A 922,746-nucleotide genomic window follows, 5' to 3' on the forward strand; every position below is an offset into this window, starting at 1 on the left:
CGGCTTATCCGGTCCGGCAATTTACCGGGGAAACTGATTCCGCCGGGTAAATTGCCGGGCCCGTTCCGCACCGCGGCCGCTGTCATGGCCACGTCCGGCCGCGCGCCGCTACAGTCATGACACCATGCCAACAATCTCGGTGGTTATCCCGTCCCGGAACGATGCGCCGATGCTCGCTGCCTGCCTGGCGGCGCTCGGGCGCCAGACCCGGCCCCCGGATGAAGTAGTGGTGGTGGACAACGGCAGCACCGACGACACCGCCGCGGTGTGTTCAGCGGCGGGGGTGCGCCGCATCTCCCTGGACGTTCCGGGAATCACCGGGGCAACCGCCGCCGGGTTCGATGCCGCCACCGGCCGGATCCTGGCCCGGCTTGATGCGGACTCGGTTCCGCCGCCGGACTGGCTTGAGCGGGTGGAACGGCTGCTGGCGGCAGCGGGCCCGCTGACGGCGGTGACCGGTCCGGGTGACTTCTACGGAGCCAACCGCCTTATTTGCTGGATCGCCCGGAACATCTATATCGGTGGCTACATCAGGGTGGTCGGACTGCTGCTGGGCCATCCGCCGCTGTTCGGGTCCAATTTCGCTATGCCTGCGGACATGTGGGCCGCCCTTCGGGGCCGTGTCCACCGGGACCGGCCCGAACTGCACGATGACCTGGAGCTGAGTTATCAGATCCGCGCCGACATGTCTGTGGTTTACGACCCGCGGCTGCGCGTAGGCGTATCGGCCCGCCCGTTCTACAGCTGGCGGGGGTTGGGCAGCCGGGTGGTGCGCGCGTATCAGACGTTCGACGTCGATTTTCGGGCTGAGCCTCCCGGACGCCGGCTCCGCGAGCGGTACCGCATGCGGGCCGGGCGCAGGCTCAGCCCGCCGCCGCATACAGCGCCAAAAGATCCCGGCTGAGCTGGTGCGGGGCATCCTCACACGGCGCGTGTCCCGTTCCGTAGACAGCGAAACGCGCGCCGATCGAATCGGCAAAGGCCTGGTGCAGGTGCAGCGGCCACACATCAGCGCGCCCCACAGCCACCAGCTTGGGCTGCGGCGCCGCTGCAAGGACGCCGCGCAGGTCAGGGGACTGCTTCATGAGGGCAACGATGTCCTGCAGCGACTGCTTCCTCGTGTACTCGAACCGGTGGCGGATGAACCGCATGCGCGACTCGGGTGTGTGGACAAAGTTGCGGCGGATGCCCCACACGATTAGCCCGGCGTGCATCTTGTCGTTGACCAGGGGACTGAACCGGCCCACCCGGCTGACAGTCCTGAAGCTCTGTCCCGGAACCGGCGGGCAGCTGAGCAGACACAGTGACCGGAACAGCTCGGGGCGTTCCGCAAAGGCAATTTGGGCGACGATTCCCGCAAAGGAGTAGCCCAGCACGTGCGCGGCACCGCCCAGGGATTCCAGGACCGCGAGCAGGTCATTGACGAACAGCTCGTATCCGTAGCGGGTCTGCGGGGGCGTCAGCTGCTCCGGGCCCGCCGCCGCTGACTCGTACTGCCCTGCCATGTCGAAGCTGAGGACGTAATAGCCCGCAGCCGCCAGGACGGGCATCATCAGCGAAAAGTCCTCCTTGGAGCCCATCACTCCCGGGACAAGAACAACCGGCGGATCCGTTTCCACGCCCATGGTGCGCAGCGCCAGCGCTCCGCTGGGTGCGGGAAACCACCCGGGGCGAGAACCTTCCGGAGGCCTCTCCCAGTCTGTTTCGCCCAAGCCCGCATCAAGGGCTTCCGCCTCATCCGCAGCCCCGGGCACGGCCGGCACGGCCGGTGACGGACCGCCGCCGTTGCGGGCCCGGGCCAGGATTCGCCATGCCATATCCCACCCTAACCGCGTGGGGTGCCAGCGGGGCCAGAGCACGGCCCAAAAGGGGCCGCCGGCGTGCATACCCGGTTCCACTGACGGCCCGGCTACCGGATAGAATCGAGTTCCGCCGGATACGAATACAGGAGATGACGTTGAAGTTTCGCCCCAACAAGTACGTCTACCGCAGCATCGTCCTGACGGGTGCGCTGTCGATCAAGCTGTTCCGGGTCCCCGTCCTTCCATCCGGCCTGGAGAATCTTCCGGGCAACGAAGAGATCTCCGGCCTGGACCGCAAAGTGGTGCCGGGCAAGGGAGCCGTCGTGGCGATCACCCACTTCGGCTATCTCGACTTCGTGTTTGCCGAGTACCTGGTCTGGCGGAAGCTCAAGGCCCACATGCGGTTCCTGGTCACCAAGAAGGCCGCCCGGAAACCGTTCGTGAAGGCCGTCTGCGAGATGTGCGAGCACATCATCGTGGACCGGTCCGACGGCGCCGCGGCCTACGCCGAATCGGTGGAGGCCCTGCGGCGCGGAGAATACCTTGCGGTTCTGCCCGAGGCCGGTGTGAGCCGCAGCTTCAGCGTCCGCAAGCTCAAGACCGGAGCCGTCCGCATGGCTGCCGAAGCCGGCGTGCCGATTATTCCGGTTTCCGTCTGGGGCGCACACCGTATGCTCACCCGCGGCGGTCACGGCCTGAGCGTGAAGTCCCTCTGGAAGACACCGGTCCGCATCCATGTCAGCCCCATGATCCGGGTTGAACCGGATGCGTCGGTGGTGGAAGAGACGGAACGGCTGCAGAAAACCCTGCAGGCGGGCATGGATCACTGCATGGACACCTACCAGGAGACCCCCGAGCCGGGCGCGTGGTGGATGCCGGTCAGCCGCGGCGGCAGCGCCATGACGGTGGAGGAACAGCTAATCCTGGACGAGAAGGACCGCGAAAAGTACAAGATCACCGGCTAGCACAAGACCTTGTGCCCGGCTGCGGCGGCCGGAGCGCAGCCGCGGGCGGGCATCCCGGCTCAGGAGCTCTGGAGGAAGTCCAGCAGTGCCGCATTAACCTCGTCCGCGTGCGTCCACAGCAGACCGTGCGGCGCGCCTTCGACCTCAAGGTACCGGGCATCCGGCAGTGCCGCGGCAAATGGCCTTCCGGTGGAGTCGATGGGCAGGATGTTGTCGGCGGTTCCGTGCAGGATCAGCACCGGAACCCCCGACTCCCGCACCTTCGCGACATCGGCGCGGAAGTCCGTGAGCCAGGACGGCACTACGGAATAGGCAGCGATCGGGGCGCTGCGGGCGGCGACGTTCCAGCTTCCGCGCACCGCCTCCTCGCTGATCCGCTTTCCCAGGTTTTCCGGAAGGTTGTAGAAATCGGAAAAGAAGCTGGTGAACCAGGCGTAGCGGTCGGCCTGCGCTGCGGCGGCAATCCCCTCAAAGACCTCTGCGGGAACCCCCGCCGGATTGTCGCCGGTCTGCAGCAGGAACGGTTCCAGCGAGGCAAGGAACGCCAACCGGCTGATGCGCTCCGTTCCGTGCCGGCCCACGTAGCGGGCAAGCTCCCCGGTGCCCATGGAGAAGCCAACCAGTACGACGTCGCGCAGGTTCAGTTCGGTAAGGATGACATTCAGGTCATCGGCAAACGTGTCATAGTCGTACCCCGAGGCAGGATGGCCTGAAGATCCAAACCCGCGCCGGTCATAAGTAATCACCCGGTAGCCGCCGCCGAGCAGGGCCCGGGTTTGCCGTTCCCAGGAATCCCCGTCCAGGGGATAGCCGTGGATCAGCAGGACCGGCTGGCCGGCCCCGTGGTCCTCATAGTGAAGCTCAACAGTTCCGGAATTTTCGGTGCCTACAGCGATGCGGGGCATGGCTTTTCCTCTCAGCAGGTACGGTTGGTGCACTTCACACCAGAAGTCTGGTGAGATTCTTGCGGCGGGGCAGGCTGAGCACAAGGGCGGCGCCCTGTGCAGGCAGGCGGGGGACGGGGACGGGGAACCTATTGGACGGCAGCGAAAGTACGGGCGGCAGCGGAGGATCGGCCGAAGGGACGGAGACCGAAACACCGGCAGAGGTGCTTTTCATCGGCGGCCCCTCCGGGGTGGGCAAAACCAGTGCGGCACTGGAGCTGCACGCTCTGCTCACGGCCCTGGACGTGCGGCACGCCGTCATCGAGGGTGACAACCTCGATTTGGCCCACCCGGCACCCTGGCAGCACCCCTCGCCATGGAAGCACGGCCTGGCGGCACAGAATCTGGCCGCCCTGTGGCAGAACTACCGCGCTTTGGGCTATCGCCGCCTGGTCTACACAAACACCGCGTCGGTCCGCGAAACGGCCGAGCTGGCGGCGGCCATGGGCGATAGCCCCCGCGTTCATGCCGTGCTGCTGCAAGGTTCGGAGCGCTCGGTCCGGTCCCGGCTCTCCCGGCGCGAATCCGGACCATCCCTGGCACAGCATGTGTCGCGGAGCCGGGCAGCTGCAGCAGCACTTGACCTGCACACCCCGGACTGGGTCCACCGGCTTCCCACTGACGGCCGCACGGCCGCGGACGTCGCCGCCCGGCTCCTGGCGCTGACCCGCTGGGCAGTTCGCCAGGACCCGAGCCTCTAGCCGCCGATCCCGACCACGGCGATCATGACCGGGACAATGGTGATGATCAGGGCGGCACCGAGGATATCGAAGAACAGGCCGGTGCGGATCATCCGAGTGATGGGCACGGCGCCGGTTCCGTAGACAATGGCGTTCTGCGGGGTGGAGACGGGAAGCATGAATCCGAAGGACGCCGCGAAGGTGGCGGCCAGTGCGGGCACGAAGGGATCGACGCCGATGGCCTGGCAGAGGGGGATCACGATCGGAACAATCACCGCAGCGGACGCCGTGTTGGAGGTGGTTTCCGAGATCAGGATGGCAAGGATGGCCGAGAAGACGGTGATGGCCACGATGTTGGTGATGTTCAGGTTCTCCGAAGCACCCTGGCCAATGGTTTCCGCAAGCCCGGTCTCCGCCAGCAGGGCACCGAAGATAATGCCGGTTCCAAAGAGCAGGATGGTGCCCCAGTCGATCTTCGCTGCGTCGGACCACGTCAGGGTGGCCTGCCGCTGCTTCCAATTGACCGGAAGGATGAACAGCAGGGACGCACCCAGCACGGCCACGATTCCCTCGTCGAGGCGGTCGTCGAGGAAGATGTAGGCCTCGGACTCCGTTCCCCCGATGAGGCTGGCCACGGCGGGGGCCAGCCACAGCGTCACCGTCACCCCGAACGCAATGAGCGTGTTGATCTCGGCCCGGGACATCCGGCCCTGTTCAGCCCGGCGTTCCCGCACGTACTCTTCCACGCCTTCGATGCGGCGGATCTCCGGCTTGTTCAGCAGCAGCATGACCAGGGCCAGGACCAGGAACATGGCGAGGCAGACGGGAGCGGCAATGGCCATCCACTGGGCAAAGGAAATGCGCACGCCGGTGGCTTCCTCGATCAGGCCGCGGCCGATCAGGTTGGGCGGTGACCCGACCGGGGTGAGGAGGCCGCCCACACTCGCCCCGTAGGCCAGCATCAGCAGCAGCGCCGCGCCGATCCTCATCCGCAGCGGGTCAAAGTCGGCTTTGACGACCCCGCGGTCCTGCATCAGCTGGGCAATGACCACCAGTACGCCCAGGGCCGTGGGCATCAGCATGGCAACGGTGGCGGTGTTGGATACAAACGCCGACAGCAGGCAGGTGATGACGCCGAAAGCTATCACCACCCGGTACGTGGATTTGCCCACGCCCGGCAGGGACAGGACCGCAAAGGCGAGCCGCTGCGCTATGCCGTGCTTCAGCATGGCCTGGGCAAGGATGAAGGCACCGATGAAGGTGAAGATGGTGGTGGACCCGAACGGCGCCAGGACTGCGCTGGCGGGGGCGACGCCGAGAATGACGATGGCGGCGACGCCGATCAGCCCGCCGATGGGGATGGGGACCGGTTCGCAGATCCACAGGATAATCACGCCCAGCAGGATGGCGGCCAGCATATGCTGCTGCGGGTCAAGGTTCAGGGGGAGAAGGGCGAAGACGACGGCGACGGCGGGGGCCAGGAACAGGCCGATCGTTTGCCGCGCCCGTTCGAATTTCTCCTCCCGGGGGGAGAGTGTCTGCTCACTCAGGCTGCGGAAGGTGGTCCCGCCCAGGAGTGCCGCGCGGACGTCGGTGCGTTGAGGTGAGCCCGAGTCTTCGGTTGGAGCCGGCTGCTGCGTGTACACAATCCTGGTCCTTCCTCGTTGAATGCGTTCACTATGCAGCAGCGCCTTGTGCCGCGTCCACAACCTGTTGTCTACTCACCCATAGGAAATACCAATACGCGGCGGCCGCGCCCCGTATGCCCGAATGCAAGGGAGCCTTCGTGGACGTCAGGCACCTGAAGTACTTCCTGGCCGTGGTGGACCATCAGGGATTCACCCGTGCTGCGGAACGGCTGCTGATTGCCCAGCCCTCGCTGTCGCAGACGATCAAGGCCCTGGAACGGGATCTTGGGGTGCCGCTTTTCCACCGGGTGGGACGCAACGTAGTCCTCAGCGAGGCCGGACGGGAGCTGGTGGGCCCGGCCCGCGTCGTCGTCCGCGACCTGGATGCCGCACGTGCAGCCATCGACGAGCTCAAGGGCCTGCGCCGGGGCCGGCTGGACGTCATTGCCATGCCCTCACCCGCCATTGAGCCGCTGACCTCCATCATCGGCTCCTACGCCCGGACCAACCCCACGGTCACGGTCAGCATTTCCGCTGCCTTCACCCGCGACGAGGTCGTGGCCGCCGTCCGCGACGGCAGTTCCGAAATCGGGCTGCTGGGCTCCGACCGGCCGTTCCGCGCTGCCGACATTGACGTGGTGCACCTTGGCCGGCAGCCGCTCATGCTGGTCCTCAACCCGGCGGCGGAGCTCCGGGGAACAGGCGAGGAAGCCGATGCGGTTATCCGGTGGGAAGAGCTGTCCGGGCACCGCGTCATTGCTTCCCAGCGGGGATCGCTGATGCGTTGGGCGGTGGACGAAGCCCTGGCCGGCGGCGTGGACATGGAAATCGCCGTGGAAGTGGCTCACCGGACCTCGATCCTGCCCCTGGTCCTGGCCGGTATCGGCCACGCCGTCCTGCCGTCGGCATGGGTTCCGCTCGCGCGGCAGGCAGGGCTGCGGACAGCGCGGCTGGAACCCGAAACCAGTCTGCATATCTCGGCCCTGAGCCGCGCGGCCGAACTGACCCCGGCCGCCCGCGCATTTCTCGCCACTGCTGCCGGACTGAGCCGGGTTCCCGCCGCTGCCCACGGATAGAGAACTCCTATGCGTTGCATGTTTTTTGCGTCTTGGACGCCACCGGCCTTCAGCCTGTGTAGTGAGCAGGGCGCACACCGCATTCACCGCACGCCGTCGGGGAGCTGCGTGCCGCCGGAAAAGGGGAACAGGCATGCCTGAGCGGAAGATCTACCGGATCGCGTCCATACCGGCCGACGGGGTGGGGAAAGAAGTCATTGCGGCAGGCCGGCAGGTGCTGGATGCGCTGGCGGAGTTATCGCCGGCGGCCGCGGGCGGAGACGGCCCCTTCGGCTTTGACTGGACGGACTTTCCGTGGGGATCGGAATACTATGCCGAACACGGAGTCATGATGGACCCGGACGGGCTGGAGCAGCTGCGCAGCTATGACGCCATCTACTTCGGAGCGGTGGGCTGGAAAAACGTCCCGGATCACGTGAGCCTGTGGGGGCTGCGGCTGAATATCACGCAGAATTTTGACCAGTGGGCCAATGTACGGCCCGTCCGTTTCCTGCCCGGCATCGAATCCCCGCTGCGCAAGGCCGACCGGACTGCCCTGGACTGGGTGGTGGTGCGGGAGAACAGCGAGGGTGAATATGCCGGGCTCGGCGGCCGCAACCTTTCAGGCCGCGGCCCGGGCAATGAAGTGGCGGTCCAGACAGCATTGTTCACTGAAAAGGGCTGCGAGCGCATCATCCGGTTTGCCTTCGATCTGGCCCGCACGCGCGCTGTCCGGAAGGTCTCCAGCGTCACCAAGTCCAACGCGCAGCAGTACGGGTCGGTGCTGTGGGACGACGTGTTCAAGCGCGTCTCCGCCGACTACCCGGATGTACAGACCGAAAGCGTGCTGGTGGACGCCATGAGCGCCAAATTCGTGCTGCACCCGGAAGACCTCTCGGTAGTGGTTGCCTCCAACCTGTTCGCCGACATCCTCTCCGATTTGGGCTCCGCGCTCGCCGGCAGCCTGGGCCTGGCCGCCAGCGCGAACCTCAACCCCGAACGCAGGTTTCCGTCCATGTTTGAACCCGTCCACGGCTCCGCGCCGGACATCGCCGGAGCAGGAATCTGCAACCCGGTCGGTGCCATTGCCAGCGCCGCCCTGATGCTGGATCACCTGGGTCTGCCGGCCGCCGCCCACCGCCTGGAAAGCGCCGTCGAATCCGTCACTGCAGCCGGCTGCCGGACCCGCGACGTCGGCGGGACAGCCGGCACCCGGGAGGTGGCTGATGCCGTGGTCGAAGCGCTGAAACTGTCCTCCGTGCCTCTTCAGGCCCCGTAGGTCAGGCCCCGCCGGAACCGATCCGGGCCAGGATCTCCCGGGTGAATTCCTCGGTGCCGGCCGTTCCGCCCAGATCCCGGGTCCGGACCGGAGAGTGGGCCAGGACACCGAACACAGCTTCGAGGATCTCGGCGCCTGCCTCCGGGTGGCCCAGGTGGTCCAGCATCATGGAGGCGGACCAGATCGCGCCCAGCGGGTTGGCGACGCCCTGGCCGAAGATGTCCGGGGCGGATCCGTGCACCGGCTCGAACATCGACGGGTACTCCCGCTCCGGGTTGAGGTTGGCCGACGGCGCGATGCCGATGCTGCCGGCAATCGCCGCCGCAAGGTCGCTGAGGATGTCACCAAAGAGGTTGGAGCCCACGATGACGTCAAAGCGGGACGGGTTCAGGACCACTTTCGCGGCCAACGCGTCAATGTGCTCCGAGTCCCACGCCACGCCCGGGTAGTCCGCGGCGCGTTCGCGCACCAGTTCGTCCCAGAACGGCATGGTGTGGATGATGCCGTTGGACTTGGTTGCCGAGGTCAGGACGCCCCGGCGCTGTCCCGCCAGATCAAAGGCATAGTCCAGGATTCGGGTAACGCCCTCCCTGGTAAACACCGATTCCTGGATGGCCATCTCGGACGGCAGCCCGCGGTTGAGGCGGCCGCCGATCTCCGAATACTCGCCCTCGTTGTTTTCGCGGACCACCACAAAATCGACCCCGGGATCGGTCAGTTCCTGCCGCAGCGGGCTGGGCACACCCTGCAGGACCTTGATGGGGCGCAAATTAACGTACTGGCGGAACTCGCGCCGGATGGGAATCAGCAATCCCCACAGGCTGATGTGGTCCGGCACCCCGGGCCAGCCTACGGCTCCCAGCAGGATGGAATCGTGCCCCCGGATGGAGTCCAGACCGTCCTCCGGCATCATCGCGCCCTTCTCGAGGTAACGGCGGCAGGACCAGTCAAATTCGTCGTAGGTCAGGCTGATCCCGTGGCGCGGTGCCACGGCATCGAGCACGGCCCGGGCGGGCGGGAGGACTTCGTGGCCGATTCCGTCACCGGGGATCAGGGCAATGCGGTAGCTCTTCGTCATGCTGCCATCCCACGGTAACGCGCCCGCAAAGTCAAAGGGCGGGCAGCGGCGGTGCGGCCGGCCCCGGCGGAAGCTCCTGCGGTAGATTCTCAGTCCATGAGCACTATGGGGGCAGCGGCTAACAGGGGAAGGCCCGGGCCGGGGGCTGTACCCGTGTCCGGCGCCGTCCTGGAAATGACGGAGCTGAGCGTCGGCTACGGCGGCAGCGCCGTCTGCGGAAACGTCACGGCATCGCTTTTCCCGGGTTCCGTTCTGGGAGTGGTCGGGTTCAACGGGGCGGGCAAGTCAACGGTTGCCCGAACGGCCGCGGGCCAGCTGCTGCCGTTGTCCGGGGAGGTCCGTGCCTTTGGGCTGCCGGTGAATGAGGACAGTCTTCCCTTCCGGCGGCGGACCGCTGCGGTTTTTGACGAAGACGTGTTCTTTCCGGCCCTGAGTGCCCGCGAGCACCTGCTGCTGGTCGCGCGCGGCCACGGTGTTTCCGCGCCGGAGGACGCCGTTGACCGTGAACTGGACTTCTTTGCCCTGCAGGAACGCGCCGACGCCGTCCCGGACGTGCTGTCTTCGGGCCAGCGGCGCCGGCTGCTGCTGGCTGCGGCCTTCATCCGGCCTTCCTCGCTGCTGCTGCTGGATGAGCCTGAACAACGCCTGGACCCGGTCATGCGGGACCGGCTCGGCTCCCGGATCCGGGAGTTCGCCGGTGCCGGCGGAGCCGTGTTCCTCGTGACGCACGATCCGGGGCTGCTGCGCCGCACGGCGGACCATTGCCTGCTGATTGCCGAGCAGGTGCAGGAGCTGACGCCTGAACGCGCGGCTTCAGATATTGCCGGGCGGTAGGAAGCTGTGACAGCAGAAAAGCACATCATGCCCGATGGGGACTATGGCCCTGCGGGGCACTTCAACCCGGTGCGCTTTACCCGGTCAGCATCCCGGTCCCACCGGCGCCGGCACGTTCGGGTGCGGGATGTCCTGGTGGATCTGTATACGGCGGCGCTGGCTGCCGCCCTTGCAGCTGTCCTCGCAGGGTCGCTGATGGTCTATTTCCGGGAGCAGCTGCTCCTTGCCGCCGCCGCCCCGGGGCGCACCCTGGCCGACCAGCGGTGGTTAGTCCTTCCCCAGGACCTGGTGCTCTACGGTGCATCGGCCGCGGCCCTTGCCGCCGTCGCCGTACTGGCGCGCCGGCTGGGGCCGGTCAGCATTGCGCGTGCGGAGGGACACTGGTGGCTGCCCCTGCCCTTGAAACGCCGGCCCATGGTGGTGCGGGGAATACTGGGCCGAACCCTACTCACGGCGGGAGGAGGAGCACTCCTGCAGCTGGCGGTATCCTTCACTGCCCGCCCCGGACCGGGAAACCCCTGGACCGCGGACAGGCTAGCCGGTGCCGCGGCGTTCGGACTGGCCGCAGCCGTGATGCTGCTCCTGGCAGCACTGCGCCAGGCAAGCAGGTCCGGCCGGTCCCGCCCTGCGGCAGCACTCATGCTGCCGGCCGCCGCAGTGCTGGCGTTGCTTCCGGAAGCGGCAGCGGCCGGTTACCGGTGGTCGCCCGCGCTCGCCGCAGCCGCTGCGGCGTCCTTGTCGCTGCTGCTCCGGAACCGGCTTGAGCATATTCCCGGCGCCGAGCTGGTGCGCGGCGGTGCCGTGTCGGGGCATGCCGGTGCCGCCGTGTACTTCATGGACGTCAACGAGCTCAGCCGGGCCCTGGCCGCCCCCGGAAAACCATCAGCAGCGGTCCGCGGCCGGAAGTTCTTCCACCGTCCCGGGGCGGGGCCTTTCGTGGCACTGCTCCGCGCAGACCTGATTGCCTTCCTGCGGCTGCCGGGCGTCTGGGTCCTGCCCGCGGCCTCGCTGCTGGTGTGCGCCGTCGTCGTCCTGCTGGAGGGTGGGCTGCCGGTATACGCACAGCTCGCCGTGATCGCCGCGGCCGGATGCGCCTCGAGTTCCGCCGTGGGTGCTGTGGCACGGCAGACCGCACTCCTTGCCGGAATGGACCGGCTGCTGCCGCTGCCGCCCGCTGCGGTCCGCGGCAGCAGGATGCTCGCGCCCGCCCTTGCCATGGCCGCCTGGCTGGCGCTGCTCGGGGCGGGGTTGTCTGCGGTGGGAGCCGCGGACCCCGCAATCGCCGGTTTGGGAGCAGCAGCGGGGGCAGGCCTCGGCGCCGCAGCAGTGCGAGGGGGCTACCGGCAGGCACCCGATTGGTCCGTCCCGCCCGTCGACACACCCTTTGGACCGGTTCCGTCTGCCCAGCTGGGGGATTTGGGTCGCGGGCTCGACACGGCGTTTCTGGCTCTGTTTCCTTTCCTGCTGGCGGTGTTCCTGGGGCCGTCTCCGGCGCTGATGGTAGTGCAGGCCGCGGCTACAGCCTGCGCCGTCCTGGTGACCCTCTTATCCCGGCGGTAGGAAGTTATCCCGGGGGTAGGGGGGAGAGAAGGGGAAGCGGGGGAAGCCTCGCTACACGGCACCTCGTGCACGGCACCAGTCGTACACGATCCGGGCAGTATGCCGCCCGTGGGCGCGCAGGCGGGGGCTGGAGGGAACCTCGGGCTGGCTGCCCCAGTGGATCATGTAGTTGAGTAAACCGGCCAGGAAAGCGTCGATATGCCAGGCAGGATGTTATCCGGACGCAGGTCACCGTGCAGGACGGCGTCACCGGCCAGTGCCTCCGGGCAGAGATCGAGCAGCGCCTGGAAGTTCCCGGCCTCTTGGGCGCTCAAGCCGGGCAGGAACCACGGGGCGGGCTTTCCCTCCGCCACCGCCGGGAAGGATGAGGGTACGGCGGCGATGTCATCCGCCAGCGGATCGCCGGCGAGCTCCCGCGGGAAGTCCTTCAGGCTGCGGACGGTTTCGGCGCAGGACTGTTCCACTGCACTCAGATCCCTGTCCGTCCAGGGGTAGCCCGGCATGGTGCCGTCCACGGCCTCGTAAACCAGCAGCTGCCAGCCGGCGCCGTCCACTGCCAGGTGCTCGGCGGCGCGCAGCGCGGGAAGAGGCATACCCGGGGGCATGAACGGCAGCACCCGGGCCTCCCGCAGGTAGGACGGATAGATGAAGGCGTCCGACTCCGGTGCTGCCTTGGCGAAAATCCGGTCTCCGCCGGCATTCTCCAGCACAGCAGCGAAACCCGGCGTAAAACCGCCGCCGGCCGGCCGTACCCCGGTGACGCGGCCTCCGAGGTGCGCAGCGGCCCGTTCCTGCAGAGGGGTCGGCAACTCGGCCCAGGTTCGGCGGACTGCCGTGCGCCGGTAGTCGGGAACATCCGGAACGGCGGCAGCACGCAGCGGAACGGCGGCAGCACGCAGCGGAACGGCGGGGACTGAAGCGGAGTTGTGCGGCATCCGCACAGCCTAAGCCCAAGAGCCGGGATCGAGGGGAAGGACAACCCCCGGCCGGTTTCCTACCGGGGGCGTTCCGGGGTTGCGCGATTTCCTGGCCTGCGTCTCAGCGTCCCGGGTGACCCCGGGAGGGTCAGGACCAGGAGCCCGGCCAGGACAAGAGCTGCACCCGCCCAGCCGGCCGGCAGCAGGCGCTCGCCGACAATCACGACTGCGAGCGCCGCCGCAACCACGGGCTCCACCAGGGAAAGCGTGGTTGCCGTGCTGGGTAGGATTCGGGCCAGTCCCCGGCCGAAGAGCACATAGCCGGCGAACATCGGAACCAGCGCCATGTACAGTCCCACCGCCGCAGCGGGCCACGAGGCCAGCAGCGGGGCGCCGGTGGCCGCGAGTACCGGCATCAGCAGGAGACCGCCTAGGCCAAAGGTCGCACCCATCGCGGCGCGTGCCGGAATTCCGTGGTTCATCAGCCGGTGGGCTGTCCAGGAGTAGAGCGCATAGGTGGTTCCGGCAGCCAGTCCCAGCAGGACACCGGCGACGACGGCGCCGGGCTGGCGTGCGCCGTCGCCGCCCGTTGCCGCGGCCGCTTCCGCCGCACACAGCAGCACCGTCCCGGCGATTGCCGTGCCCGCTCCCGCGGCCCAGCGCAGGCTGAACCGGCGGCCGTCGGCGAATTGCTCAAGAACCGCCGAGGCCAGCGGAGCCGAGCCGATGCTGACCACTGTGCCCACCGTGACGCCGGCAAGGTGCATGGAGGAATAGAAGGCCAGCGGGTACACCGCTACGGCCGCCCCGCCGAGCAGCACCGCGGACCGGTGGCGGATGAGGGTCAGGCGGGCTGTCCGCAGCAGCGGCAAAGCCGTCAGGGCCTGGAGCAGTCCGCCGATTCCCATCGCCGCTGCTCCAATGGCGAGCGGGCCGACGTTCGGTGCGAAGGTGGCGGCGGTGCCGGTGGTGCCCCACAGCACGGAGGCCACAAGAACACACAGCGCTCCGGCGGCTGCGCCCGGGACGCCGGGACGTGCACCGGGTCTGCGGGAGGGCCGTTGCCTGATGCGGCTGGTTTTCGGCGTCACGGCGCGAGGATATGCCGCAGGTAACGGCGGGGCTCGTTCAGGTAGGATCTCCAGTTCGTTACCAGGTCCAGGTCCTCCCACTCACGGCGGGCTATCCCGTGAGCGCCCGTTTCATAGATGGTGGCCCCGGGAAGAGAGGCCAGCACGGGGGAGTGGGTGGCACACAGGATCTGTGATCCGTTGGCCGCGAGGTCATTGAGCACACGGATCAGGGCCAGGGTGGAGCTGAAGGACAGGGCTGCCTCGGGCTCGTCCAGGCAGTAAAACCCCCGGGTGTTGAGGTAGGTTTCCTCGAGGGCAAGGAAGGACTCGCCGTGGCTCATGGCGTGGAAGTCCCGGCCGCCGCCGAGCTGATCCTGGAAGGTGTAGTACCCGTGCATCGTTTCCGCCCGCAGGAAGAAACCCCATTTCGGAGCCCCGGGCTGCCGGGCAAGGGTGATCCAGTTACTCAGCGGAGACTCGGTGTGATGCGTGCTGTGCGCCGAATGCACCGTGCCGCCCTCTGGTCCGAGGCCGTAGGCCGCCGCGACCGCCTCGACCAGGGTGGATTTGCCGCTGCCGTTTTCGCCGACCAGGAATGTCACGCCGGCAGGAAGTTGAAGACCGGACTCCAGAATCGAGGCCACTGCAGGAACCGTCGCGGGCCAGCGGTCCGGCGGAACGTCGGCGTCCGGCCGCCGCCGGATTTCGCGGACAAGCCGCGGATCGTCAAAACCCTGGAAACGTGGCATCTCCCCATTCTGGCAGGCGGAGGACCGCAGCTCGGAATTCGAATGGCAACAAGTGTTGACTGTGAAAGATGCGTCAACCTAGGCTGACGCCATGGATACAGAAAAGGACCTCATTGGCGACGGTATGAGCAATGACCCTGCCGTTGGCCTGCGGGCCGTGGCTGCACTGCGGCGGCTGGTGGATCAGCTGGAGTTTTTGCAGGTGCAGAACGCCCGGAGGCTCGGATGGTCCTGGGCGGAGATCGCCGCTGCGGTGGGAGTGTCCAAGCAGGCGGTGCACAAAAAGCATGCGGGGCGGGTAACAGCTTCCGCGGACAAAGGAGACAGAAATGTTTGAGCGCTTTTCCGGAACAGCCCGTGCAGTGGTCACCGAAGCGCAGGAGCAGGCCCGATTACTGGGAGACAGCGAAATAACGGCGGACCACCTTCTGCTCGCGGTCCTGCGCGGCGGCGACAACCCCGCTGTGCGGGTGCTCAACCGGCTGGGGATCGACCGCGACGCGGTAGCCCGGCAAACGCAGGCACTGGGCGGGGCGGATGCGCAGGCACTGGAGGCGATCGGCGTCGATCTGGAGGCTGTCCGGGAACGCGCTGAAGCGAGCTTCGGCCCCGGCGCGCTGGATCAGCCGCTCCGGCGCGGGAGCCTGCTCAAGGGCCGGAGCGGCGGCCACATTCCGTTTACCGCTTCGGCCAAGGGAGTGCTCACGCAGTCGCTGCGTGAAGCCCTCGCACTGGGCGACAAGACCATTGGCCCCGAGCATCTGCTGCTGGGCCTGCTGGCCGGGGACAACGGTACCGCGGGGCACACCCTCAGGGGGCTGGGAAGCGACCCCGCCCGGGTGCGGGCGGAGCTGCTCCGGGAGCTGGGGCCGGCTGCCTGAGTCCGGTTGCCTGAGCGCGGTGCGGGGGCGCTCAGCTCCGGGCCGCGCGCAGCAGCCTGCGGACAACGGCGAAGGCAACGCCCCCGGCCAGAATCCAGGGACCCGCCGCGAAGACGGGCACCAGGGCCTGCTCCTTAAGGTCGGCCCGTTTCTTGCCGAACCGCGAGGAAATGCCGTGCCGGGTGAACTCACTCATCACCCCTGTTTCGGTGACCGGATTGTCGGGGTGCAGGGTCAGGAAGGAGCGCAGGTGGCTGCCGCCGGCGTCGACCCTGTCCGCGGCGATCAGGATGAGCCAATGCGCAGCCCGGGCCTCGCCGTACCTGTAGGCGTAGCGGCGCATCGCACCCGAAACCCCCTTCAGGGGAACCGAGGTGCCGAAAACCGGCGTCACGAACTGATGCTCAATGGAATGTTCCCGCGGCTGCCGTTCCTGCTGGCGCTCCGGGAAATCCCAATGCGCCCCCGTGTTCACATCCGTCTGCATCTTCGGGACGGAGGGCCGGTTGGCGGGGTCCAGGTCCGCCCCCCATCCCGGAATGCGGGCTCTCAGCTCCTCATTGGTGAACCTGCGTTTAGGTGCTCCTGCCACATACGGCGTGCTTGGTGTTTCTGCCATGGTTTCCTCGCTTTCAGGAGGCACTGGGGATGATCAGGGGTTTGATGCAGTTATCGAGCTTGGCCGAGAACATGTGATATCCCTCGGCAATGTGTTCCAGGGGGATGCGGTGCGTGACAATGTCGCTGGGCTTGAGATAGCCGTTGCGGATGTGTTCAAAGAGCCGGGGCCACTGCCGCTTGACCGGGCACTGGTTCATCTGCAGTGTGAGGCCCTTGTTCAGGGCGTCACCGAATTTCACGGCACTGAAGATGGGGCCGTAGGCGCCCATGACGGATATGGTTCCTGCCTTGCGGACCGAGTCGATGGCCCAGTTCAATGCCACCGGAGATCCGCCCTGCAGCTTGAGCTGGGCGGCGCTGACATTCTGGATGAAGCTTCCGTCCGCTTCCGCCCCCGCGGCATCAATGGCCACGTCAGCTCCGAGGTAGTCAGTGGTTTTCTTCATTTCCACCACGATGTCCTCGTACTCGGCGAAGTTCCAGGTTTCAGCATGCGCAAAGGACCGGGCTTTCTCCAGCCGGTATTCGAGGTGGTCCACCACGATGACCCGGCCCGCTCCCATGAGCCAGGAGGATTTGGCCGCATACAGCCCCACCGGCCCTGCCCCGAACACGATAACGGTGTCGCCTTCGCGGATATCGCCCAGCTGTGCACCGAAGTAGCCGGTAGCGACGGCGTCAGTGAGGAGGACGGCATCTTCTTCATCCATCCACTCCGGAATGATGGAGGGACCCACATCGGCAAAGGGAACACGGACAAATTCCGCCTGCCCGCCGTCGTAACCTCCGCAGGTGTGGGAGTAACCGTAAATGCCCCCCACCGCCGTGGCGTTGGCGTTCACATTGTGGCAGTTCGAGTAGAGGCCGCGGCTGCAGTACCAGCAGGACCCGCAGTAAATGTTGAACGGAACCATGACCCGGTCGCCCACGGCCAGATTCTGCACCGAGGAACCCACTTCATGCACCACGCCCACAAACTCGTGCCCAAAGGTGGTTCCCACCCGGGTATCGGGCATCATTCCGTGATAAAGGTGCAGGTCGGAGCCGCAGATGGCTGCCGCCGTCACGCGAACGATGGCATCGTTCGGGTGTTCAATCCGTGGAATGTCCTTCTCTTCGACACGGACCTTGTACGGTCCGCGGTACACCATTGACCGCATCTGTCTCCCCTTTTAGAAAGCATACTGATGATCTCCAACCCTGCCTTTCCGGACAAGGGCCGTCAAGGGTGGCCCGAGCGACGTTGCCGGCGCAAGATCTGCCTGGGCTCCGCGCCGGCCCAGACCTGAGGTGGCAGATAAGCCCTGAGTGGCGTCAGGTGGGGGGGAGGGCAAAGGACCTGGGGCTGCACACTTTCCGCTTATAGAACACATGTTCGAAGGCTGCATAGTTCGACGCTTTGCCGATGGAATGCTCCGTTGGGCCCAGCATCATGATGGTGAACTTCCGGAAGGGGCCGAGCGCCGGGACTACATGCCCGAAACTGCCCCGCCTCAGCAGGGAACCTCGGGTGCACAAGACCTTTGGTGACGCTGTCGGTGGGGGAGCAGTGGGGGAACGCGGTGAGGGTATCGGTGGTCGGTGGGTGGGACCGTCGCGGGGGGGGAGTGCCACGGGGGACCTACAACGGGGAACTTACGACGGGGAACTTACGGCGGGGCTCCGCGCGAAGGGAGGCGCTTCTATGCCCCGTTAGGCCATAACGGACCAACCTGCACCGGAAGTATCAGGGGAAGGCGCCGGCCACAGGGCAGCCGCAACGGAAACCACGGAACGGAAACCACAAGATATCGGGTTCCTCGAACACCCCGGCGCTCGCCGAACACCCCGGCGCTCGCCGAACACTCCGATGCTTGCCCGGCAGCAGCCGCAGGCCGACACCGGCTCAGCGACACAACGTGGGCACCGGATTGGCCGGCGCTCGCCGGTGCCCACGCCCGCTCGGGGTTTCCTAGTTCTTGCTGACCTCAACTTCCACGACGGCCCAGGAGAGTGCGGGAAGGGTGAGCCGCAGCTCGCTGCCCACGGCCTTCACGTCCGACAGGGGAGTCAGCCCAACCTGCTCGCCGTCGGCCTGCGAGTTGATCGCAAAACGGTCCCTGCCCTCGGGAACCTGCAGGACCTCTGCGCGGATGATCCGGCCGGTGTCGAATCCGCCCAGGGAAACTTCCACATCCGCCGCTTCCTCCAGGCCGCGGTTGGCGAAGAAGAGTGCGAGCTTGCCGGTTTCTTCATCCCACGTGACGCTGACGTCCACGAGGTCGGCATCGCCGAAGCGGCTGGTGGCATATTTGTCCGACTCCACCGCCGTACGCATGATCTGCCCCTTGGCCAGGGCAGCCATGCGGGCAAAGGGATGGAAGATGGTCTGCCGCCAGGCGGGACCGTTCTCTTCGGCCATGATCGGGGCGATCACGTTTACCAGTTGGGCCTGGTTGGCAATAGTTACGCGGTCACCGTGGCGCAGCAGGGAATTCAGCAGGGTTCCGACGACGACGGCGTCGGTCACGTTGTATTTGTCCTCGATCACGCGGGGGTGCTCACGCCAGCCCGCGCGCGCCACGGCGGCCGGCTGATCCTCGGTGTTGAGTCCGCGCTGATACCAGACGTTCCATTCATCAAAGGACAGGTTGATGTGCTTTTTATGCTTCCCCCGGGCCCTGACGGCGTCGGCTGTGGCAACAACGGACTCAATGAAATAGTCCATGTCCACTGCGCTGGCCAGGAAGCTCTCGGCGTCGCCCTCTTCCTCCTGGTAGTAGGCATGCAGCGAAACGTAGTCCACCTCGTCGTAAGTATGCCCGAGCACGGTCTGCTCCCAGGCTCCGAAGGTGGGCATGGAGGAGCTGGAGCTGCCGCAGGCGACGAGTTCCAGGTCCGGATCCACATAACGCATGGCGCGGGCGGCTTCCTGGGCGAGGCGGCCATACTCGTCGGCCGTCTTGTGCCCGGTTTGCCACGGGCCGTCCAGTTCGTTGCCCAGGCACCACAGCTTGATGTCGAACGGCTCCTTGTGCCCGTTTTTGGCCCTGAGGTCCGAGAGATAGGTGCCCCCGGGGTGGTTGGCGTACTCCACCAGTTCCCGTGCAGCGTCAACGCCGCGCGTTCCCAGGTTGATTGCTTCCATGATTTCGACCCCGGCCTTGCGGGACCAGTCCACGAATTCGTGCAGGCCAAAGGCGTTGGTTTCCACGGTGTGCCAGGCGCCGTCGAGCCGGGTGGGACGCTGTTCAACCGGCCCGACGCCGTCCTCCCAGTTGTAGCCGGAGACAAAGTTTCCGCCGGGATAGCGCACAACCGTGGCGCCGAGTTCCCGGACCAGGCCCAAGACGTCCAGGCGGTAGCCCTGCTCATCGGCTTCCGGGTGGCCCGGTTCGTAGATTCCGGTGTAGACACAGCGGCCCATATGCTCCACGAAGGAGCCAAACAGGCGGCGGGGAACCTCTCCGATGGTGAAGTTGCGGTCAATGCTGATCTTGGCGCGGGACATATGTAATTGCTCCTTGACGTGGTGGTGCGGGTAAAAGGATCGTGCGGGTGCGGGTGGTGCGGCTCGAAAGGGACGGAATAATCAGGTGCCGGCCAGGCCGGTGGTGGAAATGCCCTTGATGATCTGCCGCTGGAAGAAAAGGAAAACGATGATCAGCGGCAGGGCAGCCAGCAGGGCCGAGGCCATGTTTTGCGCGTACTGGATGCCGTAGGCGCTCTTAATGGTTTGCAGCCCCACCGGAAGCGTGAGCAGCGAAGGGTCGTTGGTCGCGATGAACGGCCACAGGAAGTTGTTCCACGCACCGATGAAGACAAAGATCGCCACGGCCGACAGGATCGGGCGGGAGAGCGGAAGGACAATCTGCAGGAACACCCGCATCCTCCCGGCGCCGTCCATAATGGCGGCTTCTTCGAGTTCACGCGGAATCTGGTCGAAGAATTTCTTGAGGATAAATACCATGGCCGGAGCAATCACCTGCGGAAGGATGATCGCCCAGTACGTGTCAATCAAGTGCATGGAAAGCAGCTGGTAGAACAGCGGGATGATCAGCACGGGCGGCGGAATGATGATGGAGGCGATGATCACGGACATGAGGATCCGCTTGCCCTTGAAGTCAATCCGGGACAGGGCGTAGGCGCACAGCGCCGAGATCACCAGGGTGATGACGGTGATGGCTGCCGAGGTGATCAGCGAATTCCAGGTCCAGAGCGGAATGTTTCCTTCGCCCAGCACCTTGGTGAAGGCGTCCAGCGTGAAACCTGATTCAGGGAACCAGGTGAGCGGAGTTGCTGCCGCCTCGGTCTCGGGCTTGAATGCCGTGACCGCCGCCCAGGCATAGGGCAGCAGCCAGATAACGGCCAGGACGGAGACAACCGCGGTTCCCGCGATGCGTGCCGGGGTTGCAGCGCGCTTGCGGTTCTGCCTCGGGGCCGAAGGTACCGGTGCCGGAGGTCGGGTAAGTGCCGGTGCTGCCATGTCAGAGGCTCCTTCGCCGGTTGATGAAGAACTGCCCGCACGAGACCACGATGATCAGGGCGAAGAACACGTAGGAGATTGCGGCGGAGTATCCGAACCGGTACCCGGTGAACCCGGTTTCAAAGATGTACTGCACGATGGTCCGGGTGGTGCCCGCGGGTCCGCCTTGGGTCATCTGGTACACCTGGTCGAAGATTTTCAGGGACGCCAGCACCTGGAGGATGATAATGAGGACGGTGGTCGGTCCCAGCTGGGGGAGCGTAATCGAGAAGAACTGCCGCCAGCCGCCCGCTCCGTCCAGTGACGCCGCCTCGTAGTGCTGCTGCGGAATGTTCTGCATGGCCGCCAGATAGAGCAGGAAGTTGAAGCCCACGGTCCACCAGACGGTGGCAATGACAATGGCCCACATGGCAACCTTGGGGTCGTTGAGCCAGGCGACCGGCGGAATCCCCACCTTCGAGAGGATGTCGTTGATCAGGCCGAGCTGCGGGTTGTACATCCAGGTGAAGAACAGGGACACCACGGTGGAGGCAAGCAGATAAGGGGAGAAGAAAGCCAGCCGCCACAGCCACTGTGCCGGCAGCCCCATGTTCACCAGGGCTGCCATGGCCAGGGCAATGACCACCAGCGGAACGGTGCTGATGACGGTGAAGTACAGGGTGTTTCCGAGCGACTGCCAGAGGTCCGGGTCCTGGAACGCCTCGGTGTAGTTCGCGAAACCGATCAGTTCGTTGTTGGCACCGGTGAGGGACTTGCCGGTCAGGCTCATGTAGAAGCCGTAGACAATCGGCCAGACCAGGAACAGGGCGAAGAAGGCCAGGAACGGGGCACTGAATCCCCAGCCCTGCAGGTTGTCCCGGCGCGACTTGCGCAGGGTGTTGGGCGCGGCAGCTGATTGCCCGGCGGTGCTGCCGGCACCCCGTGAAGCGGTTGCGGTACTCATGAAGGACTCCTTTGTCACTTTCAGCAGAAGACGTTGCAGGTCCGGCCTTATACGGGGTTGGGCTTGGCCAGGAGGATATTGAGCCGTTCGACGAAGGAGTCCCAGCCGGTTTTCGGTTGGTCCCGGCCGAGAAAGACATTCTGGACGCTGTTCGCGAAGAAGGTCTGGAAGTCCGACCCCGAGCCGGAGAAATAGGCCCGGGGATCGTAGTTGATGATGTCCGCTGCAGCTGCGTAGTTGGCCTGCGGAGAAAGGGCTGCGTAGTCGGCTGACGTGATGATGGGCTGGTAGGAGGGAATGTGCCCCGCCTCAGCCCAGGCAGAGGACCCCTTCAGCACATCAGCCACAAACTTGTAGGAGTCCCGCCGCAGGCCGTCGTCGAGGTTCAGCTGGTGCGGCAGCACAAAGGCGTGGGAGTCGGCGTAGGCTGCCGGCGTGCCGAACAACGTGGGTATGGGGGAGGCCCCAAGGGGAATGTTGGCGTTCTTCATGGTGGGCAGTTCCCACACCCCGCTGAACAGCATGCCGGAATCACCGCCGGCAAATTCTGCAATGGCCGTGTTGATGTCCCCGCTGCGGGTGGTGATCGAATCATCGAGCAGCGATCGGATGAATTCCAGGCAGGAGATGGCGACGTCGCGGTCCACCACGGCGCTCTCGCCCTGGGTCAGGACCATTTCAGCGCCGTGCTGCCGGTAGAAGGTGTAGAAGAGTCTCCACATCTGCGCACCGTCGCCCAGGTAGCCGTAGGACAGCCCGTGCCTGCCCGTGACTTTCTGCATTTCCAGAGCCACATCGCGGAACTGTTCAGGGGAGCTGACGGGGATCAGCTGCTGGTCGCTGCCCAGCACCCCGGCCTCCGCGGCAATCTCCGTGTTGTACATCATGATGAAGGGGTGTGAGTCCAGGGCGATGCTGAAGACCTTGCCGTCAATTTTGCTGTTCTCCCAGATGCGCGGGGCAAAGTCTGCCTCCGTCACACCGTTTTCCGCCAGCAGGTCCAGGTCCCATTCATCCAGCAGGCCGCCGGGGGCGTAGCCCACAACGCGGCTGGCGTGCATGATGGCAAGTTCTGGCGGCCGCCCTCCGGCCGATGCCATGGAGAGTTTGGTGTAGTAGGGGGCGCCCCAGGCCAGGACGGTCGGGGTGACGGTGAAGCCCTCGTTCTGTGCATTGGCGGCGTCGATCATTCCCTGCATCTTGATGCCGTCGCCGCCGGAGAGGAGATGCCAGAAGCGCAGGTCCTGCGCGGCACCGGCTGCAGGAGCCTGGCATCCGGAGAGCGAAGCCGCCGTGAGCGCACCTCCAAACAGCGCACCGGTACCCATCAACAGTTGCCGGCGGTTAAGCGCCGGTCCGGCGCCTGACAGTGGTATTTTCACGCGTCACTCCTTTGTGCACGTCGGATGCAATTTTCCGGTCCACTCCGGAAGGAGTATTCCGCTGGCCCGAGCCTAGACCCCGCACAACACCGCGGCAAGCAAAATTGTTAGCGCTAACCATTTGTTACTTCGCTGTCACCACGTTCACATCCGCGGAGAAATTCACACCGGCGCAGGAAAGGTTTCCTCGGATTGGATATCGCCGAACCCGGACAGCGAAGTAACACTTCCGGAAGACCTGGGTCCGGCGTCCCCGAATCCCGGGACCAGGCGGGAAAGTCAGGAAGCGGAAGCCGGGGGAGCGGTGGAATCGCGCACGACGAGTGCGGTGGCGAATTCAACGTGAAGGGATTCCAGCTGTTCGCCGTTGGCCAGGCGCAGGACGCTGCGCAGCGCCGAACGCCCCATTTCCTGCAGCGGCTGGCTGACCGACGTCAGCCGTGGCACCGACTGCTCGGCAAGGTCCGTTCCGTCAAACCCCACCAGGCTCAAATCATCCGGAACGCGAAGGCCCCGGCGGCGCGCCTCGTCCAGCACACCGAGCGCCGTCAGGTCACTGGCCGCAAAAATGGCCGTGGGCGGCTCAGCCAGGGACAGCAGCGCGGACGCACCCCGGACTCCGGACGGGAGGTTGAAGTTGCCGCTGCGGATGTACTCATTGCGGATGTCGATGCCGTTGGCCCGCAGCGCGGCCAGATAGCCGTGGAGCCGGGCCATGCTGCACTCGGCGGCATCAGGGCCGCCGATAAAACCGATCCGCCGGTGGCCGAGTTCGATCAGGTGCTCCACGGCGGCCTTGCCGCCGGCCCAGTTGGTGGCGCCGATGCTGACGAACCCCGACGGCGGCGGGTTCAGCGGATCAATAACGACTACGGGGATGTTGCGCCGGGCAAACGCTTCGAGCTGATCGGTGGTCACTTCCGAGGTTACGAGAATCAGCCCCCGCCTTCCCGAGTCGGCAAGCCGGGAGGACCATTCCAGGTGGTTGGTGCTCTTGAGTTTTCCCGGGGTGACAGTACTGAGCACCACCTCGACGTTTTCAGTGGAGGCACAGTTGGTGATGCCCATGAGGATCGCCAGCGAGTACGAGGTGTTCAACCCGTCAAAGACCAGGTCAACCAGGGCCGGTGCGCTGGTGCGGAGCCTGCGCTGGACGGGGGACTCGTATCCCAGCCGGGCGAGGGCAAGCTGTACCCGCCCGCGGGTTGACTCGGCGACGTCGTCGCGCCCGTTGATGACTTTGGAAACAGTCGGAACGGAGACCCCGGCAAGCTCGGCGACGCTGGCTAGCGTGGGTTTGACCTTTTGGCCCGGATTCACTGCCACGCTCCTTTGCGAAAATATTTCGATTTCTGAAGTGTGCCGGATACCTGCGCCGCTGGTCAAGGGTGCGGCAATAGGGTAAGAAAAACACTTGACGAGTGATGCAACTCACAGTACTTTTCATTGCAGCACCGAAGTTATTTCGAAAACTTTCGAAACTTTCCCTGCCCCGGATGGGCGAGCGAATCCCTCGCCGCAGCAATGCGGCTCTTTTCAATGGAGATAAGAATGGAAAAGAAGTCTACTTCCCGTCGGTCGTTCCTCTCATTGGCGGTGCTTGCACCCGTTGCCGCCTACACCCTGACTGCCTGCGGCTCGTCGGGTCCGGGGGACACGTCGGCCGGGGGAGCCAGCATCTGGGCCCTGAGCGGCCAGCCGGACGAGGGTATCCGGCAGGACACCATAGACGCCTTCAACGAGGCCAACTCGGACATGCAGATCAAGCCGACCTTCTTCCAGAACGACGCGTACAAGACGAAGATCAAGACGGCCATCGGCGCCGGCCAGGCGCCGACCATCATCTACGGCTGGGGCGGCGGAACGCTGCGCACCTATGCCGAGGCCGGGCAGGTTGATGACCTGACCTCGTGGTTCGAGGAAAACTCTGATGTGAAGGACCGCCTGCTGGAGTCGACGTTCGGCGCGGCAACCGTTGACGGCAAGATCTACGCGATCCCCACGCAGACCGTGACGCCGATTATCTTCTACTACAACAAGGAGCTCTTCGACCAGGCCGGTGCCGAACCGCCCGCAACCTGGGACGACCTGATGGCCCTGACAAAAACCTTCAACGACATGGGCGTAGCTCCGCTGTCCCTGGGCGGACAGTCCCGCTGGACCTCCATGATGTGGCTCGAATACCTCTACGACCGGGTGGGCGGCCCCGAGGTCTTCACCGCCATCTACAACGGCGAGCCCGATTCCTGGTCGCAGCCTGCTGCACTCCAGGCCAACACCATGATCCAGGACCTCGTCAAGGCCGACGGCTTCATCAAGGGGTTCACCTCCATCACCGCCGACAGCAATGCGGACCAGGCCCTGCTGTACACCAACAAGGCTGCCATGATGCTTCACGGCGGCTGGACCTACGCTGGTATGAAGAACGACGGCGCCGGCTTTGTCGAGGACGGCAAGCTCGGCTGGATCAACTTTCCCACCGTCGACGGGGGAGCCGGCGATCCGGCCAACACCGTGGGAAACCCCGCCGGCTACCAGTCCATCTCTTCGAAGGCATCCGACTCCGAAAAGGAAGCGGCCAAGAAATTCTTCAAGGACGGCCTGCTCACCGACGAGGAAATTGACGCCTACATCAAGTCCGGATCGGTTCCGATCGTCACGGGCATCGAAGACAAGCTGGCGCAGTCCGCAGACAAGGACTTCCTGAGCTTCCAGTACGAGATGACCAAGAACGCACCGAACTTCCAGCAGTCGTGGGACCAGGCCCTGAGCCCCACCGCGGCCGAAGCGCTCCTGAGCAACATCGACCAGTTGTTCCTGCTGTCCATTACGCCTGAGCAGTTCGCGTCCAATATGAATGCGACGCTGGGCAAATGATCGCAGCCGTCCCGCCGGCCGCGCTCCCCGCCGCGGCCGGCGGTACCAAATCCCCGGGGCAGAGTTCCAGCCGCGGCAAGACCGGAAGCCTCTGGTGGCTGGTTATTCCCGCACTGTTCTTCTTTGTGGTCTTCGCCGTTGTTCCCCTGGTCGGCGTGTTTGTCCTGAGTTTTGCGAACTGGGACGGCATCGGCGCCATCTCGCTGGCCGGCGTCGGCAACTGGCTCTCGGTGCTGGGCGATCCCGTGATGCACAACGCCCTGAGGCTGACGTTCCTCATCATGATCGTCTCGTGGCTGGTTCAGACGCCGCTCAGTATCCTGCTGGGCGTCTTTACCGCCGGAAGCCAGCGGTACCGGGCCCTCCTCGCTGTCCTGTACTTCCTGCCGCTGCTGCTGTCTTCGGCCGCCATCGCCATTGCCTTCAAGGCACTGCTGGATCCGAACTTCGGACTGGCCGAGGGCCTGAACCTGCCCGCCCTTGCCCAGGACTGGCTGGGACACCCCCAGCTGGTGCTCTTTGTGGTGATCTTCGTCATCGCCTGGCAGTTCGTGCCTTTCCACACATTGATCTACCAAGGCGGCGTGCGGCAGATACCGAAGTCCCTCTACGAGGCAGCGGAGATCGACGGCGCCGGCAAGGTCAAGCAGTTTTTCCACATCACCCTTCCCCAGCTGAAGTACACGATCATCACCTCCTCCACCCTGATGGTGGTCGGATCCCTGACCTACTTCGACCTCATCTTCGTGCTGACCGCCGGCGGCCCGGGCAACTCAACCCGCATCCTGGCCCTGGACATGTACCTCACCGGCTTCCGTGCCAACCTCATGGGTCCGGCCAGCGTCCTCGCCGTGATCCTGGTCCTGATCGGACTGGCCCTGGCACTGGCCCTGCAGCGTCTGGGCGGCAAGGGCTCCAGCAGCAGCCAACTGGAAGGCATGTGACATGACTGCAACAGCAACCAAGAGGACGGATCCTCCCGCCGCATCTGCCGCAGGGACACGCTCACGCCGGGGACAGCGGTGGAAGAAGCTGAACTACGCCGGCGGACTCGCAGGGTGGATCTGGCTCGCCATTATCATCATCCCGGTCTACTACGTGGTGATCACCAGCCTGAAAACCTCGGCCGGTTACTTCTCCCAGAACCCCCTCGCCATTCCCGCTTCTCCCACCCTGGAGAACTACCGGATGGTGCTCGAGGCGGACTTCGCCAAGTACTTCATGAACAGCGCGATCATCACCCTCGGCACCGTCATTCCCGCCGTGGCGATATCTTTCATGGCTTCCTTTGCCATCGTGCGCGGCAACAGCCGTTTTTTGAGGTTCTCCAACGGGTTGTTCCTGCTGGGCCTGGCCATCCCGCTGCAGGCCACGATCATCCCGATTTACCTGATGATCATCCGCCTGAACCTCTACGACAGCCTCCTGGCACTGGTCCTTCCCTCCATTGCCTTCTCCATCCCTCTCACCGTCCTGATCCTGTCGAACTTCATCCGCGACGTGCCGAATGAATTGTTCGAGTCGATGCGCCTGGACGGCTGCAGCGAGTGGCAGACTATGTGGCGGCTGGCACTTCCGCTGACCAAACCCGCCATCGTCACGGTCGGCATCTACAACGCACTTGGCGTCTGGAACGGCTTCCTGCTGCCGCTGATCCTCACGCAGAGCCCGGACCTGCGCGTCCTGCCCTTGGCGCTGTGGACCTTCCAGGGCCAGTACAGCGTCAACATTCCGGCGGTCCTGGCCTCGGTGGTCCTGACCACCCTGCCGATCCTCGTGCTGTACATCATCGGCCGCCGGCAGCTGCTCAGCGGACTTACCGCCGGATTCAGCAAATAGCACCAGGCTTTACCAATGAAAGGAATTTCAATGCCGCAGGCAGAAACCACCCCGCTTCGGATCGGGATGGTCGGGTACGCCTTTATGGGCGCCGCCCATTCACACGCATGGCGCAGCGCCCACAGGTTTTTCGACCTTCCGCTGACCCCCGAGCTGACGGCTCTTGCCGGCCGCAACGCCGCGGCAGTGGGGGAGGCGGCCCGGAAGATGGGATGGTCCTCCACCGAGACGGACTGGCGGGCACTGATCGAACGCGACGACATAGATCTCATTGACATCTGCTCGCCCGGCAACACCCACGCCGAAATTGCCATCGCCGCGCTGCGCGCCGGAAAACACGTCCTCTGCGAAAAACCGCTGGCCAACACTGTTGCCGAAGCCGAAGAAATGGCGGAGGCAGCCCAGGAGGCGGCACGGAACGGAGTGTTTGCCATGTGCGGGTACTCCTACCGCCGCACGCCCGCGCTGGCGCTGGCCAAACGGATGGTCGACGACGGCCGGCTGGGCAAGATCCGCCAGGTGCGTGCCCAGTACCTGCAGGACTGGCTCTCGGACGAGAACGCGCCGATGACCTGGCGTCTTGACCGCAGCATCTCCGGATCCGGCGCCCTGGGAGATATTGGCGCCCACATCATTGATGCAGCTCAATTCGTCACCGGACAGCAGATCACCGGCGTTTCCGCCCTGCTCGAAACCTTCACCCGACGCCGTCCGGTCGGCGGGGATTTTGTCGGCCTCGGCGGCCATGGGGACACCGGAACGGACCAGGAAATGGGCGATGTGACCGTGGACGACGCTGCCATTTTCAGCGCCCGGTTCGACGGCGGGCCAATCGGCGTCTTCGAAGCCACCCGCGCCGCGCTGGGCCGCAAAAACGCGATGCGGCTGGAAGTGAACGGAACCCTTGGCTCCCTCGCCTTCGACTTCGAAGACATGAACTTCCTGCAGTTCTACGACGCCGCCGACCGCAGCGGCGAGCAGGGGTTCCACCGGATTATGGTCACCGAACCCGAGCACCCCTACACGGGCAATTGGTGGCCCACCGGGCACGGGCTGGGTTACGAGCATGGATTTACGCACCAGGTCGTGGATCTTGTCACGGCACTGGCGGCCGGAAGCCAGCCCACGCCGTCGTTCGCCGACGCCCTTCAGGTGCAGCGTGTCCTCGGTGCCGTCGAGGAGAGCGCAGCAGACGAGAGCCGCTGGACGCCCGTCGACACGGGCCCGGCCCCGGCAGCAAGAGCATTCACAACCGCAGCAGAGGAGATTCGATGACCCGCCCAATTACGTTGTTCACCGGCCAGTGGGCCGACCTTCCCTTCGAAGAAGTCGCCCGGCTCGCCGGAGAGTGGGGCTACGACGGCCTGGAAATCGCCTGCTGGGGCGACCACTTGGATGTGTGGCGGGCGGTGGAGGACGACGAGTATCTGCAGGACCGGCTGGACATCCTCAAGCGCAACAACCTTTCGGTCTATGCGATTTCCAACCACCTTAACGGGCAGGCCGTCTGCGACGACCCCATTGATGAACGGCACCAGGGGATAGTCTCCACCCGGGTCTGGGGCGACGGCGATCCCGAGGGCGTCCGCACCCGTGCGGCCGAGGAGCTGAAAATGACCGCCCGCGCAGCGGCCCGGCTTGGCATAAAAACCGTCACCGGTTTCACCGGCTCGGCCATCTGGAAGACGGTGGCCATGTTCCCGCCCGTTCCGGAGGGCATGATCGAACGCGGCTACCAGGATTTCGCCGACCGGTGGAACCCCATCATCGACGTCTTCGACGAAGTGGGGGTGCGTTTTGCACTTGAAGTCCACCCGTCCGAGATCGCCTACGACTACTGGACGGCGAAGCGCACCCTGGAAGCAATCGGCCACCGCGAAGGGTTCGGGCTGAACTTTGACCCCTCGCACTTCATCTGGCAGGACCTCGATCCGGCCGCTTTCCTGTACGACTTCCAGGACCGGATCTACCACGTCCATGTCAAGGAATCGGTCAAGCAGCTGGACGGCCGAAACGGCCGCCTCGGGTCGCACCTGCCGTGGGGCGATCCGCGCCGCGGCTGGGACTTTGTCACCGCCGGTCACGGCGATGTCCCGTGGGAGCGGATCTTCCGGATGCTGAACGCCATCGGCTACGACGGCCCCACCAGCGTCGAATGGGAAGACGCCGGCATGGACCGGCTGGTCGGCGGTCCCGGTGCCCTGGCACTGGTGAGATCGCTGGCACAAATTACTCCGCCGGACGCCGCCTTCGACTCAGCTTTTGCAACCAAGTAAAGGAACCCCATGAGCACCACACGCCAGGCACTCGTTGTCCGGGGCGGCTGGGACGGGCACCAGCCCGTCGAAGCCACCGATCTCTTCCTGCCTCATCTGCAGGCCAGCGGGTTTGACGTCCGGATCGAGGAATCACCCAAGGTCTACGCCGACGCAGATTACATGGCCGGCGTCGACCTGATCGTCCAGTGCAACACCATGAACACCATTGAGCGGGAGGAGTTCGAGGGCCTGCGGGCCGCCATCGAAGCCGGCACCGGAATGGCCGGCTGGCACGGCGGCATTGCGGATTCCTACCGCAACAATTCTGATTACCTGCACCTGATCGGCGGACAGTTCGCCTGCCACCCGGGCAAGCACCCCCAGGAGCGGATCGGTGATGCCTCGGATAACTTCATCGACTACACCGTAAATATGCTTCCGGCCGCTGCCGACCATCCCATTACCGCCGGAATCACCGACTTCAACCTGCGCACGGAACAGTACTGGGTGCTGGCTGACGACTACATAGACGTCCTGGCTACCACCACCCTTCCCGCGCGGGAATGGGACGCCTGGCAGCGCCCCGTCACCTGCCCTGCCGTGTGGACCCGTCAATGGGGGGAAGGGCGAATCTTCGTTGCCACGCCCGGGCACTCCGTGGACATCCTGCAGGATCCGAATGTCACCACCATCATCGAAAGGGGCATGCTGTGGGCGAGCCGCTGAAAACCGCACCTTCCGAAGTACTGCGCATCGGGATGGTGGGCTGCGGAAACATCAGCGCAGCGTACCTGGAGACGTTCCCCGGACTGGACGCGGTGACGCTTGCCGCCGTCGCGGATCTGGACATGGACCGGGCGCGTGCCGTGGCCGCCGCGTATCCCGGGGTTCGTGCCCTCACGGTGGACGAGCTCCTGGCCGACGACGGGGTTGACCTGGTCCTGAACCTCACCATCCCTGCCGCGCACGCCGAAATCGCGCTCAAGGCCCTCGCGGCCGGTAAGCATGTGTACGGCGAAAAGCCGCTGGCGGCCAGCACCGCGGAGGGGCAGACCATGCTGGCCGCGGCGGAAGCCGCGGGACTGGTTCTGGGGTCGGCACCGGATACCGTGCTGGGCACCGGCATCCAGACCGCCCGCAAAGCCATTGATGATGGGCTCATCGGCACACCCGTCTCCGCCACGGCCACCATGGTCACGCCGGGCCACGAGCGGTGGCATCCGAACCCCGACTTTTACTATGTCCCGGGCGGCGGACCGCTGCTGGACATGGGACCGTACTACGTCTCCGCCCTGGTCACGCTGCTCGGACCCGTTACGTCGGTGATCGGGGCCGCCAGCAGCACGCGCAGTACGCGGACCATCGGTTCCGGATCCCGTGCCGGCGAAGTAATCCCGGTCAGTACCCCCACCCATGTCACCGGCGTCCTGACCCACAAATCCGGCGCACTCTCGACGCTGGTGATGAGTTTTGATGCCGTTGCCACCCGCTCCGCGAACATCGAAATCCATGGTGAAACGGGCTCGCTGACGGTTCCCGACCCCAACCGGTTCGACGGCGACGTCCAGCTCCGCGCGCTCGACGGCGAGGACTGGGAGACCCTGCCGGTATCCGCCGGCTACACCGGCGCCTCACGGGGGATCGGGCTGCAGGACCTTGCCCGGACCCCGGCAGGCGAGTTGCCGCGGGCCAGCGGAGAACTGGGGTTCCACGTACTGGAGGTCATGGAAGCGGTCCTTACGTCCGCTGAAGCCGGCCGCTCGGTGCAGGTTTCGAGCACCTGTGACCGTCCGCCCGCCGTCGGCCTTTCCCATACCGCAGAAGAGGAGGCCACCAGCCTGCAGTAGCCGCCCTCCTCAGGCCTGGGGATGCTGCCCTACCGGGCTGGGGCACAGGCATGGCACTGCGTGATGGCTGCCCGGATCCCGTAGTTCCCCGGACCCGCCCGAGGGTATCTGTGCGGGCCTGGGCAGCCCGGCCGCGGGCCGGAAGGCGCACCGCCAGATTGCGTCACGGCGCCAGGTTGTGTCACGGCGTCAGATTGTGTCACGGCACTGCTCCGAGACCCGGCACCGCAGCCGCTACGGGTTGTCCGCCCGGAACCTGCCTTCGGCATCGCGCCATCCCTCTTCTTTTAGGATGTATTCGTTGTCTACAAAATCGGCGAAGTCGCCTGCGTCCGTCACTCGGCGCACCTCCAGCTTCGACCCCGGTCCCAGCGGACAGCGGACCGCCCACCCTGCAGCCTCCTCCTGCGAGGCCGCCTGGATGATCCAGAACCCGTTGAACAGCTCGTGGGTTTCTCCGTACGGGCCGTCGGTAATCAGGGGTGGCTCCTCCGCAAAATCGACCACGAAGCCGCTGTCGCGGGTTACGTCGGCCAGCCCCTCACCTGCCAGCAGCACCCCGGCGTTGATCATTGATTCGTTGTAGGCGCCCATTTGGTTGATCACCTCTTCCATGGGCACGTCCTTGAAGGCTTCCTTGGCCTCATCGGTGGAACGCATGATGAACATGTACTGCATGGCCTGCTCCTTTGGTGGGTGTGAGGACGCCCGGTGCGTCTTCTACTATCCCGTCGATCGGGGCGGCTGGATATCGACACCGGAATAAAAACTGGCGGAGCAGCCGCGGAAACAGTTCAGGGACAGGGAAGGATAGTCGGGGCAGCGGGAGGGCAGGTGGCTACAGTGGAGCCATGACCCACGCCACAGCGGAGAGTTATCAGCGGTTTGCCCGCCTTGAAGCGCAGCCCACCTCACCGATCTACGCCGACTGGGCGGCGTCTGTCGCCGAAGACCACGAGGTGCTGGAACTCATCGCTTCGCTCCCGCGGGCCAAACGCCAGCCCAACCTGATATTCGCCGCAGCCCGCTCTGCCGGTGCACCCTTGGGTTCCTCCGCTAATTTTCTCCGCTGGCTTGCGGATAACTGGGGCAGGGTCGAAGCGATCGCCAGGTCGCGGATGACCCAGACGAATGAAGCCGGCAGGTGCGCGGTCCTCCTGCCGCTCCTCAGCCGGATCGAGGGGCCGGTGGCGCTGATAGAAGCGGGAGCATCAGCGGGGCTCTGCCTGTATCCGGACCGTTACAGCTACCGGTACCGGAGCGCGGCAGGGGAGTACGTACTCCATCCAAAGGACGGTCCCGGCGCCGTCGAGCTGCCGTGCTTCCTGGAAGGCATGCCGCTGCCCTCACGGCTGCCGGAAGTTGTCTCGCGTGCCGGCATCGACCTGAATCCCCTGGACCTGCAGGACCGCGCAGATGCCCGGTGGCTCGAAACCCTCGTCTGGCCGGAACACGATGCCCGGCGGGAGCGCCTGCGCGCGGCTGCCGGCGTCGTTGCGGCAGATCCGCCCCGGCTGGTCCGCGGCGACATCGTGGACGAATTGCCGCGACTGGTTGCCGAAGCCCCTTCGAACGCCGCCGTTGTCGTCTTTCACAGCGCCGTGCTGGTCTACCTCGAGCCGGAGCGCCGGCGGCAGTTCATCGATCTGGTGCGGTCCCTGGACGTCATCTGGATCAGCAATGAGGGGGAGCAGGTGCTTCCGGAAATCAGCACACTGCTTCCCTGCAGCGCCGGCGGCAGAACAGTGCTGGCGCAGAACGGCATTCCGTACGCCTTCACGGGTCCGCACGGTCAAAGCTGCGAAGGATTTCAGGCGTCCGCCGAGTGAGATCAGCCCCATAAGATCGCCGGAAACAGGTTCACCGGGCGTGAGTTCACCTGAGTACACTGTGTACACAAGAGTTCACAGGAGGACATAGTGGCACCTGATCCGGCAAGGAATCCGTTTCGCCCCACAGCGGGAGCTGAACCGCCGCAGCTTATCGGCCGCGCGGGGCTTTTGGATGAGTTTGCCTACGGGCTGCGCATCCGCTCCGGCGCGCCCGGGCTCCTGACCATCTTCACCGGCGCCCGGGGAATCGGCAAGACGGTCATGCTGGGCGAAGCGGAGGATGCGGCGCGCGGCCAGGGCTGGGTTGTCGTCTCCGAGACGGCCACACGCGGTTTCCTCGGCCGGATCGGAGAGTCCATGCGCGCGCATGCCGAGGAACTGGGCGGCGGGCCGCCCGGGCGCAGGATCACCGGGATCAGCGCGGCAGGCTTCTCCCTGACCACCGAACTCCCGCCCGAGCAGCAGACGGGATGGCGCCAGGTGGGTGAGCATCTCCTGGACCTGCTGGAAGAGCGGGGAACCGGCCTGGCAATCACCCTGGATGAGATCCACGGCGCCGACCGGGATGAACTGGCGCAGCTGGCTGCTTCCGTGCAGCACTTCATCCGGGAAGGCTTGCCCATCGCGCTGGTCTTCGCCGGCCTGCCGGCTGCCGTCTCCGACCTGCTCAATGAAGGAGTAGCCACCTTCCTCCGTCGCGCGGACCGGATCGACCTGCATGCAGCGGCCGTCGATGAAGTGGAGGCATCCTATCGGGAGACCTTCACCGGACTCACGCATTCGCTGGAACCCGGACTGGTTCGCGCCGCCGCGGTGTCCACCGGGGGATACCCCTTCCTCATCCAGCTCATCGGCTACCACCTGTGGCAGCTGGCCGAGGTCACGGACGGCCCCCTGACCGAAGAGACCGTTGAGCTGGCTCTCGCCGCAGCCCACCGGAGGAATACCCGGGTTGTCATAGGTGCCGCACTTTCCACTGCCTCACCCAAGGACCTCGACTTTCTGCGGGCCATGGCCGAGGACGACGGCCCGTCGACAACCGCCGACATCGGACAGCGGCTCGGGAACCAGAAGAACACCATCGGCAACTATCGCGCCCGCCTCATAGATGCCGGGCTGGTCCAGCCGGCCGGCCGGGGGCTGCTGGACTTTGCCATTCCCGGCCTTCGGGAGCACCTTCGCCGGACCTAGCATTCAAAGTTGGGCTTGAGCCTTTGACTGACATTGCAGGATACTAAGCCGCTCCAGTTCCAGGCAGCGGGCAGCTCCTGCAGGGACCGGCGCAGGGGACCCCTCCTCAGCGTTACTTGACATAATGTAGATTATCGGCGTTATAAGCAGGGCTGCCGAAAGGGGTTTTCATGGTCTCGTCAGATGTTCTGACATTTGCGCCAATCCCCTGCATTTTCGGCACTTTTATTCTCCTCCGCCCAGCTCTTCGGCGGGCAGCTCTCCAGCCGCCTTCGCCGGGCCCGGGAAACGGCATGCGCGCCGGCGGCCCGGCAGGCACACACAGGTTGCATGCGCGGCAGCTCGAACCCCTTCCGTGCCATCGAGCGAAACAGTTGACATAACGTCCCCCGGGAGCCGAACAGCTCTATGTGCGGCATACTTCCCCTTGTTGACATAACCATTGATGCAGTGCCGAAGGCCTCCTGGCGTCGGCTGGACCCTCCGCCGCTGCTTGTCATAACGTACCCGGCGGCTGAAATCCGACGATTCCGCCACCCGACATAATTCGCTGTCGGACGCGCACACTCCACTGCCGCATTCACCCTGCCGCACACTCACCCTGCCGGACAGCACCCCTTACGCCTGTGCCCCCCACCCCCCTCCGGGTGCTGCAGATCCATGACCTGGAGCACAAATTGCTGAAAATATAGGACGCTGATCACTTCCCCGGGAGCCAAACAGGCCCTAAGATTTGCCATCACGGTTCCAGTTGGTGAAATTGGCCCATCTGCCTATATGATCTACGCTCAACCCCCCAAAATTCAGGAGATAAGCACTTCACATGGCTACTGATTACGATGCTCCGCGCGTCAAGGAAGAAGACCGCCCCAGCGACTCCCTTGAAGGACTGAAAGCCCAGCAGCGCGGCGGCGCAATGACGGCTGTTCGGGACGTCGCTGACGAAACGGATGCCATCGACGGTTTCGAACTTCCCGGTGCTGACCTGTCCGGTGAAGAACTGCTGATCAAGGTTGTCCCGGCTCAGGCTGACGAGTTCACCTGCATGTCCTGCTTCCTGGTTCGGCACCGCTCGCAGATCGCCAAGGAAAAGAACGGCGACAAATACTGCGTGGACTGCGAAGGCTAAGCACCCCGACGCCCTCCCGGTTTGGATGTCACGGCTGACCCGTGGCATCCAAGCCGGTATTTTTTTGCCTGCAGCTTTTTGCCTGCAGCTTTTCGGCTGCAGCTGCCGGCACCGCTGACGTTGCCGCCGTTTAGCCAGCCCGCTGTTTGTTTAGCCCGCTGTTTATTTAGTCCACTGTTTGGACTACTTCATTCCGGCGGAGAAACCACGGCTTATAGGGCGGATCGAAGAGTGCAAACCGCGGCCGGCCCCGGGGGGTGAGGCCGGCCGCGGCCACCGCCTCCCCCAGCGCCCAGGCATGATCCAGATAATTGTGGGGTGTCCAGCGGCCGGTAAAACCTGCAGCAGCACCCCGGGCCTCCGGTACCGGCACCAGTGATACGGCCGGATCGTCAGGTTCGGGCGCGGTTGCCGCCGATATCGACCCGGGCAGCACAAACGCCACGGTGTAGGCATCGGCTAAGGATTCCGGCTGCAGGAGCACCGGGGCGGTCATCGGAATGCGCCGGGCGGAAACAGCCGGGAGCCCGCCGGGCCCCGGCAAACCGTCTCCTGAGGCGTCCTCCCGCAGCGTGTTCTGTCCGCTGATGTACCCGAACAGGTAGCCGAACGCGGCGCTGCCCGCGTCCTCCAGCGTCGAGTGGACAGTGACCTGCACAATGAGATGCGCGGGGTAAAGTCGCAGCTCGAACCCCGGAAAAACTTCCAGCACCGTATACGGCTGTTGTTCTGTCATGGTGGGCTGAGCGTACCGCCCCGCCGGCCGCCTGAAAACAGCCGGAGACAACCGGGCCGCCGAAGGCAATTAGGATGGGGCGGTGCCCACAGAAACTTCCCGCATCCGTGATCTCGTCCTGCCCCTCCTGGAGACGGAACTGCCGCCGATCGTCCAGCTCGGACATCCGGCGCTCCGCCAGCCGGCACTCCCCTATGACGGGCAGCTCAGCCCCGAGGAACTCAGCGCCTTCATCGTGCTGATGCGCCGGGTGATGCACGCCGCGCCGGGGGTTGGGCTGGCAGCGCCGCAGCTCGGAATTCCCCTGCAGATCGCGGTGCTGGAAGACCGGTTCGACGCCGACCCCGAGATCAGCGATGTCCGCGAACGCCATCCCCTGCCGTTCTTCACGGCCGTCAATCCCGTTTACACTCCGATCGGCACTGAAACCGCGGAGTTCTTCGAAGGCTGCCTGTCATTTAACGGCTACCAGGGTGTTGTGCCCCGGTACCGCTTTGTATCCCTGCAGTACACCGACGCTGGCGGCGAATCGGTGGAACGGAGCTTTCAGGGCTGGCAGGCCCGGATTGTGCAGCATGAAACGGATCACCTGCACGGCACCGTATACGTGGACAAGGTCCTCACCCGGTCACTGTGCAGCAACGGTGAATACCTGCACCGCTGGGCCTCGCCGTCGGTGGACGAGGCCCGGCGCGCGCTCGGCTTCTAGGGTTTTGTTTCCGGGTTGGCCGGCGTCGGCAGCCACTGCGCCCACCAGCGCAGGATGTGCTCAAAGCGCTGCCGGCGGTGCCACGGGGATCCTGCCCGCGACAACTCGTGATTCTCGCCCGGGAACAGCAGCAGTTCAGCCGGAACACCGTTCTGCTTCAGCGAAGTGTAGTAGCGCTGCGCCTGCTCCACGGGGCACCTCAGGTCCTCTTCCGAGTGGATCACCAGAGTGGGTGTCCGCACATCGCCCACGCGGGCCATCGGGCTCTGGGCGAGGACCCTGTTCTGATCGGTTCCGGTGTATCCGGCGCTGAAGAACCAGCCGATGTCCGCGGACCCGATAAAGGACAGCGGATCCAGGAACCCGCGCTCCACGATCGCTGCAGTGAACCGGTGGTCATTCGCCGTCGTCCAGGCACTGAGGTAACCGCCGTAGGAGCCGCCCATGACGCCCAGGCGGCCGCCGTCGAGCTCGGGATGGGACTGGAGCACCCCGTCCAGGAAGGACAGGACATCGTCCAGGTCCCTGATTCCCATTGCTTCCTTGATAATCCGGCCGTGCTCCTGCCCGTAACCGGCTGAGCCGCGCGGATTGCACTGCACCACGGCGTAGCCGGCCGCGGCGTAGGCCTGTGCCTCGTCGAAGTAAGCGCAGTCGAACTGGGCGAACGGGCCGCCGTGGATGTTCAGCAGCACCGGGTGCGGGCCGGGCCCCTCGGGCAGGACCACCCAGCCGTGCACGGGATAGCCGTCCCGGGAAGGGTGCGTTTCCTCGAGCGCCGGGGCCACACGGGTTTCAGCGCGCAGCGGCGCCGAGAAATCCGTCAGCTGCCGCAGCCCGCCGGCCTCTGCCAGGGCAGCCTCGCCCATGGTGGTGCCGTCGGCATAGCTGACGACGACGGCGCCGCCGGCCGCCGCCGCTGCACCCTGAACCACGCGCGGTCCCGGGACGAGCACCTGCCGCTCGCCGGAGGGATCCACCTGCAGCAGTTCCACCGAACCCCGGGTGCGGTTGAAGACCAGCACCGACGAATCCCCCGCGGGCACAATGCCGCCTTCCGCCAGGTCGAAGAGTTCGGGATCGGTCAGCCGCCGGACGGGGCCGGCGGCATCGGCGGGAAGGACGTAGAGCGCTGCGTTGCGGGCTACAAAATCCGTTCCGGAAGCGGACAGTTCCTGCCCCAGGAAATACAGCCAGTTGCCGTCGATGCTCGGTGTCGGCAGAGATGCGCCCACAAGCGTACCCCCGCCGTCCGTATTCGTCAGGCGCTCCGGCGCCGAGCCTGCTGTGAGGTCAAGCGAATACACATCGGACACGAGGTCCTCGTCGGCGCCCGCGTGCAGGGCAGCCGTGAACAGGATCTGTTTGCCGTTGGCGGAAAAGACGGGAGCCGAGGCGTCGGCATCGGCGTGGGTCAGCTGACGGGCCTCGGGGAACTGTCCCCGGGCACCCTCTGCCATCCCGCCCGCCGGCGTGCCGTTTCCGCCGCCGGTTTCGGCAGCCTTCTCCTGCGCAGCTTTGGCCCGGCCTACGGGAGCGATCCATGGCTCTGCGTCCAGCGCCGGCAGGTCCAGCAGGAATACCTGTGAACGTTTGTCCGCGGTGTACCCGGCACCGTTCGCCCGGTATTTATAGGTGCTGATCAGTCTCGGGTCCTCGGCAGCGGCACCCACGCCGTCAACCGTTCCGTACCGCCCGTGCTGCGGCACTCGGGAGGAAAACACCAGCTGCGAGGAATCCGGGGAAAAGTTGAACCAGCTCACTCCCATTGCGGAGCCGGTCAGCTGCACCGGCTCACCGCCGGCAGCAGGCACCGCGTACAGCTGCGGCTTGCCGCCGGGCAGGGACCTCAGAAACCCCAGGACCGTTCCGTCCGGGGAGAACCGCGGCCGGGTGTCCGCAAAGCCCAGGGTCAGGCGGCGCGGAGCGGCTGTGCCGGCAAGCGGGACGGTCCAGAGCTGGCCGACATAGGCGTCGGCGGCAAAGTCGGGACGGGTCACGGACACCACGGCGTGCGTGCCGTCCGGATGGATAGTAGGAGCTGAGACGGACTGCAGGAGATTCAGATCACATGGTTTCACCCGACCGAGCCTACTACCGGGGCGATTCCCGGACGCAGATACGGCACGCCTAAGATGGATAGATGCCCCCCGCTCCCCTGACCCTGCTGCTGTGCCCTGTCTGCCGCGACCCCCTGGCCCCCTCCGAAACGGGCACCCCCTCTCTCGCCTGCGGCCGGGGCCACCGGTACGACGCCGCCCGGCAGGGATACTTCAACCTTCTGACCGGCAGCGGCACCAAGTTCCAGGCCGATACCGCGGACATGGTGCAGGCACGGGTCGACTTCCTCGCCGCCGGCCATTACCTGCCCATGGCGCAGGAGCTGGCGCGGCTGGTCGCAGCGGCGGCACCCGCTGCCCGGACCGTGCTCGACGCCGGTGCCGGCACCGGCTACTACCTGCAGGCCCTCGCCGGGGAACTGCCGGACACCGCTGCCGTGGCGCTGGACATTTCCAAGTTCGCGCTGCGGCGTGCAGCCCGGGCACTCCCCGGAGCCGCCTGCCTGGTATGGGATGTCTGGCGTCCGCTGCCGCTGGCAGACGCGTCGGTGGACGCGGTGCTGAATGTGTTTGCTCCCCGTAATGCCGCCGAGTTCCGGCGCGTACTGCACCGCGACGGCCTCCTCGCCGTCGTCACGCCGCAGCCGGAGCACCTGAAGGAGATCCGTGCCCTGACCGGGATGCTGGACATCGGCGGGGAAAAAGAATCCCGGGTCACCGATGCCCTCGCGGCACATTTCCGCCCGGAGCACACCCGGCACTGTGAATATCCCATGCAGCTCTCGGCCGCGGACATCCGCAACGCTGCACTCATGGGACCGTCTGCCCGGCACGTCAATCCGGAAACGCTCGACCGTGCCCTGGCGGCAATCACCGGCACCGTTCCGGTCACGGCCGCGTTCTCGCTGCAGCTGTTCCGCGCTGCCTGACTTCCGGGGACGGCACGGGGTATGATGCCGGACACTAAAAGCGGCGCCCAAACGTTATAGTCAGCAACGGTGTCAAAGGGACAAAACCGGCTCATTTTCAGGCAGAATGGGCAACACCGCCCGCACAACCGACCGCCGTCCTTGCGGCGGAGCCGAAGGGGACAATATGCAGGACATATACCAATGGCTGCTCGACTACGGCTGGGCCGTTTGGCTCGTGCTGTTCCTGGGACTGGCCGCCGTCGAAACGCTGACGCTGGATCTATTCTTCGCAATGCTGTCCGTGGGGGCCCTCGGGGCCATGCTCGCGGCCCTTTTTGGTGCGCCGCTGTTTTTGCAGGTGGTGGTCTTCTGCATCGTGTCACTGCTCATGATCGTGCTTGTACGCCCGCTTGCCCTGAAGCACCTGGAACGGGGTCCACGGGACCAACGCTCCAACATTGAGCGGCTGATCGGTTCACCGGCGCTGACCCTGGAAGCGGTGTCCGGCACCACGGGAACCGTGAAGATCAACGGCGACATCTGGACGGCGCGGACGCCGGACGGCTCCAGCCTCACCGCCGGCGCACCGGTTCTGGTGACGCGCATCGAGGGCGCCACCGCCGTCGTCGTTCCCGCACCTAACGGTGCGCATTCCCCGGACCAGCACCCTTCTGACGGGCTGACGGACGGGCAGGGCGGCGGCCAGCGCTGAGCACAGCCGCCGCTGGACCGGTGCGCCGCTCAACAGAACCACCGCCGGCGACGGCGAAACACCATCCGGGGGCAGACTGCCGCCGGACGAGAACACGGCGGAGTCCGGACGGACCCGCCAAAACCTGAAGGGGGAATATGAGTTCCGGAGCTACCGGCCTCATCATCATTCTGGCTGTCCTGATAATTTTTGTCCTGGTCATCCTGGTGAAATCGGTCAAGATCATTCCACAGGCACGCGCGGGCGTCGTCGAACGGCTGGGTAAGTACCAGCGCACGCTCAACCCGGGCCTGACCATCCTCATTCCATTCGTGGACCGGCTGCTGCCGTTGCTGGACCTTCGCGAACAGGTGGTCTCCTTCCCTCCGCAGCAGGTGATTACCGAAGACAGCCTCGTGGTTTCCATCGACACTGTGGTCTACTTCCAGGTCACCGACCCCCGTGCCGCCACCTACGAAATTGCGAACTACATCCACGCCGTGGAGCAGCTGACCACCACCACTCTGCGAAACGTGGTGGGCGGGTTGAACCTCGAGGAAGCACTGACTTCCCGTGACCGCATCAACGGCCAGCTGCGCGGAGTCCTGGACGAGGCCACCGGCCGCTGGGGCATCCGCGTCTCCCGCGTGGAGCTCAAGGCTATTGAGCCGCCCCTGTCGATCCAGGATTCCATGGAGAAGCAGATGCGTGCCGAGCGTGAACGCCGTGCAACCATCCTGACGGCTGAAGGAACAAAGCAGGCCCAGATCCTGAACGCCGAAGGCCGCCGCCAGGCAGCCATCCTCGCCGCAGAGGGTGACGCCAAGGCCGACATCCTCCGCGCCGACGGTGAGTCCCAGGCGATTGCCAAGGTGTTTGAGGCGATCCACAAGGGCAACCCGGACCAGAAACTGCTGGCGTACCAGTACCTCCAGACGCTTCCGAAGCTGGCCGAAGGCACGTCGAACAAGCTGTGGATCATTCCCAGCGAACTCGGTGAAGCCCTCAAGGGTGTCGGAAGTGCCCTGGGGAATTTCGCGCCCGATATGCCGTCGGCCAACGGCAGCTCTTCCGGGACACCAACCGGCAACGGATCGGTACCGGGCAAGGGTTCCGCCCCCGCAGCCGCGGCTGCACCGGCGGCCCCCACTCTGGCTGACTCCCCCGAGGCCCAGATCTAGGAAGCACTGGTCAGCGCAGGCGTCCGTGCCCGGTATAATTGGTTGTTTGCCGGAGTCTGTCCCCCGGCCCGGCCCCTGAAACCGGCCGCGGACCCTGCGTTGGAACATTTGGCGCGGAATCGGCGTTTACATCAGTGGACCGCCGGCGGGACGGAACGCACGGCCCGGATGCAGCTGATGCATCCAAGCCGGCCGGCAGCAAAACGTGACGGTGCCGGAGCGGAACGGCACCACCAGCACTACAGATGGGTCCCCCAGGGATCCTTCGGACTGAAGAGGGAGAAAAGATGAGCGATCGCAGCCTGCGGGGTATGCGCCTCGGCGCGCAGAGCATGGAGACTGAATCCGGTGTCGAACCGGCTCCCCGCCAGCGGGTGGAATACCGCTGCGAGGACGGCGAACGGGTCTTCGTGACATTCGCCGCCGAGGCCGACGTTCCTCCGGTTTGGGTATCCAAGACCGGCAAGGAAGCCCTCCTGGTTGACGGCGAAAAGCCGGACACCAGCAACGACAAGCCGGTGCGCACGCACTGGGACATGCTGCTGGAACGCCGCAGCATCGAAGAGCTCGAGACAATCCTGCAGGACCGTTTGACCATCCTGCGTGAACGACGCGGAGAGCGCACTTCGGCCTCCAAGTAATACCGGCCTCCAAGTAATACCGCTCAACGCTTCGGCGCTCCCCCGTCCGGGGAGCGCGGCACGGGCGACAAAGGAGGGCGGCTGCCGTACGGCAGCCGCCCTCCTTTGTGCTTGGCGCGGGTAGTGCTTGGCGCAGGTAGTGACCTGCAGCCGTGGTTAGCCCCGGCCCGTCAGCTTCTTCCAGCGGGCGCCCAGTCCCCACTTGGTGACGTTGGCCATCGCTTCGAACACGATGTTGCCGCTCATCTTCGAGGCACCGAATTCCCGCTCGACGAAGGTAATGGGCACTTCACGGATAGTGAGGCCGAGGCGGGCCACGCGGAAGGTCATGTCGACCTGGAATCCGTAGCCCACGGATTCAACGGCGCTGAGGTCCAGCTTCTCGAGCGTGGCGCGCTGGAATGCACGGTAACCTGCCGTGATGTCGCGGACACCGATGCCCAGCATCAGGCGGGAGTACAGGCTGCCGCCCCTGGACAGGATCTTTCGGTGCAGCGGCCAGTTGACGACGGATCCGCCGGCCACCCACCGGGACCCGATCACCAGATCCGCTCCTGCTTCGGCTGCTTCCAGGAGCAGGGGCAGCTGCTCGGGCTTGTGGGAGCCGTCCGCGTCCATCTCCACCAGGACGTCGTAGTCCCGCTCCAGACCCCAGCGGAATCCGGCAATATAGGCTGCTCCCAGCCCTTCCTTGCCTTTGCGGTGCAGCACATGAACGCGGGGATCGGCGGCGGCAATCTCGTCAGCGTACGCACCGGTGCCGTCCGGGCTGTTATCGTCCGCGATCAGTACATCCGAGTCGGGCACCGCCGCCCGCAGCCGCTGAAGCGTCTTGGGGAGGGATTCGATCTCGTTGTAGGTCGGGATGATGGTCAGGACGCGCACGCATTCGCCTTTCATTGGGGATGGCTGCTCAGGCGCAGCCCGTGGGGTGGGTACCCCGGCAAGACTTCCCAGTATATGGGAGCGGCTCTTGCACGGCGTCCAGCTTCGATGCCGTGCCCGTCACATCTTCCCCGCATACACTGCGTACACCGTGTACACCGCCGTACACAGAGGCTATGCACAGCAGTCACAGAAACCAGCACTCGTCACTCCCCCAAGAGCTGCGCACACACAAGAGCAGGCCCTTCCGCCTTCGGGCCAGAACCGGTCGAAGCCGGAACTGTTTTCTACTGACGGTCAAGCCTGCCCCTGGTGCGCACTGCTAAACCTGATACCGCGTTCGTACCTGGCGTTTGCCGCCGAGTACTCACTCGGCTCAGCGTGCGATGTGCTGATTCTTTCCGGCGCAGCGGATTCGGTGTCCCGAAGACCGCCTGCGATTCCCCTAGCCTACGTGCTGTCGGGAATGTGTCAACAAGCCTCTGACTAGGGCCTTTGCTCGTCTTTGCAGGTCAGGCGGGCAAAACGTCCAGCGCTTTTGTGCCGGCCCCGCTCAGAAACCTACTGCCCGGTACAGTTCGGTGCCGTCGTGAACGGTGAGCAGGCAGCGGGGTTCGTGACCGGTGTCCAGCGCGGGAAGCAGCGGGGTCCCCGCCCGGGGGTCGGTGCTCCACGCGGCGCCCTTGGCGTCGGGCGTCTGCACCATCAGTTCCTCGACTTCCCAGACCGCGTAGGAGGCGGGAGCGCCGGGAGCGAGCTGGCCCAGCATGAAGTTTCCGGCGCCGGCAGCGCGCCAGCCGGCACGCGTGTGGCCGATGAAAGCTGCACGGGCGGAAATCCGCTCCGCAGGATTGGAATGAGAGACAGCGGCACGGACGGCGGACCACGGCGTCATGGGGATTACCGGCGAATCGGAGCCCAGGGCCACCATCACGCCCGCTGAGAGCAGGGACGCATACCGGTTCATGGAACCGGCCCGCTCCCCCAGCCGCTGCTCGTAGAGACCGCCGCTGCCGCCCCACGCGCTGTCAAAACCCGGCTGCATGCTGGCTACGGCCCCGAAGCGCACCAGTTCGGCGACGGCGTCGTCGTCGGCCAGCTCCAAGTGTTCCATGCGGTGATGAGCGGCCCGGATGTGCTCCTCGCCCACGGCCTCGGCTGCTATCCGCAACCCGGCCAGGACCGTGTCCAGGCCGGCGTCGCCGATCACATGGAAACCGCCCTGCAGACGTGCGCGGGTGGCAAGCTCCAGGTGCCGGCCGGCCTGCTCCGCGCTCAGGTACAGGGTGCCGCAGGATTCAGGGGCATCCGTGTACGGTGCGCGCAGGGCTGCCGTACGGGCGCCCAGGGAACCGTCCATGTTCAAGTCGCCCGCCAACCCGATCAGGCGGCCCTCAAAGGGAGCCGTGGCCTCGGCAAGTTCCGCCTCGGTCTGAACCAGCTGCCCCCAGTAGGGAAGAATCTGCGGGAGCGGGGACTCACCCAGCGAACCCTCCAGAACCATCAGCTGGCGCAGGTCCTCAACCGGAGAAATGTGCGGTGCTGCCATTTCCGTTACCGCGATGATGCCCTGCCCGGCGGCGTGCTTCAGGGCAGCCTGCTGGTAGCGGGAGCGCTGGGCCAGATCCAGGGACCGGGAAGCGGTGCGGGCCAGCGTGTGGGCTGCGCGCACCACAAACCCGTTGTCCCAGCCGTCGTACTCCGCCAGTTTCAGGTTGGCGGCCAAAGTTCCGGAAACCACGGCGCAGTGCACGTCGGTGCGGGCCAGGTAGACCGGCCGGTGGCCCGAGGCGGCGTCGAGTTCCGCCGCCGTAGGTACCCGGCGTTCGGGCCATGCCGACTCGTCCCATCCATACCCCGCAATGAGCCCCTCCGTGCCTTCGGCGGCCTGGGCCACCAGGTCCAGGAGTTCGGCCAGCGAAGCGGCGCGCGTGAGGTCGAGCGAGGAAAGCGCAGCTCCGGTCTCGGTGACATGGGCGTGGGCGTCCACGAACCCGGGAGTGATAAGGGCACCCTGCAGATCCACCACGGTCATGCGTGAATCCTGGAGGGAGGTGGCAGCGTGTTCGGAACCGACCCACGCCACTGTGTCCCCCTCCACCAGCATTGCTGTGGCGAAGGGATCTGCCGCACTGTAAACGGACCCGTTGCGGTAAAGCGTCAGCTGCGGGGCGGCGGTAGGAGGCTGGGGGTTCAAGGATTCACCTGTTTTCTGTAGTGCTGTTTGGTTTCGGTGCTGCCGGTTCCGCTGTCCGGTCTGGGACACGGTTCATGGCAGACTCTCCCGCCGCCCTGCCGGGCGGCGGGAGGACGACGGGAGCGGGTTACTCGCTGACGGCGGAGTAGGCGACGACGCCGCGGCGGATCAGGCCGATGGCATCTATGCAGCGCCGGCGCAGGTCGCCGGGCAGATCCTGCACTTTGGCCAGTTGATCCAGCAGGTCGATCACCTGCTTGGCCCAGCGGACAAAATCACCGGCGGCGAGTTCGGTGCCGTTCAGCGCGAGCTGAAGGTGCTTGCCCTTGGCCCACTTGTACATGGGCCACACCAGGCCCAGCTCCGGTTCACCGGTCTGGGGCAGGCGTTCGGCTTCCTCGATGTCGGTGAGCCTGGACCACTGCTGGACGATGATATCCATAGCGACCTCAAGGGAAACGCTGGGCAGCCGCGGACGGATGCCCCGTTCCTCGCGCTTGGCCTGGTACACCAGTGCGGTGGCCAGCGCTGCGAGCTCGGCGGGATCGACGTCGCTGAAGGCGCCCTGCTGGAGGGACAGCGCGATCAGCAGGTCCTTCTCCCCGTAAATGCGCCGCAGCTTCTGTCCCGCCGGCGTCACGGCCGAGCGGCCGGTTTCGTCCGGAGCTACGTAGCCGTAGTGCTCCAGCACGTCGCAGACGCGGTCGAACGTCTTGGCGATGGTGTTGGTGCGGCCGCGGATCTGCGCCGTGAGGTTGTCCGTTTCCCGGCGCAGCTTCCACCACCGTTCAGCCCAGCGGGCATGGTCTTCCCGCTCGCTGCAGCCGTGGCACGGGTGTGCCCGCAGTTTCCGGCGGAGTTCGGTGATGGCCTTCTCGCGCCTGTCGGCGCCCTGGGGGTGCAGGGCTCCGCGCTGGGCGGCGGCACGGGGCGGCCGGTGGTCATGCAGGGCATTGCGCATGGACGAGGCAAGGTCACGGCGGTCCTTGGCGGTCCGCGAATTGAACGATTTGGGAATCCGGATGTGCGAGACGGCTTCCACCGCTCCGTCCAGTTCCGAAGCGGTGATCCGGCGGATTTGCTTGTCCTCCGTCAGCACCGTGGTCCGGGCCTCCCGGCTGGGCTGCGCATCCGCCGGCAGGACGACGGCGTACCCGGAGTTGCGTCCGCCCGGAATCAGGATGACGTCGCCCGGAGCCAGGGCATCCAGCGACGCAGCCACGGCGGACCTGCGGTCCCTGGCACGCGACTTCGAGGCCTGCGTTTCCACGTCGGAGAGCTCCCGGCGCAGCGCCGCGTATTCCGTGAAATCCCCCAGATGGCAGGTCATGGCCTTCTCGTAGCCCGCGAGGGATTCTTCCCGGGACCGGACCTGCTTCGCCAGGCCGACAACCGAGCGGTCGGCTTGGAACTGCGCGAATGAGGATTCGAGGATTTCCCGGGAACGTTCCCGGCCGAACTGGGCCATGAGGTTGATGCTCATGTTGTAGGTGGGGCGGAAACTGGAGTTGAGCGGGTAGGTCCGGCGCGACGCCAGGCCGGCGACGGCGGCGGGGTCGGTTCCCGGCTGCCACAGGACCACGGCGTGGCCTTCGACGTCGATGCCCCGCCGGCCGGCCCGGCCGGTGAGCTGGGTGTACTCCCCCGCCGTGATGTCCACGTGCGCCTCGCCGTTGAATTTGTCCAGCTTTTCCAGGACCACGGTGCGCGCGGGCATGTTGATCCCCAGCGCCAGCGTTTCGGTGGCGAACACGGCGCGGACCAGCCCGGCGGTGAACAGCCGTTCCACCACTTCCTTGAAGGTGGGCAGCATGCCGGCGTGGTGGGCGGCAAACCCGCGGACCAGGCCCTCCCGCCAGGTCCAGAAGCCCAGGACTTCCAGGTCATCGTCGGGGATGTCCTGGCAGGCCTCATCCACAATCCGCGCAATTTCCGCCCGCTCGGGCTCGCTGGTGAGCCACAAACCGGAGTCCACGCACTGCCGCACGGCGCCGTCGCACCCGTTGCGGGAAAAGATGAAGGTGATGGCGGGGAGCAGCCCGCGCTTGTCCAGCTGGGCGATGACGGCAGGCCGGGATGCCTTCGGGATCCGGCTCATGGGCGGTCCCCCCTGCCCGCGCCGCGGTGCGTCCCGGCGTCCTCCGCGGCTTGATCCGCGGGAGCCGCCCCAGTGGCCGCCGCCGCGCTGGTTGATCCGGGACTCCGCCCGGGCGAGCTCCAGCAGCTCGGGGTTCACCCGGTAGCGCTCCTGGATCCCGGCAGGCTGCGCCGGTGCGGCTGCTTCGTCGAACGATACGTCCGACTCGAAGAGGTCCATGATCTCCCGCCCCACCATGACGTGCTGCCACAGCGGCACGGGACGGTGTTCGGAAACCACGACGTCGGTGTCCCCCCGGACGGTGTCCAGCCATGCCCCGAATTCCTCGGCGTTGGACACGGTGGCGCTCAGGGAAACGAGCTGGACGTCGGAGCGGAGATGGATAATGACCTCCTCCCAGACAGCGCCCCGGAAGCGGTCCGCGAGGTAATGCACTTCGTCCATGACGACGTACCCCAGGTCGTCGAGCGTGGAGGAGTCGGAGTAGAGCATGTTCCGCAGCACTTCAGTGGTCATGACGACGACGTCGGCGTCCGGGTTGATGCTGGTGTCACCCGTCAGCAGACCGACCCGTTCAGCGCCGTACGACGCCGACAGTTCCAGGTACTTCTGGTTGCTCAGCGCCTTGATCGGCGTGGTGTAGAACGCCTTAAGCCCGCGTTCCAGTGCCAGGTAGACGGCGAACTCCCCCACCACTGTCTTCCCGGCACCGGTGGGGGCGGCAACCAGGACACCGCGGCCGGCTTCAACGGACCGGCAGGCGTCGGTTTGGAAGGGATCCAGCTCAAACCCCAGCTGCTGCTCGAAGACAGCCAGTTGGGTCTTGGAATGTTCGGCGAGTTGTTTCGCGGCCAGGTACCGCTCCGACGGGGAAGTCATGTTCTTAGCCTAGACTCTGACCGGCCCCGCCTGCGCGTTCAGCCGCACTGGTCCGCGGTGGGCTGAAACTTCAGAGGGAGGGCCGGCCGGCCGGAGGCTAGAGATTCTCCAGCGGTGTGGCTGTGTCGGCGGATTCGCCCACCGCGGCCTCACGGGCTGCATTCCTGCGCGCCCGGCGCTTGTCGTTCAGCAGGCAGATACCCACTGCGACGGCGAAGAGCAGCAGCAGCGGAGCCGCCATGTAGAACATGGTGAGGGCATCGCCGCCGGGAGCCGCCATGGCAGCGAACACGCAAATCACAAAGATGGTGATCCGCCAGTACTTGATGATGACCTTGCCGGGGAGAATGCCCGTCATGTTCAGGCCCACGAGCACCACGGGAATCAGGAAGGCAATGCCGAAGGCCAGCAGGAGCCGAAGCACAAAGGCGAGGTAGACGGTAGCCGTAATGACGTTGGCGCTGCCCTCGGGTGTAAAGCCCGTCAGGACCTCGATGGCGCTGGGCAGAAGGATCCATGCCAGCGCCACGCCGCCGAGGAACAGCGGCACCGAGGCAGCCATGAACCCCAGGGCTATGCGCCGTTCCTTGCTCTTGAGCCCGGGCGTAATGAAGGCCCACAGCTGGTAGAGCCAGATCGGACACGAGATCAGCACGCCGATGAATACCGAAACCTGGACCATCTGGTCGAAGGGTGTTACCACGCCCTCGAAGTTGATCGTGGCAAAACGCCCCTCCTGGTTGCCCACGTCGAGGACGGGGCGCGTCAGGGCGTTGAACACCGGCATGTACAGGAAGAATCCCGCCACCGTTCCCAGTGCTACGGCAATTGCAGCTTTGAAGATGCGGTTGCGGGCTTCCCGCAGGTGTTCCTTAAGGGCCATCCGCCCTTCAGGGTTGGATTTGCGCCCTTGGGTCAGCGCCACGGCCGTTACAGGCTGGTGGGCGGGTTACCAGCGGGGCGCTGATCCGTGCCGCTGGTACCCGGAGTGTGCGGTGCAGCCGGAGGCGTCTGTGCCCCGGGAGTACCGGCGGCCGGAGGGTTGTTGACGATCCGCCCCTCGACCGGGTCGCCGGCGGCGGTGTCGGACGGATTTTCGTCCTTCATCTGCCGGACCTCGGACTTGAAAATACGCAGGGACTGTCCCAGGCTTCGGGCCAGGCCGGGAAGTTTAGGCGCCCCGAACAGCAGAAGAGCCAAAACGACCAGAATAAGAATTTGCCAGCCTTGAATGTTACCCATGCCGGTGTCCTTTCGTTGAGAAAATCAGTTTACGTCAGAGTTCTGGAAAGTCGCGCAGAGCCCGCGGCTGGCCCTGCGCAAGCCGCCGGTTGACCCGCCGCTCCCGCCGAACTTCCTTGCGCGCCTCTTTGCCATCTTCGTAGCTGGCCCGCGCCAGGACGGGATCCGTAAAAATTCCGAGCTCCCGTTCCGGAGCTTCTGCCACAGCCGCGGCTGCCGGACCCGGCGCTGACACTGCCAGTGCCGATGCGGCAGCCTGGGCCTCTTTCAGCACCGACATGAGCTTACGGAAAATCCGCCACCCCACAAGGGCGTAGAAGGCTGCTGCGGCGACAACAAGCGCCGACCATATCAAAATCCAGGACCACCAAGGCATGACTCCAGCATAGTGCGGCCGGACGCAGGGGCCGGCATCGCCGCGGACCGGTTGCCCGCGCCGGCTGCCCGCGCCGTCTGCCGTGCGGGTTAGCCCGGACGGGCTAATCCGTACGGGTCCCGGCGTCCGTCGGCGGTGCCGAATCGTGCCCCGTGTAATTCGCCAGGGCGCTGCGGAGCCATTCCCCGGTCTCCCGGCGCAGGCTTTCGGGGGCAGCCACCACCACGCTGCCGCCCTGCCGCGCGACGAAGCCGGGGATCCAGCGCGTGTTGCCGGCCCTCAGTTCCACAGCGGTGCGCCCTCGGGGCAGATCCGCCCGGCGGCCGGCGTCGTACGCGCTCTCCACCCAGCTGGCCGAAGGCTCCAGCAGCAGGGTTACCAGCTCGTCCCCGGGGCCGGGCCGGAACAGGCCGGAGGGAAAACTGTCGGGGTCCGGCCCCTGCCAGGACGCCGGGCCCGAATCCGCAACGCGGTGGATGCGGTCCACCCGGAAGTTGCGCACGGCCTCGGAGCGGTGGCACCAGGCCTCGAGATACCAGCGGTCGTTGACCGAGAACAGCCGCCGCGGATCAACGGTCCGGTCGGTCACCTCATCCCTGCTGGGAACCAGGTACCGCAGCTGGAGCTGGCGGCGGCCGGTGATCGCCCGCTGGAGCTCGTCCAGGACGCCGGCGGTGACCTCCGGCTCGGCGAGCCGGGCAGCGACGGCGGTGCCGGCCCGGCCGGATTCCCCGGCGGCCTCGCTGAGCTTTTCCAGGGCGCCGGCAAGGGCCGGAGTGTCTCCGACGCCGGGCAGGGTGGACAGCGTTTCCAGGCCGACGATCAGCGCCGCGGCTTCATCCATGCCCAGGCGGACCGGTTCGGAGAGGTCCTCGGCATTGTCGATGTAGATCTGGCCGTTCTCGAAGTTCACGTCCATCAGCCCGTTGGGATAGTGTCGCGGGCCGCTGACGAAAAGCAGGTTCAGGTCACTGGCCAGCTGCGCCGGGCTGACCCCGAAGCGGCGGGCAGTTTGTTCCAGGTCCGCCCCCTGGTTGCCCAGCACGTAGGGAACCAGATCCAGCAGGCGGGCCAGATGGCTCTGCGCGGCCGTTGAGCTGGACGCCGGTGCCGGAGTCCGGCGGGACAGGGCAAAGGACGGCAGAGGCCTGAGCTGGGCGGCCAGGGCAAGCTGCAGAAGGTCGGAGGCGGTTTGGCGGAATTCGGGCGGGTCGACGGCGACGGCGTGGGTTCCCAGCCCGGCGGTGTCCGCAGCCAGGGCGTCCAGGTCGGAGACGGTCAGTGTCAGCACCTCCCAGCCGGCGCGGCCGGCAGGAACGGGAGGCGCGTCGGCGCGCAGCCTGAGCTCCGCGGCGCTCCCCTTCCGGACTTCCACCGTGGCCGTGACCGGTGCAAAAACACGGTCCAGCGATGCCAGTGACTCCTCGATGCTGAAGTCCGGCGGAACCTCATAGCCGCTGCCTGTTTCCAGCGCCACCGGTGTCGTGATCCGGGACAGCCGGAAGAACCGTTCGGCCCTGCGGTCCAGGTCCCATCCCACCACGTACCAGTGTCCAAACCTGCTGCCCATCCCCCACGGCTGAAGGTGCCGTTGGGTGCTCCGCCGGCGCGCCGGTTTGCCCGCCCCGCCGGAGGAACGGACCCGTGCCGCCGGCCGGTAGCCGAAGGAGATGGGGGTCCGGGTGGTGGTTGCCTTCCATACCGTGTCGAAATTGGGGTCATTCGTGCGGATGCGGGGCTGCAGGGGGCTGGCTGCGGAGGCGTCGGCCACCACGCCGCGGGCCTGCAGCTTCCGCAGCGCCCGCGCCGCCGCAGACCCAAGCGATGCCTGCTCCCACATGCTGGCAGCCAGTGCCAGGACAGCGGATTCTTCGGGCGTGAAGCGCACCCCGGGAAGCCGGTAGGCGTCGGCCCGGATGCGGTACCGGCGCACGGAGTTGTCCTGGTCGTACAGGGTTTCCTCGCTGTAGGACTCCACGGGGATCCCCTGCTCGCGCAGGAAGGCCTTGTCCCGGTCGAAGAGTTTTTCCCGCGCGGCCGTGGACGGCGCTTCCCCGTAAAGCTCGATTTCTTCGAAAAGCTCCTGTTTGGTGAAGCCCCGGCCGGTGGACAGCAGGACAATGACGAGGGTCAGGAGGCGTTCGGTTCTGTTGGCGGACACGGAAGCCAATCTACCGCCCCCGGCGGCCCGGAGCGCAGTGCCGTACCCAGGGCGGCTCGGGCGACGGCCTGGCCCGGCCCAGGGACAGCGAAGGGAACGGGGCAGGGAAGGGAGCGGGACAGCGAAGGGACCGGGAACACAAAAAGGCGGGTCCGCGGCTGCAGTGCAGCTGCGGACCCGCCTGTGGCTGCGGCGGAGCTAGCGGACGCCCAGCAGGTCAACCACGAAGATCAGTGACTCGCCCGGAGCAACGGCGGAACCGGCACCGCGGTCGCCGTACGCCATGGAGGCAGGGATCTCGAGCCGGCGGCGGCCGCCGACCTTCATGCCCAGCAGGCCCTGGTCCCAGCCTTCGATGACCTGGCCGACACCGACGCGGAAGTCCAGCGGGGTGCCGCGGTTCCACGATGCGTCAAACTCTTCGCCCGTGGAGAAGGCAACGCCGACGTAGTGGGTGGAAACGGTGTCCCCGGCCTTGGCCTCGGGTCCGTCGCCCACAACAATGTCTTCGATGCGAAGCTCCGTGGGGGCTTCGTGGTCCGGGAAGTCGATTTCCGGCTTCTGGCGGTCGTATTCACGCTTTCCAAATGACATGGTGCTCCTCGCTGCGGCGGTGCCGCATTAACGCTGTTTTCAGTTCTAACGCTACTTGACTTCTTCGAGCTCCACGACAAACGCGAGGGGGCCGAGGGGGCGCTGCCGCCCGCGGGGTCTCCGTAGGCCAGTTCTGCCGGCAGGACCAGCAGGAGCTTGGATCCCGCCTTCTGGCCGGCCAGGCCGTAGGTCCAGCCCGAGATGACTCCGTCGAGGCCAAATTCGAGCGCTTCGCCGCCCTCGTAGCTGGAATCGAAAGTGGTGCCGTCACGCAGCGACACGCCGAGGTAGTTCGCCTTCACGGTGCTGGTTTCGCCCGCAACGGCGCCGTCGCCCTCTTCGAGGACCTTGACGACCAGCTTGTCGGGCTCTTCAGCGTTCTCCGGGACGGTGATCGAGGGGACGCCGTCGTCGCCGAAGGCGACCTCGGGCAGTTTGCCGTCGGATTCAAGCTTGGCCACGTCCTCGGAGCTCATCAGCAGGTTTCCCTCGGCGTTGCGTGCCGCGGCTTCATCCTGCGGGAGCATCTCCACCGTGTCCTGCGCGCTCTGGACGCTCAGCACCATGATCTGGGTTGGCTGCTCCTCTTCGCCTTCAGCTGCGGCGGCCTGCGCTTCGGGGAAGGCATAGGCAATGTGCGACCCCACCTTGGCGCCGAGCAGGACCTCATACAGGACGGGGTCCTGTTCCTTCAGCTGATCGTTCACGGGCAGCGTTGCAGCGGCCTGTGAATAGGTGTCGCCCGAAACGCTTGCGTCGTCGGCGTTGAGCGCCACGAACTGGAACGTGATGCTCTGGCCCTCGGCAACCGTGTCACCGTCGCCCGTATAGACGACCTTGGCAGCGGTTTCGGTGATGTCCAGCGGAGCATCGAACTCGACCTCGGGGACTGTCTCCTGGTCCTCGACTTTGACCTTCACGGAATCAAAGACCCCGGGCTGGCCTGCGGATTTGCCCGCAGCGCCCGTGTCTCCGCCGGAGCAGGCGGAGATTAAGAGCAGGGAGGACAAGCTTACGGCTAGTACTTTTCGCACAGTACTTCTTTCAGTGGTGGACAGATGGGCCCGCAGCAGCCCCGGTCTTGCCCGGGGAACCGTCACGGACGGTCGCATCCAGCCTAGCGTTTCTGCCTGAGTGCTGCCTTAGCGCGGCGGTCAACAGGAACTCCGTCCGCGGTCCCGGACGGGTCATGTTGGAACCCGCTGCCTTTACAGTGTGGCCAGCAGCGCCTCGACGCGCTCGTCCACGGCGGCAAACGGATCCTTGCACAGCACTGTCTGCTGGGCCCGGTCGTTGAGCTTCAGATGAACCCAGTCCACCGTAAAGTCGCGGTTGGCGGCCTTGGCCCGGCGCACGAAGTCTCCGCGCAGCTTGGCGCGCGTGCTCTGCGGCGGAACGTCCACGGCCTCCTTGACCTGGCTGTCTTCGACAACGCGGGCTGTTTCTCCGCGGGACTGCAGCAGATAGAACAGGCCGCGGCGGCGTGAAATGTCGTGGTAGGTCAGATCGATCTGGGCCAGCCGGGGCGAGGTCAGTTCCAGGGAATGGCGCTCGGCGTACCGGTCCACGAGCTTCTTCTTGATCGCCCAGTCCACTTCGGTGTCGATGCCTGAGGTATCCGAAGTGTCAATGGCGTCCAGGGTCCGTTCCCAGAGGTCAAGAACCCGGGCGACGTGGCGGTTGTGTGCTCCGTTCACCGCCACGAACTCCTGGACCCGGTCGAGATAGATGCGCTGCAGTTCCAGGGCGGAGATGGTGGAGCCGTTGGCCAGTTTCAGCGGCATCTTTCCGGTCGGGTCATGGGATATTTCACGGATGCTCCGGATCGGGTTTTCCAGCCGCAGGTCCCGCATGACGGCGCCGGACTCAATGAGCCGGAGCATCAGGTCAACGGTGCCGACCTTGAGCAGCGTAGTGGTCTCCGACATATTGGAGTCTCCCGCGATGACGTGCAGCCGGCGGTAGTGCTCGGCGTCGGCATGGGGCTCGTCGCGGGTATTGATGATCGGACGCGACCGCGTGGTGGCGGAGGAAACGCCTTCCCAGATGTGGTCCGCCCGCTGGGAGAACGCGTACAGCGAACCGGACTGGGTCTTGAGGACCTTGCCCGCGCCCACCAGCAGCTGGCGCGTCACCAGGAACGGGATGAGGATGTCGGCCAGGCGGGAGAACTCCAGCCGCCGGGGAATCAGGTAGTTCTCATGGCTGCCGTAGGAGTTCCCGGCCGAATCGGTGTTGTTCTTGAACAGGTAGACGCTGCCGTTGAAGCCCTCGGCGCGCAGCCGGTCCTCCGCCTCCTCTACGAGGTCATCCAGGATCAGCTCGCCGGCCCGGTCATGCGCTACGAGCTGTGCCAGGTCATCACACTCGGCCGTCGCGTATTCCGGATGCGATCCGACGTCCAGATAGAGCCGGGATCCGTTGGTCAGGAACACGTTGGAGGACCTGCCCCAGCTGACGACCTTCCGGAACAGGTAGCGTGCCACCTCTTCCGGGGAGAGCGGCCGGGAGTCGGGGCCGGAGTAGGCAATGCCGAATTCGGTTTCGATTCCAAAGATCCTGCGGTCCATCAATCTCCCTCCGGGGCGGACAGCAAGCGGTCCAGCTCCACAGTGTTGATTCTTCGGAACGCCCGCACCGTCCCCCGGGAGGACAGCGGAGCCCGGTCCAGGACTGCCACCTCCAGCAGGCCTGCTCCGAGGCGCTCGGGTTCCGCCGGCGCACCGTCGCCGCCGCCGTAGCCCGTTCCGTTGCCGTTGGAGCCGGACTCGGTGCTGCGGGTTGCGGAGAGGGCGGAAACTGCAGTCCGCACCGCTTCCGGAAAGCCCGTGTCCTGGTTCCAGGTCCTGGCGAGGGCTTCGCGGACCACCTCGGCCTGCCCGCCCATCACCACAAAATTGCTTTCGTCTGCAATTGATCCGTCAAAGGTCAGGCGGTACAGGTGGTCGGCGTAGGGTTCGGCTCCCACCTCGGCGACGGCGAGTTCCACTTCGAAGGGCTTCCCCTCGGTGGTGAACACCGATCCAAGGCTTTGGGCATAGACGCTGGCCAGCCCGCGGGCCGAGACGTCTTCCCGGGAATAGGAGTAACCCCGCACGTCGGCGTACCGCACGCCGGCCTGGCGGAGGCTCTCGAATTCGTTGTACTTGCCGACGGCGGCAAATCCGATCCGGTCGTAAATTTCGCCGAGCTTGTGCAGGGACGGCGACGGGTTCTCGGCCACGAGGGCGATGCCGTCACGGCAGGTGAGCACCACCACCGAGCGGCCTCTGGCAATGCCTTTCCGGGCGAAATCCGCCCGGTCCTTCATCAGCTGCTCAGGCGAAACGTAGAACTGCTGCGTCATGGTCAGCTCTCCCGCCCGGCAACGGAGCGGCGGTCAACCAGTTCCCGTGCCATCATCTGCAATTCCCGTTCGGGGATTTCCCGGTTTCCGGCACTGTTGACCACGTAGACGACGGGCCACAGCTGCCGGACAAGGTCAGGGCCGCCGGTGGCGGAGTCGTCGTCGGCCGCGTCATAGAGCGACTCGACAGCTACGGCCACGGCCTGCTCTTCGTCCAGGCCCGGACGCCAGAGCTTCTTTAGCGCTCCGCGGGCAAACACGGACCCCGATCCCACGCTGTGGTGCTCATATTCCTCATAGCGGCCTCCGGTCACGTCGTAGGAGAAGAGCCTGCCCACATGGCGTTCAGTGTCGTAGCCGGCGAACAGCGGAACCACCGCCAGTCCCTGCAGCGCCAGGGGCAGGTTGGAGCGCACCATGGCCGCCAGGCGGTTGGACTTCCCGTCCAGGCTCATGGGCGTGCCCTCGATCTTGTCGTAGTGCTCCAGCTCCACCTGGAAGAGCCGGATCATGTCCAGGGCAAGCCCCGCGGTGCCCGCGATCCCCACCACCGAATAGGTGTCGGCCGGAAAGACCTTCTTGATGTGCCGGCTCGCAATCATGTTGCCCATGGTGGCCCGCCGGTCGCCGGCCATCAGCACCCCGCCGGCGTAGGTCAGGGAGACGATGGTGGTCGCCTGCGGCGCTGCCGCTGACGCTGAACCGGGTGCCGCAGTCCCCAGCCGCCGGGCTGAGGGCAGCAGATCGGGGTGGTGCCGGGCCAAATGGTCGCTGAAGGAGGGCGGCGGCGCCCCGTTTACCGCTGCTGCAGGGTCCCCGTGGGTCATCCGCTACTGTCCGCCCTTCTGGATGAATCCCCGGACAAATTCCTCGGCGTTGTTCTCCAGCACGCCGTCGATCTCGTCCAGGAGGTCATCCACGCCCTCGGTCTGGGGAGATGCTGCCGCTTCGGGGTCGGCCGCGGGAGGGGGTGTCTCCTCCAATTCCTCTTCCTCGGTGCGTGCTGCGGTGCTTTTACGGTCGTGGGTTGCCATGATCATTGCCTCTCCTGGCCGGAATCCGGCCGTTTGACTGGTCCTGACGGGTGCTGCCCAGGTCCTGACGCTGACTGCTAGTCCTATGGTGCCACGCTATGTTCGGGACCGGTCAGGAGTCTGGCGACAAAATCCTCCGCATCGGACGAAGCTGCAAACAATTCCTCCGTCAGCGCCCGGGTGCCCCGGAGCGGTTCACGCGTCGGAATGCGCTGCAGGCGCCGGTGCGAGGGCAGCTCGAAGATGATCGAATCCCAGCTTGCCCCCACCACTTCATGGGGAAAGCGGCTGACGCATTTGCCGCGGAAATACGCACGCGTGTCGTCCGGGGGTTCGGTGACCGCCCGGGCGATCTCTTCGTCGGTGAGGATCCGTTCCATCTGTCCGCGGGCCGCCAGCCGGTAGTAGAGGCCCTTCTCGGGGCGCATGTCCGAGTACTGCAGGTCCACCAGGTGCAGCCTCGGATTGGACCACGCCAGTCCGTCGCGGTCCCGGTAGGCCTGCAGCAGCCGCAGCTTGGCTACCCAGTCCACCTGGGCGGCAGCTTCCATCGGATCGTGCTTGAGGGTGCCCACAAGGGAGGTCCAGCGGGTGAGGATGTCCTCGGTTTCGGCGTCGGCCCCCCGGCTGCGGCAGTGCCGTGCGGCGGCCTCCAGATACATCTCCTGCAGGTTCAGCCCGCTGACCATCCGGCCGTCCTTGAGCTCCACGAGTTGTTCCAGGGTCGGGTCGTGGCTGATGGCCTGCAGGGACCCCACCGGATCCCGCAGCTCGACATCGGGCCCGGTGCCCGCCTCGATCATGGACAGCACAATGGATGTGGTGCCCACCTTCAAGAGCGCCGACACCTCGCTGAGGTTGGCGTCGCCGATGATCACATGCAGCCGCCGGTACTTTTCGGCCACGGCGTGGGGCTCGTCGCGGGTATTCACGATGGGCCGCCGAATGGTGGTTTCCAGCCCCACCTCGGCTTCGAAGAAATCGGCCCGCTGGCTCAGCTGATATCCCTGGCGCTGGTTGTTGGTGCCCATTCCCACCCGGCCGGACCCGACAATGACCTGCCGGCTGACGAAGAAGGGCACCAGACCCCGAACCAGCTGGGCAAACGGAACGCTCCGCGGCACCAGATAGTTCTCGTGGGATCCGTAGGAGGCACCTTTGCTGTCGGTGTTGTTCTTATACAGGTTTACGGGCGAGAAACCCGGCGCCGCGGCAATGTGCCGCATGGCGGCCAGTACGACGGCGTCGCCGGCTTTGTCCCACAGCACCGCGTCCCGGGGTGTCGTCACCTCGGGCGAGGAGTACTCCGGGTGGGCGTGGTCCACGTACAGCCGGGCGCCGTTGGAGAGCACCATGTTCATCAGAACCGGGTTGTCGGTGGACTGCTCCCCGTAAAGCGCCGCCGGTCCGCCTCCTTCCATGGCGATCTGCTCCGCATCCAGCACCGGGGGCGCATCCGTCAGCTGGGTCGGATCGGCTGCGGTCCGGGGCACGGTGAAACCCCGGGCATCGTTCAGCGGCGCCTCGTCCGTATAGTCCCAGCGCGTCCCGGAAAAGTTGCCCATGCCGCTGCGCCTGCTAGCCGCGTAGGCGTTGATGATCTGGCTGGACAGGACCGTGGCGTTGGCTGCCGGCAGGGCGGGCGCCAGCACGCCGTACTCGGTTTCCGTGCCCATGACACGGCGCACGCTCATAGATACTGTCCGGGGTTGGCAGTGGTTTCGATGGTGCGCCCGGGTTCCTGCCCGGCCTTCCCCTGGATGATGGTGCGGATGTAGGTGATGCGCTCGCCTTTCTTGCCGGAGATGCGCGCCCAGTCGTCCGGATTGGTGGTGTTGGGCATGTCCTCATGCTCGCGGAATTCGTCCACCACCGCCCGCATCAGGTGGTCAATCCGCAGGCCGCGCTGGTGCAGGGTCAGCAGGTCCTTGATGGCGTACTTCTTGGCCCGGTCCACCACGTTCTGGATGACCGCGCCGGAGTTGAAGTCCTTGAAGTACAGCATTTCCGTGTCGCCGTTGGCGTACGTGACCTCCAGGTACTCGTTGGACTTGTCCTCGGCGTACATTTTCTCCACCGTCCGCCGGATCATCTCGCGGACGGTCATTTGCGGGTCGTAGCCGTTCTCGGCTAGGTCCTCCCGGTGCAGGGGCAGGTCAGGGGTGAGGTACTTCGCGAAGATCTCCGCGGCACCTTCGGCGTCGGGCCGCAGGATCTTGATCTTCACGTCCAGGCGGCCCGGCCGCAGGATGGCCGGGTCGATCATGTCCTCACGGTTGGAGGCACCGATGACGATGACGTTTTCCAGCTTTTCCACGCCGTCGATCTCCGACAGGAGCTGCGGAACAATGGTGGTTTCGACGTCGGACGAGATTCCGGTTCCGCGGGTGCGGAACAGGGAGTCCATTTCATCGAAGAACACCACCACCGGGCTTCCGCCGGATGCCTTTTCCCGGGCACGGGCAAAGATCAGCCGGATGTGCCGCTCGGTCTCGCCCACGTACTTGTCCAGCAGCTCCGGCCCCTTGATGTTCAGGAAATAGCTCCGGGTGCCCAGCGTTCCGGTCTGTTCCATCACGCGGGCGGCCAGCGAGTGTGCCACGGCCTTTGCGATCAGGGTCTTGCCGCAGCCGGGAGGGCCGTACAGCAGGATGCCCTTGGGCGCCTTCAGGCCGTGTTCCCGGTACAGGTCCGGATGCAGGAAAGGCAGTTCCACGGCGTCGCGGATCTGCTCGATCTGCGGGCCCAGTCCCCCGATGTCGGAATAGGAGATGTCCGGGACTTCCTCCAGGACAAGGTTCTCCACTTCGCTGCGCGGTATTTTCTCCAGCGCATAGCCGATCCGGGTATCGACCGTCAGGGCGTCCCCGACGCGCACCCGTTCAGCCTCCAGGGGGCCGTTGAGCCGGACCACGCGTTCGTCGTCGGCCCGCCCGATCACCAGGCAGCGGTCGCGGCCCAGGAGCTCCTTCACCGTGAACAGCTCTCCGCTGCGTTCGAAGCCCAGTGAGGCCACGGCCACCAGGGATTCGTTCAGCAGCACTTCCTGTCCCGCCACAATCTGGTTCATGTCCAGCAGCGGACTGACCGAGACGCGGAGCTTCCTCCCGGACTGGATGATGTCCAGGCTGTCCTGCACGGCAGCGGTGGTTGTCCTGCCGCTGCTGGGCGGAACCCGGTGGTTCACCGAAATGACGGTGGCGAAGCTGAAGGGCGTGGCGCCCTCCTTTTCGAGGGCATCCTTCAGGCGGATAATCTCCGCCTTGGCCGTCTCCAGCATCGCCACCAGCCGGGCGTTGTTGTGCGTCAGCGCCGACAGTTGCCGGTCCACGTTCCGCAGCTTGTCCCGCAGTACGCTCAGCTGCTGGGCATCAGCGCCGGGAACCGGCGATCCGCGAAAGTACCCGCGGGGATCTTCGGCCCCGGAATCGACGGTGTTCTCTGCTTCAGACATGGTCTCGACCACCTTCACGTTGCGCAGGGTCTATCGCTTCGACGATAGCCCAGCAACGCAGGCAACACACGGGTTGGGACCTCTTGTCTTTCCCGTCCCCCGGTAATCAGGCAATCCGATTGCGGCTAGGGGGTTTCCGGCGTACCTTCCTGATCCGCGCTGAACTTTTCAGCCTTCTCCAGGGCACCGCGCTGGACCTTCGAGGCAGCATCCTTGGCGGCCCGGCGCAGCTTGTGGGCAGAGACTTCCCGCTCCCCCACGGCTGCCGGAGTCCAGGCGTTCAGATCCTCCTGGCTGAAGTTGGTTTTCGACGCGCGGCGCTTGGCCACGAGTCCGGTGGCGCCCTCGGCGAGCCGGCGGGCGGTCAGCAGGAAACCGGTGTGGGCCACCATGCGGTGGTCCGGCCGGACCGCGAGGCCCTCCAGATGCCAGCCCCGGACCATGGATTCCCAGCCGTCGGGCTCGGTGAACCTGCCGTCGGCACGGATGGCCTCCGCTGTGCGGGAAAGCTGGGTAACGGTGGCGACGTAGGAAATCCAGACCCCGCCCGGGGCCAGGACGGTGGCGACGGCGTCGGTGCACTCCCAGGGGGCCAGCATGTCCAGGACTACCCGGTCAACACTCCCGGGCTCTTCGGTGCGGACAACTTCCTCCTGGAAGTCCCCCAGCGTGATGTTCCAGGCCGGATGCGGTCCGCCGAAGAACGTTTCCACGTTGCCGCGGGCAATGTCGGCAAATTCTTCCCGCCGTTCAAAGGAATGCAGCGAGCCGGAGTCGCCGACGGCGCGCAGCAGGGAGATGCTCAGGGCACCTGAGCCGACCCCCGCCTCGACAACGCGCGCACCTGGGTAGATATCGGCCATGGTGACGATCTGGCCGGCATCCTTGGGATAGACGACGGCGGCACCGCGCGGCATGGACAGCACGAAGTCCGAGAGCAGCGGCCTCAGCACCTGGTACTGCTGCCCGGTGGTGTTGGTGACAATGGTGCCTTCGGGCAGGCCGATGATCAGGTCATGGGACAGGTAGCCGCGGTGGGTGTGGAAGGCGCCTCCCTCGGTCAGGGTGATGGTGCTGTGCCGGCCCTTCTCGTCGGTGAGCTGCACGCGCTCCCCCGGACGCAGCGGTCCCCTGCGGTGGTCGGCGCCGTGGGGGGCTGTGGCGGCGGCAGTCTGGCCCGGGGTCTCCGAGTTCATGGGTAACGTTCCTTTGGATCTAGGTGATGCTGGCTGGGATGAAGTTTGGGGCGGGGTGAAGTTTGGCGCGGGGTGAAGTTTTGGGGCTGGGGTGAAGTTTTGGGGCTGGGGTGAAGTTTTGGAGCTGGGGTGGAGTTGGGGCGGCGATGGAGTTTTGGAGCGGGCCGCCTGATCGGGGACACAGCCCGCGCAGCGCCCGGAGGCCGTACCTGCAGCGGCAGCCGGGGACCGGCCGGAACAATCGGGGCCTGGTTCCGGTCCGCGGGAACCCCGGGAAGGCGGGAACCCCGGGAAGGCCGGAATCCGGCTTTTAGTTCCGTGTCAGGATGTGCGCCGTTTGGCCGGTTTGGCGCTCATAGCCTCCAGGACAGCTGCTTGAGTCAGCAGTCCCACCACGCCGCCGTCGCGGTTAATGACGGCATACTCGCTGCCCTGAAGTTTAGCGAGGTACTCCACGAGTTCAGAACCCGCAGCGGCTTCCGGAACATAGGCGCCGGGAGCCAGCGGGCGGGCAGCTGCGTCAACCGGTGTGGAAGCGGCCAGGTGCGCGGGCACCTGAGCCAGCGCACCGGTGTCCGCCACGGCCCACGGCTGCCCCGTCGGCGCGGTAATGACGAGTGCGGCGCCGGGGTGGGCGGCCAGCACATCCCGGGCCGCGGACACCGGGGTGGACGCGGGGACCGACACTGCCGGCGTCATCTGGGACCCGGCGCTGATGGAGGGCAGCCGCAGCCGCAGGCGGGCGTTGCTGATGCTGGCGCCGGCCCCCATCCACAGGAAGCCCGAGACAAGCGCCGTGAGCAGAACCACCTGCAGATCCAGGTCCTCCTGCCGCAGGTACGGCGGAAGGATGACGGCTGCGGCGAGAGCGGCGGCGATGATCCGGCCGGCATACCCGGCGGCCACCGTGCCCCTGTCCTGGGATCCGGTGGCTTTCCACACGGCCGATTCAACAATTCGTCCCCCGTCCAGCGGCAGCCCGGGCAGGACATTGAAGATGGCCACCAGGAGGTTGGCCCAGATGAGGATTTCCGTCAGCAGAGCCGCCACCGGGTGGAGCGGAACGGCCACGAGGATCAGCCACCCGACGCCGGCCAGCACGAAGTTTGCGGCCGGACCGGCCAGGGCCACCAGCAGTGAGGGCCCGGGAGTGGAACGGACGTGCCCGAACTGGGTGTGCCCGCCCCACAGCGTGAGGACGATTTTCGCCGTCGGCCAGCGGTACGCCTTGGCTGTGAGGGCATGGGCCAGTTCGTGGACGAGGACGGAGACCAGGAGCAGCAGGGCGTAGCCAAGGGCGACGGCGTAGGCCCCCGCACCCAGGAACGGAAAGTTCCGTCCGACAAGCGGTCCGAAAAAGACAACGATCAGGGCAACGATGACAAACCAGGAATACGCCAGATACACGGGAACGCCGGCAATGCGCCCGAGCGGGATTCCGTCCTTCCGGACGGGGGCGGTGGCTTCGGGACCGCGGCCCGCGCTCAACGGGCAGCCTCGGGAGCTGCAGTGCGCACCAGGGAGGCCAGGTCGGCTGCCGTTTTTCCGGCCAGGGTGTCCCACTCATGCCGGCCCTCATCCGGCGGCAGCGGCAGGAAGTGCGGAACGCCCAGGGTAACGAGCCCCGCGGCGCGGGCCGAGGTGACGCCCGGGAAGGAATCTTCGATGGCGATGACACGGTCCTTGGCCAGACCCGGAACCTGCGCGGCCAGCCGGTCAAAGGCCAGCTGGTACGGCTCGGGATGGGGTTTTCCCTGCCGGACCATGTCGCCGGTGACTAGGAAGGAGAACGTTCCGGCCGGAAGCCTGCTGCAGACTTCCTCGGCCAGGACGGCCTCGGACATGGTCACCAGGACACACGGAGTGCCTGCTTCGGCGAGTTCAGCGAGCAGCTCCCGCGCGCCGGGGCGCCAGGGGACCTCGCGGCGCACCTGCTTAACAACGGCGCCGATCAGGGTGTCAATGATCTCGCGGATGCTCAGGGGGACGCCGGCGTTCTGCAGGAGGCCGGCGCTGTAGGTCAGCGCCTGGCCGATCATTGCTTCGGCATCGGAATTGGTCCAGGAACCGCCATACGAGTGCACGAGGTCCTTCTCGGCCTGAATCCAATATGGTTCCGTGTCCACGATGGTTCCGTCCATGTCCCACAACACCGCCTGGAGCGGGCCGTTTTCGGGTTCTGTTTGCAGGGGTGCCGGGACAGTGGAAGACATGCCTACCAGTCTACTGGGCGTGCCGGGCCCCGGGTTTACTTTGCTCCCCGCGAAGCCTTCCCCCGGTCCTGACAGCGCGGCGCCCTGGGCTTATGGTGAGTCTGTGAGCAATACCGACAAAACCCCGCCCCTTGGACTCCAGGATTTTTTCGGCGGTTCCCAGGAACGCACCACGGTGATGCTGGCCGCCTTCGAAGGATGGAACGACGCCGGAGAGGCCGCCAGCGACGCCGTGAAGTTCCTCAGCATGTTCTGGGAAAGCGAAAAGATCGCCAGCCTGAACGCCGATGAATATTACGACTTCCAGTTCACCCGGCCGGTCATTGAACGGCTCGCGTCCGGAGAGCGAAGGATCAAATGGCCCACCACCCGCATTTCCCGGGCGGAAGTGCCGGGCAGCAACCTGGACATCATCTTCGTTTCGGGAGTTGAACCCTCCTATAAGTGGCGTGCCTACACGGCGGAGCTGATTGCGCTTGCCAAGGAGCTGGGCGTGGACTGCATTGTCCTGGCCGGCGCACTGCTCGCGGACGTGCCGCACACCCGCCCCATTCCGGTGACGGTCACCTGCGAGGACAGCGACCTGCGGGATGACCTGAAGGTGGAGTCCTCGCACTACGAGGGGCCGATCGGAATTGTGGGGGTGCTTGCCGAAATGGCGGGGCTCGCCGACATCCCCGCCGTATCCCTGTGGGCGGCGGTCCCCCACTATGTGGGCCATTCACCCTCGCCCAAGGCCCAGCTGTCGCTGCTGCACCGCATCGAGGAGCTTCTGCAGGCTCCGCTGGACACCAGGCTGCTGACGGATGAAGCGGATGCCTGGGAACGCGGCGTCGACGAACTCGCCACTGAGGATCCCGAAATTGCTGCATATGTGCGGCAGCTCGAAGAAGCCAAAGACACCGCGGAGCTGCCCGAGGCCAGCGGGGAGTCGATCGCCCGCGAGTTTGAACGCTACCTCAAACGCCGCAGGCGCGACTAGGGCTGCTGCTAGAGGCGGATTCCGAGCAAGGCGTCGACGGTCGATCCGGCGAGATCAGCCGCGGCGCTGTCCCGGTCTGCGGCAGGAGCCTCAAGGGCTGAAGCGGCCCAGGCATCGACCGCAGCCAGAGCTGCCGGTGCGTCCAGGTCGCGGGCCAGGGCTGTCCGCACGTCGGTCAGCATCTGCTCAGCCTGCGCGTGACCGGTGACGGGAAGTGCCTGCCGCCAGAGGGACAGACGCTCCTCGGCCGCGGTCAGCTGTTCGCCTGTCCAGAACCAGTCGGTGCGGTAGTGGTGGCTCAGCAGGACAGCGCGGATCGCGGCCGGATCGGTGCCGCGGGCCCGCAGGCTGGACACCAGCACGAGGTTGCCCAGGGACTTGCTCATCTTTTCGCCGTCCAGGCCCACCATTCCGGCGTGGGCGTAGTGGCGGGCCAGCGGGGTTCCGGTGCAGGCATAGGCATGCCCCGCGCTCATCTCATGGTGCGGGAAGACCAGGTCCGAGCCGCCGGCCTGCACGGTGAAGGGTGCCGGCAGGAACCGCTGGGCGATAACGGAACACTCAATGTGCCACCCGGGACGGCCGGATCCCAGCGAGGCGCCGTCCCAGAACGGCTCCCCGGCGCGTTCGACGCGCCACAGCAGCGGATCCAGGGCGTTGCGCTTGCCGGGACGCAGCGGGTCCCCGCCGCGTTCGGCGAAGAGCGGCAGCATCTGTTCCGGGCTGAGCCCGGACACTGCACCGAGCTGCCAGGCGTCATCACCGGCAGCCAGGCCCGAAGCCGCGTCGACGGAGAAGTAGACGTCGCCGTCGGGTTCGCTGCCCTCGCCGGGCACGCGGTAGGCAATGCCGCGGCGCAGGAGGTCCTCCACTACCGGCACAATCCACTCGATGGACTCCACGGCGCCCACGTAGTGGTCCGGCGCGATGACGTTCAGGGCTTCCATGTCATCACGGAACAGCTGTGTCTGCTCCTGCGCCAGAGCCCGCCAGTCCAGGCCCCGGTCATTGGCCCGCTCCAGGAGCGGATCGTCGATGTCCGTGACGTTCTGCACATAGCGGACCTCGTTGCCCGAATCCCGCCACTGCCGGTTCAGGAGGTCAAAGGCCACATAGGTGGAGGCGTGCCCCATATGCGTGGCGTCATAGGGAGTGATGCCGCAGACATACAGGCTGGCAGCACCATCCGTTCGCACGGGAACAGTCCGGCGCAGGGCCGAATCGTAGAGGGCCAGTTCCGGGGATTTACCGGGCAGGACGGGCAGGGGGGAGCTTTTCCACGCAATCACAGGTTCAACTCTACTTTCCGTTGCTAGGCATTCAGCACGCCAAAGCCCAGAAGCAGGTAAATCACGACTCCGAGGAGGATGCGGTACCAGACAAAGAGGCCGTAACCGCGGGTCGAGACATATTTCAGGAACCATCCGATGATGATGAAGCCCACAACAAACGCAACCAGGGTGGCGCCGGCGGTTTCCCAGCCGCCGTACACCATGGGCTCATCCAGTGACTTCACCAGCTGGAAGAGCCCGCTGCCGAAGACGGCGGGGATGGCCAGGAGGAAGGCGTAGCGGGCGGCGGCCTCCCTGGTGTAGCCCATAAACAGCCCGGCGGTGATGGTTCCGCCGGAACGGCTGACACCGGGAATCAGTGCCAGCGCCTGCGCGAAGCCGTACAGGATGCCGTGCTTGTAGGTGAGCTTGTCCAGCGTGCGCTGCTGCTTGCCCACGGCGTCGGCCACCGCAAGGATGATGCCGAAGACGATCAGCATGGTTGCCACGATCCAGAGGCTGCGGAAGGTGCTTTCGATCTGGTCCTGGAACAGCAGGCCCAGCACCACGATCGGCAGCGTGCCGATAATGATCAGCCAGCCCATGCGTGCGTCGGGATCGCTGCGCGGAACACGTCCGGCCAGCGACCCGATCCAGGCCTTCACGATCCGGACGATGTCCTTCCAGAAGTAGACCGCCACCGCGGTTTCCGTGCCGAGCTGGGTGATCGCGGTGAACGCGGCACCCGGATCCTGGGCACCGGGCAGCAGCTCACCGACTATCCGCAGATGGGCGCTGGAAGAGATGGGGAGAAATTCAGTCAAGCCCTGAATAAGGCCAAGGAAGAGCGCTTCAAACCAATTCACAAGATAGAACTCTAGGCCACGACCGGCGGCCCGCCGTGCGGGGCCGCCCCGGGCAGCTTCACGATGCGTCGCAGGTCACAGCCGCAGGAGGAGTGCTGCACGGCCCTTTGGACCGGACTTTTCCCGCGTGGACCGCCGTTCCGGCGGGGTGTTCTACGTCCCGGGCTGAACGCCCGAGGACTGTTCTTCGTCGTCGGCGAACTCGCCGTCGAACTCCTCGTCGTCGTCTTCGTAGATTTCCAGCGGCGTGACCTCGCCGTACGCGTCGTAGAGGACTTCTTCGTAGACCTCAAAGGCATCCGCCACCGCCAGATAGGCTGTCTCAACCAGCGGGTCCTTGTCCCCGCGGCGCTGGGAAGCGGCCGTCAGGTGCTCTTCGAGGGCAGCCATGAGTGATTGGAGCGCGACGTGCGGATCTATGCTCATGCCCTAGACGTTAGCGGTAAAGCAGGCAAAATTGGAGGGATATGCGCGAACAAATTCTTCGGCCCGGCCTGCGCCGGCCAGACGAGAACTTCCGGGACTACGAGTATCTCGTGGTCTCCGTTAACCCCGGCGATTCAGTCTCCGAGGCCCGGCGGCTCATCAGGGAGCACGCCGAGTACGGCAAATGGGAGCTGCACCGCAGCTGCATTTACCGCGGCGGCGGCAGGCGCTTCTGGCTGCGCCGGCGCGTCATGCGGGTCCAGCGCACGGCCTGACGCAGCGCAGAAGCCTGAGGCTCGGTCTTTGTCCGGAACTCAGTCTTTGTCCGGAACCGGGCCCAGCCAGGCGTTGGCCACCGAAACGTGGACCGAGTCCTCGCTGGACGGATGGAACATGCCGGCCAGGACGTCCCGGTACAGGCGTTCCAGCTCCGCCCCGCGGAAGTAGCTTTTGCCTCCGGATACCCGGACGGCCGTTTCAACAACGGACCGGGCAGTTTCGGTGGCCCGGTACTTCAGCGAGGACAGCCGGGGGAACCAGAGGTTGCCGTGGTCGGTGCCGGCCTCCAGGTCACGTGCGATCGCCTCGAGCTGCGGGTGGATGCCGTCCATCCGGATGGCGGCATCGGCGACCTTCCACCGGGTATGGGGATCGTGGGCCGCAGGGCTGCCTCCCGCCGTCGTCCGTCCCTGCGCCGCTTCCACCGCCAGTTCGACGGCGCGGTCCCCCACCCCGGTGTAGACGGCCGAGAGCAGCGTTTCGAAAAGGCTGAAGATGCCGAAAACGAAGGCATCCCGGTGCGGACCCACCGGTGTGGTGCGCACCAGCCGGTCGGCCGCTACCACCGCGTTGTCCAGGACGGTGGTGCAGGACTGGCTCGCGCGCATGCCCATGGTGTTCCAGTCATCCTTGACCGTGATGCCTTCGGTTCCCCGCGGGGCAAAACCGAAGACCAGCCGCGGCTCCTCCGGATCGGAGTCGTCGCGGCCGAAGATGCCCAGCCTGGTCCACGCCGGAGACAGGCTGGTGAAGATTTTCGTTCCCGTGAAGGCATACGAGCCGTCGCCCTGCGGCCGGGCGTCCGTGAAGGAATCGAAGAGGACGGCCGCGTTGCCCGGCTCCGAGATCCCGAACGCATACAGCTCACCCCGGGCGGCGTCGTCCAGCACGAATGCCAGGGAGTCGTCGCCGCGAAGGGACAACAGGTGCGCAACCCCGCACCAGACCTGGTGCATGTTCACGGCCAGCGCCGTGGCGGGAGCCGCCGTCGCCAGCAGCCGCTGGGCCTGGACCACCTGGGGAATGCCGAAGCCGGCTCCTCCCGCAGCAGTGGGTGCAAAGAGGGCGAGGTAGCCGGCGGCGCGAAGGTCTTCGAGGTCCTCCGTAAAGAAGGTGTTGTCGCGGTCGTACCCGGCGGCGCGGTTGCGCAGGCGGTCCAGGAGCTCGGGCGTGAGGATGTCGGCGGGATTCACGGCGGCGTCCTCCTAGTATCCGGTCAGCAGGCGGGAGAGCACCCGGGTGCCGAACTTCAGCGAATCGACCGGGACCCGCTCGTCCACGCCGTGGAACATGCCGGTGAAGTCCAGCTCCTCGGGCAGGCGCAGCGGGGCGAACCCGTATCCGGTGATGCCCAGGCGGCTCAGGGACTTGTTGTCGGTGCCGCCCGAGAGCGTGTAGGGCAGGACGGGCGCGCCCGGGTCCTCCGCCTGCAGGGCGCCGACCATGGAATCCACCAGGTTGCCCTTGAAGGGCACCTCCAGCGAGACGTCCTTGTGCTCATAGCTGACGTCGACGCCGGGCCCGGCCAGATCCTTGATGACGGCGAGGACCTGCTCTTCCTGTCCGGGAAGGGTGCGGACGTCAATGAGGGCTTCGGCGGTGCCCGGAATGACATTGTGCTTGTAGCCGGCCTTGAGGACCGTCGGATTGGCGGTGTTCTGCAGCGTCGCCCCCACGAAACGGGCTACGGTGCCCAGCTCGGCCAGAAGCCGCTCCGGGTTATCAGGATCGAACTCGACGCCGGTCAGTTCCGTGACGCCGTCCAGGAAGGCGCGTGTCGTGTCGGTGAGTTCGATCGGCCAGGGGTATTCCCCGATGGTGGCGACGGCGCGGGCGAGGCGGCTCACCGCGTTGTCGGTGTTGATCTGTGAACCGTGGCCGGCGCGGCCGTGGGCAACGAGACGCAGCCAGGAGATGCCTTTTTCAGCGGTCTGCAGCAGGTAGGTGCGCTTACCGCCGATCGTGGCGGAAAAGCCGCCCACTTCGGAAATGGCTTCAGTGGCGCCGTCGAAAAGCTCGCGGCGGTTTTCCACCGCCCAGGTTGCTCCGTACTTGCCGCCTGCCTCCTCGTCGGCGAAGAACGCGAAGATGAGGTCCCGCTTGGGCTTGGTCCCCGTGCGCGCCATGCTGCGCATGACCGAGAGGATCATCGCGTCCATGTCCTTCATGTCGACGGCGCCGCGTCCCCAGATCAGCCCGTCCCGCTCTTCTCCGCTGAAGGGGTCCACCGACCAGTCCTGCTTTTGGGCGGGAACGACGTCGAGGTGGCCGTGCACCACGAGCGCCGGGAGGCTCGGGTCGGAGCCCTCCATGCGGGTGACGACCGATGCCCGGCCGGGCGCGGATTCGAAGAGGTCGGCGTGCAGTCCGGCTTCTTCGATCAGGCCCGCAGTGTATTCGGCGGCGGCCCGTTCACCCGGACCCGATCCGTCGCCGAAGTTGGAGGTGTCAAAGCGGATCAGTTCCCGGCAGATCCGGGCCACTTCGTTTTCTGCGGTTTGCTCGGACGCAGCAGTCTCAGACATGGTTTCTCCTTCGGATGGCTTGCTGCCAGCCTAGCCACCGGACGGCTGACCAGCACCGATTTACGGTCCGGGCCAAAACCGTGTTAGAGTTTTTCCCGTTGCTTCCGCAGCTTTTGAACGACTGAAGGCCTTGCGGAAAACACCCAGGCGCGGGTGGCGGAATGGCAGACGCGCTAGCTTGAGGTGCTAGTCCTCTAACGAGGGTGGGGGTTCAAGTCCCCCTCCGCGCACAATATCTACCCCTCGGGATCTTCGGATTCCGGGGGGTATTTTTGTGTCCCGGCGGGCTGCCGCGAGCCGCCCATGTGATGTTCCACACCTCCCCGGTACTCTCTGTCTATGGACGGCACCACACTCCTTAATTTGCTGCTCGTGGTTTTTTTCGTCCTGCTCGGGGGAATCTTCGCCGGAACCGAAATGGCGCTGGTCTCACTTCGCGAGAGTCAGATCAGGAAGATCGAGGACTCCGGAGCGGGCGGCCGGAAGATCGCGGAGCTGGCCCGGAACCCCAACCTCTTTCTCTCGTCCATCCAGATAGGCGTCACCCTCTGCGGATTCTTCTCCGCTGCCTACGGTGCGTCCGCGCTGGCGCCGGCGGTCACCCCCGCGCTGCGCGCCCTCGGTATTCCGCCGCCCGCCGCGGACGCGGCCGCCTTCATCCTGATGACCCTCGCCGTCGCCTACTTGTCCCTGGTCCTCGGCGAACTGGTGCCCAAACGGCTCGCCATGCAGAACGCCGAGGGCTTTACGCGGCTCCTGGCCCCGCCCCTGAACGTGTTCGCCGTCGTCATGCGGCCGGTGATTCGGCTGCTTTCGGTCTCCACGGATGCTGTGGTCCGGCTCCTCGGCGGTGATCCCAAGGTAAAGACGCCGCCGGTGACATCCCAGGAGCTGTGGGACATGGTGGCGGCCAGCCCGGTGCTGGCCGAGGACAGCCGCCGGATCCTCTCGGACGTGTTCGGGGCGGGGAACCGGCTGCTTCAGGAGGTGATGCGCCCGCGGCCCCAGGTGCAGTTCCTTTCCGCGGACCTCACCGTAGCCGAGGCCCGCGCTGCGGTGCACACGCTGCCGTATTCGCGGTATCCGGTCATCGGGGACTCCCCCGACGATGTCCTGGGCTTCATCCACGTCCGGGATCTCCTGCGCGGTGGCGACGACGGCGGAACCGGGCCCGAACGGCGGCTCGGTGACATTGTCCGTCCCATCCTGTTCCTTCCCGGCACTGCAGCGGTGGTGCCTTCCCTGTCCAGGATGCGCCGCGACGGCAGCCACATTGCCGTCGTGGCCGATGAGTACGGCGGAACGGACGGCATTGTGACCCTGGAGGATCTCGTGGAGGAACTGGTCGGGGAGATCTACGACGAATACGACACGTCGCGGGATCCCGAGGACCTGCACCGGCGCGTCCGGGGCGATCTGGTGGTTGACGGAGCACTGATTCTGCAGGAATTCGAACGGCTGACCGGCATAAACCTGCCGGAAGGCTTATATGAAACCGTCGGCGGATACATTATGGAGCGGTTGGGACGCATTGCCCGTCCGGGAGACATTGTCGCCGCTCCGGGGTGCGAACTGGAGGTGCTCAGCGTTCAGCGCCGCCGCATCGGCGCCGTGCGCGTCATTCGTTCCGCTGATCCCGAGCACTGATTCCTTTCGTCGTGTTCTGCCTCCGGGAGGAGGACGGGGTTCTGTGCGCAGACAGGCGTCAAGTCCCGTAACATTGCTTTGCCCCTTAATGGCGCAGAGAATACCGGGCAGCGGGCCGTGACCGATTTTCCCCGGTACACGTCCCGGGCCGCAGTGCAGATATACAGAAAGCAGGAAACCAGCCATGGGCGATACAAAAATCAGCTCCGGGGAACCCGAACTCAAGCGGGTGATGGGGACCAAGCTTTTGCTGCTCTTCATCGTCGGCGACATTCTCGGCACCGGAGTCTATGCCCTGACCGGCCAGGTAGCCGGCGAAATCGGCGGTGCCGCCTGGGCGCCCATCCTGATCGCGTTCGGCGTTGCCACCATTACCGCTTTGTCCTATCTGGAACTGGTGACCAAGTTTCCGCAGGCCGCAGGTGCCGCCCTTTACGCACACAAGGCTTTCGGCATTCACTTCGTGACGTTCCTGGTGACTTTTGCGGTGCTGAGTTCGGGAATCACCTCCGCTTCGACTGCCGCCAAGTTCCTGGCCGAGAACTTCATTGTCGGGTTCAACCTGGAGTGGGGACAGACCGGCGTCACCTGGGTGGCCGTCATCTTCATGCTGGTCCTCGCGGTGATTAACCTCCGCGGAGTTGGCGAGAGCATCAAGTTCAACGTGGTCCTGACGATTATCGAACTGACCGGCCTCCTGATTGTCATCCTCATCGGCTTCTGGGCCATGAGCCAGGGCAATGTAGATTTCTCCCGCGTCATGGTGTTCGAAACCGAAGAGAACAAGAGCGTTTTCCTGGCCCTGACAGCCGCCACCTCGCTGGCGTTCTTCTCCATGGTGGGCTTTGAGGACTCGGTTAACATGGCCGAAGAAACCCGGGATCCCGCCAAGATCTTCCCGAAGGTCATGCTGACCGGGCTGAGCATCACGCTGATTGTCTACCTGCTGGTGTCCATTGCCGCCGTGGCCATTGTGCCCGTCGGCCAGCTCTCCGCAAGTGCAACCCCCCTGCTCGAGGTTGTCCGGGCCGGAGCACCCAACCTGCCGGTTGATGTTATTTACCCGTTCCTGTCCATTTTTGCGGTGGCCAACACCGCCCTGATCAACATGCTCATGGCCAGCCGCCTGCTCTACGGCATGGCCAAGCAGGACGTCCTGCCCCGTTCGCTCTCCAAGGTTCTTCCCGGGCGCCGCACGCCGTGGGCCTCGATCATCTTCACCACCGCCATCGCGCTGGGACTGATTATCATCGTCACCAACTTCATGGGCAAGGACACCGTCGCGGCCCTGGGCGGGACCACGGCACTGCTGCTGCTGGCAGTGTTTACCGTGGTGAACGTTGCCTGCCTGGTGCTGCGCCGCACCCCGCACGAGGGCAAGCACTTCCGCTCCCCCGGGTTCCTCCCGTACGTCGGTGTCTTCACCTGCGCCTTCCTGCTGGGCCCGTGGGCGCAGGACCCGATCGAATACCGCATTGCCGGCCTGCTGCTGCTGCTGGGCCTGGTGCTGTGGGTGCTGACCTGGTTCTGGAACCGGGCAGTGCGCGCCAAGAAGACGCGCTTCACAGATGCCGAAGAACTCCGGGGCTAGGCCCTTTTCCGCCCCGCTTTTCCATCCCTAGGTCAGGAGCACCATGAGTATTGTCGTCGGATTTCTTCCCACCCCCGAGGGGATGGCGGCGCTGGACGCCGCCCGCCGGGAGGCCAGTGCCCGTTCAGCGCAGCTGGTCATCGTGAACGTGGCGTTCCCCCGCCACGGCCTGCACCACCAGGAGCAGGAAGAAGCCAACAACGCCGCGCTTGAAAAGCTTGAAGCAGAGCTGCGCTCAGCAGGGACTTCCTACAAGCTGGTTCATCCGGTGGGCGATTACGATCCCGCCGAAGAGATCCTCAAGGCTGCCGAAGGTTCCGGCGTCGAGCTGATTGTCCTGGGGCTGCGGCGCCGCACCCCGGTAGGCAAGATGCTGCTGGGCAGCACCGCGCAGCGGGTTCTGCTCCAGTCCGACTGCCCGGTCCTGGCCGTCAAGGCCAACGACTAGCCTCAGGCAGCACCTGCGCAGAACGCCAAAGTGGCCGGCACCCGATGACGGGTGCCGGCCACTTTGTCGTTTCCGAAGGGTTCCTGCTCTGCAGGTTCCCGCTTACAGCCGTCCGCTACGTAATGGAGGCGGCTCCGCGGCGCTTGTTGAACACGTCGAAGGCCACGGCTGCCAGGAGCACCAGCCCCTTGATCAGCTGCTGGTATTCGGTGCCCACGCCCATGATGGACATGCCGTTGTTCAGGATGCCGATGATCAGCCCGCCGATGATGGCTCCGGTGACCCGGCCGATGCCCCCGGTCACTGCGGCTCCGCCGATAAAGACGGCGGCAATCGCATCGAGTTCAAAGCCCTCGCCGGCCTTGGGGCTGGCCAGGTTCAGCTGCGCGGTAAAGACCAGACCGGCCAGCGCGGCCAGGACACCCATGTTGATGAAAACGGTGAACGTGGTCCGCTTGGTGTTGATGCCGGAGAGGTCCGCGGCGTGCAGGTTCCCGCCCATGGCGTAGATGTGGCGTCCCCAGACGCTGCGGTTCATGACGGCGGAGTAACCGACCGTCAGCAGCCCCAGGATGACCAGGACAATGGGAGTGCCGCGGTAGCTGGCGAGCAGGTACGTGATGAACAGGAGCAGGCCGGCAGTGAAGACGAGCTTGGCGGCGAACCAGAGGATCGGCTCGTCGACCAGCTGGTGGCGGCGGCGGATCATCCGCTGGCGGATGCCCGAGCCGACCAGGGCTGCGGCCGAAAGGACGCCGATGATGACTGTCAGCGGCTCCAGGAAACTGGTTCCTCCGCCGAGGTCAGGCAGGAATCCGCTGCCCAGGTCGCGGAACTTGTCCGGGAAGGGCGAGATCTGCTGGTTCTGCAGGACAATCTGGGTCAGTCCGCGGAAGGTCAGCATGCCCGCCAGCGTGACGATGAACGCCGGGATCCCGAAGTAGGCGATCCAGAAACCCTGCCAGGCTCCGACGGCGGCGCCGAGGACCAGGCACAGGACGGCGGCGAGCCACCAGGGCAACCCCCACTGCGTGATCATGACGCCGGCGGCTGCACCGGTGAAGGCGACGACGGAGCCGACCGAAAGGTCGATGTGTCCGGCGATGATCACCAGGACCATGCCGACGGCGAGGATCAGGATGTAGCTGTTCTGGATGATCAGGTTCGAGACGTTGATCGGTGCCAGGGTGATCCCGTTGGTGGCGATCTGAAAGAAGATGATGATGGCGATCAGGGCGATGAACAGCCCCACCTGGCGCAGCTGCCCGGTCAGGTAGTTCAGGGCGGTGCCGACAATCCCTGCCGGACGTTCCTTCGGTGCGGGGGCGCCGGTGGACGGCCCCTTATCGGTGAGAGTGCTCATTGGCGTTCCTTGTCTGTCGCGTCGGCAGGAGTCCTGGCGTCGCGGGTCATGTACTGCATGAGGTATTCGGCGCTGGCTTTTTCCCGCGGGACGTCTGCGGTGATGCGGCCTTCGGCCAGGGTGTAGATGCGGTCGCAGATTCCCAGCAGCTCCGGCAGCTCGGAGGAGATCACGATGACCGCCTTACCCTGGTCCGCCAGTTCATTGATGATGGTGTAGATCTCGTACTTGGCGCCGATGTCGATCCCGCGGGTGGGCTCGTCGAGAATCAGCACGTCGGGATTGGTGTGGATCCATTTGGACAGCACCACCTTCTGCTGGTTTCCGCCGGAGAGCTTTCCGGTCAGGGCCAGCACCGAGGGTGCCTTGATGTTCATGCTGGTCCGGTACTTTTCCGCCGTCAGGTGTTCCCGGTACGGGTCCACCCAGCCGCGGACGGAGAGCCTGTTCAGGCTGGAAACGGAGATGTTGCGGCGAATGTCCTCAATGAGGTTCAGCCCGTACCGCTTGCGGTCCTCCGTGGCATAGGCCAGTCCGTGCGCGATGGCCTGGCCGACGTTCTTCATGGTGATCTCGCGGCCGTTCTTGTACACGCGGCCGCTGATGTTGTGGCCGTAGCTGCGGCCGAAGACGCTCATGGCCAGTTCGGTGCGCCCGGCTCCCATCAGCCCGGCGATCCCTACGATTTCGCCCGCCCGCACGTTCAGGTTGGCGTTGGTGACAACCTTGCGGGAGCGGTCCAGCGGGTGATGCACCGTCCAGTCCTCGATGCGCAGCACTTCCTCGCCGATGACCGGGGTGTGCTCCGGGTAACGGCTGTCGAGGTCGCGGCCCACCATGCCGCGGATGATGCGCTCCTCGGAAATTTCGTCCGCCTGCATGCCCAGCGTCTCGATGGTGCGTCCGTCGCGGATGATGGTGACGGCGTCGGCGATCGACTTAATCTCGTTGAGTTTGTGGCTGATGATGATGCAGGTGATGCCGTCCCGGCGCAGGTCCTTGATCAGCCCGAGCAGGTGCTCGGAGTCTTCATCGTTCAGGGCGGCCGTGGGCTCGTCGAGGATCAGGAGTTTGACCCGCTTGGACAGGGCCTTGGCGATTTCCACCAGCTGCTGCTTGCCCACGCCGATGTCCTGGATTCTGGTGGCGGGATTCTCGGCCAGGCCCACCCGTTCCAGGAGCTTCCCGGCTTCGAGGTTGGTGCGGTGCCAGTCGATGAAACCGCCCCTGGCCTGTTCGTTGCCCAGATAGATGTTCTCCGCAATGGAGAGGAACGGGCTCAGTGCCAGTTCCTGGTGGATGATCACCACACCGGCGGCCTCGGAATCCTTGATGTCCTTGTACTCCTGGAGCTCGCCCTCCAGGTAGATCCCGCCCTCATAGGTGCCGGCCGGGTAGACCCCGGAGAGGACCTTCATCAGGGTGGATTTCCCGGCGCCGTTTTCTCCGCAGATGGCGTGCACGGTGCCCTGGCGGACCTCCAGGGAGACGTCCTGGAGTGCCTTGACCCCGGGGAACGACTTGGTGATTCCCCGCATGGAAAGAATATTCGCGTTCACGTTCATGTCCTTGCCGGCGGCGCCCCGCCGGCAGCCGCGTACGGCTGCCGGCGGGGAACACCGCGGTGGTAGGGAGTTACTTGAGGTCGGAGGCCTCGTAGTAACCGCTGTCGACGAGGACTTCCTCGTAGTTGTCCTTGGTGACCACCATCGGGTCCAGCAGGTAGGTCGGGACGATCTTGACGTTGTTGTCGTACGTCTCCGTGTCGTTCACCTCGGGGTCTTCGCCCTTGAGCACGGCGTCAACCATCGCCACGGTCTGCTCGCCCAGCGCCCGGGTGTCCTTGAAGATGGTGGAGTACTGCTGGTTGTCCATGATGGACTTCACCGAGGCGGCCTCGGCGTCCTGGCCCGTGATGACCGGCAGGGCATCGGCGGAGTAGCCGGATCCGGTGAGGGCGGAGATGATGCCCAGCGAGATGCCGTCGTACGGGGACAGCACGCCGTCGACCTTTTCGCCGCCCGAGTAGGTGCTGGCGATCAGGTTCTGCATGCGCTTCTGGGCGGTGGCCGGGTCCCAGCGCAGAGTCGCGATCTGCGTGAAGCCGGTCTGTCCGCTCTGGACCACGAGGGTGCCCTTGTCGATGTAAGGCTGCAGGGTGTCCATGGCGCCGTCGTAGAAGAAGTTGGCGTTGTTGTCGTCCGGGCTGCCGGCGAAGAGTTCAATGTTCTTCGGTTCGGTGGCACCGGTGTCCTTGCCCTCGGCGTCGAGGATGCCCAGGCCGGTCAGCAGCGAGGTGGCCTGCTGGACCCCCACGGTGTAGTTGTCGAAGGTCGTGTAGTAGTCCACGTTTTCGTTGCCCGTGATCAGTCGGTCGTAAGCGATGACCTTGATGCCGGCAGCTGCTGCGTTGTCCAGCTGGTCACTCAGCGCGGTGCCGTCGATGGCGGCGATAACCAGGACCTTGGCGCCCTTGGTGATCATGTTGGAGACCTGCTGGACCTGGGTGGGAATGTCGTCGTCGGCGTATTCCAGCGTGGTGTCGTACCCGAGGTCTTCGAGCTCGGCCTTGATGGAGTCGCCGTCCTTGATCCAGCGCTCGGAAGTCTTGGTGGGCATTGCGATGCCCACCAGCGCACCTGCGTTGTCGCCGGACTCGGCGGAATCGGAATCAGCGCCGCCGCGGCCCGAGCCGGAGCCGCAGCCTGCAACGGAGACGGCCAGGATACCGGCAGTCACGCTGAGAAGGAGTTTACGGATTTTCACGAAGGAGCCCTTTCGGTGGACATCTTTGTCTAGCGGAGAAACTGCCGGTCCGCGCGCGCTGTGCCGCCCCGCCGCGCACCGGCAAGATCGAGGGTGAGAAGTGCATCACATAGCCATGTGAGCGCTAACATTATGGCTCCTGCCGCATGCCGGTTGTCAATTCCGCGACCTCCCGAGACCGGGAGGCCGCGTTCCGGGCCCGAGCTAGCGCAGCAGTTCCGCGCGAATCGCGGCCACCCCGGTCAGCGTTTCTTCGAAAGAGGTGGACAGCGGTGACAGGCCCAGCCTGATTCCCGACGGGTTCCGGTAGTCGGGGATGACCCCCTGTTTCCAGAGTTCGGCGGTGACGGCCTTGAACGCCGGATGGTCAACGGTGATGTGGCTGCCGCGTCTCTGCGGCTGGCGCGGGGACGCCACGACGACGCCGTGCGGCACCAGCAGGGCGTCCACCGCGGCCAGGGCGAACTCGGTGAGCGCCTCCGACTTTGCCCGGACGGCTCCGATCCCGGCCTCGGCGATCAGGGAGACCATGTCCTGCACGGGGAGCATTCCGAGCACCGGGGGCGTGCCGGAGACCAGCCGGCGGATCCCGGGGGCCGGAGTGTAGCCCTGGGCCATGCCGAAGGGGTCCGAGCTCCCCAGCCAGCCCTGGATCGGCTGGGAGAAATCCTCCTGGTGGCGGCGGGCCACGTAAGCCCAGGCGGGCGCGCCGGGGCCGCCGTTGAGGTACTTGTAGCTGCAGCCTGCGGCGTAGTCCACGCCCCAGGCATCAAGCTCCGCCGGAACCGCGCCGGCGGAGTGGCACAGGTCCCACAGCACCAGTCCCCCGGCGTCGTGCACCGCCTTGGTAACGGCGGGAACATCGGCAAGAAAGCCCGAGCGGTAGGCCACATGGCTGAAGACGGCCAGGGCAGTCTCCGGTCCCGCGGCGGCGGCCACGGCCTCGGGGGTGATGCCGCCGTCGTAGTCGGCCGGAACCCAGCGCAGCGTCAGCCCGCACTCCTGCGCAATGCCCTCCATGACGTACCGGTCGGTGGGGAAGTTATCCGCATCCAGGAGGATTTCCGTCCGCCCGGGCCGGGCCGCAGCGGCAGCCCGGCCCAGCTTGTACAGCAGGACAGTCGTCGAGTCCGCCACGATGCACTGCCCGGCGGCGGCTCCCAGCGCCACCGCGCCCAGCTCGTCGCCGAGCCGCTGCGGCAGCTCGAGCCACTGCTCGTCCCAGCCGCGGATGAGCCTGCCGCCCCACTGCTGCCGGACAAAGTCCTGCAGGTGCTCAGCGGTGGCGCGCAGGGGACGGCCCAGCGAGTTGCCGTCCAGGTACGCACTCACCCCCTCGGCTTCCAGGAAGCGTTCCCGGAAGCCCGCCAGCGGGTCCGCTGCGTCCAGGTTCCGGGCGGTGACCAGCAAGGGGTCCAGCAACGTGTCCAGTTCAGTCATGTGGGCACCCTAACAGCCGCTGAGGGCCTACTCCGGCAGCGCCCGCACGGCGCCGGCGAAGTGGCGGCGAAGGGAACGCTGGTTCCAGCCCACAAACGTGGAGCCCGAATACCCGTCCTCCCCCTCCGTGTCCGAAATTGACAGCGACACGGCAGCCGGCAGGAACACCGGGGAGTCGAAGTCGATGGACCACTCGTAGGGCTCCTGCCGGTTCTGTACGATGTCGGCAACCACCCGCGAGGCCAGATACATGCCGTGTGCCAGTGACCGTTTCTGGCCCAGCGCCTTGGCCGATAGCCGGCTGAGGTGGATGGGGTTGAAATCGGCCCCCAGGCGCCACAGCGCGGTGGGCTGGGGAGGCACGAAGTCGGGACGGGGCGCGCGGGCATCGGGCCGGTCAAAACGCGGCAGGAAGACACCCTTGGCCAGGTAGGTGGACCGTCCGCGCCACACGACGGTGCCTCCCGCGCTGACCTCCGCGACCAGCTCCACGGAAGTGCCGGCGCGGTGCCCCGCCAGGTTCTCCGCCCAGGCGGTGACGGTGAGCGGTTCGGTGTAGTGGATCGGCCTCAGATGCTCCGTGTTGTTCCGCAGATGCACCATCCCCAGCAGCGGCAGCGGAAAGTCGTCCCTGGACATCAGGCTCATGGCCACCGGAAAGGCAAACGTGTGCACAAACCCGGAGGGCAGGTAGTCGGAGGCACTGTGCTGCACCAGCCGCTGGAAGTCCGCCAGCCGTTCCAGGTCGACCCGGGCATCGAGCACCGTGTGGCGGGCGGCAGGAAGCGTCTGCGGTGCCTGCGCGGAGGAAAGCCGCGCCTTGGCCGCCGAGCCGAGGGCGCCGACATAGAGCTTTCCCAGCGTGGGGATCTCGGTGAGCTGGGTGTCGGTCATGCCCCCACCATGTTCTGTCCGCAGACCCGGACAACCTGTCCGTTCACCCCGGCGGCCGCATCCGAAGCCAGGAAGGAAATGGTCTCGGCGACGTCGACAGACAGTCCGCCCTGCTGCAGGCTGCTCAGGCGGCGGGCCACCTGGCGGGTCAGGGCCGGAATTGCCGCGGTCATGTCGGTTTCAATAAAACCGGGCGCGACGGCGTTGATGGACCCGCCGCGCGGTGCCATCAGCGGCGCCGTTGCCCGGACCATGCCGATGACTCCGCCCTTGGATGCTGCGTAGTTGGTCTGGCCGCGGTTGCCGGCGATGCCGCTGGTGGAAGCCAGCGAAACGATCCGCCCCTCGGCGCTGAAGGTGTCCGAGGCGAGCAGGGTCCGGTTCATCTTCAGCTGGGAGGCGATATTGACGGCAATGACGGACTGCCACCGGGATTCATCCATGTTCGCCAGCAGCTTGTCGCGGGTGATGCCGGCGTTGTGGATGACGATGTCCAGGTGCCCGTAGCGTTCCTTGGCGTGGGCCAGGATGCGGTCGGCGGCGTCGTCGCGGGTGATGTCCACCTGCAGGGCGGTGCCGGAAATCTCGTTGGCGACCCGGGCGAGCTGCTCGCCCGCTGCAGGTACGTCGACCACAATCACGGTGGCGCCGTCGCGGTGCAGGATCCTGGCGATCGCGGCGCCGATCCCCCGTGCCGCACCGGTCACTACGGCCACCTTGCCCGCCAGCGGCGCGTTCCAGTCCGCCGGCAGCGAGCCGGCGTCGGAGCCGACGGTGATGAACTGTCCGCTGACGTAGGCGCTCTTGCCCGACAGCAGGAACCGCAGCGCCGCCGCCGCGCCCGGAGCCGTGGCCTGCACTCCGTTGGCCAGGACAATGCCGTTAGCCGTGGCACCGCCGCGCAGTTCGTGGGCGATGGAACGGAGCAGACCGTCCACTCCCTGCCGTGCCGCAGCAGCCTCGGGCTCCTGTGCCTCGGCTGCGGGGCGGGACACCGTGACGACGCGTCCGCCCGGGGCGAGGTCGCGCAGGGCCGCACCCGCGGCCAGGGTTGCGTCCCCCAGGTCCTCCGGGGCCGCTGCGGCATCAAGGACCAGCAGGATCGCTCCGAGCTTCTCCTTGGGGGTGGCGTGCCTGCGGACGTCCTGGTCCCAGCCCAGCAGCAGCTGGGAGAGCGCGTCCGCTGCTTCGCCCTTGCCCAGGACCAGGACGGGTCCGGGGACCAGGGGCTTGGCCGGATCGAAGCGCCGCAGGATCGACGGGCGCGGCAGTCCCAGCTTCTTGGCGATTTCCTTGGTGATGCCGGTGTTCACGAGGTTCAGGTACGCGTCATTCATGATTAGCGCGCCTCGAGGATCGCAACGAGGCCCTGGCCGCCGGCAGCGCAGATGGAGATCAGGCCGCGGCCCGACCCCTTCTCGTGCAGCATCTTCGCCAGCGAAGCGACGATGCGCCCGCCCGTGGCGGCAAAGGGGTGGCCGGCGGCAAGCGAGGAGCCGTTGACGTTGAGCTTGGAGCGGTCGACGGTTCCGAGCGGACCTTCCAGCCCCAGCCGGGTGCGGCAGAACTCGTCGTCCTCCCAGGCGGCCAGCGTGCTGAGCACGGTGCCGGCGAAGGCTTCGTGGATTTCGAAGAAATCAAAGTCATCGAGGGTGAGGCCGTTGCGGGCCAGCAGGCGCGGAACAGCGAAGGCCGGAGCCATGAGCAGCCCGTCCTTCCCGTGGACGAAGTCGACGGCGCCGGCTTCAGCGTCCACGATGTTCGCCAGCATCGGCAGGTCGTGTTCCCGGGCATAGTCTTCGGAGCCCAGCAGCACCACGGAGGCGCCGTCGGTGAGCGGCGTGGAGTTGCCTGCGGTCATGGTGGCTTCATCGCCGAGGCTGCGCCCGAACGCGGGCTTCAGCTTGCCCAGCTTCTCCATGGTGGTGTCCGGGCGCAGGTTGGCGTCGCGGGACAGGCCGCGGTAGGGGGTGACCAAATCATCGAAGAAGCCGCGGTCGTAGGCTGCGGCCATGTTGCGGTGGCTGGCCAGGGCCAGTTCGTCCTGCGCTTCACGGGTGATTTTCCACTGGGCCGTGGTGAGGGCCTGGTGTTCGCCCATGGACAGCCCGGTGCGCGGCTCCCCGGTGGACGGTGCGTTCGGGGACAGATCCTTGGGGCGGATCTTGGCGACGGCGGCCAGCTTCTGCTTGGCCGTCTTGGCCCGGGACAGGTCCAGCAGTGCCCGGCGGAGGCCTTCGCTGACGGCAATGGGGGCGTCGGAGGCGGAATCGACACCGCCGGCGACGGCCGACTCGAGCTGTCCGAGCTTGATCTTGTTCGCCAGGCTGATGACGGTCTCCAGGCCGGTGGCGCAGGCCTGCTGCACGTCGTAGGCGGGGGTCTCCGGCGACAGTGCCGATCCCAGCACTGCCTCGCGGGTGAGGTTGAAGTCCCGGGAGTGCTTCAGGACCGCGCCGCCGGCTACTTCGCCGATGCGCTCGCCCTGCAGCCCGAACCTGGCAACGAGCCCGTCAAGCGCTGCGGTCAGCATGTCCTGGTTGGAGCTGTAGGTGTACTTTCCGCCGGAGCGGGCAAAGGGGATCCGGTTTCCGCCGATAACAACGGCCTTGCGGACGGCGGGAGCAGGGGTGGTTCCGCCGGTTGCCGCGCGTTCGGCCTGGGGCTGTTCAGCCATGGTTCTGTTCTCCTTGGAAGAAATGCAAAATGTGAGGGGAGTTACTGCAACCCAGCGTACCTGATACGCTGAGTATCGTGAACACTGCTCTGCAAGACCCCTCCTCCTCAACACCGGCGTCTTCCCCGGATCGCTCCCCCGCACCCTCGGACGGCCGGTCCCTGCGCTGGGAGGCCCACCGCACGGAACGCCGCGTCGACCTGATCAAAGCCGCCCGCCGCGCCGTCCATACCCTCGGTGCGGGTGCCTCCATGGAGGAGATTGCCGCTGCGTCCGGAACCTCGAAGTCCGTGTACTACCGCTACTTCGGGGACAAAGCCGGGCTGCAGCAGGCCATGGGAGACATTGTGCTGTCACAGATGCAGGACAAGATCCTGGCCGCGGGCCGCACCGCCGAGTCACCCCGCGCCGGACTGCAGGCAATGGTCTCCGCCTATCTCCAAATGGCGCAGACGTCGCCCAACGTCTATGCCTTCGTCACCGCGGGAGAGGCAACGGGCACCACCGAACCCCGGTTCGCGGAGAGCTTGTCCTCCTTCTTCGAGGCCATCACGGGCATGATGGACCGCGCCATGCGGGCCTACCTGGACAGCGGTTCCACTGCCCCGAAGCTGGGCGTCGCCGCCGACTTCTGGCCGACGGCGGCCCTGGGCATGGTCCGCGCCGCCGGTGAGAGGTGGCTGGCCGCGGAACCGGGGCCGGACAAACCCAGCGAGGCCGAGATGACCCGACAGCTCACCGTCTGGCTTTTTGACGGCATCGGCTACGAGCCGGGCCCCGGATGAGCCCCCGGCCCGCTCCCCTGCTGCTATTCGCCGGCGCCCGCAAAGCCCGGCGAACCCGTTCCATCCGCCCCACCAGAAGCATCCACCGCTCTCACAGCCACAACGAGAAGGACACGCAATGACGCAAGTAGCCTCCAAACCGGAACGCCAGATCCCCGCCGGCACCTCCGTGCGCGACGACGACACCGCCGTCGTCAACGTGGAAGCCCTCAGCCGGGCGCTGCTGGGCAAATGGGCGGACGTCCGCCTCCAGGCCCGCGCGCTCGCCGCCGAGGAAGCCCTGCACACGCCTGCCGGCCTGCCGTACACCGAGCACCGTGAACGGGTCATGACCCAGATGAAGATCCTTGCGGACAGCAAGGCGGTGCACCGGGCCTTCCCCGCCTACGTGGGCGGGGAAGACAACCACGGCGGCAACGTTGCCGGATTCGACGAGCTGGTGGTGGCGGACCCGTCCCTGCAGATCAAGGCCGGCGTGCAGTGGGGCCTGTTCGGGGGCGCCGTGATGCACCTGGGCACGCGGGAACACCATGAAAAGTGGCTCCCCGGCATCATGAGCCTGGAGATCCCCGGCTGCTTCGCCATGACCGAAACCGGACACGGATCCGACGTCGCCAGCATTGCCACCACCGCCGAATATGACGCCGGTACCGAAGAATTCATCATCAACACCCCCTTCCGCGCCGCCTGGAAGGACTACATCGGCAACGCCGCCGTGCACGGCAGGGCCGCCGTCGTCTTCGCCCACCTGATCACCGCCGGCGTGGACCACGGCGTCCATGCCTTCTACGTTGACCTGCGCGACGACAACGGCTTCCTGCCCGGCATCGGCGGCGAGGACGACGGCGTCAAGGGCGGCCTGAACGGCATCGACAACGGCCGGCTGCACTTTTCCAACGTCCGTATTCCGCGCACCAACCTGCTCAACCGCTACGGCGATGTGGCGGCGGACGGCACCTACACCTCGCCGATCGAAAGCCCGGGCCGGCGTTTCTTCACCATGATCGGCACGCTGGTCCAGGGCCGGGTGTCCCTGGACGGCGCGGCTGTGGCGGCCAGCAAGCTCGCCCTGAAGACGGCTATCCAGTACGGCACCGAGCGCCGGCAGTTCAACGGTGCCTCGGACATCACCGAGGAAGTCCTGATGGACTACCAGCAGCACCAGCGCCGGCTGCTGCCGCGGCTGGCCACGACGTACGCTGCGTCCTTTGCGCACGAGGAACTGCTGCAGAAGTTTGACGATGTGTTCTCCGGCGCGCATGACACCGATGAGGACCGCCAGGACCTGGAAACCCTCGCCGCTGGCCTGAAGTCGCTTTCCACCTGGCATGCCCTGGACACGCTGCAGGAAGCCCGCGAGGCCACCGGCGGCGCCGGTTTCCTGGCGGAGAACAGGCTGACCGCTCTGCGCGCGGACCTGGACATCTACGTCACCTTCGAAGGCGACAACACCGTCCTGCTGCAGCTGGTGGCCAAGCGGCTGCTGGCCGACTACGCCAAGGAGTTCGCGGGGGCGGACTTTGGCGTCCTGGCCCGCTACGCCGTGGGACAGGCCACCGACCGGACCATGCACCGCACCGGTCTGCGGCAGATTGTCCAGGCCTTTGCCGACACCGGCTCGGAAAAGAAGTCCGCCATTGCGCTGCGTGATCCCAGGACCCAGCGTGACCTGCTGACGGACCGCGTGGGTACGATGGTGGCCGAAGTGGCCGGCGCCCTGCGCGAAGCGCGCAAGCTGCCCAAGGACAAGGCTGCGGCCGTCTTCAACAACAATCAGCATGACCTGATCGAGGCGGCGCGCGCCCACTCCGAACTGCTGCAGTGGGAGGCCTTCACCCGGGCCCTGGACGGCATCGAAGACGCCGGAACCCGGCAGGTCATGACATGGATGCGGGACCTTTTTGGCCTGTGCCTGATCGAGAAGAACCTGTCCTGGTACCTGATGCACGGCCGGTTGTCCTCGCAGCGGGCGCGCACCCTGGGCCCTTACATCAACCGGCTGCTGGCCAAGATCCGGCCGCACGCGCTGGATCTGGTGGATGCCTTCGGTTACGGCGCGGAGCACCTGCGGGCCTCCGTCGCCTCGGGCGCGGAAAAAACGCGGCAGGACGAAGCCGCGGAGTACCAGCGCCTGATGCGTGCCAGCGGCGCAGCTCCGGTGGATGAGAAGATCCTGATCCAGCGGAAGAAGCAGGCAGCCAAAGCCAGGCGCTAGGGACAGACACGCCTGAAACGCGGGAGGCCCCGGCCGGGTAACCGGCCGGGGCCTCCCGCGCAGTTAAGCGCAGCGGCGGAGCGTGGCTGCGGTCAGCCTGCCTGCGGAAGCACGGAGCGGTAAACCTCCAGCGTGGCGGCCGCAATCGATGCCCAGGAGAATTCCTCGGTGGCACGCACCCGGCCGGCGCGGCCCATTTCTGCGGCGCGTTCCGGATCGGTCACCACTTCGGTCAGCGCCGCGGCAAAGTCCCGGACAAACGCTTCCGGGTCCAGCGGGGTTCCGGTGCCGTCCGAGAGCTGCTCCAGCGGCACCAGCAGCCCGGTGACGCCGGAGTCCACCACCTCGGGAATGCCGCCCGTGGCTGAGGCGACGACGGCGGTGCCGCAGGCCATGGCTTCCAGGTTGACGATTCCCAGCGGCTCGTAGATGGAAGGGCAGGCGAAGACGGTTGCGGAGCTGAGCACCTTGATGAGCTCGGCGCGGGGCAGCATCCGTTCAATCACCACGACGCCGCTGCGCTTTTGGCGGAGCTCGTCGATCAGGATGCCGGTTTCGGCGGCGAGCTCCGGCGTATCCGCAGCGCCGAGGCAGAGGACAAGCTGCACCTCGGCAGGCAGCAGTGCCGCGGCCCTCAGCAGGTAGGGCACGCCCTTCTGCCGGGTGTTGCGTCCGACAAAAACGACGCTGGGGCGTTCGGGGTCGATCCCCAGCGCACGGATCCCCTCCGGGTCGTTGTCCGGATGCCACAGGTCCACATCAATGCCGTTGTGCACCACGCGGACCTTCGCCGGGTCCACTTCGGGATAGCTGCGCAGGATGTCCTGCCGCATGCCTTCGGACACAGCGATGATGGCGGCCGCGGCGTCGTACGCTGTTTTTTCCACCCAGGAGGACAGGGCGTAGCCGCCGCCGAGCTGTTCAGCCTTCCACGGACGCAGCGGCTCCAGGCTGTGCGCGCTGAGCACGTGCGGAATGCCGTACAGCAGCGAGCCGAGGTGGCCGGCCATGTTCGCGTACCAGGTGTGTGAATGCACGAGATCTGCACCCGCCAGACCCTTCAGGATTTCCAAGTCCGTGCCCAGCGTTTGGACGGCCGGGTTCGCGTCGTCCAGTTCCGCGGGCACCGCGTAGGTGCTGACCGCGGCTCCGTGGTAATCGGCCGGCCGGGGGGCACCGAAACAATGGACCCGAAGGTCCACTTCCGCAGCCAGCACCCGGCTTAGTTCGGCTACGTGGACGCCTGCTCCGCCGTAGATTTCGGGCGGGAATTCCTTGGACACAATATCTACTCGCACTAAACCAACGTAGTGCACCGGCGCTCGGGTGATCTAGTGTGAAGGACAGCAGACTTATTACTGCGCGGTTGGCGCCGCGGCAGAAATGAGCGCAAAGCAAGCAACGTTAGACAAGAAGCGGAAACAGGGGAAACACAAAATGGCGCCAAAGAAGGTCCTGGCCGTTGTCCTTGCAGGCGGAGAAGGCAAGCGCCTCATGCCTCTGACAGCGGACCGTGCAAAACCTGCCGTTCCATTTGCCGGGCGATACCGGCTTATCGACTTTGCACTATCCAATCTGGTGAATTCGGGATACCTGCAGATTGTTGTCCTGACCCAGTACAAGTCCCACAGCTTGGACCGCCATATCTCGGAGACGTGGCGGCTCTCGACCCAGCTGCAGAACTATGTCGCGTCCGTTCCCGCACAGCAGCGGGTGGGCAAGAGCTGGTTCCTGGGCAGCGCAAACGCCATCTATCAGTCGATGAACCTGATCGACGACGCCCGCCCAGACATCGTGGTGGTCATCGGTGCCGACCACGTGTACCGGATGGACTTCTCGCAGATGGTTGAGGCCCACATTGCCTCCGGCGCCTCGGTGTCGGTGGCCGCGGTCCGCCAGCCGCTGCACCTTGCGGACCAGTTCGGGGTCATCGAAACGGATCCCGAGAGCCCGGGCCGGATCGGGGCCTTCGTGGAAAAGCCCGCCACCACGCCGGGGCTGCCCGATGACCCGGACATGTTCCTGGCCTCCATGGGCAATTACGTGTTCAACACCGATGCGCTGGTGGAGGCATTGAAGGTTGATGCCGAGCGGCTGATCACCAAGCACGACATGGGCGGTGACATCATTCCCTATTTTGTGGACCGGGGAGATGCCGCCGTGTACGACTTCTCGCACAACGTCATTCCCGGGGCCACGGGCAGCGACCACCAGTACTGGCGCGACGTCGGTACCTTGGACTCCTACTATGACGCCAACATGGACCTCATTTCTCCGCTGCCGGCCTTCAATCTCTACAACCTGCAGTGGCCCATTTACACGCGCCAGAGCATCTCGCCGCCTGCGAAGTTTGTCCGCAGTGCCGCCGACCAGGCCGGGACCGCGTTCGACTCCATTGTTTCCAACGGTGTGGTGATCTCCGGCGGGACCGTCACCGGTTCGGTGCTGGCACCGGATGTCTATGTGGACAACGGTGCGGTGGTCTCCGATTCGGTGCTGATGGACGGGATCCGTGTCGGCGCCGGGGCCGTGGTCCGGAGGGCCATTATCGATAAGAACGTGCAGATCCCGCCCGGTGCCACCATTGGCGTGGACCGGGAGCTTGACCTGGCCCGGGGGTTCACCGTCACGGCCTCCGGGCTGACGGTGCTCAGCAAGGGGCAAAAGGTCTCCCTGCCGGAGCCGGAGGCAGAGGCCGCGCCGGTGTAGCGCAGCCTTCATTGTGAAACCCCGGCTGTGATCTTCCTCCGCCGCGGTGCCCGGGATACCGGGCACCGCGGCGTTTCGTTGTAAGGTCGGAAGGCATCAATCTTGCCTTCGCCGTGTTTTTCACCGGCGGGAAACACAGCAGAAACGACTTTCATGAGCACCCCCGACCTGAGCCCCGAAGACCTGCAGGCCTGCCTGCGGGTCCTGTCCTCCATCCACGTCCTGGACGAGGAACACCCGGATTACATTGCCGTCCGCCGTGCGACCGCCAAAATGTTCAAATCGGTGAAAAAGCACCGGAAGAACGAAAAGCGGGACGCCGCAGCGGATGCCGACCGCGCCGTCGTCGCCCGCACCGCCACCGGCGCCTCGGACCGCATTGACGACGAGACCCGCGGCGCCCAGCTGAAGTCCTCGGCCCACGGCCCGTCCGCCGGGACGCTGCTCAAGCCGCGCAACTGCTACATCTGCAAGCAGCCCTACACCCTGGTGGACGCGTTCTACCACCAGCTCTGCCCCGAATGTGCCGCCTTCAGCCATGCCAAGCGCGACGCCCGCACCGACCTCACCGGAAAGCGCGCCCTGCTCACCGGCGGCCGCGCCAAGATCGGCATGTACATTGCCCTGCGGCTGCTGCGCGACGGCGCGCACACTACGATCACCACCCGCTTCCCGAAGGACGCCGCCCGGCGCTTCGCCGCGATGGAGGATTCGGCGGACTGGCTGCACCGGCTGCGGATTGTCGGCATCGACCTGCGCGACCCCGCCCAGGTCATTTCCCTGGCTGACTCGGTGGCCGACGCCGGGCCCCTGGACATCCTGATCAACAACGCTGCGCAGACGGTGCGGCGGAGCTCCAATGCCTACCAGCCGCTGGTCGACGCCGAACTCGAGGCCCTGCCGGCCGGCCCGATGCCGGAACTGGTGACCTTTGGCCACACCCACAACGCGCATCCCACCGCGCTGGCCGGATCCATTGCCGAGCACCCGGTGCTGGCCGGGGACGCCGTCACCTCCCTGGCGCTGACCGCCGGTTCCTCCTCGCTCGAGAAGCTGGGCGCCGGAACGGCCATTGACGCCGGCGGTCTGGTACCGGACACGGCGCCGATCAACAGCTGGACCCAGGTGGTGGACCAGGTGGAGCCCCTCGAAATGCTTGAGGTCCAGCTCTGCAACGTCACCGCACCGTTCCTGCTGGTCAACCGGCTGCGCCCGGCCATGGCTGCCTCCGCAGCCCGCCGGAAGTACATCGTGAACGTTTCCGCCATGGAAGGGCAGTTCTCCCGCCGGTACAAGGGACCCGGGCACCCGCACACGAACATGGCCAAGGCTTCCCTGAACATGCTCACCCGCACCAGTGCCGGGGAAATGCTGGAAACCGACGGGATCCTGATGACTGCCGTGGACACCGGCTGGATCACCGACGAGCGGCCGCACCCGACCAAGGTCCGCCTGGCCGAGGAGGGCTTCCATGCTCCCCTGGACCTGGTGGACGGCGCAGCCCGCGTCTACGACCCCATCGTCACGGGCGAAGCCGGCGAGGACCAGTACGGCGTCTTCCTCAAGGACTACAAGCCCTCGCCCTGGTAAGCCGGCGCCGCCTTCCGCAGCCGGTAGCGGGAGGCCGCCTTGCGGATCTCGGAGATCCACAGCACCGTTGATCCCACGCCAAGGGCCAGGAACCACTGGCCCGAGGTCAGGCCGGTGGTGTCGAAGAGCCCCTGCAGCACGCCCAGCTGCACCACCAGTACCTGCAGGACGACGACGGCGGCCAGCGACACCCAGATGGCACGGTTGGTGAAGGTCTGCAGGGAGAAGACGCTTCCGGTTGCCGAGCGGACGTTGAGCAGGTTGAACGCCTGGTAGAACACGAAGGTGGTGAACGCCAGGGTGGTGGCGAACAGCGGATCGCCTGCGCTTTCCGGATACATCTCCGGCGCCAGGTAGAGCACGGCGCACGTGCCCGCAGCCATCACGACGCCCATCGACAGGATCCGCAGGATGCGGTTGCCGGTCAGCAGGGGTTCCCGCGCCGGACGCGGCCGCTGTTTCATCAGGTCCGGATCGGCGGGATCAACACCCAGCGCCAGGGCGGGCGGGCCGTCCATGATGATGTTCACCCACAGGATCTGCAGTGCGGTGAAGGGTGCTCCCCCGGCAAGGCCAAACGCCGCGGCGGCCAGAAAGATCAGCACGAAGCCCCAGGCCGTGGTGAGCTGGAAACTCACGAACTTCAGGATGTTCGCGTAGATCCCGCGTCCTTCCTGGACCGCGGTGACGATGGTGGCAAAGTTGTCGTCCGTCAGGATCATCTTCGCAGCGCCCTTGGACACGTCGGTGCCGGTGATGCCCATGGCGATGCCGATGTTGGCCCGTTTCAGTGCCGGGGCGTCGTTCACGCCGTCGCCGGTCATGGCCACCACGGCGCCGTCGGCCTGCAGCGCCTCGACCATCCGGATCTTGTGTTCCGGAGACACCCGGGCAAGCACGCCGTAGCCCGGGGCACGCCGGCGCAGTTCCTCGTCGCTCAGGCCGTCCAGTACGGCGCCGGAGACTGCCTCCCCTCCGATGCCGAGGTCCTTTGCGATGGCGGAAGCCGTGATCAGGTGATCCCCGGTGATCATATGGACGCTGATCCCCGCCTGCCGGGCCCGGGCAATGGCTTCGGCGGCTTCAGCGCGGGGCGGGTCCATGATGCCGACGACGGCGTACAGGATGAGCCCGGACACGCTCTGCCTCAGCTCATCCGGATCGGCCGGCAGCGTCGTCTCGACCGGCCGTCCGGCAACCGCCATGGTGCGCAGGCCCTGACTGGCCAGGGCTTCCACCTCGTCCCGGATCCGCTGCCGGTCTTCGGTGCCCAGCGGCCGGTGGCCCTCGGCGGTGGCGAGGAACTCGGAACGCTCCAGCAGCACGCCCGGGGCACCCTTGGCGTAGCAGAACACCTGTTCCCCGGCAGTCTGCCCCCGGGATTCCTCATCGTCGGCAGGCTCACGGTTGAACGTCGCCATGAACTTGTAGTCCGAATCGAACGGAACTTCGGCCACGCGTGGATGGGAGGCGCGGGCCCCGTCGGCATCGATGCCGCCCTTCTCGGCCAGGACCACCAGGGCACCCTCCGTCGGATCCCCGGTGAGCACGCCGTCACGCACCGAGGCATCGTTGCAGAGGGCAAAACCCAGAAAGGCCTGTGTCAGGGCCGGCGCCGGGCGGCCGTCAGCACTGAGCAGCGTTCCCTCGGTCGAATACCCGGAGCCCGAAACCCGGAAAACCCGGCCGGACGCCGTGTACACGCGGCGCACCGTCATTTCGTTCAGGGTGAGCGTTCCGGTCTTGTCCGTACAGATCTGCGACGTGCTGCCCAGGGTTTCCACTGCTGCCAGCTGCTTGATGATCGCGCCGCGCGCAGCGAGCCGGGAGGCCCCCATGGCCAGGGTGAACGCAACCACCGCGGTCAACCCTTCGGGGATGGTCGCCACGGCGAGGGAAACGGCAGTCAGGAACAGGTCCTCCCAGCTGTCGCCGCGCAGCAGGCCCAGGACGAAGACCACGGCAACCACCACAAGGGCCACATAGGTCAGCAGGCGGGCCAGCTGGTCGATGCTGCGCTGGAGGGTGGTTTTTTCCTCGAACGTGGAGCCCAGCAGGTGTGCAATCCGGCCGATCTGCGTCTGCATGCCGGTGCCGGTGACGAGCAGCACGGCGCGGCCGCGGCTCACGTCGGTGTCCATGTAGAGCATGTTGGTGCGGTCGGCGACCGGAAGGTCGGGGTCGGCCAGGGGTGCGGTGTTCTTGTTCACCGGCTGGGATTCTCCGGTAAGTGCCGCCTCCGCCACCTGCAGCCGGACTGCTTCGATCAGCCGGCCGTCAGCGGGAATGGTGTCTCCCGCTTCCAGGAGGACTACGTCTCCGGGCACCAGCTCGGTTCGGGGCACGTCCACCGTGCGGCCGCCGCGGCGCACTGTGGCAACGGAAACCGAGCTGCTGCGCAACGCCTCCAAGCTGTTTTCTGCCCGTTGTTCCTGGACGTAGTTCAGGACGGTGTTCAGGGTAATGACGGCCAGGATCACCACGGGGGTCTCCCACTCGCGGGAGACAACCGCACTGATCACGGCGGCAGCGATCAGCACCAGGATCAGCCGGTCCGCCAGCAGCCCCAGGATCTTCCGCCAGGCGGGCACCTTACGGCCAGCAGCCAGCTCGTTGGGCCCGTAGCGCTGCAGCCGCTCCCGCACCTGGTCGGACGAGAGGCCGGTGTCCGGGGTAACCCCCAGCTCTGCCGCAACCTGGGAAGGAGCATCATTCCATGGGTGTTCGGGCGTCCGGATCTGATCCACGTGCATGGGCTGCCTCAGGGAGATAGGGGGTGTGCCTCACTCTAACAAAGGCACCGCGCACCGAGCTCCCCCCGGTGCCCGAACGCAGGGCCGCAGCACCCAAACGGCGCAGCGGGGGGCTGCCTGTTTTGCTGTACTCCCATCGTGGTGCAGGGTGGAACCGTGAACAGCACTCCCCTGCGCCGCAAGAGCACTGCCGTGCTCCCCGGCCTGCTTACCGCCGCCGCTGCCGTCCTTCCCGCGTATCTGCTTCACTGGTTGTTTCCCTGGCTGCCGGTCCTGACGGCTGCAGTGGTTCTCGGCCTGCTCGCGGCCAACCTTCCGGGGATCTCGGCGGCCGTCACGGGACCGCTGAAGCCGGGGCTGTCCGTAGCGGCCAAAACACTTATGCGGGCGGGAATCGTACTGCTGGGGCTGAAAGTGTCACTGGTCGACATTGCCGGCCTCGGCGGGCCGGCCCTGCTCCTGATCGTGGTACTCGTGGCAGCGGCATTTGCCGGAACGTACCTGATCTGCCGGGCTTTCCGCCTCCCGGGAGAGGAACCGCTGCTGATTGCCTCCGGCTTCTCCATCTGCGGAGTTTCCGCCGTGGGTGCAATGGCCGCAGCGCGCAGGGTGCGGCACGAAGACACGGTGGTGCCCATCGCACTGGTCACGCTGTGCGGAACACTGGCCATCGGGGTGCTGCCGCTGCTGGCTTCGCTCCTGGACCTGCCGGCCGAGACCTTCGGGATCTGGGCCGGGGCCTCCGTCCACGACGTCGGCCAGGTGGTGGCCACGGCACAGACCGCAGGTACTGCGGCGCTCGCCGCCGCCGTCGTCGTCAAGCTGGCACGGGTGGTCCTGCTTGCTCCCCTGGCCGCCGGCGCCGGGCTCCTGGGGCGGAGGGCGGCCCGCGGGGAGGAAACTCCTGGGAAGCTCCCGCCGCTGGTTCCCCTGTTTGTCCTGGGGTTTCTGGTGCTGATTGTTGTCCGCACCACGGGCGTGCTCCCCGGAAGCGTCCTCGCGGTGGCCGCCGAGGTACAGGAAGTCCTTTTCGCCGCCTCCCTGTTTGCGCTCGGTGCGGGAGTGCGGTTCCGGATGCTGTTTGTCTCCGGCGCCCGCGCCCTGGCCGCCGCACTGGTTTCCTGGTTCCTTATCGGCGCCCTGGGGCTGGCACTCGCGCTGCTGCTCTCCCGGTAACGGCCGGAAGCAGTACCTGCACAGGGGGTACCAGCGAAAGGTGTTGCCCGGGGCCCGGCTTTCTCCGCCTACCCTTGCCCCGCCTTTCCGTCGCCCATAATGTTGCGAGCAGTTGTTCGACGCCCGGCCCCGGCCCTGCTTGTCGTGGCCCTCTGCCTCTGTAACTGTCTCCTGCCTTCGAAGGACGGGATGAGCCGATGCATCAACGCCAGGTTTATGGAGGGGGATCGGGGCGGGCGGAAACCGACACAGACGGATCAGCCCGCGCCTCGTCCGGTGCACGTACCTACCGTTTGCTGGTGACCGGTACGGGGCTGGTGTTCTGCGGCGCAGCACTCTGGTCCTTGCTGGGCAACGTCCTCTTTCCGCATTTTGGCCACTCCCGCTACGAAACGGTGTGGGCGCTCGCCGCATGCGCGGTCGTACTGGCACTGATGGCGGCCTTCTACCTCGGTCTGCGGAAAGCCGGGCCCTTTTTGCTCCGGCATCGCCTGCTCACCGGGCTGGGCTCCGCGGGACTGTGGGTCCTGCTGTTCACGGCCCACCTGCGCCTGGCCTATGCCGTCCGGCTGCCGGCTGACTGGGACTCACACGCGATATTCATGTCCGCAACGGGGTTGGCCCTCGGAACCCAAACCGAAATAGATTCCGCCTACTTTTCCCTGAATACGAACAACATCCTTCTGACATTGCTGCTGTCCATCTACTTCAAGTTGGCCCTCTCGCTCGGAGTGACCAACTTGGAACAGGCCGCTGCCCTTCTGAATGCCATCGTTCTATTTCTCGGGATAGCACTGACCTATGCAGCGGGCCGAATGATCGGCGGACGGACCATGGCTGCCCTCACGCTGCTGCCCTGCACCATTTTTATCCTGATCTCACCGTGGCTTGGCGTGCTGTATTCAGACACCGTCGGCCTGATGTTTCCGGTCCTGATCCTGTGCCTGCTGCTCGCAGCACAGCGCACCCAGAGGCTGGCCGTCCGAATTCCCCTGTGGGTGCTGGCCGGGGCGGCGGGAGCGGTAGGCTACGGAATCAAACCGACTGTCCTGATCTGTCTGCTAGCCGCAGCGGGGACAGCCGTCTGCTCCCCGAAGCTGCGGCGCCGGGGACAGGGTGCCGGTGTCCTGCTGCTCGGTATAGCCGTGGTGGGGGGAAGTTTCTTCGCCGGCCACCGGATGATCGGGTACTTCGAGCGGCAGACTCCGGCCGTTGGGTTCGATGTCGCCAACAACCCGGCGGCCATGCCTCCGACGCACTTCCTGAAAGTCGGGGCCCAGAGCGCGCCGGGCCCACATGGACCGGTGTATGGTCGCTACAACGAAGACGATTTGCAAAGTACAGTCAACGTCACCGATCCCGAGGAGAAGTTCCAACAGGGCCTGGATGCCTACGGCCAACGGGTGTCCGCCATGGGACCCGGCGGCTACATCTCGTTCCTGAACCACAAGCTGCTGTGGATCACAGGGGATGGGTCCTTCTACTCCTGGGGCGAGGGGCGGCGGACGGGAAGCGACTTCGTCTCGACGGATCCCGCCGACCGGTTCATCCAGGACATCTTCGGCAACAATCGCCCGGGTTTCCCCTGGCTGCTCTCGCTCTGGCAGGGAGCCTGGTTTACAGTGCTGGCGCTGGCGGCAGTGCCGCTGGTGCTGCGCACTCCCCGCCTGATGCTCCCGGAAGTCTCGGCCCTGCGCATTGCACTGCTCGGACTGCTGCTTTTTCTCCTGCTGTCCGAAGCCCGCGCGCGGTTCCTGTATCTGTACACGCCGTATTTCATCCTGCTGGCCTCCCTTTCCCTCCAGGCACTCCTGGACAGGTTCCTGCCGGCCTTGCACTTCGGGCCCGGCCGGCGGCGGAAGGTGATTGAATGAGGGAGTGTCGAACCAGAATCTGCGCCGTGTTGAAGCCGCCGCCCGCTCAGCCCTCATCTCCGTTGACGCCTACGACGTCGAGCTCGATCTGAGAACCGCCGAAGACCCGGACGCTGCGGGATTCCGGTCCCGCAGCACCATCGGGTTCAGCTGCACCGAGGCCGGAGCCGAGACCTTCCTGGACTTCATCCACGGCGGCGTGTCGTCAGTGGTCCTGAACGGCAGGGAACTGCCGCTGGACAGTGCCGTGGACGGTTCCCGCATCCACCTTCCGGACCTGGACCTCGTCAACGTCGTCACGGTGGACGGCACCGCCCTGTACAGCCGCAGCGGCGAGGGAATGCACCGTTTCACGGATCCGGCGGATTCGCGCACCTATCTGTACACGCAGTACGAGCCCGCCGACGCGCGGCGGGTCTTCGCGAACTTTGAGCAGCCGGACCTCAAAGCCGCCTTCACGTTCCACGTCACCGCGCCGTCGGGCTGGGAAGTCGCCTCCAACGCAGTGGAAACCAACCGAACGGAACTTGCGGACGGACTGAGCCGCTGGGACTTCGCCCCCACGCAGCGCATCTCCACCTACATCACCACTGTGCTGGCCGGACCCTACTACAAAGCGGCCGACGCCTGGTCCGGAACGATGGATGACGGCTCAGTCCTGGAGATCCCGCTCGGCGCCTACTGCCGTGCCTCGATGGCCCGGTACTTCGATCCGCAGAACATCTTCGACATCACCAAACGGGGGCTGGACTACTTCCACGGACTGTTTGCGTACCCGTACCCCTTCGGCAAGTACGATTCCGCCTTTGTCCCTGAGTACAACCTCGGTGCGATGGAGAATCCCGGTCTGGTCACCTTTACCGAGGCCTACGTGTTCCGGTCCAAGGCCACCGAGGCACAGTACGAAGCCCGGGCCAATACCATCCTGCACGAAATGGCGCATATGTGGTTCGGCGACCTGGTCACCATGGCATGGTGGGATGACCTGTGGCTGAAGGAATCCTTTGCCGACTACATGGGCGCCCTGGCCGTGGACAACGCCACGGACTTCACCAACTCCTGGGTCTCCTTCGCGAACCGCCGCAAGGCCTGGGCGTATGTCCAGGACCAGCTCCCCACCACGCATCCGATCGTCGCTGACATCACCGATCTGGAAGCTGCCAAGCAGAACTTCGACGGCATCACCTATGCCAAGGGCGCCTCGGTGCTCAAACAATTGGTCGCCTATGTGGGCTTCGATGCCTTTATTGAAGCGGCGCGCGGGTACTTCCGCGACCATGCCTACGGCAACACCACCCTCGCGGACCTCCTCAACGCCCTGACTTCGGCGTCGGGGCGGGACATGGGTGTGTGGTCCCGGCTGTGGCTGGAGACCGCCGGCGTCCCCACCCTGACCCCGCTGGTCGAAACGGACGACGACGGCGTCTTCACCTCGGTCACGGTTGTCCAGGACGCCCCGGACCCGGTCAGCGGAGCGCAGGTGCCGCGTCCGCACCGGCTGCGGATCGGGCTGTACAACCCCGACAGCTCCGGAGCGCTCGTGCGGACCGGAAGCGTGGAGGTCGACGTCGCCGGGCCCCGCACCCCGATCCCCGAGCTGACGGGAATGCAGCGCCCCGCACTGCTGCTCCTGAACGACGAGGACCTGACCTACGCCAAGATCCGCTTCGACAACGATTCCCTGCAGACCCTGCTCCACCACGTGGGCCGGATTCCCGACCCGCTGGCCCGGGCAGTGTGCTTCTCCGCGCTGTGGAACCTCGTCCGCGACGGCGCCCTCAGCGCGCAGGACTACATCCGGCTCATTGTGCATGCCGCCCCCTGCGAAACCGGCGCCGGCGTGCTGCAGCTTCTGCTCGACAACGCCCGCTTCGCCGTGGAACGCTTTGCCCCGGCTGAACGCCGCGGCGCCCTGCGCGAGGCCCTGTACTCGCTGGTGGTCGAGCAGCTGTACGCTGCCGAGCCCGGAAGTGACCGGCAGCTGATTTGGGCGCGCAGCGCCGCAGCCCTGGGCCGCCGCAGCACGTCCCAGACCCCGCTGCTGCGCGGCCTGCTGGACGGGACCGCGGAGGTTCCCGGGCTCGCTGTCGACTCGGACCTGCGCTGGCTGCTCTGGCAGGCACTGGCAGCTACGTCAAACGCCTCACGGGCGGAACTGGAAGCAGAGCTGGAGCTGGACCCCACCGCATCCGGGCGCGTGGGTTTCACCACCGCAGCAGCAGCCTTCCCGGATCCGGCCGTCAAGGCGGCGGCCTGGCAGGATGCCGTCCATTCGGATGAGCTGTCCAACCAGCTCCTGTCAGCAACCATCGAGGGGTTCTCGATCGGCAGCCACGAGCTGCTGTCCGTGTTCTCCGCCGACTACTTCGCGTCCCTGACCCTGGTGTGGAGGTCGCGCAGCATAGAGCTGGCCAGCCGCGTTGTTGCGGGCCTGTTCCCCGGCGCCCAGGACCTGCCCGAGCACATGGTGCCGGCGGACCATCCCGTGCTGGTTGCCAGCATGGACTGGCTGGAGGCGAACCCGGAGGCTCCGGCAGCCCTGCGCAGGATTATCCTCGAGCAGCAGGACCAGCTGCTGCGGGCACTGCGGGCCCAGGCAGCCGGCAGGTAACCGCAGCCGGAGCGGGTGTCCGTGCCGCGGTTACCCGGGAGCAGGTCCCCGGGAGCAGGGTCCGGGAGCGGGGCCGGGGCTAGGGCCAGTGGTCCCGCTTGGCCACTGTCAGCAGCACGGCGGAGTCCTCCAGGGCCTCCAGGGAGTGCCTGGCCTGGGGCACAATAAGCAGATCTCCCGCCGAGCCCTCCCAGGAGTCGCCCTCCGAGAGCAGCGCAACCCGGCCCTTCAGCACGAAGACAGTCGCCTCGCCGGGATTCTCGTGCTCGTCCAGGATGAAGCCGGCATTCAACGCGATCAGGGTCTGCCGGAGCACGTGCTCGTGGCCCCCGTAAACGGTTTGGGCACTGCGGCCGCTGGAAGCGCCGCCGGCAATTTGCATCTGGGTCCGCACCAGGGCGGTCAGGGACTTTTTTTCCATGCTGGGCAGTCTACTAGGACGACGGAAGCGGCAGCGGCAGCAACACCGCCGCCGCTGCCGCCGCCGCCGTCGTCGTACCCGCAGGTGCTACGGAACGCGGTTGAGCCATTCCGCGGTGCCGAATTTCTCCGCCACCTTGGCTCCGGCGCGGGCCAGCTCCTCGTCGCTGATCCCTGCCGGAACAGCACCGTACCGCGCACTGAAGGTGTCCATCATCGTGGAAATGATCTCTTCGCGGGTCAGGCCGGTCTGGCGGCGCAGCGGATCCACGCGCTTCTTGGCACTCGTGGTGCCCTTGTCGGACAGCTTTTCCTTGCCGATCCGCAGGACCTCCAGCATCTTGTCCGCATCAATGTTGTAGGACATGGTGACGTGGTGCAGCATGCCGCCGTTGCTGAAGCGTTTCTGGGCGGCACCGCCGATCTTCCCCTGGTCCGTGGCGATGTCGTTCAGCGGCTGGTACCAGGCCTTGATGCCCAGCTTCTCCAGCGACTCCATCACCCAGGCGTCAAGAAACGGGTAGGACTCGGCAAAACTGAGTCCGTCCACCAGGGACTGCGGGACGTAAATGGAGTACGTAATGGCGTTGCCGTGCTCCATGAACATGGCACCGCCGCCGCTGATGCGCCGTACCACCGTCACCCCGTGCTTCTGCGCCCCCTGTGCATCTACCTCGTTGCGCAGCGACTGGAAGCTGCCAATGACCACGGAGGGGGTTTCCCATTCCCAGAAACGCAGGGTGGGGTTTCTCCGGCCCGCCCCGACCTCTTCCGCGAGGACTTCGTCCATTGCCACGTGCATGGGCGTGGAGAGCGGCGTGGGACCAATGATTTCCCACTGGTGGTCGTTCCATCCCGTGGCCTTTGCCAGCGCGCGGCGCACGGCCGTGGCGATGGCCTCCGGCGAGAAGCCGAACAGTACGGCGTCGGCGGGCAGGTTCTGCCGCACTGCGGCCGCGATGTCCGCCCCTGCCGCATCTTCCGGCAGCCCTTCCAGCGCCTGGTTGATGTTCAGCAGGGCGTCGTCGGGTTCGAGGAAGAAGTCGCCGCTCAGGGAAACGTTGGCCAGCTTCCCGTCCCGGACGTCCAGGTCCACCACCACCAGCTTCCCGCCGGCCACCTTGAACTCGCCGTGGCGGCGGCCGTTGTCCTGTTCAGTGCTGCTGCTCATTCGGTTTCCTTTTCCGCAAGTAAAAAGGCCCGCCCGGATGTCCGGGCGGGCCTTCCTAGTCTAGAAGCTCTGCTGTTCTTTGCGAACGAATTACTTCTTGGCGCCGAAGCCCTTGAAGCGTGCGTTGAAGCGCTCGACACGGCCGGCGGAGTCCATGATGCGCTGCTTGCCCGTGTAGAACGGGTGCGATGCGGAGGAGATTTCCACCTCGATGAGGGGGTAGGTGTTGCCGTCTTCCCACTCGATCGTCTTGGACGACGTAGCCGTGGAGTTGGTCAGGAACGCGGTGTCGGACGCGAGATCGCGGAAGACAACCGGGCCGTATTTGGGGTGGGTATCAGACTTCAATGTATTACCTTCTTTTGGTGCCTGGATTTTGCCAGGCACTGGTGGTTGAAAGCTTGGAATGTCCCCGTGGTTCGCGGTTGAGCACTTTCCTCGGGGATCAGCAATTCAGCATACCGCATTCCGGGGTGCGGGTTAAAGCCGGGGAGCTGCCCTAGGGCCGGGGTCCCCATCCGCTGTTGACTGCGGTGATGCTGGAGGTGATCCCCCGGGCGCGTCCGGTGAGCTCAAGCCGGATAGGGCGGTAGTAGTCGTCCAGCCACAGGGTCACCCCGGTGGGCATCATGTCATCGGTATCGGCGCCGTCGGGCCTGATGCCGCTGATTTTGGTCCGGACGGCGCCGTTGAGGACGGCGGCGTAGTCGACCTCCAGGGCAGCCGACCCTCCGAGCAGCGCTGCCACCCGTTCCGGGTTCACGGTCAGCTCTGCGGCCGAGGCCAGCACAGCCGCATAGGCCTGTTCCGGGGTGCCGTCGGGAAGGGCGGTGATCCGTCCTCCCCCGGTGTCAACGCTGCCTCCGCCGGCGCCCGCGGTGATCAGTAGGTTCAGGTCCTCATTGGCCAGTGTCAGGGAGAACTCCGGCCCGGTGGTGAACTCCACCGTGTGCGTGCCCTGCGGCAGCCAGCTGGATGCTGTCTCCAGGGTCTGGGTCGCTCCGCCGCCCGCCGTCATGGCAGCCCGGACGCAAACTGCCGCGTCGTCGGCCGGAAGGGGTGCAGGATCCCGCCGCAGCAGGAACTGGCAGGCGTCCTGCACCGGCTGCGGCATGCCCGCCTGGCTGCCGCTGACGCCTACCTTCATCGGTTCCGGGGCAGGTGCGGGTTCAGTGGTTGGCACCGCCGGGACTGTGGGTGCCGGCGGAGCAGGCCGCGGCGCCGGCGCTGCCGGGGCGGAGGCGGGTCCGGGGGCGGTTTGGCGTGCGCTGACCTGCTCGGCTGTCGGACCGCATGCCGCCAGCGGCAGTATCAGTGCTGCGGCCAGCATCGCCGCCGGGACGAGCGGGAGCCGCCGGCCACCGGTTGAAGAGCCGGCGGCACGATATCTCCCGAGCGGTGAAATCCGGCAGTGGCGTGTACGCATGGCGACCCCAGAACGAAATGCGAAGGATTATCAGTGACGCCGCAAGTGTTGCACTAAAGCCGCCCGAGGGTAAGGGAAACGGAACTATTCGCTGCTGTGCGGCCGCGGCCGGCATTCCCAAAAGGCCACGGCACTTGCCGCAGCCACGTTCAGCGAGTCGACTCCGGCGCTCATGGGGATCCGGACGGAGACGTCGACGGCGGCAAGGGTGCCGGCCGCCAAGCCGTCACCTTCGGTTCCCAGCACCAGGGCCAGACGCTCGTCCCGGCGGCCGCTGAGCTCGTCCAGCGTAAGCGAGTCCTCAGCCAAAGCCAGCGCGGCGGTGACAAATCCGGCACTCCGCAGGGCTCCAAGCTGCCCCGGCCAATCAGTCAGGCGCACCCAGGGCACCTGGAAGACGGCTCCCATGCTGACCCGGATCGCCCTGCGGTACAGGGGGTCGGCGCAGCGGGGACTGACCAGGACGGCGTCGACCTGCAACGCTGCAGCGGAGCGGAAGATGGCGCCGATGTTGGTGTGGTCAACGATGTCTTCGAGCACGGCCACCCGCCGCGCCGAGGCGAGCAGCGGCGCCAGTTCCAGCGGTGCCGGCCGCTCCATCGCGGCCAGGGCTCCGCGGTGCAGGTGGAATCCGGTGATCTCTTCCAGCAGATCCGCCGTTCCCACGTAGGCGGGTACGTCGGGATACCTCTCCAGCAGGTCCTGGAGGTCGGGAAGCCACTTCTCGGCCAGGAAAAAGGACCGCGGCCGGTGTCCTGCGTCCAGGGCCCGGCGCAGGACCTTGGAGGACTCGGCGATGTACAGGCCTTCGGCAGGTTCCCGGCGGCGGCGAAGCGCTGTGTCGGTCAGGTTGGTGTAGTCGGCGACGCGCGGGTCCGCCGCGGTGCTCAGGTGGTAAACGGTCACTTAGAACACCATATTCCACAGGGCCAGCAGGCCCAGCAGCACGATCACTGCGCGAAGGACCGCCGGAGAGAGCCTGCGGCCGAGGGCGGCCCCGGCAAAACCGCCGATCAGCGAGCCCACCGCGATGAGCGCCACCACGGGCCACACAATCCGGTCGTAGGCGAAAATCAGGTAGGACACGGCGGCAACGATGTTTACGCCCAGCACCAGGATGTTCTTCATCGCATTGGCGTGCTGGATGGTGCCGTGAAGGAAGATGCCGAGGATCCCCACCAGCAGGATTCCCTGCGCCGCCACGAAGTAGCCCCCGTAGACGCCGGCCAGGTAGATCAGGATGACCAGGATCACGCTCTGGCGCCGCGGTGCTTTTACCGGAGCCGCGGGAAGACCCGGACCGCCCGCCGCCGGCGCCGGTGCTGATGCTTCGGCCCGACGGCGGACCCAGGCCTGCAGCGCGGGCTGGAAGACAACAAAGAGCAGCGCCGCCACAATCAGGTACGGGGCCACCGTGCCGAAGACGGACTCCGGCAGGTGCAGCAGCAGCGCCGCACCGGTGATGCCGCCCAGAATTGAAGCTGGCAGCAGTTTCAGCAGCGTGGACTTCAGCCCCGCCAGCTCTCTGCGGTAGCCCCAGGATCCGGCCAGGTTACCGGCGATCAGGCCCATGGCGTTGGAAATGGTGGCGGCCACCGGGGCATACCCCAGTGCCACGAGAACCGGGAAGGTTACCAGCGTGCCGGAGCCGACGACGGCGTTGATGGTTCCCGCCCACAGTCCGGCGACCAACACCAGGGCGTCATGAAAAAGGTCCACCGGGCCGCTGGGTCAGGCAGGAATCAGCGGCGCGCGGTGGCGGACCAGCGTCCGCCGTCGTGCTGCACGTCCAGCGGCAGATCGAAAGCGGCGCTGAGGTTCTCCTCGGTGAAAACACCTTCGATAGGTCCGGAAGCCACCACTCCGCCGTCGCGCAGCAGCAGGGCATGCGTGAAGCCCGGAGGAACTTCCTCCAGGTGGTGGGTCACCAGGACCATCGCGGGAGCTTCCTCGTCGCGGGCCAGGTCTGCGAGGCGGGCCACCAGGTCCTCGCGGCCGGCCAGGTCCAGGCCTGCCGCCGGCTCGTCCAGCAGCAGCAGTTCCGGATCCGTCATCAGCGCACGGGCAATCTGCACCCGCTTGCGTTCGCCCTCGCTGAGGGAGGCAAAACTGCGGTTCATGAAGGTGGACATGCCCCAGTCGTGGAGCAGGTGGAAGGCGCGGCGCTCATCGAGCTTCTCGTACTTTTCCCGCCAGCGGCCCGTCATCCCGTAGGACGCGGTGAGGACCACGTTGAGCACGGTTTCGTGCTCCGGAATCTGGTTGGCGAGGGCGGCGGAGGCCAGGCCGATCCGCGGGCGCAGTTCAAAAACATCAACGGTTCCGAGGACTTCCTCCAGGATTCCGGCCACGCCGCGCGTAGGGTGCATGCGTCCGCCGGCGATCTGCAGCAGAGTGGTCTTGCCGGCGCCGTTGGGTCCCATGATGACCCAGCGCTCCCCCTCCTTGACCTGCCAGTCAACGGCATCCAACAGGGTCTTGCCGCCGCGAACGACACTTACGGCAGCAAATTCAAGAACATCACTCATAGCACTAGACATTAGGCTAAAGAAAGGGCCGATGGCTAAACGCGGTGCCGCGGCCCTTCCGGACCCCTACCTGTCCGGACCGCCGCCGGTGCACGTACCGGCACCCCAGCAGTTCCAGCTCGTCCAGCAGTTTCAGCAGTTCCAACCCGCCTTGAGAAACGGATAGCGATGCCCGCCCAGAACACCCCGGAACCCAGTACCCCGTCAGAGCCCGCCGGCGCCGTTCCGGAATACGGCGTGGTGAGCTACGGCCGCGAGCTGCCCGACGCCTACCTTTCGACCATCCAGCAGGCGGTGGGCACGGTGGGCGGACGAATCCTGGAACTGGAGAACGCCACCGGTGACGGGTACGCAGTGACCAAACTGGCGGTGGGATACGACGGCGATATTCAGACCCTGCGGATGGCGGTCACCGCGGCCGCAGCGGCGCTGGGGGATGCAGCGGGCGGTGCGCAGACCGCCGTCGTTCCCCCGTCCCTGCTCGAGCCGGGCCGGAAGCTGCTGGTCATGGATGTGGATTCGACCCTGATCAAGCAGGAGGTCATTGAGCTGCTCGCGGCCCACGCGGGGCGGGAAGCCGAGGTGGCAGCGGTAACCGAGGCAGCAATGCGCGGCGAACTCGACTTCACCCAGAGCCTGCATCAGCGCGTCAAGGCGCTGGCGGGGCTGCCGGAAACCGTGATTGGCGAAGTCGGTGCCCGTATCGAGATGTCCGACGGAGCGGAGGCGCTGGTGAAGGAGTTTCTGAGCGCGGGCCATGCGGTGGCGGTTGTCTCCGGCGGCTTCAGCCAGGTCCTCGATCCGCTGGCCGCTCGGCTGCAGCTGACCCATGCCAGGGCCAACCTGCTGGGCATCGACGGCGGGGTGCTGACCGGCACCGTGGAAGGTCCGGTGGTGGACCGCGCGGCGAAGGCACGGGCGCTGCGCGAGTGGGCGGCGGGCCTGGGCATTGAGGAACGGCACACCCTTGCCGTGGGCGACGGCGCCAATGATCTGGACATGCTGGCGGCGGCCGCCCTGGGCGTGGCGTTCAACGCCAAACCGGCAGTGCAGGCCGCCGCTGATGCTGTGCTGAACCTGCCCGCTCTGGACGTGGTGCAGCACTTCGTCCAGCTCTAGGCCGGTTCACCGTTCGGTGCTAGCGGGCAACTCCGAGGTAGTCCGAGCCGCCCACGTATTCGGTGTGGCCGGACGGGACGTCGGCGGTGGCCATGCGGGCCACCTCGGCGCCGAACTCCTGTACGGAGTAGAGCCGCCCCGCTTCAACGCGCCGCGCCTCGATCGCGCCGGGGTTCGCCCGGTCCAGCAGAGTGGCCGTAACGGTGCCTTCGATCATGTCTCCGGAGACCACCACCAGCGTGATGCCCTTCTCCTCGAGCTGCGGCAGCATGTCCCGCAGTGCGTCCTCGCCGGCCCGCTTGCTGCGCGCCACCGGCTCGTATTCGGGCATGGTGGGCACCGTGTTGATGAAGTGTGCCTGATGGCTGGTGACAAACACCACGCGTGAACCGGCAGGCATCACCTCGAGGGCGGCGGCAAGCATGTTGACCTGCGCGTCACGGTTGAGCTTCAGTGCGTAGTCCTCCTCGACGCCGGTCTCCATACCGCCGGAGGCATTCAGCACCAGGATGTCCAGACCGCCGAAATTCTCCGTGGCAGCAGCCACCAGTGCCGCCGGCCCTTCGGCGGAGGTCAGGTCCGCGCCCACGGCAACGGCACGGCCGCCGTCGTTTTCGATGCCGGTGACCACCTTGTTGGCCCGCGGGGCCTTCTGCCGGTAGTTGACCACCACGCCGGCGCCCTCGGCGGCCAGGTATTTGGCCACCTCGGCTCCGATGCCGCGTGAGGATCCGGTGACAATGGCGGCTTTGCCGTCCAGCAGGCCCATGAGTGCTCCTTCGTGAAGTTCTTGTCGGAAGTGTCCAACGTTTGACGCAACTCATCCCATCCTGCCAGCCCCCGGGGCTCCGCACAGTGGTGGAAACCTCCAAGGATTCCCCGGGGGACGTTGGCTTCAGGGGGGTTCGGGGCTAGTGCCCCATGCCCAGTCCGCCGTCCACGGGGATGACCGCTCCGGAGATGTATGCAGCTTCGGGGCCGGCGATCCAGCGCACGACGTTGGCCACCTCCTCCGGCTCGGCGAACCGCTTGGCGGGGATGGACGCGAGATAGCTCTGCTGCGTTTCCTCCGGCAGGGAAAGGGTCATGTCCGTGTTGATGAACCCCGGCGCGACAACATTGGCGGTGATGTTCCGCGAGCCCAGTTCCCGGGTCAGGGACCGGGCAATGCCAATCAGGCCCGCCTTGGACGCTGCGTAGTTGATCTGGCCCGGAGAGCCGTACAGGCCCACCACGGACGAGATCAGGACAACGCGCCCCCGGCGCAGCTTGATCATGCCCTTGGACGCGCGCTTGATGACGCGGAAGGCACCGGTGAGGTTGGTGTCCACCACATCGGTGAAGTCGTCTTCGCTCATCCGCAGCAGCAGGGTGTCGCGGGTAATGCCGGCGTTGGCCACCAGAACCTCCACGGGTCCGTGGGCTGCCTCCACCTCGGTGAATGCGGCGTCAACCGATGCCATGTCGGTCACGTCGGCCTTGACCCCGAGGACGCCCTCGGGCACATCCCCGCTGCGGTAGGTAATTGCTACCTGGTCGCCGTTGGCAAGGAAGGCACGGGCGATGGCCAGGCCGATGCCGCGGTTGCCGCCGGTAACCAGGACACTGCGGCCGGTGGACGGAGCGGTGGTGTTGTTCTGCACAGATTTCCTTTGCTGGAAGTGGGGTGGTTGAACTTGATCCTAGCCAAGGCCGGATCAAACTTCTCCATCACGGGATCCAGTGAGAGAATGGGGAAATCTGTTTGGGAGAGTGATGAACAAGGAATCCAGCCGCGGCGCTCCAATCCCCAGGATTACCGACGCCCGCACGGCGCACACCGATGAGATGCGCGCACGCATGATCAAGTACTCGGTGTCCATGGGCATCCGCATCGTCTGCCTGGGACTCCTGTTTGTGGTCCACGGGTGGATGCTCTGGGTCGTCATTGCCGGCGCCGTCGTGCTCCCCTACTTCGCAGTGATTATTGCCAACGCCGGTTCCGATACCCGCAACATGACGGCCTCGGAATCCATGATCGACACGCTTCCGGCGCCGGTCCTGGAGGCACCCCGGCCGCAGGAACACCGCGAATCGCCGGAGACCACGCTGCTGCACGGGGAGATCATTGAGGATGAACCCGCTGCCGGTGACCGGCCGGCACCCGACTATCCCTCCGACAGCCACCACCAAGATAAGGCACCACCCACAGCATGAACCTTCTCGATCAGCTGGCCCGGACCACCGGCGCCGGCCTGCCCCTCCCCGGAACCGGGCCGTCAGGCCCGGATTCCGGAGCCCCCGCCGTGTGCTCCCGGAAGGGATGCCGGCAGCCCGCTGCCTGGCGGCTGCTGTGGAACAACCCGCGGATCCACACCCCGGAACGCCGCAAGACGTGGCTGGCATGCGGTGACCACCGCGGCTGGCTGGAAGAGTACCTGCAGACACGGGATCTCTGGAAGGAGACGCTTCCGCTGGACGGAGCGCCCGCCTCCCCGGACGCCGCAGGGAGCGCGTAATGTACCGCTTCCTTTTGTCCAGCCGCTGGCTGGGCTGGTTCGCCCTGGTCTGCGTTCTTTCGGCTGCCTGCACCGCTTTGGGGATGTGGCAGATGGACCGGCGGGATGCCATCCGCGAAGACATCGGCAATGTGGTCAACAACTACGACGCCGACCCGGTCCCGTTCGAAGACGCCGCAGATTTGTTCGAGAGCTACGACCCGGCCCGGGAATGGCTGCCGGTGGAGATGACCGGCGTTTACGACACTGAGAACCAGCGCATTGTCCGCAACCGCCCGCTGAGCGGACGGGCCGGTTATGAAGTGGTGGTGCCGCTGAAGCTCTCCGACGGAACCGCCGTCGTCATTAACCGCGGATGGCTGCCCATCGGCAACGACGAGGCCGGGCGCCCGGACAACGTTCCTGCCGCGCCCGGCGGCGAGGTCACCGTCGTCGCGCGCATCAAACCCCCGGAGCCCACCCTGCAGCGGGGCGCACCGGAGGGCCAGCTGGCCTCCATCGATCTGGCGGCGTACCAGGACGACGTCGGCTACAAACTGGAACAGGGCGCCTACGGGCTGATGGCCAGCGAAAACCCCCAGCCTGATGTGGTCCCGGAGGCCGCACCCAAACCGTCGGTGGATGAGGGCCCGCACCTTTCCTACGCCATGCAGTGGTTTGCCTTTGGCGTCATGCTGTTTATCGGACTCGGCTATGCGGCGTGGCAGGAAGCGCAGACCCGGCGCTTCGCAGCCGAAGACGGGTACGACGACGATGAGTACGAAGATGACGACGACGAAACGTACGCAGCGCATCCGGCTCCGTCGTCACGGCGGCGCCCGCGAAAGAAGCGCGGGAGTACCCAGGAGGACGAAGAAGACGCACTGCTGGACGCCCAGGGTTTCTAGCCCGGTTCTGTTGCCCGGGCGGCAAGGACGTGGCCTTCCGCCCGGCGGCAGGGAACGAACCTACTGGTAGGAGATGAACCAGGGTTTGGGGCTGACCTGGGTAAACGTCTGCTCGGGTGTCAGCATGGGGGTGTCCTCATCATGGAAGTTCTTCCATCCCGGCCAGATTTCCGGCTGCAGTCCGGCTCGCATGACGTTCCAGGTGTCCAGTTTCTCGCCCGGAGTTCCGTGGCCGTCGGCGTGCAGGCTCACGGCCAGTTCCGGATGGCTGACGTCCAGCTGGTCCCGGTTGCGGATCATGGACAGGTTGAACTGGTGGAGCATGAACACCTTCTGCGGAAGGACGTGCTCGCGGGTCAGGGCTGCCAGCCAGGCCGAGACCTCGTTCACCTCGGCCGCGTCCACTGAACCAATCTGCTCCAGGTGCCGCTGTCCGGGCTCAATGCGCCATTCCGAGTCCAGGGCCAGCCCGACATTCGGGAGCCTCAGCAGCTCCTCGTAGCGGACCGCCTGGTCCAGGAAGGTACTCAGGCCCGGCTGCAGGTCCAGCACCACGTAAACGCCGGCCTCCTGAGCAGCCTCCACCCACGGCCGCAGCTCCTCCACAGGCGTTTCGGCGGAGAAGTTGCCGTCCTCGCCTGCTTCCGAACTGGCCACGGTGGTAATGATCTCCAGGGCCGGGATCACCGGTTCTTCGCTGTAGGGCTGGTACTGCGCCGCGGTTTCCCGGGCCAGGCGGATGGACTCCTCCAGCCCCTGCTCCCCCAGCACTCCCAGGCTTCCGCCGCTCGGATGTCCGTAGAGGGCCACCATCCGCCGGCCGGGAAATACCGTTTGCCCGCCGCCGGGCAGCTCGGCGCCGTCCAGCGCTACGGCGGTTTGGGCACGGAAGTTCTCCGTCCCGCCAAAGGCGGCGCCGACGGCGTAAATTCCGTCGTCACGGTGGCCGCGCAGGAATTCAATCGTTTCCGCGTCTGCTCGGGGATCAGCGGTTTCGACCAGGTGCACTTCGGCCCCGGCCGCCCGGGAGGTGGCAACGGCTGCAGCCGACGCCGGATCCGCGGTGGTCAGGACAACCGCATCGACCGGGGTCGGGGAAGCGTCGAAGTCGGGCAGCTCGCCGGTATTTTCGGACGGAGACGCGCTGCCTGACGGAGACGCACTGCCGGACGGTGCAGGACTGCCGGACGGAGCAGCCGCGGGAGCCTCCAGGCCGGGAACGGACAGCCGCTCCCCGCGCTCCATGGCGGCTATTGCGGCCACCAGCCCGTCGACAGCGGCGGCTTCCGCGTCAAGGCCGAGAGCGGACGCGAAGCCTGAGGCGTCTGCGGGACCCGGAACCTGCGTCCGATTGCCCACCGCCTGCTGCCATCCTCCCGCCGGTGCGGCGCCGAACAGGACTACGGATTCGGAGCCCAGACGGTCAAGCTCGGCCGCCACCGGTTCTTCACTGCCGGGCTCCGCCACCAAGAGCGGTATGCCCAGTCCGGCAGCAGCCGCGGCAGCCCGCCCGGTGAGCGCCGTGACGGCAGGGTCCTGGGCAGAAGGAACACCCAGCACCACCGCAGAGGGGCTGGATTCGAAGAACGCAGCACTGGCGGCAAGGGAAGCCTGCTCCGCTCCCCCGTCAAAAACCGTTCTCGATGCGGGGGTATCCGCAGCCAGGCTCACGGCCGGAATGTCCGGTGACTCCGTTCCCCCGGTGCCCGCCGGCGGCCCTGTGCACCCGCCGAGCACCAGGCCCAGTGACAGGACGCCGACGGTCAGGCTGCGGCGAAAAGGAGTGGAAGATAAGGGAGAAATAGCGGTGCCGTCCTTGGTGCCGGAAACTGAACCTCAATCAGGCTCAAAACCTTTAGCCTACCGAGACTCCCGGAGGCGTTCAAAAGCGGGTGCGCCTGGCAGCGGGCAGGTTCAGCCTTCCGCGGACCCGGTCTCCGGGCCGCGCACCGTGCGCGGCATGCCGAAGATGGTGCGCACACCCGGTGAAAAGAGGACCGACTCGGGCGGGCCGCTGACCGGAAACCCGGCGGAAGGCAGCAGCTCGTCGTCGAAGGACGTAAGGCGTGCGGGATGCAGCGGCCAGGGGCGGTGAGAGTTGGGCACGAAGAGGGTCCGGCCGGCAATTCCGGCATGGGCGCCGAAGCGGGCGGTCAGCTCCAGGGACAGCGGGTCCGCAGCCTGGCGGCCAAAGTCCGGCTGCACCTCAAAAGTTGACTGTCCCTGACCGCGGAAGCGCTTGACGTCGTAGCCGAAGGTGTCCCCCCGGCGCCGCGGCCGGCAGCGTGAGAACACGTAGGGGATGCCGGCCGTTCGGGCCGCCATGACGGCCGGGAGGCGTGACGCGTCAAGGGAGACGAAGAGCACGCCCCGTGAACCGTCCGCTCCCCGTGTGTAGAGGCGCACGTTGACCTCGGTAAAGTCGCCTATCCACGGAACTGGAACTGCACCGCCAAGCCTGGTTCCATGCAGCCGGAATCCGATCAGCCCCACCCAGGTGGAGCCGAGGAAGACATCCGGTTCAACCAGCGGCGGCAGGTACCGCTGCGCCGTCGACACCGGGATCCGCCAGTGCAGAAACACTGCATCCGACCACGACTGCGCCACGAGGACAGGAGGTGAGACGGGCGGGCCGGCAGGCCACGGATCGGCATGGTCCCGAACCTGCGGCACGGTCACGGCCGGACGTCCGTCGAGCCGGCCGGCGTGAGGAGCAGCCCGCTGCGGGGAATCGACGGCAGCTTGGACAGGGATATCGTCAGATCCTGGGCCGGTATTTTCCAGGAGGAGCGCGCCAGCAGCAGGACGGCGGATTTAACCAGTTCGAGGGTTATCCCCTCCCCCGGGCACCGGTGTCCGTTTGCTGCTTGACCTCCCCCCTGCGGAATCAGTGTGTTGGGATCCCCGTTCCACGTCCGGAAACGTTCGGGCTGGAACGCTTCAGGGTCCGGCCAGAGTGCGGCGTCGTGATTGGTGCCGTAGATGTCCAGCAGGACCCAGTTCCCGGGGGTGAAGGTGTGGTTGTTCCAGGTGAATTCCTTTCGGACCACGCCGCCGACCGCCGGAAAAAAGGGATAGTAGCGGCGCACCTCCTGCGCGAAGGGTCCAAGGTCCGTGGAAGCGGCTGCGTCAGCGGCCGCAAAGCGGGCACGCCACTCAGGGTGTTCCACGAGTGCCGTGCCGGCGAAGGCAATAAAACGGTCCACCGCCACCACGGGGCGGATCACGTTGAGGAGTTCCACGGCGGCGACATCCTCGGGCAACAGCTCTCCGTTGGCTTCGCGGTGCCCGGCGATGACTGCGGCGGGCGCACCTGACGGCACGCCGGCTGCTCCGCTCCGGATCCGTGAAATAACCTTCCCGGCCCACCGCTCCGTCCGACGGCGCCGCAGCTGTGCCCACCAGTTGGCCGGTCCAAAAGACCCGGCCTGGTCGACCATCAGCCCAAATTCCGCAGCCCTTGCCTCGACCTCCGCTTCCTGCAGCGGAAGGCCGACCGCCCATTCGCAGGCTGCCGCCGTGAGGATGATGCGGACTTCGCGGTGCAGGACCACGGTCCGTCCCTGCCAGCCGGCTGACCGCTGACGCCAGTACTTCTCAAAAAGGCGTACGAGCTCAGCAACGGAGGCCTCGTTCATGATGTCCAGGAACATTGCCTTGCGGTGCCGGTGCCCGGCGCCGTCGAGGGTCTGCACACTTCCCCGGTCCTGCAGCAGGTGCACCACAGTGGGCGGCAGCGCACCCCTGCGGGTGAACCTGTCCCCTTCGTAGAAAACCCTGGCCGCATCCGCTCCCCGCATACACACAACGGGGCGGCCCGCGATCCGGGTGCGGAACAAATCGGCACCGAGCCTGTCGCAGCGCGAGGAGATAAACGTGTATCCCTCGCGGAGAAAGGCCGGCGCGCTGTCCGGAGCCCGCAGCCGAGGTGTCGCCTGCGGTGCCGGAGGTGAGGTCGGTTTTGGTTTCATTGACGTCCTTACTGTTGGTCGGGCACCAATCAGGGGATGGTTGTCAGTCTGCTTAGTATCGATGATACCAACCTGCCGGACGCGGCCGAATCAGCCCGCACCGGAACACCGGAACGCCGGGAACCCTCTCCCCGGCCGCTAGCCGGTCACGCGGCGCACGTACTCCGCCATGCCGGGCACAGTGAAGGCCACCTGGCCCAGGGACGGCGCGTAGATGATGCCCTTGCGGATCAGGGATCCGCGCGTCATTGTCATGGAGGTCATCTTCTTGCCGGCGCGGGCGGCCAGCGTGGCCGTGCCGGACCCGGCGGCACCGTCCATGGCCATGAGCCGCAGGAATTCCCGCTCGGCCTTGGTGGCCCGGCGCCAGCGCATGGGAAAGAAGCCCTGGTCCAGCTGTGCGCGGCCTATTTCCACGGCCACTCGCGCGTCCTCCGCAGTAATCCGTTTGCGGGGAGCGGATTCCCACGCCGCCGATGCGTATTCCTGCAGGAAGTACGGGTATCCCCCGGCCGCATTCAGCAGCAGGTCCAGAGCCTCCGGAACATAACTGACCCCCTGCTCCCGCGCCGGAGCAGTCAGGGCCGTACCCGCATCCTCGCGGTCCAGCGCTCCCACGCTCCGGTAGGTAAAAAGGCCTTCGGCATACCGCTGCGACTGGTTGAGGACCGCCGGGAGGTTCGGCAGTCCGGCCGCCACCAGATAGAAAGGCCAGTCCCGCTGTCCTGCCTGATGCTGGGCGCCCAGAAGCGCCGAAAGCAGCGCCGGGTCAAGATTCTGCATCTCGTCCACCACTATCACGAGGGCGGAATTCCGTCCGCCGAGGGCAACGGCGGTGTCCTCCACCGTTTCCTCCAGGTCGACGGCGAAGGCACCCGAATCTCCGCGTCCCGCCCGCGAACCGACCCCCACGTCGATGCCGCCGACCTGCAGTCCGTCGGCAAACGAGGAAATGGTCCCCAGCGCGGCCGTGAGCGCAGCAGTACCGCCGCGGGACGCCGCCTTGCGCCCTGCCTGCAGCAGCCCGCGGGCCAGCTTTGCCCGGACAGCCCTGGGGCCGCCATCGGCGTCCCTGCCTTCCAGCGAGACAACCAGGAAACCGGCTTCCTCCGCCCGGCGGCGGAAGTCGTTGAGCAGCACTGTTTTACCCACTCCGTGCAGGCCGTGCAGCACGATCCCCCGGTCCGTGCGGCCGGCGGAGGCACGCGAAACCAGAAGGTCGAAATCATTCGTCAAAGCTGTTCGGCCGGCCAGTGCGAAAGGTGTACGGCCGGCGCCGGGTGAGTACGGGTTGGTGGCACTATGCATGCCACCCATCCTAGCGGTCATATCCGGAAAACTTTATATCGATGGATAAAAATGGATATGAATGAGGTAAACGAGGGGAGTGTGGTCCCGGCCGAACTCAGTTAGACGACGACAGCCGCTGAGATACTGCCGCGGACCGGCCTGCAGTGTCCACCGTCCGCTTGAACACCGTCCGCTTGAGCGCGGCGACAGCCTCAGCTGCCCTTCCCCCCATATCCGGCTGCCCGCCCCGGAAACGCGCAAACACTCCCCCGCCGGGCTGCGTCATGTCCGCGCACAAGCCCCCCGGATATGCCAACGGCGGCCGGAACGTGAGTCCGGCCGCCGTTGGACCCCGGGGAGGCCCGGGGTGTTGCTGGTGCGGGCGCTAGGCCAGCGTGACCAGGTCCAGATAGGAGTCGTTCCAGTGGTCCTCGTCGCCGTCGGGCAGCAGCACCACCCGCTCGGGATTCAACGCTGCCACTGCTCCCTCGTCGTGGCTGACCATGACCACTGCCCCGGAGTAGGTGCTCAGTGCACCCAGAATCTCCGCGCGTGAAGCCGGGTCCAGGTTGTTGGTGGGCTCATCGAGAAGCAGGACGTTGGCCGAGGAGGCCACGATGGTCGCCAGGGCCAGGCGGGTCTTCTCACCGCCGGAGAGCACACCGGCCTTCTTCTCGACGTCATCGCCGCTGAACATGAACGAACCCAGCACACTGCGGACCTCGGCGTCATCCATGTCCGGAGCCGAGGAGCGCATGTTTTCCAGCACCGTCCGCTCGGTGTCCAGGGTTTCGTGCTCCTGGGCGTAGTAACCCACCTTCAGGCCGAAACCCGGGATGATTTTGCCGGTGTCCGGCGTGTCCACGCCGGCCAGCATGCGCAGCAGCGTGGTCTTGCCGGCACCGTTCAGGCCCAGGATGACCACCTTGGAACCGCGGTCGATCGCCAGGTCCACGTCCGTGAAGATTTCCAGCGAGCCGTAGCTCTTGCTCAGGCCCTCGGCCATCATCGGAGTCTTGCCGCAGGGTGCCGGATCCGGGAAACGGAGGGCCGCAACGCGGTCGGTTGCACGGACGGCGTCCAGTCCTCCCATGAGCCGGTCCACGCGCTTAAGCATGCTCTGCGCAGCGGAGGCACCCGAGGCACGGGCCTTCATCTTGTTGGCCTGCGCCAGCAGGATGCCGGCCTTCTTCTCCGTGTTGGCACGCTCGCGCTTGCGGGCGCGCTCGTCGGTCTCGCGCTGGATCTTGTAGCGCTTCCAGTCCATGTTGTAGATGTCGATCGTGGCGCGGTTGGCGTCCAGGCTGAAGACCTTGTTCACGGTGGCCTCAAGCAGAGCAGTATCGTGGCTGATCACGATCAGGCCGCCGGTGTGGTTCTTCAGGAACTCGCGCAGCCAGGCGATGGAGTCGGCATCAAGGTGGTTGGTGGGCTCATCGAGGAGCATCGTCTCGGCATCCGAGTAGAGGATCCGGGCCAGTTCCACGCGGCGGCGCTGACCGCCGGAGAGGGTGCTCAGCGGCTGGTTCAGCAGGCGGTCCGGCAGGGCCAGGTTCGCACAGATGGTGGCAGCTTCAGATTCGGCGGCATAACCGCCGGCGGCGAGGAAGTCCGCCTCGAGGCGGTCATAGCGGTTCATGGCCTTGCGCGAGATTTTTTCGTCGTCGCTGGCCATCTCGTCCTGGCACTTTTTCAGCTGCGCCGTGACCACGTCCAGGCCGCGGGCGGAAAGAATCCGGTCCTTGCCCAGCTGCTCCATGTCCGGAGTGCGCGGATCCTGCGGCAGGTAGCCGATTTCCCCGACGCGCTTCACATGGCCGTTTGCGGGCAGCGCCTCGCCGGCCAGAACCTTGGTAAGGGTGGTTTTGCCCGCTCCGTTGCGGCCCACCAATCCAATTTTGTCGCCTTTGTCAACACGGAATGAAACCGCTTCCATGAGCAAACGTGCGCCGGCACGGAGCTCGAGATTAGATACGGCAATCACTCAGTGGACCTTTCGAGGGGGTTGGGGGTAGAGGCTGAACTGCGGAAGCAGCCTCTCAAGTCTACCGTCCATAGCGGATTTGTAGAAAAGCTCCAAAGGAATAAGCGCCGGTCCCGGCTAGTGTCGGGAGCAGAGCAGCCCCGCTCCCCCGCCCTGACAGGCAGGGACCGTGGCGCCACCCGCAGGGTGAGATGCCTCACCCTTGTAGAACTTCCATGAAATGAGGCCAGATGAGTACTCCTTCCGCTCCCCCGGCGGCCGCCGCCGGCCGCGCACCTCGGCAGCACAGCCGGTGGACTGCCCGGGATTTGTCGCTCATTGCGGTCTTCGCGGCCCTGACCGCGGCATTTTCCGTCCTCCCGGGCATACCCCTGGGACCCGGGGTGCCCATCACGCTGCAGACGCTCGCTGTCATGCTGACCGGGATTATCCTGGGTCCGGCGCGCGGGGCGGCTGCAGTGGGCCTGTTCCTGCTGGCTGGCCTGGCCGGCCTGCCGGTGTTCAGCGGGTTCCGCGGGGGCCTGGGCGTCCTGGCCGGACCGTCCGCCGGATATTTGCTGGCTTTCCTGCCCGCGGCGTTTGTTGTCGGGCTGCTGGCCCGCCTGGTCCTGCGGCGTACCCGCCGGGCCCGCTTCCCGCTCCTGTTTGCCGCCGCAATGGTCACGAGCTTCCTCGTCGTCCACCCGCTGGGCATCACCGGCCTGATGGTCAACGCAAAGCTTGGATTCCCGGCGGCATTGGCTGCCGATATGGCGTTCTGGCCCGGCGACGTCCTGAAGAACCTGCTGGCCGCTGCAGTGGGCGTCAGCGTCCTGACAGCCTTTCCGCGCCTGGCGCCAAAGCCCCGCTGATGCCCTTGATCCAGTTGCGGGACGTTTCGGTGCTGCCGGACGGCTCCTTTGCGGGGGCCCCGGCCGTTCCCATCCTGCACCGCCTCACCCTTGACCTGGCCGAGGCCCGGATAGCAGTCGTGGGTGCCAACGGTTCCGGCAAATCCACCCTGCTCAGGCTGCTCAACGGCCTGCTGCTTCCCGATACCGGAACAGTCACTGTGGACGGCCTGGACACGGCGAAACACGGCAGCCGGGTCCGGCGGCGGGTTGGCTTTGTCTTTACCGATCCGCTCTCCCAGCTGGTCATGCCCACGGGACGGGACGACGTCGAGCTGTCGCTGCGCGCCAAAGTCCGGGCGCGGGAGGAACGCCGAACGGCGGCCGAATCCCGGCTCTCGGCCATGGGGCTGCTGGAACTGGCAGACCGCAGCATTTATGACCTTTCCGGCGGTGAACGCCAGCTGATGGCCCTGACCTCCGTCCTGGCCGTTGACCCGGGCATCCTCGTTGCCGATGAACCGAGCACGCTCCTTGATCTGCGCAACACCGCGCGGCTCCGGCGGATCTTCGCTGAACTCCCCCAGCAGATTATCTACACCACGCACGACCTCGACTTCGCAGCGGATGCGCAGCGTGTCCTGGTGGTTGACGGCGGCAGGATTGCCTACGACGGCGGCCCGGACCAGGCCCTCGACGCCTACCGCGCGCTGGCACTGGGCACCCGGTGAGAATGCCGTGAGGAGTTCCCCCGATCTGCTCGGCGGCTACCGGCCCGGCCGATCCCCCGTGCACCGGACGCCGCTGGCCCTCAAAGCCGGCGCCGTCGTCGCGCTCTCCGCTGCCGTGCTGGCAGCAGCCTCGCTGCCGGTGCTTGGACTGGCACTGGTGCTGCTCGCCGGACTGTACGCTGCGGCCGGCCTGCTGTCCGAATCCTGGCAGCCCCTAAAGCTCATGTGGCCTGTGCTGCTCCTCCTCGGCGCTTTCCAGGCGTTCGCCGCCGGTCCTGGAACGGCTGCACTGGTCACCGGCAATATTGTGGCCTGCGTGGCTGCCGCGCGGCTGCTCACCCTGACCACACCGGTCCAGGATCTGCTTGACGGCCTGGTGGCGCTGGCCCGTCCGTTCCGCGTCCTTGGAGCGGATCCGGAGCGCTTCGGGCTGACGCTGGCCCTCATGATGCGCAGCATCCCCTTCCTGCTGGGCTCGGCGCGCGATGTCCGGCAGTCGGCGATGGCCCGGGGCCTGGAGCGCAATCCGCGGGCGCTGACGGTTCCCGTAGTCATCAAGGCGGTGGCCTACGCGCAGCAGACCGGTGATGCCCTGGCGGCCCGCGGCATCGGGGAAGCGCCTGAACGCAGCCCGCGCTGAGGTCCGGCTCTTCACGGACGGCCGCGATGGGTCACTCGATCTTCGCGCGGCACCGCCGGAGCCGCCCGGCCCGCCGATTATGCGACCATAAGCCCGCTGACCGTCGGGGATAATTGCCGGTATGAGTTTTAACGAAAATGCACGCCTCGATTCCTCCCGGGTCCGCGACCGCCGGGGCAAAGGCAAGGGAATTGCCGTAGGCGGAGGGCTCGGCGGCGGCCTGATCCTGATCCTGTCCCTGATTTTTGGGTCCGACGTTGTGGACACCCTCGGTCTCACCGACGGGGCCGGTGCCGAAGCCGGATCCGGCAGCTCACCAAGTATTACCGAGTGTCTGGACGGAGCGGACGCCAACGAGCGTCTGGACTGCCGGATCGTGGGGACCGCCGAAAGCCTGGACAGCTACTGGGGGCCGGCGCTGGCAGCCGAAGGCCTCACCTACACCGAGCCCGGCGTTACCCTGTTCACCGGCCGGACGTCCACCGCCTGCGGGTCCGCGACCTCCGCCGTCGGGCCCTTCTACTGCCCGGCTGACGAGCAGACCTATTACGACACCGCATTTTTTGACGACCTCGTGGCGCAGTACGGCGCCTCCGGCGGGCCGCTCGCCCAGGAGTATGTGGTGGCCCATGAATTCGGCCACCACATCCAGAACCTGACAGGGGTTCTTGGCGCTTCCGCGCAGGATCCGCAGGGCGCGGAATCCGCTGCAGTCCGCACCGAGCTTCAGGCCGACTGCTACGCAGGGCAGTGGGCCGGGGCTGCCGCCTCCGTTCCGGCGCCGGGAAGCTCCGAACCCTTTCTCGCGGAACTGACACCGGCGGATGTCCGTGATGCCCTGTCGGCAGCCTCGGCGATCGGCGATGACCGGATCCAGTCGATGGCCACCGGCCAGGTGAACCCCGAAAGCTGGACGCACGGCTCCGGGGACCAGCGCCAGGCCTGGTTTATGCAGGGTTACGAGAACAACGACGCCGGCACCGGCGCCTGCGACACGTTCAGCGCCGCGGACCTGAGCAGCCCGGGAGCCTAGTCACCGCGGAAGGAGCTACTCCGGCGTCCCGACGTTTATTTCGGTGAAGTCGCGGCACAGCAGCCAGCGCCCGTCTTCGAGACGCCAGGACTCCATCAGCAACGCCCGCGCAGTGACGGCGTCCCCGGTCCGGTACGTCATTTCGTGGAACACCACGGCTTCGTCCCGGCCGCGCGGGGCAACTGTCCGGAACGCAGTGTGGACCGTACTGCCGCGCATGCCGGAAACGGCATCGCGGAAGCCCGCCCGCGCAACCCCGACGTCGAACGGTTCCGCCGCGGACGCGTCCCGGCCCAGCCACCCGTGGTAATCGGCAGACAGGAAAGCCTCAACGGGCCCGCTGTCCCCCGACGCCATGGCTTCGTTCCAGGCCGCAAGATACCCGTCATGAAAATGCCCTGTTGTCCCCATGGCGCACAGGCTAGCACCCCTGTCCGGCGGAGCAGCCGCACAAAAGCAGAAGGGCCGCTTCCCCGTGTCGGGGAAGCGGCCCTTCTGCTCATCAAAGGTGCAGCGCTGCTAGATATTGAAGCCCAGGGCGCGCATCTGGTCGCGGCCGTCGTCCGTGATCTTTTCCGGACCCCACGGCGGCATCCAGACCCAGCTCAGGCGCCAGTCGTCCACGACGCCGTCCAGCGCCTGGCCAACCTGCTCCTCGAGCACGTCGGTCAGCGGGCAGGCGGCGGTGGTCAGCGTCATGTCGATCAGCAGTGCGCCGTCCTCGGCGTACCGCAGCCCGTAGAGCAGACCAAGGTCAACGACGTTGACGCCCAGTTCGGGGTCGATAACGTCCTTCAGGGCCTCTTCGACATCCTCGAGGGATGTCTGGGCCAGATTCGGCTCACTCATCATCTGCTCCTTGGCAGTTGTAGCGGACAGGTGTACAGCCTAGGCCTTCAGCGCGTTCGCGGTGGCGGTGGCCGCCGTTGCGTTGGCGCCCGTGAAGCGGTCGTAGCCTTCTTCTTCCAGGCGGTCGGCCAGCTCGGGGCCGCCCTGCTCGGCAATGCGGCCGTCAACAAACACGTGGACGAAGTCCGGCTTGATGTAGCGCAGGATCCGCGTGTAGTGGGTAATGAGCAGCGTGCCCATTTCGCCCTTGGCGTGCTCGCGGTTGACGCCCTCGGACACAACCTTCAGTGCGTCAACGTCAAGGCCGGAGTCGGTCTCGTCGAGGATCGCGAACTTCGGGTGGAAGAGCTCGAGCTGGAGGATCTCCACGCGCTTCTTCTCGCCGCCGGAGAAGCCTTCGTTGACGTTGCGCGAGGCGAAGTCGGCGTCGATGCGCAGCTGGCTCATGGCAGCCTTGACGTCCTTCGTCCAGTGGCGCAGCGAGGGGGCTTCGCCGTCAAGCGCGGTCTTGGCCGTGCGCAGGAAGTTGGTCATGGTGACGCCGGGAACCTCAACCGGGTACTGCATGGCCAGGAACAGGCCGGCGCGGGCACGCTCGTCCACGCTCATGTCCAGGACGTCGGCGCCGTCGAGCGTGATGGAACCGCTGTCGACGACGTAGCGCGGGTGTCCGGCAATGGTGGAGGCCAGAGTGGACTTGCCGGAGCCGTTGGGGCCCATGATGGCGTGCGTCTCACCGGTGTTGATGGTCAGGCTGACGCCCTTCAGGATCTGCTTCTTGACACCCTGTTCGGTCTCAATGCTGACGTGAAGATCTTTGATCTCAAGAGTAGACATACGAGTTACGCTTTCTCCTTTGCACGCTCTGGTGCGTTTTTAAGCTTCAAAAAGTGTGGGGTCGCGGTGCCCCGGGAGCCGAGCGGCTCCCGGGAAACACTGCTAGCTCTCGACTGCTGCGAGCTCGCGCTCGACGGCCTCGGTGAGCCGCTCTTCCAGTGCCGGAACCTTGATCTGCTGGATGATCTCGTTGAGGAACCCGCGGACCACCAGGCGGCGGGCAACATCCTCGGGGATGCCGCGGGCCATCAGGTAGAACAGGTGCTCGTCGTCGAACCGGCCGGTGGCGCTGGCATGGCCGGCGCCCTCGATCAGTCCGGTTTCGATTTCCAGGTTGGGCACGGAATCAGCGCGGCCGCCGTCGGTCAGCAGCAGGTTGCGGTTGACCTCGTATGTGTCGGTGCCTTCTGCTTCCTTGCGGATCAGGACGTCGCCCACCCACACGGTGTGGGCGTCGCGGCCCTGCAGTGCACCCTTGTACATGACGCGGGACTTGCAGTTTGGAACCGCGTGGTCCACGAACAGGCGCTGCTCCAGGTGCTGGCCGGCATCCGCGTAGTACAGACCGAACATCTGCACGTCTCCGCCAACGGCGGTGAAGCGGGACGACGGCGTAATGCGCACCAGATCGCCGCCGAGGCTGATCACCACGTGCTTGAACTTCGCGTCGCGGCCCACCTTGGCGTACTGGGCGGACGCGTGAACGGCGTCGTCATCCCAGTCCTGGACCGAAACCACGGTGAGTTCCGCGCCGTCGCCGACGAGGATCTCCACGTTCTGGGACAGCGTTGCCGAGCCCTTGTGGTCCAGGACCACCACTGCCTTGGAGAACTTCTCCGCGGTGATGACGATGTGCTGGGCCGCGGGATCCTTGCCGGCGCCGGTCATGGTGAGCGTGATGCTGCCGTCCACCACGGTTTCGGCCGGGATGGTAACGGCCGTTGCCTCGGTGAAGGCTTCCCAGGCGGCGGCTGCCACCAGGTCCTCGGGGATGCCGGCGGAGCCGATGCGGGCATCGGTGCGTGCCACGTTCTCCACGGTCACGCCGTCGGGGGCTACAACTGCCACCTCGGGTGCGGTGCCGGTGAGTTCGGCCGTGTGCAGGCCGCGCAGGCGCTTCAGCGGGGTGAACCGCCAGTCTTCTTCACGTCCGGTCAGTTTGCCGAAGTCGCCGCGGTTGTAGGAGGTCAGGCGTCCGGCGCGTGAGCTGTCCGGAATGCCCGCCCCTGCACCGTGGCTGTGGGACTTGCTGCTGTCGCCGCCGAGAACCGCGGAGGATTCATTCAGCGGAGAGAGGTTCTCGCCCTCTTCGGTGAATCCGTCAATCCGGATGCGGCTGTCCCCCGAGGGGGCACCAATCCGGGCTTTGACACCCTCTACGGTTTTGCTGACCTGTTCGGTCACGGTTTCGACGACGTCGTTAAGCTTCGACATTAACCGACGGCTCCTTCCATCTGGAGTTCGATGAGGCGGTTGAGTTCAAGGGCGTATTCCATCGGCAGCTCGCGGGCGATCGGCTCGATGAAGCCGCGCACGATCATGGCCATGGCCTCGTCCTCGGGCAGGCCGCGGGACATGAGGTAGAACAGCTGCTCTTCGCTCACGCGCGACACGGTTGCCTCGTGGCCCATGGTGACGTCATCTTCACGGATGTCCACGTACGGGTACGTGTCCGAGCGCGAGATGGTGTCCACCAGCAGGGCGTCGCAGCGCACGGTGTTGGCCGAGTGCTTGGCGCCTTCGCGGACCTGGACCAGGCCGCGGTAGGCAGCACGGCCGCCGCCGCGGGCCACAGACTTGGAGATGATGGAACTCTTGGTGTTGGGGGCGATGTGGACCATCTTGGATCCGGTGTCCTGGTGCTGGCCTTCGCCGGCGAAGGCGATGGACAGGGTTTCACCCTTGGCGTGCTCGCCCACCAGGTAAACCGCCGGGTACTTCATGGTGACCTTGGAACCGATGTTGCCGTCGATCCACTCCATGGTGGCGCCCTCGTGTGCAATGGCGCGCTTGGTCACCAGGTTGTACACGTTGTTGGACCAGTTCTGGATGGTCGTGTAGCGGACGCGGGCGCCCTTCTTCACGATGATTTCCACGACGGCGGAGTGCAGCGAGTCCGAGGTGTAGATCGGGGCGGTGCAGCCTTCGATGTAGTGGACGTAGGAGTCCTCGTCGGCGATGATCAGCGTGCGCTCGAACTGACCCATGTTTTCCGTGTTGATGCGGAAGTAGGCCTGCAGCGGGATTTCCACGTGAACGCCCTTGGGGACGTAGACGAAGGAGCCGCCGGACCACACGGCAGTGTTCAGCGAGCCGAACTTGTTGTCACCGACCGGGATGACGGTGCCGAAGTATTCCTGGAACATCTCCGGGTGTTCCTTCAGCGCGGTGTCGGTGTCCAGGAAGATGACGCCCTGGCGTTCCAGATCCTCGCGGAGCTGGTGGTAGACAACCTCGGACTCGTACTGGGCTGCGACGCCGGAAACCAGGCGGCCGCGCTCGGCTTCGGGGATGCCGAGCTTCTCGTACGTGTTGCGGATGTCCTCGGGCAGGTCTTCCCAGGTGTTGGCCTGCTTCTCCGTGGAGCGCACAAAGTACTTGATGTTGTCGAAGTCGATGCCGGAGAGGTCTGCGCCCCAGGTCGGCATGGGCTTGCGGTCGAAGTACTTCAGGCCCTTCAGGCGAAGGTCCAGCATCCACTGGGGTTCACTCTTTTTCGCCGAGATGTCCCGGACGACTTCCTCGCTGAGCCCGCGGCGCGCGTTGGAGCCCGCGACGTCGGAGTCCGCCCATCCGTACTCGTAGGTTCCAATGCCCTCAAGTTCGGGGTTCTTTTCCAGGATGTCTGAAATCACAGACTCCGGCACCGATGAGGGCGCCGTTGACTTCTGCGTTACTTGATCCGTCATCACGGCCTTTCTTGCTGATGAATGGATGTGGACTTGTTGCTTGCGGCGTGCACGGGGACGTGCGCCGCTGACCCGGTTCGGCCCACGGGGATGTGGGTCGTACATACGTGACCCCCGCGGGAGAGTGTGGACAACCGACGGACGTCGACGTCCAGCAGGCGGGCAAAAACTTCGGTTTCCTTGTCGCAGAAGACCGTGTAGGCACTGGCTAGTCCCTGAATGGGACAGTGCCCCTGGCACAACTGCACGCTCAGCAGCGTGCTGGGCTGCTTGGCGGTGCCGATCATGGTGGTGGATCCGACAAATCCGTCCTTCGTCAGTTCCGCCGCCAGTGCCTGTGCCTTATCGGAAACCGCGGGTCCGGCAGCGTCAACCACCGGGCGGTAGCGCTCTTCCATGCGGGCAAAGCGGTCTGCGGCGAACTTTTCGATGGCTTCAGGTCCGGCAGCCAGACCAAGCTGGCGCAGGGCTTCGGTGGCGATGTCCAGGTAGTCGTTCCCCAGATATGCCTGCCCCTGCGCGCTCAGCACGTAGCGGCGTGCCGGGCGCCCGGCGCCCGAGGACGGGTTGCTGACCCGCTTGACCTCAATCAGGCCCTGGCCGGAAAGCGCGTCCAGGTGGCGGCGGACGGCCGCGGGCGTGAAGCCCAGCCGTTCACCGAGTTCCGCCGCGCTGACTGGGCCGTGCTCCAGCACCGCACCCAGGACACGGTCCCTGGTACGTTCCTCCGCTTCGCGGGCTGCTGCCGGCTTGGCCACTGCCTCCGGCTCAGAGTTGCTCATAGAATACACAACACAAGCATGACCTAATCTGTTCCCGCATGCCACTAAGGACAGGCTACCCACCGGCGCGATGAACTTCGCGGCCGTACTTCCGCCTTCGCAGCCGGGGTGCATCCAGCTGTACTACCTAACGTAGAATATGACGGTGCCTAACGATGAACCCTGCCTGACCATAAAGGGCCTGATTAAGGACTGCGGTCCGGTAGCCGGTCTCGACGGCAAAATGATCCGAGTGCTCGCCGGCGTGGATTTCACTGCGCACCGCGGCTCGGTCACTGCCCTGCTCGGCGCCAACGGTGCCGGCAAGACCACCACTCTGGAGTGCGCGCAGGGCCTGCAGCCGATCAACGGCGGCGAAGTGCGGCTGCTGGGCCGCGACCCCTACGGTGCCGGCGCCGATCTGCGCAGCCGGGTCGGCGTCATGCTGCAGGACGGCGGCCTGCCCCCGTCCGCGCGGCCGGTTCCCCTGCTGCACCACATCGCCTCCATGTACGCCGATCCGCGCCCCGTTGATGAACTGGTGGCCCGGCTCGGCATCGGCAGCTTCGCCAACTCCAACATCCGCAGGCTGTCCGGCGGGCAGAAACAGCGCCTGGCCATGGCGGCCGCGCTGATCGGCCGTCCGGAGGTGCTGTTCCTGGACGAGCCCAGCGCGGGGCTGGATCCGCAGTCGCGGCAGATTGTCTTTGACCTGATCGCGGAACTTCGCGGCGAAGGCCTCGGAATCATCCTCACCACTCATTTGATGGACGACGCGCAAAAGCTTGCTGACTACGTCTACATCATCGATGCGGGCAGGACCGTTGCACAGGGCACCGTCGCAGAGCTGACGGCACAGACCGGGGAGCTTGCCGACCAGCGGCTGCTCACGTTTGACGCGGTGCCGGGACTCAACCTGGCCGACGTCGGACTCCCGCACCTGACCGCCGCCGAACCAGTGCCCGGCCACTACACGCTCCGCGGTGCGCTCACGCCGGCCGACCTCGCCGCCCTGGCCGCCTGGTGGGCCCGCAGGGACCTCCTTCCGACGGCGGTCCACATGGCCTCGCGTTCATTGGAAGACGTCTTCCTTGACCTGTCCGGAAGGGAAATCCGATGAGTGCCCCCGCCTCCCTGTCGGTCCGCATCCTGAACCAGGGGCGCTATGAAGCGCTCACCATGCTCCGCAACGGCGAACAGCTGATTTTGGCGGTCTTCCTGCCGCTGATGGCACTGGTGGCCCTGTGCGTCACCCCCGTCCTGGACGGCTTCGGCACGTCCAGGGTAAACATGGCAACTCCGGGCATCCTTGCCCTCTGCGCCATGTCCACCGCCTTCACCGGTCAGGGCATCGCAACCGGCTTCGACCGCCGCTACGGGGTCCTCCGCTTCCTTTCCACCACTCCCCTGGGCAAGACCGGGCTGATCGCCGGCAAGGGAATCGCCGTCGTCGCCGTCCTGGTGATCCAGGTGGCTGTGGTGAGCATTGTTGCCGCGTTCTTCGGCTGGCAGCCGGCCTGGGCCGGGATTCCCGTGGCGGTGGCCTCGCTGCTGCTGGGGGCCGCTGCCTTTACGGCCCTGGGCCTTCTCGTGGCCGGCACCGCCAGGCCGGAGGCAACACTGGCCGTGACCAACCTGCTGTGGATACTGTTGGCAGCGGTGGGCGGCATCATCATCCCGGCGGGAAACCTGCCCCCGGTGATGCAGCCCTTCGTGGAGATCCTGCCCTCGGCTGCACTGGGAGAGGCCATGCGGTCAGCACTGATTGACGCAGCTTTCAATATCCCCGCCATGCTGATCCTGCTGGCGTGGACAGTCCTGGGCGGCCTCGCTGCCGTCCGATGGTTCAAATGGAGTTAGATTCAGTGTCCCCAACATCCGCCGGCAAGCCGGCCATTTCCTCCCCGGCAGCGGGAAAGACCGTCCGCACCTTCGCAGTGGCCTCCCTGGCTGCCAACATTGCCATTGTTGTGACCGGCGGCGCCGTGCGGCTGACCGCCTCGGGCCTCGGCTGCCCCGAGTGGCCGATGTGCACCCCGGATTCGCTGACCACCACGCCTGAAATGGGCGTGCACGGGATCATCGAGTTCGGCAACCGGCTGCTGACGTTCGTGCTGGCCGCCATCGCCTTTGCCATGGTTTTCAGTGTCTGGAAGATCCGCGCGGAGCGCCGTGACCTGTTCGGGCTTTCGGTTGCCCTGCTTGCCGGCATTCCCGCACAGGCTCTGCTGGGCGGCATCACTGTCTGGACCGGCCTGAACCCCTGGATTGTGGGCGGACACTTCATCCTGTCCATGGTCCTCATTGTGCTGGCGACCGTGCTGGTCAACCGGGCCTGGCTGACTCCCGCGCAGCTGGCATCCGTGAACGGCCCGCTGGCCACGCGCACCCTGCGTCCGCTGCTGGGTGCGCTCGGCGTCCTCTCGGGGCTGTCCGTGGTGCTCGGTGTCATAGTGACCGGCTCAGGCCCCCACGCCGGCGATCACGGCGCTGCTCGCAACGGCCTGGATCCGGACCTGATGACGCGGATCCACGTGGTGCCCGTCTACCTGCTCGTCTTCGCCCTGGCCGTGGCGCTCTACCTGGTGTTCCGGCACGCCACCGACGGGCGGCTGCGCAGCGCCCTGCTGCTGCTCACCGCCGTCGTCCTGGCACAGGGAGCCATCGGCTACGCACAGCATTTCCTGCACCTGCCGATCGTCCTGGTCGGGCTGCACATGCTCGGCGCATCCCTGCTGACCGCCGCTGCCGCCCATGCCGTGTTTACGGGCTTTGCCCGCCGGGTTCCCGGCAGCGACCCCGTTGTGGGTTCCGTTGACGCTGCCCCGGCCCGCTCCGGTGCCGCAGCCTCGGAAACGGGCGTCCGGCGGTAGGCTGCGACCTCGGCCGCCGGATGCAGACACGTTAGCGGCGCAGGCTTTAAGGCGCAGACTTTAAGGGCACGCAGCATGGGCCGGATTCCTTCGGGAGTCCGGCCCATGTTGCTTCTACCCTCCGGCTCTCTCCGACTCCCCCGGCTCTTTATCTGCCGGCCAAAGTGAACGGCCCGCTTTCCCGCCGGCCGCGTCGTTGATGAACAGGGCGCAATACAGGAGTGCTTCGGTGTGGAGCGGGGCCGAGCCGGACAGGAGGTCGATGGCATGGCGTCCTGCCGGACGCGGGGCGAGGGGCGAGGGGCTGCGGCCGCACCCGGACGGGCGGGCCCAATGGTCTGATCCGGGCCTGTGTCCAGCTCCAGGCGCAGACGGCGGAGGTCATTTTTGTCCCCGAGGCCCGCAGCGGTGACTGCATCTGTGTGCAGATCCCGGGACCAATCACCCCGGCCACGTTTCAGGTGGCTGAAGGGCATAATCAACCCTGTGGCGAGGAGCAAAAGCATAAGAACTGACTGGGCAGCAGCTATCGACGAGTCTGCTGCCAGCGCTGGTTTTCGGTTAGACAATGCGCAAGTCCTCGTTCGGGACAGGCTTCTCGGACTCAGTGGGGATCTGCTCGCGTCCCGGTGGAGACGGGCCCAGCTCCGGGGTCTCTATGTGTGGGGTGATGCCGGCTGCGGTAAATCCTGGCTGCTCGACGCCTACTTCCGTGCGCTCCCAATCCAGTCGAAACGGCGAGTCCACTTCCACGGATTCTTTGATCAACTTCATCGCCGCATCCATGAACACCAAGGAGAAACCAGCGCCGTCGAGAGTGCTGTCCGTGAGCTCACCGACGGTGTGAAACTCCTGTACTTTGACGAGTTTCATGTCCATGACTCTGGAGACGCCGCGCTTTTAACACGGCTCCTGAGACAACTCTTCGCCACGAACGTCGTCCTCGTTGCAAGCTCTAACTACGCCCCCGCGTCCTTGCTGCCCAATCCGATCTGGCATCACCTGTTCGAACCAGGCATCGAACTGATCCAGACCAACATGGACATCATCAAGCTCCAGGGAACGGAAGACTATAGAGCCAGGCCGCAATCATCGGTCACTGGATTCAGGAGTGGGCGATGGATCAGCCCGGACCCCAGCGTTCAGCAGGACTGCCACACCCCGCAGGACCCTCAAACATCCGACACTGTTGAGTTGATAGTGGGCAGCAGGCGATTCCCTGTGGTCGCACATCGTGGCACCGAACTGTGGATCACCTTCGAGCAGTTATGCGGGGCACAGACTTCGTCCGTGGAGTATCTGCGCTGGGCGCAGCAGTTCAATCACTGGGTGCTATTGGATCTGCCCTCATTTGCCGACACTGACCCGGAGGCGCAACAGAGGCTTATCAACGTCATCGACGTTCTCTGTGACGCCGATGTGCGAACAACCATTCGGTCCCCCCTTACTCTCGAGGAGTTCCGGGCCACTACGCAGAACCGACCCGACGCCTTCAGAATGATGAGCCGATTACAGCTACTACAGACACAGCACCAGTCTCAACCCTGGCCACCTGAAGAGGCTGTCTAATGGTCCTTCTTGAAATCGTACGGTAGCTAATTCGTAGGCGGAGCCGGTCCCCCAGTGACATGACGATTCACGATCAGACTGTAGAGGACGGCATTGTCCCCTGAGCGCCCGTAAGTGGGTGGCTCAACATCCAACTTACCGACCGGCTTATGGGCACTTGGATCGCCTTGTGAGTGTGGGTGGTTTCTCAAAAAATCCCAGCGGCCGAACCTAGCCGTCGCTAAGAAGAATCCCAAGATAGTCTGCGGAACGTATGTGTCCTCTGACGTCGAGGTTCCAGGCGGGCCGTATAAACCTTTCCGAACTAAGGCGCAGGTACTGAACCTCTGTTACTTCCGCAGGTTTCCACGATTCCCTGAAAATCCCATTGGGCTCGTAACCCAAAGATTTTGACACACCTAGAGATGCGGAGTTCCAGACTGCTGCCTCGGAGACAGCGGTGGTCGCCTTCAACCAATCAAATGCGTAGAGGATGACTGCTGTTCGCATCTCCTTGCCGAGGCCTTGGCCCTGAGCATCTTGGCGGAGCCAGGAGCCCGTTGACACGGTCTTGAGCGTGCCAAACCCTTCGGCGCTCAAGTCCTGACACCCGACAAAGTCGTTGCCTCTCCAGACTCCGAAGTGGAGTGCCCACTTCTGCGGTGTCGATTCTGCACGTGCCCGCCAAATTCGTCGTGCAGTGTTTGCGGGAAGATCTTCAGGGCGTGCCTCCGTCCACGGGTGGGAAAAAGGCATCTGCCCGGGGGGATGTATGCCAGCCTCCGCGGCTTCCACGGCAGCGGGCAAGTCTGCATCTTGGATCGGTCGCAGAACCAAACGTGGAGTGGAGAGAACTAATCCGAAGGGTGGCCACAAGGTGGCTGGGCTGGTCACCCCTAATCCTAACCAGACGTTGTGACGTTGATCAGGTTCGAAATCCGTCCTCCTAAGTGCACGGCCCGGTGAGGGATCGTTCACCGTGCGTTTTCTGTTCCCGGAGTGGTTTGGAGGGAAGCGGGATATGGGCCGGCCGTCGTGTTCGGTGCTGGTCGGAGCGTGCTCAGGGCGAGGGTGCCGAGGATGATAGTCGCCCCGATAAGTTGACCGGGGGTCAGTGGTTTGGCTGAGGAATGTCCATCCTGCGAGGTGGCGACGAGTGGGCTGAGAAGACCCAGGATTGCCGTGGTTGATGCTGGTAGAAGGTGTATCCCGCGGAACCAGAGGGTGCAGGCCGGGGCGGTGCCGATGACACCGAGGTAGAGGTACCCCCGTCCCAGGGGCCCCTGCGGCCTGACTCCTAAGTGGGCCTGGTCGCAGGCAGTTATCGGAGCCATAGTCTTCCTCGCAACCGTCTGTCTATATGTGGGTGAACGGTGGTCCGTGGTACGCAATGCTCATAGGGCTGGGCGTCATTGTGTCCGGAGCCTTTCAGATCTGGAGTAACAACCCTAAGCACCGGTCGCTCGCTCGTTGTCGTACAGACTGTTATCGCGCCGCCCGGCATAAAGAGGGTGCCGGTGGTTGGGACCAAGACAGGTGGGCTCCACGGCGATGCGGCTCGTTTCCGCGGGCGGCGAAGCTAGCTTGAAAGTGTCCGTACCTGTGTCGGTGTCAGTGCAGCAGTAACGGTCACAGACCGGCGACGGATAGATGCGGCGCGGAAGAAGTCCTGCGGATTGTTGATCGTAAACTCACGGCTGATGATTAGAGAGGATCTCTTGCCGTACCGCAAACCAATCGCTCGGCCCCAAGCTGCCCGGATACGGTAAAGGTGTCATGGCAAGTCGTGACGACGGGATGACACCGACCTGCCATTGATCTTCATAAACAACCCGGCCGGGATCATGCGAAACCGTGCGCTCCCATGCAACGCCTTTCAACTTAAGAATCGACAGGAGCGGCTGCAGGCGATTCGTCATCCCTTCGGTGCCCTCCCGAAACCAGGTGACTGCACCTATGGAGTTCCCATCATCGTAGAACGGAGGATTGGGAAGGTTCTCCTGAAACCAGTCATCGATGAGGGCATAGAGAACTATCTCTTCTTGGCTCAGTCTCCCGGTTCGACGAAGATGATCAACCGCGACGAACACGCCGACGGGTACACCTGTCCGCCCCACGTAGCCTGCATGAAATCGTTGAAATGGCCCCATGCCTCATGGTGCCATGCCACTTGAAAGCAAGCGAAAAAGCAGCTGCATGAACCCGCTGTCCGGTCTATTCGCGACATCTCTTTGGTTGCCCGAAACTTCAACTTTCGGCCAGCAGGGTAGGTGTCCACCGGTGCAGCACCCGATGACTGCATTGAGGATGATAGACCCGGTTATCACCGATTCGCGGGAGATGGTGGCATACCCACCTGACCTAGCCTGACGGCGGTAATGAGCACCGCCTCGATCAGCACCATCGGCAGGTGCGCCCAGCCGTCCCGCAAGTCGATCCTTTAGAGAAAGTCTTAGCCGTATGGGTCGAACGCCAACGGCACTACCTCCGCACGGGCCGGCTGCTACAGGCCAGGGAAAACCAGCTGAACTCAACGGTGCCGTATCTAATAGGTCGTTTCGGCCCAGGCTGGCCAGGATTCAGCATCTGCGTCCAAATCAATCCCCTGGAGACGGACAAGGCAGACATTGCCCGGAGACCATGTAGTGACCCAAAGGCTGTACGACCGGCCGCCGGCCGTGGAACGTGTCCATTCGAGCACCTCGTAAAGGTCCGCGCCTGAAAGCTCCCACTCTTCTTTGGCTCCGTCTTCGGTCCAGAAGTACACCCGGTAGGAGGGAGCATCGATCTGCTGGGTTTGGTCCCGTGGGTCAATCAGCTCTGCTCGCATTCATCGACAGTACCGCCAGACAAAATATCGCGCGGTAGCGTGCCTGTAAGCCTGTGAATCCTCGGACGCTCTGGCGTCCGTTCCGGGGATCGGCCTGCGGGCGCGGATGTATGCCCTGTGCCTCACCCATCAACACCCCACCGCAGCGAACACAGCGGCTGACGGAATCGCTCACGCCACCGCCATCGCGGCCATCGTCCGCATCACCGGCGGCAACTTCCGTCTCGTCGACCGACTCCTCACCCAGATCGCACGCATTCAGGGCCTCAACAACCTCGAAACCCTCACACCCGAGCTCGTCGACGCAGCCCGAGAAGCCCTCCTCATCGGCCACTAAACTCCGGGAAAACCGTGCCGCTTATCGTTGCAACTCACAACGATAGATCCAGGCAAAGCCCCTGACCCTGGAAACAGTAAAGGACCGGAGTTTCCTCCGGTCCTTCAGGGGTGCCGCTAGTCCTTCAAAAGCTGTCCGCCGCTAGAGCAGCGGGCCGCCCACGAACGGATCGATGGCCAGCGCCAGGAACAGCACCGTCAGGTAGCTGATTGAGCCGTGGAAGACCTTCATGGCGGTCTTGTCCGTGACGTTGCCGTGCTGCGCCCGGTTGTGCAGGCGGTGCGTCTCGGCAAGGAACCAGACTCCGCTCAGGACGGCGGCCAGGGTGTACACCCAGCCGGCACCGCCCACGGGAACCAGCAGCAGCGAGCAGGCAACCGTCGCGTACGCATACAGGACAACCTGGACAGAGACGAGCTTGGCTCCGGCAACGGCTCCCAGCATCGGCACGGAAGCGTTGCGGTAGTCCTCGCCGTACTTCATGGACAGCGGCCAGTAGTGCGGCGGCGTCCAGAGGAAGATGATCATGAAGAGGATGAAGGCCGGCCATTCCACCCGGTTCGTGACGGCGGCCCAGGCGATGAGCACCGGCATGCAGCCGGCGGCGCCGCCCCAGACAATGTTCTGGGTGGTGCGGCGCTTGAGGATCAGCGTGTAGAAGACGACGTACAGCAGGATGGCACCCACGCCCAGCAGGCCGGTGAGCGGGTTGGCGCCGAACCAGAGCAGGGCGATGGAGACGATGCCCAGCACCCAGGCAAACACCAGTGCTTCGCGCGGAGACACCTCGCCGGTAACCAGCGGCCGGTTCTTGGTCCGCTTCATCAGCTTGTCCATGTCGCGGTCGATGTAGCAGTTGAAGGCGCCGGCGCTGCCGGCGGCGAGGGCACCGCCCACCATGGTTGCCACCACCAGCCACAGGCCGGGCAGTCCGCGCTCCGCAAAGATCATGGTCGGCAGCGTTGTCACCAGCAGCAGTTCGATGACGCGCGGCTTGGTGAGAGCCACATAAGCCCGGAGCTTACGGCCTGCCGTCATCTTGCCGGTAAACACCGGAAGGTCGGCGGGGGCTTGCTGCGTTGTCACGGGGCGATCACATCATCCAATCTGGGCCGGAAAAGTCCACCATCATCATAGCCTCTATCGGCTGTAGAAAACGAAGCCCTCAGCTGCCGTGCCCGCCCGGTGCATCCGGATAACCGGCCGGACGCCGAAATAACCTCGGCACGGCCATCGGCACGACACCCGGAACAACCTCGGCGCGCCGCGGCGGTCCCGGTCAGGGAAACGATACGCCCATTGGCCCCGCCTACGGGATAAGGTTGGAGCGGACCTTTCCCGCGGCGGGTAAATTGCCGCTGGGCAGCACCGGGCAGGATGGAAGATGCCGCATTCCGGTATGGATTCTCCGGCTTCGGCTGTTGTGGTGGTTAAGGAACCGGATGCACCGGAAAAGAGCCGGTGTGTTCGGGAGTCTCCGGCGTTCTACGCGCCGGTCATCTGTAGTAGAGAGGGGCCCGGTAAACGTGCCACATATGGAAGAGCAAGAACTGATCTGGACAGACCTGGACCGGAAAGCCGTGGACACTGCCCGCGTGCTGGCCGCCGACGCCGTCGAAAAGGTCGGCAACGGACACCCGGGAACCGCCATGAGCCTGGCACCTGCAGCGTACCTGCTGTTCCAGAAGCTGATGCGCCATGATCCGTCGGATCCTCAGTGGACCGGCAGGGACCGTTTTATCCTCTCCCCCGGACATACCTCGCTGACGCTCTACATCCAGCTCTTCCTTTCCGGCTACGGACTGGAGATCGGTGACCTCGAGGCACTGCGCACCTGGGGCTCCAAGACCCCCGGCCACCCCGAGTACCGCCACACCGCCGGCGTCGAAATCACCACCGGACCGCTGGGCCAGGGCCTTGCCTCCTCCGTGGGCTTCGCGTTCGCCCAGCGCCGCCTCCGCGGCCTGCTCGACGCCGACGCCCCGCAGGGTGAGAGCCCGTTCGACCACACCACCTGGGTCATCGCGTCCGACGGCGACATGCAGGAGGGCGTCACGTCCGAGGCATCGTCGCTGGCCGGCCACCAGGAACTCGGCAACCTCGTCGTCATTTACGACGAGAACCACATCTCCATCGAGGACGACACCGACATCTCCTTCACCGAAGATGTCCTGAAGCGCTACGAAGCCTACGGCTGGCACACCCAGCGCGTGGACTGGACCAAGACCGGCGAATACGTCGAAGACGTTGCCGAACTGTACAACGCACTGCTCGCCGCCAAGGCAGAGACGTCCAAGCCGTCCATCATCTCGTTGCGCACCATCATCGGATACCCGGCGCCGAACAAGCAGAACACCGGCAAGATCCACGGCTCCGCCCTGGGCAAGGACGAAGTCGCCGCGCTGAAGGAAGCACTGGGCTTTGACCCGCAGAAATCCTTCGACGTCGACGCCGCTGTGCTGGAGCACGCCCGCCAGGTTGTGGCCCGCGGGTCCGAGGCCCACCGCGAATGGGACGAGCGCTTCGAGGCCTGGAAGGCTTCGAACCCCGACGGCGCCGCCCTGCTGGAACGCATCAGCACCGGTACGCTGCCCGCCGGCTGGGAAAAGAACCTGCCCGAGTTCGACTCCGGCAAGGACATGTCCACCCGCGCCGCCTCCGGCAAGGTCCTCTCCGCCATCGGCCCGGTACTTCCCGAGCTGTGGGGCGGTTCCGCCGACCTGGCCGAGTCCAACAACACCACCATCGAGGGCTCCCCCTCCTTCATCCCCGAGTCCCGGCAGACCAGCGCCTGGTCCGGCGGCCCGTACGGCCGGGTGCTGCACTTCGGTATCCGCGAGCACGCTGCCGCTGCGATCGTCAACGGCATCACCATGCACAGCGGCACCCGCGCGTTCTCCGGCACGTTCCTGATCTTCAGCGATTACCAGCGGCCCGCCATCCGCCTCGGCGCGCTGATGGGTGTTCCGTCCATCTACGTCTGGACCCATGACTCCATTGGCCTGGGTGAAGACGGACCCACTCACCAGCCGGTGGAGCAGCTGGCTTCGCTGCGCGCCATTCCGGGACTGGACGTTGTCCGCCCCGGCGATGCGAACGAAGTGGCAGCCGCGTGGAAGGCAATCCTCGAGAACACCGAGAACCCGGCCGGAATTGTCCTGACCCGCCAGAACATCCCCACGTACGAGCGCGGCGACGGCGCAGCCACGGCTGAATCCTTCGCATCGGCCGACGGCGTCTCCCGCGGCGGCTACGTGCTGGCCGAAGCCGTCCGCGACGGCTCCGTGGTGACCCCCGACGTCATCCTCATCGGCACCGGCTCGGAAGTTCAGCTTGCCGTTGCGGCCCGCGAAGCCCTGGCCGCCGAGGGAATCGCCGCCCGCGTCGTCTCGATGCCCAGCGTCGAGTGGTTCAACAAGCAGGACGCACAGTACCGCGAGGCCGTCCTGCCCAAGGACATCAAGGCCCGAGTGTCGGTTGAAGCCGGGATTGCCCAGGGCTGGCGCGAGATGGTCGGCGACGCCGGCCGCAGCGTCTCGCTCGAGCACTTCGGTGCCTCCGCCGATTACAAGACCCTGTACCGCGAATTCGGCATCACCGCCGAGGCCGTTGCCGAAGCAGCCCGGGATTCCCTGGCAGCAGCCAACGGTTCGGACACCCCGCCCGCCGGCACCACTGCCGCACCCTCGGGTGAACAGTCCACCGAAACCGGCGATCAGAAGTAATTCCAGCAACAAGGAGATAATTCATGACTTCCACCCCTACGGCGCAGCTTTCCGAAGCCGGCGTCTCCATCTGGCTGGACGACCTGTCCCGCGAACGCATCGTCTCGGGTTCCCTTAAGGACCTCATTGACAACAAGAACGTGGTTGGCGTGACCACCAACCCGAGCATTTTCGCCGCGGCCCTGGCCAACGGCGAGTCCTACGCGGCCCAGGTGCAGCAGCTCGCCCGCTCCGGCGCCGACGTCGACAAGGCCGTCTTCGAAATCACCACCGACGACGTCATCCAGGCCTGCGACGTCTTCGCTCCGGTTGCCGAAGCCACGAACGGCGTCGACGGCCGCGTTTCCATCGAGGTCGATCCCCGACTCTCCCGCGACACCGAGGGCACCATCAAGGAAGCCCGCGAGCTGTTCGACAAGGTCGGCCGCTACAACGTGCTGATCAAGATTCCCGCCACCAAGGAGGGCCTCCCGGCCATCTCCGCGACCCTGGCGGCCGGGATCAGCGTCAACGTCACGCTGATCTTCTCCCTGGAGCGCTACCGCGAGGTCATCAACGCCTACATGGTGGGCATCGAGCAGGCGAAGGAAAACGGACACGACCTGTCCAAGATCCACTCCGTGGCGTCCTTCTTCGTCTCCCGCGTGGACAGCGAAATCGACAAGCGGCTCGAGGCCGTCGGAACCGACGAAGCCAAGGCACTCAAGGGCAAGGCCGGCCTGGCCAACGCCCGCCTGGCCTACCAGGTCTTCGAAGAGCAGTTCGCCACCGAACGCTGGCAGGTGCTGGCTGCCGCCGGCGCCAACGCGCAGCGCCCGCTGTGGGCTTCCACCGGCGTGAAGGATCCGGCTCTGCCGGACACCCTGTACGTCACGGAACTTGTCGCTCCGAACGTCGTGAACACCATGCCTGAGAAGACCCTGGACGCCACGGCCGACCACGGCGTCATCACCGGAGACACCGTCAGCGGCACCTACGCCGCCTCCGGTGAACTCCTGGACAAGCTGGAGGCCCTGGGCGTTTCCTACTCCGACGTCGTCGAGCAGCTGGAAACTGAAGGCCTGGACAAGTTTGTGGTCAGCTGGGGAGAACTCCTGGAGACCGTGAAGACCGCACTGGACAACGCAAAAGAGGCATAGAAAAAATGACCACACTGTCCTTCGAAGCAGCCGGAGCCGCGCTGGCCGCCGTCGAAAAGAACGTACCTTCACTCGTTCGGAACGACGTCGCCGCCCGCCTCCTTGCCCAGGATCCCACCCTGTGGGGTCCCGACGCCGAAGCGGAAGCTTCCATCCGCCTGGGATGGTTGAATCCTTCAGCGGCCTCCCGGCCGCTCGTTGGACAGATTCGCGGGCTCCGGGAAGAACTGGCCGCCGAGGGAGTGACCCGCGTGGTCCTCGCCGGCATGGGCGGTTCTTCCCTGGCCCCGGAGGTCATTACCCGCACCGCCGGCGTTGAGCTGACGGTGCTTGACTCCACCGACCCGGATGCCGTCCGGGCAGCTCTGGAGAACCGGCTGGAGGAGACCGTTATTGTGGTCTCCTCCAAGTCCGGCTCCACGGTGGAAACCGATTCCCAGCGCCGCACCTTTGAGCAGGCGTTCACAGATGCGGGAATCGACGCCAAGTCCCGCATCGTGGTTGTCACCGACCCCGGCTCCCCGCTGGACGGTGCCGCCCGCGAAGCAGGCTACCGCGCCGTCTTCAACGCTGATCCCAACGTCGGCGGACGCTATTCCGCGCTGACTGCCTTCGGACTCGTCCCCTCCGGCCTCGCCGGGGCCGACATCGAGGCGCTCCTGGACGATGCGGAAGATGCACTCGAAATCCTCAGCGACAACGATGCCGACAACATCGGGCTGCAGCTAGGTGCCGCGCTGGGCGGCACCGACCCGCTGCGCAACAAGGTGGTCATTGTCGATGAGGGCTCCGGTCTGGTCGGTTTCCCCGACTGGGCCGAACAGCTTATTGCCGAATCCACCGGCAAGCTCGGCACCGGTCTGCTGCCGGTCGCCGTCGAGCCCGGAGCACCGGAAATCTCTTCGGGCGCCCCTGACGTCCTGACGGTGCGCCTGGTGGCCGTTGACTCCGACGCCGCACCGGAGGGCGACCAGGCAGTTGTTGCCGGCTCCCTCGGCGGCTCCATGATGCTGTGGGAGGTGGCCACCGCCGTCGCGGGCCGGCTCCTGGGCATCAACCCCTTTGACCAGCCGGACGTTGAGGCCGCCAAGAAGGCAGCACGGGGCATGCTCGACGCGCGTCCGGAACCCACTGATCCCGCCTTCACGGACGGGTCCGTGGAGGTCCGCGGCCCGTCCGCGCTGCTGGGCAGTGCCGGAACGCTGGCCGAGGCGCTCAGTGCGCTCACCGCGGAGCTTGGCGGCGACGGGTACCTGAGCATCCATGCCTACCTGGACCGGTTCGGACAGGCCGAGCTCGCCGGGATCCGTCCCGGCCTCGCCGCGGCCACCGGACGCCCGGTGACCTTCGGCTGGGGACCGCGCTTCCTGCACTCCACCGGCCAGTTCCACAAGGGCGGCCCGGCGCAGGGCGTCTATCTGCAGATCACCGGCGCGCCGCAGGAAGACCTTCCCGTCCCGGGACGGCCCTTCACCTTCGGTGAACTGATCAGTGCCCAGGCCGCCGGTGACGCACAGGTCCTCGCCGACCAGGGCCGCCCGGTCCTGCGCCTGCACCTGCTCAACCGCGAACAGGGCGTCCGCGAGATCGAAGAGGCAGTACGTTCACTCGGCGCCGAAGGCGGCAGCAACTAGATGGCGGCAGAGGACAAGCAGGGATCCGCCAACCCGCTGCGGGATCCCCGGGACCGGCGGCTCAGCCGCATCGCAGGACCGTCATCGCTGGTCATCTTCGGCGTCACCGGAGACCTGGCCCGGAAGAAGCTCATTCCGGCCGTGTACGACCTTGCCAACCGCGGCCTGCTGCCGCCAAGCTTTTCGCTGGTCGGCTTCGGCCGCCGGCCCTGGAGCAACGAGGACTTCGCTGCCCAGGTCCTGGAATCGGTGCAGGCGTTCGCCCGCACCGACTTCGACGAGAACGTCTGGAAGCAGCTCGCACAGGGCATCCGGTTTGTTGAGGGCGGCTTCGACAGCGACGAGGCCTTCGGCAAGCTCAAGGAGACGCTCGAGTCCCTGGACTCCGAACGCGGCACCCGCGGCAACCATGCCTTCTACCTGTCCGTTCCCCCGAAGTCCTTCGAGCAGGTCTGCCAGCAGCTCTCCCGGCACGGCCTCGCCCAAACGTCTGAAGGAAAATGGCGCCGGGTGGTCATCGAAAAGCCCTTCGGCCACGACCTGCAGTCCGCCCGGGAACTCAACAACGTGGTGGAGTCCGTGTTCCCGGCCGATTCAGTGTTTCGGATTGACCATTACCTCGGCAAGGAAACGGTCCAGAACATTCTGGCCCTGCGCTTTGCCAACCAGATGTTCGAACCGATCTGGAACGCGAACTTCGTGGACCACGTCCAGATCACCATGGCCGAGGACATCGGCATCGGCGGGCGCGCCGGCTACTACGACGGCGTGGGCGCGGCCCGCGACGTCATCCAGAACCATCTCCTGCAGCTGCTGGCGCTGACGGCCATGGAGGAGCCCATTTCCTTCGACGCCGACCACCTGCGCGCCGAAAAGGAAAAGGTCCTCGCCGCTGTCCGGCTGCCCCGGGACCTCTCCAAGCACTCGGCGCGCGGCCAGTACACCGGCGGCTGGCAGGGCGGGGAAAAGGTGACCGGTTTCCTGGAGGAAGAAGGCTTCAACCCCGATTCCACCACGGAAACCTTCGCCGCCGTCCGCCTGGACATCAACACGCGCCGCTGGGCCGGAGTTCCCTTCTATCTCCGGGCCGGCAAGCGGCTGGGCCGCCGGGTCACGGAAATTGCGGTGGTGTTCAAGCGGGCCCCGAACCTGCTTTTCCGGGACCACAATGACCACGACTTCGGCCAGAACGCCGTGGTTATCAGGGTCCAGCCGGACGAAGGCGCCACCATCCGCTTCGGGTCCAAGGTCCCGGGAACCCAGATGGAGGTCCGCGACGTCTCCATGGACTTCGGCTACGGCCACTCCTTCACGGAGTCCAGTCCGGAAGCGTACGAACGCCTGATCCTCGATGTGCTGCTGGGCGAGCCGCCGCTGTTCCCCCGCCACCAGGAAGTGGAGCTGTCCTGGAAGATCGTCGATCCGTTCGAAGAGTACTGGGCGTCCCTGGGCACCCAGCCGGAACCGTACGCCCCGGGCAGCTGGGGTCCGGAGTCCGCCGATGAACTGCTCGCCCAAGACGGAAGGACCTGGAGAAGGCCGTGATTGTAGAACTGCCGGACACAACAACGTCCAAGGTATCCAAGGAAATTGTCGCCATGCGGGAAAAGGGCGGTGTGGTGACCCTGGGCCGTGTGCTGACCCTGGTCGTCGATACGCAGCCCGATTTTGTGGAAGAGGCCATTGCCGCCGCCAACGAAGCCAGCAGGGAACACCCCTGCCGCATCATCGTGCTCGCCGAAGGCTCCCGGGAGGACGAAACACGGCTCGACGCCGAGATCCGCGTAGGCGGTGACGCCGGTGCCTCCGAGGTCATCGTCCTGTCCGGACACGGTGAGCTCGCCGGCGAAAGCGTCTCGCTGGTCTCGGCCCTGCTTCTGCCGGACGCACCGATTGTGGTCTGGTGGCCGCACGGTGTTCCGGAGAACCCTTCGCAGACTCCGCTGGGCTGCATTGCCCACCGCCGGATTACCGACGCCGCCACCGGCGCCGATCCCAAAAAGACGCTGCTTGCCCTGGCCGAGGACTACGCCGACGGCGACACCGACCTGAGCTGGACCCGGCTGACCAACTGGAGGATCCAGCTGGCGGCGGTGCTGGACGGCGCAGGCGCGGAACCCGTCGACTCCGTCACAGTGGCCGGAGCTTCCGACTCGGCCAGCACGTTCCTGCTGGCTGCCTGGTTGAAGCATGCCCTGCAGGTGCCCGTGAAGATCATCGAAGGGGAGCCCGGAACCGGCATCCACCAGGTGGTTTTCGAACGTGCTGCCGGTAACGTGGAACTGCTGCGTCCGGACCAGATCACCGCACACCTGACCCAGCCCGGACAGCCAGAGCAGCAGATCTCGCTGCCGCGCCGGAATCTGCGCGACTGCCTGGCCGAGGAACTCCGCCGGCTGGATCCGGACGAGGTGTACGGAGAAGTACTGACCCAGGGCCTCGCAGCCTGTCTGTCCCGGGAAGGGGCCAACGCATGAGTTATTCACCCAATGGAGTCAGCATCCACCCGAGCGTGGAGGCCCTGACGACGGCGACCGCCGCACGGCTGATCACCAAGCTGGTGGACGTTCAGAGCCGCCGGGGCGTTGCCACCGTGGTGCTGACCGGGGGAACCGTGGGAATAGCCGTGCTCGACGCCGTCGCCACGGCACCGGCACGCGTCGCGGTGGATTGGTCGAAGGTGAATTTCTGGTGGGGCGACGAGCGGTTCCTGGCCGCCGGCTCCCCCGACCGCAACGCGGTGCAGGCCCGGCAGGCCCTCTTGTCCCGGCTTCCGGTGGATCCCGCGCGGGTGCACCCCGTGCCGTCGTCGGATGATGCCGCCTCCGTGGAGGAAGCTGCTGCCGGCTACGCCCTCGCCCTGGCCACAGCCGCGGCCGAAGAGAAACTGCCGCCGGGTTTCGAGTCCCGCGACTCCCGGCTCCCCCGCTTTGATCTTCTGCTCCTGGGGGTAGGCCCGGACGCCCACATCGCCTCCCTGTTCCCGGAGATGGCGGGCATCCGCACCACGGGCACGACAGTTGTCTCCGTCCTTAACGCGCCCAAGCCTCCGCCGGAGCGGGTGTCCCTGACCCTTGAAGCGATCAATACCGCCGAGGAGGTCTGGCTGACCGTGGCCGGTGAAGACAAAGCAGGCGCCGTGGGCCTGGCCCTGGCCGGAGCCGGCCCGGTGCAGGTCCCCGCGGCCGGTGCGCACGGGCGGACCAAGACACGCTGGCTGGTTGACCAGGCGGCGGCCTCCCAGCTGCCGGAACGCCTTCTGGATCCGGAGGGAACCGGAGCCGGCGCCGAGGACTAACCCTTCCGGTGCCGGCACACCCGCCGCATCCGGCGGACACGCGAAAGCCCCGGAGATCCTTGCGGATCTCCGGGGCTTTGCCGTGAGCTGTGCGCGGTTCCTGCTGCCGCGTCCGGGTTTACTGCGCCGAAGGCCGGGCCTCTGCTGCCGTGGCTAGGCTTCGCCGGAGAAACGCTGGATCAGGCCCAGGGCAATAATCACGGCGCCCCAGGAGATTCCGAGCATCACGGTGAAGCGGTTCAGGTTCTTTTCGGCAACCCCGGAGGAACCCATGCTGCTGGTCATCCCGCCGCCGAACATGTCCGACATGCCGCCGCCGCGTCCCTTATGGAGCAGGATGAGCAGTGTCAGCAACAGGCTGGTGATGGCAAGAAGAACCAGCAGGATAATCTTCAGAATTTCCACTTACGGCCTTTCGGGGGTGACTCATGGATTGGAGACGTGCACTGCGGTGCAGGTCAGCTGCAAATCAGTCGGTCACCAGGTGTTGTTCGAACCTGACAATATTAGCAAACTCGGCCACATCCAAACTGGCACCGCCCACCAGCACGCCGTCGACGTCGCGCTGCTTCAGAATGCTCGCGGCATTCGCTGCCTTCACCGATCCTCCGTAGAGCAGCCGGGTCTTGGCAGCCACGGCGTCGTCGTACAGATCCGCAATCTCACTGCGGATCGCTGCGCACATTTCCTGGGCATCTTCGGGGCCGGCAACCTCACCGGTGCCAATGGCCCAAATCGGCTCGTAAGCGATAACGAGGGAGGAGACCTGCTCGGCGTCGAGGCCGTCGAGGTCCCGGCGGACCTGCTCCAGGGTGTGCTCCACGTGCTTGCCGGAGGAGCGGACCTCCAGGCCCTCGCCCACGCAAAGCACCGGCACCAGGCCGTTGCGGTAGGCGGCCTTGAGCTTCTCGTTCAGCAATTCATCGGTTTCGCCGTGCACAGTGCGGCGTTCGCTGTGGCCGACCAGGACATACTTGCAGCCAAGCTTGGACAGGAAGGCGCCGGAGATGTCGCCCGTGTAGGCGCCGGAGTCCTTCGGGGACAGATCCTGTGCGCCGTATTCGAGGTCAAGCTTGTCTCCGCGAACCAGGGTCTGCACGCTGCGCAGGTCCGTAAACGGCGGGAAGACGGCAGCCTCCACGCGGTTGTAGTCATGCTGGGCGTCCTTGAGGGTCCAGGCCAGCTTCTGCAGAAGGGTGATGCCCTGGACGTGGTCCATGTTCATCTTCCAGTTGCCCGCGATCAGCGGTCTCCGGTCAAACTTGCCGTTGGTCGAGGTGGTCATCATCGCTCCGGTTTCTTAGGGATTATAGGGATGGTTACGGGTGTCCGGGCGGGGAAGAGCGGACATGGAAGTGCGGGCCCGCCGCCTTCCGGCAGCAGGCCCGCACCCCGGTGCTACTGGTCCAGGACGGTCAGTCCCGGGAGTTTCTTGCCTTCGAGGTATTCCAGGGAAGCGCCGCCGCCGGTGGAGATATGACCGAAGTCACTGTCACTGAACCCGAGCTTCCGGACGGCAGCGGCGGAATCGCCGCCGCCAACCACGGAGAACCCGCTCGAGTCCTTCAGCGCCTGCGCAATGGTGCGGGTTCCGTTGGCGAAGGCATCAAACTCGAACACGCCCATGGGGCCGTTCCAGAAAATGGTCTTCCCCGCGCGGATCTTCTCGGCGAAGGCGGCAGCGGAATCCGGTCCGATGTCCAGGCCGATGCCCGAGGCGCCGAAGCGGCTGCTCTCCATGGCGTCCGCGGGAACCACGTCCACGTCGGCATCGGCGGAGAACGCGTCGGCAACCACGATGTCGGTGGGCAGCACGAACTCGCAGCCAACCTCCTTCGCCCGGCTGAGGTAGCCCTTGACGTTCTCGATCTGGTCCGCCTCCAGCAGGGAAGCGCCCACGTTATATCCCTGCGCGGCAAGGAAGGTGAACACCATGCCGCCGCCCACCAGCAGGTAGTCGGCACGGTCCATGAGGTTCTCGATGACGGCCAGCTTGTCGGAAACCTTTGAACCGCCCAGCACCACCACATACGGCTGCTCGGGGTTTTCCGTCAGCCGCTTCAGTACCTCCACCTCGGTGTGCACCAGGTCGCCCTGGTACGCCGGCAGCACCTCGGCGATGTCGTACACGCTGGCGTGCCTGCGGTGGACGGCACCGAACGCATCGTCCACGTACGCGCCGTTCTCCCCGGTCAGTCCGGCAAGTTCGCGTGCAAGGGCCAGGCGCTCGTCGTCGTTCTTGGACGTCTCCCGCGGATCAAAGCGAATGTTCTGCAGCACCAGGACAGAGCCGGAGGCCAGCGACGACGCCAGTTCGTGTGCACTTTCCCCCACCACGTCGGAGGCGAACTCGACCGCAAACGGCGCGAGCTCGTCCAGCCGGTCCGCAGCGGGCTGCAGGGAGTACTTGTCATCGGGGGTGCCCTTGGGCCGCCCCAGGTGCGCCATGACGATCACCTTGGCGCCGTGCTCCACCAGTTTTCCGATGGTGGGGATCGACGCGCGGATGCGTCCGTCGTCGGCCACCTGGCCGTTGTCCAGCGGCACATTCAGGTCCGACCGGACCAGCACATACCGACCGTCAACGCCGTCGCTGATCAGTTCCTCGAGAGTCTTGACTGTCATGTCTTACCTTTGCGTCCCTTTCGGGCATTGGGGGCTTGGTGTTTGGGGCTTGGAGCCCGGGGTGGATGGTGTGCCGGATTCCCGGCTGCTACAGGCTGGAGCCAACCAGTGTGGTCAGGTCCACCAGGCGGCAGGAGTAGCCCCATTCGTTGTCGTACCAGCCCACTACCTTCACCTCGGTGCCCATGGCCCGGGTCAGGCCCGAATCGAAGATGCACGACGCCGGATCGGTGACGATATCGGAGGAGACAAGCGGCTCATCCGTGTAGCGCAGGATTCCGTTCAGCGGTCCGTCCGATGCGGCCTTGTAGGCGTCGTTGATTTCCTCGACCGTTGCTTCCCGGCTGAGTGTGACGGTGAGGTCCGTGATCGATCCTGTGGGCACGGGCACGCGCAGGGCGAAACCGTCCAGCTTGCCGTCCAGTTCAGGAAGGACCAGGCCGATGGCTTTGGCGGCACCGGTGGAGGTGGGCACGATGTTCAGGGCTGCGGCACGGGCCCGGCGGAGGTCCCGGTGCGGGCCGTCCTGCAGGTTCTGGTCGGCGGTGTAGGCGTGGACGGTGGTCATCAGGCCGCGCTCGATGCCGAACGCCTCATGGATAACCTTGGCCAGCGGACCCAGGCAGTTGGTGGTGCAGGATGCGTTGGAGACAATGTTGTCGGTCTCCGGGTTGTACTCGCCGTCGTTGACGCCCATGACGATGGTGCGGTCGGCGCCCTTGCCCGGAGCCGAGATGAGGACTTTCTTTGCGCCGGCGTCGAGGTGTTTCTTGGCGTCTTCGGCTTTCGTGAAGAACCCGGTGGACTCAATGACGACGTCTACGCCGAGGTCCTTCCAGGGCAGGTTGGCGGGATCCCGTTCGGCGAGGACCTTGATGGTCTTCCCGCCGACAATCAGGTCGCCGCCGCGTACTTCCACGTCAGCGCCGATGCGGCCGGTCACGGAATCGTACTTCAGGAGGTGGGCAAGGGTTTCAGGGCTGGTGAGGTCGTTGACGGCCACAATGTCGAGGTCGGCGTTCTGCTCCAGTGCTGCGCGGAAGTAGTTTCGTCCGATGCGTCCAAAGCCGTTGATTCCAACACGAGTAGTCACTTTTCTGTCTCCTTGATTGCGGGTGTACCGAAAACGTGACCTTGTGTGAGATCAGGCCACTGGTCTGACAGGGTTTGGTGCGGGCCGGGACGCCTCCCGGCGGGGGCGGCCAACAACAGGGCCGGCCGCCCGCCGGGAGGCCCCGCCGTGCCGTGAGGCGCGGCGGGGACCCTCGCAATCATCTTACGCGTCGGGCCTGTCCCGGGTACCGGTAGGGGCCCGTTTTGGGGCCCGCAGGCCTGATTAGGCCGGGAGCACCAGGGTGTGGGCGCCGGTGCGGGCGGACTCGAAGCGCGTGGCCACATCGGCCCAGTTGACGATGTTCCAGAAAGCCTTGACGTAGTCGGCCTTCACGTTGACGTAGTCCAGGTAGAAGGCGTGCTCCCACATGTCCAGCATCAGCAGCGGAATGGTGCCCACGGGGACGTTGCCCTGCTGGTCGTACAGCTGCTCGATGACCAGGTTCTGGCCCAGCGGCTCGTAGGCCAGCAGCGCCCAGCCCGAACCCTGCAGCGAGGTGGCTGCAGCAGTGAACTGGCCGCGGAACGCATCGAAGGATCCGAAGAAGTCATCGATGGCTGCAGCGAGCTCGCCAACGGGCTTGTCGCCGCCTTCGGGAGACAGGTTGTTCCAGAAGATGCTGTGGTTGACGTGTCCGCCCAGGTGGAACGCCAGGTCCTTGGACAGCTTCGGGATGGTTGCGAAGTCACCCTTTTCGCGGGCTTCGGCCATCTGTGCCAGCGCGGTGTTGGCTCCGGCAACGTACGTTGCGTGGTGCTTGTCGTGGTGCAGCTCCATGATGCGGGCCGAAATGTTCGGCTCCAGTGCCGCGTAGTCGTACGGCAGTTCCGGCAGAGTGTATTCGTTCACAAAATCCTCCTGTAAGAGTCGGAAAATAGGTCGGATCGGTGATCCGGGCGGTGTTTCCATCCGGAAACACCGGTGCTGCCGAAAACGGCAGCATGCTTAGTCCATCCTATGCTTCCACGCTACTCGTCAAGCATCTCAGGAGTCACATTGGCCTCAGTGCCGGGGATGCCCAACTCGGCCGCGCGCTTGTCGGCCATGGCCAGGAGGCGGCGGATGCGGCCGGCGATGGCGTCCTTGGTCATGGGCGGTTCGGCAAGGTGGCCGAGCTCGTCAAGGCTGGCCTGCTTGTGCGCCACGCGCAGCTCGCCGGCGTAGCGCAGGTGTTCGGGCACGTCGTCACCGAGGATGTCCAGCGCCCTGTCCACCCGGGCGCCGGCTGCCACCGCGGCCTGGGCCGAGCGGCGAAGATTGGCGTCGTCAAAGTTGGCCAGCCGGTTGGCGGTGGCGCGGACTTCCTTGCGCATGCGCCGTTCCTCCCAGACCATCAGTGCGTCATGGGCGCCCATGCGCGTCAGCAGGGCGGCGATGGTGTCGCCGTCGCGGATCACCACGCGGTCGATGCCGCGGACTTCGCGGGCCTTGGCGGCAATGCCGATCCGGCGGGCCGCACCCACCAGGGCCAGGGCTGCTTCGGGCCCGGGGCAGGTCACTTCCAGCGAGGAGGACCGGCCCGGCTCGGTCAGTGAGCCGTGGGCCAGGAAGGCACCGCGCCAGACGGCCTCGGCGTCGGCGGCGGAGCCGTTGACCACCACGGAGGGCAGTCCGCGGACCGGCCGCCCGCGGGCATCCAGCAGCCCGGTCTGGCGGGCCAGGGATTCCCCGTCCTTGACGACGCGCACCACGTACCGGTTGCCTCGCCGCAGGCCTCCGCCGGACACCACAACGATGTCCGAGGCGTGGCCGTACACTTCGGCGATTGCGGCGCGCAGCCGCCTCGCCGTGGACGCCAGGTCCACTTCAGCTTCAATCACAATGCGGCCGGAAATGATGTGCAGTCCTCCGGCAAATCGCAGCAAGGCCGATACTTCCGCTTTGCGGACGGAGGACTTTTTCACATCAAGCCGTGAAAGTTCCTCTTTTACTGCTGCGGTCAACGCCACAAATACACTCCTAGTTCTCCCCAAACATATCGTGATAGGCGGTGGCCAGGCGCAGCGGATCATGGATCGGCCGCCCGGTCGCTGCCCCCACCTTACCGAAGACGGGCCGCCCGCCCATCGCGGCCACCGCGGCGCTGAAAGCGTCCCGGTCTTCGATGACGGCCGGATCCGCAAGCACGGCATCCACCCGAAGCCCGGGTGCGTACCGCCTCACCTCGGCCAGATGGTCCAGTGCCGACATTCCGGCAGTTTCCTTGGTTTCATTGCTCAGGTTCATCGTCAGGCACCGCTTGGCCTTGGTCCGGCAGAGGGCGGAACGCAGCTCCGGCAGCATCAGGTGCGGCAGCACGGACGTGTACCAGGACCCGGGGCCGAGGATGACCCAGTCGGCCCGCTCAATTGCCGCGACGGCTTCCGGGCAGGCCGGGGCATCAGCGGGCGTCAGCCGGACTTCGGCAACCTTGCCCCGCGCTCCGGCCGTCGCCAGCCGGGCCTGGCCGGTGACCAGTTCCAGGTGCTCACCGGCGGGCGTCTGCCGCAGCAGGTCGCCCTCGATGGTCAGCGGCTGGGTGGACATGGGCAGGACCTGGCCGCGGGCACCGAGCAGCGCTCCGGCCCACTGCAGCCCCGCAACGGGGTCGCCCAGCAGCTCCCAGAGGGTGACGATCAGCAGGTTGCCCAGGGCATGGTTGTCCAGCGAACCCCGGACTCCGGGACGGGACTGGAAACGGTGCTGCATGACATCGCGCCACGTCCGCCCCCAATCGGTGTCATCGCACAGGGCCGCCAGCGCCATGCGCAGGTCACCGGGCGGAAGCACATCCAGCTCGTGGCGCAGGCGTCCGGAGGAACCGCCGTCGTCGGCCACCGTGACAACCGCGGTCAGGTCCGTGGTCAGCAGCCGGAGGGCGGAGAGCGAGGCGGACAGTCCGTGCCCGCCGCCCAGTGCCACCACGGCCGGCGAGCCGTCGCTGCCCCCGGATTCGCGGGCCGTTCCGGTCTGCGGAATCATCGGGAGCGGGCCGGTCAAAAACGCCATCTATTCGCGTCCAAGGTCGCGGTGGTGCGCGCTGACCGTCACGTGCGGCAGCTGCGCCAGGCGCTTGGCCAGTTCCTCGGTGACCGCCACCGAGCGGTGCTTGCCGCCGGTGCAGCCGACGGCGATGGTGGCGTAATGCTTGTTCTCGCGCCGGTACCCGTCAATCACCGGCTCCAGTGCATCAACGTACCGGTCCAGGAAATCCCGGGTGCCGTGGGCGTCAAGGACGTATTCCCGCACGTCCTCGTCCAGGCCGGTGTGCGGGCGCAGCTGCGGGACCCAGTGCGGGTTGGGGATGAAGCGGACATCGGCGACATAGTTGGCGTCCACCGGCAGCCCGTATTTGAAGCCGAAGCTCATGACGTTCAGCCGGAGCACGATGGGCCCGGACTCGGTGAAGAGCTCGGTAATGGTGGTGGCCAGGGCATGCACGTTCAGCTTGGAGGTGTCCACGACGACGTCGGAGGACTCGCGCAGCTCCTTCAGGACATCCCGCTCGGCCGCGATGCCGTCCAGGATGCTGCCGTCTTCCTGCAGCGGGTGCGGACGCCGGCCCTGTTCGAAGCGGCGCACCAGGGTTTCGTCCTCGGCGTCCAGGAAGAGCAGGCGGTAGGAAACCCCGGCAGCCCGGAGTCCGCTGAGCGCCTCCCGGATGTCCTGGAAGAGCTCCTTGCTGCGGACGTCGATGACCACCGCCAGTTTGGGAATGGAATGCGGCATCCGGGACACCAGCTCGGTCAGGGTTCCGAGCATCAACGGCGGCAGGTTCTCCACCACGTACCAGCCGTGGTCCTCGAGGGCATTGGCGGCCGTGCTGCGTCCGGCGCCGGACATGCCGGTGACCACCAGCAGCTCAGACTCGGCGGGCTTGACCGGGGTCAGCGCGTCCTGTTCCTTCATGTCCGTCGTCCCATCCTTGAGATCTTGTCCGGCGCAGGGCACTGCGTCCCGCACTGGTTTGTTCTGCCGTGGTTCCTGCGCAGCGGTGACGGGCCGGCTCCGCACGTCAACTGCTGCAGGGAAAGAAGCCGATTACCCAGCCTAGCTAAGTTTCCACGATTTCGCCGGTGGTCATGTTTACGGCCGGAGCGGATGCCTGCCCGCCCTTTGCGGCGAGCTGGGCGTGGACCGAGGCAGCCAGGGCCGGGCCGATGCCCGGGACGCGCTGCAGTTCCTCGACCGACGCCTTCCGCAGCTTCTTGACGGATCCGAATTCCTTGAGCAGGGCGGCCCGCTTGGCGGGACCGAGGCCGGAAATTTCGTCCAGCAGGGAGGCGGTCATGGACTTCGCCCGCTTCTGGCGGTGGAAGGTGATGGCGAAGCGGTGTGCCTCGTCGCGGATTCGCTGGAGCAGGAACAGTGCTTCGGAGGCGCGCGGAAGGATCACCGGGAAATCACTGTCCGGAACCCATACTTCCTCCAGGCGCTTGGCCAGGCCGACAACGTAGATGTCGGTAATGCCCAGGTCCGCCAGGGCGCGGGAGGCCGCGGCGACCTGGGGCTGGCCGCCGTCGACCACCACCAGGTTGGGCGGATAGGCGAACTTGGTCCGCGGAGCCGCGGTCAGCGTGTCCGTCAGCGGCTGGACGTCGGTGCCGGTGCGTTCGGCCGGCAGCTGCCCCGCAGCGGGATCAGCCGGCGGGTCGGCAGCCGGGTCGGCATTCTCGGCGAGGTAGTTGCGGAAGCGCCGGGAGATCACGTCGTACATGGCCGAGGTGTCGTCGCGGGCGGCGTCGCCGGTGATGGAGAACTTGCGGTAGTCCGATTTTTTCGGCAGGCCGTCCTCCGCCACCACCATGGAGGCCACCACGTTGGTGCCGGAGACGTGCGAGATGTCGTAGCACTCGATCCGCAGCAATGCCACGGGCAGGTCCAGGGCTTCCTGCAGCTCCTGGAGGGCCGCGGAGCGGGTGGTGATGTCCCCGGCCCGGCGGCTCTTGTGCAGCCGCAGGGCGTCGGAGGCATTGCGTGCCACGGTCTCCATCAGCGCCTTCTTGTCCCCGCGCTGCGGAACCCGGATGTCCACGCGGGCGCCGCGCAGCCCGGAGAGCCACTGTCCCAGCTCATCCGCGTTGGACGGCAGCACCGGAACCAGCACCTGGCGGGGAATGCGGTCGGTCGAGGCAGCCTCGCCGTAAACCTGCTGGATGAGGTGTTCCACCAGGTCCGCGGTGTCCGTGTCTTCGACCTTTTCCACCACCCAGCCGCGCTGCCCGCGGATCCGGCCGGCGCGGACATGGAACACCTGGGCCGAGGCTTCGAGTTCGTCTTCCTCGAGCGCAAAGATGTCAGCATCGGTGTCTTCGCTGAGCACCACGTTGTTGCGTTCAAAAACCTTGCGCAGGGCCGCGATGTCGTCGCGCAGCCGGGCTGCGGTTTCGTAGTCCAGCTCGGCCACGGCAGCCTGCATTTCCTTTTCCAGGGTGCCGATGAAGCGCTTGCCTTCCCCGGACATGAAGTCGCAGAGTTCGGCGGCCAGCTTGCGGTGGTCTTCCGGGCTGATCCGGCCCACGCACGGAGCGGAGCATTTGTCGATGTAGCCCAGCAGGCAGGGCCGGCCGGTGCGTTCGGCGCGCTTGAAGACCCCGGAGCTGCAGGTGCGGACCGGGAAGACGCGCAGCAGGGTGTCCAGGGTTTCGCGGATGGCCTTGGCGGGGTAGAACGGGCCGAAGTAGCGGGTGTCCTTGCGCCGGTCGCCGCGCATCACCTGGGCCCGGGGGTACTTCTCCCCCATGGTCACCGCCAGGTAGGGGTAGGACTTGTCGTCCCGGAACATGATGTTGAACCGGGGATTGAACTCCTTGATCCAGGTGTACTCCAGCTGCAGTGCTTCCAGCTCGGTGCTGACCACTGTCCATTCCACGCTGGCGGCGGTGTGCACCATGGCGCGGGTCTTGGGCAGCAGGCCCCGGGGGTTGGCGAAGTAGGAGTTCAGGCGGGAACGGAGGTTCTTGGCCTTGCCGACGTAGATGACCCGGCCGTGCTCGTCTCGGAAACGGTAAACGCCGGGAGCGGTGGGGATCTCCCCCGTCTTCGGCCGGTATGTTGCTGGATCTGCCACTGTTCCATCCTACGGTCGCCGCCGGACGCCTCTGCGCAGGCCGGCGCCGCTTTCGCGGGACGCTGAACCGGTTGCCCCGGGCTTACCCTTCGGGCTTGCTCTGGTTGTAGCTGCCGGAGCGCTCCTGCCCGGAGAGCTCGGCGATGGCGTCCATGACCCGGTCGGTGGCCTGCCGGCGGGCCGGCAGCGCGTGGTCCGGTCCGGTTTTCTGGAAGTAGAGCGGCCGGCCCACCTTCATCGTGAAGTGCTGCGGTTTGATCCATTTCCTGCCCGCAGGCTGCAGGTTCTCGGTGCCGATGAGTCCCACCGGAACGACCGGCGCGCCGGAGGTGAGGGCCAGCCAGCCGACGCCGGTGCGGCCGCGGTACAGCAGGCCGTCGCGGGAACGGGTCCCCTCCGGGTAGATGCCGATGCCGCTTCCTTCTTCCAGCCGGTCCAGGAGGGTTTTCAGGGCTGCCACGGAGGCGGCCTGCTGGCCGCGTTCCACGGGGATGGACCCTACGCCCTCGAAAAAGGTCCGCATGGCCGCGCCCTTGAAGCCGGTGCCGGTGAAGTATTCCGCCTTGGCGAAGAACGCAACCGGCCGGGGCATCAGCGCCTGCGTAAGCACGCTGTCCAGGAAAGAGAGGTGGTTGGCGGCGACGATGAACGCTCCGTCGGCGGGCACGTTCTCCAGTCCGATGACGGTGGGCCGGCACAGGCCGGCGATCAGTCCCCGGGTTGAGGCCCGGGTCAGGTCATACACGCCCATGCGCGATGTCCCCTTCCTGCAGGCGGAAGCCCTCGAGCTCCGCCAGCAGTTCTTCGGCCGATCCGACGACGGCGGCGGGGCCTGCCGCGGCAAGCTCGCCGTCGGCGGCAAAGCCCCAGGAAACCCCGATGCATTCCAGGCCGTTGGCCGCCGCGCCGTGGACATCATGCCGGCGGTCGCCCACCATCACGGCGCGGTCGTAGCGGCCGGACTGCCGTTCCAGCGCGGCGCGGATGATGGCGGCTTTGCCGTCCAGGGCCGCGGCGGCCTGCTCGTCGGCGGGCGAGCCGTGCACGGAGTCGAACAGCCCGGAAAGTCCCTGCACCCGGAGCAGCTCATGGGCCAGCGGCTCCGGTTTCTGGGTGGCAACGGCCACTGCGGTGCCCCGGGCACGCAGCGCTTCGACAGCTTCGGCGATGCCGGGGTAGGGGCGGCTCTGCGCCATTCCGGTCTCCCGGTAACCGGCCCGGTAGCGCGCAACGACGTCGTCGACAAGCCCCTCGGGAACGCCGGCAATCTCCCGCAGCGACGTGACGAGCGCGGGCCCGACCATCCGCTGCAGTTCCGCCGCCGGGGGTACGGGCAGGCCGCACGCTTCGAGGGCGGCGCTGATGCCGCCGGTGATGCTGCCTGCCGGATCCACAAGGGTTCCGTCCAGGTCAAAGAGTACTAGGAGCCGGGATTCTTTCACCGGGACAGTTTCCCACACCTGCGGCCGGGTACGGAAAAAGGCATTCCCGGCGGGGAATACCTTTTTCCGTAATGTCCGGCAGATTTACCGGTTGATAAGGCGTGCGGGGTTTATGCCGCTCCCTTTTGCTTTTCGAACAATTCGGCCAGGAACCGGCCGGTGTGGCTGACCTCGGAGGCAGCCACCTTTTCCGGTGTTCCGGTGGCAATCACCTGTCCGCCGCCGTTTCCGCCTTCGGGACCCATGTCGATGATCCAGTCGGCGCTCTTGATGACGTCAAGGTTGTGCTCGATGGTGATCACCGTGTTGCCCTTGTCCACCAGTCCCTGCAGGACCAGCAGCAGCTTGCGGACGTCTTCGAAATGCAGTCCGGTGGTGGGTTCATCCAGCACGTACACGCTGCGCCCGTTGGACCGCTTCTGCAGCTCGGCGGCAAGCTTCACGCGCTGCGCCTCGCCGCCCGAGAGGGTGGTGGCCGGCTGCCCGAGCCGGACGTAGCCCAGGCCAACGTCAACCAGCGTGTTCAGGTGCCGGGCGATCGGCGAGAACGCGGCAAAGAACTCAGCTGCCTCCTCGATGGACATGCCCAGGACCTCGGCGATGTTTTTGCCCTTGTAGTGCACCTCGAGGGTTTCGCGGTTGAACCGCCCGCCGTGGCACACCTCGCAGGGCACATAGACGTCCGGCAGGAAGTTCATCTCGATCTTCAGCGTTCCGTCGCCGTGGCAGGCTTCGCAGCGCCCGCCCTTGACGTTGAAGGAGAACCGGCCCGGGAGGTAGCCGCGGACCTTGGACTCGTTGGTCTCCGCGAACAGCTTGCGGATGTGGTCCCAGACGCCGGTGTACGTGGCCGGGTTGGACCGCGGCGTGCGCCCGATGGGGCTCTGGTCCACATGGATGACCTTGTCGAGGTTCTCCAGGCCGTCGATGCGCAGGTGCCGGCCTGCCACGTGCTTGGCGCCGTTGAGCTTGGCGGCCAGCGTCTTGTAGAGGATGTCGTTGATCAGGGTGGATTTACCCGATCCGCTGACCCCCGTCACCGCGGTGAAAACACCCAGCGGAATGGAGACATCGATGTTGCGCAGGTTGTTCTCCCGCGCCCCGACAATCTTCAGCTGGCGTGACTTGTCCACCTTGCGGCGCTTGGCCGGAATCTCGATTTTGCGGCGCCCGGACAGGTACGCGCCGGTCAGGGACCGCTCGTTGGTGAGCAGGTCCGCCAGGGAACCCGAGTGCACCACTTCGCCGCCGCGTTCACCGGCGCCCGGTCCGATGTCCACAACCCAGTCGGCTTCGTGAATGGTGTCTTCGTCATGCTCCACGACAATCAGGGTGTTGCCGAGGTTCCGCAGCCGGGCCAGAGTTTCGATCAGCCGCCGGTTGTCCTTCTGGTGCAGGCCGATGGACGGCTCGTCGAGGACATACAGCACCCCCACGAGTCCGGAACCGATCTGGGTGGCCAGCCGGATCCGCTGCGCCTCGCCGCCGGAGAGCGTGGCGGCTGCCCGCTCCAGGCTCAGGTACTCCAGCCCGACGTCGAGCAGGAAGGTCAGGCGCGCCAGGATTTCCTTCAGCACCTGGTCGCCGATGCGGGCTTCACGGGCGGTGAGGTCCAGTCCGCCGAGGAACTCCGCCGCCTCGCGCAGCGGCAGGGCTGCCACCTGGGCGATGTTCTTCCCGTTGATCAGCACGGACAGTGACGCCGGGTTCAGCCGCGCTCCGCCGCACTCGGGGCACGGGGTTTCCCGCATGTACTCCTCGTACCGGTCGCGGGCGCTGTCGGATTCGGTTTCCAGGTGCTTGCGGTGGATGTAGGAGATGACGCCTTCAAAGCCGGTGCTGTACTTGCGCTCCCGGCCGAAGCGGTTCTTGTACTGGACCACCACCTTGTGGTCCTTGCCGTTGAGGATCGCTTCGCGGGCCTTCGCCGGCAGCTTCTTCCACGGCACGTCCATGGAGAAGTCCATCTCCTTGGCCAGGCCGGCCAGCAGCCGGTTCCAGTACTCCAGGGTTGCGTTGCCCAGGGCCCAGGGAGCCACGGCCCCGGCGGCCAGGCTCAGGTTGGGGTTGGGGATCACCAGTTCCTCGTCAACCTCCAGCCGGCTGCCGATGCCGGTGCAGACCGGGCAGGCACCAAAGGGGTTGTTGAAGGAGAAGGACCGGGGTTCGATTTCGTCGATCGCCAGCGGGTGCTCGTTCGGGCAGGCCAGGTGTTCGGAGAACGCCCGAATCCTGTCCTCGCTCTTTTCGTCGACATCCACGAAGTCGGCCAGGATGCGTCCGTCGGCCAGGCCGAGCGCGGTTTCCACCGAGTCGGTCAGCCGCTGCCGGATACCGTCCTTGGCCACGAGCCGGTCCACCACCACCTCGATGGTGTGCTTGTACTGCTTGCCCAGCTTCGGCGGGTCGGAGAGCTGGACCTGCTTGCCGTCAACTTTGGCGCGGGAGTAGCCCTTGGCAGCGAGCCCCTGGAAGAGGTCAACGAATTCGCCCTTGCGGCCGCGCACCACCGGGGCCAGGATCTGGAACCGGGTGCCTTCGGGAAGTTCGAGCAGCTGGTCGACAATCTGCTGCGGAGTCTGGCGCGAGACCGGCTCGCCGCACACCGGGCAGAACGGGGTCCCGACGCGCGCCCAGAGCAGGCGCATGTAGTCGTAGATCTCGGTAATGGTGCCAACGGTGGAGCGCGGGTTCTTGGAGGTGGACTTCTGGTCGATGGACACCGCCGGGGAGAGGCCTTCAATGAAGTCCACATCCGGCTTGTCCACCTGCCCGAGGAACATGCGTGCATAGGAGGAGAGCGACTCGACGTAACGGCGCTGCCCTTCGGCGAAGATCGTGTCGAAGGCCAGGGAGGACTTTCCGGACCCGGACAGGCCGGTGAAGACAATCATCGCGTCGCGCGGCAAATCCAGATCCACGTTGCGCAGGTTGTGTTCCCGGGCGCCCTTGACGACCAGGCGGGAAAGATCATTGCCGCGGTGCGGCTCGTTGGCACTATCGGCCATCAAAGAGGTAGCTGTAGACACAATTTCCACTGTAGTTCACCGTTTGGTTCGAAGATGTATTCGACGCCGCAGTGTTCACCGCAGGCGAAGAGCCGTCTCGACATAGGTCATGGCTTCCTGCGGATCGAGGCCGTTGGCGCGGACGGAGTCAGCAAAGACGGCCGCTGCCTCGGCCACCCGGCGCCGTCCGTTGTCCCCCGCTGCTGCAATGACGGTGCCTGCCCGCGAGCGCGTGGTGACCACTTCGGCCTGTTCCAGTTCGCGGTAGGCACGGGCGACCGTGTTGACCGCCAGGCCGAGCCGGGCGGCGAGCGCGCGCACGGGCGGAAGACGGGTTCCGACGGCGAGGCGTCCCTCATTGGCAGCATCCAGGATCTGGACCCGCAGCTGTTCGAAGGGGGGAACGGTGCTTGTGCCGTCGATGCGGACCCAGGACAGGACGTCGTCGCTCATGGGACCGCCTTCATGTTCGGGAGCTGGAGCCGCCTCGAGGATGACGGCGGCAGGTCTGGTGCAGCGGGTTCTCGCTTGCTGCAGTTCCATTTTGCCACGCCGGTGCCTGTTCCGCCGGGAGGCAGGTCACGGCGGGGAGCCTGTCCCCTCCCCCGTGCCGGCATCCGCATCACCGGCATCACCGGCATCACCGACATCCGCAGGCTCCGCGAACTGGGAGCGGTACAGCTGTGCGTAGAATCCCTCGGCGTCCAGCAGCGCCCCGTGGGTTCCCTGCTCGACAATCTCACCGTTCCTCACCACCAGGATCACGTCCGCGTCGCGGATGGTGGAGAGCCGGTGGGCGATGACGAAGCTGGTGCGGGCTTCCCGCAAGGCGTTCATGGCCAGCCGGATGGAGATCTCCGTCCGCGTGTCCACCGAGCTGGTGGCCTCGTCCAGGACCAGGATGGACGGGTTCGCCAGCCAGGCCCGGGCTATGGTGATCAGCTGCCGCTGCCCCTGGCTCAGCGAGCCGCCGTCGTTCCCCAGGACGGTGTCATACCCCTCGGGCAGCGAGCGCACAAAGTGGTCCACGTGGGTTGCCCGAGCGGCCCGGACTATCTGCTCGTCCGTGACGCCGGGGGCGCCGTAGGCAAGGTTCTCCCGGATTGTTCCTTCGAAGAGCCAGGCGTCCTGGAGGACCATGCCGATGTTCTTCCGCACATCGTCCCGCCGCATCCGGGCCGTGTCGACGCCGTCTATGGTGATCCGCCCCGCGTCGATGTCATAAAAACGCATGAGCAGGTTCACCAGGGTGGTCTTCCCCGCCCCCGTGGGACCGACAATGGCCACCGTCTGCCCGGGTTCCGCCACGAAGGACAGGTCCCGGATCAGCGGGGCGTCGGGCGAGTAGCTGAAATCCACGTGCTCAAAGGCCACGCGGCCCCGGACGGCGGGCAGAGTCAGCGGATCTGCCGGATCAGGCTCCTGCTCGCGGTCGTCCAAAAGTTCGAACACACGTTCGGCTGAGGCTACGCCTGACTGCAGCATGTTGATCAGAGAGCCAATCTGTCCCAGAGGCTGGGAGAACTGGCGGCTGTACTGGACGAAGGCCTGCACGCCGCCGATTGAGAGCCGCCCGTTGGCCACCAGGATGCCGCCCACCACGGCAACCGCCACATAGTTCAGATTCGAGATGAACTGCATGGTGGGCATGATGACGCCGGAAACGAACTGTGCCTTGAAGGAAGAGCGGTAGAGGGCCTCGTTGGCCGGGCGGAAGCCTGCCACGACCCGTTCCTGCTGTCCGAAGGCCTTCACCACGTCCTGGGCGCTGAACATTTCCTCGATGTACCCGTTCACCTCCCCCGTGGACTTCCACTGCTGCATGAACTGCACCTGCGAGCGCTTGGCAATCAGCACGGTGACGACGGCGGAGACCGGCACCGTGACCACGGCGATCAGTGCCAGCAGCGGAGACAGCCACAGCATCATGCCCAGCACCCCCACGATGGTCAGCACCGACGTAATGATCTGGGTCAGGGTCTGGGAGAGCGTCTGGGCCAGGTTGTCGATGTCGTTGGTGACCCGGCTGAGCACGTCCCCGCGGGATTCGCGCTGGAAGTGGGACATGGGCAGCCGGAACAGCTTGCCGTCCACGTCCTTCCGCAGCCGGTACATGGCGTTCTGCACCACCCGCGCCGTAACGCGTGCCTGCAGCCAGCCGAAGAAGAACGCAGCAGTATAGATGCCCAGCACCCCCAGCACCAGTACCCGCAGCCTGCCGAAGTCCACCCCTGCCCCGGGCACCACGTCCATGGCGGCGAGCATGTCCGCCAGCTGGTTCTCCCCGGCGCTGCGCAGCTCCCGGACCTGCTCGTCCTTGCTGGTTCCCGGCTCAAGCCCGGCGCCGATCACGCCGTCGAAGATGACGTTGGTGGCTTCCCCCAGGATCCGCGGAGCGGTGACCGCGAGCGCCACGGAGACGACGGCGGCAACCAGCACCAGTGCCAGCCGGAGCCGGTCCGGGGCCATCAGGGACAGAATCCGTTTCACGCTGGCCCGGAAGTTCAGCGGTTTGGCCGCCGGAGCATGCCCGCCGTGTCCTCCCCCATGTCCTCCCCCGCGTCCTCCCCCATGCCCGCGCATTACCGGGCGGGGGCCGCCGCGTGCCGGGGCGCTCACTGCACTTCCTCCGCCGTGAGCTGTGATTCGACGATTTCCCGGTAGGTGGGCGAGGAATCCATCAGCTCGGCGTGCGTCCCCTGCCCGGCAATCCGTCCTTCCTCCAGTACGACTATCCGTCCGGCGTCGGTGATCGTGTTGACCCGCTGGGCGACGATCAGCACGGTGGAGTTGCGGGTGCGCTGTTTGAGTGCGGCCCGGAGCCGGGCGTCCGTCGCGAAGTCCAGCGCGGAGAAGCTGTCGTCGAACAGGTAGACGGAGGGCCGGACCACCAGCGCCCGGGCGATGGCCAGGCGCTGCCGCTGGCCTCCGGAGAAGTTGCCGCCGCCCTGCTCCACCCGGTGTTCCAGCGCCCCCTCGGACGCACGGACAAAATCGGCCGCCTGGGCGATCTCGAGGGCTTCCCAGAGTTCGGCGTCGGTGGCGTCCGGTTTGCCGAAGCGCAGGTTGGAGCCGATGGTCCCGGAAAACAGGTAGGCCTTCTGCGGCACCAGGCCGATGCCGCTGCGCAGCGAGTGCAGCGTGACTTCCTCGATGTCCTGGCCGTCGATGCTGATTCCCCCCGACGTGGCGTCCAGCAGCCGGGGCACCAGGTTCAGCAGTGTGGACTTGCCGGCCCCCGTGGATCCGATGATCGCCGTGGTCCTGCCTGACTCCGCAGTGAAGGAGATCCCGTGCAGCACCGGCGCCTCCGCCCCCGGGTAGGTATAGCCGACGCCGTCGAACACCAGGGTTCCGCCGTCGAACACCAGCGGCACGGCCGCCGGGGCATCATGGACCGTGCTCTCGGTATCCAGGACCTCGTAAATGCGTTCGGCACAGACGGCCGCGCGCGGGAGCATCATGATCATGAACATGGACATCATCACGGCCATCAGGATCTGCATGATGTAGGCAATGAATGCCGTGAGCGCGCCGATCTGCATCTGGCCGGAGTCAATGCGGTAGGCGCCCAGCCACACCACCGCAACGGAAGCCAGGTTCGCCACGAGCATCGCGGCGGGGAAGAGCAGCGCCATGTACTGCGCCGTCCGCAGCTGGGTGCCGGTCAGGTCCGCGTTGGCGGTGTCGAAGCGGGCCTCTTCGGTGCGCTCCCGGACAAAGGCCCGGATCACCGCAATGCCCATGATCTGTTCGCGCAGCACCGAGTTCACCCGGTCGATCTGCTTCTGGGCACGGCGGAACAGCGGAATCAGGCGGCGCAGCACCAGCCCGATCACCGCAAAAAGGACCGGCAGGATCAGCAGCAGGATCCCGGACAGCGGCACATCCTGGTTCAGTGCCAGCACCACCCCGCCGATCCCCATGATCGGCGCGGAAACCATCACGGTGAATGTCATCAGCAGGGCCATCTGCACCTGCTGCACGTCGTTGGTGGTGCGGGTGATCAGGGACGGGGCACCGAAGACGCCTACTTCCCGGGAGGAAAAGGATTCCACCGTGGTGAACAGGCTGTCGCGGATGTTCCGGCCCACGCTCATGGCCACCCGGGCGGCAAAGTACGTGGCGGTGACCGCGCAGAGGACCTGCCCGGCGGTAATGGCCAGCATCCAGCCGCCCAGCCCCAGGATGACGCCCGTGTCCGCCACGACGACGCCGCGGTCAATAATGTCGGCATTCAGGGTGGGCAGGTACAGCGTTGCCGCGGTCTGCAAAAACTGCAGGATAACGACGGCGGCCACCGCGCCCTTGTAGGGAGCCAGGTTCTGCCGGATAAGCCGTACGAGCACGCTTTCCTCCCGGACCGGCCGGTTCCAGCACCGGCACCATCCGAACGTACGCCGCCGCACCCGGGCAGGCAATACCCGGCTGCCGGCGCGCTAAGGCGGATGTTCCCCGGCAGGGCTGGCAGCCGGGCGCCGACAGGCCGGGCCGGGCCGGGCCGCACCTGCGAGCGCCTGTGCCTCCGGACGCCTGTGCCTCCGGACGGGCGCGGCAGTGATTCCCGCACTGGTTCCCACTCTTTGTTACCTCACGGGACTGGTGTGACCCCAGCTGTCTCAAGAGCCACAAGCAGTGGGAACGCGTGCGGGGAAGGCGGCGGGAGGACCCCATCGTGAGTCGGGCCGGCTCGCCTGCATCGGCGAGCGCACCGGGTGCGGCGCCGGGGCATCGGCGAGCGCGGACACCCCTGCCCTGTGCGAGCCGCCCCCCGCAACTAGACTTACCGGCATGATTGATTTGGAGAAAGTCACCATCCGCAGCCGGTCCGTGGGCAGCATGGACAACAACGTCTACGTCATTACCGCCAAGGACACCGGAGCCCAGGTGCTCATTGACGCCGCCGATGATTTCGCCGCGATCCGGGAACTCCTGGCCGAAGCCGCCGGAGATGCCGCCGCACCCGCCGAAGTGCAGCTGATCATCACCACGCACAGCCACTGGGACCATGTCCGTGCCCTCGCCGAAGCCGCTGCTGCCACCGGCGCGCGAACCGCCGCCGGCAGCGAGGACATCCCGGACATCGAGGTGCCCACCGACGTGCCGCTGGAGCACGGGGACGTCAGGGCCTTCAACGGCTTCGAACTGGAAGCGATCAAGCTGCGCGGGCATACTCCCGGATCGGTGGCACTGCTGTACCGCGACCCGAGCGGACCGGCCCATCTCTTCACCGGAGATTCCCTGTTCCCCGGCGGCCTGGGCAACACGCAGAAGGATCCGGAGCGGTTTGCGTCCCTCTACGCAGATGTATTCGAACGCGTGTTCGAATACCTGCCGGACGACACCGTCGTCCACCCCGGGCACGGGGCCGGCACCACCCTCGGTGCGGAGCGCCCCCACCTGCAGGAATGGAAGCAACGCGGCTGGTAGCAGCCCGTTTGCCGGATGCTCCGTTGACCCCCGCTGTTTGACGGCCTTACGCTCCAGAGGGACCCCTTCGGACCGGATGAGAGCGTGGCCCCGTGGCAAATTCACAGTCATCGACGTCCGGGCCGGCCGGTGCCGCGACACCTCAGATCGGGCTGCTGGCCTGCGTGGCCTTCGGTGTCGGCACCACTGTGGGCGGCGGGGTCTTCACGCTTTCCGGAACGGCAGTGAACCTTGCCGGGCCGGGCGCAGTCCTGAGTTACATCATTGCGGGCGTTGTGATGGTCCTGTGTGCACTGTCCTTCATAGTGGTTTCCACCCGGGCCGCGGATGGCGAATCAGGATACGGCCCGGTCGGCACCATTCTGAGCCCCTTCTGGCGGTTCATTGTGATGTGGGCCTTCTATCTCAACGGCGCCACGATCGTTGCCTACCTGGTGGATTCCTTCGGGGACTATCTGCACGAGTACTTCCTCCCGGCGATCGGGACGCTGGCGCTCGCGCTCGCCGCCACCGCACTGGTGACGGCCCTGAACCTGGGCCCGACGGCGCTGGTTGCCAAAGCTGAAACGTGGATCGTGGGTATCAAGCTTGCCCTGCTCGTCCTGTTTGCCGTCTGGGGCCTGACCGAGCTGCGGCCGGATGCAGTGGACCGCCCGCTGCCGCAGGGCACCGGCGGGGTGTTCTCCGCCGCCGCCCTCCTGTTCACCGCCTACACCGGCTTCAACGTCATTACAAACATGGCCGGGTCGGTGAAGAACCCCCGCAAAACCGTTCCGCGCGCCATCCTGCTGACGCTGCTGGTGTCGGGCCTGATCTATCTGGGAACAGTGCTGGCCATGATGGCCAGCGGACTTACCGTCTTTACCGCCACCGGAGTGTCACAGGCTGCGGAAATCGTCATGGGGTCGTGGGGCGGGCTCCTGGTGGCTTTCGCCGCCTGCCTGTCCACGCTCTCCGGCGCCAACGCCAACGTGCTGGGCGCCTCCGAAATTATCCTGCGCATGGTGGCGCGCGGCGATGTGCCCCCTGCGCTGGGGCGGCACAGCCGCAGCGGGCACCCCTATGTCAGTGTTCTGCTGCTGGGCGCCATCACGGTCCTGCTGGTATTGCTCAACGACACCACCTTTGTGGTCTCCATCGCCAACGTCGCCGCCATCCTGGCCATGATCGTGGTGAGCGTTGCGGCCGCCGTGCTCGGATTCCGCAAGTGGCCCGGTGAGGGAGCAAGGCTCCCTCTCGGCCCGGTCATACCCGTCCTTGCGGTGCTGGCGGCGGCAAGCCAGCTGCCCTCCCTAAGCCCGGCGGCGCTGCTTACCGGGTTCCTGCTCACCGGCTTGGGCGGCGCGCTGTATCTGGCCCGGCACTGGGACCGCGGAGGTGCCGGCAGCCGGGACCACGCCAATGAGCAGATTGACGCCCTGAACACTCCGTTGATGAAAGCCGCACGCTCCCGTCCCCCGGTGGGGCGCAGCCACGGCTCCCGCCGGTACTCCTAGCCCCGCCGGCGCTGGGAGTACCGTGGTTGACCCGTTCAGCCTCTCTTGTGCCCCACCATGAAGATGCGGCGGAACGGAAAGACCGTGCCCCATGAACGTTCGGGATACGCCTTCCGCAGCAGCGCTGCATACTGCTCTTCGAAGCGGGAGAAATCCTGCGGGTCCAAAGCAGCGATGACGGGACGCAGGGCGGTTCCGCGGACCCACTCCAGCACCGGGTCCCTGCCCTGCAGGACCTGCGAGTAGCTCGTCTCCCACACATCGGCCTCAAAGCCGGCCTCCGTCAGCAGCCCGAGGTAGTCTTCCGGCTCATCCACGGCATCCGCGTGGCGAAGGACTCCGTCCAGCTTGTCCGCCCACTCGGCGCCCGCTGCCAGCTCCCGCATCAGGGCGTGGGAAGGAGCTCCAAAGTTTCCCGGCACCTGCACCGCCAGCCAGGCACCGCCGTCGAGCTGCTTGGCCCAGCGGCGGATCAAATCCTGGTGCCCCGGCACCCACTGCAGGGCGGCGTTGGAGACCACCACGTCCGTTCCGGGCTCCGGATCCCAGTCCTCGATGCCCGCCTGTACAAAGTCCAGATTGTCCGGGGCCTGCTCCAGTGCACGGGCCTGCTCCACCATGTCCTGCGAGGAGTCGACGCCCGTGACCCGTGCCCCGGGCCAGCGGGAGGCGAGCGCCGCCGTCAACGGCCCCGGACCGCAGCCCAGATCAACAACCCTGCGCGGGTTGTCGGCGGCAATGCGGGCCGTGAGGTCGAAAAACGGCCGGTCGCGGTGCGAGGAGAACTGTGTGTACTTCCGAGGATCCCATTTCATGCCGCCGAGCCTAGCAGCGCTGCCCGCACCGGGCGGGCCGGCTGTCACGGAACGCAACGACCGGCCCCCGCTTCTCTCAGGCCCAGCTGCCGGCGGTCTGCAGTGCGCTGCCGCGCCCGATAGTCTGGTATGGACATGAAACTTCTTGAACAGCTTGCCTCCGGCCCGTCCAGTACCCGCACCATCGACCCCGACGAGACGTACACGTCCTTCCTGGAATGGGTCGAGAGCCGGGGCATGTCGCTGTACCCGGCGCAGGATGAAGCGGTGATGGAGCTGGTGACGGGCAACAACGTCATCCTGGCCACCCCCACCGGCTCGGGCAAGTCCATGGTGGCCATCGCGGCACACTTCCACGCCATGGCGCACGACGAGCGCAGCTACTACACCGCGCCCATCAAGGCCCTGGTGTCGGAGAAGTTCTTCGCACTGTGCGAGATCTTCGGTGCCGAGAACGTCGGGATGGTCACCGGTGACTCCTCCGTGAACAAGGACGCCCCGATCATCTGCTGCACCGCGGAGATCCTGGCCAACATTGCCCTGCGCGAAGGTCCCGACGCGGACCTCGGCACCGTGATCATGGACGAATTCCATTTCTACTCCGACCCGCAGCGCGGCTGGGCCTGGCAGGTGCCGCTGCTGGAGCTGCCGCAGGCACAGTTCCTGCTGATGTCCGCCACCCTGGGCGACATGACCCGGATCGCGAATGAACTCAGCGAGCTCACCAACCGGGACACGGTCACGGTCTCCTCGGTGCAGCGCCCCATCCCGCTGCACTACTACTACGTGGAAACCCCGGTGCAGGAGTCCCTGGAGGAGCTGCTGGCCACCAAGCAGGTTCCGGTCTACGTGGTGCACTTCTCCCAGATCGAAGCCATTGACCGGGCCCAGGCCCTGATGAGCATCAACGTCTGCACCCGCGAGGAAAAGGACAAAATTGCCGAGCTGATTGCCGGGTTCCGGTTTGCCCCGGGATTCGGGAAGACCCTGAACCGGCTGGTCCGGCACGGCATCGGCGTGCACCACGCCGGCATGCTGCCCAAGTACCGCCGTCTGGTGGAGCAGCTGGCCCAGGCCGGGCTGCTGAAGGTCATCTGCGGCACCGACACCCTCGGCGTCGGCATCAATGTACCCATCCGCACCGTGCTGATCACCGCGCTGTCCAAGTACGACGGCACCCGGACCCGGCCGCTGAAGGTCCGCGAGTTCCACCAGATCGCGGGCCGCGCCGGGCGGGCCGGCTACGACACGGCGGGCACCGTCGTCGTGCAGGCACCGGAACACGTCATTGAAAACGTGAAGGCGATGGCCAAGGCGCACGCCAAGTTCGGCGACGACCAGAAGAAACTGCGCCAGGTGGTGAAGAAGAAGCCGCAGGCCGGCTTTGTGTCCTGGGGCAAGCCCACCTTCGAGAAGCTGGTGGACGGCACCCCGGAGCCGCTGACCTCCAGCTTCAACATCACCCACTCCATGCTGCTGAACCTGCTGGAACGTCCGGGCGATCCGTTCACGGCTGCCAAGAAGCTGCTCACCAACAACCACGAGACCCGGTCCTCGCAGCTGGCGCTGATGAAAAAGGCGCTGAGCATCTACCGCGAGCTGAAGACCGCCGGCATTGTGGAGGTGCTGCCCGAACCCGACGCCGACGGCCGCACCGTCCGCCTGAAAGTGCATCTGCAGCCGAACTTCGCCCTGAACCAGCCGCTGTCCCCGTTTGCGATGGCCTCCCTGGAGATCCTGGACCCGGACAGCCCGTCCTACGCCCTGGACGTGGTGTCCGTGATCGAAGCGATCATGGAAAAGCCCCGGCAGGTCCTCTCCGCGCAGGAGAAGAAGGCCCGCGGGGAGGCGATCGCCGCCATGAAGTCCCAGGGCATCGAGTACGACGAGCGGATGGCCCTGCTGGAGGAAGTCACCTACCCGCAGCCGCTGGCGGAGCTGCTGGAGCAGTCCTTCGAGGTATACCGCTCGGGTGCGCCCTGGCTGGGCGAGTTCGAGCTCAGTCCCAAGTCCATCGTCCGGGACATGTACGAGCGGGCCATGAGCTTCGGCGAGTACGTCCAGTTCTACTCCCTGGCCCGCTCCGAAGGGGTGCTGCTGCGCTACCTCTCGGACACCTACAAGGCGCTGCTGCACACAGTGCCGCCGGAGCGGCTCCGTGAAGATCTGGAAGACATCATCGAGTGGCTGGGCGAGCTGGTCCGGCAGACCGACTCCTCCTTGCTGGACGAATGGGAGGAGCTCACCAACGGCATTAACCCGGACGCCTCGGCTGAACCGGTCCTGCCTCCGGTGCCGGATCGCCTCACCGCCAATGTGCGGGCCTTCCGGGTCATGGTCCGCAACGAAATGTTCCAGCGCGTGAAGCTCTTCGCCGATGAGGACGACCGCGCCCTGGGCGAGCTCGACGGCGACGCCGGCTGGGACGCCGACCGCTGGGCCGACGTGCTCGATGCCTACTTCGAGGAACATGAGGACATCGACGACGGCCCCGACGGGCGCGGGCCAAACCTGTTGATCATCAAGGAGCTTCCGGGCAAATGGGAGGTGCGGCAGATCTTCAAGGATCCGGCCAACCACTTGGACTGGGGCATCAATGCCGAGGTTGACCTCGCGGCATCGGACGACGCCGGAGCTCCCGTCATCAAGGTGATCCACGCGGGCCGCCTCGATTAGGCTGAAGCCATGCAGATCCGCCCCGCACGCCCCGAAGACGTCCCTGTCATCCTTGAACTCATCCACGACCTGGCGATTTACGAAAAAGAACCGCATGCCGTCAAGAACACGGTGCAGGGTCTGGAGAAGAACCTGTTCGGGGAGCATCCGGCCATCTTTGCCCACGTTGCCGAGGAAGCCGGAGAAGTGCAGGGTTTCGCACTCTGGTTCCTGAACTACTCCACCTGGGAGGGCGTGCACGGCATCTACCTGGAGGACCTGTACGTCCGCCCGGCGGCCCGGGGCAAGGGCGCCGGGAAGGCGCTGCTGCGCACGCTGGCGGAAATCGCCGTCGAGCGCGGGTATGCCCGGGTGGAATGGTGCGTGCTGAACTGGAACGAGCCGTCCATCCGTTTTTATGACTCGCTGGGGGCCCGTCCGCAGGACGAGTGGACCACGTACCGCCTCACCGGCCCCGCCCTGGAGTCCTTCGGCGGCGCTGCGGCCGCTGCGGAAGCGGCATCGGAACAAGCCGCATCGGAACAGCCGGCATGAGCGTTCCGCACACCGCCTCGGCACCGTACACCGTCCGCGGAATGCGGGTCACCGACCACCGCTTCACCGTTCCGCTGGATCACGCCCGGCCCGGCGGCGAGACCATCACGGTATTCGCCCGGGAATACTCGGACGCGGCGATGCCGCAGCCCGAGGCGGAGGAACTGCCCTGGCTCCTGTACCTGCAGGGCGGTCCCGGCGGGAAGGGCAACCGGCTCCTGCAGTTCGGCGGCTGGACCAGGGCTGCAGCCAAGCACTTCCGCATCCTGATGCTCGACCAGCGCGGCACGGGGCTATCCACCCCGGCAAACCGGCAAACCCTGCCGCTGCGCGGAGACGCCGCAGCGCAGGCTGATTATCTGGCCCGTTTCCGGGCCGACTCGATCGTGGCTGACGCAGAACTGATCCGGGCAGCCCTGGGCTCAGGTCCGTGGACCACCTACGGTCAAAGCTACGGCGGATTCTGCACCCTGACCTATTTGTCCTTTGCTCCGCACGGACTCCGGGAATCCCTCATCACCGGCGGGCTGGCGCCGCTCACCGGACCTGCGGAACGCGTCTACCGTGCGACGTTCCGGCGGGTTGCTGCCCGCAACGCCGAGTACTTCGCCAAGTATCCGCAGGACCGCGTGCTGACCACCCGGATTGCCCGGCATCTGAGCGAGGCACCGGAGTTCCTGCCCTCCGGAGAGCGCCTGACCGTGCAGCGCTTCCAGATGGCCGGGTCCTTCCTGGGCGGCAACACCCGCATGGACGGGCTGCACTACCTGCTGCAGGAGGCGTTTGTTCCCACACCGGACGGCGAACGGCTCAGCGACACTTTCCTGGAAGCGGTCCACGGGCTGGTGAGCCGGGCGTCCAACCCGCTGTACGCGGTGATGCACGAATCCATCTACGGCCAGGGGGCTGCCACCAACTGGGCTGCCGCGCGTGTGCTGGAGGAGTTTCCGGAGTTCAAGCCCGTCGCCGGGGAGCCGCTGTACACCGGTGAGATGGTCTATCCCTGGTACTTTGACGAGGACCCGGCGCTGGCTCCGCTGAAGGAGACGGCTGAGCTGCTGGCGGTACGCCGGGACTGGCCGGCGCTGTACGACACCGAACAGCTCGCCCGGAACAGTGTTCCCGTGGCAGCGGCCGTCTACACCGACGACATTTACGTGGACCGCGACCTGTCGCTGGAAACGGCCGCAGCGGTGCGCGGTCTGCAGGTCTGGGAAAGCGCCGACTTCCACCACGACGGGATCGCCGACGACGGCGAGGGCATCTTTAACCGCCTGCTCGGGATGGTGCGGGACGAGCCGCAGCCGTAAACAGCCGGAGCCGTAACCACAAAGCGCCGCCCTCCTTCGGGAGGGCGGCGCTTGCTGTTTGTACTGCGTTTATTGTGGTGCGGTTTATTGTGGTGCGGTTTATTGTTGTGCGGTGCTGCTACTGCTCGGTCTGGTCCTTCACCGGCGCAGGGTTCTGCAGGCGCGGGTTGCTGGCCCGGAACTCCTCCTTGGCCTGGTCCGAGATTTCCGGCATTTCGACGTCGTTGCGGTCCTTGGCAACCGTGGATGCGGTGCGGTAGCTTTCGGCGACCTTGTCGTAGGCTTCCACCCGCTCCTCGTGCGGGGCGTCTTCCTCGAGGTTGCGGTACACCTTCAGCGCATTCTCCAGAGTGGCAACGGCCTGGACGGCCTTCGCCTTGGGGCTGAGCAGCGATGCCACCGTGGCAATGACGATGGTGCCGAGAATCACGGCCAGCGACACGAAGGTGGGGATTTCGGGAGCCCAGGCAACATGCTCGCCGCCGTTGATGAACGGCAGCTCGTTGACGTGCAGCGCGTGCAGGATCAGCTTCACACCGATGAACGCCAGGATGACGGACAGGCCGTGCTTGAGGTAGATGAGCCGGTCCATCAGGCCGCCCAGCAGGAAGTACAGCTGGCGCAGGCCCATCAGGGCGAAGATGTTGGCGGTGAAGACAATGAAGGCACTCTGCGTCAGGCCGAAGATGGCCGGGATGGAGTCCACGGCGAACATCAGGTCGGTGACGCCGATGGTGATGAAGACGATCAGCATCGGGGTGAAGACCTTCTTGCCGTCCACCACGGTGCGGATCTTGCCCTGATCGTACTTGTCCGTCATGGGAAGGACGCGGCGCAGCTTGCCGATCAGCTTGTTGTCGCTGCCTTCTTCTTCGTCCTCGCCGTTGTCGGTCGCCTGCTTGTAGGCGGTCCAGAGCAGGAAGGCGCCGAAGATGAAGAACACCCAGCTGAAGTTTTCGATGACGGCGGCACCGATGATGATGAAGATGCCGCGCAGGATCAGCGCGATGATGATGCCGAACATCAGCACTTCCTGCTGGTACTTACGCGGTACCGAGAAGCGGGCCATGATGATGATGAAGACAAACAGGTTGTCGATGCTCAGGCTGTATTCGGTGACCCAGCCGGCAACGAACTGGCTGCCGTATTCCGGTCCGGTGAATACAAACATGGCACCGGCAAATGCCAGCGCGAGCCCGACATAGAAGCCAACCCACAGGCCGGCCTCCTTCATCGACGGCTCATGCGGACGTTTGACGACGAGGAGCAGGTCGAAGAGCAGGACGATCCCGAGGACGACAAAGGTGCCGACCTCAAAGACCACGGGTAATTCGGGCATGTAAATGGACCTTTCGGGCGCGACAGTGGGGCCGCAGGTCTCCCTGCGCCGCCAAGAAGTCTATCTCAGCAGGCCCCCGGCGCTCCACGACATTGGCGCCCGGGCTCCCCCGTGGCCGTCTCCTTATACTTGGAACTCATGTCCATGCCTGTTTCCCCGATGGCAGTGATGAGCTCCGGTCGCTGCTCTGACCCCGGAAGCTTTTTCCACCTCGACGGCAAGAGCAATCAGGTTGACCCGTTGCTGCCAGTATCTGGAGTCTCGGTCCTTGTCTTCCTCCAGCAGCCCGCATCGATCCGACCAGTGTGCGAGCTCGAAGATCCTATGCCGGTGGAAAAGAGGTCAAAAACTCCTACAGCCATCACGGAACCTCCGGCGAGGCGTACTCGTGCATGGCGTCCAGCAGCCACCGGCCCAGGAAGTCCGCGAAGGAGGCTCGGGGAAAGAGGCGGTAGCTTTCTTCCCCGGTCTTCTCAAGGATCACGGGGATGCCGCCCACCTCGGTGCTCAGCGCTGTTCCCAAGGGGAAACTGCGGGGGTGCAGGTCCAGCGAGCAGCCTTTTTCGAGGACGGCACGGGCCCGGATGCCGGAGAGTTCAAACGTAGTGCGGTTTGCGGACAGGTCCACCACCTGGCCCGGGGCTCCGCCCACGGCGGCGGTAAGGGAACCGATAAGGTTTCCGCCGAGCGAATCGTGGGCTTCTTCCGGTGCGACCGCCAGGAACTCGGACGGCCCCAGCCAAAGGACGCTGACGCCGTCGGCGCCGCCCACCTCGCCGCAGCGGGCCGGCAGGCTGCCGGCCACCGCGGCGACCCGTGCGCCTTCCTCTGAGTGCGGGTCCACCCGGATGCCCGCCATCGTCTGAAACGGTTGCTCATCGAGGACCACCACCCCCTCGATGGAGCCGGCTTCCAGCGCGGCGGCCAGATGGGAGGCGGGGCTGCGCCGGAGGCCGCGGAGTCTGATATTGATGCCGTTCAGTGCTGCTGTGTCAGCCATCCCTGCGGGTCCCTTCGGGGTCGAAAAGCACGGTTTCGGCGACGATGACGTCAACGAACCGGTTCCCGGCGGCGGACACCAGAGTCTCCCCGATCCGGTTGCGGCCGTTCCTGATCAGTGCCAGGGCGAAGGGCCGGCCCAGGGCGGCACTGTGGTAGCTGGAGGTGACGAAACCCTGCATCGGGACGGGCCCCTGCGCGGGATCGAGCGGAATGCCTTTCTCGACGAGCTGGGTGCCCTCCGGCAGCCGCAGGGTCCGGTCCACAGGCAGCACGCTGACCAGGTGCCTGCGGTCCGTGCGTGCGGTGTCCGCGCGGGTGTAGGAACGCTTGCCGATGAAGTCCTTGACCTTGGAGACCGCCCAGTCCATGCCGGCATCCTGCGGAGTGACGGTGCCGTCGGTGTCCTGGCCGACGATGGGGTACCCCTTTTCGGCCCGGAGCACGTGCATGGTCTCCGTGCCGTACGGGGTGATGTTGAATTCGGCACCGGCCGCCGCCACATCCTGCCACGCGGCGAGCCCGTACCAGGACGGAACGTTAATCTCGTAGGCCAGTTCGCCGGAAAACGAGATCCGGCAGACCCGGGCCGGCACTCCGGAGGCAAGCGTCGTCTCCCGAAAGGCCATGAACGGGAAGGCCCCGGGCTCGAGTCCTCCGTCCGCCGCCAGAGCGGGGGCGACCTTCGTCAGCACGGCACGGGATTTCGGTCCGACGACGGCGATGGTGGTCCACTGTTCGGTGGCCGAGGTGCAGTGCACGTCGAGGTCCGGCCATTCGGTCTGCAGCCATTCCTCGAGCCAGTCGAGGATTCTCGCCGCTCCCCCGGTCGTGGTGGTCATCAAGTAACGGTCCTCGTCGAGACGCAGGGTCACGCCGTCGTCCAGGATCATCCCGTCCGCCGTGCACATCACACCGTACCGGGCAGAGCCCGGGGCGAGCTTCTTGAACGCATTGGTGTAGATACGGTTCAGGAATTCGCCGGCGTCCCTGCCCCGGATTTCGATCTTGCCCAGGGTGGTGGCGTCCATAAAGCCCACGGACTCCCGGACCGCGGTGCACTCGCGGAGAACCGCGGCGTCCATATCCTCACCGGGCTGCGGGAAGTACCAAGGGCGTTTCCACTGCCCGACATCCTCGAACAGGGCCCCGTGATTCACATGCCAGGAGTGAATGGAGGTCACCCGGGCGGGATCGAAGAGGTCACCGCGCTGGCGGCCGGCCAGGGCGGCGAACGCCACCGGGGTGAAGGGCGCGCGGTAGGTGGTCGTGCCGATGTCGCCGATGCCGCGGGTTACTTCGCCGGCAACCCGGAGGGCGGCGGCGATGACGCCGATCGCGTTGACGCCTGATGTCTTTCCCTGGTCGTTGGCGGTGCTGATGGAGGTGTAGCGCTTGATGTGCTCCACTGAGCGCATGCCCGCGCCGGTGGAACGCAGGACGTCGGCTACGGACTGGTCGCGCTGGAAGTCGACGAAGTGGTGATGCCAGTCTTCCGGTGTGCCTTCCTCACCGGGAACCAGCCACAACTGGCGGATGGGCGCGGAAGCCGTCGGTTCGCCGAGCGGTACAGGCGCGGCAGCGGCGCTGAACCCTGCGGCGATGGCGGCCGCAGCTCCGGCTGAGATCCCTTCGGCAATACAGTCGGCGGGGTCGAAGCTGCCACGGCCGGAGCCTGCGATCTGCTGGTTTGGGACATTGCTGCCCGGCACGAAAGCCGCCAGGCCATCGTCCCAGCGCAGCTTGCCCTGCCGCTGGGAATGCAAATGAACTACGGGGCTCCAGCCGCCGGAGACGGCCAGCAGGTCACAGGCGATGTGCTCAATGTTGGAGGTAAGCTCGCCGTCGTCGTCGATGCCGCGGACAGTCACACCGGTCAGGCGTCCGGCGTCGCCGGCCGTACCGGTGTCCGCGGCAGTGTTGGCCACTGCGCTTCCGGCCAGCACCCGCGTGCCGGCTTCGACGGCGGCAGCAGCCACAGCGGTGAGGTGTGGACGGGCGTCCACGACAGCTGCAATCTCGACTCCGGCGGCGCGCAGGTCCCCCGCCAGAGCGTAAGCGCTGTCGTTCGTGGTGCTGATGACGACGCGCTGTCCCGCGGCCACAGCGTAGCGGTTGAGGTAGCTGCGGACAGCGGAGGCCAGCATGATGCCGGGGCGGTCGTTGTTCTCGAAGACCAGCGGACGCTCATGTGCGCCGGGCGCCAGCACCACCTGCGCGGCACGGATATGCCAGATGCGCTGCCGGGACACCCCGGGCGCGGCCGGGGAGGGAAGGTGGTCGGTGCGGCTCTGGACGGCGATGACGTAATTCGCGTCGTAGGCACCGAACGCGGTGGTCCGGTTGAGAACGGTGGATTCGGGGGCTGAAACGAGCTCCGCTTCGACGTCGGCCACCCATTCTGGAGCTGTCATGCCTTCGATGCTCTCGGCCAGTCCGGAAGCAGTGGAACCGGACAGCAGGGATCCGCCGAGCTCGGGCTGATCGTCCAGGAGCATGACCCGGGCGCCGGTGCGGACAGCTTCCCGGGCAGCTGCCAGTCCCGCCGGTCCTCCGCCGATGACCAGGACGTCGGTGTGCACGTACTTCTTGTCATACTCTGCGCGGTCATCCTCCGGGTCCAGTCTGCCCAGGCCGTTGAGCAGCTCCGCGTCCAGGCCGTCCACGAGAGTGACCGTAGTGGCGGGCAGCATGGACTCGGCCACCTGACCGGGGAAGCGCGGCTGCACCTTGACCAGGGCGTTCGATTCCTCGACTCCGGCGGACAAGATACCCCGGGGCCGGCCCTCGTACAGCGAGTTGCCGACGGCGATGCGGCCGTTGGCGAGCAGGGCGGAGGCGAGGGTGTCCCCGGGGTGGCCGGAGAACTCTTCGCCGTCGACGGTGAAACGCCAGGAGATGGTGCGGTCGATGCGTCCGCCGGCTGCAAGGCGCGAGCTCCGGGCAGTCATTTGGGGGCTCCTTCCGAAGCTGTGTCGGCGGTTGTTGATGCGGCAGCGGTGCTGTCAGCTGCGGTGCTGGCAGCGCCGGATTCGGCGGCGGGCGGGAAGGACCGATCCGGCCGGGGCGCACCCATGGGGTAGACAGCCTTGATGTCATAGGTGACGGTGTCGCGGAGCATGTTGAACCACTGCCGGCAACCGGTACTGTGCAGCCAGCGTTCGGCGAAGGTGCCCCTGGTGTTATCCCTGTAGAACAGGAACTCAGCCCACTCGCGCTCGCTCAGCTCGTGAGGGTTCTTCGGGTAGGGCACGTGGGCCTGGCCGCCGTAGTGGAACTCGGTTTCATCGCGGGAGCCGCAGTTGGGGCAGGAGATGAGCAGCATGTGCGTCCTCTTTCGGGAATGGGGTCGACGACGGCGGCTAGTGGGCCACGGCTGCGGCGCCGTGCTCATCGATCAGGGCGCCGGTTTCGAACCGTTCCAGTGCGAACGGCTTGTTCAGTGCGTGGGGGGTTCCGGTGGCAATGGTGTGGGCGAAGGTAAGTCCGGCAGCAGGAGTGCCCTTGAATCCGCCGGTGCCCCAGCCGCAGTTAACGAACATGTTCTCCACCGGAGTGGTGCCCACGATGGGTGAAGCATCCAGGGTGGTGTCCACGATCCCGCCCCAGGTCCGCAGCACGTGTGCCCGAGCAAAAATGGGGAACAGCTCGACGGCGGCGGCCATCTGGTGTTCGATCACGTGGAAGGAACCGCGCTGGCCGTACCCGTTGTAGGAATCGACGCCGGCGCCCATGACCAGCTCGCCCTTGTGCGCCTGGGATACGTACACGTGGACGTGGTTGGACATCACCACGGTGGGGTGGACGGGTTCGTGCAGTTCCGAGACCAGGGCCTGCAGCGGGTGGGACTGGATAGGCAGGCGGAACCCCGCCATTTCGGCAAGAACCGAGCTGTGGCCCGCGGCGCACAGTCCTACTTTTTCGGTGGCGATCCTCCCCTGGCTGGTGGTGACGCCGACCACGCGGTTTCCGTCCTTCAGAAAACCCGTGACCTCGCAGTTTTGAATGATGTCCACGCCGAGCTCGTCGCATTTGCGCGCGAAGGCCCAGGCCACATGGTCGTGCTTCGCGATTCCGGCCCGGGGCTGGTACGTGGCACCCATCACCGGGTAGCGGATGTTGTCGCTGATGTTCAGGATGGGACACAGTTCCTTGACCTGCTGCGGGTCAAGCCACTCGGCGTCCACGCCGTTGAGCTTGTTCGCACCGACCCGGCGGACGCTCTCGCGGACGTCCCCCAGGGTGTGGGCCAGGTTCATCACTCCGCGCTGGCTGAACAGAAAGTCGTATTCCAGTTCCTCAGGCAGGACCTCCCACAGCTTCAGGGCCTGCTCGTAGATCGCGGCGCTTTCGTCCCACAGATAGTTCGAGCGGATGATGGTGGTGTTGCGCGCCATGTTCCCGCCGGCCAGCCACCCCTTTTCCAGGACCGCGATGTTCGTCATGCCGTGGTTCTTGGCAAGGTAATAGGCGGTGGCCAGGCCGTGTCCTCCGCCGCCGACGATCACGGCGTCGTAGGAGGACTTCGGCTCGGGATTGTGCCAGAGGAACTCCGGGTGCTCCGGAAGCAGATCGGCCATCATGCCGCCTCGATCGGGTCGGAGGAGAGGTTGGGGCAGAGGGGAGACTTCGCGGCCGGCGCCAACTTTTCGGAGGCGATCATCTCCCGGGTGTCCTGTTGGCGCAGCACTTCCTGCTGCACCGCGGCATGGACCAGGGCTCCGGTCTCCGCAAGCCTGCGGGTCAGGACATCAGCCATCATTTCTCCTCAGTCTGCCGTCTAATATTTTATTGATATATTAGATTGGTGAATCTAGTATTCAACTGAGTTCCCCGGGTGTCAACAGATTTTTTGAGGGCTTGCCCCAAGACCGGAGAGCGGCCGAAGGGCAGACGAAGGCCTAAGCAAATGGAGCACAGCCCCTGCGGGCTGCACTCCATACCCGAACCGGAGGCCCGGACTAAGCCGCGAAAAGAGCCTCGCGCACAGCGTGCTCGAAGCCGCTGACGTGAATCTTCGCCAGTTCTTCAGCCCGGGCTTCATCCCCGTCGATAACCGCACGAAGCAGGTCCACATGCTCATGCACGTGACGGGACAGGTCGGGCAGGCGGTCCAGGACCATGCACCAGATCCGCGTTGCGAGATTGTCATAGCGAATCAGGACGTCTTCGAGGTGGGGATTGCCCGCCGCCTCGTAGATGCCCTGGTGCACCCTGGCATCCAGACGCAGGGTTTCAACGACAGAGGCCGCACTCATATCGAAGGACTCGACAGCGCGCATAACACCGCGCAGTTGCTCCCTCATCGGCTCCGTCGCCGCGCGCGCGGCCCGGGACGCGGCGAGGGGCTCAAGCTGGAGGCGGATTTCGGAAATGAAGGCGAGATCGGTGACCTCCACCCCGGTTGCGAAAGTTCCCCTCCGCGGATAGGAGACAACCAGACGATCCAGCTCCAGCCGCTTCAGCGCTTCACGCACCGGAGTGCGGCCGACACCCAGGTCCCTGGCGAGGTCGCCGTCGTTGATGAGGTCGCCGGGCCTAATATCGAGCACCAGCAGCCGGTCCCTGATGCGCTCGTAAGCTACGTCAGCCAGAGACCTCTTCGCTGCATCATCACGTGCCAGAACTTCGAACGCCACGGCGCGGACCCCTCTTCACTCAAGCCAGAAGGCTATTGACCCTGATCTAGGCCCAGTATACGCTAAACACCAGTCCTGATATATCAGTTCAAACATCAGAATATATCTAAAAGGAGGCGACATGGCCCTTGTCGCGACAGACTCATCCACCCGCTCGCAGGCCCGGCCGGAGCCGCAGGTTGAACCCCGGGCGCAGAGATTCGTGCTTACACTCTCCTGCGTTGAACGTGCGGGCATCGTCCAGGCCGTCACCACCTTCCTCTTCGAGCGTGGCTTTAACATCGACGAACATCAGCAGTTCGATGACCACCTTCGCCAGACGCTGCATCTGCGCTCCGCGTTTTCGGGAACCACTGCGTACAGCCCGGAGAGGCTCCAGGAAGAATTTCGTCCGATCGCTGACCGGTTCGGCATGAAGTTCAGCTTTCACGACCAGACAAAGCAGCGCCTGCTGGTGATGGTGTCCAAGTTCGGCCACTGCCTGAACGACCTGCTCTTCCGGTGGCGGGGCGGAAGCCTCGGAGGCGACATCGCCCTTGTCGTTTCCAACCATGAGACCCACCGGGCTATGGCCGAGGCCGCCGGCATCCCCTTCATCTACCTCCCGGTGACCCCTGAAACAAAGGTGGATGCCGAACAGCGACTGCTGGAACTGATGGACGAGCACAACATCGACCTCGTAGTTCTCGCCCGCTACATGCAGGTACTGTCCGACGATCTCTGCCGCGCCTTGGAAGGCCGGGCGATCAACATCCACCACTCCTTCCTCCCGGGGTTCAAGGGTGCACGCCCCTATCACCAGGCCTATGACCGCGGCGTCAAGCTGGTAGGCGCAACGGCACACTACGTCACGGCGGAACTGGATGAAGGGCCAATCATCGAGCAGGAAGTCATCAGGGTCGATCACGGCTACGGACCGACCGCCCTGTCCACGGTTGGCAGGGACGCCGAAGCTCTGGCACTTTCACGCGCCGTTCGGTGGCACTGCGAGCACCGCGTACTGCTGGATCGGACCAGCACCGTCGTGTTCCGGTAAGCAGCAACCCCAAACCCAGCCCAGACACCACACGGATATCAGCAGGAGAAGCCACATGGCATCGACGCCAAGCATTGTCATTATCGGAGCTGGAATCGTCGGCACGAACCTCGCCGATGAACTCGTCGCCCGGGGCTGGAACAACATTACTGTCCTGGACCAGGGACCGCTGAACCTGCCCGGTGGCTCCACATCCCACGCCCCGGGTCTCGTCTTCCAGACAAATCCTTCAAAAACCATGTCCGCGTTCGCCCAGTACACCGTTGAGAAATTCCTGTCCCTGACCGAGGACGGCGTCAGCTGCTTCGACCAGGTCGGCGGCCTCGAAGTCGCCACCACGGAGACCCGCCTGGCGGACCTGAAGCGGAAGCTCGGATACGCCGCTTCCTGGGGAATCGACGGAAGGATCCTCTCCCAAGCCGAGTGCAAGGAGCTGTACCCGCTCCTGAACGAGGAAGACATCCTGGGCGGGCTCCATGTACCCAGCGACGGCCTGGCACACGCCGCCCGGGCCGTCCAGCTGCTGATCAAGCGCACGGAGGCTGCCGGCGTTGCTTACCTGGGCAACACCGCCGTTACGGGCATTGCTCGGTCCGGCGGCCGCGTCACTGGCGTCGAGACCTCCGAAGGCGTCTTCCCCGCCGACATCGTGGTCTCCTGCGCAGGCTTTTGGGGTGCCAGGATCGGCGAAATGATCGGCATGTCCGTTCCCCTTGTCCCCCTGGCCCACCAGTACGTCAAGACCACTCCGGTGCCGGCGCGGAAGGGCTGCAACGAACTCCCCAACGGGGCTTCGCTTCCGATCCTGCGCCACCAGGACCGCGACCTCTATTACCGCGAACACGGCGACCGCTACGGCATCGGTTCATACGCGCACCGTCCCATGCCCGTGGACCTTGCTGACCTGGGCTCTTACGACGCCGGCAGCATCAGCGATCACAACATGCCCTCCCGGCTCGACTTCACCCTGGAGGACTTCCTTCCGGCGTGGGAGGACACTAAACAGCTGCTTCCAGCACTGCGGGACAGCGACATCGAGGACGGCTTTAACGGCATTTTTTCCTTTACGCCCGACGGCGGGGCACTGGTGGGCGAGGCCAAGGAGCTCGACGGCTTCTTCGTGGCCGAAGCCGTCTGGGTGACCCACTCGGCCGGTATCGCCCGGGCTGTGGCCGAGCTCCTGACCACCGGCAAGTCCCAAATTGACCTTGGTGAATGCGATATCCACCGTTTCGAAGAGGTTCAGCTGACCCCCGAGTATGTCAGCGAAACGTCCCAGCAGAACTTCGTGGAAATCTATGATGTCCTGCACCCGCTCCAGCCCAAGCTTTCTCCCCGCAACCTTCGCGTCAGTCCTTTTCATGCCCGCCATAAGGCGCTGGGCGGGTTCTTCCTGGAGTCCGGCGGCTGGGAGCGCCCGTACTGGTTTGAAGCCAACGCGGAGCTGTTGAAGGAGATGCCGGCGCAGTGGCTGCCCCCGGCACGGGATGCCTGGTCCGGGATGTTCAGTTCGCCCATTGCAGCCGCCGAGGCATGGAAGACCCGGACGGCGGTGGCCATGTACGACATGACCCCGCTTAAGCGCCTGGAAATCTCGGGCCCCGGAGCGTTGAAGCTGCTGCAGGAACTCACCACAGGGGAGCTTGCGAAGAAACCCGGGGCCGTTACCTACACCCTCCTGCTGGATACGGCCGGCGGCATCCGAAGCGACATCACCGTGGCCCGGCTGAGCGAAGACACCTTCCAGCTCGGAGCCAACGGGAACATCGACACCGTCTACTTTGAGCGAGCCGCACGTCACCAGACCGAAAGCGGAACCGCCGGTGACTGGGTACAGGTGCGCGACACCACGGGCGGCACCTGCTGCATCGGCTTGTGGGGCCCCCTCGCCCGGGACCTGATGAGCACAGTCAGCAGCGATGACTTCTCCAACGACGGCCTCCGTTACTTCCGGGCCAAGCAGGCTGTCATAGGCGGCGTCACCGTGACCGCGATGCGCTTGTCCTACGTCGGCGAGCTGGGCTGGGAGCTGTACACAAGCGCAGACAACGGGCAGCGTCTCTGGGATGCCCTGTGGAAGGCCGGCCAGCCCCTGGGCGTCATCGCCGCAGGCCGGGCCGCCTTCAGCTCGCTGCGTCTGGAAAAGGGCTACCGCTCATGGGGTTCTGACATGACCACTGAGCACGACCCCCTGGAAGCCGGCCTCGGGTTTGCCGTGAAGACGGCCAAGGAGAACTTCGTCGGAAAGGCCGCTCTGGAAGGCCGCACCGAGGAGAACTCCGCCCGCCGCCTGCGCTGCCTCACGGTGGACGACGGCCGGAGCATGGTGCTGGGGAAGGAACCGGTCTTCTACAAGGACCAGGCAGTCGGCTACGTGACCAGTGCCGCCTACGGCTACACCGTCGGCAAGCCCATCGCCTACGCGTATCTTCCGGCCGTCGTCAGCGTTGGGGATTCGGTTGAGATTGAGTACTTCGGACGGCGCTTCCCGGCCACAGTCACCGCGGATCCGCTCTACGATCCCTCGATGACCAGGCTCCGCGGCTAATCTGGCGGCCATGGCGTCTCATCTCATCGCCAGCCTCAACACCAGCCGGCCCGCCTCGCGGGCAGCAGTTTCAGGCTATGCGGTGTCAGAGATGCCTTCGGGCCGGGTCGTCAGGATCCGATCGGCGCTGGCCTGCAGGATGCCCAGCGACTCCTGGATCAGGGGGGAAGAGATGCTGCCCGTACGCACCGCGGCCACAATGCGGCGCGAGGGTTTCCCTTTGCCGGCAATGCGCAGCCTGACCACGTTTTCGCCGCTATGCAGGGGCGCCAGGCGCGGCAGCAGGCCCACGCCCAGCCCTGCACTAACGAAGGCGATTTGGGTTTCCCATTCAACGGCCTCGTGGGCAATCCGCGGTGTCACCCCGACTGCCGTGAATGCCGCGGTGAACAGGGAACGGTAGGCGGAACCGGCGGCGTCGGTGATCCAAGGTTCCGACGCCAGCTCTTCCAGCGTCGCAGCTTCCCGCGATGCGAGCGGATGGTCGGAAGAAATGATCACGTCCAGGGGGTCGTCCAGGAGGACGGTCTGCTCGAAGCGTGGATCGTCCTCGACAGTGGTGTGGGACTGCAGAGCGACGATGACAGCGAGGTCGATTCGCTCGGCAATCAACAAGTCGAAGCAGCGGGCCGGGTTTGCCTCGAGTACCTGCACTTGAAGCAAGGGGTGCGTTGAGCGCAGCGTGGCGGCCAGCGGAGCGAGCAACTGGGCAGCCGCGGTGGAGAATCCTCCCAGGCCAAAACGGGACTGGACCTGGTCGCCGGCCGCCAGGGCCGCGGCGCGCAGGCTCTCCCATTCCGCAATGAGCGCGTCCGAGCCCGCCACAAGAAAACGGCCGGTGGAGGTCAGCCGCACACCCCGGCCGTCCTTCGTCAACAGCTGCATTCCCAGCACGCGCTGCAGCTCCCGCAGTTGTGCGGAAACGGCGGAGGGAGAATAGCCCGTGAGCTCCGCGGTTGCGCCAACCGTGCCGCACACGGCAAACACCCGAAGTGTTATGAGCCGTGGATCGATCATGCACCCATTGTGCACGTTTATCTCCCGAATGTTGCGCTTTTATCTGCGGAGGATTCCCCCCTAGTCTCGTGACCACAGCGATTCGACATACAACGAGCCCGGGGTCTCCACCAATCGCAACCCTGATCCAGCCCTTCCGGAGGAAACCCATGTCTGCTCCAGTGAACCTGCCCCTCCCTGCCCGCGGAAAACTCGCTTCGTCTCTGCCTCCCGAGCAGCTGGCGGAAATCACCGAACTGTTCAATTCCCGGCGGGTTGGATATTCCCTCGACTCCCCCTTCTACACCGACCCGACGATCTTCAACATCGACATGCAGGCAATTTTTGGCCGGCACTGGATTTTTGCCGCGAGCGTCGCCGAGCTCCCGGAGCCGGGCGACTACGTCACCCTCGACTACGGGCCCCACTCCCTGATCGTGCTGCACAACGATGTCGGCGGCGTGAACGTCCTGCACAACGTGTGCCGCCACCGCGGCGCCCGTGTCCTGACCGAACCCGCGGGCACAACGGGCAACCTGGTGTGCGGCTACCACTCCTGGACCTACTCCCCCAGCGGCGATTTGATCCATGCCTCGGCACCGGGGGAAACAAAGTTCGACAAAGGCTGCTTCGGCCTCAAGAGTGCCCACAGCCGCGTGATCGCGGGGCTGATCTTCGTCTGCATTGCGGACGAACCACCGACGGATTTCGATGAAACGGGAAAAATCTTCGAGCCCTACCTCGCGCCCCACGAGCTGTCGAAGACAAAAGTCGCCTACCAGCAGAACATCATCGAAGAGGGCAACTGGAAGCTCGTCATGGAGAACAACCGTGAGTGCTACCACTGCGACGGCCACCCGGAACTCGCCTGTTCCCTCTTTCCCACCTGGGGGCTGACGGAGGGCGTGATCCCCCATCATCTCGAGGAGGTGTGGGACCGCAACAAGGAAGCACAGTCCCTGCTCGAGGACCGCTGCCGACGCTATGGCCTTCCCTACGGGATCGTCGAGGAACTGGACACCCGCGTGGCGGGAATCCGCATCTCACGGGAGCCGCTCGACGGTGACGGTGAATCCTTCTCCCCCGACGGACGCCGGCTCTCCAAGAAGCTGCTCGGCGACTTGCGGGACTTCCGCCTCGGCCGCTGCTCGATGCACCTGCAGCCCAACAGCTGGTTCCATTTCCTCGGGGATCACGTCATCACGTTCGCCGTCTTCCCCGTCAACGAACACCAGACATTGGTGCGCACCACCTGGCTGGTGGCCGACGACGCCGAGGAAGGCATCGACTTCGATCTGGAGAAACTCACCCACACCTGGAAGCAGACCAATCTGCAGGACAAGGCGTTCGTGGAGCTGTGCCAAAAGGGCGCCGGCAGCCCGGCCTACGAGCCCGGCCCCTACATGAAGAGCGAATACCAGGTCGAGGCGTTCATCAACTGGTACGTCCAGCGCGTGCAGGAGCACTTGCCATGATTGAACTCGGCACCGTCACGGCGGGCCGGGACCCGCAGCGGATCCGCGGTCTCGAGATGCCGTGGAACCGGGTGATGGGCAGCACCGGGGGCCCTGCCGGCGCCGCCCGCGCGCTGGGTCCCTGGCATCCGCAGGAATTCACGGCTGAGTGTGTCGAGATCGTCGCCGAGGTGGGCGGCATGATGACCTTCGTGTTCCGCCGCTGCGACGGCGCGCCCCTGGCGTTCCGCCCGGGCCAGTACGTCAACGTCGCCTTTCCCGTGAGCGGCGGGGGCCAGGACTCCGTGGACCGCAGCTACTCACTGTCCAGTTCGCCCACCAAGCCTTGGACCTTTGACATCACGGTGAAACGTGACCCCAGGGGCCTGGTCTCACCGTGGGTGCACGAGAACGTCAGGCCCGGCACCGTCCTCGAGATGCTCGGACCGGTTGGGGCATTCCACCTGCCCGACGCCGACCGGCGGGCTCGGTACCTCCTGCTGGCCGCAGGAGCAGGCATCACCCCCATTATGTCGATGGTGCGGACCATCCACTCCCTGCCCGGACAGGCCGACGTCGTGGTGCTTTACCATGGAGCGGCGGCCGGAGGCTTTGCGTTCCACCAGGAGTTGGCGTACATCGCCTCGGTGGACTCGCGCGTCAAAGTCTTCTACTCCCTGGGTGACCGCAGCCAGCCCGAGGGGTGGGAATGGCTCACCGGAAGACTGACTGCCGCCATGCTCGATGAGGTGGCCCCCGATGCCAACGGCCGCCAGGTCTATGCCTGCGGCCCCGAAAGCTACCTGAACACTGCCGCCGAGCTCCTCGGGAAGGTCGGCGTCGACAGCACCTCCATCCATATGGAGTTTTTCTCCGGAGACCGCCAGACGACCCTCGAATACCGGGCGGAACTCGCGCTGGCCGTGGATATTGCGGAGGGAATCGCCGAGGAGATCGCCGGTTCCGCCGAGGAGTACTACGAAAGCCAGCCCACCGCGTTCGGGCTCTACGAGCCCGGTTACGACGCCGGGGGAACCCTGGGGGGCGCGGGACTGCCGCTGGAAACCGTCGATACGGGGGCGGAGGACGGGTCCTCCGATGCCTCGAGCTTCGACACTGTCGGAACGGGAAGCCTCACCGTGTCTTTCATGCGCACCGGCATCAACGTTCTCATCGACCCTGACGAACACATCCTCGAGGCGGCCCGGCGTGCGGGCGTCCGCATCGGCGCAAACTGCAAGGAAGGCATGTGCGGCTCCTGCAAGGTCGTCAAGCTTTCCGGGGAGGTGGAGATGAACCACCAGGGCGGGATCCGAACACGGGAAATCGAAGCGGGCAAGTTCCTGCCCTGCTGCTCGACCGCGCGGACTGATTTAGTGATTGACGCCTAGTCGTTTCCTGGCGCAGGCGGGTATATTCCTGTCCGCGGTGCCGGTGCCGGACCCCTTCCACGTAAGGACACCTATATGCCAGCTTCCGACGATTCCCAGACACCGCCCGGCGTTGCACTCGATTCCCCGCCAGCTCCGATTCCGTCGCCTGCAGCCGGTTTCCCGGCGCAGGGCCACTCGGGTGCCCGCTCACCAGAGTCGAGTACGGTATGCGCCATGAAGGAAACCCCTGGGGATGACACCACGAGGTTCGCGCCGCGCTCCCACCGCACCTCCGCTCGCGGCGTGGGTACGCGTAACAGCGCTGAGTCCGTCGTCACGGCGGAGAACCTGTACAAGGTCTTCGGAAAACGGCACAAGGATGCTGTCAGAAAACTGCAGAGCGGCGGGACCCGGGAGGACATTGCGCCGCTTGGCACCGCGGCCGTTATCGATGTCTCGTTCGAGGTTCAGCGCGGCGAGATTTTCGTCGTCATGGGCCTTTCCGGTTCCGGCAAGTCGACCCTGATTCGCATGCTTAACGGCCTGCTCGAGCCGTCCGGCGGTTCCGTAACGATCGCCGGAACCAATATTTCGGGCATCTCAGGCGCGAAGTTGCGGGAGGTGCGGCGGAGCCACGTGTCCATGGTCTTCCAGCACTTTGCGCTGCTGCCGCACCGTACCGTGCTCGAAAATGCCGCCTACGGTCTTAAAGTCCAGGGTGTACCGCGCGCCGAACGGCTCGATCGTGCCCGCAGGATCGTCTCCGTCGTGGGGCTCGAGGGCTGGGCTGACAGGTATCCGTCGGAACTCTCCGGCGGAATGCAGCAGCGCGTGGGCCTGGCCCGCGCCCTCGCCTCCGAGACCGATATCCTGCTCATGGATGAGGCGTTTTCCGCCCTCGACCCGCTCATCCGCCGGGAAATGCAGGAGCAGTTGCTCGAGCTGCAAGCGGAGCTCGGCAAGACCATCATTTTCATCACGCACGACCTCAATGAAGCCATGTTCCTCGGCGATCGCATCTCCGTCATGCGTGAGGGCCGCATTGTGCAGATCGGCACGCCGGAGGAAATCCTCACGAACCCGGCGGACAACTACGTGGCCCAGTTTGTTCAGGACGTCGACCGCGCGCGCGTGCTGACGGCAGCCAGTGTCATGGAGCCCGCAGTCGCGGTAGTGCCGCTAACCGCCGGGCCCCGCGGCGCGCTTCGCGTCATGCGTGACCTCCGGACCGCCGCAGTGTTCGTTCTCGGCCCTGACCTAACGCTGCTCGGCGTGGCGCATGACCGGCACGTCATAGGGCAGGTGAAAAGCAACGAGACCAACCTGTCCCTGGTCATCAATTCGGAGGTGGCCGCCGTATCCCCGGACGCCGCGCTCGTCGACCTGTTCGAACTTGCAGTCAAGAGCCCGCTGCCGATCGCCGTCACTGACGGAAAACGGCGCCTGCTCGGCATGATCCCGCGCGTCACCCTGCTCGCCGCGCTCGGCGACGTACCCGCCAACTTCTCATCCACGCCCGTCATCGAACCGGTTTCCCGCATTTCCGACAGCGAACTTGACGCGGTACTCGCGAAGCGTCCGGATGCCGGCGGCGGCCCCACCTACGACCAGGAAGGCGGCTTCCATGAATAATGACTTCCGTTTACCGCTGGGGAACTGGGTCGAGACCGGGGTCGACGCGGTCACCGAGACGTTCAGCCCAATCTTCGATGTGATTAAATTCGTCTTCGGATCTCTCTACGAGACCGTGGAATATGCGCTCATCACCCCGCCGTTCTGGGTGGTCATCCTCGTCGCGGCACTGCTCGCTCTCATCATCAAGGGCTGGAGATTCGCTCTCGGGTCCGTCGTCGGGCTAACGGCGATCGTGGCCATGAACCAGTGGGAAAACGCGATGGAAAGCCTCTCCCTCGTACTTGTGGCCAGTGCGGTCGCCGTCATCATCAGCATTCCACTGGGAATACTCGCGGCTCAATCGGACATCGCCTCAGCGGTCATCCGTCCCGTGCTGGACTTCATGCAGACCCTGCCGGCCTTCGTATACCTTGTTCCGGCACTCCTATTCTTCGGAATTGGAGTCGTGCCCGGGATGGTCGCCACGATCATCTTCGCGATGGCTCCGGGTGTTCGGCTCACCGAGCTAGGCATCCGCGGCGTTGACCGCGAAGTCGTAGAAGCCGGCCAGGCTTTCGGTTCCTCCCCCTGGCGCATCCTGTTTCAGATCCAGCTGCCACTCGCGGCAAAGACCATCATGGCCGGCGTGAACCAGGTGATTATGCTCTCGCTATCGATGGTCGTCATCGCGGGCATTGTCGGTGCCGGAGGCCTCGGCGGTGACGTTCTGCAGGCGCTCAGCCGGATCGATGTGGGACTCGGCGCCGAAGCCGGACTCTCGGTGGTCATCATCGCGATCTTCCTCGACCGGCTTACCGCCGCTCTCGGCGGCGCCGGGCGGTCCCCCTTCCGGTTCCGCCGAGCCCGGCCGGCCACTGCAACGCCGGCCGCAGGGGCGCCGTCGCCCGGTTCCCTGAGCGGCCCGGGCGACCCTCAGGATATCCGCGCCGGAACGCTCTGACAGGCCCGCCCTCCCCGACCCGCACGGCAACAACCGAAGGAAGAATAGACATGGAAAAGCGATTGAGATTTAAACTCGCCGCAGCGGGAGCCGCCGGGCTCCTCGCTTTGACCGGATGCACGAACAACACGGGAACCGACGCGGACTCCGACCAGGGGCTCGACAACGGCGACCAGCAGGACATTAGCCTCGCTGTCTTCAACGGCTGGCCGGAGGGTGAAGCCGTCAGCCACCTGTGGGCCAATGTGCTCGAGGAAGAGGGCTACAACGTCGAACTGGAATACACCGATGTCCTGCCCGGTTTCGTGGGCCTCTCCGCCGGAGACTACGACTTCAACATGGATGTCTGGCTTCCCACCACCCACGAACAGTACGTCGCCGAATACGGCGAGGACATTGTCGACATCGGGGCCTGGAACGAGGACGCGACACTGAACATCGCGGTGAATGAAGATGCCCCGATAGACTCGCTCGCCGAACTCGCGGAAAACGGCGACCTGTTCGACAACCGCATCGTCGGCATCGAACCGGGATCGGGCCTCAACAGCATCATCAAGGCCAAAGTCTTCCCCGCCTACGGACTCGACGGCTTTGAATTCCCCGAATCCTCAACAGCAGCCATGCTAAGCGAGCTGACTACGGCAACCAATGCCGGCGAGAACATAGCCGTTGCACTCTGGCACCCGCACTGGGCGTACGACGCGTTTCCCATCAAGGACCTCGCCGACCCCGACGGCGCACTGGGCAGCGCCGAAGGACTGCACACCTTCTCCCGCACCGGCTTCAGCGACGACTATCCAACACTGGCAGGCTGGCTGGAGAACTTCACGATGGAAACGGCCCCGCTCGATTCGCTGCAGAATGCCATGTTCGGCAGTGGTGCCGACGCCAGCGAATACCCGGAGATCGTGCAGACCTGGGTAGACGAAAACCGGGATCTGGTCGACAGCCTGACCCCCTAGCTTCCGGGCAGTCCTGCACGCCGGCCGGCACTGACACGCCCGGACCCTCATCCCGCTGCCGCCGTTCTCAACTACGGCGGCAGCGGCGGGAAGGGCCCCTTTTAGGCGTGCCCGGCGTTCTGCATCTGGCGCAGTTCCTTCTTCAGGTCCCCCACCTCGTCGCGCAGCCGGGCAGCCAGCTCGAACTGCAGCTCGGCGGCTGCAGCGTGCATCTGCTCCGTCATGGACGCGATCAGCCCGGCCAAATCCTCGGCCGGAGCAGCAGCGAGACCGTCCTTGCGGATGCCGCCCTTGCCCTTGCCTGCGGTCTTGCGGTTTTTCTTCTCCGCCGCCTGGGCCAGCAGCGCCTTGGTGTCTGCATCTTCCCGGGCCAGGGAATCGGTGATGTCGGCGATCTTCTTGCGCAGCGGCTGCGGATCCACGCCGTGGTCCTTGTTGTACGCCACCTGGATGGCACGCCGCCGGTTGGTTTCGTCAATGGCTTTCGCCATCGAGTCGGTGATCCGGTCCGCGTACATGTGCACCTCGCCGGAGACGTTGCGCGCGGCACGGCCGATGGTCTGGATCAGCGAGGTGGAGGAACGGAGGAACCCTTCCTTGTCGGCGTCGAGAATCGACACGAGGGACACCTCGGGAAGGTCCAGGCCTTCACGGAGCAGGTTGATGCCCACCAGCACGTCGAAGGTGCCCATCCGCAGCTCGCGCAGCAGTTCCACGCGGCGAAGGGTGTCGACGTCGGAGTGCAGGTACTCCACCTTGACCCCGTGCTCCAGCAGGTACCCCGTCAGGTCTTCGGCCATCCGCTTGGTCAGGGTGGTGACCAGCACGCGTTCATTGCGCTCGGTGCGGGTGCGGATCTCCCCCAGCAGGTCATCAATCTGGCCCTTGCTCGGCTTGACGATGACCTCCGGGTCCACCAGGCCGGTGGGCCGGATGATCTGTTCCACGTAGCCGTCCGACTTGGACAGCTCGTACTTGCCCGGCGTGGCGGACATGTAAACCGTCTGGCCGATCCGTTCCAGGAACTCATCCCATTTCAGCGGCCGGTTGTCCATGGCCGAGGGCAGCCGGAAGCCGTGGTCCACCAGGGTGCGCTTGCGGGACATGTCGCCCTCGTACATGGCCCCGATCTGGGGAATGGTGACGTGGGATTCGTCCACCACCAGCAGGAAATCGTCGGGGAAATAGTCCAGCAGGCAGTGCGGGGCGGTGCCCGGTCCGCGGCCGTCGATGTGCCGGGAGTAGTTCTCGATGCCGTTGCAGAAGCCCATCTGCTGCATCATTTCCAGGTCATAGGTGGTGCGCATCCGCAGCCGCTGCGCCTCGACCAGCTTGTTCTGGGACTCCAGCTCGGCCAGCCGGACCTGCAGCTCATCTTCAATCTGCTTGATGGCCCGCTGCATCCGGTCCTCGCCCGCCACATAGTGGGAAGCCGGGAAGACGTACATTTCCTCTTCCTCGCGGATCACGTCACCGGTCAGAGGGTGCAGGGTGTAGATGTTCTCGATCTCGTCACCGAAGAACTCGATCCGGATCGCGTTTTCCTCGTACATCGGGATGATCTCCACGGTGTCCCCGCGGACCCGGAAGGTCCCGCGGTGGAAGTCCATGTCGTTGCGGGCGTACTGCATCGCCACGAACCGGCGCAGCAGGTCATCGCGGTTCATTTGCTGTCCCCGGCGCAGAGTCACCATCTGCTCGATGTACTCTTCCGGCGTTCCCAAGCCGTAGATGCAGGACACGGTGGCCACCACGATGACATCGCGCCGGGTCAGCAGTGCGTTGGTGGCGGAGTGCCGCAGCCGTTCCACCTCCTCGTTGACGGAGGAGTCCTTCTCGATAAAGGTGTCCGTCTGCGGCACGTAGGCCTCGGGCTGGTAGTAGTCGTAGTACGAGACGAAGTACTCGACGGCGTTGTTCGGCAGCAGTTCGCGGAATTCGTTGGCCAGCTGCGCGGCGAGGGTCTTGTTCTGCACCATCACCAGCGTGGGACGCTGCACCTGCTCCACCAGCCATGCCGCCGTCGCACTCTTACCGGTACCGGTGGCGCCGAGCAGGACCACGTCCTTCTCGCCGGCCCTGATGCGTTCGGCGAGTTCCTTGATGGCGGTGGGCTGGTCGCCCGCGGGCGAGTAATCGCTGATTACTTCGAAGGGGGCGACAACTCTCTTGATGTCCTGCGCAAGACTCATGCTTAAACGCTACTCCGCACTGCGGTCAGTACACGTCCGCAGTGCCCCCGGTTAGCTGAGGGCTGAACCCCTGAAAGGGCGTCACCTCCCGGTCCGCAGCAGGTCCTCGTTCAACGGCACCAGACGGTTTTGCCACAGTTGGCGCACGGCCGCCACCAGCTGCTCCGCCGTACCGTCATTAACGAGGACGACGTCGGCCGCCGCTGCGCGTTCAGCGGTTCCGGCCTGCGCGGCGATGCGGGCCCTGGCCGCCTCTTCGCTCATGCCCCGGTCAGCCGCCATGCGACGGATCCGTTCCTCTTCCGGGGCATCAATCACCAGCACAAAGTCGAAATTCCGGTGCTGGCCGGTCTCCACGAGCAGCGGAATGTCATGGACCACAACGGTGCCCGCCGGAGCCTGCTGCTCCAGTTCCGCCGCCCGCGCCCGCACCCGCGGGTGGACGATCGAGTTCAGGGTGTTCCGCTTGTCCGCGTCACTGAAGACGACGGCGGCCAGGGCCGGACGGTCCAGCCGGCCCTCGCCGTCGAGCATGCCGGAGCCAAAGGCTTTGACGACGGCGGCCAGCCCGTCGGTTCCCGGCTCCACCACCTCCCGGGCCAGGGCATCACTGTCAATGACGAGCGCCCCCAGCTCCTGCAGCGTGCGTGCGGCCAGCGATTTTCCCGCGGCGATTCCACCGGTCAGTCCTACTCTCAGCATGCGCCAAGGCTACCGCCTGCCGCTGCGGCCTGCGCACCGGCGCCGGCCGCCGCGGCCCGGAGGAAGGAACGCCGGCGCCCAGCACCTAAACTGGACAGGTGGATGAACAGGTCGGAACCAAGGGACGGTACACCACCGTTGCCGGCGAACACCGGCACGAGTTGGAGATCAAGCGTTCACGCTTCATCACCGTCCTGCGGCGGGTTGAGACCGAGGACTCCGCCCGCGCCCTGGTGGCCGGGCTGCGCCGCGAGTTCCACGACGCCCGGCACCACTGCAGCGCTTTTGTCCTGGGCCCGGACCGGAGTGTGCGGCGCTCAAGCGACGACGGCGAGCCCTCCGGCACTGCCGGCCTGCCGATGCTCGAAGCCCTGACGAAACGCGAAACGTTCGACGGCGCAGCGGACCTGAGTGATGTCGCTGCGGTGACCGTGCGCTATTTCGGCGGCATCCTGCTCGGTGCGGGCGGGCTGGTGCGCGCCTATTCCGAATCGGTATCCTCCGCGGTGGCCGGCGCCCGGCTGGTCAGACGGCGCAGAATGCAGCTTTACGGCATTCCCGCGGGACATTCCGCCGCGGGCCGGCTGGAAAATGACCTGCGCACAGCCGGTGTCAGCGTCCTGGGCACCGATTACACCGCCGCCGGCGCACTGCTTCACGTCGCCCTGCCGGACACGCCTGACGCACTGGACTCCTTCCATGCCCGGCTGGCCGCCCTGACCGCCGGAGCCTCCGATCCGGTCCCCCTTGGAACGAAATGGATTGACCTTGACTGACTCCCGCGCGGATTCCGCCGTCCCCGCAGCTTTCGACTTCTCCCGTCTGGGCCGGTGGCCGGATGTGGAAGCCGACAACCTGCAGGCGTGGGACGCCGCCGACCTGCTCCTGCTGGACACCGCTGCCGCCGATCTGGCTGTTGCGGCGTCCGGCCCGGACGGCGGTGACGGCGCCGTCGTCGTCATCGGTGATTCCTACGGTGCGCTGACGCTGGGAGCAGCCGCCAACCGCGGCATCAGCCATATCCGGGTCCATCAGGATCCGCTGAGCGGCGAGCAGGCACTGAACCGGAATGCCTCGCTGCTGGGACTGGAGGGCGCGTACGGCCACCACGGCCTGGAACCGGCTCTGGTGGAAGGTGCCCGGGTGGTGCTGCTGCGCCTGCCCCGGTCCCTCGACGCGCTGGAGGAGATTGCCGCATTGATCGCCGCGCACGCTGCTCCCGGGGTCCGGGTTTATGCGGGCGGCCGGGTCAAGCACATGTCCACGGCCATGAACGAGGTCCTCGGGCGGTATTTCGGATCGGTGACGGCAGGACTGGCGCGGCAGAAATCACGGATCCTGACGGCCGGCTTTCCCCTGCCTCCCGAGGCGCGGCCGGAGGCTCGCTTTCCGGTGTCCGGGCGGCACGACGTCGGCCTGGCAGCGCCGCTGGAGCTGCGGGCCCACGGGGCTGCTTTCGCAGGCCCCGCCCTGGACATCGGCACCCGCTTCCTGCTGCCCCGTCTGGCGGAGGCTCGGCCCGCGGAACGGGCCGTTGACCTGGGCTGCGGCACCGGAGCCATCGCCGCGTATCTGGCCCTGACCCGCCCGCAGCTGCAGGTGATTGCTTCGGATCAGTCGGCTGCAGCAGTGTCGTCCGCGGCGCTAACCGCCGCTGCGAACGGTGTCGCCGACCGGGTCCAGGTGCGCCGCGACGATGCCCTGGCCGGGCTTCCGGACGCGTCCGAGGACCTCGTAGTGCTGAATCCTCCGTTCCACATCGGTGCGAGCGTGCATGCCGGGATTGCCCTGAAGCTCTTTGCCGATGCCGGCCGGGTACTGCGGCCCGGCGGCGAACTGTGGACCGTCTGGAACAGCCACCTCAAATACAAGCCGGCACTGAACCGGCTGGTGGGGCCCACCCGGGAAGTGGCCCGGAACCCGAAGTTCACGGTCACCGTCAGCACCCGCCGCTGAGGTTGGGGATCCCCTGATCCGGAGTGTTACGGCGGCACACGGAAGCAACTTCCGGGTGCGCAGTGGATCCTGCCGCCCGGCCGCTAGGAGTAAAAGGGCAGTTTTTGATCCGCATCGACCGGAACGACGTCGATACGTGGTTCAGCCAGTAACTGGTCGATCGGCTCCCGATCAGCTCCGATGCCGGCCCAGTGAGGATCGACGTCGGAGGTGATGCACCAGGTCCGGTTCGAGGGCCAGATGAAGGCAGGGGGCGGCATGGGGCGGCCCGTTTCCGCCAGCCATGAGTTACTGACCGCCCCGGAGACGAAGTCCTGCAGCGGGACCCCGCACAGGTAGTACTCACGGTTGGGGACCACCACACGGCGTGTCCGAAGTACGGGCTCGGGGAACGCCTCTTCGCCCCAGCCGTCCCACATCAGCAGATATCCTTCGTCGGGTGAGCCCGCGTGCCGCAGCAGCGTTCCCACCGCGATGCGGACCTGATCATCATCCGGAAGGACGCCGCCCGGGCGTACAGCATCGTTTTCGGACTGACCCTCGTAGGACGGATCACCAATAAACCGCAACCGCGCATACGCCGGAAATCCCGGCGGACCCAGCGTCACTAGGTTCCACCAGTGCTCCTCGCTGGCCGCGATCCATTGCGCGGCGGTCCAATCACTGGAAGGAAAAAACGTCATGGCGCCATCATGCCACTGAGGCATCGGGTCAGGTCAGGGACTGGGTGTACTGTCCGTGGGGTCCGGTGAGGGCGACCGGTTCTCCGTTTCTCGCTAGGACGAAGGCACAGTCCGGTGGCGGTGTCCGGCTGGCGATCCGGGCGGCGATGCCGGGCAGGACCTGCAGGCCTTCATTGCTCAACCACACGCAGTCGAGGGCACTCACCTGGTCCACGAACTGCTCCCGCTCCGGGCGGGAGAGGTACACGAGCACGGCGCTGTGGAAGATGACCAATGTGGCCTCCGACGGGGCCAGCCGGGCAATCTGGCAATCTCCTGGTCCAGGTCACCTGCCACGAGCAGGGGCGGATCAGCGGCGACCACAGCCGCGGCGGCGTGGAGGCGTTGGCGCCGGGCCTCGTGTTCAGGCCAGATGAGGGCCTCCAACCACTGCAGGTTCCCGCGGTCAGTGATGTCGATCGGGTTCAGATCGATCCCAGCACGCCAGATCACCTCGGGAATCCTGGTCGGGACGGCGGAGTCACCCCGCAGTTCGCATTCGAGCAGCACGTCTGCGGCCTGCGGAGGATCTATCCGGACCTGCCCGCCCTCCCGCTGGTAGCTGTAGCTGTACCGGTCCGGGTAGAGGCAGATCCCGGCGGAGGCTCCGACTTCCAACAGCGCAACCAGCCCTTCAATGGCGGCGTTGAGGAAGGAGGACAGCGCACCGGCCGGCCTCGTTGGTCTGGGTGGAACGCTTCGAGTTCCGCGAAACCCCGGTAAGTGTTGGCAATCGACATGGGTGGATACTAGCCCGAAAAACTCACCCCATCGGAGGGTGCGGCTTTCAGGAATGCAGGGCGATGCCCGCCGAGGGGCGGATGCTGAAGTCGGTGGCACCGACATTCAGGCCTCCGCGTTCAGGTGAACAGGCCATTACGCCAACTTGGCATGGACCGTCGATCTGCAGATAGCCGAGCCGCAGGCTCGTCCATTGCCCTGCCAAACCCGGCTGCCTGAGGTACTGCACATGGATGGCCTTAGCCTGGCGGATCAGTCTCAGGGTTATCTTGTCGCGGCCTGCTTCCAAGGGACTTAGCGACCAGTCCGAGGTCCCATTGGTAATAACCGTGCTGAGCTGAAGTGCACCGTCGCTGAACTCGACGCCTGCCTTCAACCACGTTTCCTCATCGCAGCGGATCATGAGGCCGGCCTGGTCGTACAGTGAGGTGAAGTCCCCTGACACCGTCACAGTAACGTCAAAATCTCCGTCCACTTCCCGGTGGAGAAAATGCCCGCTGTCCCGGGTGAACCCGTAGTGTGTTTCCCTCCAAAAATCTGTTGCAGGGGCCGTTTCCAGAGTCAGCCTGTCTGCGCCGATCTCGAAGCGGGGAGGTTCGTTCAGCCATTTCATGTCTTCGAACATGTCCATCCTTTCCTGAGGGAGCTGGACCTGGGAGCACTTCCACGACGCACCACCTGGTAGCTGGAGCAACCGGCGAATTACCGATCTTCATCGGAGTAGCGATACTCGTGGCGTAGCTTCTTGATCTGTTTGATCGCCGTGAAGATCAGAAGGGGCCCCAGGATCAGAGCTGCGACGGCTGCGATAGTCGCTCCGGTGGAGGGCATCCAGAGGGCGATAAACACCAACCCAACGGTGAGCACTCCTAAAGCCATGCTCTGCATCGTCCACCAGATCGTCCCGCGGCGCACTGTCGGGTGAGTCCATTTCCCAGTCGATTCGTCTCCCGCTGATCCAAGGGCCGGCAGTATGCAGCCTGTGCTTGTCGACCCTAGCCGCTGCGGACGCACTTCGCTCCCATGCCGTCAATCCGATTCTTCAGCCGGTCTGAGCCGCAGCCTGCCACAGGCCTGACTTCTCCCTGAAACATTCTGAAAACATTTCAGAGAGCGCTCTCTTGACAGTGACGCCGATCACTCCTAGTGTGATGGAGAAGTCAAGAGAGCGCTCTCTGAGCTGAAGGTTCCGCATTACCCCGGATCCCGCCCGAGCGTACGACTCTGTTCCAGCAATCCACATCCCAGCTGTTCCCCTTCCCGCTTCCGTCGATCAGGCCTCATCAGTTCCACGACGCACGGTCCACTGCCCCGGGATATCAAACTGCTCCACCCACACACAAAGGAGTGACCGTGAAGAACTTCCGATACCCCACAGCGGCAATCGCAGGTGCCGCCGCAGTGGCACTGCTCGCCGTCGGCTGCGGCGGCGGCGACCAGGAAGCCGCCAGTGCCGAGAACCCCATTGAGCTCAGCGTCACGACGTTCGGAACCTTCGGATACGAGGATCTGTATGCCGAGTACGAAGACGCCAACCCCGGCATCGAAATCAATGACAACAACATTGACCGCGGCGAAAATGCCCGGACCGACGCCTTCACCAAGCTGTCGGCGGGGTCCGGACTCAGCGACGTTGTAGCCATTGAAGAAGGCTGGCTCGGTTCCATCATGGAAGTGTCCGACCAGTTCGTTGACCTCAACGAATACGGCGCGGAGGACATCAAGGACAACTGGGTCGACTGGAAGTACGAGCAGGGCACCGATTCCGAGGGCCGGGTCATTGGCTACGGAACCGACATCGGCCCGCAGGGCCTCTGCTACAACGGCAAGCTCTTCGAAGCCGCAGGGCTGCCCAGTGACCGTGAAGCGGTGGCTGAACTCTTCGGCGGAGACGACGCCACCTGGGACAAGTACTTCGAGATCGGCCAGCAGTACCACGACAAGACCGGCCTGGCCTGGTACGACCAGTCAGGCTTTGTCTGGAACTCCATGGTGAACCAGATGGACGAGGGATACTACACCGCCGACGGTGAACTGAACATCGAGGACAATGCCGCGATGAAGGAACAGTTCATGCAGCTGGCTTCGAGCACCGAGGCAGGCCTGTCGGCCAACGAGAAGAAGTGGGACTGGGGCAAGGGCAAAGCCTTCACCGACGGATCCTTCGCAACCTTCGTCTGCCCGGGCTGGATGCTGGGCACCATCCAGACCCAGCTCGAATCCGCCGGAGCCGGCGCGGAAGCCGGCTGGGACTTCGCCGATGTATTCCCCGGCGGTGCCTCCAACTGGGGCGGCGCTTTCCTCTCCGTCCCGGAGACTTCGGAGCACAAGGAAGAAGCCGCCAAGCTGGCAGCCTGGCTGACCGCACCGGAGCAGCAGGTCAAGCAGAGTGCAGCGGCCAACAACTTCCCCAGCACTGTCGAGGCCCAGGAGCAGCTTGCTGCAGAAGCCGCCCCGAACGAGCTGTTCAACAACGCCCCCACCGGTTCCATCCTCGCTTCTCGTGCGGAAGGCGTGAAGGCGCAGTTCAAGGGTCCCCAGGACTCAATCATCCAGGACAAGGTGTTCAGCGCCGCACTGGGTCAGCTTGATGCAGGCGCTGCTGACGGTGAAGCCTCCTGGAATGAGGCCATGAAGCTCCTGAACGAGCTCGTAGTCAACAACTAGCAAATCGTCGAGCGCGGGGCCTCCGGCAGTGCCGGAGGCCCCCGGATGGACTGCGAGAATCGCCATGACCGTAACCGTGAAACGCCCCGCACCCGCTGCGGCGCCACCCAAGACCAAGTCCCCGTTCAAATACCGCCTCAGCGGCTGGGACCTCAAATACTCCCCGTACCTGTACATCTCCCCTTTCTTTCTGCTCTTCGCGCTGGTGGGCCTCTTTCCGCTGGTCTACACCTTCTTCGTCTCGCTGCACGACTGGCACCTCCTCAAGGGGCAGGGCGAGTTCGTCGGACTGTCCAACTTCACCGAGGTGCTGCAGGACCGGTTCTTCTGGAACTCACTGGGAAACACGATGAGCATCTTCCTGCTCTCCGCGATCCCGCAGCTCGTCGCCGCCCTGTTCATCGCCGCGGTCCTGGACCAGAACCTGAGGGCCAAGACGTTCTGGCGGATGAGCGTGCTCCTGCCCTACGTCGTTACCCCGGTGGCGGTCGCCATGATCTTCACCAACATGTTCGGCGAGGACCAGGGGCTGATCAACAACCTGCTGGGCAACTTCGGCATTGATCCGATCATGTGGCGGACCGACACCCTGCCGAGCCACATAGCGATCGCCACGATGGTCAACTGGCGGTGGACCGGCTACAACGCGCTGATCCTCCTCGCCGCCATGCAGGCGGTTCCCCGCGACATCTATGAGTCGGCGGCGATCGACGGAGCCGGAGCTTTCCGACGCTTCTTCAGCATCACGCTGCCGAGCATCCGGCCCACCATGATCTTTGTCATCATCACCTCCACCATCGGCGGTCTGCAGATCTTCGCCGAACCGCGCCTCTTCGATCCCACGGACGCCGGCGGCGCCCAGCGCCAGTTCCAAACCACCGTGCTCTATCTGTGGGAGATGGGCTTCCAGCGGCAGAACTTCGGCAAGGCTTCGGCCATTGCCTGGCTGCTGTTCCTGCTCATCGTGATTATCGGCATCGTCAACTTCTCCATCTCCAAACGGATTGCGTCCGCCGATGCAAAGAAACCGGGAAACCGGGCACAGCGCCGCGCCGAAGGGAAACGCAAATGAGCCTCCTGGAAAAAAACACGGCGCGGAGAACCTCCGCGCCCGCCCGCACCGGCAGGCCGCTTCGCCAGCGGATCTTCGGCAACGGACTGAAGCCCGGCTACCTGACCTACGGACTGCTCCTGGCCTTCTTCCTGGGCTCCTCCTATCCGCTGTGGTGGTCCTTTGTCGTCGGCAGCCGGACAAATGAAGCACTGGGGCTGGAGTGGCCCCCGCTGCTTCCGGGCGGAAACTTCTGGACCAACGTCGCGGAGGTTTTTGGCACCATTCCGTTCTGGACCGCCCTCTGGAACAGTATTCTCATCTCCACGATCATCACGGTTTCGGTGGTGACATTCTCCACGCTGGCAGGCTACGCCTTCGCCAAGCTCAAGTTCCGCGGAAGCGGCGCCCTGATGGTGGCGGTGGTGGCCACGATGGCCATCCCCACCCAGCTGGGCATCATTCCGCTCTTCATGGTGATGCGGACCTTCGGCTGGACGGGTGAAATCGGGGCCGTAATCATCCCGAGCCTCGTCACGGCGTTCGGCGTGTTCTTCATGCGCCAGTACCTGGTGGACGTCATCCCCGATGAGCTGATCGAATCCGCCCGCATGGACGGCGCCAACATGATCAGGACCTTCTGGCATGTGGCACTGCCGGCGGCCAAGCCGGCCATGGCCATCCTGAGCCTGTTCACGTTCATGATGGCCTGGACCGACTTCCTCTGGCCGCTGCTGGTCCTTGATGCGGGCAATCCCACGCTTCAAACCGCGCTCAGCCAGCTGTCGTCCGCCCGCTATGTGGACTACTCGGTGGTCCTGACCGGCGCAGTGCTGGCAACCATCCCCCTGCTCGTTCTCTTTGTACTGGCAGGCAAACAACTTATATCCGGAATTATGCAGGGAGCAGTGAAGGGCTAATGACAATCAACATCCCGGTGGAGAACACCTGGCCGGACGGTTTCATCTGGGGATCGGCAACCGCCGCGGCCCAGGTTGAGGGAGCGGCACGCGAAGACGGCAAGGAGGACTCCGTCTGGGACGCCTTTGCCGCCGCTCCCGGAAACATCCTCAACGGAGACACCCCCGCAGTTGCCGTGGACCATTACCACCGGATGCCCGCCGACGTGGCCCTCATGAAGGACCTGGGACTGGACTCCTACCGTTTTTCCACCAGCTGGGCCCGCGTGCGGCCCGGCGGCCGCAGCGCCAATGCCAAGGGCCTGGACTTCTACTCCCGGCTGGTGGATGAACTCCTCGGGGCCGGCATCCTGCCCTGGCTCACCCTCTACCACTGGGACCTTCCGCAGGCGCTGGAAGAAAAGGGCGGCTGGGCCAACCGGGACACGGCCTACCGGTTCGTGGACTACGCCAACGACGTCTACTCCGCCCTGGGCGACCGGGTGCAGCACTGGACCACGTTTAACGAGCCCTTCTGCTCCTCGCTGCTGGGCTACGGGTCCGGGGTCCATGCTCCGGGCCGCCAGGAGCCCCGGGCTGCCGTTGCGGCAGTCCATCACCAGCATCTGGCCCATGGCCTCGCAGTAACCGAACTGAGGAACCGCGGTGCACAGAACCTGGGCATCACCCTCAACCTGAGCAATTCGATCCCCCGCGATCCGAATGATCCCGTGGACCTGGAAGCAGCCCGGCTCTTTGATTCCCTCCAGAACCGCATTTTCCTCGACCCGATCCTGCTGGCCAGCTACCCGGAGGACACGCTGGCGGACCTGGAACGGTTTGGACTTGGCGAGGTCATCCGGCCCGGAGACCTGGACGTCATCGGAGCGCCCATCGACTTCCTCGGCGTGAACCACTACCACGACGACATGATCAGCGGCCATCCGGACACCACCGGAGCTGACGGCCATGGCGGGGGCGCCGGCAAGGAAGCCGCCTCGTGCTGGATCGGCGCCGAACACATCACCTTCCCCAGCCGCGGCCTGCCCCGCACGGCCATGGACTGGGAAGTGAACCCCGACGGCCTGCGCAAGCTCCTGGTGCGGCTCGGCGAGGAGTACCCGTCCCTCCCGCCGCTCTACGTCACCGAAAACGGTGCGGCGTACGACGACGCCGTCAGCGCGGACGGGACCGTGCCCGACCCAGAGCGCACGCAGTATATCCTCGACCACATCGATGCGGTCGGCCGGGCCATCCATGCCGGAGCCGACGTCCGCGGCTACTTCGTCTGGTCGCTGCTGGACAACTTCGAATGGTCCTGGGGTTACAGCAGGCGCTTCGGGATTGTCCGGGTTGACTACGATACCCAGCAGCGCACCGTGAAGGACAGCGGCCGGGCCTACAGCCGTATGATTGCTGCCAGCCGCGCCGCGGCGCCGGCTGTGTGAAGCCCGCCGGTACAGTGGAAAGCCAGCCCCACCCCCGGACCGACAGTGCAGGGAGAACACAGTGAGCACCGAATCCGGCTCTGCCAGGCCCGCCCCCACGCTCGAAATGGTGGCGGCCCTGGCAGGGGTATCCCGGGCAACAGTCTCGCGCGTGGTCAACGGCGCCCCGTCCGTTGACCCGCATCTGGCCCGTTCCGTGGAGCAGGCAGTCCGTACGCTGAACTACGTCCCGAACCGGGCGGCACGCACCCTGGCCAGCCGGCGGACCTATACGGTGACGCTGTTGGTCCCGGAATCCACGTCCAAGGTTTTCGCGGATCCGTTTTTCGCCACCGTCGTGGAGGGCGTCGCCCGGTATTTGAACACCACTGATTACATGCTGAACATGGTTACCTCCTCGGAAGCGAACCCGGAGAAAACCCGCCGGTACCTGCTGGGCGGCAACGTGGACGGCGTCCTCGTGGTGTCCCACCACAGCGGGGACCACTCCTGGGCGCACCTAAACGGCTCCCTTCCGCTCGTTTTCGCCGGCCGTCCCCTGATGGGGGTGGCCGACAGCTACTTCGTGGAGGTGGACAACGAAGAGGGCGCCTTTGATGCCACAACCAGGCTCATCGAGGACGGACGCCGCCATATCGCCACCATTGCCGGCCCGCAGGACATGCCGCCGGGCGTGGACCGCCTCGCCGGCTGGAGGTCGTCCCTGCGTGCGGCCGGCCTCGATGATGCCCTCGTGGAAACGGGTGACTTCACCGTGACGTCGGGCGCTGCCGCCATGCGCCGGCTGCTGGACCGCGGCAAGCCGCTGGACGGACTTTTTGCTGCGAATGACCAGATGGCTGCCGGCGCCTACTCGGTGATCAAGGAACGCGGACTGCGCATCCCGGAGGATATCGCCGTCGTCGGCTTCGACGACGACTATTACGCCACCAGCCTCAGCCCCGCGCTCACCACCATCCACCATCCGATTGCTGCACTGGGCGAGAAAATGGCGGAGCTGCTGGTGGAGCTGATCGAAGGCCGCCCGGCTGAACGGGTCCACCGGCTGCCCACGTCCCTCGTCGTCCGGGAATCCGCCTAGACTTTCACCCCCTGGTCCACATCATCCGCAGAGGAGCTACGTCCGCATGACCCGCACCATCGAGCAACGACACTTTGTCCGTCCGCCCTGCGCCGAAGAAGGCGCTCCCTCTCCCCTGGCCGCGACCGGCCGCCCGTTGAACTGGGGCGTGGTTGCCACCGGCGGTATCGCCGGGAAAGTCACCGCCGACATTGCCCTGCTCGAGGACGCCGTGCTCTATGCGGTCAGCTCCCGCAGTGCCGCCAAAGCGGCGGACTTTGCCGAGCGTTTCGGTTTCGCGGCCACGTATTCCGACACGTCCGGGCTGTCCGGGTTTGAGGCCATGTTCGCGGACCCTGCCGTGGACGTTGTTTACATCACTACTCCGCACGCCCAGCACTACGACGTCGCTAAAAGCGCCCTTGAGCACGGCAAGCACGTCCTGTGCGAGAAGCCGTTCACGGTGAATGCGGCAGAAGCAGCCGAACTCATCGAGCTGGCGCGCAGCCGGAACCTGTTCCTGATGGAAGCGCTGTGGACCCGCTTCCTGCCCAGCACCAACCGGGCCTGGGACATCCTGGCCTCCGGCGAGCTCGGCATCCCTTCCTGGGTGCAGGCCGACCTCGGTTTCGCCGCTCCTGTGGATCCGACCAGCCGAATGTGGGATCCGGCCGCCGGCGGCGGTGCCCTGCTGGATCTCTCCGTCTATACGCTGACATGGGCCTTCGGCGCCCTGGGTTTTCCGGACAGCGTCACTGCATCAGGCGTGCTCAATGAAAGCGGTGTTGACACCCAGAACGCGCTGACCCTGCGGTACGACGACGGCCGGCACGCCCAGCTCTCATTGTCGATCTCTGCGTCGGGACCGGGCAGTGCCACCATTGCCTGCAGCCGCGGCTGGCTGCGGACCGGCGGCGGCCAGATCCCCAATCCCACCGAACTGCACGTGCACGGCCCGGGCGGAGCGCGGGTCGAGACCTTCGACCCCGCCGGTGCGGGCTACACCTACCAGCTGCGGGAAGTGACCCGCTGCATCCAGCAGGGCCTCACGGAGAGCCCGACCATGCCCCTCGCGGATACTCTGCGGACCATGGAACTGCTCGACGGCGCCCGGGCCCAGCTCGGCCTGCGCTACGCCAACGACGCGCGGGCCTGACAGCGGGCCGGGGCTCAATGTTCCCGGCTGGGAAAGGTGTCAAAGTAAGGGTCGGCGCGCGGCGGCGATGACGGGTCCGTGGGTTCCCACCCGTGGAGCCGGATCAGGCCCGTCCCCTCGCCGGGCGCGTCAGCCGCCCGTGCCCGGCCGCCTAAAGAAGAACCCATACAAAAAGCAGGCCCCCACCGAAGTGGGGGCCTGCTTTTTTGGCTATTTCAACCGGTTAGTTCAACCGAAGGAAATTAGTTGCCCGTGAGCTTCTCGCGCAGAGCGGCAAGTGCTTCGTCGGAAGCCAGCGTGCCGGCACCCGTCTCAGCAACGGCCGGCTCGGAGGAGTAGCTCGTGGTGCCGGATTCGGACGTGTCCGAAGCAGCTGCGATGTCCTCGGAAGCGTGCTGTGCAACCTGCTTCTTGTGGGCTTCCCAGCGGGCCTGGGCGTCAGCGTACTGCTGCTCCCAAGCTGCACGCTGGGTCTCGTAGCCTTCGAGCCATTCGTTGGACTCGGGGTCGAAGCCCTCCGGGTACTTGTAGTTGCCGGCTTCGTCGTACTCTGCGGCCATGCCGTACAGAGCCGGGTCGAACTCGGTGCCCTCGGGGTCTACACCCTCGTTGGCCTGCTTCAGCGACAGGGAGATCCGGCGACGCTCGAGGTCGATGTCGATGACCTTGACGAACAGTTCATCTCCAACGGAGACAACCTGCTCGGCCAGCTCTACGTGGCGGACTGCCAGCTCGGAGATGTGGACCAGGCCTTCGATGCCGTCTTCGACGCGAACGAACGCACCGAACGGAACCAGCTTGGTGACCTTACCCGGCACAACCTGGCCCAGGGCGTGGGTGCGGGCGAAGGTCTGCCACGGATCTTCCTGCGTAGCCTTCAGCGACAGGGAGACACGCTCGCGGTCAAGGTCAACTTCCAGAACCTCAACGGTGACTTCCTGGCCAACTTCAACAACCTCGGAGGGGTGGTCGATGTGCTTCCAGGACAGCTCGGAAACGTGGACGAGACCGTCTACGCCGCCCAGGTCCACGAATGCACCGAAGTTGACGATGGAGGAAACAACGCCCGGACGAACCTGGCCCTTTTCCAGCTTGTTGAGGAACGTGGAGCGAACCTCGGACTGCGTCTGCTCGAGCCATGCACGGCGGGACAGAACAACGTTGTTGCGGTTCTTGTCCAGTTCGATGATCTTGGCTTCGATCTGCTGGCCGATGTACGGAGCCAGGTCGCGGACACGACGCATCTCGACGAGGGAGGCCGGCAGGAAGCCGCGCAGGCCGATGTCCAGGATGAGGCCACCCTTGACAACCTCGATGACGGTACCGGTAACGACGCCGTCTTCTTCCTTGACCTTCTCGATGTCGCCCCAGGCGCGCTCGTACTGTGCGCGCTTCTTGGAGAGAATCAGGCGGCCTTCTTTGTCTTCCTTGGTGAGAACCAAAGCTTCGACCAGATCGCCGACGGAAACTACGTCTCCGGGATCAACGTCGTGCTTGATGGAAAGCTCACGGGAAGGGATGACACCCTCGGTCTTGTAACCGATGTCGAGCAGGACCTCGTCGCGGTCAACCTTGACGACGGTACCTTCGACGAGATCGCCGTCGTTGAAGTACTTGATCGTTGCGTCAATGGCGGCGAGGAAGTCCTCGGCAGTACCGATGTCGTTGATAGCGACCTGCGGGGTACCGGACTTCTCGGTGGTGGTGATGGTCATGTAGTTGGGACTCCGATGTGGAAGTTGTTTTGTATTCCGGATGCGCTCCCACCGAACTCAGAGCAGCCGTTCGGGCCTGCCTCAAGACAGTGCTTGTTTGTCCGGAGATGGACAGAATTGGTTACGTACTGCGCAATTACGCGCCAGATCAGTCTAGCCGCAGCGCGCAACTCAGGTCAAAGCACCGGGAGTACTTTGACGCGGGTAATCAGAAATGCGTGTTGCAGTAGGGTGCAGTACCCGCGGTAAAAAGTGCATCAAGGGTGTCCAACGCCTCCCGGCTGCCGCGTATTCCCCCGGCGGCGGCCAGCGTCAGTGCGCTGACGCCGCCCAGATACAGCGATCCCAGGGCATCGGCGTCGACCTCTGCGGCGGGAACGCCCGGCGGCACGGCATTACCGGCCGGAGCCGCGCTGCCGTCAAGGCGCGTCACGGTTCCGCGGCCGCCGTCGGCACTGACATGGAAGACGCCGTCGGCAAGGCCCAGCGGGTCGGCCACGGTAAGAACGACGGCGCCGCTGCCCGTGTAGTGCCGGGCCTCAAGGGCCGTCGGGGTGTCCAGGATCCGCAGCCACAGCACGTCTTCGACTCCGGATACCTCGTGCCGGCGCCGGTCGGCGAGCATCCAGGGCAGCGGGTCGGCCAGGGGTGCCGCACCGTAGGTGAGGCGGTCCACGAGGTCGATCGAGCCGAGGAAGCGCCACAGTTCCCGGTAGGCCTCGTCGCTTGCCGCAATGAGGTCCGTGATCTTGATGGTCTCCGGCTGCGTATCCCAGCCCTTGAACTTGTAGGTGGCATAGCCGTCGGGGATGCCGGCGGCATCGTAGTGGACAACCGCACGCAGCGCCTTGTCGGGTTCGCTGGTGTGTTCGCTCCAGGTCCCCGAGGCACGCAGCGCGTACGCGTACTGCCGGCCGAGCGCGCCCGGGGTCCGCTCCAGGTGTGCGCGGAAGATCTGCGGCGCCAGCTCCTGCAGCTTGGCGTTGTCGGCAACCACAGCGGTCCCCGCGGAAGGAGACCGGAAGGCGAGTCCGCCGCGGGTGTCGACAGCCACCTCCGCCGTGGCAGTGGCCGCACCGAAGCCGAAACGGCCGTAGATGGTGGCTTCCGACGCCGTCAGTGCCGCCACTGCCAGGCCGGACTCCTTGGCCCCGGTGAGATCCGCGGTGATCATCCGGCGCAGGATGCCGCGCCGGCGGTGCGTGGGACGCACCGTCACGCAGGTCACCAGGTGGGCCGGCAGCAGCTGCCCGGCACCGACGTTCAGGGTATTGACCATGGTGGCGTAGGTGGCCACGGGAATCGCCGGGTCCCACGCGAAGTCCGGCGCCTCGTCGTCGTACACGGCGGTCAGGACGCGCCCGTCCCGCCGGTAGGCGTCCACCATGGCGGGCAGGAGGGCCGCGTCGGCACGCGGTTCGTGGAAACCGAGCCGCACCGCTTCGAACCAATTGGCGGTCCTGGCATCAGCGGCAGGGGGATCAGCGTCGTCGTCGTACCCCGGCGAGAATGACTCCAGCCGCAGTCCTGTATCCGTCTGCATGATCCCCCTGTTGTTTGAGTTACTGAGTTGCTGAGGTACTGCCCGTTGCGGGCTCCGGTGTTAGTGCCCGGCTTCGTGCCAGCTCACACCGATTCCCACGGAGACGTCCAGCGGAACGGACAGGTCCGCTGCTGCGCCCATCTGTTCACGGACCAGCTTCTCCACCGCGTCCCGCTCCCCGGGGGCGACTTCGAGCACCAGTTCATCATGGACCTGCAGCAGCATGCGGGATTTCAGGTCCTGTGCCTTCAGCTCCGCGTCCACGCCAAGCATGGCCTTCTTGATGATGTCCGCTGCGGAACCCTGGATGGGGGCGTTCAGGGCAGCGCGTTCGGCCATCTCGCGCAGCTGCCGGTTGTCGCTGGACAAATCCGGAAGGTAGCGGCGGCGGCCTTCGATGGTGGAGGTGAATCCGTCCTTGCGGGCCTGTTCGACGACGCCGCGCAGGTAGTCCCGCACGGCACCGAAACGGTCGAAGTAATCGCGCATCAGCGTCCGGGCCTCGTCCACCGGAATGGCCAGCTGCTTGGACAGGCCAAAGGAACTTAGCCCGTAAACCAGGCCGTAGGACATGGCCTTGACCTTGGAGCGCATGGCGCTGGTGACTTCCTCCGGCGGGACACCGAAGATGTGCGCGCCGACAAACCGGTGCAGGTCCTCGCCGTCGCGGAACGCCTGGATGAGGCCCTCGTCGCCGGACAGGTGGGCCATGATGCGCATTTCCACCTGCGAGTAGTCGGCCGTCAGCAGCGTCTCGTAACCCTCGCCCACGGTGAAGACTTCGCGGATGCGCCGGCCCTCTTCGGAGCGGATCGGAATGTTCTGCAGGTTCGGGTTGGTGGAGGAGAGCCGTCCGGTGGCCGCGGCTGTCTGGACATATGTGGTGTGCACGCGGCCGTCGTCGGACACTGCTTTGCGCAGCCCCTCCACCGTCTGGCGCAGCTTGGTGGCGTCACGGTAGGCCATCAGGTTCGCGAGGAACGGATGCCCTCCCGTCTTGACCATCAGGTCCGCCAGGGCATCGGCGTCGGTGGAGTAGCCGGTCTTGATCTTCTTGGTCTTGGGCAGGCCAAGTTCATCGAAGAGGACCACCTGCAGCTGCTTGGGCGAACCGAGGTTGATTTCCTTGCCGATAATGGCGAAGGCTTCGCTGCTGGCCCGGGCAATCGTGGCGCTGAAATCATCCAGCAGCCGGTCCAGCTTTTCGGTGTCGACGGCGATGCCGGCCAGTTCCATTTCAGCCAGGACCTCGGCCAGCGGCAGTTCAAGCCCGCCGAGGAGCTGGTTGGCCCCGCGCTCCACCAGCTGTCCGGCAAAGTGGTCGCTGAGCTGCAGCGCGGCGAAGGCTTCCATGACGGCCGGCGTGGCCACATCCACTTCTTCAAGCTGAAGCTGCAGCTGGTTGCTCCCCGCAGCCGCCGGAGCCAGAGACATCCGCAGATGGTGCTGGCTCAGGTCCGCGAGGTCATAGCTGCGGCGGTCCGGCTGGATCAGGTACCCCGAAACGGTGGTGTCATCCACCACTCCGGCCAGGTGCAGTCCCCGTCCGGCCAGGGCCTTGTAGGCCTCCTTGAAGTCATGCACCACCTTCGGCGCATCAAGGTCGGACAGCCAACCGGCGAGCACCTGCTCCGTTTCGGCGTCGATCTCGGTGAGCGGCACATAGGCGGCCACCGTGTTGGTGACCAAAGCCAGCCCGACGACGTCGCGCCCCGCCGCCGCACCCTCGGTGACCAGCTGAACCGCTGTCTTGGCCTGGTTGGTGGACGCAATCCAGTCCTTCAGCGCCGCCGCGCCGCCGATCAGCACATGCTCCGGAGGGGTGAGCTCCCGGCCCGCGGAGGCGGTTTCCTCTTCGCCGTAAATATCGAACAGCCGCTTGCGCAGCGCATTGAACTGCAGGGCATCGAAAAGCTCTTCAATGGCTTCACGGTCGGGGCGCCGCGCGGACATGGCCTCCAGGTCCACCGGCAGGTCCAGGTCCCGCAGGAGCCGGTTCAGGCGGCGGTTGCGCTTGACGTCCTCGATGTTGGCGCGGAGCGAATCCCCCACCTTGCCCTTGATGCTGTCCAGGTTCTCCAGGATGCCCTCAAGGCCGCCGTACTGCTTGATCCACTTGGCCGCCGTTTTGGGGCCGACGCCGGGCACGCCCGGAAGGTTGTCTGCGGACTCGCCGACCAGGGCCGCCAGGTCGGAATACTTGTCCGGCGGCACCAGGTACTTCGCCTCGACGGCGGCGGCGTCCATGCGCGGCAGGTCGGAGACGCCCTTCTTGGGATAGAAGACGGTGACGCGGTCATCCACGAGCTGGAAGGCATCCCGGTCCCCCGAGACGATCATGACGTCCCAGTTCCTGGCGGACGCCTTCTCCGCCAGCGTTGCCAGGATGTCGTCGGCCTCGTAGCCGTCCATGGACAGGGTGGGGATGCGCATGGCTTCCATCACCTTGATGATGAGGTCCACCTGGCCGTGGAATTCCTCGGGCGTCTTGTTGCGGCCGCCTTTGTACTCCGTATATTCCTCGGAGCGGAAGGTCGGGGTGTCAAGGTCAAAGGCAACCGCGAGGTGGGTTGGCTTCTCTTCCTTGATGAGGTTGATCAGCATGGAAGTGAATCCGTACACGGCGTTGGTGTGCTGGCCGGTGTCCGTGGAAAAGTTCTCGGCCGGCAGCGCGTAGAAAGCACGGAATGCCATGGAATGGCCGTCGATCACCAGCAGCCGGTTGTGCCCTCCCGCCGTAGCGGTCCCGAGTGCCTCGGGTGCGGGTTCCACGACCCCCTCAAGTACGGTCTCGGCAGGGATTTCTGCTTGAATATCGGCCAGTTTGGTAGATTCACTCACAGATGTAAGCCTAGTTGGCATGAGCGACAATTTCACGCCGGACAACGGCGCCCGGTCCGAGGCACCCAACCCCTTCACTGACCAGCTGACCGAAGCGGGCGTCCCTGAGGAGATGCACGGCTGGCTTAGCTCCAACGGCGTCGGGCGGCTCGTGGAGAAGCTGGGCATCCGTTTCATCGAGATGACGGCTGAGCGGATGGTCGCGACCATGCCCGTGGAGGGCAACGAACAGGTGGCCGGAATCCTGCACGGCGGTGCCCATCTTGTCCTGGCCGAGACGCTGGGTTCCTTTGGTGCCGCAATTCATGCCGGTCCCGGGCGGCAGGCCCTGGGCATTGAAATAGGCGCAACTCATCACCGGTCGGTTTCCTCCGGCACCGTGACCGGAACCGCCACGGCCATCCACCGCGGTAAGACGCTGGTGACGCATGAGATCGTCATGACGGACGAGCAGGGACGCCGCCTCAGCACGGCCCGGATGACCAACATGATCCGCGACGCCCGCTAAGCAGGCGCCTGACGCCCCCGGGCATCCCCGAACCCGTAGTGCAGCTGCACCAGCCCCGTGTTCTCGGAACGGGTTTCCAGCAGCGCGCCCGGTTGGGTAACACGCGCAACCGGAAGCATGGGCCGGCCGGCGCCGAGGGCTACGGGAACAACGGTGACGAACATTTCATCGATAAGTCCGCAGTCCATGAACTGGCCGGCGAGGTTTGCGCCGCCAGCCAAGAGGACATTCTTTTCACCGGCGTCGTACACAATGTCCGGATGGAATTCCTCGACGTCGCCGCGGACAAAAGTTATGTCTGCACCCGATATGCCCGGGAATTCATGGCGGGTAAAAACCCAGACCGGGATTTTGCCGTACGGCCATGATTCCGGGACTGCCAGCAGGGTCCGGTATGTCCCGGCCCCCATTGCCACGGCCCCAACCCCGCTTAGAAACTCCTGATCAGACGGATCCTCCGGCCACGGGTCTCCGGACCTTCCCGCCGGAGCCCCCGGTCTCAGCGGCTCACCCGGGCTAGACGGCTCACCCGGACTGCGAGGCCCAAAGGGGGCCGGCCCGTCGACCACGAAGCCGTCCAGCGACGCCGCCACCCAGTAGACAGTCCTGACCATGCCGCCATGCTAGCCCGGGGGCCGGGTAAAAGCACCGGCGCCGCCGCGGTGATGTATCCCACGCCTTGGAATACTGCAGGCGTATTCCCGGTTGGCCGGATTAGACAGCATTTCCACCTGCGCCGGCAGAACCGCACCGGACGGGCCCTACAGAAAGTACTTCCTCCCCTTGAATCTCTTTTCACCGCTTACCCTCGGCTCCCTTGAATTGCCCAACCGCCTGGTCATGGCACCGCTGACCCGCACCCGCAGCGGCCGCAACGGGATTCCCACCGAACTCATGGCGGAGCACTATGCGCAGCGCGCCTCGATGGGCCTGATCGTCAGCGAGGGTACCTACACGTCCTACGAAGGACAGGGCTTCACCTGGCAGCCGGGGCTGGTTACCGAGGAGCAGATCGCCGGCTGGAAAAAGGTGACCGACGCCGTCCACGCCGCCGGCGGCCGGATCGTGGCCCAGGTGATGAACGCCGGACGGGTGACCTCCCCCGCAATCAACGGCGGCCGCAGGGTCGTGGCCCCCAGCGCCCTGGCTATCGACGGCCTGACCCACACCTACGAGGGCAAGCAGCCCTACCCGGTTCCGCATGCACTCACCACCGCTGAGCTGCCCGTCATTATTGCCGAGTTTGTTGCCGCCTCACGCGCAGCAATGAAGGCAGGGTTCGACGGCGTTGAGCTGCACAGCGCCAACGGTTACCTGCTGCACGAATTCCTCTCCCCTGATTCCAACAAGCGCACCGACATGTACGGCGGCTCGCCCGAGAACCGGGCCCGCCTTGTCACCGAGGTCTACCGTGCAGTGGCCGAGGCCATCGGCGCGGACCGGACCGGCCTGCGGATCTCTCCGGAGAACAACATCCAGGGTGTCCTGGAAACCAACCCGGCCGACGTCCTGGCGACGTACACCGCGCTTGTGGCCGGCATCGCACCGCTGAAGCCGGCCTTCCTCAGCATCCTGCACCGGGACCCCTCGGACATCCTCGTGCAGGAACTGCGGAAAACCTTCGGCGGGCCGGTGCTGCTGAACTCCGGCTTCGGCATCCTCACCACGCGTGAAGAAGCCATCCAGTTCATGGAGGACGAGCTCGGTGACGGCGTCGTCGTCGGCCGGCCCGTGATCGCCAACCCCGACCTGGTCCGCCGCTGGGAGGAAGACCTCCCGCTGAACACGCCGGATCCCTCCACCTTCTACTCCTACGGTGCTGCCGGCTACACGGACTACCCGGAGTACGCCGAAGCTTCCTAGTCCAGCCAGGCCCGGCAGGCCGCTCAGCGGAAGCCGGTGTCCGCGGCACGTAAAAGCCCGGCGGCAGGAGCCAAAACAGGCTCCCGCCGCCGGGCTTTTGTGCGTCGTCCGCAGCACTTCAGCTAGCCCCGCACGTTCAGCGTGCCGAGCCGCTCAGCTGCCGAACGACCCCTGCAGGAAATGCCGGTTTGCCTCGGCCCGCTCCAGGAGTTCCTCTCCGGTGAAGTACTTCCGGTCAAACTCTTCCCACTCACCGACAAACATGGTCCATTCGCCGTCCACCTGCACGGGCCAGCAGCGGCGGACCCAGCTGAGCTTGTCGCGGACGTTGTTCCGGTCATTCGGATCCGTGCTGGAGTACTGCAGGACGGTGCAGTTGTGAATCATCTGCTCCTTGTCCGCATCCCGCTCAAGGAACTCTTCGTCGCTCCAGCGCTCCAGCACCAGACGCGTCGCCCACATGAATTCGCCGTGGGTCACCATCAGGACATTCTCCCGGGCGTTTTCGCGGTGCAGAGTGCTCAGGATGTTCCGGACCCGGTTCTCGGCGACGTTTGCAATGGATTCACCGGCCGGCGGAGCCCAGTACAGCGGATCGCTGTCGCGGTAGGCCGCATTCTGCGAGTACTTCCGCGCGAAGTCCTGCTTCGACATGGACCCGATCTCACCCCAGGAGCGTTCGCGGATGACCCGGTTCTCCTCCCAGCGCACGTCGAGTCCGAGGTGCGCTGCGGTCTCGCGCGTCCGGGTGTAAATGGAGACCATGGCGCGGTCGAAGTGGATGTTCTGCCCTGTGATCCATGCTCCCGCAACCTTGGCCTGCTCCACCCCGAGCTCGGTGAGGCGCCAGGAACGGTCAGGGACGGTCATGGTCTCTTCGGTGTACAGGCTCGGGTCACCGGCTCTGGAAGCGCGCTGCATGACGTTCGCTTCGCTTTGCCCGTGACGGACAAGGAAAAGGTTCCGGGGCATGACCATCGGTGTCTCCTTGGATATGGCTGTCAGGATTCAGAGGTACCGGTTCTAGCCGTGCAGGGCGGGCACGATCAGGTAGATCCCGAACAGTACCGCTGCAGCGCAGACCGCAAAGCAGGCATAGGCTCCGGCCTTGACCAGCAGGAGCCGGCTCCTGGCTTCCGGACCGGGGTTGCGGTCCGAAGCGACGGCGTAGAGGCGGACACCCGTGGAATACAGGCCGACGACGACGAGCGTGGCCAGCAGGGTGATTCCGGCAACTATGAGGTACGCGACCCAGTTGATGCTCATTTGGATGTTTCCTTGACCTTGGTGGTGCGGGCGGAGGCACGGCCCTGGGAGCGGGCCTTGCGCTTGTTGATCTTGACGGCTCCCCCGGCGTTGTCGATGTTGCTGACTGCGTTGTCGTGGCCGACGCGGTTGCGGCGGGACCAGAAGAAGATGAACAGGATGATTGCCAGTCCCAGGACGCCGTCAATCGTCACGCCGATCGGGCCGGTGCCTGCAACGAAGGCGGCAGCGGCACCCATGACGGCGGCGGCGGGAAGGGTCAGCAGCCAGCCTCCGGCGATCCGGCGTGCGGTTCCCCAGCGGACCTCTGCTCCCTTGCGGCCCAGGCCGGAGCCAATGACCGATCCCGAGGCAACCTGTGTGGTGGACAGTGCCATGCCGAGATGCGTAGAGGTCAGGATGGCTGCCGCGGTGCTGGTCTCGGCGGCGAATCCCTGGGCAGGCTTGACGTCGGTCAGGCCGGTGCCCATGGTGCGGATAATGCGCCAGCCGCCGGCGTAGGTGCCCGCGGCGATCGCCACTGCACAGGCTGCGACAACCCAAAAGACCGGACCGGTTCCGACCATCTGGAAACCGCCGGAGATCAGCACCAGGGTGATGACACCCATGGTCTTCTGCGCGTCGTTGGTGCCGTGCGCCAGGGCCACGAGCGAAGAGGAGAAGATCTGCGCATACCGGAAGCCGCCGCGCTTGCGGGGCAGCTTGTCTCCGGATTCCTGGTCATGCCGGCGGGTAATGGAGTACGCCAGCCGGGTGGCCAGGAAAGCCACGGAAAGGGCGATGGCAGGTGCGATGAAGGCCGGCAGGATCACCTTGGACATGAGGACGGAGTAATCCACGGAACCAAAGCCGGCGCCCACGATCGCGGCACCGATCAGGCCGCCGAACAGGGCGTGCGAGGAACTGCTGGGCAGGCCGAGCAGCCAGGTAATCAGGTTCCAGATCACGGCGCCAAGCAGGCCGGCGAAAATCATGACGGGGGTGATCTGGATCCCGCCCTCGCCCTCCCTGATGATGCCGCCGGAAATGGTCTTAGCAACTTCAGTGGACAGGAAAGCGCCCACCAGGTTCAGGACTGCAGCCAGGGCTACAGCGTTCTTCGGCTTGATTGCACCTGTGGCAATGGGAGTTGCCATTGCGTTGGCTGTGTCATGAAAGCCGTTGGTGAAGTCGAAGAATAATGCGAGCGCGATCACCAGCGCCACCATGAGGGTGAGATCCACCACGTACCCTAACTTGAAGACAAAAGGAGTTCCGTCGGCACGCGGAAGCTCCCGCGGACAGAAGCCGGCGGGGGCAGCAGGGTGCTTTCCGGTTCATCGGAAATGTTGCAAAGGGAGCGGCGGAGCCGGGGAGTGAAAACACCAGTCCAGCGGGTCCCGGAGGGACCGCGCCCCATTTACGCCAGATTGATCCTATGCGCTGAACCAATCAGGTACCAAAGGCAGAAGTGTGCGCTTTGTCTCGGCTTTCCGCCGGCCCTAGATCCGCAGGCCCGTAGTGGGCGGGTCCCCGCCGAGTTCCATGTCTATCACCGTGTTCGGCGCCGGCAGGGCAACCCGCCGGGTGTGGGTGGTGGCGCCGTCGGGTTCAACGACAGTCAGGATGTAGGTTCCCGTACGCGGCAGCGGCAGCACGTAGCGGCCGGCGCTGTCCGACCGCGCTGCGGCCCGGTTCTCCCCCGCAGGCTGAACCAGGATCACCAGGGCTCCGGCCACCGGAAGGCGGTTATGGGTAATCTGGCCGGTCAGGGTCAGCCGCTCGCGGAAGCGGATGTCATGACTGCTGGGCACCCCGGGGAAAGCGAGCACCTCGGACACCGGACGCCATTGGTGCTGAGTAGCCACCAGGACGTAGCGGCCGTCGCCGGGGAGTACGACGGCGTAGCGCCCGCCGTCGTCGGCACGGTCCCAGTCCACGGGTTCGCCGTCCTGGTCCAGCACGGTGACCACGCCGCCGGGCACCGGCGTGCTGTTGTCGGCGGCGAGCATGGTGCCGGTGACCATGATCTCGCGCTTGGCGTCCGCCGGAGGAGGCTGGCGCTGCCCGGGCCGGGCGTGGAGCGCCGGGTGGGTGGCTTCGCGCCGCGGAGCCCTGGGAATGAGGCAGGAAATCCCGGTCGCAGCCAGGGCTGCCAAACAGGCCAGGGCGAAGATCGCACGGAAGGCGTCCACCCCGGGGAAGGTCTCTCCCCCGACCCTGACAGTGATGGAAGCCAGGATGCTGGCGGCGGCCGCACTGCAGGTGGACGTGCCGACCGAGCGCAGCAGCGTGTTGACGCCGTTGGCGGCAGCCGTGTCGGTGAGGGGAACGTTGCTCATGATGAGCGTGGGCATGGCTGCCATGGCGATCGCGGTACCGACGGACACGATGACGGCGCCGATGATGATGCCGGTCACCGTGTTGACCAGCATGACCCGCGATAGGTAGCCGCCGGCCATCACTGCGCAGCCGACCACCATGGTTGCCTTCGCGCCGAAGGTGTTGGTGATGCGGGCCGACAGCGGGGCCGCGGCAACCATGGCCAGGCCGGCGGGGATCATGGTCAGGCCTGCAACCAGGACACTCAGGCCAAACCCGTACCCGGTTTCCCTGGACAGCTGCAGCTGCTGCGTGGTGACCAGCATGTTGGCATACATGGAGAACCCCACCAGGACGGTGGCGGCATTGGTCAGGAGCACCGGGCGCCGCGCCGAGGTGCGCAGGTCCACCAGCGGCTGGCCCTTGCGCAGCTCCAGCGGGAACCACACAGCGAGGAGCACGACGGCGGCGGCGAACAGGCCCAGGATCGGATCGCTGGTCCACCCCCAGACCCCTCCTTTGCTGATGGCCAGGAGAAGGGCGGTCATGGCGGCTGAAAGGACCAGGGCGCCCTCGTAGTCGAACCGGCCGGGCGTGCGTACCCGGGACTCGGGAACGAACACGATGACGGCAACGATCAGTACGGCGGCAATGACCCCGACCACCCAGAAGGTGGCCCTCCAGCCCAGCCGTTCATAGATCAGCCCCGCCATCGGCAGGCCGAGGGCACTTCCGATGCCGAAACTGGCGCTCATCAGCGAAACCGCGCCGGCGATTTTCCGCTGCGGCAGGGTATCGCGCAGAATGCTGATGCCCACCGGGATCACTGCTCCGGCAAATCCCTGCAGTGCCCTTCCCACAAGCGCCCAGAAGAAGGTGCCGCCAATGGACGCGGTGAAGGCTCCCGCCACCATCATGGTCATGGCCACCAGCAGCATCCGCCGCTTGCCGAACATATCCGCCAGACGGGAGACGATCGGCGTCGCCACTGCCGCGCTCAGCAGCGTGACCGTCACCATCCAGGACACGTCGTCGGACGTGACGCCGAAGATCCCGGGGTACTCGGGCAGCAGCGGAACCACCGCCGTTTTCTCCAGGGACACGACGACGCCGCCGCTGGCCAGAGTGGCGATGACAACCCAGTCGGGGTACCTGCGGGCCTGCCGGTCCGTGGAAGCGGAACCGCCGGTTCCGCTTTTAGGGCCGCCTCCACTTTTGGGTACGCCGGAAGCATGGCTGCTCATCGAACCTCCTTGCCGCAGCGTTTCCCGCGGCCCGGGTTGTCGCCCCCTTGGAACCGGGCTCAGCTCCTTGGAACCGGATCTAGCCCCTTGGAGCGCAATCAGCCCCTGGAATCACCCCGTGGAAAATCAGCCCCTGGAGATGGGCACCTTGGTGGAGGAGGAGCCTGCCTCGGGCACCGGAACGCGGACTTCAAGGACGCCGTCGTTGTAGGATGCGCTCACGTTGTCCTGGCTGGAACCGGCGGGCAGCGGTATGTCGCGGGTGAACGAGCCGTAGCGGAACTCGCTCCGGTAGCCGTTTTTGTCCTTGTGCTCGCTGCCCTCGCGGCGCTCACCCTTGATGTGCAGGATGCCGTCGCTCACGGAAACGTCCAGGTCTTTGTCAGGATCAATGTTGGGCAGCTCGGCCTTCACCACCATCGTGGCACCATCCCGGTACTCCTCGACCGGGAACGCCGGGACCTCCCAGTCGCCTTCAAAGAATTTACGTACGGGTTCGGGCAGTTCGAACCGATCACGCCGCGCCAGTCCCGCCATGGAATGCCTCCTCGCAGATGTTCCCTCAGTGGTTTCAGATGATCAGTGGATCCGCCTGATCAGTGGTTTCAGATGATCAGCGGCCTCACTCGATTTGCGTTTCACAGTACGCGCGGGCAGTCCCTGCCTCAACGGTCCAGGCCCCATCCGGCAGCCCGGGAAGCCGAACCGGCACCAATACCGGTGCCCCGGCGCTGCCGGGGTCGGTGACCCTAGCCACTGTTTTTGGCCCCGCGTAGAGTTTTTGATGCGCGCAGCCTCATGAGGATTCACGACCGGCGATCACACCGGTCCGGTGCAGTTCACACCCTTACTGAAAGGTCCAGATGATGCCGCAGGAACGCGATAAAGACTCACTGAGCGTAAATCCGTTGTTCGCCCGCCCGGGCGAAGACACCGTTGCCTCCAAGACCAAGCTGGCGGACGGCGAGATGCTCCCGGAAACGGCCTATCAGATCGTTCATGACGAGACCATGCTGGACGGAAACGCCCGTCTGAACCTGGCCACGTTCGTCAGCACATGGATGGACGACCACGCCAACAAGCTGTATGCCGAGACGTATGACAAGAACATGATTGACAAGGACGAGTACCCGCAGACTGCCCAGATTGAGCAGAACTGCTGGAAAATCCTTGCCGATCTGTGGCACTCCCCCGATCCCGGCGGCACCATCGGCACCTCGACGGTTGGTTCCTCCGAAGCCTGCATGCTCGGCGGTCTGGCCCTGAAACGCCTGTGGCAGCATTCCCGGAGGGCGGACGGCAAACCAACAGACAAGCCCAACCTTGTCATGAGTTCCGCGGTGCAGGTCTGCTGGGAGAAGTTCTGCAACTATTTCGACATCGAAGCCCGGCTGGTTCCCATCAGCGAGGAGCACAAGTGCCTGGACGGCTTCGAACTGGAAAAGTACGTTGACGAAAACACGATCGGCGTTGTCGCCATCATGGGCGTGACCTACACGGGAATGTACGAACCGGTCAAGCAGATCGCAGACAAGCTTGACGAAATCCAGGCCTCCACCGGACTGGACATCGCCATCCACGTGGACGGGGCCTCGGGCGCCATGATCGCCCCGTTCATCCAGCCGGACCTTGAGTGGGACTTCTCGATCCCCCGGGTGCACTCCATCAGCACCTCGGGCCACAAGTACGGTCTGGTCTATCCCGGCCTGGGGTGGGTCGTCTGGCGCGAGCGCCAGTGGCTGCCCGAGGACCTGATCTTCTATGTCAGCTACCTCGGCGGCGACATGCCGACCTTCGCGCTGAACTTTTCCCGTCCCGGCGCCCAGGTCGTCCTGCAGTTCTACTTGTTCCTCCGGCTCGGCCGCTCCGGTTATGCCAAGGTCCAGCAGGCGTGCCAGGACGTTGCACTTTACCTGTCCTCCGGCATCAGCGAGATAGGCCCCTTCGAGCTGTGGAACGACGGGTCGGACATCCCGGTGTTCGCGTGGCGCCTCAAGGAAGGCCACACCGATAAGTGGAGCCTGTACGACCTGGCCGAACGGCTGCGGTCCAAGGGCTGGCTTGTGCCCGCCTATCCCATGCCCAGCAATCTGGAAAATATGACCGTCGAACGGATTGTCGTCCGCAACGGGCTCAGCATGGACCTGGCCGACAGCCTCCTCAACGACATCCGGACCGAAACCGATTACCTCAACCGGCTTGAGTCCCCCATGCCGCAGGAGGCAGCACATCCCGGTTTCCACCACTAACTCGAGGAGGTGAGTGGGATGAGTGATTCCACTGCATCAACCGGCTCGTCCGCATCAACCGGCTCGTCGTCGTCGGGTTCGTCCGCACCGGGTTCGGACGCGGCACGGGCCAAGGCTAAGCAGACAGCCAAAATCACCATCGGCGCACTGGCCGTCATGAACATCGTGGCCGTGGTAAGTCTCCGCGGTTTGCCGGCCGAGGCCGAATACGGCCTCAGCTCCATCTTTTACTACGTGCTCGCCGCTGTTGTTTTCCTGATTCCGGTGTCGCTCGTTGCTGCGGAACTGGCCACGGGCTGGCCGGAGCAGGGCGGCGTGTTCCGCTGGGTGGGTGAAGCGTTCGGCCCGCGCTGGGCCTTCGTTGCGATGTTCATGCTGTTCATCGAAGTCAGCATCTGGTTTCCGACGGTCCTGACCTTCGGGGCGGTATCCCTGGCGTACACCGGAACCAACCAAAACCTGGATGCGCAGCTCTCGGGCAACAAGGCCTTTGTCCTGGCGGTGGTGCTGGTGGTCTACTGGCTGGCCACCTTCATTGCCTTCCGGGGCGCCGCCGCCTTCTCCAAGGTGGCCCAGTGGGGCGGCATTGTCGGCACCATCATTCCGGCCGCCGTCCTGATCGTGCTGGGGTTCTCCTACTACTTCGCCGGAAACACCCCGCAGATCCAGATGGGCTGGGGCGAACTCGTTCCGGACTTCTCCAACTTCTCCAACGTGGTGCTGGCCGCGAGTATCTTCCTGTTTTACGCCGGCATGGAAATGAACGCCATCCACGTCAAGGAAGTGAAGAACCCCACCCGTGATTATCCGATCGCGGTGCTGATCGCAGCACTGGGCACCGTGGTGATCTTTGTCCTGGGCACCCTGGCCATTGCCTTTGTGGTGCCGCAGGCGGACATCAACCTTACCCAGTCCCTGCTGACCTCCTACAACGACATGTTCGAGTGGGCGGGTATCGGCTGGGCGGGCCCGATCATCGCGGCCATGCTGCTGATCGGGGTCCTCGCCGGCGTGGTGACCTGGGTGGCCGGCCCGTCCAGCGGTCTGCTGGCCGTGGCCAAGGCAGGCTATCTGCCCCGGTTCTGGCAGCGCACCAACAAGCACGGCATGGGCACGCACATCATGCTCTTCCAGGCGCTTGTGGTCACGGCCCTGGGGCTGGTCTACGTGGTGCTGCCGTCAGTGCAGGCCGCCTACCAGATCCTGAGTCAGCTCACCGTCATCCTGTACCTGATCATGTACATGCTCATGTTCGGCGCCGCCATCTATCTGCGGTACGCCCAGCCCAACCGGCCCCGGCCGTACCGGGTGCCCGGCGGAGAAATCGGCATGTGGCTGGTGGGCGGCCTCGGATTCCTCGGTTCGCTGATGGCCTTTGTCTTCAGCTTCATTCCTCCGGACCAGATTGCCGTTGGGTCCCCGGAGCTGTACGTGGGCATCCTGGCAGGCGGAGCAGCGGTATTCTTCATCCTTCCCCTGGTGATCTACGCAGTGCGCAAACCGCACTGGCGGGATCCGTCCAGCAGCTTCGTACCCTTTACCTGGCAGCTGGAGCACAGCCATCCCGGCGTCCAAACCCAGTCCTCGGTACCCACTGCGGTCCTTACCGAGCAGGCGCTGGCCTCCGGAGCCGTTGGATCAGGTGCCGGTTCCGGAGAAGGTTCCGGGGAATCCGCACCGGGCGGCGCCCCTGCCGGTGAGTCCTCTCCGACAGGGGACACCGATAAATCGAACCTGCGGCCCCGGCCTGCAGTAGGCGGGAGTGCAGCCCTATGATGCCCGACAAATCGGCCATAACCCAAGCTGTTCAAACGGCTCACGCCGATCATGTGAATGACTCCGGCGGCGCGAATGCCAGCTACATCCCGTATCTGGCGTCCGTTGATCCCTCGCTGTTCGGTGTTTGTGTCGTGACGGCGGACGGCGACATCTACGAGGCCGGAGATGCGGGCTTCGAGTTTGCCCTGGAGTCCATTTCCAAGGTCTTCTCGATGACGCTGGCCATGCAGAGTGTGGGCCTGCCGGAATTCCACGACAAAGTGGGGGCGGATCCAACCGGGGAGCCGTTCAACTCCGTCATCGCCGTGGCCCTGCACGGGGACAAACCGGTGTCGCCCCTGGTGAACGCCGGCGCCATGTCCACGGTGTCACTGATTCCGGCTGATTCTCCGGATGAGCGCTGGAAGAAGATTCTGGACATGCAGAGCGCCTTTGCCGGACGGGAGATCAGGATCAGCGACGCCGTCAACGACTCCGAGCAGTCCACCAACTTCCATAACCGTGCCATTGCCTGGCTGTTGTACTCGGGCGGGACAATGTACTCGGACCCCATGGAAGCCTGCGAGGTGTACACCCGGCAGTGTTCAACCCTGGTCACCACCAGGGACCTGGCCACGATGGGTGCAACGGTGGCTGCGCGCGGGCGGAACCCGGTGACGGGCAAACAGGTGTTTGACGCTTCCCTGGTTCCTCCGATCCTCGCGGAAATGACCATGGAGGGCATGTACACCGCGTCCGGTGACTGGGCCTACAAGGTGGGCCTGCCCGCCAAGAGCGGCGTGGGCGGCGGGGTGCTTGCCATCATGCCGGGGACGCTGGCCATCGCGGCCTTCTCTCCTCCGCTGGATCCGGTGGGCAACAGTGTCCGGGCGCAGCACGCCGTGGCCCAGGTGGCGGCGGCACTGAACCTGAACATCTACAACTCCACGGACTTCGCGCAGTAGGGAGTGTGAGCGCAGCAGAGACAGCAAAATGCACCAGTCAAATTTGGCTCACCAGCAGGACCGGACGGATCGCGGCACCCGCCGCGGTCCGTCCGGTCCTGCGTGCTGTGGTTTTCTAGGGCCCGCTGCGTCCGCGCTCACAGCTGGACGGCCCGGGAAAGTCCGCCGTCAACCAGTATGTTTGCTCCGGTAACCCGTGAGGCGTGCGGACTGGCGATGAAGGCGACGACGTCGGCCACTTCCGCGGGCGTACCCATCCGTCCGGTGGGGTTCCTCGCCACTGCCGCCTCGAACGTGACCGGGTCGTGTTCCTCCAGCAACGCCCAGTAGCTGCCGGGGTAGTAGGTGTTGCCCGCGCTGACCGTATTGGCCCGAATGCCCCGGCCGGCAAGCCGGAAGGCGAGGCCCGCGACGTAGCCGGCCACTGCCGTCTTAGCCGTGGCGTAGGGTCCGGCCGCAAAATCCACCTCCCGCCCCGAGGTGCTGGACACCACAACAATGCTCGGTGCGGTACTCAGTTCCAGGTGTGGAAGCGCGGCTTTGACCAGCCGGACGCTTCCCATCAGGTCCACGGCGAGGGATGCCTCCCAGTTTTCGTCCGTGTCATCCAGGGCCAGGGCGCTGGCTGCGGAAACCACTATGTCGACACCGCCGAAAATCACTGCTGTTTCGCTGACCCACCGGGCCAGCGCACCCGGGTGGGCAGGGTCCACCACGGATCCCTCGACCCGCCCCACGGATCCCGCCAGCTGTTCCTCCAGAACGCCCACGTCATAGGGCTTGTCTGAACAAAAGGAGACGTTGGCGCGTTCGCGGGCGAATTCCTCCACGACGGCACGGCCGATTCCCGTGGTGCCGCCTGCCACCAGGACTGTCAGGCCGGCCAGCGACAGCTCCATCAGTAGTCCCTGATGCGCTGCCGGCGCGCGGTCCAGGCCAGATACCCGCCCAGGGCACCGGTCGAGGCAAGCCCGGCGGTCATCAGCGGGGCCTGCCAGCCCTTCCAGCGGTCGGTGTCGCCCAGCGTGAGCTCACCGACACCGCGGATGAAGGCGGCCGCGAAGATGGCTGCCACCATGCGGTTGCCCACCCTTTCCAGCCGCTCCACCAGGGGTGCGAGTTCCTCGGCCCGCAGGTGCACCTCCAGCCCCTCAAAGTCCAGCGTGTTCAGCAGCCGGCGCAACTGGTCCGGCAGCTCAGCTCCCAGCTCCAGCGTTTCGGCTCCCACCTGTCCGAGCCGCCGGGCAACCGCCACCGGATTCAACTGGTGCACCGCCATCCGCCGTGCGTAGGGAGCCAGCGTGCTGCCCATGCTGAAATCCGGATCCAGCACCTCTCCCATGCCTTCGGTCATGATCAGCATCCGCAGCAGCAGTGCCATCTCCCGCGGCAGCTGCAGATGATGGCTGCGGATGATGCCCAGCGCCCCGTTGATGATGCGGCCCACCGGCGCGTTGCCCAGGGTCCGCCCCTCATACAGCCGGATGAGCTGCTGCAGGTCAAGGCGCAGCTTGAGGCGGTCGACCCGGCGCGTCCTGGCACACATGCGGACTAGGGCAGAAGCCATCCGGTCCGGGTCCTTGCGGATGACCGCGACGAACAGCGCCGAGAGCTGGGTCCGGAACTTGTCGTCGATCTCCCCCACCATGCCGAAATCGATCAGCCCGATCAGCCCGCCGGGCTCCACGAAGATATTTCCCGGGTGCGGGTCGGCATGGAAAAAGCCGTCGTCAAAAACCATTTTCATTTCCGCGTCCGCCGCCGTCACTGCGAGCGCCTTGCGGTCGATCCCGGCCGCGTCCAGGGCAGCGGTGTCGGTGACTTTCAGCCCGTACAGCCGTTCCTGGGTCAGGACCGTTGACGTGCTGAAGTCATCGAAGACGGCGGGAATCCGGACGGCGGGGTTGTCTTCGAAATTCAGGGCAAACCGGCGGGCGTTGCGCGCCTCCTGCGTGTAGTCCAGTTCGGACCGCAGCGTCTCGGCGAACTCGTCCATCAAGCCGGGAACGTCATAGTCCCGGGCGGCCTCCCAGTGCCTGCCCGCATACCCGGCCAGCCCCTGCAGGATGTCCAGGTCCTCATTCACTTCCTCATCGATCCCGGGTCTGCGGATTTTCACCACCACGTCCCTGTTGCCCGGCAGCCTGGCCCCGTAAACCTGGCCGATGGAGGCGCTGGCCAGGGGCGTGGTGTCGAAGCTGGTGAAACGTGAGAGTACCTGCTCCCCCAGTGCTTCCCGGAGCACCCGCTGAATCTGTTCCCAGGGCACCGGCTCGGCATGGTCCTGCAGCTTGGCCAGTTCCTGCTGGTACTTCGGCGGCAGCAGGTCCTGCCGGGTCGAGAGCAGCTGGCCCAGTTTCACGAAGGTGGGTCCCAGTTCTTCCAGTGCCCGGCGCAGGTATTCCGGGCTGCTTGCCCGCTGTTCGGGGCGGTCTCCCGGCTGGGCCTTCCGCCGGAAAGGAATCCGGGCTTCCAGGCCGGAGGCGGCTACCAGGTACCCCAGTCCGTTGCGGTACAGGATTTCCGCCATCTGCTTGTAGCGGTCAAGGTGGCTCTTCACACGTGGCTCCCGTCCCGGCGGCAGGCCGTGAACAACTGCAGCCGTACCTGAACCCTACGGCCCCCGGGAACGCGGGAACAGGGGGCGGACACCCTTTCGCCGGTCCCGGCGGCGGCTTAGACTCGGAGCCCGCATACGAGGAGGCGCACGTGGAGATCCCAGCCCTGCCGGACCTAAGCCTGGACGAGAAGCTCAGCCTGTTGTCGGGGGCCGGATTCTGGGAAACAGTGTCCCTTCCCCCGCACGGAATCCGCTCCCTGGTCCTCGCCGACGGGCCGCACGGCGTCCGGCGGCCGGCCGGCGACGGCGGAGGGACGGGGCTGGGCGATTCGGTACCCGCCACCTGTTTTCCGGCGGAATGCGCGACGGCGTGTTCCTGGGACCGCAGCCTGCTCTCGGAACTGGGCACCGCCGTCGCGCAGGAGGCCCGCGCCCAGGGCGTCGACATCCTGCTGGGGCCGGGCCTGAACATCAAGCGCACCCCGCTGTGCGGACGCAATTTCGAATACTTCTCGGAAGACCCGCTGCTCGCGGGGGAACTCGGTGCGGCGTGGACGGCTGCGGTCCAGGCGGAAGGCGTCGGTGCCAGCCCCAAGCACTTCGCGGCGAACAACCAGGAAGCGGACCGGATGCGGGTGGATGCCGTGGTGGATCAGCGGACCCTGCAAGAAATTTACCTGCGCGCCTTCGAGACGGTGGTCCGCACCGCGGGTCCGTGGACGGTCATGGCTGCCTACAACAAGGTGAACGGGCTGCATGCCGCGGAGAACCCCTGGCTGCTGGGAACGGTGCTGCGCGACACCTGGGGCTACGAAGGCGTTGTGGTTTCGGACTGGGGGGCGGTGACCGACCGGGCGGCCGCGCTCACCGCCGGCCTTGATCTGGAAATGCCCTCCAGCGGAGGCCTGGGCACGCAGGAGCTGGCCGCCGGGCTGGATGCGGGCATGGTAACGGAGGACCAGGTCAACCAGTCCGTGGAACGGATCCTGGCGTTGGTTCGCCGTGCGTCGGTGCAGCCCGGCACTTCCGCAGGCGCCGGCGGCGAGGCGGCGGATTACGCCGCGCACCACGAGCTGGCCCGCCGGGCCGCGGCAGCCTCCATGGTGCTGCTGCAGAACGACGGCGGCATTCTCCCCCTGTCCCCCGCGGGCACCCTGGCGGTGATCGGCGAACTGGCCCGCACACCCCGGTACCAGGGCAGCGGATCCTCCCGGGTGAATCCCGTGCAGCTGGTCACACCCCTGGATGCACTCCAGGAGCAGGTACCCGGGCTGCTGTTCGAACCCGGTTATGCCCTCTCCCTGGACTCGCCCTGGGCCGGGGAAGACCTGGTCGAAACGGCAGCTGCAGCTGCGGCCGCAGCTGACACCGCCGTCGTCTTCCTGGGCCTGCCGGACGCTGCGGAATCGGAGGGCTTTGACCGGACCACCCTCGATCTGCCGGATTCCCAGCTGGAGCTGCTCACCGCGGTCACCGAAGCGAATCCGCGGACCGTCGTGGTGCTTTCCAACGGCGGGGTCGTGACCACGGGATGGGCGGCTGCGGTCCCGGCGGTCCTGGAGGCCTGGCTACCGGGCGAGGCCGGCGGAAGTGCTCTTGCCGACGTGCTGCTGGGCCGCGAGGAACCCGGCGGCCGGCTGGCCGAAACCGTGCCGCTGCGGTTGTCGGACACCCCCGCTTACGGCAACTATCCCGGCGAAGGCGGCACCGTGCGCTACGGGGAGCGGATCCTGGTGGGATACCGCTGGTATGACACCCGCGGCATGGAAGTGGCGTATCCGTTTGGGCACGGATACTCGTACACCACCTTCGAGTACTCGGACCTGGAAATCCGCGCTGTCGGCGCCGGAGCGGACCAGTACGTCCAGGCAGCGCTTACCTTGACCAATACGGGCGGCCGCAGCGGCAGCGAGGTGGTGCAGCTGTATTCCGGGGCACCCGGAGAGGACGACGGCGGCCCCCAGCGCCCGCTGCGCCCGCAGCGTGAACTGCGGGGCTTCGAGAAGGTGCGGCTGGAGCCGGGTGAGGCTCGGCGGGTGGAATTCCAACTGGACGTCCGTGCCCTGTCGCGGTACGAGCCCACCACCGGAAGCTGGGTGGCGGACGCCGGGGAATACCGCCTTGAGGTGGGTGCGTCGTCCCGGGATATCCGTCTGGCGGGAGTTGCTGCACTGGACGGCACGGTTCCCCCTCCGGCGCTGGGCATCGGATCGTCCCTCGAAGAGTGGCTGGCCGATCCGGAGGCCGCGGCCGCCCTGGTTGCCGCGATGACCGGTTCCGGGGCGGGAAGCGGCGGGACAGGAAGCGGCGCAGCCGCGGGCGGCGGGAACCCGGACTCCGCCGAGGTGCCGGATGCAGACGCCGGTGCGGCGCCGGACACTGCTCAGCTCGCGGCGTCTTTGGCACTGGTGGGCAGTATGCCGCTGAACCGGCTGGCGCGGTTCCCCGGCAGCCCGGTCACGCCCGCGCTGCTGAAGCAGCTTGAAGAGGATCTGAGGGCACGGCGCGGAAGGTAGCCGCGGCCCGATGCGGCGTCGGCCGCCTCAGGCCACGCCCCAGCCCTCATCGGCGGGCAGGATGGCTCCGGTGACGTTGGCGGCGTCGTCGCTGAGCAGGTAGGCCATGGGCGAGGCGATCTGCGCCGACTCAATCTCCGGAGCGGTGAAGGTTGGGGCCGGCAGCGGCCCGGCGCCGCCGAGCGACCCGTAGTTAGATTCCAGGGCCGAGCGGGTGGGCCGCGGAATGACGGCATTAACGCGGAGGCCGCGCGGACTGTAAATGAAGGCCGCGCTGCGGGTCAGGCCGATCACGGCATGCTTGGATGCGGTGTACGCGGCGCCGGCGATGGACCCGCGGAGGCCCGCCTGCGAGGAGACATTCACAATCGATCCGGTGCCGCGGGCAAGCATCAGCGGAATGATGGCGCGGGAGAGACGGAACGGCCCGTCGACGTTGATCCGGAAGACGCTCTCCCAGAGCTCGTCTTCCACCTCGTGAAGGGCAACCATGTCATCGGCAATCCCGGCGACGACGGCGAGTCCGTCCACCCGTCCCCGGGCCTGGACCGCAATCTTGTTGACGTCCTCCTGGCTGGAAATGTCGGCCACCACGCCGGTAATGTCCAGATCCGGGTTCTTCTCCAGAAGCGCTTCCATCCGCAGGGTGCTGAGATCGATGGCAAGGACGTGGCCGCCTTCCCGGGCCACGCGCAGCGCGACGGCCCGGCCGATCCCCGATGCAGCCCCCGAGACCACCACCGTCTTGCCGTGGAACCGGCCCTCAACGAGGGGCTCCTCCCAGTCGTTGGGCGCCGGGGGCGGAGCGGAGGGAAAGAGATGGGCCGTTCCCGGGCGGACCGTTGGGAGGTCGATCAGCTTGTTGGCGGCCTGCGCCATGAGGTTCAGGTATTCCGGGGTCACCACCCCGTTGCTGAGGGTCACCAGGGCGGAAAGCGGCAGCATCCTCATGGCATAGAGTGCCCGGGCATCGGGACCGCGGCGCGCCAGCACGTCGATGAGGACGGTTCGTCCGGTGGGATGGTCCAGCCACTCGCCGATCAGCGATTCGACTCCAAGATGCTGCGCGGGTTCCGGCATGCAGGCTCCGTTCCAACCCGGATCTCCGGGCGGCCCGCTCCGTTGCGCGGTGCCGGACCGCCGTCGTCACCGGGCTTCCGTCATGGGCGTTGCTGCCTTGAGTGTCCCATACCGGCCCTTCCCCTCACCTCCCTGCGGCCCGCTGCGGGCGCCCCGGCGTCGAAAAAAGAAGACCCCTGGGAGGGGAAAGCAGGCCGCGCGGGCGGTTGGACGGAAGTCAGCCCGGAGGGCCGGCTACCTGCTGCCGGCTGCCTGCTAGGCGTCGAACGTCACCGGAGGAATGTGGTGGTCGGGCAGCCGGTCACGGTCATAGGTAATTTCCGTGAAGCCGTGGGGCATCGGGTGGCCGTGGCCGTCAAGGCTGACGAAGACGATCCGGTCAATGGTCAGGATGCTGCGGCGGGTGATCATGTTGCGTACTTCGGCGCGCATGGTCAGCGAGGTCCGGCCGAACTTTGTGGCGCGCAGGCCCATTTCGATCATGTCGCCCTGCTGGGCGGAGCTGACGAAGTTGATCTCCGACATGAACTTGGTGACCACGCGGCCGTTGCCCATCTGGAGGATGGCGTAGATGGTTGCTTCTTCATCGATCCATCGCAGAAGACTGCCGCCAAACAGGGTGCCGTTGGCGTTGAGATCTTCGGGACGGACCCACTTTCGGGTATGAAAATTAATGTTTTCGAGGTCCATAATTCAAGACTATCCAGCTGCGCCGGGCGGAATGGGCCGGTTGTGACCGAACAGACGGACCGGGGTCACACCCAAGACACCTTCCATCGTTTTCTTCCGTGCAGCAACGCCTTTCGCGCGCTTATGCGTGAGGGAAAACACCCGCCGGAACCTGGCCGGCCTGCTAGTTGCGGGCGCCGTTTCCCGGCCCGATGCGCCTGCGGATCAGCAGGGAAGCGGCGATGCACAAAACCGACCCCACCGATGCGATGCCGTACAGCAGGCGTGTTCCCGGCGGCGGCTGCAGATCAGGGGTATTGGCCCAGAAAATGAAGCAGAAGCCGCAGCCCACCAGCCCCGCGACCATGAGAAATATGCCCAGCAGAGTCAGACCTTTCATGTCCTCCAGTATGCGCCCGGGCTTTCGTCGGCCGTCAGGTGCTGGCCTTCCCCGGCGTCCCTGAACCGGGAGAACACCAGCACGACGGCGGACAGCAGCAGCAGGCCGCAGGACGTCCACAGCGCCGCACCAGTGCCCGCAGCGGCAGCGATGATTCCGCCCAGCGGTGCGCCCACCACGATCATCCCCCGGTTCGCGGACCGCAGGGTGGCGCTCATCCTTGCCAGCAGCCGGTCTGGTGTTACAGCCTGCCGGTAGCCCATTTCCAGCGGACCCTCGAGGCCCATCGCCATCCCGAACAACAGCTGCCCGCCGCCCGCCAGCGCCAGGGCCCACCAGGTTCCGGCCGGCCAGTCCGGCAGGGAGGAGCCCTGCCCCGTCCCGCCGGCGGCCAGCGGCGCCAGGGCCACCAGGGCAATCGCCGCCGGCTGGATGGTCCGCGCGGCAATGATGGTCCGGCCCGTTCCCCACCGCAGGCCCAGGCCGGTGGAGACAGTTGTGCCGATCACTGCTCCAACTCCGGCGCAGCCAAGGACGAGCCCCAGCCCCGCCGGACCCATTCCGAGGTCCTTCAGGACCACAGTGGGCAGGACGGCGCCCAGAACTGCGGAGCCGATGAACCACACATGGCTGCTCAAGGCCAGGGGCGCCAGAAACGGGTGGCCGTAAACCCACCGCAGCCCCTCGGCGATCCGCGGGAAAAAGCCTTCTTGAGCGTCCGGACCGATTCCCGGGCCGGCGTCCGGCTCCTGTTCCGATCCCGGCTTATGCCTCGCCTCCGGTTTCTGCTTCGCTTCCGGCTCCAGTTCCGATCCCGGCTTATGCTTCGCCTCCAATTCCTGCTTCGCCTCCCGTTTAAGGGTCAGCAGCACCACTGCCGAGAACAGATACGACGCCGCGTCCACCAACAGCGCGAACGGTGCGCTCACCAGTGCCACCAGGCCTCCCGCGGCTGCGCTTCCGGTGGTCTGGGCGACTGTATCGCTCTGCTGGAGCCTGGCATTCGCCCGTGTGAGAAGCGGCCGGGGCACCAGGCGCGGCAGGAAGCTCTGATAGGCGGCATCGCTGGTCACGGCAAGTGTTCCAAAGGCGAACATGAGGATCATCAGCCACGGCGCGGTGAGGAATCCCGCGGCTGCGGCGGCGCAGATCCCGGCGAGGATCAGTCCTCTGCCCAGGTCCCCGGCTATCAGCACGGTTCGGCGGGAAAACCGGTCCACCCATATCCCTGCCGCAAGGCCAAAGAGCAGATACGGCGCCCAGCGCGCGGCATTGACCAGGCCCTGGTCCAGGGCCGTGCCGTCCATGGTCACCAGAATCAGGACGGATACCGCAAGGGTGGTGATGTAGGTGCCAAAATCGGACACGGTCGACGCCAGCCAGAACCGTACAAACCCGGGATTCTGCCGCAAGCGGACACTGGCAGCAGACGGCTCTCCCCCTACCGCGCCCATAGTTCCCCTCCCCCTCGGTGCAAGCAGTCTCGCATCCCGGAGGCACATCGGGTTCCGGCTGCCGCATCGGCGGCGTGCCGCACCTTTGACCCGGCTCCGGCCCGGTGCTAGCTTTGGCGGACTTTCCATCCTTTGCCCCAGGAGCCTTAGCCATGACCAGCGCGTTCTCCTCCCTTTCCTTTGATGCCGTGGACTCCCGCCGGTTGGCGGAGTTTTGGACCCGGGCCCTGAATTACCGGATCGCGGAGGAGGAGGACAGCTTCATCAGACTCGCCTCCCCTGACGGCTTCGGCCTGCCGATCTATATCCTGCCGGTGCCGGAGCCAAAGTCCGTAAAGAACCGGCTGCACCTGGATCTGCACGCGGTGGGCTGCACCCAGGAGGAGGAAGTTGAACGCCTGCTCGCGCTGGGCGCGGTACGGGCCGACGTCGGGCAGGGCACTGAGGTTCCCTGGGTTGTGCTGGCCGATCCCGAGGGTAACGAATTCTGCATTCTCGCGTCCGCACCTGATTCCGGCGCGGCCGGCTCCTAACCGCTGTCCGGGCGGGCCCCTGTCGGGGCTCACCTCTGTCCGGAGCCCTGGGCCGGCTCCTAGCCTTTGTCCGGGCCGGGACGCCCCAGGCCTGCGGCCTCATCCCTGCGGTCCGCAGGACCCTGATCGAGCCGGAACGGCGGATACTCATCACGCATGAGGGCCCCGTAGGCGAGGACCCGGTAGGTCCAGCGGTTCAGTCCCATGACCAGGTTGAACAGCTGCCGCGGATACCGTCCGGTGCAGAGCAGGATGACGGCGGCGATGAGGACCAGCAGGCCCAGCAGGGAAAGACCCTGCCTGCTCACGGTGGTGTAGACGCCGTCGGTCCACCCCTCATCCCAGCCGTCCTGCCACATGCTTCCGCCCCACCGGGTCCAGCCTCCGTCGAGCAGGTCGTCGGGACCGCCCGCGCTCCAGAACCGGTTGACCACAACCGTTGCTTCAGTGATGGCACTGACCACCAGCGCCTGCGGAATCACCAGCAGCCACCACTTCACCAGGACCAGCCAGCGGGAGAGCTCGCGCGGATAGTCGACGCTGAAGTCGGCGGGGTAGTCGGTGCGTTCCAAGGTGAACGGCGGGTACCTGTCGGTGCCCAGCACCCGGGTCGCATAGAACGTCACCCGCCAGCTCCAGCGCACCACGCCCACGTTGAAGTCGAACAGGCCGCGCGGGTAATGTCCCGTGAACAGGATGACGATCCCGGCAATCACCGTAGAGACAAAGAACGCGATCCACAGGAAAAAGAGCACAATGTAGTGCGGAATGGCGAGGAACCATTTCACGAGCCACATCCAGCGGGACACGCCGGGGTCCAGCTCCCCGTACAGCCGTGCCGGGTAGCGTGGGCCCGCCAGTCCCGGATCACGGACGCCGACGGCGGCTGCCGAAGCACTGGCTGCAGAGGCCCCGGCTGCGCCTGCCCCTGCAGCGGCGGCACCAACGCGGCCGCTCAAACCGGTGCTGTCCCCCGCCGTCGCCCGTTGTTCGCGTCCGTAGCGGTCCTGCATCTGTCCATAGGTCTGGGGTGGTCCCGTCGGCGGGCTCTGGCCCGCCTGGCCGCGCGAACCTGCCTGGCCCGATCCTGTCTGGCCCGGTCCTGTGTGGCCGGGTCCCGCCTGGCCGGAAGGCACTTGCCCCGAGCCGACCTGATCCGGTCCTCCCGGCTGGCCGGGCAAACCTGCCGACGAGTAGCTGCCGTAGGGACCGCCTGCTCCCGACGACCTCCGCCGCAGTCCTGCCGCACCGGCAACGGCCAGGCCAATGCCGGCAACAAGGAAGACGATGCTGCTGATCAGCAGTATCCAGGTCAACGGCCCCAGCAGCTCAGTGCGGGCGCCAATCTGCAGCTCAGCCGACACCGGCCTGCTGCCGTCGGCGTTCATCACCACGACGTTCCAGCTGCCGTCGCCCAGGTTCCATTCCAGGGACTGCTCACCGCTGCCGCTGGTGCTGGCCGCCCAGAAATCCTGATCTCCGGGGAGTCCGTTGGGAGCACCCCCCTGCCGCTCCTCATAAGAGGCGCGGAACGGGTCGAAGGTGACCTCCTGCAGCTCGCTGTGCTGCACGTCCAAAAGATACCGCTCGACCTCTTCTTCGGGACCGATCCCGATGAACAGCTCCTTCCCGGCATCCTCGGCCCGGCCTTCAACCTGCAGCGTTCCGAGGGCTTCCTCCGACTGGACGCCCGGGCCCACCTCTATCTCCGGAGTGATGAGCGCGTAGGTGTCCACTTCGTAGACGCCCTCCGGCAGGGACAGGAACCTGTCATCGTTCTGCCGGGCGTTCAGCACTCCCACCGTTGCCGCCCCCGCAGCCAGGCCCAGCCCCGTCAGGATCAGCAGGCTTCCAATGACGAGCATGATGATTCTGCTTGTTCTCACGGCACAGCCCTACCCCGAACCACCCCTGTTCTCAGGGTTCGCTCCTGCACCGTGAGTGTCAAGATTCACAGGCCCCAGCGCCGGGGGCGGCACCCGGACTCTCCGGTGCCGCCCCCCTTACCGAGGCCCGGGCCTCAGCATGCGGGCCTCAGAAATTGATCATGTGCCCGCTCAGGCCGTGGAACGCTTCCTGGAGTGCCTCGCTGAGCGTGGGGTGGGTGTGCACGTTGCGTGCCAGTTCGTATGCCGTAAGGTCCCATTTCTGGGCCAGTGTGAGCTCCGGAAGCAGTTCCGACACGTCCGGCCCGATCAGGTGCCCGCCCAGGAGCTCCAGGTGTTCCTTGTCTGCCACCAGCTTCACAAAACCCACGGGCTCACCCAGGCCGTGCGCCTTGCCGTTGGCGGTAAACGGGAAAGTGCTCACCACGACGTCGCGGCCTTGGTCCCGGGCCTGCTGCTCGGTGAGTCCGAAACTGGCAATCTGCGGCTGGCAGAAGGTGGCCCGGGGCATCATCCGATAGTCGCCCAGCATCATGGTTTCGGCCTTTGCGATGGTTTCGGCCGCCACCACGCCCATGGCTTCGGCCACGTGGGCGAGCTGCAGCTTGGCGGTCACATCCCCAATGGCGTAAATGTGCGGAACGTTGGTCCGCATGTAGTCGTCAATGGCGATGGCGCCGCGGTCGGTGAGCTCAACACCGGTCTTGTCCAGGCCGTAGCCCTCGGTCCGGGGCGCAAAACCGATCGAGAGCATGACCCGGTCAGCCTCAATGGAGCCTTCCTTGCCATTCTTGTCCGTGTAGGTCACGGTCACTGACGAACCGTTGTCCGTGACTGTTTCCACCTTGGTGGAGGTCAGGATCGGCACGCCCATCTTCTTGTACTGCTTGGTGATTTCCTTCGAGACGTCCGCATCTTCATTCGGCAGGGCACGGTCAAGGAACTCGATGATGGTCACGTCCACCCCGTAGCTCCGGTGCACGTACGCGAACTCCATGCCGATGGCCCCGGCTCCCACAATGACGATTTTTTTGGGCAGGTCCCGGTCCATGATCTGCGCTTCATAGGTCACCACGTTGTCGGAAAGTTCCACCCCGGGCAGAAGGCGCACATAGGTTCCGGTGGCAAGGATGGCGTTGTCGAAGGTGACCGTTTCCGTGCCGCCCTTCGAGAGGCTGACCTCCAGGGTGTGGTCGTCGGTAAACACCCCGTGGCCGTCATACTCGGTGATCTTGTTCTTCTTCATGAGGAAGTGCACGCCCTTGACGCGGCCGTCGGCCACCTGGCGGCTGCGGTCGAAGGCAGCGCCGAAGTCGAAGCTGACATCTCCGCTCATCCCGAAGGTTTTCGCCTGATTGGTGAAGATCTGTGCCAGCTCGGCATTGCGCAGCAGGGCCTTGGAGGGAATACAGCCAACGTTCAGGCAGACTCCGCCCCAGTACTTCTCCTCCACCACCGCCACACGCAGCCCCAGCTGCGCCGCCCTGATGGCCGCCACGTAGCCGCCCGGACCGGCTCCCAGGACCACGACGTCGTAATGTTCACTCATGCTGGCCAACTCTCCTTTGCGCAGTGCGGTAAGGGTTCAAGCAATACGGAAACTCACAAGCTGGGTCAACCCTCTCACGGCCCGTCTGCGGACTCCATCACAGAGTAGGAAGCATTACGGATACCCGCGGTAGCCGGCCCAGGCCCTGCGCCGCTCCGGGAACGGGTCCGACTCGATCCGGTCCTCCCGGTCGAAAATCCTGGTTCGGCGCTCCACCGGATCATACGGCGGCCAGTCCTCCCCGGGGCTGCCGGTCCGGGCCAGGTTCAGCAGGCTGCCCTGGAAACGGGCGGACAGATCCTTCAGGGCGCCGCCGCCTCCGAACAGGGACAGTGCCCGCGTGATCGGCTCCCCGGTTTCCCCGAACATTACGGGGACGTCCATGGCGTGAGTCGCGCCGAACCCCAGCAGGTTCATCAGGGGTGTGGCGAAGTCATAGCGGTAGGACCAGGTGGGTGCCACCAGCGAATGCGATTCGGCCACCATGGTGGAGGGATACCAAAACACCAGGTCGCCGCTGATTTCCACCGACCGCTCCTTGGACGGATAGCCGGGATAGGCGGCAAGCACGCGGTCCTGGGCCTCCGGGTCGGTGCCGGCAAACATCTTCTCGATCCGGTCCGGCGTGGAGGGAAGGATATCGACGATTTTCGCGAACAACGCCCCTTCCCTCGCCATGGTTCCCAGCACCAGCGGCACCGGCGCCGCCTTGCCCTGCCGGAAGATGTCGATCGGGTAATCGGGCAGGAATTCCCCGTCGATGACGGGGGAAACGCTCAGCGATCCCGGCCTGTCCGCCGGCCCGATCTTGGAGGTCAGCCGGTTGGTGGCGCGGACCAGCGTTTCCGCCGGCAGGGTGGAGAGGGCTTCCGCCGCCTCCGATACGGGAACGTTCAGGATCTGCAGCAGGTCCCGCGCCCAGGCGGCATGCAGCTCAAGCGAATAAGCGCTGGAAGGCGCCGCGCTCTGGGCGTAGGCGCGGTGGAAAAGCCCCCTCGCTGCGGGGATGCACATCAGCGAGGTGACGGAAATGCCTCCGGCGGATTCTCCGAAAATGGTCACGTTGTCCGGGTCCCCGCCAAAGGCGGCAATGTTGTCCCGCACCCATTCCAGGGCCGCCACCTGGTCGCGCAGGCCGAGGTTGGACTCGAAGGTCCGGCCCGGAGTGGAGAACGAGGTGAAGTCGGTGAATCCCAGGGCACCTATCCGGTAGTTCAGGGATACGTACACTGCCTCCCCGGTCCGCACCAGATTGGACCCGCGGTAGGTCTTGACGGTGGACGAACCGGAACTGAACGCACCGCCGTAGAAGTACACGAGCACCGGCAGCCGGTCCGACGCCGGATCCAGCGGCGCCGACACATTCAGCGTCAGGCAATCCTCCTTCATGGGCGCTCGCCGCCGGGAGCCGGTCAGGGACGGGTTCCGGGACTGCGGCGGTGCCGCCCCAAAGGAAGACCCGTCCAGGACACCGCTCCAGGGTTCCGGCTTCCGGGGCGCCCGCAGCCGCAGATCCCCCACCGGCGGAGCAGCGTAGGGGATGCCGCGCCAGGTGCGGACCCCGTCGGCCACGGTCCCCCGGACCTGGCCGCCGGCGGTGGGAATGAGCAGGGGTGTCATGTCGGTTCTCATGGGCTGCTCGATTCCTGTCAGCGGTCACGGCGGGGGCCGAACACCGCCGTCGGCCTGAAAACCACGGAGCGGCATCAAACACGGAGCGGCATCAAACACGGTCGGGCGTTAAACACGGTGCGGCGTTAAAACCATAGGCTCCGCCAGCTGCGGCGTCCTAGCCTCCCGGCGCGTTTGGCGGGCCGCCCCATCGAATCGATTACACCGGCCTGCCCGCAGCCGTTCAGCGGTCGTGTCAGGCGTGTGCCACCGGGTGCGGATAGTCCGCGGAGCGGTCCTGGAAGGCCAGGACGGCGGGGTTCAGGATGTGCCCCGCACGGATTTCGATGGCCCGGGCTACGCTGGGTTCCGCGTCCCAGGCGGCAGGACCGGACATCACCGTGCGCAGGAACGGCAGGAGGGCTTCACTGATTTCCCAGGTGGCGGAGTCCCACAGGTGCGACGGACTGTGGTCCACCGCGTAGTAGAGGATGCCGTCCCCGACGACGAATGCGGGCTCGGCAAAGGATGTCGGCTTGGCCCAGGAGAAACCCATTCCTTCGTCGCAGGACACGTCGATGATCAGGCTGCCGGGTGCGAAGGCCGCCAGATCCGCTTCCTGAAGATAGGTCAGCGGGGCATTGGGATCCTGGAGGGTGCAGTTGACCACCAGGTCAAAACCGGCGAGGTAGGGCGCCAGCGGCTGCGTGCCGTCATCAGTGATCACGTGGCTGAGGTGCGGTTGGTCGGCGTCGCGCTCAAAGCGCAGGATGCGGGCGGAGTGGATGGGTGAGCCAACGGCGGCGGTTTCCCGGTTGGTGAGCACCTCGACGTCGTGGATGCCCAGCGCTTTCAGTGCCGTGACCGCACCGCGGGCGGTGGCACCGAAACCGATGACGACGGCGCTGAGCCTGCGTCCGTAGTCGCCGGTGGAGCCGGCGAGCTCCAGGGCGTGCAGCACGGAACTGTATCCGGCGAGCTCATTGTTCTTGTGGAACACGTGAAGCCCGAAACCGCCGTCGGAGGTCCAGTGGTTCATGGCTTCAAAGGCGATCAGCGTCAGGGACTTATCGACGGCAAGCTGGGTGATGACCGCATCCTGGACACAGTGCGGCCAGCCCCAGAGGACCTTTCCGTCGGGGAGGTCGCTGAGGTCCCCGGCCTGCGGCTTGGGAAGCAGCACCACGTCCGAGGCTGCGAGCACCTCGTTCCGCGGAGCCATCCCCGCCACCAGGGGGGACAGCTGGGCGTCGGAGAAACCGAAGCGCTCGCCGTACCCCTGCTCCAGGATGATCCGCTGCCGCAGGTCCGCGTCAATCCGTTCCAAGTGCCGCGGGTGCAGCGGCAGGCGCCGCTCATCGGTTTTCCTCGAGGTTCCGATCACGCCAAGCGTCATCAAAGTGCCATCCGTAGCCGTGCCGCTCATGCGTACCCCCGTGTTATATCCCGGCGTTGCGCCGGGATACCGAGACTACTCCCCCGCCGCGGCGGGGCTTTACGCCGCGGGAACGGCCGGCTCAGGCTGCGGCGAAGACTCGGCTGCGGGCCGCTCCCGCCGCCTCGGCGGCACCGCGCGAGGTGCGCTGAGCGTGCTGAAGGTTCCGGTGCACCAGATACTCCTTCAGGCACAGACCGGCGACGGCAGCGATGTTCAGCGCGATTTTTGTCCCAGTGGACCAGTCCGTGGTGACACAGAGGACCCAGACAGTCAACAGGACCGGCGCGTCCGCGCGCAGGCCCTTCACGGTCCGGTCCTTGCAGGCAACTGTGAAGACATGATGACTACTCCCCCCGAGAGACCGAGACCCTGCGCGTGCGACTCCTGCGCCCGCGCTCCGGCTGTTCCAGCACAGACCGTCCGTAACTTCTACCACATCCGGACCTGCCTGCGGTACTTAGGCGGGCATCAGGAAACGGTGACGACGCCGCCGGTAACGTCCCAGCGCGCGTCCAGCTGAACGTTCTCCAGCATCCGCCGGTCGTGGGAGACCAGCAGCAGTGCCCCGTCGTAGCTCTCCAACGCCTCTTCCAGCTGTTCGATGGCGGGCAGGTCCAGGTGGTTGGTGGGCTCATCGAGCACCAGCAGGTTCACGCCCCGTGCCTGCAGCAGCGCCAGGGAGGCCCGGGTGCGCTCACCGGGCGAAAGCGCCCGGACTTGGCTGTTCACCTGGTCCGCCTTCAGCCCGAACTTGGCCAGCAGGGTGCGGACTTCGGCACTGTTCATTTCCGGCACCGCCGCTTCGAAGGCCTCACCCAGCGGCAGGTCAGGATCCAGCTGGCCGCGGGCCTGGTCGATTTCCCCCACCGCCACGGAGGATCCCAGGGACGCGGTTCCGTCGGCGGGTTCGAGGCGGCCCAGGAGAAGAGCCAGCAGAGTGGACTTCCCGGCGCCGTTCGGGCCGGTGATGCCGATCCGCTCGCCGGCATTGATCTGCACCGAGACCGGGCCGAGCGTGAAGGAACCGCGCCTGGCCACCGCAGAGTTTAGGGTGGCCACGACGGAGCTCGAGCGCGGAGCGGATCCGATCGTGAACTGCAGCTGCCACTCCTTGCGCGGCTCTTCCACCTCGTCCAGGCGTGCGATCCGGGATTCCATCTGGCGCACCTTCTGCGCCTGCTTCTCCGAAGATTCCATCGAGGCCCGGCGGCGGATCTTGTCATTGTCCGGAGCCTTCTTCATGGCGTTCCGGACGCCCTGCGAGCTCCATTCCCGTGTGGTCCGCGCCCGGGACACCAGGTCTGCCTTCTTGTCCGAGAACTCCTCGTATGCCTCCCGCGCGTGCCGGCGTGCGACGTCGCGCTCCTCCAGGAAGGCATCGTAACCGCCGTCGTACACTGCCACCTTGTTCTGCGCCAGATCCAGTTCCACCACAGTGGTGACGCAGCGGGCGAGGAACTCGCGGTCGTGGGAAACCAGGACGACGCCGCCGCGCAACCCCTGCACAAACTCCTCCAGCCGGGCCAGGCCGGCCAGGTCCAGGTCATTGGTGGGCTCGTCCAGCAGCACAATGTCAAAGCGGCTCAGCAGGAGGGCTGCCAGCGCTACCCGTGCTGCCTGGCCGCCGGAAAGCGACGTCATCAAGGCATCAGCACCCACATCCAGGCCCAGTTCGGCCAGCACGGCCGGAATCCGGTCCTCCAGGTCGGCGGCGCCGCACGCGAGCCAGTGATCCAGCGCGACGGCGTAGGCGTCGTCGGCGCCTTTCGCTCCGGATCCCAGTGCTTCGGCCGTGGCTTCCATTGCCACGGTTGCCTCGGCTGCGCCGGTGCGGCGGGCGATGTAGGCCGCCACAGTTTCCCCGTCAATCCGCTCGTGTTCCTGCGGCAGCCAACCGATGAACGCATCTGCCGGGGCAGTGGAGACGGAGCCGGCCAGCGGCTCGTCCACACCTGCCAGCAGGCGCAGCAGAGTCGACTTTCCGGCCCCGTTGGAGCCGACGACCCCCACCACGTCGCCGGGGGCGACAGTCAGGTTCAGATGGGAGAAAAGGGTGCGGTGGGCGTAGCCGCCGGAAAGATCCCGGGCGACGAGTGTTGCAGTCATGCCTCCATCCTATTTTGTGCGCGTGCGGCTTTCGTCCTTTGCACTGGGATGGGGCGTGGGCGCTGCGGGGGGGGCGGGTCCGTGGGGTAGGCGCGGTTGTCTGGCGCGGGAGGTTGGGTTGCCGGGGGCGCGGACGTTTCATCCCCGGGGACTTACGGGGTGGGCCGCTGTGTCTCGCCTTCCTGCCGTCCGGCTTCTCCCCCTTTCTGCCGTCCAGCCCTTTTTGCCATCCAGCCCCGGGCGCCGGGCCCGTACCCTTATCCGCGCCGGCGCCCCGGCGTAAATTGGCCTCATGAGCCAGATTCACCCCTCCGGTCCCGGCGCACTTCGCCTGTTCTTTCCGCAGTGGCAGGGGGCTGCCGGCCCGCAAACCCACCAGCTGCTGCCGGGCGTGAACGCCCACGACAGCCAGCTCTCCTATCATTTGGGTCCGGCGCTGCTGAACCTGATGTCTCCGGACCACGACGGACCCACCGCCTACGTTCCGGTCAGCACCGACACCGCAGACGAGGCACTGACCACCGTCAACGGGATCTATGCCCGTGAAGCCGTGCTCCGTCAGCTCACGGAGGCCCTGCGGATTCTGGAAGACGCGGCACCGGATTCGGTGGTCACCTTTGGAGGGGAATGTTCGGTCAGTGTGGCGCCCTTCAGCTACCTGGCCAACCGTTACGGGGACGATCTCGCTGTTCTGTGGATCGACGCCCATCCGGACACCGGAGTGCCGGGGCAGTCTTATACCGGCTTCCGTTCCATGGCCCTGGCCACGCTCGCCGGGGAAGGCGACGCAGGGATCATCGCCGAGCTCCCGGCTCTTGTGCCCCCGTTGAAAATCCTGCAGGTGGGGCTGCGCCACTGGGATGACGAGGGAATCGCGGTAAAGGAACGCCTGGGCATTCAAAGTGTGGGCATAACGAACACGGCCGAAGACAGCAGGAAGGTACTGGATTGGGTCGAAGCCTCAGGGGCAACGCGGCTGGCCGTGCACATTGACCTGGACGTCCTTGATTCCCGTGACTTCAGTAATTCCACCGGAAGGCAGTCGGACGGGATGCGGGTGTCCGATCTGGTGGCCCTCGTCGGCGACCTGTCCGCCGCGGCGGAAATCGTCGGCCTGAGCCTGACCGAGCACCTTCCGTTGGAGCTCATGCGGCTCTCCCGGATGCTGCGCGACCTGCCAGTCTGAACTCCTCTGCCAGCTCCTCCCGCCTCCGCGCCCCGATCTGTCCCCCACCGCTCTGCCCCGGCTCTGCCTTGGCTCGCCCACTCCGGTGCGCCGTCCTTAGGCCTGCCGCCCGCTGGCCCTCCCCGGCGTGCCGCCCAAAGGCCTGCCGGTTTATTCCCGCTGCAGAGACAAAAGTACGGGGGTCTGCCATCAGCGGAACAAGTAGGCACAGGAACCATCAGCGTGCTTAGGGTGGCAGGGACACTGATCCCCATCGAAAGGACTCACCATGTCACGCGTAGCCATTATCGGCGGCCACGGTAAAGTTGCCCTGCACTTAGCCAAGGACCTGACCGCAAACGGCCATCAGGTCACGTCGCTGTTCCGCAACCCGGAACACACCGCCGACGTCGAAGCCACGGGAGCGGCCGCCGTCGTCGCCGACGTCGAAAACCTGTCCACGGAAGAAATTGCCGAGAAGCTTGCCGGGCAGGATGCCGTGGTCTGGTCTGCCGGAGCCGGTGGCGGTGCGCCCGAACGCACCTATTCCGTGGACCGTGATGCAGCAATCCGTTCCATTGATGCCGCCAAGGAAGCGGGCGCACGCCGCTACGTCATGGTTTCGTACTTTGGTGCAGGTCCCGATCACGGCGTTCCTGAAGACAACGGCTTCTTCGCTTATGCCGAGGCCAAGGCTGCCGCTGACGAACACCTGCGCCGCAGCGGTCTCGACTGGACCATTCTCGGCCCCAGTGCGCTCACTCTTGATCCCGGTACCGGCAAGATCGAAACCGGTCCCGGCATTGAAGGCACCCAGGTTTCGCGCGAAGACGTGGCTCTGGTGGCTGCTGCAGTGCTGGACCGCCCGGAGACTATCGGGCAGACGATCGAATTCAACAACGGTTCAGTCCCCGTTCAGGATGCCCTTGAGGCACTGAAGGGGCAGAACGCATGAGCCTTGTCATCGTAGCCACCATGTTTCCCAAGCCCGAGTACAGGGATGAGGTCATTGCAACTCTCGAAGAGGTGATCGCGCGGGTCCACGCCGAAGATGCCGGCTGTGAGTTGTACAGCCTCAATGAAGGCCGTGACCGGCTTGTCATGATCGAGAAGTGGGCCAGTCCCGAAGACCTGCAGGCGCACTCCGTCAGCCCGGCCTTCCAAGCTCTGACTGCAGCTCTGGATGGAAAGATGTCCGCCGAAATGGATGTTCAGGTCCTGCAGCCCCATGCGGCGGGCACTGCACAGCAGGGACAGGTCTGACTGGCGGCGGCTATCTGATCCGCTGCAAGCTTGCATAGCCGGGGCTCTTGGTAAAGCGGTCTCCAGGCGGCGAGTTGCGACAATCTGTCGACAGCCCCGGCTACCCTGCCGCGGCCTGAAGGGCACGAGCCGTGAGTACGTCACGGCTCGTGCCCTTCAGTCTGCGCGGACGACGGCGGCGGCCCCGGAATACTGGTTCAAGCAGGAGTCCTGGTTCAAGCAGGAGCCTTCCGGCAGCCCCTGGACGCTTGACGAGTCGGTGTCTTAGCGGCGTTAGCTGTCCCCGCTCCCCCTTTGCACGGGTTCTCTCCTTTCACCCCGGTTGCCTCCCTTCTTCCTTCCCCCCACCGGCCTTCCTCCCCTTTCTCCGGCCTCCCTCCCCTTTCTCCGGCCTTTCTTGCCGCTCTCGACGGTCTTTGGCTCGCGGCTAGGTAGCCGGGCTTATTCGTAGGTAGTCGGGTGAAAAAGTCGGGTATTTGGAGTACCTGAAAAGGGCTCCTGAGGGGCCTTTTGGGGCTCTTTTGGGGCCGGAAATGTCAGTGCCGGGTGAAAGCCTGAAGACATGGATCAGAACGGATCTTCCCCCGGTGAGACTGCTGGCAACGGCAACGGCAACGGCAGCGTCAGCTGCAACGCTGCAGAGTGCGGCCTGTCGGTTTACGCTGCCGCTCCCGGTACGGATCCTGCTTCCACAACGGCGGCTGTCCAGAGTATTCGAGGTGCCGCTCCCGGTACCGTTCCAGCCCCGACCGCTCCTGAATGCTCCGGCCCCGTGTACCAAAACGGGCTCACCGGGTCCCTGGCCCTGCAAAACCTGCAGTCCCTGAACCAGGACGAAGCCGCCACCGTCCTCTCCCGCCTCGATCACCTCATCCGCTGGGCCCAGGCCCAGCAAGCCAAAACCCTCACCCGCATCCACACCCAGTTCCGCACCGAATACCACCACGACACCGCCACCCTGGACCCCGCGATGGCCTTCAGCCTCGCCGCCGAGGAAGCAGCTGCGATCCTGCACCTTCCCGCGAACACCGCCATGATGCTGATGAGTGAAGCCGGAACCCTGTGCACCACCCACACCCCCACCCTCCACGCCCTGGAAACCGGAAACATCAGCTACGCCCACGCGCAGACCGTCATCGATCAATGCCAGAACATCCCCGCCAAGGAACTGCCCTCCTTCCAAACACAACTGCTGGACCTGGCACCCGAACAAACCCACACCCAGTTCCGGGTCCGGGCCCGGCGGCTGCGGGAGAACACCTACCCGGAAACCATCACCGTGCGTCAGCGCAGCGCCTTCGAACAGCGGCGGGTGGCCCTGCAGCCTGACTGCGACGGAATGTCCTGGCTCTCGGCCCTGCTCCCGGCCGAGAAAGCCCAGGCGTTCTTCACCCGGCTCAGCATTGCAGCCCGCGGCGAGCAGGCCCACGGAGACCCGCGCACCGTGGACCAGCTCCGCACGGACATCCTCACCGACCTCCTCGACGGCGGAAACCACGACCATCATGCGTGCGACTGCACCGACACCGGCCTCGCCAACGATGCCGGTACGGGAACCGGCCCCGGCCGCGATTCTGGTAGTCGTCCCGATTCTGGTGCCGGCGCTAATTCCGGTGCCGGTAAGCGTGACGGCGGTAAGGGTGCCGGTGCCGGTAAACGTTCCGGGGGTAAGCGTTCCAGGGCGGGCAGAAGCGGGGGTTCGAAGACCGGCACCGGGTGCGGCGGCCACGGTTCCCGGGCCCGGACCGAGATCCTGGTCCTGATCAGCGCCGAAACCCTCCTGGGCGCCGATGACCAGCCCGCGGAACTGCACGGCTACGGACCCATCAGCCCCGAAACGGCACGGCGGATGGCCCGCGAAGCGGCGAAGTGGACACCGGTGGAACGGAACCCGGACACCGAGGAAGTCCTGCGGGTCGGAAAGCGACGGAAAGTACCGGACGGGTTGAAGCAGCTGCTGCGGGTCCGGGACGGGACGTGCCGGTTCCCGGGCTGCCGGACCAACGCGGTGATCTCCGAAATCGACCACACCAAACCCTTCGCGCAGGGCGGCGCCACAGATCACGACAACCTGGAGCATTTATGCCGGCGGCACCACATGTTCAAAACCAAAGGATTCTGGAAAGCCTGCCAGCCCAACCCCGGAATCATTGAGTGGACCTCACCGGCAGGACGAAAGTACCGCACCGAACCACGCCTCGCCCTGATCCGGGACACAGCCCCAGCCCCGACCACCCAGGCGCCCCTGGAGCCTGCAGCTGTCACGGCGGAAAACGGGACGGAGAGTGCGGCATGTACTGCGCATGTTGCGGGGTCGGGGGCGGAGCATGCCGCAGGTGCTGTGGGTTTCGGCGACCCGGACGACTACGGAGACGACCCACCACCCTTCTAGACACAGCCAACCGCTCATGGTCATCGCATAATGACCACTGTTTAGGCGGGCCCAGTTCGGGTCGTGCCCGACTTTCCTGCCAGCCCTTGGCGTGCGGAGTCTGATGTGTATCTGAACCCATCACTCCGGTCCCAGGCCCGAACCCGGGTGGCCTGCATCAATCGGAGAAATCCCCGGCATCACGACGGAACCGGGTCAGAATTTCCGTTAGCTCGGCCAAGTCATTCGGTGCAAACCCGGAGCGGGAAAAAACTTCGCTATTCAAAGCCGACGCGGCAAGGGGGACAAGCTTCCGACCTGCCGGAGTGATCTCCACCAAAACAGTACGACCATCAGAGGGATGCTTCCGGCGCTCCACCAGACCCGCCTGCTCCAGACGGTCCACAGCATTGGTCACTGACGTGGGATGCACCTGAAGCCGCGCACCGGCTTTAGCCATCGGCAAGGCACCGCTGGCCGTGAAGCTCAGCAGAGCCAGAAGCTCGAACCGGGCGAATGTCAGGCTAAAGGGCTTGAGTACATTCTCCACTCGCGTCAGCAGGATCTGATGGGTCCGCATCACCGCGGTGACAGCCGCCATGCCCGCGGCCGCTTCACCCCATCCATGTTCTTCCCAGTGTCTGCGGGCTTCCGCGATGGGATCCTGGGGTAGGGGCTGTGAGCCCTGGGACTCCGGCTTCCCGGACTCCGACTTTGAAGTCCCGGGCATCGGCACAGACGTCACCGGCGCAGCTCCGGAAATTCATCGTCCCGAAACTCCACGCGATCTCCTACCGGTCTGCTGTTCCCGCCGGCGTCCGCCTCGGTCTCCAGAGCCCGCAGCTGCACCCTGCGGATTTTGCCGGACATGGTCTTGGGCAACTCATGGAATTCCAGCCGCCGCACCCGCAGGTACGGAGCCAAATGCTCCCGTGCATAGGTCAGGATGGACAGCGCTGTCTCGCGGTTCGGTTCCCATCCCTCGGCTAGGGCAACATAGGCCTTGGGAACTGCGAGCCTCAGCTCGTCGGGAGCGGGCACGACGGCGGCCTCAGCCACCGCAGGATGTTCGATCAGGACACTCTCGAGTTCAAACGGACTGATCTTGTAGTCGGAAGCCTTGAAGACGTCGTCGGTGCGGCCGATATAGGTGATGTAACCGGCCTCGTCCCGCACCGCCATGTCGCCGGTATGGAAGTAGCCGCCGTCCATGGCTGCCTTCGTACGCTCGGGATCGCCGCGGTAGCCGGTCATCAGGTTCAGCGGCCGGCGGGACAGATCCAGGCAAATCTCGCCTTCGTCAGCGCTCAGACCGGTTGCCGGATCAATCAGAACCACCGGAACTCCGGGCAGCGGACGGCCCATCGATCCCGGATGCAGCTCAGCACCGGGGGTGTTCCCCACCAGAGCCGTAGTTTCCGTCTGCCCGAAACCGTCACGGATGGACAGCCCCCACGCGGACTCGACCTTGGAAATCACTTCCGGATTCAGCGGTTCGCCGGCACCGATGAGTTCCCGCAGCAGGGCAGGCCGTTCCCCGAGGTTGGACTGGATCATCATCCGCCACACAGTCGGGGGCGCACACAGACTGGTGACACCCGCCCGATGCAGCTGCTCCAACAAAGCCTCGGGCCGGAACCGCGCGTAGTTGTAGATGAAGACTGTCGCCTCCGCATTCCACGGAGCAAAGAAACTGCTCCAGGCGTGCTTGGCCCAGCCCGGAGAACTGATGTTCAGATGGACGTCCCCCGGCTGCAGGCCGAGAAAGTACATCGTGGAAAGGTGCCCCACCGGATAGGACACCTGGGTGTGTTCCACCAGCTTCGGCCGGCTGGTGGTGCCGGACGTGAAATAGAACAGCAGCGGATCAGCGGCATCGGTGACCGTCTGCTGCTGCACCGGATCACTCGCATACGCGTCCGCATAGTCCAGCCATCCGGCAGCCGGCTGCACGTCTGAGCCGCCCGGTGAGCCGCCCGGTTGGCCGCCGACCAGAATCCTGCCGTAGCCGCCGGGTACGTCGTCGAACTTTCCGGCATCGGCTGCATTGGCGATAACCCACCGGGCGCCTCCGCGGCTGATCCGGTCGGCAAGGTCCGCACTGCCGGCAGCGGAAGCAGTGGGCATAATGACGGCGCCGAGCTTCATGGCGGCGAGCATGCTCTCCCAGAGTTCCACTTGGTTGCCGAGCATCAGCATCACGGGATCTCCCCGGCCGACTCCACAGGCAGCAAGCCAGGCGGCGACCTGGTCGGAACGGTGCACCATGTCGTCGAAGCTGTACTTCCGCTCCGATCCGTCCTCTTCCACGATCCACAGGGCGCAGCCATCATTGCCGCGCGCCATGGCGTCGAAATAGTCCACGGCCCAGTTGAACCGGCCGTCCAGCCGGGGCCAGGTGAAGGTGTCCACCGCTTTCTCGTAGCTGCCGGCGAGGGCAAGCAGCTCATCGCGGGCGGCACGGAACATAGTAGTGGCGCTGTCCTGGTTCATTGTTCCTCTTTCGAATCATGCGCCCTGGGGGCTGTGCTCGAACCGCGCGCAGCGTCGGCCCTGCGCGGGCTGACGGGGCCGGTCCAGGTGAAGGCCGGCTCTGCCTTCGCAAGAAAGGCGCGGACACCGATAACGGGATCCGCAGCTGCAGCCATTTCCTGCTGCCAGCGGTAGCTGGCCTGTTCCAAGCTGCGCTGCTCCTCGCTGGCCTGTTCCTCGCTGTGCTGCTCCACGCTGCCCGAGGCATCGGCAGCATTACCGGAATCCACGGAGGCAATGATGTCGACGAGTTCCTTCATGGCCTGCAGCGAAAGCTGGGAGCGTCCGGCAAGGCGCCGGGCGAAGGACGCGACGTCGGTCCAGAAGTCCGCCTGCGGAATGACCCGTTCCACGAGTCCCAGGCGCAGTGCCTGCTCGGCGGGAACAAAATCCCCGCTGAACAGCAGATATTTTGCAGCCCCGGGCCCTGCAAGCCGAACCAGCCGCTTGATCCCGGACAGCGGATAAACAATGCCGATCTTGGCCGGAGTGATGCCGAAGACGGCACGGTCGGAAGCGAGGCGGAAATCGCAGGCTCCCGCGACCTGCCAGGCACCGCCGAGGCAGTACCCGTCGACGGCGGCAATCACCGGTTTGGGGAAGGCCGCTATCGCTTCCTCCCCCGCCGTGACGTCACCGCCGTCGTGCAGTCCGTTGTCCGGATTGTGCAGGATGGCCCGCAGGTCGGAAATGTCCGCACCGGCGGAAAAATCCTCCCCGTCGCCGCGGATAATCACCACCTTGACGCTGTCGTCATGCTCCAGCGGTGCGAGTACGACGGCGAACTCCCGCCACATCGCAGCGGTCAGCGTGTTGCGGCGCCCGGGATTGGCCAGCAGCACAGTTGCCACCGGACCGTCCCGGGTGACCTTGAGGGACCCTTTGCTCATTTGCGGCCTCAGCCGCGCAGCTTGACGTTAATCTGCTTTGTCTGGGTGAACCCCGCGAGCATGCCCTCCAGCGACACCTCCCGGCCGATACCGCTTTGCTTGTAGCCGCCGTAGGACTGCCCCACCACCTGGCCTCCGCCCTGGTTCACCTGCACCCAGCCGGCGTCCACGCGGTGCGCGGTGTTCAGCGCATCGTCCAGGTTATGTGACCAAACGTAGGCGGCCAGTCCGTAGTGGGACTCGTTCGCCATGCGGATGACGTCCTCGGTGTCCCGCCACGGAATGGCAACCAGGACCGGGCCGAAAATCTCCTCCTGCGCCAGCCGGAAATCGTTCCGGCCGCCGCCGAACACCGTCGGCAGGTGGAAGTAGCCCTCCGTCAGCGGACCCTCCTCCGGAACGGAGCCGCCGAGGATCGTGGCCATGGAACCGCGGCCCTCCTCAAGGTAACCGCTGATGGAGGAGAACTGGCTGTTGTTAATGACAGCACCCATGTCGGTGGCCTCATCCAGCGGGTCGCCCACGGTCAGGGCACCGAGCTTTGCCGAGAGCCGTTCGAGGACCTCGTCGTAAATGTCCTCGTGCAGGAACAGCCGGGAACCGGCAGTGCAGCTCTGGCCCTGCCGGGTGAACCGGGAGGCGAGCAGCAGTCCGTCAATCAGTTCCTCGTCGACTGCGTCCGGGAAGACAATCGAAGGATTCTTTCCGCCCAGCTCCAGGGACACGTGGGCCAGCCGCTCTCCGGCGGTGCGGGCGACACCGCGGCCAACTTCCGTGGATCCGGTGAAGGAGACCTTGTCAACGCCGGGGTGCTCGGCCAGAGCAGCACCAATGACGCTTCCCCGCCCGGTCAGGGCATTCACGGTTCCGGCCGGCAGGTGCTTTCCGCAGATTTCGGCCAGCAGCAGGATGGTCAGCGGCGCGTCGTCGGCCGCCTTCAAGATGACGGTGTTGCCCGCGGCCAGGGCTGCCGGAAGCTTGAACCCGGCAATCATGAGCGGCGAGTTCCAGGGCAGGATGCAGGCCACCACGCCAAGCGGTTCCAGCCGCGTGTACTGCAGCTGCCCCTCGCCGGCGGGCAGGGTCACGCCCTTGGCCTCACCGGCAATTCCGGCGAAGTACCGGAACAGGGAGACCAGCGTGGTGACTTCAGGCCGCGCCTGGGTGCGCAGAGCGTTCCCGGTATCCAGGGCCGTGAGCCGCGCGAAGTCTTCGGCACGGGCTTCGATCTCGTCGGCGATGAGGGATAGCGCCCGGGAGCGGACGGTGAAGTGGGCGCTGCGCCAGCCGGGAAATGCAGCCCGGGCAGCGGAAACGGCGCGGTCCACGTCTTCGGGACCGCCGGCCGGGACCCGGGCAATGACGGTTTCCCGGCGTGCCGGATTCATGACGTCCCGCCACTGCCCCGACGCAGCCTGAACCGGCTCGCCGCCGATCCACATTGGCTGGTCGACCCCGGACAGGAAGGAACTGTAATCGGAACGCTCTGCGCTGCTGCCGGCGCTGTCAGCGCTGCGCTCAGCTTCCGAGGGAATGTTGAGCTGGGTCATGATGCCTCGTTTTCTCGGTCGTCGTACTCGGATTGCTCGGGTGGTGCGGTGCTGCTGGGGTGGTGCGGTGCTGCTGGGGTGGCGCGGGATTCTTGGGTGTCCAGGCTCAGCGGTGCTTGAAATCGGGCTTGCGCTTCTCGATGAAGGCCGCCATGCCTTCCTTCTGGTCCTCCAGGCCAAAGACGGAATGGAAAACCCGGCGCTCGAACCGGATGCCGGATTCCAGCGTGGTTTCGAAGGCGGCGTTGACGAGTTCCTTGCCGAGCATTGCTACCGGGGCGGACATGGAGGCGATGGTCTCTGCGGTGGAACGGGCGTCGGCGAGCAGATCGGCAGCAGGTACAACACGTGCCACCATGCCTGCCCTTTCGGCTTCCTCGGCACCGATGGTCCGGCCGGTGAGGATCATTTCCATGGCCTTGGCCTTGCCCACTGCACGGGTCAACCGCTGTGAGCCGCCGATTCCGGGTATGACCCCGAGCTTGATTTCCGGCTGCCCGAACGTAGCCGTATCGGAGGCAATGATGAAGTCGCACAGCAACGCCAGTTCACAGCCGCCGCCCAGGGCGTGGCCGGAGACGGCTGCAATCACCGGGGTACGGACGGCAGCGAGGGTGTCCCAGCCGCGGAACCAGTTGCCGAGATACATGTCCATATACGATTTTTCGGACATTTCCTTGATATCGGCTCCGGCAGCGAAGGCCCGTTCGGAACCGGTAATGATGATGGCTCCGATTTCCGGATCACTGTCCAGCTCCGTTGCTGCCGAGACCACATCCTGCATCAGCCCGTAGTTCAGCGCATTCAGAGCTTTGGGGCGGTTCAGCGTGATGATGCCAACCCGTCCGCTGCGCTCCAGGAGGATGTTCTCGTACTCGCTCATACTGCTCCGCTCTGTTCTGCCGACAGCTGTCCTGCCGGCTGTGTCTGCCCTGCCGGCTGTTCCGCCGGGTGGTGTCCGTCCGTGGGGTGCCGGTACTGGCCGGCATCTGCTTCCGAGGCCGAGGTAGCGGCCCGGATGGAATTGATGACGGAGGAAAAGTCCTGTCCTCCGCCGCCGGACGCCGTGAGGTCCCGGTAGATTTCTCCGGCCCGCCGCCCCAGTTCCGCGCGGACTCCGGTGGAATCCAAGGCGTCCGCGGCAAGGCCCAGGTCCTTGGCCATCAGCGCCGCGGCAAAGCCGGGCTGGTAGTCCCGGTTGGCGGGACTGGCAGGAACCGGGCCGGGAACCGGACAGTTGGTGGTTAGAGCCCAGCACTGCCCTGATGCGGCGGAGGCGACGTCGAACAGCGCCTCGTGGGTCAGGCCCAGTTCTTCCCCGAGCACAAAGGCCTCGCTGACCGCAATCATGGAGACGCCGAGGATCATGTTGTTGCAGATCTTGGCTGCCTGTCCCGCCCCGGCATCGCCGCAGTGCACCACGCGTCCGCCCATGATTTCGAGCAGGGGCAGCGCTGCCGCGAAATCATCCGCGGCCCCGCCGGCCATGAAGGTCAGGGTGCCCGCTTCGGCGCCCACCACGCCCCCGGAGACGGGAGCATCCAGTCCGCGGTGCCCGGTCTCGAGCATCAGTGCATGGGCTGTGCGGGCATCGTCAACGGAGATGGTCGAGCACTCCAGGAACAGGGCATCCGGCGCAGCGGCCGCGAGCAGTCCCAAAGCGTCACCGTCACCGGACAGGGCATTGAGCACATGCTGGCCGGTGGGCAGCATGGTGATGACGACGTCGGCCTCCGCCACGGCCTGATCTGCAGTGGCCGCCATGCGGATGCCCTTGGCTGCGGCCCGCTCCGCTGCAGCGGGAACCGGGTCGAAGCCGGTCACCGGGTACCCGGCGGCCACCAGATTGGCAGCCATCGGCCCGCCCATGTTGCCCAGCCCAATGAAGCCGACCCTGGTGTCCCGGCCCGGGCCTTGCTGCTGCGGTTCCTGTGTCATATCTGCTCCTGGCTGGTAGTGAAAACGTCGCGCCGGCCCTGGACGGGTTCGAAGTATGCGTCCACGTCGGCCTGGCGCACATCCTCAAGGGCGGCCGGCTGCCAGCGCGGCTCACGGTCCTTGTCGATCACCTGTGCCCGGACGCCCTCGGCGAAGTCGGGCGCGGCAAGGGCATGCAGGGAGACGCGGTATTCCTGCACCAGGACGCTGACCAGGTCCGGAAGCTCGCGCGCCCGGCGCAGCGACTGCAGCGTCACTTTCAGCGCGGTCGGGGATTTGGCGCTGATCGCTCCGGCGGCGGAGTTGGCGTCCGCCTCCCCGGAACGGAGCAGGGCATCAATGATGGTTTCGACGTCGTCGTGGCCGTAGCACTCGTCGATCCAGTGCTGCGCAGCCGCCAGCGGGGCCTCCGGAGCCTCCTGCGCAAAGTCCTGCAGGACCTCCCCGGCCGGCCTTTCCGCGAGCGCGGCGGCCAGGTCCTCCAAGCGGCTGCTGTCCATATACAGATCCGCCAGCCCCAGGAGCAGGGCATCAGGGCCGGTCATCATTCCGGCGGTGAGGGCGGCATGCGTGCCCAGCTCTCCGGGGGCACGGGAGAGCAGGTAGGTGCCGCCGACGTCGGGAACAAAACCAATGCCGGTTTCCGGCATGCCCACCTTCGTGCGCTCGGTGACGATCCGGTGGCTGCCATGGGCGGAAACGCCGACGCCGCCGCCCAGGACAATTCCGTCCATCAGCGCCACATAGGGCTTGGGATAGCTGCTGATGCGGGCGTTGAGTTCGTATTCCTCTGCCCAGAACCGGGCGGATTCAGCGCCGCCGTTGCCCGCGTCCCGGTAGATGGCCACGATGTCACCCCCGGCGCAGAGTCCGCGCTCACCGGCGCCGGACAGCAGAACGGTCGCCACGGCGTCGTCATGCTCCCACTGGTCCAGTGCTCCGCGGATGAGGGCAACCATGCTGGCCGTGAGCGCGTTGATGGCCCGCGGGCGGTTCAGGATGATCCGGCCCAGGTGACCGCTGCGTTCAATCAGGACCTCGGGCTCGGCGTTCTCCGCCGGCGCCGGAGAGGTCGCCGCTGCCGGAGACTGCTCGGGTGCGCTGCTTTTCGTCATCTCAGGCCTCCGCCAGCGTCCGGCCCACAATGAGCTGCATGATTTCGTTGGAGCCTTCCAGTATTTGGTGGACCCTCAGGTCCCGGACAATCTTTTCCAGGCCGTACTCCGAGAGGTAGCCGTAGCCGCCGTGCAGCTGCAGCGCCTCGTTCGCCACCGCGAAACCGTTGTCGGTGGCCACCCGCTTGGCAGTGGCGCAGAGCGTGACGACGTCGGGCGCCCCCCGGTCCAGCGCATCCGCGGCCCGCCGGAGCATCGTCCGGGCTACTTGGAGCTTCATTTCCATGTCGGCGAGCCGGAAAAGGAGCGAGGACTGCTCAATGAGCGGCTTGCCGAAAGCGGTGCGCTGCTTCAGATGCGCCACGGTCTGGTCCAGGGCAGCCTGTGCACCGCCCAGCGAGCACGCTCCCATGTTCAGGCGTCCGCCGTTCAGGCCCTTCATGGCAATCCCGAAACCGGAGCCCTCGTCCCCCAGCCGGTTAGACACGGGAACCCGCAGGTCGGTGAAGATTACCTGGCCCGTGGGCTGCGCATTCCAGCCCATCTTGCGCTCGGCAGGGCCAAAGGACAGTCCCGGGGTGTCCGCCGGAACAACAATGGCGCTGATGCCCCGGGCACCGGCACCACTGGTGCGTGCCATGACGATGTAATACGCGGAGCTGCCGGCGCCGGAGATGAACTGCTTGACGCCGTTCAGCACGTAATGGTCGCCGTCCCGTTCAGCCTTGGTCGTCAGGGCCGCGGCGTCGGAGCCTGCGCCCGGCTCGGTGAGGCAATAGCTGCCCAGCGACTGCATGGAAGCGAGTTCGGGAACCCAGCGCGCACGCTGGTCCTCGGTACCGAAGGAGTCGATCATCCAAACCACCATGTTGTGGATGGAAATGTAGGCCGCGATGGACGGATCCGCCTTGGACAGTTCCTCAAAGATCACGACGGCGTCGGTGCGTGAAAGGCCGGCACCGCCGTGTTCCTCCGCCGCGTAGATTCCGCCCATGCCGAGCTCACCGGCCTGCGCCAGGACGCCCACCGGAAAGTGCTTGGTTTCATCCCATTTGGCGGCGTTGGGCGCCAGGGCCCCGGCGGCGAAGTCGCGCACCATGTCCCTGATTGCTTGTTGATCTTCCGTGAGTTCGAACATGCCCCGCCCTTCATTGGTACCGTGGACGCCAATTTACTTGGACTACCTAGTAATTGCTAGGGGCAGGCTGGGAGAGATTTTATTCCCTTTGCGTCACCGGGCTTCACTACTCTTCACGCGGCGCCACATTCTTTGCCCGGCTTCACCCCGGACCAATAGCGTTGATGTCTCCCGGCTTACCCGCCCTCCTGGATTTCCGCCCTTATCCATCGCGGATTTTCCACCCTTACTCACCCCGGAAGGGGACACTTCCATGCTTATTTCCGGCCTCTTTGTCGGCATGGCGCTTGGCTTCGTGATGCAGCGCGGACGTTTTTGCGTCACGGGTGCCTTCCGTGACATCTGGGTGACCCGCAATACGCGGTGGCTCACCGCGTTCATGGTGGTTGTTGCCGTACAGAGCATCGGAGTTTTCGCTCTCGATGCGGCCGGTGTCATTTCCCTGGAATCGGGACCGTTCCCGTGGCTTGCCACGGTAGTGGGCGGTTTAATCTTCGGGTTTGCCATTGTCCTGGCCGGAGGCTGCGCCACCGGAACGTATTACCGTGCCGGTGAAGGGCTGGTGGGCAGCTGGCTGGCCCTGATCACGTACGCCCTGTTTGCCGCCGTGATGAAAACCGGACCGCTGTCCGGGTTCACCGCATCCATGCGGTCGGTCACCGTGGAGCAAAGCACCTTCCACTCGGTCCTGAATGTCTCGCCGTGGGTGTTCGTGGCCATCCTGACGGGGGCGGTGGCCCTGGCGGTACGCCATCACCTGAGCAAGCCGAAGTTCACCATGGCAACCCCGCCGGCCTCGAAGTCCGGGCTGGCACATCTGTTGTTTGAGAAGCCCTGGAATGCCTTCGCCACGGCGGTGGTCATCGGTTTGATCGCCATCATCGCGTGGCCGCTGAGCTGGGCCACCGGCCGCGAAGCGGGCCTGGGCATCACCACGCCGTCCTCTAACGCGGTTAACTACCTGGTGACCGGGGATCCGGAACTGGTCGACTGGGGTGTCTTCCTCGTCCTTGGAATTCTCGTGGGTTCCTTCATCGCGGCGAAGGGCAGCGGTGAATTCCGGATCCGCATTCCCGACGCGCCAACCGTCCTCAAGAGCCTTGGCGGCGGCGCAATGATGGGCGTCGGTGCCGCGCTTGCCGGCGGCTGCACCATCGGAAATGCCATGGTTGAGACGGCCCAGTTCAGCTTCCAGGGCTGGACCGCCCTGGTATGCATGATCCTGGGTACGGGCCTTGCCGCGAGGATGACCATCATGAAACGCCGTCCTGCGGCTTCCGGGAGCACCGGTTCCGGCAGCACCGGTTCCGGCAGCACGGGTGCCGGGAGCAGCGGAGCAGCCGGTGCCGCCGGGGCTTCCGCTGCCGCCGGCGTCCGCAGCTAGGTTCGCAACACCGGACTTATTAAATTTCCGAGCCCCTTCCCAATTCGCAGGCACCCTACCTGCAAACCCGGCATCCCCGCCGGCATCCAGCCCAAGTCCCTCCTCAAAACCCTCCTCAAGAATCCCTTCCCGAAAGGAAGAATCCACATGGCACAGGTAACCCTTGAAACCAACGGACAGGTCTGCCCCTTCCCCCTGGTCGAAGCCAAGGACGCAATGACCACGCTGGCAGCCGGCGATGAATTGGTCATCCACTTCGACTGCACCCAGGCCACTGACGCCATTCCGCGCTGGGCTGCCGAAAGCGGCTACCCGGTCACCGACTTTTCCAAAATCGGTCCGGCGGAATGGTCCATCACGGTACAGAAAGCCTAAGGACGGCCCGGCTCAGTGGTGCTTCCCCTGAGCCTCCGGGTGGGACAGACTGTGGGCCTACAGATCCGCGCTCACCACGTGCAGCAGCGGAAAACGTCTACCCCAGGGGTTCCGCGTGTCCGCTCCACTGTCTTCCACGTCCGGCAAGTCAGCGTTTGGCAACCTAGAGTCCGGCACGTGGGCGCCCGGCACGTCAGAGTCCGGCAAGCCGGCGCCCGGCACGTTAGAGTCCGGCAAGTCAGCGTTAGGCAACCTAGAGTCCGGCAAGCCGGCGCCCGGCACGTCAGAGTCCGGCGCCACGTCTGCCGTTGCCGCACCCTCCGTCAGCACACCTTCCGGCAGCCAAGCCCGCAGCCAGACACTCGGAGACCTGCCGCGGCGCAGCGCACAGCGGTATCCGCGCCGCACGGCCATCGTTGACGGAAGCACCCGGCTGACTTTCGCGGAATTCGAGCAGTCCGTGGCCGCAGCAGCATCCGCCCTGCACAGCAGCGGCATAAAGCCCGGCGACCGCCTGGCACTGCTGTGCCGCAATACCTGGCAGTTTGCAGTCCTGGCCTTCGCAACCGCACGGGCCGGCGTGGTGCTGGTTCCCATCAACTTCATGCTCGGACCGGACGAGGTCGCCTACGTCCTGGATCACAGCGGAGCCAGCGCCTTCGTTGTTCAGGACGCCCTCTTTCCGGTAGCCCAGGCCGCCATGGCCGCTGCCGAAACGGACGCCGTCGTCGTGCGTTCCTGCGTCTGCAGCGGGACAGACGCTCCGCCGGCCGGGTGGACCGATGTGCAGGACTGGTTCGAGTTCGACAGCGCCGGTCCTGACGCTCTCCCGGGTGGCGCCCCCCGTGGGCGACGACGATCCGGTGCGCCTCATGTACACCTCAGGCACGGAGTCCCGCCCCAAAGGTGCCCTGATGTCCAGCCGGTCGCTGCTGTGGGAGTACGTCTCGGCCGTGGTGGACGGTGACATGAGTTCCGACGACGTCGACCTGCACACCCTTCCGCTGTACCACTGCGCCCAGTTGGACTGCTTCCTGGGACCGGACATTTATCTGGGGGCCACCAGCATCATCCTGCCCGCACCGGATCCCGCCGCCATCCTGGCAACCATTGAGCGGGAGAAAGTCACCAAGTTTTTTGCCCCGCCCACAGTGTGGATTTCCCTCCTGCGCTCGCCGCACTTTGACGCCGCTGATCTCTCCTCCCTGCGCAAGGGCTATTACGGAGCGTCCGCCATGCCGGTGCAGGTCCTCAAGGAACTGCAGCAGCGCCTGCCCGGCGTCCGCTTCTGGAACTTTTACGGGCAAACAGAGATGGCTCCGGTGGCCACCATCCTGGGCCCGGAGGACCAATTGATGCACGCCGGTTCAGCCGGCCGGCCCTCCCTGAACGTGGAAACCGCAGTGGTCGGCGAAGACGGCAGTCCGCTTCCGGCCGGGAGCGTGGGTGAGATCGTGCACCGCAGCCCGCATGCAACCCTGGGCTACTACCGGGACCCCGAGCGCACTGCCGACGCGTTTGCGGGCGGCTGGTTCCATTCCGGGGACCTGGGGTACTTCGACGACGACGGGTACCTCACCGTGGTGGACCGCAAGAAGGACATGATCAAAACTGGCGGGGAAAACGTTGCCAGCCGGGAGGTGGAGGAAGCGGTTTACCTGCTTGACGGCGTGGCCGAGGCGGCGGTGTTCGGCGTTCCCCATCCGCACTGGGTGGAGGCGGTGGCCGTTGTGGTGGTTCCGAAGTCCGGAGCCGCATTGACGCCGGAAGCAGGGATGGCCCACACACGGGGACTGTTGGCGGGCTATAAGACGCCCAAATATGTGGTCATCGCCGACTCCCTGCCCAAGAATCCCAGCGGAAAGATCGTCAAGCGGCAACTCCGGGAGGAGCACAGCGGGCTCGGCCAGCCGGCCACGTCCAACCAGGCGGGGGTTTAGGGAAGGGCCAGCGGGGTTAGGGAAGCGCCAGGCGGGGGTTTAGGGAAGGGCCAGCGGGGTTAGGGAAGGGCCAGCGGGGGTTTAGGGAAGAGCCAGCGGGGTTAGGGAAGGGCCAGCGGGGTTAGGGAAGGGCCAGCGGGGTTTGGGAAGGGCCAGCGGGGTTTGGGAGCGTGTGGGCTCTGGGACCTGCGGGGGCTAGAGACCAGGCCGGGTGCCGGCAGCAGCTGCCGCGAAACGGTCCGCCAGCCGGCTGAATGCTGCTGTCAGCTCGGGCGGGGACTCGACGTAGATGTCGGCGTCGAACCGCCCGAGGGACGCGGCGAGCGCCTCCCAGGACCAGGATCCGGACGTCAGCCGGCACCGGTCCGCACCCAGGGGTTCAACGCTCCCGTCCCCGGCAAACGGCAGCACCTCGTGGGCCGGAAGCAACAGAATGACGGTGCCCCGGCACGGCCAGGCGTTTTCCTCAGCTGACCCGCGAAACCTTGCCCGGACAAAATCATGCACGTTGCCGCCGGGAACCGTGCGTTCGGCAAAGCGCGGACCGGTAGGGACATGCGGAGTGACCCGGTCAGCCCGGAAAATCCGCCAGTTCCCGCGCTCGAGGTCCCAGGCGACGAGATACCAGCGTCCGCGGGAGGCCACCAGGTGGTGCGGTTCCACCCGCCGGCGGTGCAGTGGACCTGCCCGCTCCGCATAGTCGAACCGCAGCACCTCGCGTGCACGGATGGAAGCGGACAGGGCCAGCAGGACCCCCGGCGCTGCCTGCGCGGTTCCCTCCCGACGGGCGGGAAGGGTGGTGAAACGGAGCGAGTCGAGGCGGCGACGCAGGCGCGAGGGCATTACCTGGCTAATTGTCGCCAGCGCACGGCCGGCTGCTTCCTCAATGCCCGCACCCGTAGACGTTGCGCTCCGCAGCGCGACCGCCAGCGCGATCACCTGGTCATCGTCGAAAAGAAGCGGCGGGAGCTCGGCTCCGGCATCGAGCCGGTAGCCGCCGTGCGGTCCCTTCACCGCCCGGATGGCATACCCCAGTTCCCGGAGCCGGTCCACGTCACGGCGGACAGTGCGGTGGCTGATGTCCAGACGCTCGGCCAGGACCTCGCCGGGCCACTCGCGGCGCGCCTGCAGGAGGGAGAGCAGCATCAGCAGGCGCGAAGTTGTCGACGGCATGTTTTTGATACTAGGCGGAATAGAGGACGGAAATAGACCTCTACTGGGAGAAGAGTGGCTGTTGCCGGAGAAATTCCCCGGCCTGCAAGCACTCAGGAGAACAACCATGAGCGTCACCACCACTCCCCATCTCAATTTCCGCGGCGAAGCCCGGGAGGCCCTCGAGTTTTACACTTCCGTGTTCGGCGGGCAGCTCCTGGTCATCAGCAACCAGGATGCCGGCAGCACGGAACGCCCGGAGGAGGCGGACCAGGTTAAGTTCGGCCAGGTGACCGGCGTAAACGGGTTCCGGGTCATGGCCTACGATGTGCCGGCAAGCGTCCCCCTCGACCGGGGCGACAAGCCCTTCTTCGTGTCGGTGCGGGCCGATTCGGAGCAGGAGGTTTCGGAACTCTGGGACCGCCTGGCGGAAGGATCAACCATCGTGGCCGACCTCGCGCCGTCGGCGTTCTCCCCCGCCTACGGAATGCTGGCGGACCGCTTCGGCGTCGTCTGGGTACTGGACGTTGCCGTGGCCTACGACCCGGCCTAGGCAGCCTGCCACAGGTGCATCGCCGCGTAGGAGCGCCACGGCGCCCAGTCCCCCGCGCGGTCGGCAAGGACCCGGTGTGCTGCCGCTTTGCCAATGCCTTCCTCCAGCACCCCTGCCGCCTTCGCACCCGCAACAAGGGCAACGTCTCCGGTGAGCCACGCATCTGAATCGCCGAGTACGCGCATGGCTATGTAGGCCGCGGTCCAGGGGCCGATCCGCGGACGGGAAAGCAGCCGGGCACGCAGAATGTCTGGATCCGTCCCCGCCTGCACATCCAGTTCCCCGCTCGCCAGATCCCGTGCCGCAGCGATCACGGCACGGACTGCCTGTCCGGGCAGCCGGAGCGGACGGTCCGGGTCCGGCTGCCCGCCCGGGACGGGCTCCGGCACCCGGGCGAGGATGTCAGCCGGTGCGGGAAACAGGCGGTCCAGGCCGGGGAATGCGGAAGCGAAGGGAGCCCCGGCCTCCGTCGTGAGGCGGCTGAGGTGGGTCCGGGCGGCAGCCACGGAGATTTGCTGGCCCACGAGCGCGCGCACCACCAGTTCGTGCGGATCAACGGCTCCGGGGACCCGGATCCCCGGGGTGCGCTCCACCAGCGGGGCAAGCGCGGGATCGGCCGACAGTGCGGTGTCGACGGCGGAGGGATCGGCGCCGAGGTCCAGCAGGCGCCGCACCCGCTGCAGTGCGTGCTCGGCATCGGCGGGCGAGGCCAGTTCCAGCTGCACGCTCAGCTCCCAGCCTCCGCCGGCGGCAGCAGCAGCGATGCTGATTGCTCCCGGCCCGTGCGGAAGCGAAAGCGTGCGGGCGTACCGCAGTTCTTCCGGGTCGCTGAGCTCCGCGGTCTCCACCCCGCGTACCGCGCGGACCGCCAGGAACCGGAAGATCCCCGGCGCGTCAAAGGGTTGCCGGACGGGCAGGTTGATTATCACCGCTCCAGTACAGCATGGCGGAAAGATCTGCCTGACCGGCTTAGTCCTGCAGACACTGCGTAGCGAACACAGGATCCGAAACCTTTGACCGAATTGCAAAGCTGCCTTAGTTTTGCTCGTACACGTCATTCGAAGAGAGAGCGCAGCAGATGGAACACAGGTACCTCGGCAACAGCGGACTTAAAATCTCCGAAATCATTTACGGCAACTGGCTGACCCACGGCTCCCAGGTGGAGAACGACGTCGCTGCCTCCTGTGTGCGGGCGGCGCTCGACGCCGGCATCAGCACTTTCGACACCGCCGACGCTTACGCCAACACCATTGCGGAGGGAGTCCTGGGCGCGGCGCTGAAGAATGAACGCCGCGAGTCCCTGGAGATTCTCACCAAGGTGTACTGGCCCACCGGTCCGGGCGGCCACAATGACTCCGGCCTGTCCCGCAAGCACATCATGGAGTCCATCAACGGCTCCCTGCAGCGGCTGCAGACTGATTACGTCGACCTGTACCAGGCCCACCGGTACGACTACGAGACGCCGCTGGAGGAAACGATGCAGGCGTTCGCCGACGTCGTGCGCCAGGGCAAGGCCCTGTACATCGGCGTCAGCGAATGGAACGCCGAGCAGCTCCGCGCCGGCCAGGACCTTGCCCGGCAGCTCGGCTTCGCGCTGATTTCCAACCAGCCGCAGTACAACATGCTGTGGCGGGTCATCGAAGCCGACGTCGTGCCGGCCTCCGAGGAACTGGGCATCTCCCAGATCGTCTTCTCCCCGATGGCGCAGGGAGTGCTCAGCGGCAAGTACAAGCCCGGCGCCGAGCTTCCCGAAGGCAGCCGTGCCACGGACGCCAAGGGCGGGGCGAAGATGATCGGCCGCTGGATGGATGACGAGGTCCTGGCCGGGGTGCAGAAGCTTCAGCCCATTGCCGACGAGACGGGCCTGACCATGGGGCAGCTGGCTGTGGCCTGGGTTCTGCAGAACCCCAATGTGGCCGGCGCCATCATCGGTGCGTCCCGGCCGGAGCAGGTCACGTCCAACGTGCTGGCCGCCGGCGTTGAACTCAAGCCGGACGTGCTGGCCCGCATCGACGAGGCTGTGGGGGAACTTGCGGAACGGGATCCGGCGAAGACCCAGTCGCCGGAGTCCCGTCCGTCCTAGCTGCTAAATCCTGCTCACTACTCTGAGGGCCGGGTCTTTGATTCCAGACCCGGCTCTCAGACTGCGCTCAGCGGAGCCCTGTTTCCTGCCAAATCATGGGCAAGATACAGGGCTCCGTGCACGCCGGCCAGATCCGCGAGCGCCGGACTGCAGATGTAGCCGCTGTCGGGACGGGTCAGCGGATGCCCTTCCAAAGCCCCGCCCACGACTTCCGCAAGCTGCTCCCGGGAGGCCTGCAGCAGGCCGGGAAGCTTCAGGACGCCGCCTCCGAGGATGATGCGGTCGGGAGCAACGGTGTAGGTAACGGCAGCCAGCAGCTGGGCCAGATAGAAGCTCAGCAGGGGCACGGCTTCCCGCTGCAGGGCGCCGAGCTGTTCCCCGGGGCGGCCCCAGCGGGCGCGGACGGCCGGTCCGGATGCCAGTCCTTCGAGGCAGTCACCGTGGAACGGACAGGTTCCGGGGAAGTCATCGCCGGGATACCGGCGCACCGGCAGATGCCCCATTTCAGGATGGCTGCGCTGCAGGAACGGAACTCCGTCGGCAGCGAAACCGGCGCCAACCCCCGTACCGACCGTCACGTACGCCACGTTCCGCAGACCCGCTCCCGCCCCCGACCGCTGCTCCCCCACGGCGGAGCCTGTCACATCGGTAACCACCTGCAGCGGCATGGCATCCCCCAGGCCCAGGGCACGGGGAATGTCGGTGTTGCGCCATCCAGCTTTGGGAGTGGACGTGATCCACCCGTAGGACGGCGAGGAGCTGTCCACGTTGACCGGGCCAAACGCGGCCAGGCCGACGGCCTCCAGCACACCTGCCGAGGCGTAGCCGTCCAGGAAGGACCGCACCGCGCCCAGGGTCTCAGCCGGAGAGGTAGTGGGAATCCGAAGCCGGTCCACAATGGTGCCGGGTGCGCCGGTCTCGGCAACGGCGCAGATGACTTTAGTACCCCCGGTCTCGATCCCCGCGATCACAGCGGCCGTCCCAGGGATCCCGCCGGCACTGCCGCACCCGCCGGCACTGCCGCACCCGCATCCGCACCTGCACCGTGGGCGACCCCGTCCGGCTCCGGGGCGCTGTCTCCGATGCTGCGCAGCACCGGCCAGGCACCTGCCGACGGCGGCGCAGTGAGCAGCGCCCCGCCGTCGCGCCGCGAGACGGTGAAGGTTACCGATTCTCCGGGCAGGAGGGTGCGCATCATGTCATCGACCTGCAGCAGCGAAGCCGGAACATCCAGGTCAGCGGCCAGCCGGTCAGCAAAGAGGCAGAGATCGCGCAGCAGCGTTTCAGCCCGGACCGTCACCTGCAGCGCACCCCCGGAGAGCTCCACCGAGGACTCAAAGCGCGGAGTTTTCGTGTCGAAGGCCGCATCCGGCACAAAGAACCACAGAGCCCGCTGCTCCTGTCCGGCAGAACCATAGTCGGCCACCAGGAATTCTTCTCCCCCGTTCCCGGAAGACGCCAGCACGGAGTCAAGCTGCACTCGGGACGTTGAATCGGCAGCCGTCTCCAGCCGGTAGTGTCCGCTCGCCACTTCGGTGCCGTCGACACGCAGCCGCCGGACGCGTATCTCGGCCTGCCAGGGCCCGGTGCCGTCATTGACGGCCACGAGTTCCAGTCCGCCGGTTCCGGCGGGATCGTCCGTGCCTCCCGGGGTTACGGGCACAATGGTCACCAGTTCCGGAGCGAAAGAACGCCGCAGCCCGTAGAACACCGGCTTTTCGATTCCGGCGCCGTCCACAGCGGACCAGCTGAGTACGGGCCAGCAGTCGTTCAGCTGCCAGATCACCACGCCGGCGCAGCGCTCGCGGGAGCGCAGCCATTCCGCACCCGCGCTCTGCGACCGGGCCTGGACCACCTGGGTCAGGTAATGCCAGTCCTCCGCCGTGTCCGGAGTACCGAAGTAGGGCTCCAACCCGCGGGCGAGCTTTTCCATGCCGCGGTCGGCACGCATATGGTGGGCCACCTGCGGGTTGTCCGGCAGCAGCTCCCCCTCCGTCACCGAGGCCCGCAGCGTGCTCCATGCCGGAGGTGCGCACCAGCCCATTTCGGAGACAAAGGCCGGGTCGACGTCGCGGTAGTGAGCGTAGTCCTGGTCATTCCAGACGGTCCAGATGTGCACCGGACCGCTGGCCGGATCGTTGGGATGGATGTCAAGGGACCCTGACCAGGGACTGTTCGGCAGGTAGGGCCGGCCGGGGTCCACCCGGTCGATGACGCCGGGGAGGATCTCGGTGTAAAACCTTGCACCCCACGGCCGGCCCTGCAGGATCTCCCGCCATCCCCAGTCGTAGTCGCCCCAGACACACTCGTTGCCGCCGCACCACAGCACCAGGCTCGGATGTGCCGCCAGCCGGGCCACGGCCTGTTCGGCTTCCAGGGTAACGCTGGCCACCATCTCCGGTGATTCGTCATAGGCGCTGCAGGCGAAGAGGAAATCGTGCCAGACCATCAGGCCGCGTTCATCGCAGCCGTCCATGAAGGCCTCGGTGGAGAAATAGCCGCCGCCCCAGACGCGCAGCAGGTTGGCGCCGCCGTCGACCGCCTGGTCCAGCCGCCGGCCGAGCCTCTCATCCGTCACTTCGGCAATGAACGGGTCCTCCGGGATCCAGTTGTAGCCGCGGATCCGCACCCGCCGGCCGTTGACCACAATCGCCCACCCGGTGCCGCCCCCGGCTGGGCTCTCATCAATCTGAACGGTGCGCAGGCCCACCCGCCGGCTGTCCGCGGCCAGCACGCCGCCGTCGTCGTGCACCACCTTGACGCTGAGCCCGTACAGGGGCTGCGCGCCGAGTCCCGCCGGCCACCACAGGCGCGGTTCGGCGACGGTCAGCTCAAGTGACGTGTCGCCGGCCGAGTTCACCGGGACGGCGGTGCGAGCGGCTTCCTTGCCGTCGGGATCCGTCAGCACTGCGGCCAGGGTCAGCCCGGACGGTGCGGTGCCCGGAAGAATGTCCGCAAGGTCAATTCCGACAGTGACCCGCACGTGCGCCGGAGCGGCGCCACCGCTGCCGTCCGCAGATTCAGCGACGGCGAGTTCGACGGCGGGACGCACCGACTCGATCCTGGCCCGGGACCAGGTCTCAAGCCGGATGGGCTGCCAGATTCCCGCGGTGATGTAGTGCGGTCCCCAGTCCCAGCCGAAGTTGCAGGCACTCTTGCGGACGTAGGCGTAGGGCTCGTCGTAGGGCCGCGGAAGTTCGCCGACCGCGCGCTGGCATTCGTGCGCCGCATCCCAGGCGGAGCCGAAAGTAATCGCCAGGACATTCTCGCCGGCAACCAGGCGGTCACTGACATCCCAGCGCCAGCCGACATGCTGGTCCGAGGTGCGGGCGATTTCCTGTCCGTTCAGGCGGACGACGGCGAACGTGTCCAGCCCTTCCGCCACCAGGTCCGTCCGGGGCTCCGGCGATCCGGCCGTTTCCGGGGTTCCGGGCATTTCAGGGGTTCCGGGCCAGGTGAAGGTGCGGCTGTATGTCCAGGTGGAGTGCCCGATCCAGTACTGGTCCAGCTCACCGAAGCCGGTATCCGGATCCTTGAGCAGGCCCGCCGCCATCAGGTCGGTGTGGACCTGTCCGGGCACGGTGGCTGCCAGCGGCGTTCCGCGGCGGGCATAGGCGGGGGTGTCCTCGGGGCCGTCCTGCCAGATCAGGTCCCACGGACCGCTGAGGTCCAGGGATGCGTGGTGGGCGGTGCGGGAGGGTGTCATGGTCGAAGCTCCAAACGGTGTTCAGGGATGGGATGCAGAGGGCCGGCCGACTCAGACGGGCAGAGGGCCGGCCGAATCAGGCGGGCAGAGGGCTGACCGAATCAGGCGTTCAGGCGTTTTTCCGGGTTGGGTGCCGCTTCAGCCAGCAGCTGCGTGTACTCGTGACGGGGATTGAGGATGACGTCGTCCGCGGGTCCCCGCTCGACAATTTCGCCTTTGAACATCACCAGGATGTCGTCCGAGAAGTGCCGTGCGGTTGCCAGATCGTGCGTGATGTAGAAGACGCCCAGGTTCTCTTCGCGCTGCAGGTCCGCCAGCAGATTCAGGACGCCGAGCCGGATGGAGACATCCAGCATCGACACCGGTTCATCAGCCACCAGGATGCGCGGTTCAGGTGCCAGGGCCCGGGCGATCGCAATGCGCTGGCGCTGTCCGCCCGAGAGCTCATGCGGTTTGCGCTCCGCCATATCCGGCTCGAGCCGTACCCGTTCCAGCAGGCGGTGCACGCCGGCCATGACCTCCTCGCGGCCTGACGCCTTGCCGTGCAGGATCAAGGGTCGCCCCAGATGGTGGGCAATGGTGTGATACGGGTTCAGCGACGCAAAAGGGTCCTGGAAAACCATCTGGACGTCGCTGCGGTACTGCTTCAGCCCTGCACCGCGGCGGACAACGGGGGTTCCGTCCAGAACGATCTGCCCCGATGTCGGTTTTTCCAGCTGCATCAGCAGTTTTGCGAGCGTTGACTTGCCGCTCCCGCTTTGGCCGACCAGGGCCACGGTACGTCCGGTTTCGATCGAAAAGCTGACGTGGTTGACGGCGGTAAGCACCCGGGAGTGCCGCCCGTCCCGCAGCCGGTATTCCTTGACCAGGTCCCGGACTTCGAGGACGCTCATCGCTGCACTCCGCTCTCATGGTCGGTGACGGTTCCGCGGACAAAGCCGCCGCGTTCGCCGGTAAGGCTTGGAAAGGACGCCAGCAGCGTGCGCGTGTAGTCGTGCTGCGGATTGGTGTAGAGCTCCACGGCATCACCAAGTTCCACGATTTCGCCTTCACGCATCACCGCTATGCGGTCGCTGATTTCCAGCAGCAGCGGCAGGTCATGGGTGATGAAAATGACGGCGAAGCCCAGCTCTTCCCGCAGCCGGGTGATCTCGCGCAGGATTTCCCGCTGGACCACGACATCCAGGGCGGTGGTCGGCTCGTCCATGATCATCACCTGCGGATCCAGCGCCATTGCCATGGCAATCATGACGCGCTGGCGCATCCCGCCGGACAGCTCATGCGGATAGGACAGAAGCCGCGAGCGGTCCACGCCCACGCGTTCGAGCAGTTCCGCGCATTTCTCCCGGCGGTCCTTTTTGGACATGTCAGGCCGATGCGTGGTGAAGATGTCTTCCATCTGTGCCCGGATGGAGATGACCGGGTTCAGGGAGTTCATGGCCCCCTGGAAGACCATCGAGATCTTGTCCCAGCGAAAGGCCCGGAGCTCCTCGCCCGACAGTTCTGCCAGATCGATGCTGTAGCCCTCCCGCGAATGGAAGGACGCGCCGCCTCCGGTGATGACGGCCGGAGGCTTCAGGAGACGGTTGATTCCGTAGGCGAGGGTGGATTTGCCGCATCCGCTTTCGCCGGCGAGGCCCAGGATTTCGCCCCGTCCGAGGGTCAGGGTCACGTTCCGTACGGCGCGGACGGTCCGTTCACCCTGGTATTCAATGCTGAAGTCCTCGACCGTGAGGACCGGGTGGCTGCGGGCTTCCGCGGCACGGACAGTGCGGGTGGCGGGTCCTGGCCGGGTTTCCGCTATATTCACGGGCTGGTCGATGCTCACAGGGCACCCTCCTTGTCAGCCAGGCGGAGCTGGGCCTTGGAAACGTTCCACTTGCGGCGGGTGGCCCGCGTTTGGGCCCGGAGCTTGGGATTGATGATCTCGTCGATCGAGAAGTTGATCAGCGAGAGGGCTGCCCCGAACGCCGCGATCAGCAGTCCCGGCGGCACGAACCACCACCAGGCCCCGAGCCGCAGGGCCAGCCCGTTCTGGGCGTAAAACAGCATGGTGCCCCAAGTGAAGGAACCGGATGCGCCGAGGCCGAGGAAGGACAGGCCCGCTTCGCCCAGGATCGCGAAGATGACGGCGAAAACAGCTTGGGACGCCAGCAGCGGAATCAGGTTGGGCAGAATTTCGACGCCCAGGATCCGCCAGAACTTTTCACCGGAGACCCGGGCGGCAGCAACGTAGTCGCGGTTGCGGACGCTGAGGGTGAACCCGCGCAGCACACGGGCCGAACCGGCCCATCCGGTGATGGCGAGGACCACTGCCACCAGGTAAATGCTTTTGTCCGGGACGTAGCTGGAGATGATGATGACCAGGGGAAGGCCCGGGATCACCAGCATGACGTTGCTGAACAGCGAGAATGATTCATCCAGCCATCCGCCGGCGTAGGCACCGACAATTCCGAAAATTGCGGACAGCAGTACTGTGAGCACGCCTACGATCAGCCCGATGGTCAGGGATCCGCGGGTCGCATACGCCAGTTGGGCGAAAACGTCCTGCCCGGTCTGCGTGGTGCCCAGGATAAAACCGTCGCCGGGACCGGAGAGGCCGATGTTGTTGACCCTGGACGGGTCGCCCACCAGCATCGGTCCGAAGAGCCCGAATGCTGTGATGGCACCGGCGATAATCAGCCCGGCGGCAAGCTTGGGTGTCATGGGAGGGAAGGCCCGCTTGGGCCGGGTACTGCGTGCCGCGGCAGCTGCGACGTCAGGATCCTGCGTGGTGCTGGTCATGGCCGGCCTTTCAGCTTCGCGCCCGGGTGCGGGGATCAATGATGGTGTAGAGCAGGTCGACGAGCAGATTTGCTCCAAGCACCGAGAGGGTAATGACGAGGAAGACGCCCTGCATCAGGGAGTAGTCGTTGCTGCTGACGGCGTTCAGCAGCGCCGAGCCAATGCCCGGGTAGGAGAACACTGCTTCGGTGACGATGGATCCGGCAACCACGAACCCCAGGGAGATCGCGAAGCCCGCCACTGACGGCAGGACCGCGTTCCGCGCCGCGTACGCCGTCATGATCCGCCGCGGGCGCAGTCCTTTGGCTTCGGCGGTGAGGATGTAGTCATCGGAGAGGGTGGAGACCATCATGTTGCGCATTCCCAGCATCCAGCCGCCCACCGAGGAGATCACGATGGTCAGGGCCGGCAGCGTGCCGTAGTAAATCAGGCTGCCGATGAACTCCCAGGACCATCCGGGCGAGGTGGTGTAGACGTTGTAGCCGCCGTTGAGGGGGAACAGCTGCCAGGTGCTGCCCAGCAGGAACAGCAGGATCAGGGCCAGCCAGAAGTAGGGCACGGACTGGAACATGGTGGTGACGGGAATGAAATTATCCAGCCACGAACCGCGCTTCCAGCCGGCCAGCATTCCCAGGCCGACGCCGATGACAAAGGAAATGAGCGTGGCGATGCCGATCAGCCCGATCGTCCAGGGCAGCGTCTGCCCGATGACGTCGGCAACCGAGGCGGGGAAGTACGCCACCGAGACGCCCAGGTCCAGGGAGAAAATCTTGCCCAGGTACTCGAAGTACTGCACGGGCAGGGAAGCCTGGGAGTTGGTGCCGAGGAGCAGCTCGATGGCTTCCCGGGCTTCAGGGCTCACCGGGCCCCGCTGGGCGAGTTTGGTCAGCATCATGTCCACGGGATTTCCGGGCATCAGGCGGGGAAGGAAGAAGTTCAGGGTGAGGGCGGCCCAGAAAGCCACCAGGTAGAACCCGATCTTTTGAAGGATGTATCGCATTACCACTACTTTCTGCAGCAGGAAGGGAGGGTCCGTGCTGTTGCCGGTCCTGTCAGGGACCGGCAACAGCCCGAGGGTTACTTCTGCGCAGGAGTGAGGTTCTTCAGAACAATTCCGTTGTCCCAGGCCTTCCAGGAGGCGGGAAGAGCGTAGGTGTCCTCTTCACTGGGCCAGCCGGTGGCCCGGTCGGTGTTGAACTCCGACAGCATGGAGTTCACGTAGATCGGGATGTAGGGCAGGTCCGTGGCGATCTGCTCCTGGATGAGCGCGTACTGCTCTTTCTGGGCTGCCTCGTCGTTGGTGGCCCGGGCTACGGAGATGGCCTCGTTGACAACCGGGTTGTCGTAACGGGCCGCATTGCCGGCAATGGCGGATTCGCCGACAGGCGTAGTGTTCTGGACGTTGTACCACTTCTCGTACGTGAAGTACGGGTTGTTGGACGGCTGCAGTCCAATCGAGTCCAGCGAGAGCTGGAACTGTCCCAGCGTCTGGTTGCTGTTCCACTCGTTGTAGGTCACCTGGGTGGGCTTCAGTTCAATGCCAACCTCGGCCAGCTGCTGGGTCAGGGCATCATTGATGGAGATGTAGTCGCTCCAGCCGGAAACGGTTTGAATGCTCAGGCTCAGGCGCTCGCCGTCCTTGGTGCGAATTCCGTCGCTGCCCTTGGCCCATCCCGCTGCCTCGAGGACCTTCTCGGCTTCGGACGCGTTGGCGCTTTGCGGCACTTCCTTCAGTTCAGGATTGGAGATCCATTTGGCGTCGCGCTCGGGCAGCACCATGACGGGAGATGCCGGCTCAGCGAAGCCGCCCCCTGCCAGCTGGTTCAGCTGTTCCCGGTCCATGGCAAGGTGGATCGCCTGACGGACGGCTTGGTCGGTCTGCGGCCCCTCGCATCCCAGGGCCTCATTGGCGCAGGTAAAGATGGACGTCATCATTGCCGGAGTGTTCACGTAGGAGAGGTTTTCATTGTCCTTCAGGATGGTTTCCAGACCCGGCAGGAAGGAGCTCATCCAGTCAATCTGCCCGTCCAGGAGGGCACCGGTTGCGGCGTCGGCCGACTCGAGGGCGATGTACCGCACTTCCTGGATTTCGGGTTTCCCCTCTTCCCAGTACTGATCGTTCTTTTCCATCAGATAGCTCTGCGCCGTAAAGTCCTTGACCTTGTACGGCCCGGTTCCCACCGGATCCGAGTTGATCTCAGTGATCGGATCGGCCACGTCCTTCCAAATGTGTTCCGGCACGATGCCGCGGTTGCCCAGCACGCTGGGCTCCTGCATGAATGAATTCTCAGGGAACGTCAGGACAACGGTGTTCGTGTCTGTTGCCTCTGCGGTGGCCGAGAGCCCCGTCGTGTTCAGCTCGGGGGTTTCACTGACCAGGTTGAAGGTGAACGCGACGTCCTCGGCCGTGAAGTCTTCGCCGTCGGACCACTTCACTCCTTCGCGGGTGGTGATGGTCAGCTCGGTGCCCGCCTCGTTCCACTCGTAGGCTGTGCCCAGGAGCGGGGTCGGATCTTCCTCGACCGCGGCGTTGAACCAGAACAGCGGTTCAAACACGACGCCCAGGGTTGGCTGCAGGGCTGTGGTGGAGAACGGATTGAAGTTCTCCGTGATGGTGCCGGTGGAGCCGTTGAACACAGTGATGGAGGAGACCGCGTCATCAGCGGATCCTCCGCCGCCGGAGGCGCAGCCGGTCAGGACCAGAGCCGTGGAGCCCACGATGGCAGCGGCAGCCAGCCCCAGCCGTTTCCGCGCCGGACGCCTGCCTGAAAATTTGAAGGACATCGTTGTACCTTTCGAGATTCGGACGGCCGGTGCGCCGCCGGGATGTGAGGTTCACCACAAACTGAACCGCTGGGTACTTTCTTAGGCGACTTTATTAGGCGAGTCAAGGAACTCCGGGCGATTGCTCGGTTTATTTCCTTGCCGTTGATTTATTTGCCGCAGCCTTATCTACTGGCCGCCGCCCGCTGAGCCGCTGGCGACGGCCTCCAGGTGGAGCAGCACGGCCTGTTCCGGAAGAAGCGCCGGTACTTGGATTCCCGCTTCTCCGAGGACGCGTCCGCTGAGCACCGTCCCGTCTCCCTGCTGCCAGGGCGGCGCTCCGCTGCCGGGCAGCGGGCCCGGCCCGATCTGCCGGAGCCGGTACCGGAGGCCGTGATCCAGGCCCGGGAGCCGCACGGCGCCGGGCGGCCAGGTGACGGGTCGGGACAGCAGGGACAGGGCGAACACCGCCTCGGTGCGGTCCGGGCCGATTACCCCGGCGATGGACAGTTCGTCTCCCGGATGATCGCTGCGGACGGTACGTCCGCTGTGCAGCAGGGGTCGAAGCTGCTTGTGGACGCGGACCCAGGCTGCCAGTTCCGCGAGATCCGCTTCCGGCAGGTCATTGATGTTCCACTCGATGCCAAAGTGGCCGAACATTGCCGCCACGGCACGGAAGGAGAGGCCGTGGGTGCGCCCGGTTGTGTGCGAGCGCGGGCTTCCCACATGGGAGCCGGTCAGTTCCGGGGGAACCAGTTGGGCGGTCCAGCGCATAATTCCCAGCCGTTCCAGCGGGTCAATGCAATCACTGGCCCAAATCCGGTCTGTCCGTTCCAGGATTCCCAGATCCACCCGCGCTCCCCCGGAGGAGCAGGATTCGATTTCCAGTCCCGGATGCTCACGCTTCAGGGCATCGATCAGCCGGTAGACGGCTTCCGTCTGCAGGTGCACCTGCGGAGCGCCGGTGGAAGCGGAACCGGCATCCACCAGGTCCCGGTTGTGGTCCCATTTGAGGTAATCGAGCCGGTACTCCCGGACGAGGGCGCTGATGCACCCGAAGATGTAGTCGTACGCCTGAGGCACGGCGAGGTTCAACACCTGCTGGCGGCGCGCCTCCATGGGCATCCTGCCCCCGGTCTGGAGGATCCATTCCGGGTGGGCCCGGGCCAGGTCGGAGTCCGGGTTCACCATTTCCGGTTCAACCCACAGGCCGAACTGCAGGCCCAGTTCCCGCACCCGTGCAACCAGGGGATGCAGTCCCTGCGGCCATACACCGGTATCCACCGTCCAGTCCCCCAGCCCGGCGCTGTCACTGCGCCTGCCGCGGAACCACCCGTCGTCGAGCACATAGCGTTCGACGCCCACCCGGGCGGCCCGCTCAGCGAGTTCCAGCAGCGGCGGCAGCCGGTGGTCGAAGTACACGGCTTCCCACACGTTCAGGGTTACCGGGCGCGGAGCAGCCGGATGGTGGGGGCGTGAGCGCAGCCAGTCATGAAAGCGTGCCGCCTGGGCGTCCAGCCCGTCCCCGTAGGCGAAGTACAGCCACGGGGTGGCATAGCGTTCCCCTGCCGCGAGGCTGATTTCCCCGGGCAGGAGCAGTTCTCCCCCGGCCAGCACCGTCCGCCCGCTTGCCGTCCGCTCCAGGTAGGAGACGTGGTTTCCGCTGAAGCCCACGTGCAGACCCCAGGTGTCGCCGCTGCGGAAGCCGAATCCGCGGGTTCCCGCGGTCAGGACAGTTGCTGCGTCGGCTCCGGTGCGACCCCGCCGGGATTCACGCAGGTGCGTGCCGACGGTCAGTGCGCGGCGCTGCGGAACCCGCTCCTTGGCCCATCTGCCGGCGAGGTCCAGGACCTCAGCCGCCACCGGGGGCACCGGCAGGGCAAGGACCAGCTGCTCGAGCTCATACTCATCGGAGTGCAGGTTAGTGACGGCCGCCCTCGCCCTGAGCATTCCGGACGGGGTCAGCCGGAGTTCGATCTCCAGGGCAAGGCCGGCATCCGGATCAGAACCGCGGGCAGTCAGGCGTCCTCCGGCCGCGTGCTCCCTTCCACCCGGGCCGTCGCCGTGCACGTCATGTCCCGGAACCTCGCCGCGCACGGTGTTCTGTCCCGGGCCGTCGCCGTGCACCACCTCGTATTCCATCCCGCCGAAGGCCGGAGACCAGGAACGGCCGCCGCTGCGGTGTCCCCGCAGGCCGGGAGCTCCCATCCACCCGGCGGCATGTTCAGGCACGACGCTGAGCCGCACGGGCTGGTCCGTGGTGTTATCCGGCAGCGGCACCATTTCAAGCGCCAGTGCGCCAAGCTCCGCCGTCGAACACTCACCGAGGTCCGCGCCCCAGTGAATGACGGCGGGCAGGCCGTCGGCCGGACAGTCGAGGACAACGCTGACGCCGTTGGCGCGGAAGTGGACAATGCGGGAGGAAGCAGGCATGGGCGCTCATTTCGGTGCGGGATAGGCAAGGGTTAGTTTGAAGACTAAAGTAAGTGATCTGAGTTACACCACCATCCCGAGGAGAAACCCATGACAGCTGCGACACCGCTTTTTGAAGGGCGCCGCCTGGTGTTTGCGGGCGACAGCGTCACCGACTGCGGCAGGCGTGAAGGGGCCGGAGGCGGCATGGGAGACGGTTATGTCCGCAGCTTGGCCGAAAGTGCACATCTTTCCGGGACGGCCGTTGTTAACCGCGGCGTCGGCGGTGACCGCGTTGAGGACCTCGCAAGGCGCTGGGATGCCGATGTACTTGGCGAATCCCCGCACGCCGTGTCCGTCATGATCGGAATCAATGACACATGGCGGCGATACGACGCCGGCCAGGAAACGGATCAAGCCACTTTCCTGGCCAGGTACCGGGCGTTGCTGGAGCGGCTGGCACCGGACACCGAACTGGTGCTCATGGAACCGTTCCTGCTGCCCGTGAATGCCGAACAGCAGGCCTGGCGGCAGGACCTCGACCCCAAAATTGCCTGCGTCCGCCGGCTGGCCAAGGAATTCGGGGCGGCGCTTGTCCGCACCGACGAGATCCTGACTGCAATGGTTGCGGCAGGTGCGCCGCCCGAGTCCCTTGCCCGCGACGGCGTTCATCCCACGCCTCAGGGCCATGCAGCGATTGCCGGTGCCTGGCTGGAAGCGGTGTCCGCCCCTAGAGGGTAACGGCCGCTGCCGCGCCGTTTGTCCATCCGCCTGACAAAGGACCAGACCGTGAACCAAACCCGCCCCCGTGAATCATCACGCGGGAAAATCCTCGACCTTATCCGGGTTTCCGGACCGGTCAGCCGCGTGGAACTCGCCGACATGACCGGCCTGACGCAGGCCACCATCTCCACGGCAGTACGTTCCCTGCTCAATGACGGCGTGGTCCTCGAGGCCGGACGCGGCGAGTCCACCGGAGGTAAGCCGCGGATGCTCCTGGAGCTGAACCCCGTCTCCAGGCTGGGACTTGGCGTTCACATCGGGCAGGACTACATCACCTATGTGGTGGCGGACCTGAGCGGGCGCGTGGTCGGCCGCCGCCGGGTCAGCGGGCCCGGTGATGCGTCACCCATGGCTGTAGTCAGCCGCATCACCGAAGACATTGAGCGCCTGTTTGACGCGCTGTCCGTGGACCGCAGGACCGTGGTCGGAATGGGGCTTGCCGCGCCCGGGCCCCTGGACCGCACAGCCGGAGCCATGATTGGTGCGCCGTCGTTCCGGGAGTGGACCGACTTCCCGCTGCGGCGGGCCCTGTCCACGACCACCGGGCTGCACTGCGAGTTCGACAATGACGCCACCGCCGCTGCCATCGGGGAATTCTGGCTCGGAGCCACGGCCGGCTACACCAGCTACGCCTCGGTGTACATGGGCTCCGGGATCGGCGCCGGGATTGTCATGGACGGCACCATCTATCAGGGCGTCAGTTCCAATGTCGGGGAAATCGGACATGTCAGTGTTGATGCCAACGGGCTCCCCTGCCCCTGCGGAAACATCGGCTGCCTGGAACTGTACGCAAGCCCGCAGGTAGTTGTTGCCCAGGCTGCGGACGCCGTCGCCCGCGGTGAACTCGTGCTGCCGCTGACCGGAATAGTCTCCGAGGATTTCGCCGCCGTGGGTACCGCAGCGAACGACGGCGACCCGGTGGCTCTGCGGCTGATCGCCCGGTCGGCCGAGTACGTGGCAAGCGCCGTTATTTCCATGGTCAATCTGCTGGACCTGCAGCTCATCGTCCTCGCCGGCAGCGCTTTCTCCACCGCCGGATCCTTTTACGTCGACACCATTTCCTCCGCCCTGGACAAGCGTGCCATGGCCCGTGCCATCCACCCGGTGGAGGTGCGCATGTCCGTCAACGGCAACGATGCCGCCGCACTCGGCGCTGCCACGCTGGTGCTGCAGGACCGTCTCTCACCGCGGACACTGCGATCGGTGTCCATTGCCTGAACCTGCACGGGCGGACCGGCGTTCAAAAAGTGCTGCCCTGCCCGTACACACGCCTCACATCCCGGAGGAACACACATGAGCTTGCCCTTGGCCACTCCCCTTCCGCTGGCCGGCCGGACCGCCGTCATTACCGGCGTCAGCCGCAGGAAGGGCATCGGCTATGCCGTTGCCTCCCGGCTGGCACGTCTGGGTGCCAGCCTGTACCTGGCCCACTACTCGCCCCACGACGCTGAGCAGCCGTGGGGCGCAGACCCGGTTGACGACGTCGTCGCTGCACTGCGCGAACAACTGGCGGACGGAGCGCGGCTGGCCCACGGGAGCACCGATCTGATGGCGGCCGACGGCGCCGCCGGGGTCATCGACGCCGCCGTGGCTGCCCTGGGGCACCTGGACATCCTGATCTGCAATCACGCCCGCAGCGGCGGTGACGGTCCGCTGGCGGAGATGACCGCGGAAAAACTGGATGCGCACTGGCAGGTTAATACGCGTTCAACGCTGCTGCTGACCCGAAGCTTCGCCATGCAGCACGACGGACGAACCGGCGGCAGGGTCATCTGGATGACGTCCGGCCAGATCAACGGCGGGGTGATGGAGAACGAAATCGCCTATGCCGCCTCTAAAGCTGCCCTCGCCGGCATCACCCCGTCCGTGGCGGCCGACCTGATCCGCAGCGGAATTGTCCTCAATACCGTGAACCCGGGTCCCGTGAACACCGGATATCTGGACCTGGATACTGCCGACCGGCCTCCCGAGGTTCTGGCGGAGGTCCTGTCCCGCTTTCCCGGCGGACGGTTCGGCGAACCGGACGATCCGGCGCGCCTGATTGCCTGGCTCGTGAGCGATGAGGGCCGATGGATGGTCGGCCAGGTGCTGACCAGCGACGGCGGTTTCCGCTGAGCGCCTGAGCGGCTGGCGCAATGAGTGACGGGGACGAGTGGTGGGACATCGTGGACGCCGGGGGGACACCGACCGGTGCCGTCTTCCGCAGGGGTGCGCCGCAGTGGCCGGCCGGAGGTTTCCACCTGATTGCAGCGGTCTGTGTGCAGCGCGAAGACGGAACGGTTCTGCTGACCCGGCGTGCCGCCGGCAAGGAGTTTGCCTTCGGATGGGAATTTCCGGGCGGCAGTGCGCTGGCCGGCGAGTCGAGCCGTAATGCGGCGAGCAGGGAACTGCGGGAGGAGACGGGACTGGATGCGGAGCCGTCGGGGCTGGAGTTGATCGGGAGATTCACTGAGACCTCGGCTCTCCTGGATTTCTACGTCGCGCGCGCGGGACCCGCCTTGGAGGTGACACTGCAGGCCAGCGAGGTCATGACTGCCGAGTGGGTGGCACCGGAGGAGGTCGTTCGGCGTCTGGCCGCGGGTGCCATGGCCGCGCCCTGGGCGGCTCGCCTGAACTGTCTGTGGCCGTCAATCAGGCATGCGCTCACTAGGACGCCCTGAACGATAGGGAGCCCTGAACGATACGGCGCCCTGAACGATATGGCGCACTGAACGATATGGCGCACTGAACGATAGGGAGCCCTGAACGATGTGGCTCACTGAACATGCCCCGGGCAAGGGGAAGGAGCACTTCCGCTGAACCTTTCCCGCCGGTGCCGCGTGTGCCACTATGAGCCCCACAACACTTTGGCTGGTGCAAGGGGGGACGCGATGTTGAAAAACCGGGGTGCCGTGGCCGCCGTTCTTCTCACACTGCTTGTCGGAGCCTGCTCGGCAGGCACCCCGGCAGAGCCTTCCACTGACGGCCTTCCGTCATACGCCTCGCTGGAGGAAGCCCGGCAGGCCGTGTCCGGGCAGCTCGACTGCCGGGAAAATCCGCCCCCGCCCACGGCCGTCATGGGAAGCAACGGGCAAATACCCGCCGAATCAGTGAAGTGCACCCAAACCGTGGAAATCTTCCACTTTGACACCCCTGATGCGCGGGACGAGGCCTACACGCTGATGGCCGGCGCCGGGGAATCCGAAGGCTCCGTCTACTTCGCGGAGGGCAAAAACTGGTTTGTTGTCGACTACTACGAGGTGGGGGTTGGCTCAGCAGATCCCGAACCGCTGGACCTCTCAGCTTTGTCCGAACCCCTCGGCACCCGGTTCACCGAGGTGAAGTGAGGTGAAGTGAGGGCCGCACACCTGCCGTGAGTTGAACCTGCCGTCAAGTGAAGCTGCCGTTAAGCGAGCCCGCCGTCAAGCGTACTGGCCGTGCTGCACGGCTAGACAACCACCAGGTCCGTTCCGCTCGGCTCATGGTCGGCCATGGCAACGCTGCGGACCGCCGGGTCGTCGTACGTGTTCCAGTAGTAGGTCATGGTCCGGGACGAGTAGAGCCCGGTGTAGGTGGTCTTCTCAAACTCGCCCGAGCCCATGGCCGCGCTCCCCTCCACCATCGCGACCCCCTGCAGGGTGTGGAACGCACGGCTGACGTTCTCCTCTTCGGTTGTCTTGGGCGGGTAGTGCGCGTGGACGTACGCTGCCCGTACAAACCGGGACGGCGAGTAGTAGTCCCCGGGGATGCCCCGCATGAGCGACCCGGAACCGAACGGGGTCAGGTGCGCCTGGTTGAGCACTACCTCCTCCGGGAAGTCAGGCGAGGTGTTCAGGTAGTTGCGCAGGTTCTCGTGGTGCCAGCCGAAACCGGGCTGGTTGGCCAGGACGTCAACGTCGTCGTGGAAGACATGCATGCCGTCGGCCGTGTACTCCACAACGATCGAGCGCGTCGAGTCGCCGATTAACCAGTGCAGCAGCGAGCTGGGGTACTTCTCGTTGATTGGCCTGTCGACAATCACAACATCAGCGAGCGCTGCCTCGACCTCATCAACGGTGGAGAACTGGGAGGCCACCCAGAGCGGAAACTCGAACGCGGCGACGTTCGTCGCGCCCTCGACAGGTGCCGGAGCGTACTGCGCGTACCCCGGGAAGTTCAGGCCGCCCACGGCCAGGCCTGCGTCATTGCCGCAGTCGAAGTAGAGGGGGGTGTCCTCCTCCACGATGCCCATGCCGATAACGGCGTACTGAATCTTCGGCACCGCTCCGAAGGGCGACTTGGTGGCGTACCCGGTGGGTGTCAGCACCACCCGTTCCCCGAAGTCGGACGTCCAGTCGAGGTTGCGGGCGAAATAGAGGTTGCCGCTGCCGTCCGTGAACCTGATGCCTGTGCACATATTGATGCTCCCTGGTTAAGGCGGAGTGCTGGAGGACCTTCCCCTGCCCGCAGACCCCGAAGTGACACTGCCGACGGGCTGCCGGGGAGGTTACGGTACCGGCCGCCGGCCCGGTAACCTCCCCGCCCCTTTCAGGTTAGGCGCGGACCCGGGCAGGGCGGCAGTACCCTCTCACCAAATCGGGCTGCGCGGACGCATACAACTCCTAGGAGGCGTTCTAGGAGGCGACGCGCACCGGCTCCCCGGCGGCTTCCACAGGTGCTCCGTAACGCTCAACCTCGATCTCCTGCAGCGATTTGCCCTGCATGTCGGGAGCGAAGGCCACACCCACGACGGCGGCGACCAGGAGCAGCGCGATCATGGTCAGGCCCAGCGGAACGAAGCCCACGGTGGCCAGCATGGTCGGGAAGAAGAAGCTGAGGATACCGGTGGCCGTGCGGGCTGCGAAGAACAGGACGCCCTGGGCTCCGGCCCGGTAGCGGGTGGCGAACAGCTCGCTCGCCCACAGCCCGTAGAAGGCCTGCGCACCGATACCGGCCGAAACGCCCCACAGGACCACGAAGGCACCGAGCACCAGGGGAACCGGCGGTGCGAAGACGAGCAGTACCCAGGCAATGATGCCCAGCGCGGCACCGATGCCGTACAGGAGCCGGCGGCTGTAGCGGTCCGCGAGACGCATGAAGCCGAAGTACGTGGCCAGCACGGTGAAACCCCAGAGGACCACCTGCAGCATGTTGGCCTGAACGCCGTCCAGCCCGCCAACCGCTTCATAGATCCGCGGCATGAAGATGCCCATGGCTCCGGCCACGGTGTTCCAGAACGCGTAGACGCCGAACAGGAAGAGCAGCGCCTTGACATTGATCCGGTTGGTAAAGAGTTCCGAGTACTTGATCCGGGGCCGGCGTCCGGCAGCGGAAGTGCGCTTGGCCTCCGCCTTTTCCTCAGTCCACAAGACGGATTCCTTCAGGCCCTGGCGGATGTACCAGGTCACGAAGGCCACCACAAACAGGTGCAGGAAAATCAGCCGGCTGCCGAGCAGTCCCAGCGGACCCACCAGGACGGCAAGGGCGAACCCGATAACCGGGCCCATGGACCACGCCAGCTGGGCGGTGCCCACATGGGCGGCCCGCTTGTCGGCCGGTGCCTCCTCGGCAATGTAGGTCCATGACGCCGGGACGCCGGCGCCCACTGCAATGCCCGTCATGACAAACGCGGCAAGCAGCATCCAGAAGTTGCCGGCAAAGGCGGCCAGGAGGACGCCCGCCATGTAGAGCATGAGGTCATAGGTGTAGATGAATTTGCGGCCGTACCGGTCACAGAGCGGGCCGCCGATGGCCGCGCCGATAGCTGCACCGAATGCATTGGCGCTCAGTGCGGCCAGCAGTCCGGTGAGGTAGTTGTCGATACCCAGATATTCCTGCCACAGGGACAGGCTGGAGGCGATGGCAATGATTGACCCCGCCTCGATGTAGTTGGACATCGCCACCGAGATCGTGGCCTTCCAACCCTTGGTTTCCTTGCTGCCGATACGCACGCCGTTGTGTCTCCTGATCTCTGCGGTCCGCCGGTGTTTTCAGTCCGGGCGAACGCTTTTGGAACGTTTCATTAAAACGATTCAATGTTAGGCTCGACACAGACTACAACACCCCCGACGGAAGCTGAAACCGGCGTACGTCATGACTTCGGAGGCTTAAATGCAGCGGGTTTGCTTCACTCTTCAGGTCCGTCAGGACTGCCTGGACGAGTACCGGAGACGCCACTCGGAGGTATGGCCCGAGATGCAGCAGGCCCTGCGGGAAACCGGCTGGCACAACTACAGCCTCTTCCTCAAGCCGGACGGCCTGCTGATCGGCTATCTCGAAACCGAGGATTTTGCTGCTGCCCAGGCCGCCATGGAGGAGCGCGAGATCAATGCGGCATGGCAGGCCTCCATGGGAGACCTTTTTGAGCCCATGGACGGCCGGCGCCCGGATGAGGCCATGGTGGCACTGCCGGAAGTTTTCCACCTCGACTAGGAATACGGCAGCGACGCTCAGATTTGCGTCATATCCACCACGAAGCGGAACCGGACGTCATTGCCTTCGAGCCTGGCGAGGGCAGTGTTAATGTCCCGTGCCGGCAGCACTTCCACATCCGCGGTGATTCCGTGCCGGCTGCAAAAGTCGAGCATGGCCTGCGTTCCCGCAGTACCGCCACTGCCGGCAGAGGCAATACTCTTCCGGCCGATGAGCAATGCCAGTGGATCGAACTGCATGGACCCGAGCGCGCCGAGGGCGCAGAGCGTGCCGTCAAGTGCCAGCGCACGGACGTAGGGGGTGAGGTCATGGGGAGCGGAGGCGGTGTCAATGATGAGATCGAAGCGGTTTGACTGAGCCTGCATGGCGGCCGGCTCTTTCGACACGACCACCTCGTCGACCCCCAGCCGCTTTGCCCCCGCAGCTTTTTCCTCCGAGGTGGTGAACAGGACCACGCTGGCACCGAGGGCATGTGCGAACTTCACCGCGAGGTGGCCCAGGCCGCCAAGGCCAACGATTCCCACCGTTCTGCCAGGTCCTGCCTTCCAGCGGACAAGAGGTTCCCATACGGTGATTCCGGCGCACATCAGCGGAGCGACTCCGGCGGGATCGAGGTTTCCGGGAAGCGGATAAACGAACTTTTCCGTGGCGATGTATTCCCGGGCAAAGCCGCCCTGAGTCGCGGATCCGTCGACGCGGTCGGTGCCGCCGTAGGTCAGGGTGGGGAATTGCTCGCAATAGTTTTCCTGGCCGGCGGTGCACATGATGCAACTGCCGCAGGAGTCCACGATATTGCCGACGGCCACCTGGTCCCCCCTGCGGAACCGGGTGACGTCCGGTCCCACGGCACGGACAATTCCGACCAATTCGTGGCCGGCGACCAGGGGTTTGTTTCCGTGGCGGTGAATCTCGTTGAGGTCCGAATGGCAGACACCGCAGAAAGTCACATCGATGGCGGCATCCCTGCTGCGGAGGTCCCTCCGTTCGATAATCCCGGTCGTCAGGGGCTCATTGTCTGCAGCAGCGACGAGTGCTGTCGTTTTTCTCATGGGGTTTCTTTCCGCCGTGTAGGAGTGATGGGTATCAAGAAACAAACTAGTTAGTTACTCGATGGAGCGACGCTACTCCGGGCGCACAGGAAAAGCAACCAACTAGTTTGTTACGGTGGAAGAATGAAGCCAGGAGACGCAACCCGCGAACGGATCCTCACTGCCGCGGGCGAGGAGTTCGCAGCATACGGAATTGCCGGCGCCCGGGTGGACAGGATCGCGGCGAATGCCCGGGCGAACAAAGCTCAGCTCTACGCGTTCTACGGCAGCAAGGATGCCTTGTTTGAAACGGTCTTCAAGGCGTCCCTGGACGGCATAGTGAACGCCGTTCCCATAGATGGGGAGGACCTTCCCGGATATGCGGTGCGGCTCTACGACGAATACCTCGAGCACCCCGAGCTCGTTCGCCTCGCGACCTGGGCCCGGCTGGAACGGCGACCCACCGGGCACCTCACCGCCCACACGGACCGACTCGATGCGGACAAGCTTGCCGCCATCGCGAAAGCCCAGGATGCCGGATACATCGACGAGTACTTCACGCCGTTCGAGGTCCTGACCACGGTCATCGCAATCTCCATGACCTGGTCCCCTGCCAGCACCACCTTCACCGCGGCGAAGTCCGATGAGGCCGCGGACCATCAACGCCGCCGCGAGGTCCTCAGCAGAATCGTTCGCAGGACTTTCACACCGGCGTCCCGGGCGGGCACAAAAGCCGGCGGTTAACCACGCACGGACCGGCTCCCGCGAAAGCAGGAACCGGTCCGCGACGTGCGGTCTGTTGCGTATCAGTCAGGCAACCTAGCCGAGGTGGGGAACGGCGGGAACGTCCATCAGATCCTTCTTGGACAGGCGGATCATGAAGAAACTGATCGGAGCTGCCAGGGCAATGGCGGCACCGGCCCACATGAACGCCGAGGAATAACCGCTGACGAGGGCTTCAAGCTGCGTGAGCGGCAGGACTTCCCTGTTGCTGAGGTAACCCGACACTGCTGCCGTGTAAATCGCAGTGAACAGTGCGGTACCGATGGAGCCGCCGATCTGCTGGGTCGCCGAAACAGCGGCACTGGCCACACCGGCGTCGTGCTCGTCGATGCCGGCCAGCGCAACGTTCTGCAGCGGCACAAAAATCATGGCGAGCCCGAAGCCCAGCAGGACCAGTCCCGGCAGGACTTCCAGGGCGTAGTTTCCCTCCACCGTAATAAAGGAGAGCCAGAAGAGGCCGACGGCGCCCACCACCGGGCCCAGCGTCATCGGCAGGCGCACCCCTGTACGCGGCAGGAACTTGGACAGCACGCCCGCACCGACGGTGATGGCCACTGTCATGGGCAGCGACGCCAGGCCGGACTTCAGCGGCGAGTAGCCCAGCACAATCTGGAAGTAGAACACCAGGAACAGGATGCCGCCCAGCAGCGCGGCACCGGTCAGGGTGGAGACCAGGAAGGCGCCGCCGCGGACCCGGTTGGTCAGGACGCGCAGCGGAAGCAGCGGGTTGGACACCTTGGATTCCACCAGGACAAACAGGGCAAGAATAAGGGCACCGGCGGCCAGGAAGCCAAGCGTCTGGGCGCGGGCCCAGCCGTTTTCAGCCTGGGCAAAGCCGTAGACCAGCGCGGCGAGGCCGGCAACCACCAGGATGGCTCCGGGCAGGTCGTAGCGGGTGTTGCCGTGCGCCTTGCTTTCCCGGATCAGGGGCAGGCCGGCCGCAATGGCAACGACGGCGATCGGCACGTTCACCAGCAGGCACCAGTTCCAGGACGCGTACTGGGTCAGGACGCCGCCGAGCAGCAGACCGATTGCCGCACCGCCGCCGCCGATCGCGCCGTACACGGCAAACGCCTTGATGCGGTCCTTGCCCGAGGGAAAGGTGATGGTCAGGATAGCGAGCGAGGCCGGGGCCAGCAGCGCGGCGAAGGCACCCTGCAGTCCGCGGGCAGCCAGGAGGACCTCGGTGCTTTCAGCGAATCCGCCCAGCGCGGAGGCTACGGCGAAGCCGAGCATTCCCACCATGAACGTACGCTTGCGGCCCCAGTAGTCCGCAATGCGGCCGCCGAGCAGCAGCAGCGACCCGAAGGCCAGGGCGTAAATGGTGACGACCCAGGTGCGGTCGCCGTCGGACATGCCGAGCTCGCGCTGCGCATCGGGCAGGGCGATGTTGACGATGGTTCCGTCCAGGACCACCATCAGCTGGGCCAGGGCCAGGACGCCGAGGAGCATCCAGCGGTGCGGATGGGCGGAATGGTCGACGGCCGGAGGCAGTCCGGCAGTGGTCGTACGGTCCATGTAGGGGAAAACCTTCTTCAAAACGAACTAGTTGGTTGGCTTAGCTAGACTACAGGTATGAGAACCGACGGCGAAGCCACCAGAGCCAGGATCCTTGCGGCGGCCAGGACCGAGTTTGCCCGCTACGGCCTCGCCGGTTCACGCGTGGACCGGATTGCCGCGGAGGCGAAGGCCAGCAAGGAGCGTCTTTACGCGTATTTCGGTGATAAGAAGGCTTTGTTTGCCGCGGTCCTCGCCCTGAACCTGCAGGAGACCACGGATCGGATCCCGCGCGATGCCCTGGACCTGCCGGGCTTCGTGGGCGCCATGTTCGATCATGCGACGCAGAATCCCGACCACCTGCGCATGCTCGACTGGGCCCGGCTGGAAAATGAACCCGGGCTGGCTCCCCGAACGCCCTGCGGCAGGCCCGGGCCGGCAACCGAAGATGTTGTCCGGGCCCAGGAGCAGGGCATCATCGATTCCCGGTGGGACCCGGAGGACCTGATAACGCTGCTCCTGTCCCTGGCCACCGCCTGGGCGCAGTCCCCCGAAACGCTGTTCACGGGCGAACCCGAAGCGAAGGATGAGTTCAGGAGCCGGCGCCGGAACGCGGCCGTTGCCGCAGCCTGCCGGCTGCTGGAGCCCAAGGGCCCGGGCCTGGGGAAGTAATCCCGCGACTCCGGAGAGCACACTGATTGGCGGATCTGCTGTCCGGGGCAATACTGGGAGGGTCTTCGCACCAGCCCCGTCCCCGCCCGAGAGGCCGCCAGTGTCAGAGCGAACCATTGTCATTACCGGAGCCAGCGACGGCATCGGGGCCGCAGCCGCGCGGAGCCTGCGCAGCCTGGGCAACCGCATCGTCGTCGTCGGGCGATCCCCGGAAAAAACCGCTGCCGTGGCCCGGGAACTGGACAGCGACTACCTGCTGTCCGACTTTTCACGCCTCGACGACGTCCGGGCCCTGGCAGCGGATCTGCGGGAACGGTACCCGCGCATCGACGTCCTGGTGAACAATGCCGGAGGCATTATGCGCGGGCGCGAAGAAACGGTTGACGGGCACGAAAAGACACTGCAGGTCAATCATTTGGCACCGTTCCTGCTCACCAACCTGCTGCTGGACCGGCTGGCGGAGTCCCGGGCCAGCGTCATCAACACTTCCAGCGTTGCCAACAGCCTCTTTGCGCACTTTGACATCAACGACTTGGAAGCGCGCAGGAAGTACACACCGAATCTCGCCTACGGCAACACCAAACTGGCAAACATCCTGTTCACGCGCGAACTGGACGCGAGGTACCGGGCCGACGGAATTTCCGCTGCCGCCTTCCATCCCGGGGCTGTGGCCTCATCCTTCGCCGCAGGTTCCACAAGCGTGATGCGGCTGCTCTACCGCACGGCCCTGAACCGGTTCCTGATTTCGCCGGAACAAGGGGCGCAGACGCTGGTCTGGCTGGCCACTTCGGAACCGGGAACGGACTGGCAGCCGGGCAAGTACTACTACAAGTGCAAAATCTCCACGGCCAACAAGGATGCTTATGACGCCGCGCTGTCTGCCCGGCTCTGGGATGAAAGCGCACGGATGGTGGGACTGCCCGCCGGACGGTAGGTAACGGTCGGTGAACTCTGCGCCGCGAGCCTGCGCAGATCCGCCAGGGAGCCGGAGACGGCGCCGGCCGCCCGCGCCTGCACCAGCACGTTGCCCAGCGCCGTCGCCTCAACGGGCCCGGCGATCACCGGCAGCCCCGTGGCATCGGCCGTGAGCTGGCACAGCAGCGTGTTCTGCGAGCCGCCGCCCACAATGTGCACGACGTCGATGCGCTGCCCCGACAGTTCCGCCGCCAGGGCCAGCGTGCGGGCATAGGCGTCAGCCAGGGAATCCAGAATGCAGCGGGTCACCGCGGCGGGGTCCTCCGGCAGGACGAAGCCGCCCGCGGCGGCCGCAGCGCGGATACGCCCGGGCATGTTCCCCGGTGCAATGAACTCATCGGCATCCACGTCGATCAGCGGCCCGCCCGGGGGCAGCAGCGCTGCCGATGCCAGCAGGTCCGGGAGCTCCGGTTCCGGGCCCGCCGCGGACCACTCACGCATGGATTCGCTGAGCAGCCACAGCCCGCCGACGTTGCGCAGGTACCGGATGGTGCCGTCCACGCCCCGTTCATTGGTGAAGTTGGCCCTGCGGCTGGCCTCGCTGAGCACGGGCGCCGTCAGTTCGATTCCAGCCAGGGACCAGGTGCCCGAGGAGATATACGCGAAACCGGGCTCCAGAGCGGGGACAGCCGCCACCGCCGATGCGGTGTCGTGCGAGCCGACCGCCACCACCGGCGTTCCGGCGGGCAGGCCGGTCCGCTCGGCTACGGCCGGCAGCAGGACGCCCACGGTTCGGTCCGGGGCGATCAGCTCGGGAAACAAGTCCTCCGGCAGTCCCAGCGCGGCCGGGAACGCGGCGGCCCACTCCCCCGCCGCCGCGTCAAACAAGCCCGTGGTGGAGGCGTTGGTTTCCTCGGTGCACCGGGATCCGGTCAGCCGGAAGGCCAGCAGGTCCGGAATCAGCAGCGCCTGTTTGCCGGCCAGGTCCGGCTCGCAGGCCAGCTGGTACAGCGTGTTAAAGGGAAGGTGCTGCAGGCCGGTGGTTGCATACAGCCGGGCTTCATCCAGGACCGCGTGGACCCGCGGCACGGCGGCGGCAGTCCGGCCGTCGCGGTAGCTGTGCGGCAGCGCCGCCATCACGCCGTCGGCGTCGACCAGTCCGTAGTCCACCGCCCAGGTGTCGATCCCGATGCTGGCTATTGTTTCCGACTCCTCGGCGGCGCGCGCGGCGGCCCGCGTGAGTCCGTTGAGCACCTCCTCGAAGATCCCGGGCAGGTCCCAGCGCAGCGCGCCGTCGATCTCCCGGACCCCGTTGGGAAACCGGTGCACGGTTTCCAGCGCGACTCCGCCGGGCCCAATCCGGCCGAGGATAACCCGGCCGGACGAGGCCCCGATGTCGACGGCGGCAAACACGCCGGCCCCGGCCTGCGTGTCCGGCGTGTCCGCGCTCATCGCAGGAAGGCCGCCGCTACGCCGGCGTCAACCGGAATGTGCAGGCCGGTGGTGTGCGAGAGGTCCTCGCCGGTCAGGACCGCCACCGCATTGGCCACGTTCTCCGGCAGCACTTCACGCTTGAGCAGGGTGCGCTGGGCGTAGAACTTGCCCAGTTCCTCCTCGGGCACCCCGTACACGGCCGCGCGCTTGGCGCCCCAGCCGCCGGCAAAGATGCCCGAGCCGCGGACCACGCCGTCGGGGTTGATGCCGTTGACCTTCACGCCGTACTCCCCCAGTTCCGCGGCCAGCAGGCGCACCTGGTGCGCCTGGTCGGCCTTGGTGGCTGAGTAGGCGATGTTGTTGGGTCCGGCGAAGACCGAGTTCTTGGAGGAGATGTAGATGATGTCCCCGCCCATGTCCTGGTCGATCAGCACCTTGGCCGCGGCCTTGGAGACAAAGAAGGAGCCCTTGGCCATGACGTTGTGCTGCAGGTCCCAGTCCTTTTCGCTGGTTTCCAGCAGCGGCTTGGAGATCGACAGGCCGGCGTTGTTGACCACCAGGTCAAGTCCGCCGAAGGCCAGCACGGTCGCGTCGATCGCAGCCTGCACCTGCGCTTCATCCGTCACGTCCGCCTGCACCCCGACGGCGGTGTCGGGGCCGCCGAGTTCCGCCGCCACGGCCCGGGCGTTCTCCAGGTTGAGGTCGGCGATGACCACGCATGCCCCTTCTGCAGCGAGCCGGGTGGCGATGGCCTTGCCGATGCCCGAGGCCGCACCGGTCACCAGCGCGATGCGGGTGGCATGGGACTTCGGCTTGGGCATGCGTGCCAGCTTGGCTTCCTCCAGCGCCCAGTACTCAATCCGGAATTTCTCCGACTCCTCGATCGGAGCGTAGGTGGAGATGGCTTCGGCCCCGCGCATGACATTGATGGCATTGATGTAGAACTCGCCGGCTACGCGGGCGGTCTGCTTGTTTGCACCGTAGGTGAACATGCCGACGCCGGGAATGAGGACGACGGCGGGATCCGCGCCGCGCATCGCCGGGGAGTCTTCGCTGCGGTGGCGGTCGTAGTAGGCCCGGTAGTCGGCGCGGTACTGTTCGTGCAGTTCCTTCAGCCGGGCGACACTGTCCTCGACGGAGGCATCCGCGGGCAGGTCAAGGATCAGCGGCTTGACCTTGGTGCGCAGGAAGTGGTCCGGGCAGGAAGTGCCCAGTGCGCCCAGGCGGGGGTGTTCGGCGCGTGCCAGGAAGTCCAGGACGACGGCGTCGTCGGTGAAGTGCCCCACCTGCGGTTTATCGGTGGAGGCCAGTCCCCGGATCACCGGTGCCAGGGCGGCGGCCTTGGCACGGCGGTCGGCTTCGCTCAGAGGTGCGTAGCCCGGCAGCAGGGCGCCAAAGGGATCCTTCCGGCCGTTGGCTGCAATGTACGCCTCGGCGGTTTCGATGATCCAGAGCGAGTTGGCCTCGGCCTCTTCGGACGTGGCGCCCCAGGCGGTGATGCCGTGGCCGCCCAGGATGGTGCCGATGGCCTGCGGGTTCGCTTCCTTAATGGCGGCGATGTCCAGGCCCAGCTGGAAGCCCGGGCGGCGCCAGGGCACCCAGACAACCCTGGAACCGAAGATTTTCTGCGTCAGGGCTTCTCCGTCGGCAGCCGTGGCGACGGCGATGCCGGAGTCCGGGTGCAGGTGGTCCACGTGGGCTGCGTCAACCAGGCCGTGCATGGCGGTGTCGATCGACGGTGCGGCGCCGCCCCTGCCGTGGAGGCAGTAGTCGAAAGCAGCCACCATCTCATCTTCGCGGTCCACCCCGGGGTAGGTGTTCACCATGGCGCGCATGCGGTCCAGCCGCAGCACGGCCAGGCCGGATTCCTTCAGGGTGCCGAGGTCTCCGCCGGAGCCCTTGACCCAGAGCAGTTCAACGTTCTCCCCGGTGACGGGGTCCCGGTCAAAGCCCTTGGCGGAGGTGTTGCCGCCGGCGTAGTTGGTGTTGCGCTTATCCGCGCCTAGACGGTTCGAGCGGGCAATCAGCGCGCTGACGGTTTCGTTGGTCATCTGTTTATGCTCCCCATCCGGCCTGCTGGCCGCCCTGGCGTTCAGTGTTGATTTTGTCCTGGTAGCCGCTGGCCGCGTAGGCGGCCAGCGGGTCGGCAGGCAGTCCGCGGGATTCGCGCCACTGCGCAAGGCCCGGGCGGACGTCGGTGTAGAAGGCGTCCATGAAGACGGCGTTGGCGCCCAGCACATCTCCGGCAGTCTGCGCGGCGTCGAGCGCCTCGGCATCGACCAGCAGAGCCCGCGCCATCATTTCCTGGACATTGAGCACGGACCGGATCTGTCCCGGAATCTTCTCTTCGAGGTTGTGGCACTGGTCCAGCATCAGGGAGACTCCCGACTCAGGGCCGAAACCTCCGCCGCGAACAACTTCAAACAGGATCCGGAAGAGCTGGAACGGGTCGGCCGAGCCGACAATCAGGTCATCATCCGCATAGAAGCGGGAGTTGAAGTCGAAGGAGCCAAGCTTGCCCAGCCGCAGCAGCTGGGCCACGATGAACTCGATGTTGGTGCCCGGCGCGTGGTGGCCGGTGTCCAGGCAGACCAGCGCCTTCTCGCCCAGGGCGAGGGTGTGGGCGTAGGAGGTTCCCCAGTCGGGAACATCGGTGTGGTAGAATGCCGGCTCGAAGAACTTGTATTCGAGGACCATGCGCTGGTTCTCGCCGAGGCGGTCGTAGACCTTTCGCAGCGACTCCCCCAGCCAGTCCTGGCGGGAGCGCATGTTGCCCTGGCCCGGATAGTTGGTGCCGTCGGCAAGCCAGATCTTCAGGTCCTGCGACCCGGTCTGGTGCATGACATCGATGCACTCGTACATGTGGTCAACGGCCTTTTGCCGGACGGCGGGGTTGCTGTGCGTAAGGCTGCCGAACTTGTACACGTCGTCCTGGAACGTATTGCTGTTGACCGTTCCGAGGGCGATGTTGTGTTCCTTGGCATAGGCGCCCAGCTCCGCGTAGTCGTCAACTTTGTCCCACGGGATGTGCAGGGCAACGGCGGGGGCGAGCCCGGTCAATTCGTTGACCTTCGCGGCATCGACGATCTTTTCCTGGATTGTGCGCGGCGTGCCCGGGGTTGCGAAGACCTTGAAACGGGTGCCGGAATTTCCGTAGGCCCATGAGGGGACCTCGATTCCCAGGCCCTCCAGGGCGGGAAGGATGTCTGTCAGTGACGTCATTGGCTGTACTCCAAGCTGGCGGAAGGTGGAAAGCGATCCCTGCGGCCGCCGTCGTTCCCGGACCGCCACCGGACCCGCGGTGCAGCACCCGAAGGTGCTGAATGCAAAGGCGCTGGGCCCGCAGGCCCACGGTGTGTTGAATCGTTGTGCTGAACCGATCTGCTGGATAGCTGATCTGTTGAATCGTTTCATTTATACGATTCAAACCTAGGGTTTTCGCGATACGCTGTCAAGACAGGTGCCGACACAAACATTGGGGGTCACAGTGGCAGCGAGCATAAAAGAGGTGGCCGCGCGGGCCGGCGTGGCCGTGGGAACAGTCTCAAACGTCCTCAACCATCCGGACCGGGTGTCCCCGCCCACCCTGGAGCGGGTCATGAACGCCGTGGAAGCGCTGGGCTTCGTCCGCAACGACGCCGCACGGCAGCTGCGCGCGGGCCAGAGCCGGACCATCGGAATGATCGTCCTTGATTCCTCCAACCCGTTCTTCGCCGCCGTCGCCCGCGCCGCAGAGAATGAGGCCACCCGGCACGGCGCGGACATCATCCTCGGCAACAGCGGCAGCGACCCCGAGCGTGAAGCCCGCTACGTGACGCTGTTCGAGGAGCAGCGGGTGCAGGGCGTGCTGATCTCGCCCTCCGGCAACATCAGCAGCCGGCTCCGCTCACTGCGGGACCGCGGAGTGGCCGCCGTCCTCGTGGACAGCGAATCCGAGCCTGCGGTCCACAGTTCCGTCTCGGTGGATGACACTGCGGGCGGCTTCATGGCCGCGGAACATCTGCTGGAGACCGGACGGCGCCGGTTGGCGTTTGTGGGCGGCTCTCCCGGCATCCGCCAGGTCGCCGACCGGCTGGCCGGGGCCCGCAGCGCCGTCGACCGCGTTCCCGGTGCCCGCCTCGAAGTCCTCCAGGCCGCGGATATGACCGTCCTCGCGGGACGGGCCGTCGGCCAGGACCTTGTGGAACGGGGACGGAGTGAACTGCCCGAGGCCATCTTCTGCGCCAATGACCTCCTGGCAGTCGGCGTCCTGCAGTCCCTGCTGCTGATCAACGGCCTGCGGGTGCCGCAGGACGTGGCGCTGATGGGCTACGACGACATTGATTTTGCCCAGTCCACAGTGGTGCCCCTGTCTTCCATCCGCCAGCCCGCCGAGGAGATCGGCCGCACCGCCGTGCAGCTTCTGCAGGAACAACTCGGTGACACCCCGTCCCCGCCCCGGCAGGTGAGGTTCACGCCCGAACTGGTGGCGCGCCAGAGCACCGGACCTTCAGCGGCCTCGGCCTAACCCGGCCCGGCTGGCTTCCCCAGCCAGCTCTCCTCTGGCTTCCCCCTCCAACTCTCCTCCCTGGCTTCCCCCTCCAGCTCTCCCGCCTGACGCCCCGGCCAGCCGGAAGGCCTGTTCGGGCACCGGGCCGCTGGATACGCTGAAAGATCGGGGTGGCCCGCCGCAGGGAGTGAGGATCCATGTACGACTCAACCGGCATCAACGTTTCCGTTCCGCCGTCCGGTCCCGGCTGCGTGGAGTGCACAGCCGAAGGCAGCTGGTGGTTTCATTTGCGCCGCTGCGCCGAATGCGGCCACATCGGCTGCTGTGACTCGTCTCCGAACCGGCACGCCACGGCCCATGAAGCGTCAACCGGCCATCCCGTCATCCGCAGCTACGAACCGGGCGAGAACTGGTTCTGGGACTACCGGAGCGGATCGGTCTTCGCCGGCCCGGAACTGGCTCCGCCCCAATCACATCCCCTCGACCAGAGCGTCCCGGGGCCGGCCGGCCACGTTCCGCCGGACTGGGAAGCCAGGCTGGCAGGCTGACCGGCAGGCATGCAGGCTGGCAGGCTGGCAGGCTGACCGGAACGCGGCGCGCCGACACCCGTGCAGACTCCGCACCGGCACGGACACCGGGGCAGGCACCTGCACAGACACCTGCATCGGCACCGGAAAAGACGCTGACAGCCCCCGCCGGCCGGCGGGGGCTGCCCCGTGGATACCCGAACCGGACGACGCTACCGCGACCGATGTTTACAGCGTAAGCTGGAGTCATGACTCGTACATATGTTGTTACCGGATCAGGATCGGGAATCGGCGCCGCTACTGCCGAACTGCTGCGCGAACGCGGCTATAACGTGGTGGGCGTGGACCTGCGCGGCGCCGAGGTCGAAGCCGACCTCAGCACGCCGGAGGGCCGGCGCGCAGCCGCAGACAAGGCCCGCGAACTGGCCAACGGCCGGATCGATGCAGTCATCGCCTGCGCCGGCATTTCAGCACCGGCTCCGATCACCGTCGCCGTGAATTACTTCGGGGTAACGGAATTCCTGGAACTTCTGGCGCCGGACCTGGCCAAGAGCGACGCTCCCCGCGCCGCCGTCGTCAGCTCCATGGCGTCCCTCCAGCCGAACTCACCTGAACTGGTGGAAGCAATGCTCGCCGGCGACGAAGCCCGTGCACTGGAAATCGGCGCTGCGCTTGCCGAGCAGGGACCGCGCGTCGGATACCTCAACTACCCCTCCTCCAAGCGCGCCCTCAGCCGCTGGGTTCGCCGCGCCAGCATCAGCGACCAGTGGGCAGGGGCCGGCATTCCGCTGAACGCCGTCGCTCCGGGCACCGTCCTCTCCGCCATGACCAAGGACCTGCTGTCCACGCCGGAAGGCCGCCAGATGGTGGACTCCTCGGTGCCGATGCCGCTGAACGGACACTCCGAGCCCGTGGTCATTGCCCGACTGCTGGCCTGGCTGACGAGCGAGGAAAACACCCACACCACCGGCCAGACCATCTACACCGACGGCGGGGCCGACGCCACGCTGCGCGGTGATGACATCTGGGGCGGAGCCGGCCAGAGCCTTCCGGCCTAGCGAAACAGGAAGTCTGAACCAAGAACTGCAGAGCAGTTTGAACTAAGAACTGCGAAGCAACTATGAAGCACGGCGGCGGCCCCGGGACCCAGGTTCCGGGGCCGCCTTTCGTGCCGCCGTCCGCCCGGCCGCCGTCCGCCGGAGGATTCCCAGCCGCAGCGAGACATAGGCCAGGCCGCCCAGCGGTATCGGCAGCCAAAACTGCGCAATCCGCCAGGACAGGACGCCCAGAACCGCCACATGGCCGGGTGCACCGAATGCCGTGAGCATGGGCACCAGGATCCCTTCGACAAGACCAAGGCCGCCCGGCGTGAGCGGCGCCAGTGCCGCCAGGTTGGCCAGCGAGTAGGCCAGGAGCAGTTCTCCCGGATTGAGGACATGTCCATACGCGGCAACAAACAGCCAGAGACAGGCGGCGCTCAGCAGGTACCGCATGGCCGCAAGGAGCACTGCTGCACCCAGCCGGCGCGGTTCGGTGCGGAACAGGTGCACCTCCGCGGCGATCGTCCGCACAAACTGCTCCGCGGAATCCTGCTTAACCACCCGCACGGCGCGCGCTGCTGCCCGCGCCGCACGGACGGCCGCATCCAGATGCCGGTCCAGGACGATCAGCGCGATCAGCGAAAGCCCCAGCAGCACCAGCACAACAGCCCCAGCAACGCTGAGGTACCTGCCGCCGGCGCCGCCGCCGTGCCCGGCCAGCAGCCCGGCGGCAAAAAGTGCTGCCAGCACCAGGTTTGAGCCCACCACTTGGATGGTGGCGGCGCTCAGGGCGTTTTGCGACTGCACTCCGCACCGTGTCAGCAGCCGGAACCTGACCGCAGCCGCAGTCGCACCGCCGCCCGGCACCGTGTTGTTGACGGCCAGGTCGCACAGGTCGATGCGCAGCAGGGTAAAAAAGCCGGGACGACGATCGCCCAGGAGTACGGCGCGCGTCAGCAGGCTGTAGCTGGCCTGTGACGCAGCCTGAAGGGCCAGGGCAAACAACACGAGCACCGGCGGCAGCCGCAGCAGCGCGGTAAACACGTTGCCCGAGCCCACCAGCTGGGGCAGGACTATGTATTCGATAACCAGCACGACGGCGAGCAGGGCCGCCACCCACCGGAGCAGTCGGGAGCCGCGAATCCGGCCCCAGGCCGAACGCAGGTGCAAGGTCATGCTCCAAGGACAGCAGAACCGCCGGAGTTGGGCCAGAGGAACGCCGGCGGATCACCCGGCCGGCGCGAAGGCGGTTTCGACTTGCACCGAAGGGAGTCTTCCTGACACGATGTTGGCATGATGCTGACAAGGTGTTGGCATATGTATCCCACAACTCCTGGAGATTCCCCATGTTTCTAGCGCTGCGCGAACTGCGCTTCGCCCGGGCGCGGTTTGGCTTGATGGGCGGCGTCATCGCCCTGATCGCCATACTGATGGTCCTGCTGTCAGGCCTGTCGTCCGGACTGGTCAATGACGGCGTTTCCGGCTTGAAGGCCATGCCTGCCACGGCTTTCGCCTTCAACGAGGGCACCAAGACCGACAACGCGTTTTCCCGAAGCGTTGTCGATGAATCCCAGGCCGAAGCGTGGCGCGGCCAGCCCGGCGTCGAGGATGTCGCCCTCATGGGTGCCACCATGATGAACGGTGCCACCGATGACGGCACCCAGGTGGACCTCTCACTCTTCGGCGTCGAATCCGATTCCTTCCTGGCCCCGGAGATCGGTGAAGGCCGCGCTTCCTCGGCCCCCCATGAAATTGTTGTCTCCAGCACCGGAGCCGACGAAGGCCTGGAACTGGGCTCGGTCGTTACCCTGGACCGGATCGGCACGGAGCTGACCGTCGTCGGCTATACCCCCGGCCAGGCAACCTTCGGGCACGTCACCATTGCCTACCTTCCGCTTCCGACCTGGCAGTACATCGCAGCCGGCGATGCGGCACCGGGAATGCCCACTGCCGCCGACGTCGCCGCCGAGCACCGTGACACGGCCAGCACCGTGGCACTTCTGGCCGAGGACGGCGCAGACATCGACTTCGCCGCCGGCGACGAAGCCGCAGGCACCGTCACCTCCTCGCTCAAAGAATCCTTCAACGCCTCGCCCGGATACTCTGCCGAAACACTGACGCTGCAGATGATCCAGGTGTTCCTCTACGCCATCTGCGCGCTGGTTGTCGGCGCGTTCTTCACGGTGTGGACCGTCCAGCGAAAGCACGAACTGGCGGTTCTGCGCGCCATCGGCGCCTCCACGGCCTATCTGCTGCGCGACGGCCTGGCGCAGGCCGCAGTGATCCTCATCGGCTTCACTGCCCTGGGCGTACTGGCGGGCCTGGGAATGGGATCCGCCCTCTCCGGCACAGCGATGCCGTTCGCCCTGGAGGCAGCCCCGATCGGCCTTGCCACGGCCCTGACGATCCTCCTGGGCCTCATCGGCGCGGCGGCCGCCATCATACGGATCTCCCGGGTTGACCCCCTGGCTGCACTTGGAGGACAGCGATGAGCACCAGAACCGAAACCCCGACGGACACCGCCCTCGGACTCGTCATCGAAGGCGCCAGCCTGGCGCTGGGCGACGGAGACAGCACGGTACAGGCCCTGGACAATGTATCCCTCACCGTCCGCCACGGAGAACTTGTTGCCGTGGTCGGCCCCTCGGGCGCCGGCAAATCCAGCCTGCTGGCGGCAGCCGGCGCTCTCACCTCCCCGGACAGCGGAACCGTTGCGGTCAACGGCACGGACCTGGCGACCCTGAACAGCGCCGCACGCGCCCGCTTCCGCCTGCACAACATCGGATTCGTGTTTCAGTCAGGCAACCTGATTCCGGCGCTGACCGCCGCGGAGCAGCTGGAACTGGTGCACCGCCTGGCCCACGGCAAGGAGCGCTTCGATCCACGGGAGCTGCTCGCGGCGGTGGGCATGGACCATAAGCTGAAGAGCCGGCCGGACCAGCTTTCCGGCGGAGAACGCCAGCGGGTGGGCATTGCCCGCGCCCTGGTCACGAGGCCGCGCCTGCTGCTCGTCGACGAGCCAACAGCCGCACTCGACCGGCGCGGGAAACAGCCGAGCGCGGCGTTGCTACAGTTATGGTGACGCACGATCACGACGTACTGCACCACTGCCACCGGGTAGTGGAGATGGTCGACGGACGGCTCATCAACCCGTAACCGCAGCGAACAGGAGGGCTTGTGCCCCGCATTACCGCCCCAACGGTCGCAGAACACCGCGCGGCCCAGCAACGGGCGCTTCTGGATGCGGCACGGACTCTGCTGGCCCAGACGGGCGAGGCCCCCAGCATGGCCGAAGTGGCCGCACTGGCCGGCCTCGCCCGCCCGAGCGCCTATCAGTATTACAAGTCGCGCCAGGACCTGCTCCACGCCCTGGTGCTGGACGTCTTTCCGCGGTGGGCGCAGCGGGTCGAGGAGGCCATGCGTGCCGAACCCGAACCAGCCGACCGGATTCTCGCCTACGTGCTGACCAACATTGCCCTGGTTGCAGAAGGCGAGCACGCCGTCGGCAATGCCCTGGCCGCCGTTGCCCCCAGCGAGGAACTCAACACGCAGAGCGCGATGATGCATTCGCAGCTGCTGTATCCGCTGGTGGGCACCCTCCAGGAAATGGGTTCCCCGGACCCGGCCGCCACTGCCGAGCTGATCAACGGGATTGTCCACACAGCTACCAAACTGCTGGAGGGCGACAGAACGCAGGCAGACGTCGAGGCACGCGTCACCGAACTCCTGGAACCCTACGTACGGGAGCACCGCCGCGGCACTCCCGGAGAGCAGCACTCATGACCGCCCTGCACAGCACCCCTCCCCGCACCGGACGCAGCCTCTGGCTGTTCCTGGCACTCGACGTCGTCCTCATCATCCTGTTTGCCGCCCTGGGGCGCGACACCCATGAGCACGGTCTGGACCCGGCGGGGATCCTCATCACCGCTTCACCGTTCCTTGCCGCCTGCCTGGGCGGCTGGGCACTTCTTGGCCGGTGGCTCTCCCCCGCCTCGCTGTGGCCCGCCGGTGTCCTTCTGTGGGTCTTCACCGCGGGAGCCGGGCTGGGAATCCGCGCCCTGGCCGGCGGCGGTGTGGCCCCCAGCTTTGCGCTGGTGACGTTCTGCGTCCTGGCCGCCTTCCTGCTGCTCCCCCGGACCGCGGCAGCACTGGTTGGCCGGGCCCGCCGGTCCGCCGCGGTCCGCCGGGCCGTCCGATAGGCTCGACACCAGGGCGTAATGTCTCCGCCCCATGGCAGCACCACGAAAGGGCCCATCATGATCACCGCTTTTGTACTCATCCAGACCGACTCGGCACGCATCCCCGAATGCGCCGAGGAGATCTCTGAGATAGAAGGCATCAGCGAGGTCTACTCCGTGACCGGTGAGTGGGATCTCATTGCCATTGCGCGGGTGCGCCGCCACGAAGACCTGGCAGATGCCATCGCCAACCGCCTCTCCAAGGTGGAGGGCGTCATCGGAACCACCACGCAGATCGCGTTCCGTGCCTACTCGCAGCATGACCTGGACGCCGCGTTCTCCCTGGGGTTTGACAGCTGACAGCAGCCGAGCCACCCGCAACTCACCCGCAACTGCCGGACTGATCCTGCCGCCCTTATCACGGTTTTGCAACATTCGGGTTAAGAAGCTATAACTTTTCCGGTCGGGTTTTTACGGTTTTTGCGGCATTCCGGGCCCCGGGACTGTCGCTCAAACGTCCCCGGAAACAAAAAATGAGGCCGTCCCGGATCGGGAACGCGGCCTCATTTTTCTGCCCTTTTTACCCGGATTTACCCCGGACTCACCCCGGCACCGCCCCGGATTCACCCCGGTCTCACCCCGGCCTCACCCCGGCACCCTGATTTGCCTGCCTGCTTCTGCGGGCCTGGTTCTGCAGCCTGCGGGGCGGGCTTAAGCGCCCCGGTTCAGTGCGTGACCTCGATCCAGCGGTCCAGCGCTGCCTGGGCGCTGCCGCCGTCAATGGCAGCTTCCGCACGGACGATTCCTGCGGCAAGACGCTTGGTAAGGCTGCCTGCGGCATCGGTATCGAGCGCCACCAGGGCGGCAGCGGCGTTGAGGACCACCGCGTCGCGCACCGGACCGCGGTCACCGGCCAGCACGCTGCGAACCACCGCGGCGTTGGCAGCGGCGTCTCCGCCCCTCAGATCCTCCAGAGTGGCCCGGGGTATCCCGAGGTCCAACGGATCCACTGTTGACGTCTCCACGGCCCCGTCACGGACCTCCCAGACGGTGGACACGCCCGTCGTCGTCATCTCATCGAGCCCGTCCTCGCCCCGGAACACCAGGGCGCGCACGCCGCGCGCAGCCAGGACGCCGGCAATGAGCGGAGCCAGCCGGGCATCGGCGACGCCGATGGCGGAGGCGGCCGGACGGGCCGGGTTGGTCAGCGGGCCCATGAAGTTGAAGGCGGTGGGCACGCCCATCTCGCGCCGGGGGACGGCTGCGTGGCGCATGGACGGGTGGAACACCTGGGCAAAGCAGAACGTGATTCCTGCGGTAAGCGCAGCCTCGGCCACGCGGTCAACGGTCAGGTCCAGCCGTACTCCGAGAGCTTCGATGACATCAGCCGAACCGGAGGCCGACGACGACGCACGGTTGCCGTGCTTAACCACCTTCGCGCCGGCGCCGGCGCAGACAAGCGCAGCCATTGAGGAGATATTGACTGTGTTGTGGCGGTCGCCTCCGGTCCCCACGATGTCCAGCGTCTCCCCGGGGATCTCGATGGGCCTGGCATTTTCCAGCATGGCCTCCACCAGGCCGGTCAGCTCCTCCACGGTCTCCCCCTTGGCCCGCAGCGCCACCAGGAAGCCCGCCACCTGGGCATCGGAGGCCTCTCCGGCCATGATCGTGTTCATGGCCCAGCGGGTCTGGTCCGCGCGCAGGTCCTGACGCGAAATCAGGGCGTGGAGAAGCTGCGGCCAGGCGTGTTCGGAGCTCGGATTCGTAGTCACATCCCCTAGGTTATCTACGTTTCGTAGAAAATACTGATTTGTTTCTGGAGAGCCAGTTCCGCGCCGTTACTGGGATCTGCGGGGTTTCGGCACTATTTAGACTCGCCGCCCGTCTATATCTGTTGGAGAACTGGAGCGTTTTACGTCCATAATGTCTATGTGACAACAGCGACCCATGCCCCCAGTACCCCGGCTCACCCCACGCTGAACCGCCCCAACATGGTTTCCGTCGGAACCGTAGTGTGGCTGGCCAGCGAACTGATGTTTTTCGCCGCCCTTTTTGCCATGTATTTCACTCTTCGCTCCACCTCGAGCGACCTGTGGGCCATGGAGACGGAGAAGCTCAACGTTCCGTTTGCGTTCGCGAACACGGTGATCCTTGTTCTTAGTTCCGTTACCTGCCAGTTCGGCGTCTTCGCCGCAGAACGCCTCCAGCCGCGCCGCACGGGAGGACTGTTCCAAGTCTCCCGCTGGGGCATGGTCGAGTGGTTCCTCCTCACCTTCGTCATGGGCGCGGTGTTCGTATCCGTCCAGGCCTACGAATACGCGATGCTCGTTACTGAAGGAGTTTCGCTTTCCTCGAACTCCTACGGTTCGGCCTTCTACCTGACCACCGGCTTCCACGGCCTCCACGTCACCGGTGGGCTGATCGCGTTCCTGTTCATCATTGGACGGGCCTACGCAGCGAAGCGCTTCGGCCACTTTGAAGCTACCTCCGCGATCGTGACGTCGTACTACTGGCACTTCGTGGACGTAGTCTGGATTGCCCTGTTCGTCATCATCTACTTCCTCAAGTAACACCTGCTTGAGCCGGCAACCCTTAAGAAACCCAAAGTGGCACCAGCACACCAAAGACCACACAAGTTAGGAACCACCAAGTGAAGGCACTATCGCAAAGGCGACGTCATCCCCTAGCAGCAGTTGCGCTGCTGCTGCTGGGACTCCTCGTTACAGGTGGGCTCTACGCAGCAGTCAGCGGCGCCAACGAGGCCAAGGCTGCGAGCAGCACCGCCTACACGGCTGATGACGAAAACCAGGGCGAGAAGCTCTTCATCGCCAACTGCGCCACCTGCCACGGCATGGACGCTTCCGGATCCGCCAACGGCCCCTCCCTTGTAGGTGTGGGCGCAGCCTCCGTCGACTTCCAGGTCGGCACCGGCCGTATGCCGATGGCAATGCAGGGCCCGCAGGCGCAGCAGAAGCCCGTTCAGTTCACCGAGGAACAGACCAGCCAGCTTGCTGCCTACGTCGCCAGCCTCGGCGCCGGTCCCGCTGTTCCGGACGCCGAGACGGTCAATGCCGCCGCAGGCAACGCTGCCGAAGGCGGCGAGCTCTTCCGCGTCAACTGCGCCATGTGCCACAACGCCGCCGGCGCCGGCGGCGCCCTGACCGAGGGCAAGTTCGCTCCGTCCCTCGAAGGCGTCTCGGAGAAGCACATCTACGAAGCCATGGTCACCGGCCCGCAGAACATGCCGGTCTTCAACGACGCCAACATCTCCCCGGAAGACAAGCAGAGCATCATCGCCTTCCTCAAGAACATCGAAGCCAACGGCTCCCCGGGCGGTGCGGAACTCGGCTCGCTGGGCCCCGTGTCCGAAGGCCTGTTCATCTGGACGGCCGGCCTTGGCCTTGTCATCGCTTTCACCATTTGGTTGACCGCCCGGTCTTCCTAGACATCACCCGCGCTCACCTCTCGGGGTGACATCACAGTTACACATAGGTCTATAAATGCAGTTTCAAGAGAAGGATGAGGGGGATCATGGGCGACCATAGTCACGGCAGTCCGAACACCTCGGGCACCGTCGCTACGGCTGGCCAGGGCGACGAAGAGAAGTTCCGGAATCCCGGTCTTCCTCCGCACCGTCCTCGCCTGGCCGATACGAATCCCCACGCTGAGAAGCGGGCCGAACGGCAGGTGGCGGCACTGTTCGTCATCTCCATCATCGGTACGCTCGTGTTCTTTGTCGGCTACTTCGGCATCAAGCTCGAAGGCGGCCACACCATTGCCGACATCAGGGTGCAGAACCTGCTCCTGGGGCTCGGCACCGCATTTGCGATGCTCGGCATCGGCGTCGGCATTGTCCACTGGGCCAAGACGCTCATGCCGGACCACGAAGTCATTGAGGAACGGCATGAAATCCGTCCCGAAGAGGACCGTGCCGTCGCCGAGAAGATGCTCGGGGACATTGTCGAGGAAACCGGGATCAAGCGCCGGCCGCTGATCCGCAACACCCTCCTCGGCGCCATGGTCCTGGCACCGCTTCCCGCCATCGCCATCTTCCGCGACCTGGGTCCGCTGCCCGGCAACGTTCTGCGCCACACCATGTGGGACGAAGGCGTACACCTGACGCGCGATCCCAGCGGCACCCGGATCAAGGCCTCCGACGTCACCCTCGGTTCGGCGTTCCACGTCATCCCCGAGGGCCTGAACGAAGCCGAGAACATGCTGGAGGAGAAGGCCAAGGCCGTCGTCCTGCTCATGCGCCTGGACCCGGATTCCCTGAACGCCTCCCCCGGCCGCGAAGACTGGGGCGTGGACGGCATTGTCGCGTACTCCAAGATCTGCACACACGTCGGTTGCCCGGTTGCGCTGTACGAACAGCACACCCACCATCTGCTGTGCCCGTGCCACCAGTCCACCTTCGACCTGACGCAGGAATGCAAGGTCATCTTCGGACCGGCTGTCCGCCCGCTGCCGCAGCTGCCCATCGCAGTTGACAGCGACGGCTACCTCGTCGCCCAGAGCGATTTCCATGAACCCGTTGGACCGAGCTACTGGGAGCGTGGCTAACCATGAGTGTTCCCTCTGCTACCCCTTACGAGGCCAAAACCCGTTTGGGCCGCGTCACCAACTTCGTCGACTCCCGGGTCGGCGGCTCTGCCATGGTCAAGGAGTTCGGCCGCAAGGTCTTTCCCGACCACTGGTCATTCATGTTCGGCGAAGTGGCGCTGTACTGCTTCGTCATCCTGCTGCTGTCCGGAACGTTCCTGACGTTCTTCTTCGACCCGTCGATGGCGCACACCACGTACAACGGCAGCTATGTCCCGCTCAAGGGCGTGGGCATGTCCGTGGCGTACGAGTCCTCCCTGAACATCTCCTTCGATGTCCGCGGCGGCCTCTTCATGCGCCAGGTGCACCACTGGTCCGCGCTGCTGTTCGTTGCAGCCGTATCCGTGCACATGCTCCGCGTGTTCTTCACCGGCGCCTTCCGCAAGCCCCGCGAGCTGAACTGGGTGGTGGGCGGCGTCCTGCTGATCCTGTCCCTCGCAGCCGGCTTCACCGGCTACTCCCTCCCCGATGACCTGCTTTCCGGCAACGGCCTGCGGATTATCGACGGCGTGATCAAGTCTGTTCCGGTTGTCGGAACGTACATCAGCTTCTTCCTCTTCGGCGGAGAATTCCCCGGAATGGATATCGTCGGCCGCCTGTACATGCTGCACATCCTGCTGGTGCCGGCCCTGATCCTGCTGATGATTGCCATCCACCTCTTCATGGTGGTTGTTCACAAGCACACCCAGTTCCGCGGCCCCGGCCGTACGAACAACAACGTTGTGGGCTACCCGGTTGGTCCGGTCTACGCTGCCAAGGCCGGTGGATTCTTCTTCATCGTCTTCGGCATCATCGCTGTCATCGCCGGCCTGTTCACGATCAACCCGATCTGGAACTACGGACCGTACGACCCCTCCCCCGTTTCCGCCGGTACCCAGCCTGACTGGTACATCGGCTGGGTTGACGGTGCCCTGCGCCTGATGCCGGGCTGGATCGGGAACATCCCGATGGAATGGAACATTCCGTTCCCGTGGGGCACCAACACGCTCTCCCTGAACGTGCTGTTCCCCGCCCTGATTCCCGCCGGCATTGTCTTCACCCTGCTGTTCGCCTGGCCGTGGATCGAAGCCTGGCTGACCAAGGACAAGGCAGTCCACAACCTCCTGGACCGCCCGCGCAACGCCCCGTTCCGCACCGGCGTCGGCGTAGCCGGCATCATCTTCTACTGCGTCATGTGGGCTGCAGCCAGCTCCGACCTCATCGCCACGCACTTCATGGTGTCGCTGAACGACGTGACCTACTGGCTGCGCTTCCTGGTCATCTTCGGCCCGCTGATCGGCTTCGCCGTCGCCCGCCGCATTGCCCTGGCCCTGCAGCGCAAGGACCGCGAGATTGTGCTCCACGGCGTGGAAAGCGGACGCATCGTCCGTCTTCCGCACGGTGAATACATCGAGGTCCACGAGCCCGTTGACGAGTACAAGCGCTACAAGCTCGTCGACTTCGAGTCCCCCGAGGTGTCCCCGGCCCAGCCGGACGCCCGCGGCAAGATCTCCGGCAAGGAGAAACTGCGCGGACGCCTGTCGCGGTTCTTCTTCGAGGACCGGGTCGCCCCGGTGACTCCGAGAGAGCTTGAAGCAGCGCACCACCACGAGTCCCCCGCTGAAATTGAAGCGGAAGCGGAAGACCAGGCTTCGATCACGAACCGGTAGTCCTCCGCGGACAGCATGACGGATATACCAAAGGGAGCCGGTCAGCATTTGCTGACCGGCTCCCTTTGCGTTGAGGTTATGTGCTGAGGCCGCGGGCCTGGTCCGGGTCTTGGCCCAAGCCTCGGCTTGGGCCTTGGTTCAGGCCCCGATTCAGGCCCCTCGTCAGGCCACCCGCCTGCTAGTCCAGGACAAAAGGCTTCTTCGCCGGAAGCGGGTGCCGCCGCTTCCACTTGCCCGGCTCCGTGAAGGGCGAAGATCCGATGCTCAGCTTCGTGAAGTCCAGATTCGCGTCGCGCAGCACCACCAGCATGCCCTTGACTGCCTTGGGGACGTCCGGGACCAGGCAGAAGATGTTCAGCTTGCCGGGGACGAATTCACTCTCCTCGACCGATCCCAGCCCCCGCCACGAGAAGTAGGACGCCAGTGCGGTGCTGGCCTTGTACTCGAGGTAGCGGTCCCGTTCCGTGCCTTCGGCGGACTTCAGGGCGTACTGGGCCACGACCCAGTGCTGTTCCTCCGGAGCCAGCTCCGTGTAGCCCAGCTCGGCGGACTTGGCGGCAAAGGCAGCGAACTTCTTTTCAGCTGCGGCTTCATCGATATCGGCAACAACACTGCTGGTTCCCATGTACCCGACGGGTCCCTGGTTGATCATGAACTCTTTGGACTCGGCGTCGTACATCGCTTCGCGGAAGTGCAGGACCCCCTTGCCGTCCCGGTGATACATCACGGTGATGTTGTTCATAGTGCAGAAGCCTTCCTGGCTGGGTAACGCGGTTTGTGGGGTTCAACCTGGTCGAAAAGGAATAAGGACATGCGGGCTTCGCCGGCAGCAGCGGCACTGCCGCTCCGCAGGCGCCTGTACGGCGTCAGGAGCCCGTATGCCTGCCCGGGTGGTAGGAACGCGGCGTGCGCATGCCGGGCCGCTGCAGGGGCACCCAGAGCTTGTACCGGTCCGCACGGTAGTAAGACACGGAATAGTCCACCATCGAACGGGCCACGTACGCATGCCGCTGGATCTTCAGCAGCGGAGCACCGAGCTCGACATTGAGCAGGCGGGCGGTCGACGCCGACGCGGCGGTTGCCTCGATGGTGTCCTCCCCCCACTCGATCAGCATGCCGTAGCGCTCACTAAGCACGCGGTAGAGGGAGGTGGGCGGCTCTTCATCGAGCATTCCGGGAACATGCGAGGCCGGAATGAAGTTCTCGTCAACGCTCATCGGCTCGCCGTCGGCCAGGAGCTGGCGGCGGAACCGGATGACCGGCTGGCCGGGGTCGATCTGCAGCTCCCGTGCCACGAGATGGGACGCGCCAATCTGTTCAAAGCTGAGGACGCGGGCATCCGGCACCATGCCGCGCCGGTGCATTTCCTCGCTGTAGGACGTCAATTTCACCTGCAGGTCCATCTTGGGACGTGCAACGAAGGTTCCCAGTCCCACCACGCGTTCGAGCACTTCGTCGGCGACCAGTGCATCGATGGCCTGCCGCACCGTCATCCGTGCCACGCCGAAGTGATCGGCCAGCACCCGCTCCGAGGGGATGGCAGTGCCGGCCGCAGCGTGCTGATCCACGAACCGCCGAAGGATGTCCTGCAGCTGCTGGTGTTTGGACACCTCCGACAGAGGGTCGAGCAGCTCAGGGAAGTTCTTGAAGGCCTGGTGCACTAGATACGCCGATTTCCGGAGTCCGCTGCCCTGCTCATACGGTTCCTTTCCTCGGCGATGGTGCTCCCTCAAGGATACCGGCCGCGGACCCGGGCCAGTAACGGCGCTGCGTGTGCCCAGTGCAGGTTGAATCAGTGCAGGTTGAATCAGTGCAGGTTAAACCAGTACAGGTTAAACCAGTACAGGTTAAACCAGGGCCTGTTAAACAAACAGAGGACCCGCTCTCTCGAGCGGATCCTCTGTTGAATCCAGGCCATGCCCGGAAGGAAAGTGCCGGACCCTAGTGTGCGTGGGCTCCGCGGCTGTATTCGAATACCCAGCCGACCAGGGCGATCAGTGACAGGCCTGCACTGATGTACAGGACCCACCAGCCAACGGCCATGCCCAGGAATCCGCCGGCGGCGGAGAGGCCGAGCAGCAGGGGCCACCAGCTCCAGGGGCTGAAGAAGCCCTGCTCACCGGAACCCTCGTGGATTTCGGCGTCGAGCCGGTCTTCCGGACGGGGGCCGATGCGCTTGCCCGTGAAGCCGATGTAAAAGGCGATCATGGCCGACATGCCGGCTGTCAGGAACAGTGCCAGATAGCCCACCGGTTCCATCCACTCGACGAGGTAGCCGTAGACGACGCCGACAACCAGGAAGAACGGCGCCATGTAAGCGAAGAGCTTAGTCTCTACCTTCAATTGACTGTCTCCTTACGGTCACCGGGTCCGAAGACCTTGCCGGCGGCCGACGTGTCGGTCACCGTCTGCTGCAGTTCAGGGTGGTGCAGGTCCAGTGCCGGGCGCTCCGAACGGATGCGCGGCAGGGACGTGAAGTTGTGGCGCGGAGGCGGGCACGAGGTGGCCCACTCCAGCGATCCGCCGAAGCCCCACGGATCGTCAACTTCAACCTTCTTGCCGTGGCGCCAGGTGATGTATACGTTCCAGAAGAACGGAATCATGGAGGCGCCCAGAAGGAAGGAACCCACGGTGGAGAACTGGTTCATCAGTGTGAAGTTGTCCTCCGGCAGGTAGTCGGCGTAGCGGCGCGGCATGCCGAGCACGCCCAGCCAGTGCTGGATCAGGAACGTTGCGTGGAAGCCGACAAACAGCATCCAGAAGTGGATCTTGCCCAGGCGCTCGTTGAGCATCTTGCCGGTCCACTTCGGCCACCAGAAGTAGAAGCCTGCGAACATCGCGAAGACAACGGTTCCGAAGACCACGTAGTGGAAGTGGGCAACCACGAAGTACGTGTCGGAGACGTGGAAGTCGAGCGGCGGCGAGGCCAGGATGATGCCGGTGAGTCCGCCGAACAGGAAGGTGATCAGGAAGCCGATGCTCCAGAGCATGGGCGTCTCGAACGTAATCGAGCCCCGCCACATCGTGCCTATCCAGTTGAAGAACTTCACGCCGGTTGGCACCGCGATCAGCATCGTCATGAAGGAGAAGAACGGCAGCATGACTGCGCCGGTGACGTACATGTGGTGTGCCCACACGGTGACGGAAAGCGCTGCAATGGCGATCGTGGCGTACACCAGACCCTTGTAACCGAAGATCGGCTTGCGGCTGAAGACCGGGAAGATCTCGGAGACAATGCCGAAGAACGGCAGGGCGATGATGTAAACCTCGGGGTGTCCGAAGAACCAGAACAGGTGCTGCCAGAGGATTGCTCCCCCGCGTTCCGGGTCGAAGATGTGGGCTCCGAAGCGCCGGTCCGCACCCAGTGCGAACAGGGCGGCTGCCAGCGGCGGGAACGCCATCAGGATGAGGATACCGGTCACCAGGGTGTTCCAGGTGAAGATCGGCATGCGCCACATGGTCATGCCCGGGGCACGCATGCAGATGATCGTGGTGATGAAGTTGACCGCACCCAGGATGGTTCCGAAGCCCGAGAGGGCAAGGCCGAACACCCACAAGTCTCCGCCCACGCCCGGAGAGAACGTGGTGTTGGACAGCGGGGCATAGGCGAACCAGCCGAAGGAGGCGGCACCCTGCGGGGTGATGAAGCCGGCAACGGCGATGGTGCTGCCGAAGAGGAAGAACCAGAAGGCCAGGGCGTTCAGGCGGGGGAAGGCAACGTCGGGGGCGCCGATCTGAAGCGGCATCATGACGTTGGCAAAGCCGGAGAACAGCGGCGTTGCGAACATCAGCAGCATCACCGTGCCGTGCATGGTGAAGAGCTGGTTGTACTGCTCCTTGGTCTGCAGGATCTGCATACCGGGTTCAAACAGTTCCGCGCGGATGACCAGGGCCATCACGCCTGCGAGACAGAAGAAAATGAATGACGCGATCAGGTACATGAACCCGATCGTCTTGTGGTCAGTGGAGGTGATCCAACTGACGATGATGCGTCCCTTGGAGACGGGGACGACGCGCGGTGCAACTTGAGTATCTTCCGAAGTGTATTCGAGAGTAGTCACAGCTTTCCTCCTACCTCCTTACTTCGCTTGATTCTGAGTTGTACACGCGGTCGTACTCGGAGCCGACCTGGCCGTCGGGCAGGGTTGCCAGGTACTCGTCGTACTCGGCCTCCGAAACTACCTTGACGTTGAAGAGCATTTCCGAGTGGTACTCGCCGCAGAGCTCGGCGCACTTACCTTCGTAGGTGCCCTCGATGCCGGGAGTGATGTTGATGTAGTTGGTGCGGCCCGGGTAAAGGTCCATCTTCTGCAGGAAGGCGGGAACCCAGAAGGAGTGCTGCACGTCGCGGGAGTTCAGCTGGAGCTCAACCGTCTGGTTGACCGGCAGGTAGAGTGTCGGCATTTCCGACTCTGCCTTCTCCGTGCCGTCCAGGTTCACCTGGACATTGAGGTCGTACTTGTCCTCATTGACATAGTTGAAGTCCCAGGACCACTGCTTACCGCGGACGTCGACGACGACGTCGGGGTCATCTACGCGCTCACTGATGGCGCGGATGTCCTGGTCGGTGAAGTAGAACAACACCAGGACCATGAACAACGGGATCGCCGTGTAGAAGATCTCCAAGGGAAGGTTGTAGCTCATCTGCCGCGGGTAGCCGGTTTCGTTCTTCCGGCGGCGGTAGGCGACGATGCACCAAATGATCAGTGCCCAGGTGAGCACACCAACTGCCAGTGCCGCGATCCATGAATTGACCCAAAGGTCCATGATTCGGCCGGTGTGGTTGGTCATGTCGCGTTCCGTGGGCAACCAGCCTCTTTGGACTTCTGACGAACAACCCGATAAAAACAACGCGCCGGCCGACGTTACGGCTGAGATCTTTAAGATCCTGGCGCGTCGGCTGCTGGTTCGGTCCTGCGAACTCACAGACGGCCCTTCCTCTTGTTACGTGCAAGTGCGGCACAGCAGGCAGACAAAATCCCCCGACTGCGCACGATCAGTTTTACTACTACGTGTAGAGCTTACCCGCACGCGTGGCCATCCAGTGACAGACCGCACCGCGTTGGACGCAAAATACCGTGTATTACGGCACCTGCGGCCGCGGGCTCCCCGTTAGTGAAACGGGGTACCCGTGGCGAAGCTTAGTGGAACGAGTCGCCGCAGGCGCACGATCCGCCGGCGTTGGGGTTGTCGATGGTGAACCCCTGCTTGGAGATGGTGTCCTCGAAGTCGATGGACGCACCGGACAGGTACGGCACGCTCATCTTGTCCACGATGACCTCAACGCCGTCGAAGTCCCGGACGGCGTCGCCGTCGAGGACCCGCTCGTCGAAGTACAGCTGATAGATCAGGCCCGAGCAGCCGCCGGGCTGGACAGCCACGCGAAGCCGCAGGTCGGTCCGGCCTTCCTGCTCCAACAGGCTGCGCACCTTGCCGGCGGCAACATCGGAGAGGGCAACTTCATGGGTCGGCAGCTCCGTTTCCGGGGCAGCGGCGGCTGCCGCATCCACGCTGGTGCCGGTTTCGCTGGTGGAAGTACTCATTGCTTCTCTCTTTCTTCACGTGGTCCGTGCACGGAAGGGCAGTTGCGCTCCCCGGGCTCCGGGCCAGTTCATTCTCCATGGTACGTCGGTGCATGCACACAGAGGCAACGCGGCCGGGCCGGAAAAGATTTCCGCACCCGGCCGCGCCGTGCTGCCTACGCCCCTTTCGGGCCGTGCTGCCTACAAGCCTTCGCGGGCCAGCTTGGCCAGCAGCAGCGCTTCGGCCAGCACCGCGTTGCGGAAGTCACCGAGATCCAGGGACTCGTTGGCGCTGTGGGCCCGTGAATCCGGGTCCTCGACGCCGGTGATCAGGATCTGCGCAGCGGGGAACAGTTCGGTGAGGTCGGCAATGAACGGAATGGATCCGCCCATTCCGGACTCCACCGGCTCCACCCCGTCCCAGGCTTCCCGCAGCGCCCACAGGGCGGTCCGCGCGGCAGCAGCCGAGGTGTCCGTGGCGAACGCCTGCCCCTGTTCCCCCGGCGTGAACGTCACCTTCGCACCGAACGGTGCATGGGACTGCACATGACGCTCAACGGCGGCCATGGCCTCGGCCGGGCTCTGCCCCGGGGCAAGCCGCAGACTGAACTTGGCGCGCGCCTTGGGCTGGATGGTGTTCGAGGACAGTGCCACCGTCGGAACGTCGATGCCGATGATGGACAGGGCCGGCTTGGTCCACAACCGCGAGGCAATCGATCCGGTGCCCGCCAGCTGCACGCCGTCGAGCACCGAGGAATCCTCGCGGAAGTCCGCCTCGACGTATTCCACGGCTGCCGTGTCCGAGGAGGCGAGGCCCTCAATGGCGACGTCTCCGGCGTCGTCGTGGAAGGTGGCGATCAGGCGAGCCAGCAGCGTGGGCGCATCCAGCACCGGGCCGCCGAACATTCCCGAATGGACGGCGTGGTCCAGGACCTGCACCTCGACCGTGCCGTCCACCAGTCCGCGCAGGCTGGTGGTCAGCGCCGGAACGCCCACCTTCCAGTTTCCCGAATCCGCCACGACGATGACGTCGGCTTCGAGCAGGCTGCGGTAGGTTTCCAGGAACGTGCGGAAGGTGGGCGAGCCGGCCTCTTCCTCGCCCTCGATGAACAGGGTGATGCCGACGCCGGAGTCCTCCCCCAGCACCTCGTCAAGCGCGCGGAGGGCTCCGATGTGCGCCATGATCCCGGCTTTGTCATCCGCGGCACCGCGTCCGTAAAGGCGGCCGTTGCGCTCAGTGGCGGTGAAGGGCTCGGACTCCCACAGCGCCAGGTCTCCCGGCGGCTGGACATCGTGGTGCGCGTAGAGCAGCACGGTGGGCTTGCCGTCCCGTGCGGGACGGCGGGCGACGACGGCGGGCCCGCCCGGTTTGCCGTTGTTGTCAACGCGCAGGATCTGCACGTCGGACAGCCCGGCACCGCGGATCAGCGACGCCACCGCCTCGGCGCTCTCGTTGAGGCGCTCCGGGTCAAACGAATCCCAGGCAATGCCGGGAATGGACACGAGCGACTTCAGCTGCTCAACAGTGCGGGGAAAATCAGCGGCCACGGCGGAGCGGAGTGCGTCGATGTCCACTGATGAAGAAGAAGATTCTGGATTCACAGTCATAACAAAACAGTACATGCGGGCCCCCGGTCCGCCGGTGCCGCCGTCAAGGTATCCTAGAGGGGTGTTCGGACGAAAGAATGAAGCGCCCACCGCGCAGGAAACTGTGGACCAGGCTGCTGCGGCAGCCCAGACCAGCTCAGCCCGCACGGCCGCGGGGAAGGGAGCACCCACGCCCAGGCGCCGGGACCAGGTGGCTGCGCGCCAGCGCCCGCTGGTTCCCACCGACCGCAAAGCGGCGAAAAACGCGAACCGCGAGGCCCTGCGTGAAGAGCGCCTGAAGACCCGCGCGGCACTGGATACCGGAGACGAGCGCTACCTTCCCCTGCGCGACAAGGGACCGCAGCGCCGGTTCATCCGCGACGTGGTGGACTCCCGCTGGAACCTGGGCGAGTTTGTCATGATCGCAGCCCTCGTCTTCGTGGTGGTCAGCTTCATCCAGAACCTCACCGTGCAGAGCATTGTCATGCTGGCTTTCTGGGTCCTGATCCTGGCCGTCATCCTCGATTCCTTTATCCTGCGCGCCCTCCTCCGCCGCCGCCTGACCGAGAAGTTCGGCGGCCCCAACTCCGGCGACGTTTGGTACGGCGTATCCCGTGCGCTTCAGCTGCGCCGTTTCCGCCTGCCCAAGGCTTTGGTCAAGCGCGGCGAAAAGCCCGAATAACCGCATTCTTTACCAGATGATGAAGGGCCGCTCCGAAGAGCGGCCCTTCATTTTTGCGTCCGTGTCCTGAGGCCGGTTCAGCAGGCAGGGCTCATCCGGCAGGTGTGACTATCAGCAGGTGTCACTAGGAGCCAGTCGCTATTTCAGCAGCCGGGCCAGGCGGCGGTTGATGCGCGCGGCCCAGAACGGCCCCTGATACAGGAAGGCGGTGTACCCCTGCACCAGGGTTGCGCCGGCCTTGAGCCGCTCGTGCACGTCGCGGGCTGATTCGACGCCGCCAACAGAAATGATGGCCGGTCCCCCGTCGCCCAGGCCGGCACGCAGCCGCTTCAGCACTTCCAGGGAACGGCGGCGCAGGGGAGCTCCGCTCAGACCGCCCACTCCGCAGGCAATCACCTTTTCCGGGTCGGTCACCAGGCCTTCGCGGGTGATGGTCGTGTTGGTTGCAATCACGCCGTCGAGTCCGAGGTCCAGCGCCAGGCGGGCGACGTCGTCGACGTCGTCATCGCTGAGGTCGGGCGCAATCTTTACCAGCAGCGGCACATGCCGTCCGGCCGCTTCGTCGGCGGCGGCTGCGACGGCCGAGAGCAGCGGGCGCAGGGACTCAATGTTCTGGAGCCGGCGCAGCCCGGGCGTATTGGGCGAGGAAACGTTCACCACGAGGTAATCCGCCTGCGGCGCCAGTTCGCGGGTGCTGATGAGGTAATCGTTCACCGCGTCGGCCAGGTCCACGGACTTGGTTTTGCCGATGTTGATGCCGATCACCGGCCGGTGGCTCCCGTAGGCCGCGGCTAGGGCCTTGCGGGCGGCGGCCACACGGGGAGCCACGGCAGCAGCGCCGTCGTTGTTGAAGCCCATCCGGTTAATGACGGCGCGGTCCTCCACGAGACGGAAGAGCCGCGGCTTGGGGTTCCCCGGCTGCGCCCGCCCCGTCACGGTTCCCACTTCCACGTGGCCAAAGCCCATGTTGGTCAGGGCCACAATGCCGGATCCTTCCTTGTCGAATCCGGCGGCCAGGCCGAACGGAGACGGGAAGTCCAGGCCGAAGGCCCGGACCCGAAGGCCCGGTGAGGGACGCATCAGCCGGCGCATCAACGCACCGGCGGGGGTCGCTGCGGAAAGCTTGATCAGGTCAAAGCCAATTCGGTGTGCCTTTTCGGGGTCCATGCCGGCAAAGACGGCACGAAAGAAGGCGGGGTAGACGCGCATGGTTTTATGCTTGCACTGCCGCGGGCCTCCGCCAAATCCGATGGACGACTTCGCTGCTCCGCACGCTCGCTGCGCCGGTTCCCGCGCAGCCGGCCCGGGCCTGTCCGGTTCGGTGCTGTCCGGTTCGCTGCAGAAGGGCGGCTACTCTCGATGTATGGGTAGCTACACAGGCACGGGGACCGGCGGCATGCAGTGGAAACCGGACATCCTCGGCGACGGTTACCAGTGCCTGACCCTGGATCTGGGGGAAGATGACGAAGGGCCCGTGGTGGCCACGCTGGTGTCCTACACCCCCGAACCTCCGGTTCCGCCCACCTTCTCCGGCCGGGTGCGGCAGATGCTGCACGGTCTCCGGGCACCCGTGGCAGCGGAGCCGGTTCACGCCGTCCTCTATATCCACGGCTGGAGCGACTACTTCTTCCAGACGGAGCTGGCCCACTTCTGGAGCGGCCTCGGTGCCGCCTTTTATGCACTGGACCTGCGCAAGTACGGCCGGAGCCTGCTGCCGGGCCAGTCCGAAGGCTTCACTCTGGACCTGCAGGAGTACGACGCCGACATTGAGGCTGCGCTGGCAGCCCTGACGGCACACATCAGGGAACACCGCGGTCCGGACACCCCGGTGCGGATATCCCTGATGGCGCACTCCACCGGCGGCCTGGTGGCCTCACTGTGGGCGCACCGGAACCCCGGCCGCATCGAAGCCCTGATCCTGAACAGCCCGTGGCTGGAGCTGCGCGGCTCCTGGATGGTGCGCAACGCAACGGCCTCACTGCTGGAACCGCTCGCCCGGCTGCGGCCCAAGGCCCGGCTGAAGGTCCCCGAAATGGACTACTACTGGCGCAGCATCAGCCGTGAAGCGGACGGCGAATGGGATCCGGACCCGGAGCTGAAACCGCCGGGGAGCTGGCCGATCCGGGCCGGGTGGATCACCGCGGTGCTCAGCGGCCACGCCCAGGTGGCGCGCGGCCTGGATATTCGGGTGCCCATCCTGCTGATGGCCTCAACCAGCTCGGTCATGGCCGGGCTCTGGAACGAGAACATGAAAACCGCGGACAGCATTCTGGACGTGAACCTGATGGTGCAGCGCGGGCTGCTGCTGGGTCCGCAGGTCACCGTATACCGGTTCGAGAATGCTCTGCACGATGTCCTGCTGTCGGCGGGACCGGTGCGGCGCCGGGTCTATGGAAAGCTCGAGCAGTGGGCGCGGGCCTTCATGCTGAAAAGCTAGCTGCCCGGCCCTGCACCGAATGAACGCCGGTCAGTCACGCACGCCAACGGCGGCGTCGTGCAGGACGAAGGTTGCAAACCCCAGCTCGCGCCAGGCGCCGCTCAGCCAGGCGTCGCGATTCTCACGTGCAGCGGCGAATGCCTGATCACGATCCTCGGTCGTCGAGGCCTCCCGTACGGCCCAGTCGACGAGCGATCCGGTCCAGCTGAACTGGTAGTCGTCCCACTCGGCCAACGTGCTGACGTGCCCGTACGACGGCTCAAACCCGTACTCATGGAAGGCTCGCACGAGGCCGGCAAGGTTGGGATAGGCGTCGGCGGAAACCCCAAGCGCTGCCAGCGCAGAAGCCGACGGGGTGCTCTCCCAGATGCTGTCGCCGATCAGCGCCTGGCCACCGGGGCGCAGGTGCCGCCGGACAGCGCCCAGCATGTCCTCCAGCCGGCCGAAGGCGTGGCTCGCACCGACACACAGCACCACGTCGAAGACCCCGTCGTTCCAGGCGGCGGCATCCGTCTCGATCCAGCGCACCCGGTCGCTCAGCTTCCGCTCGTCGGCACGCCGGGCGGCAGAGGCCGGGACCATCTGGTCGATCCCTACGCCGGTGATTCCGGGGTGGGTGAGTAGCAGCTCCTGCAGCCACTCCCCCTCGCCGCACCCGAGGTCAACGGCGCGGGCGCCCTCGCCTGGGCTCAGCCAGCTGACCAGTTCGCGCAGCCGCCCGGGCGCCACCGGCGCCGCGATTGGATGGCGCAGGTGGGCAATGTCGAAGATCTCGGAGCGCTCCATCTCAGCGACGCTACAGGATTCAGCCGTGGCCGAGAGACACCCCGGAGTGAGGCGCGCGGTTCCCGCTCCCCCCTCCGCCCCCGGCGTCGAGCTGTTCGGCGCGGGTCTGGACAGACGCCGCGACCTCGGCCCAGCTAGGCCGGGGAGGCCTGGTCCACCGCTCCCCCGTACCGCCGGTCGCGCCGTGCGTAGATCTCCACGGCTTCCCAGAGCGTGCGACGGTCCACGTCGGGCCACAGGGTGTTCATGAAGACCATCTCCGCGTACGCGGACTGCCAGAGCATGAAGTTGGACAGCCGCTGTTCGCCGGAGGTCCGCAGGAAAAGATCCACGTCCGGCAGGTCCGGTTCGTCCAGGTATTTCTGGATGGTTTTTTCCGTTATGGATCCCGGGCGCAGCTTGCCGCGGGCGACGTCGGCGGCGATGGCGGACACTGCGTCCGTGATCTCGGCCCGGCCACCGTAATTCACGCACATGTTCAGGGTGCACACGGTGTTGTCCCGGGTGGCTTCTTCGGCGATCTCCAGTTCCTTGACCACCGACTGCCAGAGCCGCGGGCGGCGGCCGGACCAGCGAATGCGGACGCCCCACTCGCTGAGCTGGTCGCGCTGGCGGCGCAGCACGTCCCGGCTGAACCCCATCAGGAAGCGGACCTCTTCCGGGGAACGCTTCCAGTTCTCCGTGGAGAAGGCATAAACGGAGACGTGCCTGATCCCCATCTCGACCGCGCCGGCCATGACGTCCAGGAGCGCGGCTTCACCGGCACGGTGGCCTTCGGTGCGGGGCAGTCCGCGCTGGTTGGCCCAGCGTCCGTTGCCATCCATGACGATGGCAACGTGCTGCGGCACCAGGTCGGCGGGAACCGGCGGCGGCACTGCCCCGGAGGGGTGCGGCGCAGGACGGGCTGCCGGAGGGGAACCCACGGAAGGGGACTTTGAACGCAAGCTTAGACACGCTCCACATGTTGAAGTGATTTGACGACCCGTTCCAGGTGCCATTGAAGGTAGCTGGCCACCAGGCCGGCCGATTCCCGCCGCGGCTGCTGCCCGGCGTCGTCGGCGGTTTTCCAGTCGCCGGAGAGCAGGGCTGCCAGGAGGACCATGGTTTCGGGCGAGGGCGAGGCTGCACCCGGGGGACGGCATGCCGAACAAACCGCACCGCCCAGGGCCGGGGAAAACGCCGAATGCGGTCCCGGAGCCCCGCAGCGGGCGCACGCCGTGAAGCTCGGCGCCCAGCCTGCGGTGGCCAGGGCGCGCAGCAGGTACGAGTCCAGGATCAGCTCCGGAGCGTGGGCTCCGCGGTTCAGGGCCGCCAGTGCGCCGATCACCAGGTGGTAGTGGGCATTGGCCGATTCGCCGTCGACGTCGGTGAGCCGCTCCGCGGTCTCCGCAATGGCTGCGGCCGCGGTGTAGCGGGCATAATCCGACACGATTCCGTGCCCGTAGGCGCCCAGGGTCGTGGCCTGGGTAACGATGTCCAGGTTCCGCCCCGAGGAGAGCATCAGATCCGCCACCATGAACGGCTCCAGCCGGGCACCGAACTTGCTCGAAGTTCGGCGCACCCCCTTGGCCACGGCGCGCACCTGTCCATGGCTGCGTGTCAGCAGCACCAGAATGCGGTCCGCCTCACCCAGCTTGTGGGTGCGCAGGATGACGCCCTCGTCCCGATAGGTCCGGGAAGCAAATGATTTTCCTGCCACCGTCTTATTTTCCCACGTTCGGCCGGAAGTGCGGCGCACCCGGGCACCGAGGGTGTCCGGGTGCGCCCGCCGCGGCGGTATTCCGGATCAGGACCGGTCGCGGATTGCCCGGTTCACCGCGGAAATCACGGCCTTGAGCGCCGACATGGTGGTGTTGGAATCAATCCCTACGCCCCAGAGCACCCGCTCCCCCACGGCCAGTTCCACGTACGCGGCCGCAGCGGCGTTTCCGCTCGCGGAGAGGGCATGCTCGGTGTAGTCCAGCAGCCGGACGTCGATGCCGTCTTCGCCCAGGATTTCCAGCAGCGCGGCGATGGGGCCGGTGCCGGTCGCCGTGCGTTTCTGCTGGACGCCGCCGTTCATCAACGATGCGGTCAGCTTGAAGGTGCCGTCTTCGGCGGTGTCCGCGTTCACCGAGGTGAGTGCGTAGTGTCCCCACGGTTCGCCGCCGGACTCCGGCGTGTTCGGCAGGTACTCGTCCTGGAAGACCTTCCACAGCTCGGCACCGGTAACCTCGCCGCCGGCGGTGTCGGTCCTGCGCTGGACGACGCCGGAAAACTCGATCTGGGCACGCCGCGGCAGGTCCATGTTGTGCTCGTTCTTGAGCAGGTAGGCCACGCCGCCCTTGCCGGACTGGCTGTTGACCCTGATGACGGCTTCGTAGCTGCGGCCGATGTCCTTGGGGTCGATGGGCAGGTACGGAACTGCCCAGGGAATGTCGTCCACGGTGGTGCCGGCAGCAGCGGCGTCCTTCTCCATGGACTCGAAGCCCTTCTTGATGGCGTCCTGGTGCGATCCGGAGAACGCGGTGAACACCAGGTCTCCGCCGTAGGGGGAACGCTCGGGAACGGGCAGCTGGTTGCAGTATTCGACGGTGCGGCGGACGTGGTCAATGTCCGAGAAATCGATCTCCGGGTCCACGCCCTGGCTGAACATGTTCATGCCGAGGGTGACCAGGTCCACGTTCCCGGTCCGTTCCCCGTTGCCGAAGAGGCAGCCCTCAATGCGGTCGGCGCCGGCCAGGTAGCCCAGTTCGGCGGCGGCGACCCCGGTTCCCCGGTCATTGTGCGGGTGCAGGGAGAGGATGATGGAGTCCCGGTTGGCGAGGTTGCGGTGCATCCACTCGATGGAGTCGGCGTACACGTTGGGGGTGGCCATCTCCACCGTTGCCGGCAGGTTCAGGATCATCTGCCGGTCCGGGGAGGCGTCCAGCACCCCGGCGACGGCGTTGGAGATGCGCAGGGCGAAGTCCAGTTCCGTGCCGGTGTAGGACTCGGGCGAGTACTCGTAGGTTACCTCGACCCCGCGCAGCTGCTCCTCATACTTTCTGCACAGCCGGGCGCCCGAGAGCGCGATGTCCACGATGCCGTCCTGGTCGGTGTTGAAGACGACCTTGCGCTGCAGCACCGAGGTGGAGTTGTACAGGTGCACGATGGCCCGGTCCGCTCCTTCGAGCGAGTCATAGGTGCGCTCGATCAGATGCTCGCGGGACTGGGTGAGCACCTGGATGGTGACGTCGTCCGGGATCCGGTCGCCTTCGATCAGCTGGCGGACGAAGTCGAAATCGAGCTGGGAGGCGGAGGGGAACCCGACCTCGATTTCCTTGTAGCCCATCTTCACCAGCAGATCGAACATTTTGTGCTTGCGCTCAGGACTCATGGGGTCGATCAGGGCCTGGTTGCCGTCCCGCAGGTCCACCGCGCACCAGCGCGGCGCCTTGGTGATGAGCTTTTCCGGCCACGTCCGGTCCGGGAGTTCAAAACTGATCTGGTCCTGGAAGGGAACGTACTTGGAGATGGGCATTCCCGAGGGCTGCTGTGCATTTCGCATGTCTGGTGGGGCCTTTTCTAGGAGTTCAGAAGAGCGGCCGGGCAACACAAACTCCGCAGCGAGGGGCGGCCTATTTGGTGGTTATGGCCCCGCCGCGGCAGCTAAGGAGAAGAAGCTCTGCGCGCACGTGACCACCCTAACAGCAGCCTGTGGGGCTGCCCAATTGTTAATTGCCAAACGCCGTCTGGCACGTAACCTGGGCCGCGGTCTGGCCGCTCAGTCCGCCCACGTCGCCGGCGTCGGGCATGGTGGTCCCGGTGGTGAAGTCCTCTCCCACCTGCACGCTCACGCCGTTGACCAGGTTGCTGGCCATGACCTGCACGGCCGGAACGCCGAGTGCTGCGGCCACCTGTTCGGCCATTTCAAGGTAACCGGGGCCATAGAAAATCTGGGTCGCCGGGCTGGAGGCGTCGATCCGGCCGGCGGCATCCGCCAGCGCGTAGCCCTGCGAGAGCAGGTGGGCGGCCAGGACCTGGTCGCGCGATTCCGTGCCCGCGCCCGCGGTGCTGCCGGTGGCATCGAGGATCCGGACCGGAATGGTCGCGGGATCAAACAGCGGTGCTTCCTCCGCCGGGACGGACGGGGTGCCGTCAGCGGGGGTCGTAGCGTCCGGCTCCGGTTCGGGAGCGGGCTCGGTAATGTCCCGGTCCTCCACCAGAGCGGTAAAGAGCGGCTCGGAGACTGCTTCGTCCAGGACCAGCCGGTTGTTGTCGTATTCGTACGGCACCACCGGGGCGGTAACAAAGGCCACCCGGCTGAGGTCAACATCCTTCAGCCGGCCGGCGAGGGCAATCAGCGACGTCGGGTTGGTCAGTTCCTTATCGACGGTCAGGTTCCGGGTGACCGTCTCGGCGATGGAATAGAGCTTGGGCAGGTTATTGAGCGTGCCCTCGTCCTGGACCTTCCGGACCATGGAGGCCAGGAAACTCTGCTGCGCCCGGATCCGGCCCTCATCGCCGCCGTTGCCGAAACCGTGGCGGGTCCGCAGGAAGGCCAGGGCCTGGTCGCCCTGCACACTGCTGACGCCGGCGGGAAGGCTCAGTCCGGAGAGTTCGTCCTCCACCGGCTGGTTAACACAGACCTCAACGCCGCCCAGGGTGTTGGAGAGTTCCTTCACCGCGTCAAAGTCGGCCATCATGAAGTGGTCGATGCTCAGGCCCGTGAGCTCGTTGATGGCGGCCACGGTACAGCCCGGCCCGCCGTTGCCCAGGGCGCCGTTGATCTGAGCGAGGTCCATGGCCGGGTAGGTGGTTCCGGTTTCCGGATCGGTGCAGGCAGGCAGCGGGACCAGCAGGTCGCGGGGGAAACTGACCACCGTGACATGGGACCGGTCCGCTGACATGTTGGCCAGCATCATGACGTCGGAGTTGTTGCTTTCCTGGCCGTCGCGGTTATCCGTACCCAAGATCAGAATCTGCAGCGGATCCGTGTTGGAGTCCACCGGCGGCGCGGACTCCTGACCGGAGCCGAGGTTCAGCGGTTTGGTGTCCAGGTTGTTCTGCAGGCGGATAACCTGCACACCCACAAAGACCAGACCCGAAACCAGGGTCAGGGACAGAATCATGGCCGCGGCCCGCAGCACGGGGTGCGGAGCGCCGCGGCGCCCCAGATGCCGGCCGCCGGGGTTTTGCGATCCGGAGGCTCCGGACACTGAGTTTCCGGAGGGACCGGCACCCGTTACGGCACGGCGAGATGACATGAGCCGGTCCCCTTCAATGATTCGTGTTCTGATTCGTGGTCAACGACGGTGACTTGCACCTGAATGTTCAAAGTGTACGCGGCGACCCTGAAAAGAAAATTCAGGGTACCCGCATTCCGCCGGGGTTAGAAGCCCAGCTTCACCAGCTGCTTGGGATCCCGCTGCCAGTCCTTCGCGATCTTGACGTGCAGGTCAAGGTAGATGCGGGTGCCAAGGAGCGCTTCGATGGCCAGCCGTGCGTTGGTGCCGACTTCCCGCAGCCGGGCGCCGCCCTTGCCGATGATGATGGCCTTCTGGGAAGACCTTTCCACGTACAGGTTTACCCGGATGTCCAGCAGCTGGTTGTCATCGGAGCGTCCCTCGCGGGGAACAATCTCGTCCACCACAACGGCCAGGGAGTGGGGAAGCTCATCGCGGACGCCTTCCAGCGCGGCTTCACGGATCAGTTCGGCGACCATGACCGCTTCCGGCTCATCGGTCAGTTCGCCGTCCGGGTATAGCGGCGGCGAGGACGGCATGTAGCCGGAGAGGACCTCGGCGACGGTGTCCACCTGGAAACCGTCCGCTGCGGATACCGGCACGATGTCGGCCCATCCGGCCTCGCCCAGGACCTCATTGCCCAGGGCCGTCACAGCCATGAGCTGCTTGGCCAGGGCCGCCCGGTCCACGAGGTCGGTCTTGGTGACCAGCGCCACCACCGGCTTTTTCTTCAGCGCAGCAAGCTGCTTTGCGATGTACCGGTCGCCGGGGCCCACTGCTTCATTGGCCGGGAGGCAGAAACCGATGGCATCCACCTCGGAGAGGGTGTCGGCCACCAGGTCGTTCAGCCGCTTGCCCAGCAGCGTCCGGGGCCGGTGCAGTCCCGGAGTGTCCACGAGGATCAGCTGGGAGTCCTCGCGGTGCACAATCCCGCGGATGGTGTGGCGCGTGGTCTGGGGCTTGGAGGAGGTGATGGCCACCTTCTGGCCCACCAGGGCGTTGGTCAGCGTGGATTTTCCGGCGTTGGGCCGGCCCACGAGCGAGACAAAGCCGGCGCGGAATTGTGGATCAGTCATTGCGGGGTACCAATTCTGTTGAATGGACGCGGGAGGGTTCCCTGCCGTCGTCGTATTGTGCGTCTGTGTCAGCGTCGCGGTGCTGTTTCCAGGCGATGATGTGGGACACGCGGTTGCGGCGGCCTTCCAGGCGCTCGGCATGGAGCACGACGCCGTCGACCACCACCTCGCTGCCGACAATCGGCACGCGGCCCAGGGCCTTGGCCAGCAGGCCGCCCACGGTGTCCACCTCGTCGTCTTCGAGGTCGACGTCGAACAGTTCGCCGAGATCATCAATGCCGGCGCGGGAGCTGATGCGGTAGCGTCCCCCGCCGAGGTTCTCGATCTCCGGGCGCTCGGAGTCGTACTCGTCCACGATCTCGCCCACGATCTCTTCGATCAGGTCCTCCAGGGTGACCAGGCCGGCGGTTCCGCCGTATTCGTCGATCACCACCGCCACATGGGTGGATTCGCGCTGCAGCTCCTGCAGCAGTTCGCTGACTGCCTTGGATTCGGGAACGTACCGCACGCCGCGCGCAAACTCCTCCACACGGCGGACCGTGGCCTCTGAAGGATTGGAGTGCATCTGCGCGGCCACGTCCTTCAGGTAGAGGATGCCCAGAATCTGGTCGGCGCTGTCCTCGATCACGGGAACGCGGGAGTAGCCGGAGCGCAGGAACAGGGACATCGCCTGCCGCAGGTTGGACCCGGCGTCGATGCAGACCATGTCGGTGCGGGGCACCATCACGGAACGGACCTTCGTGTCTCCCAGTTCGAAGACGGAGTGGATGAGCTCGGCCTCCGTATTTTCGATCATGTCCGCTTCGGACGCACGGTCCAGCAGTTCACGGAATTCCTCCTCCGTGAAGAAGGCGGCATCGGGCCCCTGCGTGCCCGGCGCGACGGCGGTGCCCAGGCGGACGAGCCAGCCCGGCACCGGCCCCAGCACCACGCGCAGGAACCGTACCATTCCGGCGGTCAGGACGACGACGCCGGTGACGTGCTTGCGGCCGATCTGGCGGGGCGAAACGCCCACCAGTACGAAACCGATTCCGGCCATCACCACCGTGGCGAGCAGACCGGCCAGCCAGATGTTGTCCAGGAGCATCTGGAACAGCGTTGCCACGGAAACGGCCGTGGCCATTTCGAACCAGACACGCCAGAACCGCAGTGCGTGCATGTGCGCCACGGGGTGCTGCAGGATTCTGCGCAGCGGCTTGCCGGCCTTGCCGTGCAGCAGTGCCTCGGCCTCGTGCCGCGGCAGGTAGCCGTACGCGGATTCAGCGGCTGTGAGCAGCCCGGCCAGGACCATGAAGGCCACGGCCATGAAAATCAGCAGGGCAAAACTCAACTGCGCGTCTCCTTCGGGGCTTCCCGGCCCAGGTAGGAGGAGAGGAGCTCGCGCTGCAGTCCGAACATTTCCCGTTCTTCTTCGGGTTCGGCGTGGTCATAGCCGAGCAGGTGCAGCACGCCGTGCGTGGTCAGCAGCAGCAGCTCCTCCTGCATGCTGTGCCCTGCCGTCTCCGCCTGTTCGGCGGCGACCTGCGGACACAGCACGATATCGCCGAGGACTCCCGCCGGCGTCACGCGTCCGGGGACGCCGGGGCGCAGTTCATCCATCGGGAAGGAGAGGACGTCGGTGGCCCCGGGGATGTCCATCCATTCAATGTGCAGCTTCTCCATGGCTTCCTCGTCCACCAAAATAATGGAGAGTTCCGCTTCCGGGTGCACGTACAGATTTTCCAGCAGGTACCGTCCCAGCAGGGAGAGTTCCTCTTCATCCACCGCGACGGCCGACTCGTTGTTAACCTCGATGCTCATTTGGCGTTCCCCCGCCCCGAGGTGCGGCGGTTTCCGGCGGCAGCATCACTGCTGCGCCTGGACTCGTCCCATTCGCTGTAAGCGGTGACAATGCTGCTGACCAGCGAATGCCGGACCACGTCCGAGGCGTGAAGTTCAGAGAAGGACACGTCGTCGATGTCGCCGAGGATGTCGTGGACGATCCGCAGGCCGGAGGCCGTCCCGCCGGGGAGGTCCACCTGGGTGACGTCGCCCGTCACCACCATCTTGGAGCCGAACCCCAGCCGGGTCAGGAACATCTTCATCTGCTCGGGGGTGGTGTTCTGCGCTTCGTCCAGGATGATGAAGGCGTCGTTGAGGGTACGTCCGCGCATGTACGCCAGCGGAGCCACTTCGATGGTTCCGGCGGCCATCAGCCGCGGAATCGAGTCCGGGTCCATCATGTCGTGCAGCGCGTCGTAAAGCGGGCGCAGGTAAGGATCGATCTTGTCGCTGAGCGTTCCGGGCAGGAAGCCCAGGCGCTCTCCGGCCTCAACCGCGGGGCGGGTCAGGATGATCCTGCTGACTTCCTTCTGCTGCAGCGCCTGGACCGCCTTCGCCATGGCGAGGTAGGTCTTGCCGGTGCCGGCCGGCCCGATCCCGAACACGATGGTGTTCCGGTCGATCGCATCAACGTAGTTCTTCTGGTTCAGCGTCTTGGGCCGGATGGTGCGGCCGCGGGTGGACAGGATGTTCTGGGTCAGGACTTCCGCCGGACGCGACGCACTCTGGTCCCTGAGCATGGTGATGAGCTGTTCAAGGAGCTGCGGGGTGACCTTGGTCTGGCTGCGTGCCAGTGTCCGTACCTCGGTGACCAGCCGGTGGGTACGCTCCACCGCGGGTGCCGGACCGGAGATCGAAAGCTCATTGCCCCGCACGTGCAGGCTGACTTCCGGATAAGCGGCCTCGATGATTTTGAGTGCCTCGTCATTGGCACCCAGTGACTGGACCATGTGTTCAGTGGAATCAAAGACAATGGTCTGCTGATCCAGCCCGATGGTGCCAATTCCTGAGGATTCAGTCATATATTCGGCCTTCGCAGGCCTTTCATCGCCCCTTTTGGAGAGTGTGTTGTTTGCAGAATGTTGTGAACGAGCATGCGGCCTGCACGTGTTCCTGGCCAGCGTGCCCGCCGGTGTTAAGACAGACAGTCCAATATTACTTGATGCTGCCCCGCTGCGCCCGCCCTGATTTCCGCCTTCGGTGAACCGGGAGGCAGTGCGGCCGGGAACACGCTTCCCCTGCCCGGTATCAATCGGGTCTCAGTCCGGTCGCAGGAAGGTCAAGACCGCGGATCCGGCGTTTGGCATGTGCCAAGCTGGGAAGCGACCGTTTTGCGAAAGGAGGACTGAATGGGATTAAAACGCCGGTTGGCGCAGCCGGGCCGCCGTGGATACCTCGGACTGCTGGCCGTCTCTTCGCTCCTCCTCAGCGGCTGCGGAGTGGTCGCCGCTACCCCCACCACTACGATGCCCATCTCCTTCGGAGATGCTGCGGGGAGCACTGTTGCCGCTCCGCTGAGCGCCCCTCCTCCGGCCGAGGGCAAGCCCGCCCCGGGCCGCATCCCGGTGTACTGGCTGGGCCTGAACGGGTCTGACGTACACCTCTACCGGGAGTTCCAGCCTGCAGAGAAGGACGGCGACCCCATCGGGGAAGCAGTTCTGGCCATGACCTCGGGCGCGCCGTCGGACCCCGACTACTTCAATCCGTGGAAGAAGGCCGGCAGCGTTTCCGCCTCAATCTCGGGCAAGAACGTCATCACCGTGGATATCTCCGAGGATGCTTTTGGAACGTCCATGGATGCAGGAATGGCGCACCGCGCGGTCCAGCAGCTGGTCTACACCGCCACCGCAGCAGCTTCCAACGCCGGGCTCACCACCGTTGGCCACCAGTCCTCAGTAGTGCTGCTGGTGGACGGCAAGGCGGGATACACGGCCTTCGGCCATGAAGTCCTGGAGGGCCCTCAGCAGCGGGACCCGGCACTCATGGCACCCATCTGGATCATCGACCCGCAGGAGGGCGACAGCACGCAGCCCAGCCTCACGGTCCAGGGTACGGCCGTGCCCGAAGGCGGGCAGCTGTCCTGGCGGGTGGAGCCCATCGTTGACGGCCGGCCCGCGGGAGAGGCCGTGGCTCGGGGCTACGCCGAACTCGAGGCCTCCACCGGCGGACCCTCGCTCTTCCGCTTTACCGTTGAGCTGCCCGCCGGCGAGTACAGCGTGAGCGTCTTCCACGGCACGGAGCGTGCCAACGAAGATTCCAAGCGCGTGACCGTCACTTCAGCGGCCCAGTAGCACCGGGCCCCGTCCTACCAGCGGCTGCCCGGCCCTACCAGCGGCCCAGCGCGGAATTCAGGACGGCAAGGGCAGCAGGCCCCGCGGTTGAAGAACGCATCACGTGCAGGCCCAGGCGAACAGCCACGGCTCCGCCGCCGCGCAGCAGCTCCACTTCCGAAGCGCTGATTCCGCCCTCCGGCCCCACGACCACCGCAATGCTCAGCGGCCGGTCCCCTGCGCGCCGGCGCGCCTCGGTGACCGCCGGAACCAGGGCGCCGTCGGCCTCCTCATGCAGCACCAGCACCAGGTCAATCCCGGCAAGCCGGCGCGCCAGCGCCTTCGACTCCGCCAGCTCTTCCACCGAAGGCACGGCTGAACGCCGGGACTGCTTGGCGGCGGCGGTGACAATGCCCTGCCATTTCGCCTGCCCCTTGGCGGCCTTGTCCGCACGCCAGCGGACAATGCTGCGCTCGGACTGCCAGGGGATGACCCTGTCCACGCCGAGCTCCGTTGCCGCTTCGACGGCCTGCTCGTCGCGGCCGCCCTTCGCCAGGGCCTGGACCAGTATCAGGGTTTCGGCCGCTCCGTCCTCTTCGGTGACGGCTTCCACGCTAACTTCCAGCCGCGCAGGCGAGGCAGCTGACACAGTTCCAGTTAGCCGCAGCCCCGCGCCGTCCACGATGTCCACCGGCTCGCCCGGGGCGAGGCGTTTCACGGCAACAGCGTGGTGGGCCTCCGGCCCCTCGATTACCAGCACGGATCCGGGCACCGCGGCGCGCACGGCCCCCGGATCACCGAAGAAGATGGGGTTGGTCATGGCTAGAGGTTGCCCAGGCGGTCCCGCAGCCTGGCGAAGACACCGGAACCGCTGCCGGCCAGGCGTCCCTCTGCGTATTCCTCGCCGCGCAGCTGGGCCAGCTTGCGGAGGAGCTCTTCCTGCTCTGCGTCCAGCTTCTGCGGGGTTTCAACGTGCAGATGAACCAGCAGGTCTCCGCGGCCGTAGCCGCGCAGGTGAGTGACGCCCAGCCCCTTGAGGGTGGTGATCTCGCCCGACTGGGTGCCGGCCTTAACGGTGATCTCGCGGTCGCCGTCGAACGTCTCGAAGTTGATCGAGGAGCCCAGGGCGGCTGCGGTCATGGGAACCGTCAGAGTGGCATGCAGGTCATCACCTTCGCGGACGAAGGTGGGATCTGCATTGACCCGGATCTCCACGTACAAATCGCCCTGGGGCCCGCCGGCGGTTCCGGCTTCGCCCTGGCCGCTGAGCTGGATCCGCGTGCCGGTGGCAACTCCGGCGGGGATCTTGATGTTCAGGGTGCGGCGGCTGCGGACGCGGCCCTCGCCGGCGCACTCGTGGCAGGGGTCCGGAATGACCGAGCCGAAGCCCTGGCAGGAGCCGCAGGGAGCGCTGGTCATGACCTGGCCCAGGATGGACCGGACGGCGCGCTGCACCTGGCCGGTGCCGTGGCAGATGTCGCAGGTCCGCGGGGAGGTGCCGGGCTGGCAGCAGCTGCCGTCGCAGGTCGGGCAGGTGACGGCGGTGTCGACGTCGATCTTCTTGTTGGTGCCGAAAACGGCATCCTTGAGGTCGATCCGCACGTTGATCAGGGCGTCCTGGCCGCGGCGGGTGCGCGAGGCCGGTCCCCGGCCGCCGCCCGCTCCGGCTCCGCCGAAGAAGGTGTCGAAAATGTCCTGGAAGCCAAAGCCCTGGCCGCCGAACCCGGCACCGCCGCCGAAGCCGTTGTCGTTGCCGTTTTCATTGCCGGTGGTGTCGTAGATGCGGCGTTTCTGCGGGTCCGCCAGCACCTCGTAGGCGTGGGTCACAGCCTTGAATTCGTCCTGCGCTCCGGGAGCGGAGTTGACGTCCGGGTGCAGCTTTCGGGCCAGCTTCCGGTACGCCTTCTTGATTTCTTCGCCCGTGGCGTCGCGTCCAACGCCCAGGACCTGGTAGTGATCGCTCACTCGTGCACATCGCTTCCTGTAATTGCAGTTTCCGCTTCTGCGGTGTTCTCTTCGCTTCGAAGACTTCCGCCGGTGGCCGGCCGCCCTCAGGCGGGCCGGCCACCGGCGACTGCTGCTGTATTGTCTAACGTTTTTCTAGTTGTTCAGTATCCGGGAAAGGTAGCGGGCCACGGCACGGACAGTCGCCATGGTGTTGGGATAGTCCATGCGGGTTGGACCCAGCACACCCACCTTCGCCGAGGAATCCGGTCCGTAGCCGGTGGCCACCACTGATGCCTCCGACAAGGAACCGTGGGGGTTTTCGCGTCCGATCCGGACGGAAACACCCCGGGCGTCCTGCTCCATTTCGGACAACAACCGAAGCATGACCACTTGTTCCTCAAGTGCCTCGAGGATCGGGCCGATCGTCAGGGGAAAGTCTACGGTGGACCGGGCCAGGTTGGCGGTTCCCGCCATCACCATGCGGTCCTCGCGGTTAATTCCGGCCAGCTGCTCGAGGCAGCGGGCCAGTGCCCCGGCGTTGCGCCGCTTCTGCGCCGGAACCGTTGCCAGGCACTCGGCGAGCTGCCCGGTGATACGGGTCAGCGGGGTCCCGCCCAGCGCGGCGAGGAAATGCTGCCGCAGCTCCAGGAGGTCCTGTTCCGCGACCTGGTCCGGCATCGTGATGACGCGCTGCTCCACCCGGCCGGTGGTTGAGATCAGGACGACCAGCACCTGGGCAGGTGCGAGCAGGACAAACTCGATGTGCCGCACGCGTGCGTTCCCCAGATGCGGATACTGCACAACGGCCACCTGGTTGGTCAGCTGCGACAGCAGGCGGACGGTCCGTTCCATCACGTCGTCGAGGTCTTCGGCGCCCTCCAGCAGGGTCTGGATTGCCCTTCGCTCGGCCGCCGAGAGCGGCTTCACGTCCGAAATCCGGTCGACAAACAGCCGGTAGCCCTTGTCGGTGGGGATGCGGCCGGCTGAAGTGTGGGGAGCAACAATCAGCCCCTCTTCTTCAAGGGCCGCCATGTCGTTGCGGATGGTTGCGCTGGAGACGCCGAGCTGGTGCCTCTCCACGAGGGCCTTGGAGCCAACGGGTTCGCGCGAATGGACATAGTCCTCAACAATGGCCCGGAGCACCTCGAGTCTGCGTGGTTCACTCATGGTTTTCCCTCCCTCGCTGATGGCCGTATGTTCTGTGTGCCCGGAGCGTTCCCGGTTAGCACTCACCATGCCTAAGTGCTAAGTCTAATACGGATCGGGGTCGTTGCTAGCATTGAGTGGCCCGTGCCGCACTGCTGCCGGACGTGCACTTGCCGGCTGCAGCGGACCAACCAAAGCGAGGAAAACACCAGTGTCCAACTTTTCGTGGGGGCCGCAGGACATCAGTGCTCCGGCCCGGAAAACACTTCCCAAAGTCGGAGCCGAGGCGGGCCTGGTGCTCGAAGACGTGCAGAGCGGCTGGGTCGGAGCGGTGGTGCGGGTGGAGAAGTCCGGCGGACTGCATCTGATGGTGCTGGAGGACCGCCGGGGGAAAACCAAGTCCTTCGAACTGGGTTTCGGCTTCCTGCTCGACGGCGAACCGGTGGAAGTGGTGCCCGCCGTCAAGGCCGCGGCACCTGCGTCGCGGCGAACGGCGTCGGGTTCCCTTCGGGTGGACAACGTGCGGGCGCGCACGGCACGGGCGAGCCGCATCTGGGTGGAAGGCAAGCACGACGCCGAACTGGTGGAGAAGGTGTGGGGCGACGACCTCCGTGTGGAGGGCATCGTCGTCGAACCCCTGCACGGGGTGGATGACCTGTACGCTGCCGTCCGGGACTTCAATCCGGGCCCGGGGCGACGGCTGGGAATACTGGTGGACCATCTGGTGGCCGGTTCCAAGGAGTCCCGCATTGCCGCCGAGGCCATGAAGCATCCGGGTGCACGCGGAAACGTGCTCATCGTGGGGCACCCGTACGTGGACGTGTGGCAGGCCATCAAACCGCAGACCATCGGCCTCTCCGCCTGGCCGGTTGTCCCCCGGAACGAAGACTGGAAAACGGGCATCCTGAAAGGCCTGGGCTGGCCGCACCGGGACCACACGGACGTGGCCGTGGGGTGGAAGAAACTGCTGGGCGCAGTCACCTCATACGCCGATCTCGAGCCCTCCCTGCTGGGCCGGGTGGAGGAAGTGATCGACTTCCTGACCGTTCCGTAGCGACCCGCGCACGGCCCCGCGTGCCGGGACGGAGCCCGGTTGCCAGTAACCTAGATGAGATGTAGGGCAGTAAACCGAACCGACCAGGCGTCCAGAGTCACAAAGGAAACAGCAGTGTCGAACATACGTCAGAACCACCACCCCCAGTCCGACGACCGGGGTTCCGGCGCTCGTCCCGCCTATCAGGGCGCTCCGGCCACTGCCCTGCCCCTGACTGCCTCCGAGGACCGGCAGTGGGCCACGATGGCCCACTTCGGCGGCATCCTGGGGTTCATTCCGTCCCTGATCATTTACCTGGTCTTCCGTGACCGCGGCCCGTTCACCGCGCAGGAATCCAAGGAAGCGCTGAACTTCACCCTCCCTCCCACCATCATTGCCCTGGTGGCCTGGCTGCTGTCCTTCATTCCCGGAATCGGCTGGGTCTTCGCCATCCTGAACGCCCTGCTCTGGGTTGCCATTGCCGTTTCCTCGGTTGTCGCCGGCATCGAGGTCAACCGCGGGCGCCCCTACCGGTACCGGCTGAACCTGCGCCGCATCCAGTAACCCTCCGCAGACACACAAAGGACCCCGGGCCGGCACTGCTGCCGCCCGGGGTCCTTTGTTCTGCATTATCCCTGGTTGTTGCCTGGCTAAGCGGTTGCCTTCAGCTCCCGCCGGATCCGTCTAGTCCGGGAGCAGGCGGCGCACGACGGCGTCTGCGAGCAGGCGGCCCTTCGTCGTGAGCAGCACACGGCCGGTGAGTGCAGCCTTCGGGTCCACCAGTCCGTCAGCCATGAGCCCGGCGACGGCGAGCCGGCCGGAGTCCTTCAGCCGGGACAGCTCCAGCCCCTCGGCCAGCCGGGTGCGCAGCATGACATCTTCCACGTACCGGGTTTCGGCGTCGAGCGTCTCGCGTCCCACCGCCGGTGATTCCCCCGCCGCAAGCCGCTGGGCATAGGCGGTGGGGTGCTTGGCGTTCCACCAGCGCACGCCGCCGGCATGCGAATGCGCGCCGGGGCCGATGCCCCACCAGTCGTCGCTGCGCCAGTAGGCCAAGTTGTGCCGGCACTGGTCGGCGGGGGTCCGGGACCAGTTGCTCACCTCGTACCAGGACAGTCCGGCCGCCGTCATCATTTCGTCGGCCATGAGGTATTTGTCCGCGTGGTCGTCGTCGTCGATCGGCGGCACTTCGCCGCGCCGCATGCGCGCTGCCAGCTTGGTGCCGTCCTCGATGATCAGCGCGTACGCCGAGATGTGGTCCGGTTCGTAGCTCAGCGCCTCGCGGACGGAGACTTCCCAGTCCGCCAGGGACTCCCCCGGCGTGCCGTAGATGAGGTCAACGCTCACCTTCAGGCCGGCGTCGCGCGCCCATTTCACGGCTTCGGGAACGCGCGACGGCGTGTGGGTGCGGTCCAGGACCGCCAGCACGTGCGGAACGGCCGACTGCATGCCGAAGGAGACGCGGGTGAAGCCGGCGTCGGCCAGCAGCTGCAGCGAGGCCGGGGTAACCGAATCGGGGTTGGCCTCGGTGGTGACCTCGGCTCCCGGCTCCAGCCCCCACATGTCCACGGCGGTTTTCAGGATCCCGGCAAGATCCTCCGCGGGCAGCAGGGTGGGGGTGCCGCCGCCGAAAAAGACGGTGCCCATCTTCCGGTCCGGGAGCCCCGAGGCCTTCAGCGCGCGGGCAGCGAAGCGCACTTCCTGCTCCGCCGTGCCGCCGTAGGCCGCCTGGGAGGCGCCGCCGCCGAGCTCGGTGGCGGTGTAGGTGTTGAAGTCGCAGTACCCGCAGCGGACGGAGCAGAACGGAATGTGGACGTAGAGCCCGAACTTCCGGTTCTCCGCTCCTTCCGCCGCCTGGGCGGGCAGCAGTCCGTCAGCGGGGGCCGGATCCCCGAGGGGCAGTGCACTGGGTGTCACTTCTTGGATTTGTCCTTGGATTCGTCGGAGGAAAGCGCTGCCACGAAGGCTTCCTGGGGGACCTCAACGCGGCCCACCATCTTCATGCGCTTCTTGCCTTCCTTTTGCTTTTCGAGCAGCTTGCGCTTGCGGCTGATGTCGCCGCCGTAGCACTTGGCCAGCACGTCCTTGCGGATGGCGCGGATGGATTCGCGGGCAATGATGCGGGAGCCGATGGCCGCCTGGATGGGCACCTCGAACTGCTGGCGCGGAATCAGCTCGCGGAGCTTGCCGGTCATCATCACGCCGTAGGAGTACGCCTTGTCCTTGTGCGTGATGGAGCTGAACGCGTCCACCTGTTCGCCCTGGAGCAGGATGTCCACCTTGACCAGGTCGGCAACCTGTTCGCCGTCGGCCTTCCAGTCCAGCGAGGCGTAGCCGCGGGTCTTGGATTTGAGGATGTCGAAGAAGTCGAAAACAATCTCGGCCAGCGGCAGGCGGTACCGGATTTCCACCCGGTCCTCGGAGAGATAGTCCATGCCGCCCAGGACTCCGCGGCGGGCCTGGCACAGCTCCATGATGGCGCCCACAAACTCGTTCGGCGCCAGGATCGTGGCCGAGACCATCGGCTCGCGGACCTCTTTGATCTTGCCTTCGGGGTACTCGCTGGGGTTGGTCACCGTGACCACCTTCTTGTCCTCGAGCGTCACCTCGTACTCCACGTTGGGTGCGGTGGAGATCAGGTCAAGGTTGTACTCGCGCTCGAGCCGTTCGCGGGTGATTTCCAGGTGCAGCAGGCCCAGGAAACCCACCCGGAAGCCGAAGCCCAGCGCAGCGGACGTCTCGGGTTCGTACACCAGCGCGGCGTCATTGAGCATCAGCTTTTCCAGCGCGTCGCGCAGTACCGGATAGTCGGCGCCGTCGATGGGGTACAGCCCGGAGAACACCATCGGTTTCGGATCGGCGTAGCCTTCGAGGGACTTCTCTGCCGGCTTGGCCAGGTTGGTGACGGTGTCGCCAACCTTGGACAGGCGCACGTCCTTCACACCGGTGATGAGATAGCCGACTTCGCCGACTCCCAGGCCCTTGGAGGGGGTGGGCTCCGGCGAGCTGACCCCGATTTCCAGGAGTTCGTGGCTGGCCCGGGTGGACATCATCTGGATGCGTTCCCGGGGCGAGAGCTTGCCGTCCACCACGCGCACGTAGGTAACGACGCCGCGGTAGGTGTCATACACGGAGTCGAAGATCATGGCCCGGGCGGGAGCGTCGGGGTCGCCCACCGGTGCCGGAATCTCGCGGACAATCTGGTCCAGCAGGGCTTCAACGCCCACGCCGGTCTTGCCGGAGACCCTCAGGACGTCCGCCGGATCGCCGCCGATCAGCTTCGCCAGTTCCTCGGCGTACTTCTCGGGCTGCGCTGCCGGAAGGTCGATCTTGTTCAGGACGGGGATGATCGTCAGATCGTTTTCCATCGCCAGGTACAGGTTGGCCAGTGTCTGCGCCTCGATCCCCTGGGCGGCGTCCACCAGGAGCACTGCACCTTCGCAGGCGGCCAGGGAGCGGGAGACCTCGTAGGTGAAGTCAACGTGGCCCGGGGTGTCGATCATGTTCAGGGCGTAGGACTCGCCGTCGAGTTCCCACGGCATGCGAACCGCCTGGGACTTGATGGTGATGCCGCGCTCACGCTCGATATCCATCCGGTCCAGGTACTGGGCCTTCATGTTCCGATGCTCAACGACGCCGGTGGACTGGAGCATGCGGTCGGCCAGGGTGGACTTGCCGTGGTCGATGTGGGCGATGATGCAGAAGTTTCTGATGATCGCCGGATCCGTCGCGGCAGGCACCGGTGAGAAGCGGGCCATAGGTGACACTGTGGCGGTTCCTTTACTGTTCACAGGACTTCACGGCGGCTGCGGGCTCAAGGCCGCAGGCCGGAACCGGTCTGGGCGCGGTTCGTCGGTTTTTCCTGGTGGTTTAACTACTGAATTAACAGTCTCCCACGTTTGCCCGCCCGTGCTGGAACTGCGGAACGTAATAGCGTGGGGTCATGTCCTTCTCCAGCCGTTCCCTGCTTTCCCTCGCCCGCTCCGCCCTTCGCCTGCTCTCGCGTGCCGGCACCGGCGGCCCGGGCCCCTCCGCTTCAACCCGTTCCTCTCCCAAATCCTCCCCGGCTCCCAACTCCTCCCCGGCGCGCGGAGGAACACGCTCCAGGCCGAAGGGCCGGGCACCGGCACCGGCACCGGCACCGAAGAAGCCGTCGTCGTCGCCGGGGAAAAGCCAGGCGTCTGCGAAGTCTCCCTCAGCGGGGAAGGCGTCGTCCTCCTACCCCGGCGACTACCGCGGCAGCGTCACCCCGCTTTACGCTCCCTCGCCTGACGGCTCGCCGGACCCGGGCGAGGTTGTGTGGGCGTGGGTTCCCTATGAGGACGACTATTCGCAGGGCAAGGACCGGCCGGTACTGCTGATCGGCCGCAACGGGTCCCGCCTCCTGGCCCTGATGATGACAACCAGGGACCGCAACAACGGCCGGGAGTCGGACCCGGATTATGTGGACGTGGGCACCGGTCCCTGGGACCCGCAGGGCCGGCCGAGTGAAGTGAAGGTCGACCGCGTGCTGCAGCTGGATCCCGCGTCCGTCCGTCGGCAGGGAGCCGTCCTGTCTCCGGCCGCCTTCGAACGGGTCCGGAAGGCTTTTGCGGCCCGGGCCTAAGAATCCCCGGGCCGGGGCGAAAGCCCGACGCCGCCGCGCCGCGGCACCTCAACGGGCGGTTAAGCCCAAGTTCTGCTAACATTTATTGCTGTGTGTCCGCGCAGGTCGACGGGCACTTCAGTTCAGGCGCCATTACGGTATCCCCACGCCGCTCAGTCAATGTCTGGGCTGAAATTCCCTCACCGACCAAGTCCGCAATACAAAGAGAGTTTATATAAGTGGCCAATATTAAGTCCCAGAAGAAGCGCATCCTCACCAACGAGAAGGCGCGCATGCGTAACAACTCGGTGAAGTCCGAGCTGAAGACCGCAATCCGCTCCGTTGACGCTGCCCTGAAGGCCAGCGACAAGGATGCAGCAGTCGCAGCGGTGGCCAACGCCAGCCGCAAGCTGGACAAGGCCGTCAGCAAGGGTGTTATCCACAAGAACAACGCTGCAAACCGCAAGTCGGCCATCTCCAAGAAGGTCAGCGCGCTCTAAGCAGCTGTTTTTGCTTTAGTCTTATCAGTCCGGCCGGTCCCTTCGGGGGCCGGCCGGACTGCTTTAACCAGCGGAAGTTACCAGCGGATGCCCGAAGCCCGCGGGTTGGCGCCGCCCTGCAACCCCACTCCGGGTTAGCGCCTCCCGCCCTTCAAACTCCCCGCGGGTCAGCGCCCCGCGGCAGCGAGGGAAATGACGGTGACCGCGTGCTCGACGGCGTAGACCGGGTCCCGGCCGGCGCCCTTCACCTGCGCGTCAGCTTCGGCCAGCACCTGGACGGCCTTGATCAGGGACTCCTGCGACCAGTGCTGGGCATCCCGGCGGGCCTGGTCCACCTGCCACGGCGCCATCCCCAACTCCTTAGCCATCGAGGCCGACGAGCCGCGCAGGTTCGCCACCTTGGCAACCGCACGCACCTTCATGGCCAGGGCACCGACCAGCGGCACAGGGTCGACGCCGGTGTCGAGCGCGTGCCGCAGCATGGACAGTGCCTGCCCGCCGCGTCCGGCCAAAGCGGCGTCAGCCACCTTGAACGCCGTGGCTTCCACCCGGCCGCCGTAGTACTTCTCGACAAGTTCTTCGCTGATCTCCCCGGTTGAGTCATCGATCAGCTGCCGGCAGGCGGCTGCAAGGTCCGCCAGCTTCGAACCTACGGCAGCCACCAGGGCACGGGAGGCGGACGGATCGATCCGGCGACGCGCAGCCTTGAATTCCACCGCTACGAATTCCAGCTTTTCGGTGTCCTTCTTGAACGGCTGGCAGTCCACCACGGTAGCTCCCGCGCCCTTCACCGCATCCAGCAGCTTCTTGCCGCGGTTACCGCCGCCGTGGTGCATGACCAGCACGGTGTCCGGGGCGGGATCGGCCAGGTAAGCGAGCGTGTCAGTGAGGAAATCCTCATTCATGGTGGCCAGGTTGGAAGCTTCGATGAGTTTGGCCTCGCCGAACAATGACGGGCTGGACTGCAGGGTCAGCTCTCCGGACGCATACGTGGACGCGTCCATACGGACCAGTTCCGTGTCCGGCTGGTTTTGGCGCAGGGTGGTCCGGATCCGTTCCATCGCCCGGCCCGCCAGATAGTCTTCGGGACCGGTGAGCAGCACCACCGGCGCCGGTTCGACCTCGCGCCAGGACACCGTCTTCCCTGCGGACTTTCCCGCGGGCTTGGACGTGCTGCGCTTTGCAGAGGGGACGGCCGGATTCACAGCGAACAGACTCCTGGGATGGAAACAACAAACGGTAAGGCGACTCTCCAACATTACCTGCCGGGGCTCCCCGGATGCCTGCCGGTGATTCTCCCGGCACCTGCTGGCCCTGGCAGGGGATTTTCACCGGCCGGCGGGGCACTACACTCCATACAGGCCGTGTGTCTCCGGACACACGGCCATCTCTGTGTCAGTCTCAAATCGAAGGAACACACCGTAATGAACGCCATGAAGAAATCCCTGACCATGCTGGCCCTGGCAGGGTTGTTGGGCATGACCGCCTGCTCCACGGACGCGACCAAGGAAGCGTCGGCCCCAAGTTCCCCGCCCGCGGCCACGAGTGAGGCGAAGGAATCCGCCACTGCCACCAGCGACCCCAAGAAATCTGCTTCCGCCACTCCGAGCCAGTCGCCGTCGGCGTCATCGGACGCATCGGACGCATCGGACGAAGTAGCGGAGTTCGGCGAGGAGTGGACCTACGACGATGGAATCTCAGTGAACATCGCCTACACCGGCGGCAAGACGGCCAGCCAGTATGCCTCCGGGGCAGAGGCAACCGCCAACCAGGTACGGCTGTTTGATGTGAGCGTCACCAACAACAGCAAAGAGGTCTTCGACCCGGCCATGTTCAACGTTGACGTGAATTACGGCGCCGAAGGCACTGCCGCCAAGCGGGTCTTCGACAGCGGCAGCGGTCTCGACGGCCAGTTCCAGGGCAAGGTCCTCCCCGGCGGCACCCAGAAGGTGACCATGGCCTTTGCGGTCCCGATCGATGGCCCGCTGGACCTGCTTGTGACCACGAGCCCGAGCTGGGACCACGACGAAAAGCTGTACTTCGGCGAGGCTGTCCAGCCGTAGCGCTGATCCTCCGTAACACTCATCTCCGTTGCGGAAACCGGGCGGCGCGTGCCTGCAGGCACGTGCCGCCTTTGTTATCTCTCAGGACCGGAGCCATCCGGATCAGGGCCCATCCCGATCGGAGTCCATCCAGATCAGGGCCCATCCAGTTGCCGGATCCGCAGTCCCCTGCCCTCCAGGCCAAGGGTGACTGAGCCGAGCAGGTCGGTGCGAACCACTGCGGTGCCGGCATCCTCCAGTGCCTGGAGGATCACCGGGCCCGGGTGGCCGTAGTCGTTGTCCGCGCCCACGGAGATCAGCGCCAGCTCCGGCCGGAGTTCTTCGATCAGCTGAGTGCCTCCGTTCCGCGCCCCGTGATGCGGCACCTTCAGCACGTCCACTCCTTCGTTCACCAGCCGCGTGTTGCGGGACAGCATCCGGGCCGAGGCATCCTCTTCAATGTCCCCGGTGAGTAAAAGCGTGAAGACGGACCCGGCCGGACCGCTGTCCTGATCAACCGTGATCAGCACAACCGCACTGGCGTCGTTCTCGGTCGCCTGCACCGCGCCCTCCCCTGGCGGCCACAGGACCTCCCATTGGACCGTTCCACTGCGCGAAGCCATTCCTTCGCTAAGCCGCACCGTCTCAGCTCCGGTCTCGTCAAGCACCTCCCGCAGCGGCCCGGCAAGCTGCTGCTCGGCAGTGGAGTACGCGATGTGCTCCACCCGGCGTCCCCTGAGTACGCCGGCGGCTCCGCCGTAGTGGTCAAGATGCGCGTGGGACAGGATGAAAAGGTCTATCGTCTCGACCCCCAGCCGGCGCAGGCACCGGTCAATTGCATCCGGATCGGGGCCCGCATCGATAACGACGGCGCTGTGCGGCCCGGTACTCACCACCAGCCCGTCGCCCTGACCCACATCGCAGGCAGCAGCGACCCACTGGCCAGGTGCCGGCCCGCCGGACCCCAGCCGGTCCCAGGCCGCAACGGCTCCGGAGGGAAGGAGCAGGAGTGCAGCGGCTGCCGCCGCCGTCCTGCGCCACCCCGGCCTTGCCAGGTCGGAGAACAACGACGGTACAGCCGATCCCGGGGCCGTCTGCTGCTTTGGCCGGCCGCCGTTTTCCCGCCGTCCAGCCCCTGCTTCAGGCCTGTCCGGCCCGGACCGCCTTTCTATGCCGCCCCTCTCCAGCCGCCACAGCAGAGTGACTCCTGCAGCTGCGGCGGCAGCCATGAGGACGGCGCCCGGGGCTCCCCCGGGCCACGGTAGCAACGATCCGGGCAGGCCGGCGAAGGACCGCGCGACGAATGCCGTCCAGGCTGCTCCGGCACCTGCCGCCAGCAGGAGCGGACCGGCCAGCACCGGGGCAGTGGACGCCAGGACTGCTGCTGCCATTCCGGCAATTGTCACCAGGGGTATGACGGGCGCAACCGCAACGTTCGCAGCCAGTGAGAAGAGCGGGACCTGCGGCTGGAGCAGTACCAGGACCGGAGAGCAGAAGAACTGCGCGGCCAGCGGTACCGCCAGAGCCGCTGCCAGGGGCCACGGCAGGAAGCGGGAAAGCACCTTGGTCAGGCGGGGCCCGAGCAGTATCAACCCGGCCGTGGCCAGGACCGAGAGAATGAATGCGTAGCTGCCGCTGAGCCAGGGGTCCACAGCCAGCAGGACGGCGATTGACAGGCACAGCAGCGATGCCGGCAGCTTTCCCCGTCCGGACAGAATCGCCAGCGTTCCCAGGCTGCCCATGACAGCGGCCCTCAGAACGCTCGCGTCAGGCCGGACCACGAGGACAAATCCGAGCAGCGCCAGGATGCCTGCGGCGGCGGCAGCACTGCGCGGCAGCCGTGCCGCGCGGGCAAGAAGGAAAACGAAGGCCAGGAGAAACCCGCAGTTGGCACCGGACACGGCAACGATATGGGTGAGGCCGGTATTCTTCATGGCCGCTTCCAGCGTCGGGTCAAGCGTGCTGCGGTCCCCGAGTGCCATGCCCGGCAGAAGTCCGGCCGCATCCTTTCCGTAGACGCCCGAGTGGTGGTTTGCGGCAGCTGCAAAGGCAGTGCGGATACGGGCGGTCTCCCCGACCCAGCCATCAGCCGGCACAACGTGCGGCTCTCCGTTTGCATACAGGACAGCGACCGAACGCTCGCCCGGGTCGGCAGCCTGCAGCGGCCCTGACGCACTGAACGTGTCACCCAGGTGGATGCTCCCGAAGCCGCTCCCGCCAATGATCAGGACGGTTGCTGCTGAACTGAAGCGCTGCCCTGCACTGGTTGCTTCCTCAAGCACTGCCTCCACCAGATAGCGGGGGGTTCCGCTGAACCCGTCCGCAGCTGCGGCCCGTGCATCGGTCGCTGCCCGGAACTGCCCGGTGATGGTTGCCCCCGCAGCGATGGCGGTACTGACGGGCCCGGCGGTCCGTTCAGTCAGGGACGTTCCGGCACAGACGCACACCAGGGCGGCAGCTGCCGCGGGAACGGCTGTGGCGCGTGCAAGAGTCCTCAGCAGCAAAGGTGCAGCCGGCCGCCGCGGCCGTTGCCGCCCCCGCCGCCGGGCCGAGCCCGGCATAGTGACAACCAGCAGGACGGCCGCTGCTACGGCCAGGGCGACGCCGGCCGTGGTGACTGCACCCCCGTCGCCCCGCACTGCAAGGACGGCGGCACACCAGGCAGCCGCTGCCACCGGAACAAGCCGCAGCTCCAGCAGGGGGTGCAGCTGGATTTCCGGTGGAGTTTCCGTCGCGCGCTCACGTGTCCGCTGCACGATCCGGGCGGCAAACGCGGATCCGGCACGCCTGCGTTCAGCTCCATCGGCTGCGCTACCGCCCGCTCCGGGCGAATCCCGGGGGAAAGGCAGCTGGGCCGGACCGCGAAGTGCGGCCGCCGAATACCGGTGCCAGCGGCTGCGGCTGCCGCTGCCGCTGCCGTGAGCTGCCGCGTCCGGAGTCCGGGTGTTCTCCTGCTCAGGCATGGCCGGGCCCCAGTCAGACCGTGATGAGCGGCAGGAGTGCAGCCAGCATGGCTTCGCCGATGCCCGGCACCGCATCAATATCCTCGGGACGTCCAAAGCGCCCGTGTTCACTGCGCCAGGCAATGATTCGTTCGGCGATCACGGGCCCAACCCGGGGCAGTGCATCCAGGTCCTGCACCGAGGCAGTGTTGATGTTGACCAGCGCTTGTGCACCTGATCCCGGGGCGGCACCGGTACCCGACGCGGCTCCGGAGCCGCCGGCCGCTCCGGTACCCGTGTCTGCGCCCGAGACCGCGCCGGTTCCTGCGCCGCCATCGGCCGGCGCGGGTGCCTGCTCTCCCATCCTGGGCACAATAACCATTGCTCCGTCCTGCAGCGGAGCCGCGAGGTTGACGGCCGTCAGGTCTGCCTCGGGCACTGCTCCCCCGGCGGCCTCCACGGCATCGCCGGCCCGGCTTCCGGACGGAATCCGGACTACGCCGGGACTGGTGACGGCCCCGGCAACATGAACGACCAGAACGGACGGACCTGCCGGCTCGCCGGGAGCACCGGTGCCGCTGCCCTGGTCCGGGCCGGAGTCCCGGCTGTTGCCCTGACCCTGGTTGTGGTCCTGATCCTGGATGTGGTCGGAAGGATTATCGTCCCCGGGCCCGGCCCCAACCCCGGTGCCGCTCCCGGATCCGTCTCCCGCCGGGGAAGCCGAGGGAGCGGGATCCAGTTCAACGCTCGTAACCTCGGCCGGCGGCCCCCCGCCCTTGAAAACCACCAGCGCGGCCACCGTGCCCACCAGCAGACAGACCGCCAGGACAGAAGCACGAAAAGAGATCAGCCAGCGGCGCCTCTGCCGTTCGGGCGGCGCCCCGCCCCACTCGTTATCGGGCGCAGCCCCGTCACCGTATTCTCCGGCAGCCGTCCCTGGTTCTTCAACGGACGCCGGGGCCCGGGAGCGGGAAAGCCGCGGCGCGGACGGGGACGTGTCCCAACGGTGGTCTGCCATGCCAGGAATCTAGCCCGGGGAAGGAGCCCGCGGTGCTGCCGGCGATCCGCCTGAGGGGAAGGCGCCCGGCACAGTGGCATCGGCGTCACCTGTGCAGGACGCCCCTGCGCTTCTGGTCCTGCCGCCTGGGTGTTGGCCCTGCACTCCGGCGGCGGTTATCCGCCTGCCGGCCCGCTTCCCGCGGTGGAATCCGTCCCCGTCCCCGAACGGTCATTCGGGGCGCCCGGAACCTGCGGCGGTGCAGCTGCTTCACCGGCAACCGCCACCGCCAGGACACCGAGACCCGCATGGGCGGCCAGCACCGCAGGCAGCGAGCAGATCATCAGTTCCACATCGGGGGAAGCTTCGGCGATGGTCCCGGCCAGACGCTCAGCCTCGCCCTCGTTTCCGAAGTGATGCACGGCAACGCGCACCCGTCCGGACCGGGCGGCAATGTTCTGCTGCACCAGTTCGGTCAGCCTCAGGAGGGCACGCGGGGCGGAGCGCACCCGTTCCAGCGGCACTATTTTGCCCTCCCGCACCACCAGGATGGGCTTCACGGCAAACAGGGTGCCAAACCAGCCCGCAGCAGCGCTGACACGCCCGCCGCGGCGCAGCTGCTCCAGGCTGGGAACGTAAAAGAGGATGCTGACGGAGCGGGCGGCCGCCCGGGCCGCTTCCGCAACCGACTCCCCCGAACCGCCGTCGCGCGCAGCTTCCGCCGCCGCAACAACGGCAAAACCCAGGCCCATGGCCACGCTGGCGGTATCGATCACGGTAACGGGAATGGAGGCACTCCGGGCGGCGAGCCGGGCTGCATCCACCGTTCCGGAGAGCTGGCCGGACAAATGCAGCGAGACCACCGACGAGCAGCCGGCGGCGGCCAGTTCCGCGTACGCCGCCTCAAACTGCCCCGGCGACGGGCGCGAGGTCCGCACTTCGGAGCCCTGCGCCAATGCCAAGGCGAGGGCGCCGATCATGCGGTCGGTGCCCTCGCCGTAAATCTGGTCGCCGATCATGACCGGCATGGAAACCACCCGCACCAGGTCCGTGACTGCTGCGGAGGCTGCCCAGTTTTCGGGCAGCGCGGCGGCGGAGTCGGTGACCACGCCGACCCGGGGCGCGGGGGCGGCTCCGGCTTCGCGGAGCCGCCCCCGTTTCGCTCGCTGGCTCAGCTTTTCCAGCCAGTCCGCGTTCATCCGTCCCCCGTGCCGCTTACCCGTTGTTGCCTGCCTGGCCTGTTGCCGTCCGTGCGCCAGCCTACGCCGGAACGACGTTGACGAGCTTCGGGGCGCGCACGATGACGGTGCGGATGTCCCGCCCGTCCAGGGCCTTCTGCACCGGCGCGGAAGCCAGTGCCAGTTCGCGCAGGTCTTCCTCGCTGATGTCGGCGGGCACCTCGAGGCGGTCGCGGACCTTGCCCTGCACCTGGACGACGGCGGTAACCGTGTCCTGGACGAGCAGCTTTTCGTCCACGGCCGGCCAGCCGGCGTTCGCCACCGAAGCCGGGCGGCCCAGCAGGGACCACAGGTCTTCGGCGGTGTAGGGCGCGAACAGGCTCAGGATGATCGCCACTGTCTCGGCAGCTTCGCGGACCGCGGGGTCCGCTCCGCCGACGCCGGAGTCGATCGCCTTGCGGGTGGCGTTGACCAGTTCCATGGTCCGGGCCACCACCACGTTGAACTTGTTGTTCTCCAGCAGTTCGGTGGCGTCGGCAACGGTGCGGTGCGTCAGCGCGCGCAGCTTCTTGTCTCCGGTGGAAAAGTCCACGCCGGGTTCGCTGGTGACGGCCTGCCCCAGGCGCCAGGCGCGGGCCAGGAACTTCGCGGAGCCCGACGGCGAAACGTCCGCCCAGTCGACGTCGTCCTCCGGCGGGGACGCGAAGATCATGGTCAGGCGCACGGCGTCGACGCCGAACTTGTCCAGCTGCTGACCCAGGTCCACACCGTTGCCCAGGGACTTGGACATGGCCTTGCCGCCGTTGAGGACCTGGCCCTGGTTCAGCAGCGAGCTGAACGGCTCGCTGGTTTCCAGCAGGCCCATGTCGTGGACCACCTTGGTGAAGAAGCGTGCGTAGAGCAGGTGCAGGATGGCGTGCTCCACGCCGCCCACGTACTGGCCGACCGGCATCCAGTTCTTCGCCGCTTCGGGATCAAACGGTCCGTCGGTGTAGTGCGGGGAGACAAAGCGCATGAAGTACCAGGACGAGTCCACGAAGGTGTCCATGGTGTCGGTGTCGCGCTTGGCCGGGCCGTCACACTTTGGGCAGGAGACGTTGACCCAGTCATCCACCGAGGCCAGCGGCGAGGTGCCCTTCGGCGCCAGCGCCTCGCCGCGCAGCCCGGTGGGCAGCGTGACCGGCAGCTGGTCATCGGGAACCGGAACCTCGCCGCAGTTTTCGCAGTGGATGATCGGGATGGGGGTGCCCCAGAACCGCTGGCGGGAGAGCAGCCAGTCGCGCAGCCGGAAGTTCACGAACTTCTCGCCGGTGCCCTGTTCCTCGAGCATCCCGATCGCGGCCGGGATGGCTTCGGACTTCGGCAGGCCGTCCAGGGAGCCGGAATTGATCAGGGTGCCCTCGCCGGTGGTGGCGGTGCCGGACACGGCCGGGTCCTCTTCTCCGGTGTCCAGGACAGCGCGGACGGGCAGGTCGAAGGTCTTGGCGAAATCCAGGTCGCGCTGGTCGTGGGCGGGCACGGCCATGATGGCTCCGGTGCCGTAGTCGGCCAGTACGTAGTCCGCGGCCCAGACCGGCAGCTTCTCGCCGTTGAGCGGGTTAACGGCGTAGCGGCCGGTGAACACGCCCGTCTTGACCCGTTCGGTGGACTGGCGCTCGATGTCTGAGAGGGCCTTGACCTGCTCGCGGTAGTCCAGCAGGGCGTCCATGTTTTCGTCGGTGGTCAGCTCCACGGCCAGGGGCGCGTCTGCGGCGACGACGAAGAACGTTGCCCCGGCGAGGGTGTCCGGGCGGGTGGTGAAAACGGTGACCTGCTCGGCCGGCTTGTCGCCGTCGGCTTCGATCTTGAACCGGACGTGCGCGCCTTCGGAGCGGCCGATCCAGTTCTTCTGCATGGCCAGCACGCGCTCGGGCCAGTGACCCTTGAGCTGGTCCATGTCATCCAGCAGGCGGTCGGCGTAATCGGTGATCTTGAAGTACCACTGGTTCAGCGACTTCTTGGTGACCTGCGTGCCGCAGCGTTCGCAGGCGCCGTTGACAACCTGTTCGTTGGCCAGCACGGTCTGGTCCTTGGGGCACCAGTTGACCGGGGAGTTCTTGCGGTACGCCAGGCCTCGCTCGTAGAAGCGCTTGAACAGCCACTGCGTCCAGCGGTAGTACTCGGGATCCGAGGTCTGGATCCGGCGCGACCAGTCAACACTGATGGCGTAGCGCTTGAACGACGCCGCCTGGGTGTCAATGTTGCGGTAGGTCCAGTCGCTGGGGTGCGCGTTGTTCTTGATGGCGGCATTTTCGGCGGGAAGGCCGAAGGAGTCCCAGCCGATCGGGTGCAGCACGTCATAACCCAGCTGGCGCCAGTAACGCGCGACGACGTCGCCCATGGCAAACGCTTCAGCGTGGCCCATGTGCAGGTCGCCGGACGGGTACGGGAACATGTCCAGCACGTAGCGGCGTTCCTTGGAGCCGTCGTCGGCGGGCTTGAACACGCCGAGCTCATCCCAGACCGCCGGCCACTTCTGCTCGATGTCCGCAAAACTGTAGACGGCCTCTTCAGACTCATCCGTCTGTGACTGCGTACTCACTGTTGTCGCCTCTGTCCTCAAAGAAATTTTGTTGATCCGCGGTTCCCGGTCCATGCCGGTTCCGCCGCTTAAAACTCAAGTTCCGTCACGCTCTCCCCCAGACACACAAAAGCCCCTCGACAGGCAAGGGGCTTGGCCGCGCACGGACGGTGCGCGGCTACCTAAGGAGGAGGGAAGCGTTCATCTTTCCACTTTACAACAGCACCGCCCGTACACCAGCCGAACCGCGGGCCGGTGAGGCGGCGGGCGGCGGTTGACGAAGCGCCGGGCGGGCCATTGAGTACACCAGCGAATCCTCCCGCATGCCGCGGATGAGCTTGTGTGCCGGAAGCCGCCGGAGCAAAACCATGCCGGTCTTTTCGAGAACACGGGCAGACGCGGCGTTGCCGGGGCGGCAGGTCGCGGAAATCCGGTCCAGCCCCAGTACGGTGAAGCCAAAATGTACGACGGCGGCGGCGGCCTCGCTCGCGTAGCCGCGGTTCCAGTGTTCGGCGGCGACCACATAGCCGGTTTCACCGGTGCGGCCTTCCCTGCCGGGGCCTTCGTGCTCCACCCGTTCCGCGTCGGCCGTTTCCGGGTCCAGCGTCAGGCCCGCGGAACCGAACGGGGAGCCGCCGTCCTTCAGGGTGAGCGCGAAGGTATAGGCCCTCCGGGGCACGGTGGCTTCCTCGGCCAGGCAGGCGGCGAGGAAATCACGGCTGTCCTGCAGCGTGTTCGGTCCCCATTCCACGAACCCGGTCAACCGCGGATCGGAGGCGAAGCGGTGCACGGCGGCCAGGTCCCCCGGGGTGTACGGGCGCAGGGTCAAACGGGGTGTGTGCAGCTCCAGCGGCTTCGGCAGTTCCATGTGCCGATTCTGCCGCATGGAAGCGCCTTGCGTATCTTTTCGGGGCGTCCGTGCGTCTACCGGATAGGAACATGGCACAGTGTCATGCTTTCAACGAGCCGACCGTGAAGCGCACTGCGCACAGGGTCCCGGAAAAGGGGTAGAGATGACAACTGAGCTGGATACACCGGAGCTGGACGGGCGGCTTCGCGGCGAGCTGCGGCAGGCACGGCGGGACTTCCTCGTGGCCCTTGAACCGGTCCGGGCCTCGGTCTACCGTTACTGCCGCAGCCTCACCTCCAATGTGTGGGACGCCGAGGACCTGCTGCAGGAAACCCTCACAAAGGCACTGGCCGACGCGTCCCGGCGCCATGAGCCGATTGCGAACACCCAGGCCTGGCTGATCCGTATCGCTACGAACACGTGGCTGGACTCGCTTCGGCGCAGCGGCAGGATGACCCCTGCGGACTGGACCGATCCGGGCATCGACCTTCCCGACGACACCGCAGCGGACCCCCTGGTTTATGCGGCGGTGGAGGACGCGCTGCGGCAGTTGCTGTTGACGCTGCCGCCGCGGGAGCGGGCCTGTGTGGTCCTCAAGGATGTTTTCTCCTATCCGCTGGCTGAAATAGCCGGCATTCTCGACACCACCGCCGGAGCCGTGAAGAGTGCCCTGCACCGCGGGCGGGCCTCGCTGCAGGCAGCGCAGCAGGCCGGGGGCACGGCTGAAGCCGCCCGGCTGGACGCTGCACAGGCCGTCCGGCCCGCCGCCCATGCGGCAGTGCTGCGCCAGCTGGCCGATGCGTTTGCCGCCTATGACATCGACGCAATGGTGCGCCTGTTCCTGGCGACGGGAGGCACCGACGTCGTGGGCAACGTCAGCGAAACCGGGCACGAGCAGATCCGCACCGGATCGATGAACCACACCTTCGGCCCGGACGCCGCTGAACTGTACCGGCCGAGCATCCACTGGTTCGACGGCGAGGAAGTCATCCTCCTGTGGGAGCGTCCGAAGGACGCCCCGGACTCCCCCGAGGTGGTTGCCGACGTCCTGCGGGTCTACTGCGTCGAGGGTGAACCGCTGATCGCCCGGCTTCACTGGTACTTTTTCTGCCCCGAGCTCATCAGTGAGGTTGCCGGGGGCTTGGGCCTGCCGTTCAAGACCAACGGAGTCAGTTACTTCTAACCGGCAGGCATAAGCGCAGGAAGGGCCCCGGCGGAAATCCGCCGGGGCCCTTCGGTCCTGCTGCTAAACCAGCGGTCCTGCCGCTGGATCATCCGGGAACCGGTTACAGCACGTCCTCGTCGACCCAGTCGAAGGTCCGGGTGACGGCCTTGGACCACAGGCGCATCTGGCGGTCCCGCTCGCTGTCCTCCATCTGCGGAGTCCAGCGCTTGTCTTCCGCCCACTTGGTGGCCAGCTCGTCCGTGTCATTCCAGTATCCGACGGCCAGACCTGCGGCATAGGCCGCACCGAGCGCGGTGGTTTCCACGATCTTGGGCCGGACGACGTCGACGCCGAGGATGTCGGCCTGGAACTGCATGAGCGCCTCGTTGGCCACCATGCCGCCGTCAACCCGCAGTTCGGTGAGCGGCACGCCGGAGTCGGCGTTGACGGCGTCGAGCACCTCGCGCGTCTGGAAGGCCGTGGCCTCCAGCGCCGCACGGGCGATGTGGTTCTTGTTCACGAAGCGGGTCAGGCCAACAATCGCGCCGCGGGCGTCGGAACGCCAGTGCGGAGCGAAGAGTCCGGAGAAGGCCGGCACAATGTAAACGCCGCCGTTGTCGGTGACCTCGTTGGCGAGGGCTTCGACCTCCGGAGCGCTCTGGATCATGCCCAGGTTGTCGCGGAGCCACTGGACCAGCGAGCCCGTGACGGCAATGGAACCCTCAAGGGCGTAGACCGGCTTGGCGTCGCCGATCTGGTACGCCACGGTGGTGATCAGGCCGTTCTCGGAACGGACAATCTCTTCGCCGGTGTTGAAGATGAGGAAGCAGCCGGTGCCGTACGTGTTCTTGGCGGCGCCCTGCCCGAAGGCGGCCTGGCCGAAGGTGGCTGCCTGCTGGTCACCGAGGATGCCGGCAACCGGCGTTTCGCGGAGCAGCTGCGAGGTGTGCACGGTGCCGTAGACCTCGGAGGAGGACTTGATTTCCGGCATCATGGACAGCGGAACGCCGAAGTCCCTGAGGATGTCTTCGTTCCAGGTCAGGCTGTCCAGGTTCATGAACAGCGTGCGGGACGCGTTGGTGACATCGGTGATGTGCACGCCGCCGTCGGTTCCGCCGGTCAGGTTCCAGACGATCCAGGAGTCGGTGTTGCCGAAGAGCAGGTCTCCGGCTTCGGCACGTTCCCGTGCACCCTCAACGTTGTCCAGGATCCACTTGATCTTGGTGCCGGAGAAGTATGTGGCCAGCGGCAGGCCAACCTGCTCCTTGTACCGGTCCAGGCCGCCGTCCTTGGACAGCTCGTTGACGGTCGGCTGCGTGCGGGTGTCCTGCCACACGATCGCGTTGTACACCGGCTTGCCCGTGGTCTTGTCCCAGACCACGGCGGTCTCGCGCTGGTTGGTAATGCCCACCGCGGCGATGTCGTGGCGCGTCAGGTTCGCCTTCGACAGCGCGGTACCGACAACCTCGCGGACATTGGTCCAGATTTCCTCGGGATCGTGCTCCACCCAGCCGGCCCGCGGGAAAATCTGCTCGTGTTCCTTCTGGCCGGTAGAGACGATGTTGCCGTCGTGGTCAAACACAATGGCGCGGCTGCTCGTGGTCCCCTGGTCAATGGCAATGATGTAGGTCGGATCAGGCATGGTTAACTCCTTTTACTGCTGATGGTTGGGATGGCACGCGGAACAGGCCGCAGGTGCCGGAGAGCTTAGACGACCGGCATGGGGATGCCGTTGAAGACCAGGCCGGCGAGTGAACCGCCGAGGATGGGACCGACAACCGGAACCCAGGAGTAGGACCAGTCGCTCTTGCCCTTGTTGGCAATGGGCAGCAGGGCGTGCACGATGCGGGGGCCGAGGTCACGCGCCGGGTTGATGGCGTAACCGGTGGGTCCGCCGAGGGAGGCGCCGATGGCGACCACCAGCAGGCCAACGGCCAGGGGGCCGAGCTCATTCGGGGTTCCGCCGAACGAGAGAATGACGAAAACCAGAACGAAAGTTCCGATCACTTCAGTGACAACGTTCCATCCGTAGGACCGGATGGTTGGACCGGTGGAGAAAACGCCCAGGATGTTTGCCGCATCCGGCTCGTCGTCGAACTGCTTCTTGTACGCCAGCCAGGCCAGCACGGCGCCGAGCATCGCACCCAGCAGCTGACCCGCCAGGTAGACGAGGACGGACACAAAACTGGTTTCCACGCCGGGAGCCAGGTCTGAACCGTTGAAAATCAATCCGAAAGTCACAGCGGGGTTCAGGTGCGCGCCGGACTGCACCGCCACAAACACACCCGCGAACACGCCGAGACCCCAGCCGAAGTTCACCATGAGGGTTCCGCCCCCATTGCCCTTCGTTTTACTCAGCGCCACGTTCGCCACCACACCGCAACCAAGCAGTATCAGTATTGCCGTTCCCGCCAACTCACTGAGGAATACCTCACCGAGAGTCACCATTGACTTCTCCATCCTTCTGATCAGATTTACCGGCTGATGCTCAACCGGCCTGGAATAACTCTGTCATGACTCTGCCCCCACCCAGGCACGCAGGTACCACGCGCGCGGTATTTCCACTTGCGCAGTATCTCGATCTTGCACTATGCAAGCAAGGACTCCACCATAACCGGGTATACCCGTGCTCCGCGGCGCGCGCCGGGGCCGGCTGGGCCGGGTCGGAACCCCCGCCGAGCCCACGGGCAATTCCGCCGGCAGCGGCCACACTCGGTAGAGTCTTGAGCATGGAACCGGCCCCCGCACAGACCCTCAATAACGGCGTCCACCTGGACCAGGTGGGCTTCGGCACCTACAAGGTCCCGGCAGCGGACGCCCCCCGGCTCGTTTCCGAGGCGCTCGACGCCGGATACCGGCATATCGATACGGCAGCCCTGTACGGCAATGAAGAAGGCGTGGGCGAGGCCATCGGCACCTTTACAGCCGCCCGCGGCGTGTCCCGGGACGAGATATTTCTCACGTCCAAAGTGTGGAACTCGGACCAGGGCTACGACCGGACGCTGCGTGCTTTCGATGCCTCAATGGACCGGCTGGGCCTGGACATCCTTGACCTGTACCTCATCCACTGGCCCTGTCCGGAGCGCGGCCTGTTTGTGGAAACCTACCGCGCGCTGCAGGAGCTGTACCGCTCCGGCCGCGTCCGGGCCATCGGCGTCTCAAACTTCCAGCCGTCCCACCTGCGGCAGCTGCTGGACGCCGCCGACGTTGTCCCGGCCGTGAACCAGATTGAGCTGCACCCCTGGCTGCAGCAGCGCGAACTGCGTGGCCTGCACGACGAGCTGGACATCCGCACTGTCGCGTGGAGCCCGCTGGGGCGCGGCGCCGTCCTGGCCGATCCGGTCATCACCGCGGCGGCCGCCGAACTCAAGGTGTCGCCGGCACAGGTCATCCTGCGGTGGCACATGGAACAGGGGAACATCGCCATCCCCAAGGCCAGCTCCCCGGAGCGGATCGCGGAAAACCTGGATCTCTTCTCGTTCGAGCTGACCCCGGACCAGCGGACCGCCATTGCGGGCATGGACCGGAACCAGCGCTCCGGATCGCACCCGGACGAGGTGAACTAATGCGGACCGCAGCCGGAAACAGCAGCACCGACGGCATCAGGCTGCAGCGCCGCGCTGAGGTCCGCACTTTTCCGGTGCGCGGCACGCTCCAGCGCTGCTGGGATTTTCCCGCCCTGCCCGACGGCGACGGCGACGGCGCTTCAGCCGCGCTGCCCCCGATTTTCATGGTCCACGGCTTCCGCGGCGACCACCACGGCCTGCTGCGCATTGTCGAGGCGCTGCCGCGGCACCGCGTCCTGGTTCCCGACCTTCCCGGCTTCGGTTCCGCCGAGCCGCTGCCCGGGACGCACGACGTCGACGCGTATGCCGGCTTTGTGGCGGCCGCGCTGGACGGCGGAGTGCCGGGACTTGGGCCGGACACCGTCCTGCTGGGCCATTCCTTTGGTTCGATCATCGCTTCCCGGGTGGCGGCGGACCAGCCCAGGCTGATCAGTGAACTGGTGCTGGTGAATCCCATCTGCGAACCGGCACTCGAGGGACCCAAAGGCATCACGAGCAAGGCAGCCGAACTGTACTACCTGGCAGCGGCACGCCTGCCGGAGCGCCTAGGCATGGCCCTGCTGCAGCACCCGGTGATCGTGCGCGGCATGAGCATCTTCATGGCCAAGACCCGCGACCCCGGGCTGCGCCGCTGGATCCACGGCCAGCACCGGGCCTACTTCAGTGCTTTCGCCAACCGGAACGTGGTCCTGGACGCCTTCCGGGCCTCCATTTCCTCCACCGTCCGGGACACGGCAGAGCGGCTGGGGATGCCGGTCCTCCTGATTGCCGCCGAGCGCGATGACCTCGGCTCAGTGGCCGGCCAGCGCAGGCTCGCCGCGCTGATCCCGGACGCCGAGCTGCACGTGCTGCCCGGCGTCGGGCACCTGGTGCATTACGAGGCCCCTGCAGAGGCCGCGGCCCTGATCACCGATTTCCTGGCCAGGAGGCACCCGTGAGCCTGCGTATTGCCGTTGATGCCCGGTTCACGCGGACCGACCACCATGACGGAATCAGCCGCTACGGCGCCTCCCTGATCGAGGCAACCGCCCGGCATGCCGAGGTGCTCATGCTCATCTCGGACGAGCGCCAGCTGGCGCTGCTGCCGGATCTGCCCTGGGTGAAGATCAACAGCCCGCTCTCCCCTGCCGAGCTGCTGGTCGCCTTCCGCCTCAACCGGCTGGGCGCCGACGTCGTCGTCTCCCCCATGCAGACGATGGGCAGCTGGGGCCGGAAGTATCCGCTGATCCTGACCCTGCATGACCTGATCTACTACTCCAACCCGACGCCGCCCGGCTTCCTGCCGCTGCCCGTGCGCCTGCTGTGGCGCCTCTATCATCTGGCGTACTGGCCGCAGCGGCTGCTGCTGAACCGGGCCGACGTCGTCGCCACCATCAGCGACACCACGCGTTCCCTGATGGCCCGGCACCGGCTCACGAAGCGGCCGGTGCGCATCGTCGGCAATGCACCGCAGCCGGGCGCTCCGGTGCGGAATCCGGAGGACCCGCCGGAAAAGGTCCTGCTCTACATGGGCTCGTTCATGCCGTACAAAAACGTTGAAACCGCGGTGCGCGGAATGGCGCACCTGCCCGGCTACACGCTGCACCTGCTGAGCCGCATTTCCCCGGCCCGGCGCAGTGAACTCCAGGCGCTGGCCCCGGCAGGCACCGGCCTGGTTTTCCACAACGGCGTGAGCGACGAGGAATACGGGAAGCTGCTCCGCTCAGCGACCGCCCTGATCACCCTGTCACGGGCCGAGGGCTACGGACTTCCGATGATCGAGGCCATGGCCGCCGGAACACCGGTGGTCGCCAGCGACATCCCCATTTTCCGGGAAGTATCCGGCGGCGCCGCCCTGCTGACGGACCCGGACAGTCCCGAGGCGTTCGCCGCCGCTGTCCGGGAACTGTCCGATCCGGACCGCTGGGCCCGGGTTTCGGAGGCCGGCCTGCGCCGGGCCGCCGAATACTCTTGGGAGACCTCGGCCCGCCAGCTGCTGGAGGCCGCCGCAGAGGCGATGCGCCTCCGCGGCGGAACGGCCCCCTCCTAGCCCTCGAGCGTGACGATCATCTTGCCCTTGTTGGCGCCCTTCATCAGGTCGATGAAGGCCTGCGGGGCGTTCTCGAGGCCCTCCACGAAGGTCTCGTCATAGCTCACCCTGCCGTCACGCAGCCAGCCGGACATCAGTTCCGCAAACTCGTCGGCGTACTGGTTGTAGCTGCCGACAATGAAGCCGCGCAGGGTGAGTTCCTTGCCGATGGCCAGTGCCAGGTTCCGGGGCCCGGTGGGCGCATCGGTGGTGTTGTACTGCGAGATGGCGCCGCACATGGCGATCCGTCCGTACTTGTTCAGCACCGCAATCGCGGCTTCGAGGTGCTCGCCGCCCACGTTGTCGAAGTAGACGTCGATGCCGTCCTCGCCGGCGGCTTCCTTCAGCTGCGCCTTGACCGGGCCGTCGTGGTAGTTGAACGCGGCGTCAAAGCCGAGGTCAAGCAGGCGCTGGACCTTCTCTGCGGAACCGGCGCTGCCAATGACCTTCTTTGCTCCCAGAGCCTTGGCGATCTGGCCGACCAGGGACCCGACGGCGCCCGCGGCACCGGAAACGAAGACGACGTCGCCTTCCTTGAACTCTGCAACCTTCGTCAGGCCGGCATAGGCGGTCAGGCCGGTCATGCCCAGCACCCCCAGGTAGGCCGTGGCAGGAGCCAGCGCGGTGTCGATGATGCGGGCACGCCTGCCGTCGAGGACGGCGTAGTCGCGCCAGCCCAGGCCGTGCAGCACGAAGTCTCCCGCCTTGTGGTTTTCGGAGCGGGATTCAATGACCTCACCGATCGCGCCGCCGTCCAGCGGGGCATCAAGCTGGAAGGGCGGAACGTAGGACTTGACGTCATTCATGCGTCCGCGCATGTAGGGGTCCACGGACATGTAGCGGTTGCGGACCAGGACCTGCCCGTCCTCCAGTTTCTGCACGGGGACTTCGGCGAGCCGGAAGTTCTCCTCGGCGGGCCAGCCTTCGGGGCGGGACGCCAGCTGGATTTCGCGGCCGGTCTCGGGATAGTTGGTCATGGAATGCCTTCCTTTGCTGGGCACGGGGCCCGGTGGGGATATGCGGAAAAATGTCGTTCTCAGCGTGCCGCTGCGCGCAGGGCCGCCGTCACCTTCGCGAGGGTTTCCTGCAGCGCGCGCAGTTCTCCGGGCTCAAGGCCGGCGGCTTCGGCAACCCGCTGCGGCAGGTGCAGGGCTTTCTCCTGCAGGGCACGGCCGTTTTCGGTCAGGTGAACCTCGACCCGGCGCTCGTCGGCGGTGGAGCGGCGGCGGTGCAGCAGCCCTGCGGCTTCGAGCCGCTTGAGCAGGGGTGAGAGCGTGCCCGAATCCAGCTCCAGGGACCGCCCGAGATCCCGGACGGTCACGCCGTCGTTCTCCCACAGGACCGTCAGCACCAGGTACTGCGGGTAGGTCAGGCCCAGCTGCTCCAACAGCGGGCGGTACACGGCCGTGGCCGCCCGGGAGGCCGAGTGCAGCGAGAAGCAGACCTGGCGGTGGAGGGAATCGTTCATTCCCCGAACCTAACGCACAATTGAGTTGTGCACAACCGAAGCTGGGCGTTCTGGGTTTTTGAGACGGACCCGACGGCGTCCTAAACTGCTGGTATTCGAGTGCGGCGGCGCTCTCCGGCATGGATTCCGCATGGAACAAGGGAGTTGATACCGATGAATTCTCGGTTCGATCCGGCACCGGGATTGGACCTGCCCGACCCGCAGCTTTCCGGCCTTGAAGGGCCTGCGGAAGCCAGCGGCATCCCCGTGGATCTGTACCACGGGGAGGACCACTACATTTTGAACGCCGACCTCCCGGGCCTGGACCCCGGCTCCCTGCATGTCGGCGTCCGGGGCCGGGTCCTGACGGTCAGCGGGCACCGCACCCTGCGGGATCTCGCCGGATCGGACTGGCTGGTTCGCGACCGCCGCCGCGGACTCATCGAACGGCAGGTGCTTCTGGGTCCGGAGGTCGACGCCGCCAACATCAGCGCGCAGTACAGCTGCGGCGTCCTCAGCGTCTTCCTGCCGGTGGATCCGGCCCGCCGGCGGCGGAAGATCGACGTCCGGCACGACACCGGGGCAGCCGGGGCGTCCTGACACCGTTCCTCCGCGCCGGGCCCGCCGGGCCCGCCTACAGGACGTCGGTGCCGTCAACCCGCACATACACCGGATCACCGGTGCGCTTGGCGGACACTGCAGCCTTGGCGGACCGCATTGCTGCGGTCACTGCCGGAGCTGCGGCGTAGGAAAAGAACAGCAGTGTGCGGTAGCGGCCGCCGGTGCCGCCCAGCTGACCGTCGCGGTGCACCGGAACCGGGCCGGGCGGATCCTCCAGGGGCGCCGGCCCCACCACCCGGGTCTCGGCCGGCAGGTCCAGCCGGGGCAGGAAGGCCGCCAGCGCTTCCCGCGACCCGGTAAGTTCGGCGTACCGGACGGCCGGCGGCAGGCCCAGCTCGCCGCGCAGCGCCAGTTCGCGTTCAGCGGCGCCGGCCGGATCCCAGCGCAGCAGGTGCCCGACGGTTGACGTGTCGTCAGCGGTAACCACCACCAGGCCCTTGTCTCCGGCCGGGCGCACCAGGGCCGCGGCACTGAACCACCGCCGCAGGGTCTCCTCCCCCGCCCGCAGCGACTCCCGCGACATCATCGCGTTTCCGTCCAGCAGAATGGCAGCGGCATAGCCGCCTGCCGCCACCGGTTCCGCACCCGGTGTTGCCACCACCAGGGCCGGGGAGTCCGGAACCTCGGACCGTACGTGGTCCCCTGCCGAGGAAATGACCGTCACCGAGGGAAAAGCCCGGCCCAGTTCCTCGGCGGTGCGTCCGGCGCCGGCGGCGGATCCGCGCAGGTGGGTGCCGCCGCAGTTGCCGCAGCTCCACACCGGTTCCGGCCGCCCGCACCAGCGGCAGGCAGGAATGCCGTTCCGGCTGGCCAGCCCCAGCGGGCCGGAGCAGGCGCGGCAGCGTGCCGGCTCGCGGCAGTCCTGGCAGGACAGCGCCGGCGAAAACCCCGTCCGCGCCACCTGCACCAGCACGGGGCCCCGGGTTAGTCCGTCCTGCGCCGCCTTCCACGCGGCATGCGGAATCCGCGCCCGGGCGGCCAGCGGATCCCGTTCCAGGTTGAAGGAATCCACGGTGCTGACGACGCGCGGCGCCAGCGACCGCACAGTACTGCGCTCGGCGGAAATGCTGGCCGCCCATCCGCTGGCGACCAGGCGCTGCGCCTCGGTGCTGCGTGAGTGCGAGGCCAGCAGCAGCGCCGTGTCCTCGGCGGCGGCCCGCAGCAGCAGCACGTCGCGGACGTGCTGGTAGGGCGCCCGCTGTTCGGCATGCAGGTCATCGGCGTCGTCCCACAGCACCGCCAGTCCGAGGTTGCGCACCGGCGCGTAGGCCGCGGACCGGGTCCCGATAACCACCTGCACGTCGCCGTGCAGCACCTGCAGGAAGCTGCGGTAGCGGGGGGTGGGGCCGTCGTCGGCGGTGAGGCGGACAAACGACGCCGCACCGATGCGCTCCGCCAGTGCGGCCTCAACGCGGGCAAGGTCCTTTGCATCGGGCACGACGACGACGGCGCCGCGCCCGGAGAGCAGGGTTGCCTTTACTGCAGCTGCGATTTCCGCCGGCCAGGCCCCGGCGCCGTATCCGCCCAGCGACGAAAACACGGCCCGGGGGCTGTGCCCCGCGGCCAGGTGGGTCAGGAACCGCGGCCCGTGCGGATAACGCGTCCAGGGGTTGGGGCCGGAGCCTTCGGGACCGGACAGGACAGTCTCGGGTGACGGCAGCTCGCCCGCGGCTGGCTGATCATCGGAGGGGGCATCGGTGCCGGGGTTTGCAGCCGCAGCGGCGGCTTCCCGGGCCTGCGGCGTAAACTCCTTGTCCACCCGGGCGGCGCGCGGCGGCACCGCCACTCGGAGCACGTCATGGACGGTGCCGGAGTAGCGGGCCGCCACTGCCTCGGCCAGGCGCAGGATCTGCGGCGCGAGGACCGGCTGCGGCGAAACGACCTTTCCCAGCGGCATGAGGCGGGCCGAGGTGTCCGCCTCGGCGCTGCGGGCGGTAATGAAGCCCGACAGCTCCTGCCCGCCGAACCGGACCCGGACGCGCGCGCCGGGGACGGCGTCGGCGTCGAGGTTTGCCGGCACCAGGTAGTCAAACGCCCGGTCCAGGTGCGGCAGCGGCGAATCCAGCAGTACCCGTGCGATGGGCAGCTCCGGTGCCGACGGCTGGGTGCCCAGGTTGCGGGACGGGGAGACAAAGCCGTGCAGCAGGGACAGTTGCCCGGTTTCTCCGGCCGGTTCCTGCTGCCCGGCCTTCCCTGCCGGTTCCTGCTGCATGTGCCGGTTAGGCGTTGAAGTAGCGGCGGAGGTCCTCGGCCTTGTCCTTGCGCTCCCAGGTGAACTCCGCATCCTCGCGGCCGAAGTGGCCGTTGGCAGCAGTCTTCTGGTAGATCGGGCGCTTCAGGTCAAGCGAGTTGATGATGCCCAGCGGGCGGAGGTCGAAGACCTCCTGGATGGCATCGGCAATGCGGGCCGGGTCCACGGTTTCGGTGCCGAACGTCTCCACGTAGATTCCCACCGGGTGGGCCATGCCGATCGCGTAGGCGATCTGGATTTCAGCGCGCCGGGCCAGCCCGGCGGCGACGACGTTCTTGGCCACCCAGCGCATGGCGTAGGCGGCGGAGCGGTCCACCTTGGACGGATCCTTGCCGCTGAAGGCGCCGCCGCCGTGGCGGGCGAATCCGCCGTAGGTGTCAACGATGATCTTGCGCCCGGTGAGTCCGGCGTCTCCAACCGGACCGCCGATGACAAAGGGGCCGCCGGGGTTCAGGATGTGCTTGACATTGGAAATGTCGAGCTCGGTGTTGGCCAGGACCGGCTTGATGACATGGGTGACCAGGTCCGCGCGGAGCTGCTCCAGTTCGACGTCGACCGCGTGCTGCGAGGAGATAACCACGGAGTCCACGGAAACCGGCCGGTCGCCGTCGTATCCGATGGTGACCTGCGTCTTGCCGTCGGGGCGGAGGTAGTCCAGGGTTCCGTCCTTGCGGACGGCCGTCAGGCGCTCGGACAGCCGGTGTGCCAGCCAGATGGGCGTGGGCATGAGGACGGAGGTCTCATCCGAGGCATAGCCGAACATGATGCCCTGGTCCCCCGCGCCCTGCACGTCATAGGGATCGGCGTTCTTGCCGGCACGGTTCTCCACGGAGTTGAACACTCCCGAGGCGATCTCCGGAGACTGCTGGCCGATGGACACCGAGACGCCGCAGCGGGCGCCGTCGAATCCGTTGGCCGAGGAGTCGTACCCGATGCCGAGGATGGTGTCGCGGACCAGCTGCGGGATCTCCACATAGCCCTCGGTCGTGACCTCCCCGGCCACATGGACCAGGCCGGTGGTGACCAGGGTCTCCACCGCCACGCGGGACTCGGGGTCCACCTTGAGCAGGCCGTCCAGGATTGCGTCACTGATCTGGTCACAGATTTTGTCCGGGTGACCTTCAGTGACGGATTCCGAGGTGAAAAGACGCAGCCCGTCGCGGGCAGCTGAAAGTACTGGAGCATCTGGGAAAGTCACGTGTTTTACTCTACTGGGTCTTGGGCCGGGCCCCGAATGCCGGGGGCGGCCCGTGGACGTGATCCCGCGCCGGCAGGACCCGGCTCAGCGGACGGGAAGCGCCGCGGAGAGCTCCTGCGATATCCGGGCGATAATCCGTCCGGCAATCTCGGTCTTGGTTCCGGTGTAGGTGGGGGCGGGCGCCGTTTCGGAGTCGGCGGGTGAAAGCAAAGTCACTTCCGTAACGTCCTGGCCGAACACCAGGGACACGCCCACCCGGTTGAGCACCAGCAGTTCGCAGCCCTTGCGGGCCAGTTTCTGCCGCCCGTAGTCCAGCACTTCGGCGGTTCCGTCGCCGGTTTCCGCTGCGAATCCGACGATGACCGCGGGAAGGGCTCCGCCGCCGGGCGTTCCCGAAGCGTTCCGCTCCTGCACGGCCTCGGCGAGGATGTCCGGGTTGCGGACGAGGGTGATGACCGGGTCTTCGCCGTCGTCGCGCTTCTTGATTTTGGTGTCGGAGTTCCGGTCCGGCCGGAAGTCGGCCACGGCTGCCGCCATGATCAGCACATCGGATGCAGGCGCCGCGGCGTGCACGGCCTCGCGGAGCTCCAGCGCAGTTTCGACCCGGATCAGTTCCACCCCATCGGGAGCCGGAACGTCCATGTGCGCGGCGATAAGGCGGACACGCGCGCCGGCCGCGAGGGCGGCGCGGGCCAGGGCGACACCCTGTTTGCCGGAGGACCGGTTGCCGAGGAACCGCACCGGATCCAGCGGTTCGCGGGTGCCTCCGGCCGTGACGGTCACGGTCCTGCCCTCAAGTGCACCGGAAACCCCAAATGCAGCGGAAAGGTCGGAGGAAGGGAGGGCGGTGCCGTCCGCCGGGTTCCCGGCGGCGGGGGCAGGCGCGGTGCCGGCGTCCGGAACCGGGCCGGCGGCGGCCAGGGCAGCCGCAAAGATGTCTTCGGGGTCCGGCAGGCGGCCGGCGCCGGTGTCCTTCCCGGTCAGCCGCCCCACTGCCGGTTCCATCACCAGGACACCCCGGCTGCGCAGCGTCGCCACGTTGGCCCGGGTAGCCGGATGGGACCACATTTCAGTGTGCATGGCGGGAGCAAAAAGGACCGGCCCCCGTGCCATCAGCAGCGTATTGGTGAGCAGGTCATCGGCCTGCCCCGCGGCAGCACGGGCCAGAAGATCGGCGGTGGCCGGTGCCACAACAATTAAGTCCGCCTCGTGGCCGAGACGGACATGGTTGACCTTCTCCACCTCGTCGAAAACCGAACTGGAGACGGTGTTGCCGGACAGGGCCTCCCAGGTGGCCACCCCGACAAACCGGGTGGAGGCTTCGGTGGGAATGACCGACACATTGTGTCCGGCCTCCGTGAAAAGACGCAGCAGCGACGCGGACTTGTAGGCGGCGATGCCGCCGCCCACACCCAAGACAATGCGCACCGCTGCTGCTCCTGACCCCGGCCGAAGCGGCCGGCTTTTTCGAAAGGGCCGCCCGGTTCAGGACGGCGGTGCCTTTATCCGGCAGGTAGGACTATTCGGCCGATTCGACCGGACGGCTGACGAGCATGCCTTCGTTGATCTCGCGCAGGGCGATGGACAGCGGCTTCTCGTTCAGCTTGGTTTCCACCAGCGGGCCGACGTATTCAAACAGGCCCTCGTGCAGCTGGGAGTAGTAGGCGTTGATCTGGCGTGCGCGCTTTGCGCCGTAGATAACCAGGGCGTACTTCGAGTCTGCAACGTTCAGCAGGTCGTCGATCGGCGGGTTGATGATGCCTTCAGACACAGTAGACACAGATTCTCCAAAATCTTTTGTACGGGATGTTGCGGTGCGTCAGCGCGGGCGCGGACTGATTCCCATGAGTGATACAAGCTCAGCTGCTGCCCGCTGGACGTCATCATTTACCACGGTGTGATCGAACTCGGGCTCGGCAGCAAGTTCCAGTTTAGCGGTTTCCAGCCTTTGCTGCTGCTCTTCGGGCGTTTCGGTGCCGCGTCCGACCAATCGGCGCACCATTTCGTCCCACGACGGCGGGGCCAGGAACACGAAATTGGCCTCCGGCATGGATTCCTTGACCTGGCGTGCCCCCTGCAGATCGATCTCCAGGAGTACCGAGCGGCCCTCCGCCATGGCGGACTCGACGGTGCTGCGCAGCGTGCCGTAGCGGTTGCGGCCGTGAACTACGGCCCACTCGAGCATCTGGCCCTCTTCTACGAGTGAATCGAATTCCTCGGCTGAGACGAAGAAGTAATGCACACCGTTTTCTTCGCCCGGGCGGGGCGGGCGGGTGGTGGCTGAAACGGACAGCCACACCTCCGGATAATTGTCCCGAATGAACGTGGACACCGTGCCTTTGCCAACTGCGGTTGGACCTGCAAGAACTGTCAGCCGCGGTTGCGACACTGGGGACCTCATTTGCTCTCGTTGTGACTCGGCCCCGACGGTGCGGCCGCAGTGAGAGCGGCCCCTAGTCGGACTCCAAATGTTCGATCAGCGCTTTGCGCTGGTGGACGCCCAAACCGCGTACACGGCGGGTTGGTGCGATACCTACGGTAGTCATTATTCCAGCTGCGCGGCGCTCTCCGACGCCAGGCAGTGCCCGGAGCAGATCCACCACCTTCAGGCGGCCTACTGCTTCCTCGGAAGACCGGGACAGAATGACCTCTTCCACGGACAATTCCCCGGTCTTGATTTTGGCCTTGATGTCAGCCCGGACGGATCTGGCTGCGGTTGCCTTCTCCCGGGCCCTGGTGCGCTCGTCTTCGGTCAGTGGCTTGAGGTTCAACAGACCCTCCCGGGCAAGGACTGGCCCGGCACAGCCGCACAAATCACAGCGGCGGTGCTGGGGCGGTGCTGGTGTATGGGGGTACGGTCTGAACCTATCCGCAACCCCGCCGCAATTGCAACGTGCACCGCTACCCGATCCCCTTCCCGCAGAATCCGCGCCCCTGTCCGGGTGAAGCGGCAGGGATCAGGCGGGGCCCAGCTCCCCCAGCGTCCGCCGTGCGGCGTCCCTGAGCGCGGCGGGGGCCGGACCTGCCGCCAGGATGCCCCGGCTGGACGTGGCCAGGACGTTGGGCCAGGCCGGCCCGAAGGTGGACCGCAGGTCCGCACCGGTTGCTCCCTGCGCTCCGAGGCCGGGAGCAAGGATGGGCGTGGCGGCTGCAGCGGGGTCCAGGCCCAGCTCCGTCAGGGCGGAACCGACGGTTGCGCCGATCACCAGCCCGGTGGACCCCAGTGCCCCGCCCCGCGCCACGGCACCCGGAGCGCCGCCGGGCTCGCCCAGTTCACGGATGTTTTCGGCGGCGGCTGCCTCCATGATGCGGCCGGCAACGGAGGCGGCCCCGCCCGCATGCTGCACGGACGCGCCTTCCGGATTCGAGGTCAGCGCCAGGACAAACACGCCCCGGCCGGTCACGGCAGCCAGGTCCAGGGCCGGACGCAGCGACTCGAATCCCAGGTACGGGCTCAGGGTCACGGAGTCCGCCGCCAGGGCGGATCCGTCCCGCAGCCACGCGTCCGCATAGGCGGCCATGGTGGAGCCGATGTCGCCGCGTTTGGCGTCCGCAATGCTGAGCATCCCGGCGTCGGTGCAGGCGGCCAGCACCCGTTCCAGGACTGCGAGTCCCGCGGACCCGTGGCGTTCAAACAGTGCCACCTGCGGCTTGACGGCGGCTGCCTGCTCCCCCACCGCCTCCAGGACGGTGAGGGAGAAGCGCTCCAGGGCCGCGGCGTCGTCGTTCAGTCCCCACGCGGCCAGCAGTGCGGGGTGCGGGTCAATCCCGACGCAGAGCTGGCCGCGGGCGTCCATGGCTGCGCGCAGCCGGGCGCCGAAAGGGGGACGCCCCTCAGGCATCGGATGAAGCCTTGAGCTTGGCGGCGTGTTCCTGCAGGGACGTGACGTCCCACTCGTAGGAGCGCATTGCCTCGATCGCCTGGACGGCAGCACCGAACTCGGAGACCGTGGTGACCACCGGGCAGCCGATGGAGGTGGCGGCTGCACGGATTTCATAACCGTCGCCGCGGGCCTGGCCGCCGGAGGGGGTGTTCACCACCAGGTGGATCTCACCCGCGGTGATCAGGTCGGCCACGGTGCCTTCACCGTTGGGGCCGGTGCCCTCGCTGACCTTGCGCACGGTGGTGGCCTGGATGCCGTTGCGACGCAGGACCTCGGCGGTGCCGCCGGTGGAGAGGATCTCAAAGCCCAAATCCACCATCAGCTTCACCGGCATAATGATGGAGCGCTTGTCCCGGTTGGCAACCGAGACGAAGATCTTCCCCTCGGTCGGCAGTGCGGAATTGGCCGCTGCCTGGGACTTCGCAAACGCCGTGTCAAAGTACTTGTCGATTCCCATGACTTCGCCCGTGGAGCGCATTTCCGGGCCGAGCAGCGAATCCACCACGGTGCCCTCGGGAGTGCGGAAGCGGCTGAACGGCAGCACGGCTTCCTTCACGGCCACCGGGGCGTCCAGCGGCAGCACCGAGCCGTCACCCGCGGCAAACAGCTTGCCGGCGGCGCGCAGCTGCGCAATGGTCATCCCGGTGCCGATCAGGGCAGCGGCCTTGGCCAGCTGCACGCCGGTGGCCTTGGACACGAACGGCACCGTCCTGGAGGCGCGCGGGTTGGCTTCGATCACGTACAGGACGTCCGAGGCGAGGGCGAACTGGATGTTGATCAGGCCGCGCACGCCGACGCCGGACGCGATAACCCGGGTGGCCTCCCGGACGCGGTCGACGACGTCGGCGCCCAGGGTGATCGGCGGCAGGACGCACGCGGAGTCACCGGAATGGATGCCGGCTTCCTCGATGTGCTCCATGATGCCGCCCACGTACAGGTCGGTGCCGTCGAAGAGTGCATCGACGTCGATCTCAATGGCGTCCTCCAGGAACCGGTCCACCAGCACCGGATGGTCCGGGGTGATCTCCTTGGCGTTGGCGATGTAGCGCGAGAGGTTCGCCTCGTCGTAGACGATTTCCATGCCGCGGCCGCCGAGCACGTAGGACGGGCGGACCAGCACGGGGTAGCCGATTTCGTCGGCGATCTTCTTGGCGTCGTCGAAGGAGACGGCGGTGCCGTTCTTCGGGGCGATCAGCCCGCCCTCGTCCAGCACCCGCTGGAAGGCGCCGCGGTGTTCGGCGAGGTCGATGGCTTCCGGCGAGGTGCCCAGGATCGGGACCCCCGAGTCGGCCAGGGCCTGTGCCAGTTTCAGCGGGGTCTGGCCGCCGAGCTGGACAAAGACGCCGAGGACTCCCCCGGTGCGCTGCTCCGCGGCGATGACTTCGAGGACATCTTCGAGGGTCAGCGGTTCGAAGTAGAGGCGGTCGGAGATGTCGTAGTCGGTGGAGACCGTCTCCGGGTTGCAGTTGATCATCACGGTCTCGTAGCCCGCTTCGCGCAGGGCCATGGTGGCGTGCACGCAGGAGTAGTCAAACTCGATGCCCTGCCCGATCCGGTTCGGTCCGGAGCCCAGGATGATGATGGACGGCTTCTCGTGCTGCGCCACCTCGTCCTCCTCGTCGTAGGAGGAGTAGTGGTAGGGGGTGTAGGCGGCGAACTCCGCGGCGCAGGTATCCACGGTCTTGTAGACCGGGCGGATGTTCAGCGCGTGCCGGACACCGCGGATCACGGCCTCGGGCGTGTTGGTCAGCGCGCCGATCTGCTCGTCCGAGAAGCCGTGCCGCTTGGCCAGTCGCAGGATTTCCCCGTTCACGGTGCCGGCGCCGCGGATTTCTTCGGCGACTTCGTTGATCAGCACGAGCTGGTCCAGGTACCAGGGGTCAATCCCGGTGGCCTCGTAGAGGTCCTCGACTGACGCCCCGCCGAGCAGCGCCTGCTGGACCTGCTTGAGCCGGTCCGTCGTCGGCCGCTTGGCCGCTTCGACCAGGGCCGGCACGGCGTCGGCGTCCACCGGTGCGAAGGACAGCGAGGCACCCTTCTGTTCCAGGGAGCGCAGGGCCTTCTGCAGGGCCTCGGTGAAGTTGCGCCCGATGGCCATGGCTTCGCCGACGGACTTCATGGTGGTGGTCAGGGTGGGATCGGCGGCCGGGAACTTCTCGAAGGCAAACCGCGGGACCTTGACCACTACGTAGTCCAGGGTGGGCTCGAAGGACGCCGGGGTCTGCTTGGTGATGTCGTTCGGGATTTCGTCCAGCGTGTAGCCCAGTGCCAGCTTGGTGGCGATCTTGGCGATGGCGAAGCCGGTGGCCTTGGACGCCAGCGCCGAGGAGCGCGACACGCGGGGGTTCATTTCGATGACGACGACGCGGCCGGTGTCCGGTTCGATGGCGAACTGGATGTTGCAGCCGCCGGTGTCCACGCCCACTTCGCGGATCACGGCGATCGCGATGTTGCGCAGGTTCTGGTACTCGCGGTCCGTCAGCGTCATGGCCGGGGCCACGGTGATCGAGTCGCCGGTGTGCACGCCCACCGGGTCGAAGTTCTCGATCGAGCAGACGACCACCACGTTGTCGTTGCGGTCCCGCATCATTTCCAGCTCGTATTCCTTCCAGCCGAGGATGCTCTCTTCGAGCAGCACCTCGGAGGTGGGGCTGTACTGGATGCCGGCGCCGGCAATGCGGCGCAGGTCCTTCTCGTTGTAGGCCAGGCCGGAGCCGAGGCCGCCCATGGTGAAGGAGGGGCGCACCACCATCGGGTAGCCCAGTTCTTCGGCGGCGGCGAAGGCCTCGTCCATGCTGTGCACAATGATGGACTTGGCGGATTCGGCACCGCAGCGCTCGACGACGCCCTTGAACTTTTCGCGGTCCTCGCCGAGTTCGATGGCGGCAATGTTGGCGCCGATCAGCTCCACGTTGTACTTGTCCAGGACGCCGTTCTTGTCCAGGGCAATGGCGGTGTTCAGCGCCGTCTGGCCGCCCATGGTGGGCAGGATCGCGTCGGGGCGTTCCTTGGCGATGATCTTCTCCACCACCTCGGGGGTGATGGGTTCCACGTAGGTGGCGTCGGCGAACTCGGGATCGGTCATGATGGTGGCCGGGTTGGAGTTCACCAGGATGACCCGCAGGCCCTCCTCGCGCAGCACGCGCAGCGCCTGGGTGCCGGAGTAGTCGAATTCCGCGGCCTGGCCGATCACGATCGGACCGGAGCCGATGACCAGGACGGACTTGAGGTCGGTTCTGCGGGGCATTAGAGGGATTCCTTGATCTTGCTGGCGTCGGTCGAGCTGGAGTCCATGAGGTCCACGAAACGGTCGAAAAGGTACGCGGAGTCATGCGGGCCGGCGGCGGCTTCGGGGTGGTACTGGACCGAGAACGCCGGGATGTCGAGGCAGGCGAGGCCTTCCACGACGTCGTCGTTCAGGGACACGTGGCTGACTTCCACGCGCCCGTAGCGGGCCTCGGGTGCGGTAACCGGGCCGTCCAGCGGGGCGTCGACGGCGAAGCCGTGGTTCTGGCTGGTGATTTCCACCTTGCCGGTGCGGCGGTCCATCACCGGCTGGTTGATGCCGCGGTGGCCGTAGCGCAGCTTGTAGGTGCCGAAGCCCAGGGCGCGGCCGAGGATCTGGTTGCCGAAGCAGATGCCGAAGAACGGGATCCCGGTGTCCAGCACGTCCCGCAGCAGGTTTACCTGCACGTCGGCGGTGGCGGGGTCGCCCGGACCGTTGGACATGAACACGCCGTCGGGATTCAGCGCGGTGACGTCCGCGAGGGTGGCGGACGCGGGCAGGACATGCACGCGCACGCCGCGCTCGGCGAAGCGGACCGGAGTCATGGACTTGATGCCCAGGTCCAGGGCGGCCACGGTGAAGCGCGGCTCGCCCTCCCAGCCGTGGTCCTTCGGCTCAATGACGTAGGACGCCTCCACGCTGACCTCTTCGGCCAGGCGGGCGCCGGCCATGGACTCCTGTGCCAGCACGTCTGCGAGCAGTTCGGAATCGGGGCGGTCCGCCGCGGCACCGGAGAAAATGCCGGCCTTCATGGCACCGCGCTCACGCAGGTGCCGGGTCACGGCCCGGGTGTCGACGCCGGAAATGCCGACGACGCCCTGCGCCGCGAGCTCCTCGTCCAGGGTGCGCTCCGAGCGCCAGCTCGACGGACGCCGGGCGGCGTCCCGGACAATGTAGCCGGCCACCCAGATGCGGCGGGACTCGGCGTCGTCGGTGTTCACGCCCGTATTGCCGATGTGCGGCGCGGTCTGCACCACCAGCTGGCGGGCATAGGAGGGATCGGTGATCGTTTCCTGGTAGCCGGTCATGCCGGTGGCAAAGACTGCCTCGCCCAGGGCAGTGCCCTCGGCGCCGTAGCTGCGGCCGCGGAACGTGCGTCCGTCTTCAAGCATCAGGACGGCTGCGGTCGGGGTGGGTGTGGGCTGCACGGTCACAGGTGTTCCTCGCTTGTTTCCGCCGGTTCGGCCGGCAGGAGTTCGGTGATGGCTGATACCAGGGGTGTTTTGTCTTCGGCGGAGCGGGTGCGGAACCCGGTGTCCACGGCGGTGGAGCCGAGCTTCCAGGTCACGATGACCAGGCCTTCCTTTTCCACGAATTTTCCGGCCATGCCCCGTTCCAGGCGGACGGCTTCCAGGTCCGCCCCGGGGATCCAGACGTCGGGGGCGCCGCTGCGGACCAGGAGCAGGCCCTCGTCAAAGACTGCGGCCGTGGCGTTGGACTTTACGCCCAGTCCGTAGACGGCAATCCGGTCCAGCCAGTCGCCGGCGGTGGTGGTGCAGACGTACTGGCCCAGGGCCTGGAACCGGGGTTCCTCCAGGCCGTCGGGCATCGGGACGGGCCGCGGAACGCCCTGCTGGCGTTGCCGGCGTCCGCGCCAGCCCAGGGCAAACAGGCCCAGGAGCACAATAACCAGGGCAAGCGTGCCCAGGGCGAACATCAGGCGATCCATGCGGACTCCTCTGTGGAAACGGGGTGAGGTGTGTTCAGGACGCCATCCAGGACCGTGGGGTGGCCGGCGAAGAAGGTCGCCTGCACCACGCCGGGCAGTTCCAGGCCGGCAAACGGTGAGTTGCGTCCCTTTGAGGCCATCTTATTCGGGTCCACCGTGCGTCGCGCAGACGGGTTCACCAATATGACGTTGGCAGGTTCACCGGCCGCCAGCGGCCGTCCCTGGGATTCGAGCGCCCCGATGGCCGCCGGAGTGAGCGACGTCACGCGGGCAAAGCCCTCCCAGTCCATCAGTCCGGTGTCGATCATGGCGTGCTGGACCACCGACAGGGCGGTTTCCAGGCCGGTCATGCCCATCGCCGCCTGCGCCCACTCGCACTCCTTGTGCTCGGACGGATGCGGCGCGTGGTCGGTGCCGACAATGTCGATCGTGCCGTCCGCGAGGCCGTTGCGGAGGGCCTCGACGTCGGCGGCGGTGCGCAGCGGCGGGTTGACCTTGTAGACCGGGTCATAGCTGCGGACCAGGTCATCGGTGAGCAGCAGGTGGTGCGGGGTGGCTTCGGCGGTCACGTTGATGCCGCGTTCCTTGGCCCAGCGGATGATTTCCACGGACCCGGCGGTGGACACATGGCACACGTGCAGCCGGGACCGGGTGTGCTGTGCCAGCAGCACGTCGCGGGCAATGATCGATTCCTCCGCCACGGCCGGCCAGCCGGCCAGGCCCAGGACGGCGCTGACGTCGCCCTCGTTCATCTGCGCGCCTTCGGTCAGCCGCGGTTCCTGGGCGTGCTGGGCAATCACGCCGTCGAACGCCTTGACGTACTCCAGCGCCCGGCGCATCAGCACCGGGTCCGAGACGCACTTGCCGTCGTCGGAAAAGACCCGCACGCGGGCCCGGGAATCGGCCATGGCTCCGAGTTCGGCGAGCCGTTCGCCTTCCAGCCCGACGGTCACGGCGCCAACCGGGCGCACGTCCACCCAGCCGGACCGGCGGCCCAGGCTGTAGACCTGTTCCACCACTCCGGCCGTGTCCGCCACGGGGTTGGAGTTGGCCATGGCGTGCACTGCGGTGAATCCGCCCAGGGCGGCGGCGCGGGTTCCCGTCTCCACGGTCTCGGCGTCCTCACGGCCCGGCTCGCGCAGATGGGTGTGCAGGTCGACCATGCCGGGCAGGGCAACCAGGCCCGCGGCCTCGATGACGACGGCGTCCTCCGGCGCGTCGAGGCCCGGCCCGACGGCGGCGATCAGGCCGCCGCGGATCAGCAGGTCGGCGGTCTCCCGGCCGAGGAGGGAGGCGCCGCGGATCAGGTAGGTTCCGGCAGCGGTTGCAGGGATGTTCGGTGCGGCGGTTGAGTCGCTGGGGGTCACAGTGCTAACTCCTGGGTGGCGGTGCCGGCCGGGGAGTTGTCACCGGACAGCAGAAGGTACAGGGCGGCCATGCGGACGGAAACTCCGTTGCTGACCTGCTCAAGGATGGTGGCCCGCGGCGAATCGGCGGCGCGGGAGGAAATTTCGAGGCCGCGGTTCATCGGGCCCGGATGCAGCAGGATGGTGTCTTTGAGGCCGAGCGTGTCCAGGCGGTCCAGGCGGACGTCGTCGAACCCCCACCGGCGCGAGTATTCACGCACGGAGGGGAAGAACGCCGACTGCATCCGCTCCCCCTGCACGCGCAGCATCATGACCGCGTCCGGACCTGATTCCAGCGCGTCGTCGAGGTCGTAGCTGACCTCGCACGGCCAGGACTCGACGCCGAACGGCAGCAGCGTGGGCGGTGCCACCAGCGTGACGGTGGCGCCCAGCGTCCGCAGCAGCCACAGGTCGGACCGCGCCACCCGGGAATGCAGGACGTCGCCGACAATCACCACGTGCATGCCGCTGAGATCGGTTCCGGTGGAGGCCGTGCCGTGCAGGCGGGCCCAGTGGCGGCGCATGGTGAACGCATCCAGCAGCGCCTGGGTGGGATGCTCGTGCGTGCCGTCGCCGGCGTTCAGCACTGAAGCGTCAATCCAGCCGGAACCGGCCAGCCGCGCCGGGGCACCGGAGGAACCGTGCCGGATGACGACGGCGTCCGCACCGATGGCGGCCAGCGTCTGGGCGGTGTCCTTCAGCGACTCGCCCTTGGACACGGAGGATCCCTTGGCGGAAAAGTTGATGACGTCCGCGGAAAGCCGCTTGGCGGCGGCTTCGAAGGAGATCCGGGTCCGGGTGGAATCTTCGAAAAAGAGGTTGACGACGGTCCGGCCGCGCAGGGCGGGCAGTTTTTGACTTCGCGCTGGGACACGGCCGCCATTTGTTCGGCGGTGTCCAGGATGGCCAGGGCGTCGGTACGGCTGAGGTCGCGGGTGGAGAGCAGATGCTTCACAGAGTGCCCTCGATGACCACTTCATCAACCGCCGGCACGTCCGTCTCGCGCAGATGCACCCGGACTTTTTCCACGATCGCGGTGGGCAGGTTTTTGCCCACATGGTCTGCCCGGATGGGCAGTTCCCGGTGGCCACGGTCCACCAGGACGGCGAGCCGGACAACCCGCGGGCGGCCCAGGTCCACTAGCGCATCGAGTGCGGCGCGGATGGTCCGGCCGGAGTACAGGACGTCATCAACGAGGACCACCACTTTGTCGTCTATTCCGGACAGCGGAACTTCGGTGGCGTGGGGTGTGCGGGTGGGCTGGCGGGCCAGGTCGTCACGGAACATGGTGACGTCGAGCTGCCCGGTGATGGCGGCGGGATCCACGGAGGGATCGGCGGCTGCAATCTTGTCGGCAAGCCGGCGGGCGAGCGGGTAGCCCCGGCGCGGAATCCCCATAAGAACGAGGTCTGCGGAGCCTTTGTTGGCTTCCAGGATTTCGTGGGCAATCCGGGTAAGCGCGCGGTCAATGTCAGCTGAAGCCAGAACGGTGCGTGCGGGTGCGGGTGCGCCCGGCGGGTTGGACAAGTCCATATTCTGCCTCCTCCTTCCCCGCCTCACAGGACGGAATTTAAAGGGTGAATGCGGTTTCAAGCTACCACAGCCGCGGCTGCCGGCTTCCTCTGTGACGCCGGCCCTGCGGACAACTTCGGGTCTTTTCTATCCCCAGTCCGGCCTCCTTTGTCCCGCAGCCCGCTTTTGCTCATAGTGTTGCCCTATGACAGGCGCAGCTTCATGAGCGGATACCTCCCCGACAACCGTGCCGGCCGAGACGGGGCCGTCCCCTGGAGCCCGCCTCCGGGCGAACCCCGGCCCGCCCGCCTCCAGCCGCCGGGACACGGCCCCGTGCCGGTGCAGCCGCTCTGGACCGCCCAGCCGCACGGACGCACGGGTACCGCCGCAACCGTGCTGCTGATTATCGGCTCCTCCGTCGCCCTGCTGCTGGTGGCCTGGTTCCTGTGGTGGCAGCTGGGAACGGTTGCCTTCCTCCTCTGCGGGATCCTTGCGCTGGTGCCGCTGGGCATCTGCCTGCTGGGACTGCGCTGGGTGGACCGCTGGGAACCCGAACCCCGCTCGGCGCTCCTCTTTGCCTTCCTGTGGGGTGCCGGAATTTCAGTGGGCATCACGCTGCTTGCCGGACCCTATGTGGCGCAGGCGCTGTACCTGATGCTGCCGGGGCTGGCGCCGGAGTTTGTGGGCCCGGTCCTGGAAGCGCCGCTCGTTGAGGAAACCGCCAAGGGGCTCGGGGTCCTGATTCTGGTACTGGTGCGCCGGAGCCACTTTGACGGCCCGGTGGACGGGATTGTTTACGCCGGCACCGTCGCGGCGGGCTTCGCCTTTACCGAGAACATCCTGTACTTCGGCTCCGCCCTGATTTCCAGCGGGGGGCTCGGGGTGGAACTGGGCTTCGTGTTTGTGCTTCGCGGGCTGTTTTCGCCGTTCGCCCACGTGCTGTTCACCTCAGCCATAGGTCTTGGACTGGGGATTGCCGTCCGGCGCGGCGGCGCCCTGCGCATCACCGCCGGTTTCCTGCTGGGCCTGGCGGCGGCAATCCTGGGGCACATGTTCTGGAACGGCGGAACGGCGCTGGTCTCCGGCGGCTTCTTTGTCTTCTATTTCGTGCTGCAGGTGCCGTTGTTTGCCCTGGCGGTGGCCGGCGTCGTCCTGCTGCGCCGGGCGGAGCAGCGGCTGACCCGGGCCCGGCTGGGCGAATACGCCGCCGCCGGCTGGTTCACACCCCAGGAAGTCCTCATGCTGTCCACCCGGGCCGGGCGGCACCAGGCGCTGGCCTGGGCGGGGCGCTTCGGTGCCCGGAGCACCATGAAGACCTTCATCCGGGAAGCCACCAGGCTGGCACTGACCCGCCAGCAGATCGCGGCGGGCCGGAATCTGGCCGCCAACCGGGCCGCGGAGCAGACACTCCTGCAGGCCCTGACGCGCACGCGCGGCGCGATGCTGACCCGGGCCGGGGTTGCCTGACGGCCGGCTGATGCTGCCGAACGCAAAAGCCCGCCCGCTGCCGCGGATGCGCGGCAGGGGACGGGCCGGGGTGCGAACTAGGCCTGCAGGCGGTTTTTCAGGCCAGCAGGGACGGCTTGAGCTGGTGAAGCCGGCTCAGCAGTCCGTTCACGAATGACGGCGATTCGTCGGTGGACAGGGTCTTGGCGAGCTCAACGGCCTCGCTGATCGCCACCTTGTCCGGTACGTCGTCGTTGTAGAGCAGTTCCCAGGCGCCGATCCGCAGGATGATGCGGTCCACGGAGGGCATGCGTTCCAGCGGCCAGCCCTGGGAGTATGTGCCCAGGAACTCGTCGATGGTCTCCTGCATGGAAACCACACCCTCCACCAGTTCAAGCGTGTAGGGGTTGATCGTCTGATCGGTCTGTTCCCGGCGGGCCTTGATCATGTCAAAGACCGATGCTGAACGCTGCTCAGCCTCAAACAGAACTTCCAGTGCCCGGGTCCGGGCTTTAGTGCGTGCACTCACTCGTTAACGCGTCCCAAATAATCGCCGGTGCGGGTATCTACCTTGACCTTGGTGCCCTGTTCCAGGAACAGCGGAACCTGGATTTCGTAGCCGGTCTCCACTGTGGCGGGCTTGGTGCCGCCGGTGGAGCGGTCGCCCTGCAGGCCCGGCTCCGTGTAGGTGATCTCCAGGACCACTGACGGCGGCAGCTCAATGTACAGCGGCGAACCCTCGTGGATGGCAATGGTCACCATCATGGATTCGAGCATGAAATTGGACATTTCGCCCACGATGGAGCCCGGCACGGTCAGCTGGTCGTAGTCCGAGGTGTCCATGAAGACGTAGTCGTCGCCATCCTGGTACAGGTACTGGTAATCACGGCGGTCAACGCTGGCAGTTTCGATCTTGATGCCGGCGTTGAACGTCTTGTCGACAACCTTGCCCGAACGCACGTTGCGCATCTTGGTACGGACAAACGCACCACCCTTGCCCGGCTTCACGTGCTGGAACTCGATGATGCTCCAAAGGTTGCCTTCAAGCTTCAGCACGGTGCCGTTCTTGATGTCGTTGGTCGTCGCCACAGTTTCTCTTTCGTTGATTCGCCTGGTTTCGTTTTAAGTCCGTCGACCATTCTACCTGCTCCGGGCAGCTACAGGCTGAGGCGGATGCCGCCCTGCGGCTCGGAGGCAATCTCCTGGTAGGCCGCGAACAGCAGCGAGGTGTCGGGAACCTCGAGCATGGAGGGCTTGGCCAGGCCGTCCAGGACCACGAATCGCAGCAGGTCACCGCGGGATTTCTTGTCCCGGCGCATGCCGTCCAGCAGGGCGGACCAGCGATCCTTGCGGTAAGTGACGGGCAGTCCCAGCGAGGTGAGGATTTCCTTGTGCCGGTCCGCCGTGGCGTCGTCGAGGCGGCCGACCATGCGGCCCAGTTCGGCGGCGAAAACCAGGCCCACGGATACTGCCGCGCCGTGGCGCCACTGGTAGCGCTCGGCCAGTTCAATGGAGTGGCCCAGGGTGTGGCCGTAGTTGAGGAATTCCCGGCGTCCCGCTTCGCGCAGGTCCGAGGACACAATTTCGGCCTTGACCGAGATGGAGCGTTCCACCAGTTCGCGCACGACGTCGGAGCCGCCGTCGCCCACGGCCTCGGGATTGGCCTCCACCAGGTCCAGGATCGCGGGGTCGGCGATGAAACCGCACTTGATGACTTCGGCCATGCCGCTGAGCAGCTCATTTTTGGGCAGGGTGCCCAGGGCATCGAGGTCGGCCAGCACACCGGCGGGCGGATGGAAGGCGCCCACGAGGTTCTTGCCTTCGGCGGTGTTGATGCCGGTCTTGCCGCCCACTGCCGCATCCACCATGCCCAGCAGCGAGGTGGGAACGTGAACCACCTTGATGCCGCGCAGCCAGGTGGCCGCCACAAACCCGGCCAGGTCGGTGACGGCGCCGCCGCCCACTGCCACGATCGCATCGGAGCGCGTGAAGTCGTTCTGCCCCAGGACCTGCCAGCAGAAGGAAGCAACCTGGATGTGCTTGCCCTCTTCGGCATCAGGGATTTCCGCCGTGACGGCGGTGAGTCCGGTGGCGGCCAGTTCGTCGCGCACAGTGTCACCGGTGGCCCGGAGCGCACGCGGATGGATGACCAGGACCCGGCGGACCCGCTCCCCCAGCATGGCGGGCAGGCGGTCCAGCAGTCCGTTGCCGATCACGACGTCGTAATTGCTTGCGGGGCTTTCGCCGGTCACCGGGATGACGGTGGGATCGGAGGCCATGGGGTTAAGCTCCTTCGTTGAGGATTGTCGTCAGGCGGTCGATGATGGCCGTGACGCTGAGTCCCCTGGTGTCTATGGTGATGTCGGCCAGGGATTCGTAAACGGGGCGCCGGGCTTTTGCCAGTTCCTGCCAGCGGCGCACGGGGTCGCCGGCCAGCAGGGGGCGGTTGCCGGAGCGGGTGATGCGGGGCAGGACGGTTTGCAGATCGGTGTCCAAAAAGACCACGGTGGCGCCGCGCAGCAGCTGCTGCGTACCGGTGTCCAGCACGGCTCCGCCGCCCAGGGAAATGACGGTGCGGGACGGTTCGGCCAGGGCGGCAGCGACAGTGCGCGCTTCAACCTCCCGGAAGTAGCATTCCCCGCGTGCGGCAAAGAGTTCAGGGATCGGTCCGTGGCGCTCGGTGATGAGCTGGTCCGTGTCAATAAACTTCAGCTGGCGGCGGGACGCGAACTCGCGTCCCACCACCGACTTGCCGGCTGCCATGAAGCCGATCAGGACAATGTGGCGGCAGGTTTCAGTCTGTCCGGTCACTGGTGCCAGCCGATTCCAGGGCACCGGGGATGCTCTGGAGGTAGGACCGCAGGTTCCGGGCCGTCTCGGCCACGGAATCACCGCCGAACTTCTCGGTGACGGCTTCGGCCAGCACCAGGGCGACCATTGCCTCGGCCACGACGCCGGCGGCCGGCACGGCGCAGACGTCCGAGCGCTGGTGGTGGGCACGGGCGGGCTCTCCGGTGCTGATGTCCACTGTCTGCAGGGCGTGCGGCACGGTGGCAATGGGTTTCATGGCAGCGCGGACCCGCAGGACTTCGCCGATGCTCATGCCGCCTTCGATGCCGCCGGCCCGGTTTCCGGACCGGACCGCCCGTCCCTCGGAATCCTGGAGGATCTCATCGTGTGCTGCCGAGCCGCGGCGTGCGGCGGTCAGGAAGCCGTCACCGATCTCCACGCCCTTGATGGCCTGGATGCCCATCAGGGCTCCGGCTATGCGGGCGTCGAGCCGGCGGTCCCAGTGGGTGTAGCTGCCCAGTCCCGGCGGCAGTCCGTAGGCCACGACTTCCACCACGCCGCCCAGGGTTTCGCCGTCCTTGTGGGCGGCATCCACCTCGGCGACCATGGCGGCGGAAACGTCGGGGTTGAAGCAGCGCATGGGGTCCGCGTCCAGGGCGGCGACGTCGCCGGCACCGGGAATCGCCGAACCTTCGGGGCTGCCCACGCCGGCAATGCTGACGGTGTGGGAGACGAGTTCCACACCCAGGGACTTCAGGAAAGAGGAGGCCACCGCCCCGAGCGCGACGCGGGCCGCGGTTTCCCGCGCACTGGCACGCTCCAGAACGGGACGGGCTTCATCAAACCCGTACTTCTGCATGCCGGTAAAATCGGCGTGTCCGGGACGCGGGCGGGTCAGCGGAGCGTTGCGGGCGGATTCGGCGAGCAGGGCGGGATCCACCGGGTCCGGCGACATGACCTGCTGCCACTTGGGCCACTCGGTGTTGCCCACCTCAATGACTACCGGTCCGCCCTGGGTCAGTCCGTGCCGGACTCCCCCGAGGATCCGGACGGCGTCCTGTTCAAACTTCATCCGGGCGCCGCGGCCGTAACCGAGACGACGGCGCGCCAGCGCCTCCTGGATCATGGCAGTATTCACTTCGACGCCTGCAGGGACGCCCTCAACTATTCCTACCAGTGCAGGCCCATGGGACTCACCGGCGGTCAACCAACGCAACATGGTTTCAATACTGCCATGTCCCGTACCCGGCTTCAGCGCCGCGGTGCCCCGACAGCGTCACACATCACGTTTGTGACGGCGTTCTCTTCACGGAACGCCCCGCCGGTAAACAGGCGCACCTGTTCAACCGCCTGGTACAGCAGCATTTCCAGCCCGGGGACAATCCGTCCGCCACGGGCAGTCCAGACGTGGGCGATCCGGCTGGGCCAGGGATCGTAGGCAACATCAAGGAGGACCGCGCCCGGAGCAGCTGCCCCGCCGGTCGCCGCGGCCAGCTGGTCGGCGAGGGCATCGGCACCGTGCGGGGGAAGCGTGGAGATGACGACGTCGGCCTCCGCGCATGCCGCTGCCGCCTCGTCCCAGGGGCGCAGCCGCACCTCTGTTCCGGTGCGGCGTCCGACCTCGGCCACCGGCGGAAGTCCGTCCGGCCCTGCGGTGAACCGGCGGGCACAGACCGAAACGGATGCGGCGTTGAGCCGTGCCGCGGCTGCGACGGCGGCGCAGGCTGTGCCGCCGGCACCGAGGATGACCACGTTTGGGTTGGCCTGGGCACCGGCATGGAGCAGCGCCTTAACGATGCCGGTCACATCGGTGTTGTGCCCGGTGAGGACTACGCCGCCGTCCGTGTAGTCGAAGGTCACCGTGTTCAGGACCTGCAGGTCTGCGGCCGTGGACGTGAGACGGTCCATGGCGGGGAGCAGTGCGGCCTTCAGCGGCATGGTCACCGACAGGCCGGCCCACCGGGGCTGCCCGGCATCCGTCCGCCGGAGGGACGCGGCAAAGGCTGCCGCGTCCTCTTCGGGGACGTCGATCCTGTCGTACGCACACTCAAACCCGAGGTACCCGTACGCGGCACGGTGCAGCAGCGGCGATTTGGAGTGGCCGATCGGATGCCCCAGCACGGCTGCCCGCAGCGGGCTAGCCGTCAACTACCCGCACCTGCCCGGTTCCTGCTTGCCGCACCATTCCTGGTACTGGAGCACGTACTTCGCATGCTCCGCCAGCGTGGAGGAGAACTCGGTCTGGCCGGTGTCCAGGTTGACCGTCACCCAGTAGTAGTACGGCACGTCGGCGGGATTTGCGGCCGCGTCGATGGCTTCCTTGCTGGGAGAACCAATCGGGCCGACCGGCAGTCCGGGGTTGGCGTACGTGTTGTACGGATTGGACTTGTCCGCCTTTTCCTCCGGCGTCAGGTCATAGCTCTTGCGGTTCAGTCCGTACGTCACCGTGGCGTCGGACTGGATCAGGCCGCTGGTTTCCACGTTGTCCGCCCGCAGCCGGTTCTGGATGGAGCCGGCCACCGTTGCATAGTCGGCTTCGCCGGCCTCGGCCTGGATAATGCTGGCCTTGGTCAGGATGCGGTACTGCTCGGCCGGGTCGGTGATGCCGGCTTCCTCGAGCGTGGCAAAGGTGTTGTCGACCATTTCGGTCACGATGGACGTTGCGTCCTGCTCCAGCGGGAAGCGGTACTCGCCCGGGTGCAGGTAGCCCTCGAGGCTTACGGCCGCGGGCGGTAGTCCGAAGGCCGCGGGGTCCTTGGCGAGAGCCTCGAACTCGGTCCGGGGAATTCCGGTCGACTCGGTGAGGATGTCAAACACTTCGTTCTGGCGCAGGTCGCGGGCAATGGCGGCGTAGTGCACCGCGGCGCCCTGTTCGCCCAGCAGCGCATCCAGAGCCGCAGAGGAGGACATCTGCTGCTTCATTTCGTAGGATCCGGGCTGGATTTCCCGTCCGGCGGACTCCTCCGCAAACGCGTTGACGAACTCCTTGGAGGTAGCGACGATGTCCGCCGTTTCCAGCTTGGTCCCGATCACCATCGGTCCGTCGCCTTCAGCCACCGTGAAACTGACGCTTCCGGTTCCGGCTCCTTCATAGTCCTTGATCTCGTTCATCCCGAGCAGGTCGCGGAGGAACATGGTCAGTCCGAAAACCACGCCGGCAAAAAAGACCAACACGACGAGCATCACGATGGTGCGGCGGCGCCGGCGGCGCTGCTTCTCCCTCGACGGGCGCAGGCTGCGGCGCGTCCCCTGTTCCTCGTCGAAGAACTCCTCCACGGGCGGCTTGCCCTCAGGGAGGGCGGCATACTGCTCGTCGCCCCGGCCGTGGTGGGCTGTCGGCTCATAGTCCGGCTTAGCCCCCATGGGCGGGAAATCCGGATACCTGTGGCTCACAGCGCGGCCCCGTTTCCGCGCTTATTGTCCTGGGAAATGATTGACTCCTGTGTCGGGGCCGGCAGGGCGCCTGTCTGGCGCTGCTGCCGGCATGATGTGACTGGCTCCCCCACATCGCGTCCAAGTGAACGCTGCATGTCAATAGCCTGCTGCAAAATAGCTACAGCGGCTGCTTGATCCACCACTCTACGGTGATCTTTGCTGTTCAAGCCAGCCTCGTGCAGGTTACGGTGCGCACTCACCGTTGTGAGGCGCTCGTCCACAAGGCAAACGGGAATGCTGATTCCGCCGCGGTCCAGTTCCGCAAGCAGCAGGTCGGCGTAGTCCCGGGCCATCTGCGTGGAAGCGGTTTCGGTACCCCGCATGCTGCGCGGCAGGCCAACAAAGATCTGGACCGCGCTGCGGTCTGCCGCTTCACGCGCGAGGACCCGGATGTCGCTGTTCTTTTTCGCGTCGCGTTTGAGGGTCTTGACGGGCATGGCCAGCATTCCGTCCGGATCGCTCACGGCCAGGCCCACCCGGGCCAGGCCGACGTCTACCCCCAACTTAACCCCGCGGGGGTAGTCCTGCGGCTCCATGTCAGCCCCGATTGGCAACTGCGGCTTGGATTGCAGTGAGTGCCTCGCCGAGCTTCGAGGCGTCCGAGCCGCCGCCCTGGGCGACGTCGTCCTTGCCGCCGCCGCCGCCGCCGAGTACTCCGGCGGCCAGCTTCACCAGCGCACCTGCCTTGACTCCTGCGGCGCGGGCTTCCTCGTTGGTGGCAACAATCACCACGGGACGGGAATTGGAGACACCGGCAACTGCGACGACGGCGGCTCCGCTTCCCAGCCGCGACCGCAGATCCAGCGCGAGGGTGCGGAGGTCATCGGCGCCCGCTCCCGATCCGGCATCGTGGGCAAGAACACGCACGCCGTCGACGTCCACGGCCTTGCCCACCAGAGCTGCGGCCGACGCGGCCAGCTGCTCGCGGCGCAGCCGTTCGAGTTCCTTTTCGGTTGCCTTCAGCTTGGCCAGCGTGGCGGCCAGGCGGTCCGGCAGCTGCACGGAGGGAACCTTGAGCATTTCGGAGAGTTCGTTGACCAGGGCACGCTCTGCGGCCAGGTGGCGGAAGGCATCCATGCCCACGAACGCTTCGACCCGGCGGTTGCCCGAGCCGACGGACTGCTCCCCCAGCAGGGTGAGGCTGCCGATGCGGGACGTGGATTCGACGTGCGTGCCGCCGCAGAGTTCGCGGGACCAGTCGCCGTTCATTTCGACGACGCGCACCGTGTCACCGTAGGCTTCGCCGAACAGCGCGGTGGCGCCCAGGGCTTTCGCTTCCGCCAGGGACATGACCTTGGTCTCGACCCGGTAGTTGCTGCGGATGGCCAGGTTGGACACCTCTTCGATTTCCGACTTTGCGGCATCGGAGAGGCCCTCGCCCCAAGCGAAGTCAAAGCGCAGGTAGCCGGCCTTGTTGAAGGAGCCGCGCTGCAGCGCTTCCGGGCCGAGGATCTGGTGCAGTGCGGCGTGCACGATGTGCGTGCCGGAGTGCGCCTGCTCGGCCTCGTGGCGGCGCTGGGCGTCAACGGCAGCCAGCACTGCCGAACCCTCGGCGATTTCGCCTTCGCGGACGATCGCCTTGTGCACGCTCAGGCCCTTGACCGGACGCTGGACGTCCTGCACTTCCAGGACAAAGCCGTCGCCGGTGATCAGGCCGGTGTCGGCAGCCTGGCCGCCGGCTTCCGCGTAGAACGGCGTCTCGTTCAGCACCAGGGAGATTTCCGATCCCTGGCCGGCGTGCGGGACGCGCGAGCCGCCGGAGATGATGCCGCGGACGGAGGATTCACTGGTCAGCTCGTCGTACCCGGTAAAGACGGTGGAGCCGGCTGCCAGCAGCTCGTTGAAGACCGAGACGTCGTTGTGGCCGTGCTTCTTGCCGCGGGCATCGGCCTGGGCGCGCTGGCGCTGCTCGAGCATGAGCGAACGGAAACCGGCCTCATCAACTTTCAGCCCGGCTTCTTCAGCCATTTCCAGCGTGAGGTCAATGGGGAACCCGTACGTGTCGTGCAGGGTGAAGGCGTCTTCGCCGGAGAGCGGCTTGCCGGCACTCTTGGACTCCTTGACGGCTTCCTCGAGGCGCTCGGTTCCGGAGGCGATGGTGCGCAGGAACGCCTTCTCCTCGGCATAGGCGATCCGGCTGATGCGGGCGAAATCCGTCTCGACCTCGGGGTAGGTGCCCTTCATGGCGTCGCGGGAGACCGGCAGCAGTTCGGGCAGGACGGCGGTTTCCACGCCCAGCAGGCGCATGCTGCGCACCGCGCGGCGGATCAGGCGGCGCAGCACGTAGCCGCGGCCTTCATTGGAGGGGCTCACACCGTCGGCGATGAGCAGCAGGGCCGAACGGACGTGGTCGGCGACCACGCGCATGCGGACGTCGTCGGTGTGGTGCGGGTCGGAGGGGTCCTCGGCGGAGGTGTATTCCTTGCCGGAGAGTTCCGAGGCCTTGTCCAGCACCGGGCGGACCTGGTCCGTCTCATACATGTTCTCCACGCCCTGGAGAATCATGGCCAGGCGTTCCAGGCCCAGGCCGGTGTCGATGTTCTTCTGCGGCAGCTCGCCAAGGATTTCGAAGCTGTCCTTGCCGGTGCCTTCGCCGCGCTGGTACTGCATGAACACGAGGTTCCAGATCTCAACGTACCGGTCGTCATCGGCTGCCGGACCGCCGTCGACGCCGTAGGCCGGTCCGCGGTCGTAGAAGATCTCGGAGCAGGGGCCGGCGGGGCCGGGCTGGCCGGTGGACCAGTAGTTGTCCTTCTTGCCGAACTTCTGGATGCGGCCGGCGGGAACGCCGATCTTGTCGCGCCAGATGGCCAGGGCTTCGTCGTCGTCCTCGTAGACGGTGATCCACAGCTTCTCGGGCGGAAGTCCGAAACCGCCGTCGGCAACGGGCTTGGTCAGCAGCTCCCAGGCGAAGCCGATGGCTTCTTCCTTGAAGTAGTCACCGAAGGAGAAGTTTCCGGCCATCTGGAAGAACGTGCCGTGGCGGGCGGTCTTGCCGACTTCTTCGATGTCCGCGGTGCGGATGCACTTCTGCACGCTGGTGACGCGCTTGTACGGGGCCTTCTCGCGGGCCGTGAGGTAAGGAATGAAAGGCACCATGCCGGCCACGGTGAAGAGCAGCGACGGATCATTGGTGACGAGGGACGCGGAGGGAACCACCGTGTGGCCCTTGTCGCTGAAGAAATCCAGCCAGCGGCGTGCAATCTCGTGGGACTTCATGGTGCTTTTTACCCTTCCGGTAATTCAGGCGTTTCGCTCAGTTGAGGCTGCCGGCACGAGGTGCCGGATGGCCGGTTGTGGATGTCAGCGGCGTACGGCAGCCATGGTCTCGGCAACGGTGTCGCCGGTGTCCATGCCCAGGGCGGTGCGCAGCTCGCCCTCACGTTCGCTCATGCCGTCGCGGAACGCGTCGGCGAAGTTCTGCAGGGCGTCGGCGGCGGTGCCGACGGCCTGGTTGAGTCCGGCGGGACCCAGGGTGTTCCTGGCGTCCGAGAACCGGCGGACGGCGATGACGCCGATGGTGACGCCGATGGACATCCAAAAGACTCGCTTGATCATGGGTTTCGCTCCTGTGCTGGTGGCGGGGTTAGCGGCTGCGGCGGCCGCGGCTCTTACTGCGGGAGGAAAGGGCCGAACGGACTCCGTAGCTGAACGCTGAGACCTTGATCAGCGGCGACCCGACAGTGGCGGCCACCAGCGAGGACAGGGCGGAGATGTTGGCGGTTGCGTCAGAGACGTTCGAGGAAATGCCGTCCACCTTCTGCAGCTGCAGGTTGGTGGTGGACACCGTGGTGGTGACTTCCTCGATCAGCGGAGTGGTTTCGTCGCTGATGTTCCGGATGGCTCCGCGCAGCTCGTCAAAGACCTTGCCCAGCTTCCAGATCGGGACGGCCAGCAGCACTACCAGCACCGCGAACACACCGGCAGCAATCAGACCGGCAATATCTCCACCCGACATGGCACTCCTCTTGGGGTTGAAAAACTAAGACTTTCCGCTATGTACCTTACCTACTCCGCGGCCGCAGCACTTACTTGTGCCCCCCGGGCACAGGCGAAGCCGGCGGCCGGCGGAACGGCAGCGGCGGGACGGGCAGCGGCGGCCCGACCCTAGGGCAAGCGGCAGGTGCCGCTTAACCAAACAGCCCGCGGCTTGGGCCGCGGGCTGTTCGAAAAATCGAGAAAGACTCGAGATTAGCGTGCGTAGTATTCCACGACGAGCTGCTCTTCGCAGGTCACGGGAACTTCCGAGCGCTTCGGGCGGCGCACGAGGCGTGCCTGCAGCTTGTCCAGGGAAACATCCAGGTAACCCGGAACGGCGGGCAGGACGTCGCGGTGGGCGCCGGCAGCGGCAACCTGGAACGGCGTCATGGTCTCGCTGCGCTGGTGCACATGGATGAGCTGGCCTTCGGAAACGCGGAACGACGGGCGGTCCACGCGGGCGCCGTCAACCATGATGTGACGGTGCACAACAAGCTGGCGGGCCTGGGCGATCGTGCGGGCAAAGCCGGCGCGCAGCACGAGGGCGTCAAGACGCATCTCGAGCAGCTCGATCAGGTTTTCACCGGTCAGACCGGCGGTGCGGCGGGCTTCCTCGAAGACACGGGTCATCTGTGCTTCACGGATGCCGTACTGGGCGCGCAGACGCTGCTTTTCACGCAGGCGTACCGCGTAGTCGCTGTCCTGCTTGCGACGTGCGCGGCCGTGCTCACCCGGCGGGTAAGGACGACGCTCGAAGTACTTGGCTGCCTTGGGGGTCAAAGCAATGCCGAGGGCGCGCGAAGCGCGGGCCTGACGGCGTGCACGTGTGTTGTTAGCCACGTTCACCTTTCACTGTTTTGGCGGTTTGGCCACCGCAGCCCTGGTTCTCACCGGGATACCGTGATGACTGATTCGTAAGTACTGGCCTCCATTAGGGAGAGCTCGGGCCAACCGCTGCCTTCTGCTACAGACACGGCACCGGGCACAGCTCCCCGCTTACAGCGGGGAAGGGGGTCCGGCGTCGCGCTTGCCAGTCAACCATCAATCCTAGCACGGGGCCGGACGCAGTTCCTTCCGGCGGCTCCCCCGCCGACTCCCCCGGAGACTCCCCCGGCTACTTCCCGCGGATGATCCCGCGCAGCCGCTGAAGCCGCGCCGTGATGTCCCGTTCCACGCCGTTGCCGGTGGGCTCGTAGTAGTTGCGGCCCACCAGGTCATCCGGCGGGTACTGCTGCCGGGCAACGCCGTGCGGTTCGTCGTGAGAGTAGACGTAGCCCTTGCCGTGCCCGAGCTGCTTGGCTCCGGGATAGTGGGCGTCGCGCAGATGGGCGGGAATGCCCTGCCCGCGTCCGGCGCGGACATCGGCGATGGCGGCATTGATGCCGTTGTAGGCGGCGTTGGATTTGGGGGCGGTTGCAATATGCACCACGGCCTCGGCCAGGATAATCCGCCCTTCGGGCATGCCGATCAGCTGGACCGCCTGCGCTGCGGCCACCGCGGTCTGCAGGGCCGTGGGATCAGCCATGCCCACGTCTTCGGCGGCGGAAATCACCAGCCGCCGGGCAATGAACCGCGGGTCCTCCCCTGCCTCGACCATCTTGGCGAGGTAGTGCAGGGCGGCATCGACGTCCGAGCCGCGCAGGGATTTGATGAAGGCGCTGGTGACGTCATAGTGCTGGTCTCCCGCGCGGTCATAGCGCAGGGCTGCCACGTCCAGCGCCTTTTCCGCGTCGCTGAGCGTGACCACCGGGGTCTCCTCGCCGTCGGCCCGTTCGGAGTAGGCGACGCCCGCGGCCGCTTCCAGCGCAGTGAGTCCGCGCCGCGCGTCGCCCGCTGCCAGGCGCACCAGGTGTTCCAGCGCCTCTTCGGTCAGCGTTACGCGTCCGGCCAGCCCGCGCTCGTCCTCCACGGCACGCTGGAGCAGCGAGGCTATGTCCTGTTCGGTCAGCGGTTTCAGCGTCAGCAGCAGGGACCGGGACAGCAGCGGCGAAACCACCGAAAAGGACGGGTTTTCGGTGGTGGCGGCCACCAGCACCACCCAGCGGTTCTCCACGCCGGGCAGCAGCGCATCCTGCTGGGCCTTGTTGAACCGGTGGATTTCGTCCAGGAACAGCACGGTGGTGATGCGGTGCAGGTCGCGGTTGGTCAGGGCGTCGTCCATCACCCGGCGGACATCCTTCACGCCGGCGGTGATGGCGGACAGTTCCACGAATTTGCGTCCGGAACCGCGTGCAACGACATGGGCGAGCGTGGTTTTACCCGTGCCCGGAGGTCCCCAGAGCATGACCGACGACGGGCCGGCGGGGCCGCGGTCGTCGGCCGATTCGGCCAGGGAGCGCAGCGGGGATCCCGGGCCGAGCAGGTGCTGCTGTCCCACGACTTCGTCCAGCGTCCGCGGCCGCATCCGCACAGCCAGGGGGCTGCGCGGACGCTTCCGGCCGTCGTCGCCCGCGGCGGAGTCCGACCCGCCGTCGTCGTACCGGTTGTCCGTGCCGGTGCCGCTGCCGCTGTCACTGTCGGTGTAGCTGTCACTGTCGCTGCTGAACAAATCACTCACATCCCAAGGCTACTCGTGCCGTAGCGTGGAGAAGGCCCGGCAACCGCCGGCTCAGCCGCACCGGAAGAATTGTCGAATGCCCGCCACCCGAACCACGTATGTATCGCCCGAGCGGCTGCCCGGCTGGCTGGACCGGTTTGCAGCAGGCAACGGTGAGCTGGCGCTGACCCCCGAGCACGGCGGGCTGCACCTCGCGGCCGCCAACGGCGCCGAGGCGGAAATCCTGGCCCCCTGGCCGGACGACGGCAGGCCGGGGCGGGGCACCAACGACGTCGAACGCCTGGTGTCATTGGCCGGTCAGTCCCGCACCCTCGGCATTGTCTTGCTGCGCCGCGGCGGATATGCGGCGGGCGTGGCCCGCGACGGACTGCTGCTCGCGTCCAAGGCCGGCAACCGGTACGTCCAGTCCCGCACCGCAGCAGGCGGCGGCTCACAGCAGCGCTTTGCACGCCGGCGCAGCAACCAGGCTGATGCCCTCGTGCAGACCGCTGCCGAACAGGCGGCCCGGATCTTCACCGATCAGCAGCCCGAGTACCTGGTGTTTGGCGGCGACCGCGCACTGACCGAGCTGCTGGCGAACGAGCGGATTTTCCAGCCGTGGAGCGGCTTGGCCCGGCTGCGTCCCCTGGACGTGCAGGATCCCAAGCTGGCCGTGCTGGCCAGGGCCGCAAAGGACGCGGCCTCTGTTTTCATCCGGATTACGGTGCCCTAGCGGTCCGAACTGCCGTGCAGCTTCAGTCCCCCGGGCAGTTTCAGTACTCCCGGTCCCCGACCCCGGCGAGCCGGCGGACAATGATCCCGGCGGCATCGCCGCTCACCTGCCGGTAGCCGGTGCCGGCCCACAGGCTGACCCCGTCGGGGTTGCCCTCCGCTGCTGCGGCGGCCCGCAGCGGTCCGGTGATCTGGTTGATGTACGGGTACGCATCGGGCGCGTCCGGGTAAGTGCGCATGAATTCGTTGGTCAGTCCCCGGGCCGGCCGGCCGGAAAAGGCCCGGGTCAGTGACGTTTCCTGCCAGCGGGAGCCGAGCGCCGCTTCCCGCAGCGCCAGGCGGTGCACCGGATTGGTCCCCGCTTCAGGGCTGAGCAGCAGGAGCGTTCCCACCTGCACCGCTGCAGCCCCGCAGGCCAGCGCCGCGGCGGCGTCCGACGGAGCAGCTATTCCGCCGGCGGCGACCAGCGGCAGGTCGGATACTTCCGCGATTCCGCGCAGGAGTTCGTCCAGCGGCACGTCGCCGGGCGCTTTGGCGCTGTCCAGGGTGCCGCGGTGGCCTCCCGCCCCGGGTCCCTGGACGCACAGAACCCGGGCTCCGGCCCCGGCTGCTGCCCGGGCTTCATCCGGGTCCGTCACCGTGATGACGGTGCAGATGTCCCGGCCGGCGAGCTCGGCCAGCACGGCAGCATCCGGCAGCCCAAATGTGAAAGACACGACCGCCGGCTGCTCCTGCAGGACCAGATCCAGTTTGGCCGGCCAGCCGTCGTCGTCGTCCGGGTTCGGGTGTCCGGGCTCCAGCCCGGTGCCGGCCGCCAGCCGGTCCCGGAAAGCCAGCGCCGCGGCAAGCTTGCCGCCTGCCTCGGCAGCGGCGCAGGTATTGGCGGCGTAGGTATTGGCATGGTCCGGCACAAAGAGGTTCACACCGAACCCGGCACCGGTCAGGCTGCGGGTCCGGAGAATCTGCTCACGGACAGCGTCGGCGCTCTTGTAGCCGGCCGCCAGGAATCCGAGTCCCCCGGCGTTGCTGACCGCAGCCGCCAGTTCGGGAGTGGATACGCCTCCCGCCATCGGCGCGCCGAGGACGGGAAGCGGCAGGGAGTGCAGATTGAACATGCGGGTCCTCAGCAGGTTTTACAGGGTGACGGTGCCGTCGATGGATGTGACCGTGGATCCGCCCACCCAGATTTTGCCGTCGCGCGTGAAAACGCGGACCCGGCCGTCGCGCCTGACCGCCGTACCCTGCCTGACGATGTACCGCTCCGGTGCCAGCTCAGCGCCAATCAGCCACTGCGCCAGGCCGGCGTTAAGGCTTCCGGTGACGGGATCTTCGGTGATGCCGAGCCCGGGCACAAAGGCGCGGACCTCGTAGTCGGTTTCAGCGTCCGCAGGCTGCGCGCCGATGACACCCACGCGCAGGCTTCCCATGACAACCGGATCCGGCTTCAGTGCCAGCACCGCTGCGGCATCCGGGAGCAGCAGTCCCAGCCAGCCGGGTCCGTTGTCGATCCAATTGGAGGCAAGGATCTGGGTGCGGTCCAGGTTCAGGGCCTTCAGCGCCTGGTCAAGGACCTCGTCTTCAAGCGGTCCCGAGCGCAGCAGCGGCGGTGCGGCGAAAGCGGCAATGCCGGCATTGGCGTGCAGCGTCACGAGGCCGATTCCGCATTCCTGCACGACGACGTCGGGATAGCGCCGCTTGTTCCCGGCCTCCAGCCACGCGTGGCAGGTTCCCAGCGTGGGGTGCCCGGCAAAGGGAATCTCGCCGCCCGGGGTGAAGATGCGGACCCGGTAGTCAGCCCCGTCCCTAGTGGGCGGCAGCACGAACGTGGTTTCCGACAAGTTGGTCCACCGCGCAAAAGACTCCATGTCGGAGTCCGAAAGGCCTTCGGCTTCCAGAACCACGGCAAGGGGATTGCCCAGATACGGTTCACTGCCAAAGACGTCCACCTGTTTAAACCACCGCTGTTTCATAGCCAAACTCTATCCCCTGGCTGCCGGGAGTTTTATGAAGCGGAGTTTTACGAAGTAAGGCATCCGTTTGCAACCCTGCATCGGCCGCGCCTACCTTGGGAGAAGAATCAAGAGTTCCAGCCACGGGCCCTGGCCGGCTGGACGGCAACCCTCTCGCCGTAGCGGGGTGCTCCAGGTGACGATTCGGCCGCCCGGCGAGACTCTCCCGGCTGCGGCAAGTACCGCGCTGGTGGCGCCGCGGCCGTAATGGCCGCCGGCACCGCGCTTAAGGCAGAGGATCTTTCCACCATGTCCCTTGTTAGCGACCTTCAGCCGGCAGCCCTGCGCCGCGCCTTTTCACGTTTCCCGTCCGGCATTGCCGCTTTGTGCGCGGTGGTCGACGGAGAGCCGCAGGGAATTGTTGCCTCGTCCTTTACCGTGGGCGTGTCCATGGACCCGCCCCTGGTCCTGTTTGCCGTACAGAACACGTCCCGCACCTGGCCGGTGCTCCGGCCGGCAACGCGGATCGGCGTATCCATCCTGGGCTCCGAACACGAGGGAATCTGCAAACAGATCGCATCCAAAACCGGCGACCGTTTCGCCGGGCTTGACCTGCACACCGACGAGTCCGGTGCCCTGTTCCTGGACCGTGCCGCCCTGTGGCTGGAGTGCTCAGTGGAGAACGAGGTGCCCGCGGGCGACCACACAGTGGTGCTGCTGCGGGTTCACGGCCACACCTCCCACGACGACGCCCATGAGCCGCTGGTCTTCCACAGGTCGGCGTTCCGGCAGCTCAGCGTCCCTGAATTCGCCTGACCGGAAAGCGCCGCCGGGAACTGGAAATTGGAAGCCGCGTCAATTCATTTTCCGCGGCACATTCCTTGCCGGCACGGCCTCCGTTACCAAACCTTTACATCATGCCATGGACGGACTATTGTTCTTCGGATTACTTCGAAAGGAAGTAGCGGAGATGAGCACAAACAGAAATGTCCACGGCACATCACACAAAAAGGGAAAGCCCGGCAGCCGGCCGGGTTTGCCGCTTTCACGGAAGGCTTTGCTTCCGGCAGCAGTACTGGGCCTTCTACTGGCAGGGTGCACCGCGCAGGAGGAGCCGGAGACCGCTTCCAGTAAGCCGGCCTCGCCTTCAGCCTCTGCCGAGGAGCCGGCCCGGCCGTCCTCTTCAGCCGGCGAGCCCGGCACAAACGGCCTCAGTCTGGAGATCGCGCCGAATGCCACCCAGGCACCCGGCACAGAGGCCTCGCCGAATGCCGCCCAGACACCGGATGATTCAGCTGTGCAGGCTCTGTTCCGGGCGGACAATCCCGTGAGCGTGGAAACTTTCTTTCAGCAGCAGCCGCAGTGGCGTCCCGCCAACGCTAGCGTCGTGCTGGAGGAATCCGGCAGCGGAACCGGCACCTTCGAGCTGCCCGCTATGGAACCGGGGACCAGCTTCACCTCTTATCTCACCTGCAACCAGCCGGGGGCCTACGACATCGAGGTTCTGGACGATGAGTCGGACCACCTTTCCACCGTCGGCAGTGACCACTGCAATGTCCCGATGCTGATGGGTTTCGAACATGTCATCATGCCGGGTGAAAATCCGGCGTCCATCACCGTAGACGGACCGGACGGGGATTACTGGCTTGTTGTCTACCATTTGCCGTCCCCCGTTACGGCGCCCGCCGCGGGTTAAGCAAACTGTCAGCACATTTCATCGGCCGGCACATTTCATCAAAAATAAACGTACCCGCCAGAAACAAAAGTGCCCGGCCGCATCAGCGGCCGGGCACTTTCATCGTTTATGAATCTTCCGAAAAAACTAGGCGTCGTCCTTCGCGGAGTCATCCTTCTTCGGCTCGGGCTTCTTGGCCTCAGGCCTGAAGTCGACACCGGCTTCCTTGCGCTGCTGGGCGGTGATCGGAGCCGGAGCGGCCGTCAGCGGGTCATAGCCGTTGCCGGTCTTCGGGAAGGCAATGACGTCGCGGATGGACTCGGTGCCGGCCAGCAGGGCCACCACGCGGTCCCAGCCGAAGGCGATGCCGCCGTGGGGCGGAGCACCGTACTTGAAGCCTTCGAGCAGGAAGCCGAACTTCTCCTGCGCGTCCTCCTGCGAGAGGCCCATGACCTTGAAGACACGTTCCTGCACGTCGCGCTGGTGGATACGGATGGAACCGCCGCCAATTTCGTTGCCGTTGCAGACAATGTCGTACGCGTAGGCCAGAGCGGATCCCGGGTCGGTGTCGAACGTGTCCATGAATTCCGGCTTGGGCGACGTGAAGGCGTGGTGGACAGCGGTCCAGGCGCCGCCGCCCACGGCAACGTCACCGGCTGCAACGGCCTCGGAGGCCGGCTCGAACATGGGTGCGTCGACAACCCAGACGAAGGCCCAGTCGTTCGGGTCGATCAGGCCGGTGCGGTGGCCGATCTCAACACGTGCGGCGCCGAGCAGCGCACGGGCGGTGGTGGTCTCGCCGGCGGCGAAGAAGATGCAGTCGCCGGGCTTGGCGCCCACCTTTTCCGCGAGGTTCTCCCGCTCGAAGTCGGTCAGGTTCTTGGCCACGGGTCCGGTCAGCGTGCCGTCCTCCTGGACGAGCACGTAGGCCAGGCCTCGGGCGCCGCGCTGCTTGGCCCATTCCTGCCAGGCGTCCAGGGTGCGGCGGGGCTGCGAGGCGCCGCTGGGCATGACCACGGCACCCACGTAGGGGGCCTGGAAGACGCGGAACGTGGTGTCCTTGAAGAAGTCCGTCAGCTCGGTCAGCTCCAAGCCGAACCGCAGGTCCGGCTTGTCGGAACCGAAGCGCGCCATGGCGTCGGCATAGGTCATGCGCTGGATCGGCGTCGGGATCTCGACGTCGATCAGCTTCCAGAGCGAGGTCACGATCTGCTCGCCGAGGGCGATGATGTCGTCTTCCTCGACGAAGCTGGCCTCGATGTCCAGCTGGGTGAACTCCGGCTGGCGGTCCGCGCGGAAATCTTCATCGCGGTAGCAGCGGGCAATCTGGTAGTACTTCTCGAAGCCGCCCACCTGCAGGAGCTGCTTGAACAGCTGCGGGGACTGCGGCAGCGCGTACCAGGAACCCGGGGCAAGACGTGCGGGAACCACGAAGTCGCGGGCACCCTCGGGTGTGGAACGGGTCAGCGTGGGGGTTTCGATCTCAACGAAGCCTTCGTCATGCAGCAGGTTGCGCGCAATGCGGTTGGCCTCGGAGCGCAGGCGCATGTTCCGGGACGGCGCCGGGCGGCGCAGATCGAGGTAGCGGTGCTTCAGGCGGGCTTCCTCGCCCACTTCAACGTGCTCGTCAATCTGGAACGGCAGCGGGTCGGAAGTGTTCAGGACAACAACCTTGTCCGCGATCACTTCCACCTCACCGGTGGCCAGCGAGGGGTTTTCGTTGCCCTCGGGGCGCTTCTGCACGGTGCCGGTGATCTGCAGGACGTATTCATTGCGCAGGCTGTGGAAGACGTCCTCTTCGCGAACGACCACCTGGGCGAATCCGGATGCATCGCGGAGGTCCAGGAAGGCAACCCCTCCGTGGTCCCGGCGTCGGGCCACCCAGCCAGCGAGAGTGACGGTCTGTCCAATATGCTCGGCCCTCAGGGAACCAAGGGCATGAGTGCGCAGCACAGCAGTCCTTTCAAGATTGCTTGCGGAAAACACTGTTCCCGCTCATTGTGAATACAAGGTCTCTTCATGAGTTTACCGGTGTTCACATCCTTTCCCAGCCAAGGGCACCGCCGGGCAGCCGCAGGCTGCGCAGGCACCGCCCCGCCCGACCGATCGGAGGGACGCGTGTCCGGGAGCTCCTCAGGCAAACAGCCGCTCGGCGGTTTTGACGCGGTGACCGTGGGAGTTGGCTGCATGGTCGGGGGCGGCATCTTCATCGTCCTGCCGCCGGTTGCGCAGGCGGCGGGCTTCGCCCTCCCGGCCGCACTGGCCCTGGCGGCGCTGGTTGCCTACTGCTCGGCGGCGTCAACGTTCCTGCTGAGCGCCGGACTGCGCAACTCGGGGCACCGCAACGAAGGCGGCACCACCCGTTCGGCCGCACGGGTCCTCCTGGGACCTTACATGGGCTTCTTCACCGGATGGACGCTGCTGTGTGCGCTGGTGCCGGCGGCTGCGGTGCTCGCCCTGGCCTTTGGTCTCTACACAGTGCCGGAGCATGCCCGGGCGGCGGCCGTTGGCGCCGCGGCCGCGGCCACTGCCCTGAACCTCTTCGGCCTGCAGCGCGGCACCTGGGTGATCCGTTTCATCTTGGCCTTCGTCCTTGGGGTACTGGGATTCGGGGTTGTGGTCGCGTTCAACGAAGCGGGCGGGCAGCCTCCGCAGCCCGGTGTCCTCGAGGATACGACGCCGACGGCGGGACTGCTGCAGGGGGCGGGATTCGCCTACTTCGCGTTTGCCGGATACGCCCGGCTGGCCGCCATGGGCTTCCGGGTCCGGGAGCCGGACCGTCTCATTCCCCGCGTGCTTCCGGCCGCTGTCCTTCTCGCCCTGGGCCTGTACATCCTGGTGGGGCAGTCGCTGCTTGCCTGGTTCTCCGGGCCCGGGCCCGGAGCCCTGGCCCTGGCCCCCGCTCCGCTGCGCGAACCGGTGGCTGCGGTGGGGCTGGGCATCGGCACGGGAGCGGTGGCGATCGCCGCCGGGGCAGCGGCCCTGTCGGGCGCATGCGTGCTGGTTGAAGGAACTGCCCGGACAGCCGAGGCCATGGCGGGCGACGGCGACCTTCCCCGGGTCTTCGGCCGCACCGGAGGTCCCCGGCAGGTGCCCTGGCCGGCTGCCGCCGCGGCAGGCACCGCCGTCGTCGTCCTGGTACTGACCACGTCGCTGACAACTCTGCTGGGCCTGGCCTGCTTTGGCCTGCTCCTGCATGCCGCCATCACCAACCTGTGCGGCTACGCCCTGGAACAGCGCCGCTGGTACACGCCCCGGGCCGTAAACCTGGCCGGCCTGGCCGGCGCACTGGTGACGGCGCTGAGCCTGCCGCCGCCGGCCATCCTGCCCATGCTGATCATCCTGGCGTTCGGGCTCGTGGTGCGGCTGACGGTGCGCCGCAGCCGCACGGGGAGCTAGGAACGCGCCTTGTCCTGTGCGCTCCGCCAGGAGCTGATCTCATCCAGCAGTTCCGCGCGGCGGGCCGGCGGGGCGAAGGACGCCTCCACGGAATTGACCGCCAGTTCCTGAAGCTGGTCCACGGACAGGTCAAAGGTGGACTGCAGCAGCTGGAAGTTGTCGTCAACGTAGCCGCCGAAGTAGGCCGGGTCATCCGAATTCACCGATACGTTGAGCCCGCGGGCCAGCATCTGCGGCAGCGGATGATCGGCGAGGGTGTCCACCGAACGCAGCCGGACGTTGGAAAACGGGCAGATGGTCAGGGGAATACGGTCCCGCACCAGCCGGTCCACGAGCTCGGAATCATCCAGGCAGCGGACACCATGGTCTATCCGGTCCACCAGCAGCAGGTCCAGAGCCTGCTCAATGTAATGTGAGGGTCCTTCTTCCCCGGCGTGGGCCACGCACTTCAGGCCCGCTTCCCGGGCCATCCGGTACAGCTCGATGAAGCCCTCCGGCGGGTTACCCAGTTCCGCCGAATCCAGTCCGATTCCGACGATGGGTGCATTCAGCGCCAGGAGCTGCCGGAGCACATCTTCGGCTTCCTCCACCGGACGGTCCCGCAGGAACGCGGCGATCAGTTCCGAGGAAACACCGAATTCCTCCAGACTGCCCGCCAGCGCGCCGGCAACGCCGTTGATGCACGTGGAAAGGGGAACACCGCGGAGCAGGTGCGCCTGCGGGTCAACCATCATTTCCACGTGCCGCACCCCTGCCGCGGCAGCCCGGCGCAGGTAGGCGCGGGTCATGTCGGCAAAGTCGGCCTCGGTCCGCAGCACTTCCATGTTGGCGTAGTACAGGTCCAGGAAGGACTGAAGGTCCGTGAACTCGTACCTGGCCCGCAGCTCGGCGAGGTCCGCATAGGGCAGGGTGATGCCGTTGCGAGCGGCCAGCTCGAAGATGAGCTCCGGTTCCAGGGTTCCTTCAATGTGCAGGTGGAGTTCGGCGCAGGGCAGGGCGGCGGCGGGGGAAGTCGACATGTTTTTAAGCCTAGATGATCCCCGGGGACTGCTGAGGACGGAAACCCGGCGGAGGTGCGGGCTCATCCCTGAACCCTCATCCCCATCCCCCATCCCCCATCCCCCATCCCCATCCCTCCATCCCCCACCCCCCATCCCGGAGCAGGCGGCTCATCCTTTGGGAGGACGGAGGGCCGGCTGCGGTGCGGGCTCCCGGAACGGTCGCTACGCTGGGTTCATGCTGCCTCCCCCGTCGCCTGACACCGCCAAGGGTCCGGCGGCAGCTACCGGTCAGGCCGGCGGCGCAGGCCCGGCCTCCGGCGCCCTTGATTCCTGGGGCAGCGGAATCTGGCCCACCGGGGTTGCCACTGCCGCCGCCTATTTCGCGGCGGGGCTCCTGCTCAAGGCTGCCGGCGTAAACTCCGCCGACCTGTTTCCCCCGGTGGTTCAGGCACCCGGCCAGCTCTGGGTTGTCATCCTGCTGGTCGGCTGCGCCGGAACCCTGTTTCGGCGCCGCCATGTGCCCCTCATGCTGGCTGTCACCGGCAGCGCAATCGTTGCGGGCGTGCTGACCGGTTCAGGGCTGATCAACTACCTGCTGATCTTCGAGTTCTTCTATTCGGGGATCCTGTTCGGCTCTCCCCGGCTCAGCCGTGCACTGGAAAAGGCTTCCCTGGCCATGGCTGCCGTCCTGATCGCCGGGACCAGCGCAGTGTACCGGGACTGGTCCTTTGTCCTTTTCGGTGTTGTCCAGGCGGCCGCCATCTGCCTCATCCCGCTGTGGTGGGCCGGGACGCTGCGCCGGCAGGCCGACCGCGCCGAGCAGGAAAGGATCCGTGCCGATACCGAACGCCTGAACGCGGAACGCGCGGCGGAAATGGCCGAGCTGTTCCTGCAGGTGGCGTTGGCCTCCGAACGCGCTGCGATGGCCCGCGAACTCCACGACGCGATCGCCGGCCGGCTGTCCGCCGTGGCGCTGCAGTCCGCTGCCGCCCTTGCTGCCGAAGACCGGGAGCTGGACCGGCAGGTGCTGGCGCAGGTGCGCAGCGAAAGCGTGCACGCGCTCCAGGAGATGCGCGCCATGATCGACCTCCTGGAATCCCGCGGCAGCGCACCGTCGGCCGGAGGCACCGCTCCCGAGTTCGCAGCCGGGTCCGCAGAACGGATGCCGATGGCGGGCGGACTGGAGCAGCTGCAGACGCTGACCGAATCCGCGCGGCTGGCGGGCAACCCCGCGACCCTGGCGGTAGACGCCGGGCCGGAGCTTCCGGTTCTTGTGCAGAGCAGCATTTTTCGGATCGTGCAGGAGTCCCTGACCAACGCCGTCAAGCACGCGCCGGGCGAACCGGTGCACGTTGCAGTGCAGCAAAGAGCCGGGGAAATACTGCTGACCGTCAGCAACAGCCTGCCCGCCGAAGCGCCCGGCGCCGGCGCCGGCCTTTCCGGTGCGGACCCCGCCGGAACCGCGGCCAGGGCCGGCAACGGCACGGGCCTGCGGAACATGGCACTGCGGACCGCGCAGCTCTCGGGAACATTTCATGCCGGCCGGACTGCCGGTCCCGCCGGTACCGCCGCAATCTGGCAGGTGCAGGTCCGCCTGCCCTCGGAAGGACACCAGTGACCCCGTCATCCGATCCCACGGGCCCCTCAGGCCCGCCGCCGAACGCACCGCTGCGGATCCTGCTGGCTGACGATCACGCCGCCATCCGAACCGGTCTGCGTATGATCCTGGAAACGGTGGGCGGCTTCCACATTGTGGGAGAAGCCGCGGACGGCGGCACGGCCGTGTCAATGGCCCGCGCACTGCGGCCGGACGTGACACTCATGGATATCCGGATGCCGGGAACCGACGGGATCACCGCGACCGCACGGATCGTCACCGAGTCCCTTTCAGCCGTACTGGTCCTGACCACCTTCGACCTCGACGACTACGTGTTCGGTGCGCTGCGGGCCGGCGCTGCCGGTTTCCTGCTGAAATCAGCGGAGCCGGGCGAACTGGTGCGGGCGGTGCGCTCCGTGGCCGACGGCGACAGCGTCCTCTCGCCCGAAGTGACGGGAACGCTGATCGCCGCCTATGTCGACGGCGCGGGTCCCGCAGACCGGGAAGCCCGGAGTGCCGCTGCCCCGGCGGGCGCCGGGCACCCGGGGGCGTCCGGCGATTCCGCCGTCCTGCCGGCCGAGGCGCTGACGGCACGCGAAGAGGCTGTCCTGGCGTGCCTGGGCGAGGGTCTGTCCAACCAGCAGATCGCCCGCCGCCTGGCCATAGCCGAGACCACCGTCAAGACCCACGTGTCCCGGGTCCTGGCGAAACTGGGCGTGCAGTCCCGGGTCCAGGCGGCCATCGCGTTCCGCGGATATGACTCCCCACGGAGGGTTACGCCGAGGGAGCTGCCTCCACCGCGGTGACCTGAGGAAGAAGGTCTTCGGCCGGCGGCGTCCACGTCTGCGGATCGGCCGGGACCTGGTTTCCGGAGCGGATGTCCTTCACTTCGTGGCTGCCGTCTTCGCCGGTGAACCAGACAAACGGAATGCCGCGCCGGTCCGCATACTTGATCTGCTTGCCGAACTTCTCGGCCTTAGCGGCAACTTCCACGGAAATCCCGCGGCCCCGCAGTTCTCCTGCGATGTCCTGGGCCGCAGACCAGGAATCGTCATTGGCCAGGGCCACCAGGACGGCCGTGGGCACGCTGCGGCTGGCTTCGGCAAAGTTCTGGCTCAGGATGCGCATGACCAGGCGGGTCACGCCGATGGAAAGCCCGACGCCGGGGAAGGTCCGGCTGCCCTTGGACGCCAGGGAATCGTAGCGCCCGCCGGAGCAGATCGATCCGAGCGATTCGTGGCCCACCAGCACTGTTTCGTACACGGTGCCGGTGTAGTAATCCAGGCCGCGGGCGATGCTCAAGTCCGCCACAACGCGGCCCGGAGCCCGCTTCACGGCCTCGGCGATGACCTGGGACAGCTCGTCCAGGCCTTCTTCCAGCAGGTCGTTGGACACGCCCAGTGCCCTGACCTGCTCCACGAAGGACATGTCCCCGGTACGGATGGCAGCCAGCTTCAGGGCAGCGTCAGCCTGCTCGGCTGTCGCGCCCAGTTCCTCCTGCAGCAGCTCCGATACCCGGGCGGCACCGATCTTTTCCAGCTTGTCGATGCTACGCAGCACGCCGGCGGTGTCCTGCAGGCCAATGCCCCGGTAGAACCCCTCGGCCAGCTTGCGGTTGTTGACGCGGATGGTGAAGTCCGGGATGGGCAGCGCGCCGAGGGCTTCGGCAATCACCAGCGCCAGTTCGACGTCGTACCTGAACGGCAGGTCGCCGTCGCCGACGACGTCGATGTCCGCCTGGGTGAACTCGCGGGCCCGGCCTTCCTGCGGCCGTTCGCCGCGCCATACCTTCTGGATCTGGTAGCGGCGGAAGGGGAAGGCCAGGTGCCCGGCGTTCTCCACTACGTACCGGGCAAAGGGAACGGTGAGGTCGAAGTGCAGCGCCAGCTGGTTCGGGTCCTCCTTGGCGGAGCCCTCCCCTTCTTCGGCCTGCAGCCGGCTCAGTGCGTAAACTTCCTTGTCGATTTCGCCCTTGCGCAGCAGCTGTCCCACGGTTTCCACGGCACGCGTTTCAATGTTGGTAAAGCCGTGCAGTTCAAAGGTGCGCCGCAGGACGTCCAGGACGTGGAGTTCGACAAGGCGCTCCTGCGGTAGCCATTCGGGGAAACCGGACAGTGAGGCCTTGCGTGCCATGCGGGCGAGCTCCTTCTAAGGATGTGGGCAGTCTGCTGCAGGGAAATCGCCTGCCGGCGTGCCTAAACTAAGTGCGGCACTCATTTTAGGTCTTCCGCGTTCGCCTTGGCGAACCGGGCGCACCGCCGCCGCTGTGCCGCCGTGCCGGCGCCTCCGCGCCCGCCGGTGTCCGCCGGTGTCCGCCGGTGTCCGCCGGTGTCCGCCGGTGTCCGTAAGTATGATGCGCCAGTCCGTATGATCCGACAGTCCGTACGTTCCGACAGGAGAATCCGTGGCCGCGACCCGCCAAGACCGCGAAACACGCCGGCGCATCGCCAGGATCAAAGCCCGGCGTGACCTGGCGCAGGCCCAGGCCAAACGCCGGGCACGGGACAACCTCTTCGCCGGTGCCGCAGCCGCCCTGGTTCTCGCCCTTGCCCTGGCACTCCAGGTTGCGTGGTTCTCCTCCAATCCGACCCCCGAGGAGACCCGGCTCATCGAACGGCAGGCGTCCGCCGCGGAGTCTTCCGCCGACCCCGCGGACCGGCCCGCTGCCGAGTCCGGAGTAACGCCGGGTCCGGTCCCGGACAAGTCGCTCGCCGAAGGACGCGTCTTTTCCGGAACGCTGGCCACCAGCGCCGGGGACCTCGGGGTTGAGCTCGACGGCAGCGCGGCCCCGCAGGCGGCGGCAGTGTTTAAGTCACTGGCCGATTCCGGGTTCTTTGCCGGGAAAACCTGCCACCGCCTGACCACGGCGGAGACCATGGGCATCCTGCAGTGCGGTTCGCAGAAGGGCGACGGCGCCGGAGACCCCGCCTACCAGTGGGGCCCGGTTGAAAACACGCCGTCCGACGGCGTCTATCCGGCCGGGACGGTGGCGGTGGCGCGGGCGGATACCACGGACAGCCACGGCACACAGTTCTTCCTTGTTTACAAGGACTCGATTCTTCCGCAGGATGCGGGCGGCTACACGATCATGGGTAAGCTAACCTCAGGGCTGGATGTTCTGGAAGCGGTCGCCGCGCAGGGAGCTGTGAAAGACGGTGCAGAAAGCCAGGACGGCCAGCCGAAAACCCCGGTGACGATAGACTCGTTTACCCTGAAGTAAATGGCAGCGCGGGCTCGCACACTGCCAAACCTCGAGTGAAAGACTTTTAGCGGTGACAGACAGTCAGAAATCCGACGAAACAGTTTCCAGGCCCGTCCCGGAGGCTCCCGACACGCAACGGCCCGCAGCGCCCAGCCCGGCGGCTTTCGCTGCCCGGCGTCCGGCACCTGCAGCCGGCAGCCCGGCACAGGCAGCACCCAAGCCCGTAGTTGCGGCTCCGCCGGTGCATTCGACATCGCTTGAGGAAGCTGCCCGCTTTGCCCGGGTCGAGGAGGACGGCCACGTTTTCCTCGTCGTCAACGGGGAGGAATTCCCGGTTGGCCAGTATCCGGACGCCAGCCGCGACGAGGCCCTGGCCTATTTCGTGCGCAAGTACGACGACGTCGCCAGCCAGCTTGCGCTGCTGGAAGCCCGGGTACAGGCCAAGGCGCCCACCACGGACATGCTCAAGACCCTGAAGCACCTCGGCGAGCAGGTGGCCGAGCGCAAGATGGTCGGGGATGTGCTGGCCCTCGATGCGCAGATCGAAGCACTGCGGACGAGCATCAAGGAAGCCGAGGCCGCAGAGCGCGCCGAAGCTGAAGCCGTCAAGGCCCGCGAGCTTGCCGCACGTGAAGCGATTGTGGCCGAGGCCGAGGAAATCGCTGCCAAGGATCCCGCCACCATTCAGTGGAAGACCAGCAGCAACCGGATGAACGAGCTGTTCGAGGCCTGGAAGGCGGCGCAGAAGAACGGGCCGCGCCTGGGCCGCAGCAACGAAGACAGCCTGTGGAAGCGGTTCCGTTCCGCCCGCACCGTCTTTGACCGCCACCGCCGCGCCTACTTCTCCCAGCTGGACAGCGAGAATACGGCGGCCAAGCGGGCCAAGGAAGCGCTCATCGTGCGTGCCGAAGAACTGGCCACGTCCACCGACTGGGGCAACACCGCTGCCGAGTACCGTCAGCTGATGGATGAGTGGAAGGCCTCCAAGCGTGCCAGCCGCAAGGATGATGACGCCCTGTGGGCGCGTTTCCGCGCCGCCCAGGACACGTTCTTTGCCGCCCGCCAGGCCGCCAACGAGGTCATCGACGAAGAGTTCGCCGCCAACCTGACGGTCAAGGAGGAACTGCTGAAGGAAGCGCAGGGCATCCTTCCCGTCCGTGACCTTGCCGCAGCCCGCAAGGCGCTGAACTCCATCCGTGACCGCTGGGAGGAAGCCGGCAAGGTTCCCCGTGCGGACATGGGTCGCATGGAAGCCGGTATCCGCAAGGTGGAGGAAGCCGTCAAGGCGGCCGAGGACGAGCACTGGCAGAAGAGCAACCCGGAAACCAAGGCACGCACCAACAGTGCCCTGAGCCAGCTCGAAGCGACCATCGCTTCCCTCGAGGAAGATCTGGCCGCGGCCGAGAAGGCCGGCAACGCCAAGAAGATCGCGGACGCCCGCGAAGCCCTCGAAGCGCGCCAGCAGTGGCTGGCCATGCTGCAGAAATCCGCTCAGGACTTCTCCTAGCACCGGCACAGCAGAGGCCCTGCCCGCCCCGTTTTCCACAACGGGCCGGCAGGGCCTTTTGTTTTGCCCGGGGCCGGGCCACGCTTGATCCATGGCGGCAACACTGTTCCCCTATCCCGGTGTGCTGCCGACAGTCACTTCGACCGGCGGCGCAATTTTTTCGGCGGGAGGGGATTTCTCCGGCGTCGAGCTGCAGGCCATGGCCGCCGACGGGCTGCTGAAAAGGGTGTACGCCGAAACGTATGTCCGGTGGGACATTGAACCCGATCCGGTCTGCCGGGCCCTGGCGGCGGGAAACTGCCTGACGGAGCGGCTGGTGGAGCGGACCATGCTGGGGCGGCTAACCGCCGCCTGGATCTACGGCTGTGCGCCGGCGCCGCGGCAGCTGCAGCTGTGCGCCGGCGCCGCGGCAGCTGCAGCTGCTGATCGACCACGGCCGCCGGACCACCGCGCTGCCGCCCTTCAGCACCGCTGTCCTGCACGAGGTGCAGCTGGACCCGGCGGAGGGCATGGAGATCGCCGGTGTTACCGTGACCACTCCCCTGCGGACAGCAACGGACATAGCCCGGCACTGCCCGGAGGGGCCCGCAGTCCGCGCGCTGCTGGCCATCGCGGCGGATCCGGTACTGCGCTGCCCGCTCGGGTTTGTCCGCAGCAAGCCGGAGTCGGCCAGCCGGCTGCCGGGAAAATCGACGGCCCTGCAGCGGATCGATGCCGCCCTGCTGCTCGCGGCAGCCGGTGCCGGTCAGACCCGGCGCTGAGATCCGGTGGTGCGGTACACGTCAAACACGCCGTCGATCTTCCGCACGGCGCTCAGGATGTGGTCCAGGTACTTGGGATCGCCCATCTCGAACACGAACTTGGACATGGCGACCCGGTCGCTGGAGGTGTTGACGCTGGCCGAAAGGATGTTCACATGGTTCTCCGAAAGCACCCGTGTGACGTCCGAAAGCAGGCTCTTGCGGTCCAGTGCCTCCACCTGGATTTCCACCAGGAAAACCGAGGACTGTGTCGGGGCCCAGTCAACCGGGACAATGCGGTCCGGCTGGTCCCGCAGTTCCGAGACGTTGCGGCAGTCGCTGCGGTGCACTGAGACGCCGGAGCCGCGGGTGACAAAGCCGATGATGGGATCCGGCGGGACCGGGGTGCAGCAGCGGGCCAGCTTGACCCAGACATCGCCCACCCCGCGCACCGTGACGCCCGAATCGGAGAACTTGGGCCGGCGGGCGGCCGTTGAAACCGGCGTTTCCGCCAGGTCCTCTTCAGCGCCCTGGTGTCCGCCCATGAGCGACACCAGGTGCTCGATCACGTTCTGCGCCGAGGTGTGCCCGTCGCCGACCGCTGCGTAAAGCGCCGAAATGTCCTGGTGGTGCAGCTCCTGGGCCACCGCCACAAGGGCGTCGTGGGTCATCAGGCGCTGGAGCGGCAGGTTCTGCTTCCGCATGCCGCGGGTCAGGAGATCCTTGCCCTTGTCGATGGCCTCTTCGCGGCGTTCCTTGGTGAACCACTGGCGGATCTTGTTCCGGGCGCGCGGGCTCTTGACGAAGCCCTGCCAGTCCTGGCTCGGCCCGGCGCCTTCCGCCTTGGAGGTGAAGATTTCAACCCAGTCACCGTGCTCGAGCTCGCTGTTCAGCGGCACCAGCTTTCCGTTGACGCGGGCGCCGATGGTGCGGTGGCCCACTTCGGTGTGGACGGCATAGGCAAAGTCCACCGGGGTCGACCCTGCCGGAAGCGCCATGACCTCACCCTTGGGAGTGAAGACGAAGACTTCGCGGGCATTGATCTCAAAGCGCAGCGAATCCAGGAACTCGTCCGGATCCGATGTTTCCTGCTGCCAGTCAACCAGCGACCGCAGCCAGCCCATGTCATTGTTTTCCGAGCCGGCCGGTGTCTTGGAGCCGTCCTTGTACTTCCAGTGAGCAGCCACGCCGTATTCTGCCCGGCGGTGCATGTCATGCGTGCGGATCTGGATTTCCACCGGCTTGCCGCCCGGGCCGATCACCGTGGTGTGCAGCGACTGGTACATGTTGAACTTCGGCATCGCGATGTAGTCCTTGAACCGCCCCGGAAGGGGGTTCCAGCGCGCATGAAGGGCGCCGAGCGTTGCGTAGCAGTCGCGGACCGAGTCCACCAGGACGCGCACGCCCATCAGGTCGTGGATGTCGTCGAAGTCTTTGCCCCGGACAATCATCTTCTGGTAGATGGAGTAGTAGTGCTTGGGGCGGCCGGTGATGGTGGCCTTGATCTTCACCGCGTGCAGGTCATCGGCGATCTGCGTCCGGACGGTGGAGAGATACTTCTCGCGTTCGGGAGTGCGGTCGCCAACCATGCGGACGATCTCGTCGTACACCTTCGGATGCAGCGCCGCAAAGGAGAGATCCTCCAGCTCCCACTTAATGGTGTTCATGCCGAGGCGGTGGGCGAGCGGGGCGAAAATCTCCAGGGTCTCGCGCGCCTTGCGGGCCGAGGACTCCTGCGAGACAAAACGCCAGGTGCGGGCGTTGTGCAGCCTGTCGGCGAGCTTGATGACCAGGACGCGGATGTCCTTGGCCATGGCCACAACCATTTTGCGCACTGTTTCGGACTGCGCCGCGTCGCCGAACGTCACCTTGTCCAGCTTGGTAACGCCGTCCACGAGCATTGCCACTTCGGGGCCGAATTCACGCCGCAGCTCATCGAGGGTGTAGCTGGTGTCTTCCACCGTGTCGTGCAGCAGCGCGGCGGCAAGGGTGGTTCCGGTCATGCCAAGCTCGGCAAGGATGGTGGCGACGGCCACCGGGTGCGTGATGTAGGGATCGCCGCTCTTGCGCTTCTGCCCGTCGTGGCTGCGTTCGGCTACCAGATAGGCACGCTGGATAAGGTCCAGGTCCTCTTTGGGATTGTTGACGCGGACAGTGCGAAGCAGCGGCTCGAGCATGGGCGAGTAGCCGGGGCTGCTGCGGCCGGCCAGCCGCGCCAGCCGCGCCCGCGTGGAGGTGCGTCGGCCAGCGGCCGGACGGGCACTCCGATCTCCGGCAGGGACGACGACGGGGGGTGCGGCAGCGTCCGGGGCCTTCTCCACGGCCTTTCCCGGTTGGGGCTGGCGCGCCGTTTTGGCGGTCCGGCCCGGCCGGGGCGCAGCGGGAACCGGAGCTCCGGGGGCTGCCGCGGCAGGTATTCCCGGGGCCCTTCCTGCGCCGGCCTTGTCGGCCGGTGTCGCGCTCTCGCCCACTGCTGCCCTCTCTGTGACGTGTTCGACCTTGTCCACCCTAAACGCTTCCGTTCACGCACGTGAACGGGCGCCCGGCGAACCGGTCTTCCGTTCAAGTCTATGCCCGTGCCGGTCGACGGTTAAACCACCGGTTCCGCAGCCCGGCCCGCGTCAGGGCGAACCCCGTGCAGGCCGGCCTGCGGAACCGATTGTTCCGGGCCCTGATGCCGGTTGCTAATCAGCTTCCGGCGGAAACCGCCGTTGCTCCCGAGGGAGTTCCGGCGCCGGCCGCGGCACCGGCTTCCTTGGCTTCCTGTGCCCGGCGTTCCTTCACGCGCTTGGCCTGCCGGACAATCTCCGGCTCGTTGCGGCGCAGCCAGGCGTACATCGGAGCCGCAATGAAGACGGTGGCCACGGTGCCGAGAATGATGCCGACGAACAGCGCGAGGGACAGGTCCTTCAGCGTGCCTGCTCCCAGCAGGAAGGCACCGATGAACAGCACGGAGGCAACCGGCAGAACCGCGACCACCGAGGTGTTGATGGACCGGACCAGGGTCTGGTTCACGGCCAGGTTCACCTGCTCCATGAACGTGCGCTTGGTGCTCTTGTCCAGGTTCTTGGTGTTTTCCCGCACCTTGTCGAAAACCACCACCGTGTCATACAGCGAGTAGCTGAGCACCGTGAGGAACCCGATAATGGCCGACGGCGTGACTTCGAATCCGCTGAGCGAATACAGGCCGGCGGTGGTCACCATGACCACAAGCAGCGCGGTGATCGCGGCAACGGACATTTTCCAGGTCCGGAAGTACAGTGCCATAAGCACAGCGGCCAGGGCCACGAAGACCACCAGGCCGATCAGTGCCTGCCGGCTGACGTCCTCGCCCCAGCGGGGGCCGATGAACGTGGAGGTAACCTGCTCCTCTTCGACTCCGTAGGCCTCGGCCAGGTTGTTCTTGACCTCCAGCGTCTGGTCATCGCTGAGCTGCTCGGTCTGCACGCGCATGGTGCCGGGGGCAATGTTGATGATGCGCGCTTCGCTGGCGATCTCCCCCACTGCCTCCTCGCCGGTGCTGACCTCAGTGTTGGCTGCGCCGGAAACGGTGAACTCGGAACCGCCGCGGAAATCGATGCCGAGGTTGAAGCCGCCCTTGACCACGGGGATCAGGATGGAGAGGAGGACGGCGACGGCGGCGATCAGGAACCAGAGTTTGGCCTTGGGCACAAACGGGTAGGAGCGCTTGCCGGTGTAAAGCTCGTTGCCGAACGTGGCAAATCTGGGCAGCTTGCTCATTCCTAGCCCTCCTTCTCTGTGCTGCGGCCGGAGCCGGCCAGTGATTCCTGCTTTTCGGCCTGGCGGCGTTCGGCAATGGTCATGCGTCGCTCTGCTTCCCTGGTGGCAGCCTTGTTCTTGGCCCGCACCGGTGCCTCACCGGGTTCGCGGATGCGTCCGGCGCCGCGGTACAGCGGCACCGCACCCAGCCGGGTCGTATCCAGGCCGGACCACTTGTGGCCCTCGCCGAAGAACTTTGTCCTCGCCAGCAGCACCATGGTGGGATGCGTGAACATGAACACCACAATGAGGTCGGCAAGCGCGGTCAGGCCCAGCGTGAAGGCGAAGCCGCGCACGTTGCCGACGGCAACGAAGTAGAGCACGACGGCGGCCAGCACGTTGACTGCCTTGGAGGCCAGGACGGTGCGCTTGGCGCGCTTCCAGCCGTTGTCCACGGCGGCAACCAAGCCGCGGCCGTCGCGCAGCTCATCGCGTATTCGTTCGAAGTAAACGATGAAGGAGTCGGCGGTCTGGCCGATGGCGACGATCAAACCGGCAACGCCGGCCAGGGAGAGCCGGTAGTTCTGCGACCAGCCCAGCAGGCAGATGGCCAGGTAGGTCAGTACGCCTGCGACCACCAGCGAGATGATGGTGACAAATCCGAGGGCGCGGTACTGGAACAGCGAGTAGACCGCCACCAGTGCCAGGCCGATCAGGCCGGCAATGACGCCCATCCGGAGCTGGTCGGTGCCCAGCGTTGCGGACACCTGCTGTTCGCTCTGGATGTCGAAGCTGATCGGCAGTGCCCCGTACTTCAGCTGCTCTGACAGGGCCTTTGCGGATTCCTGCGTGAACTGCCCGGTGATGCGGGGCTCGCCGTCGGTGATGACGCCCTGCACGGTGGGAGCGGAGATGACCTGTCCGTCCAGCACAATGGCGAACTGGTTGTGCGGGTCCCCCTGCTGGAAGGCGAAGAGACGCTCGGTGACGTCCCGGAAGACCTCGGTGCCTTCGCTGTTGAACTTGATGTTCACGCCCCATTCGTTGATGGAGGCGCCCTGTCCGCTCTGGGACAGGCCGAAGGTGGCGGTGTCGATATTGGTTCCGGGCACTTCGACCGGCCCGAGGATGTACTTGGCGCCGGCCGAGGGCTCGCAGGCAATCATCGGCTGGTCCGCCGGTGCGGATTCCACCGAGGCCTCAAGCGTGGCCGGGTCCAGGCAGTCGGTGCTCTCGAACTCGCGGTACAGCTCCGGGGTGATCCAGTTGTCGTCGGAGGCGTTGGCAGGCTCGGCGGCGGGGGCCGGAAGCTGCTCGTCGGGGACCGGCTGCTCCGCAGGGGACGCTGCACCCACGGTCAGGACCGGACGGAACTCCATCGCGGCCGAGGCCTGGATCAGTTCGCGGGTTTCCGCCGACGGAACGCCGGGAAGCGAAACCACGACGTTGCGCCCGGACTGGGTGGTGATCTCGGCTTCGGAGACTCCGCTGCCGTCCACGCGCTGGCGGATGATTTCCACGGCCTGGTCCAGCTGTTCCTGGGTGATCTCAGCGCCGCCCTGCACCTGCGGGGCGAGGATCATTTCTGTTCCGCCCTCGAGGTCCAGGGCAAGTTTGGGGGTCCAGCTGGCGTTGCTCCACATGGAGCCGCCGCCGAGCAAAAGGGCCAGAGCAGCAAAAATGACGCCCAACCAGAGGAGCGTCTTTCTTGCGGCCGAGCCGGGGCCGGTACGAGGCATAGAGGATAGTCCTTACAGGGGTGAGACACCGGGGGCGTAGTCGACCCCGGCCAGCCTGCGGAGAGTCTCCCTCCGCAGGCCCGTGGAGAGTCTAGTTCTCTTTCTTGTTTTCGCGGTTCAGGCGATCAAGTGTTTCCTCGGGAGTCTCCTCGGCGCGGGCCACTGACTCGTCGCGGCGCAGGTCATCGCCGGCGGGTGCGGTATCGGCGGCGCGTGCGGCGTCGTCACTGCGGTCGGCGGAGGTAATCGAGGAGGCGTCGTCCGGAACAACCGGGGCCTCTTCGTCAGCGGCGGGTTCCGTGGTAACGACCTTGGTCAGCGCCTGCAGGTGAACGGTGGCGGTGTTCCCGGGCGAAAGCTCCAGGACGGCCTTGTTTTCTTCGTTGTTGATCGACAGGATCGTTCCGAACAGACCGAACTGGGTCATGACTTCGGTTCCGGGAACCATCTGGGTCCGCTGCTCCTGGACCGTCTTCTGCGTCTTCTTCTGCTTGCGGAACATCATGAAGATGAACAGCGCCAGCAGGATCGGCAGGAGGAGGCTAGAGAACGAGAAGCCGCCGGGGGCCTGTTCCGAGGTGGTTTGGGCCATGACGTTTAAGAACACAGAGTGGTTCCGTTTCTGTTGGAAATTGATGTGCAGGTGTCTCCGGAACGGCAGGCGCCTGCTTCGGCGCCGCCGTGATCCGCTGGTGCAACAGTGATCCGTTGGTGCAACGGGCGCAGAAGCCCGCCCAACGAATGACCAGTCTAAAGGTAAAACGTTCGCCGCGGCGGAAAAGTTGCAGAAGATGCTGTACTTTTCCCGTACCTTCCCTGCTAATTCTCCCTCCCGCCGGCGGCGCCCTCAAGTCCGTCCGGACTAGGCTCCGTCGTTCTAGGCTCCGTCGTTCTAGGCTCCGTCGTTCTAAGCTCAGTCGCCGGAGGAGGTGTCCGCGGAGGACGTGTTGGTGCCGGGACCGGAAAACATGTTCTCCGGAAGGCCGGCGGCAACGTTGTCGGGCATCTGCAGGCCCAGATGCTCCCACGCGGCACGCGTGGCAACGCGTCCGCGCGGGGTCCGGCCCAGCAGGCCTTCGCGGACCAGGTACGGTTCGGCAACGGTTTCCACGGTTTCAGGCTCTTCGCCGACGGCGATGGCAAGGGTGGACAGGCCAACCGGCCCGCCGTTGAACTTGGTGACCAGGGCCCGCAGCACGGAACGGTCCAGCCGGTCCAGGCCGCGGGAATCAACCTCGTACATGTCCAGGGCGGCTGAAGCGGTGCGCGCGTCAATCTGGTCCACGCCGTGCACCAGCGCCCAGTCGCGGACCCGGCGCAGCAGCCGGTTGGCGATGCGGGGAGTTCCGCGGGAGCGTCCCGCGACTTCGGCAAACCCGGCGGAATTGACCTTCATGTCCATCAGCATTGCGGAGCGCCGCAGCACAAGTTCCAGTTCTCCGGTGGAATAGAACTCCAGATGCCCGGTGAAGCCGAAGCGGTCGCGCAGCGGACCAGGCAGCAGGCCGGCCCGCGTGGTGGCTCCCACCAGGGTGAAGGGCGGCAGGTCCAGCGGGATGGCCGTGGCGCCGGCCCCCTTGCCCACGATGATGTCCACCCGGAAGTCTTCCATGGCCATGTAGAGCATTTCCTCCGCGGGCCGGGACATGCGGTGGATTTCGTCGAGGAACAGCACCTCCCCCTCGGTGAGTGAAGAAAGGATCGCGGCCAGGTCGCCGGCATGCTGGATCGCCGGCCCGGATGAAATGCGCAGCGGTGCGTTCATTTCGGCAGCGATAATCATCGACAGGGTGGTCTTGCCCAGTCCGGGAGGGCCCGAAAGCAGCACGTGGTCGGCGCTGCGGCCCCGGAGCCGCGAGGCTTCCAGCACCAGCGACAACTGCTCACGCACCCGTTTCTGACCCACAAAGTCGTCGAGGTTCTTCGGCCGCAGGGCTGCCTCGATGGCTTTGTCATCGGGGTCCCCGGTGGGGGCAACCAGTCCGTCTCCGGGCAGTGCCGGCACCTCAGCCCACCTGCTGGCGGGGAGCCCGTGCCCGTGCACCGTCGGTGCCCAGGCGGCGGAGGGTCAGCTTCAGGATTTCGCCCACGTTGCCGGCGGCCGCCACATCGGGGGCTTCGGCAACGGCGGCGTCGATGGCCGCGGTGGCGTCCTTTTCCGTCCAGCCCAGGCCGGTCATCGCAGCCAGGACCTGGTCCTGCCAGCGTGCTGCGCCGGGGGCATCCGCAGTGCCCAGCGGCACCAGTTTGTCGGCCAGCTCCAGCACGATCCTGCGGGCTCCCTTGGGGCCGATTCCCGAGACCTTGCTGAAGGCCTTGTCATCACCGGAGGAGGCCGCCACCCGGATGGCTTCGGGGGTGTGGACGGCAAGGACGGCCAGGGCAATGCGGGGACCCACCCCGCTGACGCTCAGCAGCGTCTCGAAGACTTCCCGCTGGTCGGCGTCGGTGAAGCCGTACAGGGTCATCGAGTCCTCGCGGACAATCATGGCGGTCTGGATCACCGCTTCGCGGCCCGGGTGCAGGGAACCCAGCGTCTGCGGCGTGGCCTGCACCAGCATTCCCAGGCCGTTCACATCGATCACTGCCGAATGCAGGCCAACGTGCGTTACTGTCCCGCGCAGGGATGCGATCATGACGAAACTCCAGAGGCTGTGTAGAACATATCTACGAATACCCTACTGTGTGCTGCGGCGGTTGCCCGGTTCCGGCGCGCTGCCGCGGCCCAACCGGCGGTTCCGAAGGCCGGTCCCGGGGTCAGCGCCGGGCACGGGCCTCGGCCTCGGCCCACAGCCGCTGTGCAGGGGTCAGTCCGGCCGTCGGGGGCCTGCGCACCGCGCGGGCGCCGGAGGCGGAGCCCGCCGTCGTCTGCCCGGGGCCGGCAACTGAGCGCCGCCAGGCGTGGGTGATGGCCAGTGCCAGCGCGTCTGCGGCATCGGCGGGTTTGGGAGCCTCGTCCAGGCGCAGGATCTTGGTGACCATTTTTCCCACCGCGTCCTTATTGGCTCCGCCGGACCCGGTGACCGCGGCCTTGACCTCGGTGGGAGTGTGCAGCGCCACGGGAATGCCCCGCCGCGCGGCGGCGGCGATGACAACGCCGGAGGCCTGGGCAGTGCCCATCACCGTGCTGACATTGAGCTGGCTGAAGACGCGCTCCACGGCAAGGACATCCGGTTTATGCGTGTCCAGCCACAGGTCAATGGCGTTGGAGATGACAAGCAGCCTGCCGTCCAGGGCGGTTCCCGCCTCGGTGCCGACCACGCCCACAGCCACCAGGGTGGCGCGGCGGTTGCGTTCGACGTCCACCACTCCCAGACCGCACCGGGTCAGGCCCGGGTCGACACCCAGGACGCGCAGGCTCACTTATCAGTCGTCTTCGAGCTGGGCGAAGACCTCTGCGGGGATGTCGGCATTGGAGTAGACGTTCTGGACGTCGTCCAGGTCTTCCACCGCGTCCACAAGCTTCAGGAACTTCCGGGCGCTGTCCGCGTCCAGCTCCACGTGCATGGACGGCAGGAATTCGGCTTCGTCGCTCTCGTACTCGATGTCGGCATCCTCCAGCGCGGCGACAACGGCACGCAGGTCCGCCGCTTCCGAGATGATCTCGAAATTGTCTCCGGATTCCTTGACCTCGTCGGCGCCTGCGTCTAGCACGGCCATCAGGAGGTCGTCCTCGGTGAGGTCCTTCTTGGGCAGGGTGACGACGCCCTTGCGGGTGAACATGTAGGCCACCGAGCCGGGATCGCCCATGTTGCCGCCGTTGCGGGTGACCGCAAGGCGAACTTCCGAGGCGGCACGGTTCTTGTTGTCCGTCAGGCACTCGATCAGCAGGGCGGTGCCCTGCGGGCCGTAGCCTTCGTACATGATGGTCTGGTAATCGACGGCTTCGCCCAGGAGGCCGGCACCGCGCTTGACGGCGCGGTTGATGTTGTCGATGGGGACCGAGGTCTTTTTCGCCTTGGCGACGGCGAGTTCAAGGCCGGGGTTTCCGGCCATGTCTGCGCCTCCGGCGCGGGCCGCAACTTCGATGTTCTTGATCAGCTTGGCGAACGACTTTGCACGCTTGGCGTCAATGACTGCCTTCTTGTGCTTAGTGGTTGCCCATTTAGAGTGGCCCGACATGCTCTACGCTTCTCCTCTGATCATCTGGATAAAAAGTTCGTGAACGCGGCTCTCCCCCGTTACCTCCGGATGGAACGAGGTGGCCAGCAGATTTCCCGAACGCACTGCCACAATTCTAGCGACGAAATCGTCAGCAGACGCATGACCCCGCTCCGGCGGCGGAACCCGGGCCAGCACTTCCACTGAATCACCAACCTTTTCCACCCACGGCGCACGGATAAAGACGGCGTGGACCGGCGGGGACTGCCCGGCCGGGTCTGCGGACGGCAGGGTCGCAAGGCCGCGGAACTCCAGGAGGGTTTCGAAGGACTCCCGCTGGCGGCCGAAGGCATTGCGCCGGACCTCGATGTCCAGCCCGCCCAGCGTCTGCTGGGGCGCCCCCGAAAGGTCGCGGGCCGGATCAGAAAGATGGTCCGCCAGCAGGATCATTCCGGCGCAGGAGCCGTACACCGGCAACCCGGCCCGGATCCGCTCCTGCAGCGGGGCATAAACGCCAAAGGCCCGCATGAGCTTGTCCATGGTGGTGGATTCCCCGCCGGGCAGCACCAGCCCGTCCAGGCCGGCGAGCTCCCCGGGGCGGCGCACGGGAACAGCGGCCGCTCCCGCCGCTTCCAGGCTTGCCGCGTGTTCGCGGACACCGCCCTGCAGCGCCAGGACACCGACCCGCAGGGGACGCCCGGGCGGGCGGAAAGGAGACGCGCCGGCTTCAGTCATCAGGCCAGTCTACGATGCAGCATCCCTGCGGCCGCGCACCGGCAAGGGTCGCAGGGGCTCCTTACGATATATTCATAAACCATGAGTTCTTTCTCCGTCCTGACAGGCAAGCTGGTCCGCAGTGCCTCCAAACTGCGCGGCGGCGGCTCCGCACTGCCCGGCCTGGTGGTGGAGAAAATCGATCCCGATTTCATCCGCCGCACGCTGGCCGACCTTCCGCTGGGCGTCGCCGTGGTTTCGGGCACCAACGGGAAAACAACCACCACCAAAATGGTGGTGGAACTGCTCGAATCCCAGGGCCTGAAGGTGTTCACCAACCGCACCGGCAGCAATTTCACCCGCGGCGTCGCCGCGGCCCTGCTCGGCGAGGTGGACTGGCGCGGCCGCCTCGATGCCGACGTCGCGGTCCTGGAGCTGGACGAAGCGCATGCCGTGCACTTCGTGAAGCTGATCCAGCCGCGGTATTCGCTGTTGCTGAATGTGCTCCGTGACCAGCTGGACCGCTTCGGTGAGATCGACAAGACCACCCGGCTGCTCGAGGCCATTGCCAAGGCCACCACCGGCACCGTGGTCCTAAACCGCGAGGATCCGCGCGTCGCCTCGATTGCCGCTTCCCTGGACAAGCAGGAAGTGCGCTACTTCGGGTTGGACGCGTCCCTGCGCAGCACCTTCCCGAACGACGACGAGATGCGCGGTTCCAAGGCGGAGGCGCTGGCAGCGGTGCTGCCGGCCGACGTCGTGCTCGAACGCGTGGCCGAAACCGACGCCGACTTCCGCGTCGACGACACCGTGGTGACCACGGGGGTGAAGCTGCGCGGGGTCTACAACATTTTCAACGCTGCGGCCGCACTGGCCCTGGCCCGCGTCATCGCCGGGCCTTCGGCCAACAGCGACGCCCTGTTTACGGCGCTGTCCAACGTGGAGCCGGCGTTCGGGCGCGGCGAGTCCCTGGTGGTCAACGGGCAGCCGCTGGAGCTGGTGCTGGTGAAGAATCCCAGCGGCTTCCGGCTCGGGCTGAAGTCCTTTGCCGCCCACGGCTACTCGACCATGATCGCCATCAACGACAACTATGCCGACGGGCGCGACATGTCCTGGCTGTGGGACGTCGACTTCGAGACGCTGGCCGAAAACGGCGTGAACATGGTCACCGGCGCGCGCGCCTACGACATGGCGCTGCGGCTGAAGTACGACGACGTTCCGGTGGCGGACATCAACCCGGACATCACCGATGCGCTGAAGGCCTTCATCTCCGGCTCCGGCCAGCGTCCCATGCGCATTTTCTGCACCTACACGGCCATGCTGGCCGTGCGGCGCGAACTATCCAAGATCACGACAGTAGAGGTGGTCTCATGAGCGAGGACCGAATCGCAGCCGGCAACCGGAGCATCAACATCCTGCAGCTGTACCCGCGGGAAATGAACATTTACGGCGACTGGGGCAACGTCCTGGTTCTGAAACAGCGCCTGAAATGGAACGGCTACACCGCAAACGTCCTGGAATACAACGTGGGTGATGATTTCCCCGCCGACGTCGATCTCCTGGTGGGAGGCGGCGGACAGGACAGCGGGCAGGTGGTCATCCAGGAGGACCTCCAGTCGCTGGCCCCCACGCTGCGGGCTCTGGCTGAGGATGACGTTCCGATGCTGGCGATCTGCGGGCTGTACCAGCTGTTCGGCCGGTTCTTCAAGACACACACCGGCACGGTCATTCCGGGCATCGGGCTGCTGGACCTGGAAACGCACGGCGGAACGGAGCGGCTGATCGGCAACGTGCTCTCCGTCAGCGAGGAGTTCGGCGAGATCCACGGCTACGAGAACCATTCCGGCCAGACCTTCCTGGGCCCGGGCGTGAAGCCGCTGGCCGAGGTCCGCAAGGGCGAGGGCAACAACTCCAAGGACAATTACGAGGGCGCCCGCTACCGCAACGTGGTGGCCAGCTACCTGCACGGTTCATTGCTGCCCAAGAACCCGGCCATTGCCGATTTCCTGATTCAGCATGCCGTGACGCGCAAGTTCGGCAGCTTCGAGCCCGCTCCCCCCTCCCCCGGCGACCTGGACGAGCTGGCCCGGCTCTCCGAGCTGGCCCGGCAGCACGCCGGCCAGCGCCCCCGCTAGCCGCACTTAGTTCTCGGCGCTCACCAGCCACTCGCGGGCGCCGGCTTCGGCCGCGCCCATCGACTCGACCACCTCGATGGTGCGCGCCCGGACCGCGGCCTGCTGGGCCTCGGGGGCGCAGGCGCCCTGCGGCAGGTCAGCCGCGACGGAGCACCAGCGGTAAGGGTCCCGGACGATTACCGACGGCGCCCAGGCCAGGTCCGTGACGCTCCAGGCGCCGCCGTCGTCCTGGCCGAACTGGGCGCGCAGGATCAGTCCCTCGTTGTTTACGTCGTACCAGGGCGAGAGCTCAGTGACGGAGTTGCCCAGCCCGTACGCGATCCAGGTGCCGTTGTAGTTTTCGATCGGCAGCACGGAGTGGCTGTGGTGCCCGTAGATGAAGTCGAACTCGCCGCTGTCGGCCAGGGCGTGCGCCGTTTCCATCTGCTGGGCGTTGGGCACCGAGGCATATTCGTCGCCGGCATGGACGGCGCCCACCACAACGTCGGCGCCCGCGGCCCGCGCAGCCTGTGCCCGGGCTATCATGTCCGCCGGATCCAGCAGGTCCACCTGCCAGTCAAACTCGGCGGTCATTCCGTTCAGCCCGTAGGTTGCTTCGATCACCGACACCTTCGCCGCCGGGGTCTGCAGGATCATCGGTACCGCCGCTTCAGCTTCCGAGGCGTAGGAACCGGTGTGAGCCAGTCCGAGGGCGTCCAGCTCGGCCAGCGTGCGGTTCAGTCCCTCGGTCCCGGCATCCACCGTGTGGTTGCTGGCCGTGGTGCAGGCGTCGTATCCCGCGTCCCTGGCGGCAGAGAGGATCTGGGGCGGCACATTGAAGAGCGGATATCCGGTGTACGGCCCCTCCGCGGCCGCCACCGGCGTCTCCATGTGGCAGATGCCCGCGTCGGCGCGGTCCAGGTAAGCGCGCTTGCCTTCCAGGAGCGGCCCGAAGTCCATCGACACCCGCCCCGACACCGCGGCGTCGGCTTCGGCCTGGGTCCACAGCTGCGGATGCACCAGCAGGTCACCGGCCACCATCAGGGAAAAACACCGTACGGCGGCACACCCCGGGCCCAGTCCCGGAGTCGGCTCGGGAACCGGCTGCGCAGAAGCAGCCGACGACGGCCCGGACGTATTTTCCGGGACCGGAAGCTCAGCCGCGCGCGGTGACATGGACGCCGTGGGCTCCGCATCCGGGCCGGATTCCGGGGAGCAGCCCACCGCACCGGCTGCAAGCGCCAGTGCCAGGACCGCCGTGAATCCGAACCTGCGTGCACCCATGATTGTTACCGTCCGTCCTTTCGCCGCCCGGTGCAGCTGCGCCAAGCCTACGACGGCGTTTCTGTTGTTCGCCTCACTTTGCATGTGCGAGTCTTGACGCTTATGAGCAACCCTTTCCTGAGTACCAGTCCGCTGCCTTACCAGCTGCCGCCGTTTGAACAGATCAGCCCGGATGACTACCTGCCGGCCTTCAAGGCGGGTTTCGAGGAACACCTTGCCGAAATCGACGCCATTACCAGGGATCCGCAGGCCCCGGATTTCGGCAACACGATCGCCGCGATGGAGCTTGCCGGACAGACACTGGCGCGGACGGCCTACGCCTTTTTCACCCTGACCGCAGCGGATGCCACGGACCAGGTTCAGGCCATCCAGCAGGAAGTGGGCCCGCAGCTGGCTGCCCACGAGGACAGCATCCATTTGAACAAGGCCCTCTGGGCGCGGGTTGAAGCCGTTTCGGTGGAAGGGCTCGACGCCGAGTCCGCCCGGCTGGTGGACGAGTACCGCCGCAGTTTCATCCGCGCCGGAGCCCGGCTCGACGACGACGGCCAGGCGCGCATGCGCGAACTGAATTCCCGGTTGTCCGTCCTGGGGACCGACTACGCCCAGAAGCTGCTTCGGGACACCAACGCTTCGGCGCTGCTGCTGACCGATGCGGCCGACCTGGACGGCCTGTCCGCAGATGACATTGCCTCTGCCGCCGCAGCCGCCGCAGAGGCCGGTTCCGAGGGCAGCTACCTGCTCCCGCTGATCCTGCCGACCTCGCAGCCGGCTCTGGCCTCGCTGACCAGCAGGGAAACGCGCCGGCGCCTCCTTGAGGCTTCGCTGAACCGCGGCTTCCGCGCCAATGACGACAACACGCTCGCCATCGCCGCCGAAATGGCGGCGCTCCGGGCCGAGCGCGCTGCCCTGCTGGGGTTCGCCAGCCACGCGGAGTTCGCCACCGACAACCAGACCGCTCCGTCCCTGGATGCCATCCACGCCATGCTCGGAAAGCTGGCGCCGCCGGCGGTCCGCAACGCCAACGCCGAAGCTGAACTGCTGCGGGCCGCCGCCCGCCGGGACGGCATCGAAGAGCTGGCCGCCTGGGACTGGTCCTATTACTCGGAGCAGGTACGGCGCGAAAAGTTCAGCGTGGACCGCTCCGCGCTGCGCCCGTACTTCGAACTGGAGCGCGTCCTGGCGGACGGTGTCTTCTACGCCGCCAACCGGCTCTACGGCATTAGCTTCACGGAGCGTCCGGATCTGTCCGGTTACCATCCGGACGTACGCGTCTGGGAAGTGAAAAACGAGGACGGCTCGGCCCTGGGCCTGTTCCTGGGTGACTACTACACCCGCGACACCAAGGCCGGCGGCGCCTGGATGAATTCCCTCGTGCACCAGTCCGCCCTGCTGGGAACCCAGGCGGTGGTCATCAATAACCTGAACATTCCCAAGCCGCCGGCCGGTGAACCGACCCTGCTGTCCTTCGACGAGGTGGTGACCGCGTTCCATGAATTCGGCCACGCCCTGCACGGCTTGTTCTCCGATGTCACCTACCCGCAGTTCTCGGGCACCGCTGTGCCCCGGGACTTTGTCGAGTACCCCTCGCAGGTCAACGAGATGTGGATGCTGTGGCCGGAGGTGGTGGCCAACTTCGCCAGGCACCACGTCACCGGCGAGCCGCTGCCCGGGGAAATTATTGACCGGATCGAAGCTGCGTCAACCTGGGGCGAGGGGTTCGGCACCACCGAATACCTCGGCGCCGCCCTGCTGGACCTGGCCTGGCACGAACTCTCCCCCGGGGAGGCAGTCGCCGACCCGCAGCAGTTCGAGGCCGATGCCCTGGCCCGGGCGGGTGTGGCCCTGGACCTGGTGCCGCCGCGGTACCGGACCGGCTATTTCAAGCACATTTTTGCCGGCGGCTACGCAGCCGCGTACTACGCCTACATCTGGAGCGAGGTCCTGGACGCGGACACGGTCGAGTGGTTCAAGGACAACGGCGGACTCACCCGCGAAAACGGAGAGCGGTTCCGGCGCGAGCTGCTCTCCCGGGGCAACAGCATCGATCCGCTTGAGGCCTTCCGGAACTTCCGCGGCCGCGAAGCGGCGATCGAACCGCTGCTCCACCGCCGCGGGCTGGACTGATCCTTCATGGTCACTATTGCCGCATGCCAGGAGCTTCACCAGGACTGGCTGAAGAGCCTGGCCGGCGCCACCGGGGGCCGGACCTTCTCCACGCATGAATCGGAGTGGGTCTGGCTGCCGGCACGCCGGCAGCTGGTGCTGCTGTATCCGCAGCGGATCGCTCCGGCCGGGATCCGGCCGGGCCTGGCCGAGGGCATGCGGCTGGGCGCCCAGAGCGTGTCCGTGTGGCTGAACAACGCGGTGAGCTACGCTCCGCTGGAAGCGTTCGGTTTCCGGCGGGGCCCGCAGCCGATGTGGATGAGCGCCCCCGTTTCCGCACCAATGCAGTACAGCGCAGCACCTGCTGCCGTCGACCCCGAGCCTGCAGAAGTCTCAGGCCCCGACGCCGAGGAGCTGGCAGCCGGACGGGGCCATCCCCGCACCGGCTGGCATGTGACCACCCGCAGTGAAGGAACGCTAACCGGCCGGGCGTGGGTGTTTGTCCCCTCGCAGCAGGCACAGCAGGAACAGCGCCGGCTCAGGGAAGAAGCAGAACAGCGAAGGCAGCGGGACCGTACGGCCGCAGCCGCGGATCGCCCGGCAGCGGGACGGGCAGCTCCGGAGGAACCGCCCGCCCGCAGAAAGCCGGCGTCCGGTTCGCTCGGCGGCGTTTTCGGTTTGGCCGTGGGGCCCTCCAGCCGGCGCCGGGGTTACGGAACGGCACTGCTGAGCCGGGCCGCCGCCGTCGCAGCCGCCGCCGGTGCCGACCGGCTGGCCATCAACGCCGCTCCCCTGGGCGCCGAGCTGTGTACAGCACGGGGCTTTGAGCTGATTGGCCGCGGCCAGCAGCTCACGCTCGACCTGCGCTGATTCCCTGCCGATGCGGGGAATCAGCGCGGGTCGGAGCGCAGGTTCCGCTCTTACCAGCCGCGCTCGGACAACCGGTGCGGCTGCGGGAGTTCGTCCACGTTGATGCCCACCATGGCTTCGCCCAGTCCGCGTGATGCCTTGGCAACTTCATCGGCGTCGTCAAAGAAGGTCGTAGCCTTCACGATGGCCGCGGCACGCTGGGCGGGGTTTCCGGACTTGAAGATTCCCGATCCCACAAACACACCGTCGGCGCCAAGCTGCATCATCATGGCGGCGTCCGCCGGCGTGGCAATGCCGCCGGCGGTGAAGAGCACCACCGGCAGTTTCCCGGCAGCAGCAACCTCCTTCACGAGCTCGTACGGAGCCTGCAGTTCCTTGGCCGCGACGTAGAGCTCGTCCTCGGGCAGGGAGGACAGGCGGGCCACTTCGGAGCGGATGGCACGCATGTGCATGGTTGCGTTGGAGACATCGCCCGTGCCGGCTTCGCCCTTGGAACGGATCATGGCGGCACCTTCGTTGATGCGGCGCAGCGCTTCGCCCAGATTGGTGGCACCGCAGACAAACGGGACGGTGAACTTCCACTTGTCGATGTGGTTGGTGTAGTCGGCCGGGGTCAGCACCTCGGACTCATCGATGTAGTCGACGCCGAGTGACTGGAGGACCTGGGCTTCCACGAAGTGGCCGATCCGGGCCTTGGCCATGACCGGGATGGACACGGCGTCGATAATGCTGTCGATCATGTCGGGGTCGCTCATGCGGGATACCCCGCCCTGGGCGCGGATGTCTGCGGGGACCCGCTCAAGGGCCATGACCGCCACGGCTCCGGCGTCTTCGGCAATCCGGGCCTGCTCGGCGGTCACCACATCCATGATCACCCCGCCCTTAAGCATTTCGGCAATGCCTCGCTTGACCCGGCTGCTGCCGGTCACGGGAGAGGGGGAACCGGCGGATACACCGGACACGGAGGTGGGCTGGGAATCAGGGGTATTCATGAAAAAGCTCTCATCGTCGCGGGGGTTCAGGAACTGTACCGTCCCAGCGTAGACGGCTTGCCCCCGGAAAGCCGAAGGCCCGGCACCGGTTTACTTCCGGTGTCGGGCCTTATGACCATAATTTGCAGCGGCCGGGGCGCCGCTGCGCTCAGGTGGCCTGCCGGTGAACGGTGCGCATCCGCTGCGCAATGGTCACGCAGCTGGCCGCGGACAACGCCGCCAGCACCACGAGCAGCAGCACTTCGGGGACGCCCAGTCCCACCAGACCGGTGGCAACCAGCAGGGACACCAGCCGTTCGGCGCGTTCGGCGATTCCGACGTTGGCAGTGAACCCGAGGGATTCCGCCTTGGCGCGGATGTAGGAGACCAGCATCCCCAGGACCAGGCAGATGATGGCGGCGATGCCGATCGCGTCGTTGCCGCCGCCGGTGAAGAACCAGATGCTGACGCCGGCAAACAGGGCGCCGTCGGCAAAGCGGTCCAGGGTGGAGTCCAGGAAACCGCCCCATTTTCCGGTGCGTTCCTGCTGGCGTGCCATGATGCCGTCAATAACATCGGAGAAGATAAACGCCGTGATGAACAGGGTTCCCCAGAACAGCTCGCCCAGCGGGTAGAACACCAGCCCGCCGACCATCACGCCCAGGGTGCCAAGGATGGTCACGGCGTCGGGGGTGACGCCCCGTTTCAGCAGCCAGGCGGCCAGCGGCGTGAACAGGCCCGTGAAGAAGCCCCGCGCGTATTTATTCAGCACCGCTCAGTCCTCGCTTGCTGCGGAGTCGGCGGCCTGCGGCCAGGCGTCGGCCACCTGCCGGCGGACGTCGCCCAGTGTCTGGGTGATGGCCTTGGTCTGGGCAATGATCGGCAGGAAGTTCCCGTCTCCGCCCCAGCGCGGCACAATGTGCTGGTGCAGGTGGGCGGCAATTCCCGCTCCCCCGGTGACGCCCTGGTTCATGCCGAGGTTGAAACCGCTGGGGTTGGACACCTTCCGCAGCACGCGCATGGCGGTCTGCGTCAGGGAGGCAATCTCAGCTGTTTCCTGCTCGTCAATGTCCGTGTAGTCCGGAACGTGCCGGTACGGGCAGACGAGCAGGTGCCCGGCGTTGTACGGGAACAGGTTCAGGATGACAAAGGCATGCCTGCCGCGGTGCACGATCAGGGACTCTTCGTCCGTCCGTGAAGGTGCCGCGCAGAACGGGCAGTTGTGCTCCGAGGAAACCTGTTCCTGTCCGCCCTTGATGTAGGCGAGGCGGTGCGGGGTCCACAGGCGTGCAAAGGAATCCGGCACCCCGGGAAGCTCGAAAGAATCCGTAACGCCGGCATCTCCCGGATAGGGACTGCCGCCGTCATCCTGGCTGCTGCTTTCCATCTGCACTCCTGCGCTCCCCGCCCGTCCTGTTCAGTTCCGCTTACTTGTCCCGGTTGCGCACAGCTTCGACAATCCGCTTCACTGCTTCTTCAACCGGCACGCCGTTGTCCTGGCTGCCGTCGCGGAAGCGGAAGGACACGGCGCCGGCATCGGCGTCGTCACCCCCGGCAATCAGGACAAACGGAATCTTGTCCTTGGACGCGGTGCGGATCTTCTTCGGGAAGCGGTCGGTGCCGGTGTCCACCTGGGCGCGGATGCCTTCGGCCTTGAGCTTGTCGACCACGTCGAACATGTAGTCGTTGAAAGCCTCGGCCACGGGGATGCCGACCACCTGGACCGGTGCCAGCCAGGCCGGGAACGCGCCGGCGTAGTGCTCGGTGAGCACGGCCATGAAGCGTTCCACGGAACCGAACAGGGCACGGTGGATCATGACCGGACGCTGGCGGGTGCCGTCGGCGGCCTGGTATTCCAGTTCAAAGCGCTCGGGCAGGTTGAAGTCCAGCTGGATGGTGGACATCTGCCAGGTGCGGCCGATGGCGTCGCGCGCCTGGACGGAAATCTTCGGGCCGTAGAAGGCGGCGCCGCCCGGATCCGGAACCAGGTCCAGGCCGGAAGCTTCGGCAACCTCGGCCAGGGTGGCGGTGGCTTCTTCCCAGACCTCGTCGGAACCGACGTACTTTTCGGGGTCCTTGGTGGAGAGTTCCAGGTAGAAGTCGTCCAGGCCGTAGTCCTTGAGCAGGTCCAGCACAAACTGCAGCGTGCTGGTCAGCTCGTCCTTCATCTGCTCGCGGGTGCAGTAGATGTGGGCGTCGTCCTGGGTCATGCCCCGCACGCGCGTCAGGCCGTGGATCACGCCGGACTTCTCGTAGCGGTACACGGAACCGAATTCAAACAGCCGCAGCGGCAGTTCGCGGTAGGACCGTCCGCGGGAGCGGAAGATCAGGTTGTGCATGGGGCAGTTCATCGGCTTCAGGTAGTAGTCCTGGCCGGGCTTGATGACCGCGCCGGTTTCCGGATCAGTGACCTCGTCCACGTGCATGGGAGGGAACATGCCGTCGCGGTACCAGTCCAGGTGGCCGGAAACCTCGTACAGGTGGCCCTTGGTGATGTGCGGGGTGTAGACGAACTCGTAGCCGGCCTCGGTGTGGCGCTGGCGGGAGTAGTCCTCCATGGCCTTGCGGATGATGCCGCCCTTGGGGTGGAACACCGGCAGGCCCGAACCCAGTTCGTCCGGGAAGGAGAACAGGTCCAGTTCGGTGCCCAGCTTGCGGTGGTCGCGGCGCTCGGCCTCGGCCAGGCGCTCCTGGTAGGCCTTCAGTGCATCCTTGGTGGGCCAGGCGGTGCCGTAGATGCGCTGCAGCTGCTGGTTCTTCTGGTCGCCGAGCCAGTAGGCGGCGGCGGAGCGGGTCAGCGCGAAGGCGTTGGAGATCAGCTTGGTGTTCGGCAAGTGCGGGCCGCGGCACAGGTCGCACCAGACCGTGTCGCCGGATTTGCGGTCCACGTTGTCGTAAATGGTGATCTCGCCGGCGCCGACCTCGATGTTCGCACCTTCGCCGGCTTCCTCGGCGCCGTCCTTCGTGCCCAGCAGTTCCAGCTTGTACGGCTCGTTGGCCATGGCTTCGCGGGCTTCTTCTTCGGTGACCACGCGGCGGGCGAATTTCTGGTTCGAGTTGATGATCTTCTGCATCATCTTCTCGAGGGTCTTCAGGTCCTCCGGGGTGAACGGCTCGGCGACGTCGAAGTCGAAGTAGAAGCCGTCCTTGATGTACGGGCCGATGCCGAGCTTGGCATCCGGGCGCAGCTGCTGCACGGCCTGGGCCATAACGTGCGCGGTGGAGTGGCGCAGGACGTTGAGCCCGTCTTCGGAGTCAATGGTGACGGACTCCACGGAATCACCCTCGGAGAGCTCTGTGTCGAGGTCCTTCAGGACCCCGCCAACGCGCATGACGACGACGTCGCGGCGGTCAAAGAACAGCTGAGCACCTGTGGTGCCAGTATCCACCGTGGTCTCTTCGCCGTCGACGATGAGGGTGAACTTCTCTGGCACTGACACGGTTGTCTCCTAGATTTCGTTGTACGGCGTCCTGGACCGGTCAGGACGTGACCGGCTCCTTCTGCGCCCCTTCGATGTTATCCGCTGGAGTTGGGCCCCACCAACCTGCCGCGCTGGAGGCGGGGCAGGGAGGCCGTGTCGTTAAGGTCCCATGCCTCCAGCGCCTGCATGCTGATGCCGCGCGGTCCGGTGCGGCGGGTCAGGCCGCGGACGAGCATCAGCTGGGTGCCGAAGAGCAGCGGGCCGGTCTTTTCCTGGGCTTCGGTGAAGAAGGTGCAGTCCACGCAGCCGGTGCCGTCGTCAAGGCTGATGAACACCACCCGCCGCCCGCCGCGCATCGGCGGTGTTTGGGTGGCCACCCTGATGCCGGCCACCAGCACCTCGGATCCGTTGCGCAGATCCATCAGCTCCCGGGCCTTGGTCACCCCAAGGTCCGTGAGCAGCGGGCCGTAGCTGTCGATCAGGTGGGCGCTGACGTCCACTGACAGGAGGTCCAGTTCGGTGCGCACCTTCTCGCGCAGCGTGGGTTCGGGCAGGTCCGGCTGCAGGTTCTCCAGTTCGGTGTCCCCCAGCGGCAGTGCCAGCTGGCCGGGGATGGGGTCGTACTTCCGCCCGGCAGGACGGGGCGGTGACGTATCCAGATGGTGCAGCAGATCCGCGCGGGAGGCTGCCGAGCCTGTGTCCCTGGCGAGGGAATCAAAGGCTCCCAGGGAGGCCAGGCGGATCAGGGTCCTGCGTCCAACCCGGGCGCGGGCCCGCAGGTCAGCCAGTGAATCATAGGGTTGGCCGCCGGTGATGCGCCGCAGTTCCGCTGCGGACAGCCCGTAAATTCCGGCAAGGCTCAGCCGGATTCCCAGTTTTTCCGGCCGGGCCGGATGCCCGGGCGACGCCGGGACCGCCGGCACCCGCTCCACCCGGTACTGTTCACCGCTGCGGTTGATGTCCAGCGGCAGGATGGGTATACCCATCCGCCGGGCCTCGGCCACCAGCAGCCGGCGCGGATACATGCCCGGATCGTGTTCGAAGATGCCGGCCAGGAATGCCTCGGGGTGATGGGCCTTCAGCCAGGCGGACTGGTAGGTGGGAACGGCAAAAGCGGCTCCGTGCGCCTTGCAGAAACCAAAGCTGCCAAAGGCCTTCAGCGTGTCCCAGACCTTGTCGATGACCTCCGCCGAATACCCGCGCTTACCTGCTTCGGTCCGGAAGTAGTCCTCCACGGATCCTTCGGCGTCTTCATTTCCCAGCAGCCGGCGCAGTTCATCCGCTTTGGCCAGGCCGCAGCCGGTAAACACGTCGAAGGTGCGCAGCACCTGCTCATGGAACACCGTTACCCCGTGCGTTTCCGCCAGGACCGGGCGCAGGGCTTCGTGCGGATACACCTCCGGCGAGAAGCCGTGCCGGTGCTCCAGGAACGGACGGACCATGTCGGATTTCATCGGTCCCGGGCGGAACAGGGAGATGTCGATGATCAGGTCATTAAACTCGCGCGGGGCGAGCTTGCCGATCAGTTCCCGCTGACCCGGGGACTCAATCTGGAAACAGCCCAGCGTGTGCGTGCTGCAGATCAGGTCATAGGTGGGTTTGTCGTCCAGCGGCACGGCGTCGAGGTTTATGGAGCCGTCCTCGTGCACATAGTCCGGGCCCAGTCCGTCGGGTCCGGGCGGATGGGCGCCGGCGGCAACGGTGTCCGCCTTGGACGGATGCAGCCGCCGGACCTCCTGCAGGGCGTAGGCCATGGCACTTTGCATCCGCACGCCCAGCACATCGAGCTTGAGCATGCCCATGGGGTCCATATCGTGTTTGTCGAACTGGGACATGGGCAGGCCCAGGCCGGATGGCTGCACCGGAGTGCGGTCCAGCAGGGAGGCGTCTCCCAGGATCACTCCGCACGGATGCATCGAAATGTGCCGGGGCAGCCGGTCCAGGCGTTCAGTCAGGTCCACCAGCAAATCCAGCTGCCGGTTGCCTTCCACCCGTTCGGCCACCTCCCGCAGCTCGGGCTTTTCCGCGAGCGCCTCCCGGAATTTCCGGGCCGAAAAGCGCCACAGCTGTTTGGCCACTGCCCCAATGTCCTCCTCGGCCAGACCCAGCGCCATGCCGGCGTCGCGCACCGCACCGCGGGCGCGGTAGCCGTTCTGCATGCTCATCAGCGTCACCCGTTCAGCGCCGAAGCGTTCGAAGATGCGGTGGTAGACCTTGTGCCGCTGCGCGCTTTCGACGTCAATGTCGATGTCCGGCAGTGTTGAGCGGTCCTGCGAGAGGAAACGCTCGAAGATCAGGTCATGGGCCAGCGGATTGACGTGGCTGACTCCCAGCAGATAATTCACCAGCGAGGAGGCTCCGGATCCCCGGGCCGCGGCGCGCACCCCCATGCCGGTGATCATCGAGGAAACCTCTGCGACGGTCAGGAAATAGGAGGCAAAGCCAAGCCGCTCTATGATGCCCAGCTCATGGGCCAGCCGGGTCCGCATCCGCGCTTCCGCGGAGCCGCCGAGCTCCCGGGACGGAAACCTGCGCCCGATTCCCGCTTCGCAGCGGCGCACCAGCTCGGCCATGGGGGCGCTGGTGATGCCGATGACCGAGGCTTCCGGGACCACCGGCTGCTTCCATCCCATGTCCGCCTGCGGATCCATCCGGCAGGTATCGGCGAGCGCCTCGGTGTCGCGGAGCAGACGCGCCGCCCCTGCACCCCCGTAACCGGCCTCGGCGCTGATTTCCCGGGCCAGCGCCTTCATCTGATCTGCGCTTTTCAGCCAGCCCTGCCCGTTGGGCTGCAGGTCCCCGAGCCGGGCCATGGACGTCAGCGCGCGGGCGGCGTCAAGGACATCGGCGGTGGCGGCGCCGTCGGCATCGACATAGCGAACGGCGTTGGTCAGGATGGCCGGCAGCCGCATTTCATCGGCCAGCCGGAACATGCGGACAGCATGGGCGAGGCTGAGGTTTCCTCCCGGCGCGCTGAGGTGGGTTACCACCTCCACGGCGAGCGCCGTGCGGGGCAGCACCTCCAGCCAGCGGGAGAAGAGCGTGCGGGCGACGGCGTAGCTGCGGCTGCGCATGGCGATTCCGACGTCGGAATAGGGGCCCACCAGCACGGTCAGGACCGGGCCGGGTCCCCCGCTGTCCCCCGCGCCGTCCCCCGCCGCGCGGGCGGCCAGCTGCTGCAGCGTGACACCGACCGGCTTGCTGCCCCTGCGTGCCGCTGATGCGGATGTGCCCGCGTGAGCGTCGGAAATCAGCCGGCACAACGCTCGGTACCCCGCACCGCCGCGGTGTCCGTGGGCCAGGACCACCACCCGCCCGGTCACGGCGGGGCTGCCGTCTCTGTCCGGCTCGCCGAGCACCGCCAGGTCCACGCCCACAACGGGATCGATTCCGGCGTCCATGCAGGCCCGCAGATGCTTGACGGTTCCGTACAGCCCGTCCCGGTCGGTGCAGGCCAGGGCGTCGGCGCCGTCGGCGGCGGCGGCCGCGGCGAGGTCCTGCGGCCAGGACACTCCGTAATGGGCGCTGAAGGCGCTGGCGGTGTGCAGATGGGTAAAGCTCATGGGGTGGCTTAGGCACTTTCCCGCAGGGCGTCATGGATGCGGATCAGGCGCCAGCGACCGGTGGAGATGTCATGGGAGATGTCCAGGGTCCGCAGCGGCGAGCTGGAGTTCAGCCGGGCCTGGATGCGCCAGATCTCCGAATCCACCAGCCCCGCGCCGTGTCCGCGCTCGGCCCGCGGTTCTTCGTCCCACCAGTTCCGGCGTTCATACCAGCGCACCGGATCAGCGGCCACCTTGTACGTGCGCCCCTTCCAGGACAACCGCAGCGGCTGTCCGCCCGGAGAACACACCACCTCTACTGCTTCGCTGAAGACACCCACTTCAGTTCCCTCTCCCGCCGATGCGGACTGCAGAGTTGAGCCTGCATCCATGATCAGCCCGCTGCACCGCAGCGGATTGCAGACTCCGGACACCACCTGTCCGGATCAATTACCAGATCACCATCTTCGAACACATGTTCGAATAACACCAGTGTACGGTGCGCTCCTGACAAACACCGCCGGTTCATTTCGCCGCCGTCCCCGGCTGCACCCTCGCAGTCTCGGAGAGCGGAATCTGCTTGATGAAAAGGGCCAGGACCAGGCCCGCGCCCAGGGCCGGAATGCCCAGCAGGAAAATCGGAGGCAGGGCCTCGCCGAAGGCCCGGGCAATAAACTCCCGCACCGGCTCCGGCAGCGTCTTCAGTTCCGCAGGGCTGATGGAGTTCACCCCGTTGCGGAGTACCCCGGCGGCCTGCACCGGGGCGTCCTCGGCCACCTGGTCATTGAGCCGCCTGATGAAGACCGATCCGAACACAGCGATTCCCAGCGAGCCGCCCATCTGGCGGAAATAGTTCGCGGAGGAAACACCGGTGCCCATGTCCCGGCCCGGAACACTGTTCTGCACAATCAGCACCAGGTTCTGCATCAGCGCACCGATGCCCAGCCCCAGCACAAACATGCCCGCGGCGGTGAACCAGTACGGCGTGGTGTTGGAGATCCGGGAGAGCAGCAGCAGACCAACGATCATGACGGCCGCACCCAGGACGGGATAGATCTTGTACTTTCCGGTCCGGGAAATCAGCTGCCCGGTGCCGATCGACGTAATCAGCAGGCCCGCCGTCATGGGCAGCATCATCAGCCCTGACATAGTGGCCGAAGCGCCGTTGACCATTTGCAGGAAGGTGGGCAGGTAGGAAATGCTGCCGAACATCGCCAGCCCCACGGACAGGCCCACCAGGGTGCAGACCAGGAAGTTGCGGTTGCCGAACAGCCGCAGCGGCAGGATCGGCTCGGCGGCCCGCAGCTCCACCGGGATGAACGCAGCCACCCCGACGGAGGCCAGCGCCCCCAGTCCCAGAATGGTCGGGGACGTCCAGGCATAGGTGGTTCCGCCCCAGCTGGTCAGCATGACCAGGGCCGCGCTGGTCACGGCCAAAAGGGCCGCGCCGGAATAGTCCAGTTTGGGCCGCGGTCCGGTGCGCGCGGGAAGGTGCAGCGATGTGATGATCACCGCCAGTGCCACCGCTCCCAGGGGAAGGTTGATGTAGAACACCCACCGCCACGACCAGTATTCGGTCAGGTAGCCGCCGATCAGCGGGCCGCTGACTGACGCCACTCCAAACGCGGCACCGATCAGCCCCATGTACCTCCCGCGGTCACGGGCGGATACCACGTCTCCGATGATGGCCTGGGCACCGATGATCAGCCCGCCGCCGCCCACGCCCTGCAGCGCACGGTAACCGATCAGCTCCGCCATGCTGTGGGCCTGTCCGGACAGCGCGGATCCGGCCAGGAACACGGCTATGGCAAAGACGAAGATATTCTTGCGTCCCAGCAGGTCCCCCAGCTTGCCGTAGATCGGCAGACCGATTGTGGACGTCAGCAGGTAGGCGGTGATGACCCAGGACAGGTGGTCAAGCCCCTGCAGGTCCCCCACGATCGTGGGCAAAGCCGTTGCCACGATGGTCTGGTCCAGCGACGAAATCAGGACGGCCAGGATCAGCCCGGTGAAAACCAGCGCCATTTGACGCCGGGAATGCGGTGACGGGGCTTCCTGGCTGTGCCTGGCCGGAGGATGCCCGCCGGTGCCGGAAGCCGGGGAAGGGTCCACCGGGGTTTCCGGGTGTACCGGCCCGGCCTGCGGATGGAGGACGGCCGGCGGTGCACTGAGCCGGTACGACGACGCCGGTGATCCGAGATCCGTTGCTGCACGGGCACCGGGATGGGTGGCTTCTGCGCCGTGGGCCGTGAACTTGGCGGCCATGAACGCCTCCCTGTGAAGCCGTCGCCTGCTGCGCTCCGAAGCCGGCGCAGTCCCCGCGGCTCCTTCCATCAGACGCCCGCTCCGGCAAGGGAGTCAACGGTTGTGCCCCTGCTCCGACTGCAGTCCGCCTACTAGGCGAATTCCCACCCGTCCGCCGGCCGCGGAGCGGACAGCCAGTAGCGCGAACCCTCAGGGTTGCGGGAGACGATGCCTTCATCCACCAGATAGCGGCGGATGGCGGCGGGGTCATCGGAATATTCTGCAAGCCGCTCGGTGATGGCGCGTTCGTTGAGTACGGGCAGCTCTCCGGGCGGTGCGGGGACGGACTCAAAGACGTGCCCGGCAATGAAGTGGAGAAGCTCCAGCCGGTCCGCCTGCCGCCGCGGATAGGCCGAGATTTTTCCCTTCACAAGGAACCTCCCCGCGGAAGTCTCCGGCGGCTCCTTGCCGCTCGCCAGCAGCCTGGCAAACACGCCGCCCACCGGCTGCACGTCGCAGGCCCCGGAGGAGACCAGCCCGGCCTTCTGCAGGGCCGCCAGCGATTTGCGTTCCTTGGGCTCCAAATCCTGCCCGTCCAGCGGAGTGCCGCGTTCGGCGGCGGTGATCACCCGGGCGTACAGCCGCAGCCTGCGTTCGTCGGCGAGCGCCGCCGCAACGGCCCGCCACTGTTCCTGCGGCACCGGCTGTTCCTGCTCCATTTGCATACCTTGCTCTCCCCCGCACCTGTCTGCCCCGCACTCCGGGTCCGGCAGCGGCCGCTGCTGTGCGAAGCCCGCCCCGTACCGTCTTCCCGTTCCTGTTCCCGTTGTTGTCCGCAAGGACAGCAGCCCCTTAGCGTGTGAGTACCGTACCCCACCGGTGCCTCGGTGGCACGCAGAAAGGAGCCGAATATGAGCATCGAGTCCGCCTTCCCCGTGCGCGCCTTTGCCGGGTGGGCGGTGGAGCAGGCAGGCGGAGCCGCCGCCGACCTGTCCCGCCGGCTGGGCGGAAGCACGGCGTCGGTGGTTGACCAGGACCTGTCCCTGGCCTGGTTCGCGGAGTCTTTCACCCCGCAGGGATGGACCGTCCCGCCGCCCTGGGATGCGCTGGCCGGAGACTACCCGTGCGCCGACGGCTGGATCCGCCTGCACACCAACGCGCCGCATCACCGGCGTGCGGCCCTGGCTGTTCTCGGGCTTCCGGCAGATATGGCGCCTAGCCGCGGGACCGTGCCTAACCGCGGGACTGTGCCTAGCCGCGGGACCGTGGCGGCCGCCGTCGCCCGTTGGGAGGGCCAGGCATTGGAGACGGCCGTCATCTCCGCCGGAGGATGTGCGGCGCGGATGCGGAGTCCCGAAGAATGGGCGGAGCACCCCGCGGGAGCGGCAGTGGGGAAAGAGCCCCTGATCGGCTGGACCAATCCGGTCTCGGCGCCTCCGCTGAGCCCGCGGTCCCCGCCGGAGCGCCCGCTGGCCGGAGTCCGGGTGCTGGATCTGACCCGGATTATCGCCGGACCGGTGGCCACTCGGTTTTTGGCCGGGCTGGGAGCCGCAGTCCTGCGCATTGACCCGCCCGGCTGGGCTGAACCCGCGGCGGAGGCGGAGCTGACTCCGGGCAAGCGCTGCGCCAGGCTGGACCTGAAGTCGGCGTCCGGTGCGCAGCGCATCCGGGAACTGATCGCCGGCGCCGACATCCTCGTTTCCGGCTACCGGGCCGGGGCGCTCGCCGGGCTGGGGCTTGATTCTCCCGTGCTGCAGCAGATCCGTCCGGGCCTCGTGGAGGTTTCACTCAATGCCTACGGGTGGTCCGGGCCCTGGGCGGGCAGGCGCGGGTTCGATTCCCTCGTGCAGATGAGCACCGGGATCGCCCATGCCGGCATGGCGCATTTCGGAGCTGACATTCCCCGGCCGCTGCCGGTGCAGGCCCTGGATTATGCAACCGGATACCTCACGGCTGCGGCTGCCCTGCGGGGCTGGCAGCAGCGGCTCGACGGAAGGGCGTCCTCGGCCCGGCTCTCGCTGGCACGCGTGGCCGCTGAGCTGCAGGGCGCGGCCCCGGGCGCGTGCCCGGGCACGGTCCCGGGCAGGACAGACCCGGGCAGGACAGCGCCGGGCAGGACACAATTTGCCCGGACAGTGGAAGAGACGTTCTGGGGTCCCGGGCTGCGCCTGGCACCTCCCGTGCGGTTCGAAGGCACGGGTCCGCAACCGCGCCTGTACTGGGACATTCCCGCGGGCCCGCTGGGTTCAGCCGCCGCCGAGTGGTGACCGGCGCGGCAGCTGTCCCGGTACGGAATGCTCCCGGTACGGCTAACTGCGGGCGAAGGCGTCCAGCTTGGCCTGCGTTTCGGCGTCGTGCCGTACCTTGAGCTCGTACTCGATGAAGGCGTCGATCATGGCGCGGTACGTTGCCTCCACTACCGTGGGGTCCCCGTCCTGCGCTTCGGCGGCAGTGCGGACGTGCTCCAGGACCTCTTCCACCCGCTCCGGAGCCTTGACCTGGGCATCGTTGTCCTTCAGCGGCCCGGCCAGGCGCACCAGGCGCTCACGACGCCAGATCAGCGCCACAATTTCCTCGTCAATCTCGTCTATGGCGGTGCGTACGTCATCGAGCTGACAGGTCGTGGATCGTTGGTGATCATGGGTTTCCATGCCACTAGACTAGCGTCCGCGGCGCTGTCAGCCCCGCTCGCTGCGCCCGCCGCCTCCCCCGCCGTCCCGAGCGGTGAAGCCCGCACCGGCATGAGCCGGCGCACCCGGCCGGTGCTGTCCCGGCTGCGGCCGGGACAGTTTTGAAGGCCACCAGATCCTGCGGCCAATGTCATAGGAGAGGGCCGGAACCAGCAGTGAGCGCACCACGAGGGTATCCAGCAGGACGCCGAAGGCCACGATGAACGCCAGCTGCGCCAGGAACAGCACCGGAATCACCCCCAGCGCCGCGAAGGTGGCAGCCAGGACAATTCCGGCGCTGGTAATAACACTGCCGGTGATCATCAGCCCCCGGATAACCCCCTCATGGGTGCCGTGCACCAGGCTCTCCTCACGCACGCGGGTCATGAGGAAGATGTTGTAGTCCACGCCCAGGGCCACCAGGAAGATGAATCCGTACAGCGGCACGGCCGGATCCGCCCCGGGAAAGTCGAAGACGTGGTTGAACATCAGGGCCGAGACTCCAAGGGTGGCGCCGAAGGACAGCAGCACGGTCAGGATCAGCAGCACCGGCGCCAGAACCGACCGGAGCAGGAGCATCAGCAGCAACAGGATTACCGCCAGCACCACGGGGATGATCAGGTCCCGGTCGTGGACGGCTGCGGCGTTGGTATCAATGGTGGTGGCCGTGACTCCGCCGATCAGCACGCCGTCGATGCCGGACACGTCATCGCGCATGGTCTGCACTGTCCGTTCAGCGGCGTCCGACTCCGCTGATTCATTCAGCGTGGCCTCCAGCAGGACTTTTCCCTCCACCACCTTCGGCGCGGCCGAGGAACTTCCCGGTATGGGCGGGGACTGGACGCCCCCGGCCGTGACCGGCAGGGTGCCTGCGGGGGTTCCCGTGGCGTCCACTGCCAGCGACTGAACGCCGGAGACGTTCAGGACGGCGCGCGCGACGTCGTCAAGCTCGCCTTCCGGAGCCACAATCAGCGCCGGGCTGCCTGATCCGGAGGGAAAGTGCTCCCCCAGGACCTGCTGCCCCTCCTTCGTGGACGTCTCGCCCAGGACAAAGTCGCTCTGCGGCACGCCGGAAGCGCGCAGCTGCAGCATTCCCGCCGCTGCCGCCAGCAGGATCACTGAGGGGATGACCCATACCCGCCGCGGATGGGCCTTGATGGTCCGCGCCACCCGCGGCCAGATGCCCTTGGGCGAATTGCCGTCGCGGTCCGGGTGGGGAGACCCGAACTGCGGGCGCCGGGGCCAGAACGCGGCTCGTCCGGTGAGCAGCAGGAGCGCCGGCAGCAGGGTCATCGCTGCCAGGAAGGCAAAGCCGATGCCGATGGCCGCCACCGGGCCCAGCGCCTTATTGGAGTTCAGGTCGCTGAGCAGCAGGCACAGCAAACCGGCGGTCACGGTTGCGGCCGAGGCAAGCACGGGTTCGAAGGTGCCTTTCAGAGCTGCCCGGGTGGCATCCCACCTGCCCTCGTGGTCCCGCAGCGATTCCCGGTAGCGGGAGACGTACAACAGCGAATAATCGGTGGCCGCGCCGATCCCGAGAATGAACAGGATGCCCTGCACCTGCCCGTTAAGGGTGAGGGTGCCCGCCCTGGCGAGGAAGAAAACCACCAGGATTGCAGCGGAAAGCGCCAGGATCGAGGTCAGCAGCACCAGGATCGGCAGCAGCGGGGACCGGTAGACAACCACCAGGATCACAAAAACCGCCAGCGCCGCCACCAGCAGCAGCGACGTGTCGATGCCGCCAAAGGCCTCACTGATATCCGCAAGCTGTCCGGCCGGCCCCGTGACGTATCCCGAGAGCCCGGGCGGCAGTCCCTCCACACTGACGGTACGGAGGCTGTCCACGGTGGCTGACGCGCCGTCGTCGTCCCTGACCGGAACGAAAATCTCTGCCGCTTTGCCGTCGGAGGAGGTCTGCGGGGGTGAAATCCCGCCGGCGACGCCGGCGACGTCCGAGAGCGCCGAGACGCGGCCGTCGATGAAGCTTCGGTCCTGCTGGGTAAGCCCGCCGTCGTTCACGTAGACAATCACCGCGGGAATGGCATTGCTGTCAGTAAATTTTTCCTGCAGGTTGGCCACCTGGGTGGAAGCGGAACTGGACGGCAGGTAGGACGTCTGGTCGTTGTCGGCCACTTCGCTGATTTTGCCGAAGTAGGGGCCGCCGATACCGCCGACGCCGAGCCAGAGCACAACCAGCACCACCGGAATCAGGATTCGTGCCCATCCGGTGCGCTTAGCGCTGCCCCCGCGTTCCTGCTGCCCGCCGGAAGCACCGGTCCGCCGGGGTCCCCGGTGGCTGCCGGCGGGAGGGCGGGGTGTCGAATCCGAATCGTTCATGGACAGCTGGGCCTCTCGCCTTGAAGCCTGGCCGCAGCGCAGAGCGCCGCGGTCTCTGGCATCGGGCTCTGCGGGAACCGGCCGCGTGTGCGGCAGGAATCGTGCCCGGTGATACGTCCATGACAGCCCGCCCCGTTCAGCCGCGTCAACCGTCCGGCCGCTGCCGGGAAGCACGACGTGCGGATCACTTGCGTAAAACAAGAGCTTTTAGCTCCGTCAGTGGCAGGATCAGGAGGGTGAAGCCTTCCCTTTCCGTGATGACCGTCGGCGTGCGGGATCTCGAAGTAACCTACGCGTTCTATTCCTCCCGGCTGGGCTGGAAAGCGGCACAGTACGTGCCCGAAGAAGTCATTTTTTACCAGGTGGGCCCGGGGCTCCTGCTGGCCTTCTTCCGGCGCGACCATCTGGCCGCCGAAGCCGGACCCATGGGCGAAGCACAGGCAGCTCCGGTGACCCTGGGACACAACGTGGGATCGCCCGCGGAGGTGGAGGAAGTCCTGGCCGAGGCCGCCGCGGCCGGAGGATCCATCTCGGCACCCGGCACCCAGATGAGCTGGGGCGGCTATTCCGGCTACTTCACCGATCCCGACGGCTACCGCTGGGAAGTTTGCTACAACCCCGGCCTGCGCATTGATGAACACGGCAACGTCGCCATTGAAGTGATTGAGTCCGTCGGCGACGGGCCGGAACCCGAAGCAGGCAAACCCGAAGCAGCCAGGCCCGAAGCAGAGAGCCAGTCCCGCTAAAAAGCCGGTCCGCTAGAAAAGTGCGGGTTCGGCAACTGTTTCCGGGCCCGCTGCAGCCAGCAGCTGCGGTCCGTCGTTGCGGACGCTGCCCACTGCCGGCCCCACTTCGGCCAGGGTCCAGCAAGACGCGGCACCGTAGGCTTCGTCGACAACCCGGCGCACCAGGGCTGCAGGGTCCGGCGCTGACGGATTCAGCCAGTCCGCCATTGACTCCGGGGCCAGCGGTACCGGCATCCGGTCATGCAGCTCGCCCAGCTCCGCCAGCACCGGCGGCTGGCCGGCACCGCGGGTGTCGGCGGGATCGGGGGCGGCGGCGGTCAGGATCGTCGTGGACAGCAGCCAGCTTCCGGGATCCCCCGGTGCTTTGGCCGGGTCCCGCCACCACTCGTACAGGCCCGCAAAGAAGGTCAGTGCGCCGTCGGCCCGGCTGACATAAAACGGCCGCTTGGCCCGGCCCGGCCCGGTTTTCCACTCGTAGTAGCCCTGCACCGGAACTGCGCAGCGCCGGGCGGCGACGGCGTCTCGGAATGTCGGCTTCTCCAGGACCGTCTCACTGCGCGCGTTAAAGGCACGCGCTCCGGCGGAGGCGTCCTTTGCCCAGCCGGGTACCAGCCCCCACCTCGCCGTATGCACCTGGCGCACGGTGCGCCTGCCTGCGCCGGCCCGCGCAGATCCGTCGACGAAGCGTTCGAGCACCACCGGAACGTCCGACGTCGGCGCCACGTTCCAGGACCGGCGCAGCTCGAGGTTCGCGTCGGCCTCCGCTTCGGCCTCCGCCACCAGGTCCGCCGTCGTCTTCGCCATTACGTAACGTCCGCACATGGTTCCAGTCTGCCTTGTTCCGACCGCAGACGCTTGGGAGGCACCCGGGGAATTGAACCGTGCCGGCCGTGGTTGTACCGCACAGTCCCTGCAGTCCAGAACGATAAGGAGCCTTCCATGGCCGCCACAACAGAAGCCTTTACCCCCGACGCCGGTTCCATCACCATGTTCTCCACCACGTGGTGCGGCTACTGCCGTCGCTTGAAGTCCCAGCTGGACGCCGCCGGCATCGGCTACACCGAGGTCAACATCGAAGACGTGGACGGCACTGCGGAACTGGTCGCCGAGATCAACGGCGGAAACCAGACAGTGCCCACCGTCATCTTCCCGGACGGCTCCTCCGCCACCAATCCGTCCGCCGCCGAGGTAAAGTCCCGTCTGGGCCTCTAGCCCGCAGCAGGCGTCCGGGGTACCCTCCCCGGGACACGTCAACTTCGCGCACGGCCATCCTGCTTCATAGGATGGAACGCGGGGCGCCGGGCATCGGCGTCCCGCCCGGACATTCGAGAGGCAGCACACGCACATGGTTCACAAGGTTCAGGCAGTAGTCGTCAAGGAAAAGGACGCACCCGTTTCACTCGAAACCATTCTGGTTCCGGACCCCGGTCCCGGAGAGGCCCTGGTGGACATCCTCACCTGCGGTGTCTGCCACACCGACCTGCATTACAAGCAGGGTGCAATCAACGACGATTACCCGTTCCTGCTCGGCCACGAAGCCACGGGCGTGGTCTCCGCCGTTGGCCCCGACGTCACCGAGGTGGCCCCGGGCGACCGGGTGGTCCTGAACTGGCGTGCCGTCTGCGGCGAATGCCGGGCCTGCCGCAAAGGGGAGCCGCAGTACTGCTTCAACACGCACAACGCCACGCAGAAGATGACCCTGGAAGACGGCACCGAGCTGACGGCCGCCCTGGGCATCGGCGCCTTTGCCGAGAAGACGCTGGTGGCCGCGGGCCAGTGCACCAAGGTGGACGACGACGTCGACGCCGCCGCTGTTGGCCTGCTCGGCTGCGGCGTCATGGCCGGCATCGGTGCCGCCATTAACACCGGCGAAGTCAAGCGCGGAGAGTCCGTGGCCGTTATCGGCTGCGGCGGCGTGGGCATTGCCGCCGTCGCCGGTGCCGTGCTGGCCGGAGCCACCACCATCATTGCCGTGGACATCGACTCCAAGAAGCTGGAACTGGCCAAGGCCCAGGGCGCCACCCACGTCATCAATTCCAAGGATGAGGATCCGGTGGAAGCCATCCGCGCCCTCACCGGCGGCAACGGCGCAGACGTGGTGATTGACGCCGTCGGGCGCCCCGAAACCTACAAGCAGGCTTTTTACGCACGCGACCTCGCCGGCCGCGTGGTCCTGGTGGGCGTACCCAACCCGGAAATGAAGATCGAGCTTCCGCTGGCTGACGTTTTCGGCCGCGGCGGATCACTGAAGTCCTCCTGGTACGGCGACTGCCTGCCCTCGCGTGACTTCCCCATGCTGGTGGAACAGTACAAGCTCGGACGCCTGGACCTGGATGCGTTTGTGTCCGAGCGCATTGGCCTGGGCGACATCGAAGAAGCCTTCAAGAAGATGCATGACGGCTCAGTCCTGCGTTCCGTGGTGGTGCTCTAAATGGGCGTGCACATCGACAACGTCATCACTTCCGGAACGTTCTCGCTCGACGGCGGAACCTGGGATGTGGACAACAACGTCTGGATCGTCGGCGACGACGCCCAGGTCATCATCATCGACCCGGCCCACGACATTGATGCCGTGGCCGCCGCCGTCGGAGACCGCGAAGTCCAGGGGATCCTGCTCACGCACGGACACGATGATCACATCCGCGCGGTCGGAGAGGCCCGGGACCGCTTCAGCGCCCCGGTATTCCTGCATCCGGCGGACCGGATGCTCTGGGACGCCGTGTTCCCGGAGGACGGGCCCGACGACGAGATCGAGGACGGAGACATCTTCGAGGTGGCCGGCATCACCCTGCAGGCACTGCATACTCCGGGGCACTCCCCCGGATCGGTATGCTTCCTGCTGGCGTCCGGTGCGCCCGGCGACGGCGCCCCGGTTCTCTTCAGCGGTGACACGCTGTTCGCCGGCGGCCCGGGCGCCACGGGCCGCTCCTACAGCGATTTTCCGACCATCATCAAGTCCATCCGGGAACGGCTGCTGACCCTGCCGTCGGAGACCCGGGTTTACACCGGGCACGGTGACTCCACCACCATCGGCGCCGAAGCCCCGCAGCTGGAGGAATGGATCGCCCGGGGCCACTAGACCCCGCCGGCGGGAACGCCCCTTCCGCGCTGCTTTGCCGGGTTCGCCCGGCACGACAGTTGGATCTGCTCATGCGCGCCGGCTCTCCGGCGCGCATGAGCCCTTTCCGGCAGCGGAGAGCCCTTTCCGGCGCGTATGAGCCCTTTCCGGCAGCGGAGAGCGCCGGCGCGAAAGCCTTGAATCCGGCCGGAAGCAGCCGGACACTGGTCATATGGCCCAACAGATCAGCCCTGCTTTCTGGGAATTGCTGCCCCAGCTGCGGTTTGAACCAACGCCGCGCCGGATCCGCGCCCAGCTCGGGAACAACACCGTGGTCGATTCCGACCATGCGTACCTGGTGTACGAGCCCCGGCGGGTGACACCGGTTTATGCGGTGCCGGCGCGGGACATCAGCGCCGAATTGAAGGCGCACGACGCCGGCCCGCACCCGGAGGATCCGCTGGCCCACGTGCCGCCGAATGCCCTGATGGACCCGCGTTATCCGTTTACGGCCCACACGGCGCCGGGCAGCCCCTGGACCTCCAGGCGGGGTCGCACGGGCTGCCGGGGGCCGGCTTCCGGCCCGATGATCCCGATCTGGCGGACTATGTGGTGCTGGACTTCGACGCCTTTGACCGGTGGCTGGAAGAGGACGAGGAAATCCGGGGGCACCCCCGGGATCCCTTCCACCGGGTCGACGCGCGGCAGTCCTCGCGGGCCGTGCGGGTGCATCTGGGCGGCCGGCTGCTGGCGGAGACCCGCCAGCCGCTGTTCGTTTATGAAACGATGCTCCCACCCCGCACGTATTTTCCCCGGGAGGACGTGGACTGGGATGCCCTTGGTGCTTCCCTGACCCGGTCGGAATGCCCGTACAAGGGAACGGCAAACTACTGGTCCGTGTCCGGGCATCCGGCGGGAGCGGACCTGGCCTGGTCCTACGAGTCGGTGCTGCCCGATTCGGCGCAGCTGAAGGACCGGGTTTCATTCTTCGACGAGCGCACCGAGGTTTATGTGGATGACGCCAAACAGGAGATCAATTCCCTGTTCCGGTTTTAGTTCAATCCCTCGACAACACCGAGCGTTTCATTGACCGGAAGGTTCCTGCAGCAGGGGCAGCGCGCGCCACCGGCTTTGGCTAGTCTGATGTCCCATGGAGTGGTTCAGCGCCGAGGGGTATGAATTTGGGCGGCAGGTGCTGCAGCGCGGCATTGCCGCCGTGTATCTGCTCGCCTTTATCTCCGCCGCCAACCAGTTTCCTGCCCTGCTGGGGGAAAACGGGCTACTGCCCGCACCGCGGTTCCTGGCCCGCATCCGGGGCCGGGGCATTCCCACCCTCTTCCGCTGGCATTACTCCGACCGGTTCCTGCTCGCCGTGGCCTGGACCGGTGCCGCCGTCGCGGCATTGCTGGTGGCCGGCGTGCCGCAGTCCGGCCCGCCCTGGCTGCCGATGGCCGCTTTTTTGCTGATCTGGTTCCTGTATCTGTCGATCGTCAACATCGGCCAGATGTTCTACGGTTTCGGCTGGGAATCCCTGCTGCTGGAGGCGGGCTTCCTCGCCGCCTTCCTGGGGTCCAACGACGTCGCGCCCCCGATCACGGTCCTGTTCCTTTTCCGCTGGCTGGTTTTCCGGCTGGAGTTCGGGGCGGGGCTGATCAAGATGCGCGGGGACCCGGCGTGGCGGGACCTCACCGCCCTGTACTACCACCACGAAACCCAGCCCATGCCCAACCCCGCCAGCTGGTACTTCCACCACCTGCCCAAACCGCTTCACAAGGCGGAAGTCCTGGGCAACCACGTTGCCCAGCTGGTGGTGCCGTTCTTCCTGTTTTTTCCGCAGCCCGTGGCCGGGATTGCCGCCGCGGTGGTCATCATCACCCAGGGCTGGCTGGTGCTCTCCGGCAACTTTGCCTGGTTGAATGTGCTCACCATCCTGATCGCCTTCAGCGCGGTGCCGGACTCCCTGGTGCAGGCGCTGCTGCCCGGGGCCGCCTTTGCCTCGCCGGAGCCCCCGGCCACCCCGCTGTGGTTCGCCGTCGTCGTCCTGGCCGTCACTGCACTGATGCTGTACTGGGCGTGGGCGCCGCTGCGGAACCTGTTCAGCAGAAACCAGCTGATGAATGCCAGCTTCAACCGCTGGCACCTGTCCAATGCCTACGGAGCCTTTGGCAGCATTACCCGGTCCCGGAACGAGGTGGTGATCGAGGGAACGCTCGATAATCCGGGTCCCGACGCTCAATGGCTGGAGTACGGGTTCAGGGGCAAGCCCGGTGATCCGTCGCGGATGCCGCGGCAGTTCGCGCCGTACCACCTGCGGCTGGACTGGATGATGTGGTTCCTGGCCCTGGGCGCGGGCGGCAGCACCTGGTTTGAGGTCCTGCTGCAAAAACTGCTCGCCGGCGACCGCCGGACCCTTGCCCTGCTGCGCGATGATCCCTTCAAGGGTACGCCGCCGCGCTGGGTGCGGGCCCGGGTGTACCGGTACCGGTTTTCCACTCCGGCGGAACGCCGTGCCGACGGCGTGTGGTGGATCCGGGAACCCGCCGGGTTCCTCACACATCCGGTTCGCCTGATCGGGTCATGACATCTACCGCGCCAAGAGCCTCCAATGGCAGACTGGCCAGCAGATCCGGCCGGCGCGGATACCGGGTCCTTTCCGATGCGAGGAGCACTGACCATGACCCCTGTCGGGAGCCTGCGGATTCCCTATCCCTCCACGGATTCGGATTCGGTGCGTCCCGGGGACCGGACACCCGTGGTGTTCATCCACGGACTATGGCTGCACGCCGGCAGCTGGGATGCGTGGCTGGACCTCTTCCGTGACCACGGATATGACCCGGTGGCGCCAGGCTGGCCGGGTGAGCCCGAGGCACTGCCGGCAGCCAACGCATTCCCGGGGCCGATGGCCGGGACGGGCGCGCGCGAAGCCCTGGCCCATTACGAGAGCTTTATCAGCGAACTGCAGCGGCCCCCTGTCGTTGTGGGCCACTCGTTTGGCGGGCTGCTGGCCCAGCAGCTGCTCGCCCGCGGAGCTGCTGCCGGAGCCGCAGCCCTGGCTCCGGCACGCTTTCGGGGCGTGCTGCGGCTGTCTCCGACCGAACTGAGGTCATCGCTGCCGGTGCTCTGGAATCCGCTGAACCGGCGCCGGGTTCTCCGCCAGTCTCCGCAGCGCTTCCACAGAACCTTCGCCAATGCGGTTTCCGAACGCGAGTCCAATGACCTGCATGCCACATGCGTCATGCCCGCTCCGGGACGGCCGCTGTTCCAGGTTGCCGAAGCCAACGTCAACCCGCGTTCCCCGTTGCGGGTGGACACAGCGGCGAAACGGGGCCCGCTGCTCCTGGCAGGAGCCAGCGAAGACCGGATTGTTCCGGCATCCGTGGTCCGGGCAGCGGCGCGCCGGTACCGGTCCTCGGCGTCACCGACCGAATACCTGGAGATTGCCGGCAGCGGCCACTCACTGGTGATTGACCACGGCTGGCGAATTGCAGCCGACACCGTGCTGGGGTTTTTGGCCAGGCACGGCCTGGCCCCGGAAGCAGCGGACCGCTAGCCCCGGAGTGCCGGCTCCGGACTGCCGGAACGGCGGGGCCTACCCGCTGACGTCCGGCTTCGTGATGACCAGGTGTGTCGCGTGGTCGTAAAGGAAGGTCAGCGGGCCGCCGTCGTGCACCATGTCCAGGTTCGCTCCGTCCCGGTGCCCGTCCCTGCCGTAGTTCTCCTCCCAGGAACCGTTCAGCGCCACCTTGTATTCGTAGTGGCCCGCGGGAAGATCCGCGGTGAGCTTCCACAACTCGTCGCTGCGGTCGAAGGTAAGCTGCAGGTCCTTTCCGGCCGGGTCCCAGTCTGCCCCGCCCAACACGCCCAGGTTTCCGGCCACCACAACGGAGCCCGGCTGCGGAAAGGACGGTTCGGGCAGTTCCGCGCCCTGATGCGCCCCGTGCTGTTCCTGCGGGAGTTCCGGCTCCGCGACGGCCGCCTGCAGTGCCTCTTCAACGACGGCCTCGGCGGCCGCTTCGGAAGTGTCCGCAGCAGTTCCGGGGCTGTCCGCTGCCGCCGGAACCGTACCGTCCATGGCAGCCAGCAGGTCAGCCGTCTCCGGAAAATCCTTCAGGGCCTGACGCCCGTGAACCGTAATGCTCCAGCCCGCCCGGCCTTCTTTGGTGATCCATCCGGCCTTGACCAGCTTGCTGGTGGCATTGGCGAGGGCCCGCTCCCCGCGGGCCGCACCGCTGGCCAGCAGCTCGGACTCGCGGTCTTTCAGCGGCACCCGGGTAATGGCAGCGGCGAGGACTTCGCCGCGGCTGATCCGGCGCTGCGCGGACGGATCCTCCGCAGCCAGGACCTCCAGGACTGCCTTGAGCCGCAGCGCGGTGTTTTCGACGGTGTTTTGGGTGGTGTTTTTGGCCAATGGTTTTCCTTTATCCGGCGGTGTTCTTAATACGACTAAATCCTGGTGCAGCGGAGTCTTCGTGCAGCAAGGCAGGGCCTAAAGCAAGCTTACTGATCGATGCACAGATTACTGGATCCGCGCGGCGTTTTGCACGGTGGTGCCGCCGCCCAGAGACGCTGTGAGTGCGTCGAAACTTCCCGCGGCAAGCGGCCGCCGGGCACCGTAGGCCTCAAGCAGTGCCGCTTCAACGGTGTCCATCAGGGAGCTGTCGGCGGCGGCACCTCCCCCTGCGTCCTCCGCGGCGCCGGCGGTACCGGGGTCCCATTCCAGCCCCAGGGCGGAGTAGCAGGCAGTCAGAACCCGGCGCAGCGGTGCGGCGTCCCGGACCACCACCACCGAGGAGAAAAGCCAGGCACCGGAGACCACCCGCTGAGCTGTTCCAACCAACTTGATCTTCCGGCCGGCATCCGTGGTGCCGTGAACGGTGAATTCCCCCGGGCAGTATTCACCAGGGATTTCCCCCACCGCAGCGTTGATGCCGGCCCGCCGCAGCGCCGAGGCGTACAACTCACCGAAGTCCCCGAACCGCGCCCGGGACCCCGCCACTCCGTCACCGCCGGGTTCCACATGGTCCAGGACCAGGCAGCCGCGGTGGTAGGCGGCGGCGCGTCCGCCTGCCTTGCGGATCAGCGGTTCGAAGCCCTGCTGCCTGCAGGCCTCGGCCGCGGCGTCGAACCCGGGCAGCCGGGCGTCCCGCTGGCCCAGCGCCACGGTGGGCTCGGGGCGGTAGAGGCGAAGCACGGGACCAAGGGTCCCGGTGCGGGCGGCGTCCAGCATGGACAGGGCAAAATCCAGGTCACCGGCGGCACCCAGGGTGCGGTCCTGGCGCACGACGGCGAGGGGTGCCGGGCCGGGGGCGGCGGAGGCTGGGAGTGCTTCCTGCGACACGGGCTGCAGCCTTAGGACCGGCCGCCGAGACGGCGCACGGTCAGGATCTGTTCACTGCGGCCAAAGGGCCCCTCAAGGTCATGCAGCACGGAGGATGTCAGGCCGATGCCGTCGGTTCCGAACGTCACCCGGGTGTCCAGCCCCAGCCACTCGCCCCGGGGTGAACGGTGGAGGTGGATCTGCAGGTCAACATTGGGAAACATGTAGCTGTCCCCTCCCGGGGGGACCCGTGCGGCAACACCGTTGGCGGTGTCCACCAGACCCACCAGCCGCACGAGGTCACTGGAGGGTGCGCCTTCCACCATCTCGTACGGGGTCCGCACCCAAACCTGGCCGCGGCCCGGCCGCAGGCCCTCCACCGCCCGGAAGTCCAGGGAATTAATGAAGTCGCCCGGCCACTGCGTCATATCGAAGGCGGTGCCCAGGCCCTCCGGACCCGGCATCCGTGCGTCCTCCAGGGCCGCGACTTCTCCGGTGGAGCCCACGGCCAGCCGCCAGGCGGTGGCCCGCACCGCTGCCCGGCCTTCCGCGATCAACTCGGCTTCGAGCAGTTCAATGGTGCGGCCCGGCCGGAGGATCTTCGTCCGCACATCGAAGGTGCCGCGGGGAATGACGCCGAGAATGTCATAGCTAATCCGCGCCAGCCGCATATCGGCACGCGGGCTGCAGTTCTCCAGCGCGTAGGCCAGCAGGCCCGAGACCGGCGACATGTGCTGCTCGTGGTCATTCCAGGCACCCTGGGTGTGGATAGTGGACTCAAAGCTTTCCTCGCCCAGGGCGCGGTAGTACGACTCGGGCACGAAGCCTCCTTGTGGTTCAGGTTTTGTGTGTTCAGGCTACCTCAGCCCGTGCGCCGCAGCTGAAGGGACGCCCGCCGGCGTCGGCGAGCATCCTCAGGCGCCGGGCGCCCACTAGCCGGAGCGCACCTGAGCACGCAGAATAAGTCCTGCACCGCTTGCCTCCGCCCGGCGGCACAGAAAGCGGCTTCCTACTCCAAGCGAGGGTTTTCATGCAATACACCCATTTGGGCCGCTCCGGCCTGAACGTCTCCCGCCTGTGCCTGGGCACCATGAACTTCGGACCCAAGACCGAAGAGGCCGATGCGCACGCCATTATGGATTCCGCACGCGAGGCAGGCATCAACTTCTTTGATACTGCCAACGTTTACGGCTGGGGCGAGCAGAAGGGCTGGACCGAAGAGATCGTTGGCCGCTGGTTCGCCAAGGGCGGCGGACGGCGGGAAGACACCGTGCTGGCCACCAAGCTGTACGGCTCCATGAGTGAGCGTCCCAATGACACGTTCCTTTCGGCACTGAATATCCGCCGCGCCCTGGACGCGAGCCTCAAGCGGCTGCAGACCGACTACATCGATCTTTACCAGTTCCACCATGTGGACCGGAACACGCCGTGGGACGAGATTTGGCAGGCCATGGAAGTTGCCGTGCAGCAGGGCAAAATCATCTACAACGGCAGTTCGAACTTTGCGGGCTGGCATATCGGCCAGGCCCAGGAAGCCGCACGCCGCAGGAACTTCAACGGGCTGGTCAGTGAGCAGTCCATCTACAACCTGATCAGCCGCACGGTTGAGCTCGAGGTTATTCCGGCAGCGCAGCATTACGGCCTGGGCTTGCTGCCGTGGTCACCGTTGGAGGGCGGCCTGCTGGGCGGGGTGCTGAAGAAAACGGAACAGGGCGGGCGCCGGACGGAGGGCCGCGCCAAAGCGGCCCTGGAAACCCACCGGGACGCCCTGGCGCAGTATGAGGACCTCGCCGACGAACTCGGAGTTGCGCCGGGAATCCTCGCCCTGGCCTGGCTGCTGCACCAGCCGGCGGTCACCGCGCCGATCGTGGGGCCGCGGATCCAGGCGCAGCTTGACGACGCGCTGAAGGCCCTGGACGTTGAACTCGACGCTGACACACTCAGCCGGCTCGACGGCATTTTCCCCGGCCACCGCACAGCCCCTGAGGACTACGCCTGGTAGCCGGTTCCTATTCTGCGGCGCCGTCGACCGGATGGATCAGCTGGGGGCCGTTGTTGCGGACCGAGTTCACCTCGCTGGACACTACCCGGGGAGTCAGCACCGGTTCCGGCACGGCGTCCAAAAGCTGCTGGACCTCGGCCGTTTCCGTCAGCCCCGGGTCCAGCCAGTCTCCGTACAGGTCCTGCGGAACAATCAGCGGCGTCCGGTCATGGATGTGCCCCAGGGCATCACTGGCTGCGGTGGTGATGATGGTGAAGCTCACCAGCCACTTGTGCTCGTGGTCCTCGGGCAGCGAAGGGTCGGGCCAGTATTCATAGAGACCGGCGAACGCCAAAGGATCCTCCGACGGCGAATACAGGTAGGTGGGGATCTTGGCGGAACCGGATTTTTCCCACTCGTAATAACCGTCAGCCGGAACCAGTGCCCGGCGCTTCCGGGCTGCTTTCCGGAACGCCGGCTTTTCGAGGACGGTTTCCCGGCGGGCATTAATCATCCGTGCGCCGATTTTGGAATCCTTCGCCCAGACGGGCACCAGGCCCCACTTGGCCGTAGCCAGCCGCCGCACCACGGCATCACCGCCTGCGCTCCCGCCGCCGTCGGCCGCGGAACCGTCACTTGCGGCGGAACTGTCGACGGCGGCGCTGCCGTCGCCTGCCCTGCGGCGGGCGCGCTCAGTGACAATCCGCACGTCGTCCGTTGGTGCGACGTTCCAGGAGGGAGCAATGTCCTCTCCCACAGCTTGGTCGGCGGAAAACGCCGCCACCAGGTCCGATGTTGCCTTTGCCATCACGTAACGTCCGCACATGTTCCCATTGTGCCTGCAGGAGGGGAGTACTCCCCAGCATCCGACCATTCGAATATGTGTTCTACTTTTAACCATGGATCAGGAAGCGGCGGCACGGCTCGCCGCCCGCTACGCCCGGCGCGCGGAGCCGATTGAACTCACCCCGGAAGAGCTGGATTTTGAGCATCACCCGGCAACTACCTCCGTGCCGGGCATCCCCGTCTGGGCCTGGATCCGGTTCCCGAACGCTGCGGAGCAGGTCAAGGGCGAAGCCTGCACGTGGAACGCCAGGGCGGTGCAGGTGCTGTGGACCGACGCCGGAATCCGCCGGGCCACCTGGGTCTGGGCATCGGCCGTGACCAGGCGCTCCAGCGGCGGCCGCAAGACCGGCCTTGGCGAGCGCACCGGGGAGCGCACCGGGGAGCGCACCGGAGAATAACGGGACAGAATCCGGATCGTGCTGCAGAATGGGCCTGCGGACTTTCCTCCGTGCCGCGCGTGCACCCCGACGCGGCCCTTACGACCGGTCAGGGAACGCACATGGATATTCTTCTCATTGGCGGAACGGGAGTCATCAGTTCCGCCGTCGCCGAGCACGCAAGCCGGCTTGGACACCGCGTGACACTGCTGAACCGCGGAGTTTCCGCCACCCGGCCGGTACCGCCCGGCGTGGAAGTCCTCCACGCGGACATCCGCGATGCCGCGGCCGCGTCAGAAGCTCTCGGGGGCCGCGACTTTGACGCCGTCGCCGACTTTATTTCCTTTGTTCCCGAGCAGCTGGCCGCCGGGATGGACCTGTTCCGCGGCCGCACCGGCCACTATGTGTTCATCAGTTCCGCCTCGGCATACCAGAAGCCCCCGGCCCGGCTTCCGATCCTGGAGTCCACTCCCCTGCGCAACCCGTTCTGGCAGTACTCCCGCGACAAAATCGCCTGCGAGGACCTCCTCGTCTCCGCCTATCGCGACGAGGGGTTTCCGGGCACCGTGGTCCGGCCTTCCCACACCTATGACCGCACGATGATCCCCCTCATGGGCGGATGGACGGACCTGCACCGGATGCGTGCCGGACTTCCGGTGCTGGTGCACGGCGACGGAACCTCGCTGTGGACGCTGACCCACAGCCGGGACTTCGCCCGGGCCTTTACCGGGCTGCTGGGCCGCGGCGAGGCGGTCGGCGACAGCTACACCATTACTTCCGATGAGTTCCTGCCCTGGAACGAGGTGTACCGGATCCTGGCAGCGGCCGCCGGCGTGCCGGAACCCGAGCTGGTCCATGTCGCTTCGGAGACCATTGCCGCCCGGGACCCCGGGCGGGGGCCGGGCCTGCTGGGCGACAAGTCCCACTCGGTCATTTTCGACAACTCAAAGATCAAGGCACTGGTGCCGGGGTTCGCTGCCGAAATTCCCTTCGCGGAGGGTGCCGCCGAGATTCTGAGCTGGTACGACGCCCATCCCGACGAGCAGAAGATCGACCCGGATTTCATGGCGCTCTCGGACGCCCTGGCCGCCGGCCGCTGACCGGACCGCCCCCGGGGGGGGTGGGGCGCGGTCCGGCCGCTGCTTCAGCAGCAGAGCCTGGCTTTAGGCTGTTGGCCCCCTATGCAGCCCAGCGCTTCATGAAAGCGGCCATGGCATCCCGGGCGACGGTTTGTCCGGGTTTGTACGCTTTGCCGTTGGCCACCGGCCAGCCGGTGGAGACACCGCTGGCAGCCAGCCAGGAAATCTGCTTGTAGAACTGATGCGAAACAGGCACATCAATAAAGGGGGAACTCTTGGGCGGCGTGTAATTCGGTGAACCGGCCAACCGGTAAAGGAAAGCTGCCATCGCATCCCGGTCGACGGCATCATGCGGCAGAAATACCTTGCTTCCGTTTTTCTGGACCCAGCCGGTGGAAATCTTTGTCGAGGCCAGCCACGCAATTTCCTTGTAATACGGATTGGATACGGAGACATCGGTAAAGGGCGATTTGGCCGGGGCCGCGAACTTCGGTGACCCTTTCAACCGGTACATGAAGGCGGCCATCGCCTCGCGGCTGACCGGCTGGAACGGCCGGTACGTCCTCGTGCCGTTCTTTTCCGCCCATCCGGTGGAAACCCCCTGCTTGTGCATCCAGTTCATCTCGGCGAGGAACTTCTGTCCGCCCACCAGGTCGCTGAACGGAGACACCACTGCGGGCTTGGTCGTTTTCGGATAGCCGGCCAAGTTGGAGACCACCAAGTGCCAGCCCTTGTACGGTCCGCTGGTCGGCACCACGTAGCCGACGCCCGTATGGGTTTCCCTCGGATCCAGCATGGCGGCCCGGTGTGCCGGGGAGTTCATCCACCAGTCCACCACCTGGGCGGCGGAGAAGTTGAAGGCAATGATTTCGCCGTACCAGTTCGCGCCGGCGGGAATCAGCGATCCGCCGGCGTCGGGGCGGTGGATGCCCGCCCAGTCGAAGTTTGGATCCGCGGTGGCTACCCGAAGGTGGTTTGCCCACCCTTGGGAAACATCGGCAATGTGCTGGTTCCAGATGAGGGCGGGAACGCCGGCAGCGCTGCGTTTGGCATTCATCAGGTCAAAGACCTGTCCGGCGAAGCGGTCGCTGCGGACCGATTCGGTGGAGGCATCCGGGGCAGCTACCTGCCCGCCGCCGGTCCCTTCCGGGAAGGCCTCCGGGAGGGCTTCCGGCAAGGCCTCCGGACCGTATCCCGGGCCGGCTTCCTCGGCAGCGGCCTTCACCGAGGCGTCGGCTGCCTCCGGGGAAAGGGCTGCCGGGTCCGGTCGGGGCGTATCCGGCATGACCGGCGGAACCTCACCCGTATCGGCGATATCAGAAGTATCGGCAGTATCCGCGGTATCGGCGGTGGAGATTGTCGGGAGCATTGTCCAAGGATCAGCTGCAGCAGCTGCTCCGGGAACTGCAAGGGAGGCAAAAACAAGGGCGCAGGAAACGGGGACGGCAACGGCAACGGCCCGGAATGTAGTGTTTTTCTTCATAGCTGGAAGTATCGTAACCGCCCCGGATCGAGGATCTGTTCGACACTCCAACAAAGAGCAGCAATATCGCTTATCTGCGGCAGCTGATCTGTGTCATTTCGACAATTATCTGCTGAATTCTTTAGTCCCGCGCAGCCCTGCCCTCCGGGGAGCCGCTACGCCAGGTGGCTGCGGCGGTTGCGGTGTTCAAGGAGCAGCCTCGCGCCGTTAACCACGAGAACTTCCACGGAAACCCCCTGCTCCTTGGCGAGCTCCTCCAATTCCCGTCCCAGCTTCGGCGGAATCCGCAGTTCAATGTTCATGCGTTAAATCGTATCGGCGTCTGCGGGCGCGCCCGACCGTTCCGGCGTTCATTACGTCACCCTGACCGTGTACCTCCGAGAACACCACAGGCAGCACACCGGGGGTGTGCTGCCTGTGGTGCACTGCCGGTTGCCCTGAAGGACCCCGCTAGAACTTGGCGTCGTACCGGTAAAGGAACGCCGCCATCGCATCCCGGGCAATGGGCTGGTACGGGCGGAACGTCTTGTCGCTCCAGCCGGTGGAGATGCCCTGCGCTGCCAGCCAGCTGATTTCCTTGTAGTACATGTTGCTGACCGGAACGTCCCTGAACGGGGAAACCGCCGGCGGTGTGTAGCGCGGGCTGCCGGCCAAGCGGTACAGGAAGGCCGCCATGGCATCGCGGTTAATGTCTGCGCCGGGCTGGTAGGTGGTTCCGTTCCATCCGGTGGCCACTCCGCTGGCTGCCAGCCAGTGGATCTCCTTGTAGAAGAGGTTGTTCGTTGCCACATCCCGGAAGCGCGAAACCCTGGGCGCCGTGTAAGCGGGTTTGCCCTGGACGCGGTAGAGGAAAGCTGCCATCGCGTCGCGTTTGACCGGGTCCGCCGGACGGTAGGTGCCGTCGGGGTACCCCGTGGTGATCGCCTTTGCCTTCAGCCACGAGATCTCCTTGGCGAACTGGCTGTTGCCCGGAACGTCGCTGTAGGGTCCGGGCACGGGAACGGGCGCAGGGGCCGGGGCAGGGGCTGCGCCGCGGGCAAACGCCGTCAGCCCTGCGGCTGTCCCGTTCCAAACGTTGGAGTCGCCCACGAAAGGCCCGGTGCTGCTGTACTGCCACAAGCTGTAGACGCTCCAGCTCGCGGGCAGCGTGCCGGCTCCAACTTCGTTGTAACTTGCAATGTGCAGCGGATTGTCCCGGAAAGCGGCACTGTTGCCGGTGCAGGTTTTCCACCAGTCAGTGGTCGTGTAGATCATGGGCGCACGTCCGGTGCGGGCCTTGACCGTGTTGGAGAAGTCGCGGATCCAGTTGACCATCTGCCCGGCGCTCATGTTGTAGCAGGTGTTGCCCAGGGAAGTGTAGGGGTTGTACTCAATGTCCAGGAGCGGCGGCAGGGTACGTCCGTCTGCGGACCATCCCCCTCCGTTGTTCACAAAGTAGTTGGCCTGGTCAACGGCCGAAGAGACGTTGGGCAGGGCAAAGTGGTACGCGCCGCGGACCATGCCGACGTTATAGGAACCGCCGTACTGCTGGTTGAAATTGGGGTTCTTGTAGGTCATCCCCTCAGTGGCCTTGGCATAGGCAAACCGCGCCCCCTGCGCCCATGCGTGGTTCCAGTCAACGTTGCCCTGATGGCTGGAGACGTCCATGCCCTGGATCCCGGCCGGGCGCCAGTTTCCCGCGAGCGGTTCCGCCGCTTCGGGTGCCGCCGTTCCGCCTTCGGCGTCGGCGTCGACGTCGGCGTCCGCGCTCCCGTCTCCGTCCGGAGTGGCACCAGCAGCGCCGTCGTCGGGCGCCGTCGTCCCGGCACCCTCCTCCGGCATAGCCGCGGCACCTTCATCCGGCGCAGGCAGCTGCGCGTCTCCGGTGACGTTCAGCCGGTGCAGGCCCTGCCCCATTGAGGCGCCGTTTTCGCCGATGATTTGCGTCTGTTCAGCTTCGCTGATGCCGCTGGCGGCGGTATCCGTGTCTGTCCCCAGGGCGGGGACAGCGGCCGCGGCCGGACCTGCGAGGCAGGAAACAGCCAGCAAGGCGGCCAGTGCAACTGATGTGAGACCAGTGGAAAGCGTCGTGGTTTTCATTTATGTCCTGGATGATGTCGTTGATATCCCGCGTATCCGCGGGAAATGAGGGATCCCCCACGGTCCCTTTTTGCCTTTTTTGCCGGGGTGCATAGAGAGCTGCACCTTCGCCGTTGGCGTTTCCCGCACCGAGTGAAAGAACTGCGGGACTTTTGCTTGATGTAACTTTTGGGTTTGCAGCGGCGGCAACACGATTCGGTTCCGTCGCGCTGCTTTTACCGTATGCCACGATATTTCCATGCATCAGGTCGACCTAGCGGACTCGAGTATTTTACAGGTAAATCGTTACACACCCATTCCGGCGGTAGAACACAGCATCGACACCGTCACCTGGCCCGTATACCACCCACAGAAGGCACGGCACACGATATCCTCGGTAGCTACCGGGACTTCCCTGCCCGGACCCTGCGATATTGGAGCGTCATGGCAACTGAAGTACTGGTAGTTATCGGTTTGGGCGGAATGGGCCAGGCCGTCCTGCGCCGCTCGGGGGCGGGCCGGAAGGTACTCCTGGCCGACTTCAATGAAGACCTCCTCGAGAGTGTGGTTGCCGGGGCTGTCGGTGACGGATACGACGTCGTATCCCAGCGCGTAGACGTGTCCTCCCGTGATTCGGTGGCGGCCCTGGCTGCGGCCGCGGCAGAACTTGGGGCAGTCACGCAGGTGGTCCACACAGCAGGGCTGTCCCCCGTCCAGGCCCCCGTGGATGCCATCTGGAAGGTCGACCTGATCGGCGCCGCCCTGGTGCTGGAGGAATTCGAGAAGGTCATCGCGCCGGGCGGTGCCGGCGTCGTTATTTCGAGTATGTCCGCCTACATGTCCGGCGGCAGCATTCCCGCTGATGTGCTGGCCAGCCTGGCCACGGTGCCGGTGGATGACCTGCACCTGATTCCGTTCATCGCCGGAATCGACAACCCGGGTTACGCCTACCTCATCGCCAAGCGCGCCAACCAGGTCCGCGTGCAGACGGCCAGCCTGCGCTGGGGTGCCCGCGGGGCGCGCGTGAACAGCATTAGCCCCGGCGTCATCTCCACGCCCATGGGGCAGCAGGAACTCGCCGGTGAATCCGGTGCCCATATGCGGGCCATGATTGAAAACTCGGGGACCGGGCGGGTGGGCACTCCGGGCGACATCGCCAACGCCGTCGCCTTCCTGCTGAGCTCCGATGCCGGCTTTATCACCGGCATGGACCTGCTGGTCGACGGCGGGGCTGTGGCCGGCGTCGATACGGGACAGCGCAGTAAAGTGGCGGGCTGATCCATGAGCGGACCGATGCCCGTGGAGAACACGTTCGACCATCTGCGGAAGCTGGACGGCGAACATGTCGGTTACATCCATATGACCGACGCCGGGGAGTTCGTGCCGTTTGACCTGCTCCACCGGCGCCGGGCCGAGCCCCTGGAACTGGAGACGGCAGAGAGCCTGCTCGATGATCTCGGGCTGCGGATGTTCGTTGACAAGTGGTGGCTGGACCTCGACGGCGATCAGGTTCAGGTCCTCATCCAGGAGGTGCGGCGGGACCGGGTGCTGGTCGCGCCGTCGGTCGCCGGCGCCATCGCCAAGTCTGCGGATATGACGAAGACGATTGAAATCCTGCTGCCGACCGACCGGCTGTTCCAGGGGCCGGTGCCGCCGGTGCAACGGTGACCGATCTCCAGTGCCCGGCCGGCGCCGTGCTGCTCGGCTGCGGAGCTCCCCCGCCGCCATGGCTGGCCCACCTGCGGGTGGCCGAGCGGTTCGAGGCCACCGGCTGGGCCAATGTTCTGTCCCTGGTTGATGAAACGGCCGACCTCTTTCGGGGCGAAACGTTTGTGGTGGCCGCTCCTCCGGCTGACCTGGCGGAAGCGTTGCGGCGGCGGGGCGTGGCGGGCAGGCCGCCTGTCCTCGTCGAGGTGGACTCCGGCGGGTGGAGATGGGTGCCGGAACCCTAGGTCTTCTGCTCTCCCCGGGGTAAATTCACTGCAAGACGCCCAGACCCGCGGCTGGCGGCCGCTGATGGACGGAGAGAATTGTGGAACCTACCCCGTATCTGGTCCTGCTGCGCGGCATTAATGTGGGCGGCAGGAACAAGGTCCCAATGAAGCTGCTGAAGGGACACCTGGAAGACCTAGGATACGAACACGTGATGACCTACATAGCGAGCGGAAACGTGCTGCTCGAATCCGCCGATGCTGCCGGGGAGATCGGGCCGTGTATTGAAAAAGCCCTGGCTGAGAGGTTCGAGCTCGACGACGAGCTGGTCAGGGTGCTGGTGCTCAGCCGGGGGCAGCTGCAGGACGTCGTCGCGCACAAGCCCGAAGGTTTTGGTGAGCAGCCGGGCAAGTACCATTCCGACGCGATCTTCCTCATGGGCATTGATCCGGCTGAAGCACTGTCAGCTTTCAATCCCCGGGAGGGAGTGGACGCTGTCTGGCCGGGTGAGGGCGTCATCTATTCCCAGCGCCTCAGCGCGGAACGGACCAAGAGCCGGCTGAGTGCTGTTGCGGCGTCACCGATGTACAAGTCCATGACCATCCGCAGCTGGAACACCACCCAGAAACTGTGGAACCTGTTTCAGGACTAACCGTGTTCCTTCTACGAGCTCACGTTTCCCGCAATCTGGGCCCGGAGCTGCTCATTTTCCGACGCCCACAGCGGGAGGTTCACCACGACCTTGTCGAGAAAGTCGTCCGTCTCGTCCTGTGAATAGCCGTCACGGAATTTAGTCGGAGTGAATTCGTGTTTCACGACCTGTTCAGGAGTGAGAACCGGGCCGGTGACCGAAACGAATCCGCTTCGAGGGTTGCCCCTTCCCAGCTGGAGGCGTTCGTTTTCTTCCTGCAGCCGCCGGACTTCCAGGACTGTCTTTTCCAGCAGCTCATCGACTTGCTTCTGGGCATAGCCCTCCCAAATTTGTCGGCATGAGTTTCTGGGCGACAACGCCATCAGCGGGCAGAAGGGGTTTCTAGTTCTCCCAACTTCCACTAATGGCTGTGCGTCGAAGCCTTCGTCCCGATTCGGACACTGAAACTTCCCTCACTAGGTTCAAACGTCAAAGTTAGCTCAAGAACCGGACAATTGATTTTTCCTCCGCCGGCTACATGGCTATAGCCTGATTCAGTACCCTGGTGCGGCAGGCAGGTTCGCGAATTCTTCCAGTGTGATTCCGGCTTCCACTATCCGTTGGGCGGAATCCACCCCGATGTAGCGCAGATGCCATGGCTCGTAGGAATACCCGGTGACGGCTTCTGCTCCCGCCGGATAGCGGACCACAAACCCGTAGCGGTCGGCGTTGGCGGCTGCCCAGGACCCTGCCGCTGTTCCCTCAAAGCAGGGTTGGAGGGAGCAGGTGCCGTCGGGGTTGGCAATATCCACGGCCAGTCCTGTCTGGTGTTCACTGTGTCCGGGACGGGCCGAGAGGGATTCAGCGGCAGGGCCTCCGTAGCTGTCCGTGTAGGACGAATGCAGATCTGCCTGTTCACTGGCCCGGCGGAAACCACTGACGGCTGTGATCGCAACCTCGGATGCAGCAGCATCCGCAAGCAGCTGCAGGAAGGCTTCCCCTGCCTCGGCACGCAGTGACACTCCCCCAACGTCGATGAGGTTCCGGGGAACGTATTCCGTGCTCAAGGGCCGGTCCTTGTTGACTACAACGGTGATGCTCTGTGGCGAATTAAAGTCGGGCACGGCGATCGCTGAAGTTGCAGCAGAGTCCGCCTCCGGTAGGTCGCCGGTCCAGGAGAGGTATGCGAGGAGACAAAGGCATACGGACGCGAGCATCGCGATATGAGTGTTAACGTGCTGACGCGGCATTTTTTCCTCCACCGCAACTTTCCCATAACCGCGGTATAAGCTGCACCAGCGACGCGGGAGCGTGATCGGTGCTGAATACGAAAGAACCCGCTGCCCCAAAAGGGGGCAGCGGGTTCTTGCAGTGCTCAGATGCCTCGAAGTCTGTCTGGAACTAGAAGTCCCAGTCGTCGTCCTCCGTGTTTACGGCCTTGCCGATGACGTAGGAGGAACCGGATCCGGAGAAGAAGTCGTGGTTCTCATCCGCATTCGGGGAGAGCGCGGACAGGATGGCCGGGTTCACGTCCGTCAGGGCGGACGGGAACATGGCTTCGTAGCCCAGGTTCATCAGCGCCTTGTTGGCGTTGTAGTGCAGGAACTTCTTGACGTCCTCGGCCAGGCCGACGCCGTCGTACAGGTCGTGCGTGTACTGGACTTCGTTTTCGTACAGCTCGAAGAGCAGCTCGTACGTGTAGTCCTTCAGTTCCTGCTTGCGGGCCTCGGACACACCTTCCAGGCCCTTCTGGTACTTGTAGCCGATGTAGTACCCGTGCACGGCCTCGTCACGGATGATCAGGCGGATCAGGTCAGCCGTGTTTGTCAGCTTGGCCCGCGAGGACCAGTACATCGGCAGGTAGAAGCCCGAGTAGAAGAGGAAGGACTCCAGCAGGGTGGAGGCCACCTTGCGCTTCAGGGGGTCATCGCCGCGGTAGTAATCCGTGACGATGTGGGCCTTCTTCTGCAGGTTCTCGTTCTCGGTGGACCAGCGGAAGGCCTCGTCGATCTCCTTGGTGGAGGCCAGCGTGGAGAAGATCGAGGAGTAGCTCTTGGCGTGCACCGACTCCATGAACGCAATGTTCGTGTAGACGGCTTCCTCGTGCGGGGTGATCGCATCGGGGATCAGCGAGACGGCGCCAACCGTGGCCTGCACGGTGTCCAGCAGGGTCAGGCCGGTGAACACGCGCATGGTCAGCTGCTGCTCGTCCGGGGTGAGCGTGTTCCACGACTGGACGTCGTTGGACAGCGGCACCTTCTCCGGCAGCCAGAAGTTGTTGACCAGGCGGTTCCAGACTTCTACGTCCTTGTCATCCTGGATCTTGTTCCAGTTGATCGCCTGGACGCTGTCGATCAGCTTCAGCTTCTCGGTCATGAATGGTTCCTTGTCTTGAAAAGAGTGCGAGGGGTTAGGCAGTCACAGCAGGCGGAAATGTCACAGCATGCAGCTGACGCAGCCTTCCACCTCGGTGCCCTCGAGCGCGAGCTGGCGCAGGCGGATGTAGTAGATGGTCTTGATGCCCTTGCGCCATGCGTAGATCTGCGCCCTGTTGATGTCGCGCGTGGTGGCGGTGTCCTTGAAGAACAGCGTCAGCGACAGGCCCTGGTCCACGTGCTGGGTAGCAGCGGCGTAGGTGTCGATGATCTTCTCGTAGCCGATTTCGTAGGCATCCTTGTAGTACTCAAGGTTGTCGTTCGTCAGGTACGGCGCCGGGTAGTACACACGCCCGAGCTTGCCTTCCTTGCGGATCTCAATCTTCGCAGCCACCGGGTGAATCGAGGAGGTGGAGTTGTTGATGTAGGAGATCGAGCCGGTCGGCGGCACAGCCTGCAGGTTCTGGTTGTAGATGCCGTGCTCCATGACCGAGGCCTTCAGCGCGGCCCAGTCAGCCTGGGTCGGGATGTGAATGCCTTCGAACAGCTCGCGCACGCGCTCCGTCTTCGGAACCCATTCGGAGTTGACGTACTTGTCGAAGAACTCGCCGGTGGCGTACTTGGACTTATCGAAGCCGGCGAACTTGCGGCCGGTTTCGATGGAGAGCAGGTTCGATGCCCGCACCGCGTGGTAAACCACGGAGTAGAAGTAAATGTTGGTGAAGTCGATGCCCTCTTCGGACCCGTAGTGCACGCGCTCACGTGCCAGGTAGCCGTGCAGGTTCATCTGGCCCAGGCCGATGGCGTGGGAAGCGTCGTTGCCCTTGGCGATGGACGGCACGGAGCCGATGTGGCTCATGTCCGAAACTGCGGTCAGGGCGCGGATCGAAGTTTCGATGGTCCGGCCGAAGTCCGGGGAATCCATCGTCTTGGCGATGTTCAGGGAACCCAGGTTGCAGGAAATGTCCTTGCCGGTCTCGGCGTAGGAAAGGTCATCGTTGTACGTGGTGGGCTCGGAAACCTGGAGGATTTCGGAGCACAGGTTGGACATGATGATCTTGCCCTCGATCGGGTTTTCCCGGTTCACCGTGTCCTCGAACATGATGTACGGGTAGCCGGACTCGAACTGGATCTCGGCGAGGGTCTGGAAGAACTCGCGGGCCTTGATCTTGGTCTTCTTGATCCGGGCGTCGTCCACCATCTCGTAGTACTTCTCGGTGACCGAGATGTCGGAGAACGGCACGCCGTAGACCTTTTCGACGTCGTACGGAGAGAACAGGTACATGTCCTCGTCGCGCTTGGCCAGTTCAAAGGTGATGTCGGGAACGACGACGCCGAGGGAGAGGGTCTTGATGCGGATCTTCTCGTCGGCGTTTTCGCGCTTGGTGTCCAGGAACCGGTTGATGTCCGGGTGGTGGGCGTGCAGGTACACGGCACCTGCACCCTGGCGGGCACCGAGCTGGTTCGCGTAGGAGAAGGAATCCTCAAGGAGCTTCATGACGGGGATGACGCCGGAGGACTGGTTCTCGATCTGCTTGATCGGCGCGCCGACCTCGCGGATGTTGGTCAGCGCGAAGGCCACGCCGCCGCCGCGCTTGGACAGCTGCAGTGCGGAGTTGATGGAACGGCCGATCGACTCCATGTTGTCTTCGATACGCAGCAGGAAGCAGGAGACCAGCTCGCCGCGCTGGGCCTTGCCGGCGTTCAGGAAGGTGGGGGTGGCGGGCTGGAAACGGCCGCCGATGATCTCGTCGACCATCTGCATGGCAAGCTTCTCGTCACCGCGGGCAAGGTGCAGGGCAACCATGCAGACGCGGTCTTCATAGCGCTCCAGGTACCGCTTGCCGTCAAACGTCTTCAGCGTGTACGAGGTGTAGAACTTGAACGCGCCCAGGAAGGTCTCGAAGCGGAACTTCTTCTTGTAGGCGCGCTGGTAGAGCTCGCGGATGAAGTCCATGGAGTACTGGTCGAGCGTTTCGCTCTCGTAGTATTCGTTCTTGACCAGGTATTCCAGCTTCTCTTCCAGGTCGTGGAAGAACACGGTGTTGTTGTTCACGTGCTGGAGGAAGTACTGGCGCGCAGCAGCGCGGTCGGCGTCGAACTGGATCTCGCCGTTCTTGCCGTACAGGTTCAGCATGGCGTTGAGCTCGTGGTAGCCCAGGTCCTTGTAGGCCTCCGGCAGCTCCTTGGAGTCCGTCATGCCGGCTTCTGCGACTGATGCGTCCAAAACTCTTCCAATCCTTCGTTTACTTTGACGACGTCCTCGGACGTGCCCATGAGTTCAAATCGATATAAAACGGGGACTTTGCATTTCACGGCGACGATGTCCGCCGCCAGGCAATAGGTGTCCCCAAAGTTGGTGTTGCCTGCGCCGATTACTCCCCGGATCAGGGAGCGGTTGTGCTCGTTATTCAGGAACTTGATGACCTGCTTGGGCACTGCGCCCCGCGCTGCAGCTCCCGGCTGCTCCGCTGTGCCGCCGTAGGTGGGCAGCAGCAGGACGTACGGGCGTTGCGCCAGCAGAGTGGGTTCTGAGGTGTGAAGCGGGATTTTTCCTGCGGCCGTGTCCAGTTTTCCGACAAAGCGGCCGGTGTATCCCGACGCCGATGAAAAATAAATCAGGGGTGCGTCAGTGACGGGCTGCGCGTCTGCTGCGGATTCCGGATCCGGGGTCATCCCGGAGCGGTGTGCTATCCCCAGTGCCATGGTTCCTGCGCTCCTGACGGTGCGGGTCTAACGGGTGTGGTGCCGGTGTGCGGAAGCCTGATTAGGCGACAGAGGAAACCGACGCCTGGGCGAGCGCATCGATCTTGTCCGGACGGAAACCCGACCAAGAATCCTGCTCGGTAACGACGACGGGAGCCTGCATGTACCCCAGTGCGCGGACGCGTTCCAGGGCCTCTGCATCCTGTGACATATCCACGATCTGGTACGTGATGCCCTTCTTGTCCAGCGCCCGGTAGGTAGCGTTGCACTGAACGCAGGAGGGCTTGGTGTAAACCGTAACGGTCATGGTTGGTCTCCCCTTGTGAAGCCTTGAAGTCTGTCCATTGATACTACATCCAGACACTACATCTAGTGCGCAGCTGCAACGGGAACCCCAAGATGATGTATTACAAGTATGTCATTCGCCGGTCCCGTCGTCCACAGCTAATGCACAGGGCGGGGCGGGAAATTCCGTGAGTTCTCGCTGGTCGGCCCGGGGTTCTCCACAGGCTGTGCAGAATGAACGCACACCCTGCGGGGAGTCGCCAAGGCCACAATTTCCAGCGCGTGTCGCGAAACGCTGGCGTGTCGCCGCTGCTGCCGCCGCACCGGCAGGAGCGGGGACGGCGCACCGGCAGCCAAGCTGGCACGATTGTTATAGTTGAAGTAGAATAACTACATGCTCATGAAAGTGGATTCCTCAAGCGACCAGCCGCTGTTCGCCCAGCTGGCCGCCTCCATCCGTGCAGATGCCGCCGCCGGGCGGCTCAAGCCCGGCGAGCGCCTTCCGTCGGCACGCGAGGTGGCGGAATCTCTGGGGATCAACGTGCACACCGTGCTGCACGCTTACCAGGAGCTCCGGGCCGAAGGGCTCGTCGAGCTGCGCCGCGGACGCGGTGCAATCCTCACGGAAGCTGCCGCACCGCTGGCAGCCCTGCATCCCGATGTGCTGGCCCTGATCACCAAGGCCAAAGAACTGGGTCTCTCACCGGAAACCCTGTCCGCCTATGTAAAGGAAATTGCCCGTGAGTCCTAACTCCGCCGACCTTGTCCGCCGCCGCTTCCTGCTGGTGGCCGTGGCCGTGCCCGCCGTGGTTGTGGCCGTTGCGGTGGCGCTTCAGCTCATCGCGCTGCCGTCGCTGCCGGATCCGGTGGCCGTGAACTGGGGCAGCAACGGACCGGACGGGTTCGCTCCGCCCTGGCTTCCCCTGCTGCTGACAGTGCTGCTGGGAGCCGGCATCCCGGCCCTCATGGCGGGGAGCAGCTTCTCCGGCCTGCGCGGTGGCGGCTCCGGCCACGGCTCCGGCTACCGTTTCCTGGGGGCAATAATCCCGGGCATCACCACCATGCTGTGCCTGATGCTGACCTGGGGCCAGCTGATGCAGTCCGGGCTGCCGGACGCCGCGCTGGCCCCCGGGGTAGGCCTGCCCGTGCTGTGGTCCCTGCTGGCCGGCCTGGCCGTGGGGGCCGTGTGCTGGTTGGTGCAGCCCAAGCCGGCACCGGCTCCTGCTGCCGTCCCCGGGAAACCGCTGCCCCTGGCCGAGGCAGAACGCGCTGTCTGGTTCCGCGAGACCAGCCTTGCCCTGCCCGCCCTGCTGCTCATCCTGGGCGCCGTCACAGCCGTGGCGGCCGGCGCCCTCATCGCCTGGCTCTGGGCCGACCCCGCCGTCGCCTGGACGCTCACCGCTCTCACCGCAGTACTGCTGGCGGCCGCTGCTACCACCACTGCCTACCGGGTCCGGGTGGATGAGCGCGGCCTGACCGTCACTTCCATAGCGGGCTTTCCCCGGTTCTTCATCCCCCTTGACGAAGTCCGGGACGCAGAAGCCGTGGCCGTGGTGCCGGCGGCGGAGTTCGGCGGCTGGGGCCTGCGCTGGGTGCCGGGCCGGTTCGGCGTGGTGGTCCGCACCGGCCCCGCCCTGCAGGTGAACCGCCGCAGCGGACGCCAGTTTGTGGTTACCGTGGACGACGCTGAAACCGGTGCGGCCCTGCTGCAGGCGATGGCTGCCAGGACCGCCTAGGAACCGGAGCGCCTCCACGGCCGGCCTCCGTGCCCTTCAGGCAGCCCTGGCTGCCGGACAGCCCGGGCACGGAGGCCAACCGGATACAGTGGTCGACGGCGGCAGTGAACGCAGCGTCACGGAAGGCGGCACCAGTGGTAAACCCGATCCACCTCAAGACCCTCCTGGAAGTCATCCGGGTGGGCTCCTTTGCCGCTGCGGCCCTCCGGCTGGGCTACACGGCGTCGGCGGTCTCCCAGCAGATGTCCGCCCTGGAGCGGGCTACCGGAGCGCATTTGTTTGAACGCTCCGCGCGCACGGTCGTGCCCACGGAAGCCGCCGTCGTCATGGCACGGCATGCGGCCAAGGTCCTCACCGACATGGACGCGCTGATGGCCGCCACCGCCCGGGTGGAAGCCGGCACCAGGCACGAACTGCGGCTCGGCATTTTCCCCAGCCTGGCCACCTTCGCCCTCCCCCTGCTGATCGGATCCCCGGGCTGGCAGGACCTGGGCATCAACCTGAAAATCCACGTCGCGGAGCCCGGCCAGACCATCCAGGGCCTGCGCAGCGGCGGGGAGCTGGACGTCGCGCTCATCTACCAGGTGGGCCAGGGCGGGCTGGCCTGGCCGTCCACGATCAGCCGGCAGTGGCTGGGCGACGACGATTTCCGCGTGGTCCTGCCCCGCTCCTGGGGCATCCGGGAAGGCTCCCGGATTTCCGCCGAGCAGCTCTCCGACATGCCGTGGATCATGCATCACCCCGGAACGCCGGATGCACTCGTGATTGAACGGCTCTTTGCCGGCTGCAATCTCCACCCCCATGTGGCCGCCTACTGCGATGACTTCAACGCAAGCCTGGAAATGGCGGCGGCAGGCCTCGGCGCTGCTCTGGTTCCGGAACTGGCCATGCTCAACCGGCACGACGGCGTCGTTGTCCTGGATGTGCCCGAGATCCGGCTGGCACGGAGCATCTTTGCACTGGTCATCAACGAACGCGAGAATCCCCGGGTCCGGCTCTTCCTTGACCAGCTGGCTGAAATTCTGCGCACCCAGAGCATTGCCCCGCGCACCACTGCGGACGCTTAGGCAGGAACCGCAGGGTTTGCCCGGCGTCCCGCCGAGCCGAATTGTCACTGCTGCCGCGGGTACCGGAATCGTGTCCTGCAGGGAGCACGGGTAATACTGGCTGGATGCCTACAACCGGAAATCTCTTTCGCAACACCGGCAGGCTTCTCCAGGGCACTACGCTGTCCTCAGTCTCCGACCGTTTCAAGGGCGTACTGCGCTACACGCGCGTCCAGCTCGCCGTTAAGGCCGCCCTGGCCGTGGCCATCGCCTGGACACTGGCTCCGCTGGTGCCCGGCGTTGCCGCCCAGTATCCGTATTACGCGCCGCTGGGCGCGCTGATCAGCATGTACCCAACCGTGTCCGGCTCGGCGAAGGTCGGCGTCCAGGTCCTGATCGGACTGGTCACCGGAATGGCCCTGGCCCTTATCGTCCTGCTCTTCGGCGGACCCTCGGTGTGGACCATCGCCCTGGTCGTGGGGCTGGGCGTACTGTTTGCCGGCATCTCCCGGCTTGGCGCCGGGCGCGAATACCTGCCCATGGCCGCCCTCTTCGTACTGGTCATGGGCGGAGACGACCCGGACGGCTACTCCATCGGCTACGCGGTACAGATGCTGGTGGGCGTGGGCGTAGGGCTGACCGTCAACGCCACCATCTTCCCTCCCCTGCACCTCAACGGTGCGGTGGACGGGCTCGCTTCCCTGCGGCTTTCCCTGGCCCGGCAGCTCAAGGAAATGGGCACCGCCATCTCGGAATCCTGGCCGCCCGAGCACGAGGACTGGTCCAAGCGACGGACCGAGCTCATCGCCTTCAGCCGGGAAGTCCGCGAGTCCGTCCAGCTGGCTGACACCAGCCGCCGCGGCAACCTGCGCCGGCACCGCCACCAGCACGATCTTGATGCGGACTACCGGGCGCTGCGGGCCATGGAGCGGGTAACCCTCTATGTGGAGGACATGACCGAGGTCCTGTCCACCGCCATCTGGACCAGCCCGGAGGATATGGCCGTTCCGGGCGAACTTGCCGAACAGCTTTCCGAGGCGATGACCGCCACCGGGGAAGCCGTGGAAGCCTGGGATGCCGGCGGCGAGGAATACGAGACCGCGCGCGAGGCCGTCCGGCAGCTCCAGATCGACATGAACTCGGCCGCATCCCCCGACAGCCCGGTGGACGTCACCGCCTCCCTGGCGATGAGCATGCGCCGGATCCTGCGCACGGTGCGGACCGAAGAGGACCAGCCGTAACTACCCGGCGTCGGGAAGCAGTCCCAGCTCGGCCAGCTGCAGCGCCATCCCGGCGCCGTCGGGCGCGTAAATCCACGGGATGTCCGACGGCGTCTGCCCCGCCCGTGACGCGGACCGGCCGCCGGCCAGCACTGCCTCGCCCGCCGACAGCTGCCGGATCGCGATGGCCCGCACATTTTGCGGATACTGCTGGGCGAAGGCAGCGTAAATGGCTTCGTCATGCTGCCCGTTGTCTCCGATGAGCAGCCACTTGATGTGGGGGAATTCCTTGGCCAAACGTTCCAGCTGCGTCTTCTTGTGCTCCGGCCCGCTGCGGAACCAGCGGTCGCGGGTGGGTCCCCAGTCCGTGAGCAGCAGCGGACCGGCGGGATAGAGGTTGCGGGTGATGAACCGCGTCAGCGTTGCGGCCACGTTCCAGGCACCCGTGGACAGGTACAGGACGGGACTGCCGGGGTTCTCCCGCGCGAGCCGGTCCATCATTACGGCCATGCCCGGGGTGGGCGTGCGGGCGTGCTCATCCAGTACGAAGGTGTTCCAGGCGGCCAGGAAGGGCCGCGGCAGTGCTGTCACCATGACCGTGTCATCAATGTCGGAAACGACGCCGACGGTGGCCGAGGGATCCACGATGTAAACGGGAGCCACGGCTGCCTCGGAATCCTCGGAGCGGAGCGTGACGGTGGTCCAGCCCGGTGCCAGCTGCACCGGAAGAACCACGTCGACAACTCCGCCGCGGTCCGCGGTCACCGGATAGCACTCGTCGCCGATCTCCACGGTAACTTCGGCCTTGTTGATCGGCGGGCTCATGAAGTTGCGCCAGCCGCGGATGCCGTCACGGATGACTTTGGCCCCGGCGGAGTTCTCCCCGGCGGCGGCGTATCCGGGCTTGGCAAGGATCACGCGGCCCAGTACCCGGACCCATTCCGTGGTGCCGTAGCCGGTGAAGGGCAGGACCGTTTGGACCTCCCCGCGCTTGCGGGCACGGCCCTCCCGGTAGCTGTGCAGGGAGTCTTCAAGCCGCATGCCGATATGGCTGGCCTGTTCCTTGACTTCCTTAACTGCGGGGCGGGTCTGACCGGACGGTGAATCGGAAGGTGTCGGCAACATGACTCCAGTCTGTCAGACGCACGGGCCCGGGCAGCAAAAAGCCGGCAGCACCGTCGGGGACGGTACTGCCGGCTTCAGCGGCCGGTAAGGTGCGGCTAGCGGCGGCGCTGGGCCGTCATGGGGCAGTCGAACGGGTCGCGGGCCGACAGCCCCACCTCGTTCAGGTACCGCACCACAATGCCGTAGGACTTGGTCAAAGTGGTTTCCGTGTAGGGAATCTTGTGCTCTGCGCAGTAGGCCTTGACGATCTCTGAGGCACGGGCAAGGTTCGGGCGCGGCATGTTCGGGAAGAGGTGGTGCTCAATCTGGTAGTTGAGTCCGCCCATCAGCGTGTTCATTCCGGTGCCCTTGATGTTCCGCGAAGTCAGGACCTGGCGGGAAAGGAAGTCCACCTTGGAATCCTTGGGGATGATCGGCATGCCCTTGTGGTTCGGGGCAAAGGAGGCTCCCATGTAGACACCGAAGACGGCCAGCTGGACACCGATGAAGGCGAACGCCATGCCGACCGGCAGGAAGAAGAACACGGCACCCAGGTACAGACCCAGGCGCAGGAAGACCATGGCCAGCTCGCCGATGCGTCCCTTGACCTGCTTGTTGGCAAAGAGGTGCTTGATGGAGGTGGCGTGCAGGTTGATGCCTTCAAGCATCAGCAGGGGGAAGAACAGCCAGCCCTGGCGCCGGGCGAACCAGGCCATGAAGCCCTTTTGCCGCGCGGCCTGCTCCGGCAGGAACGAGATGGTGTCCATGTCAATGTCCGGATCCTTGCCCACCGTGTTGGGGTTGGCGTGGTGCCGGCTGTGCTTGTTCATCCACCACTGGTAGCTGATGCCGACGACGGCATTGGCCACGAAGCGCCCGGCGCGGTCGTTCGCGGGACCGGATTCGAAGACCTGGCGGTGCGCGGCCTCATGGGCAATGAACGCCATCTGCGTCAGCAGCACGCCCAGCGCGGCAGCGATCAGCAGCTGGAACCAGCTTTCGCCGATCAGGAAGAACCCGGTTCCGGCGGCCAGAAGGCCGGCGCAGAGAAAAATGAAGGTCGTGATGTAGAAGGAGCGGCGGCGTTTCAGCAGCCCTTCATCGCGAACGGCCTTCAGCAGCCCTGAATAGCTGCTGACGACGGAGTTGGTGCGGGTCTTCGGTGCAGCTGGTTGTGCAGTTGTGCTCATGCGGCCCTCTGGGTCTCTTCGACTTCCCAGCCGGCGTAACGAGCAATTTCTGCTCTGTAGATACTTCAGCCTAACCCCTATCTCTGGCAAAACCATGTGACCGCCCTCGCAGGTCCCGGAATTCGTGCCGCCCCGGGACGGTTTCGCCGGGTGTTCCGCGGCCCAGGAGGCTACAATCCGGGCATGCCCCGGCGGCCAAACCTGCAGCGGGAAACGGAAGGTAACCACCATGACAGTTCCCGGCAACGTGCGGCCGGCAGGCCTCCCCCTGGATCTCGGCGGCGCCGCGGTTCGGGCACCCTGGCGTCATCCCGAGTCATTCTGGACCGGGCTCAGCGCCGCGGCGGCGCATTTAAGCGCACCCGTGGCCGTGCTGAGTCTTGATGCCCTCCGCTGGAACGCGCAGGATCTTCTTCGGAGAGCCGGCGGAACCCCGCTCCGTGTGGCCAGCAAGTCGCTCCGCGTCCGCGGTGTTATCGAAGCCCTGCTGGCACTTCCGGGCTTCCGCGGCATTTTCGCCTTCACCCTCGCCGAGGCGCTCTGGCTGGCGGAGGGGTGCGACGACGTCGTGGTCGGCTACCCGAGCGCGGACCGGGCGGCGCTGGCACGCCTCCTGGCCGACGAACGGCTGGCTGCGCGGGTAACGCTGATGATCGACGACGACGCCCAGCTTGACCTTATCGACTCTCTGGCCCCGCCCGGAAGCCGCCCCGCCGTGCGGGTCTGCCTGGACGCCGATGCCTCCTGGCAGGCACCGCTCCTCGGGTTCATCGGCACCCGCCGCTCTCCACTGCACTCTCCGGATGACGCCGTCGGCCTTGCCCGCAGAATCGCTGCCCGCCCCGGCTTCACCCTCGTGGGCCTGATGATGTACGAAGGGCAGGTGGCGGGAGTGGGCGATGCGGTCCCGGGCGCTGCAGCGATGAACGCGCTGATGCGCCGGGTCCAGTCCCGTTCCATGGCGGAGCTGAAGCAGCGCCGCGGGAACATAACCGGCCGGCTGCGGGAACTGGCGGACCTGGAATTCGTCAACGGCGGCGGCACGGGTTCCATTGAAGCAACAGCGCAGGATCCGTCAGTCACCGAGATCACTGCAGGCTCCGGCCTCTTTGCCGGGCACCTGTTCGACACCTACCGGTCCTTCTCCCCCGCGCCGGCAGCCGCCATCGCGTTCGATGTCGTACGCCGTCCCGGACCGGATTTCGCCACGGTCCTGGGCGGCGGCTGGATCGCCTCCGGGCCGCCCGGCGCGAACCGCGTACCGCGGGCCGTCTGGCCGCCCGGGCTGAAGCTGCTGCCGCGTGAAGGCGCCGGAGAAGTCCAGACACCGCTGGCGGGCCGTGCCGCCGCCGGCCTGGCAGCTGGTGACCGCGTCTGGTTCCGGCATGCCAAGAGCGGCGAGCTGGCGGAGCGGGTCAACAGCTTCGCCGTGGTCGACGGCGGCAGCGTCACGGCGGTGCTGCCCACCTATCGGGGCGAAGGGAAGGCCTTCCTGTGAGCGCGGACGGAGGCACCTGGCGGAACTGGGCACGCACGGTGACGGTGACGCCGCAGCGCGTTGAGCAGCCCGCCCGCATTGAAGAACTGCAGCAGTGTGTCAAACGGGCGGCCGCCGCCGGGCTGCAGGTCAAAGCCGTGGGTGCCGGCCACAGCTTCACGGCAGTCGCGGCAGCACCGGGGGTCCTGCTGGATCTGGGCCGCCTGCAGGGAATCCTGGAGGCGGACACCGCGCGCCGGCGGGTCCGGCTGCTCGCGGGCACCCGGCTGCACCGCATCCCGGAACTGCTGGCACCGTTTCAGCTGGCCATGCCCAATCTGGGCGATATTGACCGGCAGTCGGTAGCGGGGGCCCTGTCCACAGGTACGCACGGCACCGGGGCCGGCTTCGGAGGGCTCTGCACACAGGTGGTCGGCATGACCCTTGTCCAGCCCGACGGCGGCCTGCTGGCACTGGATGAGGAGGACCCCCTGCTGCCGGCCGCCGCGCTGGGCCTTGGCGCCCTGGGGATCATCGCCGACGTCACCCTGCAATGCGTCCCGGCGTTCGCCCTGCACGCGGTGGAAGCCTCGGAACCTCTGGCCTCCGTGCTCGCCTCCCTGGAGGAGCGGGTGGAGTCCACCGACCACTTTGAGTTTTACTGGTTTCCCCACACCGACCGCGCGGCAACGAAGGCCAACACCCGGCTGCCCGGGACGGCACCGCTGAAGCCGCTGACACCGGCTGGCCGCTGGACGGATGAAACGCTCCTGTCCAACACCGTGTTCCGTGCAACCTGCGCTGCCGGCACCGCAGTTCCGGCGGTCATCCCCGCGGTGAACCGCGCCGCAGCCCGGCTGCTGGGCGGCCGGAATTACACGGACTCCTCCGCCCGGGTTTTTACCCAGCGGCGCACCGTGCGCTTCACGGAAATGGAATACGGTCTTCCCGCCGAGCGGCTGGGATCCGCGTTCGATGCCCTCCGCCGGCTGATCGAAGACCGGGCGTGGCGCATTTCCTTTCCGGTCGAGGTCCGCTGGGCCGCCGCCGATGACCGCTGGCTCTCCACGGCCCACGGCCGGGACACGGCCTACATCGCGGTGCACCGGTACTGCCGGGAGGATCCGACGGAGTACTTCGGGGCGGTGGAGGAGATCATGCTTGCCCACGAAGGACGCCCGCACTGGGGAAAGCTGCACAATCTGGGCGCCGCCGCTCTGGCCCCCCGGTATCCGCGGTTTGCCGATTTCCTGGACCTCCGGAACCGCATGGACCCCGACCGGATGTTTGCGAACGGCTATCTGGACCACGTCCTGGGTCCGTAGCTGCTCAGGATCCTCAGGTTTCGCCGTTCAGGGTCTTGCCGTTCAGGTTTCGCCGGAAGGTCCTGCCGGAAATACACAGCGGGCATCGTACGATGAGCTCCAGCCAACCAAAGGAATGCCGTGACCACCGCGCCCGCCTGTGACCTGACCGCTGCTCTGCCCCGTTCCAGGTGGTGGGGGTTTCTTCCGTTTGCCGCGGTGTCCGCGGTGCACATCGGTGCCCGCGCCGTCGGGGCTTCCGAGATCGCAGAACCGACAAAGCTTTTGCTGATGCCGCTGCTGGCCGCCGCTGCGTTGTGGGGAGGCCGCCGCTTCCTGCGGCGCCGGCCGGCAGCCCTGCTGGTTGCGGCCCTCCTCTTTTCATGGCTGGGCGACGGGGCCGGGGCGTTTTTCCCGTTTGCGCCGGAACTTCCGGTGATGCTCGGATCCTTCGGCCTCGCCCACCTCTGCTATATCTGGCTGTTCACCCGGTACACTGCCGCCGGCCCGTTTCCCCGGTGGACACTCGTCTTTGCTGCGTGGTGGGTGCTCATGCTGGTGGTGCTGTGGCCCACTCTCGGGAGCCTGACCGCCGCCGTCGCCGTCTACGGCGTTGTGCTCGCCGGAACGGCGGCCACAGCAGCCCGGTGCAGTCCGGTGGTGGCGGCCGGAGGCGTGCTCTTTCTCGCTTCGGACACCGTCCTGGCGCTGCGCATTTTTATGCCCGATGCCATGCCGGACTGGACCAATCCACTCGTCATGCTGACCTACTGTGCCGGACAGGGGCTCATTGCGGCCGGTGTCCTCCGGACCCTGGCCGTGCGCCGTCCGGCCGAAGCCTAGCGCGCAGCCTCCTCGAGCGCGCGGATCAGGGATGGCGCATCATAGGGTCCGAAATGCCGCACGGAACCGATAAAAAAGGTAGGCGTCGAGTGCAGGTCCATGAATTCGGCGTCCAGCGCATCATCGTCAACCCTGTTCATTACCGCCCCTGAGAGCAGGTCGCTGCGGAACCTTTCGACGTCGAGTCCGAGTTCCAGCGCGTAGCGAAGGAGATCGTCGGTCTGGAGATGGTCCTGCCGCTCGAAGAGCATCCGGCCGTACTCGCGGAAGGCGCCCTGCAGGTGCGCGGCCTCGCTGGCGCGGGCCGCCCCCACCGCCTCAGGGTGCACCCGCGTCAGCGGCAGGTGGCGCCACACGTAGACCAGCCGGGGACCAAAGTGCTCCAGCACGTCATCGATGGATCCGGTGGCCCGGGAGCAAAACGGGCATTCAAAGTCCCCGTATTCAACCAGCTGGAGGGGCGCCTGCGGATTGCCGCGGTAGTGGTCGCGCTCCGGGTCAAAGTCCCGCACCAGGAACCGCCCCACGGTCGAGGCCGGCTGAAACCGGTCGACAAGACGGAACCAGGCCCAGCCCAGCAGGAAGGCCAGCACCGACGCAGCGAGGACTCCCACGCGGGCTTGCGCCTGAAGCAGTTCGTCATCCACGGCCAGGCCCACAATGAACAGGGAAATGGTGAACCCGATGCCGCACAGCGCCGCTCCCCCGCCCACCCGCGCCAGGGTCAGCCCGGGCGCCAGCCGGCCGGCGCCCGTCCGTTGCATCAGGGCGGTGGCAGCGGTGATGCCAATGGTTTTTCCGATCACCAGGGCAATGATGATTCCCCAGGTCAGCCGGGACTGCGAGGCGGCAGCGAGAGTGGGGCCGTCCAGCCGCACGCCGGCGTTGGCGAGGGCAAAAACCGGCAGGATGAGCAGCGACACGTACGGAGCGTAGGTGCCCTGCAACCTTTCATTGATGGAGATGGATTCCTTCAGGCTCCGGGCTGTTGCCGCCGCGTACTCGGGGGTTGGTGACTGTCTGAAGGCCCGCGCCAGTTCCTCGGTGTGTTCAACATGCTGCCGCCGCGGCGGGAACACCGGAATCATCAGTGCGATCGCCACTCCGGCCAGCGTCGCGTGGACTCCCGAGGCATAGGTCGCACCCCAGGTGAGCAGGCTGAGGACCGCGTAGGCCGGTCCCCGCCCGGTCGGCAGGAACCGGACGAGCGCCACGAGTGCCAGCAGCACAACGGCCGCGAGCAGGGGCAGCAGCTCCAGGTCGGAAGTGTAGAACACCGCGATGGCCGCCAGCGCCCCAATGTCATCCACCACGGCCAGGGTCAGCAGGAAGACCCGGAGCCTGCCGGGGAACTTCGGTCCGGCGACAGCCAGCGCCCCCACCAGGAACGCCGTGTCCGTGGAGATGACGGCGCCCCACACCGCCGCATTTTCTCCGGACGGGTTCAGCAGCAGGAAAATCCCGGCCGGCACCAGCAAACCGGCCACCGCCGCGGCCACCGGCACCACAGCCCGGGACCGGTCCGTCAGCTCCCCCACGGTGAACTCCCGCTTGACCTCCAGTCCCACGGTAAAGAAGAAGAACGCCATGAGCGCGTCGTTCACGATGTCGTGGAAGCTCATTTCCAGCTCCATACCCCCGACGCGGAGGTCCACGACCGTGTCCCAGAACTCCGCGTAGCTCGCCCCGAAGGGGAGGTTGGCCCAGAGCAGCGCCAGCACGGTAAAGGCCAGCAGCAGCCCCGCCGATGTCTTATCCATGTCCTTGCGCATATCAGAGCACGAAACGGCGCGGAAAGAGGCGGGCGCCGGGGCGGATGCGGAGATGAATGAAGGGGCGGGTTGGCTCGGCCATCCCTGCATTCTGGTGCAGGTTCCGCTCCGTTGGCTAGGGGCGGCCGGACGCAGCAGTACTACCAAGGGCGGACGACGCCGGGACAGGGTCCGGCATCCGGACGATGGCACCACCGGCCGGATCTGCAACCCTTGTGGCATGAAACCAGAACTGCCACCGGTATCCGCCGCCGGAAAGGAATCCTGATGAACCGCGCACAGAATACTGTCGGCGTCGGCCCCTGGTCATTCGACGCCGGCCCGTTCGCCGTCGTTGTCCTGATCGTCGTCATTGCCGTTGTGATCCGCTGCATCCGCAAAGACTAAGCCGTGCCCAAAGCGGGGACAGCAAAAAGGCCCGAATCCCCCGCCGCTGACGCGGGAAGGATTCGAGCCTCTTCTGATGGGTGGAGCTGAGGGGATTCGAACCCCTGACCCCCTGCATGCCATGCAGGTGCGCTACCAGCTGCGCCACAGCCCCAATTCAGTTTGTTATTCCATCATCAAAATCCACCGATAATTCCGCGGCTAAAGATGACCATAAACCCTGCCTGCGCAGATGCTTATTGGTGGAGCTGAGGGGATTCGAACCCCTGACCCCCTGCATGCCATGCAGGTGCGCTACCAGCTGCGCCACAGCCCCAATAAACTGTTTCCACTATGCCTCAACCCGCGGTTTTTGTATCCCCCGGGCCGAAGCAACTCCTCTACTTTAGTACAGAAATAACGGAGTGCAAAATCGAACTACACCGGTGCAATTCCCGTCCGCGGGAGGGCCGGTTCCGCGCGGCGCTAGCCCTCCAGCGGGCCTGAGGGCAGGGCATCGAGCCCCACATTGTGCTGGGCCAGATTCCACCGGACACCGCCGGCCGCTGCATCCCGCTCTTCCAGGACGGACCAGTGGGAATTCGAGACACCGCTGATTACGGTCCAGGATTCGGTGGGCAGGCCCAGCAGGGCACAGATTCCGGCGCGGATGGCACCGCCGTGGCTGACCGCCACCAGGGTTCCGCCCGGCGGCAGCGCATCGGCGGCTTCCGTCACCGCCTGTGCCACGCGGCGGCCGACGTCCACGCGGCTTTCCCCGCCGCCGGCACGGACGTCTCCGTTGCCTGCGGCCCAGCCGGCCTGCTCCCTGGGGAAACGGGCGGCGATGTCGGCGAAGTACAGCCCTTCCCACGTACCCGCAAATGTCTCGCGAAGCCGCGCATCAGCGGTAATCGGCTTCCCGCTGGCCTCCGCCAGCGCCTGGCCGGTAGCCAGCGCGCGGCTGAGGTCCGAGGACACAATGACGTCCGGATGCAGGTGGCGCAGGACGGCGGCTGCTTCCACCGCCTGGTGGACCCCGGAAGGGTCCAGTGCGATGTCCTGCTGGCCCTGGAACCTTCCCGTGCGGTTCCACTCGGTGCGCCCGTGACGCCAAAAAACGACACGCTTGCCCGTGCGGGCGGGATCCCAGGAGGCGGAGGCAGTCACAGGCGGCAGATGCTACTCGGCGTCCGGAACAGCCGGGGCTGCAGGCGCTGCATTCTCTGCGGCAGCTGCGTTTTCAATCTGCAGGTCGACGGCCGGGCAGTCCTTCCAAAGACGCTCCAGCGCGTAGAAGACGCGGTCTTCCTCGTGCTGGACATGCACGACGACGTTGGCGTAGTCGAGCAGGACCCAGCGCCCTTCGCTGCGGCCTTCGCGGCGCACCGGCTTGAGATCCTTCTTTGCCAGCTCTTCTTCGATGCCGTCGACGATGGCGTTGACCTGGCGTTCGTTCGAGGCCGACGCAATCAGGAACACGTCAGTGATAGCGAGTCGTTCGCTGACATCGATGGCAACGATATCGTTGGCCAGCTTGCCGGAGGCTGCCTGGGCGGCCACCCGTGCAATATCGATGGATGATTCGGTGGCGCTCAAAGTGTCTCCTTGTTTAACATCAGCTGCCAAAGCCGCCGACGATCATTGCTACTGAAATGATCAGGGCAAGAATGCCCAGACCACCAATTCCCAGCGATACAAAACGCAGTCGCCGGGTTCGGCCGAGTCCGGCCGTTTTTACGTCCAACGGGTCAAGCCCGAAAGCGCTTCGTGCACCGACGGGCTTGGCGCCCTCGGCAGGATCCAGGGGCGCGTTGACCAGGGCGTCGGCCCGGGCCAGGATGCGCGAATGCCGCACGTCGGTGGAAGCCGACGGCCGGCGCACTTCGAAGCGTTTGTCACCGGCGCGGGGCGTGCCCTGCGGCGGCGGAGGGACCTCGCGGCCCGTTTGCTTCGGAGTGTTTTGCTGTTTCGGAGTGTTTTGCTGCGGGGTGTTCGAGGTCACGACGGGAACGTGCGACGTCGGCGGCCGGCGCATGACGGGCCGGTCCACTCCCGGTACCCGGACAAATTCAAGCGGCGTCACCATGGCCAGATTGTGTGCCGTGGACGGATCGCTGGACGAGGGCTTGCGCTGCTCGTTTTCCTGGGACAGCCGCTGCATGCTCTGCGTGCGGCGGTTCAGGACTGCGGCCCGCTCCGCCAGCGCCTTCTGCTGTGCCAGCAGCTCCAAGTCGACGGCGTTGGGGTCCTCCGCCTGCATCGCTTCCATGGCTGCCACTTGGTTGCGGGCCTGTGCATGCAGCGCTTCACGGGCCACGAGGGCCTGTTCCACGCTCATCCCGGCAACGTCGGCATTCGGATCGGCAGCCTTGCTGCCCGATGCCGCGGCCGGGATTCCCTCAGCGGGAGTTTCCTCCGCGCGGCGGCGCCGATCCCGGCGGCCGCCTTCCCTCACCGGCGACAGGGCGGCGGGCGGTGCATCAATGACGGCGGCCCCGCCTGCGTCGGCACCCGCCTTCACATCCGGCCCAGACTTCACATCTGACGCCGCCTTCACATCTGACGCCGCCTTAGCATCGGATGCGCGCTTCACATCTGACGCAGGCTTGGCAGCGGATGCACCCTTCGCGGCGGGAACTGCCGCCTTCGCGTCCGGCAGTGCGGGGGCAGCGGCCTTGGCCTCCCCCGGGGCGCCGGCAGCGGAACGCTGCTGTTGCTGCTGCTGCTGCTGAAGCCTCAACTGCCGGCGGGTTGGCGGATTTGCGGCATCGTCGGAACGAGCCTGTTTATCTGCCAGCGCCTTGTACGCACGCAGGGCCTCGCGGTCCCTGGCCCGCTGCTGGGACTCCCTTTCGCGGGGCCCGGCAGGGGCGTCCACCGGTACGTCAGCCGCTCGGCGGCTGCGCCGCGGTGCGTCTGCGGACTCTGGACCGTTTGTCATTTCCTACCCATCCGGTTTCGTTTGGTTATGCTACGGGTTCTGTGGTGGCTGCCGATGGCTGCTCGGCATGCGCGGGTGCGGCTTCATACAGCCCGTGTTTGGCAATGTACTGGACCACTCCGTCCGGCACGAGGTACCAGACGGGTTCTCCGTCGGCCACCCGTTCACGGCAGTCCGTGGAGGAGATGGCCATGGCCGGCACCTCCAGCAGGCTGACATCGTCCCGGCCCATGTTCTCGAGCACATGGCCCGGACGCGTGACGCCCACGAAGTGAGCGAGCGACCACAGTTCCTGGATGTCCTTCCAGGACAGGATCTGCGCCATGGCGTCGGCACCGGTAATGAAGAACAACTCCGCTTCCGGACGCGCTTCCCGCAGGTCCCGGAGAGTGTCAATCGTGTATGTCGGTCCCGGACGGTCGATGTCCACGCGGCTGACCGTGAACCTGGGGTTCGACGCGGTCGCAATGACCGTCATCAGGTACCGGTGCTCGGCCGGGCTGACTTCTCTGGCGGATTTGTGCCACGGCTCCCCCGTGGGTACAAAAACAACTTCATCCAGGTCGAAGACCGACGCCACTTCGCTGGCGGCGACAAGGTGCCCGTGGTGAATGGGGTCAAAGGTGCCGCCCATGACGCCCAGCCGGACCCGCCGCTGATCCTGCTGGGGCTGGGCCGCTGCCGCCAGGAAGGTTTTTACTGATTCCACGGAGGAATCAGCCCTCGATGCCCTGGCCGTGATCGTGCTTGTTCGGGAACTGGCGCTGCGGGTCGACATGCTCCGACGTCGCTTCGTGACGGTGTCCCACGCTGGTGAAGGAGACGGTGGCGAGCATCAGGGCCAGCAGTGCGCCCATGATGATCACGGCGTACATGACGGGCGGCATCGGAATCGACACGTGTGCTTCGGCCGTCTCACTGGCAGCAAGTACAGCGCTGGAAAGCTGGATCAGCATGGATCTCCCTCAGAAAGCTTGAGTAATAACCCGCCGGCCGTAGCCGGCGGCGTAGTGGTTTCCTTCAAGTCTACGCGTAAGCGCAGACGGGCTGCACCCGCGCGCCCCGGCTCCGCCCGGCGGGGAGCCGGGCGCGTCTCAGATCCGGATGTGCCCGTCACCCTGAACGATCCATTTGGTGGTGGTCAGCTCACGCAGCCCCATCGGCCCGCGCGCATGCAGCTTCTGGGTTGAAATGCCAACCTCTGCTCCCAGTCCCAGTTCTCCGCCGTCGGTAAACCGGGTGGAAGCGTTGACGATGACGGCGGCCGAGTCCGTCTCGGCAATGAAGCGTTCGGCGTTGGCCAGGTCATTGGTGATGATCGCCTCGGTATGGCCGGTGGTCCAGCGGCGAATGTGGTCCAGCGCCTCGTCCATGTCATCGACCATCGCCACGGCCAGGTCCAGGTCCATGTATTCCCGGCCCCAGTCATCCTCCCCTGCGGGCTGCGACTCGACCCCTGCAGGCAGGGCGGCACGAACCCGTTCATCTGTGTGGAGCCGGACGCCCGCAGCGGCCAGGGCAGCCAGGACGTCGGCCGCCGCCTCCGCATCGCGGTGCACCAGGAGGGTTTCGACGGTATTGCAGACGCTGGGCCGCTGGGTCTTGGCGTTCAGCAGGATATCCACCGCCATCTCCACCGGGGCGCTGCGGTCCAGGTAAATGTGGACGTTGCCTTCGCCGGTTTCGATGACCGGCACGGCGGCGTTGGCAACAACTGTCTGGATCAGGTCCCGCCCTCCCCGCGGAATGAGGACATCCACCTTTCCCCGGGCCTTCATGAGTGCGTTGGCACCGGCGCGGCCGTACGCGTCCACGCCCTGCACCGCATCGGCAGGCAGCCCGACGGCGTCGAGCGAATCCCGGATAATGTCCACGAGCACCGCATTGGTCTGCGCCGCTGCGCTGCCGCCGCGCAGGATGACGGCGTTGCCGCTCTTCAGGGCAAGCCCGGCGATATCCACCGTGACGTTGGGCCGTGCTTCGTAAATCGCTGCCACCACGCCCAGGGGAACGTGCACCTGCCGCAGGCGAAGCCCGTTGGGCAGGGTCTGCCCGCGGGCAACGGTACCCACGGGATCCGGCAGGCCGGCCAGCTTGTCCAGTGCCTCCGCCAGGCCTTCGATTCGTTCCGGGGTCAGGGTGAGCCGGTCCAGCATCGCCGCCGAGGTTCCCTTGGCCCGGCCGGCGGCAACATCTCCGGCGTTGGCGGCCAGGATCAGGTCGCGCTTGGCGACGAGGTTCTTACCGATTTCCTGCAGGCCCAGGTCCTTCCAGGCCCGGTTGGCCCGGGCCAGGCGCCGGGAGGCAATCCGGGCCCGGTCGGCAGCTGCATGGATGCCGGCCTCGGCCTCCTGCTCCGCTGTGCCTGTTCCGGCAGCTGAGATATCGGTAAGCGATGTTTCGGTTGTCTTCACGGCGTTCATGCTCCCAGTGTATTGAGGGTCTCGGGGCGTGCAATGGAGGAGCCGGCTGCGGCAGCGGCCCCGGAGGACCCGGGATGGCCGCCGTCCTGCAGGACCACCAGGTCATTGACGTGCACCACGGCGCGCTCATAGGCACGTCCCAGTTCCTTGGAGAGTTCCCGGGTGGTCCGGCCGAGCATCTGCGGCAGTTCGTCCGAGCCGTAGTTGGTCAGCCCGTGGGCGATGACCGTGCCGTCCAGGCGGGCGACGGCCACCGGGTCCCCGGGCTCAAAATACCCGTCAACGGAGACAATGCCCGCCGGCAGCAGCGACCGGCGGCGGTCCCCGACTGCCCTGGCAGCGCCGTCGTCGACCACAAGCGTGCCCTGGAGGCGTGCCACATGGGCCAGCCACAGCAGGCGCATCGACTGGCGGCGGCCGCGGCCGGTGAACCAGGTTCCCACGTCCTCCCCCGCCAGTGCCGCGGCGGCGTTGGCGGTGCTGGTCACGAGTGCGGGGATGCCGGATTCTGCGGCGATCGTGGCGGCCTCGACCTTGGTGGCCATGCCGCCGGTCCCGACGCCGGCGCGGCCGACCTTGCCGATACGCACGTCCTCAAGGTCTTTTTGCCCGGTCACTTCGGGGATGCGCACGGCGCCTTCCGAGGGCGGACCGTCGTACAGGGCATCGACGTCGGAGAGCAGGATCAGCGCGTCGGCTTTAACCAGGTGCGCCACCAGTGCGGCGAGGCGGTCGTTGTCGCCGAAGCGGATTTCGTGGCTGGCCACGGTGTCATTTTCATTGACGATGGGTACGACGCCGTAGTTCAGGAGCCGTTCCATGGCGCGGTGGGCGTTGGCATGGTGGGTTCGGCGCATCAGGTCTTCGATGGTCAAAAGAACCTGGCTGACGGTCACGCCGTGTTTGCCGAAGGCTTCCGTGTACCGGGCCATCAGGAGGCCCTGGCCCACGGAGGCGGCTGCCTGCTGCGAGGAAAGCTGAGTGGGGCGCTTGGTCAGCCCCAGTGGTGCCAGCCCGGCGGAAATGGCCCCGGAGGACACCAGGATGATCTCGGTGCCCTGTGCGCGGCGGGCGGCAAGGACGTCCGCGAGCCCGGTGAGGGCTTCATCGGAAATGCCGCCGGCAAGGGACGTCAGAGAAGACGACCCTACTTTCACGACAATCCGGTGTGCGCGGGCAAGCCCGGAGCGTGAGCGGAGCGCCCGCCTGGGTGCAGGGACAGGGTGGGGGGATGTTGTGTTCTCAGTCATGTCCCCACCACCCTATGCGTATCCCCGCACCCGGGCGGGGTGTGTTAAGCCGTTACTCGCCGTCTTTAGGCTCTGCGGGCTTGTTGTGCTTGTAGTTCACGGATTCGGTCCAGATACCTGCGCGGCGCTCTGTTTCCAGCTCGGCGCGTGCGGCCGCACGGGCATCACGGCGCTGCTGGTGGTCTTCGCGCTTTTCCTCACGCGTCGGCCGGGAGAACTCCTCGATCCGGATGTCCGAGCCGCGCGGCGAAGCTGCCAGCAGCTCGGCCCCGCCAATCATGGTCGGCTCCCAGTCGAAGACGACGCCGTCGCCCTCGCCGATCACCACGGCGTCGCCGGGCTTGGCGCCTGCCTTGAAGAGCTTGTCTTCAACACCGAGCTTGGCCAGGCGGTCGGCAAGGTAGCCAACCGCTTCATCGTTGGTGAAGTCGGTCTGCTGCACCCAGCGCACCGGCTTGTCGCCGAGGACGCGGAACAGCGGCTCGAGGTTCCGCTCTTCCTTGCGGATGGAGAACCCGCCCTTGCCGTCCACATTGCGCACGCGCAGCGTGGGGGTCTTGACCCGCGGCGGGGCAGCCTGCACGGCGGAGCGCGCATCGCGGACGATTCCGGCCATGGCGTATCCCAGTGCCTTCAGGCCCTCGTGGCTGGAGGCCGAGACCTCGAACACGCGGTAGCCGCGCTTCTCCAGTTCCGGGCGCACAAACTCGGCCATGTCGCGGCCGTCGGGGACGTCCACCTTGTTCAGTGCGACCAGGCGCGGGCGCTGGTTCAGCGGCACGACGTCGCCGTCGGTGCCGGCGAAGCTCATGTCCACGGTGTACTTGTCCAGCTCCTGCTCAATGATGTCCAGGTCGCCGAGCGGGTCGCGGTCCGTTTCCAGTGCAGCGCAGTCCAGAACGTGCACCAGGGCGGCGCAGCGCTCCACATGGCGCAGGAAGTTGTGGCCCAGGCCCTTGCCTTCGGAGGCGCCTTCAATCAGGCCCGGAACGTCGGCAACGGTGAAGCGGACGTCGCCGGCTTCAACCACGCCGAGGTTCGGGACCAGGGTGGTGAAGGGGTAGTCAGCGATCTTCGGCCGGGCCGCGGACATGGCGGCAATCAGGGAGGACTTGCCGGCGGACGGGAAGCCCACCAGGGCAATGTCGGCGATCGACTTGAGCTCCAGGACAATGTCCCGCTCGTCCCCGGGCACGCCCAGCAGGGCGAAGCCGGGGGCCTTGCGCTTCTGCGAGGACAGCGAGGAGTTGCCGAGGCCGCCCTGGCCGCCGGCTGCGGCAATGTACTCGGTGCCTTCGCCCACGAGGTCGGCCAGCACTTCGCCGTCCTTGTTCTTGACCACGGTGCCGTCCGGAACCGGCAGGATCAGCGTTTCGCCGGTCTTGCCGTTTCGCCAGTCGCCCATGCCGTTGCCGCCGTTGGTGGCGTGGCGGTGCGGGAGGTGGTGGTAGTCGAGCAGGGTGGTGGCGCTGGAGTCAACGCGCAGGATGACGTCGCCGCCGTCGCCGCCGTTGCCGCCGTCGGGCCCGCCCAGGGGCTTGAACTTTTCACGCTTAACGGACACGCAACCATGGCCGCCTGTACCGCCAGAAATGTGCAGTACTACACGGTCTACAAAGCTGGCCATGGTTCTCCTTCAAGGAATTTTTGGATCATGCCAATTCTACTCGGCTTAAAAGATGACGGGGCGGGCCATCAGGCCCGCCCCGTCGGAAAAGCTATATGCCGGTGATTACTCGGCGGCTGCAGCAGCCACGATGTTCACGACGCGGCGGCCACGACGGCTGCCGAATTCAACTGCGCCTGCTTCGAGGGCGAACAGGGTGTCGTCGCCTCCGCGGCCAACGCCCTCGCCCGGGTGGAAGTGGGTGCCACGCTGGCGGACGATGATTTCGCCTGCCTTGACAACCTGGCCGCCGAAACGCTTTACGCCGAGGTACTGGGCGTTGGAGTCGCGACCGTTGCGAGTGGAACTCGCACCTTTCTTATGTGCCATTTTCTACTGCCTGCCTTTGCTAACTGATTATGAAACTCAGGGGCGGGATGCTTCCCGCGTTCCCGGCTCCTGACGGAGCCGGCACGAGAATCAGGAGTTGATGGACGTAACCTTGACCTTGGTCAGCGAGGAGCGGTAGCCCTGACGCTTCTTGTAGCCGGTCTTGTTCTTGAACTTCTGGATGACAATCTTCGGACCCCGAAAATTCTCAACGATCTCTGCCGTCACGGTGACCTTGGCCAGGTCCTGTGCGGAAGAGGTGACCTGGTCGCCATCAACCAATAGCAGGGCGGGCAGCTCAAAGGTGCTGCCGGCTCCACCGGGGACGCGGTCCAGGGTTACGAGGTCTCCGACGGAAACCTTTTCTTGGCGGCCGCCAGCGCGGACAATCGCGTACACCACTTGGGAACTCACTTCTCTCGACGTTTAATACTTGGATGCGCATTTAGCTGGGCTGAAAATTTGCCCGCCTTGCGCCATGCAGTCACGCCCTGTATCCGATAAACGGTTGGAAGGCGTTCGCACCGAAGTTCAAGGTTACGCTACGCAACCGACAACCCGCAAATGCGGGGGTTCCGTGCGTAACGCCTTTTCGGACGTCACTGCTCTCGCTCTACTTTATAGCATTTCCGGCGGTGCTGCCGCCTCCGGGCAGAAGAGGAGGCGGCCACCCCCGGTTTGGGGGATGGCCGCCTCCTCTGCGCGGTGTATTTGCTCAGTGCTGCCGGACGGGCTAGAGCTCCGAGGCCGGAACTCCGACGCCCAGAATTACGGGCGCACTGCCGGCGGGCTCGCGGCGCTTGCCCTGCTTCTCAGCAGCCGGTGCCGCAGCATGGCGGACAGCCACAGGAGCGGCAGGGGCCTGGGTGCCGCCGGTCCGGATGGCATCCGCTCCGGCGGCGCCCTGCGGGCTGCCGGCGGCACGACGGCGGCGCGGAGTGCGCGCCGGTGCCGCGGGGGCCTGCAGTGCCCGGTCAGGGGCTGCGGAACGCACCCGTGCAGCGGGCTCCTTCGGCTCTGCCGCAGGTGCAGGTGCCGCGGCCGGAGTTTCCCGGGTCTGCGCAGGGGCTGTCTGCACGTTCCGGGCAGCGGCACTGCTTCGGCGTGAACGCCGGGGCGCGGTCCTGCCGGCCGGCTGCCCGTGAGCAGGGTCATCGGCCTTCTGCTGCTCCTTCAGGCCTTCCGCGCTCCTGCCCTGCGGGACGCCGGCGGCGGCAACCTCGTTGAAGGCCTCGGTAAGGCTCTCCAGGGTGAAGCGTGATTCCTCCTGCGCCGGCTGGCGGCGTTCCCGGCGCGGGACAACGACGGTCTCGCCCTGGATCTGCAGGACGGCACCGGCATCAGCCGCGGCGTCGCCGGCGGAAGGCGTCTCGGCGGAAACCGTCTTCGGCTCCTCGGCCTGCCTGCCGCCGTCGGTGCGCTCCCCCGGCCCGTCGGCGTCGTGTGCCGTTGACGCGGCGGCGGCAGTTGCGGCCGCTATGGTGGCCAGCGCCGCACGGGCGGCTTCGGCCTTGGCCTTTGCCTGGCGCTCCGCCTCGGCGTTGCCGGCGTCCTCCGTCTTTACCGGCTCGTCGGCGGCCGCTGCCGCCGCCTGCTGCGGAGTGCCCTGTCCGCGGCTGCGGCTGCGCTTGCGGTCTCCGCGGGACTGCTTTTCCTGCCGGAGGTGCTGCTGGTGGTTGTCCTCGGACACGGCGTGTGCAACCGCGCCGGTCCCGCTGCTGTTGTGGCTGGTGCTGCGGCGGTGCTCAACGGGGATGTCATGGGTAATGACACCACGGCCGTCGCAGTGCTCGCAGTTTTCACCGAAGACCTCGAGCAGGCCGGTGCCCATCCGCTTGCGGGTCATCTGGACCAGGCCCAGGGACGTTACTTCGGCAACCTGGTGCTTGGTCCGGTCACGGCCCAGGCACTCGACGAGGCGGCGCAGAACCAGGTCGCGGTTGGCTTCAAGGACCATGTCGATGAAGTCGATGACGATGATGCCGCCGATGTCCCGCAGCCGCAGCTGGCGGACCACTTCCTCGGCCGCCTCCAGGTTGTTTTTGGTGACCGTCTCTTCGAGGTTTCCGCCGCTGCCGGTGAACTTGCCGGTGTTGACGTCCACCACGGTCATGGCTTCGGTGCGGTCAATGACGAGCGAACCGCCCGAGGGCAGGAAGACCTTGCGGTCCAGCGCCTTGGCGATCTGCTCGTCAATGCGGCTGGCGGCGAAGATGTCCTCGTCCTTGGTCCACTTTTCCAGGCGTCCCACCAGGTCCGGTGCCACGTAGGTGACGTAGGCCTCGATGGTGTCCCAGGCTTCCTCACCGGAGACGATCAGCTTGGAGAAGTCCTCGTTGAAGACGTCGCGGACCACCTTGATGGTCAGGTCCGGTTCGCCGTAGAGCAGTTCCGGCGCCAGGGTCTTGGTGGACTTGGCCTTGGCTTCAATCGTTTCCCACTGCGCGCGGAGCCGGTTGATGTCATTCATCAGCTCCTCTTCGGAGGCGCCCTCGGCCGCGGTGCGGACGATCACGCCTGCGTTCTCCGGCAGGTGGTCCTTGAGGATTTTCTTGAGCCGGTTGCGCTCGACGTCGGGCAGCTTGCGGGAGATGCCCGTCATGGAACCGCCCGGTACGTACACCAGGTAGCGGCCCGGCAGCGAAATCTGGCTGGTGAGGCGGGCACCCTTGTGGCCCACCGGGTCCTTGGTGACCTGCACCAGGACGGAGTCCCCGGACTTCAGGGCCAGTTCGATGCGGCGCGGCTGGCCGTCGAGCCCGGCCGCGTCCCAATTGACTTCACCGGCGTACAGCACGGCGTTGCGGCCGCGTCCGATGTCCACGAAGGCTGCTTCCATGCTCGGCAGCACGTTCTGGACCTTGCCGACATAGACATTGCCGATCAGCGAGTCCTGCTGGGTATTGGAAACAAAGTGCTCGGCCAGGACGCCGTCTTCGAGCACCCCGATCTGGATCCGCTCATCGCGCTGGCGGACGATCATCTGCCGGTCCACCGACTCGCGGCGGGCGAGGAATTCGGCCTCGGTGATGACGTGGCGGCGGCGTCCCGACTCGCGGGATTCGCGGCGGCGCTGCTTCTTGGCTTCAAGGCGCGTGGATCCCTTGACGCTGGTGACGCGGTCGGAGACGGGCGCATCGGCGTGGGCACGCGGTGCACGGACCCGGGTCACAGTGTTGGGCGGATCATCGTCGGCTCCGCCGGTGAGTTCGAGGTCGGCGTCACCGCGGCGGCGGCGGCGGCGACGGCGGGAGGTTACGCCCTCGGCGGTGTCCGGGCCGGCTGCGCCGTCTGCGGGGGAAGCCTCCTGCTCGGACTCCGTACCCTCTGCACCGGCAGTTTCGCTCCGTGCGGGGGCTTCGCTGCGCGCCCGGTTACGCCCGCGGCGGCTGCGGCGGCGGCTGCGGTTGCCGTCGGCTGAATCGTCATCCTCGTCGGTGTCGTCTGCGGCCTCGTGTGCGGAGACCGTGCGAACAGCGGTCAGATCCGGTGCGTGGAAGAGCGGCAGGGCGGGTACGGCGAAGGGGTTCAGGCTGGAAGCGGCGTCTGTTTCCGTTTCCTCCTGCGCAGTCTCGTCTGCTTCGGGAACGACCTCGGCGGCAGCGGCCGTTCCGGCGGCAGCCACGGTGTCATCTGCTGCGGCTTCGGCGGCAGCTTCGGCAGCGGAAATCTCCGTGACCGGCGTCTCCGGCGTCTCCGGTGTCTCCGGCGTCTTTTCGGCAGCCTTGGCAGGGCGGCGGCGGGTGCGCTTCGGTGCAGCCTTGGCTTCGGCCGCCTCCGGGAGCTCTTCGGCTGCAGGCTGCGGGGCTTCAGGCTCCGCGGCCGGGGCTTCCGGCCTTTCCGCTGCTGCATCCGGTGTTTGCGCAGCGGCCGGCGTTTCCACGGCGTCCGCTGCCTTCTTGGCAGGTGCACGGCGACGGCGCACAGCCTTCACCGGTGCGGGAGTCTCGGGCGCTTCGTTGCCGGAGGCTGCTGCAGCTTCCGGGGTTGCTGCTTCCGGCGTTACTGCTTCGGCTTCAGGCGTTGCTGCTCCGACTGCCTCGGGGGCTGCTTCGGCTGAGCCTGCCGGAACGGTCTTGCGGCGGGAGGCCCGCACGCGCTTCGGCTTTTCGGCGGCCGCACCTTCAGCAGGCGCTTCGGCCTCCTGCTCAGCAGGTGCAGCAGGTGCGGCGTCTTTTGCAGCCGGCGCCTTGCGGGCCGGCCGGCGGGCTGCGGTTTCAGGAGCAGCCGGGGCATCGCCGGCCTCCGGAGTTCCTGCCGGTGCAGAAGCAGCCACCGACTTGCGGCGGCTGCGGGTGGCCCGTTTTACGGGTTCTTTGGCCTGGGCAGAATCGCTCCGGGCGGAATCACTCTGGGCGGAATCCGACGCCGTGTCGCCTGCTGTTAGGTTGTCAGCGGCTGTTAGGCCGCTGTTGGCTGCTAGATCATTATTCAGTGCATCACTCATAAAAGGCTACGCTCCGGCCCCTGCGGCACTGGCCACATTCCAATGCCCAGCGGGCAATGTGTCGGCTGTACGGGGGCATCAGTTGCCTGCCGCCAGCCGGAAGTCGTCTGGATGTCATCCGAGGTCGCGCCAGCTGTAGGGCGCGGTATCACTCGAAGACCAGCGGCGCTTTTCCTGCTACCTGTCGGCACGTTCACGACGTTGCCGTTACGGGTAGGTCTGATCGGCGGATTCCCTGGTTCCCATCCGGGTTGATGGGCGAACTGCTTGGGAAGCGTCACCGACAGAACCGGAAGCCTGTCGCTGGACCGGCGACGGAATGTGGTTCCGCCGTCAGCCACAGTCATTATCTCACACGCCCGTCTTTTTGACCTCCAGCAGCGCATAGACTCGACACGTATCGCCACCTGCCGAAGGAGATCCCCCGTGCCGTCCAGCGCCGCCAATCCACAAGCCACCCGCCGGCCAGCCGAGCAGCAGGCGCCCGAACGAGGTTTTGCCTGGATTCTGCTGGTCACCGGCATCGTAGGCTGGCTGGCCTCCGGCGTCCTGGTCCTGGAGCGGCTGCGCGTCTATGCGGATGCCAACTACATCACCAGCTGCGATATCAGTCCCTGGGTTTCCTGCGGCACGGTCTTCCAAACCCCGCAGGCCGCCATCTTCGGCTTCCCGAACCCGCTGATCGGGATCGTGGCGTTCGCCGTCGTCATCACCACCGCCGTCGCCATGCTGGCCGGAGCCGCATTCAAGCGCTGGTACTGGCTGGGACTCCAGGCCGGTGTCACGCTGGGCATGGTGTTTGTCGTCTGGCTGTGGAGCCAGGCACTCTTCGACATTTACGTCCTCTGCATTTACTGCATCGTGGTGTGGGCGGCCATGATTCCGATGTTTGTATTCACCACCGTCCGCAACTTGGCGCACGGCGTGCTGCCGGCGCCGGCAGGCCTGGTGAAGTTCACCTCCGAGTGGGCCTGGGTGATCGTCGCCCTGCTGTGGGTGGCCACCGCTGCTTCCATCTTCTTCCGGTTCATCAATTCCTTCCTCGGCTGACCACCCGCCGCCTCCCCTTCTTTCGATCACCCTTTCGATCACCCGGGTTGCCGAGCGCCCGCGATCGTCAGTCCATCGGCAGGGCCCAGGCGAGAAGGACCGGGACATCCTGTCCGTTCCAGGTTGCAGTCAGGGCAGGATCCGCCGTGGCCTCTCCCCCCAGGTCCAGCACTCTCACGACGCACAGCTCCCAGTCTCCGGTCCGAAGCCGGACGACCGGCAGGTCCGACGGCCCCGCCTGGGGACCCTCCGCCAGTTCCTCGCCGTCGGGCAGGCCGCTGGCCTGGATGCCGAGCGTCGCCGGGATCTCTTCCCGGACGCCGTCGTTCTCGAAGTACTGGTCCGCCTGCCCCTGGCCGGACAGGATGGACGCGGCCAGTGCCTGTGCGTAGACCGGGTCACCGGTGGCGTCGTAAACCCACCGCCGCCCCAGCACGGAGTGTTCCATGGTGGTGATGAAGAACTTGTCCCCGCCTTCCAGGGGCGCACCGCGGTAGGTCAGCGGAATCTGGAGGACGTTCGCCCCTGCCGCCACGAGGTGGGTTTCAATGCCCACCTCGCCGTCGGGGTCATCGAAGCGGAAGGATCCCACGTGTTCAACGGCCAGCCGGCCGGTGCCCGGAAACCAGTCGGTGGAGGGGAGCCAGCCGGAGATGAGTTCCATCTTGCCGGGCTGCAGGTCTGCTTGGTAAATGTGTGCCATGCGCCCAGCCTAAGGGGCAGCGGCCGCAGCGGGCAGGAATTTCCCCGGAGGGTCCCGGGTTACCGCCTTCACCGGCCTTTATGCGTCCGACGCCGGTCCAGTCTTTCCCGCCAGGAGAACCATGCTTCGAAATCCCCCCGCACATCATCCCGCAGCGTCCGACCGCACCGCCCTCGTGGCAGGTGCCACCGGCATAGCCGGTGCCGCTCTCGTGGATCTTCTCTCCCGGCAGGGGTGGACAGTCCTTGCCCTGTCCCGAAAGGGAATGCCTTCCTCCGGTGCTCCCGGAACCGCCGCTGAATCCCAGTCCGGAATCATCCCACTCGCCGCCGACCTGACGTCGCCGGACAGCCTCGCGGCCGCACTGGAAAACGTGCACCCGACACATGTCTTCTTCACATCCTGGTCCCGGCAGGAGACCGAGGCGGAGAACATCGCGGTCAACTCGGCCATGGTCCGCAATCTGCTCACCGCCCTGACACACGCGCCGGTGGAACACGTTGCCCTGATGACCGGCCTGAAGCACTACATGGGTCCGTTCGAGGCATACGGCGAGGGTCCCATGCCGGACACTCCCTTCTCCGAAGACGAGCCCCGGCTGCCGGTGGACAACTTCTACTATGCGCAGGAAGACGAGCTGATGGCCGCCGCCGCCAGGCAGGGCTTCGCCTGGTCGGTGCACCGGGCGCACACCGTGATCGGCCATGCCGTCGGCAACGCCATGAACATGGGACAAACACTGGCTGCCCAGGCCGCTCTGTGCCGCGAACTCGGGCTGCCCTTTGTCTTCCCCGGTTCCGAGACCCAGTGGAATTCAGTCACGGACATGACGGATGCCGGCCTGCTGGCCGAACACATGCTGTGGGCCGCAACGGACGGGCAGACCGCCAACGAGGCCTTTAACGTCGTCAACGGCGATGTCTTCCGCTGGCGTTCCCTGTGGCCGCGGCTGGCAGCCTGGTTCGGCGTCGAGCCCGAGGGCTTTGACACCGTTCCCCGGCCGCTGGAGCAGCAAATGGCGGACACCTCCGAGGCCTGGGAGAAGCTGGCTGCGCGCTATGGGCTGGCCGAATCCGACCTCGGCCGGCTGGCCTCGTGGTGGCACACCGATGCGGACCTGGGGCGGAACATTGAGGTGCTGACCGACATGAGCAAGAGCCGGCTCGCCGGTTTCACCGGGTACCGCCGCACGGAAGACGCCTTCACCGAGCTCTTTGCGCGGCTGCAGGCCGAGCGCCTGATTCCTGAGATGAAGGGTGCCGGGCGGATTGAGAAGTAAAGTGTTCCCGCACACCACCGGCCCAGGCCGATCGCTTGGGTGGAGTACGATCGGAGCATAATCCGGGCCAGGTGCGCCGCTTCGGCGCGCCCGGCCGCGAAACTTTAGAGCGGCAGGAGGTGAACCGCACGCATGGACGACGGACATAGTCGATATACCGCCCCGCGTGAGCCTCGCCTTCGACCCCAGGTCCCCTAAAGTACTTTCGGACCTTCCTCGTACGGGCCTGAGCTTGTGCGGCAGCGGTATTCCGCATTCCCGCTCATTTTCCGCACACACCACGGCCGCGCCGCTGGTCTGTTGTGTGCGCCCCACCGGAGGAAACCGGATCATGATCAAGTCCCCCACCCTGACTTTCGATGCCCGCGCACAGCTGCTGGCCGACGCTCTGGACAGCAACAGCCTGGCCGGGGTTGCCCGCGCCCTGGAGCCGCTGACTGTTGCCGAAACCATGGAGCAGCTGGAACGGCTGAACACCATCGACCGGGCTCTGGCTTTCCGCACCTTGTCCAAGGACCGGGCGCTGGAGGTCCTCGAGCGGCTTGATGCCCTGCTGCAGGCGGACCTGGTGGCCGGGCTGCAGGATGCGCAGGTGGCTGAGGTCTTTGCCGGGCTGAGCCCGGATGACCGGGTGGCCCTGCTCGATGAGCTGCCGGCATCGGTGGCCAACCGCCTGCTCCTGGGCCTCGATGCCAAGGAACGTGCGCTCACCAACACCGTTCTCGGCTATCCCCAGGGCGCCGTCGGCCGCTATATGAGCCCGCAGTTCGTCACTGCGCACCCCTGGTTCACCGCTGCCGAGGCCATGGCCCGGGTACGGACCCGGCTGGACGACGCCGAGAGCGTCTACACCATTCCCGTTGTTGACGGGACCCATCACTTGATGGGCGTCGTGTCGCTGCGGGATCTGCTGCGTGCGGCGGACTCAGATCCCGTCTCGTCGCTGATGAAGGACCCGCTTTCCGCTCCGGCCACGCTCGATGCAGAGGAGGCGGCACGGTACTGCGCCGACGCGAAGGTGCTGGTGCTGCCGATCGTCGACGCCGAAAGCAGGCTGGTCGGAATCCTGACCGTTGACGATGCACTGGGAATCCTCGAGGACGCCGAAAGCGAGGACGCGGCACGGTCGGGCGGCGCTGAACCGCTGCGCCGGCCCTACCTGGCCACGCCGGTGCGCAGCATCGTGCGCGCCCGCGTGGTGTGGCTGCTGGTGCTGGCCCTGGGCGCCACGCTCACGGTCAAGGTCATGGGTGCCTTCGAGGCCACCCTCGCCGAGCAGGTGGTGCTGTCCCTCTTCATTCCCCTGCTCATAGGCACCGGCGGCAACACCGGCAACCAGGCTGCGACCACCATCACCCGTGCCCTGGCCCTGGGCGACGTGCGGCCGCGGGACGTCTTCAGGGTCTTTGCCCGGGAAGTACGGGTTGGCGCCTGGCTGGGCGTGCTGCTGGGCAGCTTGGGGTTTGCCGTTGCCTCCATCATCTTCACCGTGCCCCTGGGCGTGGTGATCGGCCTGACCCTGCTGGGGGTCTGCACCATGGCAGCCAGCGTCGGCGCCCTGATGCCGTTGCTGGGGAAGGCGCTCAAGGCGGACCCGGCAGTCTTTTCCAACCCCTTCATTTCCACGTTTGTCGATGCCGCGGGGCTGATCATCTACTTCCTGATCGCCTCGGCGGTCCTGGGGCTCTAGCCGTCCCCGGAAAACCAGTGAGGGCCCAAGCCCGGTTCACCACCGGGCTTGGGCCCTCGCGGGCTCGCTTGGTTCAGGGCGCGGTATTAGCCGAACCAGATACCGATCTCACGGGCGGCGGACTCCGGGGAATCCGAGCCGTGGACCAGGTTCTGCTGCACGGCCGTGCCCCAGTCGCGGCCAAAGTCGCCGCGGATGGTGCCCGGGGCCGCCTTGGTCGGATCCGTGGTTCCAGCCAGGGAACGGAAGCCTTCAATGACCCGTTCGCCTTCGAAGATGGCGGCAACGACGGGACCGCTGAGCATGAACTCCACCAGCGGCTCGTAGAACGGCTTGCCCTCGTGCTCGGCGTAGTGCTCCTCGAGCACCGCGCGGGTGGCATCCACCTTCTTCAGTTCGGCCAGCGTGTAGCCCTTGGCTTCCACGCGCGCCAGGATGGCGCCGGAGAGGTTGCGCTCCACTCCGTCGGGTTTGATCAGTACAAGTGTGCGCTCGGTGCTCACGGTAAATCTCCTTGCCAAGTAGCGGTTTCCCGTCCAAGCCTAGTCTGTGGCGGCTTCCCCGGCAGCGCCGGGAGCCCCTGAACCCCCGGTTTCCTCCGGATGGGCCTTTTCCCATTCCGCCTGTTCCCGGTCCCGCTGCCGGTTCTCCCGGTCCAGGCGCATGCCTGTTTTCAGCGCATACCACCAGGTGGCGGCGAAGATTGCTCCCACCAGGAACATTTCCGGCTGCAGGAACCCGGTGGCGATGATGGCCAGCTGCAGGATCCAGCCAATGATCGGGCCCGCCGGTTTGGACAGGAAGGCACAGGTTCCGATCAGCGCCGCAGAGAGCGCCAGTCCGACGCCGAAGATGAGAACCGGGGACAGCTCGTCACGCTGCAGGCCAAACACAGCGAGGGTTGCGAAGAGCACCAGGAACGCTTCCAGCGTCAGGACTACGGAGGCGAACATGACGCGGATGGAGCGCCGCTTCTTGGGCATGCCCGGACGCCACTCGCGCTGGGCTTTGGTCAGCTTTGCCATATCTCTTACTTTCCGAGGAGGGTGCGCGCTTCGGCCACCACCGTGATGGAACCAATGATCAGGACCCCGCCGGCCAGGTCGTTGTTCTCCTCGGCCTTGGCGACTGCCCATTCAATGGCGTTGTCCAGGCCCGGCTCAACCTGCAGGTCTTCGTCGGCAAACCCGGCGTCGACCGCGTCCTGGACCAGGTCCTCGGCGGAGAGCGCCCGCGGCGAGCTGGACTGCGTAAGGCAGACTCCGGTGATCTGGTCGCCGAGCGTCTCACGCAGTTCGGTGAGGATACCGACGGCGTCCTTCTCGGCCAGGATTCCCACCACCAGGACCAGCGAGGTGAAGCTGAAGGCTTCCAGCACGGCTTCGGCGGCCGCCTTGGCCCCGGCGGGGTTGTGGGCGGCATCAACCACGATGGTGGGTGCGGTGCGCACGACTTCCAGGCGTCCGGGCGAGCTCACGGTGGAGAAACCGGTGCGCAGCAGTTCCACGTCCAGTTCCTTCGTGCCGCCGCCGATGAAGGCCTCCAGCGCGGCCACGGCGACGGCGGCGTTCTCCGCCTGGTGCTTGCCGTGCAGCGGAAGCAGCAGGTCCTCGTAACGCCCGGCCAGGCCGGCGATGGTGAGCATCTGTCCGCCCACTGCCATGACCCGGGATTCGACGCCGAACTCCACGCCCTCGAAGCGGTACGGGATGCCCACTTCACGGGCCTTCTCCAGCAGCACCTGCGCCGCTTCCATCGGCTGCGCGGCGCTGATCAGGAAGCCGTGTTCCTTGATGATCCCGGCCTTCTCCGCCGCAATGTCGGCAACGTCGTCGCCGAGCAGTTCGGTGTGGTCCAGCGAGATGGGCGTGACCACGGAAACCGAGCCGTCGCCCACGTTGGTGGCGTCGGTGATGCCGCCCAGCCCCACCTCAATGACGGCAACGTCCACGGGTTCGTCGGCAAAGACGGCGAACGCCAGGATGGTCACCGCCTCGAAGTAGGTCAGCCGCGGTTCACCGGCGGCCGTGAGTTCGCCGTCGACGATATCCAGGTACGGGTGAATTTCGTCCCAGATGCGGACAAACGTCTCATCGGAGACGGGTTCGCCGTCAATGCTGATCCGCTCGGTGACCTTGCTCAGGTGCGGGCTGGTGTACCGGCCGGTGCGCAGCCCGTAGGCCCGAAGTCCGGCTTCGATCATCCGGGCGGTGGAGGTCTTGCCGTTGGTTCCGGTGATGTGGATGATCGGGAACGCCTTGTTCGGCTCCCCCAGCACCTCCATCGCCCGGAACAGCGGAGCCATGCGCGGCTCCATCTTGTTTTCGGGGGCGCGGCTCAGCAGCTCCGCGTAGACGCTTTCCACGGAGAATCCGTCGATTGCGCCTGAGGGTCCGTCGGACATGCTCATTAAATCTTCTCCAGTGTGACGGTGAATTCTTCAGCGTCGTCGGCAACGTCCACGGCGGTCAGAACCAGCTCGTCGGTCAGGGTTTCGGACTTGATCAGTTCCGCGTTCGCCTCAAGGGCGGCAACGGACGACGCCGAGGTGGCCACCTCGGTGCGGATATGGTCGCTGATGTGCAGGTCCGCGTCGCGGCGGGCCTGCTGGATGGCGCGGATACCGTCGCGGGCAGTGCCCTCGGCGGCCAGTTCGGGGGTGACTTCGGTGTTCAGCACCAGGAAGCCGCCGCCGGGCAGTACGGAAACGGCCTTGGACGATTCGCCGTCGGCGCTTTCCACCACCGTTTCCAGCGTGTATTCCTGCGGCTGCAGTTCCAGGCCGCCGGCGGTGACCGTACCGGCGTCGTCCACTGACCAGTCCCCCGATTTGGAAGCCTTGATGGCGGTCTGGACGTTCTTGCCCAGGCGCGGGCCGGCGGCACGGGCGTTCACCACGAGCTTCTGCGTGATGCCGAATTCGGCCGGATCAGCGTCCGCGGCCTCCATCAGGCGGACCGACTTCAAGTTCAGCTCATCGGCGATGATCGCCGCAAACTGGCCCTGCAGGGCCTGGGCATCGGGCGCGACGACGGTCATTTCCGACAGCGGCAGGCGCACCCGCAGGTTCGCGGCCTTGCGCAGCGAGGAGCCCACGGAAGCGATCCGGCGCGTGCGGTCCATCCGGTCCACCAGTGCCTCGTCCTCCGGGAACAGGGAGGCGTCCGGCCAGTCGGTCAGGTGCACGGAGCGCCCGCCCGTCAGGCCGCGCCAAATCTCTTCGGAGATCAGCGGCAGCAGCGGAGCGGCAACCCGGCACACCGTTTCCAGGCAGGTGTAGAGCACGTCGAAGGCCTGGGTGTCTTCGTCGAAGAACCGGTTGCGGCTGCGGCGGATGTACCAGTTGGTCAGCGTGTCCATGTACTGGCGCAGGGTTTCGCAGGCCTCGGACACGTCATAGTTGTCCAGCTGGCTGGTCATGGTCCGGACCAGGTCGCCGGTGGCAGCCAGCATGTAGTTGTCCAGCGGTTCGCCGGACTCGTAGCGCGGCTTCGCCTCGTAGCCGTTGCCGCCGTTAGCGGCGTTGGTGTAAAGCGTGAAGAAGTGCCAGACGTTCCACAGCGGCAGGATGACCTGGCGCACTGCTTCGCGGATGGCCTGCTCGGTGACCACCAGGTTTCCGCCGCGCAGGATCGGCGACGCCATCAGGAACCAGCGCATGGCGTCGGATCCGTCGCGGTCCAGGACCTCGGAAACGTCCGGGTAGTTGCGCAGGGACTTGGACATCTTCTGCCCGTCCGAGCCCAGGACAATGCCGTGGCTGATCACGTTGCGGAAGGCCGGCCGGTCAAACAGTGCGGTGGCCAGGACATGCAGCGTGTAGAACCAACCGCGGGTCTGCCCGATGTACTCGACGATGAAGTCGCCCGGGTTGTGGTTCTCGAACCACTCGGCGTTCTCATGCGGGTAGTGGACCTGGGCGTACGGCATGGAACCGGAGTCGAACCACACGTCCAGGACGTCCTCGACGCGGCGCATGGTGGACTGGCCTTCTTCGGGCGTGCGCGGATCGTCCGGGTTCGGGCGGGTCAGCTCATCGATGAAGGGACGGTGCAGGTCCGGCTCGCCGGCCTTGTTTACCGGCAGGCGGCCGAAGTCGGCCTTCATTTCTTCCAGCGAACCGTAGACGTCGGTGCGCGGGTAGTTGGGGTCGTCGGAGACCCAGACCGGGATGGGGCTGCCCCAGTAGCGGTTGCGGCTGATGGACCAGTCGCGGGCGTTTTCCAGCCATTTGCCGAACTGGCCGTCCTTGACGTTCTCCGGGATCCAGTTGATCTGCTGGTTCAGCTCGACCATGCGGTCCTTGATCTTGGTAACCTCCACGAACCACGAGGAGACCGCCTTGTAGATCAGCGGGTTCCGGCAGCGCCAGCAGTGCGGGTAGCTGTGCTCGTAGCTGGCCTGGCGCAGCAGCCGGCCGTCAGCGCGCAGCACCTTGGTGATGGGCTTGTTGGCGTCGAAGACCTGCAGCCCGGCAATTTCGGACAGTTCGCCCTCGCTGAACATGGGCAGGAACTTGCCGCCCTCATCCACGGATAGGATGACGGGGATGCCGTACTGCTCGCAGACCTTCTGGTCGTCTTCACCGTAGGCCGGAGCCTGGTGGACGATGCCGGTGCCGTCGGTGGTGGTCACGTAATCGGCAGTGACGATCTGCCAGGCGTTGGCCGTACCCCACTTTTCGGTGTCCGTGTAGTAGTTCCACAGCGGTGCGTAACGCAGTCCGGCGAGTTCCTTGCCCGTGTGCACGGAGGTGACGGCCGCGCGGGCGGCGTCGGCGTCGTCGTACCCCAGGTCCTTGGCGTACGCGCCCACCAGGTCTTCGGCCAGCAGGTAACGCGCATCGGGGTTTTCCTGGGGCGTTCCGTTGGGGCCCGAGGGCACCACGGCGTAGCGGACGGAGGGCCCGACGGCGAGGGCCATGTTGGTGGGAAGAGTCCACGGCGTGGTGGTCCAGGCGATGGCGAGGACGCCGTCGAGCTCCGCGGAGAGCACGTTGTCGCCGGCGGTGATCGGGAAGGTCACCGTAACGGTCTGGTCCTGGCGGTCCTTGTAGACGTCGTCGTCCATGCGCAGCTCATGGTTGGACAGCGGCGTCTCGTCCTTCCAGCAGTACGGCAGAACGCGGAAGCCGCTGTAGGTCAGGCCCTTCTCATGCAGCGTCTTGAACGCCCAGATGACCGATTCCATGTAGTCGACGTTGAGCGTCTTGTAGTCGTTCTCGAAGTCCACCCAGCGGGCCTGGCGGGTGACGTAGTCCCGCCACTCACCGGCATACTCCATCACGGAGGCGCGGCAGGCATCGTTGAACTTGTCGATACCCATCTTCTCGATCTGGACCTTGTCGCTCATGCCCAGCTGCTTCATGGCCTCGAGCTCGGCGGGCAGGCCGTGGGTGTCCCAGCCGAACCGGCGCTCCACGCGGCGGCCGCGCTGGGTCTGGTAGCGGGCCACCAGATCCTTGGCGTAGCCGGTCAGCAGGTGCCCGTAGTGGGGCAGGCCGTTGGCGAAGGGCGGGCCGTCGTAGAAGACAAACTCGTTGGCGCCGTTTTTACCGGCCGGGCGCGCGTCGATGGACGCCTGGAAGGTGCCGTCTTCATCCCAGTACTTCAGAACGAGTTCTTCAAGTTCCGGAAACCGAGGGGAGGACGGGGCGGCATTTTCTGCCGGTGCGGCGGCCGTGGTGGCCTTGGGATAGATAGAAGGCATATTCGTCATCCTGATAGCGGCAAGTAGTTCTGGTGAATTACAGGATGCGAGGGCGGAATCGCTGCCGGCACAAAGCCTGCGGTGATCCGCGGTACCACCTCGCTTGCCGCCGTCGTCGTCCGCGCCGTGCCCTGCAGAACCTGCAGTGCACTGTGCCGCCGAACCGGGCTGCCGCTCGTTGACTGCTGTGACGGGCTTACCCGTCCGGTTCTACTGGGCCCCGGTACTGATAGTCCAGGGCTGTTCTTCCGGAAGCTCACCGGTGATGGCCGGGTCAAAGCTGCTTCCGCCAGTTTAGGCCACGGCCCCGGCGATGTCGAAGTTCCTTCCTGCCGGGACGCAGCTAGCGCCGGATCACCTTGTGGTTGGCCGCCTGAGCCACCGGCCGCAGCACCACTTTGTCCAGGTTGACGTGGTGCGGGAGGTTCAGGGAGTACGCCATGACGTCGGCAACGTCTTCGGCGGTCAGCGGCTTCTCGACGCCTGCATAGACCTTCTCCGCTGCATTCTTGTCCCCGAGGCGGTTCAGGGAGAACTCCTCCGTCTTGACCATGCCCGGGAGGATTTCGATGACGCGTACGTTGTTCTCCGCCTCCTCCAGCCGGAGGGTTTCGGCGAGCGCCTGTTCGGCGGACTTCGCGGCGCAGTAGCCCGCTCCCCCCTCATAGGCTGCGAGCGCCGCAGTGGAAGTCAGCATGAGGATGGATCCCTGTCCGGACTCCCGCAGTGCGGGCAGGAACGCCTGGGTGACGCGCAGTGCGCCCAGGACGTTCACGTTGTACATGGCCTCCCAGTCGCTGATCCTGCCGGTACCCACCGGGTCCACGCCCCATGCGCCGCCGGCGTTGTTGATCACGGCGTCCACTCCCCCGCCGGCCAGGACTTCTGCGGCCATCCGCGCCACCGAGTCGTCGCTGGTGACGTCGGCGGCGAGTGCCACGGCTCCGGTTTCTTCAGCGAGCGCCTGCAGTTTCTCTTCCCGGCGCGCGACGGCCACGACATCCCATCCGGAGGCCCTCAGCGCCCGGACGGCTGCCGCGCCGATTCCCGAGCTGGCTCCGGTGACGACCGCGCGTCTGGGACGGCTGGCGCGGCTGGCCGGGCTGGCCGGGGTGGATGCGGACTCTGAGGGCACGGGAGAAGTCATGCAGCCACTGTAGCCATTGGGCCGTCCCGTGCCACAGCTTCGGACCCTGTATTACTCCGCGGTATCGTGCCGCCTTCTCCGGCCGCCGTGTACACCCATGGTCTGTCCCCCGGCCTGGATCCCCCGGCCTGCGTCACCAGGGCAACCCGGACTGGATCCCCCCGGCTGGATCCCCCGGCCTGCCTCACCCAGGTAGTCCTGCCCCGCCCCAAAGGGTCCCGGCCAAACCCCTGCGCACAGGTTCCCACTCTTCGTTACTGATGTGGCCTCTGTGGCACCACAAGCCACAGGAGGGATCAGACAGTGGGAACCAGTGCGCGCCAGTGGTGCAAGTTGGTACGAACCGGGCAAAGCGGGCAGGGAGCAGGAGACGTGTACGGGCCAGACCGGCAGTCATGGGGCAGCAGCCACGGCCGGGGCTTGGTTTCCCTCCGGGTTCAGGTTTAGCCGTCATGCGCTGCGGCAGCGCCGGTTCAGCGCAGAGCACTCCGAACAAGCAGGGCACTCCGAACAAGCAGCACAAATCCGTCGGGGTCGTGAAGCACCATTTCCGTGGTGATGCGCAGGGTTCTCCATCCTGCCGCCGTCGCCGCATTCCAACGACTTCTGTCCCTCCGATAGTGCTCTCTGCCGCTGTGAAACTCGTAGCCGTCGATTTCCACCAGCAGCCGCCCTTCGACAACCAGGTCCACTCTGCCGACTCCCGCTATCTGGACCTCTATCTGGACCTCGGTCTCGACCGACAGCCCCGCCGCCTGGAGGTGGAAGCGTGCACAGACCTCCAGCGGCGATGCTGTCTTGGGTCGGATGTCCCGGATGAGCTGCCTAATTCTCCAGTCCTTGGGACCGGAAAAGTGCAGCTCGAGGGTCCGCACCCCCACATAGTGTCTGCTAACGGCATACTCCGCGAGGACCAGTGCGGCCAGGGGCGGCAGACAGCGGAAAGCCGAATCGATAATCTGCAGCGGAGACGAGATCAGGCGTTTCGCCGTCCGGGGGCCTCGGTGAATTACGGCACCCGGCAGCCTCGTTGCCCGGTCTGCCGCCACGTGCACCAGCGGCGCGCCGGGAAGCACCCACCATCCCAGCAATCGTGCAGCGCTTTCGCACGTGAGTGACACCCCGTGTTCCGCCGCAAACAGCAGCTCTGCAGGAGCATCGGGCAGGGCATAGGTTCCCGGGCGGGGCCGGTGCACTGCTCCGCCCGCGACCGCCCGTTCGATTTGCGTCCGGCTAAAGCCGTTGGCCGTCAAGGTGCTGAACCGAGCGGCGCCATGGTGAACCCTCAGGAAGACTTCGATGCTCTGCATATCCCGAATATCGTTCCGCGGAAGTGCCCGCGCCACGGCCGGGCAGAAAATGTGGATACCGCTGCAAGCTGCTGGACCTGTGGGGGGGACCCAGTGATGCTGCGAGCCCCGCACTGGTTCCCACCCTTCGTGAAAGGTGTGGCTGCAGTTACATCAGAGGCCTCGGCAGGCGACAAAGAGTGGGAACCAGTGCGCTGCGGCTTCGGCCCGCCGGTGACACCAGGCGAGGCCACGACGACGCCGAAGGCCTTACGGGCCGGTCCCGGAACCGCCGTCGAGCAGGTAGTCGCGCAGCACCACGGCCTCATTCTCCGTCTCGCTGCGCGCACCGTAGAGCAGGACGGTGTCCTCACGGTCGCGGCAGGCACGGGAAAAGTCCTCCACCCCGGGATTCTCCGCCAGCTCCTGCCGGTACCGCTCCTGAAACCCCGCCCACCGGTCCTCCCGGTGCGCAAACCACTTCCGCAGCTCGGTGCTTGGCGCCAGGTCCTTCAGCCACTCATCCAGGTCGGCTTTCTCCTTGGACACCCCGCGCGGCCACATCCGGTCCACCAGGACCCGGTATCCGCCGTCGGGCTTCTCGTAAATGCGCCGGGTGCGGATCCTTTCCGGCTGTTCCCTATCTGTCGCCATATCCGGATGCTACGGCGGCCCGGTGGTGAAAGGACAGGCACGTGCCGCAGGCCATACCTCCCGCGTGGAAGAATGGAACCATGGCTGAAAACTTTCCGGGCACAGACACGCCCGACAACGCACCCAAGACCGTATCCGTCCCCGACAAGCCCGCCCTCGAGGGCCTTGAAGCAACCCTGAGCCGCCGCTGGCGCGAAGAGGGAACGTACGCGTTCAACGAAGACACGGTCCGCGAGGACGTCTACTCCATCGACACTCCCCCGCCCACGGCCTCCGGCTCACTGCACGTGGGACACATGTTCTCCTACACCCAGACCGACGTGATGGCCCGCTATCAGCGGATGACCGGCAAGAACGTGTTCTACCCGATGGGCTGGGACGACAACGGCCTGCCCACCGAGCGCCGGGTGCAGAACTACTACGGCGTCCGCTGCGATCCCACCAAGCCGTACGATCCCGACTATCGCCCGCCGGCCACCGCGCCCAAGAACCAGCGCGACTTCGACGTCATCTCCCGCCGGAACTTTATCGAGCTGTGCGAAGAGCTGGCTGTGGAGGATGAGAAGGTCTTTGAGGACCTCTTCTCCACGCTCGGCCTGTCCGTGGACTGGACCCGCACGTACCGCACCATCGATGACAACTCGCGCGCCGTCAGCCAGCGCGCCTTCCTAGAGAACCTCAAGGCAGGCGACGCCTACATGTCGGAGGCTCCCACTCTCTGGGACGTCACCTTCCGCACCGCCGTGGCCCAGGCCGAAGTCGAGGACCGCGAGCAGGCCGGCGCCTACCACCGGATCAGCTTCCACGCCCCCGACGGCGAGAAGATTTTCATCGAGACCACCCGCCCGGAACTGCTGCCTGCCTGCGTCGCCCTGGTGGCCCACCCCGACGACGAGCGCTACCAGCGCCTCTTCGGCACCACGGTGAAGTCCCCCCTGTTCGACGTCGAGGTCGAGGTCCGCGCGCATCCGCTGGCCAAGCCGGACAAGGGCTCGGGCATCGCCATGATCTGCACCTTCGGCGACCAGACCGACGTCACCTGGTGGCGGGAGCTGAACCTGCCCACCCGCGCCGTCGTCGGTCGTGACGGCCGCCTGCTCGCGGACACCCCGGAGTGGATCACCACGGAAAAGGCCAAGGAAAACTACGCCGCCGTGGCCGCGAAGACTGTGTTCAGCGCCAAGGAAGCCGTCGTCGGGATGCTGCGCGAAAGCGGAGACCTCGAAGGCGAGCCGAAGAAGATCACCCACCCGGTGAACTTCTTTGAAAAGGGTGACAAGCCGCTTGAGGTTGTCACCAGCCGCCAGTGGTACATCCGCAACGGCGGACGCGACGAGGACCGCCGCGGACGCCTGATCGCCCGCGGCAAGGAGATCGATTTCCACCCCGCGTTCATGCGTTCACGCTACGAAAACTGGATTGAAGGGCTGAACGGTGACTGGCTCGTTTCACGCCAGCGTTTCTTCGGCGTCCCCGTTCCGGTCTGGTACCCGCTGGATGCCTCCGGCAACCCGGACTACGACAACCCGGTGCTGCCGGCATCCGAGTCCCTGCCCGTAGACCCCGCTGCCGAACCGGCTCCGGGCTACGAAGAGTCCCAGCGCAACCAGCCGGGCGGCTTTGTGGGCGACGCCGACGTGCTGGACACCTGGGCCACCTCCTCCCTGACGCCGCAGATTGTGGGCGGCTGGAGCCGCGACGAGGACCTCTTCGCCAAGGTGTTCCCGTTTGACCTGCGCCCGCAGGGGCACGACATCATCCGGACCTGGCTGTTTTCCTCCGTGGTCCGCGCCGATGCGCTGAACCACGCCGCGCCGTGGAAGCACGCAGCAATCTCCGGCTGGATCCTGGACCCGGACCGCAAGAAGATGTCCAAGTCCAAGGGCAACGTGGTGGTCCCCACCGACGTGCTCAACGACTACGGCTCCGACGCGGTCCGTTACTGGGCCGCATCGGCCAAGCTCGGTGCCGACACGGCGTACGAGATTGCGCAGATGAAGATCGGCCGCCGTCTGGCCATCAAGCTGCTCAATGCCTCCAAGTTCGTGCTGAACCTGGGCGCCACAGAGGCCAATGTGGTCACCGCCGATACCTCGGTCATCACCAACGACCTGGACTCCGCGCTGCTCAAGCAGCTGGCCGAAGTGGTGAAGACCTCCACCAAGGCCTTCGAGAACTATGACTACGCCAAGGCGCTGCAGCTGACCGAGTCCTTCTTCTGGTCCTTCACCGATGACTACGTGGAACTGATCAAGGACCGCGCCTACGGTGCCTCCGGCCCCGAGGAGCAGGCCTCCGTGCTGGCCACACTGGCCACCACGCTTGATACCCTCCTGCGCCTGTTCGCTCCGTTCCTGCCCTTCGCCACCGAAGAGGTCTGGGGCTGGTGGCGCCACGGCTCGGTGCACCGCGCGCCGTGGCCCAACGTCGATGCGCTGTCCGCAGCCGTGGCGGAGGCCGACGCCGGCATCCTGGCCACGGTTGCCACCGCACTGGGCGGCATCCGCAAGGCGAAGTCCGAAGCCAAGGTCAAGCAGCGCACCGAGGTCCTCACCGCAACTGTCACAGCATCCGCCGCACAGGTGGCACAGCTGCAGGCCGGGCTCGCCGACCTGAAGGCAGCCGGCAACGTGCGTGAGCTCTCCCTGGCAACGGGCGACGGCGAACTCACTGTCTCCGGCGTTGAGCTGGCACCCGTGGAGCCGGTTCCGGCCGCTGAGTAACTAGCCGAAGGCAGCAGCTAAAGGGAGAACGCCCGGCCGGGTTCCGGCCGGGCGTTCTCCCTTTTAACAACTGTGAATATTTGAATTATCGGCGTCTGGCGGTACCGCTTAGTCGAACTGCGGGCTCTCCGTGCGACTGCGCTTGATTTCGAAGAAGGCGGGGTTCGAGGCCAGCATGAGTGCGCCGTCGAACATCCGGCCCGCTTCCTCTCCCCGCGGGATCCGCGTCAGCACCGGCCCAAAGAAGGCGGTCCCGTTGAAGGCCACCACGGGGGTTCCGACGTCGTCGCCCACCTTGGAGATGCCTTCCTGGTGCGAGGCCCGGAGCTGGACGTCGTACTCGTCCGTGTCTGCATACTTGGCGAGCTCGGCGGGCAGGCCAACCTCTTCCAGCGCCTCGCGGATGACGACGGAGAAATCCTCGTATCCGCCGATGTGAATCCGGGTGCCCATCGCGTCGTACAGCTTCTTGATGTACTCGTCGCCGTGCAGTTCGGCGGCAGCGATGATGACGCGGACCGGGCCCCAAGCAGCCTTCATCCGTTCCTGGTAGGCCTCCGGCAGGTCGCGGCCTTCATTCAGGACGGACAGGCTCATGACGTGCCAGTCAGTGCTGACATCGCGTACCGTCTCCACTTCGTCCATCCAGCGCGACGTGACCCAGGCAAACGGGCACATCGGATCGAACCAGAAATCGGCTTTCGCAGCGTCGGGTGAGGTCAAGGCAAACTCCTTCAAGTGTTATGCGGGCCGCAGCCCGCCGCGGGCTTGCCGGTGCAAGCAGCAGTTACCGGAGCCAACCGCGGTTTAGGCTGATTTGTTCCGCCGTTTTGTGGCGACGGCCTGGGAGATCAGCGTGGGCTCGGCCTTCTGCGTGACAACTTCCTCGGTGATGACCACGGTGGCTACGTCGTCACGGCTGGGCAGGTCGAACATGACCGGCAGCAGCACTTCTTCGAGGATGGCTCGCAGCCCGCGGGCGCCGGTGCCGCGGGACAGCGCGGCGTCGGCGATGGCGTCCAGGGCGGCAGGCTCAAAGGTGAGCTCAACGCCGTCGAGTTGGAACATCTTCTGGAACTGCTTGACCAGCGCGTTCTTCGGCTCGGTCAGGATCCGGATCAGCGCGGTCCGGTCCAGGCTGGAAACGGTGGTGATGACGGGAAGGCGGCCGATGAATTCCGGGATCAGGCCGAACTTCAGCAGGTCTTCGGGCATGACGTCGGCGTAGGAGTCGGCTTCCTTGGCGTTCTCGTTCAACGGGGCGCCGAAACCGATGCCCTTGCGGCCGGACCGGGAGCCGATGATTTCTTCCAGCCCCGCAAAGGCGCCGGCCACGATGAACAGCACGTTGGTGGTGTCGATCTGGATAAATTCCTGGTGCGGATGCTTGCGGCCGCCCTGCGGCGGAACGGAGGCCACCGTGCCTTCAAGGATCTTCAGCAGGGCCTGCTGCACGCCTTCACCGGAGACGTCGCGGGTGATGGACGGGTTTTCACTCTTGCGCGAGATCTTGTCGATCTCGTCGATGTAGATGATGCCCTGCTCAGCCTTCTTGACGTCGTAGTCGGCGGCCTGGATGAGCTTGAGCAGGATGTTCTCCACGTCCTCACCGACGTAGCCGGCTTCCGTGAGAGCAGTGGCATCCGCGACGGCGAAGGGTACGTTCAGCCGGCGGGCCAGGGTCTGGGCGAGGTAGGTCTTTCCGCAGCCCGTGGGTCCAATCAGCAGGATGTTGGACTTGCCGATCTCCACTTCGTCCGACATGACGGCGTCGGAGAGGTTTCCGGTATTGCGCGGGGCGTGGCCGGCCTGGATGCGCTTGTAATGGTTATAGACGGCGACGGCGAGGGAACGCTTGGCAGGTTCCTGGCCGATCACGTATTCCTGCAGGGAATCAAAGATCTCCCGCGGCTTGGGCAGCTCAAACGTGCCCAGATCCGCTACCTCGGAGAGCTCCTCTTCGATGATCTCGTTGCACAGGTCAATGCACTCGTCGCAGATGTAGACTCCGGGGCCGGCAATGAGCTTGCGGACCTGCTTCTGGCTTTTTCCACAGAAAGAGCACTTGAGCAGATCGGTGCTCTCACCAATGCGAGCCATAATTCAGTCCCCTTAAATGGTCCATCGTTCCAACAGCGCCGGCATCCGTCCCGTGCGGGACGAACTGATGCCAGTCAGCCATGCTCCACTCTAGGACAATTGGCCCGGCGATTCAGCCACCGAAAGGCCCGTGGTGCGTATTTCCGCGCCACGGGCCTTTCGAAAGCGTCACATCCGGTTGATCGCCGGTGTCTTGATCTTGCGGGAGTCAAGGACCTGGTCGATCAGTCCGTACTCCAGGGCACTGGCCGCGGTGAGAATCTTGTCGCGTTCGATGTCCCGGTTCACTTCCTCGGACGTGTGGTTCGAGTGCAGTGCCAGCGTGTCTTCCAGCCAGGTGCGCATGCGCATGACCTCGGCGGCCTGGATTTCCAGGTCCGATGCCTGTCCACGCTCGCCGCCGCCGAGGGCGGGCTGGTGGATCAGGACGCGGGCGTTCGGCAGGGCCAGGCGCTTGCCCGGCGTACCTGCAGCCAGCAGCACGGCTGCGGCACTGGCAGCCTGGCCCAGGCAGACCGTCTGGATTTCGGGACGGATGTACTGCATGGTGTCGTAAATGGCCGTCATGGCCGTGAACGAGCCGCCCGGGGAGTTGATGTACAGGGTGATGTCGCGGTCCGGGTCACTGGACTCAAGCACCAGCAGCTGGGCCATCACATCGTCTGCCGAGGCGTCGTCAACCTGGACACCCAGGAAGATGATGCGGTCCTCGAACAGCTTGGTGTAGGGGTCCTGGCGCTTGAAGCCGTAGGGCGTGCGCTCCTCGAACTGCGGCAGCACGTACCGGCTGGACGGCATCTGCGGCGCGGATCCGCCTGCGGTTCCGAAATTGGTGTTCATTGAATACTCCTGAAGTCTAAAAAGGTGCGCTGGCTTGGGAGGAAGCGTTAGTCCTCGACCGGGGCTGCGCCCTTGTCCTGGTCAGTTCCGCCGCCGCCGGTGACGCCGCCGGCGTGTGCGGAGATCTTGTCAAAGAAGCCGTACTCCAGTGCTTCCTGGGCCGTGAACCACTTGTCGCGGTCGTTGTCCTTCAGGATGGTCTCGACAGTCTGGCCGGTCTGCTCAGCCGTCAGTTCGGCCATGACCTGCTTCATGTGAAGAATCAGTTCTGCCTGGATGCGGATATCGGAAGCGGTGCCGCCGATGCCGCCGGAAGGCTGGTGCATGAGGATGCGGGCGTGGGGCGTTGCGTAGCGCTTGCCCTTGGTGCCGGAGGAGAGCAGGAACTGTCCCATGGAGGCGGCCAGGCCCGTTGCCACGGTGACGACGTCGTTCGGGATGAACTGCATCGTGTCGTAGATGGCCATGCCGGCCGTCACGGATCCGCCGGGAGAGTTGATGTACAGGAAGATATCCTTGTCGGGATCCTCTGCGGAGAGCAGCAGCAGCTGAGAGCAGATGGCGTTGGCGTTGTCGTCACGCACTTCCGAGCCCAACCAAATGATCCGCTCGCGCAGCAGACGATTGTAGATGTAGTCGTCCCGGCTCGCCGGGTCCACCGTTGCCATTGTGGGTGTGTTGGGTGCAATTGCCATACTGAGTGACCTCTCGCTCTGGCGGGGTACAGAACCGCTAACCGCGTCAGCTGGTCCCGCCGTTTATCTCTCCTAGGACACTAACCTGTCAGGGCAGCGATCTGCTCCCGATTTGCGGGCTGTTCGCTGACGGCGCACGATGCCCGTCACAGCCTGCAGAAGGGCAAATCACAGGGCCAGCGGCAGCCGGTGCCCCGCGTGCACTCCGTTCAGCACCGGTTAAACGACGGCGCCGCCCGCCCTTTCGGGCAAGCGGCGCACATCGGTGAACAGTTTTCTCCCGGAGGGGAAATTATGCCTTGTCGCCCTTGGACTCTTCGGCAACCTCAGCCTCGGGGGCTTCGGCTTCTGCAGCGGGTGCTTCTTCGCCGGCGGGGCGGACGAAGTCGCTGAGGTCGATCTCGACACCTGCGGTGTCGGTGACCTTGGCCTGCTCGAGGACCTTGGCAAGGGCCTTGCGGCGGCGGACTTCGCCAACCATCATGGGGACCTGGCCGCTCTGGTCAATCAGCTGGGCGAACTGGTTCGGATCCATGCCGTACTGGCCGGCAGCGGAGACGATGTAGTCGATCAGCTCGTTCTGGCTGACGCCTACCTCTTCCTTGTCGGCAACAGCGTCAAGGATGATTTCGTTCTTGAAGGCAGCTGCAGTGTTCTCGCGAACTTCGGCGCGGTGCTCTTCGGTGTCGTGGTCTTCACCCTGGGACTGCGCGCTCTCGGAGCTGAAGTGCTGCTCCAGCTGCTCTTCGATGACGGACTCCGGAACCGGAACCTCGATCATTTCCAGCAGCTTCTCCAGGACCTTGTCGCGGGCCTCGACGCCCTGCTCCATCAGCTTGGACTCTGCTGCGCGCTTGGTCAGGTCTTCGCGAAGTTCTTCGATGGTGTCGAATTCGCTGGCCAGCTGGGCGAAGTCGTCGTCGGCCTCGGGAAGCTCGCGCTCCTTGACAGCCTTGACGGTCACCGTGACGGTGGCGTCTTCGCCGGCGTGCTCGCCGCCGGCCAGCTTCGTCTCGAAGGTTGCCGATTCGTCAGCGGACAGGCCGGTGACTGCTTCGTCCATGCCCTCGAGCATGGTGCCTGCGCCTACCTGGTAGGAAAGGTCTGCAGCGGAATCGATTTCCTCGTCGCCAACCTTGGCAACGAGATCCATGGTGAGGAAGTCGCCGTCGGCGGCGGGACGGTCAACGCTCTTGAGCGTGCCGAAGCGGCCGCGCAGTTCGTCCAGTGCCTTGGTGACGTCGTCGTCGGAGGCTTCAGCCGGCTCGACGGTGACCTCGAGGCCGGAGTAATCCGGGAGTTCGATTTCCGGGCGGATGTCCAGCTCGACGTTGAAGACCAGCTGGCCCTCGTCGGTTGCCGGGTCCGGAACTTCGCTGATTTCAACCTCGGGGCGGCTCATCGGACGGATACCCGTTTCCGATACAGCTTCCTGGTAAAAACCGTTCAGGCCGTCATTGATGGCGGTTTCCAGAACGTAGCCGCGGCCGACGCGCTGGTCGATGAGCCTGTTGGGGACCTTGCCCTTGCGGAAGCCAGGCACCTGCACCTGGGTGGCGATGGTCTTGTAGGCCTCTTCGATGCTCGGCTTCAATTCCTCAAACGGAACTTCGACAACGAGCTTTACCCGCGTGGGTGTGAGGTTTTCTACAGCGCTCTTCACAGCGTAGTTCTCCTGAGGGTTCTGGGATTGGGTCTGCACCATGTGTACTACAGAGTCGGGGTGACAGGATTTGAACCTGCGACTTCCTGCTCCCAAAGCAGGCGCTCTTCCAAGCTGAGCTACACCCCGTCAGTGCACCTGACAGCCTACCGGCATGCAGGGCCTTGTGCACAATTGAGTGTGGCCCGGCCCTCCCTCAGGTGTGGTTCGGGATTGGATTACCGAACCGCTGATTTCCCGTGCTAAGGTAAAACCTGCCTTAGGGCGCCGGGGATGTAGCTCAATGGTAGAGCCTCAGTTTTCCAAACTGATCACGCGGGTTCGATTCCCGTCATCCCCTCTGCAAAATATATCCGGCAGCAGCCGGCTTCGAAAGGGTCCTCCGCTTCTGCGGGGGGCCTTTTTCTTTGCCCGGCCTTGTCCGCTCTTGCTTGCACCCCCTGCGCCTTCCGCTTCCCGATCCCCCGGGACCGTTAGACTTTCCCATGATCCAGCCCACCAGCTCCGCGGAGGTGAACGAGATGCCCCAGCCCGAAGCCCCAACAAGCTCCACCGGGTTGCCGCTGACCGCGGACCAGGTGAGTGCGGCACTGCGCCGGGAAGGCCTCCGCGCCACCATTCCCCGCCTGGACGTCTACCGGGCCCTCGCAGCGTCTGGCGGCCACAGGTCGGCGGACGATCTGGCGGGAATGCTGGCAGTGGATGGCGGGGGTGTTCAGCGCACAAGCGTCTACAACGCCCTGCGGGCACTGGTGGACGCCGGACTCGTCCAGGTGGTGCAGGCCGGGCCCGGAACCACCCTGTACGAGTTGAACGGCGGAGACCACCACCATTTCCTCTGCCGGGAGTGCGGGACCATTACCGACGTTCCCTCAGGCAGCGAAGTACCGCCGTTGCTGGATATCGAAATCCCCGGAGCGCGCGTGGATTCCGCACAGGTGGTGCTGCGGGGAACCTGCGCCGGCTGCCTGAAGCTGCCGGCCTAAAGCGCTCTTCGCATAACTCTTCCCTGACGCAGAACGGCTGTATCGGCTCTTATGGCCCGGTGTGTCTGGCTTATACATACGACGGCGTCCCGTAACCTCCTCCCTCTTTTGCCTCCTTGAACCGGCGCTGAGCCCTGAACCGGCACTCAGCCCTCCCCTGTCGCATTCCCCTGTCCAAAGCGGTTCTGAGGCCAGACGACCGCCAGCTTCCCGCCGCCGCTCCAAGCAGCCCGGGTCGCTCCAAGCAACCCGGACAGCCCCGATCCATACGAATCGATGCGGGAGTATTTTCTCGGACAAGTCGAGTAGGTGACCGGTAGGCTGATTCCCCGAAAACAGTGGTCTATCTCACTAAAATGGAAGATATGTACTACTCCCCAGCTGTTGAGGACGAAGTCGCCCGAAGCGAAGCGGCCACTACTGCCGGCTCTCCGGCAACAGCGGGATCGGCGAAAGCTTCGGAACCCGCCAAGTGCCCGGCAGCGTTCGAACCGGCAGGGAGCCTTGCGGTGTTGGAAGCGGCGGAGCGGGTGCGGCTGATCGATGAGATCCGGGCTCTGGAGGACCTCAAGAATGTCATCACTGCCGCGCAGGCCCGTGCCGCTGCTGCCTTTGATGCTTCCACCTGCACCGTCCAGGCCGCTGCCGGGCTGAAGGCTGATCAGCTGGGGAAGGGTGTTGCCGCGCAGATCGCCCTGGCCCGGAGGGAGTCCCCGCATAACGGGGCGAAGCTGCTGGGCCTGGCCCGGATCCTGACCACGGAAATGCCTCATACCCTGCACGCGCTGACCCTTGGGGTGATGAGTGAGTGGCGGGCCACGATCCTGGTCCGGGAGACCGCCTGCCTGTCCCTGGCCGACCGGCAGAAGGTTGACGAGCTGGTTGCCGGGAGTCCGGGCGAGGTGGAGCAGCTCGGGGACCGGCAGCTGATCGCGAGGATCAAGTCCCTGTCCTACGGTCTGGACCTGCATGCGGTGGTGAAACGTGCTGCGCATGCTGTGTCGGAGCGGTTTGTGTCCTGCCGGCCGGCGCCGGACACCATGACGTGGGTGACGGCCCTGCTGCCGGTATCCCAGGGGGTGGGCGTGTATGCGGCGTTGACGCGGGAAGCGGACCGGCTCCGGGCAAGCGGGGATCCGCGGTCTAAGGGCCAGATCATGGCCGATACGTTCGTGGAACGCACCACCGGGCAGGCTCGGGCGGAGGATGTTCGGGTTGAGGTGCAGCTGATAATGACGGATCAGGCTCTGCTGCTCGGAATCCTGCCGCCGGAAGACGGAATCTTGCCGCAGGAAGACAAGGCCCCGCGGAAACAGGAACGGCACCAGGGCCAGCCGGAATCGGACCCGGGCAGCTTCCAGGGAGAGCGGCCGCGGCGAAGCCGGGCGCCGTGGCAGAACCTTGGTCCTGAACAGGGCAGCCGCCGGAACCAAAGCCACAGCCAGAACCGGGGCCGGAACCAGAGTCAGCGTCAGTACCAAAGCGGAGAGTCATTAGAAGCCGCAGGCTCCTTTGTCCCGGCCGGGGCGGAACCGGCGATTCTGGCCGGCTACGGGATCGTTCCGGCGCAGTGGGCCAGGGACTTGATCCGCGGACCCGACCCAGCGGAAGCAGAGCCGGATCATCCGGATAGATCACCTGACAGTACCGGCAGTACCGGCAGCACCGGCGCCTGTTGGGGTACGCCTCCGGCCCGCCCGGATCCGCGCACCGAAGTCTGGCTCCGCCGCCTCTACGTCACACCGGACACCGGACAGCTCACCGCGATGGATTCCCGCGCCCAGCTGGTACCCCACGGCCTGGCCCGGCTGATCGCCGCACGGGACCAGGTTTGCCGGACCCCGTGGTGCGGAGCACCCATCCGACACTACGACCACGTTCAGCCCGTCCGCGAAGGCGGGCCCACCAGCGCGGAGAACATCCAGGGCCTGTGCCAGGCCTGCAACCAGGCCAAGGAAGCACCAGGCTGGGAAGCAGGCGTTGAAGTTGCCGCTGCCTGGACACCGCCGCCGGAACGGCACACGGTTCTCACCAGGACACCCACCGGACACACCTACCGCTCCACCGCGCCGAAGCTCCGTTCAGCAACGCCGAATCTGCCGAATCTGCCGACATCATAAGAATGCTTGGATCAGCGCGCCTGGCAGACGGGACACCAGCAGAGCTTCCGGGCACCCATCTCAGTGCCGGCAACCGTCGTTCCGCATTTCCTGCAGGGCAGGCCAGTGCGCTGGTAAACGTAATGGGCGTCCTCCCGGGGTACGGGCTCGTCGTCGCTCTGCCGATCAGCGGGAAGAGTCGTGATGATCCGGCCCTGCGCCACACCGTCGTTCATGACCTTAACTATGTCCGCCCACAGTGCTGCCGCCTCGTCTTTGCCCACGGCTTTTCCCAACCTCCATGGAGAAAGCCGCTGCCGGAAAAGCACCTCGGCGCGGTAGACGTTTCCTACTCCGGCCAGGATCTCCTGATTCATCAGCAGCAGGCCCACCGGGGAGCCGCGCCGCCGCAGCCGGGCAACGAACTCGGCTTCGTCTGCACCGTCCTGCAACGGATCCGGCCCGAGGCGCGCAACGACGGCAGACTTCTCGGCCTCGGTTATCACTTCGCACGCCGTGGGTCCACGAAGGTCCGCCCACCCGTTCGGCGAAACCATCCTTACGCGGACAGCACCTTTGGGGACGGGCGGACCGGCATACGCGACGCCGTCGTCGTCGGAGGCAATCTCCCGCTCCCCCACTTTCCGGGGCGCACCAATGCTGGAAGCACCGAGGAAGCTAGAGTCGCCGCCAAAATCGAAGGCTCCGTACAGCCCAAGGTGGATGCGCAGGAACAGATCGTTGTCGAAGGCAAGAAACAGCTGCTTGCCATGTGCCTCAGCGTTGACCAGGACGTGCCCGTCCAGCCGCGCAGCTCCGGCAGCGAAGCGCCCCTGCGGACTGGATACTTCAAGCCGCCGGCCGGAAAACACCGAGTTGAACTGCCGGGCCAGCCGGTGAATCGAATGCCCTTCCGGCATCAGTACACCTCGGGCATCACGGGACCGCGATGGTTCCGGTGGTTTCGTATTCGGCGATCTTCGCGATCCGGCGGTTGTGGCGCTCGGCGTTGCTGTAAGGCTCGGCCAGGAAAGCCTCGATAATCTCCGTGGCTTCTTCGACAGTGTGCTGGCGGCCGCCAACGGCGACTACGTTGGCGTTGTTATGCTCACGGGCCAGCTTCGCGGTCGACAGATTCCAGGCCAGTGCCGCACGGACGCCGCGAACCTTGTTGGCAGCAATCTGCTCCCCGTTGCCGGAGCCTCCCAGCACAATGCCCAATGCCTCGACACCGCTCTGCTGATCGACCACCACTGCCTCGGCAGCCGCGATGCAGAATGCGGGATAGTCATCCTCTGCGTCGTAGACCTGCGGACCGTGGTCCACCATGTCGTAGCCCTTGTTGCGGAGGTGGGCCAGAAGGTGGGCACTGAGTTCCATGCCCGCGTGGTCGGTAGCAATGTGGACGCGCATGTTCCATCCGTTTCGTGTGGTGGGGAAATCCTGCGGTTCCAGCCTAGCCGGTGTCCGGCAGGCATAAATAATGCGTCACACAGCTGCCTGGACCGGCCGGCCACAGGAGAAGGCCCTATTTTTCTCCCGCAAATCTGCCGTTCCTTTCTTTCCTAAGCACCAACCAGTGAGACAATGTTGCAATTGTTATAAGTCGTCAAGCCGATTTCCACGGGACGGCAGACACCCCTTCGCATATTGGAAAGGCAACACCTTGCCAGGTATGAATCTCACGCGCTCAGAAGCCCGTGAACGCGCAGAACTGATCAGTGTCGATTCCTATGACGTGAATCTTGACCTCACGCGCGGAGACGAGGTCTTCGGAAGCACCACCGTGGTTCGGTTCTCCGCGCGGCAGGGCGCTTCCACCTTCATCGACGCCGTCACCGCGTCCGTACACCGCATCACGCTGAACGGCGTAGATCTGAATGTCGGGGAAGTGTCCGACGGCGTACGCATCCAGCTGCCCAACCTCGCCGCTTCCAACGAACTCGTTGTCGAGGCCGAAGCCTTCTACATGAACACGGGCGAGGGCCTGCACCGCTTTGTGGACCCGGTGGACAACGAGGTGTACCTCTACTCCCAGTTCGAGGTCCCTGACTCCCGCCGCATGTTCGCCGTCTTTGAACAGCCCGATCTGAAGGCCGCCTTCCGGTTCACGGTGACGGCGCCGTCGCACTGGGACGTCATTTCCAACTCCCCCACCCCGGAACCGGTTCCGGCCGGATCCTTGGAAGAAGCCGGAAAGAACGCCACCTGGTCCTTCGACCCGACACCGCGGATCTCCTCCTACATCACGGCGCTGATCGCCGGACCGTACCAGTCCGTCCGCAGCGAACTCACCAGCTCTGACGGCCGCGTCATCCCGCTGGGCGTTTTCGCCCGCAAGTCGCTGATGCAGCACCTGGACGCGGAGAATGTATTCGAACTGACCCGGCAGGGCTTCGAGTTCTACGAAAAGCAGTTCGGCACGCCGTACCCGTTCGAGAAGTATGACCAGCTCTTCGTCCCCGAGTTCAACGCCGGAGCCATGGAAAACGCCGGAGCGGTGACGTTCCTCGAAAGCTACGTCTTCCGTTCCCGCGTTCCCGACGCCACCGTGGAACGCCGCGCCGTCACCATCCTGCACGAGCTGGCCCACATGTGGTTCGGCGACCTCGTCACCATGCGCTGGTGGAACGACCTGTGGCTGAACGAGTCCTTCGCCGAATTCATGTCCACGCTCGCCGCAGCCGACGCCACCGAATTCAAGCAGTCCTGGACCACCTTCGCCTCCATGGAAAAGGCCTGGGCCTACCGCCAGGATCAGCTGCCCACGACCCACCCCATCGTCGCCGAAATCCGCGACTTGGAAGACGTGCAGGTCAACTTCGACGGCATTACCTACGCCAAGGGCGCCTCGGTCCTCAAGCAGCTTGTCGCCTGGGTAGGCCAGGACCAGTTCATGGCCGGCGTGCGCGAGTACTTCGGTAAGCATGCCTGGGGCAACACCGAGCTCAAGGACCTGCTCTCGGAACTGGAAGCGGCCAGCGGACGCGATCTGAAGGAATGGTCCGAGCTGTGGCTGGAGACCGCCGGCGTGAACACGCTGCGCCCCGAGCTGGAAGTGGACGACGACGGCGCCATCACCTCGTTCGCCGTGCTCCAGAGCGCCGTGGCCGAGTACCCGACGCTTCGCCCGCACCGCCTCGCCATTGGCTTCTATGACAGCGGCGACGACGGCAAGCTGCACCGCACGCACCGGGTGGAGCTGGATATTGACGGCGAACGGACCGAGGTCGCCGAGCTCGTGGGCCGGCAGCGTCCGGACCTGCTGCTGCTGAACGACGATGACCTGGCCTACGCCAAGATCCGTCTGGACGACAAGTCGGAGCATACAGCCGTCCGCCGCCTGCGCGACATCTCCGAGTCCCTGCCCCGTACGCTGGTCTGGGCCTCCGCCTGGGACGCAACGCGCGACGGCGAGATCCCGGCCCGCAACTATGTGGAACTGGTGCTGCAGAACATCGGCTCGGAGTCCGACTCCTCGGTGGTCCAGGTCCTGCTGCGCCAGCTCGCAACCACTCTGGCCTTCTACGTTGCACCGGCCGACCGGGAGCCCATGACCGCCGCTGCGGCGGACAGCCTGTGGGAACTGGCCAGCGCGGCAGCACCCGGATCCGATTCGCAGCTGCAGTTTGTGAAGTCCTTCGCCGGCCACGCCGTCTCGGATGAACATCTGGACGCGCTGGCCGGGCTGCTGTCCGGAGACCAGACGCTGGAAGGCCTGAACATCGACGCGGACCTCCGGTGGGAGCTGCTGACAGGCCTAGTGGCCGGCGGTCGCATGGATGAAGCCGACATCGCTGCCGAGCTTGACAAGGATGCCACGGCCACCGGCCAGCTCGCCGCCGCCATGGCACGTGCTGCCCTTCCCTCCGCCGATGCCAAGGCAGCTGCCTGGGAAGCTATTGTGGAGCGCACGAACATGCCCAACGCCGCCCAGCGTTCGGCAATCGTGGGCTTCAGCCGGGTCCATGACACGTCACTGCTCGAGCCGTACGCCGAGAAGTACTTCGCTGCCGTACGCGATGTGTGGAGCACACGGACCCACGAGATCGCGCAGCAGATCGTCACCGGCCTCTACCCGTCCCGGCTGACGACTCAGGCCACAGTGGATGCCACGGACGCCTTCCTGGATTCCCTGGGCGACGAAGCGCCCTCGCTGCGCCGGCTCATTCTGGAAAGCCGCGACGGCGTGGTCCGCGCCCTGAAGGCCCAGGCCGCCGACAAGTAGGCCGGACCGGCAAACCACAGTCCCGTGCTCCGCGGCATGCAGCATGCACGCCGCGGAGCACAGGACCGAACGGTTGAACAGGTCCTCCAGTTAGCAGGTCCTTCAGCCGGCAGGTCCATCAGTGAGCGCCGGCATGAACGCAAACACAGGAAAGAGGGTCAGCCGCCATGAATCTCTCCGAACACAGCTACGCCGTTTCCCTGGAATGGACGGGCAACCGCGGAACCGGCACTTCCGGCTACCGAAGCTACGGCCGCGACCACATTGTGCGGGCGGACGGGCTGCCGGATCTCGCCGGAACGGCTGACCCCACGTTCCACGGCGACCGCGACCGCTGGAACCCGGAACAGCTGCTGCTCACTGCGCTCTCCCAGTGCCACATGCTCTCCTACCTGCATGTCGCAGTGAAGAACGGCATCACCGTCCTGGCCTATACAGACGACGCCGAGGGCACCCTTCGGCTGAACCGGGACGGCAGCGGCGAGTTCACCGGCGCCGTGCTTCGCCCCAAGGTGACGGTTGCAGCGGGGAACCCGGCAACTACGGCGGATGAGCTGCACGCGGAGGCCAACCGGATGTGCTTCATTGCGCGCAGCGTGAACTTCCCGGTGCTGCACAAGCCTGAAATTATCGTGGCCGGGAGCTGACTGCAGCAGGAACTACACCGTGTCCAGGGCCTGCAGGAGGACTGTTTCCCGGGCCGCCGACAGTCCTGACTTCCGCTCACGGAACAGCCCGCGTTCCTGTTCGTCCTCCAGCACGTCGCGGACCGTCTGTTCCACCGGGCGCAGGGTAAGCCCGGCCGCCAGCGCTGCCTCATTCGACCGCGTGGAAAACCCGTCGTAACCGTCTTCCGGCAGCCACAGCGGCAGGGAGTCATTCCCGGCCCAGTACGCCACCCCCTGCTCATGGAGCCACTGGGGATCGGCACTGCGGTAACTGCCGTGGAAGCCGGATGCGTCGGCAGACAGTGTCAGCAACTCACCAAAGGGCACGGACGGCCCCATGGTGTTGAAGCTGCCGGTCCGGGCCTCCTCGGCTCCGGTGACGAGCCACAACGCCAGGTCTCGCACGTCACTGGGTCATGACTTCGGCGGTGGAGGGGATCAGCACCGGGCTGCGTTCCTGGGCCAGCCGCGCCGGCCAGTACCCGAAGCGGTCACTGTCATCTTCCGGTCCTGCAATCAGGCCCGGGCGGGTCACCAGGACCTTCGCCGGGCCCAGCTCCTTCACCAGGTTTTCGCAGGCGACCTTCGCCTCGCCGTACTCGCTGTCCGCCGGATCCGGGTAAACGCCGTCGACGGCCTCCAGCGGTGCCAGCAAACCAGCGCTTTCGTCGGCACCCGGAACATCGTGGGCGGCGTAGACGGAGGCACTGGATACGAAGGACCAGTGGCTGCTCTGACCTGCCAGCGCCTGCAGCGCCTGCAGCGCCTCCCGTACCTGCTGCGGCCTGCGGGCGACGTCGATCACTGCGTCCCAGCCGCCGTCGAGCTGTTCGTAGGCACCGGGCCCGGCGTCGCGGTCGGCAGTTACGAAAGCGGCACCGGTCACGGGCGGGCCTGATTCCCCCCGCGCCAGACAGGTGACGTCGTGGCCCCGGGCAACGGCCTGCCGGGCGACCTCACGGGAGAGAAAGACGGTTCCGCCAAGAATAAGGATGCGCATGTTCGGAGCCTATCCCGGTAGCCTTGTCTGTGCCCGCAGCTTGCTTCCCAACACGGCAGCTCGCTTCCCAAAAACGAAAGGGACGGTATCCGTCCGTTGCTGACCGCCGCTGAAATTGACACGTCGTCCATTACGATCGAGGACTTTGACTGGTCGGGCCTGATCCAGGCCGGCATCATCATTGTTGTTGGCATGCTCGCCTGGACGGCCGCGAGATTCCTGATCAACCGCGTTGTTCAGCGCGCGCAGAAGGGGTACGCCCTCTTCAGCTCCTCGAAGCTGAAATGGGCCCAGCCAGTCATGCGCAACCTGGACAAGAAGCGCCGTGCCCAGCGTGCTGACACCATCGGCGCGCTCCTGCGCAGTGCCGTGAGCCTGTGCATCTGGACCGTGGTCATCATCATGGTGCTCGGAGCCGTTGGCTTGGATATTGCTCCGCTGATCGCCAGTGTGGGGATCGTCGGCATTACCCTCGGTTTCGGTGCACGCGAGCTCATCCGTGACGCCCTGGCCGGGTTCTTCATCACCATCGAGGACCAGTACGGCATCGGCGACGTGATTGAAGTGGGCGACACCATTGGAACCGTCCAGTCGGTCGGCATCCGGATCACGCGGATCGTCGATGCCCGGGGCGTCATTTGGTACATCCGCAACGGCGAGCTGGCAAAGGTTGGCAACCGGTCGCAGGGCAACTTCCACGAGTCGGCCGGAGAGCCGGAGCAGGGTCCGGCCGCCGACGCCGGTTCGGCACCTGCCGCTGCCGCGCCCGCGGCAGCGCCGGCCGCCCCGGTTTCCCAGTCCGCAGCCTCCAGTAAGGGAGAATCACGGTGACCACACCGGCAACACCTTCCGAGAACCGGCCTCCGCTGCCGGTATCATCCGTACCGCCGGCAGCGTCCCGGCTGCCGCTTTCCGGCCAGCCCGGATTTGCGCAGCCTGCCTACACCGAGAACTTTTACGAGGCAGTCGGAGGGCACGAGACGTTCGTCAAGCTCGTCAACGTCTTTTACGACGGCGTCGCCGAGGACCCCCTCATGCGTCCCATGTACCCGGAGGAAGACCTCACGGATGCCAAGGAGCGCCTGCTGCTGTTCCTGGAGCAGTACTGGGGCGGTCCGCGGACGTACTCGGAGCAGCGCGGGCATCCGAGGCTGCGGATGCGTCACATGCCTTTCACCGTCAGCCCCCAGGCCCGCGACGCCTGGCTGCATCACATGCGCGCCGCCGTCGATTCCCTGGAGCTGTCCCCGCTGCACGAAGCAACCCTCTGGGACTATCTGGAACGGGCGGCCCACTCCATGGTGAACTCCGCCTGAACCACGCCGGAATCGCCAGATTAAACCGGATCCCCTGGATCGAGTCAGAAGCCCAGCACGGACGCCGAGCGGACCAATACGTGTCCGCGCGGCATGCTCAGGCGGGTCCACCGCCCTGAACGGAAGGTGGCGGCGTTCCCGCCGAATTCGCTGTCGTCTGCCGTGGGGAGGAAGCCAAGCGTCAGTGCCGCGAATGCCGCCCCCGCCGGTATGACCGCTTCAGTGTCCGGCAGCCGCTGGCCCCAGACGGCCCCCCGCGCGGTGCTGACTACGGGTGCACCGGAACTGGTCGGAACCAGCGCCGCCACTTCCCGGATGCCCCGGTGGGCCGCCTGCTCCAGCAGTTTGAAGGGAACATCTGCTCCCCGCTCCCATCCGCTGCGGGGAGCGCCCACCCCCGTCCAGCTCTCGGTGACCGTCATGGGCGGCACCGGGAGCACGGTATCGGCCGCCTCCATGCGGGCCAGCCGGTCGGCAACGGAGGCGAGGGAGACCACGGTGTCGAGCTGCGCCGGCTCCGCCAACGGCATGGTGCGCATGCCCAGAACGGTGGGGATGTCCTCCCCCAGCGCACGCGGCCGCAGCACGCACACGTAGGCAGCGAGCACGGAGCCGACAGCCTGCAGCCGCACAGCTCCGTCATCTGCCGCCCGGGCGCGGATCACGAACGTGCGCAGGTCCGCTGTGACCTGCGGGTCGGACAGGGCGAGCCCGGCGGGAGCTGCAGGAACCCCTTCGATCCCGGCGGTCATCGGCCTGCTCCGCTCGGCTCGGCGGCAGCAGTTGCCTCGGCAGCAGTTGGCCGGGTGCGCCCGGCGGCGCCGCTCCGGAACGGAACCGCCTCGCCGCGCCAGCTTTCCAGGACCTTGACCTGCAGATCGGACAACGGCAGCGGACGGCCGCTCTGCGCGTCGGCCATCACCAGTGTGCTCTGCGCAAGGGCATAAACCCGCCCGCCGTCGTCGTCGGCGATCCGGAAGCCGTAGGTGAGGCTGGAGCTGCCGATGCCGGTGACCCAAATCTCAACCCAAACGGGTGCCTGCCGGTAAACCAGCGGCGCCAGGTACTCGATTTCCTGCCGTGCCACGACGGCCATCCCGGACTGCGCAGTGAGGGAACGGAAGTTTTGCTCTCCGTCACCGGGCGACAGCAGAGCCCCCAGCGGCATCAGGCCGAGCCGCACGCGCGCCTCCTCCAGGAACTGGACAAAGCGCACGTTGTTCACATGTCCGTTGGAATCCTCGTCGCCGAAGCGCAGCTGGACCGGAAAACGATTGATAGGCATGAGCCCATCCTCTCAAACCCGCGGGCCAACCGCGTAAACCTCCGGCTTGGGGGTTCCCTGCGGGTGCGTCTAATCTCGAAGAGGGGCCCGGCATGCAGCCGGCGTCCTTCCCCACCGCTGAGTTTGCCCGAGGAGACTAACCACTCATGGCCCTAGACGACACCGTCGACCCCACCACGTCACTGCTGAACCTGCTGAACCTCAGCCCTGCGGACGGTGCCCAGACGGACGAGGACATCTTCGTTGGCGGTTCGCAGCCGGAACCGCAGAAGCGGGTCTTCGGCGGCCAGGTCCTGGGACAGTCGCTCGTCGCTGCGGCAAACACTGTGGAGCCCGGCCGTCTGATGCACTCCATGCACGGATATTTCCTCCGTCCCGGAGACACCGAGGTTCCCATCACCTTCGGTGTCCAGCGGCTGCGGGACGGCCGCTCATTTTCTGCCCGCAGGACCCATGCCTACCAGAACGGCGTCCCCATCCTGTCGATGATCGCGTCCTTCCAGGAGCCCGGCGAGGGCTTGGACCACCAGGTCGAGATGCCCGAGGGCATTCCCGATCCCGAATCCCTGCCAACCACCGCGGAGCTGCTCCGGGGAATTGACCATCCGGTTGCCAAGGCCTGGTCGCACCGGCGGCCGATGGACATCCGGCACGTCGAAAAGCCGGTGTACTTTGAGGCCGGACCGGACAAGGTTGCCCGCAACGCCGTCTGGATGAAGTCCTTCGGTCCGCTGCCCGATGACCAGAACCTGCAGCGTGCCGCGCTGGCCTATGCCAGCGATTACACCCTGCTCGAATCGGTGCTGCGCCGCCACGGGCTGGCCTGGTCTACCCGCGGCATGTCCGTCGCCAGCCTTGACCACGCCATGTGGTGGCACCGGCCCCTGCGGGTGGACGACTGGCTGCTGTACGTCCAGGAGTCCCCCAGTGCTTCGGGAGCCCGCGGTCTGGCCAGCGGCCGGATCTTCAACCGCGCCGGCGAGCTCGTTGCCACCGTGGCCCAGGAAGGCATGGTGCGGGTTCCGGACCTGCCGTAGGCACACCCCCGGCACCCCGGCTTTCGCCGGACGCCCCCGCTCACCCCATACAAAAGAACCCGCTCCGGTGCACGGAGCGGGTTCTTTTGCCTGATGCTTTGCTTGATGCGGCAAAGAGAGCCGCAGTATTTCCTAGTCGCGCGTCAGACGGCGGTGGGTCACCCGGTGCGGCTTAGCTGCATCCGGTCCCAGGCGCTCGATCTTGTTCTGCTCGTACGCCTCGAAGTTGCCTTCAAACCAGTACCAGTTTGCCGGGTTCTCCTCGGTGCCCTCATAGGCCAGGATGTGCGTGGACACCCGGTCCAGGAACCACCGGTCGTGCGAGACCACCACGGCGCAGCCGGGGAATTCCAGCAGCGCATTCTCCAGGCTGGAGAGGGTTTCGACGTCGAGGTCGTTAGTAGGCTCATCGAGCAGGAGCAGGTTGCCACCCTGCTTCAGGGTCATGGCGAGGTTCAGGCGGTTGCGCTCACCACCGGAGAGCACACCGGCCTTCTTCTGCTGGTCAGGTCCCTTGAAGCCGAAGGCGGAAACATAGGCACGCGAGGGCATTTCGACCTGGCCGACCTGGATCCAGTCATGTCCTTCGGACACGACTTCCCACAGGCTCTTCTCCGGATCAATGCCGCCGCGGGACTGGTCCACGTAGGAGATCTTGACGGAGTCACCGATCTTCAGGTCACCGCCGTCGAGCTCTTCCAAACCGACAATGGTCTTGAACAGCGTGGACTTACCCACACCGTTCGGGCCGATCACTCCGACGATGCCGTTGCGCGGCAGCGAGAAGGACAGACCCTCGATGAGCTGGCGATCGCCGAAGCCCTTCTGCAGGTCCTTGGCTTCCAGCACGAGCGAACCCAGGCGCGGGCCCGGCGGGATCTGGATTTCTTCGAAGTCCAGCTTCCGCGTGCGGTCAGCCTCGGCAGCCATTTCCTCGTAGCGGGCCAGACGGGCCTTCGACTTGGTCTGGCGGCCCTTGGCGTTGGAACGGACCCAGTCCAGTTCCTCCGTCAGGCGCTTGGCCAGCTTCTGGTCCTTTTTGCCCTGGACCTCCAGGCGTGCCCGCTTCTTTTCCAGGTACGTGGAGTAGTTGCCTTCGTACGGGTAGAGGTGTCCGCGGTCCACTTCGGCGATCCACTGGGCCACATGGTCCAGGAAGTACCGGTCGTGGGTTACGGCCAGAACGGCACCGTGGTACGCCGACAGGTGCTGCTCGAGCCACAGCACGCTCTCAGCATCCAAGTGGTTAGTGGGCTCGTCGAGGAGCAGCAGGTCAGGCTTCTGCAGCAGCAGCTTGCACAGTGCTACGCGGCGCCGCTCACCACCTGAAAGCAGCGTGACATCCGCTTCGGGCGGCGGGCAGCGCAGTGCGTCCATGGCCTGCTCGAGCTGGGAGTCAATATCCCAGGCGTCGGCGGCGTCAATGGCCTCCTGCAGCTTGCCCATTTCGTCGAGAAGGCTGTCAAAGTCAGCGTCCGGCTCGGACATTGCTTCTGAAATTTCATTGAACCGCTGGATTTTTGCATAAATCTCGCCAACGCCCTCCTGGACGTTGCCGAGTACGGTTTTCTCCTCATTCAGCGGCGGTTCCTGGAGCAGGATGCCCACGGTGTAGCCGGCGCTGAGCCGGGCCTCACCGTTGGAAGGGGTATCCAGTCCGGCCATGATCTTGAGGATGGTGGACTTACCCGCACCGTTGGGACCCACCACGCCGATCTTGGCACCGGGGTAGAAGGACATGCTTACGTCGTCGAGGATAACTTTGTCGCCAACGGCCTTGCGGGCCTTGGTCATCGTGTAGATAAATTCCGCCATATAACTAAGGCTAGTGCGTCAACTGCGATAAGTGCCATTTGGCACGGGGCCCGCCGGGCCGCGGGGTCTACCGCTGGTCCCCCACAAAGCAGTATCCCGACTCGAGCACCGGAAGGGCGGTCACCGACACCTGACCCTCACGCACTTCCCCGAAGAGGCAGGTGTCCCCTTGTGCGGCCGCTCCCCGGATGGAGTCCACGGCCAGCCCGGTGGGTGTGCGGTCCAGCGAGACTTCCACCGAGCCGGCAGCGAAACCTGCGTCGGTGAAGGCCCGGCTGATCTCATCGCGGTTGGGGCTGGGCTTCGATGCGGCGAGCGCCGTCAGGGTGGTTGTCAGTGCGTCAGCACTCGCCTCCGCTGCCACCGGAACGGGCGGGAGGGCAGGCACCGCAAGCGCGGCAGCCTCCACCGGCGTTGACGTGCCCGAAGTTGCCGGCACCGCCGCCGGGGCAAGCAGCGCCGCTGATCCAGCCAACAGAACGGTCAGGGTCAGCAGGGGCCGGCGGCTGCGCGGTGCACGAATCATCCGCCCATTGTGCCATGCCCCCGCCCGGATGCCTCGGCGGCGGCAGCCGCAGCGGCAAATGGATCGTCGGTACTGTCGCGCGTGTCCGTGAGGGTTTCCCCGCTGCTGTCCGTGCCGACCAGCTCACCGGTCTCCAGGTCCACATCCGCCGGGAGATCATCGGCCGCAGATTCTTCCCCGCCGGAGACGCCGGCGGAAGCACGGTCCTGGACGTTGCGCCGGTAATTGGCGGTGCCCCACATCAGGTCGTGCCCTACGGTCTCCGCATCGATGTCAACGGAGGTACCGCTGCGCCCGTCGTCCAGTGCCCACTGGCGAACTTTCAGCCGTCCGGCCACGATGACCCGATCGCCCTTGTGGATGCTGAAGGCCGCGTTGGTGGCCAGTTGCCGGAACAGGCTGACCGAGTACCAGTTGGTCTGGCCGTCCACCCAGCTTCCGGCTTCCCTGTCATAGCGCCTCTCAGTGGAGCACATCCGGAAACTGGCAATGGCCAGTCCGCTGTCTGCAGTGGTGCTCCGGACTTCCGTGGCCACATACCCCCGCACGGTGATGGTGTCGCTCATAGTGCTGCCCGCCTGCCTCGTTTTTTCGTTGTGGGTGGTTTTCTCGTTGGTGTGCTGAGCCCGCCGGATATGCGGACACGAGAAAGTCTGGCTGCGCGGGGACACCGGCGGGCGGCGGCAGTGCAAACTGTGGATGGACGGCGCGGTCCCGGGAGCTGTGGAGGAGCGCGGCTGGTTCCCGGTCGCCGCTAATCTCTCCGGCGGTGAAAGTCAGCCGAGACAACCACCGTTGCCTGCTCAGCACCTATGAAGACGGCATGTTCAGCCCCGTTCCACACCAGCAGGTAGCTGCCCGCTGCCTGTGCCGTCCGGGCTTGGAACTCGGCAGCCACCAGATCCGGGGCCCCGGTGTCATCCGCCTCCCAGACAAGTCCGGCCACTACCCCGGGGACCACAACCAGCCCGTGAACGGATCCTCCCCCGCGCCATTGCGGCGGAAGTGCCGGAAGAAGCAGGATGGTGCGCTGCTGCCCGGCCGGTGTTCGGCTCTGGATCAGGCATTCCGCAACGGCGGCAACGAAGCCCAGGTTTCCGTCTATTTGGAACGGCGGATGGGCAGCGAAGAGATTCCGGTACAACCCGCCGGCCCACTGCCGGCTGTCCCCCGCGTTGTCGGCGCTCCGCAGTATCAGGGGAAGCAGCCGTCCGACGGCTTCTGCTTCCCCCAGACGGGCCCGGAGCGCCATCTTCCAGACCAGCGACCACCCGGTGGAATCGTCACCTCGGCCGTCCAGGGAGAGGGAGACGGCGGAGGCGACTGCGGGGCTCAGGGTTTCACGGCCCGGATACGCGAACCAGAGATGAGACAGGTGGCGGTGGTCCGGCTCAGGATGCCGGAAATCCTTCTCTGCCCACTCCGCAACAAGTCCGGCAGGTGTCAGCGGAACGGGCGGCAGCAGCCGGAGAGCAGCCGCCGCTTCCCGGACAACCGTGTCCTCCCCCGGCCCCAGTTCCACGGCGTCCAGGAAAAGCTGGCGGATCATGGCGATGTCGGCCGTGGAGGACCACGCCGCTGCCGCCGGCCCCTCCTCCGTTTCGAAATGGTTTTCCGGAGAGGTGGAGGGAACGGTTCCAAGTGAACCGTTCGGCATGGGCTGCAGCCAGCCCAGATAGAACCGGCACGCATCGCGGATGATTGTCCAGGTCCGCTCACGGGCAGCCTCGGGGACCGCACCGAACCTTTGCTGTTCAGCCAGCGCGGTGGACAGCCAGGCCGCGCCCATAGGCCAAAAGGACCACGCAGCATCCCCGGCGACGGGGGAAGAGAAAGCCCAGGCGTCCGTATTGTGATGTGCCACCCAACCGGGCAGTCCATAGATCCTGGCGGCGGTGGCCTGCCCGTTCCGAGCCAGTGCGGCCGCAAGATCGGCAAACGGCTCGAAGCACTCTGAGAGGTTTGCCGCCCCGGCTGCCCAGTAATTCATCTCGGTGTTGATGTTCAGCGTGTAGTTCGAGCTCCACGGCGGCTGCAGGTCTTCATTCCACAAGCCCTGCAGCGTCGCCGGCAGCGAACCCGGGCGTGAGCTGGCCAGCAGCAGGTACCGCCCGTAGTTGAACAGCAGCGCCGCGAGCTCCGGGGCCGCCTGTGGGGCAGTGATCAGGGAGGGCACGTCTTCCGGGTCTCCGGCCTCAGTTTCCGTGTCCCTCCGGTGCCCCAGAGAAAGAGCAGCGCGTCCGTACAGCCTGTGGTGTGCGGCGAAATGCTCAGCCCGGACGGTGCGGATGCCCGCGCGCCGGGCGTCCCGAACCCGTTGCGCAGCCTTCACGCAGGCATCTGCGGCAGTTCCCCGCGGCTCGGTCCCGATGGCCGTGAATGTCGTGTCAGTGGCCAGGTAGAAGCGCGCTTTCCGGACTCCCCCGGCACGCAAGCTGCCGCCCGGCGCCGCAATTTCCCTTCCGTCATGCTCCCACCCCAGAACGACGGCGCCCTCAAGCGACGGCCCCCCGTAGGTAACGCCGGCCCCGGATCCGGCATGGACGGGCGCGACGTCGGAGGGCAGCAGCAGGTGCAGGGCACACTCGGGCACCGTGGAGCTCCGCTTCAGTATCCGGAGTTGGCTCCGCAGTTCCACGGCCAGGTCTATGGGCTGTTCGGCTTCCAGCTCCACGACCAGGACGCCGTGAACGGCGGACACCAGCACCCGCTGCGTCACTCCGTTGCCCTGCCGGCGGTAGCTGTGGGTGTGTACAGCCCTCCTCAGGTCAAGGGCACGCCGGTAGCTGCCGGCGTCGTATGAACCGGACCCCTTTCCCACGGAGATCACCAGGTCGGCAAACGGCAGGTAGGCCTGCGAGTACGGCTGCGCCAGCCCGGCAAGCCAGCGCTCCGCCGCCGCATACCGGCTTTCACGGATGAGCTGCCTCGCCCGTCGGAGGTCCCGCGCGTTTTCAGCAGTCTCCTGTGGCTGCACCGCCAGTTCACTGGCCGGCGAGCCGGACCACGCAGTGCCGTCATTCAGGCGGATCACATCCACGCCCGCTCCGCCGAAACACATCGCTCCCAGCCTGCCGTTCCCCAGGGGCAGCGCGTCGGTAAAGACCTGCGCCGGTTCCGAATACCCCAGGACATGGAACAGATCCGGCACAGTCCCCGGAAGTTCAGTCATATCAGCCTGCCCTGAAGGACGAGAGGGTCACCGGTCCGCGCACCACAAGGCGAAGGCCGTCAGTGGCAAGCCCGGGGAGGGTCAGTTCCACGGCACCGCAGGCACCGGCGGGAACAGCAGCCGTGGCTCCGCCATGGGCTGCCGGAATCCACTGCCCGCCGGAGCCCTGCAGCTGCAGTTCCACTCGGCCTCCGCCGGAACGGACCACGTACACCTCCGCGGCAACGGGTCTCCGTTCCTCCGGGTTCCCTTCCTCCCGGCCCCCTTCCTCCCGGCCCCCTTCCTCCCGGCCCCCTTCGTCCCAGCCCCCTTCGTCCCAGCCCCGGTAGACGGCCCAGGCCGGCCGTGAAGGGTCCCTCGGCGCCACGGCAGTGCCGGCGTCGCGGGTTTCCGGCACCAGGTCCAGGTTGCTGCTCTCATCGAAGGCCTCGGCACGGACGATATCCCCGAACCGGCGCGGCGGGCTGCCGCTGCCGTCGACATCCACGGAAATCTGCAGCGGCAGGTGACCCGCCGAGGAGCCTGCAAGCAGAACGTAGCGGCAGGGCTCAACAAGCATCCGCCCGGCCGTGAGGCTGTAGGTTTCGAACGCCGCACTGCTGACGCTGATGCGTTCGGTCCGCTGCTGTCCCGGCTGCAGCAGCACCCGCGCGTGGCCTGCCAGCCGAAGCCGGGGAAATTCCACCGGATGCCCGGGAGCGGTGACATACAGCTGGACCAGCTCCCAGGCCGGACGGTCGCCGTCGTTCGAGACAGTGACGTCCACTCCGACGAAACTGTCACCGCCGTCACCGGTCCCCGCGGTCGCCTCGGCCACGCTGATGCCGTCATAGTGGACGCAGCCGTAGGAGAGCCCGTGCCCGAACGGATACAGGGGCTCGGCGATGCTGTACTGGTAGGTCGCGTTCGAGCTGATGATGTCGTAGTCCAGAAGGTCCGGCAGGTCCGAATCCGCCGCATACCAGGTTTGCGGCAGTCTCCCGGAGGGGTCGGCATCGCCGCTGAGAACGGCAGCGAGGGCGTGCCCCAGTTCCTGCCCGCCGTGCGATGACCAGAGAATGGCCGGCAGGTCCGCCAGTGCCCCCAGGGCGTACGGGTACGAGGAAATAACGGCCAGAACGGTACGCGGATTCGCCTCTGACACTGCTCGGACGAGCTCCTGGTCGGAGTGGGACAGCTCGAGTGTGCTGCGGTCCAGGGTTTCACGCCCGCCCAGGTGCGGGTCGTTTCCCACAGCCACAACGACGACGTCGGCTGCGGCTGCTGCTGCGGCCGCTGCCGGGATCCCCGCGGTAACCGTCCGCAGGACGAAGCGGTCGGCGTCGGCCTCCAACCCCGCTACCAGCAGGGCACTGCCCGTGTGGGCTTCCAGATGCACCCACTTCCCCGTTCCCGCATGCTGGATGGCCACCGTTGCATCAGCTGCCCGGTGCAGCCGGAAACTCTCCTGCACCACCCAGCCGCCCACCCGTTCCGCTGAGGGATACAGGTAGGCCCCTCCGGCACCGGTCAACAGCAGCCCCGTGGCAGTGCTGCGCAGCGTCACGTCTCCGTTGCCCCAGTCCTTGAGGTCAAAACGCTCCGGCTCTCCCGGCGCCGCAGCGGAACCGGTCAGTGCCTCATCGGCGGAGGATGCCCCCAAATACTTTCCGGTGCGCACGCTCCGCAGCGCTACGGTGTCATTTCCCTCCAAGACACTGACGTGCGGGTACCGCTCCGCGAGCGCCTCGCCCAGGCTCACCGTGTATTCCGGAGTGCCGCTGTACCAGTCGGTCAGCACCCGAGAGCCCAGCGTTCCGACGACGGCGATCGTGCCGGGCTTTGCCCCCAGGGGAAGGATTGCCGACGTAGCCGATGCATCCCCCCGCGGTTCATTGCGCAGCAGGACCACCGCTTTGGCTGCCGCCTCCGCTGCCAGCGCCCGGCGGTCCGGGCCGCCTGCGTCCCCTTCAGGCTTTTCTTCAAACTCCGCTTTAAGCGGGCCGCCGTCACCCGCTGCCGAGAACTCCCCCGTGCGTTCGCGCAGCCGCAGCAGCCGCAGCACGCTCCGGTCGATATCGGCCGGAGACAAGAGTCCCCTCTCCAGTGCCTGCTGCAGGTGCGTGAGGGTAGGTGTTGAGTCCGGTCCGTCATCAGTGAAGTTGTCCACGCCCGCCCGGATCGCCGCAGCGTGTGCTGTGGCGGCGTCGGGATAGTACTTCTCAGCCGTGTACAGACTGGTGGGAGCTCCGGCATCGGTGACCACCACAAGGTCCTCGCCGTTGTCCCAGCGCCTGAGGTGTTCCCGGACCAAATCACTGACGTGTGCGGGCCGCCCGTTGACCAGGTTGTAGGAGAGCATGACCGCTCCCACGTTTCCGTCCTCCACCGGAATGCGGTAGGCGGGGAGTTCGTACTCGTGAAGGACCCGCAGCCGCAGCTGCGTGGAGGAGACATTGCGGTCAGTCTCGTTGTTGTAGCCCAGGAAATGTTTCAGCGTCGGCACCGTCAGCCAGTGCTCTCCGTCGCCGCGCAGGCCCCGGCAAAAGGCCGCTGCCAGGATCCCCGTCAGCCGCGGATCCTCGGAAAAACCCTCTTCGTTGCGTCCCCACAACGGATGGCGCAGGGGGTTCACCACGGGAGCCCACACGTTCAGGCTCACCGCGGGGTCTGCCGCCTTCTTGGCCCTCACTTCCTGCCCCACAGCCCTGCCAACCCGCCGCAGCAGGTCCTCATCCCAGGTTGCGGCCAGGCCCACGGTTTGAGGGAAAACGGTGGCCGTACCGAGCCACGCCACTCCGTGGGCCGCCTCGGTGCCCGTGCGGAACTCAGCAAGGCCAAGTTCCTCCACCCCCGGGGAATGCTGATGGAGCAGTGCGGCTTTCCCGGCGCCGTTCAGGGCGGCCAAAAGGTTTTCCGGGGTGCGGACCGTCGGCAGCGTCGTCATGTCTTTCCAATCGTTCGTTTTGTCGAATCGTTTCCCTCTATCAGGAAGACCTGTCCCGTCAACCTGCTAAGGCATTCAGCAGTGTGTGTGCCGGGCCGGACCCTGCAAACATTGCCATCCTACGATGTGAGGCACGCCACAAAAAATGCTTGCATCGCCCGTGGTGCTGCCTTAGGGTCAAGAGGAATCGAATCGATTCGACGTTGTCGCCGCAGTATTGGACACCGCCGCCGCCGTTTCCGCCGCGTCACCCTGACGCCAATGACCGAACCACAAAGGAGTGGGACATGCCCCGCGACAAAGCCCTGCGCAACCGTCCGAAGACCACAGCCGCCGGCTCTGCAGCCGGCCTGCTCGGCCAACTCGCCGAGCGCCCGGTCAACCGCCGGTCCTTTCTCGGACTGATGGGCGGTGCCGCGGTTGCTGCCAGCATTCCCGCAGCCCTGACCTCCTGCGGCACCGGCGGCGCCACCTCCCAGATCACCTCTTCAACGGACTTGGGGGCAAGCATCGCGAAACTGATCCCCAACCACTACCCGATCAGTCTGGCCACCCCGGACATCCCGGGCGTCAACGGTTCAACCCCCGGGTTCACCAGCCTCCCCGCCGAGCTGACCTCTTCCGTTGCTTCCACCCCCGGCAAGGGCGGCACCTACACCGCCATGTCGCCGGCCTGGTGGACTGTTCCCCCGGCACTGCCGGATAACAGCTACTACGCGGCAGTGAACAAAGAGCTCGGGGCGACCGTCAACTTCCAGGTAAACGACGGCAATACCTACTACGACAAGATCCAGACGGTGCTGGCCTCACCGAAGGATGTGCCGGACTGGGTGGTCATTCCCTCCTGGAACCTGCCCCCTCGCTTCGGTCAGGCAGCCGAGAACCTGTTCACCGATCTGTCCGAGTACCTGGCCGGGGACAAGGTCAAGAAGTACCCGAACCTGGCAAACCTGCCCACCGATGCGTGGAAGTTCAGCGTGTTCAACGGTGGCCTCTACGGCCTGCCCTATCCCGGCACCCTGCTCAATGACGCTTTCTTCTTCCGGGCCGACCTCTTCGATGAATTGGGGCTGAAGCAGCCGACGTCGGCGGCAGAGTATTTGGAAATCGCCAAGGAGGCCACTGACGAGTCCAAGAGCCGGTGGGGCTCCGAAGACGTATGGAACCTCGCGCAGATCATGCACGGAGTGCCTCCCATGTGGCAGGAGGTGGACGGAAAGCTCCAGCACAAGCTTGAAAGCGACCAGTACCGGGCTGCGCTGGAATGGACCGCCAAGCTCTTCGCGTCGGGAGCCGTCCATCCGGACGCGGTGGCCGGGAACACCCAGATGGCCAAGTCCCGCTTCGAATCCGGCGCCGTGCTGATGACCGGCGACGGGCTGGGCAGCTGGCACGAGGCGCTCGCCCGGGTCCTGCCGACCAACCCGGAGTTCCGCATGCAGGCCATGGACTTCTTTGCACCCGACGGCGGTAAGCCGGTGCTGTTCAAAGCTTCCCCCGCCAGCATCTTCAGCTTCATCAAGAAGAACGAGGACAAGGCGAAGATCGAGGAGATCCTGGCCCTGGCGAACTACATGGCGGCCCCGTTCGGTACGGTCGAAAACCAGCTGATCACCAACGGCGTGGAGGGCGTGCATTACAACCGCGACGACCAGAATGTTCCCCAGGCAACGGACAAGGGACGCTCCGAAGTGACCAGTACGTTCGCGTTCCTGGTCAGCCCCCCGATCGTGAACTCCATGGTCCAGTACCCGGGCTATGTGAAGGAACGCAGCGACTGGGAAGCGCGGCAGGCCCCCAACGTGCAGGAGAGCCTTTTCTTCGGTATGCAGATCCAGGAAGACACCAAGTACGCGTCCCTGGGCAAGCCGTTTGACGATCTGGCCAAGGACATCGCCCGCGGCCGCAAGTCCCTGTCCGACCTCGACTCAGCCCTGGCGACCTGGAAGAAGTCCGGCGGCGACGAGCTGCGCGACTTCTACGCCGGCTTCCTCAGCGCCTGATGGGAAACGGTACTCCCGCGGCAGCAACCCGGCAGGACGGGCCTGTTACTTCAGCTGCTCCGCCCGCTTCGTCCGGCACCCCTGCCCGCCCGGGCACCGGACAGCCTCAGGTCCGGCGCAAGCTCAGCCTCCGGACGAGGTTGCGGCGGGACCGGTCCGTCCTGCTGATGACACTCCCGGCCGTCGCTTTGCTGGTGGTCTTCGCCTACGTCCCGATCCTGGGCAACGTCGTCGCGTTCAAGGACTATTCGCCGTTTATCGGCATCGCGGACAGCCCCTGGGTGGGCCTGCAGAACTTCACCCGTGTTTTCACGGATCCGAGTTTTTACCTCGCCGTTCAAAACACCCTGGTGATTACGGGATTCCAGCTCGTCTTCTTCTTCCCGGTGCCCATTGCTTTGGCACTGTTGCTGAATTCCCTGGTGCGTCCGGGAGTTCGGGCCACGATCCAGGCCATCGTGTATCTGCCCCACTTCTTCTCGTGGGTGCTGGTGGTGTCCGTCTTCCAGCAGATTTTCGGAGGCGCAGGCCTGCTCAACCAGCTGCTTGCTTCGCGGGGCTGGGGCGGCATGGACATCATGACCAACCCTGACACCTTCCTTTTCCTGATTACCTCGCAGTCCATTTGGAAGGATGCGGGTTGGGGAATCATCGTGTTCCTGGCCGCATTGAACGCCATTGATCCCGCCCAGTATGAGGCAGCAGCGGTGGACGGCGCCAACAGGCGCCAGCGGTTGTGGCACGTCACCCTCCCCGGGCTGCGCCCGGTGATTATCCTGCTGCTGATCCTGCGGCTGGGAGATGCCCTGTCCGTCGGCTTCGAGCAGCTCATCCTGCAGCGCGCCGCGGTCGGAGCCGGGGCTTCGGAAGTCCTGGACACCTTTGTCTACTACACCGGTGTGCAGAACGGCGACTGGAGCTATGCAGCAGCAGCGGGACTCATTAAAGGCCTGGTGTCCCTGGGACTCATCCTGGGCGCCAACAAGATTGCCCACCTGATGGGTGAAAACGGGGTGTATTCAAAGTCATGACAGTTCTCATGGATACCGACAAACCTGAGCGACCGTCCAGGGGCAGGCCCGCGTGGGAGGAAGAACCCACAACCGCCGGGAAGATCGGAAAGGCCGCCGTCCTGACCATCGTGGTTCTGGCCGTCCTCGGCCCGCTGTACACGATCCTGCTGACCAGTCTCTCCTCGCAGGCCACCATTACCGCTGCCGGAGGGCTGGTGCTGATTCCCGACGGGATCACTTTCGATGCTTACCGGCAAATCCTCGACGGCGGGGTGGTGACCCGTGCCGTGGCGGTCAGCGTCGGCGTGACCACCGTTGGAACACTGCTGAGCCTTGTCGTGTCGATCCTCTGTGCCTACGGACTTTCCCGTCCCGGCACCTTCGCCCACACTCCGATCCTGTTCATCCTGCTGATCACCATGTTCTTCGGTGCCGGGATGATTCCGACCTATCTGCTGGTTTCGGGTCTCGGGCTCATCAACTCCTACTGGGCGCTGATCCTCCCCGGAGCGGTGTCGGTCTTCAACATCATCATCCTGCGCGGCTTCTTCATGGGCATTGACCAGGGCATCCTGGACAGCGCACGGATCGACGGCGCGAGCGAGTGGCGGATTTTGGGCCAGATTGTCCTGCCGATGTCGAAGGCGGTGACGGCGGTGATTGCGCTGTTTTACGGCGTCGGATACTGGAACGCCTTCTTCAACGCCATCCTCTACATCAATGACAGCTCCAAGAATCCGCTCCAGGTGGTCCTGCGCTCCTACGTGCTCCAGGGCGTTTCCGTGCCGGGGCAGATAGACATCGGGCAGGGCGTGGCCGCTTCCCTGGCGCTGCAGATGGCGGTCATCGTCATTGCCATGGTGCCCATCCTCTTCGTCTACCCCTTCGTCCAGAAGCACTTCACCAAGGGCGTCATGATCGGCGCGGTCAAGGGCTGACCGTTGCGGCGGGAGGAACCCCGGCCGCAGCGGCACAACTCACCGGGCCGGAGCAGCCGCCGTCGTGGCACGCACATCCAGGGAAGGAAGGATCAACCGCATTTCCACGGGCTTGTCCAGATTCAACCGGTCCATCACCATTTCCACGGCGGCGCGGCCGATATCCCGCGCAGGAATGCTGACGGCAGTCCAGGGATGGACGGAAGCGGTGGCAACGTCCGCGGGGGCCACCGCCACCACGGAGACATCCTCCGGGACGGACAGGTTGAGCCCGGCCAGTGCTTCGCGGAGCATCGGCACCAGACCCTCGTTATGCACCACGAGCCCGGTCACCGCCGGCCCGGCCTTGCGGTTGGACTGGAAGATCCTGTGCAGGACACCGGTCAGGTCCGAAGAGGTGGCACCGCTCGCGTGCAGGCTGAAGCCGATGCCGGCGCTTCGGCAGGCCTGCTCAAACCCGGCGGCGGCGCGGTCTGCGTACGTCGCATGCCGGGCCAGGGATGCCGGCGGAGATCCAATAAAGGCAATGTTTTGATGACCCAGGTCCGCCAAATGGCGGACAGCAATCTTGGAGGCTGAGGCAAAATCGAAATCCACGCAGCTCAAGCCCTGCGCGTCGTCAGGGAGCCCGATCAGCACAGCGGGCTTACGGAGCTTGGCCAGGCGCGGAATCCTCGGATCTGCGGCCTCGATGTCCATCATGATCAGTCCGTCCACCATCGACTGGGAAGTCACCCGTTCAATGCCGCCGGCGTCGTCCTGGGTCAGCAGCAGCACGTCGTGGTCGAACTCCCGGGCAGCGGAAACAACCGCGGCAACAAACTGCATCACGACGCTCACATTGACGTCGGCGCGCAGGGGAGCCATCAGGCCCAGGACGTTGGACCGGTTGGACGCCAGGGAGCGGGCGCCGGCGTGGGGGCTGTAACCCAGGCGGGTAATCGCTTCCTGAACCTGTCTGCGGGTCTCTCCGGAGATGCTGCGTTTTCCACTCAGGACATAGGAAACGGTGCTCGTGGAGACGCCGGCTGCCCGGGCTACATCACTCATCGTGGGCATAAAGCGCCAAACCTCCTTGACCGGCTGCACGGCGCGTCACGACGGCAGCTGTTTCTCGGCTGTCGATGGTTTTCGACGCAGCTTGAGCCAAATCCTAGCCCGTTCGACGGGATACGCAACGCTCCCAACGCCACCCAATCACGCAACATCACCAGAGGAGTCGAAAGGATTCGATGACATTTCCTCCCATTATCCGCGAGCAGGACGGCCTGCTCTTCGGCGCCGACTACAACCCGGAGCAGTGGCCGGAAGAGCTGTGGCCCGAGGACATCTCCCTGATGCAGGCTGCCGGCATCAATTTAGTCACCGTGGGCGTTTTCAGCTGGGCCCAGCTCGAACCGGAGGAGGGCCGCTGGAATTTCGGCTGGCTCGACCGGATCCTGGATCTGCTGCATGCCGGCGGCATCCGGGTGGACCTCGCAACCCCGACAGCTTCTCCCCCGCCCTGGCTCGGCCACCGTTATCCCGGCACCCTGCCCGAGGACGCGGACGGCCGCACCCTCTGGTACGGCTCCCGAAACCAGTTCAATCCTTCGTCGTCCGTGTACCGCAGGGCCGCCGCTGCGGTAACCGAAGCCCTGGCTGCACGTTATGCCTCCCATCCGGCCGTGGCCATGTGGCATGTGGGCAATGAACTGGGCCAGGTGAGCTTCGATGACGAGAGCGCGTCCTCCTTCCGCCGCTGGCTGCAGGAGCGGCACGGGTCCCTCGGGGAACTCAACCGGGCATGGGGCACCGCATTCTGGAGCCAGCGCTATTCCTCCTGGGAGGAAATCCTGCCTCCGCGCCGGGCCCCCTACATCGGCAATCCGGCCCAGGCCCTGGACTTCAAGCGGTTCACGTCGGATGAGCTGCTCTCCCTGTACCGCCTGCAGCGCGACATCATCCGCAGGCATGACCCGGGCAAGCCCGTCACCACTAACCTGATGGGTTTCTTTCCCGGCGCCGACTACTTTTCCTTTGCCAAGGAAATGGATGTAGTGGCCAATGACTGGTACACCGATCCAGCCGATCCCGGGTCACGGGAACTCGGTGCACTGACCCACGACCTCTGCCGGGGACTGAACGGAGGACGTCCGTGGCTCCTGCTTGAATCGGCAACGTCAGCGGTGAACTGGCGCCGTCACAATGTGCCCAAGCCGGCAGGGTCCCTCCGCCTTGATGCGCTCTCTGCAGTAGCCCGGGGCGCCGACGGCGTGTGCTTCTTCCAGTTCCGCCAGTCCGCCGCGGGTGCGGAACGCTTCCACTCCGCCGTTGTCCCCCTTGCCGGCCCGGACACCCGGGTGTACCGCGAGGCTGCGGCGCTTGGCCGGGCGCTGCAGGCCCTGGGACCGGTCTCCGGAACGGAGGTGCCGGCAAGCGTCGCCGTGCTCTTCGACTGGGACAGCTGGTGGGCGGCCGAGGAAAGCGCGCGCCCGTCTGAGCGGCTGCGGGTCATGGACCAGCTGAGGTCCTTCTACCGGCCCTTGTTCCGGCACGGGATAGCCGTGGAAGTGGTGCATCCCGAGTCGGATCTCAGCCGGTTCTCCCTGGTGCTCGCACCAAACCTCTTCCTGCTGAGAGCCGACCATGCCGAAGCGATTGACCGGTATGTCAGAAACGGGGGTTCCCTGCTCGTGGGTCCGTTCAGCGCGGTCGCTGACGAGAACGCCCGCCTCGCCACGGGCCGGTTCCCTGCCGTCCTGCACAAGTGCCTGGGCGTCAGCGGCGAGGAATGGGTTCCCCTGGGCGAGCCGGCCGGCATCGGTTTTACGGATCCCGCCGTCCCGGACGGAACTGCGGACTTCTGGGCCGAGGACCTGCAGCTGGACGGGGCCCGCGCACTCGCGTCCTTTACCAGCGGTCCGGCGGCCGGAAAACCGGCGCTCACGCACCACAGCCGGGGCAGCGGCCAGGCCTGGTACCTGGGGGCAGACCTGGACGAGTCAGCCCTTTCGTACGTGGTGATGGAAGCAGTCCGTGCTGCGGGCATCACTCCCCCTTTTCCCGACGGCCTGCCCGACGGCGTCGAGGCGGTAACCCGCGGACAGTGGCTGTTCCTGCTCAACCACGGCGGCGGGACGCACGAGGTCCGGGTTTCATCCTCCGGCATGGACGTACTGACCGGGCTGCCCGCGGGACCTGACCTTCGGCTGGAACCGTACGGGGCTTTTGTACTGGATCTGAAGAGCCCGGCCACCCTTGAAAACAACGACACACGAGCACGCGAGGAACACACATGAAATTCACTGACGGCTACTGGCTCCCCCGCGAGGGCATGAGTGTCCTGCGGCCCCGCGATGTCTCTGCGGTGGAAGCCGACGGCGACCGGCTGGTGGTGTATGCCCCGACGCGGAAAATCAACGGGCGCGGAGATGCACTGAACTGTCCGCAAATCACCGTCACCTTCGAATCGCCCCTTGAAGATGTCATTGGAGTAACCATTGAACACTTCCAGGGCGGGCTGCACCGCGGTCCCGACTTCGAGATCCGCGCCGCACAGCCCCAGGTGCGCATTGACCGCGGGGACTCCGGCGTAACGTTCACCTCGGGACGGCTCTCCGCGGCGATCAGCACCGCCGGAGACTGGCAGGTGGACTTTTCCGCCGACGACCGCCTGCTGACATCGTCGGTGCCCCGCAGTATCGGCGTCGTCACGGACCAGGACGGCCGCACCTTTGTGCACGAGCAGCTGAGCCTGGGCGTGGGCACCAACGTCTATGGTCTCGGGGAGCGCTTCGGTGCCTTCGTCAAGAACGGTCAGTCCATCGATGTCTGGAACGAAGACGGCGGAACTTCGAGTGAGCTGGCGTACAAGAATGTGCCCTTCTATCTCACCAACGACGGCTACGGGGTGTTCGTCAACCAGCCGGAAAGGGTCTCCTTCGAGATTGGCTCCGAGGTGGTCTCCCGTACGCAGTTCAGCGTCGAGGGCCAGCGGCTGCAGTACTTCCTGATTTACGGCCCCACGCCCAAGGACATCCTGCGCCGGTACACGGAACTCACCGGGCGGCCCGCACGGCTGCCGGCGTGGTCCTACGGGTTGTGGCTGTCCACCTCTTTCACAACGGATTACGACGAGAAAACGGTCATGTCCTTCATCGACGGCATGGAGGAGCGCAATCTTCCGCTTTCAGTCTTCCACTTTGATTGCCATTGGATGCGGGCCTTCCACTGGAGCGACTTCGTGTGGGATCCGGCCACTTTCCCGGACCCCGAAGGAATGATCCGCCGCCTTCATGACCGCGGGCTGAAGGTCTGCGTCTGGATCAACCCCTACATCGCCCAGCGGTCCCGTCTCTTTGAAGAAGGCAGGGAAAAGGGCTTTCTGGTCAAGCGTGCGGACGGTTCCCTCTGGCAGTGGGACATGTGGCAGGCCGGCATGGCGCTGGTTGACTTCACCAACCCCGATGCCGTGCTCTGGTTCCAGGACCAGCTCCGGCACCTGCTGGGCCAGGGCGTGGATTCCTTCAAAACCGACTTCGGCGAGCGCATCCCCACCGATGTGGTCTGGCATGACGGCTCGGATCCGCAGCGCATGCACAACTACTACGCCCAGCTCTACAACCAGAGCGTGTTCGATCTGCTCACCAAGGAACTGGGGGAAGGAGAGGCAGTACTCTTCGCCCGCTCCGCGACGGCCGGTGGACAGAAAATGCCGGTGCACTGGGGCGGGGACTGTGAATCCACGTTTACCGCAATGTCGGAATCACTGCGCGGAGGCCTCTCGCTGTCGTCGTCCGGCTTCGGGTTCTGGAGCCATGACATCGGGGGCTTTGAAGGAACGCCGGAACCGGAGCTGTTCAAACGGTGGATTGCCTTCGGCCTGCTGTCATCGCATTCCCGGCTGCACGGCTCCAATTCCTATCGGGTCCCGTGGCTGGTGGATGACGAATCCAGCGATGTCCTGCGCCATTTCACCCGGCTGAAGATGCGGCTGATGCCCTATCTGCTGAACGCTGCGGAAACGGCCCACACCGCCGGAACCCCGGTCATGCGGCCGATGTTCCTGGAGTTCCCGGACGATCCCGGCTGCGCCCAGCTGGACCGGCAGTACATGCTGGGCCCGGACCTGCTGGTGGCGCCGGTCTTCAGCGCCGGCGGCACCGTCTCTTTCTACCTGCCCGACGGCGTCTGGACGCACCTCGAATCCGGAGAACAGATAGCGGGCGGCCGGTGGCACACGCGCACCTTCTCGGTTCTTGACGCGGCCCTGTTTGTGCGGCCGGGGACGGTGCTGCCGCTGGGAACAGTCACGGACCGGCCGGAGTACGAGTGGGCTGAGGATGTGGAGTTCCGCGCCTTCCAGGTAACGGACGGACAACACCCGGACCTCGTGCTGCCGGCAGCCAACGGCGGCACTGTCCGCTTTGCCCTCACGGTTACGGACGGGGCGGTGACCGCCGAGGCGTACTGAGGGCCGGCGCCGGCAGTCCCCCCGGCGCGACTCGAACGCGCAACCTACGGATTAGAAGGCCGTTGCTCTATCCATTGAGCTACGGGGGGCAACCAGTCGATAGTACTACGGGCCCGGTCAGGCCAGGGAACCGGCGCATGGCGCACGGGGCCTGTCCGGGCGGGACGAATGTTGTGCAAGGTGCCCGCGGACAAATATTTTCGCCGCAGCTGCATCCAAACCCGGGCCGCCGGAAGTAGAGGGGGTGTAAGCAACACCACATTTTCACCGGCCGGTGGAGATGCGACCAGCAAGGAGACATCATGCGCAAGACCGTCACCGCCCTCGCAGCAGCTGCAGGCTTGACCGCCGGAGTCGGGTTCCTCACCCCCGCGGCAGCCGCAGACACGGCCCAGCTCTCCGTCCTTCACGCCGTGCCTGACACCACGGTTGATGTGTACGTCAACGGAGCACTGACCCTGGACGATTTCACGCCCGGAACGCTCGCCGGACCGCTTGACCTGCCGGCGGGCAGCTACGAGCTGGCCATCACCGCTCCGGACGCCGCGGATGCCTCCGCACCGATCATCGGCCCGGTCACCGTGGAAATGGCTGCAGGAGGCAACTACACCGCCGTGGCGAATCTCGATGCCGCCGGTGCACCCACCGCAAACTTCTACACCAACGACCTCTCCACCGTGGCTCCGGGCAAGTCGCACCTGACGGTGCGGCACACTGCGGCGGCTCCCGCCGTCGACGTCCTGGCCGGGGGCACACCGGTGATCACCGGACTGGAGAACCCCGGCGAGGAGACTCTTGCTGTCGACGCCGGCACCGTGTCCGCCTCGGTGGCGGCAGCGGGAACCACCGAGCCGGTTATCGGCCCGGCCGATCTCACCCTGCCGGAAGGCACCCATACCTTCGTTTACGCGTGGGGCTCGCTCGAGGCCGGAAACCTCGCGCTGGCCACCCATACCATCGAAGGCATGGAATCGGCACCGAATGCCGTGCCCGGCGCCCTGGTTTCCTCACAGGAGGACAACGGGCAGGTACTGGCAGCCGGAGCCGGTCTTGCGGTAATGCTCCTGACCGGTGCTGCGGTAGCGGTGCGCCGCAACAGCGCCGCCGCCGCTTCCCGCCGGTAGGTCCGGACTAAGTCCGTACCCCGGTCCGGACTAAGTCCGTACCCCGGCCCGAATCCCGTGCCGGACTCACCGGCAGCGGGGCCGCCTTCCCGAGCACCTGCTCCGAAGGGCGGCCCCGCTGCGCCGGCGAACTGCAAAATCCAAACTGCACTACCTGAAAGGCCCACCGCATGTTCCGCCCAGCCCCTGCCCGCCGCCTGCTGGCCGCCGCTGTTGTGGCGGGCGCCCTGGTCACCGGTTCCGCTGCCTGCGGGCAGGAAAACGGGAACGGATCCGTTCCGCCCGGCGCCGTCGGTCCCGCAGCCACTTCCGCCGTCCCCGCCCCGTCTCCGGCAGCTGCCGTCCCCGGCCCCGCTCCGGATCCCGCTGCCATCCCCCTCCGTCCCGCAGTACAGGAAGCCGCCGCCGTCATTCCACAACCGGTGCGGGTCCAGGTCGAGGGAACCGGAATCGACCTTGAAGTGATTCCGGAAGGAGTCGAAGCCAACGGCGCGATGGCTCTGCCGGACAACCACTATCAGGCGGCCTGGTACCGCTACGGTCCGGCCCCGGGCGCCGGGGAAGGTTCCAGCGTGCTGGCCGCCCACGTGGATTCGCGCACCGAAAAGCTGCCGATTGCCCGGCTCAAGGATGTAACCCCGGGAACTGTCCTGACCGTTACCCGGGAGGACGGCTCCGTCCTGCGGTATGCAACGGAAGGGGTGGAGAACATCGCCAAGAGAAGTTTGGACGGGCACCGCCTGTTCGACCGCACGGGATCACCGCGGCTAAAACTCGTCACCTGCGGCGGGGAATGGCTGGAGGCGCAGGACGACTACGAAGATAACGTCGTCCTGACGGCGGCACCGCTATCATAGGGAAAACTGCCGACCCGGCGGGCGGGCCTGCCGGCCGCGCCCTCACCGGCCGGCGCCCCGAGATGAGGAGACCGCACCCGATGCCACCCGGTTCCGTGGAGCAGGACACGGTCCTTGACCGTGACTTCGCTGCGGGCAGCGAGACGGCCCTCGCGGAGGCGTACCGGCGGTTTGCTCCCCTGATCCGGTCGCTGGCTCTGCGGCGGCTGTTTGATCCGGCTGCCGCAGACGACGTCGTACAGGAAGTCTTCATCCGGGCCTGGAAATACCGGGCGAGCTATGCTCCGGAACAGTCCGGTCTGTTGTCCTGGCTGGTCGGGATCACCCGCAATGTCGCGTCCGGGATGGGTGCCTCCCGCGGCCGCGAAGTGAGTGTCTGGGAAACCGCCGCTTCCCAGCGGAGGGATGAGGCCGACGACGGCGCGGGCAATCCCGACCGGGTCGCCGACAGGGTGGTAATCGAGGCGGAACTCGACCGGCTCGGTGAACCGCAGGGGTCAATCCTCCGGCTGGCTTTCCACGATGACCTGACCCACCAACAGATTGCCGACCGGCTCGAAATGCCGCTCGGAACCGTTAAAAGCCATATACGCCGAAGCCTCGTTCACCTGAGGCAAAGATTGGAGGTAAGTGATGCAGCACCTGCATGATGACGCGCTCACTCTCCTGGCGTTGGGCGAAACAGCCACCGATGAAGAAGCCGCCCATTTGGAGCAGTGTCCCCGCTGCCGTGCGGACCTCGGATCCTTTTCCCGGGTTGTCACTGCCGCCCGGCGGGCAGGCGCCGGGGAGTACGACGACGCCGGGCCGGCGGGCACCGCCGCTCCGGAGCGGAGCAGCCCTGCTTCTCGCCTGCCGGCTCCCGCCCCGTCGGTCTGGGCGGGCATCCACCGCGAACTGAACCTGGGCGATGACGTTCGGCAGGACCCGCTGACAGCAGGCGCTCCCGCCACCCCCGCAGCTGCAACTTCATCTGCAGCCGATAAGCACGCTGCCTCCGGCGCTTCGGTGGTCTCCCTTGCGGCTGCCCGCCGCAGGAGGACCCGAACCTGGCTGGCCGCCGCGGCAGCCGCCGTCGTTGTCGCCGGAGCCGGTACATGGGGAGCGCTGCGCGCCGTGGATCCGGTTCCCGGCCCGGAGCTGGTGGCGTCGGCGGAGCTGGCTCCCCTGGCGTCATACTCGGATACCGGGAACGCCGTCATCGATCAGCTGCCGGACGGCAGCCGTGAACTCGTGGTGAGATCCAGCAGCGATGCCGCCCAAGGGTTCCGTGAGGTGTGGCTTTTGGCCCCGGATGCAGCGTCCATGGTCAGCCTCGGCACAATGGAAGGTACCGAGGCACGCTTTGAGCTGCCCGCGGACCTGGATCTGAGCCGGTATCCCGTTGTGGATATTTCCGACGAGCCGTACGACGGCGATCCCGCGCACTCAGGCGACTCGATCCTGCGCGGACAGCTGGATCTGTGACCCCGGCAGGTGCCCCGCCCCGCGGCGTCGATTGCGGCATCGATTGTCTAGACGATTTAGCGCTTTAGTGGAATTTGGTTATTTAGTGAACGTGGTTTCGTAGTGGACGCCGGCAGTGTCGGCGCCGTCATATCGCAGTGGTGGTCCAAGGTCCTCGAGGGTTTTTCGCGCGGCACTCCTGTGGAGACCTCCTGGCCTGTCTTGCTGCTGATTGCACTCGCAGCCGCCGCACTTACCGTTCCGCGGCCCGTGTGGCGGTGGTTCGGGCTCTTCGTCACCTTTGTCCATGAGCTCGGGCACGCATTTGCCGCGCTCACGACGGGGCAGGTGGTAAAAGGGATCCAGCTCAGGTTTGATCATTCCGGGCAGATGCGCAGCATGGGGCGCAGCCGGTTTGCTGCGGCGTGGACGGGTTTCTGGGGTTATCCCGTTCCGGCTGTGACCGGCGCCGTCCTGGTGTGGGCGGCCTTCTCCGGCTGGGCCGGAGCCGCACTGTCCGCCGGGGCGCTGGTTCTGCTGGCGGCACTGCTCTTCATCCGCAATCTGCAGGGACTCGTTATCGCCTGCGGCTGTGCCGCCGTTTCGGTGCTGCTGGTGTGGTTCGCGTCGCCCGTTGCCGTCTCATGGACCACGCTGGCGGTGGGAACAGCGCTGCTCGCCGGGGCGGTCCGGGACTGGCTGAAGGTCCTGGGCGTGCATACCCGGCGCCGGCGTTCCCTGCAGAGCTCCGACGCCTACATCCTGTACCAGCGGACGGGTGTTCCGTCGGGGCTGTGGCTGGCAGCCTTTGCCGCGGTCATTGCGGCGTCTGTGGCTGCTGCCCTTTGGCTGGCATTTCCCGCCGGGCGGGGCGCCTGAGCCGGCGGATCAGTCTTCCGGCAGATCAGTCTTCCGGCAGGGTCACGCGCAGTTCGAGCCGGTGCTGTCCGTCGGGTTCCTGCGTGAAAATCGCTTTGCCGGAAATCCCGGCAAGTCCGTCGGTGCCGGAGCCTGGAATGATGTGGCCGGAGCTCGCGGTAGCCATTCCTTCGGCCACGCCCCAGTGCTGGATGACCATGGTCCCCTCCCGTCCGGCGATTGAACCGGCGAACACCTCGGAGCAGACATACCCTGCACCAACGGCATTTCCAGCCATGATGAGGTCCGCGACGCTGGTGCCGACGATGTCCCCCTCGAAGATTTTTATGGCGCGGACGGTGGAAAGTTCACTGTTGGTCCCTTCCACTTGATAGGGGGTCGGTTCCCATTCCGAGACATCAAAATCTGCCGTGATTACGTGTTCTGTTCCGTCGGTCATTTCACCAGTATCCCGTGTCCGACGGCGGATTGCATGCCGCGGCACGGCCGCCGGTAGCCTTATCGCTGTGTCCGAACGGGGCACAGCACCTGCATTACCTAAGGAGAACCACCCGGAATGTCGCAGAAACTGGCCCCTTTGCAGGAGCGCTTCATGCGCCGGAAATCGTTATGGATTTGCTTCGCTCTGGTCCATCTGGTGTTCTTCGCGGCACTGTCATCGCTTATTTTCTCCGGCGGGGTCCTGAGCGACATCAACTTCTACCGGCAGTGGGCTTTTGAGGGGATTAACGACGGCGTCTGGCAGGGAATCAGCAATGACTGGGTTTACCCGATCGGGGCCCTCGTTCCCATGCTGCTGGCTGCGGTGCTGGGCTGGGGCCCGTACCAGCTCGTCTGGTTCCTTCTCTTCACAGCACTGAACGGTGCCGCCGTCGCCGTCATGAGCAAGCCGGGCACCCCGGCCCGGTACGCCGCGTCCTACTGGTGGCTGGTTGTCACCGGGCTGCTGGGGCCGGTGGCGGTGGGCCGGATCGACGGGCTCACTGCGCCCCTGGTCATCGTCGCCTTGCTCCTGCTGGCCAGCCGCCCTGTGATCGCCTCCGCCCTGCTGGCCTTCGCCACGTGGATGAAGGTCTGGCCGGCCGCCGTCATCCTGGCGGTCCTGGTCACCTGGCGCCGCCGCGCCACCCTGCTGCTGACAGGTGCAGCGGTGTCGGCGGTCATGGCCGGAATCGTCGTTGCCGGCGGAGGCCTCTCCCATCTGCTGTCATTCGTCGGCGCCCAGGGCGCGCGCGGAATGCAGATGGAAGCTCCGTTCACGACGCCGGGCCTGTGGCAGGCGATCCTGGGCGGATCCGATGCCTTTATCTTCGAGGACAAGCTCATCAATACGCGCGAAGTCCGCGGCGCCCTCGGCGAGCCGGTGGCCGCGCTGATGATGCCGCTGCTGGCGCTGGCGGCCCTCGCCGTCGTCGTCCTGCTGTTCTGGGCGATGCGCCGGGGCGCCGACGCCGGGCAGCTGCTGATTGCCGGGTCGCTGGCCCTGGTTTCGGCGTTCATCGTTTTCAACAAGGTGGGCTCGCCGCAGTTCATGCTGTGGCTCGGTGCCGTGGTTGCTGTCGGCGTGGCGTGGGAGGGCCGCAGCTGGCTGGTTCCGGCAATCCTGATGCTGGTGATTGCGCCGCTGACCACCCTGGTGTACCCGATGTTCTATGCCGCCCTGTACAACGACCTGAACGTGGTTGTTGCCCTGCTGCTGACGGTCCGCAACATCCTGCTGCTGGTGCTTTTTGCCTGGTCGCTGCAGCGGATTGTGCGCCTGACGAAGGCCGGCGGCAGCGCCCGCCTCAGCGCACCCGGAGTTCGCCCGGAGACGGCTCCGTAAGCTTCTTGCGGAACAGGACCTTCGTCTTGGGGTCAAGGAAAATCAGGTACATCGCAAAGCCCAGTGCCGTCACGGCAGCAATCTGCCGGGCGGCGCTGAGGCTGAAGTCAAAGTAGGGCCAGATATCCAGCTGGTCGCTGATCGCGTAGACCATGAAGAACGAGACGACCAGGTACAGCGTCTTGACCTGCCAGTCGTTGCGGATACCGGTGACGGCGAACAGCGGAATCAGCCACACCACGTACCAGGACTGGATCATCGGCGCGAGGAGGACGACGGCGGCAAACGCCAGCGTCAGGCGGCGCACCAGCTTGCTGTACTCGCCCACGAACATCTGCCAGAGCACGATGATGATCGAGGTGACGCGGCCCAGCGTGTGCACGATGTCCGCAAACGTCCAGCCGGGAAGGCCCAGGGCGTTGCCCAGCGTGGCGACGAGCATGCCGAGGAACCCGATGGGGGCATACCAGATCCACACGCTGCCCGGGGTGCTCAGCGCACCTACCCAGCCGAAGCCGAATCCGTTGATGATGCCCATGATCCACAGGAGGCCCAGGGCGATCCCGGCGGTCATGAACCAGTAGAGGAACTTGCGCGGCCAGGAGGCCCCCTTGCCGGCCCACATGAGGCCTACGAAGGGCAGCAGAATCAGTGTGATCGGCTTGATGCCCACGGAGAGCGTAATGAGCAGGATGCCCGGAATCGCGCGCTTGGTGGCGGCCAGGTACAAACCGGCCAGTGCCAGCCCGATCATCAGTGCGTCATTGTGGATGCTGGCAATGAAGGTGGTCAGGAACAGCGGGTTGGCTGCGGTGAGCCACAGGGCGCGGTTGGGATTAATGTTGTGCAGTTCGGCGAGTTTGGGCACGTAGTACACGCACAGTGCCACCCCGATCAGGGAAATCAGCCGGAAGAGCAGGATGGAGTATTCGGGCTGGCCGTCCGTGACCCGGATGACCAGTTCCTCCATCCACAGAAAGACCGGACCGTACGGCGTCGGGCTCTGTGCCCAGAGGTCGTCGGCGCCGATCTGCAGGTAGTTGGAAATCTGCGAATAGCCGTCCTTGTACGGGTTCAACCCGCTGACCATGACCAGCCCCTGCGCAATGTAGGCAAAGACGTCGCGGCTGAAGAGCGGCAGGGCGACGCACATGGGGGCCGCCCACGCAATGATCGCTTTCAGCACCACCGGCCGGCTTTCCGGCCCCCAGGACGTGATGCGCTGGCCCAGTCGCAGCCATGACCTAACGAGGAGCATGCCGCCCAGCGCCAGCAGGAAGACCGAGAGCACTGAGCCCTCGGGTTCAAAGCGCAGCCACATGATGACCGGATTGCGGCGCAGGTCGTAGGAGGCCAGTGACAGCCACCCGACTCCAAGCGAACCTGCGAGCATCATGAGGGAACCAACAAGCCCCTGGATAATCGCGACGTTGGGGTTCTGGGCTTTCGCTGACTCCGTACCCGGAGGCGAAGGCTCGGTCGCGGGGACCTGGGCGGCCATCTGCGTGGTTCCAATCTTTGGTTTCGTACAGTTGCCCGACGGCGTGGCGGCACGGGCCGGGTTACGGCGCAGCCGAATTCACGAGCTGCGGCACGCAGCGGCGACGACCGTCAGTTAGCCCAAATATTAGCACCGCAGGCAGCCCGCGGCCTGGACGGCGGCAGGGACCGCACGGACGCGCCGAAGCCGGAGCACGGGGATGCGGGGAGCGTCACATAGACTGAAATCGGTTTGGATCATCAAGGCAAGGCGGTATGGGCTGTGGGGCGCCACCGGGCAGACAGTGAAGACAGACAACGGCACGACGACGGGCCGCGCCTTACGGCGCCGCAACCGTCCCCGCTGACGGACAACGCGGCGGCAGACGGAGCCGGAGAAGTTTCCGGAGGAGTTTCCGGAGAAGTTTCCGGAGACAGCGTCAAAGAAGCCGTTCCGGCCGTGGCCGAGCCTGAGCTGCGGCCGCGCCGGAATTCCGGAGGACGCGCAGCGCCGGCAGGTGCAAAACTCCAGGCGCCAAAGCCGTCCCCCAGGAACACCGATCTGCTCGGCTGGGGCCTTTTCCTTGCTGTCACGGCAGCCGGGACCATGATCTGGGCCGGCATCGCCTGGCCGGTTACCGCAGCCTGCGGGTTCCTGCTCCTGCTCTCCTTCGCGGCTGTCTGGTACGTCTCGTCCTCTTCCCCTGCTTCGGCAAAAACACCGGACACGCCGACTGTCTCCCGGGAGTCCTCCCCTGAACCCGCCGGCGAGGCACCCTCGGCTGCGGTCCCCGCGGCTGCGCTCACCCCGGCTGTAATCTCCCCCGCTGCCGTCTCCCCCGCATCAGTCTCCCCCGCATCCGCCAGTACAGCAGCGCCAATGACCCGCAAGCAGATGCGTGCAGCCGACCCCACAACCGGGGTCCTGCCGGTGGTTTCCGTCTTCGCACGCAAACCCGCTGCGGCCTCCGGAGCGGCTCCGGCCCGGACAACTTCCTCGCCGCCCGAGGTCTCTGCCGTTCCGCAGGCCCCTGCAGGTCAGGTCCTGCAGGGCATCGACACCGGAACCGCCCTGCCCGAAAGCCGCCGGGCACGCCGCGCGGCAGGCGCCGGCGCGGGTTCCGGCACGGGTTCCGGTGCGGGCACCGGCACCGCAGCCGACAGCAGCATGCCCGAGGGCGCCGTGGAAAGCCGGTGGACCCGGGTCTTCGGCCCTCCCGAGACAGGCCAGTTCCCGGTTCAGCGATATGTCGCCGCCGCCTCCGCCGTCGACACCGCCGGCACCGCCGGCACATCCGGCACATCCGGCACATCCTCAGAGCGGCAGCAGCACAGCCACTCAAGCCTCTGAGCTGAACCCAAGCGGTACATTGGTTCTGTGCCAATAACTAATGAACGCATTGTATGGATCGACTGTGAAATGACCGGCCTGGACATCAAGAATGATGCCCTGATCGAGGTTGCGGTCCTGGTGACCGACTCCGAGCTGAATATCCTCGGTGACGGCGTGGACGTGGTGATCCGCCCCGATGATGCCGCGCTGGCCCAGATGGGCGACTTCGTGCGGAACATGCATACCGCTTCGAAGCTGCTGGACGAACTGCCGCACGGCATGTCCATGGCGGAGGCTGAAGCCCAGGTCATCGAATACATCACCAAGTGGGTCCCGGAGCCCAAGAAGGCCCAGCTCGCCGGAAACTCGGTGGGCACGGACAAAATGTTCCTGGCCCGCGATATGCCCGAGGTCATTGACTACCTGCACTACCGCATCATTGATGTCTCCACCATCAAGGAGCTGGCACGCCGCTGGTACCCCCGTGCGTACTTCCAGGCCCCTGCCAAGACGGGCAACCACCGTGCGCTGGGCGACATCGTGGACTCCATTAACGAGCTGCGCTACTACCGCGAGGCCGTTTTCGTTCCCGCACCGGGCCCGGATTCAGCCACGGCCAAGAAGATTGCGGAGGGCATGAAAGGTTAGCTCGGTCACATTCGGGCCCCTCGAACCGAAGTTGGTCAGGACCACCCGAAAAACCGTGTAAGCTTGATTCCGCTGCCTCAGATAAATGAGTTCGCAAAGACCACTCGCCTGGACTTTGCGAATATGTTATCCGAGGCACATGGTGGGTATAGCTCAGTTGGCAGAGCGCCTGGTTGTGGTCCAGGAGGTCGCGGGTTCAACCCCCGTTACTCACCCCAATGAGGTTGGCAGGTCCAGCTTCCCAAAGGCCGCTCCGGATAATTCGGGGCGGCCTTTGCTGTGTTTGACTTGTAACCGGTGCTGTTCAGGCCTGCGTATGTTCAGGCTTGCGTGGATACCCGCAGCGCAAACAGAGCCACTGAGACACCCCAGCCACTAAACGTTGTGTGGCCAGCAAATGAGGAGACGCCGCCGTGGAGCGCAGACTGTTCGAAGAAGACCATGAGCTTTTCCGCGACCTCGCCCGGGAGTTCAACTCCCGCGAGGTTGCTCCCGGGTATCCGCAGTGGGACGCCGAGCACATGATGCCCCGGCAGCTGTGGAAGGCCGCCGGCGAACAGGGCCTGCTGGGCCTTGCGGTTCCGGAGGAATTCGGCGGCGCGGGCATGCCCGATTACCGTTTCCGCGCCGTCCTGGACGAGGAATTCGCCAAGGCCAACCATCTCGCCGTCGGCCTGGCCTTCCACCTGCACGATGACATGGTCCTCCCCCACCTGCTGGCCTACGGCTCCGATGACCTGAAGCACCGTTTCCTGCCGGACATGGTCAGCGGCGACAAAGTCACCTCCGTGGCCTGGACCGAACCGGGCGCCGGCAGCGACCTGCGCGGCATCCGCACCAAGGCAGTGTGCGACGACGACGGCGGATGGCGCCTGAGCGGCCAGAAGACTTTTATCGGCAACGGCATCAGCGGCGACGCTTCGCTGGTCCTGGCCCGTACGGACGGAAGCTCCGGCCGCGGCGGGAGGGACTCTTTCAGCATGTTCATGGTGGAAAAGACCGAGGGGTACTCCACCGGCGGCCAGCTGGACAAGATGGGCCTGAAGGCCTCCGACACCGCCGAGCTCTTTTTCGACAACGTCCACGTCCCCGAGGGCAACCTGGTGGGCGAAGTGGGCCGGGGCCTGGAGTACGCCGCAGGCCAGCTCCCGCAGGGCCGCCTGGCCATCGCCGTCGCCTCCTCCGCCGTCGCCCGGCAGATCTACGAAGCCACAGTGCAGTACACCAAGGAACGCAACGCCTTCGGTGAACGCATTGCCGACTTCCAGAACAGCAGGTTTGTCCTGGCCGACATCCTCACCGAGGTCGAGGTGACCGAGGCCTACGTGGACTCGGCCATTCTGGCGTTCAACGAGGGCAAGCTGGACGCCGTTTCCGCTGCCAAGGCCAAGCTGTGGGCCAGCGAACGCGTCAAGTCCATCACCGACCGCTGTCTGCAGCTGCACGGCGGTTACGGCTACATCCTGGAGTACCCGGTGGCCCAGGCGTTTCTCGCCGCCCGGCTGTTGACCATTTTCGGCGGTACCTCCGAAATTATGCGCGAAGTCATCGGCCGGCAGATCACCGCCTAGCTGACTGCGCCCAACTCCATCCGTCCTAGAGAAAGACCAGCAATGACCGTCCGTCCCATAGTCATCCACGGTGAACCCGTACTGCACCGCCGGGCCCTCCCGGTGGAAAAGTTCGACGACGAACTGCGCACTCTCGTGGCCGACATGTACGAAACCATGGATGTGGCGAACGGCGTGGGGCTGGCAGCCACGCAGGTTGGCGTGGGACTGCGGCTGTTCACCTTTGCGTACCAGAACGACGACGACGCACCGGACCGCGGCGTCGTCGTCAATCCCGTCCTCATCACTTCCAAGGTGCCCGGTTCCGCCCCGGATCCGGAAGAAGACGCTGAAGGCTGCCTCTCGGTGCCCGGGGAGAACTTCCCCGTCAACCGGGCCGAGTGGGTCAAGATTTCCGGTTCTGACGAGTTCGGGAAGCCGCTGGAATTCGAGGCCACCGGCTGGTTCGCCCGCGTCCTGCAGCACGAGTACGACCACCTGGACGGCAAGCTCTACGTGGACAAGCTCAACGACCGGTGGAGCCGCAAGGCCCGCAAGGCGATCAAAGCCAACGGCTGGAACGTTCCGGGACTGACCTGGATGCCGGGCGTGGACCCCGATCCGTTCGGCCACTAGACAGCAGCTCAGGCAAGCACCGGCACCTCACAGCCGGTAAGAGGCCACAACGGCAGAAGGTGCGCTCCCCCACCGGGAAGCGCACCTTCTGTCGTAACAGCCCCCGCTTAGAGCGAGGCCGCCAGTTCCTCAACCCGCGGGAAGGCCGGCGGGTTCACATGCGCCATTTCCTCCAGCACACGGATGACCTGGCAGCTGTAGCCGAACTCGTTGTCGTACCAAACATAGAGAACGGCGTTCTTGCCGTTGGAGATCGTGGCCAGGCCGTCCACGATGCCTGCGCGCTTGGAACCAACGAAGTCGGTGGAGACAACCTCGGGCGAATCGATGTAGTCGATCTGCTTGTGCAGGTCCGAGTTCAGCGACGTTTCCCGCAGGAAGGCGTTGATTTCTTCCTTGGTGGTGGACGTCTCGAAGTTCAGGTTCAGGATCGCCATCGACACGTCGGGGGTGGGCACCCGGATGGCGTTGCCGCTGAGCTTGCCCGCCAGTTCCGGAAGCGCCTTGGCCACGGCCTTGGCGGCACCGGTTTCGGTGATGACCATGTTCAGTGCGGCGGAACGGCCGCGTCGGTCACCCTTGTGGAAGTTGTCAATGAGGTTCTGGTCATTCGTGAACGAGTGCACCGTCTCCACATGCCCGTGGATAATCCCGTACTTGTCGTTGAGGACTTTCAGCACCGGGGTGATGGCGTTGGTGGTGCAGGAAGCCGCGGTGACGATTTTGTCGTCGTCGCTGATGGCTTCGTGGTTGATCCCGTGCACGATGTTCTTCAGGTTGCCCTTGCCCGGAGCCGTGAGCAGCACGCGGGCCACACCCTTTGCGGCCAGGTGCTGGGACAGTCCTTCTTCGTCGCGCCAGCGGCCGGTGTTGTCCACGACGACGGCGTTGTTGATGCCGTAGGCCGTGTAGTCCACGCTGGCGGGATCGTTGGAGTAAATGACCTGGATCAGGGTGCCGTTGGCGAGGATGGTGTTGTTTTCCTCGTCCACGGTGATGGTTCCGTCGAACGCACCGTGCACGGAGTCGCGGCGCAGCAGCGACGCGCGCTTGACCAGGTCGTTGTCGGAGCCCCGGCGCACCACAATGGCGCGCAGGCGGAGTCCCTGTCCGCCGCCGGCGTGGTCAATGAGGATGCGGGCGAGCAGCCTTCCGATCCGGCCGAAGCCGTAGAGGACGACGTCGGTGCTGGTGCGGTCGTCGGCGCCGTGCTTCCCGGCCACCCCGGCCAGCTCCGCGCGGAGGAATTGGACGAGGTCGGTTCCGTTGCCCTCGGACTTGTACTTCAGGCTCAGGCGGGCCAGGTCAATGGACGCCGCACCGAGTTCGAGCTCCGCCAGTGCCTGTAGCAGAGGGAAGGTGTCGGAGACGGGCAGCTCCACTTCGTCAATCTGCCGCGCGAAGCGGTGCGCCTTGAGGATATCGATGACGGACCGGTTGACCAGCGGCCGGCCGTAGACCGAAGTGACCACGCTGTTTTCCCGGTACAGCCGCCCGATCAGCGGAATCATTGCCTCGGCAATGGCCTCACGGTCCATCCACGTATCAAGGCACGTATCGGAGAACTGGCTCAAAGATCTTCACATCCTTATCTCAGCCGGCACTGCTCTGTGCCGGTTGGTCAGGCCGCTGCGCCCCGGGGTGCTGCTGCTGGTCGCTGCAGGGCCGCGGCGTGCGACGTGTGTCCCGTGGCTGCGGATATCCCGCGCCACGGTCCCTCCAAGTGTATTAGGACACACGTGACCCATTCGCACGTTGCAGGAGATGTTTGTCACACTGCTAGCGGCTCTCGGCGGCGGTTTCCAGCGGGACGGGCTCCAGCTCCTCCAGGTGCCTGATGCTGCGGAGCGGACCGAAGGCGGCTACCAGCGGAGCCAGGACGGCGACTGCGAGACCGGCGGCGATGGCGCCCCGGACACCCAGCGGGCCCACGAGCGCTCCGCCGATGACGCCGGCAACGGCGAGCATTCCCCACGTCACCATCCGCGAAGCCGACCCAAGCCGGCCCAGCATCTGCGGCGGGCACACCCGCTGGCGGAAGCTCGTGGCGACCACCACGTTCATCGCGATGGCGAATCCGGCCAGGAACAGGCCGGCAAAGCCCGGAAGCAGACCCCAGCCGGGGGTCATCAGCAGCAGCGACGAATAGCCCAGCACTGCGGGGACCATGGAGAAACGCCAGACCGTTCCCGATCCCCAGCGGTGGGTGGCCCGTTTCACCGTGAGCCCGCCGAGGGTGCCGCCCAGGGCGGTGGAGGCCGTCAGGAACCCCAGCACCGCTCCGGACTCCCCCAGTGTGCGAACCACGAGGATCACCATCAGTGATACGACGATGGCGCCCCCCAGGTTCCACAGCGCACCGGCCAGAAGGATGGTCCGCAGTGGTGCCGTGCTGAAGCTGTAGCGCAGCCCGTCGCCCATGTCGCGGAAAATCCGGTTTCGGGAGTTCGGTGCGGTCGCCGGTTCGGAAACCTTCAGCGTTGCCACGGAAACCAGTGACGCCCCGGAGGCCGCAACCTGCAGCAGGAGCGAATTAGAGGCTCCCCAGGCTCCCGTCAGCCAGCCGCCCAAGCTGCGCCCGACGGCGTCGGCCGAGGCCGCGGAACCGGTCATCAGCCCGTTGCCTTCAATGAGTTCTTCCCGCGGTACGGCCCGCGGGAGCAGCGCCGACTCCGCCAGCATGGAGAAGACGGCAGCCAGTCCTGAGAGGAAGGACACCGCAAACAACTGGGTTACGGACAGGCGGTCCATCCAGAACGCCACCGGCAGGGACAGGAGAACAATGATCCTCAGCACCAGTGCGGCCATCACTACCGGTTTGCGCCGGTAGCGGTCCACCAGGGCGCCGATCGGCAGTCCAAACAGCAGCCACGGGAGGAAACCCATGCCGGAGAGGGCTGCCACGGCAAAGTCGGATGCGTCCAGCTCCACGGCCGCGATCAGGGGAAGGGCCACTGCTGCCACCGATGTGCCGAAAATTCCCGCGGTTGATGAAATCCACAAGGCACGGAAATTCGCGTTGCGGACCACCAGCGGTCTGCGTTTTGTCGGTCTGGACATGTGCACAGACTAGTCCGGGCGCCTGCTGCGATCCGTTAATTGCGACAGTCTTTCGCTAATCCTGTGGAAAAACCGGTCCCAACGGGACGGCACTGTTGCCCTGAAGGAATCTGCGGGCAATATCGGCGCTTTGCAGGTACCGCGTGTCGGTGAACAGCGTGCCTGTACACAGACTGCTCGTATATGGTGCGTTGTCTTCGTATAGCGCGTTGTCTAGGGCGCGCTTAGCGCAAGTTTAGGGACGGGCTGGCCGATAAGCCGGGTTTTGTGTCCCCGGACCGTTACCGGACCGGAGGCGGCAATCATCCATCTAGGAACGCCGTTGCCGGCGCCCTCAAGCGGCCTACCCGAACACATCGGGCGAGCAGCCCTCAAACGTGTTCTGTATGGCCTTGCTCCGGGTGGGGTTTACCTAGCCGTTCCGGTCACCCGGAACGCTGGTGGTCTCTTACACCACCTTTTCACCCTTACCGAAAGACAGTGTTCCCGCAAAAGGAACACTGCCGGCGGCGGTTTCTTTTCTGTGGCACTGGCCTGCGGGTTTCCCCGAGTGGGCGTTACCCACCACCCTGCTCTGCGGAGCCCGGACTTTCCTCGGCGGAATCTTTTCGAAAAAAGGAACCGACGCGATCGCCTGGCCAACCCGTCCAGCCTCAATGCTACCGCCTCCGCACCGGTCCCCCGGTTCCGCGGACTCCGGCCGGCGGCTGCCCCGTCCTCGCGTAGGATTAATCGGTGCTGATTCTGCTACCGCCCTCCGAAGGAAAAACGCCGGCGATCACCGGTTCCGCCTTTGATCCCGACAAGCTGCATTTCCCCGGGCTTACGGATGCCCGAAAGCAGGTGCTCGCCGCCCTGGCCGATGCCAGCAGCGCCGACGACGCCCACGGCGTCCTGGGGGTCGGCCCCTCGCTGGCGGCGGAAGTCCGGCGAAACACCGTGCTTCACGCGGAGCCGTGCGCGCCGGCCCACAGCATCTACACGGGTGTTCTGTACGACGCCCTGGGGTACGCGGACCTGACACCGGACCAGCAGCGCAGGGCCGACGCCGCCGTCGTCGTCATCTCCGGGCTGTGGGGCGCCCTCGGCTTCAGCGACCCGATTCCGGCGTACCGGCTTTCCATGGCCGTGAAACTGCCGGAGACCGGCAAACTGGCGTCTTTCTGGAAGAAGCACCTGGGTGAAGCCTTGGGCGACTATGCCGCCGGACATCTGGTGGTGGACTGCCGGTCCAGTACCTATGCGGCAGCCTGGGCGCCGGAACCGGCCAAAGCCGCGGCGGTGAACGTTTTCCAGGTCCGCAACGGCAAACGCACCGTGGTGTCACACTTCGCCAAACACACCCGCGGCGAGCTCGCACGGCATCTGCTCACCCGCAGTGGCAGCGATCCCGCCACCCCCGAAGAGCTGCTGGCTGCAGCCCGGGAAAAGTGGGAGGCGGAACTGGTGCCGGCGACGGCCCGCAAGCCGTATCAGCTGAACATCGTCCTGCCCTAGCTGTCCGGGTCCTGGTCCGCCACCAGCTCCACTTCGAAACCTTCGGCGTTTTCCAGATAGGCGGCGTAGTGGTTCTGCCCGCCCGCGTGCGGATGCTGATCGGCAAAGAGCAGCGTCCAGCCGTGGCTGGCTGCCCGGCGGACCAGCAGGTCCACCTCAGCCGGGGCCCCGGCCCGGAACGCGAGGTGATTGACGCCGGGACGCCTGCGCTCATGCGCGGCCTCCAGCACGTCAGGTCCGGCTTCCACGACGACGTAGCTGTCAGCGCCCTGCCACTTCGCTCCGCTGTCCCAGGCGTCGGTGCGCCGGTAGCCCAGCCGTTCCAGCAGCCAGCCCAGCGACGCTTCGGCTGCGGGAAAGTCCCGGACCCAGATTTCGGTGTGGTGAAGCCGGCCGGTTGGCACCGGAGCTTCCCCGGCTGCTTCTTGTGCTGTTGTCTCAGCAACTGCGGCACCGGGCTTTTCTGCTGCCGCACCGGCGGATCCGTTCGGAGCGCCGGCGAAGGCCGCCCCGCCGTCCAGCGCCAGCCCGCCCTTGTGGACCCAGGGGACTCCCGCCATGCCGGCGTCCATGGCCTCATTGGAGAGCCGGTCGGCGTCCTTGTTCAGTTCGCGCGGGATCCACTGGTACTTCACCCGGCGCGGGTTGACGATCCCGCGTGCCTTGGCAGCCAGGCGCTGCATGTCCTCATGCTTGATCTTCCAGCGCCCGCTCATCTGCTCCACAACGAGCTTGGAGTCCATCTTGGCGAGGATCCAGCAGTCGGGATCGATCTGGTGGGCCATTTCCAGCGCGGCCAGCAGGCCGGAGTACTCGGCCACGTTGTTCGAGGCCTTTCCGATGTACTCGGCCTTTTCGGCCAGGATGGCTCCGGTGTCCGGATCCCGCACCAGTGCGCCGTAGCCGGCGTGTCCCGGGTTGCCGCGGGAGCCGCCGTCGGCCTCCACAATCAGGGTTCGCCGCGGCTTTCCGGCGCCCGGGCCGGCCGAACCGGTGTCTTCAGGCGCGTCAACAGCAGCGTCGGACGGGTCAAACAGGGTCACGGATCAGCTGCCCCACTCGGCGGAACGCACCAGGATGCAGCCGGAGTCCGGGCAGAACACAATGTCGTCCTCGGCGGCGCGGCGGATGTCGGCGAGGTCTCCGGGGCTCAGCTGCATGCCTGAACCTTCGGAGGTTCCGTTGAACAGCCGGGCAGCGCCGATGCCGTTCTTGGCCAGGGTCTTCTCGTAGACCGCCAGCAGTGCGGGGTCAAAGGTGTCGGCCAGTTCAGCACGTTCGGCGACGGCGGCAACACGCTCGGCTTCGATTTCCGCCAGCTCGGCGTCGCGGGCTTCCTCCAGTACGGCAACCTCGGCGTCCAGGGCCCGGGCCGCCTGCCGGAACTGTTCCTCGGCGGCCTTCGCCGCCTCCAGGCGTTCCATGACTTCCAGCTCCACGTCTTCCAGATCGGAACGCCGGCGCTTCAGCGACTCCATTTCGCTCTGCAGCGCGGTGAGCTCCTTGGAGCTGCCCTTGCCGCTGTCCAAGTGGTTCTGGTTGCGGTCGATCCGGGCCACCACGGAGGCGACGTCGGCTTCGGCACGGGTGAGTTCACGGGTGACATCCGCTGCCTCGGTGGATGCGGCCACAAGCTTGCTCTGTGCCGCAGCCCGCTGCAGCCCGAGGTCCGCAATGGCCGAGTTGTCGCTGACGCTGCGAGCCCGATTCCGGAGTTTGCGAATATTACTGTCCAGAGCCTGCAAATCGAGCAGCCGCAGCTGCTCCGCCGACGATGCTTTTGCCACCGAAAAACCTCCACCTATGACCGGACCAACCTGGCCGGTTCTTCCCCCCTAGCCTATGCCAAGGGCGCAGGTCAGTTCAGCCCGGGGGTCAGCACAAAGTCCCAGGGATCGGTGTTGGTGCCGCTGATCCGGATCTCGGCGGCGAAGCCCTGATCGTTGAGGACATTCTCCAGGGCATTGGCTGCGGGGGTCAGCCACAGCCATTCACTGCCGAAATGGGAAACGTCAATGAGGTAGGGCCGTCCGTTCACGGCGGCTTCACGGGCCTCGGATGCCGGGTGGTGGCGAAGGTCAGCTGTGACGTAAACGTCAGCCTGGTGCCGCCGAACGGCGTCGAAAAGGCTGTCACCGGCGCCGCCGCAGACGGCGACGCGGCGGACGAGGCCGTGCGGATCGCCGGCCACGCGGACACCGCCGGCAACGGCGGGCATGATGCTGAAGACCAGTTTGGCAAAGTCCGCGAGGGTGGTGGCGTCGCTCAGGTCGCCCACGCGGCCAATGCCCTCCTCGGGCAGGCCGTCCTCGGCCGGAACCAGGGGTTCAACGTTTCCGAGGCCGAAGGCGTCCGCCAGTACGTCGGACACTCCGCCGACGGCGCTGTCACCGTTGGTGTGCACGGTCAGCAGGGCGCAGCCGCCTTCGATCAGGCGGTGGACGGCGTCGCCTTTGAAGCCCGTCCCTGCCACCGAGTGAACCGGCTTCAGGAAGAGAGGGTGATGGGTCAGCAGCAGGTCCGCACCCCACTCGAGGGCCTCATCGATCACCTCGGTGGTGGGGTCCACCGCAAACAGAATGCGCTGCACGGGGCGGGATGGCCGTCCTGCCACCAGGCCGACGGCGTCCCAGCCCTCGGCCAGGGATTCGGGCCAGAGTTCTTCGGCCGCCAGCAGGACGTCGCCCAGTGTCGGAACGGCGTGGAGCGCTGCTGCTCCGGGTTCCCCCGGAGTCTCCGACGCCGGTGCGGTGTCCGGTGCTGCCGTGGCCGTTACTGCCGGGTCCGTTCCCGGTGCCGCCGGTTCGCTGCCTTCGGCGGGCTTGTCTGTTTCCATAGTTTCAGTTGTACCCGCTCGGCTATCCCTGCTCAATTCGGCCGCGCCGTACGCCCGGCCTTCCCTTCCTCCCCGCTCCCCCGCCGCTCCCCCGCTGCTGCCCGGCTGCTGCCGGCTGCTCCGCCGCCTGCCGGACCGGCCGGTCATGCATTGACGGGCCGGGAATTCTTCCGGGCGCGCATGCATTGATAGAGGGTATGAAGACCTATGTACTTGGCGGAGGCTGCTTCTGGTGCCTCGATGCCCTCTATCAGAAAACCCGCGGTGTCACCGAAGTGGTGTCCGGCTACACCGGAGGGCACACCGCCCGCCCGGACTATTACAGTGTCTGCTCGGGAACCACGGGCCATGCCGAGGTTGTTGCCGTCACGTTTGACGAAGACATCATTCCGACTGAAGTGATCCTGGACATGTTCTTCATCTCGCATGATCCGACCACTCTGAACCGTCAGGGCTACGACGTCGGCACCCAGTACCGGTCCTCGATGTTCTACTCCGACGAAACCCAGCGGGAGGAATTCGAGAAGGCCCGGGACCGCGCCAGCGAGCACTGGGACAATCCGATCGTGACGGAAATCTCCCCGCTGCCCGAGTTCCACGTAGCGGAAGCGGAACACCAGGATTTCTATGCCAAGCACCCGGAGCAGGGGTACTGCCAGGTGATCATCAACCCTAAGCTGGCCAAGGCGCGGAAATATTACGCCGAATGGCTTGACAACTGACACTCCCCCGTGGTGGGCGATAGGCTGGAGCGGGCACCGCTGCAGGTATTTTCCACCGGCGTTCGAGCCGCAAGACTTCCAGACACTCCAACGGATTGAGGACAAACCATGGCACGGATTTACGACGACGTGACGCAGCTGGTCGGCGGCACGCCGCTGGTGCGGCTGAATCGGCTGACGAAGGGCCTTGACGCTGAAGTTGCCGTCAAGCTGGAGTTCTACAACCCCGCCAACAGCGTGAAGGACCGCATCGGCGTGGCCATTGTGGATGCCGCTGAAAAGGCCGGCGCCCTGAAGCCCGGCGGCACCATCGTTGAAGGCACCTCCGGCAACACCGGAATCGCCCTCGCCATGGTTGGCGCAGCCCGCGGCTACAAGGTCATCCTGACCATGCCGGAGACCATGTCGACCGAACGCCGCGTCATGCTCCGCGCCTACGGTGCCGAGATTGTCCTGACGCCCGGTTCTGAAGGCATGCGCGGCGCCGTGGACAAGGCCAAGGAAATTGTTGCGACCACGGAGAACGCCATCTGGGCCCAGCAGTTCGCCAACGCCGCCAACCCCGAGGTGCACCGCCAGACCACTGCAGAGGAAATCTGGGAAGACACCGACGGCAAGGTGGACATCTTTGTTGCCGGCGTCGGCACCGGCGGAACCGTCACCGGCGTCGGGCAGGTCCTGAAGAAGCGCAAGCCGGGCGTTCAGATCGTGGCTGTGGAGCCCAAGGACTCGGCCATCCTCAACGGCGGCTCCCCCGGACCGCACAAGATCCAGGGCCTGGGCGCCAACTTCGTCCCCGAGGTGCTGGACACGGACATCTACGACGAGGTCATCGATGCCTCGATCGAGGATTCCATCACCACCGCCCGCGCACTGGGTACGCAGGAAGGCATCCTTGGCGGCATTTCCTCCGGAGCCATCGTCTGGGCCGCCCTGGAGCTGGCAAAGCGGCCGGAGAACGCCGGTAAGCTGATTGTCGCCGTCGTCTGCGACTTTGGAGAGCGTTACATCTCCACCGTGCTGTACGACGACATCCGGGGCTGAGACCCGCAACCCGCCCGGGTCCTGACCGGATCCACCTGAGCAGAAAGTCCTCTGTGAGCCTGATTGCCCGCCTGCGCGAAGACCTCGACGCCGCCGCTTCCCACGACCCGGCCGCGCGCGGTTCCCTTGAGAACATCGTGGTCTACTCGGGGCTTCATGCCATCTGGATGCACCGGCTCACGCACAAGATGTGGGCGCGTCCGGGACTGCGTTTCCCGGCCCGGGTGCTCTCCCAGATGACCCGCTTTGCTACCGGCATCGAGATCCACCCCGGGGCCACCATCGGGCGGCGCTTCTTCATTGACCACGGCATGGGCGTGGTGATCGGTGAAACTGCCGAGATCGGCGACGACGTCATGCTCTACCACGGGGTAACGCTCGGCGGGCGTTCCCTGGCGCGGATAAAGCGGCACCCCACCATCTGCGACGGCGTGACCGTTGGTGCCGGGGCAAAGATCCTGGGGCCGGTGACCATCGGCAAGAACAGCGCGGTCGGTGCGAATGCCGTTGTGGTCAAGGATGCTCCGGCCGATTCCATCATCACCGGAATTCCCGCGCGCTGGCGCCACCGCCACGTCAAGGAAACGCAGCCCGCGGTGGATCCGGCTGAATACATCGATCCGGCAATCTATATCTGAGCTGGGTTTCCGCCTCCGGGCATGAAAAGGCCGCCGGCACCCGAGGGTGCCGGCGGCTTTTTAGCGCTGTGCAGGAGTAGTGCCCGATTCGTGCTTAGTGGGTGTCCACAGCGGCAATTTCGGAGCGGTCCGCACCCCAGAGCGTGTGGAACGTGCCGTCATCGTCAACGCGGTGGTACGTGTGGGCACCGAAGAGGTCGCGCAGGCCCTGAGTCAGTGCGGCGGGCAGGCGCTTGCGGCGCAGTCCGTCGTAGTAGGCCAGGGAAGAGGAGAAGACGGGCACGGGGATGCCCAGCTGGACTGCAACGGACACCACGCGGCGCCAGGCCGGCAGAGCGGCAGCTATGGACTCGGTGAAGGCCGGTGCCAGCAGCAGGTTTGCCGGAGCCGCATCGCCGGCGTAGGCCTTCATGATGTCGTCCAGCAGTTCGGCGCGGATGATGCAGCCGGCTCGCCACAGCGAGGCAATCTCGTCCAACTTCAGGTCCCAGCCGTAGGTCTTGGCGGCAGCCGTGAGCATGTCGATGCCCTGGGCGTAGCTGACGAGCTTGGACGCGTACAGCGCCTGCCGGACGTCTTCCACGAAGGTTTCCGGCAGTTCCACGGTGGACTCGCCGCCGGCAAGGATTTCCTGGGCTTCTTCGCGCTGGCCGCGCTGCGAGGACAGGGCACGGGCAAAGACCGACTCGGCGATGGCGGATACGGGCGAACCCAGATCCAGGCCCGAGACAACGGTCCAGCGTCCGGTCCCCTTCTGCCCCGCCGAATCCACGACGACGTCGACAAACGGCTTGCCGGTGCGAGCGTCGGTGTGGGCCAGGACCTCGGCGGTGATTTCGATCAGGAACGAGCTCAGCTGGCCGGTGTTCCATTCGGTGAAGATCTTGGCCTGTTCGGCCGGTTCGATGCCTGCAGCCGAGCGCAGCAGATCATAGGCTTCCCCAATGACCTGCATGTCGGCGTATTCGATGCCGTTGTGCACCATCTTGACGAAGTGGCCGGCGCCGTCGGTGCCGATCCAGGTGCAGCACGGATCGCCGTCGTACTTGGCGGCAATCTTCTCCAGCATCGGACCCAGGGAGTCGTAGGATTCCTTTGAGCCGCCGGGCATGATGGACGGGCCCAGCAGGGCACCTTCCTCGCCGCCGGACACGCCGACGCCCACAAAGTGCAGGTCCTTTTCGGCCAGCGCAGCCTCGCGGCGGCGGGTGTCCTCGTAGTGCGAGTTGCCGGCGTCGATGACGATGTCGCCTGCTTCCAGCAGCGGCACCAGCTTCTCGATAACAGAGTCAACCGGTGCCCCGGCCTTGACCATGATCAGGACGCGGCGCGGCTTTTCCAGCGAATCGACCAGTTCCTGCAGGGATTCGGTGCGGATGAAGTCGCCCTCGTCGCCATGGGCGGCCAGCAGTGCATCCGTCTTCTCGATGGACCGGTTGTGAAGGGCCACGGTGTACCCGTTCCGGGCCAGGTTCCGGGCCAGGTTTGCTCCCATTACTGCCAGACCGGTGACGCCAATTTGTGCGCTCAAGTTTTCTCCAGGATTCTTCGGGGCCCCAGCCAGGGGCGCGGCGATCGGCGCTCACCCGCCGTCTTCACCCTCCAGCCTATGCTTCCGGGCCGCCGGCCCGCCACACGGTGCTGTCCGTGTCGCCCGTGGCTGTGCCGCTGGGGTCCGTGCCTGGGTTGGTGGTTCCCATGCCTGGATTGGTGGTTCCCGTGTCGGTGGTACCCGTAGTTTCAAAAGAGTTGATGACAGCGGCCACGTCTTCAACCACTGACACTCCCTCCTCCATCGCGGCGGTCCCGGAGGTCAGCACCACAACCGCGTATTCGGAACCGCCCGCGCGCACGAAGCCGGCGCTTCCCACGTTCCAGGACCGGTCATCGTCCTGCAGCCACCCGTTCTTCACGGCAATTTCGGCGCCGCTTTCCAATAGTCCGGCGTTGATTCCCCAGTTCTGGCTCTCCTCCACGTTTTCCATCAGTTCGACGGCGTAATCGTGCAGGTCGCTGTTGATCCAGTCCACGCCGTCGAGCAGCGCCCGGGCAACCTTGAGCTGGTCCTCCACCCCGGTCTCGTTCGCACCCCAGATCTCGGTAGCGGGCGTCTGCGATATGCCAAGCAGCTCGTATGTCAGAGACAGCTCCCCGGCACCGCCGACCGACTCATAGAGAGCAGTGGTGGCGTCATTGTCGCTGTATTCGATCATCATCACGGAGAGGTATTCCTCTTCCAGCGTCAGTTCCCGCTGTTCCTCCGTTGCCTGCCTCAGCAGCGTCAACAGGATGGGGACCTTGACCAAGCTGGCTTCCAGATAGCTCGCCCCGCGGTTGTAGTACCAGGACCTGCCGGTGTCGGTCTCGTAGACTGCGGCGGAGAACTCGGCACCGGTTCCGGACGCGTACTCGTTCAGAGCATCATTGAGCTGGTCTGCTTCCTGCTCCGGCAGCTCGCTGGACGGCGCTGCCTTCGCGGGCGGCTCAGCTGCGGCATTGACCTGTTCTGTTGCCGATACCCCGGCGCAGCCAGCGGTAAGCGGAAGCAGCAGGGCAGCAGCAGCTGCCAGCGTGCGCCGGAGGACCGGACGCCGGCGGAAAAAAGTACGTGACGTTTCCGTATGCAAAAAGCCTGCACCCCCTGTTCCTGTCTGGTTTCGTGCCGTTATTCAGGAATAGCAGCGGAGCCTGTCCGCCAACTGTGTGCCCCACCGATATCCGGCTCATATCCCGGCCGGCCGCAAGCAACCGGTGGCCAACTTCACCATTTGGGGCCCGGAGAACTCTACCCGCTCCATCGGCCAACACTGATTCGGGGTCCTTCAGCCCTGCCGCTTTTGACTTGCCCGGGTAGAACTGATTCGGTAGCAGGACGGCCGGCCGGCGCCACGGGCCCCGGGCTGGCCGTACGCAACCTGTGCCGGAACCCCGCTCTTGCCGGTTCCAGCCGGAACGACTTGCCGCCCTTTTCTCCTGACGGATCTGATTCCGGGCGCTGCACTTCCGCTTCGCTGAACAGCAGTACCGACCATCGGTGCTGCTGATGTTTGCGCGTCCGCGCACCGCTGCTCCCCCTCCTCCGGACCGGGAACGCCACCGCGGCACCGGGGCCCCGAACCAAGGAGACAAATGACACAACGGGTAGGAATCATTGGAGCCGGTCCCAGCGGCATGGCGCAGCTGCGGGCCTTTGAGTCGGCACGGAAGCTCGGAGCGGACATTCCGGACATCATCTGCTTTGAGAAACAGGCAGACTGGGGCGGGCAGTGGAACTACACCTGGCGTACCGGGCTGGACGGGGCCGGGGAACCGGTGCACTCCAGCATGTACCGGCATTTGTGGTCCAACGGGCCCAAGGAATGCCTGGAGTTCGCCGACTACACCTTTGACGAGCACTTCGGCCGCCCCATTTCCTCCTACCCTCCGCGCGAGGTCCTCTTCGACTACATCAAGGGCCGGGTGGAAAAGAGTGACGTGCGCAAGTATGTCCGCTTCAATACCGTGGCCCGCTGGGTCACCTGGAACGAGGCCGCCGCCGAGTTCACAGTGCAGGTCGAAGACCTGGAAACAGGGAACACTGAGACGCATGTCTTCGACAAACTGGTGGTAGCCACCGGGCACTTCGCCAGCCCCGTTGTGCGGGAGTTTGCCGGGATCAATACGTTCCCGGGCGAGGTCCTGCACGCCCACGACTTCCGCGGGGCCGAGCGCTTCGGCGGGCGCAGCGTCCTGATGATCGGCAGCAGCTATTCCGCGGAGGACATCGGCTCGCAGGCCTACAAGATGGGCGCCAGCTCGGTCACCATCAGCTACCGCAGCCATGAACTCGGCTACGACTGGCCCGAGGGCATCGAGGAACGTCCTCTGGTGACCGGGTTCAACGGCCGCACCGTTTCTTTCCTGGACGGCACCACGCGGGACTTCGACGCCGTCGTGCTGTGCACCGGGTACCGCCACACGTACCCCTTCCTGCCCTCGGAGCTGTCCCTGGTCTCGCGCAACGTCCTCTACCCCGGGAGCCTGTACAAGGGCGTCCTGTGGCAGGAGAACCCCAACCTGATCTATCTGGGCATGCAGGACCAGTACTACACGTTCAATATGTTCGACGTGCAGGCCTGGTATGCCCGTGACGTGATGATGGGCCGGATTGAGGTACCTTCCGCCGAGGTGCGCGCCGCGGACATCGCCGCATGGCTCTCTGCCCAGGATGCCCCTGAATCGCATGATGACGAGGCCGATTTCCAAAGCGCCTACGTCCGGGATCTCATCGACCGGACCGACTACCCCAACTTCGATCTGGACGCCGTCTCCGAGCTGTTCAAGACCTGGATGCAGGAAAAGAAGCAGGACATCATGGGCTACCGCGACAGGGTCCATCAATCGATCATCACCGGCACCATGTCGCAGCCGCACCACACGCCCTGGATCCGGGCGATGGATGACAGTTTGGAGGCCTACCTCGCGCCGGATGCAGGACCGGCTTCCGTTTCGGAGCTTCCGCGGGAAATCCAGGCTATTCGCTAACCGGGTACAGACAGCAGAAAACCCCGCCTTCCGGAGCCGGAGGGCGGGGTTTTCTTTGTACCGCTTTATTGCGGTGGGTCCTACCGGGATCGAACCGATGACATCCACGGTGTAAACGTGGCGCTCTACCAGCTGAGCTAAAGACCCTTTGTGACCGTTATGCCTTTCAAGTTCTCCTTGATCAGCGCCGCATCACGAGGAATTACTTTACCGGACGTTTTGGGAAATTACCTAATCAGAGCTTCCAAGCCCTGCCTGCCTGCGGGGCTGAGCCGGCAGGTCGGGCAGCTCGGACGCCAGATATTCCAGCGCGGTGGCCACCCCCGCCTCAATTTTCAGATCGGCGAGGTCGTCTCCGCGGGTCCATCCACGATTGATGATGACCACCGGTTTGCCGGTTTTGTGGGCATGCTTCACGAAGCGCAGCCCGCTCATCACGGTCAGCGACGAACCTGCGACCAGCAGTGCGTCAGCTGCGTTCAGCATGGCGAACGCAGCCGCCACCCTGTCCCGGGGCACGTTCTCGCCGAAATACACAAAGTCCGGCTTGAGCATGCCTCCGCAGACCGGACAGTCCGCCACGACGAAGTCCTCGGTGTCCGCAACGTCAGCATCCGCATCGGGGGCGATGTCGCCGTCGAGCCGGGTGCGCTCCAGAAACCCGGGATTCAGCTCTTCGAGCAGCCGGGACACGGTTTGGCGCGAATAGCGGGTGCCGCAGTCCAGGCACAGCACCCGGTCGAAGCGCCCGTGCAGGTCAACGGCCAAGGCACTGCCGGCGTCGGCATGCAGCCGGTCCACGTTTTGGGTAATCAGGCCGGTGGTTAGTCCGCGGCGTTCCAAGCGGGCGACGGCGGCGTGTCCGGCGTTGGGTACGGCGTGCCGCAGATGGTGCCAGCCAACGTGGTTTCGGGCCCAGTAGCGGCGGCGGAGTTCGCTGTCGCCCACGAATTCCTGGTAGGTCATGGGTTTGCGCGGCGGCGCTTCAGGTCCCCGGTAATCGGGGATTCCGGAGTCCGTGCTCATTCCGGCACCGGTCAGGACAGCCATCCGGCGGCCGCTGAGCAGATCGACGGCACTGTGCAGCTGCCGCTCTTCTTCGGGCGTCGGCGCCGGAGCGGAGGGCGGTGCGGGCTGGGACCGGACAAAGCCGGTGAGCCCCAGGCCGGGCCGCGTCTGCTGTGCGGAAGGCGATCCCGAGGCCGATTGGCTGGGGGCGGGCGATCCCGGCGCGGACGATCCGGAAGTTGGGCCGGGGTAGGGCTGTGGTGCGTGGGTCATTCCGAAAGCATCTCCTTGAGCGCGTCCAGATAGGCCTGCAGCGGGCGGGGAGACCCCGGATCCGACCGGATCTCCGCACGAATCAGGCCTCTGCCATCGATGATAAACGAGGCTCGGACCGGGCGGCCAAGGTCGGCATCAAATGCTCCGTAGGCGTCCGACACTGCGCCGTGCGGCCAGAAGTCAGCCAAGAGGTCAAAGGTGTAGCCGCGCTGCTGCGCATAGGCACGCAAAGCGTACTTGGAGTCGCAGGAGACGGCCAGAATCCGGGCACCGGTAAGGGCAATCTCCTCCGCGGCCCCCTGCAATTCATCCAGCTCGCCGGTGCACACCCCGGAAAAGGCGAAGGGATAAAACACTACGACGACGGGCGTTCCCCGAAGGGACGACAGAGCAACGGGCTCGCCGAACTGATTGGGAAGCACAAAGTCCGGAGCCGGGTGCTGCCAAACAGCTCCCGGTTCCGGACTTTGAGGCAAACCGGTGCTACTTTTTGCGGCGGGCGACCAGGCGTGTTGCGGCCCAGTCACTGCTTACTGCCGCTGATGTCGTAACGTGCAGGCCTGCTGTCGGAGCGGCCTCTTCGATGTCTGCAGGCGGGACGTACCCTACCCGTCCTGATTTGGGGGTCAATACCCAAACAACGCCGCCGTCGTCGAGGGTGGTGATGGAGTCAACAAGCGCGTCCACCAGGTCCCCGTCGTCGGCCCGCCACCAGAGGATTACGCCGTCTACAACTTCGTGGTCCTCTTCCGTCAGGAGCTCGCTCCCTACCAAGTCCTCGAGGCCGTCGCGGAGGTCAAAATCGACGTCCTCGTCGTAACCGAATTCCTGAATCAGGTCTTGGTCTTTGAAACCCAATCTTTCCGCCACGTTCTTATCCGTGACGGCTTCGGCCTCGCTCACTTCACTCCTCCTGGTTGACTGCATAAATACAAGGGAATCACATATTTGGGCGAGATGTGGTGTCTAGGACACAAGCCAACACCTTTTGTCCGGAACCTACAAGGTTCTGCGGGCAAGCTATCGCATGTGCAGGTGCGTCCCGCGCATGGACGGCAATGAGCGGCCCGGCGGCTGCCAGCCGTTAGCGAACGGGCTACGCAACTGCCGGTCTGCGGGACTAGAGTGGATCAGAGAGGCTCCGGAGGCACCAGCATCCGCGCAGCCACCGTGATCGTCCGGTGACGAAACCGGATCCCCACAGACGTAATTCGTGCAGACACAATCTGTACATGAGAGAGGTTTGCCGTGGCCGCAGAAGACACAACGGACATCCTGAGCGGGTTGACCAACCAGCTCCCGGACCGTGACCCCGAGGAGACCGCGGAATGGATGCAGTCACTGGATGAACTGATCCGTTCCCAGGGCACCGAAAGGGCCCAGTACATCATGCGTTCGCTGCTCCAGCGCGCCGGTGCGCAGTCGGTAGGCGTACCCATGGTGACCACCACTGACTATGTCAATACCATCCCGGTTGACCAGGAACCGGAGTTCCCCGGCGACGAGGAAGTTGAGCGTCGCTACCGCGCCTGGCTGCGCTGGAATGCAGCCGTTATGGTGCACCGCGCCCAGCGTCCGGGAATCGGCGTCGGCGGACACATTTCCACCTACGCCGGTGCAGCCACCCTGTACGAAGTGGGCATGAACCACTTCTTCCGGGGCAAGGACCATCCGGGCGGCGGAGACCAGATTTACTTCCAGGGTCACGCCTCCCCCGGTATGTACGCCCGCGCTTTCCTGGAAGGCCGCCTGTCCGAAGAAGACATGGACGGGTTCCGGCAGGAAAAGTCCCGCGAGGGACACGCGCTGTCCTCGTACCCGCACCCGCGGTCGATGCCGGACTTCTGGGAATTCCCCACTGTGTCCATGGGCATCGGCCCGATGAACGCCATTTACCAGGCGCAGTCCAACCGCTACCTGCAGAACCGCGGCATCAAGGACACCTCTGACCAGCACGTCTGGGCCTTCCTGGGCGACGGCGAAATGGACGAGCCCGAATCGCGCGGCCTGCTCCAGCTTGCCGCGAATGACAAGCTGGACAACCTCACCTTCGTCGTGAACTGCAACCTGCAGCGCCTCGACGGCCCGGTGCGGGGCAACGGCAAGATCATGCAGGAACTGGAAGCATTCTTCCGCGGTGCCGGCTGGAACGTCATCAAGGTCGTCTGGGGCCGCGAGTGGGACTCGCTCCTCGAGAAGGACCAGGACGGTTCGCTGGTGGAGATCATGAACTCCACCCCCGACGGCGATTACCAGACCTACAAGGCCGAGAACGGCGGGTTTGTCCGCGAGCACTTCTTCGGCAAGACTCCGGAGACCAAGGAACTGGTCGCCAAGCTGACCGACGAAGAAATCTGGAACCTGAAGCGCGGCGGACACGACTACCGCAAGGTCTACGCGGCCTACAAGGCAGCCATGGAGTTCAAGGGCAAGCCGACCGTTATCTTGGCCCACACCGTCAAGGGCTACGGCCTGGGTACGCACTTCGAAGGCCGCAACGCCACGCACCAGATGAAGAAGCTGACCCTGGATGACCTGAAGGCCTTCCGCGATCACCTGCGCATCCCCATCACGGACGAGCAGCTCGAAGCTGATCCGTACAAGCCGCCGTACTTCAACCCGGGTGCTGACGCTCCGGAGATCAAGTACATGCTGGAACGCCGCCGCGAACTGGGCGGCAACGTTCCCGAGCGCCGCGTAAAGCATGACCCGGTGCACCTGCCCGGCGAGAAGGCCTACGAGGTTGCCAACCGCGGTTCCGGCAAGCAGATGGCGGCCACCACCATGGCCTTTGTCCGTCTGCTCAAGGACCTGATGCGGGACAAGGAGTTCGGCAAGCGGATTGTGCCGATTATTCCGGATGAGGCCCGCACCTTCGGTATGGACTCGTTCTTCCCGACGGCCAAGATCTACAACCCCAAGGGTCAGAACTACCTGTCCGTGGACCGGGACCTCGTCCTGGCCTACAAGGAGTCCCCGCAGGGCCAGATTGTGCATGTCGGCATCAACGAAGCCGGTTCCATTGCGGCCTTTACCGCTGCCGGCACGTCCTACGCCACCCACGGCGAGCCGCTCATTCCGGTCTACGTGTTCTACTCGATGTTCGGGTTCCAGCGCACGGGCGACTACATTTGGGCAGCCACCGACCAGATGGCGCGCGGCTTCCTGATTTCCGCTACCGCGGGACGGACCACCCTGACCGGTGAGGGCCTGCAGCACGCTGACGGCCACTCCCCGATTCTGGCCTCGACCAATCCGGCCGTGAAGACCTACGATCCGGCCTACGGGTACGAAATCGGGCACATCGTCCGCCACGGCCTGGAGCAGATGTACGGTCCGGATTCCAAGGATCCGAACGTCATCTACAACCTCATGGTCTACAACGAGCCGATCCTGCAGCCCAAGGCTCCGGAGGATCTCGACGTCGAAGGCATCGTCAAGGGCATCTACCTGCTGGCTCCGGCAAAGATCGATGGTCCCCGCGCCCAGCTTCTCGCCTCCGGCGTTGCTGTGCCGTGGGCCCTGGAAGCCCAGAAGATCCTGGCCGAAGACTGGGGCGTATCTGCCGATGTCTGGTCCGTGACGTCCTGGAATGAACTCCGCCGCGACGGCCTGGCCGCCGAGGAAGAATCATTCCTGCATCCCGATGCCGAACCCCGCGTGCCGTTTGTCACCAAGCAGCTCGCCGGAGCCACCGGACCGATTGTTGCCAGCACGGACTACATGAAGGCCGTTCCCGACCAGATCCGGCAGTTCGTTCCGAACGAATTTGCCACCCTGGGCGCCGACGACTTCGGTTTCGCGGACACCCGTGCCGCTGCACGCCGGTACTTCAAGATTGATTCGCACTCCATGGTCGTTCGGACCCTGGAAATGCTCGCCCGCCGCGGCGAGGTTGACGCCAGCGCGCCGACCGAAGCGATCAAGAAGTACGACCTGCTCAACGTGAATGCAGGAACGTCGGGCAACGCCGGCGGCGACGCCTAAGCGCTACACGGTCTCCTCATCGTAGGAGGACGAGCTCGTAGGAGCGCAGAAGAGAACCGCCGCATTTGCGGCGGTTCTCTTCTGTTTAAGCGTCCTGACTCACTCCTGTTGAGGCGTTCTGACTTTTTCTGTTGAGCCTGACTCTTTCTGTTGACCTGTCCTGACTTTTCGCCTTCCCGGTTAGAAGGGCGGCGGATCGGAACCGTAGTCGTCCTCATTAACCGCACCTGATGAATCCACGACTGATGGTTCGGCACCGGCCAGGGCTGCCGGGTCTTTGACTCCCGGAACGCCGGGCTCCCCCTGCGGGTCCGCCCCACCCCGCGGAAGGGCGAGGTCTGGTTTGGTGCGGTACTTTCGTCCTCCCGGAGAGGTCCACTCAATAATCCCGGGACTGGGCTGGCAGGCTTTCCAGAATCCTTTGGTTTTGAACATGTGGTGCCGCCGGCATAAATGCTCCAGGTTGTCGTGATCGGTGGGACCGCCCTGCGCCCAGGGTTTGGTGTGGTCGATCTCGGAGATCACCGCATTGGTCCGGCAGCCCGGGAACCGGCACGTCCCGTCACGGACCCGCAGCAACTGCTTCAACCCGTCCGGTACTTTCCGCCGCTTACCCACCCGCAGGATCTCCTCAGTCTCCGGGTCCCGCTCCGCCGGCGTCCACGTCGCCGCCTCGCGGGCCATCCGCCGGGCTCTTTCGGGGCTGATCGGCCCATACCCGACCAGTTCCGCAGACTGGTCATCGGCTCCGAAGAGAGTTTCAGCGGTGATCAGGACCAGGATCTCCGTCCGGGCCCTGGAACCATGACCTATACGGCACGACCCGGAACCGGCACCATCCTTTTCGCCGGTTCCGGAACCGGAGCCGGGCTTTCCACCGATGGTCCTGCCGGAGCTGGCCACCTCATCCCGCCTGCCGTCTTCGGCGGCGCCATTCCTGCCGCCCTTGCTGCCGTCGCGGCCACCGCAACTGCACTCATGCTCATGACCACCCAAAAGGTCCGCCACGATATCCGCCCGCAACTGATCCACGCTCCCCGTATCTCCGGCCGCCTGCTCACCCCGGGCCGCAACACTGAGCCGGTGATAAATCCCCTGCGCAGTCTCCGCCGGCAGCATCGCCGAAAACCACGACATACCGTCAGGCTCATGACGCACCCACACCGACCGCCGATCAAAAGCCGTCCGCTGCCGCTCAACAATCGTCTGCGGATACTGACTCTCCCTCAACCGCCGAGCCTTCACCCGGAACTGCGCCTTCGTCTGTCCCGCAGCCAAACCCAGCAGCTTCGCCTCAAACACGGGCACATCCGCCGGAGCAATCCCCACACACTGCTCCAAAACCGTCTCGGCATGCCCGTAACTGATCTCCCCGGCCTCCAGACTCCCCAACGTGGCAGTGTTGGCGGTGCACAGATCACCGGCCCGGCTCATCAACGCCGTTCCGGTACCGGTGGGAACCCCCAGAATCGTAGCCGCTTCCTCGGCTGCAAGACTGAAGGCCATCTCGGAATCCGGCCGGCCGGAAACGAACATGCTCTCGGACTCGTAAATGTTCTGCATCCGGGACAGGACCTTCGCCTGCTGCGCCTGAACCCACCGGCCCAGCACATTCAACCGCGACAACACGGCACCGGTTTCTTCCTCGTTCAGGCACTCCACGTTCCGAAGGGCCAGAGCCCCGGTAAACCCGTCCCGGCAACCAGGCCCGGACTGTTCAGCAGAGTCATCAGAAGCCTCCGGACCGGGCCCGGCAACAAAGACCGACAGGCTGCACGCTGCTGCCTGTCCGTTATTAGTGCCGGGACTAGTGCCGGGAATAGTGCCGGTTCCGGGGCCCGTCGAAGATCCGTTCTGATCCATGACCTCAGGATTTCACCCGCCACCGACATTTCCAGCTCTACAACAGACCAAAACAGGCCCAAACCGGCCCTATTGTTGACGGCCAAATACCCGTCTTTTCTGCGGAACTACTGATGCCGCATCAGTGCGAAACAAGCAGTCGGCAGCCTGCCGCAATGACCTGCTTTCCTGCCGCCCTTTCTGCCGCAATGACCTACATTGCGGTTTCGGAGACCAGATCGATATGGGCCTGCATGGCCTCTGCCGCGGCTTCCGGATCCGACGCGCGGATAGCGTCCGCGATGGCACGGTGCGACTCCAGCGAACGCTCCGGCCGGCCGGGCTGCCCCAGGGAAGCGAGCCGTGTTTCCCGAACGAGTTCGGAAATGAACGTCATCATCGACGCGAGAATGGATGAATGGGCCGCTGCGGCCACTGCCTGGTGAAAGAGTTCGTCGCCCTCGGTGCCCCGGCTGCCCTCGGCAATCTCAGCGGACATCACCTCTAGGGCGGCATCGACGGCAGCCAGGTCCTCCGGAGTCCTGCGCTCTGCTGCGAGCGCCGCCAGCTTCACTTCGAGGGTGCTGCGGGCTTCGACTATCTCCGGCATGCGGTCACGATGTTCACGCAATTCGCGCAATACGGACGCCACACTCGGCCGGTACACCAGGACGGCACCGGTCCCGTGCTGGACATCGATCACGCCGAGCACCTCCAGAGCCACCAGAGCCTGTGCCAGCGTGGCACGGGAGACTCCCATGCGCTCGGCAAGGTCCCTCTCGGCCGGAAGCAAATCGCCGGGCCCCAGTCCGGTCGAGGAGATAAAGCCCAGAAGCTGCTCCACCAGCCGCTCGTACAGCCGGGGCCGGGAGACCCGGACAAAACCTTTGCCGTCACCGCTGCCGGACATGGCAACCTCCCTCTAGCGTCCACCGGGCGTCCGCGCGGTCCGACATGAGTATAGCCAGCAATTGACAAAGAGACCCAGAGTCTAAGAGGCTAGTCCAGTGCCAGTGTGGCGTGCATCACTGCCACACTCCGCCGCCGGCACCGGGATGTGCCGGCACCTTCGACGACGTAGGGAACTTTAGATGTCCGCTCCAATCCTCTCCATCCTGATATTGGTGGCCATGTTCCTCCTGGCCACGGTGCTGCCCCTCAATATGGGGGCGCTTGCCTTTGTGGGGGCCTTCCTTCTGGGCTTTGTCTTTCTAGGCATGAGCACGGACGACATTCTCGCCAACTTCCCGGGCGGCCTGTTCCTGACGATTGTCGGCGTTACCTATCTCTTCGCCATAGCGCAGAACAACGGCACCATTGACCTGCTGGTCCGTGGAGCGGTCCGGATGGTCGGCAACCGGGTGGCACTGATTCCGTGGATCATGTTTGCCATCACGGCCATCATCACCGCCGTCGGCGCCCTGTCTCCCGCCGCCGTCGCAATCGTTGCCCCGATCGCCCTCGGCTTCGCTGCGAAGCACAAGATCAACCCGCTGATGATGGGCATGATGGTGATCCACGGCGCGCAGGCCGGCGGCTTCTCCCCCATTGCCGTATACGGGGTCACGGTCAACGGCATCATTGGCGAAACCGACCTGGAGTCCAGTCCTCTGGCCGTGTTCCTCGCCAGCCTGCTCTTCAACACGTTAATTGCCCTGATCCTGTTCTTTGTCCTGGGCGGCAGCAAACTGCGCAGCGGCACGGTGGGCGGCTTCGTGGAAGAGGTTGCCCAGGCCCGGATGAACCTCAGCTCCGCCGGCCGCACCGACGTCGCCTTCAAGGGATTCGGCTCCGACATCTACGGTCCGCGCGACCCCGCCGGAGACGGAATCCAGGCCACCAAGACCCGCAGCGAGCTCTTTCCGCAGATCGTCACGATCGCAGGCCTGATCGCCCTCGCCGTGATCGCCCTCGGTTTCAAGGTCGACGTCGGCTTCGTCTCCATCACCATCGCCATGATCCTGGCCCTGGTTTCGCCGCAGGCCCAGAAGGGTGCAATCAACAAGATCAGCTGGACCACGGTCCTGCTCATCTGCGGCATGCTCACCTTCGTGGGCGTGCTGCAGGAAGCGGGCACCGTGGAATATGTGTCCGACGCCGTGGTCGGCCTGGGCATGCCCCTGCTGGCCGCCCTGCTCATCTGCTACATCGGTGCCGTTGTCTCAGCCTTCGCCTCCTCCACTGCCATCCTTGCGGCGCTGATTCCGCTGGCCGTGCCCTTCCTCGCCTCGGGTGAGATCGGCGCCGTCGGACTCATCTGCGCACTGGCCGTGTCCTCCACAATCGTTGACGTGTCGCCGTTCTCGACCAACGGTGCACTGGTACTGGCGAATGCACCGGAAGGCATGGACAAGGACCGCTTCTACAAGCAGATTCTTGGCTACAGCGGAATCGTTGTTGTTGTCGGACCCCTGGTGGCCTGGTTGATCATGGTTGTCCCCGGCTGGCTCTAGGCCCCCGACCCTCCCGGCACCGCCAACACCGCACTACCGCTACAGAAAGAGACTCCCATGAGCACCACCACCACATCCACTTCCCGCGGACCGCTGGACGGATACCTCGTCGTCGACCTCAGCCGCGCCCTGGCCGGACCCCACGCCGGCATGATGCTCGCCGACCTCGGCGCACGCGTGATCAAGGTCGAGACCCCCGGCACGGGCGATGACACCCGCAGCTGGGGCCCGCCCTTTGTCGGCCCCGAGGACGACCAGCAGGCCACGTACTTCCTTTCCTGCAACCGGAACAAGGAATCCATCAGCCTGGATTTGAAGTCCGACGACGGCGTTGCGGTGCTCAGCGACCTGGTCCGGCGGGCGGATGTCCTGGTGGAGAATTTCCGGCCCGGAGTCCTGGACCGGCTCGGCTTTTCCCCGGAGCAGCTGCATGAGCTCAACCCCCGGCTTGTCATCCTGTCCATCAGCGGGTTCGGCCACGACGGCCCGGAGGCCACCCGCAGCGGCTACGACCAGATTGTCCAGGGCGAAGCCGGACTGATGTCACTGACCGGTTCCGGCCCCGAAGACCCGCAGCGCGTGGGTGTCCCCATTGCCGACCTGCTTTCCGGAATGTACGGCGCGTTCGGCCTGCTCGCGGCACTGCTCGAACGCGAACGCACCGGCAGGGGCCAGGTCGTCCGCACCTCGCTGCTCGCCGCCGTCGTCGGTGTCCATGCCTTTCAGGGAACGCGCCACACCGTTGCCGGAGAGGTTCCCGAAGCCCAGGGCAACCATCACCCCTCCATCGCCCCCTACGGGCTCTTCTCCTGCCGGGGCGGCATGGTCCAGATCAGCGTGGGCAGCGAAAAGCTGTGGGAGACCTTTGCGGCGGCGTTCGGCATTGACACGTCCCGCCCGGAATTCGCCGGAAACGCGCAGCGGGTCCGCAACCGGCAGGCCGTGATCGACGCCGTGGAGGAAGCCTTCGCCGATTTCGACGCCGAACCGCTCCTGGAGAAGCTGCGGGCCGCAGGCATCCCGGCCGGCAAGGTGCGCAGCTTGGACGAGGTGTACGAGTGGGAGCAGGTCCGCTCCCAGGGCCTGGTGATCGACGTCGAACATCCGGTCCTGGGCAAAGTCGCCCTCCCCGGCCCGCCGCTGCGGTTCTTCTCCGCAGCCGAGGGCACCGAAACGACCAACCGGGAACATCAGGCGCCGCCGCTGCTCAACCAGCACGGAGCCGACATCCGCAGCTGGCTGGACAGCACCCCGGCGCCCGCCGCAGACCGGAAAGCACAGGCATGAGTGTCGGCACCAGGCCTAAGCGGCTGAACGCCCGCGGGCTGCTGGACCTCGTGGTTGATCCGGGTTCATTCCGTTCCTGGGACTCTCCGGTGGCGTACACCGGGCACAGCGACGCGTATGAGGCGGACCTCGCGGCAGCCCGGGAGAAGACCGGCGAAGACGAATCCGTGCTGACCGGCGAAGGTCTGGTGCGGGGCCGCCGGGTGGCACTGGTTGTCTGCGAGTTTGGATTCCTGGGCGGCTCCATCGGAGTGGCCGCCGCAGACCGCCTGACCGACGCCGTCGAGCGGGCCACCCGTGAAGGCCTGCCGCTGCTGGCCGGACCCGCGTCCGGCGGAACCCGGATGCAGGAAGGAACCCTCGCCTTCCTGTCCATGGTCAAGATCACCGCGGCGGTCCGGGCCCACAAGGAAGCGGGCCTGCCGTACCTGGTCTACCTGCGCCATCCCACCACCGGAGGCGTCATGGCCTCGTGGGGGTCACTGGGGCACATCACGGTGGCCGAACCCGGAGCCCTGCTGGGCTTCCTCGGCCCGCGCGTCTACGAGGCCCTGTACGGAGAACCCTTCCCCGAGGGAGTGCAGACCGCGGAGAACCTGCAGGCCCGCGGCCTGGTGGACGCCGTCCTGCGGCCTGAAGAACTCGCCGAAACCGTGCACCGCGCCCTGTCCATGCTGCTGCCAGGCGACGGCGGCACCGTACCCGCGCCGCCTTCCCTGGGCAGTGCGCCGGAGGCGGTTCAGGCGTGGGAGTCCATCACCATTTCGCGCAATCCGGACCGGCCCGGGGTGCGCCAGCTCCTGCACTTCGGCGCCTCCGACGTCCTGCCGCTGAACGGAACCGGGCAGGGCGAGAAGGATCCGGGGCTGCTGCTGGCGCTGGCACGCTTTGGACAGACCTCCTGCGTGGTGCTGGGCCAGGACCGGCAGCGCGGTGCGGAGCAGCCAGCGCTGGGGCCGGCTTCCCTCCGGGAAGCGCGCCGGGGCATGCGGCTGGCAGAAGAACTCAACCTTCCCCTGCTGACCGTGATCGACACCGCCGGCGCAGCACTGTCGAAGGAAGCGGAGGAAGGCGGCCTGGCGGGTGAGATTGCCCGCAGCCTCAACGACCTGGTGGGACTGGACTGTCCAACAGTCTCGGTCCTGCTTGGCCAGGGCGCCGGCGGCGGAGCGCTGGCCCTCCTGCCGGCCGACCGAACGGTGGCCGCGCAGCACGCCTGGCTCTCCTCGCTGCCCCCTGAAGGTGCCAGCGCCATTGTGTATCGCGACACACTGCACGGAGCGGAAATGGCGCAGGCGCAGGGCGTGACGGTGTCCGCGCTGGCGGCCCACGGCATTGTGGACCACATAGTTCCCGAGGAGCCCGACGCCGCCGCGGAAGCCCCGGACTTCTGCCGCCGGATGGCGAAGGCAGTGGAATACGAGCTGGCTTCGCTGCGCACCGGACCCGCGGCCGAGCGGCTGGCGCGGCGGACCGAGCGGTTCCGCAAACTCGGGTCGGTGGGCTGAACCCATACCCCGAGTTGTAGCCTTCGCACAAAATGGTGCTTGATCGGCGGACCCCGTAAGCTCTGCTTATGCCAGTGACTCGCAGCACAGCCGCACCCGGACCCGGGATGCGCGCCGACCCGGCGGACCCCTCCACGGTGGAGCGGCTCAAAGCCAATATCGGAAAGCTCTCCACCGCCACGCTTAAGCAGCTGGATGTGTCCCTGCCCTGGTACCGGGGCCTGCGCCCGGACGAACGCTCCGCGCTCGGGATGGTGGCGCAAAAGGGCATCGCGTCGTTCGTGAACTGGTACGAGCGCCCGGCCTCGCCGGCCTGGGTCCTCAGCGATGTGTTCGGCACCGCCCCCACCGAACTGACCCGCTCCATCAGCCTGCAGAAAGCCCTGCAGCTGATCCGGGTAGTGGTGGAGGTCGTGGAGGACCGCGTTCCGGAACTGGCCGACGACGACGTCCAGGGACCGCTGCGCGAAGCGGTGCTGCGCTATTCCCGGGAAGTGGCCTTCGCCGCCGCGGACGTGTACGCCCGGGCTGCGGAAACCCGCGGGGCCTGGGACACCCGGCTGGAGGCCCTGGTGGTGGACGCCATTCTGCGCGGAGAAAGCTCAGATGCGCTGCGTTCCCGCATTGCGGCCGTCGGCTGGACCTCCACGGCCCGGATCACCGTCATGGTGGGCAGCTCGCCGTCGGACACCAACGCCTCCTTCGTCAATGAACTTCGCCGCGCCACCGCACGGCTCACCGAAGATGCCCTGGTGGGAATCCAGGGCGAACGGCTCATCCTGGTGCTCGGAGGCCTGGAGGACAGCCCGGGCTCCTACGCCCGGCTCGCTGAACTGTTCGGCCCCGGACCCGTCGTGTACGGCCCGCCGGCGGAGTCCCTGGTCGATGCCGGTCCGTCGGCGCAGGCCGCCTTTGCCGGCCTGACCGCGGCCCGTGCCTGGCCAGCAGCGCCGCGTCCCGTCGCAGCCGACGATCTGTGGCCCGAACGGGTGATGTCCGGCGACGACAGCGCACGCAAGGCCCTAGTGCGCAGCATCTACCGGCCGCTGCTGGGCGCGTCCAACGGCCTGGCGGAAACCCTCTCCGCCTACCTCTCCCTGGGGCATTCCCTGGAAGCCACGGCCCGTGAACTCTTTGTGCACGCCAACACCGTCCGGTACCGGCTGCGGCGTGTCTGCGACGTCACGGGATGGGATCCGATGCTGCCGCGTGAGGCCTTCGTTCTGCAGACCGCACTCGTGGTGGGACGGCTGGCGCCGCCCGGAAAAGCAGTTCCGGAACGTCCCGCCGCGCGCTCCTAAGCGAGTTGCATCCGTCACTTCCCCTTGTAGACTTCCTACAACGGCTCACGTGGAGCTTGGTCTACGCAAACACCCGGCATCTTCCCTTCTCTTTGGAAAGCTTGATACGTGCTCGCTATTGTCTGCCCCGGCCAGGGGTCCCAAACGCCAGGTTTCCTTTCTCCGTGGCTGGAACTGCCCGGAGTCCGGGAACATCTTGAATCACTCAGTGCCCTTGCCGGTCTGGACCTGATCGCCCACGGCACCGTCTCCGACGAAGAGACCATCAAGGACACCGCCGTGGCCCAGCCGCTGATTGTGGCCGCCGGGCTGATGGCCGCCCGCCTGCTGGTGCAGCCGCAGGCGCTGACCGCTTCCACCGTGGTCGCCGGACATTCGGTCGGTGAGATCACCGCCTCCGCCCTCTCCGGTGCCCTGACCGAAGCGGACGCCCTGATCTTCGTCCGGGAACGCGCCAACGCCATGGCCCGCGCCGCGGCTGAAACCCCCACCGGAATGAGTGCCGTTCTGGGCGGTGACCCGGACGAGGTTGCCGCAGCCCTGGCCGCTGCCGGACTCACGGCAGCGAACGTGAACGGCGGCGGACAGACTGTCGCCGCCGGAACCCTGGAACAGCTGGCCGCTTTTGCAGCCGCTCCTCCGGCCAAAGCCCGCGTCATCCCGCTGAAGGTGGCCGGCGCCTTCCACACCGCCCACATGGCGCCCGCGGTGAGCGTGCTCGAGGCGCTGCGCCCTCAGCTTCGCCCCGCAGCACCGCTGCCCACCCTGCTTTCCAACTACGACGGCGCCGCCGTCGTTTCCGGGGAGGGCAACCTGGACAGCCTCATTGCCCAGGTGTCCCGGCCCGTCCGCTGGGACCTGTGCATGGAGACCATGGCTGCCATGGGCGTGACCGGCATGCTGGAACTGCCGCCGGCCGGCACCCTCACCGGGCTGGCCCGCCGCGGCCTCAAGGGCCTGCCCACGCTGGCCCTGAAATCCCCCGAAGACCTCGACGCCGCGCGGGAGTTCATCACCGAACACTCCCCCTCGCCCGCCGCAGTGACAGCAGCAACCACCACCGGAGAAGGTAACGCGTGAGCACGCCCACCCTGAAACAGTCCCCCGTCCACCAGTTCAGCCGGATCCACGGCATCGGCGCCTTCCGGCCCGACGTCATCGTGAGCAACGAGGATGTCTGCCAGTGGATCGATTCCTCCGACGAGTGGATCCGCCAGCGCACGGGGATCGTCACCCGGCACCGCGCGGACAAGGGCACCTCGGTGGTCGACATGGCCGAGGCCGCCGGCCGGGATGCCCTGGCCTCAGCGGGAATCGAGGGTTCCCAGCTGGGCGCCGTCATCGTGTCCACCGTCACCCACCCCTTCGCCACGCCGTCGGCCGCCGCTGAAATTGCGCATCTGCTCGGCGCCTCGCCGGCACCGGCCTACGATGTGTCCGCCGCCTGCGCCGGCTACTGCTACGGCATCGCCCAGGCGGATGCCCTGGTTCGCTCGGGCGCAGCAGAATACGTGCTGGTCATCGGGGTGGAGAAGCTCTCCGACTTCATCGACAACACCGAGCGCACCATCTCCTTCCTGCTCGGCGACGGCGCCGGCGCCGTCGTCGTCGGTCCCTCCGATTCCGCGGGCATCGGCCCGTCGGTCTGGGGTTCGGACGGCAGCAAGTCCAGCACCATCGGGATGACCCATTCCATGCTGGACATCCGCGAACTGTCGCTGGCCGCCGAAGCCGACGGCACCGACGTCGCCGTTTCGGACGTCGCCGCCCGCGACACCAAGCTGTGGCCGACGCTGCGCCAGGACGGCCAGAGCGTCTTCCGCTGGGCTGTGTGGGAAATGGCAAAGGTCGCCCAGCGCGCCCTTGACGCCGCCGGAGTCACCGCCGAGGATCTTGGCGCCTTCGTCCCGCACCAGGCGAACATGCGCATCATCGATGAAATGGCCAAGCAGCTGAAACTGCCCGAGTCCGTCGTCATCGCCCGCGACATCGCCGACGCCGGCAACACCTCGGCGGCCTCGATCCCGCTCGCGACCCACCGGCTGCTGCAGGAAAACCCCGAGCTCAGCGGCAAGCTCTCCCTCCAGATCGGCTTCGGCGCAGGCCTGGTCTTCGGCGCGCAGGTTATCGTTCTTCCGTAACCTGTCCGTCCCCCAACACCCCGCCGTTCCACGGTTGGACAACACGCCGGCTCCTGCCGGCACCACGAGAAAAAGGAGCCAACATGGCTAGCAACGAAGAAATCCTGGCCGGCCTCGCCGAGATCGTCAACGAGGAAACCGGTCTGGCCCCCGAGTCCGTCGAGCTGGACAAGTCCTTCACCGATGACCTGGACATCGATTCCATCTCCATGATGACCATCGTCGTGAACTCGGAAGAGAAGTTCGGCGTGCGCATCCCGGACGAAGAGGTCAAGAACCTGAAGACCGTCGGCGACGCCGTGGACTTCATTTCCAAAGCCCAGGCGTAATTTTGCCGGCGGCCGCTGCCTTCGCCGGCGGCGGCCGCCGCGTCAGCGCTTTTGCACCACGCACCACCGCAGTTCCCGCACCACCAACGTCTTCGAGAGAGTGAATCATGGCCCGCAAAGTAGTCATCACCGGTCTGGGCGCCACGACGCCCATCGGCGGCGATGTTCCCACCATGTGGAAGAACGCGCTCAAGGGTGTCGCCGGCGCCAAAACCCTCGAGGACGACTGGGTGGCGCAGTACAGCCTTCCCGTCACCTTTGCCGCACGCGTCTCCACGCCGGCCAGCGAGGTCCTCTCCCGTGTGGAAGCCAAGCGCATGGACCCGTCCACGCAGTTTGCCGTGGTTGCCGCACGCGAGGCCTGGGCCGATTCGGGCATCGAGGACATCGACCATGACCGTCTGGGTGTCTCCTTTGCCACCGGTATCGGCGGAGTGTGGACCCTTCTTGACGCGTGGGACACCCTGCGCGAAAAGGGCCCCCGCCGCGTCCTTCCCATGACCGTTCCCATGCTGATGCCCAACGGCCCCGCCGCCGCCGTCAGCCTGGACCTGGGTGCCCGCGCCGGCGCCCACACCCCTGTTTCCGCCTGTGCTTCCGGCACCGAGGCCCTGCACCAGGGACTGGAACTGATCCGCTCCGGCAAGGCCGACGTCGTCGTCTGCGGCGGAGCCGAAGCCGCGATCCACCCCATGCCGCTGGCTGCCTTCGCCTCCATGCAGGCCCTGTCCAAGCGCAACGACGACCCGGAACGTGCGTCCCGCCCCTACGACAAGGACCGCGACGGCTTTGTGATGGGTGAAGGTGCCGGTGCGCTGGTCCTGGAATCCGAGGAGCATGCCCTGGCCCGCGGCGCCCGGATTTACGCCGAACTCGCCGGAACCGCAGTGACGGCCGACGCGTACCACATCACCGCACCCGATCCCGAGGGTCTGGGCGCCACCCGCGCGCTGAAGGCCGCACTCTACGACGCCCGTGCGCAGGCCGAGGACGTGGTGCACGTCAACGCGCATGCCACGTCCACGCCCGTCGGCGACAAGCCCGAGTACGCAGCCCTTAAGGCGGCACTGGGCTCGCAGGTGGACAACGTTGCGGTTTCCGCCACCAAGTCCCAGACCGGCCACCTCCTCGGTGCCTCCGGCGCAGTGGAAGCCGTCATGGCAGCCATGGCCGTGTACGACCGGCAGGCTCCGGCAACCATCAACCTGGAGAACCAGGATCCGGAAATCCCGCTCGACGTGGTGACATCGGCCCGCTCGCTGCCCGGCGGCGACATTGTGGTGCTGAGCAATTCATTTGGTTTCGGCGGACACAACGCCGTCATCGCACTGCGCAGCTGTTAGACCGGTACCCAGCTGCTTCAGCTGCTCAGTACCGGCAGCAGCTAGGTACCGGCAGCTGCCGGCTCCCCGGTCAGTAAAAAGCCGCGGCCGTTTCCCCTCGGGACAACGGCCGCGGCTTTTGCTTTGCTGTGGCTTTTTGCTTTGCTGTGGCTTTTGGCTATCGTGTGGCTTTTGCTTCGGTGAGTTGTTGCACCGTTGGTTTGCCCTGTGTGGTTCGGCCCGGCGAGTTACCCGACCTGGTGCAGCCAGCGGACGTTGGCTCCGTCGCCTGCGTGGCGGAACGGTTCCAGCTCATCGTCCCAGGCCTCGCCCAGAGCCAGGGAAAGCTCGTGGTAAACAGCTGACGGATCTCCGGCACCGTTTTCGTAGGCGTAACGGATCCGGTCCTCGGAGACCATGATGTTGCCGTGGACGTCGGTTGCGGCGTGGAAGATGCCCAGTTCGGGCGTGTGGCACCAGCGGCTCCCGTCGGCGCCGGGGCTCTGGTCTTCTGTCACTTCGTACCTCAGGTGCGCCCATCCGCGCAGCGCCGAGGCCAGCAGCGAGCCGGTGCCCTGAGGGCCGGTCCACTCCACCTCGGTGCGGAGCATGCCCGGTGCAGCAGGCTGCGGGGTCCACTTTAGATCCGTTCGCTTTTCCACGACGGATCCTATTGCCCACTCAATGTGGGGGCACAACGCAGACGGGGCGGAGTGTATGAATAACACGCCGTGGGCCATCACAACAGACATTCCATCCTCCATAGCTGTAGGTACGTCTTCCCCAACGACCTTCAACCCGGGCGGAACATTTCTGTTGTTAGCTCATTCAGGGACGGTTTGAAAACGGCGTTCCTGAAAAACACTGTGAACTGCGCTTGGTTTTCTCTGCGGTGACTTCCAATTCCTTTGAGACTTTCATCCGGTACGGACTTAGCCTTATTGTGCCGCAAGTTCCGGGAATGCGCCAATGATGATTTCAGGCTGAGCAGGGGTGTTCACCGGCCTGTGCGTCCTCCGGCTTCAGGCCCGGGGGTGGGCCTGCTGGTAGCTGGCCCGCAACCGGTCCACGGACACATGGGTGTAGAGCTGAGTGGTGGCCAGCGAGGAGTGGCCCAGAATTTCCTGCACCGCCCTGAGGTCGGCGCCGCCGTCGAGCAGATGGGTCGCCGCCGAGTGCCGAAGGGCGTGGGGGCCCGTTGCACCGGTGTCCCCGAGAGCCTCAAAGAGGCCTGACACCACTGACCGGACCTGCCGCTGGTCCACCCGGCGGCCGCGCCGGCCCAGGAATAGTGCGGGGCCGCTGTCAGCGGCGGCCAGAGCAGGCCGGCCGCGGCGGAGCCAGTCGTCAACCGCTTCGGCCGCGGGCTGCCCATAGGGAACGGTGCGTTCCTTGTTGCCCTTGCCGATAACGGTGAGCGTGCGCCGGTCCGCATTCAAATCGTCGATGTCCAGTCCGGTCAGCTCGCCCACCCGGACGCCGGTGGCGTAGAGCAGCTCGACGATGGCCCGGTTCCGGATCGCCACGGGTCCGCCGTCAACCGCTGCGTCGGCGAGCCCGGCGAACAACTCGCCGATCTGTCCCGCACGCAGCACCGCAGGCAGGGTCTTTTCCCGTTTCGGAGCCCGCAGGCGAAGTGCCGGATCAGTATCGATGAGTTCTTCCCGCAGTGCCCACCCGGTGAAGCTGCGGGCGGTGGCGGCGCGCCGGGCCAGTGTGGAACGGGCCAGGCCAGCTCCGCTGAGCTCGCCCAGCCAACCCCGCAGGATCGCCAGGTCTATCCCGTCCAGCGACCGCACTCCTCCAGCCAGCGCATAGGACAGCAACTGGGCCACATCACCTTCGTAGGCGCGCACCGTGTGCTCGGAGCGCCCCCGTTCACTGGTCAGGTAACGGCTGAACCCGCGCAGCGCCTTGCTGAACTCCGCGGGCCAGCGCTCGGGATCGGCTGGCCCTGCCGGTACGTTTGTCTCCCTGGCTGCCCCGGTTGTCCCTGCTGCCCCGGTTGCTGCCCCGGTCCCGGCGGCGCGGGTCCCACGGGTCTCACGGGCCTCATGGGTTGAGTCCGAGTCTGCGGTCGCGCCGGATGCAGCGGCAGGCCCGGAGCCTGCGGAATGCCGCTCTTGGTTGGTAGCTGGTGTCACCCCTTTACTGTCCTCGTATCAGTGCCCGACCTCAAGCAGGCACACCGGCCGCACCGGCGCATTGGATCCGCAGGGCCGCGGTTGTCTGCGAGGACTCGTGATCCAGGAGGAACCGTTTCGAGTCGATGCCTGCGGAGTAGCCGGTGAGTGCGCCGCGGGAACCGACCACGCGGTGGGTGGGAATAACGATGTTCAACGGGTTCCGGGACAGGGCCGCCCCCACCCCGCGGGCCTTTGCCGCGTCCCCGAGCCGGATGGCCAGTTCCTTGTAGCTGCAGGTTTGGCCATACGGGATTGCGGAGACCTCGGCCCAGACCCGCCGCTGGAAATCCGTTCCCCGGGTATCCAGGTCAAGGTCGAAACAGCAGCGTGTCCCGTCGAAGTACTGGCTGAGCTGGCGTTCCGCTTCCTCGAACCCCTCTTCGACGATCCGGCCCAGGCCGTGGTCGGCGGCCGGATCGGGTACGCCGGGAAAGACAGCCCGGAGGGCTCCCTCGTCAGAAGCAAGGGTGAGGATACCCAACGGGGTGACGACACTTTTATGGATGCGCATGATGGTTCCCTTCGTGGTGAATGTTGCGTTGTGCTGTGGTTATGTGGTGATGCTGCGGTGAACTGCTGTCGCGGTGTCCTGCACGCATGCGCTTGCGTTGTTTATTGCGGCTGGTTGTGATGCGGTTGATTGTGTTTCGAGGTTCCAGGTCCAGGGATAGTAAAAGTTCCGTTCATCGGCGGCTCCTTTTCCAGAGCTGCGGCCCGTCGCGGACGGCGAGGTCTTCCAGTTCCAGCCGTGCCAGCCCTGCACGGACTGCCGGCACCGACAAACCGGCGACTGAGGCGAGCTTCTCTACCGGTGAGCCGCTGCGCAGCGGCAGAGCATCCAGCAGGAGCAGGTCTTCGATCATGAGCCCGTCATGAACTGCTGCGGGTTCCTCATGCCCAGGCTCCGCAGAGTCTGCAGACGCACCGATGGGGCCGGCCAGTTCAATAATCTCGGCGGCATCGGTGACACAAACGGCGCTGCCGTCCCTCAGTAGCCGGTGGCATCCTGCGGAATTGGCTGAATAGACCGAGCCCGGCACGGCGCCGACTTCCCGCCCCAGTGCTGCGGCATGGTGTGCCGTGTTCAATGCTCCCGAGCGCCAGCGTGCTTCGACCACGACTGTCACAGCACTGAGCGCGGCAATAATCCTGTTTCGCTGCAAGAATCTCCACCGCGTAGGAGACGAGCCGGGCGGCACCTCCGACATGAGGATTCCTCTGCGGACCACCTCCCGCAGAAGATCCTCATTGCCTGCCGGATAGTAGCGGTCGGCGCCGCAGGCCATGACGGCAATGGTGGGTGCCGCCCCCGCGCCGCCGCCAGCTGCAAGCGCGGCACGGTGGGCCTGTGCATCGATGCCGTACGCACCGCCGGAGACGACGCTCCATCCCTGCACCACCAGTCCCGCAGCGAGATCACCGGCCACAGACGCGCCGTATCCGGTGCTGTCCCGTGAGCCAACGACCGCTGCCGTCCTGCCCAGCGCGGGCATCCCCTGATTAAGGTCCCCTCGTGCCCACAGACACAGCGGCATGCCCAGCCCCAGGTCACGCAGGGCTTCCGGCCAGCGCGGGTCCTCAGGGGTAAGCAGTTCGCCGCCTGCGCGGCTGATGGTTGCCAGATCCCGGTCCGGTGCCAGATCGGGCACCCTGGGTGCCCACCTGGCGAGGGCTTCAGCGAGGCTGCTTCCGCGCCCCGAAATGCCCGCTCCGGCCAGCTCCTCCGTCACTTCACGTATCAGCGCGTTCCCGGCGCGCAGGCTCCCCGTCGCTACCCGCAGTGCGTCTACGGGCCCCGCCGCTGCCACCAAAGCCAGTCCCACGTTGTCCGACGGTTCAAACAACCGGGACAACGCCGCCCGGCTCCGGAGCAGATCCGGCTGTCCGCCGCTCATGCCGCTGCCCCCTGCTGGCGGAACCCCAGGGCCTGACCGACGTCGTCGGCGTCCGGCGACGAGTGGCCCGCCAGATCGGCGATGCTCCACGCCACACGCAGCACTCGGTCGTACCCGCGCGCTGTCAGGGTTTGCCGGTCCATCGCGCGGTCGAGTGCGGAAGTGGCGCGCGGAGCGGGTTTCAGGGTGCCGCGCAGCACGTTCCCGGCCACTTCCGCATTGGTTTCGTATCCCCACCCTTTCAACCGGTCGTGCTGGATACCCCGGGCAGCAGCGACCCGGCCGGCGATCGCGCTGCTTTCTTCCGTTTGCCCGTCTCCGGCCAGCTCCCGCAGCGACACCCGCTGGACCGTCAGTTGCAGATCCACCCGGTCCAGCAGAGGGCCGGAGAGGCGGCTGAAGTATCGCCGGCGCTGCTGCGGCGTGCAGGTGCAGTCAATGCCCTTTCCGGCGGCCAATCCGCAGGGGCAGGGATTGGCAGCCAGCACCAGCTGAAAGCGCGCCGGGTAGCTGGCCGTGCCGGCAGCGCGGTGCAGTTCGAGCTTTCCGCTCTCGAGCGGCTGCCGCAGTGCGTCAAGCACTCGCCGGTCATACTCCGGAGCTTCATCCAGAAAAAGGACGCCCCGGTGTGCCCGGGACGCAGCTCCCGGCCGGGCAATGCCGGACCCTCCGCCAATGATGGCAGCGGAGGATGCTGTGTGGTGCGGGCTTTCAAAGGGCGGACGACGCAGGAGCTGGGAGCACGGGCGGCCGCCCCACACCAAGGAATGAATCGCGGTCACTTCCATGGCGTGTGCATCCGGAAGATCCGGCAACAGGCTCGGAAGACGCTCAGCGAGCATGGTCTTCCCTGCGCCAGGCGGTCCGGTCATCAGGAGGTGGTGCGCTCCCGCAGCCGCTACCTCCACCGCGAACCTGGCCTCTGATTGGCCGGCGATGTCCGACATGTCACGAAGCGGGGCCGCGGCGGAACTCCCGCCGTCGTCGGCAGCCTCCGGCGTCTCCTCAGGGACCTGGGGCGGAAAGGACAACCGGTCAGGATCGGCACCAAGAAAAGCTGCCACTTCCGCCAGGGATTCGAATCCGGTGACCTCCGCTCCGGGCACCAAAGCTGCTTCGGCTGCGTTGGCTGCCGCAACTGTGATTTCCGGATAGCCTGCCTGCACGGCCGCCATGACTGCAGGCAGGATGCCGCGCACGGGCCGCAGCCGTCCGTCCAGGCCCAGCTCGGCAATGAACACCCGGCGGCCGCTGCACCGGACGTCACCGGCAGCGGCCAGCGCGGCTGTGACTATGGCGAGGTCGAATCCCGAGCCCCGTTTGTGCACGTCCGCCGGCATCAGATTGACGGTGATTCTCCGGCGGCTGAGCGGCAGGCCAGCGTTCTTGGCTGCCGACCTGACCCGGTCCTTAGCCTCGTTCAGTGAGGCGTCGGGCAACCCCAGCAGGACAAAGGATGGAAGTGTCTGGCCAATGTCCGCCTCGATCTCCACCATCCGGCCGTCCAGGCCGACCAAGCCCACACCGTACGTTCTTCCCAGCGTCACAGCGCCACCTCACGCAGGTGCTCAATAACCGGTGTGCCCGCGCCGTCGTCGACCACTGACACCGCGTCCACCCGGAACCCGGTAAACCGTCTCTCCTGCGCTGTCCTCCACCTGCTGGCCAAGAGGTAGAGGCGGGCAAGCTTCGCCGGAGTGATGGCTTCCAGCGGATGGCCGTAGTCCAGCGAGGAGCGGGTTTTGACCTCCACGATGACGAGCGTGCCGTTCTCTATCCCGACGAGGTCTATTTCCCCGTCCGGGCAGCGCCAGTTGCGGTCAATGACCTCGATTCCGGCCGCAGCGAGGTAGCCTGCCGCGAGGTCCTCTCCGTGACGCCCAAGGGTATCTTTAGCTCTCATGGCTCCACCCTGGGCCTCATGGACGGGGAACGAGGTGCCTCTGCTGCCGGATGTGGATGATGGTGCCCGCCCCGTTCACTGCACCAGCGCTGGGGAGGAACGGAGCGTGCTTACGGAGGCGGACCAATGATGGTGGGCGTGCGGCGGTCGATCCAGCGTGCAGATAACTCCCTACCGGCCGGAACGGTCACTACGAAGCAGATCAAGGTGCAGTCTCGTACCGTGAATCCGGGGACCGTACCCACCCGGCCTGCAAGGCGCTAGTAGACCACCGGCATTGATTCGAGCCGCACACTCTCCAGATGAAACACCTCGGGGCTGGAAGCGTGTGCCGGAGCCGGCAGCGTCCCCGCGAAACCGCGGCTCAGAGTGATGTGCGGACGAAGCCGGGACGCAAACATGAAGTTGGGATCAGCCGCGGTGAAGGCTTCCACGTCCTCGATCCCGCAGCCGCGCAGGAATGTCTCCAGTGCGGCAACGGCGGCGGCGTGGGACTGCATCAGCACAGCGGAGGGGAAATACTCAAGCACCAGGGTCCGCCCGTGCCGTCCGAATCTGGACAGGACGGCGGGCTCGAGCACAACCGGCTGCCGCGGCATCGCGGCCTCGGTTGCCGCCACGTAGACGGCGAGCAGCTCTTCGTAGCGGTCCCGGGTAATACCGGTGGCCACCGAAACCAGTGAGTAGACATCGCGGACCTTGCCGAAGTGGATCAGGGTGAGGTGCATCTGGCGTTCGGGAACCCACCGCGGCTGTCCGCCGTCGTTGATTTCCGGCAGCCCGGCCAGCTCCTGCTGCAGTTCGATCAGGTGCGCCAGCGACTCGGAATCCGGTCGAAGCTGGGCATACAGGCGCCGGTTCCCGGACAGATATCCGGCCAGCGGAGAATCAGGGAGTGCCATTGGAGCAGTCTAGGAGATTCGCATCTGGCGGGCATCCCTTCCGGCTAGGGTGGATCCATGCCTTTCCCGATCCCGATTCTGTCCGACGCCACGCTCACGCTGCGTCCGCACCGTGCCTCCGACGTCGGGCCCGTGTATGCGCGCTCCATCGATCCGCTGACCCGCGAGTGGACCACCATTCCGCTGGAGTACACGGAGTCGATGGCCGCAGAGTATGTGGCAGCCATCTCCAGGGAACAGGAGGACGCCGTCTCCTGGGCGCTGGAGTGCGACGGCGCCTATGCCGGTTCGCTCGATCTGCGCTTCCAGGGGGCCAATTCGGGAAACCTGGGCTTCGTGACGGCACCGGCCTTCCGGGGCCGGGGTTTGATGTCCCGGGCAGTTGCGCTGGCTGTGGCCCACGCCTTTGATGATCTGGGCTGGGACGTGGTGACGTGGAGCGCCAACGCCGGAAACACCGGGAGCTACAAGACGGTGTGGCGCAGCGGTTTTCCGCCGCCGATAGCCGTCCCCCATTTGCTGGCCCACCGGGGCGAAATGGTCGAGGGCTGGATCTCCAGCCTCGCCGCCGGCGACCCGCGGGTGCCCGCGGGAAGGTGGGCACAATGGGCCGACGTCGCCGCCCGGCTCCCCGGGGTCAGTCAGGATCGCCCCGGGGCCAGCACGGTTCCCGGGGACTAGCCAGGATCCCGGGGTCAGCCCAGTTCGTCGGCCTTTGGAATCGTGAGGTCGTCGTTGCGGGTCAGTTCCTCCACGTTCACGTCTTTGAACGTGATCACGCGGACGCTCTTCACGAACCGGGCGGATCTGTAAACGTCCCACACCCAGGCATCCTGCAGGGTGAGGTCAAAGTAAATCTCTCCGTCCGCGGACCGCGCCTGCAGGTCCACGTGGTTCGCCAGATAGAACCGGCGCTCCGTTTCGACTACGTAGCTGAAGAGCCCCACCACGTCGCGGTATTCCCGGTAGAGCTGGAGCTCCATGTCCGTTTCATAGTTCTCAAGGTCTTCCGCACTCATAAATCCATCATCCCCCAACGACGCTCTCTTGGTCCCCGGCATACGGTTCCGGACGCGTTCCCAGCTGCCAGGACATCCGATGCAGGGGCGTGGGCCCGTGCTCGTCAATCGCTGACCGGTGGGACGCCGTAGCGTATCCCTTGTTCACTTCCCAGCCGTACTGAGGATGTGTCACAGCGTAGTCCACCATCAGCGCGTCCCGCTCCACTTTCGCAAGGACGCTGGCGGCAGCCACGCTCAGGCACTGCATGTCGGCCTTGATCTTGGTGTGCACGGGCGCCAGGCACCCGCCGTCGTCGTCGTTCGGCAGGTCAAAAAGACTGGCCTGCGGAGCGGGAGAGAGCCAGTTGTAGTTCCCGTCCAGGAGTACGACGTCGGGGGTCAGGTCCGCGCACACCTGCTCCCAGGCGCGGGTACCGGCCAGCCGCAGCGCCGCCATGATTCCGTGCAGGTCGATTTCAGCCGCACTGGCATGACCCACACCCCAGCCCAGGGACCATTTCTTGATCAGCGGGACCAGGGTCTCCCGGTCGCTGACGGAGAGCAGTTTGCTGTCGCGCACGCCTTTGAGGGAGCGGACCGTTGCCAGGTCCACGGCCACCAGGCCGACGCTGACCGGCCCGGCCAGCGCGCCGCGGCCCACCTCGTCGCACCCGGCGAGGACCTTGTGCCCGGCAGCGGCGAAGGACCGCTCAAAGCGCAGCGTCGGTGCCTTGCTGCCGGTTCCGGTCTTGGGACGCGGGCGGGCGGGTGCTGCTGTCATTTGGATTCGGTCGGCTCGGAGGACGAGGGATCGGGAACGTTTTCGAACACTTCCGGGTAGCTGCCCACAAAGCCGGCGCGGTTCAGCGGCCAGGCGGTCACTGCGGCCTTGCCTTCGATGTCCTCAACGTCGACAAAGCCGCCGCTGGGATCCTGCAGGTGTTCACGGGAGTCCGCGGAAGCGTTGCGGTGGTCGCCCATGACCCAGACCTTGCCTTCGGGTACCACGACGTCAAAGGGAATGTCCGACGGCGATGCCCCGGGATAGATGTACGGCTCATTCAGCGCTTCGCCGTTGACCGTAATCCTGCCGTCGGCGTCGCAGCAGACCACCCGGTCACCCTCGGTCCCGATGACGCGCTTGACGAGGTGCTGCTCGGAGGTATCCGGAACCAGACCCACAAAGATGAGCGCGTCGCGGATCCAGGTACCCGGGCCCTCGGTGGCCGCGGGAAGTTCCGGAAGCCATTCCTTGGTGTCCTTGAACACCACCACGTCGCCGCGGTTCAGGTCGAAGGGCTCCGGGACCAGGAGGTTCACGAAAATACGGTCGTTGATCTCCAGGGTTTCCTCCATGGAACCCGAGGGGATGTAGAACGCACGGAAAAGGAACGTTTTGATGAGGAAGGAGAGCAGCAGCGCGATCACGACGATGGTGGCCACTTCGCGCAGCCAGCCGCCGAAGCCGCGGTTTTTCTCACTGTGCTTCTTGCCGGTGCCGTTCCCCTTGCCGGGGGCAGCCGCACGCGGACGCGCTGAATGCGCTCCGTGGATACCGGATCCGGCGCTCTGGGCGGGCTCGTCCGGGACGTTCTGAGCCATGTGCTTTCCTCTTACTTCGCCGTGTTCCACTCGGCTCCTAACTCTAGCCGCTCAATATCCGAACTATGCTCCAGCGGCCATAAGATGGCCGTGGCCCTGCCAATAACGCGCTCCTTCGAAATGAGTCCGCCGCCGGGCGCGCCCAGCAGGGAGCGCGAATCGGCCGATTCGGACCGGTGGTCCCCCATCAGCCACAGCCGGCCCTCGGGGACAATGACGTCGAAGGTCTGCTCGCTCGGAGCGTCTCCCGGGTAAACGTATGACTCGTCCACCGGAGTTCCATTAACGGTTACCCTCGGCTCCTCGTCGGTGCAGCAGCTGACGCGGTCTCCGGGAATGCCGATGACCCTTTTCACATAGACGGTGTCGCTTCCCGCCAGGCCCACCCAGCGGGCAACGGACTTCAGCGCGGTCAGCGGCGCCGGATCACCGTTGTGCAGGGGCGCCAGGGAGCCCCTGCCGTCGAAGACCACGACGTCGCCGCGCTGAATGTCGCCGGAGCGGTAGTCCGTGCGCGAGACCGCCACCCGGTCCCCCGGTTCCAGCAGCGGCTGCATCGACTCGGAGGGAATGTAGTAGACGTCGACGACGAACGCGCGGACAAGGGCCGCCAGCACGACGGCGGCAGCCAGGGCGCATAACACGAAACGCCAGCCCACAAACCTGGACCGGCGTTTCGTGTGCTTCACGGGAGAGTCCGGAGACTCTCCCGAAGCGGATGATGCGTGGATCAAGAAATTTACTTGACGGGACGTGCGTCGCGCTTTTCCTTGATCTTGGCTGCCTTGCCGCGCAGATCGCGCATGTAGTACAGCTTGGCGCGGCGGACATCGCCCTTGGAGACCAGTTCGATCTTGTCGATGACCGGGGAGTGTACCGGGAAGGTACGCTCCACGCCGACACCGAAGCTGACCTTGCGGACCGTGAAGGTCTCGCGCAGGCCATCGCCCTGGCGCTTCATGACGAAGCCCTGGAAGACCTGAACACGGGTGTTCTTGCCTTCGATGATGTTTACGTGAACCTTGACCGTGTCACCGGCGCGGAACTCGGGGATGTCTGAACGCAGCGAAGCTGCATCAACAGAATCTAGGATGTGCATTGTGTATCACTCCTGGTGGACGCCACAGGTCACCCACTTTGGTAACGGCAGGCAAGGATGCAGTTCTGACACTGCACAGATGCCGCCGAAGCTAGAGACCGGCCGAGCCGAGGATTGGCTGCCGGCGTGCAGTCTGTTGGCCGCGCTCCCCCTGTGGCAGGTGCGGACCCAGATGACACAGTTATCTATTCTGCCATACCCGGACAAACGCCACCAATTACCCGCGGGGAAGGACCCGACCCTCTGTCACGTCGTAACCCAGCGCATCAAGGGCGGCCCTGTCGGCTTTGGTCAGCTGCGCGGCGTCGAGCTTTTGTAGCAGGTCCGGACGGCGTGCGGCGGTGCGCTTGAGCTGCTGGGTGCGCCGCCACTGCGCAATCTTGCCGTGGTTGCCGCTGAGCAGGATCTCCGGCACATCCCGGTCCCGCCAGGACGAGGGCTTGGTGTAGACGGGGTATTCCAGCAGACCGTCCGAGTGCGATTCCTCCACCAGGGATTCTGGATTGCCGACGACGCCGGGCACCAGGCGGCCGATGGCCTCCACCATGGCCAGGACCGCCACCTCTCCCCCGTTGAGCACGTAGTCGCCGAGGCTGACCGGGCGGACGTCGAAGCGATCCCCGGCCCACTCGAGAACACGTTCGTCGATGCCTTCGTACCGTCCGCAGGCGAATACCAGGTGCTTTTCCTCGGCGAGTTCGTAGGCCATGGCCTGGGTAAACACCGCGCCGGCCGGCGAGGGAACAATCAGCACGGGGCGCGCCGTTTCCTCCGCACCGGCAACCGAAGTCAGCGCCTGCGCCCACGGCTCGGCCTTCATGACCATGCCGGCTCCGCCCCCGTAGGGGGTGTCGTCGACGGTGCGGTGCCGGTCCGTTGTGAAGTCGCGCAGGTCGTGGACGTTGAGGTCCAGCAGGCCGTCCTGCCGGGCCTTGCCGATCAGCGACAGGTCCAGCGCGGCCAGGTACTCCGGGAAAATGCTGACTACATCGATGCGCACTTTAGCTGCCGGCCCCGTCCTGGGCATTGGCGTTGTCTGCTGCGTTCTGCGGCTTGTCGGCAGGCTTCTGCTTGGCCGGCTTGTCCTGCTTCTCGGGCTTGTCCTCGGGCAGGTTCAGTTCAAAGAGTCCCGGCGGCGGGGTGATCAGGACGTACCCGCCCTCGACGTTGACCTCGGGAACGATGGCTTCCACGAACGGAACCAGAACTTCGCGTCCCTGGGTGTCGTCCACCACGAGAAGGTCCTGGACGGTCAGGGTGCGCAGCCCGCTGACGGTGCCGACGACGTCGTCGCCCACCTTGGCCGCCAGGCCCACCAGCTCGTGCTCGTACCAGCCCTCGTCGTCGTCCTCGTCATCGAGTTCCTCGGTGTCGACGGAGAGCACGGCGCCGCGCAGTTCCTCGGCGCCGTTGCGGTCCGCAACCTCTTCGAACCCGAGCAGCAGGATGTCCTTGTTCCACCGTGCGCTGATGACCGTGAGCGGACCCTTGGACGCGGGCTCGACGGTGAGTTCCGTTCCGGAGACAAAGCGGTCTTCGGGGGCGTCGGTCATGACCTGGACGGTCACTTCGCCGCGGATGCCGTGCGGCTTGCCGATTCGTGCCACCTGTAACTGCATGGGGAGTTCTCCTTGTTGTGGTGCGGCGGGGTGCTGCAGCCGGGGGTGGGCCGGTTAGGGCCCGGAAACACATCCGGCCCCTTCACCATTATCTGGTGCAGGGGCCGGATGCCGTGAACTGCGTTCAACTGGTACTGCTGTGAAAAGTGCTGTGAACTGCCGATGCAGTCCGGCCGTGCCGCGGATGTTCAGCGGCGGCGGTCGGTATCCACTACATCAACGCGAACCGGTTCGCCGTTTGCCAGGGCCGCGATCACAGTGCGCAGTGCGCGTGCGGTCCGTCCCTGGCGCCCGATGACGCGGCCCAGATCATCCTGATGAACTCGCACCTCGAGGGTTTCCCCGCGGCGGTTGCTCTTGGCGGAAACCTTGACGTCCTCAGGACTGTCAACGATTCCGCGGACGAGATGCTCCAGCGCTTCGGCCAGCAAGTTACTCAGCCTCAGCCTCTGCGGAAGCCTCGGGAGCCTCGTCCTTCTTGGCCTTCGGGGTGATGGCTTCGGGAACGATCACGGACTTCTTTTCGGGAGCTACGAAAGCTTCCTTCGGGGCCTTGACCTGAAGGGTGCCTTCCTGGCCCTCGATGTTCTTGAACTTCTGCCAGTCACCGGTGATCTTCAGCAGAACTGCGACCTGCTCGGTGGGCTGGGCGCCGACGCCGAGCCAGTACTGGGCACGGTCCGACTTGATGTCGATGTACGACGGGTTCTCGGTCGGACGGTACAGTCCGATTTCCTCGATGGCACGGCCATCGCGCTTGGCACGGGAATCCATGACAACAACGCGGTAGTGTGCTGAGAACTTCTTGCCGAGGCGCTTAAGGCGAATCTTTACGGCCACTTTTGTGGTCACTCCTGATCTGAAAAGGGGCGAACCCGTACTTCTGCTCCCGTGGGGCGGGCCATAACGTTGGGGTTCAAAAAGGACAAGATGCATGCGCGGAGAGAGGGTCCACGCAGATCGAGTACCTGACCATTGTGCCAGATGAGTCCATGTTTGGCGACTTGGGCCGGCTCCGGCGCGGCACAGGCGGACGGGGAACGTTTTGGCCGGGTTGCCCCGGTGCCAACGGCCCAGAATACGCACCGCCGTTAGGCGACGGCGACACGCAGGCGGTTGCGCCAGGGGTCCTCGAAGCGGAGCTCGGCACCGGTGTGGTGACTGGAGATGCCGGCGACCTTCAGCCGGTCAGCCAACCCGGCGACGTCGTCGGCTGCGGGAACGGTGATCAGCACCTCGCCCAGCCCCAGTGTGTCGCGGCGGGGGCCGGCACCGCGGCTGTTCCAGACGTTCATGGCCATGTGGTGGTGGTAGCCGCCGGCGGACACAAACAGGGCCTGGCCGTGGAAGCCGGCGGTCCGTTCAAAGCCGAGCGTGTCCACATAGAAGGCAGCGGCGGTGTCCGTGTCCCCCACCTGGAGATGGACGTGCCCGACGCCGGCCCCGGCCGTGCGCACTCCGCTCAGCGCTTCCTCGGTGAGGTGTTCGCGGAAGTAGGCCTGCGGAGACAGTGCGAGCGAAGCCATCCGGACTTCCCGGCCCGTCGACGTCTCATCCCAGTTCCAGAGTTCCCGGGGCTTGTCGTAGTAGAGCTCGATTCCGTTGCCCTCGGGGTCCGTGAAGTAGAACGCCTCGCTGACCAGGTGGTCGGCTGAACCCACAAAGGCTGACGGGTCGTACTGGGCGGCAGAGGCAACGGTGGCGGCCAAATCAGCCTGGGAGTCAAAGAGGATGGCCGTGTGGAAGAGGCCCGCCTCACCCCGGGACGCCACCTGGAGTCCGGGCGCCGGGGCCAAATGAACCACGGGGACGTTTCCGCGGCCCAGGTACTGACCGCCGTCGGCCTCGGCGACGACCTCCAACCCAAGAGCCCCGCGGTAGTAGGCCGAGATATTCGTCAGGTCACCGACCTTGAGCATCACGGTCCCCATGGCGAGTTCGGAGGGCAGCAGATCGGAGGTGTTTAGTTGAAGGTTCATGTAATGAGTTTAGTTGAAGCTTCACGTAAAGCCAAGCCGTGGGCGGGCTTCTGGTTCTGGGGAGAGTCAGCCGGCCGTGTCAGTTCGACGGCGAGAGTTCGACGCGCATGGCAACCCGCTCCCCCAGCGCGTCCAAGCCGAGCTGCTTTTCGTGCTCGCGCAGTTCGCCCAGCTCACCGCGGGGACTGAGCACTTCGGTAAAACCGCAGCTCCGGTAGAACGGAGCGTTGAACGGCACCCCGGCAAAGGTGCACAGCGTCATGGAGGTATATCCCTGCGTCCGCGCCCATGCCAGAGCTGCTTCCACCAGGGCCCGGCCCACTCCGCCGCCTGCCGCGTCGGGGTGCACGGAGAGCTGCTCCAGATGTGCCTGCCCGTCCACTTCTTCGAGCCTGGCAAACCCCACCGGCGGAGTTCCCGCCACCAGAAGGTGCAGGGCGGAACCCAGTTCGGCTGCGGAGGCCGGAGGCGGCAGAGGCAGCGGATCGACTCCGGAATCGCGGCTGCCGGGATGCCCGGCACCGGAAACCCCGACGCCGGGCATCCCGGCCAGCAGGATATCGGAGGCCGCCTCCAGCGCAGGCAGCAGGAGCAGATCCTCCGCTGCAGCTTCCCGAATGACAGGGACCACGCGGCGCATCAGCGGTCCCCCGCTTCCATCCGACCTTCGCCAGCTACCGTCCGCCGCGCAGCGGCCAGGAACTCGCGGATGGCCTTCCGGCCCGCGCCGGTGTCCTGCGGGCGGTGGTTTCCGCCGACCTGCCGGTGCTCGGCCCCGGTGGACACCAGGAAATCCGCGACTTCCTCGTACAGCGGCTCCCATCCGCCGGTGAGCACAAGAGTGGGCACGCCGGGAACAATGTCGAGCGGCGCTTCCCAGGGCGGAGTCTGCAGGCGCAGCCGGGCAGCCGACCGCCTGGCGGCTTCATCGGCCGGAGCGGTATGGCCCGGCCGGGCGGCACGGCCCGCTGCGGCGGCCTCGACGGCAAAGACACGGCGGACAAACTCGCGCTCAAAATCTTCGTCGCTCATATCCGGCGCGGCGTCAAAGAGCGGCTGCAGCAGTTCCCGGTGGGCAGCGGTGGCCGGGAGGTCACGGGTCAGCGAGAACACCGCCGGCTCGCACAGGATCAGCGAATACACCCGGCCCGGATCCCGCAGCGCGGCCAGCATCGCCGGAATGGCGCCTGCGGAATGCGCCACCAGATGGCCACCCTCGCCCAGGGCCTCCCGGATTATGGCTATGTCAGCCTCCAGATCCGGCGCCTGCGGCTCCTCGACGGCGTCGAATCCGTGCCGCTTGATAAACAGGCAGTCGTAGTTCAGCGCCAGTCCGTGCTGCCGCGGCCAGGCCGCCGCGCCGAAGCTGCCGGCGCCGTGCACAAACACCACTCGTTCAGAAGGCATGCGGGACTCCTAACGTCCAAGAATTTCGGAGAAGCCGGCCACCGGCGGCATCATCCGACGGGACGACGGCGGTACAGCCGGTTCCCCGGCAGTGCTCCTGCCGTCCACCAGTTCGGTCACCGTGCCAAGGTCCAACGCCTCCAGCGCGCCGGCAATCCTGCGGGCTGACGCTACGCCCAGCACCTCGGCGCAGTCCGGCACCGATACAAAGCGGGCTTCCCGTTCACCGCCGGCGGCAGTGAACCCGGCGACCGAGGTGGCCAGCGCCCCGCCGTCGTACACAAACGCGATGGAGTCGCCCTGACTGCCGGGCCGCGCCGCGCCGGGACGTGCCCCGGTCTGCGCTCCCGCCTGGATGTAGTCCAGCACCAGAACGCGGCCGACGCCGAGCTCCAGTCCCAGCGTCGAGGCAATGATGCGCCGGGCCGCGGAGCGCGGATCCTCTCCGCCCAGGACGACGCCGCCGGGAAGCTCCCAGCTGCCGGAGCCGGAGCGCAGCAGCAGCACGCGGCCGTCGATGCTGCGGATCAGGGCGGCGGCAGTGGTGCTGCGCTTGAACACGGATCCGTAGAACCCGCTCAGTCCCTGTGCTGCCACACTGGCCTCTTCCCTGGATTGCCTCGCCGGTGGACCGGCCGGACCCGGCTGAATCCGCTTTTAAACAGACACCGCCGGACGGGCGGTCCGGCGGTGTCCAGCGTAATCCGTTACTTGCCCAGGAACTTCTCGAAGCCCTTGGGGAGGTTCAGGGACGACGGGTCGAAGTCCGTGTCCTGGGCTCCGAAGGCGCTGCCCGTGGGAAGCGCCTTGCGGGCCCCCGCGCGCCGGGCCTCGGCCTCGGCCAGCTCCTGGGCTGCCTTGGCCGGGTTTCCGGAACGGGCCTTCTTCTTGCCCTTGGACGCCTGCTGCTTCTTGCGCGAACCGCTGAACCCGCCGGGTCCGGCCATTCCCGGCATCCCCGGCATGCCGCCGCCGGCAGCCATCTTCTTCATCATCTTCTGGGCCTGCACAAAACGCTCCAGCAGGCCGTTGACCTCGGACACGTGCACGCCGGAACCGCGGGCGATGCGGGCGCGGCGGGAACCGTTGATGATCTTCGGCGCCACCCGCTCGTGCGGCGTCATGGACCGGACAATGGCCTCGACGCGGTCAATTTCACGCTCGTCAAAGTTCTCCAGCTGCTCACGCATGCCGGCGGCGCCGGGCATCATCATGAGCATCTTCTTCATGGAGCCCATCTTGCGCAGCTGCTGCATCTGCATCAGGAAGTCATCCAGGGTGAAGTCTTCCTGGTCGGCGAACTTCTTCGCCATCCGGGACGCTTCGTCCTTGTCCCAGTTCTGCTCGGCCTGCTCGATCAGCGTCAGGACGTCGCCGAGGTCCAGGATGCGGCTGGCCATGCGGTCCGGGTGGAAAACCTCGAAGTCGGTGAGGCCTTCACCGGTGGAGGCGAACATGATGGGCTTGCCGGTCACCGACGCGACGGACAGGGCGGCACCGCCGCGGGCGTCGCCGTCGAGCTTGGTCAGGACCACGCCGGTGAAGTTGACGCCTTCGTTGAACGCCTGCGCTGTGTTGACGGCGTCCTGGCCGATCATGGCGTCAATGACGAAGAGGACTTCGTCAGGGTTGATGGCGGCGCGGATGTCCGCGGCCTGCTGCATCAGTTCGGCGTCCACACCCAGGCGGCCTGCGGTGTCAACGATGACGACGTCGTGCAGCTTGGTGCGCGCTTCCTCAATGCCCTGGCGGGCGACGGCGACCGGATCGCCGGTGGCGGACTCGAACTCGGAGGAGACACCCGGGTGCGGTGCATAAACCGGCACGCCGGCGCGTTCGCCGTTGACCTGCAGCTGCTTGACGGCGTTCGGGCGCTGAAGGTCGGCCGCGACAAGCAGGGGGCTGTGGCCCTGGCTCTTGAGGTGCTTGGAGAGCTTGCCGGCGAGGGTGGTCTTACCGGCACCCTGCAGGCCCGCGAGCATGATGACCGTGGGCGGGTTCTTCGCCAGGCGCAGCCGGCGGGTCTCCCCGCCGAGGATCCCGACGAGTTCCTCGTTCACGATCTTGACGACCTGCTGACCCGGGTTCAGGGCCTGGGAAACCTCGAGACCGAGGGCGCGCTCCTTGACGGAGGCGGTGAAGGCACGGACCACGGGCACCGCGACGTCGGCGTCGAGCAGGGCGCGGCGGATCTCGCGGACTGTGGCGTCGACGTCGGCTTCGGTCAGTTTGCCCTTGCCGCGAAGGTTCTTGAAGGTTGTAGTCAACCGGTCAGACAGTGAATTGAACACGTGCCGCGCACTTCTTTCGTCAGATCTTCGCCATGTTTGGCAGGCCCAGCTGTTAAGGGTACCAAGGCAGGTTGAGTATTTGCCGCAAAACTCTTAGCGGTTCAGCGCCGCCGGTGGCAGGCTGGAGACATGACTGAAACTTCACCTCTTCGCACCCTCATGATTCTCGGCGGCACCGGAGACCTTGCGCAGCGTCTGCTGCTGCCCGGACTGGGCCAGCTGATCGGCAGCGGCCGGGCGCCCGATGACCTGCGCGTCGTCGGCTCCGGTTCCCGGGACTGGACCGATGAAACCTGGCAGGACCTGCTGAAGGAGTCCTTCGCCGCTGCGCGCAGCGAGGCCGACGACGACGGCCGGGAAGCGCTCGATGCCGCTGTCCGGAACGGCAGCTACCTGCAGGTGGATCTGAAGGATCCGGAGCGGCTGGTCCGGGACATCCAAAGCCTGGACGCGCCGCTGGCCGTGTACTTCGCGCTGCCGCCGGAGGTTACGCAGTCCACGGTGGCGGCATTGAAGCCCGGGGACCTGCCCGAGGAGACCCGGCTGGTGCTCGAAAAGCCCTTTGCCAGCGACGAGGCCTCGGCGCGGGAGTTGAACCGGGTGCTGGCGGAGCTGGTCCCCGAGAGCCACGTGTACCGGGTGGACCATTTCCTGGGCATGGCCACCGTGATGAACGTCCTCGGGCTGCGGTTCACCAACCGGATCCTGGAGCCGGTGTGGAACAACCTGCACATTGAGCGCGTGGAGATCCTCTTTGACGAGGAACTTGGACTCGAGGACCGGGCGAAGTACTACGACGGCGCCGGCGCCCTGCGGGACATGATCCAGAGCCACCTGCTGCACACCATGGCCGTCATCGCGATGGGCGCCCCCGCAACCCTGGGTGAGCGGGACGTGCGGGATTTGATCGCGGCCACACTGCGTGCCTCCTCGGTGCCGCAGGACTATCAGCACAGCACCCGCCGCGCCCGCTGGACTGCCGGGGAGATCAACGGCGAAGGGGTCCAGGCGTACGCCGACTCCCCCGGAGTGGACCCGGACCGAGAAACGGAAACGCTGGCCGAAGTCGAAATCCGGATCGAAAACGACCGCTGGGCCGGGGTGCCGTTCATCCTGCGTTCGGGCAAGGCGCTGGGCAAAAACCGGCAGGAGGCCGTCATCACCTTCAAACCGGTGAGCCACCTGCCCAACGGATTCACCGGGACGGCAGGGGACGCATCCCGGCTCCGGATCTCTTTTGCTCCGGCCAGGCTGGAACTGGAACTGAATGTGAACGGACCGGAGAACGTCTTCATCCTGGAGCGGACCGGGCTCAGCGCTCCCATGCACAAGTCCGCACTGACCCCGTACGGCGAGGTCCTGGCCGGGATCCTCTCCGGTGACCCGCTGGCCTCCGTGCGTGCTGATATTGCGGAGGAATGCTGGCGGATCGTCGATCCGGTGCTCAAAGCCTGGGCCGACGGCGAGGTTCCGCTGGAAACGTATCCCGCCGGAACCATGGGCCCTCCGGAGTGGGAGAGCAGCCGCGCGGAGCTGTAACGGAGTACGGCTTTCCGTCGCACCAAGCTGCACAGGTTCCCACCCTCTGTAGCCTTGCGCGGCGGGATGGACCACAAGAGGCTACAACCGCCCCAAACAATGGGAACGCGCGCACGGAGCAGGCCGTCGCGGCGGCATAGCCATCCCTCGCAGCACATCCGTGGGGCGACGGCAGGAAGGCAGCCCGAGGACGCGACTCCACCCCGGCGTGAACGCAGGAAGACCCCCGGAGCTGCGGCGGCGAGCCGCAGTTCCGGGGGTCTACCTGTCCTACTCGGTCTTCCTGTTTTGCTGTGCGGCACTGACCGACCAAGGGGCCAGAGACCACCGACCGGCCCGGAGGTCAGAGACCTAGAGCGCGGAGTCCCCTCGTTCCCCGGTGCGGACCCGCAGCGCTTCCTCCACGTTGACCACCCAGACCTTGCCGTCCCCGGCCCGCCCGGTGTTGGCGGTGGAAACCAGCACATCCACGATGTCGTTGAGCCATTCGTTGGCCACCAGGACCTCGATGCGGATCTTCGGCAGCAGGTCCACGGTGTATTCGGCTCCGCGGTAAACCTCGGTGTGTCCGCGCTGGCGTCCGTAGCCGTTGGCCTGGCTCACGGTCAGGCCCTGCACCCCGTAGCTTTCCAGGGATCCGCGGACGGCGTCGAGCTTTTCCGGGCGGACAATGGCGGTTACCAGCTTCATGAGTTCACCGTTTCCTTAGTAGAGGTGCGCGCGGAGTCCGGGAAGGGCCGGAAGGATCCGCCCACGCCCAGCCCGCCGAATTCGTAGGCAGTTTCGGCGTGTTCACTCAGGTCCACGCCGTTGACTTCGGAATCCTCGGACACCCGGAAGCCAATGGTCTTGTGGATGGCCAGGCCAATGATGAGTGTCAGGACTGCGGAGAAGATGATGGCGACGACGGCGGCCACCACCTGCGCGCCCAGCTGCGCAAAGCCGCCGCCGTAGAACAGGCCGCCGCCCTCGCCCTCAACCGGGAGGGCAATGAAGCCCAGGGCCAGGGTGCCGGCAATGCCGGCGACCAGGTGCACGCCCACCACGTCCAGGGAGTCGTCGTAACCCAGCTTGTATTTCAGGCCGACGGCGAGCGCTGACAGGATTCCGGCCACCAGGCCCAGGCCGACGGCGCCGAGCGGGCTGACGCTGGCGCAGGCCGGGGTGATGGCCACCAGTCCGGCGACGATGCCCGAAGCGGCACCCAGCGACGTCGGGCGTCCGTCCCGGAAACGTTCGGTCAGCAGCCAGCCGACCATTGCCGCAGCCGGGGCCGCCATGGTGTTGATCCAGATCAGTCCGGCTTCCTCGGCAGAGCCGGCGGCGCCGCCGTTGAAACCGAACCAGCCGAACCAGAGCAGCGTGGCACCGAGCATCACGAAGGGAATGTTGTGGGGGCGCTGGCTCGGATCCTTGCCGAAGCCCTTGCGCTTGCCGATGATCAGGGCCAGGACGAGCGCCGCGACGCCTGCATTGATGTGCACCACGGTGCCGCCGGCGAAGTCGATGGCCTCGCCCACCACTGAACCGATAGCTCCCTCTTCGCCCAGCAGGCCGCCGCCCCAGACCATGAAGGCCACCGGGCAGTAGACCAGGGTGACCCAGACCGGCACGAAAACGGCCCAGGCACTGAATTTGGCGCGGTCCGCAATGGCGCCGCTGATCAGTGCCACCGTGATGATGGCGAAGGTGGCACCGTAGCCGGCGCTGATGAGGTCCTCGGTGCCGATCAGGGACTCAAGGCCGAAGGAGGTAAAGGGATTGCCGAACAGACCGCCCACACCGTCGCCGCCCGTCATGGAGAAGCCCCACAAAACCCAGACGACTCCGACCAGCCCGATGGACACGAAACTCATCATCATCATGTTCAGTGCGGCCTTGGCGCGGGTCATCCCGCCGTAAAAGAATGCCACTCCGGGCGTCATGAGCAGCACCAGTGCCGCCGAAACCATCACCCAGACGTGACCTGCTGACAGATCCATCTTCACGTCCCTTCACCTGCTGCGGGCCCTTCCCGCACCATGAACTGTGCCGGGGCAAGATTTCGGGCTCCGCCCGGGATGATTGCCGGAACATTACAAACCGCCCCCTGATGTAAAAACTCCGCGTCGGCCATGTTTCCGCAGCATTTCGCCGGGCATGAGCAGGCATCTCGCCTGGTCGGATACCGGCCTTCGAGCGGTCTCCACGGGACGCGGCAGAGGCCGGCGGAGGGGCAGAAAACAGGACCGGAGGCAGCCCCGGCTCCGGACGGTCCACCGTCCGCCCGCGGCTAGGATGGTCCCTAAGTCTCACTACCGGAGGTACAACCTTTATGCCCGAGCAGTCTCCCTTCTCCGGCGGTCCAGATTCCATGGCCGCCGAAGACGGCAACAATCAGCGACCAGGCAGGAACAGGAAGAAGCCGTGGATTATCTCCGGTGCGGCACTGGCGATAGTGCTGGCGGCAGGCGCCGTCGTCGCCCCCATGGTCCTGGACGATGAGGCTGCACCCGCGGCAGCTCCCTCCCCCACCGGCACCCCCTTCACGATGACGCCGAAGCCGGAGCCCACGCTGCCGCCGGCTCCCGCCGTGAACTACTACGAGCAGGCGGGCCCTCCGGCCGGTTCACCGCTGAACCCCGTGGAGCCGCTGAGCATCAGCGTGATTCCGGAAACCACGGGCACGTCCCTGCCCGCCGGGCTGATCGGGCTCTCCCTGGAAGCCACGGACCTGGCGGACCCGTCATTGAGCGGCGACAACGCGGAAATGGTGCAGTCGATCTCCGGGCTGGGCCGGCCGATGCTGCGCTTCGGCGGAAATGCCGTGGACCGCCGGTTCTTCTGGACCTCCGCCGGCGAAGCCATTCCCGGCAATCTCTCCGGAGACAAGGCACACCCCGTGCGCGCCGTGACCCCGGCGGACCTGGAACGGGTCAACACGCTGCTGGAAGCCGTGGACGGGCAGATCGCCCTCACCGTGGATCTGGGCAATTACGACCCGGCCCGTGCCGCGGACATGACCAAGTTCGCCGCAGCAACCTTCGGCGAGCGCCTGGTCGGCATCACCGTGGGCAACGAACCCAACGGATTCGCCAAGACCGGCCTGCGGCCCTCCGGCTACGGCGTTCAGGACTACCTGACGGAACTGCAGGCCTATGCGACGGCCATGCACGCCGTCGCACCCACAGTGCCGATCGTGGGCCCGGGCACCTACGAGCAGTCCTGGTGGGGCCCGTTTGCCGAAGTGGAACTGCCGCAGAAGAAGATCCTGTCCTTCCACCACTACCCGCTCTCCTCCTGCGAAGGCACCGATCCGCTCGGAGAGCCCGTCATGGGCGCGCTGGTCACCCGGCACATTCACGACCATGCCAACAATTTCCGCGGCGCGGCACTGGAACCGGCCGTCGCGGCCGGCATCGAAACCTGGATCCCGGAAACCGGCGTCTCCGCCTGCCCCGGCTCCAACGAGACCACCAAGACCCATGCCTCGGCGCTCTGGAGCGCCGACTACGCGCTGAGCGCGGCCCAGCTCGGGGTAACCCGGGTCAGCTTCCACAGCTCGCTGCTGACCTGCAAGGGCGGCCCGCCCATGTCCGCCATCTGCGCCGGCGGCGAATACCTCCAGCCCAACGGCGTGGTGGACGAACGGGCCAATTACTACGGCCTGTCCATGGTTGGCGAATTGGAGCCCGGCGAGTTCCTGAAGCTGGACACCGCCGCCACCGGTCTGGCCTACCCGTACGCGGTGCGCCACGCAGACGGCAGCATCAGCGTGGTGGTGGTCAACAACAACAACCCCGAGACCGACGCCCAGACCCAGGTCAGCCTCGACCTGCCGGGCAAGGCCCTGACCGGCACGATGTCCCAGATGACCGGCCCGTCCTACGCGGCCCAAGACGGCACGCTGATCGACGGCGCCGCCGCCGAAGGCACCCCGGCCGCCGAGCGGCTGACCCTACCCGGGTTCGAGTACGGATCCAGCACGCAGTCCTTCCCGCTGACTGCCGGAACGGTCACGGTCCTGAACTTCACGTTCTAGCCGGGCGCTGCAACACGTTCCACGGGGTGGGACCACAACCTGCAGCACAAGCAGCCTGCAGCACACGACAAAGGGCTCCGCACTTCCGAGGGGAAGTGCGGAGCCCTTTGTCGTTCCTGCGGTGGTGCCGGGGCACGCGCCCCGCGGGTCCTAGCCCAGCAGTGCGTCCACGAAGCCCTCGGCGTCGAACACGGCCAGGTCATCGGCGCCTTCACCGAGGCCGATCAGCTTGACCGGCACACCCAGGGTGCGCTGGATGGCGACGACGATGCCGCCCTTGGCGGTTCCGTCCAGCTTGGTCAGCACGATGCCGGTGATGTTCACGACCTCGGAGAAGACCTTCGCCTGCATCAGGCCGTTCTGCCCGGTGGTGGCGTCCAAAACCAGCAGGACCTCGTCCACCTCGGCCTGCTTTTCAATGACGCGCTTGACCTTGCCCAGCTCGTCCATCAGGCCAACCTTGTTCTGCAGGCGCCCGGCGGTGTCGATCAGGACCACGTCCACTTCGCCGTCGATCCCGGCCTTGACGGCTTCAAAGGCGACGGAGGCCGGATCGGCGCCGTCGACGTCGGACTTCACGGTGGGAACGCCCACGCGCTGTCCCCAGGTGGCCAGCTGCTCGGCGGCCGCCGCGCGGAAGGTGTCAGCGGCGCCCAGCAGGACGTCCTTGTCCTCGGCGACCAGGACACGGGCGAGCTTGCCGACCGTGGTCGTCTTGCCAACGCCGTTCACGCCCACCACCATGACGACGGCGGGCTTGTCCGCGTGCCGGGTGACGGCCAGGGAACGGTCCATGGTCGGATCCACGAGCTTGATCAGCTCCTCGCGGAGCATCTGGTGCACTTCCTGCGGATCCCGGCTGCCGGAAATCTTGACCCGCTCGCGCAGGGCGTCCACCAGTTCCATGGTCGGTTCGGTGCCGAGGTCCGCCAGCAGCAGCGTTTCCTCGATCTCGTCCCAGACGTCCTCGTCAATCTTGTCGCTGGACAGCAGCGCCAGCAGCGCCTTGCCCAGCGCGTTGTTGGACTTGGCGAGCCGTGCGCGCAGACGGGCCAGCCGGCCCTGCACCGGCTCCGGGGTTTCCACCGCCGGAGCTTCGGGAGCGGGAGCCGCTTCCTCCAGGTCGCGCAGGTCATCGGGGACGACGACGTCGGTGTCAGCCGGGGGCGCGGTGCCCGCGGGCGGCGCATCCAGGACATCGGTGCCGGCCGCATGCGCGCCCGATCCGGTCACCGGATCATTGGCATCACGGGTGGTGGGATACATCCCCTTGGGGGTTCGGCGGGTCCGCACCAGCAGCGCTGCCACGGAACCGACTACCGCAAGGGCAAGGACCACATAGATCACAATCGAAAGAGTCTCATTCACGCTCTCCAGCATGTCACACCGGTGTGTTTCCGGGCACCCGGCGGGCACCTGCCGCCGGTCCGCCGCGGCCCGGACAGGGATCCCCGGAATCCGCGCCGGTCTGAGAGAATCTAGGCATCATGGTTCGTGCTCCCCGTCTCGCGATACCGCGGGAAATCAAAGTCCTCATTGCCGCCGCCTTCGTGATCGCCCTGGGCTTCGGCCTCGTGGCCCCGGTGCTGCCGCAGTTCGCCCAAAGCTTCAACGTCGGTGTTGCCGCTTCCTCCGTCATTGTCAGTGCCTTCGCCTTCACCCGGCTGGTCTTTGCGCCGGCCGGCGGCGCCCTGCTGGAAAAGTTCGGCGAGCGCCCGGTCTACATCGCCGGGCTGCTCATCGTCGCCGTGTCCACCGCGGCCTGCGCCTTTGCCGGCAGCTACTGGCAGCTGCTGATCTTCCGCGGCCTCGGCGGCATCGGATCCACCATGTTCACCATTTCGGCCATGGCCCTGATCATCCGGCTCGCCAAACCCTCCGTGCGCGGACGGGTCTCCAGCGCCTATGCCTCCTCCTTCCTGCTGGGCAACATTGCCGGCCCGCTCGCCGGCGGCCTGCTGGCCGGCTTTGGCCTGCGGGTGCCGTTCCTGGTGTACGCGGCAGCGCTGGTGCTGGCCGCCGGCGTCGTCGCCGTCCATCTCAAGGACGCGCGGCTGGCCGAGGGCGAGACCAAGCCCGCGCCCCGTCCGGTGCTGACGGTCCGCGAGGCGCTGGGCGACTCCGCGTACCGGGCCGCGCTGGCCTCGAGCTTCGCCAACGGCTGGTCCTCCTTCGGCGTGCGCAACTCGCTGCTGCCGCTGTTCGCGGCCGCCGCCCTGACCGCCGGCCCGGAAATCGCCGGCATCTCGCTGACCGCGTTTGCCGCCGGCACCGCCGTCGTCCTGACCTTCTCCGGGCGGCTGGCAGACAGCTGGGGCCGGCGCCCGCTGGTGCTGACCGGCCTTGCCGTGAACGCCCTGGCCACCGCCGCCATCGGCTTCAGCACCAATGTGCCCATGTTCCTGGTGGTTTCCGCCATCGCCGGCATGGGCACCGGCCTGCTGAACCCGGCGCAGCAGGCCGCCGTCGCCGACGTGGTGGGCAATGACCGCAGCGGCGGAAAGGTGCTGGCCACCTTCCAGATGGCCAGCGACAGCGGCGCCATTGTTGGCCCCATCCTGGCCGGACTGCTGGCGGATTACCTGGGCTTCAGCTGGGCCTTCGGTGTCACCGGAGCCATTGTCATCATGGCGTGCTTCGCCTGGATCGGCGCCCGGGAAACACTGGAACCCGAAGCCAGCGCACCGGCTCCGGGTGTTCCGCCGGAGACGGCACCCGATTCGCCCGCGGGCCCCGGGGCAGCACGGGGAGCCGCCCAGCACGCAGCGCCGGGAACCGATCCCGACCCAACGCCGGGAACCGAGCGGCCGGCCAAGCCCGCATCCGCCCCGTCACCGGACGCGCAGGCCGGGCCGTCCCGCACTACGATCGAAGAATGAAGCCTTTCCTGCTGCTGGCCTCCCGGGCCGAAGACGACGCCGCCGTCGAAGAATATGAAGCGTTCCTGCGCTTCGGCAACCTGCTGCCCGAGCAGCTGCACCGGATCCGGCTCGAGGCCGGACCGCTGCCCCGCATCGATCTGGACCGGTACAGCGGCATCTTTGTCAGCGGCAGCCCGTTCAACGCCAGCGACCCGGACAGCACCAAGTCGGAGCTGCAGCTGCGGGTGGAAAGTGAATTGGGTGAGCTGCTCGATGAGGTGGTGGAGCGGGACTTTCCGTTCCTGGGTGCCTGCTACGGCGTAGGAACGCTCGGCCGGCACCAGGGCGGAATTGTTGACCGGCAATTCGGCGAGGCCATCGGCGCGGTGGACATCAAGCTCACCGGCGAGGGCAGGCTCGATCCCCTGCTGCAGGGTGTGCCGGATTCCTTCACGGCCTTTGTGGGCCACCGCGAGGCCATCTCGGCGCTGCCGCCCAACGCCGTGAACCTGGCCGGCTCCGCCACCTGCCCGGTGCAGATGTTCCGGATCCGGGAGAATCTCTACGCCACGCAGTTCCATCCCGAACTGGACGTTCCGGGGCTGCTCACCCGGATCACCGTTTACCGGCACGCCGGGTACTTCCCGCCCGAGGAGGCCGACGCCGTCCGCGACTCCGTGCGCGGAGCGGACGTCAGCGTTCCGCCGCTGATCCTGCGCAACTTTGTGCTCCGGTACGCACGCGAGGACTCCCGCTAGGACAAGCCGGACGGTGCCGGGAAGCCCGGCTGAATAGTCCCCGGCGACTAGTCCCGGGCACCGGAAAGCCGGGCCGTCCCCTGCGGGACGGCCCGGCTTCGGTTCTGCCTGTTCCTACTTCTGGTCGTCTTTCTTGCCGTCAACGGCGTCCTTGGCCTTGTCCTTGACCTGGTCAACCTTCTCCGGGTTGTCCTTTGCCGCGTCCTTGGCCTTGTCTGCCATACCGCCCAGATCTGCCATGATCCTGCCTTCCTCTCAACGGTCCGAGGCCCGCACTCTCAAGGGCTCGGTCTGATACACCTATCCTGCACCGCCGCGGCCGTTGGTGACCCGCGTAGCGGCATCTTTTTGGTCCGGCGCCTGCAGGCCGGCCTCAGACCGCAGGCCGGGTACTAGGCGGCAGGTCCGGCGGCTTTGTCCAGCCGCTGGCTGATCACCGTGGAGACGCCGTCGCCCTGCATCGTCACGCCGTAGAGCGCATCGGCGACTTCCATGGTCCGTTTCTGGTGAGTGATGACAATCAGCTGGCTGGATTCCTTCAGCTCTTCGAAGATGGTGATGAGCCGGCCCAGGTTGGTGTCATCCAGTGCGGCTTCCACCTCGTCCATGACGTAGAACGGCGAGGGCCGGGCCTTGAAGATCGCCACCAGCAGCGCCACGGCGGTCAGCGACCGTTCCCCGCCGGAGAGCAGGGAGAGCCGCTTGATCTTCTTGCCCGCGGGCCGGGCCTGGATCTCGATCCCCGTGGTCAGCATGTTGTCCGGATCGGTAAGCACCAGCCGGCCCTCCCCGCCCGGGAACAATGTGGCAAACACGCGTTCAAACTGCTCGGCGGTGTCGCGGTAGGCGGCGGTGAACACCTGTTCGACCTGCCGGTCCACATCCTTGATGATGTCCAGCAGGTCACGGCGGGTTGCCTTGAGGTCCTCCAGCTGGGTGCTGAGGAACGTGTGCCGTTCCTCCAGCGCGGCGAACTCCTCCAGCGCCAGCGGGTTGACCCGGCCCAGGGCGGCCAGGTCCCGCTCCGCCTGCTTGAGGCGCTTCTCCTGCGCCGCCCGGTCATAGGGCACCCCGGTCATCAGCGGGTTTCCGTCCTCATCCACCGGAGCGTGCAGCGCCGCCCACTTGTCGCCGCTGCCGCCGCCCTCCGCCGGACCCGGAACCGGAACTGGAACCGGAACGGGCTGGTCAGGGCCGAACTCGGCCACCAGATGATCAGGGGTGAGACCCAGCTCCTCGACGGCGCGGGCCTCCAGTGCCTCGACGCGCAGCTGCTGCTGCGCCCGAACCAGTTCGTCGCGGTGCACCGAATCGGTGAGCCGGGCGACTTCGGCGGCAGCATTAGCAGCCGTGGTCCGGACGGTTCCCAGTTCGGCATCCCACGCGGTGCGCACGGATTCGGCATGGTCGCGCTCGGCGGCCGCCGCTTCCAGGGACACCTCGAGGAAGCGCAGCACTTCACGCGCCGCCGCCGCGACGGCCGTTGCCTTCGCTGCCTGCAGGGCACGACGACGGGCGCGGACTTCCGCTGCGGCACGCGCCCGTCGTTCGCTCTCAGCGGCGCGTTCGAGTCCGGCGGCCCGGCCGGCCACCGCCTTGTGCTGTTCCTCCGCACTGCGCAGCGCGAGGCGGGCATCGGTTTCTGCGCGGCGGGCTGCGGCGGCGGCGAGCGCGAGCGCTTCCCGGTGTTCGGTAGACGGTTCCTCGTCGGCCGGGGCCTCGCCCGCGGCGGCCAGCCGGGCCGCAGCTGCAGCCAGCGCTTCCTGTTCCGCGGCAAGATTCTCCTCGGCCGCGCTCACCAGCCGCTGCAGGCGTTCGGACTCCCCGACGGCTGAGCGCAGCGCCGAACCCAGCGTCCCGAGCCGCTCGGCGACGGCGGCGAGCCGGGCATCGGAGTCGTGCAGGGCGGCCAGCGCCGCATCGGTCCTCGCCTGCGCGGCATCCCGGCGGGCAACCGCACCGGAGAGGGCAAAGCCTGCCTGTTCGGACCGGGCGGCAGCAGCACGGATCCGTTCTTCGGTCTCTTCCACTGCCGCCTGCAGTTCAAGCAGGCCCGGAGCCGAAGCGGAGCCGCCGCGTCCGGCGTAAAGGGAGAGGACCTCTCCCCCGGCGGTGACGGCTTTCAGCTCCGGCCGGCCGGACAGTACGCGGGCGGCAGCGGCCAGCGACTCCACGATGACAACGCCGTCCAGCAGTTCCGCCAGTGTGTGCTGCAGCTCCTCCGGTGCCTGCACGGCGTCCAGCGCCCAGGTCGCGCCTTCCGCCGGGGCGGGACGGTGAGTTTTCCCGCCGGTACCGCCGCCGGCAGCCAGCACCAGGTCCACCTGGCCGCCTTCGTGCTCCCGCAGGTGGTCCAGGGCGCGCACTGCAGCACCGGTATCGGCCACCGCAACGGCTGCGGCGGCCGATCCCAGGGCCGCCGTCACGGCCCGTTCGCAGCCGGAACGGACGGTGAGCAGTGCCGCGAACGGTGCCAGCACGCCGTCGAGCCCTGAGTCCAGGAGCAGCGCCGAACCGTCCCGCCGGTCCAGGCCCACGCGCAGGGCGTCTCGGCGGGCGGTCAGGGTTTCGCGTTCGCGCTCGGCATCCTGTTTGGCGCGGCGCAGCTCCTCCAGGGCCGCCGCGGCGGCATCAAGTTCGGCGAGGGCGTCTTCATACTCGGCGTCCAGTCCCTCTTCGCCTTCCTCGGCGCCGGCCGCGGAGTTCTCCAGGGCAGTGAATTCCTGCTGCGCCCGCCGGCGCCGTTCCTCGCCTTCGGTAATGGACGCACGCAGCCGGCCCAGCTCCGCCTCCGCGGCATCCACCCGGGAGCGGGCAGCGCCCACCGCACCGGAGATCCGGGCAAGGCCTTCGCGGCGGTCCGCTGCTGCCCGCTGCACGGCAGCCAGACGCTGCTCTTCGGCAGCGGCCTCGGCTTCCGCGGCGGCCCGGATTTCCTCGGCATCCTCCAGCGCACCGCGGCGTTCTTCGATGGTTTCCTGCAGTGCCGCAGCCTCAGCCCGGACCCGGCCGGCCTGCGCCTGCAGCCGTTCGGGGTCGGAGCCGGTTTCCTCCCGGTGCTCCGAGCTGCCCAGCAGGCGCCGCCGTTCCTCGGCCAGCGCCACCAGGGACAGGTACCGCTCCCGCAGCGAGGACAGCCCGTACCAGGTGTCCCGCGCGGCGTTGACCCGGGGAGTTGCGGAGGCGGCAAGTTTTTCCAGCTCGTCCTGGCGGGCCCGGGCGGCGGCCAGGACCGCGGCGGCCTCGTCGCGCCGGGCGAGGAGCGCGGTTTCTTCGGCTGCATCCCGAGCCAGTGTCCCGGTCAGCGTCACCAGGTCATCGGCGAGCAGCCGGGCCCGGGCGTCGCGGGCGTCCTGCTGCACGGTGCGGGCGCGGCGCGCGACGGCGGCCTGCTTGCCCAGCGGTCCGAGCTGGCGGCGCAGTTCCGAGGTGAGGTCCGTCAGCCGGGCCAGGTTGGCCTGCATCGCGTCGAGCTTCCGCACTGTTTTTTCGCGGCGGCGGCGGTGCTTGAGGATCCCGGCCGCCTCTTCAATGAAGCCGCGGCGCTCGTCGGCGCCGGCGTGCAGGATCCGGTCCAGCTGGCCCTGCCCGACTATGACATGCATCTCACGGCCCAGTCCGGAATCGGAGAGCAGTTCCTGGATGTCCAGGAGCCGGGCGGGGGCACCGTTGATGGCGTACTCGGAGCCGCCGGCACGGAACAGGGTCCGGGAAATGGTGACTTCGGAGTATTCGATCGGCAGGGCGCCGTCGGCGTTGTCAATCGTCAGGGACACCTGGGCCCGCCCGAGTGCCGGGCGGCCGCTGGTGCCGGCGAAAATGACGTCCTCCATCTTCCCGCCGCGCAGTGTCTTGGCGCCCTGCTCGCCCATAACCCACGCCAGTGCGTCCACCACATTGGACTTCCCTGACCCATTGGGCCCCACCACCGCGGTCACCCCGGGTTCGAACTCGAACGTGGTGGCTGATGCGAAGGATTTAAATCCACGCATGGTCAGCGTCTTCAAATGCACGTGGGCCAATCTTTCCTGCGGTCGGGTGATTCCTTAAATCTACTTGGTGCCTGAGACTTAACTGCAGTACTCGCAGAGCGTAATCGCGGCCCGCGCGTCCCTTGGGCCCCACAGGGAACGTAGGATTCTCTAAGGAACAAGTGAATCAGAACGTGGATGCAGGCTCCCCCCAGCCCGCCAGCGCGATCACTTCAGCAGGAGACAAGGCAGGCATTTTGACCGGGAACTTCAACTTCCAGCATAAGAACACGGCCCTTCTCAGCGTCACCAGCGTTGAAGCACCGGTAGTTATGACCTCAGCTGAATTCGATGAACGGCTGGCGCCGTCCCTCAAACGGCTCAGGCTCTCCAAGCGGCTTCTGGAGCGCGTGGCGGGGGTGAGCGAGCGGCGCTGGTGGTCTCCGGGCACGGACTTCGACGACGCCGCCATCGAGGCCGGCGCGAAGGCGATTGCCGAAGCGGGTGTCGAACCCTCCGAGATTGGCCTGCTGATCAACACCTCGGTGACGCGACGCAACCTTGAGCCGTCCGTCGCCGTCAAGATCCACAACGCCCTGGGTCTGCCGTCTTCGGCCCTGAACTTCGACCTGGCCAACGCCTGCCTCGGGTTCGTCAACGGCATGACCCTGGCCGCGAACATGATCGAATCCGGGCAGATCAAGTACGCCCTGATCGTTGCCGGCGAAGATGCGCAGGGCACGCAGGAGGCCACCTTTGCGCGCCTGAACAGCCCCGATTCCACCCGCGAGGACTACCTGCGCGAGTTCGCCACGCTGACCCTGGGCTCCGGCGCCGCAGCAGCTGTCATCGGCCGCGCCGACGAGAACCCCGGTTCCCACCGCATCATGGGCGGCGTGTCCCGGGCTGGCACGGAGCACCACGAGCTGTGCGTGGGCGGCGTCGACGGCATGTACACCGACACCAAGGGACTGCTCGACGGCGGCCTGGAACTGGTCGTCAATGCCTGGGACGAGGCGCACGAAAAGGGCTGGAACTGGCGCTCCATGGACCGCTACGTCACCCACCAGGTGTCCAATTCCTACACCAATGCGATCATCAAGGCCGTGGACCTGGTCCGGGACCGCGTGCCGATCACCTTCCCGCGCTGGGGCAACGTGGGCCCGGCGTCGCTGCCGATGACCCTGGCCCAGGAATCCCGCACCCTGAACCCCGGCGACCGTGTCCTGTGCATGGGCGTGGGCTCCGGGCTGAACACCATGATGATGGAGATTGCCTGGTGACCGAGCTGTGGCCCGGCGTCCCGGAATCCTGGTCTTCCCTGGTCCAGGTGCCCTCGACGGCGGCAGTTGACCGTCCCGGAACCGTTCACAAGTGGCACCTCCTCGACAACGCCGCCGACCTTGAGGCCCGCGGCGTCGAGCCGGCCGGCACGCTGCTTTGCGTGCACGGCAACCCCACCTGGTCCTACCTCTGGCGCACGCTGCTGGCCGCGGGCTCCGCTGCCGAGCAGCCGTGGCGGGTTATCGCCGTGGACCAGCTGGACATGGGCTTCTCGGCCCGCACCGGCGCCTTCCGCCGGCTCGAGGACCGCATCACCGACCTCGGCGACCTCACGCAGGAGCTGGGCCTGACCGGCAAGGTAGTCACCGTCGGGCATGACTGGGGAGGAATCATTTCGCTGGGCTGGGCGCTGCGGCACCGCAGCCAGCTCGCCGGCGTCGTCCTCACCAACACCGCGGTGCACCCGGCCGGCTTCGATGTTCCGCCGGCGCTGCGGCTGGCCCTGCACCCGGCCGTCCACGGCTGGGGCACCCGGGCCACCGACGCCTTCATCCGCGTCACCCACTCCCTCGCGCAGCCCGCGCTGGCCGGGGATGTCCGTGCCGCGTTCTCCGCCCCCTACCGCAGCGCCGCCCGCCGCGACGGCGTCGCCAACTTTGTTGCCGACATCCCGGCCGAGTCCACCCACCCGAGCTGGCGCACCCTGACCCGGGTGGCCGAGGGCATCCGCCGGCTGGACGTTCCAGCGCTGATGCTGTGGGGACCGAAGGATCCGGTGTTCTCGGACCGCTACCTGCGGGACCTGATGGACCGCCTGCCGCACGCCGACGTGCACCGCTTTGAAGGCGCCAGCCACCTGCTGCCCGAAGACGTGGACATCACCGCGCCGGTCTTCGACTGGCTGCGCCGCGGCCCGGGCACCGAGAATGCCGAGCTGCGCGGCCGCGCTGCCGCAGGCCTCTCCGTCTTCCGGCCGATGCTGGCTGAGCTTGACGAGCGCGACGGCGACAGCTCCCTCGCCGTCGTCGACATGGCCCCGCTGGGCGCACCCGCGGGCAGCGGCCCGGCCTCCCTGTCCTGGACCGAGCTGGCGCACCGCGTCAACCGGCTTGCCGCCGGGCTGTCCGCAGCCGGGGTCCGTCCCGGGGACCGCGTGAACCTGCTCGTGCCGCCGGGCATTGAACTCACCTCGCTGATTTACGCCTGCCTGCGGCTGGGCGCCGTGATCGTCGTTGCCGACGCCGGGCTGGGCACCAAGGGCCTGAGCCGCGCCATCAAGGGCGCCGGCCCGCAGTACATCATCGGCATTGAACGGGCACTGACCGGCGCACGGATGTTCGGCTGGCCCGGGGTTCGGATCAGCGCGCAGACGCTGCCGCCGCTCAAGGCACGGCTGCTGGGCGTGAAGCACTCGGTGCCCGAGCTGATTGCCGCCGGAGAAGACGCCGACGTTCCGTGGCTGCCGGAGCAGCCCGACGCCGACGCCGCCGTGCTGTTCACCTCCGGGTCCACCGGCCCGGCCAAGGGCGTGGTCTACACGCACCGGCAGCTCACCGCCATGCGCGATGCGCTCAAAAACACCTACAACCTGCAGGCCGGGACGTCGCTGGTGGCCGGCTTCGCGCCGTTTGCGCTGCTCGGACCGGCGCTGGGCGCCACCTCCGTCACTCCGGACATGGACGTCACCTCGCCCCGCACCCTGACCGCGGCGGCACTGGCGGATGCGGCTGCCGCCGTCGGCGCCACCACCGTGTTCGCCTCTCCGGCGGCCCTGGTCAACGTCCTGGCCACCTCCGCGGAGCTGGGTCCGGACCAGCGCAAGGCCCTGGCCCGGGTGGAGCTGCTGCTGTCGGCCGGCGCGCCGATTCCGGAGCCGCTGCTGGCCCGGGTGTCAGCCCTGGCGCCGAACGCCGAGCTGCACACGCCCTACGGGATGACCGAGGCCCTGCCGATCACCGACATCAGCCTGGACGGGATCCGCGCTGCGGGAGCCGGCAACGGCGTTTGCGTCGGCACACCTGTTTCCGGAGCCCTGGTGGCGATCGCCGAGCTGGCTCCGAACGGCAGCGTCGGTGACACCGCGCTGGACGCCCCGGGCGTGACCGGGGAAATCCTGGTCTCCGCGCCGCACGTCAAGGACCGGTACGACCGGCTCTGGATCACCGAAGCCAAGAGCTGGTCGCTGCCGGGCTGGCACCGCACGGGCGATGTGGGGCATCTGGACGAAGAGGGCAGGCTCTGGGTCGAAGGCCGGCTCGGGCACATCCTCACCACTCCCGACGGCGTGGTCACCCCCGTGGCGGGCGAGCAGGCCGCGGAGTCCGTGGCCGGCGTCGGGCGCGCCGCCCTTGTGGGCGTCGGCCCGGCCGGAACCCAGGTTCCGGTGGCCGTACTGGAACTTCAGGAACCGGTTCGCCGGGCCGGCACCGCAGCGCCGGAGCTGACCGCCGCTGTTCGGACGGCCGTCGCTGCCGGAGCCGGGCTGGACCTGGCCGCCGTGCTGGTTCTGCCCGCTATGCCCACCGATATCCGGCACAATTCCAAGATTGACCGCACTGCCCTGGCTGGCTGGGCCGAGCAGGTCCTGGCCGGCGGACGGGCGCGGGTTCCCGGAACGGGCGGACGTAAATGAGCGCGGCAGACGGATCCGGGGTTACCGAAGTGCCGGAGTTGAGTTCTGTTGGAATCCCGGGGCTGAGTGCGGTTGAGGCGCCGCGCCGGGTCCTGGTGACCGGTGCCAGCGGGCTGCTCGGTGGGGCCGTTGCACAGCTGCTGGCCGATAAAGGCCACAAGGTGCGCACTCTGCAGCGCACCCCCATGCCGCCGTCGTTCTCCGACCGGCCGTCCGCCGGAAAGCCCGACGTCGGTTCGGCGTTTGAGTCCATCGCCGGCTCCGTCTCCGACCCGGCGGCCGTCGCCCGCGCGGTCGAGGGGATGGACGCCGTCGTGCACCTGGCGGCGAAGGTGTCCTTCACCGGCCAGTGGCAGGACTTCGTGGACACCAACATCACCGGAACGCGGACCCTGATTGACGCGGCGAAGGCAGCCGGTGTCCGGGACTTCGTCTTTGTGTCCTCACCGTCGGTGGCGCACTTCGGCGAGCCGATCGCCGGAGCCGACGCCGGCACCGCCGATCCGGACCGGGCCCGCGGTTTCTACGCCCGGTCCAAGGCAGCCGCAGAGCTGCTCGCCCTGGCCGAGGACTCCCCCGGCTTCCGGGTGGGCGCCATCCGCCCGCACATCGTGTGGGGACCCGGCGACACGCAGCTGGTGGAGCGTGTCATCGAGCGCGCCCGTGCCGGACGGCTGCCGCTGCTGGACGGCGGCACCGCCCTGATCGACACCACGTACATCAGCAACGCCGCCGCCGCCATTGTCCGCGGGCTGGAGCGGATGGACTCCGCCCACGGGCAGGCACTGGTGGTGACCAACGGGCAGCCCCGTCCGGTCGGTGAGCTGATCGCCGGGATCTGCGCCGCGGCCGGAGTTTCCGCTCCTGCGTGGAGTGTTCCGGGCTGGGCGGCCCGCGGGGCCGGATCGGTGATTGAGCGGGCCTGGCTGGCTGCCGGAACCCGCGGACTGGTGCACGACGAGCCGCCGATGACCCGGTTCCTGGCCGAACAGCTGTCCACCTCGCACTGGTTTGACCAGCGCCGCACCCGTGAAGTGCTGGACTGGACGCCGGCGGTTACCGTGGAGGATGGCATGCGGCGGCTCGCAGCCCATTACGGCGGCACTGCGGCCTAGACCCCGCGGGTTTGCCGGGCATCGGTGCCGGTGCGGGGCATCGGTGCCGGTCCGGGGCAGCCTCGGGGTCCACGGGCTCGTGTCCAGGCCGTGCGCCCCGCATCCGCGGTCCCCCACCACTTCGTCCCCCTTCGAATCACAGCAGAGGAACTTCATGGACAGCGTCAAGGGTATTGAAAACTGGCCGGTCGAGAATGCCTCGGCCGCCGTCGTACTGGCGGACGGCAGCGTGGCCGGCACTGCCGGGGATCTCGGGCGGCGGTATCCGCTGGCTTCGGTGACCAAGCTCCTGACCGCCTACAGCATGCTGGTGGCGCTGGATGAAGGAGCACTGGAGCTGGACCAGCCCGCCGGGCCCGAGGGTTCCACGGTGCGGCACCTGCTGGCGCACAGTGCAGGCTATGACTTCGGCGAACGCACCGTCCGCTACGAGCCGGGGACCCGGCGCCTGTACTCCAACGCCGGATTCGAGGTGCTCGGGGAAACTCTGGAGGAGGCCACCGGCATTTCCATGGCCGACTACATGCGCGACGGTGTTCTCGCTCCCCTCGGCATGAACTCCACCGCGCTGGAAGGCTCCCCCGCCGCCGGCGCCGTCTCCACGGTGGCCGACCTCAGCCGGTTTGCCGCCGAGCTGCAGCAGCCCGTACTCACCGCGCCGGGACGCCTGGCCGAGGCAACCGCCGTCGTCTTCCCCGGCCTGTCCGGTGTCCTTCCCGGTTTCGGCCGGCAGAAGGAGAACGACTGGGGCCTGGGCTTTGAGATCCGCAATTCCAAGTCTCCGCACTGGACCGGTGCCAACAGCTCGCCGCGGACCTTCGGCCACTTCGGCCAGTCCGGTACGTTCCTCTGGGTGGATCCGGAGGCCGGTGCCGCGGCTGTGGCTCTGACGGACCGCGATTTTGGGCCCTGGGCTGCCGAGGTCTGGCCTCCGTTCACCGACGGTATTCTCGCGGAGCTCGGCCGCGCCTGACGCTCGTTGGTCGGGCCGTGCACGGTTAGGCCGCTCGGTCGGGCGGTTGGACGGTTGGACGGTTGGACGAGCCAGGGTGACCCTGCCCGCGCACTGGTTCCCACGGTTTGGGACTGCTGTTGCTCCTGTGACCACAGGGATCCCGGAAGCGCTCAAAGAGTGGGAACCAGTGCCCCGGCCGAGATCGATGTGACCCGAAACCGTTCGGCGGAGAGTCCGTAGTACACATAACGGGCTTATCCGACTGGTAAAAGCCCGTTATCTGTACTACCGGTGCCCGCGAGAGGACTACCGGTGCCCGCGAAGGCCGTTCCTGCGCCCCTAGCCCGAACCTCATGGCCCGAACCAAGAGTCTGACCCCACGCCCCGAAGCCCGAACAGGAACTTCGGAGCAGGTCCTCTCTACCAGCGGCCGTTGCGCGGCTTCGGCTGGCACACCGGACAGCTGTACGAGGAGCGGTTCATGAAGGAATCCCGCCTGATCAGGGTGGAGAGCCCGACGGCGGCACACCGCGGACACGGTTCACCCTCGCGGCCGTAGGCGTTCAGCGACCGGGAAAAGTATCCGGAGGCGCCGTTGACGTTGACGTACAGGGAATCGAAGCTGGTGCCGCCGGCGGCCAGGGCTCGGGTCATGACGTCGCGGGCGGACTCCACCAAGCGAAGGGCGTCGGCCCGGCGCATTGTGTCGGTCGGCCGGGCGAAATGCAGTTTCGCGGCCCAGAGGGCTTCGTCGGCGTAGATGTTTCCCACGCCGGAGATCAGCCCCTGGTCCAGCAGTGCGCGCTTGATGCCGGTTTTGCGTTTGCGCAGCCGGACGTAGAAGTCTTCAAAGGAGAACGCCGGATCCAGCGGGTCGCGCGCAATGTGCGCGGCTTCCTCGGGAATCAGCGGCAGCCCGGTCTCGGACAGGCCGCCGGGAGCGCCGTCGGGAGTGGGCTGAAGGTCGGTGAGGAACACGCCGCCGAAAATACGCTGATCCACAAACCGCAGCTCGGCCGGCATCGGCGTTCCGTCAGCGGACACCGCGGGGCTGAGGGTGAGCCGGACCTTGAGGTGTTTTTCGTCAGGCAGGTGCGGGTCTTCCATCAGCAGCTGCCCGCTCATGCCCAAGTGGGCCATCAGCGCCAGCCGGGGGACGCCGTCGTCGGCCGACGGAAGGGACGGCGCAGCGGACTCCGTGACAGAGGAGACGGCGGAAGCGGAGGAATCAGCGGAAGCCCCCGACTGCGCAGCCGGTTCGGCCTCAACCAGCGGCATCCACAGGAATTTGCCGCGGCGGGCCACGTCGGTGACTACGGCTCCCTCGAGGTTGCCGCGCAGGTCCTCGGGGCCGGCGGCATGGCGCCGCACGGAGCGGGGATCAAGGATTTCGACGCCGGTAATGGTCCGGCCGCGGACCCATGAGGCCAGTCCGCGGCGGACCACTTCCACTTCAGGCAGTTCGGGCACGGGAGCTAGGCTCCGGAAGCCGCGGAGCTGCCCGCGGGGCACACCATCTTCCAGGTCGCGGCCGCAGCTTCCTGCTCCGCTTCCTTCTTGGAGTGTCCGGTGCCGCTTCCATAGGGCTTGTCGCCGATGTGGAGCACGGCGACAAAGCTGCGGGAATGGTCGGGGCCGGAGCCGGTGACCTTGTATTCGATGTCGCCGAGCTTTCGGCTCGCCGCGATCTCCTGGATGCTGGTTTTCCAGTCGGTGCCGGCGCCCAGGGCGTCGGCGTTGCGCAGCAGCGGACCTATCAGCCGCATCACCATGGCGCGGGCGGTTTCGATCCCGTGGCACAGGTAGACGGCGCCGATCAGGGCTTCGGTGGTGTCCGCCAGGATGGAGGACTTGTCCCGGCCCTTGGTGAGTTTCTCGCCCTGGCCTAGCAGAATGTACTGGCCCAGTTCGAGTTCCCGGGCGACTCCGGCCAGCGCGCGGGTGCTGACGACGGCGGAGCGGCGCTTGGCCAGCTCACCCTCGGACAGGTCCGGGTTGTCCCGGTACAGCGCGTCGGTTACGGAAAACCCCAGGATGGAGTCCCCCAGGAACTCCAGGCGTTCGTTCGTGGGGATGCCGCCCTGCTCGTAAGCGTAGGAGCGGTGCGTGAGGGCAAGACGAAGCGTCCCGGCGTCGATATCGACACCGAGACGCTTCAGAAGCTCTTCAGTATTCTTCACTTTTTGGTATTGACCCGAAAAGCAGTATTCATTTCCCCGTCCGACACTGCCGTGCAGGGAAGGAACACTGGTCTTAGACGTCCGCTACCTTGCGGCCCTTGTATTCAAGGAACAGCGCGGTACCAGCTGAGTCGGTCACGACCTTGGCCTGGTGAGGCAGGCTGTAGGTAACGCGGCCGTTCTCAACGGTTTTCACCAGGTTGGGGGCAGTTGCCTTCCACTGGGACCGGCGTGCACGCGTATTCGAGCGGGACATTTTCCGCTTGGGAACAGCCACGACTAACTCTCTTCTCTCTCGTCTGACTCTGTACTTGTTGCCGCAGAATTGTCTGCGGCGCTGCCAGCCAGCCCGGAGAGGGCTGCCCAGCGAGGATCCACTGTTTGGTGGTGGTGACCCGGATCCTCCTCAAGGCGCGCTCCGCATTCGGAGCAAAGGCCTTCGCAGTCCTCCCGGCACACCGGCTGGAACGGCAGGGTGGTTACCACTGCGTCCCGCAAAACCGGCTCAAGATCGATGACATCTCGCTCGATCCGGTGTTGCTCTTCTTCCTCTTCTGTTCCGAAAGACTCAGCGTCCTCGTAGTAGAAGAGTTCCTGCACATCGACTTCTTCGTCGTACGCGATGGGCTTCAGGCACCGTCCGCATTCTCCCTGAACAGGAGCGATGACGGTTCCGGATACTAAAATCCCCTCGTGCACGGCCTCGAACCTCAGGTCCAGATCAAGATCTGCACCTTCCGGCACGCCGATAAGCGCAACACCGAAGTCCTTCGGTGCCGGAACATGTTCGTGCATAGTCCGCATAACCCCCGGGCTGCGCCCGAGATCCTTGACACTAATGGCCAAGGGCGACGAACCCGGATTAATCCGCGACTGAACGCTAATGAGAACTCCTGTAGAACATAGACCGACATATCATCTTAGCCTGATACGGCCGATTCTCTCAAACTGCGCCGCACCTCGCCTCAGATCGAGGCAGGGCACGGGCTGCTCATTCCAGTTTACAGCCCATAGCGCCGCCGGTTTACATCGCAGCCCTCCCGGCTCGCAAAAGGACCCCGCTCGCATAAACTGTCGGGATGCTTCCCTCCCTCCGCGCCCTGCCGCACCGCCTGGTGGTCCGGCTTCAGCGCGGAGTACCGCGCAGTGTCGATATCGCCGTCGCCACCGTCGTCTCCGCCCTGCTGATCTGGCTGTTTGCGGCTGTCCTGCTCTTCTACTATCCGCAGGTGCATGAACCTGCCGGGGCCGACGCCGTTGTGGTCCTTGCCGGTGCGGCCTCGGAACGCCTGCCGGTGGGCCGGGACCTGTCCTACCAGGGCTACGCCGGCGATCTGGTGCTCTCCACCACGGACACCCCCGGCAACAGGATCACCGACATGTACTGCGACTACATTTCCAGCCCCGCGGTCACCTGCTTCTTGCCGGAGCCGCTGACCACCCGCGGCGAGGCCCGCGCCGTCGCCCGGCTGGCCGCGGACAACGGCTGGGACAACCTGATTGTGGTGACGTCCCGCTATCACCTGCTGCGCGCTGAAACCAACATCAGCCAGTGCTCGACGGCGACACTCACCATGGTGCCCTCCGACCCCGACCTCTCCCCCGGCCAGTGGCTGGGGCGGTTTGTCGAGGAGACCGGCGGGCTGGCGGCGTCGGTGCTGCGGCCTGCCTGCGCGAGCCGGATCTAGCGGCTCAGGCTCCTTTAGCGCGGCTTAGGCGCCCTGGTCCTGCTGCAGCCGCCGGAACGCGGCCAGCGGCACCAGCTCCTTGACATCGCCGCCGAGCGCCGAGACTTCCTTGATCAGCGTTGAGGACAGGTGGGTGTAGCGGCTCTCGGCCGGCAGGAACACGGTTTCGACGCCGGTCAGGTGACGGTTCATGACGGCCATGGGCAGTTCGTACTGGTAATCCTGGACCGAGCGCAGCCCCTTCACAATGGCGTCCACGCCGTGCTCGCGGCAGAAGTCGGCCAGCAGACCGTCGCCCATGGGAACAACCGAGACCCCGCGCAGGGCGCCCAGGGTTTCCCGTGCCATCGCGAGCCGTTCCGGGCCGGAAAACCGGTATTTCTTGGCGTAGTTGGTGGAGACCGCCACAATCACTTCATCGAACAGGCTGGCCGCGCGGGCTATCACCTCTACGTGTCCGTTGTGGATGGGGTCATAGGATCCGGGGCATACAGCGCGTCGCATAGGTCGAATCTACCCGGTCAAAGCGGGTAATACTGGAAGGCATGAGCTCTCCCCATTCCGCATCGCTGTTACGCTCCGACTCCGCCGGAGGAACCCCGCCCTGGCAGCGCACCGCCGCCGGCGCCAACCTTCTCGGCGCAGACGGAGCGCTGGGGGTGACCATCTTCGAGGAAATCACCGTCCTGTCCGGCCGGCACAACGCCATCAACCTGGGCCAGGGATTCCCCGATGAGGACGGTCCGGCTGAAGTGATGGAGGCAGCACGCGCCGCCATCCTCGATGGCAGAAACCAGTACGCGCCCGGACAGGGACTGCCGGTGCTGCGCAACGCCGTCGCCGCCCACCAGGAACGCTTCTACGGGCTGTCCCTGGATCCGGACACCCAGATCATCATCAGCACCGGCGCCACCGAGGCCATTGCCGCCACCCTGCTGGCCCTGACCGGACCGGGCGACGAAGTCCTGACCTTCGAACCGTTTTATGACTCCTACGGGGCGATCATCGGCCTCAGCGGAGCCACCCACACCACGGCGCCGCTGCTGGCACCGGACTTCCAGCCGGATCTGGCCACTCTGGAAGACTCTTTCTCGGAGCGCACCCGGGTGGTGCTGGTAAACAACCCGCACAACCCCACCGGAGCGGTGTTCCCCGCTGAAACACTGCAGCGGATTGTCGAGCTGGCCGCCAAGTACAACGCGCTCATCGTGACCGACGAAGTGTATGAACACCTCACCTTCGGGCCCCGGCATGTTCCCGTGGCCACGCTGCCCGGCGCCGCGGAGCGCACCCTGACCATTTCCTCCGCCGGCAAAACGTTCTCCTTCACGGGCTGGAAGATTGGCTGGCTGTCCGGACCGGCGGAGCTGGTGGCAGCTGTGCGCGCCGTGAAGTCTTTCCTCAGCTACAGCTCCGGCACTCCGTTCCAGGGCGCCATTGCCCTGGGTCTCGGGATGGAGGACGCATTCTTTACCGGCGCCGCCAAGACACTGCAGGCCAAGCGCGACGTGCTGAGCGAGGGACTGCGTGCGGCCGGCCTGACCGTCTTCGAGCCGCAGGGAACCTACTTCGTCAACGCCGACGTCGCACCCCTGGGCATTACCGACGCCACCGCCCTGGCCCGCCGGCTGCCCGAGCTGGTGGGTGTGGGCGCCATCCCGGTGGCGGTGTTCTGCCATGAGGAGGGTGCCAGGCGCACCCGGACGCTGCTGCGTTTTGCGTTCTGCAAAAAAACCGACGTGCTGCAGGAAGCGGCCGAGCGCATCGCCAAGCTGGGACAGGTGCTCTGATGGCGGCCAAAACGCCAAAGAACGACGGGCGCACCCCGTCACGGCTGCTGCGCGGCATCGGCGCCCACGCCACCATCACCGAAGACGGGTTCAGTCCCGGGGCCTGGGTGCTGAGCATCGGCGGCGCGGAGCAGTCGCACGTGAACCTGGCCCATCCCGAGGAGATTTTCTACGAGTACCTGCGGCGAATCGGCAACGTCCTGGACCTGGCGGCGCCGGCGGGGCAGCCGCTGCGGGCCCTGCACCTGGGCGCCGGGGCGCTGACCCTCACCCGGTACCTGCAGGCCACCCGCCCGGGCTCGGAGCAGCACGCGGTGGAGCTGGAGCGTGAACTGCTGGACTTTGTCCTGGCGCACCTGCCGCTGCCCGAGGGCACCGTGCTGGAGACGGTCATCGGAGACGCGCGGGATGCGCTCTCGCGCTATGAACCCGGCACCTTCGACGCCATCGTGCTCGATGTCTTTGCCGGAGCAGACGCCCCCGAACACCTGACCACGCCGGAGTTCTATGCCGAGGCCGCTGCCCTGCTCTCCCCCTCCGGGGTTCTGCTGGTGAATGTGGGCGACGATCCGGGGCTGGCCTTCTGCCGGCGGCAGGTCCGCGCCCTCCAGGAGGGCCTGCAGGGAATCCCGGAGGCCGGCTTCGCGGCGCTGGCCGAGAAATCGATGTTCACCGGCCGCTTTCCGGGCAACATTGTCCTGGCCGCCACGGCCTTCCCATGGCCCGAGGAGTGGACCGCGCAGCTGCTGGCCGCCGGCCCGCACCCGGCGGAGGTCCTGACCGGCGAGCGGCTGGACGTGTTCGCCTCGGCCGGCTGAACGGCTGGCCGGCTGAGCGGCGTACTCTGCTGAGCGGGTTAGGAGCCGGCAGCCGCCGCGTCGTCGTCGGTCTCGTCCTGGGTCTGCGCCGGTTCGGCGAACCAGAGCGTGGTTTCCCCGTACTTGCGTTCGCTGAAGCGTTCCATGCCCCCGGGCCAGACCGGTTCCGGTGAGCGGGTGGAGCGTTCCAGCACGACGACGGCGCCCTCGGCCAGGTGGCGGGGCAGCGCCCGGAGCACGGCGGAGAGGTCTTCCTCGTCCAGGTCGTAGGGCGGATCCAGGAACACCAGATCCCAGGTGACGTCGGCGGGGACGCGCAGCAGGTAGGTGTCGGCCTTGGCGCGGTGCACGTTGACGATGCTGCGGCCGGCGGCATCGTTGATCACCTTGGCGTTCTGCTTGCAGGCGCCGGCGGCCTTGTCGGCCAGTTCCACCAGGTCCACGGAGACGGCGCCGCGGCTGGCGCTTTCGACGCCGAGGGCGCCGGACCCGGCAAAGAGGTCCAGTACGCGGGCGCCGGAGAGGATGTCGTAGGACTCGAGCCGGGAAAACAATGCTTCCTTGACCCGGTCCGTGGTGGGGCGGGTTCCCGTTCCGGGAACGCTGGTCAGGGAGGTTCCGCCGGCGGTTCCGGCAATGATGCGGCTCATGGGTTTTACTTTATCGGGCTTTAACTGTTCGCTGTGTCCGGCTGCCCGGGCCACGGGATCGGACACAGGGTCGGCCGCAGAGCCAGCCGCCCCGCAAGGCACAAAGTCAGCCGCGGTCCAGGAAAGCTTCCTTCTCCGGGTTCAGGTAGTCCTCGATCGCCTCGTTCAGGGCCGGGTACTGCGTCAGGTCCGGGTTCTCCTCCACCAGGGCGGTGGCATCGGCGCGGGCCTTCTCGATCAGCGGTTCATCCTGGATGGCCCGCAGCAGCTTCAGCGTGGAGCGGCCGCCGGACTGCGAGGCGCCGAGGATGTCGCCTTCGCGCCGCAGCTCCAGGTCCCGGCGGGAAAGTTCGAAACCGTCGGTGGTCGAGGCCACGGCCTCCAGCCGCTCCCGGCTGGGATGTCCGGGTTCCAGCCGGGTTACCAGCAGGCAGGTGCCGGGCAGGCCGCCGCGGCCCACGCGGCCGCGCAGCTGGTGCAGCTGGGACATGCCGAAGCGGTCGGCGTCCTCGATGATCATCAGCGTTGCGTTGTGCACGTCCACCCCCACTTCGATGACGGTGGTGGAGATGAGCAGCTCAATTTCGCCGCGGTTGAAGGCGGCCATGGTTTCGGTCTTGTCCGCCGGGTCCAGCCGCCCGTGCAGGACGCCGATGCGCACGCCGGCGAGCGCGGGGACCTCGGAGAGCTGCTGGTGCATTTCGAGAACGGACGCCAGGTTCAGCTTGTCCGCTTTGCTTCCCGGGCCCGGACCGGCATCGAAGAAGGCCATGTCAAAACCCGGTTCCTCCTCCTTGTCCCCGATCTTGGGGCAGACCACGTACACCTGCCGGCCGGCATCGATCTCTTCCCGGGCCCGTTCCCAGATGCGGCGGTTCCAGGCCGGCTTTTCCGACAGCGGCGCCATGAAGGTGGAAATGGGGGCGCGGCCGGCGGGCAGCTCGGAGAGCGTGGAGACATTCAGATCCCCGAACACGGTCATCGCCACGGTCCGTGGAATGGGGGTGGCGGTCATGACCAGCAGGTGCGGGGTGCTGCGGCCCTTGGTGCGCAGGACGTCACGCTGTTCGACGCCGAAGCGGTGCTGCTCGTCGACGACGACGAGTCCCAGATCGGCAAACTGCACGTGATCGGAGAGCAGGGCGTGCGTGCCGATGACGATGCCCGCGCTGCCGCTCGCGGCGTCCAGCAGGGCGGCGCGGCGCTGGGCGGTGTTCATGGAGCCGGTCAGCAGCGTCACCTGCGTGGCGTCGTCGTCGCTGCCCAGCCGGCCGCCCTGGCCCAGCGGGCCCAGCGTCCTGGTGATGGATTCGTAGTGCTGGGCGGCGAGGACCTCGGTGGGGGCCAGCAGCGCGGCCTGCCCGCCGGCGTCGATCACCTGCAGCATGGCGCGCAGGGCCACCAGGGTTTTGCCCGAGCCCACCTCACCCTGCAGCAGCCGGTTCATCGGATGCGGGCGGACCAGGTCCTCGCTCAGTTCCCGCCCGACGTCGAACTGGCCGTTGGTCAGCGTGAACGGCAGGGAGGCATCGAAGCGGTCCAGCAAGCCCCCGGTGCGGGGCGGACGGGCGGTGGCGTCCTCCTGCGCCGCAGCGCTGCGCCGCCGGGCCAAAGCGGTCTGCAGCACCAGCGCTTCCTGGTAGCGGAACCGGTGCCGGGCTTTGTAGGCCTCCCCCACTTCAGCCGGACGGTGGATTTTCTCGTACGCCTCGGTCAGGCCCAGCAAGTTTTCGCGTTTCCGGATGGGCTCGGGAATGGGGTCGTGCAGTTCTTCGGCCTGCATGGTGTCCAGCAGCGCGTCGACGGCCTTCTTGATGTCCCAGCTGTTGAGCTTGGTGGTGGCCGGGTAGATGGGGATGGGCCGCCTGGCCTCTTCCTCGTCGTCGGCGTCCTCGGTGAGCACCACGTAGTTGGGGTTGGTCAGCGTCAGGTTGTTCCGGTAGACGCTCACCTTGCCGGAGAACATGGCGCGGGTGCCGACGGTGAGTTCCTGCTGCGCTTTCCAGCCGTTGAAGAAGGTCAGGTGCAGCAGGCCCAGGGCGCCGGAATCGTCGTCGGTGACGGTGACTTCCAGCAGCATGCCCTTGCGGGTCTGCATCCGCCGGGAGTTGGCGGTCTGCACCCGGGCAATCAGCGTGACGTCCTCGTCGTACGGGATGTCCGCGATGGGAGTCAGCTCGCCGCGCTCCATGTAACGCCGCGGGAAATGGTGCAGCAGGTCGCCCACGGTTTTCAGGCCCAGCTGCTTGTCGAGCTTCGCGGCGGACGGCTTGCCGATGCGCCGGTCGAGCGGGAAATCGAGTTCCGGGGGAACGTTAGACTTCATGGGCCTCGTGGATCTCGCTGCCCTCGGCAATTTCATTCGTTTCGTGGCCGTCCGCGGACAGCTCGGTAATCGTCAGGTTCATGGGCTCGCCCACGGTGCGGAGCAGGTCAATGGCGGAACCGGCGTCGGGCGTGTGGACGTGCACGCGCCAGCGGTAGCCGTCCCCCACCGCGTTGACGGCGCTCATGATGACCGAGTCCCCCAGCTCGTCCAGCTGCAGGCGCAGGGTGGCGGCATCCAGCGGGCTGAGGTTGATGGTGCACATGACCTCCACCCCTTCCATCCGCGGCATGTTGCTGTGGATGTGCGGTGCCTGCACGTCGTAGCCGTGCAGCCCGTCCAGGAGTTCCTCCTGCAGTTCCTCGCCCAGTGCGGCCGCGCGCAGGGCATCCAGCACGAGTAGGAAGCCCACCCCGCCGGCGTCGACCACCTTGGCCTGGGTGAGGGCGTCCAGCTGCAGTTCGGTGTGTACGACGGCGGCCAGGGCGGCGTTCATGACCGCCCGCAGGGTGGTGGCCAGGCCCGCGTTGGAATCATCGCCGGTCTGGGCGGCCTGCTCGTCCATGGCGGCGCGAGCTGCTTCCTCCAGCACCGAGAGCATGGTTCCGGGAACCGGGTCGCTGAGGACGGACCAGGAGCGCAGCTGTGCCCGGTTCAGGGCTGTGGCCAGCAGGGGTGCCGAGAGCCGGGTGCTGCCCTGCAGCGGTTCGGCCATGGCGGTCAGGAAGACCGAAAGCAGGGTGCCGGAGTTGCCCTTGGCGTCCTCCATGGCGGCCCGGCCGGCGATTCCGAGCAGTTCGCCGATGTCCGTGGTCTCGGCGTCGGCGATAGCTCGGGAGGCGGAACGGAGGGTGAGGTAGAGGTTGGTGCCGGTGTCGCCGTCGGCCACCGGGAAGATGTTGATCGCGTTGAGCCGGTCACTGTGGTTGCCCAGAGACACTTCCGCGTTGCTCAACCATCGCTTCAGCGCCTGTGCATTCGCGGTGATTTTGGTCTGCAAAGTGATCCCGTTTCCGTGCTGTCGCTGACATTCAGGCAGTAGGCGCCATCGCCTCCGTGCCCGTTTGGACAGTAGGAAGCCTACCGCAGTGACCTTGGCTGCGCCGATAACGATTTGCACAAATGTGGGAAGGTTGAGTCTATGGCGCACAAGCAGTACCCGGACATTGCCGCTGCGAGACACATGAGCACCGCACGCATGACGGACGAATCCACCTCCCCCGCGACTCCCCCAACCGGCACCCCTTCGGCCAGCCGCCCGGCTGCTCCGGCGCCGGCATCCCGGCCGGTTCGGTCCGCGCGTCACCGCAGGCAGAGGGCCGCAGCGGTCACCGTAATATCGCTCGTCATCCTTGCCGTTCCCACCCTCGCTGTCCTGCTCCTCGTTTACGGATAATCCGCGCAGCTCCCCATCACTGCAATCCGCGTCAAAGAATCCCCGCCACAGGCCGAAACTCCCAGAAACAAGTAGTCAGCTATGCTAGCGGGATTACATTGCACATTGTTCGCCTGTTGGGGGTTGCATCTTGCCGGTTATCATGCCCATATACGGGACGCGTCCCGAGGCCATAAAGATGGCGCCGATTGTGGCTGCACTGAAGGAATCCGACGTTCTGGACTGCTTCGTCACAGTCACCGGGCAGCACCGATCCATGCTGGACCAGGTGAACAATCTCTTCGGGATTGAACCGGATCATGACCTCAATATTTTTGAGCCGGGGCAGTCCCTGAACGGCATTCTTGCCCGCACCATCGACGGTCTCGAAAAGCTCTTCAATGTGAACCGGCCGGACGCAGTGATTGTCCAGGGCGACACCACCACCTCCACCGCTGCCGCGATGGCAGCTTTCTACCATGGGATCCCTGTGGTGCACCTCGAGGCCGGCCTGCGCAGCGGCGACCCGTCCTCTCCCTTCCCAGAGGAGGGCAACCGCAAGATCACATCGCAGATTGCTTCGCTGCATCTGGCCCCGACTGAAAGCAGCCGTCAGAACTTGCTGGCCGAGAACATCAAACCGGAAACCATTGTGGTGACCGGAAATACGGTCATTGACGCCTTGCTGGCAACGGTGGAAAAGAACATTCCCTTTGTGGACCCGGTTTTGGAGGACCTCGCAGCTTCCGGACGGAAAGTACTCCTCGTCACAACGCACCGCAGGGAAAACCAGGGCGAGGGAATGCAGGGAATCGGCCGGGCCCTGGCTCGCATTGCCGCCTCCGAGCCGGACCTGAACATTGTGCTGCCGATTCATGCCAATCCGCTGGTCCGGGAGGCAGTGCTCCCCTATCTGGAGGGTCTGGCGAATGTGCTGATCACCGAACCGCTGGAGTACGGCGAGTTCACCCGCCTCCTGTCCCTGGCCCACATCATCCTGACCGACTCCGGCGGAGTCCAGGAAGAGGCGCCCAGTCTTGGCGTGCCCGTCCTCGTCATGCGCGAGAATACCGAACGCCCGGAAGCCGTCGATGCCGGCGTGGTGAAACTGATCGGCACAGACGAGGACCGGATCGTGTCCGAGGTGGACCACCTGCTGCACGACCGGGAGCACTTCAACTCGATGGCCGAAGCGATGAATCCATACGGGGACGGGACGGCTGCGGTGCAGAGTGTAGCTGCGCTTGAGAATCTGTTGGCCGTTACTGGAAGAGCACCACACGCAGGAATTCCAATAGCGTCTGTTCATGGACACGACTCATGACAGTTCAGGTCGTCATCCTAGCTGCAGGACTTGGTACCAGACTGGCTCGCCCCCATCCCAAACCACTCACTCGCTTGGCAGACGGACGGTCAATTCTCGAGCAACAGGTGGAAAACCTCAAGGCAGCCTTCGGGAAAAAGCTGCGCCTAACAATTGTCGTGGGGTACAAGCATGATTTGATAATGGAACATATTCCTGATGTGTCCTTCGTGTATAACGAGACCTTTGATCAGACAAACACATCGAAGAGCCTACTAAAGGCGCTTAGAAACACGACAAAAGGTGGCGTGCTTTGGCTCAACGGAGACGTGGTGTTCGATCCTCGGTTATTAGACCTTATAAAACCGTACATGGCCAGAAATCAATCCGTCGTCTCAGTTAATGGTGCAGCCGTATCGGACGAGGAAGTGAAGTACACCGTCGATGATAATGGGTACGTCTGCCAACTCTCAAAAAAAATCCCTATCGCAGAAGCCCAAGGCGAAGCAATTGGGATCAATTACGTTTCAAAACACGAAAAACAGATGTTGATCAGACGTCTGCATCAAGTTAAGGAACAAGACTACTTTGAACGTGCAATCGAAAAGACGATAAGACGCGACAAGGCCATCTACATTCCGGTGGATACAAGCGTTTATCTTGCGATTGAGATTGATTTCCCCGAAGACTTGATCAGAGCCAACGATATGTCCCTGGCTGCTAATCCCATCTCTTCTGTTGAAAGTCAACAGCAGGAACGATTTAGTGCTTTGGCACCAGCTTTTCGGCGTCTTAAAATTGATGACGATCCACGTATACCGCGGCCAGACGCCCAGTCTCATGTAAATCATCTTCGAAACCCCGGGGAGAATAATCACATTGAGAGGTTTCCTGCAGTGCAATAAAATAAGGGTCAGGTGCACCTTAGCCGAACACACGACGATTCAAACTACCCCAAATGCTCGCGTATACTTTTGCATGAGAATGTATCAGGAGACTGTGAGCCACAAATATATCCTATCAGTACTTTAGTCCCGCCAGATGATCCACCAAAGTGACCAGACTGTAATCAGTCGTCAAGCCGTATGTAGGAGTTGAAGTGGCGTCTCGCCAATTTTCTATTGTGGTAGCGCTGTACAACGCTGCAGAGTACCTTGACGCGTTTATGCGATCAATACAAAGACAAAACTATCCCATCGCGAACCTAGATATCATCATTGTGGACGACGGGTCAACTGACAGTTCGCTGGCGATTGCACAGCGTTGGGAAAGAAAGTTTCCCCAAGTAATTCGGACCTTTTCCAAATCAAATGGCGGACCAGGTTCTGCAAGAAACGTTGGTTTGAAAGCGAGTCGAAACGACTGGATTACCATGTGTGATCCTGACGATATCCTCGACCCGAACTACTTTGCATCCGTTGCCTCCTTCCTCTCGCGCGATGTCAACTCGCGCGCCCAAATGCTCACAACGCGCCTAGTAGAATTCAGTGACGGCGACATTCGAATGACGCATACCCATCCACTGAATTGGAAATTCCGGCAAGGAGAGCGACTTATCGATCTCAATGCTAATCCTGAGTACGTGCACCTCTCTGGAGGTACTGCCTTCCTACGCCGAGAAGTTATCAATGAGTATTCCCTAGAATTTGATGAAAGAATTCGCCCCAAGTTTGAGGATGCGAATTTTATCGGCCGCTACCTGGCGCACGTCGAGACACCCATAATCGGTATTATTCCATCCGCAAAATATCTTTACCGCAAACAAAGGCGAAATGGTTCGTCCCTCGTACAGGGTGCTTGGGGAGACACTCGTTCATACTATGAAGTTCCGATGCTTGGATATTATGGTCTACTTAGGGAATCCCAGAAGCGATTGGGAAACGTTCCTCGATGGGCACAAACTATGGTGCTGTATGATCTGACATGGGCGTACATTTCAGACAAATCCATGCACGGTGGAACGGGCGCGATGACGGTCCAGCAGCGGCAGTCAATCCATGCCAGTTTGGATCGAGTTATGTCACTCATCGACGAAAAAACTATCCAAGAATTTACCGCGATTAGCATGGGGTGGGCTCTTACCAACATGCTCTTGGGGCATTACAAGGCCGCACTTCCTACGGTACCCGTGGTAATCCGTTGGAAGAACGATCCTCTGCGACAAGTCACGAAGATGAGCTACATGTACACCGGCGATTTGCCCGAAGAGGAGATTGTTATCAATGGTGAGTCATCCACACCACTGTCGTCTAAGACTGTTGAGCACAGCCTCTTCGGACGCGTGCTCGTGAAAGAACGCGTATTCACACTTCCTCTTGGCGATATCGTGGTGTACCTTGACCGGGCGAGGGCGCGCATAACAGGTAAAACAGGCCTGCCTAAAAGAAACAGAGAGGCACCTGCCACTCCACTCTGGCTCGTTCTCCAACCTTCAGATAAAATAATGTCTTCAGCATTACCTTTCACAAATAATAGCCCTAATTGGTGGCGCAAAATTGAGACGGTTAGCGACCAACTGTCCATCCAGAGCTTGATGGCCGATTTATCGCGACCTGCAGCAGCCAGGCGAATGACCATGCGGGTGGTAAGCCGCACAATGTCCAAACGCCGACACGCTCAAACTCGAAACCATGACGAAGTACTGGTAAAAACGGCCCGAAGTGCCGAGAGTTCCAAGTACTTCGGTGCATGGGTAATTATGGACCGAATTGACCGTGCTGACGACAACGGCGAACACCTATACCGCTATCTACGGGATGAGCGACCCGATATTAACGCTTGGTTCTTACTACACCCAGACAGTAAGGATTGGGGCCGGCTAGCAGACGATGGTTTCAAACTGGTCGCATATGGTTCCGATGAATCAGTGAAGCTCGTTCTTAATGCAGCATATAAAATATCGTCTCACGCCGATCGGGACGTCCAATACCCTATTGATACAACAAGATATGGAAAAGATGAGGCGAAGATTGTATTTCTTCAGCATGGCGTAACTAAGGATGACCTCTCGCGTTGGATAAATCCTAAGCAGCTGTCACTAATGATTACAGCAACCAGAGGCGAATACGATTCGATAGCAGGCACTGAAAATAGCTATAAATGGACAAGTGACGAAATTAAGCTCACTGGGTTCCCGCGACACGACCGGCTACGACACTTGGCCGATAGAAGTTCATCCGATGAACGCCGAAATATCCTGATCGCGCCTACATGGCGTCAATATCTCACCGATGCGTTAAAAGACCAGAAACCACAGGCGGCGCTCGAAGCATTCGAAGAATCAGAATACGGATCGAATTGGCTTTCAATACTTCGTTCCCCAAAGCTTGCGGAACTATCGGCACGATTTGGTCTTAGTGTACGCTTCCTTGGTCACCCAAACATTTCGTCTATTCTTCCACTTCTAGATCTTCCTGAACACATAGACGTAGTTACTTACGACGAAATTAGCGTTCAAGAGGAGCTCGTTAGTACTACGCTCATAGTCTCCGATTTTTCATCCATAACATTTGATGCCGCGTATGCTGGTGCGAATGTAATTTACTTCCATTTTGATGGGGATGAGATATTCAGGGGAGGGCATGTATATCGAAAAGGCTACTTCGACTACAAAACAGATGGCTTCGGACCCGTTGTGTCATCTCCCAACGCACTCCTAAGGGAGATCTCTGTTTTGTGCGATTCTGGGCTTGATAGGGCAAAAATATATGCTGAACGAGTGGAAGCAAGTTTTCCGCATTGGGATGGAAAGTGCTCAGCCCGCGTCGTCGCTGAAATCGAGAATCTCGGTCGCACATGGGACACGCAGATGAATATTTAGCGGCCCAAGGTTTCGAAAAAATTGAAAGCTGGCGACGACGAAGACAACAGGATATAGATATGGGTAATAGTACCGAGAAAATGCATAAATCAGCCTTCCATAAGCAGCTAACCAGTCCTGACGGCCTCAAGTATATTGACCAGCTTATGAGCACAGCGCAATTTGAAATGGCTCATGAGCAGGTAAACGAGTTTCTGACCGATAAAAGAGGTCATTTGCAGTCGGGCCCGAACGAGTCTTTGACCTTACGCCGGTTAGAAGCAAGCCTTGCCCTAGGCCTGCGAGTTGAATCATCCCTTCACTGCATCGGCGAGATAAGACCCGAACAAGCATGTTCATTGGACAAAACCGAGCAACTACGTTTGCGGCTCGCGCAAATTTTTGGCGCTGTGATTGATGAACGGTACGAGGACGTAGTGCAAGACTACGAGCAATGCGGCGTTCTTTCGACCGCACCCGAGCTACACCAGCACGCGATTGATTTCTGCTTATGGATGTTAATGGAACGAAACTCCGCGCCAGATTTTAGTCCAGCGGCCACCGACCAGGTTCCTTCTCCTATAGCTGCATATTTTGGTGCTTATCTACGTCTCGTTAGCATTAGGGTCATTCAGACGCAGTATATCCACGGGGTAACTTTAGGAAAAAGTCCGGTGGATCGATTCGAAGAACTAGAAGTTCCGCCTGGGTCGGACTTCTTGGCTGGTGAGTATTTGGATCTGGAGGGGTTGTTGAAGCCAGAAGCTCTTATCCGTATGGTCAAGTGTACAAGCTTTGAAGATGCCCCGCGTGGCTACTCCTCACTCTGCCTCCGAGCCCGTCTGGCCATTATTAACCTGACTAGAGGAAATCTTGCTATTACAGCGTCCATGCTTGCAAATGTAGGTATGGAATCTTCGTGGGCTCTACCCATTTGTTCGAGAATGTCGCTTGCAAGAATAGGAATCTCCCTTGCAAGAAACAGCATTGATGATGTGCAGGCGGGTCTACTCAAGGTCGATGGCGCCGGTCCGAGAAAGGTATCGCGTATTTCCACCGATGTCGTTGAGATTTTCAAAGCCGGACTTCTTGTGTCATCTTTCGGAAGCTACGATCAGAAGCGTCTCCATCTAATTTGCAAACTGCTTATATCCACGGATGAAATTGCCTTGGCGGCTTGCCCTGTCGTAATGGAACACGCCGTATATCTACTCGAGAATCTCGTTGATAACGGACTATTGAGGGAAGCCGGAACCCTTATTGATGCGGTGGACTACAGGTCAGGAATCGATGGGCGGATACTCTCGATTCATCTGGAAGAGCAATTGATATCTGTAGCAAGTACTTGGGCCCTGTGCTCGCGGAAATCAGTACCGTTGTCTATGAGCGCTGCCCCAGAAGGGCAGGGGGAGACCAGGAGGGATCTACTCAACAAAGCACATCGACTATACGAATCAAGTAAAATCGATAGTGCTTCCGACATACTCGGTCGCATCTTTGAGCCCTTCGACGCGGTAGCGTCTCCTCTAGACTGGCAGCGCTATGGGCTCCTTCGAACCCTCACAAGTCGGACGCAGGAGTCATTCGATTTCGACTCGCTGGTCCTTGCAATCACACCGCCGATTGCCTCAGCACTTTTGCCCTTGTTTTTTGGTTTGACCCGCTTACTTGCGGAGCAGGGTAATTACGCTAGCGCACAAAGGCTGTTAGAAGCGATTCTCAAACATCTTCCACAAAAATCTCATGAAGCCGAGCTGTGCAGGTTTTATATAGCGGACTGCTATGAAGCGACAGCGCAGCACTGGAAGGCAGCCAGCTTGTTTTCTGATCTCTCCCGCCGCCATTTTTCCACTATAACGGCCGATGGAAGTATCGAAGGATTGCCTCGCTATCGACAAGCGAAAAACCTCTATCTTGATTTTAAGCATGAGCGCGCGTCGGTACTTTTTGAGGCCCTGCTGAACGCAACTTTTGCTCTAACTGCTTCCGGTCTCGATAATAGGCTTAAGTTGCTTCGTATGGCTTCTTTAAGCTACGAAATGCTAGGCCAGTTCTCGGACGCCGAAGCGGCGTGGAAAGAAATTGCTACCCTACTGTCGGAACACCACGTTAGAAATGAAGAGCTCGCTTACGCCTGTTACCGTATAGGGGTATTAAACTTTCGCAGCGAGACATACCTCGAAGCTGAAAAGTTTTTCAGACTTGCGCATAGGGCGTATCGCGAAACTTTTGGTCCTAACAATTCGCTTACCCTTCAAGTGAGCCGGCGCATAGGATCAGTTGAAATGCGTCTCGGTCGGCAAACCACTCTAGGCGGAACATATCAACTCTCAGAGGCATCAGCAGACGTGCGCCGACAAGAAGAAGAGTACAAGTCCATAATGATCTAGGATGCCTATTGGGACGCTCGGACGTTAGTCTTCGCTGATTACGCAGCGAATTGCGGATAAGTTGTCTTTCTCGTTCTGTGGGCAAGTGCCACCACGTGGTTATGGTCATGGCTCACTCTGTCACCATGCGGATATTACCGCATCCATATACTAACGATTATAGACCGCTGATTTGTCTACCGGTACTGCTGTCGAGCGGGAAGATAAGTTAGGCGCATCTCGTACTAGAACTGGCACTTGCGGTTAGCCCTTACTTTTCCTATAGTTCAGCCGGCCTGGTTCCTTCTCCTGGAGGTTAGCAGGCCACTAATTCTTCCCATTCCTCTGCACAGACTCCAAACTCGCGCTTATAAACCGCACAATCGTATTAGAAACTTGGCAGCCTTTTACGCAGCCGAGGCTTGCTTCCTATTCGAGTCGTGCTAATGCGGTCTTTCTGCCAAAACACGGTAGGGATGTATTTGTGGCGCCAGAAAACGGGACTTACCTGCACCAAGTTTGGTTTCTTGTTATCTCGTCGAGACTAGTTGTGTATTGTGGCGGGCTAATGACAGGATATAACACAACATGAAATGTGGGCAGAGGCTCTTCTAGACGCTCTCGATTCTCTTGGTTCAAAAGCATACCTATAGCGTGCCGCCTGCCCCGCTCTAGCTCCGTGCTTGGCATTCGTCGGACTTGACTTCCGTCGGATCAACCATAGCCGGAGCATTCTCACTCTCTCTCCCCATGTCATGGTCCACGACCGAGCATTTTATTCAAGACGGAATCGTTGGTCGACTAAGAATACTTGAGGTTCTGGCGAGGAACGTGAACAAGGATCTCGGTGTAAACCAAGACATGCTTATATCTTCCCCGTATCGGTGCTGTTCCTACACGCATGAGTGTTAACCGTCACGGATCGCACCCACTGAGCGGCGTACGGTTTGCGGTGTCAGAGCACGCTTTAGAGAGGTTTTCTCGAGTGTTTCAACCCTGGTTGGGACAATCCTAGCGGCAGGCACAGGGTCAGAATAGATGCTGCTCAGCCCGGCGGCGGATAGGTCGCAGTGGATACCCTGTTCGCCGATCTCATCACGAGACAGAGTCTCTTATGACTCGGCACTATTTCTTGAGGCACCAGATGGTTTACACCCCTATGTCCTGCATCAGCATAAGCGCGTCCGCCAACCGGCACCAAGAACTTGACCACGTTTTTATGTCTCAAATTAAAACTGATTATGCGTTATAGACTCATTTGCAGCAACATACTATTCATCTGAGCCCAACGACTTAGTGCGCAATTACAGACACGCCCTCGGTTGATACCAGAACATATTGGTGCTCAATCTCCATCGTAAACACCGTCGGACCAATATAAGTTGAGATAAAAACTGTATATCGACCTAATGCCACATTGCTGAGATTTATTCCGAGATAGCCCGGTGTTGCAAAGTATGCCTTGGAATAGTCTCCAAAGCCGCCGTCGACCAACTGGCTGAGGTTAGAGCGATTTCCTTGGCCGAGAGCAAACCGGTACGTATTAGACCGGGACTGAATCACTAGACTAAATAGTCCATTATCATACCTAGAATAATCGACACCTAGAATAGCGAAACATCCCTCGACATGGAGCCTGGAGTTGACAAACGCAAATCGATCAACGAACGAGACCGACTGTGGTGAGTCTTGCGCTCCAAGATGTGGGCGCTTCGCAAGTATTGCACTTGACGAGTCCACCTGCAAAGAGTAATAATAGCCGTCACAGAAACCGCGGGCTGAGACTTGTTTTGATGCAGCTACAGGAACATGCGTCTTTACGCCATTGATCAAAATGGAGAGTGAAAGTTGGTATGACCCTGGTTTGAGATCCAATAAATCAATACCATTTCCATGCATCGTCTTGAAACCGGCCGCCCTGTAATCACAAAATCCGCCCTTGTAGAACTGATTACTCTTTGACTCGTCGATATAGCTCCCAAGTGGACTCCGGTGCTCCTCCTCGGAAGTAGAAAAAATCAGATCAATCGCTTTATCGTCGTACTTGGTCTGGGGAACCCCTTCTAGGAGCGCAGCGCCGTCTAAGAATAACCTGTTACCAGCTAGACCTATAGAGTCGCAAGTGACTATCCATTCCCCCGAGGAAGAGGAGTCAACTCTCTCTGAAGCCTTTGAAGCATAATGTTCCTTTTGACCGGTCCTTGCTTCCTCGAAGCTTAATATACTGCCCTCCCCCAAAGCATACAGTATTGATAGAATAATCGGAGTATTGTACTGCCCAACAGTCTTATGCTCGCGTACAAGTTCCGAGCTTGTCATTATCAAATTAAAGTTTTTGTATTTCTTCCACATGTGAAGATACGGGACAACTTCAGTTTGATGAAACTGATCATCCAGGGAACTGATGAGATAGATATTTTTATATAGATTTTGATCATTTTGCAATTCATCAGGTAGTAACCGGTCCAGAAGTGTTGTGGATTGGACGCTATCTGTCGGCCCTATCATATGACTGTAGCTCGAGGGAAAATTGACCTTTGTGAAGGATCCGATGTGCATCTGTGGAGCGGATGCGAGGATTTTGGAGAAGTTATACTTAAGACCGAAGTAAAGGGCAGCACTTCCACCCTTAGAATAGCCAAAAAGTGTGCATTCATCCTTCGTCAAACCAAGACGCTCTAACTCGTCATTAATTAGAGATACGACAGCTGCTTCAACACTGAAGTTCATTCCGCTACACAAATAGTAGCAATTATCTCCATCGAAAACATCATTGATCCATAGAATACCAAATCTACACCCGTCAGCAACCGTGCCGTCAAAGTTATATTTTCCAATGGGGCAAAATCCAGAGAAAACAACGACCAGGTGGCGTCGGTCTTGTCTTGGCGCTTGAGTTTTATACTCTACTTCTATGCCATTATGCACATGGATTTTTTTGGGCGATATGTGCTTCATTGTATTGTTTGACAATCCTTTCAAGGCGAGTGGTTTACTATATTAAAGCAAGCACATCGATTAAATGCTCAGTAACTCTTCCGTCATAGGGACAGAACTCCGCGCGAAATTTATTCAGTGCTGCATACTGAAAATCATCTCGATCGATTTCAATGAGTTCAACTAGCTCTTCGGTATCTTTGGCTACTGGAGATGGAACCGTGAGGGTGTAATTCAGGTACAGGCCACGAGACACCTCATATTCTTCTAAGTCCGGCACTAAAGAATAGATTGGCCGGTTTAGCATCGCGTAGTCGAACATGGCCGAGGAATAGTCAGTGACAAGGATATCCGACGCCAGATACAGGTCATTGACTTCCGGATAGTCGGTCACGTCGATCGCAGCGGAATGGCTCTCAATCCGCCGCTGGCCGGCAACGTTGTGATGGCCGCGGATCAGGAAGGTCCACCCCGGCCCCAACCGGCGGCTGGCTTCAGCCACGTCCAGATAACCGACCCAGTCAGACCGGCCAGCGCTGTCCCGGGCACTGTCGCGCCAGGTGGGAGCGTAGAGGAGCACCTTCTGGTCGGCCGGTATACCGAGCAGGCCGCGGACCCGGTGCCGGGCCGCCGGAACCTGCAGGGCATCGTTGCGGGGATAACCCGCCGTGAGCACTTCCCCGGTGTAGCCCAGGGCGGCCGGCAGGACGCTTGCCGCGAAGTCATTCTGCGCCAGAAGCAGGTCCCACCACTGCGCTTCCCGGGCCATCAGATCCCGGTAGGACAGCGAGAGCACCCGCTGCGGCACATCCAACCCGATTTTCTTCAGCGGAGTTCCATGCCAGGTCTGCAGGTAGAACTGGCCCGGTGACTTGCGGAAATACCAGGGGAAGTTGTTGTTGTTGACCAGCCGCCGGGTGGACGCGAGTTTCCGGTACCACTCCTCCGATCCCTGCAGCAGCGGCACCGCATACTCGGGCACGGACACGGAACGGTCCGCCACGGACCAGTAGAGGGGTTCATCAAAACCGGCGGCGGCAAGGTAATCCGAGATAGCCCGGGGACTGTCCGTGCAGCTTTTCCCGCCGAAACTCTCAAAAAGAATGCCGGGGGTCAGCTCCGGAGCCGCTGAGGCACCGAACACTTCGCGCCGCAGCCGGTACTGGTGAAAGGTGCCGGTCTCATCCCGCGCCAGCGGAGCGGAAATGCTCACAGCCATGGCTCCGGCGGCTGTCCGCACCCCGCGCACGCGCGCTGCCGGCAGCAGTACTGACGGGAAGTCCCGGGCAGCTTCTGCAGAAACCGGCACAGCCGGATCCTGCGGGCCGGCCGCTTGCCCTCCGGAGTTCCAGCGCAGGGTGTAGGAGCCCGACGGCGGTGCCGGCAGCTTCCTCCCCCAGCGCGTGCCGGCCAGCGGGAACCGCAGCCTCAGTCCGCCGTCGGGCAGCGGGATAACGCGGGCGGCAGGAAGCCGGAACCGAGACGTCACCAGCGCATAAGCGGCCGCGGCCGGGGCAGCGGCCAGCACCAGTTCCAGGACGTCCGCGTCAGGGTTGTTGGCGTCAGGATCAGCGGCAAAAGCGGTGACGTGCGGACCGCTGATCCGGGCCGGCTGCGCCTTGGCCTGCACGTGCAGGGGCGCGGGTACCGGGACCGTCCGCTCAACGAGATGTCCGTCCACCTCGGCGCGCAGGGTGATCTCGGCCGGCAGCGGCGTTTCCAGCCGCAGACTAAAGGCGGCATCCGCGTAGCTGCAGTTGCGGTCCCCGGAAATCAGATCGAGCCCCGGGTCCGTCCTGCGCTGCAGCTCGAGAGGGTCAAAACCGTCAGGTCCGGCAACACCTGCGGAAAGCTGCACGGCGGTGCGGCGCAGGTCGACGTTGCGCAGGTAGGCATACCCGCGCACGGTGGCACCGCCGTCGTTCCCTGCTGCCGAGCTGTTCCCTGTCACCGGCGGTTCGAGCACGGCCACCAGTTCAAGGTGTTCGGGGCGGATCTCCAAAAGCCGGCGCTCCACGGGGGCGGAAAGCACCTGCAGCAGGGGCGGCTCGGCGAAGATGCAGCCGCTGTCAAAGACAAGGGGGCTCGCGGTGCCATTGTTGATCCGGTCCACCACGGCACGCCGGATGTCCTCCCGCCGGCCCTCCGCTGCCAGCTGCAGCAGCACGCGTGCCTGCGGATCAACCTCCAAAAGATGCTGCTGCCCTGCGGCGTAAATGCTGCCGACGCCGTCGCGGAGCAGCTGCCAGAAATCCTCGGGCACATCGGGGACCTGTTCGATGTACGGAATCAGGTCGGCTCCCAGCAGCCGCCGGTACCAGTGGGCCGTAACCGAGGTCGGCGCTTCCGCCTCGAACAGCGCGGTGACATCGCGGGCCACGGACAGCCGGTCCTTTAGATCCTGGAGCAGATATTTTGCCTGCGTAATCGAGGAGCCGTCTTCCCGGATCCGCCACCAATAGACCACCTCGGACAGGACGTCGAAGGACGCCGCCCGCAGGTACGCCCGTGCGGTGGTTTCCTGGTCCTCGTAGCGGATGCCCTCGGGCATGGCGCCCACCTGCCGGTCCCAGAACTCCCGGCGGAAGACCTTGTTCCAGAGGAACACGTCGTCAATAACGGCCGGATGGTCCGCCGCGGTGATCCGCAGCCGCTCCCGGGCGTGGATGCCCTCCGCCAAACGGACCGGAGTTCTCTTGCTGCCGCGGATCCTGCCGTACGAGCCCACGCAGAAATCGGATTCCGTCCGGGCCAGTGTCGCCATCATCAGCGCGTACGCCTCGGCGGGGACGACGTCGTCGGCGTCGGCAAAGGTGAGGTACTCGCCGCGGGCGGCAGCGATCGCGGTGTTCCGCGCCCGGCCGTTGCCGCCGTGCGGCAATTGGAGGAGACGGATCCGCCGGTCATACCGGGCGTAACCGGCGGCGATCGCGGCTGACTCATCTGTGGAGCCGTCATCCACGACAAGGATTTCCAGATTGGCGTAGGTCTGGTTCACCAGGCTGGTCAAACAGCGCTCGAGATACGGTGCCACGTTGTACATGGGGACCACCACGCTCAGCAGCCCGGTGGCAGGCGGACGTCCGCGGCGCACCGTCCGGCGGACGCGCGCCTTCAGCGCCGGATGCAGGTCAGCGCCGGCTGACGAGAGCCTCTTGGCAATCCTGTTCATGCTGTGGCGCGCCAGAATCCCCTCGTGTCAATGACGGCCTTCCCGGCCAGCTGCTCGGGACGGATCTCCCGGAACGAGTCATGGTCCACGAGCAGGACGACGGCGTCGGCGGCGGCTACGGCGTCATCAATCACCATGGTCTCCACGTTGGGCAGCGGGCTCAGCTCGTCCGGCAGCGTGGTTCCCAGGAAGGAGCGCCCCACCACAATCCGGGCGTCCGGGTTTTCCACGGCCAGCCGGCGGACAATTTCCACCGCGGGAGATTCCCGGGTGTCATCAATGTTGGCCTTGAACGCCAGCCCCAGGGTGGCAATGACCGGGGCGTCGATGCCGTCCACAGCCGACTTCACCTCGGCGACAACGTGTCCGGGCTTGGCGTCGTTGACCTCGCGGGCGGTGCGGATCAGGCGGGAGTTCTCCGGGTCCGCGGACACAATGAACCAGGGGTCCACGGCAATGCAGTGCCCGCCCACGCCGGGACCGGGCTGCAGGATGTTCACCCGCGGATGGTGGTTGGCCAGCTCGATCAGGTTCCAGACGTCAATGCCGAGGTTGTCGCTGATGACCGAGAGCTCATTGGCGAACGCGATGTTCACGTCCCGGTACGCGTTCTCCACCAGTTTGGCCATCTCCGCCGTCGCCGCATCCGTGAGGTGGATGCTGCCCTGGCAGAAGGTGCTGTACAGCCCGGCGGCGGTGCTTGCCGCTTCCGGGGTCAGCCCGCCGATGATGCGGTCATTGGTGACCAGCTCGATCATGATCCGTCCGGGCAGCACCCGCTCCGGGCAGTGCGCAAACAGTACGGCTTCCTTGCCTCCGTTGGCGTCGGCAGCCAGATCGGGGCGCAGTTCCAGGATGACATCGGCCATCCGGCGCGTGGTGCCGGGAGGCGAGGTGGACTCCAGGATCACCAGGTTGCCGGGACGGATCCGGGCGGCAATGTTCCGCGCTGCCTGCTCCACGTAGATCAGGTCAGCGGTTTTGTCCTCCTGGAACGGAGTAGGCACCGCCACGATGTAGGCATCGGCCTCCGGCATCTCGCCCTGGGCTTGGAGGAAGCCCTGGCTGACTGCCCCGGCCACGTGCACGGCGAGATCCGGCTCGACAAACGGCACCCGGCCTTCGTTGACGGCTTCTACGGTGGAGGGGTTGACGTCAACGCCCACTACCTTCAGGCCCTTCCCGGCCAGGATGGCCGCGGTGGGGAGCCCGATGTAGCCGAGGCCGACGACGGCGACCGTGGAGATCTCCGTGGCTGCCTCTCCGGCGCTATATGTCTGTGTGTTCACGTGGTCCCCCATAAAATTTCACGTCGCCGGAGGCCACCAGGGTGGCGTCGTCGACCTGCCAGGTATGTCCGGTTGATTCCCGGACCTGAAAATAGTTGAAACGGTCTGCCGAGTAAATGCGTTTGCCGGCGGCGCTTGCCTGCCGCAGGAAGCCGGTGTCCTCGCCCAGCCCCAGCTCCGGGAAGGGCAGTTCCAGCACCAGGCTCCGGCGGGCCACGATGGTGGGCCCCATGACGAAGTCGGTGTACCGGTGTTCCCGGTGGCCAAAGCGCAGCACCGTGGCGTTGGAACTGCGCAGGTGCATGTAGTGCGCCTGCTTGCCCACGATGTCCGCACCGGAGTAGTGCAGGGCGTGCAGCTGGTCGCTGAGGTAGTGCGGGCCGTAGTGGTCGTCGTCGTCCATTTTTGCCACCACCTCGCCGGTGGCTGCGGCGGCGCACCTGTTTAGGCACTCCCCCAGGGAAACGTCGCTGCCGGCAGTCAGCAGCTGCACCTTGTCCAGCCCGTGCTTGGCCTGCAGCTGCTCCAGCGCCTCCGGTTCCAGCGTAAAACCGTGGGTCAGCAGGATCAGTTCGACGTCGACGCCCTGCTGCCGGGCAAGGGTGGCAAACACGTTCTCCAGCTGGTGCGGCCGGATGGTCGGCACCAGGGCGGAGACGGTGGGCCGGGAAAGAGGACGGGCGCGGTCCGGGAGAGCCGCGGCCAGGACGGTTTCAGCTCGGTGGGCATAGGTGTGTTCGTCCCAAATGCGGCGCTGGGCCAGGTGGACGGTGCGGTCGTTGTACTCCGGGTTGCCGGCCAGTCCGCGGCTCAGTGCTGCCGCTTCCTCCCGGGTGCGGGCCACCGGAACCTCGGCGGGCGCAAAGAACTCTTCCACGGCAACGCTGGGGGTGCTGATCACGGGGGTGCCCGCGGCGCTGATTTCGAAGATCCGCCGGGCACACATGCTGGGCGAGTCCACCACGGAATTGACGTTCAGGAACACTTTGTACGCCTTGTAGGCGGAGAGCATCTGCGGATAGCTCAGGGAGCCGACGACGCGCGAGTCCAGCGGTGCCGGGAACTGGTAGTTCGGGTCGCCGCCCAGCTTCCGGGAGAAGATTTCCAGCCCGGTGGGGAGTTTCGCCGAGGCGTCCATGGCCCCGCCCAGCAGCAGGTCCATCTGTTCCCGGCGCTCCGGATACTTGTGCGCAAAGTACATGCCGGCAAACGCGATGTCGCGCGAGTGGCGGCCGTGGCGCGGACGGACCGGGTTGTGGATGGCAGGCTGCGCCGCGAAGGGCAGAACGCCTACGTTGTCATGGCCGAGATCCCGGCGGTAAAACGGCACCCTGCGCACGTCGGAGGTGAAGACGTAGTCAAAGAGCGCCGCCGCCGGCAGGAAGTCCTCGTAGTGGGGCGGATCTTCCTTGTTCCAAAAAACCGTGGGGATGCCCTGCCCGCGGCTCCACTCCAGGAGCTTGACCAGCTCGGGTGCCGGACCGGCGGGGCCGCCCAGCTTTCCGCGCCAGAGCCGGCTGTTGCCGGCCCAAGCGGATTCGATGAAGACCAGCTCCACTGCCTCCTCGCTCATCTGGCGCTGCCAGGAGACGGGATCGAGGGCAACGGTGTTCCACTCGTGGGCAAAGGCCATGGCGGAGAACTCGTCCAGGATGACGCCCACCGTGAGGTCCTTCCGGCGGGGCTCCGGGGCCGGCAGGACAGCTGCCGGGATGGACAGCCGGCGGTTGGAGCCGCGGCCGATCCAGCCGGCCTCGACGCCGCGCGCGTTGGCCGGGTCGGCGAATCCGCGTTCGGCGCGGCTCCGGAGTTTCCAGTCCCGGACCTGGGCGGGGCCGCCGGCACGCAGGTGCCAAAGACCGGTGCGGACGTCTGCGAGCATTCCCATCTATTGGGCCCTCGTGCTGCGGCGTCCGGTGGAGCGCTCCAGCACCCGGGTGACCGTGAGGGAGTCCATGGCCTCGGCACGCTTTCTCGCAGCCGTAATGTTGTTGCCCTTGGAGAGCTCGCGGGTGAAGTCCTTATAGGCCTTGACCACGGTTTTCGGGTCGCCGTCCATGAGCAGGTCACCCTTGTCCATCCACACCACGCGGGTGCACATCTCAAGAATGGTGTCGAGGCTGTGGCTGACCAGGAAAACGCAGCCGGCCTTGGCGCGCAGTTCGTCCATGCGCTTCTTGCTGCGGTCGGCGAACTGGGCGTCTCCCGTGTTGAGCGCCTCGTCGATGAGGAGGATTTCGGGGTCGATGCTGGCTGCGATGGCAAACCGCAGCCTCGATGCCATGCCCGAGGAGTAGGACCTCATAGGCAGGTGAATGGCCTTTTCCAGGCCGGAGAGTTCCACGATCTCGTCAAACTTCCCGGCGATCTCCGCCCGGGTCATCCCCATGGCCAGGCAGCCCAGCACCACGTTGTGGTCACCCGGCAGTTCCGGGACCAGCGCGGCGTTGACGCCGAGCATGACGGGGGTGCTGACCGCGTAGACGGCGCCGGTGGTTGGCTTGACCTGTCCGCTGATCAGCTTCATGAGGGTGCTCTTGCCCGAACCGTTGCGGCCCACGATGCCGATGGATTCACCCCGCACCGCCACCAGCGACATGGGGTTCAGCGCGTTGACGGTCACCAGGTTGGGCTTGGCCATGACCCGGCGCAGGAGCCGCGCCGGTTTGCCGGCGGTGTCGTCGCCGGCCGGTGCCTCGCTGGAGGGCACGCGGTAGCGCATGCTGACATCGTCAATGACGATGCAGGGATCTTCCCGGAGGTATTCCAGGTCCTTAGCCGCGTCCATAGGTTTCCTCCGCCCGCCAGAAGTAGACGGCTCCGATCGCCAGGGCCCCGAGGGACCAGCAGCTCAGGATCGCCCAGGACTGCCAGTCGGGCACCGTGCTGTACAGCAGGACGTCGCGGACAATGTCCAGGACGTTGAACAGCGGATTCAACTGGATGATTTCCAGCAGCAGCGGCTGGTCGATGAACTTCTCGTAGGAGTAGAACACGGCCGAGGCATACATCCAGGCCCGGAGCGCGAAGCTCAGGAGGTGGACCACGTCATTCACCTTGGAAATAACCCGGGCCAGGATCAGGCCCACGCCCAGGTTGAAGATGCTCTGCAGCAGCAGCGCCGGAATGATCAGAAGTCCCAGCCAGGTGATTTCCTCGGTGGGTGGAATCACCAGGACAATCAGCACCATCACGATGAACACCGGGATGTTCGCGAGCAGCTCGCGCAGGTTCACGGCAATGGGCAGGGTGGCCCGCGGAAAGCTGAAGGCCTGAATCACGGCCCGGTTTTGCTGGATCGAGCGTGCGCCGTTGGTGATGGCGCGGGAGCTGTACTGGAACAGGAAAATTCCGATCACCAGGTAGCCGATGAAGTTCTCGATGCCTCCGCCGGTTCCCAGCAGCAATCCGAAGATCAGGAAGTAGGTCAGTCCGTTCAGCACCGGGTTCAGGATGAGCCAGATGCTGCCCAGCCGGTCCCGGCGGTTTCCGCTCTGGACGCGTGACTTGGCGTCATAGAACACAAACTCGCGGTAATTCCAGACCTGGATGGCGTAATCCACAAAGCCGGGCCGCGCGCCGACGCGCTGCAGTCCGCGGACGTCCACCGACACGGGCTTCACCTGGACGTCGGTTCCGGGTCCCGTCTTGGTTCCGGCCATCAGGCAGCCACCGTCAGGGAGTCGTATTTCTCCAGGCAGAGCCGGGCATTTGCCTGCCAGGTCCGGGTGTCCAGGACAAAGCGGCGTCCGTTCCGGCCCAGCCGCTCCAGCAGGTCCGGGTCCCCGAGCAGGCGGTCCAGCGACGCCGCAAGGGCGTCCGGGTCCTCTGCCGGTACCAGGGCACCGTTGCCGCCGTCGTTCACCAATTCCCGGAGCGCCGGCAGGCTGCTGGCGACCACGGGGGTGCAGCAGGCCATGGCCTCCACGGGTTTCAGCGGGGTTACCGCTCGTGTCACGTTCAGATCCTTCCGGGGCACAACGAATACATCGAGTGCCTGATGATACAAATGTGCGCTCTCGCGGGATACGCGGCCCGGAAACAAGACCCTGCGGTCTATCCCCAGCTCGGCTGCAAGGGCCTTCAGCCCGGGTGCGGACGAGCCGTCGCCGGCGATGAGGCAGGTCAGCCGTGGATACTTCGGCGCGAGCAGTGCAAAGGCCCGCAGCAGGTCATCCAAGCCCTCATAGTCAACCAGACTGCTCACGGTTCCAATAATCTGGCCCGTCTCCGCCAGCCCCAGTTCCCGCCGCGCCGCGGACGGTGCCAGGGGTTCATTGAGGTAGTACTCCCCCACCGCGTTGGGCAGGAGGACCAGCTTGGCGGGGTCCACTCCGGCCGCCTCGATTTCTTCGGCCATGACCGTGCCCAGGGTGGGAACCAGCGAGGCGCGCTTCATGACGCGTGCTTCGCAGGCCTTGAAATCGAGGTAGCGCCGGCTGCTGCGGGCGGCGTCGGACCGGGTGGAAGCCCAGGTGTCGGCGAGCTGTCCGCGGACCTCATACACCCAGGGAATGCCCAGCGCTTCGGCCACGGCGGCGGTGACCAGGCCGTTGGTGAAGTGGGTGGTGGTGTGCAGCACGGCCGGCCGGAGGGTGAGGGCCAGCGCCAGCATGTCTTCTGCCTGGCGCTGCAGCCGGCGGTCCATGCCGAACGGCATCTTGGCCGGCAGAAGCCGGTGGTAGGCAACGCCGTCGATCACGTCGGTGTCCCGGGCGGCGAGTTTCCCCACCTGCACCGGATAACCCAGGCGGGTGACGGCGTGGACGTCCCAGCCGAGCTCGAGCTGGGCCTTGAGGATGGAGTGGGTGCGCTGCGCGTATCCGCTCTGCGTGTGCGGCAGCGAGTTTGTGAGCACATGGAGCACGGTCCGCGGTTGGGGCCGGTACTCCGGCACCGGTGCCAGTGCGGGCTGCCAGCCGTCAAAGACCCGTGCTTCGGCTGCTAGCCGGCGCTGTTGCGCGGATTCCCGGGCAGATCCGCCGTCCAGGGCATCAACCGCTCCCGCCATGTCGCCGTTGTACCAGTGCAGGCGGGCTGCTGTTCCCCGCCGGCCTGCGGTTTCCGGGCGGACGCCGTCCAGCAGTTCGGCCGCCGCTTCCGGCAGCCCCGCGGCCGTGGCCAGGTCCGCCATCCGCAGCCGCCGGCCGTCAGAGGCGCTGCCCTGCGCACAGCTGCGCAGGTTGGCTTCCAGCCGGTGTTTGTTTCCGCTGAGCAGGGCCACCAGCGAGGCAGGGGTTCCCTGGCCGGGGATGCGGGCAGCTGCCTTCAGCAGCGGGCGGAGGATACGCGGGGGCAGGCGGCGGGAGATTTGCAGGGCCAGCAACACGGGGTCGTCACCGAGGTGTTCGACGGCGGTTCCGCCGGCCAGGGAGAGGTTGCGCAGGAGTGTGGGCAGACGGTTCACGGAGTGGAAACACCGTCCACCAGCGTGGTCAGCAGTTCGGCGTAGGTGTCAGCCAGGGCGTCCACGTTGGCGTTGTCATGCACCCAGTCCCGGCCGGCGGTTCCGGTCAGCAGCCGGGTGCGGTCAGCGGCCAGTTCCCGCCAGAGGTCGGCAACCTTTTCCGGGTGGGCCGGCACGACGTCGCCGGCCCCCGATTCTTCGATGATCTTGCGGGCTTCCCCCAGGACAATCCCGGTGACGTGCCGGCCCACGGCGAGGACCTCGTAGGTCTTGGAGGGAATGGTGGTCTCGAAGGACTTCCAGTCATCACGCAGCGACACCACGCAGGTGTCGGCCTTCCGGTAGTGCTCCATCACCTCGGCGCCCACGGCGGGGTCGTGGAAAACCACCGGCGCGTCAAGCGCCAGGGCGAGGGCCTTCAGTTCGCGGCGCTGGACGCCGTGCCCCACCAGGCTCAGCCGCACGCAGTCTTTGGCCAGGGCGGCGGCACGGATGACGATGTCCAGGCGCTGGCTCTCGCCGTGGTTGCCGAGGTACAGCACGTTCAGGAACTCGGACTCGGCGGGAGGGGGCATCAGCAGTTCGCGGGTGGACACGTCCACTCCGTTGCTGATGGTGGCGACGTTGCCCAGGCCCCGGTCCCGCAGCGTTTGTGCGAAGCCGTAGGTGACGGTGACCACCAGATCAGCCCGGTCCTGGATGGCGATGATGATGCGCTCGGCGAGTCCTTTGGCACTGCCCGGAACCAGCCGTGCATCCCGGGCGATGTCAGGCCACGCGTCGCGCATGTCAACCACCAGGGGTTTACGCAGCAGGCGCGCAGCCGCATATCCCGCGCCGAGGATCGGAAGGCTGGGGACGGTGACGATGACGGCGTCGGGCGTGGGCCCCAGCAGTGCCGCCGGGACGCTGCAGGCCGCTGATATCAGATGGTCGGCCAGGCGTCCCAGCCGGGTGGTGCGGTGCCAGAGGTAGGGGACGCGTCGAATGCGTTCGCCGAAGACGCCGGTGTCGCGGCGGAAGGCGCGGCCTGCTTCAGCTTTGGGAAGGGTGCGCCGGCCGTGGGGCGCGTGCGCTACGGGTGCGACGACGTCGACGTCCCAGCCCTGCTGCCGGAAGGAGCGGATGATCTGGGTCCACCGACGCTGCGGGGGGCTGTGCTCCGGCGAGTAGGAATGGGTGAGCAACAGAACTCGCAAGAACTTCCCCCCGGTATGGCGCGGCAGGCCGCGCATCTTGATAAGACCGTGACAGTCTACCGCTCTGCCCTGTTATCTGTTCAAAGCGCCTTTGGCTGATGATCCGCGGAGCTTAACGTAATAGAGGGCACCGGCTCCGATCAGTCCCAGAATGACCAGGCTGCGGACCAGCCATCCGGTTCCGGAGGTGCCGCCCGTGTCGGCGCTGGGTGCCGCGGCCAGAGCGCTGGCGGAGGGTGTTGCCGACGCCGTCGGGCCGGCGGTTGCCGAGGGTGACGGGGTGGGTGTTGCTGTGGCGGAAGCCGACGGCGAGGGAGACTCAGACGGCGACGGCGACGGCGACGGCGAGGGGCTGCTCGTTTCCTCGTCCGCGGCAATCTCGGTTACCAGCCCCGTGGCCGGGTCCCAGCGGAAATCCGTGTACAGCATGCTGGCGGCATCGATGAGGTAGCCGCTTCCGCTCTCGATCAGCCAGCCGGTGCCCGGATGGATCAGGAAACCGGTGCTGCGGTCAATGGCGTAGCCGGTGGCCGGATCGATCACGGGGGCGGGCGGTGCGGGTGCGGGCTGGGGCACAGGAGCAGGCACGGGGGCGGGCTGCGGCGCGGGGGCCGGCGGTGGTTCTACGGGCGGCGCCACGGGCGGATCGGGAACCGGGGCCGGATCCGACGGAACGGGAACGGGAGGGGCAGGGCTTTCGGTCCCCGGCGGGGGCGTCTCCACCGCAAGTGCCGGTCCCACGGCCGCGGATGAGAGGAGGACGGCCACCGCCGCGGCGGTTACCGCCCGTCGTCGCCAGTGCCCTGAATCCACGTTATATTCCCCCGTTATGTGCAGCCGCATATCCGGCCATGTCATCGTTGTCGACGGCCTCCGCAATTTCTGCGATGGCCGTTTCGTCCTTGATCACAATAGACTGTCCGTCGCTTGACGTTCCCGCGCCCAGTGTCGGGAGCGTAAACATCGTCAGGTCGTTCCCCCGCAGGCCGCGCAGGGAGAAGGCCAGCTTGCCAGCGGCAGCGGCATCCAGCTCCTCATCCACGCTGAGGTAGGGAGAGATCTCGGAGACGGCCCTGCTGACCTTGACCGGATTCAGCAGCGTTTCCCTGGAGAGCACCTGGGAGACCAGTCCGCTCAGGAAGATCTGCTGGTTGCGCACCCGCTGGTAGTCGCCGTCGGCGAAGGCGTACCGCTCGCGGACAAAGTTCAGCGCGGAGTCCCCGTCCAGGGAAACGGCACCGGCCGGGAAGTGGTCATCGGCGATGCTGGAGGAAAACGCAGCCGGGTTGTTCACCTCCACGCCGCCGAGCGCGTCGGTCAATCCGCTGAACCCTTCAAAGTCCACAATCGCCACGTGGTCAATCGGAGCGTCCAGCAGGGTCTGCACGGCACCCACGGCCAGCGGTACGCCGCCCCGGGCCATGGCCGAGTTGATCTTGCCCTCCCCGTAGCCGGGAATTTCGGTCCAGGTATCGCGCATGATGGACATGACGTAGGCGGTGCTTCGGTCACCGGGCAGGTGCACCAGCATCATGGTGTCGGAACGGGAGGCCTCTGATCCGGGATCCCGGCTGTCGGTGCCGATCAGCAGGATGTTCTGCGAGTTGCCGGCCGCCGGATCCTTGGCGGGGCTGTCCGCGGGCAGCGCGTTCTCGATGGTGGTGGTGCCGTTGTTGAAGCTCCGCGCCAGCGACCACAGATAGCCTCCGGCCACCAGCGCCGCCAAAAGGACGAGCACCAGCACCGCGGTCAGGAAGGCACGGACCGGACGCCGCCGGCGCCTGGCCGGCTGTTCGTAATCCTCGAAGTACTGCGTCAAGATCTTCTCCTGTTCTCGCTGGACAGAAGCCTAGCGGTCCGGGCCCCGGCTTCGATTCCGGCCCTGCCGGGTTGGACCGATAACCTTGGAGGCATGTTGCTATCCCGCGCTGCCCTTCCGGCAGCGGTTCTTACCCTTGCAGCCGGCCTGACCGCCTGCACTCCCGTGGCCGACGTCGAACCGGCCCCCGACGCCGCCAATCCGGACTGCGCCACCGTCATGGTGGCCCTGCCTTCCGAGCTTGCCGGCGAGCAGCAGCGTGAGACGGACAGCCAGTCTTCCTCCGCGTGGGGGGATCCGTCGAAGATTATCCTGCGCTGCGGCGTGCCGGTGCCCGGCCCCACCACGGAGCAGTGCGCCACGGTCAACGGCATCGACTGGATCCTGCAGGAGGATGAGACCACCTGGACGGCTACAACATACGGGCGGGAGCCGGCCATTGAAGTGATCTTCAACCCGGAGGAAGTCTCCTCCTCCACGCTCCTGGTGCAGCTGGAGAACTCGGTGTCCCGGATCCAGCCGACCCGCGAATGCGTCAGCAGCAACGACCTGGAGCTGCCCGCGCAGTAGCGCCGGGCAGCTCGGTGCGCCGAGCGGACCGCCTGCCGTTAGCGCAGGCCGGTTTTGCGCTCCAGCGCCAGCGAAATCAGTTCATCGATGAGCTCCGTGTACGGCAGGCCGGATTTGGCCCACATCTGCGGATACATGCTCACGGGCGTGAAGCCGGGCATGGTGTTGATCTCGTTGATGATCAGGTCCCCGCCGGGGGTGTAGAAGAAGTCCACCCGGGACAGGCCCTCGGCGCCGACGGCTTCAAAGGCTGCGGCGGCCAGCACGCGGACCCGTTCGGAGACTGCGGCGGGAAGGTCGGCGGGGCAGCTCAGTTCGGCGGCCGCGCCGTCAACGTACTTGGCGTCAAAGTCGTACCACTCGTGGTCACCGTTCTGCACGGCGATTTCCCCCGGATGGCTGGTGCGCGGATCCTCGGTGCCGCGGCCCTGCAGCACCGCCACTTCGATTTCCCGGCCGATGATGCCGGCTTCCACAACCACCTTGGGATCGTGCAGGCGGGCTGCTTCAATGGCGGCGGTGAGGGCGGAGGGTTCGGCAACCCGGGTGATGCCCATGGAGGAGCCGGCCCGTGCGGGCTTGACGAAGAGCGGGAACTGCAGTTTCGCGGCGCGCTCCAGGCACGCTCCGGCGTCCTTCTGCCACTGGCGGTCGGTGATGACTTCGTAGGGGCCCACCGTCAGGCCGGCCGCTGCAAACACGACCTTCATGTAGTGCTTGTCCATCCCCACGGCGGAGGCCAGGACACCGGCACCGACGTAACGGATATCGGCCATTTCCAGCATTCCCTGCAGGGTGCCGTCCTCGCCGAACGGTCCGTGCAGGACGGGGAACACGACGTCGATGCGGCCCAGGCTGCGCGGCAGTGTGCCCTCGGCGTGCGCCACAAGATCGGAGCCGGAGCCGTCGGCGGACAGGACGACGCTTTCGAGACCGGCAGTGACCTCCGGCAGGGACTCGGAGCGCAGCGACCAGTTTGCCGGATCGGCGGAGACCAGGGTCCACTGCCCGTCGCGGGTGATCCCCACCGGAACGACGTCGTACTTGCTGCGGTCAATGGAGTCCAGGACGCCGGCTGCGGTCACGCAGCTCACGGCGTGTTCGCTGGAGCGTCCGCCGAACAGCACTGCCACGCGCGGCCGGCTGGAGCCTGCACCGGTGCCGGCGGTTTCAGCGGCGTCGCCGGAGGCGGTTACCGAGTCGGGAGTCAGCGGTTCATTGGTCACGGGGTGTGCACACCTTCGGATTTCAGTTCGCGGGACAGCAGTCGCGGTCCCAGTTCGTCCACAGAAATAACGCCCTGCAGAACGGCAACAACATTTTCGGTGATGGGCATGTAGACGCCTAGCTGAGTGGCGCGGTCCAGCACGGCCTGGGCTGACTTGATGCCTTCGGCTGTCTGCTTCATGGAAGCGTTGACCTCCTCCAGCGTCAAGCCCTGGGCCAGCAGCCGGCCTGCGGTGTGGTTGCGCGACAGCGGCGAGGAGCAGGTGGCGATGAGGTCGCCCATACCGGCGAGGCCGGACATGGTTTCGGCGCTTCCGCCCAGTGCCAGCGCCAGGCGCGTGGTCTCGGCCAGGCCGCGGGTCATGACCGAGGCCTTGGTGTTGTCCCCCATGCCCTTGCCTTCGCAGATGCCCACGGCCAGGGCAATGACGTTCTTGACGATCCCGCCGATTTCCGTGCCCACCACGTCGGTGTTGGTATACGGCCGGAAATAGGGTGCGGTGCAGGCGCGGGCAATCCAGCCGGCGGTCTCCAGGTTCGAGCAGGCCACCACCGACGCCGTCGGCTGGCGGCCGGCAATCTCCATGGCCAGGTTAGGGCCCGAGACAACGGCAACCCGGTCCTCGGGCCAGTGCAGTTCCTCCTCGATGACCTGGCTCATGCGCGAGTCGGTGCCGACTTCCAGGCCCTTCATCAGGGAGACAACGACGGCGCCTTCCGGGATGAGCTCCCGGACGCTGCGCAGCTGGGCGCGCAGGGTCTGTGCCGGGACGGCCAGCACCACCAGTTCGGCGCCGGCCAGAACCTGGGCGGGGTCCGCCGAGGCCGTGAGGTTGGCCGGAAGGACAGTGTCCTTCAAGTACTGGCTGTTGCGGTGGCTCTCGTTGATTTCCGCTGCGACCTCGGGCCGCCGGGCCCAGACGCGGACGTCCGTCTGGCGGGAAGCGCCGGCGTCGGCCACGATCTTTGCGAAGACGGTTCCCCAGCTGCCTGCCCCCAGGACAGCAACTACCTGCGGGGGCGTGTTAAGCAAGCTCATTAGTGTCGGTCCCGTTCTTTTTCTTGTTGTGGCTGTGTTGCGTGTCAGCGCCCGGGTCAAAGTTCCGGCCGATGGCCGACTGGCCCTTCTGCGCCGGATCCCAGCGCACTGCCGGGGGGTTTTCATTCCGCAGTTCCGCGACAAGCACCGTCAGGCTGTCCATGATGCGTTCCGTGGCGGTGTCCAGCACTGATTTGGTCATGGGCTTTCCGCGGAGGTCCGAAAGGTCCACGGGAGTCCCGACCCGCAGCCGCACCGTCTTGCGCGGGAAAAGGGAAAGGCGCTTGCTGTAGCGCGGCAGTACCGCTTCGGCGCCCCAGTGGGCTATCGGAACCACGGGGGCTCCGGTTTGCAGGGCAAGCCGGGCAGCGCCCGTCCGTCCGCGCATCGGCCAGAGCTCGGGGTCGCGGGTCAGCGTTCCCTCCGGGTAAACAATCAGGGCGCCGCCGGCGTCGATAACCGTCCGGGCGCCTTTCAGCGACGCCGAAGCGCCGGCCGTGATGCGTTCCACCGGCACCTGATTGGTGGCGCGGAGGGCCGGGCCCAGCACGGGCACCTTAAAGAGGGACGCCTTCGCGAGGTAGCGGGGCATGATCTTCTGGTTGTAGAAGAAGTGCCCCACCACCACCGGGTCGATCTCAGTCACGTGGTTGGGGCAGGCAATGAACCCGGTGTCCCGGGGAAGGTTTTCCATTCCCTCCCACTGCTTGCGCAGCAGGATGTTCATTACCGGCCGCATGGTGTTCGCCAGCAGGGCGAACGCCACCCGTGACTTGACCGACTCAGGCATGCCGGCCTCTACTTCGTTCCGGCAGCGACGGCAGTGACGTCAAAGTCGGCGCCGAGGCCTTCGAGCTTCTCGAGGAAGTGCTCGTACCCGCGGTTGATGAGTTCGATGCCCGTCACCCGTGATGTTCCTTCGGCCGCCAGGGCCGCAATGAGGTGGCTGAAGCCGCCCCGCAGGTCCGGGATGTCGATTTCGGCACCCTTCAGCTGTACGGGGCCGGAGATGACGGCCGAATGGAGGAAGTTCCGCTGGCCAAACCGGCACGGCACACTGCCGAGGCATTCGCGGTGAACCTGGATGTTGGCTCCCATGCGGATGAGCGCATCGGTGAACCCAAAGCGGTTCTCGTACACGGTTTCGTGGACGATGGACACGCCCTGGGCCTGGGTCAGGGCAACCACCAGGGGCTGCTGCCAGTCGGTCATGAACCCGGGGTGCACATCGGTTTCCAGCACCAGCGGGTTCAGGGCGCCGCCCGGGTGGTAGAAACGGATGCCGCCGTCGTCGACGTCGAACGCGCCGCCGATCTTGCGGTAAGTGTTCAGGAAGGCGGTGAGGTCCTGCTGGGAGGCACCCTCAACGTAAATGTCGCCCTTGGTAACCAGCGCTGCGGAGGCCCAGGATGCGGCCTCGTTGCGGTCGGGCAGCGCACGGTGGTTGTATCCGGACAGCTCGGAGACGCCCTCAATGCGGATGACGCGGTCCGTCTGGACCGTGATGATCGCGCCCATTTTCTGCAGCACGGCAATGAGGTCCAGGATCTCCGGCTCCACGGCAGCGCCGCGCAGCTCGGTAATGCCCACGGCCTTGACCGCAGTCAGCAGCACCTGCTCGGTGGCGCCGACGCTCGGGTAGGGCAGTTCCAGCTTGGCGCCGGTAAGGCCCTTGGGGGCGGAGATGGAGATGCCGCCCGGGCGCTTTTCCACGACGGCACCGAAATTCCGCAGCATCTGCAGGTGGAAGTCGATGGGCCGGTCACCGATCTTGCAGCCGCCGAGGTCAGGAATGAAGGCCTCGCCGAGGCTGTGCATCAGCGGGCCGCACAGCAGGATGGGGATCCGGGAATCGCCCGCGTGCGCATCAATATCCTTGGACGCCGCGGTCTTGGCGTTCTGGGGATCCATGGTCAGGTCGCCGGTCACCGGGTCCTTGGTGACTTCAACGCCGTGGAGCTTCAACAGCGAGGTGACAACCTCAACGTCCTTGATTTCCGGGACGTTGCGGAGCAGTGACGGGCTATTGCCCAGCAGTGCCGCAACCATGGCTTTGGGAACGAGGTTCTTCGCTCCGCGGACGGGGACTTTTCCTGTCAGAGGAACTCCACCACGGATGGTTAGAACGCTACCCATGAACACCTAATTTCTTTTTTCTATAATGCCCCAACAGCAAAGAGAGACTGCACTCAAGCATAGGAGCTAGCGTCCGCATACTGAAATATCGGCACCCCGCCGCCGGAGTTTCCGCGCCGCTTCCGGCGCCGGAGCGGTGCCGGTGCCGTGGTGGTGCTCACCGGCCCGAGGACGCGGAGAAATGCCGATGGGCCCCCGTGTGGGGGCCCATCAATAATACTGAGTGCCGCTGTGCGACACGAAACTCACCGGAGTCCGGCGCGCCGGAGAAAAATGCGGTTTAGGCCCGCGCTGGAAGGGTTGTTGGTTTGAAGGCGGGGCGCTGTGCTTCAAACTTTGTGATATCCGACTCACGCCGCAGCGTGAGGGAAATATCATCCAATCCTTCGAGCAGCCGCCACCGGGTGTATTCGTCAATGGTGAAGGGAGCCGTGACGGCGCCGCAAATGACGGTGCGTGATTCCAGGTCCACGGTGACCTCGGTGCCCGGAGAGTTTTCGAGCACCTTCCAGATGAGTTCAATGTCATCCTGGGCCACCTGCGCTGCGACAAGTCCCTGCTTGCCGGAGTTGCCCCGGAAGATGTCGGCGAAGCGGGAGGACAGGACGGCCCGGAACCCGTAGTCCTTCAGCGCCCAGACCGCGTGTTCGCGGGAGGACCCGGTGCCGAAGTCGGGGCCGGCCACCAGTACCGAGCCGGCGGCGTACGGCTCGCGGTTCAGGATGAAGTTCTCATCCTTGCGCCAGCCGGCGAAGAGGGCGTCCTCGAATCCGGTGCGCGTGATCCGCTTGAGGTAGACGGCGGGGATGATCTGGTCGGTGTCGACGTCGCTCTGGCGCAGCGGAACGCCGATGCCGGTGTGCGTGGTGATCTTTTCCATGGCGGGCTCCTAAACGGCAGACTGGGCGGATGCGGCGTGTTCGGCGTGGTCGGCGGATGCCGCGGACGTACCGGAGCGGGGCTCGAGGTCCGAGGGTGAACTCAGGGTGCCGCGGACCGCCGTGGCAGCGGCGACCACGGGTGAGACCAGGTGCGTGCGCCCGCCCTTGCCCTGGCGCCCTTCGAAGTTCCGGTTGGACGTGGACGCGCAGCGCTCCCCCGGTGCCAGCTGGTCCGGGTTCATGCCCAGGCACATGGAGCACCCGGCAAAGCGCCATTCCGCACCGAAGTCCTTGAACACCCGGTCCAGGCCTTCGGCTTCGGCTTCGAGCCGGACCCGTGCCGAGCCGGGGACAACCATCATCCGGATGTTCGGGTCCTTCTGCCGGCCGCGGATGATGTCCGCGGCAATGCGCAGGTCCTCGATCCGGCTGTTGGTGCAGGAACCCAGGAAGACTGTGTCCACGCGGATGTCCTTCATGGGAGTTCCCGCGGCGAGATCCATGTACGTCAGCGCCCGCTCTGCGGCGGCCTTCGCATTCTCGTCGGCGAAATCTTCGGGGAACGGAACGGAGCCCGAGAGCGAGACACCCTGGCCGGGGTTGGTTCCCCAGGTGACAAAAGGCTCCAGCTCGTCGGCGTCCAGGAACACCTCGGCGTCGAACACGGCGTCGTCGTCCGTGACCAGTGACTTCCAGTGCTCGACGGCGGCATCCCAGTCCGCGCCCTGCGGCGCGTGCGGCTTGTCCTTGAGGTAGGCGAACGTGGTTTCGTCCGGCGCCACCATGCCGGCACGGGCGCCGGCCTCGATGGACATGTTGCAGATGGTCATCCGGGCTTCCATGGACAGGGAGCGGATGGCGGATCCGCGGTACTCCAGGACATAGCCCTGCCCGCCGCCGGTGCCGATCTTGGCAATCACGGCCAGGATAATGTCCTTGGACGTGACGCCGGGGCGCAGGGTTCCTTCCACGGTGATGGCCATGGTCCGGAAGGGCTTCAGCGACAGCGTCTGGGTGGCCATGACGTGCTCCACCTCAGAGGTGCCGATGCCCATGGCCAGCGCGCCGAAGGCTCCGTGGGTGGAGGTGTGCGAGTCCCCGCAGACCACGGTCAGGCCCGGCTGGGTCAGGCCCAGCTGCGGGCCGACCACGTGCACGATGCCCTGCTCGGCGTCGCCGAGCGGATGCAGCCGCACCCCGAATTCCGCACAGTTGGCGCGGAGGGTTTCGATCTGGGTCCGGCTCACCGGATCGGCGATGGGCTTGTCGATTTCCAGCGTGGGAGTGTTGTGGTCCTCGGTGGCGATGGTCAGGTCCGGGCGGCGCAGCTTCCGGCCGGCCAGGCGAAGCCCCTCGAAAGCCTGCGGGGACGTCACCTCATGGACAAGGTGCAGGTCGATGTACAGAAGGTCGGGCGCTCCGTCCTCGCCCTTGACCACTATGTGCTCGTCCCACACTTTCTCCGCAAGCGTCCTGCCTGCTGCGTGCTCACCCATGCCCGATGCTCCTTGTGAAGTGTCTCCCGCAGGCCGAAAAACGCGGCCGCGCAAAGTCGATGGGTTAAGACAACCAGCCCCGGCCGCGGACACGCCACTATTTCAATTTGCATCTCAAATAATGAGACGGCAGTATCAACACATGGACACACTGGGAAACGCCGCCAGCGGCGTGGGAGTCATTGATAAGGCGGCACTGGTGCTTGATGCACTGGAAGCCGGACCTACCACGCTGGCACAGCTGGTGGCGGCCACCGGGCTGGCCCGTCCCACGGTGCACCGCCTCGCCGTCGCGCTGGCTCACCACCGCCTGGTGGGCCGGGACATCCAGGGCCGGTTTGTCCTGGGCGGCCGGCTCGTGGAACTGGCATCGGCCGCCGGCGAGGACCGCCTGATCGCGGCAGCCGGACCGGTGCTGCTGTCCCTGCGCGACGCGACCGGAGAAAGCTCGCAGGTTTTCCGCCGGCAGGGGGAATGGCGGGTCTGCGTGGCTTCCGCCGAGCGTCCCATCGGGTTGCGGGACACCATTCCCGTCGGCACGCAGCTGTCCATGAAGGCCGGATCCGCTGCTCAGTGCCTGCTGGCTTGGGAAGACCACGACCGGCTGTTCGAAGGGCTGCACAATGCACGGTTCACCCCCACCGTCCTGGCCGGCGTGCGGCGCCGCGGCTGGGCGCAGAGCCTGGGTGAACGGGAACCGGGAGTGGCGTCGGTTTCGGCACCGGTGCGCGGTCCCTCCGGCCGGGTCATTGCCGCCGTCTCCATCTCAGGGCCGATCGAGCGGCTGACCCGCCAGCCCGGACGCATTCACGCCGAAGTAGTGACCCGGGCAGCCGCCTCGCTCACCGAGGCCCTGCGGAAGACCGCAGACTAGGCCTATTCTGGGACTCCCATCCAGGGAACGGGGCTGAGCCGAGGGGTCGCCATGAAACGGGTGCGCTTGCTGTGGAACATCATCCGTGCCACCGGCGCCGACGGGGTTTTCACCGGTTTTTTGCTGGTCCTTGCCGGCGGTTCCCTGATGCTGGCGCGGTTTGAACCCGGCATCAACAACTTGGGCGATGCCCTCTGGTTCCTGTTTGTCTCCTTTACCACCATCGGCTTCGGCGATTTTGTTCCGGTGACCATGCCGGGCCGGCTCATTACGGTTGTTGTGTCGCTGTACGGCATCCTGGTGGTGGCGCTGGGAACCGGCGTGATTGTCGGGTACTACAGCGAAATCCTGCGGGCCCGGGCGAACACCAGCCTGGATGAGCTCATCAGCGAACTGGAGCAGCTGCCGGAGCTGTCGCGGGAAGACCTTCTCGCGCTGGCCGAGCGGATCCGGCGGCGGCACATCCTGCGGTAGCAGGCCGGCCGGTCCGGCGATACTGTCCCCGTAGTACCAGCACGGTGCCGCCAGCCCCGTAGTACCGGCCCGGTGCCGCCAGCCTCGTGCCGCTAGCCCGCGAAGTGGTCCCAGCCCGAGGTCCGCGGTGCCTCTCCCCCGTAGGTGACGCCCTCGCCGTCGTGCACTGTCCCCACCGGCAGGAAACCCTCCGGCAGTACAGCGCCGGCCGGGAACGAGGCAAGCAGTCCGTGGTCCTCGCCGCCGCCGAGCACCCAGTCCAGGGCTTCCGAGCCCAGCAGCTGCGCTTCGCGCTGCAGGCGGGCGGCCCGGGGAGCGAGAAGGGCGGGGTCCAGATCGATCGCCACGCCTGAAGCCCGCGCAATCCGCCCGGCGTCGCGCACCAGTCCGTCGGAAATGTCCAGCATGGCGGTGGCTTCGGCCGCTGCTGCCCCGGGGCCCTGCAGCAGCGGCGGCCGCGGACGGCACTGAGCCGCAGCGAGGGCAAGCAGCGCCTCATCCATCTGCGCATACGCCAGGCTGCTCTCCAGCGCCGCGAGCCCGCCGGCGGCCAGCCCCAGCGCTCCGGCATGGGCGAGCTGGTCCCCGGGGCGGGCGCCGGAGCGCAGCACGGGGGCCCGGCCCTGCAGGTTCCCGGTGACGGCTGCCGTCACCACGATTTCCCGTCCCCGGCCCAGATCCCCGCCGACCACAGAGCACGGCCCTGTGCCGGCGGTGAGTGTCCGGATGGCAGCGGCGAGTCCGTCGGCGAGGTCTTCCACCCATGACACCGCAGTGCTGCCGGGCAGGGTCAGGCTTACCACCAGCGAGGTGGCAATGCCTCCCATGGCGTTGATGTCCGAGAGGTTCTGGGCGGCGCATTTCCAGCCCACGTCGTATCCGCTGGTGCGGTAGCCGGAGGGCCAAACCAGCCGAAAGTCCGCGTCCTGGACCAGGGTGTCAATCGAGATGGCGGTGCGTCCGTCGGGGGAAGCGATGACCGCCGCATCATCGCCGGGTCCGAGCAGTGCGTTGGGCTGTCCCAGGCGGGGAAAGATACGGGCGAGAAGGGCTTTTTCGTCGAGGTCCGCCACTGTGGGCGCGTGCGTGGGCACTGGTGGTGTCCTTTGGATCAAAGTCTTGGAACGTTTTCCGGCTCCGAGCGCGAATTTATCACGAACCGAAGATGAGCCACGGGTCGGGAACCGCCCGGCCCTGTGCCGGAGAACGACAAACGAGCACAAAAAACCGGTCCCGGACAGTGTCCGGAACCGGTCTATATTGGTGACCCCAGCGGGATTCGAACCCGCGTTACCGCCGTGAGAGGGCAGCGTACTAGGCCGCTATACGATGGGGCCAGGTACAAGCATTCTGCCCCTAAAGGCGTCTTGCTTCCTTTTGCTCAATCTGAAATTAAGCTCAATAAGTTTTTCACACTTACTGCTGATCTTCAAATTGATAATTTCTTATCATTTGAGAACCGCTGGGATACCAGGACTCGAACCTAGAATGTCGGTACCAGAAACCGATGTGTTGCCAATTACACCATATCCCACTGCGCTTTTCGGGCCGTTTAGGAGAAGTTTTTCCCCGCTGCAACCCCTCAGCACGAGATATAACTATACACCGGTTCCGGAGGAAGTACAAAACGGTTCCGGGCGCCCCGCTGCAGCCCTCATTCGGCCAGGAGCCGCGGAACTTCAGCCAGCGACTTCACCACGGAGATTTCCTTTCCCGGCAGGCCCCCGGCATCCTGTTGTGCCGGCTGCGGGTTTCCGGGGCGGTCCAGCCAGACGCCGCGCAGGCCTGCCGCGGTTGCGCCCTCGGCGTCCACCCTGAGATTGTCTCCAATGTAGAGGGTCCTGTCCGCGTCAGTTCCCAGCAGCCGCACACCTTCACGGAAGATAGCGGGATCGGGCTTTGCCGCTCCCACGGTGTCGATGCCCACCAGGATCCGGATCCGTTCCAGCCCCGCGGCGTCGAGCTTGGCCCGCTGGTAGTCATGGACGTTGTTGCTGACGGCGCCGTAGGCGATGCCGCTGGCATCCAGTTCGTCCAGCAGCGGCACCACGTCGTCGAACGCCCGGAAGTGCAGCGGCAGCGTTGCCTCATAGGTGGTGTTCCAGGCCCTGGCCGTGTCGTCGTCGAGCAGCGGACGGCCGGTGCTTTCGCGGGCGTGCTGCACGCGGCGGACCCGCTGGTCCGCGAAGGAGAGCTCTCCGGCCAGATACCGGTCGTAGTACCCCTGCGGGTCAGCGGTAAAGAGGGCAGTGAATGCGGTCCAGTCATCGGCCGTGAAATGTGCGAGATCGTGCCCGCCCAGGGCTTGAAGTGTGGTGCCCATGGCGGCACGCAGGTCCACGAGGGTCTCGTCGATGTCGAAAAGTACTCCGTGGACCTGCGTACGCTGCATTGTTGCTGTTCCTTAGCCTGCGTTAGCCCGCGTTGCGGAACGCGCGGAGGCGGGCCAGCGAGGAGTCCTTGCCCAGGATGACCATGGACTCGAACAGCGGCGGAGAAATCCGGCGGCCGGAAACGGCAGTGCGGACCGGGCCGAAGGCCAGCCGCGGCTTGATCCCCATCTCCTCAACCAGTGCCGTGCGAAGTGCTGCCTGGATGTTCTCCGCGGTCCAGTCCTCGATCGGTTCCAGTGCGGCCAGGGCGGCGTCGAGCACCTCGGTGAGGTTGGCGGGCAGCCCCTTCCGCGCGTCGTCGGCCACGTCAATGGCGTCGTCGGCCTTGAACAGGAAGCCCAGCATCTCCGGCGCCTCGCCAAGCAGGGTGATGCGTTCCTGGACCAGCGGGGCGGCCTCGGTGAGGATTTCCTCCTCGCGTGCGGTCAGGGTCTCCCCCACCAGTCCGGCCTGCTGCAGGTACGGCACGAGGCGGTTGCGGAAGTCTTCGGCATCCAGCATCCGGACGTGGGTGCCGTTGATGGCCTCGGCCTTCTTCAGGTCAAAGCGTGCCGGGTTGGCCAGCACATCGTGGATGTCGAACTTCTCCACGAGCTGCTCAACGGTGAAGATGTCCTCGTCTGCGGACATGGACCAGCCCAGCAGCGAGAGGTAGTTCAGCAGGCCCTCGGGGATGAAGCCGCGTTCGCGGTGCAGGAAGAGGCTCGACTCCGGATCACGCTTGGAGAGTTTCTTGTTGCCGCCGCCCATCACGTAGGGCAGATGTCCGAAGAGCGGCATGTACTGAGCCACTCCGACGTCGATCAGTGCGCGGTACAGCGCAATCTGGCGGGGGGTGGAGGACAGCAGGTCCTCGCCGCGCAGCACGTGGGTGATGCCCATGAGGGCGTCGTCCACGGGGTTAACGAGCGTGTAGAGCGGGGCGCCGTTGGCGCGGACGACGACGAAGTCAGGAACCGTCCCGGCCTTGAAGGTGATCTCGCCGCGGACCAGGTCGTTGAACGTGATGTCTTCGTCGGGCATGCGCACGCGCAGCACCGGCTGCCGGCCTTCGGCTTTGAAGGCTTCGATCTGCTCGGGTGTCAGGTTCCGGTCGTAGTTGTCGTAGCCGAGCTTGATGTCGCGGCCGGCGGCGCGGTGCCGGGCCTCGATCTCTTCGGGTGTCGAGTAGGACTCGTACAGGTGGCCGGCGTCCTTGAGCTTGGTGATGACGTCCTGGTAAATGTCGCCGCGCTGGGACTGGCGGTACGGCTCATGCGGGCCGCCCACGTTGACGCCCTCATCCCAGGTGATGCCCAGCCAGTCGAGCGCGTCGAGGAGCTGCAGGAAGCTTTCTTCGCTGTCGCGGGCGGTGTCGGTGTCTTCGATGCGGAACACCATGGTGCCGCCGGTGTGCTTGGCATAGGCCCAGTTGAACAGGGCGGTCCGGATCAGGCCCACGTGCGGGGTACCTGTGGGGGAAGGACAGAAACGCACGCGCACGGGTGTGCTGTCATCGACGGTGGGCAGTTCGGCAAGTGAAGGCAGGTTAGTCATGATGCTTTCAGTTTAGTCTCTTGATCCGCGGGGCCCGACGTTTGGCGGCCCTGCCGGTCAGACGCCGGACTGATCAGACGCTGTACTGATCAGACGCTGTACTGCAGCAACCAGACGAAGATGCCCGCGGAAACCACGCCCGCAGCCGCCGCCCCCGCCGTATTGCGGGCGGTCCGGGCTTTCCCGCTAAGCAGCGCTGCGATAAACAGTGCCGCAGCGGCAAGCGCCGCCGCTATACCCGCAGCTCCGGAAAACAGCAGGAACAGCAGAACCGGGAGCACGACGGCGGACGCCGCATAGGTGACGTCGGCCCAGTCCAGCCGGATGACCTTCGCGAACACTGAAGTGAGGGCGTAGGCGGTAATCATGGCAAAAACGACGGCGGCCAGCGCCCGCGGTCCGTCGGTCCAGCGGATAACCCGCAGGACCATGAAGCACGCTCCGGCGGCGCCGAGGATGACGGGAGGCGCACCCAGCCGATCCAGCCCGCGGCGCAGATCCCCGCGCCGGTCCAGAATAGTGACCAGCGCCCAGGGAAACAGGCTGACCAGCACTGCGGCACCGGCACCCCAGAGCAGGGCCTCGCCGCCGTCGTCGTTCAGGAAAGGGGCGGCGAAAAGAATTGCTGCCCACACCGCTCCGGGCAGCAAAAGGCGCCGGACCTGGACGCTGCTGCGCCTTGGTCCGGCGCCGGGGACGCTCATGCCTAGCTGCGGGCGGTGTTCAGGAGGCGGCCGATGCCTTCGATGTCAACCTCATAGCGCTGGCCGTCGGAGATGAGGCCCACGCCGGCCGGCGTACCGGTAAGGATGACGTCGCCGGGCAGCAGAGTGAAGGCCTGGGATACGTAGGACACGAGTTCCTTGACGCTCCAGATCATCTCCGATGTGTTGCCGTCCTGGACCAGCTGGCCGTTGAGGTAGCCGCGGATGGCCAAGTCGTCGGTATCCAGCTCAGTCTCGATCCAGGGGCCAAGCGGGCAGGAGGTGTCAAAGCCCTTGGCGCGTGCCCACTGGTTGTCGGTGCGCTGGGCATCGCGGGCGGTGAGGTCGTTGGCGCAGGTGTAACCGAAGATGACCTCGTCCACGCGGTCCAGCGGAACGTCTTTGCAGATGCGGCCGATGACGACGGCGAGTTCCGCCTCGTAGGAGACCTCGTCGGAGAAGGAGGGCAGCACCACGGGATCGTTCGGGCCGATAACCGAGGTGTTGGGCTTGAGGAACATCAGCGGTGCCGGCGGAACCTCACCGCCCATTTCCGCTGCATGGTCCGCGTAGTTTTTGCCGATGCCGACGACCTTGCTGCGCGGGATGATCGGCGCGAGGAGGCGGACATCCTCAAGCTTGTGCCGCTCCCCCGTCAACTGGACGCCGGAGAAGAACGGATCGCCCTTAATGACGGCTATTTCTTCATGTCCTTCGTCGCCGTCCACGACGCCGAAGGCTGGGTCACTGTCTTGTACAAATCGAGCAATACGCATCCCTCAAGCCTAGTAGACGAAAGCTCGCCTCCGGTGCAGATTCCGGGTAGATCCTCCCGCGAGATGGCAGCAAGTGCACGTACCAGGCCCGGGAAGCGCAGTTACTGCCATCTCGGCGGAGGACCGGGGAGCACTTAAACACGTAAGGCCCCGCCAACCAGGACGGGGCCCCACCCAAACGGGTGCGTAAACAGCTGAGGCCCGCACCACACGGTGCGGACCTCAACCTCTCTGCCAGAATTTGTCCGGCGGTGACCTACTCTCCCACATCCTCCCGGATGCAGTACCATCGGCGCTGTGGGTCTTAGCTTCCGGGTTCGGAATGGGACCGGGCGTTTCCCCCACGCTATGACCGCCGTAACCCTTCCACCCGCACCACCCCCAAACAAACCCGGGGTGAGGGGAAAACAATGGTCACAACAAGAAACACACCCCAACCACCAACCCCTAAAGGCCGAACAGTCAGGCGTGTATTCCCCATAGGTGAATACAACATTCTTTATTCTACGGCACCCGCGCCCTGTTAAGAGAGCGATGGTGCCGGTTCCAGGAGTGACAAACCACACGGGTTTGTTATCCGGGAACCACATAGTGGACGCAAGCAGCACATGATCTAACACAACCCTTTATAATTTGGAGGACCGTTTGAAGTCGTGTCCTCCCAGATTGTGGTGTGGTGTAAGTTATCGGCCTATTAGTACCGGTCAGCTTCACGGGTCTTTAGTCCCCGCTTCCACATCCGGCCTATCAACCCAGTGGTCTGGCTGGGGGCCTCTCACACACAAGGTGTATGGAAATCTCATCTCGAAGCGGGCTTCCCGCTTAGATGCTTTCAGCGGTTATCCCATCCGAACGTAGCTAATCAGCGGTGCACTTGGCAGTACAACTGACACACCAGAGGTTCGTCCGTCCCGGTCCTCTCGTACTAAGGACAGCCCTTCTCAAATTTCCTGCGCGCGCAGCGGATAGGGACCGAACTGTCTCACGACGTTCTAAACCCAGCTCGCGTACCGCTTTAATGGGCGAACAGCCCAACCCTTGGGACCTACTCCAGCCCCAGGATGCGACGAGCCGACATCGAGGTGCCAAACCATGCCGTCGATATGGACTCTTGGGCAAGATCAGCCTGTTATCCCCGAGGTACCTTTTATCCGTTGAGCGACGGCCATTCCACAATGTACCGCCGGATCACTAGTCCCGACTTTCGTCCCTGCTCGAGATGTCTCTCTCACAGTCAAGCTCCCTTGTGCACTTACACTCGCCACCTGATTGCCAACCAGGCTGAGGGAACCTTTGGGCGCCTCCGTTACTCTTTAGGAGGCAACCGCCCCAGTTAAACTACCCATCAGGCACTGTCCCTGACCCGGATTACGGGCCGAAGTTAGATATCCAGTATGACCAGAGTGGTATTTCAACGATGACTCCACCCGAACTGGCGTCCGGGTCTCACAGTCTCCCACCTATCCTACACAAGCCACACCGAATATCAATACCAAACTATAGTAAAGGTCTCGGGGTCTTTCCGTCCTGCTGCGCGTAACGAGCATCTTTACTCGTACTGCAATTTCGCCGAGTTTATGGTTGAGACAGCGGGGAAGTCGTTACTCCATTCGTGCAGGTCGGAACTTACCCGACAAGGAATTTCGCTACCTTAGGATGGTTATAGTTACCACCGCCGTTTACTGGGGCTTAAATTCCCAGCTTCGCCCGCAAGGGCTAACCGGTCCTCTTAACCTTCCAGCACCGGGCAGGAGTCAGTCCGTATACATCGTCTTGCGACTTCGCACGGACCTGTGTTTTTAGTAAACAGTCGCTTCCCCCTGGTCTCTGCGGCCCCGATCCCCTCCGGACAGCTAAGTGTCCATCAAGGTTGGGGCCCCCCTTCTCCCGAAGTTACGGGGGCATTTTGCCGAGTTCCTTAACCATAATTCTCTCGATCGCCTTAGTATTCTCTACCTGATCACCTGTGTCGGTTTGGGGTACGGGCGGCTAAAACCTCGCGCCGATGCTTTTCTAGGCAGCATAGGATCACCGGATTCCCACCAAAGTGGGTCCCGTCAGATCTCAGGATCGTCATCAAAGACACAGCAACGGATTTACCTATCGCTGACCCTACATCCTTAGACCAGGACAACCATCGCCCGGCCCGGCTACCTTCCTGCGTCACACCTGTTAATACGCTTACCTCCCGGGATCAGGTCCCGCGCTCCACCAAAAACCGGGTCGCCACAAGGGCGGCCGGTCAGGTATCGGGCGGTTAGTGTCCCCCGTTCAGTATTGGCGGTTTTTCGCCGGTACGGGAATATCAACCCGTTGTCCATCGACTACGCCTGTCGGCCTCGCCTTAGGTCCCGACTTACCCAGGGCAGATTAGCTTGACCCTGGAACCCTTGATCATTCGGCGGACGGGTTTCTCACCCGTCTTTCGCTACTCATGCCTGCATTCTCACTCGTGTAGGCTCCACCGCTGGTTTACACCGCGACTTCACTGCCCACACGACGCTCCCCTACCCATCCAAACGCTTGAACGAAAATGGATAAACCATCCGCTTGGCTAATATTTGAATGCCACAACTTCGGCGGTGTACTTGAGCCCCGCTACATTGTCGGCGCGGAATCACTTGACCAGTGAGCTATTACGCACTCTTTCAAGGATGGCTGCTTCTAAGCCAACCTCCTGGTTGTCTTCGCAACTCCACATCCTTTCCCACTTAGCACACGCTTAGGGGCCTTAGTTGGTGGTCTGGGCTGTTTCCCTCTCGACTATGAAGCTTATCCCCCACAGTCTCACTGCTGCGCTCTCACTTACCGGCATTCGGAGTTTGGCTGACGTCAGTAACCTTGTAGGGCCCATTAGCCATCCAGTAGCTCTACCTCCGGTAAGAAACACGCAACGCTGCACCTAAATGCATTTCGGGGAGAACCAGCTATCACGGAGTTTGATTGGCCTTTCACCCCTACCCACAGCTCATCCCCTCCATTTTCAACTGAAGTGGGTTCGGTCCTCCACGCGCTCTTACACGCGCTTCAACCTGGCCATGGGTAGATCACTCCGCTTCGGGTCTAGATCACGCCACTGCATCGCCCTGTTCAGACTCGCTTTCGCTACGGCTTCCCCTCACGGGTTAACCTCGCGACGTAACACTAACTCGCAGGCTCATTCTTCAAAAGGCACGCTGTCACAAGCACAACACCACAAGTGGCATCGCCCTGCTCCAACGGATTGTAGGCACACGGTTTCAGGTACTGTTTCACTCCCCTCCCGGGGTACTTTTCACCTTTCCCTCACGGTACTTGTCCGCTATCGGTCATCAGGGAGTATTTAGGCTTACCAGGTGGTCCTGGCAGATTCGCACGGGATTTCTCGGGCCCCGTGCTACTTGGGATCCTCTCCAAGCGGCAGCATACATTCCGGTTACGGGGCTAACACCCTCTACGGCCCGGCTTTCAAACCGGTTCACCTATGCACCTGCACTCACTTCACCAATCCGGCAGAACTGGTACGGAAAGTCCCGCAACCCCAGTGATGCAACGCCCGCCGGCTATCACACACCACTGGTTTAGCCTCTTCCGCGTTCGCTCGCCACTACTAACGGAATCACTGTTGTTTTCTCTTCCTGTGGGTACTGAGATGTTTCACTTCCCCACGTTCCCTCCACGCACCCTATGTGTTCAGATGCGGGTCACCCGGTCACTCGCGCGCCGGGCGGGGTTTCCCCATTCGGACGCTCGGTTATCAACTCCCCCAGGCTTATCGCAGATTCCTACGTCCTTCTTCGGCTCCTGATGCCAAGGCATCCACCGTGTGCCCTTAAAAACTTGACCACAAAGATCAATAAATATTATCGCTATCGAGAAAACCACGATCTCACCAGGCACCCCGAAGAGCACCCGGATCCACCAGGTTTATCTGAAATTGCACTTAATAATTTTAAGATGCTCGCGTCCACTATGTAGTTCTCAAACAACAACCCCGTCACACCCCGCACCCCCCACGTATTCACCGTGAAAGCCTTAGGTCTGCGCAGGAACAACCAGAAACAACACGAACCCGTGCCACTTCCAACCATAACGATTGTCAGTTCATACGGTCCTGTTGTCTCAGGACCCAACAGTGTGCCAAACGGTAAAACCCGGTACTCGAAACACCGGCAACCCTTTCCAACCGGTCCACCCCCGCAAGCGGGGAAGAAACGGCGTACTCATGCTGCCGGGCTCAACGCCGGGCACCTGCCTATTGATATTCCACCCTTGAGCACCCACCGAAGAACAAACGCCTTCGATATGGGCATCTCCTGCAAAGCACGCATCCCACACAGTGGAAGGACACGCAACCTTGAGGTGCTCCTTAGAAAGGAGGTGATCCAGCCGCACCTTCCGGTACGGCTACCTTGTTACGACTTAGTCCCAATCGCCGGTCCCACCTTCGACGGCTCCCTCCCCACAAGGGGGTTAGGCCACCGGCTTCGGGTGTTACCAACTTTCGTGACTTGACGGGCGGTGTGTACAAGGCCCGGGAACGTATTCACCGCAGCGTTGCTGATCTGCGATTACTAGCGACTCCAACTTCATGAGGTCGAGTTGCAGACCTCAATCCGAACTGAGACCGGCTTTTTGGGATTAGCTCCACCTCACAGTATCGCAACCCTTTGTACCGGCCATTGTAGCATGCGTGAAGCCCAAGACATAAGGGGCATGATGATTTGACGTCGTCCCCACCTTCCTCCGAGTTGACCCCGGCAGTCTCCTATGAGTCCCCGCCATAACGCGCTGGCAACATAGAACGAGGGTTGCGCTCGTTGCGGGACTTAACCCAACATCTCACGACACGAGCTGACGACAACCATGCACCACCTGTAAACCGGCCACAAGTGGGGGACCTGTTTCCAGGCCTTTCCGGTTCATGTCAAGCCTTGGTAAGGTTCTTCGCGTTGCATCGAATTAATCCGCATGCTCCGCCGCTTGTGCGGGCCCCCGTCAATTCCTTTGAGTTTTAGCCTTGCGGCCGTACTCCCCAGGCGGGGCACTTAATGCGTTAGCTACGGCGCGGAAAACGTGGAATGTCCCCCACACCTAGTGCCCAACGTTTACGGCATGGACTACCAGGGTATCTAATCCTGTTCGCTCCCCATGCTTTCGCTCCTCAGCGTCAGTTACAGCCCAGAGACCTGCCTTCGCCATCGGTGTTCCTCCTGATATCTGCGCATTTCACCGCTACACCAGGAATTCCAGTCTCCCCTACTGCACTCTAGTCTGCCCGTACCCACTGCAGACCCGGGGTTGAGCCCCGGGCTTTCACAGCAGACGCGACAAACCGCCTACGAGCTCTTTACGCCCAATAATTCCGGATAACGCTTGCGCCCTACGTATTACCGCGGCTGCTGGCACGTAGTTAGCCGGCGCTTCTTCTGCAGGTACCGTCACTTTCGCTTCTTCCCTGCTGAAAGAGGTTTACAACCCGAAGGCCTTCGTCCCTCACGCGGCGTCGCTGCATCAGGCTTTCGCCCATTGTGCAATATTCCCCACTGCTGCCTCCCGTAGGAGTCTGGGCCGTGTCTCAGTCCCAGTGTGGCCGGTCACCCTCTCAGGCCGGCTACCCGTCGTCGCCTTGGTGGGCCATTACCCCAACCAACTAGCTGATAGGCCGCGAGTCCATCCAAAACCGCATCAAGCTTTCCACGGACCGCCATGCGGTGGTCCGTCGTATCCGGTATTAGACCCGGTTTCCCAGGCTTATCCCGAAGTTAAGGGCAGGTTACTCACGTGTTACTCACCCGTTCGCCACTAATCATTTTGTGCAAGCACAAAAGTCATCGTTCGACTTGCATGTGTTAAGCACGCCGCCAGCGTTCATCCTGAGCCAGGATCAAACTCTCCGTAAATGTGTTACAGACACAGGGCCGGAGCCAAGGAAAATTGGCTGCACGGTCCTGCACTAAATTCGAAACCAGCTAAAAAAGTCCTCCGCGCCCACGGGGTGGGCGGAAGAACCAGTTCAACCAATTAAAATAATTGGTATCAATAAACTTGGCACACTATTGAGTTCTCAAACAACAGATGCATCCGAAATACTCGGAAAAACAATGGATTGTTTTTCTTTTCTCTTCGCTGCAGTTTTTCTTTATTCTATTTCATCCGGACTGTTTTAGCAATTCGGGATAATTCCCGTCCTGCGTTGTTTTGTCCGGCTGAACCCGTCACGAAGCGTCCGGATCTTGTCCGTTGCTGTGTGGTGGGGTTTTGCTGCCGGTTCCGGGAGTCTCACTTGCAGATACACTTCGCAGTGTCTGTCAGGCGCTCACCGGGGCAACTCACTTAACTTTACACATCCTCGGCGGTCGGTGCAAACCCCCGGAGTGTGACCTCCTGCACGCTGCACCCTACCGCCCGGATCCGTTCCGATCCTCCGGAAAAGAACACATCCAGTGTGCGGCGGATCAGCGTCTGCGCGCAAGCCCCGGAAGGGTGGAGGTGCTCACACCGCTTCCCTTAAGTACTGCAGCTGGGCTGCTACCGAGAGTTCCGCGGCGCCGCGGACGTTCGCCGGCACATCGGAGTAGACCAGGTCCGCAACCCGGGCAACGGTGGCATCCGGCCCCGCCTCTGCCAGTGCGGCACGGATCTGCGCCAGCCGCTCCTCACGGTGATCCCGGTACGTCAGGACCACGGAGCTCAGATCCGGCAGCACGGGGCCGTGTCCCGGCAGAACCGTTGCGTGTCCAAGAGCCGCCAGCCGCTCAAGGCTCAGCAGATAGTCCCCCAGCGTTCCATCCGGGAAGTCCAGAACGGTGGTGCCGCGCCCCAGAATGGTGTCTCCGGTCAGAACCGAGCCGCCGTCCCCGTCCGCGGGCAGATGAAAACACACGGAATCAGACGTGTGCCCGGGAGTTGCCACCACGTTGACTTCCACTCCCCCGGCGTGCAGCACCTCGCCGTCGTTCAGCGGCAAACCGCCCACGCAGAAGGCCGGGTCCAGAGCCCGGACGGGAGCGCCGGTCATCTCGGCGAAGCGTTGGCTCGCCTCCGTGTGGTCGATATGGCGGTGCGTCACCAGGATCAGCTCCACAGTTCCGGCCGATGCCAGGAGCTGCAGGTGCCCCTCGTCCAGCGGCCCGGGGTCCACCACCGCCACGCGGTCGGATCCGTCGGCAGCGATGATGTAGCTGTTGGTCCCCTCCAGGCTCATGGGGCCGGGATTAGGCGCCAGGGCATAGCGGGTCAGCGGGCTGCTGCGGATCAGGGCGGTGGTGGACATCGGACTCATTTCGTTGGGTGTCAGACCAGGCGGGTGAGCCAGCCGTGGGTGTCCTCGACCGTGCCGGTCTGGATACCGAGCAGCTGCTCGCGGATGGACATGGTCACGGGGCCGGCAACGGCATCTGCTGCACCGATGCTCTCGGTTTCGGTCTTCAGCTCGCCGACGGGCGTGATCACTGCGGCGGTGCCGCAGGCGAACACCTCAGTGATGTCGCCGGAGGCTACGCCGTCGCGCCATTCATCCAGGGTGATCTTGCGTTCCTGGACGTTCAGGCCGCGGTCCCGGCCGAGCTGCAGGACGGAGGAACGGGTGATGCCGTGCAGGATGGTGCCGGAGAGAGCCGGGGTCACCAGCGTGCCGTCCTTAAAGACGAAGAACACGTTCATGCCGCCGAGCTCTTCCACGGCGTTGTCATTGGACTCGTCCAGGAACAGGACCTGCTTGCAGCCGTGCGCCTCGCCTTCCATCTGGGCGATCAGCGACGCTGCATAGTTGCCGCCGCACTTGGCTTCGCCGGTGCCGCCGATGCCGGCGCGGGCGTACTTGGTGGAAAGCCAGATGGACACAGGCTTCAGCTCGCCGCCGAAGTAGTTGCCGGCCGGAGAAGCAATTACGCGGTAGGAGACCTCGCGGGCCGGGCGGACGCCCAGGAAGGCCTCGGTGGCGATCATGAACGGCCGCAGGTACAGGGCGGCGCCGTCGCCTTCCGGGATCCAGTCCTTGTCCAGCGCCACCAGGCGGCGCAGGGACTCCACAAAGAGTTCCTCGGGCAGCTCCGGCAGTGCCAGGCGGCGGGCGGAAAGGTTCATCCGGGCCGCGTTGGCCTCGGGCCGGAAGCTCCAGACAGAACCGTCCGCGTGACGGTAGGCCTTCAATCCCTCGAAGATCTCCTGGCCGTAATGCAGCACTGCAGCGGCCGGGTCCATGGCGATGGGGCCATAGGGTTCAATCCGGGCATTCTGCCAGACGCCGGAACCGGACTCATCAACCTTGTAATCGATGACCGCGGTGTGGTCCGTGAAGTAGTCGCCAAAGCCGGGGTTGGCCAGAATAGCCGCACGCTCCTCGGCCGGCTTCGGATGGGCGGAAAGCTCCTGGGTGAATTCCAGAGCACTGACAGACATTGTTTCCTCCACGGTGGACGGCGCGGCCGCCCGACGAAATGGTTACTGGTACTTCCCGAGCTTATGACACCGCTGTGGTTATCGCATTGCCGATCTCCGCCGTCGTGCGCGGCTTTCCGGTGCGGGCTGCGACGTCGGCTTCCACGGCTTCTTCCACGCGTACGGCCTCCTTCTCCAGGCCCAGATGGCGGAGCATCAGTGCGGCGGAGAGGATGGCGGCGGTGGGGTCGGCCTTCTGCTGGCCCGCGATGTCGGGCGCAGAACCGTGCACCGGCTCAAACATGGAGGGAAAAGTGCCGTCCATGTTGATGTTGCCGGAGGCGGCCAGCCCGATGCCGCCGGTAACCGCGGCGGCCAGGTCGGTGATGATGTCGCCGAACAGATTGTCCGTGACAATCACGTCAAAGCGTGACGGATCCGTCACGAGGAAGATGGTGGCGGCATCCACGTGGAGGTAGTCATGGGTCACGTCCGGGTACTCGGCGGCCACCTGCTCCACCGTGCGCTTCCAGAGCCGTCCGGCGTAGACCAGGACGTTGTGTTTGTGGACGAGGGTGAGCTTCTTCCGCGGCCTCTCGCTGGCCCGCCGGAAAGCATCCCGCACAACCCGCTCGACGCCGTAGGCGGTGTTCAGGGAGACCTCGGTGGCCACCTCCTGCGGGGTGCCTTCCCGCAGGACGCCGCCGTTGCCGGTGTACGGTCCCTCCGTGCCTTCGCGGACCACCAGGAAATCCACCGTTCCCGGATTGGCCAGCGGGCTGGAAACACCGGGATAGAGCCGGGACGGACGCAGGTTCACGAAATGGTCCAGGCTGAACCGCAGCTTCAGCAGCATTTCCCGCTCAATCAGGCCGGACGGGATGCTTTTGTCCCCCGGGGCGCCGCCTACCGCGCCGAAAAGAATGGCGTCGTGGCGTTTGAGCGCCGACAGGGTTTCCTCCGGCAGGGTTTCCCCCGTTGCGAGCCAGTGCTCTGCACCCAGCGGGTATTCCGTCAGATCAAACCGGACGGGGCTGTCGCGGGTAACCGCCAGCAGCACCTTGACGGCCTCTGCGGTCACTTCGGGGCCAATGCCGTCGCCGGGAATGACGGCCAGGGAAACGGAGGAGGACTGTTCGCTCATATCGACAGTCTAGGAAAAGCGTCCACATTCCGGGCAGTCCGTCCCACATCTTGGACAACAGCGGTTACGGCCGGCTCGGTTAGGAACAAGCACGTTAGGGACAAGCGCGGCCAGTGGCAGGTGTGCGACGGCGACGGCGGCCCGGCGGCCCGGGATCAGACCGTGGCATGAGGCGCCGGGATCCCTAGTGGCCCTAGAGTTGTTGTCCATGCTCGTGCACCGTCGAATCCAGGCCTGGATGCAGGCGAACCCCTTCAAGGTCGATCTCTTCCAGGCGCTGACCGCCACTCTGATTTTTGCCGTCCCGTTCCTCCTGACATTCCAGGGGCAACAGGTTGAATTTGTCCTCTCCGCTGCCATCTGCCTGCCCCTGGCCTGGAAAAGAACCCGCCCGGTCGCCGCGGCAGCAATCCAGGCAGCAGCCTGCCTGCTGCAGCTGGTCCTGGTCCCGGAAACCGGGCTGCCAGCTGACATTTTTGTCCTTGTCACGGTTTATTCACTCGCTGTTTATGCTCCCCGCTGGGCAAGCCTGAGCGGACTAGCCCTGGCTCTGGTCGGCGGCATGCTGTTCATCTTCCAGTACTACTTCGTTCCGCTGCGGACCGCTGGTTGGATCGATGACAGTGCCGGCTTGATCGGGCGCTACCTTGCCCTTGTGGTTGCCCTTGACGCGGTGGTCCTGCTCTGCTGGACCTTCGGCGACCTTGCCCGCACCCGCCGACTGGCGATGGACGCGCTCCGGGACCACGCCCGCAGGCTCGAGGTGGAACGCCAGCAGGAGCGCGATCTTGCCGCCGCCGACGAGCGCACGCACATCGCACGGGAAATGCATGACATCGTGGCCCATTCCCTCTCGGTCATCATCACCCAGGCCGACGGCGCCCGGTATGCGAGCGCCCAGGACCCGGAGATTGCGGCCAAGACCCTGGGAACCATCGCGGAAACCGGCCGCGGCTCGCTGCGCGAAATGCGCCGCCTGCTGGGAGTACTCCGCGGTGACGAACTCGCGTCCACCCGCCCGCTGCCGTCGCTGGCGGACGTCTCCGAACTGGTGGACGCGGTCAAACGGGCAGGACTGAGCGTGACGGTAAGCGAAACGGGAACGATGCGCCGCCCGCTTCCCGCAGGCGCCGAACTGACCGCGTACCGGGTCATCCAGGAATCCCTCACCAACGTCCTCAAGCACGCCGGCCCCTCGGTGCAGGCCGGCGTCGATTTGCAGTGGACTCCCCGGGGACTGGAGATCACAGTGCACGACGACGGCCGGGGCGCCGGCGCGGATGCGCCGCCGCCCGCTCCCCCGGCACCGGAATCAAAGACGCCGGCCGGCACCGGCCAGGGCATCAACGGCATGACCGAGCGGGTGGCCCTTTACGATGGAACACTGGTTGCCGCTCCGGCGGCCGGCGGAGGATTCCGCGTTTCCGCTTTCATTCCCTACACGGAGGCCTGAGCATGACCGGCACCCAGCCCGCCCCTTCCGACAGCAACGTCCCCGAGGCCGGCCCCATCCGCGTTGCCCTGGTTGATGACCAGCAGCTGGTGCGCGGCGGCTTCAAGATGCTGATCAACTCCCAGCCCGATCTCACGGTGGTGGCCGAAGCCGGCAACGGCGGAGACGCCCTGCAGGCGCTGTCCGCAGTCCGCGCCGACGTTGTCCTGATGGACGTGCGCATGCCCGGCATGGACGGCATCGAGGCGACCGCCCGGCTCCTGGAACGCGCCGCCGCCCAGCCCAAGGGATCCACCGACGTCGACCTGAAGGTGGTGGTGCTGACCACCTTCGACCTGGACGAGTATGCCCTCTCCGCGATCCGTGCCGGAGCCAGCGGCTTCCTGCTCAAGGACGCTCCCCCGGAGGAACTCCTCGAGGCCATCCGCACCGTATACCGCGGGGACGCCGTCATTGCACCGTCGACCACCCGGCGGCTGCTGGACCATGTGGCTCCCCTGCTCCGCGAGCCCACCGCCGAGGTCAGCCGGCACGCGGCCGACGTCGAACGCCTCACCCCCCGCGAGCGCGAAGTGTTCGGGCTGATTGCGCAGGGGCTGTCGAATCCTGAAATAGCCGCGCACCTGTTCCTCTCCGATGCCACGGTCAAGACCCACGTGGGCCACATCCTCGCCAAGCTCGGCGCCCGCGACCGGGTGCAGGCTGTTGTGATCGCGTACGAGACCGGTATCGTCGCACCGTAAACAGGGGTCGTCCTGCCGCGGGCGCACAGGAGTCAGGGAGGCTGCCGTGTCCACTGAAGTCGACGTCCGCTCCTTCTGCCTGGCGCTGCCCGGAGTTACCGAGCGGCTCAGCTGGCAGCAACCGGCCTGGTTTGCCCGCACCCTGATGGCCCGCATCTGGGAGAACGGGGTCCTGACCGTCAAGTCTCCGGAACGGGAAGCCCTTGCGGGCACCGACCCGGACACCTTCTTTTGGACGCCGCACCACGACCGTTCCCCGCTTTTGGTGCTGGTGCATCTGAACCGCGTGGAGCCCGCCGAGCTGGAGGAACTGCTCCTGGAGTCCTACCGGCTGGCCGGTCCACTTCCACCCACGGTATGAGAAGGAGCAGTGCTGATCCCCGCCCCTCCTCCGATGCTCCGGCAGCAGGCCGCCGCATAACGTAGTGGGTATGACAACCCTTACTGAGAAATCTTCCGTGCCCGGCGGCACCACGGCCGCCGCTGCCGCCCGATCCCTGAACAAGACCTACGGCGCCGGGGACACCGCCGTCCACGCGCTGTCCAACGTGGACGTGACCTTCGAGGCCGGCACCTTTACCGCCATCATGGGGCCGTCCGGATCCGGAAAGTCCACCCTCATGCACTGCCTGGCCGGGCTGGATACCGCTGACTCGGGCCGGATCTGGATCGGGGACACGGAGATCACCTCGCTGAAGGATGCTGAACTGACCCGCCTGCGCCGCGACAGCGTGGGCTTCGTCTTCCAGTCCTTCAACCTGGTGCCCACCCTCACCGCAGAACAGAACATCACGCTGCCCGTGGCGCTGGCCAACGGCAAGGTGGACTCCGCCTGGCTGAACAGCATCACGGAGACCCTGGGTCTCACCGGCCGGCTCAAGCACCGCCCCCACGAACTCTCCGGCGGCCAGCAGCAGCGCGTCGCCGTAGCCCGGGCACTGCTGACCCGCCCGCACGTGGTCTTCGGCGACGAGCCCACCGGCAACCTGGATTCGAAGTCCGGCGCCGAAGTACTCTCCCTGCTGCGCCGCTCCACCAGGGAAATGGGCCAGAGCATCATCATGGTCACCCATGATCCGGTGGCCGCCTCCTACGCCGACCGCGTGGTCCTGATGAATGACGGAGCGCTGGTGGGCGAACTGGCCAACCCGACGCCGGAGACCGTCCTCGCTGCCCTGACCAAACTGGGAGCCTGAGCATGCTGCAGGTAGCCCTGGCGCAGGTGCGCCTCAATGCCCGCCGGTTCATCGCCGTCTCGCTTGCCGTGATGATCGCCGTCGGGTTCCTGACGGCCACTCTGGTCATCAATTCCTCGTCCAAGGCCTCGCTGACCCAGAGCGTGGGTGAAGGTTTCCGCAACGCGGACCTGATCCTCAACGGAAATCTGTTCCGTTCCGACCCGGTGGTGCTGAACGAAGACACTGTCGACGTCGTCCGCGACCTTCCCGGAGTGGAGGGCAGCTACGCGGTTCAGCAGGGCTACGCCAGCTTCGGCACGGGCCGTGACACGGTGTTTGCCCAGCTGGACAGCATTCCCGAGCACACGGGCCTCTTCCCCGGGGAAGTCGTCGACGGTTCGATGCCGGCGTCCGACAGCGAGGTTGCCGTGGACAGTGCCACCGCCGAGCGAGAGGATCTGTCGATAGGCTCGAAACTGAACCTCACCGGCGGCTTCGATGAAGCTGCGGCAGAGCTGACCGTCACTGCCCTGGTAGCACCCTCCAACGATCCGCGCACTATGGGCACGCCCAAGCTGTATGCCACCGGCCCCACCGCCGCGTTGTTCGCCAACGCCGAAGACGGTTACGACACCATCCAGCTGGCGCTGGCCGACGGCGCCACTGCAGAAGATGTCCGGGCCGCCGTGGAGCAGGAGCTTTCCACCGCGGGCATGGACGAGGTTGTGGTCCGCACCGCCCCGGAGCAGACCGACGCCGTGGTGGCCATGTACACCGGCGGAGACGATGCCCTGACCATCATCCTGCTCGCCTTCGCCGCCGTGGCCGTGCTGGTCTGTGCCCTGGTGGTCTCCAACACCTTCTCCGTGCTGGTGGCCCAGCGCACCCGGGAACTTGCCCTGCTGCGCTGCATCGGTGCGGAACGTTCACAGATCCGCCGTTCGGTCATCGTCGAAGCCTTGATTGTGGGCATCGCGGCGTCGGTTGCCGGCGTCCTGGCCGCCGTTGCCCTGGTGGGCGGCATCATAGCCTACCTGCAGACCATTCCCGAAAGCGGCTTTGCCACACTCGCGGTCTCCCCCGTCTCAGTTGGAGCCGGTCTGGTGGTCGGCATCCTGATGACCGTCCTCGCCGCACTGGTGCCTGCCCGGGCCGCCACCGCGGTTGCCCCTCTGGCTGCCCTGCGGCCTGCCGAAGACGTTCGGGCCGGAACAAAACGCGGCCGGGTACGGCTGATTATCGGGCTGGTTCTGCTGGCCGGCGGTGCCGCCCTCCTGGCAGTCGGCGCGGTGTCCTCGGATCTCCTGGTGGCGCTTCCCGGCGGCATCCTCAGCTTCGTGGGCATCCTGATGTGCGCCACCCTGTTTGTCCCGTCGCTGGTGCGGACCGTCGGTTCGCTGGCAGCACCTCTGGGGGTGCCCGGAAAACTCGCCGCCGTCAACGCCATCCGGAATCCCCAGCGCACCTCGGCCACAGCGTCCGCCCTGCTGATCGGCGTCACCCTGGTCACCATGATGATGACCGGAGCCGCAACCGTACGGACGTCACTGGACAGTATGCTGGCCGGGGAGTTCCCGGTGGATGTCAGCGTTACCGGCCAGGACCGTGCGTTCACCGCAGCTGATGCGGAGACCGCACGTGCCGTCGACGGCGTGCAGGAGGCCGTGCAGGTGCCCGTGGCCGGCACCACCGATACAAAGGACTGGGGGGCGTACGACGTCTACGCGCTGGACCCCGCCGACGCGGCGAAGGTCCTGCAGGATTCCAACCTGGTCCTGGCGGATGACACCATCCTGATGCCGCAGGGCATCAAGGACGAAACCCTGACGGTTACGGGGGCAACCTCCAGCGTGGAGCTGAAGGTTCTGGTCTCGAACGACAAAATGCTGCGTCCGCTGATCACTGCCGATACGGCCGCGGACCTGGGCGGCCCCGCACCGGTATCCGCTTCCGCGGACTACGTTCCGATGCCGCAGCTCTGGCTGTCCGTGGAAGACGGTTTGACGACCAGTGCCCTGATAGACCTGCGCGCCGAGCTGGCTGAAAGGCTGGACGTGGAGGAGCACACCGTGACCGGCTCCGCTATTGAGCGGGCCGGGTTCGAACAGGTCATCAATGTCCTGCTGATGGTGGTTACCGGCCTGCTGGGCGTCGCCGTGGTGATTGCCCTGGTGGGCGTGGCCAACACGCTGTCCCTGTCCGTCCTGGAACGCACCCGTGAATCGTCACTGCTGCGGGCACTGGGCCTAACCCGCGGACAGCTGCGCGGCATGCTGGCACTGGAAGCCGTCCTCATCGCAGGGGTCGCGGCGCTGATGGGCAGTGTGCTGGGATCCGTTTACGGCTGGCTCGGAGCGCAATCGGCGCTGGGCTCCTTTGCCTCCGTGGCACCGTCACTGCCGTGGCTGCAGCTGCTCGGCGTCCTGGCCGTGGCATTGCTGGCCGGCCTGGCCGCTTCGGTCCTCCCGGCCCGCCGCGCCGCACGGCTCTCCCCTGTGGCAGGACTGGCGGCCGACTAACCGGAAGCCGCGGGTTCCCGGGCCGGCCGCCGGCCCGGGAACTCGCGGCCGGTGCAGGGATCTGACAGGATACTCAGCAGACTGATCAGCACTAGTTGAAGGAGCACACCATGTCCGACGCCGCCTGGAAACCCGAGCATGCCTCCCTGTCCGCCTATCTGGACGACCATCTGCTGGGCGCGGAAACCGGAGTGCGGCTTTTCGGTGCGGCCCGCCGGACCTGGGCCGGGTCCGCCTACGAGCAGACCTTCGCGGATCTGGAGCACGAGATTGCCGGTGAGCGCGATGAGCTGGAACAGCTGATCATTACCCTGGGTTACCGCCGCAGCAAGTTCAAGTTCCTGGTGGCAAAGGCCGGTGCGGTCACGGGGCGCCTGGGCCCGCTCAATCCGATGAGCACCGGCGGCGGCACCTCCGGGCAGTTTGAACTCGAAACACTGCAGTCCCTCGTGCGGGCCAAGGAATGCCTGTGGCGGACTCTGCTCGCGCTGGCCGCCCACGACCACCGGTTCAACGTCCCCCGGCTGAAGGACCTGATCGCAATGGCCGGCCGGCAGCAGGACGCCGTCGCCCGCGTCATGGAGGAGACGGCTCCGGCACGTTTCCTGACCGGGCAGATCCGCTCCGGCTCCTAGGGTCCTTCTCCCTCCTCCCCCCAACCAAGATCCCGCGAAATAGCAGAAAGTGCCCTTCTGAGCGTTCAGAAGGGCACTTTCTGCTATTTCGGCGGGGCTGTTTCGGCCGGTAGGGACCGGGGCCGCGATGTTACTCGGCGGGCTCCTCGTACTTCGGGAAGATCGGTGCGGGCGCCGGCAGCGGAGTACCCGGCACCAGCGGCGAGGCGATGGCGCTGAACTGCCGTGCGCCGTCGTCGTTCTGTCCCAGCACCGTCAGCAGCTTGGCGGCGCTGTCCGGCATCACCGGCTGGATCAGGATGGCCACGATGCGCAGCACCTCCAGCGTCACGTAGAGCACCGTGTTCATGCGCTCGACGTCGGTCTTGCGCAGCACCCAGGGTGCCTGCTCGGCGAAGTAGGCGTTGGTGTCGCCGAGGACCTTCCACGTGGCTTCGAGCGCGCCGTGGAAGTCCTGGACGTCGTAGGCCTTCCGGGAGATCTCCAGCAGTTCGCCGGCGGCCGCCAGAATGGCTGTGTCCTCGGCGGTGAACTCCCCCGGCTGCGGCACAGCGGCGCCGCAGTTCTTGGCGACCATGGACAGCGAGCGCTGGGCCAGGTTGCCCAGGTTGTTGGCCAGGTCGGAGTTCATCCGCCCCACCACTGCCTCATGGCTGTAGGAACCGTCGCCGCCGAAGGGAACTTCGCGCAGCAGGAAGAACCGGACCGAGTCCAGGCCGTACTGGTCGGCCCATTCCTTGGGCGCGACCACATTGCCCAGGGACTTGGACATCTTGACGCCCTTGTTGTGCAGGAAGCCGTGGATCATCACGCGCTTGGGCAGCGGCAGGTCAGCGGACATCAGGAACGCAGGCCAGAAGATGGCGTGGAACCGGGAGATGTCCTTGCCGATGACGTGCACGTCCGCCGGCCAGTACTTCTTGAAGGACTCGGACTCCATATCCGGGAAGCCGACGCCGGTGAGGTAGTTGGTCAGTGCATCCACCCACACGTACATCACGTGCTCGGCGTTGCCCGGGACGGGAACGCCCCAGTCAAAGGTGGTGCGGGAAATCGACAGGTCTTCCAGTCCGCCCTTGACGAAGCTGATGACCTCGTTGAACTTGGACTGCGGCGCGGCGAAGGCCGGCTGGGCCTCATACAGGGCCAGCAGCTTGTCCTGGTAGGCGGAGAGGCGGAAGAAGTAGCTTTCCTCCTCGGTCCACGTCAGCTCGGTCTCCGTCTCCTTGGAGTACCGGGTGCCGTCCTCGCGCACCTCGGTTTCATCTTCGGCGTAGTACGCCTCGTCCCGTACGGAGTACCAGCCGGCGTACTTGGAGAGGTAGATGTCGCCCTTCTCCTCCATCCGCTTCCAGATGGCCTGCGCCGCGGCGTAGTGGTCCTTGTCCGTGGTGCGGATGAAGCGGTCATGGGAGATGTTCAGGTCCCGGCTCATCTGCTGGAAGGCGGCCGAATTCCGGTCCGCCAGCTCCTTGGCGGTGATGCCTTCCTTGTCCGCGGACTGCTGCATCTTCAGGCCGTGCTCGTCCGTGCCGGTCATGAAGAAGACGTCATACCCGTCCAGGCGCTTGAAACGGGCCATTGCGTCGGTGGCGATGGCCTCGTAAGCATGGCCGATATGGGGCACTCCGTTGGGATAGGAGATGGCCGTGGTGATGTAGAACGGGGTCTTGGAATCGGAAGAAGTCACATAAGAAAATTACCCTGTTTTGCCCCTCGGTGTCGCTTCGGCGCAGTCCGGCCGCCATGAGAGCCATAGGGGCGCCGTCTGCCCGGCCGGCAGGGTCCCGGGCGACGTCGTCGTCAGCCATGGAGAAGGCTCTCCCCGCTGAGGACTATGGCTGTCCTGAACGGGCGGAGCTGAGCCTCTCAGCCCGCGATTGGTATTCGGCGGTATCAAACCGTTCAACATAGCCCAGGCCCAGCGCTGCTGCGGCGGGGATAACCGCGACAACCCAGGCCGGAAGGGCCAGCACAGCGCCCACATCAGGAGACCAGCCGGGTCCGTAGCCTAGGAACCCGAACCAGGCCGTGCCGCACGACGCGACGAGCACGGAAAGGGCGATCTCCACGACGGTGCGCGGCCCGTTCCGCCGGTAACGGGCCTGCAGCAGGAAAAGAAGCGGGAGCAGCGGCAGGAGCCAGCCGAATATTCCGGCGGGGAGCCCGGCAAAGGGCAGGGCCACGAGAACACGGACGGCAACATAACCCGCTCCGACGGCAGCAAGGGCGGCTGCGGCATACGTGAAGAGGTAGCGCCTGCCGGCGGGAAGGCCGCCCCGCACGCCGTACAGCGCGGTGAGGAGCGCCCAGAACGGGAGGAGGGCGATAGCCAGCCCGACGTAGATGCCTGGCTCGGTGAGCAGAAGCAGAAGAGTCACCACAACGACCGGCACCCCGTAAACCGCCCCACGGATGCCCGCCGCGGAAGGCCGTGCCGGGAGGAAGACGGCGAGTCCAACCAGTACGGCGGTTGCTGCGAGGACCACAGCAGGGCCCGCGAGGTCCCAACCGGTGATGAGGCCGTTGCCGCCGCCGTCGTCGCCACCGCTGAAAGAGAAGGCGGCAAAGGCGCCAAGCCATACCACCAGCACCGCTGCAGCGGACCAGCTGCGTTCCAGGGGAGTTTTCTCAGCCTCGGACCTGCTGGTTTCCCCGGTCCGGCTACCCGCCTGTGTTTCCTCCACTTGTTCCCCCGTCCGCGGCTGAAAGCACCGGTTTCGGCTCAGTGTACGCGTTGCAGTTTGTCCGCCCGTCCCGGATTAGGCCTCCAGGACCCCGGTCAGCACCGAGCCGGTCGCGGCCAGCCCGGCCCGTACCAGGGCCACCCCGACGACGACGGATCCCGCCAGGAATGCCACGGACACCGGCGAGACCAGCAGCGCTGCTCCGGTAAGCGGAAAGAGCAGGACCGCAGGCACAGCGGTGGACACAATGCTGACGAGCAGCAACGGCTGCATGACGGCTCCGATGCGGGCGGCGTCAATCACTTCGCGCGGCATACCCATCCGATCGAGGCTGCGGTAGAGATCCGCCCTGTCCAGTACGGTGGCTGCCTGGTTGATTCCGGCCGAGCAGGCCACCATGAGGAAACCCGCGATGACCGTGATGAGCACGCCCGTCATAATGTCCTGCAGGAGAAAGTCCTCCGGCCCCTCGGACTGTGCTCCCTGCAGGGCCGCCGCACCGGCGCCGGCAACAACAGCGGTGAAACAGACCATCGACAGGGCGCTCACCTGCCGCCATGCCGCTTTCGGCGCATCCAGGACGATCCGCGCGGCCATCAGCGCCTGCGGGGTGTGTGCCCGGCGCAGCCGCCGTTTGGCGGAACGGGCCACAAGCCATGGCCCGACCACGTTCAGGACGGACATTCCGGCGGCGAACACACCAAAGATGACCATGATGCCCAGGGCCGCTCCGGCACCGGGCACCATCAGGGCCAGGACGCCCACTCCGATGACCGCGGCTGCAATTCCTGCCCGGCTCCAGTGCACCTTCTGGGCCGTTGCCCTCGTCCTCACCCCCAGCGGCGAAACGACGACCTTCCGCAGGCCGACGGCGGAGCTGACCGCGGCCAGGAGCACCACAGCCGCCACTGCGAACAGCCCTGCGGCCGGGTGCAGCCAGTAGGCCGCTCCCAGTGCCGCTCCGCGGAAGTGGATCAGCTGGACAAACGGGGCGAGAAACAGATAGCCGGCCACGCCGGCCAGGGCGCCGGCGAGCGCCTGGGCGCTGGCTTCCAGGACGGTTACTTGGCGGACCGTCCGCGCGGAAGCCCCGAGCAGACGCAGCGTTGAGAGGTGTTCATCCCGGCGTCGGGCAGCAAGCCGTGCGGCCGAGCCGCCAAGCGTGACCAGCGGAAGCACCAGCAGGATGAGCGCGAAGCCGGCGAGCATCAGGTAGAGGTCGCCTTCCTGATCCCCCCACTGCAGGAAGGACAGGGCACCGGCCAGGACAGTCAGCAGCAGTGTGGTGACCACGGCAAATGACGCCGCGGGCAGCAGTGCGGCGGCCCGCCCTGTGGTCCCGGGACGGTTCAGGAGCCACGCGATGCGCAGCGGGACGGCCAACGGGGAGGATTCAGCCGCGCGGACAAACGCGGAAGAGGCTGCGGCGGTCATCGCCGGACACCCGCGGCGCCGGCCGTATCGGCCACGACCCGGCCGTCGGCCAGGGTGATGACCCGGCCGCACCAGCGGGCCACCTCCGGATCATGCGTGACAACGATCAGCGCCCGGCCGGTCCCCTCCACCGTGCCCAGCAGCAGCCTCATCACGTCCGCCGATGTGCGGGAGTCAAGGGCGCCGGTGGGTTCGTCGGCGAACAGCACGACGGCTCCGGTGACCTGTGCCCGGGCAATCGCCACGCGCTGCGCCTGGCCGCCCGAGAGCTCGCCGATTCTGCGGCCCTCCATGCCGGCCAGTCCGAGGGCGGCCAGTGCCCCTGCCGCAGCCTGTTCTGCGCGGACCCGGTCCGTACCGTCAAGCATGAGGGCCAGGGCAACGTTCTCCCCTGCGGTGAGCTCGGGGATCAGCAGTCCCTGCTGGAACACGAAACCGAAGTCCTTCCGGCGCAGGGCGGATCTGGCGTCGTCGTCCAGTGCCGTGACCTCAACCGGAGTGCCGGAGCCGCGGAAGAGCCGGACGGTGCCGGCATCCGGCTGGATGATGCCCGCCAAGCAGTGCAGCAGGGTGGTTTTTCCTGAACCGGAAGCGCCCATTACGGCAACGGCCTCACCCGGCCGGACGGTAAGGCTGACGCCGGCCAGGGCGGGAGCGCTGTTGTAGGTCTTTACGAGGTTGTCGGCTGCCAGCAGGGGCACACCGGGCATGGATGCAGTCATATCTCCATGGTGTCCCGGCCGGGTAGCCCGGCACCTCGGAGGAGGGCATGAACCCGCGGACGGCTGCCTCCTACCCCGGGTGGAGAGACGGGCCTGAAAGCGCGAAGGGACCGGCCCGCCGAAGCGGAACCGGTCCCCTGGTACTGCTCTGCCTGCGGAGTTAGTCCTGCAGGTCGACCTCGCGGGCCACCGAGGCTCCGATTTCGAGTTTCAGTGCTTCCAGCACGTCCTGCGGCACGGAGGAATCAACGGTCAGCAGGGACAGCGCCTGGCCGCCTTCGCTGTTGCGGGCCACCTGCATGCCGGCAATGTTGATGTCCTTCTCGCCCAGGATCCGGCCCAGGGAGCCGATGACGCCGGGGCGGTCCTGGTAAATGAGCACGATCAGGTGTTCGCTGATCGGGATTTCCAGGTCATAGCCGTTGACGCCCACCAGCTTCTGGATCTGCTTGGGGCCGGTCAGGGTTCCGGAGACCTCCAGGCGGGTGCCGTCGGAAAGGGCGCCGCGGATGGTGAGCAGGTTGCGGTAGTCGTCCACCTCGGGGGTGGTCAGCAGGCGCACCTCGATGCCGCGCTGTTCGGCCAGCACCGGAGCGTTGACGTAGGAAACCTGCTCGGACACGATGTCGGTGAAAATGCCCTTCAGCGCGGCCAGTTCCAGGGCCTTGACGTCCAGGGAGGCAATTTCGCCGGCCACTTCAATGTCCACCGCGGTGACCGAGTCGTGCGACAGGGCGGTGAAGATGCGGCCCAGCTTTTCGATCAGCGGGATGCCCGGGCGGACGTCCTCGGCGATGACGCCGCCGGCAACGTTGACGGCGTCGGGCACCAGTTCCCCGGCCAGCGCCAGGCGGACGGACTTGGCCACCGAGACACCCGCCTTTTCCTGTGCCTCTTCGGTGGAGGCGCCCAGGTGCGGGGTCACGATGACGTTGTCCAGGGACTGGAACGGCAGGTCGGTGGAAGGTTCCTTCACGAAGACGTCCACGCCGGCACCGGCAATTTTGCCCTCGGTGAGCGCGGTGTAGAGGGCGTCTTCATCAACGAGACCGCCGCGGGCCACGTTCACCACGTACGCGGTGTCCTTCATCTTCTCGAATGCCTCGGTGCCGAGCATGCCCAGGGTTTCGGGGGTCTTGGGCATGTGGATGGTGACGAAGTCTGCCTGCTCCAGCAGTTCATCCAGCGTTACCAGTTTCACGTTCAGCTGCGCGGCGCGCGCCGAGGTGACGTACGGGTCGTAGGCAAGGATCTCGGTGCCGAATCCCTGCAGCCGGGCCGCGACGAGGGCGCCGATGCGACCCAGGCCGATGATGCCGATCTTCTTTTCAAACAGTTCAATTCCGGAGTACTTGGAGCGCTTCCACTCGCCGCCTTTGAGTGCGGCGCTGGCCTGAGGAATGTGGCGGGCCAGGGACAGGATGTGGCCGACGGTCAGTTCCGCGGCCGAAATGATGTTGGAGGTGGGGGCGTTCACCACCATGACACCGGCCTGGGTGGCGGCCTTGATGTCCACGTTGTCCAGGCCGACGCCGGCGCGGGCAATGACCTTGAGCTTGGGAGCGGCCGCGATGGCCTCGGCGTCCACCTGCGTGGCGGAACGGACGAGGATGGCGTCGACGTCGGCGATTGCGGCAAGCAGCTGCGAACGGTCTGCTCCGTTGGTGGACCGGATTTCGAAGTCCGGGCCCAGGGCCTGGACGGTGGCCGGGGAAAGTTCTTCCGCAATGAGTACGACGGGCTTGGTGGCTGTCACCGATGACCTCTTTAGCTGTGGTGGATTCTGGTGGGGTTCTTGGTGAAGCGTTTTTCTGCGCAAAGAGGCCGGACCCGTTCAACCGGGCCCGGCCTCTTTACCGAAACGGCTTGCTCTTTCGAGCTTATCGTTTCGCTGATGGGCACGCTTAATCCGCGCGCTGTGTTACCGCCCTCACGGACGGGTTACCGCTTTCACGGAGGGGCGGCTAGCGGGAGACGGAGCCCTCGGTGTAGTCGTCGTCGGACTTGATCCAGGAGAAGAGCTTGCGCAGTTCGCGGCCCGTGGCCTCGATGGGGTGCTCCTCGCCCTTCTTGCGCAGTTCCTGGAACTCCGGTGCGTTGGCATCCTGGTCATCGATGAACCGCTTGGCGAAGGCACCGTTCTGGATGTCCGCCAGGACAGCCTTCATGTTGTCCTTGACCTCGGGGGTGATGACGCGCGGACCGGAGACGTAGTCGCCGTATTCGGCGGTGTCGGAAACGCTCCAACGCTGCTTGGCGATGCCGCCTTCGACCATCAGGTCAACGATCAGCTTGAGCTCGTGCAGCACCTCGAAGTACGCGACCTCCGGCTTGTAGCCGGCCTCGGTCAGGGTTTCGAAGCCGTACTGGATCAGCTGGGAAGCGCCGCCGCAGAGGACCGCCTGCTCGCCGAAGAGATCCGTTTCGGTTTCTTCGGTGAAGGTCGTTTCGATGACGCCGGCGCGGGTGCCGCCGATGGCCTTGGCATAGGACAGGGCCAGTTCCTTGGCCTTGCCGGACGGGTTCTGCTCGACGGCGATCAGGTCGGGGACACCGCGGCCGGCCTCAAATTCGCGGCGGACAATGTGGCCCGGCCCCTTGGGTGCAACCAATGCGACGTCGACGTCGGCCGGCGGCTGGATGTAGCCGTAGCGGATGTTGAAGCCGTGTCCGAAGAACAGGGCGTCGCCGGCCTGCAGGTTCGGGGCGATGTCCTCGGCGTACACGAAGCGCTGCACCTGGTCCGGGGTCAGCACCATGATCAGGTCGGCTTCGGCGACGGCGTCGGCGACGTTCAGCACGCGCAGCCCCTCGGCTTCTGCCTTGGCGCGGGACTTCGAGCCTTCCTTGAGGCCGACTCGGACGTCAACGCCGGAGTCGCGGAGGCTGAGTGCGTGGGCGTGGCCCTGGCTGCCGTAGCCGATGACCGCGACGGTGCGTCCCTGGATGATGGACAGGTCGGCGTCGTCGTCGTAATACATGTCAGTCACAGTGTGTCTCCTACTGAAGTTTCTTGGATGAAGGTTTTTGCGGAACCGGCGGAAGCCTAGGCGCTGCGCAGGGCGCGGTCGCCCATGGATTTCGCGCCGCGGCCGATGGCCAGGGTTCCGGATTGGACTATTTCGCGGATGCCAAAGGGTTCAAGCACTGCAAGGAGTGCGTTGAGCTTATCGGCGGTGCCTGTGGCTTCAACAATCAGCGAGTCGGTGGACACGTCAACCACTGAAGAACGGAACAGCTCGGCTGCCTGGGTTACCTGCAGCCGGGTTGCGGCATCCGCGCGAACCTTGACCAAGATGTGGTCGCGTTGCACGGAAGACTCGGGAACCAGCTCGACAATCTTGATGACGTTGACGAGCTTGTTCAGTTGTTTGGTGACCTGTTCAAGCAGGTCGCCCTCGGCCTCGACCACCACGGTGATGCGGGACAGACCCGGCACCTCCGAGGGGCCCACGGCCAAAGAATTGATGTTGAATGCCCGGCGGGCAAACAGTGACGCAACGCGGGTCAGGACACCGGGAACGTCTTCAACCAGTACGGAAAGGGTGTGGCGTGCCATGGCCCTAGTCCTCCTCTTCCCATTGGGGTGTCATGTTGCGGGCAATCTGGATCAGGTCGTTGGACACGCCCGAGGGGACCATCGGCCACACCATGGAATCGCGGCTGACCACGAAGTCGATGACGACGGGCCGGTCGTTGATGGCCAGCGCCTGGCGGATGGTGTCGTCAATGTCTTCGTCCCGCTCGCAGCGCAGCCCGGCGCAGCCGTACGCGTCGGCGAGCTTGACGAAGTCGGGGATGCGCACGGTGTCATGGCCCGTGTTCAGGTCCGTGTTGGAGTAGCGGGACTCGTAGAAGAGCGTCTGCCACTGCCGCACCATGCCCAGGGACGAGTTGTTGATGATGGCAACCTTGATCGGAATCTTGTTGATCAGGCAGGTGGCCAGTTCCTGGTTGGTCATCTGGAAGCAGCCGTCCCCGTCGATTGCCCAGACCACGCGGTCCGGGTTGCCGACCTTGGCGCCCATGGCCGCCGGAACGGAGTAGCCCATGGTTCCCAGTCCGCCGGAGTTCAGCCAGGCGCGGGGGCGCTCGTACTTGATGAACTGCGCGGCCCACATCTGGTGCTGGCCGACGCCGGCAACGTACACGCCTTCGGGTCCGGTGAGCGCACCGATGCGCTCAATGACCTTTTGCGGAGCAATGTGCCCGTCCTCCGGTTCGGCGAAGCCCATCGGGTAGGTCTCGCGGAGGCGGTCGATTGTGGCCCACCACGGAGCAATGTCCGGGCGCTCTTCAGCGAACTGGGTCCGGACGGCGTCGGTCAGTTCCGGAATGATCTCCTTGACCGATCCGACGATGGGTACATCCGCCGGGCGGTTCTTGGAGATCTCCGCGGGGTCGATGTCCGCGTGGATGACCTTGGCGCCGGGGGCAAAGGAGGACAGGACGCCGGTGACCCGGTCGTCAAAACGGGCGCCCAGGGTGATGAGCAGGTCCGACTGCTGCAGCGCCGTGACTGCCGAGACGGAACCGTGCATCCCGGGCATTCCTGCGTGCTGGCGGTGTGAATCGGGGAAAACGCCGCGGGCCTGGAGCGTGGTGACCACCGGGGCGCCCACCAGCTCGGCCAGTTCCAGCAGCTCGGCCGAGGCATCGGCCTTCAGCACGCCGCCGCCCACGTAGAACACGGGACGATGCGAGGCAGCAATCAGGCGGGCGGCTTCACGCACCTGCTTGGAGTGTCCGCGTACCACCGTCCGGTAGCCGGGGAGGTCAATCTTCGGCGGCCAGGAGAAGGTCGTTTTGGCCTGCTGCGCGTCCTTGGAGATGTCCACCAGCACCGGGCCCGGACGGCCCGTGGTGGCGATGTGGAATGCTTCGGCCAGGACCCGGGGGATGTCGTCAGCGTTGGTCACCAGGTAGGAGTGCTTGGTGATGGGCATGGTGATGCCCACGATGTCCGCTTCCTGGAAGGCGTCGGTGCCGATGAAGGCGCTGGAAACCTGCCCGGTGATGGCGACCATGGGAACGGAGTCCATATGGGCATCCGCGATGGCGGTCACCAGGTTGGTGGCCCCGGGGCCCGACGTCGCGATGCAGACACCGGCGCGGCCGGTAACCATGGCGTACCCCTCGGCGGCATGGCCGGCGCCCTGTTCGTGGCGGACCAGGATGTGCCTGATCTTCGTGGAGTCCATGAGCGGGTCATAGGTGGGGAGGATCGCGCCGCCGGGCAGACCGAAAATGTCGTCGACGCCGAGCTCCTCGAGTGCCCGGACAATCGCCTTGGACCCGGTCATTTCGGTGGGAGGAACCACATTGTTGGGGCCCTGGACCCGGTTGTCCACGACGTCGGAGGGGGCGGAAATGGTGGAGGCAACATCACGCGTCTTGGCCGCGGCCGCCTTGGCGGCAACACTGGCCTTATTGGCCATCAGCGACGGGCTGATTGGCGATCCCTTACTCATAAAGACTTCCTTACGGATACTTATTCATGTGATCTGTTGCGGCGGCCGTCCGGACGGTTAGCCCGGTGCGGCTTTTGTGCTTTGTCTGAAGCCAATAAAAAAACCCCTCGTGCCGGTTGGCTCCGTAGGGGTTCGCGCGTGACGTTCTTACAAGCCGGCGGTTAGGCCACGCGCTTGATAAGGACGACGGATACGATCTGCATACCGTTCATCCTTCCCATCCCCTCCGGCACTGTCAACTGGAACCGCTTCCGGTCTCACTATCTGGACCGCCGGTCCCAGCTTGTGGACGCCGGGGCCCCAAGCGTCAGGCGCTCAGCGCCCTTCCAACAAAAGGCGGCAGGGCTTAATAAGGCTGAAAACCCTTAGGGGCCCCGCTGATATCCGCGCCAGCGGATATCAGCGGGGAGGGTTTTCAGCCGCAGTAAGCACCCGTGGAAGCGGAGTTCACCAGCTTGGCGTACTTGCCCAGGACACCGGTGGTGAACTTGGCAGGCAGGGGCTTCCAGCCCTCCTTGCGTGCTTCGAGCTCTTCGGGGTCAACAAGCAGGTCAAAGGTGCGGGCTGCGATGTCCACGCGGATCCGGTCGCCGTCCTTGACGAAGGCGATGGGACCGCCGTCGACTGCTTCCGGCGCCACATGGCCGATGCACAGACCCGTGGTGCCGCCGGAGAACCGGCCGTCGGTCAGCAGCAGGACGTCCTTGCCCAGGCCCGCACCCTTGATGGCGCCGGTGATGGCCAGCATTTCGCGCATGCCCGGGCCGCCCTTGGGGCCTTCGTAGCGGATGACGACGACGTCGCCGGCGTGGATCGCTCCGGCGTCGAGCGCGTCCAGGGCGCCCTGCTCGCGCTCGAACACGCGGGCGGTGCCCTCGAAGATGTCGGCGTCGAAGCCGGCACTCTTCACCACGGCCCCCTCGGGAGCCATGGAGCCGTGCAGGATGGTGATGCCGCCGGTCTTGTGGATGGGGTTGTCCATGGCGCGGAGCACCTTGCCGTCGGGATCCGGCGGATCGATCTTGGCCAGGTTCTCGGCCACCGTTTTGCCGGTGACGGTGAGGCAGTCGCCGTGGATCAGGCCGGCGTCGAGCAGTGCCTTCATGATGACGGGGACGCCGCCGATCTTGTCGACGTCGTGCATGACATAGCGGCCGAACGGCTTCAGGTCGCCCAGGTGCGGGATCTTGTCGCCGATGCGGTTGAAGTCCTCGAGCGTCAGGTCCACGTGTGCCTCGCGGGCAATGGCCAGCAGGTGCAGGACTGCGTTGGTGGAACCGCCGAAGGCCATGGTCACCGCGATCGCGTTTTCGAACGCCTTCTTGGTCATGATGTCCCGGGCGGTGATGCCCTTGCGCAGCAGGTTGACCACGGCTTCGCCGGATTTGCGGGCGAACTCATCGCGGCGGCGGTCGGCCGAGGGCGGCGCGGCGGAGCCGGGAAGGGACATACCCAGGGCCTCGCCGATGCAGGCCATGGTGTTGGCGGTGTACATGCCGCCGCAGGCGCCTTCACCCGGGCAGATGGCGCGTTCGATGGTGTCCAGGTCCTTGAGGCTCATTTTGCCCGCGGCGCAGGCGCCGACTGCTTCGAACGCGTCAATGAGCGTGACTTCGCGCTCGGTGCCGTCCTCCATCTTGGCGAAGCCGGGCATGATCGAGCCGGCGTAGAGGAAGACGCTGGACAGGTCCAGGCGGGCCGCTGCCATCAGCATGCCGGGAAGGGACTTGTCGCAGCCGGCCAGCAGGATGGAGCCGTCCAGCCGTTCGGCCATCATCACGGTTTCCACGGAGTCGGCAATAACTTCACGGGAAACGAGGGAGAAATGCATGCCCTCGTGTCCCATGGAGATGCCGTCGGAAACGGAAATGGTGCCGAACTGCATGGGGAACCCGCCGCCGGCGTGGACGCCTTCCTTGGCGCCCTGGGCCAACCGGTTCAGGGAGAGGTTGCAGGGAGTAATTTCGTTCCAGGAACTGGCGACGCCGATCTGCGGCTTGGCGAAGTCGTCATCTCCCATCCCCACCGCCCGGAACATGCCGCGGGCCGGAGCTGCGTGGATCCCGTCGGTGACTACTCGGCTTCGGGGTTTGATGTCAGGGGTATTCTCCATGCTCATATTCCGATCTTAGGACCTGGGCGCTGCTCCTCCTGAGCATGTGACGGGCAGGCGCCCCGGTTGTTACGGCGCATGAAGAGTGGGTGACGGCTCTGTTTCCTCCTGTGTGTTGCCGGGCGCCCCTTCCATCGATCCGGGCCGGTGTTCATAGACTGGGGGAATGACTTCGGCACCAGCACTCCGCGACCAGCCCTCCAGCGATGACATCAAGGCTGTGCTCCGGCATGTGTTTGAGTCGCAGATTCCCAACTACGGGGACTACAACCTGGTCTGTGCCGTCCCGGGCGGGGACGGGGCCGAGGCCTACTACGTGGTGGGTTACCGGTGGCGTCCGGCCGAACTCGTCTTCGCCCCGTTCGACACCGCGACCCTCGCCGGGCTCGAACCTCCCACGGCAGTGAACTCGACCAACCTTTCCCATACTGAAGAAGTCTCTGCCGGAGACTATGAGGTGGGGACGAACACCGGCCGCATCTTCCGCTTCCGGGTGCAGGAGAGCGCGCAACTGCCGGACGGGGACTCCCTGCGGGTCATTGAGCAGGCGGCGGACCTGGAGGACTTCGGGTCCTTCGTGAACCACTTCCTGACGCTGGCCTGACCGGGCAGCCTCAGGCCCAGGGGCCGCGGCGCACCAGGTTCAGGGGTTCCTCGCCGCCGGCAAGCCGCCCGATCTGCTCCTTGAGCAGTTTGCGGATGCGCGGTACAAAGGCCCCGGTGTTGCCGCCCACGTGCGGGGTGATGATGGCGTTCGGTGCCTTCCACAGCGGATGGTCGGCCGGCAGCGGTTCGGGGTCGACGACGTCGAGCGCGGCGCTGAGACGGCCGGCCAGGACTTCGGCGGTGAGGGCATCGGTGTCCACGACGGGGCCGCGGGCCACGTTGACGACGAGCGCACCGTCCGGCAGCGCCGCGAGGACCTCCTTATTGATGAGATGGCGGGTCTGCTCGGTCAGCGGGGTGATTACCACCACCACCTCGGCGGTACCGGCGAGCTCCACCAGCTCATCCGCGCCGTGGACGGTTCCGTGTTCATCGGTGCGCGCCCGGCTTCCAACACGGGTCAGCTCGACTTCGAAGGGCTCCAGCCGCTGCGCAATGGCCGCTCCGATCCCCCCGACGCCCACCAGCAGGACCCTGCGGTCCGCCAGCCCCGGGTAGCGGCGGCTGTCCCAGGTTCCGCTTTCGGCATTGCGGACGGCTGCGTCGACGCCGCGGAGCGAGGCCAGCATCAGGGTTATGGCCAGCTCCGCGGTTCCGGCTACGTGGACTCCGGCGGCACTGGCGACGGCGACGTCGGGTCCCACCAGCTCGGGCAGACCGTCATAGCCCGTGGACTGGGCCTGGAGCATCTTCAGGTTGGGCACCCGGTCCAGCGCCTCCTTCCAGTCGCTGCCGGTTGCGTAGGGCAGGACGACGGCGTCAATGTCGCCGTACTCCAGCCCCTTCGGCTCGCCGGCTACGTCCCAGACACCCGCGCGTATGCCTTCGGGCAGCGGACTCATGGCTTCCAGGAGCTCTTGGGTGGGCAGGGTGATGGACCGGACAGGGCGGAATTCCTCATTCATGCCTGACAGCCTAGTCCCCGGCCCCAAGACCCCGGGGACCTCTGGACACCGGGCCGAAACCGGCCGTAACGTCGAGAAGCAGCCGGTGTTGCCCTGTTTCCGGTTCCCCCACCATTGGAAAGGCATCGAGGTGAAACGCTCTTCCCTGTTAACGTCAGCGGCCGTCCTCTCCGCTGCGGGTCTCAGCGCCGCCGCAGGTGCAGTGCTGCGCAGGATCCTGCGGCACGGTGCGGTGGAACAGGCGCTCCGGGCCAGCACGGGTGACGCCGACACCGGGCAGCTTCCCGTAGTCCCGGAAGCCGGCGGCACCCCGGCCAGCCCCCTTCCCGGATGGCGGGAGAGCCTGCCGGTCACGCCGGTTCCGCCCAACACCGTGACAGCCACGGTGCCGGAGCCCGCCGGCACCGGGAACTCCGCCGCCGCTGCCCGCTCCGCCGACGGGCGGGGCAGCGGCGGGGAGCCCGGAACCGACTCCGACTCCGAAGAACCGAAACCGGCGAGAACCTGGGTGGTGGACAACAGCTCCGACTGGGACGGAAATCCGCTGGAACTGGTGGTTACACCGGCCCGCGCCCGGCTGTTGAAAGGGCAGCCGGGCGCCGGTTTGGCGTGAAAGCCGGGGCTGGGAGCTCCGGTTTTTCTTTTTCCTGAAAGTGCTGGTAATGTTTCATGTCGTTGCGGCGAGCAAATCGAGCAGAAATGTCCGGCTTACTCGACAAAACAAAAGGCACCTCTAGCTCAATTGGCAGAGCATCTGACTCTTAATCAGAGGGTTCCGGGTTCAAGTCCCGGGGGGTGCACCAGAAAACCCCGCGCGGCCAGGATTCAATTCCTGGCCGGGCGGGGTTCTTTTTTGTCTGCCCTGATCTGCAGCGCACTCCGTCGCCCGGCTTCGCGGCCCCCACATCATCCCCCACGCCACCCCCCTTCTCCCCCGCCCTCACCCCGCACCTGCCCCGTCGTGCCCGCCCCGCACCCCCTGCAGCCTGGGTCCCCGCATTCCCGCATACTCGATGCCTTTCACCCTGCCGGGACGGCCAGCGGACATGACTTACATCTCACTCAGGCTTTTCATGCTCAAACTGTTCGCGGCGACCCGGAAACACTGGTAGTGTTGTCTGTCGTTGCGGATGACAAATCGCCGGTTCACACCGGCGCCAGACACCGCGACAGATGCACCTCTAGCTCAATTGGCAGAGCATCTGACTCTTAATCAGAGGGTTCCGGGTTCAAGTCCCGGGGGGTGCACAAATCAGGGAGCGGCTCAGCTCGGTGAAAACCGGCAGAGCCGCTCTTTTTTGTTGTTCCGCCGGCAGGAGAGCTGCGAACCCGGGCGGGGGGAGGATGCTCCCCGCCCCGCAACAGGTACGAAAGAGGCGCACCCCCCCGCAGGGGATGCGCCTCAACGAATCGTGGTGCTGCTAAGCGGTCTCGCCGGTCTTGGCGGCAGCTTCCGTCTCCGCGCCGGGCGCATCGCCCGGCAGGGTATCCGCAGCAATTTCTTCAACGGGCACCACCGGAATCGGCAGGCCCGGAACGTCCACGGCAAGCTGCCAGCGCGGGTTTCCGAGCTCCCTGATGACGTTGCGCAGCTGCCCGCGGAGTTGCTCGGACATCAGCTCGCCGCCTTCAATAAGCGTGCGCTCAATGTTCTGCGCCTCGCGCAGCGCTTCGACTCCCTGCGGAGTAATGGAGACCATGTGGCTGCGTCTGTCCAGATCATTCCGGACGCGGGCAACATGTCCGTGCGCTTCAAGGCGTGAGAGGGTCTTACCCATTGTCTGGGCCTGGACCCGGACAAGCTGGGCGAGATGCGCCTGTGTCATGGGCCCCTGGGAGTCGAGGACTCCCAGCGCGATCACTCCGGCGTGGGTCACGCCAATGCGGACCAGCCGTTCATTCCAGGCGTGCTCGACCAGACGCGCCGCCGTCGACAACAGGCGACCGGTGGGCCAGTGCTCCATATCGGGCATAAAACAGAACTCTTCCTTTCAGGGTGAGGATTCGATGGCCGATCGGATAACCTACAAATCCACCACATACTAGGATAGCCACCTATGAGGTGCGCTGTCGCGCTGTGACACAGCCGTATCGCCCATTGATACCAAGGAGAGACCTATGCCCCGCCTGTCCCCCGGCGAAAAAGCCCCGGACTTCACGCTTCCGGCCACCGATTCAGCATCTGTTTCCCTCTCCGATTTCCGGGGCCGCAGCACGATCGTGTACTTCTACCCGGCAGCGGCAACGCCGGGCTGCACCACCCAGGCCTGTGACTTCCGGGACAACCTGAACAGGCTCCAGGACGCCGGGTACGCCGTCGTCGGCATCTCCCCCGACCCCGTACCCAAGCTGGAGAAGTTCGCCGAAGCCGAACACCTCAACTTCCCCCTGCTTTCCGACCCCGACCATGCCGTGGCCGAGGCGTTCGGCGCCTGGGGCGAGAAGAAGAACTACGGCAAAGTTTATGAGGGACTGATCCGTTCGACGGTGGTCGTGGACCCCGAAGGCACCGTTTCCCTTGCCCAGTACAACGTCAAGGCCACCGGCCACGTCGCCAAGCTGGGGCGTGATCTCGGACTGGCCTGATCCTCGGGTACACTGGAGGCTGGTTTTGTGCCTTTTCGCGGAATGTGCGCGGCAGTGAAAGCCTGAGCGCGAGTGGCGGAATTGGTAGACGCGCTGGATTTAGGTTCCAGTGTCTTCGGACGTGTGGGTTCAAGTCCCTCCTCGCGCACAAAGAATGAGTCGGACATCGTTCACGGATGAGTCGCGGCACAGACAACACCCCGGTCTTCGGACCGGGGTGTTTTTTATTGCCGGCGCGTCCGTGACTTTGTTCCAGGGCGTGCACTGTGACGCGGCTCAAAACTTTTCCGGCCCGCAACCCATCCGGCCCCGGACCCGGGCCGAAGACCTTCTGAGACCTCGCACCAAGAGGTGTTCATACCAACCACGGGAGCCCGCCGAGCGGGACCCCGCCAGAAGGAGAAAAACCATGGCTTTCAAGACCCGCCGGAACATTTCCATCCTCGGAATCGCCGCCGTCTCCATGCTGGGCATGGCTGCCTGCAGCACCGACTCCTCCGACACCGCTTCCTCCGAGACCTCCGAATCGGGGATGGCTTCGGAATCCAGCATGTCGCCGTCGGCGTCGGAGACCATGAGCCCGGATGCCACCCCGGGCGAGTCCATGAGCGCCGATCCCGCAGCCAACCTCGTGGGCGGCAGCTGCGCCGACTACGCGGCTGCCGTTCCTGAAGGACCGGGCTCGGTTGAGGGAATGTCCCTTGATCCCGTTGCCACGGCTGCCTCCAACAATCCGATGCTCACCACCCTGACGGCAGCAGTCTCGGGACAGCTGAATCCGGACGTCAATTTGGTGGATACGCTGAACGGCTCCGAGTTCACGGTCTTCGCCCCCACGGATGAAGCCTTCGCCAAGCTCGACGCGGCCACCCTCGAAACGCTGAAGACCGATCCGGACCTGCTCTCCAGCATCCTGACCTACCACGTGGTCCCGGGCCAGATGACCCCGGATGAGCTCTCGGGCATGTATGCCACGGTCAACGGTGCCGAGGTTGACGTCACCGGATCAGGCGACAGCCTGATGGTTGACGAATCCGCCGTCGTCTGCGGCGGAGTCCAGACCAAGAACGCCACGGTTTACCTTCTGGACACCGTCCTGATGCCGGCGATGTAGCCCCACCGCATTCCCCGGCCGGCACCGGCCGCAGTACCGCACCGCAAAAGGCGGGCGCTCCCACCGGGAGCGCCCGCCTTTTGCGTGTCCAAATTGTGACCGCGCCGGGAGAGGAAATACCTCAAGATCCCGAGCAACCCATTAGGCTCTGTCCATACGTTTGTGTCCCACGACACACATTGGGCACATGCACCGCACGGCGCCCGCCATTTTTGCACGGGTAACACTCGCCCCAGAGGAGTTAGAACCATGTCATTTGCTGGCCGACCCATGAACGGTGCCCGCCCCAAGCGGCGCGCCGCAGCGATCACTGCAGGAATAGCGCTCAGCGCGCTGATCCTCTCCGGCTGTGCCCAGAGCGAGCGCGAGGAAGGCACCGACGACGGCGGCACCGCCTCCGAGGTGGACGGAACCTTCGTGTTCGCGGCGTCCTCCGACCCGAAGTCCCTTGATCCGGCTTTCGCCTTTGACGGAGAGTCCTTCCGCGTCAGCCGCCAGATTTTCGAAGGCCTGGTTGGTGTTAAGCCGGGAAGCGCGGACCCCGAACCGCTGCTTGCGAAGTCCTGGGAAACCTCCGAAGACGCCCTGACCTACACCTTCGAGCTCGAAGAAGGCGTCACCTTCCATGACGGCACCGAGTTCAACGCCGAGGCTGTCTGCGCAAACTTTGACCGGTGGTACAACTTCACCGGCATCCAGCAGGCCGACAGTGTCTCCTACTATTACGGCAAGCTGTTCAAGGGCTTCTCCGACTCCCCCGAAACGGCTACCTACGAGTCCTGTGAAGCGACCGGGGACTCCGAGGCCGTGGTTACCCTCGCCAAGCCGTTTGCCGGCTTCATTGCGGCGCTGTCCCTGCCCGCTTTCGCCATGCAGAGCCCGACAGCCATGGAGGAGTACGCCGCCAACGACGTCACCGGCACAGCCGAGGCCCCGAGCCTGAGCACCTATGCCAAGGAACATCCCACCGGCACCGGCCCCTTCAAATTCGGGACGTGGGAAGTGGGCAACCAGATCACCCTCTCCGCCTACGACGACTACTGGGGCGAGCAGGGCCAGGTCACCGACATCATCTTCCGCGTCATTGACGATCCCAACTCCCGCCGCCAGTCCCTGGAAGCCGGAACGATCGACGGCTATGACCTGGTGGCGCCGGCAGACACCCAGGTGCTGGCAGACGCCGGCTACAACGTTGTTGCCCGTGAACCCTTCACCATCCTCTACCTCGGCATGAACCAGAAAGTGGAGGAGCTGGCGGATCCGCTCGTGCGCCAGGCCATCGCCCATGCGATTGACAAGCAGGCACTGGTGGACCAGACCCTGCCGGAGGGCACCAAGGTGGCCAGCCAGTTCATCCCCGACGTCGTCAACGGCTACAACGAGGACGTCACCGAGTACGAATACGACCCGGAGAAGGCCAAGGAACTGCTGGCCGAGGCGGGCTACCCGGACGGCTTCACCCTGGACTTCAATTACCCCACCGGCGTCTCCCGCCCGTACATGCCCACCCCGGAGCAGGTCTACACAAACATCACAGCGCAGCTCGAAGAAGTCGGCATTACGGTCAACCCGCAGCCGAACAAGTGGTCACCCGATTACCAGGACCGGATCCAGGCCACCGAGGACCACGGCATCCACCTGCTGGGATGGACCGGAGACTACAACGACACCGACAACTTTGTGGGCGTGTTCTTCGGACAGGAAAAGCCGGAGTTCGGCTTCAACAATCCTGAAATCTTCACCGCACTGGAGGAAGCCCGCCAGGTGAGCAGCCTGGAGGAGCAGACTCCGCTGTACGAGCAGATCAATGAGGATATTGCGGCCTACGTGCCGGCCATCCCGCTGGCCCACCCCGCACCTTCGCTGGCCTTTGCCGAACGGGTGGACAGCTACCCCGCCAGCCCGGTCAACGATGAAGTGTTCAACAAGATCAAACTCAACAAATAAGCAGCACGCGGCCGGGGTCTCTGCGGAGGCCCCGGCCCTTCACTGTTTCCACTCCCTTCATCCAGCGGGTGCTCCCTGCTGAGAAAGGACTTCCGTGCTGCAAGTCATCGGCAAACGTCTTCTCATGCTGATCCCCACACTTATCGGTCTCTCCATCCTGTTGTTCATTTGGGTACGCAGCCTTCCCGGCGGACCGGCCACCGCACTCCTTGGAGACAAGGCCACGCCCGAAGCCATTGCCCGCATCAACGCCGCCTACGGCTTTGACCGGCCGCTCATCGAGCAGTACTTCACCTACGTCGGCAAGCTCCTCCAAGGCGATTTCGGCACCTCGATCGTGACCGGGCGGCCGGTCCTCGAGGAATTCGCCACCCGCTTCCCGGCAACCCTGGAACTGGCCGTGGTGGCGCTGATCTTCGCCATCGGCATCGGCATTCCGCTCGGCTACCTGGCAGCGACGCACTACGGACGCTTCTGGGACCACTCCTCGGTGGTGCTGTCACTGGTCGGCATCACCGTCCCCGTGTTCTTCCTGGCCTTCATCCTGAAATGGCTGCTGGCCATCCAGCTGCCGGTCTTTCCCCCGGACGGCAGGCAGGATCCCCGCATCGACGCCACGCACGTCACCGACTTCTATGTGCTGGACGGGCTGCTGACCCGCGAATGGGACGCCTCCTGGGACGCTGTGATGCACCTGATCCTGCCCGGCATAGCACTGGGCACCATTCCGCTTGCCATCATCGTGCGCATTACCCGTGCGTCCGTACTGGAAGTCCAGGGTGCGGATTACGTCCGCACCGCACGGGCCAAGGGCCTGATGGAAAAAACCATCCGCGGCCGCTTTGTGCTCCGCAACGCCATGCTTCCCGTAACCACGACCATCGGTTTGCAGACCGGCCTGCTGATTTCCGGCGCCGTGCTGACCGAGACGGTCTTCGCTTTCAGCGGCGTGGGGCGGTTTCTGCGGGATGCCATCTTCAACCTGGACTATCCGGTCCTGCAGGGGTTCATCATTTTCATCGCCATAGCCTATTCACTGATCAACCTGATCGTTGACGTTTCCTACGGCTTTATCGACCCGAGGGTGAGGGTTCAATGAGTACGATTCTCCCGCCGGCGCCCGGCGGCGCAGTCCGTCCCGACGAGCCCGTGCAGGTGGACACCCGCGGCAGCGGCATGTGGCGGTCCGCCTTCGCCCGGCTGCGGCGCAACCCTGCGGCCATCGCCGGAGCAGTCATTGTCGGGATCTTCATCCTGGTCGCCCTGCTGGCACCGCTGCTGGCACCGTTCGGCGGCGACGACCTGCCCGGACGGACCGAAATTACCCCCACGTCCATCCCCGGGCCCGGCGCCATTGCCGACTATCCGCTGGGACTGGACCGTTTCGGCGGTGATGTCCTCTCCAAACTGATCTGGGGCGCCCGGGCTTCGCTGATCATCGGGATTGTCTCCACGGCGCTGGGACTCGCGGGCGGCATGCTCCTCGGAGTCATCGCCGGCGGACTGGGCGGCTGGGTGGACAACGTCATCATGCGTTTCGTGGACATCCTGCTCTCCGTACCGAACCTCCTGCTGGCCGTGAGCATTGCCGCCATCCTGGGGCAGAACAGCTACGCGATCATGATCGCCATCGGGGTGTCGCAGGTGCCCATCTTCGCCCGGCTCCTGCGCTCGTCCATGATTTCCCAGCGCAGCGCCGACTACATCCTGTCCGCGCAGTCACTGGGGCTGAGCCGGCGGACCATCACTATGAGCCATCTGCTGCCCAACAGCATGGGTCCGGTCATTGTGCAGGGGACCCTGACCCTGGCCACCGCCGTGATCGACGCGGCGGCCCTGTCCTTCCTTGGACTCGGCGGCGGCAAGCCGCAGACGGCCGAGTGGGGACGCATGCTCACCTACGCGCAGAGTGAACTGGCGGTGGCGCCGCAGCTGGCGTTCCTGCCGGGCATCTGCATCGCCGTGACGGCGCTGGGCTTCACGCTGCTGGGTGAGTCCCTGCGCGAGGCACTGGATCCGAAAACACGGAAGAAGTAGCCCGGGAACGACATCTGCCGGCAAGAGTAGACGCACCAAAAAGAGGTGCCGCCCAGTTCAAGTTGAACTGGGCGGCACCTCTTTTCTTGCCGGAATGGTTGCCGGAATCCGCTCAGGAGGCCAGCTCGTCCTCGCCGATGTTCAGTTCGTTGCCCGGGATGGAGGCGAGCAGTTTGCGCGTGTAGGGGTGCCGGGGATTGGAGAAGACCTCCTCGGAGGACGCCGCCTCCACCAGTTCCCCGTCCTTCATGACGCAGACATAGTCCGAGATCAGCCGCACTACGGCCAGGTCATGGGAGATGAAGAGGTAGCTCAGCCCTAGCTCGGCCTGCAGGTCCCCCAGCAGTTTCAGGATCTGGGCCTGGACCAGCACGTCCAGCGCCGAGACCGGCTCGTCACAGACAATCAGTTCCGGCTTCAGCGCCAGGGCCCTGGCGATGGCCACGCGCTGGCGCTGCCCGCCGGAAAGCTCCGCGGGGTAGCGGCCCAGCATCGCGTGCGGCAGCGCCACCTGGTCCATCAGCTCCCGAACTCTGGCGGCCCGCTCGCTCTTGGACCCGCGCTTGTATGTTTTCAGCGGTTCGTCGAGAATCCGCTCGATCGTGAACATCGGGTCCAGCGAGGAGTACGGGTCCTGGAAAATCGGCTGGACCCGCTGCCGGAACTCGCGCAGCTTGCCCTTTTCCAGACCGCCGACATCAATTCCGTCGAAGGTCATGGTGCCGCTGGTGGGCTCAATCAGTTTCAGCAGCATCCGGGCGGTGGTCGTCTTACCGGAGCCGGACTCCCCCACGATGGCCACCGTCCGTCCGCGCGGGATGTCGAGCGTGACGTTGCGGGCCGCGTAAAAGTCCTCGGACCGTCCGCGGATCTTGAACACCTTCGTCAGGTCGCGGATCTCCACGATGTTGTCCGGGGCGGCCTTTCCTGCCACAGGGGCTTCGGCAGTCCCGCCGGGAGCAACGGCCGCACCGGCATCAGGCGCCGCGATGCCGGCCGCATTGGTGCCGGCGCCGCCGTCGTCCGCCAGCCCGGCAGTTCCGGAGTGCTCGGTGAAAACCTCTTCGGCCAGTCTCAGCCGCTGGGCCGCCGGCACAGTGAAGGCCCCGGGGCTCAGCCGCACCGCCGCCACGCTGGGAGCGGCCGCCACCAGGGCCTGCGTGTAGGGATGCTGCGGATCCTCGAGAAGCTGGCGGGCGGGGCCGGTTTCCACCACCAGGCCCCGGTGCATCACCACCAGCTCGGAGGCGCGTTCGGCGGCCAGCCCCAGGTCATGGGTAATGAGCAGCACCGAGGTCCCCAGCTCATCGGTCATCCTTCCGATCTGGTCCAGAATGGTCCGCTGGACGGTCACGTCAAGGGCCGACGTAGGCTCGTCGGCAATCAGCAGCCGCGGACGGCAGGCGAGACCAATGGCGATCAGCGCGCGCTGGCGCATGCCGCCGGAGAACTCGTGGGGATACTGCTTGGCGCGTTCGGCGGCGTCGGGCAGGCCCGCCGCGGTGAGGACCTCGATGACTTTCCGGTCCAGGTCCTTGGACGTGGCCATGCCGTGCACCAGGAGGGTCTCCGCCACCTGGGTGCCGATCTTCGTGACCGGATTCAGATTGGACATGGGATCCTGCGGCACCAGGCCAATGGACCGGCCCCGGATGGCCCGCATTTTGGCCTCCGGCATTCCCACCAATTCTGTGCCGTCGAAACGGATACTGCCGGCAGCTACCTTGCCGTTGCCCGGCAGCAAGCCAATGACAGCCATTGCCGTGGTGGACTTCCCCGAGCCGGATTCGCCGACGATGGCCAGTGTCCGGCCCTTGCCGATCGAAAACGAGGCATTCTTAACCGCCTGGACTTCGCCGTCGGTCGTGCGGAAATTCACCGCGAGATCGGTCACCTCAAGCAGGGGAATGTCAGGGCTCATTTCAGTCATTTCCCTATCCTGCCTTACTTGAAGCGACGGTGTGAGCCGTGTCTCACAGCCTTTTACCAGTTTTTTATCATTTAGACTGGCAATCCACGCAAAAAGCTCCCGCAAGTGCCGGGCCGCTTGGCGCGGAACCACCGTTTGGCGCACCATGTGGCAACGCCGCCGGCAATCACCGTTAGAGAAAAACCAGGGATGGAGCGTCCCGGAGGAGAACAGCAGCTGTGACAGATCCCGGCATCGGCCGCCGCTCCTTCCTGAGGGCCGGTGCCCTGCTCGGCGCCCTGGCCCTCGCCGGATGCACCGCCGCCCCGCCCGACGCCGAAGCCACCGCGTCAGCGTCCGCCTCCGGCACGGCGGCGGGCGCACCCGATGCCACCTTCACGTTCGCCACCGCGGCCCGCCCCGCCGGCCTGGACCCGGCCCTGGCCACGGACACCGAAAGCCACCGGATTACCCGCCAGATCATGGAAGGCCTTGTCGGGGTGGATCCCCTGACCTCGGCACCCACTCCGCTGCTGGCCGAGAGCTGGACCCAGTCCGAAGACGGCCGCATCTACACCTTCAAGCTGCGCAGGGGCGTCACCTTCCACGACGGTGAACCCTTCAATGCCGACGCCGTGTGCGCCAACTTCGACCGCTGGTACAACCTGCCGGCATCCGCCCGCGGCTCCGGCCACCTCGCCTATGAGTCCGTCTTCAACGCCTATTCGGACAGCCCGGCACTGGCGGTGTACAAATCCTGCACCGCTGTGGATGAATACACTGTCAGCATTGAACTGGCCACCCGGCTTGCCGCGTTCATTCCCGCGCTGGCCTCGCCCGAGTTTGCCATGTCTTCCCCGAAGGCCCTGCAGCAGTTCAATGCCGATGCCCTGACCAGCGACAAAGACGGCCAGAAAATTTCCGACTACGCCTCCCACCCGGTGGGCACCGGGCCCTTCTCCCTTCAGTCCTGGGACGGAGACGAAGTGCGTCTGGAAGCGTACCCGGAGTACTGGGGCGAACGCGGCCAAATCGCCACCCTTGTCTTCAAGACGATGACCAGCCCGGCCAGCCGGCTGCGCGCACTGAAAACCGGCGAGGTGGACGGCTACGACCTGGTGACTGTCTCCGACGTGGACGATCTGGCCCGCAACGGAATGCAGATCCTGCAGCGCGACCCCTACTCGGTCATGTACCTGGGGATCAACCAGGCCTTCCCGGGCCTGGAGAACATCAAAATGCGCCAGGCCATTGCGCATGCCATCGACAAGGATGCCCTGCTGGACGGGCTGTTCCTCAACGGCACCAAGCAGGCCAACCAGTTTGTGCCCGAAAAACTCGGCGTCAGCTCGGGATCCGTCACCACCTACGGCTACGATCCGGAACGGGCGGCGGAGCTGCTCAAGGAAGCCGGATACGACGGCGCCGAGCTGCCGTTCCACTACCCCCGCCACGTCACGCGCGCCTACCTGCCGACGCCGGAACGCGTGTACGCGGAACTTAGCCGCCAGCTCACCGCCGCGGGACTGAACATCAAGCCGGTTCCGGTGGAATGGTCCGATGACTATGTGCAGAGCGTGCAGCGCAGCGGAGACCGCGCCCTGCACCTGTTCGGCATCAGCGGCACCTATGACGATCCGGACAACTTCGTGGGAAGCCTCTTCGGCAGCTACACCGAGGAATTCGCCTACGACGACGCCCAGCTGCTGAGCAAGATCGACCGGGCCCGGACGCTGGACTCGGGGCCGGAGCAGACCGAGGCATACACGGCCATCAGCGACCGTATTTCCACCCGGGTTCCGGCCGTGCCGCTGGCCTTCCCCATCTCCGCGCTGGCGTGCTCCCCCCGGGTTGCCGTCTATCCCACCTCTCCCCTCCTCAACGAGGTCTTCAACCGGATCGAGCTGCGCGAGCAGTAACTCCCCGACGCCCGTACTCCGGGAAGCAAGAGGGTGATTTTAGTACGGGCCCCGGGAGCGATACGCTTCTAGGGCTAGCGCCCTCGCGACTGGAGATACGAAGTTGACTGCTAATAGCCCCGCGGACACGTCCGCAACAAAGACCGATGTACTGCTGATCGGCGGCGGCATCATGAGCGCGACCCTCGGGGCGTTCCTGAAGCAGCTGGCGCCGGACTGGGACATTTCCCTGTTTGAGCGCCTCGACCGCGCCGGCATGGAAAGCTCGGATCCCTGGAACAATGCCGGGACCGGCCACGCCGCGCTCTGCGAACTGAACTACAGCCCCGCCTCGGCCGACGGTTCCGTTGACCCGGCCAAGGCCGTAGGGATTAACGAACAGTTCCAGGTTTCCCGCCAGTTCTGGTCCCACATGGTCTCTTCCGGCCATATCTCGAACAACTTCATCAACCCGCTGCCCCACATGAGCTTTGTCTGGGGTGACGCGCACTCCGAGTACCTGCGCCGCCGCCACGAGTCGCTGAGCGCGCAGCCGCTGTTCAAGACCATGGAATTCTCCGAAGACCACGCCAAGGTGGCCGAATGGGCTCCGCTGATCATGGAAGGCCGGGATCCCTCGCAGCGGATTGCAGCCTCCCGTGTAGCCGGCGGCACCGACGTCGACTTCGGCGCCCTGACCCGTGAACTGACCGGGTACCTGGGCGACAACGGCGTGGAAATGAATTTTGGCCACGAGGTCAACAACGTTTCCCGTTCCTCCAGCGGCGGCTGGGACGTCAAGGTCAAGAACCGTGCCACCGGCCAGTCCCGCACGGTGTCCGCCCGCTTCGTCTTCATTGGCGGCGGCGGCGGCGCCCTGCACCTGCTGCAGGCCTCCGGCATCCCCGAGGGCAAGGGTTTCGGCGGTTTCCCCGTCTCCGGCCAGTTCCTGCGCTCCACGGATGAGTCGATCATTGCCCGCCACAACGCCAAGGTCTACGGCCAGGCCTCGGTGGGCGCCCCGCCCATGTCCGTTCCGCACCTGGACACCCGGTTCGTCAACGGCAAGCGTTCGCTGCTGTTCGGCCCGTACGGCGGCTTCTCCCCCAAGTTCCTCAAGGGAGGTTCGCTGCTGGATCTGCCCGGCTCCGTGCGCCCGGACAACCTGGTGCCGATGCTGGCCGTTGCCAAGGACAACATGTCGCTGGTGAAGTACCTGATCACCGAGGTGCTGAAGACCCGCGAAGGCAAGACGGCGGCCCTTCAGGAATTCATGCCCGGCGCCGTCACCGACGGCTGGGACCTGATCACCGCGGGCCAGCGCGTCCAGGTCATTAAGAAGGACCCGAAGAAGGGCGGCGTGCTGCAGTTCGGCACCGAGCTCATCACCGGAGCCGACGGCACCATCGGCGCCCTGCTGGGTGCGTCCCCGGGTGCGTCCACTGCCCCGCCGATCATGGTGAACCTGCTCAAGCGCTGCTTCCCCGCGGACTTCCCCGGCTGGGAGCCCAAGCTCAAGGACATGATCCCGGGCTACGGCGTCAAGCTCAACGAGAATGAGTCGCTGCTCGAGGACATCACCAAGGACACCAACCGCGTCCTCGGCCTGAGCTAGCCGCACCCGTTTTACCCGTGGGACCGGGCCGACCCATCCGGTTGGCCCGGTCCTTCGAACACTCTGCACCGGAACGGTTCGCCTGCCCGGAACGTTTTGCCGATCTACGTTAGTTCAGTCCTCCCTAAGGCAGGCTCATGGACCGTTTGGCCAAGCTTTCCCTCTCCAACCGGGCGCTCATTGCCCTGATCACCGTCTTCACGGTGGTCTTCGGCGTGATCTCCATGGGCTCCCTGAAACAGGAGCTCATCCCGTCCCTGGAGTTTCCGCAGATCACCGTGATCACGGCGCTGCCCGGTGCGTCCCCGGAGGTGGTGGACAAGCAGGTCAGCGAACCGCTGGAAGGCGCCCTCACCGCCGTCGAGGGCCTTGAATCCTCCTCCGCCACCTCGCGGTCCTCAATCTCCACCATCAATCTGACCTTTGCCTACGGCACCGATCTGGACCGCGCCCGCGGCCAGGTGGACCGGGCCATCTCCAACGCCCGGCAGCTGCTGCCCGAGGACACCAACCCGCAGTCCCTGGCCGGCAGCATCAGCGACTTCCCCATCGTGTACCTGGCCGTCTCCTCGGACCAGCCGCTGGCCGAGCTCAACGCAGACCTGCAGCGGCTGACCGTACCGCGGCTGCAGAAGATCGAAGGCGTCCGGACCGCCGAAGTCACCGGCGGGTCCACCCGCAGCATCGCCATCCTTCCCGACCAGGCGGCGCTGGCCGCCCTGGGCGTCTCGCCGTCGGCCATCTCGGAGGCGCTGGAAAACAGCGGGGCCCTGGTGCCGGCCGGCACCGTTGCCGAAGACACCCGGTCACTGCCCATCCAGGTCGGCAGCCCGCTGGACAGCCTGGAGAAAATCTCCGCGCTGCCGCTTGAATCCACCCGGGATTCCGGCAGCGACGACGACGGCGCCCCCGTGACCATCGGCGACGTCGCCTCCGTGGACATCACCGAAGATGAAAACACCTCGATCACGCGCACCAACGGGGAGCCGACGCTTGCCGTCTCCATCACCAAGACACCGGCCGGGGATACGGTGGGCATCTCGCACGAGGTGCTGGATCTGCTGCCGTCGCTGCAGGACGAGCTGGGCAACGGGGCAAAGTTCACTGTGGTCTTCGACCAGGCGCCCTTCATCGAGGAGTCCATTTCCAACCTCACCACCGAAGGCATCCTGGGCCTGGGGTTTGCAGTCCTGGTGATCCTGGTCTTCCTGCTGTCGGTGCGCTCCACCCTGGTCACCGCCGTCTCCATCCCGCTGTCCCTGCTGGTGACGTTCATTGGGCTGCTGGCCTTCGGGTACTCGCTGAACATCCTGACCCTGGGCGCCCTGACCATCGCGATCGGCCGGGTGGTGGATGACTCCATTGTGGTCATTGAAAACATCAAGCGGCACCTGGGATACGGCACGGACAAGCGCACCGCCATCCTGACCGCCGTCCGTGAAGTGGCCGGCGCCATCACCGCCTCCACCCTGACCACCGTGGCCGTTTTTGCGCCGATCGCCTTCGTGGGCGGCCTGTCCGGTGAACTGTTCCGCCCGTTCGCCATCACCACGTCGCTGGCGCTGCTGGCCTCCCTGCTGGTATCCCTGACCATTGTTCCGGTGCTGGCGTACTGGTTCCTGAAGTCCTCCCGGCCGGTCGCCGATCCTGCCGCCTACCGCGCCGAAGTGGAAGCCAAGGAGTCCCGGACCCTCCTGCAGCGCGGGTACCTGCCGATCCTGCGCGGCACACAGCGCCACCCCGCCTACACCCTGGCCGCCGGCCTTGTCGTGCTGGTCGGCACCGCGGCCATGACCCCGCTGCTGCAGACCAATCTGCTCGGGGACACCGGGCAGAACACGTTCAGCGTGCGGCAGGAAATGCCGCCGGGCACCTCGCTGGAAACCACCTCGGCTGCTGCCGAAGAGGTGGAGGAGGTGCTCAGCGGCACCGAGGGCGTCAGGGACGTCCAGGTCACCATGGGTACGTCGAACTCCGGCTTTGCCGCCTTCACCGCCGGCGGGTCCGCGGTGGCCTCCTTCACCGTGATCACCGAACCGGGCGTGGATCAGGTGGCACTGCGGGAAACCGTCAGCAATGAACTGGAGAACCTGGACGACGACGCCGGGAACGTCACGCTGGGAACCACCGGCGGCGGCTTCGGCACCTCCAACACGGTGGACATCAGCCTCTCCGCCGGAGACCCGAATGAGCTGCAGCCGGCCTCCGAGCAGCTGGTGGAGGCCATGTCCAAGCTGCCGTCCGCGGGCGAGGTCACGAGCAACCTTTCCTCGTCCTCCCCCGTGGTGCAGATTTCGATTGACCGGGCCAAGGCCGTTGAGGCCGGGCTGAACGAACAGCAGATTGCAGGGCTTGTGGCCTCCACGCTCAGCCCGCTCCCGGGCGGAACCGTCCGGATCGGCACCGATGACTTCCCGGTGCTTATCGGCGAGGGCACCCCGATTACGAGCGTTGAGCAGCTCAGTGCAGTGCCGGTGCCGGCCGGCTCGGGCAGCGTGCCGCTGAGCTCCCTGGCCACGGTGGAGGAAGTGGATGTGCCGACGTCGATTTCCTCCTCCGGCGGCGAGCGCACCGCGGTCGTCTCCGTGGCCCCTGCGGGCGACAACCTGGGGGCGGCGATCACCGAGGTGCAGGCCCAGCTGGAGGACATGGAGCTGCCGGCCAGCGTCACCGCCACCCTCTCCGGTGCCGCCACCCAGCAGAACGAGTCCTTCACGCAGCTGGGACTGGCCCTGCTGGCAGCGATTGCCATTGTGTACGTCATCATGGTGGCCACGTTCAAGTCGCTGATCCAGCCGCTGATCTTGCTCGTGTCCGTTCCGTTTGCCGCCACCGGAGCAATCCTGCTCCTGCTGGTCACCGGGGTGCCGCTGGGCCTGCCCTCCCTGGTGGGCATGCTGATGCTGGTCGGAATTGTGGTCACCAACGCCATCGTGCTGGTGGACCTGATCAACCAGTACCGGCGCCCGCACGAGGGCCGGCCGGGGATGAACGTGTCCGACGCCATCATGCGCGGGGCACGGCAGCGCCTGCGGCCCATCCTGATGACCGCGCTCGCGACGGTGTTTGCGCTTACTCCGATGGCACTGGGCGTTACCGGCGAAGGCGGCTTCATCTCCCGGCCGCTGGCGATTGTGGTGATCGGCGGCCTGGTCTCCTCCACCGTGCTGACCCTGATCCTGGTGCCGGTGCTCTACCGGCTGGTGGAGGGCTCGCGGGAGAAGCGCGCAAACCGGCACCGCCACTCCGCCGACCGGACACCCGCCGAGTCCGGTCCGGCCCGGGCCTGAGCCGGCGGTCGGCGCAGAACGAGGTGCCGGGAATGATTGTCCGGCCGCCGGAGTTACGGGTAGTACATGCAAATGCATATACTTAGGGCAGGCAGATTTGTCATCCGCCGGCCAACCATTGGAGGACACCATGCAGATCGGCGTATTCAGCGTCAGCGACATCACCCGCGACCCCGTCACCGGGCGGACGCCCACTGAAGGTGAACGCATCAAGTCGGCCGTTGCCATCGCCAAGAAGGTCGAAGAGATCGGCATGGATGTCTACGCCACCGGCGAGCACCACAACCCGCCGTTCTACGCCAGCTCACCCACCACACTGCTGGGCTACATTGCCGCCCAGACCGAGCGGATCATCCTCTCGACCGCCACCACGCTGATCACCACCAACGACCCGGTGAAGATCGCCGAGGACTTTGCCATGCTGCAGCACCTCTCCGACGGCAGGGTGGACCTGGTCCTGGGCCGGGGCAACACTGCTCCCGTCTACCCCTGGTTCGGCAAGAACATGCAGGACTCGGTGGAGCTGACCGTGGAAAACTACAACCTGCTCCGCCAGCTCTGGGACAAGGACACGGTGAACTGGGAGGGGAAGTTCCGCACCCCGCTGCGCAACTTCACGTCCACGCCGCGGCCGCTCGACGGCGTCGCACCCTTTGTCTGGCACGGCTCCATCCGCACGCCGCAGGTCGCGGAGATTGCCGCCTACTTCGGGGACGGCTTCTTTGCCAACAACATTTTCTGGCCGAAGGAGCACTACATTCAGCTCATCAGCCTGTACCGCGAACGCTACGAGCACTATGGCCACGGCCGCGCGGACCAGGCGGTGGTGGGCCTGGGCGGCCAGTTCTTCATGCGGAAGAACTCGCAGGACGCGGTGAACGAATTCCGCCCCTACTTCGACAACGCGCCGGTGTACGGCCACGGCCCCTCGATGGAGGATTTCACCGCGCAGACTCCGCTCACCGTGGGCAGTCCGCAGGAGGTCATCGAGAAGACCCTGTCCTTCCAGGAGTACTTCGGCGACTACCAGCGCCAGCTCTTCCTTATTGACCATGCCGGACTGCCGCTGAAAACGGTGCTTGAGCAGCTGGACCTCTTTGGGGAGTACGTCCTGCCGGAACTGCGCCGCGAATTTGACGCCCGCCGCCCGGCCGATGTCCCCGACGGCCCCACGCATGCCGCACGGGTAGCCGCCCTTAGTGCGGCGTCACGTACATCCGCTGCCTCTTCTCTTCAGTAGGCTAGAGACATGTCCCTGGATACCAGCAGCGTCCCCGTTCGACAGGCAGCCGAAACCTGGGAGTCCCTCTTCCGGACCCAGGTGGGTGTCATGCGGAGGCTCCAGAAGGATCCTGCCTTCAAGGAACTGACCATGCGCGAGTATGACGTGCTGTTCAACCTCACCCGCTGCCCGACCGGCTGGACCCGGCTGAATGAACTGAATGAGCACCTGCTGATCAGCCAGCCCAGCCTCAGCCGCATGGTGGAGCGGATGGAAGCCAAGGGGCTGCTCCAGCGCCGTCCGGCCGAGAATGACCAGCGCGGCGTCGAGCTGGCGCTGACCGACGCAGGCCGGGACCTGCAGCGCCGGCTGGGCCGCGCGCATGTCCAGGGCATTCACGAGCTGCTCTCCCCGGCGCTCAGCAGCGAGGAGCTCCTGCAGCTGAAGTCCCTCACCGACAAGGTACTGGCGAGCCTGGCCGCCAGCGCGGACTAGCATGCGGCCGTGAGAACCTACAGCGCCGGCGACGTTCCCGACCAAAGCGGCAAAACCGCCGTCGTCACCGGCTCCAACAGCGGTCTGGGGCTGCAGACCGCCCTCGTTCTTGCGGCGAAGGGCGCACGCGTGGAGCTGGCCTGCCGGGACGCCAAGCGCGGCGAAGCGGCAATGGAGCGCATCCGAGCCGAAACAGGGAACGACGACGTGCGGGTGCGGCAGCTGGACCTGGGCTCGCTGGAGTCCGTCCGCGCCTTCGCCGCGGCGCAGGAGCGGCCCGTGGACCTGCTCATCAACAACGCCGGCGTCATGGCAACCCCGCACCGCACCACCGCCGACGGCTTCGAGCTCCAGTTCGGGGTAAATCATCTGGGGCACTTCGCCCTGACCGGGCTGCTGCTGCCGACGCTGCGCGCCGCCCCTGCTCCGCGCGTCGTCACCGTCTCCAGCCTGGCCCACCGCGGCGGAAAGATCGACTTCGACGACCTGGCCGCCGAACGGAGCTACCGGCCGTGGGCACGCTACAACCAGAGCAAGCTGGCCAACCTGCTGTTCACCTTCGAGCTGAACCGCCGGCTCCAGGCCCGCGGCGAAAACCTGGTGGCCGCCGCAGCCCACCCCGGATTCGCCAGCACCAACCTCACCGCCGGCATGCACCACCCCGCCACCCTGGATCTCCTCGGCGGCTTCTTCCGCCTGCTTGGCCAAAGCGGGGCCCGCGGGGCGCTCCCCGCCCTCTATGCCGCGACTGCTCCCGGCGTGCGGGGCGGAGACTTTTACGGGCCGGACGGTCCCGGCCAGCTGCGCGGCAAACCCGCCCCGGTGACGCCGGCCCCGCAGGCCCGCGATGCCCTGGCAGCCCGGCGGCTCTGGGACGTCAGCACCAAGCTCACCGGCGTGGTCTTCGAAGGCCTGGACTAGCTCAGGGACCGGTCGTGCCGGTGCCGGCGGCCGGCAGGGGAACGTCGGCAAAGGCCAGCCGCGGCACCAGCAGCAGCAGGCCCGCGGCCAGGAAGCCTGTTGCCGAGCACACGGCCCACACCGTGAGGTAGCCCGAGAGCGGAGCCGCCGTCTGCAGCCCCGCACCGCCGGCAAGGGCATCAGTTGCCGCGCTCATCAGCGCTATCCCGAACACCGCCGAGGCAAAGGACCCACCGATGGTTTTGGTGGTGTTTGTCAGTCCGGTCGCCATCCCGGTGCGGTTGAGCGGCGCCGCAGCTGCCGCGGCGGAGGGCAGCGCGGCGACGAGGGCTCCCGATCCCAGGCCGGCAACGACCATGTTGGTCAGGGTCTGCGCCAGCGAGTCGTGGAAGGGCAGGAAAAGCAGATACCCGGTTCCCACCAGTGCCGCCGCCCCGCTGAGGGTAAGCCGCGGCGTTGTGAACCGCGAAACGACGGGGAAGAGCAGCGCTCCGATGAGCACCGACAGGACATAGGACCCGATAATCACGGAGACGCTTCCGGCGTCGAGCCCCAGCCCGTAGCCGTGCACCTGGCTGTCGGTGCGCGCAAACGTGGACATGGGGGCTTGGGCGCCCAGGACGGAAATCCCGAACAGGCCGGCGGTGAGCTGGACGGGCCACATGGTCTTCTCCCGCAGCATCCGGAAGTCCACCAGCGGGTCCGGCCGGCCCAGTTCCCAGCGCACAAACGGCACAAAGGCAGCCGCCCCCGCCAGCAGGACCGCCCAGACCCACCAGGTGCCGGGGCCGTTGATCCGCAGGAAGCTCAGTCCTGAGGTCAGCAGCAGCAGTCCGACGGCGAGCAGCAGGAATCCCCCGGTGTCCAGGACGCCGCCGGCGCGCTCCTGCGCCCGGGTCTCGGGCACGCCGAAGTGGACGGCGGCGATGCACAGTGTCACTGCCGCCGCGGGGACCATCAGGGTGAGCTCCAGCCTGTCGGCGAAGAGCTCCACCAGCACGCCGGCGGCCAGTGCGCCCGCGATCACGCCGAATTGCAGGGCTCCCACCAGCAGGCCCGCCGCCTTGCGGGTCAGCGCGGCCCGTCCCGGGAGTGCGGCGGAGCGGCTGAAGATCAGCGCAATTTCCAGCGGAAGCCAGACAACGTAGAAGCCCTGCAGCGACCAGGCCGCGAGAAACGTCCAGAAGTCCGGGGCGAAGGCCACGCCCCAGGAAGCAGCCGCGGTCAGCACGGTGGAGACCAGCAGGATTCGCTTGTGCCCGTAAATGTCGCCGAGCTTCGCCAGGACCGGGACTGCGAGCGCGCTGAGCATCAGCTGGGCGGCTTCGAACCAGTTCACGTCGCCGTCGGCGATGTCCAGGTTGCGGGCAATATCCGTGAGGATGGGAGTGTAGTACCCCTGCAGAATGCCGCTGGTGATCTCGACCAGGGCCAGGAAAAACACCACCGGCCCGAGCGAGCGGAGGCCGCGGCGGCCGACGTCGGCGGCGGCAGTCACTGCCCCGCCCCGAGGCTGCGCAGCAGCCGGGTGTAGAAGATGATGCCTTCCCCGAACGTCTTCACCCCGAGGCATTCGTTGTCGCCGTGGACGCTGGCCCGTGCCTGCCGGTCCATCCGGAACGGGGCGAACCGGTACACGGCGTTGCAGATGTCCGTGAAGCGCCGCGAGTCGGTTCCGCCCAGCATGATGTAGGGCGCCGGGACGGCATCGGGAAAGACGTCCGTAATGGTCTGCGCCAGCAGGGCGAACTGGTCATTGTCCGTTGCGGACACCGGAGAGGGTTCATTGCCTTCAACCACGCGCAGGGATACGGACGGGTCGCGGATGATCCGTCTCAGGCGCTTGATGGTTCCCTCCACCGTGTCCCCCACGGCGACCCGGATATTGGCGTTGGCCGTGGCCCGGGACGCCAGGACGTTCGCGGCACTGCTGCCCTGCAGCTGCGTCACCGCCACCGTGGTGCGGGTCAGCGCTTCCGACTCTCCGCCCATGCGGGCCAGGATCCTGGTGAGCGGAGCCCGGAAGAAACCCATATTCCCGAAGACCAGGCCCGCCGGAAAGCGGGCCGCGGGTGCCAGCCGTCCGAACATTTCGACCGTCGGACCGGGCAGGGCGGCGGGCAGCGGATTCTCGTCAAGCCGAACGATCGCCCGGGCCAGGCGGGCGGTGGCACCGCGGCGGTGCGGCGTGGACGCGTGTCCCCCGGGGTCCTCCGTGGACAGTTCCACGTCAAGGATGCCCTTTTCGGTGACACCCACCACTGCCACCGGGCAGTCCACGAAGGGAAAGGCCTGTGTTGCCACTGCTCCGCCTTCATCCAGGACCATCCACGGACGGATGCCCCGGCCTTCCAGCAGCGCGGCGGTTACCCCCGCGGTGGTGCCTGATGCTTCCTCGTTGTTCCCGAACGAGAGGTAGACGTCCCGTGCGGGCGTGAAGTCCTCCGCCAGCAACAGTTCAACGGCCTGCAGGATTGCTGCCAGGGAGCCCTTGTCATCCAGGGTTCCGCGGCCCCGGATCATGCCCTCCGATATCTCTCCGGAGAAGGGCGGATGCTGCCAGGCCTCCGGGTGGGCCACGGGGACGACGTCGTAGTGGGCCATCAGCACCAGCGGAGCGCCCGCGGCCCCGGCACCGGTTCCGGAACTGCCCGGGGCATCGCCGCGGCCGGGCTCGGCTTTCCAGTGGTAGAGCAGCCCGTAGCCGTTCACCCGTTCCAGGCCGAGGTGCCGGTGGACCAGGGGAAACAACTCGGGCAGCGCCCGGATGAAGCCGTCGAACTCACCGATCTCGATGTCCTGCGGCTCCCGGGAAGATACGGTCCGGTACGTGATGAGGCGGGAGAGTTTCGGAGCGGCAGCCGCCCCGGCTTCCGCTGCCGCGCCGGCACGCTCTGATCCGGTGGTCTTCGGTTTCATGCCCCGAGTGTAACGGGGGCCACACCGGCGGCGTGAGACCCGCCGAGGCGTCCCACTGCGGCAACGGCACCGGCCACCGCCTCTGCCGCCTGATCAATCTCGCGCTCGCCGAGGGCTGCGGTAAAGGTAAACCGCACGGCGGTCTGGGCGGTTTCCCGGTCCAGTCCCATGGCGGTCAGCACAGCGGAGGGTTCATCGGAACCGGCGGCGCAGGCGGAGCCGCTGGAGCACAGCACCCCGGCCCGTTCCAGTTCCAGCAGCACCGCTTCGCCCGAAGTCCCCGGAAAACAGAAGGATGCATGGCCGGGCAGCCGCTCAGTCCGGTGCCCGGTGAGGCGGGCACCGCGGACCCGGTGCAGCACGGCGTCGATCAGGCGGTCCCGCAGCGCTGCCGCACGGCCGGCGCCGCCCTCCCGTTCCGCTGCCGCCAGGACCAGCGCTGTTGCCATTCCCACCGCTGCCACCACGTTCTCCGTGCCGGATCGCCGGCCGCGTTCCTGGCCTCCGCCGTGCAGAAGCGGTTCAAGGGCCGTCGCTCCGCGAAGGTACAGCAGCCCGGTGCCCTTGGGCGCACCGAGCTTGTGGCCGGACAGGCTCAGCGCGTCCACGCCCAGGCCGGTGACGTCCAGGTCCAGCCATCCGCCTGCCTGGACGGCGTCGGTGTGGAACGGCACCGCGGCTGCACGGCAGTGCGCGGCGATCTCCCGGATGGGCTGGACAGTGCCCACTTCGTTGTTCGCGTACATCACGGAACACAGCACCGTGGCAGGGGTCAGGGCGGCGGCAGCCTCCGCCGGATCCACCCGTCCGGCGGCATCCACCGGCAGCAGGGTCACGGTGAAGCCGTGCCTGCGCCGCAGATACTCCAGCGATTCCAGCACCGCGGGATGTTCGACGGCGGTGGAGACGACGTGCGGCGCGCGGCCGTTTCCGGCGGCCCCGGACAGGCGGTCGAGCCCGGCCAGGGCCAGGCCCTTCACCGCCAGGTTATCCGCTTCGGTTCCCCCGGAGGTGAAGATGATCTCCGCCGGCCGGCACCCCAGCACCGACGCCGCCGCCTCCCGGGCCGACTCCAGCGCCCGTGCCGCGGCCTCCCCAACCGAGTGGCGGCTGGACGGATTGCCGAACCCGCCGGTCAGGAGGGGCCACATGGCTTCCAGCACTTCTCGCCGCGGAGGGGCGGTGGCGGCGGCGTCCAGGTAGATCACACCAGGTCCAGCCCCAGGTCCAGGGCGCGGACACTGTGGGTCAGGGCCCCGGCGGAAATAAGATCCACTCCGGTGGCGGCGATCTGCGCCACCGTTGCCAGGTTCACGTTTCCGCTGGCCTCCGTCAGGGCACGGCCGGCAACCAGTTCCACGCCCAGGCGGAGGTCTTCCGGACTGAAGTTGTCCAGCAGCACGGTGTCGGCCCCGCCTGCGAGGGCTGCTTCGATCTGGTCCAAACGGTCCACCTCCACTTCGAAGTGCACCGTGTGCGGAAGCCGCGCCTTGGCCGCCGCGAGCGCCTGCGCCAGGTCCAGTCCGCCGGCGGCAAGCAGCGCCAGATGGTTGTCTTTCGCCATGACGGCGTCCGAGAGGCTGAAGCGGTGGTTATGCCCGCCGCCGCACCTCACGGCGTGCCGTTCCAGGATTCTCAGGCCCGGAGTGGTCTTGCGGGTATCGGTAATCCGCGCGGCGGTGCCGGCGGCCCGGGCGACAAAGGCCGCCGTCAGGGTGGCGATGCCGCTCAGGCGCTGGGCCAGGTTCAGCGCGACCCGTTCCGCCGTCAGGACGGCACGGGCCGGGCCGCTGATCTCAGCCAGGACGCGTCCGGCGTCGAACGGTTCCCCGTCGCGGACCCGGAAGTGCACTGCTGTTTCCGGTGACACCAGGCGGAACGCGGCCTCGATCACCTGCGTTCCGCAGAAGACGCCGGCTTCCCGCGCGGTCAGGACGGCCGAGGCCCGCGCGTCCCGGGGAACGAGCAGCTCGGAGGTCAGGTCACCCCACGGTGCGTCTTCGGCGAGCGCAGCGGCAACGATGCGGTCCACCGCTTCCTGCGGCACGGGCACCGGCACGGGATCTGCGGCGTGCCGGGCCGGCGCAGTGCCGGGTGTGCTGTCGTCATCCAGTGTGCTCCCTTCCTGTCTGCTGTCATCCGGTGTGCTGTCATATTCGGTATCGGGTGCGGTGTTGGGACTCTTCATGGATCCGGTTCCGTTCGTGGGGCTCATTCGTGGGGCTCAGTGGGTGGGGTGCAGAGCGCGGTCCGCCGCTCGGGCAGCCGATCCGCCGGCGGCGGGGAGCCCGGACTGCGCGGCCTGCGCATCAGTCCGCGCGTCGGTCCGTTCGTCGGTCCGTCCGTCGCTCCGTTCGTCGGTCCGGTAGTGCGCGCCCACGGATTCGGTGCGCCGGGCCGCTGCCGCCAGGAGCTGCCCGGCGCAGGTGAGCAGGTTTGCGTCCTCCGCCGTTCTGCGGTCCGTTGCAGGGGCAGAGATTTCCTGCTGCCACCGGGCCACGCACGCGGCAGCCGCACTCAGTCCGCCGCCGCTGCGAAGGATTCCGGCATGCCTGGACATCAGGTCCTGCAGGGCCGCACGGCTGAACGGTACCGCGGTCTCCTCCCCCGCACCGCCGGTCGGCGCCGCCGGCGGGCAGGCAGCGGCGGCCTGCGGACCCGGCCTCCCGGGGGCCGCAGGAAACCCTTCGGTCCGGCCGTCCGCCGCGGCGGCTGATCCCGCCCGGGCGCCAAACACCAGGCCCTCCAGCAAAGAATTCGAGGCCAGGCGGTTTGCCCCGTGCACCCCGGTGCAGGCACATTCCCCGGCGGCGTACAGCCCGGGAACCGAGGTGCGGCCCCGGAGATCCGTCGACACCCCTCCCATCCAGTAATGCGCGGCCGGGACCACGGGCAGCAGGTCACGCTCCCAGTCCAAGCCGTGGCTCCGGGTCAGCGCGTCCAGGGCCGGAAACCGCCGGGCCAGATATCCCGGTCCCCGCTCAGCGGCAATGCCTGTGGCATCCAGCCAGGCGCGGGATTCGCCGCTCTCCCGGAGGTAGGCGCTCACGGCCCGGGACACGACGTCGCGCGGAGCCAGCTCGGCATCGGGGTGGACCGCTGTCAGGAACCGGCTGCCGGCGGCGCTGCGCAGTACGGCTCCCTCCCCGCGCACCGCTTCGGAGATCAGCGGGTTTCCCGGCACATCGAGGGACGTCGGATGGAACTGGAAGAACTCCAAATCCCGCACTGCGGCTCCGACCCGAACCGCCAGCGCCACGCCGTCACCGGTTGCCGAGTCCGGATTGGTGGTGTGTGCGTACAGGGCCCCGGCTCCTCCGGCAGCGAGAATCACCGCATCGGCCGCCAGGTTCCCGGCCCGTCCCCGCCGCAGCAGACGCACCCCGGTAATCCGGCCCTGCTCCTGCAGCAGCCCGGTGGCAACGGCCGGTTCCAGAATGGTGATCCGCGGTTCCGCTGCCGCAGCCCGCAGCAGGACAGCGGCGATCCCCGCGCCGGTGGCGTCTCCGTTAACGTGCAGGATGCGGCGGGCCGAGTGTGCCGCCTCCCTGCCCAGCGCCGGCGCACCGGCCGGTCCGCGGTCAAAGGGCGTACCCAGGCGCAGCAGATGCTTGATCTGCCCGCCGGCCGCCGCGCACATCACGCGCACCGCTTCGGCGTCGGCCCTGCCGGCCCCGGCAGCCAGCGTGTCCGCGACATGTGCCTGCACGGTGTCTCCGGGCGCCGCCGAACCGGGCACCACGGCAGCAATCCCGCCCTGCGCGAGCCAGGTGTTGGTTTGCTCCACCCCGTCCTTGGCAAGCACCGCCACGGTAACCCCCGGATCAGCCTGGACCGCACCCAGCGCGGCCGCAAGGCCTGCGATCCCGCTGCCGACGACGACGATCAAGGGTGCGCCGCCAGCATCCGTTCCAGCGCGGTCCGGGCCGGCACGGCGACGTCCGCGGGAACCGTGATCCGGTTCAGCACTTCTCCCCTCACCAGTCCTTCCAGGACCCAGGCCAGATAGCCGGGGTGGATCCGGTACATGGTGGAACAGGGGCAGATCACGGGGTCCAGGCAGAAGATCCTGTGCTGCGGATACTGCGCGGCCAGGCGGTTGACCATGTTGATTTCGGTACCCACCGCAAAGGTGCTGCCGGGCGGGGCCGCGGCAACGGCCTTGAGGATGTAGTCCGTGGAGCCTGCTTCATCGGCGGCGTCCACCACGGGCATGGGGCATTCAGGATGCACAATCACCCGTACATCCGGGAAATCCGCGCGCGCCTTGGCGATCTGCGCCACGGTGAAGCGTTTGTGGACGGAGCAGAAGCCGTTCCACAGCAGCACCCTGGCTTCCTGCAGTTCGGCGGCCGTGTTGCCGCCCATCGGCAGGCGCGGATTCCACAGCGGCATCGCTTCCAGGGGGACCCCCATGGCCTTGGCCGTGTTCCGGCCCAGATGCTGGTCGGGAAAGAACAGCACCCGCCGGCCGCGTTCAAAGGCCCACTCCAGAACCGCGGCGGCGTTCGAGGAGGTGCAGACAATCCCTCCGTTTTCCCCGCAGAACCCCTTCAGCGCGGCTGAGGAATTCATGTAGGTGACCGGAATGACCGGCAGCAGGCCGTCGTCGTCCGGCTCCGAGCCAAAAAGCCCAGTGAGCTGGTCCCAGCACGCCGCCACCGAATCGATGTCCGCCATGTCCGCCATCGAGCAGCCCGCAGCAAGGTTTGGCAGCACCACGGCCTGGTCCGGGCCGGAGAGCAGGTCTGCGGTTTCGGCCATGAAGTGGACGCCGCAGAAGATGATGGCTTCGGCGTCGGGCTTCGCTTTGGCCGCCTTCGCCAGCTGAAAGGAATCGCCGACAAAGTCGGCGTAGCGGATGACCTCATCACGCTGGTAGAAGTGGCCCAGGATCACCGCCCGGTCGCCGAGCCTTTCCTTGGCGGCGAGGATCCGCGCATTCAGCTCGGCATCGGAGGCCAGCCGGTATTCCTCCGGGAGGCCGCCCTGCCGCGGGGTGGACCGCGGCGCGGGATCATGCATGGACGCGCCGGGCCCGTAGTCCGGCAGCGGGACGCCGTCGAATTCCCAGGGCGGGAGCACCAGGTCCGGCGCGCAGGTCGCCGTGGACGTCTGCCCGCGTGCTGCCTCCCCGGCCGTGATCAGCGCAACCGAAGCGGCGACGCTGGGAGACGGGATTCCGGGTTCTTGCCTCATGATTCACTGCTTTCGTTGCTGCCGGCGGGATGGGACTGGGGTGTTGCTCCGGTGTACCGATAGAGGCGCGGAGGCCGGTGCCGGCCGCCCTGCACGTAGTCGTCCGTCGCCTCGATGTCGGGGGCCGAGCGCAGCTGGCGGCGGAAGTTGGCGGGTTCGAGCTCCCGCCCGAGCACCGCTTCATAGACCTCACGCAGCTGGGCCAGCGTAAAGGTCCGCCCCAGGAAGGCGTAGGCAATGGAGCCGTACTCCATCCGGTTCCGGAGGCGCCAGAGGGCGTATTCCACGATCTCGTTGTGGTCAAAGGCCAGGTCCCCGGGGCGTTCGGCCGGAAACCACGCCACGTTTTCGTCCCGGGGCCTCAGGGCGGCCTCATCGGGCTGGACAAGGGCCCAATACACAATGGAGACCACCCGGGGCGACGGCGACCGGCCGGTCCCGCCGAAGGCGTACAGCTGCTCCAGGTACTGGGGGGCCAAACCGGTGGTCTGCGCGAGGTTGCCGGCGGCGGCTTCCTGCAGGGATTCCTGTGCTCCGAAGGGCCCGCCCGGCAATGCCCATAATCCTCCGAAGGGTTCACGGACGCGCCGCACCAGAGGCAGCCACACCGCCGGCCGCCCGGTGCCGGGGTCCGGGCGGAGCGCGAAGATCACGGTGGAGATGGCGAGCGAGGGAGGCTGCCGGGCGCGTTCTGAGACGTTGCCGTTCCCGTAGACATTGTGCTGGTGAACCACGTGGGTGTTGTCCGTCTCTCTCCGGCCCGGCTGCGTCCGCGGACGCGGAGCGAGTAAAAGTCAGGATGACTCTAACTCATATCGGCGGAAATACTGCGGTCTGCGTCACATTCGGCCGCGGCGGAGTTACAAGGCGGCCCGGACCGGGGGTTCTACCCGCAGCGGATTATTCGGAGGCGGCCTGAAGCAGCGGCAGGGTCCGGCCCTCAAAATGAGTGTTGAGCACAATCACCGAGGATGACCGCACAATGGTGCGGGTGGCAACCATGTCATCTATGACGCGCTGCAGGTCGGAGTTGGACCGGGCGGCCACCCGTGCCAGCAGGTCACTTTCACCCGAGACGGTGTGGACTTCCTGGATTTCGGGGATCTCTTCCAGTGCCCGGACGACGGCGGCGTGCCCGGCATCCTGGCTGATCGTCAGGGAACAGTAGGCCACCACCCCGTACCCCAGGGCGGCAGGGTCCACCCTCGGACCCCAGCCCGAGATGACCCCCAGCCGCTGCATCCGGTCGAGCCGCGCCTGAACCGTGGCACGCGCCACCTGAAGTGTGCGCGATGCCTCCAGCACCGACATCCGGGGTTCGTCGGTGAACAGTGCAATGATGCGGGCATCCAGAGCGTCGGTAGCCATTTTTAACCTCTCCTGCACAGCACCCAGCTGTGCAAACTGTAAGCATTCTGACATTAACGCTCTACATTCCTTCTAGTCGGCACCCGCGGCATAGGATGGATAGGCCACTTCATGGCAATCCCCCAACTTCAAAGGCGCCATTTCCATGACCACCCGAACGTCCGCAGCCGGTTCTTCCGGATCAGGCACCCCGCTTCCGGCGGCACCGCCCAACGTGCGGAAGATGCGCCCCCGCCATCTGGTGTTCATGAGCCTGGGCAGCGCCATCGGCACCGGGCTTTTTGTCGGCTCCGGAGCCGGCATCCAGGCCGCCGGACCGGCAGTCCTGCTGTCCTTCCTTATTGCGGGCACCATGGTCATCCTGGTCATGAGGATGATGGGCGAGATGGCTGCCGCGGATCCCAGCAGCGGCGCCTTCTCCGTATATGCGGAGAAAGCGCTGGGCCGGCCGGCGGGCACCACCATCGGATGGCTGTGGTGGCTGCAGCTCGTCATCGTTATTGCAGCCGAGGCCACTGCTGCGGCAGCCATTGTTGCTTCCATGTGGCCCGGCTCCGAGCAGTGGGTGCTGGCTTTGGCCTTCATGACCCTGTTCACGGCCATCAATCTGGGAGGGGTGGCGAGCTTCGGCGAGTTCGAGTACTGGTTCGCCCTGCTGAAGGTGCTCGCCATCGTGGCGTTCCTGGGCATCGGCATCGCGTTCATCGCCGGCTGGCTGCCCAACGTTCCGGCCCCCGGCCTGAGCAACCTCACCGGCAACGGGGGCTTTATGCCCCACGGCTGGAGCGGGGTCGGCGCCGGGCTGCTGCTGGTGGTCTTTGCTTTCGGCGGCACCGAGATCGTCGCCGTCGCCGCCGCCGACACCGAGAACCCCGAGACCAACATCGCCAAAGCCATCAGCTCAGTGGTGTGGCGCATCCTGGTCTTGTTCATTGGTTCGGTACTGGTGATTGTCACCATCCTGCCGTGGGACAGCGAAGCCCTCAGCACCGGCCCCTTTGTTGCGGCGCTGGCCGCCGCCCGGGTTCCCGGCGCCGACACCGTCATGGCCGTAGTCATAGTTGTGGCACTGCTGTCGGCGCTGAACGCCAACCTGTACGGGGCATCCCGGATGGTCTTCTCGCTGGCCGAGCGGGGCCGGGCACCCCGGTCCCTGGGACACAAAAGCACCAACGGGGTACCCCGCGCGGCGGTGGCTGCCTCCGTCGCGTTCGGGTTCCTGGCCGTGGTGCTGAACTACTTGTACCCGGAGAAGGTCCTGATGCTTCTGCTGAACCTGGTGGGGTCCACCTGCCTGGTGGTGTGGGGCGTGTCGATCGTTTCGCAGATCATCCTGCGCCGCCGCGCCGAGGCCGCCGGCAGGGAGCTCACCTTCAAGATGTGGGCCTTCCCCTGGCTGTCCTACTTCGCCCTGGCACTGCTGGCCGGCATCGTGGTGCTCGGGTTCCTGGATTCGGCGGTGCGTATCCAGCTGGTGGCGACACTGGCCCTGACCTGCGTGCTGGGCACGGCAGCGTGGCTGCTGGACCGCCGGACGTCACGCCCCGGGCAGCTCGACTAAAACCGGGCGGCTCGGCCAGAGCCGGGCGGCCGGATCACTGTTGCTTAGCCGGTCACTGTTGCGTATCCGGGATTTTCCCTGTTTTCTGTTTCCGGATCAGGGTGCGCGTGCGCCCGGCTTCAGGACGTCTTTTTATCGGCCGCTTTTACCGATCCCGGTTTCGGGACGTTGGGCTTTCCGGGTTTTCCTGCTCCAGGCTTTTTGCCTTGCGCCCGGGTTTTATCCGGGTTTTATCCGGGTTTTCCTGCCCGCCCGCGGTCCACTCAGGAAATAAATAAACTTTTTGCATTATTAGGCACCAAAAGCGGCCCCTTTGTCCTGCGAAATTACAGCCGGTTTTCGGGGGAAGACTCCAGCGGGCCAGCCCCAATAAAATCCGCCGGGTTTTTTTCAGGCAAATACGAGGCCGGGGCCCGGACAACCCGCCAGCCCTCGGGGCTTCCACAGGTATTCCGGGCCCCGGCGCTGCAGTGGGCCCGCCGGCTCTGCTGATCCCGCCGGCGGCCTCAGCAACCCGCCGGGGCTACTGGCCCTTGCGCTTCTTGGGAATCAGCTCGTTTTCGCTGGAATTCTTGGCTCTTTTTTCTGCCCGCTTGTCCTTGATGGACTTGCCCGGCTTCTTCTCGTTTGAACCCTGTGGGGATTTACCTGACAATTTAGGCTCCTCTTAAAGAAACAACATCGATGACTCATGACCATACCCCGTAAAAAAATAAAAGCCAGTCCCGGCCCAAAAACATAAAATTTCCTCCCCGCCCGCCCCCTTGGCACCTTCAGCCCCGCTCCCTCCGGGAGCCGCGCACAAGGCGGGAAACGGAGTGCACTGCCGACACCCTGCGTGCGCCGGTTGAGCGGGTCGCCGGATTCGACGTACCGTGTCTTTCAGGTGACCCGGAAGACGGGGTTGCCCCGGACGTCGACAGCGTCGTCTTCGGGATCCAGCGAGTATTGGAGTATCGACGTGGCACAACCCGCTCTCCCCCTGCCCGAGCTCGATGAAGGCGGCACCGCCGCGCCGGACGGGGAGTAGGCCATGGAACTCAGGACCCGCACCGTCGAGGGCACCGATCCCCGGTTGTTCGCAGAGATCATTCAGCCCGAGGGCGGCCGCTCCGCCTCCCGGCCGGTGCTCCTGCTCCACGGCTTCGCCTCCTCGTCCCGCTTGAACTGGCACGATTCGGGCTGGGTCGGCGCGCTGACCGCCGCCGGCCGCACTGTACTTACCGTGGATCTGCCCGGCCACGGGAGGAGCGCCGCACCCGAGGACCTGGACGCCTACCGGCCCAGCCGGATCCGTGCTGACCTGCTGCAGCTGCTGATGGACGCCGGAGTGCTTCCGCTGGCCGCGGACAATCCCGAAAGCGGCGTGGACCTTATCGGTTATTCGCTGGGCTCCCGACTGGCGTGGGAGTTTGGAGCAACGCAGCCGGAGCTGGTGCACCGCTTGGCCCTCGGCGGCGGGCCCGGAACCGACGACCCGCTGGCCGCGTTCGATCTGGACGCAGCCCGGGCGAACCTCGCCGGGACCGGGGAGATAACCGACGGCACCACTGCCGAGCTGCTGCGCATGGCCTCGCTTGTGCCCGGCAACAACCTGCCGGTCCTGCTGTCCATGGTTGAGGCTGTCCGGCAGGAGCCGTTTGTTCCTGCCGAGGCGGTGCCGGCCGTGCCGGTGCTGCTGGTTGCCGGAGACCTGGACACCTTTGCGGCCGGCAACGCGGAACTGGCCGAGCTGTCCGGACAGGCGGAGCTGCTCCGGCTCCCGGGCAGGACGCACGTCAATGCCGTCACCTCCCGTGCCTTCAAGCAGGCCGCCGTCAGCTTCCTCGGGTAGCGCCCGTACCGGGGCCGGAGCCCACAGCACCAGGACACCCCCCGGCGCACCTCCTGGTGAGAAGGCACATATTACGTCTTGGTAAAGGCGACTCAGCCTGCAGGGAAGTGCCGGTGCCTCAGGATATGGTGGGAAGGTGAGCAGCGTAGGACCAAATTAATCAGGCTGCTGATTAATTTGGATTTACTGCGCTGCTCCTGCGTCCGGTGGTTAGCAACAGACCCGGACCCCTGCCCGTTTCCTGTTTTTCGACACACCCTCTAGGGAGGACACCCGTGGATGTACTCCTTGGGAACCGATACCGGACCACCGAGCTCATCGGCACGGGCGGCGCTGCCTCCGTTTACCGCGCAGTGGATCAGAACCTTGGCCGCGAAGTGGCGGTCAAGCTGTTCCGGCCCAACGTCAGCGACGACGACGAGAACCGCCGCCAGCAGACTGAAACCCTCCTGCTGGCTACGCTGAACCACCCCGGCCTGGTCACTCTGCTGGACGCCGGCGTGATGCAGGACGACGACGGACCTGCCTCCACCTTCCTGGTCATGGAGCTTGTTGACGGCCCCGACCTGCGCCGGACACTGAAGTCGGGACCCCTGGGACCCACTGCCACTGCTTCGCTGGGGGCAGACCTCGCCGATGCCCTGAACTATGTGCACTCCAACGGAGTGATCCACCGCGACGTCAAGCCCGCGAACATCCTCCTGTACCCGCAGGCGGAGAACGATACCCGCCTGTACCCCAAGCTCACCGACTTCGGCATCGCACGCATGACCGAGGCAACTATCGCAACGGCCCACGGCGCCACCATTGGGACCGCCAACTACCTGAGCCCGGAACAGGCGCTGGGCGGAGCCGTCGATCCAAGGACCGACATCTATTCCCTCGGTCTGGTACTCCTTGAATGCCTCACCGGAGAAAAAGCCTTCCCCGGCCCGATCGTGGAGTCCGCCGTCGCCCGCCTGGTCCGTGATCCCGAGGTGCCCGCAGACCTCGGCTCCGACTGGGTGGAGCTGCTGCGCGCCATGACCGCCCGCACCGTCGAAGCCCGTCCCGATGCTCACGAGGCCGCCGCTGCGCTGCGTTCACTCGGATTGGAGGCGGAGGCGCCGGTGCTCCCTGCCCCCGGTGCCGAGTCGGGCCCGGACGACGCCGTGACGGGCGGAGTCACGACCGGCAACATCTACATCCCGCTGCCGCCCTCACACGCTCCGAGCCTGGGCTAGGGCTCTCCGACAGAGGCCCCCACACACAAAGAAGCCCGGACCGGGTGTTTCCGGTCCGGGCTTCTTTGTGTTCTGAGCCTGCTACTTGGATCCGCCCTCGGCGGATTCCTGGTCTTCTTCGGGCTCGAAGTTCGACGGTTCATCAGTGGACGCCGCGGCCACGCCGTCCTTGGTGTCGGGAATGGTGCCCTCGGGCCCCGTGGTGTTTTCGCCGTCCTTGGAGTGGTCCTCGTTGGCGTTCTTTTCGCTGCCCATGGTGGGTCTCCTCATCCGCTGCGGCTCCGCCGAATACTCCGGCGCTTGACTCGATACTAAGCCACCTGAGCGCCGACCCGACAGCCGGGCCGGCCGCAGGGGCCGTCTGTTCAGCTCCGCCCGCGGCGGGCAGCCACTGCCCACCGGACGCAGAGGCTCAGGATGAGCAGCATGACCGCCGCTCCCACCGGCACGAGGAACGCCGCCTGGTGGCCGGAGCTGTCGGCGAGGCGGCCGGCCAGTGCCGCGCCTATGGCGGTACCGGTGACTACTCCGCTGGCGAGCATCGTCATGACCGTTCCCATCAGATGCCGGGGAGCAACAACGGCTCCCATGCCGAAGATGCTGACCATGGTCGGCCCCAGGGGAATGCCCATGATGAAGAGCGCCACCAGCATGGTGGGAATGTCGGCGGGGAAAAGCAGGAGCACGGAGAAGGCTGCCATGGCCGCGGCCGAGACCGTCCAGCGCGCAGCGGGCGTAAAGCGCTCCGGCCAGAACGCAACGGACAGAGCCGCCGCCGCGGAGCTGATGCCCATAACGGCATACAGCAGACCGGCTGCGGAGGACACGTTGAAGACCCCGCCGAACGCGGTGAGGCTCGTCTGCGTGCCGCCGAAGAAGGTTCCCATGGCCACCATGCCCAGGACAGGCAGGGCGATCAGCAGCCAGTCGGCACGGGGGCGGACGACATCCTGCTCGGCCGGCATCCCGGCCTTTGCGGCGTCTGTGTCTCGTGCTGCACGGGCAGCCCGTGCGGCCCTGGCGGGCACGACAACCCTGACGGTCGGATGCACGGCGAATGCGCTGACCATGCTCAGCGTCAGGACGGCGGCGAGGGCCAGCGGCAGCCAGGGTGCGACGGCGGCGGCCAGCAGACCGACCAGCGCCGGCCCCAGCACGAAGCTGAGTTCGTCCGCGGTGCTCTCAAAGGACATCGCGGTGTCCAGGTCGCGGGCGCCGGCAGAGTCCCCGGACTGTTTGCGCTCGGTCATCGACATCCACCGGACGCGGGCCAGTGGACCCACCTGGGGGCAGGTGGCCCCCATCAGGAAAGCTGCGGCGAGCGCCGCGTAGGGAGTGGCTGCGTCGGGCAGCTGAAAGGCCATGTACAGGGTCAGTGCGATGGCCAGCGGGTTGACGACGGCGGTGGTCAGCAGCACGGGGCGCTGGCCGATCCGGTCGGCCATGTATCCGAGCACCGGCGCCCCCAGGGCCGAACCGATTCCGACGGCTCCGGCGGCCAGGCCGCCGGTGGCATAGGAGCCGGTGACGCTGGTGACCAGCGTCAGAGCTCCCACTGTCAGCATTGCCAGGGGAAGACGGGCCAGGAAAGCAATCGGGACAAAGCCGCGGCCGGCGAGGGAGAAGATGCGGGCGTACCGTCCGCCGGTTGCTGCCGCGGAGGTGTCCTGCGGTTCGGCGGGCCGGCGGTTGGTGGCGGGCTCGTCCGGAGAAAGCTCAGTGGACGGCGATTGCGCCGGGGCGGAGCTGTCCGGAGCGGGGTTCCGGGAGGTTGAAGGGGCAGAGGGAATATTGCTCAATGCGGTTCCAGACGTGTTTCAACGCGCATCGTCCCCCCTCCCGATGCGCCCGACCCGGCTACCCCGCTACTCTATCCGATTCCGGGCCCCCGCCGCAGTGATGTTCCTTGCACTGTCCGCCGGCCGGCGCTGCCGGCCGGCGGTGGTTCCGAACCTACTCGCTGTCGCGCGTGGTCTGTTCCGCGAGGGTGTCCCAGAATGAGGTATCGGCGGAACGGATTGACCCGTCCGCAATGGCCCTTGCGGTTGCATCCAGCGTGGTGACGGTCTGTTTGATCAGATATCCGTTGCTCTTCTGGCCCAGGACGGCGGAGGGATTGGTGTTGTCCGACATGCCGCGCATCTCGAAGAGCAGCGTGGAGATTCCGTACTCGACCGCAATCCCGTTGCGGCTGATCGTTTCAGCGGACCCTCCGACGTACCGTCCGAGATGCCCCCAGCCGGTCGGGTCGACGGCACCGAACACCACTGCGCCCAACTGCTTGGAGCCCTCGACCACGGCCGGATCCGCATTGGGCGTTGTCGGATAGAGGATCGATCCGGACACCAGCCGGCCGTCGCGTTCGCTTTGGGTGCCCTGGTGGTGCAGGTCAATCATGTAGTCGACGCTGTACGCCTGCAGGACGTTCCGGTGCAGCGCCTGGGTTTCCGGCTGGAGTTTGGCCACATGGTCGCGGTTCAGGTCCGTGCCGGTCGCGTTGGCCCGGGTCAGGGTCCGGCCGCCGTCTGCGATGTAGCCGTCCAGGGGAAAGTCGACATCGCCCATCGCGCCGTCGGGATTGAGCATGGGGACAACCAAGATGTTCACTCCGTCCAACACCCCTTTGGTTTTGCCGGTGCCGAGGTGCTTGATGAATTCCAGCGCCCCCTCGGTGGTCAGCTGCTCATTGCCGTGCTGCTGGGTCAGGTAGAGGATCGTGGGATTGTCCGGGTTGGTGATGTACTTCGCGAGATACAGGTCCCGGCCCTTGACGGACTGGCCGATGACTTCCAGCTCCAGCGCCGCTTGACGGGCGTCCTGTTTTTGAAGCTCCGCAACGACTTCGTCATAGGTCCGCAGGATCGAGGTGTTGATGGTCTCGTTCCCGCCGTAGTTGGGCCCCTCTCCGACAGCATAGGCGGGGGCTGCCGCTGTCCCGGTTGCCAGCAGCACGGCAAGCGAGAGTGCTGCGATGGATTTGGGTGTCCTCATGGTCGGTCTCCTCCAGGGGTGGCGTGTAACTGGTGTGAACGAAGTGAAACCCGACTACTTGCATGTGTCAATCTTCCCGCCCGCAGTCTTTTCTTCTGAAGTCCCCTCCTGTATAAGCCGTGTAACCCGCCCGTCAGACGCCCACCGGATCGCCGGCGGAGAACCGCACCGAGGACCCGTTGCGTCCCTTGGTGATCTGCAGCTGCGCCCCGATGCGCTGTTTCATCTCGGCCACATGGCTGACGAGGCCGACGACCCGGCCGCCGTCGCGGAGCCCTTCCAATGCGTCCATGACCTGCTCCAGTGATGTCTCGTCCAGGCTTCCAAAGCCTTCATCAACAAAGAGCGTTTCGATGCTGACTCCGCCTGCCTCCTGCTGGACGACGTCGGCCAGGCCCAGTGCCAGTGCCAGCGACGCCATGAACCCCTCTCCGCCGGAGAGCGTGGAGGTGTCGCGGTGCTGGCCCGTCCAGGCATCGGTCACGTGCAGGCCAAGGCCCGCCTTCCTGTTGCCGGACGTGGAATCGCTGTGCACCAGGGCATACCGGCCCCCTGTCATGGCCGACAGCCGTTCGGTAGCCGCTGCCGCCACCTGCTCCAGGCGCGCGGCCAGTACGTAGGTGCTCAGAGTCATCTTGTAGCCGTTCTCCCCCAGCCCGCGGGCAGTCTCGGTGACCGAGCGGAGCAGCTCATGGCGCTGCTCCAGCGGGCGGATGCGTTCGGCTGCCTCGGCCAGCTCCTGTCCGTAGGACTGCAGGGCACGGGCGGAGGCTTCCAGGAGGCCCAGCTGCACGGAACACTGCGTGAGTTTCGTCTGGGCTGCCGACGCCGCATCGGAGGCAAGCACCAGGTCTTCCTCCTCGGGGACGGGAAGCGGTTCGCCCCGTCCGTCCAGGGTTGCCGCCGACTCCTCGCTCTCGCGGCGCAGCGCAAGCCGCTGCCCTTCCTGCTCATATTCCGCCACGGTGAGCTTGTATGCTGCGGCCGTCCCGGCGTCCAGCAGGGCCTCCTGCAGCGCCTGGCGGGTCTCAAATTCCGAACCGGCCAGCTGTGCCGAAAGGTCCCGGTGCGCTTCTGCCGCGTTCTCCCGCACTCCCGCCAGGTCCCCCAGTGCACGCTGCGCCGCTGCCACCAGCGTGCGGAGACCGGCGAGGCAGTCAACCCGTTCCGCCAGCGAGGCGAAGCCGTCCCGTGCTGCCTCAACCCGTCCGCTGAGATCGGCAATCCGGCGCTCCGCCGAGACGCACTGTTCGTCGGCCTGTGCGGCGGCAACCAGGGCAGCCGACTCCTCCTCGGCCAGCTGCTCGAGCCTGAGGGACAGTTCCGAACAGCGGGCCAGTGCCTCTCCGAGTTCCCGGCCGGCCTCTGTTGCCAGGTCCAGGGCCGCGGCCGCTGCGGCTTCCGCCGCGCCGGCAGTTTCTGGATCTCCGTCACCGCCCTGGATCCGCAGCTCCGCCAGCCGGCGGTTTGCTGCCTCCGACTGTTCACGGGCAGCTTCATATTCCTGCTCGGCTTCCGCGGTGAGCAGCCGGGCCCGGTCCTCGTCCTGCTTCGTGACGGCGCTCTCGCCGTCGGGCAGGACAGCGGGGGCAGGGTGTTCGGCGCTGCCGCAGACAGGGCAGCCCTGCCCGTCCTCAAGCCGCCCGGCCAGCTCGGCGGCAGCCTGTTCCAGCCGGAGCTGGAGTTTCTCCTGCCATTCCTGGCGCCGGTCCTGGTAGGTTCCGCGCCGGTCGGCAGCGGTTGCCGCAGCGGCTTCCGCGTCCCGGACCGCCACGGCGTACTCCCCGATGGCCCGGGTCAGGGCGCGTGCCCGGTCCAGCTCTTCCGCTGCCGCTTCCCGGCGCGATGCCCGCTCCCGCAGGGATTCCAGATCCCGGGCGAGTTTCGCCTCTTCGGTACGGAGCAGGGCGGCTGCGGATCCTGCGGCCGCCGCGGCGGAACGCCGGCTGCGGGCGCGCTCGGCGGCGGAGGCAAGTTCCTCCTCGAGCTCGCTGATGCGTTTTTCCTCAGCGAGTACGGCTTCGGCTGCTCCCAGCTCGGTGGTGAGGCTGGTGTCTGCGGCAGCCAGGGCTGAGGCAACAGCGCGCTCTTCTTCCTGCTGCCCCTCCGATCCGCCGTCACCTGCGGTCTCAGCAACCCCGGCAAGGCCGTAGGCCTCAGCCCGCGGATGGGCAGCCAGCTTCGCGCGGGCCTGCCCTGCGGCCTCTTCCCGGAGCCGGAGCTTGGCGTCGGCAGTGTCTGCAGCCCGGACGTACCCGGCCAGCGCCTCCGCCTGGCTGTGCCGCGCCAGGGCAGCGCGCAGGGGTGTGATCTCCGGCAGACGCTGTGCGTGGGCCTGCTCGTCGCGTTCGAGCTGCTGCCGGGCGATGCCGCGGGCGCGGCGGTGTTCAAGATCCTGCCGGGCGGCCTCCGCTTCCGCCAGGGCGGCAGCCAGCGCCGTGCGTTCTTCGCGGGCAGCGGCGGTCCGAGCCGTCAGCGTGCGGCGGAATTCCTCCACAGCTGCGGTGTCGGCGGCCGTCCCGCTGCCCTCCGCGGGCTCCCCCTCCGCAGCTTCGGCATCGTCCCCGCCGTCCGGGTCACCTTCAGCCCAGCGCTGCATCTCGTCCCGGGCCCGGCGCAGCACATGCTCCGCTTCGCCCCGGGCGTCCTGCAGCTCGCGGGACGCCACGGCGAGATCCTCCTTGAGCTGGTCCTCGATCTCTTCGAACCTGGTGGTGCCGAAGAGCTTCTGCAGCAGCTCGGCCCGGGTTTTCGCGTCAGCCCGCAGGAAGGCGGCGAAATCACCCTGGGGCAGCATGACCACGCGGGTGAACTGTTCCTTGTCCATGCCCATGAGGGCCAGGATCTCCGCGCCTGCTTCATCGTTGCGGGCGGATTTTGTTACCCATTCCCCGTTCACAAGCTCACGCAGGGTGGTGTGCGCCTGTTCGAGCACCGTTTTGCCGATGCCGCGTTTGGCCGGCCGGTCCCACGCCGGGCTGCGCACCACTTCGAGGCGGCGCTCCCCGGAACTGAATTCCAGCAGTACTTCAGGGGCCGTGTCCGGTGCCGCGTGGTCGCTGCGCAGCCGCTTCGCCGACTGCCGGGCACCCGGAACGCCGCCGTACAGGGCATAGCAGATGGCATCGAGGATGCTGGTTTTGCCGGCGCCGGTGGGCCCGTTCAGAAGGAAAAGACCATGGGCACCGAGCTCGTCAAAGTCGATGATTTGCCGGTCGGCAAAGGGACCGAAGGCCTGGATTTCGAGCCGGTGGATCCTCACTGGGCCGCCTCCGCAGACTGGACTTTGCTCAGGACATCGGCAAACAGCTGTTTCTCCTGCTCGTCGGCCTGCCGGGACCGCACGTGGTCCAGGAAGCCGCAGCAGATCTCCAGGTCGTCAGTGGCCTTGGCCAGCCGCTGGCTGTAGGTCTGGCCGGCGGCCCGCGGCCCCGAGGCCGGTTCGAAGGTCAGGACGAGGGTGTCGGGAAAACGGCTGCGCACCGCTTCCATGGCCTTGGCCGGGCGCTCGTCATCCGTCAGCGTCACCTGGCAGTAGGCGGTTTCGGCCTCCGCCAGTGCCGGGTCCGCGAGCAGTTCGGCCAGTGGGCCCCGAAGGACCGCAAGCCGGCGGGGTGCCGGCCACAGGACCGGATCCACCGACACCAGCCCTTCGCCGTCGAATTCCACCAGCAGCCCGCCCTTATCCTGGCGCGCTTCGGAGAAGGAATACGGCAGCGGAGATCCGCTGTACCGAACCGAACGGCTCAGCTCCTGCCGGCCGTGCAGATGGCCCAGCGCGGTATAGGCGAAGCCGTCAAAGAGATCCAGCGGAACCGCGCCCACTCCCCCGACGGTCAGGTCCCGCTCGCTGTCCGAGGTGATCCCGCCGCTGGCAAACACATGGGCCATGGCCACGGGCTGCACCGGGCGGCCCGCTTCGCTCCGGTGCTGCACATCCGCGGTGATCCTGCGGACTGCTTCGGCCACGACAGCGGCATGGTGCGGGACATCGACGCCGAGCTCCGGGGCGGCCAGCCGGGGTTCCAGGTACGGAATGCCGTACACGGCCACGGGCGTTCCGCCCGTTTCAAGCAGGACCGGTTCCGCGATTTCGCTGATCCGGGTCCTCAGGAACACGCCGCCGCGTTCAAAGATGCGGCTGCCGAAGCCCAGCCGGGCCGCCGAATCGTGGTTTCCGCTGGAAAGGATGACCTTGGCTCCCGCGGCCGTAATTCTCTCCAGCGCCGAATCCAGCAGACGGACGACGTCGACTCCCGGCAGTGCGCGGTCGTACACATCGCCCGCGATCAGGACGGCGTCCACTTCCCGGCGGCGGACCGTCTCCACGAGCCGGTCGATGAACTGCTGCTGGGCGCTGAGCATCCCCACGCCGTGGAAGGAGCGGCCCAAATGCCAATCGGAGGTGTGCAGTATTCGCATACTCCTAAAGCTACCTTCCGGCACGGACACTCCCCGGCCACCGCCGGCATGACAACGCCCACCCCCTTCTGCGGCGGAGGCCGCAGAAGGGGGTGGGCGCGTGTCGGTGGTGCCGGTTGTTAGACCGTGCCGGACGGCTTGCCGCCGCCGGTCTCGTCGTCCCCGTCGAAGAAGCCGCGGGCTTCGTCGTCGCGGCGAGTGTCGGCGGTGCGCGCCGGGGCTCCCGGCCGCTCGGCGGCCGGCCCGGTGGCCGAACCCGCAGCGGGAGCGGCAGCCTTGGCGGTCTCCGCGTCAGCGTTCAGGTCTTCGGCGCCCTCGGCGGCACCTGCGTCCACATCCGCTTCTGAATCTGAATCTAACTCGTCCCCGGCTGCTGCATCAGCAGCGCTGAGGTCGATGCTGCGGTAGATCAGGCCCGTTATCAGCGCACCGAGGACGGGAGCGGCCCAGAACAGCCAGAGCTGCTCCAGGGCAGTGCTCTCGGCGAAGAAGGCAACAGCACTGGAGCGTGCGGGGTTGAGCGAGCCCCCGGTGATCGGAGCCAGGAAGGTCAGCAGGATGGCATAGGTCACGCCTACGGCAAAGGCAGCGCCGGCCAAAGCCCTGCGCCCGGACGTTGCGCCGAGGAACACCGCGGTGAGCAGCACGGCACCGATGACTTCGCTCAGCAGTCCGCTGGCCAGCGGGAACTGGCCGCCGGACTGCTCGCCGTAACCGTTGGACAGGGCGGTGAAGACCATGCGGGTATCAGCGAGCTGGGGCACACCCTGGATCACGACCCACAGGATGGCGACGGCCAGGACGGCACCGATGAACTGCGCGACGATGTAGACCGGGAGGGCCTTCCACGCGGTGCGGCCGGCTGCGGCGCTGGCAATGCTGATGGCCGGGTTGAAGTGCCCGCCGGAGACGTAGCCGAAGGCCACCATGGCTGCGGCAGCGGCAAGGCCAACACCCATCGGGGAAGAGACACTGCCTGTGGCGCTGAAGAAGGCCAGGCCGACACCGACGAAGACCAGGAAGAACGCTCCCACGGCCTCTGCGGCGCTGCGTCCCACCAGCCCGTAGGTGTGCAGGCGCTTTCGGGGTGCGGTTCCTGCGGCGGGGTGCGCTGCACGCGCACCGCCTGCGGAAATGGGCTCGGCATTCATTCGCAAAAAGTGTCCTCTTTCTAGGTGTTGTGGCACGGCGGCGTTCCCTGCAGGGAACCCCGCCGCAGGCCCGAAGCGGTACGTCATGCGTCGGGCAAACTCACCCAGCTTGCCATTGGAGGCTGGGAAGATACTGAAGACTCGCCCTGCCGGGGAGGCTCGATATGCTGGAGCGGTGAGCCTTAACCCTGAAAATCCGCCTGCAGCAGACCCGTCTCCGCAGGAAAACGACCCATTCCCCCATCTTCCCCGCCAGGGACAGGCAGGAAAAGTGTTTGGTGCCCTGCTGGGCGGGGCATTGGGAGATGCCCTTGGATACGCCGTCGAATTCTCCGGCCTGGCGGACATCCGGCACAGCCACGGAGCGCGCGGGCTTTCGTCCCTGACGGACCTGCCCGCGCCTGTTCCGTTCTCCGATGACACGCAGATGACGCTGTACACGCTCGACGGACTGCTCGAGGCCCTGGAGTGGGCCAACGCCGGGGTTGGCGCGGATGAGACAGCCTGCCTCTGGCTTGCCTACCTGCGCTGGCTGAAAACACAGGGCGTCCCGCTGGATCCCGGGGCGCCGAATCCTCCGCTGCGCTGGATCGACGGGCAGAGCGTGCTGCACCACCGGCGTGCTCCCGGAAACGCCTGCCTCTCGGGATTGTCCGGACCGGACATGGGAACCAAATACCGCCCCGTCAACCCCGAGTCCAAGGGATGCGGAACTGTCATGCGCTCGGCTCCCTTTGGCCTGCTGCCGTATATGGAGCCGGAGATGGTGTACCGGCTCAGCGAAGATGCCGCCGCCCTGACGCACGGGCATCCCTCGGCCCTGCACAGCGCCGCCGTGTTCAGCGTGCTGATCCATGACCTGCTGCCGCCGGAGGCGTCACTTCAGGAGGCAGCTGACGCCGCGGTGGTCCGGGCGCAGGAGAGCGGAGTGCCGGAGCTGGCGGCCCGTCTGGCCGCCGCCGTCGACCTGGGCCGTTCCGGGCCCGTCTCCCCCGAAGCGCTGACCGCGGCCCTGGGCGAGGGATGGGTTGCCGAAGAAGCCCTGGCCATCGGCCTGTACGCTGCGCTGGCAACCTCCGGCGCGGCCACCCCGCAGGAGCATTTCAGGGCAGCCGCGGCCCTGGCCGTAAACCACGACGGCGACAGCGATTCCACCGGATCGATCACGGGAAACATAGTGGGCACGCTGCACGGCGCCGCGGCCCTCCCCGGCGACTGGCTGGACGTGCTGGAGGGCCGGGAGGTCATCGAGGAAATGGCGCGCCGCTTCCTCGCTGCCACCGGCGCCTAGCTGTCCCGGCCGGCTAGCTCTCCCGGCCGGCTCCGGCCTGCCAGGTGCCGCCGAGCATCTGCAGGAACTCCCCCTCGGAGAGAACTTCGATGCGCTGGCCTTTTCCGTGCAGGTCCAGGACCCGCCGGGCCTTGCCGGTGAGGACTCCGTTGCGCAGGTCTCCGGCTTCAAAACCGTCGCCCATCACGAGCATGGTGGTGGCGCGGGTGACGTTGGAGGCCGGACGCGCACCAAGTTCCGCCGCTGAGTTCTTGGCGGTCTGGCGGGACATGCCCAGGTTTCCGCTGAAGACCACCGTGTGGCCAAAGAGGGGGTGGCGGGAATCGGCCAGCGGGTTGGGCAGCGGGTTTTCCCCTTCCGAGGGCCAGCCGGACCAGCCGGTTGCAGCAGCCTTGGCCTCCGAGCCGGTTCCCCGCTCCAGCGCGGCACGGGTCGCCTTGGACAGCGGGTCGACACCGGGAACGTACGCCTCAAGCCGGGACGGAACCATGCCCTGGAGCGCAAAAAAACCGGCCATGTTTCCGGCACCGCTGCGCCGGACGATGTCGAGCATGATCCCGGCGCAGGCGCGGGCGTCCTCGACGGCGTCGTGGTGGTTCTGCAGCGGCACCCCGGCCGCCTCCGCCGCAAACGGCAGGGAGTGGGAGACCAGGCTGTACGTCCGGCGCGAGTGCACCACCGAGCAGGTGTAGTCGTAGGCCGGCCCGGGCAGTCCGGAGACCTCCAGAGCGGACCGGATCACTCCCATGTCGAAGGCCGCGTTGTGGGCCACCAGCAGATCCGCGCCGATAAAGGCGCCGATTTCGGGAAACAGCTCGCCAAAGCGCGGGGCTCCGGCCACCATGTCCGCTTCAATGCCGTGGATGCGGATGTTGCGGCGGTCGAAAAAATCATGTCCCGGCGGCGGACGCATCAGCCAGGAGGCTTCGTCGACGACGACGCCGTCCCGCACCTTGACCAGTCCAACCGAACAGGGCGAGCCGCGGAATCCGTTGGCCGTTTCGAAGTCGATGGCCGTGAATTCAATTCCCACGCGGTGTTCGGTTCCTTAAACGATGAAGCAGGCAGACAGGGTAAAACAGGTGGAGCGGGTTACTCGCCTTCGGCCGGCTCGGCCGGCTCAACCGGACGGTCGGCCTTCCTGCGCCGGTACGAGCGGATCTTGCTCACGAGGTACCAGACGGCGGCAACGGCCACCACGACAATGACGATCTTCTGGAAGACTCCGGCGTATTCCTCGACGATGTGCCAGCTCTCACCGAGGTAAAAGCCCGCGAACACGAAGATGGCGTTCCAGATCAGGCTTCCCGCGGTCGTCAGTCCCAGGAACTTCCAGACCGGCATGCGTTCGATGCCCGCGGGAATGGAAATGAGGCTGCGGAAGAGCGGGATCATGCGGCCGAAGAACACTGCCTTGTAGCCGTGGCGGTCGAACCACGCCTCAACCTTGTCCACGTCCTCGAGCTCGATCAGCGGCACCTTCGAGACGAGGCGGCGCATGCGGTCGCGGCCCAGCCAGGCGCCCAGTCCGTAGAGAGCCAGGGCACCGACGACGGAGCCCAGCGTGGTCCAGACGAGGGCAGAGACCAGGGAGAAGTTGCCCTGGCTGGCGGTGAACCCGGCCAGCGGCAGGATGATTTCGCTGGGCAGCGGCGGAAAGAGGTTCTCGAGGGCGATGGCCAGGCCGGCACCGGGGGCCCCGATGGCCTCCATCATGTCCACGGCCCACTGCGCGATCCCTCCCAGCGCCGATCCGTCGGTACTGGCGGTGGCAACTGAGGAAAGAATCTGTGTAGTCATATTGCCCTCAATTCTGCCCTAAGGAACACCCGGGGAGGAAACCCGACACCGCCGCCGGCCGGAAACCGGGGGGCCGGCGGCAGCTTACCGGCCGGCCGACCCTCCTGTTCACCGCGGGTTCCGGCACCTGGGGAAACGCTCAGGCCAGGGCATCCGTGATGGCCGGAAGCAGGGCGCGGAACGCCTGTCCGCGGTGGCTGATGGCGTTTTTTTCCTCCGGCGCCAGCTCGGCGCAGCTGCGGTCCAGGTCCATCGGCTGCAGCACGGGGTCATACCCGAAGCCGCCGTGCCCGCGGGGCTCTGTGAGAAGCGTCCCACGCAGCTCGGCGCGCTCCACCACTGCAGCGCCGCCGGGCAGCGCCAGGGCCGCGGCGCACACGAAGGCTGCGCCCCGGTGCTCGGCGGGGATGTCCGCCAGCTGGGCCAGCAGCAGGTCCAGGTTCGCGGCGTCGTCTCCGTGTCGGCCGGACCAGCGCGCGGAGAAGATGCCCGGAGCTCCGCCCAGGACGTCCACGGCCAGGCCGGAATCGTCGGCAATGGCGGCGAGGCCTGTCGCTGCAGCGACGGCACGGGCCTTGAGGAGGGAATTCTCTTCGAACGTCACTCCGGTTTCGGGGACGTCCGGCACACCGGCGGCCGCTGCGTCAACCACCTGGGTGTCGACGTCGAGCCCCTCAATCCGTCCGCGCAGCAGCTCGCGCAGCTCCCGCAGCTTGCCCTGGTTGCGGGTGGCCAGGACCAGCCGGGCTCCGGCAGGAATCTGCGTCACGCGCTTTCGCCCAGCGTGCGGCGCTGGATTTCCGCCAGCTCGGACGTGCCGAGCAGGGCCAGGTCCAGCAGCGCGTTGAGTTCGTCGCGGTCGAAGGGGGCGCCCTCAGCGGTGCCCTGGACCTCAACGAACTTTCCGGAGCCGGTCACTACGACGTTCATGTCCGTTTCGGCGCGGACGTCCTCCACGTACGGCAGGTCCAGCATGGGAACACCGTCAATGATGCCCACGCTGATCGCGGCCACGGTGTCCAGCAGGGGCTGAGCGTTGCGGGCAATGAGCTTGTTGTCCTTGGCCCAGGCCAGGGCGTCCGCCAGTGCCACATAGGCGCCGGTGATAGCTGCGGTGCGGGTCCCGCCGTCGGCCTGCAGGACGTCGCAGTCCAGCACGATGGTGTTTTCGCCCAGCGCCTTGGTGTCGATGATGGAGCGCAGCGAGCGGCCGATCAGCCGGGAAATCTCGTGCGTGCGTCCGCCGAGCTTGCCCTTGACCGATTCGCGGTCGTTGCGGGTGTTGGTGGCACGGGGCAGCATCGCGTATTCAGCCGTCACCCAGCCCTTGCCTTCGCCCTTGAGCCAGCGCGGAACGCCGGGGGTGAGGGAGGCGGTGCATAGCACTCGGGTGTTGCCGAACTCGATCAGCGCGGACCCTTCGGCCTGCTTGGACCAGCCGCGGGTGATGGTGATGCTGCGCAGCTGGTCGGGTGTGCGGCCGTCGGACCGCACGACGGCGGAACCGGCGGCAGGCGTGGAAGAAGAAGGGCTGTTTGCAGCGGTAGTCATGCGCCCAGTCTATCGGCCGGTTCCGGTTAGCCGGCGGGCTGGACCCCCGGTTCAACGGCCAGCGGGGCCGCGAACGGACTGCCGACGTCGTAGGAGACGCCGGCGACGGCGACCGCGAGGTCTCCGGCGTAGGTTTCCCGGGCTTCAGCCACCGAGGCGTTGGCGTCATTCCAGACCGGCAGGTGGGTCAGGAGCAGGCGGCGTGCGTTGGCTGCCGAGGCCGCGGCGCCGGCACGTTTTCCGGTCAGGTGCACGCCGTCAATGGCGTCATCGCGGCCCTCGTGGAACGCCGCTTCACAGAGGAAGACGTCGCTGTCGCGGGCGGCTTCCTCCAACCCGTCGCAGGAGTCCGTGTCCCCGGAGTAGGCCAGGGTGTGAACCAGGGAATTGCCGTCGGGGTCGGTGAACCTGGCCTCGACGCGCAGCGCGTAGGCCTCGTCCGCCGGATGCCGGACCGGGTAGGGCGTGACCGTGAACGGGCCGATGTGCACGCTGCGGTGGCTGTCCCAGTTCATGAATTCGAAGTCCTCGTGCATGCCGGGGTCGGTGGGCAGCCCGTAAGCCGTGGCCATCCGGTCCGCCGTGTCCTTCGGTCCCCAGACCTTGATCCGGTCCCGGTTCCAGCCCGCCGGGTCCCAGTGGACTGCCACGTGCAGTCCGCACAGGTCCATGCAGTGGTCCGGGTGCAGGTGGGTCAGCAGGACGGCGTCGATGTCCCGCAGGTCCATGTAGCGCTGCAGCGCGCCCAGTGAGCCGTTGCCCAGGTCCAGCAGGATGCGCCAGTCTCGGACGCCGTCGTTGGCGGTGACGAGGTAACAGGAGGCGGGTGACGCCGGACCGGGGAAAGACCCGCTGCAGCCCACGATGGTCAGTTTCATTGCGTGCCGTTCCGAAGGGCGCCTGGCGGCCTTCCGTTCTCGTCATGGATGGAGCGGGCCGGAAGGCGTGCGGAGCGGTCGGCGGCGGCCATGTCCGGGGTGATCCGGGCCAGGCTTCCGGTGGGATAGTGCGCCGCCACGTTGTCCACGTGTTCGACGCTCAGGACTTCGGGTCCGAGGAAACGCCGGGCCAGAAGTTCGAACGACGTCGAATCCCCCGTGGCGAGGAACCGGTAGTCGGGTGCGGTGGCAGCGGTGCGCTGCAGGTTGTGGGAAATCAGCGCCCGGTACACGTCCTTGGCGGTTTCCTCGGCGCTCGACACCAGCGTCACGCCGTCGCCCATCACGTAGGAGATCACGCCGGTGAGCAGCGGATAGTGGGTGCAGCCCAGGACTACGGTGTCCACATCGCCGGCTTTCAGCGGGGCCAGGTATTCTTCGGCCGTGGCCAGCAGTTCCGGCCCGGCGGTAACGCCGGCCTCGACGTAATCCACAAACGCGGGGCAGGCCACGGACTCGATTTGCAGGTGCGGTGCGGCCGCGAAGGTGTCGTTGTAGGCACGCGAGCCGACCGTGGCCTCGGTGCCGATCACCCCCACCCTTCCGGACCGGGTGGCGGCAACCGCCCGGCGCACGGCGGGCTGGATGACCTCGATGACGGGGATGCCGTAGCGGCGGGTGTACCGCTCACGGGCGTCGCGAAGCACGGCCGCGGACGCCGTATTGCAGGCAATGACCAGCAGCTTGACGCCGGAATCCACCAGTTCGTCCATGACGCCCAGCGCATTGGCGCGGACCTCCGCAATGGGGAGGGGCCCGTAGGGGCCGCGGGCGGTGTCCCCCACGTAAAGAATGGACTCATTGGGCAGCTGGTCAATGACTGCCCGCGCCACGGTCAGTCCGCCCACTCCGGAGTCGAAAATGCCGATGGGCGCATCCGCGTTGTTTTTCCGCGGCGCGCTGCTGGGCTGCGGGGCGGTGGTGCGCCCGGGCGCCTGAGTGCGCGGTGCGTCCATCAGCGGTTCCGTCATCAGCGAGGAACTTTCCGGGTCAGAGCTCATAATGTATCGAGAATAGTCCCCCGGCCCCCCGCAGCGAACTCATCGGGGCGTGCGCTTGGTCACAGCAGGGATCGGGTCATGGCCTGCATCAGGGTCTCCTGGAGCCAGGTGACAAAGTTGTAGACGAGGGCCAGGTACCCGTCCACGTCCTGCGCCTGGGACGGATCGGTAATGCCGTGCAGCCGCTCGGTGTCCTCATCGGTTTCCAGTCCGAGCCGGTCGGCCAGAACGAGGCGGACATCGTTGAGGGCGCGGGCAAAATACTGGGCCTGCTCGGCGTTGAGCAGCAGGGGCTTGGTCTCCAGCAGCAGGGCCGCAGCCCGCAGTGCACCGCTCTTGGTCTCCCGCAGCGAGCGCTCGGTGAGGCGGCGGAATTCCAGCGCTTCGTCGTCGTCCCCCTGTACCGCGTCGGGCAGCAGGCGGTGCAGCGCGGAGTCGGACGGAACACTGGCCCTGGTGTCCAAACCCACCATCGCGGCGAGCGGATCCGAGTCCGCGGGCGTGTCCGGTTCCAGCATTTCCAGCACGTCATTAAACAGGCTGCGCAGCAGCTCCCGCTCCCCCGCGTCCAGTGATGCAGAGATTCCCTTGCGGGTGGTTTTGAATCCGGTTGCCACGTAAAAGTCCTATCCGCCGGCGGGGCCGGGCTGTACTGCCGGTGTACTGCTGCTGGTGCTGCTGTTTCCGCGGTTAGCGGGTGCCGTGTTTAGCGGGTGCCGCGTTTAGCGGGTGCCGCGGAAGTCACGGCTCGTCGGTTTTCTGGAACGTGGCCCAAAGTCCAAAGGAGTGCATTGCCACGGTGTCCCGCTCCGCCGATTCACGCGAGCCGGTCGCCACCACCGACTTCCCCTGTTCATGCACTTCCATCATGAGCTTGTTGGCCTTGGCCTCCGAATATCCGAAATAACTGCGGAAAACATAGCTGACGTAGCTCATGAGGTTCACGGGATCGTTCCAGACAATCACCACCCAGGGCACGTCACTGCTGACCAGCGACTCCGTTTCAGCGCGCTCAAGGGTGTCGGTGCCGGGCGCAGTGCTCAAAGTCATGACTCCAATTGTAGGTTGGCGCCGCTTGCCGAACCGCCAGCGGAAGCCTTCTACTCAATAAGCGAACGGGGGTTAGAGTTTTGATTGTGAACAGCACCAACGCTTGGCGCCAGCCCAATGCCGCCCTGTATACAGACCATTATGAGTTGACGATGCTGCAGGCTGCCCTGCACTCCGGTACAGCTTCCCGCCGCTCCGTCTTCGAGGTGTTCGGCCGGCGGCTCCCCGACGGGCGCCGGTACGGGATCGTGGCCGGAACCGGCCGGATCCTCGAGGCCCTTGCCGCCTTCCGGTTCGACGACGATCAGCTTGCCTTCCTGGAGAGCACCTCTGTGGTGGATGCCCCCACCCTGAAGTGGCTCGCCGATTTCAGGTTCTCCGGAAACATCTTCGGCTATGCCGAAGGTGAAGCCTATTTCCCGAATTCGCCGATCCTCACCGTGGAGTCGACCTTTGCGGAGGCCTGCATCCTGGAAACCCTCCTGCTGTCGGTCCTGAACCATGACAGCGCCATCGCCTCCGCGGCCTCCCGCATGGTGACCGCCGCCGGCGGGCGGCCCTGCATTGAGATGGGGTCGCGGCGCACCCATGAGGAATCTGCCGTGGCAGCGGCCCGGGCGGCGATCATCGCCGGCTTCGACTCGACCTCAAACCTTGAAGCAGGACGCCGCTACGGTCTGAAGACGGTGGGCACGGCCGCCCATTCCTTCACCCTCCTGCATGACAGCGAGACGGACGCCTTCGAGGCCCAGATTGGTTCCCTCGGAGCCGGCACCTCACTGCTGGTGGACACGTACGACGTCGAACAGGGCGTGCGCAACGCCGTCGCCGCTGCCGGGCGGCAGCTGGGCGGGGTCCGGCTGGATTCCGGCGATCTGGTCGCCCAGGCCAAGTGGGTGCGCGAGCTGCTGGATGAGCTGGGCAATACGGACACCCGGATCATGGTGACCTCGGACCTGGACGAATATGCCATTGCGGCCCTGGCCTCCGCGCCCGTGGATGCGTACGGCGTCGGAACTTCCCTGGTCACCGGTTCCGGTGCGCCGACCGCCGGGCTGGTGTACAAGCTGGTCAGCCGCGAAGACGACAACCACGAGTTTGTCTCGGTCGCCAAGGCCGCCAAGAACAAAGCTTCCCGCGGCGGACGCAAATACGCGCTGCGCCGGCTGGATGAGCGCGGCACGGCCACTGCCGAGGTCATCGGCATCGGCCACCGCCCGCTGGACGACGGCAACGACCGCCCGCTGCTGGAGCAGTTTGTCGCCGACGGCGAGATTCTTGCCGGCTGGACCGGAGCCGCTGCCGTGGAGCGGGCTGCCAAGCGGCACACAGAGTCCCTGGCTGAACTGCCAACCTCGGTCAACCGCCTGCAGCGCGGCGAGCCGGCCATACCCACCGAATACGAGGAGTGAGAATGACGCGTGCCCTGATTGTTGTCGACGTCCAGAACGACTTCTGCGAAGGAGGATCACTGGCCGTTCCCGGCGGCACCGACACCGCCTCGGAAATCACCGACTACATTGAAACGACGCTTGGCCGCTATGACGTCGTGGCCGCCACGCAGGACTGGCACATTGAGCCCGGCCCGCACTTCTCCGAAACCCCGGACTACAAGGAATCCTGGCCGGTGCACTGCGTTGCCGGGACGACCGGCGCCAGCCTCCACCCCGACCTGGACACCGAGCACATTGATGCGTTCTTCCGCAAGGGACAGTATGAGGCGGCGTACTCCGGTTTTGAGGGCGTGCTTGCCCCCGAAGACGAGGTCCCCACGGGTGACCTTGATGCCGCAGCGGTGCCGCCGGATCCGGCTGAGACAGTGAGCCTGGACGACTGGCTGCGCGAGAACGACGTCGAGGAAGTCGTCATTGTGGGTTTGGCCGCCGATTACTGCGTCCGGGCCACGGCCCTGGACGCCATTGCCGCAGGCTACGACACCTTTGTCATCCCGGACCTCTGCCGCGGAATCGACCGCGCCGGAACCCGGGCCGCGCTGGCCGAACTCGAGGACGCCGGCGTGGAGCTGCTGGACCTGTAGGCCCCGGAACGGCAGGGATTTACGCCCCCGGACCCGGCGAGTGAACCCGGGCCCGGGGGCCCTTGCATCCGTGGATGTCGCGTCCGCGGATCAGGCGGCTATTTGCGGCCGATGAACCAGTCCTGCAGCTTCTTCAGCCGCTGGTTGAGCTGCTCCTCGTTGGCCTGCGCCACCGGCGGGCCGCCGCAGATGCGGCGCAGCTCGCTGTGCACCATCCCGTGCGGCATGCCCGAGCGCGCGGACCAGGCGGAGACGTTCTTGGCCAGCTGGCCGCGCAGCTCGGTCAGCCGCCGGTGGTCCATGACGGACGGCTCCGGCTCCGGAGCAGACGCCGCCGGGGCCTTGCGTCCGCGGCGGGACAGCTGCTCGTGCTGGCGCTGGCGCAGCAGCACGCCCATCTGGTCCGCATCCAGCAGCCCGGGAATCCCCAGGAAATCCTGTTCCTCTTCGCTGCCCAGTTCACCGCCTGTGCCGAACTCGCCGCCGTCGAACAGCACACGGTCAAAGGACGCCTGGGACTCCAGCGCCTCGAACTTTTGCTTGGTCAGCGAATCCGAGGCCTTCTCCTCACGGTTCGCTGCCTCCATGAGGCTGTCTTCCAGCCCGAAGCCCTCCTCTTCGAGGTGGTTGTCCGGCCGGTCCAGGGCGTGGTCGCGTTCCATTTCCAGCTGGTTGGCCAGGGCCATCAGGTTCGGGACCGAGGGCAGGAAGACCGACGCCGTCTCGCCGCGCTTGCGGGCACGCACAAACCGCCCCACCGCCTGGGCAAAGAACAGCGGGGTCGCGGTGGAGGTCGCGTAGACCCCCACCGCCAGGCGCGGTACGTCCACGCCTTCAGACACCATGCGGACCGCCACCATCCAGCGCTGGTCCCCCGCGGAGAATTCGTCGATCTTGTCCGAGGCCTTGGCATCATCGGAGAGGATGACGGTTGGGGACTGCCCGGTGATCTTCTTCAGCGTGCCGGCGTAGGCGCGCGCGTCGTCGTGGTCCGTGGCAATCACCAGCCCGCCGGCATCGGGGACGGCGCGCCGCACTTCGGACAGCCGCCGGTCGGCAGCGGCAAGGACCGCCGGAATCCACTCTCCGGTGGGGTTCAGCGCCGTGCGCCAGGCCTGCGCCGTGATGTCCTTGGTGACCGCGGCCTCGCCCAGGGAGGCGGCCATCTCGTCGCCGGCACTGGTGCGCCAGCGCATCTGCCCGGAGTAGGCCATGAACATCACCGGGCGGACCACGTGGTCGCGCAGGGCCTCGCCGTAGCCGTAGGTGTAATCGGCCTTGGAGCGGCGGATGCCGTCCCGGTCCGCTTCATACTCCACAAACGGAATCGCCGCCGTGTCCGAACGGAACGGCGTACCGGTCAGGGAGAGCCGCTTGACCGCCGGTTCAAAGGCTTCCCGGATGCCGTCGCCCCAGGAGAGCGCGTCGCCGCCGTGATGGATCTCGTCCAGGATCACCAGCGTGCGGGCCGCCTCCGTCTTGGCCCGGTGCAGCATGGGCTTGGAGGCCACCTGCGCGTAGGTGACGGCCACGCCGATGAAGCCGTCGCCGTGCCGCCCGTCGGCGTTCTTGAAATTGGGGTCCAGCGCCAGCCCCACCTTCGCGGCGGCATCGGCCCACTGGCGCTTGAGGTGGTCCGTGGGGGCCACGACGGTGATCCGCTTGACGATCCCGCGGTCCACCAGCTCCGTGGCGACACGCAGGGCGAACGTCGTCTTGCCGGCGCCGGGGGTGGCGACGGCGAGGAAGTCGTCAGCGTCGTTGGCGAAGAACTTCTCGAGGGCTTCGGCCTGCCACTGGCGCAGCTTGGGGGCGGTGCCCCAGGCGGCTCGTTCGGGATAGGCGGGCGGCAGGGCCGGTCCGCCGAAGAGGGTGTCTGGGCTCACGCTGTGAACGGCACCTTTCCTGTGTTCGGGGTAACTATTGCACTGCGTGCACCGGAGAGGATCCCCAGGCACGCAAAAACGGCCAGGACAAGCCACATGACGCTGAACGCGCCGGTCTGTCCGGAAGCCGCGGGATCCTGCAGCAGGGCAAAGAGAATCCCTGCCACGGTGGTTCCCGCCACGGCTCCGACCTGGTCGGAAATCTGAAGGGACGCGGAATTGCGTCCCCGGTCCACGGAGGTGGACAGTGCCAGCACCATCACTGAGGTGCTGGAAAGGGCCAGGCCCATCGCGGCTCCCGCCAGGGACCACACCGCCACGATCACCCCAAAAGGCACCGACGGTGAAGCCAGCAGCCCGATGCCTCCCATTGCTGCTGCCAGCATGGATGCGCCGGTCACCAAAAGCCGGTGGCGGCGCCCGGCGGCGCGGGCCTGAAGGAAGGAACCCACAGCCCAGCCTACCGCTCCTGCGGTGAGCGCCAGTCCTGCAGTGGCCGGGTCCACACCGTGGGTCGCCAGCACCATGAGCGGCAGGAAAGCTTCCGCAGCCACGAATCCGGCACTGAGCAGGCCGCGGGTGGCGATCACGCTCGGCAGTCCCCGGGCTAGGCGCAGGGTGCCCGCCGGCAGCAGACGCCCGAGTGCCGCCCCGGCGGTTCCGGCTGCGGCTGCTGCGGCAATCCACAGAGCCGCCGGAGCCGACGGCGCATCCGCCGCCTCATTGCCTGCCCACTGGGCGACAAACACTGCGGCGGCCAGCGTGCTGCCCCATAGAGCCCGCCTGCGGCCCAGTGCCCGGTCCAGGGCAGGGTTGTCCGGCGGACCGAGGCCGCGAACCCGCGGCCAGACCATGAGGCCGGCAACCAGCACGATGGGAATCACCGCGGCAAAGACCCACCGCCAGCTCACGTACTGGGCCAGGAGGCCGGCGGCCAGGGGCCCCACCATCGACGGCAGGATCCAGGCAGCGGCCAGCCACCCGAAGAGCACGGGCTGAAGGGACGACGGGTAGATCTCGCCGATGATGACGTACACCGCAACGATCATGGCCCCGCCGCCGAGCCCGGAGACGGCACGGCCTGCGGTGACAACCCAGAACTCGCCGGCCAGGGCCGAGACCACCAGGCCGGCGGTCATCAGGGCCATGCCGGCCGCCAGCGACGGCACCGGCCCCTGGACATCGCACCTGCTGCCGGCCACGACCGTGCCCAGCAGCGAGGCGGTGAGGAACATCGAGAACGCCAGCCCGTACCCGGCCCCCGCGGACAGCTCGGCGGCCACCACGGGCATCGCCGTCGTTACCGCCATCGCTTCAAAGGCGGAGCAGGTGATGATGGCGAGGATGCCCAGGGTGAGGGCCCGGTAGGCGGGCGACAACGGGCCGGCGGGACGCGGCTCCGCGGATGGACCGCTCATGGACGCGCGGGAACTACTTGCCGCCGTCCTTGGGCGCGCTCAGGCCTTCGTAGATTTCCTTGCAGGTGGGGCAGACGGGGAACTTTTTCGGATCCCGGCCCGGAGTCCAGACCTTGCCGCACAGGGCGATCACCGGTTCGCCGGAAAGCGCCGACTCCATGATCTTTTCCTTGCGGACGTAGTGGGCAAACCGCTCACTGTCACCGGGTTCTGTGTACTCGCGCTGCTCTTCGCGCTCGATGACGGCGGTGGAACCGCCGCCGTCGTCCAGGCGGCGGGCAGGGTCATTTTCGAAAGGATCGGGAGGCAGACTCATGGTTCCCATCTTAGTACCGCAGGAGGCCCCGCCCCGGCCGACTGACCGGAGCGTTTTATTTGTGCACCGAGAGTGCCGCCAGCATTTCCGGGGCGCGGCGGTCCAGCCAGCGTCCCCCGATCCTGATCCCGCCCACCAGCAGCCCGGTACCCAGCAGCACGCCGCCAGCCAGGGTCAGCCAGTCCCAGAGCGGGTTGTCGTTCAGCAGCGCCACGACGGCCAGTGCCAGTACCGGAAGCACAATCACGATCTGGCTCAGCATGCCCAGGCTTTGCACCAGCGCGGTCCGCCCGGCGGAACCCGGAGGAGTCTTGAAGGCGTTCTCCCCCGGCAGCGGAACGTTGTACGTGTACCGGGCCGAAACTACGGACGAGAGCCCGAGACCGCCCAGCAGGACAGCCAGGGAGACCCCGAGCAGGACCGGAATCAGGTCCGCCTCCCCCAGCAGCAGGCACGGCAGCACCGCTGCCAGGACGGTGACCGGCAGCGCAAATACGGCGCAGGCGATGACCCGGCCGGCGCGGTCGGCCGTACCCGAAACGCCGGTGCTGACGTGCAGGGCAAAGGCGGTGTTGTCGTATGAAACGTCCGCTGAAATGCCGTAGCCGAGCAGGAAGCCCAGCAGCGGTCCCGCGAACAGCACCAGGCTGGGGCCGGTGCCTTCCTGCGTGCCCAGGAACACCAGCAGGACCACCATCAGCGGAATGATGAGCAGCGAGGCGCCGTACCGCGGATCCCGGATCCAGTAGGTCAGGGCGCGGGCAGCAACGGCACCGGTGGGAGTGGGCGGGAAAAGGGCAAAAAACCCGAGCTTTCCGCCCTTGCGCCGGGCGCCGGAGCTGTGCGGCGGGGTGATAAGCGCGCGCACCAGCAGCACCTTCCAGGCCCACACCAGCAGGGCCAGGAAAACGGCGGCGATCGCCAGCTTGGCGGCAGCCGGCCCCGGCTGGTTCAGCGCAATATCGCCGGGTACGGCCCATGCTGCGCCCAGCGGTGTCCAGGACAGTGTGCGTGCCAGTGACGGAAGATAGCCCTGGGCACTGCTGATGCCTGAGCTGATACCGGCAATGATCGGCCCCAGGAGCATAAGCGGGATGATGGCCACCAGGCCGGAGATGTCCTTGAACCGCCGGGACGAGGCCAGCGAGGTGCTTGCCGCGACGGTGACGCGGGCGGCGATGATGCAGGTGAACACGGCGATCAGCGCGGACAGAACCCCGGCGGCCAGGGCAGCCGGGCTGCGCCACCAGACGGCAGCGGAGCCCAGCGCGGCAAGCAGCGTGACGGCGCCCGGGATGCCGATGAGCCCGCCGAGCCCCAGCCCGGCGAGGAGCTGGGGCAGCGGCACGGCAAAGGTCACGAACCGCGCCGGGTCCAGGGTCAGGTCCACGCCGGTGGCCAGCACGGGAATCAGCGCCCAGCCCAGGACGGCGGCGCTGCCGGCGAGGACTGTTGCGGTGCGGGCCAGTTCGGGGTCGTTGAAGCTCAGGAAGAACAGGGCCGCAAACAGCAGGCCGAGCATCCCCAGTCCGTACAGGGCGCCGAAGACGATTCCCACGATCTGCCACGGGCTGCGGCGCAGGGAGTTGCGCAGCAGGAGAAGCTTGAGCCTTAGGAGGTGCGCAACCATGGCAGTCCCTCCGAGTGGGTGCGTCCGCCCACCAGCTGCACGAAACGCTCTTCCAGGGTCTCTCCGCCGCGGACCTCGTCCACGGTTCCGGAGGCAAGGAGGTTGCCGCCGGAGACCACTGCGACGTGGTCGCACATCCGCTGGACCAGGTCCATGACGTGGCTGGACACGATCACCGTTCCGCCGGAGTCCACGTACCCGGAGAGGATGTCCCGGATGTTGGCGGCGGACACCGGGTCCACCGCTTCAAAGGGCTCGTCGAGGACCAGCAGCCGGGGCGCGTGGATCAGCGCAGAGGCAAGGGCGATCTTCTTGGTCATGCCCGCGGAGTAGTCCACCACGAGGGTGCCCGCATCATTGGTCAGGTCCATGGCCTCGAGCAGGTCCCGCACACGCCCTGCCACGGTCTCCCGGTCCATGCCGCGCAGCAGCCCCGAATAGGTAACCAGCTGCTCGCCGGTAAGCCGGTCGAACAGCCGGACGCCGTCGGGCAGCACTCCCATCAGCCGTTTGGCCTTCAGCGGCTCGGCCCAGACATCCGTGCCGTGCACCCACACCTGTCCGTGCTCGGGCCGCAGCAGGCCGGTCGCCATGGACAGCAGGGTGGTCTTGCCTGCTCCGTTGGGGCCGACCAGCCCGTAGAAGGAGCCTGCCGGGACATCAAGGCTGATCCCGTTGACGGCGATCTTCTCCCCGAAACGCTTGCCGAGGCCCCGGACAGCCAGGGCAGGGGCAGCCGGAACGGCCGGAGTTTCAGGGAACACGGGTTCGCTCATGTCAGCACCACTTTCGTCATGCCACCAAACTACCCGCCAAGCAGGCGGACGGGATCAGCCGGAAGGACCAAAATCGGCGCCCTGAAAGTGCGGCCGGGCGGAGTACACCCGTCCCGGGGACTAGGCGGGCCGGGCCCGTTCGTACTGCGGTGCCCAGGGAAGCTTGGCATCCAGTTCCCCGGCTGCCCGCATCCACCAGTGCGGATCCCGCAGGGCGGCCCGCGCAATGAGCACGGCATCCGCCCGCCCGGCACGGAGGACTTCCTCAGCCTCCGCCGCACTGCTGATCAGGCCGACGGCTGCTGTGGGGACACCGGCGGCGGCGCGGATGTGCTCGGCGAATCCGGTCTGGTATCCCGGGCCCACGGGGATATTGGCTGCGGGCACGGCTCCGCCGGTGGAGACGTCCACCAGGTCGACGCCGCGGTCGCGCGCCTGGCCGGCCAGGCGGGCCGAGGACCGCTCGTCAAGGCCGCCGTCGGTCCAGTCGGTTGCGGAGATGCGCAGGAGCAGCGGCATCGAGTCCGGGATAACCGCCCGGACGGCGTCAACGACTTCCAGCGTCAGCCGGTTGCGTCCCTCCTCCGACCCGCCCCAGCCGTCGGTGCGGGTGTTGACCAGCGGGGTCATGAACTGGTGCAGCAGGTATCCGTGGGCGGCGTGGATTTCGATGGTGTCGAACCCGGCTTCCACAGACCTTTCCGCTGCCCGGGCGAAATCCGAGATGACCCGCCGGATGCCGGCTTCATCCAGCGCCTGCGGGGCGGCATAGCGGCCGAAGGCATCCGCAGTGGGACCGACAGTGCGCCAGCCGCCGTCGGCTTCCGCAACGCTGCCGCTGCCCCGGCCGAAGGGAGAGTAGGTCGAGGCCTTGCGCCCGGCATGGGCCAGCTGAACGCCGATCCGGGCATCGGCGGCCCCGTACCGGTGGACGAAGTCCGCGATGCGGCGCCAGGCGGCGGCTTGTTCGGCGGTGTAGATGCCGGTGTCCTCCGGACTGATCCGGCCCTCGGGGCTGACCGCCGTCGCTTCGGTGATGATCAGTGCCGCTCCCCCGGCTGCGAAGGAGCCCAGGTGCATCAGGTGCCAGTCATTGGGCAGCCCGGGAGCGTTGACGCCGTCGGCCGAGTACTGGCACATGGCCGCCACCCAGCCGCGGTGGGAGAGCTCCAGTCCGCGGAGCACCAGCGGGTCGAACAGGCCGGCATTCAGGGATGCTGCGTTCTCGCTCATGCCGGGCGGGCCTAGAAGAGTGCCCGGGCGAGGGCGGAGCGGGCCTTGGTGACCCGCGGGTCCGTGGTGCCCACCACCTCGAACAGGTCCAGCAGACGCAGCCGTGCCTTTTCCCGGTCATCGCCGAAGACCCGTGCGATCAGCCGAACCACGCGGTTGAACGCGTCTTCGACGTGCCCGCCTGAGACATCCAGGTCCGCTACGGCCAGCTGTGCGTCAACGTCGTCCGGGTTGGCCGCTGCCTCGGTGCGCAGCTTCTCGGCGTCCGCGCCCTTGAGCCGGGCCATCAGTTCCACCTGGGCCAGCCCCGCCTTGGCCTCCGCGTCCGCCGGCTGTTCGGCCAGCGCTTTGCGGTAGGCGGCGGCAGCGCCGTCGTAATCCCCGGCCACGATCGCGTCGTAGGCTTCCTGGTGCAGCGGCGGCAGCGGAGCTTCCTCCGCCGGCTCCCCGGCACCGCCCTCGTTCAGGGTCCCCGCAACACCGTTGGCCGCTGCCACCTGCAGCAGCTCGGCGACCAGGGCGCGGATCTGTTCCTCCGGGACCGCCCGGTCGAACAGCGGCACCGGCTGGCCCTTGAGGACAGCGGCGACCGTGGGGACAGCCACGGCCTGGAAGGCCTGGGCAATCTGCGGGAAAGCTTCCACGTCCACCCGGCCGAGCAGCAGCTTTCCGTCGTGCTCGGTGACAATGCTCTTCAGCACGTTGCTCACCTGCACGGATTCGGGACTGCGCGCTGAGTAGAGGTCGATGATGACCGGGACCTGCTCGGACAGCTGGACCAGCTGGGGGAAGGTCTGCTCGGAGACCTCAACGATGTACGGGCTGGCGGCCGGGGCGCCGGCCCCGCCCTGCCCCGGAGCCGGTGCCCCGGCTGCGGGCGGGGCCGTGGCCCTGGATTTCAGGCCGGAGAGGTCGACGGCGCCGCGCAGGTTCATCGTGGAAGCTGCCGGTGCTGGACGGTGGTTCGGAGTGCTCATGGCTTCACCTTATTACGCGGTCTCGGGTCACCGGCAACCCGGTTTCCCCTGATGGAGGGTGGGGCTACTTCAGGGTTGCTGAGAGCAGTTCCTGGACGGCGCCGATGACCTGGATCTGGTCGGTGCTTCCGGCCGGGGGAACGTACAGCATGACGCCCTCTCCGTATTTGACGTCAATGCCTTCTTCGGTGCTGGTTTCACCCGTGAGCGTCTGGTAGACGGTGCCCTCAAGGTTGATGGAGTCGCCGGTTTCCTTGGGAACGCTCGTGTAGCTGCTGTCCATGTAGCCGAACACAATGGCTCCGCCGTCGGCGGTGCGCAGGGCGCGCGTGTCGTCCGGCACGGACGTGTGGTTGAAGGTGATGTTCGCGAACTCGTTGTCCGGGCTCGCCGTAACGTCAGACTGGAACTTGGTCACCGCGTCGGCGAAGGTGTTGGCCGAGAAGGTGTCCTTGTTGGCGCCGGCCGGGTTGGTCAGGGCATCGGCCAGTGCCTGCACGGCGATCTGCGGAGAGACGGTCAGGCCGTCGGCGGAGTCCGCCGGGGCGGGATTAACACCGGCGCCGGTGGACGGGCGCGGCGGGAAGGTGGTCCCGGGAAGCATCCGGATGGAAGAAACCAGCTTGTAGTTCTCGCGTGCCGAGGCCTGTTCCAGCAGCAGTGCCTGCGGAACCTCGTTCTCCGGGCCCTGGGTAACGGCAACCACGCTGCGCGGGAATTCCGTTCCGCCCATGATCAGGTCTGTCTTCAGCGGCTCCGCAGCTACCGGTTCCGGTGCCGGGTGGGTGGGTACTTTGGCTGCCGTGGCATACCCGGCCTCGCGGAGGGTGGCGGCCGAACCGGCGGCGCGCTCGGTAAGCAGGGCAGGGTCCTTGGCGGCATCCGCTTCCTGGACGGTGGCCGCGACGTCAACGAGGATCCGTTCCAGCTGCGACTTCAGGACCACGGGCGGGGTGGCTTCATCAGCCGGCTCGGCCGTGGGACCCGCGGTGAGCGGAAGTCCGGCCAGGGCGGGCGCGGGGGCGGCGCTGAAGGCCAGGGCAGCGGCAAGCGCGGTGCTGAGCGCGGCGGCAGGCCCCCGACGGCGCAGGACCGGCAGGATCCCGAAGGCCGTGGTGCCCGAGGCCGTGGTGCCGGAGGCTCCGGGCTTCCGTCCGGCAGCGGGCGCCGGTTCAGCCGCGGGCAGTGAGGTGGTGCTGTCGGTTACCGGATGGGCAGCGTCGGCCGTGCTGCGGGCGGGGCCCTCGGCGGACGGTTCCCCGCCGCCCGAACGGCGGCCGGTGTTGCCGCGGCCCGCAACGAAGGCCAGGGCAAGGCCGAGAACGGCAAGCAGCGCGCCGCCGACAATCAGCGGCACGGCAAACGGTGTGGACGCATCGTTGGCGTAGGTGACCGAAACGCCTGCGGGCGCCGGGGCCGTACCGTCTGAAGCAAGCAGGATCTGCCAGTCGCCGGAAGCCGGGGCGTCCCAGGTGAACGTCGTTTCACCGTCGACCTCCTGCTCGGAGACCCACAGGTCGGATCCGGCCGGATTGGGAACGGTGGGAGTTCCTTCAGTGACCTCGGAGGCCAGGCTGTCTCCGTCGGCTGCGACCCGCAGGACGGTGGCGTCCCCAACCCATGCATCGACGTCGTCGGCCCGGCCCACGGCCATCAGGAAGGGGCCCTCTCCCGAGAAGGTGAGGTCAACGCCGTCGGGGTGGGCAGTGAGGACATCAGTGCCGATGACAGTCAGCGGTGCCTGCTGATCGGCGGACGGGGCTTCGGCCGTGACGGTGCCCGGCGGAGCCCAGAAGGTGCGCTGCCCGATGCCCACAAGCATCAGCAGCACTCCGATCACGATCAGCGGAACTGCAATTTTGTTTCGCACAAGCTACCTATCTTCAGTCTCGGTACTTCGCATCACCTGTAGGTGCGGCTAAAACGGGACGTGGACCCTCTTGGCTATGGGCCGGTCAACGGGTTTATAACCCAATGGTAACGAAATCCACTGAACGGTCACATTCCGGTGCCTGCCCGCACCCCGGGCCGGCACCCGGGCGCAGCATGGCTGGTAATCTGGCGCTTCCGATCCCGGGCGTTCGCTACATACAGGAGACAAGCAAAAAAATGGGCGAGAACCAGGACCAGCCGGCCGGCGAGCCCCGCGAGGCTCCGCGGACGGCCCGGCAGCCGACCCCGCCCGACGGCGCGGCGCGGCGGGGATTCCTTGCGGCGGCTTCCGAGCGGCTCCGCCAGTCAGTTCCGCACCATGTGCCCGGAGCCCGCCCCCGGCGACGGTTCGAGTTTCCGCCCGACGTCGACGCGCCGGCCGGCGCAACCGCCGCCCGCAGCGTCCCCTCCGCCGAAACCGCTTCAGAGGGCGCACCGGCGGGCCCCGCCGAACTTCCGTCCGCCGGCATGAATGCCCATCCCATCCATTTCGGCTTCATGTTTGCCGTGGGAGTGGGCTTCGCCCTGCTGGGTTATTTCATCCTCACCAATGTGGGCGAACTGCTGGTCTGGATTGGCGCGGCACTGTTTATCGCCCTGGGCCTGGACCCGGTGGTCCGCTGGCTCGGTGCACGGCGCGTGCCGCGGCCGGCCGGAATCGCGATTACCGTGCTGGGCTTGGCGGGCATAGTGATCGGCTTTTTCGCGACACTGATTCCCACGATTGTCCGCCAGACAACGGAGATCATTAATAACGCCCCCGGCTACGTCAACACGTTCCTTGAATCCGATTTCTTCGTCAATGTCGATGAACAGTTCCATGTCCGCGAACGGATTGAAGAAGAAGCGAACAGGTTCTTTACGAATTCGGACGCCCTGGGCGGGGTCTTCGGCGGAGTGCTGTCGGTCGGCACGGTCATTGCCAACGGTCTCTTCGGTGCGCTCATCATCCTGGTCCTGACGCTCTACTTCCTCTCATCGCTGCCCTCCATGAAGATGTGGGCGTACCGGCTGGCTCCGCGGGGCCGGCGACGCCGGGTGGAGGCACTGTCGGAAGAAATCACCAGCAGCGTCGGCAACTACGTGATCGGACAGGGGCTCGTGGCAGTGCTCGACGCCACTTACGCCTTTGTTGTCATGTCAATCACGGGCGTGCCCTTTTCGGTTCTGCTGGCCTTCGTCGTCGCGCTGCTGGCCTTTATCCCGCTGGTCGGTCCGCCCATTGCGCTCATCGTGGTCTCCCTGATTGCGCTTACCGAAAGCTGGCAGACCGCCGTCGTCTTTGCCCTGTTCTACGTCGCCTACCTGCAGTTTGAGGCCTACTTCGTCTCCCCCCGCATCATGCAGCGTGCCGTGGCGGTGCCCGGCGCAGTCGCCGTCATTGCAGTCATCGCCGGAGGCAGCCTTCTGGGCGTGCTCGGCGCACTGATCGCCATTCCCACCGCCGCAGCGGTGCTGCTGCTCCTCAAGGAAGTGTTCATCAGCCGCCAGGACCAGCGCTAGCGGCGCCCCAGGCGCCCGCCGCCGGTCCTGCGGGTGCGCCAGCACCGCTCATGCCAGTGCCTGCGGTCCGCCACTGCCGTGTCCCTGCCCAGCAGGGAGTCCTCCTGCCACACCACCAGGTGCGGCACGCCCGGAGGTATCACCATGCCGCAGCCGGGGCACTTGTAGTCCTTTGCCGCGTTGCGGGCCGTGATTTGCCGCACGGACCATTCGCCGTCCGCGGCGCTCTCCCGCTGCGGTATTCCGGCACGGGTCCGCTCCAGGTCCAGCTCGGCCGCGGGAGTTGCCCACTTGCTGCGGGCGCTGCGGCCCAGATTGGCGTTGGCTGCGCCGGGCGGGCGGCGGGGACGGTTGGAACGGGGCATACAAGTCATTTTGCCGCAGCGGAGCCGGTAAAGTGCAACTGTGCGTTTAGTAATTGCCCGCTGCTCTGTTGACTACATCGGCCGCCTCCGTGCCCATCTCCCGCTAGCCGTCCGTCTGCTGATGGTGAAAGCCGACGGTTCCGTCCTGATCCACTCGGACGGCGGCTCCTACAAACCCCTGAACTGGATGAGCCCTCCGGCCACCCTGCGCATCACCGCTCCGGAAGAGGACGACGCCGCAACGGGCGTCATCGAAACCTGGAACGTCCAGAGCGCCAAGACCGATGACAAGCTCGTGATCAGCATCTACGAGCGGTTCTCCGAAACGTCCCATGACCTGGGCGTGGATCCGGGACTGATCAAGGACGGCGTGGAGGCCGATCTGCAGCGGCTGCTGGCAGAGCAGATCACCAAGCTCGGCGAAGGATTCACGCTGATCCGGCGCGAGTACATGACCGCGATCGGTCCGGTGGACATCCTGGCCCGTGATGCCTCCGGCGCCACCGTGGCCGTGGAACTCAAGCGGCGCGGTGACATTGACGGCGTGGAGCAGCTGACCCGCTACCTCGAACTGCTGAACCGCGATCCGCTGCTGGCACCGGTCCGCGGCGTCTTCGCCGCACAGCAGATCAAGCCGCAGGCCCGGGTGCTGGCCGCCGACCGCGGCATCGACTGCCTGACCCTCGACTACGACGCCATGCGCGGGGTGGACGACTCCGCCTCACGGCTGTTCTAGCTCCTTGCCGGCCCCGGTGCGGCACCCGGCCAATATGGCCAAAACCGGACCCCGGCACCTTTTTCCGATGCAGTCCGTGGGCTTCCGCATTACCTGGAAAGTTTTTCGGCAAATTCGTTGACCAGCCATTAGGCGTGTGTAATCCTATAACCAGTCTTTGTGTAGGTGTTATTCATGCTCGCAAGACCGTTGCGAGCGTGAAGCTCCTCAAGGAACTGCTGAATGGCAAGGAACTTGAGCCTTCCCGTTTCAGTAACATAAGGCCGTCGCGGGGTGTGGCGGTCGGTAGTTCCACTTATGAGGAGAAACAAAATGGCACAGGGTACCGTCAAATGGTTTAACGCTGAAAAGGGCTTCGGCTTCATTACTCCCGACGATTCAGACGGCGACGTCTTTGTTCACTACTCTGAGATTCAGACCGGTGGCTTCAAGACGCTCGACGAGAACCAGCGTGTTGAGTTTGAAATCGGCCAGGGCGCCAAGGGCCCCCAGGCAACGGGCGTCACCGCCCTCTAAGTTTCACCGCAGCTGTTTCTTTACTGCAGCTGTTTCTTGCCCGGGCCTGCCCGGACAGCACTGAAGTCCCCGGCACATGCCGGGGACTTCCTTGGTTAACGGCGGTCAGCTGCGCCGGCGGACCACGCGTGCCCCCAGGCCGCGCAGGTTCTCCATGAACCGTTCGTAGCCGCGGTCGATATGGTCCACGCCGCGCACCTCGGTGGTGCCCTCGGCGGCCAGCCCGGCGATCACCAGTGCCGCTCCGGCGCGAATGTCATTGGCCTCCACCGGAGCACCGGAGAGACGGGGAACCCCCTGGATGAGGGCGTGGTGGCCGTCCAGGCGGATCACCGCGCCCAGCCTCGCCAGTTCCGAGGTGAACCCCCAGCGTGCTTCGAAGACGTTCTCCGTCACCATGCCGGAGCCCGTCGATACGGCGTTCAGCGCCACGACGAAAGGCTGCAGATCGGTGGGGAAACCCGGATAGGGCAGGGTGGACACGTTGATCGGTTCGGGCCGGCCGGTTCCCTTGACGGTGAAGCTGTCCTCCCCCACCGTGACGGTGCAGCCGGACTGGGTGAGCTTGTCCAGGACGACGGCGAGGGCTGAGGCGTCCGCATTGCGGATCTCGATGCAGCCGCCCGTCACCGCGGCAGCGAAGGCCCAGGTGCCGGCGACGATGCGGTCGGGAACCACCCGGTGAACAACGGGGTTCAGCCGTTGCACTCCTTCGATGACCAGGGTGTTGGTTCCGATCCCGGAGATACGCGCGCCCATTTCGTTGAGCATCTCGGCAATGTCGGTGATTTCCGGCTCGCGGGCCGCGTTGTCGATGACTGTGGTGCCGGCGGCCAGCGTGGCGGCCATCATGAGGTTTTCGGTCGCACCCACGGAGGGAAAGTCCAGCAGGTGCCGGGCACCGACCAGCCCTTCGGGCACTGAGGCGATCAGATAACCGTGGTCGATGGTGATGGTGGTTCCCATCAGCTCAAGTCCGGCACGGTGCATGTCCAGGCCGCGGGAGCCGATGGCATCGCCGCCGGGCAGCGCTACTTCCGCCTGCCGGCAGCGGGCCACCAGTGGGCCGAGGACGGAGATGGAGGCACGCATGGCCCGTACGAGGTCATAGTCGGCCTGGTGACCCGGCACTTCGGGGACGTCAACGGTCACCGCGGCCGCCTCGACGTCGTAATCCACATCACAGCCCAGCCGGCGCAAAAGCTCGGCCATGATCCAGACATCCTGGATATTGGGAACGTTGGTGATGGTGGAGGGTCCCTGCGCCAGCAGCGTGGCGGCCATGAGTTTCAGGACACTGTTTTTGGCTCCGGGTACGCTCACCGCTCCGTTGAGCGTGGAGGGACCGGTAACAACTATGACGTCTTCCATCCCTCAATACTAGGGTGGATGAACGGCGGCGCTGGACCGGGGCGCGGCGGCCCGGGCCGGTTCAGCCCGGTGTCAGCGCGGATCAGCGCCAGGTGCCGATGCCGATGACGGGACCGGCTTCGAGCCAGGAGGAGAGACCGGTGTAGACGTCATAGTTCATGGCGATCAGAACTTCGCGGTCCTCGTACTTCAGCGTTACGATAATGGCTCCGGGCTGGATCCGGGCGCGCTCGGCCTCTGTGGGCTGCCGCCAGCTGCCGATCTCCAGCGAGCTGCGCAGGAAACGGTGGGGCGGACGGGGACTGAGCGAAATGAGGCGCAGCCACTCCAAGTGGGTATCCGTATAACGACAAACCCCCATCTGCCACCCGCCGGGCGGGAGGCAAATGGAGGCGTCGAAAGTACCGAGGGCGCGCCGCAGCTGGCTGCGGCGCACCCCGAACAGAACTACTGCCAGCAGCAGCAGGCACAGCAGCCCTGCCAGCGCAATGAACAAATAAGAGCTGCTCATTGGGAAGGGTCAGCGAGTCCCAGCGTTGGCTGCGTCGTTCATCTGAGCATTGTCAGCGACAATCACCACGCGGTTGCTGTCGACGGAAAAGAATCCGCCGTCGACGTTCACCGTGAAGCGGGCACCGGAGACCGGCTCGATGGCCATTTCGCCTTCAGCCAGGATGGCCAGCAGCGGAGTGTGGCCGGGAAGGATCCCGACGTCACCCTCGGACGTGCGTGCCTTGACCATCTTTGCCGCGCCGGACCACACGAAGTGGTCCGCTGCGACAATCTCAACTTCGAGTTCAGCAGTGTTCGCCATAGGGCTTACTTCCCGGTCTGCTCTTGGATCTTCGCCCAGTTGGCCATGACATCGTCCATGCTGCCGACGTTGAAGAAGGCCTGCTCGGCGATGTGGTCCACGTCGCCGTCGCAGATGGCCTTGAAGCCCTCAATGGTTTCCTTGATGGTAACCGTGGAGCCCTCGACGCCGGTGAACTGCTTGGCGGTGTAGGTGTTCTGCGACAGGAACTGCTGGATGCGGCGTGCACGTGCCACAACAATCTTGTCCTCTTCACCAAGCTCGTCGATGCCGAGGATGGCGATGATGTCCTGCAGTTCCTTGTTCTTCTGAAGGATCTGCTTGACGCGGACAGCCGTGTCGTAGTGCTCCTGGCCCACGTACTGCGGGTCGAGGATGCGCGACGTGGAGGTCAGCGGATCCACGGCCGGGTACAGGCCGCGCGAGGCGATTTCACGGGAAAGTTCCGTGGTGGCGTCCAGGTGCGCGAACGTGGTGGCCGGGGCCGGGTCGGTGTAGTCATCAGCAGGCACGTAAATGGCCTGCATTGACGTAATCGAGTGACCCTTGGTGGACGTGATGCGCTCCTGCAGGAGACCCATCTCGTCGGCCAGGTTCGGCTGGTAGCCCACAGCGGACGGCATGCGGCCCAGAAGCGTTGAAACTTCGGAACCTGCCTGCGTGAAGCGGAAGATGTTGTCGATGAAGAGCAGCACGTCCTGGTTCTGCACATCTCGGAAGTACTCCGCCATGGTCAGGCCGGACAGGGCCACGCGCAGACGCGTTCCCGGCGGCTCATCCATCTGGCCGAACACAAGGGCGGTGTCCTTCAGGACGCCTGCCTCTTCCATTTCAACCCAGAGGTCGTTGCCCTCGCGGGTACGCTCGCCGACACCGGCGAATACCGAGGTACCACCGAAGTTGCGGGCAACACGGGTGATCATTTCCTGGATCAGAACGGTCTTGCCGACACCGGCGCCGCCGAACAGGCCAATCTTTCCACCCTTGATGTACGGGGTGAGAAGGTCGATGACCTTGATGCCGGTTTCCAGCATCTCGGTGGAGCCTTCGAGGTCCGCAAAGTTCGGAGCCTTGCGGTGGATCGGCCAGCGCTCCGTGATTTCCAGCTGGTCTTCGGTGACGTCCAGGGGCTTGCCCAGGACGTTGAAGATGTGGCCCTTGACGCCGTCGCCCACGGGGACGGAGATCGGCGCGCCGGTATCCACGACGGCTGCGCCGCGGACCAGGCCGTCGGTGGCCTGCATGGAGATGGCGCGCACGAGGTTGTCGCCGAGGTGCTGGGACGTTTCGAACGTAATGGTGCGGGTCTCACCGTTGAGCGTCAGCTCGGTGGTCAGCGCGTTGTAGATGGTGGGGATTGCGTCAGCCGGGAATTCGACGTCGACAACCGGGCCGATGACACGGGCGATACGGCCGGTGGCACCCGAGGCTACGGAATCAGATCCGTGCTCGACAGTTTGGGCAGTCATCTCTCTCACTTCACTCAGTTAGATGGCGTGTGGACTAAGTTTGCTTCTGGTGGAACTACGCCTGTTGGAAGCTGGAGCTAGGACGCGCTGAGCGCGTCGGCACCGGCCACAATCTCGGACAGTTCCTGGGTGATCTCGGCCTGGCGGGCGTTATTGCGAAGTCGCGTGTACTTCTTAATAAGGTCGCTGGCGTTGTCCCCGGCGGACTTCATTGCGCGCTGGCGGGCGGCAAGCTCGGAAGCGGCTGCCTGAAGCATGGCTGCGAAGATGCGCGACTCGATGTAGCGCGGCAGCAGTGCGTCAAGAACCTTTTCGGGCTCGGGCTCGTACTCGTAGAGAGGCAGCAGCTCAGTCTCGGACTTCGCTTCTTCCTCGACTACCTCCAGCGGAAGCAGGCGGATCACCGTGGGTTCCTGGACAACCATCGACTTGAAGCGCGTGTAGACGATGTGGATTTCATCCACGCCGCCGTCTTCGTAGTCGGTGTTGAAGTCGTCGAGGAGCGCCCGGCCGATTTCGCGGGCGGTTTCAAAGTCCGGTGCATCGGTATTTCCGGTCCAGACACGCGCAGATTCGCGGTCACGGAAGTCGTAGTACGCCTGCGCCTTACGTCCCACCAGGTAGGTCTTGACCTCTTTGCCCTCTTCACGGAGCAGTTCGGCCAAGGATTCGCTTTGCTTGAGCACACTGGCGGAATACGAACCAGCAAGACCACGGTCGGAAGTCAGGACCACCATGGCTGCCCGGCGGATCTGCTCCGGCTCGGTAGTCAGCGGGTGATCGATTTCCGACTGGGACGCCACAGCAGAAACGGCACGGGTGATCGCATTGGAATACGGCAGTGACGCAGCCACACGGGTGCGCGCCTTTCCAATGCGAGAGGCAGCAATCAGCTCCATCGCCTTGAAGATCTTCTGCATCGACGTCGTCGAAGCGATCTTCTGACGGTAGACCCGAATTTGGGCTCCCATACTTTTCCTTTCAGTTCCTAGCGTTCTACTAGGGGCTAAGGCAAAGGCCAAGGGTTCCGCGTCCGGATCCCCAAGGACCCGGACACGGAACTACAAAGGCGTTAGCGCTTCTGCTTGACGATCTTTTCCTGGTCAACAGCGTCTTCGCCCAGGGCGGAGTGTTCTTCGTGGCCGGCAGCAACCATGTGGTTGTCGCCTTCGCCGAAGAACCCTTCCTTGAACGCGACAACGCGCTTCTTGAGTTCATCCACTGTGGAGTCCTCAAGCTTGCCCGTCTGTGCCAGGGTGGTCAGCACTGAAGTGCTGTGCTTCAGGTGGTCAATGAACTCGCCTTCAAAGCGGAGCACATCTTCCACGGGAACATCGTCCAGGTAGCCGTTCGTGCCGGCCCAGATGGAAACAACCTGCTCTTCAACGGGGTACGGAGCGTACTGACCCTGCTTGAGGAGTTCCATCAGGCGCGCACCGCGGGTGAGCTGCTGACGGGTGGCTGCGTCCAGGTCCGAAGCAAACATGGAGAATGCCTGCATGTCGCGGTACTGGGCCAGTTCCAGCTTCAACGTACCGGAGACCTTCTTCATGGCCTTCTGCTGTGCAGCACCACCGACGCGCGAGACGGAAATACCGACGTCGACGGCGGGGCGCTGGTTGGCGTTGAAGAGGTCCGACTGCAGGAAGATCTGGCCGTCGGTGATGGAGATGACGTTGGTCGGAATGTACGCCGAGACGTCGTTTGCCTTGGTTTCGATGATGGGAAGACCCGTCATGGAACCGGCACCGAGGTCATCGGAGAGCTTCGCGCAACGCTCCAGCAGGCGGGAGTGCAAGTAGAACACATCGCCCGGGTAGGCTTCGCGGCCCGGCGGGCGCCGGAGCAGCAGGGATACGGCGCGGTAGGCTTCGGCCTGCTTCGACAGATCATCAAAGATGATCAGGACGTGCTTGCCGCCGTACATCCAGTGCTGGCCAATGGCCGAACCGGCGTAGGGTGCCAGGTACTTGAAGCCTGCGGGGTCCGAAGCCGGGGAAGCAACAATGGTGGTGTACTCCATTGCGCCGCGGTCTTCGAGGGTCCGCTTGATTTCAGCAACCGTGGATGCCTTCTGGCCGATGGCTACGTAAATGCAGCGCACCTGCTTCTGGACATCGCCGGATTCCCAGTTGGCCTTCTGGTTAAGGATGGCGTCAACGGCAATGGCGGTCTTACCCGTCTTGCGGTCACCAATGATCAGCTGGCGCTGGCCGCGGCCGATCGGAATCATGGCGTCGATAGCCTTGAGACCGGTCTGAAGCGGTTCGTGGACCGACTTGCGCTGGGTGACGCCGGGTGCCTGGAGTTCCAGTGCACGGCGTCCTTCAGCCTCGATCGGGCCCAGGTCGTCCATCGGCTCGCCCAGCGGGTCGACAACGCGGCCCAGGAAGGCGTCGCCCACGGGTACGGACAGGACTTCACCGGTGCGGTGAACTTCCTGGCCTTCTTCGATCCCGGCGAAGTCGCCGAGTACAACGACACCGATTTCACGGGTGTCAAGGTTCTGGGCGAGGCCCAGTGTGCCGTCCTCGAACCGAAGCAGCTCGTTAGCCATGACGGAGGGCAGGCCCTCCACACGGGCAATGCCGTCGCTGGCGGTTGTTACGCGGCCAACTTCAACGCGCTCTGCGTTTCCGGGTTCGTAGGACGCCGCGAATTCGTTCAACGCATTACGGACGTCGTCGGCGTTGATGGTCAATTCGGCCATCTGCAGTCCCTGCTCTCCTGTGTTGTGATCATCGCTTGGTGCCGATGACCGTGATTAGTTCTCAAGTGTTCGTGATCTGGTCTCATACCGTCCGTGAAGACGGCTAGACCGCGAGCTTCCGACGGAGGTCGGACAGACGGGAAACTACTGATGAATCCAGTATCTCGTCTCCCACTGCGATCCGCACGCCGCCGATTAGTGACGGGTCAACGTCGGCGTTGATCTTCAACTCACGGCCGTAGAGTCCATTAAGAGAGGACTGCAGACGCGAAAGCTGCTCTTGGGTCAACGGACGGGCGGCCCGAACCTCGGCAATCCAGCGCTTCTGGCGCCCGGCGACGAGCTCCAGGAAGCGTGCCACGAGGGCGCTGGGCTTCAGGCCACGCGGATGCGTGACTGCCTGGCGGATCAGCACCAGTGCTTCGGGAGTAGCCCCGGGCACCAGCGCTTCTGCCAGACGGATCTTCGCCTCAGGCGATGCCTGCGGCTCGGACAATGCCCGCTGCAGCTCGTGGCTGGAAGCTACCGCCCGGTTGAACCGGATGAGGTCGTCTTCCAGGGCGTCGAGGCCGGCAAGGCCCGATCCCCTGTTTTCGGCCGTTGCTGAAACAACAGTGGCAGCCAGTTCCTCGAGCGCATCACCCAAGTCACGCGGAGACCGCCAACGCGAGGAGACCAGATCAGCCACAATGGCTTCAGCGTCAGCCGAAACCTTGCCGCGTACCAGCTGTGAAACCAGCGCCGCCTTGTCATCGCTTTGACGGGCGGGGTCGGTCAGCGCACGCCGGATACCGGCGCTGCTGTCGAGAACGCCCAGGATTCCAAAGAGTTCCTCTGCCAGTGACAGCGAAGCAAACGGAAGCTTGGCTTCCAGGTGCTCATATGCCATGGCCAGTGATTCGCTCGATACTCCTGCCATTACCTAGCTGCACCTGCGTTCTCGTTTTCCAGTTCCCCAAGGAAACGGTCAACCACGCGTGCAGCGCGGGCGTCATCCTCGAGCGTTTCGCCGATGATGCGTCCGGCCAGCTCGGTAGCCAGCGTGCCTACCTCAGCGCGGAGCGACGTAACGGCCGCCTGCCGCTCTGCGGCGATCTGCACCTGTGCCTGCTCGGTGATCCGTGCGGATTCCGCAGCTGCCTTGGCCTTCAGTTCCGCGAGGATCTGGGCGCCTTCGGCGCGTGCTTCTTCACGGATGGTGTTAGCTTCTGCGCGGGCATCGGAAAGCTGTGCCTTGTACTCGTCCAGCGCTGCGCTGGCCTCGGCCTGGGCCTTTTCGGCCTTCGCGATGTTGCCTTCGATGGCTTCCGTGCGCTCTGCGTACGTCTTCTCGAAGGCCGGCACCACAAACTTGACGACGATGAACATCAGTATGGCGAAACTGATTCCCGTCACCAGGATTTCCCAGACGTTGGGAATCAGGGGGTTGGCGCCTTCAGAGGCTGCCAACAGAACTACCTGATCCATAATTCACCCGTCCTATCTGCTTGGTTGGTCGGTCGGCTGGGATTAGCCAACAATGAACGCGAGAACCAGACCAAGGATAGCGAGTGCTTCGGTCAGTGCCAGACCCAGGAAGGCGATCGGCTGGAGGACGCGCTGTGCCTCCGGCTGGCGTGCAACGCCGCTGATGTAGGCGAAGAAGACAAGGCCCACACCGATGGCGCCGCCGATAGCGGAGAGGCCATAGCCGATTGCGTTGAGGCTACCCGAGATTTCCATGTTCATTTTCCTTTCAAGATGCCCTGAGGGCAGGTTGCTTGGGGTTTCCCCGAAGGGAAGTTTTGGTTTTCCCTGGAGGGAAAGCTTAGTGATCGTCTGCCAGTGCGCCCTGGATGTAAATGGCGGTCAGCAGGGTGAAAACGTAGGCCTGGAGCACCATGATCAGCGCTTCAAGCATGTACATGGCGATACCGCCGCCCAGTACCAGTACCGAAGAGGCCTGGAGCAGGATGTTGTCCTGGAGGACCAGGAGGTATTCAATGCCGGCGCCGGCGAGCATGATGATCAGGTGTCCGGACATCATGGTGGCGAACAGACGCAGGCTGTGCGTGATCGGACGGACCAGGAAGTTGGAGATGATCTCGATCGGAACCAGGACCGGAAGGATGTACCACGGCACGCCCGAGGGAACGGTGGCCTTCACGAAGTACTTCATGCCGTGCTTCTTGATGCCGATACCGATCCACGTGAAGTAGACGATCGCGGCCAGCAGGTAGGCTCCGCCCGGATGGGAGAAGCTCGGCAACTGGATAAACGGAATGGCTCCGTAAATGTTGTTGACGATGATGAAGAAGAACAGCGCGAAGAGGAAAGGAACAAACTTGAGGAAGTCCTTCTCGCCGATCACATCCTTGGCGATGCCGTTACGGACAAAGCCGTAACCGAATTCGCCCAGGAACTGCAGCCGTCCCGGTACAAGCTTGCCCTTGCGGGAAGCGAGGATAAAGAACACGGCGATGATGATGACCGAGATGAAGACCAGCAGCATCTGCTTGCCAACACCGGTTCCGTACTCGGCGCCCCACGGGAAAATCTCAGGGAGGTGCATTTCGTCAATGGCCGGCGGAACGAATCCACCTTCATTAGTGGCCGGGAGTGCAAGCGCGATCAACGCGTTTCCTCTCTGCTGTGTCCTTCATCGGGCGTGTGAATCGGGGCAAAGCTAGTTGCCCGGTCTAAAATCTGTGGCATTACTGTTCGGCTTCTTCACGGTCGTGGGCTGGATGGCCGACGCTGGCTTTCGCAGGTTTGCTTCCGGTCAGGCCGTGCACTTTGGTCAGGTAGAATCCGGCGGCAACTCCGAAGAGAATACCGACTAGCACCAACCACTGAGTTTCGAACAGATTGTCCAAAAACCACCCTACCAAACCCCAGGCGACGATCCCGCCAATGATGTAGCTGAAGACGCGCATGCCGGAGTCGTAAGTGGACTCGGTGTCGAAGCCAGGCTTTTCAGACATCCTTTTCCCCTTTTACTGATGGTGTTTCCCCGGGACCGTCGTCGTCATACAACTGGAAGCGGATTCGGGAGAAACCACGGATTTCGGCAACCTGCCACACCACGACGGTCGCCACCGCGCTGGCCAGGAACCACGTTGAGTCCAGCCAGGCGGGCCTGCCGATCATCAGCAGCACCGCGGCAAACAGGACCACCTTGACGATGTAGATCAAAGCGAACATGGCCATGGCGCCGTGCGGATTGTCGCGGCCCACCACATGGACGATCAGCAGGCTCACGCCGCTGAAGGCGATGACCAGCCCCCACCCGAACAGCACGCTGCCCAGGCCGGAGGTACCGGCAGTGACCAGGGACGCCGCGGCAAGAGCCGCGGCCAGGATTCCCGTCCACTTCATCGAAGTGCCGAAAATGCTGAGCCATGGATTGGTGGTGGGACCGGATACGGCAACGGGACGTCCAGTCAGGGCACCGTCTGCGGGGCTCATAACTTTGCGAACATCCTTCGGGCCGGAGCGGGTGGAAGCGGCGGCGCGGGAATCCGCGACCGTACAAATTCTACAACACATAGAAGTGGGCGCCGGCCCGAGGCGTCATGCAGGCTCACACGGTGGTGTGCAGCCGGCCGAAAATGCGCGGCGACAGCAGGTAAAACACGACGACGGCCAGTGCGAAAAGGGTTACGGCGACCTTCAGCACATCGCCGGCTCCGGCAACTACAAGACCGGCCGCACCGGTCAGGACGGTGCAGACGGTGACCACGGATGCCGACTGCAGGTGGCTCAGCCCCGCATCGGTCAGCCGCTGGTACACATGCTGGCGGTGCGCTGCGTACCAGCGCTCGCCCCGGCTAACACGCATCAGGAGCGTGGAGAAGGTGTCGGCCAGGTAGATGAGGACCGGAAACAGCAGGTACTCCACGTTGACCCCGGCCAGGAAGGCGGCCACGGCTATTCCGGCGATCGAGGCTCCCAGCAGGTAGCTGCCGACGTCACCCATGAACACCGAGCCGCGGCCCAGGTTCCAGGGCAGGAAGGCAGCGAAGGCGGCGGCGGTCACCGCTCCGGCCACCGTCATCCAGGCCTGGTCCCCAAGGACACCGCCGACGGCATACAGGACGCCGACGGCGATGCCGTGCAGTCCCGAAATGCCGTTGACGCCGTCCATGAAGTTGGCCACGTTAATGTAGCCGGCAATGGCCAGCGCCCCTACGGGCACCCACCAGTAGCTCTGCTCCATGGTCCACACCAGGGCGGTGGTGGCCAGGATGCCAAGGAGCAGCTGGAGGCCGGCGCGCACCCGGACGGAGAGTCCCCGGAAGTCCTCGATCCAGCCGAGCAGGGACGCCGCCGCGATCAGCACCGCAACAATGAGCACGATGGAGCGGTCCACGCTGACCAAACCGGTCAGCAGGGACAGCGCGAGTCCCAGCAGGACACCGGCGGCAATGGTCACCCCGACGCCGCGGATCACCACCTTGCTGTGGGAAGAGCGCTCATTCGGGATGTCCAGGACTCCCAGCCGGCGCAGCAGCGGAATGAAGGCGAACGGCAGCAGCAGGCTCGCCAGGAAGGCGGCGCCCGCGCACAGGGCCAGCAGCATCAGCCTGTCCGCCGTTCAGCAGCTCCGCCGTTGAACGGGTGCAGGTTGCCGCGCTCCCCCGGTGCCGCTCCCCCGATGCCGGTGACCGGCGGCAGGGCGTCGCCGATACCGGTGACCGGCGGCAGGAGATCGCCGTGGGAATCGACGCCGCACTTGTGCAGCCAGTCCTCGAACCGCAGGTCCGAGGGGTTGAGCTCGTCCACTGCCGTGTGGGAAATCTTCGGGTGCAGCGGACGGGAATCGTCTTCCCCCGTGCCCACCAGGATTTCATGCAGTTTTTCGCCCTGCCTCAGCCCGGTGAACACGATTTCGATGTCCTTGCCGGACATGTCGATCATCCGCCGGGCCACGTCCAGGATCTTCACCGGTTCACCCATGTCCAAAATCAGCACTTCGCCGCCGCGGCCGATCGCGCCGGCCTGGATGACCAGCTGGCAGGCCTCGGGAATGGTCATGAAGAAGCGGGTAACCTCCGGGTCGGTCACGGTCAGCGGACCGCCCTGGCGGATCTGTTCGGTGAACAGCGGCAGCATGGAGCCGCGGCTGCCGATGACGTTTCCGAAACGGACCGAGACATAGCGTTCTCCGGTGCTTCCGGCCATCCAGGCGGTGAGCTTCTCGGCTACGCGCTTGGAGTGGCCCAGCACGGTGGTGGGGTTCGCCGCCTTGTCGGTGGAGATGTTCACGAAGTACTTGACGTTAGCCTTCTTCGCGGCGCGCAGCACATTCGCCGTGCCCAGCACATTGGTCTTCCAGGCTTCCTGCGGATACTGCTCCAGCAGGGAGACGTGCTTGAGCGCGGCGGCATGGAACACGACGTCGGGGCGGCGCTCGGCGAAGATCTCCTCCAGGGCCGCGGAGTCCCTGATGTCGGCCAGGACGGTGTCCTTGCCGTTGAGCAGCCCGTGGCCGGTGATGGAGAGCTGGGTCAGCTGCAGGCCGGTCTCGTCACGGTCCACCATGATCAGCTCGGCGGGATCGAAGGCGGTGATCTGCCGGCAGAGTTCCGATCCGATGGAGCCGCCGGCACCGGTGACCAGCACCTTGCGGCCGGTCAGGTAGCCGGCAACTTCCTCCACGTGGATGTCCACGGGGCGCCGGCCGATCAGGTCCTCCACCGCCACCTCGCGGAAGTCGGTCAGGCCGGCTCCCGCGCCCTTGCTCAGCATGTCCTTCAGCGGAGGCAGGACCAGCACCCTCAGATTCAGTCCGTCGGCGTGGTCGGTGACTTCACGCACCTGGCGGGCTTCGACGTCGGCGATCGCGATGACCAGGACGGTGGCGCGCGTGCGCTGCACGATCTCGCGCAGGTCCTCGAGCCGGCCCAGCACCGGCACGGTGGCCAGGCGCAGGTGTTTCTTGGCCGGGTCGTCGTCGATCAGTCCCACCGGGTAGTACGGGGATTCAGGGTCTTTCATCATGCGCGTGACCAGGGAGCTGCCCAGGAAGCCGGCGCCGTACACCAGGGTCCGCTGGGCTTCGTCGCCCGGCCGGGCCTTGCCCTCGACGTACATGCGCTTGAGGTAGCGGATGGCGGCCATGAACAGGCAGGCGAACGGGAAGGCGATCATCCCGGTGCTGCGGGGAATGTCGATGGTCAGGCCGAAGAGTGCGCTGACCATGACGAGGATGGCGGCGACAACCAGCGTGACGATTGCCAGCAGGCGCATCTCGTGGAAGCTGCCGAAGCTGTATCTGCCGCGGTACAGCGCGAAGGAATAGCCGACGATCAGCTGCACCAGCACCGCGGCCCCGCAGAAGACGGCCACGCCGCCGGGGTTGATCTGATCCACTGTGAGCTCGTAGCGCAGGACCAGTGCCAGGACTATGGCCACTATCCATGCCAGCGAGTCCAAAACGTACTGGGACCACAGCCACAGCGCAGGTTTTTCGTCGCGGGAAGGACCGCGCTCGTCCGTGCTTGTCTGCCTCATAATCCTCAACGGGTAATTCCCCGGTTCTCTTCTCGGTGGTTGCAACACGGTTCGGAAGATTCCGGTGTAATAGACTGGAAACTCATCAGCATTCTAACTGCACACCCTTCTCCGTTCGGCTTGTGCCGCTCATCCGGGTTGCCTCGAAAGGATCATTTTGCCGGACTCAGTGGCCGTAGCAGCAGTAACCTTCGACCGTCCCGATGACGTTGCCGTGCTCCTGGGCTCGTTGGCTGCCCAGACCGGCAACATTACGTCAGTTTCCTTGGTGGATTCAGGGAACACTCCGGTTCAGGATATCGCCGAGTCGTCCGCTGCGCCCGTCACGTACATCCGCTCCAACACCAATCTGGGCGGTGCCGGCGGTTTCTCGCTGGCCATTCTCTCGGCCATGGCTTCCGGTGCGGACTGGATCTGGATCATGGACGACGACGCCCATCCGGAGGATCCGAAGTGCCTGGCGGCGCTGCTGGAGGCTGCGCGGGAACACGAGATGGACGTGGTCCTTCCCCTGGTGGTTGCCCCCGGGCACCCCGACACGCTGTCCTTCCACTTCCGCCTGAACGGCAAGCTCACGCATGACCGCGCGGAGGTGGAAAAGCTGGGCTTCATCCCGGACGTCGGGCACTTTTTCAACGGTGCGCTGATCCGCGCGGATGTTTTCTTCCGGGTGGGGCTGCCGGACCTCCGCCTGTTCATCCGGGGTGACGAAACAGACTTCATGATCCGCCTGCGCCGGGCCGGTGTGCGTTTCGGCACGGTCACCTCCGTTGCCCTGACGCATCCCGCGGCGTGGGGCGAAGTACAGCAGGTGGCCGGTGAACGGCTGCACGTGCTGGTTCCGGAAAACGCCTTCAAGCAGTTCTACTTCTACCGCAACCGCGGGCACCTGACCTGGAAATACAAGCGCCTGCGCTCCTTCGCCGCCGACGCCGTGGGCTACCCGGTCCACTTCGCCAGGACCCGCGACCTGCGCGGCTTTGCGTCATGGCTGCGCGCCTACGCTGCCGGCATGCGCGGACGCCGGTTCGGGCCGCCGTCGGACTTCGGGTTCTGATGATCACTTCAGCCGCCGGGCCGGGCGCCGCACTGACACTTGTCATCACCACGTTCAACCGGTCCCGGTACCTGCGGGGGCTGCTGGAGTCGGTGGCCGCACTGGACCCGGCTCCGGAGCGGATCATCGTGGTGGACAACGCCAGCACCGACGACACGCAGGAAACGATCGCCGACGCCGCCTCCCGGCTTCCCGTGCCCGTGGTCAACCTGCGCCTGCCGGTCAACGCCGGCGGGGCCGGCGGATTCGCCGCCGGCGTGGAACGCGCCCTGGCCGAGGGCGCCTCCTGGCTGTGGGTGATGGACGACGACGTCGTCATCCTCCCGGGTGCCGTGGCGGCCCTCGCCAAGTGGACCGGCACCTACGAGTGCATTCACGGGCGGCGGCTTGACGACGCCGGCCGTCCGTTCTTCTGGCAGCACCGCTTCCGGCCCTTCCTGGGCATCCACCTTCCCGTCCAGGGCAACGTGTTCCGGGACTCCCCCGTTTTCGCTACGAACGTGGGCTGTTTCGAAGGCATGCTGATCTCCGCGGACCTGGTCCGCCGGATCGGACTGCCGGATGCGCGGTACTTCATCAACGGCGACGACGAGATTTACGGCTGGCTCGCCTCGCAGCTGACGGAGGTGGTGTACGTCAATGACTTCGTGCTCCAGAAGGTCCGGCCGCAGAAGCAGATCGACCTCGGCATCCGCCACCTGAACGACTCCAGCGACCTCAGCCGCTTCTACTCCATGCGCAACCGCGGCCACACGGCCCAGTACCTGCTCGCGCACGGCAGGTATCACCGGGCGGGGTTTGCCCTGGGCACCCTGCTCACGGCTGCCAAGGAAGTCCTCCGGCTCCTCGCAGTCGAGCACCGCATTTCCGGTGCGGCAAGCCTCTGGCGCGGTTGGCGTGAAAGCCGCAGGATCATGCACGATGGATCCTGGCAGCCCATGCCTCCGCTGGAGGAACATCCCCACCACGAACGGAACCAGGTTTGACGCAGTACCTCTCGTCCCCGCAGGAATCTTCGAGTTCGGAGCCGTCCGGTGTCTGGGTGGTTCTGGGTTCCTCGGGTTTCATCGGCGGCGCCGTGTGCGCCGGCCTGCGGGCGGCCGGCATCACGGTGCGGACCGTTCCGGCGCCGCGGCTTTCGTCCTCGGCCCGCGACGCCGCCGGGATACTGGGCGAGGCCGCCGGGCTGGCGGCTGTGCGGGCGGAACTCGCTGCCGCCTTCGCCGGTGCCTCGGTGGTGGTCAACGCCGCAGGTCTGGCCACACCCGGCGGGGCGGACTCCCCCGCCCTGCGCGGCGCAAACTCGCTGCTGCCGGCAGTAATTGCCGAGGCCGCGGATGACGCCGGGCTCCGGCGTTTTGTGCACCTGAGCAGCGCCGCCGTCCAGGGCCACCGACCGTTCCTGGACGAATCAAGCTACGTCCAGCCGTTCTCCGCCTACTCGCGGTCCAAGGCGTTGGGCGAACGCGCCCTTGCCGCCCGCACCGGCCGCGGCTGCAGCGCCGTGACCATCCGGGCCACGTCCGTGCAGGGCCCGCAGCGGCCCACGACGGCGAAACTCGCCCGTCTGGCGGCCTCGCCGCTGGCCTCGGTTGCGGGACGGGGAACGGCGCCGTCGCCGGTCAGTTCCGTGGATTCGCTGGTGGAGTTCATCATCACGGTGGGGCAGTACACCGGTGAGGTTCCCGCCGTCGTCCTTCAGCCGTGGGAACGCGCCACGGTGGCGGGAGTGCTGGAAGCGGCCGGCGGCCGGAGCCCGGTGCGCCTGCCTGCCTGGCTGTGCCGCAGTGCCCTGTGGGCCGGCTACCGGCTCTCCGCACTGGCGGGTGAGCGCCTGCACGGACCGCTGCGCAGGCTGGAGATGATGTGGTTCGGCCAGCGGCAGGTCTCCGGCTGGGCCGAGGCCACCGGCAGCGTTCCCGAACCCCGGGTGCAGGATGTCCTGCGCTCCCTGCAGGTCCGGGAACCGGCGGGACGCTAGTCTTCGTCCGGTCCCTGGACTCCCGGGACCACTTCCTGCAGTTGCGCCAGGCTGACCGCGCCCAGGCGGACCACCCGCAGCACGTCGGAGGTGGCGTCAACAATGGTTGAGGGCACTCCCTCGTCTCCGTGCTCCGGCCGGGGGCCTGCTTCGAGGTAGACCTCCACCGATTCAGCCAGCTGTGCGCGCGCCTCGGCGGCGGTCCGGGCGGCGGGGTTTCCGGTGCGGTTGGCCGAGGAAACCGCCAACGGGCCCGTCAGGGCCAGCAGCTCCAGCGAGATGGGATCGTCGGGCATCCGCAGCGCCACCGTGCCCAGCGTGTCCCCCAGATCCCAGGTCAGGGACGGCTGTGCGTGGAAAATCAGCGTCAGCCCGCCGGGCCAGAACGCTTCGGCGAGGGCGCGGGCATCCGCTGAAACATCCACGGCCAGCCCTTCCATGGTCTGCATCCGGGGAATCAGCACGGGCGGCGGCATCGACCGGCCGCGGCCCTTCGCGGCGAGCAGCGTGGCAACCGCCTGCGGCGAAAAGGCATCGGCGCCGATGCCGTAGACGGTGTCGGTGGGCAGGACCACGCACTGCTTCGCGCTGATGGCCTGGTGGGCTTTCGCCAGGCCTTCGCTGAGTCCGTCCGGGTCGGTGCAGTCATAGGTGGTAGTCACGGGCTGGTTCTATCCTTCGTCGGAGATGTTGGAGGCGGTCCGCACCGCGGACGTTGCCCGCGGACGGCCGTTCAGGTCGGTATGTGTTGCGACATCCTGCCAGCAGGGCTGCGCGGCCAGCAGGGCCGCGATCCGCTCGGCCTGGACCTCGGCGTGTTCCATCACAAAGTAGCCGCCGGAGCGCAGCAGCCGTGCAGCAGTGCCGGCTGCGGCCAGCGGAAGCTCAAGTCCGTCGCGCCCGCCGCCGTAGAGGGCCATCGCCGGATCATGCTCCGCGGCCTCGGGTTCATTCGGCACCGCGTCGGCGGGAACGTAGGGCGGGTTGGAAACCACGACGTCGAAGGTTCCGTTGAGATCGGCCAGCGCGGTGCGCAGGTCATCATGCACCAGCGCCACCCCCAGCGGTTCCAGGTTCCGCCGCGCCCAGGCCAGGGCCAGCGGGCTCAGTTCGACGGCGTGGACTTCGGCTTGGGGAACCTCGGTGGCCAGGGATGCGGCAATCGCCCCGGAACCGGTTCCCAGGTCCACGGCCTTCACCGGCACCCTGCCTGCGGCGGCGAACCGGCGGGCGGCGTCGATGGCCAGCTGGGCCACCGTCTCCGTTTCCGGCCGCGGCACAAATACGCCGGGGCCCACCCGAAGTTCCAGATAGCGGAACGAGGCCGTGCCGGTCAGGTGCTGCAGCGGCACGCGGGCCGCACGCTCGGCTACCAGCTCCGCATAACCGGGCGGGACCGGTGCATCGGTAAAGGCCAGCGCTTTGACCCGTCCGCGCGAGGCTCCCAGCAGATGGGCCGCCAGCAGCTCGGCATCAACGCCCGGTGTGGGGACCCCTGCCCCGGCCAGGATGGCGGCGGCCTCGCGCAGGGCCGCCGCCAGTGTGGTGGATTCCATCGCCGAAGTTAGTTCTCGTCACCAATGGCGTCCAGGCGGGCCTGCTCATCCATTTCGATGGCGGCCTGGACCACCGCTTCCAGGTCGCCGTTCATGACGGTGTCCAGGTTGTAGGCCTTGTAGCCGGTGCGGTGGTCCACAATCCGGTTTTCCGGGTAGTTGTACGTGCGGATGCGCTCGGAGCGGTCCATGGTGCGGATCTGGGACTTGCGGATATCCGAGTTCGCGGCGTCGATCTTCTCCTGCTCGTGCGCGAGGATGCGGGAGCGCAGCACGCGCATGGCAGCTTCACGGTTCTGCAGCTGCGACTTTTCGTTCTGCATGGCCACCACAATCCCGGTGGGCAGGTGGGTGATGCGCACGGCGGAGTCCGTGGTGTTCACCGACTGGCCGCCGGGGCCGGAGGAACGGTAGACGTCGATCTTCAGGTCGTTCTGGCTGATCTCGACCTCTTCGGGCTCGTCCACTTCGGGCAGCACCAGCACGCCGGCGGCCGAGGTGTGGATGCGGCCCTGGGATTCCGTCACGGGCACCCGCTGCACACGGTGGACGCCGCCTTCGTACTTCAGGCGGGCGTAGACGCCCTCGGCCGGGTCGTTGGAGTTTCCCTTGATGGCCATGGAAACGTCCTTGTAGCCGCCCAGGTCCGACTCCGTGGCCGAGATGATTTCCGTCCGCCAGCCGCGTGCCTCCGCGTACCGGGTGTACATGCGCAGCAGGTCGCCGGCGAAGAGGGCAGCTTCGTCGCCGCCTTCACCGCCCTTGACCTCGATGATGACATCGCGGCCGTCGTTGGGGTCGCGCGGGATCAGCAGGCGGCGCAGCTTCTCCTGGGCGTCGTCGAGGGCTTCCTTCAGCACCGGAACTTCCGCGGCGAATTCGGGATCCTCGGCGGCCATTTCGGACGCTGCCGCAAGGTCATCTTCGAGGGCGTGCCACTTGTTGTAGGCGTCCACGATGCGGCTGAGTTCGGCATAGCGCCGGCCAAGCCGGCGGGCGAGCCCCTGGTCCGCGTGCACTGCCGGATCGGAAAGCCGCAGCTGCAGCTCTTCGTGCTCATCCAGCAGACCCTGTATGGACTCAAACATGTTGTACGTTCCTCTTTCGACGGTGGACCCTTGCCCGGACTCGGGAGGATCTCAAAAAACTTTACTCAGGTGCACGCGTTAACTGCCAAACCGCCCAGGCTCCGGTTTCTCCGCAGTGCGGAGGAACCGGAGCATGAGCGGCTCGGTAAGGCAGCTAGTTGTCCTTGGTGCCCAGCGTGGTCTGCTGGACCTGCATCAGGAATTCAACGTTGGACTGCGTCTCGCGGATCTTTCCGGTGAGCAGTTCCAGCGCCTGCTGGGTGTCCAGCCCGGAGAGCACGCGGCGCAGCTTCCACATGATCTTGACCTCGTCCGGGGACAGCAGGTTCTCTTCGCGGCGGGTACCGGACGCGTTGACGTCCACGGCCGGGAAGATGCGCTTGTCGGCAAGGTTGCGGGACAGGCGCAGTTCCATGTTGCCGGTGCCCTTGAACTCCTCGAAGATGACCTCGTCCATCTTGGATCCGGTTTCCACCAGGGCCGTGGCCAGGATGGTCAGCGAACCGCCGTTCTCGATGTTGCGGGCAGCACCGAAGAAACGCTTGGGCGGGTACAGCGCGGAGGAATCCACACCGCCGGAGAGGATGCGGCCCGACGCCGGAGCGGCCAGGTTGTAGGCGCGGCCCAGGCGGGTCATGGAGTCCAGGAGGACGACGACGTCGTTGCCCATTTCCACCAGGCGCTTGGCGCGCTCGATGGCGAGCTCCGCGACGGTGGTGTGGTCATCGGCGGGGCGGTCGAAGGTGGAGGCGATGACCTCGCCCTTGACCGTGCGCTGCATGTCCGTGACTTCTTCGGGACGCTCGTCCACGAGGACCATCATGAGGTGGACCTCAGGATTGTTGATCGTGATCGCGTTGGCAATTGCCTGCAGGATCAGCGTCTTTCCGGCCTTCGGCGGGGAGACGATGAGGCCGCGCTGGCCCTTGCCGATCGGAGCCACGAGGTCAATGACGCGCGGGCCGATCACCTTGGCGGAGGTCTCCAGGCGCAGGCGCTCGGAGGGGTACAGCGGGACGAGCTTGGAGAACTCCACGCGGTCCTTGTTGTCCTCGGCCGGCTTGCCGTTGACGGAGGTCAGACGCACCAGGGCGTTGAACTTCTGGCGCTGGTTTCCGCCCTGGTTTTCGCCTTCGCGGGGGGCGCGGATCGCGCCGACGACGGCGTCGCCCTTGCGCAGGTTGTACTTCTTCACCTGGGCGAGGGATACGTAGACATCGTTCGGGCCCGGCAGGTAGCCGGAGGTCCGGACAAAGGCGTAGTTCTCGAGGACGTCCAGGATGCCGGCTACGGGCAGCAGGACGTCGTCCTCGGTGACCTCAACGTCGTCGACGTCCGGGTTCTGGTTCCGGTTGCGGCGGCGCTCGTTGCGGTCGCGGAAGCGGTCGTTGCGATCGCTGCGGTCGTTCCGGTCGCTGCGGTCATTGCGCTCGCCGCGGTCATTGCGGTCGCTGCGGTTGCGGTTGCGGCGGTTGCGGCCGCGGCCGTTTTCTTCGCTGTCGTCGCGGTCGCTGCGGTTGTTTTCACGGTCGCCGCGGTTGTTGTCCCGGTTGTTCTCGCGCTCGCCGCGGTTGTTCTCGCGCCGGTTCTCGCGCTCGCCGCGGTTGTTGTTCTCACGCTCGCCGCGGGTGTTCTCGCGGCTGCGGTCCTCGGTGGAGCGCTCGGACCCGGTGTTCTCCGAGGCGTTTGCGGGCGCAGAGTCAGTATTCTGCTGCTCGGCCTTGGCGTTCTGCTCAGCCTTGGTGTTCTGCTCAGCCTTGTTCTGCTCAGCCCTGTTGTCCGCGCGGCCGTTGTCCGAAGCATCGCTGTCGGCACGGCGGCTGCGTGAACGGCGGTTGCCGCGCTCGCGCTGGTTGTCCTCGCGCTGGTTTTCCTCGCGGGGAGCCTCAGCCTGGGCTGCGGGTGCCTCTGCGGCTGCGGGTGCCTGGACCGGTGCTTCCGCGGCGGGGGCAGTGACGACTCCGTCACTGGCAGCGCGGCGGTTGCGGTTGCGGGTCCGGGCCGGACGCTCGGGCGCCGACTGCTCTGCGGCGGGCGACTCCGCGGCGGCCGGAGCGGCTGCGCGGTCGGTGCCGGCCTTCGCGCCGTCGGCCTGGGCTGCTTCAGTCTTCGCGCCGCGAACCGGACGGTCTGCTACTGCGCCGCCCCGCTGGTGGTTGGAGATCGCTGTTACGAGATCTCCCTTGCGCATGCGGGACCCGCCGGTAATGCCCAGCTGGCCGGCAAGCGCCTGCAGCTGTGCAAGCTTGAGGCCCGCAAGACCGGAGCTTTTTGAAGTCGCTGCGCCGTTTGTTCCGGCGGTAGCTGAGTCCACACCTGTTGTCAGGTCAGTGGTGTCTGTCACGAAGGATCCTTCCCCCTCGTCGGGCGGTCCGGCGCAGTGCCGGCCGCGGATGATTTGGCCCTGGTCCCCCTATGGTCAGACATGGGGGTCAGGGTTCGCCGGTTGCCGGCAGGAGCCGGGAATCGGCGAATCTACTTAAGGTGCCTTTGGAAAGAAATCCACAGGAGTTTGGTCAGCTTCGCTGCCGAACTATGCGGCATTCAAGGGGACTGACCGTTTCTTGGCAGTACCCGGAAGGCTGCACCGAGGATTGCACGTCCGCAGCTGAACAAGAGCTTCCGACACGGTGTTTGGGCACTATGCCCTGAGCAACGAGTTTTCAACAATTCTTCAGGGCGGTCCGGAAAAGGACGGCCTGGATGCGGGAGCACAAACTGGGTGCGGGGAACACAAGACGGTTAGTACCGCTGGTGCTCTTCCACTCTAGCACCATCTCGGTCGACGCTGAGCCGCAAAACACGCCAAAATTCTGCAGTTCCGGCGGCCGCGAGGTACCCGGCGATCAGTCGTTCCGCGTCCCGTGCCTGATCGGCTCCGTTGGCCAGGACCATCACGGTGGGCCCTGCCCCCGAGATGACCGCGGCCAGTCCGTGCCTGCGCAGGTGGGCCATCAGCGCGGCGCTGGGTGCCATTGCCTCGGCCCGGTACTCCTGGTGCAGGAAATCCACGGTTCCCTGCGGGAGAAGCGCCGGCTCGGCGGCGAGGGCATGGATGAGCAGTGCGGCCCGGCCTGCGTTGGCAGCTGCCGCGGGATGCGGCACCTGCGCCGGAAGCAGCCCGCGTGCGCTCTCCGTGGACAGTTCGCTGGCCGGAACGGCCGCCACCGGAATGATGTCTGAGTGCACCGGTGCGGCAACGGAGCGGAACTCCCCCTCTTCTTCCCAGGAGATGGCCAGCCCGCCGGCCAGCGCAGGTGCCACGTTGTCCGGGTGTCCCTCCAGCCGGGAGCACATATCGAGCAGCCCGGCAGCGTCAAGGCGGTGCTCCGGGGGCAGCAGGGCATTGCCCGCCAGCACTCCGGACACAATGGCGGAGGCGGAGGAGCCCAGGCCGCGGCCGTGCGGAATCACGTTGTCCGCATCGAGGCGCAGGCCCGGCAGGACAAAACCGGCGGCCTCCACTGTCTGCCGGATGGTCCGCACCACCAGGTGGCTGCCGTCGGTGGGCAGCGTCCCGGCACCTTCACCGGCAATGGTGACAGCGGTGCCGGGCTCGCCGGTAGTGCGCACCCGGACGGTGTCGTACAGGCCAACCGCCAGGCCCAGGCTGTCGAAGCCCGGGCCCAGGTTGGCGCTGGTGGCCGGGACCCGGACGGTGATGTCCTGGCCGTGCGCCACTGCAGCGCGGGAAGGTGCCGCGGAATCGCTCACATGCATGGTCCTAGCCCGCAGCCTGGGCTTCCAGTCCCAGCGCGGCGGCAACGGAGACGACGTCGAACTCCACCTTGGTGGGTTCCACGTCGGAGCCGTCGGCGGTGCGCAGCGCCCACTGCGGATCCTTCAGCCCGTGGCCGGTGACGGTGATGACGATCTTCTTGCCGGTGGGCACGTCGCCGGCGGCATGCTTCTTCAGCAGTCCCGCCACGCCGGCGGCGGAGGCCGGCTCCACAAAAACGCCCTCGCGGGAGGACAGCCAGCGGTGCGCTTCCAGGATCTCCGCGTCGGTGACAGCTTCGATCAGGCCGCCGGATTCATCGCGCGCCGCAATGGCCTGGTCCCAGGACGCGGGGTTGCCGATGCGGATGGCTGTGGCGATGGTGTCGGGCTCCGTGACGGGGTGGCCCTGAACCAGGGGTGAGGCGCCCTCGGCCTGGAAGCCCCACATGGCGGGGGTTTTGGTGGCCACCGGGGCCAGCTCGGTTCCGGCGAGGTTCGTGTACGGGGCTGAGTATTCCTTGTAGCCCTTCCAGTACGCCGTGATGTTGCCGGCGTTGCCCACCGGCAGCAGGTGCAGGTCCGGTGCGTCGCCCAGGGCGTCGACAACTTCAAAGGCGGCAGTCTTCTGGCCTTCGATGCGCGCCGGGTTCACGGAGTTCACCAGGAACACCGGGTAGGCCTCGGCGAGCTTGCGGGCAACGTCCAGGCAGTTGTCGAAGTTGCCGTTGACCTGCAGCAGCTCGGCGCCGTGGGCAATGGCCTGGCTGAGCTTGCCCATGGAGATCTTGCCGTCCGGCACCAGCACGGCGCAGGTGATGCCGGCCTGTGTTGCGTATGCGGCGGCGGAGGCGGAGGTGTTGCCGGTGGAGGCGCAGACAACAGCCTTGGCCCCGGATTCGACGGCGGCCGTCATGGCCATGGTCATGCCGCGGTCCTTGAAGGAACCGGTGGGGTTCATGCCTTCGACCTTGAGGTAAACCTCGTTGCCGGTGAGCTCGGACAGGGCCTTAGCCCGGACCAGGGGTGTGCCGCCCTCGCCCAGCGTGATGATCTCGGTGCTGTCGGTGACGGGAAGACGATCGGCGTACTCGCGGATAACGCCGCGCCATTGGTGAGCCACTGTGTTAGACCCCTTCTACCCGCAGGACGGATGTGACGGAATTGATGACGTCCAGGCCCTTGATGGCCTCGACGGTTGCTGCCAGGGCGGCCTCGGAGGCACGGTGCGTGACAAAGCGCAGCTCGGCGGCAGTTCCGGCGCCGTCGCTGTGGATGGTCTGGCGCATGGTCTCGATGGATACGCCGTTCTCGGCGAACACCCGGGCCACGGCTGCCAGCACGCCCGGCTGGTCGCTGACCTCCAGGCCAATGCTGTAGCTGGTGGTCACCTTCTCGAACGGCAGGGCCGGGACGTGGCCGGTGGGGGTTTCCGCACCGAGCGGACCGCCGAGCACCAGCCGGCGGGCCGTGCTGACGACGTCGCCCATCACTGCCGAGGCGGTGGGGGCACCGCCGGCGCCCTGTCCGTAGAACATCAGCTCGCCGGCGTTTTCCGCCTCCACGAACACGGCATTGAACGCGCCGTGGACGGCGGCCAGCGGATGGGTGCGCGGCAGCAGCGTCGGGTGCACCCGGACGCTGACGCCCGGTTCGCCGTCGTTCTCCAGCTTTTCCGCGATGGCCAGCAGCTTGATGACAAACCCGGCGTCCTTCGCCGCGGCGATGTCGTCGGCGGTGACTGCGGAAATCCCCTCGCAGGAGACATTCGCCAGGTCGAAGCTGGTGTGGAACGCGAGCGAGGCGAGGATGGCGCCCTTTGCTGCGGCGTCGTGCCCCTCAACGTCGGCGGTGGGATCGGCTTCGGCGTACCCCAGCCGCTGGGCCTCGGCCAGGGCGTCGGCGAACTGCGCCCCGGTGGTGTCCATCGCGTCAAGAATGTAGTTCGTGGTGCCGTTGACGATTCCGAGCACGCGGGTGATGCGGTCGCCGGAGAGGCTGTCCCGGATCGGGCGCAGAATGGGAATCGCACCGGCCACGGCTGCTTCGTAGGCCAGCCGGACGCCTGCGGCGTCCGCCTTCTGGAACAGTGCGGCGCCGTCGGCAGCCAGCAGGGCCTTGTTGCCGGTGACCACTGACGCGCCGTGGCCGATGGCGTGGAGCATCAGCGTGCGGGCCGGCTCCAGGCCGCCCATCAGTTCAATGACAATGTCAGCGTTCTCCGCCAGCTTCTCGGCGTCGGTGGTGAACAGATCCTTCGGCAGGTCAACGTCACGGGGAGCATCGGGGTTGCGGACGGCGATGCCGGTCAGCTCCAGCCGTGCCCCGGTGCGCGAGGCCAGGTCTTCGGCGTCCTCGAGAAGGATCCGGGCAACCTGGGAGCCAACGTTTCCGCATCCCAGCAGGGCAACTTTCAGGGTCTTCATGTGGTGCCTACTCCTCTGGCGTTTCGGGCGGGTTGGAAGCGAAAACATCCCTGGCCAGCAGGTCGTCTTCGGTTTCGCCCCGGATAATCAGCCGGGCGGCGCCGTCCCTAACGGCGACGACGGGAGGCCGGGCAATGTAGTTGTAGTTGCTGGCCAGCGCCCAACAGTACGCACCGGTGCCGGGAACAGCCAACAGATCGCCGTCGGCGGTGTCCGCCGGCAGGTAGACGTCCCGAACCACTATGTCCCCGCTTTCGCAGTGTTTGCCAACCACGCGTGACATAACCGCGTCATCTTCGGAGGCACGCGAGGCGAGCACCGCCGAATAGTCGGCGTCATAAAGCACCGGGCGGGCGTTGTCGCTCATTCCGCCGTCCACGGAAACGTACCGGCGTTCGGAGGTGCCGCCGCCGGCCGTGTCCACCCGGACGGTCTTGACGGTTCCGGTGCGGTACAGGGTAAAGGTGGTGGGCCCAACGATGGCGCGGCCCGGTTCGATGGAGATCCGCGGCACGGCCAGTCCCAGTCCCGCGCAGGCGGAGCCGACGACGGCGGCCATGGCCCGGGCGATCTCGGCCGGCGGGCGCGGGGTGTCCGCCTCGGTGTAGGCAATGCCGTAGCCGCCGCCGAGGTCCAGCTCGGGCAGCTCCACGCCGTGCGCCGTCTTAATCTCCGCCAGGAAACCGAGCAGCCGCTGCGCGGCAAGCTCGAAGCCTTCGGACTCAAAGATCTGGGAACCGATGTGGCAGTGCAGCCCGAGCAGGCGGATGCCTTCGTTCGCCAGGGCCGCAGCCACGGCGGTTTCCGCAGGCGACACTCCCCCGGCTTCCGGATCCGGTGCCATGGAGAGCCCAAACTTCTGGTCCTCATGCGCGGTGGCAATGAATTCATGGGTGGAGGCGTGCACGCCCGGCGTCAGCCGCAGCATGACGTTCGCCTGTTCGCCGCGGGAGGCCGCCAGGGCGCCCAGCCGCTGAAGCTCGGCCAGGCTGTCCACGACAATCCGGCCCAGGCCCATATCCAGTGCCCGGGTCAGTTCGGCGTCGGACTTGTTGTTGCCGTGCAGGCCCAGGGCCGCGCCGGGAATGCCGGCGCGGCGGGCCACTGCGAGTTCTCCGCCGGAGCAGGTGTCCAGGCGCAGCCCCTCCGAGGCGACCCAGCGGGCAATTTCGGTGCACAGGAAGGCCTTGCCCGCGTAGTAGACGTCCACTCCCCCGCAGAGGTCGGCAAACGCGGCGTCGAAGGAGTCCTTGAAGTCACGGGCCCGGGCGCGGAAGTCGGCCTCGGACACCACGAACAGCGGCGTACCGAAGTCCTTCGCCAGCGCGGAGACCGGAATCCCGGCAATCTCCAGTTCGCCGCTGCCGTTCCGGCTCACGTCGCGGGCCCACATCTGCGGGCGCAGGGCATTCGCGTCCGCCGGGTAGCTGAGCCAGCCGGGGGCGAGAGGGGAAACAGTCATGGATTACATCCGTTCCGGAGCGGAAACTCCCAGCAGGTCAAGGCCGTTGGCCAGGACCGTCCGGGCGGCGAGGTTCAGCCACAGGCGCGTGCGGTTGACATCGGTGATCTCTTCATCGCCCTGCGGCGCGATCCGGCAGGCGTCATACCAGCGGTGGTAGGTGCCGGCAATGACCTCCAGATGGCGGGCCACGCGGTGCGGTTCGCGGAAGGCGCTGGCCTGCGCGACGACGCCGGGGAACTGTCCCAGCGCGGCGAGCAGTTCGCCCTCGGTCGGGTGCGTAAGCAGGGAGGCGTCGAAGGCGGAGTCGTCCACGCCGGCAGCTTCGGCGTTGCGGGCCAGTGCATAGGTGCGGGCGTGGGCGTACTGCACGTAGAACACCGGGTTCTCGTTGCTGCGCCTGGTCAGCAGGTCCAGGTCCACGTCAATGTTGGAGTCCGCGGAGAAGCGGGCCAGGGTGTAGCGGGCGGCGTCCACGCCCACGGCGTCCACCAGGTCCTCCAGGGTCACCACGGTGCCGGCGCGCTTGGACATGCGCACGGGCTTGCCGTCCTTGACCAGGTTCACCATCTGGCCGATGAGGACCTCCACGCAGGCCGGGTCGTGGCCCAGTGCCGCGGCAGCAGCCTTGAGCCGGACAACATAGCCGTGGTGGTCGGCGCCCAGCATGTAGAAGTTCAGGTCAAATCCGCGGTCGCGCTTGTTCTGGATGTAGGCAATGTCACCGGCAATGTAGGCGGCCTTGCCGTCGGACTTGATGACCACGCGGTCCTTGTCGTCGCCGAACTCGGTGGAGTTCAGCCACCAGGCGCCGTCCTTCTCGTACAGGTTCTTCGAGCCCTTGAGCTGTTCCAGGAGCTTGTCCACCTGGCCGTTTTCGTGGAGGGAATCTTCATGGAAGAAGACGTCGAAGTCCACGCCGAAGTTGTGCAGCGATTCCTTGATGTCACTGAACATGAAGTCCACGCCCACTGCGCGGAAGCGTTCCTGCGCCTCGGCGCCGGGAAGCTCCATGATGTTCGGCTCGGCGGCCAGCACCCGGTTGGCGATGTCTTCGATGTACGCGCCGGCGTAGCCGTCCTCGGGAGCGGCTTCGCCCTTGGCGGAGGCCAGCAGGGACCGGGCGAAACGGTCAATCTGTGCGCCGTGGTCATTGAAGTAGTATTCGCGGGTCACCTCTGCGCCCTGCGACTGGAAGATCCGGGCCAGGGCGTCGCCGACGGCGGCCCAGCGGGTTCCGCCCAGGTGGATCGGTCCGGTGGGGTTGGCGGAGACAAACTCGAGGTTGATCCGGGTTCCCTTGAGGATCTCGGAGGTGCCGTACGCCGGACCGGCGTCAACAATCGTCTTGACCAGCTCACCGGCGGCACCGGCGTCGAGGGTGATGTTCAGGAAGCCGGGACCGGCAATGTCCACCTTGGCGACGCCGTCGATCTTCTCGAGGCGCCCCTTGAGGATCTCCGCGAACTGGCGCGGGTTCATGCCGGCCTGCTTGGAGAGCTGCAGGGCGATGTTGGTGGCCCAGTCACCGTGGTCCCGGTTTTTCGGCCGCTCCACGCGCACCTCCCGGGGCACGTCGATGCTGAAGTCACCGGCATCGATGGCGTCTTGGAGGCAGGCGGTTACGGCGGAGGAAAGTTCTTCAGGAGTCACCGGTTAAGCATAGCCTCGTCTCACCAGCGGTTCCGCGAACTGTGACGTCCCCCCACAACGTCCGCTGCGCCGTACGGCGCCTTGCTGCCCCCTTCCCCGTGTCCTCCCCCGTATCTCCCCCGGGTCTCCTCCGTATCTCCCCCGTGGCCAAACCAACAGGATGCCCGCAGGCACGGTTCCGCCCGAATGGGTTGTAATGGATACGGACACCCGGCCGGGCTTCCTCCGGCCTGCCTGCTGCCCCCATCTTCAGGAGAGTAATGAACCACACCCGCAAGACACTGCTGTTCACCGCCGCGTCCCTGACCCTGGCCTCCACCGCCTGCACGGGACCAGCCGCCGAGGAAGCACCTGCCGCGCAGGAGCCTTCCGCCGCTTCCCCCGCCGCACCTCAAAGCGCGGCACCCCAGAGCGCCGCGCCGCAGGATGCGGCTCCGGCCGGCAGCTACGCCGACGGCGAGTACTCGGCCCAGGGCAGCTACACCCCGCCGTCCAACCAGACAGAGGACGTAGACGTCACCCTGACCCTCGAGGACAGCGTGGTCACGGCACTGGAGGTCACCACCTCCGGCAACCACCCCACGTCAAAGATGCACCAGCGCGATTTCACGTCCAAGGTGCAGGAGCAGGTGGTCGGCAGGAATCTCGACGAGCTCGACGTGGACAAGGTGGGCGGTTCCTCCCTCACCAGTTCCGGATTCAACAAGGCCCTGGACGCCATCCGGTCCGAAGCCGCGAACTAGCCTGCGCGCCCATGCCGGACCTGAGATTCGATGCCATCGGCACTGCGTGGACCATCACCACGGCTGAGCCGCTTGCAGCACCGGTCCGGGCCGCAGTGGCTGATCTGGTGGAGGACTATGACCGCACCTATTCGCGGTTCCGTTCCGACTCGGTCATCACCGCGCTGACCCGCGCGGCTTCCACGGTGGAGCTTCCGCTCTCCGCAGCACCGCTGCTGTCCCTGTTCGACAGCCTGCACCGGCTCTCCGGCGGGGCCGTCAATCCACTGGTGGGCCACTCCCTGGAAAAGCTCGGGTACGACGCCGCATATTCCTTCGCCTCCTCCGGGCCGGTGCCGGCCCCGGACTGGCCCGCGGCCGCCTCCTGGCACACCGCCGGCGGGAAGGTGCAGCTGAGCACCGCGGTGCCGGTCACCCTGGACATCGGAGCCGCCGGCAAGGGCCAGCTCGTGGACCTGGTCTTTGAACTGCTGCAGTCCGCAGGGCACCGGCACCTCACGGTGGATGCCGGCTCCGACCTGCGCCACGCCGGCGAAACCGGCCTGCGGGTGGCCCTGGAGCATCCGTATGACACCACGCGGGCCATCGGCGTCGTACGCCTTCGGGACCGTGCCCTGTGCGCTTCCGCCGGCAACCGGCGGGCCTGGGGCGAGGGGCTGCACCACATTCTGGATGCTTCCACCGGCCGGCCCGTTCAGCGGGTGGCCGCCACCTGGGTGCTCGCCGCTGACGCCATGACGGCGGACGGGCTCGCCACCGCGTTATTTTTTACCGATCCTGCCCGGCTTGCCGAGGAATTCGCCTTTGACTATGTGCGGATGTTCTCGGACGGCCGGGCCACCTTCTCAGATGCCATGGCTGGAGTCCTGTTTTCATGAGCCTTTCCCTGCCCGCGCCGGTTACCCGCCGGCTGGACGCCTTCACCGGCCGCTGGACGATGTACCGGCTGACGGTGATCCTGCTGCTGGCTGTCACCGCCTGGTCGTTTGTGCTCTCCTTCGCCGGGGCGCTTGCCTACACTCCGGCCGAGCTGGCCGCGACGGCAGCCGCCGCCGTCGTTTCCGCCCTCGTGGCGAGCCGGGTCATGGGGCTGCTTTTCCGCACCCGGCCGCAGACGGATTCCTCGCTGATCACCGGGCTGCTGCTCTATTTCCTGATGTGGCCGAGCACGGAAGGCACCGCGCTGCTCACCGTGGCGCTGGCAGCCGGGGCCGCAACCGCGTCGAAGTACCTGCTGGTGTGGCGCGGGCGGCACATCTTCAACCCCGCAGCCCTCGGTGCTGCTGTCCTGGCGCTGACCGGCCTGGGCGCCGCTGTGTGGTGGGTGGCGGCGCCGCTGATGCTGGTTGCCGTGCTTCCGGCGGCTGCCGTCATCCTGTACCGGAACCGGCTGCTGCCGATGGCCGGGGTGTTCCTGCTCGCCGCCGGCGTCATCATCACCGTGCGGATGGTTTTGGCCGGGGAAGCCCTGCCGGCCGCACTGGGAATCCTGCTCGCTTCCTATCCGGTGGTGTTTTTTGCCGGCTTCATGCTGTCCGAGCCGCTGACCCTGCCCCCGCGGCGCTGGCAGCGGCTGCTGGAGGCCGCCGTCGTCGGTGTCCTGTTCGCAGTGCCGCTGCATGTGGGCCCGGTCTTTATGTCCCCCGAACTGGCCCTGCTGGCCGGCAACCTGCTGGCCTTTGCGCTGGCACCGCGCACCGGGATCCGGCTGCGGCTGCGCGAGAACCGCGCGCTGACCCCCACGGCGCGCGAGCTCGTGTTTGAACCGACCCGCCCGCTGCGCTTCCAGCCGGGCCAGTATGTGGAACTGAGCCTCCCGCACGGCACGGCCGACGCGCGGGGAACCCGGCGGATTTTCAGCCTCACCACGGCTCCGGAAGATTCCGGAACGGTTGCCGTGGGGCTGCGCGCCGTCGAACCGGCAAGTTCGTTCAAGACCGCCCTGCTGAAGCTGAAGCCCGGCGCCGTGGTGTCCGCGACGTCGGTGGCCGGTGATTTCCTGCTGCCCCGGGACCGCTCGGTCCCGCTGCTGCTGATCGCCTCAGGGGTGGGCATTACCCCGTTCATGAGCCAGCTGCGCTCGCTTGCCGCCGCCGCCGGCGACGGTACCGTGGCGCGCGACGTCGTCCTCGTCTACGCTGCCGCTTCGGTGGATGAGCTGGCCTACGCTGCGGAACTGCACCGTCTGGGCATCCGCGTCCTGGTCTGCACGCCCACCGATCCGCAGATCAGCGGGTGGACGTACCTCGGCCCCGGCTTGCCGGACGGGCAGACGCTCGCCCGGGCAGTTCCCGATGCCGCAAAGCGGGCCGCGTATGTGTCCGGATCCCCCGCCGCCGTGGCCGCTGCGCGGGCTGCCGTCCGGGGTGCCGGCGGCCGCTCGGTGCGGACGGACGCCTTCCTGGGCTACTGACTTTCCTCCGCCGGGATGCGCCCCGGACCGGCCGCTTCCGCTGCCGGCTCCGGGGACGTTTTCACACGGCGCGCCGGACCTGCTAAGCTTCTTGAGTCCCACAGGACCTGCCGGTTTACCGGTGTCCTTGCCCTCGTAGCTCAGGGGATAGAGCGGTTGCCTCCGGAGCAACAGGCCGTAGGTTCGAATCCTATCGAGGGCACTTTGAGACACAGAAGAACCCCGCACCGGTTTCCGGCTGCGGGGTTCTTCTGTTTCCGGGGTTCTCCTGTTTCCCGGGTTCTTCTGTTTGCCGCGTTCTCCGGCTCATGCGCTCAGAAGCGGATCGCGTCGATCACCTTCACCCGCACCGCCACCAGCGCCGGAATGAGTCCGGCCAGGGCGCCCACAAGGGTGGCTGCCCCCAAACCGATCAAAGCCGCCTCCAGCGGAAACGGCGGCAGCTCACTGATTCCGGAGGCCACCGCACGCTGGATCACCGGCAGCTTGACCACGGCGACGGCGGCCATGACCCCCAGCACCCCGGCCACGAACGTCGCCACCACGGATTCCAGCATGACGCCGAAGAAGATGCGCCCCGACGTCGCGCCGAAGCTGCGGCGGATACCGATTTCGCGCACCCGGTACTTCACCGTGACCATCGAAATGTTCAACAGACCCACGGCGCCGAGCAGCATCACCAGCGCGGCAATCCCGGCCACTGCCCACTGCAGCCCGCCGAAGGGATCTCCCCAGGCGGCGTAGTCGGAACGGTGCGTGTCAACCTGCATGGCGGGAAACTGCGCCTGCAGATCGGCGGTGACGGCGGCCTGCAGCGGGTCGCTGAGGTCCTCCGGTACCCACAGTTCCAGATACAGGTTTGCAGCCGCTCCCAGCCCCAGCCTGTTGTAGGAATCCGCGAGCATCATTGCCTGGGGATACTCCCCCTCGTACTGTTCCCGGGTTACGCCCACAACCACGGTGTCAACGGTGTGCTCGCCGGAGACAGGCAGCACCGGGTCGGACGCCAGGCTTGGCCGTCCCATGCGGTCGTACATGGCCTGGTTGACGACGACGGCGGGAGCGAGCCGTTGCGCGTCAACCGCGGAAAACCACGCCCCTTCAACCATCGGCACCCGTCGCATGACCTTGTAGTCCGGGTCGACAACGATGGTGTTTACGCGCGCAACGCCGTCCGGAAGCTGGAAAGGCACCTCCGTCTGCGCGGTCACGGACGAATAGGTGACGGAGTAGCGTTCGGCCACGCCCCGGTAGGCCGAGGCGGCGGCAGCGGGATCGGGCATGCTTCCGTCGTTGCTGTACATCATTACCGACAGCGTCGCCGGCCGGCCCGACTGCACTTCGCTGCCCTGGGCAATGGATTCGCGGACCATATTGCCCAGTCCCACCACCGTGGTCAGTGCGGCCACTGACAGGGCCACGCCGATCAGCGCCAGCAGCACCCTTGTCTTGTGGATGCGCAGCTCATCCCAGGCCTCCACCAGGGGGCCCGCGATTCCGGAGAGGCTCACGCCGCCACCGCCGGCCCCGGCACCAGCCGGCCCTCCTGCAGCAGGAAGTGTTCCCGGGCCAGGGCTGCAACATGGGGATCGTGGGTGATGGTCACCAGGGCAGCACCGGATTCCGCTGCCACCTCGGCCAGGAGAGCCATGACGGACTGTCCGGTTGCGATGTCCAGGGCGCCGGTCGGCTCGTCCGCCAGGATCAGCCGGGGCGAGCGGACCAGCGCACGGGCAATTGCCACGCGCTGCTGTTCCCCGCCGGAGAGTTTCCGGGGCCGGTCCTGGAGCCGGTTGCCCAGCCCCACCCGCTCCAGCATCCGGGAAGCGAGGCGCTCACGCTGCCAGAACTGCCTGCCGCGCGCGTACAGCAGCGGGGTCATGACGTTTTCCAGCGCCGTGCGCTCCGCCAGCAGGTTGAACTGCTGGAAGATGAAGCCGACGGCGCCTCCCCGGGCGACAGCGCGGCGTTTCTCGTTCATCCGCTCCACCGGAGTACCGTCAAAAGTCATCGTTCCGGACGTGGGCAGATCCAGCAGGCCCAGGATGTTCAGCAGCGTTGATTTGCCCGAACCGGACCGCCCCACAATGGAGAGGTGGTCCCCCGGATACACGGTAAGGTCCACACCGGAGAGGATCTGCAGCGTTTCACGGCCGGGAAGGCTGACGGCACGGGTGACCTGTGAGAGCACCACCAGCGGCTCCTGCGCGGGCGCCTGAACCTCCCGTGCCTGCTCGGCCTGCAGGCTCATCCGCCCATCACTCCCGGCATGCCGTTCATCTGATCCTCGGCGGCAGGGGCGCCGGGAACAAACTGCAGCACCATTTCGCCTTCAGTCAGCCCGGAGGTGATTTCCACCAGCTGTCCGTCGTTCAGCCCGAGGGACACTTCCCGTTCCACGGCCTCTGCGGCCCCCGTACCTCCGAACCCTGCACTTTCCGGCCCCGGGCCCGCTGCTGCTGCGCCTTCGGCACCCGTGCCTTCAGGTGCTGCCGCACCGCCGGGCATGACCCAGACAATGCCGGTCTGCACGGTGCCCTGCACCGCCGTCGTCGGCAGCGTAATCACGCCGTCCGCCTGCCCGGCGGTGATGTCAATGGCCGCACCGAGTCCGGCAAAGACCGGAACGTCCGCCGGAATGCTGCAGCTCACGCTGCCGGCTGCCGGAGCCTCCGGTGCCGGTTGCCCGGGCCCCGCCTGCTGTGCCTGGGTGCTGATGCCTGTCTCCGCGGCCGGTGTCCTGCCCATGGTGACGTCGCTGCACGGGAAGGGAGCCGGGCCTCCGTTGACGGTGACCAGGGCGGTGTTGGCCCGGCCCAGGATGCGGAACTGCTGATCAGAGGTGAGGGTGCCCGAAACCGAGAAGGTGCCCGGGTCCAGGGAGGCAACCTCGGCGCCAACCGATACCTGCTGCTTGGGCAGAACCGACAGCTCCGCGACGGTTCCGTCTGCGGTGGCAAGGACATCGGCGTAGGAATATACGGGCGCCGGAGGAGAGGCTGCCCGGCCCGGGGACTCTTCGTCGGTGTCATCCGTTCCGGCCGGTTCCTCCAGCACTGCGGGAACCTCAGGCTCCACGAGGGTTTTCACCTGGAACAGGGGCGCGCCCGCTATGACCCGGTCGCCGGCCTGAACATAGATGAAGTCCACGGTTCCCTCTCCGGTGCTCTTCACCGTGACCGCCGGATCGCCCACCACGGATCCCTGCACCTGGACCAGGTTGGTCACCGTTCCCAGCGCTGCGGGTACGAGCGGGGTGCTCAGCTGCGCGCCCGCCTGCTCACCTCCGACGGCGGCGTCGGACCTCATGCCGTTGATAAACGCGAGCTTGAAGAGTGCCGCAGCTATCACGGCAAAAACCACCAGCCACAGGACTGGAAAGACATAGCGGCGCGCAACCATCGGTTCCCCCGTCGAAGCATTCTCCCCCGGGCAGTATGCAGCACCGATTGCAACGGGACGCTACCAGCCCTACCCCGCTGCGGCGGCGTGACACGGCAGGGGATACCGAAGCCGCGGGAATTCTTTTGCAAAACCCTTGTGGACAACCGGCACGGTGACGGTATGGTGATCCCACATACCAACCGGTCGGTTCCGCAGTTGCTCGCATCCCGCAATTACTGGCAGTGATCCGCACGGTACGAGATCCCACAGAAACACGGAACACCTGCATGAAGACCATGAACATCAAGGAAGAACTGGCCCGCGTTTCCGTCGAGCTCTTTTCCAGCCAAGGCTACGCCAGGACCAGCGTGCAGCAGATCGTCGACGCCGCCGGGGTCACCAAGGGCGCCCTTTACCACTACTTCAATTCCAAAGACGACCTGCTGTTCGACATCTATGACCGGATCCTTACCCTGCAGCACGGCAACCTCAACGAAATCGCGGCCCGCGGGCTCCCGGTGGAGCAGACCGTCCGGCTGGTCTGCGAAGACGTCATCGTCACCTCGATCGACTGGATCCGCGAAGGCACCGTTTTCTTCCGGTCCCAGCACATGCTCAGCCCCGACCGCATGGAAGCCGTAAAGGACCGCCGCCGCCGCTACAACGAGGTTTTCGGCGCACTGATCACCCGCGGCCGCGAAGAGGGCATCTTCCGCAACGACATCCCCACGGCCGTCCTCGTCGCCAACTTTTTCGCCAACCCCCACTACCTCTCGTTCTGGTACCAGCCATCCGGGCCGCTGACCAAGCACCAGGTAGCCACCCAACTGACCGACCTTTACCTCGCCGGGCTGCGCCCTGCCCCACCGGAAGGACCATCCGCATGAAAGCCTGGAACGTTGTCACCAATGCCGAGCCGCGCGATGCCCTGCGCCTGGCCGAACAGCCCACGCCCGCTGCCGCTCCGGGCACCGTGGTGCTGGCCACCCGCGCCGTGGCCCTGAATTTTCCCGACGTTCTGCTGTGCCGGGGGCTGTACCAGGAAAAACCCCCGCTGCCCTTCACTCCGGGCATTGAGCTGTGCGGCACCGTCACGGCACTCGGCGACGGCGTTGCCGGCTTTCAGCTCGGCGACCGGGTCATTGCATCACACCTGGGCGTCATGGCCGAGGAGGTGCAGGTTCCGGCGGCGTCAGTCTTTTCCGCACCGGAATCCCTTTCCGATGCCGAGGCAGCGGCCCTGTGCATCGGCTACCAGACCGGATACTTCGGCCTTCACCGCCGGGCACGGATTGCCCCGGGCGAGACGCTGCTGGTGCATGCCGCCGCCGGCGGTGTCGGAACGGCAGCCGTGCAGCTGGGAAAGGCCGCCGGGGCCACGGTGATCGGGGTTGTGGGCAATGAAGCCAAGCGCCGCGTCGCTGAAGAGGCAGGCGCAGACCTTGTGGTCAACCGCACCACTGAAGACTTTGTTGAGGTGGTCAATGCAGCCACCGGCGGCCGCGGCGCCGACGTCATTTACGATCCGGTGGGAGGGGAGACCTTTGACCGCTCCACCCGCTGCATCGCTTTCGAAGGCCGGATAGTCGTGGTCGGTTTTGCCGGCGGAACCCTGCAAACCGCACGCATGAACCACGCCCTCGTCAAGAACTACTCCCTGTTGGGCCTGCACTGGGCGCTCTACACCAAGAAGGCGCCGGAACTGGTCCGGGAGGTGCACGAGCAGCTCACCCTCCTGGCGGACAAGGGACTGGTACGCCCGGTGGTCACCGAATCGGTTCCGTTCGCTTCCGCGCCCGACGCCGTGCAGCGCCTGGGCGACGGGCTGACCGCAGGCCGGGTGGTGCTCACCCTCTAACCGCTGCAGACTACGAACCCCGCACCAACCGCACCATTAACGAGACAACGGAGTCCTTATGGCAGTGCAACATACCGACCGGTCGGTTCTTCACCGGCTGCGCTTTCGCGATATCAGTGTGCGGTTCGGCGGCCTCACCGCGCTGGATGCTGTGTCCTTCACCGTTCCGGCAGGCGCCGTAGTCGGCATCATCGGCCCCAACGGCGCCGGAAAGACGACACTGTTCAACGTTGTCTGCGGCTTCACGTCGCCCGGTTCCGGTTCCCTGGAGCTCGACGGCGAAACGTTCCGCCCCCGGCCCCGCATGCTGGCCCGGCACGGGGTGGCCCGTACTCTCCAGGGCCTGGGCCTGTTTCCCGGACTGACCGTGCTGGAGAACGTCATGCTCGGGATGGAGGGCAGCGCCGCGCACACCGTGATCGAGGACGCACTGCTGCTGCCCCGGTCCCGGCGCGGCGAGGCACGGCTGCGCGAACGCGCCCTGCAGGCCCTGGACGAGCTCGGCATCGTCACTCACGCCGCGGCCCTGCCGGACACCCTGCCCTACGGAATCCGCAAAAAGGCGGCGTTGGCCCGGGCGCTGGCCGGCGATCCCCGGCTGCTGCTGCTGGATGAACCTGCCGGCGGACTCGCGCACGACGACATCGACGAACTGGCGGAGATTATCCGCGCTGTTCCCGCCACCGGCTGCTCGGTAGTGCTGGTGGAGCACCATGTGGACCTGGTCATGAGCGTCTGCGAGCGCATTGCGGTGCTGGACTTCGGCAAGCTGATCGCCGAAGGCACCCCGGCTGAGATCAGTGCCGACTCCGCGGTCACCGACGCCTACCTGGGAGTTGAGCCGGTATGAGCGCCCTTCTGGTCCTGGACTCGGTTAGTGCCGGCTACGGCCCGGTTCCCGTCCTGCACGGCGTCAGCCTCGAGGTCGCGGCAGGCAGCATCACCGCCGTCGTCGGCGCCAACGGTGCCGGCAAGACCACGCTGCTGCGAACCATCATCGGGCAGCTGCGCCCCACCGGCGGAAGCATCCGCTATGACGGCACCGACCTGGGCTCCACCAAGGTGGAGGACATGGTGCGCCGCGGCATCTCGCTGGTTCCCGAAGGCCGCGGCGTCATCACCGAGCTCACCGTGGACGAAAACCTGCGGCTGGGCGGATTGTGGCGCCGTGACCGGGCCGCCGCCCAGGTCCTGCTGGAGCGGATGTATGAGCTCTTCGAGCCCCTGGCCCGCCGGCGGAAGGCCTCCGGGCACCAGCTCTCCGGCGGTGAGCGGCAGATGCTCGCCCTGGGCCGGGCGCTCATGGCCGGCCCGCGGCTGCTGCTGCTGGACGAGCCGTCGCTGGGCCTGGCTCCGCGCGTCACCGCCCAGATCCTGGGCATGCTGCGCAGCCTGCGCGATGACACGGGGCTGACGGTCCTCCTGATTGAGCAGAACGTCCGCAGCGCACTCGCTGTGGCCGACGACGGCGTCGTCCTCAGCCTGGGCTCCGTCGTCGCCTCCCGTCCCGCAACCGACCTGGCTGCGGACGACGATCTCCGCCACACCTATCTGGGGTTCTGATGGACAGATTTCTCTTCCTTACCGTGGACGGGCTCGCCCGGGGCGCCGTGCTGGCCGCCTTTGCGCTCTCGCTCGTCATTATCTGGCGTGCCGCCCGCATCGTGAACTTCGCCCAGGGCGCGATGGCCGTGGCCACCACCTATGTCGCCTTCACCGTCACCGCCGCCACCGGGAGCTACTGGCTGGGACTGGCCTCCGCCATTGTGGCCGGTCTGGTGATCGGCGCCCTGGCCGAGAGGACCGTCATGCGCTTCGTGGGGAATACCTCTCCGCTGAACTCGGTCATCGCCGGACTGGGGCTGCTGCTGGTGATCCAAGCTGTCCTGGGCATGATCTTCGGCAACGGGTACCAGGCCATGGCCACACCGTTCAGCACTTCTCCGCTGGACATCGGCGGCATCAGCGCAATTTCCCCCTATGACCTGTTCATCTTCGTCTGCATTGCGGTGATCGTGGCCGGCCTGGCCCTGCTCTTCACCAGGACCGCCCTGGGGCTGCGGCTGCGGGCGGCGGCCTTCGCCCCCGATCTCGCCCGGCTGCTCGGGGTGCGGTCCTCCCGGATGCTGACGCTGGGCTGGGCGCTGTCCTCCGCCGTCGGGGCCCTGGCGGCGCTGCTGGTCATCCCCACCGAGCTCGGCCTGAATCCCCATGCCCTGGACACGGTGTTCGTCTACGCCTTCACCGTTGCCGTGGTCGGGGGGCTGGACTCCTCCGGCGGTGCCGTGGCCGGCGGCCTCGCCGTGGGCGTGATCCTCAGCTGGGTCAGCGGCTACCTCGGCGCCACCCTGGCGCCGATCGCCGTCCTGGTGCTCCTGCTGGCGGTACTGCTGCTGCGCCCGGCCGGACTGTTCTCGTTGACGAAGGAGCGAACGGTATGAACCCCCTGAGATCCCTGCTCGCGGCCGCCGCTGCCGCTGCAGTGCTGATCGGCCTGACTTTTGCCGTCACACCGTTCACCTCGTATCAGCTGGCCACTGTCTGCGCCTACCTTTGCGCCGTCGCCGGCCTGACCGTCCTGACCGGCACCGGCGGCCAGCTCTCCCTGGGACAGGCAGCGCTCATGGCCTGCGGGGCGTACTGCTACGCACTCAGCGCCAATGCCATGTCCGAGGCGGGCGTCGAGGGGCCGCTGCTGCTGCTGGGGCCCCTGGCCGTGGCCGTGCTGGGCTCCGCAGCGCTGGGACTGGTGATCGGCTGCGCGGCCGGCCGGCTGCACGGACCCTATCTGGCCGGCTTCACCCTGGCCCTGGTGGTCGCGATCCCGGCGGTCACGAGCACCTTCTCCGCCGTCCTGGGCGGTGACCAGGGACTGTGGATCACCATCGAGAAACGTCCAGCCGCGCTGCGCGGCACGGTCAGCAACGAACAGTGGCAGGCCTGGCTGGCCATTCTCTGCGCCGTGGCGGTGATGGTGGTCCTGAACAACCTGCTGCGCGGCCGCTTCGGCCGCCAGCTGCGGGCGGTGCGGGACAACGACGCCGCTGCGGCACTGTCCGGAGTCAACATCGCCGCGACAAAGATCATCTCGTTCACCGTCAGCGCCGCTGCGGCCGGCCTCGGCGGAGGCCTGCTGGCCTACGTCACCCAAAGCGCCAGTCCGGGGGCCTACTCGCTGGTGCTCTCCCTCTATCTGCTCATGGCCGCGGTCATCGGCGGCATCGGTTCCCTGGCCGGTGCGGTGTGGGGTGCGCTGATCATGGTCTTCCTGCCCTACAGCATCAATTCCCTTACCGCCGGCCTGCCGGTCTCCGCCGACGTCGCCTCCCGGCTGGACGGGAACCTGGCCATCGCGGTGTTCGGCACCGTGCTGGTGCTCGTGATCCTGCTCGCTCCCCGCGGCATCCAGGGCCTGCTCTCCTCCGTGATCCGCCGCCTCCGCGGCAGGCACTCCCCCGCCGTCGCGGCACCCTCCCCGCTTCCCCTGCAACCGCAACTAACCACCACGAAAGGTCAGCGATGACTAGTTCCAGGTACTCCGCTACCAAGTTCTCCGTCCTTGCCGCCGCAGCAACGGCGGCAACCCTTGCCCTCGCGGGCTGCGGGTCATCAGGGGGCGGTGATTCCCCGGCTGCCGCCGAAGACGTCCCCGGCATCACCGACACCACCGTCAGCATCGGCACCCACCAACCGCTCACCGGCCCCGCAGCCTCGGGCTATGCCACCATCTCGCCGGCCACCAAGGCCTACTTCGACTACGTCAATGCCAACGGCGGAGTGAACGGGCGGACCATCGAGTACACCGTGAAGGACGACGGCTACAACCCGGCCACCACGCAGAGCGTGGTCCGCGAAATGGTCCTCCAGGACGAGGTCTTCGCCATCCTCGGCGGACTGGGCACCCCGCCGCACAGCTCCGTGCTGGATTTCCTGAACGACAACGAAGTTCCCGACCTGTTCGTGGCCTCCGGCAGCCCCACCTGGAACCAGCCCGAAGACTACCCGTACACCTATGGCTTCATGCAGGACTACGACACGGAGGCCAAGGGCCTGGCCACGTATGTGCAGGAGGAATTCCCGGATGCCGCCTACTGCCTCTTCGGGCAGGACGACGACTTCGGGGCAGACTTCAAGACCGGACTCGAGTCGGCCCTGGGCAGCGGGGCGCTGGCCAGCTCTCAGGTCTACTCGACTGCCAACACCGACGTGGCCGCACAGATCAGCGCCATGCAGGCGGCAGGGTGTGAAGTGAACTTCCTCGCCTCGATCAACGGCTTCAGCGCCCAGGCCATCGGAACGGCGGCCAAGCTGGGCTACTTCCCCAAGTGGGCGGCGTCCTCCGCCGGCGGAGACTACAACACCCTCTCCAGCTACCTCGGCGAGAACACGGAGAAGCTGCTCGAGGGCTTCATCAGCGCCAACTACCTGCCGGCGGCTTCCGACACCGAGGATGAGTGGACCGCGAAGTTCGCCGAGATCAACGAGGAGTACAACCAGGGGGCGGAGTTCGACGGCAACACCATCTTCGGGATGTCCATTGCCTATCTCTTCGTTGAGGCGCTGCAGGAAGCCGGCGAGAACCCGACACGGGAGTCGCTGCTGACGGCCCTGGAATCGGGCGACGTCAAGGGCAACGGACACGTTCCCCTGGACTTCAGCACAGACAGCCATACCGGTTACTCCGGGGGCATGATCACGGTCGTCTCCGGCGGCGTGCAGTCCTACGTCGGCACGCCGTACACGGCCGAGGGCGACTCGGTCAGCCCCTACACCGAGGAACGCGCGGCAATGCCGGAGAACGGCATTCCGCAGTAGCCGGTCCGGAAGCCGCCGGGTGCCCGGAACTTGTGCAAAGGGCCCTGCCCGTCCAAGGAGGACGGGCAGGGCCCTTCAGTGTGGTTAAACCGCCCGGACCGGAGCCTGTGCGCGGCCCCGGCGGCTAAGCAGCCGGGGCCAGCACGTAGAGGGTGATCCAGTCCGCAACCGCCGCCGGCTTGTCCGCCCCTTCCAGTTCAATCGTGATGCCGGTGACAATCCTGATGCCCTGGCGCGTGGTTTCGACCTCGGCCAGCTCGGACACCGCACGCACCCGGCTGTTCACCGGAACCGGGTGGGGAAACCGCACATGGTCCAGCCCGTAATTGATGCCCATCACCGTTCCGTCCACGCTCATCCGCCCGGACGTCAGTGCCGGCAGCAGCGACAGAACGAGAAAGCCGTGGGCGATGGTGCTGCCGAAGGGACCGGCGGCAGCCCGCTCCGGGTCAAGGTGGATCCACTGATGGTCGTCGGTGGCATCCGCGAAGCTGTTGATGCGTTCCTGGTCGATGGTGATCCATTCGCTGGTTTCCCGCTGCCCGACGGCGGCTTCCAGCTCTTCCACTGAGGCGAAGTGTGCCATTCCTAGCCCCTCGGTCCGCCGGCAACGTAGAGCACCTGTCCGGAGATGAAAGATGCTTCCTCCCGGATGAAAAATGATGCCGCCGCTGCAATGTCGGCCGGCTTTCCCGTCCGCCCCACCGGAATCTCGGCGGCTGCGTGCGAAATGAACTCCTCGTAAGCCACGCCCATCCGCTCCGCCGTCGCCCGGGTCATATCGGTTTCGATCAGGCCCGGCGCAATGGCGTTGACCGTGACGTTGTACCGTCCCAGTTCAATGGCCAGGGTCTTGGTGAAACCCTGCAGCCCCGCCTTGGCGGCCGCATAGTTGGCCTGCCCCCGGTTGCCCAGGGCCGAGGTGCTGGAAAGGTTGACGATGCGCCCCCACTTCTCCCGCACCTGGTGGACCTGCACCGCACGGCTCATCAGGAATGCCCCGCGCAGGTGCACGCCCATGACGGCGTCCCAGTCCGTCTCGGTCATTTTGAACAGCAGGTTGTCGCGCAGGATGCCCGCATTGTTGACGAGGATGGCGGGGGCGCCGAGGTCCTCGGTTATGCGCGCCACTGCGGCATCGACGGCGCCGGCATCGGACACGTCGGCACCCACCCCCACCGCTTTGCCGCCCGAGTTGTTGATGGCCTCAACCGTGGCCGCGGTGTCTTCCTCGCGGAGGTCAAGGACGGCCACGCGGTGGCCGTCTGCCGCGAGCCGGGAAGCAACGGCGGCGCCGATGCCGCGCCCTGCCCCGGTGACGACGGCGGTGCGCTGTTCAAATGGTGCCGGAACCTCGGTCATGTCTCTCCTTTGGACGTCAGCTTGAATGTGAGCTGGATCATGCTGTCCGCCGAGCGTACCGACCGGGCGGTACGGACGCAACGGTGTCCGGGTCGCTCCCGCTCCAACCAAAAAGGGAATAAGGACAGCTTCTGTCCTCAGGCAGGAGTACCTTGGTGTCCATGTTGGAAACCTCAGCACGCCTGCTCCATCTGCTGTCACTGCTGCAGATGCGGCGTGAATGGACCGGGGCGGCGCTGGCCGACCGCATGACCGTCACCGAGCGCACGGTGCGCCGCGACATCAGCAAGCTGCGCAGCCTCGGCTACCCGATCTCAGCCTCACCGGGCATCGCCGGCGGTTACCAGCTCGGATCCGGCGCACAGCTTCCGCCGCTGCTGCTGGACGACGACGAAGCGCTCGCCGTCGCCCTCGGGCTGGCCGCCGTCGCCACCGGACCGGTTGCGGGCATCGGGGAGGCATCCGTGCGCGCCCTGGCCAAGCTTGAACAGGTTTTGCCCGGCCGGCTGCGGCCCAAGTTCTCCGCCCTGCGCCAATCGGTCAGCGTCCTGGCCGGGAATGCCGCCAGCGTGGACCCGCAGACCCTGACCGCCCTTTCGGGGGCCATCGCCGAGCAGCGGGTGGTCGCCTTCCGGTACACCCCCTCCGGTGCCGCCCCCGGACGGCGCCTCGTCGAGCCGTACAAACTCGTCAGCACCGGCCGCCGCTGGTACCTGGCGGCCTGGGACCTGGAGCGCCGGGACTGGCGCACCTTCCGGATGGACCGCTGCCAAAGCATCCCGTCCATCCGCGAGCGCTACTTCCCCCGCCCCCTGCCGGCAAAGGACATGGCGGCGTACGTCCAGGACTCCATCACGCGCTTCCCGTACCGGTACGACGTCGTGCTGCGGCTGGCGGCACCGCTGGCCGAACTGGCGGACCGGATCCCGCCTGAAGCGGCCACGCTCGAGGACGACGGGCCGGGATTCACCATCCTGCGCGGCGGCTGGGACTCCCTGGACCTGCCGCTGATGCACCTGGCGGGCCTGGGGCTGGAATTCGAGATCCTCGCCCCCGCGGAAATGCGGGACCGGGCCCGCTCCGCGGCCGCCCTGCTCCAGCGGGCCGCAGATGCCCGGCCCTCGGCGAAATCAGGAAACGCTCCCGGTTCCAGCCACTAGACTGGGAGCAATCATGGCACTGACTATTTCCTACCCCGCGCTTCTACCCGTTTCCGAGCGCCGCGAAGACATCATGGCTGCCATCGCGGCCAACCAGGTGACGATCATCGCGGGCGAAACCGGCTCGGGCAAGACCACGCAGATCCCCAAAATGTGCCTGGAGCTCGGGCTCGCCGAGAAGGGGCTGATCGGCCACACCCAGCCGCGCCGGCTTGCCGCCCGGACGGTGGCCGAACGCATCGCGGAGGAGCTGGACGTCGAACTCGGCGCCGAGGTGGGCTACCAGGTGCGCTTTACCGGCGAAACCAGCCGCTCGACCAAGGTCAAGCTGATGACCGACGGCATCCTGCTGGCCGAGATCCAGCATGACCGCAAGCTGAAAAAATACAGCACCATCATCATTGATGAGGCCCACGAGCGCAGCCTGAACATCGACTTCATCCTGGGCTACCTGCGCAGGCTCCTGCCGGAACGTCCGGACCTGAAGGTCATCATCACCTCCGCCACCATCGATCCGGGACGCTTTGCCGAGCACTTCGCGACGAACGGCAAACCCGCGCCGATCATCGAGGTGTCAGGGCGGACCTTCCCCGTGGAGATCCGTTACCGTCCGCTGAACCAGCCGGCCGGCGGCGGCTCCGGCGAGGAGGACTCCGACGACGAGCTGGAGGAGGACCGCGACCCGGTGGACGCGGTGTGCGACGCCGTCGAGGAGCTCTCCCGCGAAGCCCCCGGCGACATCCTCATCTTCTTCTCCGGGGAACGGGAAATCCGTGACGCCGCAGATGCACTGCGCTCCTCCGTGCAGCGGGTCCCCCGGCTGCAGGGCACCGAAGTCCTGCCCCTGTTCGCCCGGCTGTCCCTGGCGGACCAGCACAAGGTCTTCAACCCCGGCAAGCACCGCCGCATCATCCTGGCCACTAACGTTGCCGAGACCTCGCTGACCGTTCCCGGCATCAAGTACGTCATCGACACCGGAACGGCGCGCATCTCCCGCTACTCGCACCGCACCAAGGTCCAGCGGCTGCCCATTGAACGCATTTCCCAGGCTTCCGCCAACCAGCGCTCGGGCCGCTGTGGCCGCGTGTCCGACGGGATCGCCATCCGACTGTACTCCGAAGAGGACTTTCAGGCGCGGCCCGAATTCACGGATCCGGAAATCCTGCGCACCAACCTTGCCGCCGTCATCCTGCAGATGGCCGCCATGGGCGTGGCCAAGGGCCCCAAGGACGTAGCGGACTTCCCGTTCGTCCAGCCGCCGGATTCCAAGGCCATCAACGACGGCGCCACCCTGCTCAAGGAGCTCGGCGCACTGGAAGCCTCCGGCGGAATCACCCCGGTGGGCCGCAAGCTCTCGCAGCTGCCCGTGGATCCCCGGATGGGCCGGATGATCGTGGAGGCCGGAGCCCGCGGCTGCGCCAAGGAAGTCATGGTGCTCACTGCGGCCCTGACCATCCAGGACCCGAGGGAACGGCCGTCCAAGGACGACGCCGCGCGGGCCCAGAAGGCCGCCGAGATGCACAAGCGGTTCGTGGACGAGAACTCCGACTTCACCGGCTACCTGAACCTGTGGCGCTACCTGCAGGACAAGCAGAAGGAGCTCTCCTCCTCCGCGTTCCGCCGGCTGTGCAAAAACGAGTTCCTGAACTATGTCCGGATCCGGGAGTGGCAGGATCTCTTTGCCCAGCTGCGCCAGATCGCCAAGCCGCTGGGCATCACGCTCAGCCCGGGCCCGGTGGATCCGGTGGCGCACGACAAAGAAATCCACATGAGCCTGCTCTCCGGCCTGCTCAGCCACATCGGGCTGTACGACCAGCGCAAGCGGGAGTACGCCGGAGCCCGCGGCACCCGGTTTGCCGTCTTCCCCGGTTCCGCGCTGTTCAAGAAAACCCCTGACTGGGTAATGGCCGCAGAACTGGTGGAAACCTCCCGGCTGTGGGCCCGGGTTGCCGCGAAGTTCGATCCGCTCTGGGTCGAGGACGTGGCTCCGCACCTGATCAAGCGCAGCTACAGCGAACCGCACTGGTCCAAGAGCCGCGGGTCGGTGATGGCCTATGAAAAGGTCACGCTCTACGGGGTGCCGGTCATCCCGCAGCGCAGCATCAACTACGGCCGGGTCGATCCCGAGCTGTCCCGGGAAATGTTCATCCGCCATGCCCTGGTGGAGGGCGACTGGCGCACCCACCACAAGTTCTTCCACCGCAACCAGGCGCTGCTGGCCGAAGTGGAGGAACTGGAGAACCGGGTCCGCCGCCGCGGCCTGCGGGTGGACGACGAAACCCTCTTTGAGTTCTATGACGAGCGCGTCGGCAGGGAGGTCGTTTCCGAACGGCACTTCGACAAGTGGTGGAAGAGCGCCCGGCACGAGAATCCGGCGCTGCTGGACTTCGACCCTGACGCGCTGCGGACCGACGACGCCGCCGGGCTTGACGAGAACGACTTCCCCAAGGCGTTCACCTACGGCGACTTTGAGCTGCCGCTGACCTACGAGTTTTCCCCGGGCGTGGCGGGAGCGGGCGACGGCGTGAGCGTTGAGGTGCCCGTGCTGTTCCTGAACCAGCTGGATCCGGAACCGTTCAAGTGGCAGATTCCGGGCCTGCGGGCAGAGCTGATCACCGCGCTGATCAAGTCGCTGCCCAAGGCAGTCCGCAAAAACTTCATTCCGGCTCCGGATGTGGCCCGTGCCGCCGCGGCTGCCCTGGCAGCCGACTTCGACCCCGCGCAGGATGCCCTGGAACCCTCCCTGGAGCTGGCCCTGCGGCGGCTCAAGGGTCACATCATTCCGCCCGGTTCCTGGAACTGGGAGTCTGTGCCCGAACACCTGCGGATGAGTTTCTGCGTGGTGGACGGCTCCGGAAAGGTCCTGGACGAGGGAAAGGACCTGGCGGCGCTGCAGGAATCCCTGGCACCGGCCACCCGCCGCGCCATTGCCGAGTCGCTCGGCGCCACGCCGAAAACCGTGACTCCCAAGTCCGGGCGGAAGGGCAGGGGCTCCCCCGGGGGCGCCCAGCCGGAAGCCGCACCCGCGGGTTCGGGCGCACAGCCGGGGGCCGGGCCGTCGCTGGCGGAACAGACCGGGCTGACCGAGTGGAGTGTCGGCACCGTTGAGAAGCAGGTGCAGCGGCTCGTCGCCGGGCATATGGTCACCGGCTATCCCGCTCTCGTGGACGAAGGCAAAACCGCAGGGCTGCGGATGTTCCAGAACGCCGGCGAACAGGCCGTCGCCATGCGCGGCGGCGTGATCCGGCTGCTGGTGCTCCGCGTTCCCAGCCCTGCCAAGTACGTGCTGGAGCATCTCAGCAATGCCGAGAAGCTCACCTTCAGCCAGAATCCGCACGGTTCGGTGGCTGCCCTGATCGAGGACTGCACCCTGGCGGCCGTGGACAAGCTGACACCGGAGCGGCTGCCCTGGAGCCGTGCCGAATTCGACGAACTGTACGAGAAGGTGCGGGCCGAACTTATTGACACCGTCTTCACCGTGACCGCAACGGTGGAGAAAATCCTCTCCAGCACCCGCCGCATTACCAAGGCACTGAAGGGCACCCAGTCACTGGCCCTGATCAGCGCCCTGAACGACATCCGCGCACAGTTGGATTCGCTGGTTTACCCCGGGTTCGTCGCCCGCACCGGCTACGCCCAGCTGACGCATCTGCCCCGGTACCTGGCCGGCATTGAGCGGCGGCTGGAGAAACTGCCGACGAACGTCCAGCGCGACGCGCAGCAGATGGCGGTGGTCCAGGCCCTGGAGGACGACTACGACGACGCCGTTGCCGCGCTGCTGCCCGGTGCCGGAACACCGCCGGCACTGACCGAGGTCCGCTGGATGATCGAGGAACTGCGGATCAGTTTCTTCGCGCAGGAGCTCGGCACGGTGCGCTCGGTGTCGGAGAAGCGCATCCGCACGGCACTGAACGCCGCACTCGCCCCGGCCTGAGGCCGGGGCGGGGCGGGAACGGCGGTTGCTTCGGCGGCCCTGCGGTTACTGCTCGGGAACGGCGGCGCCGTGTCCGGCGGCCCGCAGCGCCTCCCGGAGCTTTTCAGCGTTGGCCTCCATGCGTTCCGGATCCGGGTTGGACTCCGCGCGGCTGAAGTCGAAATCTTCCAGGGAATTCACCGGCCAGACGTGCAGGTGAAGGTGGTCAACCTCGAACCCGGCAATGCTCAGCCCGGCGCGTTCGGAACCGAAGGCTTCCACCTGCGCCCGGCCGATGGCCTGCGCCACGGACGTCAGCTTCTGCAGCAGTTCCGGCGGAGCGTCGGTCCATTTGTCGACCTCCTGCCGCGGCACCACCAGGGTGTGGCCGTCGCTGAGCGGACCGATGCTCAGGAAGGCCGCGACGTCGTCGTCCTTCCACACAAAACGGCCCGGAATCTCGCCGTTGATGATCTTGGTGAAGAGGGTGGGCATGGTGGCTCCTTCAGAAGAACGGGCGGAAGCTGCAGCACTGCCGGATGCCTTCGCATCGTCACGGGGCACCACCAGGTGCAGCGGCGGGGGTACGGGGCGGCCTCTTATCATGAGACGACGCTATCGTCTTTGGGCGGTCCCGGGCCATTCGCCCGGCTTCTGCCCCACCGCGACCGGGGACCCCTTCGTGGCTGACCACTGCGACCAGGATCCCGGGTAGAGGGCCGCCCGGTACCCGGCGCTTTCCAGTGCCGCCACGTCGTGGGCTGCGGTCACTCCGGAGCCGCAGTAGACCGCCACCGGCGCGTCCGGGCGCACCCCGAGGGCTTCGAAGGAAGCGCGAAGTTCTTCCGGAGTGCGGAACGTTCCCTCGTCGGTCAGGTTTCCGGCCGCGGGCGCGTTGACTGCCCCGGGGATGTGCCCGGCCAGCGGGTCAACGGGCTCGCGGTCACCGCGGTACCGTTCCTTGGCCCGGGCGTCGAGCAGTGTCCCGCCGGCCACGACGGCGGGAACATCCCACATCTGGAGCACCGGCATTTTTCCCCAGGAGAACTCCGCATCACCGGGCCGGGGCACCGCGGTTCCGCCTTCCAGCGCCAGTCCGGCCCGGTGCCAGGCGACGACGCCGCCGTCGAGCAGGTACACGGAATCCAGTCCCGCGTGCCGCAGCAGCCACCAGGCCCGGGCAGCCGAGGTGCCGCCGACTGCGTCATAGGCCACCACCGTGTCACCGCGGGAGATCCCCCAGCCTCTGGCCGTGCGCGCAAATTCCTGCGGGTCCGGCAGGGGATGGCGCCCTTCGCTTCCCTTGCCTGCGGGAGCCGCCAGCTCGGTTTCCAGGTCCACATACACGGCGCCGGGTATGTGTCCGCGCTGGTACTGCCGGTTCCCGTCGGTGCTGCCCAGCTCCCACCGGACATCAAGCAGGACCACGGATGTCCCCGAGGCCAGCAGCTCCTGCAGCCCGGCAACATCGATAAGGGGCCCGCTCATACCTGGACCGTATCGCCGGCGGACAGGTGCTGGTACACGGTGCCGTACAGTTCCCCGAACCGGGTGACATGACCTTCGGAGATGTTCAGGCCGCGCTCGTTCAGCAGGGCGTCATGGATCGGGTAGGCACGTTCGGCACCGCAGGCGATAACAAAGTCGATAACCTCCCCCACTTTGGACCACGGTGCGTGGATTGGCACCAGCAGGGTTTTTACGGTGAGCCCGTTCGGCACCACGAACGAGTCTCCGGGATGGTACAGCGTCCCGTCGATCAGGTAGCCGATGTTGGCCACCAGCGGCACCAGCGGGTGGATCAGGGCGTGCTGCCCGCCAAAGGACCGGATTGTAAAGCCGGCAGCGGTAAAGGTGCTGTCCGGTTCCACCGACAGGATCCGTCCGGCGGCGTCCTTCCCCTCCGCACCGCTGCCGTCAGCAGCCGCGGCAGCGCGCAGGTCAGCGGCCAGCCGCTCCGGTGCATGCAGCACCAGGGACGTGTTGGCCCTGAGCTGGGCCAGGACCCGCTCCCGGTCCAGATGGTCGGGGTGCTCATGGGTGATCAGGACGGCCCGGGCTCCGTCCAGCGCTTCTTCTACTTCGGAAAACGAACCGGGGTCCAGTACCAGGACGTTGCCGTCGCGCTCCAGGCGCACGCAGGAATGGGTGTACTTGGTCAGTTTCATACGGTCACAGTACCCCGCGGCTCCGCCGTACGGGCGCTTACCGGTGCCCGGCGCACGGGCGGTTCGGAGCCGTTTTCTGTCGGGTGCGATAATCTGGAAGCTGCGCCGGTACCGGCCGGCCGTTCAGCCCAGGCACCGCCCCTTCCGGGGCCGGCCGGGCCAGGCATCACCGTTCCAAGGAGTGAGCATGTCAGCGCAGACGTCCCAGCCCGCCAAGCGGGGTCCGGAGCAGCGGGTCACGCGCCAGCGCCTGGCCGTTGGCCGGACCTTGGATGAACTCGATGACTTCATCAGCACGCAGGAGCTCTACCGCCTGCTGCATGAACGCGGTGACAGCGTCTCCCTGGCCACCACCTACCGCATCCTGCAGTCCATGGCGGAGGAAAACCAGGTGGACGTGCTGCGCAACGGCGAGGGCGAAGCCCTGTACCGCCGCTGCGCCGTCGAGCACCACCACCACCACCTGGTGTGCCGCAACTGCGGCAAGGCGGTGGAAGTGGAGGCTCCCGCCGTCGAGGCGTGGGCGGCCGGACTGGGATCGCAGTACGGCTTTACCGAGGTGGCCCACACCGTGGAGATCTTCGGGCTGTGTCCGGAGTGCAGCCGCTCCTGATTCCAGGACGGCCCCGCCGGAGCCGGTCCGCTACGCGGCGGACACCGTTCCGGCCCGAACCCGTCCCCTGGTCCGGCTCCGCTTGATGAGCCTGCACACCACATAGATCAGGAACGAGATGGTTGTGATGTACGGGCTGATCGAGATGCGGCCGCCGAGCGCCAGCAAAATGCCGCCCACAGCCGACGTCACCGCAAACAGCACGCTCAGCAGCACCACCAGGCGCGGGGAAGACGTCACCAGCAGCGCGGCGGCTGAGGGCGTAATCAGCAGCGACAGCACCAGCAGTGCCCCGACAACTTGGATGGACAGCGCGACCGACAGCCCCAGCAGCACCATAAAGACAATGGACAGCACCCGCACGGGCACACCGCGGGCTTCGGCGAGTTCGGGATCGGCGCTGGCGAACGTCAGCGGCCGCCAGATCAGGACGAGGCCGGCCATGACGACGACGGCCGTGCCGGCGAGCAGGTTCAGCTGAACCGTGTCGACGGCGACGATCTGCCCGGTGAGCAGCCCGAATTTGTTGGCTGAGCGGCCTTCGTACAGTCCGAGGAACAGGATGCCCAGGCCGAGCCCGAAGGGCATGATGACGCCGGTGACCGAGTTCCGGTCCCGGGCTTTCAGCCCCATCACCGCCAGCAGCACGGCTGCGGCCACGGAACCGATAAGCGAGCCGAACACCACGTTGGCGCCGATCAGCAGGGCAAAGGCGGCACCGGCAAAGGACAGCTCGGCAATCCCGTGGACGGCAAAGGCGAGGTCGCGCATCAGGACGAAGGTTCCGATGAGCCCGCCCACGAGCCCCAGGATCGCAGCGGCCCAGATCGAATTGCTGACCAGGGGCAGCAGCTGCCCGTAGTCGCTGAAGTTGAACACGGCGGAGAAGAAGTCACGCAAGTCCATGTTCTTCCTCGCTCTCTCCGTGCACGTGGGTGGTGGCATCCGGGATGCCCAAGACGACGATGCGGCCGTGGCTGCGAAGTACTTCCACCCGGCTTCCGTACATTTCGGACAGCACATCGGAGCGAAGAACCTCGGACGGCGTGCCGGTGCGGAAGGTGCCGCCGGCGAGGTAGAGCACGCGGTCCACGTAATCGATGACCGGATTGATCTCGTGGGTTACGAACACCACGGCGGAGCCTTCTTCGTGGCAGCGCCGGTCGATCAGGGCACTGATGGCCTGCTGGTGGTGCAAATCCAGGGAGAGCAGCGGTTCGTCGCAGAGCAGCAGGTCTGGATCGGTGGCCAGTGCCTGGGCCGCACGCAGGCGCTGCACCTCGCCGCCGGACAGCAGGCCAACGGGCTCATTGGCATAGCGGGTGGCGCCCACCTGGTCCAGCAGCTGGTCCACGCGCCGCCGTACGGGGGCGCGGTTCAGCCGCAGTCCCCACTTGTTTCCGTCGACTCCCAGGCCAACGAGGTCCCGGGCCCGCAGCGGGGTTCCCGGCCCGAAGGCCTTCTGCTGGGGTATGTAGCCGATGTCGCGGCTGCCGCGCCGGGCCGGATGCCCGTTGATTTCCACGGTGCCGTGAGTGAGTTCCTGCAGTCCCAGCAGGACTTTCAGGAAGCTGGTCTTGCCGGAGCCGTTGGGGCCCAGGACGGCGAGGAATTCGCCGGCCTTAATATCAAGGTCCAAACCGTCCCAGAGGGTCCGGTGCCCGAAGGACAGCCCGGCGTTCCTCAGCCGTACTACTTGACCGGTCACCGCAGCACATCGTCGATGGCGGCCACATTGGAACCCATCCAGGTCAGGTAGTCCTGGCCTTCGGGAAGGGTTTCGGAGAAGTCCAGGACCGGCACGCCGGCTTCCTCCGCAGTGGCGCGCACGGTTTCCGTCTGCGACGAGGCGGTCTGGGTGTTGAACGCCAGGAAAGCGACGGACCGCGAGCTCAGGAGCTCCTGCATCTCGTTCAGAGCTGCCGGAGGAACGTCGGAGCCTTCCTCGACGGCGGAGGTAAAGGCGGCAGGGGTGACGTTGTGCAGGCCGGCGGCTTCGAAGAGGTATTCCGGAACGGGCTCGGTGACGGCGACGTCGCGTCCGCCGGCTGCGGCCTTGTCCTCGGCCAGGTCGGCCGTGAGCTCCTCGATACCGCTGCTGAAGGACGCCGCGTTCGCCCGGAACTGATCGGCATTGTCCGGGTCCAGCACGGCAAGCCGCTCCGCTGCTGCTTCGGCCAGAAGGCCCATCGCTTCGGGGCTGTACCAGACGTGCTCGTTGAAGGAGCCGTGGGAGTGTCCGTCATGGCTGCCGTCGTCGTCGTGGGCGTCGGCGTCGCCGTGGGCTTCGCCGTGGCCGTGGGCTTCGCCGTCGCCGGTGTGCGTTTCACCGTCCTCCGTGTGGGTTTCGGCGCTCTGCTCCAGACCGGAGATTTCCACCGCGTTGAGGACGTCCGCGCCCTCGATGCCGGCTTCGTCAACCAGCTGTTCCATGAAGGTGTCGTAGCCTCCGCCGTTGAGCACCACCAGGTCCGCATCGCTGACCGCAAGCTTGTCCCGCGCCGTCGCCTCGTAGGAGTGCGGGTCCTGGCTGGGCCGGTCGATGATGGAGGTCACGGTGACGGCGTCTGCTCCGACTGTCTCCATGATGTTGCCGTACACATTGGTGGAAGCAACAATGTCCAGGACTCCCTCTTCGGAGCCCTGGTCGGAAGAGGATCCCGAATCCCCCGTGCAGCCGGTCAGGGCAAGGGCTCCGCCGGCCAGAAGTACTCCGGCAAGGCGGACGGAAAAGCGTCGCATAAGTAGTGGTGTCCCTGTTCCGGCGTTGAGAAGGTTTGATGATGTTAACTCTGATGGAGCTCCGCTGGGAGCGGAACTCCATCAGCATAACCTAAACGCGAATCGTTCGCATCTAAGCCGGGGAGTGTGACAGCGGGGCAGGCCGCCCTATTCCGAGTAGCTTTCCCCGGTGCGGCGGAATCCCTGGGCCTGTGTGGCATCCCGGATTTCTCCCACCAGCTGCTCGATGATGTCTTCCAGGAAGAGCACTCCCCGCGTCCGGTTGTCCGGCCCCAGCACACGGGCCAGGTGGGAGCCTGTCCGCTGCATGGTGGCCAGGGCATCTTCGATTTCGTCGTCCAGCCGCAGGTTGGCGAGGGTCCGCACTTTGTTCTCGGTGAGCGGCCGGTCATAGGCATCGGCCTCAATGGCCATGATGTCCTTCAGATGCATGTAGCCGGTCAGGTTGCCCTGCTCGTCCATCAGGACAAAGCGGGAGAACCCGGTGCGGCCCACAGCCTTTTCGAACTCAGCCGCAGTGGTGTCGGTCCGCAGCGTGACCAGCTCATCGAGCGGGACCATGATGGTCCCGGCACTCTGCCCGGAGAATTCCAGGGCACCGGAAATGACGCCTGAATCATCGGCGACGGTCCCGTGCTTGGTGGATTCCTCCACGATGGACTGCATCTCCTCGAGGGTGAACGCGGAGGCCACTTCATCCTTCGGCGTGATGCCCATGGCACGCAGGGCGTGGTTCGCCAGCCAGTTCAGGGTGAAGATGACCGGACGCACCACCCGGGAAATGAGAACCAGGGGCGGCGCCAGCAGCAGCGCCGCGCGGTCGGCGACGGACACCGAGATGTTCTTCGGCACCATTTCCCCGAACGTCACGTGCAGGAAGGTAACGATCAGCAGGGCCACCAGGAAACCGGCGCCGTCGGCAAATTCCGCGGGCAGGCCAACGGCCTGAAGCGGGGCTGCCAGCAGGTGGTGGATCGCCGGTTCGGCCACCGAGAGAATCAGCAGCGAACACACGGTGATGCCCAGCTGCGCGCAGGCCAGCATCAGGGACACGTTTTCCATGGCCCAGAGCGTGGTTTTCGCCCGCTTGGAACCGGCGTCGGCCAGCGGCTCGATCTGGCTGCGGCGGGCGGACATGACGGCAAACTCGCTGCCCACAAAGAAGGCGTTGCCAATCAGCAGCACCACCAGCCAGAAAATGCCCATGACATCGCTCATCGCTGCTCCCCCGTACCGGCGGCGTTCTTCTCCGCCGACCTTCTCTCTGCAGCCCGGCGAACTGCCTCATCTGCGGCCGACTCCCGTTCGGACGCCGGCGGTGCCTCGTCCTCGGCGGCCGGGTCGTCGTCATTGTCCTGCGGAATGAAGCTGACGCGGTCGATGCGGCGGCCGTCCATGCGTTCAACTTCCAGCACACCGCCGTCGACGTTCACGCAGTCACCGGGCCGGGCGATCCGGCCCAGCTCGGCCATAATGTAGCCGCCCACGGTTTCATACCCTGATTCGTCCGGTACGTTCAGCAGCGGCACCAGCCGGGAGACTTCATCGGGACGCATGATGCCGGGAAAGTACCAGGCCCCGGTGGCGCTTTGCAGCACGCCGGGCTTGATCTTGTCGTGCTCGTCAGAGACTTCTCCGACGATCTCCTCCACGAGGTCCTCAAGGGTTGCAACGCCTGCGGTGCCGCCCCACTCATCGAGGACGACGGCGAGCTGGAGGTTTGCTCCGCGCAGTTCGGAGAGCAGGCTGTCCAAGTGCACCGTCTCGGGAACACGCAGGACCTCGCTCATGATGGCTCCGGCCGGCAGGTCGGCCCGCCGGCTGCGGGGCACGGCAACGGCTTTCTTGACATGGACCACGCCGCGGATGTCGTCCGGGGAATCCCCGAGGACGGGAAAGCGTGAATATCCGGTGCGGCGGGCAGCCTCGATGACGTCAGCCACCGACTGCTCCGAGTCGATGGTCTCCAGCCGGATCCGGGGAGTCATGACGTCTGCGGCGGTCCGTTCCGCAAAGGAGAACGTCCGGGACAGGAAGTTTGCGGTGCCCTGGTCCAGGGTGCCCATCTCTGCGGACCGGCGGACCATGGAGGACAGCTCCGCGGGTGTCCGGGCGCCGGAGACCTCTTCCTTGGCTTCGAGCCCGAAGAGATGCAGCACCTTGTTCGAGAAGCCGTTCAGCAGCAGGATGGCCGGCTTGAACAGTACGGTGAAAGCCAGCTGCGGCCGGGCCAGCGCGCGTCCCATGCGGAAGGGCAGGGAGATGGACATGTTCTTGGGGATGAGCTCCCCGAGCAGCATGGACAGGAAGGTCGCGAGAACCATGGCTGCCACCACGGAGACGGAATCCACCGCCACCGGCGGCAGCCCCAGGGCTCCGAGCGGGGGCTTCAGCAGCCGGCCCACCGACGGCTCCATGACGAAACCGGTCAGGAGAGTGGTCAGGGTAATGCCGAGCTGGCAGCTGGAGAGCTGCGTCGAGAGGGAGGTCAGGCACCGCAGCAGCGGCTCTGCCGCCTTGTCGCCGTTTTCAACGGCCCGGCGCACCGTGGGCTGGTCCAGGGCCACCAGCGAGAACTCAACGGCCACAAAAAAGCCGGTGCCGAGTATCAGCACCAGGCCAAAGGCAAGGTATAGCCATTCCATTTAAGCTTCCACCTCGGCGCAGGGGCGGGAGGGACATGCGCCGGTGCCGAACGGGGCGGGCCCCGGCGGTTGGTCGCTGCAGGGCGCAGGCGGAGGGTGATCGGCCGAAGCCGGTCTGGAAGGCTCCGATACGGCAGGAGTGGATCGGGGCGTCTGGGTTCGGGCGTGGCCGGCTCTGTGCGAGCGGTCCGCAGGAGCTGCGGACCGGGTTGCAGGCCGGCGCCTAGAGAAACTGTCCATAGACTCCCCAGTTTACAGGTTCACCATTCCTCCGCCGCAAGGACTCGCCCTGATGCTGCCAGCCGCCCCCGGGAGGCGGCGAGCCGGCGCCGCGGCACCGGCCGGACCGCGCGGACGTGACGGATGTCAAACGGGAATTGGCCAGTTGTCCCGCATTGTCACTAGACTGGCATGAAGTCTCGGTCACTGCGCACCGGCCGGGCCGCACCAGAGAGCTTTGAGGCTTTAAGCCCTCAGACATGGTGCCAATCAGGGCAAAAGGCAACTCATGGAAGAGGCGTATTAACAGTGCCAGACCAATCCAACCACCGACTGCCGGAAGAATTCGGCGGCAACGAGTGGCTTGTCGACGAACTCTACGAGCAGTACCTGAAGGACAAAAACTCGGTTGACAAGAAGTGGTGGAGCATCTTCGACTCCTTCAAGGATGAGGAAGCACAGAGCTCCAGCAGCGCCGCTTCCAACGGAAACGGCTCCGCCCCGAGCGAACTGGGCGCGAACCCGGCCACCCGCCAGCTTCCCGTTGTAAAGGCCGAGGCTGCGAAGCCCAAGGCCTCAGGCGAATCGCCTGCTTCCACCCAGCAGTCCGGAAAGCCTCCGGTTGCGAAGGAAGCAGCGTTCTCCAACTCCGCGGCCAAGGATTCCAAGCCCGCCGAGGCGAAGACCGAGTCCCCGAAGAGCAAGACTCCCCCGATTCCGGCCCAGCTGCCGAAGACGCAGCCGGCCAGCGCTGCTTCCGAGGAAGATAAGGTCAACGTCCTGCGCGGCCCGGCCAAGGCCATCGCCACCAACATGGACCTCAGCCTCAGCGTTCCCACCGCCACCACGGTCCGCGCCGTGCCGGCCAAGCTGCTGATCGACAACCGCATCGTCATCAACAGCCACCTGGAGCGTGCCCGCGGCGGCAAGGTGTCTTTCACCCACCTGCTTGGTTACGCCATCATCCGCGCAGCAGCCATGTTCCCGTCCCAGAACGTGTACTACGACGTCGTCGACGGCAAGCCCGTTGCCGTCCAGCCGGCGCACGTAAACTTCGGCCTGGCCATTGACATGCCCAAGCCCGACGGCACCCGCCTGCTGGTGGTGCCGAACATCAAGAAGGCCGAAACACTGAACTTCTCGGAGTTCTGGCACGCCTACGAAGAACTCGTGAAGAAGGCCCGCAACGGCAAGCTCACGGCGGACGACTACAAGGGCACCACCATTTCGCTGACCAACCCGGGCGGCATCGGCACGGTTCACTCCGTGCCCCGCCTGTCCAAGGGCCAGGCCTGCATCATCGGTGCCGGCGCGCTTGACTACCCGGCGGAGTTCCAGGGATCCAACGAGAAGATCCTCGCCCGCAACGCCATCTCCAAGATCATCACGCTGACCTCCACCTATGACCACCGCGTCATCCAGGGTGCCGGCAGCGGCGAGTTCCTGCGCATCATCCACCAGCTACTCCTCGGCGAACAGAACTTCTACGACGACATCTTCGAGTCGCTGCGGATTCCGTACGAGCCGGTCCGCTGGAGCCCCGACATCCAGGTGAACCCGGAAGAGCAGATCAACAAGGTTGCCCGCATCCAGCAGCTGATCCACTCCTACCGCGTCCGCGGCCACTTGATGGCGGACACCAACCCGCTCGAGTACGTCCAGCGCCGCCACGCGGACCTGGACATCCTGAACCACGGCCTCACCCTGTGGGACCTGGACCGTGAATGGCCCACCGGCGGCTTCGGCGGCAAGCCGATGCTGAAGCTGCGCAAGATCCTCGGCGTGCTCCGCGATGCCTACTGCCGCACCGCGGGCATCGAATACATGCACATCCAGGACCCCGAGGAGCGCGAGTGGTTCCAGGAGCGCTTGGAAACCAAGTACAGCAAGCCCACCCGTGAAGAGCAGCTGCGGATCCTGAGCAAGCTCAACGCGGCCGAAGCTTTCGAAACCTTCCTGCAGACCAAGTTCGTCGGCCAGAAGCGTTTCTCGCTCGAGGGCGGCGAATCCCTGATTCCCCTGCTGGACGCCGTGATTTCCGGTGCAGCCGACGACGGCCTCGAAGAGGTCGGCATCGGCATGGCCCACCGCGGCCGCCTCAACGTGCTGACGAATATTGCCGGCAAGACCTACGCCCAGGTCTTCCGCGAATTCGAAGGCACCCAGGACCCGCGCAGCGTGCAGGGCTCCGGTGACGTGAAGTACCACCTCGGCACCGAAGGCACCTTCACCTCCGACAACGGCAACCAGACCAAGGTGTACCTGGCCGCCAACCCCTCGCACCTCGAAGCCGGGGACTCCGTCCTCGAAGGCATCGTGCGTGCCAAGCAGGACCGGCTGGACCAGGGCGACGAGTTCCCCGTCCTGCCGATCCTCATCCACGGTGACGCCGCCTTTGCAGGCCAGGGCGTGGTGGCGGAAACGCTGAACCTTTCCCAGCTGCGCGGCTACCGCACCGGCGGAACCATCCACGTCGTGGTCAACAACCAGGTCGGCTTCACCACCTCGCCCACGTCCTCGCGCTCCTCGGTGTACTCCACCGACGTGGCCAAGATGGTGCAGGCGCCGATCTTCCACGTGAACGGCGACGATCCGGAGCAGGTCGTGCGCATTGCGCAGCTGGCCTACGACTACCGTCAGCGCTTCCACAAGGACGTCGTCATCGACATGGTCTGCTACCGCCGCCGCGGGCACAACGAGGGCGACGACCCCTCGATGACGCAGCCGATGATGTACAGCCTGATCGAAGCCAAGCGCTCCGTCCGCAAGCTGTACACCGAGTCCCTGATCGGACGCGGCGACATCAGCCAGGAAGAGGCCGAACAGGCACTGCGCGACTACCAGGGCCGCCTGGAGCGGGTCTTCGCGGAAACGCATGCCGCCCAGACCTCCCCGCTGCCGGTCATCACGAAGGACACCGAGGCGGTCTCCGACCTGGAGCGCCCCTCGTCCCAGCAGGAGGGCACCACGATCGTGTCGCCCGCATCCACGGCGATTTCCGCCGAGGTGCTGGCCCACATCGGCAAGGCCCACGTGGCCGTGCCCGAAGGCTTCACCGTGCACCCGAAGCTCAAGGCACTGCTGGAGAAGCGCGAGCAGATGTCCCGTGAAGGCGGCATCGACTGGGGCTTTGCGGAAATTGCAGCGTTCGGATCGCTGGTCATGGAGGGCGTCCCCGTACGCCTCGCCGGCCAGGACTCGCGCCGCGGAACCTTCACCCAGCGCCACGCCGTCTTCCACGACCGCGCCACAGGTGCCGAGTGGACCCCGCTCGCGGAACTGGATCCGAACCAGGCGAAGCTTTGGATCTACGATTCGCTGCTGTCGGAATTCGCTGCCATGGGCTTCGAATACGGCTACTCCGTGGAGCGCCCGGACGCACTCGTGCTCTGGGAGGCCCAGTTCGGTGACTTCGTCAACGGCGCCCAGACGATCATTGATGAATTCATCTCCTCGGCCGAGCAGAAGTGGGGCCAGCGTTCCTCGCTGGTGCTGATGCTGCCGCACGGCTACGAGGGCCAGGGCCCGGACCACTCGTCCGCCCGGATCGAACGCTTCCTGCAGATGTGCGCCGAGGACAACATGATTGTTGCCAACCCCACCACGGGTGCCTCGCACTTCCACCTGCTGCGCCGCCAGGCCTACAGCAGGCCGCGGAAGCCGCTGATCGTCTTCACGCCGAAGCAGCTGCTGCGGCTGAAGGCGGCGGCCACCTCGGTGGAGGACTTCACGCAGGGTTCGTTCCAGCCGGTCATTCCCGAACATGCCGAACTCGATGCGAACGCCGTCGAGCGCGTGCTCCTGGTGTCCGGCCGCCTGTACTACGATCTGCTGGCCAACCGCCAGAAGACCGGAGACGAGAAGACGGCCATTGTCCGGGTCGAGCAGCTTTACCCGCTGCCCGTCACGGAGATCCAGGCCGCTGTCGCCAAGTACCCGAACGCCGACGTCGTCTGGGCACAGGATGAGCCCGCCAACCAGGGTCCGTGGCCGTTTATCGGCCTGAACCTGCCGGCACAGCTGGACCGGCCGCTGCGCCTGGTCTCGCGCCCGGCGTCGGCGTCCACCGCCACCGGTTCGGCCAAGCGCCACGCCGTTGAGCAGGACATCCTTGTCAAGAAGGCCTTCGAACGTCAGTAGGCTAAGTTGGGGTGGGGCGCCGGCGGCGCCCCACCCCGTTTTTTTGTGACCGGAGAAGGTGACTAGTGGAACAACGCAGAATCAGGCTTGCAGCCGTCGGTGATGAGCTGCTGGCCGGGCACGGAGACCCGCGGGCCCTGGGCTGGCTGGGCCGCGTGCTGGCCCGTACCACCCCCGAAAACGTGAGTGTCCAGGCGTACACCCTCGCTGCACCCCAGGAGGGGACCGAATCGCTGGCCAACCGCTGGCTGCAGGAAGCGGGACGCAGGTTTGACGACCGCTGCGAAAACCGGCTGGTGATCGGCCTGTCGGACCGCGATCTGGACCTTGGCCTGTCAACGGCCCGCAGCCGGCTCAACCTGGCGAACATCCTGGACGGGGCGGCCCAAATGAGCATCAAGGTCTTCGTCGTCGGACCCCCTCCCGGACTGGACGCCGAGCGAAACCGGCGGCTTTCGGATTTGTCTGCAGCTTTCGGGGACGTGACGACGCGGCGCAAGCACGTATACGTGGATACCCTCACGCCGCTGCTGAACCACGAACAGTGGCGCACCGACCTCGCGTCCAACGGCGGCACTCCCGGCCAGGCCGGCTACGGCCTCATGGCATGGCTGGTCCTGCACCGCGGCTGGTACCGCTGGCTGGACCTGCCCGACATGAACTAACCGGGCAACAGCTGCTCCCCTGCGGCTGTGCACCACGGAATAATCACAAAAAAGCGGGTCCCGGTGTTCCACCGGGACCCGCTTTGCGTGAGGAAACATTGCGCAACAGTCCCAGCCCGCAGGTCCCCGAGCAGCCCCGGGCCGGCGGCCCAAAAGCGCCTTCTCCCCCGTCGCGGCGCGGATCTCACCGCCTCCGGAGCTTTCGCACACCACTCCTGCACACCACGCTCCCCCGGCCCCTCAGGTAACGATCAGTTAACATCCGCTAACAGTTAGCACACTCGAAACAATTAGTGGCTAGTCTTTCGGAACATGTGGCGGCCATCACGGCCGCTTTGGGGGAGCCGCCGATGGTGGTTCCTGACGACTCATCCTCAGTTAGGACTACGAATGCGTACTAAGCGCACGGCAACTCTTGCCGCACTTTCCGTGGGAGCCCTCTTCCTTGGCGCCTGCGGCTCAGCCGGAGGCGGCGAAACCGCCGAATCCGACACCACGGAGGACGCCAACCTCGCGTCGTCCATTTCCGTAGCCATCAGCCAGGCACCGGACTTTTACAACGGCGGAACGTCCAAGTCCAACAGCGTGTACAACACCTACGTGGACAACCTGGTGCACAGCAACTTCTCGGAGTACAGCCCCGAAGGCGTCATCCGCAACGAGGAGTTCGGCACCTTCGAAAAGGTCAGTGACGATCCCCTGACCGTGAAGTACACCATCAACGAGGACGCCGTATGGTCCGACGGCACGCCGATCGACTTCGACGACGTCCTGCTGAACTGGGCGGCTTTCTCCGGCAAGGTCCTCGAGGGCGAAGCGGAAATCTTCGAGCCCTCCTCGAACAACGGCTACGAATACCTGACGATGCCCGAGGGCGAAGCCGGGGCCAAGGAGTTCGAGTACGTCTACGAGACTCCTTACGCCGACTGGGAAAACCTGATGATCGGCTCCCTCATGCCCGCCCATATTGCGGCGGAGCAGGGCGGCCTGAGCGTTGAAAACGACGGCGAGGCACTCGTCGCTGCGATCCAGGACAACAACCTTGCTTCCCTGAAGCCTGTCGCCGAGTTCTGGAACACCGGCTGGGGTTATGCCGAGGGCCTCCCCTCGCTTCCCGACGCAGCACTGATTCCTTCCTCCGGCCCGTACAAGCTCGACAACGCGGCCGGCGGGAACCTCACGCTGACCAAGAACGAGGAGTACTGGGGCGAAGAGCGCCAGGGCGCCACCGACAGCATTGTCTTCAAGACCATCGAAGACACCGAAGCCGTTCAGGCGCTGCAGAACGGCGACGTGGACGTCATTGAACCGTCCGGTCCCACCGGTGACACGAAGGACCAGATCGAAGCCATCGGTGAGTCCGTTTCCATGGTCACCGGTACGGGCATGACGTTCACCCACATTGACCTTGACCAGTCCGAAAACGGCGTGTTCAAGGACCTCAAGGTCCGCCAGGCCTTCTCCAAGTGCGTTCCGCGCCAGGACATCGTGGACAAGTTCGTCAAGCCGGTCGACCCGGAGGCCACCGTGCTGAACCTGCGCGATTTCCAGCAGTCGCAGCCGGAGTACGACGAAGTTCTTGAAGCAGCCCCGGCCGCCAGCGAATACGATGAGGTTGACCTCGAAGGCGCCAAGGCGCTGATGGAAGAGGCCGGCAAGACCGCTCCCGTTGACGTCCGCATGCTGTACTCCTCGGCAAGCCAGGTGCGCGCCGACATCACTGCCCTGATCAAGGATTCCTGCGACCAGGCCGGCTTCAACATCATCGGCACCCCCGACGCCGAGTGGACCAAGAAGCTCGACGAGCTCGGCTCCTGGGATGCAGCAATCTTCGGCTGGGCCGGTTCAGGCCTGGTAGCCAGCGCGCAGTCGATCTATGACTCCGAGGGTGTCCAGAACTACGGCAAGTTCAAGAGCGAAAAGGTTGACGAGCTGTGGGACGAAATTGCCCGCACCACTGAAGCCGACAAGGTGCTGGAACTGAAGAAGGAACTCGAAGAGGAACTGGCCAAGGACGTCTACAACGTCGTTCTCTACACCCAGGCCGACATTGTTGCCCACAACTCCGGCATGGAGAACGTGGAGTACAACCCCACCCAGAGCGGCGTGACCTGGAACGCCTTCAAGTGGACCAAGAAGGCCTAACCAAGGCATCGCGCCGTAACGGTTAGAAACCGGGATGGGCAGACCACTGGTCTGCCCATCCCGGCTTTGTGCCGCAACGGCTTTTCGTACCATCCCCATAGGAGCCTTCGGTGTTCTTCTTCATCCTTAAAAGAGCGGTGACCTCGTTCTTCATCCTGCTCGCAGCCACCGTGCTGATGTTCGTGCTGGCCGTTAACTCGGGCGACCCCCTACAAGAGTTTTTCGAACTGCAAAGCGCTGAACGCGACGCCCGCATCGCCCAGACCACTGCGGCGCTCCACCTCGACCAGCCCGTGGCCGTGCGCTACCTGCTGTGGCTGCAGGAAGTGGGCCGCTGCATCATTCCCGGCGGCGCCGAATGCACACTGGGCCTGAACCGCGCCGGGTCTCCGGTCATCGACCAGCTGCAGACAGCCATCGGCTCCACGTTCCGGCTCGTTGTCGTCGCCACCCTCGTTGCCATTGTGCTCGGTGTTGCGGTCGGCCTGATCACCGCTCTGCGCCAGTACAGCGTCTTCGATTACTCCATTACCTTCGTTGCTTTCCTGCTCTTCTCCATGCCGCTGTTCTGGCTCTCCACTCTGCTCAAGCAGTACCTGGCGATTGACCTGAACACCTGGCTCGCCAATCCCCAAATGTCGTATCTGGGCATAGCCGTCATAGGACTCATCGCCGGAATCGTCGGGTCCGTGGTCCTCGGCGGCGACCGGCGTCGGCGCCTGCGTGTCTTCGCCATTGCTGCCGTTGCCACCTCGCTCACGTTCTACCTGCTGCTCATCACGAACTGGTTCAAGACACCGGGGCTGGGGCCTGTGGGCCTCCTGATCACAGCCTTCGGCCTGGCGCTGGGCATCACCGCCATGCTGGCGGGGTTCCGCCGCCGCCGGATCCTGTACGCGGCACTTGCCACCGCAGCCGCAGGCTACATCGGGTACCTGGTTACCCAGCCGCTGATGCAGGATCCGAACTGGGCGATCATCGCCGGCCTCACCGTCCTGACGCTGCTCGTCTCACTCGCCATCGGACATTTCGTCGGCGGGCCGTACGCCAAGCAAACCCGGAACCTGACGGCCGTCATCGGGCTGAGCATCGGTTTCTTCGTCTTTATCGATGCGCTCCTCAGCGCCTATCCGTCTCTGGCCCGCAAAAACGGCGGCCGCCCGATCCCGACCACCGGATCATCGACGCCCAACCTGCAGGGCACCTTCTGGGAAATCAACCTGGACTATGCGCTCTACCTGGTACTGCCCACCATTGCCATCATGCTGATCTCGTTCGCTACGTACACCCGTTACACGCGCGCCAGCATGCTTGAAGTCATGAACCAGGACTACGTCCGGACGGCACGGGCCAAGGGCCTGAGCGAACGGTCCGTGGTCGTCAAACATGCCTTCCGCAACGCGATGATCCCCATCACCACTTTGATGGCGTTCGACTTCGCCGGCGTCCTCGGCGGCGCGGTCATTACCGAGGCCGTGTTCGGCTGGAGCGGAATGGGAAAAATGTTCACGGAAGGCCTGAACAACGTCGATCCAAACGTCATCATGGCGTTCTTCCTGGTGACCGGCGTGGCCGCGGTGACCTTCAACATGCTGGCCGACATCGCGTATGCGTTCCTCGACCCGCGCATTAGCCTGAATTGATAGGCGGAGACCATGACTGAGAAAATACCGTCCGGCAGCAAGGGCAGCAGCCCGGAACTGACGAGCATGACTCTGGAAAGCCAGAGAACGGACATCGCAGACTCGCCCGCAACCCGGGCAGTGACTGCGGATCCGGAAATCACCGCAGCGAAGAGCCAGGGCCAGCTGGTCCGGGAACGGTTCCTCCGCCACAAGGGCGCTCTCGCGGGCATGGGCGGACTAATCTTCATCGTCCTGCTGGCCTTCACCTCGATCGGGCTCTCCGTCGGCCCGGTCCGCATCCCCGGCTGGTGGCCGCACACCTTCTCCTCGGTTATGCCCCTTGAAGACGGCGGGGCGCCCACCATCTCGTGGACCGGGCTGGGGAACCACCCCTTCGGGCAGGACACCCTCGGTCGGGACTACTTCGCCATGACCATGCGCGGGGCACAGATTTCACTGACCATCGCGTTCATCGTCGGCATTGTCGGGACCGTCGTCGGCACCGTGATCGGCGCCTTGGCCGGTTACTTCCGCGGCTTCACGGAAACCGTCCTGATGCGCTTCACCGACGTCATCATCACCATCCCCCTGCTCGTCGTGGCTGCAGTGCTGGCCAGCATCGTCTCCAAGGCCGGAATTGTCGTGTTCGCGATCTTCCTGGGCCTGCTGACCTGGACCGGACTGGCCCGCATCGTCCGGGGCGAGTTCCTCTCCCTGCGCGAAAAGGAATTTGTCGAGGCGGCCAAATCCGTTGGCGCCAGCTCCCGCCGCATCATCTTCAAGCACATCCTGCCCAACACCGTCGGCGTCATCATCGTTTCCGCGACACTGGCAATCTCAGGCGCCATCCTCCTGGAGACGGCCCTGAGCTTCCTCGGACTGGGCGTCCAGCCGCCGGACACCTCTCTGGGCAAGCTCATCAACGAGAACCGGGCCGCCATGACCACGCGCCCGTGGCTCTTCTTCTGGCCCGGCATCTTCATCGTCGCCATTGCCCTCACCGTGAACTTCATCGGTGACGGCCTCCGGGATGCGTTTGATCCCCGACAGACAAGGAACAAGCAATGAGTTCGGCACCCCTGTACAGCGACGTCACGCCATCGGCAGCCGCGGCCCCGATTCTGGAGGTCTCGGGCCTCGGGGTCGAGTTCAGTGTCGACAACAAGTGGGTGATGGCTGCGGAGGACGTCTCCTTCACGGTCCACCCCGGCGAAATCCTGGCCATCGTGGGTGAGTCGGGTTCCGGAAAGAGCATGTCTTCCATGGCCCTGCTGGGTCTGCTGCCGGGCAACGGCCGCTCCAGCGGCAGCGCCAAGCTGCAGGGCAAGGAACTGATCGGGGCCCCGCAGTCCACCCTCCGGAAAATCCGCGGAAACGATATCGCCATGATTTTCCAGGAACCCATGACGGCGCTTAATCCCGTCCTCACGGTGGGCGAGCAGATCAAGGAAATTATTGAGCAGCACACTGATGCTTCGCCGGCCCAGGCAAAGGTCCGGGCCCTTGAGCTGCTGCGCATGGTGGAAATCCCCGAACCGGAGCGGCGCTACGATTCCTACCCGCACCAGTTCTCCGGCGGCCAGCGCCAGCGGGCCATGATCGCCATCGCCATCGCCAACGATCCCATCCTGCTCGTGGCAGATGAACCCACCACCGCTCTGGATGTTACGGTCCAGGCAGAAGTCCTGGAGCTGCTCCGGAACCTGAACCGGCGGCTGAACAGTGCCGTCATGCTGATCACCCATGACATGGGGGTGGTCGCCGACCTTGCCGACAAGGTAGTGGTGATGGAGAAGGGCCGCATCGTGGAGGCCGCCCCCGTGGCCGAGCTCTTCAATAATCCGCGTGAGGACTACACCCGGCAGCTGCTGGCTGCCGTCCCCCACCTGGGTTCCAAAGTCGGCGGAGTGCTGTCCGCCGTGGAGGTGGAAGACGACGGTTCGCTGCAAATCTCCGATGCCCCGCGGGCTGTGATGAGGGAGTCGGCGGACCTTGCCACCCCCGACGCGGGAGTGGTTCCTGCCCTGCAGCTGACCGGTGTTTCCATTGAATACCCCGGCCGCTTCCGCCAGCCGGGCTTCAAAGCCGTCTCGGACGTCTCCTTCGTCATCAACCCCGGCGAGGTCATGGGCCTGGTGGGTGAATCAGGATCCGGCAAGTCAACCATTGCGCGCGCCGTCACGGGACTACTTCCGGTCAGCGCCGGCAGCGTGGACATCAACGGCACCAACATCGCGGGCCTCTCCCCCAAGGAGATGCGTCCCCTGCGGCGCAAATTCGCCATCGTGTTCCAGGATCCCGCTGCTTCGCTGAACCCGCGCATGTCCATTGGCGAATCCATCGGTGAGCCGCTGTTCCTCCACGAGAAGCTCTCCCGCGCTGACCTGGACCGCCGCGTGGAAGGCCTGCTGGACGATGTCCAGCTGCCGACCAGCTTCCGCAACCGTTACCCGCACGAGCTCTCCGGCGGGCAGCGCCAGCGCGTCGGCATTGCACGTGCCCTCTCGCTGCGCCCGTCGCTGCTGGTTGCCGATGAACCCACGTCCGCGCTGGACGTCTCGGTCCAGGCACGCGTGCTGGCCCTGCTCCAGGACCTGCAGCAGCAGTACGGCTTTGCCTGCCTCTTTGTCAGCCATGACCTGGCCGTGGTGGAAATTCTGGCCAGTCACATCGCAGTGCTGAACAAGGGGATCATGGTGGAGCAGGGGTCAACGGAACAGGTGCTGAAGTACCCGCAGGACCCGTACACGCGCCGGCTGCTGGCCGCAGCGCCGGTGCCGGATCCCGCCGAGCAGGCGCTGCGCAGGGAACAGCGCAACGCCCTCATGGCCGCCGGCAGTTCCGTCGAGTAACCCCCGCGTGCCCGGGCCCCGGTTTAGGTTGTCGGGCTCACCCTGTGGGACACTGGAGGGCAGAACTTTCAGCAAAACGAAGGAGGCAGCTATGAGCAAGCGTGCACGCAAGCGTCGTGATCGTAAGCGCGGCGGCGCCAACCACGGTAAGCGTCCCAACACGTAAGTCTTGGAACGAACCGTGTGGCCCATCGCCACTAGGAAAGAACCCCCGGAGCCTCGCGGCTGCCGGGGGTTCTTTTTGTTTCCTGGTACTGCGTTGTCTTCTGGTACAGCGGCCTAGTGGTCGGCGGTCTGGATCTGGCTGATCCGGTCCAGGATGCTGGCCTTGAGAGTTTCCGGGGCGGCTTCTGTGCAGGAACGCTTGACGACGGACCGGATGACGCACTCGAGGTCGTGTTCCTCGGCGCATTCGGGGCATCCGTCCAGATGCTCCTGGATCTCAACGATGTCTTTGTGGGACAGCGCGCCGTCCAAGTATTCATAGAGCCGTTCGATGCGGGCATCCTCGCAATCGCCCAGGCTTTGGCAATCGCTCATAGCGTGTTCCCCTGTTTCTTGTTCTGTGAGGCACCTGCAGCAGCAGGAGCCGACTTGCCGCGGATACCGCGTTCATGCGCATATTCAGCAAGCAATTCGCGGAGCATTTTCCTGCCCCGGTGAAGGCGTGACATAACGGTTCCGATGGGCGTATTCATGATTTCCGAGATTTCCTTGTACGCAAATCCCTCCACATCGGAGAAATAGACGGCCAACCGGAATTCCTCCGGAATGGACTGCAGCGCATCCTTTACATCCGAATCCGGAAGGTGGTCCAGCGCCACGGCTTCTGCCGAACGCAGCCCGGTGGAGCTGTGCTCGGCGGCACGCGCCAGCTGCCAGTCCTCCACGCCGTCCGAATTGGCCTGCAGCGGCTCGCGCTGGCGCTTTCGGTACAGGTTGATGTACGTATTCGTCAGGATGCGGTACAGCCAGGCCTTCAGATTGGTGCCCGGACGATACTGGTGAAAGGCAGAGAATGCCTTGGTATAGGCCTCCTGCACCAGGTCCTCGGCGTCGGAGGGGTTGCGGGCCATGCGCATGGCCGCAGAGTAGAGCTGATCCACATACTGCATGGCATCACGCTCGAAACGTATCTTGCGGGCCTCTTCCGATTCGGAAGCGACATCCAGCTCGGAGTCTTCCACCTGGGGGCTGCCTTCCGGCGCATCAGTTCTCATCAGTTTCAAGTCTACGGTGCGCGGCGCCGTCTCCACTCTTAGCTGAACCGAAGATACCGGGGGTGAAGCAACTGCGGCTGCAGCCGGCATGACCAGGGTAACTGGCACGTTTAGTCTCCTCACTGGTTTACGGACTCCGAAGGCCCTGCCTCCGGTGTCCCGGGGACGGCATTGAAGTAGCCGGCGTAAATGCCGTCTATCCTCTGAACGCGTCGACCGGGGAGCTTATTCCGTCCGGACGTTACGGAACCCGCCGGTCACCTAAGATGTGCCCGCTCCGTAAAAGTGCCAAACTAGGAGTATTCTGCCCGGCTATTCCGAGTCCGGACAGCAACCAGGAGGTCAATATGTCCGTTGTCCGTTTGCTCGCCCGCCCGCTGCTCGCCACCGGGTTCATTGCAGCCGGGGTTGACCGCCTGCGGGATGCCGATCAGACCGCTGAACAGCTGCGTCCCACCCTGAACCGCGTTGGCGGCATGGTTCCTTCCGCAGCCTCCGTCACCGGAAACCCCCAGCTCGTGGCCAAGGCCCTCGGAGCCACGCAGGTAGCTGCCGGCGCCCTCCTGGCCCTCGGAAAACTGCCCCGCCTGTCCGGCCTGCTGCTGACGGGCACCGCTGTCCTGAACGCAGTGGTGGAGTACAAGAACGCGGAAACCGACACCTCCGACGAGCGCAAAGCACGCCGCGCAGCCCTGCTGAAGAACCTCTCCCTTATCGGTGCGGTCCTGCTGGTTGCAGTTGACACCAACGGCCGTCCGGGCCTCGCCTGGCGGGCCGGCCACCTGGCTGACGACACCCGCCGCAGCGTGTCGTCCCTGGGCCGGGACGCCGGCCGCAAGTCGCGGTCCGTGAAGAAGGATGCTGCCAAGCAGCTGAAGAAGGCCAACCGCACCGTCCGCACCACTGCAGCCGGCATTGTGGGTTCCTAGCCACATGTCCTACCCCGCCGAACCGCAGACAGTCTCTCCCTGGCCCGCGCCCCGGGTTAACGCTCCGCTGGACGCCGAGGTCCGCATCCCGGGTTCCAAATCCCTGACCAACAGGTATTTGGTCCTCGCGGCGCTGGCCGACGGGCCCAGCAGGCTCCGGGCCCCCCTGCACTCGCGTGACACCGCCCTCATGGTCGCTTCCCTGAGGGCGCTGGGCGCCGAGGTGAGGGAGGTCGACGGCGACGGTGCCTTCGGCCCGGATCTGGAGGTGCGCCCGCTGGAAACGGGGAGTGTCTCCGACGCCCGGATTGACTGCGGTTTGGCGGGAACCGTGATGCGCTTCGTTCCGCCGCTGGCCGCCCTGACAAACGGGACCACGGCCTTCGACGGCGACCCGCACGCCCGCCTTCGGCCCATGTCCGCAACCATCAGCGCCCTCCGGGGCCTTGGCGTAACGGTGCAGGACGACGGCGCCGGCTCCCTGCCCTTCACGGTGACGGGCACCGGCGACGTCGCCGGCGGCCGGCTGGAGATCGATGCGGGAGCTTCCTCCCAGTTCGTCTCCGCCCTCCTGCTGGCGGGAGCCCGCTTCCGGAACGGCCTCCACCTGGTCCACGTGGGTTCAACCGTGCCCAGCCGCGAGCACATCGCCATGACCGTAGACGTGCTCCGCGGTGCGGGCGTTCACGTGGACGATTCCGTGCCGAACGAATGGAAGGTCGCTCCGGGTCCCATCCGGGCCTTCGACGTCACCATAGAACCGGACCTGTCCAACGCCGGCCCTTTCCTCGCCGCTGCGCTGGTGGCCGGCGGCAGGGTCCGCATGGCCGGCTGGCCGGAGCGGACTGCCCAGGTCGGCGACCGGTGGCGGCAGATCCTGCCCCTTCTCGGCGGCACCGCCACCCTGTCCGGCGGCACCCTGACAGTCACCGGAACAGGCAGGATCACGGGAGCCGAGCTCGCCGACACCAGCGAGCTCGCACCCACGGTGGCCGCGCTCTGTGCCCTGGCGGATTCCCCCTCGGTCCTTAGCGGGATTGCCCACCTCCGCGGCCACGAAACCGACCGGCTGGCTGCCCTGACCACTGAAATCAACCGTCTGGGCGGCGACGCCGAAGAGACGGCGGACGGCCTGTCCATCCGCCCGGCGCCCCTGCACGGCGGCACCTTTGAGACCTATGCGGACCACCGCATGGCAACGGCGGGCGCCCTGATCGGTCTCGCCGTGCCCGGTGTCCTGGTCCGGGACATCGGCACGACCGCCAAAACGCTGCCCGAATTCCCGCAGCTCTGGCAGGAACTGGCCGCCTCGGCGTCCGGACTTCCCGCTGCCCCCTCGCAACCCGCGCAACCTGCGCAACCTGCGCAACCTGCGTCTCCGCGCGCAGACGCCGCCACGGACGGGAGTCTCCGCTGATGCCCCGCTCCACCGGCAGCTGGGACGAATCGGACGTCCGGATCCGCCCCAACAAAAAAGGCTCCCGTCCCCGCACCAAGGACCGCCCCGCCTACGACGAAGCCGTAACGGGTCGGATTATCACCGTCGACCGCGGCCGCTACACAGCCGTCGTGGACGAGAACACCCCCGCCGAACGCATCGTCACGGCGGCACGCGCCCGCGAGCTGCGCCGCAACCCCGTGGTGGCCGGCGACCTGGTGTCGCTGGTCGGAGACGTTTCCGGCGGACCGGACACCCTCGCCCGGCTGGTGCGCATCCAGGACCGCCGCACGCTGCTGCGCCGCAGCGCCGATGACACCGATCCGGTGGAACGCGCCGTCGTCGCCAACGCCGACCAGCTGGTCATCGTGGTCGCCGCAGCCAATCCGGAGCCGCGCACCGGCTTCATCGACCGCGCCCTCGTTGCCGCCTACGACGCCGGCATCTCCCCCCTGCTGTGCATCACCAAGGCCGACATCAAGGATCCGGCGGAGCTGCTGGCGAACTACGAGCACCTGGACCTGGACGTCATCATCAGCCGCACGGCAGCCGACGACGCCTCGGGCATCGACGCCCGTTCCGACGACGGCTTGTCGGCCCGGCTGCAGGGCGACGCCGTGCAGCAGCTGCACGGCCATCTGGAGGGCAAGGTCTCGGTCCTCGTGGGCCACTCCGGCGTCGGCAAGTCCACGCTGGTCAACGCCCTGACCGGATCCGACCGCGCCACCGGCGGCGTCAACGCCGTCACCGGGCGGGGGCGCCACACCTCGTCGTCGGCCCTGGCCCTGAAGGTCCTGGACGCTCCGCCCGGCAGCTGGATCATCGACACCCCGGGCATCCGGTCCTTCGGCCTGGCGCATGTGGACCCCGACCGCATCCTGCAGGCCTTCCCCGATCTGGCTCCCGGCACCGAAACCTGCGAACGCGGCTGCCGGCACGATGACCAGGCCCGGGACTGCGGACTCGATCCGTGGGTGGAGTCGGGACAGGCCGGCGCTGCGGGCCCGGCCCGGCTGGCATCGCTGCGCCGGCTGCTCAGCTCCGGCACCCGCACCGAAAACCGCGCCTCGGCCAAGGAGCTGGGCGCGCAGTGAGTTGCGCAGTACCTGCTCCGGCGTCCCGAAACCGGCCCCAAACGGCGCCGCACCGGGCCCGGAGCCGTCCAATCGCGGGCAGCGCCCGCCGAATAAGGATAAGTTGAACAGTATGCCGTTCGCTCAGAACTACAACGATGACCTGCGACTCGCCCATGTCATGGCCGATTCCGTGGATGACCAGACCATGTCGCGCTTCAAGGCCCTGGACCTCAAGGTCGAAACGAAGCCGGACCTGACCCCCGTCACCGACGCGGACAAGGCAGCGGAGGACGCCATCCGCGGGCAGCTCTCCCGTGCCCGGCCCCGCGATGCCGTCCTCGGCGAGGAGTTCGGCTCGACCGGCTCGGGACCCCGCCGCTGGGTCATCGACCCCATCGACGGCACCAAAAACTTCATCCGCGGTGTTCCCGTCTGGGCCACCCTGATCTCCCTGGTCGACGACGGCGTCCCTGTCCTCGGCGTGGTCAGCGCCCCCGCCCTGGGCAAGCGCTGGTGGGCCGCCACGGGCACCGGGGCGTACATGGGCCGGTCGCTGGCAGCTGCCACCAGGCTGAAGGTTTCCAACGTCTCCAGCCTCTCCGATGCCTCGCTGTCCTACTCCAGCCTCGGAGGCTGGAAGGATCGCGGAAACTTCGACGAATTCATCGGGCTGACGGAGTCGGTCTGGCGCACCCGTGCCTTCGGTGACTTCTGGTCCTACTGCATGGTGGCCGAAGGCGCCGTGGACATCGCGTGCGAGCCGGAACTGAACCTGTATGACATGGCGGCCCTGGTTCCGATCATCACTGAGGCCGGCGGCCGCTTCACCTCCCTTGAAGGAGAGGACGGCCCGTTCGGCGGCAATGCCCTGGCCACCAACGGCGCACTGCACAGCGAAGTGCTCAACCGCCTGAACCCGGGCCTGGACGACCTGCTCTGACCATGGCTGGAGCAACACCGGGTCCGCGGCTTGAGGCCGTGCGGCGCCGCGAGCTGGCCCGCAGCTACGAGGCCGGCGGAGAACACTATGACCGCATCCGTCCCGAATACCCGCAGGAAGCGGTCAGCTGGCTCTTCACAGGGGTTGACGGCCCCGGCGGAGCACCCGGCGCCCGCGTAGCCGACATCGGTGCCGGCACGGGCAAATACACCCGTGCCCTGGTTGCCGCGGGCTACCGGCCCACCGCCGTCGACCCCTCCGCCGATATGCTCCGCCAGCTGCAGCAGGCGCTGCCGGAAGTTCCTGTCAGAGTCGGAACGGCGGAAGACACCGGACTGCCGGCGTCGTCGGCGGACGCCGCCACCGTCGCCCAGGCCTGGCACTGGTGCGACCCGCTTGCCGCGAGCACCGAACTCGCCCGGGTACTGCGCCCCGGCGGCTTCCTGGGGCTTATCTGGAACCAGCTGGACGTGAGCGTCCCCTGGGTACACCGCTATTCCCGCATCATCCACGCCGGCGATGTCCTGCGGCCCGGTTTCCGGCCGGTCGTGGGCCCGGAGTTTGTGCCGGATGCCTCCCATGTCACGCACTGGTCGCAGCCGATGACCCCGGAGGACCTGATGGAGCTGGCCAAGTCCCGGTCCTACTACCTTTCGGCGGCCGAATCGGTGCGCAGCAAGGTCCTGGCCAACCTGACCTGGTATCTCTTCGACCATCTGGGCCACCGTCCCGGCGAACCGGTGGACCTGCCCTACCTGACCCTCTCCTGGCGGATGCTTCCCGCGGCAGGATCCTCCGGGCCCCTGCCACACCGGTGACCGGGCCCTCCGGTGCACCGCCCGGTGCACAGCCAACCAGTCCTGACCTGGGCTGGCGCGTCTGGACCGCGGTGGCCGCGGGAGCTTTTGCCGGCGCGGAAGCCCGGTACGGGCTGCTGCTCCTTTTCCCGCCGGCACCCGGCTCCGCAGACTGGACCACGCTTGGCATCAATGCCGGCGCTTCCCTGGCCCTGGGCTTTCTCACGTCCTGGTGGCTTTCCCACGCGCCGGCCCCTTTTTGGCTTCGGGCCGGGCTCGGTCCGGGGTTCCTGGGGACCTTCAGCACGTTTTCCGCACTGGCCCTCTCCCTGGAACTTCCTCTCGGCACCGGCCTGCACGGCGAGTGGGTCAGTTACCTGGCGCTGAGCCTGGTGTGCGGCCTGGCCGCCGCGGCCGCGGGACTCCGGCTGGGATCCCGGGCCGGTGCCGCTGCTGCACGACGCCGCCGTTCCCCCGGGGCTGCCCCGTGACTGCGCTCTGGGTGGGACTGGCTGCCGTGCTCGGCGCCCTGGTCCGTTTTGCCCTGGACTCCTGGTTTGCCCGGCGGCAGCGTCCCGGACGGGCCGCCTTCCCGACGGCAACACTGCTGGTCAACATCGCCGGATCTTTTTTGATCGGTGCCTGCTTCGCACTGCTGACCCGGGGTGCCCTGGACCCGGGCGGCTATCCGGTTGCGGCCGCCGGTCTGGCCGGCGGACTCACCACTTTCAGTTCCTGGACCGTCGCCACCCTGGCCCTCTGGATGGACCGTCGCTACCTGGCGGCTGCGGGGAACCTCGCCGCCAATCTGGTGCTCGGCGTCGGCGCCGCGGCGGCGGGACGGCTGCTCTTCAGCTGAACCCGGGCACTACCTGTCCCTCATGGCACCTGTCCCGCGAGGTACCTGTCCCCCAAGGCCCGGACACATGTAATCTGGGGCTCCGCCCTTAGGCGCCTCAAGGCATTCCACCCGACTCTCTGCTGCGGAACAGGGGTACTACGTGGTCACTTTCGGTATTGAAGAAGAGTTTCTGCTCACGGAGCCGGGAACAGCGGTGCCGAGCACCCGCGCGGCCGAGGTCATCAGTTCCCTGACCCCCGGTGACGGCGGAAGCTTCACAAGTACCGCGGAGTTCCTGGCCTGCCAGGTGGAAAGTACCACCCCCATCTGCAGCGAGCCGGAGGAAGCGCTGGCTTCCCTGCTGGACTTCCGCGGACGCCTGGCTGCTGCCGCCGCCGAGGCGGGACTTGCCGCCGCTCCGACCGGGGCCGCTCCCCTGACCGGGCCGGGACCGGCGCTGGTCAGCGCAACCGTTCGGTACCGGCAGATGGGCGAGATGGCCGGGGGCGTCGGAGATGAGCAGTACGTAAACGGTACTCACGTTCATGTTGCGGTTCCCACCAGGGAAAAAGGAGTGCAGGTCCTGAACGGGCTCCGCCCGTGGCTGGCTACTCTGGGAGCGGTCAGCGCAAACTCCCCGTATTGGCAGGGACGGGACAGCAGGTTCGCGAGTTGGCGGATCATCCACTACCGCCGCTGGACGGTGCAGGGCTTTCCTCCGTTCTTTCAGGATGCCGCGGACTACGATGCCAGGCTGGCCCGGCTCACGGCCACCGACGTCGTCCTGGACCCCGGACACATCGGCTGGATCGCCCGCCTGTCCCACAATTTCCCCACCGTTGAAGTCCGGGTGGCCGATGCCCAGCTGGAGGCCAGGGACACCGTTCTGCTGGCGCTGCTGATCCGCGGACTGGTGACCACGCTGCTCGCTGAAGAGGACACCGACCCTGAAGGCAGCCCCGGCACGCGGGCAGATGCGGAGATGCTGGACGTCGGCCTGTGGCAGGCAGCGCGGTTCGGACTCGCAGGTAACCTTCTGGACCACGGCCACGGGGGCGGACACCTCGGACGGACCGCAGCCGGCCAGGTGGGCGCCCTGCTGGACTACATCCGTCCCGCCCTGGAAGATTCCGGGGACTATCCGTTCGTCAAGACCGGCATGGCGCATGTGCTATCCACGGGAACCGGCGCACAGCGGCAGCGGGAGGCGGTGCGCCGCGCCGGATTCGCCGGGCTGGCGCCGCTGTTTGCACGGTCGCTGACCGCCGGGTAAGTGTCAGCGCCGCTTCGCTGAACGCCGGCCCGCCGGTCTGGCCGGCGCCGCAACGGCGGGATACCCGGATACCAGGTCCCACACCAGGTTGACGGCAGCGGCTGCGCCCAGCAGAAGCGCCGGCACCGGGAGCCCGCTCATCATCAACGTTCCGGCTCCCGCCAGGAATGCCCCGGCAGCCACGAGGGGCAGCGCAGGCCAGGGCAGCCGGTTTTTGGCCCGGGGTGCCATCAGCAGCCCCCAGAGCAGCACGCCGCAGGCCAGCGCCGCGACAGCCGCAACGGCTTCATAGCCGGGGAAGGCTCTGATGGCCCCGTATGCCACGGCGAAAAGGAGGGCCGTTTCCAGCGCGAAAGCCAAGACCTGCCGCGCGGGTGACGGGCTGGTCCGGTGCGGAGCCCCGGCAGCGGAATTGCGGGCCGGAGCGATTTCTTTGTCTGTCACAGCAGCAACTTTAGCCCCAGCCATGATGAAACCGAGGACGAAACGGCCTACCCGTTCTCATAGGTCGAGATATCCACGACGCGCACCTCCCAGGGCCGCAGCCGGTGCGGGTCGCCCGCGTCACCGTAGTTGCCCAGAATAAGGTCTCCCGCCCCCAGGTTTGAGGGAAGCTCCAGCTCCTCGCCGGACACATTGCCGGTCACGAGAAACTGCTGGTCGCCCCGGCTGCGCCGGAAGGCATAAAGCACCGGATGCTCGGCGTCGAGCAGATGAAAGTCTCCCAGCGACACCACATCCGATTCATGCCGCAGCCGGATCAGTTTCTGGTAGTAGCGGTAGATGGACCGGTCCGAGGCACGGTCCCGTTCCGCATTGATGTCCCGGTAGTTGGAGTTCACCGGTATCCAGGGGGTCCCGGACGTAAACCCGGCATGGGGTCCGTCCGTCCACTGCATGGGCGTGCGGGCGTTGTCGCGGCTCATCGCCTGCAGGGCCCGCAGTACCGTCTCCCGCTCGGCCCCCCGGCTGAGGGCATCGGCATAGAAGTTCAGCGATTCCACATCGCGGTAGTCGCCAATCTCGGTGAAACCGGCATTGGTCATGCCCAGCTCCTCGCCCTGGAAAACGTAGGGCGTTCCGCGGTGCAGGTGCAGGAGGGTGGCCCACAGGGTTGCGGATTCATACCGGTACGCGCCGTCATCACCGAACCGGGACACGTGCCGCGGCTGGTCATGGTTGCCCAGGTACAGGCTGTTCCATCCTGTTGCCGCCAACCCCCGCTGCCAGCGGTTCCAGCTGGTCTTCAGGTCGCGCAGGTCCAGTTCGTGGTACTCCCACTTGTTCCCGGGGCGCTGGTCCAGGCTTACGTGTTCAAACTGGAACACCATGTCCAGTTCACCGCGGTGCGGATCGGTGAACAGCACCGCCTGGTCCACAGTGGCCCCCGGGGTCTCCCCCACCGTCAAATAATCTCCGGTCCGGTTTTGGAAGACGGCGCGCTGCATTTCCTGCAGGAACTCATGGATGCGCGGTCCGGAGGTAAAGTGCGGAGCGCCGTCGCCCCAGACGCCTCCGGGCTCGACGACGCCGTCGGGCAGCGACGGGTCCTTGGAAATGAAGTTAATGACATCCATCCGGAATCCGTCCACGCCCCGGTCCATCCACCAGTTCATCATGGCGTGGACCTTGGCCCGGACCCGCGGGTTCTCCCAGTTCAGGTCCGGCTGCTGCGGAGTGAAGAGGTGCAGGTAATACTGTTCCGTCGCCGGATCGTAGGTCCAGGCGGAGCCGCCGAAATGGGAGCCCCAGTTGTTGGGCTCGGCGCCCGGTTCGCCCGGCTCGAATCCGGGGCGCGGATCCCGCCACCAATAGGAGTCCCGCTCCTCGCTGTCCCGCCGTGCCGCAGACTTGCGGAAACCCTCGTGCTCGCTGGAAGTGTGGTTCACCACGAGATCCATGATCAGTTTCATGCCCCGGGCATGAATACCGTCCAGAAGCGTGTCGAAATCTGCCTCCGAACCGTACATCGAATCAATGCGGCGGTAATTGCTGATGTCGTACCCGTTGTCGAACTGGGGTGACTCGTGGACGGGCGACAACCAGATCACGTCCACACCCAGCTCTGCGAGGTAATCCAGCTTGTTCGTAATTCCAGCCAGGTCTCCGTTGCCGTTGCCGGTGCTGTCGGCGAAACTTCGAGGATAAATTTGGTAGACGACGGCGTTTGTCCACCACGCAGGCCGGTCGGGATCCCTCATGGCGGCACCTCTCGCTCGGCCCCGCAGGCCGCCGGGCCCTTGCCTCGGCACGCACGCGCAGGTCCGAGCATTCTACGTCGAACCCCTGCCGGCGGACAGGGGCACCCGGTGTGAAGCAGCGAGTCCTGCCCGGGTGCCGCCGTTTCCTTGTCACCCGCTTTGCAGGGTCATTAGTGTGGGCGCTACTTCCCCAGATCGGTCCCACCGCGCGGACGTTTTCTGGATCTCGACCGTTTGGAGACAATGCCATGGCAACATTGACCGTATGGAAATTCCCGGACTCAGGTGCTGCTGAGCAAGCAACTGAAACCCTCTCCAGCCTGCAGTCGCAGGGCCTCATCAATGTGCAGGATTCAGCCATCGTTACCTGGCCGCAGGATAAGAAAAAGCCCCGCACCATTCAGGAGCATCACCTTGTGGGAGCCGGAGCCCTTGGCGGCGGGTTCTGGGGTCTTTTGTTCGGCCTGATTTTCTTCGTACCCCTGATCGGCCTGGTGGTGGGTGCTGCGGTGGGCGCCCTGTCTGCTTCCATGGTGGACGTGGGCGTCGACGACAACTTCATCAAGCAGGTGCGTTCTGAAGTTACTCCGGGAACATCCGCACTGTTTGTGCTGTCCACGGATGTTGTCGAGGACCGCGTGCTGGACGCGTTCCGCAGCAGCTTCCCGGATGCCAAGCTCATTGCGACCAATCTCTCCAAGGAGCAGGAAGCAAACCTGCGCCAGGCATTCGCAGACTAATTCAAAGCGTCGGCCCCCGGTTCCTGCCGGGACCTAGGCGCGGGCCGCCCGGAGGCCGGACCGTCACGGCGGTCCGGCCTCCGGTCTGTTCCGGCGAGTCCGTTCCGGTCTGTCCAGGGCCCGGGGCGCGGCAGGGGCAGCGCGGTCCCGTATCGTTGATGGGGATGATTACCAGACGCCAGGCTGCCCTTGCCCTAGATATCCCCGTTGAAATGGCCACCCGCCACGGAATCCCCGCCCGTATGTCCGAGCAGGAGCTTGCAGACCTGCAGGCCAATCCGCCCCAGTGGCTTCTCCAGTCCCGGGCCAACCGCACGGGAAAGCGGCCCGTCTGGGTGGAGCTTGAATGCACCGTCTGCGGCTACCGGGAGAACGCCCGTCCCAAGAAGTGGTGGCCGGCCTTCGCTTTTCTGGCCTGCGCGGACCACCCGCTTACCGACCTGCCGGCTCCGGCCGCCGGACTCATCCGCGGCGAGTACGACGGCATCGGCACCCGCTTTATCGGCTACGTCGATGTACCCGCCGCAGACCGGCCGTCCGGCACTGACGACTAGGTTCGGCGCTGCTTCCCAGTTCCGCTGCTTCCCGGTTCCGCTACTGCCTGGGTCGGCACTTCCCGGCTCCGGACAAAAGAAAATGCCAGGCACCGCGCAGCCGCGGGGTGCCTGGCATTTTATGTGCCGCTCAGTTTGCGGAAATCAGTTTCCGGGAAGGGCCAGCCCGGTCCGGGCCATCGCATCCTTATAAGCAATCCGCATGGTGGCCAGGCCCTCTTCCTGCCGCTCCGCAGTTGCGCCGAACGCCCGTCCGTCCACGGAACGTGCCTTGTAGATCTTGAAGCTGCGGCGGTAGATCATCCGGTTTTCCGTCTTCAGGAAGGCGGCGCACAGCCGCTGGGCCTCGGTACCGTGGGCAACGATCGCAGAGGCGCGCGGGACCAGCGCCAGGAAACGCAGCAGCGGCTTCAGGCCTTCCTGGATCTGTTCCTTGGTCAGCTTGCCGTTGGGCTCGCCGGGAACAAACCAGGGGTAGGTGTTCCAGGGCATGACGTATTCGGGACGCAGTCCCACCTGCCAGTGGACCCCAAGGAGGCGGGCGACGGCGTCGTCATCTCCGGCGGTGATGAAACCGGACTTGTGGGCGGTGCCAATGTTGGAGAACAGACTAACAATGCGGGTCTCTCCCACGTCATGCATCGGGTCGACGTAGGGCACCTCGGTGCCGGGCTTCAGCGCCTTCAGCGAATCACAGAGCTGATTTACTTCAGCAACGTTGTCGTCATAGCGGCGGTTCCAGAGTTCTTCGGACTGTGTTCCGTGGTCCAGGCTTTGCATAAAGTGGTGCGTCTCCTACAGGGGTCTTTTCGACCGGTTATAGCTCATGTGCCCGGACGGAGCGCGTACGGGCGGATGCTGCCGAGCCGCAGCGCCGGTGCGCGGCTGTATCCGCGGAACCGCCGACAGCGGAAGGGCCGAATGCACTGCCTTGCGATCAGTTTTCCGACTCCTGCCAGTCTAGCAATCCCTGCCGCCGGTACCTCCACACTCGGGCGGGCCGAGTGCCGAAAACGGGCGGCGTGTGACTAACAACTCGCGCCGGCAGGGGCGGGAAGGCCAAATAAAAAAGCAGGAAAAGAACCCGGAGGCACTTTTCCTGCTTTTTATGAAGGGATGTTTTGCTGTGGAGATGGGGGGAATTGAACCCCCGTCCGATGTCGTGTTGTCAGGGCTTCTCCGGGCGCAGTCTGCATCGGATTTTCTTGGCCCCAGCTGTCATGCAGACAAGCAGCTGATCCGGGCCCAGCCGTTTAAGAGTCCCGAACACGCCAACGGCGAGCATGTTCAGCAGTGGCCCTCTAAATGACGCCAGGATCCGGGACGAGAGCATTCCCGGGCTGACGGACTATGCCCGCTGCTTAGGCAGCGAGAGCGAAGTCAGTGCGCTTTGAATCGGCACTTATTGTTTTGCAAGGAGCGTTTACGAGATAACCCTGCATCCTCGGCCCGCTTCACCTGTCTCGACTAACACCGTCGAAACCTGTCATCCCCTTGTAGGTATTGCTACCTGTTTAGTTATCAACCAACCGTAGGAACTGGCTGGAACTCCAACCGGTCCGCAGACCGGTTGATTAACTATAGCCTATCCCGCGCTAGAAGCGGACGCCGAAGATGATGACCGGCATCTCCCACAGCTTCAGGACCAGCCAGGAGACTGCCGCGAAGAACACCCCCAGAATGCTCAGGGCCGCTTTTCCGGCAGCACGGTGCCGGAGCGCCCAGACGAACAGTGCGGCGTTGGCTGCAACCAGGGCCGGTGCGATCCAGACCAGCAGGGATGCCAGATACACGTAGTAGACGAAAAAGAACGGGACAACCACAAGGATCACGACGGGGATCACGGAAACCACGATCAGCAGATCGATTCCGGTGACGATCCAGGCCCACACGGGGGCACGGACCTTGTGCTCGGGTATTTCCTCCTCGGACTGCAGCGCCCAGAAGGTGCCGCTCATCAGGCGCCCCGGTTTTTCTCCCGCATGTCACGCAGGGCTTCCCTGTTGTCCTGCTTTTCCCTCAGTGTCTGGCGCTTGTCATAGTCGCGCTTACCGCGCGCGACGGCGATCTCCACTTTGGCCCGTCCGTCCAGGAAATACAGCTGGAGCGGAACGATGGTGAACCCGGACTCCCGGGTCTTCTGCATGATCTTGTCCAGCTGCTCCCGGTGCAGCAGCAGCTTCCGGCGGCGGCGGGCGGAGTGGTTGGTCCAGCTGCCGTTGAGGTACTCGGGAATGTAGGCAGCCTCGAGCCAGAGTTCATCGTTGTAGAACGTGCCGAACCCGTCCACCAGCGACGCCCGGCCCTCACGCAGCGACTTGACTTCAGTTCCCATCAAAACCATGCCGGCTTCGTAGGTGTCAAGGATTTCGTAATTGTGCCGGGCCTTGCGGTTGGTGGCCACTACCTTACGGCCACTTTCTTTGGGCACGGTGCAACTCCTTTTCGATGAACGGAAAACTCTATTGTAGGCCTACAACAGGCCCATCGGATCAACCAGTGCGCCGTTCAGCACAGTCTCAAAGTGCAGGTGGCAGCCGGTGGAATTCCCGGTGGTTCCCACATAGCCGATCAGCTGGCCGGCGTTGACCCACTGGCCCACGGAAACCACGTAGCTGGTCAGGTGGTAGTAGTTCGTGGCGAGGGCACTGTTGCCGATGACGCCGTGGTTGAGGACCACACGGTTTCCGGTCCCGATCATGCCGTCGGGCTGGCCCTGGTCCGCCCGCCAGACCTCGCCGGACGCCGGGGCGTAAACGGGGGTCCCGCAGCTGGCCCCGAAGTCGATGCCCGAGTGGAGGTATCCGCCGGTGCCGAAGAAGTCGATGCTGCCCGGAGGGGTGGCCCGCCAGCCGAAACCCGAGGAAATCGGGGCCTGGACGGGAAGGCTCAGGCCAAAGGCCGAGGGGTTGGTGGGCGTGGTGGGCGGCACCTCGGGAGGCGGTACCGGGCGGTTGTTCCGTGCGGCCTCCTCGGCCGCGCGGCGGTTCGCCTCGGCGATCCGGGCTTCCTCTTCCTTGCGTGCCTGTTCAAGGAGGACACGCTGCCGTTCGGCAATGTCCGCTGTTGCCTTGGCCTTCGCTGTTTCCAGCGACGCGAGCTGCGCCTGGATAACGGGCTTGCGGGCTTCGAGCGCCGCGTTCGCCGCGGCAGTCTGCTCGATCAGGGAATCCACCTTGGCCTTCTCCGCCGCTGCCGCATCCCGGGCTTCCTGCTCCAGCTTGAGGGCGGCCTCGGCCTGCTCCTTGAGGCTGGATATCTCCTCTTCGACGGCCGCGAGGCGTGCTTCCGAATTGACGTTGGTTGCGCTCTGCTGGGACAGCTCCTGCATGGCGGCGTTCTGTCCGCGCAGCACCTGCTCCGCCAGGCCCATGGAGTCGGTGAGGCTGTCGGCGCCCTCCGCGCCCAGGATCAGCGAGAAACTCGAGGGAACGCCGCCGCTCTTGTACGCCTGGGCAGCGATCTGTCCGATCACAGCCTGCGTGTCATCCATCGCCGCCTGGTCCTGCTCGATCTGCGCGGTGATGGTGCTGCGGGTTTCCTGCGCCAGGGCCACGCGGTCGGTCAGGGCGGATACCTTGCCCGCTGCTGTGGAAACGCGTCCCTCCGCGTCGGTCAGTGCCTGCTGCGCCCCCGGCAGCTGCTGCTGGTAGATCGCCAGTTCGGCAACCTTCCGGCTGGTTTCAGCGTCAAGGTACTCGTAGGTTTCCTGCACCTTCTGCTGCTCGCTCTCGATCGCTGCCTTGCGGTCTTCGAGTTCGTCAGCAGCGGCGGTTCCACTGAAGGCAAGGGTCAGCGTCAGCATTGCCGCGGCGACCGCGCCTACTGCGGTTTTGCGCAGGGCAGGCGTCAGCGACTGCCGTTGGTGGGCGCTAACCATTGATGGAACCGTCCATGGAGTTTGTCAGCTTTCTTTTCAGAGTTTGCAACACTCTAAACCTTTAAGTACCTGCGGAGCGTCAGCAGTGATGAAATTCCTGCCAGAAGCGCACCAACAACGAGTAAGACCGGGCTCAGCACCAGTACCTGCTGGGCGCTAATAAACGCGGTTGCGGGATAGGCCTTGGCCAGGGCTCCAATGAAGAAATGTGCCACTGCCCATAGCGTACCCGATGCCAGGACGGCGCCGATGACCGCGGCAATAACGCCTTCCAGGACGAAGGGAAGCTGGATTACTGCCTTGGAGGCGCCGACGAGGCGCATAATTCCGGTCTCGCGTCTGCGGCTGAAGGCTGAGAGCCGGATGGTGGTGGCAATCAGCAGAATGGCGCACACCAGCATCACGCCGGCAATTATCAGGGCAATCAGGGACGCCATATTCATAAAGGAGAAGACCTTCTCCAGGAGTTCGCGCTGGTCGCTGACTGTTTCCACGCCGGGCATGGAAGAAAATGCTTCGTTAATAACCTCGTACTTTTCCGGGTCCACCAGAGAGACGCGGAAGGATTCCGGCAGCTGGTCTGCCGTTACGGAGTCAACCAGCGGAGAGTTGGCAAACTGGTCCCGGAAGTGGCTCAGCGCCGTCGCCTGGTCCTCATAGTCGACGGAAGCAACGTACTGGGCGAAGGCCGGAGATTCGAGCTGATCTTCGATGGCCTCCCGCTGTTCGTCCGTCACCGGTCCGGAGGCACAGGACGGAGTGGTCGAGGAATCCACGCACAGGAAAACAGCTACCTGCACCTTGTCGTACCAGTACCCCTTCATCTGGCCGATCTGCAGCTGCAGGAGTCCGGCTGCGCCAACGAAGGTGAGTGAGACGAAGGTGACCAGGATGACGGAGACCACCATGGAGAGGTTGCGCCGGATACCCGAACCGATTTCCCCGAGGACGAATGCCAGCCTCATTTGGAGGCCCCCGCTCCGGCGGAGCCGTTTCCGCCGCCCGTTGCCCCGGCATCACCGTTCGCCGGATCCGGGTTGACCGGGATGATGCTCCCCTGCTGGGTCTGCGGTGCGCCCAGGTAGATGCCTTCGCGTTCGTCGCGGACAATCTTTCCGTGGTGCAGCTCCACCACGCGCTTGCGCATGGCGTTGACAATGTCGTCGTCGTGCGTGGCCATCACCACAGTGGTGCCGTTCTGGTTAATCCGGTCCAGGACCTTCATGATGCCAAGCGAAGTGGTGGGGTCCAGGTTTCCGGTGGGTTCATCGGCAAGGAGGATTCCCGGCTTGTTGACGATGGCCCGGGCAATGGCCACACGCTGCTGCTCACCGCCGGAAAGCTCATGGGGCAGACGGTTGTCCTTGCCTTCCAGTCCGACGGTCTTCAGGACCTCGGGCACCGAATCGCGGATGACGGCCCGGCTGCGGCCGATCACCTGCATGGCAAACGCCACGTTGGCGAATACGGTCTTGTTCGGCAGCAGCCGGAAGTCCTGGAACACGACGCCGATTCCTCGCCGCAGGCGCGGCACGCGCCAGCTCGGAATCTTGGCGACATTGGACCCGGCTACGTATACGGTCCCGCGGGACGCGTGCTCCTCTCTGAGGATCAGCCGGATGAAAGTGGACTTGCCCGATCCGGATGCGCCAACCAGGAATACGAACTCTCCGCGGTCAACTTCGAGATTCACGGAGTTCAGGGCAGGCCTGGAATTGCGGTCATAGACCTTGGTGACGTTGTCGAAAGTGATCATGTCTGCTTAGCGCCCGTCGATGCGGCCGGAAGACGGGCCTTGGTTTGGGGTAAGGGCGCCGGCTGTTCGACTATATCGACGGTTCTACCCGTTGGTGCAGATTCCAGCAGGTGTGTCGCTCCGGCCCTGCGCGTTTGCGGCCTCCCGCCGAAGGAAACGGCACCGGCCCGGGGTCTTCATCCTCATCTGGCGGACCAGCCTCCGTCCAGTGTGTAGGAAGCACCCGTCGCCATTCCGGCGTCTGAGCCCGCGAGCCAGGCGGCCAGCGAAGCAACTTCCTCCGGTTCCACCAGCCGTTTGACCGCCGGTTCCGTCAGCAGCACCGACTCCAGGACCTCCGCCTCCGTAATCCCGTGAATGCGGGCCTGGTCCGTTATCTGTGTTTCCACCAGAGGTGTGCGCACATAGGCCGGGCAGATGCAGTTCGAGGTAACCCCGTGCGGGCCGCCCTCAAGCGCTGTCACCTTGGACAGGCCTTCCAGCCCGTGTTTGGCGCTCACATAGGCACTCTTAAAGGCTGACGCTCGCAGGCCGTGGACGCTGGAGATGTTGATGATGCGCCCGAAGCCGCGGGCGTACATGCCGGGCAGCGCCGCCCGGATCAGCAGGAACGGCGCTTCAAGCATCAGGCGGTGGATCAGCCGGAAGGTATCGGGGTCGAAGTCTTCGAGGGCCGCAATGCGTTGGATTCCTGCGTTGTTCACCAAAATGTCGGTGTCCAGGACGAGGTCCTCCAAGGCACCGGTATCGCTCAGGTCCACGTGCCATGCCGTGCCGCCGATTTCGCCGGCCACCTTGTCCGCGGCGGCTTTGTTCAGGTCCGCCACCGTCACCCTGGCACCGAGTGCGGCGAAGTGCCGGGCGCAGGCTTCACCGATTCCGCCGCCGCCGCCGGTGACGACGGCGGTGCGCCCGTCCAGCCCGGCACCGTTCCTTCCGTGCGGCGCGGGGCTGCTGTGCGGAGCCCCGCCGCTGCCGCTTGCCGTAGTATCCATCCCGCTGCTCCTGCCGGTCCCGGCTGTCGTCCGCAGCCTCCGAGCAGCATCATGGCATTCACCTGCCGGCTTTGCGACCCTCTTCCGTTGAGGGTTTTCCGGCGTTGCCGGAGGGCGTTGCCGTTCCGGGGCAACGCGGGCGGGCCCGGATTCTCGCTTCCGGGGGGGGGGGCGGGTTACTTCCGGGTTACTTCCGCTACTTCCGGGTTACTTCCGCGCGGAGACGCTGCCGTTGGCCCGCCAGCGGATCCCGGCGTCGATGAAGTCGTCAATTTCGCCGTCAAACACAGCGGAGGTGTTGCCCACCTCGTGCTCGGTGCGCAGATCCTTGACCATTTGGTACGGGTTCAGCACGTAGGAACGCATCTGGTCTCCCCACGACGCCTTCACATCTCCGGCGAACGCCTTCTTCTCGGCGTCCTCCTGTTCCTTCTTCAGCAGCAGAAGGCGGGACTGCAGCACACGCATCGCGGCGGCGCGGTTCTGCAGCTGGGACTTCTCGTTCTGCATGGAGACGACAGTGCCGGTGGGAAGGTGGGTCAGGCGGACCGCGGAGTCCGTGGTGTTCACCGACTGGCCGCCCGGACCCGAGGAACGGAAAACATCAACCCTGATGTCATTGTCCGGGATGTCGATGTGGTCGGTGGGCTCGATCAGCGGAATGACTTCGACGGCGGCAAACGACGTCTGGCGGCGGCCCTGGTTATCGAACGGGCTGATGCGCACCAGCCGGTGCGTGCCGGCTTCCACCACCAGGGTTCCGTAGGCGTAGGGTGCCTTCACCTCGAAGGTGGCGGATTTGAGGCCGGCTTCCTCGGCGTAGGAGGTGTCCAGGACGGTGGTCGGATAGCCGTGGCGTTCGGCCCAGCGCAGGTACATGCGCAGCAGCATTTCCGCGAAGTCAGCGGCGTCCACTCCCCCGGCGCCGGAGCGGATCGTCACGACGGCTTCGCGCTCGTCGTACTCTCCGGAGAGCAGGGTAACCACCTCAAGCTGGGACAGAGATTTGCGGAGGGATTCGAGTTCGACGGCGGCCTCTGCCTTGGACTCGGCGTCCGCCTCATCCTGTGCCAGCTCCACGAGCACTTCAAGGTCGTCGATGCGGGACTCCAGCTTTTCCAGCCGTTCCAGCGCGGTCTGCCGGTGGGAGAGCTTGGAGGTAATCTTCTGCGCCTCCGCGGGGTCGTCCCAAAGATCGGGAACCCCCGCCATTTCGCTCAGCTCGGCGATGTCCTCTTTGATTGCTGCTACATCCGAGACCTGCTCGATGGACGCGAAAGTGGACCTGAGGGCGCGGATCTCCGCGGGAAAATCGATTTCAGCCATGGTGATTACAGCCTACGCCATGAGCACGGCGCGTCGCTGGCCGGGGAAACCCTGCCGGTGCCGTCCCGGCAGATGGCATCTTCCACACGCCGGCCTGCCGTTTCCGGGTTTGCCTGCCTTCGGACGTATCTTGGTTTTGTCAGTGAGCAGTTCCGAACCGAACCGCAGGAGGAGCCGACTGTGAGTAACCGGAAAGCCGAAGGAACACCTGCCCCGGCGCCCGTCCGCCACCCGGAATCGGGGCGAAAATACACGCTGGAGGAGCTTGAAGCACTCGCCGCCGAAGGTGATCCCTGGGCCATGACCAAGACCGATGAGTGGGACCTGCATTTTTCCAACGAGTACAGGGCTTCCATCAAGGACCGCTGCCCGGATCCGGACTGCGATCTGTTTGGAGAGCCTGCCACGCTGTGTTACGGCGACGACGGCGAGCTGCTGGACATCGACCACGACGGCTGGGGCCATCCGCCTGCTGCCGCACAGGATCACGCCAAGGCGTCCTGAGCCCGGCACGCCTACTGGCTCAGCCGTGCCCGCGCCTCGGCTACGGCCGTAATCGGGATTCCGTCCGGCACCAGGAAGTTCACCAGCGGCGGATGCACGACGCCGGTAAGCACCACCCGGGCGGTCCGCCCGTCGGCCGTCCCGGTTTCGGCGGCGACAGCCAGTCCCGGCAGCCGGTCGGCTGCACTGGTTGCCGCGAGGTACCGGTCCACTTCCATTTGGACGGCTGCAGGTGCCAGTACCGCGGCCGGTCCCCCGGCCGGGTTCCCCGACGGGGCCAGCGAGAAGGTGTCCGCCGCGGCAAGGGCGGCTCCGTCGGCCGCCGACAGCAGTTTCTTGTGTCCCAGATACAGGGCGGATGCCCCCATCACCACGGTGAGCACCAGCAGGCTCACCAGGAGATATCCGATGATAAGGACCCCGATCTGGCCCTCTTCGCCGCTGCCTGAGGAGCGTAGGCGGGAACGCAGACAGGAAGGCAGTCGGGCGCGGAGCGGTGCGTCGCCGGCACGGCCGCTCATCCGTAACGCTCCACTATCTGAGTGGACGCGGCATCAACCGTCACGGGGGCAAAGCCCTCCCCCGGAAGACCCGATCCCAGCGGCAGCGGCACGTCGAAGCTCACCAGCGCCGTCGCGGTGGAGCCCGGCGCCAGGCATTCCGCCGAACAGGAGATGTCCAGCAGCACACCCCCCGCCTCGAAACCAAAATCAGTGAACGCCAGTTCAGCGGCCAGCTTCGCCTGCTGTTCGCCGGTGACGGGGTCGCCCGCCGCGACATACGCCTTCGCCGCTGACTCGGCGGCGCCGGCGGCGGCAAAGGCAGCGCCCTGCACCTGGCTAGCCGTCACAATCAGGTAGATGACGGGCACGAGCAGCAGCAGCCCCAGGAAAATGAACTCCACTATCGCGCTGCCGGTCTCGGGATCGGCTGTTTCTTCCGCGGTGCCCGCAGCCGCGGTATCAGCCGGAGCCGGCGGTGTCGTACCCAAAGAATCCATGCCCGCTCACCTCCAATCCGCCGCCGGGTCCAAGGAACCCCAGCACGGGAAGAGGCGCCCGCACCGTGACCCGGAGCATCCGGACCCCTCCGTGCGTAGTCTCCGTGTAACTCACGTCCTCGGCCCACGAGTCATTGAGGGCAACCCGGATCAGGTCGGCTGTGCGTTCGGCCCCGTCAGCCGGTGTCCGGTCCGCAAGGGTTCCGTAGCGGGCTCCGGAAGCGGCGGCATCAATCAGGGTGTTGCGCACATGCAGCACAAGCGCCAGCTGGACAATGGACATGAAGAGCAGCGTCACCAGCGCTCCGACCATCACGAAGTCCACCACCGCCGACCCTGTGTCCCGCCCTTCCTCGGCGGGCCCCGCAGGGCGTCTCCGCGCGGTCAGGTGTTGTTTACCTTTGCCATGGCTGATTCGAACATTAGCTTGAGAGCGTCCTGTGCCAGCACCATGATGAGTGCAACAAGCGAGGCCGACATCAGGGTGATCATGACCCAGCCGGGGACGTCGCCGCGTTCCCGGTCCCCGTCCTGCACTGTTTGGGTCAGCCGAACGAGCAGCGCGGTGCCGAGCAGGAGCAGGAGTTGTTGCGGTGCGTTGAGGATTCGCATGGGAGGTTCCTTTCATTGGAGGGTCCTGGAGTTCATTGGAGGGTCCTACAGTCCAATCCCCAGCAGGGAGATGCCGGGAAAAATCGAGAAGAGCACTGTCAGCGGAAGGACGCCGAAGACGAGGGGGACCATCATGGCGATCTCCTTCTTGCCGGCGCTTTCCATCAGGTCGCGTTTGGCCAGGTCTCGGACGTCCTGGGACTGCGCCCGCATGACGTCTGCCAAGGGAGTGCCGCGGTCAATCGCCACCGTCAGCCCGTCGACAAACCGGGACAGCGGTGCCAGGCGAACCCGGTCCGAGAAGTTCTGCAGTGCGTTCGTCAGGGGTATGCCGGAGCGAGTTTCAGTGAGGATGCGCCCGAATTCTCCGGCTAGTTCGCCGTGTGCGGTCCGGGCGATGCGTTCCAGTGCGCCGTTCGCGCTTTCTCCGGCCCCCACCGCGAGCGCCATCATTTCCGCGAGGCTGGGAAATTCTGCCAGCATCCGTATTTCGCGGTTCTTGATCTGCGAGCTCAGCCGGTAGTCCCTGAGCACGAATCCGAGGACTGCGCCCAGAATGGTGCCTGCGATGACTCCGGTGACGCCCGTTTTGTCGATGCTGGCCAGCCAGACGGTGACCGCGCCGCCGGCAAGGAAGCCGCCTCCGGTCCATAGCACCTGCTCCGCCCGGTAATCCAGGACAGTCATGTTCCTCCCCGCGCGGGCCAGCCGGCGTTCCAGATCCCGGGTGACAGGGTTGAGCTGGTTCAGCCGGCGGACGGCGAGGAGGAGGGCAGGCCGCAGGATTCGTTCCAGCGGCCCGAAGGGGGTGAGGTCGCCCGCCGGCGATGAAAGCAGCCTCGAGCCGTGCCCGCCGGTGCGCAGCTGCGGTCCGATGCGTTCACTGAAGGTGACCGGGCGCAGCGGAGGCAGCCGCAGGGCAGCAAACCAGACGGAGGAACCCAGGGCAAGGCCGCAGCAGACGGCAAGGAACCACGGCGCTGTCATCTCAGGACCCGTTCCTCTTCAGGCAGGGCTCCGATGCGCAGCATCAGCCGGTAGCAGACAACCGACACTACGATTCCGGCCACCAGCACCGTTGCTCCGGCTGCAGAGTTGTAGGCGCTGATCGCTTCGGGCCGGGTGGCCAGGAGCATCAGGACAATCCACGGGGCAGCAACGGCCAGACGGGCGGCGTTGACGGTCCAGGACTGGCGGGCCAGCAGTTCGCTGCGGGTTCTGGCGTTGTCCCGGAGGAATTGGTTGAGGGTGCCCAGCAGGCGGCCCAGGTCGGATCCCCCGACTTCCCGGGTCAGGCGCAGCGCTTCAACGATCCGGTCAGCAACGGGGTCCGCCAAATTGGCTTTCAGCCTCGTCAGGGCGGAATCGAACTGGCCGCCTGCCCGGTAGTCGGCGGCAAATTCGCGGAACGGCGGCCGCAGCTCCCGGGGCCCGTTTTCGCCCAGCTGGATCAGGGCCTCGGGCAGGGAGAGTCCCGCCCGGATGGCGGAGCGCAGGTGGTCCACTGCGTCCGGCCACAGCTCGGCCCGCGAAGTGCGCTGTTTGCGGGCCTGCCAGCGAACCAGGACCAGCGGAACACCGGAGGCGAAAAGGCCAAAGCAGGCGGCCACCGGCACCGCACCGGTTCCGGCAAACACCAGAACTGCAACCAGGAGTCCCGCAGCCACGCTGGCGGCAACAACGGCATGCGGGGTCACCCGCTGGATACCGGCCTGCAGCAGTTCGTCCTCCAGCCGGCTGCTGCGCGGCCTGCGGGCGGCAACCGGAGGCACCACCCAGCAGGACCGCCAGACCAGGAACAGTCCGAGCCCCAGCAGGAGCCCCGCGGCCGCGCTCACGGCTGCACTTCCAGGAGTTCCGCGACGTTGAAGCCGGCGCGGGCAAACTTCTCGGGTGCGGGCATGGAGGCGGCAGTGACTTCGAGCCGGCCGTCGGTCCGCTGGAAAATGGACGACGATTCGATGATTCCGTTCTCGACCCGGCTGCCCAGGGCCATGATCTCCATCACCTGCCGTTTCCCCGCGGCGTTCCGCGCACAGTGAATCACCAGGTCAATGCAGGAAGCGACGGTGGGCACCACAAACGCACTGGAGATGTTGTCTCCGGCCAAAAGGGGAAGGGTGCAGATTTTCGTGACTGCGTCGTGGGCGCTGTTCGCGTGAACGCTGCACATGCCCGGCAGGCCTGAATTCAGCGCAATCAGCATGTCCAGGCTCTCCGCCTCCCTGACCTCGCCCACGATCAGCCGGTCCGGGCGCATGCGAAGCGCCTCCTTGACCAGCCGCCGCAGCGGTATTTCCCCCATGCCCTCGAGGTTCGACTGCCGGCACTGCAGCCCCACCACGTCGCGCAGCGGCAGCTGCAGTTCGAAGATCTCCTCCACGGTGACCACCCGTTCCCGCGGTCCGATCGATGCTCCCAGGCAATTCAGCATGGTGGTCTTGCCGGCCTGCGTGGCTCCGGAGACCAGGACGTTCAGCCCGCTGGCAACGGCCGCACCCAGGAACCTGGCTGCCTGCGGGGTCAGGGTTCCCAGCTCCACCAGGTGTTCCAGCCGGCTGGCACGGGCAATGAACTTACGGATGTTAACGGCCCAGTGGCGCCGGGTGATGTCGGGAATGACCACGTGCAGCCGCGACCCGTCGGGCAGCGAGGCGTCCACGAAAGGCGAGGACAGGTCCAGGCGGCGGCCTGAACTTTTCAGCATCCGCTCCACCAAATCCCGCACCTGGTCCGCGGACAGGACCAGGGAGGTCAGCTCGGACCGTCCGTCGCGGGCAGCGTAGATCTCGGTGGGCGAATTGATCCAGACTTCCTCAACCGTGGGGTCGTCGAGCAGCGGCTGCAGGGCGCCGAATCCGGCCACGGCGTCGAAGACCCGGCGGCGGGCCTGTTCCAGCACGCCCAGAGGAGGCAGCGACCCCAGGAGGGACCGCTCGTCGTAATCCGTGACTGCCTCTGCAACCAGCCGGCGGACTTCCGCGAGCTGGCTTCCGGGATCCAGGCCGCGGACCCGAATGAGTTCCCGGACCTCGTCCTCCACAATTGCAACCGCATCCACTGCTGTCCCCCCGGTTCAGCACGCAGGGACGGAGGAGACCGCCCTGACGCGAGACTGGCGCGGCCCGTCTGCGGGCCACGGCCAACAGACTAGGAGTGCATGCCGTTTTTGGCGAGGGTAGCCGCCGGGCATGTGGATAACCGGGTAGCGTTACCCGGTTCGAGTATTCGGCTGGGTCAGTAGTGCTCGGCGGACGGCAGGCCCAGATGCTCCTCGAGGGTCCCCGACGGGTGCTCGTGCATGCTCAGTGCGAGATCGGCGCCGACAAAGCGCAGATGCCAGGGCTCGTACGCGTAGCCCGTTATTGACGACGCATCCTCCGGATAGCGGACGATGAACCCAAAGCGATGGGCATTCTCTGCTGCCCAGCTCCCCGCCGCCGTGTCCTCGAAGCAGGCTTGCAGCGAGCAGGTGCCGTCCGGAGCGGCTATGTCCACCGCAAGTCCGGTCTGGTGCTCACTGTGGCCGGGACGTGCGGAAATCGTATCGGCGGTGGCCTGGCCGTACCGGGCCGAGTAGCCGGCATAAAGCTGCGCCTGGCTTTCGTAGGAACGGTAACCGCTGACAGCGGCCAGCTCCACGCCCTCGGACGCCGCGGCTTCCTTCAGCAGTGCGAAGGACGAGGCTGCAGCCTCCCGCAGGAGCTGTCCGTCCACGCCGACCAAGTCGCCGGGGATGTAGGAAACGGGAGCCAGCGGCCGCTGTTTGTTGACGACGACGAACGTACTGTCCGGGCCCTCGAGGTCCCGGTGGACGGGCAGGTCTTCCCTTTCATCCGCGGCTGGGCTCTCCCGCGGGGAAGGCTCTCCGCCGCCCCAGGCAGAACGGAGCCCCCAGACCATTGAGGAGGAACCATTGTCATCGAGGAAGCACCCCCCTGTCTGCAGTCCGCACGTTACGGGACCGAAAAGTGCCTCCATCCCGGTGAACCGGCTGCTGGCCGTGTCGCCGCTTGCATGGCTTGCTTCGGCGGCAAACCCGCTGCCGGTGACCATGGCAGCCGTCGTGAGCAGCAAGAGGGGCGCGGTTAGCTTGATAGTGTGCATGCTCCTCCTCATAGGTGTCCGTAGCTGCAGGGACGGTCCGCCCGCCAAAGCCGCAGGGGCGGCACCGGTTCCCCCTGCCGTGGTGCCTGCGGTGCGGGCAGAACGGGTATGTCGGCGCGAAGTAGGGGAAGCTTACCGCTTTCTATCCCCGGAAACACCTGAGGTGGCCAGAACGGGCCCGAAACTGCGCTCTCCCGGATGTACAGCGGGCCTCAGGTGACCGTTTCGGGCGGCCGCGGCGCCTGGGCGCCGTTTGGCGCAGCGGCGTCCTTGCCAGCAAACACCCAATACTTGTAGGCAAAGAAGTTCCAGACGGTCATGGCCGCCGTCGAAAGGACCTTCCCCAACATGTAACTGCTGCCCAACGCCTCAAAACCGGAAACGATGAGGCTTGCGGCAACGGTATTAAGAACGACCAGTGCCACATATTTGAGAAAGCTGGTGCCCTTGGCTCCAGTACCTCGAAAAGTAAAGAACCGGGAAAGCAAAAAATTCAGGGCAAAGCTGGCCAGGAATGCAACAGGTGTGGCAATCAAGAGATCAACGCCGAAGAATTCGTGCAGCAGGATCAGCAGGAGGAAATCGACTGCAAAGGAAAGCACACCCACGGTCAGGTACTTTCCCGCGTGGCCGAGGACGACCCCCCGCAGAGTTGCCGAGGCTGACGAAGGGCCAGACCCTCTGCTTTTTCCATGGGACATGGACGGACTCAGCTCCTGATGCCAATAACGGGACCTGCAAGGTCGATGGATCCGCTTCCCCCGCGCCCTAGTGCCCCCGCAGTGGGTGCAACACCCGGTGCCGCGTGCGGAAGGGTCGGCTACGATGTTAGCACCATGTGCAATTCCGGGAAGTAGCAGGTCCACGCCGTCGCCTCGAAGTCGGGTGGAACAAGTGACCAGGCGGAGGCGGTCCGCCCGGCTGAACCGTCGGTTCCCCCGAGCCGACCGCCCTTGAACACTGCAGGCCCCCCGCTTTGGCAACCAGGATTGAACTGGATAAGATGGGCTGTTGTGCGCGGTAGTTGTGACCGCCGCAGCGGTACTGTTGTCCCGTATCCTTAAACTGGGGCCATCCGGCCCCGGTACACGTGACGAGCTGCCAACAAGGATAAGGATCCAGAGACCACTCCCATGCTCCTGCCGGACCCGCCCAAGCTACTCGTAATCATGCCTGCCTGGAATGAAGGGGAGACCGTCGGCAACACCGTTCGGGAAGTCCTCGGCCTGGGTAAGGGATACGACGTCATGGTAGTCGACGACGGTTCCACCGACGATACCGCCCGGCTGGCACGGGAGGCCGGCGCGGCGGTGCTCAGGCTCCCGTTCAACCTGGGAGTCGGCGGGGCCATGCGGGCCGGGTTCAAGTACGCCAGGGCCAATGGGTACCAGAGCGTCATCCAAGTCGATTCCGACGGGCAGCACGATCCGCAGGACATCGAACGCGTGGTTCAGGGGCTGGAGTCAGCTGATATTTCGATTGGTGCCCGTTTCGCTGAAGAAGGCGATTACAAGGTCTCGGGCCCGAGGAAATGGGCGATGAACTTCCTAGCCGCCGTCATTTCCCGGCTGGCCAAGACCAAGCTGACGGACGTCACCTCGGGTTTTCGCGCCGGAAACATCAAGGCCATCAACCAATACATCGACCATTACCCGGCCGAGTACCTCGGCGACACCATCGATTCCTTGGTGGTGGCAGTTCGTTCCGGCTGCTCGGTCACCCAGGTGCCGGTCAGCATGCGCGTGCGGCAGGGCGGGGTACCGAGCCACAATCCGGCCAAGTCGGCAATCTACCTGCTTCGTTCCGTATTCGCCTTGCTGCTTGCGTTAACCCGCCGCAAGTCACGGGTCTCGTCAGATAAGGCATGAACATGGCTGTCCTCGCTGCGTTTGTATTTTCCCTCGTGATGGTCATGCTGGTGCTGATTATGCTCCGGCGCAAGAAACTCCGTGAAAAGTATGCGGTCCTGTGGCTCTTGGTCGGCGGAGGGGCATTGGTTCTCGCGGGCTGGCCTCAACTCCTGGCATTGATATCCGGCTGGCTGGGCGTGCAGGTTCCCTCCAACCTGCTCTTCGCCATGAGCATCGTCCTGCTGATGGGAGTAGCCCTGCATCTTTCTTGGGAACTCTCAGTGGTCGAGGATGAAACCCGAATCCTTGCCGAGGAGGTGGCCATCCTGGAGTCCGCACTGATCGAACTCAGGGCAGAAGTCCGGGAAATTGGCTCCCCCGGCAGCGATGCCGGCGCCGCCCATGCGGCACGGCCTCCACAGCAGATCTAGCTGCTCAACAGACAAACAGGAAGCGCCCGGCCGGAAAATCCCGGCCTGGCGCTTCTTTCAATTCCGGGAGCTGCCGGGGGGGCTATCGCCCGCTCTGCGTACCTTGCTCCAGGAGACCCAGAAGATACTGGCCGTAGCCGCTCTTCACCAGTGCCTCGGCGCGGTGGCGCAGCCCCTCGTCGGAAAGGAATCCCTGCCGCCAGGCCGTCTCTTCGGGAGCCCCGATCTTCAGACCCTGCCGGCTTTCGACTGTCCGCACGAAGTTGGAGGCGTCGTTGAGCGAGTCGAACGTCCCGGTGTCCAGCCAGGCCGTGCCGCGCGGGAGGACCTCCACGTGCAGGCGGTTCTGCTCCAGGTAGACACGGTTCACATCTGTGATTTCAAGTTCTCCGCGGGGCGAAGGCTTCAGGTCCCGGGCGATAGTCACAACGTCGTTGCCGTAGAAATACAGCCCAGGAACGGCGTAGCTGCTCCGGGGGTTCTCCGGTTTCTCCTCGAGCGAGACTGCGCGGCCGTCCGCCGCAAATTCCACAACACCGTAGGCCCGCGGGTCTGAAACCCAGTATCCGAAGATGGAACCGCCATCGATGTCCGCGAACCGCTTGAGTTGGGCGCCCATGCCCTGCCCATAGAAGATGTTGTCGCCGAGGACCAGGGCAACGCTCTCGTCACCGATGTGCTCGGCCCCGATGATGAAGGCCTGGGCCAGGCCGTCGGGTGATTCCTGCCTGGCGTAGGTGAGGTTAACGCCGAATTGGGAGCCGTCGCCGAGGAGCCGTTGGAACTGCTCGTAGTCATGCGGCGTGGTGATGATCAGGATGTCGCGGATCCCGGCAAGGATCAGCGTGGACAGCGGATAGTAAATCATCGGCTTGTCATAGACGGGCACCAGCTGCTTGCTGATGCCTAGCGTAATGGGGTGAAGCCTGGATCCGGTCCCGCCGGCAAGTATGATTCCGCGCATATGGCCATCTTCGCCGCTGCCGGAGCCGCGGAGCAAATCCGGTATTCTTGGGGACTATGAAGCGGATACTTGTCACCGGCGGCGCCGGGTTCATCGGATCAAATTTTGTCCACTATGCACTTGCAGAGACGGACGCCCATGTCACCGTTATTGACAAGCTCACTTACGCTGGAAACCTCGATTCCCTTGCCGGCCTTCCGGCTGATCGTTTTAGATTCGTCCAGGGCGACATAACCGACCAGGCCCTGGTGGAAGAGCTGACCGGAACGTGCGATGCCGTGGTCCACTACGCAGCCGAATCGCACAACGACAATTCCCTTCACGATCCGCGCCCGTTCCTCGACACCAACATAATCGGTACCTACACGCTGATTCAGGCTGCGCGAAAGTATGGCAAGCGTTTCCACCACATCTCCACCGACGAGGTCTACGGCGACCTGGAGATTGATGACCCCGCCCGCTTCACCGAGAACACCCCGTACAACCCGTCCAGCCCCTATTCCTCCACGAAGGCAGGGTCGGACCTGCTGGTGCGTGCGTGGGTGCGGTCCTTCGGGCTGCAGGCGACCATCAGCAACTGCTCCAACAACTACGGCCCCTACCAGCATGTCGAGAAGTTCATTCCCCGCCAGATCACCAATGTGATCGACGGCGTGCGCCCGAAGCTGTACGGCGCCGGTGAGAACGTGCGCGACTGGATCCATGCGGATGATCATTCCTCAGCTGTGCTGACGATCCTGGAACACGGAAGAATCGGCGAAACGTACCTCATCGGCGCCGACGGAGAAAAGACCAACAGAGAAGTAGTTGAACTCATCCTGGAGCACATGGGACGGGACCGGAACGATTACGAGCATGTGACGGACCGGCCCGGGCACGACCTGCGGTATGCCATCGACTCCACCAAACTGCGGACCGAGCTGGGCTGGATGCCGCGCTTCTCCAGCTTTGAAAAAGGTCTAAACAGCACCATCAAGTGGTACCTGGACAACGAAGCGTGGTGGCGCTCGCGCAAGGCCGAGACCGAAGCCCGCTACCTGGAGCAGGGCCAGTGAGCCGCTCCGCCGACACCGCCGATTTGTTCTCCAAGGATCTGGCGTCCCATCCCACCCCTATTCCCGGCGTCGTCCTCTTCGACATCCCCGTCCACGGCGACAACCGGGGATGGTTCAAGGAAAACTGGCAGCGGAGCAAGATGGCATCGCTGGGGCTGCCCGATTTCGGTCCGGTCCAGAACAATATTTCCTTCAACGAGACTGCCGGCACCACCCGGGGCATCCATGCCGAACCATGGGACAAGTTCATCTCGGTGGCAACCGGGCGGGTCTTCGGCGCTTGGGTGGACCTTAGGGAGGGCCCGACCTTCGGCACCACCTTCCACCATGTGCTGGATCCGTCCCAGGCCATCTTCATTCCCCGGGGCGTAGGCAATGCCTTCCAGACGTTGGAGGACGGAACGGTTTACGCCTATCTGGTTAACGACCACTGGAGTGCCGACGCGCAGCAGGAATACACCTTCCTGAACCTGGCTGATCCCACCGCGGCAATTCCCTGGCCTATTCCGCTGGATCAGGCTGAGACCTCCGCCAAGGACAAGGCCCATCCCTACCTTCCCGAGGTCACGCCCATGCCCGGAAAGCGGCTGCTGGTGCTGGGCGCCGGCGGACAGCTGGGGTCAGCGCTGAAGGCCTGCTTTGCCGATCACGGCAACGCCGTGTTCGCCACCAGGGCTGAGTTTGATCTTGCCGATCCAGCCGCCAGCGAGGCGATCAACTGGCCGGAGTACGACGTCGTCATCAATGCTGCGGCGTACACCGCCGTGGATGACGCGCAGACCCCGGAGGGCCGGACGGCTGCCTGGGAAGTCAATGCGACGGCCGTGGCCCGGCTGGCCCGGGTTGCTGCCCGGCACCGCCTGACCCTGGTCCATGTCTCTAGTGACTACGTGTTTGACGGGAGCCTCGAGCGCTATACCGAAGAAACGCCGGTGTCGCCGCTGGGGGTCTACGGGCAGAGCAAGGCCGCCGGCGATGCGGCGGCGTCCACCGTCCCGCGGCACTACAGCATCCGTACCAGCTGGGTGATCGGCGAAGGCAGCAACTTCGTGCGGACCATGGCTTCGCTGGCTGCCCGGGGTGTGGCACCGAGCGTCGTCAATGACCAGATAGGACGCCTCACCTTCGCCGAGGACATTGCCGCCGGCATCAGGCACCTGCTGGAGACCGGGGCAGCCTACGGTACCTACAACCTCACCAATGAGGGGGAACCCGTTTCGTGGGCCGACGTCGCCGCCGAGGTTTACCGGCTCACCGGTGCGGATCCTGAATCCGTCACGGGCGTCAGCACGGCCGAGTATTTCGCCTCGAAGCCGGACGCCGCCCCCCGGCCGCGGAACAGCGTTCTGGACCTGGCCAAGATCAAAGCAGCCGGTTTCACTCCGCGCCCGGCGGGACAGGCGCTGGCCGCCTATCTCAGCGGTGCTTCCGCGGGCAAGTAACCCGCCGGACCCGGGTCCGAAAACCCCGTGCTCGGGACCCCGGATTCTAAAACAAGGATGCCCGTACCTCGCCAGGTACGGGCATCCTTGTTTTTCGCGCCGGTTTCCGCGTCAGCTTAGTCCCTGACTACCTCGTACACATAGACGGGGCTGCCGGCCCATTCCATCGTCGAGTCGGCCTGCAGACACTCCCCCGTCAGCTCGGTGCTGGAGGCGATGTGGCCCAGTTCAGGCATGGCCTCCGCAAGGACGCACGGATCAATAGCGACAAAGGTCAGGTCAAAGCCGTCAGTGCTGATTTCCGTCTCTTCGCCGGGGGCGGCCCAGCCGAACGGCACGTAGCCGCCGCCGCGGTTCCAGGCTTCTTCGAACTTGTTCTCGGGATCGATGCGCTGCCACATCTCCATGTCCGGGCCGGACCGCTGCAAACCGGAGAGCGTCGGCACACCGTTTGCCAGGCTGACCGTATCGAACGGAACCACGTTGGAGGCCCACAGCGTCCCCCCTGCGCGTGCTTCGACGCCCTCCTCGTGCAGTTGCTTGGCTGTCTCGGAGGTCCGAAGGTCACCCAGCCCGAATATCACGGGATTAGCCTGATAGACCGGAAGGGCTGCCAGGAGCAAGGTCAGGACCACAGACCAGCTGCGGCCGGGCCAGCGGGTAAGAACGGCGACCACCAGAGCAACAGCGGCCCCGGCACCCGCGACGACCAGGAAGCGCATGTCCGGCAGGTACTCGGCCTGAACCTGGGAGGCCGCGTAAACAGTGACGGCCCCTGAGAGAGCAGCGGCAACGATGGCGGTTGTCCACCGCTGGGGGCCCATGATTGACAGAAACAGGCAAAGCGCAATGATGCCTAGGATGCCCACCACTTGCGCGGCGCGGACCGACGGCACGAGGTTGAGCAGGGGAATCTTCTCCCCCAGGTTGCCCAGGTCCACGAGGCACCACCCGAGCCAGACAACTCCGAACGCAAGCACGGTCCAGGCAGCGATGCCCTTCCGCAGGGACGGAACCAGCCGGGCCCCTGCCAGCACGACGGCGATCCAGATGAAGGCGACAGTGAAGGAGGTGGACAGCTCACTGGCGTTGGCCTGGATCGGTACTGCACCATTCTGCAGCGGTGACAGCGCGGGGGCGCCGAACAGCAGGCTGAACGGCTGTGCTTCAGCGGACGACCGGCGGGCACCGGGGTACACAGTGTTCAGCAGTGCGTTCAGTCCCTCGGAGTTTTCCACCAGGATGCCGATTCCGAAGACGACGGCGGTGAGTCCGGTCAACAGGACAGGCCTGATCCGGCTCCACCAGGATCCGGCGCAGGTGAGGATCCAGAGCGTGGAGGCTGCCAGCACGGGCAGTCCGAGCACCAGGGACCAGGGTGTGTAGAAGGAGGGCATCCCGGCGATCAGGATTCCGCCGACGAGCCCCGCCAGGGCGCCGGTCACCCGCCGGCCGCGGTTGAAGCGGTGGTAGGCCGAGATCATCAGACTAGCCCCGGTAAGCGTGTAGGCAATCAGCGCCACGGGCATCATCGACCACCACGCAACAGCGGGCGAGAGGGCAATCAGGCCCGCCGCCAGCCAGCCCATACGCCGGGATCCGCCTACCTGTTCCATCCATTTGGGCATCATGAGCAGCAGCAGCAGTACCGGCAGCCACCAGTGGGCCGCAAACACACTGGCATCCGGAAGGAATCCGGCCAGCTTCAGGAGCCCGGAATCGAAGAATACGAATGACTCGAAAAAGCCGCCGGAGGTGAACCGGTGGACCAGGTCCGCCCGTGCCCCCAGTGCGCTCAGAGTGGGGGCGCCGCCGGTAGCCATGACCGAAAGCGCGATCGGGGTATAAGCGTTGTATTCGTCCGACCGGATCCAGTTCGAGAGCCCCCACATTGTGCCGAGGGGGTCCTCCGGATCCTGCCGCAGGTGGGCCATTCCGATGGAGGAAGTTGTGGCGCCGAGCAGGACCATCAGTACGTAGGCGGCGATGACGGCAACCCGGAGGGCGTTATCGCCCGTCCGGAGCCGCTGCAGGACGTACTGCAGCACAGCACCTGCCCGGTTGGCGGTGCGTGTTGACTTCAACATTGGTTTTTGCGACCATTCCGCGGGCTGATGCCCGCTGTTTGACTAGGTGGTGCTGGCGACGACGTTTTCCTTGCCCATCCGGCGGCGCAGGCCAAGGTACACCAGCCGGCGTGCATAGGCGTTGGCCAGGGCCAGGGCGTTGCCGCGGCGCACATCTGCCGGAGAGACCGCTTCCGGGTGGGCGGCCAGAATGGCCTTGTGGAGCCCGGCTGCCTGCTCTGCCTGGGCTGCGGCCAGCCGCACGCTCCACTGGCTGGCGCTGATGCGGAAGCTCGCCAGTGTCTGCGGGACGGCCACGAGGTCACCGGAACGCAGCACGCGGACGTACGCCGTCTCGTCGATCATGTAGGGGAAGGAGTCGTCCCACCAGCCCTGCGCCAGGACCTCCCGCTTGAGCAGCACCGCGGCCGGTTCGCCGAAGATGTTGGTGCCGCTGCGGACGGTGGCGCGGACGGCCTCCGGGCCACTGACCAGCCCGTCAAGTCCGGCGAGGCCGCGGGACCCGATGACCGGAGCGCCGTGCGCGTCAACGATGGCGCGCTTGCTGGCGACCATTACGGCGCTGGGGTGCGCCTGCGCCGCCGCCATCTGGACCTCGAGAGCGTCGGGGGAGATGAGGTCATCACCGCAGACGAGCTTGATCCACTCCCCCGTGGCATGCTGGCTCACCCGGTTCCAGTTGGCCTTGGCTCCTCCACCGTGCGGGGTGGGGCTCAGGACACGGATCCTGGGGTCCCCGGAGAAGGAGTCGATGACGCCCGCCGTCCCATCCACGGAGCTGTGGTCGGCGATGACAATTTCGAAGTCCGAGTACGTCTGTGCCGTAACAGAATCCAGTGTCGCCGCCAGGTAGGCGGCATTGTTGTAGGCCGGTATGACAATGGAAACTTGGGGATTCATGCCTCGTCCTCTTTCTGGGAAACGGTGCCCTGCACGGGTTCGGTTTCCTGGGATGGTTTGCGCTTGAACGAAAAGTACTTGTGGCCGAAATAGTTAATGAAGACGGTGGCGCACGTGATCACTATCTGGGCCGGAATGCGTGGCGCTCCCAGCAGATCCGACGATACGTAAAGCAGCACCATGTTCACCAGCAGGGCGGTGAGGTTCACCAGCGCGAACCTGCCCAGGTCCGTCAGCACATGCCCCGAGACCCGGAAGACCAGCTTCCGGTAGACAAAGAAGACGGCCACCAGAGAGATCAGCCAAGCAGTCCCCAGGACCACGAATGAGGGAACGTTCTTGCCGAAGAGCAGGTCCAGCGCCACGAACAGCGCTGTGCTGAACACGGTGTTGATGCCGCCAACCAGCAGGAAGGCCACCTTTTCCGTCTTGATCAGCCGCAGCAGCGGACCGGGCGGGCCGGAGATGACTCCGTGGGGCCTCTCCTGGAACGGAGGTTCGTCTTCGGGGTTCAACGGGTCACCGTTCCGGTCCGGTCAGCTGCGCCGACTCGGTTCCTGTTCCGTTTCAGCGACTGCACCAGGTGCAGGACAGACCAGAGCAGGCCCAGCCCGATTGCCGTGTAGATTAGGACCACCAGCACCGGCCAGGCCGGAGGCTCAAAGGTGATGCGGATGTCCTGCCCCTCGCTGTCGGCGGGTATGTTGACGGTCAGCAGGTAACCGCGGAGCGGATCTGCGACGGTTGCTCCTTCAGCATCGTAACCGGGCCAGGCCAGGCGACTCATGACAACTTCGCCGCCGCCGTCGGACACTTCCTCAACGTGCAGGACCAGTTCCTGGCTGGTATCCGAAACCGTGGTTACGCGGGTCCCGGGAGTTGCCCAGACCGCTTCGCCGTTGTTCTCCAGAGGTTCAGCCCGGACCCAGGTCAGAGCATCGTCGGTGCGTTCAACTTCAACCCAGCCCTCGGGCAGGACCCGTGCGTCCAAGCTTTCGCCCGTCTGGTCGGATGCCTCGCGCAGGATCTGCACCGTGTCGATGGAGAGCAGATCAACCAGAAGCATCCCGGTCTCCTCGTCCAGTGTGAACAGGCTGTCCGCTGCGTTCTGGCAGCTCCCTCCGTGGCTGTTCATGCACAGATCCTCGGAGTACTTTGCAAACATGATGGGGCTGTAGAGGTTGTGAGTGGGAACATCGCTCAGGTACCAGGCGTTGGATGCCAGAGTCTCGTCCCAGATGCCCGGTCCGAGCTGGTCGGGGTACCCCACGACAAAGGCCATGCCTTCCGCTTCAGAGAGCGGGTCGGCGTATTCCTCAGGCGATTCAGGATAGTGGAAATCAGGTAGGGGCGATGCCCAAAAGTAATGCTTCTGCCCGACGGCCGTGACCAGGCACACGAGGATCATTCCGCCGGCGGCTGCGCGGACACCCCACACCCGGACCAGTTTATGCGGTGCGTACAGGACCACCAAGACAGCAATCAGGCCCACAACCGCGACGGATGCAAGGACGAAGTGGATCCGTCCGGTGGTCGGATTCTGGCTCCAGGCCAGGTACATGCCGGCCGCGTACAGCACGAACACTGCGACAATCCGGCCGGCGGTGAGTCGGCGGACGCGGAAGCGCGAAAGCAGGACAGCCAGCAGGACAAGAAGGGTCAGCGCGACGTACGGGACAAGACGGATCGGGAAGCGAAGCGGACCGAGGTCGCTGGGGGCAAGCGTCAGCATCAGCGACACGACGCCCACAGTGAGGATCGCCGAGAGTGCCGGCCAGGCTCCCCTGATGCGATGTGCGCTGATCAGGGCTGCAAGCGGCAGGAACCAGGCGATGTAAAGGACGGGCACCGGTGCGAATAAACCCCACCAGCCGCTCACCTGGGGCAGCGCGCTGGCGACGGCAGAACTCGCCAACCCGGTCAGGTCCGTGCCAAGCCACCCGGTGTTCTGAATGTCCGAGGCCCGGGCAGTCACGTCGGCGGTAAGTACGCCGGGGAGGTAAACGGTCAGGGCGACCATGCCCATGATCACGCCGGAAACGATCAGAGGAACCGCACGCGCCTTGTTACGGCACACCAGCACCTCAATCAGCAGTCCCAGGAAAACGACCACAAGCATCATGGTTCCATGCACGTAACCGGTGGTTATGAGCAGATAGGAGAAGATCAGGGCCGGAGCGGGGTTGCGTCCTTTCGTGACAATCCGGTGCAGCCCCCACCAGGCCCAGGGAAGCAGCGCGAAAACCATGAGGCCCGTGACCCAGGAGGCGCCGTCAAAGTATGTGGTGAAGCCGGTGAGGGTGACAGCCACCCCGGCCACCGATGCCCAGGGCGCCGAGGACCCGTAGCTGCGGGCCAGCAGGAAGGTTCCCAGCGCGAGCAGCAGCACCAGCACGATTTTGAGGATCGTCGAGAACAGCACGGCATCGGTGATCACCGTTGAAAGGAACCCGATGAGCATGATCAGGGGGCTCCAGAGCCCCCACTGTCCTTCTGCCGCATAGTTGCCTGCAGCCCAGGCCTCCTCGTTGAACAGCCACCATTCGCCGCGCCGCAGGCTCTCCCCGATTTCCACCCAGATCCCGTAGGCTCCGGCTTGGGTGTCGTCGTAGAAGTAGAAGCGAGGATTGCGGATCAGCGGGATGAGGGAACCGAGCAGCGCCGCTACTACCGTTATGACCCCCCACAACGCCGATTCTTTGCGCTGCTCCCGCGGCCCGTTAACCGACTCCTGCGTCTCTTCCGAGGTGAGAGGAGCAGTGCCCTCGGCCCGCTGGCTGACTGTCGTCATACGATTGCTGTCCGTTCTACGCATACGTGCCTCGTCGGAGGTTGCCCTCACTGAGGCCTTAGCAATTCTAGCCCATGGTGCGGCCGGGCCCCACGGCGGTGAGGCGGGCTATTACAGCTAACATTGGTATGGTCGCTAGGTGTTCATAGCCTACTAGGAGTCCCGTCTTGAGCCATAAAGTGCTGTCCGTTGTTGTGCCCATGTACAACGAGGAGGCCGTCCTAAATCAGCTGGTATCCCGTTTGCGTCCCGTGTTGGACGGGTTGGGCGTCCCCTACGAGGTCGTCGCCGTCGACGACGGCAGCAAGGACGCCACAGCAACCATGGTGCAGCAGATGCGCGGCGAATGGCCCGAGCTGCGGCTCATCCGTCTGATGCGCAACAGCGGCCATCAGGCGGCCATCACCGCCGGAATGAGCGGGGCGGTTGGGGACTATGTAGTCACCATCGACGCCGATCTGCAGGATCCGCCCGAAGCCATTGAGGAAATGCTGGAGAAGGCGCAGGCGGAAGAAGTCGACGTCGTTTACGGCGTCCGGAGCGACCGGTCCACTGACTCCGTCTTTAAGCGGCAGACGGCGGCGCTGTACTACTGGCTGATGCGGCGCGTAGCGGGACCTCACGTTCCGTCGAACGCCGGCGACTTCCGTCTGGTCAGCCGCCGCGTGCTGGAAGCAATAAACAAGCTTCCCGAAGAGGGACGCGTCTATCGCCTGATCATCCCCTGGTTCGGGTTCCCGAGCACCAATGTCTACTACCAGAGGGACAAGCGCGCCGCCGGGACTTCTAAGTACCCGCTGGGCAAGATGATCCTGCTGACAACGGAGAGTATTGTCACATTCTCCGGCGGACCGCTCCGGTTCGCAACGTGGCTTGGCGTTTTGAGCGCCCTGCTTTGCGTCCTGGTGGGCGTATTTGTCATTGTGGGCGTTTTCACGGGCCAAACGGTTCCCGGCTGGGCCTCGACCGTGTTGGTGGTGGGCGGCATCGGCGCCATCCAGCTGTTCTGCCTCGGCATCCTGGGCGAATACATTGGCCGCATTTTCGCAGGGACCCTTCGCCGCCCGCTGTACCTGGTGGGCTACGACAGCATGCGCGCTGATGATTCGGCCTCCGCACCGGGCCATACCGGCTTCACCGAGGCAAACGGAATCAGCGACACCACTGGCGAGGACATTTAGCAGGACACAGGCGGAAAGGGTCAGCTCCCGTTCGTTAGCTGACCCTCCCTCCCCTGGCACTAGGCGCTAGGAGCGCAGGCGTGCGACGACGTCGTTGACCGGGCCGTCCATAACAACCTGACCGTGTTCAAGCAGGATGCCGCGCTCGCAAATCTTGGCGACCAGGTCCAGGTCGTGGCTGACGACGACGAGGGTCTTGCCTTCTTCCGCCAGCTCGCGGATCTTGGCGATGCACTTTTTCTGGAACGGCTCGTCACCAACCGCCAAGATCTCGTCAACGAGGAACACCTCGGGGTCGGTGTGGACCGCGACGGAAAACGCTAGGCGCAGGTACATGCCCGAGGAGTAGAACTTCACCTCGGTGTCGATGAACTGTCCGATTTCAGAGAACTCGACGATGGAATCGAACTTCGCGTTAATCTCTTCCTCGGACATTCCCAGGATGGCACCGTTGAGGAAGACGTTGTCGCGGCCGCTGAGGTCCGGATGGAACCCTGCGCCCACCTCGATGAGGCCGGCGACCCGGCCTCGCGTACCCACGGAGCCAGAGTCCGGAAGCATGACGCCGGAAATCTGCTTGAGCAGCGTAGATTTTCCCGAGCCGTTCAGCCCCAGCAGGGCCACGGATTCGCCCTGCTTCACTTCCAGGGAAATGTCCTTCAAGGCGAAGAACTTTTCCGAGAGGTCGCCTTTGCGTCCCTTGACGAACCAAACGAAGGCTTCCTTGATGGACCGGGTGTGGCGAAGAACGAATTCCTTCGACACGTTGTGCACTTCAATTGCTGTGGACACGGCTAGAGCTCCTGAGCGAAGCGGCCTTCCAGCCGCCTGAAGGTGAATTGCCCCAAGATCAGGACGAGAACTGAGGTGAGCAGGGCCACGGGCATCCAGAGCATGAGGAGCGACGGCGGGGTCTCGGCTATCGCTGCCGCGTCATCCCAGCCGGTGGTTGGAAGCCAGAAAGCGTGGTGGAAGAGTTCCACAGCGGTTGTCAGCGGATTCATCTGGTAGATGGTCAGCGCCGTCGGGCCCAGTGAATCGCGGACCATCTGCCAGTGATAGAGCACCGGAGACGCCCATGTGGCGATCATGAGGAGCATGTCCACGAAGTTTTCGGAGTCGCGGAAGTACACGTTGACGGCGCCGAAGAACAGGCCGAGACCGGTCGCCAGCAGTGCAACGATCACAAAGCCGATGACGGCGGCTCCGATTTCCGAGAGCCCCGGATGCCAGCCGGTGATGAGCGCAGCGGCCAAGAGGATCAGCAGCTGCGGCAAGAAATGCACTGCCGACACCCACACCGACGCGACCGGAAACAGTTCGCGGGGCAGGTAAATCTTCTTGATCAGGCCGCCGTTGCCGACAATCGAGCGTGACGCGTTCCCAAGCGCCTCACTGAAGAAGTTGATCAGGATGATGCCCGAGAAGAGGTAGATGGGAAAATTGGGCGTGGTCTCGTTCAACCCGAGGAAGACTCCCAGAGCAAACCAGAAGACTAGGAACTGCACCCCCGGCTTGACGTAGGACCACAGCAGGCCCAGCACCGATCCACGGTAGCGGACCTTGAGCTCCTTGGAAACGAGAAGCTTCAGCAGGTACCGGGACCGCAGCACGTCACGCAGTCCACCCCCGGAGCCGGGGGTGACCAGTTCACCAGTAGACAAGCTTATTTTCTCTCTTCCGAGTGCTTTTCGAATGTCGCTTTCCAAGCCTCCATGGACGTGATCTCCGGCAGGGCCTTACGGTACTTCTGGCTCAGCTTCTGCCAGTCCTTCAGGATCTCCGCGTTCAGGCGGGTACCTTCAGCCAGCAGTGACCGCAGCTTCCGGGGGTCACGCTGGTACCAGGAGGCAGCCGTGCCATCGGCATTGGTGACAACGGCGCTGTCGTACTGGGACATGCGCCACCACCGGTTATCAATGTGCGCCACGCGGGCCTGCGGTCGCTCGGTGCTGGCCTTGGCCACGGGCTTGGTCAGCTGGCGCACGATTGTCTTGGCGGCCCAAGGCACCAAAGTGACGTAGGACGGAGCTTTGAACCCCTGCCCGTGGCGTGGCGGCTTGCCCATGCCGGGGCGCGGGAACGCCTCCGGATCGGCCTTGAACTGTGCTTCGGAGAACTCATCCCGCATAGCCTGGATGGCTGGGAGCCGGGACGGCAGAATTTCATGCAGCTGTTCGGGTCCTGCAATCAGGTCCTTGAGCGCCATGACGCGCCCTTGAGCTGTGAAGTACTGCATCGAGATCAGGTGCTTGATGTCAATGAAGCTGCCTTCACGCACCACCCGGCCGCCGCGGGGGTAAGGACTGTGCAGCAGCGCCGTGATAATGCGGTTCCGGCTGTGGAAGTAGGCCTGCCAGTCGACGGCGTCGTCTTTGTCGGCCCAGGTGATGTGCCAGACTGCCGAACCGGGCAGGGACACGGTGTTGTAGCCGGCGGCCTTAGCACGAAGGCCGTATTCGGCGTCGTCCCACTTTATGAACACCGGTAGGGATAGGCCGATGTTGCGGATGATTTCAGTGGGGATCATGCACATCCACCAGCCGTTGTAGTCCACATCGACCCGCCGGTGCATCCAGGAGGTGGTGCGCAGGTTGGTGCGGGCGAAGTCATGCCCCAGGACCTGTTCCTTGAAGGGGTGATCCGGCTGGAAGCGGAAGAGGTTTACGGTCTCGCCAAAGGTGTGCAGGACCGAGCGGTTGTAGAGGTCGAACATGTGGGCGCCGACAATGGTCGGGGTCTTGCAGTGATCCGCGAAGGTGAGCATGCGGGTGATGCTCTCCGGCTCCATGACGATGTCGTCATCGAGCAGGAGTGCGTAATCACTGCCGTTTTCTACGGCTTCGTACATACCGCGGGCAAAACCACCGGATCCGCCTAGGTTGCCCTGGTGGATCATACGAAGCTTGCCCCCGAGCGCCGCCTTTGCCTCGTCGAAACCTTCGGCGTCCACCAGCTTCTTGGTTCCCTGGTCAACGATTAGTACTTCAGCCACGTTTTCCAGTGCCTCGGGGTTGTCTGCCAGGATCTTCAGGTTGTTGAGGCAGAACTCATTCTTATTCAGCGTGGTGATTTCCAGCGTGATGGAACCGGGCTTCTTGGCCTCTCCCGGAGCAAGCCAGCCGGCGTTGACCAGGGCCATGGGTTCGGCCCCGGCCACTAGGTCAAACCAGTACCAGCCTCCGTCGCCGAAGGGCTTGAGCGTCAGGTCGATGTCAGTGACAGTGTCACCATTCACGCGTCGGGTCTCCACATGCTGCAGCGACCCGCGGGCGTTGGACTTGTAGACGCTGATGACACCGGCGCCCTTGGTTTCGACATGGAGCCGGACGGACTCGACGTCCGTCCAGCGGCGCCAATAGCTCGCCGGGAACGCGTTGAAGTAGGTGCCGAAGGACAACCTCTGCCCAGGACGGGCGATCGTGGAGGTGCGCGAGAGGAAGTCCTCGACGTGCACCTCGCCGCCGGCCGCAACCGCCTCGGTGTTCTTGGTGGAGGTTGACTCCATCATCGAGCCGTCCATGGTGTTGAACTGGGCGCCCATTGCTGATCCGCTGTCAACGTACAGCAGGGCTGTATCCATCTGGCTCTGATCAGGGAAAATAATCCGCTGCAGAGTGTGCCACTGGGCTGATTCCCCGGATACACCCTGTTTTTCTTCGGTCTTCAGCTGGCTCACGCGTCCACTCCTCCGCTTTCAAGCTTTGCCCCGCCGGTGAAGTGGGGCTTGATCTTATTGTCGTACATCGACAAGGCCGATCCGATCGCCATGTGCATGTCAAGGTACTTGTAGGTGCCGAGGCGGCCGCCGAACAGCACCGACTTTTCGCCCTTGGCCAGGTCGCGGTAGGCCAGCAGCTTTGCGCGGTCCTCAGCGGTGTTGACGGGGTAGTAGGGCTCATCGCCCTTCTCCGCGAACCGGGAGTATTCGCGCATGATGACCGTTGCATCCTTGGTGTAGTTCCGCTCCGGGTGGAAGTGGCGGAACTCATGGATTCTGGTGTAAGGAACGTCTGCGTCCGGGTAGTTCATGACGGAGGTGCCCTGGAAGTCTTCCACGGGCAGGACCTCTTCCTTGAGGTCGATGGTCCGCCAGGCCAGGTTGCCCTCCGCGTAGTCGAAGTAGCGGTCCACTGCCCCGGTGTAAACGACCGGCACCTGGCCCAGAGTCGAGTTGCGGGAGAATTCGTGGCCTTCGTCGAAGAAGTCCGTCTTCAGGTGCAGCTGGATGTTCGGGTGATCGGCCATTCGCTCGATCCACGCGGTGTAGCCGTCCTTGGGCAGGCCTTCATAGGTGTCGTTGAAGTACCGGTTGTCATAGGTATAGCGGACAGGCAGCCGGGATACGATCTCCGCGGGCAGATCCTTGGGGTCCGTCTGCCACTGCTTGCCGGTGTAGTGCTTAATGAAAGCCTCATAGAGGGGACGCCCAATCAGCTGGATGCCCTTGTCGTTGAGGTTGGCCGGATCGGTGCCCGCCAGTTCCCCGGCCTGCTCCTGGATGAGTGCGCGGGCTTCCGCAGGGCCCATCGAGGACCGGAAGAACTGGTTGATGGTTCCCAGGTTGATGGGCATCGGGTACACCTCGCCCTTGTGGCTCGTGTAAACCTTATGCACGTAGTTGGTGAACTCGGTGAACCGGTTGACATACTCCCACACCCGCTCGTTGGAGGTGTGGAACAGGTGCGCCCCGTAACGGTGCACTTCGATACCGGTCTGGGGTTCGTTCTCACTGTAGGCGTTGCCGCCAATATGGTGGCGGCGGTCCAGCACTGCGACCTTCAGGCCCAGTTCCTTGGCAGCCCGTTCGGCTACGGTGAGGCCGAAAAAGCCCGACCCGACGACGACGAGGTCAACGTTCACTTGATTCTCCTGATTGTTTCGGTGCGGCCTAGCGGGCACGTACCCGACGGTCTAGGTTATCTGACATTCCGCCCCGGGGCATTTTTACTCCCAGGCCTATATGCCGTTCGTCCGGCTCGCGGGGCCGATGGCCTCGTCAAACTGCTCGGCAAATACCCCGGATAAAGTGCGAAGGTAACTTGCGGTCAGATGGTTGTTGTCCATATAAACGACGATGTTTCCGATGACCGGCTCGCAGAAGCCCTGGGGACAGAGGTAATCCGTAAAATCGAGATGGGACAGTCCCTGAACCGGGGGAAGTTCCTCGGCCGGATTAACCTCGTTGAAGACTGAACCCGACTCGATGCCGCACTGCGACGGGTCCGCCGCGTTCTGTTCCAGACACTCGGGAACCAGCTCCCTCATGCGCGGGGTGTCCCGGATGGCAACCACCTTGATTCCCGCGTCGGTCAACGCAGTGACCATGTCCAGCCAGCTTTCGTCCATATACTCCTCGCCGTCCAGCACGGTACGGGAGGACGTTGTCACCACCACGTCCGGCCGCATCTGCAGGACTTCATCCATCCGGTCCCTGTTGAATTCCAGACACGCGGCGGAGGCCGTACCCGGGTCGGTGGTCAGCGGGCAGTAGCCCTTTAGGAAAGCGGTCAGTTCCCATCCCCGCTCCTGAACCATCTCCAGCAGCGGAGTAGCCCACACCTTGGCGTGGGAGCTGCCCATGAGCACGATCTCTAGGCCGTCGCTTGCTGTACTTCCGGTCTCGCAGCGGCTTTCAAGGGTTACCGGATCTTCAATGCACTTGGGCGTAAATGCGGGCCACTCATCACCGGTCTTGGGAAGCGTGCTGACATCCGGGTCGGACTTGTCTTGAAATCCGGGCATCAGCACCGCGGCGCCGGGATAGTTGCGGTCCGCTTCTGCAGCCAGCCGTTCGGACTGCAGTTTCAGTCCCTGCTGCCATCCGGCGAGCGGAGCCGCGACTACGGCTAAGCAGACCGCTATGACCACTGCAGCGCGGCGGGAGTCCCGGTTGACCCATTCCGAGGATCGCAGGGGACGCTCCACCAGTTTGGTCGTGAGGTACGCCAGGACCAGTGAAAGGGCGATGATCGCGGTACCGCCGACCGGCCCGACTTCCTCTCGCCCGCGCCAGATCAAGTAGATCACCAGCACCGGCCAATGCCACAGGTACAGGGCATACGACATATCCCCCAGCCGCATCAGGGGCTTCCAGGACAACAAGCGGTCGGCGCCAAAGCGGCTGCCGGTCTGGCCGGCAGCGATGACCAGCGATGCTGCAGCCAGGGGCCACAGGGCAACGTAACCCGGGAACTGGCCCTGCACATCCAGCAGGAAGCCAACGCTGAACATGATGGCCAGACCTGCCCAGCCGATGATGATCCGGAGGCTCCGGGGAAGTCTCAGGTATGGAAGGGCCAGGGCAAGCAGGGTGCCCAGGGCAAACTCCCAGAGCCTGGTTCGGGTATCGAAGTATGCGTGCGCCTGGTTCCCGTAGGTTTCCAGCACGGAATAGGTCAGGGAACCGGCGAACAGGGCGCCGAAAACCACCAGCACGACCCAACGGAAGGAGATCCGGGTAGCCCGGGCCAGGAACGCCGAAGCCGCGAACAACAGCGGCCAGAGAATAAAGACCTGTCCCTGGATCGAGAGGGACCAAAAGTGCTGCAGCGGGCTCGCGGTGCTGTGATCAACAGCATAGTAATCCACAGAGTCAGCGGCCAGCACCCAGTTCTGGAAATACAGGAGAGAGGACCAGCTCTGCGAGAGGATTTCGGTCCATCGGCTCTGCGGTACAAACAGCGCCGCAGCGATCAGCGTGCCGATCAGCACCACCGCCACCGGGGGAAGCAGCCGCTTAAACTGGCGCAGCCAGTAGCGCCCTAGGTCCAGCGGCAGCCCGGATTCGACCTTGCGCACAAAGGACAGCGTCAGCAGGAAAGCGGAGATGAGGAGGAAAACGTCCACTCCGCCCGACACCCGGCCAAACCAGATGTGGTAGGTCACTACCATGAGCACGGCAAGCGCCCGCAGGCCCTGCACTTCCGGCCGGTAACGGGATTGCCGTGCCGCCGCCGGAAGGCCGTTGGCGGAGGGCCCGGGGGCATCCGTTTGCAGCTGAGTCACAAAGACCTCTCATTGGAACAGGAATTTAGCCATAGACTCTACCCTCACGAGCTTGGGGCAACGGGATACCGGGGCTCGGGGCAGTGGCGGCCCGCAAGCACCGGCGCGGCCCGGTTTCAATCTTAACGGCCTGCCGCACCCCTGTTTTACGGCGGACATTGCACGCCCCGCAGCCCGGAGGTCCGGCTACCGCTGCACCGGACGCGGAGCATTGGTGTGGCAAAGCAAACACGCGAAACCAGAGCACGACGGGAAAAACGGCTAGAACGCCTTGGGGTCGCCCGAGATTTTGCTGGTGTGGTCAAGCACCGGCCGGGTAAACAGCAGCAGGAGCACTGCCGCAGCCGGCAGCAGCAGGAGCAGGCCCGTCAGGATCACTCCGCCCTGGAGGGTCGGCACGGCGATCACCACCGCGAAAAGCTGGAAGACCAGCGTGCCGGCCCGGGTCCAGCGGTATCCGCGGAAGAAGAAGTGGCCGAGGGCCAGCAGCCAAATGCCGGCAGCCGCGATCAGGACCGTCGTGAAGACGGCGCCTCCCATGGAGACCGGCGCAACGGTGAGGAGGTTGTACACGTACCAGCCGGCCACACCCAGCAGGGCAAGGGCTTCCAGGACCAGAACGGCGGAGATTATGAAAACTGCCGGCGGACGCGGGGCCGGATGACCGGCGCCCGGGTGCGGCTCTTGGGGTCTTGACACACTGGCACACTACCGGAGATAGTCGGAGGACGCCCAAGTCCCCGGTCCCCCACCCGGGGCGCTGTGATGCATCCCTCATGGTCTGGCGCAAAGTAAGAGCATATTAACCCTTGTCTGGGTTTCCTTATCGTGGAATCCTAGTAGTTGGGGAAATCAGGGGCCGGAGCTGGCCCCTTTCGTTTGCAGTTGCTCGTGAATGTTTTCACAAACACGTGGGAGTCAACTATTAGAGGAGATTGTGATTAGCATGGATTGGCGGAGCCGCGCAGCGTGTCTGGACAAAGATCCGGAGCTGTTCTTTCCTGTGGGCAACACCGGCCCGGCTCTTCTTCAGATCGAAGAAGCCAAGAGTGTGTGCCGCCGATGCCCGGTTATGGATACCTGCCTCCAGTGGGCTATCGAAACCGGCCAGGACGCAGGCGTCTGGGGCGGTATGAGCGAAGACGAGCGCCGCGCGCTGAAGCGCCGTGCCGCACGTGCACGTCGCGCGTCCTAGGGACGTACTACCTGCGGACATTTGTCCGGAAGACTTTGAAAGGGCCGCTGCTTCACGCAGCGGCCCTTGGTTTTTAACCGGTCAGCTCCTGCGGGATTCGGCGTCCAGGCCCATCTCAATGCGCACCTCGGTGCCGCCGCCGGGCCTGGAGGACCATTCGATGGTTCCGTCCAGCTCGCTTTGAACCAGGGTTCGGACGATCTGCAGCCCCAGCCCTTCCCGGCGCGGTCCCGGCGGCAGGCCCACGCCGTCGTCGGCGATCGTTACCGTCAGGATTTCCTCGGCATCCGGACCCATTTGCCGGGCCGCGCTGAGCCACACGGTTCCCTGGCGTTCGGAGAGCCCGTGCTCGACGGCGTTTGTCACCAGTTCGTTGATCACCAGTGCCAGCGGCGTCGCGAAGTCGCTCGGAAGCTCGCCGAAGGATCCTTCTTTCTCGGTGCGGACCCGCTGGGTGGGCGAGGCCACCTCGGCTGCCAGCCGGAACTGCCGGTCAATGAGCTCGTCAAAGTTCACATTCTGCGTCAACCCCTGCGAGAGCGTCTCATGGACCAGGGCGATGGTGGAGACACGGCGCATGGCCTGCGCCAGACCCTGTTTGCCTTCTTCGCTCTCCATGCGCCGGGACTGCATGCGCAGCAGGGCCGCCACTGTCTGCAGGTTGTTCTTGACCCGGTGGTGGATCTCACGGATCGTCGCGTCCTTGGACACCAGTTCCATTTCGCGGCGGCGGAGTTCGGAAACGTCCCGGCACAGCACCAGCGCCCCGAACCGCTCCTTTTCGTCCCGCAGCGGTATGGCCCGCAGGGACAGGCTGACACCGCGGGACTCGATCTCCGTGCGCCACGGCATGCGGCCGGTCACCACCAGGGGCAGCGTCTCGTCCACCATGCGGCGGTCCTTCAGCAGCGCCGTCGTGATTTCCGCGAGGGAACGTCCCTCCAGGGTCTCCATGTCCCCCAGGCGTCGGAACGCGGAGACCCCGTTGGGAGAGGCATACTGCACGACGCCGTCGGCGTCCATCCGGATTAACCCGTCGCCGACGCGCGGTGCACCCCGGCGCGAGCCGGTGGGCGTCGCGAAGTCCGGCCACAGCCCGAGGGTTCCCATCCGCAGCAGGTCGTAGGCGCACTGCCGGTAGGTCAGCTCCAGCCGCGAGGGCATGCGCGATGAAGACAGGTCCATGTGGCTGGTGACCACGGCCAGCGTGCGGCCGTTGCGGACAAACGGGATGGCCTCCACCCGCATGGCCGTTTCCGAGGTCCAGTCAGTTTCACTGGAACGCTCGATGACCTGGCTGGCCCTGGCCTTGTCCACCAGCGGCTGCAGGTCCGCACGGATCCGCTCCCCGACGAAGTCACTGTGAAAAACAGTGTGCGACGTCGAGGGGCGGGCGTGCGCGAGTGCCACGTAGCTTCCGTCTGGCAGCGGAAACCAGAGCGCCAGGTCGGCGAAGGCCAGGTCGGCGACCAGCTGCCAGTCGCCGACCAGGAGGTGCAGCCACTCCGCATCCCCCGGTCCAAAATCGGCATGTTCCTTGATGGGATCGGTAAATATGGCCACAGTCTCTTTTTCTTAGTTGTTTCTAGCGTCGAACGATGGAGCGCAGCAGCCGCAGGGCAACCGAGAGGGAAGCCATGTCGTCGTGCTCGAGCTTATTGACATCGTCGAACATCACCCGGGCACGTTCCAAATTGTCGGCATTCTCCTCGGCCCACAGGTCCACCCGCTTCAGCGGATCCTCCCCCGCCTGTCCGGCCGTTGCCTTCAGGGCAGCCACGGTCATGTCTGCCACGGTGGAGTACAGGTCGTCACGCAGCGCCGCCCGGGCCAGCGCCTGCCAGCGGTCCCCCCGGGGCAGCTTGGTGATGCGCTCCAGCAGGTCATCAACGCCGAACCGCTCGTAGAGGACAAAGTAAACGCCGGCAATGTTCGCCGCCGGTTCTTCCACCCGCTTGGCCGCCAGGAGCGCGATGTCCAGAAGCCCGAAGCTCTCGAACATTTCCGCCCAGTAGGTGCCCAGGTCCTCGGGAAGCTGCCATTCGCCGGCCCGTTTCAGGGCCGCCTGGAACCGTTCCCGGTCCGCTCCCTGCAGGTAGTCCAGCAGGTTTGCGCGCAGCGGGCCGATGACCGGCTTGAAGGCCGCGATGTCCTCGTCGATGGTGCTGCCGCGCCCCACGTGATTGATGAACCAGCGTACGGCCCGGTCCAGCAGCCGGCGCATGTCCAGGTGGATGGTGGTCCACTTCTGCGTGGAGAAGCTCGCCGGAAGTCCGTTGAGGACCTCGATGACGCCGTCGATCTCGTAGATTTCCCGGAGGGCGGTGAACGCCCTCGCCACCATGGACTCGGTGGCTGAGGTCTCTTCGATCACGCGGAACGCGAAGGTGATCCCGCCGATGTTGATGATGTCGTTGGCCACCATCGTGGAGATGATCTCGCGGCGCAGCGGATGGGTGTCGAGCTGGTCGTCAAACCGCTCCACCAGCTGCTTCGGGAAGTACCGGCGCAGTGTGCCGGCGAAGTAGGGATCGTCCGCCAGGTCGGAGTTGGTCAGGGCCTTGGTCAGTTCAATCTTGGCGTAGGCAGCCAGCACCGAAAGCTCCGGGGAGGTGAGGCCTTCGCCGGCTGCCACCCGTGCCCGCAGCTCGGCGTTGGTCGGCAGGGCTTCTAGCTCGCGGTTCAGGTCCGCGTGCTTCTCGAGCCAGTCCATCAGCCGCTCAAAGCTGGGGCTCCACTCGACGACATGCCGGCGGTCGTTGAGCAGGAGCATGTTCTGGTCCTTGTTGTCCTGCAGGACCAGGCGGCCGACTTCATCGGTCATGGAATGCAGGAACTCGGAACGCTCGGCCGGGTCGAGGCGGCCTGCGGCCACCATCCGGTCCACGAAGATCTTGATGTTGACTTCGTGGTCGGAGCAGTCCACGCCGGCGGAGTTGTCGATCGCGTCGGTGTTAAGGATGACTCCGGCGCGCGCCGCTTCAATGCGTCCGCGCTGCGTCATGCCCAGGTTTCCGCCTTCGCCGATGACCTTGACCCGCAGGTCGCGTCCATCCACGCGGATCGCGTCGTTGGCCTTGTCCCCCACCTCGGTGTTGGTCTCCGTGGATGCCTTCACGTAGGTGCCGATGCCGCCGTTGTAGAGCAGGTCGGCCGGGGCCTTGAGGATGGCCCGCAGCAGATCCGGCGGGCTCATCTTCGTCACCGATTCCTCCAGGCCCAGGACCTCGCGGACCTCCGGGCTCAGCGGAATGCTCTTGGACTGGCGCGGGAACACTCCGCCGCCGGTGCTGATCAGCGAGGCGTCGTAGTCGGCCCAGGAAGACCGGGGCAGTTCGAAGAGCCGGCGCCGCTCCGCATGCGAGGCGGCGGGGTCGGGGTTGGGGTCCAGGAAGATGTGGCGGTGGTCAAACGCCGCCACCAGCTTGATGTGCTCGGAGAGGAGCATCCCGTTGCCGAAGACGTCACCGCTCATGTCACCCACCCCGACGGCGGTGAAGGACTCGGTCTGCGTGTCCACTCCCAGCTCGCTGAAGTGGCGCTTGACCGACTCCCAGGCACCCCGGGCCGTGATGCCCATGGCCTTGTGGTCGTAGCCGACGGAGCCGCCGGAAGCGAAGGCATCGCCGAGCCAGAAGCCGTACTCCGCCGAGAGGGCGTTGGCGATATCGGAGAAGGACGCTGTGCCCTTGTCCGCGGCCACCACGAGGTAGCTGTCCTCGCCGTCGTGGCGCACGACGCGCTGCGGCGGCACCACCTGCTCGACGCCGTCGGAAATCACCAGGTTGTCGGTGATGTCCAGCAGGGCGCGGATGAAGGTGCGGTAGCTTTCCTTGCCCTCTTCCATCCAGGCGCCGCGGTCGGCAGCGGGATCCGGCAGCTGCTTGGCGTAGAAGCCGCCCTTGGCTCCGGTGGGCACGATGACGGCGTTTTTCACCGTCTGTGCCTTCACCAGGCCGAGGATTTCGGTGCGGAAGTCCTCACGCCGGTCGGACCAGCGCAGACCGCCCCGTGCCACCTCGCCGAAGCGCAGGTGGACGCCTTCCACCCGCGGGGAGTAGACCCAGACCTCGTACTTTGGCCGGGGGAAGGGCGCACCCTCGATGACGGCGGTGTTGAGCTTGAAGCTGACGTACGGCTTGTCCTGATAGAAATTAGTCCGCAGGGTGGCGTTGATCAGGTTCGCCACGGTGCGCAGGACCCGGTCGGCGTCCAGGGTGGGTACCTGCTCCAGGCCGGCATCGAGGGCGTTGCGCGCCGCTTCTTCAGCTGCAGTGCGTTCCTCCTCCGACAGGTCCGGGTCGAAACGTGCTTCGAACAGCCCCACCAGGGCCCGTGCGACGTCGGGGTTGCGCCGCAGCGTGCCGGCGACGAAGCCATAGGAATTGGTGTTGCCCAGCTGGCGCATGTACTTGGCGTAGCTGCGCAGGATCACGACCTGGCGCCAGGACAGTCCCAGCTCCATGATGAGCCGGTCGAAGTAGTCCGACTCGCTGGCGCCGGTGGTGGCGGCGCCGAAAGCTTCGGCCAGCAGTGATCCGGTTTTTTCCGGGTCCATGCCCGCGGGGTACTTCAGGCCCAGGTCATAGAGGTGGAAGGTGGTGCCGTCTCCCCTCCTGATTTCGAAGGGACGTTCGTCGAGCACCTCCAGTCCGAGGTTGTGCAGGATGGGCAGGATCTGCGACAGGGAGCGCGGCTGCAGCAGGTAGAGCTTCAGCCGTGCGTCCTCACCGCCGCTGCGCTTGGCAGGTTCCGGAACATAGACAAACAGTTCGGGAGCGGTGTCCGGTGCCGCGGCGCGGGCTTCGAGGCGGGCGATGTCCTCGAGGGCATCTTCCACTTCATAGCTCACCCGGTAGTCGGCGGGGAAAGCTTCGGCCCACAGGGTCGAGAGTCTTCCGGCGGTGTCGCGGCTGAACTTGGAGCGGAGCACCTCGCCGATGCCCTCGCTCCAGGAGCGGGCGGCCTGCACCAGGCGCTGCTCCAGAGCCGAGGCGTCTAGTTCCCCGATCTCGGCGCCGCGCGGAAGGCGGATCCGGAAGAAGATCCGGGCCAGCGCAGACTCGGTGAGCCGGGCCTCAAAGTCGATGGACTCGGCCTTGAACGTTGAGCGCAGCTCGTCCTGGATGCGCAGGCGCACCGAGGTGTTGTACCGGTCCCGCGGCAGGAAGACCAGGGCGGACATGAACCGGCCGTAAACGTCGGGCCTCAGGAACAGCCGGGTCCGGCGCCGCTCCTGCAGCCGGAGGATGCTGCGGGCGGTGTCCAGCAGGGCGTCCACGTCTATCTGGAACAGCTCGTCGCGCGGATAGGTTTCCAGGATGGAGAGCAGGTCCTTGCCCGAGTGTGAATCGGCCGGAAACCCGGCACGCTGCATGACCTCGCGGACCTTGTCCCGCACGATCGGCACGTTGCGGACCGAACCGGTGTAGGCGCCGGTGGAAAACAGGCCGATGAAGCGGCGTTCCCCGTTCACGTTGCCCTGCGCGTCGAAGCGCTTGATGCCGATGTAGTCCAGGTAGGCGGCACGGTGCACGGTAGAGCGTGAGTTTGCCTTGGTGATGACCAGGGCGCGCTTTTCGCGCGCCTTTGCCCTGCCTGCACTGGTCAGGTGCTGGACCCGCCCGGCGCCGGAGGCGCGGCGCAGCAGCCCCAGCCCCTTGTCCTCGCTGACCCGCAGGACGTCTTCCCCGTCTTCATTGATGAGGTCGTATTCGCGGTAGCCCAGGAAGGTGAAGTTGCCGTTGTCCAGCCAGGACAGCAGTTCGCGTGCCTGCTGCACGTCGGGAACCTGTCCGCAGTTCGCCGCGTCCTCGAGGGAGCGTGAAACCTCATGGACCTTGGCGCGCATTGCGGGCCAGTCGGTGACGGCCAGGCGCACGTCCTCCAGGACCTTGCCCAGTCCCCCGATGAGCTCGCGCCGCGCTTCGTCAGGCAGGCGCGCGACCTCGACCGCTATCCAGGATTCAATGCGGGTGGTCTCGTCCTGCCGTCCCAGCAGGGCCGAGAGATTGGGCAGCGCCGCAGTGTCGCCGCTGGAGACCCCTGCGGCCGCCGGGACCCGGTGCACCGCCTGCAGTTCTCCGCTTTCCCGGTCACGGCTGACCAGGAACGTCGGGTGCACAACGAGCCGGATGGCGGCATTCTGCCGAACGATTTCCGCCGTCACGGAGTCCACGAGGAACGGCATGTCGTCGGTGACGATCAGGACAATGCTGGCATCGCCCTGGTCGAAGACGGCTACCGATGCCTGGCCCTCGGCCCGCAGCGAGCCCATCTCGCGGTGGCGCTCGGCCCTTTCACGCAGGGATGAGCGCGGATATCCGTCTGCGTCTTCCCCTGCCAGATGCTCGTAGTAGTTCCCTATAAATTCATCCAGGGAATCGTCGGTACCTGGTAGATCCGGAATACGGGATCCAGACGACATGTAATACGCCTCCGTTGTAGCCTTCTTGCCCCCCGCTTCTTTGCGGGCGGCCTTACTTGAGCCTATCCCGCAAGGATGAAAAGGTCACTTTGCAACCGCTACCGCCCGCCTCAGCCTGCGCCTTGTGGGAGCCCTGACACCGGCGAGCGCAGCAATGGCCTGCCGCAGCGGCGAGGACGGCGCGGTTTCCAGCAGTGCAGAGCCGGCCAGCAGAGCTGCATCCACCGTGGCGAAGTCCGCCGGCAGGAAGGCCGTAACCGGGATTCCGGGGCCGAACCTTTCCCAGGCGTCCCGCAGCTGGCGTTCCGGGGAGCGTCCGACCGCGGCCGCACGGACCTTGTTGAGCACCACTTGGGGCGCTGCCCCGGGAACTGCGGCTACCAGCTCGGCGAGCGCGCGGACCAGGCGCGGCACCCCCACCGAGTCCGCTGCCCCCACGGCATACACGGTGTCGGCCAGTTCCAGGGCCCGCAGGGTCGTGCCGTTCCGCCGCGGGGCCATCGTGTCAAAGCTCAGCTCCTCGTCAGCTTCCAGGCTGAAGCCGCAGTCGATCACGATCAGGTCTGCCACCTTCCGCGCCTGTTCCAGGACAAGGCCCAGGGCCGTGGGCCGCAGCTCTATCCAGCGGTCCGACCGCGTGACCCCGGTCAGTACCAGAAGGCGCCGCCCCTTCAACGAAACGCTCAGAGTGCTGCGGAGCAGGGACTGCCGGTCCAGCAGCCCCTGGTCGGCCAGCCGGCAGGCCTGCGCGACGCCGGCGGATTCATCCAGCAGCCCCAGGCTTGCCGCCACGGAAGATCCGTAGGTGTCGGCGTCGATCAGGAGCACTGTCTTTCCATCCGCTGCTGCTTCCGCCGCGTAGTTCACGGCAAACGTTGTCCGTCCCGGGGCACCCGCGGGTCCCCACACCGCGGCAATCGTTCCGGCCTCCCGGTCCTCCTCTCCGGAGCCGCCCTCCTCCGCTTCCTTCCCGTGCCCGGTTCCGTCCGCGGAAGCATCGCCGCGGCTTGCCGGACGGACCGCTCCGGGCGGGGACTCCAGTGACCAGCTGCGCAGCGCCGCTGCCGGATCCGCCAGGAGTGTGGACGGCGTCCGCCCTTCCAGCTCGTCGACGGCATCCGACACCAGCCCCGAGAGCATCTCGGCGGCTGATCCGCGGGGGGCGTGGGCTATGCTCAGCGCGCTGAGCCGCTGCCGCGCGCCCTCGTCATCCGCCAGCACCAGCAGCGCCACTCCCGAGGCGGCCAGACGCTCGGCCAGGGCGGCAGTGACCTCACCGGCGTCGTCGGCCACGATGGCTGCACGGGCGATCCCGCTCTGGCAGGCCGCCACCAGCTCCGGCAGTTCCGCGCAGCGGCGGACAACGGTAACCGGGCCGTGGAGCCGTTCCAGTTCCTGGACCAGATTGCCGACGCCGTTTCCCACGGTCACCACCGGGATATTCATGAGCCCGCGCCCGGGTTCTGGACGACGGCGATCTTGGCACCGTTCGACTGAGCGCTGAGCAGGCCGGGGAGGTCCTCTTCGTCCACCAGGACCAGGATTTGCGTGGACCGGTTGGCGCCCAGCACCGACTCGTCGACGGTCAGCTCCGAGATTTCCGCCGCCGTAAGGATCTTCTGCGGTTCCTTGAAGCCGTTCCGCTCATTCGGCAGGGCTACCCATACGTCAACCCGGGACCCTGCCTCTGTTCCGGCGGGAAGGAGGTCATCAACCCGCAGCCCCACCGGTTTGCGGTCCAGTCCGTCGGCGGTGCCCAGGTGGCTGCGGGCCACCAGCTCGCCTTTCCGCAGCAGCGTCGAAGCCACCGAATCGCCGGGGACTCCATCGGCCGCCGCAAGGTAGGATCCTGAAACGTCGCCGAGCCGCACCGGCACTACGGCAAAGTCCTCCGCGCTGACAGGGGTCCCCACCGGAATGTTCCGATCCACGACGAACACCTCGGTGGTCTGGTCAGCGGATCCCACGAGTGCGACGACGCCGGCGGTGGAAGCGAGCACCAGCATGATGCCCAGCAGCAGCCGGGGATCCTTCCACGACGGTTTTTTCAGGCGCGGCGCAGACGCCGGCACAGCAGTAGTGAGACTCATCTTTCCCCCTGGTAGCACTGGAAATCCGGGGCTGCACAGCCCCGGACGTGCAATCGCTGCCATTGTTGACCACAAATCCGCGGATGGAAACGGTGTTTTGGGGGAAATTCCAAAGTGTGGATAACTTGGCTCCAGCACCCGGCTGGATGGGAGACTGGTGGCTACGGTGCGGCGGACGGTAGCGCCGAATGAAGCGGAGGCGGATACGTGGGTGAAAAGAGGTTCCTGACACTGGCCGATGTCGGCGAGGTGTTGAACATATCCTCGTCGCAGACCTATGCACTGGTGCGGTCCGGAGAGCTTCCGGCCATCCAGATCGGGGGCCGGGGCCAGTGGCGGGTTGAATCCCGCGTGCTGGAGGAATTTATCGCCGAGGCCTACCGCCGATCGGCCGCCGTACAGCGCGAGGACGCACCAGACGGCGCCGCTTCGCAGCAGTAGTAACGAAGCCCCCCGGCCGAAGGTGACCTAGCCGGCCGAGCAGACCGCGGCCACGGCATGCAGCGGCACAAGACCGGCACCGCGAACGCTGCCCGCACGCCGGGGCTCGCCCCGCGGTGTCAGGGACAGCTCAAAAAAGTCCTTCCCGACCCGGTCAACGCTGCCGTCCAGGGCGGAAGCCGGCGGCTGTCCCGCCAGATACACCTGCACCGCTGCCCGGTCCCGGGACAGGCCCCGCAGCGCCGAGGCAAGGCCCAGCCGGGCTTCGGGCGCCTCCGCCGCAGAATAGCGGTCCATGCCCGCGATCAGGACCGCGTGGTTCAGTGCAACGACGGACGACCTGCGGCCCTGAAGGACGATCCATCCGCGGCCCACATGGCTGAGAACGCCTTCAAAAACTCCGGGCAGACCCACATCCACCTTCAGGTGCCGTCCGATTTGGCTGTGCAGCCGGGCGGCGAGTTCCATGCCGGCAAAGTCCGTCCGCAGCCGTTCGGATACCTCCGAGTCCTGGACCATCTGGTGTACAGAGGCCATTTGGGCCTCCATGTCGGCAAAAAGTGCTTCCCATCGCATGTGCTCAGGCTAACGGGTACCCGTCCGCCCAACTACAGCCGTTCGTGCCAAACAATCTCAAAATCACCCTAGACAGCGGCACAACCGGCATGTAGACAAGGGCCACCAAACGTCGCCAAAGCGTTTGAACAGCACCAAACAGCACCAAACTGCATCAAACACAGGCATCGACCACAAGGGAAGGGCACGGCGTGAGAGACCACCTGCGGGACATCCTTCTCCTGGTATCAGGATTTGCAGCTGCTGCCGTCCTCCTGTGGTCGGGGCTGGCAACACGCCCGGATCCGGCAACCCTCTTTTCGGGCTCGGTGTCCTCCCTGCAGGGACTGGCAGGTTTCGCGGCCGCTGCCGCCGGCCTTGCCGTCGCCCTGTGGTGGAGTTTGGGCCTGGTGCTCGCCGTCCTGTCCGCGGTGCTCCAGAAGGCGGGACATGCCGCCGCAGCGGCAGCCGCAGGCGCCCTCGCTCCTGCATTTATGAAACGGCTCGCAGCTGCAGTGCTTGGCATCAACCTCATCACAGGTGCCGGAGCAGCACAGGCGGTGGACCCGTTACCCGGAGCGAATCCGGGACAAAGCGTCTCCATGCTGCAGCACCCGCTGCAGGCAGCCGTCCATCCGCAGTGGGAACCGACCGTGGAGCTGACCGGGCGCGGTCCGGGGCAGGCCGCTGCCGGCTCGCCTGCCGCGGACAGCCCCGTGACTCCGCAGTGGCGGCCCAGCTCGCAGGATCCTTCCACCAACGTCTTTATTCGTCCCGGACGCTCCGACCCGGCTGTACAGACGGTGGTTGTCCGTGCCGGTGATTCCTTGTGGCGCCTCGCGGCGGAACAGCTTGGCCCGCTGGCAACAGACGCCGACATAGCTGCCCACTGGCCGCGCTGGTACGAACTCAACCGCACTGTCATCGGCACTGACCCGCACCTGATTATTCCGGGCCAGGTCTTCGAAGCACCCGAACTGCCGCCCCGCCGGTGAGGCCGCCGGCTTCACCCCAGCCCCCACCAGCCGCCCGTCCAGAACGGGTTCTGCAGGAAAGGACAGCCGCCATGACCACCGTGATCACTTTCCCCGTCCAAGAAGCAGCAGATGAGCTCGCCGCAGCCTCCGGTGCGCCGCGGTCGCTCACGGTACACCGCATCCCGGTGACCGGATACTCCCCGGCGGGAGCGCCGCCGGTCAAGCTCCGCCCGCGGCGGCCGGTTCCGGCCCCGGCCCCGGCCGGCGCCGGCGCGGGTGCCGGTGCCGGTGCCGGTGCCGATGCACAGGAGGTCCCCCGCTGGCACAGCGACCCCGAGGACGACGCGCGGGTGGATGCGATAGCGCGTTCAGTAATCCAGGCGGCTCTGGAAGTTCTCGGCGGGACCCGCCCGCTTCAGCAGATGGCCCGCTGGCTTGACCCGTCAAGCTTTGAACGCCTGCAGCTGAGGGCAAATCTGGTGAGGAGCAGGGAGTCGGCCGCTGCCCGCGGCGGCTCCGGTCCCGGGGGCCGGGCAGGCGCAGGGGGAAATGCTGCAGCTCGTCCGGTGCGCCTGCACCGGCAGGTCGTCATCCGCTGCTGCCGGATTTGCCCGGTATCCGAGGGGATCTACGAGGCCACGGTTGTTGCCGCGGAACAAAGCAGAGTCCGCGCCGCAGCTCTTCGCATAGAGCTGCGGCGCGGACTCTGGAAAATTACGGCCCTGGAGATCGGCTAGCCGGCCGAAACGCGTTTGCCGGCCGGGGTCCGGCCGGCAAACGCCTCGGAGTTACTTGCGGCGCTTGGCCTTTTTCGGGGCAGTTTTCGCTGACTTCCGGCTCTGGGCGACGGAGGCAGAACCTCCGGTACCGGCAGTACCGGCCTTCGCCGGCTTGGCCGAAGCCGCCCGCTCGACCCGTGTCTCCACCCCGCCTTCACTGTTGGGCGCGGAGAACTGCAGGCTGGCGGGCCGCTGCGGCGCTTCAAGGCCCGCAGCCGTGATGGTCGGCTGGCCGACGACGCTCCGGCCGTCCTTCAGCCCGGCGAGGGCCGGAGGAACGTCCGCCGCCGGCGGGTTCACCTTTACCTCGGCGTTGAACAGGTAGCCGATGGACTCCTCGCGGATTGCCTCCGTCATGGTCTGGAACATCACGAAGCCTTCACGCTGGTATTCCACCAGGGGATCGCGCTGCGCCATTGCGCGCAGGCCAATGCCCTCCTTGAGGTAGTCCATCTCGTAGAGGTGTTCCTGCCACTTGCGCCCGATGACGGAGAGCACAACGCGGCGTTCCAGTTCACGCATCGCGGGGGCGCCCAGCGCGTCTTCGCGTGCCTGGTAGGCCAGTTTGGCGTCGGAGAGAATCTCCTCCTGCAGGAACTCGCGGGTGACCTTGGACCGGCCTCCGGCTTCTTCGAGAACCTCGTCAATGGTCAGGCCCACCGGGTACAGGGTCTTGAGGTTGGTCCAGAGCTGCTCGTAGTCCCAGTCGTCGCCGTGCCCCTCGGCCGTGGCCTCGTTAACGATCGACGTGACGACGTCCTCAAGGAAGAACCCGATCTTTTCCTGCAGGTCCCCGCCCTCGAGGATCCGGCGCCGGTCGCCGTAGATGGCTTCGCGCTGGCGGTTCAGGACGTCGTCGTACTTCAGCACGTTCTTGCGCTGCTCGGCGTTCCGCCCCTCCACCTGTCCCTGGGCATTCTGGATGGCCTTGGACACGAGCTTTGATTCCAGCGCGACGTCGTCGGGCATGGACGAGCTGTTCATGATGCGTTCGGCGGCACCGGAGTTGAATAGCCGCATCAGGTCGTCGGTCAGCGACAGGTAGAAGCGGGACTCCCCCGGGTCGCCCTGGCGGCCGGAGCGGCCGCGCAGCTGGTTGTCGATGCGGCGCGACTCGTGCCGCTCCGTGCCCAGCACGTAGAGTCCGCCCAGGTCGATGACTTCCTGCTGCTCGGCCGCGACGGCTTCGCGGGCCTTTTCCAGTGCATCGGGCCACGCGGCTTCATACTCGTCCGGGTTCTCGCTCGGGTCCAGCCCCCGCCGTTCCAGCTCGGCAATGGCATTGAATTCAGCGTTGCCGCCGAGCATGATGTCAGTGCCTCGGCCGGCCATGTTGGTGGCAACGGTGACCGCGCCCTTGCGCCCTGCCTGGGCGACGATGGCAGCTTCACGTGCGTGGTTCTTGGCGTTGAGGACCTCGTGCCGGATCCCGGCCTTGGCCAGCTGCTTGGAGAGGTACTCGCTCTTCTCCACGCTGGTGGTGCCCACCAGGATGGGCTGCCCGGCCGCATGGCGCTCCGCGATGTCCTGGACGACGGCGTCGAACTTGGCAATTTCGTTCTTGTAGATCAGGTCGGGCTGGTCGATCCGGGCCATCGGCCGGTTGGTCGGAATGGGCACCACGCCGAGCTTGTACGTGCTCATGAACTCGGCTGCTTCGGTTTCGGCCGTACCGGTCATGCCGGCCAGCTTCTCGTAGAGCCGGAAGTAATTCTGCAGTGTCACCGTGGCCAGTGTCTGGTTTTCGGCCTTGATGGTGACGCCTTCTTTGGCTTCGATGGCCTGGTGCATGCCCTCGTTGTAGCGCCGGCCGGCCAGGATGCGGCCGGTGTGTTCGTCAACGATCATGACTTCGCCGTTGAGGACCACGTAGTCCTTGTCGCGCTTGAACAGTTCCTTGGCCTTGATGGCGTTGTTCAGGAAGCCGATCAGCGGCGTGTTGGCTGCTTCGTACAGGTTGGAGATGCCGAGGTAGTCCTCGACCTTTTCAATGCCGGCCTCCAGCACACCCACAGTGCGCTTCTTCTCGTCCACCTCGTAGTCGGTGTCCAGGGTCAGGCGCTGCACCACCTTGGAGAACTCGGTGTACCAGCGGTTGACGTCGCCGCTGGCAGCACCGGAGATGATGAGCGGAGTACGTGCCTCGTCAATGAGGATGGAGTCCACCTCGTCAACGATCGCGAAGTGGTGGCCGCGCTGAACCAGTTCCGCAGCGCTCCAGGCCATGTTGTCCCGGAGATAGTCGAAACCGAACTCGTTGTTGGTTCCATACGTGATGTCGGCGGCGTACTGCTCGCGGCGGACGGCGGGGTCCTGGTTGGACAGGATGCAGCCGCTGGTCATGCCCAGGAACCGGAAGACGCGGCCCATCAGTTCCGACTGGTATTCCGCGAGGTAGTCGTTGACCGTCACGATGTGCACGCCGCGGCCGGTAAGGGCATTGAGGTAGGCGGGAGCGGTGGCAACGAGGGTCTTGCCTTCACCGGTCTTCATTTCGGCAATGTTGCCCAGATGCAGGGCAGCCCCGCCCATCATCTGGACGTCGAAGTGGCGCATGCCCAGGGTGCGGCCCGCGGCTTCGCGGACGGCGGCGAAGGCTTCAGGGAGGAGGTCGTCCAGGCTTTCGCCGTCGGCGTAGCGCTCCTTGAAGCGGTCCGTCTCGCCCCGAAGCTCGGCGTCCGTCATGCCCCTGTACTCGTCCTCGAGCACGTTGATCGCATCGGCGTAGTTGCGCAGCGTCTTCAGCGTCTTCTTATCGCCTGTACGAAGAACCCGTTCGAGTAGTGATGCCACTGATTTGCTCCCAATCTAGTGTTGCCTAATTCTGGCGTCCCCAGTCTACGTGAGAGACGTTTCGCGGTGTGCAGGGGTTCCCCCGGCAGGCCTATTCCCGGCGTACTGCCAGTTTCAGTGCCCCCGCCAGATCACCTGATGGTTTTACCATAACGTCGTCCAGCCCCAGCCAATCAGCCATCATACGCAGTTCAGCGGCAAGCTCAACGGCTGTATCGGCGGGAGCGCCCTCTTCGCGGTGTGCCGCCTGCACCAGCAGGACCTTGTTGAGCCGGTCCGCCTTGAGGTCCACCCTGGCTGCGAAGACGTCTCCCAGCAGGAAGGGCAGCACATAATATCCGTAACGGCGGGCGGCCGGCGGGGTGTAAATCTCGAGGCGGTAATGGAAGCCGAAGAGCGCCTGGAGCCGTTTCCGTTCGAAGACCAGCGAATCGAAGGGGCTCAGCAGGGCCCGGGCGGAAGCACGGCGGGGAATAACCGCCTCCGCGTGGAGGTAGGCCGGAGCCTTCCAGCCGGCAACACCCACCCGCTGCAGCTTTCCATTTCTGACCAGCGTGTCCACCGCCTCTGCCGTCTCCCCCTGGAGCAGCCGGAAATAGTCTGCCAGGCAGCGGACGGTGGCAACCCCGTGCGCCCGGGCCGCTGCTTCGGTGAGTCGCAGGACCGCCTCCCGGGGATCGGCAGATTCAAGGGCTGAAGCCCCCGCCGGATGCACATCGGCGGTTGGTGCATACAGCCGCTCAAACTGGGCAGTGCGTCCGGCGGAACTGAGCAGTCCAGCGGCAAAGAGGTCCTCGAGCACCCGCTTCGAGGCATGCCAGTTCCATCCCCAGTTCTCGGCCGGCTTAGCGCTGCTGCCGCCGATCCGCGCCTCTACTTCCCGCGCAGTCAGCGGTGCCGACACTTCCAGCAGTGCCATGATCTGCTCGCTCAGCGTTGCCTTGACTTCGGGGGGAACCGAATGCGCCGTCATCCACACGCGGCGCTGGACGGTTCGCAGGTCCGCAAAGAGTTCGGGGCGGACGTAGCTCGCTTCATGGGCCCAGTACTCCACCATCCGGCGAGGCGCCCTGGAAGCCAGACTGTCGGGAATGGCAGTGTCATACGGCCCCAGACGCGAGAACAGGGGCAGGTAGTGGCTGCGAGAGAGCACATTGACCGAGTCGATCTGCAGCAGATGCAGCTGCTCAAAGACCCGGCGCACCGAACCGGCGGTGACCTTTCCGGGGCGTCCCTTTGCCAAGCCCTGGGCGCGAAGTGCCGTGAGGCGCGCCTGGCGGGCAGTGAGGGTTGGTTCCATGAAGCCCATCCTAGGCGGACCGCCGTGCAGGTTCAGACACTCCGGGCACCCGCCGTTCGGTCCCTGGAAACGTCCGGTCCCTGAAAACGTCCGGTCCCTGAAAAGCGGGACCGCAGCAGAAGGCCCCCGGTGAATGGCCGGTTATACGGTCCATCGCCCCGGGGGCCTCCGTCACTGCCTTACAGTGACGCTGTCCTATATCGGCGCTGCCTGACATCGGCACTGCCTGACGTCACCGCCTCTTAAGCGGTGGCGGCTCCTTCCGAAGGCCGGTAGGCCCGCGTTTCTTCCCGCAGGTCCTCGGAACCCTCGGCGCAGCGGGAATCAAGGGTAATGACGCCGTAGGTCCAGCCCCTGCGGCGGTAGACGACGGAGGGGGCTCCGGTGGCGGAATCCACAAACAGATAGAAATCGTGGCCTACCAGCTCCATGTTGTCCACTGCGGCGTCAAGGCTCATGGGGGCACCCGGGAAAACCTTGCGCCGGATCAGGACAGGGCAGTCATCCGCGGGCTCAACGGCTCCGGATTCGTCTACCTCCGCTTCAACTGCAGAGCCGGCATCGGCGGCATCGGCGGCAGCAGCAGCGTTCTCCATCTGCACGTGCAGCGGTTCGCTGCTGCTGACCGTATCCAGGTCCGCGGTGGCAACCCGCACGGCGACCGGAGTGTGCCGGCCGTGGTGGACCTTTCGGCGGTCGCTGGCTCGACGGAGACGTTCAATGAGTTTGGCGTAGGCCAGGTCAAAGGCTGCGAACTTGTCGCCCGAGGTCGCTTCGGCCCGGACCACCGGGCCCCTGCCGATGACGGTCAGTTCCACGGTAAGAGAGCTGTCTGCCTCGCGGACGTTGGGCTGCTTGGTGATTCGTGCGTCGACGCGCTGGACCTTGTTGGCCAGGTTCTCGACCTTGGCGATTCGTTCCTCGGCATATTCCCGGAACCGGTCGGATACTGCAACGTTGCGTCCGCTGATCATGAATTCCATGGTGCCCTCCAATAGATTTCGGTGACACAGCAACGGCCGCTGCCAAAATCTGCGACCGCTGCCGCAGGAAAGCTCCTCTTCTTGAAGCTATCCATACCAACACGTTAGATCACCGCACAAGGTTATTCACCTCCGGACATTCCGATTATTTAAGCCGTCCGGTTTAGGCTAGGATTCCCCCGTTTGTGTTACCTGCGTCACGTGACGGAGCCGGGGTTGCCGCGATGACCACGGCCGCCTCCACCCGTGCTCCGGCCGCCCTCAGCGCGCGTGCGGCTTCCGCGATGGTGGACCCCGTGGTCAGGACATCATCGACCAGGAGACAGCGGACGCCCGCCAGCAAACCGGCCTTTCCCGCCGTCATAGTTCCGTAAACATTGGTCCGGCGCCCTTTCCGTCCGAGATGTTTCTGGCTCTTGCCGGGTCTTCCCGGGACGGCCGCGTGCACATGCCCCGCACGCAGCAGGCGCCCCGGCCCGCCCCGGGACTGCCGGACGAGCGGTTGCAGGGAGGTTTGGGCGGGGAGCAGCCCCCTGGCCCGCAGGGTGCCGAGGAGCAGCCCCAGCGGACTGTAGCCCCGGCGGCGCAGGGCGCGCCCGGTTCCCGGGACGGGCACCAGCACCAAACCGTGCCGTCCGGCGTCGTCGGCGGCCCGGTGCAGCGCCCCGGCCAGTATGGGCCGCAGCACAGGGGCAAGATCCGTTCGTCCGTGGTTCTTGTACGCCAGCAACACCCGGGCGAGGCTGCCGGAGTACCGCCCCGCAGCCAGGACTGGCAGCACCGGCGGCTCAACCCCGGCCAACAACGTGCGGCCTGATTCCGCTTCGGCCTGAGGGAGCAGCTCGGCTGCTTCGTGGGCGTAGTAGGGGCGCGTCCCGCTGCGGCGGACGGTGCGCCGGCAGCCCGGGCAGAGCGTTGAATCCGCTGCCCCGCACACCACGCACGACGTCGGCAGCAGGGCCGCTGCCAGCTCCGCACCGGCGGCACCCGCCGCGGCCGGGGCGGGATGCTGCCGCCACCGGTCCGCCGTCCTGGCCGCTCCGGAGAATGATCGAGGAAAGATACCCATGGGGACAGCATGGCCGCCTGGCCCGCCGGGAGTCAGCAGCCGGAGGGCCAACGGGGACAGCGGCCCGGACGCTCGGCCCTCGGCCCCGGGTGTGCAGGAGCAGTGGCTAGCCGGGGAACGCCGGATCGGTCAGCCCTGCGGCCACCTCGTACCAGCTGTTGCCCATCCGCTTGTAGACGGCCGACTGGGTATGGACGTAAATGTCCTGCTCCCCCTTGCCTGCGCTCAGGCCGGTGATGCCGGTCAGGGCGGCCAGCGGCTCGGGCCCGGCGCCCAGGTTCAGGATGAACGGGGTGGCCTCTCCGTCAGCCGAGGTCTGCACTGCCGCGATGGAATCTTCGGAGACCCATTTAGCCCGGTCCACCGAAACGGCCACCGGGATCCCCGAACCCGGATCCGCAGTAACAGCCAGTTCCAGCGGAGTGGTCAGCGTGCGCGGAACGCCGTCGGCGTCGCGCACGATCCCGGCCACCAGCACCTGGCTGCGCCCGCCTTGGGCGGCGACCAGCAGGGCACGCGTCCCGTCACGGGAAATGCGCAGTTCCGAGATGCTGGTTTCCGCCAGCCAGGGAACGGGCAGAGACAGGACGTTCTCGGAAGTCCCGCCGGGCGGCAGCGCCAGGATCGAGGAACCGGTGCCTGTCTGCGACGCCGTCCACGTCCACCTGCCCGGATCTATGCTGGGGGGTGTCAGTGAACTGCCGGTTGCGACCCGGCGGACGTCCTGGTTGGGACCGGTCAGGAACAGGGCCGACCGGTCTCCGTTCAGGAAAGCGATAGTGGCCAGGTCCAGGGACAGCGCCGGGTCCCGGGGCCCGTGCTCAGCCACGCTGGGAATACCGTCGATCAGCTGCGGCTGGCCGTCCTTGAAGTAGACCAGTTCATTTCCGTACGCGGCGATCTGCGTGCCGCCGACCTCCGGGTCGGCCACCGGCTCAATCAGCTCACCGCTTTCCTTACCCAGATCCACCGAACGCTGGTTCACCGTCATGGTCACCGAATTGACGTTGTTCAGGTTGCCCAGGTTCTGCCGCAGCTGCAGTGCCATCTGCTGCCGGTTCAAGTCGCTCGAATCCTGCAGGACATCGGCGGAGAGATCCACTGTTGCTGCGCCTGACACCACCGGGACGGCATCCCGCGCCAGCGAGGTGCCCGCAGGGAAGGCGCTGCTGACGGCCCCCTGCAGATAGGGGGCCGGCCCCTCCAGCATGGCCTTGACCACGTTGGCCGCGATGCCCGACTTCTGCACGAACCAGCGGGTGTCGGGCACCCAAAAGTCGTAGCTGCTCGAATAAAAGTAGAGATTGTGCGAGAGGAACAGCAGGGAGAAACTGACCTCCGAGACCATGATGCCGTTGGGGACGGAGCTGATCCTCCACTGCCCGTCTTCCTGTTCCAGCTTGGCCGAGAGGGTTTCGGTGGTGCCGGAGGCCCGATCCGTCCGGATCCCGCGGTTATCAACCGAGCCCACCACTTCCAGACGGATGGAGTAGCCGTTCCCGTCGGCGGCCGGAACGATATTGGGATCGGCACCGTAGATGAGCACGCGTTCCGTGGGATTCCACGTCTCGGCGGCGGCACCGGTGAGGAACTCGCGCGCCACGCTGTAGTCGTCGGCAGCTCCGGTTCCCGCCGTAATGAATCCCTGCAGGATTTCTTCAGGGGTTTCCCCGCCGGTTTCGCTGGGCCCGCGCGGCGCCAGGGCGAAGGTGTCCACCAGCGCATTCCCGTCGCTGTGGGCAGATGCCGTCCCCACCGGCCCCGTCGTCGGAATGGACGAGCAGCCGGAAAGCACAGCCAGTACTGCCATAGCCATAAGGAGCAGCCGGGCGAACGGCCGCACGGAGGCGGGGCTAGCTGGCATCGGTCTTCTCCTCGGCTGGTGATACCGGGCCGGCCAGGGCACGGGGCCCCCGGCCGCTGTCATACGGTGAGAGCGGTACAGGTGAATCCGAGAACGGTACACCATGGCGGCGGGGCAGGGTGAGGCGGAAGCACGCTCCGTCACCGGGCCGGCCCCAGGCCTGGAGCAGGCCGCCGTGCAGCAGCGCGTCCTCCACCGCAATGGACAGCCCGAGGCCGCTTCCCCCGGTGGTCCGCGCCCGGGCCGGATCAGCACGCCAGAAGCGGTCGAACACACGGGACGCTTCGTCGTCGGTCATGCCGATGCCGTGATCGCGCACCGCCACGGCGACGGCGTCGATGTTGGATCCGATGGCGATTTCTATCGGCTGGCCCTCACCGTGCTCGAGGGCGTTGACCACAAGGTTCCGCAGAATCCGTTCGATGCGCCGCGGATCCGCATCGACCATGCAGCTTGTCTCCTTGGAGACAATGGTGACCGGCGAGCCGATGTTCAGGGCCAGCGGTTCCGTTGCTTCGATGACCTCGCGGACCACGGTAAAGATGTCAGTGGGTTCCAGGTCAGGGGATGCGGCGCCGGCGTCGAACCTGGAGATTTCCAGCAGGTCGGCCAGCAGTGCCTGGAAGCGCTCCACCTGGTGGTACAGCAGTTCGGTGGATCGGCGGCTAATGGGATCAAAGCCTTCACGCGCGTCGTACAGGACCTCCGCGGCCATCCGCACGGTGGTCAGCGGGGTGCGCAGCTCGTGGGAGACATCGGACACGAAAACCTGCTGCATGCGTGAAAGCTGGGCCAGCTGGGTGATCTGGTCCTGCAGGGTTGCGGCCATGTGGTTGAAGGACGCGGCCAGCCGTGCAACTTCGTCCTCGCCCTTGACCACCATCCGTTCCTGGAGCTCGCCGGCCGCCAGCTTTTCGGACACGGCTGCGGCGTCGCTGACTGCTCCCACCCCTGCCTTCGCAACAATCCAGGCGATGGTGCCGATGATCGCGAGCAGGAGCCCGCCGGCGATCCACAGGATGCGGTGAATATCGTCCAGCGTCTGCTGCATCGAATCCAGGTCGTAAATCAGGTACAGGGCGTACTCGGCACTGTCGGGCGGCAGGGTCACTTTGGTGCCGAAGGCCAGGCCCGGCTCGCCGTGAGCCAGAGCCAGCGGGGACCAGTGGATGGTGTCCTGATCGGCGTTGACATCGATGCTGCGGATGGAGGCGCTCAGCGTCTCCGGGATGCTGCCGGCCGTAATCCCTTCCCCCAGGGTCTGGGAGACAAACAAATTCTGTTCCTGGTCCGGCAGGGGTGTGAGCAGGTACAGCCGGCGGGCGTCCGCACCCTGTCCCTCCAGCAGCGAGAGCGTGTTGGAGACCAGGCGCTCGGTTCCTTCACGGTCCGTTGCCGCAGTGGTCCGGAAGTTCTCCTTCGCCGAGTTCAGTCCGGCGGTTGCCTCGGACTGGAACTGGCTCAGGCGCTCCTCATAGAGGGCACCGGCAATCTGGTGGGATAAAAAAGCGCCCACTCCCGCACAGGCCAAGGTGACCAGCAGCAGGGTCGAGACCACCGTCTTGAACAGCAGGGAACGCCGCCAGCGGCGGGCGATCCGCTGGAAGGTAGCTTTACGCAGCGCGTCGCGGAGCCGGCGGAGAGTCCGCGCCGCTGCCGGCAGGACGTCGGCCCTCAGAGCCGACGTCCGCGAGCGCCTAGCTCTGGCCGGCTTTGTAACCGACACCGCGCACCGTCAGAACAATTTCGGGTGCTTCGGGATCGCGTTCAATTTTGGAACGAAGCCGCTGCACATGGACGTTGACCAGCCGGGTGTCCGCGGCATGGCGGTAGCCCCAAACCTGCTCAAGCAGCATTTCACGGGTAAACACCTGCCAGGGCTTCCGGGCCAGGGCCACCAGGAGGTCGAATTCCAGCGGCGTCAGCGATATGGTCTCCGAACCGCGCGAGACGACATGTCCCGCGACGTCGATGGAGACTTCTCCGATGCTCAGGGATTCGGGGGTCTTGGTGTCGCCGGGACGCAAGCGGGCCCGCACCCGTGCAACGAGTTCGGCAGGCTTAAACGGCTTGGGCACGTAGTCGTCGGCTCCGGATTCCAGTCCGCGGACAACGTCGGAGGTGTCGGACTTGGCGGTCAGCATGACGATGGGAACGTCCGACTCGCCGCGGATCTGCCGGCACACCTCAATGCCGTCAATTCCGGGCAGCATCAGGTCCAGCAGCACCAGATCGGGCTTTGAGCCGCGGAAGATCTCCAGCGCCTTGGAGCCGTCCGCGCAGAAGACAGGGTCGAACCCGTCGTTGCGGAGCACAATTCCGATCATCTCGGCCAGTGCTTCGTCGTCGTCCACGACCAATATGCGTGCCTTCATAACTCCCTGTCCCCGGCTGACTGCTCAAACCGGTTCTTCGTTGCGGTGCCTGCCCTGCAGGCCCCCGGGCCGGGCAGGGTTTTCCCGCCGGACCTTCTGCCCGCTGTCTCTGCCTGCTGTCCAAGGATGCCAAACATCCGCCGGGCCCTGCGAAACTGTGACAGCTGACGATATCCCTCTCATCCTAGAGGACATAGTTTCCGGCGGTTTCTCCCGGGGACGCACGCAGCAGTCTGGAACTATAGTCGGATAAGGGCAAACAACTCTTTTGGGGGCATACCTTGGGTCAGGACAATCACAACGGCGAGACCCCGCGGGAGCGGGAGCAGCCTTCCGGGCCCGGGGACGGAACCGGAGTACCGGCGGTACCACCGCCCGCGCCGCCGTGGGGCCAGCCGGCACCGCAGCAGAACCCCTGGGAGCGCCAGGGCCAGCAGTGGGGCACTCCCGGCTTTCCCCCGCCCGGCCAGCAGGGCCAGCCCGGTCAGCCCGGCCAGCCCGGCCAGCCGTGGGGCACTCCCGGCTTTCCCCCGCCCGGTCAGCCCGGCCAGCCCGGCCAGCCGTGGGGCGCCTTTCCACAGCAGGGCCAGTGGGCGCCCCCGCCCAAACCGGGAGTTATCCCGCTGCGGCCGCTGGGACTGGGTGAGCTGCTGGACGGAGCCTTCCAGGCCTGCCGCAAAAATCCGGCGGCGACCTTCGGAACAGCTCTCCTGATTCAGGCCGTCGTGGCCGTCCTGACGCTCTTTTTTGTCCGCAACGTGGTTTCCCCGGTGGTTCTGGACGAAGACTTCGGTACGGCCGGGCAGGCAGTCGGCCCGGTGCTGACCTCCGGAACGCTCCTGACCATCGTGTCCGTCATCGGCGTCCTGCTGCTGCAGGGAATGCTGGTTGTACCGGTTGCACGGTCCATCCTGAACCTCAAAACAGGGTTCGCCCAGACCTGGAAGCTCTCCGGCAGGCGGTTGCTGCCGCTCGCGGGACTGGGGGTGCTGCTGACGGTAATCCTCATCGCCGGAGTAGTCGCCTTCGCCGTTGCCCTGGTGCTGGTCGTGGACACCTTGGGACCGGCCGGCGTCGCGGTGGTCATTGTCGGCGTTCTGGCGCTCATCGCCGTCGCCGTCTGGCTGGCGGTCAAGCTTGCCCTGGCACCGGCAGCCCTGGTGCTGGAACCGGCCGGCGTCTTCGCGTCCATCCGCCGTTCCTGGCAGTTGACGCGGGGCAATTTCTGGCGGTCCTTCGGGATCCTGGCGCTTACTTTACTGCTGGTGACCATCGTTTCTTCGGTGATCAGCACTCCCGTGGGCCTGCTGCTGGGTCTTGTCGGCGCCTTTGGCAGCGGGGGCGAACCGGGTCCCGCTGCCGCAGTGGCGCTGGTGGCACTGAACGTGGCCGTCACGGCCTTCTTCAGCGCCATCGGATACGCCTTCCAGGCAGCAGTGACCTCGCTGCTCTATGTTGACCTGCGGATCCGCCGCGAGGGCTTCGATATCGCGCTGATGAAGGAGCAGGAGCTGGCCGGGACCGGCAATCCCGACCTCGTACCCGGCCGGGCCCGGGGCACCGGCCTGTGACCGTGCCGTTGGGAGCCGTGCCGTTGGGAGTCGCGCCGGGCATTGAAGTCCCGGTTGTCCCGGATGAAGCGCAGGGGCGCGAGTGGGCTGAACGCGAGCTGTCGAGGTCCGTCTATGATGAGGCCAAACCAAGCCTGCTGGACCGGTTCTGGCAGTGGGCGGGAGAGTTTCTCGGCGATCTCCTCGACAGCATCTCCGGCGTCGATCCGTCCCTTGGCGTGGTGCTGCTGGCCGTTGGCGCGGCGGCTGTGCTTGCTGTGGCCGTCTTCCTGGTGCGACCGCGCCTGAATGCCCGCAGACGCCGGGAGATTTTCGACTCCGGGGAGACCCGGGAGGCTGTGGACCACCGACTACTCTCGGCTGAGGCGGCCGCACGGGGTGACTGGGACACAGCTCTGGCGGAGCGGCTGCGCGCAGTAATCCGGTCAGCGGAAGAGCGGGTGATCCTGGAACCGAGGGCCGGCCGCACGGCAGCGGAAGCAGGTCAGGAACTGGCCCTGTCCTTCCCCTCTGCAGCACCGGAAGTCCTCTGGCTGTCCCGCCGTTTTGATGAAGTCCGGTACGGGCACCTTCAGGCAACGGCAGCCGATGCCCGCAGGGCCGCAGCCCTGGATACGCTGCTGGAATCCTCGGCTCCCGACTCCGGCGGCACAGCTTCCGCAGTATCCGCAGCTCCGGCGGTCCCCCGGTGACCGCGGCCGGAACCGTTGAGGCTACCGCCCCGGGAACCGCGGGACAGACAGGTCTCCGGGCCCGCCTGCGTGCCTGGCGGCTGTGGATCATCCTCGCCCTGGTCCTGGTCCTGGTTGTTGTCCTGGGCATCCTGGGCAGTCCCCGCACTGCGTCGCCGAGCCTCTCCCCTGCCAACCCGGCCCCGGGCGGCGCCATGGCCGCTGCCCGGGTCCTGGAGGATCAAGGGGTGGAGGTTCTTTCGCCCGGGTCGTTTGATGAGGCCCTGGACGTCTTGGCGGACAAGGGATCCGATGCGACCCTGCTGCTCGTTGACCCCAACAGTTTCCTCAGCGAGGAGCAGCTGGCCGAATTCTCCGGGACTGCCCGGCGAACGGTTCTCGTCCAGCCAACATTCACACAGCTCTCCGCCCTGGCTCCCGACATCCGCTCAGCCGGGGTGGTGCCCGAAGACAGCAGCGGCGGAGCGCTTCGGGCCGCCTGCGACGAGCCCGACGCCGAGGCAGCGGCCAGCGTGAATGCCGGCGGCCTCGCTTACCGGGCTCCCGTTGTCTGCTTTCCGATTCCCGGAAGCGACGGCTCCGCAGGCGCCTATGCCGCCGACGACGACGGCGCCGTCGTCCTGGGCAACACCGCTTTCCTGGCCAACGCCACACTGGCAGACCGCGGCAATGCCGCCCTGGCCCTGCGCACCCTGGGTTCCACCGAGACGCTGGTCTGGTATCTGCCGACCGCCGCCGATATCCCGGCCTCCGAACTGCCCGCAGATCCGCGGACGCTGATGCCCGAATGGGTGGATCCGCTGCTGCTGTGGCTGCTGGTGGTGGCCGCGCTGGCGATGTTCTGGCGCGGCCGCAGGCTGGGACCGCTGGCGGCCGAACCCCTGCCGGTGGTGGTACGGTCCGCAGAGACAGCCGAAGGCCGTGCCCGGCTTTACCAGGACGGGCGGGCCTCCGGCCGGGCCGCCGATACACTCCGCGCCGCCGCCCTGACCCGCCTTGCCGCCAAACTCCGGCTCGGCCCGCAGGCCACCGCCGACATGGTGGTGCGGGCGGCCGCACAGGCCACCGGACGTTCGGTGGCTAACGTCGACCGGTTACTGAACCGTCCACTGCCCGCCCGCGACGCCGAGCTCGTGCAATGGTCGCAGGATTTGCAAGCCCTAGAGGAAGAGGTCACCGCATCATGAGCCAGCAGTACCAGCCGCAGGCAGCACCCAACCCGGTTCCGCCGCCGGGACCTTCCGCACCGCCGCCCGCCGGAGAACCGGGGCCTGCCCCGGCGCCGGAGTACACCCCGCCCCGGACACCGGCCGGTTCCGGCCCCGGCGCCGACCCCGTACGGCAGGCGCTGCTTGATGTCCGGCAGGAAGTGGCCAAGGCTGTGGTGGGGCAGGACGCTGCAGTCACCGGACTGATCATTGCCCTGCTGGCGCGCGGGCATGTCCTCCTCGAAGGCGTCCCGGGTGTGGCCAAAACCCTGCTGGTGCGGACCCTGTCGGCTGCCTTGGACCTGGATACCAAGCGGGTCCAGTTCACCCCTGACCTGATGCCCGGCGACGTGACCGGATCGCTGATTTATGACGGCCGCACGTCGGAGTTCTCCTTCCGGGAGGGGCCGGTCTTCACCAACATCCTGCTGGCCGATGAAATAAACCGCACTCCTCCCAAGACGCAGGCCTCGCTGCTGGAGGCCATGGAGGAGCGCCAAGTCTCCGTGGACGGTGTTTCGCGCCCCCTGCCCGATCCCTTCATCGTGGCGGCCACTTCCAACCCGGTGGAGTACGAAGGAACGTATTCCCTCCCGGAGGCCCAGCTGGACCGCTTCCTGCTGAAACTGACCCTGGACCTGCCCGGCCGCGACGATGAGATCGAGATTATCCGCCGTCACAGCGGGGGGTTCGATCCGCGGAACCTCGGCGCAGCCGGTGTCCGCGCGGTTGCCACGGCCGGAGACCTGGAAAAAGCCCGCGAAGCCGTGGCCCGGGTGGCGGTTTCACCTGAGGTCCTGGGCTACATCGTGGACCTCGTCCGGGCAACCCGGGCAGCGCCGTCGTTCCAGCTGGGTGTCTCACCGCGCGGTGCCACCGCGCTGCTCAACACTTCCCGCGCCTGGGCCTGGCTCTCCGGCCGTTCCTTCGTGACCCCCGACGACGTCAAGGCACTGACGCTTCCCGCACTGCGGCACCGGGTCTCCCTGCGGCCCGAAGCCCAGATGGACGGCGTGAGCGTTGACGACGTGCTGGGCAGCATCCTGGCCACCGTGCCGGTGCCCCGCTAGGACGCCGGACAGTAATGGCGATTTCCGGCCGGCTGGTCCTGTTTGCCGCAGCAGGCGCCGCTGCGGTCCTGCTCTTCCCCGGCACCGGCGCAGTGTGGCTGTGGCTGCTGCTGATGTCGGTTGCCGCCGCGGCCGACCTGCTCTCTGCCGCATCACCACGCGCGCTGTCCGTGGAGCGCATCGTTCCTGCCGGCGTGCGGCTGACGGAGCCGGCCACCGTGGTGCTGATTATCCGCAACAACGGCCGCCGGACCCTCCGCGGAAGCTTCCGGGACGGCTGGCAGCCTTCCGCCGGGGCACGCAATCCCGTGCAGCAGCTGCGGCTTCCGGCCGGTGAAGCACGGCGCTACGAGGTCTCGCTGATGCCGGAACGCCGGGGTGAACTCCACAGCGAATTTGTCACGGTCCGCAGTTTTGGCCCGCTGGGCCTTGCAGCACGCCAGCGCACGCTGCAGAGCCCGGCGGTGCTGCGGGTGCTGCCGCCGTTTCATGCCAAGCGTCATCTGCCGTCAAAGCTGCGGCGGCTGCGGGAACTGGACGGCAATGCCTCGGTCCAGCTGCGCGGCGCCGGAACAGAGTTCGACTCGCTTCGCGACTATGTCCGGGGCGACGACGTCCGGTCCATCGACTGGCGCGCCACGGCCCGGCGGCGGGACACCGTGGTGCGGACCTGGCGGCCCGAGCGGGACCGGCGGGTGGTCCTGCTGCTGGACACTTCACGCACCTCCGCCGCGCGGATTGCCGAGGAACCCCGGCTGGACACCGGCATCGAAGCTGCCCTGCTGCTGGCGATGCTCGCCCACGGCGGGGCGGACCGGGTGGACTTTTTGGCCTTTGACCGGCGCATCCGGGCCCGGGTGCAGTCCGGTTCCAAGGGCAACCTCCTCAACCACCTCGTCACGGCCATGGCTCCGCTGGAAGCCGAACTGATCGAAGCAGATTTCACCCTTGTGCCGGGCGCCGTCCGTTCCGTTTCCACCCGCCGCTCCCTGGTGGTGCTCATTACGGCTCTGGACTCCGGCGCCGTCGAGGAGGGACTGCTGCCGGTGCTGCCGCAGCTGCTGGAAAAGCATGTGGTGGTGATTGCCTCGGTCCGGGACCCGGAGCTGGAACAGCTGCGCCTGCAGCGGCGGCGGCCGGCGGAGACCTTCCGCGCGGCCGCCGCGGAACGGGCTCTGCTGGACCGTGCGGCCATGACCGCCCAGCTTCGGGCCATGGGTGCGGAAGTTGTCGACGAGACCCCGCATGAGCTCCCGCCCAAGCTCGCCGATCTATACATCCGGCTCAAGTCCTCCGGAAGGTTGTAGGGCTGCCATGAACAGTTTTGCGCCGCCCCCTTCCGGATACCCGGACTCGATCTACCGCAGCGTGCTCGGCCCGGACTTTGCGCGGCTGCAGCCCCAGCTGCAGGACTACTTCTCCGCCGGGGAGGAATCGGGAACGTTCGGTGAAGGCACGGGGGTCTTCGAAACGGCCGGCTGTCCCCGTCCCTGGCTGCGTCCGCTGCTGCCGCTGGTTCCGGTCTCGAACGCGTTTTTTCCCGACTACGGCACCGAAATTCCGTTTAGCATCCGCAACTATCCCCACCGGGACCCGTGGGGCAGGCCCTCGCTGACGGCGGTCCGGACCTTCCACTTTCCGCGCCGGGACCGGGTCTTCGAGGACACGACCACCCTCACCGGCCCCGGCCGCCTCACCGACTATCTGGGCGCCGGGCGGAACCTCGCCACGGATCTGGTGCTCTCGGTGACCGCGGAGGGGCACCTGCGCATGAACTCGCCGCGCAGCCGGCTGTTTCTCGGCCCGCTTCGGCTTCCCCTGCCGGCCTTCGCCTCAGCGGATGCGCAGGTCGAACAGTGGTACGACGGCGGCACGGATACCTTCCGGATCCGCACCCGCGTCATCCAGCGGCAGGTCGGTACGGTCTTCGTGTACGACGGCAGCTTCGGCTATTCCCGGCTGCCCTGGGACGGTCAGCTCCCTGACGGCGCCGTTCCGGCCCGGTGGGAGCGGCGGGTCTAGGCGGGTCCCAAGGGCTGTGCAGGGGGCTGTGCAGGTGTTAGCTTTCGGCCGCCACCGAGGTCAGCGCTTCGGCCGTCTGGGTGAGCCGGGTCAGCATCCGGCGGGCGGACGACGGCGAGGCCTCCGAAAGCTCCGACGCAGGCGTCAGGCGCAGCGCGGGCAGGGCGGCGGCGCCCAGACCGATTTTGGTCCACGGCCGCATCACGTCCTCCACCAGGGCGGTGACCCGTCGCGGCTCGGCGGCATTCTCCGGAACCGGCAGGATGCCCAGCCAAATCGTCTTTCCGGCCTCCACAGCTTCGGCGATGGCTTCCCAGTCCGCTCCGGTCAGCCCGGCCGCCGGCAGGGCGGCTCCGTGCGCACCGGCTCCGAGGGCCAGGTTGAAGGGTGACTGCGCTCCGGGGCGCAGCGCCGCGGAGCGGCCGGTATCCGGCAGCCGCAGCACAGTCTGCGCGGCCCCGGCGGCTGCGAGGGCGGAAATAATCTGCTGCCAGGCGCCGGACACTTCGTTGGCCGGCACGGAGCGCAGCGTGCGGTAGCCGCTGGCGGTGGGAATGCTCCCGCCCAGCACATCGGCAATTTCCGGCTCATCCAGCTGGATGATGATTTCCGCGCCGGGCGCCGCCTCGCGGACCCGCGACACAAAGCCTGCCGCTCCGGCGGTCAGTGACTGCAGCAGCTCCCGCCGGGCGCCGGCGTCGGACAGTGCCCGCTCGCCGTTGTGCAGGTGAAGCCCCGCTGCCAGTGACAGCGGCCCGCGGAGGGAAACCTTCACCTGGTGCGAGGGGCTCTCTTCCACGCCTGCCACGTCAGCCAGCGCGTTGAGGTCCTGGTTCAGCAGGGACACGGCCCGGCGGTGGTCCTTTCCGGCGCGCGGCACCAGGCGCCAGCCGTGCGGCTGGACGTCGACCGCGAGGTCCACGAGCAGCGCGGCGGTCCGTCCAAGGGCATCGGCACCGGGTCCCCGCGCAGGCAGTTCCGGCAGGAACGGCAGGTGCGGATCACCGAGTTCGCCGCGGATGATGCGGCTGGCCTCCACCGGGTCGGTGCCGGGCCAGGCCCCCAGGGCCGTTGCCGTCACCGTGGTGGAAGCGGCCCGTTCCGGGGCCTGCCCCGCCGCGTCCGGGTGTCTAGAGTCCTGCTTCATTGCTGTTGCCGCCGTTGTGGTTGTCGGAGATCGCCTGATGGTGCCGGATGACCTCGCTGATGATGAAATTCAGGAACTTTTCGGCGAACGCCGGGTCCAGGTGCGCGTCCTCCGCGAGGCGTCGGAGCCGGGCAATCTGCGCAGCCTCGCGGCCCGGGTCTCCGGCCGGAAGGCTGTGGACGGCTTTGAGGAACCCTACCCGCTGCGTGGCCTTAAACCGCTCGGCCAGCAAGTACACCAGCGTTGCATCAATGTTGTCGATGCTGCTGCGCACCGCCAGCAGCTCCTGCATGACCTCGTCGGAGACCTTCCCGGAAAGGGAACTGGCCGTGGGGTCAAACTCGTCTGCGGGGGTATCAGTCATGGCTCCAGTCTAGGGTCCGGGCCGGGCCGGAGCGGAGCAGGTTACGCCGCGGAGCAGTTAGGGTCAGGAGACCGCAGCCGGGTCCCATTCCAGCGAACGGGCCTTGTCGATCGTGGCCTGCCCCAGTACCCGGGTGCCCTGGTAGACCACCATGGACTGGCCCGGCGCCACACCGCGCATCGGCTCGTTCAGCCGGACCACCAGCTCCTCGCGGACGCCGCCGGTCTCTTCGGAAACCACGTCTTCCATCCAGCCGCGCGCGGCCACGGGGTCGCCGTGCGCGCGGACCTGGACCATGCAGTCGAATTCGGTGCGGGCTGCGATTTCAGGAATCGGCAGGCCGGCCCAGGAGATCTTGATGCCGCGCATCTGGTCGATGTTCAGCAGCTTCTCCGGTCCCACAATGACCTTGTTTTCCTTCGGCCGGATTTCCAGCACGAAGCGCGGCTTGCCGTCGTCGGCCGGGCGGCCCAGCTTCAGGCCCTTTCGCTGGCCCACGGTAAAGGCGTTGGCACCGGGGTGGGTACCGATTTTCTCGCCGGAAGCGTCAACAATGTCCCCCTCGCTCAGGTCAATGCGTTCCTCGAGCCAGCCGCGGGTGTCGCCGTCGGGGATGAAGCAGATGTCGTGGCTGTCGGGCTTGTTGGCCACCGACAGGCCCCGGCGTTCGGCTTCGGCGCGGACCTCGGCCTTGGACGGGGTGTCTGCCAGCGGGAACATCGAGTGCTTGAGCTGTTCGTGGGTCAGCACGCCCAGTACGTAGGACTGGTCCTTGGCCCAGTCTGCGGCGCGGTGCAGTTCCGGGTTGCCGTCGGCATCGGTAAGCACCTTGGCGTAGTGGCCGGTGCAGACCGCGTCGAACCCCAGGGCGAGCGCCTTTTCCAGCAGCGCGGCGAACTTAATGCGTTCGTTGCAGCGCATGCAGGGGTTCGGGGTGCGGCCGGCGGCGTATTCGGCGATGAAATCATCCACCACGTCTTCCTTAAACCGCTCGGAGAAGTCCCACACGTAGTACGGGATACCCAGGATGTCGCACGCGCGCCAGGCATCGCGGGAATCCTCGATGGTGCAGCAGCCCCGGCTGCCGGTGCGCAGTGTTCCGGGCATGCGCGAAAGCGCCAGGTGGACGCCGACGACGTCGTGCCCGGCCTCAACTGCCCGTGCTGCGGCTACCGCGGAGTCAACTCCGCCGCTCATTGCTGCCAAAACCTTCATGAAGTAAAACCTGTTCCTGCTGTTTGGATGCTGCTGACATGGGACGCCATTCCGGCCTTTTTCGCCCGTTCATAGGCTTCGGGAAGAGCCGCCAACAAAGTGTCAACGTCTTCGGAGCCGGTTGTATGCCCGAGGCTGAAACGCTGCGCCCCCCGGGCCTGCGTTTCGCTCAGGCCCATGGCCAGCAAAACGTGGGAGGGCCGCGGAACTCCGGCCGTACACGCGGACCCCGTAGAGGACTCAACCCCGGCCAGATCCAGCAGGAAGAGCAGCGAATCGCCTTCGCAGCCGGGGAAGGTGAAGTGGGCATTTCCGGGCAGGCGGCGGGGCATGCCGTCTGCGTACGCGGCCGCTCCGCCGTCGTCCCGCGCACCGCGCAGAACGGCGTCGGGGATCGCTTCCTCGACGCCGGCAATCAGTTTGTCGCGCAGGCTCCGCAGCCTGGCGGCTTCGGCGGGAAGGTTTTCAGTGACTTCGCGCGCGGCTGCCGCGAACGCTGCTATGCCCGGGGTGTCGAGGGTGCCCGAGCGGATGTCCCGCTCCTGTCCGCCGCCGTGCATCACCGGGGTAAGTTTGACCGCCCGCCCGACGACGAGGGCGCCGATGCCCACCGGCCCGCCGATCTTGTGGCCGCTGATGGCCATCGTGTCCGCGCCCGAGGCCCGGAAGTCCACCGGCAGGGCTCCGAAGGCCTGCACGGCATCGGTGTGTACGGGTACACCGTAGGAATGGGCAAGAGCCGTGATCGCCGGAATGTCCTGGACCGTGCCCACCTCGTTGTTGGCCCACATGACCGTCAGCAGCGCCGTGGTGCCGGCGTGCGCTTCCAGTTCCGCGCGGATGGCGTCCAGGGGCACAACGCCGTCGCTGTCCACGGGCAGCCACACCACGGTGGCCCCTTCATGCTTTTCCAGCCACTGCACGGTGTCCTGGACGGCGTGGTGCTCAATGGGAGAGCAGAGGATGCGGGTGCGGGCCGGGTCACCGTCGCGCCGCGACCAGTACAGGCCCTTCACCGCAAGGTTGTCCGCTTCGGTCCCGCCGGAGGTAAAGATGATCTCCGAGGGGTGGCAGCCCGCGGCGGCAGCCAGCGCCTCGCGGGACTCTTCCACCACCATCCGGGCGCGCCGGCCGGAGCCGTGCAGCGAGGACGGGTTTCCGCTGCGGCGAAGTTCTGACGTGAGTGCGGCGAGGGCCGATGCCGAGATAGGCGTGGTCGCCGCGTGATCTAGATACACGGGCACACCCTAATTCTAACGGTGTTCGCTGCGGATGCCGATTCCCCGGGCAAATGCGGCCGCGGACGGCGCTTCCGCCGGGAAAGGAGCGGGGATGGCAGACTGCTGCTGTGACACCGCCAACCAGACCCGCCGCCGCCGGCCGTGCTCCGCTCCTGCAGGCCCTGGCCGCCCGGCTGGCCGGCATGCACCCGGACCGGCGGATCTTCGCAGCAATCGACGGCGTGGACGGCTCCGGCAAAACGACGTTTGCCGACGCCCTTGCCGCCGTCCTGACAGCGGGCCGGCACCACCGCCCGGCAGTGCGCCTATCACTGGATGACTTCCACCACCCCCGCGCCCTGCGGTACCGGCAGGGCCGCGGGTCGGCGGAAGGCTTCCGGCATGATTCCTACAACGTGGAACAGTTCCGGGCCTACGTCCTCGATCCCCTCAAACCCTCCGGAGCCGGCTGCTACCGGCCGGCGGGCCATGACCTGGCGAGCGATGCGGTGCTGGACCCGCCGCCGGTTGCCGCCCCGCCCGCCGCCGTCGTTCTGGTGGACGGACTGTTCCTGCACCGGGCCGAACTGGCGCCGCACTGGGATTTTTCGGTGTTTCTGGACGTTCCGTTTTCCGAAACCGCAGCCCGGATGGCGGTGCGGGACGGAACACCGGCTGACCCGGCACATCCGGAAATGCACCGGTATGTTGGCGGTCAGCGGCTGTACTTTGCCGATACGGATCCTGCCCGGCAGGCGTCCGTGGTGGTGGAGAACAGCGATCCGGAACGACCCTTTGTCATTGCCGCCTCCGATGCGGGGTACCGCAGGCAGCCGTCCGGGCGCGGCTAGCATTGTCCTTCCGCGGGTAGAGTTTTCCCGGACCGTTCCCCTGCGGCAGCTTTCGGAAACACAGCAGCCCCCTGCGTCGTTGTAACGTCTGCACCGCTGCTTTTGCGAACCACCTATGCACCGCCACAACGAGAGGAACTGCTGTGAGCCCGTCACCCAAGACGCTGTATGAGGTTTTGGGTATTGCCCCCACGGCCACCGCGGAACAGATCAAGGCGGCCTACCGCAAGGCCGCCCGTGCCACACATCCGGACTCCGGCGGCAGCAGCGAGACCTTCCACGTGGTTGCCGAGGCGTACGAGGTCCTGTCCAATCCGCAGCAAAAGGCCGCGTATGACCTGAGCCTGGGCAGGGGGCGGGGGGCAGCGCCGGCGCCCGGCGGCGCCGGCTCACGGACCGGCTATCCGCGGAAAGGGACCGTCCCGGCGGAGGACGCCCTGGACACTGCCCCGCGGTTTGTGCCCGACTTCTCCCCCGGTTCCCCTCCCGTGCTGCCGCTTGCGCTGGCGGGCCAGCAGATCCACGGATCGCCGCGGCGTCCCGGCCTGTTCTCCCGGCTCGGCTCCGGCGCCGGTGCCCGGTACGACGGCGAGAACCTCACCATTGGTCTCCTGCAGCGCACCCTGCTCGAGGATTATCCGGCCGGCCGGCTGGTTAACGGGCTGCACATGCCCGACCGTTCTCCGCGCGGGGGGAACCTCGACGTCGGGCACGTCCTGCTGGGCGGCTACCGGATGGCCGTGCTGGAATCCCAGATGGCTTCCCCGGGCAACTACAACTGGGACGGAAGGCACCTGCGCAACCGCGGCCGGGAGGTCAACATCGGCCGGCTGCCTGATGCCGTGCGCACCCTCCAGGACCGTTTCCCGGAGTGCAACGTCAGCGGCTGGGTGGTTCTGCACAGCCCCAACGGCAATCCCTTTGAACCTGTCATCGACTATCCGCCCTCCCTCAGCCGCAGCTCCCCCGCCATGGTTCACGTGGCCAACGCCGGGACGCTTCAGCGGGAGCTCCGCCGTTTTTTCAACGACGGACCGCAGCCCAATGTGGTGCAGCTCCCCGTCCTCGGCGGACTCATTGATGCGTCGGTGCGCTAGCTACCGGCATAGGATGGGGATGTGTTCCGCATCCTCTTCCACTCCCCCGAAATTCCCGGCAATACCGGCAACGCGATCCGCCTTGCCGCGATCACCGGAGCCGAGCTCCACCTCGTTGAGCCCCTGGGCTTCGAACTGGAGGATTCCAAGCTGCGGCGCGCAGGCCTGGACTACCACGACCTCGCCGTCCTCCACGTTCATCCGACGCTCGAAGCGGCCTGGAAAGCACTGGCCCCGGAACGCGTTTACGCCTTCACCTCCAGCGGGGAAACGTCCTACACCGACATCGCCTACCAGCCCGGCGACGTGCTGATGTTCGGCCGCGAATCCGTGGGACTGGATGAGGATGTGCTGCAGGATCCGCACGTCACCGCCCGGGTCCGGCTGCCGATGCTGCCCTCCCTGCGTTCCCTGAACCTTGCCAATTCCGCCTCCATTGCCGTCTACGAAGCCTGGCGCCAGCACGGCTTCGCAGGTGCCCAGCTCTAAGGACTCCCCATGCCCGAGACCAACATTGGAACCGCGTTTGACGACGGCGCCGCCGACTTTGACCGTTTGGCCCCTTCGCTGTGGAATCCAATGGGCAACGCCCTGGTAGCTGCGGCGGAAGTCGGCATGGGCGACAGCATCCTGGACGCGGGCTGCGGCAGCGGCGCCACCACCATCCCCGCCGCCCAGTACGCCGGACCCGAAGCACGGGTGGACGGCATCGACATCTCCGCCGACATGCTGGCCCTCGCGCAGGCCAAGGCCTCCACCCTGTCCCTGGACAACGTAGCCCTGCATCACGGCGACGTGACCGAGTGGACCGCGGAGGAACCGTATGACGTGGTGCTTTCCGCCTATTCGATGTTCTTCCTTCCGGACATGGATGCCGGCGCCGCGCACCTGGTCTCGAACCTGCGCCCCGGCGGGCGCCTGGCGCTGAGCACCTGGGCGGAAGGATCGCTGTCGCCGTTTACGGACCTGCTGCTGCAGGAGTGCCGCAAAGAAACACCGGACTTTGCCGAAGGTCTTTCCCGGACCCGGGACAACGCCGAACGCCTCAATACCCCGGAGAAGCTGGCGGACTGGCTGGAATCGCTCGGGCTTGGGGACATCAAGGTCCTCGAGACGCCTGCGCAGGTCCAGCTCAGTCCGTCCCTGGCCTGGTCCCTGGTCCTGGGCAGCGGCCTGCGCAACCTCCTGCCCGCCGACCCCGAAGCTGCCGAACGGGTCAAGACGGGTTTCCTTGCACTGCTGGGCGAAGAGCACAACCTGAACGCCGACACCCTGATTGCCACGGCGCGCCGCCCCTGAGGGCCGCCCCTGAGTTCGGCGCCGGTACGGCCCATCCCCGGCCTGTCCGGCACCGAATACTGGGTATGGAACTCATGGGACAGGTGACGCCGGCGGGTTCTCCCGCGTGCACCGGAGCCGCCCGCCCCGGCGATGCTGTTGCTGCGCCTGCAGCGGGGAGCACCTTTGTCCGCTTATGCTGGGACCCTATGGACACGTCCAATACGGGACGGCCCTCCGCCGCGCAGGCCTCCACACCGGAGGGCGCCGCCGAAGCCGCAGAGAAATCCGGTCAGCATCCCCGGCCCCAAGCCTCGCTGGAAGCGCTCCTCGCGGGCATTGCCGGCGGCAGCCAGGACGACTTTGCCGCGTTCTACGCCCTGACGTCCCGCCGCGTGTACGGGCTCGCCCGCCGGGTGCTGATCGATGCCGAGCTCAGTGAGGACACGACCCAGGAGGTTTATCTTCAGGTGTGGACCAGTGCCTCCCGCTTCGATCCCTCGGTCGGTTCTCCGCTGGCGTGGCTGCTGACGCTCGCCCACCGCCGGGCCGTGGACCGGGTCCGTTCCGAGCAGAGCTCAGCCAACCGCGAGGCCCGCTTCGGCGCCGCCATGCAGGAACCGGACTATGACAACGTGGTGGACACCGTCACCCAGCGGCTTGAGGCCGACGCAATCCTCCAGTGCCTGGAAACGCTGACCGACACCCAGCGGGAATCGGTCCGGCTGGCCTACTACGGCGGACTGACGTACCGTGAGGTCGCGGAAAAACTGAACGCAGCAGTACCTACCATCAAGTCGCGGATCCGCGACGGACTGATCCGACTCAAGAAGTGTCTGGGGGTGAATTCAGATGCCGGATAACAGCTTTGATGCCGCATCCGACGCCCTCAACAAGGACCTGTCGGAAGGCCGGCTGCTGGAGTGGGCCGAACTGTATGCCCTGAACGCCCTGCCGCAGAATGAGCGGCAGGCCCTGGACACGGCACTGGAGGAGGCGGACCCCTCCGTCCGCCGGGAGTTCCTGAAGCGGGTCTGGAGTGCGCGCGAGACGCTCGCGGGCGGCTACCGGGCCGAGGAACAGCCGCCTGAGGACCTGTTCGAAAAGATTCTCTCCCGCCTGCCCGGGCAGGAGACCGGCCGGCCCGGTCAGAACTCCGGCCGGTCCGGCGGTCAGGGCGCCGCCGGCGGGCCCCGGCCCGTTGACGAGGTAGCTGCCCGCCGCAGCCGCCGTTCCGTGCTGCGGTCAGCCCCCGGCCGCTGGATCCTGGCCGGCGCCGCAGCAGCGGCCATTGTGCTGGGCGGGGTTGCCATCGGCAGCAACCTAGGACCCGACTCGGTGCGCGAGGAAGTCCTCCAGGCATCGGACGTTCAGCAGCGGACCATCGAGCTGCCCACCGGCGGAACCGCGGAAGTTGCCACCTCCGCCGGTGAGAACGCAGCCGTCGTGACGCTCAGCGGGGTTCCGGCGCCGCCGGAGGGATCGGTCTACCAGATGTGGCGTCTTCCGGCGGACGGTTCGGACCCCGTGTCCGTGGGCACGATGACGGGCGAGGAAGTCGCCGGGACCAAGGCCACCGAGCTCACCGACATCGAGCCGTACAGCGCCGTGGCCGTCACCGTGGAGCCCGACGGCGGATCCCCCACCCCCACCATGCCCATCGTTCTGGAGATTCCCTTCAGCGCCTAAATCCGGCTTGACCTTGACGCTGCGTCAACCCGTAGCGTGGTTGGTGAGCGGCCGGATCCTCCGGCTGCCGGCCCGGGAAGGAGCATGGGGGTGGCACTGCAGGACACGGACGCCTGGCCAATTTCCGACGTCGCCCGGATGACGGGAGTTTCGTCCCGGACCCTGCGCCATTACGAGGAGCGCGGGCTGCTCGCACCGGCCTTCACCGGCCCCAACGGCTACCGGTTCTACGGCCTGCCCGAACTGCGGCGCCTGCAGCGGATCCTGCTGCTCCGGCGGCTCGGCCTCGGGTTGGAGGCCATCACCGGAGTTCTGGCAGGCCAGACGGATGAGGTGCAGGCCCTTCAGATCCATCACGGGTGGCTGCTGCAGGAAAGCCGCAGGCTGCAGGACATGGCTGCCACCGTGCACACCACGCTGGAGACACTGCAGCAAGGAGGAGCCATGGAAGCACGGAACCTGTTCACGGGTTTCGAGGAAAACCCCTACGAGGAAGAGGCACGGCAGCGCTGGGGCAGCGACCGCGTTGAGTCCAGCAAAGCGGCTCTTGCCGAGCTTGGCCCCGACGGGCGCCGGGGGCTTGTTGAGGAAGCCCTGTCGATCAACCGCGAACTCGCCGCCTGTCTGCAGGCGCGGCTGGAACCCGGCAGTTCCCGGACGCAGGAGGCCGGAGCCCGCCACTACCGGTGGGTCTGTGCCGGGTGGACTCCCGACAAATCCGCCTACCTCGCGCTCGGCGACATGTATGTCCAGGACCCGCGCTTCACGGCGTTCTATGACAGCGAGGCACCCGGCACGGCTGCTTACCTGGCACGAGCCATGCAGATCTGGGCGGACGCCAACCTCGGGGACTAGGCTCGGGGACTAGGAAGGACTGACGAACCCGGGTCCTGCCCTTCCGGATCCCGAACCCTTCCGCATTCCGGCCCCTTCCGCATTCCGGCCCCTTCGAAGGGTCAGAACCCGGCGATGGTCCGTTCGGTGTTGACTCCCACTGCATGGAAGGTTTCAGCGCTGGCGCCGTCTGCCAAACCGAAGCGCCGGGCATTGTCCTGCAGCATTCCACGCACGGCAGTCTCCATGCCGGCAAGGTCCGGATGCTGGCTGGCGTGGATCCGGATGGCCGCGAGCTTGTTCTCGACGGTGGCGCTGACGTCCACGGCATGGTTTTCCCGCTCGCGCGGGGCCCCGTAAAACCAGAGCCACGGAACCTTGTAGGCCTGCAGGCCCTGTTCGGCCAGGTGAGGGAAGGCAAATGGATTCTCCGCCGCCGGATAGACCGCCCGGGTCACGATTTCCCCGCAGGCCAGGTGGTCCGGGTGGCTGGCCTGGATCCGGTCCCAGTTCCGTTCCGGGTGCATCGAGAGCACGACGTCGGGACGGACACGGCGGATCAGCGCCACGGCTTTTTCCACCACTTCCGGTGTCACTGCAAGGTAACCGTCCTTCTCACCCAGGAAGTGCACGTCCCGCACGCCCGCCAGCTCGGCGGCGGCCCGCTGCTCGCGGCGGCGCAGCTCGGACACACTGTCCCGGTCCCCCGGCTCGAAGCCGCCGGCATCGCCGGAGGTCATCACGCAGTAGGATACTTCGACGCCGGCCGCCGTCCAGGCGGCCACGGTTCCGGCCGCACCGAAATCGATGTCATCCGGATGGGCGGCGAAGGCAAGCACCCGGCGTACGCCGCCGCCTGCCGGGGCGGGCGGAATGGGCAGGGATGAAGAGCTCGACGTCGGTTCCACGCTGCCTAGGACCTGCGCTTCCGAATTTCCTCGGTGGCCTGCGGCAGGACCGAGAACACGTCGCCCACGATGCCGAAGTCCGCAATCTCGAACACGGGAGCATCGGCGTCCTTGTTGACCGCCACGATCACCTTGGCGGTCTGCATTCCGGCCTTCTGCTGGATTGCCCCGGAAATACCGGCAGAGATGTACAGCTGCGGCGAGACCGTCTTGCCGGTCTGCCCCACCTGGGCGGAGTGTTCAATCCAGCCGGCATCGGTAGCGGCGCGTGATGCGCCCACGGCACCGCCAAGCACGTCGGCCAGCTCCTCCACCGGGCCAAAATCCCCGTCCATGCCGCGGCCGCCGGCAACAATGACGCGGGCCTCGGACAGTTCGGGGCGGCCGCTGACCCGCTTCTCGGTGCGTCCGGTGACCCGTGCCGCCGGTCCGGCGTCGGACACGGTGATCCGCCGGCTCTCCGGGGCGGAGGGCGCATCGGCGGGGGCCGGCTCCACGCTGTTCGCTTTCACGGTGATCACCGGGACCCCGTTCTGCACCCGGCAGGTGGAGGTGTAGGAACCGGCGAGGACGGATTTCGTGACCGACAGGTCCGGCGCCACGGCCACGGCGTCGGTGATGACACCGGAGGAAAGCTTCACGCCGAGGCGGGCAGCTACTTCCCGGTCCTCAAAAGAGTTGCCCAGCAGCACGGCCGCCGGTTCCTCAGCCCGGACGGCGTCGGCCAGGAACGCCGCCTTGGCGGCGACCAGGACATCGGGCAGCACGTCAGCCGGCTCATAGACGGTGCCCACTCCGTACTCGCCGAGTGCCTGCAGCACGTCGCCGTCAAGGGCGCGGGGACTCGCCACTGCGGGTTCCCCCAGGCTGCGGGCAATGGTCAGCAGCTCGCGGCTCGCCCGCGGCAGCGGCAGGCCCGGTACATCGATAAAGACCAGGACAGAGGCCATGGGTGGCTCTCCTTAGTGTTTCGGGCGCAGCGTCAGCGGCGCCGGAGGGAGGATTGTCAGATCAGTTTCCGGGCGGCCAGGTAGTCCACCAGCGCGACGCCGGCCGTGCCGTCATCGGTAATGATGGTTCCGGCGGAGCGCGGCGGACGGGGGGCGGAGGCAGCCACTGTGGTCCAGGCGCCGTCCAGCCCCACCTGCGCGGGGTCGATCCCCAGGTCCTGCAGCGTCAGCACGCTGACCGTCTTCTTCTTGGCGGCCATGATTCCCTTGAAGTTCGGGTACCTCGGCTCGTTCGCCTGGTCGGTGACGGACACCAGCGCCGGCAGCGGTGCTTCCAGCGTTTCAGAGTAGGAGTCACCGTCACGGCGGGCGCGGACGACGGCGGTACCGGTCTCGTCGTCGTCGACCTCCAGCTCCGAGGCAAAGGTAATCTGGGCCACCTGCAGGCGTTCGGCCAGCTGGGCGGGAACCAGCGAGGTTTCCCCGTCGGTGGAGGACATGCCGGTGACCACGAGATCGGGAAGACCGGCGCTGTCCGGTCCGGCTGCCTGCCGGACGGCTGCGGCCAGCACAGCGGACGTCGCTGCGGCGTCCGAGCCGGCCAGCGCGGCATCGTTGACGTGGACGCCCTGATAAGCGCCCATTTGCAGGGCCTTCTTCACGGCGTTCACGGCGGCGTCGGGGCCCATCGTCAAAGCGGTGACCATGTTCCCGGCCGCCTGTCCCCCGCGGGCTTCGGCCAGCTGCAGCGCAGCTTCCAGGGCGTACTCGTCGAGCTCGGACAGAATGGACTCGGAGCGGTCCAGGGTGTGGCCGGGGCCGGAGAGATGCCGGTCGAACTGGGTATCGGGGACGTGCTTCACCAAAACGACGATGTTCAGCGGCCTCTTCGATTCCTGCATGCGGGGCCTTTCTGGCGTTGAAGATCTTCCCGGGCGCGGGCGCACCGGCTGCGGGACCACCCTCGCAGGGCGACTCAACAAGCTAATCACATTGTGGGGGTGCCCCGTGCCTGTCCGGGCCTCCAAACAGTGCAGGGACTGCCCCTCCGGAAGGAGGCACAGTCCCTGCGCAGACTCGGTCCCGGGAACACGGACCCGGGACCGGACGCATGCGGTCCGGATTTTACCGGACTGCCTTACTGGTCGGCGGAGTCCCCCAGCGTCACTTCGACGCTGTCGGTGTCTGAACCGCGGGTGTAATCGATGGTGGCCTTGCTGCCGGCTGCCTGCATGCGGATGGCGGCGGTCAGTGACTGCGCGTCCGTGACGGGGATGCCGTTCACCGCGGTGATGACGTCGCCCTGCCTCAGGCCGGCCTCACCTGCGGGTGTTCCGGACGCCGGGTTTTCGGCGACTTCCGCGCCCACCGTGAAGGATGACGAGCTGGAGGCCGAGGCGGGGGTGACGGACACGCCCAGGAAACCGTGCGTAGCCGAGCCGTTTTCGATGATTTCATCCGCGACCCGCTCGGCGTAGCTCATCGGGACGGCAAAGCCAACGCCGATGCTGCCGCTTTCCTCGCTGGCGGAAGCAATGGCCACGTTGACGCCAATGACGTCGCCCTCGGTGTTCACCAGGGCGCCGCCGGAGTTGCCGTGGTTGATGGCGGCGTCGGTCTGGATGACGTCCAGGTAGATGGAGCTCCCTGCGGCGCTCTGCTCCTGGCTGGTTCCGTCCGGCGGAGCGAAGCGGAAGCCGAAGCCGTCGTCCTCACCCGATCCGTCCGACTCCGTTTCCTCCGGGGCGGCGGAGGACTGCACGCTGATGGTGCGGTTCAGGGTCGAAACAATGCCGTCGGTGACGGTGCCCGCCAGGCCCAGCGGTGCGCCGATGGCAATCACGGTGTCCCCCACGTTGAGGTCGTTCGAATCCCCCAGGGTGGCCGGCGTCAGGTCATCGGCATCGACCTTGATGACAGCCAGGTCCGAGACGGGATCGGTGCCGACGACGGTGGCTGAGAACACGCGCCCGTCGTTCAGCTGGACTTCCACGGACGGCGAAGCAGCCGTTCCGCCCAGCGTGACCACGTGGGTATTCGTCAGGATGTGCCCGTCGTCGTCGAGGATGATCCCCGATCCGGTTCCGGAGCTGCCGCTGGCGGTGACATCGATGGTCACAACGCTGGGGGAAGCCTTGACGGCGGCTGCGGTCACGGCATTCACGCTCTCATCGTTGTTCACCACAACGGTTTGTGCCTGGCCCGTGCTTTGCGGGGCGGCATCGTTATCCAGCCATGAATTGGCCGCAACGGCCGTTCCGCCACCCAGCAATCCCGCGAGTACCATTCCGGTGATCAATGTGCCGGCACCGAATCTGCGCTTCGGCGGTACTGCTGAGGCCTGGTGGCCGGGGCCGTAGGGGTCCTGGCCGTAGCCGGAGCCGGAGTAGCCGCCGGCGGTGGGTCCGTAGGCCGGCGGTGCTGCCACACCCGGATTCCGATCCTGGGCCCGGCCGTAAAACGGTTCGCCGGCGGACGGTTCGCCGGCGGAGGGTGAAGACTGCGCGGACGGAGACGACTGGGGTGCCGGGGGCTGGGCCGGTGCCGGGCCGCCCGGCTGATCGGGGAACTGCTGCGTCTGGCCTTCGTCCCGGCCGGCGGTTCCTTCATCGGACGACGCAGGCGGGGCTGGCGGACGGGGAGGCAGCGGACGCTGCGGGTCTCCGGCGCCTCCGTATTGCTCAGACATGTGCTGTCCTTTCCAAATCGGTATGCCCGTGATCGGTGCTCATTCAACTATGACAGGACTTTCTGTGTCCTGCTTCGGAGCTAACTGGATGGTTCCTGAGAGTTCGCCGATAACTGCGTGGCGGCCAACGTGGTGGACTGGGTATCTGGTGAACCATAGAATCGATGCAAGTGTCTGCCCGGCCCGAAAGGGACCTGACGGGACGGGACGAGCGCAGCGGATCATCCAGATGCCACGACGAACCTGAGGACAATTTATGCGGTTGAAGACCAAGCGGCTAGGTGCCGTGCTGGGTTTGAGTGTCACGGCGCTGCTGGGGTCGGCTACAGCCGCTTCCGCCGTGCCTCCGGTGACCATCCCGCCGGGACAGTTCGTGGTCGACGACGCCGGTGTCCTGGGTCCGGACAGCGCGGAGGTCCGCAGTGCAATCACCGAGACGCGGCAGGACAGCGGCTACACGCTCTTCGTGGTCTACATTGACGAGTTCACGAATCCTTCAGACCCGGTTGCTTGGGGTGACCGAGTGGTCTCCGAAAAGGGGATGAACTCGCAGGACGTGCTGCTGAGCATTGCAACGGAAAGCAGGCAGGTGAACGTATCCGTCCCTGATAACAGCCGTCTGACCCCGGACCAGGGCAACGAGATCATTTCCGCAGCCGCAGAGCCTCTTGCCGGGAAGGAAACCTTCACATCAGAGGATTGGGCGGCGGCTGCAGTCAGCGCCGCTGAGGCGCTCGAGGCCGGCCGCAGCGGCAGCGGCAGCGGAACGTCGTCGTCCGCCGGAGCCAGCCTCGCCCCGATTCTCCTCATCGGCGGAATCATCCTTCTCGGCGGGGGCGCCCTGTTCCTGTTTGTGCGCAGCCGCAACAAGGGTGCAGTCACGGCAGGGCCCGCCCGCCGGGAGGAAGCTGCCCCCACCGATCCGCTGGATGAACTGAGCGTGGCTGACCTGCGCAAGCGGGCCGGGAGCCTGCTCATCGCCGCTGATGATGCCATCAAGTCCAGTGAGCAGGAGCTGTCCTTCGCCATGGCTTCCTATGGCGACGACGCGGTGAAAACCTTCACCGAGGACCTTGCCGCGGCGAAAAACCACATGAGCGAGTCGTTCAAGATGCAGCAGCAGCTGGATGACCATATTCCGGATACCGAACAGCAGCAGCGAACCTGGCTCAAGGACATCATCCGGCGGTGCGAGGCAGTGAACTCCTCGCTGCAGGCCCACAAGGAAGACTTCGACAAACTGCGTGAGCTGGAGAAGAACGCGCCGGCCGCGCTGGCGGATGCGCGCCGGAATGCCCAGGCAGCAGCCAGCCGCCTGGACGCCGCCGAACGATCCCTGGCGGAGCTCCGGCAGCGCTACTCGGATTCAGCCCTCGCCCAGGTTGCCGACAACGTTGAGCAGGCCAGGCAGCGGCTGGAGTTCGTCGACAACGCGGCGGAAGCAGCGTCCGAAAAACTCGCCGAAGGAGACACCGCGTCGGCAGTGGTCGCGGTCCGTGCCGCCGAAGAAAGCGTGCACCAGACCAACGTGCTGCTGGACGCCATCGAAAAAACCGGCCGCGAACTTGACTCCGCCCGCAGTGAACTGCAGCGGGCGGTGGCTGATGCCCGGCAGGACCTGGCACAGGCCCGCGCCTTTGCCGCTTCCGGGGGCAACAACGGCCTTGCGGGACCGGTTGCCGGCGTCGAAGCGGCCCTGGCTGCCATCGACAACGAATCCGCCACCAGAAACGATCCGGTGGATTTGCTGCGGCGCCTCGAGAAGGCCAATGCACAGCTGGACAGCGCCCTGGAAGGTATCCGTGACCGGCAGGAGCAGGAGCGCCGGGCCAGGGATTCGCTGCAGCACGCAGTGATGTCCGCCCAGGCCCAGATTTCGGGCACGGCGGACTACATCCGCGCCCGGCGCGGGGGTGTTGGCAGCGAGGCCAGGACCCGGCTCGCCGAGGCGGAACGGAATCTTCAGCAAGCCGTAGCCCTGCAGTCGTCGGATCCCGTCAGCGCCCTCGCCTATGCACAGCAGGCCAATGCCCTGGCAGCCCAGGCAGCCGACATGGCCCAGCAGGATGTTGACGGCTTCGGCGGCGGCATGGGCGGCGGTTTTGGCGGCGGCGGCATGTACGGCGGCCGCGGCGGCGGTTCCGGACTCGGCGGCGCCATCCTCGGCGGCATCCTTATTGACTCCATCCTCCGCGGCGGCGGCGGAGGCGGCTGGGGAGGCGGCGGCTTCGGCGGGTTCGGCGGCGGCGGAGGCGGGGACTTCGGCGGCGGCTTTGACGGCGGCGGCGCGAGTTTCTAGGACACGTTTGACCCATGGCTCCAACACTTTTTTCCAAATTCGTATCCAAAAACCGAAAGGCAGACACCGTGGTAAAGCAGTCAATCTTTGGACGCATCACCCAGCTGGCCAAGGCCAACATCAACGCCATCCTGGACCAGGCCGAGGATCCGCAGAAGATGCTGGACCAGATGGTCCGGGACTACAGCAACAACATTGCCGAGGCTGAAAGCGCTGTTGCCCAGACCATCGGCAACCTGCGCATGCTTCAGGATGACTACAACGAGGACATCCAGAACGCCAACAACTGGGGCAACAAGGCGCTGGCCGCATCGCGGAAGGCCGACGAGTTCCGGGCCGCGGGCAACACCCCCGACGCACAGAAGTTCGACAACCTGGCCAAGGTCGCCATCCAGCGGCAGATGGCAGCGGAAAACGAAGCCAAGGGCGCCCAGCCCACGATCGCTTCCCAGGAAGAAATCGTGGAGCGGCTGAAGACCGGCCTGGACCAGATGAAGGGCAAGCTGAACCAGCTGCAGAGCAAGCGCGATGAGCTCATTGCCCGCGCCCGCAATGCACACGCCCAGACGCAGATGCACGAGGCCATGAAGAGCATTGACGTCATGGACTCCACATCGGAGGTGGGCCGGTTCGAAGAGAAGATCCGCCGCGAGGAAGCCCGCGTCCGCGGAGCAAACGAACTGGCGGCCTCCAGCCTGGATGCCCAGTTCGAGAGCCTCGAGGACCTGGGCGAACAGACCGAGGTTGAAGCCCGCCTGGCGGCGCTGAAGAACTCGGCTTCCGGCCAGTCGGCCATCGGTCAGAACTAGCAGCACCTGATCTTTGGGGCGGCACTCCACACGGAGTGCCGCCCCATTTGCGTTGCGGGCCCTGCACCGCTGCGGACCGGGCTTGTTTCTGCGGGCACAGGCCGGCCGCTGCGGCCCGGGCTAGCCGCCGCGGCGGTGCAGGGCCCGGCGGCGAATAAGGCGGGGCAGGAAGCCCCACAGTACCGTCAGGACCGCGGTGAGCGATGCCCCGGCAAATAATCCTGCGCCCGCGCCAAGCACCAGGTCGAAGATCAGACTCAGGGTTCCGATGAGGATCAGCCCCACCAAAACAATGGTGATCCTGAGCAGGACATCGCTGCTGCGGACCAGCTCGGACTTGATCCGGCGCTGGAAAAAGGTCCGGTGCATCACCACCGTTGACATCAGCAGCGCCGTTATCAGCACCGACATCACAACCAGGGCCAGGTACACGAGGATCTGCGCAGGAGAGAGTTCCCGGAACCGCGGCTGGAACGGGAGCGTCAGCAGGAAACCGGTCAGGATTTGGATACCCGTTTGCAGCACCCGCAGTTCCTGCAGCAGGTCATTCCAGTTCCGGTCGGTCTTCTCCAGAGCGGTTTCCCTGCGTTCCACGGAGGCACCGGCCTCAGCAGCCCGGGTCCGGTCTTTACCGCTGTGAACAGGCACCGCGCGTTTGCCCATTCTGCGAGTCTAGAATCCGCCGGCGGCTGCCACAACGCAAAAAAATCCCGGTCAGCATTTCTGCTGACCGGGATCTTTCATTTTTACTATCTGGTTGCGGGGGCAAGATTTGAACTTGCGACCTCTGGGTTATGAGCCCAGCGAGCTACCGAACTGCTCCACCCCGCGGCGTGATAGTTAACTCTACCCGCCGCGGGGCGCAGCCGCAAATCGGCTGCGGCTGTGCGCAGTCCTAGTCGCCCTGGGCGCCGTCGGTGGGTGCGGGGGTTGCACCCTCGGTGGCACCGGTGGTGCCTTCGTCGGTCCCGCCGGCTGCTTCTTCCATGGTTTCCTGAGCTGCAATGGCCCGCTGGATGGCTTCGTTGAGCTTGTCCTGCGCGGTGCCGTAGGCAGCAAAGTCGTTTGCTGCCAGTGCGGCCTGCCCCTCCTGGATGGCGGCGCCGGCATCTTCCAGCGCAGCGGCCAGATCTGCTTCGGCGGTGGTGTCGCCCGGAGCTTCTTCGGTTCCCGGAGCGGGCGTCTGCCCGACATTTTCGGCGTCCCCGGTAATGGCACCGGAGTCGCCGCCGAAGACCTGGTTAAGGGCCTCGTCTAGAGTCGGGGCGAACCCGACCTTTTCACCGAAGTTGACCAGCACGCGCTGCAGCGTCGGGTAGGACGCATCGCCTGAAGACTGCACGTAGACCGGCTGGACGTAGAGCATGCCGCCGCCAACGGGCAGGGAGAGCAGGTTGCCGTTGATAACTTCGGAGGCACCCTGGCGCAGCAGGTTCAAGGCATTCGAGACGGTCGGGTCAGAGTTGAACCGGTTCTGTGCCTGGCCCGGGCCGGGCACAACCGTGTCCGTGGGCAGCGAGAGCAGCCGGAGCTTGCCGTAGTCCTCGCTCTTGACGCCGGCCTCGCCGGTCCCGGCATCCGCTTCCGCCGAGAGGAAGCCGTACAGCACGTTGCGGGCTTCACCGTTGGGCGAAACAAACGGAATAAACGGGGTCGTGAGGGAGAAGGCAGTTTCGTCCTGGCCCGGCATCTGCAGGGACAGGTAGTACGGCGGCTGCTTGACCTCGGCGTTGGCCACCGTCGGATCGTTCGGAACGCTCCACGCGTCGTCGTTCTTGAAGAACGAATCGGCTTCGGTGACGTGGTACTTGCCCATGAGCTCGCGCTGGACCTTGAACTGGTCCTCCGGGTAACGGACGTGCGACATCAGGTCAGCGGACATCTCGCTGTAGGGCTTCAGCGTGGAGGGGAAGACGCTCTGCCATGACTTCAGCAGCGGATCCTCGTCATCCCACGCGTAGAGGGTGACGGAGCCGTCGTACGCGTCCACCGTTGCCTTCACGGCGTTGCGGATGTAGTTCACCTGGTCGGCGGGAAGTGCAGCCGCTCCGGGAGTCAGGGAGTCAGTTGTCGCAGCCTGGAGTTCCTGCTGCGTGGAGTACGGGAAGTACTTGCTTGTGGTGTAGCCGTCCACAATCCACTGCACCCTGCCGTCAACAACTGCCGGGTAGGCGTTGCCGTCCACGGTGAGGTACGGAGCAACCTTTTCCACGCGTTCACGCGGATCACGGTCGTAGAGGATCTGGGACTCTTCGTTGACGGCGTCCGAGAGCAGGAGCTCCGTGGACTGGAACTTGATGGCGTAGACCAGCTGGTTGAACAGGTTGCCCACGCTCGGGCCGCCTTCGCCGTCGAACGTTGTCTGGGATTCGGTGTCCGAATCGCCGGTCTGCGGACGGTCGATTTCCTGAGGTGCCGCGCCTTCGGGCGCACCCACCACGGAGTAGTCGGGCGAGGATTCGCCGAAGTAGATCCGGGGCTCGTAGTCGCCCAGGACGCCGCTGGACGGGATGCCCGACTCCATGAAGCTGGGCTTTCCGTCGGCCTGGACGGTGGAGCCGCGGGCGGCCACCACTCCGTAGCCGTGGGTGTAAAGAATGTGCTCGTTGACCCAGCCGTCGGGCACGCCGTCGGTGTTCAGCTCGCGCACGGCAATGACGGTGTCCTGCACCTCGCCGTCGATGTCGTACCGGTCAACGTTGAGGGTTTCCGGGAACTGGTAGTACTGCCGGAACTGCTGCAGCTGCGAGAACGCCGGCGACACGACGTTCGGGTCCAGCAGGCGGATGTTGGAGGTGGTGCCGGAGTCGGCAGCCAGGGCTCCCGCGTTGGCTTCAACCGTGGCCTTGTAGTCAATGACTTCGGTTTCTTCCAGGCCGTAGGCCTCACGCGTGAGATCGATGTTGCGCTGAATGTACGGCGCTTCCTTGCTCAGCTCGGAGGGCCGGACCTGGTACTGCTGAACGATCCAGGGGTAGACGCCGCCGGCCACGATGGCCGTGATGATGAGCATGGCGGTACCGATAATCGGCAGGCGCCACCGGCCGATAACCGCGGAGACAATGAAGAGGAGGGCCACGATAACGGAAGCCACGGTCAGGATGGTCTTGGTGGGAATGACTGCTTCAACGTCCGTGTACAGGGCGCCGGTCCAGGTTCCCGAGGTGCTCAGCAGCGTGTCATAGCGGTCCAGCCAGAAGTTGGCTGCCTGCAGGAGCAGGAAGGCAGCGGCGATGACCGCGATCTGGATGCGGGCCTGCCGCGAGGTGAAGACGCCCTTTTCCTCGAGGCGGATGCCGCCGTAAAGATAGTGGGTGAGCAGGCCGGCAATTCCGGAGATCACGACCACGCTGATCAGGAAGCCGACAATGAAGCCCAGGAACGGCAGCGTGTTGAGGTAGAAGCTGAAGTCCTGGCCGAACTCGGGATCCTGCTGGCCGAAGTCTCGGCGGTTGAAGAACAGCAGTGCCTGCTGCCACATCGACATGGCCGCGGTGCCCGCGAAGCCGCCGACGACGACGGGAATGCCGATCATCAGGAGCTTGCGGACCGGTTCCAGCTGGGCCTGGTAGCGGTTCAGGTTATCCTGGAGCGCACTGTCCGGGGCGTAGACGGGACGCGACGAGTACGCGGTCCGGATGCTCAGGAAGACGCATCCGGCCATCACGACGAACGCGCTGAGGAACATGGCGATCCGCGTCAGGTTTTCCTTGACGAAGACTTCAAGGTAGCCCAGCTGGTTGTACCAGAGGACATCCGCGTAAACCTGCGAAAAGTATACAAAGCCGATCACGAGGACTGCCACCACGATCAGCGTTGCAATCAGGGGGCTCGGTCCGCGCCGGTTGCCGGGACGGGTGCCCGTGCTCGGGCTCGGTCGGGAAAATGGGCCGTTTGGTCCGGAAGTCACTGTTACCTCATCGTTCGGTACGTCGGTCCACGGCGCCTGCAGCGGGTATTACAGGACATTTTCTTGTCCCCTTTGCAAGTTGCCGTGCTTTCTCATTCTGCCTTGTCTTCCTTGCACGGGGCCACCTGCCCCGCCTTTGCTGAAGAACCTTTTCACGATCGTGATGGGCGGCCGTCCGGTCCCGGTGCTTTTACCGGGCAAACCGCCGGTGCGAGGCGGGCCTGGAAGCTGCTACTGAGCGGTGCACTGTGCCAGCTCCGCAGGGCTGGTTCCGTCTGCCAGTGCTTCAACAGCGGTGCGTGCCTCGTCCAGGGTTGCGACGCGGACGACGGCGAGCCCGTCCGGGATATTCCCGACGACTTCCCCGCAGTTGTCGGCGGGAGCGAGGAAGAACTCGGCTCCGGCGTCGGAGGCTCCCACCATCTTCTGCGCAATGCCGCCGATCGGGCCGACGTTGCCTGCCGAATCGATGGTTCCCGTTCCGGCAAAGTGCCTGCCTCCGGTCATGCCTTCGGGGGTCAGCCGGTCAATGATGCCCAGCGCGAACATCATGCCCGCGGAGGGCCCGCCCACATCGTCAAGGGCGATGCTGATGTCAAAGGGGAACTCAAAGCTGGTGGCGAGGAAAATTCCGAGCTGGTAGCTTCCCGTGTCCCCGGCCACGGGCGTCACCGTTCCCGTTTGTTCCCTGCCGTCCCGGCGGAATTCGACCTCCACCGGAGCACCGCCGCCGGCCTGCAGCTCGCCGCGGAGCGTTTCTATGCCGTCAATGCCGGTGCCGCCCACGCTGATCAGGGTATCCCCCGACTCCAGGACGCCCTCGGCCGGTGATCCGTCCACGAGTTCGGCCACGGCCAGGTCCTCGGTGAAGGGAATGTCCAGTTCGCGCAGCGCCGCCGCCACCGCCGATTCCTGCGAGGACGTCATGGCTGCCGCATTCTGTTCATCAATGTCCTCACCGGTGGTTCCGCGGGGGTAGACAAACTCCTCCGGGACGACGGCGTCTTCCGGGTTCAGCCACGCGCCGACCGCCTCCAGGAAGCTCATCGCCGTGCCCGGACCGCCTGCCACGTAAACGGTGGTCAGGTCCAGCTCCCCGTCCGTGGGGTAGGTTGGCGCACCCTCAATTTCGATCAGCGGTGTTTCTTCCCCGCCCGACGTCACCGTGCCCACCGTGTTGAAGGTTGGACCGGGTGACTCCACTACGTAAGGGGTCGGCAGGAACACGGCAACAGCTCCCAGCACCAGGGTCAGCGCCCCGGAAACCACCAGGGCCCGGGACCGAGGGTCCGGCCGCGGCGCGGGAAACGGGCCGAATCCTGCGACCGGGTCCGGTCCCGCGGACAAGGCCGGGCCCGAGGGCGGAGGGTCCTGGGCCGGGTTCGGGCCCGGCGGCCGGGCGCCGGAAACGGAAGGGTCGTGCTGATGGTCTGAGGGGCGCAAGTGGCCAACCCTTTTCTAGGTGGGAACCCGAGGCAGCCCACTCAAGGCTGAAACGGCGAATACTGGCACCCAGCTTACGCCTGCAGTGCCTTCAGTGCCGGGTGAATACCGGCGTCCCCGCTTTGCCATGAGCGAACGAATCGGCGAATGCGGGACAGGCGTCACGGGCTGCCGGTAACGTAAGGAAACCACGGCCCGTTTTAGGAACGGCCCGTGGTCCGGAGCAACCGGGCCGCCCAGCGCGGCTGCCTGCTCCGCGTAATGCACGTCAACCTTCCACAGGACCGGTGGTATCCATGAGCTCCAACCCTTCCGACCCGGGCGAGACGCCCCAGGATCCGCTCTCCGAGATGCTCGCCCGGCTGTTCGGCGGAGCAGGCGCCGGCGGCATGGACCCGCAGGACCTGGCCAAGGCAGCCGGACTGCCCTCCGACCCCAACGCCATGGCAATGATCTTCCAGCAGGTCCAGGCCATGTTCAGTGCCCCCTCCGAGGGCCCGGTCAACTGGCAGCTTGCCAGGGACAATGCCCGCCGGGTCGCCGCAACGGAGAGTGATCCTTCAGTGCTGCCGGCCCAGAGCCGCGAGGTGGACGAGGCACTGCACGTCGCGCAGCTGTGGCTGGATCCCGTCACCGACTTTGCCTCCACCTCGGCGCTGGGCAAGGCCTGGAGCCGCGCTGAATGGGTGGAAGCCACCATGGATTCCTGGAAACGGCTGACCGAACCGGTTGCCGTCAGCATTTCCCAGGCACTCTCAGACGCCATCAGTACGCAGATGCCCGAAGAAATGAAGTCCATGATGGGCGGAGCCTCCTCCATGCTCGCCAACATGGGCGGCGCCATGTTCGGCATCCAGCTGGGTCAGGCCGTGGGCGCCCTCTCCAAGGAGGTTGTGAGCTCCACCGATATCGGGCTTCCCCTCGCCGGCGGAACCATGGCCCTGCTGCCGGCCAACGTGGCCAAGTTCGGCGAAGGCCTGGACATCCCCGAGACGGAGATCCGCCTCTACCTGGCCGTGCGGGAAGCCGCGCACGCCCGTCTGTTCACGCACGCACCCTGGCTGGCAGGCCATCTTTTCGGCACCATCGAAAGCTACGCCCGCGGCATCCATATCGATATTTCCAAGATCGAGGAAGTTGCCCGGGACCTGGACCCGTCCAACCCCGAATCCATCCAGGAAGCCCTCTCCGGCGGAGTCTTCCAGCCGGAGCGGACAGCTGCGCAGGACGCCGCCCTGGAACGCCTTGAAACCGCGCTCGCGCTGGTGGAAGGGTGGGTTGACGAAGTTACCGCCGCTGCAACGGCCAACCTTCCGTCGGCAGGTGCCCTGCGCGAAATGATCCGCCGCCGCCGTGCCAGCGGCGGCCCCGCCGAGCACACCTTCTCGTCTCTGGTGGGCCTGGAACTCCGCCCGCGCCGGCTGCGCGATGCCGCCGCCCTGTGGTCGCAGCTGCGGGAGGAGCGCGGCATCGAAGGCCGGGACGCCGTGTGGGAACATCCGGATCTCCTGCCCACGTCCAAGGACCTGGATGACCCGAAGGGGTTCAGCAAGCGGCGGGAGCTGCTGGAGGCATCGGATTCCGACGTCGATGCCGCCCTCGAGCGGCTGCTCAGCGGCGGATTCGACACGCCGGCTGCTGACGAGTCGTCCACGGGAACTGACGCCAACGGCGACACGGACCACACACAGGCGACCGGCGGCACGGGGAACGACACCGATCCCGGCAGCGACTCCAATAACGATTCCGGCCCCGACACCGATCCCGATTCCGATCCCGGCAGCGATTCCGACGCCGACGACGATTCGGGCCCCGGCGGACAGCCCCGGGCCTAATCGCAGCGTGACCGGGCAGCGGCCCCGGCAGCCATCCGGCTGCCGGGGCCGCTGCGGTTAATCCTCGGCTCCCTGGTCCTCCTGCATGGGACCCTGAAGCCCCCGCGAGCTGGCGAAGGCCGCTCCCTGCAGGTATGCCTTGGCGGTTTCGGTGTGCGGATAAGACTCAAGCAGCCGCCAGAACGCAGCCGAATGTGATGCCTCAATGAGGTGCGCCAACTCGTGGAGCAGGACATAGTCCACCACCCAGGGAGGCATGCCCTGCAACTTATCGGAGAGCCGGATCGTGCCGCGTGCGGGCGTTGCCGATCCCCAGCGCGAGTTCTGGTTGGATACCCAGCGCACGGAAACGGGCTGCGCGGCACCGTGCAGATACCGCCGGGACAGCTCGGCCGCCCGTCCGGCCAGATCATCCGCACCCTCCTGCGGATCTGTCGGGGGAACCGCAGTACGCTGCTCCAGGCGCGCGACCATGCGCCGGACCCATTCCGCTTCCTGAACCTTCGTGAAGTGGCCCGGAATCGAGATCACCGCTTTCCCGTCCCGGAAAGCGGCGTTGACCGTCCGCCGGCGCTTGGCGGAGCGGCGCACTTCGATGGGAATCCCCGTGCTGGTCACGGAGGGCACACCCGGTCCCGCGGCGGCGAGAGAAGCAGCCGCTGCGGGCTGCTGCTGGCGGTGTTGAGAACGGCGTATTTCTCCTGAGGGCATGCGTTAAGCCTAGGCGAGGCCCGGGGATGTCCCCGCCCCTGTGGATAACCACGGGAGCGGTGACTGGCGCGTGCCAAGATGATTCTGCAGGCCATCCCGCCTGCTGCCGGACCGGCTATGTACTGCAGGAGGTCCCTATGCGGATCAACCCCGGACTCCATGTCCTGGCACTCTCGGCTTCAGCCCGGCAGTACGGCCTGGGCCCTGAAGCGCTGGTGCTGCGGGGGCTGAGGGAAAGCGACCTCGCCTTCCTCGCCGCCCTTCGCGAAGGACTTCCCGACGGCATGGAAGCAGCCGAAGGCCGGCGTCATCAGGTCACCTCCCAACGGGCGCAGGCCCTGACCCAGGCCCTGGCCCCGGTCCTCCTCCCCTTCCCGGACACTGCCGGGCCGCACGAACCCGCTGTTCCGGCACTGCGCCTTGAACGCCTCAGCCGTGACAGCGACCGCCTCTCCGCCGCCTACGGATTGAACGGATCCGCCATCCTGCGGCGCCGCTCCCGCTGCATGGTGGAGGTCAACGGGCTGGGCCGCATCGGGTCGCTGCTCGCCCAGGCACTGGCCGGGGCCGGGGTGGGAACCCTGGTGCTGTCCGATTCGGGGGTGGTCCTCCCGTCCGAC

At 65.8% G+C, this 922,746-nt stretch carries 802 protein-coding genes, 15 tRNA genes, 3 rRNA genes, 2 other RNA genes, 5 pseudogenes and 1 riboswitch (1 of these 828 running past the window's edge); of the genes and pseudogenes, 317 read left to right on the top strand and 510 right to left on the bottom strand.

The window, feature by feature from the left end; genetic code table 11:
- The first annotated feature begins 124 nt into the window (after positions 1–124).
- Positions 125–904 carry a glycosyltransferase family A protein gene (locus M1D40_RS09200; protein ID WP_461168635.1) on the top strand — a complete coding sequence of 260 codons (780 nt, stop codon included), beginning with the start codon at positions 125–127 and terminating at the stop codon, positions 902–904.
- On the opposite strand, the gene M1D40_RS09205 is transcribed toward M1D40_RS09200, so the two are convergent.
- On the bottom strand, positions 864–1,817 hold the full coding sequence (locus tag M1D40_RS09205) for an alpha/beta fold hydrolase (RefSeq protein ID WP_461168636.1): 954 nt from the start codon (positions 1,815–1,817) through the stop codon (positions 864–866). The genes M1D40_RS09200 and M1D40_RS09205 overlap by 41 nt on opposite strands.
- Before the next feature lie 134 nt (positions 1,818–1,951).
- Between M1D40_RS09205 and M1D40_RS09210 the strand changes: the two genes are divergently transcribed.
- Positions 1,952–2,767 (top strand): lysophospholipid acyltransferase family protein, encoded by an 816-nt coding sequence (locus M1D40_RS09210; protein WP_461168637.1) that lies wholly within the window; start codon positions 1,952–1,954, stop codon positions 2,765–2,767.
- A gap of 59 nt (positions 2,768–2,826) precedes the next feature.
- Here M1D40_RS09210 and M1D40_RS09215 read toward each other — a convergent pair whose 3' ends face one another.
- Positions 2,827–3,672 carry an alpha/beta fold hydrolase gene (locus tag M1D40_RS09215; RefSeq protein WP_461168638.1) on the bottom strand — a complete coding sequence of 282 codons (846 nt, stop codon included), beginning with the start codon at positions 3,670–3,672 and terminating at the stop codon, positions 2,827–2,829.
- 131 nt (positions 3,673–3,803) lie between these two features.
- Between M1D40_RS09215 and M1D40_RS09220 the strand changes: the two genes are divergently transcribed.
- Positions 3,804–4,412: an ATPase gene (locus tag M1D40_RS09220; protein WP_461168639.1), complete on the top strand. Its 609-nt coding sequence runs from the start codon at positions 3,804–3,806 to the stop codon at positions 4,410–4,412.
- Here M1D40_RS09220 and M1D40_RS09225 read toward each other — a convergent pair.
- On the bottom strand, positions 4,409–6,037 hold the full coding sequence (locus M1D40_RS09225) for an SLC13 family permease (protein WP_341393092.1): 1,629 nt from the start codon (positions 6,035–6,037) through the stop codon (positions 4,409–4,411). The two genes, M1D40_RS09220 and M1D40_RS09225, sit on opposite strands and share 4 nt — an antisense overlap.
- A 140-nt stretch (positions 6,038–6,177) precedes the next feature.
- Between M1D40_RS09225 and M1D40_RS09230 the strand changes: the two genes are divergently transcribed.
- A complete protein-coding gene (locus M1D40_RS09230) occupies positions 6,178–7,095 on the top strand; it encodes a LysR family transcriptional regulator (protein WP_461168640.1) in 918 nt (305 codons plus the stop codon).
- Positions 7,096–7,228: 133 nt separating this feature from the next.
- Positions 7,229–8,353, top strand: a complete 1,125-nt coding sequence (locus M1D40_RS09235) for a tartrate dehydrogenase (protein ID WP_461168641.1) — start codon at positions 7,229–7,231, stop codon at positions 8,351–8,353.
- A gap of 1 nt (position 8,354) precedes the next feature.
- Here M1D40_RS09235 and M1D40_RS09240 read toward each other — a convergent pair whose 3' ends face one another.
- Positions 8,355–9,431, bottom strand: coding sequence for a tartrate dehydrogenase (locus M1D40_RS09240; protein WP_461168642.1), 1,077 nt, complete (start codon positions 9,429–9,431; stop codon positions 8,355–8,357).
- Between the two features lie 153 nt (positions 9,432–9,584).
- Here M1D40_RS09240 and M1D40_RS09245 point away from each other — a divergent pair, with 153 nt between their 5' ends.
- Both M1D40_RS09245 and M1D40_RS09250 read left to right on the top strand, forming a co-directional pair.
- A complete protein-coding gene (locus tag M1D40_RS09245; RefSeq protein ID WP_461168643.1) occupies positions 9,585–10,265 on the top strand; it encodes an ABC transporter ATP-binding protein in 681 nt (226 codons plus the stop codon).
- A 27-nt stretch (positions 10,266–10,292) separates the two neighbouring features.
- Positions 10,293–11,825 (top strand): DUF6297 family protein, encoded by a 1,533-nt coding sequence (locus M1D40_RS09250; RefSeq protein WP_461168644.1) that lies wholly within the window; start codon positions 10,293–10,295, stop codon positions 11,823–11,825.
- Positions 11,826–11,986: 161 nt separating this feature from the next.
- On the opposite strand, the gene M1D40_RS09255 is transcribed toward M1D40_RS09250, so the two are convergent.
- From M1D40_RS09255 to M1D40_RS09265, 3 genes are read right to left on the bottom strand one after another with little or no spacing between them, the layout of a single operon-like run.
- Positions 11,987–12,760: a phosphotransferase gene (locus M1D40_RS09255; protein ID WP_461168645.1), complete on the bottom strand. Its 774-nt coding sequence runs from the start codon at positions 12,758–12,760 to the stop codon at positions 11,987–11,989.
- 59 nt (positions 12,761–12,819) lie between these two features.
- Entirely contained in the window at positions 12,820–13,812 is a 993-nt protein-coding gene (locus tag M1D40_RS09260) for a DMT family transporter (protein WP_461171039.1), read from the bottom strand.
- Between the two features lie 17 nt (positions 13,813–13,829).
- Positions 13,830–14,564, bottom strand: a complete 735-nt coding sequence (locus M1D40_RS09265; RefSeq protein WP_461168646.1) for an AAA family ATPase — start codon at positions 14,562–14,564, stop codon at positions 13,830–13,832.
- A 91-nt stretch (positions 14,565–14,655) separates the two neighbouring features.
- On the opposite strand from M1D40_RS09265, the gene M1D40_RS09270 reads away from it, so the two are divergent.
- Positions 14,656–14,901 carry a helix-turn-helix domain-containing protein gene (locus tag M1D40_RS09270; protein ID WP_341393102.1) on the top strand — a complete coding sequence of 82 codons (246 nt, stop codon included), beginning with the start codon at positions 14,656–14,658 and terminating at the stop codon, positions 14,899–14,901.
- Complete coding sequence (locus M1D40_RS09275; protein WP_461168647.1) at positions 14,894–15,445, top strand: Clp protease N-terminal domain-containing protein; 552 nt, start codon at positions 14,894–14,896, stop codon at positions 15,443–15,445. Before M1D40_RS09270 ends, M1D40_RS09275 begins: the two co-directional genes overlap by 8 nt.
- 31 nt (positions 15,446–15,476) lie before the next feature.
- On the opposite strand, the gene M1D40_RS09280 is transcribed toward M1D40_RS09275, so the two are convergent.
- The 7 genes from M1D40_RS09280 to M1D40_RS09310 all read right to left on the bottom strand — a co-directional run bounded on the left by M1D40_RS09280 (position 15,477) and on the right by M1D40_RS09310 (position 24,176).
- On the bottom strand, positions 15,477–16,064 hold the full coding sequence (locus M1D40_RS09280) for a hypothetical protein (RefSeq protein WP_461168648.1): 588 nt from the start codon (positions 16,062–16,064) through the stop codon (positions 15,477–15,479).
- Between the two features lie 13 nt (positions 16,065–16,077).
- Entirely contained in the window at positions 16,078–17,226 is a 1,149-nt protein-coding gene (locus M1D40_RS09285; RefSeq protein ID WP_461168649.1) for a zinc-dependent alcohol dehydrogenase, read from the bottom strand.
- Positions 17,227–18,017: 791 nt separating this feature from the next.
- The gene (arfA, locus tag M1D40_RS09290) at positions 18,018–19,556 is read right to left on the bottom strand and encodes an arabinosylfuranosidase ArfA (protein WP_341393106.1); all 1,539 of its coding nucleotides are present in this window, start codon (positions 19,554–19,556) and stop codon (positions 18,018–18,020) included.
- An 81-nt stretch (positions 19,557–19,637) separates the two neighbouring features.
- Entirely contained in the window at positions 19,638–20,531 is an 894-nt protein-coding gene (locus M1D40_RS09295; protein ID WP_461168650.1) for a carbohydrate ABC transporter permease, read from the bottom strand.
- Position 20,532: 1 nt separating this feature from the next.
- Positions 20,533–21,474: a carbohydrate ABC transporter permease gene (locus M1D40_RS09300; RefSeq protein ID WP_461168651.1), complete on the bottom strand. Its 942-nt coding sequence runs from the start codon at positions 21,472–21,474 to the stop codon at positions 20,533–20,535.
- A 47-nt stretch (positions 21,475–21,521) separates the two neighbouring features.
- Complete coding sequence (locus tag M1D40_RS09305) at positions 21,522–22,802, bottom strand: extracellular solute-binding protein (protein ID WP_461171040.1); 1,281 nt, start codon at positions 22,800–22,802, stop codon at positions 21,522–21,524.
- A gap of 333 nt (positions 22,803–23,135) precedes the next feature.
- Positions 23,136–24,176, bottom strand: a complete 1,041-nt coding sequence (locus M1D40_RS09310; RefSeq protein WP_461168652.1) for a LacI family DNA-binding transcriptional regulator — start codon at positions 24,174–24,176, stop codon at positions 23,136–23,138.
- Positions 24,177–24,407: 231 nt separating this feature from the next.
- Between M1D40_RS09310 and M1D40_RS09315 the strand changes: the two genes are divergently transcribed.
- Genes M1D40_RS09315 through M1D40_RS09345 form a run of 7 tightly spaced genes read left to right on the top strand, consistent with a single transcriptional unit; the run spans position 24,408 to position 31,677 of the window.
- A complete protein-coding gene (locus tag M1D40_RS09315; RefSeq protein WP_341393110.1) occupies positions 24,408–25,733 on the top strand; it encodes an ABC transporter substrate-binding protein in 1,326 nt (441 codons plus the stop codon).
- The gene (locus tag M1D40_RS09320; protein WP_341393111.1) at positions 25,730–26,677 is read left to right on the top strand and encodes a carbohydrate ABC transporter permease; all 948 of its coding nucleotides are present in this window, start codon (positions 25,730–25,732) and stop codon (positions 26,675–26,677) included. The genes M1D40_RS09315 and M1D40_RS09320 overlap by 4 nt, the downstream gene beginning before the upstream one ends.
- 1 nt (position 26,678) lies before the next feature.
- The gene (locus M1D40_RS09325; RefSeq protein WP_341393112.1) at positions 26,679–27,572 is read left to right on the top strand and encodes a carbohydrate ABC transporter permease; all 894 of its coding nucleotides are present in this window, start codon (positions 26,679–26,681) and stop codon (positions 27,570–27,572) included.
- Positions 27,573–27,602: 30 nt separating this feature from the next.
- A complete protein-coding gene (locus M1D40_RS09330; RefSeq protein ID WP_461168653.1) occupies positions 27,603–28,847 on the top strand; it encodes a Gfo/Idh/MocA family protein in 1,245 nt (414 codons plus the stop codon).
- Positions 28,844–29,848 carry a sugar phosphate isomerase/epimerase family protein gene (locus M1D40_RS09335; RefSeq protein ID WP_461168654.1) on the top strand — a complete coding sequence of 335 codons (1,005 nt, stop codon included), beginning with the start codon at positions 28,844–28,846 and terminating at the stop codon, positions 29,846–29,848. The genes M1D40_RS09330 and M1D40_RS09335 overlap by 4 nt, the downstream gene beginning before the upstream one ends.
- A 9-nt stretch (positions 29,849–29,857) precedes the next feature.
- Positions 29,858–30,556, top strand: a complete 699-nt coding sequence (locus tag M1D40_RS09340) for a ThuA domain-containing protein (protein ID WP_461168655.1) — start codon at positions 29,858–29,860, stop codon at positions 30,554–30,556.
- A gap of 32 nt (positions 30,557–30,588) precedes the next feature.
- Positions 30,589–31,677: a Gfo/Idh/MocA family protein gene (locus tag M1D40_RS09345; RefSeq protein WP_341393211.1), complete on the top strand. Its 1,089-nt coding sequence runs from the start codon at positions 30,589–30,591 to the stop codon at positions 31,675–31,677.
- Between the two features lie 234 nt (positions 31,678–31,911).
- Here the strand turns inward: M1D40_RS09345 and M1D40_RS09350 are convergent, their stop codons facing one another.
- Complete coding sequence (locus M1D40_RS09350) at positions 31,912–32,355, bottom strand: YciI family protein (RefSeq protein ID WP_461168656.1); 444 nt, start codon at positions 32,353–32,355, stop codon at positions 31,912–31,914.
- 173 nt (positions 32,356–32,528) lie between these two features.
- Between M1D40_RS09350 and M1D40_RS09355 the strand changes: the two genes are divergently transcribed.
- From M1D40_RS09355 to M1D40_RS09365, 3 genes are all read left to right on the top strand, one after another.
- Positions 32,529–33,506: a DUF2332 domain-containing protein gene (locus tag M1D40_RS09355; RefSeq protein WP_461168657.1), complete on the top strand. Its 978-nt coding sequence runs from the start codon at positions 32,529–32,531 to the stop codon at positions 33,504–33,506.
- Positions 33,507–33,596: 90 nt separating this feature from the next.
- Positions 33,597–34,700: an AAA family ATPase gene (locus tag M1D40_RS09360; RefSeq protein WP_461168658.1), complete on the top strand. Its 1,104-nt coding sequence runs from the start codon at positions 33,597–33,599 to the stop codon at positions 34,698–34,700.
- 823 nt (positions 34,701–35,523) lie between these two features.
- Positions 35,524–35,829, top strand: coding sequence for a DUF4193 domain-containing protein (locus tag M1D40_RS09365; protein WP_104054271.1), 306 nt, complete (start codon positions 35,524–35,526; stop codon positions 35,827–35,829).
- 166 nt (positions 35,830–35,995) lie between these two features.
- Here the strand turns inward: M1D40_RS09365 and M1D40_RS09370 are convergent, their stop codons facing one another.
- Positions 35,996–36,565, bottom strand: coding sequence for an SOUL family heme-binding protein (locus M1D40_RS09370; protein ID WP_461168659.1), 570 nt, complete (start codon positions 36,563–36,565; stop codon positions 35,996–35,998).
- An 82-nt stretch (positions 36,566–36,647) separates the two neighbouring features.
- Between M1D40_RS09370 and M1D40_RS09375 the strand changes: the two genes are divergently transcribed.
- Entirely contained in the window at positions 36,648–37,274 is a 627-nt protein-coding gene (locus tag M1D40_RS09375) for a peptide deformylase (RefSeq protein WP_341393121.1), read from the top strand.
- Here the strand turns inward: M1D40_RS09375 and M1D40_RS09380 are convergent.
- Positions 37,271–39,355 carry a S9 family peptidase gene (locus M1D40_RS09380; protein WP_461168660.1) on the bottom strand — a complete coding sequence of 695 codons (2,085 nt, stop codon included), beginning with the start codon at positions 39,353–39,355 and terminating at the stop codon, positions 37,271–37,273. The genes M1D40_RS09375 and M1D40_RS09380 overlap by 4 nt on opposite strands.
- Before the next feature lie 62 nt (positions 39,356–39,417).
- Between M1D40_RS09380 and M1D40_RS09385 the strand changes: the two genes are divergently transcribed.
- From M1D40_RS09385 to M1D40_RS09400, 4 genes are all read left to right on the top strand, one after another.
- Positions 39,418–40,263, top strand: coding sequence for a methyltransferase domain-containing protein (locus tag M1D40_RS09385; protein ID WP_341393123.1), 846 nt, complete (start codon positions 39,418–39,420; stop codon positions 40,261–40,263).
- A 166-nt stretch (positions 40,264–40,429) separates the two neighbouring features.
- Positions 40,430–40,957, top strand: a complete 528-nt coding sequence (locus M1D40_RS09390; RefSeq protein WP_461168661.1) for an NfeD family protein — start codon at positions 40,430–40,432, stop codon at positions 40,955–40,957.
- A gap of 137 nt (positions 40,958–41,094) precedes the next feature.
- Positions 41,095–42,117, top strand: a complete 1,023-nt coding sequence (locus M1D40_RS09395; RefSeq protein ID WP_461168662.1) for an SPFH domain-containing protein — start codon at positions 41,095–41,097, stop codon at positions 42,115–42,117.
- A 287-nt stretch (positions 42,118–42,404) separates the two neighbouring features.
- The gene (locus M1D40_RS09400; protein ID WP_104054264.1) at positions 42,405–42,758 is read left to right on the top strand and encodes an RNA polymerase-binding protein RbpA; all 354 of its coding nucleotides are present in this window, start codon (positions 42,405–42,407) and stop codon (positions 42,756–42,758) included.
- 156 nt (positions 42,759–42,914) lie between these two features.
- Here M1D40_RS09400 and M1D40_RS09405 read toward each other — a convergent pair whose 3' ends face one another.
- The 18 genes and pseudogenes from M1D40_RS09405 to M1D40_RS09490 all read right to left on the bottom strand — a co-directional run bounded on the left by M1D40_RS09405 (position 42,915) and on the right by M1D40_RS09490 (position 64,433).
- Positions 42,915–43,643 (bottom strand): polyprenol monophosphomannose synthase, encoded by a 729-nt coding sequence (locus tag M1D40_RS09405; protein WP_461168663.1) that lies wholly within the window; start codon positions 43,641–43,643, stop codon positions 42,915–42,917.
- A gap of 553 nt (positions 43,644–44,196) precedes the next feature.
- Positions 44,197–45,840 carry an amidohydrolase gene (locus tag M1D40_RS09410; protein ID WP_461168664.1) on the bottom strand — a complete coding sequence of 548 codons (1,644 nt, stop codon included), beginning with the start codon at positions 45,838–45,840 and terminating at the stop codon, positions 44,197–44,199.
- Positions 45,841–45,967: 127 nt separating this feature from the next.
- Positions 45,968–48,817, bottom strand: coding sequence for a DEAD/DEAH box helicase (locus tag M1D40_RS09415; RefSeq protein ID WP_341393128.1), 2,850 nt, complete (start codon positions 48,815–48,817; stop codon positions 45,968–45,970).
- A gap of 97 nt (positions 48,818–48,914) precedes the next feature.
- On the bottom strand, positions 48,915–49,700 hold the full coding sequence (gene tatC / locus M1D40_RS09420) for a twin-arginine translocase subunit TatC (protein WP_341393129.1): 786 nt from the start codon (positions 49,698–49,700) through the stop codon (positions 48,915–48,917).
- A gap of 47 nt (positions 49,701–49,747) precedes the next feature.
- Positions 49,748–50,059 (bottom strand): Sec-independent protein translocase subunit TatA, encoded by a 312-nt coding sequence (tatA, locus tag M1D40_RS09425; protein WP_341393130.1) that lies wholly within the window; start codon positions 50,057–50,059, stop codon positions 49,748–49,750.
- Between the two features lie 34 nt (positions 50,060–50,093).
- On the bottom strand, positions 50,094–50,435 hold the full coding sequence (locus M1D40_RS09430; protein ID WP_461168665.1) for a hypothetical protein: 342 nt from the start codon (positions 50,433–50,435) through the stop codon (positions 50,094–50,096).
- Between the two features lie 103 nt (positions 50,436–50,538).
- Entirely contained in the window at positions 50,539–52,596 is a 2,058-nt protein-coding gene (locus M1D40_RS09435; protein WP_461168666.1) for a helix-turn-helix transcriptional regulator, read from the bottom strand.
- Positions 52,597–52,794: 198 nt separating this feature from the next.
- Positions 52,795–53,190: an FKBP-type peptidyl-prolyl cis-trans isomerase gene (locus M1D40_RS09440; protein ID WP_341393133.1), complete on the bottom strand. Its 396-nt coding sequence runs from the start codon at positions 53,188–53,190 to the stop codon at positions 52,795–52,797.
- Between the two features lie 170 nt (positions 53,191–53,360).
- Positions 53,361–54,302 (bottom strand): annotated as a pseudogene (locus M1D40_RS09445) (FKBP-type peptidyl-prolyl cis-trans isomerase); the annotation flags it as partial.
- A gap of 96 nt (positions 54,303–54,398) precedes the next feature.
- A complete protein-coding gene (gene pafA / locus M1D40_RS09450; RefSeq protein WP_341393135.1) occupies positions 54,399–55,760 on the bottom strand; it encodes a Pup--protein ligase in 1,362 nt (453 codons plus the stop codon).
- Positions 55,760–56,536 (bottom strand): proteasome subunit alpha, encoded by a 777-nt coding sequence (gene prcA, locus M1D40_RS09455; protein WP_341393136.1) that lies wholly within the window; start codon positions 56,534–56,536, stop codon positions 55,760–55,762. The genes pafA and prcA overlap by 1 nt, the downstream gene beginning before the upstream one ends.
- 2 nt (positions 56,537–56,538) lie before the next feature.
- Positions 56,539–57,363, bottom strand: a complete 825-nt coding sequence (gene prcB / locus M1D40_RS09460; protein WP_341393137.1) for a proteasome subunit beta — start codon at positions 57,361–57,363, stop codon at positions 56,539–56,541.
- Positions 57,364–57,366: 3 nt separating this feature from the next.
- Positions 57,367–57,570: a ubiquitin-like protein Pup gene (locus M1D40_RS09465; protein ID WP_341393138.1), complete on the bottom strand. Its 204-nt coding sequence runs from the start codon at positions 57,568–57,570 to the stop codon at positions 57,367–57,369.
- Between the two features lie 83 nt (positions 57,571–57,653).
- On the bottom strand, positions 57,654–59,264 hold the full coding sequence (gene dop, locus M1D40_RS09470; RefSeq protein ID WP_461168667.1) for a depupylase/deamidase Dop: 1,611 nt from the start codon (positions 59,262–59,264) through the stop codon (positions 57,654–57,656).
- A complete protein-coding gene (gene arc / locus M1D40_RS09475) occupies positions 59,261–61,024 on the bottom strand; it encodes a proteasome ATPase (protein WP_341393140.1) in 1,764 nt (587 codons plus the stop codon). The genes dop and arc overlap by 4 nt, the downstream gene beginning before the upstream one ends.
- A 125-nt stretch (positions 61,025–61,149) precedes the next feature.
- Positions 61,150–62,220: a tRNA (adenine-N1)-methyltransferase gene (locus tag M1D40_RS09480; RefSeq protein WP_341393141.1), complete on the bottom strand. Its 1,071-nt coding sequence runs from the start codon at positions 62,218–62,220 to the stop codon at positions 61,150–61,152.
- Between the two features lie 321 nt (positions 62,221–62,541).
- The gene (locus M1D40_RS09485) at positions 62,542–63,708 is read right to left on the bottom strand and encodes a site-2 protease family protein (RefSeq protein ID WP_461168668.1); all 1,167 of its coding nucleotides are present in this window, start codon (positions 63,706–63,708) and stop codon (positions 62,542–62,544) included.
- The gene (locus M1D40_RS09490) at positions 63,705–64,433 is read right to left on the bottom strand and encodes an HAD family hydrolase (protein WP_461168669.1); all 729 of its coding nucleotides are present in this window, start codon (positions 64,431–64,433) and stop codon (positions 63,705–63,707) included. Before M1D40_RS09490 ends, M1D40_RS09485 begins: the two co-directional genes overlap by 4 nt.
- A gap of 103 nt (positions 64,434–64,536) precedes the next feature.
- Between M1D40_RS09490 and M1D40_RS09495 the strand changes: the two genes are divergently transcribed.
- Entirely contained in the window at positions 64,537–65,415 is an 879-nt protein-coding gene (locus M1D40_RS09495) for a PAC2 family protein (RefSeq protein WP_341393144.1), read from the top strand.
- A gap of 8 nt (positions 65,416–65,423) precedes the next feature.
- Here M1D40_RS09495 and mshC read toward each other — a convergent pair whose 3' ends face one another.
- The 3 genes from mshC to M1D40_RS09510 all read right to left on the bottom strand — a co-directional run bounded on the left by mshC (position 65,424) and on the right by M1D40_RS09510 (position 67,978).
- Positions 65,424–66,704: a cysteine--1-D-myo-inosityl 2-amino-2-deoxy-alpha-D-glucopyranoside ligase gene (mshC, locus tag M1D40_RS09500; RefSeq protein WP_461168670.1), complete on the bottom strand. Its 1,281-nt coding sequence runs from the start codon at positions 66,702–66,704 to the stop codon at positions 65,424–65,426.
- Between the two features lie 23 nt (positions 66,705–66,727).
- Positions 66,728–67,552, bottom strand: a complete 825-nt coding sequence (locus tag M1D40_RS09505) for an undecaprenyl-diphosphate phosphatase (RefSeq protein ID WP_341393146.1) — start codon at positions 67,550–67,552, stop codon at positions 66,728–66,730.
- A gap of 153 nt (positions 67,553–67,705) precedes the next feature.
- Positions 67,706–67,978 carry a hypothetical protein gene (locus M1D40_RS09510; protein ID WP_341393147.1) on the bottom strand — a complete coding sequence of 91 codons (273 nt, stop codon included), beginning with the start codon at positions 67,976–67,978 and terminating at the stop codon, positions 67,706–67,708.
- Positions 67,979–68,019: 41 nt separating this feature from the next.
- On the opposite strand from M1D40_RS09510, the gene M1D40_RS09515 reads away from it, so the two are divergent.
- Positions 68,020–68,253, top strand: coding sequence for a DUF5703 family protein (locus tag M1D40_RS09515; RefSeq protein ID WP_341393148.1), 234 nt, complete (start codon positions 68,020–68,022; stop codon positions 68,251–68,253).
- Positions 68,254–68,292: 39 nt separating this feature from the next.
- Here the strand turns inward: M1D40_RS09515 and M1D40_RS09520 are convergent, their stop codons facing one another.
- Complete coding sequence (locus M1D40_RS09520) at positions 68,293–69,450, bottom strand: acyl-CoA dehydrogenase family protein (RefSeq protein ID WP_461168671.1); 1,158 nt, start codon at positions 69,448–69,450, stop codon at positions 68,293–68,295.
- 12 nt (positions 69,451–69,462) lie between these two features.
- Positions 69,463–70,782: a M20/M25/M40 family metallo-hydrolase gene (locus tag M1D40_RS09525; RefSeq protein WP_341393150.1), complete on the bottom strand. Its 1,320-nt coding sequence runs from the start codon at positions 70,780–70,782 to the stop codon at positions 69,463–69,465.
- Between the two features lie 147 nt (positions 70,783–70,929).
- Here M1D40_RS09525 and M1D40_RS09530 point away from each other — a divergent pair.
- The 4 genes from M1D40_RS09530 (at position 70,930) to M1D40_RS09545 (ending at position 74,468) form a co-directional block, all read left to right on the top strand.
- Positions 70,930–71,012: transfer RNA gene (locus tag M1D40_RS09530), tRNA-Leu, on the top strand.
- Between the two features lie 109 nt (positions 71,013–71,121).
- The gene (locus M1D40_RS09535) at positions 71,122–72,429 is read left to right on the top strand and encodes a hemolysin family protein (protein ID WP_341393151.1); all 1,308 of its coding nucleotides are present in this window, start codon (positions 71,122–71,124) and stop codon (positions 72,427–72,429) included.
- 184 nt (positions 72,430–72,613) lie between these two features.
- Positions 72,614–74,020 (top strand): APC family permease, encoded by a 1,407-nt coding sequence (locus tag M1D40_RS09540; protein ID WP_341393152.1) that lies wholly within the window; start codon positions 72,614–72,616, stop codon positions 74,018–74,020.
- 43 nt (positions 74,021–74,063) lie between these two features.
- Positions 74,064–74,468: a universal stress protein gene (locus M1D40_RS09545; RefSeq protein WP_341393153.1), complete on the top strand. Its 405-nt coding sequence runs from the start codon at positions 74,064–74,066 to the stop codon at positions 74,466–74,468.
- A gap of 115 nt (positions 74,469–74,583) precedes the next feature.
- On the opposite strand, the gene mmsB (M1D40_RS09550) is transcribed toward M1D40_RS09545, so the two are convergent.
- The 7 genes from mmsB (M1D40_RS09550) to M1D40_RS09580 all read right to left on the bottom strand — a co-directional run bounded on the left by mmsB (M1D40_RS09550) (position 74,584) and on the right by M1D40_RS09580 (position 83,608).
- Positions 74,584–75,831: a multiple monosaccharide ABC transporter permease gene (mmsB, locus tag M1D40_RS09550; protein ID WP_341393154.1), complete on the bottom strand. Its 1,248-nt coding sequence runs from the start codon at positions 75,829–75,831 to the stop codon at positions 74,584–74,586.
- Positions 75,828–77,369: a multiple monosaccharide ABC transporter ATP-binding protein gene (gene mmsA, locus M1D40_RS09555; protein WP_461171041.1), complete on the bottom strand. Its 1,542-nt coding sequence runs from the start codon at positions 77,367–77,369 to the stop codon at positions 75,828–75,830. Before mmsA ends, mmsB (M1D40_RS09550) begins: the two co-directional genes overlap by 4 nt.
- Positions 77,370–77,466: 97 nt before the next feature.
- Positions 77,467–78,597 (bottom strand): multiple monosaccharide ABC transporter substrate-binding protein, encoded by a 1,131-nt coding sequence (gene chvE, locus M1D40_RS09560; RefSeq protein ID WP_341393156.1) that lies wholly within the window; start codon positions 78,595–78,597, stop codon positions 77,467–77,469.
- Positions 78,598–78,801: 204 nt separating this feature from the next.
- The gene (locus tag M1D40_RS09565) at positions 78,802–80,037 is read right to left on the bottom strand and encodes a kynureninase (protein WP_461168672.1); all 1,236 of its coding nucleotides are present in this window, start codon (positions 80,035–80,037) and stop codon (positions 78,802–78,804) included.
- Positions 80,038–80,064: 27 nt separating this feature from the next.
- Positions 80,065–80,931, bottom strand: a complete 867-nt coding sequence (locus tag M1D40_RS09570; RefSeq protein WP_461168673.1) for a MaoC/PaaZ C-terminal domain-containing protein — start codon at positions 80,929–80,931, stop codon at positions 80,065–80,067.
- The gene (locus M1D40_RS09575) at positions 80,928–82,268 is read right to left on the bottom strand and encodes a 3-oxoacyl-ACP reductase (RefSeq protein WP_461168674.1); all 1,341 of its coding nucleotides are present in this window, start codon (positions 82,266–82,268) and stop codon (positions 80,928–80,930) included. The genes M1D40_RS09570 and M1D40_RS09575 overlap by 4 nt, the downstream gene beginning before the upstream one ends.
- Positions 82,269–82,270: 2 nt before the next feature.
- Positions 82,271–83,608, bottom strand: coding sequence for an acetyl-CoA C-acetyltransferase (locus M1D40_RS09580; protein WP_461168675.1), 1,338 nt, complete (start codon positions 83,606–83,608; stop codon positions 82,271–82,273).
- A gap of 77 nt (positions 83,609–83,685) precedes the next feature.
- On the opposite strand from M1D40_RS09580, the gene M1D40_RS09585 reads away from it, so the two are divergent.
- Together M1D40_RS09585 and M1D40_RS09590 are read left to right on the top strand one after the other, a co-directional pair.
- Entirely contained in the window at positions 83,686–84,393 is a 708-nt protein-coding gene (locus tag M1D40_RS09585; RefSeq protein ID WP_461168676.1) for a TetR/AcrR family transcriptional regulator, read from the top strand.
- 118 nt (positions 84,394–84,511) lie between these two features.
- Entirely contained in the window at positions 84,512–86,608 is a 2,097-nt protein-coding gene (locus M1D40_RS09590; protein ID WP_341393162.1) for an acyl-CoA dehydrogenase family protein, read from the top strand.
- A 92-nt stretch (positions 86,609–86,700) separates the two neighbouring features.
- Here the strand turns inward: M1D40_RS09590 and glgA are convergent, their stop codons facing one another.
- Entirely contained in the window at positions 86,701–87,906 is a 1,206-nt protein-coding gene (gene glgA / locus M1D40_RS09595) for a glycogen synthase (protein WP_341393163.1), read from the bottom strand.
- Positions 87,907–88,045: 139 nt separating this feature from the next.
- On the opposite strand from glgA, the pseudogene glgC reads away from it, so the two are divergent.
- Together glgC and M1D40_RS09605 are read left to right on the top strand one after the other, a co-directional pair.
- Positions 88,046–89,308: pseudogene (gene glgC, locus M1D40_RS09600) on the top strand (glucose-1-phosphate adenylyltransferase); the annotation flags it as partial.
- Between the two features lie 162 nt (positions 89,309–89,470).
- Complete coding sequence (locus tag M1D40_RS09605; RefSeq protein ID WP_461168677.1) at positions 89,471–90,907, top strand: SDR family NAD(P)-dependent oxidoreductase; 1,437 nt, start codon at positions 89,471–89,473, stop codon at positions 90,905–90,907.
- Here the strand turns inward: M1D40_RS09605 and M1D40_RS09610 are convergent.
- The gene (locus tag M1D40_RS09610; RefSeq protein WP_461168678.1) at positions 90,886–93,660 is read right to left on the bottom strand and encodes a cation-translocating P-type ATPase; all 2,775 of its coding nucleotides are present in this window, start codon (positions 93,658–93,660) and stop codon (positions 90,886–90,888) included. The two genes, M1D40_RS09605 and M1D40_RS09610, sit on opposite strands and share 22 nt — an antisense overlap.
- 156 nt (positions 93,661–93,816) lie before the next feature.
- Between M1D40_RS09610 and M1D40_RS09615 the strand changes: the two genes are divergently transcribed.
- The 3 genes from M1D40_RS09615 to pepN (M1D40_RS09625) all read left to right on the top strand — a co-directional run bounded on the left by M1D40_RS09615 (position 93,817) and on the right by pepN (M1D40_RS09625) (position 99,321).
- Positions 93,817–94,836, top strand: coding sequence for a YeiH family protein (locus M1D40_RS09615; RefSeq protein WP_461168679.1), 1,020 nt, complete (start codon positions 93,817–93,819; stop codon positions 94,834–94,836).
- 197 nt (positions 94,837–95,033) lie between these two features.
- Positions 95,034–96,710, top strand: a complete 1,677-nt coding sequence (locus M1D40_RS09620) for a hypothetical protein (protein WP_461168680.1) — start codon at positions 95,034–95,036, stop codon at positions 96,708–96,710.
- A 4-nt stretch (positions 96,711–96,714) separates the two neighbouring features.
- Positions 96,715–99,321: an aminopeptidase N gene (gene pepN, locus M1D40_RS09625; RefSeq protein WP_461168681.1), complete on the top strand. Its 2,607-nt coding sequence runs from the start codon at positions 96,715–96,717 to the stop codon at positions 99,319–99,321.
- 79 nt (positions 99,322–99,400) lie between these two features.
- On the opposite strand, the gene M1D40_RS09630 is transcribed toward pepN (M1D40_RS09625), so the two are convergent.
- The 7 genes from M1D40_RS09630 to M1D40_RS09660 form a co-directional block, all read right to left on the bottom strand.
- Positions 99,401–99,742: a cupin domain-containing protein gene (locus M1D40_RS09630; protein WP_341393168.1), complete on the bottom strand. Its 342-nt coding sequence runs from the start codon at positions 99,740–99,742 to the stop codon at positions 99,401–99,403.
- Positions 99,743–99,829: 87 nt separating this feature from the next.
- A complete protein-coding gene (locus M1D40_RS09635; protein WP_461168682.1) occupies positions 99,830–100,912 on the bottom strand; it encodes a lipoate--protein ligase family protein in 1,083 nt (360 codons plus the stop codon).
- A gap of 90 nt (positions 100,913–101,002) precedes the next feature.
- Positions 101,003–101,260, bottom strand: a complete 258-nt coding sequence (locus tag M1D40_RS09640) for a type B 50S ribosomal protein L31 (protein ID WP_341393170.1) — start codon at positions 101,258–101,260, stop codon at positions 101,003–101,005.
- Positions 101,261–101,411: 151 nt separating this feature from the next.
- Entirely contained in the window at positions 101,412–102,095 is a 684-nt protein-coding gene (locus tag M1D40_RS09645; protein ID WP_341393171.1) for a hypothetical protein, read from the bottom strand.
- A 327-nt stretch (positions 102,096–102,422) separates the two neighbouring features.
- Positions 102,423–103,244: a TrmH family RNA methyltransferase gene (locus M1D40_RS09650; protein WP_341393172.1), complete on the bottom strand. Its 822-nt coding sequence runs from the start codon at positions 103,242–103,244 to the stop codon at positions 102,423–102,425.
- On the bottom strand, positions 103,245–104,057 hold the full coding sequence (locus tag M1D40_RS09655) for a sulfite exporter TauE/SafE family protein (protein WP_341393173.1): 813 nt from the start codon (positions 104,055–104,057) through the stop codon (positions 103,245–103,247).
- A gap of 23 nt (positions 104,058–104,080) precedes the next feature.
- Complete coding sequence (locus M1D40_RS09660; RefSeq protein WP_341393174.1) at positions 104,081–104,866, bottom strand: ABC transporter ATP-binding protein; 786 nt, start codon at positions 104,864–104,866, stop codon at positions 104,081–104,083.
- 168 nt (positions 104,867–105,034) lie between these two features.
- Here M1D40_RS09660 and serB point away from each other — a divergent pair, with 168 nt between their 5' ends.
- Entirely contained in the window at positions 105,035–105,985 is a 951-nt protein-coding gene (gene serB, locus M1D40_RS09665) for a phosphoserine phosphatase SerB (protein WP_461168683.1), read from the top strand.
- Between the two features lie 19 nt (positions 105,986–106,004).
- On the opposite strand, the gene M1D40_RS09670 is transcribed toward serB, so the two are convergent.
- Together M1D40_RS09670 and fabG (M1D40_RS09675) are read right to left on the bottom strand one after the other, a co-directional pair.
- Positions 106,005–106,754, bottom strand: a complete 750-nt coding sequence (locus M1D40_RS09670; RefSeq protein ID WP_341393176.1) for an SDR family oxidoreductase — start codon at positions 106,752–106,754, stop codon at positions 106,005–106,007.
- 142 nt (positions 106,755–106,896) lie between these two features.
- Complete coding sequence (gene fabG / locus M1D40_RS09675; protein WP_461168684.1) at positions 106,897–107,628, bottom strand: 3-oxoacyl-ACP reductase FabG; 732 nt, start codon at positions 107,626–107,628, stop codon at positions 106,897–106,899.
- Between the two features lie 112 nt (positions 107,629–107,740).
- Between fabG (M1D40_RS09675) and M1D40_RS09680 the strand changes: the two genes are divergently transcribed.
- From M1D40_RS09680 to M1D40_RS09690, 3 genes are read left to right on the top strand one after another with little or no spacing between them, the layout of a single operon-like run.
- Positions 107,741–108,181, top strand: a complete 441-nt coding sequence (locus tag M1D40_RS09680; RefSeq protein WP_341393178.1) for a DUF3099 domain-containing protein — start codon at positions 107,741–107,743, stop codon at positions 108,179–108,181.
- The gene (locus M1D40_RS09685; protein WP_341393179.1) at positions 108,178–108,483 is read left to right on the top strand and encodes a hypothetical protein; all 306 of its coding nucleotides are present in this window, start codon (positions 108,178–108,180) and stop codon (positions 108,481–108,483) included. The genes M1D40_RS09680 and M1D40_RS09685 overlap by 4 nt, the downstream gene beginning before the upstream one ends.
- Positions 108,483–109,370: an SURF1 family cytochrome oxidase biogenesis protein gene (locus M1D40_RS09690; RefSeq protein WP_461168685.1), complete on the top strand. Its 888-nt coding sequence runs from the start codon at positions 108,483–108,485 to the stop codon at positions 109,368–109,370. The genes M1D40_RS09685 and M1D40_RS09690 overlap by 1 nt, the downstream gene beginning before the upstream one ends.
- A 60-nt stretch (positions 109,371–109,430) precedes the next feature.
- On the opposite strand, the gene M1D40_RS09695 is transcribed toward M1D40_RS09690, so the two are convergent.
- The 5 genes from M1D40_RS09695 to M1D40_RS09715 all read right to left on the bottom strand — a co-directional run bounded on the left by M1D40_RS09695 (position 109,431) and on the right by M1D40_RS09715 (position 116,615).
- Positions 109,431–111,041, bottom strand: coding sequence for a hypothetical protein (locus M1D40_RS09695; protein WP_461168686.1), 1,611 nt, complete (start codon positions 111,039–111,041; stop codon positions 109,431–109,433).
- 243 nt (positions 111,042–111,284) lie between these two features.
- Complete coding sequence (locus tag M1D40_RS09700) at positions 111,285–112,049, bottom strand: YqjF family protein (RefSeq protein ID WP_461168687.1); 765 nt, start codon at positions 112,047–112,049, stop codon at positions 111,285–111,287.
- Positions 112,046–113,341, bottom strand: coding sequence for a cytochrome P450 (locus tag M1D40_RS09705; protein ID WP_461168688.1), 1,296 nt, complete (start codon positions 113,339–113,341; stop codon positions 112,046–112,048). The genes M1D40_RS09700 and M1D40_RS09705 overlap by 4 nt, the downstream gene beginning before the upstream one ends.
- A gap of 138 nt (positions 113,342–113,479) precedes the next feature.
- On the bottom strand, positions 113,480–114,649 hold the full coding sequence (locus tag M1D40_RS09710) for an ATP-binding protein (RefSeq protein WP_461168689.1): 1,170 nt from the start codon (positions 114,647–114,649) through the stop codon (positions 113,480–113,482).
- A 367-nt stretch (positions 114,650–115,016) separates the two neighbouring features.
- Entirely contained in the window at positions 115,017–116,615 is a 1,599-nt protein-coding gene (locus M1D40_RS09715) for an ABC-F family ATP-binding cassette domain-containing protein (RefSeq protein ID WP_341395952.1), read from the bottom strand.
- A gap of 230 nt (positions 116,616–116,845) precedes the next feature.
- Here M1D40_RS09715 and M1D40_RS09720 point away from each other — a divergent pair, with 230 nt between their 5' ends.
- From M1D40_RS09720 to ypfJ, 4 genes are all read left to right on the top strand, one after another.
- On the top strand, positions 116,846–117,466 hold the full coding sequence (locus M1D40_RS09720; protein WP_461168690.1) for a biotin transporter BioY: 621 nt from the start codon (positions 116,846–116,848) through the stop codon (positions 117,464–117,466).
- Positions 117,466–118,176 carry an energy-coupling factor ABC transporter ATP-binding protein gene (locus M1D40_RS09725; RefSeq protein ID WP_461168691.1) on the top strand — a complete coding sequence of 237 codons (711 nt, stop codon included), beginning with the start codon at positions 117,466–117,468 and terminating at the stop codon, positions 118,174–118,176. Before M1D40_RS09720 ends, M1D40_RS09725 begins: the two co-directional genes overlap by 1 nt.
- A 7-nt stretch (positions 118,177–118,183) precedes the next feature.
- Positions 118,184–118,816: an energy-coupling factor transporter transmembrane component T gene (locus tag M1D40_RS09730; RefSeq protein WP_461168692.1), complete on the top strand. Its 633-nt coding sequence runs from the start codon at positions 118,184–118,186 to the stop codon at positions 118,814–118,816.
- A gap of 121 nt (positions 118,817–118,937) precedes the next feature.
- A complete protein-coding gene (ypfJ, locus tag M1D40_RS09735; RefSeq protein WP_461168693.1) occupies positions 118,938–119,849 on the top strand; it encodes a KPN_02809 family neutral zinc metallopeptidase in 912 nt (303 codons plus the stop codon).
- Positions 119,850–119,864: 15 nt separating this feature from the next.
- On the opposite strand, the gene M1D40_RS09740 is transcribed toward ypfJ, so the two are convergent.
- From M1D40_RS09740 to M1D40_RS09765, 6 genes are all read right to left on the bottom strand, one after another.
- On the bottom strand, positions 119,865–120,260 hold the full coding sequence (locus tag M1D40_RS09740) for a nuclear transport factor 2 family protein (protein WP_461168694.1): 396 nt from the start codon (positions 120,258–120,260) through the stop codon (positions 119,865–119,867).
- A gap of 108 nt (positions 120,261–120,368) precedes the next feature.
- On the bottom strand, positions 120,369–120,698 hold the full coding sequence (locus M1D40_RS09745) for a metal-sulfur cluster assembly factor (RefSeq protein WP_152218145.1): 330 nt from the start codon (positions 120,696–120,698) through the stop codon (positions 120,369–120,371).
- Between the two features lie 39 nt (positions 120,699–120,737).
- Entirely contained in the window at positions 120,738–121,535 is a 798-nt protein-coding gene (gene sufC, locus M1D40_RS09750) for a Fe-S cluster assembly ATPase SufC (RefSeq protein WP_341395958.1), read from the bottom strand.
- Between the two features lie 102 nt (positions 121,536–121,637).
- Complete coding sequence (gene sufD / locus M1D40_RS09755; RefSeq protein ID WP_341395959.1) at positions 121,638–122,969, bottom strand: Fe-S cluster assembly protein SufD; 1,332 nt, start codon at positions 122,967–122,969, stop codon at positions 121,638–121,640.
- Positions 122,969–124,444, bottom strand: a complete 1,476-nt coding sequence (gene sufB / locus M1D40_RS09760) for a Fe-S cluster assembly protein SufB (protein ID WP_341395960.1) — start codon at positions 124,442–124,444, stop codon at positions 122,969–122,971. The genes sufD and sufB overlap by 1 nt, the downstream gene beginning before the upstream one ends.
- Positions 124,444–125,226, bottom strand: a complete 783-nt coding sequence (locus tag M1D40_RS09765; RefSeq protein ID WP_341395961.1) for a helix-turn-helix transcriptional regulator — start codon at positions 125,224–125,226, stop codon at positions 124,444–124,446. The genes sufB and M1D40_RS09765 overlap by 1 nt, the downstream gene beginning before the upstream one ends.
- 139 nt (positions 125,227–125,365) lie before the next feature.
- Here M1D40_RS09765 and M1D40_RS09770 point away from each other — a divergent pair, with 139 nt between their 5' ends.
- The 4 genes from M1D40_RS09770 (at position 125,366) to zapE (ending at position 129,647) form a co-directional block, all read left to right on the top strand.
- Positions 125,366–126,325 (top strand): ABC transporter ATP-binding protein, encoded by a 960-nt coding sequence (locus M1D40_RS09770; RefSeq protein ID WP_341395962.1) that lies wholly within the window; start codon positions 125,366–125,368, stop codon positions 126,323–126,325.
- Positions 126,322–127,065: an ABC transporter permease gene (locus M1D40_RS09775; protein WP_461168695.1), complete on the top strand. Its 744-nt coding sequence runs from the start codon at positions 126,322–126,324 to the stop codon at positions 127,063–127,065. Before M1D40_RS09770 ends, M1D40_RS09775 begins: the two co-directional genes overlap by 4 nt.
- Positions 127,056–128,078, top strand: a complete 1,023-nt coding sequence (locus M1D40_RS09780; RefSeq protein WP_461168696.1) for a COX15/CtaA family protein — start codon at positions 127,056–127,058, stop codon at positions 128,076–128,078. The genes M1D40_RS09775 and M1D40_RS09780 overlap by 10 nt, the downstream gene beginning before the upstream one ends.
- Positions 128,079–128,564: 486 nt before the next feature.
- The gene (zapE, locus tag M1D40_RS09785; protein ID WP_461168697.1) at positions 128,565–129,647 is read left to right on the top strand and encodes a cell division protein ZapE; all 1,083 of its coding nucleotides are present in this window, start codon (positions 128,565–128,567) and stop codon (positions 129,645–129,647) included.
- Between the two features lie 210 nt (positions 129,648–129,857).
- Here zapE and M1D40_RS09790 read toward each other — a convergent pair whose 3' ends face one another.
- From M1D40_RS09790 to M1D40_RS09805, 4 genes are all read right to left on the bottom strand, one after another.
- A complete protein-coding gene (locus M1D40_RS09790; RefSeq protein ID WP_461168698.1) occupies positions 129,858–130,604 on the bottom strand; it encodes a GNAT family N-acetyltransferase in 747 nt (248 codons plus the stop codon).
- On the bottom strand, positions 130,601–130,960 hold the full coding sequence (locus M1D40_RS09795; RefSeq protein WP_461168699.1) for an EamA family transporter: 360 nt from the start codon (positions 130,958–130,960) through the stop codon (positions 130,601–130,603). Before M1D40_RS09795 ends, M1D40_RS09790 begins: the two co-directional genes overlap by 4 nt.
- A gap of 357 nt (positions 130,961–131,317) precedes the next feature.
- Positions 131,318–131,716: a hypothetical protein gene (locus M1D40_RS09800; RefSeq protein ID WP_461168700.1), complete on the bottom strand. Its 399-nt coding sequence runs from the start codon at positions 131,714–131,716 to the stop codon at positions 131,318–131,320.
- 455 nt (positions 131,717–132,171) lie between these two features.
- A complete protein-coding gene (locus M1D40_RS09805; protein ID WP_461168701.1) occupies positions 132,172–132,456 on the bottom strand; it encodes a hypothetical protein in 285 nt (94 codons plus the stop codon).
- Between the two features lie 106 nt (positions 132,457–132,562).
- On the opposite strand from M1D40_RS09805, the gene M1D40_RS09810 reads away from it, so the two are divergent.
- Positions 132,563–132,793, top strand: coding sequence for a hypothetical protein (locus tag M1D40_RS09810; RefSeq protein WP_461168702.1), 231 nt, complete (start codon positions 132,563–132,565; stop codon positions 132,791–132,793).
- A 141-nt stretch (positions 132,794–132,934) separates the two neighbouring features.
- Here M1D40_RS09810 and M1D40_RS09815 read toward each other — a convergent pair whose 3' ends face one another.
- Positions 132,935–133,831, bottom strand: coding sequence for a heme o synthase (locus M1D40_RS09815; protein ID WP_341395834.1), 897 nt, complete (start codon positions 133,829–133,831; stop codon positions 132,935–132,937).
- Between the two features lie 497 nt (positions 133,832–134,328).
- Here M1D40_RS09815 and tkt point away from each other — a divergent pair, with 497 nt between their 5' ends.
- Genes tkt through pgl form a run of 6 tightly spaced genes read left to right on the top strand, consistent with a single transcriptional unit; the run spans position 134,329 to position 142,589 of the window.
- A complete protein-coding gene (gene tkt / locus M1D40_RS09820) occupies positions 134,329–136,518 on the top strand; it encodes a transketolase (protein WP_461168703.1) in 2,190 nt (729 codons plus the stop codon).
- A gap of 23 nt (positions 136,519–136,541) precedes the next feature.
- Positions 136,542–137,657 (top strand): transaldolase, encoded by a 1,116-nt coding sequence (tal, locus tag M1D40_RS09825; RefSeq protein WP_341395822.1) that lies wholly within the window; start codon positions 136,542–136,544, stop codon positions 137,655–137,657.
- 5 nt (positions 137,658–137,662) lie between these two features.
- Positions 137,663–139,291, top strand: coding sequence for a glucose-6-phosphate isomerase (locus M1D40_RS09830; protein ID WP_341395821.1), 1,629 nt, complete (start codon positions 137,663–137,665; stop codon positions 139,289–139,291).
- The gene (zwf, locus tag M1D40_RS09835) at positions 139,292–140,836 is read left to right on the top strand and encodes a glucose-6-phosphate dehydrogenase (RefSeq protein ID WP_341395820.1); all 1,545 of its coding nucleotides are present in this window, start codon (positions 139,292–139,294) and stop codon (positions 140,834–140,836) included.
- Positions 140,833–141,768: a glucose-6-phosphate dehydrogenase assembly protein OpcA gene (locus tag M1D40_RS09840; RefSeq protein ID WP_341395819.1), complete on the top strand. Its 936-nt coding sequence runs from the start codon at positions 140,833–140,835 to the stop codon at positions 141,766–141,768. The genes zwf and M1D40_RS09840 overlap by 4 nt, the downstream gene beginning before the upstream one ends.
- Complete coding sequence (gene pgl / locus M1D40_RS09845) at positions 141,765–142,589, top strand: 6-phosphogluconolactonase (protein WP_461168704.1); 825 nt, start codon at positions 141,765–141,767, stop codon at positions 142,587–142,589. Before M1D40_RS09840 ends, pgl begins: the two co-directional genes overlap by 4 nt.
- A gap of 153 nt (positions 142,590–142,742) precedes the next feature.
- Here pgl and secG read toward each other — a convergent pair whose 3' ends face one another.
- The 15 genes from secG to M1D40_RS09920 all read right to left on the bottom strand — a co-directional run bounded on the left by secG (position 142,743) and on the right by M1D40_RS09920 (position 161,176).
- The gene (gene secG / locus M1D40_RS09850; protein ID WP_341395817.1) at positions 142,743–142,994 is read right to left on the bottom strand and encodes a preprotein translocase subunit SecG; all 252 of its coding nucleotides are present in this window, start codon (positions 142,992–142,994) and stop codon (positions 142,743–142,745) included.
- 64 nt (positions 142,995–143,058) lie between these two features.
- Complete coding sequence (gene tpiA / locus M1D40_RS09855) at positions 143,059–143,874, bottom strand: triose-phosphate isomerase (RefSeq protein ID WP_461171042.1); 816 nt, start codon at positions 143,872–143,874, stop codon at positions 143,059–143,061.
- Between the two features lie 113 nt (positions 143,875–143,987).
- The gene (locus M1D40_RS09860) at positions 143,988–145,214 is read right to left on the bottom strand and encodes a phosphoglycerate kinase (protein ID WP_341395816.1); all 1,227 of its coding nucleotides are present in this window, start codon (positions 145,212–145,214) and stop codon (positions 143,988–143,990) included.
- 88 nt (positions 145,215–145,302) lie between these two features.
- Positions 145,303–146,307 carry a type I glyceraldehyde-3-phosphate dehydrogenase gene (gene gap, locus M1D40_RS09865; RefSeq protein WP_341395815.1) on the bottom strand — a complete coding sequence of 335 codons (1,005 nt, stop codon included), beginning with the start codon at positions 146,305–146,307 and terminating at the stop codon, positions 145,303–145,305.
- A 243-nt stretch (positions 146,308–146,550) separates the two neighbouring features.
- Complete coding sequence (locus tag M1D40_RS09870; RefSeq protein WP_341395814.1) at positions 146,551–147,177, bottom strand: superoxide dismutase; 627 nt, start codon at positions 147,175–147,177, stop codon at positions 146,551–146,553.
- Between the two features lie 119 nt (positions 147,178–147,296).
- Complete coding sequence (gene whiA, locus M1D40_RS09875; RefSeq protein ID WP_341395813.1) at positions 147,297–148,277, bottom strand: DNA-binding protein WhiA; 981 nt, start codon at positions 148,275–148,277, stop codon at positions 147,297–147,299.
- Between the two features lie 10 nt (positions 148,278–148,287).
- A complete protein-coding gene (locus M1D40_RS09880) occupies positions 148,288–149,316 on the bottom strand; it encodes a gluconeogenesis factor YvcK family protein (protein ID WP_461168705.1) in 1,029 nt (342 codons plus the stop codon).
- A complete protein-coding gene (rapZ, locus tag M1D40_RS09885; protein WP_341395811.1) occupies positions 149,317–150,216 on the bottom strand; it encodes an RNase adapter RapZ in 900 nt (299 codons plus the stop codon). It lies immediately after the preceding gene.
- A 145-nt stretch (positions 150,217–150,361) separates the two neighbouring features.
- On the bottom strand, positions 150,362–152,377 hold the full coding sequence (uvrC, locus tag M1D40_RS09890; RefSeq protein ID WP_461168706.1) for an excinuclease ABC subunit UvrC: 2,016 nt from the start codon (positions 152,375–152,377) through the stop codon (positions 150,362–150,364).
- A gap of 82 nt (positions 152,378–152,459) precedes the next feature.
- On the bottom strand, positions 152,460–153,128 hold the full coding sequence (locus tag M1D40_RS09895; protein WP_461168707.1) for a lysophospholipid acyltransferase family protein: 669 nt from the start codon (positions 153,126–153,128) through the stop codon (positions 152,460–152,462).
- Positions 153,115–153,819 carry an HAD hydrolase-like protein gene (locus M1D40_RS09900; protein WP_461168708.1) on the bottom strand — a complete coding sequence of 235 codons (705 nt, stop codon included), beginning with the start codon at positions 153,817–153,819 and terminating at the stop codon, positions 153,115–153,117. The genes M1D40_RS09895 and M1D40_RS09900 overlap by 14 nt, the downstream gene beginning before the upstream one ends.
- Before the next feature lie 110 nt (positions 153,820–153,929).
- Entirely contained in the window at positions 153,930–156,827 is a 2,898-nt protein-coding gene (uvrA, locus tag M1D40_RS09905) for an excinuclease ABC subunit UvrA (RefSeq protein WP_461171043.1), read from the bottom strand.
- Positions 156,828–156,902: 75 nt separating this feature from the next.
- Complete coding sequence (locus M1D40_RS09910; protein WP_341395807.1) at positions 156,903–157,280, bottom strand: GntR family transcriptional regulator; 378 nt, start codon at positions 157,278–157,280, stop codon at positions 156,903–156,905.
- Between the two features lie 126 nt (positions 157,281–157,406).
- Positions 157,407–159,410 carry an ABC transporter ATP-binding protein gene (locus tag M1D40_RS09915; RefSeq protein WP_461171044.1) on the bottom strand — a complete coding sequence of 668 codons (2,004 nt, stop codon included), beginning with the start codon at positions 159,408–159,410 and terminating at the stop codon, positions 157,407–157,409.
- 32 nt (positions 159,411–159,442) lie between these two features.
- Positions 159,443–161,176, bottom strand: a complete 1,734-nt coding sequence (locus M1D40_RS09920) for an ABC transporter ATP-binding protein (protein WP_461168709.1) — start codon at positions 161,174–161,176, stop codon at positions 159,443–159,445.
- Between the two features lie 442 nt (positions 161,177–161,618).
- On the opposite strand from M1D40_RS09920, the gene M1D40_RS09925 reads away from it, so the two are divergent.
- Together M1D40_RS09925 and M1D40_RS09930 are read left to right on the top strand one after the other, a co-directional pair.
- A complete protein-coding gene (locus M1D40_RS09925) occupies positions 161,619–162,257 on the top strand; it encodes an MBL fold metallo-hydrolase (protein WP_461168710.1) in 639 nt (212 codons plus the stop codon).
- Positions 162,258–162,349: 92 nt separating this feature from the next.
- Complete coding sequence (locus M1D40_RS09930; protein ID WP_461168711.1) at positions 162,350–163,753, top strand: APC family permease; 1,404 nt, start codon at positions 162,350–162,352, stop codon at positions 163,751–163,753.
- 35 nt (positions 163,754–163,788) lie between these two features.
- Here M1D40_RS09930 and M1D40_RS09935 read toward each other — a convergent pair whose 3' ends face one another.
- Entirely contained in the window at positions 163,789–164,568 is a 780-nt protein-coding gene (locus tag M1D40_RS09935) for a trans-aconitate 2-methyltransferase (protein WP_341395803.1), read from the bottom strand.
- A gap of 135 nt (positions 164,569–164,703) precedes the next feature.
- Between M1D40_RS09935 and M1D40_RS09940 the strand changes: the two genes are divergently transcribed.
- The 3 genes from M1D40_RS09940 to M1D40_RS09950 are packed head-to-tail and all read left to right on the top strand — an operon-like array spanning position 164,704 to position 169,088.
- Positions 164,704–167,244 (top strand): DEAD/DEAH box helicase, encoded by a 2,541-nt coding sequence (locus M1D40_RS09940; protein ID WP_341395801.1) that lies wholly within the window; start codon positions 164,704–164,706, stop codon positions 167,242–167,244.
- Between the two features lie 9 nt (positions 167,245–167,253).
- Positions 167,254–167,778: a GNAT family N-acetyltransferase gene (locus M1D40_RS09945; RefSeq protein ID WP_461168712.1), complete on the top strand. Its 525-nt coding sequence runs from the start codon at positions 167,254–167,256 to the stop codon at positions 167,776–167,778.
- Positions 167,775–169,088, top strand: coding sequence for an alpha/beta fold hydrolase (locus M1D40_RS09950; RefSeq protein WP_461168713.1), 1,314 nt, complete (start codon positions 167,775–167,777; stop codon positions 169,086–169,088). Before M1D40_RS09945 ends, M1D40_RS09950 begins: the two co-directional genes overlap by 4 nt.
- A gap of 118 nt (positions 169,089–169,206) precedes the next feature.
- Here the strand turns inward: M1D40_RS09950 and M1D40_RS09955 are convergent, their stop codons facing one another.
- From M1D40_RS09955 to M1D40_RS09985, 7 genes are all read right to left on the bottom strand, one after another.
- Positions 169,207–170,427, bottom strand: coding sequence for a TerC family protein (locus M1D40_RS09955; RefSeq protein WP_461168714.1), 1,221 nt, complete (start codon positions 170,425–170,427; stop codon positions 169,207–169,209).
- Between the two features lie 361 nt (positions 170,428–170,788).
- Positions 170,789–171,427 carry a sarcosine oxidase subunit gamma gene (locus M1D40_RS09960; protein ID WP_461168715.1) on the bottom strand — a complete coding sequence of 213 codons (639 nt, stop codon included), beginning with the start codon at positions 171,425–171,427 and terminating at the stop codon, positions 170,789–170,791.
- The gene (locus tag M1D40_RS09965; protein ID WP_461168716.1) at positions 171,420–174,377 is read right to left on the bottom strand and encodes a 2Fe-2S iron-sulfur cluster-binding protein; all 2,958 of its coding nucleotides are present in this window, start codon (positions 174,375–174,377) and stop codon (positions 171,420–171,422) included. Before M1D40_RS09965 ends, M1D40_RS09960 begins: the two co-directional genes overlap by 8 nt.
- Positions 174,374–174,751 carry a sarcosine oxidase subunit delta gene (locus M1D40_RS09970; protein WP_461168717.1) on the bottom strand — a complete coding sequence of 126 codons (378 nt, stop codon included), beginning with the start codon at positions 174,749–174,751 and terminating at the stop codon, positions 174,374–174,376. The genes M1D40_RS09965 and M1D40_RS09970 overlap by 4 nt, the downstream gene beginning before the upstream one ends.
- A gap of 37 nt (positions 174,752–174,788) precedes the next feature.
- Entirely contained in the window at positions 174,789–176,009 is a 1,221-nt protein-coding gene (locus M1D40_RS09975; protein ID WP_461168718.1) for a sarcosine oxidase subunit beta family protein, read from the bottom strand.
- On the bottom strand, positions 176,006–176,185 hold the full coding sequence (locus M1D40_RS09980) for a hypothetical protein (RefSeq protein WP_461168719.1): 180 nt from the start codon (positions 176,183–176,185) through the stop codon (positions 176,006–176,008). Before M1D40_RS09980 ends, M1D40_RS09975 begins: the two co-directional genes overlap by 4 nt.
- 202 nt (positions 176,186–176,387) lie before the next feature.
- Positions 176,388–177,065, bottom strand: a complete 678-nt coding sequence (locus M1D40_RS09985) for a GntR family transcriptional regulator (RefSeq protein WP_461168720.1) — start codon at positions 177,063–177,065, stop codon at positions 176,388–176,390.
- 121 nt (positions 177,066–177,186) lie between these two features.
- Here M1D40_RS09985 and purU point away from each other — a divergent pair, with 121 nt between their 5' ends.
- Both purU and M1D40_RS09995 read left to right on the top strand, forming a co-directional pair.
- Positions 177,187–178,101, top strand: coding sequence for a formyltetrahydrofolate deformylase (gene purU / locus M1D40_RS09990; protein WP_461168721.1), 915 nt, complete (start codon positions 177,187–177,189; stop codon positions 178,099–178,101).
- Between the two features lie 55 nt (positions 178,102–178,156).
- Positions 178,157–180,649, top strand: coding sequence for a GcvT family protein (locus M1D40_RS09995; protein WP_461168722.1), 2,493 nt, complete (start codon positions 178,157–178,159; stop codon positions 180,647–180,649).
- A 75-nt stretch (positions 180,650–180,724) separates the two neighbouring features.
- On the opposite strand, the gene M1D40_RS10000 is transcribed toward M1D40_RS09995, so the two are convergent.
- Complete coding sequence (locus M1D40_RS10000; RefSeq protein WP_461168723.1) at positions 180,725–181,666, bottom strand: LysR family transcriptional regulator; 942 nt, start codon at positions 181,664–181,666, stop codon at positions 180,725–180,727.
- 149 nt (positions 181,667–181,815) lie between these two features.
- Between M1D40_RS10000 and M1D40_RS10005 the strand changes: the two genes are divergently transcribed.
- The 5 genes from M1D40_RS10005 to M1D40_RS10025 all read left to right on the top strand — a co-directional run bounded on the left by M1D40_RS10005 (position 181,816) and on the right by M1D40_RS10025 (position 188,009).
- The gene (locus tag M1D40_RS10005; RefSeq protein ID WP_461168724.1) at positions 181,816–183,120 is read left to right on the top strand and encodes an aromatic ring-hydroxylating oxygenase subunit alpha; all 1,305 of its coding nucleotides are present in this window, start codon (positions 181,816–181,818) and stop codon (positions 183,118–183,120) included.
- Complete coding sequence (locus M1D40_RS10010; protein ID WP_461168725.1) at positions 183,117–184,490, top strand: ferredoxin reductase; 1,374 nt, start codon at positions 183,117–183,119, stop codon at positions 184,488–184,490. Before M1D40_RS10005 ends, M1D40_RS10010 begins: the two co-directional genes overlap by 4 nt.
- A gap of 216 nt (positions 184,491–184,706) precedes the next feature.
- Complete coding sequence (locus M1D40_RS10015) at positions 184,707–186,104, top strand: quaternary amine ABC transporter ATP-binding protein (RefSeq protein ID WP_461168726.1); 1,398 nt, start codon at positions 184,707–184,709, stop codon at positions 186,102–186,104.
- On the top strand, positions 186,097–187,047 hold the full coding sequence (locus tag M1D40_RS10020) for an ABC transporter permease (protein WP_461168727.1): 951 nt from the start codon (positions 186,097–186,099) through the stop codon (positions 187,045–187,047). The genes M1D40_RS10015 and M1D40_RS10020 overlap by 8 nt, the downstream gene beginning before the upstream one ends.
- 62 nt (positions 187,048–187,109) lie before the next feature.
- Complete coding sequence (locus M1D40_RS10025) at positions 187,110–188,009, top strand: glycine betaine ABC transporter substrate-binding protein (protein ID WP_461168728.1); 900 nt, start codon at positions 187,110–187,112, stop codon at positions 188,007–188,009.
- Between the two features lie 101 nt (positions 188,010–188,110).
- Here M1D40_RS10025 and uvrB read toward each other — a convergent pair whose 3' ends face one another.
- Together uvrB and coaE are read right to left on the bottom strand one after the other, a co-directional pair.
- A complete protein-coding gene (gene uvrB / locus M1D40_RS10030; RefSeq protein WP_341395796.1) occupies positions 188,111–190,201 on the bottom strand; it encodes an excinuclease ABC subunit UvrB in 2,091 nt (696 codons plus the stop codon).
- A gap of 81 nt (positions 190,202–190,282) precedes the next feature.
- A complete protein-coding gene (gene coaE / locus M1D40_RS10035) occupies positions 190,283–190,903 on the bottom strand; it encodes a dephospho-CoA kinase (RefSeq protein ID WP_461168729.1) in 621 nt (206 codons plus the stop codon).
- A gap of 98 nt (positions 190,904–191,001) precedes the next feature.
- Here coaE and M1D40_RS10040 point away from each other — a divergent pair, with 98 nt between their 5' ends.
- Entirely contained in the window at positions 191,002–191,679 is a 678-nt protein-coding gene (locus M1D40_RS10040) for an IMPACT family protein (RefSeq protein WP_461168730.1), read from the top strand.
- Positions 191,672–192,859, top strand: a complete 1,188-nt coding sequence (locus tag M1D40_RS10045) for a class I SAM-dependent methyltransferase (protein ID WP_461168731.1) — start codon at positions 191,672–191,674, stop codon at positions 192,857–192,859. The genes M1D40_RS10040 and M1D40_RS10045 overlap by 8 nt, the downstream gene beginning before the upstream one ends.
- Before the next feature lie 83 nt (positions 192,860–192,942).
- Here M1D40_RS10045 and M1D40_RS10050 read toward each other — a convergent pair whose 3' ends face one another.
- The 5 genes from M1D40_RS10050 to M1D40_RS10070 all read right to left on the bottom strand — a co-directional run bounded on the left by M1D40_RS10050 (position 192,943) and on the right by M1D40_RS10070 (position 195,201).
- Positions 192,943–193,542, bottom strand: a complete 600-nt coding sequence (locus M1D40_RS10050) for a hypothetical protein (RefSeq protein WP_461168732.1) — start codon at positions 193,540–193,542, stop codon at positions 192,943–192,945.
- Between the two features lie 28 nt (positions 193,543–193,570).
- A complete protein-coding gene (locus tag M1D40_RS10055) occupies positions 193,571–193,816 on the bottom strand; it encodes a hypothetical protein (RefSeq protein WP_461168733.1) in 246 nt (81 codons plus the stop codon).
- A complete protein-coding gene (locus tag M1D40_RS10060; RefSeq protein WP_461168734.1) occupies positions 193,744–194,427 on the bottom strand; it encodes a DUF2332 family protein in 684 nt (227 codons plus the stop codon). The genes M1D40_RS10055 and M1D40_RS10060 overlap by 73 nt, the downstream gene beginning before the upstream one ends.
- A complete protein-coding gene (locus M1D40_RS10065) occupies positions 194,369–194,947 on the bottom strand; it encodes a DUF1349 domain-containing protein (RefSeq protein WP_461168735.1) in 579 nt (192 codons plus the stop codon). The genes M1D40_RS10060 and M1D40_RS10065 overlap by 59 nt, the downstream gene beginning before the upstream one ends.
- Before the next feature lie 77 nt (positions 194,948–195,024).
- On the bottom strand, positions 195,025–195,201 hold the full coding sequence (locus tag M1D40_RS10070; protein ID WP_461168736.1) for a hypothetical protein: 177 nt from the start codon (positions 195,199–195,201) through the stop codon (positions 195,025–195,027).
- A gap of 474 nt (positions 195,202–195,675) precedes the next feature.
- Here M1D40_RS10070 and M1D40_RS10075 point away from each other — a divergent pair, with 474 nt between their 5' ends.
- The 6 genes from M1D40_RS10075 (at position 195,676) to M1D40_RS10100 (ending at position 202,603) form a co-directional block, all read left to right on the top strand.
- Complete coding sequence (locus M1D40_RS10075) at positions 195,676–196,989, top strand: ABC transporter substrate-binding protein (protein WP_461168737.1); 1,314 nt, start codon at positions 195,676–195,678, stop codon at positions 196,987–196,989.
- Positions 196,990–197,053: 64 nt separating this feature from the next.
- Positions 197,054–198,061: a carbohydrate ABC transporter permease gene (locus tag M1D40_RS10080; RefSeq protein WP_341395788.1), complete on the top strand. Its 1,008-nt coding sequence runs from the start codon at positions 197,054–197,056 to the stop codon at positions 198,059–198,061.
- A complete protein-coding gene (locus M1D40_RS10085; protein WP_461168738.1) occupies positions 198,058–198,960 on the top strand; it encodes a carbohydrate ABC transporter permease in 903 nt (300 codons plus the stop codon). Before M1D40_RS10080 ends, M1D40_RS10085 begins: the two co-directional genes overlap by 4 nt.
- The gene (locus tag M1D40_RS10090; RefSeq protein ID WP_341395786.1) at positions 198,960–200,387 is read left to right on the top strand and encodes a GH1 family beta-glucosidase; all 1,428 of its coding nucleotides are present in this window, start codon (positions 198,960–198,962) and stop codon (positions 200,385–200,387) included. Before M1D40_RS10085 ends, M1D40_RS10090 begins: the two co-directional genes overlap by 1 nt.
- Positions 200,388–200,493: 106 nt before the next feature.
- On the top strand, positions 200,494–201,468 hold the full coding sequence (locus M1D40_RS10095) for a LacI family DNA-binding transcriptional regulator (protein WP_445818952.1): 975 nt from the start codon (positions 200,494–200,496) through the stop codon (positions 201,466–201,468).
- A gap of 46 nt (positions 201,469–201,514) precedes the next feature.
- Positions 201,515–202,603: a Gfo/Idh/MocA family protein gene (locus M1D40_RS10100; protein WP_461168739.1), complete on the top strand. Its 1,089-nt coding sequence runs from the start codon at positions 201,515–201,517 to the stop codon at positions 202,601–202,603.
- Positions 202,604–202,845: 242 nt separating this feature from the next.
- Here M1D40_RS10100 and rpsA read toward each other — a convergent pair whose 3' ends face one another.
- The 3 genes from rpsA to polA form a co-directional block, all read right to left on the bottom strand.
- Positions 202,846–204,318: a 30S ribosomal protein S1 gene (gene rpsA / locus M1D40_RS10105; protein WP_152218096.1), complete on the bottom strand. Its 1,473-nt coding sequence runs from the start codon at positions 204,316–204,318 to the stop codon at positions 202,846–202,848.
- A gap of 208 nt (positions 204,319–204,526) precedes the next feature.
- Positions 204,527–205,861 carry a GNAT family N-acetyltransferase gene (locus tag M1D40_RS10110; protein WP_461168740.1) on the bottom strand — a complete coding sequence of 445 codons (1,335 nt, stop codon included), beginning with the start codon at positions 205,859–205,861 and terminating at the stop codon, positions 204,527–204,529.
- Between the two features lie 60 nt (positions 205,862–205,921).
- Positions 205,922–208,555 carry a DNA polymerase I gene (polA, locus tag M1D40_RS10115; RefSeq protein WP_461171045.1) on the bottom strand — a complete coding sequence of 878 codons (2,634 nt, stop codon included), beginning with the start codon at positions 208,553–208,555 and terminating at the stop codon, positions 205,922–205,924.
- Between the two features lie 166 nt (positions 208,556–208,721).
- Between polA and M1D40_RS10120 the strand changes: the two genes are divergently transcribed.
- Positions 208,722–209,210 carry a PaaI family thioesterase gene (locus tag M1D40_RS10120; RefSeq protein ID WP_461168741.1) on the top strand — a complete coding sequence of 163 codons (489 nt, stop codon included), beginning with the start codon at positions 208,722–208,724 and terminating at the stop codon, positions 209,208–209,210.
- Here M1D40_RS10120 and M1D40_RS10125 read toward each other — a convergent pair.
- A complete protein-coding gene (locus M1D40_RS10125) occupies positions 209,207–209,620 on the bottom strand; it encodes a dihydrofolate reductase family protein (RefSeq protein ID WP_461168742.1) in 414 nt (137 codons plus the stop codon). The two genes, M1D40_RS10120 and M1D40_RS10125, sit on opposite strands and share 4 nt — an antisense overlap.
- Positions 209,621–210,050: 430 nt before the next feature.
- On the opposite strand from M1D40_RS10125, the gene M1D40_RS10130 reads away from it, so the two are divergent.
- Positions 210,051–211,073, top strand: a complete 1,023-nt coding sequence (locus tag M1D40_RS10130) for an alkene reductase (RefSeq protein WP_461171046.1) — start codon at positions 210,051–210,053, stop codon at positions 211,071–211,073.
- 153 nt (positions 211,074–211,226) lie between these two features.
- Here the strand turns inward: M1D40_RS10130 and M1D40_RS10135 are convergent, their stop codons facing one another.
- The 5 genes from M1D40_RS10135 to M1D40_RS10155 form a co-directional block, all read right to left on the bottom strand.
- On the bottom strand, positions 211,227–212,045 hold the full coding sequence (locus M1D40_RS10135) for a histidine phosphatase family protein (RefSeq protein WP_461168743.1): 819 nt from the start codon (positions 212,043–212,045) through the stop codon (positions 211,227–211,229).
- A gap of 51 nt (positions 212,046–212,096) precedes the next feature.
- On the bottom strand, positions 212,097–212,339 hold the full coding sequence (locus M1D40_RS10140; protein ID WP_341395777.1) for a hypothetical protein: 243 nt from the start codon (positions 212,337–212,339) through the stop codon (positions 212,097–212,099).
- A complete protein-coding gene (locus M1D40_RS10145) occupies positions 212,336–213,562 on the bottom strand; it encodes an inorganic phosphate transporter (protein ID WP_341395830.1) in 1,227 nt (408 codons plus the stop codon). The genes M1D40_RS10140 and M1D40_RS10145 overlap by 4 nt, the downstream gene beginning before the upstream one ends.
- Before the next feature lie 258 nt (positions 213,563–213,820).
- Positions 213,821–215,884: an MFS transporter gene (locus tag M1D40_RS10150; RefSeq protein WP_461168744.1), complete on the bottom strand. Its 2,064-nt coding sequence runs from the start codon at positions 215,882–215,884 to the stop codon at positions 213,821–213,823.
- Positions 215,885–216,010: 126 nt separating this feature from the next.
- Entirely contained in the window at positions 216,011–216,421 is a 411-nt protein-coding gene (locus M1D40_RS10155) for an Hsp20/alpha crystallin family protein (RefSeq protein ID WP_341395775.1), read from the bottom strand.
- Positions 216,422–216,750: 329 nt separating this feature from the next.
- Between M1D40_RS10155 and M1D40_RS10160 the strand changes: the two genes are divergently transcribed.
- From M1D40_RS10160 to glsA, 3 genes are read left to right on the top strand one after another with little or no spacing between them, the layout of a single operon-like run.
- On the top strand, positions 216,751–218,133 hold the full coding sequence (locus M1D40_RS10160) for a glutamate decarboxylase (RefSeq protein ID WP_461168745.1): 1,383 nt from the start codon (positions 216,751–216,753) through the stop codon (positions 218,131–218,133).
- An 18-nt stretch (positions 218,134–218,151) separates the two neighbouring features.
- Positions 218,152–219,909: a putative glutamine/gamma-aminobutyrate antiporter GadC gene (gene gadC, locus M1D40_RS10165; protein WP_461168746.1), complete on the top strand. Its 1,758-nt coding sequence runs from the start codon at positions 218,152–218,154 to the stop codon at positions 219,907–219,909.
- A 53-nt stretch (positions 219,910–219,962) separates the two neighbouring features.
- A complete protein-coding gene (gene glsA, locus M1D40_RS10170; protein ID WP_341395772.1) occupies positions 219,963–220,856 on the top strand; it encodes a glutaminase A in 894 nt (297 codons plus the stop codon).
- A gap of 137 nt (positions 220,857–220,993) precedes the next feature.
- Here the strand turns inward: glsA and M1D40_RS10175 are convergent, their stop codons facing one another.
- The gene (locus M1D40_RS10175; protein ID WP_341395771.1) at positions 220,994–221,755 is read right to left on the bottom strand and encodes an SDR family NAD(P)-dependent oxidoreductase; all 762 of its coding nucleotides are present in this window, start codon (positions 221,753–221,755) and stop codon (positions 220,994–220,996) included.
- Positions 221,755–223,416: an ABC1 kinase family protein gene (locus tag M1D40_RS10180; RefSeq protein ID WP_341395770.1), complete on the bottom strand. Its 1,662-nt coding sequence runs from the start codon at positions 223,414–223,416 to the stop codon at positions 221,755–221,757. Before M1D40_RS10180 ends, M1D40_RS10175 begins: the two co-directional genes overlap by 1 nt.
- Before the next feature lie 149 nt (positions 223,417–223,565).
- Between M1D40_RS10180 and M1D40_RS10185 the strand changes: the two genes are divergently transcribed.
- Positions 223,566–225,932: a glycoside hydrolase family 3 C-terminal domain-containing protein gene (locus M1D40_RS10185; protein ID WP_461168747.1), complete on the top strand. Its 2,367-nt coding sequence runs from the start codon at positions 223,566–223,568 to the stop codon at positions 225,930–225,932.
- Positions 225,933–225,959: 27 nt separating this feature from the next.
- Here the strand turns inward: M1D40_RS10185 and M1D40_RS10190 are convergent, their stop codons facing one another.
- The 4 genes from M1D40_RS10190 to M1D40_RS10205 all read right to left on the bottom strand — a co-directional run bounded on the left by M1D40_RS10190 (position 225,960) and on the right by M1D40_RS10205 (position 229,448).
- Positions 225,960–227,012 (bottom strand): SDR family NAD(P)-dependent oxidoreductase, encoded by a 1,053-nt coding sequence (locus M1D40_RS10190; RefSeq protein ID WP_461168748.1) that lies wholly within the window; start codon positions 227,010–227,012, stop codon positions 225,960–225,962.
- A gap of 255 nt (positions 227,013–227,267) precedes the next feature.
- A complete protein-coding gene (locus M1D40_RS10195) occupies positions 227,268–227,702 on the bottom strand; it encodes an acyl-CoA thioesterase (RefSeq protein ID WP_341395767.1) in 435 nt (144 codons plus the stop codon).
- A 163-nt stretch (positions 227,703–227,865) separates the two neighbouring features.
- A complete protein-coding gene (locus M1D40_RS10200; protein WP_461168749.1) occupies positions 227,866–228,081 on the bottom strand; it encodes a hypothetical protein in 216 nt (71 codons plus the stop codon).
- Positions 228,078–229,448 (bottom strand): MFS transporter, encoded by a 1,371-nt coding sequence (locus tag M1D40_RS10205; protein WP_461168750.1) that lies wholly within the window; start codon positions 229,446–229,448, stop codon positions 228,078–228,080. The genes M1D40_RS10200 and M1D40_RS10205 overlap by 4 nt, the downstream gene beginning before the upstream one ends.
- Before the next feature lie 239 nt (positions 229,449–229,687).
- Between M1D40_RS10205 and M1D40_RS10210 the strand changes: the two genes are divergently transcribed.
- Positions 229,688–230,068 (top strand): VOC family protein, encoded by a 381-nt coding sequence (locus M1D40_RS10210; protein WP_341395764.1) that lies wholly within the window; start codon positions 229,688–229,690, stop codon positions 230,066–230,068.
- A 59-nt stretch (positions 230,069–230,127) separates the two neighbouring features.
- Here the strand turns inward: M1D40_RS10210 and M1D40_RS10215 are convergent, their stop codons facing one another.
- From M1D40_RS10215 to M1D40_RS10240, 6 genes are all read right to left on the bottom strand, one after another.
- On the bottom strand, positions 230,128–231,954 hold the full coding sequence (locus tag M1D40_RS10215; protein ID WP_461168751.1) for a DUF4389 domain-containing protein: 1,827 nt from the start codon (positions 231,952–231,954) through the stop codon (positions 230,128–230,130).
- A 148-nt stretch (positions 231,955–232,102) separates the two neighbouring features.
- Positions 232,103–233,503 (bottom strand): dihydrolipoyl dehydrogenase, encoded by a 1,401-nt coding sequence (gene lpdA, locus M1D40_RS10220; RefSeq protein WP_461168752.1) that lies wholly within the window; start codon positions 233,501–233,503, stop codon positions 232,103–232,105.
- 114 nt (positions 233,504–233,617) lie between these two features.
- On the bottom strand, positions 233,618–235,135 hold the full coding sequence (locus M1D40_RS10225; RefSeq protein ID WP_461168753.1) for a carboxylesterase/lipase family protein: 1,518 nt from the start codon (positions 235,133–235,135) through the stop codon (positions 233,618–233,620).
- A 235-nt stretch (positions 235,136–235,370) separates the two neighbouring features.
- Complete coding sequence (locus tag M1D40_RS10230; RefSeq protein ID WP_461168754.1) at positions 235,371–236,540, bottom strand: N(5)-(carboxyethyl)ornithine synthase; 1,170 nt, start codon at positions 236,538–236,540, stop codon at positions 235,371–235,373.
- A 91-nt stretch (positions 236,541–236,631) separates the two neighbouring features.
- On the bottom strand, positions 236,632–236,859 hold the full coding sequence (locus M1D40_RS10235) for a hypothetical protein (protein WP_461168755.1): 228 nt from the start codon (positions 236,857–236,859) through the stop codon (positions 236,632–236,634).
- Between the two features lie 161 nt (positions 236,860–237,020).
- Complete coding sequence (locus M1D40_RS10240; protein ID WP_461168756.1) at positions 237,021–238,658, bottom strand: ABC-F family ATP-binding cassette domain-containing protein; 1,638 nt, start codon at positions 238,656–238,658, stop codon at positions 237,021–237,023.
- 292 nt (positions 238,659–238,950) lie between these two features.
- Between M1D40_RS10240 and M1D40_RS10245 the strand changes: the two genes are divergently transcribed.
- The 4 genes from M1D40_RS10245 to M1D40_RS10260 all read left to right on the top strand — a co-directional run bounded on the left by M1D40_RS10245 (position 238,951) and on the right by M1D40_RS10260 (position 243,478).
- A complete protein-coding gene (locus tag M1D40_RS10245; protein ID WP_461168757.1) occupies positions 238,951–239,844 on the top strand; it encodes an arginase family protein in 894 nt (297 codons plus the stop codon).
- A gap of 268 nt (positions 239,845–240,112) precedes the next feature.
- Positions 240,113–240,778, top strand: coding sequence for an SDR family oxidoreductase (locus tag M1D40_RS10250; protein ID WP_341395756.1), 666 nt, complete (start codon positions 240,113–240,115; stop codon positions 240,776–240,778).
- Positions 240,775–241,086, top strand: a complete 312-nt coding sequence (locus M1D40_RS10255) for a putative quinol monooxygenase (protein ID WP_461168758.1) — start codon at positions 240,775–240,777, stop codon at positions 241,084–241,086. The genes M1D40_RS10250 and M1D40_RS10255 overlap by 4 nt, the downstream gene beginning before the upstream one ends.
- Before the next feature lie 562 nt (positions 241,087–241,648).
- Positions 241,649–243,478: an HNH endonuclease signature motif containing protein gene (locus tag M1D40_RS10260; RefSeq protein ID WP_461168759.1), complete on the top strand. Its 1,830-nt coding sequence runs from the start codon at positions 241,649–241,651 to the stop codon at positions 243,476–243,478.
- Between the two features lie 157 nt (positions 243,479–243,635).
- Here M1D40_RS10260 and M1D40_RS10265 read toward each other — a convergent pair whose 3' ends face one another.
- The 8 genes from M1D40_RS10265 to M1D40_RS10300 form a co-directional block, all read right to left on the bottom strand.
- Complete coding sequence (locus tag M1D40_RS10265; protein ID WP_461168760.1) at positions 243,636–244,187, bottom strand: MarR family winged helix-turn-helix transcriptional regulator; 552 nt, start codon at positions 244,185–244,187, stop codon at positions 243,636–243,638.
- Positions 244,188–244,198: 11 nt separating this feature from the next.
- Positions 244,199–245,950: an AMP-binding protein gene (locus M1D40_RS10270; RefSeq protein WP_461168761.1), complete on the bottom strand. Its 1,752-nt coding sequence runs from the start codon at positions 245,948–245,950 to the stop codon at positions 244,199–244,201.
- A complete protein-coding gene (locus M1D40_RS10275) occupies positions 245,947–246,879 on the bottom strand; it encodes an enoyl-CoA hydratase/isomerase family protein (protein ID WP_461168762.1) in 933 nt (310 codons plus the stop codon). The genes M1D40_RS10270 and M1D40_RS10275 overlap by 4 nt, the downstream gene beginning before the upstream one ends.
- A gap of 8 nt (positions 246,880–246,887) precedes the next feature.
- A complete protein-coding gene (locus M1D40_RS10280; RefSeq protein WP_461168763.1) occupies positions 246,888–248,429 on the bottom strand; it encodes an aldehyde dehydrogenase family protein in 1,542 nt (513 codons plus the stop codon).
- 106 nt (positions 248,430–248,535) lie between these two features.
- Positions 248,536–249,312, bottom strand: a complete 777-nt coding sequence (locus M1D40_RS10285) for an enoyl-CoA hydratase (RefSeq protein WP_341395075.1) — start codon at positions 249,310–249,312, stop codon at positions 248,536–248,538.
- Entirely contained in the window at positions 249,309–250,367 is a 1,059-nt protein-coding gene (gene mmsB, locus M1D40_RS10290; protein WP_461168764.1) for a 3-hydroxyisobutyrate dehydrogenase, read from the bottom strand. Before mmsB (M1D40_RS10290) ends, M1D40_RS10285 begins: the two co-directional genes overlap by 4 nt.
- On the bottom strand, positions 250,364–251,482 hold the full coding sequence (locus M1D40_RS10295) for an enoyl-CoA hydratase/isomerase family protein (protein WP_461168765.1): 1,119 nt from the start codon (positions 251,480–251,482) through the stop codon (positions 250,364–250,366). The genes mmsB (M1D40_RS10290) and M1D40_RS10295 overlap by 4 nt, the downstream gene beginning before the upstream one ends.
- 1 nt (position 251,483) lies before the next feature.
- Positions 251,484–252,620: an acyl-CoA dehydrogenase family protein gene (locus M1D40_RS10300; protein WP_461168766.1), complete on the bottom strand. Its 1,137-nt coding sequence runs from the start codon at positions 252,618–252,620 to the stop codon at positions 251,484–251,486.
- 253 nt (positions 252,621–252,873) lie between these two features.
- Between M1D40_RS10300 and M1D40_RS10305 the strand changes: the two genes are divergently transcribed.
- From M1D40_RS10305 to M1D40_RS10320, 4 genes are all read left to right on the top strand, one after another.
- Positions 252,874–254,004: a YeeE/YedE family protein gene (locus M1D40_RS10305; RefSeq protein ID WP_461168767.1), complete on the top strand. Its 1,131-nt coding sequence runs from the start codon at positions 252,874–252,876 to the stop codon at positions 254,002–254,004.
- A gap of 147 nt (positions 254,005–254,151) precedes the next feature.
- The gene (locus M1D40_RS10310; protein ID WP_341395070.1) at positions 254,152–254,379 is read left to right on the top strand and encodes a sulfurtransferase TusA family protein; all 228 of its coding nucleotides are present in this window, start codon (positions 254,152–254,154) and stop codon (positions 254,377–254,379) included.
- Between the two features lie 115 nt (positions 254,380–254,494).
- The gene (locus tag M1D40_RS10315) at positions 254,495–255,346 is read left to right on the top strand and encodes an AMP-binding protein (RefSeq protein WP_461168768.1); all 852 of its coding nucleotides are present in this window, start codon (positions 254,495–254,497) and stop codon (positions 255,344–255,346) included.
- On the top strand, positions 255,252–256,319 hold the full coding sequence (locus M1D40_RS10320; protein WP_461171047.1) for an AMP-binding protein: 1,068 nt from the start codon (positions 255,252–255,254) through the stop codon (positions 256,317–256,319). The genes M1D40_RS10315 and M1D40_RS10320 overlap by 95 nt, the downstream gene beginning before the upstream one ends.
- A 195-nt stretch (positions 256,320–256,514) precedes the next feature.
- Here M1D40_RS10320 and M1D40_RS10325 read toward each other — a convergent pair whose 3' ends face one another.
- Entirely contained in the window at positions 256,515–257,492 is a 978-nt protein-coding gene (locus tag M1D40_RS10325; RefSeq protein WP_461168769.1) for a helix-turn-helix transcriptional regulator, read from the bottom strand.
- Between the two features lie 106 nt (positions 257,493–257,598).
- Between M1D40_RS10325 and M1D40_RS10330 the strand changes: the two genes are divergently transcribed.
- Positions 257,599–258,024, top strand: coding sequence for a VOC family protein (locus M1D40_RS10330; protein ID WP_461168770.1), 426 nt, complete (start codon positions 257,599–257,601; stop codon positions 258,022–258,024).
- On the opposite strand, the gene M1D40_RS10335 is transcribed toward M1D40_RS10330, so the two are convergent.
- Positions 258,021–258,953 carry an AlkA N-terminal domain-containing protein gene (locus M1D40_RS10335; protein ID WP_461168771.1) on the bottom strand — a complete coding sequence of 311 codons (933 nt, stop codon included), beginning with the start codon at positions 258,951–258,953 and terminating at the stop codon, positions 258,021–258,023. The genes M1D40_RS10330 and M1D40_RS10335 overlap by 4 nt on opposite strands.
- 149 nt (positions 258,954–259,102) lie before the next feature.
- Between M1D40_RS10335 and M1D40_RS10340 the strand changes: the two genes are divergently transcribed.
- Positions 259,103–260,107 (top strand): aldo/keto reductase family protein, encoded by a 1,005-nt coding sequence (locus M1D40_RS10340; protein ID WP_461168772.1) that lies wholly within the window; start codon positions 259,103–259,105, stop codon positions 260,105–260,107.
- Positions 260,108–260,163: 56 nt separating this feature from the next.
- Here M1D40_RS10340 and M1D40_RS10345 read toward each other — a convergent pair whose 3' ends face one another.
- The 8 genes from M1D40_RS10345 to M1D40_RS10380 all read right to left on the bottom strand — a co-directional run bounded on the left by M1D40_RS10345 (position 260,164) and on the right by M1D40_RS10380 (position 271,793).
- Positions 260,164–261,078, bottom strand: coding sequence for an ROK family protein (locus tag M1D40_RS10345; protein WP_461168773.1), 915 nt, complete (start codon positions 261,076–261,078; stop codon positions 260,164–260,166).
- Positions 261,075–263,813 (bottom strand): glycoside hydrolase family 2 protein, encoded by a 2,739-nt coding sequence (locus M1D40_RS10350; RefSeq protein ID WP_461168774.1) that lies wholly within the window; start codon positions 263,811–263,813, stop codon positions 261,075–261,077. The genes M1D40_RS10345 and M1D40_RS10350 overlap by 4 nt, the downstream gene beginning before the upstream one ends.
- A gap of 101 nt (positions 263,814–263,914) precedes the next feature.
- Positions 263,915–264,706: an ABC transporter ATP-binding protein gene (locus M1D40_RS10355; RefSeq protein WP_461168775.1), complete on the bottom strand. Its 792-nt coding sequence runs from the start codon at positions 264,704–264,706 to the stop codon at positions 263,915–263,917.
- The gene (locus M1D40_RS10360; protein ID WP_341395101.1) at positions 264,703–265,527 is read right to left on the bottom strand and encodes an ABC transporter ATP-binding protein; all 825 of its coding nucleotides are present in this window, start codon (positions 265,525–265,527) and stop codon (positions 264,703–264,705) included. The genes M1D40_RS10355 and M1D40_RS10360 overlap by 4 nt, the downstream gene beginning before the upstream one ends.
- Positions 265,528–265,637: 110 nt before the next feature.
- Positions 265,638–266,597, bottom strand: a complete 960-nt coding sequence (locus tag M1D40_RS10365; protein ID WP_461168776.1) for an ABC transporter permease — start codon at positions 266,595–266,597, stop codon at positions 265,638–265,640.
- Positions 266,598–266,607: 10 nt separating this feature from the next.
- Positions 266,608–267,597, bottom strand: a complete 990-nt coding sequence (locus tag M1D40_RS10370; RefSeq protein ID WP_341395060.1) for an ABC transporter permease — start codon at positions 267,595–267,597, stop codon at positions 266,608–266,610.
- A gap of 77 nt (positions 267,598–267,674) precedes the next feature.
- On the bottom strand, positions 267,675–269,381 hold the full coding sequence (locus M1D40_RS10375; RefSeq protein ID WP_341395059.1) for an ABC transporter substrate-binding protein: 1,707 nt from the start codon (positions 269,379–269,381) through the stop codon (positions 267,675–267,677).
- Between the two features lie 168 nt (positions 269,382–269,549).
- Complete coding sequence (locus M1D40_RS10380) at positions 269,550–271,793, bottom strand: alpha-galactosidase (protein WP_461168777.1); 2,244 nt, start codon at positions 271,791–271,793, stop codon at positions 269,550–269,552.
- Between the two features lie 90 nt (positions 271,794–271,883).
- Between M1D40_RS10380 and M1D40_RS10385 the strand changes: the two genes are divergently transcribed.
- The 5 genes from M1D40_RS10385 to M1D40_RS10405 all read left to right on the top strand — a co-directional run bounded on the left by M1D40_RS10385 (position 271,884) and on the right by M1D40_RS10405 (position 275,881).
- Complete coding sequence (locus M1D40_RS10385) at positions 271,884–272,513, top strand: SGNH/GDSL hydrolase family protein (RefSeq protein ID WP_461168778.1); 630 nt, start codon at positions 271,884–271,886, stop codon at positions 272,511–272,513.
- A gap of 48 nt (positions 272,514–272,561) precedes the next feature.
- On the top strand, positions 272,562–273,773 hold the full coding sequence (locus M1D40_RS10390; protein WP_341395056.1) for an ROK family transcriptional regulator: 1,212 nt from the start codon (positions 272,562–272,564) through the stop codon (positions 273,771–273,773).
- Between the two features lie 75 nt (positions 273,774–273,848).
- Positions 273,849–274,670, top strand: a complete 822-nt coding sequence (locus M1D40_RS10395) for an SDR family oxidoreductase (RefSeq protein ID WP_461168779.1) — start codon at positions 273,849–273,851, stop codon at positions 274,668–274,670.
- A gap of 20 nt (positions 274,671–274,690) precedes the next feature.
- The gene (locus M1D40_RS10400) at positions 274,691–275,215 is read left to right on the top strand and encodes an NUDIX hydrolase (protein WP_461168780.1); all 525 of its coding nucleotides are present in this window, start codon (positions 274,691–274,693) and stop codon (positions 275,213–275,215) included.
- Positions 275,216–275,425: 210 nt separating this feature from the next.
- Entirely contained in the window at positions 275,426–275,881 is a 456-nt protein-coding gene (locus M1D40_RS10405) for a hypothetical protein (protein ID WP_461168781.1), read from the top strand.
- A gap of 101 nt (positions 275,882–275,982) precedes the next feature.
- Here M1D40_RS10405 and bsh read toward each other — a convergent pair whose 3' ends face one another.
- Together bsh and M1D40_RS10415 are read right to left on the bottom strand one after the other, a co-directional pair.
- Positions 275,983–276,930: a choloylglycine hydrolase gene (gene bsh / locus M1D40_RS10410; protein WP_341395052.1), complete on the bottom strand. Its 948-nt coding sequence runs from the start codon at positions 276,928–276,930 to the stop codon at positions 275,983–275,985.
- 217 nt (positions 276,931–277,147) lie between these two features.
- Positions 277,148–278,464 carry an MFS transporter gene (locus M1D40_RS10415; protein ID WP_461168782.1) on the bottom strand — a complete coding sequence of 439 codons (1,317 nt, stop codon included), beginning with the start codon at positions 278,462–278,464 and terminating at the stop codon, positions 277,148–277,150.
- Positions 278,465–278,624: 160 nt separating this feature from the next.
- On the opposite strand from M1D40_RS10415, the gene M1D40_RS10420 reads away from it, so the two are divergent.
- Complete coding sequence (locus tag M1D40_RS10420) at positions 278,625–278,945, top strand: L-rhamnose mutarotase (protein WP_461168783.1); 321 nt, start codon at positions 278,625–278,627, stop codon at positions 278,943–278,945.
- 17 nt (positions 278,946–278,962) lie between these two features.
- Here M1D40_RS10420 and M1D40_RS10425 read toward each other — a convergent pair whose 3' ends face one another.
- Positions 278,963–279,994, bottom strand: a complete 1,032-nt coding sequence (locus M1D40_RS10425) for an NAD(P)-dependent alcohol dehydrogenase (RefSeq protein ID WP_461168784.1) — start codon at positions 279,992–279,994, stop codon at positions 278,963–278,965.
- Positions 279,995–280,117: 123 nt separating this feature from the next.
- Between M1D40_RS10425 and M1D40_RS10430 the strand changes: the two genes are divergently transcribed.
- Positions 280,118–280,717, top strand: coding sequence for a TetR/AcrR family transcriptional regulator (locus M1D40_RS10430; RefSeq protein WP_341395048.1), 600 nt, complete (start codon positions 280,118–280,120; stop codon positions 280,715–280,717).
- Positions 280,718–280,792: 75 nt separating this feature from the next.
- Here the strand turns inward: M1D40_RS10430 and M1D40_RS10435 are convergent, their stop codons facing one another.
- On the bottom strand, positions 280,793–282,274 hold the full coding sequence (locus M1D40_RS10435) for an MFS transporter (RefSeq protein ID WP_461168785.1): 1,482 nt from the start codon (positions 282,272–282,274) through the stop codon (positions 280,793–280,795).
- Between the two features lie 57 nt (positions 282,275–282,331).
- Here M1D40_RS10435 and M1D40_RS10440 point away from each other — a divergent pair, with 57 nt between their 5' ends.
- Both M1D40_RS10440 and M1D40_RS10445 read left to right on the top strand, forming a co-directional pair.
- A complete protein-coding gene (locus tag M1D40_RS10440; protein ID WP_461168786.1) occupies positions 282,332–282,925 on the top strand; it encodes a TetR family transcriptional regulator in 594 nt (197 codons plus the stop codon).
- A gap of 100 nt (positions 282,926–283,025) precedes the next feature.
- The gene (locus tag M1D40_RS10445; RefSeq protein WP_341395045.1) at positions 283,026–283,859 is read left to right on the top strand and encodes an SDR family NAD(P)-dependent oxidoreductase; all 834 of its coding nucleotides are present in this window, start codon (positions 283,026–283,028) and stop codon (positions 283,857–283,859) included.
- Here the strand turns inward: M1D40_RS10445 and M1D40_RS10450 are convergent.
- Genes M1D40_RS10450 through rhaI form a run of 3 tightly spaced genes read right to left on the bottom strand, consistent with a single transcriptional unit; the run spans position 283,787 to position 288,496 of the window.
- Positions 283,787–285,292: a rhamnulokinase gene (locus M1D40_RS10450; protein WP_461168787.1), complete on the bottom strand. Its 1,506-nt coding sequence runs from the start codon at positions 285,290–285,292 to the stop codon at positions 283,787–283,789. The genes M1D40_RS10445 and M1D40_RS10450 overlap by 73 nt on opposite strands.
- Positions 285,289–287,325 carry a bifunctional aldolase/short-chain dehydrogenase gene (locus M1D40_RS10455; protein WP_461168788.1) on the bottom strand — a complete coding sequence of 679 codons (2,037 nt, stop codon included), beginning with the start codon at positions 287,323–287,325 and terminating at the stop codon, positions 285,289–285,291. The genes M1D40_RS10450 and M1D40_RS10455 overlap by 4 nt, the downstream gene beginning before the upstream one ends.
- A 4-nt stretch (positions 287,326–287,329) precedes the next feature.
- On the bottom strand, positions 287,330–288,496 hold the full coding sequence (gene rhaI / locus M1D40_RS10460; RefSeq protein ID WP_461168789.1) for an L-rhamnose isomerase: 1,167 nt from the start codon (positions 288,494–288,496) through the stop codon (positions 287,330–287,332).
- A gap of 265 nt (positions 288,497–288,761) precedes the next feature.
- Between rhaI and M1D40_RS10465 the strand changes: the two genes are divergently transcribed.
- The 3 genes from M1D40_RS10465 to M1D40_RS10475 all read left to right on the top strand — a co-directional run bounded on the left by M1D40_RS10465 (position 288,762) and on the right by M1D40_RS10475 (position 291,348).
- Positions 288,762–289,781, top strand: a complete 1,020-nt coding sequence (locus tag M1D40_RS10465; protein WP_461168790.1) for a LacI family DNA-binding transcriptional regulator — start codon at positions 288,762–288,764, stop codon at positions 289,779–289,781.
- A 179-nt stretch (positions 289,782–289,960) separates the two neighbouring features.
- Complete coding sequence (locus M1D40_RS10470; protein ID WP_461168791.1) at positions 289,961–290,311, top strand: UBP-type zinc finger domain-containing protein; 351 nt, start codon at positions 289,961–289,963, stop codon at positions 290,309–290,311.
- A 227-nt stretch (positions 290,312–290,538) separates the two neighbouring features.
- The gene (locus M1D40_RS10475) at positions 290,539–291,348 is read left to right on the top strand and encodes an SDR family oxidoreductase (RefSeq protein WP_341395039.1); all 810 of its coding nucleotides are present in this window, start codon (positions 290,539–290,541) and stop codon (positions 291,346–291,348) included.
- A 60-nt stretch (positions 291,349–291,408) separates the two neighbouring features.
- On the opposite strand, the gene M1D40_RS10480 is transcribed toward M1D40_RS10475, so the two are convergent.
- Entirely contained in the window at positions 291,409–292,506 is a 1,098-nt protein-coding gene (locus tag M1D40_RS10480) for a lysylphosphatidylglycerol synthase transmembrane domain-containing protein (protein ID WP_341395038.1), read from the bottom strand.
- 170 nt (positions 292,507–292,676) lie between these two features.
- Between M1D40_RS10480 and M1D40_RS10485 the strand changes: the two genes are divergently transcribed.
- The 5 genes from M1D40_RS10485 (at position 292,677) to M1D40_RS10505 (ending at position 295,868) form a co-directional block, all read left to right on the top strand.
- Entirely contained in the window at positions 292,677–293,822 is a 1,146-nt protein-coding gene (locus M1D40_RS10485) for an ABC transporter permease (RefSeq protein ID WP_461168792.1), read from the top strand.
- On the top strand, positions 293,819–294,412 hold the full coding sequence (locus M1D40_RS10490; RefSeq protein WP_461168793.1) for an ABC transporter ATP-binding protein: 594 nt from the start codon (positions 293,819–293,821) through the stop codon (positions 294,410–294,412). Before M1D40_RS10485 ends, M1D40_RS10490 begins: the two co-directional genes overlap by 4 nt.
- Positions 294,413–294,507: 95 nt before the next feature.
- A complete protein-coding gene (locus M1D40_RS10495; protein ID WP_461168794.1) occupies positions 294,508–295,113 on the top strand; it encodes a TetR/AcrR family transcriptional regulator in 606 nt (201 codons plus the stop codon).
- On the top strand, positions 295,110–295,529 hold the full coding sequence (locus tag M1D40_RS10500) for a DUF3054 domain-containing protein (protein ID WP_461168795.1): 420 nt from the start codon (positions 295,110–295,112) through the stop codon (positions 295,527–295,529). The genes M1D40_RS10495 and M1D40_RS10500 overlap by 4 nt, the downstream gene beginning before the upstream one ends.
- A gap of 57 nt (positions 295,530–295,586) precedes the next feature.
- Complete coding sequence (locus M1D40_RS10505; RefSeq protein ID WP_229965623.1) at positions 295,587–295,868, top strand: Lrp/AsnC family transcriptional regulator; 282 nt, start codon at positions 295,587–295,589, stop codon at positions 295,866–295,868.
- A gap of 365 nt (positions 295,869–296,233) precedes the next feature.
- On the opposite strand, the gene trpD is transcribed toward M1D40_RS10505, so the two are convergent.
- Positions 296,234–297,280, bottom strand: coding sequence for an anthranilate phosphoribosyltransferase (trpD, locus tag M1D40_RS10510; protein WP_341395033.1), 1,047 nt, complete (start codon positions 297,278–297,280; stop codon positions 296,234–296,236).
- Between the two features lie 159 nt (positions 297,281–297,439).
- Here trpD and ctaE point away from each other — a divergent pair, with 159 nt between their 5' ends.
- The 4 genes from ctaE (at position 297,440) to qcrB (ending at position 301,759) form a co-directional block, all read left to right on the top strand.
- Positions 297,440–298,078, top strand: coding sequence for an aa3-type cytochrome oxidase subunit III (ctaE, locus tag M1D40_RS10515; protein ID WP_229965621.1), 639 nt, complete (start codon positions 297,440–297,442; stop codon positions 298,076–298,078).
- A gap of 80 nt (positions 298,079–298,158) precedes the next feature.
- A complete protein-coding gene (qcrC, locus tag M1D40_RS10520; protein ID WP_341395032.1) occupies positions 298,159–298,953 on the top strand; it encodes a cytochrome bc1 complex diheme cytochrome c subunit in 795 nt (264 codons plus the stop codon).
- 86 nt (positions 298,954–299,039) lie between these two features.
- On the top strand, positions 299,040–300,071 hold the full coding sequence (gene qcrA, locus M1D40_RS10525) for a cytochrome bc1 complex Rieske iron-sulfur subunit (protein ID WP_341395031.1): 1,032 nt from the start codon (positions 299,040–299,042) through the stop codon (positions 300,069–300,071).
- Positions 300,072–300,073: 2 nt separating this feature from the next.
- The gene (gene qcrB / locus M1D40_RS10530; RefSeq protein ID WP_461168796.1) at positions 300,074–301,759 is read left to right on the top strand and encodes a cytochrome bc1 complex cytochrome b subunit; all 1,686 of its coding nucleotides are present in this window, start codon (positions 300,074–300,076) and stop codon (positions 301,757–301,759) included.
- A gap of 178 nt (positions 301,760–301,937) precedes the next feature.
- Here qcrB and M1D40_RS10535 read toward each other — a convergent pair whose 3' ends face one another.
- The 7 genes from M1D40_RS10535 to M1D40_RS10565 form a co-directional block, all read right to left on the bottom strand.
- Positions 301,938–302,501, bottom strand: coding sequence for a hypothetical protein (locus M1D40_RS10535; protein ID WP_461168797.1), 564 nt, complete (start codon positions 302,499–302,501; stop codon positions 301,938–301,940).
- 124 nt (positions 302,502–302,625) lie between these two features.
- Positions 302,626–303,390, bottom strand: a complete 765-nt coding sequence (locus tag M1D40_RS10540) for a GntR family transcriptional regulator (protein WP_461171048.1) — start codon at positions 303,388–303,390, stop codon at positions 302,626–302,628.
- 310 nt (positions 303,391–303,700) lie between these two features.
- A complete protein-coding gene (locus M1D40_RS10545; protein WP_341395027.1) occupies positions 303,701–304,102 on the bottom strand; it encodes a cytochrome c oxidase subunit 4 in 402 nt (133 codons plus the stop codon).
- Positions 304,099–305,820: an aa3-type cytochrome oxidase subunit I gene (gene ctaD, locus M1D40_RS10550; protein ID WP_461168798.1), complete on the bottom strand. Its 1,722-nt coding sequence runs from the start codon at positions 305,818–305,820 to the stop codon at positions 304,099–304,101. The genes M1D40_RS10545 and ctaD overlap by 4 nt, the downstream gene beginning before the upstream one ends.
- A gap of 10 nt (positions 305,821–305,830) precedes the next feature.
- Positions 305,831–306,685 carry an aa3-type cytochrome oxidase subunit II gene (gene ctaC, locus M1D40_RS10555; RefSeq protein WP_341395025.1) on the bottom strand — a complete coding sequence of 285 codons (855 nt, stop codon included), beginning with the start codon at positions 306,683–306,685 and terminating at the stop codon, positions 305,831–305,833.
- Positions 306,686–306,900: 215 nt separating this feature from the next.
- Complete coding sequence (locus tag M1D40_RS10560) at positions 306,901–307,302, bottom strand: HesB/IscA family protein (RefSeq protein ID WP_341395024.1); 402 nt, start codon at positions 307,300–307,302, stop codon at positions 306,901–306,903.
- 180 nt (positions 307,303–307,482) lie between these two features.
- Entirely contained in the window at positions 307,483–308,889 is a 1,407-nt protein-coding gene (locus tag M1D40_RS10565; RefSeq protein ID WP_461168799.1) for a M20/M25/M40 family metallo-hydrolase, read from the bottom strand.
- Between the two features lie 61 nt (positions 308,890–308,950).
- Between M1D40_RS10565 and M1D40_RS10570 the strand changes: the two genes are divergently transcribed.
- A complete protein-coding gene (locus M1D40_RS10570; RefSeq protein ID WP_341395022.1) occupies positions 308,951–309,550 on the top strand; it encodes a DUF3043 domain-containing protein in 600 nt (199 codons plus the stop codon).
- A 138-nt stretch (positions 309,551–309,688) separates the two neighbouring features.
- Here M1D40_RS10570 and M1D40_RS10575 read toward each other — a convergent pair whose 3' ends face one another.
- The gene (locus M1D40_RS10575) at positions 309,689–310,759 is read right to left on the bottom strand and encodes a quinone-dependent dihydroorotate dehydrogenase (RefSeq protein ID WP_461168800.1); all 1,071 of its coding nucleotides are present in this window, start codon (positions 310,757–310,759) and stop codon (positions 309,689–309,691) included.
- 154 nt (positions 310,760–310,913) lie between these two features.
- Between M1D40_RS10575 and M1D40_RS10580 the strand changes: the two genes are divergently transcribed.
- Positions 310,914–311,987, top strand: coding sequence for an alpha/beta hydrolase (locus tag M1D40_RS10580; protein ID WP_461168801.1), 1,074 nt, complete (start codon positions 310,914–310,916; stop codon positions 311,985–311,987).
- 30 nt (positions 311,988–312,017) lie between these two features.
- Here the strand turns inward: M1D40_RS10580 and M1D40_RS10585 are convergent, their stop codons facing one another.
- The 9 genes from M1D40_RS10585 to M1D40_RS10625 all read right to left on the bottom strand — a co-directional run bounded on the left by M1D40_RS10585 (position 312,018) and on the right by M1D40_RS10625 (position 321,899).
- Positions 312,018–312,773 carry an SAM-dependent methyltransferase gene (locus M1D40_RS10585; RefSeq protein WP_461168802.1) on the bottom strand — a complete coding sequence of 252 codons (756 nt, stop codon included), beginning with the start codon at positions 312,771–312,773 and terminating at the stop codon, positions 312,018–312,020.
- Positions 312,774–312,907: 134 nt separating this feature from the next.
- A complete protein-coding gene (locus M1D40_RS10590) occupies positions 312,908–313,696 on the bottom strand; it encodes an isoprenyl transferase (RefSeq protein ID WP_461168803.1) in 789 nt (262 codons plus the stop codon).
- 23 nt (positions 313,697–313,719) lie between these two features.
- A complete protein-coding gene (gene recO / locus M1D40_RS10595; protein WP_461168804.1) occupies positions 313,720–314,472 on the bottom strand; it encodes a DNA repair protein RecO in 753 nt (250 codons plus the stop codon).
- 87 nt (positions 314,473–314,559) lie between these two features.
- Entirely contained in the window at positions 314,560–316,302 is a 1,743-nt protein-coding gene (gene leuA / locus M1D40_RS10600; RefSeq protein ID WP_461168805.1) for a 2-isopropylmalate synthase, read from the bottom strand.
- A gap of 166 nt (positions 316,303–316,468) precedes the next feature.
- Positions 316,469–318,001 (bottom strand): LCP family protein, encoded by a 1,533-nt coding sequence (locus tag M1D40_RS10605; RefSeq protein ID WP_461168806.1) that lies wholly within the window; start codon positions 317,999–318,001, stop codon positions 316,469–316,471.
- 125 nt (positions 318,002–318,126) lie between these two features.
- On the bottom strand, positions 318,127–319,056 hold the full coding sequence (gene era, locus M1D40_RS10610) for a GTPase Era (protein ID WP_461168807.1): 930 nt from the start codon (positions 319,054–319,056) through the stop codon (positions 318,127–318,129).
- Positions 319,049–320,386 (bottom strand): hemolysin family protein, encoded by a 1,338-nt coding sequence (locus M1D40_RS10615; RefSeq protein WP_341395013.1) that lies wholly within the window; start codon positions 320,384–320,386, stop codon positions 319,049–319,051. The genes era and M1D40_RS10615 overlap by 8 nt, the downstream gene beginning before the upstream one ends.
- A complete protein-coding gene (ybeY, locus tag M1D40_RS10620) occupies positions 320,383–320,856 on the bottom strand; it encodes an rRNA maturation RNase YbeY (RefSeq protein ID WP_461168808.1) in 474 nt (157 codons plus the stop codon). The genes M1D40_RS10615 and ybeY overlap by 4 nt, the downstream gene beginning before the upstream one ends.
- Positions 320,853–321,899 (bottom strand): PhoH family protein, encoded by a 1,047-nt coding sequence (locus tag M1D40_RS10625; RefSeq protein ID WP_341395011.1) that lies wholly within the window; start codon positions 321,897–321,899, stop codon positions 320,853–320,855. Before M1D40_RS10625 ends, ybeY begins: the two co-directional genes overlap by 4 nt.
- Before the next feature lie 327 nt (positions 321,900–322,226).
- On the opposite strand from M1D40_RS10625, the gene M1D40_RS10630 reads away from it, so the two are divergent.
- Entirely contained in the window at positions 322,227–323,168 is a 942-nt protein-coding gene (locus M1D40_RS10630) for a GerMN domain-containing protein (protein WP_341395010.1), read from the top strand.
- Positions 323,169–323,202: 34 nt separating this feature from the next.
- On the opposite strand, the gene M1D40_RS10635 is transcribed toward M1D40_RS10630, so the two are convergent.
- The 3 genes from M1D40_RS10635 to hrcA all read right to left on the bottom strand — a co-directional run bounded on the left by M1D40_RS10635 (position 323,203) and on the right by hrcA (position 326,261).
- Positions 323,203–323,967 (bottom strand): 16S rRNA (uracil(1498)-N(3))-methyltransferase, encoded by a 765-nt coding sequence (locus tag M1D40_RS10635; RefSeq protein WP_461168809.1) that lies wholly within the window; start codon positions 323,965–323,967, stop codon positions 323,203–323,205.
- A 2-nt stretch (positions 323,968–323,969) separates the two neighbouring features.
- On the bottom strand, positions 323,970–325,112 hold the full coding sequence (dnaJ, locus tag M1D40_RS10640; protein ID WP_341395008.1) for a molecular chaperone DnaJ: 1,143 nt from the start codon (positions 325,110–325,112) through the stop codon (positions 323,970–323,972).
- 135 nt (positions 325,113–325,247) lie between these two features.
- Positions 325,248–326,261 (bottom strand): heat-inducible transcriptional repressor HrcA, encoded by a 1,014-nt coding sequence (gene hrcA, locus M1D40_RS10645; protein ID WP_341395007.1) that lies wholly within the window; start codon positions 326,259–326,261, stop codon positions 325,248–325,250.
- Between the two features lie 190 nt (positions 326,262–326,451).
- Here hrcA and M1D40_RS10650 point away from each other — a divergent pair, with 190 nt between their 5' ends.
- Complete coding sequence (locus M1D40_RS10650; protein ID WP_341395006.1) at positions 326,452–327,294, top strand: DUF3097 domain-containing protein; 843 nt, start codon at positions 326,452–326,454, stop codon at positions 327,292–327,294.
- 123 nt (positions 327,295–327,417) lie between these two features.
- Complete coding sequence (locus tag M1D40_RS10655) at positions 327,418–327,837, top strand: DUF4870 domain-containing protein (RefSeq protein ID WP_341395100.1); 420 nt, start codon at positions 327,418–327,420, stop codon at positions 327,835–327,837.
- A gap of 120 nt (positions 327,838–327,957) precedes the next feature.
- On the opposite strand, the gene hemW is transcribed toward M1D40_RS10655, so the two are convergent.
- Together hemW and lepA are read right to left on the bottom strand one after the other, a co-directional pair.
- Positions 327,958–329,190, bottom strand: a complete 1,233-nt coding sequence (gene hemW, locus M1D40_RS10660; RefSeq protein ID WP_461168810.1) for a radical SAM family heme chaperone HemW — start codon at positions 329,188–329,190, stop codon at positions 327,958–327,960.
- On the bottom strand, positions 329,187–331,040 hold the full coding sequence (lepA, locus tag M1D40_RS10665) for a translation elongation factor 4 (RefSeq protein WP_341395004.1): 1,854 nt from the start codon (positions 331,038–331,040) through the stop codon (positions 329,187–329,189). The genes hemW and lepA overlap by 4 nt, the downstream gene beginning before the upstream one ends.
- Positions 331,041–331,216: 176 nt before the next feature.
- On the opposite strand from lepA, the gene M1D40_RS10670 reads away from it, so the two are divergent.
- Together M1D40_RS10670 and rpsT are read left to right on the top strand one after the other, a co-directional pair.
- Complete coding sequence (locus M1D40_RS10670) at positions 331,217–331,879, top strand: type II toxin-antitoxin system PemK/MazF family toxin (RefSeq protein ID WP_461168811.1); 663 nt, start codon at positions 331,217–331,219, stop codon at positions 331,877–331,879.
- Between the two features lie 218 nt (positions 331,880–332,097).
- Positions 332,098–332,358 (top strand): 30S ribosomal protein S20, encoded by a 261-nt coding sequence (rpsT, locus tag M1D40_RS10675; protein ID WP_341395002.1) that lies wholly within the window; start codon positions 332,098–332,100, stop codon positions 332,356–332,358.
- Between the two features lie 167 nt (positions 332,359–332,525).
- Here rpsT and holA read toward each other — a convergent pair whose 3' ends face one another.
- Positions 332,526–333,563: a DNA polymerase III subunit delta gene (gene holA / locus M1D40_RS10680; RefSeq protein ID WP_445818920.1), complete on the bottom strand. Its 1,038-nt coding sequence runs from the start codon at positions 333,561–333,563 to the stop codon at positions 332,526–332,528.
- Between the two features lie 219 nt (positions 333,564–333,782).
- Between holA and M1D40_RS10685 the strand changes: the two genes are divergently transcribed.
- Positions 333,783–334,421 (top strand): DUF4352 domain-containing protein, encoded by a 639-nt coding sequence (locus M1D40_RS10685; RefSeq protein ID WP_461168812.1) that lies wholly within the window; start codon positions 333,783–333,785, stop codon positions 334,419–334,421.
- A gap of 134 nt (positions 334,422–334,555) precedes the next feature.
- Here the strand turns inward: M1D40_RS10685 and M1D40_RS10690 are convergent, their stop codons facing one another.
- From M1D40_RS10690 to M1D40_RS10710, 5 genes are all read right to left on the bottom strand, one after another.
- Positions 334,556–337,363: a ComEC/Rec2 family competence protein gene (locus M1D40_RS10690; protein WP_461168813.1), complete on the bottom strand. Its 2,808-nt coding sequence runs from the start codon at positions 337,361–337,363 to the stop codon at positions 334,556–334,558.
- A gap of 13 nt (positions 337,364–337,376) precedes the next feature.
- Positions 337,377–338,360 carry a helix-hairpin-helix domain-containing protein gene (locus tag M1D40_RS10695; RefSeq protein WP_461168814.1) on the bottom strand — a complete coding sequence of 328 codons (984 nt, stop codon included), beginning with the start codon at positions 338,358–338,360 and terminating at the stop codon, positions 337,377–337,379.
- A 155-nt stretch (positions 338,361–338,515) separates the two neighbouring features.
- Complete coding sequence (locus M1D40_RS10700; RefSeq protein ID WP_461168815.1) at positions 338,516–339,538, bottom strand: DegV family protein; 1,023 nt, start codon at positions 339,536–339,538, stop codon at positions 338,516–338,518.
- 61 nt (positions 339,539–339,599) lie between these two features.
- Entirely contained in the window at positions 339,600–342,098 is a 2,499-nt protein-coding gene (gene leuS / locus M1D40_RS10705; RefSeq protein ID WP_461168816.1) for a leucine--tRNA ligase, read from the bottom strand.
- Between the two features lie 193 nt (positions 342,099–342,291).
- A complete protein-coding gene (locus M1D40_RS10710; protein WP_461168817.1) occupies positions 342,292–342,945 on the bottom strand; it encodes a GNAT family N-acetyltransferase in 654 nt (217 codons plus the stop codon).
- A gap of 145 nt (positions 342,946–343,090) precedes the next feature.
- Between M1D40_RS10710 and M1D40_RS10715 the strand changes: the two genes are divergently transcribed.
- Positions 343,091–344,110 (top strand): RNA polymerase sigma factor, encoded by a 1,020-nt coding sequence (locus M1D40_RS10715; protein WP_461168818.1) that lies wholly within the window; start codon positions 343,091–343,093, stop codon positions 344,108–344,110.
- Positions 344,111–344,213: 103 nt separating this feature from the next.
- On the opposite strand, the gene glpK is transcribed toward M1D40_RS10715, so the two are convergent.
- Positions 344,214–345,734 carry a glycerol kinase GlpK gene (gene glpK, locus M1D40_RS10720; protein WP_341394994.1) on the bottom strand — a complete coding sequence of 507 codons (1,521 nt, stop codon included), beginning with the start codon at positions 345,732–345,734 and terminating at the stop codon, positions 344,214–344,216.
- A 65-nt stretch (positions 345,735–345,799) separates the two neighbouring features.
- Positions 345,800–346,537, bottom strand: a complete 738-nt coding sequence (locus tag M1D40_RS10725; protein WP_341395098.1) for an MIP/aquaporin family protein — start codon at positions 346,535–346,537, stop codon at positions 345,800–345,802.
- A gap of 284 nt (positions 346,538–346,821) precedes the next feature.
- Between M1D40_RS10725 and M1D40_RS10730 the strand changes: the two genes are divergently transcribed.
- From M1D40_RS10730 to M1D40_RS10740, 3 genes are read left to right on the top strand one after another with little or no spacing between them, the layout of a single operon-like run.
- Positions 346,822–347,658 carry an aldo/keto reductase gene (locus tag M1D40_RS10730; protein ID WP_461168819.1) on the top strand — a complete coding sequence of 279 codons (837 nt, stop codon included), beginning with the start codon at positions 346,822–346,824 and terminating at the stop codon, positions 347,656–347,658.
- Entirely contained in the window at positions 347,658–348,596 is a 939-nt protein-coding gene (locus M1D40_RS10735) for an alpha/beta fold hydrolase (RefSeq protein ID WP_461168820.1), read from the top strand. The genes M1D40_RS10730 and M1D40_RS10735 overlap by 1 nt, the downstream gene beginning before the upstream one ends.
- Before the next feature lie 2 nt (positions 348,597–348,598).
- Positions 348,599–349,687, top strand: a complete 1,089-nt coding sequence (locus M1D40_RS10740) for a glycosyltransferase family 4 protein (protein ID WP_461171049.1) — start codon at positions 348,599–348,601, stop codon at positions 349,685–349,687.
- Here M1D40_RS10740 and M1D40_RS10745 read toward each other — a convergent pair.
- Positions 349,684–350,703 (bottom strand): NADP-dependent oxidoreductase, encoded by a 1,020-nt coding sequence (locus M1D40_RS10745; protein ID WP_461168821.1) that lies wholly within the window; start codon positions 350,701–350,703, stop codon positions 349,684–349,686. The two genes, M1D40_RS10740 and M1D40_RS10745, sit on opposite strands and share 4 nt — an antisense overlap.
- 59 nt (positions 350,704–350,762) lie before the next feature.
- Positions 350,763–351,194, bottom strand: a complete 432-nt coding sequence (locus tag M1D40_RS10750) for a MarR family winged helix-turn-helix transcriptional regulator (RefSeq protein WP_461168822.1) — start codon at positions 351,192–351,194, stop codon at positions 350,763–350,765.
- A gap of 153 nt (positions 351,195–351,347) precedes the next feature.
- Here M1D40_RS10750 and M1D40_RS10755 point away from each other — a divergent pair, with 153 nt between their 5' ends.
- Positions 351,348–351,773 carry an Hsp20/alpha crystallin family protein gene (locus M1D40_RS10755; protein ID WP_461168823.1) on the top strand — a complete coding sequence of 142 codons (426 nt, stop codon included), beginning with the start codon at positions 351,348–351,350 and terminating at the stop codon, positions 351,771–351,773.
- Between the two features lie 34 nt (positions 351,774–351,807).
- Here M1D40_RS10755 and M1D40_RS10760 read toward each other — a convergent pair whose 3' ends face one another.
- The 13 genes and pseudogenes from M1D40_RS10760 to pyrR form a co-directional block, all read right to left on the bottom strand.
- A complete protein-coding gene (locus tag M1D40_RS10760; protein WP_461168824.1) occupies positions 351,808–354,006 on the bottom strand; it encodes a primosomal protein N' in 2,199 nt (732 codons plus the stop codon).
- Positions 354,007–354,013: 7 nt separating this feature from the next.
- Entirely contained in the window at positions 354,014–355,243 is a 1,230-nt protein-coding gene (gene metK / locus M1D40_RS10765) for a methionine adenosyltransferase (protein WP_461168825.1), read from the bottom strand.
- A gap of 84 nt (positions 355,244–355,327) precedes the next feature.
- The gene (locus M1D40_RS10770; protein ID WP_461168826.1) at positions 355,328–356,671 is read right to left on the bottom strand and encodes a bifunctional phosphopantothenoylcysteine decarboxylase/phosphopantothenate synthase; all 1,344 of its coding nucleotides are present in this window, start codon (positions 356,669–356,671) and stop codon (positions 355,328–355,330) included.
- Between the two features lie 91 nt (positions 356,672–356,762).
- A complete protein-coding gene (gene rpoZ / locus M1D40_RS10775) occupies positions 356,763–357,023 on the bottom strand; it encodes a DNA-directed RNA polymerase subunit omega (RefSeq protein WP_152217989.1) in 261 nt (86 codons plus the stop codon).
- Positions 357,024–357,062: 39 nt separating this feature from the next.
- The gene (gene gmk / locus M1D40_RS10780) at positions 357,063–357,644 is read right to left on the bottom strand and encodes a guanylate kinase (RefSeq protein WP_341394985.1); all 582 of its coding nucleotides are present in this window, start codon (positions 357,642–357,644) and stop codon (positions 357,063–357,065) included.
- 52 nt (positions 357,645–357,696) lie between these two features.
- Positions 357,697–358,014 (bottom strand): integration host factor, actinobacterial type, encoded by a 318-nt coding sequence (gene mihF / locus M1D40_RS10785; protein WP_152217987.1) that lies wholly within the window; start codon positions 358,012–358,014, stop codon positions 357,697–357,699.
- Between the two features lie 186 nt (positions 358,015–358,200).
- Positions 358,201–359,085, bottom strand: coding sequence for an orotidine-5'-phosphate decarboxylase (gene pyrF, locus M1D40_RS10790; RefSeq protein WP_461168827.1), 885 nt, complete (start codon positions 359,083–359,085; stop codon positions 358,201–358,203).
- Entirely contained in the window at positions 359,078–362,374 is a 3,297-nt protein-coding gene (gene carB, locus M1D40_RS10795; RefSeq protein WP_461168828.1) for a carbamoyl-phosphate synthase large subunit, read from the bottom strand. The genes pyrF and carB overlap by 8 nt, the downstream gene beginning before the upstream one ends.
- Positions 362,374–363,525 (bottom strand): glutamine-hydrolyzing carbamoyl-phosphate synthase small subunit, encoded by a 1,152-nt coding sequence (gene carA / locus M1D40_RS10800; protein WP_341395096.1) that lies wholly within the window; start codon positions 363,523–363,525, stop codon positions 362,374–362,376. Before carA ends, carB begins: the two co-directional genes overlap by 1 nt.
- A 38-nt stretch (positions 363,526–363,563) precedes the next feature.
- Entirely contained in the window at positions 363,564–364,082 is a 519-nt protein-coding gene (locus tag M1D40_RS10805) for a PH-like domain-containing protein (RefSeq protein WP_341394982.1), read from the bottom strand.
- A complete protein-coding gene (locus M1D40_RS10810; RefSeq protein WP_461168829.1) occupies positions 364,070–365,449 on the bottom strand; it encodes a dihydroorotase in 1,380 nt (459 codons plus the stop codon). The genes M1D40_RS10805 and M1D40_RS10810 overlap by 13 nt, the downstream gene beginning before the upstream one ends.
- Positions 365,446–366,443: pseudogene (locus M1D40_RS10815) on the bottom strand (aspartate carbamoyltransferase catalytic subunit). Before M1D40_RS10815 ends, M1D40_RS10810 begins: the two are co-directional and overlap by 4 nt.
- Positions 366,440–367,021, bottom strand: coding sequence for a bifunctional pyr operon transcriptional regulator/uracil phosphoribosyltransferase PyrR (gene pyrR, locus M1D40_RS10820; protein ID WP_461168830.1), 582 nt, complete (start codon positions 367,019–367,021; stop codon positions 366,440–366,442). The pseudogene M1D40_RS10815 and the gene pyrR overlap by 4 nt, the downstream one beginning before the upstream one ends.
- A 201-nt stretch (positions 367,022–367,222) precedes the next feature.
- Here pyrR and M1D40_RS10825 point away from each other — a divergent pair, with 201 nt between their 5' ends.
- On the top strand, positions 367,223–368,467 hold the full coding sequence (locus tag M1D40_RS10825; RefSeq protein WP_461168831.1) for a PrsW family intramembrane metalloprotease: 1,245 nt from the start codon (positions 367,223–367,225) through the stop codon (positions 368,465–368,467).
- Between the two features lie 97 nt (positions 368,468–368,564).
- On the opposite strand, the gene nusB is transcribed toward M1D40_RS10825, so the two are convergent.
- From nusB to M1D40_RS10890, 13 genes are all read right to left on the bottom strand, one after another.
- Entirely contained in the window at positions 368,565–368,975 is a 411-nt protein-coding gene (gene nusB / locus M1D40_RS10830) for a transcription antitermination factor NusB (protein ID WP_461168832.1), read from the bottom strand.
- Entirely contained in the window at positions 368,972–369,535 is a 564-nt protein-coding gene (gene efp / locus M1D40_RS10835) for an elongation factor P (RefSeq protein ID WP_341394976.1), read from the bottom strand. Before efp ends, nusB begins: the two co-directional genes overlap by 4 nt.
- Positions 369,536–369,603: 68 nt before the next feature.
- On the bottom strand, positions 369,604–370,725 hold the full coding sequence (gene aroB / locus M1D40_RS10840) for a 3-dehydroquinate synthase (protein WP_341394975.1): 1,122 nt from the start codon (positions 370,723–370,725) through the stop codon (positions 369,604–369,606).
- Positions 370,726–370,729: 4 nt separating this feature from the next.
- Positions 370,730–371,257 (bottom strand): shikimate kinase, encoded by a 528-nt coding sequence (locus tag M1D40_RS10845; protein WP_341394974.1) that lies wholly within the window; start codon positions 371,255–371,257, stop codon positions 370,730–370,732.
- Entirely contained in the window at positions 371,241–372,455 is a 1,215-nt protein-coding gene (gene aroC, locus M1D40_RS10850) for a chorismate synthase (protein WP_461168833.1), read from the bottom strand. Before aroC ends, M1D40_RS10845 begins: the two co-directional genes overlap by 17 nt.
- A gap of 32 nt (positions 372,456–372,487) precedes the next feature.
- A complete protein-coding gene (locus tag M1D40_RS10855) occupies positions 372,488–373,384 on the bottom strand; it encodes a shikimate dehydrogenase family protein (RefSeq protein WP_461168834.1) in 897 nt (298 codons plus the stop codon).
- Complete coding sequence (mltG, locus tag M1D40_RS10860; protein ID WP_341394971.1) at positions 373,385–374,599, bottom strand: endolytic transglycosylase MltG; 1,215 nt, start codon at positions 374,597–374,599, stop codon at positions 373,385–373,387. It abuts the gene before it with no gap.
- A gap of 26 nt (positions 374,600–374,625) precedes the next feature.
- Positions 374,626–375,207 carry a Holliday junction resolvase RuvX gene (gene ruvX / locus M1D40_RS10865; protein ID WP_341394970.1) on the bottom strand — a complete coding sequence of 194 codons (582 nt, stop codon included), beginning with the start codon at positions 375,205–375,207 and terminating at the stop codon, positions 374,626–374,628.
- A 1-nt stretch (position 375,208) separates the two neighbouring features.
- Positions 375,209–377,890, bottom strand: coding sequence for an alanine--tRNA ligase (gene alaS, locus M1D40_RS10870; protein ID WP_461168835.1), 2,682 nt, complete (start codon positions 377,888–377,890; stop codon positions 375,209–375,211).
- Positions 377,891–377,974: 84 nt separating this feature from the next.
- Positions 377,975–378,229 carry a hypothetical protein gene (locus M1D40_RS10875; protein WP_341394968.1) on the bottom strand — a complete coding sequence of 85 codons (255 nt, stop codon included), beginning with the start codon at positions 378,227–378,229 and terminating at the stop codon, positions 377,975–377,977.
- Positions 378,230–378,257: 28 nt separating this feature from the next.
- Positions 378,258–378,629, bottom strand: a complete 372-nt coding sequence (locus M1D40_RS10880) for a DUF948 domain-containing protein (RefSeq protein ID WP_341394967.1) — start codon at positions 378,627–378,629, stop codon at positions 378,258–378,260.
- Positions 378,630–378,862: 233 nt separating this feature from the next.
- Positions 378,863–379,489, bottom strand: coding sequence for a 30S ribosomal protein S4 (rpsD, locus tag M1D40_RS10885; RefSeq protein WP_104054795.1), 627 nt, complete (start codon positions 379,487–379,489; stop codon positions 378,863–378,865).
- A gap of 274 nt (positions 379,490–379,763) precedes the next feature.
- Entirely contained in the window at positions 379,764–381,206 is a 1,443-nt protein-coding gene (locus tag M1D40_RS10890) for a replication-associated recombination protein A (RefSeq protein ID WP_461168836.1), read from the bottom strand.
- A 76-nt stretch (positions 381,207–381,282) separates the two neighbouring features.
- On the opposite strand from M1D40_RS10890, the gene M1D40_RS10895 reads away from it, so the two are divergent.
- Complete coding sequence (locus M1D40_RS10895) at positions 381,283–381,918, top strand: acVLRF1 family peptidyl-tRNA hydrolase (RefSeq protein WP_461168837.1); 636 nt, start codon at positions 381,283–381,285, stop codon at positions 381,916–381,918.
- 40 nt (positions 381,919–381,958) lie between these two features.
- Here M1D40_RS10895 and M1D40_RS10900 read toward each other — a convergent pair whose 3' ends face one another.
- Entirely contained in the window at positions 381,959–383,032 is a 1,074-nt protein-coding gene (locus M1D40_RS10900) for a nitronate monooxygenase (protein ID WP_461168838.1), read from the bottom strand.
- Between the two features lie 18 nt (positions 383,033–383,050).
- Positions 383,051–383,887 (bottom strand): PhzF family phenazine biosynthesis protein, encoded by an 837-nt coding sequence (locus M1D40_RS10905; protein ID WP_341394963.1) that lies wholly within the window; start codon positions 383,885–383,887, stop codon positions 383,051–383,053.
- Positions 383,888–383,992: 105 nt separating this feature from the next.
- Positions 383,993–384,114, top strand: a riboswitch (SAM riboswitch).
- A 61-nt stretch (positions 384,115–384,175) separates the two neighbouring features.
- On the opposite strand from M1D40_RS10905, the gene M1D40_RS10910 reads away from it, so the two are divergent.
- Both M1D40_RS10910 and M1D40_RS10915 read left to right on the top strand, forming a co-directional pair.
- Positions 384,176–384,682 carry a flavin reductase family protein gene (locus M1D40_RS10910; protein ID WP_461168839.1) on the top strand — a complete coding sequence of 169 codons (507 nt, stop codon included), beginning with the start codon at positions 384,176–384,178 and terminating at the stop codon, positions 384,680–384,682.
- A 511-nt stretch (positions 384,683–385,193) separates the two neighbouring features.
- Positions 385,194–385,562 (top strand): hypothetical protein, encoded by a 369-nt coding sequence (locus tag M1D40_RS10915; protein WP_341394961.1) that lies wholly within the window; start codon positions 385,194–385,196, stop codon positions 385,560–385,562.
- A 126-nt stretch (positions 385,563–385,688) separates the two neighbouring features.
- Here the strand turns inward: M1D40_RS10915 and aspS are convergent, their stop codons facing one another.
- Positions 385,689–387,494, bottom strand: coding sequence for an aspartate--tRNA ligase (gene aspS, locus M1D40_RS10920; RefSeq protein ID WP_461168840.1), 1,806 nt, complete (start codon positions 387,492–387,494; stop codon positions 385,689–385,691).
- A gap of 165 nt (positions 387,495–387,659) precedes the next feature.
- On the opposite strand from aspS, the gene M1D40_RS10925 reads away from it, so the two are divergent.
- Positions 387,660–388,940 (top strand): amino acid permease, encoded by a 1,281-nt coding sequence (locus M1D40_RS10925; protein WP_461168841.1) that lies wholly within the window; start codon positions 387,660–387,662, stop codon positions 388,938–388,940.
- Here the strand turns inward: M1D40_RS10925 and M1D40_RS10930 are convergent.
- Positions 388,937–389,959: an adenosine deaminase gene (locus M1D40_RS10930; RefSeq protein ID WP_461168842.1), complete on the bottom strand. Its 1,023-nt coding sequence runs from the start codon at positions 389,957–389,959 to the stop codon at positions 388,937–388,939. The two genes, M1D40_RS10925 and M1D40_RS10930, sit on opposite strands and share 4 nt — an antisense overlap.
- Before the next feature lie 217 nt (positions 389,960–390,176).
- Here M1D40_RS10930 and M1D40_RS10935 point away from each other — a divergent pair, with 217 nt between their 5' ends.
- On the top strand, positions 390,177–391,559 hold the full coding sequence (locus M1D40_RS10935) for a sensor histidine kinase (RefSeq protein WP_461168843.1): 1,383 nt from the start codon (positions 390,177–390,179) through the stop codon (positions 391,557–391,559).
- Positions 391,560–391,660: 101 nt separating this feature from the next.
- Positions 391,661–392,344: a LuxR C-terminal-related transcriptional regulator gene (locus M1D40_RS10940; protein ID WP_461171050.1), complete on the top strand. Its 684-nt coding sequence runs from the start codon at positions 391,661–391,663 to the stop codon at positions 392,342–392,344.
- Here the strand turns inward: M1D40_RS10940 and hisS are convergent.
- On the bottom strand, positions 392,313–393,671 hold the full coding sequence (gene hisS, locus M1D40_RS10945; RefSeq protein ID WP_341394955.1) for a histidine--tRNA ligase: 1,359 nt from the start codon (positions 393,669–393,671) through the stop codon (positions 392,313–392,315). The two genes, M1D40_RS10940 and hisS, sit on opposite strands and share 32 nt — an antisense overlap.
- Before the next feature lie 271 nt (positions 393,672–393,942).
- On the opposite strand from hisS, the gene M1D40_RS10950 reads away from it, so the two are divergent.
- The 3 genes from M1D40_RS10950 to M1D40_RS10960 all read left to right on the top strand — a co-directional run bounded on the left by M1D40_RS10950 (position 393,943) and on the right by M1D40_RS10960 (position 397,008).
- Complete coding sequence (locus tag M1D40_RS10950) at positions 393,943–394,758, top strand: peptidylprolyl isomerase (RefSeq protein WP_341394954.1); 816 nt, start codon at positions 393,943–393,945, stop codon at positions 394,756–394,758.
- Between the two features lie 52 nt (positions 394,759–394,810).
- Positions 394,811–396,247 carry a DUF349 domain-containing protein gene (locus M1D40_RS10955; RefSeq protein ID WP_341394953.1) on the top strand — a complete coding sequence of 479 codons (1,437 nt, stop codon included), beginning with the start codon at positions 394,811–394,813 and terminating at the stop codon, positions 396,245–396,247.
- Positions 396,248–396,612: 365 nt separating this feature from the next.
- Complete coding sequence (locus tag M1D40_RS10960; RefSeq protein ID WP_461168844.1) at positions 396,613–397,008, top strand: hypothetical protein; 396 nt, start codon at positions 396,613–396,615, stop codon at positions 397,006–397,008.
- On the opposite strand, the gene M1D40_RS10965 is transcribed toward M1D40_RS10960, so the two are convergent.
- The 9 genes from M1D40_RS10965 to pdxT all read right to left on the bottom strand — a co-directional run bounded on the left by M1D40_RS10965 (position 396,993) and on the right by pdxT (position 407,282).
- The gene (locus M1D40_RS10965) at positions 396,993–399,164 is read right to left on the bottom strand and encodes a RelA/SpoT family protein (RefSeq protein WP_341395095.1); all 2,172 of its coding nucleotides are present in this window, start codon (positions 399,162–399,164) and stop codon (positions 396,993–396,995) included. The two genes, M1D40_RS10960 and M1D40_RS10965, sit on opposite strands and share 16 nt — an antisense overlap.
- Positions 399,165–399,675: 511 nt before the next feature.
- On the bottom strand, positions 399,676–400,728 hold the full coding sequence (gene secF, locus M1D40_RS10970; RefSeq protein ID WP_461168845.1) for a protein translocase subunit SecF: 1,053 nt from the start codon (positions 400,726–400,728) through the stop codon (positions 399,676–399,678).
- Positions 400,729–400,730: 2 nt separating this feature from the next.
- A complete protein-coding gene (gene secD / locus M1D40_RS10975) occupies positions 400,731–402,446 on the bottom strand; it encodes a protein translocase subunit SecD (RefSeq protein ID WP_341394951.1) in 1,716 nt (571 codons plus the stop codon).
- A 91-nt stretch (positions 402,447–402,537) separates the two neighbouring features.
- Entirely contained in the window at positions 402,538–403,038 is a 501-nt protein-coding gene (gene yajC, locus M1D40_RS10980) for a preprotein translocase subunit YajC (protein ID WP_461171051.1), read from the bottom strand.
- Between the two features lie 321 nt (positions 403,039–403,359).
- Positions 403,360–404,442: a Holliday junction branch migration DNA helicase RuvB gene (ruvB, locus tag M1D40_RS10985; RefSeq protein WP_461171052.1), complete on the bottom strand. Its 1,083-nt coding sequence runs from the start codon at positions 404,440–404,442 to the stop codon at positions 403,360–403,362.
- A 10-nt stretch (positions 404,443–404,452) separates the two neighbouring features.
- Positions 404,453–405,082 (bottom strand): Holliday junction branch migration protein RuvA, encoded by a 630-nt coding sequence (gene ruvA, locus M1D40_RS10990; protein WP_461168846.1) that lies wholly within the window; start codon positions 405,080–405,082, stop codon positions 404,453–404,455.
- Positions 405,083–405,203: 121 nt separating this feature from the next.
- Entirely contained in the window at positions 405,204–405,809 is a 606-nt protein-coding gene (gene ruvC / locus M1D40_RS10995; protein WP_341394949.1) for a crossover junction endodeoxyribonuclease RuvC, read from the bottom strand.
- Between the two features lie 3 nt (positions 405,810–405,812).
- Positions 405,813–406,568 carry a YebC/PmpR family DNA-binding transcriptional regulator gene (locus tag M1D40_RS11000; RefSeq protein WP_461168847.1) on the bottom strand — a complete coding sequence of 252 codons (756 nt, stop codon included), beginning with the start codon at positions 406,566–406,568 and terminating at the stop codon, positions 405,813–405,815.
- A 3-nt stretch (positions 406,569–406,571) separates the two neighbouring features.
- A complete protein-coding gene (gene pdxT / locus M1D40_RS11005; protein WP_461168848.1) occupies positions 406,572–407,282 on the bottom strand; it encodes a pyridoxal 5'-phosphate synthase glutaminase subunit PdxT in 711 nt (236 codons plus the stop codon).
- Positions 407,283–407,363: 81 nt separating this feature from the next.
- On the opposite strand from pdxT, the gene M1D40_RS11010 reads away from it, so the two are divergent.
- Together M1D40_RS11010 and M1D40_RS11015 are read left to right on the top strand one after the other, a co-directional pair.
- Entirely contained in the window at positions 407,364–408,635 is a 1,272-nt protein-coding gene (locus M1D40_RS11010) for a MurT ligase domain-containing protein (protein ID WP_461168849.1), read from the top strand.
- A complete protein-coding gene (locus M1D40_RS11015; RefSeq protein WP_461168850.1) occupies positions 408,632–409,396 on the top strand; it encodes a type 1 glutamine amidotransferase in 765 nt (254 codons plus the stop codon). The genes M1D40_RS11010 and M1D40_RS11015 overlap by 4 nt, the downstream gene beginning before the upstream one ends.
- A 6-nt stretch (positions 409,397–409,402) precedes the next feature.
- Here M1D40_RS11015 and M1D40_RS11020 read toward each other — a convergent pair whose 3' ends face one another.
- The gene (locus tag M1D40_RS11020; protein WP_461171053.1) at positions 409,403–410,659 is read right to left on the bottom strand and encodes a CapA family protein; all 1,257 of its coding nucleotides are present in this window, start codon (positions 410,657–410,659) and stop codon (positions 409,403–409,405) included.
- A 102-nt stretch (positions 410,660–410,761) separates the two neighbouring features.
- On the opposite strand from M1D40_RS11020, the gene M1D40_RS11025 reads away from it, so the two are divergent.
- Both M1D40_RS11025 and M1D40_RS11030 read left to right on the top strand, forming a co-directional pair.
- The gene (locus tag M1D40_RS11025) at positions 410,762–412,783 is read left to right on the top strand and encodes a M3 family metallopeptidase (protein ID WP_461168851.1); all 2,022 of its coding nucleotides are present in this window, start codon (positions 410,762–410,764) and stop codon (positions 412,781–412,783) included.
- Positions 412,784–412,789: 6 nt separating this feature from the next.
- Entirely contained in the window at positions 412,790–413,632 is an 843-nt protein-coding gene (locus M1D40_RS11030; RefSeq protein ID WP_461168852.1) for a GNAT family N-acetyltransferase, read from the top strand.
- Between the two features lie 50 nt (positions 413,633–413,682).
- Here the strand turns inward: M1D40_RS11030 and pdxS are convergent, their stop codons facing one another.
- The 8 genes from pdxS to M1D40_RS11070 all read right to left on the bottom strand — a co-directional run bounded on the left by pdxS (position 413,683) and on the right by M1D40_RS11070 (position 424,530).
- A complete protein-coding gene (gene pdxS / locus M1D40_RS11035) occupies positions 413,683–414,522 on the bottom strand; it encodes a pyridoxal 5'-phosphate synthase lyase subunit PdxS (protein WP_342025311.1) in 840 nt (279 codons plus the stop codon).
- 250 nt (positions 414,523–414,772) lie between these two features.
- Positions 414,773–415,375 carry a phosphatidylinositol phosphate synthase gene (gene pgsA / locus M1D40_RS11040; protein WP_341394940.1) on the bottom strand — a complete coding sequence of 201 codons (603 nt, stop codon included), beginning with the start codon at positions 415,373–415,375 and terminating at the stop codon, positions 414,773–414,775.
- A gap of 3 nt (positions 415,376–415,378) precedes the next feature.
- Positions 415,379–415,990: an HIT family protein gene (locus tag M1D40_RS11045; protein ID WP_341394939.1), complete on the bottom strand. Its 612-nt coding sequence runs from the start codon at positions 415,988–415,990 to the stop codon at positions 415,379–415,381.
- A 40-nt stretch (positions 415,991–416,030) separates the two neighbouring features.
- Positions 416,031–418,043, bottom strand: a complete 2,013-nt coding sequence (thrS, locus tag M1D40_RS11050; protein ID WP_341394938.1) for a threonine--tRNA ligase — start codon at positions 418,041–418,043, stop codon at positions 416,031–416,033.
- Positions 418,044–418,120: 77 nt separating this feature from the next.
- Positions 418,121–421,588 carry a DNA polymerase III subunit alpha gene (locus M1D40_RS11055; protein WP_461168853.1) on the bottom strand — a complete coding sequence of 1,156 codons (3,468 nt, stop codon included), beginning with the start codon at positions 421,586–421,588 and terminating at the stop codon, positions 418,121–418,123.
- An 8-nt stretch (positions 421,589–421,596) separates the two neighbouring features.
- On the bottom strand, positions 421,597–421,959 hold the full coding sequence (locus M1D40_RS11060; RefSeq protein ID WP_461168854.1) for a DUF6504 family protein: 363 nt from the start codon (positions 421,957–421,959) through the stop codon (positions 421,597–421,599).
- A gap of 133 nt (positions 421,960–422,092) precedes the next feature.
- Positions 422,093–423,832: an MDR family MFS transporter gene (locus M1D40_RS11065; RefSeq protein ID WP_461168855.1), complete on the bottom strand. Its 1,740-nt coding sequence runs from the start codon at positions 423,830–423,832 to the stop codon at positions 422,093–422,095.
- 131 nt (positions 423,833–423,963) lie between these two features.
- The gene (locus M1D40_RS11070; RefSeq protein ID WP_341394934.1) at positions 423,964–424,530 is read right to left on the bottom strand and encodes a DUF2087 domain-containing protein; all 567 of its coding nucleotides are present in this window, start codon (positions 424,528–424,530) and stop codon (positions 423,964–423,966) included.
- A gap of 192 nt (positions 424,531–424,722) precedes the next feature.
- Between M1D40_RS11070 and M1D40_RS11075 the strand changes: the two genes are divergently transcribed.
- The gene (locus M1D40_RS11075; RefSeq protein ID WP_461168856.1) at positions 424,723–426,078 is read left to right on the top strand and encodes a CoA transferase; all 1,356 of its coding nucleotides are present in this window, start codon (positions 424,723–424,725) and stop codon (positions 426,076–426,078) included.
- 42 nt (positions 426,079–426,120) lie between these two features.
- On the opposite strand, the gene M1D40_RS11080 is transcribed toward M1D40_RS11075, so the two are convergent.
- Positions 426,121–426,462, bottom strand: coding sequence for a chorismate mutase (locus tag M1D40_RS11080; RefSeq protein WP_341394932.1), 342 nt, complete (start codon positions 426,460–426,462; stop codon positions 426,121–426,123).
- A 27-nt stretch (positions 426,463–426,489) separates the two neighbouring features.
- Positions 426,490–428,817 carry an MMPL family transporter gene (locus M1D40_RS11085; protein ID WP_341394931.1) on the bottom strand — a complete coding sequence of 776 codons (2,328 nt, stop codon included), beginning with the start codon at positions 428,815–428,817 and terminating at the stop codon, positions 426,490–426,492.
- A 236-nt stretch (positions 428,818–429,053) separates the two neighbouring features.
- Here M1D40_RS11085 and M1D40_RS11090 point away from each other — a divergent pair, with 236 nt between their 5' ends.
- On the top strand, positions 429,054–429,563 hold the full coding sequence (locus M1D40_RS11090) for a VOC family protein (RefSeq protein ID WP_461168857.1): 510 nt from the start codon (positions 429,054–429,056) through the stop codon (positions 429,561–429,563).
- 12 nt (positions 429,564–429,575) lie between these two features.
- Here the strand turns inward: M1D40_RS11090 and M1D40_RS11095 are convergent, their stop codons facing one another.
- Positions 429,576–430,367, bottom strand: coding sequence for an SOS response-associated peptidase (locus M1D40_RS11095; protein WP_461168858.1), 792 nt, complete (start codon positions 430,365–430,367; stop codon positions 429,576–429,578).
- 135 nt (positions 430,368–430,502) lie between these two features.
- On the opposite strand from M1D40_RS11095, the gene M1D40_RS11100 reads away from it, so the two are divergent.
- The 6 genes from M1D40_RS11100 to M1D40_RS11125 all read left to right on the top strand — a co-directional run bounded on the left by M1D40_RS11100 (position 430,503) and on the right by M1D40_RS11125 (position 436,171).
- Positions 430,503–430,775 (top strand): mycoredoxin, encoded by a 273-nt coding sequence (locus M1D40_RS11100; protein ID WP_341394928.1) that lies wholly within the window; start codon positions 430,503–430,505, stop codon positions 430,773–430,775.
- Between the two features lie 133 nt (positions 430,776–430,908).
- Positions 430,909–431,994 carry an S-(hydroxymethyl)mycothiol dehydrogenase gene (locus M1D40_RS11105; protein WP_341394927.1) on the top strand — a complete coding sequence of 362 codons (1,086 nt, stop codon included), beginning with the start codon at positions 430,909–430,911 and terminating at the stop codon, positions 431,992–431,994.
- Entirely contained in the window at positions 431,995–432,642 is a 648-nt protein-coding gene (locus M1D40_RS11110; protein ID WP_461168859.1) for an MBL fold metallo-hydrolase, read from the top strand.
- A 588-nt stretch (positions 432,643–433,230) separates the two neighbouring features.
- Positions 433,231–433,677, top strand: a complete 447-nt coding sequence (locus M1D40_RS11115) for a DUF427 domain-containing protein (protein WP_461168860.1) — start codon at positions 433,231–433,233, stop codon at positions 433,675–433,677.
- A gap of 94 nt (positions 433,678–433,771) precedes the next feature.
- The gene (locus M1D40_RS11120; protein ID WP_461168861.1) at positions 433,772–435,202 is read left to right on the top strand and encodes a lipase maturation factor family protein; all 1,431 of its coding nucleotides are present in this window, start codon (positions 433,772–433,774) and stop codon (positions 435,200–435,202) included.
- Positions 435,203–435,295: 93 nt separating this feature from the next.
- Positions 435,296–436,171 (top strand): alpha/beta hydrolase, encoded by an 876-nt coding sequence (locus M1D40_RS11125; protein WP_461168862.1) that lies wholly within the window; start codon positions 435,296–435,298, stop codon positions 436,169–436,171.
- 39 nt (positions 436,172–436,210) lie between these two features.
- On the opposite strand, the gene M1D40_RS11130 is transcribed toward M1D40_RS11125, so the two are convergent.
- The 3 genes from M1D40_RS11130 to M1D40_RS11140 form a co-directional block, all read right to left on the bottom strand.
- On the bottom strand, positions 436,211–437,029 hold the full coding sequence (locus M1D40_RS11130; RefSeq protein WP_461168863.1) for a pullulanase X25 domain-containing protein: 819 nt from the start codon (positions 437,027–437,029) through the stop codon (positions 436,211–436,213).
- A 108-nt stretch (positions 437,030–437,137) separates the two neighbouring features.
- Entirely contained in the window at positions 437,138–437,959 is an 822-nt protein-coding gene (locus M1D40_RS11135) for a lipoate--protein ligase family protein (protein WP_341394921.1), read from the bottom strand.
- Between the two features lie 11 nt (positions 437,960–437,970).
- A complete protein-coding gene (locus tag M1D40_RS11140; RefSeq protein ID WP_461168864.1) occupies positions 437,971–438,759 on the bottom strand; it encodes a thioesterase family protein in 789 nt (262 codons plus the stop codon).
- A gap of 209 nt (positions 438,760–438,968) precedes the next feature.
- Here M1D40_RS11140 and M1D40_RS11145 point away from each other — a divergent pair, with 209 nt between their 5' ends.
- Positions 438,969–439,940, top strand: coding sequence for an aldo/keto reductase (locus M1D40_RS11145; RefSeq protein WP_461168865.1), 972 nt, complete (start codon positions 438,969–438,971; stop codon positions 439,938–439,940).
- A 7-nt stretch (positions 439,941–439,947) separates the two neighbouring features.
- Here the strand turns inward: M1D40_RS11145 and M1D40_RS11150 are convergent, their stop codons facing one another.
- Positions 439,948–440,727 (bottom strand): SOS response-associated peptidase, encoded by a 780-nt coding sequence (locus tag M1D40_RS11150; protein WP_461168866.1) that lies wholly within the window; start codon positions 440,725–440,727, stop codon positions 439,948–439,950.
- Positions 440,728–440,818: 91 nt separating this feature from the next.
- Here M1D40_RS11150 and M1D40_RS11155 point away from each other — a divergent pair, with 91 nt between their 5' ends.
- Positions 440,819–441,163: a hypothetical protein gene (locus M1D40_RS11155; RefSeq protein ID WP_461168867.1), complete on the top strand. Its 345-nt coding sequence runs from the start codon at positions 440,819–440,821 to the stop codon at positions 441,161–441,163.
- A gap of 101 nt (positions 441,164–441,264) precedes the next feature.
- Positions 441,265–442,242 (top strand): NAD-dependent epimerase/dehydratase family protein, encoded by a 978-nt coding sequence (locus tag M1D40_RS11160; RefSeq protein WP_461168868.1) that lies wholly within the window; start codon positions 441,265–441,267, stop codon positions 442,240–442,242.
- Between the two features lie 79 nt (positions 442,243–442,321).
- On the opposite strand, the gene M1D40_RS11165 is transcribed toward M1D40_RS11160, so the two are convergent.
- The 3 genes from M1D40_RS11165 to M1D40_RS11175 form a co-directional block, all read right to left on the bottom strand.
- A complete protein-coding gene (locus M1D40_RS11165; RefSeq protein ID WP_461168869.1) occupies positions 442,322–443,704 on the bottom strand; it encodes a CAP and S-layer homology domain-containing protein in 1,383 nt (460 codons plus the stop codon).
- Positions 443,705–443,859: 155 nt separating this feature from the next.
- Complete coding sequence (locus M1D40_RS11170; protein ID WP_268911418.1) at positions 443,860–444,006, bottom strand: toxin-antitoxin system HicB family antitoxin; 147 nt, start codon at positions 444,004–444,006, stop codon at positions 443,860–443,862.
- A gap of 148 nt (positions 444,007–444,154) precedes the next feature.
- Entirely contained in the window at positions 444,155–445,783 is a 1,629-nt protein-coding gene (locus tag M1D40_RS11175; protein WP_461168870.1) for a GH25 family lysozyme, read from the bottom strand.
- Between the two features lie 423 nt (positions 445,784–446,206).
- On the opposite strand from M1D40_RS11175, the gene M1D40_RS11180 reads away from it, so the two are divergent.
- From M1D40_RS11180 to M1D40_RS11195, 4 genes are all read left to right on the top strand, one after another.
- Positions 446,207–447,040, top strand: a complete 834-nt coding sequence (locus M1D40_RS11180) for an SDR family oxidoreductase (RefSeq protein WP_461168871.1) — start codon at positions 446,207–446,209, stop codon at positions 447,038–447,040.
- A 3-nt stretch (positions 447,041–447,043) separates the two neighbouring features.
- Positions 447,044–447,430: a serine/threonine protein phosphatase gene (locus M1D40_RS11185; protein WP_341394912.1), complete on the top strand. Its 387-nt coding sequence runs from the start codon at positions 447,044–447,046 to the stop codon at positions 447,428–447,430.
- Entirely contained in the window at positions 447,427–447,714 is a 288-nt protein-coding gene (locus M1D40_RS11190; protein ID WP_461168872.1) for a hypothetical protein, read from the top strand. Before M1D40_RS11185 ends, M1D40_RS11190 begins: the two co-directional genes overlap by 4 nt.
- Positions 447,715–447,794: 80 nt before the next feature.
- Complete coding sequence (locus tag M1D40_RS11195; protein WP_341394910.1) at positions 447,795–448,346, top strand: DUF1697 domain-containing protein; 552 nt, start codon at positions 447,795–447,797, stop codon at positions 448,344–448,346.
- Between the two features lie 11 nt (positions 448,347–448,357).
- On the opposite strand, the gene M1D40_RS11200 is transcribed toward M1D40_RS11195, so the two are convergent.
- From M1D40_RS11200 to nrdH, 6 genes are all read right to left on the bottom strand, one after another.
- Positions 448,358–448,708, bottom strand: a complete 351-nt coding sequence (locus M1D40_RS11200) for a DivIVA domain-containing protein (protein WP_461168873.1) — start codon at positions 448,706–448,708, stop codon at positions 448,358–448,360.
- A gap of 171 nt (positions 448,709–448,879) precedes the next feature.
- The gene (locus M1D40_RS11205) at positions 448,880–449,392 is read right to left on the bottom strand and encodes a M15 family metallopeptidase (protein ID WP_461168874.1); all 513 of its coding nucleotides are present in this window, start codon (positions 449,390–449,392) and stop codon (positions 448,880–448,882) included.
- A gap of 334 nt (positions 449,393–449,726) precedes the next feature.
- Positions 449,727–450,701: a class 1b ribonucleoside-diphosphate reductase subunit beta gene (gene nrdF, locus M1D40_RS11210; protein ID WP_461168875.1), complete on the bottom strand. Its 975-nt coding sequence runs from the start codon at positions 450,699–450,701 to the stop codon at positions 449,727–449,729.
- Positions 450,702–450,761: 60 nt separating this feature from the next.
- Positions 450,762–452,900 carry a class 1b ribonucleoside-diphosphate reductase subunit alpha gene (gene nrdE / locus M1D40_RS11215; RefSeq protein ID WP_461168876.1) on the bottom strand — a complete coding sequence of 713 codons (2,139 nt, stop codon included), beginning with the start codon at positions 452,898–452,900 and terminating at the stop codon, positions 450,762–450,764.
- Complete coding sequence (nrdI, locus tag M1D40_RS11220) at positions 452,897–453,406, bottom strand: class Ib ribonucleoside-diphosphate reductase assembly flavoprotein NrdI (RefSeq protein WP_445818917.1); 510 nt, start codon at positions 453,404–453,406, stop codon at positions 452,897–452,899. The genes nrdE and nrdI overlap by 4 nt, the downstream gene beginning before the upstream one ends.
- Before the next feature lie 61 nt (positions 453,407–453,467).
- Entirely contained in the window at positions 453,468–453,713 is a 246-nt protein-coding gene (gene nrdH / locus M1D40_RS11225) for a glutaredoxin-like protein NrdH (RefSeq protein WP_229965442.1), read from the bottom strand.
- A gap of 372 nt (positions 453,714–454,085) precedes the next feature.
- Between nrdH and M1D40_RS11230 the strand changes: the two genes are divergently transcribed.
- The 4 genes from M1D40_RS11230 (at position 454,086) to M1D40_RS11245 (ending at position 457,714) form a co-directional block, all read left to right on the top strand.
- Complete coding sequence (locus M1D40_RS11230) at positions 454,086–454,442, top strand: GntR family transcriptional regulator (protein WP_341394905.1); 357 nt, start codon at positions 454,086–454,088, stop codon at positions 454,440–454,442.
- On the top strand, positions 454,432–455,427 hold the full coding sequence (locus M1D40_RS11235; RefSeq protein WP_461168877.1) for a DUF1648 domain-containing protein: 996 nt from the start codon (positions 454,432–454,434) through the stop codon (positions 455,425–455,427). Before M1D40_RS11230 ends, M1D40_RS11235 begins: the two co-directional genes overlap by 11 nt.
- 134 nt (positions 455,428–455,561) lie before the next feature.
- Positions 455,562–456,494, top strand: a complete 933-nt coding sequence (locus tag M1D40_RS11240) for a LysR family transcriptional regulator (protein WP_341394903.1) — start codon at positions 455,562–455,564, stop codon at positions 456,492–456,494.
- Between the two features lie 104 nt (positions 456,495–456,598).
- Positions 456,599–457,714, top strand: coding sequence for an FUSC family protein (locus tag M1D40_RS11245; RefSeq protein WP_461168878.1), 1,116 nt, complete (start codon positions 456,599–456,601; stop codon positions 457,712–457,714).
- Here the strand turns inward: M1D40_RS11245 and M1D40_RS11250 are convergent, their stop codons facing one another.
- Positions 457,715–458,818, bottom strand: coding sequence for an App1 family protein (locus M1D40_RS11250; RefSeq protein ID WP_461168879.1), 1,104 nt, complete (start codon positions 458,816–458,818; stop codon positions 457,715–457,717).
- A gap of 95 nt (positions 458,819–458,913) precedes the next feature.
- The gene (locus M1D40_RS11255; protein ID WP_341394901.1) at positions 458,914–459,987 is read right to left on the bottom strand and encodes a fatty acid desaturase family protein; all 1,074 of its coding nucleotides are present in this window, start codon (positions 459,985–459,987) and stop codon (positions 458,914–458,916) included.
- A 229-nt stretch (positions 459,988–460,216) separates the two neighbouring features.
- On the opposite strand from M1D40_RS11255, the gene M1D40_RS11260 reads away from it, so the two are divergent.
- The 3 genes from M1D40_RS11260 to M1D40_RS11270 all read left to right on the top strand — a co-directional run bounded on the left by M1D40_RS11260 (position 460,217) and on the right by M1D40_RS11270 (position 463,611).
- Entirely contained in the window at positions 460,217–461,485 is a 1,269-nt protein-coding gene (locus tag M1D40_RS11260; protein WP_461168880.1) for an alanine racemase, read from the top strand.
- Positions 461,482–462,789 carry a D-arabinono-1,4-lactone oxidase gene (locus M1D40_RS11265; RefSeq protein ID WP_461168881.1) on the top strand — a complete coding sequence of 436 codons (1,308 nt, stop codon included), beginning with the start codon at positions 461,482–461,484 and terminating at the stop codon, positions 462,787–462,789. Before M1D40_RS11260 ends, M1D40_RS11265 begins: the two co-directional genes overlap by 4 nt.
- A 120-nt stretch (positions 462,790–462,909) precedes the next feature.
- Positions 462,910–463,611 carry a lysoplasmalogenase gene (locus tag M1D40_RS11270; protein WP_461168882.1) on the top strand — a complete coding sequence of 234 codons (702 nt, stop codon included), beginning with the start codon at positions 462,910–462,912 and terminating at the stop codon, positions 463,609–463,611.
- On the opposite strand, the gene nhaA is transcribed toward M1D40_RS11270, so the two are convergent.
- The 14 genes from nhaA to M1D40_RS11340 all read right to left on the bottom strand — a co-directional run bounded on the left by nhaA (position 463,608) and on the right by M1D40_RS11340 (position 478,809).
- Positions 463,608–465,371: a Na+/H+ antiporter NhaA gene (gene nhaA / locus M1D40_RS11275; RefSeq protein WP_461168883.1), complete on the bottom strand. Its 1,764-nt coding sequence runs from the start codon at positions 465,369–465,371 to the stop codon at positions 463,608–463,610. The two genes, M1D40_RS11270 and nhaA, sit on opposite strands and share 4 nt — an antisense overlap.
- Before the next feature lie 480 nt (positions 465,372–465,851).
- Positions 465,852–465,924: transfer RNA gene (locus M1D40_RS11280), tRNA-Ala, on the bottom strand.
- 86 nt (positions 465,925–466,010) lie between these two features.
- Positions 466,011–466,086: transfer RNA gene (locus tag M1D40_RS11285), tRNA-Ala, on the bottom strand.
- Positions 466,087–466,235: 149 nt separating this feature from the next.
- Complete coding sequence (locus M1D40_RS11290) at positions 466,236–466,919, bottom strand: histidine phosphatase family protein (protein ID WP_461168884.1); 684 nt, start codon at positions 466,917–466,919, stop codon at positions 466,236–466,238.
- Between the two features lie 12 nt (positions 466,920–466,931).
- Positions 466,932–467,348, bottom strand: a complete 417-nt coding sequence (rsfS, locus tag M1D40_RS11295; protein ID WP_341394895.1) for a ribosome silencing factor — start codon at positions 467,346–467,348, stop codon at positions 466,932–466,934.
- A 19-nt stretch (positions 467,349–467,367) separates the two neighbouring features.
- Positions 467,368–468,693: a hypothetical protein gene (locus M1D40_RS11300; RefSeq protein WP_461168885.1), complete on the bottom strand. Its 1,326-nt coding sequence runs from the start codon at positions 468,691–468,693 to the stop codon at positions 467,368–467,370.
- Between the two features lie 25 nt (positions 468,694–468,718).
- Positions 468,719–469,327 carry a nicotinate-nucleotide adenylyltransferase gene (gene nadD / locus M1D40_RS11305; protein WP_461171054.1) on the bottom strand — a complete coding sequence of 203 codons (609 nt, stop codon included), beginning with the start codon at positions 469,325–469,327 and terminating at the stop codon, positions 468,719–468,721.
- Between the two features lie 82 nt (positions 469,328–469,409).
- Complete coding sequence (locus M1D40_RS11310; protein WP_341394893.1) at positions 469,410–469,649, bottom strand: hypothetical protein; 240 nt, start codon at positions 469,647–469,649, stop codon at positions 469,410–469,412.
- A 138-nt stretch (positions 469,650–469,787) separates the two neighbouring features.
- Positions 469,788–471,077 carry a glutamate-5-semialdehyde dehydrogenase gene (locus M1D40_RS11315; protein ID WP_461171055.1) on the bottom strand — a complete coding sequence of 430 codons (1,290 nt, stop codon included), beginning with the start codon at positions 471,075–471,077 and terminating at the stop codon, positions 469,788–469,790.
- A 35-nt stretch (positions 471,078–471,112) separates the two neighbouring features.
- Positions 471,113–472,366, bottom strand: a complete 1,254-nt coding sequence (gene proB, locus M1D40_RS11320; RefSeq protein ID WP_461168886.1) for a glutamate 5-kinase — start codon at positions 472,364–472,366, stop codon at positions 471,113–471,115.
- A 52-nt stretch (positions 472,367–472,418) separates the two neighbouring features.
- Entirely contained in the window at positions 472,419–473,993 is a 1,575-nt protein-coding gene (gene obgE, locus M1D40_RS11325; protein WP_461168887.1) for a GTPase ObgE, read from the bottom strand.
- 105 nt (positions 473,994–474,098) lie between these two features.
- Entirely contained in the window at positions 474,099–474,362 is a 264-nt protein-coding gene (gene rpmA, locus M1D40_RS11330) for a 50S ribosomal protein L27 (RefSeq protein ID WP_104053918.1), read from the bottom strand.
- Between the two features lie 90 nt (positions 474,363–474,452).
- Positions 474,453–474,764, bottom strand: a complete 312-nt coding sequence (gene rplU, locus M1D40_RS11335; RefSeq protein WP_104053917.1) for a 50S ribosomal protein L21 — start codon at positions 474,762–474,764, stop codon at positions 474,453–474,455.
- Positions 474,765–475,095: 331 nt separating this feature from the next.
- A complete protein-coding gene (locus M1D40_RS11340; RefSeq protein ID WP_461168888.1) occupies positions 475,096–478,809 on the bottom strand; it encodes an Rne/Rng family ribonuclease in 3,714 nt (1,237 codons plus the stop codon).
- Between the two features lie 426 nt (positions 478,810–479,235).
- Between M1D40_RS11340 and M1D40_RS11345 the strand changes: the two genes are divergently transcribed.
- Positions 479,236–479,859 carry a vitamin K epoxide reductase family protein gene (locus tag M1D40_RS11345; RefSeq protein WP_461168889.1) on the top strand — a complete coding sequence of 208 codons (624 nt, stop codon included), beginning with the start codon at positions 479,236–479,238 and terminating at the stop codon, positions 479,857–479,859.
- A 67-nt stretch (positions 479,860–479,926) separates the two neighbouring features.
- Here M1D40_RS11345 and M1D40_RS11350 read toward each other — a convergent pair whose 3' ends face one another.
- Positions 479,927–480,562 (bottom strand): CG0192-related protein, encoded by a 636-nt coding sequence (locus M1D40_RS11350; protein ID WP_341394887.1) that lies wholly within the window; start codon positions 480,560–480,562, stop codon positions 479,927–479,929.
- 121 nt (positions 480,563–480,683) lie between these two features.
- Between M1D40_RS11350 and M1D40_RS11355 the strand changes: the two genes are divergently transcribed.
- Positions 480,684–481,841 (top strand): SDR family oxidoreductase, encoded by a 1,158-nt coding sequence (locus tag M1D40_RS11355; protein ID WP_461168890.1) that lies wholly within the window; start codon positions 480,684–480,686, stop codon positions 481,839–481,841.
- A gap of 331 nt (positions 481,842–482,172) precedes the next feature.
- A complete protein-coding gene (gene mgtE / locus M1D40_RS11360) occupies positions 482,173–483,531 on the top strand; it encodes a magnesium transporter (RefSeq protein ID WP_461168891.1) in 1,359 nt (452 codons plus the stop codon).
- A gap of 86 nt (positions 483,532–483,617) precedes the next feature.
- Here mgtE and ndk read toward each other — a convergent pair whose 3' ends face one another.
- The 7 genes from ndk to M1D40_RS11395 form a co-directional block, all read right to left on the bottom strand.
- Positions 483,618–484,034 (bottom strand): nucleoside-diphosphate kinase, encoded by a 417-nt coding sequence (gene ndk, locus M1D40_RS11365; protein ID WP_341394884.1) that lies wholly within the window; start codon positions 484,032–484,034, stop codon positions 483,618–483,620.
- A 39-nt stretch (positions 484,035–484,073) separates the two neighbouring features.
- A complete protein-coding gene (locus tag M1D40_RS11370) occupies positions 484,074–484,556 on the bottom strand; it encodes a DUF4233 domain-containing protein (protein ID WP_341394883.1) in 483 nt (160 codons plus the stop codon).
- A gap of 5 nt (positions 484,557–484,561) precedes the next feature.
- A complete protein-coding gene (locus M1D40_RS11375) occupies positions 484,562–485,941 on the bottom strand; it encodes a bifunctional folylpolyglutamate synthase/dihydrofolate synthase (protein WP_461168892.1) in 1,380 nt (459 codons plus the stop codon).
- Positions 485,941–489,249, bottom strand: coding sequence for an isoleucine--tRNA ligase (gene ileS / locus M1D40_RS11380; RefSeq protein ID WP_461168893.1), 3,309 nt, complete (start codon positions 489,247–489,249; stop codon positions 485,941–485,943). The genes M1D40_RS11375 and ileS overlap by 1 nt, the downstream gene beginning before the upstream one ends.
- Before the next feature lie 334 nt (positions 489,250–489,583).
- Positions 489,584–490,387 carry an SDR family oxidoreductase gene (locus M1D40_RS11385; protein WP_461168894.1) on the bottom strand — a complete coding sequence of 268 codons (804 nt, stop codon included), beginning with the start codon at positions 490,385–490,387 and terminating at the stop codon, positions 489,584–489,586.
- A gap of 473 nt (positions 490,388–490,860) precedes the next feature.
- Positions 490,861–491,697 (bottom strand): endonuclease domain-containing protein, encoded by an 837-nt coding sequence (locus M1D40_RS11390; RefSeq protein WP_461168895.1) that lies wholly within the window; start codon positions 491,695–491,697, stop codon positions 490,861–490,863.
- Between the two features lie 249 nt (positions 491,698–491,946).
- Positions 491,947–492,330, bottom strand: a complete 384-nt coding sequence (locus M1D40_RS11395; protein ID WP_461168896.1) for a DUF488 domain-containing protein — start codon at positions 492,328–492,330, stop codon at positions 491,947–491,949.
- Positions 492,331–492,410: 80 nt separating this feature from the next.
- On the opposite strand from M1D40_RS11395, the gene valS reads away from it, so the two are divergent.
- Entirely contained in the window at positions 492,411–495,053 is a 2,643-nt protein-coding gene (gene valS, locus M1D40_RS11400) for a valine--tRNA ligase (protein WP_461168897.1), read from the top strand.
- A gap of 108 nt (positions 495,054–495,161) precedes the next feature.
- Here the strand turns inward: valS and M1D40_RS11405 are convergent, their stop codons facing one another.
- From M1D40_RS11405 to M1D40_RS11430, 6 genes are all read right to left on the bottom strand, one after another.
- Positions 495,162–495,731, bottom strand: a complete 570-nt coding sequence (locus M1D40_RS11405) for a mycothiol-dependent nitroreductase Rv2466c family protein (RefSeq protein WP_461171056.1) — start codon at positions 495,729–495,731, stop codon at positions 495,162–495,164.
- Positions 495,732–495,860: 129 nt separating this feature from the next.
- A complete protein-coding gene (clpX, locus tag M1D40_RS11410; RefSeq protein ID WP_341394875.1) occupies positions 495,861–497,153 on the bottom strand; it encodes an ATP-dependent Clp protease ATP-binding subunit ClpX in 1,293 nt (430 codons plus the stop codon).
- 168 nt (positions 497,154–497,321) lie between these two features.
- The gene (locus tag M1D40_RS11415) at positions 497,322–497,993 is read right to left on the bottom strand and encodes an ATP-dependent Clp protease proteolytic subunit (RefSeq protein ID WP_341394874.1); all 672 of its coding nucleotides are present in this window, start codon (positions 497,991–497,993) and stop codon (positions 497,322–497,324) included.
- A 47-nt stretch (positions 497,994–498,040) separates the two neighbouring features.
- On the bottom strand, positions 498,041–498,661 hold the full coding sequence (locus M1D40_RS11420) for an ATP-dependent Clp protease proteolytic subunit (protein ID WP_152218864.1): 621 nt from the start codon (positions 498,659–498,661) through the stop codon (positions 498,041–498,043).
- Between the two features lie 319 nt (positions 498,662–498,980).
- Entirely contained in the window at positions 498,981–500,351 is a 1,371-nt protein-coding gene (tig, locus tag M1D40_RS11425) for a trigger factor (protein ID WP_341394873.1), read from the bottom strand.
- Between the two features lie 55 nt (positions 500,352–500,406).
- Positions 500,407–500,480 (bottom strand) — tRNA-Pro (locus tag M1D40_RS11430).
- A gap of 140 nt (positions 500,481–500,620) precedes the next feature.
- Here M1D40_RS11430 and M1D40_RS11435 point away from each other — a divergent pair.
- The 3 genes from M1D40_RS11435 (at position 500,621) to M1D40_RS11445 (ending at position 503,457) form a co-directional block, all read left to right on the top strand.
- Positions 500,621–500,691, top strand: a tRNA-Gly gene (locus tag M1D40_RS11435).
- Positions 500,692–500,836: 145 nt separating this feature from the next.
- Positions 500,837–501,337: a Fur family transcriptional regulator gene (locus tag M1D40_RS11440; RefSeq protein ID WP_341394872.1), complete on the top strand. Its 501-nt coding sequence runs from the start codon at positions 500,837–500,839 to the stop codon at positions 501,335–501,337.
- Between the two features lie 365 nt (positions 501,338–501,702).
- Positions 501,703–503,457 carry an HNH endonuclease gene (locus M1D40_RS11445; RefSeq protein ID WP_461168898.1) on the top strand — a complete coding sequence of 585 codons (1,755 nt, stop codon included), beginning with the start codon at positions 501,703–501,705 and terminating at the stop codon, positions 503,455–503,457.
- Between the two features lie 11 nt (positions 503,458–503,468).
- Here the strand turns inward: M1D40_RS11445 and M1D40_RS11450 are convergent, their stop codons facing one another.
- The gene (locus M1D40_RS11450; protein ID WP_461168899.1) at positions 503,469–504,356 is read right to left on the bottom strand and encodes an Fpg/Nei family DNA glycosylase; all 888 of its coding nucleotides are present in this window, start codon (positions 504,354–504,356) and stop codon (positions 503,469–503,471) included.
- 16 nt (positions 504,357–504,372) lie between these two features.
- A complete protein-coding gene (locus tag M1D40_RS11455) occupies positions 504,373–504,849 on the bottom strand; it encodes a ribose-5-phosphate isomerase (RefSeq protein WP_341394869.1) in 477 nt (158 codons plus the stop codon).
- Between the two features lie 262 nt (positions 504,850–505,111).
- Between M1D40_RS11455 and pepN (M1D40_RS11460) the strand changes: the two genes are divergently transcribed.
- Both pepN (M1D40_RS11460) and M1D40_RS11465 read left to right on the top strand, forming a co-directional pair.
- The gene (pepN, locus tag M1D40_RS11460; RefSeq protein WP_461168900.1) at positions 505,112–507,664 is read left to right on the top strand and encodes an aminopeptidase N; all 2,553 of its coding nucleotides are present in this window, start codon (positions 505,112–505,114) and stop codon (positions 507,662–507,664) included.
- A 167-nt stretch (positions 507,665–507,831) separates the two neighbouring features.
- Positions 507,832–508,311 carry an OsmC family protein gene (locus M1D40_RS11465; protein ID WP_341394867.1) on the top strand — a complete coding sequence of 160 codons (480 nt, stop codon included), beginning with the start codon at positions 507,832–507,834 and terminating at the stop codon, positions 508,309–508,311.
- Positions 508,312–508,323: 12 nt separating this feature from the next.
- Here the strand turns inward: M1D40_RS11465 and M1D40_RS11470 are convergent, their stop codons facing one another.
- Entirely contained in the window at positions 508,324–508,737 is a 414-nt protein-coding gene (locus tag M1D40_RS11470; RefSeq protein ID WP_461168901.1) for a hypothetical protein, read from the bottom strand.
- 1 nt (position 508,738) lies between these two features.
- Positions 508,739–509,332: an NAD-dependent epimerase/dehydratase family protein gene (locus M1D40_RS11475; protein WP_461168902.1), complete on the bottom strand. Its 594-nt coding sequence runs from the start codon at positions 509,330–509,332 to the stop codon at positions 508,739–508,741.
- A gap of 96 nt (positions 509,333–509,428) precedes the next feature.
- Here M1D40_RS11475 and M1D40_RS11480 point away from each other — a divergent pair, with 96 nt between their 5' ends.
- Complete coding sequence (locus M1D40_RS11480; RefSeq protein WP_461168903.1) at positions 509,429–510,163, top strand: mechanosensitive ion channel family protein; 735 nt, start codon at positions 509,429–509,431, stop codon at positions 510,161–510,163.
- A 71-nt stretch (positions 510,164–510,234) separates the two neighbouring features.
- Positions 510,235–510,648 (top strand): globin, encoded by a 414-nt coding sequence (locus M1D40_RS11485; protein ID WP_341395087.1) that lies wholly within the window; start codon positions 510,235–510,237, stop codon positions 510,646–510,648.
- Positions 510,649–510,692: 44 nt separating this feature from the next.
- Here M1D40_RS11485 and M1D40_RS11490 read toward each other — a convergent pair whose 3' ends face one another.
- Both M1D40_RS11490 and M1D40_RS11495 read right to left on the bottom strand, forming a co-directional pair.
- The gene (locus tag M1D40_RS11490) at positions 510,693–511,400 is read right to left on the bottom strand and encodes a hypothetical protein (protein ID WP_461168904.1); all 708 of its coding nucleotides are present in this window, start codon (positions 511,398–511,400) and stop codon (positions 510,693–510,695) included.
- Complete coding sequence (locus M1D40_RS11495) at positions 511,397–511,933, bottom strand: acyl-CoA thioesterase (RefSeq protein ID WP_461168905.1); 537 nt, start codon at positions 511,931–511,933, stop codon at positions 511,397–511,399. Before M1D40_RS11495 ends, M1D40_RS11490 begins: the two co-directional genes overlap by 4 nt.
- A gap of 146 nt (positions 511,934–512,079) precedes the next feature.
- Here M1D40_RS11495 and M1D40_RS11500 point away from each other — a divergent pair, with 146 nt between their 5' ends.
- On the top strand, positions 512,080–512,970 hold the full coding sequence (locus M1D40_RS11500) for an acyl-CoA thioesterase (RefSeq protein ID WP_341394862.1): 891 nt from the start codon (positions 512,080–512,082) through the stop codon (positions 512,968–512,970).
- A gap of 132 nt (positions 512,971–513,102) precedes the next feature.
- Here the strand turns inward: M1D40_RS11500 and ettA are convergent, their stop codons facing one another.
- The 5 genes from ettA to M1D40_RS11525 form a co-directional block, all read right to left on the bottom strand.
- Complete coding sequence (gene ettA, locus M1D40_RS11505; protein ID WP_341394861.1) at positions 513,103–514,785, bottom strand: energy-dependent translational throttle protein EttA; 1,683 nt, start codon at positions 514,783–514,785, stop codon at positions 513,103–513,105.
- A gap of 67 nt (positions 514,786–514,852) precedes the next feature.
- Positions 514,853–515,311 (bottom strand): DUF6993 domain-containing protein, encoded by a 459-nt coding sequence (locus M1D40_RS11510; RefSeq protein WP_461168906.1) that lies wholly within the window; start codon positions 515,309–515,311, stop codon positions 514,853–514,855.
- A complete protein-coding gene (gene ssb, locus M1D40_RS11515) occupies positions 515,308–515,877 on the bottom strand; it encodes a single-stranded DNA-binding protein (protein ID WP_461168907.1) in 570 nt (189 codons plus the stop codon). The genes M1D40_RS11510 and ssb overlap by 4 nt, the downstream gene beginning before the upstream one ends.
- Positions 515,878–516,065: 188 nt before the next feature.
- Positions 516,066–518,483, bottom strand: a complete 2,418-nt coding sequence (locus M1D40_RS11520; RefSeq protein WP_461168908.1) for a glycoside hydrolase family 95 protein — start codon at positions 518,481–518,483, stop codon at positions 516,066–516,068.
- 1 nt (position 518,484) lies between these two features.
- Positions 518,485–521,409, bottom strand: coding sequence for a glycoside hydrolase family 3 C-terminal domain-containing protein (locus M1D40_RS11525; protein WP_461168909.1), 2,925 nt, complete (start codon positions 521,407–521,409; stop codon positions 518,485–518,487).
- 287 nt (positions 521,410–521,696) lie between these two features.
- On the opposite strand from M1D40_RS11525, the gene M1D40_RS11530 reads away from it, so the two are divergent.
- The 3 genes from M1D40_RS11530 to M1D40_RS11540 are packed head-to-tail and all read left to right on the top strand — an operon-like array spanning position 521,697 to position 525,363.
- The gene (locus M1D40_RS11530) at positions 521,697–523,412 is read left to right on the top strand and encodes an extracellular solute-binding protein (protein WP_461168910.1); all 1,716 of its coding nucleotides are present in this window, start codon (positions 521,697–521,699) and stop codon (positions 523,410–523,412) included.
- Entirely contained in the window at positions 523,412–524,443 is a 1,032-nt protein-coding gene (locus M1D40_RS11535; protein ID WP_461168911.1) for an ABC transporter permease, read from the top strand. Before M1D40_RS11530 ends, M1D40_RS11535 begins: the two co-directional genes overlap by 1 nt.
- An 8-nt stretch (positions 524,444–524,451) precedes the next feature.
- Entirely contained in the window at positions 524,452–525,363 is a 912-nt protein-coding gene (locus M1D40_RS11540) for a carbohydrate ABC transporter permease (protein ID WP_461168912.1), read from the top strand.
- Positions 525,364–525,402: 39 nt separating this feature from the next.
- On the opposite strand, the gene M1D40_RS11545 is transcribed toward M1D40_RS11540, so the two are convergent.
- Positions 525,403–526,422, bottom strand: coding sequence for a LacI family DNA-binding transcriptional regulator (locus tag M1D40_RS11545; RefSeq protein WP_461168913.1), 1,020 nt, complete (start codon positions 526,420–526,422; stop codon positions 525,403–525,405).
- A 173-nt stretch (positions 526,423–526,595) separates the two neighbouring features.
- Between M1D40_RS11545 and M1D40_RS11550 the strand changes: the two genes are divergently transcribed.
- On the top strand, positions 526,596–528,644 hold the full coding sequence (locus M1D40_RS11550) for a beta-galactosidase (protein ID WP_461168914.1): 2,049 nt from the start codon (positions 526,596–526,598) through the stop codon (positions 528,642–528,644).
- Positions 528,641–530,818, top strand: coding sequence for an alpha-xylosidase (gene yicI, locus M1D40_RS11555; RefSeq protein ID WP_461168915.1), 2,178 nt, complete (start codon positions 528,641–528,643; stop codon positions 530,816–530,818). Before M1D40_RS11550 ends, yicI begins: the two co-directional genes overlap by 4 nt.
- Before the next feature lie 16 nt (positions 530,819–530,834).
- Here yicI and M1D40_RS11560 read toward each other — a convergent pair.
- A tRNA-Arg gene (locus M1D40_RS11560) sits at positions 530,835–530,907 on the bottom strand.
- A gap of 213 nt (positions 530,908–531,120) precedes the next feature.
- On the opposite strand from M1D40_RS11560, the gene M1D40_RS11565 reads away from it, so the two are divergent.
- The 5 genes from M1D40_RS11565 (at position 531,121) to M1D40_RS11585 (ending at position 535,124) form a co-directional block, all read left to right on the top strand.
- Complete coding sequence (locus tag M1D40_RS11565) at positions 531,121–531,942, top strand: DUF4397 domain-containing protein (RefSeq protein WP_461168916.1); 822 nt, start codon at positions 531,121–531,123, stop codon at positions 531,940–531,942.
- Between the two features lie 170 nt (positions 531,943–532,112).
- The gene (locus tag M1D40_RS11570) at positions 532,113–532,799 is read left to right on the top strand and encodes a class F sortase (protein ID WP_461168917.1); all 687 of its coding nucleotides are present in this window, start codon (positions 532,113–532,115) and stop codon (positions 532,797–532,799) included.
- 80 nt (positions 532,800–532,879) lie between these two features.
- Positions 532,880–533,449 carry an RNA polymerase sigma factor gene (locus M1D40_RS11575; RefSeq protein WP_341394856.1) on the top strand — a complete coding sequence of 190 codons (570 nt, stop codon included), beginning with the start codon at positions 532,880–532,882 and terminating at the stop codon, positions 533,447–533,449.
- Positions 533,433–534,266 (top strand): anti-sigma factor, encoded by an 834-nt coding sequence (locus M1D40_RS11580; RefSeq protein WP_461171057.1) that lies wholly within the window; start codon positions 533,433–533,435, stop codon positions 534,264–534,266. The genes M1D40_RS11575 and M1D40_RS11580 overlap by 17 nt, the downstream gene beginning before the upstream one ends.
- Before the next feature lie 102 nt (positions 534,267–534,368).
- A complete protein-coding gene (locus M1D40_RS11585; protein ID WP_461168918.1) occupies positions 534,369–535,124 on the top strand; it encodes a M50 family metallopeptidase in 756 nt (251 codons plus the stop codon).
- A gap of 25 nt (positions 535,125–535,149) precedes the next feature.
- Here M1D40_RS11585 and M1D40_RS11590 read toward each other — a convergent pair whose 3' ends face one another.
- Positions 535,150–535,563: a DUF3224 domain-containing protein gene (locus tag M1D40_RS11590; protein ID WP_461168919.1), complete on the bottom strand. Its 414-nt coding sequence runs from the start codon at positions 535,561–535,563 to the stop codon at positions 535,150–535,152.
- Positions 535,564–535,680: 117 nt separating this feature from the next.
- On the opposite strand from M1D40_RS11590, the gene M1D40_RS11595 reads away from it, so the two are divergent.
- Positions 535,681–536,949, top strand: a complete 1,269-nt coding sequence (locus tag M1D40_RS11595) for a glycosyltransferase 87 family protein (protein ID WP_461168920.1) — start codon at positions 535,681–535,683, stop codon at positions 536,947–536,949.
- On the opposite strand, the gene mptB is transcribed toward M1D40_RS11595, so the two are convergent.
- On the bottom strand, positions 536,912–538,450 hold the full coding sequence (gene mptB, locus M1D40_RS11600) for a polyprenol phosphomannose-dependent alpha 1,6 mannosyltransferase MptB (protein ID WP_341394852.1): 1,539 nt from the start codon (positions 538,448–538,450) through the stop codon (positions 536,912–536,914). The genes M1D40_RS11595 and mptB overlap by 38 nt on opposite strands.
- Before the next feature lie 438 nt (positions 538,451–538,888).
- Between mptB and M1D40_RS11605 the strand changes: the two genes are divergently transcribed.
- The 5 genes from M1D40_RS11605 to M1D40_RS11625 all read left to right on the top strand — a co-directional run bounded on the left by M1D40_RS11605 (position 538,889) and on the right by M1D40_RS11625 (position 542,595).
- The gene (locus tag M1D40_RS11605) at positions 538,889–539,779 is read left to right on the top strand and encodes a hypothetical protein (protein WP_461168921.1); all 891 of its coding nucleotides are present in this window, start codon (positions 538,889–538,891) and stop codon (positions 539,777–539,779) included.
- Between the two features lie 69 nt (positions 539,780–539,848).
- Entirely contained in the window at positions 539,849–540,409 is a 561-nt protein-coding gene (gene orn, locus M1D40_RS11610) for an oligoribonuclease (protein ID WP_461168922.1), read from the top strand.
- 142 nt (positions 540,410–540,551) lie between these two features.
- Positions 540,552–540,627, top strand: a tRNA-His gene (locus M1D40_RS11615).
- A gap of 195 nt (positions 540,628–540,822) precedes the next feature.
- A complete protein-coding gene (locus tag M1D40_RS11620) occupies positions 540,823–541,980 on the top strand; it encodes an acyl-CoA dehydrogenase family protein (RefSeq protein ID WP_461168923.1) in 1,158 nt (385 codons plus the stop codon).
- A 42-nt stretch (positions 541,981–542,022) separates the two neighbouring features.
- A complete protein-coding gene (locus M1D40_RS11625) occupies positions 542,023–542,595 on the top strand; it encodes a peptide deformylase (protein WP_461168924.1) in 573 nt (190 codons plus the stop codon).
- A gap of 107 nt (positions 542,596–542,702) precedes the next feature.
- On the opposite strand, the gene M1D40_RS11630 is transcribed toward M1D40_RS11625, so the two are convergent.
- The 3 genes from M1D40_RS11630 to rnpB all read right to left on the bottom strand — a co-directional run bounded on the left by M1D40_RS11630 (position 542,703) and on the right by rnpB (position 546,301).
- Complete coding sequence (locus tag M1D40_RS11630) at positions 542,703–544,133, bottom strand: glyceraldehyde-3-phosphate dehydrogenase (RefSeq protein ID WP_461168925.1); 1,431 nt, start codon at positions 544,131–544,133, stop codon at positions 542,703–542,705.
- A gap of 241 nt (positions 544,134–544,374) precedes the next feature.
- The gene (locus tag M1D40_RS11635; protein WP_461168926.1) at positions 544,375–545,655 is read right to left on the bottom strand and encodes an MFS transporter; all 1,281 of its coding nucleotides are present in this window, start codon (positions 545,653–545,655) and stop codon (positions 544,375–544,377) included.
- Between the two features lie 238 nt (positions 545,656–545,893).
- An RNA gene (gene rnpB, locus M1D40_RS11640) (RNase P RNA component class A) lies at positions 545,894–546,301 on the bottom strand.
- Between the two features lie 89 nt (positions 546,302–546,390).
- Between rnpB and M1D40_RS11645 the strand changes: the two genes are divergently transcribed.
- Positions 546,391–547,152, top strand: a complete 762-nt coding sequence (locus M1D40_RS11645) for a YaaA family protein (protein ID WP_461168927.1) — start codon at positions 546,391–546,393, stop codon at positions 547,150–547,152.
- Here M1D40_RS11645 and M1D40_RS11650 read toward each other — a convergent pair.
- The 3 genes from M1D40_RS11650 to M1D40_RS11660 form a co-directional block, all read right to left on the bottom strand.
- The gene (locus M1D40_RS11650; protein WP_461168928.1) at positions 547,149–548,195 is read right to left on the bottom strand and encodes a reverse transcriptase-like protein; all 1,047 of its coding nucleotides are present in this window, start codon (positions 548,193–548,195) and stop codon (positions 547,149–547,151) included. The genes M1D40_RS11645 and M1D40_RS11650 overlap by 4 nt on opposite strands.
- A gap of 3 nt (positions 548,196–548,198) precedes the next feature.
- Positions 548,199–548,939, bottom strand: coding sequence for a zinc ribbon domain-containing protein (locus M1D40_RS11655; RefSeq protein ID WP_341394843.1), 741 nt, complete (start codon positions 548,937–548,939; stop codon positions 548,199–548,201).
- A gap of 71 nt (positions 548,940–549,010) precedes the next feature.
- On the bottom strand, positions 549,011–549,988 hold the full coding sequence (locus tag M1D40_RS11660; protein WP_341394842.1) for a Nif3-like dinuclear metal center hexameric protein: 978 nt from the start codon (positions 549,986–549,988) through the stop codon (positions 549,011–549,013).
- 197 nt (positions 549,989–550,185) lie between these two features.
- Between M1D40_RS11660 and msrA the strand changes: the two genes are divergently transcribed.
- From msrA to epsC, 3 genes are all read left to right on the top strand, one after another.
- A complete protein-coding gene (msrA, locus tag M1D40_RS11665) occupies positions 550,186–550,710 on the top strand; it encodes a peptide-methionine (S)-S-oxide reductase MsrA (RefSeq protein WP_461168929.1) in 525 nt (174 codons plus the stop codon).
- A gap of 108 nt (positions 550,711–550,818) precedes the next feature.
- Positions 550,819–551,754: a cysteine synthase A gene (gene cysK, locus M1D40_RS11670; protein ID WP_341394840.1), complete on the top strand. Its 936-nt coding sequence runs from the start codon at positions 550,819–550,821 to the stop codon at positions 551,752–551,754.
- A gap of 53 nt (positions 551,755–551,807) precedes the next feature.
- Positions 551,808–552,392, top strand: coding sequence for a serine O-acetyltransferase EpsC (epsC, locus tag M1D40_RS11675; protein WP_341394839.1), 585 nt, complete (start codon positions 551,808–551,810; stop codon positions 552,390–552,392).
- 94 nt (positions 552,393–552,486) lie between these two features.
- Here the strand turns inward: epsC and gndA are convergent, their stop codons facing one another.
- Complete coding sequence (gene gndA / locus M1D40_RS11680; RefSeq protein ID WP_461168930.1) at positions 552,487–553,923, bottom strand: NADP-dependent phosphogluconate dehydrogenase; 1,437 nt, start codon at positions 553,921–553,923, stop codon at positions 552,487–552,489.
- Between the two features lie 76 nt (positions 553,924–553,999).
- Complete coding sequence (locus M1D40_RS11685) at positions 554,000–555,019, bottom strand: serine hydrolase (protein ID WP_461168931.1); 1,020 nt, start codon at positions 555,017–555,019, stop codon at positions 554,000–554,002.
- A gap of 502 nt (positions 555,020–555,521) precedes the next feature.
- On the opposite strand from M1D40_RS11685, the gene M1D40_RS11690 reads away from it, so the two are divergent.
- Complete coding sequence (locus M1D40_RS11690; protein ID WP_461168932.1) at positions 555,522–556,916, top strand: NAD(P)-binding domain-containing protein; 1,395 nt, start codon at positions 555,522–555,524, stop codon at positions 556,914–556,916.
- 74 nt (positions 556,917–556,990) lie between these two features.
- Here the strand turns inward: M1D40_RS11690 and M1D40_RS11695 are convergent.
- The 4 genes from M1D40_RS11695 to M1D40_RS11710 all read right to left on the bottom strand — a co-directional run bounded on the left by M1D40_RS11695 (position 556,991) and on the right by M1D40_RS11710 (position 559,103).
- Positions 556,991–557,063 (bottom strand) — tRNA-Val (locus tag M1D40_RS11695).
- A gap of 84 nt (positions 557,064–557,147) precedes the next feature.
- On the bottom strand, positions 557,148–558,197 hold the full coding sequence (locus tag M1D40_RS11700) for an NAD-dependent protein deacetylase (protein ID WP_461168933.1): 1,050 nt from the start codon (positions 558,195–558,197) through the stop codon (positions 557,148–557,150).
- The gene (locus tag M1D40_RS11705; protein WP_461168934.1) at positions 558,194–558,622 is read right to left on the bottom strand and encodes a redoxin domain-containing protein; all 429 of its coding nucleotides are present in this window, start codon (positions 558,620–558,622) and stop codon (positions 558,194–558,196) included. Before M1D40_RS11705 ends, M1D40_RS11700 begins: the two co-directional genes overlap by 4 nt.
- A 61-nt stretch (positions 558,623–558,683) precedes the next feature.
- Positions 558,684–559,103, bottom strand: a complete 420-nt coding sequence (locus M1D40_RS11710; protein WP_341394833.1) for a DUF3052 domain-containing protein — start codon at positions 559,101–559,103, stop codon at positions 558,684–558,686.
- 429 nt (positions 559,104–559,532) lie between these two features.
- Between M1D40_RS11710 and aceE the strand changes: the two genes are divergently transcribed.
- The gene (gene aceE / locus M1D40_RS11715) at positions 559,533–562,187 is read left to right on the top strand and encodes a pyruvate dehydrogenase (acetyl-transferring), homodimeric type (protein ID WP_461171058.1); all 2,655 of its coding nucleotides are present in this window, start codon (positions 559,533–559,535) and stop codon (positions 562,185–562,187) included.
- 180 nt (positions 562,188–562,367) lie between these two features.
- Here the strand turns inward: aceE and M1D40_RS11720 are convergent, their stop codons facing one another.
- Positions 562,368–563,849, bottom strand: a complete 1,482-nt coding sequence (locus M1D40_RS11720) for an HNH endonuclease signature motif containing protein (RefSeq protein WP_461168935.1) — start codon at positions 563,847–563,849, stop codon at positions 562,368–562,370.
- Positions 563,850–564,243: 394 nt separating this feature from the next.
- Positions 564,244–564,939, bottom strand: coding sequence for a FadR/GntR family transcriptional regulator (locus M1D40_RS11725; RefSeq protein WP_461168936.1), 696 nt, complete (start codon positions 564,937–564,939; stop codon positions 564,244–564,246).
- 181 nt (positions 564,940–565,120) lie between these two features.
- On the opposite strand from M1D40_RS11725, the gene M1D40_RS11730 reads away from it, so the two are divergent.
- The 8 genes from M1D40_RS11730 to fabF all read left to right on the top strand — a co-directional run bounded on the left by M1D40_RS11730 (position 565,121) and on the right by fabF (position 574,391).
- The gene (locus M1D40_RS11730) at positions 565,121–566,482 is read left to right on the top strand and encodes an SLC13 family permease (RefSeq protein WP_461168937.1); all 1,362 of its coding nucleotides are present in this window, start codon (positions 565,121–565,123) and stop codon (positions 566,480–566,482) included.
- 57 nt (positions 566,483–566,539) lie between these two features.
- The gene (locus tag M1D40_RS11735; RefSeq protein ID WP_461168938.1) at positions 566,540–567,769 is read left to right on the top strand and encodes a CaiB/BaiF CoA transferase family protein; all 1,230 of its coding nucleotides are present in this window, start codon (positions 566,540–566,542) and stop codon (positions 567,767–567,769) included.
- Positions 567,766–569,277, top strand: a complete 1,512-nt coding sequence (locus M1D40_RS11740) for a carboxyl transferase domain-containing protein (RefSeq protein ID WP_461168939.1) — start codon at positions 567,766–567,768, stop codon at positions 569,275–569,277. Before M1D40_RS11735 ends, M1D40_RS11740 begins: the two co-directional genes overlap by 4 nt.
- Positions 569,278–569,384: 107 nt before the next feature.
- Complete coding sequence (locus M1D40_RS11745) at positions 569,385–570,578, top strand: PucR family transcriptional regulator (protein WP_341395085.1); 1,194 nt, start codon at positions 569,385–569,387, stop codon at positions 570,576–570,578.
- Positions 570,579–570,686: 108 nt separating this feature from the next.
- Complete coding sequence (locus M1D40_RS11750; RefSeq protein ID WP_461168940.1) at positions 570,687–571,658, top strand: ACP S-malonyltransferase; 972 nt, start codon at positions 570,687–570,689, stop codon at positions 571,656–571,658.
- Positions 571,655–572,719 (top strand): beta-ketoacyl-ACP synthase III, encoded by a 1,065-nt coding sequence (locus M1D40_RS11755; RefSeq protein ID WP_341394825.1) that lies wholly within the window; start codon positions 571,655–571,657, stop codon positions 572,717–572,719. The genes M1D40_RS11750 and M1D40_RS11755 overlap by 4 nt, the downstream gene beginning before the upstream one ends.
- Positions 572,720–572,802: 83 nt before the next feature.
- Positions 572,803–573,048, top strand: coding sequence for an acyl carrier protein (locus M1D40_RS11760; protein WP_152217833.1), 246 nt, complete (start codon positions 572,803–572,805; stop codon positions 573,046–573,048).
- A 107-nt stretch (positions 573,049–573,155) separates the two neighbouring features.
- Entirely contained in the window at positions 573,156–574,391 is a 1,236-nt protein-coding gene (fabF, locus tag M1D40_RS11765; RefSeq protein WP_461168941.1) for a beta-ketoacyl-ACP synthase II, read from the top strand.
- A gap of 227 nt (positions 574,392–574,618) precedes the next feature.
- On the opposite strand, the gene M1D40_RS11770 is transcribed toward fabF, so the two are convergent.
- From M1D40_RS11770 to M1D40_RS11800, 7 genes are all read right to left on the bottom strand, one after another.
- The gene (locus tag M1D40_RS11770; protein WP_268911332.1) at positions 574,619–575,122 is read right to left on the bottom strand and encodes a DUF3145 domain-containing protein; all 504 of its coding nucleotides are present in this window, start codon (positions 575,120–575,122) and stop codon (positions 574,619–574,621) included.
- 270 nt (positions 575,123–575,392) lie between these two features.
- Positions 575,393–576,280, bottom strand: a complete 888-nt coding sequence (locus tag M1D40_RS11775) for a tyrosine recombinase XerC (protein ID WP_461171059.1) — start codon at positions 576,278–576,280, stop codon at positions 575,393–575,395.
- A 265-nt stretch (positions 576,281–576,545) separates the two neighbouring features.
- A complete protein-coding gene (locus M1D40_RS11780; RefSeq protein WP_461168942.1) occupies positions 576,546–577,067 on the bottom strand; it encodes a methylated-DNA--[protein]-cysteine S-methyltransferase in 522 nt (173 codons plus the stop codon).
- A gap of 172 nt (positions 577,068–577,239) precedes the next feature.
- Positions 577,240–578,451 carry a DNA-processing protein DprA gene (gene dprA / locus M1D40_RS11785; RefSeq protein ID WP_461168943.1) on the bottom strand — a complete coding sequence of 404 codons (1,212 nt, stop codon included), beginning with the start codon at positions 578,449–578,451 and terminating at the stop codon, positions 577,240–577,242.
- Complete coding sequence (locus tag M1D40_RS11790; protein ID WP_461168944.1) at positions 578,448–579,998, bottom strand: YifB family Mg chelatase-like AAA ATPase; 1,551 nt, start codon at positions 579,996–579,998, stop codon at positions 578,448–578,450. Before M1D40_RS11790 ends, dprA begins: the two co-directional genes overlap by 4 nt.
- Positions 579,995–580,354, bottom strand: coding sequence for a YraN family protein (locus M1D40_RS11795; RefSeq protein ID WP_341394820.1), 360 nt, complete (start codon positions 580,352–580,354; stop codon positions 579,995–579,997). The genes M1D40_RS11790 and M1D40_RS11795 overlap by 4 nt, the downstream gene beginning before the upstream one ends.
- 260 nt (positions 580,355–580,614) lie before the next feature.
- Positions 580,615–581,256: a 2'-5' RNA ligase family protein gene (locus M1D40_RS11800; protein WP_461168945.1), complete on the bottom strand. Its 642-nt coding sequence runs from the start codon at positions 581,254–581,256 to the stop codon at positions 580,615–580,617.
- A 57-nt stretch (positions 581,257–581,313) separates the two neighbouring features.
- Here M1D40_RS11800 and M1D40_RS11805 point away from each other — a divergent pair, with 57 nt between their 5' ends.
- The gene (locus M1D40_RS11805) at positions 581,314–581,937 is read left to right on the top strand and encodes a GNAT family N-acetyltransferase (RefSeq protein ID WP_461168946.1); all 624 of its coding nucleotides are present in this window, start codon (positions 581,314–581,316) and stop codon (positions 581,935–581,937) included.
- 14 nt (positions 581,938–581,951) lie between these two features.
- Here the strand turns inward: M1D40_RS11805 and M1D40_RS11810 are convergent, their stop codons facing one another.
- From M1D40_RS11810 to ffh, 14 genes are all read right to left on the bottom strand, one after another.
- Positions 581,952–582,275 (bottom strand): DUF2469 domain-containing protein, encoded by a 324-nt coding sequence (locus tag M1D40_RS11810; protein ID WP_104053848.1) that lies wholly within the window; start codon positions 582,273–582,275, stop codon positions 581,952–581,954.
- Between the two features lie 7 nt (positions 582,276–582,282).
- Complete coding sequence (locus M1D40_RS11815; protein ID WP_341394815.1) at positions 582,283–583,038, bottom strand: ribonuclease HII; 756 nt, start codon at positions 583,036–583,038, stop codon at positions 582,283–582,285.
- On the bottom strand, positions 583,035–583,859 hold the full coding sequence (gene lepB / locus M1D40_RS11820; protein ID WP_461168947.1) for a signal peptidase I: 825 nt from the start codon (positions 583,857–583,859) through the stop codon (positions 583,035–583,037). The genes M1D40_RS11815 and lepB (M1D40_RS11820) overlap by 4 nt, the downstream gene beginning before the upstream one ends.
- 11 nt (positions 583,860–583,870) lie before the next feature.
- Positions 583,871–584,548 carry a signal peptidase I gene (gene lepB, locus M1D40_RS11825; RefSeq protein ID WP_461168948.1) on the bottom strand — a complete coding sequence of 226 codons (678 nt, stop codon included), beginning with the start codon at positions 584,546–584,548 and terminating at the stop codon, positions 583,871–583,873.
- 50 nt (positions 584,549–584,598) lie between these two features.
- Positions 584,599–584,958: a 50S ribosomal protein L19 gene (gene rplS, locus M1D40_RS11830; RefSeq protein WP_341394812.1), complete on the bottom strand. Its 360-nt coding sequence runs from the start codon at positions 584,956–584,958 to the stop codon at positions 584,599–584,601.
- 217 nt (positions 584,959–585,175) lie between these two features.
- On the bottom strand, positions 585,176–585,958 hold the full coding sequence (gene trmD / locus M1D40_RS11835) for a tRNA (guanosine(37)-N1)-methyltransferase TrmD (RefSeq protein ID WP_461168949.1): 783 nt from the start codon (positions 585,956–585,958) through the stop codon (positions 585,176–585,178).
- Position 585,959: 1 nt separating this feature from the next.
- Positions 585,960–586,577: a ribosome maturation factor RimM gene (gene rimM / locus M1D40_RS11840; protein WP_461168950.1), complete on the bottom strand. Its 618-nt coding sequence runs from the start codon at positions 586,575–586,577 to the stop codon at positions 585,960–585,962.
- 188 nt (positions 586,578–586,765) lie between these two features.
- Positions 586,766–587,008 (bottom strand): RNA-binding protein, encoded by a 243-nt coding sequence (locus M1D40_RS11845; RefSeq protein ID WP_104053842.1) that lies wholly within the window; start codon positions 587,006–587,008, stop codon positions 586,766–586,768.
- A gap of 1 nt (position 587,009) precedes the next feature.
- Positions 587,010–587,417, bottom strand: a complete 408-nt coding sequence (gene rpsP, locus M1D40_RS11850) for a 30S ribosomal protein S16 (protein ID WP_152217816.1) — start codon at positions 587,415–587,417, stop codon at positions 587,010–587,012.
- Positions 587,418–587,668: 251 nt separating this feature from the next.
- A complete protein-coding gene (locus M1D40_RS11855; protein WP_461168951.1) occupies positions 587,669–588,556 on the bottom strand; it encodes a VOC family protein in 888 nt (295 codons plus the stop codon).
- Positions 588,557–588,635: 79 nt separating this feature from the next.
- On the bottom strand, positions 588,636–589,187 hold the full coding sequence (locus tag M1D40_RS11860) for a GNAT family N-acetyltransferase (RefSeq protein ID WP_461168952.1): 552 nt from the start codon (positions 589,185–589,187) through the stop codon (positions 588,636–588,638).
- 8 nt (positions 589,188–589,195) lie between these two features.
- Positions 589,196–589,963 (bottom strand): alpha/beta fold hydrolase, encoded by a 768-nt coding sequence (locus tag M1D40_RS11865; protein WP_461168953.1) that lies wholly within the window; start codon positions 589,961–589,963, stop codon positions 589,196–589,198.
- A 9-nt stretch (positions 589,964–589,972) separates the two neighbouring features.
- Positions 589,973–590,560: an NUDIX domain-containing protein gene (locus M1D40_RS11870; protein ID WP_461168954.1), complete on the bottom strand. Its 588-nt coding sequence runs from the start codon at positions 590,558–590,560 to the stop codon at positions 589,973–589,975.
- A gap of 110 nt (positions 590,561–590,670) precedes the next feature.
- Positions 590,671–592,254, bottom strand: coding sequence for a signal recognition particle protein (gene ffh / locus M1D40_RS11875; protein ID WP_461168955.1), 1,584 nt, complete (start codon positions 592,252–592,254; stop codon positions 590,671–590,673).
- Between the two features lie 129 nt (positions 592,255–592,383).
- On the opposite strand from ffh, the gene M1D40_RS11880 reads away from it, so the two are divergent.
- Positions 592,384–593,793, top strand: a complete 1,410-nt coding sequence (locus tag M1D40_RS11880; protein WP_461168956.1) for a glucose-6-phosphate dehydrogenase — start codon at positions 592,384–592,386, stop codon at positions 593,791–593,793.
- A 351-nt stretch (positions 593,794–594,144) separates the two neighbouring features.
- On the opposite strand, the gene M1D40_RS11885 is transcribed toward M1D40_RS11880, so the two are convergent.
- Both M1D40_RS11885 and M1D40_RS11890 read right to left on the bottom strand, forming a co-directional pair.
- Positions 594,145–594,483 carry a P-II family nitrogen regulator gene (locus M1D40_RS11885; protein ID WP_104053827.1) on the bottom strand — a complete coding sequence of 113 codons (339 nt, stop codon included), beginning with the start codon at positions 594,481–594,483 and terminating at the stop codon, positions 594,145–594,147.
- Positions 594,480–595,775: an ammonium transporter gene (locus tag M1D40_RS11890; protein WP_341394803.1), complete on the bottom strand. Its 1,296-nt coding sequence runs from the start codon at positions 595,773–595,775 to the stop codon at positions 594,480–594,482. The genes M1D40_RS11885 and M1D40_RS11890 overlap by 4 nt, the downstream gene beginning before the upstream one ends.
- Before the next feature lie 332 nt (positions 595,776–596,107).
- On the opposite strand from M1D40_RS11890, the gene M1D40_RS11895 reads away from it, so the two are divergent.
- Positions 596,108–597,814 (top strand): hypothetical protein, encoded by a 1,707-nt coding sequence (locus M1D40_RS11895; protein WP_461168957.1) that lies wholly within the window; start codon positions 596,108–596,110, stop codon positions 597,812–597,814.
- Between the two features lie 150 nt (positions 597,815–597,964).
- Here M1D40_RS11895 and ftsY read toward each other — a convergent pair whose 3' ends face one another.
- Positions 597,965–599,182, bottom strand: a complete 1,218-nt coding sequence (ftsY, locus tag M1D40_RS11900; protein WP_341394801.1) for a signal recognition particle-docking protein FtsY — start codon at positions 599,180–599,182, stop codon at positions 597,965–597,967.
- Positions 599,183–599,301: 119 nt separating this feature from the next.
- Here ftsY and M1D40_RS11905 point away from each other — a divergent pair, with 119 nt between their 5' ends.
- Together M1D40_RS11905 and M1D40_RS11910 are read left to right on the top strand one after the other, a co-directional pair.
- Positions 599,302–600,693, top strand: a complete 1,392-nt coding sequence (locus tag M1D40_RS11905) for an MFS transporter (RefSeq protein ID WP_461168958.1) — start codon at positions 599,302–599,304, stop codon at positions 600,691–600,693.
- Positions 600,690–601,433, top strand: a complete 744-nt coding sequence (locus tag M1D40_RS11910; protein WP_341394799.1) for a glutamine amidotransferase — start codon at positions 600,690–600,692, stop codon at positions 601,431–601,433. The genes M1D40_RS11905 and M1D40_RS11910 overlap by 4 nt, the downstream gene beginning before the upstream one ends.
- Positions 601,434–601,547: 114 nt before the next feature.
- On the opposite strand, the gene M1D40_RS11915 is transcribed toward M1D40_RS11910, so the two are convergent.
- Together M1D40_RS11915 and smc are read right to left on the bottom strand one after the other, a co-directional pair.
- Positions 601,548–601,673, bottom strand: a complete 126-nt coding sequence (locus M1D40_RS11915) for a hypothetical protein (protein WP_341394798.1) — start codon at positions 601,671–601,673, stop codon at positions 601,548–601,550.
- A 152-nt stretch (positions 601,674–601,825) separates the two neighbouring features.
- On the bottom strand, positions 601,826–605,446 hold the full coding sequence (gene smc / locus M1D40_RS11920) for a chromosome segregation protein SMC (protein WP_461168959.1): 3,621 nt from the start codon (positions 605,444–605,446) through the stop codon (positions 601,826–601,828).
- Positions 605,447–605,661: 215 nt separating this feature from the next.
- Between smc and M1D40_RS11925 the strand changes: the two genes are divergently transcribed.
- The 4 genes from M1D40_RS11925 (at position 605,662) to M1D40_RS11940 (ending at position 611,408) form a co-directional block, all read left to right on the top strand.
- Positions 605,662–606,687, top strand: coding sequence for a 3-oxoacyl-ACP synthase III (locus M1D40_RS11925; protein WP_341395083.1), 1,026 nt, complete (start codon positions 605,662–605,664; stop codon positions 606,685–606,687).
- Positions 606,681–609,320, top strand: a complete 2,640-nt coding sequence (locus M1D40_RS11930) for an alpha/beta fold hydrolase (RefSeq protein ID WP_461171060.1) — start codon at positions 606,681–606,683, stop codon at positions 609,318–609,320. The genes M1D40_RS11925 and M1D40_RS11930 overlap by 7 nt, the downstream gene beginning before the upstream one ends.
- Positions 609,317–610,435 (top strand): NAD-dependent epimerase/dehydratase family protein, encoded by a 1,119-nt coding sequence (locus M1D40_RS11935; RefSeq protein WP_461168960.1) that lies wholly within the window; start codon positions 609,317–609,319, stop codon positions 610,433–610,435. The genes M1D40_RS11930 and M1D40_RS11935 overlap by 4 nt, the downstream gene beginning before the upstream one ends.
- A gap of 154 nt (positions 610,436–610,589) precedes the next feature.
- A complete protein-coding gene (locus M1D40_RS11940) occupies positions 610,590–611,408 on the top strand; it encodes a serine hydrolase domain-containing protein (RefSeq protein ID WP_461168961.1) in 819 nt (272 codons plus the stop codon).
- Positions 611,409–611,810: 402 nt separating this feature from the next.
- Here the strand turns inward: M1D40_RS11940 and mutM are convergent, their stop codons facing one another.
- The 4 genes from mutM to M1D40_RS11960 form a co-directional block, all read right to left on the bottom strand.
- The gene (mutM, locus tag M1D40_RS11945) at positions 611,811–612,860 is read right to left on the bottom strand and encodes a bifunctional DNA-formamidopyrimidine glycosylase/DNA-(apurinic or apyrimidinic site) lyase (protein ID WP_461168962.1); all 1,050 of its coding nucleotides are present in this window, start codon (positions 612,858–612,860) and stop codon (positions 611,811–611,813) included.
- Positions 612,861–612,865: 5 nt separating this feature from the next.
- Complete coding sequence (rnc, locus tag M1D40_RS11950) at positions 612,866–613,570, bottom strand: ribonuclease III (RefSeq protein ID WP_341394792.1); 705 nt, start codon at positions 613,568–613,570, stop codon at positions 612,866–612,868.
- Between the two features lie 73 nt (positions 613,571–613,643).
- On the bottom strand, positions 613,644–613,847 hold the full coding sequence (gene rpmF, locus M1D40_RS11955) for a 50S ribosomal protein L32 (protein WP_055240805.1): 204 nt from the start codon (positions 613,845–613,847) through the stop codon (positions 613,644–613,646).
- Between the two features lie 2 nt (positions 613,848–613,849).
- Complete coding sequence (locus tag M1D40_RS11960; RefSeq protein ID WP_341394791.1) at positions 613,850–614,416, bottom strand: YceD family protein; 567 nt, start codon at positions 614,414–614,416, stop codon at positions 613,850–613,852.
- Between the two features lie 233 nt (positions 614,417–614,649).
- Between M1D40_RS11960 and M1D40_RS11965 the strand changes: the two genes are divergently transcribed.
- Positions 614,650–615,258 carry a YdcF family protein gene (locus M1D40_RS11965; RefSeq protein WP_461168963.1) on the top strand — a complete coding sequence of 203 codons (609 nt, stop codon included), beginning with the start codon at positions 614,650–614,652 and terminating at the stop codon, positions 615,256–615,258.
- Between the two features lie 24 nt (positions 615,259–615,282).
- Here M1D40_RS11965 and coaD read toward each other — a convergent pair whose 3' ends face one another.
- A complete protein-coding gene (gene coaD, locus M1D40_RS11970; RefSeq protein ID WP_341394789.1) occupies positions 615,283–615,762 on the bottom strand; it encodes a pantetheine-phosphate adenylyltransferase in 480 nt (159 codons plus the stop codon).
- A gap of 41 nt (positions 615,763–615,803) precedes the next feature.
- Between coaD and M1D40_RS11975 the strand changes: the two genes are divergently transcribed.
- On the top strand, positions 615,804–617,048 hold the full coding sequence (locus M1D40_RS11975; RefSeq protein ID WP_461168964.1) for an aminotransferase class I/II-fold pyridoxal phosphate-dependent enzyme: 1,245 nt from the start codon (positions 615,804–615,806) through the stop codon (positions 617,046–617,048).
- A complete protein-coding gene (locus M1D40_RS11980; protein WP_461168965.1) occupies positions 617,048–617,866 on the top strand; it encodes a spermidine synthase in 819 nt (272 codons plus the stop codon). The genes M1D40_RS11975 and M1D40_RS11980 overlap by 1 nt, the downstream gene beginning before the upstream one ends.
- Positions 617,867–617,904: 38 nt before the next feature.
- On the opposite strand, the gene rsmD is transcribed toward M1D40_RS11980, so the two are convergent.
- The 3 genes from rsmD to M1D40_RS11995 all read right to left on the bottom strand — a co-directional run bounded on the left by rsmD (position 617,905) and on the right by M1D40_RS11995 (position 621,797).
- Complete coding sequence (gene rsmD / locus M1D40_RS11985; protein ID WP_461168966.1) at positions 617,905–618,516, bottom strand: 16S rRNA (guanine(966)-N(2))-methyltransferase RsmD; 612 nt, start codon at positions 618,514–618,516, stop codon at positions 617,905–617,907.
- Positions 618,517–618,622: 106 nt separating this feature from the next.
- Entirely contained in the window at positions 618,623–620,842 is a 2,220-nt protein-coding gene (gene recG / locus M1D40_RS11990; protein WP_461168967.1) for an ATP-dependent DNA helicase RecG, read from the bottom strand.
- Positions 620,832–621,797 (bottom strand): DAK2 domain-containing protein, encoded by a 966-nt coding sequence (locus M1D40_RS11995; RefSeq protein WP_461168968.1) that lies wholly within the window; start codon positions 621,795–621,797, stop codon positions 620,832–620,834. The genes recG and M1D40_RS11995 overlap by 11 nt, the downstream gene beginning before the upstream one ends.
- A 186-nt stretch (positions 621,798–621,983) precedes the next feature.
- On the opposite strand from M1D40_RS11995, the gene M1D40_RS12000 reads away from it, so the two are divergent.
- The 5 genes and pseudogenes from M1D40_RS12000 to M1D40_RS12020 all read left to right on the top strand — a co-directional run bounded on the left by M1D40_RS12000 (position 621,984) and on the right by M1D40_RS12020 (position 629,709).
- Positions 621,984–622,238, top strand: a complete 255-nt coding sequence (locus tag M1D40_RS12000; RefSeq protein ID WP_461168969.1) for a hypothetical protein — start codon at positions 621,984–621,986, stop codon at positions 622,236–622,238.
- A 178-nt stretch (positions 622,239–622,416) separates the two neighbouring features.
- A complete protein-coding gene (gene wecB / locus M1D40_RS12005) occupies positions 622,417–623,541 on the top strand; it encodes a non-hydrolyzing UDP-N-acetylglucosamine 2-epimerase (RefSeq protein WP_461168970.1) in 1,125 nt (374 codons plus the stop codon).
- Positions 623,538–624,224 (top strand): annotated as a pseudogene (locus tag M1D40_RS12010) (phosphocholine cytidylyltransferase family protein); the annotation flags it as partial. The gene wecB and the pseudogene M1D40_RS12010, both read left to right, overlap by 4 nt.
- 395 nt (positions 624,225–624,619) lie before the next feature.
- Positions 624,620–627,340 carry a bifunctional glycosyltransferase/CDP-glycerol:glycerophosphate glycerophosphotransferase gene (locus M1D40_RS12015; RefSeq protein ID WP_461168971.1) on the top strand — a complete coding sequence of 907 codons (2,721 nt, stop codon included), beginning with the start codon at positions 624,620–624,622 and terminating at the stop codon, positions 627,338–627,340.
- Entirely contained in the window at positions 627,316–629,709 is a 2,394-nt protein-coding gene (locus M1D40_RS12020; RefSeq protein WP_461168972.1) for a tetratricopeptide repeat protein, read from the top strand. The genes M1D40_RS12015 and M1D40_RS12020 overlap by 25 nt, the downstream gene beginning before the upstream one ends.
- 1,272 nt (positions 629,710–630,981) lie before the next feature.
- Here the strand turns inward: M1D40_RS12020 and M1D40_RS12025 are convergent.
- The 10 genes from M1D40_RS12025 to M1D40_RS12070 form a co-directional block, all read right to left on the bottom strand.
- Positions 630,982–632,646 (bottom strand): accessory Sec system protein Asp2, encoded by a 1,665-nt coding sequence (locus M1D40_RS12025; protein WP_461168973.1) that lies wholly within the window; start codon positions 632,644–632,646, stop codon positions 630,982–630,984.
- A 37-nt stretch (positions 632,647–632,683) separates the two neighbouring features.
- Entirely contained in the window at positions 632,684–635,797 is a 3,114-nt protein-coding gene (locus M1D40_RS12030; RefSeq protein ID WP_461168974.1) for a bifunctional glycosyltransferase/CDP-glycerol:glycerophosphate glycerophosphotransferase, read from the bottom strand.
- Positions 635,794–637,086, bottom strand: a complete 1,293-nt coding sequence (gene wecC / locus M1D40_RS12035) for a UDP-N-acetyl-D-mannosamine dehydrogenase (protein ID WP_461168975.1) — start codon at positions 637,084–637,086, stop codon at positions 635,794–635,796. Before wecC ends, M1D40_RS12030 begins: the two co-directional genes overlap by 4 nt.
- A complete protein-coding gene (locus M1D40_RS12040) occupies positions 637,067–638,974 on the bottom strand; it encodes a glycosyltransferase family protein (protein ID WP_461168976.1) in 1,908 nt (635 codons plus the stop codon). Before M1D40_RS12040 ends, wecC begins: the two co-directional genes overlap by 20 nt.
- Positions 638,975–639,874: an ABC transporter ATP-binding protein gene (locus tag M1D40_RS12045; protein ID WP_341394773.1), complete on the bottom strand. Its 900-nt coding sequence runs from the start codon at positions 639,872–639,874 to the stop codon at positions 638,975–638,977.
- Positions 639,861–640,748, bottom strand: a complete 888-nt coding sequence (locus M1D40_RS12050) for an ABC transporter permease (RefSeq protein WP_341394772.1) — start codon at positions 640,746–640,748, stop codon at positions 639,861–639,863. The genes M1D40_RS12045 and M1D40_RS12050 overlap by 14 nt, the downstream gene beginning before the upstream one ends.
- Positions 640,748–642,493 (bottom strand): glycosyltransferase family 4 protein, encoded by a 1,746-nt coding sequence (locus tag M1D40_RS12055; RefSeq protein WP_461168977.1) that lies wholly within the window; start codon positions 642,491–642,493, stop codon positions 640,748–640,750. Before M1D40_RS12055 ends, M1D40_RS12050 begins: the two co-directional genes overlap by 1 nt.
- Positions 642,490–643,692 (bottom strand): glycosyltransferase family 4 protein, encoded by a 1,203-nt coding sequence (locus M1D40_RS12060; RefSeq protein WP_461168978.1) that lies wholly within the window; start codon positions 643,690–643,692, stop codon positions 642,490–642,492. The genes M1D40_RS12055 and M1D40_RS12060 overlap by 4 nt, the downstream gene beginning before the upstream one ends.
- A gap of 72 nt (positions 643,693–643,764) precedes the next feature.
- Positions 643,765–644,268: a hypothetical protein gene (locus M1D40_RS12065; protein WP_461168979.1), complete on the bottom strand. Its 504-nt coding sequence runs from the start codon at positions 644,266–644,268 to the stop codon at positions 643,765–643,767.
- Between the two features lie 238 nt (positions 644,269–644,506).
- Complete coding sequence (locus M1D40_RS12070; RefSeq protein ID WP_461168980.1) at positions 644,507–645,511, bottom strand: LCP family protein; 1,005 nt, start codon at positions 645,509–645,511, stop codon at positions 644,507–644,509.
- A gap of 93 nt (positions 645,512–645,604) precedes the next feature.
- Between M1D40_RS12070 and M1D40_RS12075 the strand changes: the two genes are divergently transcribed.
- Positions 645,605–646,081 carry a DUF3515 domain-containing protein gene (locus M1D40_RS12075; RefSeq protein ID WP_341394767.1) on the top strand — a complete coding sequence of 159 codons (477 nt, stop codon included), beginning with the start codon at positions 645,605–645,607 and terminating at the stop codon, positions 646,079–646,081.
- Positions 646,082–646,119: 38 nt separating this feature from the next.
- On the opposite strand, the gene M1D40_RS12080 is transcribed toward M1D40_RS12075, so the two are convergent.
- The 6 genes from M1D40_RS12080 to leuC form a co-directional block, all read right to left on the bottom strand.
- Complete coding sequence (locus M1D40_RS12080) at positions 646,120–647,292, bottom strand: D-alanine--D-alanine ligase family protein (protein ID WP_341395080.1); 1,173 nt, start codon at positions 647,290–647,292, stop codon at positions 646,120–646,122.
- Positions 647,293–647,303: 11 nt separating this feature from the next.
- Positions 647,304–648,347, bottom strand: a complete 1,044-nt coding sequence (locus tag M1D40_RS12085) for an NAD(P)H-dependent glycerol-3-phosphate dehydrogenase (RefSeq protein ID WP_341394766.1) — start codon at positions 648,345–648,347, stop codon at positions 647,304–647,306.
- Positions 648,334–649,137 (bottom strand): lysophospholipid acyltransferase family protein, encoded by an 804-nt coding sequence (locus M1D40_RS12090; protein WP_461168981.1) that lies wholly within the window; start codon positions 649,135–649,137, stop codon positions 648,334–648,336. Before M1D40_RS12090 ends, M1D40_RS12085 begins: the two co-directional genes overlap by 14 nt.
- Positions 649,138–649,145: 8 nt before the next feature.
- On the bottom strand, positions 649,146–650,483 hold the full coding sequence (gene murA / locus M1D40_RS12095; RefSeq protein WP_341394764.1) for a UDP-N-acetylglucosamine 1-carboxyvinyltransferase: 1,338 nt from the start codon (positions 650,481–650,483) through the stop codon (positions 649,146–649,148).
- 280 nt (positions 650,484–650,763) lie between these two features.
- Complete coding sequence (gene leuD / locus M1D40_RS12100) at positions 650,764–651,363, bottom strand: 3-isopropylmalate dehydratase small subunit (RefSeq protein WP_341394763.1); 600 nt, start codon at positions 651,361–651,363, stop codon at positions 650,764–650,766.
- 9 nt (positions 651,364–651,372) lie between these two features.
- Positions 651,373–652,860 (bottom strand): 3-isopropylmalate dehydratase large subunit, encoded by a 1,488-nt coding sequence (gene leuC / locus M1D40_RS12105; protein WP_461168982.1) that lies wholly within the window; start codon positions 652,858–652,860, stop codon positions 651,373–651,375.
- 142 nt (positions 652,861–653,002) lie between these two features.
- Between leuC and M1D40_RS12110 the strand changes: the two genes are divergently transcribed.
- Together M1D40_RS12110 and M1D40_RS12115 are read left to right on the top strand one after the other, a co-directional pair.
- Positions 653,003–653,734, top strand: coding sequence for an IclR family transcriptional regulator (locus tag M1D40_RS12110; RefSeq protein ID WP_461168983.1), 732 nt, complete (start codon positions 653,003–653,005; stop codon positions 653,732–653,734).
- Positions 653,735–653,785: 51 nt separating this feature from the next.
- On the top strand, positions 653,786–654,208 hold the full coding sequence (locus M1D40_RS12115) for a potassium channel family protein (protein WP_461168984.1): 423 nt from the start codon (positions 653,786–653,788) through the stop codon (positions 654,206–654,208).
- Between the two features lie 92 nt (positions 654,209–654,300).
- Here the strand turns inward: M1D40_RS12115 and thiL are convergent, their stop codons facing one another.
- From thiL to M1D40_RS12180, 13 genes are all read right to left on the bottom strand, one after another.
- Entirely contained in the window at positions 654,301–655,302 is a 1,002-nt protein-coding gene (gene thiL / locus M1D40_RS12120) for a thiamine-phosphate kinase (RefSeq protein WP_461168985.1), read from the bottom strand.
- 167 nt (positions 655,303–655,469) lie between these two features.
- Positions 655,470–655,545, bottom strand: a tRNA-Glu gene (locus M1D40_RS12125).
- A gap of 125 nt (positions 655,546–655,670) precedes the next feature.
- Positions 655,671–655,742: transfer RNA gene (locus M1D40_RS12130), tRNA-Gln, on the bottom strand.
- Positions 655,743–655,862: 120 nt separating this feature from the next.
- Positions 655,863–656,600 (bottom strand): HAD family hydrolase, encoded by a 738-nt coding sequence (locus tag M1D40_RS12135; protein ID WP_461168986.1) that lies wholly within the window; start codon positions 656,598–656,600, stop codon positions 655,863–655,865.
- 22 nt (positions 656,601–656,622) lie between these two features.
- The gene (gltX, locus tag M1D40_RS12140; RefSeq protein WP_461168987.1) at positions 656,623–658,137 is read right to left on the bottom strand and encodes a glutamate--tRNA ligase; all 1,515 of its coding nucleotides are present in this window, start codon (positions 658,135–658,137) and stop codon (positions 656,623–656,625) included.
- Between the two features lie 89 nt (positions 658,138–658,226).
- Positions 658,227–658,841: a hypothetical protein gene (locus M1D40_RS12145; protein WP_461168988.1), complete on the bottom strand. Its 615-nt coding sequence runs from the start codon at positions 658,839–658,841 to the stop codon at positions 658,227–658,229.
- Between the two features lie 2 nt (positions 658,842–658,843).
- Complete coding sequence (locus M1D40_RS12150; protein WP_461168989.1) at positions 658,844–659,617, bottom strand: fumarylacetoacetate hydrolase family protein; 774 nt, start codon at positions 659,615–659,617, stop codon at positions 658,844–658,846.
- Positions 659,618–659,860: 243 nt separating this feature from the next.
- Positions 659,861–659,977: ribosomal RNA gene (gene rrf, locus M1D40_RS12155) — 5S ribosomal RNA — on the bottom strand.
- A gap of 313 nt (positions 659,978–660,290) precedes the next feature.
- Positions 660,291–663,442, bottom strand: a 23S ribosomal RNA gene (locus M1D40_RS12160).
- 527 nt (positions 663,443–663,969) lie between these two features.
- Positions 663,970–665,499, bottom strand: a 16S ribosomal RNA gene (locus M1D40_RS12165).
- The 16S, 23S and 5S rRNA genes sit together here, the layout of an rRNA operon.
- Before the next feature lie 593 nt (positions 665,500–666,092).
- A complete protein-coding gene (locus M1D40_RS12170) occupies positions 666,093–666,881 on the bottom strand; it encodes an MBL fold metallo-hydrolase (protein ID WP_461168990.1) in 789 nt (262 codons plus the stop codon).
- 11 nt (positions 666,882–666,892) lie between these two features.
- Positions 666,893–667,999: a branched-chain amino acid aminotransferase gene (locus M1D40_RS12175; protein WP_341393726.1), complete on the bottom strand. Its 1,107-nt coding sequence runs from the start codon at positions 667,997–667,999 to the stop codon at positions 666,893–666,895.
- A 61-nt stretch (positions 668,000–668,060) separates the two neighbouring features.
- Positions 668,061–669,122, bottom strand: coding sequence for a 3-isopropylmalate dehydrogenase (locus tag M1D40_RS12180; protein ID WP_461168991.1), 1,062 nt, complete (start codon positions 669,120–669,122; stop codon positions 668,061–668,063).
- 208 nt (positions 669,123–669,330) lie between these two features.
- Between M1D40_RS12180 and M1D40_RS12185 the strand changes: the two genes are divergently transcribed.
- From M1D40_RS12185 to M1D40_RS12210, 6 genes are all read left to right on the top strand, one after another.
- Positions 669,331–670,575, top strand: coding sequence for a sensor histidine kinase (locus M1D40_RS12185; protein ID WP_341393724.1), 1,245 nt, complete (start codon positions 669,331–669,333; stop codon positions 670,573–670,575).
- 2 nt (positions 670,576–670,577) lie between these two features.
- On the top strand, positions 670,578–671,318 hold the full coding sequence (locus tag M1D40_RS12190; RefSeq protein WP_341393723.1) for a response regulator transcription factor: 741 nt from the start codon (positions 670,578–670,580) through the stop codon (positions 671,316–671,318).
- Positions 671,319–671,364: 46 nt separating this feature from the next.
- A complete protein-coding gene (locus M1D40_RS12195; RefSeq protein WP_461168992.1) occupies positions 671,365–671,679 on the top strand; it encodes an MmcQ/YjbR family DNA-binding protein in 315 nt (104 codons plus the stop codon).
- Between the two features lie 70 nt (positions 671,680–671,749).
- Positions 671,750–672,514, top strand: coding sequence for an ABC transporter ATP-binding protein (locus M1D40_RS12200; protein WP_341393721.1), 765 nt, complete (start codon positions 671,750–671,752; stop codon positions 672,512–672,514).
- A 2-nt stretch (positions 672,515–672,516) separates the two neighbouring features.
- On the top strand, positions 672,517–675,015 hold the full coding sequence (locus M1D40_RS12205) for an FtsX-like permease family protein (protein WP_461168993.1): 2,499 nt from the start codon (positions 672,517–672,519) through the stop codon (positions 675,013–675,015).
- A 110-nt stretch (positions 675,016–675,125) separates the two neighbouring features.
- Positions 675,126–675,650 (top strand): hypothetical protein, encoded by a 525-nt coding sequence (locus M1D40_RS12210; RefSeq protein ID WP_461168994.1) that lies wholly within the window; start codon positions 675,126–675,128, stop codon positions 675,648–675,650.
- Positions 675,651–675,780: 130 nt separating this feature from the next.
- Here the strand turns inward: M1D40_RS12210 and metG are convergent, their stop codons facing one another.
- From metG to ilvD, 9 genes are all read right to left on the bottom strand, one after another.
- Positions 675,781–677,340 carry a methionine--tRNA ligase gene (gene metG, locus M1D40_RS12215; protein WP_461168995.1) on the bottom strand — a complete coding sequence of 520 codons (1,560 nt, stop codon included), beginning with the start codon at positions 677,338–677,340 and terminating at the stop codon, positions 675,781–675,783.
- Positions 677,341–677,485: 145 nt separating this feature from the next.
- On the bottom strand, positions 677,486–678,337 hold the full coding sequence (locus M1D40_RS12220) for a hypothetical protein (protein ID WP_461168996.1): 852 nt from the start codon (positions 678,335–678,337) through the stop codon (positions 677,486–677,488).
- 75 nt (positions 678,338–678,412) lie between these two features.
- Positions 678,413–679,771: an FtsX-like permease family protein gene (locus tag M1D40_RS12225; protein ID WP_461168997.1), complete on the bottom strand. Its 1,359-nt coding sequence runs from the start codon at positions 679,769–679,771 to the stop codon at positions 678,413–678,415.
- On the bottom strand, positions 679,768–680,493 hold the full coding sequence (locus M1D40_RS12230; RefSeq protein ID WP_341393715.1) for an ABC transporter ATP-binding protein: 726 nt from the start codon (positions 680,491–680,493) through the stop codon (positions 679,768–679,770). Before M1D40_RS12230 ends, M1D40_RS12225 begins: the two co-directional genes overlap by 4 nt.
- A gap of 160 nt (positions 680,494–680,653) precedes the next feature.
- Positions 680,654–682,249 carry a phosphoglycerate dehydrogenase gene (gene serA, locus M1D40_RS12235; protein ID WP_341393714.1) on the bottom strand — a complete coding sequence of 532 codons (1,596 nt, stop codon included), beginning with the start codon at positions 682,247–682,249 and terminating at the stop codon, positions 680,654–680,656.
- Positions 682,250–682,457: 208 nt separating this feature from the next.
- Positions 682,458–683,483 carry a ketol-acid reductoisomerase gene (ilvC, locus tag M1D40_RS12240; protein WP_341393713.1) on the bottom strand — a complete coding sequence of 342 codons (1,026 nt, stop codon included), beginning with the start codon at positions 683,481–683,483 and terminating at the stop codon, positions 682,458–682,460.
- A gap of 56 nt (positions 683,484–683,539) precedes the next feature.
- Positions 683,540–684,052, bottom strand: a complete 513-nt coding sequence (gene ilvN / locus M1D40_RS12245; protein ID WP_152219104.1) for an acetolactate synthase small subunit — start codon at positions 684,050–684,052, stop codon at positions 683,540–683,542.
- Positions 684,053–684,056: 4 nt separating this feature from the next.
- A complete protein-coding gene (locus M1D40_RS12250) occupies positions 684,057–685,964 on the bottom strand; it encodes an acetolactate synthase large subunit (RefSeq protein WP_341393712.1) in 1,908 nt (635 codons plus the stop codon).
- A gap of 415 nt (positions 685,965–686,379) precedes the next feature.
- Positions 686,380–688,083, bottom strand: coding sequence for a dihydroxy-acid dehydratase (ilvD, locus tag M1D40_RS12255; protein ID WP_461168998.1), 1,704 nt, complete (start codon positions 688,081–688,083; stop codon positions 686,380–686,382).
- A gap of 160 nt (positions 688,084–688,243) precedes the next feature.
- Between ilvD and M1D40_RS12260 the strand changes: the two genes are divergently transcribed.
- Complete coding sequence (locus M1D40_RS12260; RefSeq protein WP_461168999.1) at positions 688,244–688,681, top strand: hypothetical protein; 438 nt, start codon at positions 688,244–688,246, stop codon at positions 688,679–688,681.
- 10 nt (positions 688,682–688,691) lie between these two features.
- On the opposite strand, the gene M1D40_RS12265 is transcribed toward M1D40_RS12260, so the two are convergent.
- Positions 688,692–689,648 (bottom strand): 2-hydroxyacid dehydrogenase, encoded by a 957-nt coding sequence (locus M1D40_RS12265; RefSeq protein ID WP_461169000.1) that lies wholly within the window; start codon positions 689,646–689,648, stop codon positions 688,692–688,694.
- A gap of 130 nt (positions 689,649–689,778) precedes the next feature.
- On the opposite strand from M1D40_RS12265, the gene M1D40_RS12270 reads away from it, so the two are divergent.
- The 3 genes from M1D40_RS12270 to M1D40_RS12280 all read left to right on the top strand — a co-directional run bounded on the left by M1D40_RS12270 (position 689,779) and on the right by M1D40_RS12280 (position 690,896).
- A complete protein-coding gene (locus M1D40_RS12270) occupies positions 689,779–690,261 on the top strand; it encodes a hypothetical protein (RefSeq protein ID WP_461169001.1) in 483 nt (160 codons plus the stop codon).
- A gap of 114 nt (positions 690,262–690,375) precedes the next feature.
- Positions 690,376–690,451 (top strand) — tRNA-Lys (locus M1D40_RS12275).
- A gap of 372 nt (positions 690,452–690,823) precedes the next feature.
- Positions 690,824–690,896: transfer RNA gene (locus M1D40_RS12280), tRNA-Lys, on the top strand.
- Positions 690,897–691,069: 173 nt separating this feature from the next.
- Here the strand turns inward: M1D40_RS12280 and M1D40_RS12285 are convergent.
- On the bottom strand, positions 691,070–691,621 hold the full coding sequence (locus M1D40_RS12285) for a MarR family winged helix-turn-helix transcriptional regulator (RefSeq protein ID WP_341393707.1): 552 nt from the start codon (positions 691,619–691,621) through the stop codon (positions 691,070–691,072).
- A gap of 145 nt (positions 691,622–691,766) precedes the next feature.
- Between M1D40_RS12285 and bcp the strand changes: the two genes are divergently transcribed.
- From bcp to M1D40_RS12315, 6 genes are all read left to right on the top strand, one after another.
- Positions 691,767–692,234: a thioredoxin-dependent thiol peroxidase gene (gene bcp / locus M1D40_RS12290; protein ID WP_341393706.1), complete on the top strand. Its 468-nt coding sequence runs from the start codon at positions 691,767–691,769 to the stop codon at positions 692,232–692,234.
- Between the two features lie 66 nt (positions 692,235–692,300).
- Positions 692,301–692,382: transfer RNA gene (locus M1D40_RS12295), tRNA-Leu, on the top strand.
- Between the two features lie 261 nt (positions 692,383–692,643).
- Positions 692,644–693,348 carry a fasciclin domain-containing protein gene (locus M1D40_RS12300; RefSeq protein WP_461169002.1) on the top strand — a complete coding sequence of 235 codons (705 nt, stop codon included), beginning with the start codon at positions 692,644–692,646 and terminating at the stop codon, positions 693,346–693,348.
- Positions 693,349–693,597: 249 nt separating this feature from the next.
- Entirely contained in the window at positions 693,598–695,295 is a 1,698-nt protein-coding gene (locus M1D40_RS12305; protein WP_461169003.1) for an ABC transporter substrate-binding protein, read from the top strand.
- A gap of 94 nt (positions 695,296–695,389) precedes the next feature.
- Positions 695,390–696,394 carry an ABC transporter permease gene (locus tag M1D40_RS12310; protein ID WP_341393704.1) on the top strand — a complete coding sequence of 335 codons (1,005 nt, stop codon included), beginning with the start codon at positions 695,390–695,392 and terminating at the stop codon, positions 696,392–696,394.
- Positions 696,391–697,332 carry an ABC transporter permease gene (locus M1D40_RS12315; RefSeq protein WP_341393703.1) on the top strand — a complete coding sequence of 314 codons (942 nt, stop codon included), beginning with the start codon at positions 696,391–696,393 and terminating at the stop codon, positions 697,330–697,332. The genes M1D40_RS12310 and M1D40_RS12315 overlap by 4 nt, the downstream gene beginning before the upstream one ends.
- A gap of 112 nt (positions 697,333–697,444) precedes the next feature.
- Here the strand turns inward: M1D40_RS12315 and M1D40_RS12320 are convergent, their stop codons facing one another.
- Positions 697,445–699,262, bottom strand: a complete 1,818-nt coding sequence (locus M1D40_RS12320; protein WP_461169004.1) for a dipeptide ABC transporter ATP-binding protein — start codon at positions 699,260–699,262, stop codon at positions 697,445–697,447.
- Between the two features lie 218 nt (positions 699,263–699,480).
- Here M1D40_RS12320 and M1D40_RS12325 point away from each other — a divergent pair, with 218 nt between their 5' ends.
- The 6 genes from M1D40_RS12325 (at position 699,481) to M1D40_RS12350 (ending at position 708,682) form a co-directional block, all read left to right on the top strand.
- The gene (locus tag M1D40_RS12325; RefSeq protein ID WP_461169005.1) at positions 699,481–701,160 is read left to right on the top strand and encodes an ABC transporter substrate-binding protein; all 1,680 of its coding nucleotides are present in this window, start codon (positions 699,481–699,483) and stop codon (positions 701,158–701,160) included.
- A gap of 103 nt (positions 701,161–701,263) precedes the next feature.
- Positions 701,264–702,754, top strand: a complete 1,491-nt coding sequence (locus M1D40_RS12330) for a malate:quinone oxidoreductase (RefSeq protein WP_341393700.1) — start codon at positions 701,264–701,266, stop codon at positions 702,752–702,754.
- 137 nt (positions 702,755–702,891) lie between these two features.
- Positions 702,892–706,044 carry an efflux RND transporter permease subunit gene (locus tag M1D40_RS12335; RefSeq protein ID WP_461169006.1) on the top strand — a complete coding sequence of 1,051 codons (3,153 nt, stop codon included), beginning with the start codon at positions 702,892–702,894 and terminating at the stop codon, positions 706,042–706,044.
- Positions 706,045–706,174: 130 nt separating this feature from the next.
- Positions 706,175–707,284 (top strand): LLM class flavin-dependent oxidoreductase, encoded by a 1,110-nt coding sequence (locus tag M1D40_RS12340; protein ID WP_461169007.1) that lies wholly within the window; start codon positions 706,175–706,177, stop codon positions 707,282–707,284.
- A gap of 9 nt (positions 707,285–707,293) precedes the next feature.
- Positions 707,294–707,761 carry a MarR family winged helix-turn-helix transcriptional regulator gene (locus M1D40_RS12345; RefSeq protein WP_341393697.1) on the top strand — a complete coding sequence of 156 codons (468 nt, stop codon included), beginning with the start codon at positions 707,294–707,296 and terminating at the stop codon, positions 707,759–707,761.
- 9 nt (positions 707,762–707,770) lie between these two features.
- Positions 707,771–708,682 (top strand): oxidoreductase, encoded by a 912-nt coding sequence (locus tag M1D40_RS12350; protein ID WP_461169008.1) that lies wholly within the window; start codon positions 707,771–707,773, stop codon positions 708,680–708,682.
- Between the two features lies 1 nt (position 708,683).
- Here the strand turns inward: M1D40_RS12350 and M1D40_RS12355 are convergent, their stop codons facing one another.
- From M1D40_RS12355 to M1D40_RS12390, 8 genes are all read right to left on the bottom strand, one after another.
- Positions 708,684–710,180, bottom strand: coding sequence for an MFS transporter (locus tag M1D40_RS12355; RefSeq protein ID WP_461169009.1), 1,497 nt, complete (start codon positions 710,178–710,180; stop codon positions 708,684–708,686).
- Positions 710,177–711,601 (bottom strand): M20/M25/M40 family metallo-hydrolase, encoded by a 1,425-nt coding sequence (locus tag M1D40_RS12360; protein ID WP_461169010.1) that lies wholly within the window; start codon positions 711,599–711,601, stop codon positions 710,177–710,179. The genes M1D40_RS12355 and M1D40_RS12360 overlap by 4 nt, the downstream gene beginning before the upstream one ends.
- The gene (locus tag M1D40_RS12365; RefSeq protein WP_461169011.1) at positions 711,598–712,809 is read right to left on the bottom strand and encodes a cysteine desulfurase family protein; all 1,212 of its coding nucleotides are present in this window, start codon (positions 712,807–712,809) and stop codon (positions 711,598–711,600) included. The genes M1D40_RS12360 and M1D40_RS12365 overlap by 4 nt, the downstream gene beginning before the upstream one ends.
- Positions 712,806–713,789: a carboxylating nicotinate-nucleotide diphosphorylase gene (gene nadC, locus M1D40_RS12370; RefSeq protein ID WP_461169012.1), complete on the bottom strand. Its 984-nt coding sequence runs from the start codon at positions 713,787–713,789 to the stop codon at positions 712,806–712,808. Before nadC ends, M1D40_RS12365 begins: the two co-directional genes overlap by 4 nt.
- A gap of 36 nt (positions 713,790–713,825) precedes the next feature.
- Positions 713,826–715,490, bottom strand: a complete 1,665-nt coding sequence (gene nadB, locus M1D40_RS12375; protein WP_461169013.1) for an L-aspartate oxidase — start codon at positions 715,488–715,490, stop codon at positions 713,826–713,828.
- Positions 715,487–716,800, bottom strand: coding sequence for a quinolinate synthase NadA (gene nadA, locus M1D40_RS12380; RefSeq protein ID WP_461169014.1), 1,314 nt, complete (start codon positions 716,798–716,800; stop codon positions 715,487–715,489). Before nadA ends, nadB begins: the two co-directional genes overlap by 4 nt.
- Positions 716,797–717,534 (bottom strand): NUDIX hydrolase, encoded by a 738-nt coding sequence (locus M1D40_RS12385; protein ID WP_461169015.1) that lies wholly within the window; start codon positions 717,532–717,534, stop codon positions 716,797–716,799. The genes nadA and M1D40_RS12385 overlap by 4 nt, the downstream gene beginning before the upstream one ends.
- A gap of 166 nt (positions 717,535–717,700) precedes the next feature.
- Positions 717,701–718,168 carry an Lrp/AsnC family transcriptional regulator gene (locus tag M1D40_RS12390; RefSeq protein WP_341393688.1) on the bottom strand — a complete coding sequence of 156 codons (468 nt, stop codon included), beginning with the start codon at positions 718,166–718,168 and terminating at the stop codon, positions 717,701–717,703.
- A 145-nt stretch (positions 718,169–718,313) separates the two neighbouring features.
- Here M1D40_RS12390 and M1D40_RS12395 point away from each other — a divergent pair, with 145 nt between their 5' ends.
- The gene (locus M1D40_RS12395; protein ID WP_461169016.1) at positions 718,314–719,729 is read left to right on the top strand and encodes an amino acid permease; all 1,416 of its coding nucleotides are present in this window, start codon (positions 718,314–718,316) and stop codon (positions 719,727–719,729) included.
- Positions 719,730–720,252: 523 nt separating this feature from the next.
- On the opposite strand, the gene M1D40_RS12400 is transcribed toward M1D40_RS12395, so the two are convergent.
- Positions 720,253–720,384, bottom strand: coding sequence for a hypothetical protein (locus M1D40_RS12400; RefSeq protein ID WP_341393686.1), 132 nt, complete (start codon positions 720,382–720,384; stop codon positions 720,253–720,255).
- A gap of 378 nt (positions 720,385–720,762) precedes the next feature.
- On the opposite strand from M1D40_RS12400, the gene M1D40_RS12405 reads away from it, so the two are divergent.
- Positions 720,763–721,563: an alpha/beta fold hydrolase gene (locus tag M1D40_RS12405; RefSeq protein WP_461169017.1), complete on the top strand. Its 801-nt coding sequence runs from the start codon at positions 720,763–720,765 to the stop codon at positions 721,561–721,563.
- Positions 721,564–721,838: 275 nt separating this feature from the next.
- The gene (locus M1D40_RS12410) at positions 721,839–722,786 is read left to right on the top strand and encodes a serine/threonine-protein kinase (protein ID WP_461169018.1); all 948 of its coding nucleotides are present in this window, start codon (positions 721,839–721,841) and stop codon (positions 722,784–722,786) included.
- A gap of 81 nt (positions 722,787–722,867) precedes the next feature.
- Here M1D40_RS12410 and M1D40_RS12415 read toward each other — a convergent pair whose 3' ends face one another.
- From M1D40_RS12415 to M1D40_RS12440, 6 genes are all read right to left on the bottom strand, one after another.
- The gene (locus tag M1D40_RS12415; protein WP_341393683.1) at positions 722,868–723,041 is read right to left on the bottom strand and encodes a hypothetical protein; all 174 of its coding nucleotides are present in this window, start codon (positions 723,039–723,041) and stop codon (positions 722,868–722,870) included.
- A 110-nt stretch (positions 723,042–723,151) separates the two neighbouring features.
- Positions 723,152–724,585 (bottom strand): MFS transporter, encoded by a 1,434-nt coding sequence (locus M1D40_RS12420; RefSeq protein ID WP_461169019.1) that lies wholly within the window; start codon positions 724,583–724,585, stop codon positions 723,152–723,154.
- A gap of 154 nt (positions 724,586–724,739) precedes the next feature.
- Positions 724,740–725,777, bottom strand: a complete 1,038-nt coding sequence (locus M1D40_RS12425) for a M14 family zinc carboxypeptidase (RefSeq protein ID WP_341393681.1) — start codon at positions 725,775–725,777, stop codon at positions 724,740–724,742.
- Between the two features lie 133 nt (positions 725,778–725,910).
- Complete coding sequence (locus tag M1D40_RS12430; protein WP_461169020.1) at positions 725,911–729,039, bottom strand: AAA family ATPase; 3,129 nt, start codon at positions 729,037–729,039, stop codon at positions 725,911–725,913.
- A complete protein-coding gene (locus tag M1D40_RS12435) occupies positions 729,036–730,199 on the bottom strand; it encodes an exonuclease SbcCD subunit D (protein ID WP_461169021.1) in 1,164 nt (387 codons plus the stop codon). Before M1D40_RS12435 ends, M1D40_RS12430 begins: the two co-directional genes overlap by 4 nt.
- A gap of 119 nt (positions 730,200–730,318) precedes the next feature.
- Entirely contained in the window at positions 730,319–731,350 is a 1,032-nt protein-coding gene (locus tag M1D40_RS12440) for an aquaporin (protein WP_461169022.1), read from the bottom strand.
- 175 nt (positions 731,351–731,525) lie between these two features.
- Between M1D40_RS12440 and M1D40_RS12445 the strand changes: the two genes are divergently transcribed.
- Positions 731,526–732,641: an ADP-ribosylglycohydrolase family protein gene (locus M1D40_RS12445; protein WP_461169023.1), complete on the top strand. Its 1,116-nt coding sequence runs from the start codon at positions 731,526–731,528 to the stop codon at positions 732,639–732,641.
- A gap of 13 nt (positions 732,642–732,654) precedes the next feature.
- Here M1D40_RS12445 and M1D40_RS12450 read toward each other — a convergent pair whose 3' ends face one another.
- The 8 genes from M1D40_RS12450 to clpS all read right to left on the bottom strand — a co-directional run bounded on the left by M1D40_RS12450 (position 732,655) and on the right by clpS (position 738,981).
- Complete coding sequence (locus M1D40_RS12450; protein WP_461169024.1) at positions 732,655–733,674, bottom strand: 3'-5' exonuclease; 1,020 nt, start codon at positions 733,672–733,674, stop codon at positions 732,655–732,657.
- A gap of 59 nt (positions 733,675–733,733) precedes the next feature.
- Entirely contained in the window at positions 733,734–734,441 is a 708-nt protein-coding gene (locus tag M1D40_RS12455) for a DedA family protein (protein ID WP_461169025.1), read from the bottom strand.
- 139 nt (positions 734,442–734,580) lie between these two features.
- Positions 734,581–735,210 (bottom strand): RdgB/HAM1 family non-canonical purine NTP pyrophosphatase, encoded by a 630-nt coding sequence (gene rdgB, locus M1D40_RS12460; protein ID WP_461169026.1) that lies wholly within the window; start codon positions 735,208–735,210, stop codon positions 734,581–734,583.
- Entirely contained in the window at positions 735,207–735,992 is a 786-nt protein-coding gene (rph, locus tag M1D40_RS12465) for a ribonuclease PH (protein ID WP_341393674.1), read from the bottom strand. The genes rdgB and rph overlap by 4 nt, the downstream gene beginning before the upstream one ends.
- Positions 735,993–736,018: 26 nt before the next feature.
- Positions 736,019–736,870 (bottom strand): MBL fold metallo-hydrolase, encoded by an 852-nt coding sequence (locus tag M1D40_RS12470; protein WP_461169027.1) that lies wholly within the window; start codon positions 736,868–736,870, stop codon positions 736,019–736,021.
- Entirely contained in the window at positions 736,867–737,931 is a 1,065-nt protein-coding gene (gene murI, locus M1D40_RS12475) for a glutamate racemase (RefSeq protein ID WP_461169028.1), read from the bottom strand. Before murI ends, M1D40_RS12470 begins: the two co-directional genes overlap by 4 nt.
- 59 nt (positions 737,932–737,990) lie before the next feature.
- Positions 737,991–738,548, bottom strand: coding sequence for a DUF2017 domain-containing protein (locus M1D40_RS12480; RefSeq protein WP_461169029.1), 558 nt, complete (start codon positions 738,546–738,548; stop codon positions 737,991–737,993).
- Positions 738,549–738,672: 124 nt separating this feature from the next.
- Positions 738,673–738,981: an ATP-dependent Clp protease adapter ClpS gene (gene clpS / locus M1D40_RS12485; protein WP_461169030.1), complete on the bottom strand. Its 309-nt coding sequence runs from the start codon at positions 738,979–738,981 to the stop codon at positions 738,673–738,675.
- Positions 738,982–739,133: 152 nt separating this feature from the next.
- Between clpS and M1D40_RS12490 the strand changes: the two genes are divergently transcribed.
- Both M1D40_RS12490 and M1D40_RS12495 read left to right on the top strand, forming a co-directional pair.
- Entirely contained in the window at positions 739,134–740,393 is a 1,260-nt protein-coding gene (locus M1D40_RS12490) for a nicotinate phosphoribosyltransferase (protein WP_461171061.1), read from the top strand.
- 2 nt (positions 740,394–740,395) lie between these two features.
- Positions 740,396–741,019 carry a nicotinamidase gene (locus tag M1D40_RS12495; RefSeq protein WP_341393668.1) on the top strand — a complete coding sequence of 208 codons (624 nt, stop codon included), beginning with the start codon at positions 740,396–740,398 and terminating at the stop codon, positions 741,017–741,019.
- A 98-nt stretch (positions 741,020–741,117) separates the two neighbouring features.
- Here the strand turns inward: M1D40_RS12495 and M1D40_RS12500 are convergent, their stop codons facing one another.
- The 8 genes from M1D40_RS12500 to M1D40_RS12535 form a co-directional block, all read right to left on the bottom strand.
- The gene (locus M1D40_RS12500; RefSeq protein WP_461169031.1) at positions 741,118–742,905 is read right to left on the bottom strand and encodes a DEAD/DEAH box helicase; all 1,788 of its coding nucleotides are present in this window, start codon (positions 742,903–742,905) and stop codon (positions 741,118–741,120) included.
- Positions 742,902–744,323 carry an MFS transporter gene (locus M1D40_RS12505; protein ID WP_461169032.1) on the bottom strand — a complete coding sequence of 474 codons (1,422 nt, stop codon included), beginning with the start codon at positions 744,321–744,323 and terminating at the stop codon, positions 742,902–742,904. The genes M1D40_RS12500 and M1D40_RS12505 overlap by 4 nt, the downstream gene beginning before the upstream one ends.
- 13 nt (positions 744,324–744,336) lie before the next feature.
- Positions 744,337–744,639 (bottom strand): DUF3039 domain-containing protein, encoded by a 303-nt coding sequence (locus tag M1D40_RS12510; protein WP_420481396.1) that lies wholly within the window; start codon positions 744,637–744,639, stop codon positions 744,337–744,339.
- Positions 744,640–744,694: 55 nt separating this feature from the next.
- Positions 744,695–746,269: a transporter gene (locus tag M1D40_RS12515; RefSeq protein WP_461169033.1), complete on the bottom strand. Its 1,575-nt coding sequence runs from the start codon at positions 746,267–746,269 to the stop codon at positions 744,695–744,697.
- Entirely contained in the window at positions 746,251–747,045 is a 795-nt protein-coding gene (locus tag M1D40_RS12520) for an ABC transporter ATP-binding protein (protein ID WP_461169034.1), read from the bottom strand. Before M1D40_RS12520 ends, M1D40_RS12515 begins: the two co-directional genes overlap by 19 nt.
- A 120-nt stretch (positions 747,046–747,165) precedes the next feature.
- Complete coding sequence (locus tag M1D40_RS12525; RefSeq protein WP_461169035.1) at positions 747,166–748,278, bottom strand: NADH:flavin oxidoreductase/NADH oxidase; 1,113 nt, start codon at positions 748,276–748,278, stop codon at positions 747,166–747,168.
- Positions 748,279–748,289: 11 nt separating this feature from the next.
- A complete protein-coding gene (locus M1D40_RS12530) occupies positions 748,290–749,255 on the bottom strand; it encodes a co-chaperone YbbN (protein ID WP_461169036.1) in 966 nt (321 codons plus the stop codon).
- A 64-nt stretch (positions 749,256–749,319) separates the two neighbouring features.
- Positions 749,320–751,125 (bottom strand): hypothetical protein, encoded by a 1,806-nt coding sequence (locus tag M1D40_RS12535; protein WP_461169037.1) that lies wholly within the window; start codon positions 751,123–751,125, stop codon positions 749,320–749,322.
- A 239-nt stretch (positions 751,126–751,364) separates the two neighbouring features.
- Between M1D40_RS12535 and M1D40_RS12540 the strand changes: the two genes are divergently transcribed.
- A complete protein-coding gene (locus M1D40_RS12540) occupies positions 751,365–752,690 on the top strand; it encodes an AI-2E family transporter (RefSeq protein ID WP_341393660.1) in 1,326 nt (441 codons plus the stop codon).
- On the opposite strand, the gene M1D40_RS12545 is transcribed toward M1D40_RS12540, so the two are convergent.
- Positions 752,687–753,055, bottom strand: a complete 369-nt coding sequence (locus tag M1D40_RS12545) for a hypothetical protein (RefSeq protein WP_341393659.1) — start codon at positions 753,053–753,055, stop codon at positions 752,687–752,689. The genes M1D40_RS12540 and M1D40_RS12545 overlap by 4 nt on opposite strands.
- 40 nt (positions 753,056–753,095) lie before the next feature.
- Here M1D40_RS12545 and nucS point away from each other — a divergent pair, with 40 nt between their 5' ends.
- Both nucS and M1D40_RS12555 read left to right on the top strand, forming a co-directional pair.
- The gene (gene nucS, locus M1D40_RS12550) at positions 753,096–753,791 is read left to right on the top strand and encodes an endonuclease NucS (RefSeq protein WP_341393658.1); all 696 of its coding nucleotides are present in this window, start codon (positions 753,096–753,098) and stop codon (positions 753,789–753,791) included.
- A 312-nt stretch (positions 753,792–754,103) separates the two neighbouring features.
- Complete coding sequence (locus tag M1D40_RS12555; protein WP_104101230.1) at positions 754,104–754,307, top strand: cold-shock protein; 204 nt, start codon at positions 754,104–754,106, stop codon at positions 754,305–754,307.
- 105 nt (positions 754,308–754,412) lie between these two features.
- Here the strand turns inward: M1D40_RS12555 and murA (M1D40_RS12560) are convergent, their stop codons facing one another.
- From murA (M1D40_RS12560) to M1D40_RS12625, 14 genes are all read right to left on the bottom strand, one after another.
- Positions 754,413–755,678 carry a UDP-N-acetylglucosamine 1-carboxyvinyltransferase gene (gene murA / locus M1D40_RS12560; RefSeq protein ID WP_461169038.1) on the bottom strand — a complete coding sequence of 422 codons (1,266 nt, stop codon included), beginning with the start codon at positions 755,676–755,678 and terminating at the stop codon, positions 754,413–754,415.
- Between the two features lie 82 nt (positions 755,679–755,760).
- On the bottom strand, positions 755,761–756,189 hold the full coding sequence (locus M1D40_RS12565; protein WP_341393656.1) for a DUF2550 domain-containing protein: 429 nt from the start codon (positions 756,187–756,189) through the stop codon (positions 755,761–755,763).
- A 9-nt stretch (positions 756,190–756,198) separates the two neighbouring features.
- The gene (locus M1D40_RS12570; protein WP_104052449.1) at positions 756,199–756,492 is read right to left on the bottom strand and encodes a F0F1 ATP synthase subunit epsilon; all 294 of its coding nucleotides are present in this window, start codon (positions 756,490–756,492) and stop codon (positions 756,199–756,201) included.
- A gap of 5 nt (positions 756,493–756,497) precedes the next feature.
- The gene (atpD, locus tag M1D40_RS12575) at positions 756,498–757,961 is read right to left on the bottom strand and encodes a F0F1 ATP synthase subunit beta (RefSeq protein ID WP_341393655.1); all 1,464 of its coding nucleotides are present in this window, start codon (positions 757,959–757,961) and stop codon (positions 756,498–756,500) included.
- 77 nt (positions 757,962–758,038) lie between these two features.
- A complete protein-coding gene (locus M1D40_RS12580; protein ID WP_341393654.1) occupies positions 758,039–758,932 on the bottom strand; it encodes a F0F1 ATP synthase subunit gamma in 894 nt (297 codons plus the stop codon).
- Between the two features lie 101 nt (positions 758,933–759,033).
- Positions 759,034–760,671: a F0F1 ATP synthase subunit alpha gene (gene atpA / locus M1D40_RS12585; protein ID WP_341393653.1), complete on the bottom strand. Its 1,638-nt coding sequence runs from the start codon at positions 760,669–760,671 to the stop codon at positions 759,034–759,036.
- 103 nt (positions 760,672–760,774) lie between these two features.
- Complete coding sequence (locus M1D40_RS12590) at positions 760,775–761,590, bottom strand: F0F1 ATP synthase subunit delta (protein ID WP_341393652.1); 816 nt, start codon at positions 761,588–761,590, stop codon at positions 760,775–760,777.
- A complete protein-coding gene (locus M1D40_RS12595) occupies positions 761,590–762,138 on the bottom strand; it encodes a F0F1 ATP synthase subunit B (protein ID WP_341393651.1) in 549 nt (182 codons plus the stop codon). Before M1D40_RS12595 ends, M1D40_RS12590 begins: the two co-directional genes overlap by 1 nt.
- 42 nt (positions 762,139–762,180) lie before the next feature.
- A complete protein-coding gene (locus M1D40_RS12600; RefSeq protein ID WP_207377341.1) occupies positions 762,181–762,393 on the bottom strand; it encodes an ATP synthase subunit c family protein in 213 nt (70 codons plus the stop codon).
- An 85-nt stretch (positions 762,394–762,478) separates the two neighbouring features.
- Complete coding sequence (atpB, locus tag M1D40_RS12605) at positions 762,479–763,285, bottom strand: F0F1 ATP synthase subunit A (protein ID WP_341393650.1); 807 nt, start codon at positions 763,283–763,285, stop codon at positions 762,479–762,481.
- A 79-nt stretch (positions 763,286–763,364) separates the two neighbouring features.
- Positions 763,365–763,634 carry an AtpZ/AtpI family protein gene (locus tag M1D40_RS12610; RefSeq protein WP_341393649.1) on the bottom strand — a complete coding sequence of 90 codons (270 nt, stop codon included), beginning with the start codon at positions 763,632–763,634 and terminating at the stop codon, positions 763,365–763,367.
- Positions 763,627–764,118, bottom strand: a complete 492-nt coding sequence (locus tag M1D40_RS12615) for a hypothetical protein (RefSeq protein ID WP_461169039.1) — start codon at positions 764,116–764,118, stop codon at positions 763,627–763,629. The genes M1D40_RS12610 and M1D40_RS12615 overlap by 8 nt, the downstream gene beginning before the upstream one ends.
- A 115-nt stretch (positions 764,119–764,233) precedes the next feature.
- Complete coding sequence (locus tag M1D40_RS12620) at positions 764,234–765,232, bottom strand: MraY family glycosyltransferase (RefSeq protein ID WP_461169040.1); 999 nt, start codon at positions 765,230–765,232, stop codon at positions 764,234–764,236.
- Positions 765,232–767,166, bottom strand: a complete 1,935-nt coding sequence (locus tag M1D40_RS12625) for a polysaccharide biosynthesis protein (RefSeq protein ID WP_461169041.1) — start codon at positions 767,164–767,166, stop codon at positions 765,232–765,234. The genes M1D40_RS12620 and M1D40_RS12625 overlap by 1 nt, the downstream gene beginning before the upstream one ends.
- A gap of 157 nt (positions 767,167–767,323) precedes the next feature.
- On the opposite strand from M1D40_RS12625, the gene M1D40_RS12630 reads away from it, so the two are divergent.
- Genes M1D40_RS12630 through M1D40_RS12640 form a run of 3 tightly spaced genes read left to right on the top strand, consistent with a single transcriptional unit; the run spans position 767,324 to position 770,204 of the window.
- Entirely contained in the window at positions 767,324–768,223 is a 900-nt protein-coding gene (locus tag M1D40_RS12630; RefSeq protein ID WP_341393645.1) for a glycosyltransferase family 2 protein, read from the top strand.
- Positions 768,223–769,209 (top strand): glycosyltransferase, encoded by a 987-nt coding sequence (locus tag M1D40_RS12635; protein WP_461169042.1) that lies wholly within the window; start codon positions 768,223–768,225, stop codon positions 769,207–769,209. Before M1D40_RS12630 ends, M1D40_RS12635 begins: the two co-directional genes overlap by 1 nt.
- Positions 769,206–770,204 (top strand): NAD-dependent epimerase/dehydratase family protein, encoded by a 999-nt coding sequence (locus M1D40_RS12640; protein ID WP_461169043.1) that lies wholly within the window; start codon positions 769,206–769,208, stop codon positions 770,202–770,204. The genes M1D40_RS12635 and M1D40_RS12640 overlap by 4 nt, the downstream gene beginning before the upstream one ends.
- A 2-nt stretch (positions 770,205–770,206) precedes the next feature.
- Here M1D40_RS12640 and M1D40_RS12645 read toward each other — a convergent pair.
- The 9 genes and pseudogenes from M1D40_RS12645 to argS form a co-directional block, all read right to left on the bottom strand.
- Positions 770,207–770,866, bottom strand: a pseudogene (locus M1D40_RS12645) (L-threonylcarbamoyladenylate synthase); the annotation flags it as partial.
- A 9-nt stretch (positions 770,867–770,875) separates the two neighbouring features.
- Complete coding sequence (gene prmC, locus M1D40_RS12650; protein ID WP_461169044.1) at positions 770,876–771,760, bottom strand: peptide chain release factor N(5)-glutamine methyltransferase; 885 nt, start codon at positions 771,758–771,760, stop codon at positions 770,876–770,878.
- A gap of 8 nt (positions 771,761–771,768) precedes the next feature.
- Positions 771,769–772,848, bottom strand: a complete 1,080-nt coding sequence (gene prfA / locus M1D40_RS12655; protein WP_341393641.1) for a peptide chain release factor 1 — start codon at positions 772,846–772,848, stop codon at positions 771,769–771,771.
- 154 nt (positions 772,849–773,002) lie between these two features.
- Positions 773,003–775,192: a transcription termination factor Rho gene (gene rho / locus M1D40_RS12660; RefSeq protein ID WP_461169045.1), complete on the bottom strand. Its 2,190-nt coding sequence runs from the start codon at positions 775,190–775,192 to the stop codon at positions 773,003–773,005.
- Positions 775,193–775,590: 398 nt separating this feature from the next.
- Positions 775,591–776,568, bottom strand: a complete 978-nt coding sequence (thrB, locus tag M1D40_RS12665) for a homoserine kinase (RefSeq protein WP_461169046.1) — start codon at positions 776,566–776,568, stop codon at positions 775,591–775,593.
- 4 nt (positions 776,569–776,572) lie between these two features.
- The gene (gene thrC / locus M1D40_RS12670; RefSeq protein ID WP_461169047.1) at positions 776,573–777,688 is read right to left on the bottom strand and encodes a threonine synthase; all 1,116 of its coding nucleotides are present in this window, start codon (positions 777,686–777,688) and stop codon (positions 776,573–776,575) included.
- Positions 777,689–777,692: 4 nt separating this feature from the next.
- Entirely contained in the window at positions 777,693–778,991 is a 1,299-nt protein-coding gene (locus tag M1D40_RS12675) for a homoserine dehydrogenase (RefSeq protein WP_341393637.1), read from the bottom strand.
- 7 nt (positions 778,992–778,998) lie between these two features.
- Entirely contained in the window at positions 778,999–780,453 is a 1,455-nt protein-coding gene (gene lysA, locus M1D40_RS12680; protein ID WP_461169048.1) for a diaminopimelate decarboxylase, read from the bottom strand.
- Between the two features lie 3 nt (positions 780,454–780,456).
- Positions 780,457–782,106 carry an arginine--tRNA ligase gene (gene argS, locus M1D40_RS12685; RefSeq protein WP_461169049.1) on the bottom strand — a complete coding sequence of 550 codons (1,650 nt, stop codon included), beginning with the start codon at positions 782,104–782,106 and terminating at the stop codon, positions 780,457–780,459.
- Between the two features lie 260 nt (positions 782,107–782,366).
- On the opposite strand from argS, the gene M1D40_RS12690 reads away from it, so the two are divergent.
- From M1D40_RS12690 to M1D40_RS12705, 4 genes are all read left to right on the top strand, one after another.
- Positions 782,367–782,849: an FMN-binding protein gene (locus M1D40_RS12690; RefSeq protein WP_461169050.1), complete on the top strand. Its 483-nt coding sequence runs from the start codon at positions 782,367–782,369 to the stop codon at positions 782,847–782,849.
- An 11-nt stretch (positions 782,850–782,860) separates the two neighbouring features.
- Positions 782,861–783,727 carry an FAD:protein FMN transferase gene (locus M1D40_RS12695; RefSeq protein ID WP_461169051.1) on the top strand — a complete coding sequence of 289 codons (867 nt, stop codon included), beginning with the start codon at positions 782,861–782,863 and terminating at the stop codon, positions 783,725–783,727.
- Positions 783,724–785,262: an FAD-dependent oxidoreductase gene (locus M1D40_RS12700; RefSeq protein ID WP_461169052.1), complete on the top strand. Its 1,539-nt coding sequence runs from the start codon at positions 783,724–783,726 to the stop codon at positions 785,260–785,262. The genes M1D40_RS12695 and M1D40_RS12700 overlap by 4 nt, the downstream gene beginning before the upstream one ends.
- 129 nt (positions 785,263–785,391) lie before the next feature.
- A tRNA-Arg gene (locus M1D40_RS12705) sits at positions 785,392–785,464 on the top strand.
- Between the two features lie 112 nt (positions 785,465–785,576).
- On the opposite strand, the gene M1D40_RS12710 is transcribed toward M1D40_RS12705, so the two are convergent.
- The 3 genes from M1D40_RS12710 to M1D40_RS12720 are packed head-to-tail and all read right to left on the bottom strand — an operon-like array spanning position 785,577 to position 788,664.
- Entirely contained in the window at positions 785,577–786,773 is a 1,197-nt protein-coding gene (locus M1D40_RS12710) for an ABC transporter permease (RefSeq protein ID WP_461169053.1), read from the bottom strand.
- Positions 786,770–787,513, bottom strand: a complete 744-nt coding sequence (locus M1D40_RS12715) for an ABC transporter ATP-binding protein (protein WP_461169054.1) — start codon at positions 787,511–787,513, stop codon at positions 786,770–786,772. The genes M1D40_RS12710 and M1D40_RS12715 overlap by 4 nt, the downstream gene beginning before the upstream one ends.
- Positions 787,510–788,664, bottom strand: a complete 1,155-nt coding sequence (locus M1D40_RS12720; protein ID WP_461169055.1) for an efflux RND transporter periplasmic adaptor subunit — start codon at positions 788,662–788,664, stop codon at positions 787,510–787,512. The genes M1D40_RS12715 and M1D40_RS12720 overlap by 4 nt, the downstream gene beginning before the upstream one ends.
- A gap of 269 nt (positions 788,665–788,933) precedes the next feature.
- On the opposite strand from M1D40_RS12720, the gene M1D40_RS12725 reads away from it, so the two are divergent.
- From M1D40_RS12725 to M1D40_RS12755, 7 genes are read left to right on the top strand one after another with little or no spacing between them, the layout of a single operon-like run.
- Positions 788,934–789,533 carry a TetR/AcrR family transcriptional regulator gene (locus M1D40_RS12725; RefSeq protein ID WP_461169056.1) on the top strand — a complete coding sequence of 200 codons (600 nt, stop codon included), beginning with the start codon at positions 788,934–788,936 and terminating at the stop codon, positions 789,531–789,533.
- Positions 789,530–790,504 carry an NADPH:quinone oxidoreductase family protein gene (locus M1D40_RS12730; RefSeq protein ID WP_461169057.1) on the top strand — a complete coding sequence of 325 codons (975 nt, stop codon included), beginning with the start codon at positions 789,530–789,532 and terminating at the stop codon, positions 790,502–790,504. Before M1D40_RS12725 ends, M1D40_RS12730 begins: the two co-directional genes overlap by 4 nt.
- Positions 790,505–790,562: 58 nt before the next feature.
- On the top strand, positions 790,563–791,354 hold the full coding sequence (locus M1D40_RS12735; protein WP_461169058.1) for an ABC transporter ATP-binding protein: 792 nt from the start codon (positions 790,563–790,565) through the stop codon (positions 791,352–791,354).
- Positions 791,351–792,067, top strand: a complete 717-nt coding sequence (locus M1D40_RS12740; protein ID WP_461169059.1) for an ABC transporter ATP-binding protein — start codon at positions 791,351–791,353, stop codon at positions 792,065–792,067. The genes M1D40_RS12735 and M1D40_RS12740 overlap by 4 nt, the downstream gene beginning before the upstream one ends.
- Positions 792,067–792,945, top strand: coding sequence for a branched-chain amino acid ABC transporter permease (locus M1D40_RS12745; RefSeq protein ID WP_461169060.1), 879 nt, complete (start codon positions 792,067–792,069; stop codon positions 792,943–792,945). Before M1D40_RS12740 ends, M1D40_RS12745 begins: the two co-directional genes overlap by 1 nt.
- Positions 792,942–794,027: a branched-chain amino acid ABC transporter permease gene (locus M1D40_RS12750; RefSeq protein ID WP_461169061.1), complete on the top strand. Its 1,086-nt coding sequence runs from the start codon at positions 792,942–792,944 to the stop codon at positions 794,025–794,027. The genes M1D40_RS12745 and M1D40_RS12750 overlap by 4 nt, the downstream gene beginning before the upstream one ends.
- Entirely contained in the window at positions 794,024–795,319 is a 1,296-nt protein-coding gene (locus tag M1D40_RS12755) for an ABC transporter substrate-binding protein (RefSeq protein ID WP_461169062.1), read from the top strand. The genes M1D40_RS12750 and M1D40_RS12755 overlap by 4 nt, the downstream gene beginning before the upstream one ends.
- A 124-nt stretch (positions 795,320–795,443) precedes the next feature.
- Here M1D40_RS12755 and M1D40_RS12760 read toward each other — a convergent pair whose 3' ends face one another.
- A complete protein-coding gene (locus tag M1D40_RS12760; RefSeq protein ID WP_461169063.1) occupies positions 795,444–795,905 on the bottom strand; it encodes a MaoC family dehydratase in 462 nt (153 codons plus the stop codon).
- 2 nt (positions 795,906–795,907) lie between these two features.
- A complete protein-coding gene (gene fabG, locus M1D40_RS12765; protein ID WP_461169064.1) occupies positions 795,908–796,681 on the bottom strand; it encodes a 3-oxoacyl-ACP reductase FabG in 774 nt (257 codons plus the stop codon).
- A gap of 161 nt (positions 796,682–796,842) precedes the next feature.
- Here fabG (M1D40_RS12765) and M1D40_RS12770 point away from each other — a divergent pair, with 161 nt between their 5' ends.
- A complete protein-coding gene (locus M1D40_RS12770) occupies positions 796,843–797,841 on the top strand; it encodes a helix-turn-helix transcriptional regulator (protein ID WP_341393619.1) in 999 nt (332 codons plus the stop codon).
- 13 nt (positions 797,842–797,854) lie between these two features.
- Entirely contained in the window at positions 797,855–801,775 is a 3,921-nt protein-coding gene (hrpA, locus tag M1D40_RS12775; RefSeq protein ID WP_461169065.1) for an ATP-dependent RNA helicase HrpA, read from the top strand.
- Between the two features lie 45 nt (positions 801,776–801,820).
- On the opposite strand, the gene M1D40_RS12780 is transcribed toward hrpA, so the two are convergent.
- The 3 genes from M1D40_RS12780 to M1D40_RS12790 form a co-directional block, all read right to left on the bottom strand.
- A complete protein-coding gene (locus tag M1D40_RS12780; protein WP_461169066.1) occupies positions 801,821–802,249 on the bottom strand; it encodes an HIT family protein in 429 nt (142 codons plus the stop codon).
- Positions 802,250–802,369: 120 nt separating this feature from the next.
- Positions 802,370–803,242, bottom strand: coding sequence for a sulfurtransferase (locus M1D40_RS12785; RefSeq protein ID WP_461169067.1), 873 nt, complete (start codon positions 803,240–803,242; stop codon positions 802,370–802,372).
- Complete coding sequence (locus tag M1D40_RS12790) at positions 803,239–803,922, bottom strand: MBL fold metallo-hydrolase (RefSeq protein ID WP_461169068.1); 684 nt, start codon at positions 803,920–803,922, stop codon at positions 803,239–803,241. Before M1D40_RS12790 ends, M1D40_RS12785 begins: the two co-directional genes overlap by 4 nt.
- Before the next feature lie 187 nt (positions 803,923–804,109).
- On the opposite strand from M1D40_RS12790, the gene M1D40_RS12795 reads away from it, so the two are divergent.
- Entirely contained in the window at positions 804,110–804,535 is a 426-nt protein-coding gene (locus tag M1D40_RS12795) for a Fur family transcriptional regulator (protein ID WP_341393615.1), read from the top strand.
- Positions 804,536–804,565: 30 nt separating this feature from the next.
- Here M1D40_RS12795 and M1D40_RS12800 read toward each other — a convergent pair whose 3' ends face one another.
- From M1D40_RS12800 to M1D40_RS12820, 5 genes are all read right to left on the bottom strand, one after another.
- On the bottom strand, positions 804,566–805,441 hold the full coding sequence (locus tag M1D40_RS12800; RefSeq protein ID WP_341393614.1) for a metal ABC transporter permease: 876 nt from the start codon (positions 805,439–805,441) through the stop codon (positions 804,566–804,568).
- Positions 805,428–806,243: a metal ABC transporter ATP-binding protein gene (locus M1D40_RS12805; protein WP_341393613.1), complete on the bottom strand. Its 816-nt coding sequence runs from the start codon at positions 806,241–806,243 to the stop codon at positions 805,428–805,430. The genes M1D40_RS12800 and M1D40_RS12805 overlap by 14 nt, the downstream gene beginning before the upstream one ends.
- Entirely contained in the window at positions 806,240–807,277 is a 1,038-nt protein-coding gene (locus tag M1D40_RS12810) for a metal ABC transporter solute-binding protein, Zn/Mn family (RefSeq protein ID WP_461169069.1), read from the bottom strand. The genes M1D40_RS12805 and M1D40_RS12810 overlap by 4 nt, the downstream gene beginning before the upstream one ends.
- 147 nt (positions 807,278–807,424) lie before the next feature.
- On the bottom strand, positions 807,425–808,495 hold the full coding sequence (locus M1D40_RS12815) for a hemolysin family protein (protein WP_341393611.1): 1,071 nt from the start codon (positions 808,493–808,495) through the stop codon (positions 807,425–807,427).
- Positions 808,492–809,922: a hemolysin family protein gene (locus M1D40_RS12820; RefSeq protein WP_341393610.1), complete on the bottom strand. Its 1,431-nt coding sequence runs from the start codon at positions 809,920–809,922 to the stop codon at positions 808,492–808,494. Before M1D40_RS12820 ends, M1D40_RS12815 begins: the two co-directional genes overlap by 4 nt.
- A 528-nt stretch (positions 809,923–810,450) precedes the next feature.
- Between M1D40_RS12820 and M1D40_RS12825 the strand changes: the two genes are divergently transcribed.
- The 7 genes from M1D40_RS12825 (at position 810,451) to M1D40_RS12855 (ending at position 821,734) form a co-directional block, all read left to right on the top strand.
- Entirely contained in the window at positions 810,451–814,281 is a 3,831-nt protein-coding gene (locus M1D40_RS12825; protein WP_461169070.1) for a multifunctional oxoglutarate decarboxylase/oxoglutarate dehydrogenase thiamine pyrophosphate-binding subunit/dihydrolipoyllysine-residue succinyltransferase subunit, read from the top strand.
- Positions 814,282–814,346: 65 nt separating this feature from the next.
- Positions 814,347–814,946, top strand: coding sequence for a GDSL-type esterase/lipase family protein (locus M1D40_RS12830; RefSeq protein WP_341393608.1), 600 nt, complete (start codon positions 814,347–814,349; stop codon positions 814,944–814,946).
- Positions 814,947–815,336: 390 nt separating this feature from the next.
- Positions 815,337–817,091 (top strand): ABC transporter family substrate-binding protein, encoded by a 1,755-nt coding sequence (locus tag M1D40_RS12835; protein WP_341393607.1) that lies wholly within the window; start codon positions 815,337–815,339, stop codon positions 817,089–817,091.
- Between the two features lie 110 nt (positions 817,092–817,201).
- Positions 817,202–818,734, top strand: a complete 1,533-nt coding sequence (locus tag M1D40_RS12840; protein WP_461169071.1) for an ABC transporter permease — start codon at positions 817,202–817,204, stop codon at positions 818,732–818,734.
- A gap of 12 nt (positions 818,735–818,746) precedes the next feature.
- Entirely contained in the window at positions 818,747–819,784 is a 1,038-nt protein-coding gene (locus M1D40_RS12845; RefSeq protein ID WP_461169072.1) for an ABC transporter permease, read from the top strand.
- Complete coding sequence (locus M1D40_RS12850) at positions 819,781–821,568, top strand: ABC transporter ATP-binding protein (RefSeq protein ID WP_341393604.1); 1,788 nt, start codon at positions 819,781–819,783, stop codon at positions 821,566–821,568. The genes M1D40_RS12845 and M1D40_RS12850 overlap by 4 nt, the downstream gene beginning before the upstream one ends.
- A 91-nt stretch (positions 821,569–821,659) precedes the next feature.
- Entirely contained in the window at positions 821,660–821,734 is a 75-nt protein-coding gene (locus M1D40_RS12855) for a 50S ribosomal protein bL37 (RefSeq protein WP_369299106.1), read from the top strand.
- 113 nt (positions 821,735–821,847) lie between these two features.
- On the opposite strand, the gene rsrA is transcribed toward M1D40_RS12855, so the two are convergent.
- Both rsrA and M1D40_RS12865 read right to left on the bottom strand, forming a co-directional pair.
- A complete protein-coding gene (gene rsrA / locus M1D40_RS12860; RefSeq protein WP_341393603.1) occupies positions 821,848–822,108 on the bottom strand; it encodes a mycothiol system anti-sigma-R factor in 261 nt (86 codons plus the stop codon).
- On the bottom strand, positions 822,105–822,788 hold the full coding sequence (locus tag M1D40_RS12865) for a sigma-70 family RNA polymerase sigma factor (RefSeq protein WP_341393602.1): 684 nt from the start codon (positions 822,786–822,788) through the stop codon (positions 822,105–822,107). The genes rsrA and M1D40_RS12865 overlap by 4 nt, the downstream gene beginning before the upstream one ends.
- A gap of 347 nt (positions 822,789–823,135) precedes the next feature.
- Between M1D40_RS12865 and M1D40_RS12870 the strand changes: the two genes are divergently transcribed.
- From M1D40_RS12870 to M1D40_RS12905, 8 genes are all read left to right on the top strand, one after another.
- On the top strand, positions 823,136–823,717 hold the full coding sequence (locus tag M1D40_RS12870; protein ID WP_341393601.1) for a DoxX family protein: 582 nt from the start codon (positions 823,136–823,138) through the stop codon (positions 823,715–823,717).
- A 4-nt stretch (positions 823,718–823,721) separates the two neighbouring features.
- Complete coding sequence (aroA, locus tag M1D40_RS12875; protein WP_461169073.1) at positions 823,722–825,134, top strand: 3-phosphoshikimate 1-carboxyvinyltransferase; 1,413 nt, start codon at positions 823,722–823,724, stop codon at positions 825,132–825,134.
- Entirely contained in the window at positions 825,134–826,249 is a 1,116-nt protein-coding gene (gene rsgA / locus M1D40_RS12880) for a ribosome small subunit-dependent GTPase A (protein WP_461169074.1), read from the top strand. The genes aroA and rsgA overlap by 1 nt, the downstream gene beginning before the upstream one ends.
- Before the next feature lie 112 nt (positions 826,250–826,361).
- The gene (hisN, locus tag M1D40_RS12885; RefSeq protein ID WP_341393598.1) at positions 826,362–827,171 is read left to right on the top strand and encodes a histidinol-phosphatase; all 810 of its coding nucleotides are present in this window, start codon (positions 826,362–826,364) and stop codon (positions 827,169–827,171) included.
- Between the two features lie 2 nt (positions 827,172–827,173).
- The gene (locus M1D40_RS12890; protein ID WP_461169075.1) at positions 827,174–827,989 is read left to right on the top strand and encodes a class I SAM-dependent methyltransferase; all 816 of its coding nucleotides are present in this window, start codon (positions 827,174–827,176) and stop codon (positions 827,987–827,989) included.
- Complete coding sequence (locus M1D40_RS12895; protein ID WP_461169076.1) at positions 827,986–828,459, top strand: fluoride efflux transporter FluC; 474 nt, start codon at positions 827,986–827,988, stop codon at positions 828,457–828,459. Before M1D40_RS12890 ends, M1D40_RS12895 begins: the two co-directional genes overlap by 4 nt.
- Positions 828,456–828,827: a fluoride efflux transporter FluC gene (locus M1D40_RS12900; protein ID WP_461169077.1), complete on the top strand. Its 372-nt coding sequence runs from the start codon at positions 828,456–828,458 to the stop codon at positions 828,825–828,827. Before M1D40_RS12895 ends, M1D40_RS12900 begins: the two co-directional genes overlap by 4 nt.
- Before the next feature lie 142 nt (positions 828,828–828,969).
- Positions 828,970–830,082 (top strand): carboxylate-amine ligase, encoded by a 1,113-nt coding sequence (locus M1D40_RS12905; RefSeq protein ID WP_461169078.1) that lies wholly within the window; start codon positions 828,970–828,972, stop codon positions 830,080–830,082.
- Positions 830,083–830,085: 3 nt separating this feature from the next.
- On the opposite strand, the gene M1D40_RS12910 is transcribed toward M1D40_RS12905, so the two are convergent.
- Positions 830,086–830,526, bottom strand: coding sequence for a DUF2568 domain-containing protein (locus tag M1D40_RS12910; protein WP_461169079.1), 441 nt, complete (start codon positions 830,524–830,526; stop codon positions 830,086–830,088).
- 47 nt (positions 830,527–830,573) lie between these two features.
- Complete coding sequence (locus tag M1D40_RS12915; protein WP_461169080.1) at positions 830,574–832,283, bottom strand: glycoside hydrolase family 13 protein; 1,710 nt, start codon at positions 832,281–832,283, stop codon at positions 830,574–830,576.
- A gap of 248 nt (positions 832,284–832,531) precedes the next feature.
- Here M1D40_RS12915 and M1D40_RS12920 point away from each other — a divergent pair, with 248 nt between their 5' ends.
- Both M1D40_RS12920 and M1D40_RS12925 read left to right on the top strand, forming a co-directional pair.
- Positions 832,532–833,023: a DUF1269 domain-containing protein gene (locus M1D40_RS12920; protein WP_341393591.1), complete on the top strand. Its 492-nt coding sequence runs from the start codon at positions 832,532–832,534 to the stop codon at positions 833,021–833,023.
- Positions 833,024–833,187: 164 nt separating this feature from the next.
- On the top strand, positions 833,188–833,577 hold the full coding sequence (locus M1D40_RS12925) for a hypothetical protein (RefSeq protein WP_461169081.1): 390 nt from the start codon (positions 833,188–833,190) through the stop codon (positions 833,575–833,577).
- A gap of 144 nt (positions 833,578–833,721) precedes the next feature.
- Here the strand turns inward: M1D40_RS12925 and M1D40_RS12930 are convergent, their stop codons facing one another.
- From M1D40_RS12930 to prfB, 9 genes are all read right to left on the bottom strand, one after another.
- On the bottom strand, positions 833,722–834,357 hold the full coding sequence (locus M1D40_RS12930) for a uracil-DNA glycosylase family protein (protein ID WP_341393589.1): 636 nt from the start codon (positions 834,355–834,357) through the stop codon (positions 833,722–833,724).
- Positions 834,358–834,701: 344 nt separating this feature from the next.
- Positions 834,702–835,071, bottom strand: a transfer-messenger RNA (tmRNA) gene (gene ssrA / locus M1D40_RS12935).
- Between the two features lie 101 nt (positions 835,072–835,172).
- Positions 835,173–835,535, bottom strand: a complete 363-nt coding sequence (locus M1D40_RS12940) for a hypothetical protein (RefSeq protein WP_341393588.1) — start codon at positions 835,533–835,535, stop codon at positions 835,173–835,175.
- Positions 835,535–836,008 carry an SsrA-binding protein SmpB gene (smpB, locus tag M1D40_RS12945; RefSeq protein WP_104052511.1) on the bottom strand — a complete coding sequence of 158 codons (474 nt, stop codon included), beginning with the start codon at positions 836,006–836,008 and terminating at the stop codon, positions 835,535–835,537. Before smpB ends, M1D40_RS12940 begins: the two co-directional genes overlap by 1 nt.
- A gap of 42 nt (positions 836,009–836,050) precedes the next feature.
- Positions 836,051–837,457: a peptidoglycan DD-metalloendopeptidase family protein gene (locus tag M1D40_RS12950; RefSeq protein ID WP_341393587.1), complete on the bottom strand. Its 1,407-nt coding sequence runs from the start codon at positions 837,455–837,457 to the stop codon at positions 836,051–836,053.
- Positions 837,458–837,510: 53 nt separating this feature from the next.
- On the bottom strand, positions 837,511–838,422 hold the full coding sequence (gene ftsX, locus M1D40_RS12955; protein WP_461169082.1) for a permease-like cell division protein FtsX: 912 nt from the start codon (positions 838,420–838,422) through the stop codon (positions 837,511–837,513).
- The gene (ftsE, locus tag M1D40_RS12960) at positions 838,419–839,213 is read right to left on the bottom strand and encodes a cell division ATP-binding protein FtsE (RefSeq protein ID WP_461169083.1); all 795 of its coding nucleotides are present in this window, start codon (positions 839,211–839,213) and stop codon (positions 838,419–838,421) included. Before ftsE ends, ftsX begins: the two co-directional genes overlap by 4 nt.
- A 182-nt stretch (positions 839,214–839,395) precedes the next feature.
- Positions 839,396–840,208: a 3-hydroxybutyrate dehydrogenase gene (locus M1D40_RS12965; protein WP_461169084.1), complete on the bottom strand. Its 813-nt coding sequence runs from the start codon at positions 840,206–840,208 to the stop codon at positions 839,396–839,398.
- Between the two features lie 207 nt (positions 840,209–840,415).
- Positions 840,416–841,534 (bottom strand): peptide chain release factor 2, encoded by a 1,119-nt coding sequence (gene prfB / locus M1D40_RS12970; RefSeq protein ID WP_341393583.1) that lies wholly within the window; start codon positions 841,532–841,534, stop codon positions 840,416–840,418.
- A 180-nt stretch (positions 841,535–841,714) separates the two neighbouring features.
- Here prfB and M1D40_RS12975 point away from each other — a divergent pair, with 180 nt between their 5' ends.
- Entirely contained in the window at positions 841,715–842,038 is a 324-nt protein-coding gene (locus M1D40_RS12975) for a hypothetical protein (protein ID WP_341393582.1), read from the top strand.
- Between the two features lie 11 nt (positions 842,039–842,049).
- Here the strand turns inward: M1D40_RS12975 and M1D40_RS12980 are convergent, their stop codons facing one another.
- From M1D40_RS12980 to M1D40_RS13020, 9 genes are all read right to left on the bottom strand, one after another.
- On the bottom strand, positions 842,050–842,559 hold the full coding sequence (locus M1D40_RS12980; RefSeq protein WP_461169085.1) for a pilus assembly protein TadG-related protein: 510 nt from the start codon (positions 842,557–842,559) through the stop codon (positions 842,050–842,052).
- A complete protein-coding gene (locus M1D40_RS12985) occupies positions 842,556–843,038 on the bottom strand; it encodes a hypothetical protein (protein ID WP_341393580.1) in 483 nt (160 codons plus the stop codon). The genes M1D40_RS12980 and M1D40_RS12985 overlap by 4 nt, the downstream gene beginning before the upstream one ends.
- A complete protein-coding gene (locus tag M1D40_RS12990) occupies positions 843,001–843,366 on the bottom strand; it encodes a TadE family protein (protein ID WP_461169086.1) in 366 nt (121 codons plus the stop codon). Before M1D40_RS12990 ends, M1D40_RS12985 begins: the two co-directional genes overlap by 38 nt.
- A 56-nt stretch (positions 843,367–843,422) precedes the next feature.
- Complete coding sequence (locus M1D40_RS12995; RefSeq protein ID WP_461169087.1) at positions 843,423–843,650, bottom strand: hypothetical protein; 228 nt, start codon at positions 843,648–843,650, stop codon at positions 843,423–843,425.
- 45 nt (positions 843,651–843,695) lie between these two features.
- Positions 843,696–844,637, bottom strand: coding sequence for a type II secretion system F family protein (locus M1D40_RS13000; RefSeq protein ID WP_461169088.1), 942 nt, complete (start codon positions 844,635–844,637; stop codon positions 843,696–843,698).
- The gene (locus M1D40_RS13005) at positions 844,634–845,488 is read right to left on the bottom strand and encodes a type II secretion system F family protein (RefSeq protein ID WP_341393577.1); all 855 of its coding nucleotides are present in this window, start codon (positions 845,486–845,488) and stop codon (positions 844,634–844,636) included. Before M1D40_RS13005 ends, M1D40_RS13000 begins: the two co-directional genes overlap by 4 nt.
- Positions 845,485–846,711: a CpaF family protein gene (locus tag M1D40_RS13010; protein WP_341393576.1), complete on the bottom strand. Its 1,227-nt coding sequence runs from the start codon at positions 846,709–846,711 to the stop codon at positions 845,485–845,487. The genes M1D40_RS13005 and M1D40_RS13010 overlap by 4 nt, the downstream gene beginning before the upstream one ends.
- Before the next feature lie 176 nt (positions 846,712–846,887).
- Positions 846,888–847,757: a M15 family metallopeptidase gene (locus M1D40_RS13015; protein WP_461169089.1), complete on the bottom strand. Its 870-nt coding sequence runs from the start codon at positions 847,755–847,757 to the stop codon at positions 846,888–846,890.
- A 212-nt stretch (positions 847,758–847,969) separates the two neighbouring features.
- Complete coding sequence (locus tag M1D40_RS13020; protein WP_461169090.1) at positions 847,970–848,365, bottom strand: GtrA family protein; 396 nt, start codon at positions 848,363–848,365, stop codon at positions 847,970–847,972.
- A gap of 561 nt (positions 848,366–848,926) precedes the next feature.
- Between M1D40_RS13020 and M1D40_RS13025 the strand changes: the two genes are divergently transcribed.
- Positions 848,927–849,625: a glycosyltransferase family 2 protein gene (locus M1D40_RS13025; RefSeq protein ID WP_461169091.1), complete on the top strand. Its 699-nt coding sequence runs from the start codon at positions 848,927–848,929 to the stop codon at positions 849,623–849,625.
- A gap of 2 nt (positions 849,626–849,627) precedes the next feature.
- The gene (locus tag M1D40_RS13030) at positions 849,628–850,038 is read left to right on the top strand and encodes a DUF2304 domain-containing protein (protein ID WP_461169092.1); all 411 of its coding nucleotides are present in this window, start codon (positions 849,628–849,630) and stop codon (positions 850,036–850,038) included.
- An 82-nt stretch (positions 850,039–850,120) separates the two neighbouring features.
- Here the strand turns inward: M1D40_RS13030 and rfbA are convergent, their stop codons facing one another.
- Positions 850,121–851,002, bottom strand: coding sequence for a glucose-1-phosphate thymidylyltransferase RfbA (gene rfbA, locus M1D40_RS13035; protein ID WP_461169093.1), 882 nt, complete (start codon positions 851,000–851,002; stop codon positions 850,121–850,123).
- 56 nt (positions 851,003–851,058) lie between these two features.
- Between rfbA and rfbB the strand changes: the two genes are divergently transcribed.
- Both rfbB and M1D40_RS13045 read left to right on the top strand, forming a co-directional pair.
- Positions 851,059–852,057 (top strand): dTDP-glucose 4,6-dehydratase, encoded by a 999-nt coding sequence (gene rfbB / locus M1D40_RS13040; RefSeq protein ID WP_461169094.1) that lies wholly within the window; start codon positions 851,059–851,061, stop codon positions 852,055–852,057.
- Positions 852,054–853,499, top strand: coding sequence for a sugar nucleotide-binding protein (locus M1D40_RS13045; protein WP_461169095.1), 1,446 nt, complete (start codon positions 852,054–852,056; stop codon positions 853,497–853,499). Before rfbB ends, M1D40_RS13045 begins: the two co-directional genes overlap by 4 nt.
- Before the next feature lie 116 nt (positions 853,500–853,615).
- On the opposite strand, the gene M1D40_RS13050 is transcribed toward M1D40_RS13045, so the two are convergent.
- The 4 genes from M1D40_RS13050 to M1D40_RS13065 are packed head-to-tail and all read right to left on the bottom strand — an operon-like array spanning position 853,616 to position 859,277.
- The gene (locus tag M1D40_RS13050; RefSeq protein WP_461169096.1) at positions 853,616–855,586 is read right to left on the bottom strand and encodes a DUF7657 domain-containing protein; all 1,971 of its coding nucleotides are present in this window, start codon (positions 855,584–855,586) and stop codon (positions 853,616–853,618) included.
- A gap of 42 nt (positions 855,587–855,628) precedes the next feature.
- Positions 855,629–856,486: a glycosyltransferase family 2 protein gene (locus M1D40_RS13055; protein WP_461169097.1), complete on the bottom strand. Its 858-nt coding sequence runs from the start codon at positions 856,484–856,486 to the stop codon at positions 855,629–855,631.
- Entirely contained in the window at positions 856,483–857,001 is a 519-nt protein-coding gene (locus M1D40_RS13060; RefSeq protein WP_461169098.1) for a GtrA family protein, read from the bottom strand. The genes M1D40_RS13055 and M1D40_RS13060 overlap by 4 nt, the downstream gene beginning before the upstream one ends.
- Positions 856,998–859,277: a hypothetical protein gene (locus M1D40_RS13065; protein WP_461169099.1), complete on the bottom strand. Its 2,280-nt coding sequence runs from the start codon at positions 859,275–859,277 to the stop codon at positions 856,998–857,000. Before M1D40_RS13065 ends, M1D40_RS13060 begins: the two co-directional genes overlap by 4 nt.
- Positions 859,278–859,444: 167 nt before the next feature.
- Between M1D40_RS13065 and M1D40_RS13070 the strand changes: the two genes are divergently transcribed.
- Entirely contained in the window at positions 859,445–860,458 is a 1,014-nt protein-coding gene (locus M1D40_RS13070) for a glycosyltransferase family 2 protein (RefSeq protein WP_461169100.1), read from the top strand.
- A gap of 66 nt (positions 860,459–860,524) precedes the next feature.
- Here M1D40_RS13070 and M1D40_RS13075 read toward each other — a convergent pair whose 3' ends face one another.
- The 6 genes from M1D40_RS13075 to M1D40_RS13100 form a co-directional block, all read right to left on the bottom strand.
- Positions 860,525–861,250, bottom strand: coding sequence for an ABC transporter ATP-binding protein (locus M1D40_RS13075; protein WP_461169101.1), 726 nt, complete (start codon positions 861,248–861,250; stop codon positions 860,525–860,527).
- Between the two features lie 2 nt (positions 861,251–861,252).
- Positions 861,253–862,122, bottom strand: a complete 870-nt coding sequence (locus M1D40_RS13080; protein ID WP_461169102.1) for an ABC transporter permease — start codon at positions 862,120–862,122, stop codon at positions 861,253–861,255.
- A gap of 2 nt (positions 862,123–862,124) precedes the next feature.
- A complete protein-coding gene (locus tag M1D40_RS13085) occupies positions 862,125–864,041 on the bottom strand; it encodes a glycosyltransferase (protein ID WP_461171062.1) in 1,917 nt (638 codons plus the stop codon).
- 92 nt (positions 864,042–864,133) lie between these two features.
- Entirely contained in the window at positions 864,134–865,321 is a 1,188-nt protein-coding gene (gene glf, locus M1D40_RS13090; protein ID WP_461169103.1) for a UDP-galactopyranose mutase, read from the bottom strand.
- A gap of 96 nt (positions 865,322–865,417) precedes the next feature.
- On the bottom strand, positions 865,418–867,466 hold the full coding sequence (locus tag M1D40_RS13095; protein WP_461169104.1) for an acyltransferase family protein: 2,049 nt from the start codon (positions 867,464–867,466) through the stop codon (positions 865,418–865,420).
- Between the two features lie 261 nt (positions 867,467–867,727).
- Entirely contained in the window at positions 867,728–868,165 is a 438-nt protein-coding gene (locus M1D40_RS13100; protein WP_341393563.1) for a hypothetical protein, read from the bottom strand.
- Between the two features lie 247 nt (positions 868,166–868,412).
- Between M1D40_RS13100 and M1D40_RS13105 the strand changes: the two genes are divergently transcribed.
- The gene (locus M1D40_RS13105; RefSeq protein ID WP_104052537.1) at positions 868,413–868,661 is read left to right on the top strand and encodes a WhiB family transcriptional regulator; all 249 of its coding nucleotides are present in this window, start codon (positions 868,413–868,415) and stop codon (positions 868,659–868,661) included.
- Positions 868,662–868,742: 81 nt separating this feature from the next.
- Here the strand turns inward: M1D40_RS13105 and M1D40_RS13110 are convergent, their stop codons facing one another.
- The 4 genes from M1D40_RS13110 to M1D40_RS13125 all read right to left on the bottom strand — a co-directional run bounded on the left by M1D40_RS13110 (position 868,743) and on the right by M1D40_RS13125 (position 877,178).
- Positions 868,743–870,224 (bottom strand): sensor histidine kinase, encoded by a 1,482-nt coding sequence (locus tag M1D40_RS13110; RefSeq protein ID WP_341393562.1) that lies wholly within the window; start codon positions 870,222–870,224, stop codon positions 868,743–868,745.
- 22 nt (positions 870,225–870,246) lie between these two features.
- Positions 870,247–875,088 carry an NAD-glutamate dehydrogenase gene (locus tag M1D40_RS13115; protein WP_461169105.1) on the bottom strand — a complete coding sequence of 1,614 codons (4,842 nt, stop codon included), beginning with the start codon at positions 875,086–875,088 and terminating at the stop codon, positions 870,247–870,249.
- Between the two features lie 84 nt (positions 875,089–875,172).
- Positions 875,173–876,534, bottom strand: coding sequence for an AAA family ATPase (locus tag M1D40_RS13120; RefSeq protein ID WP_461169106.1), 1,362 nt, complete (start codon positions 876,532–876,534; stop codon positions 875,173–875,175).
- Complete coding sequence (locus M1D40_RS13125; RefSeq protein ID WP_341393559.1) at positions 876,531–877,178, bottom strand: SAF domain-containing protein; 648 nt, start codon at positions 877,176–877,178, stop codon at positions 876,531–876,533. The genes M1D40_RS13120 and M1D40_RS13125 overlap by 4 nt, the downstream gene beginning before the upstream one ends.
- Positions 877,179–877,385: 207 nt before the next feature.
- Here M1D40_RS13125 and M1D40_RS13130 point away from each other — a divergent pair, with 207 nt between their 5' ends.
- Positions 877,386–877,619, top strand: coding sequence for a helix-turn-helix domain-containing protein (locus M1D40_RS13130; protein ID WP_461169107.1), 234 nt, complete (start codon positions 877,386–877,388; stop codon positions 877,617–877,619).
- 27 nt (positions 877,620–877,646) lie between these two features.
- Here M1D40_RS13130 and M1D40_RS13135 read toward each other — a convergent pair whose 3' ends face one another.
- Positions 877,647–878,156, bottom strand: a complete 510-nt coding sequence (locus M1D40_RS13135; protein ID WP_461169108.1) for a hypothetical protein — start codon at positions 878,154–878,156, stop codon at positions 877,647–877,649.
- Between the two features lie 230 nt (positions 878,157–878,386).
- Between M1D40_RS13135 and M1D40_RS13140 the strand changes: the two genes are divergently transcribed.
- Both M1D40_RS13140 and M1D40_RS13145 read left to right on the top strand, forming a co-directional pair.
- Positions 878,387–879,169 (top strand): LysM peptidoglycan-binding domain-containing protein, encoded by a 783-nt coding sequence (locus tag M1D40_RS13140; RefSeq protein WP_461169109.1) that lies wholly within the window; start codon positions 878,387–878,389, stop codon positions 879,167–879,169.
- 71 nt (positions 879,170–879,240) lie between these two features.
- Positions 879,241–879,888 carry an Rv3235 family protein gene (locus M1D40_RS13145; RefSeq protein ID WP_461169110.1) on the top strand — a complete coding sequence of 216 codons (648 nt, stop codon included), beginning with the start codon at positions 879,241–879,243 and terminating at the stop codon, positions 879,886–879,888.
- 51 nt (positions 879,889–879,939) lie between these two features.
- On the opposite strand, the gene secA is transcribed toward M1D40_RS13145, so the two are convergent.
- The 7 genes from secA to mtrA all read right to left on the bottom strand — a co-directional run bounded on the left by secA (position 879,940) and on the right by mtrA (position 890,314).
- Positions 879,940–882,723, bottom strand: a complete 2,784-nt coding sequence (gene secA, locus M1D40_RS13150; protein WP_341393555.1) for a preprotein translocase subunit SecA — start codon at positions 882,721–882,723, stop codon at positions 879,940–879,942.
- 91 nt (positions 882,724–882,814) lie between these two features.
- Positions 882,815–884,023, bottom strand: a complete 1,209-nt coding sequence (locus tag M1D40_RS13155) for a winged helix-turn-helix domain-containing protein (protein ID WP_461169111.1) — start codon at positions 884,021–884,023, stop codon at positions 882,815–882,817.
- 242 nt (positions 884,024–884,265) lie between these two features.
- Positions 884,266–885,006, bottom strand: a complete 741-nt coding sequence (gene hpf / locus M1D40_RS13160; protein ID WP_461169112.1) for a ribosome hibernation-promoting factor, HPF/YfiA family — start codon at positions 885,004–885,006, stop codon at positions 884,266–884,268.
- Between the two features lie 163 nt (positions 885,007–885,169).
- The gene (locus tag M1D40_RS13165; protein ID WP_461169113.1) at positions 885,170–886,075 is read right to left on the bottom strand and encodes a ComF family protein; all 906 of its coding nucleotides are present in this window, start codon (positions 886,073–886,075) and stop codon (positions 885,170–885,172) included.
- A gap of 106 nt (positions 886,076–886,181) precedes the next feature.
- Positions 886,182–887,939 carry an LpqB family beta-propeller domain-containing protein gene (locus M1D40_RS13170; RefSeq protein WP_461169114.1) on the bottom strand — a complete coding sequence of 586 codons (1,758 nt, stop codon included), beginning with the start codon at positions 887,937–887,939 and terminating at the stop codon, positions 886,182–886,184.
- Positions 887,929–889,665 carry an MtrAB system histidine kinase MtrB gene (mtrB, locus tag M1D40_RS13175; protein ID WP_461169115.1) on the bottom strand — a complete coding sequence of 579 codons (1,737 nt, stop codon included), beginning with the start codon at positions 889,663–889,665 and terminating at the stop codon, positions 887,929–887,931. Before mtrB ends, M1D40_RS13170 begins: the two co-directional genes overlap by 11 nt.
- The gene (gene mtrA, locus M1D40_RS13180; RefSeq protein WP_341393549.1) at positions 889,637–890,314 is read right to left on the bottom strand and encodes an MtrAB system response regulator MtrA; all 678 of its coding nucleotides are present in this window, start codon (positions 890,312–890,314) and stop codon (positions 889,637–889,639) included. The genes mtrB and mtrA overlap by 29 nt, the downstream gene beginning before the upstream one ends.
- Before the next feature lie 281 nt (positions 890,315–890,595).
- Between mtrA and M1D40_RS13185 the strand changes: the two genes are divergently transcribed.
- Genes M1D40_RS13185 through M1D40_RS13210 form a run of 6 tightly spaced genes read left to right on the top strand, consistent with a single transcriptional unit; the run spans position 890,596 to position 896,877 of the window.
- Complete coding sequence (locus M1D40_RS13185) at positions 890,596–891,885, top strand: glycerophosphoryl diester phosphodiesterase membrane domain-containing protein (RefSeq protein ID WP_461169116.1); 1,290 nt, start codon at positions 890,596–890,598, stop codon at positions 891,883–891,885.
- 17 nt (positions 891,886–891,902) lie between these two features.
- Entirely contained in the window at positions 891,903–892,577 is a 675-nt protein-coding gene (locus M1D40_RS13190; RefSeq protein WP_461169117.1) for a DUF4129 domain-containing protein, read from the top strand.
- Complete coding sequence (locus M1D40_RS13195) at positions 892,574–893,764, top strand: DUF4350 domain-containing protein (protein WP_461169118.1); 1,191 nt, start codon at positions 892,574–892,576, stop codon at positions 893,762–893,764. Before M1D40_RS13190 ends, M1D40_RS13195 begins: the two co-directional genes overlap by 4 nt.
- Positions 893,761–894,855 carry an AAA family ATPase gene (locus tag M1D40_RS13200; RefSeq protein ID WP_341393545.1) on the top strand — a complete coding sequence of 365 codons (1,095 nt, stop codon included), beginning with the start codon at positions 893,761–893,763 and terminating at the stop codon, positions 894,853–894,855. The genes M1D40_RS13195 and M1D40_RS13200 overlap by 4 nt, the downstream gene beginning before the upstream one ends.
- A 14-nt stretch (positions 894,856–894,869) precedes the next feature.
- On the top strand, positions 894,870–896,162 hold the full coding sequence (locus M1D40_RS13205; protein WP_461169119.1) for a DUF58 domain-containing protein: 1,293 nt from the start codon (positions 894,870–894,872) through the stop codon (positions 896,160–896,162).
- Positions 896,163–896,169: 7 nt separating this feature from the next.
- Positions 896,170–896,877, top strand: a complete 708-nt coding sequence (locus M1D40_RS13210) for a DUF4166 domain-containing protein (RefSeq protein WP_461169120.1) — start codon at positions 896,170–896,172, stop codon at positions 896,875–896,877.
- Between the two features lie 37 nt (positions 896,878–896,914).
- Here the strand turns inward: M1D40_RS13210 and M1D40_RS13215 are convergent, their stop codons facing one another.
- The 4 genes from M1D40_RS13215 to M1D40_RS13230 all read right to left on the bottom strand — a co-directional run bounded on the left by M1D40_RS13215 (position 896,915) and on the right by M1D40_RS13230 (position 900,847).
- Positions 896,915–898,024, bottom strand: coding sequence for a uroporphyrinogen decarboxylase/cobalamine-independent methonine synthase family protein (locus M1D40_RS13215; RefSeq protein ID WP_461169121.1), 1,110 nt, complete (start codon positions 898,022–898,024; stop codon positions 896,915–896,917).
- Complete coding sequence (locus M1D40_RS13220) at positions 898,008–898,388, bottom strand: chorismate mutase (protein ID WP_341393541.1); 381 nt, start codon at positions 898,386–898,388, stop codon at positions 898,008–898,010. Before M1D40_RS13220 ends, M1D40_RS13215 begins: the two co-directional genes overlap by 17 nt.
- Positions 898,389–898,451: 63 nt before the next feature.
- On the bottom strand, positions 898,452–899,603 hold the full coding sequence (mnmA, locus tag M1D40_RS13225) for a tRNA 2-thiouridine(34) synthase MnmA (protein ID WP_341393540.1): 1,152 nt from the start codon (positions 899,601–899,603) through the stop codon (positions 898,452–898,454).
- Positions 899,600–900,847 (bottom strand): cysteine desulfurase family protein, encoded by a 1,248-nt coding sequence (locus tag M1D40_RS13230; protein ID WP_461169122.1) that lies wholly within the window; start codon positions 900,845–900,847, stop codon positions 899,600–899,602. Before M1D40_RS13230 ends, mnmA begins: the two co-directional genes overlap by 4 nt.
- 104 nt (positions 900,848–900,951) lie before the next feature.
- Here M1D40_RS13230 and M1D40_RS13235 point away from each other — a divergent pair, with 104 nt between their 5' ends.
- From M1D40_RS13235 to M1D40_RS13265, 7 genes are all read left to right on the top strand, one after another.
- Positions 900,952–901,674 carry a nucleoside/nucleotide kinase family protein gene (locus M1D40_RS13235; protein ID WP_461169123.1) on the top strand — a complete coding sequence of 241 codons (723 nt, stop codon included), beginning with the start codon at positions 900,952–900,954 and terminating at the stop codon, positions 901,672–901,674.
- Between the two features lie 143 nt (positions 901,675–901,817).
- Positions 901,818–902,771, top strand: coding sequence for a J domain-containing protein (locus M1D40_RS13240; RefSeq protein WP_461169124.1), 954 nt, complete (start codon positions 901,818–901,820; stop codon positions 902,769–902,771).
- A gap of 21 nt (positions 902,772–902,792) precedes the next feature.
- On the top strand, positions 902,793–903,260 hold the full coding sequence (locus M1D40_RS13245) for a tRNA (cytidine(34)-2'-O)-methyltransferase (protein ID WP_341393536.1): 468 nt from the start codon (positions 902,793–902,795) through the stop codon (positions 903,258–903,260).
- Positions 903,261–903,269: 9 nt separating this feature from the next.
- Positions 903,270–904,070, top strand: coding sequence for a class I SAM-dependent methyltransferase (locus M1D40_RS13250; protein WP_461169125.1), 801 nt, complete (start codon positions 903,270–903,272; stop codon positions 904,068–904,070).
- A gap of 188 nt (positions 904,071–904,258) precedes the next feature.
- Positions 904,259–904,912: an ECF RNA polymerase sigma factor SigK gene (sigK, locus tag M1D40_RS13255; RefSeq protein WP_461169126.1), complete on the top strand. Its 654-nt coding sequence runs from the start codon at positions 904,259–904,261 to the stop codon at positions 904,910–904,912.
- Positions 904,902–905,738, top strand: a complete 837-nt coding sequence (locus M1D40_RS13260) for an anti-sigma factor (RefSeq protein ID WP_461169127.1) — start codon at positions 904,902–904,904, stop codon at positions 905,736–905,738. Before sigK ends, M1D40_RS13260 begins: the two co-directional genes overlap by 11 nt.
- 90 nt (positions 905,739–905,828) lie before the next feature.
- Positions 905,829–906,593 (top strand): MerR family transcriptional regulator, encoded by a 765-nt coding sequence (locus tag M1D40_RS13265; RefSeq protein ID WP_461169128.1) that lies wholly within the window; start codon positions 905,829–905,831, stop codon positions 906,591–906,593.
- Between the two features lie 101 nt (positions 906,594–906,694).
- On the opposite strand, the gene M1D40_RS13270 is transcribed toward M1D40_RS13265, so the two are convergent.
- From M1D40_RS13270 to M1D40_RS13285, 4 genes are all read right to left on the bottom strand, one after another.
- The gene (locus tag M1D40_RS13270; RefSeq protein ID WP_461169129.1) at positions 906,695–907,480 is read right to left on the bottom strand and encodes a PIG-L deacetylase family protein; all 786 of its coding nucleotides are present in this window, start codon (positions 907,478–907,480) and stop codon (positions 906,695–906,697) included.
- 5 nt (positions 907,481–907,485) lie between these two features.
- Positions 907,486–908,430: an electron transfer flavoprotein subunit alpha/FixB family protein gene (locus M1D40_RS13275; RefSeq protein ID WP_461169130.1), complete on the bottom strand. Its 945-nt coding sequence runs from the start codon at positions 908,428–908,430 to the stop codon at positions 907,486–907,488.
- 56 nt (positions 908,431–908,486) lie between these two features.
- Positions 908,487–909,332, bottom strand: coding sequence for an electron transfer flavoprotein subunit beta/FixA family protein (locus tag M1D40_RS13280; RefSeq protein ID WP_461169131.1), 846 nt, complete (start codon positions 909,330–909,332; stop codon positions 908,487–908,489).
- A 236-nt stretch (positions 909,333–909,568) separates the two neighbouring features.
- Positions 909,569–911,119, bottom strand: a complete 1,551-nt coding sequence (locus M1D40_RS13285; protein WP_461169132.1) for a S1C family serine protease — start codon at positions 911,117–911,119, stop codon at positions 909,569–909,571.
- A 256-nt stretch (positions 911,120–911,375) separates the two neighbouring features.
- On the opposite strand from M1D40_RS13285, the gene M1D40_RS13290 reads away from it, so the two are divergent.
- Positions 911,376–913,418 (top strand): TPM domain-containing protein, encoded by a 2,043-nt coding sequence (locus M1D40_RS13290; protein ID WP_461169133.1) that lies wholly within the window; start codon positions 911,376–911,378, stop codon positions 913,416–913,418.
- 68 nt (positions 913,419–913,486) lie between these two features.
- Positions 913,487–914,227, top strand: a complete 741-nt coding sequence (locus M1D40_RS13295) for a PspA/IM30 family protein (protein WP_461169134.1) — start codon at positions 913,487–913,489, stop codon at positions 914,225–914,227.
- Between the two features lie 120 nt (positions 914,228–914,347).
- Here M1D40_RS13295 and M1D40_RS13300 read toward each other — a convergent pair whose 3' ends face one another.
- The 4 genes from M1D40_RS13300 to M1D40_RS13315 form a co-directional block, all read right to left on the bottom strand.
- Positions 914,348–914,890: a DUF6328 family protein gene (locus M1D40_RS13300; RefSeq protein ID WP_461169135.1), complete on the bottom strand. Its 543-nt coding sequence runs from the start codon at positions 914,888–914,890 to the stop codon at positions 914,348–914,350.
- 91 nt (positions 914,891–914,981) lie between these two features.
- Positions 914,982–915,058, bottom strand: a tRNA-Met gene (locus tag M1D40_RS13305).
- A 64-nt stretch (positions 915,059–915,122) separates the two neighbouring features.
- Positions 915,123–918,137, bottom strand: coding sequence for a UPF0182 family membrane protein (locus tag M1D40_RS13310; RefSeq protein WP_461169136.1), 3,015 nt, complete (start codon positions 918,135–918,137; stop codon positions 915,123–915,125).
- A 231-nt stretch (positions 918,138–918,368) separates the two neighbouring features.
- Positions 918,369–919,580 carry a YlbL family protein gene (locus M1D40_RS13315; protein WP_461169137.1) on the bottom strand — a complete coding sequence of 404 codons (1,212 nt, stop codon included), beginning with the start codon at positions 919,578–919,580 and terminating at the stop codon, positions 918,369–918,371.
- A 296-nt stretch (positions 919,581–919,876) separates the two neighbouring features.
- On the opposite strand from M1D40_RS13315, the gene M1D40_RS13320 reads away from it, so the two are divergent.
- Positions 919,877–921,415, top strand: coding sequence for a zinc-dependent metalloprotease (locus M1D40_RS13320; RefSeq protein WP_461169138.1), 1,539 nt, complete (start codon positions 919,877–919,879; stop codon positions 921,413–921,415).
- A gap of 57 nt (positions 921,416–921,472) precedes the next feature.
- On the opposite strand, the gene M1D40_RS13325 is transcribed toward M1D40_RS13320, so the two are convergent.
- The gene (locus M1D40_RS13325; RefSeq protein WP_461169139.1) at positions 921,473–922,126 is read right to left on the bottom strand and encodes a M48 metallopeptidase family protein; all 654 of its coding nucleotides are present in this window, start codon (positions 922,124–922,126) and stop codon (positions 921,473–921,475) included.
- Positions 922,127–922,263: 137 nt separating this feature from the next.
- Here M1D40_RS13325 and M1D40_RS13330 point away from each other — a divergent pair, with 137 nt between their 5' ends.
- Positions 922,264–922,746, top strand: partial view of a ThiF family adenylyltransferase gene (locus tag M1D40_RS13330; RefSeq protein ID WP_461169140.1) — the beginning only. Its footprint extends 591 nt past the window's final position; the window shows 483 of its 1,074 coding nt (coding positions 1–483); it begins with the start codon at positions 922,264–922,266; the stop codon falls past the right edge of the window.

The organism is Arthrobacter sp. Z1-15 (assembly GCF_054792395.1).

Coding starts and splice junctions, on each gene's coding strand:
- bsh (WP_341395052.1), bottom strand. CDS start 276,930: ATGTGCACAGGCATCAGGTTCACGGACGGCAGCGGCAACCTCTATTTC.
- M1D40_RS10065 (WP_461168735.1), bottom strand. CDS start 194,947: ATGTTCGAAGACATGAAATGGCTGAACGAACCTCCCCGCTTCGAGATC.
- M1D40_RS13300 (WP_461169135.1), bottom strand. CDS start 914,890: ATGGGCAAACGCGCGGTGCCTGTTCACAGCGGTAAAGACCGGACCCGG.
- obgE (WP_461168887.1), bottom strand. CDS start 473,993: ATGGCCAGCTTTGTAGACCGTGTAGTACTGCACATTTCTGGCGGTACA.
- M1D40_RS11045 (WP_341394939.1), bottom strand. CDS start 415,990: ATGGAAAGCAGCAGCCAGGATGACGGCGGCAGTCCCTATCCGGGAGAT.
- M1D40_RS11395 (WP_461168896.1), bottom strand. CDS start 492,330: ATGGCGACAGATAGGGAACAGCCGGAAAGGATCCGCACCCGGCGCATT.
- M1D40_RS11780 (WP_461168942.1), bottom strand. CDS start 577,067: ATGCGCATCCATAAAAGTGTCGTCACCCCGTTGGGTATCCTCACCCTT.
- M1D40_RS12415 (WP_341393683.1), bottom strand. CDS start 723,041: ATGGGCAGCGAAAAGAACGCCAACGAGGACCACTCCAAGGACGGCGAA.
- M1D40_RS12940 (WP_341393588.1), bottom strand. CDS start 835,535: ATGAGCGGCACCTTCTGGGCGCTGCAGTCCGAGGAGGAAATACCCGAG.
- M1D40_RS11100 (WP_341394928.1), top strand. CDS start 430,503: ATGGCCGCCACAACAGAAGCCTTTACCCCCGACGCCGGTTCCATCACC.
- gadC (WP_461168746.1), top strand. CDS start 218,152: ATGAGTGATTCCACTGCATCAACCGGCTCGTCCGCATCAACCGGCTCG.
- M1D40_RS13275 (WP_461169130.1), bottom strand. CDS start 908,430: ATGGCCTCTGTCCTGGTCTTTATCGATGTACCGGGCCTGCCGCTGCCG.
- M1D40_RS09335 (WP_461168654.1), top strand. CDS start 28,844: ATGACCCGCCCAATTACGTTGTTCACCGGCCAGTGGGCCGACCTTCCC.
- M1D40_RS12620 (WP_461169040.1), bottom strand. CDS start 765,232: ATGCTGCTGGCCCTGTGCGCGGGCGCCGCCTTCCTGGCGAGCCTGCTG.
- M1D40_RS10435 (WP_461168785.1), bottom strand. CDS start 282,274: ATGGACCGTACGACCACTGCCGGACTGCCTCCGGCCGTCGACCATTCC.
- M1D40_RS10155 (WP_341395775.1), bottom strand. CDS start 216,421: ATGGCGGGACTGGCGCGGCGTGATCGGTTCGAACTGCCCGAACCCGTA.
- M1D40_RS13135 (WP_461169108.1), bottom strand. CDS start 878,156: ATGGCCTCTGTACACCAGATGGTCCAGGACTCGGAGGTATCCGAACGG.
- M1D40_RS11905 (WP_461168958.1), top strand. CDS start 599,302: ATGGTTCGTGCTCCCCGTCTCGCGATACCGCGGGAAATCAAAGTCCTC.
- M1D40_RS09935 (WP_341395803.1), bottom strand. CDS start 164,568: ATGAAATGGGATCCTCGGAAGTACACACAGTTCTCCTCGCACCGCGAC.
- tkt (WP_461168703.1), top strand. CDS start 134,329: ATGGAAGAGCAAGAACTGATCTGGACAGACCTGGACCGGAAAGCCGTG.
- M1D40_RS11230 (WP_341394905.1), top strand. CDS start 454,086: ATGCTCATGAAAGTGGATTCCTCAAGCGACCAGCCGCTGTTCGCCCAG.
- M1D40_RS09740 (WP_461168694.1), bottom strand. CDS start 120,260: ATGGGGACAACAGGGCATTTTCATGACGGGTATCTTGCGGCCTGGAAC.
- M1D40_RS11800 (WP_461168945.1), bottom strand. CDS start 581,256: ATGGCACTCCCTGATTCTCCGCTGGCCGGATATCTGTCCGGGAACCGG.
- rfbA (WP_461169093.1), bottom strand. CDS start 851,002: ATGCGCGGAATCATACTTGCCGGCGGGACCGGATCCAGGCTTCACCCC.
- murA (WP_461169038.1), bottom strand. CDS start 755,678: ATGGAAGACGTCATAGTTGTTACCGGTCCCTCCACGCTCAACGGAGCG.
- gltX (WP_461168987.1), bottom strand. CDS start 658,137: ATGACTAACCTGCCTTCACTTGCCGAACTGCCCACCGTCGATGACAGC.
- M1D40_RS12040 (WP_461168976.1), bottom strand. CDS start 638,974: ATGGGAATGCTCGCAGACGTCCGCACCGGTCTTTGGCACCTGCGTGCC.
- ypfJ (WP_461168693.1), top strand. CDS start 118,938: ATGAGTTTTAACGAAAATGCACGCCTCGATTCCTCCCGGGTCCGCGAC.
- M1D40_RS13050 (WP_461169096.1), bottom strand. CDS start 855,586: ATGTTGAAGTCAACACGCACCGCCAACCGGGCAGGTGCTGTGCTGCAG.
- M1D40_RS09315 (WP_341393110.1), top strand. CDS start 24,408: ATGGAAAAGAAGTCTACTTCCCGTCGGTCGTTCCTCTCATTGGCGGTG.
- M1D40_RS10310 (WP_341395070.1), top strand. CDS start 254,152: ATGGCACAGGTAACCCTTGAAACCAACGGACAGGTCTGCCCCTTCCCC.
- M1D40_RS11975 (WP_461168964.1), top strand. CDS start 615,804: ATGAGCTCTCCCCATTCCGCATCGCTGTTACGCTCCGACTCCGCCGGA.
- M1D40_RS11060 (WP_461168854.1), bottom strand. CDS start 421,959: ATGGATGCAGGCTCAACTCTGCAGTCCGCATCGGCGGGAGAGGGAACT.
- M1D40_RS09340 (WP_461168655.1), top strand. CDS start 29,858: ATGAGCACCACACGCCAGGCACTCGTTGTCCGGGGCGGCTGGGACGGG.
- M1D40_RS11810 (WP_104053848.1), bottom strand. CDS start 582,275: ATGAGTGCGGAAGACCTTGAGAACTATGAAACGGACATGGAGCTCCAG.
- leuD (WP_341394763.1), bottom strand. CDS start 651,363: ATGGAAAAGATCACCACGCACACCGGCATCGGCGTTCCGCTGCGCCAG.
- M1D40_RS12225 (WP_461168997.1), bottom strand. CDS start 679,771: ATGACCGCCGCAGCCTCTTCCGCGTTTGTCCGCGCGGCTGAATCCTCC.
- M1D40_RS10000 (WP_461168723.1), bottom strand. CDS start 181,666: ATGATCGATCCACGGCTCATAACACTTCGGGTGTTTGCCGTGTGCGGC.
- M1D40_RS11185 (WP_341394912.1), top strand. CDS start 447,044: ATGAGCGGACCGATGCCCGTGGAGAACACGTTCGACCATCTGCGGAAG.
- M1D40_RS12565 (WP_341393656.1), bottom strand. CDS start 756,189: ATGAGCAGCTCTTATTTGTTCATTGCGCTGGCAGGGCTGCTGTGCCTG.
- M1D40_RS09570 (WP_461168673.1), bottom strand. CDS start 80,931: ATGACCGACACCCAGCTCACCGAGATCCCCACGCTGGGAAAGCTCTAT.
- M1D40_RS10690 (WP_461168813.1), bottom strand. CDS start 337,363: ATGCCTGAGCAGGAGAACACCCGGACTCCGGACGCGGCAGCTCACGGC.
- M1D40_RS11475 (WP_461168902.1), bottom strand. CDS start 509,332: ATGCGCATCCTTATTCTTGGCGGAACCGTCTTTCTCTCCCGTGAGGTC.
- M1D40_RS13325 (WP_461169139.1), bottom strand. CDS start 922,126: ATGCCCTCAGGAGAAATACGCCGTTCTCAACACCGCCAGCAGCAGCCC.
- M1D40_RS12730 (WP_461169057.1), top strand. CDS start 789,530: ATGAAAGCCTGGAACGTTGTCACCAATGCCGAGCCGCGCGATGCCCTG.
- M1D40_RS11080 (WP_341394932.1), bottom strand. CDS start 426,462: ATGGAAACCCATGATCACCAACGATCCACGACCTGTCAGCTCGATGAC.
- M1D40_RS09285 (WP_461168649.1), bottom strand. CDS start 17,226: ATGCGGTCAATGGTGTACCGCGGACCGTACAAGGTCCGTGTCGAAGAG.
- M1D40_RS12150 (WP_461168989.1), bottom strand. CDS start 659,617: ATGCGTATTGCTCGATTTGTACAAGACAGTGACCCAGCCTTCGGCGTC.
- M1D40_RS11525 (WP_461168909.1), bottom strand. CDS start 521,409: ATGACGACGCTGCCGACGGTCCGCACCCCGGAAAACCTTTTGGCCGCC.
- qcrB (WP_461168796.1), top strand. CDS start 300,074: ATGAGTGTTCCCTCTGCTACCCCTTACGAGGCCAAAACCCGTTTGGGC.
- M1D40_RS10375 (WP_341395059.1), bottom strand. CDS start 269,381: ATGTCCTTCAAATTTTCAGGCAGGCGTCCGGCGCGGAAACGGCTGGGG.
- M1D40_RS12205 (WP_461168993.1), top strand. CDS start 672,517: ATGCTGCAGGTAGCCCTGGCGCAGGTGCGCCTCAATGCCCGCCGGTTC.
- M1D40_RS10895 (WP_461168837.1), top strand. CDS start 381,283: ATGCCCGCCACCCGAACCACGTATGTATCGCCCGAGCGGCTGCCCGGC.
- M1D40_RS11815 (WP_341394815.1), bottom strand. CDS start 583,038: ATGACAGCAGCACCCGCCCGCCCGCGTCCCAAGACCGGAACCGGCAGC.
- M1D40_RS10130 (WP_461171046.1), top strand. CDS start 210,051: ATGGCACCGCTGACCCGCACCCGCAGCGGCCGCAACGGGATTCCCACC.
- ilvN (WP_152219104.1), bottom strand. CDS start 684,052: ATGGCACGCCACACCCTTTCCGTACTGGTTGAAGACGTTCCCGGTGTC.
- M1D40_RS09345 (WP_341393211.1), top strand. CDS start 30,589: ATGGTGGGCTGCGGAAACATCAGCGCAGCGTACCTGGAGACGTTCCCC.
- nrdH (WP_229965442.1), bottom strand. CDS start 453,713: ATGACCGTTACGGTTTACACCAAGCCCTCCTGCGTTCAGTGCAACGCT.
- M1D40_RS12435 (WP_461169021.1), bottom strand. CDS start 730,199: ATGCGAATACTGCACACCTCCGATTGGCATTTGGGCCGCTCCTTCCAC.
- M1D40_RS10385 (WP_461168778.1), top strand. CDS start 271,884: ATGACAGCTGCGACACCGCTTTTTGAAGGGCGCCGCCTGGTGTTTGCG.
- M1D40_RS11890 (WP_341394803.1), bottom strand. CDS start 595,775: ATGGATCTGTCAGCAGGTCACGTCTGGGTGATGGTTTCGGCGGCACTG.
- M1D40_RS11355 (WP_461168890.1), top strand. CDS start 480,684: ATGCTTCGAAATCCCCCCGCACATCATCCCGCAGCGTCCGACCGCACC.
- M1D40_RS12635 (WP_461169042.1), top strand. CDS start 768,223: ATGATCACTTCAGCCGCCGGGCCGGGCGCCGCACTGACACTTGTCATC.
- M1D40_RS12570 (WP_104052449.1), bottom strand. CDS start 756,492: ATGGCGAACACTGCTGAACTCGAAGTTGAGATTGTCGCAGCGGACCAC.
- M1D40_RS10560 (WP_341395024.1), bottom strand. CDS start 307,302: ATGAGTACTTCCACCAGCGAAACCGGCACCAGCGTGGATGCGGCAGCC.
- tatA (WP_341393130.1), bottom strand. CDS start 50,059: ATGGGTAACATTCAAGGCTGGCAAATTCTTATTCTGGTCGTTTTGGCT.
- M1D40_RS09795 (WP_461168699.1), bottom strand. CDS start 130,960: ATGGCTCCGATAACTGCCTGCGACCAGGCCCACTTAGGAGTCAGGCCG.
- M1D40_RS11420 (WP_152218864.1), bottom strand. CDS start 498,661: ATGGCAACGGTGGACCCGGCGAGCCGGGACGACTACATCTACAATCGT.
- nadC (WP_461169012.1), bottom strand. CDS start 713,789: ATGAAGAGTCCCAACACCGCACCCGATACCGAATATGACAGCACACCG.
- M1D40_RS10450 (WP_461168787.1), bottom strand. CDS start 285,292: ATGAGCGCGGACACGCCGGACACGCAGGCCGGGGCCGGCGTGTTTGCC.
- M1D40_RS09205 (WP_461168636.1), bottom strand. CDS start 1,817: ATGGCATGGCGAATCCTGGCCCGGGCCCGCAACGGCGGCGGTCCGTCA.
- M1D40_RS10940 (WP_461171050.1), top strand. CDS start 391,661: ATGATCCTGGAAACGGTGGGCGGCTTCCACATTGTGGGAGAAGCCGCG.
- carB (WP_461168828.1), bottom strand. CDS start 362,374: ATGCCCCGCAGAACCGACCTCAAGTCCGTCCTGGTCATCGGCTCCGGT.
- ssb (WP_461168907.1), bottom strand. CDS start 515,877: ATGAGCGACACCATCACCGTGCGGGGGTATGTGGCCACGGAAGTCCGG.
- M1D40_RS11730 (WP_461168937.1), top strand. CDS start 565,121: ATGTCCGCTCCAATCCTCTCCATCCTGATATTGGTGGCCATGTTCCTC.
- uvrB (WP_341395796.1), bottom strand. CDS start 190,201: ATGAGTCTTGCGCAGGACATCAAGAGAGTTGTCGCCCCCTTCGAAGTA.
- M1D40_RS09925 (WP_461168710.1), top strand. CDS start 161,619: ATGATTGATTTGGAGAAAGTCACCATCCGCAGCCGGTCCGTGGGCAGC.
- fabF (WP_461168941.1), top strand. CDS start 573,156: ATGGCCCGCAAAGTAGTCATCACCGGTCTGGGCGCCACGACGCCCATC.
- M1D40_RS11310 (WP_341394893.1), bottom strand. CDS start 469,649: ATGCTGATCCAGCTTTCCAGCGCTGTACTTGCTGCCAGTGAGACGGCC.
- M1D40_RS10240 (WP_461168756.1), bottom strand. CDS start 238,658: ATGACTGCAACACTCGTCGCCCGGGATCTTTCCGGCGGCTACGCCCAC.
- M1D40_RS11625 (WP_461168924.1), top strand. CDS start 542,023: ATGACCGTCCGTCCCATAGTCATCCACGGTGAACCCGTACTGCACCGC.
- M1D40_RS11375 (WP_461168892.1), bottom strand. CDS start 485,941: ATGAGCATGTCCGACGGACCCTCAGGCGCAATCGACGGATTCTCCGTG.
- M1D40_RS10760 (WP_461168824.1), bottom strand. CDS start 354,006: ATGCAGCAGGAACCGGCAGGGAAGGCCGGGCAGCAGGAACCGGCCGGA.
- M1D40_RS11595 (WP_461168920.1), top strand. CDS start 535,681: ATGTCGCAGAAACTGGCCCCTTTGCAGGAGCGCTTCATGCGCCGGAAA.
- ftsE (WP_461169083.1), bottom strand. CDS start 839,213: ATGATCACTTTCGACAACGTCACCAAGGTCTATGACCGCAATTCCAGG.
- nadD (WP_461171054.1), bottom strand. CDS start 469,327: ATGGGCGGCACCTTTGACCCCATTCACCACGGGCACCTTGTCGCCGCC.
- M1D40_RS11155 (WP_461168867.1), top strand. CDS start 440,819: ATGGATCAGGAAGCGGCGGCACGGCTCGCCGCCCGCTACGCCCGGCGC.
- rpsA (WP_152218096.1), bottom strand. CDS start 204,318: ATGACCATCACCACCACCGAGAAGTCCGGTACCCCGCAGGTCGCTATC.
- M1D40_RS11105 (WP_341394927.1), top strand. CDS start 430,909: ATGGTTCACAAGGTTCAGGCAGTAGTCGTCAAGGAAAAGGACGCACCC.
- M1D40_RS09780 (WP_461168696.1), top strand. CDS start 127,056: ATGGAGTTAGATTCAGTGTCCCCAACATCCGCCGGCAAGCCGGCCATT.
- M1D40_RS12745 (WP_461169060.1), top strand. CDS start 792,067: ATGGACAGATTTCTCTTCCTTACCGTGGACGGGCTCGCCCGGGGCGCC.
- M1D40_RS12360 (WP_461169010.1), bottom strand. CDS start 711,601: ATGAAACCGAAGACCACCGGATCAGAGCGTGCCGGCGCGGCAGCGGAA.
- M1D40_RS09860 (WP_341395816.1), bottom strand. CDS start 145,214: ATGACAGTCAAGACTCTCGAGGAACTGATCAGCGACGGCGTTGACGGT.
- M1D40_RS09535 (WP_341393151.1), top strand. CDS start 71,122: ATGGACGGCACCACACTCCTTAATTTGCTGCTCGTGGTTTTTTTCGTC.
- leuC (WP_461168982.1), bottom strand. CDS start 652,860: ATGGGTGAGCACGCAGCAGGCAGGACGCTTGCGGAGAAAGTGTGGGAC.
- M1D40_RS11010 (WP_461168849.1), top strand. CDS start 407,364: ATGAGTTCTTTCTCCGTCCTGACAGGCAAGCTGGTCCGCAGTGCCTCC.
- M1D40_RS12200 (WP_341393721.1), top strand. CDS start 671,750: ATGACAACCCTTACTGAGAAATCTTCCGTGCCCGGCGGCACCACGGCC.
- M1D40_RS13205 (WP_461169119.1), top strand. CDS start 894,870: ATGGCGATTTCCGGCCGGCTGGTCCTGTTTGCCGCAGCAGGCGCCGCT.
- M1D40_RS10150 (WP_461168744.1), bottom strand. CDS start 215,884: ATGAGCAGCCATGCTTCCGGCGTACCCAAAAGTGGAGGCGGCCCTAAA.
- M1D40_RS10905 (WP_341394963.1), bottom strand. CDS start 383,887: ATGAAACAGCGGTGGTTTAAACAGGTGGACGTCTTTGGCAGTGAACCG.
- M1D40_RS10260 (WP_461168759.1), top strand. CDS start 241,649: ATGGATCAGAACGGATCTTCCCCCGGTGAGACTGCTGGCAACGGCAAC.
- M1D40_RS11575 (WP_341394856.1), top strand. CDS start 532,880: ATGCCACCCGGTTCCGTGGAGCAGGACACGGTCCTTGACCGTGACTTC.
- M1D40_RS12180 (WP_461168991.1), bottom strand. CDS start 669,122: ATGAGCGAACAGTCCTCCTCCGTTTCCCTGGCCGTCATTCCCGGCGAC.
- M1D40_RS09590 (WP_341393162.1), top strand. CDS start 84,512: ATGACGCAAGTAGCCTCCAAACCGGAACGCCAGATCCCCGCCGGCACC.
- M1D40_RS12845 (WP_461169072.1), top strand. CDS start 818,747: ATGACTGAGAAAATACCGTCCGGCAGCAAGGGCAGCAGCCCGGAACTG.
- M1D40_RS12230 (WP_341393715.1), bottom strand. CDS start 680,493: ATGACTGCATCCATGCCCGGTGTGCCCCTGCTGGCAGCCGACAACCTC.
- M1D40_RS12785 (WP_461169067.1), bottom strand. CDS start 803,242: ATGAGCGGGCCCCTTATCGATGTTGCCGGGCTGCAGGAGCTGCTGGCC.
- M1D40_RS12490 (WP_461171061.1), top strand. CDS start 739,134: ATGCTGCAGGCTGCCCTGCACTCCGGTACAGCTTCCCGCCGCTCCGTC.
- coaD (WP_341394789.1), bottom strand. CDS start 615,762: ATGCGACGCGCTGTATGCCCCGGATCCTATGACCCCATCCACAACGGA.
- M1D40_RS09805 (WP_461168701.1), bottom strand. CDS start 132,456: ATGCGAGCAGAGCTGATTGACCCACGGGACCAAACCCAGCAGATCGAT.
- M1D40_RS09295 (WP_461168650.1), bottom strand. CDS start 20,531: ATGGCAGCACCGGCACTTACCCGACCTCCGGCACCGGTACCTTCGGCC.
- M1D40_RS13170 (WP_461169114.1), bottom strand. CDS start 887,939: ATGCCAGCTAGCCCCGCCTCCGTGCGGCCGTTCGCCCGGCTGCTCCTT.
- M1D40_RS12755 (WP_461169062.1), top strand. CDS start 794,024: ATGACTAGTTCCAGGTACTCCGCTACCAAGTTCTCCGTCCTTGCCGCC.
- M1D40_RS10580 (WP_461168801.1), top strand. CDS start 310,914: ATGGGTAGCTACACAGGCACGGGGACCGGCGGCATGCAGTGGAAACCG.
- M1D40_RS10400 (WP_461168780.1), top strand. CDS start 274,691: ATGAGTGACGGGGACGAGTGGTGGGACATCGTGGACGCCGGGGGGACA.
- prcB (WP_341393137.1), bottom strand. CDS start 57,363: ATGACCCACGGGGACCCTGCAGCAGCGGTAAACGGGGCGCCGCCGCCC.
- hisS (WP_341394955.1), bottom strand. CDS start 393,671: ATGGCACGCAAGGCCTCACTGTCCGGTTTCCCCGAATGGCTACCGCAG.
- sigK (WP_461169126.1), top strand. CDS start 904,259: ATGGACACGTCCAATACGGGACGGCCCTCCGCCGCGCAGGCCTCCACA.
- M1D40_RS10490 (WP_461168793.1), top strand. CDS start 293,819: ATGAGCACCAGAACCGAAACCCCGACGGACACCGCCCTCGGACTCGTC.
- M1D40_RS10425 (WP_461168784.1), bottom strand. CDS start 279,994: ATGAGAAAAACGACAGCACTCGTCGCTGCTGCAGACAATGAGCCCCTG.
- M1D40_RS10190 (WP_461168748.1), bottom strand. CDS start 227,012: ATGCCGGAACCCGCGCAGCATCTTGGAGTCGAATCGCTGATCGGCGAG.
- prcA (WP_341393136.1), bottom strand. CDS start 56,536: ATGACGCAGCAGTTCTACGTTTCGCCTGAGCAGCTGATGAAGGACCGG.
- M1D40_RS09945 (WP_461168712.1), top strand. CDS start 167,254: ATGCAGATCCGCCCCGCACGCCCCGAAGACGTCCCTGTCATCCTTGAA.
- M1D40_RS10605 (WP_461168806.1), bottom strand. CDS start 318,001: ATGTCATCTCGCCGTGCCGTAACGGGTGCCGGTCCCTCCGGAAACTCA.
- sufB (WP_341395960.1), bottom strand. CDS start 124,444: ATGACGGATCAAGTAACGCAGAAGTCAACGGCGCCCTCATCGGTGCCG.
- hrcA (WP_341395007.1), bottom strand. CDS start 326,261: ATGAGTGAACCACGCAGACTCGAGGTGCTCCGGGCCATTGTTGAGGAC.
- M1D40_RS12075 (WP_341394767.1), top strand. CDS start 645,605: ATGTTGCTATCCCGCGCTGCCCTTCCGGCAGCGGTTCTTACCCTTGCA.
- M1D40_RS11095 (WP_461168858.1), bottom strand. CDS start 430,367: ATGGCGAAGACGACGGCGGACCTGGTGGCGGAGGCCGAAGCGGAGGCC.
- M1D40_RS12530 (WP_461169036.1), bottom strand. CDS start 749,255: ATGAGCACTCCGAACCACCGTCCAGCACCGGCAGCTTCCACGATGAAC.
- M1D40_RS12110 (WP_461168983.1), top strand. CDS start 653,003: ATGGACACACTGGGAAACGCCGCCAGCGGCGTGGGAGTCATTGATAAG.
- M1D40_RS12610 (WP_341393649.1), bottom strand. CDS start 763,634: ATGTCTGAAAAGCCTGGCTTCGACACCGAGTCCACTTACGACTCCGGC.
- M1D40_RS11535 (WP_461168911.1), top strand. CDS start 523,412: ATGGGAAACGGTACTCCCGCGGCAGCAACCCGGCAGGACGGGCCTGTT.
- carA (WP_341395096.1), bottom strand. CDS start 363,525: ATGCTTGAAGACGGACGCACGTTCCGCGGCCGCAGCTACGGCGCCGAG.
- dop (WP_461168667.1), bottom strand. CDS start 59,264: ATGAGCGTGCGCCGTGTCATGGGCACGGAAACCGAGTACGGCGTGCTG.
- M1D40_RS11590 (WP_461168919.1), bottom strand. CDS start 535,563: ATGACCGACGGAACAGAACACGTAATCACGGCAGATTTTGATGTCTCG.
- lysA (WP_461169048.1), bottom strand. CDS start 780,453: ATGACTGTTTCCCCTCTCGCCCCCGGCTGGCTCAGCTACCCGGCGGAC.
- aroB (WP_341394975.1), bottom strand. CDS start 370,725: ATGGCCTCCGATCCCACCGTCATCCCGGTGACCGGCGAAAGCCCCGCA.
- M1D40_RS11965 (WP_461168963.1), top strand. CDS start 614,650: ATGCTTCCCTCCCTCCGCGCCCTGCCGCACCGCCTGGTGGTCCGGCTT.
- M1D40_RS10430 (WP_341395048.1), top strand. CDS start 280,118: ATGAAGCCAGGAGACGCAACCCGCGAACGGATCCTCACTGCCGCGGGC.
- M1D40_RS10080 (WP_341395788.1), top strand. CDS start 197,054: ATGACCGTAACCGTGAAACGCCCCGCACCCGCTGCGGCGCCACCCAAG.
- M1D40_RS13280 (WP_461169131.1), bottom strand. CDS start 909,332: ATGCAGGAATCGAAGAGGCCGCTGAACATCGTCGTTTTGGTGAAGCAC.
- M1D40_RS10340 (WP_461168772.1), top strand. CDS start 259,103: ATGGAACACAGGTACCTCGGCAACAGCGGACTTAAAATCTCCGAAATC.
- M1D40_RS12260 (WP_461168999.1), top strand. CDS start 688,244: ATGACTTCGGCACCAGCACTCCGCGACCAGCCCTCCAGCGATGACATC.
- lepB (WP_461168947.1), bottom strand. CDS start 583,859: ATGGCTCAGAACGTCCCGGACGAGCCCGCCCAGAGCGCCGGATCCGGT.
- M1D40_RS09240 (WP_461168642.1), bottom strand. CDS start 9,431: ATGACGAAGAGCTACCGCATTGCCCTGATCCCCGGTGACGGAATCGGC.
- M1D40_RS13015 (WP_461169089.1), bottom strand. CDS start 847,757: ATGCACACTATCAAGCTAACCGCGCCCCTCTTGCTGCTCACGACGGCT.
- M1D40_RS10355 (WP_461168775.1), bottom strand. CDS start 264,706: ATGAGCGTCCTCGAAGTCCGGGACCTGGTCAAGGAATACCGGCTGCGG.
- M1D40_RS10670 (WP_461168811.1), top strand. CDS start 331,217: ATGTCCTTCTCCAGCCGTTCCCTGCTTTCCCTCGCCCGCTCCGCCCTT.
- M1D40_RS10015 (WP_461168726.1), top strand. CDS start 184,707: ATGAAGGAAACCCCTGGGGATGACACCACGAGGTTCGCGCCGCGCTCC.
- mltG (WP_341394971.1), bottom strand. CDS start 374,599: ATGGGGGCTAAGCCGGACTATGAGCCGACAGCCCACCACGGCCGGGGC.
- recG (WP_461168967.1), bottom strand. CDS start 620,842: ATGAAGTCTAACGTTCCCCCGGAACTCGATTTCCCGCTCGACCGGCGC.
- M1D40_RS12600 (WP_207377341.1), bottom strand. CDS start 762,393: ATGGAAATCTCGGGTAGCCTCAACGCAATCGGCTATGGCCTCTCCGCT.
- M1D40_RS10370 (WP_341395060.1), bottom strand. CDS start 267,597: ATGCGATACATCCTTCAAAAGATCGGGTTCTACCTGGTGGCTTTCTGG.
- M1D40_RS09390 (WP_461168661.1), top strand. CDS start 40,430: ATGCAGGACATATACCAATGGCTGCTCGACTACGGCTGGGCCGTTTGG.
- M1D40_RS10120 (WP_461168741.1), top strand. CDS start 208,722: ATGAGCGACAATTTCACGCCGGACAACGGCGCCCGGTCCGAGGCACCC.
- M1D40_RS12190 (WP_341393723.1), top strand. CDS start 670,578: ATGACCGGCACCCAGCCCGCCCCTTCCGACAGCAACGTCCCCGAGGCC.
- fabG (WP_461169064.1), bottom strand. CDS start 796,681: ATGACCGAGGTTCCGGCACCATTTGAACAGCGCACCGCCGTCGTCACC.
- lpdA (WP_461168752.1), bottom strand. CDS start 233,503: ATGAGTGAACATTACGACGTCGTGGTCCTGGGAGCCGGTCCGGGCGGC.
- M1D40_RS12555 (WP_104101230.1), top strand. CDS start 754,104: ATGGCACAGGGTACCGTCAAATGGTTTAACGCTGAAAAGGGCTTCGGC.
- ftsX (WP_461169082.1), bottom strand. CDS start 838,422: ATGAGGCTGGCATTCGTCCTCGGGGAAATCGGTTCGGGTATCCGGCGC.
- M1D40_RS09880 (WP_461168705.1), bottom strand. CDS start 149,316: ATGGCGTTTTTGACCGGCCCGCTCCCGATGATTCCGCAGACCGGAACG.
- M1D40_RS10050 (WP_461168732.1), bottom strand. CDS start 193,542: ATGACGTTTTTTCCTTCCAGTGATTGGACCGCCGCGCAATGGATCGCG.
- mptB (WP_341394852.1), bottom strand. CDS start 538,450: ATGGCCGCCCAGGTCCCCGCGACCGAGCCTTCGCCTCCGGGTACGGAG.
- M1D40_RS09965 (WP_461168716.1), bottom strand. CDS start 174,377: ATGACTGCCCGGAGCTCGCGCCTTGCAGCCGGCGGACGCATCGACCGC.
- qcrA (WP_341395031.1), top strand. CDS start 299,040: ATGGGCGACCATAGTCACGGCAGTCCGAACACCTCGGGCACCGTCGCT.
- M1D40_RS11760 (WP_152217833.1), top strand. CDS start 572,803: ATGGCTAGCAACGAAGAAATCCTGGCCGGCCTCGCCGAGATCGTCAAC.
- M1D40_RS12790 (WP_461169068.1), bottom strand. CDS start 803,922: ATGAAACTGACCAAGTACACCCATTCCTGCGTGCGCCTGGAGCGCGAC.
- M1D40_RS10010 (WP_461168725.1), top strand. CDS start 183,117: ATGATTGAACTCGGCACCGTCACGGCGGGCCGGGACCCGCAGCGGATC.
- M1D40_RS09980 (WP_461168719.1), bottom strand. CDS start 176,185: ATGGCTGATGTCCTGACCCGCAGGCTTGCGGAGACCGGAGCCCTGGTC.
- M1D40_RS11070 (WP_341394934.1), bottom strand. CDS start 424,530: ATGGAGCAGGAACAGCCGGTGCCGCAGGAACAGTGGCGGGCCGTTGCG.
- M1D40_RS12455 (WP_461169025.1), bottom strand. CDS start 734,441: ATGACTACACAGATTCTTTCCTCAGTTGCCACCGCCAGTACCGACGGA.
- M1D40_RS10160 (WP_461168745.1), top strand. CDS start 216,751: ATGCCGCAGGAACGCGATAAAGACTCACTGAGCGTAAATCCGTTGTTC.
- M1D40_RS09370 (WP_461168659.1), bottom strand. CDS start 36,565: ATGACAGAACAACAGCCGTATACGGTGCTGGAAGTTTTTCCGGGGTTC.
- M1D40_RS12050 (WP_341394772.1), bottom strand. CDS start 640,748: ATGGCCGGAACCAAGACGGGACCCGGAACCGACGTCCAGGTGAAGCCC.
- M1D40_RS09610 (WP_461168678.1), bottom strand. CDS start 93,660: ATGCACGTGGATCAGATCCGGACGCCCGAACACCCATGGAATGATGCT.
- M1D40_RS11200 (WP_461168873.1), bottom strand. CDS start 448,708: ATGGCGTTGTCGCCCAGAAACTCATGCCGACAAATTTGGGAGGGCTAT.
- M1D40_RS09210 (WP_461168637.1), top strand. CDS start 1,952: ATGACGTTGAAGTTTCGCCCCAACAAGTACGTCTACCGCAGCATCGTC.
- M1D40_RS12735 (WP_461169058.1), top strand. CDS start 790,563: ATGGCAGTGCAACATACCGACCGGTCGGTTCTTCACCGGCTGCGCTTT.
- M1D40_RS10825 (WP_461168831.1), top strand. CDS start 367,223: ATGAGCGGATACCTCCCCGACAACCGTGCCGGCCGAGACGGGGCCGTC.
- secF (WP_461168845.1), bottom strand. CDS start 400,728: ATGAGCAAGCTGCCCAGATTTGCCACGTTCGGCAACGAGCTTTACACC.
- aceE (WP_461171058.1), top strand. CDS start 559,533: ATGCAGTCACTGGATGAACTGATCCGTTCCCAGGGCACCGAAAGGGCC.
- M1D40_RS11855 (WP_461168951.1), bottom strand. CDS start 588,556: ATGAACCTTCAACTAAACACCTCCGATCTGCTGCCCTCCGAACTCGCC.
- M1D40_RS10085 (WP_461168738.1), top strand. CDS start 198,058: ATGAGCCTCCTGGAAAAAAACACGGCGCGGAGAACCTCCGCGCCCGCC.
- M1D40_RS10230 (WP_461168754.1), bottom strand. CDS start 236,540: ATGAGCGGCACGGCTACGGATGGCACTTTGATGACGCTTGGCGTGATC.
- M1D40_RS12000 (WP_461168969.1), top strand. CDS start 621,984: ATGGCGCACAAGCAGTACCCGGACATTGCCGCTGCGAGACACATGAGC.
- M1D40_RS10300 (WP_461168766.1), bottom strand. CDS start 252,620: ATGTTCGAACTCACGGAAGATCAACAAGCAATCAGGGACATGGTGCGC.
- M1D40_RS09430 (WP_461168665.1), bottom strand. CDS start 50,435: ATGCCTTGGTGGTCCTGGATTTTGATATGGTCGGCGCTTGTTGTCGCC.
- M1D40_RS10565 (WP_461168799.1), bottom strand. CDS start 308,889: ATGACTGTGAATCCAGAATCTTCTTCTTCATCAGTGGACATCGACGCA.
- mtrA (WP_341393549.1), bottom strand. CDS start 890,314: ATGAAGGCACGCATATTGGTCGTGGACGACGACGAAGCACTGGCCGAG.
- M1D40_RS10755 (WP_461168823.1), top strand. CDS start 351,348: ATGAATTCTCGGTTCGATCCGGCACCGGGATTGGACCTGCCCGACCCG.
- M1D40_RS09810 (WP_461168702.1), top strand. CDS start 132,563: ATGTATGCCCTGTGCCTCACCCATCAACACCCCACCGCAGCGAACACA.
- M1D40_RS12345 (WP_341393697.1), top strand. CDS start 707,294: ATGTCCCTGGATACCAGCAGCGTCCCCGTTCGACAGGCAGCCGAAACC.
- M1D40_RS11440 (WP_341394872.1), top strand. CDS start 500,837: ATGATCCAGCCCACCAGCTCCGCGGAGGTGAACGAGATGCCCCAGCCC.
- M1D40_RS11565 (WP_461168916.1), top strand. CDS start 531,121: ATGCGCAAGACCGTCACCGCCCTCGCAGCAGCTGCAGGCTTGACCGCC.
- M1D40_RS11150 (WP_461168866.1), bottom strand. CDS start 440,727: ATGGCAAAGGCAACATCGGACCTGGTGGCGGCGTTTTCCGCCGACCAA.
- M1D40_RS12025 (WP_461168973.1), bottom strand. CDS start 632,646: ATGAAGCACATATCGCCCAAAAAAATCCATGTGCATAATGGCATAGAA.
- M1D40_RS10475 (WP_341395039.1), top strand. CDS start 290,539: ATGACTCGTACATATGTTGTTACCGGATCAGGATCGGGAATCGGCGCC.
- M1D40_RS09395 (WP_461168662.1), top strand. CDS start 41,095: ATGAGTTCCGGAGCTACCGGCCTCATCATCATTCTGGCTGTCCTGATA.
- M1D40_RS10175 (WP_341395771.1), bottom strand. CDS start 221,755: ATGGAGCTGTCGCTGGCCGGCCTGACAGTCCTGGTGGCAGGCGGCACC.
- M1D40_RS11125 (WP_461168862.1), top strand. CDS start 435,296: ATGACCCCTGTCGGGAGCCTGCGGATTCCCTATCCCTCCACGGATTCG.
- M1D40_RS12780 (WP_461169066.1), bottom strand. CDS start 802,249: ATGCCCACCCTCTTCACCAAGATCATCAACGGCGAGATTCCGGGCCGT.
- M1D40_RS10380 (WP_461168777.1), bottom strand. CDS start 271,793: ATGCCTGCTTCCTCCCGCATTGTCCACTTCCGCGCCAACGGCGTCAGC.
- M1D40_RS11530 (WP_461168910.1), top strand. CDS start 521,697: ATGCCCCGCGACAAAGCCCTGCGCAACCGTCCGAAGACCACAGCCGCC.
- M1D40_RS10140 (WP_341395777.1), bottom strand. CDS start 212,339: ATGAGCATCAACTGGGTCGCGTACCTCATAGTTGCCGGAATCACCCTG.
- M1D40_RS09545 (WP_341393153.1), top strand. CDS start 74,064: ATGAGTATTGTCGTCGGATTTCTTCCCACCCCCGAGGGGATGGCGGCG.
- atpA (WP_341393653.1), bottom strand. CDS start 760,671: ATGGCCGAATTGACCATCAACGCCGACGACGTCCGTAATGCGTTGAAC.
- M1D40_RS10880 (WP_341394967.1), bottom strand. CDS start 378,629: ATGTCGGGTGGAGATATTGCCGGTCTGATTGCTGCCGGTGTGTTCGCG.
- M1D40_RS10935 (WP_461168843.1), top strand. CDS start 390,177: ATGCTGCCTCCCCCGTCGCCTGACACCGCCAAGGGTCCGGCGGCAGCT.
- M1D40_RS09995 (WP_461168722.1), top strand. CDS start 178,157: ATGGCATCGACGCCAAGCATTGTCATTATCGGAGCTGGAATCGTCGGC.
- M1D40_RS13320 (WP_461169138.1), top strand. CDS start 919,877: ATGAGCTCCAACCCTTCCGACCCGGGCGAGACGCCCCAGGATCCGCTC.
- M1D40_RS11700 (WP_461168933.1), bottom strand. CDS start 558,197: ATGACCCACGCACCACAGCCCTACCCCGGCCCAACTTCCGGATCGTCC.
- ruvX (WP_341394970.1), bottom strand. CDS start 375,207: ATGGAGCCGCAGGACTACCCCCGCGGGGTTAAGTTGGGGGTAGACGTC.
- ettA (WP_341394861.1), bottom strand. CDS start 514,785: ATGGCGGAATTTATCTACACGATGACCAAGGCCCGCAAGGCCGTTGGC.
- M1D40_RS09580 (WP_461168675.1), bottom strand. CDS start 83,608: ATGGCTGAACAGCCCCAGGCCGAACGCGCGGCAACCGGCGGAACCACC.
- M1D40_RS11015 (WP_461168850.1), top strand. CDS start 408,632: ATGAGCGAGGACCGAATCGCAGCCGGCAACCGGAGCATCAACATCCTG.
- M1D40_RS11510 (WP_461168906.1), bottom strand. CDS start 515,311: ATGATTCGTGCACCGCGCAGCCGCCGGCCCCTGCTGACCCTGACCGTT.
- M1D40_RS11030 (WP_461168852.1), top strand. CDS start 412,790: ATGGTCACTATTGCCGCATGCCAGGAGCTTCACCAGGACTGGCTGAAG.
- M1D40_RS10210 (WP_341395764.1), top strand. CDS start 229,688: ATGACCAGCGCGTTCTCCTCCCTTTCCTTTGATGCCGTGGACTCCCGC.
- M1D40_RS12305 (WP_461169003.1), top strand. CDS start 693,598: ATGTCATTTGCTGGCCGACCCATGAACGGTGCCCGCCCCAAGCGGCGC.
- M1D40_RS12470 (WP_461169027.1), bottom strand. CDS start 736,870: ATGAAACTGACCATCGTGGGCTGCAGCGGGTCTTTCCCCGGTCCGGCG.
- purU (WP_461168721.1), top strand. CDS start 177,187: ATGGCCCTTGTCGCGACAGACTCATCCACCCGCTCGCAGGCCCGGCCG.
- M1D40_RS12020 (WP_461168972.1), top strand. CDS start 627,316: ATGGGACACGCAGATGAATATTTAGCGGCCCAAGGTTTCGAAAAAATT.
- M1D40_RS12335 (WP_461169006.1), top strand. CDS start 702,892: ATGGACCGTTTGGCCAAGCTTTCCCTCTCCAACCGGGCGCTCATTGCC.
- M1D40_RS10485 (WP_461168792.1), top strand. CDS start 292,677: ATGTTTCTAGCGCTGCGCGAACTGCGCTTCGCCCGGGCGCGGTTTGGC.
- nadA (WP_461169014.1), bottom strand. CDS start 716,800: ATGAGGCAAGAACCCGGAATCCCGTCTCCCAGCGTCGCCGCTTCGGTT.
- leuA (WP_461168805.1), bottom strand. CDS start 316,302: ATGCGAAATGCACAGCAGCCCTCGGGAATGCCCATCTCCAAGTACGTT.
- thrB (WP_461169046.1), bottom strand. CDS start 776,568: ATGCATGTGAGCGATTCCGCGGCACCTTCCCGCGCTGCAGTGGCGCAC.
- M1D40_RS11350 (WP_341394887.1), bottom strand. CDS start 480,562: ATGGCACACATTTACCAAGCAGACCTGCAGCCCGGCAAGATGGAACTC.
- M1D40_RS11805 (WP_461168946.1), top strand. CDS start 581,314: ATGCCTTTCCCGATCCCGATTCTGTCCGACGCCACGCTCACGCTGCGT.
- M1D40_RS12750 (WP_461169061.1), top strand. CDS start 792,942: ATGAACCCCCTGAGATCCCTGCTCGCGGCCGCCGCTGCCGCTGCAGTG.
- M1D40_RS12950 (WP_341393587.1), bottom strand. CDS start 837,457: ATGGTTAGCGCCCACCAACGGCAGTCGCTGACGCCTGCCCTGCGCAAA.
- M1D40_RS10225 (WP_461168753.1), bottom strand. CDS start 235,135: ATGAGAACCGACATGACACCCCTGCTCATTCCCACCGCCGGCGGCCAG.
- murI (WP_461169028.1), bottom strand. CDS start 737,931: ATGAGCTCTGACCCGGAAAGTTCCTCGCTGATGACGGAACCGCTGATG.
- M1D40_RS10255 (WP_461168758.1), top strand. CDS start 240,775: ATGAGCCTTGTCATCGTAGCCACCATGTTTCCCAAGCCCGAGTACAGG.
- M1D40_RS11660 (WP_341394842.1), bottom strand. CDS start 549,988: ATGGAAACAGACAAGCCCGCCGAAGGCAGCGAACCGGCGGCACCGGGA.
- tal (WP_341395822.1), top strand. CDS start 136,542: ATGACTTCCACCCCTACGGCGCAGCTTTCCGAAGCCGGCGTCTCCATC.
- mmsA (WP_461171041.1), bottom strand. CDS start 77,369: ATGCGGGGAATCACCAAGTCGTTCCCCGGGGTCAAGGCACTCCAGGAC.
- M1D40_RS10020 (WP_461168727.1), top strand. CDS start 186,097: ATGAATAATGACTTCCGTTTACCGCTGGGGAACTGGGTCGAGACCGGG.
- ilvD (WP_461168998.1), bottom strand. CDS start 688,083: ATGAGCATGGAGAATACCCCTGACATCAAACCCCGAAGCCGAGTAGTC.
- M1D40_RS09480 (WP_341393141.1), bottom strand. CDS start 62,220: ATGAACTCGGAGACCCCGGGCCAGACTGCCGCCGCCACAGCCCCCCAC.
- M1D40_RS10330 (WP_461168770.1), top strand. CDS start 257,599: ATGAGCGTCACCACCACTCCCCATCTCAATTTCCGCGGCGAAGCCCGG.
- M1D40_RS11465 (WP_341394867.1), top strand. CDS start 507,832: ATGAATCTCTCCGAACACAGCTACGCCGTTTCCCTGGAATGGACGGGC.
- M1D40_RS13145 (WP_461169110.1), top strand. CDS start 879,241: ATGACCACCGTGATCACTTTCCCCGTCCAAGAAGCAGCAGATGAGCTC.
- M1D40_RS09515 (WP_341393148.1), top strand. CDS start 68,020: ATGCGCGAACAAATTCTTCGGCCCGGCCTGCGCCGGCCAGACGAGAAC.
- M1D40_RS09365 (WP_104054271.1), top strand. CDS start 35,524: ATGGCTACTGATTACGATGCTCCGCGCGTCAAGGAAGAAGACCGCCCC.
- era (WP_461168807.1), bottom strand. CDS start 319,056: ATGACTGATCCACAATTCCGCGCCGGCTTTGTCTCGCTCGTGGGCCGG.
- M1D40_RS10585 (WP_461168802.1), bottom strand. CDS start 312,773: ATGGAGCGCTCCGAGATCTTCGACATTGCCCACCTGCGCCATCCAATC.
- M1D40_RS09680 (WP_341393178.1), top strand. CDS start 107,741: ATGAACAAGGAATCCAGCCGCGGCGCTCCAATCCCCAGGATTACCGAC.
- pdxS (WP_342025311.1), bottom strand. CDS start 414,522: ATGCTTAAGGGCGGGGTGATCATGGATGTGGTGACCGCCGAGCAGGCC.
- M1D40_RS12865 (WP_341393602.1), bottom strand. CDS start 822,788: ATGAGAACTGATGCGCCGGAAGGCAGCCCCCAGGTGGAAGACTCCGAG.
- M1D40_RS09510 (WP_341393147.1), bottom strand. CDS start 67,978: ATGAGCATAGATCCGCACGTCGCGCTCCAATCACTCATGGCTGCCCTC.
- sufD (WP_341395959.1), bottom strand. CDS start 122,969: ATGTCGAAGCTTAACGACGTCGTCGAAACCGTGACCGAACAGGTCAGC.
- M1D40_RS12520 (WP_461169034.1), bottom strand. CDS start 747,045: ATGAGCGAACCCGTGTTCCCTGAAACTCCGGCCGTTCCGGCTGCCCCT.
- M1D40_RS12495 (WP_341393668.1), top strand. CDS start 740,396: ATGACGCGTGCCCTGATTGTTGTCGACGTCCAGAACGACTTCTGCGAA.
- M1D40_RS12820 (WP_341393610.1), bottom strand. CDS start 809,922: ATGGAATGGCTATACCTTGCCTTTGGCCTGGTGCTGATACTCGGCACC.
- M1D40_RS10270 (WP_461168761.1), bottom strand. CDS start 245,950: ATGAACCAGGACAGCGCCACTACTATGTTCCGTGCCGCCCGCGATGAG.
- M1D40_RS12700 (WP_461169052.1), top strand. CDS start 783,724: ATGAGCCTTTCCCTGCCCGCGCCGGTTACCCGCCGGCTGGACGCCTTC.
- aroA (WP_461169073.1), top strand. CDS start 823,722: ATGTCCTACCCCGCCGAACCGCAGACAGTCTCTCCCTGGCCCGCGCCC.
- M1D40_RS11245 (WP_461168878.1), top strand. CDS start 456,599: ATGCCTACAACCGGAAATCTCTTTCGCAACACCGGCAGGCTTCTCCAG.
- secD (WP_341394951.1), bottom strand. CDS start 402,446: ATGCCTCGTACCGGCCCCGGCTCGGCCGCAAGAAAGACGCTCCTCTGG.
- tatC (WP_341393129.1), bottom strand. CDS start 49,700: ATGGCCCTTAAGGAACACCTGCGGGAAGCCCGCAACCGCATCTTCAAA.
- M1D40_RS11250 (WP_461168879.1), bottom strand. CDS start 458,818: ATGTTGCCGACACCTTCCGATTCACCGTCCGGTCAGACCCGCCCCGCA.
- rph (WP_341393674.1), bottom strand. CDS start 735,992: ATGACTACCGCTGCAAACAGCCCTTCTTCTTCCACGCCTGCCGCCGGT.
- coaE (WP_461168729.1), bottom strand. CDS start 190,903: ATGCTGAGAGTAGGACTGACCGGTGGAATCGCCGCGGGAAAATCGCTG.
- M1D40_RS12540 (WP_341393660.1), top strand. CDS start 751,365: ATGGGCGAGAACCAGGACCAGCCGGCCGGCGAGCCCCGCGAGGCTCCG.
- M1D40_RS10470 (WP_461168791.1), top strand. CDS start 289,961: ATGTACGACTCAACCGGCATCAACGTTTCCGTTCCGCCGTCCGGTCCC.
- M1D40_RS12915 (WP_461169080.1), bottom strand. CDS start 832,283: ATGAGGGATCCCGACCGGCCTGCGTGGTGGACAAACGCCGTCGTCTAC.
- M1D40_RS09400 (WP_104054264.1), top strand. CDS start 42,405: ATGAGCGATCGCAGCCTGCGGGGTATGCGCCTCGGCGCGCAGAGCATG.
- M1D40_RS10275 (WP_461168762.1), bottom strand. CDS start 246,879: ATGAGCAAAGGGTCCCTCAAGGTCACCCGGGACGGTCCGGTGGCAACT.
- M1D40_RS09565 (WP_461168672.1), bottom strand. CDS start 80,037: ATGACTGAACTGGACACGTTGCTGGACCCCTTGCTGGTCACCGCCCGG.
- rpmA (WP_104053918.1), bottom strand. CDS start 474,362: ATGGCACATAAGAAAGGTGCGAGTTCCACTCGCAACGGTCGCGACTCC.
- M1D40_RS10735 (WP_461168820.1), top strand. CDS start 347,658: ATGCGGACCGCAGCCGGAAACAGCAGCACCGACGGCATCAGGCTGCAG.
- M1D40_RS13200 (WP_341393545.1), top strand. CDS start 893,761: ATGAGCCAGCAGTACCAGCCGCAGGCAGCACCCAACCCGGTTCCGCCG.
- nrdE (WP_461168876.1), bottom strand. CDS start 452,900: ATGACGGACTCCAAGGAGCTGCCGGAGGCCTACAAGGACCTGGGCTAC.
- M1D40_RS11540 (WP_461168912.1), top strand. CDS start 524,452: ATGGATACCGACAAACCTGAGCGACCGTCCAGGGGCAGGCCCGCGTGG.
- M1D40_RS12850 (WP_341393604.1), top strand. CDS start 819,781: ATGAGTTCGGCACCCCTGTACAGCGACGTCACGCCATCGGCAGCCGCG.
- M1D40_RS12425 (WP_341393681.1), bottom strand. CDS start 725,777: ATGAGGACACCCAAATCCATCGCAGCACTCTCGCTTGCCGTGCTGCTG.
- M1D40_RS11550 (WP_461168914.1), top strand. CDS start 526,596: ATGACATTTCCTCCCATTATCCGCGAGCAGGACGGCCTGCTCTTCGGC.
- orn (WP_461168922.1), top strand. CDS start 539,849: ATGACCGGCCTGGACATCAAGAATGATGCCCTGATCGAGGTTGCGGTC.
- M1D40_RS09415 (WP_341393128.1), bottom strand. CDS start 48,817: ATGACTTCCCCGTCGGAGCGGTACCTGGCCGCGAAACAACTCGCCGAA.
- M1D40_RS11160 (WP_461168868.1), top strand. CDS start 441,265: ATGGATATTCTTCTCATTGGCGGAACGGGAGTCATCAGTTCCGCCGTC.
- M1D40_RS09630 (WP_341393168.1), bottom strand. CDS start 99,742: ATGGAAAAAAAGTCCCTGACCGCCCTGGTGCGGACCCAGATGCAAATT.
- M1D40_RS11545 (WP_461168913.1), bottom strand. CDS start 526,422: ATGCCCACGATGAGTGATGTAGCCCGGGCAGCCGGCGTCTCCACGAGC.
- M1D40_RS11885 (WP_104053827.1), bottom strand. CDS start 594,483: ATGAAGCTGGTAACCGCCATTGTCCGCCCGGAAAAGCTCGACGCCGTC.
- nrdI (WP_445818917.1), bottom strand. CDS start 453,406: ATGGCACTGGGGATAGCACACCGCTCCGGGATGACCCCGGATCCGGAA.
- proB (WP_461168886.1), bottom strand. CDS start 472,366: ATGACTGAGAACACAACATCCCCCCACCCTGTCCCTGCACCCAGGCGG.
- M1D40_RS10625 (WP_341395011.1), bottom strand. CDS start 321,899: ATGACTGAATCCTCAGGAATTGGCACCATCGGGCTGGATCAGCAGACC.
- M1D40_RS11895 (WP_461168957.1), top strand. CDS start 596,108: ATGCCCGAGCAGTCTCCCTTCTCCGGCGGTCCAGATTCCATGGCCGCC.
- M1D40_RS10630 (WP_341395010.1), top strand. CDS start 322,227: ATGGGATTAAAACGCCGGTTGGCGCAGCCGGGCCGCCGTGGATACCTC.
- pdxT (WP_461168848.1), bottom strand. CDS start 407,282: ATGACTGAAGCCGGCGCGTCTCCTTTCCGCCCGCCCGGGCGTCCCCTG.
- M1D40_RS10500 (WP_461168795.1), top strand. CDS start 295,110: ATGACCGCCCTGCACAGCACCCCTCCCCGCACCGGACGCAGCCTCTGG.
- M1D40_RS12515 (WP_461169033.1), bottom strand. CDS start 746,269: ATGGTTGCGCACCTCCTAAGGCTCAAGCTTCTCCTGCTGCGCAACTCC.
- hpf (WP_461169112.1), bottom strand. CDS start 885,006: ATGGAATTCATGATCAGCGGACGCAACGTTGCAGTATCCGACCGGTTC.
- M1D40_RS10745 (WP_461168821.1), bottom strand. CDS start 350,703: ATGACCAACTATCCCGAGACCGGCCGCGAAATCCAGCTGGCGTCCCGC.
- prmC (WP_461169044.1), bottom strand. CDS start 771,760: ATGGAATCCACCACACTGGCGGCGGCCCTGCGCGAGGCCGCCGCCATC.
- rimM (WP_461168950.1), bottom strand. CDS start 586,577: ATGCAGTTACAGGTGGCACGAATCGGCAAGCCGCACGGCATCCGCGGC.
- M1D40_RS09540 (WP_341393152.1), top strand. CDS start 72,614: ATGGGCGATACAAAAATCAGCTCCGGGGAACCCGAACTCAAGCGGGTG.
- M1D40_RS12250 (WP_341393712.1), bottom strand. CDS start 685,964: ATGAGTAAGGGATCGCCAATCAGCCCGTCGCTGATGGCCAATAAGGCC.
- M1D40_RS12440 (WP_461169022.1), bottom strand. CDS start 731,350: ATGAATGCCGAGCCCATTTCCGCAGGCGGTGCGCGTGCAGCGCACCCC.
- M1D40_RS09635 (WP_461168682.1), bottom strand. CDS start 100,912: ATGAGCAGCAGCACTGAACAGGACAACGGCCGCCGCCACGGCGAGTTC.
- M1D40_RS10875 (WP_341394968.1), bottom strand. CDS start 378,229: ATGATCAAGCGAGTCTTTTGGATGTCCATCGGCGTCACCATCGGCGTC.
- M1D40_RS09525 (WP_341393150.1), bottom strand. CDS start 70,782: ATGTCTGAGACTGCTGCGTCCGAGCAAACCGCAGAAAACGAAGTGGCC.
- M1D40_RS12405 (WP_461169017.1), top strand. CDS start 720,763: ATGGAACTCAGGACCCGCACCGTCGAGGGCACCGATCCCCGGTTGTTC.
- M1D40_RS11020 (WP_461171053.1), bottom strand. CDS start 410,659: ATGGGTGCACGCAGGTTCGGATTCACGGCGGTCCTGGCACTGGCGCTT.
- arc (WP_341393140.1), bottom strand. CDS start 61,024: ATGTCTGAAGCAGAGAACACCGTCGATTCCGGGGCCGAAGATCCCCGC.
- M1D40_RS10910 (WP_461168839.1), top strand. CDS start 384,176: ATGTCCCTTGTTAGCGACCTTCAGCCGGCAGCCCTGCGCCGCGCCTTT.
- M1D40_RS12995 (WP_461169087.1), bottom strand. CDS start 843,650: ATGCGAATCCTCAACGCACCGCAACAACTCCTGCTCCTGCTCGGCACC.
- M1D40_RS10245 (WP_461168757.1), top strand. CDS start 238,951: ATGAGCCAGATTCACCCCTCCGGTCCCGGCGCACTTCGCCTGTTCTTT.
- dprA (WP_461168943.1), bottom strand. CDS start 578,451: ATGAGCGGCGGACAGCCGGATCTGCTCCGGAGCCGGGCGGCGTTGTCC.
- M1D40_RS09765 (WP_341395961.1), bottom strand. CDS start 125,226: ATGAGCAACTCTGAGCCGGAGGCAGTGGCCAAGCCGGCAGCAGCCCGC.
- M1D40_RS11110 (WP_461168859.1), top strand. CDS start 431,995: ATGGGCGTGCACATCGACAACGTCATCACTTCCGGAACGTTCTCGCTC.
- M1D40_RS09725 (WP_461168691.1), top strand. CDS start 117,466: ATGCCCTTGATCCAGTTGCGGGACGTTTCGGTGCTGCCGGACGGCTCC.
- M1D40_RS09775 (WP_461168695.1), top strand. CDS start 126,322: ATGAGTGCCCCCGCCTCCCTGTCGGTCCGCATCCTGAACCAGGGGCGC.
- M1D40_RS09280 (WP_461168648.1), bottom strand. CDS start 16,064: ATGGCAGAAACACCAAGCACGCCGTATGTGGCAGGAGCACCTAAACGC.
- M1D40_RS10005 (WP_461168724.1), top strand. CDS start 181,816: ATGTCTGCTCCAGTGAACCTGCCCCTCCCTGCCCGCGGAAAACTCGCT.
- serB (WP_461168683.1), top strand. CDS start 105,035: ATGCCCGCCCAGAACACCCCGGAACCCAGTACCCCGTCAGAGCCCGCC.
- M1D40_RS10070 (WP_461168736.1), bottom strand. CDS start 195,201: ATGGCTTTAGGAGTGCTCACCGTTGGGTTGGTGTTTATCGCCCTCTGG.
- M1D40_RS12760 (WP_461169063.1), bottom strand. CDS start 795,905: ATGGCACACTTCGCCTCAGTGGAAGAGCTGGAAGCCGCCGTCGGGCAG.
- msrA (WP_461168929.1), top strand. CDS start 550,186: ATGAAGACCTATGTACTTGGCGGAGGCTGCTTCTGGTGCCTCGATGCC.
- M1D40_RS12085 (WP_341394766.1), bottom strand. CDS start 648,347: ATGAGCTTGCTTAACACGCCCCCGCAGGTAGTTGCTGTCCTGGGGGCA.
- M1D40_RS11865 (WP_461168953.1), bottom strand. CDS start 589,963: ATGCCTTCTGAACGAGTGGTGTTTGTGCACGGCGCCGGCAGCTTCGGC.
- M1D40_RS10325 (WP_461168769.1), bottom strand. CDS start 257,492: ATGCCGTCGACAACTTCGCGCCTGCTGATGCTGCTCTCCCTCCTGCAG.
- M1D40_RS11055 (WP_461168853.1), bottom strand. CDS start 421,588: ATGAGCTTTACCCATCTGCACACCGCCAGCGCCTTCAGCGCCCATTAC.
- tpiA (WP_461171042.1), bottom strand. CDS start 143,874: ATGACCACCTCGACCAACGGCAAGTTTGACCGGAGACCGCTGATCGCG.
- M1D40_RS12030 (WP_461168974.1), bottom strand. CDS start 635,797: ATGAACAGGATTGCCAAGAGGCTCTCGTCAGCCGGCGCTGACCTGCAT.
- M1D40_RS12090 (WP_461168981.1), bottom strand. CDS start 649,137: ATGCCTGAGTCGGTCAAGTCACGGGTGGCGTTCGCCCTGCTGGCGAAC.
- M1D40_RS12890 (WP_461169075.1), top strand. CDS start 827,174: ATGGCTGGAGCAACACCGGGTCCGCGGCTTGAGGCCGTGCGGCGCCGC.
- M1D40_RS09355 (WP_461168657.1), top strand. CDS start 32,529: ATGACCCACGCCACAGCGGAGAGTTATCAGCGGTTTGCCCGCCTTGAA.
- M1D40_RS09940 (WP_341395801.1), top strand. CDS start 164,704: ATGAAACTTCTTGAACAGCTTGCCTCCGGCCCGTCCAGTACCCGCACC.
- prfB (WP_341393583.1), bottom strand. CDS start 841,534: ATGGCTGAAATCGATTTTCCCGCGGAGATCCGCGCCCTCAGGTCCACT.
- M1D40_RS10700 (WP_461168815.1), bottom strand. CDS start 339,538: ATGAACGCGGACTGGCTGGAAAAGCTGAGCCAGCGAGCGAAACGGGGG.
- M1D40_RS12395 (WP_461169016.1), top strand. CDS start 718,314: ATGACCACCCGAACGTCCGCAGCCGGTTCTTCCGGATCAGGCACCCCG.
- prfA (WP_341393641.1), bottom strand. CDS start 772,848: ATGTTTGAGTCCATACAGGGTCTGCTGGATGAGCACGAAGAGCTGCAG.
- M1D40_RS13120 (WP_461169106.1), bottom strand. CDS start 876,534: ATGAATATCCCGGTGGTGACCGTGGGAAACGGCGTCGGCAATCTGGTC.
- yicI (WP_461168915.1), top strand. CDS start 528,641: ATGAAATTCACTGACGGCTACTGGCTCCCCCGCGAGGGCATGAGTGTC.
- M1D40_RS10200 (WP_461168749.1), bottom strand. CDS start 228,081: ATGAAAGGTCTGACTCTGCTGGGCATATTTCTCATGGTCGCGGGGCTG.
- pyrR (WP_461168830.1), bottom strand. CDS start 367,021: ATGGACTTGTCCAACCCGCCGGGCGCACCCGCACCCGCACGCACCGTT.
- M1D40_RS12725 (WP_461169056.1), top strand. CDS start 788,934: ATGAAGACCATGAACATCAAGGAAGAACTGGCCCGCGTTTCCGTCGAG.
- M1D40_RS09815 (WP_341395834.1), bottom strand. CDS start 133,831: ATGACGGCAGGCCGTAAGCTCCGGGCTTATGTGGCTCTCACCAAGCCG.
- M1D40_RS10420 (WP_461168783.1), top strand. CDS start 278,625: ATGCAGCGGGTTTGCTTCACTCTTCAGGTCCGTCAGGACTGCCTGGAC.
- rsrA (WP_341393603.1), bottom strand. CDS start 822,108: ATGAGCGATTGCCAAAGCCTGGGCGATTGCGAGGATGCCCGCATCGAA.
- M1D40_RS13285 (WP_461169132.1), bottom strand. CDS start 911,119: ATGTCTGAGCAATACGGAGGCGCCGGAGACCCGCAGCGTCCGCTGCCT.
- M1D40_RS12695 (WP_461169051.1), top strand. CDS start 782,861: ATGCCGGACCTGAGATTCGATGCCATCGGCACTGCGTGGACCATCACC.
- M1D40_RS09275 (WP_461168647.1), top strand. CDS start 14,894: ATGTTTGAGCGCTTTTCCGGAACAGCCCGTGCAGTGGTCACCGAAGCG.
- M1D40_RS12800 (WP_341393614.1), bottom strand. CDS start 805,441: ATGGACTTGCGTGACTTCTTCTCCGCCGTGTTCAACTTCAGCGACTAC.
- M1D40_RS10295 (WP_461168765.1), bottom strand. CDS start 251,482: ATGACGAAAAGCAGCGCACCCGAGCAGTCTCCGGCAGCGGCGACCTCT.
- M1D40_RS11180 (WP_461168871.1), top strand. CDS start 446,207: ATGGCAACTGAAGTACTGGTAGTTATCGGTTTGGGCGGAATGGGCCAG.
- M1D40_RS09200 (WP_461168635.1), top strand. CDS start 125: ATGCCAACAATCTCGGTGGTTATCCCGTCCCGGAACGATGCGCCGATG.
- M1D40_RS12870 (WP_341393601.1), top strand. CDS start 823,136: ATGTCCGTTGTCCGTTTGCTCGCCCGCCCGCTGCTCGCCACCGGGTTC.
- M1D40_RS12920 (WP_341393591.1), top strand. CDS start 832,532: ATGGCAACATTGACCGTATGGAAATTCCCGGACTCAGGTGCTGCTGAG.
- atpD (WP_341393655.1), bottom strand. CDS start 757,961: ATGACTGCCCAAACTGTCGAGCACGGATCTGATTCCGTAGCCTCGGGT.
- M1D40_RS12615 (WP_461169039.1), bottom strand. CDS start 764,118: ATGAGCCCCGCAGACGGTGCCCTGACTGGACGTCCCGTTGCCGTATCC.
- M1D40_RS10110 (WP_461168740.1), bottom strand. CDS start 205,861: ATGCAGACGGATACAGGACTGCGGCTGGAGTCATTCTCGCCGGGGTAC.
- zwf (WP_341395820.1), top strand. CDS start 139,292: ATGGCGGCAGAGGACAAGCAGGGATCCGCCAACCCGCTGCGGGATCCC.
- rsgA (WP_461169074.1), top strand. CDS start 825,134: ATGCCCCGCTCCACCGGCAGCTGGGACGAATCGGACGTCCGGATCCGC.
- M1D40_RS09465 (WP_341393138.1), bottom strand. CDS start 57,570: ATGGCAACCCACGACCGTAAAAGCACCGCAGCACGCACCGAGGAAGAG.
- ybeY (WP_461168808.1), bottom strand. CDS start 320,856: ATGAGCATCGAGGTTAACAACGAGTCGGCCGTCGCGGTGGATGAAGAG.
- M1D40_RS13210 (WP_461169120.1), top strand. CDS start 896,170: ATGAACAGTTTTGCGCCGCCCCCTTCCGGATACCCGGACTCGATCTAC.
- M1D40_RS09250 (WP_461168644.1), top strand. CDS start 10,293: ATGCCCGATGGGGACTATGGCCCTGCGGGGCACTTCAACCCGGTGCGC.
- murA (WP_341394764.1), bottom strand. CDS start 650,483: ATGGGTAGCGTTCTAACCATCCGTGGTGGAGTTCCTCTGACAGGAAAA.
- M1D40_RS12690 (WP_461169050.1), top strand. CDS start 782,367: ATGAACCACACCCGCAAGACACTGCTGTTCACCGCCGCGTCCCTGACC.
- M1D40_RS09235 (WP_461168641.1), top strand. CDS start 7,229: ATGCCTGAGCGGAAGATCTACCGGATCGCGTCCATACCGGCCGACGGG.
- M1D40_RS09490 (WP_461168669.1), bottom strand. CDS start 64,433: ATGTCTTCCACTGTCCCGGCACCCCTGCAAACAGAACCCGAAAACGGC.
- M1D40_RS09350 (WP_461168656.1), bottom strand. CDS start 32,355: ATGCAGTACATGTTCATCATGCGTTCCACCGATGAGGCCAAGGAAGCC.
- M1D40_RS12985 (WP_341393580.1), bottom strand. CDS start 843,038: ATGGATTCTTTGGGTACGACACCGCCGGCTCCGGCTGATACCGCGGCT.
- M1D40_RS11745 (WP_341395085.1), top strand. CDS start 569,385: ATGCGCGCCGACCCGGCGGACCCCTCCACGGTGGAGCGGCTCAAAGCC.
- M1D40_RS12810 (WP_461169069.1), bottom strand. CDS start 807,277: ATGCGACGCTTTTCCGTCCGCCTTGCCGGAGTACTTCTGGCCGGCGGA.
- M1D40_RS12510 (WP_420481396.1), bottom strand. CDS start 744,639: ATGAGTCTGCCTCCCGATCCTTTCGAAAATGACCCTGCCCGCCGCCTG.
- M1D40_RS11690 (WP_461168932.1), top strand. CDS start 555,522: ATGACACAACGGGTAGGAATCATTGGAGCCGGTCCCAGCGGCATGGCG.
- clpX (WP_341394875.1), bottom strand. CDS start 497,153: ATGGCTCGCATTGGTGAGAGCACCGATCTGCTCAAGTGCTCTTTCTGT.
- M1D40_RS11520 (WP_461168908.1), bottom strand. CDS start 518,483: ATGACTGAACTTCCGGGGACTGTGCCGGATCTGTTCCATGTCCTGGGG.
- M1D40_RS12185 (WP_341393724.1), top strand. CDS start 669,331: ATGCTCGTGCACCGTCGAATCCAGGCCTGGATGCAGGCGAACCCCTTC.
- M1D40_RS11300 (WP_461168885.1), bottom strand. CDS start 468,693: ATGACAAACGGTCCAGAGTCCGCAGACGCACCGCGGCGCAGCCGCCGA.
- M1D40_RS09265 (WP_461168646.1), bottom strand. CDS start 14,564: ATGCCACGTTTCCAGGGTTTTGACGATCCGCGGCTTGTCCGCGAAATC.
- mmsB (WP_341393154.1), bottom strand. CDS start 75,831: ATGAGCACTCTCACCGATAAGGGGCCGTCCACCGGCGCCCCCGCACCG.
- rhaI (WP_461168789.1), bottom strand. CDS start 288,496: ATGACGTCACTGACAGACATCCTTCCCGCCCTGGAGGGCCTGGGAATC.
- M1D40_RS10280 (WP_461168763.1), bottom strand. CDS start 248,429: ATGACCCAGCTCAACATTCCCTCGGAAGCTGAGCGCAGCGCTGACAGC.
- M1D40_RS12595 (WP_341393651.1), bottom strand. CDS start 762,138: ATGGATCAGGTAGTTCTGTTGGCAGCCTCTGAAGGCGCCAACCCCCTG.
- M1D40_RS12980 (WP_461169085.1), bottom strand. CDS start 842,559: ATGAGCGGCCGTGCCGGCGACGCACCGCTCCGCGCCCGACTGCCTTCC.
- M1D40_RS09830 (WP_341395821.1), top strand. CDS start 137,663: ATGACCACACTGTCCTTCGAAGCAGCCGGAGCCGCGCTGGCCGCCGTC.
- M1D40_RS11880 (WP_461168956.1), top strand. CDS start 592,384: ATGACTGAAACTTCACCTCTTCGCACCCTCATGATTCTCGGCGGCACC.
- M1D40_RS09300 (WP_461168651.1), bottom strand. CDS start 21,474: ATGAGTACCGCAACCGCTTCACGGGGTGCCGGCAGCACCGCCGGGCAA.
- M1D40_RS12770 (WP_341393619.1), top strand. CDS start 796,843: ATGTTGGAAACCTCAGCACGCCTGCTCCATCTGCTGTCACTGCTGCAG.
- M1D40_RS09270 (WP_341393102.1), top strand. CDS start 14,656: ATGGATACAGAAAAGGACCTCATTGGCGACGGTATGAGCAATGACCCT.
- pgl (WP_461168704.1), top strand. CDS start 141,765: ATGAGTTATTCACCCAATGGAGTCAGCATCCACCCGAGCGTGGAGGCC.
- M1D40_RS12145 (WP_461168988.1), bottom strand. CDS start 658,841: ATGAGCGTCCCCGGCGCCGGACCAAGGCGCAGCAGCGTCCAGGTCCGG.
- M1D40_RS12740 (WP_461169059.1), top strand. CDS start 791,351: ATGAGCGCCCTTCTGGTCCTGGACTCGGTTAGTGCCGGCTACGGCCCG.
- M1D40_RS13030 (WP_461169092.1), top strand. CDS start 849,628: ATGGCTGTCCTCGCTGCGTTTGTATTTTCCCTCGTGATGGTCATGCTG.
- valS (WP_461168897.1), top strand. CDS start 492,411: ATGGCTGAAAACTTTCCGGGCACAGACACGCCCGACAACGCACCCAAG.
- M1D40_RS13165 (WP_461169113.1), bottom strand. CDS start 886,075: ATGGGTATCTTTCCTCGATCATTCTCCGGAGCGGCCAGGACGGCGGAC.
- M1D40_RS12590 (WP_341393652.1), bottom strand. CDS start 761,590: ATGGCAGGAGTATCGAGCGAATCACTGGCCATGGCATATGAGCACCTG.
- M1D40_RS12720 (WP_461169055.1), bottom strand. CDS start 788,664: ATGGTTGCGCGCCGCTATGTCTTTCCAGTCCTGTGGCTGGTGGTTTTT.
- M1D40_RS11120 (WP_461168861.1), top strand. CDS start 433,772: ATGGAGTGGTTCAGCGCCGAGGGGTATGAATTTGGGCGGCAGGTGCTG.
- M1D40_RS10685 (WP_461168812.1), top strand. CDS start 333,783: ATGAACGCCATGAAGAAATCCCTGACCATGCTGGCCCTGGCAGGGTTG.
- M1D40_RS10575 (WP_461168800.1), bottom strand. CDS start 310,759: ATGCGCGTCTACCCCGCCTTCTTTCGTGCCGTCTTTGCCGGCATGGAC.
- M1D40_RS12390 (WP_341393688.1), bottom strand. CDS start 718,168: ATGGCTACCGACGCTCTGGATGCCCGCATCATTGCACTGTTCACCGAC.
- M1D40_RS11940 (WP_461168961.1), top strand. CDS start 610,590: ATGGACAGCGTCAAGGGTATTGAAAACTGGCCGGTCGAGAATGCCTCG.
- M1D40_RS12265 (WP_461169000.1), bottom strand. CDS start 689,648: ATGAATGAGGAATTCCGCCCTGTCCGGTCCATCACCCTGCCCACCCAA.
- rplS (WP_341394812.1), bottom strand. CDS start 584,958: ATGCACATCCTAGATTCTGTTGATGCAGCTTCGCTGCGTTCAGACATC.
- M1D40_RS10265 (WP_461168760.1), bottom strand. CDS start 244,187: ATGCCCGGGACTTCAAAGTCGGAGTCCGGGAAGCCGGAGTCCCAGGGC.
- M1D40_RS11770 (WP_268911332.1), bottom strand. CDS start 575,122: ATGTCTGTTGTGATGGCCCACGGCGTGTTATTCATACACTCCGCCCCG.
- M1D40_RS13065 (WP_461169099.1), bottom strand. CDS start 859,277: ATGACGACAGTCAGCCAGCGGGCCGAGGGCACTGCTCCTCTCACCTCG.
- M1D40_RS10350 (WP_461168774.1), bottom strand. CDS start 263,813: ATGACACCCTCCCGCACCGCCCACCACGCATCCCTGGACCTCAGCGGT.
- M1D40_RS10125 (WP_461168742.1), bottom strand. CDS start 209,620: ATGGGGGCCGGGACATACCGGACCCTGCTGGCAGTCCCGGAATCATGG.
- M1D40_RS09670 (WP_341393176.1), bottom strand. CDS start 106,754: ATGGGCCTGCTGGACGGCAAAGCCGCCATTGTCACCGGATCCTCACGC.
- M1D40_RS13025 (WP_461169091.1), top strand. CDS start 848,927: ATGCCTGCCTGGAATGAAGGGGAGACCGTCGGCAACACCGTTCGGGAA.
- M1D40_RS10250 (WP_341395756.1), top strand. CDS start 240,113: ATGTCACGCGTAGCCATTATCGGCGGCCACGGTAAAGTTGCCCTGCAC.
- M1D40_RS10710 (WP_461168817.1), bottom strand. CDS start 342,945: ATGGAACTGCCGAAGCCGCTGGAGCTGCACACACCCCGTTTGACCCTG.
- M1D40_RS12580 (WP_341393654.1), bottom strand. CDS start 758,932: ATGGGAGCCCAAATTCGGGTCTACCGTCAGAAGATCGCTTCGACGACG.
- M1D40_RS11455 (WP_341394869.1), bottom strand. CDS start 504,849: ATGCGCGTCCACATTGCTACCGACCACGCGGGCATGGAACTCAGTGCC.
- M1D40_RS11580 (WP_461171057.1), top strand. CDS start 533,433: ATGCAGCACCTGCATGATGACGCGCTCACTCTCCTGGCGTTGGGCGAA.
- M1D40_RS11025 (WP_461168851.1), top strand. CDS start 410,762: ATGAGCAACCCTTTCCTGAGTACCAGTCCGCTGCCTTACCAGCTGCCG.
- M1D40_RS10405 (WP_461168781.1), top strand. CDS start 275,426: ATGTTGAAAAACCGGGGTGCCGTGGCCGCCGTTCTTCTCACACTGCTT.
- M1D40_RS13250 (WP_461169125.1), top strand. CDS start 903,270: ATGCCCGAGACCAACATTGGAACCGCGTTTGACGACGGCGCCGCCGAC.
- M1D40_RS10320 (WP_461171047.1), top strand. CDS start 255,252: ATGTACACCTCAGGCACGGAGTCCCGCCCCAAAGGTGCCCTGATGTCC.
- M1D40_RS13085 (WP_461171062.1), bottom strand. CDS start 864,041: ATGGATACAGCCCTGCTGTACGTTGACAGCGGATCAGCAATGGGCGCC.
- M1D40_RS11385 (WP_461168894.1), bottom strand. CDS start 490,387: ATGACTTCTCCCGTGCCCTCAGAGTCCGCATCCACCCCGGCCAGCCCG.
- M1D40_RS09255 (WP_461168645.1), bottom strand. CDS start 12,760: ATGCCGCACAACTCCGCTTCAGTCCCCGCCGTTCCGCTGCGTGCTGCC.
- yajC (WP_461171051.1), bottom strand. CDS start 403,038: ATGGCCCAAACCACCTCGGAACAGGCCCCCGGCGGCTTCTCGTTCTCT.
- M1D40_RS10635 (WP_461168809.1), bottom strand. CDS start 323,967: ATGACCAACCCCATCTTCTTCGGTGATCCGGGGGCCGTGCGCGCCGCG.
- M1D40_RS13290 (WP_461169133.1), top strand. CDS start 911,376: ATGCGGTTGAAGACCAAGCGGCTAGGTGCCGTGCTGGGTTTGAGTGTC.
- M1D40_RS10715 (WP_461168818.1), top strand. CDS start 343,091: ATGACAACTGAGCTGGATACACCGGAGCTGGACGGGCGGCTTCGCGGC.
- M1D40_RS12210 (WP_461168994.1), top strand. CDS start 675,126: ATGTCCGACGCCGCCTGGAAACCCGAGCATGCCTCCCTGTCCGCCTAT.
- M1D40_RS10095 (WP_445818952.1), top strand. CDS start 200,494: ATGGTGGCGGCCCTGGCAGGGGTATCCCGGGCAACAGTCTCGCGCGTG.
- clpS (WP_461169030.1), bottom strand. CDS start 738,981: ATGACTTTGAGCACTGCGCCCGGCACCGACACCCTTGAGCGCGCTGAA.
- alaS (WP_461168835.1), bottom strand. CDS start 377,890: ATGAAGTCCCACGAGATTGCACGCCGCTGGCTGGATTTCTTCAGCGAC.
- M1D40_RS09605 (WP_461168677.1), top strand. CDS start 89,471: ATGAGCACCCCCGACCTGAGCCCCGAAGACCTGCAGGCCTGCCTGCGG.
- sufC (WP_341395958.1), bottom strand. CDS start 121,535: ATGTCTACTCTTGAGATCAAAGATCTTCACGTCAGCATTGAGACCGAA.
- M1D40_RS11570 (WP_461168917.1), top strand. CDS start 532,113: ATGTTCCGCCCAGCCCCTGCCCGCCGCCTGCTGGCCGCCGCTGTTGTG.
- M1D40_RS09690 (WP_461168685.1), top strand. CDS start 108,483: ATGTACCGCTTCCTTTTGTCCAGCCGCTGGCTGGGCTGGTTCGCCCTG.
- M1D40_RS09955 (WP_461168714.1), bottom strand. CDS start 170,427: ATGCCCGAATTACCCGTGGTCTTTGAGGTCGGCACCTTTGTCGTCCTC.
- M1D40_RS09440 (WP_341393133.1), bottom strand. CDS start 53,190: ATGTCATTTGGAAAGCGTGAATACGACCGCCAGAAGCCGGAAATCGAC.
- M1D40_RS10505 (WP_229965623.1), top strand. CDS start 295,587: ATGATCACCGCTTTTGTACTCATCCAGACCGACTCGGCACGCATCCCC.
- pafA (WP_341393135.1), bottom strand. CDS start 55,760: ATGGACCGCAGGATCTTTGGAATCGAAACCGAATTCGGCATTGCCTAC.
- M1D40_RS09325 (WP_341393112.1), top strand. CDS start 26,679: ATGACTGCAACAGCAACCAAGAGGACGGATCCTCCCGCCGCATCTGCC.
- M1D40_RS13125 (WP_341393559.1), bottom strand. CDS start 877,178: ATGAGTCTCACTACTGCTGTGCCGGCGTCTGCGCCGCGCCTGAAAAAA.
- M1D40_RS09385 (WP_341393123.1), top strand. CDS start 39,418: ATGCCCCCCGCTCCCCTGACCCTGCTGCTGTGCCCTGTCTGCCGCGAC.
- M1D40_RS11980 (WP_461168965.1), top strand. CDS start 617,048: ATGGCGGCCAAAACGCCAAAGAACGACGGGCGCACCCCGTCACGGCTG.
- M1D40_RS11445 (WP_461168898.1), top strand. CDS start 501,703: ATGTACTACTCCCCAGCTGTTGAGGACGAAGTCGCCCGAAGCGAAGCG.
- M1D40_RS09620 (WP_461168680.1), top strand. CDS start 95,034: ATGCATCAACGCCAGGTTTATGGAGGGGGATCGGGGCGGGCGGAAACC.
- M1D40_RS11340 (WP_461168888.1), bottom strand. CDS start 478,809: ATGAGTGATGCACTGAATAATGATCTAGCAGCCAACAGCGGCCTAACA.
- M1D40_RS10455 (WP_461168788.1), bottom strand. CDS start 287,325: ATGACCAACGAAACCGTCAGCGCGCTGATTGCCCGCTCGAACCGTCTA.
- M1D40_RS11740 (WP_461168939.1), top strand. CDS start 567,766: ATGAGTGTCGGCACCAGGCCTAAGCGGCTGAACGCCCGCGGGCTGCTG.
- hisN (WP_341393598.1), top strand. CDS start 826,362: ATGCCGTTCGCTCAGAACTACAACGATGACCTGCGACTCGCCCATGTC.
- cysK (WP_341394840.1), top strand. CDS start 550,819: ATGGCACGGATTTACGACGACGTGACGCAGCTGGTCGGCGGCACGCCG.
- M1D40_RS11935 (WP_461168960.1), top strand. CDS start 609,317: ATGAGCGCGGCAGACGGATCCGGGGTTACCGAAGTGCCGGAGTTGAGT.
- M1D40_RS11370 (WP_341394883.1), bottom strand. CDS start 484,556: ATGGCAAAGCTGACCAAAGCCCAGCGCGAGTGGCGTCCGGGCATGCCC.
- mgtE (WP_461168891.1), top strand. CDS start 482,173: ATGATCAAGTCCCCCACCCTGACTTTCGATGCCCGCGCACAGCTGCTG.
- M1D40_RS10395 (WP_461168779.1), top strand. CDS start 273,849: ATGAGCTTGCCCTTGGCCACTCCCCTTCCGCTGGCCGGCCGGACCGCC.
- M1D40_RS09745 (WP_152218145.1), bottom strand. CDS start 120,698: ATGAGTGAGCCGAATCTGGCCCAGACATCCCTCGAGGATGTCGAAGAG.
- bcp (WP_341393706.1), top strand. CDS start 691,767: ATGCCCCGCCTGTCCCCCGGCGAAAAAGCCCCGGACTTCACGCTTCCG.
- M1D40_RS11490 (WP_461168904.1), bottom strand. CDS start 511,400: ATGACCGCCGGGATCGAAGGGGTTCCTGCAGCTCCCGCCGGGCTCGCC.
- M1D40_RS10195 (WP_341395767.1), bottom strand. CDS start 227,702: ATGGACCTCGAAAACATTAATTTTCATACCCGAAAGTGGGTCCGTCCC.
- M1D40_RS12795 (WP_341393615.1), top strand. CDS start 804,110: ATGTCAGCGCAGACGTCCCAGCCCGCCAAGCGGGGTCCGGAGCAGCGG.
- M1D40_RS09575 (WP_461168674.1), bottom strand. CDS start 82,268: ATGAATGACGCGTACCTGAACCTCGTGAACACCGGCATCACCAAGGAA.
- M1D40_RS13260 (WP_461169127.1), top strand. CDS start 904,902: ATGCCGGATAACAGCTTTGATGCCGCATCCGACGCCCTCAACAAGGAC.
- M1D40_RS12715 (WP_461169054.1), bottom strand. CDS start 787,513: ATGAGCCTGCAGGCCGAGCAGGCACGGGAGGTTCAGGCGCCCGCGCAG.
- M1D40_RS09960 (WP_461168715.1), bottom strand. CDS start 171,427: ATGGCTGACACAGCAGCACTGAACGGCATCAATATCAGACTCCGCGGC.
- rfbB (WP_461169094.1), top strand. CDS start 851,059: ATGAAGCGGATACTTGTCACCGGCGGCGCCGGGTTCATCGGATCAAAT.
- M1D40_RS09970 (WP_461168717.1), bottom strand. CDS start 174,751: ATGCTGCTCATCTCCTGCCCCAACTGCGGCTCCCGCGATGAAACCGAG.
- rsmD (WP_461168966.1), bottom strand. CDS start 618,516: ATGAGCCGCATCATTGCCGGAACCGCCGGCGGAACCTCCCTGACCAGC.
- M1D40_RS11635 (WP_461168926.1), bottom strand. CDS start 545,655: ATGTCCAGACCGACAAAACGCAGACCGCTGGTGGTCCGCAACGCGAAT.
- M1D40_RS12625 (WP_461169041.1), bottom strand. CDS start 767,166: ATGAGGCAGACAAGCACGGACGAGCGCGGTCCTTCCCGCGACGAAAAA.
- M1D40_RS11170 (WP_268911418.1), bottom strand. CDS start 444,006: ATGAACATTGAACTGCGGATTCCGCCGAAGCTGGGACGGGAATTGGAG.
- M1D40_RS13055 (WP_461169097.1), bottom strand. CDS start 856,486: ATGAATCCCCAAGTTTCCATTGTCATACCGGCCTACAACAATGCCGCC.
- M1D40_RS10535 (WP_461168797.1), bottom strand. CDS start 302,501: ATGAACAACATCACCGTGATGTATCACCGGGACGGCAAGGGGGTCCTG.
- M1D40_RS12045 (WP_341394773.1), bottom strand. CDS start 639,874: ATGGACGCGGCTAAGGACCTGGAATACCTCCGGGAAGATCCCTGCATC.
- glpK (WP_341394994.1), bottom strand. CDS start 345,734: ATGCCTGATCCGACCTACATCATTGCCATTGACCAGGGGACCACGAGC.
- mmsB (WP_461168764.1), bottom strand. CDS start 250,367: ATGACACAGGAACCGCAGCAGCAAGGCCCGGGCCGGGACACCAGGGTC.
- M1D40_RS10695 (WP_461168814.1), bottom strand. CDS start 338,360: ATGGCAGACCACCGTTGGGACACGTCCCCGTCCGCGCCGCGGCTTTCC.
- aroC (WP_461168833.1), bottom strand. CDS start 372,455: ATGTTGCGTTGGTTGACCGCCGGTGAGTCCCATGGGCCTGCACTGGTA.
- M1D40_RS09330 (WP_461168653.1), top strand. CDS start 27,603: ATGCCGCAGGCAGAAACCACCCCGCTTCGGATCGGGATGGTCGGGTAC.
- M1D40_RS09215 (WP_461168638.1), bottom strand. CDS start 3,672: ATGCCCCGCATCGCTGTAGGCACCGAAAATTCCGGAACTGTTGAGCTT.
- M1D40_RS11085 (WP_341394931.1), bottom strand. CDS start 428,817: ATGAACGATTCGGATTCGACACCCCGCCCTCCCGCCGGCAGCCACCGG.
- M1D40_RS12300 (WP_461169002.1), top strand. CDS start 692,644: ATGGCTTTCAAGACCCGCCGGAACATTTCCATCCTCGGAATCGCCGCC.
- M1D40_RS11725 (WP_461168936.1), bottom strand. CDS start 564,939: ATGTCCGGCAGCGGTGACGGCAAAGGTTTTGTCCGGGTCTCCCGGCCC.
- M1D40_RS10305 (WP_461168767.1), top strand. CDS start 252,874: ATGCTTATTTCCGGCCTCTTTGTCGGCATGGCGCTTGGCTTCGTGATG.
- M1D40_RS09685 (WP_341393179.1), top strand. CDS start 108,178: ATGAACCTTCTCGATCAGCTGGCCCGGACCACCGGCGCCGGCCTGCCC.
- M1D40_RS13215 (WP_461169121.1), bottom strand. CDS start 898,024: ATGAAGCAGGACTCTAGACACCCGGACGCGGCGGGGCAGGCCCCGGAA.
- M1D40_RS09305 (WP_461171040.1), bottom strand. CDS start 22,802: ATGGGTACCGGTGCGCTGTTTGGAGGTGCGCTCACGGCGGCTTCGCTC.
- M1D40_RS12285 (WP_341393707.1), bottom strand. CDS start 691,621: ATGCCCGATATGGAGCACTGGCCCACCGGTCGCCTGTTGTCGACGGCG.
- M1D40_RS13105 (WP_104052537.1), top strand. CDS start 868,413: ATGGATTGGCGGAGCCGCGCAGCGTGTCTGGACAAAGATCCGGAGCTG.
- M1D40_RS12340 (WP_461169007.1), top strand. CDS start 706,175: ATGCAGATCGGCGTATTCAGCGTCAGCGACATCACCCGCGACCCCGTC.
- ileS (WP_461168893.1), bottom strand. CDS start 489,249: ATGACGAATATGCCTTCTATCTATCCCAAGGCCACCACGGCCGCCGCA.
- ruvA (WP_461168846.1), bottom strand. CDS start 405,082: ATGATCGCATCCCTGCGCGGGACAGTAACGCACGTTGGCCTGCATTCG.
- M1D40_RS10440 (WP_461168786.1), top strand. CDS start 282,332: ATGAGAACCGACGGCGAAGCCACCAGAGCCAGGATCCTTGCGGCGGCC.
- M1D40_RS11065 (WP_461168855.1), bottom strand. CDS start 423,832: ATGGCCGCCAAGTTCACGGCCCACGGCGCAGAAGCCACCCATCCCGGT.
- M1D40_RS09720 (WP_461168690.1), top strand. CDS start 116,846: ATGAGTACTCCTTCCGCTCCCCCGGCGGCCGCCGCCGGCCGCGCACCT.
- M1D40_RS12170 (WP_461168990.1), bottom strand. CDS start 666,881: ATGAGTCCGATGTCCACCACCGCCCTGATCCGCAGCAGCCCGCTGACC.
- mnmA (WP_341393540.1), bottom strand. CDS start 899,603: ATGAAGGTTTTGGCAGCAATGAGCGGCGGAGTTGACTCCGCGGTAGCC.
- pyrF (WP_461168827.1), bottom strand. CDS start 359,085: ATGCCTGAGGGGCGTCCCCCTTTCGGCGCCCGGCTGCGCGCAGCCATG.
- M1D40_RS10100 (WP_461168739.1), top strand. CDS start 201,515: ATGACCCGCACCATCGAGCAACGACACTTTGTCCGTCCGCCCTGCGCC.
- M1D40_RS12525 (WP_461169035.1), bottom strand. CDS start 748,278: ATGAGCGAGAACGCAGCATCCCTGAATGCCGGCCTGTTCGACCCGCTG.
- M1D40_RS12135 (WP_461168986.1), bottom strand. CDS start 656,600: ATGCAGCGTACGCAGGTCCACGGAGTACTTTTCGACATCGACGAGACC.
- M1D40_RS10090 (WP_341395786.1), top strand. CDS start 198,960: ATGACAATCAACATCCCGGTGGAGAACACCTGGCCGGACGGTTTCATC.
- M1D40_RS13000 (WP_461169088.1), bottom strand. CDS start 844,637: ATGACAGCGCCGTGGTTCCTTGCCGTCTGCTGCGGCCTTGCCCTGGGT.
- M1D40_RS12835 (WP_341393607.1), top strand. CDS start 815,337: ATGCGTACTAAGCGCACGGCAACTCTTGCCGCACTTTCCGTGGGAGCC.
- M1D40_RS11630 (WP_461168925.1), bottom strand. CDS start 544,133: ATGGACCGTGAGGCCATTGCCGAGGCAATGATTCCGCTGATCGGGCGG.
- rapZ (WP_341395811.1), bottom strand. CDS start 150,216: ATGAAGGAACAGGACGCGCTGACCCCGGTCAAGCCCGCCGAGTCTGAG.
- M1D40_RS09975 (WP_461168718.1), bottom strand. CDS start 176,009: ATGATGGCCGATCTGCTTCCGGAGCACCCGGAGTTCCTCTGGCACAAT.
- M1D40_RS11145 (WP_461168865.1), top strand. CDS start 438,969: ATGCAATACACCCATTTGGGCCGCTCCGGCCTGAACGTCTCCCGCCTG.
- M1D40_RS09910 (WP_341395807.1), bottom strand. CDS start 157,280: ATGAGCGACGACGTCCTGTCCTGGGTCCGCATCGACGGCACAAGCACC.
- M1D40_RS09710 (WP_461168689.1), bottom strand. CDS start 114,649: ATGCATAGTGCCACCAACCCGTACTCACCCGGCGCCGGCCGTACACCT.
- M1D40_RS11405 (WP_461171056.1), bottom strand. CDS start 495,731: ATGTGCCCGTTTGCCTGGGTCACGTCGCGCTGGATGGACGAAGTGGAG.
- M1D40_RS10965 (WP_341395095.1), bottom strand. CDS start 399,164: ATGCTCGAGCCGCTGCTTCGCACTGTCCGCGTCAACAATCCCAAAGAG.
- M1D40_RS10730 (WP_461168819.1), top strand. CDS start 346,822: ATGGAACCGGCCCCCGCACAGACCCTCAATAACGGCGTCCACCTGGAC.
- M1D40_RS12965 (WP_461169084.1), bottom strand. CDS start 840,208: ATGGATACTACGGCAAGCGGCAGCGGCGGGGCTCCGCACAGCAGCCCC.
- M1D40_RS13155 (WP_461169111.1), bottom strand. CDS start 884,023: ATGGAACCAACCCTCACTGCCCGCCAGGCGCGCCTCACGGCACTTCGC.
- M1D40_RS09705 (WP_461168688.1), bottom strand. CDS start 113,341: ATGAAACCAAAACCGACCTCACCTCCGGCACCGCAGGCGACACCTCGG.
- M1D40_RS10135 (WP_461168743.1), bottom strand. CDS start 212,045: ATGCCCCGGAACCTTTTCCTTGTCCGTCACGGGCAAAGCGAAGCGAAC.
- M1D40_RS10060 (WP_461168734.1), bottom strand. CDS start 194,427: ATGTCGGTGCCACCGACTTCAGCATCCGCCCCTCGGCGGGCATCGCCC.
- M1D40_RS12505 (WP_461169032.1), bottom strand. CDS start 744,323: ATGAGCGGTCCATCCGCGGAGCCGCGTCCCGCCGGCCCGTTGTCGCCC.
- M1D40_RS13220 (WP_341393541.1), bottom strand. CDS start 898,388: ATGACTGATACCCCCGCAGACGAGTTTGACCCCACGGCCAGTTCCCTT.
- M1D40_RS12930 (WP_341393589.1), bottom strand. CDS start 834,357: ATGCAAAGCCTGGACCACGGAACACAGTCCGAAGAACTCTGGAACCGC.
- M1D40_RS10365 (WP_461168776.1), bottom strand. CDS start 266,597: ATGACCAGCACCACGCAGGATCCTGACGTCGCAGCTGCCGCGGCACGC.
- M1D40_RS09320 (WP_341393111.1), top strand. CDS start 25,730: ATGATCGCAGCCGTCCCGCCGGCCGCGCTCCCCGCCGCGGCCGGCGGT.
- M1D40_RS11910 (WP_341394799.1), top strand. CDS start 600,690: ATGAAGCCTTTCCTGCTGCTGGCCTCCCGGGCCGAAGACGACGCCGCC.
- M1D40_RS11795 (WP_341394820.1), bottom strand. CDS start 580,354: ATGAGAGCTAAAGATACCCTTGGGCGTCACGGAGAGGACCTCGCGGCA.
- M1D40_RS11495 (WP_461168905.1), bottom strand. CDS start 511,933: ATGCCTATCAATCGTTTTCCGGTCCAGCTGCGCTTCGGCGACGAGGAT.
- hrpA (WP_461169065.1), top strand. CDS start 797,855: ATGGCACTGACTATTTCCTACCCCGCGCTTCTACCCGTTTCCGAGCGC.
- M1D40_RS12675 (WP_341393637.1), bottom strand. CDS start 778,991: ATGAAGACCCTGAAAGTTGCCCTGCTGGGATGCGGAAACGTTGGCTCC.
- M1D40_RS12175 (WP_341393726.1), bottom strand. CDS start 667,999: ATGTCTGTCAGTGCTCTGGAATTCACCCAGGAGCTTTCCGCCCATCCG.
- M1D40_RS11390 (WP_461168895.1), bottom strand. CDS start 491,697: ATGCAGAGCATCGAAGTCTTCCTGAGGGTTCACCATGGCGCCGCTCGG.
- M1D40_RS11255 (WP_341394901.1), bottom strand. CDS start 459,987: ATGAGCACAACTGCACAACCAGCTGCACCGAAGACCCGCACCAACTCC.
- M1D40_RS12815 (WP_341393611.1), bottom strand. CDS start 808,495: ATGAGCGATGTCATGGGCATTTTCTGGCTGGTGGTGCTGCTGATTGGC.
- M1D40_RS12925 (WP_461169081.1), top strand. CDS start 833,188: ATGATTACCAGACGCCAGGCTGCCCTTGCCCTAGATATCCCCGTTGAA.
- nhaA (WP_461168883.1), bottom strand. CDS start 465,371: ATGGATAAGACATCGGCGGGGCTGCTGCTGGCCTTTACCGTGCTGGCG.
- M1D40_RS12320 (WP_461169004.1), bottom strand. CDS start 699,262: ATGACTGAAATGAGCCCTGACATTCCCCTGCTTGAGGTGACCGATCTC.
- M1D40_RS10285 (WP_341395075.1), bottom strand. CDS start 249,312: ATGAGCGAGTACGAGAACATCCTCCTGGAGCGCAGCGGACGGGTTGGC.
- M1D40_RS11075 (WP_461168856.1), top strand. CDS start 424,723: ATGAGCATCGAGTCCGCCTTCCCCGTGCGCGCCTTTGCCGGGTGGGCG.
- M1D40_RS11500 (WP_341394862.1), top strand. CDS start 512,080: ATGGCCCTAGACGACACCGTCGACCCCACCACGTCACTGCTGAACCTG.
- M1D40_RS12115 (WP_461168984.1), top strand. CDS start 653,786: ATGAAACGGGTGCGCTTGCTGTGGAACATCATCCGTGCCACCGGCGCC.
- M1D40_RS09770 (WP_341395962.1), top strand. CDS start 125,366: ATGACGGTGCCTAACGATGAACCCTGCCTGACCATAAAGGGCCTGATT.
- M1D40_RS09895 (WP_461168707.1), bottom strand. CDS start 153,128: ATGGGCGTGTATGACCTGACCCGGGCCTCAACCCGGGGACTGATCGCC.
- M1D40_RS13115 (WP_461169105.1), bottom strand. CDS start 875,088: ATGTCGTCTGGATCCCGTATTCCGGATCTACCAGGTACCGACGATTCC.
- M1D40_RS11450 (WP_461168899.1), bottom strand. CDS start 504,356: ATGCCGGAAGGGCATTCGATTCACCGGCTGGCCCGGCAGTTCAACTCG.
- M1D40_RS10900 (WP_461168838.1), bottom strand. CDS start 383,032: ATGTTCAATCTGCACTCCCTGCCGCTTCCCGTCCTCGGCGCGCCGATG.
- M1D40_RS10930 (WP_461168842.1), bottom strand. CDS start 389,959: ATGTCGACTTCCCCCGCCGCCGCCCTGCCCTGCGCCGAACTCCACCTG.
- wecB (WP_461168970.1), top strand. CDS start 622,417: ATGGCGCCGATTGTGGCTGCACTGAAGGAATCCGACGTTCTGGACTGC.
- M1D40_RS10805 (WP_341394982.1), bottom strand. CDS start 364,082: ATGGATCGCCTGATGTTCGCCCTGGGCACGCTTGCCCTGGTTATTGTG.
- M1D40_RS10480 (WP_341395038.1), bottom strand. CDS start 292,506: ATGACCTTGCACCTGCGTTCGGCCTGGGGCCGGATTCGCGGCTCCCGA.
- M1D40_RS11175 (WP_461168870.1), bottom strand. CDS start 445,783: ATGAAAACCACGACGCTTTCCACTGGTCTCACATCAGTTGCACTGGCC.
- M1D40_RS09660 (WP_341393174.1), bottom strand. CDS start 104,866: ATGAGTGATGTTCTTGAATTTGCTGCCGTAAGTGTCGTTCGCGGCGGC.
- M1D40_RS12315 (WP_341393703.1), top strand. CDS start 696,391: ATGAGTACGATTCTCCCGCCGGCGCCCGGCGGCGCAGTCCGTCCCGAC.
- arfA (WP_341393106.1), bottom strand. CDS start 19,556: ATGTCCCGCGCCAAGATCAGCATTGACCGCAACTTCACCATCGGAGAG.
- M1D40_RS12545 (WP_341393659.1), bottom strand. CDS start 753,055: ATGCCCCGTTCCAACCGTCCCCGCCGCCCGCCCGGCGCAGCCAACGCC.
- polA (WP_461171045.1), bottom strand. CDS start 208,555: ATGGCATTCCGTGCTTTCTACGCGCTGCCGGCCGAGAACTTTTCCACG.
- gmk (WP_341394985.1), bottom strand. CDS start 357,644: ATGAGGTCCCCAGTGTCGCAACCGCGGCTGACAGTTCTTGCAGGTCCA.
- pepN (WP_461168900.1), top strand. CDS start 505,112: ATGAATCTCACGCGCTCAGAAGCCCGTGAACGCGCAGAACTGATCAGT.
- M1D40_RS11165 (WP_461168869.1), bottom strand. CDS start 443,704: ATGAAGAAAAACACTACATTCCGGGCCGTTGCCGTTGCCGTCCCCGTT.
- M1D40_RS11260 (WP_461168880.1), top strand. CDS start 460,217: ATGACAGTTCCCGGCAACGTGCGGCCGGCAGGCCTCCCCCTGGATCTC.
- M1D40_RS11000 (WP_461168847.1), bottom strand. CDS start 406,568: ATGTCGGGCCACTCTAAATGGGCAACCACTAAGCACAAGAAGGCAGTC.
- M1D40_RS09915 (WP_461171044.1), bottom strand. CDS start 159,410: ATGCGCGGGCATGGGGGAGGACGCGGGGGAGGACATGGGGGAGGACAC.
- M1D40_RS09950 (WP_461168713.1), top strand. CDS start 167,775: ATGAGCGTTCCGCACACCGCCTCGGCACCGTACACCGTCCGCGGAATG.
- nrdF (WP_461168875.1), bottom strand. CDS start 450,701: ATGACCGAGAAGCTGAAGCTGATCGACAGCGTCCAGGCGATCAACTGG.
- uvrA (WP_461171043.1), bottom strand. CDS start 156,827: ATGGCCGATAGTGCCAACGAGCCGCACCGCGGCAATGATCTTTCCCGC.
- M1D40_RS10750 (WP_461168822.1), bottom strand. CDS start 351,194: ATGAACGATTCCCTCCACCGCCAGGTCTGCTTCTCGCTGCACTCGGCC.
- M1D40_RS11735 (WP_461168938.1), top strand. CDS start 566,540: ATGAGCACCACCACCACATCCACTTCCCGCGGACCGCTGGACGGATAC.
- M1D40_RS11915 (WP_341394798.1), bottom strand. CDS start 601,673: ATGGCAGATCTGGGCGGTATGGCAGACAAGGCCAAGGACGCGGCAAAG.
- M1D40_RS11415 (WP_341394874.1), bottom strand. CDS start 497,993: ATGAACACCAATTTCGGAACCGCAGGCGGATCCGCGCCGCAGATGCCG.